This is a genomic window from Streptomyces flavofungini, from assembly GCF_030388665.1.
GTDB lineage: Bacteria > Actinomycetota > Actinomycetes > Streptomycetales > Streptomycetaceae > Streptomyces > Streptomyces flavofungini_A.
On the sequence record NZ_CP128846.1, the window covers coordinates 2,635,343 to 3,552,688 of the forward strand.

General features: G+C 71.6%; 799 protein-coding genes, 8 tRNA genes, 14 pseudogenes and 3 riboswitches (2 of these 824 only partly in view). Of the genes and pseudogenes, 322 read left to right on the forward strand and 499 right to left on the reverse strand.

Annotation, left to right across the window (positions count from 1 at the left end):
* A protein-coding gene (locus tag QUY26_RS10205) for a gamma-aminobutyraldehyde dehydrogenase (RefSeq protein ID WP_289945228.1) crosses the window boundary here: on the reverse strand, window positions 1-1,397 show its 5' portion. It extends 43 nt beyond the left edge of the window; only the first 1,397 of its 1,440 coding nucleotides appear in the window; its start codon is at window positions 1,395-1,397; its stop codon lies beyond the left edge, outside the window.
* 156 nt (window positions 1,398-1,553) lie between these two features.
* Here QUY26_RS10205 and QUY26_RS10210 point away from each other — a divergent pair, with 156 nt between their 5' ends.
* From QUY26_RS10210 to QUY26_RS10230, 5 genes are all read left to right on the forward strand, one after another.
* The gene (locus QUY26_RS10210) at window positions 1,554-2,063 is read left to right on the forward strand and encodes an Lrp/AsnC family transcriptional regulator (RefSeq protein ID WP_289945230.1); all 510 of its coding nucleotides are present in this window, start codon (window positions 1,554-1,556) and stop codon (window positions 2,061-2,063) included.
* The gene (locus QUY26_RS10215; RefSeq protein ID WP_289945231.1) at window positions 2,048-3,430 is read left to right on the forward strand and encodes an aspartate aminotransferase family protein; all 1,383 of its coding nucleotides are present in this window, start codon (window positions 2,048-2,050) and stop codon (window positions 3,428-3,430) included. Before QUY26_RS10210 ends, QUY26_RS10215 begins: the two co-directional genes overlap by 16 nt.
* 203 nt (window positions 3,431-3,633) lie before the next feature.
* Window positions 3,634-4,497 carry an ABC transporter ATP-binding protein gene (locus tag QUY26_RS10220; RefSeq protein ID WP_289945232.1) on the forward strand — a complete coding sequence of 288 codons (864 nt, stop codon included), beginning with the start codon at window positions 3,634-3,636 and terminating at the stop codon, window positions 4,495-4,497.
* Window positions 4,479-5,678 (forward strand): hypothetical protein, encoded by a 1,200-nt coding sequence (locus QUY26_RS10225; protein WP_289945234.1) that lies wholly within the window; start codon window positions 4,479-4,481, stop codon window positions 5,676-5,678. The genes QUY26_RS10220 and QUY26_RS10225 overlap by 19 nt, the downstream gene beginning before the upstream one ends.
* A gap of 164 nt (window positions 5,679-5,842) precedes the next feature.
* The gene (locus QUY26_RS10230; protein ID WP_289945236.1) at window positions 5,843-6,247 is read left to right on the forward strand and encodes a VOC family protein; all 405 of its coding nucleotides are present in this window, start codon (window positions 5,843-5,845) and stop codon (window positions 6,245-6,247) included.
* A gap of 231 nt (window positions 6,248-6,478) precedes the next feature.
* Here QUY26_RS10230 and QUY26_RS10235 read toward each other — a convergent pair whose 3' ends face one another.
* From QUY26_RS10235 to rpsB, 10 genes are all read right to left on the reverse strand, one after another.
* Window positions 6,479-7,270 (reverse strand): maleylpyruvate isomerase family mycothiol-dependent enzyme, encoded by a 792-nt coding sequence (locus QUY26_RS10235; RefSeq protein ID WP_289945237.1) that lies wholly within the window; start codon window positions 7,268-7,270, stop codon window positions 6,479-6,481.
* A 102-nt stretch (window positions 7,271-7,372) separates the two neighbouring features.
* Window positions 7,373-8,440, reverse strand: coding sequence for an ABC transporter ATP-binding protein (locus QUY26_RS10240; protein WP_289945240.1), 1,068 nt, complete (start codon window positions 8,438-8,440; stop codon window positions 7,373-7,375).
* Window positions 8,440-10,149, reverse strand: a complete 1,710-nt coding sequence (locus QUY26_RS10245; protein WP_436840299.1) for an ABC transporter permease — start codon at window positions 10,147-10,149, stop codon at window positions 8,440-8,442. The genes QUY26_RS10240 and QUY26_RS10245 overlap by 1 nt, the downstream gene beginning before the upstream one ends.
* Window positions 10,125-11,231 carry a thiamine ABC transporter substrate-binding protein gene (locus QUY26_RS10250; protein WP_289945242.1) on the reverse strand — a complete coding sequence of 369 codons (1,107 nt, stop codon included), beginning with the start codon at window positions 11,229-11,231 and terminating at the stop codon, window positions 10,125-10,127. The genes QUY26_RS10245 and QUY26_RS10250 overlap by 25 nt, the downstream gene beginning before the upstream one ends.
* 206 nt (window positions 11,232-11,437) lie before the next feature.
* The gene (gene rlmN / locus QUY26_RS10255) at window positions 11,438-12,544 is read right to left on the reverse strand and encodes a 23S rRNA (adenine(2503)-C(2))-methyltransferase RlmN (protein ID WP_289945243.1); all 1,107 of its coding nucleotides are present in this window, start codon (window positions 12,542-12,544) and stop codon (window positions 11,438-11,440) included.
* Between the two features lie 105 nt (window positions 12,545-12,649).
* Entirely contained in the window at window positions 12,650-13,786 is a 1,137-nt protein-coding gene (locus QUY26_RS10260) for a phosphatidate cytidylyltransferase (RefSeq protein ID WP_289945244.1), read from the reverse strand.
* Between the two features lie 56 nt (window positions 13,787-13,842).
* Window positions 13,843-14,400, reverse strand: coding sequence for a ribosome recycling factor (gene frr / locus QUY26_RS10265; RefSeq protein ID WP_289945246.1), 558 nt, complete (start codon window positions 14,398-14,400; stop codon window positions 13,843-13,845).
* 145 nt (window positions 14,401-14,545) lie between these two features.
* A complete protein-coding gene (pyrH, locus tag QUY26_RS10270) occupies window positions 14,546-15,304 on the reverse strand; it encodes a UMP kinase (RefSeq protein ID WP_289945248.1) in 759 nt (252 codons plus the stop codon).
* A gap of 228 nt (window positions 15,305-15,532) precedes the next feature.
* Window positions 15,533-16,369: a translation elongation factor Ts gene (gene tsf, locus QUY26_RS10275; RefSeq protein ID WP_289945250.1), complete on the reverse strand. Its 837-nt coding sequence runs from the start codon at window positions 16,367-16,369 to the stop codon at window positions 15,533-15,535.
* 153 nt (window positions 16,370-16,522) lie between these two features.
* Complete coding sequence (rpsB, locus tag QUY26_RS10280) at window positions 16,523-17,416, reverse strand: 30S ribosomal protein S2 (RefSeq protein ID WP_289945252.1); 894 nt, start codon at window positions 17,414-17,416, stop codon at window positions 16,523-16,525.
* A 268-nt stretch (window positions 17,417-17,684) separates the two neighbouring features.
* On the opposite strand from rpsB, the gene QUY26_RS10285 reads away from it, so the two are divergent.
* Window positions 17,685-18,317, forward strand: a complete 633-nt coding sequence (locus tag QUY26_RS10285) for a M23 family metallopeptidase (RefSeq protein WP_289945254.1) — start codon at window positions 17,685-17,687, stop codon at window positions 18,315-18,317.
* A 287-nt stretch (window positions 18,318-18,604) separates the two neighbouring features.
* On the opposite strand, the gene QUY26_RS10290 is transcribed toward QUY26_RS10285, so the two are convergent.
* The 18 genes from QUY26_RS10290 to proS all read right to left on the reverse strand — a co-directional run bounded on the left by QUY26_RS10290 (window position 18,605) and on the right by proS (window position 33,859).
* Window positions 18,605-19,162, reverse strand: a complete 558-nt coding sequence (locus QUY26_RS10290) for a TetR/AcrR family transcriptional regulator (protein WP_289955636.1) — start codon at window positions 19,160-19,162, stop codon at window positions 18,605-18,607.
* A gap of 288 nt (window positions 19,163-19,450) precedes the next feature.
* Window positions 19,451-20,290 (reverse strand): RNA polymerase sigma factor WhiG, encoded by an 840-nt coding sequence (gene whiG, locus QUY26_RS10295; protein ID WP_030361989.1) that lies wholly within the window; start codon window positions 20,288-20,290, stop codon window positions 19,451-19,453.
* 300 nt (window positions 20,291-20,590) lie between these two features.
* Entirely contained in the window at window positions 20,591-21,838 is a 1,248-nt protein-coding gene (dprA, locus tag QUY26_RS10300; protein ID WP_289955637.1) for a DNA-processing protein DprA, read from the reverse strand.
* 200 nt (window positions 21,839-22,038) lie between these two features.
* Window positions 22,039-23,664, reverse strand: coding sequence for a YifB family Mg chelatase-like AAA ATPase (locus QUY26_RS10305; protein ID WP_289945257.1), 1,626 nt, complete (start codon window positions 23,662-23,664; stop codon window positions 22,039-22,041).
* On the reverse strand, window positions 23,664-24,056 hold the full coding sequence (locus QUY26_RS10310; RefSeq protein WP_289945260.1) for a YraN family protein: 393 nt from the start codon (window positions 24,054-24,056) through the stop codon (window positions 23,664-23,666). The genes QUY26_RS10305 and QUY26_RS10310 overlap by 1 nt, the downstream gene beginning before the upstream one ends.
* 85 nt (window positions 24,057-24,141) lie before the next feature.
* Complete coding sequence (locus tag QUY26_RS10315) at window positions 24,142-24,450, reverse strand: DUF2469 domain-containing protein (protein ID WP_003965949.1); 309 nt, start codon at window positions 24,448-24,450, stop codon at window positions 24,142-24,144.
* Between the two features lie 55 nt (window positions 24,451-24,505).
* Window positions 24,506-25,042: an NUDIX hydrolase gene (locus tag QUY26_RS10320; protein WP_436840496.1), complete on the reverse strand. Its 537-nt coding sequence runs from the start codon at window positions 25,040-25,042 to the stop codon at window positions 24,506-24,508.
* Complete coding sequence (lepB, locus tag QUY26_RS10325; RefSeq protein ID WP_289945262.1) at window positions 25,029-25,844, reverse strand: signal peptidase I; 816 nt, start codon at window positions 25,842-25,844, stop codon at window positions 25,029-25,031. The genes QUY26_RS10320 and lepB (QUY26_RS10325) overlap by 14 nt, the downstream gene beginning before the upstream one ends.
* A 124-nt stretch (window positions 25,845-25,968) precedes the next feature.
* On the reverse strand, window positions 25,969-26,961 hold the full coding sequence (gene lepB / locus QUY26_RS10330) for a signal peptidase I (RefSeq protein ID WP_289945263.1): 993 nt from the start codon (window positions 26,959-26,961) through the stop codon (window positions 25,969-25,971).
* Window positions 26,846-27,928: a signal peptidase I gene (lepB, locus tag QUY26_RS10335; RefSeq protein WP_289945264.1), complete on the reverse strand. Its 1,083-nt coding sequence runs from the start codon at window positions 27,926-27,928 to the stop codon at window positions 26,846-26,848. Before lepB (QUY26_RS10335) ends, lepB (QUY26_RS10330) begins: the two co-directional genes overlap by 116 nt.
* A complete protein-coding gene (lepB, locus tag QUY26_RS10340; RefSeq protein WP_289945266.1) occupies window positions 27,921-28,643 on the reverse strand; it encodes a signal peptidase I in 723 nt (240 codons plus the stop codon). Before lepB (QUY26_RS10340) ends, lepB (QUY26_RS10335) begins: the two co-directional genes overlap by 8 nt.
* A gap of 69 nt (window positions 28,644-28,712) precedes the next feature.
* Window positions 28,713-29,063, reverse strand: coding sequence for a 50S ribosomal protein L19 (gene rplS, locus QUY26_RS10345; protein ID WP_081237419.1), 351 nt, complete (start codon window positions 29,061-29,063; stop codon window positions 28,713-28,715).
* A 131-nt stretch (window positions 29,064-29,194) separates the two neighbouring features.
* Window positions 29,195-30,016, reverse strand: a complete 822-nt coding sequence (trmD, locus tag QUY26_RS10350; RefSeq protein WP_289945270.1) for a tRNA (guanosine(37)-N1)-methyltransferase TrmD — start codon at window positions 30,014-30,016, stop codon at window positions 29,195-29,197.
* Complete coding sequence (gene rimM, locus QUY26_RS10355; RefSeq protein WP_289945272.1) at window positions 30,016-30,609, reverse strand: ribosome maturation factor RimM; 594 nt, start codon at window positions 30,607-30,609, stop codon at window positions 30,016-30,018. Before rimM ends, trmD begins: the two co-directional genes overlap by 1 nt.
* Window positions 30,610-30,695: 86 nt before the next feature.
* A complete protein-coding gene (locus tag QUY26_RS10360; RefSeq protein ID WP_030361979.1) occupies window positions 30,696-30,935 on the reverse strand; it encodes an RNA-binding protein in 240 nt (79 codons plus the stop codon).
* 2 nt (window positions 30,936-30,937) lie between these two features.
* The gene (gene rpsP / locus QUY26_RS10365) at window positions 30,938-31,372 is read right to left on the reverse strand and encodes a 30S ribosomal protein S16 (RefSeq protein ID WP_289945278.1); all 435 of its coding nucleotides are present in this window, start codon (window positions 31,370-31,372) and stop codon (window positions 30,938-30,940) included.
* Between the two features lie 209 nt (window positions 31,373-31,581).
* A complete protein-coding gene (locus tag QUY26_RS10370; RefSeq protein ID WP_030361977.1) occupies window positions 31,582-32,184 on the reverse strand; it encodes a hypothetical protein in 603 nt (200 codons plus the stop codon).
* Window positions 32,185-32,443: 259 nt separating this feature from the next.
* A complete protein-coding gene (gene proS / locus QUY26_RS10375; RefSeq protein ID WP_289945281.1) occupies window positions 32,444-33,859 on the reverse strand; it encodes a proline--tRNA ligase in 1,416 nt (471 codons plus the stop codon).
* Between the two features lie 212 nt (window positions 33,860-34,071).
* Between proS and QUY26_RS10380 the strand changes: the two genes are divergently transcribed.
* A complete protein-coding gene (locus tag QUY26_RS10380; RefSeq protein ID WP_436840300.1) occupies window positions 34,072-34,932 on the forward strand; it encodes a class I SAM-dependent methyltransferase in 861 nt (286 codons plus the stop codon).
* Between the two features lie 104 nt (window positions 34,933-35,036).
* Here the strand turns inward: QUY26_RS10380 and QUY26_RS10385 are convergent, their stop codons facing one another.
* The 7 genes from QUY26_RS10385 to nsdA form a co-directional block, all read right to left on the reverse strand.
* Entirely contained in the window at window positions 35,037-35,609 is a 573-nt protein-coding gene (locus QUY26_RS10385; RefSeq protein ID WP_289945284.1) for a maleylpyruvate isomerase N-terminal domain-containing protein, read from the reverse strand.
* A gap of 35 nt (window positions 35,610-35,644) precedes the next feature.
* A complete protein-coding gene (ftsH, locus tag QUY26_RS10390) occupies window positions 35,645-37,576 on the reverse strand; it encodes an ATP-dependent zinc metalloprotease FtsH (protein WP_289945286.1) in 1,932 nt (643 codons plus the stop codon).
* A 223-nt stretch (window positions 37,577-37,799) separates the two neighbouring features.
* Window positions 37,800-39,362 (reverse strand): signal recognition particle protein, encoded by a 1,563-nt coding sequence (gene ffh, locus QUY26_RS10395; RefSeq protein ID WP_289945287.1) that lies wholly within the window; start codon window positions 39,360-39,362, stop codon window positions 37,800-37,802.
* 149 nt (window positions 39,363-39,511) lie between these two features.
* The gene (locus QUY26_RS10400; RefSeq protein ID WP_436840497.1) at window positions 39,512-42,028 is read right to left on the reverse strand and encodes a [protein-PII] uridylyltransferase; all 2,517 of its coding nucleotides are present in this window, start codon (window positions 42,026-42,028) and stop codon (window positions 39,512-39,514) included.
* A 57-nt stretch (window positions 42,029-42,085) separates the two neighbouring features.
* Window positions 42,086-42,424, reverse strand: a complete 339-nt coding sequence (locus QUY26_RS10405; RefSeq protein ID WP_030361971.1) for a P-II family nitrogen regulator — start codon at window positions 42,422-42,424, stop codon at window positions 42,086-42,088.
* Window positions 42,421-43,785, reverse strand: coding sequence for an ammonium transporter (locus QUY26_RS10410; protein WP_289945289.1), 1,365 nt, complete (start codon window positions 43,783-43,785; stop codon window positions 42,421-42,423). The genes QUY26_RS10405 and QUY26_RS10410 overlap by 4 nt, the downstream gene beginning before the upstream one ends.
* A 409-nt stretch (window positions 43,786-44,194) precedes the next feature.
* Window positions 44,195-45,673, reverse strand: a complete 1,479-nt coding sequence (gene nsdA, locus QUY26_RS10415) for a transcriptional repressor NsdA (RefSeq protein ID WP_289945290.1) — start codon at window positions 45,671-45,673, stop codon at window positions 44,195-44,197.
* A 735-nt stretch (window positions 45,674-46,408) separates the two neighbouring features.
* Here nsdA and QUY26_RS10420 point away from each other — a divergent pair.
* Window positions 46,409-47,047 (forward strand): annotated as a pseudogene (locus QUY26_RS10420) (bifunctional DNA primase/polymerase); the annotation flags it as partial.
* A gap of 169 nt (window positions 47,048-47,216) precedes the next feature.
* Here the strand turns inward: QUY26_RS10420 and ftsY are convergent.
* Window positions 47,217-48,437, reverse strand: a complete 1,221-nt coding sequence (gene ftsY, locus QUY26_RS10425) for a signal recognition particle-docking protein FtsY (protein WP_289945291.1) — start codon at window positions 48,435-48,437, stop codon at window positions 47,217-47,219.
* 215 nt (window positions 48,438-48,652) lie between these two features.
* Between ftsY and QUY26_RS10430 the strand changes: the two genes are divergently transcribed.
* Together QUY26_RS10430 and QUY26_RS10435 are read left to right on the forward strand one after the other, a co-directional pair.
* Window positions 48,653-50,116 (forward strand): purine-cytosine permease family protein, encoded by a 1,464-nt coding sequence (locus QUY26_RS10430; RefSeq protein ID WP_289945292.1) that lies wholly within the window; start codon window positions 48,653-48,655, stop codon window positions 50,114-50,116.
* Window positions 50,117-50,232: 116 nt separating this feature from the next.
* A complete protein-coding gene (locus QUY26_RS10435) occupies window positions 50,233-51,267 on the forward strand; it encodes an LLM class flavin-dependent oxidoreductase (protein WP_289945293.1) in 1,035 nt (344 codons plus the stop codon).
* Window positions 51,268-51,321: 54 nt separating this feature from the next.
* On the opposite strand, the gene QUY26_RS10440 is transcribed toward QUY26_RS10435, so the two are convergent.
* The 4 genes from QUY26_RS10440 to QUY26_RS10455 all read right to left on the reverse strand — a co-directional run bounded on the left by QUY26_RS10440 (window position 51,322) and on the right by QUY26_RS10455 (window position 57,807).
* Window positions 51,322-52,749, reverse strand: a complete 1,428-nt coding sequence (locus QUY26_RS10440; RefSeq protein ID WP_289945295.1) for a sugar porter family MFS transporter — start codon at window positions 52,747-52,749, stop codon at window positions 51,322-51,324.
* 230 nt (window positions 52,750-52,979) lie between these two features.
* Entirely contained in the window at window positions 52,980-56,591 is a 3,612-nt protein-coding gene (gene smc / locus QUY26_RS10445; protein WP_289945296.1) for a chromosome segregation protein SMC, read from the reverse strand.
* A 345-nt stretch (window positions 56,592-56,936) separates the two neighbouring features.
* Window positions 56,937-57,140, reverse strand: coding sequence for a hypothetical protein (locus QUY26_RS10450; RefSeq protein ID WP_030361962.1), 204 nt, complete (start codon window positions 57,138-57,140; stop codon window positions 56,937-56,939).
* Between the two features lie 385 nt (window positions 57,141-57,525).
* The gene (locus QUY26_RS10455) at window positions 57,526-57,807 is read right to left on the reverse strand and encodes an acylphosphatase (RefSeq protein WP_289945302.1); all 282 of its coding nucleotides are present in this window, start codon (window positions 57,805-57,807) and stop codon (window positions 57,526-57,528) included.
* Between the two features lie 161 nt (window positions 57,808-57,968).
* On the opposite strand from QUY26_RS10455, the gene QUY26_RS10460 reads away from it, so the two are divergent.
* The gene (locus QUY26_RS10460) at window positions 57,969-59,240 is read left to right on the forward strand and encodes a CAP domain-containing protein (protein WP_289945305.1); all 1,272 of its coding nucleotides are present in this window, start codon (window positions 57,969-57,971) and stop codon (window positions 59,238-59,240) included.
* Window positions 59,241-59,300: 60 nt separating this feature from the next.
* Here the strand turns inward: QUY26_RS10460 and QUY26_RS10465 are convergent, their stop codons facing one another.
* Window positions 59,301-59,891, reverse strand: coding sequence for a flavodoxin family protein (locus tag QUY26_RS10465; RefSeq protein ID WP_289945307.1), 591 nt, complete (start codon window positions 59,889-59,891; stop codon window positions 59,301-59,303).
* 136 nt (window positions 59,892-60,027) lie between these two features.
* Between QUY26_RS10465 and QUY26_RS10470 the strand changes: the two genes are divergently transcribed.
* Window positions 60,028-60,438: a winged helix-turn-helix transcriptional regulator gene (locus QUY26_RS10470; protein ID WP_289945309.1), complete on the forward strand. Its 411-nt coding sequence runs from the start codon at window positions 60,028-60,030 to the stop codon at window positions 60,436-60,438.
* Between the two features lie 37 nt (window positions 60,439-60,475).
* Here QUY26_RS10470 and mutM read toward each other — a convergent pair whose 3' ends face one another.
* The 9 genes from mutM to QUY26_RS10515 all read right to left on the reverse strand — a co-directional run bounded on the left by mutM (window position 60,476) and on the right by QUY26_RS10515 (window position 70,371).
* On the reverse strand, window positions 60,476-61,357 hold the full coding sequence (gene mutM / locus QUY26_RS10475; protein ID WP_289945311.1) for a bifunctional DNA-formamidopyrimidine glycosylase/DNA-(apurinic or apyrimidinic site) lyase: 882 nt from the start codon (window positions 61,355-61,357) through the stop codon (window positions 60,476-60,478).
* A 271-nt stretch (window positions 61,358-61,628) separates the two neighbouring features.
* Complete coding sequence (gene rnc, locus QUY26_RS10480) at window positions 61,629-62,462, reverse strand: ribonuclease III (RefSeq protein ID WP_289945314.1); 834 nt, start codon at window positions 62,460-62,462, stop codon at window positions 61,629-61,631.
* 7 nt (window positions 62,463-62,469) lie between these two features.
* A complete protein-coding gene (gene rpmF / locus QUY26_RS10485) occupies window positions 62,470-62,643 on the reverse strand; it encodes a 50S ribosomal protein L32 (RefSeq protein ID WP_030361955.1) in 174 nt (57 codons plus the stop codon).
* Window positions 62,644-62,645: 2 nt separating this feature from the next.
* Entirely contained in the window at window positions 62,646-63,335 is a 690-nt protein-coding gene (locus tag QUY26_RS10490; RefSeq protein WP_289945319.1) for a YceD family protein, read from the reverse strand.
* A gap of 150 nt (window positions 63,336-63,485) precedes the next feature.
* Window positions 63,486-64,640, reverse strand: coding sequence for an ATP synthase F0 subunit B (locus tag QUY26_RS10495; protein ID WP_289945321.1), 1,155 nt, complete (start codon window positions 64,638-64,640; stop codon window positions 63,486-63,488).
* 60 nt (window positions 64,641-64,700) lie between these two features.
* Window positions 64,701-65,180, reverse strand: coding sequence for a pantetheine-phosphate adenylyltransferase (gene coaD, locus QUY26_RS10500; RefSeq protein WP_289955638.1), 480 nt, complete (start codon window positions 65,178-65,180; stop codon window positions 64,701-64,703).
* 26 nt (window positions 65,181-65,206) lie between these two features.
* On the reverse strand, window positions 65,207-65,800 hold the full coding sequence (gene rsmD, locus QUY26_RS10505; RefSeq protein ID WP_289945324.1) for a 16S rRNA (guanine(966)-N(2))-methyltransferase RsmD: 594 nt from the start codon (window positions 65,798-65,800) through the stop codon (window positions 65,207-65,209).
* An 87-nt stretch (window positions 65,801-65,887) separates the two neighbouring features.
* Window positions 65,888-68,134: an ATP-dependent DNA helicase RecG gene (gene recG, locus QUY26_RS10510; RefSeq protein WP_289945325.1), complete on the reverse strand. Its 2,247-nt coding sequence runs from the start codon at window positions 68,132-68,134 to the stop codon at window positions 65,888-65,890.
* A 314-nt stretch (window positions 68,135-68,448) separates the two neighbouring features.
* On the reverse strand, window positions 68,449-70,371 hold the full coding sequence (locus tag QUY26_RS10515; RefSeq protein ID WP_289945328.1) for a DAK2 domain-containing protein: 1,923 nt from the start codon (window positions 70,369-70,371) through the stop codon (window positions 68,449-68,451).
* A 268-nt stretch (window positions 70,372-70,639) separates the two neighbouring features.
* Here QUY26_RS10515 and rpmB point away from each other — a divergent pair, with 268 nt between their 5' ends.
* A complete protein-coding gene (gene rpmB, locus QUY26_RS10520; RefSeq protein WP_030195073.1) occupies window positions 70,640-70,825 on the forward strand; it encodes a 50S ribosomal protein L28 in 186 nt (61 codons plus the stop codon).
* Between the two features lie 382 nt (window positions 70,826-71,207).
* Window positions 71,208-71,669, forward strand: a pseudogene (locus QUY26_RS10525) (FAD-dependent oxidoreductase); the annotation flags it as partial.
* Here the strand turns inward: QUY26_RS10525 and thiD are convergent.
* A complete protein-coding gene (gene thiD / locus QUY26_RS10530) occupies window positions 71,621-72,484 on the reverse strand; it encodes a bifunctional hydroxymethylpyrimidine kinase/phosphomethylpyrimidine kinase (RefSeq protein ID WP_436840301.1) in 864 nt (287 codons plus the stop codon). The pseudogene QUY26_RS10525 and the gene thiD sit on opposite strands and share 49 nt — an antisense overlap.
* Window positions 72,481-73,449, reverse strand: a complete 969-nt coding sequence (locus QUY26_RS10535) for a thiamine-phosphate kinase (protein ID WP_289945334.1) — start codon at window positions 73,447-73,449, stop codon at window positions 72,481-72,483. Before QUY26_RS10535 ends, thiD begins: the two co-directional genes overlap by 4 nt.
* A 215-nt stretch (window positions 73,450-73,664) precedes the next feature.
* Between QUY26_RS10535 and QUY26_RS10540 the strand changes: the two genes are divergently transcribed.
* Both QUY26_RS10540 and QUY26_RS10545 read left to right on the forward strand, forming a co-directional pair.
* On the forward strand, window positions 73,665-73,898 hold the full coding sequence (locus QUY26_RS10540) for an Lrp/AsnC family transcriptional regulator (RefSeq protein WP_016642988.1): 234 nt from the start codon (window positions 73,665-73,667) through the stop codon (window positions 73,896-73,898).
* Between the two features lie 20 nt (window positions 73,899-73,918).
* Window positions 73,919-74,416: a DUF3515 domain-containing protein gene (locus QUY26_RS10545; RefSeq protein ID WP_436840302.1), complete on the forward strand. Its 498-nt coding sequence runs from the start codon at window positions 73,919-73,921 to the stop codon at window positions 74,414-74,416.
* Window positions 74,417-74,437: 21 nt separating this feature from the next.
* On the opposite strand, the gene QUY26_RS10550 is transcribed toward QUY26_RS10545, so the two are convergent.
* The 3 genes from QUY26_RS10550 to QUY26_RS10560 are packed head-to-tail and all read right to left on the reverse strand — an operon-like array spanning window position 74,438 to window position 77,450.
* Entirely contained in the window at window positions 74,438-75,583 is a 1,146-nt protein-coding gene (locus QUY26_RS10550; protein ID WP_289945336.1) for a D-alanine--D-alanine ligase family protein, read from the reverse strand.
* A gap of 59 nt (window positions 75,584-75,642) precedes the next feature.
* On the reverse strand, window positions 75,643-76,653 hold the full coding sequence (locus QUY26_RS10555) for an NAD(P)H-dependent glycerol-3-phosphate dehydrogenase (RefSeq protein WP_289945338.1): 1,011 nt from the start codon (window positions 76,651-76,653) through the stop codon (window positions 75,643-75,645).
* The gene (locus QUY26_RS10560; protein WP_289945340.1) at window positions 76,650-77,450 is read right to left on the reverse strand and encodes a lysophospholipid acyltransferase family protein; all 801 of its coding nucleotides are present in this window, start codon (window positions 77,448-77,450) and stop codon (window positions 76,650-76,652) included. Before QUY26_RS10560 ends, QUY26_RS10555 begins: the two co-directional genes overlap by 4 nt.
* Before the next feature lie 230 nt (window positions 77,451-77,680).
* On the opposite strand from QUY26_RS10560, the gene cofC reads away from it, so the two are divergent.
* Both cofC and QUY26_RS10570 read left to right on the forward strand, forming a co-directional pair.
* Window positions 77,681-78,343, forward strand: coding sequence for a 2-phospho-L-lactate guanylyltransferase (gene cofC / locus QUY26_RS10565; RefSeq protein WP_289945342.1), 663 nt, complete (start codon window positions 77,681-77,683; stop codon window positions 78,341-78,343).
* Between the two features lie 13 nt (window positions 78,344-78,356).
* Complete coding sequence (locus QUY26_RS10570) at window positions 78,357-78,560, forward strand: hypothetical protein (RefSeq protein WP_289945343.1); 204 nt, start codon at window positions 78,357-78,359, stop codon at window positions 78,558-78,560.
* A 202-nt stretch (window positions 78,561-78,762) separates the two neighbouring features.
* Here QUY26_RS10570 and QUY26_RS10575 read toward each other — a convergent pair whose 3' ends face one another.
* The 4 genes from QUY26_RS10575 to leuC form a co-directional block, all read right to left on the reverse strand.
* Complete coding sequence (locus QUY26_RS10575; RefSeq protein ID WP_289945345.1) at window positions 78,763-79,458, reverse strand: HU family DNA-binding protein; 696 nt, start codon at window positions 79,456-79,458, stop codon at window positions 78,763-78,765.
* A 190-nt stretch (window positions 79,459-79,648) separates the two neighbouring features.
* Window positions 79,649-79,885 carry a hypothetical protein gene (locus tag QUY26_RS10580; RefSeq protein WP_190119854.1) on the reverse strand — a complete coding sequence of 79 codons (237 nt, stop codon included), beginning with the start codon at window positions 79,883-79,885 and terminating at the stop codon, window positions 79,649-79,651.
* 283 nt (window positions 79,886-80,168) lie between these two features.
* On the reverse strand, window positions 80,169-80,765 hold the full coding sequence (leuD, locus tag QUY26_RS10585) for a 3-isopropylmalate dehydratase small subunit (protein ID WP_289945350.1): 597 nt from the start codon (window positions 80,763-80,765) through the stop codon (window positions 80,169-80,171).
* Between the two features lie 6 nt (window positions 80,766-80,771).
* Window positions 80,772-82,196 carry a 3-isopropylmalate dehydratase large subunit gene (gene leuC, locus QUY26_RS10590; RefSeq protein WP_289945351.1) on the reverse strand — a complete coding sequence of 475 codons (1,425 nt, stop codon included), beginning with the start codon at window positions 82,194-82,196 and terminating at the stop codon, window positions 80,772-80,774.
* A 188-nt stretch (window positions 82,197-82,384) separates the two neighbouring features.
* Here leuC and ndgR point away from each other — a divergent pair, with 188 nt between their 5' ends.
* Window positions 82,385-83,101, forward strand: coding sequence for an IclR family transcriptional regulator NdgR (gene ndgR / locus QUY26_RS10595; RefSeq protein ID WP_030361934.1), 717 nt, complete (start codon window positions 82,385-82,387; stop codon window positions 83,099-83,101).
* 143 nt (window positions 83,102-83,244) lie between these two features.
* Here ndgR and QUY26_RS10600 read toward each other — a convergent pair.
* From QUY26_RS10600 to QUY26_RS10640, 9 genes are all read right to left on the reverse strand, one after another.
* Window positions 83,245-83,317 (reverse strand) — tRNA-Glu (locus QUY26_RS10600).
* Window positions 83,318-83,340: 23 nt separating this feature from the next.
* Window positions 83,341-83,412, reverse strand: a tRNA-Gln gene (locus QUY26_RS10605).
* Window positions 83,413-83,436: 24 nt separating this feature from the next.
* A tRNA-Glu gene (locus tag QUY26_RS10610) sits at window positions 83,437-83,509 on the reverse strand.
* Window positions 83,510-83,571: 62 nt separating this feature from the next.
* Window positions 83,572-83,644 (reverse strand) — tRNA-Glu (locus tag QUY26_RS10615).
* 41 nt (window positions 83,645-83,685) lie between these two features.
* Window positions 83,686-83,757: transfer RNA gene (locus QUY26_RS10620), tRNA-Gln, on the reverse strand.
* Window positions 83,758-83,846: 89 nt separating this feature from the next.
* Window positions 83,847-84,587, reverse strand: coding sequence for an HAD family hydrolase (locus tag QUY26_RS10625; RefSeq protein WP_289945356.1), 741 nt, complete (start codon window positions 84,585-84,587; stop codon window positions 83,847-83,849).
* A gap of 73 nt (window positions 84,588-84,660) precedes the next feature.
* Entirely contained in the window at window positions 84,661-86,133 is a 1,473-nt protein-coding gene (gltX, locus tag QUY26_RS10630) for a glutamate--tRNA ligase (RefSeq protein WP_289945357.1), read from the reverse strand.
* A complete protein-coding gene (locus QUY26_RS10635) occupies window positions 86,126-86,923 on the reverse strand; it encodes a fumarylacetoacetate hydrolase family protein (protein WP_289945358.1) in 798 nt (265 codons plus the stop codon). The genes gltX and QUY26_RS10635 overlap by 8 nt, the downstream gene beginning before the upstream one ends.
* A gap of 68 nt (window positions 86,924-86,991) precedes the next feature.
* Window positions 86,992-87,165, reverse strand: coding sequence for a hypothetical protein (locus tag QUY26_RS10640; RefSeq protein WP_289945359.1), 174 nt, complete (start codon window positions 87,163-87,165; stop codon window positions 86,992-86,994).
* 574 nt (window positions 87,166-87,739) lie between these two features.
* On the opposite strand from QUY26_RS10640, the gene QUY26_RS10645 reads away from it, so the two are divergent.
* The 9 genes from QUY26_RS10645 (at window position 87,740) to QUY26_RS10685 (ending at window position 99,274) form a co-directional block, all read left to right on the forward strand.
* Window positions 87,740-91,780 carry a sensor histidine kinase gene (locus QUY26_RS10645; protein ID WP_289945361.1) on the forward strand — a complete coding sequence of 1,347 codons (4,041 nt, stop codon included), beginning with the start codon at window positions 87,740-87,742 and terminating at the stop codon, window positions 91,778-91,780.
* 9 nt (window positions 91,781-91,789) lie between these two features.
* Window positions 91,790-92,203, forward strand: coding sequence for a roadblock/LC7 domain-containing protein (locus QUY26_RS10650; RefSeq protein ID WP_030361929.1), 414 nt, complete (start codon window positions 91,790-91,792; stop codon window positions 92,201-92,203).
* A 157-nt stretch (window positions 92,204-92,360) separates the two neighbouring features.
* Complete coding sequence (locus tag QUY26_RS10655; RefSeq protein ID WP_289945364.1) at window positions 92,361-92,768, forward strand: DUF742 domain-containing protein; 408 nt, start codon at window positions 92,361-92,363, stop codon at window positions 92,766-92,768.
* Window positions 92,749-93,354 carry a GTP-binding protein gene (locus QUY26_RS10660; RefSeq protein ID WP_289945365.1) on the forward strand — a complete coding sequence of 202 codons (606 nt, stop codon included), beginning with the start codon at window positions 92,749-92,751 and terminating at the stop codon, window positions 93,352-93,354. The genes QUY26_RS10655 and QUY26_RS10660 overlap by 20 nt, the downstream gene beginning before the upstream one ends.
* 341 nt (window positions 93,355-93,695) lie before the next feature.
* Window positions 93,696-97,052 carry a sensor histidine kinase gene (locus QUY26_RS10665; protein ID WP_289945367.1) on the forward strand — a complete coding sequence of 1,119 codons (3,357 nt, stop codon included), beginning with the start codon at window positions 93,696-93,698 and terminating at the stop codon, window positions 97,050-97,052.
* A gap of 10 nt (window positions 97,053-97,062) precedes the next feature.
* A complete protein-coding gene (locus QUY26_RS10670; RefSeq protein ID WP_030361925.1) occupies window positions 97,063-97,476 on the forward strand; it encodes a roadblock/LC7 domain-containing protein in 414 nt (137 codons plus the stop codon).
* A gap of 62 nt (window positions 97,477-97,538) precedes the next feature.
* A complete protein-coding gene (locus QUY26_RS10675) occupies window positions 97,539-98,162 on the forward strand; it encodes a DUF742 domain-containing protein (RefSeq protein ID WP_289945369.1) in 624 nt (207 codons plus the stop codon).
* Window positions 98,143-98,727: a GTP-binding protein gene (locus QUY26_RS10680; protein ID WP_030361923.1), complete on the forward strand. Its 585-nt coding sequence runs from the start codon at window positions 98,143-98,145 to the stop codon at window positions 98,725-98,727. Before QUY26_RS10675 ends, QUY26_RS10680 begins: the two co-directional genes overlap by 20 nt.
* Window positions 98,728-98,815: 88 nt before the next feature.
* Window positions 98,816-99,274 carry a hypothetical protein gene (locus QUY26_RS10685; RefSeq protein ID WP_354670679.1) on the forward strand — a complete coding sequence of 153 codons (459 nt, stop codon included), beginning with the start codon at window positions 98,816-98,818 and terminating at the stop codon, window positions 99,272-99,274.
* Between the two features lie 313 nt (window positions 99,275-99,587).
* Here QUY26_RS10685 and QUY26_RS10690 read toward each other — a convergent pair whose 3' ends face one another.
* The 4 genes from QUY26_RS10690 to QUY26_RS10705 all read right to left on the reverse strand — a co-directional run bounded on the left by QUY26_RS10690 (window position 99,588) and on the right by QUY26_RS10705 (window position 103,355).
* Window positions 99,588-99,782, reverse strand: coding sequence for an acyl-CoA carboxylase subunit epsilon (locus tag QUY26_RS10690; RefSeq protein ID WP_289945376.1), 195 nt, complete (start codon window positions 99,780-99,782; stop codon window positions 99,588-99,590).
* 55 nt (window positions 99,783-99,837) lie between these two features.
* A complete protein-coding gene (locus tag QUY26_RS10695; RefSeq protein WP_030361920.1) occupies window positions 99,838-101,430 on the reverse strand; it encodes an acyl-CoA carboxylase subunit beta in 1,593 nt (530 codons plus the stop codon).
* 451 nt (window positions 101,431-101,881) lie between these two features.
* Window positions 101,882-102,721, reverse strand: a complete 840-nt coding sequence (locus tag QUY26_RS10700) for a DUF4097 family beta strand repeat-containing protein (protein WP_289945380.1) — start codon at window positions 102,719-102,721, stop codon at window positions 101,882-101,884.
* Between the two features lie 97 nt (window positions 102,722-102,818).
* A complete protein-coding gene (locus tag QUY26_RS10705; RefSeq protein ID WP_289945381.1) occupies window positions 102,819-103,355 on the reverse strand; it encodes a toxin-antitoxin system HicB family antitoxin in 537 nt (178 codons plus the stop codon).
* A 389-nt stretch (window positions 103,356-103,744) separates the two neighbouring features.
* Here QUY26_RS10705 and QUY26_RS10710 point away from each other — a divergent pair, with 389 nt between their 5' ends.
* Both QUY26_RS10710 and QUY26_RS10715 read left to right on the forward strand, forming a co-directional pair.
* A complete protein-coding gene (locus QUY26_RS10710; protein ID WP_289945383.1) occupies window positions 103,745-104,350 on the forward strand; it encodes a YceI family protein in 606 nt (201 codons plus the stop codon).
* A 40-nt stretch (window positions 104,351-104,390) separates the two neighbouring features.
* Window positions 104,391-104,933, forward strand: a complete 543-nt coding sequence (locus QUY26_RS10715) for a hypothetical protein (RefSeq protein WP_289945385.1) — start codon at window positions 104,391-104,393, stop codon at window positions 104,931-104,933.
* A gap of 32 nt (window positions 104,934-104,965) precedes the next feature.
* Here the strand turns inward: QUY26_RS10715 and QUY26_RS10720 are convergent.
* Window positions 104,966-105,268: pseudogene (locus QUY26_RS10720) on the reverse strand (alpha/beta fold hydrolase); the annotation flags it as partial.
* Between the two features lie 134 nt (window positions 105,269-105,402).
* Here QUY26_RS10720 and QUY26_RS10725 point away from each other — a divergent pair.
* Window positions 105,403-105,828 (forward strand): ankyrin repeat domain-containing protein, encoded by a 426-nt coding sequence (locus QUY26_RS10725; protein WP_289945388.1) that lies wholly within the window; start codon window positions 105,403-105,405, stop codon window positions 105,826-105,828.
* Between the two features lie 101 nt (window positions 105,829-105,929).
* Here QUY26_RS10725 and QUY26_RS10730 read toward each other — a convergent pair whose 3' ends face one another.
* On the reverse strand, window positions 105,930-107,306 hold the full coding sequence (locus QUY26_RS10730) for a hypothetical protein (protein ID WP_289945391.1): 1,377 nt from the start codon (window positions 107,304-107,306) through the stop codon (window positions 105,930-105,932).
* Between the two features lie 192 nt (window positions 107,307-107,498).
* Here QUY26_RS10730 and QUY26_RS10735 point away from each other — a divergent pair.
* A pseudogene (locus tag QUY26_RS10735) lies at window positions 107,499-108,965 on the forward strand (glycoside hydrolase family 30 protein); the annotation flags it as partial.
* An 88-nt stretch (window positions 108,966-109,053) separates the two neighbouring features.
* Here the strand turns inward: QUY26_RS10735 and cimA are convergent.
* The 8 genes from cimA to ureA all read right to left on the reverse strand — a co-directional run bounded on the left by cimA (window position 109,054) and on the right by ureA (window position 119,409).
* Window positions 109,054-110,679 carry a citramalate synthase gene (gene cimA, locus QUY26_RS10740; RefSeq protein ID WP_289945392.1) on the reverse strand — a complete coding sequence of 542 codons (1,626 nt, stop codon included), beginning with the start codon at window positions 110,677-110,679 and terminating at the stop codon, window positions 109,054-109,056.
* 364 nt (window positions 110,680-111,043) lie between these two features.
* Window positions 111,044-112,333 carry a TolB family protein gene (locus QUY26_RS10745; protein ID WP_289945394.1) on the reverse strand — a complete coding sequence of 430 codons (1,290 nt, stop codon included), beginning with the start codon at window positions 112,331-112,333 and terminating at the stop codon, window positions 111,044-111,046.
* Between the two features lie 687 nt (window positions 112,334-113,020).
* On the reverse strand, window positions 113,021-114,064 hold the full coding sequence (locus tag QUY26_RS10750) for a hypothetical protein (protein ID WP_289945396.1): 1,044 nt from the start codon (window positions 114,062-114,064) through the stop codon (window positions 113,021-113,023).
* Window positions 114,065-114,090: 26 nt separating this feature from the next.
* Entirely contained in the window at window positions 114,091-115,197 is a 1,107-nt protein-coding gene (locus QUY26_RS10755) for a protein TolB (protein ID WP_289945397.1), read from the reverse strand.
* A 163-nt stretch (window positions 115,198-115,360) separates the two neighbouring features.
* Window positions 115,361-115,906 carry a TetR/AcrR family transcriptional regulator gene (locus tag QUY26_RS10760; protein WP_289955643.1) on the reverse strand — a complete coding sequence of 182 codons (546 nt, stop codon included), beginning with the start codon at window positions 115,904-115,906 and terminating at the stop codon, window positions 115,361-115,363.
* Window positions 115,907-115,982: 76 nt separating this feature from the next.
* Entirely contained in the window at window positions 115,983-117,017 is a 1,035-nt protein-coding gene (locus QUY26_RS10765; protein ID WP_289945398.1) for an agmatine deiminase family protein, read from the reverse strand.
* Between the two features lie 11 nt (window positions 117,018-117,028).
* Window positions 117,029-118,711, reverse strand: a complete 1,683-nt coding sequence (locus tag QUY26_RS10770) for an urease subunit alpha (protein WP_289945399.1) — start codon at window positions 118,709-118,711, stop codon at window positions 117,029-117,031.
* On the reverse strand, window positions 118,711-119,409 hold the full coding sequence (ureA, locus tag QUY26_RS10775) for an urease subunit gamma (protein ID WP_289945400.1): 699 nt from the start codon (window positions 119,407-119,409) through the stop codon (window positions 118,711-118,713). The genes QUY26_RS10770 and ureA overlap by 1 nt, the downstream gene beginning before the upstream one ends.
* Before the next feature lie 225 nt (window positions 119,410-119,634).
* Between ureA and QUY26_RS10780 the strand changes: the two genes are divergently transcribed.
* On the forward strand, window positions 119,635-121,104 hold the full coding sequence (locus QUY26_RS10780) for a cytosine permease (RefSeq protein WP_289945401.1): 1,470 nt from the start codon (window positions 119,635-119,637) through the stop codon (window positions 121,102-121,104).
* A 191-nt stretch (window positions 121,105-121,295) separates the two neighbouring features.
* Here QUY26_RS10780 and QUY26_RS10785 read toward each other — a convergent pair whose 3' ends face one another.
* A complete protein-coding gene (locus tag QUY26_RS10785) occupies window positions 121,296-122,225 on the reverse strand; it encodes a zinc-binding dehydrogenase (protein ID WP_289945403.1) in 930 nt (309 codons plus the stop codon).
* A 139-nt stretch (window positions 122,226-122,364) separates the two neighbouring features.
* Between QUY26_RS10785 and QUY26_RS10790 the strand changes: the two genes are divergently transcribed.
* A complete protein-coding gene (locus QUY26_RS10790; protein WP_289945405.1) occupies window positions 122,365-123,066 on the forward strand; it encodes a TetR/AcrR family transcriptional regulator in 702 nt (233 codons plus the stop codon).
* Window positions 123,067-123,108: 42 nt separating this feature from the next.
* On the opposite strand, the gene QUY26_RS10795 is transcribed toward QUY26_RS10790, so the two are convergent.
* Both QUY26_RS10795 and QUY26_RS10800 read right to left on the reverse strand, forming a co-directional pair.
* Window positions 123,109-124,197 (reverse strand): branched-chain amino acid aminotransferase, encoded by a 1,089-nt coding sequence (locus QUY26_RS10795; protein ID WP_289945406.1) that lies wholly within the window; start codon window positions 124,195-124,197, stop codon window positions 123,109-123,111.
* A 251-nt stretch (window positions 124,198-124,448) separates the two neighbouring features.
* On the reverse strand, window positions 124,449-125,489 hold the full coding sequence (locus QUY26_RS10800) for a 3-isopropylmalate dehydrogenase (protein WP_289945409.1): 1,041 nt from the start codon (window positions 125,487-125,489) through the stop codon (window positions 124,449-124,451).
* Between the two features lie 142 nt (window positions 125,490-125,631).
* Between QUY26_RS10800 and QUY26_RS10805 the strand changes: the two genes are divergently transcribed.
* The gene (locus QUY26_RS10805; RefSeq protein ID WP_289945411.1) at window positions 125,632-127,221 is read left to right on the forward strand and encodes a purple acid phosphatase family protein; all 1,590 of its coding nucleotides are present in this window, start codon (window positions 125,632-125,634) and stop codon (window positions 127,219-127,221) included.
* 22 nt (window positions 127,222-127,243) lie between these two features.
* Here the strand turns inward: QUY26_RS10805 and QUY26_RS10810 are convergent, their stop codons facing one another.
* Together QUY26_RS10810 and QUY26_RS10815 are read right to left on the reverse strand one after the other, a co-directional pair.
* A complete protein-coding gene (locus QUY26_RS10810) occupies window positions 127,244-127,372 on the reverse strand; it encodes a hypothetical protein (protein WP_087885970.1) in 129 nt (42 codons plus the stop codon).
* Window positions 127,373-127,589: 217 nt separating this feature from the next.
* Window positions 127,590-128,558, reverse strand: a complete 969-nt coding sequence (locus tag QUY26_RS10815; RefSeq protein ID WP_289945418.1) for a LysR family transcriptional regulator — start codon at window positions 128,556-128,558, stop codon at window positions 127,590-127,592.
* Between the two features lie 236 nt (window positions 128,559-128,794).
* Here QUY26_RS10815 and QUY26_RS10820 point away from each other — a divergent pair, with 236 nt between their 5' ends.
* Window positions 128,795-129,811: an NADP-dependent oxidoreductase gene (locus QUY26_RS10820; protein WP_289945420.1), complete on the forward strand. Its 1,017-nt coding sequence runs from the start codon at window positions 128,795-128,797 to the stop codon at window positions 129,809-129,811.
* Window positions 129,812-129,873: 62 nt separating this feature from the next.
* On the opposite strand, the gene QUY26_RS10825 is transcribed toward QUY26_RS10820, so the two are convergent.
* The gene (locus QUY26_RS10825; RefSeq protein ID WP_289945426.1) at window positions 129,874-130,434 is read right to left on the reverse strand and encodes a GNAT family N-acetyltransferase; all 561 of its coding nucleotides are present in this window, start codon (window positions 130,432-130,434) and stop codon (window positions 129,874-129,876) included.
* A 77-nt stretch (window positions 130,435-130,511) separates the two neighbouring features.
* Here QUY26_RS10825 and QUY26_RS10830 point away from each other — a divergent pair, with 77 nt between their 5' ends.
* The 4 genes and pseudogenes from QUY26_RS10830 to QUY26_RS10845 all read left to right on the forward strand — a co-directional run bounded on the left by QUY26_RS10830 (window position 130,512) and on the right by QUY26_RS10845 (window position 134,483).
* A complete protein-coding gene (locus tag QUY26_RS10830; RefSeq protein WP_289945429.1) occupies window positions 130,512-131,405 on the forward strand; it encodes a CDP-alcohol phosphatidyltransferase family protein in 894 nt (297 codons plus the stop codon).
* Window positions 131,402-132,265, forward strand: coding sequence for a phosphatidate cytidylyltransferase (locus QUY26_RS10835; RefSeq protein ID WP_289945431.1), 864 nt, complete (start codon window positions 131,402-131,404; stop codon window positions 132,263-132,265). Before QUY26_RS10830 ends, QUY26_RS10835 begins: the two co-directional genes overlap by 4 nt.
* A gap of 170 nt (window positions 132,266-132,435) precedes the next feature.
* Window positions 132,436-133,590 (forward strand): annotated as a pseudogene (locus QUY26_RS10840) (lysophospholipid acyltransferase family protein); the annotation flags it as partial.
* Between the two features lie 161 nt (window positions 133,591-133,751).
* Entirely contained in the window at window positions 133,752-134,483 is a 732-nt protein-coding gene (locus tag QUY26_RS10845; RefSeq protein WP_289945433.1) for a nitroreductase family protein, read from the forward strand.
* Window positions 134,484-134,496: 13 nt separating this feature from the next.
* On the opposite strand, the gene QUY26_RS10850 is transcribed toward QUY26_RS10845, so the two are convergent.
* Window positions 134,497-135,591, reverse strand: coding sequence for an alkene reductase (locus QUY26_RS10850; protein WP_289945435.1), 1,095 nt, complete (start codon window positions 135,589-135,591; stop codon window positions 134,497-134,499).
* Between the two features lie 175 nt (window positions 135,592-135,766).
* Between QUY26_RS10850 and QUY26_RS10855 the strand changes: the two genes are divergently transcribed.
* Entirely contained in the window at window positions 135,767-136,636 is an 870-nt protein-coding gene (locus QUY26_RS10855; protein WP_289955647.1) for an alpha/beta fold hydrolase, read from the forward strand.
* Window positions 136,637-136,735: 99 nt separating this feature from the next.
* Here the strand turns inward: QUY26_RS10855 and pruA are convergent, their stop codons facing one another.
* Window positions 136,736-138,367, reverse strand: a complete 1,632-nt coding sequence (gene pruA, locus QUY26_RS10860) for an L-glutamate gamma-semialdehyde dehydrogenase (protein ID WP_289945437.1) — start codon at window positions 138,365-138,367, stop codon at window positions 136,736-136,738.
* A gap of 50 nt (window positions 138,368-138,417) precedes the next feature.
* Entirely contained in the window at window positions 138,418-139,398 is a 981-nt protein-coding gene (locus tag QUY26_RS10865) for a proline dehydrogenase family protein (RefSeq protein WP_289945438.1), read from the reverse strand.
* Between the two features lie 201 nt (window positions 139,399-139,599).
* Between QUY26_RS10865 and QUY26_RS10870 the strand changes: the two genes are divergently transcribed.
* Window positions 139,600-140,892, forward strand: coding sequence for a helix-turn-helix domain-containing protein (locus tag QUY26_RS10870; protein ID WP_289945439.1), 1,293 nt, complete (start codon window positions 139,600-139,602; stop codon window positions 140,890-140,892).
* Between the two features lie 15 nt (window positions 140,893-140,907).
* Here the strand turns inward: QUY26_RS10870 and QUY26_RS10875 are convergent, their stop codons facing one another.
* From QUY26_RS10875 to QUY26_RS10885, 3 genes are all read right to left on the reverse strand, one after another.
* On the reverse strand, window positions 140,908-141,546 hold the full coding sequence (locus QUY26_RS10875; RefSeq protein ID WP_289945440.1) for an isochorismatase family protein: 639 nt from the start codon (window positions 141,544-141,546) through the stop codon (window positions 140,908-140,910).
* 184 nt (window positions 141,547-141,730) lie between these two features.
* Window positions 141,731-142,816: a GlxA family transcriptional regulator gene (locus QUY26_RS10880; protein WP_289945441.1), complete on the reverse strand. Its 1,086-nt coding sequence runs from the start codon at window positions 142,814-142,816 to the stop codon at window positions 141,731-141,733.
* A gap of 143 nt (window positions 142,817-142,959) precedes the next feature.
* Window positions 142,960-143,553 carry a TetR/AcrR family transcriptional regulator gene (locus tag QUY26_RS10885; protein WP_289945442.1) on the reverse strand — a complete coding sequence of 198 codons (594 nt, stop codon included), beginning with the start codon at window positions 143,551-143,553 and terminating at the stop codon, window positions 142,960-142,962.
* Window positions 143,554-143,688: 135 nt separating this feature from the next.
* Between QUY26_RS10885 and QUY26_RS10890 the strand changes: the two are divergent.
* Window positions 143,689-145,263 (forward strand): annotated as a pseudogene (locus QUY26_RS10890) (MFS transporter); the annotation flags it as partial.
* On the opposite strand, the gene serA reads toward QUY26_RS10890, so the two are convergent.
* The 6 genes from serA to QUY26_RS10920 all read right to left on the reverse strand — a co-directional run bounded on the left by serA (window position 145,169) and on the right by QUY26_RS10920 (window position 155,365).
* The gene (gene serA / locus QUY26_RS10895; protein ID WP_289945443.1) at window positions 145,169-146,773 is read right to left on the reverse strand and encodes a phosphoglycerate dehydrogenase; all 1,605 of its coding nucleotides are present in this window, start codon (window positions 146,771-146,773) and stop codon (window positions 145,169-145,171) included. The pseudogene QUY26_RS10890 and the gene serA overlap by 95 nt on opposite strands.
* 228 nt (window positions 146,774-147,001) lie before the next feature.
* Window positions 147,002-148,000, reverse strand: a complete 999-nt coding sequence (gene ilvC, locus QUY26_RS10900; protein WP_289945446.1) for a ketol-acid reductoisomerase — start codon at window positions 147,998-148,000, stop codon at window positions 147,002-147,004.
* A 138-nt stretch (window positions 148,001-148,138) separates the two neighbouring features.
* Entirely contained in the window at window positions 148,139-148,663 is a 525-nt protein-coding gene (gene ilvN / locus QUY26_RS10905; protein ID WP_030358981.1) for an acetolactate synthase small subunit, read from the reverse strand.
* A 35-nt stretch (window positions 148,664-148,698) separates the two neighbouring features.
* Complete coding sequence (locus QUY26_RS10910) at window positions 148,699-150,558, reverse strand: acetolactate synthase large subunit (protein ID WP_289945447.1); 1,860 nt, start codon at window positions 150,556-150,558, stop codon at window positions 148,699-148,701.
* Window positions 150,559-150,811: 253 nt separating this feature from the next.
* A complete protein-coding gene (locus QUY26_RS10915) occupies window positions 150,812-153,937 on the reverse strand; it encodes a putative bifunctional diguanylate cyclase/phosphodiesterase (RefSeq protein ID WP_436840303.1) in 3,126 nt (1,041 codons plus the stop codon).
* Between the two features lie 477 nt (window positions 153,938-154,414).
* Entirely contained in the window at window positions 154,415-155,365 is a 951-nt protein-coding gene (locus QUY26_RS10920) for a 2-hydroxyacid dehydrogenase (RefSeq protein ID WP_289945448.1), read from the reverse strand.
* Between the two features lie 106 nt (window positions 155,366-155,471).
* On the opposite strand from QUY26_RS10920, the gene QUY26_RS10925 reads away from it, so the two are divergent.
* Complete coding sequence (locus QUY26_RS10925; protein ID WP_289945449.1) at window positions 155,472-156,470, forward strand: aldo/keto reductase; 999 nt, start codon at window positions 155,472-155,474, stop codon at window positions 156,468-156,470.
* Window positions 156,471-156,619: 149 nt separating this feature from the next.
* Window positions 156,620-157,798, forward strand: a complete 1,179-nt coding sequence (locus tag QUY26_RS10930; protein WP_289945450.1) for a PQQ-dependent sugar dehydrogenase — start codon at window positions 156,620-156,622, stop codon at window positions 157,796-157,798.
* A gap of 88 nt (window positions 157,799-157,886) precedes the next feature.
* On the opposite strand, the gene QUY26_RS10935 is transcribed toward QUY26_RS10930, so the two are convergent.
* The 12 genes from QUY26_RS10935 to gatC form a co-directional block, all read right to left on the reverse strand.
* Complete coding sequence (locus tag QUY26_RS10935; protein ID WP_289945451.1) at window positions 157,887-158,210, reverse strand: DUF6191 domain-containing protein; 324 nt, start codon at window positions 158,208-158,210, stop codon at window positions 157,887-157,889.
* A 107-nt stretch (window positions 158,211-158,317) separates the two neighbouring features.
* Window positions 158,318-161,437: a helix-turn-helix transcriptional regulator gene (locus QUY26_RS10940; RefSeq protein ID WP_289945454.1), complete on the reverse strand. Its 3,120-nt coding sequence runs from the start codon at window positions 161,435-161,437 to the stop codon at window positions 158,318-158,320.
* A gap of 148 nt (window positions 161,438-161,585) precedes the next feature.
* The gene (locus tag QUY26_RS10945) at window positions 161,586-161,777 is read right to left on the reverse strand and encodes a hypothetical protein (protein WP_289945457.1); all 192 of its coding nucleotides are present in this window, start codon (window positions 161,775-161,777) and stop codon (window positions 161,586-161,588) included.
* Between the two features lie 169 nt (window positions 161,778-161,946).
* Window positions 161,947-162,534, reverse strand: a complete 588-nt coding sequence (locus QUY26_RS10950) for a helix-turn-helix domain-containing protein (protein WP_289945459.1) — start codon at window positions 162,532-162,534, stop codon at window positions 161,947-161,949.
* A gap of 141 nt (window positions 162,535-162,675) precedes the next feature.
* A complete protein-coding gene (locus tag QUY26_RS10955; protein ID WP_289945461.1) occupies window positions 162,676-163,329 on the reverse strand; it encodes a hypothetical protein in 654 nt (217 codons plus the stop codon).
* Between the two features lie 97 nt (window positions 163,330-163,426).
* Window positions 163,427-164,020: a GNAT family N-acetyltransferase gene (locus QUY26_RS10960; protein WP_289945463.1), complete on the reverse strand. Its 594-nt coding sequence runs from the start codon at window positions 164,018-164,020 to the stop codon at window positions 163,427-163,429.
* A 35-nt stretch (window positions 164,021-164,055) separates the two neighbouring features.
* A complete protein-coding gene (locus QUY26_RS10965) occupies window positions 164,056-166,299 on the reverse strand; it encodes an MMPL family transporter (protein WP_289945464.1) in 2,244 nt (747 codons plus the stop codon).
* A gap of 253 nt (window positions 166,300-166,552) precedes the next feature.
* On the reverse strand, window positions 166,553-168,649 hold the full coding sequence (locus QUY26_RS10970; protein ID WP_289945466.1) for a phosphocholine-specific phospholipase C: 2,097 nt from the start codon (window positions 168,647-168,649) through the stop codon (window positions 166,553-166,555).
* Window positions 168,650-168,835: 186 nt separating this feature from the next.
* Window positions 168,836-170,353 carry an Asp-tRNA(Asn)/Glu-tRNA(Gln) amidotransferase subunit GatB gene (gatB, locus tag QUY26_RS10975; protein WP_289945467.1) on the reverse strand — a complete coding sequence of 506 codons (1,518 nt, stop codon included), beginning with the start codon at window positions 170,351-170,353 and terminating at the stop codon, window positions 168,836-168,838.
* An 18-nt stretch (window positions 170,354-170,371) separates the two neighbouring features.
* Window positions 170,372-170,626 (reverse strand): hypothetical protein, encoded by a 255-nt coding sequence (locus QUY26_RS10980; RefSeq protein WP_289945470.1) that lies wholly within the window; start codon window positions 170,624-170,626, stop codon window positions 170,372-170,374.
* Window positions 170,623-172,122, reverse strand: coding sequence for an Asp-tRNA(Asn)/Glu-tRNA(Gln) amidotransferase subunit GatA (gene gatA / locus QUY26_RS10985; protein WP_289945474.1), 1,500 nt, complete (start codon window positions 172,120-172,122; stop codon window positions 170,623-170,625). The genes QUY26_RS10980 and gatA overlap by 4 nt, the downstream gene beginning before the upstream one ends.
* Before the next feature lie 5 nt (window positions 172,123-172,127).
* Window positions 172,128-172,424 (reverse strand): Asp-tRNA(Asn)/Glu-tRNA(Gln) amidotransferase subunit GatC, encoded by a 297-nt coding sequence (gatC, locus tag QUY26_RS10990; protein ID WP_016642027.1) that lies wholly within the window; start codon window positions 172,422-172,424, stop codon window positions 172,128-172,130.
* Between the two features lie 216 nt (window positions 172,425-172,640).
* Between gatC and QUY26_RS10995 the strand changes: the two genes are divergently transcribed.
* Window positions 172,641-174,173, forward strand: coding sequence for a glycosyltransferase 87 family protein (locus QUY26_RS10995; protein ID WP_289945484.1), 1,533 nt, complete (start codon window positions 172,641-172,643; stop codon window positions 174,171-174,173).
* A 252-nt stretch (window positions 174,174-174,425) separates the two neighbouring features.
* Here the strand turns inward: QUY26_RS10995 and QUY26_RS11000 are convergent, their stop codons facing one another.
* From QUY26_RS11000 to QUY26_RS11020, 5 genes and pseudogenes are all read right to left on the reverse strand, one after another.
* The gene (locus tag QUY26_RS11000) at window positions 174,426-176,522 is read right to left on the reverse strand and encodes a putative bifunctional diguanylate cyclase/phosphodiesterase (protein WP_289955649.1); all 2,097 of its coding nucleotides are present in this window, start codon (window positions 176,520-176,522) and stop codon (window positions 174,426-174,428) included.
* Window positions 176,523-177,904: 1,382 nt separating this feature from the next.
* Complete coding sequence (ligA, locus tag QUY26_RS11005; protein WP_289945485.1) at window positions 177,905-180,088, reverse strand: NAD-dependent DNA ligase LigA; 2,184 nt, start codon at window positions 180,086-180,088, stop codon at window positions 177,905-177,907.
* A 41-nt stretch (window positions 180,089-180,129) separates the two neighbouring features.
* Entirely contained in the window at window positions 180,130-181,128 is a 999-nt protein-coding gene (locus QUY26_RS11010; RefSeq protein WP_289955650.1) for a methionine synthase, read from the reverse strand.
* 17 nt (window positions 181,129-181,145) lie between these two features.
* A complete protein-coding gene (locus tag QUY26_RS11015) occupies window positions 181,146-181,835 on the reverse strand; it encodes an SDR family oxidoreductase (protein WP_289945487.1) in 690 nt (229 codons plus the stop codon).
* A 25-nt stretch (window positions 181,836-181,860) separates the two neighbouring features.
* A pseudogene (locus QUY26_RS11020) lies at window positions 181,861-182,429 on the reverse strand (LOG family protein).
* A 123-nt stretch (window positions 182,430-182,552) separates the two neighbouring features.
* Between QUY26_RS11020 and QUY26_RS11025 the strand changes: the two are divergent.
* Entirely contained in the window at window positions 182,553-182,885 is a 333-nt protein-coding gene (locus QUY26_RS11025) for a DUF427 domain-containing protein (RefSeq protein WP_289945488.1), read from the forward strand.
* Between the two features lie 118 nt (window positions 182,886-183,003).
* On the opposite strand, the gene QUY26_RS11030 is transcribed toward QUY26_RS11025, so the two are convergent.
* Window positions 183,004-183,984: a GlxA family transcriptional regulator gene (locus tag QUY26_RS11030; protein ID WP_289945489.1), complete on the reverse strand. Its 981-nt coding sequence runs from the start codon at window positions 183,982-183,984 to the stop codon at window positions 183,004-183,006.
* A 94-nt stretch (window positions 183,985-184,078) separates the two neighbouring features.
* Here QUY26_RS11030 and QUY26_RS11035 point away from each other — a divergent pair, with 94 nt between their 5' ends.
* On the forward strand, window positions 184,079-185,038 hold the full coding sequence (locus QUY26_RS11035) for an NADP-dependent oxidoreductase (RefSeq protein ID WP_289945490.1): 960 nt from the start codon (window positions 184,079-184,081) through the stop codon (window positions 185,036-185,038).
* 191 nt (window positions 185,039-185,229) lie between these two features.
* On the opposite strand, the gene mnmA is transcribed toward QUY26_RS11035, so the two are convergent.
* Window positions 185,230-186,372 carry a tRNA 2-thiouridine(34) synthase MnmA gene (gene mnmA / locus QUY26_RS11040; RefSeq protein ID WP_289945491.1) on the reverse strand — a complete coding sequence of 381 codons (1,143 nt, stop codon included), beginning with the start codon at window positions 186,370-186,372 and terminating at the stop codon, window positions 185,230-185,232.
* A gap of 61 nt (window positions 186,373-186,433) precedes the next feature.
* On the opposite strand from mnmA, the gene QUY26_RS11045 reads away from it, so the two are divergent.
* On the forward strand, window positions 186,434-187,204 hold the full coding sequence (locus QUY26_RS11045) for an N-acetylmuramoyl-L-alanine amidase (RefSeq protein WP_289945495.1): 771 nt from the start codon (window positions 186,434-186,436) through the stop codon (window positions 187,202-187,204).
* Here the strand turns inward: QUY26_RS11045 and QUY26_RS11050 are convergent.
* The 3 genes from QUY26_RS11050 to QUY26_RS11060 form a co-directional block, all read right to left on the reverse strand.
* On the reverse strand, window positions 187,201-188,379 hold the full coding sequence (locus tag QUY26_RS11050) for a cysteine desulfurase family protein (RefSeq protein ID WP_289945496.1): 1,179 nt from the start codon (window positions 188,377-188,379) through the stop codon (window positions 187,201-187,203). The genes QUY26_RS11045 and QUY26_RS11050 overlap by 4 nt on opposite strands.
* 64 nt (window positions 188,380-188,443) lie before the next feature.
* Window positions 188,444-188,662: a DUF4190 domain-containing protein gene (locus tag QUY26_RS11055; protein ID WP_289955651.1), complete on the reverse strand. Its 219-nt coding sequence runs from the start codon at window positions 188,660-188,662 to the stop codon at window positions 188,444-188,446.
* Window positions 188,663-188,877: 215 nt separating this feature from the next.
* On the reverse strand, window positions 188,878-189,054 hold the full coding sequence (locus QUY26_RS11060) for a hypothetical protein (protein ID WP_289956411.1): 177 nt from the start codon (window positions 189,052-189,054) through the stop codon (window positions 188,878-188,880).
* Between the two features lie 132 nt (window positions 189,055-189,186).
* On the opposite strand from QUY26_RS11060, the gene QUY26_RS11065 reads away from it, so the two are divergent.
* Both QUY26_RS11065 and QUY26_RS11070 read left to right on the forward strand, forming a co-directional pair.
* Window positions 189,187-189,837, forward strand: a complete 651-nt coding sequence (locus tag QUY26_RS11065; protein WP_289945497.1) for a TetR family transcriptional regulator — start codon at window positions 189,187-189,189, stop codon at window positions 189,835-189,837.
* A gap of 90 nt (window positions 189,838-189,927) precedes the next feature.
* Window positions 189,928-190,794 (forward strand): alpha/beta fold hydrolase, encoded by an 867-nt coding sequence (locus QUY26_RS11070; protein WP_289945498.1) that lies wholly within the window; start codon window positions 189,928-189,930, stop codon window positions 190,792-190,794.
* Here the strand turns inward: QUY26_RS11070 and QUY26_RS11075 are convergent.
* Entirely contained in the window at window positions 190,766-191,806 is a 1,041-nt protein-coding gene (locus tag QUY26_RS11075; RefSeq protein WP_289945500.1) for a helix-turn-helix transcriptional regulator, read from the reverse strand. The genes QUY26_RS11070 and QUY26_RS11075 overlap by 29 nt on opposite strands.
* A 177-nt stretch (window positions 191,807-191,983) precedes the next feature.
* Here QUY26_RS11075 and QUY26_RS11080 point away from each other — a divergent pair, with 177 nt between their 5' ends.
* The 3 genes from QUY26_RS11080 (at window position 191,984) to QUY26_RS11090 (ending at window position 194,654) form a co-directional block, all read left to right on the forward strand.
* Complete coding sequence (locus QUY26_RS11080; RefSeq protein ID WP_289945502.1) at window positions 191,984-192,889, forward strand: LysR family transcriptional regulator; 906 nt, start codon at window positions 191,984-191,986, stop codon at window positions 192,887-192,889.
* 119 nt (window positions 192,890-193,008) lie between these two features.
* On the forward strand, window positions 193,009-193,590 hold the full coding sequence (locus QUY26_RS11085; RefSeq protein ID WP_289945503.1) for a cysteine dioxygenase family protein: 582 nt from the start codon (window positions 193,009-193,011) through the stop codon (window positions 193,588-193,590).
* On the forward strand, window positions 193,590-194,654 hold the full coding sequence (locus QUY26_RS11090; protein WP_289945504.1) for a YeiH family protein: 1,065 nt from the start codon (window positions 193,590-193,592) through the stop codon (window positions 194,652-194,654). The genes QUY26_RS11085 and QUY26_RS11090 overlap by 1 nt, the downstream gene beginning before the upstream one ends.
* Window positions 194,655-194,762: 108 nt before the next feature.
* Here the strand turns inward: QUY26_RS11090 and QUY26_RS11095 are convergent, their stop codons facing one another.
* The 10 genes from QUY26_RS11095 to QUY26_RS11140 all read right to left on the reverse strand — a co-directional run bounded on the left by QUY26_RS11095 (window position 194,763) and on the right by QUY26_RS11140 (window position 206,797).
* Window positions 194,763-195,632 carry a thioesterase family protein gene (locus tag QUY26_RS11095; RefSeq protein WP_289945506.1) on the reverse strand — a complete coding sequence of 290 codons (870 nt, stop codon included), beginning with the start codon at window positions 195,630-195,632 and terminating at the stop codon, window positions 194,763-194,765.
* A 25-nt stretch (window positions 195,633-195,657) separates the two neighbouring features.
* Complete coding sequence (locus tag QUY26_RS11100) at window positions 195,658-196,335, reverse strand: trimeric intracellular cation channel family protein (protein WP_289945507.1); 678 nt, start codon at window positions 196,333-196,335, stop codon at window positions 195,658-195,660.
* 255 nt (window positions 196,336-196,590) lie between these two features.
* The gene (locus QUY26_RS11105) at window positions 196,591-197,838 is read right to left on the reverse strand and encodes an ABC transporter ATP-binding protein (protein ID WP_289945508.1); all 1,248 of its coding nucleotides are present in this window, start codon (window positions 197,836-197,838) and stop codon (window positions 196,591-196,593) included.
* Between the two features lie 11 nt (window positions 197,839-197,849).
* Window positions 197,850-198,992, reverse strand: coding sequence for an ABC transporter ATP-binding protein (locus QUY26_RS11110; RefSeq protein WP_289945509.1), 1,143 nt, complete (start codon window positions 198,990-198,992; stop codon window positions 197,850-197,852).
* Window positions 198,989-199,990, reverse strand: a complete 1,002-nt coding sequence (locus tag QUY26_RS11115) for an ABC transporter permease (protein WP_289945510.1) — start codon at window positions 199,988-199,990, stop codon at window positions 198,989-198,991. The genes QUY26_RS11110 and QUY26_RS11115 overlap by 4 nt, the downstream gene beginning before the upstream one ends.
* Before the next feature lie 161 nt (window positions 199,991-200,151).
* Window positions 200,152-201,924 carry an ABC transporter substrate-binding protein gene (locus QUY26_RS11120; protein WP_289945511.1) on the reverse strand — a complete coding sequence of 591 codons (1,773 nt, stop codon included), beginning with the start codon at window positions 201,922-201,924 and terminating at the stop codon, window positions 200,152-200,154.
* 101 nt (window positions 201,925-202,025) lie between these two features.
* Window positions 202,026-203,030, reverse strand: coding sequence for an ABC transporter permease (locus tag QUY26_RS11125; RefSeq protein WP_289945512.1), 1,005 nt, complete (start codon window positions 203,028-203,030; stop codon window positions 202,026-202,028).
* A 369-nt stretch (window positions 203,031-203,399) separates the two neighbouring features.
* A complete protein-coding gene (locus QUY26_RS11130; protein ID WP_436840304.1) occupies window positions 203,400-204,215 on the reverse strand; it encodes an enhanced serine sensitivity protein SseB C-terminal domain-containing protein in 816 nt (271 codons plus the stop codon).
* Window positions 204,216-205,042: 827 nt separating this feature from the next.
* The gene (locus QUY26_RS11135; protein ID WP_289945515.1) at window positions 205,043-205,981 is read right to left on the reverse strand and encodes an enhanced serine sensitivity protein SseB; all 939 of its coding nucleotides are present in this window, start codon (window positions 205,979-205,981) and stop codon (window positions 205,043-205,045) included.
* 93 nt (window positions 205,982-206,074) lie between these two features.
* Entirely contained in the window at window positions 206,075-206,797 is a 723-nt protein-coding gene (locus tag QUY26_RS11140; protein WP_289945517.1) for an AAA family ATPase, read from the reverse strand.
* 143 nt (window positions 206,798-206,940) lie between these two features.
* Window positions 206,941-207,060: riboswitch (glycine riboswitch) on the forward strand.
* A riboswitch (glycine riboswitch) is annotated at window positions 207,061-207,191 on the forward strand.
* A 36-nt stretch (window positions 207,192-207,227) separates the two neighbouring features.
* Between QUY26_RS11140 and gcvT the strand changes: the two genes are divergently transcribed.
* The 4 genes from gcvT to QUY26_RS11160 all read left to right on the forward strand — a co-directional run bounded on the left by gcvT (window position 207,228) and on the right by QUY26_RS11160 (window position 211,696).
* Complete coding sequence (gcvT, locus tag QUY26_RS11145) at window positions 207,228-208,352, forward strand: glycine cleavage system aminomethyltransferase GcvT (RefSeq protein ID WP_289945518.1); 1,125 nt, start codon at window positions 207,228-207,230, stop codon at window positions 208,350-208,352.
* A gap of 131 nt (window positions 208,353-208,483) precedes the next feature.
* On the forward strand, window positions 208,484-208,861 hold the full coding sequence (gene gcvH, locus QUY26_RS11150; RefSeq protein WP_289945520.1) for a glycine cleavage system protein GcvH: 378 nt from the start codon (window positions 208,484-208,486) through the stop codon (window positions 208,859-208,861).
* 25 nt (window positions 208,862-208,886) lie between these two features.
* Window positions 208,887-210,149, forward strand: a complete 1,263-nt coding sequence (gene glyA, locus QUY26_RS11155) for a serine hydroxymethyltransferase (protein ID WP_289945522.1) — start codon at window positions 208,887-208,889, stop codon at window positions 210,147-210,149.
* Between the two features lie 161 nt (window positions 210,150-210,310).
* Complete coding sequence (locus QUY26_RS11160) at window positions 210,311-211,696, forward strand: L-serine ammonia-lyase (protein ID WP_289945524.1); 1,386 nt, start codon at window positions 210,311-210,313, stop codon at window positions 211,694-211,696.
* Window positions 211,697-211,730: 34 nt separating this feature from the next.
* Here QUY26_RS11160 and QUY26_RS11165 read toward each other — a convergent pair whose 3' ends face one another.
* On the reverse strand, window positions 211,731-212,609 hold the full coding sequence (locus QUY26_RS11165) for a phosphatidylinositol-specific phospholipase C (protein WP_289945525.1): 879 nt from the start codon (window positions 212,607-212,609) through the stop codon (window positions 211,731-211,733).
* A 284-nt stretch (window positions 212,610-212,893) separates the two neighbouring features.
* Here QUY26_RS11165 and QUY26_RS11170 point away from each other — a divergent pair, with 284 nt between their 5' ends.
* Window positions 212,894-213,445: a glycoside hydrolase family 25 protein gene (locus QUY26_RS11170; protein WP_289945527.1), complete on the forward strand. Its 552-nt coding sequence runs from the start codon at window positions 212,894-212,896 to the stop codon at window positions 213,443-213,445.
* Between the two features lie 13 nt (window positions 213,446-213,458).
* Here the strand turns inward: QUY26_RS11170 and QUY26_RS11175 are convergent, their stop codons facing one another.
* Window positions 213,459-214,478 carry a zinc-dependent alcohol dehydrogenase family protein gene (locus tag QUY26_RS11175; RefSeq protein ID WP_289945529.1) on the reverse strand — a complete coding sequence of 340 codons (1,020 nt, stop codon included), beginning with the start codon at window positions 214,476-214,478 and terminating at the stop codon, window positions 213,459-213,461.
* A 101-nt stretch (window positions 214,479-214,579) separates the two neighbouring features.
* On the opposite strand from QUY26_RS11175, the gene QUY26_RS11180 reads away from it, so the two are divergent.
* Window positions 214,580-215,515 (forward strand): AraC family transcriptional regulator, encoded by a 936-nt coding sequence (locus QUY26_RS11180; protein ID WP_289945532.1) that lies wholly within the window; start codon window positions 214,580-214,582, stop codon window positions 215,513-215,515.
* 18 nt (window positions 215,516-215,533) lie between these two features.
* Here QUY26_RS11180 and nadE read toward each other — a convergent pair whose 3' ends face one another.
* From nadE to QUY26_RS11225, 9 genes are all read right to left on the reverse strand, one after another.
* Complete coding sequence (gene nadE, locus QUY26_RS11185) at window positions 215,534-216,364, reverse strand: ammonia-dependent NAD(+) synthetase (RefSeq protein WP_289945534.1); 831 nt, start codon at window positions 216,362-216,364, stop codon at window positions 215,534-215,536.
* 49 nt (window positions 216,365-216,413) lie between these two features.
* Window positions 216,414-217,379 carry a class A beta-lactamase gene (gene bla, locus QUY26_RS11190; RefSeq protein WP_289945536.1) on the reverse strand — a complete coding sequence of 322 codons (966 nt, stop codon included), beginning with the start codon at window positions 217,377-217,379 and terminating at the stop codon, window positions 216,414-216,416.
* A gap of 337 nt (window positions 217,380-217,716) precedes the next feature.
* Window positions 217,717-217,929 (reverse strand): EF-hand domain-containing protein, encoded by a 213-nt coding sequence (locus QUY26_RS11195; protein ID WP_289955652.1) that lies wholly within the window; start codon window positions 217,927-217,929, stop codon window positions 217,717-217,719.
* A gap of 140 nt (window positions 217,930-218,069) precedes the next feature.
* On the reverse strand, window positions 218,070-219,275 hold the full coding sequence (locus QUY26_RS11200) for a YncE family protein (protein WP_289945538.1): 1,206 nt from the start codon (window positions 219,273-219,275) through the stop codon (window positions 218,070-218,072).
* Window positions 219,275-220,054, reverse strand: a complete 780-nt coding sequence (locus QUY26_RS11205; protein ID WP_289945540.1) for a polysaccharide deacetylase family protein — start codon at window positions 220,052-220,054, stop codon at window positions 219,275-219,277. Before QUY26_RS11205 ends, QUY26_RS11200 begins: the two co-directional genes overlap by 1 nt.
* 417 nt (window positions 220,055-220,471) lie before the next feature.
* Window positions 220,472-220,975, reverse strand: coding sequence for an ATP-binding protein (locus QUY26_RS11210; RefSeq protein ID WP_289945543.1), 504 nt, complete (start codon window positions 220,973-220,975; stop codon window positions 220,472-220,474).
* Between the two features lie 264 nt (window positions 220,976-221,239).
* On the reverse strand, window positions 221,240-222,010 hold the full coding sequence (locus tag QUY26_RS11215; RefSeq protein ID WP_289945546.1) for an enoyl-CoA hydratase/isomerase family protein: 771 nt from the start codon (window positions 222,008-222,010) through the stop codon (window positions 221,240-221,242).
* A 108-nt stretch (window positions 222,011-222,118) separates the two neighbouring features.
* Window positions 222,119-223,360 carry a L,D-transpeptidase gene (locus QUY26_RS11220; protein WP_289945548.1) on the reverse strand — a complete coding sequence of 414 codons (1,242 nt, stop codon included), beginning with the start codon at window positions 223,358-223,360 and terminating at the stop codon, window positions 222,119-222,121.
* A gap of 172 nt (window positions 223,361-223,532) precedes the next feature.
* Window positions 223,533-224,795, reverse strand: coding sequence for a L,D-transpeptidase (locus tag QUY26_RS11225; RefSeq protein ID WP_289945550.1), 1,263 nt, complete (start codon window positions 224,793-224,795; stop codon window positions 223,533-223,535).
* Window positions 224,796-224,951: 156 nt separating this feature from the next.
* On the opposite strand from QUY26_RS11225, the gene glgX reads away from it, so the two are divergent.
* From glgX to QUY26_RS11240, 3 genes are all read left to right on the forward strand, one after another.
* Window positions 224,952-227,327, forward strand: a complete 2,376-nt coding sequence (glgX, locus tag QUY26_RS11230; RefSeq protein WP_289945554.1) for a glycogen debranching protein GlgX — start codon at window positions 224,952-224,954, stop codon at window positions 227,325-227,327.
* Window positions 227,328-227,388: 61 nt separating this feature from the next.
* Complete coding sequence (locus tag QUY26_RS11235; protein ID WP_289945556.1) at window positions 227,389-228,342, forward strand: LysR family transcriptional regulator; 954 nt, start codon at window positions 227,389-227,391, stop codon at window positions 228,340-228,342.
* Between the two features lie 270 nt (window positions 228,343-228,612).
* Window positions 228,613-230,022, forward strand: coding sequence for a carbohydrate-binding protein (locus QUY26_RS11240; RefSeq protein WP_289945557.1), 1,410 nt, complete (start codon window positions 228,613-228,615; stop codon window positions 230,020-230,022).
* 172 nt (window positions 230,023-230,194) lie between these two features.
* Here the strand turns inward: QUY26_RS11240 and QUY26_RS11245 are convergent, their stop codons facing one another.
* The 4 genes from QUY26_RS11245 to QUY26_RS11260 form a co-directional block, all read right to left on the reverse strand.
* Window positions 230,195-230,827 (reverse strand): response regulator, encoded by a 633-nt coding sequence (locus QUY26_RS11245; RefSeq protein ID WP_289945559.1) that lies wholly within the window; start codon window positions 230,825-230,827, stop codon window positions 230,195-230,197.
* The gene (locus tag QUY26_RS11250; protein ID WP_289945561.1) at window positions 230,817-232,193 is read right to left on the reverse strand and encodes a sensor histidine kinase; all 1,377 of its coding nucleotides are present in this window, start codon (window positions 232,191-232,193) and stop codon (window positions 230,817-230,819) included. Before QUY26_RS11250 ends, QUY26_RS11245 begins: the two co-directional genes overlap by 11 nt.
* 68 nt (window positions 232,194-232,261) lie before the next feature.
* A complete protein-coding gene (locus tag QUY26_RS11255) occupies window positions 232,262-233,119 on the reverse strand; it encodes an ABC transporter permease (RefSeq protein ID WP_289945562.1) in 858 nt (285 codons plus the stop codon).
* Complete coding sequence (locus QUY26_RS11260) at window positions 233,116-234,111, reverse strand: ABC transporter ATP-binding protein (protein ID WP_289945564.1); 996 nt, start codon at window positions 234,109-234,111, stop codon at window positions 233,116-233,118. Before QUY26_RS11260 ends, QUY26_RS11255 begins: the two co-directional genes overlap by 4 nt.
* A gap of 304 nt (window positions 234,112-234,415) precedes the next feature.
* Between QUY26_RS11260 and QUY26_RS11265 the strand changes: the two genes are divergently transcribed.
* On the forward strand, window positions 234,416-236,458 hold the full coding sequence (locus QUY26_RS11265) for an ABC transporter ATP-binding protein (protein WP_289945566.1): 2,043 nt from the start codon (window positions 234,416-234,418) through the stop codon (window positions 236,456-236,458).
* Window positions 236,455-238,557, forward strand: coding sequence for an ABC transporter ATP-binding protein (locus QUY26_RS11270; RefSeq protein WP_289945567.1), 2,103 nt, complete (start codon window positions 236,455-236,457; stop codon window positions 238,555-238,557). Before QUY26_RS11265 ends, QUY26_RS11270 begins: the two co-directional genes overlap by 4 nt.
* A gap of 42 nt (window positions 238,558-238,599) precedes the next feature.
* Here QUY26_RS11270 and QUY26_RS11275 read toward each other — a convergent pair whose 3' ends face one another.
* Entirely contained in the window at window positions 238,600-240,234 is a 1,635-nt protein-coding gene (locus QUY26_RS11275; RefSeq protein ID WP_289945569.1) for an FAD-dependent monooxygenase, read from the reverse strand.
* Window positions 240,235-240,382: 148 nt separating this feature from the next.
* On the reverse strand, window positions 240,383-240,850 hold the full coding sequence (locus QUY26_RS11280; protein WP_289945571.1) for an MBL fold metallo-hydrolase: 468 nt from the start codon (window positions 240,848-240,850) through the stop codon (window positions 240,383-240,385).
* Between the two features lie 682 nt (window positions 240,851-241,532).
* Here QUY26_RS11280 and QUY26_RS11285 point away from each other — a divergent pair.
* On the forward strand, window positions 241,533-243,215 hold the full coding sequence (locus QUY26_RS11285) for a M4 family metallopeptidase (protein ID WP_289945573.1): 1,683 nt from the start codon (window positions 241,533-241,535) through the stop codon (window positions 243,213-243,215).
* A gap of 411 nt (window positions 243,216-243,626) precedes the next feature.
* Window positions 243,627-245,270, forward strand: a complete 1,644-nt coding sequence (locus QUY26_RS11290) for a M4 family metallopeptidase (RefSeq protein WP_289945574.1) — start codon at window positions 243,627-243,629, stop codon at window positions 245,268-245,270.
* A gap of 180 nt (window positions 245,271-245,450) precedes the next feature.
* On the opposite strand, the gene glgP is transcribed toward QUY26_RS11290, so the two are convergent.
* Window positions 245,451-248,081, reverse strand: coding sequence for an alpha-glucan family phosphorylase (gene glgP, locus QUY26_RS11295; RefSeq protein ID WP_289945575.1), 2,631 nt, complete (start codon window positions 248,079-248,081; stop codon window positions 245,451-245,453).
* A 197-nt stretch (window positions 248,082-248,278) separates the two neighbouring features.
* Here glgP and QUY26_RS11300 point away from each other — a divergent pair, with 197 nt between their 5' ends.
* Both QUY26_RS11300 and QUY26_RS11305 read left to right on the forward strand, forming a co-directional pair.
* On the forward strand, window positions 248,279-250,858 hold the full coding sequence (locus QUY26_RS11300) for a protein kinase domain-containing protein (protein WP_289945576.1): 2,580 nt from the start codon (window positions 248,279-248,281) through the stop codon (window positions 250,856-250,858).
* An 84-nt stretch (window positions 250,859-250,942) separates the two neighbouring features.
* Window positions 250,943-253,450: a protein kinase domain-containing protein gene (locus QUY26_RS11305; protein WP_289945577.1), complete on the forward strand. Its 2,508-nt coding sequence runs from the start codon at window positions 250,943-250,945 to the stop codon at window positions 253,448-253,450.
* A gap of 10 nt (window positions 253,451-253,460) precedes the next feature.
* Here the strand turns inward: QUY26_RS11305 and QUY26_RS11310 are convergent, their stop codons facing one another.
* Window positions 253,461-253,841 (reverse strand): VOC family protein, encoded by a 381-nt coding sequence (locus QUY26_RS11310; protein WP_289955653.1) that lies wholly within the window; start codon window positions 253,839-253,841, stop codon window positions 253,461-253,463.
* Between the two features lie 17 nt (window positions 253,842-253,858).
* Window positions 253,859-254,401 (reverse strand): hemerythrin domain-containing protein, encoded by a 543-nt coding sequence (locus QUY26_RS11315; RefSeq protein WP_289945579.1) that lies wholly within the window; start codon window positions 254,399-254,401, stop codon window positions 253,859-253,861.
* Between the two features lie 762 nt (window positions 254,402-255,163).
* Here QUY26_RS11315 and QUY26_RS11320 point away from each other — a divergent pair.
* From QUY26_RS11320 to glgB, 5 genes are all read left to right on the forward strand, one after another.
* Entirely contained in the window at window positions 255,164-256,363 is a 1,200-nt protein-coding gene (locus QUY26_RS11320; protein ID WP_289945581.1) for a S8 family peptidase, read from the forward strand.
* Window positions 256,364-256,650: 287 nt separating this feature from the next.
* Window positions 256,651-258,756, forward strand: coding sequence for an alpha-1,4-glucan--maltose-1-phosphate maltosyltransferase (locus QUY26_RS11325; RefSeq protein WP_289945583.1), 2,106 nt, complete (start codon window positions 256,651-256,653; stop codon window positions 258,754-258,756).
* The gene (treS, locus tag QUY26_RS11330; RefSeq protein WP_289945590.1) at window positions 258,753-260,471 is read left to right on the forward strand and encodes a maltose alpha-D-glucosyltransferase; all 1,719 of its coding nucleotides are present in this window, start codon (window positions 258,753-258,755) and stop codon (window positions 260,469-260,471) included. Before QUY26_RS11325 ends, treS begins: the two co-directional genes overlap by 4 nt.
* Window positions 260,472-260,607: 136 nt before the next feature.
* Entirely contained in the window at window positions 260,608-262,110 is a 1,503-nt protein-coding gene (locus QUY26_RS11335) for a maltokinase N-terminal cap-like domain-containing protein (RefSeq protein WP_289945592.1), read from the forward strand.
* 58 nt (window positions 262,111-262,168) lie between these two features.
* Window positions 262,169-264,709 (forward strand): 1,4-alpha-glucan branching enzyme, encoded by a 2,541-nt coding sequence (gene glgB / locus QUY26_RS11340; RefSeq protein ID WP_289945594.1) that lies wholly within the window; start codon window positions 262,169-262,171, stop codon window positions 264,707-264,709.
* Between the two features lie 137 nt (window positions 264,710-264,846).
* Here the strand turns inward: glgB and QUY26_RS11345 are convergent, their stop codons facing one another.
* Complete coding sequence (locus tag QUY26_RS11345) at window positions 264,847-265,368, reverse strand: GtrA family protein (protein WP_289945596.1); 522 nt, start codon at window positions 265,366-265,368, stop codon at window positions 264,847-264,849.
* A 468-nt stretch (window positions 265,369-265,836) separates the two neighbouring features.
* Here QUY26_RS11345 and QUY26_RS11350 point away from each other — a divergent pair, with 468 nt between their 5' ends.
* On the forward strand, window positions 265,837-266,946 hold the full coding sequence (locus tag QUY26_RS11350; protein ID WP_436840306.1) for a serine hydrolase domain-containing protein: 1,110 nt from the start codon (window positions 265,837-265,839) through the stop codon (window positions 266,944-266,946).
* A 140-nt stretch (window positions 266,947-267,086) separates the two neighbouring features.
* Here QUY26_RS11350 and QUY26_RS11355 read toward each other — a convergent pair whose 3' ends face one another.
* From QUY26_RS11355 to QUY26_RS11400, 10 genes are all read right to left on the reverse strand, one after another.
* Window positions 267,087-269,339 carry a HelD family protein gene (locus QUY26_RS11355; RefSeq protein ID WP_289945599.1) on the reverse strand — a complete coding sequence of 751 codons (2,253 nt, stop codon included), beginning with the start codon at window positions 269,337-269,339 and terminating at the stop codon, window positions 267,087-267,089.
* Between the two features lie 202 nt (window positions 269,340-269,541).
* Entirely contained in the window at window positions 269,542-269,868 is a 327-nt protein-coding gene (locus QUY26_RS11360; protein ID WP_289945601.1) for a thioredoxin family protein, read from the reverse strand.
* Between the two features lie 65 nt (window positions 269,869-269,933).
* Window positions 269,934-270,890 (reverse strand): NAD(P)-dependent oxidoreductase, encoded by a 957-nt coding sequence (locus QUY26_RS11365; protein ID WP_289945603.1) that lies wholly within the window; start codon window positions 270,888-270,890, stop codon window positions 269,934-269,936.
* 42 nt (window positions 270,891-270,932) lie between these two features.
* Window positions 270,933-271,874 (reverse strand): carbohydrate kinase family protein, encoded by a 942-nt coding sequence (locus tag QUY26_RS11370; RefSeq protein WP_289955654.1) that lies wholly within the window; start codon window positions 271,872-271,874, stop codon window positions 270,933-270,935.
* 91 nt (window positions 271,875-271,965) lie between these two features.
* The gene (gene metK / locus QUY26_RS11375; protein WP_289945605.1) at window positions 271,966-273,129 is read right to left on the reverse strand and encodes a methionine adenosyltransferase; all 1,164 of its coding nucleotides are present in this window, start codon (window positions 273,127-273,129) and stop codon (window positions 271,966-271,968) included.
* Between the two features lie 111 nt (window positions 273,130-273,240).
* On the reverse strand, window positions 273,241-274,014 hold the full coding sequence (locus tag QUY26_RS11380; RefSeq protein ID WP_289945606.1) for a CPBP family intramembrane glutamic endopeptidase: 774 nt from the start codon (window positions 274,012-274,014) through the stop codon (window positions 273,241-273,243).
* Between the two features lie 5 nt (window positions 274,015-274,019).
* Complete coding sequence (locus QUY26_RS11385) at window positions 274,020-276,593, reverse strand: MMPL family transporter (RefSeq protein WP_289945609.1); 2,574 nt, start codon at window positions 276,591-276,593, stop codon at window positions 274,020-274,022.
* Complete coding sequence (locus QUY26_RS11390) at window positions 276,590-277,522, reverse strand: class I SAM-dependent methyltransferase (RefSeq protein WP_289945611.1); 933 nt, start codon at window positions 277,520-277,522, stop codon at window positions 276,590-276,592. The genes QUY26_RS11385 and QUY26_RS11390 overlap by 4 nt, the downstream gene beginning before the upstream one ends.
* A 220-nt stretch (window positions 277,523-277,742) precedes the next feature.
* On the reverse strand, window positions 277,743-278,387 hold the full coding sequence (locus QUY26_RS11395) for a hypothetical protein (RefSeq protein ID WP_289945612.1): 645 nt from the start codon (window positions 278,385-278,387) through the stop codon (window positions 277,743-277,745).
* The gene (locus QUY26_RS11400) at window positions 278,384-279,550 is read right to left on the reverse strand and encodes an aminotransferase class I/II-fold pyridoxal phosphate-dependent enzyme (protein ID WP_289945614.1); all 1,167 of its coding nucleotides are present in this window, start codon (window positions 279,548-279,550) and stop codon (window positions 278,384-278,386) included. The genes QUY26_RS11395 and QUY26_RS11400 overlap by 4 nt, the downstream gene beginning before the upstream one ends.
* Before the next feature lie 692 nt (window positions 279,551-280,242).
* Here QUY26_RS11400 and QUY26_RS11405 point away from each other — a divergent pair.
* From QUY26_RS11405 to QUY26_RS11415, 3 genes are read left to right on the forward strand one after another with little or no spacing between them, the layout of a single operon-like run.
* Entirely contained in the window at window positions 280,243-280,908 is a 666-nt protein-coding gene (locus QUY26_RS11405; RefSeq protein ID WP_289945616.1) for a TetR/AcrR family transcriptional regulator, read from the forward strand.
* Window positions 280,908-281,234, forward strand: a complete 327-nt coding sequence (locus QUY26_RS11410) for a DMT family transporter (RefSeq protein WP_289945618.1) — start codon at window positions 280,908-280,910, stop codon at window positions 281,232-281,234. The genes QUY26_RS11405 and QUY26_RS11410 overlap by 1 nt, the downstream gene beginning before the upstream one ends.
* Complete coding sequence (locus QUY26_RS11415) at window positions 281,234-281,710, forward strand: DUF5360 family protein (protein ID WP_289945619.1); 477 nt, start codon at window positions 281,234-281,236, stop codon at window positions 281,708-281,710. The genes QUY26_RS11410 and QUY26_RS11415 overlap by 1 nt, the downstream gene beginning before the upstream one ends.
* A gap of 159 nt (window positions 281,711-281,869) precedes the next feature.
* On the opposite strand, the gene QUY26_RS11420 is transcribed toward QUY26_RS11415, so the two are convergent.
* Window positions 281,870-283,528, reverse strand: coding sequence for an AAA family ATPase (locus QUY26_RS11420; protein WP_289945621.1), 1,659 nt, complete (start codon window positions 283,526-283,528; stop codon window positions 281,870-281,872).
* A gap of 263 nt (window positions 283,529-283,791) precedes the next feature.
* On the opposite strand from QUY26_RS11420, the gene QUY26_RS11425 reads away from it, so the two are divergent.
* Complete coding sequence (locus tag QUY26_RS11425) at window positions 283,792-285,240, forward strand: glycoside hydrolase family 16 protein (protein WP_289945623.1); 1,449 nt, start codon at window positions 283,792-283,794, stop codon at window positions 285,238-285,240.
* A gap of 63 nt (window positions 285,241-285,303) precedes the next feature.
* Here QUY26_RS11425 and QUY26_RS11430 read toward each other — a convergent pair whose 3' ends face one another.
* Window positions 285,304-285,711, reverse strand: a complete 408-nt coding sequence (locus QUY26_RS11430; RefSeq protein WP_289945624.1) for a hypothetical protein — start codon at window positions 285,709-285,711, stop codon at window positions 285,304-285,306.
* Between the two features lie 116 nt (window positions 285,712-285,827).
* Window positions 285,828-287,054 (reverse strand): serine hydrolase domain-containing protein, encoded by a 1,227-nt coding sequence (locus QUY26_RS11435; RefSeq protein WP_289945626.1) that lies wholly within the window; start codon window positions 287,052-287,054, stop codon window positions 285,828-285,830.
* Between the two features lie 334 nt (window positions 287,055-287,388).
* Between QUY26_RS11435 and QUY26_RS11440 the strand changes: the two genes are divergently transcribed.
* Window positions 287,389-288,120, forward strand: coding sequence for a GbsR/MarR family transcriptional regulator (locus QUY26_RS11440; protein ID WP_289945628.1), 732 nt, complete (start codon window positions 287,389-287,391; stop codon window positions 288,118-288,120).
* A 96-nt stretch (window positions 288,121-288,216) separates the two neighbouring features.
* On the opposite strand, the gene QUY26_RS11445 is transcribed toward QUY26_RS11440, so the two are convergent.
* Window positions 288,217-289,923 carry an MFS transporter gene (locus QUY26_RS11445; RefSeq protein WP_289945630.1) on the reverse strand — a complete coding sequence of 569 codons (1,707 nt, stop codon included), beginning with the start codon at window positions 289,921-289,923 and terminating at the stop codon, window positions 288,217-288,219.
* A gap of 178 nt (window positions 289,924-290,101) precedes the next feature.
* Between QUY26_RS11445 and QUY26_RS11450 the strand changes: the two genes are divergently transcribed.
* Window positions 290,102-290,845, forward strand: coding sequence for a TetR/AcrR family transcriptional regulator (locus tag QUY26_RS11450; RefSeq protein WP_289945631.1), 744 nt, complete (start codon window positions 290,102-290,104; stop codon window positions 290,843-290,845).
* Between the two features lie 80 nt (window positions 290,846-290,925).
* Here the strand turns inward: QUY26_RS11450 and QUY26_RS11455 are convergent.
* Both QUY26_RS11455 and QUY26_RS11460 read right to left on the reverse strand, forming a co-directional pair.
* Window positions 290,926-291,120: pseudogene (locus QUY26_RS11455) on the reverse strand (transcriptional regulator); the annotation flags it as partial.
* 77 nt (window positions 291,121-291,197) lie between these two features.
* Window positions 291,198-291,614: an ATP-binding protein gene (locus QUY26_RS11460; protein WP_289945633.1), complete on the reverse strand. Its 417-nt coding sequence runs from the start codon at window positions 291,612-291,614 to the stop codon at window positions 291,198-291,200.
* 177 nt (window positions 291,615-291,791) lie between these two features.
* On the opposite strand from QUY26_RS11460, the gene QUY26_RS11465 reads away from it, so the two are divergent.
* The 5 genes from QUY26_RS11465 to QUY26_RS11485 all read left to right on the forward strand — a co-directional run bounded on the left by QUY26_RS11465 (window position 291,792) and on the right by QUY26_RS11485 (window position 295,841).
* Window positions 291,792-292,649, forward strand: coding sequence for a helix-turn-helix domain-containing protein (locus QUY26_RS11465; RefSeq protein WP_289945635.1), 858 nt, complete (start codon window positions 291,792-291,794; stop codon window positions 292,647-292,649).
* 3 nt (window positions 292,650-292,652) lie between these two features.
* Entirely contained in the window at window positions 292,653-292,862 is a 210-nt protein-coding gene (locus QUY26_RS11470) for a DUF397 domain-containing protein (RefSeq protein WP_289945638.1), read from the forward strand.
* 144 nt (window positions 292,863-293,006) lie between these two features.
* A complete protein-coding gene (locus QUY26_RS11475; protein ID WP_289945640.1) occupies window positions 293,007-293,450 on the forward strand; it encodes a hypothetical protein in 444 nt (147 codons plus the stop codon).
* An 87-nt stretch (window positions 293,451-293,537) separates the two neighbouring features.
* Entirely contained in the window at window positions 293,538-295,292 is a 1,755-nt protein-coding gene (locus QUY26_RS11480; RefSeq protein ID WP_354670680.1) for an alpha/beta hydrolase, read from the forward strand.
* Window positions 295,293-295,373: 81 nt separating this feature from the next.
* Window positions 295,374-295,841, forward strand: coding sequence for a hypothetical protein (locus QUY26_RS11485; RefSeq protein ID WP_289945643.1), 468 nt, complete (start codon window positions 295,374-295,376; stop codon window positions 295,839-295,841).
* Between the two features lie 62 nt (window positions 295,842-295,903).
* Here the strand turns inward: QUY26_RS11485 and QUY26_RS11490 are convergent, their stop codons facing one another.
* Together QUY26_RS11490 and QUY26_RS11495 are read right to left on the reverse strand one after the other, a co-directional pair.
* Window positions 295,904-298,303: an NACHT domain-containing protein gene (locus QUY26_RS11490; protein WP_289945644.1), complete on the reverse strand. Its 2,400-nt coding sequence runs from the start codon at window positions 298,301-298,303 to the stop codon at window positions 295,904-295,906.
* The gene (locus QUY26_RS11495; RefSeq protein ID WP_289945648.1) at window positions 298,300-300,138 is read right to left on the reverse strand and encodes a helix-turn-helix domain-containing protein; all 1,839 of its coding nucleotides are present in this window, start codon (window positions 300,136-300,138) and stop codon (window positions 298,300-298,302) included. Before QUY26_RS11495 ends, QUY26_RS11490 begins: the two co-directional genes overlap by 4 nt.
* Before the next feature lie 176 nt (window positions 300,139-300,314).
* On the opposite strand from QUY26_RS11495, the gene QUY26_RS11500 reads away from it, so the two are divergent.
* A complete protein-coding gene (locus QUY26_RS11500; RefSeq protein ID WP_289945650.1) occupies window positions 300,315-301,271 on the forward strand; it encodes an ArsR/SmtB family transcription factor in 957 nt (318 codons plus the stop codon).
* Window positions 301,272-301,360: 89 nt separating this feature from the next.
* On the opposite strand, the gene QUY26_RS11505 is transcribed toward QUY26_RS11500, so the two are convergent.
* Window positions 301,361-302,797, reverse strand: coding sequence for a cation:dicarboxylate symporter family transporter (locus QUY26_RS11505; RefSeq protein ID WP_289945652.1), 1,437 nt, complete (start codon window positions 302,795-302,797; stop codon window positions 301,361-301,363).
* 253 nt (window positions 302,798-303,050) lie between these two features.
* Here QUY26_RS11505 and QUY26_RS11510 point away from each other — a divergent pair, with 253 nt between their 5' ends.
* The 6 genes from QUY26_RS11510 (at window position 303,051) to QUY26_RS11535 (ending at window position 309,486) form a co-directional block, all read left to right on the forward strand.
* Window positions 303,051-304,664, forward strand: a complete 1,614-nt coding sequence (locus QUY26_RS11510; RefSeq protein ID WP_289945654.1) for a sensor histidine kinase — start codon at window positions 303,051-303,053, stop codon at window positions 304,662-304,664.
* Window positions 304,661-305,350 (forward strand): response regulator, encoded by a 690-nt coding sequence (locus QUY26_RS11515; RefSeq protein ID WP_289945656.1) that lies wholly within the window; start codon window positions 304,661-304,663, stop codon window positions 305,348-305,350. The genes QUY26_RS11510 and QUY26_RS11515 overlap by 4 nt, the downstream gene beginning before the upstream one ends.
* A 232-nt stretch (window positions 305,351-305,582) precedes the next feature.
* Window positions 305,583-306,947: an extracellular solute-binding protein gene (locus QUY26_RS11520; protein WP_289945658.1), complete on the forward strand. Its 1,365-nt coding sequence runs from the start codon at window positions 305,583-305,585 to the stop codon at window positions 306,945-306,947.
* A 77-nt stretch (window positions 306,948-307,024) separates the two neighbouring features.
* Complete coding sequence (locus QUY26_RS11525) at window positions 307,025-307,831, forward strand: carbohydrate ABC transporter permease (protein WP_289955655.1); 807 nt, start codon at window positions 307,025-307,027, stop codon at window positions 307,829-307,831.
* Window position 307,832: 1 nt separating this feature from the next.
* Window positions 307,833-308,663 (forward strand): carbohydrate ABC transporter permease, encoded by an 831-nt coding sequence (locus tag QUY26_RS11530; protein WP_289945661.1) that lies wholly within the window; start codon window positions 307,833-307,835, stop codon window positions 308,661-308,663.
* A 193-nt stretch (window positions 308,664-308,856) separates the two neighbouring features.
* Window positions 308,857-309,486 (forward strand): helix-turn-helix domain-containing protein, encoded by a 630-nt coding sequence (locus tag QUY26_RS11535; protein ID WP_354670758.1) that lies wholly within the window; start codon window positions 308,857-308,859, stop codon window positions 309,484-309,486.
* Between the two features lie 33 nt (window positions 309,487-309,519).
* On the opposite strand, the gene QUY26_RS11540 is transcribed toward QUY26_RS11535, so the two are convergent.
* A complete protein-coding gene (locus QUY26_RS11540; protein ID WP_289945664.1) occupies window positions 309,520-310,545 on the reverse strand; it encodes an ATP-dependent 6-phosphofructokinase in 1,026 nt (341 codons plus the stop codon).
* 263 nt (window positions 310,546-310,808) lie between these two features.
* Between QUY26_RS11540 and pta the strand changes: the two genes are divergently transcribed.
* From pta to pyk, 3 genes are all read left to right on the forward strand, one after another.
* Window positions 310,809-312,911 carry a phosphate acetyltransferase gene (gene pta / locus QUY26_RS11545; protein ID WP_289945665.1) on the forward strand — a complete coding sequence of 701 codons (2,103 nt, stop codon included), beginning with the start codon at window positions 310,809-310,811 and terminating at the stop codon, window positions 312,909-312,911.
* Entirely contained in the window at window positions 312,908-314,116 is a 1,209-nt protein-coding gene (locus tag QUY26_RS11550; RefSeq protein ID WP_289945669.1) for an acetate kinase, read from the forward strand. The genes pta and QUY26_RS11550 overlap by 4 nt, the downstream gene beginning before the upstream one ends.
* A gap of 113 nt (window positions 314,117-314,229) precedes the next feature.
* Complete coding sequence (gene pyk / locus QUY26_RS11555; protein WP_087885883.1) at window positions 314,230-315,660, forward strand: pyruvate kinase; 1,431 nt, start codon at window positions 314,230-314,232, stop codon at window positions 315,658-315,660.
* 165 nt (window positions 315,661-315,825) lie between these two features.
* On the opposite strand, the gene QUY26_RS11560 is transcribed toward pyk, so the two are convergent.
* The 4 genes from QUY26_RS11560 to QUY26_RS11575 all read right to left on the reverse strand — a co-directional run bounded on the left by QUY26_RS11560 (window position 315,826) and on the right by QUY26_RS11575 (window position 320,461).
* A complete protein-coding gene (locus QUY26_RS11560; protein WP_289945674.1) occupies window positions 315,826-317,325 on the reverse strand; it encodes a hypothetical protein in 1,500 nt (499 codons plus the stop codon).
* Complete coding sequence (locus QUY26_RS11565) at window positions 317,315-317,893, reverse strand: DUF6114 domain-containing protein (RefSeq protein ID WP_289945676.1); 579 nt, start codon at window positions 317,891-317,893, stop codon at window positions 317,315-317,317. Before QUY26_RS11565 ends, QUY26_RS11560 begins: the two co-directional genes overlap by 11 nt.
* A gap of 212 nt (window positions 317,894-318,105) precedes the next feature.
* Window positions 318,106-318,723, reverse strand: coding sequence for a DUF6230 family protein (locus QUY26_RS11570; RefSeq protein ID WP_289945678.1), 618 nt, complete (start codon window positions 318,721-318,723; stop codon window positions 318,106-318,108).
* Window positions 318,724-319,480: 757 nt separating this feature from the next.
* On the reverse strand, window positions 319,481-320,461 hold the full coding sequence (locus QUY26_RS11575; protein ID WP_289945680.1) for a tetratricopeptide repeat protein: 981 nt from the start codon (window positions 320,459-320,461) through the stop codon (window positions 319,481-319,483).
* Window positions 320,462-320,779: 318 nt separating this feature from the next.
* On the opposite strand from QUY26_RS11575, the gene QUY26_RS11580 reads away from it, so the two are divergent.
* Complete coding sequence (locus QUY26_RS11580; protein ID WP_289945682.1) at window positions 320,780-321,412, forward strand: TetR/AcrR family transcriptional regulator; 633 nt, start codon at window positions 320,780-320,782, stop codon at window positions 321,410-321,412.
* Window positions 321,413-321,461: 49 nt separating this feature from the next.
* Here QUY26_RS11580 and QUY26_RS11585 read toward each other — a convergent pair whose 3' ends face one another.
* Window positions 321,462-322,472 (reverse strand): GDP-mannose 4,6-dehydratase, encoded by a 1,011-nt coding sequence (locus QUY26_RS11585; protein WP_289945684.1) that lies wholly within the window; start codon window positions 322,470-322,472, stop codon window positions 321,462-321,464.
* Window positions 322,469-323,665 (reverse strand): UDP-N-acetylglucosamine--N-acetylmuramyl-(pentapeptide) pyrophosphoryl-undecaprenol N-acetylglucosamine transferase, encoded by a 1,197-nt coding sequence (locus tag QUY26_RS11590; RefSeq protein WP_289945686.1) that lies wholly within the window; start codon window positions 323,663-323,665, stop codon window positions 322,469-322,471. Before QUY26_RS11590 ends, QUY26_RS11585 begins: the two co-directional genes overlap by 4 nt.
* A gap of 132 nt (window positions 323,666-323,797) precedes the next feature.
* Here QUY26_RS11590 and QUY26_RS11595 point away from each other — a divergent pair, with 132 nt between their 5' ends.
* Both QUY26_RS11595 and QUY26_RS11600 read left to right on the forward strand, forming a co-directional pair.
* The gene (locus QUY26_RS11595; protein WP_289955656.1) at window positions 323,798-324,529 is read left to right on the forward strand and encodes a response regulator transcription factor; all 732 of its coding nucleotides are present in this window, start codon (window positions 323,798-323,800) and stop codon (window positions 324,527-324,529) included.
* Window positions 324,526-325,938: a sensor histidine kinase gene (locus QUY26_RS11600; RefSeq protein ID WP_289945689.1), complete on the forward strand. Its 1,413-nt coding sequence runs from the start codon at window positions 324,526-324,528 to the stop codon at window positions 325,936-325,938. The genes QUY26_RS11595 and QUY26_RS11600 overlap by 4 nt, the downstream gene beginning before the upstream one ends.
* A 12-nt stretch (window positions 325,939-325,950) precedes the next feature.
* Here QUY26_RS11600 and QUY26_RS11605 read toward each other — a convergent pair whose 3' ends face one another.
* A complete protein-coding gene (locus tag QUY26_RS11605) occupies window positions 325,951-326,160 on the reverse strand; it encodes a DUF397 domain-containing protein (RefSeq protein ID WP_289945691.1) in 210 nt (69 codons plus the stop codon).
* Complete coding sequence (locus tag QUY26_RS11610) at window positions 326,157-326,987, reverse strand: helix-turn-helix domain-containing protein (protein ID WP_289945693.1); 831 nt, start codon at window positions 326,985-326,987, stop codon at window positions 326,157-326,159. Before QUY26_RS11610 ends, QUY26_RS11605 begins: the two co-directional genes overlap by 4 nt.
* Before the next feature lie 93 nt (window positions 326,988-327,080).
* On the opposite strand from QUY26_RS11610, the gene QUY26_RS11615 reads away from it, so the two are divergent.
* Both QUY26_RS11615 and QUY26_RS11620 read left to right on the forward strand, forming a co-directional pair.
* Entirely contained in the window at window positions 327,081-327,302 is a 222-nt protein-coding gene (locus QUY26_RS11615; protein WP_289945695.1) for a hypothetical protein, read from the forward strand.
* Complete coding sequence (locus QUY26_RS11620; protein WP_289945699.1) at window positions 327,299-327,583, forward strand: hypothetical protein; 285 nt, start codon at window positions 327,299-327,301, stop codon at window positions 327,581-327,583. The genes QUY26_RS11615 and QUY26_RS11620 overlap by 4 nt, the downstream gene beginning before the upstream one ends.
* Before the next feature lie 32 nt (window positions 327,584-327,615).
* Here the strand turns inward: QUY26_RS11620 and QUY26_RS11625 are convergent, their stop codons facing one another.
* The 4 genes from QUY26_RS11625 to QUY26_RS11640 all read right to left on the reverse strand — a co-directional run bounded on the left by QUY26_RS11625 (window position 327,616) and on the right by QUY26_RS11640 (window position 331,888).
* Window positions 327,616-329,316: an acyl-CoA mutase large subunit family protein gene (locus QUY26_RS11625; RefSeq protein ID WP_289945701.1), complete on the reverse strand. Its 1,701-nt coding sequence runs from the start codon at window positions 329,314-329,316 to the stop codon at window positions 327,616-327,618.
* Between the two features lie 85 nt (window positions 329,317-329,401).
* A complete protein-coding gene (locus QUY26_RS11630; protein WP_289945703.1) occupies window positions 329,402-329,734 on the reverse strand; it encodes a DUF3817 domain-containing protein in 333 nt (110 codons plus the stop codon).
* Window positions 329,735-329,982: 248 nt separating this feature from the next.
* Window positions 329,983-330,489, reverse strand: coding sequence for a MarR family winged helix-turn-helix transcriptional regulator (locus QUY26_RS11635; RefSeq protein WP_030361258.1), 507 nt, complete (start codon window positions 330,487-330,489; stop codon window positions 329,983-329,985).
* 10 nt (window positions 330,490-330,499) lie between these two features.
* The gene (locus tag QUY26_RS11640) at window positions 330,500-331,888 is read right to left on the reverse strand and encodes an MFS transporter (RefSeq protein WP_289945707.1); all 1,389 of its coding nucleotides are present in this window, start codon (window positions 331,886-331,888) and stop codon (window positions 330,500-330,502) included.
* 91 nt (window positions 331,889-331,979) lie between these two features.
* Here QUY26_RS11640 and QUY26_RS11645 point away from each other — a divergent pair, with 91 nt between their 5' ends.
* The 3 genes from QUY26_RS11645 (at window position 331,980) to QUY26_RS11655 (ending at window position 334,962) form a co-directional block, all read left to right on the forward strand.
* The gene (locus QUY26_RS11645; RefSeq protein ID WP_289945709.1) at window positions 331,980-332,960 is read left to right on the forward strand and encodes an ArsR/SmtB family transcription factor; all 981 of its coding nucleotides are present in this window, start codon (window positions 331,980-331,982) and stop codon (window positions 332,958-332,960) included.
* A gap of 110 nt (window positions 332,961-333,070) precedes the next feature.
* Window positions 333,071-334,096 carry a glycoside hydrolase family 6 protein gene (locus QUY26_RS11650; protein ID WP_289945711.1) on the forward strand — a complete coding sequence of 342 codons (1,026 nt, stop codon included), beginning with the start codon at window positions 333,071-333,073 and terminating at the stop codon, window positions 334,094-334,096.
* A 107-nt stretch (window positions 334,097-334,203) separates the two neighbouring features.
* The gene (locus tag QUY26_RS11655) at window positions 334,204-334,962 is read left to right on the forward strand and encodes a 2-phosphosulfolactate phosphatase (RefSeq protein ID WP_289945713.1); all 759 of its coding nucleotides are present in this window, start codon (window positions 334,204-334,206) and stop codon (window positions 334,960-334,962) included.
* 55 nt (window positions 334,963-335,017) lie between these two features.
* Here QUY26_RS11655 and QUY26_RS11660 read toward each other — a convergent pair whose 3' ends face one another.
* From QUY26_RS11660 to QUY26_RS11690, 7 genes are all read right to left on the reverse strand, one after another.
* The gene (locus QUY26_RS11660; protein ID WP_289945714.1) at window positions 335,018-336,997 is read right to left on the reverse strand and encodes a kelch motif-containing protein; all 1,980 of its coding nucleotides are present in this window, start codon (window positions 336,995-336,997) and stop codon (window positions 335,018-335,020) included.
* 4 nt (window positions 336,998-337,001) lie between these two features.
* Window positions 337,002-338,804, reverse strand: coding sequence for a glycosyltransferase family 2 protein (locus QUY26_RS11665; protein ID WP_289955657.1), 1,803 nt, complete (start codon window positions 338,802-338,804; stop codon window positions 337,002-337,004).
* A gap of 333 nt (window positions 338,805-339,137) precedes the next feature.
* Window positions 339,138-339,782: a TetR/AcrR family transcriptional regulator gene (locus tag QUY26_RS11670; protein ID WP_289945715.1), complete on the reverse strand. Its 645-nt coding sequence runs from the start codon at window positions 339,780-339,782 to the stop codon at window positions 339,138-339,140.
* Window positions 339,779-340,459, reverse strand: a complete 681-nt coding sequence (locus QUY26_RS11675; RefSeq protein WP_289945718.1) for a DUF4166 domain-containing protein — start codon at window positions 340,457-340,459, stop codon at window positions 339,779-339,781. The genes QUY26_RS11670 and QUY26_RS11675 overlap by 4 nt, the downstream gene beginning before the upstream one ends.
* Window positions 340,456-341,229 (reverse strand): hypothetical protein, encoded by a 774-nt coding sequence (locus QUY26_RS11680; RefSeq protein ID WP_289945719.1) that lies wholly within the window; start codon window positions 341,227-341,229, stop codon window positions 340,456-340,458. Before QUY26_RS11680 ends, QUY26_RS11675 begins: the two co-directional genes overlap by 4 nt.
* A gap of 252 nt (window positions 341,230-341,481) precedes the next feature.
* Entirely contained in the window at window positions 341,482-341,775 is a 294-nt protein-coding gene (locus tag QUY26_RS11685) for an MTH1187 family thiamine-binding protein (RefSeq protein WP_289945720.1), read from the reverse strand.
* On the reverse strand, window positions 341,772-342,116 hold the full coding sequence (locus QUY26_RS11690; RefSeq protein ID WP_289945721.1) for a DUF3817 domain-containing protein: 345 nt from the start codon (window positions 342,114-342,116) through the stop codon (window positions 341,772-341,774). The genes QUY26_RS11685 and QUY26_RS11690 overlap by 4 nt, the downstream gene beginning before the upstream one ends.
* 154 nt (window positions 342,117-342,270) lie before the next feature.
* Between QUY26_RS11690 and QUY26_RS11695 the strand changes: the two genes are divergently transcribed.
* From QUY26_RS11695 to QUY26_RS11710, 4 genes are all read left to right on the forward strand, one after another.
* Complete coding sequence (locus tag QUY26_RS11695) at window positions 342,271-342,909, forward strand: AIM24 family protein (protein WP_289945723.1); 639 nt, start codon at window positions 342,271-342,273, stop codon at window positions 342,907-342,909.
* Between the two features lies 1 nt (window position 342,910).
* A complete protein-coding gene (locus tag QUY26_RS11700) occupies window positions 342,911-343,561 on the forward strand; it encodes an AIM24 family protein (protein ID WP_289945725.1) in 651 nt (216 codons plus the stop codon).
* A 23-nt stretch (window positions 343,562-343,584) separates the two neighbouring features.
* On the forward strand, window positions 343,585-344,376 hold the full coding sequence (locus QUY26_RS11705) for an AIM24 family protein (protein WP_289955658.1): 792 nt from the start codon (window positions 343,585-343,587) through the stop codon (window positions 344,374-344,376).
* Window positions 344,377-344,493: 117 nt separating this feature from the next.
* A complete protein-coding gene (locus QUY26_RS11710) occupies window positions 344,494-344,970 on the forward strand; it encodes a MarR family winged helix-turn-helix transcriptional regulator (RefSeq protein WP_190114301.1) in 477 nt (158 codons plus the stop codon).
* 129 nt (window positions 344,971-345,099) lie between these two features.
* On the opposite strand, the gene QUY26_RS11715 is transcribed toward QUY26_RS11710, so the two are convergent.
* Window positions 345,100-346,680, reverse strand: a complete 1,581-nt coding sequence (locus QUY26_RS11715; RefSeq protein ID WP_289945729.1) for a sensor histidine kinase — start codon at window positions 346,678-346,680, stop codon at window positions 345,100-345,102.
* Window positions 346,677-347,411, reverse strand: coding sequence for a response regulator transcription factor (locus QUY26_RS11720; RefSeq protein WP_289945731.1), 735 nt, complete (start codon window positions 347,409-347,411; stop codon window positions 346,677-346,679). Before QUY26_RS11720 ends, QUY26_RS11715 begins: the two co-directional genes overlap by 4 nt.
* 134 nt (window positions 347,412-347,545) lie before the next feature.
* Between QUY26_RS11720 and QUY26_RS11725 the strand changes: the two genes are divergently transcribed.
* Window positions 347,546-348,259 carry a PepSY domain-containing protein gene (locus QUY26_RS11725; protein ID WP_289945732.1) on the forward strand — a complete coding sequence of 238 codons (714 nt, stop codon included), beginning with the start codon at window positions 347,546-347,548 and terminating at the stop codon, window positions 348,257-348,259.
* Between the two features lie 156 nt (window positions 348,260-348,415).
* Here the strand turns inward: QUY26_RS11725 and meaB are convergent, their stop codons facing one another.
* Window positions 348,416-349,372, reverse strand: coding sequence for a methylmalonyl Co-A mutase-associated GTPase MeaB (gene meaB / locus QUY26_RS11730; RefSeq protein WP_289945735.1), 957 nt, complete (start codon window positions 349,370-349,372; stop codon window positions 348,416-348,418).
* Between the two features lie 84 nt (window positions 349,373-349,456).
* Window positions 349,457-350,659, reverse strand: coding sequence for an acetyl-CoA C-acetyltransferase (locus tag QUY26_RS11735; RefSeq protein ID WP_289945737.1), 1,203 nt, complete (start codon window positions 350,657-350,659; stop codon window positions 349,457-349,459).
* 147 nt (window positions 350,660-350,806) lie between these two features.
* On the opposite strand from QUY26_RS11735, the gene mce reads away from it, so the two are divergent.
* The 7 genes from mce to QUY26_RS11770 all read left to right on the forward strand — a co-directional run bounded on the left by mce (window position 350,807) and on the right by QUY26_RS11770 (window position 360,802).
* On the forward strand, window positions 350,807-351,247 hold the full coding sequence (gene mce / locus QUY26_RS11740) for a methylmalonyl-CoA epimerase (protein WP_289945738.1): 441 nt from the start codon (window positions 350,807-350,809) through the stop codon (window positions 351,245-351,247).
* 249 nt (window positions 351,248-351,496) lie between these two features.
* Window positions 351,497-355,381 carry a polarized growth protein Scy gene (scy, locus tag QUY26_RS11745; RefSeq protein ID WP_289945739.1) on the forward strand — a complete coding sequence of 1,295 codons (3,885 nt, stop codon included), beginning with the start codon at window positions 351,497-351,499 and terminating at the stop codon, window positions 355,379-355,381.
* A 183-nt stretch (window positions 355,382-355,564) separates the two neighbouring features.
* Entirely contained in the window at window positions 355,565-356,500 is a 936-nt protein-coding gene (locus tag QUY26_RS11750) for a cellulose-binding protein (RefSeq protein ID WP_289945740.1), read from the forward strand.
* A gap of 89 nt (window positions 356,501-356,589) precedes the next feature.
* The gene (locus QUY26_RS11755) at window positions 356,590-357,621 is read left to right on the forward strand and encodes an ABC transporter ATP-binding protein (RefSeq protein ID WP_289945741.1); all 1,032 of its coding nucleotides are present in this window, start codon (window positions 356,590-356,592) and stop codon (window positions 357,619-357,621) included.
* Between the two features lie 3 nt (window positions 357,622-357,624).
* Window positions 357,625-358,395, forward strand: a complete 771-nt coding sequence (locus QUY26_RS11760) for an ABC transporter permease subunit (protein ID WP_289945742.1) — start codon at window positions 357,625-357,627, stop codon at window positions 358,393-358,395.
* Window positions 358,396-358,604: 209 nt separating this feature from the next.
* On the forward strand, window positions 358,605-359,780 hold the full coding sequence (locus QUY26_RS11765) for an ABC transporter ATP-binding protein (protein ID WP_289945743.1): 1,176 nt from the start codon (window positions 358,605-358,607) through the stop codon (window positions 359,778-359,780).
* 170 nt (window positions 359,781-359,950) lie between these two features.
* The gene (locus QUY26_RS11770; RefSeq protein ID WP_436840498.1) at window positions 359,951-360,802 is read left to right on the forward strand and encodes an ABC transporter permease; all 852 of its coding nucleotides are present in this window, start codon (window positions 359,951-359,953) and stop codon (window positions 360,800-360,802) included.
* A gap of 26 nt (window positions 360,803-360,828) precedes the next feature.
* Here QUY26_RS11770 and QUY26_RS11775 read toward each other — a convergent pair whose 3' ends face one another.
* Window positions 360,829-361,170, reverse strand: a complete 342-nt coding sequence (locus QUY26_RS11775; protein WP_289945744.1) for an ATP/GTP-binding protein — start codon at window positions 361,168-361,170, stop codon at window positions 360,829-360,831.
* Window positions 361,171-361,405: 235 nt separating this feature from the next.
* Here QUY26_RS11775 and QUY26_RS11780 point away from each other — a divergent pair, with 235 nt between their 5' ends.
* Window positions 361,406-362,494, forward strand: coding sequence for an LLM class flavin-dependent oxidoreductase (locus QUY26_RS11780; protein WP_289945746.1), 1,089 nt, complete (start codon window positions 361,406-361,408; stop codon window positions 362,492-362,494).
* 227 nt (window positions 362,495-362,721) lie between these two features.
* On the opposite strand, the gene QUY26_RS11785 is transcribed toward QUY26_RS11780, so the two are convergent.
* Complete coding sequence (locus tag QUY26_RS11785) at window positions 362,722-363,114, reverse strand: SCO5389 family protein (protein ID WP_016643275.1); 393 nt, start codon at window positions 363,112-363,114, stop codon at window positions 362,722-362,724.
* A gap of 256 nt (window positions 363,115-363,370) precedes the next feature.
* Here QUY26_RS11785 and nucS point away from each other — a divergent pair, with 256 nt between their 5' ends.
* On the forward strand, window positions 363,371-364,042 hold the full coding sequence (gene nucS / locus QUY26_RS11790) for an endonuclease NucS (RefSeq protein WP_289945748.1): 672 nt from the start codon (window positions 363,371-363,373) through the stop codon (window positions 364,040-364,042).
* An 89-nt stretch (window positions 364,043-364,131) separates the two neighbouring features.
* On the opposite strand, the gene QUY26_RS11795 is transcribed toward nucS, so the two are convergent.
* The 4 genes from QUY26_RS11795 to QUY26_RS11810 form a co-directional block, all read right to left on the reverse strand.
* Entirely contained in the window at window positions 364,132-366,759 is a 2,628-nt protein-coding gene (locus QUY26_RS11795) for an ATP-binding protein (RefSeq protein ID WP_289945750.1), read from the reverse strand.
* Between the two features lie 227 nt (window positions 366,760-366,986).
* Window positions 366,987-367,310 (reverse strand): STAS domain-containing protein, encoded by a 324-nt coding sequence (locus QUY26_RS11800; RefSeq protein ID WP_030361223.1) that lies wholly within the window; start codon window positions 367,308-367,310, stop codon window positions 366,987-366,989.
* A gap of 207 nt (window positions 367,311-367,517) precedes the next feature.
* Entirely contained in the window at window positions 367,518-368,366 is an 849-nt protein-coding gene (locus QUY26_RS11805; RefSeq protein WP_289945753.1) for a 3-hydroxyacyl-CoA dehydrogenase family protein, read from the reverse strand.
* 170 nt (window positions 368,367-368,536) lie between these two features.
* On the reverse strand, window positions 368,537-369,175 hold the full coding sequence (locus QUY26_RS11810; protein ID WP_289945754.1) for a TetR/AcrR family transcriptional regulator: 639 nt from the start codon (window positions 369,173-369,175) through the stop codon (window positions 368,537-368,539).
* Between the two features lie 97 nt (window positions 369,176-369,272).
* On the opposite strand from QUY26_RS11810, the gene QUY26_RS11815 reads away from it, so the two are divergent.
* From QUY26_RS11815 to QUY26_RS11825, 3 genes are all read left to right on the forward strand, one after another.
* Window positions 369,273-370,055: an ABC transporter ATP-binding protein gene (locus QUY26_RS11815; RefSeq protein ID WP_289945761.1), complete on the forward strand. Its 783-nt coding sequence runs from the start codon at window positions 369,273-369,275 to the stop codon at window positions 370,053-370,055.
* 98 nt (window positions 370,056-370,153) lie between these two features.
* The gene (locus tag QUY26_RS11820; RefSeq protein ID WP_289945763.1) at window positions 370,154-370,909 is read left to right on the forward strand and encodes an ABC transporter permease; all 756 of its coding nucleotides are present in this window, start codon (window positions 370,154-370,156) and stop codon (window positions 370,907-370,909) included.
* A 13-nt stretch (window positions 370,910-370,922) separates the two neighbouring features.
* Window positions 370,923-371,495 (forward strand): cob(I)yrinic acid a,c-diamide adenosyltransferase, encoded by a 573-nt coding sequence (locus QUY26_RS11825; protein WP_289945765.1) that lies wholly within the window; start codon window positions 370,923-370,925, stop codon window positions 371,493-371,495.
* Between the two features lie 19 nt (window positions 371,496-371,514).
* Here the strand turns inward: QUY26_RS11825 and QUY26_RS11830 are convergent, their stop codons facing one another.
* Entirely contained in the window at window positions 371,515-372,096 is a 582-nt protein-coding gene (locus QUY26_RS11830; protein WP_289945767.1) for a hypothetical protein, read from the reverse strand.
* A 182-nt stretch (window positions 372,097-372,278) separates the two neighbouring features.
* Here QUY26_RS11830 and QUY26_RS11835 point away from each other — a divergent pair, with 182 nt between their 5' ends.
* From QUY26_RS11835 to QUY26_RS11845, 3 genes are all read left to right on the forward strand, one after another.
* Window positions 372,279-373,478 carry a sensor histidine kinase gene (locus QUY26_RS11835; protein ID WP_289945768.1) on the forward strand — a complete coding sequence of 400 codons (1,200 nt, stop codon included), beginning with the start codon at window positions 372,279-372,281 and terminating at the stop codon, window positions 373,476-373,478.
* A complete protein-coding gene (locus tag QUY26_RS11840; protein ID WP_289945769.1) occupies window positions 373,475-374,125 on the forward strand; it encodes a response regulator in 651 nt (216 codons plus the stop codon). Before QUY26_RS11835 ends, QUY26_RS11840 begins: the two co-directional genes overlap by 4 nt.
* 231 nt (window positions 374,126-374,356) lie before the next feature.
* Entirely contained in the window at window positions 374,357-376,234 is a 1,878-nt protein-coding gene (locus tag QUY26_RS11845; RefSeq protein ID WP_289945770.1) for a glycoside hydrolase family 18 chitinase, read from the forward strand.
* Window positions 376,235-376,303: 69 nt separating this feature from the next.
* On the opposite strand, the gene QUY26_RS11850 is transcribed toward QUY26_RS11845, so the two are convergent.
* Window positions 376,304-378,640, reverse strand: a complete 2,337-nt coding sequence (locus QUY26_RS11850; protein WP_289945772.1) for an MMPL family transporter — start codon at window positions 378,638-378,640, stop codon at window positions 376,304-376,306.
* Between the two features lie 239 nt (window positions 378,641-378,879).
* Between QUY26_RS11850 and QUY26_RS11855 the strand changes: the two genes are divergently transcribed.
* Window positions 378,880-380,061 (forward strand): sensor histidine kinase, encoded by a 1,182-nt coding sequence (locus QUY26_RS11855; protein WP_289945773.1) that lies wholly within the window; start codon window positions 378,880-378,882, stop codon window positions 380,059-380,061.
* Window positions 380,058-380,732: a response regulator gene (locus QUY26_RS11860; RefSeq protein ID WP_289945775.1), complete on the forward strand. Its 675-nt coding sequence runs from the start codon at window positions 380,058-380,060 to the stop codon at window positions 380,730-380,732. Before QUY26_RS11855 ends, QUY26_RS11860 begins: the two co-directional genes overlap by 4 nt.
* Window positions 380,733-380,757: 25 nt before the next feature.
* On the opposite strand, the gene QUY26_RS11865 is transcribed toward QUY26_RS11860, so the two are convergent.
* The 25 genes from QUY26_RS11865 to QUY26_RS11985 form a co-directional block, all read right to left on the reverse strand.
* Entirely contained in the window at window positions 380,758-381,216 is a 459-nt protein-coding gene (locus QUY26_RS11865; protein ID WP_289945778.1) for a DUF2550 domain-containing protein, read from the reverse strand.
* A 149-nt stretch (window positions 381,217-381,365) separates the two neighbouring features.
* On the reverse strand, window positions 381,366-381,740 hold the full coding sequence (locus QUY26_RS11870; RefSeq protein ID WP_016643256.1) for a F0F1 ATP synthase subunit epsilon: 375 nt from the start codon (window positions 381,738-381,740) through the stop codon (window positions 381,366-381,368).
* Between the two features lie 132 nt (window positions 381,741-381,872).
* Window positions 381,873-383,315, reverse strand: a complete 1,443-nt coding sequence (gene atpD, locus QUY26_RS11875; RefSeq protein ID WP_289945781.1) for a F0F1 ATP synthase subunit beta — start codon at window positions 383,313-383,315, stop codon at window positions 381,873-381,875.
* Window positions 383,315-384,232, reverse strand: a complete 918-nt coding sequence (locus QUY26_RS11880; RefSeq protein ID WP_289945783.1) for a F0F1 ATP synthase subunit gamma — start codon at window positions 384,230-384,232, stop codon at window positions 383,315-383,317. Before QUY26_RS11880 ends, atpD begins: the two co-directional genes overlap by 1 nt.
* 20 nt (window positions 384,233-384,252) lie before the next feature.
* Window positions 384,253-385,845, reverse strand: a complete 1,593-nt coding sequence (atpA, locus tag QUY26_RS11885; protein ID WP_289945785.1) for a F0F1 ATP synthase subunit alpha — start codon at window positions 385,843-385,845, stop codon at window positions 384,253-384,255.
* 119 nt (window positions 385,846-385,964) lie between these two features.
* Window positions 385,965-386,789: a F0F1 ATP synthase subunit delta gene (locus tag QUY26_RS11890; RefSeq protein ID WP_289945788.1), complete on the reverse strand. Its 825-nt coding sequence runs from the start codon at window positions 386,787-386,789 to the stop codon at window positions 385,965-385,967.
* A complete protein-coding gene (locus QUY26_RS11895; RefSeq protein WP_289945791.1) occupies window positions 386,786-387,334 on the reverse strand; it encodes a F0F1 ATP synthase subunit B in 549 nt (182 codons plus the stop codon). The genes QUY26_RS11890 and QUY26_RS11895 overlap by 4 nt, the downstream gene beginning before the upstream one ends.
* A gap of 41 nt (window positions 387,335-387,375) precedes the next feature.
* Window positions 387,376-387,621: an ATP synthase F0 subunit C gene (atpE, locus tag QUY26_RS11900; RefSeq protein WP_016643250.1), complete on the reverse strand. Its 246-nt coding sequence runs from the start codon at window positions 387,619-387,621 to the stop codon at window positions 387,376-387,378.
* Between the two features lie 73 nt (window positions 387,622-387,694).
* Entirely contained in the window at window positions 387,695-388,465 is a 771-nt protein-coding gene (gene atpB, locus QUY26_RS11905) for a F0F1 ATP synthase subunit A (RefSeq protein WP_033264375.1), read from the reverse strand.
* Between the two features lie 276 nt (window positions 388,466-388,741).
* Window positions 388,742-389,203, reverse strand: a complete 462-nt coding sequence (locus QUY26_RS11910; protein WP_289945797.1) for a hypothetical protein — start codon at window positions 389,201-389,203, stop codon at window positions 388,742-388,744.
* Between the two features lie 259 nt (window positions 389,204-389,462).
* Window positions 389,463-390,881, reverse strand: a complete 1,419-nt coding sequence (locus QUY26_RS11915) for an MraY family glycosyltransferase (protein WP_289945799.1) — start codon at window positions 390,879-390,881, stop codon at window positions 389,463-389,465.
* A gap of 102 nt (window positions 390,882-390,983) precedes the next feature.
* Window positions 390,984-392,282, reverse strand: a complete 1,299-nt coding sequence (gene glyA / locus QUY26_RS11920) for a serine hydroxymethyltransferase (RefSeq protein ID WP_289945801.1) — start codon at window positions 392,280-392,282, stop codon at window positions 390,984-390,986.
* A 242-nt stretch (window positions 392,283-392,524) separates the two neighbouring features.
* Complete coding sequence (locus QUY26_RS11925) at window positions 392,525-393,229, reverse strand: protein-tyrosine-phosphatase (RefSeq protein ID WP_289945803.1); 705 nt, start codon at window positions 393,227-393,229, stop codon at window positions 392,525-392,527.
* A complete protein-coding gene (locus tag QUY26_RS11930) occupies window positions 393,226-393,873 on the reverse strand; it encodes an L-threonylcarbamoyladenylate synthase (protein ID WP_289945805.1) in 648 nt (215 codons plus the stop codon). Before QUY26_RS11930 ends, QUY26_RS11925 begins: the two co-directional genes overlap by 4 nt.
* 73 nt (window positions 393,874-393,946) lie before the next feature.
* Window positions 393,947-394,792: a peptide chain release factor N(5)-glutamine methyltransferase gene (prmC, locus tag QUY26_RS11935; RefSeq protein ID WP_289945807.1), complete on the reverse strand. Its 846-nt coding sequence runs from the start codon at window positions 394,790-394,792 to the stop codon at window positions 393,947-393,949.
* Window positions 394,793-394,829: 37 nt separating this feature from the next.
* Window positions 394,830-395,906, reverse strand: a complete 1,077-nt coding sequence (prfA, locus tag QUY26_RS11940) for a peptide chain release factor 1 (RefSeq protein WP_289945810.1) — start codon at window positions 395,904-395,906, stop codon at window positions 394,830-394,832.
* Window positions 395,907-396,005: 99 nt separating this feature from the next.
* Window positions 396,006-396,230 (reverse strand): 50S ribosomal protein L31, encoded by a 225-nt coding sequence (gene rpmE, locus QUY26_RS11945; protein ID WP_138961823.1) that lies wholly within the window; start codon window positions 396,228-396,230, stop codon window positions 396,006-396,008.
* Between the two features lie 169 nt (window positions 396,231-396,399).
* Window positions 396,400-397,524, reverse strand: a complete 1,125-nt coding sequence (locus tag QUY26_RS11950) for an LCP family protein (RefSeq protein ID WP_289945816.1) — start codon at window positions 397,522-397,524, stop codon at window positions 396,400-396,402.
* A 372-nt stretch (window positions 397,525-397,896) separates the two neighbouring features.
* Window positions 397,897-399,930, reverse strand: a complete 2,034-nt coding sequence (gene rho / locus QUY26_RS11955) for a transcription termination factor Rho (RefSeq protein ID WP_289945817.1) — start codon at window positions 399,928-399,930, stop codon at window positions 397,897-397,899.
* A 388-nt stretch (window positions 399,931-400,318) separates the two neighbouring features.
* Window positions 400,319-401,236, reverse strand: a complete 918-nt coding sequence (gene thrB / locus QUY26_RS11960; protein WP_289945819.1) for a homoserine kinase — start codon at window positions 401,234-401,236, stop codon at window positions 400,319-400,321.
* A gap of 255 nt (window positions 401,237-401,491) precedes the next feature.
* Window positions 401,492-402,550, reverse strand: coding sequence for a threonine synthase (gene thrC, locus QUY26_RS11965; protein WP_289945821.1), 1,059 nt, complete (start codon window positions 402,548-402,550; stop codon window positions 401,492-401,494).
* A gap of 6 nt (window positions 402,551-402,556) precedes the next feature.
* Window positions 402,557-403,900: a homoserine dehydrogenase gene (locus QUY26_RS11970; protein WP_289945822.1), complete on the reverse strand. Its 1,344-nt coding sequence runs from the start codon at window positions 403,898-403,900 to the stop codon at window positions 402,557-402,559.
* A gap of 196 nt (window positions 403,901-404,096) precedes the next feature.
* Window positions 404,097-405,497, reverse strand: a complete 1,401-nt coding sequence (gene lysA / locus QUY26_RS11975; RefSeq protein WP_289945824.1) for a diaminopimelate decarboxylase — start codon at window positions 405,495-405,497, stop codon at window positions 404,097-404,099.
* 22 nt (window positions 405,498-405,519) lie between these two features.
* The gene (nrtL, locus tag QUY26_RS11980) at window positions 405,520-406,623 is read right to left on the reverse strand and encodes an ArgS-related anticodon-binding protein NrtL (protein WP_289945825.1); all 1,104 of its coding nucleotides are present in this window, start codon (window positions 406,621-406,623) and stop codon (window positions 405,520-405,522) included.
* 196 nt (window positions 406,624-406,819) lie between these two features.
* Entirely contained in the window at window positions 406,820-407,356 is a 537-nt protein-coding gene (locus QUY26_RS11985; RefSeq protein WP_436840307.1) for a response regulator, read from the reverse strand.
* Between the two features lie 159 nt (window positions 407,357-407,515).
* Between QUY26_RS11985 and QUY26_RS11990 the strand changes: the two genes are divergently transcribed.
* Window positions 407,516-408,109 carry a 3'-5' exonuclease gene (locus tag QUY26_RS11990; protein ID WP_289945829.1) on the forward strand — a complete coding sequence of 198 codons (594 nt, stop codon included), beginning with the start codon at window positions 407,516-407,518 and terminating at the stop codon, window positions 408,107-408,109.
* A gap of 301 nt (window positions 408,110-408,410) precedes the next feature.
* Here QUY26_RS11990 and QUY26_RS11995 read toward each other — a convergent pair whose 3' ends face one another.
* Window positions 408,411-409,172 carry a DUF4344 domain-containing metallopeptidase gene (locus tag QUY26_RS11995; RefSeq protein ID WP_289945832.1) on the reverse strand — a complete coding sequence of 254 codons (762 nt, stop codon included), beginning with the start codon at window positions 409,170-409,172 and terminating at the stop codon, window positions 408,411-408,413.
* Window positions 409,173-409,581: 409 nt separating this feature from the next.
* On the opposite strand from QUY26_RS11995, the gene QUY26_RS12000 reads away from it, so the two are divergent.
* Window positions 409,582-409,872, forward strand: coding sequence for a transposase (locus QUY26_RS12000; RefSeq protein WP_289955660.1), 291 nt, complete (start codon window positions 409,582-409,584; stop codon window positions 409,870-409,872).
* 317 nt (window positions 409,873-410,189) lie between these two features.
* Here the strand turns inward: QUY26_RS12000 and QUY26_RS12005 are convergent, their stop codons facing one another.
* Entirely contained in the window at window positions 410,190-410,726 is a 537-nt protein-coding gene (locus QUY26_RS12005) for a dihydrofolate reductase family protein (protein WP_289945834.1), read from the reverse strand.
* Between the two features lie 46 nt (window positions 410,727-410,772).
* Here QUY26_RS12005 and QUY26_RS12010 point away from each other — a divergent pair, with 46 nt between their 5' ends.
* The 3 genes from QUY26_RS12010 (at window position 410,773) to QUY26_RS41155 (ending at window position 412,530) form a co-directional block, all read left to right on the forward strand.
* Complete coding sequence (locus QUY26_RS12010; RefSeq protein WP_289945836.1) at window positions 410,773-411,270, forward strand: hypothetical protein; 498 nt, start codon at window positions 410,773-410,775, stop codon at window positions 411,268-411,270.
* 62 nt (window positions 411,271-411,332) lie between these two features.
* Window positions 411,333-411,956 carry a transposase gene (locus QUY26_RS12015; RefSeq protein ID WP_289945837.1) on the forward strand — a complete coding sequence of 208 codons (624 nt, stop codon included), beginning with the start codon at window positions 411,333-411,335 and terminating at the stop codon, window positions 411,954-411,956.
* Between the two features lie 130 nt (window positions 411,957-412,086).
* Window positions 412,087-412,530: a hypothetical protein gene (locus QUY26_RS41155; RefSeq protein WP_436840308.1), complete on the forward strand. Its 444-nt coding sequence runs from the start codon at window positions 412,087-412,089 to the stop codon at window positions 412,528-412,530.
* Between the two features lie 516 nt (window positions 412,531-413,046).
* Here the strand turns inward: QUY26_RS41155 and QUY26_RS12025 are convergent.
* From QUY26_RS12025 to QUY26_RS12035, 3 genes are all read right to left on the reverse strand, one after another.
* The gene (locus QUY26_RS12025) at window positions 413,047-413,943 is read right to left on the reverse strand and encodes a PIN domain-containing protein (RefSeq protein ID WP_289945841.1); all 897 of its coding nucleotides are present in this window, start codon (window positions 413,941-413,943) and stop codon (window positions 413,047-413,049) included.
* A gap of 322 nt (window positions 413,944-414,265) precedes the next feature.
* Window positions 414,266-414,337: transfer RNA gene (locus QUY26_RS12030), tRNA-Arg, on the reverse strand.
* 125 nt (window positions 414,338-414,462) lie between these two features.
* Window positions 414,463-415,281, reverse strand: coding sequence for an SAM-dependent methyltransferase (locus QUY26_RS12035; RefSeq protein ID WP_289945845.1), 819 nt, complete (start codon window positions 415,279-415,281; stop codon window positions 414,463-414,465).
* Between the two features lie 156 nt (window positions 415,282-415,437).
* Here QUY26_RS12035 and QUY26_RS12040 point away from each other — a divergent pair, with 156 nt between their 5' ends.
* Window positions 415,438-416,283 (forward strand): class I SAM-dependent methyltransferase family protein, encoded by an 846-nt coding sequence (locus tag QUY26_RS12040; RefSeq protein ID WP_289945848.1) that lies wholly within the window; start codon window positions 415,438-415,440, stop codon window positions 416,281-416,283.
* 113 nt (window positions 416,284-416,396) lie between these two features.
* Here QUY26_RS12040 and QUY26_RS12045 read toward each other — a convergent pair whose 3' ends face one another.
* On the reverse strand, window positions 416,397-417,497 hold the full coding sequence (locus tag QUY26_RS12045; protein ID WP_289945852.1) for a Ku protein: 1,101 nt from the start codon (window positions 417,495-417,497) through the stop codon (window positions 416,397-416,399).
* A 71-nt stretch (window positions 417,498-417,568) separates the two neighbouring features.
* On the opposite strand from QUY26_RS12045, the gene ligD reads away from it, so the two are divergent.
* A complete protein-coding gene (gene ligD, locus QUY26_RS12050; protein ID WP_289945854.1) occupies window positions 417,569-418,468 on the forward strand; it encodes a non-homologous end-joining DNA ligase in 900 nt (299 codons plus the stop codon).
* 120 nt (window positions 418,469-418,588) lie between these two features.
* Here ligD and QUY26_RS12055 read toward each other — a convergent pair whose 3' ends face one another.
* Entirely contained in the window at window positions 418,589-419,392 is an 804-nt protein-coding gene (locus QUY26_RS12055; protein WP_289945856.1) for an NERD domain-containing protein, read from the reverse strand.
* A gap of 256 nt (window positions 419,393-419,648) precedes the next feature.
* Between QUY26_RS12055 and QUY26_RS12060 the strand changes: the two genes are divergently transcribed.
* The 7 genes from QUY26_RS12060 (at window position 419,649) to QUY26_RS12090 (ending at window position 426,415) form a co-directional block, all read left to right on the forward strand.
* The gene (locus QUY26_RS12060; RefSeq protein WP_289945858.1) at window positions 419,649-419,987 is read left to right on the forward strand and encodes a hypothetical protein; all 339 of its coding nucleotides are present in this window, start codon (window positions 419,649-419,651) and stop codon (window positions 419,985-419,987) included.
* Between the two features lie 24 nt (window positions 419,988-420,011).
* Entirely contained in the window at window positions 420,012-420,677 is a 666-nt protein-coding gene (locus QUY26_RS12065) for a class F sortase (RefSeq protein ID WP_289945860.1), read from the forward strand.
* A 67-nt stretch (window positions 420,678-420,744) separates the two neighbouring features.
* A complete protein-coding gene (locus QUY26_RS12070) occupies window positions 420,745-421,590 on the forward strand; it encodes a hypothetical protein (RefSeq protein ID WP_289945861.1) in 846 nt (281 codons plus the stop codon).
* Between the two features lie 131 nt (window positions 421,591-421,721).
* Window positions 421,722-422,927 carry an ATP-binding protein gene (locus QUY26_RS12075; protein ID WP_436840499.1) on the forward strand — a complete coding sequence of 402 codons (1,206 nt, stop codon included), beginning with the start codon at window positions 421,722-421,724 and terminating at the stop codon, window positions 422,925-422,927.
* A gap of 205 nt (window positions 422,928-423,132) precedes the next feature.
* Complete coding sequence (locus QUY26_RS12080; protein WP_289945863.1) at window positions 423,133-423,498, forward strand: SH3 domain-containing protein; 366 nt, start codon at window positions 423,133-423,135, stop codon at window positions 423,496-423,498.
* A gap of 56 nt (window positions 423,499-423,554) precedes the next feature.
* Window positions 423,555-424,964: an FtsW/RodA/SpoVE family cell cycle protein gene (locus tag QUY26_RS12085; protein ID WP_289945864.1), complete on the forward strand. Its 1,410-nt coding sequence runs from the start codon at window positions 423,555-423,557 to the stop codon at window positions 424,962-424,964.
* Window positions 424,961-426,415 carry a penicillin-binding transpeptidase domain-containing protein gene (locus tag QUY26_RS12090; protein WP_289945866.1) on the forward strand — a complete coding sequence of 485 codons (1,455 nt, stop codon included), beginning with the start codon at window positions 424,961-424,963 and terminating at the stop codon, window positions 426,413-426,415. The genes QUY26_RS12085 and QUY26_RS12090 overlap by 4 nt, the downstream gene beginning before the upstream one ends.
* A gap of 19 nt (window positions 426,416-426,434) precedes the next feature.
* Here QUY26_RS12090 and QUY26_RS12095 read toward each other — a convergent pair whose 3' ends face one another.
* Window positions 426,435-426,929, reverse strand: coding sequence for a DinB family protein (locus QUY26_RS12095; RefSeq protein WP_289945868.1), 495 nt, complete (start codon window positions 426,927-426,929; stop codon window positions 426,435-426,437).
* 37 nt (window positions 426,930-426,966) lie between these two features.
* Complete coding sequence (locus QUY26_RS12100) at window positions 426,967-428,082, reverse strand: ferritin-like domain-containing protein (protein WP_289945870.1); 1,116 nt, start codon at window positions 428,080-428,082, stop codon at window positions 426,967-426,969.
* A gap of 201 nt (window positions 428,083-428,283) precedes the next feature.
* Between QUY26_RS12100 and QUY26_RS12105 the strand changes: the two genes are divergently transcribed.
* From QUY26_RS12105 to QUY26_RS12120, 4 genes are all read left to right on the forward strand, one after another.
* The gene (locus QUY26_RS12105) at window positions 428,284-429,222 is read left to right on the forward strand and encodes an AurF N-oxygenase family protein (RefSeq protein WP_289945873.1); all 939 of its coding nucleotides are present in this window, start codon (window positions 428,284-428,286) and stop codon (window positions 429,220-429,222) included.
* Between the two features lie 94 nt (window positions 429,223-429,316).
* Complete coding sequence (locus QUY26_RS12110) at window positions 429,317-430,048, forward strand: TetR/AcrR family transcriptional regulator (RefSeq protein WP_289945874.1); 732 nt, start codon at window positions 429,317-429,319, stop codon at window positions 430,046-430,048.
* 92 nt (window positions 430,049-430,140) lie between these two features.
* Window positions 430,141-430,464 carry a hypothetical protein gene (locus tag QUY26_RS12115; RefSeq protein WP_289945876.1) on the forward strand — a complete coding sequence of 108 codons (324 nt, stop codon included), beginning with the start codon at window positions 430,141-430,143 and terminating at the stop codon, window positions 430,462-430,464.
* A 223-nt stretch (window positions 430,465-430,687) separates the two neighbouring features.
* Entirely contained in the window at window positions 430,688-431,833 is a 1,146-nt protein-coding gene (locus QUY26_RS12120; RefSeq protein WP_289945878.1) for a C40 family peptidase, read from the forward strand.
* 223 nt (window positions 431,834-432,056) lie between these two features.
* Here the strand turns inward: QUY26_RS12120 and QUY26_RS12125 are convergent, their stop codons facing one another.
* From QUY26_RS12125 to QUY26_RS12145, 5 genes are all read right to left on the reverse strand, one after another.
* A complete protein-coding gene (locus QUY26_RS12125) occupies window positions 432,057-433,292 on the reverse strand; it encodes a styrene monooxygenase/indole monooxygenase family protein (RefSeq protein ID WP_289945879.1) in 1,236 nt (411 codons plus the stop codon).
* A 26-nt stretch (window positions 433,293-433,318) separates the two neighbouring features.
* Complete coding sequence (locus tag QUY26_RS12130; protein WP_289955662.1) at window positions 433,319-433,933, reverse strand: GTP-binding protein; 615 nt, start codon at window positions 433,931-433,933, stop codon at window positions 433,319-433,321.
* Between the two features lie 79 nt (window positions 433,934-434,012).
* Window positions 434,013-434,426 carry a DUF742 domain-containing protein gene (locus tag QUY26_RS12135; RefSeq protein ID WP_289945881.1) on the reverse strand — a complete coding sequence of 138 codons (414 nt, stop codon included), beginning with the start codon at window positions 434,424-434,426 and terminating at the stop codon, window positions 434,013-434,015.
* On the reverse strand, window positions 434,426-434,983 hold the full coding sequence (locus QUY26_RS12140; RefSeq protein ID WP_289945884.1) for a roadblock/LC7 domain-containing protein: 558 nt from the start codon (window positions 434,981-434,983) through the stop codon (window positions 434,426-434,428). Before QUY26_RS12140 ends, QUY26_RS12135 begins: the two co-directional genes overlap by 1 nt.
* On the reverse strand, window positions 434,980-438,144 hold the full coding sequence (locus tag QUY26_RS12145; protein ID WP_289955663.1) for a sensor histidine kinase: 3,165 nt from the start codon (window positions 438,142-438,144) through the stop codon (window positions 434,980-434,982). Before QUY26_RS12145 ends, QUY26_RS12140 begins: the two co-directional genes overlap by 4 nt.
* A gap of 385 nt (window positions 438,145-438,529) precedes the next feature.
* Between QUY26_RS12145 and QUY26_RS12150 the strand changes: the two genes are divergently transcribed.
* Window positions 438,530-439,375, forward strand: coding sequence for a hypothetical protein (locus tag QUY26_RS12150; RefSeq protein WP_289945886.1), 846 nt, complete (start codon window positions 438,530-438,532; stop codon window positions 439,373-439,375).
* Between the two features lie 381 nt (window positions 439,376-439,756).
* On the forward strand, window positions 439,757-441,112 hold the full coding sequence (locus QUY26_RS12155) for a hypothetical protein (protein WP_289945887.1): 1,356 nt from the start codon (window positions 439,757-439,759) through the stop codon (window positions 441,110-441,112).
* A gap of 145 nt (window positions 441,113-441,257) precedes the next feature.
* Here QUY26_RS12155 and QUY26_RS12160 read toward each other — a convergent pair whose 3' ends face one another.
* A complete protein-coding gene (locus QUY26_RS12160; RefSeq protein WP_289955664.1) occupies window positions 441,258-441,752 on the reverse strand; it encodes a MarR family winged helix-turn-helix transcriptional regulator in 495 nt (164 codons plus the stop codon).
* A 299-nt stretch (window positions 441,753-442,051) separates the two neighbouring features.
* Here QUY26_RS12160 and QUY26_RS12165 point away from each other — a divergent pair, with 299 nt between their 5' ends.
* On the forward strand, window positions 442,052-442,891 hold the full coding sequence (locus QUY26_RS12165) for a lysozyme (protein ID WP_289945889.1): 840 nt from the start codon (window positions 442,052-442,054) through the stop codon (window positions 442,889-442,891).
* Window positions 442,892-443,212: 321 nt separating this feature from the next.
* On the opposite strand, the gene lon is transcribed toward QUY26_RS12165, so the two are convergent.
* A complete protein-coding gene (lon, locus tag QUY26_RS12170; RefSeq protein ID WP_289945890.1) occupies window positions 443,213-445,630 on the reverse strand; it encodes an endopeptidase La in 2,418 nt (805 codons plus the stop codon).
* 178 nt (window positions 445,631-445,808) lie between these two features.
* Here lon and QUY26_RS12175 point away from each other — a divergent pair, with 178 nt between their 5' ends.
* Window positions 445,809-446,507: a GNAT family N-acetyltransferase gene (locus QUY26_RS12175; protein ID WP_289945892.1), complete on the forward strand. Its 699-nt coding sequence runs from the start codon at window positions 445,809-445,811 to the stop codon at window positions 446,505-446,507.
* Window positions 446,508-446,620: 113 nt separating this feature from the next.
* On the opposite strand, the gene QUY26_RS12180 is transcribed toward QUY26_RS12175, so the two are convergent.
* From QUY26_RS12180 to QUY26_RS12190, 3 genes are all read right to left on the reverse strand, one after another.
* On the reverse strand, window positions 446,621-447,232 hold the full coding sequence (locus QUY26_RS12180; RefSeq protein WP_289945893.1) for a hypothetical protein: 612 nt from the start codon (window positions 447,230-447,232) through the stop codon (window positions 446,621-446,623).
* Window positions 447,210-447,626, reverse strand: a complete 417-nt coding sequence (locus QUY26_RS12185) for a PadR family transcriptional regulator (RefSeq protein WP_289945895.1) — start codon at window positions 447,624-447,626, stop codon at window positions 447,210-447,212. The genes QUY26_RS12180 and QUY26_RS12185 overlap by 23 nt, the downstream gene beginning before the upstream one ends.
* Window positions 447,627-447,797: 171 nt before the next feature.
* The gene (locus QUY26_RS12190) at window positions 447,798-448,577 is read right to left on the reverse strand and encodes a rhomboid-like protein (RefSeq protein ID WP_436840500.1); all 780 of its coding nucleotides are present in this window, start codon (window positions 448,575-448,577) and stop codon (window positions 447,798-447,800) included.
* A gap of 460 nt (window positions 448,578-449,037) precedes the next feature.
* Between QUY26_RS12190 and QUY26_RS12195 the strand changes: the two genes are divergently transcribed.
* The 6 genes from QUY26_RS12195 (at window position 449,038) to erm (ending at window position 457,332) form a co-directional block, all read left to right on the forward strand.
* Complete coding sequence (locus QUY26_RS12195; RefSeq protein ID WP_289945899.1) at window positions 449,038-449,742, forward strand: spermidine synthase; 705 nt, start codon at window positions 449,038-449,040, stop codon at window positions 449,740-449,742.
* A 66-nt stretch (window positions 449,743-449,808) separates the two neighbouring features.
* Window positions 449,809-450,549: a response regulator transcription factor gene (locus QUY26_RS12200; protein ID WP_289945901.1), complete on the forward strand. Its 741-nt coding sequence runs from the start codon at window positions 449,809-449,811 to the stop codon at window positions 450,547-450,549.
* A gap of 179 nt (window positions 450,550-450,728) precedes the next feature.
* Window positions 450,729-451,778 (forward strand): HAMP domain-containing sensor histidine kinase, encoded by a 1,050-nt coding sequence (locus QUY26_RS12205; protein ID WP_436840501.1) that lies wholly within the window; start codon window positions 450,729-450,731, stop codon window positions 451,776-451,778.
* A 298-nt stretch (window positions 451,779-452,076) separates the two neighbouring features.
* Window positions 452,077-455,883, forward strand: a complete 3,807-nt coding sequence (locus QUY26_RS12210; RefSeq protein ID WP_289945903.1) for a multifunctional oxoglutarate decarboxylase/oxoglutarate dehydrogenase thiamine pyrophosphate-binding subunit/dihydrolipoyllysine-residue succinyltransferase subunit — start codon at window positions 452,077-452,079, stop codon at window positions 455,881-455,883.
* 94 nt (window positions 455,884-455,977) lie between these two features.
* On the forward strand, window positions 455,978-456,217 hold the full coding sequence (locus tag QUY26_RS12215) for a DUF6104 family protein (protein WP_289945905.1): 240 nt from the start codon (window positions 455,978-455,980) through the stop codon (window positions 456,215-456,217).
* A 332-nt stretch (window positions 456,218-456,549) separates the two neighbouring features.
* A complete protein-coding gene (erm, locus tag QUY26_RS12220) occupies window positions 456,550-457,332 on the forward strand; it encodes a 23S ribosomal RNA methyltransferase Erm (protein WP_289945908.1) in 783 nt (260 codons plus the stop codon).
* 34 nt (window positions 457,333-457,366) lie between these two features.
* Here erm and QUY26_RS12225 read toward each other — a convergent pair whose 3' ends face one another.
* Window positions 457,367-458,320 (reverse strand): TIGR03620 family F420-dependent LLM class oxidoreductase, encoded by a 954-nt coding sequence (locus QUY26_RS12225; RefSeq protein WP_289945912.1) that lies wholly within the window; start codon window positions 458,318-458,320, stop codon window positions 457,367-457,369.
* A gap of 233 nt (window positions 458,321-458,553) precedes the next feature.
* On the opposite strand from QUY26_RS12225, the gene QUY26_RS12230 reads away from it, so the two are divergent.
* On the forward strand, window positions 458,554-459,198 hold the full coding sequence (locus QUY26_RS12230) for a TetR/AcrR family transcriptional regulator (RefSeq protein ID WP_289945913.1): 645 nt from the start codon (window positions 458,554-458,556) through the stop codon (window positions 459,196-459,198).
* Window positions 459,199-459,388: 190 nt separating this feature from the next.
* Here the strand turns inward: QUY26_RS12230 and QUY26_RS12235 are convergent, their stop codons facing one another.
* On the reverse strand, window positions 459,389-460,327 hold the full coding sequence (locus tag QUY26_RS12235) for a hypothetical protein (protein ID WP_289945915.1): 939 nt from the start codon (window positions 460,325-460,327) through the stop codon (window positions 459,389-459,391).
* 161 nt (window positions 460,328-460,488) lie between these two features.
* Between QUY26_RS12235 and QUY26_RS12240 the strand changes: the two genes are divergently transcribed.
* Together QUY26_RS12240 and QUY26_RS12245 are read left to right on the forward strand one after the other, a co-directional pair.
* Window positions 460,489-461,487: a DUF4097 family beta strand repeat-containing protein gene (locus tag QUY26_RS12240; protein ID WP_289945917.1), complete on the forward strand. Its 999-nt coding sequence runs from the start codon at window positions 460,489-460,491 to the stop codon at window positions 461,485-461,487.
* Between the two features lies 1 nt (window position 461,488).
* Window positions 461,489-462,592 (forward strand): PadR family transcriptional regulator, encoded by a 1,104-nt coding sequence (locus tag QUY26_RS12245; RefSeq protein WP_289945919.1) that lies wholly within the window; start codon window positions 461,489-461,491, stop codon window positions 462,590-462,592.
* Window positions 462,593-462,909: 317 nt separating this feature from the next.
* Here the strand turns inward: QUY26_RS12245 and QUY26_RS12250 are convergent, their stop codons facing one another.
* The 4 genes from QUY26_RS12250 to QUY26_RS12265 form a co-directional block, all read right to left on the reverse strand.
* The gene (locus QUY26_RS12250) at window positions 462,910-463,470 is read right to left on the reverse strand and encodes a Clp protease N-terminal domain-containing protein (RefSeq protein ID WP_289945921.1); all 561 of its coding nucleotides are present in this window, start codon (window positions 463,468-463,470) and stop codon (window positions 462,910-462,912) included.
* The gene (locus tag QUY26_RS12255) at window positions 463,470-463,679 is read right to left on the reverse strand and encodes a helix-turn-helix domain-containing protein (RefSeq protein ID WP_289945923.1); all 210 of its coding nucleotides are present in this window, start codon (window positions 463,677-463,679) and stop codon (window positions 463,470-463,472) included. The genes QUY26_RS12250 and QUY26_RS12255 overlap by 1 nt, the downstream gene beginning before the upstream one ends.
* Before the next feature lie 156 nt (window positions 463,680-463,835).
* Window positions 463,836-464,798: a zinc-binding dehydrogenase gene (locus QUY26_RS12260; protein ID WP_289945926.1), complete on the reverse strand. Its 963-nt coding sequence runs from the start codon at window positions 464,796-464,798 to the stop codon at window positions 463,836-463,838.
* A gap of 297 nt (window positions 464,799-465,095) precedes the next feature.
* Window positions 465,096-466,310, reverse strand: coding sequence for an NAD(P)-dependent malic enzyme (locus QUY26_RS12265; protein ID WP_289945928.1), 1,215 nt, complete (start codon window positions 466,308-466,310; stop codon window positions 465,096-465,098).
* Between the two features lie 564 nt (window positions 466,311-466,874).
* Here QUY26_RS12265 and QUY26_RS12270 point away from each other — a divergent pair.
* The 3 genes from QUY26_RS12270 to QUY26_RS12280 are packed head-to-tail and all read left to right on the forward strand — an operon-like array spanning window position 466,875 to window position 469,577.
* Window positions 466,875-467,834, forward strand: coding sequence for an ABC transporter substrate-binding protein (locus QUY26_RS12270; protein ID WP_289945929.1), 960 nt, complete (start codon window positions 466,875-466,877; stop codon window positions 467,832-467,834).
* Between the two features lie 37 nt (window positions 467,835-467,871).
* Window positions 467,872-468,819 carry an amino acid ABC transporter permease gene (locus QUY26_RS12275; protein ID WP_289945931.1) on the forward strand — a complete coding sequence of 316 codons (948 nt, stop codon included), beginning with the start codon at window positions 467,872-467,874 and terminating at the stop codon, window positions 468,817-468,819.
* Window positions 468,816-469,577: an amino acid ABC transporter ATP-binding protein gene (locus tag QUY26_RS12280; protein ID WP_289945932.1), complete on the forward strand. Its 762-nt coding sequence runs from the start codon at window positions 468,816-468,818 to the stop codon at window positions 469,575-469,577. The genes QUY26_RS12275 and QUY26_RS12280 overlap by 4 nt, the downstream gene beginning before the upstream one ends.
* 84 nt (window positions 469,578-469,661) lie before the next feature.
* Here QUY26_RS12280 and QUY26_RS12285 read toward each other — a convergent pair whose 3' ends face one another.
* Window positions 469,662-470,435, reverse strand: coding sequence for a class I SAM-dependent methyltransferase (locus QUY26_RS12285; protein WP_289945933.1), 774 nt, complete (start codon window positions 470,433-470,435; stop codon window positions 469,662-469,664).
* Window positions 470,436-470,552: 117 nt separating this feature from the next.
* On the opposite strand from QUY26_RS12285, the gene QUY26_RS12290 reads away from it, so the two are divergent.
* Window positions 470,553-471,182, forward strand: a complete 630-nt coding sequence (locus QUY26_RS12290) for a CGNR zinc finger domain-containing protein (protein ID WP_289945934.1) — start codon at window positions 470,553-470,555, stop codon at window positions 471,180-471,182.
* Here the strand turns inward: QUY26_RS12290 and sodX are convergent.
* Complete coding sequence (gene sodX, locus QUY26_RS12295; RefSeq protein ID WP_030359893.1) at window positions 471,086-471,547, reverse strand: nickel-type superoxide dismutase maturation protease; 462 nt, start codon at window positions 471,545-471,547, stop codon at window positions 471,086-471,088. The genes QUY26_RS12290 and sodX overlap by 97 nt on opposite strands.
* Before the next feature lie 166 nt (window positions 471,548-471,713).
* Between sodX and sodN the strand changes: the two genes are divergently transcribed.
* Both sodN and QUY26_RS12305 read left to right on the forward strand, forming a co-directional pair.
* Complete coding sequence (sodN, locus tag QUY26_RS12300; RefSeq protein ID WP_189727932.1) at window positions 471,714-472,109, forward strand: superoxide dismutase, Ni; 396 nt, start codon at window positions 471,714-471,716, stop codon at window positions 472,107-472,109.
* A gap of 422 nt (window positions 472,110-472,531) precedes the next feature.
* Window positions 472,532-474,571, forward strand: coding sequence for an elongation factor G (locus QUY26_RS12305; RefSeq protein ID WP_289945943.1), 2,040 nt, complete (start codon window positions 472,532-472,534; stop codon window positions 474,569-474,571).
* Between the two features lie 3 nt (window positions 474,572-474,574).
* Here QUY26_RS12305 and QUY26_RS12310 read toward each other — a convergent pair whose 3' ends face one another.
* The 8 genes from QUY26_RS12310 to QUY26_RS12345 form a co-directional block, all read right to left on the reverse strand.
* The gene (locus QUY26_RS12310) at window positions 474,575-475,546 is read right to left on the reverse strand and encodes a sigma-70 family RNA polymerase sigma factor (RefSeq protein WP_289945945.1); all 972 of its coding nucleotides are present in this window, start codon (window positions 475,544-475,546) and stop codon (window positions 474,575-474,577) included.
* Window positions 475,547-475,863: 317 nt separating this feature from the next.
* Entirely contained in the window at window positions 475,864-476,493 is a 630-nt protein-coding gene (locus QUY26_RS12315; protein WP_289945947.1) for an HAD-IA family hydrolase, read from the reverse strand.
* 73 nt (window positions 476,494-476,566) lie between these two features.
* The gene (locus tag QUY26_RS12320) at window positions 476,567-477,466 is read right to left on the reverse strand and encodes a hypothetical protein (protein ID WP_289945949.1); all 900 of its coding nucleotides are present in this window, start codon (window positions 477,464-477,466) and stop codon (window positions 476,567-476,569) included.
* A gap of 92 nt (window positions 477,467-477,558) precedes the next feature.
* Entirely contained in the window at window positions 477,559-477,939 is a 381-nt protein-coding gene (locus tag QUY26_RS12325) for a hypothetical protein (RefSeq protein WP_289945951.1), read from the reverse strand.
* Window positions 477,940-477,983: 44 nt separating this feature from the next.
* On the reverse strand, window positions 477,984-478,583 hold the full coding sequence (locus tag QUY26_RS12330) for a dihydrofolate reductase family protein (RefSeq protein WP_289945953.1): 600 nt from the start codon (window positions 478,581-478,583) through the stop codon (window positions 477,984-477,986).
* A gap of 277 nt (window positions 478,584-478,860) precedes the next feature.
* Window positions 478,861-479,460, reverse strand: a complete 600-nt coding sequence (locus QUY26_RS12335) for a GNAT family N-acetyltransferase (RefSeq protein ID WP_289945954.1) — start codon at window positions 479,458-479,460, stop codon at window positions 478,861-478,863.
* A gap of 515 nt (window positions 479,461-479,975) precedes the next feature.
* Window positions 479,976-481,049, reverse strand: a complete 1,074-nt coding sequence (locus QUY26_RS12340; protein ID WP_289955668.1) for a family 2 encapsulin nanocompartment cargo protein polyprenyl transferase — start codon at window positions 481,047-481,049, stop codon at window positions 479,976-479,978.
* Window positions 481,050-481,197: 148 nt separating this feature from the next.
* A complete protein-coding gene (locus QUY26_RS12345) occupies window positions 481,198-482,604 on the reverse strand; it encodes a family 2B encapsulin nanocompartment shell protein (protein WP_289945955.1) in 1,407 nt (468 codons plus the stop codon).
* A 393-nt stretch (window positions 482,605-482,997) separates the two neighbouring features.
* On the opposite strand from QUY26_RS12345, the gene QUY26_RS12350 reads away from it, so the two are divergent.
* From QUY26_RS12350 to QUY26_RS12360, 3 genes are all read left to right on the forward strand, one after another.
* Entirely contained in the window at window positions 482,998-483,231 is a 234-nt protein-coding gene (locus QUY26_RS12350; RefSeq protein ID WP_016639606.1) for a hypothetical protein, read from the forward strand.
* 154 nt (window positions 483,232-483,385) lie between these two features.
* The gene (locus QUY26_RS12355) at window positions 483,386-483,976 is read left to right on the forward strand and encodes an N-acetylmuramoyl-L-alanine amidase (RefSeq protein WP_289945958.1); all 591 of its coding nucleotides are present in this window, start codon (window positions 483,386-483,388) and stop codon (window positions 483,974-483,976) included.
* A 171-nt stretch (window positions 483,977-484,147) separates the two neighbouring features.
* Complete coding sequence (locus QUY26_RS12360; RefSeq protein WP_289945960.1) at window positions 484,148-485,077, forward strand: 1-aminocyclopropane-1-carboxylate deaminase/D-cysteine desulfhydrase; 930 nt, start codon at window positions 484,148-484,150, stop codon at window positions 485,075-485,077.
* A gap of 108 nt (window positions 485,078-485,185) precedes the next feature.
* Here QUY26_RS12360 and QUY26_RS12365 read toward each other — a convergent pair whose 3' ends face one another.
* Entirely contained in the window at window positions 485,186-486,784 is a 1,599-nt protein-coding gene (locus tag QUY26_RS12365; protein WP_289945962.1) for a Na+/H+ antiporter, read from the reverse strand.
* 46 nt (window positions 486,785-486,830) lie between these two features.
* On the opposite strand from QUY26_RS12365, the gene QUY26_RS12370 reads away from it, so the two are divergent.
* From QUY26_RS12370 to QUY26_RS12380, 3 genes are all read left to right on the forward strand, one after another.
* Complete coding sequence (locus QUY26_RS12370) at window positions 486,831-487,091, forward strand: UBP-type zinc finger domain-containing protein (RefSeq protein ID WP_289945963.1); 261 nt, start codon at window positions 486,831-486,833, stop codon at window positions 487,089-487,091.
* A gap of 243 nt (window positions 487,092-487,334) precedes the next feature.
* Entirely contained in the window at window positions 487,335-487,748 is a 414-nt protein-coding gene (locus tag QUY26_RS12375) for an anti-sigma regulatory factor (protein WP_030359877.1), read from the forward strand.
* Window positions 487,745-488,908 carry an RNA polymerase sigma factor SigF gene (locus QUY26_RS12380; RefSeq protein ID WP_289945967.1) on the forward strand — a complete coding sequence of 388 codons (1,164 nt, stop codon included), beginning with the start codon at window positions 487,745-487,747 and terminating at the stop codon, window positions 488,906-488,908. Before QUY26_RS12375 ends, QUY26_RS12380 begins: the two co-directional genes overlap by 4 nt.
* 128 nt (window positions 488,909-489,036) lie before the next feature.
* Here QUY26_RS12380 and QUY26_RS12385 read toward each other — a convergent pair whose 3' ends face one another.
* On the reverse strand, window positions 489,037-489,489 hold the full coding sequence (locus QUY26_RS12385; protein WP_289945969.1) for a hypothetical protein: 453 nt from the start codon (window positions 489,487-489,489) through the stop codon (window positions 489,037-489,039).
* Window positions 489,490-489,591: 102 nt separating this feature from the next.
* Between QUY26_RS12385 and QUY26_RS12390 the strand changes: the two genes are divergently transcribed.
* Together QUY26_RS12390 and QUY26_RS12395 are read left to right on the forward strand one after the other, a co-directional pair.
* Window positions 489,592-490,560: a diacylglycerol/lipid kinase family protein gene (locus tag QUY26_RS12390; RefSeq protein WP_289945971.1), complete on the forward strand. Its 969-nt coding sequence runs from the start codon at window positions 489,592-489,594 to the stop codon at window positions 490,558-490,560.
* Window positions 490,561-490,877: 317 nt separating this feature from the next.
* Window positions 490,878-491,135 (forward strand): WhiB family transcriptional regulator, encoded by a 258-nt coding sequence (locus QUY26_RS12395; protein WP_016639615.1) that lies wholly within the window; start codon window positions 490,878-490,880, stop codon window positions 491,133-491,135.
* A 264-nt stretch (window positions 491,136-491,399) separates the two neighbouring features.
* Here QUY26_RS12395 and QUY26_RS12400 read toward each other — a convergent pair whose 3' ends face one another.
* Both QUY26_RS12400 and QUY26_RS12405 read right to left on the reverse strand, forming a co-directional pair.
* Window positions 491,400-492,866 (reverse strand): sensor histidine kinase, encoded by a 1,467-nt coding sequence (locus QUY26_RS12400; RefSeq protein WP_289955669.1) that lies wholly within the window; start codon window positions 492,864-492,866, stop codon window positions 491,400-491,402.
* Between the two features lie 407 nt (window positions 492,867-493,273).
* Window positions 493,274-493,870, reverse strand: coding sequence for a TetR/AcrR family transcriptional regulator (locus QUY26_RS12405; RefSeq protein WP_289945989.1), 597 nt, complete (start codon window positions 493,868-493,870; stop codon window positions 493,274-493,276).
* A 113-nt stretch (window positions 493,871-493,983) separates the two neighbouring features.
* Between QUY26_RS12405 and QUY26_RS12410 the strand changes: the two genes are divergently transcribed.
* On the forward strand, window positions 493,984-494,802 hold the full coding sequence (locus QUY26_RS12410) for an SDR family oxidoreductase (RefSeq protein ID WP_289945991.1): 819 nt from the start codon (window positions 493,984-493,986) through the stop codon (window positions 494,800-494,802).
* A 52-nt stretch (window positions 494,803-494,854) separates the two neighbouring features.
* Here QUY26_RS12410 and QUY26_RS12415 read toward each other — a convergent pair whose 3' ends face one another.
* Window positions 494,855-495,925 (reverse strand): SIS domain-containing protein, encoded by a 1,071-nt coding sequence (locus tag QUY26_RS12415; protein WP_289945992.1) that lies wholly within the window; start codon window positions 495,923-495,925, stop codon window positions 494,855-494,857.
* A 664-nt stretch (window positions 495,926-496,589) separates the two neighbouring features.
* Here QUY26_RS12415 and nagB point away from each other — a divergent pair.
* Window positions 496,590-497,375 (forward strand): glucosamine-6-phosphate deaminase, encoded by a 786-nt coding sequence (nagB, locus tag QUY26_RS12420; RefSeq protein WP_289945993.1) that lies wholly within the window; start codon window positions 496,590-496,592, stop codon window positions 497,373-497,375.
* Between the two features lie 344 nt (window positions 497,376-497,719).
* Here nagB and QUY26_RS12425 read toward each other — a convergent pair whose 3' ends face one another.
* The 4 genes from QUY26_RS12425 to QUY26_RS12440 all read right to left on the reverse strand — a co-directional run bounded on the left by QUY26_RS12425 (window position 497,720) and on the right by QUY26_RS12440 (window position 502,533).
* Window positions 497,720-499,216, reverse strand: coding sequence for a glycoside hydrolase family 3 protein (locus QUY26_RS12425; RefSeq protein WP_289945995.1), 1,497 nt, complete (start codon window positions 499,214-499,216; stop codon window positions 497,720-497,722).
* A 6-nt stretch (window positions 499,217-499,222) separates the two neighbouring features.
* Entirely contained in the window at window positions 499,223-500,053 is an 831-nt protein-coding gene (locus QUY26_RS12430; RefSeq protein WP_289945996.1) for a carbohydrate ABC transporter permease, read from the reverse strand.
* A complete protein-coding gene (locus QUY26_RS12435) occupies window positions 500,050-501,039 on the reverse strand; it encodes a carbohydrate ABC transporter permease (RefSeq protein ID WP_289945997.1) in 990 nt (329 codons plus the stop codon). Before QUY26_RS12435 ends, QUY26_RS12430 begins: the two co-directional genes overlap by 4 nt.
* Window positions 501,040-501,258: 219 nt before the next feature.
* Entirely contained in the window at window positions 501,259-502,533 is a 1,275-nt protein-coding gene (locus QUY26_RS12440) for an extracellular solute-binding protein (protein WP_289945998.1), read from the reverse strand.
* 384 nt (window positions 502,534-502,917) lie between these two features.
* On the opposite strand from QUY26_RS12440, the gene QUY26_RS12445 reads away from it, so the two are divergent.
* From QUY26_RS12445 to QUY26_RS12480, 8 genes are all read left to right on the forward strand, one after another.
* Complete coding sequence (locus QUY26_RS12445) at window positions 502,918-503,757, forward strand: GntR family transcriptional regulator (protein WP_289945999.1); 840 nt, start codon at window positions 502,918-502,920, stop codon at window positions 503,755-503,757.
* A 130-nt stretch (window positions 503,758-503,887) separates the two neighbouring features.
* Complete coding sequence (locus QUY26_RS12450) at window positions 503,888-506,032, forward strand: carbon starvation CstA family protein (RefSeq protein WP_289946001.1); 2,145 nt, start codon at window positions 503,888-503,890, stop codon at window positions 506,030-506,032.
* Window positions 506,029-506,229 carry a YbdD/YjiX family protein gene (locus QUY26_RS12455; RefSeq protein WP_289946002.1) on the forward strand — a complete coding sequence of 67 codons (201 nt, stop codon included), beginning with the start codon at window positions 506,029-506,031 and terminating at the stop codon, window positions 506,227-506,229. The genes QUY26_RS12450 and QUY26_RS12455 overlap by 4 nt, the downstream gene beginning before the upstream one ends.
* 134 nt (window positions 506,230-506,363) lie before the next feature.
* Window positions 506,364-506,654 (forward strand): DUF3311 domain-containing protein, encoded by a 291-nt coding sequence (locus QUY26_RS12460; RefSeq protein WP_289946004.1) that lies wholly within the window; start codon window positions 506,364-506,366, stop codon window positions 506,652-506,654.
* A complete protein-coding gene (mctP, locus tag QUY26_RS12465) occupies window positions 506,651-508,273 on the forward strand; it encodes a monocarboxylate uptake permease MctP (RefSeq protein WP_289946007.1) in 1,623 nt (540 codons plus the stop codon). The genes QUY26_RS12460 and mctP overlap by 4 nt, the downstream gene beginning before the upstream one ends.
* A gap of 107 nt (window positions 508,274-508,380) precedes the next feature.
* Window positions 508,381-509,031 (forward strand): hypothetical protein, encoded by a 651-nt coding sequence (locus QUY26_RS12470; protein ID WP_289946008.1) that lies wholly within the window; start codon window positions 508,381-508,383, stop codon window positions 509,029-509,031.
* 190 nt (window positions 509,032-509,221) lie between these two features.
* Window positions 509,222-509,363: riboswitch (cobalamin riboswitch) on the forward strand.
* 129 nt (window positions 509,364-509,492) lie between these two features.
* Complete coding sequence (locus tag QUY26_RS12475; protein ID WP_289946010.1) at window positions 509,493-511,907, forward strand: ribonucleoside-diphosphate reductase subunit alpha; 2,415 nt, start codon at window positions 509,493-509,495, stop codon at window positions 511,905-511,907.
* Window positions 511,907-512,947 (forward strand): ribonucleotide-diphosphate reductase subunit beta, encoded by a 1,041-nt coding sequence (locus tag QUY26_RS12480; protein ID WP_289946012.1) that lies wholly within the window; start codon window positions 511,907-511,909, stop codon window positions 512,945-512,947. Before QUY26_RS12475 ends, QUY26_RS12480 begins: the two co-directional genes overlap by 1 nt.
* On the opposite strand, the gene QUY26_RS12485 is transcribed toward QUY26_RS12480, so the two are convergent.
* Window positions 512,860-513,162 carry a hypothetical protein gene (locus QUY26_RS12485; protein ID WP_289946013.1) on the reverse strand — a complete coding sequence of 101 codons (303 nt, stop codon included), beginning with the start codon at window positions 513,160-513,162 and terminating at the stop codon, window positions 512,860-512,862. The genes QUY26_RS12480 and QUY26_RS12485 overlap by 88 nt on opposite strands.
* A 93-nt stretch (window positions 513,163-513,255) precedes the next feature.
* Between QUY26_RS12485 and QUY26_RS12490 the strand changes: the two genes are divergently transcribed.
* Window positions 513,256-514,227: a helix-turn-helix domain-containing protein gene (locus tag QUY26_RS12490; protein WP_289946015.1), complete on the forward strand. Its 972-nt coding sequence runs from the start codon at window positions 513,256-513,258 to the stop codon at window positions 514,225-514,227.
* Between the two features lie 31 nt (window positions 514,228-514,258).
* On the opposite strand, the gene QUY26_RS12495 is transcribed toward QUY26_RS12490, so the two are convergent.
* From QUY26_RS12495 to QUY26_RS12540, 10 genes are all read right to left on the reverse strand, one after another.
* A complete protein-coding gene (locus tag QUY26_RS12495; protein WP_289946017.1) occupies window positions 514,259-515,638 on the reverse strand; it encodes a bifunctional albaflavenone monooxygenase/terpene synthase in 1,380 nt (459 codons plus the stop codon).
* The gene (locus QUY26_RS12500; protein WP_289946019.1) at window positions 515,635-516,729 is read right to left on the reverse strand and encodes a terpene synthase family protein; all 1,095 of its coding nucleotides are present in this window, start codon (window positions 516,727-516,729) and stop codon (window positions 515,635-515,637) included. The genes QUY26_RS12495 and QUY26_RS12500 overlap by 4 nt, the downstream gene beginning before the upstream one ends.
* Window positions 516,730-517,177: 448 nt before the next feature.
* Window positions 517,178-517,828, reverse strand: a complete 651-nt coding sequence (gene def / locus QUY26_RS12505) for a peptide deformylase (RefSeq protein ID WP_289946021.1) — start codon at window positions 517,826-517,828, stop codon at window positions 517,178-517,180.
* A 63-nt stretch (window positions 517,829-517,891) separates the two neighbouring features.
* The gene (locus QUY26_RS12510; protein WP_289955670.1) at window positions 517,892-518,872 is read right to left on the reverse strand and encodes a tetratricopeptide repeat protein; all 981 of its coding nucleotides are present in this window, start codon (window positions 518,870-518,872) and stop codon (window positions 517,892-517,894) included.
* Window positions 518,873-519,036: 164 nt separating this feature from the next.
* Window positions 519,037-520,401 carry an HD-GYP domain-containing protein gene (locus tag QUY26_RS12515; protein WP_436840309.1) on the reverse strand — a complete coding sequence of 455 codons (1,365 nt, stop codon included), beginning with the start codon at window positions 520,399-520,401 and terminating at the stop codon, window positions 519,037-519,039.
* Window positions 520,398-521,837, reverse strand: coding sequence for an HD-GYP domain-containing protein (locus tag QUY26_RS12520; protein ID WP_289946024.1), 1,440 nt, complete (start codon window positions 521,835-521,837; stop codon window positions 520,398-520,400). Before QUY26_RS12520 ends, QUY26_RS12515 begins: the two co-directional genes overlap by 4 nt.
* A 175-nt stretch (window positions 521,838-522,012) precedes the next feature.
* A complete protein-coding gene (rsrA, locus tag QUY26_RS12525; protein ID WP_190114428.1) occupies window positions 522,013-522,321 on the reverse strand; it encodes a mycothiol system anti-sigma-R factor in 309 nt (102 codons plus the stop codon).
* The gene (locus QUY26_RS12530) at window positions 522,318-522,992 is read right to left on the reverse strand and encodes a sigma-70 family RNA polymerase sigma factor (protein ID WP_289946030.1); all 675 of its coding nucleotides are present in this window, start codon (window positions 522,990-522,992) and stop codon (window positions 522,318-522,320) included. The genes rsrA and QUY26_RS12530 overlap by 4 nt, the downstream gene beginning before the upstream one ends.
* Before the next feature lie 221 nt (window positions 522,993-523,213).
* Entirely contained in the window at window positions 523,214-523,936 is a 723-nt protein-coding gene (locus tag QUY26_RS12535; protein WP_289946031.1) for an alpha/beta hydrolase family protein, read from the reverse strand.
* Window position 523,937: 1 nt separating this feature from the next.
* The gene (locus QUY26_RS12540) at window positions 523,938-524,753 is read right to left on the reverse strand and encodes an SOS response-associated peptidase (RefSeq protein WP_289946033.1); all 816 of its coding nucleotides are present in this window, start codon (window positions 524,751-524,753) and stop codon (window positions 523,938-523,940) included.
* Window positions 524,754-524,802: 49 nt separating this feature from the next.
* Between QUY26_RS12540 and QUY26_RS12545 the strand changes: the two genes are divergently transcribed.
* The 4 genes from QUY26_RS12545 (at window position 524,803) to QUY26_RS12560 (ending at window position 528,620) form a co-directional block, all read left to right on the forward strand.
* Complete coding sequence (locus tag QUY26_RS12545) at window positions 524,803-525,525, forward strand: M50 family metallopeptidase (protein ID WP_289946034.1); 723 nt, start codon at window positions 524,803-524,805, stop codon at window positions 525,523-525,525.
* Between the two features lie 160 nt (window positions 525,526-525,685).
* Window positions 525,686-527,035 (forward strand): 3-phosphoshikimate 1-carboxyvinyltransferase, encoded by a 1,350-nt coding sequence (gene aroA / locus QUY26_RS12550; RefSeq protein ID WP_289946035.1) that lies wholly within the window; start codon window positions 525,686-525,688, stop codon window positions 527,033-527,035.
* 15 nt (window positions 527,036-527,050) lie between these two features.
* Window positions 527,051-528,061 (forward strand): ribosome small subunit-dependent GTPase A, encoded by a 1,011-nt coding sequence (rsgA, locus tag QUY26_RS12555; RefSeq protein WP_289946037.1) that lies wholly within the window; start codon window positions 527,051-527,053, stop codon window positions 528,059-528,061.
* A gap of 235 nt (window positions 528,062-528,296) precedes the next feature.
* On the forward strand, window positions 528,297-528,620 hold the full coding sequence (locus QUY26_RS12560; RefSeq protein WP_289955672.1) for a DMT family transporter: 324 nt from the start codon (window positions 528,297-528,299) through the stop codon (window positions 528,618-528,620).
* A 75-nt stretch (window positions 528,621-528,695) separates the two neighbouring features.
* On the opposite strand, the gene QUY26_RS12565 is transcribed toward QUY26_RS12560, so the two are convergent.
* Window positions 528,696-529,301, reverse strand: coding sequence for a TetR/AcrR family transcriptional regulator (locus tag QUY26_RS12565; RefSeq protein ID WP_289946038.1), 606 nt, complete (start codon window positions 529,299-529,301; stop codon window positions 528,696-528,698).
* 147 nt (window positions 529,302-529,448) lie between these two features.
* Here QUY26_RS12565 and hisN point away from each other — a divergent pair, with 147 nt between their 5' ends.
* Both hisN and QUY26_RS12575 read left to right on the forward strand, forming a co-directional pair.
* The gene (gene hisN, locus QUY26_RS12570) at window positions 529,449-530,249 is read left to right on the forward strand and encodes a histidinol-phosphatase (protein ID WP_289946040.1); all 801 of its coding nucleotides are present in this window, start codon (window positions 529,449-529,451) and stop codon (window positions 530,247-530,249) included.
* Between the two features lie 244 nt (window positions 530,250-530,493).
* Window positions 530,494-530,892, forward strand: a complete 399-nt coding sequence (locus QUY26_RS12575) for a CBS domain-containing protein (RefSeq protein ID WP_289946041.1) — start codon at window positions 530,494-530,496, stop codon at window positions 530,890-530,892.
* A gap of 65 nt (window positions 530,893-530,957) precedes the next feature.
* Here QUY26_RS12575 and QUY26_RS12580 read toward each other — a convergent pair whose 3' ends face one another.
* On the reverse strand, window positions 530,958-532,409 hold the full coding sequence (locus QUY26_RS12580) for a catalase (RefSeq protein ID WP_289946042.1): 1,452 nt from the start codon (window positions 532,407-532,409) through the stop codon (window positions 530,958-530,960).
* Window positions 532,410-532,553: 144 nt separating this feature from the next.
* Here QUY26_RS12580 and QUY26_RS12585 point away from each other — a divergent pair, with 144 nt between their 5' ends.
* Window positions 532,554-532,973, forward strand: a complete 420-nt coding sequence (locus QUY26_RS12585; protein ID WP_289946044.1) for a Fur family transcriptional regulator — start codon at window positions 532,554-532,556, stop codon at window positions 532,971-532,973.
* A gap of 144 nt (window positions 532,974-533,117) precedes the next feature.
* Here QUY26_RS12585 and QUY26_RS12590 read toward each other — a convergent pair.
* The 4 genes from QUY26_RS12590 to QUY26_RS12605 all read right to left on the reverse strand — a co-directional run bounded on the left by QUY26_RS12590 (window position 533,118) and on the right by QUY26_RS12605 (window position 538,696).
* A tRNA-Met gene (locus tag QUY26_RS12590) sits at window positions 533,118-533,191 on the reverse strand.
* Window positions 533,192-533,246: 55 nt separating this feature from the next.
* Window positions 533,247-535,217: a tetratricopeptide repeat protein gene (locus tag QUY26_RS12595; protein ID WP_436840310.1), complete on the reverse strand. Its 1,971-nt coding sequence runs from the start codon at window positions 535,215-535,217 to the stop codon at window positions 533,247-533,249.
* A 342-nt stretch (window positions 535,218-535,559) separates the two neighbouring features.
* Window positions 535,560-535,633: transfer RNA gene (locus QUY26_RS12600), tRNA-Met, on the reverse strand.
* A 78-nt stretch (window positions 535,634-535,711) separates the two neighbouring features.
* Window positions 535,712-538,696 (reverse strand): UPF0182 family membrane protein, encoded by a 2,985-nt coding sequence (locus QUY26_RS12605; RefSeq protein WP_289955673.1) that lies wholly within the window; start codon window positions 538,694-538,696, stop codon window positions 535,712-535,714.
* A gap of 151 nt (window positions 538,697-538,847) precedes the next feature.
* Here QUY26_RS12605 and QUY26_RS12610 point away from each other — a divergent pair, with 151 nt between their 5' ends.
* A complete protein-coding gene (locus QUY26_RS12610) occupies window positions 538,848-539,405 on the forward strand; it encodes a PPA1309 family protein (RefSeq protein WP_289946049.1) in 558 nt (185 codons plus the stop codon).
* Window positions 539,406-539,500: 95 nt separating this feature from the next.
* Here the strand turns inward: QUY26_RS12610 and QUY26_RS12615 are convergent, their stop codons facing one another.
* The 4 genes from QUY26_RS12615 to QUY26_RS12630 form a co-directional block, all read right to left on the reverse strand.
* Complete coding sequence (locus tag QUY26_RS12615) at window positions 539,501-540,595, reverse strand: YlbL family protein (RefSeq protein WP_289946051.1); 1,095 nt, start codon at window positions 540,593-540,595, stop codon at window positions 539,501-539,503.
* A 78-nt stretch (window positions 540,596-540,673) separates the two neighbouring features.
* Window positions 540,674-540,856 (reverse strand): hypothetical protein, encoded by a 183-nt coding sequence (locus tag QUY26_RS12620; RefSeq protein WP_289946054.1) that lies wholly within the window; start codon window positions 540,854-540,856, stop codon window positions 540,674-540,676.
* Window positions 540,857-540,995: 139 nt separating this feature from the next.
* A complete protein-coding gene (locus tag QUY26_RS12625; RefSeq protein WP_289946055.1) occupies window positions 540,996-541,463 on the reverse strand; it encodes a molybdenum cofactor biosynthesis protein MoaE in 468 nt (155 codons plus the stop codon).
* 112 nt (window positions 541,464-541,575) lie between these two features.
* Entirely contained in the window at window positions 541,576-542,778 is a 1,203-nt protein-coding gene (locus QUY26_RS12630) for an SDR family oxidoreductase (protein WP_436840311.1), read from the reverse strand.
* Between the two features lie 193 nt (window positions 542,779-542,971).
* On the opposite strand from QUY26_RS12630, the gene QUY26_RS12635 reads away from it, so the two are divergent.
* Together QUY26_RS12635 and QUY26_RS12640 are read left to right on the forward strand one after the other, a co-directional pair.
* Entirely contained in the window at window positions 542,972-544,444 is a 1,473-nt protein-coding gene (locus QUY26_RS12635; protein ID WP_289946057.1) for a zinc-dependent metalloprotease, read from the forward strand.
* The gene (locus tag QUY26_RS12640; RefSeq protein ID WP_289946058.1) at window positions 544,441-544,977 is read left to right on the forward strand and encodes an NUDIX hydrolase; all 537 of its coding nucleotides are present in this window, start codon (window positions 544,441-544,443) and stop codon (window positions 544,975-544,977) included. Before QUY26_RS12635 ends, QUY26_RS12640 begins: the two co-directional genes overlap by 4 nt.
* A gap of 135 nt (window positions 544,978-545,112) precedes the next feature.
* Here QUY26_RS12640 and QUY26_RS12645 read toward each other — a convergent pair whose 3' ends face one another.
* From QUY26_RS12645 to QUY26_RS12660, 4 genes are all read right to left on the reverse strand, one after another.
* Window positions 545,113-545,868 (reverse strand): AIM24 family protein, encoded by a 756-nt coding sequence (locus QUY26_RS12645; protein ID WP_289946060.1) that lies wholly within the window; start codon window positions 545,866-545,868, stop codon window positions 545,113-545,115.
* Between the two features lie 16 nt (window positions 545,869-545,884).
* Window positions 545,885-546,565, reverse strand: coding sequence for an AIM24 family protein (locus tag QUY26_RS12650; protein WP_016641652.1), 681 nt, complete (start codon window positions 546,563-546,565; stop codon window positions 545,885-545,887).
* Window positions 546,566-546,576: 11 nt separating this feature from the next.
* On the reverse strand, window positions 546,577-548,391 hold the full coding sequence (locus tag QUY26_RS12655) for a TerD family protein (protein WP_289946065.1): 1,815 nt from the start codon (window positions 548,389-548,391) through the stop codon (window positions 546,577-546,579).
* Window positions 548,392-548,505: 114 nt separating this feature from the next.
* Window positions 548,506-549,099 carry a M48 metallopeptidase family protein gene (locus QUY26_RS12660; protein WP_289946067.1) on the reverse strand — a complete coding sequence of 198 codons (594 nt, stop codon included), beginning with the start codon at window positions 549,097-549,099 and terminating at the stop codon, window positions 548,506-548,508.
* A 208-nt stretch (window positions 549,100-549,307) separates the two neighbouring features.
* Between QUY26_RS12660 and QUY26_RS12665 the strand changes: the two genes are divergently transcribed.
* From QUY26_RS12665 to QUY26_RS12675, 3 genes are read left to right on the forward strand one after another with little or no spacing between them, the layout of a single operon-like run.
* Window positions 549,308-550,444: a ThiF family adenylyltransferase gene (locus QUY26_RS12665; RefSeq protein WP_289946069.1), complete on the forward strand. Its 1,137-nt coding sequence runs from the start codon at window positions 549,308-549,310 to the stop codon at window positions 550,442-550,444.
* Window positions 550,445-550,485: 41 nt separating this feature from the next.
* Window positions 550,486-551,883, forward strand: a complete 1,398-nt coding sequence (locus tag QUY26_RS12670) for an ABC1 kinase family protein (protein WP_289946071.1) — start codon at window positions 550,486-550,488, stop codon at window positions 551,881-551,883.
* Between the two features lie 2 nt (window positions 551,884-551,885).
* Window positions 551,886-552,389 (forward strand): NUDIX hydrolase, encoded by a 504-nt coding sequence (locus QUY26_RS12675; protein ID WP_289946073.1) that lies wholly within the window; start codon window positions 551,886-551,888, stop codon window positions 552,387-552,389.
* 42 nt (window positions 552,390-552,431) lie between these two features.
* Here the strand turns inward: QUY26_RS12675 and QUY26_RS12680 are convergent, their stop codons facing one another.
* From QUY26_RS12680 to QUY26_RS12700, 5 genes are all read right to left on the reverse strand, one after another.
* Entirely contained in the window at window positions 552,432-552,647 is a 216-nt protein-coding gene (locus tag QUY26_RS12680) for a hypothetical protein (protein WP_289956414.1), read from the reverse strand.
* Window positions 552,648-552,869: 222 nt separating this feature from the next.
* Window positions 552,870-553,193: a hypothetical protein gene (locus QUY26_RS12685; RefSeq protein WP_289946076.1), complete on the reverse strand. Its 324-nt coding sequence runs from the start codon at window positions 553,191-553,193 to the stop codon at window positions 552,870-552,872.
* Entirely contained in the window at window positions 553,190-553,558 is a 369-nt protein-coding gene (locus QUY26_RS12690) for a WhiB family transcriptional regulator (protein WP_030359819.1), read from the reverse strand. The genes QUY26_RS12685 and QUY26_RS12690 overlap by 4 nt, the downstream gene beginning before the upstream one ends.
* A 166-nt stretch (window positions 553,559-553,724) precedes the next feature.
* Window positions 553,725-554,078, reverse strand: a complete 354-nt coding sequence (locus QUY26_RS12695) for a hypothetical protein (protein WP_289946082.1) — start codon at window positions 554,076-554,078, stop codon at window positions 553,725-553,727.
* Window positions 554,079-554,240: 162 nt separating this feature from the next.
* Window positions 554,241-556,490 carry an ATP-dependent DNA helicase UvrD2 gene (locus QUY26_RS12700; RefSeq protein ID WP_436840502.1) on the reverse strand — a complete coding sequence of 750 codons (2,250 nt, stop codon included), beginning with the start codon at window positions 556,488-556,490 and terminating at the stop codon, window positions 554,241-554,243.
* A 135-nt stretch (window positions 556,491-556,625) separates the two neighbouring features.
* On the opposite strand from QUY26_RS12700, the gene QUY26_RS12705 reads away from it, so the two are divergent.
* Entirely contained in the window at window positions 556,626-556,883 is a 258-nt protein-coding gene (locus QUY26_RS12705; RefSeq protein ID WP_289946086.1) for a mycoredoxin, read from the forward strand.
* Between the two features lie 115 nt (window positions 556,884-556,998).
* On the opposite strand, the gene QUY26_RS12710 is transcribed toward QUY26_RS12705, so the two are convergent.
* The gene (locus QUY26_RS12710; RefSeq protein ID WP_289946088.1) at window positions 556,999-557,772 is read right to left on the reverse strand and encodes a helix-turn-helix domain-containing protein; all 774 of its coding nucleotides are present in this window, start codon (window positions 557,770-557,772) and stop codon (window positions 556,999-557,001) included.
* A 321-nt stretch (window positions 557,773-558,093) separates the two neighbouring features.
* Between QUY26_RS12710 and QUY26_RS12715 the strand changes: the two genes are divergently transcribed.
* Together QUY26_RS12715 and QUY26_RS12720 are read left to right on the forward strand one after the other, a co-directional pair.
* Window positions 558,094-558,594 (forward strand): glycine-rich domain-containing protein, encoded by a 501-nt coding sequence (locus QUY26_RS12715; protein ID WP_289946089.1) that lies wholly within the window; start codon window positions 558,094-558,096, stop codon window positions 558,592-558,594.
* Window positions 558,595-558,726: 132 nt separating this feature from the next.
* Window positions 558,727-559,299: a class I SAM-dependent methyltransferase gene (locus QUY26_RS12720; RefSeq protein ID WP_289946090.1), complete on the forward strand. Its 573-nt coding sequence runs from the start codon at window positions 558,727-558,729 to the stop codon at window positions 559,297-559,299.
* 6 nt (window positions 559,300-559,305) lie between these two features.
* Here QUY26_RS12720 and QUY26_RS12725 read toward each other — a convergent pair whose 3' ends face one another.
* The 4 genes from QUY26_RS12725 to QUY26_RS12740 form a co-directional block, all read right to left on the reverse strand.
* Window positions 559,306-559,890 carry a recombinase family protein gene (locus tag QUY26_RS12725; protein WP_289946093.1) on the reverse strand — a complete coding sequence of 195 codons (585 nt, stop codon included), beginning with the start codon at window positions 559,888-559,890 and terminating at the stop codon, window positions 559,306-559,308.
* A 506-nt stretch (window positions 559,891-560,396) separates the two neighbouring features.
* On the reverse strand, window positions 560,397-560,870 hold the full coding sequence (locus QUY26_RS12730) for a hypothetical protein (protein ID WP_289946094.1): 474 nt from the start codon (window positions 560,868-560,870) through the stop codon (window positions 560,397-560,399).
* A 467-nt stretch (window positions 560,871-561,337) separates the two neighbouring features.
* Window positions 561,338-561,691, reverse strand: a complete 354-nt coding sequence (locus QUY26_RS12735; RefSeq protein WP_289946097.1) for a hypothetical protein — start codon at window positions 561,689-561,691, stop codon at window positions 561,338-561,340.
* A 259-nt stretch (window positions 561,692-561,950) separates the two neighbouring features.
* Window positions 561,951-563,654, reverse strand: coding sequence for a recombinase family protein (locus QUY26_RS12740; protein ID WP_289946098.1), 1,704 nt, complete (start codon window positions 563,652-563,654; stop codon window positions 561,951-561,953).
* A gap of 53 nt (window positions 563,655-563,707) precedes the next feature.
* Between QUY26_RS12740 and QUY26_RS12745 the strand changes: the two are divergent.
* Window positions 563,708-563,803: pseudogene (locus QUY26_RS12745) on the forward strand (NrdH-redoxin); the annotation flags it as partial.
* Between the two features lie 26 nt (window positions 563,804-563,829).
* Here the strand turns inward: QUY26_RS12745 and nudC are convergent.
* The 6 genes from nudC to QUY26_RS12775 all read right to left on the reverse strand — a co-directional run bounded on the left by nudC (window position 563,830) and on the right by QUY26_RS12775 (window position 575,065).
* Window positions 563,830-564,777 carry an NAD(+) diphosphatase gene (gene nudC, locus QUY26_RS12750; protein WP_289946099.1) on the reverse strand — a complete coding sequence of 316 codons (948 nt, stop codon included), beginning with the start codon at window positions 564,775-564,777 and terminating at the stop codon, window positions 563,830-563,832.
* An 88-nt stretch (window positions 564,778-564,865) separates the two neighbouring features.
* Window positions 564,866-566,287, reverse strand: a complete 1,422-nt coding sequence (locus QUY26_RS12755; protein ID WP_289946102.1) for a dipeptidase — start codon at window positions 566,285-566,287, stop codon at window positions 564,866-564,868.
* A 10-nt stretch (window positions 566,288-566,297) separates the two neighbouring features.
* Window positions 566,298-569,954: an ATP-dependent DNA helicase gene (locus QUY26_RS12760; RefSeq protein ID WP_289946103.1), complete on the reverse strand. Its 3,657-nt coding sequence runs from the start codon at window positions 569,952-569,954 to the stop codon at window positions 566,298-566,300.
* A gap of 99 nt (window positions 569,955-570,053) precedes the next feature.
* Window positions 570,054-570,746: a hypothetical protein gene (locus tag QUY26_RS12765; RefSeq protein ID WP_289946104.1), complete on the reverse strand. Its 693-nt coding sequence runs from the start codon at window positions 570,744-570,746 to the stop codon at window positions 570,054-570,056.
* A gap of 121 nt (window positions 570,747-570,867) precedes the next feature.
* On the reverse strand, window positions 570,868-574,494 hold the full coding sequence (locus QUY26_RS12770; RefSeq protein WP_289946105.1) for a UvrD-helicase domain-containing protein: 3,627 nt from the start codon (window positions 574,492-574,494) through the stop codon (window positions 570,868-570,870).
* 169 nt (window positions 574,495-574,663) lie between these two features.
* Entirely contained in the window at window positions 574,664-575,065 is a 402-nt protein-coding gene (locus tag QUY26_RS12775) for an MGMT family protein (protein ID WP_289946107.1), read from the reverse strand.
* A gap of 212 nt (window positions 575,066-575,277) precedes the next feature.
* Here QUY26_RS12775 and QUY26_RS12780 point away from each other — a divergent pair, with 212 nt between their 5' ends.
* From QUY26_RS12780 to QUY26_RS12790, 3 genes are all read left to right on the forward strand, one after another.
* Window positions 575,278-578,244 (forward strand): lysylphosphatidylglycerol synthase transmembrane domain-containing protein, encoded by a 2,967-nt coding sequence (locus QUY26_RS12780; protein WP_436840312.1) that lies wholly within the window; start codon window positions 575,278-575,280, stop codon window positions 578,242-578,244.
* 141 nt (window positions 578,245-578,385) lie between these two features.
* Window positions 578,386-579,936: an alpha/beta hydrolase gene (locus tag QUY26_RS12785; RefSeq protein WP_289946109.1), complete on the forward strand. Its 1,551-nt coding sequence runs from the start codon at window positions 578,386-578,388 to the stop codon at window positions 579,934-579,936.
* Window positions 579,937-580,048: 112 nt separating this feature from the next.
* The gene (locus QUY26_RS12790) at window positions 580,049-581,623 is read left to right on the forward strand and encodes an alpha/beta hydrolase (protein ID WP_289946111.1); all 1,575 of its coding nucleotides are present in this window, start codon (window positions 580,049-580,051) and stop codon (window positions 581,621-581,623) included.
* Between the two features lie 99 nt (window positions 581,624-581,722).
* On the opposite strand, the gene moeZ is transcribed toward QUY26_RS12790, so the two are convergent.
* The 12 genes from moeZ to QUY26_RS12845 all read right to left on the reverse strand — a co-directional run bounded on the left by moeZ (window position 581,723) and on the right by QUY26_RS12845 (window position 597,416).
* Window positions 581,723-582,901, reverse strand: coding sequence for an adenylyltransferase/sulfurtransferase MoeZ (gene moeZ, locus QUY26_RS12795; RefSeq protein WP_289946113.1), 1,179 nt, complete (start codon window positions 582,899-582,901; stop codon window positions 581,723-581,725).
* Between the two features lie 99 nt (window positions 582,902-583,000).
* Window positions 583,001-583,762, reverse strand: coding sequence for a spherulation-specific family 4 protein (locus QUY26_RS12800; protein ID WP_289946118.1), 762 nt, complete (start codon window positions 583,760-583,762; stop codon window positions 583,001-583,003).
* Entirely contained in the window at window positions 583,750-584,703 is a 954-nt protein-coding gene (locus tag QUY26_RS12805; RefSeq protein WP_289946121.1) for an NAD-dependent epimerase/dehydratase family protein, read from the reverse strand. The genes QUY26_RS12800 and QUY26_RS12805 overlap by 13 nt, the downstream gene beginning before the upstream one ends.
* Window positions 584,704-585,007: 304 nt before the next feature.
* The gene (locus tag QUY26_RS12810; protein WP_289946123.1) at window positions 585,008-586,069 is read right to left on the reverse strand and encodes a hypothetical protein; all 1,062 of its coding nucleotides are present in this window, start codon (window positions 586,067-586,069) and stop codon (window positions 585,008-585,010) included.
* A gap of 506 nt (window positions 586,070-586,575) precedes the next feature.
* Window positions 586,576-588,735 carry a glycosyltransferase gene (locus QUY26_RS12815; RefSeq protein WP_289946125.1) on the reverse strand — a complete coding sequence of 720 codons (2,160 nt, stop codon included), beginning with the start codon at window positions 588,733-588,735 and terminating at the stop codon, window positions 586,576-586,578.
* A 245-nt stretch (window positions 588,736-588,980) separates the two neighbouring features.
* Entirely contained in the window at window positions 588,981-590,684 is a 1,704-nt protein-coding gene (locus QUY26_RS12820) for a dipeptide ABC transporter ATP-binding protein (protein WP_289946126.1), read from the reverse strand.
* Window positions 590,681-591,715: an ABC transporter permease gene (locus tag QUY26_RS12825; RefSeq protein ID WP_436840503.1), complete on the reverse strand. Its 1,035-nt coding sequence runs from the start codon at window positions 591,713-591,715 to the stop codon at window positions 590,681-590,683. Before QUY26_RS12825 ends, QUY26_RS12820 begins: the two co-directional genes overlap by 4 nt.
* Before the next feature lie 20 nt (window positions 591,716-591,735).
* Window positions 591,736-592,734, reverse strand: a complete 999-nt coding sequence (locus QUY26_RS12830) for an ABC transporter permease (protein WP_289946135.1) — start codon at window positions 592,732-592,734, stop codon at window positions 591,736-591,738.
* A 35-nt stretch (window positions 592,735-592,769) separates the two neighbouring features.
* Entirely contained in the window at window positions 592,770-594,497 is a 1,728-nt protein-coding gene (locus QUY26_RS12835; RefSeq protein WP_289946137.1) for an ABC transporter substrate-binding protein, read from the reverse strand.
* Window positions 594,498-594,699: 202 nt separating this feature from the next.
* On the reverse strand, window positions 594,700-594,792 hold the full coding sequence (locus QUY26_RS40925; protein ID WP_335756093.1) for an Ms4533A family Cys-rich leader peptide: 93 nt from the start codon (window positions 594,790-594,792) through the stop codon (window positions 594,700-594,702).
* 78 nt (window positions 594,793-594,870) lie between these two features.
* Window positions 594,871-596,364 (reverse strand): DUF3152 domain-containing protein, encoded by a 1,494-nt coding sequence (locus QUY26_RS12840; RefSeq protein ID WP_289946140.1) that lies wholly within the window; start codon window positions 596,362-596,364, stop codon window positions 594,871-594,873.
* A gap of 8 nt (window positions 596,365-596,372) precedes the next feature.
* Window positions 596,373-597,416, reverse strand: coding sequence for an alpha/beta fold hydrolase (locus tag QUY26_RS12845; protein ID WP_289946143.1), 1,044 nt, complete (start codon window positions 597,414-597,416; stop codon window positions 596,373-596,375).
* 239 nt (window positions 597,417-597,655) lie between these two features.
* On the opposite strand from QUY26_RS12845, the gene QUY26_RS12850 reads away from it, so the two are divergent.
* The 4 genes from QUY26_RS12850 (at window position 597,656) to QUY26_RS12865 (ending at window position 599,621) form a co-directional block, all read left to right on the forward strand.
* A complete protein-coding gene (locus tag QUY26_RS12850) occupies window positions 597,656-597,877 on the forward strand; it encodes a hypothetical protein (protein WP_289946145.1) in 222 nt (73 codons plus the stop codon).
* 190 nt (window positions 597,878-598,067) lie between these two features.
* Window positions 598,068-598,709 (forward strand): TetR/AcrR family transcriptional regulator, encoded by a 642-nt coding sequence (locus tag QUY26_RS12855; protein ID WP_289946147.1) that lies wholly within the window; start codon window positions 598,068-598,070, stop codon window positions 598,707-598,709.
* Between the two features lie 146 nt (window positions 598,710-598,855).
* Window positions 598,856-599,083, forward strand: a complete 228-nt coding sequence (locus QUY26_RS12860; RefSeq protein ID WP_030359794.1) for a DUF3107 domain-containing protein — start codon at window positions 598,856-598,858, stop codon at window positions 599,081-599,083.
* Between the two features lie 268 nt (window positions 599,084-599,351).
* Window positions 599,352-599,621 (forward strand): hypothetical protein, encoded by a 270-nt coding sequence (locus QUY26_RS12865; protein WP_289946150.1) that lies wholly within the window; start codon window positions 599,352-599,354, stop codon window positions 599,619-599,621.
* A gap of 133 nt (window positions 599,622-599,754) precedes the next feature.
* Here the strand turns inward: QUY26_RS12865 and QUY26_RS12870 are convergent, their stop codons facing one another.
* Window positions 599,755-600,516, reverse strand: a complete 762-nt coding sequence (locus tag QUY26_RS12870) for a ferritin-like fold-containing protein (RefSeq protein ID WP_436840313.1) — start codon at window positions 600,514-600,516, stop codon at window positions 599,755-599,757.
* A 477-nt stretch (window positions 600,517-600,993) separates the two neighbouring features.
* On the opposite strand from QUY26_RS12870, the gene QUY26_RS12875 reads away from it, so the two are divergent.
* Both QUY26_RS12875 and QUY26_RS12880 read left to right on the forward strand, forming a co-directional pair.
* Window positions 600,994-602,604: a DEAD/DEAH box helicase gene (locus QUY26_RS12875; protein ID WP_436840314.1), complete on the forward strand. Its 1,611-nt coding sequence runs from the start codon at window positions 600,994-600,996 to the stop codon at window positions 602,602-602,604.
* A 236-nt stretch (window positions 602,605-602,840) separates the two neighbouring features.
* Entirely contained in the window at window positions 602,841-603,752 is a 912-nt protein-coding gene (locus QUY26_RS12880; protein WP_289946153.1) for an alpha/beta fold hydrolase, read from the forward strand.
* Between the two features lie 19 nt (window positions 603,753-603,771).
* On the opposite strand, the gene QUY26_RS12885 is transcribed toward QUY26_RS12880, so the two are convergent.
* Window positions 603,772-604,710 carry an NYN domain-containing protein gene (locus tag QUY26_RS12885; RefSeq protein WP_289946156.1) on the reverse strand — a complete coding sequence of 313 codons (939 nt, stop codon included), beginning with the start codon at window positions 604,708-604,710 and terminating at the stop codon, window positions 603,772-603,774.
* A 215-nt stretch (window positions 604,711-604,925) separates the two neighbouring features.
* Between QUY26_RS12885 and QUY26_RS12890 the strand changes: the two genes are divergently transcribed.
* Window positions 604,926-605,078 (forward strand): hypothetical protein, encoded by a 153-nt coding sequence (locus tag QUY26_RS12890; RefSeq protein WP_204328007.1) that lies wholly within the window; start codon window positions 604,926-604,928, stop codon window positions 605,076-605,078.
* A gap of 102 nt (window positions 605,079-605,180) precedes the next feature.
* Here QUY26_RS12890 and QUY26_RS12895 read toward each other — a convergent pair whose 3' ends face one another.
* The 3 genes from QUY26_RS12895 to QUY26_RS12905 all read right to left on the reverse strand — a co-directional run bounded on the left by QUY26_RS12895 (window position 605,181) and on the right by QUY26_RS12905 (window position 607,881).
* A complete protein-coding gene (locus tag QUY26_RS12895; RefSeq protein WP_289946161.1) occupies window positions 605,181-605,783 on the reverse strand; it encodes a MarC family protein in 603 nt (200 codons plus the stop codon).
* 145 nt (window positions 605,784-605,928) lie between these two features.
* Entirely contained in the window at window positions 605,929-606,804 is an 876-nt protein-coding gene (locus QUY26_RS12900) for a PHP domain-containing protein (RefSeq protein WP_289946162.1), read from the reverse strand.
* A 435-nt stretch (window positions 606,805-607,239) separates the two neighbouring features.
* Window positions 607,240-607,881: a DUF6758 family protein gene (locus tag QUY26_RS12905; RefSeq protein ID WP_289946165.1), complete on the reverse strand. Its 642-nt coding sequence runs from the start codon at window positions 607,879-607,881 to the stop codon at window positions 607,240-607,242.
* A 198-nt stretch (window positions 607,882-608,079) separates the two neighbouring features.
* Between QUY26_RS12905 and QUY26_RS12910 the strand changes: the two genes are divergently transcribed.
* Window positions 608,080-609,330, forward strand: a complete 1,251-nt coding sequence (locus QUY26_RS12910; protein WP_289946167.1) for an MFS transporter — start codon at window positions 608,080-608,082, stop codon at window positions 609,328-609,330.
* Between the two features lie 13 nt (window positions 609,331-609,343).
* Here the strand turns inward: QUY26_RS12910 and QUY26_RS12915 are convergent, their stop codons facing one another.
* Entirely contained in the window at window positions 609,344-609,928 is a 585-nt protein-coding gene (locus tag QUY26_RS12915; RefSeq protein ID WP_289946168.1) for a suppressor of fused domain protein, read from the reverse strand.
* Between the two features lie 478 nt (window positions 609,929-610,406).
* On the opposite strand from QUY26_RS12915, the gene QUY26_RS12920 reads away from it, so the two are divergent.
* Window positions 610,407-611,522 carry a magnesium and cobalt transport protein CorA gene (locus QUY26_RS12920; RefSeq protein ID WP_289946170.1) on the forward strand — a complete coding sequence of 372 codons (1,116 nt, stop codon included), beginning with the start codon at window positions 610,407-610,409 and terminating at the stop codon, window positions 611,520-611,522.
* Between the two features lie 108 nt (window positions 611,523-611,630).
* Window positions 611,631-612,164 (forward strand): hypothetical protein, encoded by a 534-nt coding sequence (locus QUY26_RS12925; protein WP_289946172.1) that lies wholly within the window; start codon window positions 611,631-611,633, stop codon window positions 612,162-612,164.
* A gap of 69 nt (window positions 612,165-612,233) precedes the next feature.
* Here the strand turns inward: QUY26_RS12925 and QUY26_RS12930 are convergent, their stop codons facing one another.
* Window positions 612,234-613,013, reverse strand: coding sequence for a hypothetical protein (locus QUY26_RS12930; protein ID WP_289955675.1), 780 nt, complete (start codon window positions 613,011-613,013; stop codon window positions 612,234-612,236).
* Window positions 613,014-613,269: 256 nt separating this feature from the next.
* On the opposite strand from QUY26_RS12930, the gene QUY26_RS12935 reads away from it, so the two are divergent.
* From QUY26_RS12935 to QUY26_RS12945, 3 genes are read left to right on the forward strand one after another with little or no spacing between them, the layout of a single operon-like run.
* Entirely contained in the window at window positions 613,270-614,547 is a 1,278-nt protein-coding gene (locus QUY26_RS12935) for a magnesium transporter MgtE N-terminal domain-containing protein (RefSeq protein ID WP_289946174.1), read from the forward strand.
* Complete coding sequence (locus tag QUY26_RS12940) at window positions 614,534-615,118, forward strand: DUF1003 domain-containing protein (protein WP_289946175.1); 585 nt, start codon at window positions 614,534-614,536, stop codon at window positions 615,116-615,118. The genes QUY26_RS12935 and QUY26_RS12940 overlap by 14 nt, the downstream gene beginning before the upstream one ends.
* Window positions 615,119-615,161: 43 nt before the next feature.
* On the forward strand, window positions 615,162-616,295 hold the full coding sequence (locus QUY26_RS12945; RefSeq protein WP_289946176.1) for an Mrp/NBP35 family ATP-binding protein: 1,134 nt from the start codon (window positions 615,162-615,164) through the stop codon (window positions 616,293-616,295).
* Between the two features lie 141 nt (window positions 616,296-616,436).
* Here the strand turns inward: QUY26_RS12945 and QUY26_RS12950 are convergent, their stop codons facing one another.
* From QUY26_RS12950 to sigE, 5 genes are all read right to left on the reverse strand, one after another.
* Entirely contained in the window at window positions 616,437-617,108 is a 672-nt protein-coding gene (locus QUY26_RS12950; protein ID WP_289946178.1) for a hypothetical protein, read from the reverse strand.
* A 256-nt stretch (window positions 617,109-617,364) separates the two neighbouring features.
* Complete coding sequence (locus QUY26_RS12955; RefSeq protein WP_289946180.1) at window positions 617,365-617,853, reverse strand: sec-independent translocase; 489 nt, start codon at window positions 617,851-617,853, stop codon at window positions 617,365-617,367.
* 262 nt (window positions 617,854-618,115) lie between these two features.
* A complete protein-coding gene (locus QUY26_RS12960; RefSeq protein ID WP_289946182.1) occupies window positions 618,116-620,137 on the reverse strand; it encodes a S1C family serine protease in 2,022 nt (673 codons plus the stop codon).
* Between the two features lie 146 nt (window positions 620,138-620,283).
* A complete protein-coding gene (locus QUY26_RS12965) occupies window positions 620,284-621,261 on the reverse strand; it encodes an anti-sigma factor family protein (protein ID WP_289946185.1) in 978 nt (325 codons plus the stop codon).
* Entirely contained in the window at window positions 621,258-622,031 is a 774-nt protein-coding gene (gene sigE / locus QUY26_RS12970) for an RNA polymerase sigma factor SigE (protein WP_289946187.1), read from the reverse strand. Before sigE ends, QUY26_RS12965 begins: the two co-directional genes overlap by 4 nt.
* 130 nt (window positions 622,032-622,161) lie before the next feature.
* Between sigE and QUY26_RS12975 the strand changes: the two genes are divergently transcribed.
* A complete protein-coding gene (locus QUY26_RS12975) occupies window positions 622,162-622,902 on the forward strand; it encodes an O-methyltransferase (protein WP_289955676.1) in 741 nt (246 codons plus the stop codon).
* Between the two features lie 224 nt (window positions 622,903-623,126).
* Here QUY26_RS12975 and QUY26_RS12980 read toward each other — a convergent pair whose 3' ends face one another.
* Window positions 623,127-623,294: a DUF3117 domain-containing protein gene (locus QUY26_RS12980; protein WP_003966491.1), complete on the reverse strand. Its 168-nt coding sequence runs from the start codon at window positions 623,292-623,294 to the stop codon at window positions 623,127-623,129.
* A 340-nt stretch (window positions 623,295-623,634) separates the two neighbouring features.
* Here QUY26_RS12980 and QUY26_RS12985 point away from each other — a divergent pair, with 340 nt between their 5' ends.
* A complete protein-coding gene (locus QUY26_RS12985) occupies window positions 623,635-624,435 on the forward strand; it encodes an enoyl-CoA hydratase/isomerase family protein (RefSeq protein WP_289946188.1) in 801 nt (266 codons plus the stop codon).
* 55 nt (window positions 624,436-624,490) lie between these two features.
* On the opposite strand, the gene QUY26_RS12990 is transcribed toward QUY26_RS12985, so the two are convergent.
* Together QUY26_RS12990 and QUY26_RS12995 are read right to left on the reverse strand one after the other, a co-directional pair.
* Window positions 624,491-625,081: a DNA-3-methyladenine glycosylase I gene (locus tag QUY26_RS12990; protein ID WP_289946190.1), complete on the reverse strand. Its 591-nt coding sequence runs from the start codon at window positions 625,079-625,081 to the stop codon at window positions 624,491-624,493.
* Window positions 625,078-625,491, reverse strand: coding sequence for a DivIVA domain-containing protein (locus QUY26_RS12995; RefSeq protein WP_289955677.1), 414 nt, complete (start codon window positions 625,489-625,491; stop codon window positions 625,078-625,080). Before QUY26_RS12995 ends, QUY26_RS12990 begins: the two co-directional genes overlap by 4 nt.
* A 150-nt stretch (window positions 625,492-625,641) precedes the next feature.
* Here QUY26_RS12995 and folP point away from each other — a divergent pair, with 150 nt between their 5' ends.
* Window positions 625,642-626,502 carry a dihydropteroate synthase gene (gene folP / locus QUY26_RS13000; RefSeq protein ID WP_289946192.1) on the forward strand — a complete coding sequence of 287 codons (861 nt, stop codon included), beginning with the start codon at window positions 625,642-625,644 and terminating at the stop codon, window positions 626,500-626,502.
* A 191-nt stretch (window positions 626,503-626,693) separates the two neighbouring features.
* Here folP and QUY26_RS13005 read toward each other — a convergent pair whose 3' ends face one another.
* Window positions 626,694-627,443: a TIGR00730 family Rossman fold protein gene (locus QUY26_RS13005; RefSeq protein ID WP_289946195.1), complete on the reverse strand. Its 750-nt coding sequence runs from the start codon at window positions 627,441-627,443 to the stop codon at window positions 626,694-626,696.
* A gap of 188 nt (window positions 627,444-627,631) precedes the next feature.
* Window positions 627,632-628,753, reverse strand: a complete 1,122-nt coding sequence (gene dapE, locus QUY26_RS13010) for a succinyl-diaminopimelate desuccinylase (protein WP_289946197.1) — start codon at window positions 628,751-628,753, stop codon at window positions 627,632-627,634.
* 31 nt (window positions 628,754-628,784) lie between these two features.
* Between dapE and QUY26_RS13015 the strand changes: the two genes are divergently transcribed.
* Window positions 628,785-629,888: a heavy metal transporter gene (locus tag QUY26_RS13015; protein WP_436840315.1), complete on the forward strand. Its 1,104-nt coding sequence runs from the start codon at window positions 628,785-628,787 to the stop codon at window positions 629,886-629,888.
* A 321-nt stretch (window positions 629,889-630,209) separates the two neighbouring features.
* Window positions 630,210-630,647: an ATP-binding protein gene (locus QUY26_RS13020; RefSeq protein WP_289946199.1), complete on the forward strand. Its 438-nt coding sequence runs from the start codon at window positions 630,210-630,212 to the stop codon at window positions 630,645-630,647.
* Window positions 630,648-630,796: 149 nt separating this feature from the next.
* Here the strand turns inward: QUY26_RS13020 and QUY26_RS13025 are convergent, their stop codons facing one another.
* Together QUY26_RS13025 and fdxA are read right to left on the reverse strand one after the other, a co-directional pair.
* Window positions 630,797-631,930, reverse strand: a complete 1,134-nt coding sequence (locus tag QUY26_RS13025) for a bifunctional succinyldiaminopimelate transaminase/glutamate-prephenate aminotransferase (protein ID WP_289946200.1) — start codon at window positions 631,928-631,930, stop codon at window positions 630,797-630,799.
* Between the two features lie 93 nt (window positions 631,931-632,023).
* Window positions 632,024-632,344, reverse strand: a complete 321-nt coding sequence (gene fdxA, locus QUY26_RS13030; RefSeq protein WP_030359762.1) for a ferredoxin — start codon at window positions 632,342-632,344, stop codon at window positions 632,024-632,026.
* Window positions 632,345-632,487: 143 nt separating this feature from the next.
* On the opposite strand from fdxA, the gene QUY26_RS13035 reads away from it, so the two are divergent.
* The 3 genes from QUY26_RS13035 to QUY26_RS13045 all read left to right on the forward strand — a co-directional run bounded on the left by QUY26_RS13035 (window position 632,488) and on the right by QUY26_RS13045 (window position 635,737).
* Window positions 632,488-633,534, forward strand: a complete 1,047-nt coding sequence (locus tag QUY26_RS13035) for a GNAT family N-acetyltransferase (RefSeq protein WP_289946203.1) — start codon at window positions 632,488-632,490, stop codon at window positions 633,532-633,534.
* Window positions 633,535-633,858: 324 nt separating this feature from the next.
* Window positions 633,859-634,713, forward strand: a complete 855-nt coding sequence (locus QUY26_RS13040) for a transglutaminase-like domain-containing protein (protein WP_289946204.1) — start codon at window positions 633,859-633,861, stop codon at window positions 634,711-634,713.
* Between the two features lie 175 nt (window positions 634,714-634,888).
* Window positions 634,889-635,737: a transglutaminase-like domain-containing protein gene (locus QUY26_RS13045; RefSeq protein WP_289946207.1), complete on the forward strand. Its 849-nt coding sequence runs from the start codon at window positions 634,889-634,891 to the stop codon at window positions 635,735-635,737.
* Window positions 635,738-635,964: 227 nt separating this feature from the next.
* On the opposite strand, the gene QUY26_RS13050 is transcribed toward QUY26_RS13045, so the two are convergent.
* The 8 genes from QUY26_RS13050 to QUY26_RS13085 form a co-directional block, all read right to left on the reverse strand.
* Window positions 635,965-636,747, reverse strand: a complete 783-nt coding sequence (locus QUY26_RS13050; protein ID WP_436840316.1) for a response regulator transcription factor — start codon at window positions 636,745-636,747, stop codon at window positions 635,965-635,967.
* Window positions 636,744-638,012 (reverse strand): sensor histidine kinase, encoded by a 1,269-nt coding sequence (locus QUY26_RS13055; RefSeq protein WP_289955679.1) that lies wholly within the window; start codon window positions 638,010-638,012, stop codon window positions 636,744-636,746. Before QUY26_RS13055 ends, QUY26_RS13050 begins: the two co-directional genes overlap by 4 nt.
* A gap of 29 nt (window positions 638,013-638,041) precedes the next feature.
* Window positions 638,042-638,836, reverse strand: coding sequence for an ABC transporter permease (locus QUY26_RS13060; protein ID WP_289955681.1), 795 nt, complete (start codon window positions 638,834-638,836; stop codon window positions 638,042-638,044).
* A 143-nt stretch (window positions 638,837-638,979) separates the two neighbouring features.
* On the reverse strand, window positions 638,980-639,963 hold the full coding sequence (locus tag QUY26_RS13065; protein WP_436840317.1) for an ABC transporter ATP-binding protein: 984 nt from the start codon (window positions 639,961-639,963) through the stop codon (window positions 638,980-638,982).
* A gap of 238 nt (window positions 639,964-640,201) precedes the next feature.
* Window positions 640,202-642,541 carry a hypothetical protein gene (locus QUY26_RS13070; protein ID WP_289946211.1) on the reverse strand — a complete coding sequence of 780 codons (2,340 nt, stop codon included), beginning with the start codon at window positions 642,539-642,541 and terminating at the stop codon, window positions 640,202-640,204.
* A 140-nt stretch (window positions 642,542-642,681) separates the two neighbouring features.
* Window positions 642,682-643,035, reverse strand: a complete 354-nt coding sequence (locus QUY26_RS13075) for a DUF6113 family protein (protein ID WP_436840504.1) — start codon at window positions 643,033-643,035, stop codon at window positions 642,682-642,684.
* Between the two features lie 284 nt (window positions 643,036-643,319).
* The gene (gene mshB, locus QUY26_RS13080) at window positions 643,320-644,228 is read right to left on the reverse strand and encodes an N-acetyl-1-D-myo-inositol-2-amino-2-deoxy-alpha-D-glucopyranoside deacetylase (protein ID WP_289946213.1); all 909 of its coding nucleotides are present in this window, start codon (window positions 644,226-644,228) and stop codon (window positions 643,320-643,322) included.
* Window positions 644,229-644,427: 199 nt separating this feature from the next.
* A complete protein-coding gene (locus tag QUY26_RS13085; protein ID WP_030359751.1) occupies window positions 644,428-644,622 on the reverse strand; it encodes a hypothetical protein in 195 nt (64 codons plus the stop codon).
* Between the two features lie 211 nt (window positions 644,623-644,833).
* Between QUY26_RS13085 and QUY26_RS13090 the strand changes: the two genes are divergently transcribed.
* Window positions 644,834-647,005, forward strand: a complete 2,172-nt coding sequence (locus QUY26_RS13090) for a S9 family peptidase (protein ID WP_289946216.1) — start codon at window positions 644,834-644,836, stop codon at window positions 647,003-647,005.
* 407 nt (window positions 647,006-647,412) lie between these two features.
* Here the strand turns inward: QUY26_RS13090 and QUY26_RS13095 are convergent, their stop codons facing one another.
* The 5 genes from QUY26_RS13095 to QUY26_RS13115 form a co-directional block, all read right to left on the reverse strand.
* Window positions 647,413-648,471 carry an ABC transporter ATP-binding protein gene (locus QUY26_RS13095; RefSeq protein WP_289955683.1) on the reverse strand — a complete coding sequence of 353 codons (1,059 nt, stop codon included), beginning with the start codon at window positions 648,469-648,471 and terminating at the stop codon, window positions 647,413-647,415.
* Between the two features lies 1 nt (window position 648,472).
* Window positions 648,473-649,516: an ABC transporter ATP-binding protein gene (locus QUY26_RS13100; protein ID WP_289946219.1), complete on the reverse strand. Its 1,044-nt coding sequence runs from the start codon at window positions 649,514-649,516 to the stop codon at window positions 648,473-648,475.
* Between the two features lie 6 nt (window positions 649,517-649,522).
* Window positions 649,523-650,509: an ABC transporter permease gene (locus tag QUY26_RS13105; RefSeq protein ID WP_289946220.1), complete on the reverse strand. Its 987-nt coding sequence runs from the start codon at window positions 650,507-650,509 to the stop codon at window positions 649,523-649,525.
* Window positions 650,502-651,425, reverse strand: coding sequence for an ABC transporter permease (locus QUY26_RS13110; RefSeq protein WP_289946222.1), 924 nt, complete (start codon window positions 651,423-651,425; stop codon window positions 650,502-650,504). The genes QUY26_RS13105 and QUY26_RS13110 overlap by 8 nt, the downstream gene beginning before the upstream one ends.
* A 67-nt stretch (window positions 651,426-651,492) precedes the next feature.
* The gene (locus tag QUY26_RS13115; RefSeq protein WP_289946224.1) at window positions 651,493-653,121 is read right to left on the reverse strand and encodes a peptide ABC transporter substrate-binding protein; all 1,629 of its coding nucleotides are present in this window, start codon (window positions 653,119-653,121) and stop codon (window positions 651,493-651,495) included.
* 156 nt (window positions 653,122-653,277) lie between these two features.
* Between QUY26_RS13115 and QUY26_RS13120 the strand changes: the two genes are divergently transcribed.
* The 3 genes from QUY26_RS13120 to QUY26_RS13130 all read left to right on the forward strand — a co-directional run bounded on the left by QUY26_RS13120 (window position 653,278) and on the right by QUY26_RS13130 (window position 654,742).
* Window positions 653,278-653,862 carry a Uma2 family endonuclease gene (locus QUY26_RS13120; protein ID WP_289946226.1) on the forward strand — a complete coding sequence of 195 codons (585 nt, stop codon included), beginning with the start codon at window positions 653,278-653,280 and terminating at the stop codon, window positions 653,860-653,862.
* A gap of 197 nt (window positions 653,863-654,059) precedes the next feature.
* Complete coding sequence (locus tag QUY26_RS13125; protein ID WP_289946229.1) at window positions 654,060-654,353, forward strand: hypothetical protein; 294 nt, start codon at window positions 654,060-654,062, stop codon at window positions 654,351-654,353.
* A complete protein-coding gene (locus tag QUY26_RS13130) occupies window positions 654,350-654,742 on the forward strand; it encodes a hypothetical protein (protein WP_289946235.1) in 393 nt (130 codons plus the stop codon). Before QUY26_RS13125 ends, QUY26_RS13130 begins: the two co-directional genes overlap by 4 nt.
* A 33-nt stretch (window positions 654,743-654,775) precedes the next feature.
* Here QUY26_RS13130 and QUY26_RS13135 read toward each other — a convergent pair whose 3' ends face one another.
* The 8 genes from QUY26_RS13135 to QUY26_RS13170 form a co-directional block, all read right to left on the reverse strand.
* The gene (locus QUY26_RS13135; protein WP_289946237.1) at window positions 654,776-654,904 is read right to left on the reverse strand and encodes a hypothetical protein; all 129 of its coding nucleotides are present in this window, start codon (window positions 654,902-654,904) and stop codon (window positions 654,776-654,778) included.
* A gap of 103 nt (window positions 654,905-655,007) precedes the next feature.
* On the reverse strand, window positions 655,008-656,174 hold the full coding sequence (locus QUY26_RS13140) for an ABC transporter ATP-binding protein (protein WP_289946238.1): 1,167 nt from the start codon (window positions 656,172-656,174) through the stop codon (window positions 655,008-655,010).
* Window positions 656,167-657,225: an ABC transporter ATP-binding protein gene (locus QUY26_RS13145; RefSeq protein WP_289946240.1), complete on the reverse strand. Its 1,059-nt coding sequence runs from the start codon at window positions 657,223-657,225 to the stop codon at window positions 656,167-656,169. Before QUY26_RS13145 ends, QUY26_RS13140 begins: the two co-directional genes overlap by 8 nt.
* Window positions 657,226-657,236: 11 nt before the next feature.
* Window positions 657,237-658,193 (reverse strand): ABC transporter permease, encoded by a 957-nt coding sequence (locus QUY26_RS13150; protein ID WP_289946245.1) that lies wholly within the window; start codon window positions 658,191-658,193, stop codon window positions 657,237-657,239.
* Entirely contained in the window at window positions 658,186-659,115 is a 930-nt protein-coding gene (locus QUY26_RS13155; RefSeq protein WP_289946247.1) for an ABC transporter permease, read from the reverse strand. Before QUY26_RS13155 ends, QUY26_RS13150 begins: the two co-directional genes overlap by 8 nt.
* 88 nt (window positions 659,116-659,203) lie before the next feature.
* Entirely contained in the window at window positions 659,204-660,826 is a 1,623-nt protein-coding gene (locus QUY26_RS13160) for a peptide ABC transporter substrate-binding protein (RefSeq protein WP_289946249.1), read from the reverse strand.
* A 505-nt stretch (window positions 660,827-661,331) separates the two neighbouring features.
* Window positions 661,332-663,239 carry a translational GTPase TypA gene (gene typA / locus QUY26_RS13165; protein WP_289946251.1) on the reverse strand — a complete coding sequence of 636 codons (1,908 nt, stop codon included), beginning with the start codon at window positions 663,237-663,239 and terminating at the stop codon, window positions 661,332-661,334.
* A 222-nt stretch (window positions 663,240-663,461) separates the two neighbouring features.
* Window positions 663,462-665,867, reverse strand: coding sequence for an ABC transporter family substrate-binding protein (locus QUY26_RS13170; protein ID WP_289946252.1), 2,406 nt, complete (start codon window positions 665,865-665,867; stop codon window positions 663,462-663,464).
* Between the two features lie 563 nt (window positions 665,868-666,430).
* Between QUY26_RS13170 and QUY26_RS13175 the strand changes: the two genes are divergently transcribed.
* The 7 genes from QUY26_RS13175 (at window position 666,431) to QUY26_RS13205 (ending at window position 674,826) form a co-directional block, all read left to right on the forward strand.
* On the forward strand, window positions 666,431-666,751 hold the full coding sequence (locus QUY26_RS13175; RefSeq protein ID WP_289946253.1) for a hypothetical protein: 321 nt from the start codon (window positions 666,431-666,433) through the stop codon (window positions 666,749-666,751).
* 45 nt (window positions 666,752-666,796) lie between these two features.
* Window positions 666,797-667,630 carry a hypothetical protein gene (locus QUY26_RS13180; protein WP_289946254.1) on the forward strand — a complete coding sequence of 278 codons (834 nt, stop codon included), beginning with the start codon at window positions 666,797-666,799 and terminating at the stop codon, window positions 667,628-667,630.
* A gap of 20 nt (window positions 667,631-667,650) precedes the next feature.
* Window positions 667,651-669,594, forward strand: coding sequence for a fumarate reductase/succinate dehydrogenase flavoprotein subunit (locus QUY26_RS13185; RefSeq protein ID WP_289946255.1), 1,944 nt, complete (start codon window positions 667,651-667,653; stop codon window positions 669,592-669,594).
* Complete coding sequence (locus QUY26_RS13190; RefSeq protein WP_289946256.1) at window positions 669,591-670,439, forward strand: succinate dehydrogenase/fumarate reductase iron-sulfur subunit; 849 nt, start codon at window positions 669,591-669,593, stop codon at window positions 670,437-670,439. Before QUY26_RS13185 ends, QUY26_RS13190 begins: the two co-directional genes overlap by 4 nt.
* Window positions 670,440-670,542: 103 nt before the next feature.
* Window positions 670,543-671,826 carry an alpha/beta hydrolase family protein gene (locus QUY26_RS13195; RefSeq protein WP_289946257.1) on the forward strand — a complete coding sequence of 428 codons (1,284 nt, stop codon included), beginning with the start codon at window positions 670,543-670,545 and terminating at the stop codon, window positions 671,824-671,826.
* A gap of 97 nt (window positions 671,827-671,923) precedes the next feature.
* Window positions 671,924-674,062 (forward strand): TPM domain-containing protein, encoded by a 2,139-nt coding sequence (locus QUY26_RS13200; RefSeq protein ID WP_289946258.1) that lies wholly within the window; start codon window positions 671,924-671,926, stop codon window positions 674,060-674,062.
* A 50-nt stretch (window positions 674,063-674,112) separates the two neighbouring features.
* Complete coding sequence (locus tag QUY26_RS13205; RefSeq protein WP_289946260.1) at window positions 674,113-674,826, forward strand: PspA/IM30 family protein; 714 nt, start codon at window positions 674,113-674,115, stop codon at window positions 674,824-674,826.
* A 122-nt stretch (window positions 674,827-674,948) separates the two neighbouring features.
* On the opposite strand, the gene QUY26_RS13210 is transcribed toward QUY26_RS13205, so the two are convergent.
* The 6 genes from QUY26_RS13210 to QUY26_RS13235 form a co-directional block, all read right to left on the reverse strand.
* The gene (locus QUY26_RS13210) at window positions 674,949-678,053 is read right to left on the reverse strand and encodes a SpoIIE family protein phosphatase (RefSeq protein WP_436840318.1); all 3,105 of its coding nucleotides are present in this window, start codon (window positions 678,051-678,053) and stop codon (window positions 674,949-674,951) included.
* Between the two features lie 142 nt (window positions 678,054-678,195).
* Window positions 678,196-678,648, reverse strand: coding sequence for an ATP-binding protein (locus QUY26_RS13215; RefSeq protein WP_289946262.1), 453 nt, complete (start codon window positions 678,646-678,648; stop codon window positions 678,196-678,198).
* Window positions 678,649-678,874: 226 nt separating this feature from the next.
* Window positions 678,875-679,369, reverse strand: coding sequence for a (deoxy)nucleoside triphosphate pyrophosphohydrolase (locus QUY26_RS13220; protein WP_289946263.1), 495 nt, complete (start codon window positions 679,367-679,369; stop codon window positions 678,875-678,877).
* Between the two features lie 19 nt (window positions 679,370-679,388).
* Entirely contained in the window at window positions 679,389-679,571 is a 183-nt protein-coding gene (locus tag QUY26_RS13225; protein WP_016641997.1) for an SPOR domain-containing protein, read from the reverse strand.
* Between the two features lie 259 nt (window positions 679,572-679,830).
* Window positions 679,831-681,567 (reverse strand): purine-cytosine permease family protein, encoded by a 1,737-nt coding sequence (locus tag QUY26_RS13230; RefSeq protein WP_289946266.1) that lies wholly within the window; start codon window positions 681,565-681,567, stop codon window positions 679,831-679,833.
* A gap of 200 nt (window positions 681,568-681,767) precedes the next feature.
* Window positions 681,768-682,520, reverse strand: a complete 753-nt coding sequence (locus QUY26_RS13235; protein WP_289946268.1) for a GntR family transcriptional regulator — start codon at window positions 682,518-682,520, stop codon at window positions 681,768-681,770.
* 279 nt (window positions 682,521-682,799) lie between these two features.
* Between QUY26_RS13235 and QUY26_RS13240 the strand changes: the two genes are divergently transcribed.
* Window positions 682,800-684,020 carry a serpin family protein gene (locus QUY26_RS13240; RefSeq protein ID WP_289946270.1) on the forward strand — a complete coding sequence of 407 codons (1,221 nt, stop codon included), beginning with the start codon at window positions 682,800-682,802 and terminating at the stop codon, window positions 684,018-684,020.
* 85 nt (window positions 684,021-684,105) lie between these two features.
* On the opposite strand, the gene QUY26_RS13245 is transcribed toward QUY26_RS13240, so the two are convergent.
* On the reverse strand, window positions 684,106-685,689 hold the full coding sequence (locus QUY26_RS13245; protein ID WP_289946272.1) for a S8 family peptidase: 1,584 nt from the start codon (window positions 685,687-685,689) through the stop codon (window positions 684,106-684,108).
* Between the two features lie 408 nt (window positions 685,690-686,097).
* Window positions 686,098-686,604: a MarR family winged helix-turn-helix transcriptional regulator gene (locus QUY26_RS13250; RefSeq protein WP_289946273.1), complete on the reverse strand. Its 507-nt coding sequence runs from the start codon at window positions 686,602-686,604 to the stop codon at window positions 686,098-686,100.
* A 187-nt stretch (window positions 686,605-686,791) separates the two neighbouring features.
* Here QUY26_RS13250 and QUY26_RS13255 point away from each other — a divergent pair, with 187 nt between their 5' ends.
* From QUY26_RS13255 to QUY26_RS13270, 4 genes and pseudogenes are all read left to right on the forward strand, one after another.
* A complete protein-coding gene (locus tag QUY26_RS13255; protein ID WP_289946275.1) occupies window positions 686,792-687,385 on the forward strand; it encodes a malonic semialdehyde reductase in 594 nt (197 codons plus the stop codon).
* A gap of 71 nt (window positions 687,386-687,456) precedes the next feature.
* Window positions 687,457-688,758: an MFS transporter gene (locus QUY26_RS13260; RefSeq protein ID WP_354670681.1), complete on the forward strand. Its 1,302-nt coding sequence runs from the start codon at window positions 687,457-687,459 to the stop codon at window positions 688,756-688,758.
* Between the two features lie 117 nt (window positions 688,759-688,875).
* The gene (locus QUY26_RS13265; RefSeq protein ID WP_289946279.1) at window positions 688,876-689,457 is read left to right on the forward strand and encodes a Uma2 family endonuclease; all 582 of its coding nucleotides are present in this window, start codon (window positions 688,876-688,878) and stop codon (window positions 689,455-689,457) included.
* A 450-nt stretch (window positions 689,458-689,907) separates the two neighbouring features.
* Window positions 689,908-690,285: pseudogene (locus QUY26_RS13270) on the forward strand (Shedu anti-phage system protein SduA domain-containing protein); the annotation flags it as partial.
* A 558-nt stretch (window positions 690,286-690,843) separates the two neighbouring features.
* Here the strand turns inward: QUY26_RS13270 and QUY26_RS13275 are convergent.
* The 3 genes from QUY26_RS13275 to ychF form a co-directional block, all read right to left on the reverse strand.
* Window positions 690,844-691,257 (reverse strand): DNA-binding protein, encoded by a 414-nt coding sequence (locus QUY26_RS13275; RefSeq protein ID WP_289946281.1) that lies wholly within the window; start codon window positions 691,255-691,257, stop codon window positions 690,844-690,846.
* Window positions 691,239-691,523: a hypothetical protein gene (locus QUY26_RS13280; RefSeq protein ID WP_289946282.1), complete on the reverse strand. Its 285-nt coding sequence runs from the start codon at window positions 691,521-691,523 to the stop codon at window positions 691,239-691,241. The genes QUY26_RS13275 and QUY26_RS13280 overlap by 19 nt, the downstream gene beginning before the upstream one ends.
* A 269-nt stretch (window positions 691,524-691,792) precedes the next feature.
* Window positions 691,793-692,881, reverse strand: a complete 1,089-nt coding sequence (ychF, locus tag QUY26_RS13285) for a redox-regulated ATPase YchF (RefSeq protein WP_289946284.1) — start codon at window positions 692,879-692,881, stop codon at window positions 691,793-691,795.
* Window positions 692,882-693,211: 330 nt separating this feature from the next.
* Between ychF and QUY26_RS13290 the strand changes: the two genes are divergently transcribed.
* Window positions 693,212-693,877, forward strand: coding sequence for a DUF6542 domain-containing protein (locus QUY26_RS13290; RefSeq protein ID WP_436840319.1), 666 nt, complete (start codon window positions 693,212-693,214; stop codon window positions 693,875-693,877).
* Window positions 693,878-694,006: 129 nt separating this feature from the next.
* Here the strand turns inward: QUY26_RS13290 and ppgK are convergent, their stop codons facing one another.
* Window positions 694,007-694,759, reverse strand: a complete 753-nt coding sequence (ppgK, locus tag QUY26_RS13295) for a polyphosphate--glucose phosphotransferase (protein WP_289946286.1) — start codon at window positions 694,757-694,759, stop codon at window positions 694,007-694,009.
* Between the two features lie 128 nt (window positions 694,760-694,887).
* Window positions 694,888-695,874, reverse strand: a complete 987-nt coding sequence (locus tag QUY26_RS13300) for a 4-hydroxy-3-methylbut-2-enyl diphosphate reductase (RefSeq protein ID WP_436840320.1) — start codon at window positions 695,872-695,874, stop codon at window positions 694,888-694,890.
* A 96-nt stretch (window positions 695,875-695,970) separates the two neighbouring features.
* Between QUY26_RS13300 and QUY26_RS13305 the strand changes: the two genes are divergently transcribed.
* From QUY26_RS13305 to QUY26_RS13320, 4 genes are all read left to right on the forward strand, one after another.
* Entirely contained in the window at window positions 695,971-697,416 is a 1,446-nt protein-coding gene (locus tag QUY26_RS13305) for an APC family permease (RefSeq protein ID WP_289946289.1), read from the forward strand.
* Window positions 697,417-697,595: 179 nt separating this feature from the next.
* Entirely contained in the window at window positions 697,596-698,819 is a 1,224-nt protein-coding gene (gene xseA / locus QUY26_RS13310; protein ID WP_289946291.1) for an exodeoxyribonuclease VII large subunit, read from the forward strand.
* Window positions 698,820-698,828: 9 nt separating this feature from the next.
* On the forward strand, window positions 698,829-699,071 hold the full coding sequence (locus tag QUY26_RS13315) for an exodeoxyribonuclease VII small subunit (RefSeq protein ID WP_289946292.1): 243 nt from the start codon (window positions 698,829-698,831) through the stop codon (window positions 699,069-699,071).
* 162 nt (window positions 699,072-699,233) lie between these two features.
* Window positions 699,234-699,824, forward strand: coding sequence for a malonic semialdehyde reductase (locus QUY26_RS13320; protein WP_289946294.1), 591 nt, complete (start codon window positions 699,234-699,236; stop codon window positions 699,822-699,824).
* 84 nt (window positions 699,825-699,908) lie between these two features.
* On the opposite strand, the gene QUY26_RS13325 is transcribed toward QUY26_RS13320, so the two are convergent.
* Complete coding sequence (locus QUY26_RS13325; protein WP_289946297.1) at window positions 699,909-700,451, reverse strand: DUF4245 domain-containing protein; 543 nt, start codon at window positions 700,449-700,451, stop codon at window positions 699,909-699,911.
* Between the two features lie 205 nt (window positions 700,452-700,656).
* On the opposite strand from QUY26_RS13325, the gene glpX reads away from it, so the two are divergent.
* Window positions 700,657-701,691 (forward strand): class II fructose-bisphosphatase, encoded by a 1,035-nt coding sequence (gene glpX, locus QUY26_RS13330; RefSeq protein ID WP_289946299.1) that lies wholly within the window; start codon window positions 700,657-700,659, stop codon window positions 701,689-701,691.
* Between the two features lie 151 nt (window positions 701,692-701,842).
* Here glpX and QUY26_RS13335 read toward each other — a convergent pair whose 3' ends face one another.
* Together QUY26_RS13335 and QUY26_RS13340 are read right to left on the reverse strand one after the other, a co-directional pair.
* The gene (locus tag QUY26_RS13335) at window positions 701,843-702,259 is read right to left on the reverse strand and encodes a WhiB family transcriptional regulator (protein WP_289946304.1); all 417 of its coding nucleotides are present in this window, start codon (window positions 702,257-702,259) and stop codon (window positions 701,843-701,845) included.
* A 181-nt stretch (window positions 702,260-702,440) separates the two neighbouring features.
* On the reverse strand, window positions 702,441-703,109 hold the full coding sequence (locus QUY26_RS13340; RefSeq protein ID WP_289946306.1) for a DUF1707 SHOCT-like domain-containing protein: 669 nt from the start codon (window positions 703,107-703,109) through the stop codon (window positions 702,441-702,443).
* Between the two features lie 219 nt (window positions 703,110-703,328).
* Here QUY26_RS13340 and QUY26_RS13345 point away from each other — a divergent pair, with 219 nt between their 5' ends.
* Window positions 703,329-704,996, forward strand: coding sequence for a fumarate hydratase (locus QUY26_RS13345; RefSeq protein ID WP_289946308.1), 1,668 nt, complete (start codon window positions 703,329-703,331; stop codon window positions 704,994-704,996).
* A 12-nt stretch (window positions 704,997-705,008) separates the two neighbouring features.
* Here QUY26_RS13345 and QUY26_RS13350 read toward each other — a convergent pair whose 3' ends face one another.
* The gene (locus tag QUY26_RS13350; protein WP_289946311.1) at window positions 705,009-706,556 is read right to left on the reverse strand and encodes a ricin-type beta-trefoil lectin domain protein; all 1,548 of its coding nucleotides are present in this window, start codon (window positions 706,554-706,556) and stop codon (window positions 705,009-705,011) included.
* Window positions 706,557-706,687: 131 nt separating this feature from the next.
* On the opposite strand from QUY26_RS13350, the gene QUY26_RS13355 reads away from it, so the two are divergent.
* The 5 genes from QUY26_RS13355 (at window position 706,688) to QUY26_RS13375 (ending at window position 713,685) form a co-directional block, all read left to right on the forward strand.
* The gene (locus QUY26_RS13355; RefSeq protein WP_289946314.1) at window positions 706,688-708,121 is read left to right on the forward strand and encodes a class II fumarate hydratase; all 1,434 of its coding nucleotides are present in this window, start codon (window positions 706,688-706,690) and stop codon (window positions 708,119-708,121) included.
* A gap of 264 nt (window positions 708,122-708,385) precedes the next feature.
* Entirely contained in the window at window positions 708,386-709,069 is a 684-nt protein-coding gene (fomD, locus tag QUY26_RS13360; protein WP_289946316.1) for a cytidylyl-2-hydroxypropylphosphonate hydrolase, read from the forward strand.
* 116 nt (window positions 709,070-709,185) lie between these two features.
* A complete protein-coding gene (locus QUY26_RS13365) occupies window positions 709,186-709,902 on the forward strand; it encodes a class I SAM-dependent methyltransferase (protein WP_436840321.1) in 717 nt (238 codons plus the stop codon).
* 56 nt (window positions 709,903-709,958) lie between these two features.
* The gene (locus QUY26_RS13370; protein ID WP_289946318.1) at window positions 709,959-712,052 is read left to right on the forward strand and encodes an ATP-binding SpoIIE family protein phosphatase; all 2,094 of its coding nucleotides are present in this window, start codon (window positions 709,959-709,961) and stop codon (window positions 712,050-712,052) included.
* A gap of 181 nt (window positions 712,053-712,233) precedes the next feature.
* A complete protein-coding gene (locus QUY26_RS13375; RefSeq protein WP_289946321.1) occupies window positions 712,234-713,685 on the forward strand; it encodes a catalase in 1,452 nt (483 codons plus the stop codon).
* Window positions 713,686-713,783: 98 nt separating this feature from the next.
* Here the strand turns inward: QUY26_RS13375 and QUY26_RS13380 are convergent, their stop codons facing one another.
* Window positions 713,784-716,264 (reverse strand): transglycosylase domain-containing protein, encoded by a 2,481-nt coding sequence (locus tag QUY26_RS13380; protein ID WP_289946323.1) that lies wholly within the window; start codon window positions 716,262-716,264, stop codon window positions 713,784-713,786.
* A gap of 329 nt (window positions 716,265-716,593) precedes the next feature.
* Between QUY26_RS13380 and QUY26_RS13385 the strand changes: the two genes are divergently transcribed.
* The 3 genes from QUY26_RS13385 to QUY26_RS13395 are packed head-to-tail and all read left to right on the forward strand — an operon-like array spanning window position 716,594 to window position 720,230.
* Window positions 716,594-717,121 (forward strand): PadR family transcriptional regulator, encoded by a 528-nt coding sequence (locus QUY26_RS13385; RefSeq protein WP_030358046.1) that lies wholly within the window; start codon window positions 716,594-716,596, stop codon window positions 717,119-717,121.
* Window positions 717,118-717,804: an ABC transporter ATP-binding protein gene (locus QUY26_RS13390; protein ID WP_289946328.1), complete on the forward strand. Its 687-nt coding sequence runs from the start codon at window positions 717,118-717,120 to the stop codon at window positions 717,802-717,804. The genes QUY26_RS13385 and QUY26_RS13390 overlap by 4 nt, the downstream gene beginning before the upstream one ends.
* Window positions 717,801-720,230, forward strand: a complete 2,430-nt coding sequence (locus QUY26_RS13395; protein ID WP_436840322.1) for an FtsX-like permease family protein — start codon at window positions 717,801-717,803, stop codon at window positions 720,228-720,230. The genes QUY26_RS13390 and QUY26_RS13395 overlap by 4 nt, the downstream gene beginning before the upstream one ends.
* Window positions 720,231-720,321: 91 nt before the next feature.
* Here the strand turns inward: QUY26_RS13395 and QUY26_RS13400 are convergent, their stop codons facing one another.
* Complete coding sequence (locus tag QUY26_RS13400) at window positions 720,322-721,314, reverse strand: LysR substrate-binding domain-containing protein (RefSeq protein WP_436840323.1); 993 nt, start codon at window positions 721,312-721,314, stop codon at window positions 720,322-720,324.
* Window positions 721,315-721,442: 128 nt separating this feature from the next.
* Between QUY26_RS13400 and QUY26_RS13405 the strand changes: the two genes are divergently transcribed.
* Together QUY26_RS13405 and QUY26_RS13410 are read left to right on the forward strand one after the other, a co-directional pair.
* The gene (locus QUY26_RS13405) at window positions 721,443-721,997 is read left to right on the forward strand and encodes a peroxiredoxin (protein ID WP_016641682.1); all 555 of its coding nucleotides are present in this window, start codon (window positions 721,443-721,445) and stop codon (window positions 721,995-721,997) included.
* A 15-nt stretch (window positions 721,998-722,012) separates the two neighbouring features.
* Window positions 722,013-722,546, forward strand: a complete 534-nt coding sequence (locus QUY26_RS13410; RefSeq protein WP_289946332.1) for an alkyl hydroperoxide reductase — start codon at window positions 722,013-722,015, stop codon at window positions 722,544-722,546.
* 498 nt (window positions 722,547-723,044) lie between these two features.
* On the opposite strand, the gene QUY26_RS13415 is transcribed toward QUY26_RS13410, so the two are convergent.
* The 4 genes from QUY26_RS13415 to QUY26_RS13430 form a co-directional block, all read right to left on the reverse strand.
* Window positions 723,045-724,625, reverse strand: coding sequence for an AI-2E family transporter (locus QUY26_RS13415; protein ID WP_289946333.1), 1,581 nt, complete (start codon window positions 724,623-724,625; stop codon window positions 723,045-723,047).
* Between the two features lie 178 nt (window positions 724,626-724,803).
* Window positions 724,804-725,568, reverse strand: a complete 765-nt coding sequence (locus QUY26_RS13420) for a transglycosylase SLT domain-containing protein (protein ID WP_289946335.1) — start codon at window positions 725,566-725,568, stop codon at window positions 724,804-724,806.
* 403 nt (window positions 725,569-725,971) lie between these two features.
* Window positions 725,972-727,294 (reverse strand): PhoH family protein, encoded by a 1,323-nt coding sequence (locus QUY26_RS13425; RefSeq protein WP_289946337.1) that lies wholly within the window; start codon window positions 727,292-727,294, stop codon window positions 725,972-725,974.
* A 297-nt stretch (window positions 727,295-727,591) separates the two neighbouring features.
* Window positions 727,592-728,353, reverse strand: a complete 762-nt coding sequence (locus QUY26_RS13430; protein WP_289946338.1) for an isoprenyl transferase — start codon at window positions 728,351-728,353, stop codon at window positions 727,592-727,594.
* Between the two features lie 166 nt (window positions 728,354-728,519).
* Here QUY26_RS13430 and mgrA point away from each other — a divergent pair, with 166 nt between their 5' ends.
* Window positions 728,520-729,557, forward strand: a complete 1,038-nt coding sequence (gene mgrA / locus QUY26_RS13435) for an L-glyceraldehyde 3-phosphate reductase (protein WP_289946340.1) — start codon at window positions 728,520-728,522, stop codon at window positions 729,555-729,557.
* A 621-nt stretch (window positions 729,558-730,178) separates the two neighbouring features.
* Here the strand turns inward: mgrA and QUY26_RS13440 are convergent.
* The 12 genes from QUY26_RS13440 to QUY26_RS13500 form a co-directional block, all read right to left on the reverse strand.
* On the reverse strand, window positions 730,179-730,577 hold the full coding sequence (locus tag QUY26_RS13440) for a winged helix-turn-helix transcriptional regulator (RefSeq protein WP_289946341.1): 399 nt from the start codon (window positions 730,575-730,577) through the stop codon (window positions 730,179-730,181).
* Between the two features lie 123 nt (window positions 730,578-730,700).
* Entirely contained in the window at window positions 730,701-731,480 is a 780-nt protein-coding gene (locus QUY26_RS13445; RefSeq protein WP_289946343.1) for a class I SAM-dependent methyltransferase, read from the reverse strand.
* 33 nt (window positions 731,481-731,513) lie between these two features.
* Entirely contained in the window at window positions 731,514-732,935 is a 1,422-nt protein-coding gene (locus tag QUY26_RS13450) for a DUF6177 family protein (RefSeq protein ID WP_289946344.1), read from the reverse strand.
* Window positions 732,932-736,954 (reverse strand): type VII secretion protein EccCb, encoded by a 4,023-nt coding sequence (eccCb, locus tag QUY26_RS13455; protein WP_289946345.1) that lies wholly within the window; start codon window positions 736,952-736,954, stop codon window positions 732,932-732,934. The genes QUY26_RS13450 and eccCb overlap by 4 nt, the downstream gene beginning before the upstream one ends.
* A 49-nt stretch (window positions 736,955-737,003) precedes the next feature.
* Window positions 737,004-738,218: a MinD/ParA family ATP-binding protein gene (locus tag QUY26_RS13460; protein WP_289946347.1), complete on the reverse strand. Its 1,215-nt coding sequence runs from the start codon at window positions 738,216-738,218 to the stop codon at window positions 737,004-737,006.
* 15 nt (window positions 738,219-738,233) lie between these two features.
* Entirely contained in the window at window positions 738,234-739,592 is a 1,359-nt protein-coding gene (gene eccD / locus QUY26_RS13465; RefSeq protein WP_436840324.1) for a type VII secretion integral membrane protein EccD, read from the reverse strand.
* Between the two features lie 373 nt (window positions 739,593-739,965).
* Window positions 739,966-740,352 (reverse strand): YwqJ-related putative deaminase, encoded by a 387-nt coding sequence (locus tag QUY26_RS13475; RefSeq protein WP_289946351.1) that lies wholly within the window; start codon window positions 740,350-740,352, stop codon window positions 739,966-739,968.
* A complete protein-coding gene (locus tag QUY26_RS13480; RefSeq protein WP_289946354.1) occupies window positions 740,345-740,824 on the reverse strand; it encodes an SUKH-3 domain-containing protein in 480 nt (159 codons plus the stop codon). The genes QUY26_RS13475 and QUY26_RS13480 overlap by 8 nt, the downstream gene beginning before the upstream one ends.
* Window positions 740,825-740,851: 27 nt before the next feature.
* A complete protein-coding gene (locus tag QUY26_RS13485) occupies window positions 740,852-743,209 on the reverse strand; it encodes a YwqJ-related putative deaminase (RefSeq protein WP_289946356.1) in 2,358 nt (785 codons plus the stop codon).
* Entirely contained in the window at window positions 743,206-743,652 is a 447-nt protein-coding gene (locus tag QUY26_RS13490) for a DUF6507 family protein (RefSeq protein WP_289946358.1), read from the reverse strand. The genes QUY26_RS13485 and QUY26_RS13490 overlap by 4 nt, the downstream gene beginning before the upstream one ends.
* Before the next feature lie 108 nt (window positions 743,653-743,760).
* Window positions 743,761-744,072, reverse strand: a complete 312-nt coding sequence (locus tag QUY26_RS13495; protein ID WP_030358016.1) for a pore-forming ESAT-6 family protein — start codon at window positions 744,070-744,072, stop codon at window positions 743,761-743,763.
* Between the two features lie 79 nt (window positions 744,073-744,151).
* On the reverse strand, window positions 744,152-744,481 hold the full coding sequence (locus QUY26_RS13500; RefSeq protein ID WP_289946362.1) for a hypothetical protein: 330 nt from the start codon (window positions 744,479-744,481) through the stop codon (window positions 744,152-744,154).
* An 822-nt stretch (window positions 744,482-745,303) separates the two neighbouring features.
* On the opposite strand from QUY26_RS13500, the gene QUY26_RS13505 reads away from it, so the two are divergent.
* Window positions 745,304-745,873 carry a hypothetical protein gene (locus QUY26_RS13505; protein WP_289946365.1) on the forward strand — a complete coding sequence of 190 codons (570 nt, stop codon included), beginning with the start codon at window positions 745,304-745,306 and terminating at the stop codon, window positions 745,871-745,873.
* A 244-nt stretch (window positions 745,874-746,117) separates the two neighbouring features.
* On the opposite strand, the gene QUY26_RS13510 is transcribed toward QUY26_RS13505, so the two are convergent.
* Window positions 746,118-746,633 (reverse strand): ATP-binding protein, encoded by a 516-nt coding sequence (locus QUY26_RS13510; protein ID WP_289946366.1) that lies wholly within the window; start codon window positions 746,631-746,633, stop codon window positions 746,118-746,120.
* A 280-nt stretch (window positions 746,634-746,913) separates the two neighbouring features.
* On the opposite strand from QUY26_RS13510, the gene QUY26_RS13515 reads away from it, so the two are divergent.
* Together QUY26_RS13515 and QUY26_RS13520 are read left to right on the forward strand one after the other, a co-directional pair.
* Window positions 746,914-747,765 (forward strand): helix-turn-helix domain-containing protein, encoded by an 852-nt coding sequence (locus tag QUY26_RS13515; RefSeq protein ID WP_289946368.1) that lies wholly within the window; start codon window positions 746,914-746,916, stop codon window positions 747,763-747,765.
* Between the two features lie 15 nt (window positions 747,766-747,780).
* On the forward strand, window positions 747,781-747,972 hold the full coding sequence (locus QUY26_RS13520; RefSeq protein ID WP_030358022.1) for a hypothetical protein: 192 nt from the start codon (window positions 747,781-747,783) through the stop codon (window positions 747,970-747,972).
* A gap of 18 nt (window positions 747,973-747,990) precedes the next feature.
* Here QUY26_RS13520 and QUY26_RS13525 read toward each other — a convergent pair whose 3' ends face one another.
* From QUY26_RS13525 to QUY26_RS13570, 10 genes are all read right to left on the reverse strand, one after another.
* Window positions 747,991-749,397, reverse strand: a complete 1,407-nt coding sequence (locus QUY26_RS13525) for a DUF6177 family protein (protein WP_289946373.1) — start codon at window positions 749,395-749,397, stop codon at window positions 747,991-747,993.
* Window positions 749,398-749,499: 102 nt separating this feature from the next.
* Window positions 749,500-750,351 (reverse strand): immunity 49 family protein, encoded by an 852-nt coding sequence (locus QUY26_RS13530; protein ID WP_289946375.1) that lies wholly within the window; start codon window positions 750,349-750,351, stop codon window positions 749,500-749,502.
* 140 nt (window positions 750,352-750,491) lie between these two features.
* Entirely contained in the window at window positions 750,492-750,953 is a 462-nt protein-coding gene (locus QUY26_RS13535) for a hypothetical protein (RefSeq protein WP_289946378.1), read from the reverse strand.
* Between the two features lie 332 nt (window positions 750,954-751,285).
* A complete protein-coding gene (locus QUY26_RS13540) occupies window positions 751,286-752,068 on the reverse strand; it encodes a DUF6177 family protein (RefSeq protein WP_289955690.1) in 783 nt (260 codons plus the stop codon).
* Window positions 752,065-752,928: an immunity 49 family protein gene (locus QUY26_RS13545; RefSeq protein ID WP_289946380.1), complete on the reverse strand. Its 864-nt coding sequence runs from the start codon at window positions 752,926-752,928 to the stop codon at window positions 752,065-752,067. The genes QUY26_RS13540 and QUY26_RS13545 overlap by 4 nt, the downstream gene beginning before the upstream one ends.
* Window positions 752,929-753,295: 367 nt before the next feature.
* Entirely contained in the window at window positions 753,296-754,156 is an 861-nt protein-coding gene (locus QUY26_RS13550; protein ID WP_289946381.1) for an immunity 49 family protein, read from the reverse strand.
* Window positions 754,157-754,166: 10 nt separating this feature from the next.
* A complete protein-coding gene (locus QUY26_RS13555) occupies window positions 754,167-756,725 on the reverse strand; it encodes a hypothetical protein (RefSeq protein ID WP_289946384.1) in 2,559 nt (852 codons plus the stop codon).
* The gene (locus tag QUY26_RS13560) at window positions 756,722-757,123 is read right to left on the reverse strand and encodes a DUF6507 family protein (protein WP_289946385.1); all 402 of its coding nucleotides are present in this window, start codon (window positions 757,121-757,123) and stop codon (window positions 756,722-756,724) included. Before QUY26_RS13560 ends, QUY26_RS13555 begins: the two co-directional genes overlap by 4 nt.
* Window positions 757,124-757,196: 73 nt before the next feature.
* A complete protein-coding gene (locus QUY26_RS13565) occupies window positions 757,197-757,508 on the reverse strand; it encodes a pore-forming ESAT-6 family protein (protein ID WP_030358016.1) in 312 nt (103 codons plus the stop codon).
* Window positions 757,509-757,587: 79 nt separating this feature from the next.
* Complete coding sequence (locus tag QUY26_RS13570; RefSeq protein ID WP_289946362.1) at window positions 757,588-757,917, reverse strand: hypothetical protein; 330 nt, start codon at window positions 757,915-757,917, stop codon at window positions 757,588-757,590.
* Window positions 757,918-758,343: 426 nt separating this feature from the next.
* Here QUY26_RS13570 and QUY26_RS13575 point away from each other — a divergent pair, with 426 nt between their 5' ends.
* On the forward strand, window positions 758,344-759,411 hold the full coding sequence (locus QUY26_RS13575) for a hypothetical protein (protein ID WP_289946387.1): 1,068 nt from the start codon (window positions 758,344-758,346) through the stop codon (window positions 759,409-759,411).
* Between the two features lie 36 nt (window positions 759,412-759,447).
* On the opposite strand, the gene QUY26_RS13580 is transcribed toward QUY26_RS13575, so the two are convergent.
* Window positions 759,448-760,122 (reverse strand): hypothetical protein, encoded by a 675-nt coding sequence (locus QUY26_RS13580; RefSeq protein WP_289946388.1) that lies wholly within the window; start codon window positions 760,120-760,122, stop codon window positions 759,448-759,450.
* Between the two features lie 828 nt (window positions 760,123-760,950).
* Here QUY26_RS13580 and QUY26_RS13590 point away from each other — a divergent pair.
* Window positions 760,951-761,142 (forward strand): hypothetical protein, encoded by a 192-nt coding sequence (locus QUY26_RS13590; protein WP_289946390.1) that lies wholly within the window; start codon window positions 760,951-760,953, stop codon window positions 761,140-761,142.
* Between the two features lie 230 nt (window positions 761,143-761,372).
* A complete protein-coding gene (locus QUY26_RS13595; RefSeq protein WP_289946392.1) occupies window positions 761,373-761,708 on the forward strand; it encodes a DUF6191 domain-containing protein in 336 nt (111 codons plus the stop codon).
* 40 nt (window positions 761,709-761,748) lie between these two features.
* On the opposite strand, the pseudogene QUY26_RS13600 reads toward QUY26_RS13595, so the two are convergent.
* A pseudogene (locus QUY26_RS13600) lies at window positions 761,749-762,447 on the reverse strand (ATP-binding protein).
* A 335-nt stretch (window positions 762,448-762,782) separates the two neighbouring features.
* Here QUY26_RS13600 and QUY26_RS13605 point away from each other — a divergent pair.
* Complete coding sequence (locus tag QUY26_RS13605) at window positions 762,783-763,577, forward strand: SAM-dependent methyltransferase (protein WP_289946393.1); 795 nt, start codon at window positions 762,783-762,785, stop codon at window positions 763,575-763,577.
* A gap of 60 nt (window positions 763,578-763,637) precedes the next feature.
* Here QUY26_RS13605 and QUY26_RS13610 read toward each other — a convergent pair whose 3' ends face one another.
* The 4 genes from QUY26_RS13610 to QUY26_RS13625 are packed head-to-tail and all read right to left on the reverse strand — an operon-like array spanning window position 763,638 to window position 765,749.
* Window positions 763,638-764,288 carry an OmpA family protein gene (locus QUY26_RS13610; RefSeq protein WP_289946395.1) on the reverse strand — a complete coding sequence of 217 codons (651 nt, stop codon included), beginning with the start codon at window positions 764,286-764,288 and terminating at the stop codon, window positions 763,638-763,640.
* 2 nt (window positions 764,289-764,290) lie between these two features.
* Window positions 764,291-764,905, reverse strand: a complete 615-nt coding sequence (locus tag QUY26_RS13615; protein ID WP_289946397.1) for a hypothetical protein — start codon at window positions 764,903-764,905, stop codon at window positions 764,291-764,293.
* 32 nt (window positions 764,906-764,937) lie between these two features.
* Complete coding sequence (locus QUY26_RS13620; protein WP_354670759.1) at window positions 764,938-765,555, reverse strand: pilus assembly protein TadG-related protein; 618 nt, start codon at window positions 765,553-765,555, stop codon at window positions 764,938-764,940.
* Window positions 765,552-765,749, reverse strand: coding sequence for a hypothetical protein (locus tag QUY26_RS13625; RefSeq protein ID WP_289955692.1), 198 nt, complete (start codon window positions 765,747-765,749; stop codon window positions 765,552-765,554). The genes QUY26_RS13620 and QUY26_RS13625 overlap by 4 nt, the downstream gene beginning before the upstream one ends.
* 224 nt (window positions 765,750-765,973) lie before the next feature.
* On the opposite strand from QUY26_RS13625, the pseudogene QUY26_RS13630 reads away from it, so the two are divergent.
* A pseudogene (locus QUY26_RS13630) lies at window positions 765,974-766,645 on the forward strand (GNAT family N-acetyltransferase); the annotation flags it as partial.
* A gap of 163 nt (window positions 766,646-766,808) precedes the next feature.
* Entirely contained in the window at window positions 766,809-767,081 is a 273-nt protein-coding gene (locus QUY26_RS13635) for a hypothetical protein (RefSeq protein ID WP_289956417.1), read from the forward strand.
* A 45-nt stretch (window positions 767,082-767,126) separates the two neighbouring features.
* On the opposite strand, the gene QUY26_RS13640 is transcribed toward QUY26_RS13635, so the two are convergent.
* The 7 genes from QUY26_RS13640 to QUY26_RS13670 all read right to left on the reverse strand — a co-directional run bounded on the left by QUY26_RS13640 (window position 767,127) and on the right by QUY26_RS13670 (window position 774,485).
* Complete coding sequence (locus QUY26_RS13640; protein WP_289946399.1) at window positions 767,127-768,014, reverse strand: DUF5936 domain-containing protein; 888 nt, start codon at window positions 768,012-768,014, stop codon at window positions 767,127-767,129.
* 4 nt (window positions 768,015-768,018) lie between these two features.
* Window positions 768,019-768,966 (reverse strand): type II secretion system F family protein, encoded by a 948-nt coding sequence (locus QUY26_RS13645; protein WP_289946401.1) that lies wholly within the window; start codon window positions 768,964-768,966, stop codon window positions 768,019-768,021.
* Window positions 768,967-769,024: 58 nt separating this feature from the next.
* Window positions 769,025-770,365 carry a CpaF family protein gene (locus QUY26_RS13650; RefSeq protein WP_289946402.1) on the reverse strand — a complete coding sequence of 447 codons (1,341 nt, stop codon included), beginning with the start codon at window positions 770,363-770,365 and terminating at the stop codon, window positions 769,025-769,027.
* Between the two features lie 5 nt (window positions 770,366-770,370).
* Complete coding sequence (locus QUY26_RS13655; protein ID WP_289946404.1) at window positions 770,371-770,706, reverse strand: TadE/TadG family type IV pilus assembly protein; 336 nt, start codon at window positions 770,704-770,706, stop codon at window positions 770,371-770,373.
* A gap of 227 nt (window positions 770,707-770,933) precedes the next feature.
* Entirely contained in the window at window positions 770,934-772,598 is a 1,665-nt protein-coding gene (locus tag QUY26_RS13660) for an AAA family ATPase (protein WP_289946405.1), read from the reverse strand.
* Between the two features lie 126 nt (window positions 772,599-772,724).
* Complete coding sequence (gene cpaB, locus QUY26_RS13665) at window positions 772,725-773,435, reverse strand: Flp pilus assembly protein CpaB (RefSeq protein WP_289946407.1); 711 nt, start codon at window positions 773,433-773,435, stop codon at window positions 772,725-772,727.
* 105 nt (window positions 773,436-773,540) lie between these two features.
* Entirely contained in the window at window positions 773,541-774,485 is a 945-nt protein-coding gene (locus tag QUY26_RS13670) for a hypothetical protein (protein WP_289946409.1), read from the reverse strand.
* A 295-nt stretch (window positions 774,486-774,780) separates the two neighbouring features.
* On the opposite strand from QUY26_RS13670, the gene QUY26_RS13675 reads away from it, so the two are divergent.
* On the forward strand, window positions 774,781-775,842 hold the full coding sequence (locus QUY26_RS13675) for a chitinase (RefSeq protein WP_354670682.1): 1,062 nt from the start codon (window positions 774,781-774,783) through the stop codon (window positions 775,840-775,842).
* A gap of 109 nt (window positions 775,843-775,951) precedes the next feature.
* Here the strand turns inward: QUY26_RS13675 and QUY26_RS13680 are convergent, their stop codons facing one another.
* Window positions 775,952-777,286 (reverse strand): Nramp family divalent metal transporter, encoded by a 1,335-nt coding sequence (locus tag QUY26_RS13680; RefSeq protein WP_289946412.1) that lies wholly within the window; start codon window positions 777,284-777,286, stop codon window positions 775,952-775,954.
* A gap of 150 nt (window positions 777,287-777,436) precedes the next feature.
* Here QUY26_RS13680 and QUY26_RS13685 point away from each other — a divergent pair, with 150 nt between their 5' ends.
* Window positions 777,437-778,786, forward strand: a complete 1,350-nt coding sequence (locus tag QUY26_RS13685) for a M14 family metallopeptidase (RefSeq protein WP_289946414.1) — start codon at window positions 777,437-777,439, stop codon at window positions 778,784-778,786.
* Window positions 778,787-778,849: 63 nt separating this feature from the next.
* Here the strand turns inward: QUY26_RS13685 and QUY26_RS13690 are convergent, their stop codons facing one another.
* The 7 genes from QUY26_RS13690 to QUY26_RS13720 form a co-directional block, all read right to left on the reverse strand.
* Entirely contained in the window at window positions 778,850-779,491 is a 642-nt protein-coding gene (locus QUY26_RS13690; RefSeq protein ID WP_289946416.1) for a hypothetical protein, read from the reverse strand.
* Window positions 779,488-781,665, reverse strand: a complete 2,178-nt coding sequence (locus QUY26_RS13695; protein ID WP_289946419.1) for a hypothetical protein — start codon at window positions 781,663-781,665, stop codon at window positions 779,488-779,490. Before QUY26_RS13695 ends, QUY26_RS13690 begins: the two co-directional genes overlap by 4 nt.
* A gap of 43 nt (window positions 781,666-781,708) precedes the next feature.
* Window positions 781,709-782,134, reverse strand: a complete 426-nt coding sequence (locus QUY26_RS13700) for a hypothetical protein (protein WP_289946421.1) — start codon at window positions 782,132-782,134, stop codon at window positions 781,709-781,711.
* 1 nt (window position 782,135) lies between these two features.
* Window positions 782,136-783,386, reverse strand: a complete 1,251-nt coding sequence (mycP, locus tag QUY26_RS13705) for a type VII secretion-associated serine protease mycosin (RefSeq protein WP_354670683.1) — start codon at window positions 783,384-783,386, stop codon at window positions 782,136-782,138.
* Window positions 783,387-783,422: 36 nt separating this feature from the next.
* Window positions 783,423-783,620, reverse strand: a complete 198-nt coding sequence (locus QUY26_RS13710; protein ID WP_289946422.1) for a hypothetical protein — start codon at window positions 783,618-783,620, stop codon at window positions 783,423-783,425.
* A gap of 450 nt (window positions 783,621-784,070) precedes the next feature.
* The gene (locus QUY26_RS13715) at window positions 784,071-784,928 is read right to left on the reverse strand and encodes a hypothetical protein (protein WP_289946424.1); all 858 of its coding nucleotides are present in this window, start codon (window positions 784,926-784,928) and stop codon (window positions 784,071-784,073) included.
* A gap of 52 nt (window positions 784,929-784,980) precedes the next feature.
* Window positions 784,981-785,547 carry a hypothetical protein gene (locus QUY26_RS13720; RefSeq protein ID WP_354670684.1) on the reverse strand — a complete coding sequence of 189 codons (567 nt, stop codon included), beginning with the start codon at window positions 785,545-785,547 and terminating at the stop codon, window positions 784,981-784,983.
* Between the two features lie 516 nt (window positions 785,548-786,063).
* Between QUY26_RS13720 and QUY26_RS13730 the strand changes: the two genes are divergently transcribed.
* Entirely contained in the window at window positions 786,064-788,253 is a 2,190-nt protein-coding gene (locus QUY26_RS13730; RefSeq protein ID WP_289946425.1) for a caspase family protein, read from the forward strand.
* On the opposite strand, the gene QUY26_RS13735 is transcribed toward QUY26_RS13730, so the two are convergent.
* From QUY26_RS13735 to QUY26_RS13755, 5 genes are all read right to left on the reverse strand, one after another.
* Window positions 788,234-792,256, reverse strand: a complete 4,023-nt coding sequence (locus tag QUY26_RS13735; RefSeq protein ID WP_289946427.1) for a CHAT domain-containing protein — start codon at window positions 792,254-792,256, stop codon at window positions 788,234-788,236. The two genes, QUY26_RS13730 and QUY26_RS13735, sit on opposite strands and share 20 nt — an antisense overlap.
* Before the next feature lie 60 nt (window positions 792,257-792,316).
* On the reverse strand, window positions 792,317-792,970 hold the full coding sequence (locus tag QUY26_RS13740) for an RES family NAD+ phosphorylase (protein WP_289946429.1): 654 nt from the start codon (window positions 792,968-792,970) through the stop codon (window positions 792,317-792,319).
* A gap of 2 nt (window positions 792,971-792,972) precedes the next feature.
* Complete coding sequence (locus tag QUY26_RS13745) at window positions 792,973-793,677, reverse strand: hypothetical protein (protein ID WP_289946431.1); 705 nt, start codon at window positions 793,675-793,677, stop codon at window positions 792,973-792,975.
* Entirely contained in the window at window positions 793,674-794,930 is a 1,257-nt protein-coding gene (locus QUY26_RS13750; RefSeq protein WP_289946432.1) for a hypothetical protein, read from the reverse strand. The genes QUY26_RS13745 and QUY26_RS13750 overlap by 4 nt, the downstream gene beginning before the upstream one ends.
* Before the next feature lie 168 nt (window positions 794,931-795,098).
* On the reverse strand, window positions 795,099-795,737 hold the full coding sequence (locus QUY26_RS13755) for a hypothetical protein (protein ID WP_289946434.1): 639 nt from the start codon (window positions 795,735-795,737) through the stop codon (window positions 795,099-795,101).
* Window positions 795,738-796,059: 322 nt separating this feature from the next.
* Between QUY26_RS13755 and QUY26_RS13760 the strand changes: the two genes are divergently transcribed.
* Window positions 796,060-796,683 carry a hypothetical protein gene (locus QUY26_RS13760; RefSeq protein ID WP_289946436.1) on the forward strand — a complete coding sequence of 208 codons (624 nt, stop codon included), beginning with the start codon at window positions 796,060-796,062 and terminating at the stop codon, window positions 796,681-796,683.
* A 75-nt stretch (window positions 796,684-796,758) separates the two neighbouring features.
* Here the strand turns inward: QUY26_RS13760 and QUY26_RS13765 are convergent, their stop codons facing one another.
* From QUY26_RS13765 to QUY26_RS13780, 4 genes are all read right to left on the reverse strand, one after another.
* Entirely contained in the window at window positions 796,759-798,267 is a 1,509-nt protein-coding gene (locus tag QUY26_RS13765) for a GntP family permease (protein WP_289946437.1), read from the reverse strand.
* Between the two features lie 236 nt (window positions 798,268-798,503).
* Window positions 798,504-798,914: a RidA family protein gene (locus tag QUY26_RS13770; protein ID WP_030357976.1), complete on the reverse strand. Its 411-nt coding sequence runs from the start codon at window positions 798,912-798,914 to the stop codon at window positions 798,504-798,506.
* 82 nt (window positions 798,915-798,996) lie between these two features.
* Complete coding sequence (locus QUY26_RS13775; RefSeq protein WP_289946440.1) at window positions 798,997-799,749, reverse strand: IclR family transcriptional regulator; 753 nt, start codon at window positions 799,747-799,749, stop codon at window positions 798,997-798,999.
* Entirely contained in the window at window positions 799,746-800,840 is a 1,095-nt protein-coding gene (locus tag QUY26_RS13780) for a sugar kinase (protein ID WP_289946441.1), read from the reverse strand. The genes QUY26_RS13775 and QUY26_RS13780 overlap by 4 nt, the downstream gene beginning before the upstream one ends.
* Before the next feature lie 201 nt (window positions 800,841-801,041).
* Between QUY26_RS13780 and QUY26_RS13785 the strand changes: the two genes are divergently transcribed.
* Window positions 801,042-802,352 carry an alanine racemase gene (locus tag QUY26_RS13785; protein WP_289946443.1) on the forward strand — a complete coding sequence of 437 codons (1,311 nt, stop codon included), beginning with the start codon at window positions 801,042-801,044 and terminating at the stop codon, window positions 802,350-802,352.
* Window positions 802,353-802,709: 357 nt separating this feature from the next.
* Window positions 802,710-804,332 (forward strand): N-acyl-D-amino-acid deacylase family protein, encoded by a 1,623-nt coding sequence (locus tag QUY26_RS13790; RefSeq protein ID WP_289946445.1) that lies wholly within the window; start codon window positions 802,710-802,712, stop codon window positions 804,330-804,332.
* 12 nt (window positions 804,333-804,344) lie between these two features.
* On the opposite strand, the gene QUY26_RS13795 is transcribed toward QUY26_RS13790, so the two are convergent.
* Window positions 804,345-805,214 carry a S1 family peptidase gene (locus QUY26_RS13795; protein WP_289946447.1) on the reverse strand — a complete coding sequence of 290 codons (870 nt, stop codon included), beginning with the start codon at window positions 805,212-805,214 and terminating at the stop codon, window positions 804,345-804,347.
* Between the two features lie 265 nt (window positions 805,215-805,479).
* Between QUY26_RS13795 and QUY26_RS13800 the strand changes: the two genes are divergently transcribed.
* On the forward strand, window positions 805,480-806,691 hold the full coding sequence (locus QUY26_RS13800; RefSeq protein WP_289946450.1) for a pyridoxal phosphate-dependent aminotransferase: 1,212 nt from the start codon (window positions 805,480-805,482) through the stop codon (window positions 806,689-806,691).
* 105 nt (window positions 806,692-806,796) lie between these two features.
* Window positions 806,797-807,207: a hypothetical protein gene (locus tag QUY26_RS13805; RefSeq protein WP_289946451.1), complete on the forward strand. Its 411-nt coding sequence runs from the start codon at window positions 806,797-806,799 to the stop codon at window positions 807,205-807,207.
* A 58-nt stretch (window positions 807,208-807,265) separates the two neighbouring features.
* On the opposite strand, the gene QUY26_RS13810 is transcribed toward QUY26_RS13805, so the two are convergent.
* Entirely contained in the window at window positions 807,266-809,131 is a 1,866-nt protein-coding gene (locus QUY26_RS13810; protein ID WP_289946452.1) for a phosphoenolpyruvate carboxykinase (GTP), read from the reverse strand.
* Window positions 809,132-809,418: 287 nt separating this feature from the next.
* On the opposite strand from QUY26_RS13810, the gene trhA reads away from it, so the two are divergent.
* A complete protein-coding gene (gene trhA, locus QUY26_RS13815) occupies window positions 809,419-810,144 on the forward strand; it encodes a PAQR family membrane homeostasis protein TrhA (protein ID WP_289946453.1) in 726 nt (241 codons plus the stop codon).
* Between the two features lie 274 nt (window positions 810,145-810,418).
* Window positions 810,419-811,183, forward strand: a complete 765-nt coding sequence (locus QUY26_RS13820; RefSeq protein WP_289946455.1) for a Mut7-C RNAse domain-containing protein — start codon at window positions 810,419-810,421, stop codon at window positions 811,181-811,183.
* Window positions 811,184-811,386: 203 nt separating this feature from the next.
* Here QUY26_RS13820 and QUY26_RS13825 read toward each other — a convergent pair whose 3' ends face one another.
* Window positions 811,387-813,414: a thioredoxin domain-containing protein gene (locus QUY26_RS13825; protein ID WP_289946457.1), complete on the reverse strand. Its 2,028-nt coding sequence runs from the start codon at window positions 813,412-813,414 to the stop codon at window positions 811,387-811,389.
* Window positions 813,415-813,584: 170 nt separating this feature from the next.
* Between QUY26_RS13825 and QUY26_RS13830 the strand changes: the two genes are divergently transcribed.
* The 4 genes from QUY26_RS13830 to QUY26_RS13845 are packed head-to-tail and all read left to right on the forward strand — an operon-like array spanning window position 813,585 to window position 821,682.
* Window positions 813,585-816,851, forward strand: a complete 3,267-nt coding sequence (locus QUY26_RS13830) for a tetratricopeptide repeat protein (protein ID WP_289946459.1) — start codon at window positions 813,585-813,587, stop codon at window positions 816,849-816,851.
* 42 nt (window positions 816,852-816,893) lie between these two features.
* Window positions 816,894-819,371, forward strand: a complete 2,478-nt coding sequence (locus QUY26_RS13835; protein WP_289946461.1) for a hypothetical protein — start codon at window positions 816,894-816,896, stop codon at window positions 819,369-819,371.
* Window positions 819,372-819,376: 5 nt separating this feature from the next.
* Window positions 819,377-820,675 (forward strand): CHAT domain-containing protein, encoded by a 1,299-nt coding sequence (locus QUY26_RS13840; RefSeq protein ID WP_289946463.1) that lies wholly within the window; start codon window positions 819,377-819,379, stop codon window positions 820,673-820,675.
* Entirely contained in the window at window positions 820,672-821,682 is a 1,011-nt protein-coding gene (locus tag QUY26_RS13845) for a hypothetical protein (protein WP_289946465.1), read from the forward strand. The genes QUY26_RS13840 and QUY26_RS13845 overlap by 4 nt, the downstream gene beginning before the upstream one ends.
* A gap of 143 nt (window positions 821,683-821,825) precedes the next feature.
* On the opposite strand, the gene QUY26_RS13850 is transcribed toward QUY26_RS13845, so the two are convergent.
* Both QUY26_RS13850 and mca read right to left on the reverse strand, forming a co-directional pair.
* Window positions 821,826-822,131, reverse strand: a complete 306-nt coding sequence (locus QUY26_RS13850) for a hypothetical protein (protein WP_289946468.1) — start codon at window positions 822,129-822,131, stop codon at window positions 821,826-821,828.
* Entirely contained in the window at window positions 822,124-823,005 is an 882-nt protein-coding gene (gene mca, locus QUY26_RS13855) for a mycothiol conjugate amidase Mca (protein WP_289946470.1), read from the reverse strand. Before mca ends, QUY26_RS13850 begins: the two co-directional genes overlap by 8 nt.
* A gap of 133 nt (window positions 823,006-823,138) precedes the next feature.
* Here mca and QUY26_RS13860 point away from each other — a divergent pair, with 133 nt between their 5' ends.
* Entirely contained in the window at window positions 823,139-823,564 is a 426-nt protein-coding gene (locus QUY26_RS13860) for a DUF4307 domain-containing protein (RefSeq protein ID WP_289946471.1), read from the forward strand.
* A gap of 196 nt (window positions 823,565-823,760) precedes the next feature.
* Window positions 823,761-824,258 carry a transcription elongation factor GreA gene (gene greA / locus QUY26_RS13865; RefSeq protein ID WP_289946472.1) on the forward strand — a complete coding sequence of 166 codons (498 nt, stop codon included), beginning with the start codon at window positions 823,761-823,763 and terminating at the stop codon, window positions 824,256-824,258.
* A 116-nt stretch (window positions 824,259-824,374) separates the two neighbouring features.
* Here the strand turns inward: greA and QUY26_RS13870 are convergent, their stop codons facing one another.
* Together QUY26_RS13870 and QUY26_RS13875 are read right to left on the reverse strand one after the other, a co-directional pair.
* Complete coding sequence (locus tag QUY26_RS13870) at window positions 824,375-824,755, reverse strand: hypothetical protein (protein WP_289946473.1); 381 nt, start codon at window positions 824,753-824,755, stop codon at window positions 824,375-824,377.
* A 59-nt stretch (window positions 824,756-824,814) separates the two neighbouring features.
* Window positions 824,815-825,201 carry a hypothetical protein gene (locus QUY26_RS13875; RefSeq protein ID WP_289946474.1) on the reverse strand — a complete coding sequence of 129 codons (387 nt, stop codon included), beginning with the start codon at window positions 825,199-825,201 and terminating at the stop codon, window positions 824,815-824,817.
* A gap of 298 nt (window positions 825,202-825,499) precedes the next feature.
* Here QUY26_RS13875 and QUY26_RS13880 point away from each other — a divergent pair, with 298 nt between their 5' ends.
* A complete protein-coding gene (locus tag QUY26_RS13880) occupies window positions 825,500-826,192 on the forward strand; it encodes a helix-turn-helix transcriptional regulator (RefSeq protein WP_289946475.1) in 693 nt (230 codons plus the stop codon).
* A gap of 208 nt (window positions 826,193-826,400) precedes the next feature.
* Here QUY26_RS13880 and QUY26_RS13885 read toward each other — a convergent pair.
* The 7 genes and pseudogenes from QUY26_RS13885 to QUY26_RS13915 all read right to left on the reverse strand — a co-directional run bounded on the left by QUY26_RS13885 (window position 826,401) and on the right by QUY26_RS13915 (window position 832,426).
* Window positions 826,401-827,185, reverse strand: a protein-coding gene (locus QUY26_RS13885; protein ID WP_289955696.1) for an IS5 family transposase whose coding sequence is annotated in 2 segments (ribosomal slippage) — window positions 826,401-826,852 and window positions 826,852-827,185 — 786 coding nt in all. Because the reading frame shifts where the segments join, the coding sequence is not laid out codon by codon here.
* A 105-nt stretch (window positions 827,186-827,290) separates the two neighbouring features.
* Window positions 827,291-828,045 (reverse strand): annotated as a pseudogene (locus tag QUY26_RS13890) (transposase).
* A 53-nt stretch (window positions 828,046-828,098) separates the two neighbouring features.
* Window positions 828,099-828,725: a LysE family translocator gene (locus QUY26_RS13895; protein WP_289946476.1), complete on the reverse strand. Its 627-nt coding sequence runs from the start codon at window positions 828,723-828,725 to the stop codon at window positions 828,099-828,101.
* A gap of 108 nt (window positions 828,726-828,833) precedes the next feature.
* Window positions 828,834-829,628, reverse strand: a complete 795-nt coding sequence (locus tag QUY26_RS13900; protein ID WP_289946480.1) for a protein kinase — start codon at window positions 829,626-829,628, stop codon at window positions 828,834-828,836.
* Between the two features lie 20 nt (window positions 829,629-829,648).
* Entirely contained in the window at window positions 829,649-830,563 is a 915-nt protein-coding gene (locus QUY26_RS13905) for a radical SAM/SPASM domain-containing protein (protein WP_354670685.1), read from the reverse strand.
* 942 nt (window positions 830,564-831,505) lie between these two features.
* A complete protein-coding gene (locus QUY26_RS13910) occupies window positions 831,506-832,024 on the reverse strand; it encodes an NUDIX domain-containing protein (protein WP_289946482.1) in 519 nt (172 codons plus the stop codon).
* A gap of 150 nt (window positions 832,025-832,174) precedes the next feature.
* Window positions 832,175-832,426 carry a hypothetical protein gene (locus tag QUY26_RS13915; protein WP_289946483.1) on the reverse strand — a complete coding sequence of 84 codons (252 nt, stop codon included), beginning with the start codon at window positions 832,424-832,426 and terminating at the stop codon, window positions 832,175-832,177.
* Window positions 832,427-832,620: 194 nt separating this feature from the next.
* Here QUY26_RS13915 and QUY26_RS13920 point away from each other — a divergent pair, with 194 nt between their 5' ends.
* On the forward strand, window positions 832,621-833,961 hold the full coding sequence (locus QUY26_RS13920; RefSeq protein ID WP_289946485.1) for a hypothetical protein: 1,341 nt from the start codon (window positions 832,621-832,623) through the stop codon (window positions 833,959-833,961).
* Here the strand turns inward: QUY26_RS13920 and QUY26_RS13925 are convergent.
* The 5 genes and pseudogenes from QUY26_RS13925 to ilvA form a co-directional block, all read right to left on the reverse strand.
* Window positions 833,939-834,472 carry an NUDIX hydrolase gene (locus QUY26_RS13925; protein WP_289946487.1) on the reverse strand — a complete coding sequence of 178 codons (534 nt, stop codon included), beginning with the start codon at window positions 834,470-834,472 and terminating at the stop codon, window positions 833,939-833,941. The two genes, QUY26_RS13920 and QUY26_RS13925, sit on opposite strands and share 23 nt — an antisense overlap.
* Window positions 834,473-834,651: 179 nt before the next feature.
* Window positions 834,652-834,866, reverse strand: a pseudogene (locus QUY26_RS41160) (hypothetical protein).
* Window positions 834,867-835,000: 134 nt separating this feature from the next.
* Complete coding sequence (locus QUY26_RS13935; protein WP_289946489.1) at window positions 835,001-835,852, reverse strand: ABC transporter permease; 852 nt, start codon at window positions 835,850-835,852, stop codon at window positions 835,001-835,003.
* Window positions 835,849-836,898 carry an ATP-binding cassette domain-containing protein gene (locus tag QUY26_RS13940; RefSeq protein WP_289946491.1) on the reverse strand — a complete coding sequence of 350 codons (1,050 nt, stop codon included), beginning with the start codon at window positions 836,896-836,898 and terminating at the stop codon, window positions 835,849-835,851. The genes QUY26_RS13935 and QUY26_RS13940 overlap by 4 nt, the downstream gene beginning before the upstream one ends.
* A 269-nt stretch (window positions 836,899-837,167) precedes the next feature.
* Window positions 837,168-838,397 carry a threonine ammonia-lyase gene (gene ilvA, locus QUY26_RS13945; RefSeq protein ID WP_289946493.1) on the reverse strand — a complete coding sequence of 410 codons (1,230 nt, stop codon included), beginning with the start codon at window positions 838,395-838,397 and terminating at the stop codon, window positions 837,168-837,170.
* 145 nt (window positions 838,398-838,542) lie between these two features.
* Here ilvA and QUY26_RS13950 point away from each other — a divergent pair, with 145 nt between their 5' ends.
* The 3 genes from QUY26_RS13950 to QUY26_RS13960 all read left to right on the forward strand — a co-directional run bounded on the left by QUY26_RS13950 (window position 838,543) and on the right by QUY26_RS13960 (window position 839,947).
* Window positions 838,543-839,055: a MarR family winged helix-turn-helix transcriptional regulator gene (locus QUY26_RS13950; RefSeq protein WP_289946495.1), complete on the forward strand. Its 513-nt coding sequence runs from the start codon at window positions 838,543-838,545 to the stop codon at window positions 839,053-839,055.
* Window positions 839,056-839,192: 137 nt separating this feature from the next.
* On the forward strand, window positions 839,193-839,696 hold the full coding sequence (locus tag QUY26_RS13955) for a sigma factor-like helix-turn-helix DNA-binding protein (RefSeq protein WP_289946496.1): 504 nt from the start codon (window positions 839,193-839,195) through the stop codon (window positions 839,694-839,696).
* Window positions 839,693-839,947 carry a hypothetical protein gene (locus QUY26_RS13960; protein WP_289946498.1) on the forward strand — a complete coding sequence of 85 codons (255 nt, stop codon included), beginning with the start codon at window positions 839,693-839,695 and terminating at the stop codon, window positions 839,945-839,947. Before QUY26_RS13955 ends, QUY26_RS13960 begins: the two co-directional genes overlap by 4 nt.
* Before the next feature lie 209 nt (window positions 839,948-840,156).
* Here the strand turns inward: QUY26_RS13960 and QUY26_RS13965 are convergent, their stop codons facing one another.
* Window positions 840,157-841,311, reverse strand: a complete 1,155-nt coding sequence (locus QUY26_RS13965; RefSeq protein ID WP_289946500.1) for a cystathionine gamma-synthase — start codon at window positions 841,309-841,311, stop codon at window positions 840,157-840,159.
* A gap of 133 nt (window positions 841,312-841,444) precedes the next feature.
* Here QUY26_RS13965 and QUY26_RS13970 point away from each other — a divergent pair, with 133 nt between their 5' ends.
* The 4 genes from QUY26_RS13970 (at window position 841,445) to QUY26_RS13985 (ending at window position 844,437) form a co-directional block, all read left to right on the forward strand.
* The gene (locus QUY26_RS13970; RefSeq protein WP_289946502.1) at window positions 841,445-842,563 is read left to right on the forward strand and encodes a hypothetical protein; all 1,119 of its coding nucleotides are present in this window, start codon (window positions 841,445-841,447) and stop codon (window positions 842,561-842,563) included.
* Between the two features lie 86 nt (window positions 842,564-842,649).
* Entirely contained in the window at window positions 842,650-843,348 is a 699-nt protein-coding gene (msrA, locus tag QUY26_RS13975; RefSeq protein WP_289946504.1) for a peptide-methionine (S)-S-oxide reductase MsrA, read from the forward strand.
* Between the two features lie 44 nt (window positions 843,349-843,392).
* Window positions 843,393-843,596 carry a hypothetical protein gene (locus tag QUY26_RS13980; RefSeq protein WP_289946508.1) on the forward strand — a complete coding sequence of 68 codons (204 nt, stop codon included), beginning with the start codon at window positions 843,393-843,395 and terminating at the stop codon, window positions 843,594-843,596.
* Between the two features lie 40 nt (window positions 843,597-843,636).
* A complete protein-coding gene (locus QUY26_RS13985) occupies window positions 843,637-844,437 on the forward strand; it encodes an alpha/beta fold hydrolase (RefSeq protein ID WP_289946510.1) in 801 nt (266 codons plus the stop codon).
* A 30-nt stretch (window positions 844,438-844,467) separates the two neighbouring features.
* Here the strand turns inward: QUY26_RS13985 and QUY26_RS13990 are convergent, their stop codons facing one another.
* Together QUY26_RS13990 and QUY26_RS13995 are read right to left on the reverse strand one after the other, a co-directional pair.
* A complete protein-coding gene (locus QUY26_RS13990; RefSeq protein ID WP_289955699.1) occupies window positions 844,468-844,854 on the reverse strand; it encodes a VOC family protein in 387 nt (128 codons plus the stop codon).
* Between the two features lie 189 nt (window positions 844,855-845,043).
* The gene (locus tag QUY26_RS13995) at window positions 845,044-846,129 is read right to left on the reverse strand and encodes an NAD(P)-dependent alcohol dehydrogenase (RefSeq protein ID WP_289946512.1); all 1,086 of its coding nucleotides are present in this window, start codon (window positions 846,127-846,129) and stop codon (window positions 845,044-845,046) included.
* A gap of 148 nt (window positions 846,130-846,277) precedes the next feature.
* Here QUY26_RS13995 and QUY26_RS14000 point away from each other — a divergent pair, with 148 nt between their 5' ends.
* Window positions 846,278-847,192 (forward strand): helix-turn-helix domain-containing protein, encoded by a 915-nt coding sequence (locus QUY26_RS14000; RefSeq protein WP_289946514.1) that lies wholly within the window; start codon window positions 846,278-846,280, stop codon window positions 847,190-847,192.
* Between the two features lie 12 nt (window positions 847,193-847,204).
* Here the strand turns inward: QUY26_RS14000 and QUY26_RS14005 are convergent, their stop codons facing one another.
* From QUY26_RS14005 to QUY26_RS14015, 3 genes are all read right to left on the reverse strand, one after another.
* Window positions 847,205-847,669: a Uma2 family endonuclease gene (locus QUY26_RS14005; protein ID WP_289946517.1), complete on the reverse strand. Its 465-nt coding sequence runs from the start codon at window positions 847,667-847,669 to the stop codon at window positions 847,205-847,207.
* Window positions 847,670-847,921: 252 nt separating this feature from the next.
* Window positions 847,922-848,710 carry a group II truncated hemoglobin gene (locus QUY26_RS14010; protein WP_289946519.1) on the reverse strand — a complete coding sequence of 263 codons (789 nt, stop codon included), beginning with the start codon at window positions 848,708-848,710 and terminating at the stop codon, window positions 847,922-847,924.
* Window positions 848,707-849,129 carry a winged helix-turn-helix transcriptional regulator gene (locus QUY26_RS14015; RefSeq protein WP_289946521.1) on the reverse strand — a complete coding sequence of 141 codons (423 nt, stop codon included), beginning with the start codon at window positions 849,127-849,129 and terminating at the stop codon, window positions 848,707-848,709. The genes QUY26_RS14010 and QUY26_RS14015 overlap by 4 nt, the downstream gene beginning before the upstream one ends.
* 25 nt (window positions 849,130-849,154) lie before the next feature.
* Between QUY26_RS14015 and QUY26_RS14020 the strand changes: the two genes are divergently transcribed.
* Entirely contained in the window at window positions 849,155-849,535 is a 381-nt protein-coding gene (locus QUY26_RS14020; RefSeq protein WP_289946523.1) for a YybH family protein, read from the forward strand.
* A gap of 192 nt (window positions 849,536-849,727) precedes the next feature.
* Here the strand turns inward: QUY26_RS14020 and QUY26_RS14025 are convergent, their stop codons facing one another.
* The 3 genes from QUY26_RS14025 to QUY26_RS14035 all read right to left on the reverse strand — a co-directional run bounded on the left by QUY26_RS14025 (window position 849,728) and on the right by QUY26_RS14035 (window position 855,214).
* Window positions 849,728-853,015, reverse strand: coding sequence for a S8 family peptidase (locus QUY26_RS14025; RefSeq protein WP_289955700.1), 3,288 nt, complete (start codon window positions 853,013-853,015; stop codon window positions 849,728-849,730).
* Window positions 853,016-853,389: 374 nt separating this feature from the next.
* The gene (locus QUY26_RS14030) at window positions 853,390-854,640 is read right to left on the reverse strand and encodes a L,D-transpeptidase (RefSeq protein ID WP_289946525.1); all 1,251 of its coding nucleotides are present in this window, start codon (window positions 854,638-854,640) and stop codon (window positions 853,390-853,392) included.
* A 238-nt stretch (window positions 854,641-854,878) separates the two neighbouring features.
* Entirely contained in the window at window positions 854,879-855,214 is a 336-nt protein-coding gene (locus QUY26_RS14035; RefSeq protein ID WP_289946529.1) for a hypothetical protein, read from the reverse strand.
* Between the two features lie 129 nt (window positions 855,215-855,343).
* Here QUY26_RS14035 and QUY26_RS14040 point away from each other — a divergent pair, with 129 nt between their 5' ends.
* Entirely contained in the window at window positions 855,344-855,610 is a 267-nt protein-coding gene (locus QUY26_RS14040; protein ID WP_436840505.1) for a hypothetical protein, read from the forward strand.
* 233 nt (window positions 855,611-855,843) lie between these two features.
* Here QUY26_RS14040 and hutH read toward each other — a convergent pair whose 3' ends face one another.
* The 5 genes from hutH to QUY26_RS14065 form a co-directional block, all read right to left on the reverse strand.
* Window positions 855,844-857,412, reverse strand: a complete 1,569-nt coding sequence (hutH, locus tag QUY26_RS14045; protein WP_289955701.1) for a histidine ammonia-lyase — start codon at window positions 857,410-857,412, stop codon at window positions 855,844-855,846.
* 486 nt (window positions 857,413-857,898) lie between these two features.
* A complete protein-coding gene (locus QUY26_RS14050) occupies window positions 857,899-859,056 on the reverse strand; it encodes a GGDEF domain-containing protein (protein ID WP_289946533.1) in 1,158 nt (385 codons plus the stop codon).
* Between the two features lie 710 nt (window positions 859,057-859,766).
* Window positions 859,767-860,561: an enoyl-CoA hydratase/isomerase family protein gene (locus QUY26_RS14055; protein WP_289946535.1), complete on the reverse strand. Its 795-nt coding sequence runs from the start codon at window positions 860,559-860,561 to the stop codon at window positions 859,767-859,769.
* 85 nt (window positions 860,562-860,646) lie between these two features.
* Window positions 860,647-861,972, reverse strand: a complete 1,326-nt coding sequence (locus QUY26_RS14060) for an adenylate/guanylate cyclase domain-containing protein (RefSeq protein WP_289946537.1) — start codon at window positions 861,970-861,972, stop codon at window positions 860,647-860,649.
* A gap of 155 nt (window positions 861,973-862,127) precedes the next feature.
* Complete coding sequence (locus tag QUY26_RS14065; RefSeq protein WP_289946539.1) at window positions 862,128-863,006, reverse strand: biotin--[acetyl-CoA-carboxylase] ligase; 879 nt, start codon at window positions 863,004-863,006, stop codon at window positions 862,128-862,130.
* Between the two features lie 151 nt (window positions 863,007-863,157).
* Between QUY26_RS14065 and QUY26_RS14070 the strand changes: the two genes are divergently transcribed.
* Together QUY26_RS14070 and QUY26_RS14075 are read left to right on the forward strand one after the other, a co-directional pair.
* Window positions 863,158-864,777, forward strand: coding sequence for an acyl-CoA carboxylase subunit beta (locus tag QUY26_RS14070; protein WP_289946541.1), 1,620 nt, complete (start codon window positions 863,158-863,160; stop codon window positions 864,775-864,777).
* A gap of 89 nt (window positions 864,778-864,866) precedes the next feature.
* Window positions 864,867-865,073, forward strand: coding sequence for an acyl-CoA carboxylase epsilon subunit (locus QUY26_RS14075; protein ID WP_289946543.1), 207 nt, complete (start codon window positions 864,867-864,869; stop codon window positions 865,071-865,073).
* 57 nt (window positions 865,074-865,130) lie between these two features.
* Here QUY26_RS14075 and QUY26_RS14080 read toward each other — a convergent pair whose 3' ends face one another.
* Complete coding sequence (locus tag QUY26_RS14080) at window positions 865,131-866,591, reverse strand: FG-GAP repeat protein (protein ID WP_289946544.1); 1,461 nt, start codon at window positions 866,589-866,591, stop codon at window positions 865,131-865,133.
* 152 nt (window positions 866,592-866,743) lie between these two features.
* Between QUY26_RS14080 and mmpB the strand changes: the two genes are divergently transcribed.
* On the forward strand, window positions 866,744-866,872 hold the full coding sequence (gene mmpB / locus QUY26_RS14085) for a morphogenic membrane protein MmpB (RefSeq protein WP_087887828.1): 129 nt from the start codon (window positions 866,744-866,746) through the stop codon (window positions 866,870-866,872).
* Window positions 866,873-866,938: 66 nt separating this feature from the next.
* On the forward strand, window positions 866,939-867,547 hold the full coding sequence (locus tag QUY26_RS14090) for a Maf family protein (protein ID WP_289946546.1): 609 nt from the start codon (window positions 866,939-866,941) through the stop codon (window positions 867,545-867,547).
* Window positions 867,548-867,622: 75 nt separating this feature from the next.
* On the opposite strand, the gene QUY26_RS14095 is transcribed toward QUY26_RS14090, so the two are convergent.
* On the reverse strand, window positions 867,623-868,051 hold the full coding sequence (locus QUY26_RS14095) for a hypothetical protein (RefSeq protein ID WP_289946548.1): 429 nt from the start codon (window positions 868,049-868,051) through the stop codon (window positions 867,623-867,625).
* Window positions 868,052-868,417: 366 nt separating this feature from the next.
* On the opposite strand from QUY26_RS14095, the gene QUY26_RS14100 reads away from it, so the two are divergent.
* Together QUY26_RS14100 and QUY26_RS14105 are read left to right on the forward strand one after the other, a co-directional pair.
* A complete protein-coding gene (locus QUY26_RS14100; RefSeq protein WP_289946549.1) occupies window positions 868,418-870,190 on the forward strand; it encodes an acetyl/propionyl/methylcrotonyl-CoA carboxylase subunit alpha in 1,773 nt (590 codons plus the stop codon).
* Between the two features lie 200 nt (window positions 870,191-870,390).
* The gene (locus QUY26_RS14105) at window positions 870,391-870,966 is read left to right on the forward strand and encodes a TetR/AcrR family transcriptional regulator (protein ID WP_289946551.1); all 576 of its coding nucleotides are present in this window, start codon (window positions 870,391-870,393) and stop codon (window positions 870,964-870,966) included.
* Between the two features lie 7 nt (window positions 870,967-870,973).
* Here QUY26_RS14105 and QUY26_RS14110 read toward each other — a convergent pair whose 3' ends face one another.
* Both QUY26_RS14110 and QUY26_RS14115 read right to left on the reverse strand, forming a co-directional pair.
* The gene (locus QUY26_RS14110; protein WP_289946553.1) at window positions 870,974-871,963 is read right to left on the reverse strand and encodes a DeoR/GlpR family DNA-binding transcription regulator; all 990 of its coding nucleotides are present in this window, start codon (window positions 871,961-871,963) and stop codon (window positions 870,974-870,976) included.
* Window positions 871,964-872,179: 216 nt separating this feature from the next.
* Window positions 872,180-873,628 carry an NAD(P)H-quinone dehydrogenase gene (locus QUY26_RS14115; RefSeq protein WP_289946555.1) on the reverse strand — a complete coding sequence of 483 codons (1,449 nt, stop codon included), beginning with the start codon at window positions 873,626-873,628 and terminating at the stop codon, window positions 872,180-872,182.
* 293 nt (window positions 873,629-873,921) lie between these two features.
* Between QUY26_RS14115 and QUY26_RS14120 the strand changes: the two genes are divergently transcribed.
* From QUY26_RS14120 to QUY26_RS14140, 5 genes are all read left to right on the forward strand, one after another.
* Window positions 873,922-874,359, forward strand: coding sequence for a gamma-glutamylcyclotransferase (locus QUY26_RS14120; protein ID WP_289946556.1), 438 nt, complete (start codon window positions 873,922-873,924; stop codon window positions 874,357-874,359).
* A 655-nt stretch (window positions 874,360-875,014) separates the two neighbouring features.
* Window positions 875,015-875,839, forward strand: coding sequence for a purine-nucleoside phosphorylase (locus QUY26_RS14125; protein WP_289946558.1), 825 nt, complete (start codon window positions 875,015-875,017; stop codon window positions 875,837-875,839).
* A 106-nt stretch (window positions 875,840-875,945) separates the two neighbouring features.
* The gene (locus tag QUY26_RS14130; RefSeq protein WP_289946560.1) at window positions 875,946-877,613 is read left to right on the forward strand and encodes a phospho-sugar mutase; all 1,668 of its coding nucleotides are present in this window, start codon (window positions 875,946-875,948) and stop codon (window positions 877,611-877,613) included.
* A 272-nt stretch (window positions 877,614-877,885) separates the two neighbouring features.
* The gene (locus tag QUY26_RS14135) at window positions 877,886-879,094 is read left to right on the forward strand and encodes a hypothetical protein (protein ID WP_436840325.1); all 1,209 of its coding nucleotides are present in this window, start codon (window positions 877,886-877,888) and stop codon (window positions 879,092-879,094) included.
* 222 nt (window positions 879,095-879,316) lie between these two features.
* The gene (locus QUY26_RS14140; RefSeq protein WP_289946561.1) at window positions 879,317-880,507 is read left to right on the forward strand and encodes a sialidase family protein; all 1,191 of its coding nucleotides are present in this window, start codon (window positions 879,317-879,319) and stop codon (window positions 880,505-880,507) included.
* Between the two features lie 108 nt (window positions 880,508-880,615).
* On the opposite strand, the gene QUY26_RS41165 is transcribed toward QUY26_RS14140, so the two are convergent.
* Window positions 880,616-881,560 carry a PH domain-containing protein gene (locus QUY26_RS41165; protein ID WP_436840326.1) on the reverse strand — a complete coding sequence of 315 codons (945 nt, stop codon included), beginning with the start codon at window positions 881,558-881,560 and terminating at the stop codon, window positions 880,616-880,618.
* 180 nt (window positions 881,561-881,740) lie between these two features.
* On the opposite strand from QUY26_RS41165, the gene QUY26_RS14150 reads away from it, so the two are divergent.
* The 4 genes from QUY26_RS14150 to QUY26_RS14165 all read left to right on the forward strand — a co-directional run bounded on the left by QUY26_RS14150 (window position 881,741) and on the right by QUY26_RS14165 (window position 887,705).
* A complete protein-coding gene (locus QUY26_RS14150) occupies window positions 881,741-884,074 on the forward strand; it encodes a glycosyl hydrolase family 18 protein (RefSeq protein ID WP_289946562.1) in 2,334 nt (777 codons plus the stop codon).
* 292 nt (window positions 884,075-884,366) lie between these two features.
* Complete coding sequence (gene deoC / locus QUY26_RS14155) at window positions 884,367-885,350, forward strand: deoxyribose-phosphate aldolase (protein WP_289955704.1); 984 nt, start codon at window positions 884,367-884,369, stop codon at window positions 885,348-885,350.
* Between the two features lie 20 nt (window positions 885,351-885,370).
* Window positions 885,371-886,807, forward strand: coding sequence for an aldehyde dehydrogenase family protein (locus QUY26_RS14160; protein WP_289946564.1), 1,437 nt, complete (start codon window positions 885,371-885,373; stop codon window positions 886,805-886,807).
* Entirely contained in the window at window positions 886,800-887,705 is a 906-nt protein-coding gene (locus QUY26_RS14165) for an aldehyde dehydrogenase family protein (RefSeq protein WP_289946565.1), read from the forward strand. Before QUY26_RS14160 ends, QUY26_RS14165 begins: the two co-directional genes overlap by 8 nt.
* A 377-nt stretch (window positions 887,706-888,082) precedes the next feature.
* Here QUY26_RS14165 and QUY26_RS14170 read toward each other — a convergent pair whose 3' ends face one another.
* Window positions 888,083-888,529 (reverse strand): hypothetical protein, encoded by a 447-nt coding sequence (locus tag QUY26_RS14170; RefSeq protein WP_289946568.1) that lies wholly within the window; start codon window positions 888,527-888,529, stop codon window positions 888,083-888,085.
* Window positions 888,530-888,798: 269 nt separating this feature from the next.
* Between QUY26_RS14170 and QUY26_RS14175 the strand changes: the two genes are divergently transcribed.
* From QUY26_RS14175 to QUY26_RS14190, 4 genes are all read left to right on the forward strand, one after another.
* Window positions 888,799-890,067: a sensor histidine kinase gene (locus tag QUY26_RS14175; RefSeq protein WP_289946570.1), complete on the forward strand. Its 1,269-nt coding sequence runs from the start codon at window positions 888,799-888,801 to the stop codon at window positions 890,065-890,067.
* Window positions 890,064-890,738 (forward strand): response regulator, encoded by a 675-nt coding sequence (locus tag QUY26_RS14180; protein WP_289946572.1) that lies wholly within the window; start codon window positions 890,064-890,066, stop codon window positions 890,736-890,738. Before QUY26_RS14175 ends, QUY26_RS14180 begins: the two co-directional genes overlap by 4 nt.
* Window positions 890,739-890,901: 163 nt before the next feature.
* Window positions 890,902-892,227, forward strand: a complete 1,326-nt coding sequence (locus tag QUY26_RS14185; protein ID WP_289946575.1) for an alpha/beta hydrolase family protein — start codon at window positions 890,902-890,904, stop codon at window positions 892,225-892,227.
* 277 nt (window positions 892,228-892,504) lie between these two features.
* Window positions 892,505-893,062, forward strand: a complete 558-nt coding sequence (locus tag QUY26_RS14190) for a hypothetical protein (protein ID WP_289946577.1) — start codon at window positions 892,505-892,507, stop codon at window positions 893,060-893,062.
* Window positions 893,063-893,175: 113 nt separating this feature from the next.
* Here the strand turns inward: QUY26_RS14190 and QUY26_RS14195 are convergent, their stop codons facing one another.
* Together QUY26_RS14195 and QUY26_RS14200 are read right to left on the reverse strand one after the other, a co-directional pair.
* Window positions 893,176-893,487 carry a winged helix-turn-helix domain-containing protein gene (locus tag QUY26_RS14195; protein ID WP_289946578.1) on the reverse strand — a complete coding sequence of 104 codons (312 nt, stop codon included), beginning with the start codon at window positions 893,485-893,487 and terminating at the stop codon, window positions 893,176-893,178.
* Entirely contained in the window at window positions 893,487-893,897 is a 411-nt protein-coding gene (locus QUY26_RS14200; RefSeq protein WP_289946583.1) for a hypothetical protein, read from the reverse strand. Before QUY26_RS14200 ends, QUY26_RS14195 begins: the two co-directional genes overlap by 1 nt.
* Before the next feature lie 180 nt (window positions 893,898-894,077).
* Here QUY26_RS14200 and QUY26_RS14205 point away from each other — a divergent pair, with 180 nt between their 5' ends.
* Entirely contained in the window at window positions 894,078-894,713 is a 636-nt protein-coding gene (locus QUY26_RS14205) for a uridine kinase family protein (RefSeq protein ID WP_436840327.1), read from the forward strand.
* A gap of 232 nt (window positions 894,714-894,945) precedes the next feature.
* Here QUY26_RS14205 and QUY26_RS14210 read toward each other — a convergent pair whose 3' ends face one another.
* Window positions 894,946-895,722 carry a SigE family RNA polymerase sigma factor gene (locus tag QUY26_RS14210; RefSeq protein WP_289946585.1) on the reverse strand — a complete coding sequence of 259 codons (777 nt, stop codon included), beginning with the start codon at window positions 895,720-895,722 and terminating at the stop codon, window positions 894,946-894,948.
* A 201-nt stretch (window positions 895,723-895,923) separates the two neighbouring features.
* Here QUY26_RS14210 and afsQ1 point away from each other — a divergent pair, with 201 nt between their 5' ends.
* The 5 genes from afsQ1 (at window position 895,924) to QUY26_RS14235 (ending at window position 899,777) form a co-directional block, all read left to right on the forward strand.
* Window positions 895,924-896,601 carry a two-component system response regulator AfsQ1 gene (gene afsQ1 / locus QUY26_RS14215; RefSeq protein ID WP_037659607.1) on the forward strand — a complete coding sequence of 226 codons (678 nt, stop codon included), beginning with the start codon at window positions 895,924-895,926 and terminating at the stop codon, window positions 896,599-896,601.
* Window positions 896,598-898,205 (forward strand): sensor histidine kinase, encoded by a 1,608-nt coding sequence (locus QUY26_RS14220; RefSeq protein ID WP_289946586.1) that lies wholly within the window; start codon window positions 896,598-896,600, stop codon window positions 898,203-898,205. The genes afsQ1 and QUY26_RS14220 overlap by 4 nt, the downstream gene beginning before the upstream one ends.
* On the forward strand, window positions 898,202-898,810 hold the full coding sequence (locus QUY26_RS14225; RefSeq protein WP_289946587.1) for a hypothetical protein: 609 nt from the start codon (window positions 898,202-898,204) through the stop codon (window positions 898,808-898,810). Before QUY26_RS14220 ends, QUY26_RS14225 begins: the two co-directional genes overlap by 4 nt.
* Before the next feature lie 110 nt (window positions 898,811-898,920).
* Window positions 898,921-899,472 (forward strand): VanZ family protein, encoded by a 552-nt coding sequence (locus QUY26_RS14230; protein WP_289946588.1) that lies wholly within the window; start codon window positions 898,921-898,923, stop codon window positions 899,470-899,472.
* 104 nt (window positions 899,473-899,576) lie between these two features.
* Window positions 899,577-899,777 (forward strand): PspC domain-containing protein, encoded by a 201-nt coding sequence (locus tag QUY26_RS14235; RefSeq protein ID WP_289946589.1) that lies wholly within the window; start codon window positions 899,577-899,579, stop codon window positions 899,775-899,777.
* 114 nt (window positions 899,778-899,891) lie between these two features.
* Here QUY26_RS14235 and QUY26_RS14240 read toward each other — a convergent pair whose 3' ends face one another.
* Window positions 899,892-900,380 (reverse strand): ATP-binding protein, encoded by a 489-nt coding sequence (locus QUY26_RS14240; RefSeq protein WP_289946591.1) that lies wholly within the window; start codon window positions 900,378-900,380, stop codon window positions 899,892-899,894.
* 132 nt (window positions 900,381-900,512) lie between these two features.
* Window positions 900,513-901,718 carry an adenosine deaminase gene (locus QUY26_RS14245; protein WP_289946593.1) on the reverse strand — a complete coding sequence of 402 codons (1,206 nt, stop codon included), beginning with the start codon at window positions 901,716-901,718 and terminating at the stop codon, window positions 900,513-900,515.
* Window positions 901,719-901,821: 103 nt separating this feature from the next.
* Between QUY26_RS14245 and QUY26_RS14250 the strand changes: the two genes are divergently transcribed.
* Together QUY26_RS14250 and QUY26_RS14255 are read left to right on the forward strand one after the other, a co-directional pair.
* Window positions 901,822-902,583, forward strand: a complete 762-nt coding sequence (locus QUY26_RS14250; RefSeq protein ID WP_289946595.1) for an alpha/beta hydrolase — start codon at window positions 901,822-901,824, stop codon at window positions 902,581-902,583.
* A 225-nt stretch (window positions 902,584-902,808) separates the two neighbouring features.
* Window positions 902,809-903,141 (forward strand): STAS domain-containing protein, encoded by a 333-nt coding sequence (locus QUY26_RS14255; RefSeq protein WP_289946597.1) that lies wholly within the window; start codon window positions 902,809-902,811, stop codon window positions 903,139-903,141.
* Here QUY26_RS14255 and QUY26_RS14260 read toward each other — a convergent pair.
* Both QUY26_RS14260 and QUY26_RS14265 read right to left on the reverse strand, forming a co-directional pair.
* Window positions 903,052-904,029 (reverse strand): sigma-70 family RNA polymerase sigma factor, encoded by a 978-nt coding sequence (locus tag QUY26_RS14260; protein ID WP_289946599.1) that lies wholly within the window; start codon window positions 904,027-904,029, stop codon window positions 903,052-903,054. The genes QUY26_RS14255 and QUY26_RS14260 overlap by 90 nt on opposite strands.
* A gap of 171 nt (window positions 904,030-904,200) precedes the next feature.
* Window positions 904,201-905,517, reverse strand: a complete 1,317-nt coding sequence (locus QUY26_RS14265) for an MFS transporter (protein WP_289946601.1) — start codon at window positions 905,515-905,517, stop codon at window positions 904,201-904,203.
* Between the two features lie 62 nt (window positions 905,518-905,579).
* Here QUY26_RS14265 and QUY26_RS14270 point away from each other — a divergent pair, with 62 nt between their 5' ends.
* Window positions 905,580-906,542, forward strand: a complete 963-nt coding sequence (locus tag QUY26_RS14270) for a LysR family transcriptional regulator (protein WP_289946604.1) — start codon at window positions 905,580-905,582, stop codon at window positions 906,540-906,542.
* 209 nt (window positions 906,543-906,751) lie between these two features.
* Here QUY26_RS14270 and QUY26_RS14275 read toward each other — a convergent pair whose 3' ends face one another.
* The 9 genes from QUY26_RS14275 to QUY26_RS14315 all read right to left on the reverse strand — a co-directional run.
* Entirely contained in the window at window positions 906,752-908,029 is a 1,278-nt protein-coding gene (locus QUY26_RS14275; protein WP_289946605.1) for a thymidine phosphorylase, read from the reverse strand.
* A gap of 125 nt (window positions 908,030-908,154) precedes the next feature.
* Complete coding sequence (locus tag QUY26_RS14280) at window positions 908,155-908,553, reverse strand: cytidine deaminase (RefSeq protein WP_289946606.1); 399 nt, start codon at window positions 908,551-908,553, stop codon at window positions 908,155-908,157.
* 25 nt (window positions 908,554-908,578) lie between these two features.
* Entirely contained in the window at window positions 908,579-909,841 is a 1,263-nt protein-coding gene (locus tag QUY26_RS14285; protein WP_289946608.1) for an ABC transporter permease, read from the reverse strand.
* On the reverse strand, window positions 909,838-911,001 hold the full coding sequence (locus tag QUY26_RS14290; RefSeq protein ID WP_289946609.1) for an ABC transporter permease: 1,164 nt from the start codon (window positions 910,999-911,001) through the stop codon (window positions 909,838-909,840). Before QUY26_RS14290 ends, QUY26_RS14285 begins: the two co-directional genes overlap by 4 nt.
* Entirely contained in the window at window positions 910,998-912,674 is a 1,677-nt protein-coding gene (locus tag QUY26_RS14295) for an ABC transporter ATP-binding protein (RefSeq protein WP_289955706.1), read from the reverse strand. Before QUY26_RS14295 ends, QUY26_RS14290 begins: the two co-directional genes overlap by 4 nt.
* 247 nt (window positions 912,675-912,921) lie before the next feature.
* On the reverse strand, window positions 912,922-913,974 hold the full coding sequence (locus QUY26_RS14300) for a BMP family lipoprotein (protein ID WP_289946610.1): 1,053 nt from the start codon (window positions 913,972-913,974) through the stop codon (window positions 912,922-912,924).
* 332 nt (window positions 913,975-914,306) lie between these two features.
* Complete coding sequence (locus QUY26_RS14305; RefSeq protein ID WP_289955707.1) at window positions 914,307-915,350, reverse strand: BMP family lipoprotein; 1,044 nt, start codon at window positions 915,348-915,350, stop codon at window positions 914,307-914,309.
* 299 nt (window positions 915,351-915,649) lie between these two features.
* Window positions 915,650-916,903, reverse strand: coding sequence for an amidohydrolase (locus tag QUY26_RS14310; RefSeq protein ID WP_289955708.1), 1,254 nt, complete (start codon window positions 916,901-916,903; stop codon window positions 915,650-915,652).
* Window positions 916,904-917,100: 197 nt separating this feature from the next.
* On the reverse strand, window positions 917,101-917,346 hold the end of the coding sequence (locus tag QUY26_RS14315) for a hypothetical protein (RefSeq protein ID WP_289946611.1). 276 nt of this gene lie beyond the right edge of the window; 246 of the gene's 522 nt are visible here — the last part of the coding sequence; its start codon lies off the right edge, out of view; its stop codon occupies window positions 917,101-917,103.

The window sequence follows — 917,346 nt, forward strand, 5'->3', positions numbered from 1 at the left end:
TCGTCGAAGCCGTACGCCGAGAGGTCCTTGCCGTAGCCGGACTTCTTGAAGCCGCCGTGCGGCATCTCCGCGACCAGCGGGATGTGGGTGTTGATCCACACGCAGCCGAAGTCGAGGGCCTTGGACAGGCGCATCGCGCGGGCGTGGTCCTTGGTCCACACCGAGGAGGCGAGGGCGTACTCGACGCCGTTCGCGTACTCGATCGCCTGGGCCTCGTCCGTGAAGGACTGGACGGTGATGACGGGGCCGAAGACCTCGTTCTGGATGATCTCGTCGTCCTGCTTGAGGCCGGAGACGACGGTCGGCGCGAAGAAGTAGCCCTTCTCGCCGACCCGCTGGCCGCCCGCCTCGACCTTGGCGTGCGCGGGCAGCCGCTCGATGAAGCCGGTGACCTGCTTCAGCTGGTTGGCGTTGTTGAGCGGGCCGTAGAGCACGTCCTCGTCGTCGGGCCGGCCGGTCTTGGTGTCGGCGGCGGCCTTGGCGAGGGCGGTCACGAACTCGTCGTGGATGGACTCGTGGACGAGCACACGGGTCGCGGCCGTACAGTCCTGGCCCGCGTTGAAGAAGCCCGCGACCGAGATGTCCTCGACGGCCTTGGCGATATCGGTGTCCTCGAACACCACGACGGGCGCCTTGCCGCCGAGCTCCAGGTGGACCCGCTTGAGGTCCTTGGAGGCGGACTCGGCGACCTGCATGCCGGCGCGCACGGAGCCGGTGATGGAGGCCATCGCGGGGATCTTGTGCTCGACCATGGCGCGGCCCGTGTCACGGTCGCCGCAGATGACGTTGAAGACGCCCGGCGGCACGATGGAGCCGATGATCTCGGCCATCAGGACCGTCGACGCGGGGGTCGTGTCGGACGGCTTGAGGACGACCGTGTTGCCCGCGGCGAGCGCCGGGGCGAACTTCCACACGCCCATCATCATGGGGTAGTTCCACGGCGCGACCTGCGCGCAGACGCCGATCGGCTCGCGCCGGATGATGGAGGTCAGACCCTCCATGTACTCACCGGCGGCGCGCCCTTCGAGCATCCGGGCGGCGCCCGCGAAGAAGCGGATCTGGTCGACCATGGGCGGGATCTCCTCGGACCGCGTGAGTCCGATCGGCTTGCCCGTGTTCTCGACCTCGGCCGCGATGAGCTCCTCGGCGCGCTCCTCGAAGGCGTCGGCGATCTTGAGGAGGTACTTCTGCCGCTCGGCGGGCACCAGGTCGCGCCAGGCCGGGAAGGCGTCGGCGGCGGCCTTCATGGCGGCGTCGACGTCGGCCTGGCCCGAGAGCGGTGCCACCGCGTACGCCTCGCCGGTCGCCGGGTTGATCACCTCGGTGGTCCGCCCGTCGGCCGCGTCCCGGAATTCGCCGTTGATGTAGTTGCGCAGACGGCGCAGCTCGGTGGTCACTGCCAAGCCCTCCTGTCCAGTGGATGAGACACCCACCCTAGTCGTTACACCGACGCTTTCAACATACCCAGCCCTCCAGATCTGCGAAATCCGTTCCTCCAGACTTATCGAACAACGAATTTCATCGCTTCGGGCTTGCGGAACAGACGAGACGTCGTGCACAGTGATGCCGTGGCAAGTCGAAGCGCAGACCCCAGCAGCTCCCGCGGCGGCGGCAGCCCGTCGATCGACGCCGTCTCCCTGGCGATCATCGAGCAGCTCCAGGAGGACGGCCGCCGTCCGTACGCCGCCATCGGCAAGGCCGTCGGCCTCTCCGAGGCGGCCGTGCGCCAGCGGGTGCAGAAGTTGCTCGATCAGGGTGTGATGCAGATCGTGGCCGTGACGGACCCGCTCACCGTGGGCTTCCGGCGCCAGGCGATGGTCGGCATCGACGTCGAGGGCGACGTGGACCCGGTCGCGGACGCCCTGGCCGCCATGCCCGAGGCGGAGTACGTGGTGATGACCGCGGGCTCGCACGACCTCCTGGTCGAGATCGTCTGCGAGGACGACGACCACCTGCTCGAAGTCATCAACAAACGGATCCGCGCGCTCCCCGGCGTGCGCTCCACCGAGAGCTTCGTCTACCTCAAGCTCAAGAAGCAGACCTACATGTGGGGAACCCGATAGCCGTGAGCACCAAGGACCTCAGCCGGACCGCGTACGACCACCTGTGGATGCACTTCACCCGCATGTCGTCGTACGAGAACGCGCCCGTTCCCACCATCGTGCGTGGCGAAGGGACCTACATCTACGACGACAAGGGCAAGAAGTACCTCGACGGCCTCGCGGGCCTGTTCGTGGTCCAGGCCGGGCACGGCCGCCGCGAGCTGGCCGAGGTCGCCGCCAAGCAGGCCGCGGACCTCGCCTTCTTCCCCATCTGGTCGTACGCCCACCCCAAGGCCGTCGAGCTGGCGGAGCGCCTCGCCCAGTACGCCCCCGGCGACCTGAACAAGGTCTTCTTCACCACCGGCGGCGGCGAGGCCGTCGAGACCGCCTGGAAGCTGGCGAAGCAGTACCACAAGCTCACGGGCAACCACACGAAGTACAAGGTCATCTCGCGCGCGGTCGCCTACCACGGCACCCCGCAGGGAGCCCTGTCCATCACCGGTCTGCCGGCCCTCAAGGCCCCCTTCGAGCCGCTGGTCCCCGGCGCCCACAAGGTCCCGAACACCAACATCTACCGCGCCCCGATCCACGGCGACGACCCCGAGGCCTTCGGCCGCTGGGCCGCCGACCAGATCGAGCAGGAGATCCTCTTCGAGGGCCCCGAGACCGTCGCCGCGGTCTTCCTGGAGCCGGTGCAGAACGCGGGCGGCTGCTTCCCGCCGCCGCCCGGGTACTTCCAGCGCGTGCGCGAGATCTGCGACCAGTACGACGTGCTGCTCGTCTCCGACGAGGTCATCTGCGCCTTCGGCCGCCTCGGCACGATGTTCGCCTGCGACAAGTTCGGCTACGTCCCCGACATCATCACCTGCGCCAAGGGCATGACCTCGGGCTACTCCCCGATCGGCGCCGCGATCGTCTCGGACCGCATCGCCGAGCCGTTCTACAAGGGCGACAACACCTTCCTGCACGGCTACACCTTCGGCGGCCACCCGGTCTCCGCCGCCGTCGGCCTCGCCAACCTCGACCTGTTCGAGCGCGAGGGCCTGAACCAGCACGTGCTCGACAACGAGTCCGCGTTCCTGACCACCCTGCAGAAGCTGCACGACCTGCCGATCGTCGGCGACGTCCGCGGCAACGGCTTCTTCTACGGCATCGAGCTGGTGAAGGACAAGGCCACCAAGGAGTCCTTCACGGACGAGGAGTCGGAGCGCGTGCTCTACGGCTTCGTCTCCAAGAAGCTCTTCGAGTACGGCCTGTACTGCCGCGCCGACGACCGCGGTGACCCGGTCATCCAGCTGTCGCCGCCGCTGATCTCCGACCAGTCGACGTTCGACGAGATCGAGGGCATCGTGCGGCAGGTCCTGACGGAGGCCTGGACCAAGATCTGAGCCGTCGCGGCCCCTTCCGGGCCCGCCCCGCACCGAGCGCCGTGACCGGCCCGGGTGCGCCCATCCGAGTGAGATGGGCGCACCCGGGCCGCGTCCTTGTCCGGCCCCCGGTGCCGAATCCTTAGCGTGCCCAGTGACCGATCGGCCCAGCCTTCGTTCCCCCGTACGGGGGAGGCAATCTGATCTGAACCGAGGTGTACGCCATGGTGGCCCCGCCGGACAACGACGTGCTGTGGGCACGCGCCCTGCACGTCACACGCAACGGATCCCCCGCGCTCACCGGCGTCTCGCTCGGTGTCCGCGAGGGCGAGATCCTGGCCGTCGGCGGCCCGCGCGGCAGCGGCAAGACCACGCTCCTGCGCTGTCTGTCCGGCCAGCTCCTGGCCCACCAGGGCGAGGTGTGGTTCAACTCCGCGCCCGTGCACACCATGGGCCCGCTCGCCCGCGAACGGCTGCGCCGCGACAAGTTCGGCTGGATCGACCCCGAGCCCCGGCTCGTCCCGGAACTCAACGCCTGGGAGAACGCCGCCCTCGGCCTGATGCTGCGCGGCGGCGCCCGGCGCGGCGCCCGCACCGCCGCCCACGAGTGGCTGGAGCGCCTCGACATCGGCGACTGCGCCCGCAAACGCCCGCACGCCCTCACCCAGGCCGAGCGTCAACGCGTCTGTGTGGCCCGCGCCCTGGCCTGCGCGCCGACCGTGCTCTTCGCCGACGAGCCCACCGCGCCACTGCACCGCGCCGACCGCGCGCACGTCCTGCGCACCCTGACGACGGCGGCCCGCTCGCACGGCATCACCGTCGTCCTCGCCACCCATGACGCCGAGGTCGCCTCGCTCGCCGACCGCACGGTGACGCTGCTCGACGGGCGGCGCGTGCACACCGTGCACCTGCCGGGGGAGGAAGCGGGGCCGGGCGGACGGGCCGGTGCCACGAAGAGCTCCCGCGTCACCGGCGCGTCCACCGCCTCCCCCGGACCCGCCGAGGCCGCCGCCTCCGGTCCCGTCGACGCGGCCGCCCCCACCGACTCCGACACGGAAGGCCGGGCCGCGTGCTCGCTCTCCGCCTAGCCCGCGGCTCCCACCCCCTGGTCCAGCTGCGCAGGCTCCTGGTCGCCGCCGCGGCGGCCGGAACGGGCTTCCTGCTCCTGTGCGCCCTCGGGTACGCGCTCGGCCACGCCGGGTCCACCGGCGCCGTGCTCCGGCTGGCCTGGTGCGCCGCCCCGCTCGCCGCCACCGTCCACTTCGCCGTCGCCGTGGCCCGCGCCGACCCCGGCACGAAACCACGCCCCGGGCTCGCCTCCATCGGGCTCGGGCCCGGCCGCCTCATGGTCATCTCCGCCATGACCACGGCCGTGGCCTGCACGCTCGGCTCCATGCTCGCGCTGCTGTTCTTCCTGCATCTGCGCGGCGATCTGACGGGCCTGCCGTTCGACGGCGCCGCCGCCGAACTCCTCGCCGCCGACCGGCCGTTGCCGCTCGCCGCCGCCCTGACCCTGCTCGCGCTCGTGCCGCTCGCCGCGTCCGTGGCCAGCGCCCTCGCGCTGCGCCCGCGCCGGGCCAAGCCCGGATCCGACGCGACGCCCGCCACCGGTCCCGCCCCCGACGCCGACCCCACCGACATCGCGCCCCCGGCCGCCGCCCCCGGCGGACTGCCCTGGGGCGTCGCGCTGTTCGCCGCCGGACTCGCCGCCGAGACGTACGCGAGCAGCGCCGACGACGGCTCGGGCCCGCGCCTGCCCGGCGGGCTCGCCGGCAGCCCCGTCGGCGTCCTCGCCGGCTGGGGGCTCACCGCCGTCGGTCTCGCCCTCGCCGGGCCCGCCCTCACCCACCTGTGCGGGCGGCTGCTCCAGGCCGTGCGGCCCGGGGCGCTGCGGCTGCTCGCGGGGCGCGTGCTCCAGCAGGAGGCACGGCGGATCGGACGGCCGCTCGGCGTGGTGTGCGCGGTGGCGTCGGGCGCCTACGCGGCCCGCACCCTGTACGCCGACGCACCGGGCGGCGCCTCGGACATCGGCCCGCTCACCACCCTCGGCGCCGTGGTCGTCGCGGGCTGCGCCGTCCTGACGCTCGCCACGGCCGCCGTCGAGGCACGGCACGCCCGGGCCGACACCACGGCGGCGCTGCTGCGGCTCGGGGCGCCCGCCGGGCTCCTGCGGGGGTGCGCGGCCCTGCGGGCCGGGGCGCTGCTCGCGGTGTTCGGGCCGGTGACGTGGCTGGTGGCGGAGGTTTCGGCACTGCCGCTCGGCCGGTGAGCGGTGCCGCGAGGCGGCCCGGGGCGCCCCCGGATCCGGCGCCCTCGAAAACTCGTACAAGAAATTTCGCGAAGAGCGATGAGTTCTGCTCCGGAGGGTCGTCTAATCCTGCGTAAGACGCACACAGGCGCTTACGCGAGGCACACACCCCACGGGAGACGCACATGTACCAGCAGATGATCTTCGTGAACCTGGCCGTCAACGACGTCGAGGCTTCCAAGAAGTTCTTCACCAGCCTCGGTTACGAGCTCAACCCCCAGTTCTCGACGGACGACTGCGCCTGCGTGAAGATCAGCGACACGATCGTCGCAATGATGCTCAGCAAGTCGCACTACGCGCAGTTCACGACGAAGGAGATCGCCGACGCCACGAAGACCAGCGAGGTCCTCGTGGGGCTGAGCGCCGAGAGCCGCGAGGCCGTGGACACGCTCGTCGACAAGGCGGTGGCGGCGGGCGCCACGGACGGCAAGACCCAGGACTACGGCTTCATGTACGGCCGGGCGTTCGACGACCTGGACGGCCACACCTGGGAGGTCATCTGGATGGACCCGACGCAGGTCGAGGGCTGATCCGAAGTCGCGTCCCAGGGGTGCCCAGCAGGGGCGGATGCTGCCCTCCGAAGCATCCGCCCCGCACCCCGGGCGACCGTGAGATCGAGACACTCGCCGAGTTCGACGAGGTCGTCGCGGCGAGTGGTTCGCTCGCCGGACACCACGTCCAGGCCGTCGGTCACGCGGTGGGCGCGGGCCGCCAGGGGCGGCACGGCACAGCCCCGGACCACAGCGCCGTCACGGCAGGGCTCACCCGAACGAGGCCCGCTCCAGCCAGAACTCCAACAGCTCCCGGTCCCCCAGTACTTCAACCCGCCCGGAGTCCAAGCCCCGCCGCCGGTAGAAGGCGAGCAGGACCTCCGTGAGCGGCCCACGAACCGCGACGTCGGCCTTCTCATGGGCCCGACGCCACACCACCCCCTCCTCGGCCAGCTCCACCACCCACTCCGCGTCGAGCGACGCCTCCGCGTCCACGGCGTGGAGATGGAGGGTCCGCCCGCCCCCGCGCAACTCCACCGCGTTGTCCGACAGCTGGGTCCGCTGGACGTACTGCACGATCTCCAGCCACTCGTCGATCGCGTCGGCCGCGACCTCGGGCGCGACGACGTACTCGACGCCCGCGGCGATCGCCGCGTCGGCCCGGTGCACGGCCACCTCGTGCGTCATCCGTCGCGCCCAGAACTCGGCGGTGTGCTCCGCCGCCCACGTCCACACGGCGGTCTCCCCCGTGGCCCCCGCGAAGGCCGCGTCGATCAGCTCCGCCGTCTCGGCGAGCCACGCGTCGAGTGCGGCGGGGTCGTCGTCGGCGGGGCCCGCGAAGTCCGGGACGTCCGACTCGGGGATGTTCTTCTCGGCCCGGGTCCGGACATGCGCCTCGACCCACCGCACGGCACCGCCGGTGTGCCGGGCGAGTTGGCCGAGGGTCCACTCGGGGCAGGTGGGCACGGTGACCGTGAGGTCGGCGCCCACCAGCGTCTCGCGGAACAGCTGCAGCTGACGGCCGACTTCGGCGCGGTAGCGGTCGTAACCAAGTCTCGTCATGGCCGAACCATAGATCGAGATCTGCGCTGCTGACAGCCCCATTTCCGGCACCGCGGGCCCGCCCGGCGCACCCGCCCCGGCGCCCCCGCGCCCGGCCGCCCCTCAGCCGAGGACCACCACGTCACCGGAGTCGAAGGCGACCCCCACCGTCCCGCCCACGGCGGGCGCGTCCCGCAGCGCGCACGCCGCTTCGAGCCTCGGCCCGCCCGGGGGCTCGAGCTGGACGGCGACATGCGTGCCCCGGAACGTACGCGCCGCGACCACGCACGCGAGCCCCTCCCGCGCCTCCACGAGCCGCACCCCGGCGGGTCGTACGAGGAGCCGGCAGGCGCCCTGCCGGGTCCCGGCGGGCACCGGGATCTTCCCCCACGCCGTGTCCGCGGCCTCGCCGGTGACGGTCGCGTCGACCACGTTGTCGAAGCCGAGGAAGCGCGCCACGAACTCGTCGGCGGGGTTGCGCCACACCTCAAGGGGCGTGCCGGACTGGGCGATCCGCCCGTCCCGCATCACCACGACCCGGTCGGCGAGCGCGAACGCCTCGCCCTGGTCGTGCGTGACGGCCAGCACGGTGGTGCCCAACTCGTCGAAGAGCTCGCGCAGTTCGACGACGAGGCGTTCGCGCAGCGAGCGGTCGAGCTGGCCCAGGGGTTCGTCGAGCATCAGCAGGCGGGGCCGGGGCGCGAGCGCGCGGGCGAGCGCGACGCGCTGCTGCTCACCGCCCGAGAGCGCGGACACGGCCCGCTTCTGGGCGCCCGGCAGCCCGACCAGGTCGAGCAACTCGGCGACCCGCAGGGCCTGTTCGGCGCGCGGGGTCCCGTGCATGCGCAGCCCGAAGGCGACGTTCCCGGCCACGTCCCGCTGCGGGAAGAGCTGGTGGTCCTGGAACATCAGGCCGACGCCCCGCTTGTGCGCGGGCACTCCGGCCTGGTCGCGCCCGCCGAGCAGGACCCGGCCCGCGTCCAGGCCCTGGAGCCCGGCCACGACCCGCAGGAGCGTCGACTTGCCGCTGCCGCTCGGCCCGAGCACGCACACGATCTCCTGCTCGGCGACGCCGAGGCCGACGCCGTCCAGGGCGGCGCGGGCCCCGAACCGTACCGTCACGTCGTCGAGGCGCAGCAGCGCCCCGGCGGCGGCACCGGTCGCGCCGGGCTTCGCCTGCGTGGCCGTCATCAGAACTCTCCCGTCGTACGTTCGGTGCGCAACCGCTCAAGGAGCAGCAGCGACACCGCGCACACCGCCATCAGAATCGTCGACAGGGCCATCGCCTGCCCGTAGTTGAGGTCTCCGGCACGCCCGAGCAGCCGCGCCACCGCGACCGGCAGCGTGGGGTTGTCCGGCCGGGCGATGAAGACCGTCGCGCCGAACTCGCCGAGCGACACCGCGAAGGCGAAGCCCGCCGCGATGAGCAGCGCCCGCCGCACCAGCGGGAAGTCGACCTCCCGCCAGGCCCGCAGCGGAGAGGCCCCGAGCACGGCCGCGGCCTCGCGCAGCCGTCCGTCGACCGCGCGCAGGACGGGCAGCATGGTGCGGACGACGAACGGCACGCCCACCAGGGCCTGGGCCAGCGGCACCAGGAACCAGGACGCCCGCAGATCGAGGGGCGGCTCGTCCAGCGTGATCAGGAAGCCGAAGCCGACGGTGACCGCGGACACGCCGAGCGGCAGCATCAGGAGCGCGTCGAACCCGCGCACGAACCGGCCCGCACGCCGGGTCAGCGCGGCGGCCGCGAGCCCGCCGATGACGACCGCGATGGCCGTGGCGACGACGGCGTACCGCAGCGAGTTCCCGACGGCGTCGATGGCCGGGACGAGGAACGCCCCGCCGTCGGCCGACCGCAGCGTCTCGTAGTACAGGAATCCGAAGCCGTCGGGTCCGTCGAACGACCGCTGCACCAGGACGCCGAGCGGCAGCAGGATCAGCAGCGCGACGGTCACGAGCACGAAGCCGAGGAGGGTCCACTGCCCGGCGCCGCGCGGCCGCCGTACCGTCGCCGAGGCGTCCACCAGCTTCAGCGCGCTCTCGCGCCGGCGCACCGTCCAGGCGTGCACGGCGAGGACCGCGCCGACCGCCGCGAACTGCACGAGCGTGAGGACGGCGGCGGTCGGCAGGTCCAGGAGCTGCGCCGTCTGCCGGTAGATCTCGACTTCGAGGGTCGAGTACGCGGGCCCGCCGAGGATCTGGACGACACCGAACGACGTGAACGTGAACAGGAAGACCATCAGCGCGGCCGCCGCCACTGCGGGTGCGAGCGCGGGCAGCGTCACCGTCCGCCAGGCACGCGCGCGGGACGCGCCGAGCATCCGCGCGGCCTCCTCCTGGCGCGGGTCGAGCTGCGCCCAGAGCCCGCCGACGGTGCGGACGACGACGGCGTAGTTGAAGAAGACGTGCGCGAGCAGGATCGCCCACACCGTCGTGTCCAGACGCACGCCCCACAACTCGTCGAAGAGGCCGCCGCGCCCGATCAGCGCGAGGAAGGCCGTGCCGACGACGACCGTCGGCAGCACGAACGGCACGGTGACGACGGCCCGGAGCAGCTGCTTGCCGGGGAAGTCGAAGCGCGCGAAGACGTACGCGCCGGGGAGCGCGATGAGGAGCGTGAGCCCGGTCGACGCGAGCGCCTGCCAGGTGGTGAACCACAGCACCTGCTGGATGTCGGACTGCCCGAGGACCTCGGTGATCCGCCCGAACCGCCAGCTCCCGTCCGGCTTCAGGCCGCGCGCGACGATCGCGGCGACGGGGTAGGCGAAGAAGACGCCGAAGAACGCGACGGGCAGGGCCATGAGGCCGAGCCGAGCCGCGCTCCCGCGCCACCGCCCGGGAAGGCTCCGAGAGGCCTTCCCGGAGCGGGACTCGGCTACTTCAGAACGAGCGAGGTCCACGACTTGACCCACTGCTCACGGTTGTCGGCGATCTTCTTGGGGGCCATGGTCTGCGGCTTGTCGACGGTCACGCCGAACTTCCGGAACAGCTCGGGCGTCTGCGCGGCCTTCACCACCGGGTTCACGAACATCTGGAGCGGCATGTCGTCCTGGAACTTCTTGCCGATCATGAAGTCGAGGAGCGCCTTGCCGCCCTTCTCGTTCGTCGCGCCCTTCAACAGGCCCGCGTACTCGACCTGGCGGAAGCAGGTGCCGGTGGCGACCCCGGTCGGGGCCTCCTTGGGCTGCGGCTTGGCGTAGAGGACCTCGACGGGTGGCGACGAGGCGTACGACACGACGAGCGGCCGGTCGCCCTTGGCCTTCTTGCCGCCGGCCGAGCCGGAGAACTCCTCGTTGTAGGCCTGCTCCCAGCCGTCGACGACCTTGACGCCGTTGGCCTTCAGCTTCTTCCAGTACGACTCCCAGCCGTCGTCGCCGTACTTCGCGGCGGTGCCGAGGACGAAGCCGAGGCCGGGCGAGGAGGTCGAGGCGTTCTCGGTGACGAGGAGGTTCTTGTACTGGGGCTTGATCAGGTCGTCGAGCGTCTTCGGCGGCGCGAGCTTCTTGTCGGCGAAGTACTTCTTGTCGTAGTTCACGCAGATGTCGCCGGAGTCGATGGGCGTGACGCCCTTCTCGCCCCCGGCGAGGCGGTACTGCGGCAGGACCTGGTCGGCGCCCTTGGCCTCGTACGGCTCGAAGACGTCGTTGTCGAGGGCCCGGGAGAGCAGGGTGTTGTCGACGCCGAAGAAGACGTCGCCCTGCGGGTTGCCCTTGGACAGGATCGCCTTGTTCACGGCCTGCCCGGCGTCGCCGTCCTCAAGGACGCGCACCTTGTAGCCGGAGGTCTTCTCGAAGTCCTTCAGGACGCTCTTGGAGACGTTGAAGGAGTCGTGTGTCACGAGGGTCACGGACTTGGAGTCCGAGGCCTTGGAACCGCTGTCCGAGCTGCACGCGGTGACCGCGACGAGCCCGAGGCCCACGGCGACCGCCGTGACCGAGGCCCTGTGCACCGCGGTCTTCTTGGTGGTGCTCACGAAAAACATCCTCCTGGAGTTGACCAGGAAGAGACGCGGCCCCGCCCGGGACCGACGGATCGGCGTCCCGGGCAGGGCGCAACAGCTTGAGTAGCGACCGAACTTCCTACCCAGAATGACCTGGGCGAGGTTCAGAGGGTCTGCGGCCGATACCGCACTCTCAGCGCTGTGGCGCTCCCCTGTCGGAATATGCAGATGTGGTTACGCCCGCAAGACTACCTCTCGGCCGCGGCGAGCTGCCCGCACGCCCCGTCGATCTCCTGGCCACGGGTGTCACGGACGGTGACCGGCACGCCGTGGGCGGCGATGGCCTCCACGAAGGCCTTCTCGTCCTCGGGCCGCGACGCCGTCCACTTCGAGCCGGGCGTGGGGTTCAGCGGGATCAGGTTCACGTGCACCGGCTTGCCCCGGAGCAGCCGGCCGAGCCGGTCGCCTCGCCACGCCTGGTCGTTGATGTCCCGGATCAGCGCGTACTCGATGGAGAGGCGGCGGCCGGACTTGGCCGCGTACTCCCAGCCCGCGTCCAGGACCTCACGCACCTTCCAGCGCGTGTTCACCGGGACCAGGGTGTCGCGCAGCTCGTCGTCGGGCGCGTGCAGCGAGATGGCGAGGCGGCACTTGAAGCCCTCGTCCGCGAACCGGTGGATGGCGGGCACCAGGCCGACCGTGGACACCGTGATGCCGCGCTGCGAGAGGCCCACGCCGTCCGGCTCGGGGTCGGTGAGGCGGCGGATGGCGCCGGTCACGCGGTTGTAGTTCGCCAGCGGCTCGCCCATGCCCATGAAGACGATGTTGGAGAGGCGGGCCGGGCCTCCCGGGATCTCCCCGTCCCTGAGGGCGCGCATGCCGTCGACGATCTGGTGCACGATCTCGGCGGTCGACAGGTTCCGGTCGAGGCCGGCCTGGCCCGTGGCGCAGAACGGGCAGTTCATGCCGCAGCCCGCCTGGGAGCTGATGCACATGGTGACCCGGTCGGGGTAGCGCATGAGCACCGACTCGACCAGCGTGCCGTCGAAGAGCCGCCACAGCGTCTTGCGGGTGGTGTCGTCGTCGCAGCTGATGTGCCGCACCACCGACATCAGCTCCGGAAGCAGCGCCTCCTGAAGCTTGCCGCGCGCACCGGCCGGGATGTCCGTCCACTGCTCGGGGTCGTGGGCGTACCGGGCGAAGTAGTGCTGCGAGAGCTGCTTGGCGCGGAACGGCTTCTCGCCGGTCGCGGCGACGGCTTCCTTCCGCTCGGCGGGCGTGAGGTCGGCGAGGTGCCGCGGCGGCTTCTTGGCTCCACGGGGGGCGACGAAAGTGAGTTCTCCGGGCTTAGGCATGGTCTGTCCATTGTCCCAGAGATACGAAGAGGGGCCCGCACCCTGTGGATAACGGACCCCCTCGTACGAAACCGCAGGTCAGCCGGTGTCGAAGAGCGACGCCGATCAGCCGGAGCCGACGAACGCCACAAGGAGCAGCCACACCACCGGAGCCGTCGGCAGCAGCGAGTCGAGGCGGTCCATGATGCCGCCGTGGCCCGGCAGCAGTGTGCCCATGTCCTTGATGCCGAGGTCCCGCTTGATCATCGACTCGCCGAGGTCGCCGAGCGTCGCGCTCGCCGCCACCGCCAGGCCGATCACCAGGCCCTGCCACCAGGTCCCGTCGTCGATCAGGAAGTGCATGCACAGCGCGCCCGCCCCCATCGCGAAGGTCACCGCGCCGAGCAGGCCCTCGCGGGTCTTGCCGGGACTGATGCGCGGAGCGAGCTTGTGCTTGCCGAAGCGCCAGCCGATCGCGTACGCCCCGGTGTCGCTGACCACCGTGAGCACCAGGAACGTCAGCACCCGCTGCGGGCCGTCGTCCGCGGTCAGCATCAGCGCGACGAACGTCGCGAGGAACGGGACGTAGAAGGCCGCGAACACACCGGCCGTGACGTCCTTCAGATAGCCCTCGGGCGGCTCGGTCATACGCCAGACGAGTACCGCGAGGGCCGTCAGCGCCATCGCCACCCAGGCGCCCTCGGCCCCGCGGACGTACCCGGCGACAACCATCGCGGCGCCGCCCACCGCGAGCGGTACGAGCGGCGCCTTGATGCCCTTGCGCTCTTCGAGGCGTGAGGTCAGCTCCCAGAGGCCGACCACCACGGCGACCGCTATGACGCCGACGAAGACGGCCTTGACGATGAACAGAGAGGCGACGATGACCACGCCGAGGCCCACGCCGACACCTATGGCCGCCCCGAGGTCACGGCCCGCGCTCTTCTTCTTCGGCGGGGCGGGGGCGGGCTGTGCTGCGCCGGTCATGGGCTCCTGCGGCTTCTGCGCGGGGTGCGCTGAGGGCGCGGGCGGCATCCCGTCACGGAACAGGGGGCCGCTCGGCTGAGCAGCCCCCCGGTCGTCGTCCTGGTGTCCGCCGCTCGCGGCTACGTCGGGAACGATGGGCATGGGCTGAGTCTCCGAAGGAGTCAGTGCATCCTGCGCATCGTATGCGGGACCCGCCGGGGCAGCACCCTGGACCGGTCCCTGGTCGGGCGCCCCCCAGTACCCGGCTCTGGACGGCGCCCCCCAGGAAGTGTCGTTCACGGACTTCGAATTCCTCAGATTCCTCAGACCTGGATCGGACGTCGAGTCGGACTCGATCAGACCTCGAGCAGCTCGGATTCCTTGTGCTTGAGAAGCTCGTCCACCTGAGCGACGTACTTCGAGGTGAGGTCGTCGAGTTCCTTCTCGGCGCGACGGCCCTCGTCCTCGCCGATGTCGCCGTCCTTGATGGCCTTGTCGAAGGTGTCCTTGGCCTTGCGGCGCACGGAGCGGATCGACACCTTCGAGTCCTCGGCCTTGCCCTTGGCGACCTTGATGTAGTCGCGGCGGCGCTCCTCGGTGAGCTCGGGGAACGTCACTCGGATGATGTTTCCGTCGTTGCTCGGGTTGACGCCGAGGTCCGAGTCGCGGATCGCCTGCTCGATGTTGCGCAGGGCGGTCTTGTCGAACGGGGTCACCACGGCCATGCGCGGCTCGGGCACCGAGAACGAGGCCAGCTGGTTGATCGGCGTCAGCGCGCCGTAGTAGTCGGCCACGATCTTGTTGAACATCGCCGGGTGGGCACGGCCCGTACGGATCGCGGCGAAGTCCTCCTTGGCGACCACGACGGCCTTCTCCATCTTCTCCTCGGCCTCGAGGAGGGTCTCTTCGATCACCACTTGCTCCTGCGTGTCTTGAGTAGGCCCGGCTTCCAAGGATCGGCCGGCTGCGTCGCGTCTCTTTCCTGCACGGTGTCCGACCGGCAGGGCTTTGTCCATCCCCTCGAGGGGGTCGTCCATCCCGTCGGGGGACGGACGTGGCTCAGGTCCGGGAGTCCTGGTCGCCCACGAGGGTGCCGATCTTCTCACCCTTGACGGCCCGCGCGATATTGCCCTCGGCGAGCAGTTCGAAGACGAGGATGGGCAGCTTGTTGTCCCGGCACAGCGTGACCGCCGTGGCGTCGGCGACCTTCAGGTCACGGGTGATGACCTCGCCGTACCCGAGGGCGTCGAACTTCACCGCGTCGGGGTTGGTCTTGGGGTCGGAGTCGTAGACACCGTCGACACCGTTCTTGCCCATGAGCAGGGCTTCGGCGTCGATCTCCAGCGCCCGCTGGGCGGCCGTGGTGTCGGTGGAGAAGTACGGCATGCCCATGCCCGCGCCGAAGATGACGACGCGGCCCTTCTCCAGGTGGCGCACGGCGCGCAGCGGGATGTACGGCTCGGCGACCTGCCCCATGGTGATCGCGGTCTGCACGCGGCAGTCGATGCCTTCCTTCTCCAGGAAGTCCTGGAGGGCCAGGCAGTTCATGACCGTGCCGAGCATGCCCATGTAGTCGGAGCGGGCCCGGTCCATGCCGCGCTGCTGGAGTTCGGCGCCGCGGAAGAAGTTGCCGCCGCCGATGACGACGGCGATCTGCGCGCCGTCCCGTACGACGGCCGCGATCTCACGGGCGATCTTGTGCACCACATCGGGGTCGACGCCGAGTCCGCCGCCTCCGGCGAACGCCTCGCCGGACAGCTTCAGCAGGAAGCGCCCGGCTACTTTGCCGTCGTCACTCTTGGTGTCGGCCTTGGTCATGGAGTTCTCCTTGTGGTGCACATACGAAGAGGCCATTGCCGGTGGGGTGGTGTACATCCCATCTGCGGCAATGGCCTCCTCGTCAGATCTTGCGGTCGTCCGTCGCGTGCGAAGGCCGGTTGCTCCCGATGCCTTCGCGTACGGCGTCACTCCCGTCGCGTACGCCGCCGCGCACGCGGGCGACCGCGGTAGACCCTAGCGGGGTCCGCCGCCGATCGTGGTTCGGACTCAGATGCCGACCTTGATGCGCGAGAAGCGCTTCAGGGTGACACCGGCCTCGGCCAGGACCTTCTCGACCGACTTCTTGTTGTCGAGGGCGTAGGGCTGCCCCAGGAGGGTGGCCTCCTTGAAGAAGCCGTTGACGCGACCCTCGACGATCTTCGGGAGCGCGGCCTCCGGCTTGCCCTCGGCGCGGGTGGTCTCCTCGGCGACGCGACGCTCGGCCTCGACGACCTCGGCCGGGACGTCCTCACGGGAGAGGTACTTCGGCGCGAAGGCGGCGATGTGCTGGGCGACGCCCTTGGCGGTCTCGGCGTCGGCCTTGTCCAGCTCGACCAGGACACCGATCTGCGGGGGCAGGTCGGGCATGGTGCGGTGCATGTACGCGAAGACGAAGCCGTCGCTGAACTGCGCGAAGCGGTCCAGGACGATCTTCTCGCCGAGGTTGGCGTTGGCCTCGTCGACGTACGCCTGGACCGTCTTGCCGGGCTCGATCTCGGACGCGAGCAGCGCCTCGATGTCGGCCGGGGAGGTCTTGGCGACGTGGGCGGCGAGGTTGTTCGCCACGGCCTGGAACTTCTCGCCCTTGGCGACGAAGTCCGTCTCGCACTTGAGCTCGACGATGACGCCGGTGGAGTTGTCGTCAGCGATGAGGGAGACCACGGCGCCGTTCTCGGCGGAGCGGCCCTCGCGCTTGGCGACGCCCTTCTGGCCCTTGATGCGCAGGGCCTCGACGGCCTTGTCGACGTTGCCGTCGGCCTCGTCGAGCGCCTTCTTGCAGTCCATCATGCCGGCGCCCGTGAGCTCACGGAGCTTCTTGACGTCAGCGGCGGTGTAGTTCGCCATGATTCTCGGAAGTCTTTCTCGAAGTCGAAGATCTACGGGTGAACGGCGGGGGCCGCGCTCGTCGCACGGACCCCCGCCGTCAGCAGCCGATGCTCAGCAGCCACCGCTGCTCGCGGCCGGTGTGGCCGCGCGGTCGAGCGGCCGGCGCCGAAGTCAGGCCTGCTCGGCCTCGGCCGGCTTCTCGTCGGCCTTCGGGGCCTCGACGGCCTCCGCGGCGTCAGCCTTCGGCGCCTCGTCGGCCTTGGGGGCCTCGGCGTCGTCGGCCTTCTTCTCGCCCTCGAGCAGGTCGCGCTCCCACTCGGCCAGCGGCTCGCCCTGGGCCTTCTCGCCCGGCTTCGAGTCACCGGTGGCGACGCCGGAACGGGCGATGAGGCCCTCGGCGACGGCGTCGGCGATCACGCGGGTGAGCAGGGTGACGGAGCGGATCGCGTCGTCGTTGCCCGGGATCTTGTAGTCGACCTCGTCGGGGTCGCAGTTGGTGTCGAGGATGGCGACGACCGGGATGTTGAGCTTCCGGGCCTCACCGACCGCGATGTGCTCCTTCTTGGTGTCCACGATCCAGACGGCGCTGGGCACCTTCTGCATCTCGCGGATACCACCGAGGGTCTTCTCCAGCTTGGCCTTCTCGCGCGAGAGCACGAGAAGCTCCTTCTTGGTGAGACCCGACGCGGCGACGTCCTCGAAGTCGATCTGCTCGAGCTCCTTGAGGCGCTGCAGACGCTTGTAGACGGTCGAGAAGTTGGTGAGCATGCCGCCCAGCCAGCGCTGGTTGACGTAGGGCATGCCGACGCGGGTGGCCTGCTCGGCGATGGCCTCCTGCGCCTGCTTCTTCGTGCCGACGAACATGACCGTGCCGCCGTGGGCGACGGTCTCCTTGACGAACTCGTAGGCGCGGTCGATGTACGACAGCGACTGGAGAAGGTCGATGATGTAGATGCCGTTGCGCTCCGTGAAGATGAAGCGCTTCATCTTCGGGTTCCAACGGCGGGTCTGGTGACCGAAGTGGACGCCGCTTTCCAGCAGCTCCCGCATCGTGACGACGGCCATGGCCGTACTCCTTGGTGTTCTCGGTTGTGTCCTGACGCCCGGCGCGCGCCGTGCCACGTACTCGCGTACGGGACCGAAAGGCGCTGACACCGTCGGCTGCGAGAGCCTGATGTCGGGGCGTGCGAAGTCGACCCGGTGACCCGGATCGCCACATGAAGTGTACGGGACCCGCGAGGCCGCGGGTGACGCCGCTGTCCACAACCGGCTGGTAGTCCACAGTTCCCGGCCATGATCCCTGCGGATCGGCCCGGGACGGGACCGTTCTCGTATGACGTGTGAACGACTGCCCCGACTGCGGGGCGTGACGAGTGCGGCGGTGTGGGTGACGGCGCTCCTGGTCCTTGCCTGCTCGTCCGTGGGGGCGGCGGGGGCGGGGGCGGGGTCGCCGGAGCGGTGGGCCGGGGCCCTGGCCTCGGGTCCCGAGCCGCCGCCGGGGGCGGGCCGGGAGCGAGTTCCGGTCGTGGGCCGCGACTGGCCGGTGGGGGTGCGTCCGTTGGTGGTACGGGGGTGGGAACCGCCGGCGTCGGAGTACGGGCCGGGGCACCGGGGGGTGGACCTGGCCGCGGCGCCGGGCTCCGCGGTCCGCGCGGTGGCCCCGGGGCGGGTGTCCTTCGCGGGCCGGGTGGGCGGCCGCGGGGTGGTCTCCGTGGAACTGTCGGGCACGGGCGCCCCGCCCCTGCGCACGACCTACGAGCCGGTGCGGGCCACGGTGCGGAAGGGCACGAGGGTCACCCCGGGCGAGATCCTGGGCACGGTCGAACCCGCCGCCCGCTTCCACTGCCCGACGGCCTGCGTCCACTGGGGCCTACTGAGGGAGGACACCTACCTGAACCCCTTGAGCCTGCTCCCGCCCTGGCTCCTGGGCCGGGCCCCGTCCCGCCTGCTCCCCCTGGCGGCGTAGCAACCGCGGCCAGTCGCACAGCCGGATTCCGGCGCTGTTTCCGGCGCTGTTTCCGGCACTGGGCAGTCGCACCGCCGAACGCCGCCGCTGCGGTCACCGCTGTGGGCATCATGCCGCAGGGTGGTGGGGGCGCCCCCTCTGCTCAAGCTAAGCCGAAAGCTTGGGGGAGGGTGGGCACAGCCGGAGGGTGGGCACAGCCCATGGTGCCGGGTGCGCTGAACGTCCACGCCCACCGAAGGCCCCCTGCCCCAGCCCCAGCCCCAGCCCCGGGCCCCCGGCCAGACACCTCAGCCGCGCACGCCCCGCAAGGCCATGGCCACAGCCGCCTCAGTAATGGCAGCGGGCTCCTCGGCCACACCGAGCTCGATCCGCCGCACCGCGGCATCCACGATCCCCTGAAGGAGCATCGCGGCCATCCTGGGCTCCGCGTGCCCCAGCGCCGCGAGTGCCTCCACGATCATGGCGACGAGCCCTCCGTGCGCGGCCCGGATCTTCTCCCGCGCCCCGGCGTCCAGCTCACTCGCCGAGATCGCCACCACGGCCCGGTGCCTCCGGTCCCCGACCAGCGCGAGCTGGCGCCGCACATAGGCCTCGACCTGCGCCTCGGGCGAGTCGGCCGCCTCCATGGCCGCCGAGACCTCCGCCGCCCAGACGGGGAAGTCGACCTCGCAGAGCTCTTCGACGACGGCGGCGCGCGAGCGGAAGTACTCGTAGACGGACGAGCGCGCGAGGCCCGTGCGCTCGGCGAGCGCCGGGAACGTCAGCGCCTCCGTACCGCCTTCGGACAGCAGGGATCGCGCGGCGTCCAGCAGGGCGCCTCGCTGCATCGACCGGTGCTCGGCCACAGAGGCCGCTCGAATCCTTGGCACGCCTCCACTTTACGGACGCGACGCCCGCCACGGGAGCCCGCCAGGCAGCCATTCCTCCTGGCAGCGACGGCGCGGGTGCGCGGGCAGGGCACGGGCAGCGCGCAGGCCGGGCACCGGCAGGGCTCAGGCAGGCGCGGGCAGGGCGTGGGCAGGGCACAGGCGGGGCCGCAGGCGGGACCCAGACAGGCGCGGGCATGCACGGGCAGGCACGCGCACGCGCAGACAGGCGCGGGCAGGGACGATTCAGCGCCCTCACCGCCGCCCTCACCGACCAAAACTGGCCAGCTTCGCCCGCAGCTGGAGCACCGACTTCGTGTGGATCTGGCTGACCCTGCTCTCCGTCACGCCGAGCACGTTGCCGATCTCGGCGAGCGTGAGCCCTTCGTAGTAGTACAGCGTCACGACGGTCTTCTCCCGCTCGGGCAGCGTGTTGATCGCCCGCGCGAGGAGCCGTCGCAGCTCGCGGTCCTCGGCGACCTCGACGGGGTTGTCGGCGGCGGTGTCCTCCAGCGTGTCCATCAGGCTCAGCCGGTCACCCTCGCCGCCGACGTGCAGCAGCTCCTCCAGGGCGACGACGTTGGCCAGCGACAACTGGCTGAAGACCGCGTGCAGTTCCTCCACCTGGATGCCCATCTCGGCGGCGACCTCGCCCTCGGACGGGGTGCGCCGCAGCCGCGCCTCCAGCGTGGCGTAGGCCCGCTCCACGTTGCGCGCCTTCTGCCGCACCGACCGGGGGATCCAGTCGAGCGCCCGCAGCTCGTCGATCATCGCGCCCCGGATCCGCGTGATCGCGTACGTCTCGAACTTGATCGACCGGTCGATGTCGAACTTCTCGATCGCGTCGATGAGCCCGAAGACCCCCGACGACACGAAGTCCGCCTGCTCGACGTTGGGCGGCAGACCGACGCTCACGCGGCCCGCGACGTACTTCACGAGCGGCGAGTAGTGCAGGATCAGCTGCTCACGCAGCCGCCCGTCACCCGTCGTCTTGTACGACCGCCACAGCTCGTCCAGCGACGTGGGAGCGGGTGGCCGCTCCCGCTCGCCGCTTCGGGCGGCTGGGGGGACTGCCGCCCGGTCGGACCCTGACGTGTGCTGGGGCATGCGTCGCCTTGAGCCGTTCTGCCGTGAACTGGAAAGGTTGCCGAAATTTGTGCCGTTGCGGTTTTGCGTGAAGTGAATGAGGTTGTCCGTCTGATTGCCTGCCTGCACCGGATTCGTCGTGAGCGTAGCGTGACTGAAGTGTCGCAGTGAGCGAAGAGTATGGGATCGCACGTACGCAGATACGTTCCGCTTGACTCCCCCAGGGATCACGCCCGTCGCGCTCCGTGACCGGACGAACCCACCAACTGCTTGATTTCCCAAGGTCGTCGAGGGTTCATCCGTCCGGCGCAACACGCACCGTCACACCCCGCCCCCTTCCGGAAAGACCGACAGAACCGCCTGGCGTGTCAACTGCCAGCCGTCGCCGTGTCGTTCGACGAACCCGAGCGAGCGAAGTTCGTACAGCCGGACGACCGCGTCGTCCGCACTGGTGCCCGCTTCTCGCGCGACCTCCCGGACCCCGGCGCTCCCCCGCGCCGGCAGCGCGGCGAGGACCCGGGCCGCCCCGGGGGCGAGCAGATCGCGCGGCACCACGGGACCGCGCCGCCGGGGCGCGAGGTCGCCCATGTCCCCGACCTGCTCCACGACTTCGGCGGCGTCCCCCACCAGCACCGCGTCCCCGCGCAGGAAATCGTGCACCCCCGCCGAGAGGCCGCTGGTGACGGGGCCCGGCACCCCCATGGTGTGCCTCCCGAGGTCCCGCGCGCAGCGTGCCGTGGCCAGCGCGCCGCTGCGGTAGGCCGCCTCCACGACGACCGTGCCCCGGGTGAGTGCCGCGATCACCCTGTTCCTGAGGATGAATCTGCTCGGCGTCGGATGGTCGCCGGGCGGCAACTCCCCCACCACGAGCCCCTGTTCCGCGATCCGCCCGATCAACTGTGCGTGCCCCCGGGGGTAGGGCCGGTCGACCCCGCAGGCGAGGACCGCCACGGTGGCGCCGCCCGCGCCCAGAGCCCCCCGGTGCGCGGCGCCGTCCACGCCGTACGCACCACCGGACACCACAACCCACCCGCGCTCGGCCAGCCCCGCGCCGAGACCTGCCGCCACGTGCGCCCCGTACTCCGTGCAGGCGCGCGCCCCCACGACCGCCACCGACCGCAGCGCCCAGATCCGCAAGGACGGCCGCCCCCGCACCCACAGCCCGACCGGCCGCGCGTCCCCCAGGTCGTCCAACTGAGCGGGCCACTCCGCGTCCCCCGGCATCACGAACCGCGCCCCGGCCGCGGCGGCCGTCTCCAGGTCCCGCTCCGCCCGCACCCGCCGGGCCCGGGCCCGCAGCCCCTCCCACCGCTCGGCACTGACCCCGGGCAGCCTCGCCTCCCGCCCCGCACCCGCCATGCCTGTGCGGGCCCCTCCGCGCCCATCGCGCCCATCGCTCCCAGCTCCGCCGATGCCCTCGCGCTCGGCATGGCTCCCCGCGACCCCGTCTGCTCCAACGGCCCCATCGACCAGGCACCGCAGCACCCCGACAGCCCCCCACTCCCGCAACCACCGCCCACCCACGGCGTCCCCGGGCTCCAGCACCCGGGTCAGTGCGACGCGGGCCAGCCGCTCGTCATCGGGGAGGGCCGGGGGAGCACCGCTCGGCGAGCCGGGGTGGGGCTCGGCCTCACGGGCTGGAGGTCGCTTGCTCGGTGAGTCCGGGTGGGGCTCCCCCGGGCGGGCCGAAGGCGGCTCGTCCGGGGAGCCGGGGTGGGCCCCGTCCGGACGGCCCGGCGGCCTCGGACCCCGCCGGTCCTCGCTCCCCCTCACGGCTGCGCCCCGACCGCCATGGGCACCCCGCGTGGCACTCCTGTCCGCAGTTGCAGCGCCAGCAACACGTCGCCCGCGTCGGGGCGGTCGTGGCCCGCGAGGTCGGCCACGGTCCAGGCCACCCGCAGGACGCGGTCGAGGCCGCGGGCGGTGAGGAAGCCGCGCTCCAGGCTGCGCTCGGCCTCGGCCATGGCGCCGGGGACCGCGTGCCAGCGGCTGCGCAGTTCATGGCCGGGCACGTCGGCGTTGGTGCGCCAGGGGGTGCCCTTGAGGCGGGCGGCCGTGCGCTCCCGGGCGGCGCGCACGCGGTCGGCCACGACCTGGGTGGACTCGCCCCGCGCCCCCTGCGCGGTCAGTTCGGAGCGGGTGACGGGCTCCACGTCGACGCGCAGGTCGACGCGGTCGAGGAGGGGGCCGGAGAGCCTGGCCTGGTAGCGCCGGATGCTGCTCGGTGAGCAGTCGCAGCTGTCGCCGGTTCGGCTGAAGCGGCCGCACGGGCAGGGGTTCGCCGCGAGAAGCATGAGGAAGCGCGAGGGCAGCCGGACCACGCCGGCGCTGCGGGCGATCACGACGTACCCGGACTCGAGGGGTTGGCGGAGCGCGTCCAGGGCGTGGCCGCTGAACTCGGGCGCCTCGTCCAGGAACAACACGCCGCGGTGGGCGAGCGAGACCGCTCCGGGCCGGGCCAGTCCCTTGCCGCCGCCCACGAGCGACTGCATGGTCGCGGAGTGGTGGGGCGCGCAGAACGGCGGGATGTCCACCAACGGCTTGCCGGGCGGCAGCAGGCCCGCGACCGAGTGGACGGCCGTCACCTCCAGGGACTCGGCCCTGGACAGCCGGGGCATGATCGTCGGCATCCGCTCGGCGAGCATGGTCTTGCCCGCGCCCGGCGGTCCCTGCAGGAACGTGTGGTGCCCACCGGCCGCGGCCACCTCGATCGCCGTCCGCGCCGACAGCTGCCCGACCACGTCCGCGAGGTCGTGCCGCTGGTCGTGCTCCGAGGTGCCGACGCCGCTCACCCCGGTCCCAAGCCCCGCTCCGGGCGGGGTCAGGCCCGCCATCAGCGGGTCCGGGCGCCCCGACTCGGCGGGGTCCTCCTCCGGGACGGGCTCGTCGGTGAGGACCGCGATCAGCTGCCGCAGGCTGCGCACCCCGAGGACGGACACCCCGGGCACCAGCGCGGCCTCCGCCGCCGTGCACTCCGGCACGACCACTTGCTCATAGCCCGCCTCCGCCGCCGCGAGGACGGCGGGCAGCACCCCGCGCACCGGGCGCACCCGGCCGTCGAGCCCCAGCTCGCCGATCATCACGATGTCGGCGAGCACGCGGGGGTCGATGCGCTCCGAGGCACCGAGGACGGCACAGGCCACGGCCAGGTCGAAGCCGCTGCCGCCCTTCGGCACGGACGCGGGGCTCAGGCCGACCGTGAGCTTCTTCTGCGGCCACTCGCACGCGGAGTTGACGACCGCGGCCCTGACCCGGTCCCGGCTCTCCGTGAGGCTCTTGTCAGGCAGGCCCACCAGCGTGAACGCCGCGACGCCCGGCTCCAGGTCGGCCTGCACCTCGACGACGACGCCCTCGACACCGACCAGGGCCACCGAGCAGGTGCGTGCGAATCCCATCAGGCCACCCCCCGCGCGTGCTCGACCACGGGGGCGCCGCGCTCGGGCACGACGACGCCCACCAGGTCGATGCGCACGCCGCCCGGTGGCGCGCCGCCGTGTTCCTGGAGCCAGCGCTCGGCCAGTCCGCGCAGTCGCTGGGCCTTGGCAGGCGTCACCGCCGCCATCGGGTGCTGGAAGGACACCTCTCTGCGGGTCTTCACCTCGCAGACGACCACGGCGTCGCCGTCGCGGGCGACGATGTCGATCTCGCCCGTCCTGCCGTCGCGCCAGTTGCGGTCAAGGACCGTCATCCCGGCCTCGGCCAGCCGCCGTGCGGCCAGCTCTTCGCCGTACTTGCCGAGTGCGCCTCGTGCGTTCATGTCGGCACCACCTCCGACACCCACGGTCACGCGGCGGGCCCGCACTATTGGATCTTGGTGCGTTACTGACGGGTTGTGGAGAACTCCGTCACCCGTCCGTGTCGGAGGAGGGCGCTCAGCCGCCCGGCAGCTCGAGGTCGCTCTTGTTGAGTTCCTCGATGTTCACGTCCTTGAACGTGAGCACCCGGACCTGCTTGACGAACCGCGCCGGTCGGTACATGTCCCACACCCAGGCGTCCGCCATCGACACCTCGAAGAACACCTCGCCCTGGACCGAGTGCACCTGCATCTCGTAGTCGTTCGTGAGGTAGAAGCGCCGCTCGGTCTCGATCACGTATTTGAACAGCCCGACGACGTCTCGGTACTCCCGGTAGAGCTTCAGCTCCATCTCGGTCTCGTACTTCTCGAGGTCCTCGGCGCTCATGGCATGTTCCCCTTCAGCCGTGCGTCCCCCTATTGTGCGCCAGCCCCGGGAGGCCCTACACGATTTCCGTGTCCAAGGTCTCGGGCGTGCTCGGAGGACCCTCGTCGAGCAGCTTGCGCAGCAACTCGGCGAGCCTGGTCGGATACACCGTCTCATGGGCCCGGGTCAGTTCCTGGCACGTCCACCAGCGCGCTCCGGCGACGCTGCGCCGCTCAAGATCGGTCAGGCCCTCCGCACGCGTCGCCGTCTGCGCGGTTCGCGCCAGGTAGTACCACTCGTCCTGGTCCCAGCGCCGTCCCGCGAAGGGGAAGGAGCACACCCGCCGCCACAGCACGGGGCCGAGTTCGACATCTGTGATTCCGGTCTCCTCGGCGAGCTCGCGCAGCGCGGCCTCCTCGCGCGTCTCGTCGCCCTCCAGGCCGCCGCCCGGTGTGAACCACCAGTCGTCGGCCCTGTCGCCCGGCTCGTGCCCGTGCAGCAGCAGGATCCGGTCCTGTGGGTCGAGCAGCACGACCCGCGCCACCTTGCGCAGCGGCCGTCCCGCCACCGCCTCGGCGCCGATCGCCCCCGCCACGTCCTCAGCCGACACCAGCGGCCTCCGCAGTCCCACCGGTCCCACCAGAGCCGCCGGACCCACCGGACCCACCGGACCCACCAGCCCCTCCAGTGCCCCGTTCACGCCGCCCCCGCCGCGCCCTCTTGGCGATCGGCCCGTACGCGGCCCCGCCGAGGACGAGCACCGCGCCCACCACCACCGAGGTGAGGATCAGCCGCAGCGGCCCCGGCTCGGACGTACCGCCGCCCGGCAGGCCGTCGAAGCCGCCGGCGCGGTCGAGCATGCCGTCCAGGGGCCAGGCGACGGCGTCGACGCGGGCCTTCACCGCGCTGCGCGGCACGGAGCCCTTGGCGGCGTCCTCCAGGTGCGCGGTGGAGTCCAGCGAGCCGCTGCGCTCGTCGCCGAGCAGGAACAGATGGCCCTTGGGCACGGTGGTCGCCGGGATTCCGGTCGCCGCGGCCCCCGTTCCCTTGGGGAGATACGGTTCGTCGATCTGCTTGCCGTTGACCGTCAGTTTGCCGTCCGTGCAGCAGGCGATCCGGTCGCCGCCGACGCCGACGACCCGCTTGACCATCGGCAGATCGCCCCACGCCTTCTGTTGGAAGACGACTACGTCACCTCGGTGGACTTCGTCGCCGTCGATGCGCTCCGCGAGGACGCGGTCGCCCGCGCCGATGGTCGGGGTCATCGAGCCGGTCGGGACCGTGTAGGGCTGGTAGACGAAGGCGCCCCAGACGAAGCCGCCGAGGAAGAGGACACAGCCGAGGGCCACGGCGACTCCCGACAGCGTGCTGCCGAGCCGTCCGTGGCCCTCGTCCGTACGACGTGTCGTGCTCATCCCAGTGCTCCCCCGGCTCGGAGACGACCCCGCGGCCCCTCGTACCGCGTATGCGAGCGACGTACGACAACGACGTGCCGCGGCGGTCGGGGGCCGTGGAAGATCGGTGATCTGGGACGGCAGACTACCCGGCGGTACCCCCGCCAGAAACCCTGGTGGCGGGCCCGGAATCGAGGCGCGCGGCCGCGCGCCGACGGCGCCAGAGCACGAGCGGCACGGCGCCCGCGAGGCCGAGGGCGGCCGGGGCCGCACTCAGCGCCTGGCTGATGCCGGGCTGGTCGAAGGTGTCCGGGACCGGCAGCGTGCCCCAGCGGGTGGGGGGCCAGGCGATCACGAAGGCGCGGCCCACGACGTTGTCGACGGGGACGGCGCCGCCGCCGGGCTGGTTCTGGTGGTAGCGGGAGTCCAGGGAGTTCTGCCGGTGGTCACCCATGACCCAGATCTTGCCCTTGGGGACCTTGACCTTGAACTGGCCGCCCTGGTCGTCGACCGTGCAGGGGGTGTTGCCCTCGAAGACGTAGTTCTTCTCGTTCAGCGCCTTGCCGTTGACCTTCACCGGGCCGGTGCCCTTGCACTCGACGGTGTCGCCGCCGACGGCGATGACGCGCTTGATGAGGTCCTTCTCGTCGGCGGACGGCATCAGGCCGATCCAGCCGAGGACCTTCTGCACGGCGTTCGGGTCGGGGGTGGGCTCGCCGTCCAGCCAGTGGCCCGGGTCCTTGAAGACCACGACCTCGCCGCGCTCGGGCTCGGAGCCGAACCACGGCGTCAGCTTGTCGACGAGCACCCGGTCGCCCTGCTGCAGCGTGTTCTGCATCGAGTCCGAGGGGATCGAGAACGCCTGGACCAGGAAGGTCTTGATGACGAGGGCGAGGATCAGCGCGATGCCGATGAGGAGCGGCAGCTCCTTCCAGAAGGACTTGGGCTTCTTGCCCTTCGCCGGCTTGGGCGGCTCCGTGCCCTCGGGGCCGGGGACGCCGGTCTCGCCGGGGGCCGGGGTGTCAGGGCCGGTGCTCATCCCGTCCCCCGCGGGTGCGGGTACCGGTCCCGCGGAGCGCCCGGGCTGCTCCTCGGGCCCCTCGTGTCCGGATCGTGCGCCGACCGCCACATCCCCCACATCCACTCCTCAGTCCGTACCGCCGCCTGCCCCGTATGCGATGCAGGCCCACCACTCCCATAACGAGCGGGAGTTCCGCAGGGGTCGGGAGGCCGGTAATTCCATTGCGATCGCCGGGGGCCACCCTATGCGACGCTCCTGTGGCCGTGGCCGACCCGGAGGGCGCGTCGGGCACGGACGCGTACGCACCGGGTTCGTCCAGCTGACGCCAGTGGCCGAACGGCCAGGCGATGACCAGCGCGCGGCCCACGACCTCATCCTCCGAGACGGTGCCGCTGAACTTTTCGTTCCGGTGGAAGCGTGAGTCGGCGGAGTCCGACCGGTGGTCGCCCATCATGAACAGGCGCCCCTCGGGCACCTTCACCTTGAACTCGAAGAGGGAGGGCTTGTCCCCGGGGAAGAGGTACGGCTCGTCGATCGCCACGCCGTTGACGGTGACTTTGTCGTTCTTGTCACAGCACTGCACGGTGTCGCCGCCGACGCCGACGACCCGCTTGATCAGGTCGCGCTCGCCGTCGGACGGGAGCAGCCCGATGAAGGTCAGGCCCTGTTTGATCTGCTTGATGACGACGGGGTCGTCCTTCTTCTTGCCGCTCTCCTCCTCCATCCAGTTGCCGGGGTCCTTGAAGACGACGACGTCCCCGCGCGCGGGCTTGCTGCCGAACCACGGGGTGAGCTTGTCGACCAGGACACGGTCGCCGATGCGGATCGTCTGCTCCATGGAGCCCGAGGGGATCACGAAGGCCTGCACCAGGAAGGTCTTCAGGACCAGGGCTATCAGCAGGGCGACGACTATGAGGAGCGGTATCTCCTTGATCGCGGAGCGGCGCCTGCGGCGCTTGACCTTCTTCGCGAGCTTGCGGCGCTCGGCCCGGCCGGGCAGGACGGGGGCGCTGGTCGGGCGCGTGCCGGTGGGCAGCCGGGTGTCGGCCGCGTGGGTGGCCTTCGCGCGGCCGCGGTTACCCATGCGCGCCGCCTGGTGCCGGCACGCGCGCGTAGGCGTCGGGGCGCTTCAGGGAGGTCCAGCGGCTGAGCGGCCAGGCGATCCAGTCGGCCCTGCCGATGACCGCGTCGACGGGGACCATGCCGCCGCCGGGAGAGCCCAGGTGGTCGCGGGAGTCGCTGGAGTCGCCGCGGTGGTCGCCGAGCAGGAAGAGGGTGCCGTCGGGCACGACGACGTCGAAGGGCACCTTGGAGGGGGCGTCTCCGGGGAAGAGGTAGGGCTCGTTGACAGGCTCGCCGTTCACCTTGATCCTCCCCCGCTTGTCGCAGCAGACCACGCGGTCCCCGCCGATCCCCGCGACCCGCTTGACGTAGTTGGAGTCTCCGAAGTACCCGCTGCCGTCGAAGACGACGGCGTCTCCGCGCTGGGGGCCGGAACCGAAACGGTACGCCAACTTGTTGACGATGACGCGGTCTCCGGGCTGGAACGCGGGCTGCATGGAGCCACTGGGGATCGCGAACGGCTGCACCACGAAGGTGCTGAGGATCAGCAGGACGATCAGGGTGAGGAGGGCGGACAGGGTGATCCTGCCGCCCGGGAGCCAGTCCATGACGGACGCGAAAACGGAACGCGACCGCTCCTCCGTGCCCTCCGGATCCGGTGCGTCCGCGGGTGCGGGGTCGGACTCGGAGGAGGGGGAGGAGCGGTCGCGCTCCGTGTGCTGTGCTTCGGTGTCCATCGGGGCCAGATGTTATCCGGCCCGGCTTCGGACCCGCGTAAAGCTCGACCCGGTGGGCCGGGCGCGCGATCAGCTCTCGCGCTTCTCCTTGATCTTCGCGGCCTTGCCGCGCAGGTCACGCAGGTAGTACAGCTTGGCGCGACGGACGTCGCCCTTCGTGACGAGCTCGATCTTCTCGACGATCGGGGTGTGCACCGGGAAGGTGCGCTCGACGCCGACGGAGAACGAGACCTTGCGGACCGTGAAGGTCTCGCGGACACCGGCGCCCTGGCGGCGGATGACTACGCCCTTGAACTGCTGCACACGGGAGCGGTTGCCCTCGATGACGCGGACGTGGACGTTGACGGTGTCACCCGGACGGAAGGCCGGGATGTCGCTGCGCAGCGACGCGGAGTCGACGGAGTCGAGCAGGTGAGACATGATCGTCTGCTTTCTTCGCTGATGCCACAGGTCATCAGCGGAACATGGTGATGAGGTTTCGGTAGCTGATCGCGTCGGGCCGGCGTCGTTCCCCCTGTGGCAGGGGCGCAGGCTGGACGTACAGCAGCGGCCTATTCTTCCACGGCCTGGGGGTCTGGCCCAAATCGGCCGTCGGGCCCCGGCCGCCACCCCAGGATCGAGAGCATCTCCCGGTCCTTCTTGTCGAAGACCGAGGGGTCGCAACGCTCGATGAGATCGGGCCTGTTACGGGTGGTGCGCCGCAGCGCCTCGTCCCGGCGCCAGCGGGCGATCTTGCCGTGGTGACCGCTGAGCAGGACGTCCGGAATGCCGTGACCGCGCCACTGCGGGGGCTTGGTGTAGACGGGGCCTTCGAGGAGGTTGGCCATGGCGCCGGGCGCGAAGGAGTCGTCGCGGTGGGACTCGGCGTTGCCGAGGACACCGGGCAGGAGCCGGGCCACGGCCTCCGTGACGACCAGGACGGCAGCCTCTCCGCCCGCGAGGACGTAGTCGCCGATGGAGACCTCGTAGACGGGCATCCGGGTCGCGTACTCGTCGATGACGCGGCGGTCGATGCCCTCGTAGCGCGCGGGCGTGAAGACCAGCCAGGGCCGCTCGGAGAGGTCGACGGCGAGTTCCTGGGTGAAGGGGCGCCCGCTGGGCGTGGGGACGACGAGGACGGGCCCGTGGGCCCCCGCCTCATACCCCTCGGCGAGCACGTCGTCGAGGGCCGCGCCCCAGGGGTCGGTCTTCATGACCATGCCCGGACCGCCGCCGTAGGGGGTGTCGTCGACCGTGTTGTGCCGGTCGTACGTCCACTCCCTGAGGTCGTGCACGTGGACGTCGAGCTGTCCGCGCGCGCGTGCCTTGCCCACGAGGGAGACGTTCAGGGGGTCCAGGTACTCGGGAAAGATCGTGACGACGTCGAGCCGCATTACGCCTGGTCCTCCGGAGCCGCCTCGGCGTCACGCCGGTCCTCCGGAGCCGCCTCCGCCTCCCGCGCGGACGCGATCTCCGCGCGGTCGTCGATGAGCCCGGGCGGCGGGTCGATGATCGCCCGCTGCTCCTCCAGGTCGATCTCGGTGACGATCTGCTCGACGAACGGGATCATCACCTCGCTGCCGTCGGGCCGCTCCACGATGAACAGGTCCTGCGAGGGCAGGTGGGAGATCTCCGTGATCCGGCCGATCTCGACGCCGTCCCGGGTGACCACGTCGAGGTCCATCAGCTGGTGGTCGTAGAACTCCTCCGGGTCCTCCGGGAGCTCCTCGGGGTCGACCTCGGCGATCAGCAGCGTGTTGCGCAGCGCCTCGGCGCCCGAGCGGTCGCGTACGCCCGCGAAGCGCAGGAGCAGCCTGCCGCTGTGCACCCGGCCGGTCTCGATGGTCAGCGGCCCCACCGTGGCGGGGTCGGTGGCGAGCACGGCGCCGGGGCCGAGCCGCAGCTCCGGCTCGTCGGTGCGCACCTCGACGGTGACCTCGCCCTTGATGCCGTGGGCGCGGCCGATCCGCGCGACTACGAGCTGCACTGTGCTGTCTCTCCCTTGCTGAATACGACTGCGGGCCGGGGACGGCCCTTGAGCCCTCCCCGGCCCGAGCCGGTGCTACGTGTGGTTCAGTGAACCTGGTCCACGTCGACGAGGTCGACGCGGACACCGCGGCCGCCGATGGCGCCGACGACGGTGCGCAGGGCGCGTGCGGTGCGGCCGTTGCGGCCGATCACCTTGCCCAGGTCGTCCGGGTGGACCCGGACTTCGAGGACGCGTCCGCGGCGCAGGTTGCGCGAGGCGACCTGCACGTCGTCGGGGTTGTCGACGATGCCCTTCACGAGGTGCTCGAGAGCCTCCTCGAGCATGATCAGGCCTCGGTCGACTCGGCCGCGGACTCGGCCGGGGCCTCGTCCTTCTTCTCGGCCTTCTTCTTCTGGGTGATGGCGTCACCCTTGGGCTCGCCTTCGGCGTCCTTGGCCACGGCCTCGAAGAGGGCGCGGTGGTCGGCCTTGGGCTCCGGCTGCAGCAGCGGAGCGGGGGCCGGCAGGCCCTTGTGCTTCTGCCAGTCGCCGGTGAGCTTCAGGATCGCGAGGACCGGCTCGGTCGGCTGGGCGCCGACGGAAAGCCAGTACTGCGCGCGCTCCGAGTTGACCTCGATGCGCGAGGGGTTCTGCACCGGGTGGTACAGGCCGATCTCCTCGATGGCCCGGCCGTCACGGCGGGTACGGGAGTCGGCGACGACGATGCGGTAGTGAGGCGAACGGATCTTGCCCAGACGCTTCAGCTTGATCTTGACTGCCACGGGAGTGGTGTCTCCTGGTCTTGACGTGGTTGGGCACAACGGGATGCCGCGTGGGGTTGCGGTACTCGAGGTGCCCGATGGACGCGTCAGCCGGAGGAGAGAGGGGTCCTGTGCGACTGTCGAGTACAGCCAGCCATTGTGCCACATGCCACCGGGGCGGCCGAATCGGGCCGACCGCCCCGCACCAGCTCATCGCGGGTGGGCCCGGCTCACCCCGCTCCCGCGCCGACGCCCACCACTTCCGGGATCCGGAAGGGCTTGCCGCAGCCGCCGCACATGATGGGCGCCTGGGCGAGGACGGACGGCACGACGCGGACGTTGCGCCCGCAGTCGCAGACGGCCTTCACCCGCACGCCGCCTCCGGAGGATCCGTGCCGGGCGGCAGGTCCGCGGAAAGTGCGTGAGGTGTCGGCCGTGGTGGCGACCGTGTGCGCGCGCAGGGCGCGCTGCAGCCGCTCGATGGTCGGGCGGTAGCGCTTCTTGGCCTCGGGGTTGAGCGTGACCAGGGAGAAGCCGCTGCTCGGGTGCGGCTCCTCCGGATGGTCCAGGCCCAGCTCCTCGGCGATCGAGAGGAATCTGCGATTGTGGTAGCGGCCCGCGCGTGAGGTGTCGCGTACGCCGCGGGCCGCGGCGATGCCGTGGACTGCCTCGTGCAGCAGTCGTTCGAAGGAGAGCTCGGCGCCACAGGCGGACGAGGACTCTCCGATCAGGGATTCGGGCGCGGCTAGGTCCGGCAGCTCGGAGTGGTGCCGCTGAATGTCGGCCCACGCCTGTGCCAGCTCTGCGGCGAGAACAGGTGGTGTCGTGCTCACGTCGTGACAACGAGCCGGGGTGCCTCCGGGTTCCATTCCGGGGCATCTCAAATAATTTGCACTTACCCGTCAGTTGCCGTTGATGCGTCCGGACGAGGGCGGGTGCGCTGATCTGCGGAGAAGCCTCGCAGCTCGCACCAAGCCGGTACGTAGCGGCGCGTACGCCCCGGCGCGTAGGTCAACTCCGTGCGCCGGGGCCCCTGTTGCGGAGAGGGCCGGCCGACGCCTCGTGAAGGCACCCGAGACGGAATCCCGGGTCTCAGTACGCGCGTGCCACGACGGCGACGTTACCGGGTGCGTCATCGGCGTCCGGCACCGCCCCGTCCTCCGCGACCAGACACCGTACGGTCACGCCGTGCTCGGCGAGCCTCGCCTCCCCCGCCGGGCCGAGCGCCGCCCACGGCAGCCGCGCCCAGCCGCCCGCAGCGGCGGCCTCGACGGCCTCGCCGACGTCGGCCACCTCGCTCGTACGGGACTCCCTGCGGGCGCGGGCCTGGGCGAGCAGCAGCTCCTGGTCCTCTTCGAGGACGGTGGGCAGGAGCGTGGTGAGGGCGTCGAGGGCCACGGGCTGCTTGCCGCCCGCGATGCGGCGCACGAGCATCGCGGTGCCGTTCTCCAGGTCGCGCGGCCCGATCTCGACGCGGACCGGCACGCCCTTGAGCTCCCAGTCCACGGCGCGCCGCCCGAAGGGGGTCTCCGTACGGTCGTCGACCTGGACGCGCACGCCCGCCGCCGTCAGCCGCTCGCCGATCTCGCGCGCCTCGGCGAGCACGGCGTCGTCGTCCTTGACGGCGAGGACGACGGCCTGGACGGGCGCGAGGCGCGGCGGCAGGCGCAGGCCGTGGTCGTCGCCGTGCATCATCACCAGGGCGCCGATCATGCGGGTCGTGGCACCCCAGGAGGTCTGCCAGACCAGCTCCTGCTCGCCGTCCTTCGACAGGTACGTGGTGCCGAAGGCCCTGGCGAAGTTCTGGCCGAGTTCGTGGCTGGTGCCCAGCTGGAGGGCCTTGCCGTCGCCCATCATGCCTTCGAGCGTGAGGGTGTTGACGGCGCCCGCGAAGCGCTCGGCGGCCGTCTTGCGGCCGAGCACGAAGTCCATGGCGAGGAGGTCCCGCAGGAAGGCTCCGTAGACGTGCCGGTGGATCCGGGCGGCGAAGTCGCGCGCCTGCTCGTACGTCGCGTGGGCCGTGTGGCCCTCCTGCCACAGGAACTCCGACGTGCGCAGGAACAGGCGCGGCCGCAGTTCCCAGCGGACCACGTTGGCCCACTGGTTGATGAGCAGCGGCAGATCGCGGTAGCTCTGCACCCACTTGGAGAAGTACTCGTTGACGATGGTCTCCGAAGTGGGCCGGATGACGACCGGCTCCTCCAGTTCCTTGCCGCCGCCGTGGGTGACGACGGCCAGCTCCGGAGCGAAGCCCTCGACGTGCTCCGCCTCGCGCGTGAGATACGACTGCGGGATCAGGAGGGGAAAGTACGCGTTCTGGGTACCCGTCTCCTTGATGCGTACGTCCATGTCCTGCTGCATCCGCTCCCACAGCCCGTAGCCGTACGGTCGGATCACCATGGTGCCGCGCACCGGCCCGTTGTCGGCCAGCTCGGCCTTGGTGATCAGCTCCTGGTACCAGCGGGGGAAGTCGTCCGCGCGGGGCGTGAGTACGGGTGCCTTTGCCATGGCGCGCATGGTACGTCCGAGCCGTCTGAAGGGTCGGAAATTTACGGTCCCAGGGGGCGCACGACGGTGGCACACAAGCATTGCCTCACAACCCCTGGACGCCACGACGGATGCGGAGTTCCCTGGCATACGGGGGGAGCGTGAACGCACGTCGTGGGGGCGGACGAACCGTACATCGGCACGACAACTCTCGGCGGATTGGGGCGCTTTCGATGACACCTACGCTCGTGCACTCTCACCGCCCGTGCGCGGGATCGACACCCCGTGCGGACCGGTGCGCACGCGCGCGTGACTGGGCGGAGATCCAGGAGAGGATGCTGGTCCCGCTCTATGAAGCGGTGTACGAACGACTGGAAGTGGGCCGCGACACGCGCCTTCTCGACCTGGGCTGCGGGTCCGGGCTCGCCCTCCTGATGGCGGCCGCGCGGGGCGCGTCGGTGACCGGCGTGGAACCGTCGGCGCCCGAACGGCTGGCGCTCGCGCGCGAACGCCTCGCGCCGGAGGGGACCGCGGGCACACGCCCACAGACCGGAACACGCCTGGTGGAGGGCTCACCCGAGGACGCCGCGTCCCCGGACGACGCGCCGTACACCCTGGTGACCGCGTTCCAGCCGATCGGATGCGTGGCCGGCGACTCCGAGGGCCTTTCGGCACTCCTGGATACGGCGTCCCCGCTCGCCGAGCGGGGTGCCCCCGTCGTCCTTGTGGGCTGGGGCCCTCCGGAGCGCTGCACCACGTCCTCCGTGCTCCGGGTGGCCACCAAGCTCGCCGACCCGCTGCGCAGCACGCGCAGCTGGCGCCCGGCGTGCCGGGACGACCTGGAGGAGGTCGCGCACCGCGCGGGCCTCAAACCGGACGGCTCGGGCCGCGTGGCGTGCCCCTTCGGCTACGCGGACATGGACAGCGCCGTCCGCGGACTGCTGTCCACCGGCCTGTTCGACGCGGCGGTCGGCGCGACGGACGAGGTCCAGGTCGACAAGGAGCTGACCGAGGCACTGCATCCGCATCAGCGCCGCGACGGCACGGTGTGGATGCCGAACGTATTCCGCTACCTGATCGCACGCACGACATAGCAGCCACGGCTGCGTACGCACGGCTGAGCACGCACTACAGGAGACGGGCCCCGGAAGTCGCTCTCTCCGTAGACCCCGCACACCGCACGGCACCGACACGCGCCTCACTCCGTGAGCGCCGCCTGCCACGTCCAGGACGTAGGGCGCTCACGCCCGTCGAGGTCGCCGCGCCCCGTGCACCAGAGCAGCACGGCCGCGGGGTCGCCGTCCGGGGCGTCGGGGAAGAGCCGGGCGAGCACACGCTCGCACAGCGTCCCGGGAGGCAGCCACTCCACGGCGAGGCCCTGGGTGATGTCGTGCGTGTGCAGGAGGATCTCGGCGGTCCCCATCGCCGCGAAGCCCGTGGGGTCGCACGGCCCCCAGTGCCAGGCGCGGGCATCCGCCGGGGAGGCGTCGAGAGCGCTGGCGAGGAGCCCCGCCGCGGCGGTGACGACGCGCAGGATGTCGGCCGGAGCGGCGGACGGGCGGACGGTCAGGTCGAACGGCAGGTACGCGGTGCCCGGGCGGGCGCTCAACTGGCCCGCGTAGGCCAGCAGGTCGTGCGCGATGTGGGCCGCCGTGGTCCGGCAGCTCCACTCCAGGGGACCCGCGGGGGCGGACGCCCAGTCGCGGTCCGCGTGCGGGCCGAGCACCCGCAGCAGTTCGGCGGCGGCTTCCCTGACGTCGCTGCTGTCCATGGCGGCACGCTAACCAGTCCCCACACACGCGTGCCTCACGTTTCCTTGGTGAGCCGCGTGATTCCGGCCACCCTGTAGGCGTCGGCCTCCTCCAGGGTCTCGTTCTCCAGGAGGGACGCGGCCAGGGCGTCCAGTTGGGCGCGGTGGTCGCGGAGTTGGCGGCAGGCGCTCTCGTAGCACTCGTCGACGATGCGGCGCATCTCGCCGTCGATGGCGTCGAGGGTCTCCGGGGCGGCAGCCAGGCCGTAGGCCTGCTGGGCGTCGTTCGGAAGGGCCGAGAGGCGGCCCACGCGCTCGCTCATGCCCCAGCGGGCCACCATGCCGCGGGCGATGTTGGTGACCTGCTCCAGGTCGTTCTCGGCGCCGGTCGTGACGACTCCGTAGACGACGTGTTCAGCCGCCATGCCACCGAGAGCGCCGATGATCCGGCCGCGCAGATACTCCTCCGTGTACGCGTACTTGTCGGCGTCCGGAGTCGACAGGGTGACGCCGAGCGCACGTCCGCGCGGCACGATGGTGATCTTGCGGACGGGGTCGGCACCCGGCTGCAGCATCCCCAGCAGGGCGTGCCCGCTCTCGTGGTACGCGGTGCGGCGGCGCTCCTCGTCGGGCATCACCAGCGGCCGCTCGGCGCCCAGTTGCACCTTCTCCAGGGCTTCGGAGAGGTCGGACTGCGTGACCTGCTCCTGCCCCCGCTTCACGGCGAGCAGGGCGGCCTCGTTCGCGAGGTTGGCCAGGTCCGCGCCCGTCATGCCCGGGGTCGTACGGGCGATCCGGGCCAGGTCCACGTCCTTCGCCAGGGGGATCGCCCGGGTGTGGATGGCGAGGATGGCCTCGCGGCCGCCGCGGTCGGGCGGGGAGACGTTGACGACGCGGTCGAAGCGGCCGGGGCGGGTCAGGGCCGGGTCGAGGATGTCGGCGCGGTTGGTCGCGGCGATGACGATGACGCCCTCGGAGCCGGAGAAACCATCCATCTCGGTGAGGATCTGGTTGAGGGTCTGCTCACGCTCGTCGTGTCCGCCCATGCCGCTGCCGCCCCCGCGGGCCCGCCCGATGGTGTCGATCTCGTCGATGAAGATGATGGCCGGCGCGACCTTGCGGGCCTCGGCGAACAGCTCACGCACGCGCGAGGCCCCCACCCCCACGATCATCTCGATGAACTCCGACGCGGACGCCGAGAAGAACGGCACCCCTGCCTCACCGGCGACGGCCCGCGCCAGCAGGGTCTTGCCGGTTCCCGGCGGCCCGGCGAGCAGCACGCCGCCGGGCATCCGCGCGCCCATCTTCCGGTAGGCGTCGGGATTCTTCAGGAAGTCGACGACGTCGTTCAGCTCGCCCTCGACCTCGTCGATGCCCGCGACGTCCTCGAAGGTGGTCCGCTTCTCGCCCGGCTCCAGCTCGACGGGCTTCGGCGGCTGCTTGCGCCCGAGCATGCCGCCCGCACCGCCCATCCCGGACGCCATCCGCCGCGCGATGAAGATCCACAGCACCACGAGCAGCAGCATCGGGGCGAGCGAGATCAGCAGGTTGGACAGGAAGCTGCGCTCCTGCACCACAGGCTCCGCGGTGACCGTGACCTTGTTCTTCGTCAGATCGCCCCACAGCTCGTCGTCCGCGAACTCGGGCCGCTGCGTCGTAAACTTGGTGTACTCCTCACCCCCGTCCGGATCCTTCCGCTCCTTCTTGAGCTGCCCCTGGATCGCGTCGCCCTTGGAGTAGATCTTCGAGACGTTCCCGGAGTCGACCTGCTTGCTGAACTCCGTGTACGAGATCGTCGGCTCGTCGCCGTCGCCGAAGAAGGAGAGGACGAGGTTGGCGATGAGATAGACGATCAGGGCCGTGAGGATGAGGCCGCCCCAGCCGCCGGGCAGCTTCCGCTTCGGCGGGGGCGTGGGCGCGGGCTCCGGAGCACCCTCGGAGCGCCACGGCTGCTCGGGCTTCTGACGCGGTGGCACCGGGTTGCTCATATGCGGACGTTACGACAGGAAACGGGTGCAGGCACCCGGTCCGCGCCCGCCCGGGGACATGCCGGGGACACCCCGGGGAGACGCCGTGGACCCATGCGAACACCCGCCCCGGCACCCACCCGGGGATACGCCAAGGGCGCCCCACCACACGGCGGGGCGCCCCTGGACGACGTACCGAAAGGGCCTCGCTCAGCCCAGAGCCCTCCGGCCCGGCCCGAAGAGCTCAGCCCATGAACTTCTTGAACTCGTCCGGCAGCTCGAAGTCCTTGCCGCCCTGGGCGCCCGGCAGCCCGAACGCACCGCCCGCGGCGGCTCCCTCGGCCGCGGCGCGCCGTGCGGCGGCCTCGTCCTCCTGCTGCTTGCGCTTCATCGGGTTGCCCGAGCGCTGCTTGCCCTTGGCCTGCTTCTGCTTCTTCTTCTGCTTGCCGGGGCCGCCGCCCATGCCCGGCATCCCGGGCATTCCCGGCATGCCGCCGCCCTGCGCCATGCGGGACATCATCTTGCGGGCCTCGAAGAACCGCTCGACCAGGTTCTTCACGGCGCTGACCTCGACACCGGAACCCTTGGCGATACGGGCCCGCCGCGAGCCGTTGATGATCGTCGGCTCCTGCCGCTCACCGGGGGTCATCGACTTGATGATGGCCGCGGTGCGGTCGACGTCGCGCTCGTCGAGGTTGTTGATCTGGTCCTTGATCTGCCCCATGCCCGGCAGCATCCCGAGCAGCTTGCTGATGCTGCCCATCTTCCTGACCTGCTCCATCTGGGCCAGGAAGTCGTCGAGCGTGAAGTCCTTGCCGCCCTTGCTGCTCGCCAGCTTGGAGGCCATCTTCTCGGCCTCTTGCTGCGAGAAGGTCTGCTCGGCCTTCTCGATGAGCGTGAGCATGTCGCCCATGCCGAGGATGCGGGACGCCATGCGGTCCGGGTGGAACGCGTCGAAGTCGTCCAGCTTCTCGCCGTTGGAGGCGAACATGATCTGACGGCCGGTGACGTGCGCGATCGAGAGCGCCGCACCACCGCGGGCGTCGCCGTCGAGCTTGGAGAGCACGACGCCGTCGAAGCCGACGCCGTCCCGGAAGGCCTCCGCCGTGTTGACGGCGTCCTGACCGATCATCGCGTCGACGACGAAGAGGACCTCGTCCGGGCTGACGGCGTCGCGGATGTCCGCGGCCTGCTGCATCAGCTCCTGGTCGATGCCGAGGCGTCCGGCGGTGTCGACGACGACGACGTCGAACTGCTTCGTACGCGCGTACTCGATCGAGTCCTTCGCGACCTGCACCGGGTCGCCGACGCCGTTGCCCGGCTGCGGGGCGTAGACCCCGACGCCCGCGCGCTCGGCGACGACCGACAGCTGGTTCACGGCGTTCGGGCGCTGGAGGTCGCAGGCCACGAGCAGCGGGGAGTGGCCCTGGGCCTTCAGCCAGCGGCCGAGCTTTCCGGCCAGCGTGGTCTTACCGGCGCCCTGGAGGCCCGCGAGCATGATGACCGTGGGCGGCTGCTTGGCGAAGCGCAGGCGCCGGGTCTCGCCGCCGAGGATGCCGATGAGCTCCTCGTTGACGATCTTGATGACCTGCTGGGCCGGATTGAGCGCCGCGGAGACCTCGGCGCCGGTCGCCCGCTCCTTGACCTGCTTGATGAACGCGCGGACCACCGGCAGGGCGACGTCCGCTTCGAGCAGGGCGATGCGGATCTCGCGCGCAGTGGCGTCGATGTCCGCCTCGGAGAGCCTGCCTTTGCCGCGGAGGTTCTTGAATGTCGCTGCGAGGCGATCGGAAAGAGTGTCGAACACGGCGGTCGCGAATCCTCGGGATCGGGGGCGGGCGGGCGGGTCGCCCTCCAGGGTATCTGCCTCTCGCCGGGGCGGGTGCCCTCCGTCCCCACCTGACCTCGGCCGGGGCCCGCGCGCCCCGCACGACGGGCCCGCAAGCGGACCGCCCTCTACCCCCGCAGCACCTCCTCGACGCCCCGAGCCACCTCGACCGCCCGCTCCCCCGCCAGCGGCGCCCCGTCCACGCCCGTGACGTAGAAGGCGTCCACCGCGTTCGCCCCCAGCGTCGACACGTGCGCGCTGCGCACCCGCACCTCCGCCGCCTCCAGGGCCCGCCCGATCCGGTGCAGCAGCCCCGGTGCGTCCTGGGCCCGCACCTCGATCACCGTTGCCCGCCGCGACCCCGCCGACGCCACGGTCACCCGGGGCGGCGGCGCCACCGTGCCGCGCCGTCGCGGATACGAGGCGTCCCGCTCGGCGAGCCGGGCCGCGATGTCGAGGGACCCGTCGAGCGCCCGCACCAGGTCGGCCCGCAGCCGCGCGGCCTGCGGCATCGAGCCGTACTCGGCGGCGACGCGCCACTGGAGCATCAGGACCGAGCCGGGCATCTCTGCGGGCAGCGCGACCGCCCGCAGCTCCGCGGTGCGCACGGTCAGGCGGTGCATGGCGAGCACTCCGGCGACGGCGGGCAGCACCCCGCCCTGCTCGGGCACGGCGACCAGCAGCTCCACGCCCAGCGGCTCGGCCTGCGCCTCGGCGGAACCGACGGAGGCAGCACCCCCCTCGCCCTCCGGGGCGCCCCCGCCGGCCTCCGCCCGCAGCGCCACCACCGGCGCCCCCGTCCGCACCGCCTCCACCGCGAGCCGTTCCTCCTCCGCCGACGCGGGCGCGCCGTCCCCGGTCGCGTACGGGTCGTCGGCCTCATCGCCCGCGAGCACCGAAGCGACCCGTTTCACCAGGTCGGCGACCAGCGAGCCGCGCCAGGACGACCAGGCCGCGGGCCCGGTGGCGAGGGCGTCCGCCTCCGTGAGGGCATGCAGGAGCTCCAGGGTGCCGGGCGAGCCGACGGCCTCGGCGACGGACCGCACGGTCGCGGGGTCGTCGAGGTCGCGCCGGGTGGCGGTCTCGATGAGGAGGAGGTGGTGGCGTACGAGACAGGCGAGCACGGCGACGTCGGCGCGGTCGAAGCCGATCCGGGTGGCCACGTCGCGGGCGATGATCTCCCCGGCGACGGAGTGGTCGCCGGGCCAGCCCTTGCCGATGTCGTGCAGCAGGGCGGCGACGAGCAGCAGGTCGGGCCGTCCGACGCGACGGGTGAGGTCGGCGGCGCGGACGGCCGTCTCGACGAGGTGCCGGTCGACGGTCCAGGTGTGGACGGCGTTGCGCTGGGGGCGGCACCAGACCCGCTCCCAGTCGGGCAGCAGCCGGGTGATCAGGCCCTCGGCCTCAAGGGCCTCCCAGACCTGGACGGTCGGCCGCCCGGCGCCGAGCAGGGTCACCAGTTGCTCGCGGGCCTCGGCGGGCCACGGCGTCGGCAGCGGCCGGGTGGCGGCCGCGATCCGGCGCACGGCGTGCAGGGACAGGGGCAGCCCGGCCTGGGCGGCGGCCGCGGCGGCGCGCAGCGGAAGCACGGGGTCCCGCTCCGGCCGGGCGGCCCGCGCGAGCACGACCTCGCCGTCCTGCTCCACGACGCCCTCGGCGAGCGGCGACCGCTCGGCCACGGCCGCCTTCCCGCCGCCGAGCAGCCCGCGCAGCCGGGGCCTCGCCTTGCGGGACCGCAGCACGCGCCCGACCTCGCGCCAGGTCACGTCGGCGGCGTAGGCGACGGTGCGCGCGGCCTCGTACACCTGCCGCAGCAGGGTGTCGGCGTCGAGCAGACCGAGTTCGGCGGCGACCTGGTCCTGTTCCTGGAGGGCGAGCCGGTCGGTGGCGCGGCCGGTCGTGAGGTGCAGGGCGTCGCGTACGTCGAGCAGAGTGCGGCGGGCCTCGGCGAGGCCTTCGCGGGGGGCGTCCGCGAGCCAGGAGGCGGCGACGGCGCGCAGCGCGGTGGCGTCGCGGAGTCCGCCGCGGGCCTCCTTGAGGTCGGGTTCGAGGAGGTGGCTCAGCTCGCCGTGGCGCGCGGCCCGTTCCGCGCACAGTTCGCGCAGCTCGGGCAGTCGCTCGGGCGCCTGGTTGCGCCAGTCGGCGAGGACGGCGCCGCGCAGCCCGCCGGTGAGCCCCGGGTCGCCGGCGATGTGGCGGGCGTCGAGCAGGCCGAGGTGGACCTTCAGGTCGTCGGCCGCGGTCTTGCGGGCCTCGGCGGGGGTGCGGACGGAGTGGTCGAGGGCGAGGCCGAGGTCCCAGACGGGGTACCAGATGCGGTCGGCGAGGGCGGCGATCGCGCCCGGGTCGGCGGCGCCGTCGTGGAGGAGCAGCAGGTCGAGGTCGCTGCGGGGGGACAATTCGCCGCGGCCGTAGCCGCCGACGGCGACCAGGGCGATGCCCGGCGGCGTGCCGGGCGCGGTGTCGGCGGCGCCGGCGGCGCCGGCGGCGAAGAGTCCGTTCAGCCAGCCGTCCGTGAGTTCGGCGAGGGCGGAACGGCGCGGCGGCCCGGACCGCGCCTCGTCCTGGAGGAGGCGCAGCCGGGCCGCCGCGTAGCCGCTGGGTCCGGGGTCTTCCGCTTGTGCTGATTCCTTCGGTGCTTCCACGCTCGTCACCCAGCGGCTCCTGTTCTCTGTGGGACTACCGTGCGCAGGCCGTGCGCGTCACAGCGCGTCGGGCCCGCGCTCGCCGGTCCGCACCCGGACCGCCGTGTCGACGGGGACGCTCCACACCTTGCCGTCGCCGATCTTGCCGGTGCGGGCCGCCTTGACGACGACCTCGACGAGCTGTTCGGCGTCCTCGTCCTCGACGAGCACCTCGATGCGGATCTTCGGTACGAGGTCGACGGTGTACTCGGCGCCGCGGTAGACCTCGGTGTGGCCGCGCTGCCGTCCGTAGCCGCTGGCCTCGGTGACGGTCAGGCCCTGGACCCCGAAGGCCTGGAGGGCCTCCTTGATCTCGTCGAGGCGGTGCGGCTTGACGACCGCGGTGATGAGCTTCATGCGTCCACCTTCTTGTTCTTCTGGGCCGCCGTCTGCGCGGCCCCCTGGACCGGGCCCGGCACGGCGCCCGTGCGGGGCGCGGAGCCGCCGCCCGCGCCGCTGAAGTCGTACGCGGTCTCGGCGTGCTGGACCTGGTCGATGCCGCCGACCTCCTCGTCCTCGTCGACCCGCATACCGATCGTCTTGTCGATCAGGAAAGCGAGGACGGCGGAGGCGACGAGGGAGTAGCCGAGGACGGCTCCGACACCGGCGGCCTGCTTGCCGAGCTGTTCGAGGCCACCACCGTAGAAGAGTCCCTGCGCCTCGGACTGGCCGCCGCCGGTGGCGAAGAGGCCGACGAGGAGGGACCCCGCGATGCCGCCGACCAGGTGGACGCCGACGACGTCGAGGGAGTCGTCGTAGCCGAACTTGAACTTCAGGCCGACGGCCAGGGCGCACAGCAGGCCGGCGATCGCGCCGATGGCGATGGCGCCGAGCGGCGAGCAGGAGCCGCCGGAGGGGGTGATGGCGACGAGTCCTGCGACCGCGCCGGAGGCGGCACCGAGGGTGGTGAACGCGCCGTGGCGGATCTTCTCGTAGGCGAGCCAGGCGAGCATGGCGGCGGCCGTGGCGATCTGGGTGTTGATGAACATCAGCGCGCCGACGCCGTCGTCGTTGCCGAGCCAGGACCCGGCGTTGAAGCCGAACCAGCCGAACCAGAGGAGTCCGGCGCCGAGCATCACCAGGGGCAGGCTGTGCGGGCGCATCGGGTCCTTCTTGAAGCCGACGCGCTTGCCGATGACGAGGATCACGCCGAGGGCCGCGGCACCGGCGTTGATGTGCACGGCCGTGCCGCCGGCGAAGTCGATGACGCCCATCTCGAAGGCCCAGCCGCCGGTGCCCCACACCCAGTGCGCGACCGGGAAGTAGACGATCGTCGCCCACAGAGCCACGAACAGCGCCCACGCGGTGAACTTCACGCGGTCGGCGAGCGCGCCGCTGATCAGGGCGGGCGTGATGACGGCGAACATCAGCTGGAACACGGCGAAGACGTAGACCGGGATGGTGTACCCGTCCCACAGCTCGTTGAGGCCGATCCCGCCGAGGCCCACGTAGTCGCCGTTCCAGCCGAAGAGGCTGCCGTGGTCGGTGCCGAAGGCGACGGAGAAGCCGTAGAGCGCCCACAGGACGGTGACGATCCCGAGGCTGATGAAGCTCATCATCAGCATGTTCAGGGTGCTCTTGACGCGGACCATGCCTCCGTAGAAGAAGGCGAGCCCCGGCGTCATGAGCATCACCAGGGCGGAGCAGATCAACATGAACCCGGTGTTGGCGGCAGACAGCTGCGGGGCGTCTGCGGCAAGCGTGATGCCTGGGGGCATCGGCGTCTCCTCGTCGTCGGATACGGCCCGTGCGGGCTTCACCCTCTGCGGTGCGAGGACGGTGGGCCGGTTATGCCGCATGAGATTGGCGCAGCGCGGTTTCGGTCAGTGCCACTCGATGTTTCGCCGCAGTGACGAAGAGGTCGTGCGTGTTACGCGTGGATGAACCGCGCGTGGTCCGCGGTCCGCAGGACATACCATCCCAAATTCCCGGCCATCAGTTGAGCAACCCCAACGGCGCCCAGCCCTCTCCGCGAGAGCGGCGCCGGTTCAGGCGCACAAGCAGCCCGGCCGCGGCGGCCATCCGAATGACCTGGCATGGGGGAGCCGAGTCGGGCTGTCGGGATGGGCCGGCCGCGGCCGGAGTGTGGGGGGGCGCGCCGGTCAGGCGGCCGGGTGCGCGAGCATGTCAGACGGCCTCCGCGGATTCCGGCATGTCGACGGCGAGCTGGTCGGTGAGCCGGACGACGTCCGCCACGTCCCCGAAGTCCCGCAGGGCGTTGTCGACGGTCTTGCGCAGCCGGGTGTTGACCCGCTCGGAGCGCACCTTCTTGGCGATGGCCAGGGCTTCGCCCGCGAGCACCGCGCTCTGCTCGGGCTCCTTCTGGAGCAGGTGGACGGTGGCCATCCCGATCAGGTTCAGGGCGTACGACCGCTGGTGCTCGGGGTCGTTGCCGAAGAGCTCGACGGCGCGCGCCATGACGGGCTCGGCGAGGGAGGCGTACGTGGGGCTGCGCCCGGCCACGTAGGCCAGGTCGCGGAAGGAGTGGGCGTTCTCGCCGTTGAGCTCCGCCTCGGAGAAGAAGCGGATCCAGTCGGGCTCGGGCTCGTCCCAGTCGTCCGCGTCGGCGAAGGTGTCCTCGGCCATCCGGACCGCCCGTTTGCAGCGGCCGGGCTGGCCCATTCCGGCGTAGGCGCGGGCCTCCATCGCATACAGCATCGACTGGGTGCGGGGGCTGGCGCAGTCGCGGCTGCCGTACTGCGCGAGGTGGATGAGCTCCAGGGCGTCGTCGGGCCGGCCGAGGTGGATCATCTGGCGGCTCATGCTGGAGAGGATGTACGAGCCGAGGGTCTTCTCGCCGGCTTCCTTGGCGGCGTGCAGGGCGAGGACGAAGTACTTCTGGGCGGTGGGCTGGAGCCCTACGTCGTAGCTCATCCAGCCCGCCAGTTCGGCCAGTTCGCTCGCCACCTTGAAGAGGCGTTTGGAGGTGTCCTCGGGCTGGGGCTCCTGGAGCAGGTCGGTCACCTCGTGCAGCTGGCCGACGACGGCTTTTCGGCGCAGGCCGCCGCCGCACTGGGCGTCCCACTGGCGGAACATCACCGTGGTGGACTCCAGGAGGTCGAGCTCGGGGCGGGAGAGGCGGCCGGGGCGGCGTGGGGTGAGCTGCTGCGGCTCGGGCTCGGCGACCGGAGCGGAGGGTCCTGGCACGAGCCAGCGCTGCATGGGCTCGATCAGGGCGGGTCCTGCGGACAGGGCGAGCGAGGTGCCGAGGAAGCCGCGCCGGGCCAGCATCAGGTCGCTGCGGCTGAACTCGCTGATGAGGGCGACGGTCTGGGGGCCGGTCCAGGGCAGGTCGATGCCGGACACGGACGGGGCCTGGTGGGCGGCGCGCAGGCCGAGGTCCTCGACGGCGACGACGCAGCCGAAGCGCTCGGAGAACAGTTCGGAGAGGATGCGCGGGATGGGCTCGCGCGGGTTCTCGCCGTCGAGCCAGCGGCGGACGCGCGAGGTGTCCGTGGAGATGTGGTGCGCACCCAACTGGCGTGCTCTGCGGTTCACTTGGCGGGCCAGCTCGCCCTTCGACCAGCCGCTGCGCACGAACCAGGAACCGAGCATCTCGTTGGGGCGCTTCTCAGCGTTCGCACCGCTACCGCCACTGCCGCCCACTGGAACGCCCCCATCCCTCAAGCCACTTGTCCGAGGTCCACGTCAAGCCCTAACAGAATGCCGCGTGTTGCGGCGGTCCGTCCGGAGAATGTCACCCTTCGAACGGGAAACCGACTTGCCTCCGGCATACCCACGAGTGCGCAAGTCCTCGGGTCATGTACCGAAAGTAATCCTACGATCACCGCTCCGGCGAGGGCGAACGCGGAAACGCCACCATTCGCCACCCCTTCGAATGAACTACCTGCCCGCCGCACACGATTCACTTGACACGGGACAACCGAAAGTGGGCGGAGCGGAGCACGCAGGGGCGTGGGCAACGGAGTGCACCACCTGTCATGCCTCCGAGCGCGGGCACCACCTGACGGCGGAACGCGGCGAAAGTCGGCGAGAGTCGGCTTGAGACGTGCACAACGCGTCGAGACGCGACGGGTCACGGTCCGGATCCGTCACGTCGTCACCGCGCACACGTAACCACCGCACACGCGACCCGTTGGAGGGGGCATGGGCTTCACGATCGGCGGCATCCGGGGGACCAAAGAGCCCCGGTCCGGTGTCCGGGGGACGAAGGACGTCCGGGGGACCAAGCAGACGGGCGAGACGGGCGCGGTGGGCGCGACAGGCGCGACGGAGGCGGGCGCAGAGGGGCGCGTGCCCCGCGCGGCCAAGGAGGCGCGCGCCGCGAAAGACACCAAGGAGCCGCGCACCACCAAGGACACGCGCCCCTTCAAGGAGCCGAAGGAGCCCCGCTCCGGATCCCGCAGGCGCTGCCGCTCGACCACCGAGGAGTGCTGCACGACCGTCGCCGAGTACACGGGCCTGTGGGGCTGGCCCGTGGTGCCCGGAGCACGCGCCCAGGACGGCCGCTGCTCCTGCGGCCGCGCCGACTGCGCCGCCCCCGGCGCCCACCCCCTGGACTTCGCCCCCGAGATCGCCGCGGGGGCCACCCTCGACGAGGTCACCGAGGCCTGGTCGCAGTTCCCCGGCGCCGCGGTGATGCTGCCCGTGGGCCGCGCGTTCGACGTGATCGAGGTGGCCGAGGCGGCGGGGCGGCGCGCCCTGGTGCGGCTGGAGCGGATGGGCCTGCCGCTCGGCCCGGTGACGGCCACTCCGGACGGCCGCACGCACTTCTTCGTGGCCCCCGGCGCCGCCGCCGAACTGCCCCAACTGCTCTACCGCATGGGCTGGGACGACACCGGGCTCGACCTGCACGGCCTGGGCCCCGGCGCGCACATCACCGCCCCGCCGTCGGACCGCGCGGGCCTCGGTCCGGTCCGCTGGCTGCGCTCCCCCGACCCCGAGTCCGTCACGGGCCCGCCGCACGCCCGGCTCCTCCTCGGCACGCTGGCGTACGTCGCCCACCGATCGCCCGCGTAACGCGCGCCCCGTGCGGGGCCACGCGCCCCCGCACGGCGCCCCCATGACGAAGTGCCCCGCTCCCGGCTGCACCCGGGGGTGGGGCACTTCTTCGCTTCTCCGCTTCTCCGCTTCTCCGCTTTTCCACTGACGGAGCGGGCCGTGCGTAAGCGCACCACGACGCCCCGGCTCAGTCCCCGATCAGCGCGTCGACGAACGCCTCCGGCTCGAACGGCGCCAGGTCGTCCGCGCCCTCACCGAGGCCGATCAGCTTCACGGGCACGCCCAGCTCGCGCTGGACCGCGACCACGATGCCGCCCTTGGCGGTGCCGTCGAGCTTGGTCAGGACGATGCCGGTGATGTCGACGACCTCGGCGAAGACGCGGGCCTGCACCAGGCCGTTCTGGCCGGTGGTGGCGTCGAGGACGAGCAGGACCTCGTCGAGCGGCGCGTGCTTCTCGACGACGCGCTTGACCTTGCCGAGCTCGTCCATCAGGCCGGTCTTGGTGTGCAGTCGGCCCGCGGTGTCGATGAGGACGACGTCGGCGCCTTCGGCGATGCCCTCCTTGACCGCGTCGAAGGCGATCGAGGCCGGGTCGCCGCCCTCGGGTCCGCGGACCGTGCGGGCGCCGACGCGCTCGCCCCAGGTCTGGAGCTGGTCGGCGGCGGCGGCGCGGAAGGTGTCGGCGGCGCCGAGGACGACCGAGCGGCCGTCGGCCACCAGGACGCGGGCGAGCTTGCCGGTGGTGGTGGTCTTGCCGGTGCCGTTCACGCCGACGACCATCACGATGGCCGGGGTCTCCAGGCCGGACTCGGTCCTCACGGCACGGTCGACGTCCGTGCCGACCAGGGTGAGGAGTTCCTCGCGGAGCAGGGCGCGCAGGTCTTCGGGGGTGCGCGTGCCGAGCACCCGGACACGCTCGCGCAGCCGCTCGACCAGCTCCTGGGTGGGGGCGACGCCGACGTCGGCGGTGAGGAGGGTGTCCTCGATCTCCTCCCAGGTGTCCTCGTCCAGGTGCTCCCGCGAGAGGAGCGTGAGCAGGCCCTTGCCGAGTGCGTTCTGGGAGCGCGAGAGGCGCGTACGCAGGCGCACCAGGCGGCCCGCGGTGGGCTCGGGGGTCTCGATCTCGGGAGCCGGCGGGGCCGCGGGCTCCTCGATCGTGACGGGTGCGGACGCCGAGGGTTCGGCGACCGGCAGGTCCACCTCCTCGATCGTGCGGCGCGCTTCGTCGCGCGGCGTCTCGGCCTCGTCGCCGACGTGCGGCTCGGCCGGAGGGGCGGTGATGGTGGGCGTCGCGGAGGGGGCTTTCGCCTCGGGCAGCTGCTTCTTCTTGCGGCTGCCGACGACGAGCCCGCCGATCGCACCGACCACGACGACGGCGATGACTACAGCAAGGATGACGATTTCCATAACTCACCCAGTATCAGTCATGGGCCCTCCCGGCAGGCTCCTTGTGTTTTCCTCCAAAGCACATATGCCACTAGCCGCCATTACTCGGACTAAAGTACGATGGAAGAGGCTGCGTCAACGCGCGTAGAGTCCCATCTGCTGATTCACCCAGCTCACCCCCACCGGCCGGCGACGACGTCGACGCAAGCCGAGCGAGAGGCACGGAACCACCCCTCATGAGCACCACCGCCGAAACGGCCGAACACGAAGGCGCCCTGGAGACCCGAGGCCTTGAGCCCGTCCCGGACTCCGAGCGCCACGGCAGGACCCGCGAGCTGTTCCCCACCTGGGTCGCCGCCAACATCAGCGTTCTGCTCCTGACGATGGGCGCGGGCCTGATCGTCTCCAACGGCCTGAACTTCTGGCAGGTCCTGGTCGTCGCCCTGGTCTCCCCCGTCCTGAGCTACGGCCTGGTGGGTCTCGTCTCCATCGCGGGCAAGCGCGGCGGCTCCCCGGGCATGACGCTCTCGCGCGCGGTCTTCGGCCAGCGCGGCAACCTCTTCCCCGGCTCGCTGATCTGGGTCGCGCGCTGGGGCTGGGAGACGATCAACGCGGTCACGGGCGCGTACGCGATCCTCACGGTGCTCGACATCTGCTTCGGGGTGAAGCAGAACACCGCGCTGAAGGTCATCACGCTGCTCGGCTTCGTCGCCGCGACGTTCCTCATCTCGGGCCTCGGCCGCAAGGTCCTGCACGTGTGCAGCACCTGGTCGACGTACCTCTTCGGCGCGTTCAGCGTCCTGGTGCTCGTCTACCTCCTCACGGACACCGACTGGGGCCAGGTCTTCGACAAGCCCGCGGGCTCCACGGCGATGATGATCGCGGGCATCGGCACGATCGCCGCGGGCGGCATCAGCTGGGTGCCCACGGGCCCGGACTTCACCCGCTACCTGCCGCGCACGGCCTCGAACAGGCCGCTCGTCGGGCACGCCGTCGGCGGCGCGGCCATCGTCGTGGTCCCCATGGTCCTGATGGGCGCGGTCATGGCCGTCTCGCAGCCGAAGCTGTCCTCGGCGCAGGACCCGGTGGCCTTCCTCGGCGACCTGCTGCCGACGTGGATCGCGGTGCCGTATCTGATCATGGCCCTGATCGGCATGCTGTTGATCAACTCGATGTCGATGTACTCGGCCGGCTTCACGGCCATGACGCTCGGCATCAACGTCCCGCGCGCGTGGGCGGTCAGCGTGAACGCGATCATCAGCCTGATCTTCGGCTACCTCCTGATGAACGTCGCCACCAGCTTCATGGGCTCGTTCATCTCCTTCCTGACGCTGCTCGCGGTCGCGTTCTCCGCCTGGATCGGCGTCTTCGGCGTCGACATGTTCCACAGGAAGACGTACGACGGCGAAGCGCTGATGGACACCAAGCGCACCAGCGCGTACTGGTACAGGGCGGGCTTCGCCTGGCAGGCCATGACGGCCTGGGCGGTCGCGCTCGTCGTGGGCCTGCTCTTCACCAAGGTCGACTGGTTCAGCGGCCCGCTCGCCACCTCCTGGATCGGGCGCAACGGCCTCGGCTGGCTCGTCACGATCGTGGTCGCGGGCGCGCTGTACGCACTGCTTCCGCGCCGGCCGCTCCCCGAGACGGCCACGGCCGCCGAGCCCGTCGCCTCGGCCGAGCCCGCCGCGGCCAAGGCGTGAGCGCCCTCAACCCCAGGCCACCCCTGGCCATCTGACGTATCGTCAGCTAACGTCCCCCTTCGCCGCACCGGCCCGCTGCCCGCGGCCCGCCGTCCCGGTGAAGGGGGACGTTCCGCATGCCCGTCACAGTCGTACGTTTCAACCTCGTCGATCCCGCGGCCACCCCGGACACGCTCAGCGCCCGCTACCGCGCGGCCCTGGAGATGGCCGTGTACGCCGACGACCGCGGCGTGTCCACGATCCAGACCGAGGAGCACCACGGCGCCGCCAACAACTGGCTGCCCTCGCCGTTCGCCTTCGCGGGCGCGGTGTTCGGGGCGACGCAGAGAGGTGCGGCGGCGCGCAGCGCCTCGGTGAGGGGCGGTGGCCGGGAGCCGGGCGGGCGGATCACGGTGACCGTCTCGGCGGTCATCGGGCCGCTGCACGATCCGCTGCGCCTGGCCGAGGACATCGCCGTGCTCGACCTGCTGAGCGGCGGCCGCCTCGTCACGGTCACGGGGATCGGCTACCGGCCCGAGGAGTACGCGGCGTTCGGCGTCGAGTGGACCCGGCGCGGCAAGCTCCAGGACGAGCTCCTGGAAACCCTGCTCAAGGCCTGGACCGGCGAGGAGTTCAGCCATCGCGGCCGCACCGTGCGCGTCACCCCGCGCCCGCACACCCGGCCGCACCCGCTGCTCCTGGTCGGCGGCTCCTCGCGGGCGGCGGCCCGCCGCGCCGCCCGGTTCGGCCTGCCGTTCTTCCCGAGCGCGCACCTGCCGGAGCTGGAGGCGTACTACGACGAGAAGCGCGCCGAGTACGGCACCGAGGGCTGGACGATGATGCCCGCGGCGAAGACCCCGCTGCTGCACCTCAGCGAGGACCCCGACCGCACCTGGGCCGCGTACGGCGAGCACTTCCTGCACGAGGCCCGCACCTACGCCTCCTGGCAGTCCGGCGACATCCGCTCGGCGGTGCGCTCGGCGGCGACGACGGTCGACGAGCTGCGCGCCGAGGGCGTCTACCGGGTGCTCACGCCCGACGCGTGCGTGGCGCTCGCGGAGTCCGGGGCGAACCTCGTGCTGCATCCGCTCGTCGGCGGGATGCCGGTGGACGAGGGGTGGCGGAGCCTGCGCCTGTTCGGCGAAAACGTACTGCCCCGGCTCAAGCAGTGACCTCGCGGTCCTTGAGCCGGGGCAGCTTCCTCAAGAGGAGCGGGGCAGCGGGGTTTAGCCCATCTCCTCCAGGGTCTTGCCCTTCGTCTCCTTGACGAACTTGGCGACGAAGGGGATCGAGAGCGCGGCGAACGCGCCGTAGATGATGTACGAGCCGGTCAGGCTCCACTCCGACATGCTCGGGAAGGTCTTGGTGATCGCGAAGTTGGCGAGCCACTGCGCGGAGGCGGCCACACCGAGCGCGGCGGCGCGGATCCGGTTGGGGAAGATCTCGCCGAGCAGGACCCAGACCACCACGCCCCAGGACAGCGCGAAGAAGAGCACGAAGGCGTTGGCGGCGATGATCGCGGTCAGGCCCTGGCCCTGCGGCAGCGAGACGTCGTCGCCGGAGCCGGTCCGGTAGGAGAACGCCCAGGCCATGGTGAACAGGGCGAGGGCCATGCCGGCCGAGCCGATGAGGGCGAGGGGCTTGCGGCCGATCCGGTCGACGAAGATCATCGCGATGACCGTGCCGACGATGTTCACGATCGACGTCTCGAAGGAGTACAGGAACGAGCTGCTCGGGTCGTGGCCGATGGACTGCCAGAGCTGGTTCGAGTAGTAGAAGATCACGTTGATGCCGACGAGCTGCTGGAAGATCGACAGGAAGATGCCGATCCAGACGATCGGCAGGAAGCCGAACTTGCCGCCGAGCAGGTCCTTGAACGTCGACTTGTCCTCGCGGTGCATGGCCAGCTCGATCTCGGCGGCGCGCACGTCCACGTCGATGGCGGTGCCCTCGACCTCGGCGAGCACCTTCTTGGCGTCGGCGTCGCGGCCGACGGAGATCAAGAAGCGCGGGGACTCGGGGATCACGAAGGACAGCAGGCCGTAGAGGACGGCCGGGACGACCATGACGCCGAGCATCCACTGCCAGGCCTCGAGGCCGGCCAGCTTGCCGCGCTGGTCGCCGTCCGCCATGTTCAGGATGCCCCAGTTGACGAGCTGGGAGACGGCGATGCCGACCACGATGGCGGCCTGCTGGAACGAGGCGAGGCGGCCGCGGTAGGCGGGCGGCGCGACCTCGGCGATGTAGGCCGGGCCGATCACGGAGGCCATGCCGATGCCGATGCCGCCGACGAAGCGCCACATGGTGAGGTCCCACGCGGCGAACGGCAGCGCGGAGCCGACGGCGCTGGCCGCGAAGAGGACCGAGGCGATCTGCATGACCCGGATGCGGCCGATGCGGTCGGCGATCCGGCCCGCGATGGCGGCGCCGACGGCACAGCCGAGGAGGGCGGTGGCGATGATCCAGCCCAGCATGTCCGCGTTGACGTCGAACCGGTCCTGGATCGCGACGGTCGCGCCGTTGATCACCGAACTGTCGTAGCCGAACAGGAACCCACCCATCGCGGCGGCGGCCGTGATGAAGATGACATGGCCGAGATGGTCCGGGTGGGCCTCCCTGGCCCCGGACTGCGGCGGCTGCGCTGTGCTGGTCACGTGTACTCCTCGGGCCACCGGCTGCGTTGCCGGGGTGGGGGTGAGAGCTCTTCAAGTGGCGCACAACTTCATATCGCCCACCACCTGAAGGTAAAAGCAACGTTGCAGAGACTATGCCTTCAAGTTGCGAAGTCAATAGTTCGTTAACCACGAATCTGAGCCACACAAGGCAACACCCCGCGTTCAAGTTCCGAACGCGGGGTGGGCCACCTGGGTGAGCCGGGCGAGGGCTAGCGCAGCCGCTGGCTGATCACCTTGGAGACGCCGTCGCCCTGCATGGACACGCCGTACAGCGCGTCCGCCACCTCCATCGTCCGTTTCTGGTGCGTGATCACGATCAGCTGCGAGGCCTCCTGCAGCTCCTGCATGATCCGGATGAGCCGCTGCAGGTTGGTGTCGTCGAGCGCCGCCTCGACCTCGTCCATCACATAGAACGGGCTGGGCCGGGCCTTGAAGATCGACACGAGCAGCGCCACGGCCGTCAGGGACCGCTCGCCGCCGGAGAGCAGCGAGAGCCGCTTGACCTTCTTGCCGGGCGGCCGGGCCTCGACGTCGACGCCCGTGGTGAGCATGTTGTCGGGATCGGTCAGGATCAGCCGTCCCTCGCCGCCGGGGAAGAGCCTGCTGAAGACCCCCTCGAACTCCCGGGCGGTGTCCCGGTAGGCCTCGGTGAAGACCTGCTCGACGCGCTCGTCGACCTCCTTCACCACCTGGAGGAGGTCGGCACGGGTCTTCTTGAGGTCCTCCAGCTGCTCACTGAGGAACTTGTGACGTTCCTCCAGGGCCGCGAACTCCTCCAGGGCCAGCGGGTTGACCTTTCCGAGCTGCTGGTACGCCCGTTCGGCTGACCTGAGGCGCTTCTCCTGCTCGGCGCGGACGTAGGCCACCGGCTTGTTGCGCGGGTGCTCCGGGTCCTCGGGCAGCTCCTCGCCCTCGGCGGCGGGCGAGGGCGGCACGAGCTGGTCGGGCCCGTACTCGGAGACGAGCCCCGCGGGTTCCACACCGAGTTCCTCCAGCGCCTTGGTCTCCAGCTGCTCGATCCGCAGCCGCTTCTCCGCGCCGAGTACCTCGCCCCGGTGGACTGAATCCGTCAGCTTGTCCAGCTCGTCCTTCAGCTCGCGCCCCTGGTTCCGCTCGGCCACGAGATCCCGCTCCCGCACCTCCTTGGCACGCTCGGCCGCGGCCCGCTCCTGCTCCGCGCGTACGAGGGAGACCTCGACGTGGGCGAGCAGCTGACGGGCGCCGGAGGCGACGGCCTCGGCGACGGCGGCCTCGTGGCGCAGCCGCGCCCTGCGCCGCTCGGCCCGCGCGCGTGCCTCGCGTTCGGCGCGGGCGGCGCGGTCGAGGCCGTCGGCGCGCCCGGCGAGGCCCTTGACCCGCTCCTCGTGGGTGCGCACCTGGAGGCGGGCCTCCATCTCCGTCTGGCGTGCGTTGGCCCCGTCGGCGGCGAGCCGGTCGCGCACGGCGGTGTCGGGCTCCTCGTCGGCGGGCGCCTCCTCGGCGACGGCGAGCCGCTCGGCCAGCTCCAGGGCCTCCGCCTGGGCCCGCTCCAGGGCCTCCTGCGCCTTGGCGGCCGCGGCGGCCGAACGCTCCGCCTCACCGGCGGCGCCGCGCGCCTGTCCGGCGAGGGACCCGAGGCGCTGCGCGACGGCCGACTTCTCCCGGTCGGCGGCGCGCCGCCGCTCCCCCAGCTCCTCGACGAGCGCGGCGCACTCCGCGCGGCGCTCCCCCGCCCTGTGCTGCGCCTCGGCCAACTCCTCGCACCGCACGTCCAGTTCGGCGAGCTCGGCCGCGGCTTCGTCGACGGACGCCTGCACCTCGAGGAGGCTCGGCGCGCCCGCGGAGCCACCGTGCGCGAAGTGCGCCCCGAGCATGTCGCCCTCGGCCGTCACCGCCGTCAGCTCCGGGTGCGCGTACACCAGGTCCTCGGCGTCCTCCAGCGTCCCCACGACGACGACCCCGCGCAGCAGCCTGCGCACGGCGGGCATCAACTCGGCGGGTCCGCGCACGAGTTCGGCGGCGTACGGCGGCCCGTCGCCCCGCACGTCCGGCGCTGCGTCACCGGGGGCCCCGTCGGCCCGGCCGGCGTCCCCACCGCCCCCGGCACCCCGGCCCTCGTCGGGCGCCCCCGCCAGCAACAGCGCGGCCCGCCCCCCGTCCTGCTTGCGCAGCAGGCGGATCGCTTCTGCTGCCGATGCGGGCGTCGACACGGCGATGGCGTCCGCCGCCGCGCCGAAGGCCGCCGCGACCGGCACCTCGAAGCCCGGTGCCACGCTGAGGAGTTCGGCGGCGGGGCCGAGCATTCCAGCGAGCCGGTCCCTGGCGGCGAGCAGCGCGCCCGAGCCGTCCTTGCGGCGCAGGCCGAGGGCGAGGGCGTCGTGCCGGGCGGCGACGGCGGCCCGCTTCCGCTCCGCCGCGGTGACCGCCTCACGGGCCGCGATCGCCTCGGCCTCGGCGGCGGCGAGGGCGCGGCGGGCCTCTTCGTGCCGCTCCCCCAGCTCGGCGTCGCCCGCGTCCAGGCCGTCGACCTCCGCCTTCAGCTGTTCGTACTCCTCCTGCGCGGTGACGGCCCGCTCCTGTGCCTCGTCGCGGGCGAGGGCGAGCCGGTCGATCTCGGCCTGCGCGGACGCCGCCCGCGACCGGGCCGCGTTGACCTGGCCGCCGAGCCGCGCGAGCCCTTCGCGCCGGTCGGCGATGGCCCGCGCCACGTCCTTCAGGCGCCGCTCCTCCGCCGCCAGTTCGCGCTCCAGTTCGGCGCGGTGGGTGATGGTGTCGTCGAGGGCGTACTGCGCGGCTTCGAGGGCGGCTTCGAGTTCCGCCTCCTGTTCGCGGATGCGGGCGGCCTCGCGCTCCATGTCCTCGGGCTCGCGGCCGCGCCGCTCCTCCGCGGGCGCCGAGCGCGCGCTCTTGATGCGGGCGTCGGCGAGCGAGATCGTGCCGCGCACGCGCTCGGCGAGCTGCGACAGTTCGTACCAGGTCCGCTGGGCCCGCTGCAGCCGCGGGCTGAGCCGCCGCACCTCGTCCTCCAGGGCCGCCTCGCGCTGGAGCGCGTTCTTCAGCTCGGCCTCGGCGGCGTCCCTGCGAGCCTTGAGCGCGGCCTCGTCGGCGACCTCGGCGTTCAGGGCCCGCCGCATGCTCACGAGGTCGTCGGCGAGCAGCCTGAGGCGGGCGTCGCGCAGGTCGGCCTGGATGACGGCGGCGCGGCGCGCGACGGCGGCCTGCCGCCCCAGCGGCTTGAGCTGGCGCCGCAGCTCGTCGGTGAGGTCCTGCACGCGCGCGAGGTTGGCCTGCATCGCGTCCAGCTTCCGCAGCGCCTTCTCCTTGCGCTTGCGGTGCTTGAGGACGCCGGCGGCCTCCTCGATGAAGGCGCGGCGGCCCATGGGGTCGGCGTGCAGGACGGAGTCGAGCTGGCCCTGGCCGACGATGACGTGCATCTCGCGGCCGATGCCGGAGTCGGAGAGCAGTTCCTGGATGTCGAGCAGACGGCAGGTGTCGCCGTTGATCTGGTACTCGCTGCCACCGTTGCGGAACATGATCCGCGTGATGGTGACCTCGGCGTACTCGATGGGCAGGGCGCCGTCGGAGTTGTCGATGGTGAGGGACACCTCGGCGCGGCCGAGCGGCGGCCTGCCGGTCGTCCCGGCGAAGATGACGTCCTCCATCTTGCCGCCGCGCAGCGATTTGGCGCCCTGTTCGCCCATGACCCAGCTCAGCGCGTCCACGACGTTGGACTTGCCGGATCCGTTCGGTCCGACGACGCAGGTGATGCCCGGTTCGAATTTAAGCGTCGTCGCCGACGCGAAGGACTTGAAACCGCGCAGTGTCATGGCCTTGAGGTGCACGCCGCGTGACTCTACCTTTCTCGAAGAGTTCACCGAGGAACGTGCGAGCAGTTTCACGACGGAAGGTGCAGGGCACATCAGATGTAAGGCCCCGCGCGCATCAGGTGTAAGGCCAGCGGGGGCACGGCGACGAGCAGGGGGCGGCGGGAGCGGGCAAAGAGCCCGGCGCAGGGTGCCGCAAAGAAAGAAGGGACGCCGAAGCGTCCCTTGCAGATCTCTCGGATCTATCGTGGATCTCTTGGATCTATTCGATCAAGCAGATCTCTCTGGTTCAGCGGCTTATGACGGGCGGCCTGACCACGCGTGGCAGGAATGTCCGTTGCCGTGGGCTCGAAGTGGCGTGGGTCAGGTGAGCGCAGGCTCCGCCTGGGGTACGTCGATGCTCTCGAGGAGCGCGTCGTGAGAAGCGGCAGCCGCCAGCGTGTCGTTCTCCGCCTGGATCCTGACGAGCTCGGATTCCAGGTCCTGGACGCGCTGCTGGAGCCGTCGCATCTCGGCGAGGAGTCGCGGGTCGCTGCCGCCGACGTAACCGAGAAGCGCCTTTGCCATGATGGATGGTCCTCCACACTGAGTGACCGACCGAATCGGTGTGGGTCGTGAGGGAATCGCACCCGCGGTGCCTGGCACTCTTCTGTTCTTGCTGGGTGTTGCGTGGCCGTTCTCACATGCCAAACAGCTAAGGTGCGCGGGGCTTCCAGAGTCTCACCAAAAAGTTTGACGGTCAACACGATCACGCCCCACATTGACGGGCAACCCGGGGGCGCGCGGCCGTGGAACTACGGCGCTGCCTCTGCGGCGGGGCCCTGGGGGCGTCGAGATCATCCTTACCCGCGGAGCCTGCCACGGCAAGCCCTTCTTGGCAATCACCAGGTCTTTCCTGCCCCAGGCAGGTGCCACGGCCACACCCGCCGGCGCCCCCTCGACCCGGCCCGCGTCAGCGAATGGCGAACGACTCGTAGCCGCCCCGGGGCGTGTCCCAGATCTCAGTCACACCGTCGACGCGGCCGGGTGTGTCGCCCGTGCGCAGCCAGTCGAGGAGCTGTTGACAACGCTCGCGTGAACCCTCGGCGACCACTTGCACGCGGCCGTCGTCGAGATTGAGAGCAAAGCCACTCACGGCTCCGATCTCCAGCGCCTTGGCCCGCGTGAACCAGCGGAAACCCACTCCCTGCACACGGCCGCGCACCCAGGCGGTGAGCCGGACTTCTTCGTTCATAAGGTGCACGCTAACCGGCCAATTGCTCAGGGAGCACTTCGCCCCCTTGTGCCATCGCGTACAGTCGCGACTCGACGAGCCTCACCCGTATGGGTGAGTCACCTCGACGGTCAGAACGACGCCCCGGGCAAGCGCCGGGAGTCAGGACGAAAGGCCAGGAGATGGGACGCCACCGACGCTCCGCCGCCGGCCGCGCCGCCACCGGCCGCGCCGATCATTCCCCTCATTCCGATCACGTCGAACTTCCCGATCATTCCGGTCGCTCCGATTCTTTTGATCTTTCGGACCAGCCCGCCGGGCTCACGGGTTCCGCGGACGCTTCGGGTGCCGCCGGTTCCGGCTCTTATGAGAACCCTTCCGGCGCGTACGGCTTTTACCGGGGCCGCGCGGAATACCGAGGATTCGACGGATACGACAGGTACGACGGGTACGACGCGTCCTCGTCCGACGCCTATCTCTTCGGCACGCCGACCGCCGAGATGTCCGCGAGCGCCCTGCCCGGTGGGGAGGGCCGCAGGCGCGGCACGTCGCACCGGCGCAGGCGCCGCGCTTCCACGCCCGTGCGCACCGGACTGCTCGGCGTCTCCGCCGCCGTCGCGATGGGCGCCGTCGCGGTCGCCTCCGGTCTGCTGCCCGGCGGCGACACGTACTCGCTGGGCGGCGGCGACACCCCCGGCGCGGTCCGTACCGCCGGCTCCCCCTCCGGTCTCGACCCCCAGGGCGGTGCCGACGGCACCGCCGACGGCGGCCGGACCACCCCGGGCCCCGGCTCCGACGCCTCGGCCCCGAGCCCGTCGGAGTCGAGCGCGAAGCCGCCGGGGAAGCCGTCGGACAAGCCCTCGGCCACCCCGTCCGAGCCGCAGCAGGACAGCGGCGACAAGGGCAAGGGCGCCGACAAGGGCGACAAGGCCGAGAAGGGCGAGGGAGCCGGCGAGGACCGCAAGGACCCCGGCCGGGGTTCCGGCGCGGGCGAGCCGGACCGGACCCCGGCCCCGAGCCGCCCGGCGCCCGAGAAGCCGAAGGCCCCGCCCGCGCCCGCGAAGCCGTCGGCCGACGAGACCGCAGCCGAGGCGGAGGTGCTCGCCCTGGTCAACCAGGAGCGGGCCAACGTGGGCTGCCGACCGGTGACCGCCGACCCCGGGCTCGCCACACTGGCCGGGGACTTCAGCGCCGACATGGCCGAGCGGGACTTCTTCGCGCACACCGACCCCGACGGCGCGACCCCGTGGGACCGCGCCGAGAAGGCCGGCATCCAGGACCTGGGCGGCGAGAACATCGCCCGGGGCCAGGCCAATGCCCAGTCCGTCATGGACGCCTGGATGACCAGCCCCGGCCACCGCGCCAACATCCTCAACTGCGACTACAAGACCCTGGGCGTCGGCGCGCACTTCGCGCCGGGCGGCCCGTGGTGGACGCAGGACTTCGGCTTCTGAGCCACGGCCGCGTCGGCCCCGGCCCCTGGGCGCACCCGCCCGTCCGAGGCAGCTCTGGCGTCAGGCGGCGAGGGCGGCGCGGCCCGCGACGACGATCCGCGCGGCCTCGGTGACGCGGCGGCCGAGGTGCTCGGCCGTGGCGATGTCCGCCTTGTGCACGGCCTCCGGGCCCTCGTCGGAGTTGGTCTGGGCGGCGGCGCCGGCGAAGAAGCCGAGCCGGTTGAGGTCGTTCTCGGAGCCCTCGGTGGAGTTCCAGCCGGGGAAGAGGCCGAGGCTCACCCAGTTCATGCCCTGCTGGGCGGCGAGCGTCTGGAAGTACTGCAGGGTGTGCAGCTTGTCGCCGCTCTTGGACGCGGAGTTGGTGAAGCCCGCGGCGAGCTTGTCCTGCCAGGCCCGGGTGAACCAGCGCTTCGACGAGGCCTCCGCGAAGACGTGGAAGGCGCCCGAGGCGGTGCCCATGTAGGTGGGTGAGCCGAAGACGATGGCGTCCGCCGCGTCCAGGAGCTCCCACTGGGCCTCGGTGATCTCGTCGACCTTGATGAGGTGCGTGGTGGCACCGGCTTCCTCGGCACCGGCGCGGACGGCCTCCGCGACGACGGCGGTGTGGCCGTAGCCGGAGTGGTAGGCGATGGCGACAACGGGGCTGGACATGGCGGGGGTACTCCTCGATGGGGACGGGGGTGGGGAGTGTCGGTGGCACCTGGTCCGGCCGACAAACGAAAGGAAAGCACTAACTTCTAGTTAGCGCAAGCCATGGGTTAGCGCTGCGGGAGAGTACGCTGGGCGTATGGACTCCCTCGCACGCCCCGACAGCGCCACCGACACGGACGCGGATCTGCCGTACAACGTGTTCGCGCGCGCCTGCCCGTCGCGGACCACGCTGGAGCACGTCACGGGTCGCTGGGGCGCCCTCACGCTGGGCGCGCTGCACGACGGGACGTTCCGGTTCAACGAGCTGCGCCGCCGGGTCGACGGCGTGAGCGAGAAGATGCTGTCGCAGACGCTGCACGCGCTGGAGCGCGACGGCCTGGTGCACCGCGACGCGCAGCCGACGAACCCGCCGCGCGTCGACTACCGCCTCACCCCGCTGGGCGAGCAGATCACCGAGCGCCTGCTCGCCCTGATCCGCTTCGTGGAGGGCAACCAGGACGAGGTGTCGGCGGCCCAGCGGCGCTACGACAGCCAGGCAGCGCGCTGAGGAGAGGCCGCACCGGCCCCGGCCGGGCGCAGAGCCGTTACGCCGGCCTCGGCGGGCGCTGGCAGCGCGGGCAGAAGTAGCTGGACCTGTTCATCCAGGGCCGCCGCCGCATCGGCGTACCGCAGCGCCGGCAGGGCTCGTCCTCGCGGCCGTACGCGTCCAGGGAGCGGTCGAAGTAGCCCGACTCGCCGTTCACGTTGACGTAGAGGCTGTCGAAGCTGGTGCCGCCGACGGCGAGGGCCTCGTTCATCACGTCCCGTACGTGGCCGAGGAGTTCGGCGGTGCGGGGGCGGGCGAAGGTGGCCGTCGGGCGTTCGTAGTGCAGGCGGGTGCGCCACAGCGCCTCGTCGGCGTAGATGTTGCCGACGCCGCTGATCAGGGACTGGTTGAGCAGTGCGCGCTTGATGGTGCTGCGGCTGCGGCGCAGGGCCTGGTGGAAGGCCTCGTCGTCGAAGAGCGGGTCGAGCGGGTCGCGGGCGATGTGCGCGATGACGTCCGGCAGGCCGTCCGGGGTGTTCTCGTGCAGCGAGAGCCCGCCGAAGGTCCGCTGGTCGACGAAGCGCAGCTCGGTGCCTGCCGCGTCCGGGGCAGCGCCGCCGAGCTCGTCCGTGAAGCGCACCCGGATCCGCAAGTGCTTCTCGTCCGGCGACTGTTGGGTCTTGACCAGGAGCTGGCCGCTCATGCCCAGGTGGGCGAGGACCGAGGTGCCGCTGTCCGCGAGCGGCAGCCACAGGTACTTGCCGCGCCGCAGGGGGGCGCCGAAGCGGTGCCCCTTGAGCCCGAGCACGAAGTCCTCGGCGCCCGCGAAGTGCCGCCGGACGGCGCGCGGGTGCAGGACCTCCACGTCGGCGACGGTCCGGCCGCCGACCCAGCGCTCGAGGCCTCGCCGGACGACCTCGACCTCGGGCAGTTCAGGCACGGGGGTCCTCCGGACGGGTGCGGGACGGGGGCGCCGGCAGTTTATCGTTCGGCGTGCGCTGGGGCCGGCCCCTGTCGGCGCTCCGCGCCTCGCCCTCAGGCGCCGGACGGGCCGACATCAGCCCCGGCCCCGAACGGCTTCCGGCCCCGGACGGCCTCTCCGGCCCAGAGACGGCGCGCAGCCGGCATCGTCCCAGGTCCAAAGACGGCGGAACGCCCGCTCGCAGGCCGGAGAGTGGCCTGGGAGCGGGCGTTCCGTGCGCCTCTGGGCATCAAGCGGATGCGGCTTCGCCGAAGGGCGAATCCGGGGGCGTCATATCGGCTTCCGCCGCTGCCGCCGCCTTGGCCCGCTCGTCCGCTGCCGCGCGAATGGCGCGCCAGGCGGACTCCGCGGCCTGCTGCTCCGCTTCCTTCTTGCTGCGGCCGGTGCCGGTGCCGTACGAGACGCCTCCGACGCGGGCGGCAGCAGTAAAGGTCTTCTCGTGGTCCGGGCCGCTCTCCGAGACGAGGTACTCGGGCACGCCGAGGTTCTCCGTCGCGGTGAGCTCCTGGAGGCTGGTCTTCCAGTCCAGGCCCGCGCCGAGGTTCGAGGACTTCTCGATCAGCGGGTCGAAGAGCCGGTGCACCAGCTCGCTCGCCGCTTCCAGACCCCGGTCCAGATAGACCGCGCCGATCACCGCTTCCAGGGTGTCGGCGAGGATGGACGCCTTGTCCCGGCCGCCCGTGCCCTCTTCGCCCCGGCCGAGCCGGATGAAGGAGCCGAGGTCGAGCCCGCGGCCCACCTCCGCCAGCGCACGCGAGTTGACCACCGCGGCCCGCAACTTGGCCAGCTGGCCTTCGGGCAGGTCGGGGTGGGTGCGGTACAGCGTGTCCGTGACCACCAGGCCGAGCACGGAGTCCCCGAGGAACTCCAGGCGCTCGTTGGTGGGCAGGCCGCCGTTCTCGTACGCGTACGAACGGTGGGTGAGCGCACGTACCAGAAGGGCGGACTCGAGCTGATAGCCGAGCCGCCCTTCCAGAAGCGTGTGGGACGAGGCTGCGTTGTTGCTGTCTGCCTGCATCTGGGCGTCATCCGCCTTCTTTGGGCTAGACACAGCGCCTCTCACCAGCCGCTCAGACCTCGAGGACCTGACGCTTGTTGTAGGTGCCACAAGCGGGGCACGCGATGTGCTGCAGCTTGGGCTCCTGGCAACGCTCACACGAAACCAGGGTGGGGACCGCAGCCTTCCACTGCGACCGGCGGTGGCGCGTGTTGCTGCGCGACATCTTCCGCTTCGGAACAGCCACGGCTACTTCTCCTGCTTCTCGTCGACGTGCGCCGTTCGAGGCGCGTCGCCGCTCATCTCGTCCTTCTCGCCGTCCTGGATGGTGCCAGCGAGTCCTTGCAAAGCCGCCCAACGGATGTCGACGGCGTCATGGTGGTGGCCCGGGTCGTCCGCGAGCCGCACTCCGCACTCGGAGCACAGACCCTCGCAGTCGTCCTGACACACCGGCTGCATCGGCAGTGCGAGCACCACCGCGTCCCGCAGCACGGGCTCGAGGTCGAACATGCCGTCCTCGAGGAAAAGCCTGTCCTCGTCGTCCTCGGCGTCGTCGGCCGGTTCCGCGGTGCGGCCCCGGTCGTCGGCGTCAGGGTACGAGAACATCTCCTGGAAGTCCGCTTCGAGCGCGAGCTCGACCGGCTCCAGACACCTTACGCACTCCCCCTTCGCCGATGCACGGGCGGTGCCTGTGACAAGCACCCCTTCCATGACCGACTCCAGGCGGATGTCCAGCTCGACCGGGGCGCCGTCCGGCACTCCGATGACCCCTTCGACACCGAACGGAGCCGGCGAACCGGGGGCGTCGATGGTGCGGGCCACCCGCTGCATGGCGCCCGGACGCCGACCCAGCTCGTGTGTGTCGAACACAAGCGGGTTGCGGTGGTCGAGGCGCGTGCTCAGGGCTTTTCCTGCTTTCGAATCCTGGGAGTGTGGCAAGGAGGCCACCGCGCCGAGGCCGCGAGAACGCGGTGTGAGCGGGCAGCTCGGATCGCGGACATACGCGCGACCGAAGAGCCAGGATACTGGACCTTTCGCTCTCGGCCCAATCGGCCGCCGCCCGGGCCCTCCGCCCGCGCCCGGCCCCGGCTAGCGCCCCTGCTCGTACTGGCGCAGCTGCTCCGCGCTGATCATGGTGGTGTCGAAGAGGCTGGTCTCGTCGAGCACGGCGGGCGCGGGGCTCTGCTGGCCGTAGCCCTGCTGCTGCGGCTGCTGGGGCGGCTGCTGGTTCGGGTCGTAGCCCTGCTGCTGGTACGCGTAGGGGTCCTGCTGGTACGCGTACGGATCCTGCTGGCCGTACCCCTGCTGATACGCGTAGGGATCCTGTCCCCCGTACGGGGCCTGGCCGCCGTACTGGTCGCCGCCCTGGGCGTAGTCGGCCTGCGCGTACTGGTCCTGGGGCGGCTGTCCGTACTGGTCCTGCTGGTATGCGTACGGGTCCGGCTCGTGCTGGGGCGGTGCGGGGGCGTAGGGCTGCTGTGCCGGGATCGGCGGGGCCGGCTGCGGGGTGGTCCGGCGTGCGGGGCGGTCGGGGGTCTCGGCCAGGTCCGCCAGGTAGTCGGCGTCGGAGCTGTGCTTCTTGGCCGTGGCCTCGCCCAGCTCGCTGAGCTCGTCGGCGGGGGCGCGGCCGTGCAGGGTCTGGCGGCCGCGGCCGACGGCCTCCAGGGTCTTGGCGAGGACCGCCTCGAAGGCGCCGAGCTTCGCGTCCACGTACACGTCGGCGTTGCGGCGCAGGGTGTCCGGGTCGTGGCTGCGCTCGGGGGCGTCCTCGTCCTCGTAGCCGTGCTCGTCGACGCCGGGGCCGGTGCCGAGGAGCTTCTCGCGGCCGCGGCCGACGGAGCCGAGGGTCTTGGTGAGGACGACCTCGAAGTTGGCGAGCTTGCTGTCCACGTAGTCGTCCGCCTCCTGGCGGACCTCCGCGGCCTCCTGCCTGGCCTCGGCGAGGATGCGGTCGGCCTCCGCCCGGGAGCGGCGTGCGACCTCCGTGTCGGAGATCAGCGAGCCGCGCTCGGCGTGCGCGCCCTCGATGATCCGCTCGGCCTCCTGACGGGCCTGCTCGACCAGCTGCTCCCGGCCGCCGATCAGCTCCTGGGCCTGGGCGAGGGAGCCGGGCAGGGCCTGGCGCACCTCTTCGAGGAGCGCCAGGAGCTCCGCGCGGTTGACCACGCACGAGGCGGACATCGGCATGGACTTGGCGCTGCCGACCGTCTCGACGATCTGGTCGATCTTCTTCTGCACGTCCACCGCGGGCTCGCCACTCTCTACAGCTGGTTGGGAGACGGACGGGACGACTGTAGCCCCTGATCAGCCCTTGGCGAGGCGGTTGTTGAGGGCTTCGAGCACGACCGGGGGAACCAGGTGCGCGATGTCGCCACCCCAGGACGCGACCTCCTTGACCAGCGAGGAGGACAGGAAGCTGTAGGTGGGGTTGGTGGGCACGAACAGGGTCTCGACGCCCGTGAGCCCGTTGTTCATCTGGGCCATCTGGAGTTCGTAGTCGAAGTCGCTGACCGCGCGCAGACCCTTGACGATGGCCGGAATGTCGCGTTCCTTGCAGAAGTCGACCAACAGGCCGTGGAACGACTCGACCTCCACGTTGCCGAACTCGGCGGTGACCTGGCGGATCAGCTCGATCCGCTCGTCGATCTCGAACAGGCCCTTCTTGGATTTGTTGATCATCACCGCGACGTGCACGACGTCGTACAGCTTGGAGGCGCGGGCGATGATGTCGAGGTGTCCATTGGTGATGGGGTCGAACGACCCCGGACAGACGGCGCGGCGCAACAAAAGTCCCTCGCTCTCCGGTCGGGTCATGGCGCGATTTCTGGATCTTGGTGCGAAGAGGCGGCGCGACCGTACCAAAACGTTCCCTCGCCGTAGCGACGGGACCTCAGTGCCTCAAAGCCGTCCGGCCAGCCGAATTCTCCGCCTCTCGTACTGCGTTCAACGGTGACGAGCGCGTCGTCCGCGAGCCAGCCTCCCGAGCGGAGTGTGAGCAGGATCTCCCGAAGATCGTCGTCCCCGACGGCGTAGGGGGGGTCGAGAAACACCAGGTCGTAGGGGGTGGCAGGGGTTGACTCGCGGATGATCTGGGCCGCTTTGCCCGCCCTGGCCTCGGCGCCCGGCAGGCCGAGCGCCTTGATGTTCTCGCGGATGGTGCGGGCGGCGCGGGCGTCGGCCTCGACGAGCAGGGCGTGTGCGGCGCCGCGGGAGAGGGCCTCCAGGCCGACGGCGCCTGAGCCCGCGTACAGGTCGAGGACGCGGGCGCCGTCGAGGGTGCCCTGGAAGGCCTGCCAGGTGGAGAACAGGCCCTCGCGGGCGCGGTCCGATGTGGGCCGGGTGCCGTTCCCCGGCGGAACGGCGAGGCGGCGTCCGCCGGCCACGCCGGCGATCACGCGGGTCATGGGGTCTCTGCGTCCTTCGGCTGGGGGTGGGCTCGGGGCCGGCCCGGCGGGCGGGCCCCGGCTCTCACGATATGCCGTGCGGGCGCGTCAGCCCTTGTCCAGGTACTGCTCGCGCTCCGCGTCCAGGAGCGCGTCCAGGGCGGTGCGCAGCTCGGGCAGGTGCTCCAGGTCGGGGTCGCGGGAGACCACGGCGGTCGCCTCCTCGCGGGCCGCGGCGATGATCTCCTCGTCGTCGATGACGGCGAGCATGCGCAGCGAGGAGCGGACGCCGGACTGGGCCTGGCCGAGCACATCGCCCTCGCGGCGCTGCTCCAGGTCGATGCGGGAGAGCTCGAAGCCGTCGAGGGTGGCCGCGACCGCGTTCAGCCGGGCGCGGGCGGGGCTCGCCTCCGGCATGTCGGTGACCAGGAGGCACAGGCCGGGCGCGGAGCCGCGGCCGACGCGGCCGCGGAGCTGGTGCAGCTGTGAGACGCCGAAGCGGTCGGCGTCCATGATCACCATGGCGGTGGCGTTCGGGACGTTCACCCCGACCTCGATGACCGTCGTGGCGACCAGGACGTGGGTCTCGCCCGCGGCGAAGCGGCGCATCACGGCGTCCTTGTCGTCGGGCTGCATGCGGCCGTGCAGGACCTCGACCTTCAGTCCGCGCAGAGGGCCGTGGGCCAGCTCTTCGGCGACGTCGAGGACGGCGAGCGGGGGGCGCTTCTCGGCGTCGTCGGCCGCGGACTCCTCGGACTCCTTCTTGCCCTTCGTACCCTTCTTCGCCTTGGCGCCCTTCTTGGGCTCGGCCGCGTCCTCGTCGTCCAGGTCGCCGATGCGGGGGCAGACCACGTACGCCTGGTGGCCGTTCTCCACCTCCTCGCGCACGCGCTCCCACGCGCGGGCGAGGAAGTGCGGCTTGTCCTGGGACGGGACGACGTGGGTGGAGATCGGCGAGCGGCCCGCGGGCAGCTGGTCGAGGACGGAGGTCTCCAGGTCGCCGAAGACCGTCATCGCGACCGTGCGCGGAATGGGGGTCGCCGTCATGACGAGCAGGTGGGGCGGCTGCTTGCCCTTGCCGCGCAGGGCGTCGCGCTGCTCGACGCCGAAGCGGTGCTGCTCGTCGACCACGACCAGTCCGAGGTCGTGGAACTGCACCTTGTCCTCGATCAGCGCGTGCGTCCCGATGACGATGCCCGCCTCGCCCGTGGCCAGGTCCAGCAGGGCCTGCCTGCGGGCGGCCGTGCCCATGGAACCGGTGAGCAGCGTGACCTTGGTGGCGTGCTCGGCGCCCCCGAGCATGCCGCCTTCCGCCAGCTCGCCCATCATCTCGGTGATCGAGCGGTGGTGCTGCTGGGCCAGGACCTCGGTGGGCGCGAGCATCGCGGCCTGGCCGCCCGCGTCGACGACGGCGAGCATGGCGCGCAGGGCCACCATCGTCTTGCCCGAGCCGACCTCTCCCTGGAGCAGGCGGTGCATGGGGTGCTCGGTGGCCAGGTCGTCGAAGATCTCCTTGGAGACCCGGCGCTGGCCGTCCGTGAGCTCGAAGGGGAGCTTCGCGTCGAAGGCGTCGAGGAGGCCGTCCGGGCGCGGCCTGCGGGCCACCGCCGGGAGTTGGGCGTCCGCGAACCTGCGGCGGGCGAGGGCGACCTGGAGCACGAACGCCTCGTCCCACTTCAGCCGGTCCTTGGCGGTGGCGATGTCCGCCTTCGCGTGCGGCCGGTGGATCTTCAGGAGGGCTTCGGGGAGCGGGATCAGGCCCCTGCCCTCACGCAGGGCGGGCGGCAGGGGGTCCAGGGCCTCCTGGGCGCTGGGCAGGACCGCGTCCACGGACTTGGCGATCTTCCAGGACTCCAGCTTGGCGGTGGCCGGGTAGATCGGGATGAGGGCTCCGGCCCAGGAGTCGACGGCCTCGGCGGCCGAGTCGCCGTCGGCGCGCAGCAGTTCGTACGCCGGGTGGGCCAGCTGCATCTTGCGGTTGAAGACGGAGACCTTGCCCGCGAACATCGCGCGCGTGCCCGGAAGCAGGTCCTTGTGCGGCTTGTGGATGCCGCGGCCGAAGAAGACCAGCTGGAGCTGGCCGCTGCCGTCCGTGATGGTCACCTCCAGGCGCTGGCCGCTGCCGCCGTTGAACCGCAGCACGCGGGCCGTCGCCACTTGGGCGACCACGGTGACGTGCTCGTCCAGGGGGAGGTCGGAGAGCCGGGTCAGCTCGCCCCGCTCCGCGTACCTCCGTGGGTAGTGGTGCAGGAGGTCGCCGACCGTGTGCAGGCCGAGGTGCTCGGCCATCACCTTCGCGGTGGCCTGGCCGAGCGCGTTCTTCAACGGTTCTTGGAGCGCGTGCACGAGATCCATTGCACACCACGGCACTGACAATTGGGGGCAGGGGGCGGGGGCACGGGGCGGTGGCAGGGGGGCAGGGGTCTCGCCGAGGGCTCCGCGAGCCCACCCCTTCCCGGAACCGGGGCGCTGCCCACGACCCCCGGGGTGGGTGTCCCGTGCGGGTGGGACGCGCTTCGCAGGATCGGCGCTTCGCGCCTCGTCCTCAATCGCCGAACGGGCTGAGACGGGGCGGCACCGTCGCATTTTCGGGCGGGTGGACGGGGAAAAGCCCGTCCGGAGTCTGAGGGCGAGCGCGCAGCCCGATCAGCGCGGACCCGGGCGGTGGGTCACTCCACGCCGATGAGCAGGAGGGGCGACTGGGGCCCGCCCCGGTACAGCACCGTGTCCACGGCCAAGTGGCTGTCGCGTACGTGCTTCTCCAGGAACTCGGCGACCCCGTCGGGCACCTCGTCCCCGAGGACGAGCGTGACCATCTCGCCGCCCGCCGCCAGCATCCGGTCGAGCACGGCGGCGGCGGTGCGCGCGACCTCCGGGCCGATCACCGCCACGTCGCCGTCGATGAGGCCGAGCACGTCCCCGGCCTGGCAGATGCCCGCCGTCGTCCAGGACTGCCGTTCGGCGACGGCCAGTTCGGCGTACCGGGCCGCCCCGGCCGCCGAGGTCATCGCGACGACGTCCTCGTCGAAGCGGCGGTCCGGCTCGTGCACGGCGAGCGCCGCGATGCCCTGGACGGCCGAGCGGGTGGGGATCAGGGCGACGCGTACGCCTTCGGAGCGGGCCTGTTCGGCGGCCGCCGCCGCGGTGTGGCGCAGCCCGGCGTCGTTGGGCAGCAGCACCACCTCGCGCGCGTGGGCGCGCCGGATGGCCTCCACGAGTTCCCCGCTGGCGGGCGGCTCCCCCACGCGCGCGGGCACCGTGGTCGCCCCGGCCTCGGCGTACAGCGCGGCGAGGCCGTCACCCGGTACGACGGCCACGATGCCGCGCTGGACGCGCTCCCTGGGCGGCTGCGTCCGTGCGGTGTGGGCGTCGCCGACGCCGAAGTGCGTGATCCGGATGCGGTACGGGCGCCCCGCCTCGACGCCCGCCTCGACGGCCGCGCCCGCGTCGTCCACATGGACGTGGACGTTCCACAGGCCGTCGCCGCCGACCACCACGAGGGAGTCCCCGAGCCGGTCGAGCCGGGCCCGCAGCCGGGCCACAGCGGCGTCGTCGGCCTCCAGGAGGTAGATCACCTCGAAGGCGGGGCCTTGGCCTTCGGCGGCGGGGGCGGTGCCCTCGGCGGTGGGGGCCGCGCAAGCGGTGGTGGGAGACCCGCACTCGGCGGCGCCTCCACGCGAGTCCGGATCACCCCCGCGCGAGCCCGCATCGCCCTCGGGCGAGTCCACATCACCCCCGCGCACGTCCTCGGCACCCTCAGCGGCACCGCCGGCCCCAGACGACTCCACAGCCCCAGCCGCAACCCCAGACGACTCCACAGCCGCAGCCGCAACCGCGCCCCCAGCCACCCAGGGCCGCACCGTCTCCCCCGACAGCGCGCCCACCAAGGCCCCCAGGACCGCTACCAGGCCGCGTCCGCCGGCGTCCACGACGCCCGCGCGGCCGAGTACCGCCAGCTGTCCAGGAGTCGCGTCCAGCGCCGCGCAGGCGCCGTCGTAGGCCGCGCGGGCCACGATCGCGCAGTCGGCCGCCGACCGCGCGGCCTGGGCCGCGGCCTCCGCGGCGGCCCCCGCGACCGTCAGGACCGTGCCCTCCACCGGATGCGCCACCGCCTGGTACGCGGCCTGGGCCGCGCGCTCCAGTGCGAGGGCGAGGCGCGTCGCGTCGGCGTGATGCGCGTCACGTCGGTGCGCGTCACCGCCCCTCCTGTCCCCGTCCCTGGAGCCACGGCTGTCACGTGAGTCACCACCACCGCGTACGCCCGCGCCCGGCTCCTCCGACAGGATCTGCGCCATCCCGCGCAGCAGCTGGGCCAGGATCGTCCCGGAGTTGCCGCGGGCCCCGATCAGCGCCCCGTGGGCCATCGCGCGGACCACTTCGGTGAGCTCGGGCCTCGCCGGTTCGAGTCCCGCGAAGACCGCGTCGACGGCCTGGGAGGCCGATTCCATGGTCAAGTAGAGATTGGTCCCGGTGTCCGCGTCCGCGACCGGATAGACGTTGATCGCGTCGATCTCCTCGCGGGCCTGTCCCAGCGCGTCCAGAGCGAGCACGCTCCACGCGCGGACTGCGACAGCGTCGAGGTTCTGCGGCAACGGTCGCCTCCTAGGAGCGTCGCGGGACGCCTCCGTCGTGCCTCACGGGGTGGTGGGACGCAGCGTAGACCCGGGCCGGAGGAGGTCCGGGGGGTGGGGCCGGGGACGAGACATGGTAGTTTCGTTGTACCGAAGCAGTCGTTGTATGCTGCTCCGGTTGCCCGATACGCATCGGGCCATTCCTCCTGGCAACGCCACTCCGATCATTGCACTGATCCCGGCATGCCGGGTTTAACCGTAAGTGCATCTGAAGTCTTTGGAGTGACCCGTGGCTGCCAACTGCGACGTCTGCGGCAAGGGGCCGGGCTTCGGCAACAACATCTCGCACTCGCACCGCCGTACGCCCCGTCGCTGGAACCCGAACATCCAGCGCGTGCGTGCCGTGGTCGGCGGGACGCCGAAGCGCCTCAACGCCTGCACCTCGTGCATCAAGGCCGGCAAGGTCTCGCGCTGACCCTTTCTGCGCGGCCACCTAGCCGGTTGCTGAAAAGCCGGTCCCCCTCAGGGAGGACCGGCTTTTTCGTATGCCCGCACGCTCCCTGACACCCGCGCGCTCCCTGACACCCGCGCGCTCCCGGACGCCCGCACGCTCCCGGACGCCCGCGCACTTTCCCGCGCCCGCGCGGCCTCCTGCCAGAATCCGGCGGATGCGCTTCCAGAATCCGGCGGATGCGCTTCGGCATCCTCGGGCCCCTCGCCATCCGCACCCCCGACGGCCCCCACCCGCACCGCGCGACCCGCCCGCCCCCTAGCCCACCTCGGCGTCCTCATCTCCGGCGCCGGTGTCGCCGGCCCCGCGCTCGCCCTGTGGCTGTCCCGGTACGGCGCCCGGGTCCGACGCGATCGCGCAGATCCACGTCGACCGTCTCTCCAAGGGGCGCGTCGTGCTCGTCGGGGACGCCGGGTACGGCGCCGCGATGGGCGGCATCGGCACGGGCACGGCTCTCGTGTGCGCCTACGTCCTGGCCGGTGAGCTGGCCCTCGCGCACGGAAACCACAGGACGGCCTTCGCGGCGTACGAGGCGGAGGTCCGCGACTGCGCCAAGGGCTGCCAGAAGACCTCCGGCAACGCGGGCCCCTTCCTGGCGCCCGCCACGGAGAAGAAGATCCGCAGCCGCGACCGGGCCTACCGGATGCTGAGCTCCCGTTTCCTCGCGGGCTTCTTCAAGCGCCTTACGGAGAGGGCGGCCAACGGAATCGACCTCAAGGAGTGCCCCGCTTACGAAGACGCGGTCTACGGAGACGCCGCCTACGAGCCGTCCGAGCCGTCGGTGGCGCTCCCGAACCGCCAACCGTGATCCACAGGGCCGATCCCGCCCCCGAGGGCGAACCCGGCTGCGATGGCCCCGGTGACGTACTCCTTGGCGGCGGCCACGGCACGGGGCACGCTCTCCCCCTTCGCGAGCCCCGCCGCGATCGCGCTGGCGAGGGTGCAGCCGGTGCCGTGCGTATGGCGGTTGTCGTGGCGCGGGGAGCGCAGCCAGTGCTCTTCGGAGCCGTCCGTCAGGAGGTCGACGGCGTCCCCGGCGAGGTGGCCGCCCTTGATGACGACCCACGTGGGCCCGTACCCGAGGACGGCCGCGGCGGCGCGGCGCATGTCGTCCTCGGAGCGGACGTGCACGCCGGTCAGTTGGGCGACCTCGTCGAGGTTGGGGGTGGCGACGGTGGCGACGGGCAGGAGCCTCGTGCGGACGGAGCCGAGCGCGGAGGCGGCGAGCAGCGCGTCCCCGTGCTTGGACACGCCGACCGGGTCGACGACGGCGGGGGCGTCCGTGGCGGCGATCAACTCCGCGACCGCCTCGACCAGTTCGGCGGAGGCCAGCATCCCCGTCTTGACGGCCTGGACGCCGATGTCGTCGACGACGCTGCGGTACTGCGCCCGTACCGCCGCCACGGGCAGCTCCCAAGCGCCCTGCACGCCGAGGGAGTTCTGCGCCGTGACGGCCGTGACGACGCTCATGCCGTGCGTGCCGAGCGCGAGCATCGTCTTCAGGTCGGCCTGGATCCCGGCCCCGCCCCCGGAGTCGGAGCCCGCGACGGTGAGCACCCGGGGCGGCGCCGTACGGGCGGCACCGGCCGCCGGGGGCGTACCGCCCGTGCCCGCCGCGCTCACGCGTCGTCGCCGTTCTCCCCGAAGTGGTCCCAGCCCTTGCTGGCCCAGGGCGCGCCGTCGACCGTGACCTGCGGCTGCGCGGAGGGGTTGAGGACCTCGCCGATGACCTTCCAGCGGGCGGGCAGCTTCACGTCGGACGGGAACGTCGCCACGATCGCGTGGTCCTCGCCGCCGTTGAGCACCCACTGCAGCGGGTCGACGCCGACGGCCTGCCCGATGTCGTTCATCTGCGAGGGCACGTCGACGTCGCCGGAGCGGATGTCGATGCGCACCTTGCTGGCCTCGGCGATGTGGCCGAGGTCGGCGATCAGGCCGTCGCTGACGTCCGTCATGGCGGTCGCGCCGAGCCCGGCGGCCGCGGGGCCCGCGTGGTAGGGCGGCTCGGGCCTGCGATGGGCCTCCACGAAGGCGCGCGGCGAGCGGAAGCCACGGGAGAGCACCGCGTGCCCGGCGGCGGACCAGCCGAGCCAGCCGGTGACGGCGACGACGTCGCCGGGCTGGGCGCCCGCGCGCGTGACGGGCTCGTGGTTGCGCAGGTCGCCGAGCGCGGTGATCGAGACGGTGATCGTGTCGCCGCGTACGACATCGCCGCCGACCACGGCCGCGCCCGCGACCTGGCACTCGTCGCGCAGGCCGTCCATGAGCTCGATGGGCCAGCTCGCGGGCAGTTCGGCGGGCACCACGAGGCCGAGCAGGATCGCGGTGGGCACGGCGCCCATGGCGGCGATGTCGGCGAGGTTCTGGGCGGCGGCCTTGCGGCCGACGTCGTAGGCCGTGGACCAGTCGCGGCGGAAGTGCCGGCCCTCCAGGAGGAGGTCGGTGCTGGCCACGACCCTGCGGTCGGGGGCGGCCACGACCGCGGCGTCGTCGCCGGGACCGAGGCGTACGGCCGGGGTGGAGGTGAGCCGCGAGGTGAGCTCCTTGATGAGCCCGAACTCGCCCAACTCGCCGACGGTGCCCTTCATGCGCGTGCTGCTCCTTCTGCCACGGTCGCCGCGGTCCGCTTGCGGTCGCGAGCCGTCCCTGTCGTCGGTACGGTCGACGGAGCCGTCAACCTGTGTTGTCCGTCCGCCGCGATGTGCGCGCCACAGCTCCCCCGGGTCTCCCCGTGGCGAGCGGCGACGCGGTACCGTGGCGTCCCTTCTCCCCACATGATCCTCGTGGCCGCCCTGGAGGTTCCGTGGTACAGGCGTACATCCTGATCCAGACCGAGGTCGGCAAGGCGTCGACCGTCGCCGAGCTGATCGGCAAGATCCCGGGAGTGATCCAGGCCGAGGACGTGACCGGTCCCTACGATGTCATCGTGCGCGCGCAGGCGGACACGGTCGACGAACTCGGCCGCATGGTGGTCGCCAAGGTCCAGCAAGTGGATGGCATCACCAGAACCCTGACCTGCCCGGTCGTGCACTTGTAGCCCCCGTCTACCCTGGCCCGGTGAACTTCCCCCGTCTCCGGCGCCGCAGTCTCATAGGCGCGGCCGCTTGCGCAACGCTGATCGCGTCAACGGCCTGCTCATCAACGGACGACCCAGCGTCGGTGGTGGTTCCGTCCCCGGCCGCGAAGGCGGCGGGGCTCTGCCGGGATCTGCACGCGCAGCTCCCGAAGAAAGTCGACGGTCACGAGCGCACCGACCCCGGACCGAAGTCGGAGTTGACCGCCGGGTGGGGAGACCCGGCGATCATACTGCGCTGCGGTGTGGAGCGGCCCCCCGAGATGTCCGATCCCGAGGTCGCCAAGTCGGACGGCGTGAAGGTCAACGGCGTGGCCTGGCTGCTGCAGAAGCGCGACGACGGCAGTTACGTCTTCACCACCGCGCTGCGCCTCGCCTACGTGGAGGTGACGCTGCCGAAGGAGCGGACGGGGGACGGTCTGGGGCCGCTCACGGACTTCGCCGCGCCGATCAAGAAGACCGTCCCCAAGGGCGTGGCGTAGCGGCGCCCGAGGGGCCGGGCTCTAGCGCAGCCCCGTGGGCCGGTTCAGCGCTGCCTGGATGAGGCGGTCCACCAGCTCCGCGTACCCGACGCCGCTCTTCTCCCACATCTGCGGGTACATGGAGATCGGCGTGAAGCCCGGCATGGTGTTGATCTCGTTGATGACGAACCGGCCGTCCTCGGTGAGGAAGAAGTCCGCGCGGACCAGGCCCTCGCAGGACGCCGCCTCGAAGGCCTCGACCGCGAGCCGCTGCACCTCGGCGGTCTCCTCGGGCGTGAGCGGTGCGGGCACCAGGCCGGGCGTCGAGTCGATGTACTTCGCCTCGAAGTCGTAGTAGTCGTGCGCCTGCACCGGCGGGATCTCGGCGGGCACGCTGGCGCGCGGCCCGTCCTCGAACTCCAGGACGCCGCACTCGATCTCGCGGCCGCGGAGCAGCGCCTCCACGATGATCTTCGGGTCGTGGCGCTGCGCCTCCGCGATGGCCTCGTCGAGGCCGTCGAAGGAGTCGACCTTGGTGATGCCGATCGAGGAGCCCGCGCGCGCGGGCTTGATGAACAGCGGCCAGCCGTGCTCGCCCGCGAAGTCCGCGACGCGCTGGCGGGCCTTCTTCTCCTCGCGCTGCCACTCGCGGGGCCGGATCACCAGGTAGGGGCCGACGGGCAGCCCGAAGGAGGTGAAGACCCGCTTCATGTACTCCTTGTCCTGGCCGACGGCCGAGGCGAGCACGCCCGCGCCCACGTACGGCACACCGGACAGCTCAAGGAGCCCCTGGAGGGTGCCGTCCTCGCCGTAGGGACCGTGCAGCATCGGGAAGACCACGTCGACCTCGCCGAGGGCCTTGGGCACCGCGCCGGGCTCGCTGTAGACGACCTCGCGGTTGCCCGGGTCGACGGGCAGGACGACGCCGCCGTCGGCGGAATCGGCGAGCTCGGCGACGTTCGGGACCTTGCGGTCGGCGATGGCCATCCGGTCGGGGTCGTCCGCGGTCAGCGCCCAGCGTCCGTCCGTCGTGATGCCGATCGGCAGCACGTCGTACTTGGTCCGGTCGATGGCGCGCAGCACGGCACCGGCGGTGACGACGGAGATGCCGTGCTCCGAGCTGCGGCCGCCGAACACGACGGCGACACGCGGCTTGCGGGGGCTCTGGGGGAGGTTCTCGCTGCTCATATCGCGTTGAGCGTACCCGCTGGCCCCAGCGGAGTCAGTGTGCCGCCCGTGACCTGCGGTCAGCGACGTTCCGGCTTGGCACTGCGCGACATCAGCTCCTTGAGGGCGACGAGCGGCGGCGTGCCCTCGTGCACGATGCCGACGACCGTCTCGGTGATCGGCATGTCGACGCCGTGCCTGCGGGCCAGATCGAGCACGGACTCGCAGGACTTGACGCCCTCCGCGGTCTGCTTGGTGACCGCGATGGTCTCCTGCAGGGTCATGCCCTTGCCGAGGTTGGTGCCGAAGGTGTGGTTGCGCGAGAGCGGCGAGGAGCAGGTGGCCACCAGGTCGCCGAGGCCCGCGAGCCCCGAGAACGTGAGCGGGTCGGCGCCCATGGCGAGGCCGAGCCGGGTGGTCTCGGCGAGCCCGCGCGTGATCAGCGAGCCCTTGGTGTTGTCGCCGAGGCCCATGCCGTCCGCGATGCCGACGGCGAGCCCGATGACGTTCTTGACGGCGCCGCCCAGCTCGCAGCCGACGACGTCGGTGTTCGTGTACGGCCGGAAGTACGGCGTGTGACAGGCGCCCTGGAGGCGCTGGGCGACCGATTCGTCGGTGCAGGCGACGACGGACGCGGCGGGCTGACGGGCGGCGATCTCCCGGGCCAGGTTGGGCCCGGTGACGACGGCGATCCGCTCGGCGGGGGCCTTGGTGACGTCCTCGACGACCTCGCTCATGCGCATGGCGGAGCCCAGCTCGACGCCCTTCATCAGCGAGACGAGCACCGTGTCGGGGGCGAGCAGCGGGGTCCAGGCGGCGAGGTTGCCGCGCAGCGTCTGCGAGGGCACGGCGAGCACGGTGAAGTCGGCGCCGTCCGCGGCGGCGGCCGGGTCGGTGGTGGCGGTCAGGTTCCGGGGCAGCCCGACGCCCGGCAGGTAGTCGGGGTTGGTGTGGGTGGAGTTGACCGCGTCGGCGAGTTCGGCGCGGCGGGCCCACAGGGTGACGTCGCAGCCGGCGTCGGCCAGGACCATCCCGAAGGCCGTCCCCCACGAGCCGGTTCCGAAGACGGCGGCCTTCAGGGATCGGGTCACTTGCTCTCCTCCGAACTGCCTTGCTCTGTACGGCTGCTGGCGGCGGAGTTCCCGTCGACGGAGGTCTCCTTGGCCTTGCGGCGCTGCGCGAGACGAACCTCACGCGGGTCGTAACGCTTCTGCGGGGCCTGCTCGCCGCGCAGCTCCTCGAGGAGCTCGGTGATGGCCGCCATGATGGCCTCGGTGGCCTCCTTCAGGAGGTCCGGGGTCATCTCCTTGTCGTAGAAGCGCGCCAGGTCGACCGGCTCGCCGGCGAGCACGTGGTGGGTCTTGCGGGGCAGCACGTCGGGCTTCTTCGCGTACGGCGGCAGGACGTGGTTGGCGCCCCACTGGGCCACCGGAATGACCGGGCACTTGGTCTGCAGGGCCACGCGCGCGACGCCGGTCTTGGCCGTCATGGGCCACAGGTCGGGGTCGCGGGTGAGGGTGCCCTCGGGGTAGAACGCCACGCATTCGCCGCGCTCGACGGCCTCGATGGCGGCCCGGAAGGCGCTCAGCGCGTTGGTGGTCTCGCGGTAGACCGGGATCTGCCCGGTGCCCCGCATGAACGCCCCGACGAAGCCCTTCTTGAAGAGCCCGTGCTTGGCGAGGAAACGCGGGACCCGCCCGGTGTTGTACTGAAAGTGGGCGTACGCGAACGGGTCGAGATGGGAATTGTGGTTCACGGCGGCGATAAAACCGCCGTCGGCCGGAATGTTCTCCATTCCCCGCCAGTCCCGCTTGATCAGAACCAACAGCGGCGGTTTAGCGATGACCGCCGCCAAGCGGTACCAGAAGCCGATTCTGCGGCGGGACACTCGGACACCTTCCTCCATGAGCCTGGTCGGCCGCACAAGTGTCGCCCCCGGCTGCCGTCCTGTCGAGAACACGGTACGCCCACCTGTCCGCCCTGCCCCCGTCACGCCCCGCCTGGCCCGTTTCCGCCGGGCACCCGGACCCCCGCACCGGCGGCCGCCCCCGCACCCCACCTCCCGTCCGCCTCCTTCTCCCAGGTCACAATGGGCGCACGCGAAGGACGGAGCCGGGCGTGCAGTGGACCGTGGTGATACCGCTCAAGCCCCTGGAGCGGGCCAAGAGCCGTCTCGCGCCCGCCGCCGGCGACGGTCTGCGGCCCGCGCTCGCCCTGGCGTTCGCGCAGGACACGGTGGCCGCGGCGGTGGCCTGCCCGTCGGTGCGGGATGTGGTGGTCGTCACGGACGACGTCCGCGCGGGCCGCGAACTGGGCGCGCTCGGCGCCCACGTCGTCCCCGACGCTCCGGGGGACGGCCTCAACGCCGCGCTGGCGCACGCGGCCCGCCAGGTGCGCTCCGGGCGGCCAGGGGCCCCGGTGGCGGCTCTGAACGCCGATCTGCCCGCGCTGCGCTCCCGTGAATTGGCCCGCGTCCTCGACGCCGCCACCCCATTCGCCCGCGCTTTCCTCCCGGACGCCGCGGGAATCGGCACGACGCTGCTCACCGCGGGTCCGGGCACGGAATTGGATCCCCGATTCGGCGGCGCGTCCCGGGCGCGCCACCGCGACTCGGGCGCGGTGGAACTCGGCGGCGGGCACGCCGGAGCCGCCGACGGCGTCGGGGACGCGGGTTCGGTGCGCCAGGACGTGGACACCGGCGACGACCTGCGGGCCGCGCTCGCCCTCGGCGTGGGCCCGCACACGGCGGCGGCCGCCGCGGGGCTGCTGATCCCGGACTGAGTACGCTTCCCCCATGCAGGCCACCGCGTACACGTACGACTCCGAGACCCGCACCGGCAGCGTGCTCCTCGACGACGGCACCCCGGTGCCCTTCGACGCCCCGGCGTTCGACGCGGGCGGCCTGCGGCTGCTCAGGCCCGGCCAGCGCGTGCGCATCGAGGTGACCGGGGAGGGCGAGGGGCGCCGGATCACGCTGGTGACGCTGCAGACGTTCTGAGCCCTCCCCCGAAGAAAGACGTTCCGCATCCCGCCGAAGGCGTTCTGGGCCCCCGAAGATGTTCCCCGTCTCCTTCGAAGACGTTCCCCCTCTCCCCCGAAGACGCTCCTGAGCCCCCTCCCCGAGGAAAAGCCCCCCGGGCACGCCGCGGGCCGGGCTCCCCTTGGGGAGCCCGGCCCGGCGCGTGAGTGCCCTCTGCCCTTTACTTCTTGCGGGCGGTGGCCTTCTTGGCGGTGGTCTTGCGCGCCGTCGACTTCTTGGCCGGCGCCTTCTTGGCCGTGGCCTTCTTGGCGGGCGCCTTCTTGGCGGCGGCCTTCTTGGCGGTGGTCTTCTTCGCCGTGGCGGCCTTGGCCGTCTTCTTGGCCGTGGTCTTCTTGGCCGTGGCCGTCTTCGCCGCCTTCTTGGCGGTGGTGGCCTTCTTGGCCGTGGTCGCCTTCTTGGCGGTGGTGGCCTTCTTGGCGGCGGTGGTCTTCTTCGCCGTCGTCTTCTTGGCCGTGGCCTTCTTGGCGGTGGTCGCCTTCTTGGCCGCCGCCTTCTTGACGGTGGTCCGCGAGGAAGAAGTGCCACCCGAGAGGCTGCCCTTGGGCGCCTTCTTGACCGCCACGTCGTTCTTCGGGAGCTTCTTCGAGCCGCTCACCAGGTCCTTGAAGCCCTGGCCCGCACGGAAGCGGGGCACCGAGGTCTTCTTGACCCGAACACGCTCCCCGGTCTGCGGGTTGCGGGCGTACCGGGCCGGGCGGTCGACCTTCTCGAACGAGCCGAAGCCGGTGACCGAAACTCGGTCTCCACTGACGACGGCACGGACGATGGCGTCCAGAACCGCGTCCACGGCGTCGGCGGCCTGCTGACGGCCACCGACCTTGTCGGCAATCGCTTCTACGAGCTGCGCCTTGTTCACGTCTTCCCCTTCGGAGACATTGCCTGAGCGAATGTGCCAGGCTTTTTCGCACGTTAGGCAGATATATACCGCAAATCAAACACGAAACGGGCTAATCACCCTTGTGCCGCAACGACCTGGACTCTCGAGGAGTTCCTCGAAGGCCCGTTGAGGCCCGTTGGGACCCAGCAGGCCCGTTGGGGCCCGCCACTCAGCCGTCTTCAGGGATTCGGCCCTCGTCGCCTTCGTCGAGGTACGCCATCAACCGCTCCAGACGCCTTGCAGCATCGGCGAGATCGTGTTTGGCCGCGGCCGTAATGACCAGCAGCTTCCGGGTCAGCGCCATCCGTACGCCCTCCGGGACTTGCAGTGCGCGCACTCGGGAGTGCGCTTCCTTCAACTGGTCCGCCACGAGTCCGTAGAGCTCGAGTTGGTCGTCGCGTCCCATGCACCGATTGTGCCATCTGGGGCGAGTTGTCGCCTCCGCAGGGGGTAACTACCCTCCTCCGGCGCCCATCTGAGGATAACCGCATCCTCGGGGTGCAAGTGGATTTCCGGCCTCTTCTTCCCTTCAGATCAAGGCAGTTGAGACCACCCGTTCAGGTCATCGGGGCACATACGGGGGCCGGACGCAGATGTACCCCCAACCGTCCACGATTGGGGGTACATCGGGTGCCGGAGCACTCCCGGGCGACTCGCGAAGGTCCGCTGGGCCGCTCGGGGGAAGCGCGTCAGACGGCCTGCACGGTGCGCGGCTTGTGCGCGGGACGCCGGGACTCGTAGGCCGCGATGTCCTGCTCGTTCTGGAGGGTGATGCTGATGTCGTCCAGGCCGTTCAGGAGCCGCCAGCGGGCGTTCTCGTCCAGCTCGAAGGAGGCGCTGACACCCGGGGCGCGGACCTGGCGTTCGTGCAGGTCGACGGTGATCTCGACGGTCGGGTCCGCCTCCGTCAGGGCCCAGAGCTCGTCCACGGTCGACTGCTCGAGGACCACCGTGAGCAGGCCGTTCTTGAGCGAGTTCCCACGGAAGATGTCGGCGAAGCGGGCCGAGATGACGGCCTTGAAGCCGTAGTTCTGCAGCGCCCAGACGGCGTGCTCGCGGGAGGATCCGGTGCCGAAGTCGGGCCCGGCGACCAGGACCGTGGCGCCCTGCCGCTCCGGCTTGTTGAGCACGAACTCGGCGTCCTTGCGCCAGGCCTCGAAGAGTCCGTCCTCGAACCCGTCCCGGGTGACCTTCTTGAGCCAGTGGGCGGGGATGATCTGGTCGGTGTCGACGTTGCTGCGGCGCAGCGGCACGGCCCGGCCGGTGTGGGTGGTGAAGGCTTCCATGGCTGATCAGACTCCGGCGGTCGTGGGGGCGTCGGCGAGGTCGGCGGGCGATGCCAGGTGGCCGGTGACCGCGGTGGCGGCGGCGACCTGCGGCGACACCAGATGGGTGCGTCCGCCCTTGCCCTGACGGCCCTCGAAGTTGCGGTTGGACGTGGACGCGGAGCGCTCGCCGGGGGCGAGTTGGTCGGGGTTCATGCCCAGGCACATCGAGCAGCCCGCGTGCCGCCATTCGGCGCCCGCCGCGGTGAACACCTTGTCCAGGCCCTCCTCGACGGCCTGCAGGGCGACCCGCACCGAGCCGGGCACCACCAGCATCCGTACGCCGTCGGCGACTTTGCGCCCGTCGAGGACGGCGGCGGCTGATCGGAGGTCTTCGATACGGCCGTTGGTGCAGGAGCCTACGAAGACGGTGTCCACCTTGATGTCCCGCAGCCGCTGTCCGGCGCTCAACCCCATGTACTCCAGGGCCTTTTCGGCGGCGAGCCGCTCCGAAGCGTCTTCGTACGAAGCCGGGTCGGGGACGTGTCCCGACAGGGGCAGGCCCTGGCCCGGGTTGGTGCCCCAGGTGACGAACGGGGAGAGCTCGGCGGCGTCGATGTAGACCTCGGCGTCGAAGACGGCGTCGTCGTCGGTGCGCAGCGTCTTCCAGTACGCGACGGCCTCGTCCCAGTCGGCGCCCTGCGGGGCGTGGGCGCGGTCCTTGATGTACGCGAAGGTCGTCTCGTCGGGGGCGATCATGCCCGCGCGGGCGCCGGCCTCGATGGACATGTTGCAGATGGTCATGCGGGCCTCCATCGAGAGCTTCTCGATGGCCGGGCCGCGGTACTCCAGGATGTAGCCCTGGCCGCCGCCGGTGCCGATCCGGGCGATGATGGCGAGGATCAGGTCCTTGGCGGTGACGCCGTCGGGCAGTTCGCCGTCGACGGTGATGGCCATGGTCTTGGGGCGGGCCAGCGGCAGCGTCTGGGTCGCGAGGACGTGCTCCACCTGGGAGGTGCCGATGCCGAAGGCCAGCGCGCCGAAGGCGCCGTGCGTGGAGGTGTGGGAGTCGCCGCAGACCACCGTGGTGCCGGGCTGGGTCAGTCCCAGCTGCGGTCCCACCACGTGGACGACGCCCTGCTCGACGTCGCCGAGCGGGTGCAGCCGGACGCCGAACTCGGCGCAGTTCTTGCGCAGCGTCTCCAGCTGGGCGCGGGAGACGGGGTCGGCGATGGGCTTGTCGATGTCGAGGGTCGGGGTGTTGTGGTCCTCGGTGGCGATGGTCAGATCGAGGCGCCGCACCTGGCGTCCTGCCTGCCGGAGGCCGTCGAACGCCTGCGGGCTCGTCACCTCGTGCAGCAGGTGCAGATCGATGAAGAGGAGGTCGGGCTCGCCTTCGGCGCGCCGGACGACGTGGTCGTCCCAGACCTTCTCCGCGAGAGTCCTACCCATCGCTTTCCCTCCGACCGGCGTCGTGCGCCGGCCCAACTAGAGAATCGGTTCGCCGGCGTCGTACCCCTCGTGACTGCGTGCCGGACGCCGGCCGCGAATCCGTTGGTCTGCGGACCGCTCCTACAGAGTGGCGGGTTCCCGGAATTTTTGAACTTGCGTTTCACAGAGTGAGACGCGAGTATCGTTGCATGGACAACTCTAGCGGCGTAGGCGTTCTCGACAAGGCAGCCCTTGTCCTGAGCGCCCTGGAGTCCGGTCCCGCCACCCTTGCCGGGTTGGTCGCGGCCACCGGGCTCGCACGACCCACGGCCCATCGCCTGGCCGTGGCTCTGGAACACCACCGGATGGTGGCGCGAGACATGCAGGGCCGATTCATTCTCGGCCCGCGCCTGGCCGAGCTGGCCGCGGCGGCCGGCGAGGACCGCCTGCTCGCGACGGCCGGTCCGGTGCTCACGCATCTGCGGGACGTGACGGGCGAGAGCGCGCAGCTGTATCGCCGCCAGGGCGACATGCGGATCTGCGTGGCCGCGGCGGAGCGTCTCTCGGGCCTTCGGGACACGGTCCCGGTGGGTTCGACGCTCACGATGAAGGCGGGTTCGTCGGCGCAGATCCTGATGGCCTGGGAGGAGCCGGAGCGGCTGCACCGGGGCCTGCAGGGCGCGCGGTTCACGGCGACGGCCCTGTCGGGCGTGCGCCGCCGCGGCTGGGCGCAGTCGATCGGCGAGCGGGAGCCGGGGGTGGCGTCGGTGTCGGCTCCGGTGCGCGGTCCGTCGAACCGGGTGGTGGCGGCCGTGTCGGTCTCCGGGCCGATCGAGCGGCTGACGCGGCACCCGGGCCGGATGCACGCCCAGGCCGTCATCGACGCGGCGGGCCGCCTCTCCGAGGCGCTGCGCCGCACCAGCTGACACGGTCACCCCTCATCTCCGGCCCGCGGCTCCAACGCCGCAGCGGCGGGCGGGAGTTGGGGGGGTGCAGTACGTCCGCAACGGGTGTCGTACGCCCGTACACGAAGAAGCCCTTCCCGACCGGGAAGGGCTTCCTCTTCGCGTACCCCCGACCGGATTCGAACCGGCGCTACCGCCTTGAGAGGGCGGCGTGCTAGGCCGCTACACAACGGGGGCTTGCTGGTGTTGCTGTTACTGCGCTGGGCTACCAGGACTCGAACCTAGAACAAAGGAACCAGAAACCTTCGTGTTGCCAATTACACCATAGCCCATGGGTGGTCTAGACCAGACCACAGTACCCCCGACCGGATTCGAACCGGCGCTACCGCCTTGAGAGGGCGGCGTGCTAGGCCGCTACACAACGGGGGCCCTAGCGATCCTGCATTGAAGTCAGTGGGTGCGACCCGAACTGTCCTCACGGGAAGGATCTGTACCCCCGACCGGATTCGAACCGGCGCTACTGCCTTGAGAGGGCAGCGTGCTAGGCCGCTACACAACGGGGGCTTCGCGGATCAGGATCCGCAAGTGCAGATGAGCTCTGCGAGCTGGCCTACCAGGACTCGAACCTAGACTAACTGAACCAGAATCAGTCGTGCTGCCAATTACACCATAGGCCATCAAAGCGCAACCCCCTGTGGGGGCTTTGTTTGACTTGCGCTTCCCGGTCCGGACCTTTCGGCCCCTCTCGGGCGGCGCAGGAAGAACATTACCCGAAGGTGGACGGCGCTCCAAAACGGGTATCGGCCAGCAACAGCGCGGGCAGCTCGGCGAGGCCGCCGATGCGGTGGACGCCCGACGGGCCTTCCCGGGCCGAGCCGTTGCGGTCGACCCAGATGCCGAGCAGGCCCGCGTCGCGGGCGCCGCGGGCGTCGATCTCCGGCTGGTCGCCGACGTAGGCGATCTCCGCGGGCGCGAGGTCGAGGGCCTCGCACACGGCGTGGAACGCCTCCGCCGCGGGCTTGGAGACGCCCAGGTCGGCGGCGCAGAGCAGGGCCTCGAAGCGGTCGCGCACGCCGAGGGCGCGCAGCTTGTGGTCCTGCACGACGTGCGCGGAGTTGGACAGGACCGCGTGCCGGTAGCGGCCCGCGAGGGCGTCCAGGGCCGGCAGGGTGTCCGGGAAGAGGGCCCAGGCGGCTTCGTAGTGCACGCGGTAGCGGGCGAACCAGGCGTCGGCCTCGGTGTCGTCGAGCGCGGCCCCCACGAAGTCGCGCACCCGGTCACGGCGCTGCGTCTCGAAGTCCACCTCACCGGCGCCGAAGCGGCCCCAGTGGCGCTCGGTGGTCTCCTTCCACAGCGCGAGGGCCTCCTCGGCGGTGCCGTACCCGGCCAGGAGGTCCTCGGCGACGAGGTGGGCGCGCATGCCCTCGGTGTCGGCGTGCGCGTAGTCGAAGATCGTGTCGTCGATGTCCCAGACCACGGCTTTGATCCGCTCGGCTCTGATCGGCATGCTTCGAACGTACGTGAAGGGCCCGGGAGCCGTGGTGGCTTCCGGGCCCTTCGTACGTGACGTACCGGCGCGGTTACGCGGTGAGCTTGGCCAGGGCCGCGTCGACGCGGGCCAGTGCCTTCTCCTTGCCCAGGATCTCCAGGGACTCGAAGAGCGGCAGGCCGACCGTGCGGCCGGTGACCGCGACGCGTACCGGGGCCTGCGCCTTGCCGAGCTTCAGGCCGTGGGCCTCGCCCGCGGCCAGGACGGCCTCCTTGAGGGACTCCGCCGAGGTCCAGTCGGCCGCGTCCAGCTTCTCGCGGGCGGTGCGGAGCAGGGCGTCGCTGCCCTCCTTCATCGCCTTCGTCCAGGACGCCTCGTCGAAGACCGGCTCCGGCAGGAACAGGAAGTCGACGTTGTCCGTGATCTCGGAGAGGACCTTCAGACGGGTCTGGGCGTGCGGGGCGATCGCGTCCCACTTCTCCTGGTCGAAGGCGTCCGGCGCCCAGGGGGCGTGCGGGGCCTTGAGCCAGGGGGCGCAGGCCTCGGCGAAGGCCTTCACGTCCAGCATCCGGATGTGGTCGGCGTTGATCGCCTCGGCCTTCTTCAGGTCGAAGCGGGCCGGGTTGGCGTTCACGTCCGCGAGGTCGAACTTCGCGACCATCTCGGGGATCGAGAAGACGTCCTGGTCGGCGGAGAAGGACCAGCCCAGGAGGGACAGGTAGTTCAGCAGGCCCTCGGGCAGGAAGCCGCGCTCGCGGTAGAGGTTGAGCGAGGCCTGGGGGTCGCGCTTGGAGAGCTTCTTGTTGCCCTCGCCCATCACGTACGGGAGGTGGCCGAACTCGGGGATCGTCCGTGCGATGCCCAGCTCGATCAGCGCCTTGTAGAGCGCGATCTGGCGCGGGGTCGAGGAGAGCAGGTCCTCGCCGCGGAGCACGTGGGTGATCTCCATGAGGGCGTCGTCGACCGGGTTGACCAGCGTGTACAGCGGGGCGCCGTTGGCACGCACGATGCCGTAGTCGGTGACGTTCTCGGCCTGGACGGTGATCTCGCCGCGCACCAGGTCGGTGAAGGTGGTGGCCTCGTCGGGCATCCGGAAGCGCACGATGTGGCTGCGGCCCTCGGCCTCGTACGCCTGCTTCTGCTCGGCGGTCAGGTCGCGGCAGTGGCCGTCGTAGCCGGACGGCTTGCCGGCGGCGCGAGCGGCCTCGCGGCGGGCGTCCAGCTCCTCGGTGGTGCAGTAGCAGGGGTAGGCGTGGCCGGCGTCGAGGAGCTTGGCCGCGACGTCCCGGTAGATGTCCATGCGCTGCGACTGCCGGTACGGCGCGTGCGGGCCGCCGACCTCGGGGCCCTCGTCCCAGTCGAAGCCCAGCCAGCGCATGGAGTCCAGGAGCTGCTCGTAGGACTCCTCGGAGTCACGGGCCGCGTCGGTGTCCTCGATGCGGAAGACCAGGGTGCCCTCGTTGTGCCGGGCGTAGGCCCAGTTGAACAGGGCGGTGCGGACCAGGCCCACGTGGGGGTTGCCGGTCGGGGAGGGACAGAAACGTACGCGTACCGCGTTAGCCACGCTTGATCACCTTGTTGGTGAGAGTGCCGATGCCTTCGATGGTGACGGCGACCTCGTCGCCGACGTTGAGGGGGCCGACCCCTGCCGGGGTGCCCGTGAGGACGACGTCGCCGGGGAGCAGCGTCATGGCCTCGGTGATGTGGACGATGAGGTCCTCGATGGGACGGATCATGTCCGCGGTGCGACCCAGCTGGCGCTGCTCGCCGTTGACCGTGCACTGCACGGTCAGGTCGGCGGCGCGGGCCAGGTCGATGTCGGTCTCCACCCAGGGGCCGAGCGGGCAGGAGGTGTCGAAGCCCTTGGCGCGCGACCACTGGTTCTCGCGCCGCTGCACGTCCCGCGCGGTGACGTCGTTGGCGCAGGTGTAGCCGAGGATGACGTCGGCGACGCGCTCGCGCGGCACCTCACGGCACATCCGGCCGATGACCACGGCCAGCTCGGCCTCGTGGTGCACTTCCTGGGAGAACGAGGGGTACTCGACGGGGTCGCCGGGGCCGCACACGGAGGTGGACGGCTTGAAGAAGGCGACCGGGGCGTCGGGGATCTCGTTGCCGAGTTCCTTGGCGTGGTCCGCGTAGTTGCGGCCGATGCCCACGATCTTGTTGGGAAGGACCGGTGGGAGCAGGCGGACCTTGTTCAGCGGGACCTTTGTGCCGGAGAGCTCGAAGTCGGCGAACGGGATGCCCTTGATGATGTCGAGGACGAGCCCCTCGGTGCTTCCGGGGGGAGCTTCGCCCTCGACCGCGCCGAAGGCGACATTGCCGTCGATGGAGAACCTGGCGATGCGCAACGGAGCCCCTTGCGTCTGGGTGGAGTGTGACGCGTCGAGTCTATGGGGCCTCGCGGCCGTCCTCTTTGTTACTGCGGCACGTCCATGAGGGTGGTGCGGCGCGGGTTGGCCGTCTGGGCCGGCAGTTCCGTGGTGTGTTCCGGCTGCTCCGGCGCGGCCTGCACCTCGTCGGCATCCTTGAGGTGCGCGAGGGTGGTGCGGCGCGGGTTGGCTATGTTGCGGAACATCAGCGTGGACTTCATCTGCCGTTTCGACCCTGTCGGTTGGGGCGTCGCTCACTGGACGCCGGTTGTCGGTTTCGCCATCCCTGTAAAGCGTCAGGCTAAACATGCAATTCCCGACCAAAGTCCAGAAGAGGCCATGATCTTCATGTGAGTTTGCTCACTTAGTAGTGGGCAAAAGGGTCAATTCCGGCTGACGGTTCGACCATTGAAAACGGACATTGCCCGCCTGAAGCGCCCATTCCGCTCCTGATCATGAAGACTGGGACACCCGGCGCGCCCGAGGTTCTCGTACGGGAAAGTCCGTTATGGGCGACTTCACTTTCTACGTCTCGTAACGCGCCAATCACGTGGTGTCACGGAGTTCCTGGTCTGACCCACGGGCCTTGTTGGAGATCCTGCACTGTGCTGGAATTCCCGGGACCGCCGCGGGATCGAACCGGCGCACAGGGGCGCAACGCAGCGCCGAGTGGCGGCGGGAAGGGGGAGAGCAGCGCCGGTCTCACGACCACCAAGGGGCGCCCCGCGCCCCGAGACGCCGACACCGTCCCGCCGTCCACGCGGCAGGACGCCTGGTCCAGAGGTTGCGACGCTAGTGCAGGGACGTTTCAAGAGGGATGGCAAGGGGTCTCCCCAGGCCGGTCGCGGCCGAGGGGATGCCTCGGCGGAGCCGGAGCGCGGCGGGAGTGACCGCGGCTCCTCGGCCCAGCACGCCCAGAACCCGGGACAGGTGCAGTCCGGTGACGGCGGTGCGGGCGCTTCCGGCCCGGCCGCGGGCACAGCGCTGTCCAAGGGGTCCAAGACGCCTCCGGGTCCCGGCCCGCGAATAGCCCTGCGCAACTGGCGCATCTCCACACGTCTGGTGTCGCTGCTCGCGCTCCCCGTCATCGCCGCGACCTCTCTTGGCGCGCTGCGCATCAACTCGTCCCTCGACGAGATCGAGCAGCTCGACAACATGAAGCTGCTCACGGACATGACCAAGCAGGCCACCGACCTGGCCGCGGCGCTCCAGGAGGAGCGCGACCAGTCGGCGGGCCCCCTCGCGCACGGCGCGAACGACTCGGACTTCGCCGTCAAGGGCACCCGGGTGAAGACTGACCGCGCCTACCGCACCTTCCTGCGCGGCACCCAGCAGCTGGAGGACGGCGACAACGACAAGGGTCTGCTCGGCGTCCGCCAGAGCACCATCCAGATCACCCGGCAGCTGCAGAAGATCAACGAAGTGCGCCGCAACGCGTACGCCGACGACAAGTCCTTCTCGCAGACGGTCGACGCCTACAGCCAGCTCATCGAGCAGCTCCTCAAGCTCTCCCAGGACATGGCGCAGGCGACCAGCAACCCGGACATGATCCAGCGCACCCGCGCGCTGTCCGCGTTCTCCTCCGCCAAGGAGTACGCCTCCGTGCAGCGCGCGATCATCGCGGCCGCGCTGCCCGCGAACAACCGCGAGTTCGGCAAGCTCTCCGAGACCGACCGCCGCTACGCCTTCTCCGCCCTGGACAAGGAGGGCTCGGAGCTCCAGTCCTTCAACCGGATCTACACCGGTGACCGCGAGAAGCTCCTCAAGCCCATCAGCGAGGGCAACCCCTCCATCCAGGCCGCCAACTCCTACGCCAAGCGCGTCCTTGAGCAGGAGGGCGGCATCAAGCTCCGCGGCAAGCGCTCCTACAAGGACTGGGTGGACGCCGACTCCACCAAGATCTCGGAGATGGCCAAGATCGAGCTGACGCTGCTCGACGAGATGGAGCAGAAGGCCCGTTCGCTCAGGAACGAGTCCGAGCAGCAGGCGATCCTCAACGGTGCGCTCATCCTGCTCGTGCTCGGCGTCTCGCTCGTCGGCGCCTTCGTCGTGGCCCGGTCCATGATCCGCTCGCTGCGGCGACTCCAGGACACGGCCACCAAGGTCGCCCAGGACCGCCTGCCCGAGCTGGTCAAGCAGCTCTCCGAGTCCGACCCGCAGGACGTCGACACGTCCGTGGAGTCGGTCGGTGTGCACTCCCGGGACGAGATCGGCCAGGTGGCCGCGGCCTTCGACGACGTGCACCGCGAGGCCGTCCGCCTCGCCGCCGAGCAGGCCCTTCTGCGGGGCAACGTCAACGCGATGTTCACCAACCTCTCGCGCCGCTCCCAGGGCCTCATCCAGCGCCAGCTCTCGCTCATCTCCGAGCTGGAGTCCCGCGAGGCCGACCCGGACCAGCTGTCCTCGCTGTTCAAGCTCGACCACCTCGCGACCCGCATGCGCCGTAACGGTGAGAACCTCCTCGTTCTCGCCGGTGAAGAGCCCGGCCGCCGCTGGACCCGCCCCGTGCCCCTCGTCGACGTGCTGCGTGCCGCCGCGTCCGAGGTGGAGCAGTACGAGCGCATCGAGCTGTCCGCCGTGCCCTCGACCGAGGTCGCGGGACGCGTCGTCAACGACCTCGTGCACCTGCTCGCCGAGCTCCTCGAGAACGCGACGTCGTTCTCCTCGCCGCAGACCAAGGTCAAGGTGACCGGTCACGCGCTGCCCGACGGCCGCGTGCTCATCGAGATCCACGACACCGGCATCGGCCTCTCCCCCGAGGACCTCGCCGCGATCAACGAGCGGCTCGCGTCGCCGCCCACCGTGGACGTCTCCGTCTCCCGCCGCATGGGTCTGTTCGTGGTCGGCCGCCTCTCGCAGCGCCACGGCATCCGCATCCAGCTGCGCCCCTCCGACTCCGGCGGTACGACCGCCCTCGTCATGCTGCCCGTCGATGTCGCCCAGGGCGGCAAGAAGGTCCCGAGCAAGGCGGGCGCGCCCGCCCCGACCGGCGGCCCGGCCGCGGCCCAGGCCTCGGCGGGTGCCGCCGCGGCCCGGCGTGGCGGTGGCGTGGCGGCCGGTCTCAGCGGTGCCGCACGTGCCCGTGGCGGCCAGGTCGGCCCCGGTGCCGGTGCGCAGCGCGGCCAGGTGGCCTCCGGTCCGGGACCGCGTGCGGCGCTGCCCGCGCGCGGCGGCACCAACCAGGGTGGTCCTTCCACCGGGTCGCCGGTGGCGCCCGGCGGTCTCGCGGGGGCCGGTGCGTCCGGGCCCGGCGCGAGCGGTCCCGCGGGGCTCGCAGGGCCCTCGGCGCCGAACGGCCCCCTGGGCGGTCAGCGTCCGCAGGCGCCGCAGCTGCCGCAGAGCCCCCAGCCCCCGCAGGGCGGCCGGACGGGCTTCTCCCAGGGCAGTCGCCCCGGCGCGGCCCAGCCTCCGGTGCCCCAGCAGCGCACGAACGACGCGGGCCCGGGTGCCGGTGGCGAGCAGGGCCGTCGGCCGCAGCTGCCGCCGCGGCCGGGCGCGGATCAGCGCGGCAACGCCCCCCGTGCCGAGCTGCCCGGCGGCAACCCCCAGCCCCGTACGCCCAGTTGGAGCGACGAGAACGCGCAGCCGCAGGTCTCCCGCGAGCCGTTCGACGCTCCCCGCGGCCACGAGGAGCCCGAGTCCACCGGTCAGTTCGCGGTCCCCGCGGGCCTCGACGACCGCCAGGGCCCCGGCTCCACCGCGCAGTTCGACCGCCCCGACTTCGACGGCCCGCCCCCGGGCATGTCCGGCCAGAACGGCACCGCCCAGGCCCCGGGCGGGCAGGGCACCGGCGAGTTCATGCGCTCCGACGTCTTCGGCGGCCCCGCCCAGGGCTCCCCGCAGGGCGGCCAGGGCGGCCAAGCCCCGCACAGCACCGGTGAGTTCTCCGTGCCGCGTCCGCCCGCGCCGCGCCGCGGCCAGGGTCCGGGCGAGGGCCGGCGCGGCGACCGCCAGGGCGCCCCGCGGCAGCCCCAGGGCCAGCAGCCGTCCGCCCCGCAGCGCCCGCAGGCCCAGCTGCCGCAGGCCCCGCAGCCACAGGCGCCGCAGCAGTCCGAGCCGGAGGCCCTGCCGCCCGCGTCCGGACCGCTGGACGGGCGAACCCCGCTGTACGACACGCTGGAGACCAACTGGTTCTCCCAGCAGGCCCAGGAGCAGGCCGAGCAGGAGCGCCAGGCGCAGGAAGAGCGGCAGGCGCAGGCTCAGCAGGCGCAGGCACAGCAGCAGGCCGAGCAGAACCGGCAGTCCGAGCAGCGCCACCCGGGGCTGCCGCAGCGCCCGCAGCCGCGCCGATTCCAGCAGCCGCAGGCCCCGCAGCACGGCAACGGCTCCGAGCCCGGTCCCCGTCCGGAGCCGGTCCGCCGTCCCGACGCGGGCGGCGCCCAGCAGCCGCTGCCGCGGCGTGAGCAGCAGCTGCCGCAGCGCCCGGCGCCCGACCAGGGCCGCGCGGGTGGCCTCGGCACTCCCCCGCTGCCCCAGCGTCCCGGCGGCTCCCCGGCTCCGGCCGCGAGCAACGGCAACACGAACAGCACCACCGGCACCACCAGCAACACCGCTTGGCGTACATCGCCGAACGACGAGCTCGGCCGCCAGGCCGAGCGCGTCCGGCAGCCCTCCGCGGGCGGCGTCACCACGTCCGGGCTGCCGCGCCGGGTGCCACGGGCGAACCTCGTGGCGGGTACCGCGCAGCAGGCTCAGGAGAGCGCGGGTCCGCAGGTCTCCCGCGCGCCCGACGACGTGCGCGGCCGGCTGACCAATCTCCGCCGGGGCATCCAGCAGGGTCGTCAGGCCGGTTCCGGCCAGACCGGCAGTTTCCCCACTCACCAGCAGGAGCGTTAGTTGAGTCCGATGAGCCAGGCGGCACAGAACCTGAACTGGTTGATCACCAACTTCGTGGACAACACCCCCGGGGTGTCCCACACGGTCGTGGTCTCCGCCGACGGCCTGCTTCTCGCGATGTCCGAGGGCTTTCCGCGCGACCGCGCCGACCAGCTCGCGGCCGTCGCCTCCGGCCTGACCTCCCTCACCGCCGGGGCCTCCCGGATCTTCGAGGGCGGCGCGGTCACGCAGACCGTGGTGGAGATGGAGCGCGGCTTCCTGTTCATCATGTCCGTCTCGGACGGTTCGTCGCTCGCCGTCCTCGCGCACCCCGAGTGCGACATCGGCCTCGTCGGCTACGAGATGGCTCTCCTCGTCGACCGCGCGGGCACCGTCCTCACCCCGGACCTGCGCGCCGAGCTCCAGGGCAGCCTGCTCCACTAGGCCTCCCCCACGGCCCGCCCCGCCCCCCTCGCCCGGCCGCCCCCACCGCCCGAGCGAGCCGACCGACCGTACCGACTCACCGTCCGGCCGCCAGTCATGCCCCCACCCGGCTCTGTCAGACGGAACGCAGACAACTGCTGTCCCGCCCGGAGGATCCATGAACCCGCCCACCGCCTCTCACGACCCGTACGGCGCCGCCCATGCCGGGTACGGAGATGAGGGCGACCAGCCGCTGGTGCGTCCGTACGCGATGACCGGCGGCCGGACCCGGCCCCGCTACCAGCTCGCGATAGAGGCGCTGGTGAGCACCACGGCCGACCCGGCCCAGCTGATGGGGCTGCTTCCCGAGCACCAGCGGATCTGCCACCTGTGCCGTGAGGTCAAGTCGGTGGCCGAGGTCTCCGCGCTGCTCTCGATGCCGCTCGGTGTGGCCCGCATCCTCGTCGCCGACCTGGCCGAGGCCGGGCTCGTCGCCATCCACCAGCCCGGCGGCGACGAGAACGCCGGCGGCCAGCCCGACGTGACACTGCTCGAAAGGGTGCTCAGTGGACTTCGCAAGCTCTAACGGGGGCGGCTACGCGGGCTCCGACGAAGGGTCCGGCCGGTCCACCACGTCCGCCAAGATCGTGGTGGCGGGCGGCTTCGGCGTGGGCAAGACCACGTTCGTCGGCGCGGTCTCGGAGATCAACCCGCTGCGCACCGAGGCCGTGATGACGTCCGCGTCCGCGGGCATCGACGACCTCACGCACACCGGTGACAAGACCACCACGACGGTGGCGATGGATTTCGGCCGCATCACGCTCGACCAGGATCTGATCCTGTACCTGTTCGGCACGCCCGGACAGGACCGGTTCTGGTTCATGTGGGACGACCTGGTGCGGGGTGCGATCGGCGCCGTCGTGCTCGTCGACACCCGGCGTCTGGCCGACTGTTTCCCGGCCGTGGACTACTTCGAGAACTCCGGGCTGCCCTTCGTCATCGCCCTCAACGGCTTCGACGGCCACCAGCCGTACACCCCCGACGAAGTGCGCGAAGCACTGCAGATCGGACCGGGCACACCCATCATCACCACCGACGCCCGGCACCGTGCGGACGCAAAGAGTGGCCTGATCACACTGGTTGAGCACGCACTTATGGCACGTCTCAAGTAGGCGGGGGCATACGGAAGTTGTCGTAGAGCGCACGGAACGATCTGTGTCCTTTGACACGGACGGCTGCCGTGTTCATAACGTTTCGACAGAGAATTGCGCCGCCCCCGCCACACATCGCGGTCGGCTCGTCTCGCTGTGCTCACAAGAGCCCCGCCTTTTGGCGGGGCTCGCTCTTTATGACCGATTTATCTGAGGCTTACACCACTCGGAGCTGTTCATTCCCACTGTTTGGAAGAGCACAGCCTGACGTGCTGGAATGCGCTGAACTGCCCAGTAGCACGGGCCTTTGGAGACGACAGCGGCACCAGCGCGGGAGCCGCCGCCGAGAGGTTGTTGGTCGAGTGAGGCGAAGCAAGACGAGCCCCGCATCCCCGGACCGGGACACGCGGGGCAACTTCACCCCGCCGCCGCGCGCCGCGGCACCCGCCGCGGACGTGCCCGGCGACGAGCCGCAGGCCGCCTCCGGCGGTCGGATGTCGCCCAGGAACTGGCGCGTGCCGACCCGCCTGAACGCGATCCTCCTCATACCCGTGCTGGTCGGGCTCGTCATGGGCGGCTTCCAGGTGAAGGGCGCCATCGACACCTGGGACGAGGCCCGCGACGCCGAGGCCACCGCCCGCCTGGTGCGCGCCTCCCTCGACTACGGCAACCGCCTCATCGAGGAGCGCGACGTCTCCGCCGCGCCGCTGCTCAAGGGCAAGAAGAACAGCCCGGCCGTGGCCAAGGCCCGCAAGGCCACCGACGCCGCCGCCGTCGCGTTCAACGACGCCACGAAGGACATGCCGGACAAGGAGGGCCTCAAGCGCCGTCTGGACGGCTTCCGCAAGGTGGAGCCGAAGCTGGCGGGCCTGCGCAAGGCCGCGTACACCAGCAAGCTCCCCGGCGTCCAGACCGAAGAGGCCTACGTCGGCATCCAGCACCCGCTGATGGAGTTCGCCAACGAACTGGGCCTCGGCACCGGAAACATCACCTCCTACGGCCGCACCGTCTACGCGGTGTCGCTGGCCAAGGCGGCGCTCTCGCTGCAGCGCTCCATCGGCACCCACATACTCACCAAGCCGGGTCCGACGCAGGCCGACCTGTCCCGGCAGAAGATCGCCTTCTCCTCGTACGCGTACCTGGAGGGCATCGCCATCCAGGAGTACACCGGCGGCGGCACGCCCCAGGACGTGCGCAAGCTCGACGAGGCGAAGAAGAAGCTCACCGCCGCGGGCGAGAAGCAGTCGGAGGAGGCCGCGGCGGCCGCCCGCGCCCAGGGCAAGAAGTACGTGCCGATGCCGAGCGGCGAGAAGTCCGTCGCGCTCATCGCGGGCCTGCCCTCCACCCAGCCGAGCGCCCTGGTCGCGCTCGCGGGCAAGGGCGTCACCGCCCCCGCGCTGTGGAACGCCACCAGCCTGAAGTTCGACGCCTACCGCGCCATCGAGGCGGACCTCGCGGACAAGGCCGTGAGCGAGGCCTCCGACATCGCCGACAACGCCAAGACCGACGCCTTCATCACCGGCGCCGTCGTCGTGGTCGCGCTGCTCGCCGCCTTCGTCCTGGCCGGTCTCATGGCCCGCCAGATGAGCCGCTCGATGCGCAGCCTGCGCACCGCCGCCTTCGGCATCGCCGAGCAGCGCCTGCCGATGCTCGTCGACCAGCTCTCGCGCACCGACCCGGGCCGCGTCGACACCCGCGTGCAGCCCATCCCGATCACCTCCACCGACGAGATCGGCGAGGTCGCCCGCGCCTTCGACCAGGTGCACCGCGAGGCCGTCCGGCTCGCCTCCGAGCAGGCCCTGCTGCGCGGCAATATCAACGCGATCTTCACGAACCTGTCGCGCCGCAACCAGTCGCTGATCGAGGGCCAGCTGACCCTCATCACCGACCTGGAGAACAACGAGGCCGACCCGGACCAGCTGGAGTCCCTCTTCCGCCTGGACCACCTCGCGACCCGCATGCGCCGCAACGGCGAGAACCTCCTGGTCCTCTCCGGCGAGGAGCCCGGCCGCCGCTGGGACCAGCCGGTGCCGCTGGTCGACGTGCTGCGCGCCGCCTCCTCCGAGGTGGAGCAGTACGAGCGCATCGAGCTGTCGGGCGTCCCGGAGGCCGAGATCCACGGCCTGGCCGTGACCGACCTCGTGCACCTGCTCGCCGAGCTCCTGGAGAACGCCACGGCGTTCTCCTCGCCGCAGACCAAGGTCAGGGTCACCGCGACCCGGCTCCCCGACGGCCGCGTGATGATCGAGATCCACGACAAGGGCATCGGCCTGACCGCCGAGGACTTCGCGGACATCAACCACCGCCTGGCCAACCCGCCGACCGTGGACGCCGCGATCTCCCAGCGCATGGGCCTGTTCGTGGTCGGCCGCCTGTCCGACCGGCACGGCATCCGGGTCCAGCTGCGCCCGTCGGGCGAGCAGGCGGGCACCACCTCGCTCGTCATGCTGCCGGACAACATCACCCACGGTGGCGGTGGCGAACTGCAGGGGCAGGACTCCGAGTTCACGGTCTCCTCGATCATCCCGGAGCAGCAGGTCCCCGAGGTCGAGCCGCTGCGCACGGCCGCGGAGCTGGGCTTCGACGACAGCCGCTACCACGCCGACGCGGCCGACGCGGGGAGCCAACTCGACCCCGTGGGCCGCTCGTTGATGCGTGAGGAGCGCCGCGCCGCCCTGGAGGCACAGGCGCACTCGGGCCAGCCCCAGCAGCAGGCCGGCGCCGAGCGCCCGCTGTTCCGCGACGAGGTCCAGGGTGGCCAGGAGACGTACGAGCAGTCGTCCGGCTACGACTACCCGCAGCAGCAGGGCGGGTACGAGAACGGGACGGACGGGGCGGTGCCGCACCCGGCGTACGACGACCAGCACGTCGCGTACGACCCCGCGGGGGCCGCGTACGACGGTCAGCAGACGCCCGGATACGACCAGGACCAGACCGGCTACGACACGCGGCAGAGCTACGACCAGGGCGCGCAGGCGTACGACGAGTCGTACTACACGACCCAGGACGGATATCAGGACGCCGCCTATACGGAGTCGGGCCAGGTCGGTCACGACGCTCGTACGGGCGGTCTCCAGGAGCCCTTCGCCACCTATCCGGAGCGTTCCCACCAGGACGACTGGCCGTTGCGGGACAGCTACCAGGGCGAGTACCAGGACGAGTACGCTCCCGAAGCGGAACCCGCACCGGCGGCTGACGCGGGCGAGCATGAGCGCGTAGGCTTCGACCGTCCGGGACCTGCCGCGTCGGCGCCGCCGGCCCCGTCCGCCGCCCACGAGCTGACCGACGCGGGCCTTCCGCGTCGCGGCAGCGCGGCGGCGAACGGCAACGGCGCCGCCCCCGTCGCGCAGCGCCCAGAGAGCCCGAGCGGCGAGAGCCACGACGGCGACCTGCGGGGCGACGCCCAGCAGGACGAGCAGCAGAGCTCCGCCGTGCGTTCGTCCAACGACGACCGCTGGCAGCGCGCCGAGCAGCTGCGGGAGCCCAAGGCGGGCGGGGTCACCTCGTCCGGCCTCCCGCGGCGGGTGCCCAAGGCCAACCTGGTCGAGGGCACCGCGGAGCAGACCCCGCAGGGCGGCCCCCAGGTCTCCCGCGACCCCGAGGAAGTGCGGGGCAGGCTGAGCAACCTGCGCCGCGGCGTCCAGCGGGGCCGCAGCGCGGGAAGTGACACGAATGGCCAGGGCTTCAGCCCTGATAGCACCTACAACCAGGAGCGTTAGTGTGAGCCCGATGAGCCAGGCGGCGCAGAACCTGAACTGGTTGATCACCAACTTCGTGGACAACACCCCCGGGGTGTCCCACACCGTGGTGGTCTCCGCCGACGGACTCCTTCTGGCGATGTCCGAAGGTTTCCCGCGCGACCGAGCCGATCAGCTCGCGGCGGTCGCGTCGGGCCTGACCTCCCTCACCGCCGGGGCCTCCCGGATCTTCGAGGGCGGCTCTGTGACCCAGACCGTTGTGGAGATGGAGCGAGGATTTCTCTTCATCATGTCCATCTCCGACGGATCGTCCCTCGCCGTACTCGCCCACCCAGAAGCGGACATCGGTCTCATTGGGTACGAGATGGCACTTCTCGTCGACCGCGCGGGCACCGTCCTCACTCCGGACCTGCGCGCGGAGCTTCAGGGGAGCCTGCTCAACTAACAGACAGACGGTGCGTATTCGCGTCCCGGGGTCGTAAGGTTTCGGGACGCGGCTCCACAGTGATGGTGCCGAGCACAGTTTCGGAGGAGGAGTACGTGGCTGCAACACCCCCAGACGGTTCGTCTTCGGCCAACTGGCCTTCCGGCCGCGGCCAGGGCCAGGGTGACGGTTCGCAGAACCGGTACAACTTCCCCTCCGCGCCCAGTCACCGCCGCCAGGCGCCGTACCGGCAGCCGGGCCCCCAGGCGCCCGGCCCCAGCCCGTACGACCAGCCGTACGCACCCCGGATCCAGCCGGTGCAGCCGCAGCGCCGCTCCTCGGAGCCGGCGCCCGCACCGGCCGCGTCCAACCCCCTGGTGCGCCCGTACGCCATGACGGGCGGCCGCACCAGGCCGCGCTACCAGCTCGCCATCGAGGCGCTGGTGCACACCACCGCACAACCGCATCAGCTGCAGGGGCAGTTGCCGGAACACCAGCGCATCTGCAACCTGTGCCGCGAGATCAAATCGGTGGCCGAGATCTCGGCCCTGCTCTCCATCCCCCTCGGCGTTGCCCGGATCCTCGTCGCCGACCTGGCGGAGGCCGGTCTTGTCGCCATCCATCAGCCCGGCGGCGACGAGACCGCCGGCGGTCAGCCAGACGTGACACTGCTCGAAAGGGTGCTCAGTGGACTTCGCAAGCTCTAGCGGCGGAGCAACAGCCCGCTCCACCACCAGCGCGAAAATCGTGGTGGCGGGCGGCTTCGGCGTGGGCAAGACCACGTTCGTCGGGGCGGTCTCTGAGATCAACCCGCTGCGCACCGAGGCCGTCATGACGTCCGCGTCCGCGGGCATCGACGACCTCACCCACACCGGGGACAAGACGACGACCACCGTCGCCATGGACTTCGGTCGCATCACCCTGGACCAGGACCTGATCCTGTACCTGTTCGGCACGCCCGGACAGGACCGGTTCTGGTTCATGTGGGACGACCTGGTCCGTGGCGCCATCGGCGCGGTCGTCCTGGTCGACACGAGGCGGCTCGCCGACTGCTTCCCCGCCGTCGACTACTTCGAGAACTCCGGGCTGCCCTTCGTCATCGCCCTCAACGGCTTCGACGGCCACCAGCCGTACACCCCCGACGAGGTCCGCGAGGCCCTGCAGATCGGCCCGGACACCCCGATCATCACCACCGACGCCCGCCACCGCGCGGACGCGAAGAGCGCGTTGATCACCCTGGTCGAGCACGCGCTGATGGCCCGCCTGCGGTAGCACCGCCGCCCCCTCGCCGGACGGGGCCCGGTCCGGAACCCACCGGAACGGGCCCCGTCGGCGTGTGCGTTCGCCCACCATTCCGTGCATGAGTCCACAGGCGGCGGCGTTACGGCGGGGCGGCACGGTGGCGACACGGGCGGTGGGGCTCTGGCTCGCCCCCGAGGAGCGCGAGCAGCAGGCCCGGTCGTCCATGAGCGAACTGATCCGGGTGGGGGTGCCGGGGCTGCGGGCGCACCTGGATCTGTGGCGCGAGACCGTCGTCATGGCGGCGGGCCACGCCAACCGCACCCAGCAGGAGGAAATCCTTGGCGGTGTCCTGGAGCGGGCCGAGCGCGAGCCCCGGCGTTCGAGGGCGCTGCGGCTCGTCGCGGCCTCCTGCCAGGAGACGATGCCGTCGGTCCCTGACGCGCTCGCGGCCCGCCTCGACGAGGCCGTGGCGCGCCTGGTGCCGCCGCGGCGGCAGTCGGACGTGGCGTCGTTGGCGGCGGGGGGGGGAGTGCCGCTCCTGTCACGTCTGCCGCCGTCCCGTCGCTGGACGGCCTGAGCGAGACAGCGGGCGGTTCTCGGCAGCGACCCGACTGGGCGAGGACCTGAGTCCGCTGACCGGCCTCCCTCTGTCGAGGCTCACCTTGTCCGGCAGCGGTCGCCCACGAGGCCTCGACTCGCTGCCACCGGGCCTCAAGGAGCTGAACCTCATCGGCTTCGACCTCACCGCGTGGCCGCCCTAGCTCGACTCCACGATCCCCCCCCCGGTGCAAGACGGCCTTCCCCGACTGCGCCCTGCCGCCCGCACCCGGACACGGCTGAGCCCCGCCCTCCGGGAAGGAGGAACGGGGCCCGCCGTACGTCGGTGTCGCTCAGCCCTGCCAGCTGTGCGGGGCGCGGAAGCCCGGGGTGCGCTCGAGGCGGCGCCAGCCGGCCTTGTCGCGGCCGCGGTGGGTGGGGGCGGCGGTGGGCTGCGCGGCGGCGCGGGCGAGCAGGATCGCGGTGAGGGCCGCGACCTCCTCGGGCTCGGCGTGGCCCTTCTCGACGCGGATGTCGGGAGTGCTCATTGCAGTGTGCTCCTTGTGGGAACTGCGGCGGACGGAAAAGGTCTGGGGCGCACCGCTACTGCGGCGGGTTGCCGTGCTTGCGCGAGGGCAGGTCGGCGTGCTTGTTGCGGAGCATCGCGAGGGAGTTGATCAGCACGGCGCGGGTCTCGGCCGGGTCGATCACGTCGTCGACGAGTCCGCGCTCGGCGGCGTAGTACGGGTGCATCAGCTCGGCCTTGTACTCCTTGACCATGCGGGCGCGCATGGCCTCGGGGTCCTCGGCGGCGGCGATCTGACGGCGGAAGATGACGTTGGCCGCGCCCTCGGCGCCCATGACGGCGATCTCGTTGGTGGGCCAGGCGTAGGTCAGGTCGGCGCCGATGGACTGGCTGTCCATGACGATGTACGCGCCGCCGTAGGCCTTGCGCAGGATCAGCGAGATCCGGGGCACCGTCGCGTTGCAGTAGGCGTAGAGCAGCTTGGCGCCGTGGCGGATGATGCCGCCGTGCTCCTGGTCGACGCCGGGCAGGAAGCCGGGGACGTCGAGGAGCGTGACGATCGGGATGTTGAAGGCGTCGCACATCTGGACGAAGCGGGCCGCCTTCTCGGAGGCCTCGATGTCCAGGACGCCCGCGAGGGACTGCGGCTGGTTGGCGACGATGCCGACGACCTGGCCGTCCAGGCGGGCCAGGGCGCAGATGATGTTGCGCGCCCAGCGCTCGTGGACCTCCAAGTAGTCGCCGTCGTCGACGAGTTCCTCGATGACCTTCGCCATGTCGTACGGCCGGTTGCCGTCGGCGGGGACCAGGTCGAGCAGTACGTCGCTGCGGCGCTCGACGGGGTCGTCGGAGGGCGCGACGGGCGGGTTCTCGCGGTTGTTCTGCGGGAGCATCGCGAGGAGGTAGCGGACCTCGGCGAGGCAGGTCTCCTCGTCGTCGTACGCGAAGTGGCAGACGCCGGAGGTCTCGGCGTGCACGTCCGCGCCGCCCAGGCCGTTCTGGGAGATCTCCTCGCCGGTCACCGCGCGGACCACGTCCGGGCCCGTGATGAACATCTGCGAGGTGTCGCGGACCATGAACACGAAGTCGGTCAGGGCGGGGCTGTAGGCCGCGCCGCCCGCGCACGGGCCGAGCATCACCGAGATCTGCGGGATGACACCCGAGGCCTTGGTGTTGCGCTGGAAGATGCCGCCGTACCCGGCGAGGGCGGAGACGCCCTCCTGGATGCGGGCGCCCGCGCCGTCGTTCAGGGAGACGAGGGGCGCGCCGGCCGCGATGGCCATGTCCATGATCTTGTGGATCTTGGTGGCGTGCGCCTCGCCGAGGGCGCCGCCGAAGATCCGGAAGTCGTGGGCGTACACGAAGACCGTGCGGCCCTCGACCGTGCCCCAGCCGGTGATGACACCGTCGGTGTACGGCTTCTTGGCCTCCAGGCCGAAGCCCTGGGCACGGTGCCGCCGCAGCTGCTCGACCTCCTGGAACGACCCCTCGTCGAGGAGGAGACCGATCCGCTCCCGCGCCGTCAGCTTGCCCTTGGCGTGCTGCGCCTCGGTCGCCTTCTCACTGGGTCCCGCCAGCGCCTGCGCGCGGATCTCGGCCAATTCGGCCACTCGGCCCCGCGCGTCGGTGGGCTCCCCCGCGGAAGATCCAGCTTCGTCCAAAACGGTCATGCTCTCGACCTTACGAAGGACACGAGGGAAAACGGACCGTCGACTCTGCACAGTCTCCGGACCGTTTTCCTGGCACCCCCGAACAGAAGCGCTGGGCGGTGCAGCCGAAGTGACTGCTCAGAGGCCCATTCGGCTGTAGGGATTCCACAACCCGCACGCATGAGACTCAGGTCACACCCAGGGTCGGAGCGGGCCGCTCCGGACGCGCTGCGCAGTCGCGGGTCACGGCCCGTGACGGTCATCGCAGGACGCCGACGGGAAGCCTCGCGCGGGTGCGTGGCACCCGCGCGGTCGGCGGAGGATACCGGCCCGGGCCGACAGCTCGCCGAATTGGCGGGCCCCGACAACCGGCGGCCGGTCGAGCGCGGCCCACGCGGGGCCCGCCGAAGGGCTTCCCGGCACCCTTCAGCGCCCTTGAGCGCCCTTGGGCACCCTCCGGGTCAGGCCCTGCTCAGGCCCGGTGGATCACGATGTCCCCGGCCCCCGTGCGCCCGCGCACCTGGACCGTCTCGCCGGAGTCGCCGGGACCCTCGGAGGAGCCGAGCGCCTGCCGCACGGTCCCGGCCTTGGTGCGGACATCGAGCCAGGCCGCGGTGCCCTCGCGGACGCCGACGTCGATGCGGCCCATGCCGGTCTCGACGACGACGCTGCCGCGCACGACCTCCCCGACCGCGATGGCGCCGTTGGCCGTCCTGATGCTGACGTCGGAGAGCGCGTGCCCGATCGTGATGGTGCCGTTGGAGGCCTTCACGCGCAGGTCGCCGACGACCTCGCCGACCTCCGTCGGGCCGTTGGAGTTCTTGATCACGGCGGCGCCGCCGACCTCCCCGAGGCGGACCCCGCCGGAGGCGGTGGTGACGTCGACGGGGCCTTCCGCGCGGTCGACGACGACCTGGCCGTATCCGGTGTGCAGCCGCGCCGCGCCCGCCCACTCGACCCGGACGTCCCCGGCCGAGGTCTTCAGCTCGCACTCCCCGAGGCGTCCGGTCGCGCCGAAGTCGGCCATGGAGGTGGTGACGTCCAGGTGCGAGCCCTCGGGGAGCGCGATCTCCACGTCGACGGACGAGCCCCGGCCGAACAGGGAGCGTTCCTTGGGGCCCTTGACCAGGAGCCGTCCGTTCGCGTACTCGACCCGGGTGCGCTCGGCCGCGCGCACGTCGGCCGGGCGCGACTCGGTGCTGGGGCGCACGTCGACGACGGTGTCGGCGCGGTCCGACGCGGTGATCCGCACCGTCCCCACCTCCAGGATCACCGAGGCGTAGACGGGCTTGGCGGTGTCGAAGGTTGGCATGGGGCTGTCCTCATCCTGATCCTGATGGGCCGTCCGGCCGTGCGTCCGGACGCGTCGTGCGTGCGGGCCGGACCCGACGACCGGCGGGGTGGGGCCGCTAACGCGCCCAGCCCGTATAGCTGTTGCCCGCGCCCTGGGGCCCGCGGGGCGTGGGCCGGTGGGCCGGGTCGCCCTGCTTGAGGGCGTCGGCGACGGTGCGGACCAGCCAGGCGTTGACCGACAGGCTCTCGGCCGCGGCGGCCTCCTCGGCCTGGGCCTTGAGGTGCATCGGAAGGCGGAGGTTGATGCGGGCCGTGCCGCCCTCCTCCGGCTCCGGCACGGGCGCGGGCGCCGGGGCGGCGGGCCGGGAGACGCGCAGGTCCACGGGCATCGCGTCGAAGCCCTCGCCCGCCGGGGCGGGGGTCACCACGAAGTCCGGATCGCCCCCACGCAGACGCACGTCGACCGAGCCCGGGGCCAGGTCTCGGGTAATCTCGTCCATGGCCGCGGACAGCACGTTCAACATGGTGAGCCGGGTGGCCGACTCCAGCGGCGCGATCAGACGCTCGGCGATCGCCCGGGCGTCCTCACCCCCGGCCTCTGCGGCGACCGCGAGCTCCTGCCGGAGCTGGTCGACATACGGCGTGAGATTCATGGCACCATTCTGGCACCACAGTGGCGCCATGGCAAGTTCTCAACGTCTCAAAACCGCCATCATCCCCGGCCCGCGACGGCGCCACCCGTAACGCCACGCACCCCCGACGCACCCTGGCGCGCCCCCGTCCGCGCCCGCCCGCCATCCGGGGGCGCACGCACCCGCCCCCGGCTCACACCCACCCGCACCACCATCCCCCCGACTGGAACTCCGCCACTCGGCCCCACTTCTCCACACTCGACGTGTAATCGCCTCGACACGCTCCGCTTGATGTTGAATATTGAACCGAGCAGCGTTACAGTCAATCTCGTTGAACCCTCAACTACTCACGGCCGTGGCTCAGCACCCCCGAAGGCCCGGGGCCCGGCCCGTCCCCCGAGGAGCACGTCATGGGAATCTTCAGCCGCAAGGACGACAACAGCGCCCCCGCGACCGCCGAGGCGGCCCCGGAACTCGGGGCGCTGACGGGTGAGTACACGCTCGACCCGGCGCACACGACGATCGGCTTCGTCGCCCGGCACGCGATGGTCACCAACGTCAAGGGCTCCTTCAAGGAGTTCAGCGGCACGCTGCACCTGGACGGCGCCGACCCGGCCGCGTCGACGGCCTCCCTCGACGTCGCGATGGACAGCATCGACACCGGCAACGCGGACCGCGACGGCCACCTGAAGAGCGCGGACTTCTTCAAGACCGACGAGTTCCCGCAGATGACCTTCCGCTCCACCAAGGCGGAGGCCCTCGGCGGCGACGACTACCGCATCACCGGCGACCTCACGATCCTCGGCACCACCAGGCCGCTGACCATCGACCTGGAGTTCAACGGCGCCGCGAAGGACCCGTTCGGCAACGAGCGCGTCGGCTTCGAGGGCAAGGCGGAGATCCTGCGCTCCGAGTGGGGCCTGACCTGGAACGCGGCCCTGGAGACCGGTGGCGTGCTCGTCTCCGACAAGATCAAGCTCAACTTCGACATCTCGGCGATCAAGAACGCCGCATGAGGCCGTGCCGCCGCGCGCGGCGGCACGGTACCGTTCGGCGGTGTCCGAGTTCCTGTCCCAACTGCCCGCCCTCATAGGCGTGGTCATCGGTGCCATGGGGTCGTACGTCGCCGTGGTGCGGGGCGAGCGGGTCCGGTTCCGGCGCGAGCGCGAGGCCCGCTGGGAAGAGCGGCGCCTCGCGGTCTACACCGAGTACGCGCGCGTACTGAAGCAGACCGTCACGCTCACCTACCGGATCGCCGCCCACCAGGGCAACGACCCGCATCCGCACCCCCTGTCCGCCGACGAGGCCGAGCCGCACCTCACCGAGGCCGCCGACACGCGCGACCTGGCGGGCGAGGCCCTGCTGCTGCTCGGCTCGGCGCGGGTGGTGGAGCGGGCCCGGGTGTGGGTGGTCGTCGTGATCGAGATGGAGCGGTTCCTGCGCGCGGGCACCCACGACCCGGATGCCTGGCAGGGCCTCCTCGCCCGCCAGCGGGCGGCCCGCGAGGGCTACTACGCCGCGGTGCGGGAGGACCTGGGACTGCCGCCCGGCCACTCGGGCCGGTGGGAGCTGCCCGGACTCGGGTCACCGCTCGTCTGACCACGCTGCGTACCGCGCCTCCCGGCCGGCCCTCACCCGGCGTGGCGCGCCGCCGCGGCCGCGGTGTGCTCCAGGATCGCCGCCACCAGCGGGCCCTGCACAGCCGGCGGCAGCGCGTGCCCCGTGCCCGGGATCTCGACCAGCCGTGCGCCGCCCACGACCTGGGCCAGGTGCTGCGGCTGCGGCGGCGGGAAGACCGGCTCGGCGGGGGCCAGCCTCACCAGGACCGGGACCTCGTTCCGCGCGAGGCGCGCCGTGCCCAGCATCCCCGAGTCGTCCGCGAGGCCGTGCGCCGCCGACGTCTCGTACGTACCCGCGTACGCGACGACACGCCGGAGGTGGCCGAGGCGGCCGTGACTCAGCCTCGACATGGGCCCACCGCAGGCCCGGGCACCGACAGCGCCTCTCGACGCGGCCCCCGGGGAAATGGGTGGTTGCGCCACGTACCCGGCCGTTAGCCTCGGCCCCGATGAAACAGCGACAGCAGAAGAAGCTCTCCCGGCGGCTCTTCGAGGCCATCTGGCAGGACACCCCCACCGTCGTGCGGTCCCTGCTGCGAGCCGGGGCCGACCCGGAGCGCCGCGACGGCGACGGGATCACGCCGCTGTACGAGGCCTCCGTGAACGGCCGGACCGCGATCGTCCGGCTGCTCCTCGCCGCCGGGGCCGCCCCCGACACCGAGAGCCTCGGGTCCGGCCTGGGCGCGGACGGCACGCCGTTGTGCGCGGCGGCCTGCTGGGGGCACACCGGGACCGTGCGCGCGCTGCTCGCGCACGGCGCCGATCCGAACCTCCGCGAGAGCCGGGGCACGGGCTGGTCCCCGCTGCGGTGGGCGCACCAGGGGCCCCACCCGGAGACGGCCGCCCTGCTGGTCGCGGCGGGCGCGACGGCCTAGGGCACGCGCCGACGGGGCGGCCGGACTACGCGCCGCCCGTCGGGGGCGCGGGCCCCCTCGGACGCCCCCATCGGCGCAGACGCCACCCCGTCGGACAGGCCCTAGAACCCGCCCCCGAAGTCCCCGCCCCCACCGAAGCCGCCCCCGCCGAAGTCCCCGCCGCCACCGAAGTCACCGCCGCCGAAGTCACCGGAGGAGAAGTCGGCGCCGGACACGTCGCCGCCCTCGTAGCCGCCCCCGCCGAAGTCCCCGTATCCGGCGCCGTAGCTCGCCGCGTACGCGGGGCTCGCCATCATCGAGCCGAGCATCGTGCCGACGAGGAGGCCGGGGAGCAGGCCGCCGCCGAAGTAGCCGCCCGCCCAAGGGCCGTAGGCGGGTCCGGCCTCCCAGTAGGGGCGTCGTTCGCCGGATTCGGTGGTGACGGTGCGGGCCATCGGGTCGTCGCCGTCGGCGAGGCGCACCGCGTCGGCCGCGCACACCGGCACCTCGCGGGGCGTGCCCCCGGCGGGGGTCCACTCGGCGTCCTTCACGGAGGGGCCGTGCCGGGGGTCGAAGAAGCAGGGGGCCCGGCGCTCGGGCAGCGGGCGGCCCTCCCGCCGGGCGGCGAGCAGCGCCAGCGAGAACCGGCCGTCCTCCAGGGCCTGGGTGACGGCCCGCACCTGTTCGGGGCGTTCCGCCGCGGCCATGAAGGACTTGGCCTTCTCATAGGCGTCCAGGGACCGTTCGTAGTCCGCGCGCATGGCGTCGTCCGCGCCCGCCTCCGCCGGGTGGAAGTCGAGCCGGTCCAACTCCTCGCCGAAGGCGGTGATGTCCTCGTCGACCACGACGCGCAGCTTGTCCAGGGCCGCGCGCTGCTCCTCCTCGCGGGCGCGGCGCTTGCGGCGGGCGATGGCGTAGGCGCCCGCGCCGCCCGCGACCACCACCGCGCCGACCCCGATCAGGGCGCCGACGGGCACGCCGTCGCCGCCGCCCGAAGCGCTGCCCCAGGACGCGGGGGCCGAGCCCGAGACCTGCGGGAGTGCCTGGTCGACGAAGTCGTTGAGCTGGGACTTCGCGTCCTCGCCCTGGACCAGCGAGGACAGGTTGCCGACGGCGTTGTTCGAGAGCACGGAGACGTCGGCCTTCGCGTCGAAGCGGTCGCCGAGGCGGACGGCGTACACGCCGGTGACGCCGGTGGCGGTGCGCAGGTCGCGGAAGAGGTCGTCGCGGCCGGGGAACGAGGCGGGGAGCACCGCGACGAACACCGGCTTGTCGGCCTTCTTGATCTTGTCGGCGAGGGCGTCCGCGTCGGCGGCGGAGAGCTGGGAGGCGGCGGCCTCGTCGACGTACACCGGGTTCTTCTTCAGGGCGTCGGCCACGGCCTGGACGTCCGTCACGGCCTGGGCTCCGGGCGCCGCCGTGAGCGTGGCGCCGAGGGCCAGGAGCAGTCCGGACAGGATCAGGGTCAGCCGCGACGCCGTCTGCCTGGTGGGCCTCATACTTCACGCTAACTCTTCCACGGCCGGAACGTTCCCTCCGTTCGGCGTGGAAAGCGCTCACCGCGTTCGGCTCCCGAAGTCTTGACGGGCCCTTGGGGCAGCAGTTAACTCACGACTTGAACTAAGGCATGACGTAGTCATGACATCCCCATGGCTTCCCGGCCCGGCCCCACGAAGGGCGGAGAACGTCCCATGCGCAGACCCTCCACACCCCGGCGCCTCGCGCGCCTGCTGACCGCCGGACTGCTCACCACCGCCGGGCTCACCGGCCTCGGCGTCTCCTCCGCCGAGGCGGCGGGCGAGCAGGTCTCCATCTGGCTGACCACGACCGACGACAGCGGCGGCCGCCACGTCACGCGGGGCCTGCAGCCGCAGACCCCGATCTCCTTCCAGCCGGGCACGGGCGGCGGCGGCACGAACATCACCGTCGACGAGAACACCCGCTACCAGACCTTCACCGGCGGCGGCGCCTCCTTCACCGACACCGCGGCCTGGCTGATGAACGGCAGCGGGGCGCTCACCCAGGCCAAGCGCGACGAGACGATGCGCAAGCTGTTCTCGCCGACCGAGGGCATCGGCCTGTCCTACATCCGCAACCCCATGGGCGGCTCCGACCTCGCCCGCTTCGGCTACACCTACGACGACGTGCCCGCCGGGCAGACCGACCCGGGCCTCGCCCGCTTCTCCCTCGCGCACGACCTCCAGGACGTGCTGCCGCTCACCAAGCAGGCCAAGCAGCTCAACCCGAAGCTGACGACCGTCGCCTCACCGTGGACGGCCCCGGCCTGGATGAAGGACAGCGGGCAGCTCAACGGCGGCTGGCTGAAGGCGGAGTACTACGGGACGTACGCCCAGTACTTCGTGAAGTACCTCCAGGGCTGGCGCGACAACGGCGTGCCCGTCGACTACGTCACCGCGCAGAACGAGCCGACCTGCTGCAACGGCTACCCGTCGATGAGCTGGAACGCCGCCGGACTCGCGTACTTCACGAAGAACGAGCTCCTGCCCAAGCTCGCCGGCGCCGGACTGCCCACCAAGGTCCTCGCGCACGACTGGAACTGGGACACCTACGACGCGTACGCCGCGCAGACCGTCGACGACGCGGCGGTGCGCTCGCACCCCAACTTCGGTGGCATCGCCTGGCACGGCTACGGCGGCGACGTCCAGAAGCAGACCGAGATCCACAACAAGTACCCCCAGCTCGACGCCTTCCAGACCGAACACTCCGGCGGCACCTGGATCGGCAATCCGCAGCGCGAGGACATGATGAACATCATCGACTACACCCGGAACTGGGCGAAGTCGGTGACGAAGTGGTCCCTGGCCGTGGACCAGAACCGCGGTCCGCACAACGGCGGCTGCGGCACCTGCGACGGACTGATCACCGTGCACAACGGCGACGGGCGGCACGGGCAGGTCGACTACACCATCGAGTACTACACGATGGGGCACCTGACGAAGTTCGTGCAGCCCGGCGCCGCCCGCGTCGCCTCCACTGCCAGCTCGGACGTGCCGAACGTGGCCTGGCGCAACACGGACGGCACGAAGGCCCTGATCGCCTACAACGACTCCGCTTCGGCGAGGACGGTCACCGTCAACTGGGGCGGGCAGCACGCGACGTACTCGCTGCCCGGCAAGACGTCGGCGACGTTCACCTGGAAGAGCTGACGGTTCGCCCGGGAGAGCCGGCGGTTCCCCCTCGGCCGCGCGTGCGGCCGAGGGGCGCCGGGGCCATGCCGTGCCGGACCTACTCGGTCGGCTCGACCCCGGCCCGCAGCAGGCCGTAGGTCACCGCGTCCTCCAGGGCCTGCCACGACGCGGCGATGACGTTCTCCGCGACGCCGACCGTGGACCACTCACCGTCGCCGTCGGTCGTGGAGATCAGCACCCGGGTCGTGGAGGACGTGCCGTGCTTGCCCTCCAGGATGCGGACCTTGTAGTCCACCAGCTCCAGCTTGGCCAGCTGGGGGTAGATCCGCTCAAGGCCCACGCGCAGCGCCCGGTCCAGGGCGTTGACCGGGCCGTTGCCCTCCGCCGTGGCCACGATCCGCTCGCCCTTGGCCCACACCTTCACGGTGGCCTCGTTGGCGTGCGAGCCGTCGGGGCGGTCCTCGGTGATGGCGCGCCAGGACTCCGTGCGGAAGTAGCGCCGCGAGCGGCCCTCGGCCTCCTCGCGAAGGAGCAGCTCGAAGGACGCGTCGGCGGCCTCGTAGGTGTAGCCCGCGAGCTCGCGCTCCTTGACGCGGTCCACCACCCGGCCGATCAGCTCGCGGTCGCCGCCGAGGTCGACGCCGAGCTCCTTGCCCTTGAGCTCGATGGAGGCGCGCCCGGCCATGTCGGAGACCAGCATCCGGATGCGGTTGCCGACGAGTTCGGGGTCGATGTGCTGGTACAGGTCCGGGTCGACCTTGATCGCGGAGGCGTGCAGGCCCGCCTTGTGGGCGAACGCGGAGACGCCGACGTAGGGCTGGTGGGTGGACGGGGTGAGGTTCACGACCTCGGCGACGGCGTGCGAGACCCGGGTCATCTCGCGCAGCGCGCCCTCGGGCAGCACCCGCTTGCCGTACTTCAGCTCCAGGGCGGCGACGACCGGGAACAGGTTGGCGTTGCCGACCCGCTCGCCGTAGCCGTTGGCCGTGCACTGCACGTGGGTGGCGCCCGCGTCGACGGCCGCGAGGGTGTTGGCGACCGCGCAGCCCGTGTCGTCCTGGGCGTGGATGCCGAGCCGGGCGCCGGTGTCGGCGGCGACGGTGGCGACGACGGCCTGGACCTGGGCGGGGAGCATGCCGCCGTTGGTGTCGCACAGCACGACGACGTCCGCGCCCGCCTCGGCCGCCGCGCGGACGACCGCCTTCGCGTACTCGGGGTTCGCCCGGTAGCCGTCGAAGAAGTGCTCGCAGTCGACGAAGACGCGGCGGCCCTCGGCGCGCAGGTAGGAGACGGTGTCGCGGATCATCTCCACGTTCTCGTCGAGGGTGGTGCGCAGGGCCAGCTCGACGTGCCGGTCATGGGCCTTGGCGACCAGCGTCACGACCGGGGCGCCGGACGCGAGCAGCGCCTTGACCTGCGGGTCGTCGGCGGCCTTGGCGCCGGGCCTGCGGGTGGCGCCGAACGCGACCAGCTGGGCGTTCTTGAACGTGATCTCGGCCTGCGCGCGGGCGAAGAACTCGGTGTCGCGCGGGTTGGCGCCGGGCCAGCCGCCTTCGATGAAGCCCACGCCGAAGTCGTCCAGATGCCGGGCGATGGTCAGCTTGTCCGCGACGGTCAGGTTGATGCCTTCGCGCTGCGCGCCGTCGCGCAGCGTGGTGTCGAACACGTGGAAGGAATCGTCGGGCCCAGGTGAGGAATCGTCGGGCCTGCTGGTTTCCGTCATGCTGTCTGGCTCCTGTGTCGGATGTCGGTCTACCGGAAGGACCGGCTCCACCACCTCCATGATCCCTCGCGCCTCGTTCGCCGACTGCGGGTGGGCCGGAAAACGAAAAGACCCCTCGCGGGTGCGAGAGGTCTGCGCGCGGGTCGAGGACGACGGTGTCCGCTCCGTACGTGATGCGTACGGGGCGGTCACTGCGGACCGGCGCGCTTGCTGCCAATAATCATGGCGAACACGAGCATGCCCGGCAGAGTGCCACAAGTGCTGTGGCACCCGCCTCGCTGTCTCACTATGCGGTCCGGCGCACGGGGCGCGCCCTGCGGTCCGCCTCAGGGCGCGCCCCGTGGGTCCGGCTCGGAGGCCGGGCTCAGCGCACGTTGCGGCGTACGAACACGTCGCGCGCCCCGTTGGTGTCGCCCGGGACCATGTTCGCCGCGTCCGAGGTGAACGCGAACCTCTTGGCGTCGGCGCTCAGGGCGTAGGCGGGCCAGCCCTGGTCCTCGCTCTGGCCGCCGCCCCGGGGCACGTTGACGCGCCGGGTCACGCCGTCCTTCAGGTCCCGTACGTACAGCGGGCCCTTCGCCGGGTCGCCCGTGGTGAGCCCGGACGCCGACGAGATGAAGGCGACGTGGCGGCCGTCGGGGCTGATGCGGGGCTGGTAGGAGTCGGCGTCGGTCTGGCCGCCGTCCGCCTTCCTCGTGACCTTCTTCAGGGCGCCGGTGCGGGTGTCGAGGCGGTAGACGTCGCTCTTGCCGTTGGTGTCGCCGGACACCATCGGCTCGGCCGTCTCGAAGGCCGCGTACCGGCCGTCCTTGCTCAGCGACGGCAGCCCGACCTTGAGGTCCTTTCCGGTGGCCGACAGGTCGAGGCGCTTGGTCGTGCCCGTGTTCACGTCGTACGTGTACGTCCTGCCGCCGAGGCCGGGGCGGACCTGGCCCAAGGTGTAGCCGACGTGGCGGCCGTCGGCGCTCAGGCTCAGCCCGCCGACGATCCAGGTGGGCTGCCCGGTGACGATCTCGCTCACGCGACGGGTGGTGCCCTCCTTGCGGTCGCGGAGGTAGATGCCGGTCCACATGCCGTCGCCGCCGCCGTCGCCGTGGTCCTTCAGGGCGGACACGAACGCGACGTACCGGCCGTCGGCGCTGACCCGCGCGCCGGTCGCGTAGTCCCCGAAGACGGGCTTGTCGTCGTCGGAGAGGCTGACGATCTCGGTGCGGCCGGTCCTGCGGTCCTTCAGGAACGTGCCGCTGTACAGGCCGCCCGCCCGGTCCACCTGCGCGGAGTAGGTGACGTAGCGGCCGTTCGCGCTGATCGAGGGGGCACCGGCGTGCGAGGTGTACTGCGCGCCGGAGTCGCGGAGGCTGATCCGCTCGACCTTCTTGGTGGACAGGTCGCGCAGGTAGATGTCGTTCCGGTCGTTGGTGTCGCCCCGCACCAGGTTGGTGGCCTCGGACGCGAACACGACGTAGCGGCCGTTCGCGCTGATGTCCGGTGCGTCGGACGGCGCGTCGGCCTGGGTGCCGCTCGCGCTCACGCTCACCCGCTCGGTGCGAGGAGCGGGGGCGCGGGTGTCCGCGGCGGCCGTGGCCGGCAGGACCGTGCCGGTGACAGCGGCGACGAGCGCGGCGGCGGCCGCCGCGCGGGTGGTGTGACGCATGGATGGTTCCCCCGTGAGATGAGTGCTCGGTTCTCGTACGTGGTGCCTGGATCCCGTGTCTTGTTCCCGGGTTCCCGGGTTCCTGTGCGCTGCTTGGTTCCCGTGCCTGTAGGGAGTGCCTCAGGGGCACTTCCGGTTGCTGGTCGGACTGTCCGTCTTCACTGTCCGTCCCGCACTGTCCGCAGGAACACGTCCGACAACCCGTTCGTGTCTCCTGTCACCGGATCGGGCGAAGCGGAGTCGAAGGCCACGACGCTGCCGTCGTCGTTGACCGAGGGCCGCCGGGCCGGAAGGTCGTTGCGCCCGCCCTCCGTCGCCGCTCAGGGATGCGCCGGACGAGCGGCCGTCGGCCGGGCCGCCCACGCGAAGGGCGTGCCCTCGAAGGACTGGCCGGCGCGGGAGACCTTGCCGACGGAGCGGTTGCGGACGTACACCGAAGTACACGTCGGTCAGACCGTTGGTGTCGCCCTCCCACACCGGACCGGCCGTCGTGAAGGTGGGCCTCGCGCCGAACCCCGCGGACAAGTCCTGTCCGTACGACGGCGCGTGGAGCTGTCCGCCGTTCCTGTCCACGCTGGCCCGCGTCGTCGTGGGCCCGGCGGGCCCGGGGTCGGCGCGGGTTCTCGCGGTCGTGCCCGCTGTGCTCGCCGTGCTCGCCTCGCTCATGAAGGTCCCCCGTGGGTGGGTTCAGCGGGTGTGGCGCAGGAAGACGTCCGTGCTGCCGTTCGTGTCGTCCGGCACCAGGTCGGTGGCGGCCGAGGTGAAGGCGACCGCGCGGCCCTCGGCCGTGACGGCTCCGGGCACGACGGCGCCGGGGCCGACGGGTGCGCGCCCGCCGGTGCGGACGTCGAGCAGGGTGAGCGCGGTGCCGTCCGCGCCCTCGGCCAGGACGGCGTGCCGCGCGTCCGGGCTCGCGGACCGGGCGGGTGCGTCGGCGACCTCGCGGGCCGCGCCCTTGCGCAGGTCGTACGCGTACGTCCGGCCCCCGGCGACGAAGAGCGCGCCGCGGCCGTTCTCGGCGAGCTGGACGAACCCGGCCTCGCCGAGGCCCTGGTCGAGCTGCGTCGTCGCCCCGGTCCCGCGGTCGCGGACGAACAGGTCCGCGCCGTCCGCGCCCCGGGTCACGTACGCGAGCAGCCCGCCGTCGGCGCTCAGGGACGCGGCCCCGAACCAGCCGTCGCCGCCGATCAGTTCGTCGGCTCCGGTGGCGAGGTCACGGACGCGCAGGTCCTGGGCGGGGCGGAAGCGGTCGCCCGAGGTGTAGGCGACCGTGCCGCCGTCGGGCGAGACGGCGCGGAGCAGGCCGGTGCCGTTTCCCGGCGCCCCCACGTTCACGTTCCGGCCGGTGTCCCGGTCGTAGACCATGGGCGCCGGGGACTTGGTGCCCGCCGTGTGGCCGACGCGGCGGCCGTCGCGGCTGAGCACCGGCGTGCCCCAGGAGGAGTCGCCGTCGTTCGGGATCGGGGTGAGTTCGCCCGTGACCCGGTCCTTCAGGACGAGGCAGGCGTACGTCTGCTGATGGCAGCGCAGCCGCTCCGCCTTGGTGGCGAAGGCGACGTACCGGCCGTCGGCGCTGATCCCGGCGTCCAGGGAGCGCCCGTCGAGCTGCGTCCCGTCGCCCGCGGTGCTCACCCGCTCGGTGCGCGGCGCGCGCGGGCCCGCGTCGGCCGCGGCGGCCGACAGGGTCGCACCGCTCACCGCGAGGGCGAGTGCCGTGCCCAGCAAGGCCATCGCGCACCTCATGCGCGCCTCCCCCGTCATCGTGTGTGCCGTATGAAGACGTCGGACACGCCGTTGGTGTCGCCCGGCACGACGTCGGTCTCCGCCGAGGTGTAGACGACGGTGCGGCCCTTGGCGCCGACCGCGCCGGGGACGGCCGAGCCGGTGCCGACGACGTGCACGCGGCCGGTGCGCAGGTCGCGCAGGCGCAGCGTCGACGCGTCGTCGGAGTAGAGGAGGTGGCGGCCGTCGGGGCCGACGGCCTTGGCCGAGGTGCCGGAGAAGTGCCTGACCTTGCCGCTGCGCAGATCGCGTACGTAGGCGCCGTTCGCGGAGTTCAGCACCACCGTGCGGCCGTCGCCGCTGATCTCGACGAGTTCGGAGGCGGTGCCGTCGTCGACGCGCCGGAGGCTGCCGGTGTCGCGGTCGCGGACCCAGACCTGTTGGGTGCCGGCGTCCTCGTAGGCCACGAAGCGGCCGGTGTCGCTGATGGAAGGGTTCACCATGTCGCGGGCGGCGTCGGGCGGTCCGTCGCTGACGACCTCGCGGGTGTCGGTGGCCCAGTCGTAGACCTCGATCCGGTACGGGTCGGCGGGGTGCTGCGGGCGCAGGACGTACGCGACGTGGCGGCCGTCGGCGCTGATCTCGGACTCGCCGGAGCCCTCCTTGAAGCCCTTGGCGTCGACGCGGCGCTTCTCGCCCGTCGTCAGGTCCATCACGTACGCGTTGGTGGTGTGCGAGCCCCAGTCGAGGTACGTGGCGAACCGGCCGTCGTCGCTGATGCTCGGCGCGGTCAGGCTCTCGCGGATCCTGCTGACCTCGCGGGAGTCCTGGTCGCGGATGTGCGCGGAGCTCTGGGGCCGCGGATGGGTGTCGGGCGTGAGGTTGGTGGCCGCGCTGCTGAAGGCGACGTGCCCGCCGTCCTTCGTGACCGTGGCGGCGCCCGAGGCGCCGTTGGCCTCGGTGCCGTCGGCGGCGACGCTGACGCGCTCCACGCGGGGCGCGGAACGCTCCGCGGCGGCCGAGGGGGCTGACGTTCCCGACGCCTCGGCCGGTCTCGCCGCGTGCGCGGCCGACGGTGACGCGACGGCGGCGAGCGCGGTGGCGAGCGCGGCTGCGGACACGGCACGGGCTGCTCTGCGCATGATTCCCCCCGGAATCCCCTCGCGCGCCCGTGGTGCCTCCGGGTGCGCCTCCCCCGGCCCGGCGCCGGGGACCCACCGGGATACAAGCGCTTTCTCCGGCGCCCCGCAATCCGCAGGAGTACGTACAACCTGGACGGCCCCGCACGCGTCCGAGGCGCGGGGGTCACCCCTGCGGAGCGAGCGTTTCGTCCAGAAACTCCCTTGCGTGGGTGAGGACTTGAGCCCGTCCGGTGCCGCGCAGGCCGATCGCCACATGGATGGAGAAGCCGTCGAGCAGCGCCCGCAGCCGGGCCGCGTACCGGTCGGGGTCGACGGCCCTGAACTCCCCGCGCGAGACGCCCTCGGCGAGCAGCGCCACCAGGTCGCGGTGCCAGGAGCCCTCGATGGCGGCCTGCCGGTCACGCCCCCGCTCGTCCGCGTCTCGGGACCGGTTCCACACCTCCAGCCAGAGGATCCAGTGCGGGTCGCGGTGGCCGTCGGGGACGTACAGCTCGACGTACGCGTCCAGGCGGGCGCGGGCCGGTCCCTGCCGGGCGAGCAGTCGTCCGCGCTCGGCGCCGAGCCGCCCCTCGCTCCACTCCAGGGTGCGCAGGAGCAGTTCGTCCTTGGAGCCGAAGTAGTAGAGGAGGTGGCCGCTGCTCATGCCGACCTCGCGGCCGAGCGCGGCCATGGTGAGCTGTTCCAGGCCGCGGTCGGCGATCATCTCCATGGCCGTCGCGAGGACGTCCTGTCGCGGGGGCGCGTTCTTGCGTGCGCTGCGCGGGGCACTCGCTTCGGCCACGTGGTCACTCCGGCTGCTGGGTCCTTGGCTGCTGCTGGGTGATGCAGTGGATGCCACCACCTCCGGCAAAGATCGTACGGGCGTCGACGAGCGTCACGGTCCGCCGTGGGAACAGCCGCCGGAAGATGCCCGCGGCCAGCTCGTCGTGCGGGTCGTCGAAGGCGCACAGTACGACGCCGCCGTTGCACAGGTAGTGGTTGATGTACGAGTGGTCGACCCAGCCGTCGTCGTCGGCGAGCGCGGTCGGCGCGGGCACCTCGACGATCTCCAGGGTCCGGCCGCGGGCGTCCGTCCGCCCCTTGAGTACGCCGATGACCTCACGGCTGACCTCGAAGTCCGGGTGGGCCGGGTCCCGCTGGGAGTGGACGAGGACGACGCCGGGGGCGGCGAACGCGGCGACGATGTCGACGTGGCCGAGGGTGCCGAAGCCGTGGCCCGGGTAGTCGGCGGTGAGGCCGCGCGGCAGCCACAGGGCCTTGCGGGTGCCGATGCGGGCGTGCACCTCCGCCTCGACCTGCTCCCTGGTCCAGCCGGGGTTGCGCTCGGGGCCGAGCTGCACGGTGTCGGTGAGGAGCACGGTGCCCTCGCCGTCGACGTGGATGCCGCCGCCCTCGTTGACCAGGGGCGAGGAGTGCGTCTGCGCGCCCGCGAGGTCCGCGACGTGGCGGGCGATCTTCGCGTCGTGCTCCCAGCTGGCCCACTCCTGGGCGCCCCAGCCGTTGAACGTCCAGTCCACGGCGCCGAGCCGGCCCGCGCCGTCGGTCACGAACGTGGGGCCGATGTCCCGCATCCAGGCGTCGTCGAGCTCCCGCTCCACCAACTCGATGTCCGGGCCGAGGAGTTCCCGCGCCGCCGCGGACTGGCCGGGCCCGCACACGACGGTGACCGGCTCGAAGCGGCGCACGGCACGGGCCACCGCGGCCCAGGCGCGGCGGGACTCCGCGAGCGCCGCGGGGTCGTCGAAGGTGACGTTCGGCCCCGGCCAGGCCATCCAGGTGCGCTCGTGCGGCTCCCACTCGGCGGGCATGCGGAAGGTCATGGCTGCGGTCCTCACAGGAAGTACAGGCGGTTGAGGGAGACGAAGTCGGCGGGCTCCGAGCGGAGCGGGTCGCCGTCGAGGCTGACCAGGCCGGTGCGCTGGTCGACGTCGACGGCGCCGGTGCGGGAGTTCAGGCGCAGGTCGGCGGGGCCGATGCCGCGGGTGCCGCGCACGGCGACGCGGCGGCGCCGGGTGGGCATCAGGTCGTTGCCCTGCGCGACGGCGGCTCCGGCGACGAAGGCCACGGAGATGTCGGCGGGCGTCGCGCCGTACGCGCCGAACTGCGGGCCGAGGACGAGGGGTTCGCAGGTGTCGGTGGCGGCGTTGGGGTCGCCGACGACGCCGTAGGCGGGGAAGCCGGACTTCAGCACCAGCTGCGGCTTCGCGCCGAAGAACTCGGGCCGCCAGAGCACGATGTCGGCGAGCTTGCCGACCTCGATGGAGCCGACCTCGTGGGCGAGGCCGTGGGCCAGCGCCGGGTTGATGGTCAGCTTGGCGACATAGCGAAGGACGCGTCCGTTGTCGTCGTGCGGCCCGTCGCCCTCCATCGGCCCCAGCTCGGCCTTCATCTTCCCGGCCATCGCGAAGGTCCTGCGGACGGTCTCACCGGCCCGCCCCATCCCCTGTGCGTCGGAGGACGTGATCCCGATCGCGCCGAGGTCGTGCAGGACGTCCTCGGCGCCCATGGTCCCGGCACGGATGCGGTCGCGGGCCATGGCGGCGTCGCCCGGCAGGTCGGTCTTCAGGTCGTGGACGGACACGATCATGCCGTAGTGCTCGGCCACCGCGTCCCGGCCGAAGGGAAGGGTGGGGTTGGTGGAGGAGCCGATGACGTTCGCCACCCCCGCCATCTTCAGCACGTTCGGCACGTGCCCGCCGCCGCACCCCTCGATGTGAAAGGCGTGGATCGTCCGCCCCTCCAGCACGCTCAAGGTGTCCTCGACCGACAGGCACTCGTTCAACCCGTCACTGTGCAGCGCGACTTGGACGTCATGCTCTTCCGCGACCCGCAAAGCGGTGTCCAACGCCCGCGTGTGGGCGCCCATGTCCTCGTGCACCTTGAACCCGGATGCCCCGCCCTCCGCGAGCGCCTCGATCAGCGGCGCCTCGTCGGACGAGGAACCGCGCCCGAGGAAGCCGATGTTGACCGGCCACGCGTCGAAGGCGTTGAACGCGTGCCGCAGCGCCCACGGCGAGTTCACGCCCACCCCCCACACCGGCCCGAACTCCTGGCCGATGACGGTGGTGACACCCGAGGCGAGGGAGGCCTCCATGATGCGCGGGGACAGAAGGTGCACGTGAGTGTCCACGGCACCGGCGGTGGCGATCAGCCCTTCACCGGACACGATGGAGGTCCCCGTGCCCACGACGACGTCCACACCGTCCAGCGTGTCCGGATTCCCGGCCCGCCCGATGGCGTGGATGCGGCCCTCGCGGATCCCGATCGACACCTTCCGGATCCCCAGGACGGCATCGATCACCAGCACATTGCTGATCACGACGTCACAGGTCTCCCGCACGGCGGCGGCCTTCAGGTGCAGCCCGTCCCGCGCGGTCTTGCCGAACCCGGCCAGGAACTCGTCCCCCGCCGCCTGCGCGTCGGACTCCACCCGCACCACCAGACCGGAATCACCCAGGACGACCCGGTCCCCGGCCCGCGGACCGTGCACCGACGCGTACTCGTAGGGGTCCATCACTCGCCCTCCTCAGGGGTGCTCGCACCGAGATAGCCGCAGGCCGCCGCCCTGCGCAGGGCCTCCTCCTTCGCGCCGGGCGCGTCCAGCGGCCCGTCGACGAGCCCGGCGAAGCCGATCGCGACCCGCGCGCCGCCGATGGGCACGAGCCCCGCCTCGACACGCTCACCGGGCCCGAAGCGCAGGGAGGAGCCCGCCGGGACGGCCAGCCGCATGCCGTAGGCGGCGGCCCGGTCGAAGTCCAGGCGCGGGTTGGCCTCGAAGAAGTGGAAGTGCGAGGTCACGCTGACCGGCACGGTCGCGGTGTTGTGCACGGCGAGGGTGACGGCGGGTTCGCGGTCCGGCGCGGGCGGCGCGGGCCTGAGCGCGCCGGGGGCGTTCGGGCCGAGGGAGCCGCCGCCGATCGGGTCCGCGACCGCGGCGAGCCGCGACCCGTCGTCGAAGACGGCCTCCACGTGCACCTCGGTGACGACGTCCGCGACACCGGGCAGCACGTCGTCGGGGCCGAGGACGGAGCGCGCCCGCTCGATGGCCTCGGCGAGCCTGGCCCCGTCGCGGGCGGCCTCGCAGACGGTGTCGGCGATCAGCGCGGTCGCCTCGGGCACGTTGAGCCTGAGGCCGCGCGCCCTGCGGGCCCTGGCCAGCTCGGCGGCGCCGAACAGCAGCAGCCGATCGCGTTCCGTGGGGGTAAGGCGCACGCCGCCACTCCTCACATCCGTGGGCCATCGGATCCGGACCGGATCCGCACCCGGACCCTCCGGATCGACCACTTAGAGCACCACTCTAAACACCACGCCTCCATACCTCCAGACCAAAAGCGCGAGCAAACCATTGACGGCGCGGCATGACGTGCTTCACATTGAACGACACTCAAACACCCGCACACACCGAAGCCCGATTCGAACGAGCGTCAGGGGCAGCCCATGCCGAGAGAACAGCGCGGAGTAGACACCATCCCCGAGGAGGAACGCACCAGCGGTCCGCGGGACGTGGTCTCGATCCTCCTCGGCTCCAACCTCTGCCTCGGAGTGATCGTCTTCGGCTGGCTGCCGGTCTCCTTCGGCCTCGGCTTCTGGCAGTCGGTGAGCGCGGTGGTGGCGGGCACGCTGATCGGCACGGCGCTCACGGCGCCGCTCGCGCTCGTCTCGCTGCGGACCGCGACGAACCTGTCCACGTCGTCGGGCGCGCAGTTCGGCGTGCGCGGCCGGCTGGTGGGCTCCGTCGTGGGACTGCTCCTGTCCCTCGGCTACACCGCGCTGACCATCTGGATCGGCGGTGACGTCATGGTCGGCACCCTGCACCGCCTCACCGGCATGCCGACGGGCGGTCTCACCTACGCCCTGGTGTACGCGCTGCTCGCGGCGGCGACGGTGACCGGAGCGGTGTACGGCTACCGGGTCCTGCTTCGCCTCTCGCGCATCCTCGCGGTCGGCATGACCGCCCTGCTCGCCCTCGGCCTCGTCGCGTACGCCCCCGACTTCACCGCATCGGCGCTGCCCGCCGCGGGCGGCTACGCGCTCGGCTCGTTCTGGCCGACGTGGCTCCTCGCGCTCGTCGCCGCGGGGCTCTCCGGGCCCATCGCCTTCATCACCCTGCTCGGCGACTACACCCGCTACGTCTCACCCGCGCGGCACAGCTCCCGCTCCGTGCTGCGCGCCACCTGTCTCGGCCTGACAGCCGGGCTCCTCGTCCCCCAGCTCTTCGGCACCTTCACCGCCTACGCCGCCCGCGCGGCCCTCGACTACGCCGAGCCGCTGGTCGCCGCCGCGCCCGGCTGGTACCTCGTCCCGCTCCTGCTCGCCGCGTCCGCCGGGTCCGTCGGGAACGCCGGGCTGATGCTGTACTCCATGGGGCTCGATCTGGACGCGATCGTGCCGCGGGCGTCGCGGGCGCGGGCCACGTACACCGTGGCGGTGGTGGCCACCGGGTGCGTCTTCGCCGGTCACTTCGCCTGGTCCGCGCAGGACGCGATGACCTCCTTCGTGCTGCTCCTCACGGCCATCGGGACGCCGTGGGCCGTGATCACCCTCATCGGCTTCGTGCGCTGTCGCGGGGTGTACGACGCCGACGCCCTCCAGGTGTTCAACCGGCGCTCCCGGGGCGGGCGTTACTGGTATCGGTCCGGGTGGAATCCCGGGGCGACGGCGGCCTGGGCCCTGGGTGCGGCCGTCGGGCTCCTCGCGGTGTCCCTGCCCTGCTGGGAGGGGCCGCTGTTGCCCCTCACGGGCGGGGTGGACTGCAGTTTTCTGCTGTCGGGGGTGGTGGGGGGCGTCGCTTACGCGATGTGCCCCTATCCCGCCCCTTCCCGCCCCTGGGGCTCCGCCCCAGACCCCGCTCCTCAAACGCCGGAGGGGCTGTCCCCCACCCACTCGCCCCACCTGTCCACGGACTGACCGAACAGCCCGGCACATTTCAGCCCGTCGCGGGGGTACGCCCTGCTCCTCAAGAGCTCGGGGGAGCTTGAGGACGAGGCGCGGAGCGCCGATACGGGTTCCGGGGCGAAGCCCCCCACGCGGCGGAGCCGCACCTCGTCACAGCCGGGAAGGGACGGGGCCGAGGAAAGCCCCCGGCAAGGCACCCACCCTCACCCCACCTCCAGCACAGCCTTCCCCCGCAACCGCCGCCCCAGCAGTGCCTCCACCGCGCCCCCGACATTCCCCCAGTCCCCCCGCCACGTCTCCCCCGCGTCGAGCCGCCCCCCGGCGACCTCCCCGGCCAGCCACTCCAAGTCCCGCCCGAGTCCACCACACCCCAGCAGGAAGAAGCTCACGATCGACCGCCCGTGCCGCCCCTGGTCCCCGTACAGCACCCCGTGCGCGAAGTGCTCGTCGTCCCCACCCGAGTGCCCCACGGCGACCAGCACCCCGCCCTCCGCCAACTTCTCGTACGCAGAGACCAGTTGCCGCCCGCCGACGAGATCCACGACTCCGTCGAGCACCCCCTCGACCTCGGCGGGGTCGGAGACGACGGCGTGCGCGCCGAGACCCCGCAGCATCTCCCCCCGCCCCACCGGATCCCCGGTCGCGGCGACCACGTGCGCCCCGCCCCGCCGGGCCAGCTGCACGGCGTACCGCCCGACCCCACCCGTGGCCCCGGTGACCAGGACCCGCCGCCCGAGCAGGGGCCCCACCCGGTGCAGGGCCCGCAGCGCGCTGGCCCCGGCGACGGGGATCGTGCTGATGGCGCCGAGGTCGGCTCCGGGCGGGACCACACCCATGAACCGGGTGTCCACGGCGCGGAGTTCGGCCCAGCCGCCGGCTTCGCCGAGGGTCACGACGGGGGTGCCCGCCGAAGGCCCGGAGCCATCGGCGGCGGCCTGCTCGACGTACCCGGCGGCGTCCCAGCCGAGCACGGTGCCGGGTGCGGCGCCCGGCACGACACCAGCGACCTCACCGTAGTTGAGGGAGGTCGCGACGACCCGGACGAGCGCCTGGTGCGGGGCGGGTTCGGGGTCGGGCGCGGTGCCGAGACGGAGTCCGGCGGGGGCTGCGGGGTCGACGAGGAGAGCGCGCATGAGGGAGCGCCTTTCAGCGGGGAGGCAGGAGGAAGGGAAGGGCGGGTGGGCGCCCCGAGGCGCCGACCGGCCTTCGCCATAGTGCCACTGAGTGGCATTAGCGCTCAAGAGGCATTGGCTACCGGACTACACTCCCTCCATGGACTCCGCCCGCCCCACCACCCCGCTCCCCCTGCGCGAGCGCAAGAAGCTCCGCACCCGGCAGGCCCTGGTCGACACCGCCCTGGAGCTGTTCACGGAGCGCGGCTTCGACGGCGTCACGCTCGACGAGCTCTGCGACACCGTGGAGGTGTCCAAGCGGACCTTCTTCCGCACGTTCGCCAGCAAGGAGGACGTGGCCTGCGCGCCGCTGCACGACCTGTGGACGGCGTTCCTGGCGGACCTGGAGCAGGTGCGGCCGCGGGGCGGACCGTTGCACGAGCTGCTGCGCGACGTCCTGCTCGGCACGCTCGACCGGATGCCGGACGAGCAGTGGGCGCACCGCGTGCTGCTCAGCCGCCGTCTCGCCGCGCGGAATGCGTCGATGGACGCGCACGGCCTCGCGTTCTGCGACCGCACCGGCCGCGCCGCCGTGGACATCGCCGTGCGCCGCTTCGACCTCGGCGGCGCCCCGGACGGCCCGGACCACCTCCGCGTCCATCTGGCCGTGGACCTGCTGGTCGCCGCCTGGCACCGGGGCCTGGACTCCTGGACAACCGGCACGTCCGCGCCCGAACGGGCCGCTCTCGCCGCCGCGTTCCGGCGCGCGAGCGCGGCCCTGCCCGAGAGCCTGGCGCTCACCGCGCACCCCGCGTCCCCTGCCCCGGCCCGGAACGGCACGGAGGCCGGGCCCGGCAGATGACTGCCGGGCCCGGCCTCCGTGGCCGGACGATCGGGGACGGGCTCAGCCCAGGCGGTGCATCCACCCGTGCGGGTCCGCCGCGACACCCCGCTGCACGTCGAGCAGCGCGTCCCGCAGCTTCATGGTGACCTCGCCGGGCTCGCCGCCGCTCTGCGTCCACTCGCCCCGGGCGGACTTGACCGTGCCGACGGGCGTGATGACGGCGGCGGTGCCGCAGGCGAAGACCTCGGTGAGGGTGCCGTTCGCGGTGTCGGCCTGCCACTGGTCGATGGAGACGCGGCCCTCCTCGGAGGTGTAGCCGAGGTCGCGGGCGACGGAGAGCAGGGAGTCACGGGTGATTCCGGCGAGCAGGGAGCCGGTCAGCTCGGGGGTGACGATCCTGTCCCCGTACACGAAGTACAGGTTCATGCCGCCCAGTTCCTCGACCCACTTGTGCTCGACGGCGTCGAGGTAGGCCACCTGGTCGCAGCCCTTCTCGGCGGCCTCGGCCTGGGCGAGCAGGGACGCGGCGTAGTTGCCGCCGGTCTTGGCGTCGCCCATGCCGCCGGGGACGGCGCGCACGCGGTCCTCGGAGAGCCAGATGGAGACGGGCTTGACGCCGCCGGGGAAGTAGGCGCCCGCGGGCGAGGCGATGACGACGAAGAGGTATTCGTTGGCGGGCTTCACGCCGAGCCCGGCCTCCGTGGCGATCATGAACGGGCGCAGGTACAGCGACTCCTCGCCGCCGTGCGCGGGCACCCAGTCGATGTCCTGTCGGACCAGCGCGTCACAGGCCTCGAGGAAGGTGTCGACGGGCAGCTCCGGCATGGCCATGCGACGGGCGGACGCCTGGAAGCGCCGGGCGTTGGCCTCGGGGCGGAACAGGGCGACGGAGCCGTCGGGCTGGCGGTAGGCCTTGAGGCCCTCGAAGATCTCCTGCGCGTAGTGCAGGACGGTCGTCGCCGGGTCCAGGGAGAGCGGGCCGTAGGGCACGAGCTGGCCGTCGTGCCAGCCGCGGCCCTCCGTCCAGCGGATGGTCACCATGTGGTCGGTGAAGTGGCGGCCGAACCCGGGGCTGGCCAGGACCGCCTCGCGCTCCTTGGCGGAGACCGGGGTCGAGGAGGGCTTGAGCTCGATCGTGGGCGTCGTCATGGTTGCGTGTCCTTCACCGGTTTGTGTGTGACGGACCGCGCCGAGACCCGCACGCGCGCGTTTCTCGCGGCGTCCGGGCGTGCGCCGTTTCGCGGCCCCACGTTCGATTATCGCTCGCGGGTGCACCTGGACGAAACGGCGGTCCGGGGCGGCCCTGGGTTCGATGGTGACACCCGGCGGCCGCAAACGAGAAGCCGCCGGGTGCTGGTGCGACCCGGCGGCTTGGCGTGACGGAGGTGGTAGCCGGCGGATCAGCCCGCTACGCGTACGGCGAGCGCGTCGCCGATCTCGTCGGTCGTACGAGTGGTCTCACCGCGTCCGCCGAGGTCGGCGGAGACGGCCTCCTCGACGCGGTTCGCCTCGTCGTCGTATCCGAGGTGGCGCAGGAGCAGGGCGACGGAGAGCACGGTGGCGGTCGGGTCGGCCTTGCCCTGGCCCGCGATGTCGGGCGCCGAGCCGTGCACGGGCTCGAACATCGAGGGGAACTCGCGGCTCGGGTTGATGTTGCCGGAGGCCGCGACGCCGATGCCGCCGGAGACGGCCGCGGCGAGGTCGGTGATGATGTCGCCGAAGAGGTTGTCGGTGACGATCACGTCGAACCGGCCGGGGTCGGTGACCAGGTAGATCGTGGCCGCGTCGACGTGGATGTAGTCGGTGGTGACCTCGGGGAAGTCCTCGGCGACCTTGTTGAAGACGTTCGTCCACAGGTGGCCCGCGAAGGCGAGCACGTTGTTCTTGTGGACCAGCGTCAGCTTCTTGCGCGGGCGGGCCTGCGCGCGGGCGAAGGCGTCCCTCACGACGCGCTCCACGCCGAAGGCCGTGTTCACGGAGACCTCGGTGGCGACCTCGTGCTCGGTGCCCTTGCGGATGGTGCCGCCGTTGCCGGTGTAGGGGCCCTCGGTGCCCTCGCGCACGACCACGAAGTCGATCTCGGGCTGGCCCGCGAGGGGCGTGGCCACGCCGGGCAGCAGCCGCGAGGGGCGCAGGTTGACGTGGTGGTCGAAGGCGAAGCGGAGCTTGAGCAGGAAGCCGCGCTCCAGGACGCCGGAGGGGACCGAGGGGTCGCCGATGGCGCCGAGCAGGATCGCGTCGTGCTTCTTGAGGTCCGCGAGGTCGGCGTCGGTGAGGGTCTCACCGGAGGCGTGATAGCGGCGGGCCCCGAAGTCGTACTCCTTGGTCTCCAGCTTCACATCCTGCGGGAGGACGGCGTTGAGGACCTTGAGCCCCTGGGCCACTACTTCCTGGCCGATCCCATCTCCGGGGATCACTGCGAGATTGATGCTGCGAGACATGTCGGCACCCTACTCCTCGTCCCATTCAATGACACCGGATGTCCAGGATGCGGACAGTCCGCGATGGCCGGTCCCTTGCTGGTCGAAAGGTGTTCACCCCGACGTCTGGCGGGTGTTGGGGGCTACTGGGAAGTTTCTGGTCATGGACACCCCCAATCTCGGCATCCCTGAGCACCTCGCCCGGCGGATGAGCATGCCGGAGCAGCACGAATACCTCCGCGGCAGGCTCTCCCGGCGCAAGGTGCTCGCGAGTTCCTTCGCGACGGCGGGCGTCGCGGGCGGCATCGGCCTGCTCGCGGGCAGCTCGGGCAGCGCGTACGCCGAGCGCGGCACCGCCACGTCCCCGCTCGCGGCCTCGCGCGCTCCGGTGCGGGTCGACGGGAAGCTCGTCGCGCCGTTCGGCCGCCATCTCGCGTTCGGCGCCGACCCGAAGACGCAGATGCGCATCTCCTGGCAGGTGCCGTTCGCCGTCAGGTCCCCTTACGTACGGGTGGGTCTCAAGCCCTGGGAGCTGAGCCGCAAGATCGAGGCGGAGGTGCGCGACCTGCACACGCCGTCCCTGTCGAAGAAGCTCCCGAAGGTCGAGCAGTACTACCTGCACGTGGCGCTCGACGGCCTGAAGCCCGGCACCACGTACTACTACGGCGTCGGCCACGACGGCTTCGACCCGGCGTCGCCGGAGCGCATGGCCACGCTCGGCTCGTTCCGCACGGCGCCCGCGCGGCCGGAGAAGTTCGTGTTCACGGCCTTCGGCGACCAGGGCGTGAGCTACGAGGCGCTGGCCAACGACCAGTTGATCCTGGGCCAGAACCCGGCGTTCCACCTGCACGCGGGCGATATCTGCTATGCGGACACCACGGGCCACGGCAAGGAGGGCGACCGGTACGACGCGCGCGTGTGGGACCAGTTCCTCGCGCAGACCGAGTCGGTGGCGAAGTCCGTGCCGTGGATGGTGACGACCGGCAACCACGACATGGAGGCGTGGTACTCGCCGAACGGCTACGGCGGCCAGTCGGCCCGCTGGTCGCTGCCGGAGAACGGCTTCGACCCGAAGAACGCGCCGGGCGTCTACTCGTTCCGCTACGGCAACGTCGGCGTCGTCGCCCTGGACGCGAACGACGTCTCGTACGAGATCCCCGCCAACAAGGGCTACACGGACGGCAAGCAGACCGCCTGGCTCGACAAGCGGCTCGGGCAGCTGCGCGCCGACGAGGACATCGACTTCGTCGTCGTGTTCTTCCACCACTGCGCGTACTCCACGGCGACGCACGGCTCCGACGGCGGGGTGCGCGACGCGTGGCTGCCGCTGTTCACCAAGCACCGGGTGGACCTGGTGATCAACGGCCACAACCACGTCTACGAGCGGACCGACGCCATCAAGGGCGGCGAGGTCGGCAAGCCGGTGCCGGTCGGCGCGTCGACCGATCCGACGCGCGACGGCATCGTGTACGTCACCGCGGGCGGCGCCGGCAAGGACCTGTACAGCTTCCCGGTCGGGGTGGACGACAGCTACGAGGGCCACGAGAAGGACGAGGGCACGATCCTCACCTTCCACTGGACCAGGCTGCGCCTGCCCGACCCGGACACGGTGCAGTGGTCACGGGTGCGCTACACCGGCTTCTCGTTCCTCGCGGTGGAGGTGACGGCCGGGGCGCGCCCGAAGCTGACGGTCTCGGCGCTCGCGGAGAGCGGCGAGCGCGTGGACCACTTCGAGATCGAGCGCGGGCGTTAGCGCTCGGGCGGGGCGACGGGGCTCAGTGCCCCGTCTCGCCGCCGTTGTCCCTGCGGTCCAGGGCCCGCTGAAGGGCGGCGGCGGCGTTCTTGCGCTCGGACTCGCTGGGGCGGACGGCGTGGCGGACTCGGCGGGCGGTCGTCTCGGCCATGGGAAATCGACTCCTTAGATCGCATCCGGGAGTGCGGGTCCACGTACGCACGGTCGTACGCGGAGAAAGGGGGGGTTACGAGACGCCGGAAGGGGCGGGGAGCGCGGGCCGCAGGGTTCGCCTGCGCGGGGCCCGGCTCGCAGCCGCCCATCGCTTGATCGAGCGAGACGTTCGGCTCCTACAAAGCTAAGACAGCTTCGCCCACTTGTCTCTACAGTTACTCGGACTTCCTACTATCTGAGACGGCTCCCACCGGGTCGGCCGAATCCGCTTCCGCTTCCGGATGCGTCCGCAGGGCGCGCAGCTCCCGGATGAGGGCCCGAACGGCCAGCGATCCGGCCTGCTCAGGCGTGGTGACATAGCCCACGGAGCGTGTCGGCCGGTCGGCGCCGAGATCGGTGATCTGCACCGTCGGCGGCGCTCCGGTCAGGGACAGGGCGGGCATGATCGCCATGGCGTGCCCCGCGCTCACCATCGCGAGCACCGCCCCGTCGTCCTCGGTCCGCGTGGTCGCCCGTGGGATCCAGTCCTGGCCCGCCCACCAGTCGCGGGTGTACGAGGTGCAGTTCTCGGCCCAGTCCACCAGCGGCAGGGAGCGCGGGTCGGGGTGCCCCGCCGGGTGCACGAAGGAGTAGGCCTCCTCGACGAGCACGCCGCCGACAAGGCCCGGCGGGATCGGCGAGGTGGTGCCGATGGTCGCGATGCCGAGGTCCGCGCGCCCGTCGGCGACCTCGCCCGCGGTGCCGCGGCCCAGCTCACGGACGACGCGGACCTCGGGTTCCAGGCCGGGGTGACGGGCCCGCAGGTTCGCGAGGGCGGGCGGCAGGAGGTGCAGGGCGGCGCTGCGGAAGGCGGCGATGCGCAAAGGGCCGGTGAGGGTGGGCTCCCCGGGGCCGCCGGTGCTCGTCGCGCTCGCGGCGCCCCGGGTCTCGGCGACGAGGGTCTCAAGGAGCCGCAGCACACGGCGCGCGTGGGCGGCGGCCCGCTCGCCCGCCGGGGTGGGCGTGGCGCCCTTGCGGCCGCGTTCGAAGAGCACGGCGCCGAGCTTGTGCTCCGTGCCGCGCACCGAGTGCGACACCGCCGACTGCGTGAGGCCGAGGTCGCGGGCGGCGCCGGAGAAGCTCCGGGCCTGCTCGACGGCGACGATGATCCGCAGTTCGTGCGGGGCGAGGTCGGGCTCGGCCACCGGTTCCCCCTTGGGCGTGTCTGTTCCTGTCCGGCCCCTCCGCCGAGCACCCCTCCCACGAGATCCCACGAGATCCCAGGGATCCCACGAGATCCCAGGGATCCCACGAGGTCCCAGGGATCCCATGAGACCCCGTGAGGTCCCCTGCGACCCCATGAGGAGCGCTCATGCTTCGGCGCGTTCCATGAACCGAACCCTCTGCCGCTCCCCCGCATTCCCCCCTTACGGTCGGCTCCATGAACAGCTTCTCCGGCGCCCTCGCCCGCACCGTCCACCAGATCGCCCGCCCGCACGGCTTCCCCACCCCCGACGACTTCGCGTTCGTGGAGTCCGCGGTGCCGGAACCCGCGCCGGGCACCGCCCTGGTGGAGAACCTGTACTGGTCCGTCGACCCGTACCACCGCGAGATGATGGACGGCGAGTTCGCCCTGAACGCCCCGCTCGAAGGGCGCACCATCGGCCGCGTCACCGCTTCCCGGACGCCGGACATCGCCGAGGGCGAGATCGTCTTCCACCGGCAGGGCTGGCGCACCCACGCCGTGGTGACCCCCCAGGAGGTCCGGCGCCTGCCGCGCTTCGACGGGGTGCCGCTGTCGGCGTACATGAGCATCCTGGGCGGCACGGGCCTGACGGCGTACGTGAGCCTGACCCGGATCGCGAAGCTGCGTGAGGGCGAGGACCTGTTCGTCTCCGCGGCGGCGGGCGGCGTGGGGACGGCCACGGGACGCCTCGCGCGGGTCATGGGCGCGGGCCGGATCGTCGGCAGCGCGGGCTCGGCGGCGAAGGTGGCGTACCTGACGGAGCGGGTCGGCTACGACGCCGCCTTCGACTACCACGCGGGTCCTGCCGTGGACCTGCTCGCGAAGGCCGCCCCGGACGGCGTGGACGTGTACGTCGACAACGTCGGGGGCGAGCAGTTGGAGGCGGCGATCGAGGGGCTGCGGGAGTTCGGCAGGATCGTGCGGATCGGCACGGTCGCGCAGTACAACGACCCGGAGCCGCTGTCCGCGCCCCGCAACCTCACCGAGATCGTGGAGAAGAGCCTGCGCATGGAGGGCTTCCACGTCCGCAACCACCGTCATCTGCAGGACGAGTTGTACGACTTCGTGGTGCCGCACCTGCAGAGCGGCCGCATCGGCCTCGACGAGACGATCGTGGACGGCTTCGACCGGATCGTGACGGCGTTCCTGGGGATGCTGCGGGGCGAGAACGTCGGCAAGATGATCATCCGGGCGACGGACGGGCAGCCGTAGCCCACGGCCGGCCCGGGCAGCCGGAGCGGACCCCTGAAAACGTCAGAACACCTCAGAACACCTCAGAACACGTCCCCGTCCCGCCAGTCGATGAGCAGTTCGTGGGCCGGGTCGAGGTCGGCGCCCCACAGCATCGGCGGGTCCTCGTCGGGCATGGAGAGCGGACCCTCGGGGCTGAGCGTGCCGACGCGTCCCGGCCAGGTCACCCAGCCGTGCGCGCGGTACAGCTTCTCGCCCTCGTCGGACGGCGAGAGGACGCCGAGGTCGTAGCCACCGTCGACGATCCGCTCCAGGGCGCCCATCACCTGCCCGCCGAGGCCCTGGCGCTGGCGGTCGGGGCGCACGGCGACGTTCTCGACGTAACCGACGCGCAGGGAACGGCCGTTGTGCAGCACGCGCCGCTGCACGACAGCGCCGTGCGCGAGCAGCGTGCCCTCCTCGTCATGGACGAGCACATGCATGCCACCGAGACCGTGCGCCCAGTCCTCGTCGCTGAAGTCGCCGTCGAAGGCGAGGTCCATCAGGGCGCGGCCGGCACGGAGTTCGGCGGCGGACAGGTCGGCGGTGTGGGCTGTGCGCAGCACCGCGCCGACAGGGGAAAGGGGGGTGGTCGAACGGATCACGGACCTACGGTACTCAGACCCCATTTGAGTACGCACCCCGATATTCCGGCGCCCCCGGCGGCGGCAGAGTCACCTGCATGAACGCTTCCTCCGGCTCCTCGGGATCTCCCGGTCCCGGTCTGTACGCGCTGAAGCCCTGGTACGCGCGCAAGCTGTCCGGCGTGCGCCGCGCGCTGGCCCGCCGCGGGGTGTCCCCGGACACGCTGACCGCGGCGGGCGTGGTGTGCGCGGCGGCCGCGGGGGCGATCCTGGCCTGGCTCCCGACGTGGCTCCCGACGTGGCTCCCGGCCCCGCTCGCCGCCTTGCTCGCGGCCCTGCCGGTGGCGCTCCTGCTCGCGGCCCGCCTGGCGTTCGCGAACCTCGACGGCGCCCTGGCCCGCGACACCGGCCGCACCACGCGGCGCGGCGCCCTGCTCAACGAACTGGGCGACAGGGCGGCCGACTTGGCCGTCATCGCCGGTTTCCTGCCCCTGGCCCCCCTGTGGCTGGTGGCCACGGCGGCCCTGGCCTCGACTCTCCCGTCCTGGGTGTCCCTCGCGGGCGCGGCAGCGGGCGCACCGCGCCTCAACGGCGGCCCCGTCGGCAAGACGGAACGCTGCGCCCTCGTGGTCGTGGCGGCGGCGTCCGGCTGGTGGGTCCCGATCCTCGCGGTGATCGCGGCGGGCTCGGCACTGACGGCGGGGACACGCTGCGTGCGGCTGTGGCGGGAGTTGGGCGAGGCGGGACGGTTGGAGGGGGTCGCGGTGCCGGGGCAGCAGCCCAGGGCGCTGGGAGAGCCGACGGCTCCGGGGTCGCCGACGGCGCCGGAGCAGCAGCAGGCTCCGCGGGATCCGAAGGCGCCGGAAACACCGGGGCGACCGGGACAGGTGGAGGCGGCAGGACAGCCGGTGACGTGTCCGGCGCCGGGACGCGCGAGTGCGCCGGGTCGGTCCGAGACGCCGGCAGTGCGGGGGGAGTTGAGGGTGCGATGAGTCTCGCGGTTCTTGTCGGTGAGGCGGTCGGGCGGGCCGCGCCGGTCGTGGCAGGGGTGCTCGGGGCCGGGGGCGTGGCCGTGGCGGCGCTGCCCGCGCGGGTGCGGATGCGGGCCGAGCTGCGGCGGCGGTGGCGGACCTGGGCGCTGGCGGCGCCGCTGTTCCTCGGGGCGTTCTGGGCGGGCCCGGCGGGCGCGTTCGTGCTCGCGGCGGGGCTCGGGGCGGTCGCGGTCGGCGAGTACGCCCGCATGGCGGCCCTGCCGCGTGGCGAACGCGCGGTGCTGTGGGCGGCCGCGGTCCTGCTCCCCGCGACGGCCTGGGCCGCGCCGGACACCCTCGACGTACGCGTCTTCGGCGCCCTCCTGCTCGTCGCCGCGCTGCCCGCGCTGCTCTCGGGCGACGCGGCCCACGGCTTCACCCGCGCCGCCCGTACCGTCTTCGGCCTGCTGTGGATCCCCGTGGCCCTGACCGGCCTGGTCCTGCTCGGCGACACGGCGGTGGCGGTGGGCGTGGCGGTGGCGTTCGGCGACGTGGGCGCGTGGTGCGGCGGCACGGCCCTCGGCCGTGGCGGTCCGCTGGCCCGCCCCCTCTCCGCCCTGTCCCCCAACAAGACCTGGGCGGGCGTCCTCGGCTCGGCCGCGGCGACCGCCGCCGCCCTCGCCGCGGTCGGCGCCTTCACACCGCTCCTGTGGGGCGCGGTCCTCACCGGCTGTGTCCTCGGCGACCTCCTGGAGTCCATGGTGAAGCGTGAGGCGGGAGTCAAGGACGCGGGCGCCTGGCTCCCCGGCTTCGGCGGCCTCCTGGACCGAGTGGACTCCCTGCTCCTGGCTCTGCTCGTGACGATGGCGGTGACACTGTGACGACGCCGACCCGCACCTGTCCGCACCGGGTGAGCCGTCAGCCCGTCCGGCGTTCGAGGACGAGGCGCGAAGCGCCGGTTCGACGGAGGACCGTCCCGCCTCAAGGCAACACCCACCCCCGGGGCCCGGGGCAGGGCCCCGGTGTCGGGAAGGGACGGGATCGGGGACAGCGCACCGCGGCGCTCCTACGGAGAGCCCTCTGGTGGACCCTCCTCACCCTCACCGGCGGCGTCTCCCGCCACGGCCGCCTCCCCAAGGGCGGCTGCGTGGTCGTCGCCAACCACACCTCCCACGCGGACACAGCGGCCCTCCTCGCCGCCCTGGACGCGACCCACGCCCCCACGATCGCCGCGGCGGCGGACTACTGGTTCGCCTCCCGCTGGCGCAGCCGCATCTGCTCCCGCCTGGCCGCGGGCTTCCCCGTGCGCCGCACGGGCGGCGGCATGGACGACCTCCTGGCCAGGGCGGGCGACCTGCGCGCGGGCCGCGCGGTGGTCCTGTTCCCGGAGGGCACCCGCGCCCGGGCGGGCGAGCTGGGCGCGTTCCACAAGGGCGCCCTGGTCCTGGCGAGGGAGGCCAACGTCCCCGTGGTCCCGGTGGGCATCGCGGGCACGGACCGCCTCCTGCCGAAGCACGGCCCCTTGCGCCCGGCCCTGGTACGCGTCCGCATCGGCACCCCGCTCCCGCCGACGGCGACCCCGGAGGAGGCCCGCGACGCGGTGTCGGCACTGCACCGCCGTACGACCGAGGAGCCCCTGAAGGACTCCCGCGTCCGCAAGCGCGTCGCCCGCGTCCTCACGAGCCGCTGGGCCCTCCCGCTGGCGTTCGCCTGGGCGTTCGCGGAGGCCCTGAGCTGGCCGCTGATGCCGGAGCTGCTGCTTGCGATCGTGTGCGTGGCGGTACCGCGCCGCGCCCTGAAGCTGTCCCTCGCGGCCCTTGCGGGAACGCTGGCGGGCGGCGTCCTCGCCCTCCAACTCGCCACGTCCGGCGTGCAGTTGCCACAGCCGCTCACCACGGACCGGATGCGGGCGGAAGTGCGCGCGGAGCTGGCCCGGGAGGGGGCGGCGGCGGTCCGCGACCAGCCGTGGAACGGCATCCCCTTCAAGGTGTACGCGGCCGGGGCGGGCAAGGCCGACGTCCCGGCCCCGGACTGGCTGGCCCAGTCGGCCCTCGCGCGCGGATCACGCACCCTCACGGTGGGCCTGGCGTGCGGCGCGTTCGGCTTCCTCGCCCACCGCCTGCGCCGCCACTACGGCCTGTATCTGGCCCTGCTCGGCACCGGATTCACGATCGGCCTCTCGCTGATCGTACGGAGCTGGAGCTGATCGTACGGAGCTGGAGCTGACCGCGCGGAGCCGAGCCGGCCGCGGGCATCCGGAGCCGACCGGCACCCATCCGAAGGAGCCGACGCTCCGAGACCCGCCCCGCCCCCGAAACCCGCCACCGCCCCCTGTCCGCCCCGCCCCCCGCGCGGCACACTCGGCTCATGCCTGATACCGAACAGAGCAAGCCGGAGACCGGACACCCCGAAGAGCGCTGGACCCCCATCCACGGGCAGCCCTACCGCTCCGTCCCCTACCGCCCGGCCCGCATGCCGGAGGCCGAATCCCTCAGCCAGGCAGCGGAGTTGAGGGACCGCATGCGGGAGCGCCGCACGGTGCGGCAGTTCTCGTCGGACCCGGTGCCCACACAGGTGGTGCGGGACGCCATCGCCTGCGCGGCCACCGCGCCGTCGGGCGCGCACCAGCAGCCGTGGACGTTCGTCCTCGTACAGGATCCGGAGATACGCCGCCGGATCCGCGAGGCCGCCGAGCACGAGGAGCGCATCTCCTACCACGGGCGGCTCGGCGAGGAGTGGCTGGCCGCGCTGCGCCCGCTCGGCACGGACGAGGTGAAGCGGCACCTGACGGACGCGCCCGCACTGATCGTCGTCTTCCAGCAGCGTTACTGGCTGGGCGAGGACGGCACCAAGCACAAGCACTACTACGTGGACGAGTCCGTCGGCATCGCCGTCGGCATGCTGCTCTCCGCGCTGCACCTGTCGGGCCTGGCCGCGCTGGTGCACACGCCGAGCCCGATGCGGTTCCTGTCGGAGGTGCTCGGCCGCCCGGCGAACGAGAAGGCGTTCGCGGTGGTCCCCGTCGGCTACCCGGCCCCGGACTGCCAGGTCCCCGACCTGGTACGGAAGTCGCTGGACCAGGTCCTCGTGGAGGTCTGACCGTTCCCGGCGGCTACGCCGACGCCCTGGCCAGCGCCGGGTAGTCGGTGTAGCCCTCGGCCCCGTGCGTATAGAGGTGCGCCTCGTCGATGTCCTGGAGGGCCGCGCCGGCCGCGAACCGCTCGGGCAGGTCGGCGTTGGAGATGAACGCCCGCCCGTACGAGACGAGGTCGGCGCGGCCGGACGCGAGGACGGCCTCGCCGGCCTCGCGCGTCGTCGGGTCGCCGTTCTCGCCGACGTTCCCGATGAGCACACCGTGCCAGCGGGGGCGCAGGTCGGCGAGAGCGGGATAGGTGTCGTTGTCGGTGAGGTGGAGGTAGGCGAGGCCGAGGCCGTCGATCTCGTCGAGCAGCGCGCGGTAGACGGGGCCGGGGTCGGCCTCGTACATGCCGAACTGCGGGTTGCCGGGCGAGAGCCGCAGCCCGAGCCGCCGGGCGCCGATGGCGTCGGCGACGGCGCGCACGACCTCCACGGCGAACCGGATGCGGTCGGCGATCGAGCCCCTGCCGTACGCGTCGTCGCGCAGGTTGGTGTTGTCGGCGAGGAACTGGTGGATCAAGTAGCTGTTGGCGCCGTGCAGTTCGACGCCGTCGAATCCGGCCTCGATGGCGTTGCGGGCGGCGTCCACGAAGCCCTGGACCGCCGTGCGGATGTCGTCGAGGCTCATCTCGCGCGGGGCGAGGTAGTCGGGCTTGCTGCCGTCGGGGCCGTGCGCATGGCCGGGCGGGGTCACGGCGGACGGGGCGAGCGGCAGGTCGCCGTCGATGCGGGCCAGCGGGTGGCCGTTGCGGCCACCGTGCATCAACTGCGCGTAGATGCGGCCCCCCGCGGCGTGCACGGCGTCGGTCACGTGCCGCCAGCCCTCGATGTGCGCGGCGGTTTCGAGCCCGGGGAAGCGCCAGCCGCTCTGGCCCCGGCTGCTGGGCCAGATGCCTTCGGTGACGATGAGGCCCGCGCTCGCGCGCTGGGCGTAGTGGTCGGCGACGACGGGCAACGGCGTGCCGTCCTCGGCGGCGCGGGCGCGGGTCATGGGAGCCATGACGATGCGGTTGGGCAGGAGGCCGAGGTGGCCTGCGGAGTACGGGGCGAGAAGCGAGGTGTTCGTCATGCCGGAACCGTAGAAGTTGACGCCGGTGTCAATTTCAAGTGCGACGAGCACGAGGGCGCGGGGAGAGCCGACCGAAACCCCGAGACCTAACCCTTGAAACCACATTGACCGGTTAGCCGTGAGCGTGCTCTACTCACCCCATCGCAACCATCAAAGCGAACTTGAGAGGTTAGATATGAGCGCCCAGGTGCACTACCGGTCCATCGAGGTCCGCGGCCAGGAGGTCTTCTACCGCGAGGCGGGCCCCGCCGACGCCCCCGCCCTGCTGCTCCTGCACGGCTTCCCGACCAGCTCGCACATGTTCCGCGACCTCATCCCGCGCCTCGCCGGGCGCTATCGCGTCATCGCGCCGGACCACATCGGCTTCGGCCGCTCGGCGACGCCCGCCGCCACGGACTTCCCGTACACCTTCGCCGAACTGGCGCTCGTCACCGCCGAGTTCACCGAGGCGATCGGCCTGACCCGGTTCGCGCTGTACGTGCAGGACTACGGCGCCCCGATCGGCCTGCGGCTCGCGCTCGCCCACCCGGACCGGGTCACGGCGATCGTCACACAGAACGGCAACGCCTACGAGGAAGGGCTCGGAAAGGAGGCGTGGGCGCCCGTGTTCGCGTACATCGCGGCGCCGAGCGAGGAGACCGCCGGGCCCGTGCGCGAGATCCGCTCCCCCGAGGGCATCAAGTGGCAGTACACACACGGCGTCCCGGACCCGAGCGCGGTCAGCCCGGACGCCTGGGACCACGACGCGGCCCTGATGGCACGCCCGGGACAGGACGAGATCCAGCTCGCCCTCATGGGCGACTACGGCAGCAACATCGACCTCTACCCGGACTTCCAGGCGTACTTCCGCGCGAGCCGGGTGCCGGTGCTCGCCGTGTGGGGCGGCCACGACGAGATCTTCGTGCCCGCGGGGGCCCTCGCCTTCCAGCGCGACCTGCCCGAGGCGGAGATCCACCTGCTGCCGACGGGCCACTTCGCCCTGGAGACGCACGCCGAGCAGATCGCGGGCCTGATGGACGACTTCCTCAGCCGGCGGGTGCGGTAGTCCGGACACGTCACCGCCCCCGGCCGGGGTGGGGCCCGGGCCGGGGGCGGGGGTCGGGGTGGCGTCGGGCCGCGGGCCGGGCCCGACGCCGGTCGGGGGTCAGCCCATGTGCGGGTAGGTGTAGTCGGTGGGCGGGACCAGCGTCTCCTTGATGGCGCGGGTCAGGGTCCAGCGCTGCAGGTTCTGCGGGGCGCCGGCCTTGTCGTTGGTGCCGGAGGCGCGGCCGCCGCCGAAGGGCTGCTGGCCGACGACGGCGCCGGTCGACTTGTCGTTGATGTAGAAGTTGCCCGCGGCGTAGCGGAGCTTCTCCATCGTGTACGCGGCGGCGGCGCGGTCGCCCGCGATGACCGAGCCGGTGAGCGCGTAGTCGGACGCCGACTCCATCTGGGTCAGCATCTCCTCGTACTTGTCGTCCTCGTAGACGTGCACGGCGAGGAACGGGCCGAAGTACTCGGTCGTGAAGACCTCGTTGGCCGGGTCGGTGCACTCGACGACGGTCGGGCGCACGAAGTAGCCGACGGAGTCGTCGTAGGTGCCGCCCGCGACGATCGTGCAGGTCTCGTCGGCCTTGGCGCGGTCGATGGCCGCCTTGTTCTTGGCGAACGCGCGCTCGTCGATGACGGCGCCGATGAAGTTCGACAGGTCGGTGACGTCACCCATCTTGATGCCGTCGACCTCGGCCGCGAACTCCTCCTTGAAGCCGTCGTTCCAGATCGAGGCCGGGATGTACGCGCGCGAGGTCGCGGAGCACTTCTGGCCCTGGAACTCGAAGGAGCCGCGGGTCAGCGCGGTCTTCAGGATCGCGCGGTCGGCGCTCGGGTGCGCGACGACGAAGTCCTTGCCGCCGGTCTCGCCGACCAGACGCGGGTACGAGCGGTACTTCTCGATGTTGGCGCCGACGGTCTTCCACAGGTACTGGAAGGTCTTCGTCGAGCCCGTGAAGTGGATGCCCGCGAGGTCGCGGTGGTTCAGGGCCACCTCGGAGACGGCGATGCCGTCGCCGGTCACCAGGTTGATGACGCCCTTGGGCAGCCCGGCCTCCTCCAGGAGCTGCATGAGCAGCACGGCGGCGTGCGTCTGCGTCGGGGACGGCTTCCACACGACCACGTTGCCCATCAGGGCCGGGGCGGTGGGCAGGTTGCCCGCGATGGCCGTGAAGTTGAACGGCGTGATCGCGTAGACGAAGCCCTCCAGCGGGCGGTGGTCCAGGCGGTTCCAGACGCCCGTGGAGTTCGCCGGGGGCTGCTCGGCGAGCAGGTCGCGGGCGTACTTCACGTTGAAGCGCCAGAAGTCGACGAGCTCACAGGGAGTGTCGATCTCGGCCTGCTGGGCGGTCTTGGACTGGCCGAGCATGGTGGAGGCGGCCAGCGTCTCGCGCCACGTCGTGGACAGCAGCTCGGCGGCGCGCAGGATGATCGCGGCGCGGTCGTCGAAGGACATCGCACGCCACGCCGGAGCGGCGGCCAGGGCCGCGTCGATCGCGTCCTGGGCGTCCTGCTTCGTGGCGCCGCGGCCGGTGCCGATGACGGCCTTGTGGTTGTGCGGCTGCACGACCTGGAAGGGCTCGCCGCCACCGAGGCGCTTCACGCCGCCGATCGTCATCGGCAGCTCGATCGGGTTCTCGGACAGCTCCTTGAGCTTGGTCTCGAGCCGGGCGCGCTCCGGGGAGCCGGGGGCGTAGCCGTGGACCGGCTCGTTGACCGGGGTGGGGACCTGGGTCACAGCGTCCATGAGTTCCGTAACTCCTTTGTGCGGGGGAAATCTGGCGGCCGGGGGCGGGCTCAGCCCTTGGTGAGGACCGACCGGGCGAAGAACAGCAGGTTCGCCGGCTTCTCCGCGAGACGGCGCATGAAGTAGCCGTACCAGTCGGTGCCGTAGGCGGTGTACACGCGCATCCGGTGGCCTTCGGCGGCGAGCCGCAGGTGCTCGTCGCTGCGGATGCCGTAGAGCATCTGGAATTCGTACTCGTCCAGTTTGCGCCCGGCGCGGCGCGCGAGCTCCTGGGTGATGGCGATGAGCCGCGGGTCGTGGGACCCGATCATGGGGTAGCCGGAGCCCTCCATGAGGATCTTCAGGATCCGGACGTACGCCTTGTCGATCTCGGCCTTGTCCTGGTACGCGACGGAGGCGGGCTCCTTGTAGGCGCCCTTCACGATGCGCACGCGGCTGCCGTTCGCGGCCAGGCGGCGGGCGTCGTCCTCGGTGCGGAACAGGTACGACTGGATCACGCAGCCCGTCTGCGGGAAGTCCTTCCGCAGCTCCTCGTGGATGGCGAACATCGAGTCGAGGGTGGTGTGGTCCTCGGCGTCGAGGGTGACGGTGGTGCCGATGGCGGCGGCGGCCTCGACCACGGGGCGGACGTTCGCGAGGGCGAGCTCGTGGCCACCCTGGAATTGTTCCGCGGGCCCGGAGGGCCCCCCGTCGGGGGTGGCGGTGGGAGACGGGAGGGCCTGGCCGAACATCGACAGCTTCACGGACATCTCGGCCTTGGCGCCGAGGCCGAGGTCCTTGAGCCGGTCGATCAGCTCCAGGTAGGCGTCGCGCGCGGCGTACGACTGCTCCACCGTGGTGATGTCCTCGCCCACCACGTCCAGGGTGACCTCGAGGCCCTTGTCGGCGGCGTCGACGACGATCGGGACCACCTGGTCGACCGTCTCACCGGCGATGAACCGGTCGACGACCTGCTTGGTGCCCGGCGCCGCCGACACGAAACGGCGCATCTGGTCACTGCGCGACGCGGCAAGGATCACGGGACCCAGCACGGGCACCTCCACGGGAGTACGAGCGAGTGCCGTACCGACAATTTTGCGACAAAACCGGTACGACACGGAGAACCACCGTGAAACTTATGGATCCCTCCGACCGTGGGCCATCGACACCTGTCACGCATCCGTGGGCTGGATCTCAGACATATGTATGAGGGCCGGTCCTGCCTGCGTGACAATGGGCTGCGTACGGGTGGGATGCGTACGGCACGGGCTGCCTACGGGGTGGCCTTCCCACGGAGTGGCGCGGGCGAAGGGCGGCAGCGGGTGAAGGGCGACTACCAGGAACTGGTCGACGAGATCTCGACCCTGCTCGGCGCGCCCGCCACGCTGGAGAACCGCGACTTCGAGCTGATCGCCTTCGGCGCGCACGACGGCGGCGACGGCCTCGACGCCCCCGACCTCGACCCGGTCAGGACCCGCTCGATCCTCACCCGCCGCTCCACCGCCCAGGTCCGCGCCTGGTTCGAGAGCTTCGGCATCACCCGTGCCACCAGGCCGGTCCGGATCCCGCCCACCCCGGAGGCGGGCGTGCACCGCGGCCGCGTCTGTCTTCCGGTACGCCATCGGGGGTTCGCCCTGGGCTACGTCTGGCTGCTCGACGACGAGCCGGGTCCCACGGACGCCCAGCTCACCGCCGCCATGGAGGTGGCCGCGCGGATCGGGGCCCTGCTCGCGGAGGAGGTCCAGGCGGGCGCCGACCTCACCCGGGAGTTCCGGGCGGCCCTGACGGCGGAGCGCGGCTGGCAGCGGGACATGACGGTGGCGGCGCTGCACACGGCGCTCGGGCCGCGCGCGGACGGGCCGCACGCCCTGGTGTGCGTGGCGCCCTGGCACTCCCCCGGCTCCCGACGGCACCCCGGCAACGGACCGGCGACCGCCGCCGCCCCGATCGCCGACCCGGACGACGCGCCCGCGCTGCGGACGGTGCCGGGCGCGGCGGCGCTGTGCACGGTGCCGTGGCCCACCGCGCCCGGCGTCCTCGGCCAGGCGCTGGCGGTCCTGGTGCGCCTGCGCTCGGCGGACGCCCTGACGCCCGCGCTCACGGCGGCCGCGCGCCTGGCCGAGTCGGCGGGGCAGGGCGCTGCGGCCGGGGTGGCGGAGGCCCGGCGGGGGCTCGACGACCTGGGGGCGGCGTGGGGCGAGGCGACGGCGGCGGCGCGGGCGGCGCTCGCCGAGCCGCGGTTCGCGCCGCTCGCGCGCTGGTCGGACATCGGGCCCTACCGGCTGCTGACGGCGCTGCCCCCGGAGGCCGCGCGGGACGCGGCGGCCCGCGAACTGCTCTCCCCCGCCCATCGCGAACTGGCCCGCACGGCCGAGGTGTTCCTCGACCGCGCGGGCCAGGCGGGCCGCGCGGCGGCCGAACTGGGCATCCACCGCCAGACCCTCTACTACCGCCTCTCGCGCGTGGAACAGCTCACGAAGCTCGACCTGGACGAGGGCGAGGACCGGCTCCTGCTGCACATGGTCCTCAAGGCGGCACGCCTGTAGCGGACGCCCGGCCGGTCAGGCCGTGATCAGGTCGTCCACCGTGGGCGCGACCCGGCCGAAGAGGTCGCCGATCGTGGCCAGCGCGGCGGTGTGCAGGACGGCCGCGGGCAGGGCGGTGCCGTCGGTGTCGGCGAGAGTGCGGGTGGCGGTGGCCTCGGCGACGACGGTGGGCCGGTAGCCGAGGTTGAAGGCCCCCTGGGCGGTGAAGGTGACGCACATGTGCGTCATGAACCCGGCGAGCACCAGCTCCGCGCCCGCCTCGACGCCCAGCTCACCGAGGACTTCCTGGAGCCGGGTCTCGTGGAAGGAGTCGGGGAACTGCTTGACCACGACGGGCTCCCCGTCGACGGGGGCGACCTCGTCGCAGATGGCGCCGATCTCCGCGCGGATGTCGTAGGGAGTGCCCTCGCCCCCGTCGTTCACGACGTGGACCACACGGATTCCGGCCGCGCGGGCGGCGCCGAGGAGCCGGGCACCGGCGGCGAGCGCCGCGCCCGCGCCCTCCAGCTCCATCACGCCGGTGGTGTAGGTGTTCTGGTAGTCGATCAGGACGAGGGTGGTGTCACCGAGCCGGGGCAGCTCGGCCTCCAGGCCGATCACCTGACGGAGGGTGGCGGAAGGCTTCGTGGCGGAGGGCTTCGTGGCGGAGGTCATGACGGGGGTTCCTTTCGGTGCTGCGTGGATTCGCGGGGGGGGCGTACGGGCGGATGGGCGCATGGGCGTACTGGCGTGCGGGCACGGCGAAGCCGCACGGCTCGCGCGTGTGCCCGGGGCCCGGGGCCGGTCGGTGCCAGAAACGCCGGATCCGACGGATCAGGCGGTGGTGGAGTACTACGGATCAGGCGGTGGTGGAGGAACTGGTGGCGGTGGAGGTACGCGTGGAGGTGGTGCGGAAGCGGCGGCGATAGGCCGCGGGGGTCGTGTCGATCTGCTTGCGCATGGCCCGGTGCAGGGTCTCCACGGAGCCGAACCCGCTGTCGGCGGCGACCCGTTCCAGCGGCTCGTCGGTGCTCTCCAGGAGACGGCGGGCCGCCTCCACCCGGACGGCCTCGACGTAGGCGGCGGGTCCGGTGCCGGTCTCTTGGCGGAAGACCCGCGCGAAGTGCCGTTCGCTGAGGGCCATCCGCCCCGCGAGCGCCGCCGCCGACAGGTCGGCGTCGAGGTGCTCCGCGATGTACGTCCGCAGCTCCTCGATGTCCCGCCGGGACGCGGGCGGGCGGCTCAGCGGTACGGAGAACTGGCTCTGCCCGCCCTGGCGCTTGAGGTACATGACCAGTTGCCTGGCCACCGTGAGGGCGACCTCCTCACCCAGGTCCTCGGCCACCAGGGCGAGCGCCAGATCCATGCAGGCGCTGATGCCCGCCCCGGTCCACACCCGCCCCGACCGCACGAAGATCGGGTCGGGATCGACCGTCACCGCCGGGTGCTCGGCCGCGAGTTGGGCGGCGGTCGACCAGTGGGTGGTCACCCGCTTCCCGTCGAGCAGCCCCGCCGCGGCGAGGACGTGCGCGCCGACGCACACCGACGCGACCCGCCGGGCACCGGGCGCGGTCTCCTTGACCCACGCCACGACGTCCTGGTCGATCCGGGCGACCGGACCTTCGGGGAGCATGTCGACGGCGCCGGGAACGAGCAGCGTGTCGATGACACCACCACCCCCACGGCCCTCGCCGCTCCCACCGCCCCCTCTCTCCCCTCTCCCCGCTCCACGCCCGCCGACCTCGGCGAACGAGAGGTCGGCCACGAGCCGCACCCCGGCCGACGTGGTGACAGCGCCGCCGGTCGGCCCCGCCAACTGCACGTCGTAGCCCGCGCGGCCGCCGGTCTCCCGGTTGGCCAGCGCGAACACCTCGGCCGGACCGGTCACGTCGAGAAGGTCGACGTCCGGGAAGACCGCGATGACGATGCGTCGGGAACGGGGCATGCACTCATCCTCGCCCGTGCCCCGCGCCTCCACAATGACGGGCTTCTGTCACATCCGGCCACACGGAAGCCCGACGTCGGGCACCCACCGCACGGTCCGCAAGGGCAACCCACGCCTGGCACCGGCCACGCGCCACCCCCGTGTCAGCCGTCGGCCTCGGGCGCCCCCGCCCGCCCCATCACGCGCCGCAGCCCCTCCGTCAGCTGCGCCGCGTCCGTCGCCGATTCCGGGTCGAAGAGCCACTGCACCATCAGGCCGTTGAGCAGCGTCGCGTAGAGCCGCCCCTCCGCGTCGAGGACGTCGTCGCCCAGCGTGTCCTCGTCGACGTCGAGCAGCACCGCGGAAAGACCCGCCCGCCCCTCCCGCTGCGCCTTGGCGACGAGTTCGCGCACCCCGGGCAGCCGGTCGCCGTGGGTGACGAACTCCAGGCTGAGCAGCCACACCCCGCGCGCCTCGGGGAACGTGCGGATGACGTTGCCCCACACCTGCTGGAAGCGCTCCAGCGAGCCGCCGGGCGCCGCGCCCGCGTCGCCCGCCGGGTCGAAGGCGTCCCCGATGGACTCGATGAGCGCGATGTAGGCCTGCGCGAGCAGCGCGTCCTTCGAGCCGTAGTGGTAGCCGATCGACGCGAGATTCGTCCCCGACTCCTTGACGACGTCGCGGGCCGTGGTGCGCACGAACCCCTTCTCCAGCAGGCAGCGCTTGGCGCCTTCCAGCAGATCCTCACGGTGTCCCATGCACCCACCCTACCCACGATCCAGACACTCGTCCTATACATCCGTACTAGACAGCTGTTTTATACGTCCGTACAGTCCCGCTCGCGCCTACGAACCCGCCCCCACAGCCGCCACCCCTGACCTCCGGCGCCCGTCCCCGACCGCGCGGGCCGCGAGGAGTGGGACGGCCCTGGCCGTCCCGATGCTGCCGCTGCTGCTCGTCTCGATGGACGTCTCGGTCCTCTGCTTCGCGGTCCTCTGCTTCGCGGTCCGCGCGATCAACGCCGACCTGGAGCCGACCGGCACCCAGCACCTGTGGATCTTCGACATCCACGCCTTCGTGCTCGCCGGACTGCTCATGACCATGGGCGCGCTCGGCGGCCGCGTGGGCCGCCGCAAGCTGCTCCTGTGCGGCGCCGCCGCGTTCGGCGCGGCCTCCCTCACCGCCGCGTACGCCGACAGCGCCGAAATCCTCATCGCCGCCCGCGCCGTCCTCGGCATCGGCGGCGGCGCCACGCTGATGCCGTCCACGCTCGCCCTGGTGCGCACCCTGTTCCGCGATTCCGGGCAGCGGGCTCGGGCGATCGGCATCTGGTCCGGCGTGCTCGTCGCGGGTGTCGCCCTCGGCTCGGTGCTCAGCGGACTGCTCGGCGAGTTCTTCTGGTGGGGCCCGGTGTTCCTCGTGAACCTGCCCGCGATGGCACTGCTCCCGGCCCTCGCGCCGGTCCTGATCCCCGAGTCCAGGGACCCGGATCCGGGCCGCTTCGACGTCCTGAGCGTGCCCCTCTCGCTGACGGCGGTGCTCTCCGCCGTCTACGGCCTCAAGGAGATCCCCTCCGCGGGCCCGCACGCGGAGTACGCCGTGTCGTTCGCCGTGGGCCTCGTCTTCGCCGTCCTCTTCTTCGTACGCCGCCAGCGCACGGCCGCCTCACCGCTGATCTCGCCCACCCTGTTCCAGGGGGCGCGCGGCTTCGGCCCCGCCGTCCTGCTCAACCTCATCTCGTCGTTCGCGATGATGGGTTCGGCGTACTGCACGACGCGGTACCTGCAGTCCGTGCTCGGCAAGAGCACGCTGGAGGCGGCCCTGTGGGCGCTGCTCCCGTCGGTCCTCATCGGCTGCGCGGCGCCGGTCGCGACGGCGCTGGTGCGGCGCGGCACCGACCGGGCGCACGTGGTCGCGGGTGACTTCGCTTTCGCCGCGGGCGGGTACGGGCTGCTGTTCGTCGCGGACACCGACACCCTGTGGACGGTGCTCGCCGGGGCGGACGTGCTGGCCTGCGGCGCGGTCGTCGTCGGCGCCCGGTCGACCGACCTCGCGGTCGGGGCCGCGCCCCCGGAGAAGACCGGGGCGGCGTCTTCGCTCCTGGAGACGGGGCAGGAGTTCGGTGGGGCGCTCGGGATGGCGCTGCTCGGGTCGGTACGGCGGTGTACCGCGGCGAGATGCCCGCGGGGGCGCCGCGCGGGGCTGGCGTACGGCAGGACACTCTCCAGCCCGTCCGGTGCTTGAGGACGAGTCGCGAAGCGCCGATCCGGGGGCCCGTCCCCCTCGCACGGGACTCCCACCCCACCCGGGGGCCCGGGGGCGGCGCCCCCGGTTTCGGGAAGGGGTGGGACTGGGGAGAGCCCCCGCAGGGCCCTAGTCCGCCAGGTTCACCGACCGCGCCGAAGTCGCCCCGATCTCCTCGGACAGCTCCGCGAGGACCGGCTGCGGCACCGTGTCGTCGACGGTGAGGACGGCAAGGGCCTCACCTCCGACATCGGCCCGGGCGACCTGCATGCCGGCGATGTTGATCCCGGCCTCGCCGAGGACTCGCCCGACGGTGCCGACGACACCGGGCCGGTCCGCGTAGCGGAGGACGACCATGTGGTCGGCGAGCGCGAGATCGACGTCGTAGTCACCGACGGCCACGATCTTCTGGTGGTTCTTGGGTCCGGCGAGCGTGCCGGACACGGCGACCTCCTCGCCGTCGCCGAGCGTGCCGCGCACGGTGACGACGTTGCGGTGGTCGGGCGACTCGGAGGAGGTGGTGAGCCGCACCTCGACGCCGCGCTCCTGGGCGAAGAGCGGGGCGTTGACGTACGACACGGTCTCGTCGACGACGTCCTCGAACACGCCCTTGAGGGCGGAGAGTTCGAGCACCTTCACGTCGTGCTGGGTGATCTCGCCGTACACCTCGACGTCGAGCCGCGCGGCCACCTCGCCCGCGAGGGCGGTGAAGATCCGGCCGAGCTTCTCGGCGAGCGGGAGCCCGGGCCGCACGTCCTCGGCGATGACGCCGCCCTGGACGTTCACGGCGTCCGGCACCAGCTCACCGGCGAGCGCGAGCCGCACGGACTTGGCGACGGAGATGCCCGCCTTCTCCTGGGCCTCGTCGGTGGAGGCGCCGAGGTGCGGGGTGCAGACGACCTGGTCGAGCTCGAAGAGCGGGGAGTCGGTGCAGGGCTCCTTGGCGTACACGTCGAGTCCGGCGCCCGCGACGCGGCCCTCCTTGAGGGCGGAGTACAGCGCCTCCTCGTCGACGATGCCGCCACGCGCGGCGTTGACGATGCGGACGGACGGCTTCACCTTGTGCAGCGCGTCGTCGCCGATGAGGCCGAGGGTCTCGGGGGTCTTCGGCAGGTGCACGGTGATGAAGTCGGAGACTTCGAGGAGCTCGTCGAGGGAGAGGACCTTCACGCCCATCTGGGCGGCGCGCGCGGGCTGCACGTACGGGTCGTAGGCGACGACCTTCATGCCGAAGGCGCTCATGCGCTGGGCGACGAGCGCGCCGATGCGGCCGAGGCCGACGACGCCGAGCGTCTTCTCGGCCAGCTCCACGCCGGTGTACTTGGAGCGCTTCCACTCGCCGTTCTTCAGGGCGGTGTTGGCCTGCGGGATGTTGCGCGCGGTGGCGACGAGCAGACCGCAGGCCAGCTCGGCGGCGGTGACGATGTTCGACGTCGGGGCGTTGACCACCATCACGCCGGCCTTCGTGGCGGCGGAGACGTCGACGTTGTCGAGGCCCACGCCCGCGCGGGCGACGACCTTCAGCCGGGGGGCGGCGGCGATGGCCTCGGCGTCGACCTTGGTCGCGGAGCGGACCAGGACGGCGTCGACGTCGGCGATGGCGGGCAGCAGCTCGGCGCGGTCCGCGCCGTTGCAGTGCCGGATCTCGAAGTCCGGGCCCAGGGCGTCGACGGTCGCGGGCGACAGCTCTTCAGCGATGAGTACGACCGGTTTGCCGTTGGCAGCGTTGCTCACGTGAGTCCTCACTAGTCCAATGCGGACGGCCGTCCCGACGGCCGCAGGCGGTGGAGGTGGCTACCGCGTGGAAGACGCACGACGCTGTGGGCCTGACGCGAATGTGGTTTGCAGTGTAGTGGCGCGTCCGGGCGCCATATGCGCCTCACTGGAAGGATCACCCGGACGTGGCTGGACGCGACGGACAACGTCGGGGCCGGGGCGCTCGCCCCGGCCCCGACGTGCTGCCTACTTGTCCTCGTCCACCCACGACATGAGCTTGCGCAGCTCCTTGCCGGTGGTCTCCAGGAGGTGCTCGGAGTCCTGCGTCTTGTACTCGTTGTACTTCTTCAGACCGCCGTGGTACTCGTCCATCCAGTTCTTGGCGAACGTGCCGTCCTGGATCTCGGCGAGGACCTTCTTCATCTCGGCCTTGGTGGCGTCGGTGATGATGCGCGGGCCGGTGACGTAGTCGCCCCACTCAGCGGTCTCGGAGACCGACCAGCGCATCTTCTCCAGGCCGCCCTCGTACATCAGGTCGACGATGAGCTTCAGCTCGTGCAGGCACTCGAAGTAGGCGATCTCCGGCTGGTAGCCCGCCTCGACGAGGGTCTCGAAACCGGCCTTGACCAGCGCGGCCGTACCGCCGCAGAGGACGGCCTGCTCGCCGAAGAGGTCGGTCTCGGTCTCCTCGGTGAAGGTCGTCTTGATGACGCCCGCGCGGGTGCCGCCGATGCCCTTGGCGTACGACAGGGCCAGGTCGAAGCCCTTGCCGGTGGCGTCCTGCTCGACCGCCGCGATGCACGGGACGCCGCGGCCCTCCTCGTACTGGCGGCGCACCAGGTGGCCCGGGCCCTTGGGGGCGACCATGGCGACGTCGACACCCGCCGGGGGCTTGATGAAGCCGAAGCGGATGTTCAGGCCGTGGCCGAAGAAGAGCGCGTCGCCCTCCTTGAGGTGGTCCTTGATGGACTCCTCGTAGACCTGGGCCTGGATCGGGTCCGGCACCAGGATCATGATGACGTCGGCTTCCTCGGCGGCCTCGGCGGGCGTGACCACGCGCAGGCCCTGCTCCTCGGCCTTCGCCTTGGACTTCGAGCCCTCGTGCAGGCCGACCCGCACGTCCACGCCGGAGTCGCGCAGCGAGAGGGCGTGGGCGTGACCCTGGCTGCCGTAACCGATGACCGCGACCTTGCGGCCCTGGATGATGGACAGGTCGGCGTCGGCGTCGTAGAACAGCTCGGCCACTGGATATCTCCTATGTGTGCTGGTGTTGCGTCCCACCGTACGGCGGGCTGGGTGAGGGAAGTTGTCGGGTCTCGCTATCCGGGACCCGCGCCCCGCGCGCGGGAGGTGGTTCGGTCACCTCCCGCGCGCGGGGGCGCGCTACGCGGAGCGGTCGAGCGCGCGCAGGCTGCGGTCGGTGATGGAGCGCGAGCCGCGGCCGATCGCGATGGTGCCGGACTGCACCAGCTCCTTGATGCCGAAGGGTTCCAGCATCTTGAGCATGGCCTCCAGCTTGTCGCTGCTGCCGGTGGCCTCGATGGTGACGGCCTCCGGGGAGACGTCCACGGTCTTGGCGCGGAACAGCTGGACGATCTCGACGATCTGGGAGCGGGTCTCGTTGTCGGCGCGCACCTTGGCGAGGACCAGCTCGCGCTGCACGGCCGCACCCGGCTCGAGTTCGACGATCTTCAGGACGTTGACCAGCTTGTTGAGCTGCTTGGTGACCTGTTCGAGCGGGAGTTCCTCGACATTCACGACGATGGTGATGCGGGAGATGTCGGGGTGCTCGGTGACGCCGACGGCGAGGGAGTCGATGTTGAAGCCGCGGCGGGAGAAGAGGGCGGCGATCCTGGCCAGGATGCCGGGGGTGTTCTCGACGAGGACCGAGAGCGTGTGCTTCGACATGGGGGTCATGGCGGTCATTCCTCTTCCTGCTGCTCTCAGTCGTCTTCGTTGTCGCCGAAGTCGGGGCGCACGCCCCGGGCGGCCATGACCTCGTCGTTGGAGGTGCCCGCGGCGACCATCGGCCACACCTGGGCGTCCTCGTGGACGATGAAGTCGATCACGACGGGGCGGTCGTTGATGGAGTTGGCCTCTTCGATGACCTTGTCCAGGTCGGCCGGGTCCTCGCAGCGGATCGCGTAGCAGCCCATCGCCTCGGACAGCTTGACGAAGTCCGGGACCCGGGTGCCCGCGCTCGGCTGCTTGCCGTCCGCCTCCGGGCCGCTGTGCAGCACGGTGTTGGAGTAGCGCTGGTTGTAGAACAGCGTCTGCCACTGGCGGACCATGCCGAGGGCGCCGTTGTTGATGATGGCGACCTTGACCGGGATGTTGTTCAGGGCGCAGGTGGTCAGTTCCTGGTTGGTCATCTGGAAGCAGCCGTCGCCGTCGATCGCCCAGACCGTGCGCTCGGGCCGGCCCGCCTTCGCGCCCATCGCGGCCGGGACGGCGTAGCCCATGGTCCCGGCGCCGCCGGAGTTGAGCCAGGTCGCGGGCTGCTCGTACTGGATGAAGTGCGCGGCCCACATCTGGTGCTGGCCGACGCCCGCGGCGAAGATCGTGCCCTCCGGGGCCAGCCGGCCGATCCGCTCGATGACCTGCTGCGGGGAGAGCTGGCCGTTGTCCGGGTGGTCGTAGCCGAGCGGGTAGGTCTCGCGCCAGCGGTTGAGGTCGGCCCACCACGCGGCGTAGTCACCGGTGTGGCCGGCCGTGTGCTCGGCCTGGATGGCCTGCACCAGGTCGGCGATGACCTCGCGGGCGTCGCCGACGATCGGGACGTCGGCGGCGCGGTTCTTGCCGATCTCGGCGGGGTCGATGTCGGCGTGCACGACCTTCGCGTACGGGGCGAAGCTGTCCAGCTTGCCGGTGACGCGGTCGTCGAAGCGGGCTCCGAGGGCGACGATCAGGTCGGCCTTCTGCAGCGCGGTGACGGCGGTGACCGCACCGTGCATGCCCGGCATTCCCACGTGCAGCGGGTGGCTGTCGGGGAACGCGCCGAGCGCCATCAGGGTGGTGGTGACGGGCGCCCCGGTGAGTTCGGCGAGGACCTTCAGCTCGGCGGTGGCGCCGGACTTGATGACGCCGCCGCCGACGTACAGGACGGGGCGCTTGGCGGCGGTGATGAGCTTCGCGGCCTCGCGGATCTGCTTGGCGTGCGGCTTGGTCACCGGGCGGTAGCCGGGCAGTTCCTGCTGGGGCGGCCAGGAGAACGTGGTGCGCGCCTGCAGGGCGTCCTTGGCGATGTCGACGAGGACCGGGCCCGGGCGGCCCGTGGAGGCGATGTGGAAGGCCTCCGCGATGGTGCGCGGGATGTCCTCGGCCTTGGTGACCAGGAAGTTGTGCTTGGTGATCGGCATCGTGATGCCGACGATGTCCGCCTCCTGGAAGGCGTCCGTGCCGATCGCCTTGGACGCCACCTGACCGGTGATCGCGACCAGCGGGACGGAGTCCATGTGGGCGTCCGCGATGGGCGTGACCAGGTTGGTGGCGCCGGGGCCCGAGGTCGCCATGCAGACGCCGACCTTGCCGGTGGCCTGCGCGTACCCGGTCGCCGCGTGGCCCGCGCCCTGCTCGTGGCGGACCAGGATGTGACGCACCCGGGTGGAGTCCATCATCGGGTCGTACGCGGGGAGGATGGCTCCTCCGGGAATGCCGAATACCGTGTCGGCCCCGACTTCCTCGAGAGAACGGATCAGCGACTGCGCACCCGTGACGTGCTCGACGGAGACGGACTGCGGTGCTGAGGATCGGGGCCGGGGCTGCGGATGGTGGGCCCCGGAGGCCTGCTCGGTCATCGGCATTCTCTTCTCGAAGCTGAGGGTCTTTGCTGAGGATTCTGCGGGGGTGGCGCGGGGTTTTTGCCAGGGTTTGGCAGGTGCCAGTGCAACAAAAAACCCCTCGTGCCGTGAGGCAAGCGAGGGGAGCGCGCCGGGTGCGGTCGCTGGGGGTCTCCGGTGTCCGGACCGGGGCGTCCCAGCTTCAGCCGACGCGCTTTCCAAGTACGAGAATTCGGGTGCGCATGGCTCTGACCCTCCCCCTGGCGCGCCACACCTGTCAAGTAGGTGGGACGGGCGTCTCATTATGTGAGCGCCCATAGGAGGGAGATCCGGCCGCGAGGGCCGCCCCCGCCGCGCCGAAGGACGTCGTGGGCCCGCCGAAGGGCGTCGGCGACTCGCCGTACGCCGTGGGGGCGCCCTTGAAGACGGGCGCACCCTCTCCGTAGACAGCGGGCTCGGGGGCCGGGGCGCCCACGCACACCGGCTCCACGGCGCCGTGCGGCACGGGATACTCCCCGGCCGCGAGCGCCCGGCGCAGCCGGTACTCGTCGAGGGGGCCCGAGAAGGCCATGCCGTACCCGTGCGTGCAGCCCATCGCGCGCAGGGCGATGACCTGTTCGGGCAGGTCGACGCCCTCGGCGACGGAGCACAGGCCGAGGTCGCCCGCGATCCGCAGCAGCCCCGAGGTGATCTTGTGAAGCCGCGCGGACTCCACGACGCCCTCGACCAGGCCGCGGTCCAGTTTCAGTACGTCCACGGGGAGCCGGCGCAGCGCCGTGATCGCCGCGCTGCCGCTGCCGAATCCGTCGAGGGAGACGCGGACGCCGAGGCGGCGCAGGGACGCCAGGCGGCGCTCCAGGTCGTCGACGGACACCCGCGGGTCACTGTCGGCCAGCTCGATGATGAGCCCGCCGGAGGGCAGGCCGTGCCGGGTGAGCAGCGCCTCGATGGAGCCGAGCGGCATGGAGCGGTCCACCAGGCGGCGGGCGCCGACCCGCACGCACACGGGCACCGCGTGGCCCGCCCTGCCGCGCTCGGCGGCCTGCTCGATGGCTTCCTCCAGGAGCCAGCGGCCCAGCTCGGCGGCGCGGTCGCCGCCGTCCGCGGTGCGCAGGAACTCGGCGGGCGTGAAGAGGATGCCCTGGGCGGAGCGCCAGCGCGCCTGAGCCGCGACGGAGGTGATCCGGCCGGTCTCCAAGGACACCACCGGCTGGTGCAGGAGCACGAACTCGCCGTCGTGCAGGGCGCTGCGCAGCCGCGTGGCCAGTTCGGCCTTGCGGGCCACGTCGGCCTGCATCTGGGGTTTGTACAGCTCGACGCGGCCCTTGCCCGCGGCCTTCGCGCGGTACATCGCGAGGTCGGCGTTGCGCAGCAGTTCGCCCGCGCCGACGCCCGGTTCGGCGAAGGCCACGCCGATGGACGCGGCGACCCGGACGTCGTTGCCGTCGATGTCGTAGGGCTGGGAGAGGCGGATTCTCAGGCGGTCGGCCAGTTCGAAGATGTGCCGTTCGCGGGCGGCCTGGTCGCGGGTGCCGTCCCCGACGATGAGGGCGGCGAACTCGTCACCGCCGAGCCGGGACGCGGTGTCCGAGGCGCGGACGGCCTCCTGGAGCCGCTGGGCGGCCTGCACCAGCAGAGTGTCGCCCGCCTGGTGCCCGATGGTGTCGTTGACGGCCTTGAATCCGTCGAGGTCGATGAAGAGGACTGCGGTGCCCCGGTCGGTGACTCTGCGACCGCCGAGCGCGGAGGCGACTCGGCGGGTGAAGAGCGCCCGGTTGGGCAGGTCGGTGAGCGGATCGTGCTCGGCGTTGTGCTGCAACTGCGCCTGGAGGCGTACGCGTTCGGTGACGTCACGGCTGTTGAAGATGAGGCCGCCGTGGTGGCGGTTGACGGTGGACTCGACGTTGAGCCAGTCGCCGCAGCCGGACTTGAAGCGGCATTCGATGCGGGTGGTGGGCTCCTCCACGGGGTTGGCGGCGAGGAAGCGGCGCACTTCGTGGACGACGCGGCCGAGGTCCTCGGGGTGGATGAGCGCGGCCAGTTCGGACCCCACGAGGTCGTCGGCCTCGCGGCCGTAGACCCCGGCGGCGGCCGGGCTCACGTAGCGCAGGATGCCGCTGGGCGCGGCGATCATGATGACGTCGCTCGACCCCTGGACCAGGGACCTGAAGTGGTTCTCCTTCTGGGCCAGTTCCTGGGTGAGCGTGATGTTGTCGAGCAGCATGATGCCCTGGCGCACCACGAGCGCGAGGACGACCGTGCCCGCGGTGAACAGCACGACTTCGTCGACGCTGCGGCCGTTCAGGACGTTGTAGAGGATCCCCAGGGTGCAGACGGCCGCGGCCAGGTAGGGCGTGAGGGCGGCGAGCGATCCGGCGATGGGGCGGGTGGTGGCGTACCGTGCGCGGCCCTCGGGGCGCTCGCCGGGTCGGCCGTCGCGGTCACAGCGCTCGTCCTGTGCGCGGGGGCCGCGGCCGTCGGCGGGACGGACCCTGCCGTACGCCCGGTACGCCGCGCGCACCGGGCTCTCGTCGCCGCGGGCGGACCCGGCGTCGCCGAGGCCGCGTCCGGACGCCGCCCACGGTGCGTAGGCGAGCAGGAGCGAACCGGCGAACCAGCCCGCGTCGAGGAGCTGACCCGAGCGGTAACTGGCATGCAGCATCGGCGAGGTGAACAGCGCGTCGCACATCACCGTGAGCGCGAGGGCGCCGATGGCGGTGTTCACAGCGGTGCGGTTCGCCGACGATCGCCTGAAGTGCAGCGCGAGGACCATGCTGACGAGCGCGATGTCCAGGAGCGGATACGCGAGCGACAGCGCGGCGTGCGCGACGCTGGGGCCCTCGAACTGCGCGTTGTGCGCGAGGGCGAGGCTCCAGGACAACGTGAGCAGGGAGCCGCCGATGAGCCAGGCGTCGAGGGCGAGGCACACCCAACCGGCCTTCGTGACCGGCCGCTTGGCGAGCACGAGCAACCCGATGATGGCGGGCGGCGCGAAGCACAGGAAGAACAGGTCCGCGTAGCCCGGGCTGGGCACGGGGCGGGCGAGCACGACCTCGTACCATCCCCAGACGGCGTTGCCGCAGGCTGCCATCGCCGAGGAGAGCGCGAACAGCAGCCAGGCGGGTCGAAAGCGGCTGCGGCGGGTGCGGGAGTAGCGGAAGCAGGAGACCGCGGCGAGGGCGGCCGCGGCGCTGAGCCCGAAGTCGCCCATGATGAGCGCGAGGCGGTCCGATCCCCAGCCGAGCGCCGACCCGGTCGCGTATCCCCCACAGACCAGCAGCAGAACGACCTGCGAGAGCAGTCCGGAGCCGGAGGCCGGGCGCCGGGCCAGCGGCGCCCTCGGCGGCGCGGGCGGCCCGATCCTGCTCTCCAGGACGGTCGCGGAAGCCGACTGCCCGCTCACCGGCCCGCCCCGCTCCTCGGGGTGGCGCCCCGGCCAGGGGCGCCACGTCCACGGACCAGGCCCGGTGCGGGGCCGCGACAGGGCGGGCCCGTGCGGGACGGAGGGGTGCGCTGCGGTCCCCGGCGGCCGTCGGCCGGGCACGGGCCGCCGGAGCGGCACAGCGGTCGGTGACGCCGCGTGGTGACCCGGCGTCTGCGGATCGGTGTGCGCGAGAGTCGTCGGCGGTGGTCCCGCCGCGTCGGATCGTTCGCCCATAGGCCGTACATCGCCCGTCGCCCCCCTCGCAGTCCTGTTGCCACATCCCCGGCGCCGAACGGTTCACGGCGCGTCCCCAGTCGGGACGATACACCAGTCTCGTCACTCAGGGACAGGGTTGCTCTACTCTCCGTGACTGCCAGCGTCAATGCGGACACGCGGCGCACGCGGGTGGGTGCGGAGCGTGCACGGAACGTTCCCTACCGCTTCTGCGCCCCTTGGCTACGCGGTCGTCAGGACGACGTTGGCGAGCGGCTCCCCGGCCGCGTACCGGTTCAACTGGCCGGAGAGCAGGCGCTTGGCGCGGGGCAGGAACGCGGACGTCGGGCCGCCCACGTGCGGGCTGATGAGCACGCCGGGGGCCTGCCACAAGGGGTGACCGGGAGGCAGCGGCTCCGGATCGGTGACGTCGAGGGCCGCGGTGAGGCGGCCGCTCTCCAGCTCGGCAAGGAGCGCCTTGGTGTCGACGACGGAGCCGCGGGCCACGTTCACCAGGAGCGCGCCGTCCTTCATGTGCGCGAGGAAATCGGCGTTCACCATGCCCCGCGTGGAGTCGGTCAGCGGCGTGGAGAGGATCACGACATCGGCTTCGGGCAGCAGCCCGGGCAGTTCGGAGAGCGGAAGCACAGGGCCGCGCTCCGTGGCACGCTCGGAGCGCGCAACGCGCGCCACCCGCGCACACTCGAAGCCCGTGAGCCGGTCTTCGATCGCCGAACCGATCGCTCCGTAGCCCACGATGAGGACGGACTTGTCGGCGAGGGCCGGATTGAACCCCTGGCGCCACTCCTCCACCCGCTGTCCCTCCACAAAACGCGGGATGCCCCGCAAGGAGGCGAGGGTCAGTGTCAGGGCGAGCTCGGCGGTGCTGGCTTCGTGCACCCCGCGCGCGTTGCACAACTGAATGCCCGGAGCGAGGCGTTCGACGGCCGGCAGCACGTGGTCGACGCCCGCGGTCAGGGTCTGGACCACGCGCAGGGACGTCATCCTGGACAGCGGGCGCGCGCACACCGCGGGGTCGATCATGTACGGGACCCCGTAGAAGACACAGTCGGCGGGGTCGGCGGGATAGTCACCGGCGCCGTCCCAGAATCGGTAGGTGAAGCCCTCGTCCTGGGTGGCCGGCAGGCCCTCGATCTCGGACGCTGCCACGGGCAGCCATACATCGGTCGTCATGCCCAGGAGGCTAATGCGCACAGGCCGCACGCGGCGGGCTCCTGGGCAGAGGTTACGTTGGGGGCCGCCCGGACGAAGATCACCGGACAGGGGAGGGTACGGCCAGGTGGAGCGCAGGACGATCGGTGCGGGGGCGCTCGGGGTGGGTGCCGTCGGACTCGGCTGCATGCCGATGAGCTGGGCCTACACCAGCTCCCGACAGCGCGGTGAGGCCTCGATGCGGACCGTGCACGCGGCGCTCGACGAGGGTTCGACGCTCCTCGACACGGCGGACATGTACGGTCCCTTCACCAATGAGCTGCTGATCGGCCGGGTGCTCAGGGAGCGTCGCGCGGAGGCCTTCGTGTCCACGAAGTGCGGGCTGCTCGTCGGCGAGCAGCACATCGTCGCCAACGGCCGCCCCGGCTATGTGAAGCGGGCCTGCGACGCGTCGCTGCGGCGCCTGCAGACGGACACCATCGACCTGTACCAACTGCACCGCGCCGACCCCGAGGTGCCCGTCGAGGAGACCTGGGGCGCGATGGCCGAGCTGGTGTCGGCGGGGAAGGTGCGCGCGCTCGGGCTGTGCGCGGTGGGCGCGCGTGCGGGCCGCCGCGCGGGGGCGGTCACGGGTCTGTACGACGCCACGATCCGGCAGTTGGAGCGCGTCCAGCAGGTCTTCCCGGTGGCGGCGGTGCAGGCCGAGCTCTCGGTGTGGTCGCCGGAGGCACTGGCGACGCTCCTGCCGTGGTGCGCCGCGCGCGGGGTGGGGCTGCTCGCGGCGATGCCGCTCGGCAACGGCTTCCTCACCGGCACGCTGACGCCGGGGCAGGGCTTCGAGCCGGACGACCTGCGGGCCCGGCATCCCCGGTTCACGGCCGAGATGATGGCGGCCAACCAGCCGCTGGTGGTGGGCCTGCGGCGGGTCGCCCAACGGCACGGCGCGACGCCCGCGCAGGTCGCGCTCGCGTGGGTGCTCGCGCAGGGGCCGCAGGTGGTGCCGGTGCCCGGCGCCAAGCGGGAGCGCTGGGCGCGGGAGAACGCCGGGGCGGCTCAGGTGTCGCTGACGCGCGCGGACCTGGCGGAGCTGGCGGCGCTGCCTCCGGCGCAGGGGTCGTGGGACTGACAGGGGTCGCGGGACGGACGGGTCCCGGTCGGACGGACGGGTCCCGGTCGGCCGGAAGCCGGTCGGAAAATGACGCGCGCTGGATGGGAACCTGCGGGACGGCTGCGGTGTATGAACAGTAGAAGCTCCGCGTCGAAGGGATCCTGACCGTGCTGAGTGCTCACCCTCCCCGTCGTGCCACCGCGACGGCCGTGCTGGCCGCCGCCGCGCTCCTGCTGGCGACCGGGTGCTCGTCGGACGACGACGGCCCTTCGGGCGACAAGAGCGCGGAGTCCAGCTCCGCGGACACGGGCGCGTCGCCTTCGGGCGACGCCGCCGACGCGCCGCCGGAGAAGGGCTCGGCCGAGGTCACCAAGACGCTCGCCACGGGCCTGAAGTCCCCTTGGGGCCTGGCCCCGCTGCCGGGCGGCGACCTGCTCGTGTCCTCGCGCGACGAGGGGACGATCACCCGCGTCGACGGCCAGAGCGGCAAGAAGACCGAGGTCGGCTCGGTCCCCGGGGTCGCCGCCGCGGGCGAGGGCGGCCTGATGGGCCTCGCCCTCTCCCCCACGTACGCCTCGGACCACCAGGTGTACGCCTACTTCACCACGGAGTCCGACAACCGCATCGCCCGCATGCTGTACGACGAGAAGAAGCCCTCCGGCCAGCAACTGGGCGCCCCCGACACGGTGTTCAAGGACATCCCGAAGGGCGTGATCCACAACGGCGGCCGGATCGCCTTCGGCCCGGACAAGATGTTGTACGCGGGCACGGGCGAGACGGGTGAGACGGACCTGGCGCAGGACAAGAAGTCCCTGGGCGGCAAGATCCTGCGCCTGACCCCGGACGGCGAGCCGGCCCCGGGCAACCCCTTCGACGACTCCCCCGTGTATTCGTACGGCCACCGCAACGTCCAGGGCCTGGACTGGGACGAGGACAAGCGCCTGTGGGCCTCGGAGTTCGGGCAGGACACCTGGGACGAGCTGAACGAGATCAAGGCAGGCGACAACTACGGCTGGCCGGAGGCCGAGGGCAAGGACGACTCCGACGACGCCTTCCACGCACCCGTCGCCCAGTGGAAGACGTCCGAGGCCTCACCGAGCGGGGTTGCCTACGCGAAGGGTTCGGTGTGGATGGCGGGCCTGCGCGGCGAGCGGCTGTGGCGGATCCCGGTGCGGGGCGTGACCGGCGAGCCGAAGACGGAGGCTTTCCTCACGGAGAAGTACGGACGGTTGCGCACGGTGGTCGCGGCGGGCGGCGACAAGCTGTGGCTGATGACCAGCGAGACGGACTCCCGGGGGACGCCGGAGAAGGGGGACGACCGGATTCTGGAGGTGCGTGTGAAGTAGAGAGGTGCGCGTGAAGTAGAGAGGTGCGCGTGAAGTAAAAGGGCTGCGCGTGAAGGAGGAGGGGTGCGCGGGAAGCAGGAGCCGGACGTCAGGCCTCGGGATCGCCTTCGGGATCCGGGCGTTCGGTGGGGTCGGCAGCCGTAGCCCGTTCAGTGCGGGCAGCCTGTTCGCTGGTGTCGGCCCGTCCGGTCCCTCTGGTCCCTCCGGTCCGTTCGCTGGGGTCGGTCCGTTCGGTGCCGTCCTTGGGCGCCTGCTGCGGCACCCGCACCACGACCTTGCCGGAGGACAGGTCTATGGGGCCACGGCCGGGGTCCCCGTCGTCCACGTCGACCCGCGTCAGCTCCAGGCGTTTGTTCTCGTCGTCCGTGTGCTTGCGCCCCGGGGCGAAGAGCTGCTCGAACACGTTGAACACTGCGCCTCCAAGGCCGGACGGTGGTCCTGCCCTTCCCAGCGTAAGCGACGCCACCGGAAACGATCCGAGGTGGGCGCCCCGCCGAGGGCGCGGGGCGCCGCGGGCCCCTAGGGTGCGCTCGCCGCGGTGTCGGCCGCCTGTGCCCCGTCGCCCGGGAAGAGCCGCAGGCGGTGGGCGAGGGCGGCCGCCTCGCCGCGGCCGGAGACGCCGAGCTTGCCGAGGATGTTGGAGACGTGGACGCTCGCCGTCTTCGGGGAGATGAACAGTTCCTCGGCGATCTGGCGGTTGGTGCGTCCCGCGGTGACCAGGCGCAGGACGTCCCGTTCGCGGGAGGTCAGGCCGAGGGCGTCGGCGGGGTCGGCGGGCGCGGTCGGGGGCGCGCCGGTGAGGGAGAGCCGGGTGCGCTGCGCGAGGCGTTCGACGCTCTCGGCGAGGGGGCGGGCGCCCAGGTGCTCGGCGACGGCTCCGGCCTGGCGGAGGAGTTCGGCGGCCCGGTCCCGGTCGGCGTCACCGGCTCCGGAGCCGGCGCCCGCTCCGGCCGTGAGCAGGGCGTCGGCCAGCCGGTGCCGGACGCGGGCGAGGTCGTAGGGCCGCTCAAGGGGGCCGACGGCGGTGAGGGCGGCCAGCCAGTCCTCGGCGGTGGCGCGGCCCTCGGCGCGCAGGAGTTCGGCGCGGACCCAGAGTTCGTACGCCTGCCAGACCGGGGCGGTCGTGGGCAGGGACTTGGCGGTGGTGCGGATGAGGTGGAGGGTGTCGGCGCGGCCGGGGGCGGCGATGGGCAGGCCGCGGGCGTCGGCCTCGGCGGTGGCGGCGGCGAGGAGCAGCGGCCAGCCGTAGCGCTGGGTGCCGGGCGGGAAGCCCTCGGCGACGGCCCGGTCGAGTTCGGAGCGGGCGTCGAGGAGGCGGCCCTCGCCCGCGGCGACGCCGATGGCGACGCGGTGCAGCGGCAGGGAGTTCTGCGGCATCGGGTCGTGGGTGCCGAAGTGCTCGCGGGCCTGGGCGAGTTGGTGGGCGGCCTCGGCGATGTCGCCGCGGGCGAGCGCGAGGTGGGCCAGGCGCAGGCAGGCGCCGCCGCGCGGCTTGGCGCTCAGGCCCGCGCGGCGGGCCGCTTCGACTGCTTCCGTCCAGCGGCCGAGGGCGTAGAGGGACTCGGCCTTGTTGGCCCACATCCAGGGCTCGGACTCGAGGAGGCCGTAGCGCTGGGCGAGACGGATGCCCTCGTCGAGGAGTTCGGCGGCCTCGCGGGAGCGGCCGATGCCTTCGAGGACGGACGGCAGGTTGATGAAGGTGCGGCCGACCGGGCCGGCGCTGCCCCCGGCGAGGACCTGCTCGCGCACCGCGAACATCTCGGCGAGCCCGGCGTCGATGTCGCCCGCGTCGACCATCAGGCCGCCGAGGGTGAGGCGGGCGGACAGTTCGATGTCGCTGGCGCCGACCATGCGGGCGTACTCGACGGCCTGTTCGGCGGCGGCGAAGGCCTCGGGGCCTGGCTCGTGGAGCATCGACCACCCGGCGACCATGGCGAGCACCTCGGCGTGCACGACGGACGGCGGCAGGCCGCGGACGAGGTCCTGCGCGGTGGCGAGCTCCTTCCACCCGTCGCCGCGGGCGAGGGTCTGCACGAGCCGGGAGCGCTGTACCCAGAACCAGGCGGCGCGCATCGCGTCGGGCTCGTCGTCCAGGAGCCGCAGGGCCCGCTTGGTGATCTTCAGGGCGCGTTCGCGTTCGCCGCACAGGCGGCCCGCGACGGCGGCCTCGGCCATCAGGTCGAGGTAGCGCAGCGGGGTGGTCTCGGGGTCGCAGCCGCCGGGGGTCCCCCCACGCCCTTGAGGCAGTGGGGGCGGGTAGACCTCGGTGTAGTCGACGGGGCGCAGTTGGACACGGACGTCGTCGGGGGCGGCGTCCCACAGCTCCATCGCCCGCTCCAGGAGCCGCAGTTGCTCGGCGTAGGCGTGTCTGCGGCGGGCTTCGACGGAGGCGTTGAGGACGGCGGGCAGGGCCTTGGCGGCGTCGTGGGCGTGGTACCAGTAGCTGGCGAGGCGGGTGGTGCGCTGGTCGGGGGCGACGAGTGCGGGGTCGGCCTCCAGGGCGGTGGCGAAGCGGCGGTTGATGCGGGAGCGCTCGCCGGGCAGCAGGTCGTCGCCGACGGCCTCGCGGACCAGGGAGTGCCGGAAGCGGTAGCCGTCGCCGCCGGGCGAGGGGATCAGGATGTTGGCGCCGACGGCCGCGCGCAGGGCGTCGATGAGGTCGTCCTCACCGAGGCCGCTGACCTCGGCGAGCAGGTCGTACTCGACGGTGGAGCCGCCCTCGGCGACGGTCCGCGCCACCCGCTGGGCGTCCTCCGGCAGGTCCTCGACGCGGACGAGCAGCAGGTCGCGCAGCGAGTCGGTGAGGGTGGCGCAGCTGCTGCCGTGGGAGGAGGCGACGGCGAGTTCCTCGACGAAGAAGGCGTTGCCGTCGGAGCGCGCGAAGATGTCGTCGATCAGTTTCGGCGCGGGCTCGGCGCCGAGGATCCCGGCCATCTGGCGCCCGACCTCGTCACGGGTGAAGCGGGACACCTCGACGCGGCGGACCGTGCGCAGGCGGTCGAGCTCGGCGAGCAGGGGGCGCAGCGGGTGGCGGCGGTGGATGTCGTCGGCGCGGTAGGTGGCGAGGACGACGAGGTGGCCGCGGCGCAGCGTGCGGAAGAGGTAGGCGAGGAGGTGGCGGGTGGAGGCGTCGGCCCAGTGCAGGTCTTCGAGGACGAGGACGACGGTCTGCTCGGCGGCGAGGGCTTCCAGGAGGCGCGCGGTCAGCTCGAAGAGCCTGGCGGTGGCCTCTTCGCCGCTCCGCCCCTCGGTGCCGCGGAGCGGGGCCGCGTCGCACAACTCGGGCAGCAGCCGGGCCAGTTCCTCCTCCTGGCCCGCGGCCGCGGCGGCGAACTGGCCGGGCAGGGTGCGGCGCAGGGTGCGCAGGGCGGTGGAGAAGGGTGCGAAGGGCAGTCCGTCGGCGCCGATCTCGACGCAGCCGCCGACGGCGACGACCGCGCCGCGCGCGCAGGCCACGGCCGCGAACTCCTCCAGGAGCCGGGTCTTGCCGACGCCCGCCTCACCGCCGAGCAGCAATGCCTGCGGCTCGCCCGCGGCCGGATCGGCGGCGCGGGCGAGCGCGTCCTCTAGGGCGCCCAATTCGTCGGTCCGGCCGACGAAAACCGGGCTGACGGACCTGGTCTCCATGGCGGTGAGCATCGCACAGACCTGCGACTTCGCGGCAGGGCGTTTCCCGGTGGGCGAAACCGGGGCGGCCGGTTGCGGTGCGGCCCCGGCGGCCTCGGGCGCGGTGCCCGGGGCGGGGTTCACCCCGGGCACCGGGTGCGGGGCGGGCACGCCCGGCCTCTCAGGCGGCGTGGGTGAAGCGGTCCGTGATCCGTTCCGCTACGCGCCCGGGGCTCACCCGCCCCTCGGCCTCGTTGCCGCCTCGGCCCCGGCGGCCCGCGCGGGCCTTGCGGGCCTCCCGCACGAGGCGGTCGCGCTGGGCGACCTGAGCGAGTTCGGCGGTCCGCTGCTGGTGGAGTTCGTATTCGAACACGGTGTTCTCCCTGGCTTCTCGGTGGTGCTCGGTGGGTTTCGCCTTCTCTTTCGGCGATGACTCCACTTTCGGCTGCCAGGGGGGTGCGGCACATCGGGAGAGTGCCGCATCTTGGGGCGGGTGGGGGCCTTAGGGCAGGGGTGAGGAGGTCCTTAGGGCAGGTGAGGGCTTAGGCAGGGGGCCGGTGGGCCCGGTTCCGTGCCTGGGACGGGGTGTCGCCCCCGCTCGGCGGGCCCTCCACGGGGAACACGATGGGGCTCAGGAGGTGGCGGGTGCGGTGCGGCGTGGGTTCGTTGGTCGCCCTGGCCACGATCACCTCGCGCAGCTCGGCGATCATCTCCGCGAGCTCGTCGGGGCTGAGCCAGAGCGAGTACTGGCGAAAGCCCACCAGGTCGGCGACGGGGGCGGCGTCGCCCCGCTCGAGGTACATGTTGAACTCGGCCATGAGGGTCGCGGTCGCGACCGCGAAGGCGCGCCGGAAGTCGTCCAGGGACAGCGACGCGGCCGCCTCGGGGTCGAGCACCACGCGTCCCCGGTGCAGCCGGTAGTGGCGCTCCACGGAGCCGCGCACCGGCTGCTCGTCGGCCACGACCAGGAGCCCGGCCTCGGCCAGGAGGCTCGTGTGCCGGTACAGGGTGGCCTTGGAGACGTCGGGCAGCAGCGAGCGGAGCTCCGTGGTCGTGCGGGTACGTCCGTCGTACATCGCGTGGACGATGCGTATCCGTACGGGGTGCAGCAGGAGTTCGACCGTTTCCATGGGCCGATGTTCTCACCCTCGCAAAGACCGCGGGCCTCGCCCCCGCGTCCTCGTCGGACGGGAAAAGGCGAGGCCGGACGGGAGTTGACGGCGCGGCAGCGGCACGGCGCGCCGACTCGTCGTACGCCAACTCGTCGTGCGCTAACTCGTCGACGGCAGTCCCAGAATGATGTTCGTGTACTTCGCGATCGCCAGCACCAGGCCGATCACGCCGAGCGCGACTCCGGCCCACGCCACCGACTTGATCCACGGCGCCTGCGTCCGCCCCGGATCGCCGAACGCGGGCCGAAGCAGCACGCCGACGCCGACCACCAGGGCCGCGAGCGCGAAGAGACCACCGACCAGGGCGGTGGTCTTCCACGAGTCGCCGTAGACCTGCTCCACCTGCTGGGCCACGCTCGCGCCCTGGGAGGTCTTGAGCTGTCCCATCAGCGACTCGCGCGCGGACGCGACGGTGCCGAGCCAGCCGCCGGAGAGCCCGACCACGCCGAGGGCGGCCGCGACGACGGCGCCGGCGCCCTGGCCGACCCCGGCGGACGAGGCGGCGTCGTCGGCCGCGGTGCCCTCGAACTCGTCGTCCAGGTCGTCCTCGTCGACATCCGCGTCCGCGTCGGCGTCGGCGTCGGCCGTCACGGCGGCCTCGGACTTCCCCGCCTCGTCGGCGTCCGCGTCGGCCGTCACGGCGGCGTCCGCCCTCTCGGCCTCTCCGGCCGCCTCGGACTTCTTGAGGTCGACCTCCGCCTCGGCCCCGGTCTCAGAGGTTTCTGCGGACTCGTCAACTGCCTTGGTTCCCATGCCCCGCACCGTACGGACGCAGTATGAGAACTCCCTTACGGAGAAGACCCGTTTATGAGAACCGGCTTAATGCCGAGCGACACCGGCAGGCACCGCCCTACCCCTGGGCCTCTGCCGCCGCGGTGTCCGCCGCCTCCCGAGCGGCCCGCGCCTCTCGCCACTCCGGCGCGAGCACCGACCACACCTCCATGTCGTGCCGGATCCCCTGCCAGGGGAAGCTCTCCCGCAGCACCCCGTCGCGCACGAAGCCGAGCCGCTTCGCCACGCCCTTGCTGCGTTCGTTGCGGGAGGAGACCAGCCACTCCACGCGGTGCATGCCGCGCTGGTCGACGGCCCAGTCGATGATGACCCGCGACGCGGCGGTGACGAGCCCGCGCCCGGCGGCCGAGGGCTCCAGCCACACCCCGACCTCGCACGACTCGACGGCCGTGTCGAAGATCCGGAAGAGGACGCCGCCGACGAGCGTCCCGTCGAGCCAGATGCCGTAGAGGCGCCCGGTGTCGGCGGCCTGCCGCTCGGCGAAGCGCTGGAGGTGGGCCCGCGCCGACTCCACGTCCTTGACCTTGACGGTGAAGGGGACCCAGGGGCCCGCGTACTCACGCGCCCGCTCCACATGGGCGAACAGTTCCTCGGCCTGCCAGGGCTCGATCGGCCGCAGCTCGGCTCCTTCGCCCACGGATATCGCGAACATCCCGCTCCTCATACGTTCGGGCACGCCCGCGCGCCCTACCGCGCGCCCCCGTGCCGCTCAGCCGTCATGTCCTCCAGCGTGAGCGGAGCATCCTCCGTGGCACGCTGTCCGGGGATCGTCGCACGCACGCGCGTTTCGGGCACCTCAATACTGATGCGGGGCAGCCAGCGGTCCAGGCGCTCGGGCAGCCACCAGTTGGCGCCGCCGAGCATGTGCATCAGCGCGGGCACCAGGAGCGTACGCAGTACGAACGCGTCGAGCGCGACGGCCGCCGCCAGCGCGATGCCGAACATCGCGATCACCCGGTCCCCGCTGAGCACGAACGCCAGGAAGACCGAAATCATGATCACGGCCGCGGAGTTGATCACGCGGCTGGTCTCGGCGAGGCCCACCCGGACGGCGACGCGGTTGTCGCCGGTCTCCAGCCACTCCTCGTACATCCTGCTGACCAGGAACACCTGGTAGTCCATGGAGAGGCCGAAGAGGACCGAGACCATGATCACGGGCAGGAAGGGCTCGATCGGCCCGGCCCGGCCGAGGCCCATCAGCTCGCTCCCCCAGCCCCACTGGAACACCGCCACCACGACGCCGAACGCCGCCGCCACCGCCGCCACGTTCATCACGGCGGCCTTGAGCGGGATGCCGACCGAGCGGAAGGCGAGCAGCAGCAGGACGCAGCCGAGGCCGATCACGACGCCCACGAACAGCGGGAGCTTGCCGACGATGATCTCCGCGAAGTCGTCGTACCCGGCCGTCACACCGCCGACGTGCACGTCGAGGGAGGTGCCGGTCTGGGCCTTCGGCAGCACGTCGGAGCGGAGCCGGTCGACCAGGTCGCTGGTCTGCTGCGACTGGGGCGCGGAGTCCGGCACGACGGTGAGGAAGGCCGCGTTGCCGCCGTCGTCGTACGTCACCGGGCTCACGGAGGCGACGCCCTGCGTGGACTTCAGGGTGGTGCCGAGGTTGTCGAGGGCGAGCCGGTCGGCGGCGCCGTTGACCTCGGTGACGAGGGTGAGGGGGCCGTTCACGCCGGGGCCGAAGCCGTCGGCGAGGAGGTCGTAGGCCTGCCGGGTGGTGGCCGAGGAGGGGTTGTTGCCCTGGTCGGAGGTGCCGAGGTGGAGGGAGAGGGTGGGGATGACGAGCAGCGCGATCACGGCCACGGCGACGCCGCCGAGCAGCTTGGGGTGCCGCTCCACGAACGCCGACCAGCGGGCGGCGAGCCCCGTCGGCACCTCGGGCTCGGGCCCGTGCTCGGCCAGCCTGCGCCGCTCGCGGCGGCTGAGGGCGCGGGGCCCGATGAAGGAGAGCAGCGCGGGCAGCAGGGTCACCGAGGCGGCCACGGTCAGGATGACGGTGAGGGACGCGGCGATGGCGACGCCGTTGAGGAAGCTCAGGCGCAGGATCAGCATGCCGAGCAGGGCGATGCAGACGGTGGCGCCCGCGAAGACGACGGCGCGGCCGGTGGTGGCGACGGCCCGTTCGGCGGCCTCGGCGACCGGCAGGCCGCGTTTGAGGCCCTTGCGGTGCCGGGTCACGATGAACAGCGCGTAGTCGATGCCGACGCCGAGCCCGATGAGGGTGCCGAGCATCGGTGCGAAGTCGGCGACGGTCATGAAGTGGCCGAGCAGCACGATGCCCGCGTACGCCGTGCCGACGGAGACGAGCGCCGTGGCGATGGGAAGCAGCGAGGCGACCAGCGAGCCGAAGGCCAGGAAGAGCACGACGGCGGCGACGGCCACGCCGACGATCTCGGCGGTCTTGGCGCTCTTGGACTCGGTGAGGCTGATCGCGGCGCCGCCGAGTTCGATGTCGAGGCCGTCGCTCTCGGCGGCCTTGGCGGTGTCGACGACGGCCCGGGCCTCGGCCCGGTCGACGGAGTCGATCTGCTCACGGAAGGTGACGGTGGCGTACGCGGTCCGGCCGTCCGCGCTGATCTGGGCGGCGCCCCGCTCGGCGTAGGGGCTGGTGACGGAGGCGACGCCGGGGAGTTCCGCGATCTTGTCGAGGGTCTCCGTCATCGTCTGCTCGACGGCGGCGGAGCGGGCCTTCTGGTCCCCGGAGGCGTGCCAGACGACGGTGTCGCTGTCGCCGCCGAGGTCGGGGAAGCCTTCACCGAGGAGCTTCGTGGCGCGGTCGGACTCGGTGCCGGGCACTTCGTAGTTGTTCGAGTACGCGGAGCCGACGGCGCCGGCAGCGGCGGCCGTGCCGCCGAGTGCGAGAAGCCAGAGCAGTACGGCGACTAGGCGGTGCCGGACGCACCACCGGGCGAGTGCTGCCACGAACAGGCTCCCTGAGTGATTCCTGGATCTTCAGCGGGAGCAGCCGGGAAGCGTCGAGTGACCCGTAAAGACACATGAGCGACATGAGCGGGGAAATGGATCACGATCATCGCTTATGCGACGAGATGACCCGTGCGCAGACACTCTGACAGTCCCTGGAGATCCTTAGTCCTTTTCGTGGCCTTACTCACAAGATCACAAGGGGGGCCGCGGAGGGCTTCGCCGCACACGAAACCCTCCACGGCACAAGGCGTCAGCCCGAGACGCTCGCGCGACCGTTCTCGATGTGTCCCATCAGGCGCCGCCGGAAGCCCTTGTCTCCCTCGGCGGTGACCTCGATGTCGTACCAGCCGCGCTCGCCGCCCGTCTGCCAGGCGATGGTGCGGCTGCTCCCTGCCTTGATCCGTACCGTGCGGGTGCGCCGCCGGACGTCCGCCTCCTCCACGTATCCGAGCGGCTTGACCGTGAAGACGAGGTGCCCCTTGCCCCGGTTGGCCAGCGTGAGGTGGATCTCGCGCCGGGTGATCGCCGAGGAGAGGGCGGCCGCGCCTTCTCTCTGTCCTACGAATTCGCGGCGGAATCCGTTCGGCCCGGTGACGGTGAAGTGATACGCGTCACTTTTCTCGGGCAGGGTCCAGGAGCCGTCGTGCGCCACGTCCTGGTGCTGCGGAACGGGGAACTCGCCCGCGTACGGGTACAGCGCGAAGTGCGCGGCACGCCGTCCGCCGTTGCGCAGCCGTACCTTCAGGGCGCCGTCCTTGGTGCGCTTCAGGTCGGCGTCCGGCTGGTAGGGCAGCGGGCGGGCGCGGCGCACGCCGGGCTCCTGCGCGGGCATCGACTGCTTCTCCGGCGGCTTCGGCTGCCAGCGGCCGCTGAACACCGGGATGGCGCCGGGCTTGTCGACCTCGGGCTGGCGGTGGCCGCGGTGGAAGTCGAAGGCGCTGGTGAGGTCGCCGACGACCTTGCGGCGCCAGGGGCCGATGTTGGGCTCGCGCACGCCCGTCCACCGCTCCAGGAAGCGCACGACGGAGGTGTGGTCGAAGACCTCGGAGCACACGTAGCCGCCGACGGTCCACGGCGACACCACGAGCATCGGCACCCGCGCCCCGAGCCCGGTCGGCCGTCCCTGCCAGCGCTCCTCCCGCTCCTCGGGGGAGTCCCCGCCCGGCACGGGCGGCGGCACGTGGTCGAAGAAGCCGTCGTTCTCGTCGTAGTTGATGAAGACGGCCGTGCGCCGCCACACCTCGGGGTGCCGGGCGAGCGCGTCCAGGACCTTGTAGACGATGGTGGCGCTGTGCACCGGCGAGGACACCGACGGGTGCTCGGAGTCCAGGGCGGACGGCACCAGGTAGTTCACCTTCGCCAGCCTGCCGCGCGCGACGTCCTTGGCGAACCGGTCGGCCAGCGTGCCGGTGGGCACCCGCCGCAGCCCCCGCTCGAACAGGGACCGCTCCCGCTTGCTGAGCGTCTTGACGCCCTCGTCGAGCGCGGCGAGCAGCTTGCCCCGCTCCACCTCGTCCTTGGCGTCGCGCACCTTGGCGTAGAACGCCTCCATGAAGGTGTCGCCGGTCTTGGCGAGGACCTTGCGCGCGATGGCCTTGAAGGTGGTGAAGAACTCGATCTGGTTGTCGGTGAAGTTCTCCCACTCGGTGTACGTCTGCCAGCTGATCCCGGCCTTCTCCAGGCGCTCCGCGTACGTCCCCCAGTCGTAGCCGGGGTGCGTGCCCTCGGCGTACGCGTCGTTCTCGACGGCGCGCTTGCCGTTCGCCTCGAAGCCCGTCTTGCCGCTCCACAGGTGGTTGCGGTTGGGGCTGGTGGAGGTGTGGATGGAGGAGTGGTAGGCGTCGCAGACGGTGAAGGTGTCGGCGAGTTCGTAGTGCAGCGGGATGTCCTCGCGCGTGTAGTACGCCATCGTGGCCGCCGTCTTCGCGGTGATCCAGCCGTCCATCCAGCCGTCGTGCCAGGCCTTGGCGCCGCCGCTCCAGGAGTGGTCGAGGGCGCCGATGTACTGGAGGTCCTTCTGCTGCGCGGCGGCCGCCTCGCGCACCGGGAAGGGCAGCACCGAACGCAGCGGGCCGGGCTGCTCGAACACGCTCTTGCCGCCGGGCAGTTGGATCGCGTTGCGGTCGGAGAAGCCGCGCACGCCGCGCAGCGTCCCGAAGTAGTGGTCGAAGGACCGGTTCTCCTGCATCAGGATCACCACGTGCTCGATGGCGCCGAGCCCGCCCTTCGGCGGCTCCTTGGCGAGCGCCTGCTGGAGGGACGGCGGCAGGAACGAACCCACGGTGGCGGCGCCCAGGGCACCACCGCCCACAGCCATCAGCCGTCTGCGCGATATCTCCGCTGCCACGCCCAACCTCCAGTCGACACCCAATGGTTGTCCTTTGATCCATTGGTCTGCTGAGCTGGGACGGTAGTGACTCCTGATGGCTCATGGAAGACCGATGACCGAAGTCGGCGTGAACGTCGCCGCCACGCGAAGGGGCGCCGCACCTTCACGGTGCGGCGCCCCTTCGCGTACGGGAACGAGTCGGCGTCAGCCCTCGACGCCCAGCTGCTCCAGGATCAGTTCCTTGACGCGGGCCGCGTCGGCCTGGCCCCGGGTGGCCTTCATGACGGCGCCGACCAGCGCGCCGGCCGCCGCCACCTTGCCGCCGCGAATCTTGTCCGCGATGGCAGGGTTGCCGGCGATGGCCTCCTCGACGGCCGCCGTCAGCGCGCCCTCGTCGGAGACGACCTTCAGGCCGCGCTTCTCGACGACCTCGTCGGGCGTGCCCTCGCCCTTGAGGACGCCGTCGATGACCTGGCGGGCCAGCTTGTCGTTCAGCTCACCGGCGGTGACGAGCGCGGAGATCCGCGCCACGTGCTCCGGGGTGATCGGCAGCGAACCGAGGTCCACGCCCTGCTCGTTGGCGTTGCGGGCCAGCTCGCCCATCCACCACTTGCGGGCGGAGACGGCGTCCGCGCCCGCGTTGATCGTGGCGACGATCGGGCCGATGGCACCGGCGTTGAGGATCGACTGCATGTCGTGGGCGGAGACGCCCCACTCCTCGCGCAGCCGGTTGCGCTGGGCGAGCGGCAGCTCGGGCAGGGTGGCGCGCAGGGCCTCGACCCACTCGCGGGACGGGGCGACCGGCACCAGGTCGGGCTCCGGGAAGTAGCGGTAGTCCTCCGCCTCTTCCTTCACCCGGCCCGACGTGGTCGAACCGTCGTCCTCGTGGAAGTGCCGGGTCTCCTGGACGATCGTCCCGCCCGCGCCGAGGACGGCGGCGTGGCGCTGGATCTCGAAGCGGGCGGCCCGCTCCACGGAGCGCAGCGAGTTGACGTTCTTCGTCTCGGAGCGGGTGCCGAACTTCTCCTGGCCCTTGGGGCGCAGCGAGAGGTTCACGTCGCAGCGCATCTGCCCCTGCTCCATGCGGGCCTCGGAGACGCCGAGGGCCTTGATCAGCTCGCGCAGCTCGGCGACGTACGCCTTGGCGACCTCGGGGGCGCGCTCACCGGCGCCGACGATCGGCTTGGTGACGATCTCGATGAGCGGGATGCCCGCGCGGTTGTAGTCGAGCAGCGAGTGCGAGGCGCCGTGGATGCGGCCCGTCGCGCCGCCGACGTGCGTCGACTTGCCGGTGTCCTCCTCCATGTGGGCGCGCTCGATCTCCACGCGGAAGACCTCGCCGTCCTCCAGCTGGACGTCCAGATAGCCGTTGAAGGCGATCGGCTCGTCGTACTGGGAGGTCTGGAAGTTCTTCGGCATGTCCGGATAGAAGTAGTTCTTCCGGGCGAAGCGGCACCACTCGGCGATCTCGCAGTGCAGCGCGAGGCCGATCTTGATGGCGGACTCCACGCCGATCTCGTTGACGACCGGCAGCGCGCCGGGCAGGCCGAGACAGGTGGGGCAGGTCTGCGTGTTGGCGTCCTGCTTCAGCTCCGTGGAGCAGCCGCAGAACATCTTGGTCTTCGTGCCGAGCTCGACATGGACCTCAAGGCCCATGACCGGGTCGTACGTCGCGAGCGCGTCCTCGTACGACACCAGCTCGGGGGTGGTCGTGGCAGTCACGGTGTTGGAACTTCCCTCTCAGCCGAGCAGAACGTCGTCGTCGCCGATGCGCTTCAGCTCACGCACCAGGATGGCGATGCCCGTGACGATGGCGGCGGCGGAGACGACCGCGTCGACGAGCTTGAGCGTGTCGTGCTCGGCACGGGCCTTCTTGACCTGCTTGAGCGTGCTGAGCGCGCCGAACGCGGTGGTACCGATGGACAGATACGTGCCGGTCTTGGACTTCTTGAAGCCCTTGGCCTTGGTCAGTGTTTTCGACGGCTTGTTGCTCACAGCGACGGTGCCTCCTCAAGGAGCGGGTGCCCCCACTTTTCCACGAAGGCGGCCTCGACGGCGGCGCCCACCTTGTAAAGACGGTCGTCCTTGAGGGCGGGGGCGATGATCTGCAGTCCGACGGGCAGGCCGTCCTCGGGCGCGAGGCCGCAGGGCAGCGACATGGCGGCGTTGCCCGCCAGGTTGGTCGGGATGGTGCAGAGGTCGGCCAGGTACATCGCCATCGGGTCGTCGGCGCGCTCGCCGATCGGGAAGGCGGTGGTGGGCGTGGTCGGCGAGACGATCACGTCGACCTGCTCGAAGGCCTTCTCGAAGTCGCGCGTGATGAGCGTGCGGACCTTCTGGGCGCTGCCGTAGTACGCGTCGTAGTAGCCGGAGCTGAGCGCGTACGTACCGAGCATCACGCGGCGCTTGACCTCGTCGCCGAAGCCGGCCTCGCGGGTGAGCGCGGTGACTTCCTCGGCGGACCTGGTGCCGTCGTCGCCGACGCGCAGGCCGTAGCGCATGGCGTCGAAGCGGGCCAGGTTCGAGGAGCACTCGGACGGCGCGATCAGGTAGTAGGCGGAGAGCCCCAGGTCGAAGGAGGGGCAGTCCAGCTCGACGACCTCGGCGCCCAGGCTCTTCAGGAGCTCGACGGACTCGTCGAAGCGCTGCATCACCCCGGCCTGGTAGTGCTCGCCGCGGAACTGCTTCACGACGCCGACGCGCATGCCCTGGACCGAGCCGTTGCGGGCGGCCTCGACGACCGCGGGGACCGGGGCGTCGATGGACGTGGAGTCCATCGGGTCGTGGCCGGCGATGACCTCGTGCAGGAGGGCCGCGTCGAGCACCGTGCGGGCGCACGGGCCGCCCTGGTCCAGGGAGCTGGAGAAGGCCACCATGCCGTAGCGGGAGACGCCGCCGTAGGTCGGCTTGACGCCGACCGTGCCGGTGACGGCGGCGGGCTGGCGGATGGAGCCGCCGGTGTCGGTGCCGATGGCGAGCGGGGCCTCGTACGCCGCGAGGGACGCGGAGGAGCCGCCGCCGGAGCCGCCGGGGATGCGGGTGAGGTCCCAGGGGTTGCCCGTCGGGCCGTACGCGCTGTTCTCGGTGCTCGACCCCATGGCGAACTCGTCCATGTTGGTCTTGCCGAGGATGACGACGTCGGCGGCCTTGAGGCGCTTGGTGACCGTGGCGTCGTACGGCGGGATCCAGCCCTCGAGGATCTTGGAGCCGACCGTGGTCGGCACGCCCTCGGTGGTGAAGATGTCCTTGAGCGCGAGCGGGACGCCGGCGAGCGGGCCGAGCTTCTCGCCCCGCGCGCGCTTCTCGTCCACGGCGCGGGCCTGCGCGAGGGCGCCCTCGCGGTCGACGTGCAGGAAGGCGTGCACCTTCTCGTCGACGGCCTCGATGCGGGCCAGGTGGGCCTCGGTGACCTCGACGGCGGTGAGTTCACCGGCGGCGATCTTCGCGGCGATGTCGGCCGCGGTGAGCTTGATGATGGTGCTGTCCGTCATGACTTTTAGTCCTCCCCCAGGATCTGCGGCACCTTGAAACGCTGCTGCTCCTGTGCCGGGGCTCCGGAGAGCGCCTGCTCGGGGGTGAGCGACGGACGGACCTCGTCCGCGCGCATGACGTTCGTCAGCGGCAGCGGGTGGGAGGTCGGCGGTACGTCTTGGTCGGCGACCTCCGAGACGCGTGCGACCGCGCCGATGATGTCGTCGAGCTGTCCGGCGAAGTGGTCGAGCTCTTCGTCCTTCAGCTCCAGACGTGCAAGGCGGGCGAGGTGGGCGACCTCCTCGCGCGTGATGCCAGGCATGCAGCGATCCTCAGGGGTGAGTGTGATGGTTTCGCCCCCAATCCTATGGGGCTGGCCGCGCTGCCCGCGCCCGAGTTCCCTCCGACCCCTCGCGAGCGCTCCGGCAACGGATCCCGACCGCAGCCGTTGCGCCACCCGGCGGACTGTTCTCACGCTGCCCGGTGAGCCGCCGGTGAGCTGCCCGGACGGGGGCGGGGCGGGGCCGAGCATGCGTGCATGGGACTGCGTCAGGCTGGCTGGGGAACGGGGCGGGCTCGCACGGGGCCGCGGGGTGGCGAGGGGCGACGGGGGCTCGCACTCGCCGTGCCCCTCGGCGGCGTGGTCCTCCTCGCCGCTTCGCTGATCGCCTGGTGGTACGTCGTGACGGACCCGGCGTACACGGGGGCGCGCAGCCCGGCCGATCTGAGCGTGTACCTGGACGCCGCGGACGCGCCGGACCAGGGGCTGTACGAGGGCAAGTACGGGATCCACGGGCTGCCGTACCTCTATCCGCCGTTCGCCCTGCTGCCGTTCCGCGCCTTCGCGGGGGCGGATCTGACGGTGGCGGTGCGGGTGATGGCGGGGGTGTCGGTGGTGGCGATGGTGCTCGTCGCGTGGGCGGCGGTGCGGGTGGGGGCCGGGGCGCGGGCGGAGCCGCGGGCGGCGGGCGAGACGGTGGCGCGGGCGGGGATCCGGTGGTCGGCCGGGCCGGTCGCCGCCGGGTGCGCGTGCGCCGTCACCGGGGTCGCGCTGTGGACCGAGCCGGTGCTGCAGAACCTGGACTTCGGCCAGGTGAACCTCGTCCTCCTCGCGCTGGTCGTCACGGACCTCGCGACGGCCGACCGGCGGCCGTGGAAGGGGCTCGGCGTCGGTATCGCGGCGGGCCTGAAGCTGACGCCCGGCCTGTTCGTCGTGTACCTCCTCCTCACCCGGCGGTTCCGGGCGGCCGGCGTCGCGACGGCGGCGTTCGCGGGCACCGTGCTCGGCGGCTGGCTCGCGCTGCCGAAGGCCTCGGCGGACTTCTGGGGCGGGGCCCTCGCGGGCAGTCCCGGCGGCCGCGACTATCTGGCGAACCAGTCCCTGAACGGCGTCTTCGTCCGCCTCGGCTTCGGCGGCGACGGGGTCGGCGGGCCGGTGTGGGGCGCGGCCTGCGGGCTGCTGGTGGTGGCGGGGCTCGCCGCGGCGGCGGTGGCCTCGCGGCGGGGCCGCGAACTGGTGGCGATCTGCGTCGTCGGAGCGCTGACCCTGCTGTGCTCGCCGCTGTCGTGGACCCACCACTGGGTCTGGATCGTGCCGGCCCTCGTCCTCGCGGCCGACGCGGCGGCCCGGCGGGCCACGGCGCGCGCCTGGCTGTGGGTGGCTGGCCTGTTCGCGCTGTTCGCGGCGTGGCCGATCCGCATCGACGGCTTCGGCACCTGGGACCCGGCCCGCCCACTGCTCCCGTACGGACTCCTCTGGTACACCCCCCACTGGCACCGCGAACAGGACTGGGACCCCTTCCACTTCCTGTCGGGGAACTTCTATGTGTGGGTGGGGCTGGGATTCGTGGTGTGGGCGGTGTGGGCGTTCGGGGGGTGGGGGCGCGCGGTGCGGCCCGGAGGGGGTGCGCGGGCGGCGCGGACGGTGCGGGGTGCGCCCGGCGCGCGGGACGCCGGGGCGGGAGCGGGGGCTTCGGTGCCGGGGCCCGGAGGTGGGGGCGAGGTCGGGGTCGCGGCGGAAGTCCGGGAGGGAGTGGCTGCGGAGCAGGGGGGTGGGCGGGGCACTTCCTAGGCAGGCCGGGGTGGGGTGGGGTGGGCAGCGCGCGCACGGGCGGGGCACGCGCTGTGCAGGACCGGGACGCGAGCGGGTGCCCCCCTTCGTGTCGGGGCGGGATCAGGTCCTGTACGACGGGTCGGCGTGAGTTCGAGGTGCTGAACGCGTACGGCGCCGGGGCGCGGGGGCACGGACCGAGGGCTCCGAAGTACAAGGGCGGGCCCGCCTCGCCGGAGTACGGGTCGGGCCCGGGGCGGGGCGGCCGCTACGTCACTTGGCCGCGCGGGTCGGGGACGGGTCCGGGGTCTCCGGGGCGGGCGTGGACGGGGGGTCCACCGCGCGGTGCCAGCCGCGTTCGCCGCGGGTGCGCAGCCACGCCGTCGTCTCGTTCGGCGGCATCGCGGCGGCGACCAGCCAGCCCTGGACGGCGTCGCAGCCCAGGTCGCGCAGGCGCTCCCAGGTCTCGTCGTCCTCGACGCCCTCGGCGACGACGAGCAGGCCGAGGGAGTGCGCGAGGTCGACCGTGCAGCGCACGATCTCGGCGTCCTCGTTGTCCACGGCGAGGCGGGCCACGAACGACCGGTCGATCTTCAGCTCGCTGACGGGCAGGCGGCGCAGGTGCACCAGCGAGGAGTAGCCCGTGCCGAAGTCGTCGAGGGACATCTTCACGCCGTGGCCGGTGAGCCCGGCGAGGGTGTCGGCGGCGCGCTGCGGGTCCTCCAGGAGTACGTGCTCCGTTATTTCCAGCTGGAGCGCCCCCGCGGGCACCCCGTGCCGGGCCAGGCGCGCGGCGACGGCGCCCGCGAAGCCGGGGGTGTGCACGTCGCGCGGCGACACGTTCACCGCGACCGGGACCTTCAGGCCCTGCGCCCGCCACCTGGCGACCTGGGCGAGGGCGGACTCCAGGACGTACTCCGTGAGGTGCGGCATCAGGCCGGACGACTCGGCGATGGCGATGAACTCGTCCGGTGGCACCTTGCCCCGCTCCGGGTGCACCCAGCGCACCAGCGCCTCCAGGCCCGCGACCTGCCCGTCGAAGCGGACCTTCGGCTGGTAGTGCAGTTCCACGTCGCCCGCGTCGAGGGCGCGGCGCAGGTCGCCGAGGAGGCCGAGCCGGTCGGGGGTGTTGGAGTCGCGCTTGGACTCGTACACCTCCACGCCCGTGCGGTCCCGCTTGGCCTGGTACATCGCCACGTCCGCGCGCCGGAGCAGCCCTTCGGCGTCGAGCGCGTGGTCGGGGAAGACGGCGAGACCGGCGCTCGCCTCCAGGACGAGGGTGAGGCCGTCCAGGTCCAGGGGCGAGCCGAGGGCGGCGACCAGGGAGCGGGCGACACGCGTGGCCGACGTGGTGGAGTCGGCGACCGGGAGCAGCACCGCGAACTCGTCGCCGCCGAGCCGGGCCGCCTCCGCGCCGCGCGGCAGCGCGAGCCGCAGCCGGTCGGCGATCTGCAGCAGCAGGCGGTCACCCGCGAGGTGGCCGAGGGTGTCGTTGACCGAGCGGAAGCGGTCCATGTCGATCAGCATCAGGGCGGAGCGCGCGCCGATGCGCTCGGCGTCGTCGAGGGCCGTCCAGGTCCGCTCCAGGAGCCACTGCCGGTTGGGCAGTCCGGTCAGCGGGTCCCGCAGCTGCTCCTCGGCTCTGGCGCGCGCGATCCACAGCGTCGAGTCCAGGGCGACGAGGGGGATGGTGAACAGCGGCAGGAGCAGCGGCAGGGACATCGCGACGACGCAGATGAGCGGCGCGATGCCGAGCAGGGCCACGCCGAGCAGGCCCTGTCTGACCAGCGCGGTGCGGGTGACCGTGGGCAGCGCGCCGGTGCGCGGGGCGTGCACGTACCAGAGCAGGACGCGGGTGACGGCGAGGTACGCGACGGCGACGAGGGCGACCTCGGGCGCCGTGTAGAGGTCCCAGCTCTCCGGGTTCCAGGGGGCGTCGGCGGTCGGCGCGGTGCCGAACGCCGCGAGGGTGAGGGCGCCCGCGCCGATGCCGAGGATGTCGACGGCGCCGTGCAGCACGCCTTGTCGCCAGCGGTGGCGGCGGGCGACGCCGACGAGGACGACGACGGTCAGGCTGACCATGCCCGCGGGCATCCAGCCGTACAGCAGGAGCACGGCGACGGTCAGCGCGCCGCCGGAGCCGGTGCCGCCCCACCAGCGGTCGCGGCCGAGCGCGACGAGGTGGCCGACGATGAGGCCGGTCAGGACGGCGAGGGACCAGCCGACGGTGCCGGAGGGGAAGAGCGGGTGGCCGCCGGTGAACGCGTGGAAGAAGCCCGTGCCGAGGACGACGGCGGCCGCCGCGACGACGGCCGCGGGCAACAGCTGCCAGCCCCCGCGCTCCTCGGCCTCGTCCGCGCCCCCGTCCACCCCGGACCCGTCGAGGGCGCCCTGGCCCCGCACGCCGGTTGCGCGCCCGCCGCGCCACAGCCCGCGCCGCGTGCCGCCGCCCGAGGAGTCCGCCCCGCCTGCGCCACGCAGGGCTTCCCGCGCGGTCGGGGCGTCCCCGCCGGCGGCAGGGCCTCCGACGGCACCACCTCCGCCCCCTCCGCTCGCGACCCCGCCGGTCCCGACACCACCGGCACCGGTCTCCACGCCTCCGGTGCCCACACCGCCAGTCCCCACGCCGCTGGCGCCTCCGGCACCCTCGGAGCCACCCGCGACGCCCCGTACGCCCGCAGGACCCGCTCCGTCGCCGAATCCGGCGCCACCGGCCGCGAGGACGGTCGGACTCCCGCCACCGGCAGCGGTCACCGCACCCGACGTCGCCACACCTGCCGTCACCACGCCCGAAGTCGCCAGGGCACCCGAAGCCGTCACCGCGCCCGACGCCGTCACCGCGCCCGACGCCGTCACCGGGCCGGAAGCCGCCACGGAGCCCGAAGCCGTCGCCGGACCCGAAGCCACTGCCTGACCCGACGTCACGACCGCCCCGGAAGCGCTCACCGCGCCCCGCGCCACCGCCGCGGCCTCCACGAGACCCGCACCCGACGGAGCGTCAACTCCCGCTGCCCGTAAGGCCGGTGCGACGGCGGACGACACGCCGCCCACCGTGGGGTCCGTCTCGTCCTTGTCGGGCCAGGGCGCACCGTGGCCACCCGCTCCCCGCCGTTCGTCCTCGGCATTCGCCGTCACACCAGCCTCCGCCGGGACCGCAGTTCCGTGACCGCCGGTTCCCCGCACAGGCGCCCGTCGTCCGCCCGGCTCCGGTCCCTCACCAACTGACCTACCCCGTATGCCCGTTACTTCCTCCTGCTGAGCCGCATCGGGGCCGGAAACGGCCGCCCGGCCGAGGATCGCGTCCGGGTCCGCGCCGCCCGAGGTCCAGGCCCGCTCGCGGGGGCGGAAGCCGGGCGCCTCCTCGGCCCGCGCGGCCGCCGCGTCATTCGGGTCGCGCACCGCGCCGCGCGCGGGCCCACGCCGGGCGCCGAGCACACGTCGCAGGCGCGACCGCAGCCATGAGTCCGGGGCGACGCTCTCGGTCGGTTCCATTCCCGTCCCTCTCACAGCCGGCGGTGCCCACGCCACGCGGAGCCACGCGGACTTGAAGATCCCTGGACAGCCGCGTCCGAAAACCCCGCCCCGGCTCTCGGCGAGCAGGGGGGACCCCATCCGCAGCGGGGCACGGCAGGCGCACACCTCAACAGTAGGCCGCAGAAGGCTTCCACGGGCAGCGGTCGTCTACGGTTGCCCGAATGCGACCCGGCCACCCGTATGCATCTGATATGCGCTGAACGGGTGGCCTTCAACCGCTATTCTTCGGCCGGAAGTGCGGCTTCCCGGGCGGCCTCCACCCCTTGTTCGAGCAGGACGGCGAAGCCGTCCTCGTTGAGAACCGGAACCTTCAGTTGCATGGCCTTGTCGTACTTCGAACCGGGGTTGTCCCCCACAACGACGAATCCCGTCTTCTTTGAAACGGAACCGGTGACTTTCGCACCGCGGCTCTGCAGAGCTTCTTTCGCGCCATCCCGGGTGTGGTTCTCCAGGGTGCCCGTGACGACGACGGTGAGTCCTTCCAGGGGACGCGGCCCCTCGTCCTCGCCCCCGCCCTCTTCCTCCATCCGGACTCCGGCGGCCCGCCACTTGCGGATGATCTCCTGGTGCCAGTCCTCGGCGAACCACTCCTTGAGGGACTTCGCGACGATCTCGCCGACGCCGTCGGTGTTGGTCAGCTCCTCCTCCGTGGCCTGCTCGATGCGGTCGATGGAGCGGAACTCACGGGCCAGCGCCTCGGCCGCGACCGGGCCCACATGGCGGATGGAAAGGCCGGTGAGGACACGGGCGAGCGGGCGTTCCTTGGCCGCGGCGATGTTCTCCAGCATGGCGAGGGTGTTCTTCTTCGGCTCGCCCTTCTGGTTGGCGAAGAAGAACACCACCTTTTCCTCGCCGGTCTTGGGGTCGCGCTTGGGCAGGCCCGAGTTCTGGTCGAGGACGTAGGACTTGATCGGGAGGAGTTCCTCGACCTTCAGGTCGAAGATGTCGCCCTCGTTCAGGATGGGCGGCGTGGCGGGCTCCAGCGGGGAGGTGAGCGCGGCCGCGGCGACGTAACCGAAGTTCTCGATGTCCAGGCATTTACGGCCCGCGAGATAGAACAGGCGCTCGCGCAACTGGGCGGGGCACGTCCGTCCGTTCGGGCAGCGGAGGTCGATGTCGCCCTCCTTCATGGGCCGCAGCGCCGTGCCGCACTCGGGGCACTCGGCGGGCATCACGAACTCGCGCTCGCTGCCGTCGCGCAGGTCGACGACCGGGCCGAGGATCTCCGGGATGACGTCGCCCGCCTTGCGGAGCACCACCGTGTCACCGATGAGGACGCCCTTGGCCTTGACCACGTCCTGGTTGTGCAGCGTGGCGAACTCGACCTCGGAGCCCGCGACGGTGACGGGCTCCACGACGGCGTACGGCGTGACGCGGCCGGTGCGGCCGACGCCGACTCTGATGTCGACGAGCTTGGTGTTGACCTCCTCGGGCGCGTACTTCCACGCGATGGCCCAGCGGGGGGCGCGGGAGGTGGAGCCGAGGCGGCCCTGGAGCGGGATCTCGTCGAGCTTGACGACGACGCCGTCGATCTCGTGCTCCACGGAGTGGCGGTTCTCGCCGAAGTGCGTGATGAACGCGCGGACCTCGTCGAGGCCGCCGACCACCTTGTTGTGCTTGGCGGTGGGCAGGCCCCACTCGCGCAGCAGGCCGTACGCCTGCGAGAGGCGGTCGATGTCGAAGCCCTCGCGGGCGCCGATGCCGTGCACCACCATGTGCAGCGGGCGGGTCGCCGTGACCCGGGGGTCCTTCTGGCGCAGCGAACCCGCCGCCGCGTTGCGCGGGTTGGCGAAGGGCTTGTCGCCGGCCGCCACCAGGCGGGCGTTCAGCTCCTCGAACTTCTCCATGGGGAAGAAGACCTCGCCGCGGATCTCGACGAGGGCCGGGATCCGGTCGCCCTTGAGGCGCTCGGGGATGTCCGCGATGGTGCGGACGTTGGGCGTGATGTCCTCGCCCGTGCGACCGTCGCCGCGGGTGGCGGCACGGGTCAGCCGGCCGTGCTCGTACGTCAGGTTGACCGCGAGGCCGTCGATCTTCAGCTCGCACAGGAAGTGGTGGTCGCCGGTGCCCACTTCCTTGGCGACGCGGTCGGCCCAGGCGGCGAGCTCCTCGTCGTCGAAGGCGTTGTCGAGGGAGAGCATCCGCTCGCGGTGCTCGACGGAGGCGAAGTCGGTCTCGTAGGCCCCGGCGACCTTCTGGGTCGGCGAGTCCGGCGTGCGCAGCTCCGAGTAGCGCTCCTCCAGGGCCTCCAGCGAGCGCAGCAGCTTGTCGAACTCGGCGTCGCTGATGACCGGCTGGTCCTTCACGTAGTACCGGAAGCGGTGCTCCTCGATCCGCTCGGCCAGCTGGGCGTGCTCGTCGCGTGCCTCGGCGGGCACCGTGCCTTCCTGTTCGACAGCCACCGTCTCGTCCTCCCGTTGCCTTCAGACCCAGTTGCTCAGCGTTACTCAGGAGAGTCCGCGAGTGATCTCGCCGCCCGGGCGCAGTGGGCGAGCGCCGCGCGGGCATATGCGGGCGAAGCGCCCGCGAGACCGCACGACGGCGTGACCGTGACCGACTCCGCGAGTGACCCCGGATTCAGCCCCAGCCTGCGCCACAGCGTCCTGACACCCATGACGCTACCGGCAGGGTCTGACAATGGACCGTCCGTGCCCGGTACGACACCGGCGAACAGCTTCGTGCCGGCCTCGACGGCCTCTCCCAGTACCTCGTCATCACGCTCGGTGAGCAGCGAGAAGTCGAACGACACGGCGTCGGCGCCCGCCCTGCGCAGCAGCGCGAACGGTACGTCGGGCGCGCAGGAGTGGACCAGCGAGGGTCCTTCGTGGACGGCGAGGACGTCGCGCAGCGCGCTCTCGACGAGCTGCCGGTCCACGGCACGGTGCGTGCGGTACTGGCTCGCGGTCCTGATCCGTCCGCGCAGCACCGCGGTGAGCGAGGGCTCGTCGAGCTGGAGGACGAGGTCCGCTCCCGGTACCCGCCGCTTGACCTCCGCGAGGTGGCCGCGCAGTCCTTCCGTGAGTGATCCGGCCAGGTCACGGCAGGCGCCGGGGTCGGAGAGCGCGGCCTCGCCGTTGCGCAGCTCCAGGGCGGCCGCGAGCGTCCAGGGGCCGACGGCCTGGACCTTCAGCGGGCCCGTGTAGCCCTGGGTGAACTCCTCCAGGGCGTCCAGGTCCTCGCCGAGCCAGGACGCCGCGCGGCGCGTGTCGCGTCCCGGCCGGTCGCCGAGGCGCCAGCCGCTGGGCTCCACGCGCGCGTACAGCTCGACGAGCAGCCCGGCCGTGCGGCCGATCATGTCGGCGCCGGGTCCGCGCGCGGGCAGCTCGGCCAGGTACGGCATGCCCTCATCGGCACCGTCGAACGTGCCGGTCACCGTCTTCGCCGTCTCGCGGGCGTCGCCGCCGGGCATCGATCCGACGCCGGTGGCGCCGCCCCACCGCATCACGCTCACCGCCTCGCTCACCGTCCGGGCCGCACCGTGAGGTCGTTGACCTCGGCGTCGCGCGGCAGGTCGAGGGCCATCAGGATCGTGGTGGCGACCGACTCGGGGTCGATCCACCGCGCGGCGTCGTACTCCTTGCCCTCCTGCTGGTGCACCTTGGCCTGCATGGGGCTCGCCGTGCGCCCGGGGTAGACGGAGGTGACGCGCACGCCGTTGCCGTGCTCCTCGTTGCGCAGGGAGTCGGCGAGTGCCTTCAGGCCGTGCTTGGAGGCCGCGTACGCCGACCACTCGGCGCTCGCGCGCAGGCCCGCGCCGGAGTTCACGAAGATCACGTGACCTTCGGCGACGCGGAGTTGGGGCAGGAAGTGCCGGGTCAGCTCGGCGGGCGCGATCAGGTTGACGTTCAGCTGGTGGCGCCAGGTCTTGGGGGTGAGGTCGCCGACGGGGCCGAGGTCGACGACGCCCGCGATGTGCAGGAGCGAGTCCACGCGGTCCGGGAGGCTCTGGTGCGAGAAGGCCCAGGAGAGCCTGTCGGGGTCGGCGAGGTCGCCGACGAGGGTGCTCGCGCCCGGGAACTCGGCGGCGAGCTCCTTGGCGCGGCCCGCGTCGCGCGCGTGCAGCACGAGGGTGTCCCCGCGCGCGTGGAGGCGGCGGGCGACGGCCGCGCCGATGCCGGAGCCCGCCCCGGTGATCACATGAGTTGCCATGTGCCCATCGTCGCATTGCGCCCGGTCAGCGCGTGCCCATGGCCTCCTCCAGGTACGCGAGGGCGCCCACCGGCTCCTCCGCGAAGAAGACCAGGTCGGTCAGCGGCACCGGCAGGAAGCCCTCGTCCTCCATGCGGCGGAACCGCTCCTTCAACCCGTCGTAGAACCCGCCGGAGTTGAGCAGCACCACCGGCTTGCTGGTGCGGCCGTGCTTCTTCAGCTCCAGGATCTCGGTGGCCTCGTCGAGGGTGCCGGTGCCGCCCACCATGATCACGACCGCGTCGGCCTTCTCCAGGAGCAGCGCCTTGCTCCCCAAGGTCTTAAGGACCAGGGGGACCCCCTGGCGAGGTCCTTGGCGCTCACCATGTCGTCGACGCCGGGCCTGGCCTTGGCGGCGAGGAAGTCGACCGAGCCGCCCATGAGGCGGCCGTCGGCCTCCTGCACGCCGTCCGCGACGACCTTCATCAGGCCCACGTCCGAACCTCCCCACACCGGCGTGTGACCACCCTTGCCGAGCAGCTCGGCGAACTCGCGGGCGGGGCGGGTGCAGGTCTCGGGCAGGTCGGCGGCGGAGAGGAAGACACAGATGTTCATGGCGTCCACCGTGCGTTTCGGCTCCGGCGCTCCGGCAGCGCCCGGAACCGGGAAGAACGATCCCCGCGGGCGTGCTGAACCAGGAAGACGACTCCTACGGAGACTCAACGGAAGGGCACCACCGTGACCCAGGGACACCTCATCACCGTCGAGCAGGGCACCCAGCACGTGCGCGTGACACAGGACGGCCAGGTCGTGGCCGAGAGCACGCGCCCGCTGCTGCTGCGCGAGACGGGCTTCCCGGTGCGCTACTACCTGCCTCCGGAGGATGTGCGCACCGACCTCCTCACGCCGTCCGACACGCACACGTACTGCCCCTTCAAGGGGACGGCGTCCTACTGGTCGCTGCCGGGAACCCCGGACGCCGTGTGGGCGTACCCGGAGCCGAAGCCCGACGTGGCTCAGATCAAGGACCACTTCTGCTTCTACGAGGTCACGGAGGTGACCCCGAACTGACCGACGGGGGCGCGGGGAGTCCCCGGAGGGGCGCGGAACTGCGCGACAAGCCCCTTCCGCCCCGCGGGACAACCCCCCACCGGCCCGCGGGCACCCCTCCTCCGCACCGAGCGGAGCGCTACGCGGCGGCCGCCGTGAACGTCCTGCGGTAGGCGGCCGGAGAGACGCCGAGTACGGACCGCATGTGCTGGCGCAGCGAGTTGGCGGTGCCGAAGCCCGCGCGGTGGGCGACCAGGTCGATGGGCAGGTCGCTGGTCTCCAGGAGGTGGCGGGCCAGTTCGAGGCGCTGAGCCGTGAGCCACCGGCCCGGCGTGGTGCCCACCTCGTCGCGGAAGCGGCGCGTGAACGTGCGCAGGCTCATGCGCGCGTGGTCGGCCATCTCGCCCAGCGTCAGCGGCTCCTGGAGCCGCTGCAGCGCCCACGCGCGCGTGTTCGCGGTGGTGGCGAGGGTCGCCTCGGGGACGGGCCGCTCGATGTACTGCGCCTGCCCGCCGTCGCGCCAGGGCGGCACGACGCAGGTGCGGGCGACGTGGTTGGCGACGGCGCTGCCGTGGTCGCGGCGCACCAGGTGCAGACACAGGTCGACCCCGGCGGCCACCCCGGCGGAGGTGAGGATGTCGCCGTCGTCCACGAAGAGCACGTCCTCGTCCACGCGCACGCGCGGGTAGGTGCGCTGGAAGTGCGGGGCGACGTGCCAGTGGGTCGTCGCGGGGCGGCCGTCGAGGAGCCCGGCGGCGGCCAGGACGTAGGAGGCGCTGCAGAACGACACCAGGCGGGCGCCGGTCCTGATCCGGCCGAGCGCGGCGGCGACCGGCTCCGGGAGCAGGCCGCCGGCCAGGCCCTTGTCGAGTTCGCTCGTCGGCGGGATCACGACCGTGTCGGCGCTCTCCAGGGCCTCGGATCCGTGCTCGACGGCTACGGAGAAGCCCGCTTCCGTCCGCACGGGGCGGCCGTCCACGGTGCACACCACGATGTCGTACAGCGGGTGTCCCGCCTCGTCCCGCGCGGTGCCGAAGACACGCGAGGCGATGCCCAGCTCGAAGGCGTACACACCCTCCAGGGCGAGGACGACGACGCGGTGCGTGCTCCGAGATGCCATGGCCAGATTCTGTCACATGATGGCCAAACTGCCAGCACCGCGCGTGGTCCCGCGGGCGCACCCTGGTGGTCGCTCAACAGAAAGGACCAGATCGATGAGCTCCCGTACGACCGCCACCATGCGTGCCGTCAGCCCGCGCGCGTGGGGCGCCCCCGACGTCCTCGTCCCCGTCGAGGTGGACCGGCCCGAGCCAGGGATCACCGAGATCCTGGTGAAGGTGCACGCGGCCGGGGTGAATCCGGTGGACTGGAAGACGCGGGCCGCGGGCGAGTTCGGGACGTGGGGGGACACCCCGATCCTCGGCTACGACGTGTCCGGCACGGTCGAGGCCGTGGGCCCCGGGGTGACGCTGTTCGCCCCCGGGGACGAGGTGTTCGGCATGCCGCGCTTCCCGGAGCAGGCGGGCGGCTACGCCGAGTACGTCGTCGCCCCGGCCCGGCGCTTCGCCCGCAAGCCCGCGAACATCGACCACGTGGAGGCCGCCGCGCTGCCCCTGGCGGCGCTCACCGCCTGGCAGGGCCTGATCGAGACGGCGGGGCTGCGCGCGGGCCAGCGCGTCCTGATCCACGCGGCGGCCGGGGGCGTCGGCCACCTCGCCGTGCAGATCGCCAAGGCGCAGGGCGCGTACGTCATCGGGACGGCGCGCGCCGACAAGCACGACTTCCTGCGCTCCCTCGGCGCGGACGAGCTGATCGACTACACGACGACGGACTTCGCCGAGGCCGTACGGGACGTGGACGTGGTCCTCGACGGCGTCGGCGGGGCGTACGGCGACCGCTCACTGCCCGTGCTGCGGCGCGGCGGCCACCTGGTGACGCTGCCCGACCCGGGCGGCCTGCCGGACGCCGCGCGGGCACGGGAGGCGGGCGTCCACGCGGGCTGGACCATCGTGGAGCCGGACCGGCACGGGATGCTGGAGATCGCCCGGCTGGTGGAGGAGGGGCGCCTGCGCGCGGAGGTCGCCGAGACGTTCCCGCTGGAGCGGGCGGCCGAGGCGCACGCCTTGGGCGAACTCTCCCGCACCCAGGGCAAGCTGGTCCTCACGGTGGCGTGACGCGTAGGGGTTGCGCCCCTCTCCCCCGCATCGCCGCTCCGCGGCTCGTCCTCGATCGCCGGACGGGCCGAATACCCTCGGCCGACGTCCGGCGAGGATCTCAGCCCGTCCGGCGTTTGAGGACGAGGCGCGGAGCGCCGATCAGGGGGAAAGGGGCGCCGCCCCATAGCCCGGGCCGACCGAGCCCAGGCTCAGGCCGGCGCAGCGGCCCGCTCCGTCGCGGCGATGGTCGCCGAGCCGACCACACGCGTGCCGTCGTACAGGACGATCGCCTGCCCGGGGGCGACCCCCCGCACCGGCTCCTCGAAGGACACCCGCAGTTCGTCGCCCACCAGCTCCGCCGTCACCGGCGTCTCGCCGCCGTGGGCGCGCAGCTGCGCGGTGTAGGTGCCCGCCCCGGTGGGGGCGGCACCGCACCAGCGGGGCTTGATGGCCGTCAGGAACGTCACGTCGAGGGACGCGGCGGGGCCGACCGTCACGCGGTTGTCGACCGGGGAGATGTCCAGGACGTAGCGGGGCTTGCCGTCGGGCGCGGGCGTGCCGATGCGCAGGCCCTTGCGCTGGCCGATCGTGAAGCCGAAGGCGCCCTCGTGGCTGCCGACGACCGCGCCGGACTCGTCGACGATGTCGCCCTCCGCCTTGCCGAGGCGGGAGGCGAGGAAGCCCTGGGTGTCGCCGTCGGCGATGAAGCAGATGTCGTGCGAGTCCGGCTTCTTGGCGACGGCGAGGCCCCGGCGCTCGGCCTCCGCGCGGATCTCGTCCTTCGTGGTGACGGTGTCGCCGAGCGGGAACATCGCGTGCGCGAGCTGCCGGTCGTCGAGCACCCCGAGGACGTAGCTCTGGTCCTTGGCCATGTCCGAGGCGCGGTGCAGCTCGCGCACCCCGTCCTCGCCCGTGACCACCTGGGCGTAGTGGCCGGTGCAGACCGCGTCGAAGCCGAGGGCCAGGGCCTTGTCCAGGAGCGCCGCGAACTTGATCTTCTCGTTGCAGCGCAGGCAGGGGTTCGGGGTGCGCCCGGCCTCGTACTCGGCGATGAAGTCCTCGACCACGTCCTCGCGGAAGCGCTCGGCGAGGTCCCACACGTAGAACGGGATGCCGATGACGTCCGCCGCGCGGCGGGCGTCGCGCGAGTCCTCGATGGTGCAGCAGCCGCGCGCGCCCGTGCGGAACGACTGCGGGTTCGCCGACAGCGCCAGGTGCACACCGGTCACGTCGTGCCCCGCTTCGGCGGCACGGGCGGCGGCGACGGCGGAATCCACCCCGCCGGACATGGCGGCGAGGACACGGAGCGGGCGGCTGGTGCGCGGCGGGGCCGACGGGATCTGCGAAGTCATAGCCCTAACAGGGTACGGGTCCGTGGGAACCCGGCGCCCCTGAGTATGCGTTGAGGATCACATGGGGGACGAGAAGGCGGAGAGCACCGAGGACGGCGGCCAGGCCCCGTCCGAGCCCGAGCGCGCGGTCAGCCGGCGCGCGGTGCTGCTCGGCGGCACGGCACTCGTGGGCGTGGGCACCGCGGTGGTCGCCCGCGACGAGCTGGGGCGCCTGTGGTGGCGGGTCCCCGGAGTGGTGAAGAAGCGCGAGGAGGGCGTGGTCGACGCCCGGGGCGCGCAGTGGATAGCGGCGTCCTCCGCGAACTGGCGGCGGGCCGACCGCCCCGACGACTACGAGATCGACCGCGTCGTCATCCACGTCGTGCAGGGCGGGTACCGCACCGCCCTGAAGGTCTTCAAGGACCCCGGCCACGGCGCCGCCGCGCACTACGTGGTCCGCAAGGACGGCCACATCGCCCAGATGATCCGCGAGCTCGACGTGGCGTTCCACGCGGGCAACAGGAGCATGAACGAACGCAGTGTGGGCATCGAGCACGAGGGCTTCGTGGAGAAGAAGGAGTCGTTCACGGACGCGATGTACGAGGCGTCCGCGCGGCTCACGGCGGGGATCTGCGAGCGGTACGACATCCCGGTGGACCGGGAGCACATCATCGGGCACGTGGAGGTGGAGGGGACGGATCACACGGATCCGGGGCCGCACTGGGACTGGGACCGGTATCTGCGGCTTGTGCGGCGGGAGCGGGATCGGCCCCGTCGGCCTGCGCGGACCGGGGCGCCTGCCCAGCGGAAAGGTGAGCGCGGGGAGAACCGCCCCGGAGCGGACAGCGCCTAGCTCAAGCCCGCCGTCCGCGCCCGCTCCACCGCCGGGCCGATCGCCGCCGCCACCGCGTCCACGTCCGCCTTCGTCGACGTGTGTCCGAGGGAGAACCGCAGGGTGCCGCGGGCCAGGTCCGGGTCGGTGCCGGTGGCGAGGAGGACGTGGCTGGGCTGGGCGACGCCCGCGGTGCACGCCGAGCCGGTGGAGCACTCGATGCCCTGCGCGTCCAGGAGCAGCAGGAGCGAGTCGCCCTCGCAGCCGGGGAAGGTGAAGTGGGCGTTGGCCGGAAGGCGCCCCGCGGGGTCGGGGTCGCCGCCGAGGATCGCGTCCGGGACGGCGGCGCGGACGGCCGCGACGAGTTGGTCGCGCAGCGCGCCGATCTCGCGGGCGAACCACTCGCGGCGCTCGGCGGCGAGCCGCCCGGCCACGGCGAACGCGGCGACCGCGGGCACGTCCAGGGTGCCGGAGCGCACGTGCCGCTCCTGGCCGCCGCCGTGCAGCACGGGCACGGGGCTGTGGGCGCGGCCGAGCAGCAGCGCGCCGATGCCGTAGGGGCCGCCGATCTTGTGCCCGGAGACGGTCATCGCGGCGAGCCCGGAGGCGCCGAAGTCGACGGGCACCTGACCGAAGGCCTGCACGGCGTCGGCGTGCAGCGGCACGTCGAACTCGGCGCAGACGTCGGCCAGTTCACGCACCGGCTGGAGCGTGCCGATCTCGTTGTTGGCCCACATGACGGTGGCGAGGGCGACGTCTTCGGGGTTGCGGACGATGGCCTCGCGCAACGCCTCGGGGTGCACGCGGCCGTGCGCGTCCACGGGGAGGTACTCGACGGTGGCGCCCTCGTGCTCGCCGAGCCAGTCGACGGCGTCGAGGACGGCGTGGTGCTCGACGGGGCTGGCGAGGACCCGGGTGCGGGCGGGGCCGCCGTCCGCGCCGGAGCGCCGCGCCCAGTAGAGGCCCTTCACGGCCAGGTTGTCCGCCTCGGTGCCGCCCGAGGTCAGGACGACCTCACTGGGGCGCGCGCCGAGCGACTCGGCCAGCGTCTCGCGGGCCTCCTCGACGGTGCGGCGAGCCCGGCGGCCCGCCGCGTGCAGCGAGGAGGCGTTGCCGGTGACGGCGAGCTGGGCGGTCATCGCCGAGATCGCTTCCGGAAGCATCGGGGTGGTCGCGGCGTGGTCGAGGTAGGCCATGGTGGGCACGATTCTACGAGCCGCGCCCGGCGGCCCCGACGCCGCGGTGGCGCGTCTGCGCCGGTCAGCCCGCGAAGCTCCAGGACACCGAGTTGTTCAGGGACATCAGTGTGCCGAGGACGACGAGATCGGCCACGCCGAGCCCGAGGCCGAGCAGCGCGCGGCCGCGTCGCGCGGTGCCGCGCCAGAGCGCGAGGGACGCGAGGACGATGGCGACGGGGCCGAGCACGATGTTCAGGACGAGCAGTCCGAGCAGGCCGAGGACGAAGGAGGCCACGGCCATGCCGTCGGTGTCACGGCGGCCGACGGGCCGGTTCCGCGACTCGCCGCCGGTCGGCTGCGAACCGGTGCCGGTCGACTGCGAACCGCCGTCGGTCGGCTGCGGACCGGTGCCGGTCGTCCGCGGCTCGCGGTCGGTGGGCGCCTGTGCGGTGAGTTCCATGGTGCGACTCCTCGGAGTGGTGGGAGGTCGTAGGGAGTCGGGCGGCCGTACGCCGGTCAGCGGTGGCGCGCGTGCCGCTCGCGCAGCGCGAACACCACGAGCCAGACGCCGATGACGGCGGCCAGGACGACGGAGACGGACAGCGGGGCGTGCGCCACGGTGCCCATGGCGACGCCGAGGAGAAGGAGCGCGGCGACGAGGAACAGCATGAGAAGGACCCCTCCAGAATCCATACGGATGACCGTGGACGGCCGGACAGCTGCCGAACCTTCGGTGAACGCTTGTGGTTACAACTGTTCACTGACTAGAGAGTCTACTCACTCCGCGGCTTTCAAAACTCGGAGAACAGTTGTTAACTGCATGGCATGAGTCACACCCTCGACGGCCCGGCCACGGGCGCCCGGCAGGCGCAGAAGCAGAAGACCCGGCAGGCCCTGCTCGACGCGGCGCTGCACCTGCTCGCGGAGCAGAGCCTGTCCAGCCTCGGCCTGCGCGAGGTGACCCGGGCCGCCGGGGTGGCCCCCACCGCCTTCTACCGGCACTTCCGCGACACGGCCGACCTGGGCGTGGCCCTGGTCGAGGAGGCCCTGGGCAGCCTGCACACCACGCTGGTCGCCACGCTCGCGGCGACCGGTGACGGCGAGGAGCGCATCGCGGCCGCCGTGGACCTGATCGTCGCGTACGTCCGGACGTATCCCGCGCACGCCCGCTTCATCGCCCGTGAACAGCACGGCGGCGTGAAGGCGGTGCGGGAGGCGATAGGGGGCCAACTCGCGCTGTTCACCGAGGAGGTGGCGGCGCAGTTCGCCAAGGAGCCGGAGGCGGCGGGCTGGAGCGAGGCGGACCTGCTGATGCTCGCCCGGATGTACGTGGACCACATGGTGATGACCGCGTCCGCGCTCCTGGGGACCGACGACGAGGAGCCCGTGGCCGACCGGGCCCGCAGACAGCTGCGACTGCTCACCCTGGGGCGCCGGCACTGGCTGGACGCGACGACGGACAAGAACCACGGATGACGGCGAATGACAGCGGATGACAGCGAATGACAGCGGACCAGTCTGGCCGGTACTCGACGTTTCCGTAAGGGGCAACTAGCCTTCTCGGTCATGACAGCCACGCACTCCGACTGGCCGCTCGACCAGACCTTCGCCTCCTCGTCGGGCGCCGTCCGCTGGACCGCCCTCGGCCCGGCCGACGCGCCCCCCGTCGTCCTGGTCCACGGCACCCCGTTCTCGTCGTACGTCTGGCGGGGCGTCGCCAGGGCGCTCGCGGGCGGACACCGCGTGTACGTATGGGATCTGCCCGGGTACGGGGCGTCCGAGATGCGGGCCGGGCAGGACGTCTCGCTGGCCGCGCAGGCCCGCGTGTTCACCGAACTGCTCGCCCACTGGGGCCTGGACGGGCAGGAGCCCCCGGCCGTCCTCGCCCACGACTTCGGCGGCTGCGTGGCCCTGCGGGCGCACCTGCTGCACGGCGCGCGCTACGCCAGGCTCGCCGTGGTCGACCCGGTGGCCCTCGCGCCGTGGGGCTCGCCCACGTACCGGCTGCTCGGCGCGCACGCGGACGTGTTCGCCCAGCTGCCGCCCGCGCTGCACGAGGCGCTGGTGCGGGAGTACGTCGGATCGGCGAGTCACCGGGGGCTGCACCCGGCCGTGCTCGACCGGCTCGTGGCGCCCTGGTGCACGGAAGCCGGCAGGCCCGCGTTCTACCGCCAGATCGCGCAGAACGACCAGCGCTTCACGGACGAGATCCAGGGCAGGTACGGCGAGTTGGCGCTGCCCGTCCTGGTCTGCTGGGGCACCGAGGACACCTGGATCCCGGTGGCGCGCGGCCACGAGTTCGCCGGTCTCGTCCCCGGCGCGGAGCTGCGCCTGATCGAGGGCGCGGGACATCTCGTACAGGAGGACGCGCCGGCGGAACTCACGGGGGAGCTCGCGCGTTTCCTCAATGCGGGCCCTCGTACAGTGCGCTGACAGCCGCGGCGGCCCGCGCCAGCTCTTCGCGGATCTCCGGCGGCGAAAGGACCTCGACGGCGTCGGAGAAGGCGAGCAGGACGCGCGCCGCCCGCCGCTCCTCGACGACGAGGCGCACGGTCACCCACTCCCCCGTGCCCTCGGCGTCCCCGCCCCGCCGCCCCTCCCCGGCCTCGCGCTCCGCCCCGTCCCCCCGGTCCGCCCCGTCCTCCTCCACGATCTCCGTGACCGCGCCCCCGTGCAGCCGCAGAAAGCGCCCGTAGCGGTCCCTGCGCACCCGCGCGGTCACGTCGATGCCGCCGGTGCGCCGCTCCACCCACTGCTTCAACGCCTCCCACACCTCCGCGAGTTCGACGCCCGGGCGGCGCCGCACCGCCTCGTCCGTCAGGCTCGCCGAGCGCACCCGGTCCGCGCGGAAGAGCTTCGGCTCGCCGTCCCGGTCGGCGACGAGGTACCAGACGCCCGCCTTCGACACCAGGCCGTAGGGGTCGAGGGTGTAGTCGCGCCCGCTTTCCGATCCGCTGTGCACATAGTTCACGCGCACCCGCAGGTCGGCGAAGACCGCGTCCTGGAGCGTGCCCAGATGGTCCAGGGGCAGCCCGGAACCGGGGCCGCGCGTCCAGCGGGAGGAGTCGACGAGGATGCGGCGGCTGGTGAGCTCGGCGGCGGGCCGGTGCGGTGCGGGCAGCGCCGCCATCACCTTGCGCAGGGCCGAGCCGATGGCCGCGTCCAGGCCGAGCGCGGCGTGGGCGCCCTGCGCGGCGAGGACGAAGAGGGCGCGGGACTCGTCGGCGGTCAGGCCCGTGACGTCGGTGCGGTAGCCGGGCAGCAGCGTGATGCCGCCGTGCCGCCCGCGCTCGGCGTACACCGGGACGCCCGCGGCGGACAGCGCGTCGACGTCGCGGTAGATGGTGCGGACGGACACCTCCAGGCGCTCGGCGAGTTCGGGCGCGGGCACGGTGCCACGGGTCTGGAGCAGCAGCAGGATCGAGAGCAGCCGGTCGGACTTCACACGGCCAAGGATCGCGCACGCACCCGATCCGACCCGGCGCACCCGATCCGAACCGGCCCGCTCGACCCGAACCGGCCCGCTCGACCCGGCTCAGGGCGGCCCGCCCCGCTCGCCGCGCGTCCAGAAGCGACGGAAAGGGACCGTCACTTGTTCCCAAATTCTGCTTATGATTCGACCGTGTTCGACTCCCGGCACATCAGGTCCTTCCACGAAGTGGTCCGCACCGGCTCGTACTCCGCCGCGGCCCGCTCGCTCGGCTATACGCAACCGGCGATCACCCAGCAGATGAAGGCGCTCGAACGGTCCGTGGGCACGGTCCTTTTCACCCGTGTCGGCCGCCGGATGCGGCTGACGGAGGCGGGCGAGGCACTCTCCCGGCACGCCGGTGTGATCCTCGGCAACATCGACGCGGCCCAGCAGCAGATGAACGCGATCACGCGGCTGCGCACCGGCCGGGTCAGACTGTGCGCGTTCCCGAGCGCCACGGCCACGCTGATACCGGAGGCGCTGGCCCGCCTCGCCCGCGACCACCGCGGCATCCGCGTCGAACTGCAGGAGTACGAGCCGCCGGAGTCCCTGCAGCGCCTGGTGCACGGCGACGCCGACGTCACCCTCGCCTTCACCTATCCCGGCCTGCTCGAGGAGGTGCCGGACGAGGTCGTCGAAGTACCGCTGATGGAAGACCAGTTGACGGTCCTGATGCCCACCAGGCACCCGATGGCGCGGCGCCGCTCGGTGCGGCTCGCCGACCTGTCCGAGGAGCGCTGGATCGCCGGGTGCCTGCGCTGCCGCGCCAACTTCCTGCACGAGTGCGCCGAGCAGGGCTTCGCCCCGGACATCGCCTTCACCACCGACGACAACCTCGTCATCCAGAGCCTGGTCTCCGAGGGCCTCGGCATCGCGATGATGCCGGGCCTCGTCCTGAACTTCCTGTGCCACCGCTCGGTCACGGGCCGCCCGCTCGACCCGGCGTCGCGGCGGCAGGTGTCGGCGTACGTCCTGCGGGAGCACCTGCGCATTCCGGCCACGGCACTCGTGCTCGACGAGCTGAAGGCGGTCGCGGCCAACCGCGTGGGCTGCTGACCGGACCGGCCACGGGCCACCGCGTCGGCCGTTGAACGGGCAAAACATAAGCACTTTTTGAGGTCACGCCAAAGAACTGTCGTTGGACGTGATGGATGGGGCGGGCCGACCCTGCCGGTATGACCACCCCCACCGCGCACACCCGCACCGCGACCGCCCGCCCCTGTACGACGCCGCGCCTCGACGCGCTCGTCGCGGAGATACGCGAGGCCGTCGGCCGCGGCCTCCCCCCGGACCTGACCGCGTACCTGGTGGGCGAGCGCCTCGCCCCGCACCTGGGCACCGCCGACCTGCTCACCCCCGAGCAGTGCGAGGGCGACCCCGACCGCTACCGCCAGCACCTCCTGCACGCCGAGAGCGACGGCAGCTTCTCCCTCGTCGGCCTGGTGTGGCTGCCCGGCCAGCGCACGTCCGTGCACGACCACGTGTCGTGGTGCGTGACCGGCGTGCACGAGGGCGAGGAGCACGAGCGGCGCTACCGGCTCGTGCCCGCCGAGGACGGCGTTCCCGCCCACCTCGTCGCCACGGAGGACGTGGTGAACCCGCAGGGCGCGGTGTGCGGCTTCGCGCCGCCCGGGGACATCCACCGGGTGTGGAACGCGGGCGCGGGACGCGCGATCTCCCTGCACGTCTACGGCGCGGACATCGGACGGCTCGGCAGCAGCGTGCGCCGGGTGTACGACCTCCCGGCCGACCGCTGATGGCCCTGCTCGGACAGCGCCCGCCGAGGACGGCGTCGGCGCCGCGTCCGCCTGTGCCCGTCACCGGCCCCTGGCCGGGCCTCGCCCTGGCCGCGGCGGGCGTCGCCGTCGCCTGGCTGACGCACCGGCTCGTGCCGGACGTGCCGATGCTGACGGTCGCCATCGTCCTCGGCCTCGCCGCCGCGCAGGTGCCGGGTTCCCGGGTGTGGGTACGCGGCTGGGCCAGGCCCGGCCTCACCTTCGCCGCGAAGCGCCTGATGCGGGTCGGCGTGGTGCTGCTCGGCCTGAAGCTCAGCCTGCGTGATGTGCTCGGGGTCGGCTGGGCGACCGTCGCGATGGTGCTCGTGGTGGTCGCGGCGACGTTCTTCGGCACCTGGTGGCTCGGCCGGAAGCTGGGCCTGCCCGGCGACCAGCCGCTCCTCATCGCCACCGGCTACTCGATCTGCGGGGCCTCGGCGATCGGCGCGGTCAGCGACGTCTCCCGCAGCGAGGAGCGCGACACGGCCGCGTCGGTGGCGGTGGTGACGCTCTGCGGGACGCTCGCCATCGCCGTGCTCCCCCTGCTCCAGGGGCCGTTGGGGCTCACCGACGCGGAGTTCGGGCGCTGGGTCGGGGCGAGCGTGCACGACGTGGGCCAGGTCGTCGCCACCGCGCAGACCGCGGGGGGCACGGCCCTCGGCGAGGGCGTCCTCGTCAAGCTGATGCGGGTGGCGCTGCTCGCGCCGCTGGTCGCGGGCGTGGCGATCGCGGTACGGGCCCGGCGCGCGGCCTCGGCGGCCGGGACCCCCGACGCCGGTGAGCGGCGGCCGCCGCTGGTGCCGCTGTTCGTCGCGGGGTTCGTGGCGATGGTCGGCGTACGCAGCACCGGCTGGCTCCCGGACCCGGCGCTCGACGCGGCCGGGGTCGCCCAGGAACTGCTGCTCGCCGCCGCCCTGTTCGGCCTCGGCAGCGCGGTGGACCTGCGGACGCTGGTGCGCACCGGGGGCCGGGTGGGGCTCGTGGGGCTGTGCGCATGGGTGGTGGTCGGCGGGGTGTCGTACGCGGGGGTGTGCCTGACCGCGTGAGGCTGCCCGGACGACCGGGTGAGGCTGCCCGGACGACCGCGTGAGCGTGCCCGGACGCGCGCCGCCCGGGCCGCGGAGGTCGGCCCGGGCGGGGGGGGTGCGGCTCTGTCAGCGCAGGCGGGCGCGGGCGAGCTGGCGGGACTGTGCCACCAGGCGGTCCGCGGAGTCCCAGACCTCGGCGTCCTCCTCCAGGAAGCCGCCGGCGAGGTTGCGGGTGGTGATGGCGACGCGCAGCGGTCCGGGAGCGGGCCTGGCCCGCACGTGGACGGTGAGCTCGATGGTGGGCACCCAGCCGGAGAGGCCCATCTCGAACGCCGTCGGCGGCAGCGCGTCCACGGCGAGCAGCAGCGACAGCGGATCCGCGTCGCGCCCGTCGGCGAGCCCGAACCACGCCCGCATCTCGCCCTTGCCCGACGGCCGGCCGAGCGCCCAGCCGAGCGTGGACGGGTCCAGCTTCAGCCACAGCCGGTCGGCGATCGCGGACGAGCCGGGCACCGCGCGCTGCTCGGCGGGGGCGTCGTCGGCGCCGAAGCACTGGTCGACCGGGGGCAGCTGCGGGGGCTCGGCGGTCGTGCGCACGTCGTCGGGCAGGGCGTCCAGGTCTCCGTACGAGGCGAGCACGCGCAGCCGCTCGACCTCGGTGCCGTCGGCCTCGAACTGCACCAGGGAGGCCTGTCCGGTGGAGAGGCCGCGTCCCGTGCGCACGGTCTCGGTGCGGATCACGGCGGGACCCGGGTCGGACGCCGTCAGATAGTGCGCGGAGATCGTGAACGGGTCGGAGTGCGGCAGCGCGTCCGCGAGGGCGCGGCCGACGACGGCGAGGAGATAGCCGCCGTTGACGGCGTTGACGATGGTCCAGCCCGCGGAGAGGTCGATGTCGTAGACGCCGGGCTCCCGCCGGGCGACCGCCGTGTCGCGGTCGAACTCGCTGTCCCCGACCGTGGCGCGCACCGTGGGCGCCGCTGCTGTGTCAGCCATACCGGCAACGTACAACACAAAACTACTAAGCGGTAGCTTTATGCTCTGGCTCCTCCGACGCCGAGGAGCGGCGGTTCCACGCGCGCGGCGCCCGCCAGTGGTAGTGCATCGCGAGCAGTCGCAGGACGAACGCCGTGACGATGGCCAGCGCCGTCGTCAGGCCGTTCAGCGTGTCGAAGCGGATGCACAGGGCGACGATGGTGGCCCCCACGATGGCGGGGACCGCGTAGAGGTCGCGGTCCCAGCGCACCAGGGACGGGACCTCGTTGGCGATGATGTCGCGCAGCACGCCGCCGCCCACCGCCGTGGCCAGGCCCAGGGTCGCCGACGCGGTCAGGCCGAGCCCGTGGTCGTACGCCTTCGTGGTGCCCGTGACGCAGAACAGGCCGAGGCCCGCCGCGTCGAAGACGTTCACCGCGAACTGGGTGCGCTCGACCTGCGGGTGCAGGAAGAACACAAGGAGCGCGGCGAACAGCGGGGTGAGGAAGTAGCCGAGGTCCGTGAACGCGGCCGGAGGCACCGCGCCGATCACCAGGTCGCGGAAGAGGCCGCCGCCCAGGGCCGTGACCTCGGCGAGCACGGCGATGCCGAAGACGTCGAAGTTCTTGCGGACGGCGAGGAGGGCGCCGGAGATCGCGAAGACGAAGATGCCGACGATGTCCAGTGCGTGCTGGACCCCCGGACTGAACAGTTCCTGAAGCACGCCGCATTGTCCCCCGGCCGGGGGTCACCCCCGCATCGCCGGCTCCGCCGAGCTCGTCCTCAATCGCCGGACGGGCTTTCCCCCCGCCCATCCGCCCTTCGTCCGGCAAGCCGGGCATTCCCCCGCCCATCCGCCGTCACTTCCGGCGGGCCGGGCAAGCGGCGAAAGCCTCCCGCCCGCCCCTGAAACGGGGCGGGCGGGAAGAAGAGCCCGTCCGGCGATTGAGGACGAGGCCGCAGGCCGATCGGCGTGAGGTCAGTCCTTCGTCGCGTCGGTCGCCTTGGCGGCAGGCTCCTCCTTCGCCGGGGCAGCGTCACCCTCGGCCTCCGCGGCAGCGGGCGCCTTCGCCGGAGCGGCCTCGCCCTCAGGCTCCGCGGCAGCGGGCTCCGCGGCAGCGACATCCGCCGCCGTGGTGACCGACACCACATCAATGGCCTCTCGGGCCACGGAGAGCAGCTTCGTGTCCTCCGGCGCCTGGTCCGGCGCGTTCTCCGGGTGGTGGCACGCCACCTGGTGCGCCGTCTCCAGGGCCACGAACGGCGGCTCCTTGACCGCGCAGATCTCCGTCGCCTTCCAGCACCGCGTGTGGAAGCGGCACCCCTTCGGCGGGTCGATCGGCGAGGGCACGTCGCCACGCAGCAGGATGCGCTCGCTCTTGCCCCCGCGCCGCTTGGGGTCGGGCACCGGCACCGCGGACAGGAGCGCCTTCGTGTACGGGTGCATGGGCTTGGTGTACAAGTCCTTGCGGTCCGCGAGCTCGACGATCTTGCCGAGGTACATGACCGCGATGCGGTCGGACACGTGCCGGATGACCGACAGGTCGTGCGCGATGATCACGTAGGTGAGGCCGAGCTCGTCCTGCAGGTCGTCCAGGAGGTTGACCACCTGGGCCTGGATGGACACGTCGAGGGCCGACACCGGCTCGTCCGCCACGACCAGCTTCGGCTGCAGGGCGAGCGCCCGCGCGATGCCGATGCGCTGCCGCTGACCGCCGGAGAACTCGTGCGGGTAGCGGTTGTAGTGCTCGGGGCTCAGGCCGACCCGCTCCAGCATGCCCTGGACGGTCTTCTTGACGCCGCCCTCGGGGTTCACGCCCTGGAGCTTGAAGGGCGCGCCGACGATCGTGCCGATGGTGTGCCGGGGGTTCAGCGACGAGTACGGGTCCTGGAAGATCATCTGGACGTCGCGGCGCAGCGGCCGCATCTTCGCCGTGCCCAGGTGCGTGATGTCCGTGCCCTCGAACTCCACCCGCCCGCCGGTCGGTTCGAGCAGCCGCGTGATGAGCCGGCCCATGGTCGACTTGCCGCAGCCGGACTCGCCGACGACGCCGAGGGTCTCACCGGAGCGCACGTCGAAGCTGATCCCGTCGACGGCCTGGACGGCCGCGACCTGGCGCTGCAGGAGCCCCTTCTTGATGGGGAAGTGCTTCACCAGTCCTTCGACCTTGAGGAGCACGTCCCGCTCGGAGTCCGGGGCGGGTTTCGCCTGCGCGGGCATGGTCATGTCCTGGTCCTTCACAGCTTCGGCGCAATCTCTTCGGTCCAGATCTTGGTGCGCTCCTCGCGCGACATGTGGCAGGCCGAGTAGTGCCCGGAGCCGACCAAGCTCAGCTCGGGGCGCTCGCTGCGCGTGATCTGGTCCTTGGGCACGTCGGCGTACGGGCAGCGCGGGTTGAAGGCGCAGCCGCTCGGCAGGTTGATGAGGCTGGGCGGGGAGCCCTTGACCGGGACGAGGCGCTCGGTCTCCTCGCGGTCGATGCGCGGCATCGAGCCGAGCAGCCCCCAGGTGTAGGGGTGCTGGGGCTCGTAGAAGACCTGCTGCGCGGAGCCGCGCTCGACGCAGCGGCCGCCGTACATCACGAGCAGCTCGTCGGCCATCTCCGCCACCACGCCGAGGTCGTGGGTGATCATGATGACCGCGGAGCCGAACTCCTTCTGCAGGTCCCGGATCAGGTCCAGGATCTGCGCCTGCACCGTCACGTCGAGGGCCGTGGTCGGCTCGTCGGCGATGAGCAGTTCGGGGTTGTTGACGAGCGCCATGGCGATCATCGCGCGCTGGCGCATGCCGCCGGAGAACTCGTGCGGGTAGGAGTCGACGCGCTTGTCCGGCTGGGGGATGCCCACCCGGTCGAGCATCTCGATGGCGCGCTTGCGGGCGACCTTCTTGTCCACGTTGTGGTGGACCCGGTACGCCTCGATGATCTGCTTGCCGATGGAGTAGTACGGGTGCAGCGCGGACAGCGGGTCCTGGAAGATCATCGCCATCTCGCGGCCGCGCAGCTTGCGCACCTCGTCCTGGGGCGCGCTGAGCAGTTCGGTGCCGTTCAGCCAGATCTCGCCGGAGAGCTGGGCCTTGCGGCGGCCGTACTGCCCGGCGGTGTGCAGGCCGAGGATGCCGAGCGAGGTGACGGACTTGCCGGACCCGGACTCGCCGACGATGCCGAGCGTGCGGCCCTTCTCCAGGCTGAAGCTGAGCCCGTCGACGGACTTGACCAGGCCGTCGTCGGTCGGGAAGTGCACCTTGAGGTCGCGCACCTCGAGGAAGGCGGTGGGAGCGGGCGAGTCGGCGACGACCTCGCCGACGGCCGTGCCGGTCTTCGACACCGTGGCTTCCGCGGCGCCCGCGGGCGCCGCTCCGCTCTTGGACAGTTCGGTCATCCCAGCCTCACTCGCGGGTCGATGACGGCGTACAGGAGGTCCACGACGAGGTTGGCGATGGCGATCGCGAGGGCCGCACACAGGGTGACGCCGAGGATCACGGGCAGGTCCTTGCTGCTGATGGCCCTGACCGCTTCCAGGCCGAGGCCCGGAAGGTTGAAGGTGGACTCGGTGAGCACGGCGCCGCCCATGAGCACGCCGAGGTCGAGTCCGAAGACGGTGAGGATCGGTGTCATCGCGGAGCGCAGCGCGTGTCTGCGGATGACGGCGGGCTCTCCGAGGCCCTTGGCGCGCGCGGTGCGGATGTAGTCCTCGCCGAGCACTTCCAGCATGGTGGCGCGGGTGAGGCGGGCGTACATCGCGGCGTTGAGGAAGGCGAGCACGACCCAGGGCAGGATCAGCGTCTGGAACCAGACGTCGATGGAGTCGTCCGTACTGAGGCTGTCGGCGATCTTCACCCAGCCCAGGTTGTGGACGAAGATGCCCATCGCGATCATGCCGGTGAAGAAGACGGGGAGCGAGACGCCGCCGAGGGCGGTGGTCATCGCGGCGCGGTCCCAGATGGTGCCCCGCTTGAGCGCGGAGACCACACCGGTGAGGACACCGGCGCCGAGCCACAGCACACAGGCACCGGCGGCGAGCGCGCCGGTGACGGGCAGGGCGTCCTTGAGGGTCTCCCAAACGGGGGCCTCGGTGCGGAAGGAGTAGCCGAAGCAGGGTGCGGGGCAGTGGGTGACGTCACTGCCGTTGGTGTAGTCGCGCCCCATCGGGATGCCCTTGATGAAGTCCCAGAACTGGACGATCAGGGGGTCGTTGAGGCCGAGTTTGGTCCGGATGCCCTCGAGCTGCTCGGCTCCGGCCTGCTTGCCGGCGAAGAGGACGGCGATGTCCTGTCCCGCCCACTTGGGCAGCATGTAGAAGACGGTGAAGGTCGCGAGCAGTACGACCAGCACCATGATGATGACGGCGATCAGGCGCCGGATGAGATAAGCAAGCACTGTGCGCGGCCCGGCGGTGGCCGGTGCCCCCTCGTGAGGGGCTCCGGCCACCGCCCGGGGCCATCACCTGCCCTTCGGACTGGCGGGATGCGGCGGTGGCGGGACGGGAGATCAAGTGCGGTCGCCGCGGCGGGCCTGCGCCCGCCGCGGCGTGCCGCCGGCTACTTCTGGTTGACGCCGAGCGAGACGTAGTCGTACCGGCCGTTGTACGCGTCGGACATGTACGCGTTCGTCAGCCGCGGACCGCGCCAGGTGATGTTCTTCTCGTACAGGAACGGCATCCAGTCCGCCTGGTCGAGGATGCGCTTGTCGAGCTTCTTGTAGATCTCCGCGGCCTTGGCCGGGTCGGTCTGAGCGATCGCCTCGTCGAACATGGCGTCGATCTTCTTGTCCTTGATCTGGGACTCGTTGTAGTTGCCGTTCTCGTTGAGGAAACGGCTGTCGAACAGCGGCTGCGCGTAGCCCTGGCCGGTCGGGAAGTCCGGGCCCCAGCCGCTCATCTGCATGCTGTAGCCGCGCTTCCGCACGACGGACGGCGAGCCGGTGATGCTGGCGGAGTCGGCGCCGTCGAGCTGCTCGACGGAGACGTTGATGCCGACCTTCTTGAGCTGGGCCTGCAGGGCCTCTGCGGTGTCGACCTCACCCGGGTTGTTGTTGCGGGCGGTGAGCTTGGCGCTGAAGCCGTTGGGCTTGCCGCACTGCTTCAGCTCGTCCTTGGCCTTGGCGATGTCCGGCTTGCCCTTGCGCTCCAGGACGCCGTAGGGGTCGTAGTCGCTGTAGCCCGGGATCGCCTTCGGCAGGGTGCTGTTGGCGATGTCGCCGGCGGCCAGGGCACCGCCGCGGGTCTGCTGCAGGCCCGCGAAGTCCGTGCCGTAGAAGACGGCCTTGCGGCAGTGGACGTTGTCGAACGGCTTCGCCGTGTGGATCAGGGCGACGTAGCGCACGAAGGAGGTGTGCATGTTGTCGACGCTGCCCTTGTGCTTCTGCACGGCGGTGACACGGCCGGACTGGGTCATGCCGGTGCCGTTGAGGTCGACGTCGTAGTCGCCGGCCATCAGACGCTTGTCGTTCTCCTCCAGGTTGGCGGAGATCGTCACGTCGATCTTGTCGGGCAGCGCCGGACGGATCGGGTCCGAGGCCTTCTTCCACTTGTCGTTGCGGACCAGGACGATCTTCTTGCCGGCCTTGTACTCGGAGAACTTGTACGGGCCCGAGGAGAACGGCCGCTGGGTGTACTTGGCCTTGGTGTCCTTGGCCGCCTTCACCGGGGATCCTGCGGGCATCGCCAGGAACTGCTCGAAGTCACCGTTGCGCTTGGGCAGCTTGAAGATGATGGTCTTGTCGTCGGGCGTCTCGATCGCCTTCAGACCGAGCTTGTCCTTGGACGTGTCCTTGTACGGGCCCTTGTACTCGCCCTTGGGGTCGAGCGTCTGGCGGATGTAGCCGGGGCCACCGGTGATGGTGTCCGTCGCCCACAGGCGCTCGATGCCGTACTTGACGTCCTTGGAGGTCAGCGCCGAGCCGTCCTCCCAGGTGAGACCGTCACGCAGCTTGTACGTGTAGGTCTTGCCGTCCTTGGAGATCTCCGCGGTGGACTCGGCGAGGTCCGGGACCAGCTTCGTGCCCTCCTTGCCGGGCTTGGTGTCGTACGACACCAGCTGCCGGGTGTAGAAGCGCATGAAGTCCCAGGACATGCCGTAGTAGGCACGCTGCGGGTCGGCCGAGTCGAGGTCCTGCTTGCCGACCATGCGCAGGGTGCCGCCGGCCTTCTTCGACGGGTTGGCGACCTTGTTCAGGGCGGCGTTGTAGCCCGCGCCTTTGCCGTTGCCGCCGTCGTCGTCGTCGCCACCGCCGCACGCCGTGGTCGTCACCAGCGCCGCGACGACGAGGGCCGCACCGGCGGTGAGCCGTCGTTTCGAGGAAACTCTGGGCATTTTCTCGCAACCTCCGAGATTAGCGGTCCCTGGCTCATAGCCGCCGAAGAACCATGGAAAGAGCCACCTGACCAGCGGCAGGGGCAAGTCAGTTGGGCCTGCTAGCGGGTTCCCTTGGGGTCGAGCGCGTCGCGCAGACCGTCCCCGAAGAGGTTGAAGGCGAGCACCGTGATGAAGATCGTCACGCCTGGGAAGACCATGAACATCGGGTCGTGCTCGTACGTTTCGAGAGCGTCCCGCAGCATTCCGCCCCAGGAGGCGGTCGGCGGCTTGACACCCGCGCCCAAGAAGCTGAGGGCGGCTTCCGTGAGGATGTTGGTGGGAATCATCAGGGTCGCGTAGACCGTGATCGGAGCGACCAGGTTCGGCAGCAGTTCGCGGAAGAGGATGTGGCGCCGACCGCCGCCGAGGCTCTTGGCCGCCTCCACGTACTCCCGCTCGCGCAGCGAGAGCGTCTGGCCGCGCACGATGCGCCCGATGTACGGCCAGCCGAAGAAGCCGATGACCAGGACGAGGATCGCGACGCGCACGCTCGTCCCCTGTAGTCCCAGCAGATCGTCGGGGAGCACGGAGATCAGGGAGATGATGAAGAGCAGCTGCGGGAAGGAGAGCAGCACGTCCATCACGCGGCTGATCAGGGCGTCGACCCAGCCGCCGAAGTAGCCGGCGATGATCCCGAAGAGCGTGCCGAGCACCACGGCGACGATCGCGGCGAGGAAGGCCACGAGCAGCGAGATCCGCGCGCCGTAGACGATCCGGCTGAACACGTCGCGGCCCTTGTTGGGCTCGACGCCGAAGAGGAAGTCGCTGCTGACACCGCCGAACGCGCCCTGGGGCAGGTTCGTCAGCGGGTCCAGCTTCTCCTGGTGGAAGTCGTTCGGCGGGTGCCCGAGGAGGTTGACGATCAGGGGCGCGAAGACCGCGACCAGGACCAGAACGAGCACGGTGATTCCGCCGGCCAGGGCGACCTTGTCCCGCTTGAGTCGGTTCCAGGCGATCTGCTTGAGCGACCGTCCCTCGACCTTCTTCACCCCCGCACCAGCTGCGGGAGCGACGTCCTCGGTGGGTTTCGCATCCGCAGGTGTGTCATGCAATGGCGCCGTCATCGTGGCAGGGACCCCTCTCAACCGGCGGTGACCGGCCCGCACTTGCCGCTGTAGCGACGTGAATCGTCCGTCGTACACAGGGGCGAAGACCCCTTGGAGCGGGAGTCTTCAACGGGGTCGTGATCTGTTACCAGACTTGTCGGGGAATGGATGCGCAACCGTGATGCTGATCGAGGTGTTCCGTTATCCGGACGAGACTGAACGCCGGGCGAACGCGGGGCACTTCGGGGTCAAGACGCCACGGGGACCCATAGCGTCACTCCCGCACCATTGCCGGACATCGCGCACATCGGCGCTGATCAGCGAGGCCCGCACCGGCGAAATCCGGACGCTGTCCGGATCAGTGCGGAGGGGTTTGCACCGTTTTGTTCAGTACGCGGCGGGATAGCCGTATCCGCCCGCGGCGGGGGCCGGGGCCGCCTGCGCGTCGCGGTCGTAGAACGGGCGGGCGTTGGCGCGCAGCCACATCGCGACCGGGTCGTGCGGGTCGGCCATCGCCACCGTGGAGACCGGCAGTCCCTCGGGGACGGCGCCGATGGACTGCTGCATCATCGCGCGGACCGTGTCCACCGCGCCCGGCGAGGTGTCGTACACGTCGAGGCCGATGGCCAGGTACGGGGCGCCGAGCGCGGGCTGCACCCAGGCGCGGCGCAGCGAGCGGACCGTCGGGGTGCGGTGGGCGTTCTGGCTCAACAGGGCGTAGAACTGCGGGAGTTCGATGGTCGGCTCGGTCAGCCGCAGCGGCCCTGCGGGCTGCAGGTCCAGGCCACTGGCGATGCGGCGCAGGTCCAGCCAGGGGATGCCGACGCCGCCGCCCGGGGCGTGCGGATTCAGCCACAGGCCGTAGTGGTCGGGGTACAGCGCGCGGGCCGCGTCGAGGCCGCCGAGGACCTCGTAGCCGCGGTTCCAGCCGCTGGCGGAGAGCTCCTGGGCGGAGGTCACACAGGGGGCGTAGCCGAGTCCTTCGACCTCCATGTTGCCGTACTGCGCGTCGGGGGAACCCGACTGGCCGTGCCACAGAAGCATCCACACCTGGCCGTCGGCGAGGGCTGCGAGCAGCGCCTCATACGCGTCGTAGCGTCCCGGCGCCACCTGGCGCAGCATGTGCTCGACGTTTCCCCCAGCCCGCGGGCGCGCTCGAACAGGGGAGGCCCCGTCGCCCGCGGCCGTGCCCGACGCACTCACCCGTAACCGCCCCTTCACGACTTGCCCGATGTGCTCGACCTGTCCGCACGGCCGTGCTCCGACCGAGTCAATGGAACCAGCTTACTTCTGGCGTGGGCGCCTTGATCGGGGCTCGGGGTGGGCGTTGGTCCTGTTTCCCGCCACCGGGGCTGCGGACGCTGTGCCGCCGCTGCGCGGCGGCCATCCCACCCGCCCACCCGTTTCTGTGGGCCCCGGGGCGGGGCGGTCCCGTGGGGCCCGGGGTGGGGCGGTTCTGTGGGTCGCGGGTAGGGCCGGGCAGTTCTGTGGGCCATCCGCCTCAGCCCCGTCGGGGGCGCCGTCGAATCGGCGCTTCGCGCCTCGTCCTCAAACGCCGGACGGGCTGAATACTTCGCCGGGGACAGGCTGAAGGCTTCGCCGGGGTGGGCTGAGGACGCACCGGCGGGGTGGGCTGAGGACGCACCGGCGGGGTGGGCTGAGGACGCACCGGCGGGGTGGGCTGAAGTACGGCGGGCCGGGCTGTAGGCGCTCCGGGCAGGCAGTGCGGACCGCCCCGGCCGCGGTAATGGCGGGGGCGGGCGGGTGGGAGAGAGCCCGTCCGGCGCTTGAGGACGAGCGCGCAGCGCGATCCGGGGGCGACCCCGGCGGAGCTGAGGGTGCCGGGCCGTCGGGCACGCCGGTGCAAGTCCGGGCGGGCGGGCGGGTGGGAGACAGCCCGTCCGGCGCTTGAGGACGAGGCGCGGAGCGCCGATAAACGGGGGCGCCCCGGCGGAGATGAGGTGCCGGGCTGTCGGGCAGGCCCGGGAGAGGGGTGGGCGGGTGGGTGGGAAAGAGCCTGCGGCAGGCGGTCAGTGGGAGGTGTAGAAGGGGCGGATGTGGGTGCGGAGCCAGTCCGCCACCGGGTCCTGGGCCACGTCCAGGAGGACGAGGTTGACCTGCCAGGCCGGCGGGACCTCGGTGAGGGCTCGGGCCAGGGCCTGCATGGGGGCGTCGCGGGCATCGCCCTCCCAGGAGGAGAGTTCCACGCCCACGAACAGGGACGGGTCCTCGCCCTCGACGCTGGCCAGGCAGCGGCGGGCCGTCAGGACCACCCCGGTCGCCTGGAACTCGCGGGACGCGGCGCCCAGGAAGTCGACCGGGTCCTCCTTCCAGTCCGGCTCGAAGAGGCGGACCCGGCCACCCGTCGTGGGGCCGTCCAGCTCCGTGCGCCCCACCCGGCACAGCGCTGCCACCGCGGGCGGCGGCAGCGGCACGGCGACCGTGCCCTCCGGGTTCAGGACGATGCCGAGCTGCGGCTGAAGACCGCGTGCGAACTCCACCGCGGGCGCCACCGCCCAGCTCATCCGGCCCCCCGTGACCTGCTGGAACTGCTGCTCGGACGTGAAGACGGGGACGTACGCCTGGCCGTCGATCTCCAGTGTGGGCAGGTCGAGCGTGCCCTGGTCGGGGCCGCCGCCGGACGGGAGCGGGACCCAGACCCGGCCGCGCCCCAGCGTCTCGACGATGCGGGCGCCCACCGCGTCCGACGGCGGGGCGCCGAGCGACGCGGCCAGGACCTCCTCCAGCTCGTTGGCGGGCCAGCCCTCGTGCGGATGGCCGTGCGACTCGCCCAGCGGATGGCTCTGAAGATCGCCCTGCGGGTGGCTCTGGAGATCGCCCTGCGGGTAGCCCTGAGGGTCGCCCAGGGGGTGGCCGACCTGCGGATGTCCGTACGGGTGCCCCTGCTCCGGCCCCTGTGCCGGAATGCCGCCCGGGACGCCCCCCGGGTAGTCCCCCGGATAGTTCATATGTCCTCGACCCCTGCTCTGCGCTCTGCCGTACTCCTGTGCTGCGGGCCCGACCCTAACCGGGAGTCCCACAGCACACCCCCCTCAGCCCCCTCAGCCCCCGAACCCGATCTCCCGCAGCGCCCCCGCCGCCTCCCGGTCCAGGAGCACCGCCGAACCGCAGCCCCGCGGCAGCTCGCCCCGCTCGGCGGCGCGGACGAGGTGGCCGACCGTCCTGCGGTGCCGAGCGAAGGCGTACCGGGACACCCCCCGGCCGCGCTCCCGCTGCCCGTGCAGGGCGACCTCGACGGGCACGTCGAGCAGGAGCAGGTGCAGGGTCGCGCCGCGCCGGGCGGCCGCGCGGGCCAGCCAGCGGCGCACCCACGGCTGCGTGCCGCAGTCGTGCACGACGACGCCCGCGCCGGAGCGCAGCGCCCGGCGCAGGCCCGCGTAGTGCGCGAGGCGGACCAGGGGGCGGTAGAGGGCGTACGGCAGGAGCCGGGGCATCCGGGCCGCCCAGCGGTCCCGGGTGTCCTGGGAGTCCACGCGCGGCCCCGCCACCGCGCGCCGCATCAGCGTGGACTTGCCGCTGCCGGGCAGCCCGGACACGACCACGACGTCGTGCGCGGCGAACACCAGGCGGCGCGGGCCGCGCCGGCCCCGGTCCCTGAGGTCGCGCACGACGGGCCGGGGGAAGTACCCGAGGCTCTCGCGCACGGGCGCACCGGGTTGCGGCGGCACCACGTCGCTCCCGGGCGGCGCCGCACCCGTGGTGGTCGCATAAGCACCGCTCCTGTGCACCGTGATCGGCCTCCCCATGCTGGTCACGTCACTCATCCCCAGTACTTCTCCGTTGAGTGTAAAGAGACGGTAATGCCGCACAAGGGCATTCCGCGGATGCCGCCGTCGTGAAGAAGTTGCTGCTGTCGTGAAGCGGGGGCGCGTGCAATGATGTGCGCGCCAACTCCATACCGGCCGCTTGAATCCGCGCGGGAGAGTTCCCGGAGACGTGACCGCACATCGAGGCGGACGTCGTCCCGGGGCGCCGAAGGAGCAAGTTCCTCCCTTGAATCTCTCAGGCCCCGTACCGCGCGGGCGAGGCACATCTGAAAAGCGGGTCGATCCCCGGTCACACCGGTCACAGGGGCGGCTCCACCCAAGGTGCAAGTCATGCCCCGTCATACGCACGGGACGTGGTGAACCTCTCAGGTTCGATGACAGATGGGGAGGATCGACCTCGCCCGTCATGCCCCGGGAGCCAGTACTGATGAGCAATACCTCACGCCACACTGCCTTGGATGCCCTGCATCGCGAGCTCGGTGCGACCATGACCGACTTCGCGGGCTGGGACATGCCGCTGCGGTACGCCAGCGAGCGCGACGAGCACAACGCCGTCCGCACCCGCGCCGGCCTCTTCGACCTCTCCCACATGGGCGAGATCACGGTCTCCGGCCCCGCGGCGGTGGACCTGCTCAACCACGCGCTCGTCGGCAACATCGGCTCCGTCGGTGTCGGCCGCGCCCGCTACACCATGATCTGTCAGGCCGACGGCGGCATCCTCGACGACCTGATCGTCTACCGCCTCGGCGAGAGCGAGTACATGGTCGTCGCCAACGCAGGCAACGCCCAGGTCGTGCTCGACGCGCTGACCGAGCGCGCCGCCGGCTTCGACGCCCAGGTCCGCGACGACCGCGACGCCTACGCCCTCATCGCCGTCCAGGGACCGGAGTCCCCCGGCATCCTGAAGGCGGTCACGGACGCCGACCTCGACGGCCTGAAGTACTACGCGGGCCTGCCCGGCACCGTCGCGGGCGTCCCCGCCCTGATCGCCCGCACGGGCTACACCGGCGAGGACGGTTTCGAGCTGTTCGTGGCCCCCGAGCACGCCGAGGGGCTGTGGCGGGCGCTGACCGAGGCCGGTGCCCCGGCCGGCCTGATCCCCTGCGGCCTGTCCTGCCGCGACACACTGCGCCTGGAGGCGGGCATGCCGCTGTACGGGCACGAGCTGACGACGGCCCTCACGCCGTTCGACGCCGGTCTGGGGCGGGTCGTGAAGTTCGAGAAGACGTCGCACGCGGACGACTTCGTGGGCGTCGAGGCGCTGCGCGCGGCCGCCGAGCGCGCCGAGGCCGCGCCCCCGCGCAAGCTGGTGGGCCTGGTCGCCGAGGGCCGCCGGGTCCCGCGCGCGGGCATGAGCGTGGTCGCCGACGGCCAGGTCATCGGCGAGGTCACCTCGGGCGCGCCGTCCCCGACCCTGGGCAAGCCGATCGCGATGGCGTACGTCGACGCGGCGCACGCCGCCCCCGGCACGGCGGGCGTGGGTGTGGACATCCGCGGTACGCACGAGCCGTACGAGGTCGTCGCGCTGCCGTTCTACAAGCGCCAGAAGTAGCCCGGCGGCGGTGTTCCGCGCCGCCGTCGGACGCCTCCCGCGTCCCGTCGGCGCCCGTGGTGACACCCGCCCGTCTCAGTCCGTAAGACCACGTTCATCAGCACTCGCCCGCGTACAGGAGAATTCACGCCATGAGCAACCCCCAGCAGCTGCGTTACAGCAAGGAGCACGAGTGGCTGTCGGCCACCGAGGACGGTGTGGCCACGATCGGCATCACCGAATTCGCGGCCAACGCGCTCGGTGACGTCGTCTACGCCGACCTGCCGTCCGTCGGCGACACGGTGACCGCGGGCGAGACCTGCGGCGAGCTGGAGTCGACGAAGTCGGTCAGCGACCTGTACTCGCCGGTCAGCGGCGAGGTCGTCGAGGCCAACCAGGACGTCGTGGACGACCCGTCCCTGGTGAACTCGGCGCCCTTCGAGGGCGGCTGGCTGTTCAAGGTGCGCGTCGCACAGGAGCCGGGCGACCTGCTCTCCGCCGACGAGTACACCGCGTTCGCAGGCAGCTGACCACGGCGTAAGGACTGATCTTCCGATGTCGCTTATGAACACCCCTCTCCACGAGCTCGACCCGGACGTCGCCGCCGCTGTCGACGCCGAGCTCGTCCGCCAGCAGTCCACCCTGGAAATGATCGCCTCGGAGAACTTCGCTCCGGTCGCCGTCATGGAGGCCCAGGGCACGGTCCTCACCAACAAGTACGCCGAGGGCTACCCCGGCCGCCGCTACTACGGCGGCTGCGAGCACGTCGACGTCACCGAGCAGATCGCCATCGACCGGGTCAAGGACCTGTTCGGCGCCGAGTACGCCAACGTCCAGCCGCACTCCGGCGCCTCCGCCAACCAGGCCGCCCTCTTCGCCATCGCCAAGCCCGGCGACACGATCCTCGGCCTGGACCTGGCGCACGGCGGCCACCTCACCCACGGCATGCGCCTGAACTTCTCCGGCAAGCAGTTCAACGTGGTCGCCTACCACGTGGACGAGGCCGGCCTGGTCGACATGGCCGAGGTCGAGCGCCTGGCCAAGGAGAACAGCCCCAAGGTGATCATCGCGGGCTGGTCCGCCTACCCGCGCCGGCTGGACTTCGCCGAGTTCCGCCGGATCGCCGACGAGGTCGGCGCCTACCTGTGGGTCGACATGGCGCACTTCGCCGGTCTCGTCGCCGCCGGGCTGCACCCGAACCCGGTGCCGTACGCGGACGTGGTCACCTCCACCACGCACAAGACGCTCGGCGGCCCGCGCGGCGGCATCATCCTGGCCCGCAACAAGGACTTCGCGAAGAAGCTGAACTCCGCGGTCTTCCCCGGTTTCCAGGGCGGCCCGCTGGAGCACGTGATCGCGGCCAAGGCCGTCTCCTTCAAGGTCGCGGCCTCGGACGACTTCAAGGAGCGCCAGCAGCGCACCCTGGACGGCGCCCGCATCCTCGCCGAGCGCCTGGTGCAGGACGACGTCAAGGCCGTCGGCGTCGACGTCCTGTCCGGCGGCACGGACGTGCACCTGGTCCTGGTCGACCTGCGCAACAGCGAGCTGGACGGGCAGCAGGCCGAGGACCGCCTCCACGAGGTCGGCATCACGGTCAACCGCAACGCGATCCCGAACGACCCCCGGCCCCCGATGGTCACCTCCGGCCTGCGCATCGGCACCCCGGCCCTGGCCACCCGAGGCTTCCAGGACGAGGACTTCCGCGAGGTCGCGGACGTGATTGCCGAGACCCTGAAGCCGGACTTCGACGCCGAGGCCCTCAAGGCCCGGGTGTCCGCTCTGGCAGCGAAGCACCCGCTGTACCCCGGCCTGAAGTAGTTTCGTACGCTTTAGTTGGTACGGACTTCCGGGGCACCGCGCACACTGGACATGAGGACAGTGCGCGCGGTGCCCCGCACCACGTGCCCACCAGCACGGCAAGCTGCCCCCGCACCACCCGGCGGACAAAGGCGTCTACCACCCATCATTGGAGTTCTCCCGTGGCCATCTCGGTCTTCGACCTGTTCTCGATCGGCATCGGCCCGTCCAGCTCCCACACGGTCGGCCCGATGCGCGCGGCGCGCATGTTCGCCCGCCGCCTGAAGAACGAGGGCCTGCTGGCCCACACCGCCTCGATACGCGCGGAGCTGTACGGCTCCCTCGGTGCCACCGGCCACGGCCACGGCACCCCCAAGGCCGTCCTGCTCGGCCTGGAGGGCGAGTCCCCGCGGACCGTGGACGTGGAGTCGGCGGACGACCGCGTCGAGCAGATCAAGTCCACGGGACGCCTGAACGTCCTCGGCATGCACGACATCGCCTTCGACTTCGACGCCGACCTGATCCTGCACCGCCGCAAGGCCCTGCCGTACCACGCGAACGGCATGACCGTCTTCGCGTACGACACCGACGGCGCCCTCGTCCTGGAGAAGACGTACTACTCGGTCGGTGGCGGCTTCGTCGTCGACGAGACCGTGCTCAATCAGGAGGGCGCGGCCGGGGAGAACCCGATCGTCCCCGACGACACGGTCCTGAAGTACCCCTTCCGCACCGGCGACGAGCTGCTGCGCCTCTCCGCCGAGACCGGCCTTTCCATCTCCGCGCTGATGCTGGAGAACGAGAAGGCCTGGCGCACCGAGGACGAGATCCGCGAGGGCCTCCTCGACATCTGGCGCGTCATGCAGGCCTGTGTGTCCCGCGGCATGTCCCGCGAGGGCATCCTGCCCGGCGGCCTGAAGGTCCGCCGCCGCGCCGCGAACTCGGCCCGGCAGCTGCGCGCCGAGGGCGACCCGCAGGCCCGCGCCATGGAGTGGATCACGCTGTACGCGATGGCGGTGAACGAGGAGAACGCCGCGGGCGGCCGTGTGGTCACCGCCCCGACGAACGGCGCCGCCGGGATCATCCCCGCCGTCCTGCACTACTACATGAACTTCGTGCCCGGCGCCGACGACGAGGGCGTCGTCCGCTTCCTGCTCGCCGCGGGCGCCATCGGCATGCTCTTCAAGGAGAACGCCTCCATCTCCGGCGCCGAGGTCGGCTGCCAGGGCGAGGTCGGCTCCGCCTGCTCGATGGCTGCGGGCGCCCTCGCCGAGGTCATGGGCGGCTCCCCCTCCCAGGTCGAGAACGCCGCCGAGATCGGCATGGAGCACAACCTCGGCCTGACCTGCGACCCGGTGGGCGGCCTCGTCCAGATCCCGTGCATCGAGCGCAACGGCATGGCGGCCGTGAAGGCCGTGACCGCCGCGAAGATGGCGATGCGCGGCGACGGCAGCCACAAGGTGTCCCTCGACAAGGTCATCAAGACCATGAAGGAGACCGGCGCCGACATGAGCGTGAAGTACAAGGAGACGGCGCGCGGCGGGCTCGCCGTGAACATCATCGAGTGCTGAGCCCCGCCACGCGCCGGCCCCTCGGACCGCGCGCCTAGTTGTGCGCGATCAGTGACTCCACCAGACCGGCGCGGGTGTTGGGATAGTCCATCGGGACGATCCCGAGCCCGTGCCAGGTGCGTCCCTCCGCGCTCTCCAGGAGGGTGTGCGTCCTCGGGTTGAGGTCGTCGGCGTTCCAGCGCGGCGGGATCGCGGCGGCCGTGCTGACGAAGTTGATGTACTGCTTGCCCGGCTGGGCCGCGGCCTTCCTGAAGTGGGCCTCGATCTTGGGGAACTTGGCCGCGGGCACGGCGTTGTAGTCGTCCTGGATGTCGAAGAGGCCGCCGTCGCCCCAGCGGATGCCGCCGGGCAGACCGCCGTTGTCGGCGATGAGGACGACCTTCCCGCGCACATCGCCGAGGCGCGGCCAACCGTCGCCGATGTGGAACAGGGAGCGCCAGCCGCGCCGGTCCAGATAGTCGTCGAAGATCGCCCGGAACGTGGCGTCGCTCTCCTGCGAGTACTCCTGCTTGACCCGCATCAACACGGTCTCCGTGGGCTGTCCGCGCAGGAAGTCCCGGCAGGCGCCGAGCACGTCGTCGAAGTTCAGGTTCTGGTAGAACGCGCCGTGGTGAATGGTGAAGGACCCCTCGAAGGCCCGACACCGGATGTCCAGGAACCGTATGCCGGAGCCCAGTTGCTGCCCCAAGGTGGTGTTCTGGCACTCCACCCACCAGCCGCCGAAGCGGGCACCCGAGTCGTGCGTGCCAGGAATCGTCAGGCGCTGCAGGGGCGTCCCCGCGTCGATGCCCGCCATCCAGTTCTGCGTGCCGAGAGCACGCGTGCGGGTCCTGGCGGAGGCGGGGGCGGCGAGGAGGGCGGTGGCGGCGGTGGCCGTGGCGCCGGTGAGGAAGGCGCGGCGGGTCAGGGGCATGTGGGGTCCCGTATCCGTGAGTGGGGGGTGGTGGCGGACGCGCGTGCCCGTACTCCATACACGCACGGAGGCAAGGAACGCCAGTACGAGGGTGGAACCAGCCCCTCACGGGGAACGGTCAAGTAACAGTCAACCATTGACCGTTCACCCGTTGAACCTGAACCGATCACTGATCACCGATCGCCCCTCACGCGCCGGACCCGGCCACCCCACGGCCCCGGCACCGGAGCCACTCCCCCACTCCCCCCCACTCCCCCCACTCCCCCCACTCCGCTGGAGGCCACATGCTGCGCGGCATCGACGTCAGCTCCCACCAGTCGTCCTTCTCCACCGCCGGACTCTCCTTCGTCATCGTCAAGGCGACGGAGGGCCGCTCCTACATCAACCCCCGTCTCGCCGCCCAGACGAAACTCGCCCGCGACGGCGGCTGCGTCGTCGGCTTCTACCACTTCCTGTGGCCGGGCAACATCACCGCCCAGGCCGAGTACTTCGTGAGCAAGGCGCCGGAGCGGGCCGGGGACTTCCTGGCGGTGGACTGGGAAAGGACCGGCGACGGCACGGCGGCGACCAATGCGGAGAAGGACCGTTTCATCAGGGAGGTGAAGCGACTGCGCCCCGACCACAAGGTGATCTTGTACTGCAACCGCGATTTCTGGTTGAACCACGACGTGACGTCGTTCGCCGGAGACGGCCTCTGGATCGCCGACTATGTGACGGCGGGCAAGCCCCGCATCCAGGCGAAGTGGCGCATCCACCAGTACACGTCGACGCCGCTGGACAAGAACGTGGCGGACTTCGCGAGCAAGGACGCGATGCGGGACTGGGCCACGCCGTAGCCCGGCACCGCCGCTAGGGCCGCACCACGATCTTGCCGATGTGGGTGTTCGTCTCCATCAGGCGGTGGGCGTCCGGCATGCGGTCGAGGCCGTCGAAGACCTGCGCGATCCTGGGGCGCAGGGTGCCGTCCCGCAGGCCCGAGTCGAGGTAGGCGGCGGCGCGGCGGCGGGCGTCGGGGGTGTCGGTGACGAGGGCGTTGTTGTAGCCGTGGACGGTTACGGGCCAGGTCATCGGGACGGTGGCGGGGCGGGCGTCGAGCCAGCCGTAGAGGACGTAGGTGGCGTTGTCCGCGGCGGCCTCGCCGAGGGTCCGGAAGGCGGGGCCGCCGATCGCGTCCAGGACGATGTCGGCGCCCCGGCCTTCGGTGCGGCGCTTGGTCTCCTTCGCCATGTCTTGCGTGTCGGTGACGATGACGTGGGCGGCGCCCAGGTCGAGGAGTTCGCGGCGCTTGGCCTCGGTGCGGGTGGTGGCGATGGGGGTCGCGCCCGCGCGGCGTGCGACCTGGAGGGCCGCCGTGCCGACCCCGCTGGACGCACCGGTGATCAGGACGTGGTCGCCGGGGCGCATCCCCGCGCACAGGTGCAGGGCGCCGTAGGCGGTGGTGTACGTGAGCCAGACGGCGGCCGCCGTGACCGCGTCGACGTCGGCGGGGCGCCGGGCGACCGCGTGCTGCGGCAGCACGACGCGGTCCGCGTACACGCCGTGGGCGCTCAGCTCGAAGTTGCCGGTGGCCAGGACGGCGTCGCCGGGCGCGAACGCCGTCACGTCCGCGCCCACCGCCTCGATGACGCCCGCGGCCTCGTAGCCGTTGCGGGAGGCGGGCAGGGTGGGCGGGTAGTAGTAGGTGCCGGAGCGGAGGAGGGCTTCGGCGCGGTTGAGGCCGATCGCCTCGACGCGGACGAGGACGTCGTCCGGGCCCGGGGCGGGCAGTTCCACTTCGCGCACCTTCAGGACTTCGGGTCCGCCGATCTCGTCAAAGAGCACTGCCCGAGCGGTGGTTGACGTGTGTGATGTCGCTTCCTTCGTTGTCATGGTGGACACGCTAGGCAGCGTCCGCGAGACGTTCCATGCTCGCTGATCTCGGTTTTCTGTCCGTTCGTCGCGCTGCTCGGTGTGCGCGCTACGGTTCGGACATGGACGTACTCAGTGACGCGGTCGCCGCCATGCGGCTCGGGCGGCCGCACTCCGCGATCTGGGACAAGTACGCGCCGTGGGGCGCGCGGTTCGGGGAGTCCAGCGGGGCCGGGTTCCATGTGCTGCTGCGGGGGTCGGCCTGGCTGGTGCCGGGGCGGGAGGGCACGGAGCCGATCGCGCTGGCGCCGGGGGACATCACGTTCGTCGCGCACGGCAGCGGGCACGCCCTGATGAGCGAGCCCGGCGCGCCGCTGGACCGGTTCGAGCTGGAGTCGGACGGGTCCTGGCCGAGGCCGCCCGCGCGGTCGGTGGACGGGGAGTCGGGCGAGCCGCCCGCCGCGGTGCTCCTCTGCGGCGCGTACCGCCTGGACCGCGCCCGCGCCCACCCGCTCCTGTCCGAGCTGCCCGAGGTGGTCCACCTGCCCGCCCGCGTCGGCGCCCACGGCTCGCTGCGCGGGGTCGTGGAGCTGCTCGGCGCCGAGCTCGACGACCCGAAGCCGGGCTCGGACACCATCGTTTCGGCGTTGCTCGACACGATGCTGGTGTACATCCTGCGGGCCTGGTGGCTGGGCGAGCGGCACGGCACCGGGCATCCGACGGGCTGGGCGGCGGCGCTCGCCGACCCGGCGGTGGCGGCGGCGCTGCGGGCCGTGCACTCCGATCCCGGGCACCCGTGGACGGTGGCGGAGCTGGGCGCGCTCGGCGGGCTCTCGCGGGCGCCGTTCGCCCGGCGGTTCGCGGCGACGGTGGGCTCGCCGCCGCTCGCGTACCTGACGTGGTGGCGGATGACGACGGCCGGCCGCCTCCTGCGCCACGAGGACACGCCCCTGCGGGTGATCGCGGAACGCTGCGGCTACGCCTCGGAGTTCGCGTTCGCCAAGGCGTTCAAGCGGCAGTTCGGGGTGGCACCGGGGCGGTACCGCAAGGCCGCGTAGCCGGCGAGCGCCGGTCGTTCACGGGGCGACGGGCAGCTGCCGCTTGTGGTCGGTGAGGCGGTAGCGGCGGACGATGCTGTCGAAGGCGCGCGCGTCCCCCGGCTTGCCTTCGAGGAAGTCGTCGATGTCGTCGTAGGTGACGCCGAGGGCGTCCTCGTCGGCCTTGCCCGGGTCGAGGGTCTCCAGGTCGGCCGTGGGGGTCTTCCACACCAGCTCGGCGGGGGCGCCGAGGGCGTCCGCGACGGCGCGCACCCGGCGCTTGGTGAGGCCGGTGAGCGGGACCAGGTCGGCGGCGCCGTCGCCGAACTTGGTGAAGAAGCCGGAGACCGCCTCGGCGGCGTGGTCGGTGCCGACGACCAGGCCGTCGTGCGCGCCCGCGACCGCGTACTGGGCGATCATGCGCTGCCGGGCCTTGATGTTGCCGTGCACGAAGTCCTGGTGGTGGGCGTCGCGGAAGCGCACGCCGGCGGCCAGCGAGGCGTCGAGGGCGGCGTCGCTCGCGGGCTTGATGTCCACGGTCAGGACCTCGTCGGCCTGGATGAAGGAGAGCGCGAGCTGGGCGTCGTGCTCGTCGGCCTGGACGCCGTAGGGCAGTCGCATGGCGTGGAAGCGGGCCTCGTGCCCGGCGGCGCGGGCCCGCTCGACGGCGAGCTGGCAGAGCCGTCCGGTGGTGGTGGAGTCGACGCCGCCGCTGATGCCGAGCACGAGGGAGCGCAGGCCCGTGGCGGTGAGGCGCTCGGCGAGGAACGCCACCCGGCGCTCGATCTCGCGCTCGGCCTCGAAGACCTCGGCCACCTGGAGTTCCCGGGCGATCTCCTGCTGCAGGGCGATGGCCGCCGACTCGCTCACGTCTGGCTCCTCGTTCCGGTTCACGATGTGCCGTCCACCCTACCGAGCCCTACCGAGGGGTCTTCCCCGGCAGCACGGACGTCACGTAGGCGGCGGCTTCGGCGAGCAGGGCCTGGTCGTACGGCGCGTCCTTCGCCGCCTTGCTCGTCATGATCGCGAGGAGGACGGGCGGCGCGGACCGCGGGGGCCAGAGGACGGCGATGTCGTTGAGGGTGCCGTAGTCGCCGGTGCCGGTCTTGTCGGCGATGGTCCAGCCGCGCGGCAGGCCCGCCTTGATCCGCTCGGCGCCGGTGGCGTTGCGCTGGAGGAGGTCGAGGAGGAAGGCGCGCTTCCGGCCCGCGAGCGCGTCGCCGAGGACGATCTTCCGGTACGTGCCGCCGAAGGCGCGGGGCGAGCTGGTGTCGCGGGGGTCGCCCGGGGTGGCCTGGGTGATCGCCGGTTCGACGCGGTCCATGCGCGTGACCTTGTCGCCGAGGCCGCGGGCGTAGGCGGTCAGGCGGTCGGGGCCGCCGAGGTCGCGGAGCAGCAGGTTGCCCGCGGTGCCGTCGCTGAAGCGGATGGCGGCGTCGCACAGCTGCCGGATCGTCATGCCGGTGTCGACGTGGCGCGCGGTGACCGGTGCGTGCTTCATGAGGTCGGCTCTGCTGTACGTGACGCGCTTGTCGAGGTGGGACAGCGGGTTGCCGTCGAGGACGGCGGCAGCGGCGAGGGCCTTGAAGGCCGAGCAGAACGCGAAGCGCTCGTCCGCGCGGTGGGCGAGGGTGGTGCCGGTGGCGGTGTCGAGGGCGTAGACGCCGAGGCGGGCGTCGAACTCCCGCTCCAGGTCGGCGAATCGGCGGCGGTGACGGCGGGCGTCCGGCGCGGAGGCGGAGGCGGACGGGGAATCGGCCGGGGCCGAGGCCGTGCCGCGGGGGCGGGTGACCGGGTCGTCGTCCTTGGTGCAGGCGGCCAGCGGGGCCAGCGCCGCCGCCCCCAGGAGTCCGCGGCGCGTCAGGGCCGAGCGCGGCGACGTCATGGCCATCCCCCGTCAGGCTCTGCGAACACAACGAGCTGAGGCGAACGATACCTTCGGCCCCGCCCGGCGTCGGCCCCGGCCGCCCTCGCCGCCGGCCCCCGTCAACTTCCCGGACGTGGCCAGCGGCTAGGCGAGCGCCACCCGCTCCGCCACCTCCGGTTCCCCCGCCTCGACCTCCCGGACCAGCGCCGGTGCCGGGTCGGCGGGGCGAGCGGGGCGGGGGCGGCCGACGGGACGGGACAGCCCGGCCTGGACACGGTCCTGGTGACCAGCGAAGGGGCCGCACCCCGGACACCGGGTGCGGCCCCTTCCGGGCGCGGGGCGGCCGAGCCACGCGCTACTTGTTCAGGCTCGCCCAGAACTCGTCGAAGGACAGCAGCTTGTCGCCGTTGGTGTCCTTGGACTTGATGATGGCCTCGGCGACCGACTCGGTGACGTTCCAGTCCCCCATCTGCGCCATGGCCTGCTTGTACTCCGCGGCCGTGATGAATCCGTCGCCGTCCGCGTCGAACCGCTCGAACTGCTTGCGTGCCTCTTCGATGTCCGCCACCGGGTCCGCCCCTTCGTTCTGCATTACTGACGGGGGTCAGGGTAACGGCCGGACCGGGCGCCGATCGCAGGGAGTACGCCCTTGGCCAGCGCACAAGGCGGTCCGGACGCCCCGCGTCGGCGTCCGGGTCGGCGCCCCGGTCAGCGGAAGATGCCCGTGTGCCCCAAGGAGTACCGCCCCGGCTGCGGGTAGACCGCGAGGCCGTGCGGGCCGCCGCCGACGGGGATGCGGGCGAGCTGGACGCCGGTGCGGGTGTCGATGGCGTACACCTCGGAGTCGTAGCGCCCGGAGAGCCACAGGACCTTGCCGTCCGCCGAGACGCCGCCCATGTCGGGGCTGCCGCCGTCGGGCAGGTGCCACTTCTTGGTGAGCTTGTTCCTGGTGAAGTCGAAGACGGACACCGAGCCCTCGCCGCGGTTGGAGACGTACATCTCGCGCGAGTCCCTGCTGACGTACAGGCCGTGGCAGCCCTTGCCGGTGGGCAGCAGTTCGGGCTCGGAGAAGGTGTCGCCGTCCAGGACCCACATGCCGTCGGCCATCATGTCGGCGACGTAGAACTTCTTGCCGTCCGGGGAGACCTTGACGTCCTGCGGCATGGCGCCCTTGAACGGCAGCTTCTGCTGGCCGACGACCTTCATCTTCTCGGTGTCGACCTTCAGGAGCTCGCCGGAGAACTCGCAGGACACGATGAAGTAGCGGCCGTCGAGGGAGAAGTCGGCGTGGTTGACGCCGTAGCAGCTCACCGGTTCGGTCTTGACGCGCTTCATGGTGTGCGGGTCGCGGAAGACCAGCTCGCGGTCCAGGGAGGCCATGACGACGGCGTACTTGCCGTGGGGCGTGAAGTAGAGGTTGTACGGGTCGTGCACCTCGACGGGCTTGCCCGCCTTGCCGGACTTGGGGTCGATGGGCGTGAGGGTGTGGCCGCGGTTGTTGTTGACCCAGAGCGTCTTCATGTCCCAGGACGGCACGACGTGCTGCGGCTGGACGCCGACCTTGATCGTGTCGATGACCTCGTACGTCTTGGGGTCGATGACGGAGACGGTGTTGGAGTTGGTGTTGGGGACGTAGACGCGCGCGGGGAAGTCCTTGACCACCGGGGAGAGCTTGTTCGGGCGGTCGGCGGCGTAGACGTCCTTGGGGTCGAGGACGGGCGGCATGCCGGGCAGGCCCCGGACCGCCTTCGGCTTGGCGGGCTCGGGCACGGCCTCGGTGGCCAGGGCCTTGTTCTGCCGGTCGGCCTGCTCGGTGCCGCAGCCGGCGAGCGCGGCGGCGACGGCGGCACCGGCGGCGAGCAGTACGGCGGTGCGCCGGGTCAGGGGCAGCGGGGTACGGGTACGGGTGGGCATCAGGTCAGCAGCTCCGTGGTCGTGACCGCGCGCAGGCCGCGGCGGTGGAGTTCGTCGAGGACGGCGGGGAGCGCGGCGACCGTGTCCGCGTACCCGAAGTGCAGGCTCACCACGGAGCCCGCGCGGGCCCCTTCGGCGACGGTGCGGGTGACGGCCGCGGCGCCGGGCGAGGTGAAGTCCAGGGAGTCGACGTCGTAGGACAGGACGTGCGGGTAGCCGGCGCGGCGCGCGAGGCGGGCGACGAGCGGGCTCGCCCGCTGGGCGCGCGAGGGCCGGAACCAGTTGCCGATGCCGCCGGTGAGCCGGCGGAGGCGGTCCGCGCAGCCGGTGATCTCCTGGTACGCGGCCCGCTCGGGCAGGGCGTTGACGTCCCGGTGGTTCAGGGTGTGGTTGCCGAGGTCGTGGCCGCCGTCGAGGATGCGGCGGGCCATGCGGGGGTGGGCGTCGAGCCAGCTGCCGACGGCGAGGACGGTGACGCGGGCGCCCGCGCGTTCGGCCTCGGCGAGCGCGGCGCGGGCGGTGCGGAGGTCGCCCTGGCCGTGGAAGGTGAGGGCGACCTCGGGGCGGCCGCGGGGGCTGTGGGCGATCTGGACGGGCAGGCCGGGGAAGCCGCGGGGCCCGGGTGCGGGGCCCGGGGTGGCGGGCGGGCGGGACGGCTCGGGGGTGGGGCGGGGGGACGCGGTGCGGGCGCAGCCCGTGGCGGTGGCCGCGGCGGCGGCGAGGCCGACGGCCGCCCGCAGGGCGCCGCGGCGGTCGGTGCCGTCCGCGCGCTCAGTCACGCCGGCCCTTTGGCTCAGTCACGCGGACCATTTAAGGGGGGCTTGCGAAGAAAGCCGTTGATTGACCTGTTTCAGGACGTTTGCGGGTCGGCTGGCCTGGACCAAGTGAGGGCAGCCAAACCAGGCCCATCGCCCCACACAGGCAGCGTTTAGCCATCGTTTACAAGGTGAGTGCTCTATCTCACCAAGGATTCACTTTTAAAGTGTCACCATCTGTAATCATATGCCCGGATTAGGACTTTTGGTTCGGTGGCGCCCACCTGTCATAGTCGGGAACGAGCGACTCTCCTTGACCCGAGCTATGTCGTCTTCGCGGCCGTGGGCACACCCCAATTCGCCCATGGCCCCTCCCGAAGGCCCCCGACAGCGCCGCACCCACGGCCCCCGGGGGCTTTCGCGTACCCCCGGGCCGCGCGGTCAGCGGTCGGTGATCCGCATCTCGAACCAGGTCGTCTTGCCCCGCGGCAACAGGTCCACGCCCCAGCGGTCGGCGAGCTTGTCGACGAGGAACAGGCCTCGGCCGCTGACGTCGAGCTCATGGACGGGCATCAGACAGGGCAACCCCCGCGAGGGGTCGCGCACCTCGACCCGGATCCAGCCGCGCCGCCGCAGCGTGCGCAGACCGAAGACGCGGGCACCGGTGTGCCGCACGGCGTTGCCGACGAGTTCGGACACCAGGAGCACGACGTCCTCGGTGAGCTTGGGCGTCAGGCCCCAGTGGCGCAGGACGACCACCTGCGCGAGGCGGCGGGCGATGGCCGCGGACTCCGGACGCGAGGGCAGCGGGACCTCGGCCTCGGCCGGGTTGCCGAACAACTCCAGTGCCTTCAGCGCGTGTTCGTCCTCCACCGCCGGAGACCAGCGCGCCTCGGTCGCGCCCGTGCGCCGCCGCGGCTGTTCGAAACCCTCCTGCCCCGCCATGCCCCCCATCATGGCCGCCCCGTGACCGCATCGGGGCCGTTCCGACGGAATAAGCCCCCCGGAAGCTTCCGTTCCGGGGGGCTGTTGAGGCATATGCCAAAGGCAGCTCGACCCCCGCCACACCCGCTCTCACCTGCGATGACTTCTTGCTCACAAGTGATCACGGAGCGCCCGCAAGGGCCCTTCCTTAAGGTTGTCTTAAGCCTGCCATAATCCGCCCCTTCGGGGGACACTTTGGCTGACGGGCCTTCAACTGGCCGGACTTCAGCGGAACTTCGCCTTGCCGGGGCCGTCCTCCACGAAGCTGCGCATGCCCCGCTCGCGGTCCTCGGTGGCGAACAGGCCCGCGAACCACGTGCGTTCGATGGCGAGACCGGTGTCGATGTCCGCCTCCAGACCCGCGTCCACGCTCTCCTTGGCGGCCCGCAGTGCGAACGCGGGCCCCTGGGCGAGCTTCGCGGCCCACGCGTGCGCCTGCGCGTACACCTCCGCGGCGGGCACGACCCGGTCCACCAGGCCGATGGTCAGCGCCTCGTCGGCCTTGACCATGCGGCCGGTGAAGATGAGGTCCTTGGCCTTGGCCGGGCCGACGAGCCGCGGCAGCCGCTGGGTGCCGCCCGCGCCCGGGATCAGGCCGAGCAGGATCTCGGGCTGGCCCAGCTTGGCGTCGTCGGCGGCGATGCGGAAGTCGGCGCACAGCGCCAGTTCGCAGCCGCCGCCGAGGGCGTAGCCGGTGACGGCGGCCACGACCGGCTTGGGGATGCGGGCGATGGCGGTGAAGGAGTCCTGCAGGGCCCGGGACCGCACGACCATCGCCGCGTGGTCCATGTCCTGCATCTCCTTGATGTCCGCGCCGGCCGCGAAGACCTTCTCGCCGCCGTAGAGGACGACGGCCCGCACGTCGTCACGGGCGGTCGCCTCCGCCGCGAGGTCCTTCAGCCGGTCCTGGAGCGCGATGTCCAGGGCGTTCATCGGGGGGCGGTCGAGCCGGATCGTGCCGACGCCCTCGGCGACTTCGAGATGCACAGTTGTCATGCGGGGCACGTTAGCCGTGCCCCGCACGCCGCGGGTGAAAGGGTCGGGTCCCGAAAGTGCGGTTCAGGTCCCGCAAGTGCGGTTCCGGTCCCGGAGCTGCCGGAAGGCCTAGGCCTTCCACTTCTCCCAGGACATGTTCCAGCCGCTGTAGCCGTTCTCCGGGGCGATGATCTTGTCGTTCGAGTTCTTCACCACGACGACGTCACCGACCATCGAGTGGTTGAAGAACCAGGCGGACGGCACCTTCTTGTCGTAGCCGCCGCGCACGTCCCGCAGGCCGATGCAGCCGTGCGAGGCGTTGTAGTTGCCGAACGCGTCGCCGCCCCAGTAGTTGCCGTGGATGAACGTGCCGGACGTGGACAGGCGCTGGGCGTGCGGCACGTCCTTGATGTCGTACTCGCCGCCGTAGCCGACGGTCTCGCCGTTCATGCGGGTCACCTTGAGGCGCTCGCTGATGACCATCTGGCCGTTCCACGTCTCGTAGCCGGGCTTGCCGGTGGTGACGGGGATCTTCTTGAGGACCTTGCCGTCGCGCACGACGGTCATCTTCTTGGTCTTGACGTCGACGGTGGAGACCTGGCTGCGGCCGATCTCGAAGGTGATCGTCTTGGCCTGCTTGCCGTAGACCCCCGGGCGGCCCTCGACGCCGTCGAGGTTCATCTTCACCGTGACCTTGGTGCCCGGCTTCCAGTACTTCTCCGGGCGGAAGTCCAGGCGGTCGTTGCCGAACCAGTGGCCCTCGACGGGCACGGACGGCTCGGTCTTGATCTCGATGGCCTTCTCGACCGCGTCCGGCGCCGTGATGCCGCGCGAGAAGGTCACCGAGAACGGCATCCCGACGCCGACCTTGGTGCCGTCCTCGGGGTTGAACTGGCCGACGAAGGTGTTCTTCGGCACCAGGGTCGTGAACGCCGATTCCTTGGCGGACGTGCGGCCCTCGGAGTCCTTGGCGATCGCGTGGACCTTGTACTTGGTCCCGGCGGCGAGGTGCCTCTCGGGCATCCACTTCGCGCCACCGGCGACGATCTTCCCGGGGACGGCCTTGCCCTTGGGGTCCTTGACCGTCACCTCCGACAGCTTGCCCTTGGCCGCGGATATCTTCAGCGCCCCGCTGGTGGCGACGGCGTCCGCGCCGTCCTTGGGAGCGATGGTGACGACGGCCCGCGAGGGCTTGTTGTCGTCCGCCTTGCCCTTGCCGCCGTCCCCGTCGCCGGAGTCGGAGCCGCCGCCGCACGCGGTGACGAGCAGCAGCGTCGCCCCGGACGCCGCCGCGAACAGTGTGTCGGCGCCCCGCCGCCGCCCGCGCTTTCGCGTGTGAGCCGACGCCCCCGATATCGGTCGCCCGTTCAAGATTTTCTCCCCTCGCACGGCCCGATCAGGCCCGCACTCCAGTGCCCCGCGCGGTGGTCGAGAATGAGCCGACTCGCGCACTGCGCTAGATAACCACAGGCCCAGAAGCGATGACTCCCCGCCAATGTCACCGTTCCGTTCCAACTGCGTTCACGGTGCGGACCTGTGGCTGTCAGGGGCGGCCCGAGCGGGGCCTCTTGTCGTCCTTTTTCCCATCTGCGGCTTTCTTTCCCGTCTTCCATTCCTCCCAGTCCATGTTCCAGCCGCCCAGTCCGTTGTCGGGAGCCACTTTCTTGTCGTCGCTGTTGACGACCTCGACGACGTCACCGATGAGGGTCCGGTCGAAGAACCAGCCCGCGGGAGTACGGGAACTGCCGCCCTTCACGTCGCGCAGGCCCACACAGCCGTGGCTGACGTTGGTCTTGCCCGGGGCGTTCGGCGCCCAGTAGTTGCCGTGCAGAAAGGTGCCGGAGGTGGTCAGGCGCATCGCGTGCGGCACGTCCGGGATGTCGTACTCGCCGCCGAAGCCGACGGTGCGGCTGTTCATGCGGGTCACCTCGAGCATCTCGGTGACGACCATCTTGCCGTTGTACGTCGTGGTCTTCGGGGCGCCCGCGGTGATCGGGACCGTGGCGAGCAGCTCGCCGTCCCGGCGCACCTCCATGGTGTGCGCGGCGGCGTCGACCAGGCTGACCTGGCTGCGGCCGACGGTGAAGGAGAACGTCTTGTCCTGCAGGCCGTAGACGCCGGGCGCGGCCTTCACGTCGCGCAGGTCCAGGTCCACGGTGACCTTGGTGCCCGGCTTCCAGTACTTCTCGGGGCGGAAGTCCAGACGCGTGGCGCCGAACCAGTGCGGCCGGACCTCCACGGCCGGCTCCGCGGTGACGCGGACGGCCCGCTGGACGGCCTTCCTGTCGGCGACCTCGCGGTTGAACTCCAGGGAGACGATCATGCCGGTGCCGACCGTGGCGCGGTGCTCCGGCGTGACGTACCCGATGAAGCGCTCGTCGGGGACGAACGTGGTGAAGGTGGTGTGCCGGGCCGTGCGCCGCCCGTGGCCGTCCAGGGCGACCGCGTCCACCGTGTACTTCGCGGCGAGCGCGAGCGGGCCGTCGTCCACCGGGCGCCAGGTCGAGCGGTCCGCGCCGATGCGCCCGGCCACCTCTACCTCCTGCGCGTCCTGGGAGCGCACCACCCGCACGGACTCCAGGCGCCCGTCCGGCACCCGCACTTCGAGGCGCTCCCCCGCCCGCACGTTCTTGTCCCCGTCGCCGGGCGTGACCCGGATCGCGTCGGCGGGCCGCGGCGGCTTGCCCAGCATCCCGTCGAGCTCGGACCCGGAGCAGCCCGTCGCCCCGAGTGCCAGTCCTGCCCATGCCACCGCTGCGGCCAGCGCGGCCCCTGCGCGCCGAGCGCGTCTCGTTGCCTGTCTCACGTGGGTCCCAACGACCGTGCCCGCCCGGGGAAACGTGAGTGCGACGCACCGGCTGGGCAGAACAGACAGCAAGGACGTCGTGCGGGCAGCCGCGGCCGGGACGCCGCACGCCCTGAGCGCGCGCGTCGACCGGCCGGAGCCGCGGGAGGCGAGCAGGTGTCGAGCGCAGCCGAGCAGGAGGCAGTCCAGCGGGCGCGGGCCCGGGTCCGCGGCCGGCCGGACGACGGCACGGACACCGCCGCCGGACCCAACGGCGGGCGCGGTGCGCGGGCCCGGCAGGCGCCCGCGCGGACCGTGTGGCCGGGGGCGCCGACGCCGCTGGGCGCCCGGTTCCGGGTCGGGCCCGACGGGGTCGCGGGCACCAACTTCGCGCTGTGGGCGGGCGGCGCGGAGGCCGTCGAGCTGTGTCTGTTCGACGAGGACGACGGCGGCCGTGCCACCGAGACGCGCTGCCCGTTGACGGAGCTGACGCACGAGATCTGGCACGGCTTCCTGCCGGGGGTCCGGCCGGGGCAGCGGTACGGCTTCCGGGTGCACGGCCGCTGGGACCCGTGGACGGGCGCCCGGTTCAACCCCGCGAAGCTGCTGCTCGACCCCTATGCCCGCGCCGTCGACGCGGGCACCGGCAACGACTACGGCGCGCTGCCGCCCGAGGTGTACGGCCATGTGCGGGACTGGCCGCAGCAGCACGTCGCCGACACCGTGCGCGACGACCGCGACTCGGCACCCCACGTGCCCAAGGGCGTCGTGGTGCACGACGACGCGCCGGACGACGAGTGGTGCGAGGACCGGCGCCCGAAGACTCCGTGGGCGGACTCCGTCATCTACGAAGTGCACGTCCGCGGCTTCACGAAGCTGCACCCCGGGGTCCCCGAGGAGCTGCGCGGCACCTACGCGGGCCTCGCGCACCCGGCCGCCGTCGACCATCTCGTACGCCTCGGCGTGACGGCCGTCGAGCTGCTTCCCGTGCACCAGTTCGCGCACGAGGACCATCTGCTGCGCCGGGGCCTGAGGAACTACTGGGGCTACAACTCGATCGGGTACTTCGCCCCGCACGCGGCGTACGCGGCGTCCGGCACCCGCGGCCAGCAGGTCGGCGAGTTCCGGCGGATGGTGCGGGCGCTGCACGAGGCGGGGATCGAGGTGATCCTGGACGTCGTCTACAACCACACGGCCGAGGCGGACGAGCTCGGGCCGATGCTGTCCCTGAAGGGCATCGACAACCGCGGCTACTACCGGCTCCAGGACGACCCGCGCCGGTACGCCGACTACACCGGGTGCGGCAACACCCTGCACGTCGTCCAGCCGCACGTGCTGCGTCTGATCACCGACTCGCTGCGGTACTGGGTGTCGGAGATGGGCGTGGACGGCTTCCGCTTCGACCTCGCGGCGGCGCTCGCGCGCTCCTTCCACGACGTCGACATGCTCTCGCCGTTCCTCGCGGTCATCGCGCAGGACCCGGTCCTGCGGCGCGTGAAGCTGATCGCCGAGCCGTGGGACGTCGGGTCGGGCGGCTATCAGGTGGGGGCGTTCCCGCCGCTGTGGACGGAGTGGAACGACCGGTACCGGGGTGCGGTGCGGGACTTCTGGCGGGGCGCCCTGCCGGACGTGCGGGACCTCGGCTACCGGCTCTCGGGGTCGAGCGACCTGTACGCGTGGGGCGGGCGGCGGCCGTACGCGTCGGTGAACTTCGTGACGGCCCACGACGGCTTCACGCTGCGCGACCTGGTGACGTACGAACGCAAGCACAACGAGGCCAACGGCGAGGGCAACAGGGACGGTTCGAACGACAACCGGTCCTGGAACTGCGGGGTCGAGGGCGAGACGGACGACGCGGACGTGACCGCGCTGCGGCGGCGCCAGCTGCGGAACCTGATGACGACGCTGCTGCTCTCGACGGGCGTGCCGATGCTCGTCGCGGGCGACGAGATGGGGCGCACCCAGCGCGGCAGCAACAACGCGTACTGCCAGGACAACGAGATCAGCTGGGTGGACTGGGAGCAGCGCGAGCAGCCCGGGTGGCGGCAGCTGCTGAGCCTCACGTCCCGGCTCATCGCGCTGCGGCACCGGCATCCGGTGCTGCGGCGGCGGTCCTTCTTCTCCGGCCGGGCGCACTCGGCGGACGGGCTGCGGGACCTGGCGTGGTTCACGGCGCGCGGTACGGAGATGACGGAGGCCGACTGGTACGCGCCCGCGGCGACGCTCGGCATGTACCTGTCGGGGCGCGACATACCGGGGCGGGACGCGCGCGGGGCCGCGGTCACGGACGACAGCTTCCTCGCGGTGCTGCACGCCGCGGAGCGGCCCGTCGACTTCCTGCTGCCGGGGCCGCCGTGGGCCGCCGCGTACGAGGTCCTCGTCGACACCTCCCTGGAGGAGCAGGAGGACGCACCGGGGGCGCTGCTCGCCGCGGGGGCGACGGTGCGGGTGCAGGCGCGGTCGGTGCTGTTGCTGCGGGCGGTGCCGGGGGACGCGCCGCCGGGAGACGGGAGGGCTGAGAACCCTGAGGCGGGGGACGCGCACGGGACTTGATGGGCTTTCAGGTCCGTACCAAGGTATTGCCCATGGCGCGGACCCGGACGAAGCTCACCGCATGGACCTGGAGTTGCGGCACCTGAAGACGATCCGGGCGATCGCCGACGCGGGCAGCCTCACCAAGGCTGCCACCGCCCTCGGCCTCGCGCAGCCCGCGCTCAGCACCCAGCTGAAGCGCATCGAGCGGGCCCTGGGCGGGGAGTTGTTCGAGCGCGGGCGGTCCGGGGTGCGGGCCACCGCGCTCGGTGAGTTCGTGCTCGCCCGGGCCCGGATCGTGCTGCCCGCCGTCACCGGGCTCCAGGAGGAGGCCGAGCGGTTCACGCGCGCCTTGCCCGATCGGCGCGGGTTCCGGCTCGGCGGGACGCACGGGCCGCTGCTCGGGGGGCTCGTGGACCGGCTTGCCGCCGCGCACCCCGATCAGCCCGTGTCGACGTACACCTCCTGGTCGGAGCGGGAGATCGCCGCCCAAGTGGCGGACGCGCGACTCGACTTCGCGCTGGTGGGGACGTGTGGGGCGGCCGTACCGCCGGAGAACGAGCGGCTCGTGTGGCGCGAGGTGGCGCGCGACCCGGTGTTCGTCATGCTGGCCACCGGGCATCCGCTGGCCGGGGCCGCGGAGGTCGACCTGGCCGACTTCGCGGGCGAGGCGTGGACGGACGTGCCCGGGGACGGGTGCTTCGGGGACTGCTTCACCGCGGCGTGCGCGCGGGCGGGGTTCGCCCCCACCTCCGTGTACGAGACCGACACCGCGTCGTGCGTGCATCTGGTGCAGGTGGGGCGGGCCGTGGGGTTGTGCCGGGCCACGTTTCCGCCGACCGCGGGGGTGGTCACGCGGCCGCTGGCGGGGGCGCCGCTGTACTGGCGGCATCTGCTGGGGTGGCATCCGGAGACGTACGCGCACGACAGTGCGGCGGAGGTGCTTGCGCTGGCTCGGGCCGTGCACGCGGCTGCCGCCGCGCGTAGCGAGAGCTATTCGGCGTGGCTGGCTCTGCCGGGGGCGGACGTGGGCTGAGCCCTCGCGGGGCGCCGCCGTTCGCGCTGCGCGCCCGTCCGCGAACGCCGGACAGGCTGAGAACTTCGCCGGCGTCGGCTGGAAAGTGCGGGCCGGAGCGGCCGTCGGCCACCACCCGCGACCCGGTCCATAACGTCAGCGCAGGGGGGCAACTGGAATCTATTGACCGCCTGTTGACCCTTCTACGGTGTGGTCGACCGGAGAACGAGCGGATCCCGCTTCCCCGCTTGGGGGTCCGCCGCTCCCCGTCCACACCGAGGAGAGACCCCCATGCAGCTCAGACATGCCTCCCCGACTCAAGACAGCCGTAAGGCACTGCGCCGTGCCCAGGCGGCGGGTGCCGCGCTGGCCGCCGCCGGTGCGCTCGTCCTCGCCGGGCTGCCCGGCTCGGCGGTCGCGCAGTCCGACTCCCCGTCCCCCTCCCCCACACCCCGCGACGCCGCGGCGGCCGCCGCCGTGGAGCGGACGTCGCCCGAGGTCCTGAAGGCGATGCAGCGCGACCTGCGGCTCACCGCGGGCCAGGCCAAGGCGCGGCTCGTCAACGAGGCGGAGGCGGGGGCCGCGGGCGGCGCGCTGCGGTCGGCGCTCGGCCGTGACTTCGCGGGCGCCTGGGTGACCGGCGCCACCTCGGCCTCGCTCACCGTCGCCACCACCGACGCCCGGGACGTCGCGGCCATCGAGGCCGAGGGCGCGCGCGCCCTGGTGGTGCGCCACTCGCTCGGCCGGCTGGACGCCGCCAAGGCGAAGCTGGACCGGGCCGCGAAGAGCACCCGGACCGCCGACGCGCCCGTGTGGTTCGTCGACGTGAAGTCCAACGCGGTCGTGGTGCAGGCGGTCAAGACGTCGGCCGCCGACAAGCTGGTGAAGGCGGCGAAGGTCGACCGCGGGCTCGTCCAGGTCCAGCGGACCGCCGAACGGCCGCGGCCCTTCTACGACATCGTGGGCGGCGAGGCGTACTACATGGGCAGCGGTGGCCGCTGTTCGGTGGGCTTCTCCATCACGCAGGGGTCCACGCAGGGCTTCGCGACGGCGGGCCACTGCGGGCGTGCGGGCACCACCACGCGTGGCGTCAACCAGCAGGCCCAGGGCACGTTCCGCGGCTCGATCTTCCCGGGCCGGGACATGGCGTGGGTGGCCGCCAACGCGCAGTGGACGTCGACTCCGTACGTCAAGGGCTCCGGCGGTCAGCGCGTGAGCGTGGCGGGTTCGACGCAGTCGCCGGTGGGCGGCTCGATCTGCCGCTCCGGATCGACCACCGGCTGGCACTGCGGCACGATCTCGCAGCACAACACCAGCGTCACCTACCCCGAGGGCACCATCAGCGGTGTGACCCGTACGACCGTGTGCGCGGAGCCCGGTGACTCCGGCGGCTCGTACATCTCGGGCAGCCAGGCGCAGGGCGTCACCTCCGGCGGTTCGGGCAACTGCCGCTCCGGCGGCACCACGTTCCACCAGCCGATCAACCCGCTGCTCCAGCAGTACCAGCTGACGCTGAAGACGACGGGCGGCGGCCAGGACCCGGACCCGGGCGACCCGACCGGCACCTGGGCGGCGGGCTCCGTCTACTCGGCCGGTGACACCGTCACCTACAACGGCGCCACCTACCGCTGCCTCCAGGCGCACCAGGCCCAGCCCGGCTGGGAGCCGCCGAACACTCCCGCCCTGTGGGAGGCCGCCTGACCCTTGCCGCGGGCCCGCCCCGACCGGCGGGCCCGTCCGGGTCCCGGGCGGGACCACTGCTCATCCGCGCTGGTGGGAGCGTGGATGCGGACCCATGGCCGTCAGGTCGCGCCTCCGGGGGGAGACGCGGCCGCAAGGGCCGGATTCCGGCCTGGGCCGACCGCGTGGACGGTCAGTCGAGGATGCCGCGGCGATAGGCAGTCGCGACGGCCGCGGCCCGGTCCTTGACGTCCAACTTGCCGTAGATATGGGTGAGATGGGTCTTGACCGTGGCTTCGCTGATGAACAGCCCCTTCGCGATGTCACGGTTGGACGTGCCCCTGGCGACGAGTGCGAGCACTTCCCGTTCGCGGGTGCTCAGCCGCTCGTCGTCAGGGGCACGTACGCGTTGCACCAGGCGGGACGCGACGGCCGGGGAGAGGACGGTGCGGCCCTCGGCGGCGGCGCGGACGGCGCCGAACAGCTCGTCGCGCGGGGCGTCCTTGAGCAGGTAGCCCGTCGCGCCGGCCTCGATGGCGGGGAGCGTGTCGGTGTCCGTGTCGTACGTGGTGAGCACCAGGACGCGGGCGCGGGCACCGCGCCGGGTCAGCTCGGCGATGGCGTCGACCCCGCCGCCGCCCGGCATCCGCAGGTCCATCAGGACGACGTCCGGGTCGAGCCTGGCGGTCAGCTCGACGGCCTGGACGCCGTCGGCCGCCTCACCGAGGACCGTGAAGTCGGGCGCCGACTCGAACATGCCGCGCAGTCCGTCGCGCACGACCGGGTGGTCGTCGACGACGAGGACGGTGATCACTTCAGTGTTCATCGCCCACCAACGGTACGCGCGCCGACACGGCCGTGCCGCCACCGGGCTCCGACTCGACGGTGAGGGTGCCCGCGATGCGCTCGGCGCGGGCCCGCATGCCGGTGAGGCCGAAGCCGCCGGTGCGGGTGCGGGTGGCCCTGGCGAGGGGGTCGAAGCCACGGCCGTCGTCGCGGATGTCGAGGGTGACCTCCCCCGCCATGTACGACAGGGTGACGCCGACGCGGGTCGCGGCCGCGTGCCGGGCGGCGTTCGACAGGGCTTCCTCGGCTATGCGCAGCAGGGTCGCCTCGATCTCCTCGTGCAGGGGTCCGTCGGTGCCGGTGACCGTGAAGTCGGCGCGCACGCCCGTGCGCTCGCCCCACTCGGCGACCGTCGCGCCGAGGGCCTCGGGCAGGCTGTCGTGCTCCAGGGCGACCGGGGCGAGGTTGTGCACGGAGCGCCGGGCCTCGCCGAGGCTGTGCCTGGCCAGGCCGGTGGCCCGGTCCAGGTGCTCGCGGGCGAGCTGCCGGTCGGGGGTGTTCGCGACGACTTGGAGCTGGGCGATGATGCCGGTGAGGCCCTGCGCGATGGTGTCGTGGATCTCGGCGGCGAGGCGTCTGCGCTCGTCGGCGACGCCCGCCTCACGCGCCTGGAGCAGGAGTTGGGCGTGCAGCGCGGCGTTCTCGTCGAGGGCTTGCTGGAGCGCGGCGTTGGCCGCTTCGAGCTGGTCGATGGTCCGCTCCTGGAACCGGGTGCGTTCCTCCTCCTTGTTGGCGATGTGGGCGAAGACCGTGAGCAGCCCGACGTTCACGCCGAGCATCGCCCCGAACACCACCCAGCCGATCCGCCCGTGCGGCGGCAGCCCGCCCGCCTGCGCGCCCGCCATGACCACGGCGGTCGCGAACAGGCCGACGGGGACCAGGCGGTGCGGTAGCAGCCGCTCGGAGCCGAAGTACCCCGTGACGGCGTAGAACACGAAGAACGGGTTCAGCCACGACAGCGTGAACGCGAGCGCCCAGCGCAGGAAGTAGTACGCCGTACCGGAACGGGAGGGGCCCGGCCGGGACCGGGCGGCCCCGATCCACCAGACCTGCAGCCCCGTGGCGGCCACGATGAGTCCCGCCGCCACCGCCCACGCGTCCCACCCCATGCCGACGACCTCGGCGGTGGCCGCGGAGAGCAGGCTGCCGAAGGCGAGGAGGACGAGGGGTCCCCACCGGTGGAACAGCTCCCAGCGCTCGGTGACGAGGGTGGTGGGGGTGGGGGCTGTGGTGGGGGTGGCATCCCGAGCCGGGGGTCTGCCGGAGTTGGTGCGGGCGTCCCGTGCCGAGGGTCTGCCGGAGGCGGCGGTGGCGTCGGGGCCGTCGGGCGTGCCAGGTCGGGGCATGCGCCCAGTCTCGTCCACTCGGCCCGCGGGTCCCGCCGCGCCCCCGCTCGCTGCCGACGGCGCCGTCCTCACTCCCAGCGGAACCATCGCGCCGCCGCCGCGGTGAGTGCCGTCGTCCACAGGACGAGCACGCCCAGGTGGACCGGTCCTGGCCAGTCCCCGGCCGCTGCCTGGTTCAGGGCTTCCGCCGCCGCGCCGAACGGCAGCGCCTCGACGATCCGGGCGAGGGCGTCGGGCATCGCCCGCACCGGCAGCCAGACGCCCGCGCTGAACATCATCGGGAAGAAGACCGCCGAACCGACCGCCGTCGCCGCCTTGGAGGTGCGCGACAGCGCGGACACCAGGGCGCCGAGCGCCAGCGCGGCGGCTGTCGCGAGGACCAGCGCGATCGCGTACCCGCATATCTGCCGGGGCAGCGGCACGTCGAAGACGGCCCGGCCGACGGTCAGGGAGAGCAGTGCCGAGCCGAGCGCGGCGGCGCCGTGCAGTCCCATCTGCGCGCCGAGCACCGCGGCGGGCCGCACGGGTGTGGCCGACATCCGGCGCAGGATCCCGCGCTCGCGATAGCCCGTGATCACCGGCGGCATGGCCTGGATCCCCGCCATGATCATGGAGAGCAGCACCGTCACGGGGACGTACGCGTCGACCAGGCGGATGCCGCCGAGGTCGTCCTGTGCCTCCCGGAACGAGGGGATGGATCCGAGGACCGCGAGGAGCACCGTGGGGAAGGCGAGGATCCAGAAAAGGGAGCCCGGTTCACGCCGGAACAGCCGCGCTTCGGCCTTGAGGACGGCTCGGGCGGCGCCGGGGGCACGGGCCGGGGCGGAGTGCGGGCCGGGCGTCGGCCCGGGGGTGGCGGGGCTGGTGGCTGCGGCGGCCGAGGGGGGTGCGGCGGCCGATTCGGCCGAGCCGAGGGGAGTCGTCATGCCGGGGCTCCGTGGTGTCCGGGGCGGGTGGGCTGGTGGCCGGCTGCCTGGGGAGGCGCGGGGCCGTCGGCCGCCGTGGAAGGGTCGGTCTCCGTGGTCGTCAGGTCGAGGAAGGCGTCGTCCAAGGTGGCGTCGGTGACGCGGAGTTGGTGGGCCGTGATGCGGTGGCGGGCCAGGAGAGTGAGGAGGGCGTCGACCGTGGCGTCGGTGCCGTTGAGGGTGAGGCGGCCGTCCTTCTCCGTGGTGGAGCGGAGCCGGGGCAGCGCGGCCAGGTCGGCGGGGGCCAGCGGCACCGAAGGGGTGAAGGAGATGACCGTGGAGCCGGCGGAGCGGCCGATGAGGCCCGCGGGGGTGTCGAGCGCGGCCACCCGGCCCCGGTCGATCACCGCTATGCGATCGCAGAGCCGCTGGGCCTCCTCCATGAAGTGCGTGACGAGCAGGACCGTGACGCCGCTGTCCCGCACCTCCTCGATCAGTTGCCAGGTGTCCCGGCGGGCCCGTGGGTCGAGGCCGGTGGTCAGCTCGTCCAGGACGACGACGCGGGGGCTGCCGATCAGGGCGAGGGCGATGAAGAGGCGCTGCTTCTGGCCGCCGGAGAGCTTGGCGAAGCGGGTGGTCAGCTTGTCGGTGAGGCCGAGCCGCTCGGCGAGCGGACGCCAGTCGGCCGGGTGGGCGTAGAACGCGGCGTACAGCTCCAGTGCCTCGCGGACCGTCAGCTTCGGCTGCAGCTCGCTCTCCTGGAGCTGCGCGCCGAGGACGCGGGTGACGCGCGCGTGGTCGGCCACCGGGTCGAGCCCGGCGACGCGCACCGAGCCCGCGTCGGGCACGCGCAGGCCCCCGACGCATTCGACGGTGGTCGTCTTGCCCGCGCCGTTGGGCCCGAGGACGCCGAAGATCTCGCCCTGCTCGACGGCGAACGAGACGCCGTCGACCACGGCCCGGCCGCCGTAGGCCTTGCGCAGGTCCCTGACTTCGATGAGAGGAGGAGGCATGCGACAAGCCTCGCCGTCACGGCCCCCGCCCCACATCGGCCATCCCGCCGCGACCACCATCCACCGATCGGTTGATGCCCCCCTACGACCCCCGAGGCGCCCCGGAAACGGCCGCGCCACCCGCCGGGCCCACCCACCGGACCCACTCACCGGATCCACCCACCGGATACACCCACCGGATACACCCGCCGATCCACCGGCCCACCGCCGCCAACAACCGCCCACGGCCTAGGACCAGCGGCCGACCCGGACCGGGCCAAAACTCGGTGGGCGCTGTCAGTGGTGAAACGTAGGCTCGCCCCTGATGTCCACCACACCCGCACCTGCCCAGGACCACGGCGGACGCTCCGCCGTCAGGACGCTCACCCGGCTCTGGCCGTATGTGCGTCCCGTACGGACACGCCTGTTCACGGCCGCGTTCGTCGCGATCGTGGCGTCCTGTACGGGCCTGCTGTTCCCGCTCGTCCTGAAGTGGATCGTGGACGGCCCGGTGGCCGACCGGGACACCGGGGGCGTCTGGCTCGGGGCGCTGCTCCTGCTGGGGCTCGGTGTCGCGGAGGCGCTCCTCTTCGGCTTCCGGCGCTGGCTGGTCGCGCGGCCGCTCGCGGGCGTGGAGGCGGAGATGCGGGCGGACCTGTTCCGCCACCTCCAGCGCGTGCCGGTCGCCTTCCACGACCGGTGGGCGTCCGGCCAGTTGCTGTCGCGCGGCACGACCGATCTGATGCTGGTGCGCATGTTCCTCGCGTTCCCGCTGACGTTCCTGCTGGTCAACGGCACCACGATCGCGGTCGGCATGGCCATTCTGCTGGCCCAGGACTGGACGCTCGGCCTGGTCCTCCTCGCTCCCGTGGTGCCGATGGTGGCCTTCCTCGCGTACTTCGAGGGGCGGTACGCCGCCGTGGCGCGGCGCGCGCAGGACCAGGTGGGCGATCTGACGACGGTCGTCGAGGAGAGCGTGCTCGGCATCCGGATCATCAAGGGCTTCGGGCGGCACCGCAGTCAGGCCCGGGCGTTCCGCGAGCTGTCGGGCACGCTGCGCGGCACGGAGCTGGTCAAGGCCCGCCTCCTTGCCGCGATCTACGGCGTGATCATGACGCTGCCGGAGCTGGCGATCGGGGCGGCGCTCGTGCTCGGCTCGGTCCAGGTGGCCGACGGCGACCTCTCCACGGGCACGCTGGTGGCGTTCCTTTCGACAGCGCTCGCGCTGCGCTGGCCGGTGGAGTCGATCGGCTTCCTGCTGGCGATGAGCCAGGAGGCGGCGACGGCCACGGAGCGGTACTTCGAGGTCCTGGACGCGGAGCCGGAGTCGGACACGGGGGCGGACTCGGGCACCTCAGACTCGACGGCGGGCACCTCGGACTTGACGACGGGCACCTCGAACGCGACAACGGGCACCTCGAACTCGACAACGGGCACGGGCGACTCGGACCTGGGAACAGGCACGGGCGACTCGGGGACGGGCGCGGACAAGGCAGGCGCAGCCGCCGCAGTCCCCACGCCACGCACCCCCACCTCCCCCTCGCCCCTCACACCCGCACCCGCACCCGCACCCGCACCCGCACCCGCGTCCACACCCACGTCCACACCCACACCCACACCCACACCCACCGACGGCATCCGCTTCGAGGCAGTCGAGTTCCGCTACCCCGACGCCCCGGACGACGCCCCGCCCGTCCTGGACCGCATCGACCTGCACATCCGCACCGGCGAGACGCTGGCCCTCGTCGGCGCCACCGGCAGCGGCAAGACCACGCTGACGGCCCTCGTGCCCCGGCTGCACGAGGTGACGGGCGGGCGCATCACGCTCGACGGCGAGGACATCGCGGCGCTGCCGCGCGAACGCGTGCGCACGCTGGTGTCCATGGCCTTCGAGGAGCCCACGCTGTTCTCCGCGTCCGTGGGCGAGAACGTGCTCATGGGCGCCGACGGGAGCGCGGGTGAGGAGGAGCTGGGCCGAGCACTCGCGGTCGCGCAGGCCGAGTTCGTGCACGGGCTGCCGAAGGGGGCGGACACGCAGGTCGGCGAGCAGGGGCTGAGCCTGTCCGGCGGGCAGCGGCAGCGGCTCGCGCTGGCCCGCGCGGTGGTCGGCAGGCCACGCTTCCTCGTCCTCGACGACCCGCTGTCCGCACTCGATGTCCACACGGAGGCGCTGGTGGAGGCGGCGCTGCGGCGGGTCCTGAAGGACACCACGGCGCTGGTGGTGGCGCACCGCCCGTCGACGGTGCTCCTCGCGGACCGGGTCGCGCTGCTGTCCGGGGGCCGGATCACGGCCGTGGGCACGCACCAGGAACTGCTGCGGGAGAACGCCGAGTACGCATGGCTGATGTCTGGGGGGACGGACGAATGAACACGGTGGGCGACAAGAAGACCCAGCCGGACGACGAGCACTCCGACAAAGCCGTCACACCCGCCGACCCCTCAGCCAGACCAGACAGCCCCAACAGCCCGAACAGCCCGGATGACCCGGACAATCCCGACACCCATGGGAGCCCAACCACCCCTGAGAACGCCGACACCACCGACACCATCAACAACACCGTCAACACCGTCAACACCAACAAGACCAACAAGACCAACAAGACCAACACCAGCAAGACCAACACCAGCAAGACCAGCAAGACCGCCCAGGAAGCCCTGGACGAAGCCTTCGACCAGGACACTCTCCCCGCTCCCCCGGGTGCGACCGGCGCCCTGCTGCGCTCCCTGCTCGCCCCCCGCCGCGCCCGCGTCACGCTGGCCGCCGTCCTGCTCCTCGTCCAGCAGGCCGTCATCCAGGCCGGGCCGCTGCTCGTCGCGTACGCCATCGACCGGGCCGTGCCCGCGTTCCGCGCCGACGACCACGGCCCGCTGATCGCGGTCGGCGTGGCCTACCTGGTGTGCGCGGGGGCAGCGGGGGCGTTCCAGTACGCCTTCATCGTGGCGTCCGCGCGCGTGAACCAGGACGTGCTGCTCGATCTGCGGGGCCGGATCTTCCGGCACGCGCAGGCGCTCAGCGTGGACTTCCACGAGCGGTACACGTCGGGGCGCCTGATCTCCCGCGCCACCACGGACGTGGAGTCGCTGCGGGAGCTGCTCAACGAGGGCCTCCAGGAACTGCTCACGGTGGTGCTGTCGTTCGTCACGATCTCGGCGATGCTGCTCTGGCTCGACCTGGGGCTCGGCGCGGTCGCCGTCCTGTCGTTCGTGCCTCTGTACGCGCTGATCCGGCTCTACCAGCACCGCGCGGGGAAGGTGTTCCGCGTCCGCTCGACCGCGGTCGCCGCCGTCATCGTGAAGTTCACGGAGACGATGAACGGCATCCGGCCGGTGCGCGCGTTCCGCCGCGAGCGGGCCAACGAGGAGCAGTTCGCGGCACTCAACCACCGGCACGAGCGCACCAACGGCGACGCGCTCCTGGAGATGGCGCGGTACGTGGTGGGCTCACGGCTCGTCGCGAACACGGCGGTCGCGGGCATCGTGCTGTGGGGCGCGTACCGCGTCGCGCAGGACACGCTCGCGCTCGGCGTGCTCGCCGCCGCGGTGCTGTACCTGCGGCGGCTCTACGACCCGATCGACCGGCTCGGGATGTTCCTCAACTCGTACCAGTCGGCGGCGGCGTCGCTGGAGAAGATCGCGGGGCTGCTCGCGCAGACGCCGTCCGTGCCGGAGCCGGAGGCCGGCACCGAGAAGCAGCTGCCGCCGCTCGCGTCCGAGCACCCGGGCCGCACCGTCGAGTTCGACGGCGTGCGCTTCGCGTACCGCACGGGCGGTGAGATCCTGCCGCGCTTCGACCTGACGCTGCCCGCCGGGCAGACCGTGGCCGTCGTCGGCTCGACGGGAGCGGGCAAGTCGACGCTGGCGAAGCTGCTCGCGCGGTTCTACGACCCGTCTGCGGGGCAGGTCCTGCTGGACGGCGTCGACCTGCGCGAGCTCGCCGTCCCGGAGCTGCGGCGGGGCGTCGTGATGGTCACGCAGGAGGCGTTCCTGTTCTCCGGCACGGTCGCGGAGAACATCGCGATCGGCCGCCCGGACGCGACCCGCGGGGACATCGAGCGCGCGGCGAAGGCCATCGGCGCCCACGACTTCATCATGTCGCTGCCGGACGGCTACGACACCGACGTGCGCAAGCGCGGCGGCCGCATCTCGGCGGGCCAGCGCCAACTGGTCGCGTTCGCCCGCGCCCTGCTCGCCGACCCCGCCGTCCTGATCCTCGACGAGGCGACCAGCTCCCTGGACATCCCCGGCGAGCGAGCGGTGCAGCGGGCGATGGACACGGTGCTGCGGGGCCGCACGGCGGTCGTGATCGCCCACCGCCTGTCGACGGTGGAGATCGCCGACCGGGTCCTGGTGATGGAGCACGGCCGGATCGTGGAGGACGGCGCTCCGGACGAACTGATCGCGGGGACGGGTCCGTTCGCGGAGTTGCACCGGGCCTGGCGGGACAGCGTCGTGGGCAGCGGCGCGTAGCGGCTGCGCGGCGCGCACGCCGGGATCGTGGTGGTACGCGCGTCAGGCGTGCGCCGGGCCGGTCAGGGCGGTGAGGGCCTGGTGGAGCACGGTGCCGGTCGAGGGCGCTTCGGGCCAGCGGGCCGCGATGTGGCCGTCGGGGCGGACCAGCAGGGCTCCGTGCGGGCCCAGGCCGCACGCGTCGGCGTGCTCCCCCGGCAGCGGCTCCACGCGCAGGGGCCACGGCCCGGCGGTCCGCGGCTCCCATAGCGCGGGATCCGGGGTGAGCACGGTGAACCACTCCCCGCACGCGTCGAGCGTGGACCGCTCGGGGGCGAGCCAGAGGTGAGGCAGGCGCCGGCCGGGCCTCGCCACCGGAAGGTACTCCGTGCCCTCCCCGCCCTCGCCGCTCCCGTCCCCCTCCCCGCTCCCGTCCCCCTCCCCGCCCACCGACGGCTCCGGCGGAGGGCTGCCGTCGGGGAGGACGGCAGCGGAGTCGTAGCTGACGCCGAGCACGAGGCCGAGCTGCGCGAAGTACCGCTCCGACCACGGGAGTTCCACGTCGTCCAGCGCCGCGCCGCCGGACCGGAGCTGTTCGCGGCGCCGTTCGAGGACCTCGAACCCCAGCTTGGTGTTGGCCACCGCCTGGCGCAGCGTCCGATGGGCGACGGGCAGCCGCTCCGCCTCGTAGGACTCCACCAGGGCGGGCCCGGCCCAGCCGCGCAGGACACCCGCCAGTTTCCAGCACAGGTTGTGGACGTCGGCGAGGCCCGCGTTCATGCCGAGGCCGCCCATGATGGGGAGGGCGTGCGCGGCGTCACCGGCGAGCAGGATGCGGCCGTGGCGGAAGCGCTCGGCGACGGCCGCGTTCATGGTCCAGTGCTGGACGCGCAGCACGTCGGCCGTGACGTCGCCGCCGAGGGCGCGCGACACGACGGCGGCCCAGTCGGCGCCCGCGGGGTCGTCGGGGGTGGGGGCGAGCCAGGACCAGCCGCCCTCGGGGTAGAGCGGCAGGAAGGTGCCGTGCGCGGTGAAGTAGACGCCTGCGGGCTGCCGGGCCGCCAGGCCACTCAGGTCGGCGTCGAACACGACGGTGGTGACGCGCGCCAGCTCGCCGGGGCCGGTCGTGGCGATGCCCAGCAGCCGCCGGACGGTGGAGTTGGCGCCGTCGGCGGCGAGGACGTACCGCGCCCGTACGCGGGCCTCCTCGCCGCTCCGGCGGTCGACGAGCACGGCCGTGACGCACTCGGCGTCCTCGGTGAGCCCGACGAGTTCGGCGCCGAACCGCACACCCCCGCGCGCCGCGCCCAGGAGCAGGGGTTCGAGGCGGTCCTGGGAGGTGACCGCGCCGGTCACGGGGCTCTCCGGCACGGGCGCGCGGACCCCCACCATCTCCGCGCCGGCGAAGTCGCGGCCGGACAGGGTGTCGCGGAAGCGGATGCGGCCGTACTCCGCGGGGAACGCGGCGTCCGTGATCCGGCCCGCGAGGCCGAGCCCCCGGAAGATCTCCATCGAGCGTACGTTGACCAGCCTGGACCGGGGAAACGGTGACAGCTCGGTGCGCTTCTCGACCAGCGATGTCCCCACGCCCCAGCGTTCCAGGAGCACGTGGGCGGTGAGCCCGACGGGCCCACCGCCCACGATGAGCACGTCCACATCCACGTCCACGTCGGCGTTCGTTTCGGGCACGTCGGGCATCTCCCGCTCACCTCGGTCCGTCGCGGCGAGGTCACCGCCGCACCGCCCATCATCCGCACCGGTCGGCGGACCGCAACGCCCGCGCGCGGCGTACACCCGAACGTGCCCGCCGCACCGAGGCGCACGCGGCCCGTACGCAGGAACGCGCTCAGGCCGCGCCCCCGGCGGCGTGGAACGCCCGGGCCGCGAGGCCGATCCACTCGGGCCGCTCCCAGGTGCTCCAGCGGGCGCGGGCGGCCCGGTCGACGGCGGCGGCCGTCTCGTCGGCGGTGGCGCCGTCGGCCCGCATCCGGTATGTCTCGGCGCGGACGCACACCAGGTAGTCGCGGACGTCACGGATCAGGGCCGCGTCGGTCACCTCGCCGTGGCCGGGGACGACGATGTCCGGGCCGAGGGCGAGGAGTTCGCCGAGGACCATGCTCCAGCGGTCGCCGTCGACGTCGGTGTCGTACGGCGGGAAGTACGGGACGATCGGGAAGATCCGGGTCTCCAGGAGATCACCGCCGAACAGCACCCGGCCGTCGACGAGGACGGTCTGGTCGGACGCCGTGTGCGCGGGGCCGACCGGCCGCAGCTCGGCGACGCGCCCGCCGAGGTCGAGCTCGGCCGACCTCACCGGACTCCACCACACGGCAACACCAACACCCCCCCCTGGCCCACCCCCCACTCGGCCCACACGAAGCGCACAGCCGACGACCCCCACCTGTAGCCCGAACGGAACCCCCCGAACCGATCACCGAACGGGAACCCCCACCGGACCGATCCCCGCGAACCGGACCGGAGGGGCCGTGCCGGTATGTCCGCGCGCAGCTCGGCCGACCACGACGGACGTACACCCAACACCGGCCAGGCCACACACGCGAGCACGGACATACCGGCACGGCCCCGCCCCACAACCGGACCGAAGGCGGAGGACAGCAACCCCCGCACTCCCGCACTCCCGCACCCCCGCACCCCCGCACCCCCGCACCCCCGCACCCCCGCACCCCCGCGAGAAACCGCATACCGGACACAAAAATTCGGGCACCGAACGTAATCCAGCCAAAGTGAGTTCACCGACCTGACATGTCCCTGCCCTGAATGGCACCCTTCCCTCACCAGGCGCACGCGCGCTCACGCGTGGGCGGCTCCCGCGCACAACGCCGTGCGTGACGCACGGCACCACGGCGCACAGCACCACCCGCGTCACCGCACCACCAAGCTCACGTACCACGTACTGCCTGCTCCGCCCCGGACGGTCACCGCCGTCCGGTCGCCCCCTGGCCGCTGGACCAGCGGCCGCGCAGAAGGAGTCCGTGTTGAGCAACTCCCCCACACCCCGCAGACGTTCCGCCCGCCGGCAGGCCACCGCCGTCGGCACCTTCACGGCCGTAGCCGCCCTCCTCGGCATGGCCGTCCAGGCGGGCACCGCGTCAGCCGACAACCCGGCCTCGGGCACCAAGGTCGACACCGGCGCCCTGCCCATGAAGCTCTCCCCGTCCCAGCGCGCCGAGCTGATACGCGAGGCGGACACGAGCACGGCCGCCACCGCCGACACGCTCGGCCTCAGCGCCAAGGAGAAGCTCGTCGTCCGCGACGTCGTCAAGGACCGCGACGGCACGACGCACACCCGCTACGAGCGCACCTACGCCGGACTTCCGGTCCTCGGCGGCGACATGGTGGTCGCCACCGACAAGAGCGGCAAGGTGACGGACGTCAACCGCGCCTCCAAGGCCAAGCTCGCCGGGACGGACACCGGGGCCGAGGTGAAGCCGGCGGCCGCCGAGAAGCAGGCGCTCGGCGCGGCCAAGTCGGAGAAGTCCACGAAGACCAAGGCGTCCCAGGAGCCGCGCAAGGTCGTGTGGTTGGTCGACACCAAGGGCGGCGCCCCCGTCATCGCGTACGAGACGGTGATCGGCGGGCTGCAGAAGGACGGCACGCCGAACGAGCTGCACGTCATCACGGACGCGACGACCGGCAAGAAGCTGCGGCAGTGGCAGGCCGTGCACAGCGGCACCGGCAACACGATGTACAGCGGCCAGGTCACGCTCGGCACGGCCCAGTCGGGCTCGCGGTACACCCTGTCGGACACCCAGCGCGGCAACCACCGCACGTACAACCTGAACCGCGGCACGTCCGGCACGGGCACGCTGTTCAGCGGCCCGGACGACGTGTGGGGCAACGGGCAGCCGTCCAACGCGGAGACCGCGGGCGCGGACGCGCACTACGGCGCGGCCCTCACCTGGGACTACTACAAGGGCGTGCACGGCCGCAACGGCATCCGCGGCGACGGGGTCGGCGCGAGCTCGCGCGTGCACTACGGCAACAACTACTCCAACGCGTTCTGGCAGAACGGCTGCTTCTGCATGACGTACGGCGACGGAGCGGGCAACGCCAAGCCGCTCACGTCGATCGACGTGGCCGCGCACGAGATGACCCACGGCGTCACGTCGGCCACGGGCAACATGCAGTACAGCCGCGAGCCGGGCGGCCTGAACGAGGCGACCAGCGACATCTTCGCCGCCGCCGTCGAGTTCAACGCCAAGAACCCGAACGACGTGGGCGACTACCTGGTGGGCGAGAAGATCGACATCCGGGGCAACGGCACGCCGCTGCGCTACATGGACAAGCCGTCCAAGGACGGCCGTTCGCTCGACTACTGGAGCAGCAGCGCGGGCAACGTGGACGTGCACTACTCCTCGGGCATCGCCAACCACTTCTTCTACCTGCTCAGCGAGGGCAGCGGGAAGAAGGTCGTGAACGGCGTCTCCTACGACTCGCCGACGTACGACAACAAGCCCGTGACCGGAATCGGTATCGACAAGGCCGCCAAGATCTGGTTCAGGGCACTCACCACGAAGTTCAACACGACCACCAACTACGCGGCGGCACGCACCGGCACGCTCGCGGCGGCGAGCGAGCTGTTCGGCGGCACGGGCAGCGCGGAGTACAAGGCGGTGGCGAACGCCTGGGCCGCGGTGAACGTCGGCGCCCGGCCGTAGCCGACACCGCAGCCGTGACGCCGTGGCAACGAGGCGGCAGCCACACCGCGCCCCCTCACGAGGCCACGGCCACAGCACGACCCGACACCTCACGAGGCCACGGCCACAACACGACCCGACACCTCACGAGGCGGTAGCCACACCACAGCGGTCGTGAGACTGAGCCGCCCCGGGCAACGCTTTCCCGCCAACTGCCCGGGGCGGACCCCTCCCTTCACCCGCTGTTCGCATTGCGGACCTTGACCTTCGGCCAACGAACTTCTTTTGGCCAACATTCAATCAAGGCCCTGACATGCACCTGCCCCAAATGGCACGCTTCCCCCGCACGGCACACCAGTTACATCCCGCACAGCACTTTTCGGCCCGGGTGGTCCCCCATGCCACCCGGGCTCCCCCACACAAGGAGCTTGCGTGACCCCCCACATATCGAGGAAGCGTTCCACCCTGGTCATCGCCACAGCAGTCGCAGCCGGAGCGCTGCTCACCGCCGGACTGACCACCGGCGCCTCCGCACAGCCGGACGTCGGCGCCACCGAGGCCGACGCCCCCGCCGCCTCCCCCATGCAGCTCTCCGCCTCCGTCCGCACGGGCCTCATCAAGGACGCGGAGACGAAGACCGCGGCCACCGCCGAGAAGATCGGCCTCGGCGCCAAGGAGAAGCTGGTCGTCCGCGACGTCGTCAAGGACCGCGACGGCACGACGCACACCCGCTACGAGCGCACCTACGCCGGGCTCCCCGTCCTCGGCGGCGACCTGGTCGTGCACACGGCCAGGAGCGGCGCGGTCACGGGCGTCAGCAAGGCCACCAAGGCCACTGTGAAGGTCAAGTCGACCAGCGCGAAGCTCGCGCCGAAGGCGGTCGCGAAGGCCGCGGAGTCGACGGCGGCGAAGACCGGCGAGACGAAGAAGGCGGACGCGGAAGCGCCGCGCAAGGTCGTCTGGGCGGCCGAGGGCAAGCCGGCCCTGGCCTTCGAGACGGTCGTCACGGGCACGCAGAAGGACGGCACTCCGAGCGAGCTGCACGTCATCACGGACGCGGCCACCGGCAAGAAGCTGTTCCAGTACCAGGCCGTCGAGAACGGCAAGGGCCACAGCCAGTACAGCGGTGACGTCGAGGTCGGCTCCACCAAGTCGGGCAGCGGCTTCACGCTGACCGACGGCGGGCGCGGCGGCCACAAGACGCTCGACCTGAACCACGGCTCCAGCGGCGGCAAGCTGTACACCGACGCGGACGACACCTGGGGCACCGGCAAGCCGGCCGACACCCAGACCGCGGCCGTCGACGCCGCCTACGGCGCCGGTCTCACCTGGGACTACTACAAGGACGTGCACGGCCGCAGCGGCATCAAGGGCGACGGCAAGGGCGCCACGTCCCGCGTGCACTACGGCAACAACTACGTCAACGCCTTCTGGCAGGACTCCTGCTTCTGCATGACGTACGGCGACGGCGAGGGCAACGCCAAGCCGCTCACGTCCATCGACGTGGCCGCGCACGAGATGACCCACGGCGTCACCTCGGCGACCGGCAACATGCAGTACAGCGGCGAGTCCGGCGGCCTGAACGAGGCGACCAGCGACATCTTCGCCGCCGCCGTCGAGTTCAAGGCGAACAACGCCCAGGACCAGGGCGACTACCTGGTCGGCGAGAAGATCGACATCAACGGCGACGGCACTCCGCTGCGCTACATGGACAAGCCCTCCAAGGACGGCAACTCCCTGGACTACTGGGACTCCAACGCCGGCAACGTCGACGTGCACTACTCGTCCGGCATCGCCAACCACTTCTTCTACCTGCTGAGCGAGGGCAGCGGCGCGAAGGAGATCAACGGGGTCAAGTACGACAGCCCGACCAAGGACGGCTCCAAGGTCGAGGGCATCGGGCGTGAGAAGGCCGAGAAGATCTGGTTCAAGGCGCTCACCACGTACTTCACCACGACGACGGATTACGCGCAGGCGCGCGAGGACACGGTCAAGGCCGCGGGTGACCTGTACGGGGCCGGGTCCGCCGAGGTGAAGGCCGTGGAGGCGGCCTGGACCGGCGTGAACGTCAAGTGAGCCGGCCCCTGGGCCTGTAGAGCCGGGCGGCACCCGGGGGAGATGTCCCCCCGGGTGCCGCCCGCACCACGTCGTTCTTCCCTGCGGGTCCGCTGTGGCTTGGCGCGCCCACGCGGCGGGGCCGCGAATCGACCAGCCCCGCGCCCTTTGCAGGGGCGCCTCGTCGGCCCGCACCCGCAGTCACCGCATCAGGACGCCCGCTCCCTCCCCCGTCCCCTCCATCGGCACCGCCACCAAGCCCATTTCCGCGCCGTCCGCCAGCAGCCGATGAGTCGGCAGGACTCGGACCGTGTAGCCGAACGGGCCCGTGCGGTCCAAGGACAGAGGGCCCTCGTAGAGGAGGCGGCCCTCGGGGTCGGGGCCGCTCGCGGGCTTCAGGGGGACCGGGGTCGCGTCGGTGATGTGGTCCTCGGGGTCGACGCGGCCCGCGATGGCCTGGACCTCGACGTCGTCGGGGGTGAGGTCGCCGAGGTGGACGCGGGCGCGCAGGGAGAGCGTGGCGCCCAGTTCGGCGGTGGCGCCGACGGCGGAGACCTCCACGTGATCGAAGGCCACGCCGGGCCAGGCGGCGCGGACGCGGGACTTCCAGGCGGCGAGCGAAGCGGCGGCGTCCGGCGTGAGCACGCGGTGGGCGCGGGCGGCGGGGGCGTACAGACGCTCCACGTACTCGCGCACCATGCGGCCCGCGAGCACCTTCGGGCCGAGCCGGGTGAGGGTCCTGCGGACCATCTCGATCCAGCGGTCGGGCAGGCCGCCGGGGCCGTGCTCGTAGAAGCGGGGGGCGATGCGGCGCTCCAGGAGGTCGTAGAGCGCGGCGGCCTCCAGGTCGTCGCGGCGGTGGTCGTCGGTGGCGGTGCCGTCGGCGGTGGGGATGGCCCAGCCGAAGTCGGGCTCGAACCACTCGTCCCACCAGCCGTCGAGGACGGACAGGTTGAGGCAGCCGTTGAGTGCGGCCTTCATGCCGGAGGTGCCGCAGGCCTCCAGGGGGCGCAGCGGGTTGTTGAGCCAGACGTCGCAGCCCGCGTACAGCTTCTGCGCCATCGCCATGCCGTAGTCGGGCAGGAACACGATGCGGTGGCGCACGCGCGGGTCGTCGGTGAAGCGCACCAGGTCCTGGATGAGCCGCTTGCCGCCGTCGTCGGCGGGGTGCGCCTTGCCCGCGACGACGATCTGCACGGGCCGTTCGGGGTGGCACAGGAGCTCCATCAGGCGGTCGCGGTCGCGCAGCATCAGGGTCAGGCGTTTGTACGAGGGGACGCGGCGGGCGAAGCCGATGGTGAGGACGTCGGGGTCGAGGACCTCGTCGATCCAGCCGAGCTCGGCGGTGGCGGCGCCGCGCTGGCGCCAGGAGAGGTGCAGGCGCCGCCGGACCTCGTCGACGAGCTGGGCGCGCAGTTCGCGGCGCAGCAGCCAGATGTCGCCGTCCTGGATGTCGGCGACGGCGTCCCAGCGTTCGGAGCCGCCGACGGACAGGGCCTGGTCGGTGCGGTCCCTGCCGATCTGGCGGGCGCCGAGCCGGATCACCTCGGGGGCCGCCCAGGTCGGGGCGTGCACGCCGTTGGTGACGGAGGTGATGGGCACCTCCTCGGCGTCGAAGCCGGGCCACAGGCCCTGGAACATCTCCCGGCTGACCTTGCCGTGCAGGGTGGAGACGCCGTTGGCGTGGCGGCCGAGGCGCAGGCCCATGACGGCCATGTTGAAGAGGTTGGGCTCGCCGCCGGGGTAGGTCTCCATGCCGAGGCGCAGAATGAACTCGACGTCGATGCGGGGCAGTTCGGCGTCGGGGCCGAAGTGGTGGGCGACCAGTTCGCGGTCGAAGCGGTCGATGCCCGCGGGCACGGGGGTGTGGGTGGTGAAGACGGTGCCGCCGCGCACGGCCTCCAGGGCCGCGTCGAAGCCGAGTCCGTCGGCGACGTGTTCGTGGACGCGCTCCAGGCCGAGGAATCCGGCGTGGCCCTCGTTGGTGTGGAAGACCTCGGGTCCGGTGTGCCCGGTGATCCCGCAGTAGGCGCGGACGGCCCGGACGCCGCCGATGCCGAGCAGCATCTCCTGGAGGAGGCGGTGCTCGCTGCCGCCGCCGTAGAGCCGGTCGGTCACCTCGCGGGCGGCGGGGTCGTTCTCCTCGACGTCGGAGTCGAGCAGGAGCAGCGGTACGCGGCCGACCCGGGCCTGCCAGACGTGCGCCCGCAGGTCGCGGCCGCCGGGCAGGGCGAGCCGTATCACCGCGGGGGTGCCGTCGGGGTCGCGGAGCAGGGTGAGGGGCAGCTCGTTGGGGTCGAGCACGGGGTAGTGCTCCTGCTGCCAGCCGTCACGGGTGAGGGACTGCCGGAAGTAGCCGTGGCGGTAGAGCAGTCCGACGCCGATCAGCGGGACGCCGAGGTCGCTCGCGGCCTTCAGGTGGTCGCCGGCGAGGATGCCGAGGCCGCCGGAGTACTGCGGCAGGGCGGCGGTGACGCCGAACTCGGGTGAGAAGTAGGCGATGGCGCCGGGCAGTTCGCCGCCGGTCTCGCGCTGTCGCTGCTGGTACCAGCGCTCCCCGGTGATGTAGTCGCGCAGGTCGTCGGCGGCCTCGCCGAGGCGCCGCAGGAAGCTGTCGTCGGTGGCGAGCGCGGTGAGGCGCGCGGACGGCACCGAGCCGAGCAGCCGCACGGGGTCGCCGCCCGCGGCCTCCCACAGGGCCGGGTCGACGTCGCGGAACAGGTCGCGGGTCGCTGGGTGCCAGGACCAGCGCAGATTGCGGGCGAGCTCGGCGAGCGGGCCGAGCGGGGCGGGCAGGACGGGACGTACGGTGAATCGACGGATGGCTTTCACGGGGCACCTCTGTCGGAAAGGCGTACGTGACGTTTTCGGCGTATCGAAGGTAGCGGCGCGGGGGCCCGGCAGCCACGGCGCACGGGCGCCCGAGGCGCCCCATTTTGTCGTGGACCTGCCGCGCCGAGGGGGTCGGAGTGGGGATAACGTGACCCCCGGTCACGAGAGTTCACGCGGTCACAGGGGGTACGGGGCGGATGATCGGCCAGCTGCGGGAGTCGTCACCACGCCGGATCGGTCCGTACGAGACGCTGGCGCGGCTCGGCGCGGGCGGCATGGGCGAGGTGTTCCTGGCGCGGCCCCTGGAGGTGTCCGCGTACGGGCCCGGGGACCTGGTCGCCGTCAAGGCCATCCGCAACGAGCTGGCGACGGACGCGGTGTTCCGGCGCCGCTTCCGGCGGGAGGCCGAGGTGGCCGCCGCGATCAGCGACCCGTACGTGGCGCGCCTGGTCGGCAGCGACACCGACGCCGAACAGCCGTGGCTGGCCACGGAGTACGTCGTCGGCCCCACCCTCGCCGAGGCCGTGCGCGGCCACGGACCGCTGCCCGCGGGCGCCGTCGCCTCCCTCGGCGAGGGCATGGCCCGGGCCCTGGCCGCGGTGCACGGGGCGGGAGCACTGCACCGCGACCTCAAGCCCGCGAACGTCCTGCTCGCCGTCGACGGGCCCAAGGTGATCGACTTCGGTGTGGCCCGGGTGCAGGCGGCGTCCACGATGACGTCGACGGGGCTGCTCGTGGGCACGCCCGGATTCATGTCGCCCGAGCACGTGGCGGGCGGCAGACACGTGGTGGCCGCCTCCGACGTCTTCTGCCTCGCGTCCGTGCTCACCTACGCGGTGACCGGGCGCGACCCGTTCGGGGACGGTCCGGTGGCGGCCGTCCTGTACCGGGTCTCGCAGGCCGAGACCGACCTCTCCGGCATGCCCGGCGAGCTGCGGTCGGTGCTCGCGGCCTGCCTCGTGCGCGACCCCGACGAACGGCCCGCGCCCGCCGACCTCGTCGAGCGCTTCGGCGCCCTCCGGGAGGCGGCCACCGCGCCCGAGTGGCCCGAGCCCGTCCACGCCCGGATATCCGAGGCGCGGCGGGACGTGGAGCAACTGTGCGCTGCGGGGCGGCCGTTGCTGCCGGTGCCGGTGTGGCCGGACGCGGCGGCCGGGGCGGGGCATCCGGCGACGGCGCAGGACGGGCCCGCGACGGCGCCGGGGCAGGGCGGTGCCGGGCAGGGGGCGGCCGGGTCGGGGCGCGGTCCCGGCGGCGCCCACCAGCTGCCGACGATGAGCGGCTCCGCGCCACCCGTACCGGGGGACGGCGCACCCGCCCCCCGCTCCCGGCGTCGCCGCCGTGCCGTCCTCGGTGTCGTCGCCGTCGGCGTGGTGGCGGCGGCGCTCGGCGGGGTGCTCGCGGTGTGGGGCCCGGGGACGTCGGACGCGGGCGGGAGCGGTGGCGGGAGCGGGAGCGCCGGGCGGCCCGGCGGCGGCGCGGGGTCCGGCTGGGTGGAGCCCGGTCCGAAGGACCCCGCGGCCGTCAGGAAGCTGATCGCGCGGGCCGAGGTGAGCGGCGGCGGCACGGCGGACGCCTCGGGTGTGGTGCCGCAGATCGCGACCCAGCGCCCCCAGGACTGGAAGCCCTGGCGCGGCAGGCTCAGCCACGCGCCGATGGGCTGCTCCGCCGACACCCGCGCCCTCGTGTGCCTGCTCACGAACGGCACGTACGAGGCCGTGCGGACCAGCGACGGCAAGCGCCTGTGGACGTCCGGGAAGGTCGATCCGGAGAGCGGCCTCGACGAGGCGTACTACGGGCCGAGCGGGTCCTTCTTCATGCCCGGCGACCGGCTCGAACCGGGCGTCAGGGGCGGCAAGGCGGCCATCGCCCGCGACGGCGTCCTGCACCTGCGCGACTCCACCACGGGCAAGGTGCTGTGGAAGGCCGAACCCCCGGACGGGCGGCGCGTGTTCAGCAAGGGCGCGCTCCTCGACGACGACGTGGTGGTGGTCGGCGCGGAGGTGCCGTACGTCCAGGAGGACGATCCGGCGCCGTCCCTGCACGCGTACGACGCCGCCACGGGCCGCCCCCTCTGGGAGAAGCCGCTCGGGGAGGCCCCGCGGGCCAAGGCGGACCTCAACCGGTACACGGTGCGGGCCCTGCGCGACGGGGTCGTCTACGCCGACCAGAAGGAGGGCCTGGCCGCGTACGACGCGAAGACCGGTGACCTCCTCGGCCAGTCCACGGACACGTGCGGCGTGGTGCTCGCGACCGCGAAGGCGGTGCTGTGCGCCGCCGACGACGAGAGCGGCGGCGCGGCGCGCACGGCGATGCTGCGCCTGGCGCCGCGCACCCTCAAGAGGATGGAGGGCAAGCTGCCGTACCCGTCGCCGCAGGGCGACGGCCCCGCGCCCTTCGTGTCCGCCGCGGACGACGCCGTCGCGGTGGTCAAGGACGCGGGCCGGGTCCTGGTGCACGACGTGCGCACGGGGAAGTCCCTGTACGCCGAGCGGACGCCGAAGGGCAACGTCCCGCCGTCGGCGCCGCTCATCCTCGGCAAGCGCGTCGTCTACGCCGGCAACGAGGCGCTGTACGCGCTTCCGCTCGGCGACGGCGGCGGCAAGGCCACCCGCCTCCCGGTGCCGGGCGCGCCCGGCGACCGCCCCGAGCCGCCGCCGAACGCGGCCGGCACGGTCATCTCCGAGACGCTGCGCCCGCCGACCGTCCTGGCCCTCGGCGGGGTCGCGCACATCGTGTACGACGAGGGCAGGATCTCGTCGGTGGCCATTCCCTAGCGGGCCCTCTCCCTCCGCCGCCCCTCACCTGTCACCCGCCCTCGCCCCTTCGCCCTTCAACGCCCCGCCGACCCGAGGAGCCCCATGCTCGCCCCCCTCCCCCCGGGCACCCCCCGCCGCATCGGCCCGCACACCCTGCTCGCCAGGATCGGCGCGGGCGGCATGGGCGAGGTGTTCCTGGCCCGCCGGGACGGCCAGCTCGGCCGGGGCGGGCGGCCGGGACGGGCGGCGGAACGGGGCGCGCCCGCGCTGGTCGCGGTGAAGGTGGTGCGGCAGGACCTGGACCTCGACGACGCGTTCCGGGCGCGCTTCCGGCGGGAGATCGCCGCGGCCCGCGCCGTCACGGGCCCGTTCACCGCGGCCCTCGTGGACGCCGACGCGGACGCCGAACGCCCCTGGCTCGCCACGGAGTACATAGCGGGTCCGTCCCTGGCCGACGTGGTCGAGCGCTGCGGTCCGCTGCCCGTGCCCGCGGTGCGCGCGCTGGGTGCCGCGCTGGCCCGCGCGCTCACGACCGTGCACGGGGCCCGGGTGCTGCACCGGGACCTGAAGCCGGGCAACGTCCTGCTCGCGCCGGAGGGGCCGCGCCTGATCGACTTCGGCATCGCCCAGGCCTTCGAGGCGACGGCGCTGACGATGACGGGCGTCCTGGTGGGCACACCGGGCTTCCTCGCGCCGGAGCAGATCGAGGGCTCGCACGCGGTGGTCCCCGCATCGGACGTGTTCTCGCTCGGCGCGGTCCTGTGCCACGCGGCGACGGGACGGGGCCCCTTCGACGACCCGGAGGCGGCCGCCGTCGTCTTCCGCATCGTGCGGGGCGAAGCCGACCTCACCGGCGTACCGCCCGAGCTGCGCGGCACCCTCGCCGCGTGCCTGGACCCGGCCCCGGAGAACCGCCCCACCCCGGAAGCCCTGGCCACCGCCCTGTCAGAACCCGGGACCGGCACACCCCCGAGCCCGTCGCCTGTCCCGTCACCTTCCCCGTCGCCTTCCCCACCGCCTTCTTCGTCGCCTCCCCCGCCACCTCCCCCGTCGCCTTCGTCATCGCCTCCTTCATCGCCTCCTTCATCGCCTTCTTCATCGCCTTCTTCATCGCCTTCTTCACCCAGTTCCTCCTTCCCCTGGCCCGCCGACGTCCTGTCGCTCTTCGCCGAGTACCGGGAGGCCGTGGCGAGCAGCGAACGCGCCCACGACCAGGGCGGTTTCGCCGACGCCGCGACCACGGCGGGCGGCGCGGGCCCCCGGCTGCGGGCCGAGCCGTCCCCCACGCTCGGCGGGGCCCCGGCACCGGACCCTCAACCGGCGGCGGCCACGCCCCCGCGCGGCCGTCGGCGGCTGTGGGTCCTCGCGGCGGCGCTCACCACGGCCGGGCTCGCGGTGGCCGCCGTGACGCTGCCGGACGCGCTGCGGGACAGCCCCGGCGACGACCCGTCGAGGAAGGCGCCGAGCGCCCCTCGGGTCGCGGCCGACCGGGTGGTCACCGCGTACGGGAACCAGGACCACTCCGGCGAGTTCGGCCCGTCGGCGGCCGACCGTGCCGAGCGCCCGGACGACTGGCGGTTCTGGTCCCGCGAGCGGTCCCGCGGCATGGACGGCATGGGGAAGGGCTGCGTCCTGGCCGGGGGCACCCTCGTGTGCCGGGACGGGCGCGGTGCCGCGCGGGCCCTGGACGCGGCCACGGGTGCCGACCGCTGGTCGACGCGCGGCTTTCCCGGCGCGCCGAGCGGCACCCAGGAGGTCCCTCCCGAGGCCGACGCCGAGCGGGTCTACGTCCCCGGCGAGCGGGGCGTCAGCGCGCTCGGCGTGCAGCGGGGCGAGGTGGTCTGGCGGCACAGGACGCCCCGGTACGCGGGCCTGATCGCGATGACGCACGCCCAAGGGGTGGTGTACACGGTCGAGTTCAACCTCGACGGCGCTCCGGACCCGTACACCTCCACCGTGCGGGCCAGGAACGCCGTGACGGGCGACCAGCTCTGGCGGACCACGATCGAGGGCAAGCCCCAGGGCACACCGCTCGTCCGGGACGGCGTGCTCTACACCGCCCTGGAGAACGGCGGTGTGGTCGCGCTGTCCGCCGAGGACGGCGACCGGACCGCCCGGGTCACCGAGCCGCGCTGCGACAGCCTCCTCGGCCATCGCGACGCGGTGGTGTGCTGGTCCCGGACGGAGGGCGGGGTGCGGGTCCTCGACGGGGACACGCTCGCCGTGCGCCGGACCATCGGGGCGGGCAAGCCGCTCGCCCCGCCGGTCGTGGGGTCCGCCGACGTCCTGGTCATCGCCCATTCCCCGCGCCCGCGGACCCCCAACCGCCTGACGGGCTACGCCTGGCGGTCGGGGAAGAGGCTCTGGGACCTGCCCGCGGGCGGTGACGCCACCGCGCTCGCCCTGGCGAAGGACCGGGTGTTCGTCGCGAACTCGCACGACGTCCGCGGCGTTCCGCTCGACGGCGACGCGGAGCGGGTCACCACCTGGTCGATCCCCTACTCCGCCACGGGCCCGGAACCCAAGACGCTGTACACGCCCCTGTTCCTGGGCGGCACGGTGTTCGCCGAGTCCGGCAAGGGGCCGATCGTCTCGGGCCGGGTCCTGTGAGCCCGCTCGCTCACCGGTCCTCGGGGTACCAGCGCAGTTCGACGGAGTTGCCGTCCGGGTCCTTCACGTAGATCGACTGGGCGTCGCCCCGGGCGCCGAACCGGCCGACCGGGCCCTCGGTGACGGTGAAGGTGCCGGAGTCGATGACCTCCTGCCAGTCCAGGGGCTCCACGACCAGGCAGATGTGGTCGACGTTGGACTCACCGCGCTCGCCGGAGACCAGGTCGATGATGGTCACCGCGCTGACCCGCGCCGAGGGGAAGGGGACCTTCCCGGCGCGCCACTCCTCGACCCGGACGGGTTCCAGGCCGAGGGTGCCGCAGTAGAAGTCCAGGGCGCGCTCGACGTCCCCGACGTTCAGGACGAGGTGGTCGAAGTCCTTGACGCGCACGGCTCTTTGCTCTGTGGTCACTGCTGTCCTTCCTCAGGTGCGGGAGCTACCGGCGGGAACGGTACCTCGGCGAGCACCGGAACCAGCCAGGTCTCCTCGTAGTCCAGATGTTCCGTCAGGTCCGCGGCGAGCCGGTCGAACTCGGCGAGGAACCGGGCGGGCTCGGCCGCGGCGAGGTCGGCGAGCAGCCCGACCAAGTTCTCCTTGAGCCGGGCGATGGCGCGGTGCTCCTCGCCGAGGCGGTCGAGGGCGGGCCTGAGCTGTGGGTGGTGCGCGGCGACGCCGGGGAGGACGTGGTCGTCCTCGCTGGTGTGGTGGAAGGTCAGCGCGTCGCAGAACTCCAGGCAGCGCTGCCTGATCTGCAGGCCGATGCCGGGCGCGGGCGGGCGGCCGGGGCCCTGGTGGGCGGCGCGCTCGGCGAAGTGGGCCGCGGCCTCGGCGCGCAGCTGGACCAGCTGGTCGCGCAGCCAGTCGTGCACTTCGAGGAGCTTGTCGGCGAGGGTGTGGATCTCCCGGGGGGCCTGCGGCGCGGGTGTGGGCGTGCTGGTGGGCGTGGGCATGTGGAAGGGGTTCTCCAGACGGGTGTGTGCGCGGCGACGAGACCGCGAAAAGGAAGCGGGAAGGGAGAAGGGAAACGAGGGAACGCAAGGGAGAGCAGGGGAAAGCGAGGGAAAGCGAGGGAAAGCAAGGAAAGAGGGGGGTGCGCGGAGCGCGCTCAGGCTCGAAGGGCCCGGAGCGCGGGCACGGTCACGTCGAGGACGTCGTGCCGACGCGCGGCGAGGTGAAGTGATCAGTACACAAGGTCATGTCCCTTGGTGCGGGTGCTCGCCCGGTCACCGGCCCGCCCACTGCTCTTCGGCCGGTGCCACGCGGCACCCACTCATTAGAGACGGCGCTGCCGCGTGCTGTCAACGCGGTTGCGGACGCCTGCCGAGACCCTGCCACCGCTTCGGCCCCGGGGGGGCGGTCGGGTCGGTGGGCCCGGGTCGGGTCGGCACCCGCCCGCTCCCCCGCCGGAGTCCGGACTGCGGCGGGGGGCCGGAGCGGGTTGCCGCCCAGGGCCCTGACGTGATCTTCCCGAATCCCCAAACCCCAAGTCAATCCTCGCAATTGCTCGTAGGAACCCAAGCTCAAGCTTGGATGTGGGGCGCTTTGATCATGCTTCGTGCCATTAACACCCGTTCCACCCCCTGGTGCGGCCTTGTCGCGCCTTCTGCGGGCACGAGACGCTGCGGGGGACGGCGCCGCCGAACCACCGTGCCCGCGGACGCGCGCGCACCCCGGCGGGATCTGTCGTCGGACCCAGGGGAGGGAATCCAGTCATGGCCGCACCACGGGCAAGACACCTACGCATCAAGGGAGTTCTGGCGGCCGCCGTCACGGCGGCAGCGCTCTCGATCGTCCCGAACACCGCGCACGGCGCGCCCTCGGGACCCGACACGCCCACCGGCCGGGGGGCTGCCCGGCAGGGCTACGTCGTGACGCTCGCGCCGGGCACGGCTGCCGCGTCCGACGCGGGCCGTGACCTCGCCGAGCGGTACGGGGCGAACATCGACCGCACGTACAGCGCGGCGCTCAACGGCTTCGCCGTGCGGGCGGACACCGCTCAGGCGGCCCGGCTGGCGGCCGACCCGGCGGTCGCGTCCGTCGTCCCGGACACCCGCGTGCGCACGGGCGCCCGGCAGCAGAACCCGCCGTCCTGGGGCCTGGACCGCATCGACCAGAAGCGGCTGCCGCTCGACAAGTCGTACTCCGCGCCGCGGCGTGCGGGCGCGGGCGTCACGGTGTACGTCATCGACACCGGCGTGCGCACCTCGCACCGCGACTTCGGCGGGCGGGCCCGCTCCGGGCGGGACTTCGTGCAGAACGACGGGGTCGCGCAGGACGGCAACGGCCACGGCACGCACGTGGCCGCGACGGTCGCGGGCACCAAGTACGGCGTCGCGAAGAAGGCGAAGGTCGTGGCGGTGCGGGTGCTCGACGACGAGGGCAGCGGCACCCTCGCCCAGGTCCTCGCGGGCATCGACTGGGTGACCCGGCACGCGCGGGGGCCCGCGGTGGCCAACCTCAGCCTGGGCGGCCCGCCCAACGCCCAACTCGACGCCGCTGTGCGCACGTCCATAGCCTCGGGCGTCACGTACACGGTCGCGGCGGGCAACGAGAACGAGCCCGTGAGCCGGTCCTCGCCGGCCCGCGTCAAGCAGGCCCTGACGGTCGGCGCCACCGACCGCCGCGACGCCCGCGCCGGATTCTCCAACCGGGGCGCGGGCCTGGACCTGTTCGCACCCGGAGTGGCGATCCGGTCCGCGTCGATCAGGAGCAACACCGCCTCCACGGTCTCCTCCGGTACGTCGATGGCGGCGCCGCACGTCGCGGGCGCGGCCGCGCTGTATCTCTCCGGACACCCCTCGGCGCGGCCCGCCGATGTCGCCAAGGCGCTCGTCGCGCGCTCCGTGAAGGGCCGCGTGTCCGGCCCGGGCGCCGGGTCGCCGAACCGGTTGCTCCAGGTGAGCGGCCTGTAGGCGGCCCATGTCGAACCGGTGGCACTGGTGACGCACCGTCAGGGAACCGGCCCCGCCCACCCGGGCGGGGCCGGTTCCGTGCCTCGGGGCGCGGGCCCGTGGAGCGGCTGGTCTTGTGCCTGCCGTTACGCGCGAGTAGTTAACAAAGCGCCGGATTGCCCACCCGAGGAGCGTGGGAAGGCTCCTCCGGTACGCGCTCGCACACGCCTCCGGGCCCGGTGCGGGCGCACCAGCGGAACCCCTCCACGACTCATCTCCGCCCACTCGAACGCGGAACAGGAGCGGTCATGCCTCAACCCCGTAAGGCCTCAAGGGAGTTCACCGTCCGACCGCGCACCGGACGCATCCCCGTCCTTGACGTGGCACCGGTCGTGCACGGCGGGCGCGCCCCCGCCAAAGCCGTCGTCGGCGAGACGTTCCAGGTCACCGCCACCCTCTTCCGCGAAGGCCACGACGCGGTGGGCGGCAACGTCGTGCTGCGGGACCCCTCGGGGCACCCAGGACCCTGGACCCCGATGCGGGAGCTGGCGCCGGGCACCGACCGGTGGGGCGCGCGGGTCACGCCCGACCGGGAGGGTGAGTGGACCTTCGCCGTGGAGGCGTGGGGCGATCCGGTGACGACCTGGCGGCACCACGCGGGGATCAAGATACCCGCGGGCATCGACACCGAGCTGGTCCTGGAGGAGGGCGCCCGGCTGTACGAACGCGCCGCCGCGGAGCTGCCCACACCCCCGGCCACCACCGCGACCACGGCCACCACGCCCGCCCCCGCCGCGGACGCGCCCCCCGCCCCCGCCGAGATCCTCCGCACCGCCGCAGCCGCCCTGCGCGACCGCACCCGCAGGCCCGCCGCCAGGCTCGCCGCCGCCCTCACCCCCGAGGTGGACGCCGTCCTCGCCCGGCACCCACTGCGCGAGCCGCTGAGCTCCAGCGAGGAGTTCCCGCTCCGGGTGGACCGCGAGCGGGCGCTCTTCGGAGCCTGGTACGAGTTCTTCCCGCGCTCGGAGGGCGCCGTGGTCCGCGAGGGCGCCCCGCCCGTCAGCGGCACCTTCCGCACGGCCGCCGGGCGCCTGCCCGCCATCGCGGACATGGGCTTCGACGTCGTCTACCTGCCGCCGATCCACCCCATCGGCAGCACCTTCCGCAAGGGCCCGAACAACTCCCTCTCGGCCGGACCCCACGACGTCGGCGTGCCCTGGGCCATCGGCTCTCCGGAGGGCGGCCACGACGCCGTCCACCCGGACCTCGGCACCCTGGAGGACTTCGACGCGTTCGTGGGCGAGGCCGGACGGCTCGGCATGGAGGTGGCCCTGGACTTCGCGCTCCAGTGCTCGCCGGACCACCCGTGGGTGGACAAGCACCCCGACTGGTTCGCCCACCGGGCGGACGGCACCATCGCGTACGCGGAGAACCCGCCGAAGAAGTACCAGGACATCTATCCGCTGGCCTTCGACCGGGACCTGCCGGGCCTGGTGGCCGAGACCGTGCGGCTGCTGCGGTTCTGGATGGGGCACGGCGTGCGGGTCTTCCGCGTCGACAACCCGCACACCAAACCCGTCGTGTTCTGGGAGGAGGTGCTCGCCGAGATCCACCGCACCGACCCGGACGTGCTGTTCCTCGCGGAGGCCTTCACCCGCCCCGCGATGCTGCGCACCCTCGCGGCGATCGGCTTCCACCAGTCGTACACGTACTTCACCTGGCGCAACTCGAAGCAGGAACTCACCGACTATCTGAAGGAGTTGGCGGGTGAGACCGCGCATTTTCTGCGGCCCAACTTCTTCGTCAACACCCCTGACATCCTGCACGCCTACCTCCAGGACGGCGGGCGGCCCGCGTTCGCGGCGCGCGCGGTGCTCGCCGCGACGCTCTCGCCGACGTGGGGCATGTACAGCGGCTTCGAGCTGTGCGAGAACACCCCGGCACGCCCCGGCAGCGAGGAGTACCTGGACTCGGAGAAGTACCAGCTGCGCCCGCGCGACTGGGCGGCCGCCGAGCGCACGGGCACCACCATCGCGCCCCTGATCCGCACCCTGAACCGGGTCCGGCGCGCCAACCCGGCCCTCGCCACCCTCCGCGACCTGCACTTCCACGAGGTCGACAACGACTCGATGATCGCCTACTCCAAGTCGGCGTCGGGCACCGACGGTTCGAACACGGTTCTGGTGGTCGTCAACCTCGACCCCCACCACACCCAGGAAGCCACCGTCTCGTTGAACATGCCACAACTCGGGCTCCCCTGGCACGAGTCCGTGCCGGTGCGCGACGAGCTCACCGGCGAGACCTACCACTGGGGCAGGACCAACTACGTGCGCCTCGACCCGGCCCGGGCGCCCGCGCACGTGCTCGTCCTGCGACCGTCCTCACCGCAGATCGGAGGGTCACCCACAACATGATCTTCAACGAGCCCGTCCAGGACACCTTCGAGGACACGCCCCCCAAGGACCGCGACCCCGACTGGTTCAAACGCGCCGTCTTCTACGAAGTCCTCGTCCGCTCCTTCCAGGACAGCAACGGCGACGGCATCGGCGACCTCAAGGGCCTCACCGCCAAACTGGACTATCTGCAGTGGCTGGGGGTGGACTGCCTGTGGCTGCCGCCGTTCTTCAAGTCGCCGCTGCGCGACGGCGGCTACGACGTCTCCGACTACACCGCCGTCCTGCCCGAGTTCGGCGACCTCGCCGACTTCGTGGAGTTCGTGGACAGCGCGCACCAGCGCGGCATGCGCGTGATCATCGACTTCGTCATGAACCACACCAGCGACCAGCACCCGTGGTTCCAGGCGTCCCGCAACGACCCCGAGGGCCCCTACGGCGACTACTACGTCTGGGCGGACGACGACAAGCAATACCAGGACGCCCGCATCATCTTCGTCGACACCGAGGCTTCCAACTGGACCTTCGACCCCGTCCGCAAGCAGTACTACTGGCACCGCTTCTTCTCCCACCAGCCGGACCTCAACTTCGAGAACCCGGCCGTCCAGGAAGAGATCATCTCGGCCCTGCGGTTCTGGCTCGACCTCGGCATCGACGGCTTCCGCCTCGACGCCGTGCCCTACCTGTACGCGGAGGAGGGCACCAACTGCGAGAACCTGCCCCGCACCCACCACCTGCTCAAGCGCGTCCGCGCGGAGATCGACGCGCACTACCCCGACACGGTGCTGCTCGCCGAGGCCAACCAGTGGCCCGAGGACGTCGTCGACTACTTCGGCGACTTCGCCGAGGGCGGCGACGAGTGCCACATGGCGTTCCACTTCCCCGTCATGCCCCGCATCTTCATGGCGGTGCGGCGCGAGTCGCGCTACCCGGTCTCCGAGATCCTCGCCAAGACCCCGGCCATCCCCTCCGGCTGCCAGTGGGGCATCTTCCTGCGCAACCACGACGAGCTGACCCTGGAGATGGTCACCGACGAGGAGCGCGACTACATGTACGCGGAGTACGCCAAGGACCCGCGCATGCGCGCCAACATCGGCATCCGCCGCCGCCTCGCCCCGCTCCTGGACAACGACCGCAACCAGATCGAACTCTTCACCGCCCTGCTCCTGTCGCTGCCCGGATCACCGATCCTGTACTACGGCGACGAGATCGGCATGGGCGACAACATCTGGCTCGGCGACCGCGACGCCGTGCGCACCCCCATGCAGTGGACGCCCGACCGCAACGCGGGCTTCTCCTCCTGCGACCCGGGCCGGCTCTACCTCCCCACGATCATGGATCCGGTCTACGGCTACCAGGTCACGAACGTCGAGGCAGCCATGAGCAGCCCCTCCTCGCTGCTCCACTGGACCCGCCGCATGATCGAGATCCGCAAGCAGAACCCGGCCTTCGGCCTCGGCTCGTACACCGAACTGCCCTCCTCCAACCCGGCGGTGCTCGCCTTCCTGCGCGAGGCGCCCTCCACCGGCGAGGACGGCGACGACCTGGTGCTGTGCGTGCACAACTTCTCCCGCTTCGCCCAGCCCACCGAACTCGACCTGCAGGCCTTCAACGGCCGCCATCCCGTCGAACTCATCGGCGGGGTGCGCTTTCCGGCCATCGGTGAACTGCCGTACCTGCTGACCCTCGCGGGGCACGGGTTCTACTGGTTCCGGCTGCGCGACGACTCGGCGTAAGGTCACCGTGACGGCGGCGTGAGTCTGCCTCTCCCGGCGTGACCCACCCCGCTCTGGGCACTCGTACACGGCACGTCCCCGCTCGGCACCTTTCTCCGTACCTGACTTGTCCGCGCCGCGGAAAGGACGGGACATCATGTCGGAAGCCGCCATCCGCCCCAGTGCCGACCCCGGTGCGCTCCTCGCGTCCCTCGATCCGCTGCTGCGCGGCTGGCTGCCGCGCCAGCGCTGGTTCGCGGGCAAGGGCCGCCCGGTCACGGGCTTCGACCTGGTGGCGGCGACGGAACTGCTTCCGCCCGGCGCCGAGCAGGGGCTGCTGCACCTGCTCGTCCGCGTACGCCAGTCACTGCCGGGGGCCACCCCGGCGGCCGAACACGAACTGCCCTCCGACTGCTACCAATTGCTGCTCGGCGTGCGCACCGAACTCCCGCCCCGGCTCGCGCCCGCCCTGATCGGCCATGTGACCGGCGGCGCGCTGGCCGGGCGCACCGTGTACGAGGCGCTGCACGACCCGCGTACGGCCGGGCTGCTCCTGGAGCGGCTGCGGCTGCCGGGACGGCTCGGCGTGCTGCGGTTCCTGCGCGCCCGGGGGGACGGGGGCGCCGCCGGTTCCCAGGACCCGGCCGTCGCCGGGAACGCTCACGACATCGACATACCCTCGGGCCTCGTGCCCCGCGCGCTCGGCGTGGAACAGTCCAACTCCTCGCTCGTGTACGGAGATACGTTCATCCTGAAGCTGTTCCGGCGGGTGGTGCCCGGCGTCAACCCCGACCTGGAGCTGCCGCTCGCCCTCGCCGCGCAGGGCTGCCGCCGGGTGCCGCCGCCCGTCGCGTGGATGACGGCCGACGGCACGGACGGCGCGGACGAGCCGCTGGTCCTCGGGGTCCTCCAGCCGTACGTGGCCGGGGCGACGGACGGCTGGGAGCTGGCCCTCCAATTCCTCGCCAAGGGCGCCGACTTCAGCGCCGAGGCCCGCGCGCTCGGCCGCGCCACGGCCGAGGTGCACGCCGCCCTCGCCGCGGCGCTTCCCACCGTGACGCTCGGGCGGGCGCAGGTCGAGCTGCTCGCGCGGGGCATGGCGGAGCGCCTGGACGCCGCGGCGCAGGCGGTCCCCGCGCTGCGCCCGTACGCGCCCGCGCTGCACACCGCCTACGACGCGCTCGCCGACCTCGCCGCCGAGGGCGACACCCGCCTCGTGGCCCAGCGCGTCCACGGCGATCTGCATCTGGGCCAGTGCCTGCGCGCGCCGTCCGGCTCCTGGTCCCTCATCGACTTCGAGGGCGAGCCCGCGCGCCCGCTCGCCGAACGCCGCCTGCCGCAGCCGACCGCCCGCGACGTGGCGGGCATGCTCCGCTCCTTCGACTACGCCGCCCGCGTCTACCGCCCCTGGTCCCCGGAGTGGGCCGACACCTGCCGCGCGGCGTACTGCTCCGGCTACGCCGACGTCAGCGGCCGCGACCCCCGCACCTCGCCGGTGCTGCTGCGCGCCCACGAGACCGACAAGGCCGTGTACGAGGCCGTGTACGAGGCCCGCCACCGCCCGGACTGGCTGCCGGTGCCACTGACCGCCCTCGACCGGCTCGCCGCCGGTTCGGAGCGGGAGGGAGCCGCCGACCCCGGCACCGACGCCTCCCTCTGACCGCCCCGCCGCCCCGCCCCGCCGCGCACCCCCGCCCGCTGACAGGAGGCCGCCCCCCGTGACCCGCCGCCCCACCTCCCGCACCCCGTCGGACCACCCCGAACACGAGCCCGACAGCACGCCCGCGCAGCCGGATCCGGCGCGGTCGCCGAGGGCCCCGAAGACGTCCGCGTCAGCGCGCGCGGGCGAGCCGCCGAGCGCGGCCGAGAAGACCGCCGCGAAGAAGGCCACGGCGAAGAAGACCGCGGCCAAGAAGACCGGCACGGCCAAGGCGGCCAAGAAGACGGTCAAGAAGGCCACCAAGAAGACGGTCGAGGCGGCAGCAGCCAAGAAGACGGTCAAAGCGGCCAAGACGGTCAAGGCGGCCCAGGCAGTCGAAGCAGTCGACACGGCCAGGGCGACCGCCGCCCCCGTCTCCCCTGTCCCCGAAGCCGACCGTGTCCGGCTGCTCGACGGGACCCACCACGACCCGCACTCCGTGCTCGGCGCCCACCTCACCGGTGACGGCGTGGCGTTCCGCGCGCTGCGGCCGTACGCCCGTGCCGTGGCCGTCGTCGCCGGGGAGCTGCGGGCCGAACTGGCCGACGACGGGGAGGGGTTCTTCTCGGCGGTGGTGCCGCTGCGCGCCGTTCCGGACTCCTACCGGCTGCGCGTGACGTACGACGGGGCGGAGCTGGAGACCCCGGACGCGTACGGGTTCCTGCCCGCGCTCGGCGACTTCGATCTGCACCTGGTCGGCGAGGGCCGGCACGAGCGGCTGTGGGACGCGCTCGGTGCGCGGCCGATGACGCACCAGGGGGTGCGCGGGACCCGGTTCACGGTGTGGGCGCCGAACGCCCGGGGCGTGCGGGTCGTGGGGGACTTCAACTTCTGGGACGGCGCGGGCTTCCCGATGCGGTCGCTCGGCGGCAGCGGGGTGTGGGAGCTGTTCGTGCCGGGCCTCGACGCGGGTGAGCTGTACAAGTTCCAGATCACGCGGCCGGACGGCGGCATGACGTACCGCGCGGACCCGCTGGCACGCCGTACGGAGGTGCCGCCCGCGAACTCCTCCGTCGTCCACGAGTCGACCCACGTGTGGCGGGACGAGGAGTGGATGCGGCGCCGCGGCGAGACCCCCGTGCACGAGGCGCCGTTCTCGGTGTACGAGGTGCACCTGGCGTCCTGGCGCCCCGGGCTCACGTACCGCCGGCTCGCCGACCAGCTGCCCGCCTACGTGGCCGACCTGGGCTTCACGCACGTGGAGCTGATGCCCGTCGCCGAGCACCCCTTCGGCGGCTCCTGGGGGTACCAGGTCACCGGTTTCTACGCGCCGACGGCCCGCCTCGGCTCGCCCGACGACTTCAAGCACCTGATCGACGCCCTGCACCGGGCCGGGATCGGCGTCCTCATGGACTGGGTGCCCGCGCACTTCCCGCGCGACGACTGGGCGCTCGCGGAGTTCGACGGGCGGACGCTGTACGAGCACGAGGATCCGGCGCGGGCGGCGCACCCCGACTGGGGGACCCTGGAGTTCGACTACGGGCGCAAGGAGGTGCGGAACTTCCTCGTCGCCAACGCGACGTACTGGTGCGAGGAGTTCCACATCGACGGCCTGCGCGTGGACGCGGTGGCCTCGATGCTCTACCTCGACTACTCGCGCGAGCACGGCGAATGGTCGCCGAACGAGCACGGCGGCCGGGAGAACCTGGACGCCGTCGCCTTCCTCCAGGAGATGAACGCCACCGTCTACCGGCGCTGCCCCGGCGTCGTCACCATCGCCGAGGAGTCCACCGCCTGGGACGGCGTCACCCGGGCCACCCACCACACCGGGCCCGGCGGCTTCGGCGGCCTCGGCTTCGGCCTGAAGTGGAACATGGGCTGGATGCACGACTCGCTGGGCTACATGTCCAAGGACCCGGTGCACCGCAAGCACCACCACCACGAGATGACGTTCTCGATGGTGTACGCCTACAGCGAGAACTACGTCCTGCCGATCTCGCACGACGAGGTGGTGCACGGCAAGGGCTCGCTGGTGTCGAAGATGCCGGGCGACTGGTGGCAGCAGCGCGCGAACGAGCGCGCCTACCTGGGCTTCATGTGGGCCCACCCGGGCAAGCAACTGCTCTTCATGGGGCAGGAGTTCGCGCAGGGCGCGGAGTGGTCGGAGGGTCACGGGCCCGACTGGTGGCTGCTCGACCCGGCGTACGGCGCGGAGCCCGACCACCGGGGCGTGCGCGACCTGGTGCGCGACCTGAACGCCCTGTACCGTGCCGTGCCCGCGCTCTGGCAGCGGGACACCGACCCGGGCGGGTTCGCGTGGGTCGACTCGGACGCCGCCGAGGACAACGTGTTCGCCTTCCTCCGCCATGACGCGCAGGGCTCTCCGCTGCTCGCGGTGTGCCACTTCTCGCCGGTGGTCCGGCAGGACTACCGGGTGGGCGTCCCGGAGGAGTACGCGGCCTGGCAGGAGGTCCTGAACACCGACGCCGCCCGCTACGGCGGCAGCGACACCCTCAACCCCCACGCCCTCAAGCCGGACGCGACCCCGTCCCACGGCCATCCCACGTCCCTGCGCCTGACGTTGCCCCCGCTCGCCACGATCTGGCTCCGCCCGGCGTAGGCCGGACCCGACGCGGACGGCGCCGTCCCCGGCCGGGGCGGACCCGGCCGGGGCGGACCCGGCCGGGGACGGCGCCGTCGAGGGGAGGGCGAGGGCGGTGGCGTCGAGGGGAGGGCGAGGGCGTCGAGGGCTCCGCGTCAGGCGGCGCAGCAGAGGGCCGCGGGGCCGGCCGGGGCCGTGGCGCGGGCCACGGTCGCGGGCACCGGCAGGGCGGCGGGGGCGGCCGGGGCCTGCGTGCGGCCGCGGGCGAAGACGACGAGGCGGAGGACGACGAACCGCGCGACACCGGCGAGCGCGGAGGCGGACAGGTACACGGCCTGCTCGACGACCGCGCCGGGCGCCGCCACCAGCTGGTGCAGGACGAGCATCGCCACGCTGGTGACCACGTACGCGGCCGCCGCGGACCCGGCGGACTGCGTGTGCTGGCGCCAGGTCGCGCGCCCGCCCGCACCGAAGGTGAAGCGGGCGTGCAGCTCGGTGGCGAGGAGCGTGGAGACCACGGTGATCAGGGCGTTGGCCAGGACCCAGGGGATCCAGGAGGCGAGCGCCGGCACGGCGAAGCTGGAGGCGACCCCCACCCCGCCGCCGCAGAGCACGAAGCGGGCGAAGGCGGTGAAGGCGCCGGGTGCCGTCCGCTCCTGGCTCTGCGCTGTCCCCATGATCCGACCCCTTCGACTCGCTCCGCGAAACGCGCGCCCCCCGACCGTGAGGCCGAGGGGTGCGCTGCCCATGACGCCATGATGGCACACGCATGGCGCCATGACGAGCCATTAATGGCACCACAGGCATCACGCATGGCGCCAAACTCGGGCTGGAGTCATTAGTACGCAGGTCAGCGACGTGGCGCGACTGTGGCGCCTTGGTGCCACATCAGCCGCCCGGAGGCCCCCTGGAGGCTCCCCGGTGGCACCATCCTCCGCCGAACCCCCCGTCCGCCGACATGGTGCTAGCCCCACCTGAAGGCGACCGGCTGGCCGTATCGCCCGGCGGCACCACGCCCGGACAAGGTGATTCCCGGCGGTGATCATCCGCCGGTTCCCCACCTTCCCGGGAGTTGGCACATGCGTGGACAGCGGCGACGAAGCGTTCCTTCGGCCGGGCGGCGGCCGGGCGGTCGGCACCGCGCCGTGACGGCGGCGGCAGCGGCGGCGGTCGGCATCCTCGTCGCGAGCGCGCCGACGCCGGCCGCGGCGACGACGGCCACCGAGCCCGACCCCGTGCGGCAGGGCCTGAACGCACTGGTGCACCACGACGGCATGCCCGCGGCGCTGGCGAGCGTCAAGGACCCGGCGGGCCGCACCCGCACCTCCACCGCGGGGGTCGGCGACCTCGCCACCGGCGCCGAGGTGCCCCGCGACGGCCAGGTGAGGGTGGGCAGCAACACCAAGGCGTTCACCGCCGTGGTCGTCCTGCAGCTGGTGGCCGAGGGGAAGCTCCGCCTCGACGACCCGGTCGGCGAACACCTCCCCGGCCTCCTGCGCGGCGACGGCATCGACGGCGACGCCATCAAGGTCCGCCACCTCCTCCAGCAGAACAGCGGCCTGCCCAACTACACCGAGTACGACATCCCGCTCAAGCACTACGAGCCCAAGGACCTCGTCGACATCGCGCTGAAGCACAAGGCGAACTTCGCGCCCGGCACCAAGTGGCAGTACAGCAACACCAATTACGTCCTGGCCGGCATGATCATCGAGAAGGTCACCCGGCACTCGTACGCCAAGGAGCTGGACCGCCGCGTCATCAAGCGCATCGGGCTGCGCCACACCTACTTCCCCGCCCCTCGCGACGCGACCATCCGCGAGGCCCACCCCCAGGGCTACATCCAGGAGAAGCCCGGCGCACCGCTGCGGGACGTCACGGAGATGGACCCGTCCTGGACCTGGGCGGCGGGCCAGCTCGTCTCCACCAACTCCGACCTCAACCGCTTCTACTCCGCCCTCCTGGGCGGCCGCCTCCTCAAGAAGCCCCAGCTGGACCAGATGCGCACGACCGTCAAGGGCGCCGACAAGACCTTCGGCCCCGGCGCCCGCTACGGCCTCGGCCTGGTCAGCAAGCCCCTCCCCTGCCGCCCCGGCGAGGTCTACTGGGGCCACGGCGGCAGCTTCCCCGGCTACGAGACCCGGGGCGGCGCCACCACCGACGGCCACGCGGCGAACGTGGCGGTGACGACCCAGCCGAAGGACAAGAAGACGATGTCCCACGTGGACAAGGTCGTCGAGAAGGCCCTGTGCGCCTGACCCGCCCACCGCACCCCGCCGAACCAGCCACGACACCCCGCCCCCCTGCCGAACCAACCGCAACTGCGCACCCCCGACGGTGCGACTGGTCCGACGGCAACGGGTGGGAGGGGGCGAAGCCCGCCCCGGCAGCGGCGGGACTACAGCAGCGAGGCCAAGGCGTCCGGCAGCGCCCCCGACGCGAGGATCCCGAGCCGCTGCGTGGCCCGCGTGAGGGCGACGTACAGATCACTGGTCCCGTACAGAGCAGGCTCGACGACCAGCACCGAGTCGAACTCCAGCCCCTTGGCCTGCCGCGGATCGATGAGGACGACACTCCGCGTCAGGTCGAGCTCGGCGCCCGGCCCGGCCACGTCCGGCAGCTTGCCCGCGAGGGCACCGTGCAGCTCGCGAGGGGCGATCACGGCGAGCCGCCCCACCTCCGGTGCCTCCTCGGCGACGGCGTCCGCGACGGCGGCGGCGAGATCGTCGACCCGCCGCGCCCACGGCCGCACGCCGGTGCTCCGCACCGACGAGGGCGGCTCGAACCCGGCCACCCCCGCGGCCCGCGGCACCCGGGCCGCGACCTCCATGATCTCGGCGGGCGTACGGTAGTTGACGCCGAGGCGCGCGTACTCCCAGCGGTCCTCGACGTACGGCGCGAGGATCTCGCTCCAGGAGCCGACGCCCCCGGACTCGGCGGTCTGCGCCGGGTCCCCGACGAGCGTCATCGACCGCGTCGGACTGCGCCGCATGAGCAGCCGCCAGGCCATCGCGGACAGCTCCTGCGCCTCGTCGACGATGATGTGCCCGAACGCCCAGGTCCGGTCGGCGGCGGCCCGCTCCGCCGCGCTGCGGTGGTCGGCCTCCTCCTGCCGCTCGGCCATCCGCTCGGCGTCCACGATGTCGTGCGCGAGCAGCACCTCGGCGCCGTCGGGGTCGGTCTCCTCCTTGTCCTCGAACTCGTAGGTGCGGGAGGCGTACGACACGTCGAGCACGCCCTGCGCGTACGCGACCTCGCGCTGCCACCGGGCCTCCGCGCGGGCGCGCTCGGCGCTGTCGTCGACGCCGAGGAGCTCCGCGGCCTCGTCGAGGAGCGGCACGTCGGCGGGCGTCCAGTCGGCGCCCGGCGCCCGTCGGACCGCGGCGGCGTCCGCGTCGGACAGGTGCACGGGCTCGGCGAGGAACTCCGTGACGAACTCCTCCGGCGTCAGCGTGGGCCACAGCTCCTCGACGGCGGCGTGCACCTCGGGGCTGACGGCGACGGCCTTGCCGAGCTGGGCGATGTCGTCGGGCCCGAGGAAGTTGGGCCCGCCGTACGGGTCGTGGCCGATGCGCTCGGCCAGCTGCCGGGTCAGCGCGTCGATGACGTGGAAGGCGAAGGTGGGCCGGGCGAGGTTGTGCGGCTGGTCCGCCGCGCGCGCCGCGTCCCGCGCCTCGTACGCGATCGACCAGTCCAGGATCAGCTCGCCGTCGTCGTGCTCGATGACCATCGGCGCCCCGGGCTCCGGCAGTTGCTGCCGGTCGCGCAGCGCCCGCGCGAGCACGTCGGCCATCTCCACCCGCCCCTTGACCTCGGCGGCGGCGGGCGAGTCGGTGCCGGTCGCGGTCACTCCGGGGAACAGCTCGCCGAGCGTCGCGAGCAGCACCCCGGTCTCGCCGAGCGCGGGCAGCACCTCGCCGATGTAGCCGAGGAACGCCGGGTTGGGCCCGACGACCAGGACGGCCCGCTTGGCGAGCAGCTCCCGGTGCGCGTACAGCAGGAACGCCGCCCGGTGCAGCGCGACGACCGTCTTGCCGGTGCCGGGCCCGCCCTCGACGACGAGCACGCCCTGGTGCGGGGCGCGGATCACGCGGTCCTGCTCGGCCTGGATGGTCTGCACGATGTCGTGCATGCGGCCGGTGCGCGCGGAGTCGAGCGCGGCGAGCAGCACCTCGTCGGCGTCGGCGGCCTCGTGCCCGGTGCGGGTGGTGTCGCTGAGGTCGAGGATCTCGTCGTGCAGGGCCGTGACCCGGCGGCCCTCGCTGGTGATGTGCCGGCGTCGCCGCAGGCCCATCGGGGTGTGTCCGGTGGCGAGATAGAAGGGGCGCGCCACCTCCGCCCGCCAGTCGATGACCAAAGGCGTGCGCTCGACGTCGGACGCGCGGATTCCGATGCGCCCGATGTGATGGTCACGGCCGTCCCTGAATTCCAGGCGCCCGAAACAGAGACCGTTCTCGCCCGCGTCGAAGGCGGCGAGCAGCCCGGACTGCTCTGCCACCATCACATCGCGCTCAAGGCGTGCCTGTGACCCGTTGCCGACCTGCGCCAATGACGCCTGTACGGCGGACTCGGCCTCCTCGCGCAGCGCGTCGAGGCGCGCGTACAGCCCGGAGACGAATTGCTGCTCTTCCCGCAATTCCTCGCTTGACAATTCAGCCCCTCGCCAGTTACAGTGCTCTTATACAGATTCTCGCGCAGCCCCCGCATGCAGTGACGCAGGCGAATAGGCAGGGCTTCGCGAAAGAATCCAATATACGCAGAGAAAAGCCCCGGACGTCAATTCGTCCGGGGCTTTTCTGCACGTACCTGGTACCGGCTCGGCAGGGCCCGGCCGGGAACCACGGCCCCGCGGGCTACAGCACCCCCGCGCCCGCCAGCTCCCCCACCAGCCGCCGCTTCGCCCGCGCCCCCACGACCTGCCACACCGGCTCGCCGTCGCGGAACGCCATCGACGTCGGGGTGGACAACATCCCGTACGCCACCGTCGTCTCCGGATTGCGGTCCACGTCCACCTGCACCACCTTCAGCCGGTCCGCCTCCTGCCCGGCGATCTCACCGAGGGCCGGCGCGAGCTGCCGGCACGGCCCGCACCACTCCGCCGTGAACTGCACGAGCACCGGCCGGTCCCCGGAACGAACCTCGAACCCGAAGTCCGCGTCCGTCGCCTCGCCGATTCGCATGCCCCGACGGTAGTCCTTGACGTCGAGGTCAAGGCCAGCGCTCGGGTCCGGGCCCGGGGCGGGGGTCACGCGCGGGGGTTGCGGACGCCCTCGACCGTCGCCGTCCAACTGTCCCCGCCGTGGCCCAGGTCCACCGCCCGCTTGGCGACGTCCCGCACCCCGCGCAGCACGGAGACGTCCAGGCCGCGGCGCTCCGCGGCGTGCAGGATGTGCTCGACGCCCTCCAGCTCCACGGCGAGGTTCGCCTGCTCGCCCGGGTACGCGCCCGCGTCCACCTCCGTGGCCGTCTCGCCGATCAGCAGGGCGATGAGCGAGAAGTGGGACTGCAGGAACGGGGCGAGCGCCGAGGCCGGGACGCCGTCCTTCGCGGCGAGGGCGTAGCCGTGCACCAGACCCGCCATCGACGTCCAGAAGAAGTCGAGCATCGACAGGTCGTACACGGCGGCGAGGCCGTGGTCCGCGCCGACGTACGCGGACTGGCCGCCGAGGGATCTCAGCAGCGCCTCGTGCTTCTTGTACGCGGCCTCGTCACCTGAGTAGAAGAGCAGCGCCTCCGGGGTGCCGACCATCACGGTCGGGATCATGACCGCGCCGTCCAGATAGGCGATGCCGTGCCCGGCCGCCCACTTCGCCGCCTCGCGGGCGCGCTCCGGGGAGTCCGAGGTGACGTTCACGAGGACGCGCCCGGAGAGGTCGGCGGCCAGCGGCTCCAGGACGGCCTGGGAGGCGTCGTAGTCGACGACGCACACGACGACGACCTCGCCCGCGCGCACCGCGTCCGCCGCGCTCGCGGCCCGGGTGGCGCCCCGGGCGACCAGGTCGTCGCCCTTGCCCGCGGAACGGTTCCAGATGGTCGTCGGGTGACCGGCCGCGAGGAAGGCCCCCGCGAGGGCCTGGCCCATGGCGCCGAGGCCGAGGACGGTGACGGGGGTGGGGGTGGGGGCTGCGGAGAACTTAGAGGGAGCGGCGGGCGTAGAGGGAGCGGCGGGCGTGGAGGGGGCGGAGTTCGTTTCGTCGGGCATGCCCCCATCCTTGGATCGCGCCTCCCCTCCCACAAGTACCTACTATTTAGTCAGGTACTCACCAAAAGGTAAGTAAGCCGTCTCGCGTACGCGCGAGGGCTCGTACTCCTGCGTTCCCACCGACTCCAGGGCCAGCGCGGCGAGCGCGCACCCGAGCCGCGCCGACCGGTCGGCCGGCCAGCCCCGCGCGACCCCCGCGAGATACCCGGCCCGGAAGGCGTCACCCGCGCCCGTCGGGTCGGCGATCCGGCGTGCGGGCACGGCGGGCAGGCGCAGCGGCGGCCGGCCCGCGCGGGCGATGGTCACGCCGTCCGCGCCGAGCGTGGTGATCCAGGAGCCGACGCGGGTGAGGACCTCCTCCTCGCTCCATCCCGTGCGCTTGCACAGCAGCCCCGCCTCGTAGGCGTTGGTGAACAACAGGCTTGCACCGAAGACGAGTTGGCGCGCCTGGGTCTCGTCGAGGCGGGCGAGCTGCTGGGACGGGTCGGCCGCGAACGGGATGCCGAGCGCCCGGCAGGTCGCCGTGTGGCGCAGCATCGCCGCCGGGTCGTCCGCGCCGATGTGCACGAGGAGCAGGCCACCGGGGCGCGGGACGAGGGCGGCGAGGTCGATGGCGCGGGCCTCGGCCATCGCCCCGGCGTAGAAGGTGGCGATCTGGTTCTGGTCGCGGTCGGTGGTGCAGACGAAGCGCGCGGTGTGCCGCTCGGCGCTGACGCGCACGCCGGAGGTGTCGACTCCGGCGGCGGTCAGGCGGGCGGCGTAGTCGGTGAAGTCCCGTCCGGCCGCGCCCACGAGGAGTGGCCTGAGGCCGAGGCCCGCGAGCCCGAAGGCGATGTTGGCGGCCACGCCTCCGTGGCGTACCTCCAGGTCGTCGGCCAGGAAGGACAGCGAGACGTGGTCGAGCCGGTCGGGGACGAGCTGTTCGGTGAAGCGGCCCGGGTAGGTGAGGAGGTGGTCGGTGGCGATGGATCCGGTGACGGCGATCCGCGCGTCGGGGCCCGTCGGGGTCACCGCTCCCAGGGGCGTCGCGGGCAGGGCGTCGTCCACCGGGTCCCGTGTCGGGGCGGACACCGGCTCAGACCCCGGCCGCGGCGCGCAGCGCGTCCGCGCGGTCGGTGCGCTCCCAGGTGAAGTCCGGGAGTTCGCGCCCGAAGTGCCCGTACGCCGAGGTCTGCGCGTAGATCGGGCGCAGCAGGTCGAGGTCGCGGATGAGGGCGGCGGGGCGCAGGTCGAAGACGTCGGCGATGGCCTGCTCGATGCGGGCCTGGGACACCGTCGCGGTGCCGAAGGTCTCCACGAACAGGCCGACCGGCTCCGCCCGCCCGATGGCGTACGCGACCTGCGCCTCGCAGCGCCGCGCGAGCCCGGCGGCGACGACGTTCTTGGCGACCCAGCGCATCGCGTACGCCGCCGAACGGTCCACCTTGGAGGGGTCCTTGCCGGAGAACGCGCCGCCGCCGTGGCGGGCCATCCCGCCGTACGTGTCGATGATGATCTTCCGCCCGGTCAGGCCCGCGTCGCCCATCGGCCCGCCGATCTCGAACCGGCCCGTGGGGTTCACCAGGAGCCGGTAGCCCTCGGTCCCGAGCTCCGTGCCCTCGTCGCGCAGTTCCTCCAGGACGTGGTCCACGACGAACTTGCGTATGTCGGGCAGGAGCAGCGCGTCCAGGTCGATGTGGGCGGCGTGCTGGGAGGACACGACGACGGTGTCGAGGCGCACCGGGCGGCTGCCCTCGTACTCGATGGTGACCTGGGTCTTGCCGTCCGGGCGCAGATACGGCACGGAGCCGTTCTTGCGGACCTCGGTGAGGCGGCGGGCGAGGCGGTGCGCGAGCTGGATCGGCAGCGGCATGTACGTCGCCGTCTCGTCGGTGGCGTACCCGAACATCATGCCCTGGTCGCCCGCGCCGCCGGTGTCCACGCCCTGGGCGATGTCGGGCGACTGGGCGCCGATGGACAGCGAGACGCCGCAGGACGCGCCGTCGAAGCCCTTGGCGGAGGAGTCGTATCCGATGTCGACGACGGCCTCGCGGACGAGCTGCGCCATGGGGGCGTACGCGGTGGTGGTGACCTCGCCCGCGAGGTGCACCAGGCCCGTGGTGACCAGGGTCTCCACGGCGACACGGGCCGCGGGGTCGGCGCGCAGCAGGGCGTCGAGGACCGTATCGCTGATCCGGTCGGCGATCTTGTCGGGGTGGCCCTCGGTGACGGACTCGGAGGTGAACAGGCGGCGCGGCATGGACTTCCCTTTCGTATCCGGGTGTTGAGGCGGATCCGGGTGCTGAGGCGCATCCGGGTGCTGAGGCGCATCCGGGTGCTGAGGTGTGTCCGGGGGACGGTGGGGCGGCGGTCACAGCCAGGCGGCCGCCGCCCCGAGGAGCAGCAGGTTGCAGACGCCCTGCGCGGCGGCGCAGGCGAGCGCGGAGCCGGTGACGGCTCTGAGGACGCCGAGGGCGAGGCCCATCAGGAACACCGAGGGCAGCAGCCCGCAGAGCACCTTCAGGTTGAACGGGTTGAGGCCGTAGTCGCCGACGTGGACGGCCGCCCACCCGGCGGCCGTGGTCACGACGGCCGCGTAGCCGCCCCAGCGCACCTCGACGGCCCGGTACAGGACGCCCCGGTAGCAGACCTCCTCCACCAGCGGGACGAGCACGCCGAGGGCGAGCACCATCGCGACGACGTCCGCCCAGGGCGCGCCGGGCACCATGCCTTCGAAGAGCTTCGGCATCCACGTGGTCCAGTTGTCGTCGCCGTCGCCGAAGGCGTCGCGGGTGGCGAGGAACGTCTGGCCGTAGACGACGGCGACCAGGGCGGTGCCGAGGGCGGCGGGCACGAGGGCGAACCGGCGGATCCCGGCGGCGGCCCAGTCCGGGCGCGGGAGCACCAGGAGCACGGCCGCGCTCAGCGCCACGGAGAGGACCATCACCACGAAGGTGAAGGCCCCGGCGACCCGCACGGCCGCGAGCACGGCGAACAGCGCGGCGGCCGAGGTGACCGGGTACGCCGCGTGGTGCAGCCGCAGCCGGTCGAGCCGGCCGGGGCGGGGCGCGCCGGGGCCGGGGGCCCCGGGTCCCGCCGTGCCGGATCCCGGGGCGCCGGGCTCGTCGTGGATCTCCAGCGTCATGCGTGTCACCCCGCCGTCGCCTTGTCCAGGCGGCGCCCGCGGACGCCGAGGCCGGGCAGCCACCAGTTGTACTTGCGCAGGAGCAGCAGGGTGGCCGGGACGAAGAGCATGCGGATGACGGTGGCGTCGAGCAGGACGGCGAGGCCGAGCCCGGCGCCGTACTCCTGGAGCATCAGCGTGGACGACAGGGCCATCGTGCCGAGGCTGCCCGCCATCACGAGACCCGCCGCGTTGATGACGCGCCCGGTGTCGACGACCGCCCTCATCGTGGCCTCCTCCTGGGAGAGGCCGCCGCGCAGCAGGTCGCGGACGCGGGTGACGAGGAAGATCTCGTAGTCCATGCCGAGCCCCATCATCAGGACGGTGAGGAAGATCGGCAGGTCGTCGATGATCGCCTCGCCGCGCCAGTGGTGGAAGATCAGCACGGTGAGGCCGACGGCCCAGACGTTGCTGAGCATGATGGTGGCGATCAGGCGCAGCGGTACGAGCAGCGAGCGCAGCGTGAACATCAGCATCACGAAGACGCCGACGCTGACGAGCGCGACCATCTGCCAGAAGCTGGAGCTGAGCGCCGCCCCGTACTGCCGGTCGACCTGAGTGGTGCCGCCGACCTCCAACTCGCCCACGCTGCCGCTAGCTTCGGCGGTGACGCGTTCGACGCGGTCGACGGTGGCGGCGGCCGCCTCGGCGTACGGATCGTCGTCGAGGGCGATCACGAAGCGCAGGGTGCCGTCGCGGGAGACGTAGTCGTCGAGGGGGCCCGCCTCGGCGAGCTGCCGGTCGGACCAGCGCGTGCCGAAGGGGTGGGTGGCGGAGTCCACGGAGGCGACGCCGGGGACGTCGGCGATGCGGTCGGTGAGCCGGGCCACGGCCGCCTGCCCCTCGGGCGTGAGGCGCCCGTCGCGGACGACGCCGGACTCGGCGCGGCCGACGGCGATGGTCGGCATGACGGCCGCGTCGCCCCACTCGCGTGCGACGGTCTCGAAGCCGTCGCGGGAGTCGGTGGCCGGGCTGAGGGCGACCGGGTCGGACGTGGAGCGGTTCCCCGCGACGAGGAGGGCGAAGGGGATGGTCGCGGCGAGGAACGCCACCACGATCCACACCTTGCGGCGGCGTGCGAACTCCGCCGTGCGGCGCAGGTGCCTGCCCATCGCGCCCTTGTGCTCCAGGTCCGACAGCGGGTCGCGGCCCACGGCGAAGAACCGGTCGCCGAGCAGCACCAGCAGGCAGGGCGTGAGGGTGAGCGCGGCGGCGAGCACGATGGGGATGCCGATGAGTCCGCCGTAGCCGAGCGGCGGGATCCAGTCCACCGGCGAGAGCAGGGTCGCGCCGAAGGCGAGGGCCACCGCGACGGCGGCGAGCAGCATGCTCTCGCCCGCGTGCACGGTGGCGTGCACGGCCGCTTCGCGCGGCGGGCGGCCCGCGAGGCGTTCCTGCCGGTAGCGCGACGAGAGCAGCATGCTGTAGTCGACGCCCGCGCCCAGCATCACGAACGTCATGATGGTGACGGTGAACTGAGTGAGCGTCACTTGTTCGCCGAGCAGCCGCAGACCCGCCTGGCTGACGTTCATGGACAGGCCGATGACGGCGAGGGTGAGGATCGCGGGCACCAGGGCGCGGAAGAACACCAGCAGGATGACGAAGATGATGACGTACGCCACCGACTCCATCAGCGAGTTGTCGGCCTCGGCCTGTTCGTACGTGTCGTGGATGAGGGCGAGTTCACCGGTGACGTGCACCTCGGCGGCCTTGCCGAGGCCGCTGTCGGCGAGCAGTTCGCGGGCGGTGTCGCGCAGCCCCTCCACGTCCGGGTCGGCGCCCGCCTTGTCCGTGTAACTCACGGACGCGAGCGCGTACTCGCCGTCCTCGGAGATGAGCCGCGCGACCGCGTCGCCCGGCACCGGCAGCGGGTAGCCGCGCCAGTCGGTGGCCGCGGCGAACTTCCCCGCGATCCGGGTGACGGCGGCCCCGTCGGACGCCTCGACGGCCTCCCTGGCGGGCCCGGCGAGCGCGGCGGGGATCCGGCCCCGGTCCGCCTCGCGGTCCACGTGCGCGCGCCGCCCCTTCGCGTCGTCCGCCGCGGCCCGGGCCCCGTCGCGCACCTGGGTGAGGAACGCGGCGGTCGCGTCCCGGTACAGGGTGTACGCGGACGACGTGCGCTCGACCTCGCCGGTGCCGCGCAGCTTCGCGATCCTGCCGTCCAGCGCGGCGAACAGGGCGCGCACCTCGTCGGCGCGCACGTCCGGCGCTTCGACGACGACGGTGACCTCACGCTCGGAGCGGTGCGGGAAGGCCTTCTTCGTGAGCTCGTCGGCGCGGGCGCTGCTGGTGCCGGGGACGACCTTGGACGCGCCCTGGTCGGTGAGGACCGAGTCGAGGCCGAGGGCGTAGGGCGTGCACACCGCGATGAGCAGCGCCCACACCGCGATCACGGTCTTGGGCCGGGCGGCCAGTCTCTCGGCGAAGCGGTGCAGGGCCCGCTGGACGGCGCCGCGTGCCGGGCCGGGACGGGTCCGGTCGCCGTCCCCCGGCGGCGGCGCGGGCGCGGGCGGGCCCACGGCCCTGGTCGGGTTCGTCATGCGACGCCGGCCTCCTCGCCGGTGCGGGCCCCGTGCCGGGCGCGGGGGGTGACGGGCTTGGCGCCGGTGACCACGACGAAGGTGTGCTGGATGTCCAACGTGCCCTGGCGTTCGAGGAGTTCGGTGAGGGCCGCCTCGACGCGGTCGAGGACGAGCTGCTGGCGTTCGTTGTCCACGGCGGTCTTGAAGCCCGCGGCGGCGCCGGAGCGCTGCACCCACTCCAGGACGGCCGCCGGGGTGTGCGCCGGGATGATCTGGGCGCCGTCGCGCTGCCCGGTGACGGTCAGGCCCGCCTTGCCGAACCAGCCGGCCACCGCCGCCGCGTTCTTCGGGAGCGACACCCGGATGAGGCTGGTGAGCAGCGAGGGGTCGTCGGCGAAGACCCGCTCCAGGCCCTCGGTGAGCGCCTGGTGGGCGTCGGCCCTGGTCTCGATGACCATGACCCGGCCGCCCGGCCTGAGCACCCGCCCGATCTCCGCGAGCAGCCGCGTCGGCTTGGTGTAGCAGATGGCCCAGCCGACCACGACCAGGTCGGCGCTCTGGTCGGGCTGGGTGCGGATGAACGCGTCCATGTCGTCCACGAACAGCCGGACGTCCAGGCCCGGCCTGCCCTCGGTGAGCGCGTCCACCTTCCGCCTGGCGACGTCCAGCATCCCCGGCGACTTGTCGATGGCCCGCACGGAGCCCCTGCCGTCCAGGCGCCGGATGATCTCCGCCGTCAAGTGCCCGGTGCCGCAGGCGAGTTCGACGACGCGGTCCCCCGGCGCGATGGGCACCTCGGCGAGGGCCGCGGTGGAGTGCCCGCCCATGACGGGGCTGAAGAACGTGTCGTAGTCGGAGCTCGCCGCGTCGTAGTCCGCGGTCGGATCGGCGTGCGCCCGATTCAACGCGAGACGCAGGGCACGGGCGGCTAGACGTATACGGGACATGTGCGGATCTCCCTGGGTGAGGTTCGGTGGTGGGGTGGGGTGGGTCGTGCGGTGGGGCTGGGTGCGGGGCGGTGGGACTGGGTGCGGGGCGGTGGTGGTACGTGGGCGGGTCGGCGCCCGCCCTTGCGGTGGCTGTACGTCGGCGGGTCGGCGCCCGGCCCGGTGGTGGGCCGGGCTTCGGCGGTGGGTGCCCGACGCCGCGGTGCCCGGGGGCCGGGCGTCAGCGGGCCGGTCTCGGCGCGGGGGCCGCGCGGGCGAGGTACAGGAGTCCGGCCGCGCAGGCGAGGACACCCGCGGCGCCCCGCGCCTGCGGCAGCCACCAGGCGGCGGCGAGGACGCCCGCGGCGAGGGCGACGGCGACCAGGGCGGCGTACCGGGACACCGCGGCCCCGCCGACGCCGGACACCCCGGACACCCGCGACGCCCCTGCCGCCCCCGGCCCCGCCGACGTCCCGGCCACCGCCGCCACGCCCACGAACCCCGCCCCCGCCCCGCACACGCACAGCGCGGCCACCGCGGCGGCGGCCGCTCCCCCGCCACCCGCGCACAGCAGCGCCGTGCCGAGGACGAGGAGCGCGGCGGCGACAACGGGGCGGAGGTCGCCGCCGCGCGGACCAGGGGCACCGCGGTGGGCGACCCGGCTCCGGCGGACGAAGCCGCCCCGCCGGGCGAGCACCGCGCCCGCGGCGAGCCCGAGGGCCCAGCCCAGCAGCGAAAGCCTCGGCACGCCGGGGCCGCCCGCCGGGTCGAAGCAGGCAGCGGCGGACACCCCGGCCGCGCCCGCCGCGGCGACCAGGGCGAGACCGGGGCCGGAGGAGTCGGCGCCCCCCGGCCCCGCGCGCCCCTCCTGGGCCGGGGAATTCACGCCACGCTCACCGACGAGGCGACCCGGTCCCCGGCGCGCCGCAACTCGGGTTCGGAGCCGAGGACTTCGACGACGCGGTCGAGCTGGGCCCGGGTGTGGGTGGCCATGTAGCTGGTCCGCAGCCGGGGTGTGGCGGCGGGCGGCAGGACCGGGTTGACGTAGACGCCCGCGCGGACCAGGCGTTCCCAGATGGCGAGGGTCCCCTCGGCGTCGGGCACCGGCACGGGGATGATCGGCGTGGTGCTCTCACCGGTGCCGACCCCGGCGGCGATGAGCCCGCGCCGGACGTGGTCGGCCTTGGCCCGGACGTCGGTGGCGAGGTGGGGCTCGGCGCGCAGTATCCGCAGCGCGGTGAGCGCGGCGGCGGTGCTCGTGGGCGTCATGGAGGCGCTGAACATCAGGCTGCGGGCCTTGTGCTTGAGGTAGTGGATGGCCTCCTCGCTGCCGACGACGGCGCCGCCGAGGGAGGCGAGGGCCTTGCTGAAGGTGACGGTGATCAGGTCGACCTGGTCGGTGAGGCCGAAGTGGGCGGCGGTGCCGCGGCCGCCCGCGAGGACGCCGAGGCCGTGCGCGTCGTCGACCAGGAGCCGGGCGCCGTACTGGGCGCAGACCGCGGTGATGGCGGGCAGGTCGCAGATGTCTCCCTCCATGGAGTAGACGCCGTCGACGATGACCAACCGGGCTGCGCTGTCGGGCAGTTGCTCCAGGGTGCGCCGTAAGCCCTCGGCGTCGTTGTGCGGGAACCTGCGCACCTTGGCGCCGCTCAGTCGGCAGCCGTCGACGAGGGAGGCGTGCGCGTCCCGGTCGACGACGGCGTAGTCGCGCGGGGTGAGCAGTCCGGCGAGGGCGCCGAGGTTGGCCTGGTAGCCGGTGGACAGGACCAGGGCGGCGGGCTTGCCGAGGAAGTCGGCGAGTTCGGCCTCCAGTTCCTCGTGCAGGTCGGTGTTGCCGTTGAGGAAGCGGGATCCGGTACTCGAACTGCCGTACCGGTCGAGCGCGGCGCGGGCGGCGGCGTGGACACGCGGGTCGGCGGTGAGGCCCAGGTAGTTGTTCGAGCCGCACATGATCAGTTCCCGTCCGCTCCTGCGCACGGTCGCCCCCTCCTGTCCGGCGAGCGGCAGGAAGTAGGGGTAGAGACCGGCCTTCATCAGGTCGGACGCCACGGTATAACTCGCGCAGCGGGAGAATAGGTCGGGTGGTTCCGATGCATTAAACATTTATTTCCCTCTGTGAATTCAGGCGCACCCTGTCAAGCAGAACGCACGGCACAGCCGCACCGGATTCAGGGATGCGCGCAGGACTTTGCATGCCACCGGATTCCCCTGGGCACGGGCAGACACAGGCGCCGTCGGCAGAAACATCCGAAGCATGGGAGCGAACCGGTGAAAGCGCCCGCCGCTGCCGCAGCGGACTCGTATGGTCGCCTTTGACCTGGGCAGATACCGGCGCCGGCGGGCAGCGTGAAACCCGCGGGCAACGGGCGCGAGGGGCCCGTCCACCGGCTGACACAGAGAGTTAATACGCAGATGACTCGAACATGCAGCCCCCGATTGATGATCAATTCCGGCTGGGATTCGTCGACCGAATCAGCCAGGCAGCGACTTTAGACAACTTTCGACGAAAGCGTCAACCAATCTCTTGACCAAGCCGGTGCGGCGAAATGCAGAATTAACCGTTCCGCTTCCCCGGCGCCCCCCGCGGAATGCCCACGCACCCCGCTCACCGGCCATGCTAGCCTGCATTCGACCGTCTGGACGGTCGGAAAATCAGAACTCGACCACGGAAACAAGATCAGCGATCTTTTGAATGTGATCAGAGAACAAGAACGACCGACGACCGAAAGACGGTGTGAGGCGTGCGCAACCGACTCCTGAACGCGGCGGAGAGACTCCTGGTCAAGCAGGGTGTGGACGCCATCCGCCTGGACGCGGTGGCGGCGGAGGCAGGCGTGAGCAAGGGCGGCCTGCTCTACCACTTCCCGACCCGACTGGCCCTCGTGCAGGGCGTGGTGGAGCGGCTCGCGGACCGCTTCGAAGAAGTGCTGCCGGGCCCGGACGCACCACCGGGCGCGTTCGCGCGCGCCTGGCTCGACGCCTCGATCCCGGCCGAAGCCCCCGAGGACGAGACCACCGCCTCCGACTCGGTCCCCGTCGCCCTGCTGGCGGCGGCCAACGGCCCGGAGGTGCTCGACATCCTCCAGGAGCGCTATCGGACGTGGCAGTCGCGCCTGGAGCAGGACGGCCTGGCCCCCGGCGTCGCCACCCTCGTCCGCATGGCCGTCGACGGCTGGTGGACCGCCCGCCTCCTCGGCCTGGCCGACCCCAAGGGCGAGGACCACCGCCAACTGAGGCGGCTGCTCACCGACTTGACCCAGCGGACCGCCCCGGCCGGCCCGACCGACCGGACGGACTCGCCCGACCGGACGGGCCCGGCGAAGGAGACCGGCGCGACCGAGAAGGCCGACCAGACCGAGGAGCCGGACCAGGCCGAGAAGGCCGACCAGACCGAGGAGGCCGGCTGATGGGAATCCTCCTGGTCGCGGGCGCCATCGTCTCCGAGATCGCCGCCACCCTCTCCCTGCGCGCCTCGCACGGCCTCACCCGCCTCTGCCCGACCGTCCTCGTGGTCCTCGGCTACGGCGCCGCGTTCGTGTTCCTCGCCCAGGCGCTCAAGACCCTCGACGTCGGCCCCGTGTACGCGGTGTGGTCCGGGCTCGGCACCATCGGCGCGCTGGTCGGCGGTGTGCTCCTGTTCGACGAGAGCGTCCGCCTCGCCACGGTCGCGGGCGCCCTGCTCATCACCATCGGCGTGGTGGTCATGTACGTGGGCGGAGGCCTGGAGCACTGATGGTCCAGGCACCGCCACGACCCCGCGCCGACCGGCCGAGCACCCCCGGCTTCACCGCCGTCAAGGTCGCCATGCTGGTCACCGACGTCGGCTTCCTCGTGTACTGGAGCGCCGCGCTGCTCGGCCTCATCCCCGCCGAGTACGCGTACAAGGACTACGACGACCCGGTGATGAGCGACTGGAACTACTCGTTCCTGCCGCTGGACGTCGCCGCGAGCGCCACCGGCCTCGCGTCCCTGTACCTGTGTCGCCGCGAGCGCTGCGACGAAAGCCCGCAGCGGATCGCCTGGCGCCCCCTGATGCTCGTCTCCCTCACCCTCACCAGCACCGCCGGGCTCCAGGCCGTCGTGTTCTGGGCGCTGCGCGGCGACTGGTCCCCGACGTGGTGGATCCCGAACCTGGCGCTGCTCCTGTTCCCCGTCCCGGCGATCGCGCGGCTGGTGCGGCGGGAGAGTCCGGCGACGCCGGTGCGGTGAGCGGCCCTCGTCGACACGGTCAGCGGTCGCGTCGGCGCGGCGGACCCGAAGATCCCGTCGACTCCCTTCCCCGCCCCCCTCATGTCGTACGTTCATGGCATCCGGGAGCACCGCGGGGAGCGCGCATGGAACTGTCCGGGGTGACGCTTGCCGGGCGCGCTACGAGCTGAAGGAGCTGCTCGACGCCGTGAAGAACCCGCCGCCGTTCTCACCCGGGCGCCCCGGACCGGGGTGACGGGGACGCGGGCGGCCCCCACCGCCACCGCGCCCACCGCCGTCGTCGTCACCGTCGTCATCGCCCTCGTCATCGCCCTCGGCCTCGGCCTCGAAGGCGACGAAGTCGTCCCCCGGATCGTCGGGGCCCTCGCCCGACGAGACGCCGAGCAGCCGACGCGTCAACTGGTCCTGGTCGGAGAGGAGTTCGCCGACGGCCGCACGGACGTCCTGGGCGCCGGTCTCCGCGTCCCGCTCGGCGGCGATGAGCACGGCCCGCCGCACCAGCTCCTTGGCGAACGACGCCGTCGTGCCCTCCGTGCGCTCGACGGTCTCCGCGAGGACCTCCTCGTCGAGGCCGAGCGCGCCGCCGTACAGGTCGAGCAGGCGGCGCCGCCCCTGAGGGTCGGGCAGCGGGATCTCGACGGCGAGGTCGACGCGGCCGGGGCGCTGCGCGAGGGCGGGCTCCAGGAGGTCGGCGCGGTTGGTGGTGAGCAGGAAGGCCACGTCGGCGTCGTCGGCGAGGCCGTCCATCTCGTTCAACACCTGGAAGAGCAGCGGCTGTTCGCCGCCGCCGAAGTCACGTGACTCGGCGATGAGGTCGCAGTCCTCGAGGACCACGAGGGCGGGCTGGAGCATCCGGGCGAGGGCGCAGGCCGGGCCGATGGCGCCGATGGTGGTGCCGGAGAGCAGCACGACGGTGAAGTCGGGCAGGCCGGAGAGGAGGTAGCGGATCGTGTGCGTCTTGCCGGTGCCGGGCGGCCCGTACAGGAGCAGGCCGCGGCGCAGGTGCTGGCCCGCCGCGCGCAGCCGCTCGCGCTGCCGGGCGACGCCCACGACCTGCCGCTCCACCCGGTCGAGCAGGCCGTCGGGGAGCACGATGTGGTCGCGGGTCAGGCCCGGGCGGCGGTGGAAGCGGAACGGGCCGAGGCCCTCGCCGAAGGCGTCGCCCTGGAAGGACAGGACCTGGCCGCGGAAGATGTTGTGCTCGCTCAGGTACGCGTCGACGCCGGCGAGCAGCCGCCGGGCGGTGTCGCGGGACGCGGCGAGCACCTCGACCTGGACCTTCTCGCGGCCGTAGTCCTCGTTCGGGCCGCGCAGCAGGGCGACAAAGCGCTCCTCGCCGCCGTCGGGGGTGCGCTCCGTGCCGAGGTAGAACCCGAAGGACACGCAGGCGAGTTCGTCGTCCGGGGAGATCGGCAGATGGGTGTAGTCGACGGCGCCGACCACGAACTTGTCGTAGCGGTCGGCGGATTCGATGATCTCCGAGAGCGAGTAGTGGTTGCGGTGGTCGGAGCCCGTCATGCCGAGCAGTTCGTACGAGCGCGACCCGGCCGTGAACCAGCGCTCCAGGGCGAGGTGGACGTTCGGGTGGTCGTACGGCGCGTAGGTGGCCTTGACCACGGGGGCCTCGCCGGGCTCGATGCCGAGGTGGGCGCGCAGGCGCGCGGTGAGGTCCCGGTCCGTGCCGTCGGCCCGCGCCGGGCGGGCGACGGCTTCGAGGAACTCCTCGAACAGCTGGCTCACGCGCTCAGGACCGACGCTCCCGTCCCCCTCCGGGCGCCCCGCCACGATCTTCGTCACCCTGTCTTCCCCCTGGTCCATTCGTCCACTCCTCGTGCGGCCTCGTCCGGGCTGCCGCTGGTCAGGCGGCACGCCGGTGCTGACCTCTCAGCCTGCGGGGCGGCCGGTGCGGGGCGCAACCGGATTCCGCACCGGACCGGACCCCGGCGGTGAACCCGTCCACGCCTTCGGGAAGTTGACGGCGTACAGCCATTGACGGCGCCGCCGCCCACAACTACAAAACCCTGAGAGCGCTCTCAGCGAACAGCCCCGCCCCACCACCCCCAGCCTCACGGAGGTGCCCCATGGGCACGAGCCGCACGAGCCGCCTCTTCCGTACGAGACGCACGACCCCGCTCTTCGCCGGGCTCGCCGCCGCGGGCCTGTGCGCCGCCCTGCTGAGCCCCGCCGAAGCCCGGGGCGACGTCCCCCCGGCCCCCGGCTGGACCCTGCAGTGGAGCGACGACTTCAACGGTCCCGCCCGCTCGCTGCCCTCCGCCGCGAACTGGCAGATCGACACCGGCCACAACTACCCCGGCGGCCCCGCGAACTGGGGCACGGGCGAGATCCAGAACTACACCTCGTCGCCCGACAACCTGAGCCTGGACGGCAACGGCAATCTGCGCATCACCCCGCTGCGGGACGGCGCGGGCAACTGGACCTCGGCCCGCATCGAGACCAAGCGCGCCGACTTCAAGGCCCCCGCGAACGGCACCCTCGCCATCGAGGGCCGCATCCAGATGCCGAACGTCACCGGTGAGCAGGCGCTCGGCTACTGGCCCGCGTTCTGGGCGCTCGGCGCGCCCTACCGGGGCAACTACTGGAACTGGCCGGGCATCGGCGAGTTCGACGTCATGGAGAACGTCAACGGCATCAACTCGGTGTGGGGCGTGCTGCACTGCGGGGTGAACCCGGGCGGGCCGTGCAACGAGACGAACGGCATCGGCGCGAGCCGGGCCTGCCCGGGCTCCTCGTGCCAGTCGGCCTTCCACACGTACCGCTTCGAGTGGGACCGGTCGGCGAGCCCCAACGTGCTGCGCTGGTACGTCGACGGGCAGCTGTACCACAGCGTCGACCAGAACCGGGTGGGCGCCGAGGCGTGGAACAACATGACGAACCACGCGGGCTACTTCATCCTCCTGAACGTGGCGATGGGCGGCGCGTTCCCCGACGGCGTCGCGGGCCGGGCGACGCCGGTCGCGGCCACCGTGCCGGGCCGCGCGATGGCCGTGGACTACGTGGCGGTGTGGACGCGCGGCGGCGGGGGCGGCGACCCCGGCACGCCCTCCACCCTGCATCTGCGCCCGGGCGGCACCCTCGGCCCGGCGACGGGCGCAGCGGCGGCCACCACCCTCGCGTCGGCGGGCGGCGCCAACCACGACGGCGCCCCGCACAGCCCGCAGACGTTCACGGCCACCGGCGTGAACGGCCGCTACGGCGGCGGGGCCACGGAGTTCGACCTGCTCGTCGACGCGGGCTCGGCGGTCGGCAACGGCCAGCAGGTGCGGGTGAGTTACGACCGGACGGGCGACGGTTCCTGGGAACGCACGGAGACGTACCAGTACTTCGCCACCGATCCGGTACCGGGATACGAGCACTACACCCAGTCCCGGGGACTCAGATCGGCCACCGGCGCGCACGGCACCATGACGAACGGCAAGGTGCGCGTCGAGGTGTGGAACGCGATCGGCAACGCGGCGAGCACGGTCGGGACCGGCAACCAGTCGTTCGTACGGATCCCGTACGGGTCATAGCCGGGGCACAGCCGAGGGGACCGGGCCTTCGCGGCCCGGCCCCCTCCGTCACCCTGCCTGCCGTCAGGCGGCGTCGAGGGCTTCGGTGATCTTGCGGTTCATGTCGACCAGGACGGGGCTCGGCTGCCCCTTGGCCGCCCGGGCGGCGGTCTCGACGGCGACGAGGACGGCGGTGCGGAAGTTGGCGGCCTCGGCGGGGTCCTGCTTCTTGAGCAGGGCCATGGCCGCCGTCAGGTCCGGCAGCACGCGATCGGCGATGTCGGCGACGGACTTGCCGCTGAGGTCGCTCTCCTTCGGGTAGTCGGCGAGGACGTGCCCGACCAGGCCGGTCGCGGAGGTCAGGGCGACGGAGCCCTCGGCGGCGACCTTGCCGGGCTTGCCGGTGGCGTCGGCGGCGGCCATCAGGGCGACGGCGCCGTACGCGGCGGTGCGGAGGGTGGACTTGTCCTGGTCGGTGAGGGTGACGGACATGGTGGTGTGCTCCTTGGATTCGGTGAGAGAGGTGTTCTGAACGGGAGTACTCGCTGTTCCGAACAGGGTTCTTGCTGTTCCGAGCGGGGTTCTTGGGTACGTCTGCGGGGCGGGACTCAGTCCTCGATCGCCTGGTAGAGCGTGGTCCAGAAGTCGTGGATGAGCCGCGCCGGGTGCGGCGTGGTGAGGCCGACCTGGGTCAGCAGGACCCCGGTGAGGCCCGTGTGCGGATCGGCGTACGTCGAGGTGCCGGTGCCGCCGTCCCAGCCGAACTGGCCGATGGGCGCGTAGTCGCCGCGGTAGGTGCGCACCGCCATGCCGAAGCCCCAGCCGCCCTGCTGGCCCTGGCCGAACGAGACCTGGACGCTGTCGCGGGCCAGGGCGGTGCGGGCCTTCTCCTGCTCGGGCGTGAGGCAGTTGGTGGTCATCAGCTCGACGGCGGGGCGGGACAGGATCCGCTCGGTGCCGTGGACGCCGCCGTTGAGCAGCATCCGGAAGAACGCGTGGTAGTCGTCGGCGGTGGAGACCAGGCCGCCGCCGCCCGCCTGGAACGGCGGGGGTGAGCTGTACTGCCCGCCCACGGCCTCGTCCCAGACGTGGAACTCGCCGGACTCCGGGTCGGGGGCGTAGCTCGGCGGCAGCCGGTCGAGCTTGTCGGCGGGGACGTGGAAGCCGGTGTCCTTCATGCCCAGCGGGTCCAGGACGCGTTCGCGCAGGAACGTCTCGAACGGTTGCCCCGTGACCCGGGCGACGAGCACGCCGAGCACGTCGTGGCTGAGGTGGTACTGCCAGCGCTCTCCGGGCTGCCGCATCAGCGGCAGTTCGCCGAGGCCGCGCATCCACGCGTCGGGGCCGGGCAGCGGCGACGCGCCCTGGCTGAACACGCCGCTCCCGAAGACCGCGTTCATGATCGGCGTGCCGAGGGCGGTCAGGTCGATGCCGAGCCCGAACGTGGAGGTGACCAGGTCGCGGACGGTGATCGACCGGCGCGCGGGCTCGGTGTCGTCCAGCGGGCCGTCGATCCGCTTGAGCACCCGGCGGTCGGCGAGTTCGGGCAGCCACTCGTCCACCGGGTCGTCGAGGCGCAGCCTGCACTCGTCGAGCAGGACCATCACCGGCGCCATCGTGACGGGCTTGGACGTGGACGCCATCCGGAAGATCGTGTCCCGGGCCATCGGCGCGCCGCCCTCGTGGCGCATCGTGCCCACCGCCTCGACGTGCGTCCGGTCGCCCCGGCCGACCAGCGCGACGAGCCCGGGGATCCTGCCGGACTCGACGTGCCGGGCCAGTACCTCGCGCAGCCGGTCGAGCCCCGCCTCGGAGAAGCCGTTGCCCTTGCCCATCCCGAACCCCCTTGCGTACCGTCACTTTCGTTCAGCAATCACTGAACGAGCACGAAGGTACATTGCATTCAGAGATCCGTCAAAGGTCAATCAGCAGCAATCTCCCCGTCTACATAGGGAATGAAGCATTCCTATTGCAATGAGACTGGAACTGAACGCAAGGGATGACGTGAGTCGCGATTGCAATGGGCTGTCAATGAACGCATACTTCGCAGGTGCGGGCGCCGAGCCCCGCGCGGGGCGACGGGCCAGAACCGGTCGGATCGGGCCAGAACCGGTCGGAGCGGATCAGAGCCGGTCGGAGCGGACCGGAACGGACCAGAGAGGAACACCGATGCCCGGAGGCAGACTCACCACCGAGGAGCGACGACTCATCGCCGCGGGACTTGCGGAGGGGCTCGGATACACGGAGATCGGCCGCCGCCTGGAGCGGCCCGCTTCGACGATCATGCGGGAGGTCACCCGCAACGGCGGCCCGGAGAACTACGGGGCGGACCGGGCACAGGAGGCCACCCGGCACCGCGCGCGCCGCCGGAGACAGGACGCGCCACCCGCCCCGCCGCTGCCCGACAGCAGCCACGGGCGCGACCCGCGGGCGGTCCAGGACTTCACGGAGTCCTTCACCGAACTCCTTTTGCAGCAGGGCCTTCCCCGGATGATGTCCCGGGTGCTCGCCTGCCTGCTCGTCGCCGACTCCGGCGCCCTCACCGCCGCCGAGCTGGTCCAGCGGCTGCGGGTCAGCCCGGCGTCGATCTCACACGCCGTCACCTTCCTCGAGGAGCAGGGGATGATCACGCGGGAACGGGCTCCCGGAGCGCGCCGCGAGCACTACGTCGTCGACGACGAGATCTGGCTCCGGTCCACGCTGGCGGCCCTTCAGATGAACGACGTGCTCGCGGCGGCGTCGAAGCGGGGCTCCGACGTGCTGGGGGCCGCGACCCCGGCCGGGGACCGCTTCGCGTCGTCCGCCGAGTTCCTGCTGCTCGTGAACGAGGCGCTGCGGAACGTCATGGACCAGTGGCGGCGGAGCCGGGCGGCCGCCCGGACCGAGCCGGCACACGACTGAAGCCTGTCCGGTGGGCCGACGCCGACGCGCCGACCCACCGGACAGACCTGGCCCCGGCTTACGCCACCGGCTCACTCTTGGCCTGACGCCACCGACTCACCCCCGGCCTTGCGCCACCGGCTCCTTGACCGTCTCGCGGGCGCCCTCGGGCCCCTCGCCTGCGGACTCCTGCGGCCGCTTCTCCTGCCCCTTCCTCGGCAGCAGGAAGGCCACGATCAGCGTCCCGGCGCCCAGGACCACCGCCCCGACGAGGCTCGTGTGCGCCACCGCGTCGGAGAACGCCGAGCCCACCGCGTGCTTCATCTGCTCGGCGTTCTGGGCGAGCTCGCCCGCCTGGGCCTTCAGCTCGGCGGCCTTCTGGGGCGTGGTGCCGGGCGCCCCGGCCTGCTCGGCGAGCTTGCGGGCCTGGCCGCCGATGGCCTGGGCGACGCCGCCGCCCGCGCCCACGGAGTCCTGCGCCTGCTCCAGGGCGTACGCCGGCAGCTTGCTGCCCTTGGTCTCGTCGGCGAGCCCGTCGGCGTAGGAGGTGGCGAGCACCGAGCCGAGGACGGCGATGCCGAGGGAGCCGCCGAGTTCGAGGGAGGTGTCGTTGACGGCGCCGCCGACGCCGAGTTCGGACTCCGGGAAGGCGCCCATGATGGCGTCCGTGCACGGCGAGACGGCGAAGCCGAGGGAGACGCCGAGGATGATCAGCGCGGGCACGAAGTCGCCGTACGTGGAGCCCGCGTCGGTGGCCGTGAGCAGGGCGAGGGCCGTGGTGCCGCCGACCATGCCCGCCGTCACCATGACCTTCGCGCCGAGGCGCGGGGTGAGGACGCCGGTGAGGGCCGTGCCGAGGAACACCGCTCCGGCCAGCGGCAGCATGCGGATGCCGGTCTCCAGCGGGTCGTACTGGAGGACGAACTGGAGGTGCTGGGTGAGGTAGAGGAAGGCGCCGAAGACGGCCACGAAGAACAGGGCGACGGCCAGGTTGGCGCCGGAGAAGCCGCGCTCGGCGAACTTCCGCACATCCAGGACGGGCCGCGGGTGCCGCAGCTCCCAGACGACGAACAGGGCCAGGCCCACGGCGGCGATCACGGCCGCGGTCACCGCGCTCGCGCCCCAGCCGAAGCCCGGACCCTCGATGATCATGTAGATGAGCGCGCCGATCCAGACGACGGACAGCAGCCCGCCCACGTAGTCGATGCGCCCCTGGTCCGCGGCCTTCGACGGCGGTACGAGGACGAAGGCGCCGAGGACCGCGACCGCCGCCACCGGGATGTCGATGAGGAACGTCGAGGCCCAGCCGTAGTGCTCCAGGAGCGCGCCCGCGATCAGGGGTCCGGCGGCGATGGCGATGCCGGAGGTGGCGGCCCACAGCGTGATCGCCTTGGCCCGTTCCTCGCGCGGGAACGTCGAGGCGAGCAGGGAGAGCGTCGCGGGCATGATCATGGCCGCGCCCACGCCCATCACCGCGCGGGCGGCGATCACGGCGGTCGCGCTGTCCACGAGCGCCCCGGCCCCGGCTCCCGCGCTCAGCACCACGAGCCCGAGGACGAGGGCGCCACGACGGCTGTACTTGTCGCCGATCGCGCCGAACAGCAGCATCAGGGCGGCGTACGGGACGGTGTACGCGTCGATGACCCACTGCAGGTCGGAGCTGGACAGGTCGAGGTCGCGGGTCATGTCAGGGGCCGCGACCGTGAGCGCCGTGTTCGCCATGACGGCGATCAGCAGGCTCAGGCACAGCACACCCAGCGCCCACCAGCGGCGGGCGTAGGGCCGGTCCATCCGCTCGACCGGCTCCCTGATCAGCAAAGACATCGGGTCCACCCCTCACGATTTCCGCCGTCGCCCGCAGGGCGCGCACGGCACACTCGGATCCCGCACAGCGCAGATCTTGCACAGCGCTGTGCAATTGCACGCACCTGTGCAATGTACGCGATGAGCGGCTGTGTTGCACATCGCTGTGCAATTACCTGTCGAGCGGCAGAATGAGCCCATGAGCCGTACGCAGCCGACGCCGACGCCGTCCGCGCCCCCCGCGGGGCCCTCCACGGGGGTCGCCGCGCCTGCCGCCGCATCCGCCGCCGCACCCGCCCCCGTGTCCGCCGCGCAGGCCCGCGCCGATGCCAACCGGCGCCGCATCCTGGACGTCGCCTTCGCCGAGCTGACCCGGGACCCGGACGCGTCCATGGACCAGATCGCGCGCGCCGCCGGCGTCGTACGCCGCACCGTGTACGGCCACTTCCCGAGCCGGGACGCCCTCGTCACCGCGATCCTCGACGAGGCCGTGGAGGCGGTCTCCGCCGCGCACGCCGCCGGGTACGAGGGCGTCGACGACCCGCCCCGCGCGGTCGCCAGCGCGATGCTCGCCGTCTGGGACGTCACCGACCGCTACCGCCTGCTGATCTCCCTCGCGCAGCGCGCCATCGCCATGGAGGGCATCCGCGAACGCCTCGCCCCCGTCCACGAGCGCGGCACCGCGATGCTGCAACGGGGCCTGGACGAGGGCAGGTTCGTCTCGCCGATGCCCGCGAACGCCCTCGCCTACGTCGTCGAGAACATCATGTTCGCCCTGATGGAGACCGTGAACGACGGCCTGATGGAACCAGCCGATGCCGGACGGGCGGCGGCGGTCACGTTCCTGTGCGCGGCGGGGCTGCCTCCGGCGGAGGCGACGGAGTTGGTGGCGGAGATGGCCGCCGAGCGGGCGCAGGAGGGGCCGTCGGGGCGGGGTGCCTGACGCCCCCCGCCCTCCCCCTCGCCGACGTCAGACGTTCTCGTCGGTGACATGATCTGCGACTCTCCGGGCCCGGCGGCAGGCACGGCGGCATCCAGTTCACCGAGCCGGTCGAGGATCGGGCGCGGCAGTACTTGTCGCAGTTTCAGGAGCGCGGACAGCGCGGCCTGCTCACCGCCCGGGCCGCCGCCGAGCGCGGCCTCGCGCAGGCCGACGGCCACGGCGAAGGCTTCTTCGTCATCGAGCATCAGCGCGAGACCAGGCGCAGGAGGCGCGCGGAGGTGGTGATCACGCTCTGAGTTTTACCCATGACCAGGAGGAAGGTGTCCTGGTTGTGGTGGGGGGGGCGGGTTGTTCAGGTCGACGGGGGGAGTTTGGCGCGGACGGTCTTGCCCTGCCCGTCCCGCAGGAACCACTCCAGACCGTGGCCGAGCTGACGCACGACGAGCAGCCCACGACCACCCTCACCGGAAGCGATGCCCCCGCCCTCGAACCCGGGGAACTCCCGCCTCGGATCCGACACGTCGACGATCAGCTCGTCGTCCTCCGCGAGGGCGAGCCGGAGCCACAGGTGGTGGCCACTCACCTTGCCGTGCCGGACGGCGTTGGTGACGAGCTCGGAGACGACGAGGACGGCGTCGTCGAGGTCACCCTGCCACCCCCAGGCGCCAAGGCGCCGACGCACGTGCTGCCGGGCGAGCCGGGCGGAGGCAGGGGTGAGGGGGTAGCTGGCGAACCAGTTTCGGGTGGGGAGCGCGGTGGGGTTGGTCATGCAACTACCGTCGCGGGCGCCCCCGTTCGCTCACAATCGAACTTCTCTGAAATTTCAAGGACGGGGAAAGATGGACTATGCGCGGATCTGCACATGCGGCTGCGACAGCCGCACACGAGGTGTCACACTCCGCACGCAAGGGCAGGTGACACGCACAAGGGAACGCGGGCGGTACACATGGCGGCCAAGCGTGGACGGACCGGGCAGAGGCTGGAACTCGGTCTTCAGTTGCGGCAGTTGAGGGAGGAGTGCGGGCTGACACGCAAGCAGGCGGTCCAAGGGCTGCGCATCTCCGAGGCATCGCTGCTGCGGATCGAGAACGGAGCCCTGAACTTCCGCAACGTAGGCGACCTGCGGAAGGCGTTGACCAAGTACGGCGTTACGGACGAGGAGGTCGTCGAGTCGTTCGTCGCCCTCAACCGGGAGACATCCCGTCAGGACTGGCTGACGCAGTACCGAGGGCAGATGAAGCCCGGCATGCCGGCTTTCGTCGGCCTTGAACCAGAGGCCAAGAGCATGCGGATCTACCACCCCACACTGGTCTACGGCCTGCTCCAGACACAGCGGTACGCGCAGGCCATCCACGACCTGAACAAGCCGGTGGAGGAGACCACGTCAGAGTTCATCCGCAGCGCCGTGGAAGTGCGCATGAGGCGCCAGGAATGCCTCACCCGGGAGAACCCGGTCGAGCTGCGCGCCATCCTCGGGGAGGCCGCTCTGCGTTACCCGGTCGGCGGGGCGGAGGTGATGCACGAGCAGTACGAGAAGCTGTCCAGGATGGCGTCCCTGGAACACATCACGCTCCAGGTACTGCCGTTCCAGAACGGCTACCGCTCGGTGAGCGACTTCGCGATCCTCGATTTCGGCGACCCGCTACCGGCCCGAGTCCAGATCGACAGTTGGAGCGGAGCACTCACGTCGGACAAGCGCCGCGAAGTCGACCGGTTCACCCGTCGTTTCGACAGCATGGCGGCCTCCGCGGAGCCGCCCGAGCGCACGCAAGAAATCCTGACCCAACTACAACGAGAGCTCTGACCCATGACCATGCACACAAACGCCCACCAACCGACCCCCGAGGCCGCCTGGTTCAAGTCGTCGTACAGCGACGGCGAAGGACTGAACTGCCTTGAGGTCGCCCACCGCGCCGAAAGCATAGGAGTCCGCGACTCCAAGAACCCCCAGGGCCCCGCCCTCCTCCTCCCCCTCCCGGCCTGGAAGGCGTTCCTGACATCGGTCGTCGAGTCCTGAGTACGGGTACTCAGATCCCGTATTGACCGAAACGGATCGGGCACACGTGCGGGAAGCCGTACGGTACAAGTCGATCACTGCAACGTCGCACTGGCACACGCACGTTGCCCGACGGCACGGGGAACGGAACGGGGAACAGCACGCATGGCATGGGAGGAGTGGGAGCAGCTCAAAGCCGACGCGGCAGAGCGGCACACCGCACGAATGCAACTGAACCAGGCGGAGCCCGACTCCGGGGTCGACACCGGGGACCTGGTGTCGAACAAGAGGGCCTGGGCGAAGGCGGGCCATGACCTCGGCTCGCTGCGCGAGGGCATCGGCAAGGCGCTCGGCCAGCTCTCCGAGGGCCAGAACGGCCTGGGAGCGGACACCGGCTGCCGGACCGCGGGCGCCCAGAAGGAGGTCCACGCCTCCTGGGAGCGCTACGTCAAGGCCGTGAGCCGCCGCTGCGGAACACTCGCGGGGCTGCTGGAGAAGGCCGGCAACGACCAGTTGAAGACCGACGATTCGGTCAGGGCCGCGATCGGCAACCTGAAGACCGCGTACGACGACACGCCCGCGATCGGCGGACAGGGCAAGGGGCGGTAGTCGGAAGCCATGGATCTTGCGACACTCAAGGCCCTCAAACCGAACGAGTACGCCGAGGCGGCCAACGGATACCGCCGTACGTCGGACATGGCGCGGGCTGCGCACGACCGCGTCGAGACGCAGATCGCCGCAGCGATGCGGAAGTCGTTGAAGGGCGAGGCCGCGTCGGCGGCGATCAAGCAACTGGCGGAACTGGGAAAGAACTTCCACTACGTCCAGACCGAGTGCGGCCTCGTCGCTTCTGCCCTGGACGCGTTCTCGTACGAGATGGAAGCGGCCAAGAAGAAGCTCGACGCCGCCCTGGCGGACGCCGAGGCCGGGGGCCTCACCGTGCATCCCGACGGCTCGGTCAGCTATCCGCCGGGCGGCGACAAGGACAAGGACGGCAAGACTCCGGAGGGCGGCAAGGCCGGCGGCCTGACGGATGACACCGCCTCGGCCGTCGGCCGCCAGGCGGCCGACTTCAACCCCAACCCCAAGGCCCGCCTCGCCCAGGACTGCGCGGACGCCATCGCCACGGCCCTCAAGGAAGCGACGGAGGCCGACTCGAAGTGGGCTCCGAAGCTGCGGGCGTTGAAGGCCGACGACGACCTGACGGTCAGCGACCGCGACTGGGCCGACGCCGCGTCGGACACCAAGGGGGTGAAGTCGGCGGGCAAGGAATACCTCGACTCGCTGCCGCAGCCGCCCGAGAAGGGCACCCCGAAGGCCAACGCGGAGTGGTGGAAGGGCCTGGACGGCGACGAGAAGGCAGCATGGATCGCCATGCGGCCGGACTCCGTGGGCAACCTCGACGGACTGCCGTCCCCGGTCCGGGACGAGGCGAACCGGATGGTGCTCGCCGAGGCCCGCGGGGTCGCACAGGGCGAGTACGACACCTGGCTGAAGAACAACCCGGCGCCCCCTCGGTACACGTCCTATATCAATCCCATGACCGGGACCATCGAAGAGCGGGTCAAGGTCAGCAACCCCGCATGGGAGAAATGGGATGAGGAACGAAGGAACGCCCACAAGCCCATCGACGGTATGGACGCGATCCAGACACGCTTCGACGCGGCCGGCGCCGGAGGCCTGCCCAACGCTTACCTGCTGGGATTCAGCACGGCGGGAGACGGCCGCGCGATCATAGCCAACGGAAACCCGGACACCGCGGATCACCAAGCGGTGTACGTCCCGGGAACGAAAGCAGGACTCGGGAACATCGAGGGAGACATCAACCGCGGGGTCAACATATGGAGAACGGCGGACACGAATGCCCGCGGGGATTCAGTTTCCACCGTCACCTGGCTCGGATACGACGCGCCCGACGACGTCTTCAAGGACGCCACCTTCGAGCACTATGCGTACGACGGTGCACCAGCGCTCAACCGGTTCCTGGACGGTCTGGAGACTTCGCACACCGGCGACACGGCACCGCATCGCACCGTGATCGGCCATTCCTACGGGTCGACACTGATCGGCGCGGCGGCCCAGACCGGCGACCTCAACTCCGATGACGTCGTCTTCGCAGGCAGCCCGGGCGCCAAGGTGTCGCATGCCGATCAGTTGGACGTCCCCAAGGGGCACGTGTGGAACGAGGAAGCCAAGGGTGACCTCGTTCCGGAGGGCGGTCGTCTTCTCCACGGCGGATGGGAGCACATCTGGCAGGAGCCCATTATTCCCAGCGACCCGGAATTCGGAGCCAACCAGATGACCACGGACACCGAAGGCCACAGTGGCTACTGGGACGAAGGTTCCCAGAGCCTACTGAACCAAGCGCTGGTGGTAGTCGGGAGAGAGGGAGAAGTGGAACTCAAGACGCCCTCTTCCAATGTGCCCGAAGAGTTGCAGCGGGCGAAGTAGGAGAGATCTGCCATGAAGATCAGAGTGCGCAACTTCGCGCTCGCCGTGCCCCTCGTACTCACAACTCTCACGGGATGCAGCATGACCGACGACGAACCCGATGGCGTTCCCTCCGCAGGCACGAGCAACTCGAGCGACGCTGCCGACGCGATGCAAGAGGTCTCCAGCAGCCTGTACAAAATGATCGGCGTCAAGGGAAAGGCATCCGACAACTTCCCCGGAGTAAGCGAATGCGCAGGTAAGGACCTCAAGAAGTTCTTCCGTATTTTCCATCCATGGAGCTTCACCCCTGCCTCCGCGAGTGACATCGACGAGGCCATGGCACGGCTCAAGCGAGAGATGCCGAAACACGGATGGAAGATCGTCGAGTACGGGCCGAACACCAGCAAAAACAGAAGTCTCACGCTGACCGCTGACAACGACAAGAAGAAGGTCAGCGTAAAGGTCATCAAAATGGTGAAGGGCGGGCCGCCGATGCTGAGCCTGGACCTGGTGTCCGGCTGCTACCAAGTCCCGGACGGCGAGAAGATCGACCTGTATCCGTCCTGAAAACCCAAGGCCCAGCCGCCAGCGGACGGCAGGGCGGCACGGACAGCCATGGCGCTCTGAAGTCACCGGGGATTCCGAGCCAGCCACTCCCGCAACTCCCGGTGCCGGAACTCGTACTCCCCGCCCACCACGCGGAGCAGCCCCGCGTGGTAGGCCCAGGCCAGGAACGCGCTGGGGCGTGGCGGGACCCGGCCGAGGGCGGCGCCGCCGAGGGTGGAGGCGCCGCGCGCCATGCTGCCGCCGAGTTCGGCGGCGCCGAAGCCGACGACCAGGTAGACGACCCCGGCGAAGCCGAGCATCGCTTCGGCGCCTCGACCCACGATGAAGGCGAGGGCGAAGGCGGGCAGGTTGGACGTCCGGGAGGCCCGGCGCCAGACGCGGCCGACGGCGTCCGCGCGCGGCTCGGTGCCGGGGCCGAGGAAGACGCAGGCGAGGACGTAGAAGAGGAGGGTGCCCACGGAGGCGCCGCCGCTGAAACCGTCGCCCGGTGCCGGGAAGTCGTGCGCAGCGCCGATCGTGACGCCGATGCCCCCTCCGACCAGGGCGAAGCCGGGCAGAACACGGACGCGCCACAGCACGAGGGCGGCAAGAGCGAGCCCGCCCCCACAGACGGCCGCGAGCACCGGGTCGTACGTCATGGCGATCCGGACGACGGGCCCGGCGACGAGGGGCGCGGCCACGCAGGCGGCGAGTTCGCGGGCGTCGCGGTAGGCGACGAAGGGGATGGCGGCGATGAGGTAGGCCAGGCACGCGCACTGGGCGAGCAGGACGCCCACCGCGTACCAGGCCTCCTGCGGCACGGCGGCGTACGCGTCGCTGAAGGGGACCATGGCGCCGAGCACGAAGAGTGCCAGGACCGGGGTGGTCGAGCCACCGCCGGAGACGGTGGTCCGCAGGGCTCGGCGGAGGCGTTCCGGCCACCGGAGCCGCGGCCGGCGCACTCGCTCCGCGGACCCCAGGGGAGTGTGCTCGCACAGCATGGTCGACCGGGTCATGGCGGAGGCCAGCGCGACGAGCCCCGAGAAGAACAGGGGGTGGGGAAACTCTTCACTACGGGCCCACCACTCCTCGGGTACGAGCCCGCGCACCAGGTCGGGCACGACGTACAGCGCGCCGGCGGCGGCGACGGCGACCGTCAGGGCCGACGCGGCACGGGTCACGTGAGGCCCGACGACCCGCCCGTGGGTCGCGCCCCCGTGCTCCGCCGCAGCGGCCATGCGCCCCAGCCACCGGTGGACCCGCCGGGGCGCGTACTCCCGCTGCCGTCCCCACACCGTCCGGTCCCCGGTCAGGCTCCCCCGCGCCCGCCGCACCGCGGCGTTGGCGGACGTGGTGGCGGCCGGGACGTACCGGGCCAGCAACTGCTCACGGATCTCGTCGGCCGAAGCACCGGACACCGGCGGCGCCACGTCGGGGGACTCCCCGTACACGGCGAAGGCGAGCCCCAGATAGAACGGCGAGCTCAGGGCGTCGGCGACGGCCCCGCCCGCCGTGCCGTCCCCGATGGCGTCGACGACGGCGTCCATCGGGGAGGACCGTCCGTCGGACCGCAGGGCGACGTAGCGCCGCGCCTGCTCGGCGTCGACGCCGCCGACGCGCAGCAGCGTGGCCTCGCGGAGCCACGTGTGCAGGCCGGACAGCTCCGCGTACCGCTGCTCGCGGCAGGTCAGGACGAGGGGGGCGCTGCCGCCGACGGCCTGGTAGGCGTTGAGTTCGGCGAGGGCCCGGCAGGCCCGCTCGGGCTCCCCGTCCTCGGGGTCCATCTCGTCGAGCCCGTCCAGTACGGGAACGACGAGCCGCCGGGAGACGAGGTCGGCGGCGACGGCCGTCGGCACCTCGTAGGACTTGACCAGACTGTCCTTGAGCCAGTGCTCGAACCCGCCGACCGTCCGCCGCCCGCCCCACCAGCGGCGCCGGGTCCGCGCCGGAGGCAGATCCCGGATGGCGAGCCGTACGGGCACGGCGTCCTCGGCTCCGCGCACGCCGAGCAGCCGCACCACGAGGTGCACCGCGAACACGGTCTTCCCGGCCCCCGGCTCCCCGGTCATGACGAGCCGTCCGGGCTCCGCGCAGTACCACTGCGCCACGTCGGACAACCGCTGCGGCCCCGGCGGCTCGGCGCCGCCCCACCGGGGCGTCACCTCCACCGGCAGGTCGATCAGATGCGCCCCGGTGCCCAACATGTGCGTGCGCTCGGCGACTTCGACGTCCTCCACGGCACGGGCGAGCTGGTCGAGGGCGACCGCGCGAGCGTCACTGGCCCGCTGCAACCGCAGCGCACTGAGACTGACCCCCGCCCCCACCAGGATCCCGAGCACCCCCAACGGCACCCCCAGGACCCCGGCCACGTCCTGCGGCCCGAGCTCTGCGCCCCGAACCGACCACCCCGCCCATCCGCACCCGGCGACCAGAACGGCCACCCCGCCCCCGAGCAGCCACCGCACCCCCGCGGACTCCCTCACGCGCGGTACTCCACGAGCACCGGGCTCTCCCCGTACACCACCCGCTCCCCCGCCCGCACCCGCCGCACCCCGCCACCCGTCCGGCGCAGCCGGTGTGCCCCCTCGTCCAACTCGGCCACCGCACGGCCCTGTTGGGTCCACCGGACCGCGAAGCGGGGGCCCGCCGGGTCGGGCTCACGGGTGTCGCCGGGACGGAAGAGGCACTCGTAGACGCCGTCCGGGAGGCCGACTCCCCTGCCCTTGCCGCAGGAGGTGATCCGTTTGTCGGCCAGCCAGGCGTGGAGGCGGCCGATGCGGCGGCCCGGCTCCGCGGGCGGGCCGCCGACGGGCTGGACGACCAGGGGGATGTTCCTGCCGCCCCAGGCGTAGAAGTACATCCGTTCGACGAAGGACTTACGGGCGTAGAGGCCGACCAGGTAGAAGCGCACGGCGTAGTCGTCGGCGCGGCGGGCGGAGAGGTGGGCGCCGTCGTCGATCTCCGCGCCGGGGCCGGTGTTCCACACGCGCCGGCCCACGCTGTGTCTGCGGAAGACGTCCTCCGCCTTCGCCGCGAGTTCGATGATCTCCTCGGGCGGCCCGTCGGCCCGGCGCGGGTGCAGCTTGAGCGCCGCGGTGTCGCAGAACTCGTACGCCCCGGTACGCACGAACCTCGCGAGCAGTTCCCTGCCTTCGGGCTCCCACAGCTTGCCGAAGGAGGGGCACGCGAGTTTCGCGTCCGGGTCGACGCGCCGGATGATCCGTGCCGCGACGCGCACCATCTTGGCCAGCGTGGCCATGCTCCCGGCGTAGTGGGACGTGGCCCCCACGCTGTCCCAGAGTTCGTACGCCGCGATGCGGGAGCGGTAGCGCGTGGCGACCTTCTCGACGAAGTGCTCCCAGTCGGCGAGATCGTCGGGGGGCGCGGCGCGCGAGTCCTCCGGGTACGGCGTCTTCGGTCCTTCGGGAGCAGCCCAGCCCGGAGTGCCTCCGAACACGAACAGGATGGGCAGGTGCTTGCGTTCGGCGCCCCGCACCGAGCGCTCCAGGATCTTCCAGTCGAACTTCCCGCGTTCCGGCTCGACCTGGGCCCAGCGGGTCTCGCTCTCCCACAGCCGGACCCCGCCGACGGCGAAGTCCGGCATGAGGCCGGTGTCGGTGTTCATCGTGATGCCGAAGAACTCGGGGTCGAGCGGCTTGGGCGCAAGGGCCCAGTACGGGCCGTCGGTCCGCTGGCCGGAGGAGCGGTCCGCCGTGCCGCCGCCGCTCCCTGTGCCGCCGCTCGCCGTGGTGCCCCCGCCTTCGCCGCCCGGGTCCGGCCGCCCGTCGAAGGTCACCGCGCTCACCACGGCGACGGCGACGATCACGGCGAGCAGGAGCGTGCGCGAGCGAGGGCGATGCCGGGAGAAGGGGAGCGGCAGGGTGCGGGGAAGGGGCAGACGGAGGGGGCGGGGCAGGCTGAGGGGACGGGGGCGAGCGCGGCGAAGGGGGACCGGCTCGGCGGGCGGTTCAGCGGGCGGCTCGGCGGGCAGTTCGGCGGGCGGTTCAGCGGCCGGTTCGCCCGCCGCATCCATGGTCGCCGCATCCGTGGTCGCCGTACCAGTGGCCGCCGTACCCGTGGCCGCCGCATCCGCCCGCGCCCATGCCCCGTACAGCCGGTCCAGCTCCCCCTGCCCCGCCCCGCACACCCGGGCGATCCGCTCGACCGTGCCGAAGCTCGCGGGCACCGTCAGGCCCTGGCAGTAGCGGTGCACCGAGGACCGGCTCAGGCCCGTGCGGCTCGCGAGAGCCGTGTAGCTGCGGCCGCTGCGCTCCTTCAACTCCTGCAGAAGATCGGCCAGTTCGTGAGTCTCACTCATGGGCTTGCCCCTGTGTCCGTCCCACAGCGGCAGAACATAGCAGGCAGGGCGGTTTCGGGCGTCCCATCGTCCCAGCGGGACGCGTCCGCCTTGCCGACGGCGCGTCTCATCGAGATCGTCGTCCGTGTCGCCGTTCGGGGGAGCGGCGACCGCTCGACACCATCGGAGGAACCACCGTGCTGCGTGTCCACTTCACCGCGACCGATCTCGTCCGGACCCGGGTCTCCGACGGAGCGGATCCGCTCTGGGAGACCGTCCTCAGCCTGCACCGCCTCCAGGACCAGCATCCCGATCCGGCCCTCGCCGCCTGCCGCCGCTCAGGGCACGGCGACAGGCGGGGGCCGCTCGGGATGCTCCTGCCGCTCGTACCGCGACGCGGGTACTTCCCGGACTTCCTCACGCCGCCCGCCGCGGCGGCCGGGATCGAGCCCGGCCTCGACGCGCTGATGTCCACGCCCCGCGCCCGGCTGCGCGCCGAGCTGAGCGTCCTCGCCGCCCGCAACCCGCTGCCGTCCTGGACCCGCTCCCTGGCCGACGGCGAACCCGCCGCCCTGCGCCGGCTCGCCCGCGCCCTGCGCACGTACCACCAGGGGACGCTCGGCCCCCGTTGGCCGCACATCACCCGGCGCGCGAACAGCGACCGCGCGCTGCGGCTGCACGCCCTGTGGCACGGCGGCGCGGAGGCGATGCTGCGGACGTACGGCTCGTCGATGCGGTGGCGGCCGCCGGTGCTCGAAGTCGCGTACCCGGTCGACCGGGACCTGCGGCTCGACGGGCGGGGGCTGCTCCTGGTGCCGTCCTGCTACGCCCGCAGCCCGGTCGCCCTCGCGGACACCGCGCTCCCGCCGACGCTCGTCCACCCGGTCAAGCCGCGCACGGCCGACGACGACCGACCCGCGTACGAGAGCCTGGCGCCCCTGCTCGGCCACACCCGGGCCGCCGTGCTCCAGGCACTCGGCGGCGAGCCCACCACCACGGAACTCGCCCGCCGAGCCGGCGTCTCCCTCTCCTCGGCGAGCGAACACGCCGCCGTCCTGCGTGAGGCGGGCCTGGTCTCCAGCGTCCGCCAGAGCAACGCGGTACGCCACGCGCTGACGCCTCTGGGCTCGGCGTTGCTGCGCGGAGCAGGATGACGTCGGCGCAGGTCGATAAGCCTGTCCGGCGATTGAGGACGAGGCCGAAGGCCGATCCGGCCCCGGCCCGTCCAAGGGTCACGCGAAGGTCAGACCTTGACGGCGGCAGCCTCATCGGCGGCCCGCCCCTCAGGGACCTCGGCCTCGGCCGCGGAGGCGGGCTTCTTCTCCAGGGAAGGCCCCACGCCCCCGTGGTCGTCGTCGAGGAGCGTCCGCTCGTCGAAGGGAAGCTCGCCGTCCAGGACGGCGGCCACCCGCTCCCGGTCGACCTCCTTCGTCCACGTACCGATCAGCAACGTCGCGACCGCGTTGCCCGCGAAGTTCGTCAGCGCACGGGCCTCGCTCATGAAGCGGTCGACGCCGATGATGAGGCCGACGCCGTCGACGAGGGCGGGCTTGTGGGACTGCAGCCCGCTCGCGAGGACCGCGATGCCCGAGCCGGAGACGCCCGCCGCGCCCTTGGACGCGATCATCATGAACAGCAGCAGCGAGATCTGCTCGCCGATGCCGAGCGGCTGGCCCATCGCGTCGGCGATGAACAGCGAGGCCATCGTCAGATAGATCATCGTGCCGTCGAGGTTGAAGGAGTACCCGGTGGGGACGGTGATGCCGACGACCGGGCGGCTCACGCCCAAGTGCTCCATCTTCGCGATGAGCCGCGGCAGCGCGGACTCCGACGAGGACGTGGAGAGGATCAGCAGGAACTCGCGGCCCAGGTAGCGGAGCAGCTTGAACAGGTTCACGCCGGTCGCGAGGCGCAGCAGCGTGCCGAGCACCAGCAGGATGAACAGCGCACAGGTGATGTAGAACCCGATCATGATGGTGGCGAGCGCCTTGAGCGCGTCCGTGCCGGTCTCGCCGATCACGGCGGCCATCGCGCCGAACGCGCCGAGGGGCGCCATCCACATGATCATGCCGAGGATGCGGAAGACCAGCTTCTGGATGTGCTGCACCCCGCGCAGGACCGGCTCGCCCGTCTTGCCCATGGCCTGGAGCGCGAAGCCGACGAGGAGGGCGACGAGGAGGGTCTGGAGGACCTCGCCCTCGGTGAAGGCCGAGACCATCGTCTTGGGGATGATGCCGAGCGCGAAGTCGACCAGGCCCTTGTCCGCCTCGTCGGCGGCGGTGTGGCCCGCCTTCTTGTCCGACGCGTCCAGGTCCATGCCGTCGCCGGGGTGCAGGATGTTGCCGACGATCAGGCCGATGGCGAGCGCCACCACGGACATCGCGACGAAGTAGGCGAGCGCGAGCCCGCCGACCTTGCCGACCTTCGCTGCCTGCCGGACCGAGCCCACGCCGAGGACGATCGTGCAGAAGATGATCGGCGAGATCATCATCTTGATCAGGTTCACGAAGCCCGTGCCGATGGGCTTGAGCTCCTTGGCGAAGTCCGGCGCGATGAAGCCGACGGCGATGCCGAGCAGTACGGCGGCGATGACGGCGATGTACAGGTAGTGGGTCCGGTCCCGTTTCGCGGGCGGTGCGCCCGTACCGGCGGTGTCGGCCGCCGTCTGTCCCTGTGCCACGGGGTGCCTCCTTGGGCTACGTACGCTAGGTACGACTGGCGTCTGCGTCCTCGCTAGTCGTGCGGCTCACGTCCTGGCGATTCCGGGTGACTATCTCCCGGCCTGTGACGGCGGTCACGGTTACGTTCATTTAGTTCGCGCATACACATCACGGCAGACTGGCGATATGTCCCAGGTCCCCCGACCGCCTCGTTCGCCCCGTCGGCCCCGTCGGCCCCGCGGCCCCCGCAGCCTCGCCGGCCAGCTCTTCGCGATGCAGGTGGTCCTGGTGGCGGTCGTGGTCGCGGGCTGCGCCCTGTTCACGTACCTGAGCGACCGGCACCAGGCCGAGGAGGCCGCCCTGCGCCAGGCCACGGCGGCGGCGCGGGCGGTGGCGGACGCGCCCTCGGTGCGCGAGGCGATCCGCGGCGATGACCCGTCCCGCAGGCTCCAGCCGTACGCCACCGACGTGCAGCGGCACACCGGCGTCGACTTCGTGACGATCATGGACCCGCGGGGCATCCGCTGGACCCACCCCGACCCCGACCGCATCGGCGAGCGCTTCCTCGGCCACCGGGCGGAGGCCCTGCGCGGCCGGACCTTCACCGAGATCTACACCGGCACCCTCGGCGCGTCCGCGCGCGTGGTCACGCCCGTCTTCGACGGCGGCGACGACCGGCGCGGTCGGACGGGCCGCATCGTCGGCCTGGTCAGCGCGGGCATCACCATCGACGCGATCAGCGAGAGGGCCCGCGGCCAGCTCGTGGCGCTGCTCGGCGTCGCGGTCGGCGCGCTCGCCCTCGGCGCCGTCGGCACGTACGTGATCAACGCCCGGCTCCGCCGCTCCACCCACGGCATGAACGCCACCGAGCTGAGCCGCATGCACGACTACCACGAGGCCGCGCTGCACGCCGTCCGCGAGGGGCTGCTCATGCTCGACGGGCGGCGCCGCGTCGCCCTCATCAACGACGGCGCCCGCGAGCTGCTCGGCGCGCCCGAGGGCGTCGTCGGCCGGCACGTCACCGACCTCGGCCTGCCCGCGCCGCTCACCGGCGCGCTGCTCGACGCCCGGCCGCGGGTCGACGAGGTGCATCTGACGGCCGACCGGGTCCTGGTCGTCAACACCTCGCCCGTCTCCGGCGGCGACCGCAGGGGCACCGTCGTGACCCTCCGCGACCACACCGAACTCCAGGCGCTCGCGGGCGAGCTGAACTCCGAACGCGGCTTCACCCGGGCCCTGCGCTCGCAGGCCCACGAGGCCGCGAACCGGCTGCACACGGTGGTGTCCCTGATCGAGCTCGGCCGCGCCGACGAGGCCGTGGAGTTCGCCACCGCCGAGCTGGAGCTGGCCCAGGCCCTCACCGACCAGGTCGTCGCCGCCGTCAACGAACCCGTCCTCGCCGCCCTCCTCCTCGGCAAGGCCGCACAGGCCAACGAGCACGGCGTGGAGCTGGTCGTCTCCGCCGACACCAGCGTCGACGACGGCATGCTCCCGCCCGGCCTGCCGCCCCGCGACCTGGTCACCGTCCTCGGCAACCTCATCGACAACGCCGTCGACGCCGCCCAGGGCTCCCCCGCGGCCCGCGTCACGGTGACGGTCCGCGCGGAGTCCGGCGGCCTGCTCCTGCGGGTCACCGACACCGGCCCGGGCGTCGACCCCGCCCGACGCGAGTCGGTCTTCCAGCACGGCTGGAGCACCAAGGCCCCCGCGGGCCGCGGCCTCGGCCTCTCCCTGGTCCACCAGACGGTGACCCGCCACGGGGGGACGCTGACCTTGACGGAACCGGAGGGGGGCGGTGCAGAGTTCACGGCGACGCTGCCGCTGGCCGCCAGCACCAGCGCTGTGGGAAATCGTCCCGCAGGGCGAGACGGAAAGGCCGACAGATGACCGACCCCCAGCCCATCCGGGTCCTGGTCGTCGAGGACGACCCCGTCGCGGCCGACGCCCACGTCCTCTACGTGAACCGGGTTCCGGGCTTCGAGGTGACCGCCACGGCCCACACAGCCGCCGAGGCCCGCCGAGCGCTCGACAAGACCCCCGTCGACCTGATCCTCCTCGACCTGAACCTCCCCGACGGCCACGGCCTGGCCCTCGCCCGCACCCTGCGCGCAGCGGGCCACCGCGCGGACGTCATCGCGGTGACCTCGGCCCGCGACCTCGCGGTGGTCCGCGAGGGCGTCTCCCTCGGCGTGGTCCAGTACGTACTGAAACCCTTCACCTTCGCGACGCTCCGCGACCGCCTCACCCGCTACGCGGAGTTCCGCGCCGCCGCGGGCGAGGCCACGGGCCAGGACGAGGTCGACCGCGCCCTCGCCACCCTCCGCGCCCCCGCCCCCGCCGCCCTGCCGAAGGGCCTCAGCGGCCCCACCCTGGAGAAGGTGACCCGCACGCTCCAGGACGCCGCCCCCGACGGCCTCACCGCCGCGGCCACTGCCGACACCACGGGCCTCTCCCGCATCACGGCCCGCCGCTACCTGGAGCACCTGGTGACGACAGGGCGGGCCGCCCGCAGCCCCCAGTACGGCCACGTGGGCCGCCCCGAACTGATCTACCGCTGGCTGCCCCCGGCCTGACCCGCCCCGGCCCACCCCGCTCCGCCCGGGGCCCGAGGCCTGATCCACAGACCCCCAAACCCCCACCCCATAACAACGTTGTCACGTTACTGACAAGCGTCAACGCACAGCCCCCGCAACCCCGTTGCAAGGGCATTGACCTTGCTCCGAGCCCGCGCTTACGTTCACCGGCAGCAGCCCCGCGCGGCAGCACCCCGCGCCGCGGCGCGGCCGCGTCGGACCGTAGGAGGTCGTGCCCGTGCGCCCCACCGCCCCCGCCCCTCTGCTCCTGGCAGCCGTGCTCGCCGCCTCCACCCTGACCGCGTGCGGCGGCGGCTCCGGCGACGACCCGGACACCGTGAAGGTCTCGTACAAGCAGTCCATGGACAACAAGATCCGGGTGATGGACGACTACCTGGAGTCGATGAAGAAGCAGTTCGAGAAGGCGAACCCCGGCAAGAAGGTGAAACTGGTGCCGATCAAGGCGCCGGACGCCGAGTACTACACGAAGGTGCAGCAGATGCTGCGCTCGCCGAAGACCGCCCCGGACCTGGTCTACGAGGACACCTTCCTCATCAACTCCGACATCACCAGCGGGTACTTGAAGCCGCTCGACCCCTATCTGGAGAAGTGGAAGGAGTGGCCGAAGTTCATCGACACGGCCAAGGCGGCGGCGAAGGCGGAGGACGGCAAGACGTACGGCGTGCCGGACGGCACGGACACCCGCGGGCTCTGGTTCGACAAGGACATCTTCGAGAAGGCGGGCCTGCCCGCGAACTGGCAGCCGAAGAACTGGGACGAGATCCTGGACGCGGCCCGCACCATCAAGGAGAAGGTGCCGGACGTCGTCCCGCTGAACGTGTACACCGGCAAACCCGGCGGGGAGACCTCGTCCATGCAGGGCATGGAGATGCTGCTCTACGGCACGGGCGAGAACCCGCTGTACGACCCGAAGGCGAAGAAGTGGGTGGTGGGCAGCCAGGGCTTCAAGGACTCCCTGAAGTTCGTGGAGACCGTCTACAAGGAGAAGCTCGGCCCGGACGTCGAGGACGCCCTCGACCCGAACATGGCCACGCGGGTGCGCGGCGAGTTCCTGCCCAAGGGCAAGCTCGGCATCAACCTCGACGGCTCCTGGCTGCCGCAGGACTGGCTGCCGGGCTCCGGGCACGAGTGGCCCGAGTGGTCCAAGGAGCTGGGGCTCGCGGCGATGCCCACGCAGCACGGCCAGGCCCCCGGCAAGGTGAGCATGTCCGGCGGCTGGACGTGGGCGATCCCGTCGAAGGCGGACAACGCCGACCTGGCGTTCAAGTTCATCGAGACGATGCAGACCAAGGAGAACGCGAAGAAGTGGTACATCGCGAACTCCGGCATCTCGGTGCGCGCGGACGTCGCGAAGGACCCCGCGTACGTGAAGGCGCAGCCCGGCATCAAGTTCTTCACCGACCTGGTCGCCTCGACGCACTACCGGCCCGCCTACCCCGCGTATCCGAAGGTGTCCACGGCGATGCAGGAGGCCATGGAGCAGGTCACGACGGGGGACGGCTCGGTGGACAAGGCGGCGAGCGGCTATGACGACGAGGTCGAGTCGGCGACCGACGGCAAGGTGATCGAGAAGTGACGGCTCCGCCGCCGGCCCCCCGGCGGCTGGCCCGCTCCCTGGGCCGGGCGCTGCCCGTGTCCCCCGCCGTCGTCCTGATGGCCCTGTTCCTCGCGGGCCCGATCGGCTACTGCGCCTACATCGCCTTCACCGACCTCCAGCTCACCGGCCAGGCCGAGGAGTCGTTCGTCGGCTTCGAGAACTTCCGGACGGCGTTCGGCGACGAGGACTTCGTCAACGCGGTCTGGCTGACGCTGGTCTTCACGTTCCTGTCGTCGATCGTGGGCCAGAACACCCTGGGGCTCGCCCTCGCCGCCCTGATGCAGCGGGCGTCCAGGACGGTCCGCACGATCACCGGGGCCGTCGTCGTCACGGCCTGGGTGCTCCCGGAGGTCGTGGCGGGCTTCCTGCTCTACGCCTTCTTCCGCCGCGACGGCACCCTCAACGCCGTCCTGGACTTCCTCCATCTGCCGTCCCAGAACTGGCTGTTCACGCTGCCGATCCTCGCGGTGTCGTTCGCCAACGTCTGGCGCGGCACGGCCTTCTCGATGCTCGTGTACTCCGCCGCCCTCAACGAGATCCCCAAGGAGATCACCGAGGCCGCGGAGGTCGACGGCGCGAGCGGCTGGCGGCGCATGTGGCACATCACGCTGCCCATGATCCGCCGCTCCATCGGCACGAACCTGATGCTCAACACCCTGCAGACCCTGTCGGTCTTCGGCCTGATCTGGGTGATGACGCGCGGCGGCCCGGGAAACCGCAGCCAGACCCTCCCGCTGTTCATGTACGAGCAGGCCTTCCAGAAGAGCATGATCGGCTACGGCACCGCGGTGGCCCTGCTCCTGCTCCTGGTCGGATCCCTGTTCTCGCTGGTCTACATGCGCCTGCTGCGCACGGAGGTCTGAGGTGTCCGCACGCCGCACGAGAAGCCGCAGACTGGCCGCGGACATCGGCCTGTTGACGGTCGCCGCGACCTTCGCGGTGCCGCTCGCCTGGGTGGTCCTCTCCGCCCTCGACCCCAAGGCCGACGTGGGCATGAAGACCCCCGACGGCATCACGCTCGACAACTTCGACGCGGTCCTCACCGACGAGATCACGTTCACGCCGATGCTCAACAGCCTGCTGCTGTGCGGCGGCGGCACCCTGCTCACCGTGGTCAGCGCGGCCCTCGCGGCGTACCCGCTGTCCCGCTACACGTCCCGCCTGAACCGCCCGTTCATGCTCACGATCCTCTTCGCCACGAGCCTGCCCATCACCGCGATCATGGTTCCGGTGTACGCGCTGTTCGTCCGCGTCGACCTCATCGACACCATGCACGGCACGATCTTCTTCTTCGCCGCGTCCCAGCTCCCGTTCGCCATCTGGCTGATGAAGAACTTCATGGACGGCGTCCCCAAGGAACTGGAGGAGGCCGCCTGGACGGACGGCGCCTCGCCCTTCCAGTCCCTGCTGCGCATCGTCCTGCCCCTGATGGGCCCCGGCGTGGCCGTCGTGACGGTCTTCTCCTTCGTCATGATGTGGGGCAACTTCTTCGTCCCCTTCATGCTGCTCCTGTCCCCCGACCAGATGCCGGCGGCGGTCAGCATCAACGACTTCTTCGGCTCCAAGGGCGCCATCGTCTACGGCCAGCTGGCGGCCTTCTCCCTCATCTACTCCACGCCGGTGATCCTGCTGTACGTCCTGGTGGCGCGGAAGTTGGGCGGCGGGTTCGCGCTGGGGGGTGCGGTCAAGGGGTGATTCCCGTACGAAAAGGGGCGCTCGGAGTGCGCGCAGGGCGCTCACCCGCCGTACTTTCGTACGAGCCGCAACCCTGTGTGAACAGACCGTAGTCGCCGCCCCCGTACGGCCATACCGTGTGCCCGTGCAACCGAGCCAGCCCACGCCGCCCTTCGACTTCCCCGCCGCGCGCCGCCTCCGGGAGGCGCTGGGCATGGCGCCGGGGCACGTCGCGTACGGCATGCGGGCGAGCTACGGCCTCGCCCATGTCACGCCGGACACCGTCATGGCGTGGGAGCGCGGGCTCGCCGCGCCGAACGCTACCGAGCTGGCCGCGCTCGCGGCGACGCTGTGGTGCTCGCCGGGCGAGCTGATGGGCGCGGCCACGACGCTGCGGGAGCACCGCCTCGCCCGCGGCCTCGCCCCGGAGGACGTGGCGCGCGGGGCGGGCGTGGAGATCCAGGCGTATCTGCGCATGGAGGAGACCAACCAGTGGCGCGGCACGGACCGCCAGTCCGCGGCCCTGAGCCGCACGCTGCGCCTGCCGCTGCCCGACTTCGTCACGGTGACGGGCCGCGCCGACGAACTCGCGGAGCTGTTGCGCAGCGCGGTGACGACCCGCTGGCAGGGCTACGTCCGCCCGGTCAGCAAGCTGCTCGCCGTGGAGAAGCGGGACCTGGAGGGCCCGCTGCGCAAGCTCCACGAGGACTACCAGTCCCGGATGGTGCGCACGCTCAGCTGGGGCGGCGGGGCGGGCGCGGACGCGTCGGGGCACGCGGGCCGTGACTTCCTGGACCGGATCCTGGACCACTTCTGGCCGCTGGTGCCGGACGCGGCGGCCTGACGGCTACCGGACCGGCCTGTGGAAGACCGGCCCCTAGAAGACCGACTCCGCCTCGTCCATCCGGTCCTTCGGGACCGTCTTCAGTTCGGTGACCGCCTCCGCGAGCGGCGCCATCACCACGTCCGTGCCGCGCAGCGCCGTCATGTGCCCGAAGTCCCCGCGGTGCACGGCCTCCACGGCGTGCCAGCCGAAGCGGGTGGCGAGCACCCTGTCGTACGCCGTGGGCGTGCCGCCGCGCTGGACGTGGCCGAGGATGACCGGCTTGGCCTCCTTGCCGAGGCGGCTCTCCAGCTCGAAGGCGAGGGCCGTGCCGATGCCCTGGAAGCGCTCGTGGCCGAACTGGTCGATGGCGCCCTTGCCGTAGTTCATGGTGCCGTCGGCGGGGTGCGCGCCCTCGGCGACGCAGATGACGGCGAACTTCTTGCCGCGGGCGAAGCGCTCCTCGACCATCTTGACCAGGTCGGCCGGGTCGAAGGGCCGCTCGGGCAGGCAGATGCCGTGGGCGCCGCCGGCCATGCCGGACTCCAGGGCGATCCAGCCGGCGTGGCGGCCCATGACCTCGACGACCATGACGCGCTGGTGGGACTCGGCGGTGGTCTTCAGGCGGTCCATCGCCTCGGTGGCGACGCCGACGGCGGTGTCGAAGCCGAAGGTGCGGTCCGTGGAGGAGATGTCGTTGTCGATGGTCTTGGGCACACCGACGACCGGCACGCCCGCGTCCGACAGCATCTTCGCGGCCGTCAGGGTGCCCTCGCCACCGATCGGGATGAGGGCGTCGAAGCCGCTCTTCTCGATGAGTTCCTTGGCGTTGTCGCAGGCGGCGCGGAAGCGGGCGCGCTCAAGGCGGGAGGAGCCGAGGATGGTGCCGCCGCGGGAGAGGATGCCGCTGACCGCGTTCAGGTCGAGGGTGCGGTAGCGGCCGTCCAGCAGACCCGCGTATCCGTCCTCGAAGCCGATGACCTCGTCGCCGTAGTTCGTGACCGCTCGGTGCACGACCGACCGGATCACTGCGTTGAGGCCCGGGCAGTCGCCGCCCGCGGTGAGAATTCCGATACGCATCGCGCTGTGTCTCCTGCTCGCTGTTGATACTTGTGAGCCGATCCGATTGTTCCACGGCCCCAGCGGGGCCGCCGCCCGTCGTCCGCTCTGCGACCTAGCCAGCCGCAGAGGTATTGTCAAGAGGGCACAGCCAACAATATCGGGTGTTTTTCGGCGCTGCCGGAGCTGCCCTTCCCCCGCCTCACCAGCCAAGACAGCCAAGACAGGCCGAGTCGGCCGAGTCGGCCGAGCCGGCGACGACAGCGACGAAACGGAGAGCACGCGTGACGCGCAGCGTGTACGTGACCGGGATCGACCGGGGCGACGGCCGCCAGGTCGTCGAGCTGGGAGTCATGGAGCTCCTGACCCGTCAGGTCGACCGCGTGGGCGTCTTCCGCCCGCTCGTCCACGACGGACCCGACCGCCTCTTCGAGCTCCTGCGCGCCCGCTACCGGCTCGCGCAGGACCCCGCGTCCGTGTACGGCATGGACTACCACGAGGCGTCCGCGCTGCAGGCCGAGAAGGGCACCGACGAGCTGGTCTCCCAGCTCGTCGACCGCTTTCACGCCGTCGCCCGTGAGTACGACGTGGTCCTGGTCCTCGGCACCGACTTCGCCGCCACCCAGCTCCCCGACGAGCTGGCGCTGAACGCCCGGCTCGCGAACGAGTTCGGCGCCTCGGTCCTGCCCGTGGTCGGCGGCAAGGACCAGACCGCCGAGTCGGTGCGCGCCGAGACCCGCAACGCCTACCGCGCCTACGACAGCCTCGGCTGCGACGTCCTCGCGATGGTCACCAACCGGGTCGCCCCGGCCGACCGCGAGGAGATACACGAGCGCCTGGCCGCCCGTCTCCCGGTGCCCTGCTACGTCCTGCCGGACGAGCCCGCCCTGGCCGCGCCGACCGTCGCGCAGATCACCCACGCGCTCGGCGGCAAGGTGCTCCTCGGCGACGACTCGGGCCTGGCCCGCGACGCCCTCGACTTCGTCTTCGGCGGCGCCATGCTGCCGAACTTCCTGAACGCCCTGACCCCGGGCTGCCTGGTCGTGACCCCCGGCGACCGCGCCGACCTGGTCGTCGGCGCGCTCGCCGCGCACAGCGCGGGAACACCGCCCATCGCGGGCGTCCTGCTGACCCTGAACGAGCAGCCCGGCCCGGAGATCCTGCGCCTGGCCGACCGGCTCGCGCCGGGCACGCCCGTGGTCGCCGTGACCGGGGGGTCCTTCCCGACGGCGCAGGAGCTGTTCGCCCTGGAGGGCAAGCTGAACGCGGCGACGCCGCGCAAGGCGGAGACCGCGCTCGGCCTCTTCGAGCGGTACACCGACACCGCCGACCTCCTGAAGCGCCTGTCCGTCTTCGGCAGCGACCGCCTCACGCCGATGATGTTCGAGCACAAGCTCCTGGAGCGGGCCCGCGCCGACCGCCGCCGCGTCGTGCTTCCCGAGGGCACCGAGGAGCGCGTGCTGCGCGCCGCCGACGTGCTGCTGCGCCGCGGCGTGTGCGATCTGACCCTCCTCGGCCCGGTGGAGACGATCCGCAAGAAGGCCGCGGACCTCGGCGTCGACCTGGCCGACTCGCAGCTCATCGACCCCCAGGAGTCCGAGCTGCGGCAGGGCTTCGCCGAGGAGTACGCGCGGCTGCGCGCCCACAAGGGCGTGACGGTCGAGCTGGCGTACGACGTGGTGGCGGACGTGAACTACTTCGGCACGCTGATGGTGCAGGGCGGTCTGGCCGACGGCATGGTGTCGGGCTCCGTGCACTCGACGGCGGCGACGATCCGCCCGGCCTTCGAGATCATCAAGACCAAGCCGGAGGCCTCGATCGTGTCGTCGGTCTTCTTCATGTGCCTGGCCGACAAGGTCCTCGTGTACGGCGACTGCGCGGTCAACCCGGACCCGAACGCCGTCCAGCTCGCCGACATCGCCGTGCAGTCGGCCGCCACCGCCGACCAGTTCGGCGTCGAGCCGCGCATCGCGATGCTGTCGTACTCCACCGGCACCTCGGGCTCGGGCGCCGACGTGGACAAGGTCCGCGAGGCCACGGAGCTGGTGCGCGGGCAGCGCCCGGACCTGAAGATCGAGGGCCCGATCCAGTACGACGCGGCCGTCGAGCCGTCCGTCGCGGCCACCAAGCTGCCGGACTCCGACGTCGCGGGCCAGGCCAGCGTGCTGATCTTCCCCGACCTGAACACCGGCAACAACACCTACAAGGCCGTGCAGCGCTCGGCCGGCGCGATCGCCGTCGGCCCGGTCCTGCAGGGCCTGCGCAAGCCCGTGAACGACCTGTCCCGCGGCGCCCTCGTCCAGGACATCGTCAACACGGTCGCCATCACGGCGATCCAGTCCCAGACGCCCACCGCCCAGTCCCCCACCGAGAAGGCCCCCCAGTGAGCCCCACCCGTGTCCTCGTCCTCAACTCCGGCTCCTCGTCGGTGAAGTACCAGCTGCTCGACATGGCGGACAGCAGCCGGCTGGCCGTGGGCCTCGTCGAGCGCATCGGCGAGGAGACCTCCCGGCTCAAGCACACTCCGCTCACGGGCGGCGGCGCCGAGCGCGAGCGCACCGGGCCGATCGCCGACCACGAGGCCGCCCTGAAGGCGGTCGCCCAGGAGCTGGCCGCGGACGGCCTCGGCCTGGACTCGCCGGAGCTGGCCGCGATCGGCCACCGCGTCGTGCACGGCGGCAAGCACTTCACCGAGCCGACGGTCGTGGACGACGCCGTGCTCGCCGAGATCGAGCGCCTGATCCCGGTGGCCCCGCTGCACAACCCGGCCAACCTCACCGGCATCCGCACCGCCCGGGCGCTGCGCCCCGACCTGCCCCAGGTCGCCGTCTTCGACACCGCCTTCCACACGACGATGCCGGAGGCCGCGGCCCGCTACGCCATCGACGTGGAGACCGCCGACCAGCACCGCGTGCGCCGCTACGGCTTCCACGGCACCTCGCACGCGTATGTGTCGCGGACGACGGCGGAGCTGCTCGGCAAGGCCCCCGAGGACGTGAACGTCATCGTGCTGCACCTCGGCAACGGCGCGTCCGCGTCCGCCGTGCGCGGCGGCCGGTGCGTGGACACCTCGATGGGCCTGACGCCACTGGAGGGTCTGGTGATGGGTACCCGGTCGGGAGATCTGGACCCGGCCGTCATCTTCCATTTGGCGCGTGTCGGCGGACTGTCCATCGACGAGATCGACACTCTTCTCAACAAGAAGAGCGGCCTTGTCGGTCTGTGCGGCGACAACGACATGCGGGAGATCCGGCGCCGTATCGACGAGGGCGACGAACAGGCTCGTCTCGCCTTCGACATCTACATTCACCGGCTGAAGAAGTACATCGGCGCCTATTACGCGGTTCTCGGCCGGGTGGACGCGATCGCGTTCACGGCGGGCGTCGGCGAGAACGCGGCGCCGGTGCGCGCGGCCGCCGTGGCGGGCCTGGAGGAACTGGGCCTCGCGGTGGACGGCGAGCTGAACGCCGTACGGAGTGACGAGCCGCGGCTGATCTCGCCCGAGTACGCCCGGGTGAAGGTCGCCGTCGTGCCGACCGACGAGGAACTGGAAATCGCCGCGCAGACTTACGCACTGGTCGGGCGGCATTGATGCGGCATTGAGCGTGGCCTTCGCCGTGTGGGCAACTGAGCGGCGACCCGCCCATTTGTATCTTCCGCCAGATGGAATATTCCGAAGCGAAACAAACCGATAGGATCGCCCCCATGCGCCGTTCCAAAATCGTCTGCACGCTGGGCCCCGCCGTCGACTCCGAAGATCAGCTCGTTTCGCTGATCGAAGCCGGAATGAACGTGGCCCGCTTCAACTTCAGCCACGGCACGCACGCCGAGCACCAGGGCCGGTACGACCGCGTCCGGGCCGCGGCGGAGCGCACGGGCCGCGCGATCGGCGTCCTCGCCGACCTGCAGGGCCCGAAGATCCGCCTGGAGACCTTCGCGGAGGGCCCCGTCGAGCTGGTGCGCGGTGACGAGTTCACCATCACCACCGAGGACGTGCCCGGCGACAAGTCGATCTGCGGCACGACCTACAAGGGTCTGCCCGGCGACGTCTCCAAGGGCGACCAGGTCCTCATCAACGACGGCAACGTCGAGCTGCGCGTCGTCGAGGTCGCCGGACCGCGTGTGAAGACGATCGTCGTCGAGGGCGGCGTCATCTCCGACCACAAGGGCATCAACCTGCCCGGCGCGGCCGTGAACGTCCCCGCTCTGTCCGAGAAGGACATCGAGGACCTGCGGTTCGCGCTGAAGATGGGCTGCGACATGGTCGCGCTCTCCTTCGTCCGCGACGCCGACGACGTCAAGGACGTCCACAAGGTGATGGACGAGGAGGGCCGCCGGGTCCCCGTCATCGCCAAGGTGGAGAAGCCGCAGGCGGTGGCGAACATGGAGGGCGTCGTCGCGGCCTTCGACGCCGTCATGGTGGCGCGCGGCGACCTGGCCGTGGAGTACCCGCTGGAGAAGGTCCCGATGGTGCAGAAGCGCCTCGTGGAGATGTGCCGCCGCAACGCCAAGCCGGTGATCGTCGCGACCCAGATGATGGAGTCGATGATCACCAACTCCCGCCCCACGCGCGCCGAGGCGTCCGACGTCGCCAACGCGATCCTGGACGGCGCGGACGCGGTGATGCTGTCGGCCGAGTCCAGCGTGGGCGCGTACCCGATCGAGACCGTCAAGACGATGTCGAAGATCGTGACGGCGGCCGAGGAGGAGCTGCTCGCCAAGGGCCTGCAGCCCCTGGTCCCGGGCAAGAAGCCGCGCACGCAGGGCGGTTCGGTGGCCCGCGCCGCCTGCGAGATCGCCGACTTCCTCGACGGCAAGGCGCTGGTCGCCTTCACCAAGTCCGGTGACACCGCCCGCCGTCTGTCCCGCTACCGCGCGGCCCAGCCGATCCTCGCCTTCACCACCGACACCAGCACCCGCAACCAGCTCGCCCTGAGCTGGGGCGTCGAGGCGCACGTCGTGCCGCACGTGGACAACACGGACGCGATGGTCGAGCTGGTCGACGCCGAGGTGCTCAAGCTCCAGCGCTACAACGAGGGCGACACCATGGTCATCACGGCCGGTTCGCCCCCCGGCATCCCCGGCACCACCAACATGGTCCGCGTCCACCACCTGGGTGGCGGCGACCGCGACTGAGCCACGGGTCCACGGTCCGGCCCCCGACCAAGTTGCCGGACCGGGACCCGTTCTCTTCCGTACGACGTCGTGTGCGCGGCTTCCGTACGACACCGAGGGCGCCCCCTGCGACAGGGGGCGCCCTCGGTGTTCGGCGTGCCGCGGCTCCCGGAACGGGTCCCGGGCTCAGTCGGTGATCGACTGGTGCAGGCCGGGGATGGTCAGTTCACCGCCGAACTGGCCCGCCTGCTGCACCTTCACGTTGGTGAAGTAGATCAGCGGCAGGTTGAGCGGCGGCGGGTGCTCCGGGTCGAACGTGACCGGGATCAGACCGAAGAGGTTGCCCGAGATCCGCTCGGTGTACATCGTCGTGTCGCCGCCCCGGATCGTGGACGTGGAGCCCTTGGCGGCCTGCACGTGGTACTTCTTGCCGTTCGGGCTCTCCACGATCTGGTGCAGGTCGCCGATGTCCGTGCCGCCGCTGATGATGTACTTCAGCGCCTGCTTGGTGCGGCCGTCGGGCATCTTCAGGTTCACGACGCCCTTGTAGTCCGCGCCCTTCAGGAGCAGCGAGCTGGCCTCCAGGTGCCACGGCTGGTTCGGAATCGGCGCGGGCGACTGCTCGTCGTCACCGGCGACCTTCTTCTCCACCACGCACGGGAACGGCTTCTTGCCGTCCTCGTCCGGCGCCATCGGGTCCTTGGACTCCTCCTCGCCCTCCTCCTCGCCCTCGTCGTCGCCCTTGCCCTCGGCCTTCTCCTTGGCCTTCTCCGCCGCCTTCTCGGCCTTGTCCGCGAGGTCGTCGGCCTTGTCGGCGGCGTCCTTCAGGCGGTCCTCGGCCTTGTCCGCGGTGTCCTTCAGGCCGTCCTTCGCCTTGCCGAGGGTGTCCTCTGCGGGCTTGGTGGCCTTGCCGGAGCGGGAGTCCTCGCCGTCGGAGTCCTTGGCGTCGTCGTCCGAGGGGCCCGAGGACTTGTCGTCGCCCGACTCCTCCTCGGCCGCCCTCTCCTCTTCGGCCTTCTCCTCCTGGGCCTTCTTCTCCTTTGGCGTCAGGATGTCCTTGAGGGCGTCGCCGAGGCCCAGCGGGTCCAGCGGGTTCTTGGGCTTGTCGGGGGCGGGCTCGTCGGCCGCGTCCTCGTCGTCCTTGCCGGAGTCGCCGGAGTCCTTGCCCGAGTCCGCGCCGGAGTCGCCGGAGCCCTTGCCCGAGTCGGCGTCACCCGACGACCCGGGCCTCGAGGAGCCCGCGTCCGCGCCGCCGCCCGAGGGCTTCGACGTACCGGACCCGCCGCCGTCCTCGCCGCCGTCCTCGCCGTCGGCCTTGTCCCTGGCCTCGTCGGCCTTCTCGCGCGCGGCCTCGGCCTTCGCCGCGGCCTCCTTCGCGGCCTTCTCCTTGGCGTCCTGCTCGTCCTCGGCGTCCTTCTCGGCGTCCTTGGACTGCTCGTCCGGCGCCGTGACGCAAGGGCCGTCCCGGAAGGGGTTCTTGGGCACGCCCGGCTTCGCCTGGGCGAGCTGGGGGGTCAGGCCCATGCCCATCAGTACGGCGGTGGGCATGGCCGCGAGGGCGATCGCCTTCCCCGCGGGCACATGCAGCCGGGTGAGCAGCGGCTTCTTCGGGGCCGCGTGCCGCGGCCCCGTTCTCCCACGGGACGTGTCCGCATCAGTCCCGCGGCGCGCCTCGTCAGCCGGCACGGTTCCTCCCGTTCGTCCCGTTCATCGGGCTCGTTCCTGAGAAGTCGTCGGTCGCACCGCCCGTCTCCGGTACGGCTCCGTTCGCGGCCCCCGCGGCCGCGGGCTGCGGAGCCCCGTCGTCGGGTCCCCCGGCGTCGGGCGTCCGCGCGCCGCGCCTGGAGCGCTTCTCGGGCTTGAACGGCATCCAGGAGACGCCGAGCGCACCGCCGATGAGGGCGAGCAGGAAGCCCATGACGAAGCCACCGAAGTTGGACACCACCAGGGAGACCAGGGCGAGCAGGATCGCCGCGACGCCCGCGAACACGCGGGACATCGGCTGGAACCACATGGTCAGGCCGAGCACGACCAGCAGCACGCCGATGATCAGCGATCCGGCGCCGGCGGTGGTCGCCATCCGGATGGTCATCGTGCCCAGGGTGAGGTTCGCATAGGGGAAGTACATGATCGGGATGCCGCCGAGCAGTGTCAGCAGTCCACCCCAGAACGGGCGCTGACCGCGCCACCCTCGGAACGATTGGCGCATCCGGCCAAGCCTGTTGCCAAGGCCCACTTGCGCTTCGGCGCTCATGTCGTACAGCTCCTCGGGTATGGCGTTTGGTTCTGTGTGTGCGGATTCGGGCACGGGGACGGCTGGTTGAAGTGAGATACGGCGCCCCCGCGCCCGGCCGTCTCAGCGCGACAAGTGCGGCTCAGGACAGCGATGGCCTCAACAACGGCCTCAACGTCGGCCTCGGTCGAGACGAAGCGGATGAGACTGAGGTGACCGAGGCCGCTACCGCCTCAGTAGCACTCGTGCTTGCCCTTCTTGACCGACATGCCGAGGCCAGAGAGCTTGAAGGTGCCGGCGGTGGTCGCCCACGCACGCTGCTTCACATCCGTGAAGCGGACCTTGTCGGCCTGCTGCGCGAACGAGTCCGGGACGTACTTGTCGCCCTTGGCCGGACCCGGGCCCTTCGTCGTACGGTCGATCGAGACACCGATGTCGACGTTGGTGAAGGTCGCGTTGGCCTTCAGGTCGTCGGCGTCGATGTAGAGCTTCTTCGCCTCGACCCTCGGGCTGCCCTTGCCGCCGGCCTTGAGGACCATCGACACATCGCCGAAGACCGGGACCGGGACGACCACGGACTGGCAGAGGTTGGTGATCTTCGCCGAATCCATGCCGACGACGGCGACCGGGTGGTTGCCCGACTTGCCGCTGTCCATCCCGCCGTACTGGACGAATCCCGTACCGTCGAGCCGATCCGCGGTCACCTTGAACTGCTGACCGGACACACTGAACGATGCCGCGAGCGCACCCTGCGAGAGGGCCACGCCTATCGCGGCCGTCGCCGCGACGCTCGGCACCATGACCACGGCGAACCGCTTCCATCTGGTTCCGCCACGAGCCACGGACTCCATGACTTTCCTCCTTCTCGGACGTACATCTCCGGCCCTGACTGCTCCCGTTCGGGCGGCTCAGCCGGGCGGGGATGGGAGAAGTGCTACGTCCTCGGTTAGGAGAGCGCCCGCGTCAAGGGGCGCGCAGCGCGCCTCGATCACCGGCGATCACCCCCGAGCGACAACCACTGGTCGCGCCTGACGCATCACGCACAACCTTGCTGGACAGGCCCTGTCGGAGACCGGCAGAGACCCCCCTGTCCGAGGTCGGCGACGGTGTCGCCGACCTGCTCGGTGGGGACCCAGAATTCCCGTCTCCCGATTGGCTGTCGGACTGCGGGCAATGGACCGAGCGTGGCCGATCGTGGTGCATTCTCGGCGTCCGCACAAGGGGGTTCGTTACTGGCTGGTAACGGCGGGATAACCGACCCGGCACCGCCCGACGTCGGGCAACGACAGACCGTGGCCTCAACAGGCCGCCGAGATCGGGTGATTGACGCGCATAGCCGGACAGATCACCGCCTTGGACTTACTCCAAGTAACAGTGGCCGCGTTTGCCAAGATTCGGCAAAACGCGGCCACGGTGACACTGTCTCGGCAGGCTTTTCACTTGCGTACCACGACCCGTTACGCATAACCACAGGTCAGCGAACGGGGCGGGGCAAATCCGGCAGAACGCCGGGGTGTTGCGGGAGTGTTGCCGGGGGCGGGGGCCCGAAGGCCCCCGTCGGCCGGTCAGTCGGTGATCACCCGTCAGCCGGTGACCGCCGGTCGGTGATCAGAAGAGCACCCGGGCGAGCGCCGTGCGGGCCGCCGTCACGCGCGGGTCGTCGGCGCCGACGACCTCGAAGAGTTCGAGCAGCCGCACGCGCGCGGTCTCCCGGTCGTCACCGGCGGTGCGCCGGACCGTCTCGACCAGGCGCCCGAAGGCGTCCTCGACATGGCCGCCGACCAGGTCCAGGTCGGCCGCGGCGATCTGGGCCGCCGCGTCGGCGGGCTTCTCCGCGGCGTCCTTGCGGACCACGGCGGGGTCCAGGTCCTGCACCCGGCGCAGCAGTTCGGCCTGGGCGAGGCCGAGCTTGGCCTCGGTGTTGCCGGGGTCGTCGCTCAGCACGTTCTTGTACGCCTGGACGGCGCCGCCGAGGTCGCCCGCGTCCAGGGCCTGGACGGCCGCTTCGAGCAGGGCGTCATAGGGTCCGGCCGGGGCGGGGGCGGGCTGCGACTCGTCACCGGAGGCGTTCGGGTCGACGACGAGGCCGGTCAGGCCGAAGCGCTCCTCGCCGACCTGGATCAGCTGGTCCAGGGTCTGGCGGATCTGCGCCTCGGGGGCCGCGCCCTGGAAGAGCGGCAGGGCCTGGCCCGCCACCACCGCGAAGACCGCCGGGATGCCCTGCACCCCGAACTGCTGCATCAGCATCTGGTTCGCGTCGACGTCGATCTTCGCGAGGACGAACCGGCCGTTGTACTCCTGCGTCAGGCGCTCCAGGAGCGGGCTGAGCTGCTTGCACGGCTCGCACCACTCGGCCCAGAAGTCGATGACGACCGGCACTTCGGTGGAGCGCTGCAGGACGTCCCGTTCGAAACCCGCCTCGTCGACGTCGATGACGAGACTCGCGGGAGACACCCCGGCACCCGCGCCCGCGCCGCCCTGCCGGGCCGCTTCGGCGCGCGCCTGCTCCGCCTTCGCCTTGGCCTCCTGGGCCGCCTTCACCGCGGCGAGGTCGACGACTCCGCTCATGGACATGTTCCGTGGCTGCATGAGTACATCCTCCCCCAAGCCGCGCGGGAACCGTGCCCGTCCGTGGCCACCCGCCGGATTGCGGTGCCGCCGGTCGAACCGATTCGCCTGTTCCTTCGCCCCGCAAGGAGGACCGTGAGTCTCGCGGGGTCCCCACCCCGCCCTGTGGTTGCCGCCCGACGGGCGGTGGGACTCGCTCGCAACGGGCCGCCGCCGTACGCGGCTTTCGCTACGGCTCGTAGCGTAACTGGAGGACCCGGGAGGCGGCAGCGGGCGTAACGTGATCTGCCTCACTCGGCACTGGCCACGCTGTTCATACTGGCCGGTATGGTCGCGGGCATGCAGAGCCGCAACACACCGCCGACGCGCCCCGGAGGTCGCCCCCGCAGCACCGAGGCGGACACCGCCATCCTCGAAGCGACCAGACAGGCCCTGGTCGACCTCGGCTGGACCAAGCTGACCCTGGGCGACGTGGCGACCCGGGCGGGGGTCGCCAAGACCACCCTCTACCGGCGCTGGGCGGGCAAGAGCGAGCTGGTCGTGGACGCGGTGGCCGAGCTCTTCGACGAGCTGGAGCTGCCCGACCGGGGCAGCCTCGCGGCCGACATCGAGGGCGTGGTGCTCCAGTTCGCCGCGCTGCTCGGGCGCCCCGAGACCAGGACGGCCCTGATGGCGGTGGTCGCCGAGTCCACGACGGACGGCCCGCTGCGCGAGCGGATCCGCACGTCCATCGTGGAGCGGCAGAAACGCCTGGTCCTGGAGGGCCGCGAGCGCGCCCAGGCCCGCGGCGAACTTCCCGTGGAGTCCGACCCCGAGACGGCGGGCCGCACCGCGGACCTCATCTTCGACGTGACGGCGGGCGCGGTGGTGCACCGGGCGCTGGTCAGCGCGGAACCGGTGGACGTGGAGTGGGCCCACCGGTTCACGACGCTGCTGTTGGGGGGCTTGGCGGCGACAACGACAGCCCCTTGAGGGGCGCGGGGAACTGCGCGGCCAGCCCCCACCGGCCCGCGGCGAAGAATCAAACCTGGTATCGGTCAGCCGCGAACAGGTGGAGGTTCTCGGCGACCCACGCAGAGGTCAGCTTCAGCCCCTCCCGCAGGGAGACTTCGGGCACCCACCCCGAAAGCTCTCGCGCCCGCGAGTTGTCGGAGAGCAACCTCTCCACCTCACTCCCAGCAGGCCGCATCCGGGCGGGATCGGCGACGACGACGGCGTCCCGCCCACTCGCGGCGATGAGCTCCTGGGCCAGGTCCCCGATGGATATCTCCCGGCCCACGCCGAGGTTGACCACCTGGCCCAGGGTCCGCTCGGCCTCGGCCATCGCGAGGAAGCCGCGCGCCGTGTCCGTGACATAGGTGAAGTCACGGGTCGGCGAGAGCGAGCCCAGCTTGATCTCCCGTGCCCCGGAGTGCAGTTGGGCCAGGATCGTGGGGATCACCGCGCGCGCCGACTGGCGCGGCCCGTACGTGTTGAAGGGCCGCACGACCGTGACGGGCAGCTCGAAGGCGTGCCAGTGGGACAGCGCGGTCATGTCGGCGCCGATCTTCGACGCGGAGTACGGCGACTGCGGCTGGAGGGGGTGGCTCTCGCTGATCGGAACGGTCAGCGCGGTCCCGTACACCTCGCTGGTGGAGGTGTGGACGAGCCGGCGCACGGACGTCCTGCGGCAGGCCTCGGCGATGTTCTCCGTACCGACGACGTTGGTCTGCACGTACGCGCCGGGTGAGTCGTAGGAGTACGGGATCCCGATGAGCGCGGCGAGGTGGAAGACGGTGTCGCAGCCGTCGACGGCGTCCATGACGCGCCCGGCGTCGCGCACGTCACCGGCGATCAACTCGACGCGCGGGTCCCCGGCGAGGTGCGCGAGGTGCCCCTTGTCGCCGTACGGCTTGTAGTGCGCGAAGGCGCGGACCCTAGCGCCGCGTTCGAGGAGCAGATCGACGAGCGTGGAGCCGATGAAGCCCTCGGCACCGGTGACGAGGACGGTGCGGTCGTGCCAGGAGAAGGGGGCAAGGGCGAGGGCGTTCATGCGGCGTACTCCAGGTGATCGGTGTGGTGGGTGAGGCGCAGAACCCGCTCAGCGAGCAGGTCGGCGGCGCGGGCGTGCGGCCCGGGGTCCGCGGCGCCGCTCATCGCGGCGAGCCGCGCGGGCTCGGCGAGCAGCGGTTCGAGGAGCGCGGCGAGCCGGTCGGCGGTGGTCTCGGCGTCGGGCAGGAGCAGCCCGGCGCCCGCGTCGGAGAGGACTCGCGCGTTGTGGGTCTGGTGGTCGCCGGGGGCGTGCGGGTAGGGCACGAGGACGGCGGGCACGCCGGTCGCGGCGAGTTCGGCGACGGTGGCGGAGCCCGCGCGGCAGACGACGAGGTCGGCGGCGGCGTAGGCGAGGTCCATCCGGTCCAGGTAGGGCACGGCGTGGGCGACGGCGTCGCCGCCGTCCTGCGCGAGCCGCCGCCGTGTCTCGTCGAGGGCCGCGGGACCGGTCTTGACCAGCAGGGATACGTCGCCGCGCCACCGCCAGCGCGCGGCGAGCCCGAGGGCCGCCTCAGTGAGCCGGGCGGCGCCGAGGCTGCCGCCGTTGAAGAGCAGGAGGCGCGCCCCTTCCGGCACGCCGAGGGTGCGCCGGGCCTCGGCGCGCAGCGCGTCCCGGTCGAGGGCGGCGAGCGCGGCGGCGATGGGCATGCCGGTGGTGGTGGCGCGGTCGCCGCCGGGCAGATGGGCGCGGCTGCGGTCGAAGGCGACGGCGATGTGCGGGGTGAGGCGGGCGGCGAAGCGGTTGGCACGGCCGGGCACCGCGTTGGACTCGTGGATGAGGCTGGGCAGGCCTGCCATGCGGGCGCCGACGATGACGGGGGCGCTCGGGTAGCCGCCCATGCCGACGGCGACCTGCGCGCCCTGCTCGCGCAGGATGGCCCGGCACTGGGCGCCGGACTTCACCAGGGCGGCGGGCAGCAGATAGCGGCGGGCGCCGAGGGACGGGTCGAAGGGGATCATGTCGACGGTGTGCAGCCGGTACCCGGCCTCGGGGATGAGCCGGGTCTCCAGGCCGCGCTCGGTGCCCACGAAGGAGATCACCGCGTCCGGCACGGCCCGGCGCAGGGCGTCGGCGAGGGCGAGGCCCGGATAGATGTGGCCGCCGGTGCCGCCCGCGCCGATCACGACGGACAGCGGCCTGTACGTGTGGGTCGCCGCGGCGCGGGCCGTGGCGGAGGTGACGGGAGTTCTCATGACGCCGGAGCTTCGCGACCCGTCCTAAGAGGGTTTTAAGAGCTGGGTTTGGCACCTTTGGTGCATGAGTTCGTTCCTGTGCCGCACGAGGTGCGGTTGCCCCGGGACCCGGCCCGCCACGGGCGCCGCCGCATGACGCCGCCGCCCGCGCACGCCGCGCACGCCTCTAAGGTCCTCGTCGTCGACGACGACCCCGAGGTGCGCGCCGCCGTCGAGGACGCCCTGAGCGTCGAGGGCCATCTGGTGCGCGGTGCCGCCGACGGCCACCGCGCGCTGACCGCGGTGGCCAGGTGGGAGCCGGACCTCCTGGTCCTGGACGTGAAGATGCCCGTGCTCGACGGCCTTGCCGTGTGCCGCAGGCTGCGCGCGGCGGGCGACCGCACCCCGGTGCTCGTCCTGACGGCCCTGGACTCGGTGAGCGACCGCGTCGACGGCCTGGACGCCGGCGCCGACGACTACCTGGTCAAGCCGTTCGCCCTGGACGAGCTGGTGGCGCGGGTCCGGGCGCTCCTGCGCCGCGCCGCCCCGGACCCGACGGGCCCCGGCGGCCCGGAGGCCGACGGCGACGCCCTGTCGTACGGCGATCTGACGCTCGACACCCGGACCCGCACCGGCGAGCGCGCCGGGCGCCGCATCGAGTTCAGCCGCACCGAGTCCACGCTCCTGGAACTGCTGCTCCGGAACTCCGGGCAGGTCCTGCCGCGCGAGCTGATCCACGAGGCCGTGTGGGGCCGGGACTTCGGGCCCGACTCCAACTCCCTCGCGGTGTACGTCGGCTATCTGCGCCGCAAACTGGAAGCCGGGGGCGAGGCGCGGCTCGTGCACACCGTGCACGGCGTGGGCTACCGGCTCGGTTCGCCGTGAGCGCCCCCGGAGGCGGCCGTAGCCGCGCCCTGGGCGCCCGCTGGCGGCGCCGCCGTCCGCTGCGCACCCGCCTCGCGGTGGCGGCGTCCGCCGCGGTGGCGCTGGTCGCGATCTGCGTCTGCACGGCGTCGTTCTTCGTGCTCCGCTACAAGCTCTACCAACAGCTGGACCAGAACCTGGCCCAGTCCGCGACCCTGGCCGCACAGCAGCACCGCTCCGAGGAGCAGGGTTACGGCGTGCTCGCGGGCGAGTGCCGCTTCCTGGGCGCTCCGGCCTGCGCGCAGGTGGTCCCGGCCGCCTCGGCCGACGACCCGAAGAAGCCGTACCTGCTGCCCGTGGACCGCTCGACACGGCAGGTCGCGGCGGGTGAACTCGCCTCGTACTACTCGAACTTCACCCTCCCCAACGGCAAACCGGGGCGCATGCTCACCACCGCCCACGGCAAGGGTGCGGCCGTCCAGGTGGCGCTGCGCGCCGACATCGCCGAGCGCGGGGTGCGGCAGACCGCCGCGATCCTTTCGGTGGTGGGCGGCGCGGGCGTGCTCCTGTCCGCGCTCGGCGGCTATTGGGTGTCCCGCACCGGCCTCGCGCCCGTCGCGCGGCTGACCGCGACGGCGGAGCGCATCGCGTCGACCCGGGACGCCCGGCACCGCATCGAGCTGCCGCCCGGGCCGCCCGACGGGCGCGGTGAGGACGAGGTGACGCGGCTCGCCAAGGCCTTCAACACCATGCTCGGCGAGCTGGAGGACTCGGTCGCGGCGCGCCGACGGCTCGTCGCCGACGCCTCGCACGAACTGCGTACGCCGCTGACGTCGTTGCGTACGAACGCGGAACTCCTCGCCCGCGCCGATCGCCTGACGGCGGAGCAGCGGGACCGGGCGTCGACCGCGCTCGGCCGACAGCTGCGCGAGGTCACCGGCATGGTCAACGACCTGATCGAGCTGGCCCGCGACGAGGAGCCGCAGCCGCTCCTGGAGGAGGTGCGCCTCGCCCCGCTGGTCGAGCACGTCGTGAACGCGGCGCGTGAGCACTGGCCCGCGATCGTCTTCACCTGCGACGTCACTCCCGGCGCGGCCGCCCTCACGCTGCCCGGAGTGCCGTCCCGGCTCTCCCGCCTGGTCACCAACCTCCTGGACAACGCGGCGAAGTTCAGCCCGGCCGGGGCGGCCGTCGAGGTCTCCCTGACCACGATCGGCCTGACCGTCCGCGACCACGGCCCCGGCATCGCCCCGGAGGACCTGCCGCACGTCTTCGACCGCTTCTACCGCGCGGAACGGGCCCGCGCCCTGCCCGGCTCCGGCCTCGGCCTGGCCATGGCCCGCCAGATCGCACGGGCCCACGGCGCGGAACTGACGGCGGAACACGCGCCCGGCGGGGGCGCGCTGTTCCGTCTTACGTGGCCCGCGTAGGGGTGCCGACGGTCAGACGGCGCCGAAGTCGCCGGCCTTCACGCCGCCCACGAAGTCGGCGAACGCGCGGGTGGCGACGGCCAGGACGGGGCCGGTCGGGCGCTTGGAGTCGCGGATGGGGACTGTGCCGTGTGCGGCGACGAGGTTGGCGGCGATCTCTATGCAGGCGCCGCCGTTGTTGCTGTAGGAGGACTTGAACCAGAGGGGGGATTCAGTCGTCACGAGATGCCCTTTCGTAACTGGTCGAGCATGGCCACGGATGCCGCCTGAGAAGGGGCTTCGGCCTGTAGCTGATGGTAGGACCTCAACAGGGGTAGAACGAATGTGCTGTCCCGTTCCAGATGGCCTCGTTGGGCAGATTCCGCGTACGACACCAGCGAGCGGTCCGGCAGCGTCAGGAGGTACACCGGCAAGTCGAACGGCCGCCGGGCCCCCATATCGAACGGCACCACCTGCAAGACGGTGTTCGGCATCTCGGCGAACTCAAGAAGCCGGGTGAACTGGGCCCGCATGACGGCGGGTTCACCGATGGGCCGACGGATGCAGCTCTCGTCCAGCATGGCGAAGATCAGCGGTGGCGGGGTCCGGACGAGCGCGGTCTGCCGCTCCGCCACGAGGTTGATCCGCTCCTCCGCCTGCTCGTCCGTGATCGCCCCGCGCTTCACCGCGCCCTGCGCGAGCACCGTCGCGTACTCCGGTGTCTGAAGCAGCCCTGGCATGACGCCCACTTCATAGAGGCGGATCTCCGCGGCCTCCGCCTCGTGGTCCACGAATTGCGGAAACCCTTCCAGCAGGCCCGCGTTCCGCACCACGCGCCAGGCGCGTTCGAACGTGTCTCCGGCGCCGAAGGCCACGTCCGCTCGGCGGGCGAGGCGCAAGGTTGGCATCTTTCGTCCAGTTTCGATGGACGAGAGGTGCGTACTCGAATACCCCATGCGTTCGGCAAGCTCGTCCTGGGTCCAGCCGCGCTCCTCGCGCCAACTGCGCACACGCGCCCCGAAGGCGGCTTTCGGCGAACTGTCCGGGTCCAACTCCTTGCGGTTGACCAACCTTTCCTCCCCAACGTCCACGTTGAATGGTTCCCCCACCCTAGGTCACGATGATGTCCCTTGGTAGTGGAACCGCTACGGAGAGGTACGGTCATGCGCGACGCCCCACCCCCCGGCACCCTGGTACGAGACGTGTCCCGCGATCTGATCGGCGAGTTCCGGGGGGAGTGGTGCGGGCTCTGGTCCCTGCGGCCGGTAACGGGCGGGCGGGAGTGGACCGTTGCGCCCGAGGACGTCGAACCGGCCACGCCCGCGCAGGAGTTGCGGGCCGGGACGGCGCGGGCGAACGCGCGCAGCCGGGGTGAGCTGCTGTGACGGCCCGCCACCCCAACGCCGCCCCCAAGAGCCGGGCGCGCCGTACGGCGGCATTCGACGCACCGGCGGGAATCCGCCCCGGCGCGGTGGTCTTCGACCGGACGTACGACATGCCCGGCACCGTGCGGGAGGTCGACGGCGCGTTCGTCGTCCTGGACCGCCCCACAGGCATGACCTGGCGGGCCCACTACCGCCACCTGCGCCGGGCCACGGCCTGGGAACACCGCCAGCTACCGGCCCTGGCCCGGCTGCACGCGCAACGCCTGCGCGGCGTCGGCTGACGGCCGGGGCCGGGGCCGGGGCCGGGGGAAGGCTAGAACCCGGGCGGCTCCACGTACACGCCCCACTCGTCGCGCAGCGCCCCACAGATCTCCCCGAGGGTGGCCTCGGCCCGGACGGCGTCCAGCATCGGGGCGATCATGTTGGACCCGTCGCGCGCGGCGGCGAGCATCGCGTCGAGCGAGGCCCGCACCCGGGCGTCGTCGCGCCGGTCCTTGCGGTCGGCGAGGACGCGCACCTGCTCGCGCTCCACCTCATGGCTGACGCGCAGGATCTCCAGGTCACCGGTAACGGAGCCGTGGTGGGCGTTGACGCCGACGACCCGCTTGTCGCCCTTCTCCAGGGACCGCTGGTACTGGAAGGCGGACTCGGCGATCTCGCCGGTGAACCAGCCGTCCTCGATGCCGCGCAGGATGCCGGAGGTGACGGGCCCGATGGGGTGCTGTCCGTCGGGGTGCGCCCGCCGCCCCCGCTCCTTGATCTGCTCGAAGATCTTCTCGGCGTCGGCCTCGATGCGGTCGGTGAGCTGCTCGACGTACCAGGAACCGCCGAGCGGGTCGGCGACGTTGGCGACGCCGGTCTCCTCCATGAGGACCTGCTGGGTGCGCAGCGCGATCTCGGCGGCTTGCTCGCTGGGCAGGGCGAGGGTCTCGTCGAGGGCGTTGGTGTGCAGGGAGTTGGTGCCGCCGAGGACGGCGGCGAGGGCCTCCACGGCGGTGCGGACGACGTTGTTGTACGGCTGCTGGGCGGTCAGCGAGACACCGGCGGTCTGGGTGTGGAAGCGCAGCCACTGCGCCTTGTCGGACTCCGCGCCGTACACGTCCTTCATCCAGCGGGCCCAGATCCGGCGGGCGGCTCGGAACTTGGCGATCTCCTCGAAGAAGTCGACGTGGGCGTCGAAGAAGAAGGAGAGGCCGGGGGCGAAGACGTCGACGTCGAGGCCGCGGCTGAGGCCCAGCTCCACGTAGCCGAAGCCGTCCGCGAGGGTGTACGCCAGCTCCTGCGCGGCCGTCGCCCCGGCCTCGCGGATGTGGTACCCGGAGACGGAGAGCGGCTTGTAGGCGGGGATGTCGCGGGCGCAGTGCTCCATCAGGTCGCCGATGAGGCGCAGGTGGGGCTCGGGCTCGAAGAGCCACTCCTTCTGCGCGATGTACTCCTTGAAGATGTCGGTCTGGAGCGTGCCGTTGAGCACGCCCGGGTCGACGCCCTGCCGCTCGGCGGCGACGAGGTACATGCAGAAGACGGGGACGGCGGGGCCGCTGATCGTCATCGACGTCGTGACGTCGCCGAGCGGGATGTCCTTGAACAGGACCTCCATGTCGGCGGCGGAGTCGATGGCGACGCCGCAGTGGCCGACCTCGCCGAGGGCGCGCGGGTCGTCGGAGTCACGGCCCATGAGCGTCGGCATGTCGAAGGCGACGCTCAGGCCGCCACCGCCGGCGGCGAGGATCATCTTGTACCGCTCGTTCGTCTGCTCGGCGTTGCCGAAGCCCGCGAACTGGCGGATCGTCCACGTACGCCCCCGGTATCCCGTGGGGTACAGGCCGCGCGTGAACGGATACTCGCCGGGCCATCCGATGCGCTCGAAGCCCTCGTAGGTGTCCCCGGGCCGGGGCCCGTAGGCAGGCTCGACCGGGTCACCGGAGAGCGTCGTGAAATCGGCGTCGCGCTTCTTCGCGGCGTCGTACCGGGCCTGCCAGCGGCGGCGGCCCTCTTCGATGGCGTCAGCGTCCATGCCGCCCAATTTACTTGGACGTCCTAGTAAATGTCGATGGCCAACCGCCACGGACACGCCGTGGCGGGGGTGCGGCGCGGGTCCCTCAGGCCTTGGCGAGCGGGGTCGCGGGCTCCGTGAGCAGCGGCTCGACCTCGCGGACGACCTTGCGCTCGACGAAGAAGGCGGCCGTGGGAATGGTGCCGGACACAAGGACCCAGAGCAGCTTGCCGAACGGCCACTTCGCCTTGGAGCCGAGGTCGAAGGCGAAGACCAGGTAGATGATGAAGAGGACGCCGTGGATCTGGGAGACCGCGAGCGTCAGGCCCTCGCCCTTGTCGAAGCCGTACTTGACCACCATGCAGACGCACAGGATCAACAACATGACGGCGGTGACGTAGGCCATTACCCGATAGCGGGTCAGCACGCTGCGTTTCATGGCTACGAGCGTAGCCCGCTCCCCCACGCGATCTTCAGCTGCCCCTTTTCTCCCGCCCACCCGCCCCGAATCGCGCTGGCGCGCTCGTCCTCAATCGCCGGACGGGCTCAATATTTCCCCCGGCACGCTCAGCGATGTCCCCCTCGGGAACGATCAAGCCCGCAGCGGCCGAAATCCAGCCCGTCCGGCGTTTGAGGACGAGGCCCGAAGGGCTGATGAAGCGGGGAAAGGGGCGCAGCCCCATCTACCTAGCCGTCGAAGTCCTGCGCAGCAACCCGCAGGGGCCGCAACATCGCGAAAATGTCCCCGCACTCCTCCGCGTCGTAGACGCCGAGCCCGAAATCCATCGCCATCAGCTCCCGCGTCGCCTCCTCGACGACCTCGCGCCCCTTCTCCGTGATGGAGGCGAGCGTGCCGCGCCCGTCGTTCGGGTTCGGCCGCTTGTCCACGAGCCCGGACCGGACGAGCCGGTCCACGGTGTTCGTGACGGACGTCGGGTGCACCATGAGCCGCTCGCCGATCTTGGACATCGGCAGCTCACCCGCCTTGGAGAAGGACAACAGCACCAGTGCCTCGTAGCGCGCGAAGGTCAGTCCGTACGGCTTGACGACCGCGTCGACCTCGGCGAGCAGGATCTGGTGCGCGCGCATGATCGAGGTGATGGCGCCCATCGCGGGCACGGAACCCCAGCGCTGCTTCCAGAGTTCGTCGGCACGGGCGATGGGATCGAAGGGGAGACTGAGCGGCTTCGGCACAGCGTCGACCTTAGCCGCCGGTCACATACCGGTCAGCCCCAGTCTCAGGATTCGGCAGCGCGCTCGCCCCCGGCCGTCCTGTCGACCGGACCTCGCGCACCAGGAGCAGACAGCACACCGTGCCGAGCGCACCGGCGCCCGCGACCACCGTGCTGACGGCGAAGAACTCGGCGGCGAGCCCGGCGAGCGCCATGCCGACACCCTGGAGGGTCATCAGGCCCGCCGTGTGCACGGTCATGGCGCGGCCGCGCAGCTCCGGCGGCACGGCGTCCACGAACCAGCGGTCGAGCCCGAGGGTGTACGCCGATCCCGCTCCGGCGAGCACGAGCGCGGGCAGCGCCCAGGCCAGGCCGGGGGCGAAGACGTACGCGAGCAGGGGGAGCAGGGTCGTCGCGGCCAGCGGGAGCACGATGCGGGAGCGGGTGGCGGGGGTGAGCGCGGAGCCCGCGTACACCTCGGCCGCGATGGTGCCGACGGGCATCGCGCACATCAGCAGGCCGACCCCGGCGGTGCCGACGCCGATCTGCTCCGCGTACGGGGCGGCGAGGGCCTCCGGGGCGACGACGAACATCGGGGGCGCCCAGAGCAGGAGCAGCAGCGCGCGCATCCGCCGGTGCCCGAGGACCTCACGGGCACCCGCGAGCGAGTACCGCAGGAGCGCGGTCTCCCCCTCCCCCGCTCCCCCGCTCCCCCGCTCGCCGCCCCGCGCGGGCCGCCGCTTCGTACCGGCCCGAAGCAGCAGCGCCGACGCGAGGAACGTCACCAGCGTGATGACGAGCGCCCCGCGCGGGGAGACGACGGTGAGCAGCACGCCCCCGAGCCCGAAGCCGACGAGGACGGCGCTCTGCGACACCATCCGCAGCAGCGAACGCCCGAGCACGAACAGGTCGCCGTCGCCGAGGACGTCGGTGAGCGTGGCCATCCGGGTGCCGTTGAACACCGGCGAGACGGCGGCGATGAGGCAGCGCAGCGCCAGCAGTCCGGCGACCGGTGTCACGGGCAGCGCCATCAGCGCGGCGCATCCGGCGCACACGAGGTCGCAGCCGACGAGGACCCGGCGCGGCGGATACCGGTCGGCGACCCCGGCGAACAGCGTCCCGCCGACGAGGTACGGCAGCATCCCCAGCGCGAACGCCAGCGCGCTGAGCAACGGCGACCCGGTGAGGTCGTACACGAGCACCGTCAGCGCGATCTCGCTGACGACGACCCCGAGCAGCGACAGCGCGTGCGCGACGAACACGGCCCGGAACTCGGCGACGGCGAAGACCCGCCCGTACCCGTCCCTCGGCCCCCTCTCGTCCGAGCCCGCGAGCCGCTCCGCCCCCGGGGTCCCGTCACCCCCGTCGCCCCCGGCCGTCGTGTCCGCACCCGCCGCCCCGGCCCCGTGTCCGTCTGTCATGCGCCCACCCTGGCGGCGCCCGGCACCGGTCCCTAAAGTTTCGGCTCCAGCCGAATCACCGGCACCGGCAGTGGCGGAGGGAGAACAGGACGTGCCCTTTCAGCTGCGGTTCGGGGAGGACGACCTGCTGCGGTGCCGGTTCGCCGTGTCGCCCTTGTGGGAGACGCAGGAGGCGGTGCGGACGCTGAAGCGGCGCGAGCGGCACGCGTACCACCCGGGGTGGCTGCGCCGGATCGGGGAGGCGGGAGCCGGGCTCGACCTGGAGGCCGTGTGGCTGCTCATGCCGTCGCGCGGGCACAGCCCGGACTTCCTCGGGCCGCCGCCGCTCGGCCCCGCGGCGGGGTTCGACGAGGAGATCGCGGCGGTGCGGGCGGCCGACCCGGAGGCAGCGCGGGACGACATGGCGAAGGCCCTCGCGGAGACGCCGGGGGCGGCGGCGAGCCCGCTCGGCCGGCATCTGCTCGACGATCCGGCGCGCGCGGTGCGGGAGCTCGCGGACGCCTTGGAGGGAGCCTGGCACGCGCTGGTCGAGCCGTACTGGCCCCGGCTGCGCGCCCTGCTCGAAGCCGACGTGGCGTACCACTCCCGGCGCCTCGCCGAGGTCGGCCTCGGCGCCCTGCTGCCCGAGCTGGACCGCCGCCTCGCCTGGGACTCCGGGACGCTGACGGCGCAGTGGCGCGGGCGGCACGTGCGGGACCTGGACGGGCGCGGCCTGGTCCTGATGCCCAGCGTCTTCAGCTGGCCGGACGTGATCAGCGGCTACGACCCGCCCTGGCAGCCGACGCTGGTCTACCCGGCCCGTGGCCTCGCCGGACTGTGGAGCGCCCCCGCCGACCACGCCCCGGACGCCCTCGTCGGCCTCCTCGGCCGCAACCGCGCCGCCGTCCTCACCGCCCTCGCCGAGCCCGCGAGCACCTCGGCCCTCGCCCACCGCCTGGCGCTTGCCCCGTCGTCGGTCTCGGCGCACCTGAAGGCGCTGCGGGACGCGGGCCTGCTGACCTCGCGCCGGTACGGGCACCAGGTCCTGTACGAGCGGACCCCGCTCGGGATCGCGCTCGCGGCGGGCGGCTGAGGGGGCTCGTACACGCGGTGTCGTACACGGGGGCGAATGATCCCTTATGTCACGATTGCCGCACGACTCGCCTGCCCGTCACCGTCGACACCGTCGCTCAAGGGGTCTGGATGCACCGGCTGCTCCGTACGTTCACGGCATTCACGGCCGTCGCGGCCCTAGGGCTCGCGGCGGGGTGCTCGTCCGGGTCAGGGCCGGGCGGGGAGAAGAAGGACGCGGGGACGGCCGCCGTCCGGCCGGAGGCGGCGCGGTCGGCACAGCACCGGTTCTGGGTCGACCCGCAGAGCGCGGCGGCGCGGCAGGTCAGGGAGTGGCGCCAGGAGGGCCGCACTCAGGACGCCGAGGCGCTGCGCCGGATCGCCGAGCAGCCGATGGCGGTGTGGCCGGCCGGGGACGACCCGGCGCCGGACATCGCGAAGGCCACCGAGGGCGCGGCGGCGGAGGGCCGCACGGCGGTCCTCGTCGCGTACAACATCCCGCACCGCGACTGCGGCCAGCACTCGGCGGGCGGCGCCCAGGACGCCGCGTACTACCGCCAGTGGCTCGGCGCGTTCGCCGACGCCATCGGGCGGAGCAAGGCCCTGGTGGTCCTGGAGCCGGACGCCATCCCCCACATCGTGGACGGCTGCACGCCCGCCCAGTACCACGAGGAGCGCTACCAGCTCCTGTCGGAGGCGATCCAGCGCCTCAAGCGGCAGCCGAACGTCAAGGTCTACCTGGACGCGGGCAACCCGGGCTGGATCGACGACGCCCGCAAGCTCACCCTGCCGCTGAAGCGGGCGGGCATCGACCGGGCCGACGGCTTCTCGCTGAACGTCTCCAACTTCCAGAGCGACCGGACGACCAGAACCTACGGCCGCGCCCTTTCCGCCACGGTCGGCGGCAAGCACTTCGTGATGGACACCAGCCGCAACGGCAAGGGCCCCCTCGCCGGGGACCGCCAGGACGCCTGGTGCAACCCGCCGGGCCGCGGCCTCGGCACCCCGCCCACCGACCGCACCGGCGACCCGCTCCTCGACGCCTACCTGTGGATCAAGCGGCCCGGCGACTCCGACGGCCCCTGCCGCGGCGGCCCCGCCGCGGGGCAGTGGTGGCCCGACTACGCGCTCGGGCTGGTGCGCAACGCGAAGGCGTAGCCGATCTGTTGATCGAGTGGACGGCCTGTGGAGGTCAACTCACTGACGGGGAAAGGCCCTTGACCAAGCTGGCCAAAGGCCGAGGCCGCCTGGCAGCCTGAGGGCGCATGGGGCGCGAAGACTTCTCGCAGGCGGGCTACGGCGTACGGTTCGAGTGGGGCACGGCCGGAGCGAAACGCCTCGCGCCCGCCGTCTCCACTCTGGTGATCGTCGACGTCCTCTCGTTCACCACGTCGGTGTCGGTCGCCGTGGAGTCCGGCTCCCGGGTCTTCCCGTACCCCTGGCGCGACGAGAGCGCGACGGCGTTCGCCCGCCAGATGGACGCCCGGCTCGCGGTGGGGCGCAGGGCCGTCACGGCGGCCAGCCCCTGGTCGCTGTCCCCGGCCGCCCTGCGGCGCGCCCCGCTCGCCCCGCGCCTGGTCCTGCCCTCGCCGAACGGCTCGGCCATCGCCGCGTCGGCGGGCGGTGCGGAGATCGCCGCCGGGTCGCTGCGCAACGCGACCGCCGTGGGCCGGTGGCTCGCGGACCGGGGCCACGGCACCCCCGAGCACCCCGTCGGCGTGATCGCCTCGGGCGAGCGCTGGCCCGACGGCACGCTGCGGCCCGCCCTGGAGGACCTGCTCGGCGCCGGGGCCGTGATCACCGCGCTGCGGGACCGCGGCGGCACGGCGCTCTCGCCGGAGGCCGCGTCGGCGGCTTCGGCCTTCGTCGCGGCGGTGGACGTGGGGGACGCGGTCGCGTCCTGCTCCTCGGGCCGGGAGCTGGCCGACGGCGGCTTCGCGGAGGACGTGGCCGTCGCGACGGAGCTGGACGCGAGCGCGGTGGTGCCGGTGCTCACGCACGGGGCGTTCGTGGCGGCCGAGTGAGGGGCGGGGCCGGGTGCGGGACGCCCCGGCCCCGCCCCTCACCTCGCGGGGGCCGCTACTTCACGTGCACCCACTTCGCCTCCGAGGAGGCCCCCGCCGCGTCCGTCACGAACAGCATGTACCAGCCGGGCGGCACCAGGGCCGCGTCCTCGCGGGGCACGTCCACCGTCACCGAGCCCGGCCCCTTGGTCAGCCCGAGCGCGATCGAGCGCTGCTCCACGTCGGTGGTGTGCGTGACGGCGCTCGGCCGCATGAGCCGGGCCGAGACCAGCTTCTCCGGGTGCGCGGTGCGGAAGGTCGCACGGCCGTCGGCGGGCAGCACGCCGGGGCCCGCGCCGAGCACGGGCCGGTTCTTGCCGGACTTGTGCAGGGCCGGCGGCGTGAAGATCTCCATGCGCTGCTCGAAGTGGCCGAGCTTGGTGTTCTGCTCGTCGTCGAAGAGCGGGTCGGAGCCGAAGGTGGCGACCCGCCCGTCGGGCAGGAGCAGCGCCTCGGAGTGGTAGTTGCGGCCGACCTCGGGGTCGGCGGCGGGGCGGAAGGCGCCCCGGCCCCCGTTGCCCTTGGGGTCGTAGAACTGGGCCTTGAGGATGTTGCTCGCGCTGCGGCCGCGGTAGTCGGACGAGCCGTTGGTGGTGAACACCGAGTCGTCCGGCATCAGGACGCTGTTCAGGTAGCGCGTGCCCTGGGGCAGTTCGGGCCCGGTCCGGAAGGCGGGTTTGTCCTGCTTCAGGTCGATGACCGCGGTGCGCTTGGTGGACTTCTTGGACTCGCCGACCCCGCCGCCGCCGAGGATCATCACCTTCTGGTCCTGGGCGGGCGGGAGCAGCACGGACGCCGACGTCTCGGTCTGGTCGAGGTCGGTGAGGCCGGGCACCTTCTCGAACTTGTTGGTCTTCAGGTCCCACAGGCCGGGCGCGCGGCCCTTCTTGGCGGGCCCGTAGCCGGCGTTGGAGGCGGGGTAGAAGAGCTTGCCGCCCTTGGTGAGGAACAGCGCCGGGTAGGTGGGGAAGTACCGCTTGGGGCCGTCGGTCCACTTCTTCGTCTTCGGGTCGTAGATCTCGTTGTCGCCGGGGTCGATGACGCCGACGTCGTCGAGCCCGGACACGGCGAGCACCCGGCCGTCCTCCAGGCCGACCAGGGTGGGGTACCAGCGGGCCTTGTCCATCGGCTCCACGGGGATGTACTTCTCCGCCACCGGGTCGAACTCGTAGGCGGCCCTGATGCCCTGGAAGTCCTGCTTGTCCATGGTGAGCTTCTCGGCGATGCCGTACGTGTTGTCGGCGTCCTTGCCGGTCAGGCCCTCGATCTCGTACTGCGCGGACTTCTCCGTGACCGCCGGGGCGCCCTTGCGGACGGCCTCCACGAAGACCCGGGCCTCGCTCGCGACGACCTTCGTCTTCCAGGGCTGCATCGCGCCGGACTTGGAGTAGGTGATCTCGAAGTCCCGCTTCGCCTTGGGGACCTTCACGTCGAACCGGCTGACGTACTCGACGCCGGACGGCGAGCGGAACTTGGTGCCCTTCTTCAGGACGACGGGCTTGTCCGGGTTCTCGTTCTTCACCCGCATGCCGCCGCCCGCCCGCTCCACCTCGCCGTCGAGGAGTTCGTAGCGCGCGGTGCCGCCCGCGACCAGGAGGCGGCCGTCGGGGAGCTGGGCGTGGCCCGAGCAGAAGAAGTCCTCGGGGGTCTCGATCTTCTTGAAGGTGTTCTTCTCCGGGTCCCACAGCACGGTGTCGAAGGACCCGGCGTCGAACTTCTCCTGCTCGTTCCCGGACCCGGCGACGATCAGGACCTTCCCGGTGTGCAGGAGGGCGGCGTGGATGGCGTTGGTGCGGAACTCCTCGGGAATGCCGACCTGCTGCCACGACCCGTACTTCTTCATGTAGCCGGGCCGGGAGATCTTGTACTCGTGGTACTTCTCCTCGGCGAAGGAGACCGCGGCGGGGGCGTTGAGGCCGATGAGCACGGCGCCCGCGCCCACGCCGAAGACGATCTTCTTGGTGCGCTGGGAGAACTCGGGGGGCCGAAAGGACATGGCGTCAGTTACCTCCAGTCGTCGTGCCGGTGGCGAAGGCGGGCTCCGGCTCGCCGTCGGCGTCCGCGCCGCTGTTCTGCCGCTGCCGGGCCGTGGCGGCCTTGCGGGCCCGCTGCTCGCGCACCGCGGTGACGGACCAGACCGCGACCGGCGCCAGCGAGATGACCATGGCGAGCACCGCCCAGGTACGCATCGCGACGTGGGTGTGGTCGAGCACGAACGACGCGACGAGCGAACTGGCGAGCACCACCGCCCAGAACAGATGGATGCGGAAGGTCAGCAGCCGGTCGGGGGTGGCCCCGCTGCCCTTGGGGGTGACGACGAAGCGGCACGGGCGGCGCAGCACGGCGGCGCCGAGCGACTTGGCGTAGATGGGCGCGGACAGCGCGGACATCGCCATCCCGGCGAGCCCGCCGGAGCCCTCGGGTTCGTGCGGCGAGACGTTGTGGCGCCGGTTCCACAGGTACAGCCCGATCTGCAGGGCGGCGGCGTCGCCGTAGAGCATCAGCCACACGGAGGCGGCGACCTGGGTGCCGGAGGCCCCGAACCACAGGAACAGCACGCAGCTGAGGATGCCGAGCAGCCAGTTGACGGCCGTCATCGGGTAGTAGACGAGCATCAGCGTGTACGAGAACAGCCGCCCGGGCGGCATCGTGAACGGTGCCTTCCAGTACTGCTTGATCAGCGTCTCGTACGTGCCGCGCGACCAGCGGAGCTGCTGGGTGAAGAAGTCCGTCCAGGAGGCCGGGCCCTCGCCCACGGCGAGCACGTCCGGGGTGTACACCGAGCGCCAGTACCTGCCGGTGCCCGGGTTCTTGTGCCGGTGCAGCTCGAAGCCGGTGGCCATGTCCTCGGTGATCGAGTCGTGGAGGCCGCCGACCTGGCGCAGGGCGGCGATGCGCACGACGTTGTTGGTGCCGACGAACATGGGCGCCCGGTAGCAGTTGCCCGCCCGCTGGATCAGGGCGTGGAAGAGGAACTGCTGGGACTCGGCGGCCTTGGTGACGGGTGAGACGTAGTTCCCGTACACCTGCGGGCCCACGACGAACGCCACGTCCGGGTCGCGGAAGAACCCCATCATCCGCTCCAGGAAGTTCGGCATCGGCACGTGGTCGGTGTCCACGGAGGCGAAGAAGTCGTAGTCGCCGCCGTGCATGGCGAGCCAGGCGTTGTAGTTGCCGTGCTTGGTACGGGTCTTGTGGGGGCCCTTCGCGCGGTTCCACTCCGGGACGCCGAGGCGGGTGAAGTGGCGTACGCCCAGTTCCTCGCAGAGCGCCTTGGCCTGGTCGTCGTCGCCCTCGTCGAGCAGCCAGACGTCGAGGGGGCCGGTGTGGTGTATCCGCACGGCGCCCTCCAGCGTGGCGCGGACCATCGCGATCGGTTCCTTGCCCGGTACGTACGTCGTGAGGAAGGCGACGCGGGTGCCCTCCTCGGGCACGACCGGGACGGGGTCGCGGGCGACCATCGTGGCGTGGGCGATGGACACCACGTTGACCAGCATGAACAGCTCGATCAGGCCGATCGCGACGAGCATCGTCACATCCAGGCCGACCAGCCAGCGGTCGCCGCCCTCACGTTCCGTCCAGTGGGTGGGCCAGACGAGGTACACGAGCAGGGCGCCGGTCAGGAGGGGGGCCAGCGTCATCAGCAGGAGGGCGCGTATTCGGTGGGGCTCGCGGGCGAGGAGCGGCCGGTACTGCACCCGGTAGTCGGCGTGGCCGGTGCCGGTGTCCGTGCCGCCCTCCGGCTCGGTGAGCGGCCCGGCGAGCCGGCTGTGGGTGTCGTAGTCGTAGCCCTCCGGCCGCACAGTGCCCTCCAGGTGATCGAACAAGCCGATACCCTCACAAAAGTGGAGATTCCTTGGCGTGTCGAACCGGACGCGTCCGTGCGAGCGGTTTTACCCTGCGGCTCGCTTCAGGACGGGGCTCGCCCCGGGCCCCTTGCCCGCGTCCCCGGTGGCCCCCGGCCCGCTCCGCGGCGGGGATCTCCCACCCGCCCACCCGTTTCCACCCGACCGCAGCCCTCGGGCCGCCTGTGCCGCTCGGGGTCGTTCGGCGTCAGCGGGTCGGCTGTGGGCGGCGGGGCCGCCAGGGGCGAGGGTGGGCACAGCCCCGGGCCGGCGGAGCCATGACCGTGCGGGTCAGGGACGCGTCGCTCGGCGCAGGCGGTGGCGGACCGCTCGTTGGGCCACGGGACCCAGGTCGTCCAGGGCCGCGGCCACCGCGCCCAGCTGCTCCAGGGCGTCCAGAGCCCGCGACGCCCCGTCCCGGTCGACGCCTTCGTACAGTTCGATGCCGACGAACGAGGCCGCGACGGCCCGCGCGAGGCCGACGGGGTCGGCGAACTCGCCGAGCGGGGTCGAGGCGAGGACCCGCACGAGGACCTTCTCGACCTCGGCGACCCACAGGGAGAGCCCCGCGGAGGTCGCGGCGGCGAGCCGAGGCTGCGTCTGCGCCCCGGCGAGCAGTTGGGCGAGCACCGCCACGTGCCCCGCGTCCCGCTCCTCCTCGTGCATCTCCCGCCCGAAGGCGAGGAGTTCGGTGAGGGAGGAGATCGCGGCGAGCCGCTCCCGGTAGCGGCCGACCCGCTGCTCCGTCGCGTACCGGCACGCCTCGGAGAGCAGGTCGTCGACCGAGCCGAAGTGGTAGAAGACGAGCGCCTGGTTCACCCCGGCGGCAGCCGCCACGCTCCGCGCCGACGTCTTGGCGATCCCCTGCTCGGTGAGCGTCCGCACGGCCCCTTCGAGGAGCTTCTCCCGCGTCCCGGGCCCCGCCTGCGGACTCACGCGCGCACCTCCTCGCGCACGGGCCGCAGACCGCGCCGCACCCCGCACTCCCGCACGTCGCGGTACGTCGCCGCGAACGACCCCTCGTACCCGAAGAGCGGCCCGAAGTACCGGTTCACCACCCGCACGCGGATCCGGAAGCGCCCGGACCGGTCGTCGTACGACTCGCGCACCTCCGCGTCCGCCCCGATCAGGCCCGGAACCCGCACGTCCACCGGCCCCTCCCGGAACCGGTGCGTCCCGGACCGGATGACGAGCGACCCGTCGGCCGCGGCCGCGAAGTGCAGATCGCTCGCGAGGTGCTGATGGGTGCCCAGGTAGTCGAGCACGCGGTCGCCCCGGGGGCCGAGGACCATCTGGGCGTCGAAGCGCCGGGCCCGCCCGGGCAGTTGGAAGGTGCGCACGAAGGTCACCGTCTCACGGCCGAAGGAGTCGGCGTACGGCACGTTCTCGATGGTGAAGGGGACGTTACGGCCCGCGCGCGGGACGAGGATGTTGCGGGTGCCGCCGACCGCGAGGAACGGCTTCACGAAGCTGCCGCCGTGCCAGATCCGGTCCATGACGCCTTGCCCGAAGCACGCCTCGCCGCTGTCGAGCCCTACGGAGAAGCGCCGTTGGAGCGCCGGGTGCAGCCGCTCGAAGTCGGCGCCCATCGCGGTGCGGAAGATCGACGTCATGCGTGCGGCTCCTCGGAGTCGGCCGGGTGGTGGTCGGTGGGTACGGCGAGCCGGTCGAGCACGCGCGGGGCGCGCACCGGCACGGGGGGCGTGCGCAGGCAGCGCCGCGCCGCCGGAGTCGTCGGCAGCGGCGGTACGAGGCATGCGAGGACGGTGGCGCCGAGCGCGGCCATCAGTGCGAGCAGCGCCCCGGACGCCGGTTCTGCGAGAAGTCCGGCCGCCACGACCACCAGAGCGCGGACGACGGCCTCGCAGAGGCCGTGCGCGAGCCCCCGCCGAGGGCTGATCCCGCGCTCCAGCCACAGCCGCAGCCGGTCGAAGGACCAGGCCGTCGCCCAGCCCATGAGGGGTCGCAGCAGGAGGCGGTCGGCGAGCGCTCCCCACCGCCCCCAGCGCGGCCGGTAGTCGTAGCCGGTGAGGAAGCGGACGCCGTCGCCGGTCGGCACGTAGCGCCAGTAGCCGCTGCCCTCGGCGAGGAGGGAGAGCGGGTGCGGCGAGGCGAACCGGAGCGCCGAGGTCCTGGTTCCGTCGGGCCTGCGCTTCTCGCCCGCGCTGACGCCGGTCCCGGCGATGGTGAGGAAGGGCAGGACACGCGTCGCGTACCGGAAGCGCCGCGGCTCGTCGGGGGCGGCGGGCAGGTAGTCGATCTCCGTGAAGCGCAGGTCCCAGCGCTGGTGGGCCGCGGGCTCCTGCGTGCGCTCCCACAGCGCGTCGAGGTCGGCGCGGATGAGCGCCTCGACGTACAGACTCGGCGGACTCCCGCGCCCCATGGCAAACCCCCAGGCGGACCGGTGTTTGAGCGACTGCTCAAATCGTGTGGGCCGCAATCTACAGCGGGTTTGAGCAGTCGCTCAAGTCCGGGTTCGCGCCCTCTCGCTCGTGGGGCATCGCTCTCCTACGAGGGCGACACCTGCACGCCGGGCCCCACGGGGCGCCCGTCCGTGGGCATGCGAAAGCCCCCGCCGGGGATTCCCGGCGGGGGCTCGGGCCGTGCGTGGCAGAGGTGCCGAACAGGGCGGCGGTCAGACGGACAGGTGGCGCTCCACCGTCTCGACCTTGGAGGTCATCCCGTCCGTCACGCCCGGGCGGATGTCGGCCTTGAGGACGACGGAGACGCGCGGCGCCCGCTCCTCGACGGCGGCGACGGCGCGCTTGACGACGTCCATCACCTCGTCCCACTCGCCCTCGACGGAGGTGAACATCGCGTCGGTGCGGTTGGGCAGCCCGGACTCGCGGACCACGCGGACGGCGTCGGCGACGTACTCGCCCACGTCCTCACCGACGCCGAGCGGCGTCACGGAGAAGGCGACGATCATGCGTTCACGACCCCTTCGCGGCGGGCGCGCGAGGCGATGACCGCGGCCTCGGCCTCGCGCTTCAGCTTGCGGTCGGCGAAGAAGCCGCCGGCGGGCAGCACGGAGAGGACGAAGTAGAGGATGCCCGTCTTGGCGTCCCACTTCGTGCGGTTCCAGGCGTCGAGCCAGAACAGGACGTACAGGACGAACAGCAGGCCGTGGATCATCCCCATCGCCGGGACGGCGTTGAAGTCCGTGGTCCGCTTCAGCACCGAGCAGACGATGAGCAGCAGGAAGGACACGGCCTCGGGGATGGAGACCAGGCGGAGGCGGCGGAGTGCGGAGGCGGTCTTGATGTCCACGGGTCACCTTCGGGGCGGGGGCGGCGTCGATCTTGTGAACGGATGCACAAGCGCCCCCCATTGTGGCATCAGGGACTCCTCGGGGAGTTTCCGGGGTGCGGTCAGGGTCGGTGACCCTGTCGCCGGGCACCGCGCTGCGGATACCTTCGCCTTCGTGGCTACGTTCCGATTGCAGGGCAGCAGAGTGCTCGCCGTCGACATGACAGGCGACGCCGTCAAGGCAAAGAACGGCTCGATGGTCGCCTACGACGGCACGATGACCTTCAAGAAGCTGACGGGGGGCGGTGAGGGCATCCGCGGCATGGTCACGCGGCGCCTCACCAATGAGCAGATGACGGTGATGGAGGTGAAGGGGCACGGCACGTGCTGGTTCGCCGACCACGCGACGGAGATCAGCCTGGTCGGGCTCCAGGGCGACAAGCTCTACGTGGAGTCGAGCAATCTCCTGTGCACCGAGGCGAGCCTGCGCACGGGCACGACGTTCACGGGCCTGCGCGGCGCGACCCAGGGCAACGGCGTCTTCACCACCACGGTCGAGGGCACGGGCCAGGCGGCCCTGATCTCGGACGGCCCCGCGGTGATCCTGCGCGTCACGAAGCAGTACCCCCTCCACGTGGACCCGGGGGCGTATGTGGCGCACCAGGGCAATCTCAAGCAGAGCTTCCAGTCGGGCGTCACCTTCCGCACGTTCATGGGAGAGGGCGGCGGCGAGGCCTTCCAGATCCGCTTCGAGGGCGAGGGCCTCGTCTACGTCCAGGCCAGTGAGCGCAACACGATCGCGGGAGACGTGTGACATGCCGTTCCGTGAGGTCAACGCGAAGATGGTCGAGGCGACCGTCCAGCCGGGCACCAAGATGTTCAGCCAGCGCGGCGCCATGCTCGCCTACAAGGGCGACGTCTCCTTCACACCCAACGTGACCGGCGGTCAGGGCGGTCTGATGTCCATGATCGGCCGCAGGCTCGCCAACGAGTCGGTCCCGCTGATGACGGTGGAGGGCAACGGCACGGTCATGTTCGGGCACGGCGGCCACCATGTGCACGTGATCAGCCTGACCGGCGACACGATGTACGTGGAGGCGGACCGCCTGCTGGCCTTCGACGGCACCCTCCAGCAGGGCACGATGTTCCTCGGCTCGCAGGGCGGCGTCCTCGGCATGGTGCGCGGCCAGGTCTCGGGTCAGGGTCTGTTCACGACGACCCTCAAGGGGCACGGGGCGGTGGCCGTGATGGCGCACGGCGGCGTGGTGGAGCTGCCGATCACCCCCCAGCGCCCGGTGCACGTCGACCCCCAGTCGTACGTGGCGCACCACGGCGACGTGCGCAACAAACTGTCCACCGCGCTCAGCTGGCGCGACATGGTGGGGCGCGGCTCGGGCGAGGGCTTCCAGCTCGAGCTCAGCGGCAACGGCGTGGTGTACGTCCAGGCATCGGAGGAGAAGCTGTGAGCACCCCCGCGATCTTCGACCCGATGACGCTGCCGAGCGACGACAACGTCAACGCCTACACCTTCTGCGTGGAGCTGGCGGGCAGCCAGTGGTTCCTGCAGAAGGGCAAGATGATCGCCTACTACGGGCGCATCGACTTCAACGGCATCGGACACGGCCGCCTCGACCGCCTCGTGCGGACGTCCTTCCACTCGCCGCTGCACGCGAGCGACTGGGTGGTGGCCGAGGGCGAGGGCAAGATGCTGCTCGCCGACCGCGCCTTCGACGTGAACTCCTACGACCTTCAGGACGGCAACCTCACCATCCGCGCGGGCAACCTCCTCGCTTTTCAGCCAACTCTCGCGCTGAAGCAGTCCATCGTCCCCGGTTTCCTGACCCTCATCGGGACCGGCAAGTTCGTGGCGGTGTCGAGCGGTCCCGTGGTGTTCATGGAGCCGCCGATCCGGGTCGACCCGCAGGCGCTCGTCGGCTGGGCGGACTGCCCCTCGCCCTGCCATCACTACGACCACCAGTACATGACCGGCGTGATCGGCGGCCTGCGGGCGCTCACCGGGATCGGCGGCGCCTCCGGGGAGGAGCACCAGTTCGAGTTCGTGGGCGCGGGCACGGTGCTGCTGCAGTCCTCGGAGGCGCTGATGGCTCAGACGGCGACGGGTGCGGTGCCGCACCAGGACGGGGTGCCGGGCGGAGGAAGCGGCCAGGGCGCCCCGGGCTCATCGGGACAGCGGGGGCAACATGGCCAACGTGGACAGCAGCCGCAGGGACCGCGCCTTCCCGGACAACTAGGGGACCTCCAGCGTCGCTTCGGCCTGTGAGCGGTAGTCTGCGGAGTGTGACGGCGAACGTCTGTACCCCTCGAAATCCGAGGGGTGCGAGGCGTGTCACACCCCGACACTCGTTCACCATTCAACTTCTTAGGTAGAATCGATTCCATGGAGACCGAGACGGCCCCGCAGTGGCTGACCGACGAGGAACAGTGCGCCTGGCGCACCCACGTGGAGGTCAACAGGATGCTGACGTACCAGCTGGAGAAGGATCTCCAGCCGTTCAACCTCACCATGAACGACTACGACATCCTCGTACATCTCTCCGAGTCCGAAGACCACAGGATGCGCATGAGCGACCTCGCGGCCGCCACCCTGCAGTCCAAGAGCCGGCTCTCCCACCAGATCACCCGCATGGAGAACGCGGGCCTGGTCCGCCGGGAGAACTGCGAGTCCGACCGACGCGGCCTGTTCACCGTGCTCACCGACGAGGGCATGGACACCATGAAGCGCGTCGCACCGCACCATGTCGCCTCCGTGCGGCAGCACTTCGTCGACCTGATCTCACCCGAGGCGCTCAGCGACCTCCACAAGGCACTGACGCCGATCGCGGAACACCTGCGCGGACTGCGCGGCAAGCCATGACGCTGTCGCTGTGACGTAGCGGGGCAGGGCGGGCGAACCCCGCCGCTTCAGCGCTCCCCCGGAGGCACACTGTCACACTGCGGGCCGTCAGTGGCTGGGCGCGCAGTTCCCCGCGCCCCTTCGGGGCGCTCACCCACCGCGAGGCTCGGCGATCGGTAGGCGCAGGGTGAAGCGGGCTCCGCCGGTCGGGGCTTCGTCGACCGTGAGGGTGCCGCCGTGGCGCGTGGCCACATCGCGGGCGATGGCGAGACCGAGACCCGCGCCTCCCTCATCACGGCTGCGCGCGTCGTCGAGCCGTACGAACCGCTCGAAGATGCGTTCCCGCTCCTCCCGCGGCACCCCGCCGCCGTCGTCCGCCACCTCAAGCACGGCCCAGACCCCGTCGGCCCGCGTGGTGACCGTGACCCGGGAGCGGGTGTGCCGCTGGGCGTTGGTCACGAGGTTGCCGAGCACCCGCGCCAACTGACCGCGGGAACCGGCCACTTCGACGCTCTTGAGGTCCGTCGTCACAGCCACCCTGTCCCCCGTGCGCTGCGACAGCTCCTCACGGGCCAGGGCCGCCAGATCCACCCGGCCCCGGCCGGGCTTCTCACCGGCGTCGAGGCGGGCGAGCAGCAGCAGGTCGGCGGCCAGCTCCTGGAGGCGCACGGTGTCCTCGACGGCGCCGGGCACGTCCAGGAGGTCCGGGTGGGCGGCGCCCACCTCCAGCTGGGTGCGCAGCGAGGCGATGGGGCTGCGCAGCTCGTGGGAGGCGTCGGCGACGAAGCGGCGCTGGCGCTCCACCGAGGTCTGGAGGGCCGCCAGGGTCTCGTTCGTGGTCCGGGCCAGGCGCGCGATCTCGTCGTGCGTGTCCGGCTCGGGCACCCGGCGCGCCAGGTCCTCGGACGCGGTGATCGCTGCCATCTCGGCGCGGATCGCGTCCACGGGCCCGAGCGCGCGGCGCGTGACCAGCCAGGTCACGCCCGCGATCACGGCGAGAAGCACCGGGAAGCCGATGAGCATCGCGGTCAACGCGGTGTTCACGGCGCTCCGTTCGGCGGTCAGGGGGGCGCCGGCGTGGACGGTGAGCTCGCCTCTGGCGTCGGTGTTCACGCGCACGCTGGCGAAGCGGTAGTCCTGGGTCTCGCCGTCGACGGTGGCCGAGCCCTCGCCCGTGCGGGTCTCGTCGGAGATGTCTCCGGGCTTGAGCGCGTCGCCGTCGCTGCCGGAGTCCTCGGCGGCGTCCTCAGCGGCGTCCTCAGCGGCCTCCCGGCGGTCCTCGGCGGCTTCGCTCTCGCTGTCGGAGTCGTCCGCGTCATCCCCGTCGTCGTCGGAGTCGGTCTCCGTCGGCGTGGGCTTCGGCGACTGCGGGGACTTCGAGGCGTCGGGCTTCGGGGTCCGGGCGGCGGGATCGGGTCGTACGGCGCCGACTCCCGTGCCCGTCACCCGCTCCAGCTCGTCGCTGGCCGCGACCAGCTTGCCCTTCTCGTTCACGACCTGGACGGGGTTGTCCTCGCCGTCCGGGAGCTTCAGCTTGTCGTAGGCCGCGTTCCCCGCGAACTGCGCGGCCACCTCGCGGGCGGCCGAGTCGGCCTGCGCGTCGGCCTGGTCGATGAGGCTCGCGCGCAGCGAAAGGAGCACGGCGGCCCCGGCGGCGACCAGGGCGAGCGCCACGACGAGGGTCGCGCCCACGGTCGCGCGGGCGCGCACGGAGCCCAGCAGCCTCCTCATCGGGGAGCCTCCAGTCGGTATCCGGCGCCGCGGACGGTCTTGATGAGCGGGGCGCCGAGCTTGCGGCGCAGCGCGCTCACGTACACCTCGACGATGTTGGGGTCGCCCTCGTACGCGAAGTCCCAGACGTGGTCCAGGATGTCGGCCTTGGACACCACCTGGCCCGCCTTGACGAGGAGCTGCTCCAGGACGGCGAACTCCTTCGCGGTGAGGGTGATCTCCGTGCCGGGTTCGCCGTCGCCCGCGCCGCGCACCACGCGCCGGGCCGCGGTGTCGATCCGCAGGTCGCCGAGGACGTGGACGGGCGAGGGGGACGATGCGCGGCGACGCAGCAGGGCCTTCACGCGGGCGACGAGGACGACGTACGAGAACGGCTTCGTCAGGTAGTCGTCGGCGCCGGTGTCCAGGCCCTCGGCCTCGTCGTACTCGCCGTCCTTCGCCGTGAGCATCAGGATCGGTACGTCGTGGCCCGCGGCGCGCAGGGTCGAGCAGACGCGGTAGCCGTTCATGCCCGGGAGCATGATGTCCAGGATCAGCAGGTCGTACGAGCCCTCCGTGGCGCGGTGCAGACCGTCCACGCCGTCGTGGACGACGTCGACGGCGTAGCCCTCGGCCATCAGGCCCTTGGCCAGGGAGAGGGCAAGACGCTTCTCGTCTTCCACGATCAGCAACCGAAAGGGGTGACGCGCAGCGTCTCGAACAGGGTGGTGGTGGGAGACGGGCGGGAGCATGCGTTCAGGATGCCCGAGCCGACCTGAAGAGTTCTTCAGGTTCCTTCAGGAGCGCTTCAGGAACGTTCAGGCAACTTGGTTCTCGTCGGAACGGAGGGCCCCGCCGAGGGGCCAACCACTCGGGAGGAACCCTCATGAAGCGCAACATCGTCATCGCCACCGTCGTCGCCGCCACGCTCGTCGGAGGCGGAACCGCGGCAGCCTTCGCGCTGGGCGGCGACGACGAGTCGTCGGCGGACAAGTCGAGCGTGCAGCTGAAGCACGACGACAGCAGGGTGAACGACGACCGGGACGACGCGGACGACGCCGCTGAGGACGCCGCGGACGACGACCGGGACGACGCCCGTGAGGACGCCCGCGAGGCCCAGGGCGACAAGGCCGAGAACGCCGCCGAGGCGAAGGGCGCGAAGGTCGACGCCGCCGAGGCCGTCGCCGCCGCGCTGAAGGCGAAGTCCGGCACCGCGGTCTCCGTCGACCTCGACGACGACAACGGCGGCCTGGTCTGGGACGTCGACGTCCTCGGCAAGGACGGCCGGACCTGGCACAGCGTCCAGGTCGACCCGGGTACGGGCAAGGTCCTCGGCTCGCACGTCGAGCGGGACGACGACGGGGACGACGCCGCGGAGGACGCGCGGATCGCGGCCGCCCTCAAGGGCGCGTCGGTCACCGCGGGCGAGGCAGCGAAGGCCGCCGCCGACAAGGGCAAGGTGACCTCCGTGGACGTCGACGACGACGGCGCCCGCCTGAACGTCTGGGACGTCGAGACCACGTCGGCCGACGGCACCGAGGCCCACTGGAACGTGGACCTCAAGACCGGCAAGGTCACCGCCGACCGCTACGACGACTGACCTCCGGCGGCCTGAGCCGCACCCTTCCACAAAGCCGGCCCCCGCCACTGCCCCCCCGGTGGCGGGGGCTTCCCCTGTCCGCCCAAGCCGACGCGAGCCCCTCCACCAGCGAAGCCCGCCCAAGCCGACGCGAGCCCCTCCACCAGCGAAGCCCGCCTAAGCCGACGTGAGCCCCTCCACCAGCGAATCCGCCGCCGCGTAAGGGTCGAGCTCCCCCGCCACGATCCGCTCGGCCAGTGCGCCGAGGCGTACGTCCCCGTGCAGGTCCGCGATCCGCTCCCGCAGGGCCGTGACGGCGATCGCCTCGACCTCGCCCGCCGCGCGGGCGGTCCGGCGGGAGGCGAGGACGCCCCGCTCCTCCATCCACGCCCGGTGCTTCTCCAGGGCCTCGACGAGTTCGTCGGTGCCCTCACCCCGGGCGGCGACCGTCTTGACGATGGGGGGCCGCCAGTCCCCGGGGGAGCGGGACTCCCCGAGGCCCAGCATGTGGTTCAGCTCGCGCGCGGTCGCGTCCGCGCCGTCGCGGTCGGCCTTGTTGACGACGTACACATCGCCGATCTCCAGGATTCCGGCCTTCGCCGCCTGGATCCCGTCGCCCATGCCGGGCGCGAGCAGGACCACCGACGTGTCGGCCTGCGCGGCGATCTCCACCTCGGACTGCCCGACGCCGACCGTCTCCACCAGGATCACGTCGCAGCCGGCGGCGTCGAGCACGCGAATGGCCTGGGGCGCGGCCCAGGCCAGCCCTCCGAGGTGGCCGCGGGTGGCCATGGAGCGGATGTAGACGCCGGGGTCGGACGCGTGGTCCGACATCCGGACGCGGTCGCCGAGCAGCGCGCCGCCGGAGAACGGCGACGACGGGTCCACGGCGAGTACCCCGACCCGCTTCCCGGCCCGCCGGTACGCGCTGACCAGCGCCGACGTCGACGTGGACTTGCCGACGCCGGGCGATCCGGTGAGGCCGACGACGTACGCGTGCCCGGCGAGCGGAGCCAGCGCCGCCATCACCTCGCGCAGCTGCGGCGACGCCCCCTCGACCAGCGAGATGAGCCGGGCCACGGCCCGCGGCCTGCCCTCTCGGGCCTGCGCGACGAGGGAGGGGACGTCCTGCATTGCGGCTCCGTTCCGTGCGTACGTCTACATCTGCGACTGCGACTGCGACTGCGAGAAGGCGTCAGCGGTACCGAGGGACCGGCCTCAGCTCTTCGCCACCTTCAGGATGAGCGCGTCACCCTGGCCACCGCCGCCGCACAGCGCCGCCGCGCCGACGCCGCCGCCGCGCCGCTTCAGCTCCAGGGCCAGGTGCAGGACGAGGCGGGCGCCGGACATGCCGATCGGGTGCCCGAGGGCGATGGCCCCGCCGTTGACGTTCACCTTTTCCGTGGACACCCCGAGGTCCTTCATTGACTGGACCGCGACGGCGGCGAAGGCCTCGTTGATCTCGATGAGGTCGAGGTCGTCGACGGTCAGGCCCTCCTTCTTCAGGGCGTGCCGGATGGCGTTCGACGGCTGCGACTGGAGGGAGTTGTCGGGGCCCGCGACATTGCCGTGCGCGCCGATCTCCGCGATCCAGGCGAGGCCGAGCTCCTGGGCCTTGGCCTTGCTCATCACGACGACGGCGGCGGCGCCGTCGGAGATCTGCGAGGCGGTGCCCGCGGTGATGGTGCCGTCCTTGGCGAAGGCGGGGCGCAGCTTGCCGAGCGACTCGGCGGTGGTCTCGGCGCGGATGCCCTCGTCGCGGGAGACGAGGACCGGGTCGCCCTTGCGCTGCGGGACCTCGACGGGGGTGATCTCGGCGTCGAAGGTGCCGTTCTTCTGGGCGGCGGCGGCGCGCTGGTGGGAGAGGGCGCCGATCTCGTCCTGCTCGGGGCGGGCGATGCCGAGGCGGGTGTTGTGCTTCTCCGTGGACTCGCCCATGGCGATGTGCTCGAAGGGGTCGGTGAGGCCGTCGTGGGCCATCGCGTCGAGCATCTCGATCGCGCCGTACTTGTAGCCCTCGCGGGACTTGGGGAGCAGGTGCGGGGCGTTGGTCATGGACTCCTGGCCGCCCGCGACGACGATGTCGAACTCACCGGCGCGGATCAGCTGGTCGGCGAGGGCGATGGCGTCGAGGCCGGAGAGGCACACCTTGTTGACGGTGAGCGCGGGGACGTTCATGGGGATGCCCGCCTTGACGGCGGCCTGGCGCGCCGGGATCTGCCCCGCCCCGGCCTGGAGCACCTGCCCCATGATCACGTACTGCACCTGGTCGCCGCCGATGCCCGCCCGGTCCAGCGCCGCCTTGATCGCGAAGCCGCCGAGGTCCGCGCCGGAGAAGGACTTGAGCGAGCCGAGCAGACGCCCCATGGGCGTGCGCGCGCCCGCGACGATCACTGAGGTGGTTCCGGTCGTTCCAGACATGTGGCACGGCCCCTTCCAGCTGGGGAGCTGAGGAGAGTGAACGAGGGTTTACTCGAATGTACTGAGCGGTACGGCGCACGTCACCGGGCAGCCGGTGTGATCGCGCGCACGTTGCGTAATCACGGTCGGGGGCGCTGCACTTGAAGCATGCTGACGCGAATCGACCACATCGGGATCGCCTGCCGGAACCTCGACGAGACCGTCGAGTTCTATCGTGCTACGTACGGTTTCGAGGTGTTCCACACCGAGGTCAACGAAGAGCAGGGCGTGCGCGAGGCCATGCTGAAGATCAACGAGACCTCGGACGGCGGCGCCTCCTACCTCCAGCTCCTCGAACCCACGCGCGAGGACTCCGCCGTCGGCAAGTGGCTGGCCAAGAACGGCGAGGGCGTGCACCACATCGCCTTCGGCACGGCCGACGTCGACGGCGACGCCGCGGCCATCAGGGACAAGGGCGTGCGGGTGCTCTACGACCAGCCGCGCATCGGCTCCATGGGGTCCCGGATCACCTTCCTGCACCCGAAGGACTGCCACGGCGTCCTCACCGAACTCGTGACTTCCGCGCCCGCCGAAGAGACGGAGCACTGACCCCCACATATCCGGGCCGGTAGGGTTGGGGGCGGCCGTCCGAACCGCTGGGCGGTCGCTTGCCGGGGTCCGGGTTTCGGGGGACGAGCATCGGGGCAGCAGCCCGAGCTCCGCTGTTGATCTGACACCATTCTCCGGGGGCCCCGTTCTGCGGACGGACGGGGCTCGTGCGTCAGGGACATGAGACCAGGATCGGGGTCTCCCCTGCTCGAGCGAAGCCGAGAGCTTGGGGAAGGATGGGACCGCGCAGTGCGGGGCTACGAGAGCCAGGACAGCCGACGACCGGCTGAGGCCGACCATCTCTCGCGGTTCGAAGCCGAGATGGACCGGCTGAAGACCGAGCGGGAGAAGGCCGTCCAGCACGCCGAGGACCTCGGCTACCAGGTCGAGGTGTTGCGCGCCAAGCTGCACGAGGCGCGCCGCAACCTCGCGTCCCGGCCTGCCTACGACAGCGCCGACATCGGCTATCAGGCCGAGCAGCTGCTGCGGAACGCGCAGATGCAGGCCGAGCAGCTGCGTGCCGACGCCGAGCGCGAGCTGCGCGACGCCCGCGCCCAGACGCAGCGCATCCTCCAGGAGCACGCCGAGCAGCAGGCCCGCCTGCAGTCGGAGCTGCACGCGGAGGCCGTGTCCCGGCGCCAGCAGCTCGACCAGGAGCTGAACGAACGCCGCCAGACCGTCGAGTCGCACGTCAACGAGAACGTGGCCTGGGCCGAGCAGCTGCGCGCCCGCACCGAGCAGCAGGCCCGCCGCCTCCTCGACGAGTCGCGCGCCGAGGCCGACCAGGCCCTCGCCGCCGCCCGCGCCGAGGCCGAGCGCGTCGCCGAACAGGCCCGCCAGCGGCTCGCCTCCGACGCCGAGAGCGCCCGTGCGGAGGCCGAAGCGATCCTGCGCCGGGCCCGCACCGACGCCGAGCGCCTCCTGAACGCCGCCTCCACCCAGGCCCAGGAGGCCACCGAGCACGCCGAGGCGCTGCGCTCGTCCACGGCCACCGAGTCCGACCAGGCCCGCCGCCAGGCCGCCGAGCTGAGCCGCAGCGCCGAGCAGCGCATGGCGGAGGCCGAGGCGGCGCTGCGCGAGGCGCGCGCGGAGGCCGACAAGGTCGTCGCCGAGGCCAAGGAGGCGGCGGCCAAGCAGCTCGCGACCGCCGAGGCCGCGGGCGAGCAGCGCACGCGCACGGCCAAGGAGCAGGTGGCGCGGCTCGTCGAGGAGGCCACCAAGGAGGCGGAGGCCGCGAAGGAAGCGGCCGAGCAGAAGGTCCAGGACGCCCGCGCCGAGGCCGAGAAACTGATCGCGGACGCCGCGGAGAAGGCCCGTTCGATCACCGCCGAGGAGACGGCGTCGCAGATCGCGAAGGCCGCCCGGACCGCCGAGGAGGTCCTGGACAAGGCGTCCGAGGAGGCGAAGGCGACCACGCGCGCCGCCACCGAGGAGGCCGAGCGGGTCCGCGCCGAGGCGGAGGCCGAGGCCGACCGGCTGCGCGGCGAGGCGCACGACATCGCCGAGCAGCTCAAGGGCGCGGCGAAGGACGACACCAAGGAGTACCGCGCCAAGACCGTCGAGCTCCAGGAGGAGGCGCGGCGGCTGCGCGGCGAGGCCGAGCAGCTGCGGGCCGACGCGGTCGCCGAGGGCGAGAAGATCCGCGGCGAGGCCCGGCGCGAGGCCGTCCAGCAGATCGAGGAGGCGGCACGCTCCGCCGAGGAGCTGCTCGCCAAGGCCAAGGCCGACGCCGAGGAGGCCAGGCAGGCCGCGACCACCGAGGCCGAGCGGGTCCGCACGGAGGCCATCGAGCGGGCCACGTCCCTGCGCAAGCAGGCCGAGGAGACCCTGGAGCGCACCCGCGCGGAGGCCGAGCGGCACCGCACGGAGGCCGCCGAGCAGGCCGAGGCGGTCAAGTCCGAGGCACAGACGGCGGCCGAGACGCTGCGCGCGGAGACCGAGCGCGCGGTCGCGGACCGCAAGGCCGAGGCCGAGGCCGAGCTGACCCGCCTGCACACGGAGGCCGAGGAGCGCCTGGCCGCGGCCGAGCAGTCGCTGAGCGACGCCCGCGCCGAGGCCGAGCGGATCCGCCGCGAGGCCACCGAGGAGACGGAGCGGCTGCGCACGGAGGCCGCCGAGCGGATCCGGACGCTGCAGTCGCAGGCGGAGACGGAGGCCGAGCGGCTGCGCACGGAGGCCGCCGCGGACGCCTCGCAGGCGCGCGCCGAGGGTGAGAACGTCGCGGTGCGGCTGCGCTCGGAGGCGGCCGCCGAGGCGGAGCGTCTGAAGACCGAGGCGCAGGAGTCCGCGGACCGGGTGCGCGCGGAGGCCGCCGCGGCCGCCGAGCGGGTCGCCGCGGAGGCCGCCGAGGCCCTCGCGGCCGCGCAGGACGAGGCCGCCCGGCGCCGCCGCGAGGCCGAGGAGACCCTGGGCGCGGCGCGCACGGAGGCCGACCAGGAGCGGGAGCGGGCACGCGAGCGGAGCGAGGAGCTCCTCGCCTCGGCGCGCAAGCGCGTGGAGGAGGCCCAGGCCGAGGCGGTCCGCCTGGTCGAGGAGGCCGAGGCGCGGGCCACGGAGCTGGTGTCGGCGGCCGAGCAGAAGGCGCAGTCGGTCCGGGACTCGGTGGCGGGTCTGCAGGAGCAGGCGCAGGAGGAGATCGCGGGCCTGCGGTCGGCGGCCGAGCACGCCGCGGAGCGCACCCGCGCGGAGGCGCAGGAGGAGGCGGACCGCGTCCGCGCCGACGCGCACGCCGAGCGGGAGCGGGCCGGCGAGGACGCCGGCCGTATGCGCAGCGAGGCGACGCAGGCGGCGGAGGCGGCCAAGGCGCTGGCCGAGCGCACGGTCGCGGAGGCGATGGCGGAGGCCGAGCAGCTGCGCTCGGACGCGTCCGAGCACGCCCAGCGGGTGCGCACGGAGGCGTCGGACACCATCGCGACGGCCGAGCAGGACGCCGCCCGCACCCGCGCCGACGCCCGCGACGACGCCAACCGCATCCGCAACGACGCGGCGAGCCAGGCCGACACCCTGATCGGCGAGGCCCGCAGCGAGGCCGAGCGGCTCACCGCGGAGACGATCACCGAGACCGACCGGCTGAAGGCCGACACGGCCGCCGAGGCCGAGCGGATGCGGGCCGAGTCCGTCGCGAAGGCCGAGCAGCTGATCTCGGACGCCTCGGGCGACGCCGAGCGGCTGCGCGCGGAGGCCGCGGAGAACGTGGGCTCGGCGCAGCAGCAGGCCGAGCGGATCCGCAGCGAGTCCGCGCGCGTCAAGGAGGAGGCCGACGCCGAGGCCGAGCGGGTCAGGGCGCAGGCCCGCGAGGAGGCCGAGCGCACCCTCGACGAGGCGCGCAAGGAGGCCAACAAGCGGCGCACGGAGGCCGCGGAGCAGGTCGACAAGCTCATCACGGAGGCCGCGGCCGAGGCGGAGAAGCTGACCGCGGACGCCCAGGAGAAGGCGCTCAAGTCGGCGACGGACGCGGAGGCGCAGGCCGACACGATGGTCGGGGCGGCCCGCAAGGAGGCCGAGCGCCTGGTCAGCGAGGCCACCGTCGAGGGCAACTCGCTGGTGGAGAAGGCGCGTACGGACGCCGACGAGCTGCTCGTCGGTGCTCGCAGGGACGCGACCGCGATAAGGGAGCGCTCCGAGGAGCACCGCGACCGCATCACCTCGGAGATCGAGGAGCTGCACGAGCGGGCCCGGCGCGAGTCGGCGGAGGCGATGAAGACCGCGGGCGAGCGCTGCGACGCGCTGGTCAAGGCCGCCGAGGAGCAGCTCGCGGAGGCCGAGGCGAAGGCCAAGGAGCTGGTCGCGGACGCCAATTCGGAGGCCAGCTCGGTGCGGATCGCCGCCGTGAAGAAGGCCGAGGGCCTGCTCAAGGAGGCCGGGACGAAGAAGGCCGAGCTGATCCGGGAGGCCGAGCGGGTCCGCGACGAGGCGCGGGCCGAGGCGGAGCGGATGGTCGACGAGGGCAAGCGGGAGCTCGAGGTCCTCGTGCGGCGCCGCGCGGACATCAATGCGGAGATTTCCCGTGTCCAGGACGTGCTCGAGGCGTTGGAATCCTTTGAGGCCCCGCAGACCGGGGGCAAGGACGGTGGCGTCAAGGCGGGGGCCGCGGCGGGTGCGACTCGTTCGGGTGGCAAGCAGTCAGAAGGCTAGCCACGGAGCCAGTTCCGTGCTCGGCGAGGACCTTCGGCCCTGTCGCTGGCAAGCAGTCTGCCGGTTAGCCACTCAAAAGGGGTGTCATTCTCCAGATCAAACGGGCATACGCTCGATGACACGCCGCAACGCCCCCTAGGATTCCCTCTATCACCTCACCCGGTCTCATTCGACAGGAACCCCATGAGCGACACTTCCCCCTACGGCTTCGAGCTTGTGCGGCGTGGGTACGACCGCGCTCAGGTGGACGAACGTATCTCCAAGCTCGTCTCCGACCGAGACTCCGCTCTCACCCGTATCACTGCTCTGGAAAAGCGCATCGAGGAACTCCACCTCGAGACGCAGAACGCCCAGGCTCAGGTGGCCGACGCCGAGCCGTCGTACGCCGGTCTCGGTGCCCGCGTCGAGAAGATCCTCCGCCTCGCCGAGGAAGAGGCGAAGGACCTGCGCGAGGAGGCCCGGCGCGCCGCCGAGCAGCACCGTGAGCTCGCCGAGTCGGCGGCCCAGCAGGTGCGCAACGACGCCGAGTCGTTCGCCGCCGAGCGCAAGTCCAAGGCCGAGGACGAGGGCGTCCGCATCGTCGAGAAGGCCAAGGGCGAGGCGAACGCGCTGCGTGCCGAGGCGCAGAAGGACGCGCAGTCCAAGCGCGAGGAGGCGGACGCCCTCTTCGAGGAGACCCGCGCCAAGGCCGCCCAGGCCGCTGCCGACTTCGAGACGAACCTCGCCAAGCGGCGGGAGCAGTCCGAGCGCGACCTCGCATCGCGTCAGGCCAAGGCCGAGAAGCGCCTCGCGGAGATCGAGCACCGCGCGGAGCAGCTGCGCCTGGAGGCGGAGAAGCTGCGCACGGACGCCGAGCGCCGCGCCCGCCAGACCGTCGAGACGGCCCAGCGCCAGGCCGAGGACATCGTCGCGGACGCGAACGCCAAGGCGGACCGGATCCGCAGCGAGTCGGAGCGGGAGCTGGCGGCCCTCACCAACCGCCGCGACTCCATCAACGCCCAGCTGACGAACGTCCGCGAGATGCTCGCGACGCTCACCGGCGCGGCTGTCGCCGCCGCGGGCACGCCCACGGAGGACGAGCCGATCTCGCGGGGGGTCCCGGCCCAGCAGAGCCGCTGACGCGGAGAGCGCCATCACGGGGTGAACGACGACGGAGCCCCCTGCCACGCCAAGTGGCAGGGGGCTCCGTCCCGTCTTAGCGTGTGCGCATGATCGAGCTCGAGGGGCTGACCAAGCGATACGGCGAGAAGGTCGCCGTCAACAACCTCACCTTCACCGTCCACCCGGGCACCGTCACGGGCTTCCTCGGGCCGAACGGCGCGGGCAAGTCGACGACGATGCGGATGATGCTGGGACTCGACAACCCGACCGCGGGCGACGTGCGCATCGACGGCAAGCACTACGCCCAGCTGAAGGACCCGCTGAAGTACATCGGCGCGCTCCTCGACGCCAAGGCCATGCACGGCGGCCGCAGCGCCTTCAACCACCTGCTGTGTCTCGCGCAGTCCAACGGCATCCCGCGGGCCCGGGTCCACGAGGTCCTGGACACCGTCGGTCTGACCGCGGTCGCCAGGAAGAAGGCCAAGGGCTTCTCGCTCGGCATGGGCCAGCGCCTGGGCATCGCGGGCGCGCTGCTCGGCGACCCCGAGATCCTGATGTTCGACGAGCCGGTGAACGGGCTCGACCCCGAGGGCATCCACTGGATCCGCAATCTGATGAAGTCCCTCGCCGCCCAGGGCCGCACGGTCTTCGTCTCCTCGCACCTGATGAGCGAGATGGCGCTCACCGCCGAGCACCTCGTCGTCATCGGTCAGGGCCGCCTCCTCGCCGACACCTCCATGTCGGAGTTCATCCGGCAGAACTCCCGCTCCTACGTCCGACTGCGCTCCCCACAGCGCGAGCGGCTGCTCGACGTGCTGCACGAAGCGGGCATCACCGCGGTCGAGGCGGGCAACGGCACCCTCGAAGTGGACGGCGCGGGCCCCGAGCAGCTCGGTGAGCTGGCCGCGCAGCACCAGCTCGTCCTGCATGAACTCAGCCCGCAGCAGGCCTCGTTGGAGGAAGCGTTCATGCAGCTCACGGCCGAGTCGGTGGAGTACCACGCACACACGGACCATCGGCCCCCGACCGCCGCGGACCCCGGCTCGACGCCGCCACCGGGCGGGGCGCCGCCCAGTGGCGGGACTCCCCCGGGGCAGGGCTGGGGCGCGGGCTGGCAGCAGCCGGGGAAGGGGAACTGAGCCATGGCCGCGACGCAGGTACTCAGATCGGAGTGGACCAAGATCCGCTCGGTCGCCTCGACCGTCTGGACGCTCGGCCTCGCCGCCGTCGTCACGATCGCCCTCGGCATGCTGATCAGCATCCTGTCCAAGAACGACTACGACAACCTCAGCCGCGAGGACAAGATCACCTTCGACCCGACGTACACCAGTTTCGCCGGGACGTCCCTCGGCCAGCTCGCGATGATCGTCTTCGGTGTCCTGGTCGTCTCCAACGAGTACAACACCGGCATGATCCGCACCTCCCTTGCGGCGGTCCCGCAGCGCGGCACGTTCCTGTTCAGCAAGGTCACGGTCGCCGCGCTGCTCGCGCTCGTGGTCGGCCTCGCCACCAGCTTCGTCTCGTTCTTCCTCGGCCAGGCCATGCTCGGCGAGTACAAGGCCCACCTCGGCGACCCGGGCGTACTGCGGGCGGTCTTCGGCGGCGGGATCTACATGATGCTGATCGCGATGTTCTCGATGGGCGTCGCCGCGATGCTGCGCAGCCCGATGCTGTCCCTCGGCATCCTGATGCCGTTCTTCTTCCTGATCTCCAGCATCCTCGGCAACGTGTCGGCGACGAAGAAGATCGGCCGCTACCTCCCCGACCAGGCCGGAAGCAAGATCATGCAGGTCAAGACGCCCTTCGACGACGACACCCCGTACGGACCCTGGGGCGGTCTCGGCATCATGGTGGCGTGGACGGCCCTGGCCCTCATCGGCGGCTACGTCCTGCTGAAGAAGCGCGACGCCTGACGCGCGCCTCAGCCGCTCCCCGACGACGACCTGCCTCCGCCGGACGGCTCCCTGACCGGAGGGACGGCCTCCTGGCCGGAGGGGCCGCCCTCTCGGGCTTGACCGGAGCTTTACTCGCTCTTGGCTGGAACCGTCAGCCCACAGATATCCTCCTAACCCTTACGGGGGCGTGTGCCCCGACGTCCTGAACCATTCGATGGGTGCGGAGAATGATCGAGGCAGTCGGCCTGACGAAGCGCTACGGCGCCAAGACAGCCGTGTACAACCTTTCCTTCCAGGTGCGGCCCGGCACCGTGACCGGCTTCCTCGGCCCCAACGGGTCCGGCAAGTCGACGACGATGCGCATGATCCTCGGGCTCGACGCGCCCTCGCAGGGGCAGGTGACGATCGGCGGCTACCCGTACCGCAAGCTGCCGAACGCGCCCCGCCAGGTCGGCGCCCTGCTCGACGCCAAGGCGGTGCACGGCGGCCGACACGCCCGCAACCACCTGCTGTGCCTGGCGCAGCTCTCCGGCATCCCCGCGCGGCGCGTGGACGAGGTGCTCGGGGTCGTCGGCCTGCAGGACGTGGCGCGCAAGCGCTCCAAGGGCTTCTCGCTCGGCATGGGCCAGCGCCTCGGCATCGCCGCCGCGCTGCTCGGCGACCCGCAGGTGCTGCTGTTCGACGAGCCGGTCAACGGTCTCGACCCCGAGGGCATCCTCTGGGTGCGCAACCTGATGAAGTCGCTCGCCGCGGAGGGACGTACCGTCTTCGTCTCCTCGCACCTGATGAGCGAGATGGCGCTGACCGCCGAGCACCTGATCGTGATCGGCCGCGGCCAGCTGCTCGCCGACATGAGCGTCAGGGACTTCATCTCGACGAACTCCGCCGACTTCGCCCGGGTGCGCACCCCGGACACCGACCCGCAGCAGCGCGAGAAGCTCACCGCCGCGCTCACCGAGGCCGGCGGCCAGGTGCTGCCCGAGCAGGACGGCGCGCTCCGCGTCACCGGCCTGCCGCTGCCCCGCATCAGCGACCTCGCGCACGGCGCGGACGTCCGCCTGTGGGAGCTCTCGCCGCACCAGGCCTCGCTCGAAGAGGCGTACATGCGCATGACGCAGGGCGCCGTCGACTACCGCTCCACCGCCGACCAGCGCGCGGGCCTGCAGCAGCAGCTCCCGCCCGGCGCCATGGCGCAGCAGCCCCAGCTGCCGGTGCCCGGCCAGGGCCAGCCCGGCTGGTACGCCCCGCCGTCGCCCCAGCAGGGCGGCCAGCCCTTCGCGATGCCGCAGGGCGCGCCGCCCGCCGACGCGACCCCGTACGCCGCCGCCCCCCAGCCCCCGGCCGCCGCCCCCTCCCCCGAGATGACCAAGCGCGCCACCGACAACGAGGATGCAGCCCGATGACCACGCCTCCGACTCCGCAGCAGCCGCAGGCGCAGCCCCAGCAGCCCCCGCAGCCGCAGGACCAGGCTGCGGCCCTCGCCGCCCCGGCCCCGCAGGACCAGCCGCCCGCGCAGCAGCCCCAGCAGGCCTACGCGCACGCCGGCGCCCCGGTGCCGCAGGGCGCCCCGGCCATGGCGGCCGCCCCCGCGCCCGCCGCCCCGGCCCCGCCGTCGGCCTGGCAGCAGGCGATGAACAACGCCTACACCTCGCCGATCCCGATCAAGAAGACCAACCTGGGTCACGCCCTCGCCTCCGAGTGGACGAAGATCAAGTCGGTCCGCTCCACGGTGTGGACGCTGAGCATCTTCCTGCTCCTCGTCATCGGCATCGGCCTGCTCGCCGTCGCCAACACGCAGGCCGACGACTACCGCGACGTGCCGTTCACGGTCCCCGCGTTCTTCGGTCTGATGCTCGGCCAGATCTGCCTGATCACGCTGGGCGTCCTGGTGACGTCGTCCGAGTACGGCACCGGCATGATCCGCACCACCTTCACGGCGTCGCCGCAGCGCCACCGCGTCCTCGCGGCGAAGGCCCTGATCTTCTTCATCGTCGCCTTCGTGGCGTCCGCGGGCTCGATCCTCCTCGTGGGCCTGATGGCGTCGGGCGCGCACAGCGGCCCGGAGGCGGGCGACATCGCCTGGGGCGGCACGGTCGTCAAGGGCGCCCTGTACGTCTCGCTGCTCGGGGTGCTCGCGCTCGCGGTCGGCTCCATGCTGCGCCACTCCGCCGGTGCCATCACGACGATGCTCGGCGTGGTCCTGGTCCCCGCGATCCTGCCGGGCTTCCTCGGCATCTGGGAGAGCACCCAGAAGCTCGGCGACAAGATGGCCGACTACAACGCCATCAACTCGCTCGCCAAGATCTTCCGGGTCGACGGCCTGGACAGCACCAGCACGGGGACGTCGCAGCTGATGCTGCTCGTCGTGATCACGGCCGCCGCCGTGATCGGCGCCTTCGCCCTCCTGGAGAAGCGCGACGTCTGACCGGACCGGGGTCCGTCGAAAGGGCCTCAGTACCTCGGCGCGTTACGGGACCGCCGCACCCGCGTGGTGCGGCGGTCCTTCGCGTTCCAGCACGCCGTGTGCCAGTGCCTGCGCTCGTCCACGCCCGAGTGCTCGGGCCAGGCGACCACGTGCGCGAGCCCGGAGGGGATCTCCTGGTCGCAGCCCGGGCAGCGGTAGGTCTTGCCTGCCGCGCTCGCGCCCGCGACGTGGCGCACGCTCCAGTCCTCGCCCTGCCAGCTCTCGGCGCGCTGGAAGCCGCCGTAGCGGCCGGACGGCTCCGCGCCCCCGGCGGCCTGGCCGGGCCTCGGATCTGCGGCGCCCTTGGGGCGGTTGCGACGCGGCGACACGGGACACCTCACGAAGGGACGGGGCTCGGCTGGGGCTGCCGCCGACAGCGGGCGGGGCTGTGTCCAGCCTACGCACCGCGCGGAGGGGTAGTCGTCAAGGACCGATCCCCACAGATCCCCCTGCGCCGCGCAGAAAATCTGTCAATCCGCCCGCGAAGCCGTGCCTTTGGCACTTGTCACGCGTTGTTGCCGGTAGGGGAGTGCCTGCGTCGGCGCCAAGGAGGCAGGAAGTTCGATGCGCTTAGGAAGTTTTGTGCTGGCCGCCCAGTTCCCGGGCCAGGGCCACGGGGAAGCACTGCACCGCGCCGTGCGGTCCGTCGAAGTGGCCGAGGAAGCGGGTCTCGATTCGGCCTGGCTCGCCGAACACCACTTCGTGCCGTACGGCACCTGTCCTTCCGCGATCACACTCGCGGCCCTGCTGCTCGGACGCACCCGGCGCATCCGCGTCGGCACGGCCGTCAGCGTGCTGCCCACCGTCCACCCCGTGGCCCTCGGCGAGCAGGCCGCGCTGCTGCACCTCACCTCCGGCGGGCGCTTCTCGCTGGGCGTGGGCCGCGGCGGCCCCTGGGTGGACCTGGAGGTCTTCGGCTCGGGCCTCGAGGCGTACGAGAAGGGGTTCCCGGAATCCCTCGACCTGCTGCTCAGCTGGCTCAGCGGGGCGGGCCGGGTGGCGGGCCCCGGCGGCCGGTTCGCCTTCCGTGACGTCGCGGTCGTGCCCCGCCCGACCGAGCCCGTCGGCGGCTCCTCGGCCCCGTTCCCCGACCTGCCCGAACCGCCGGCGCCCGACCGCATCGGGCCGTCCGCGGGCCCCGAGGTGATCGTCGCGTGCACCTCGCCGTCCAGCGTCCGCCTCGCCGCGGCCCGCGGCCTTCCGATGCTGCTCGGCATGCACGTGGGTGACGAGGAGAAGGCCGAAATGGTGGCGTTGTGGGGCAGGCACGCGCGAGCCGCGGGGCGCACGCCGGACGAGGTGGCGCGGGCCGCGCACGTCTCGGCCGGGGTCGTGCAGATCGCGGACCGCCGCGTGGAGGCCAACGAGACGCTCACGAAGGCGATGCCGGGCTGGCTGAAGTACGGCCTGGACGCCCATGTCACGGTCGACGGCCGTGTCCGAGCCATGCGCGACCCGCTCGGATACACGGAACTGCTCTGCGGCATCCACCCCGTGGGCACACCCCAGGTCTGCGCGGACCGCCTCGCGGCGACCTCGGAGCGTACCGGCATCACGCGCTTCGCGTTGCTCGTGGAGGGCTCGGGCGACCTGGCGACCACAGAGGAGAACGTACGCCGCCTGGGCACGGAAGTACTCCCACAACTGACATAGCAAAACCCGGAACACCCCCGAGGGGGCGCCCCGCAAGGGGCGCGCCCCGAAGAGGAGCGCCCCGTAAGGGGCGCGGGGAACTGCGCGCCCAGCCCCCACAACCCCGCACGCAAAAAAAAAGGGGGGCCCGCCCCCCAAGGGGCACCCCACACAAGGCGCCCCCGCCAGAAGATTGCTGCCGCCCCGGACTGAAACACCTCCCGCGTACGGAGCGGCAGCAAGTGCCCTCAGCAGTCGCGAAGCTCGGGCGACTGATTCAGCAACTGGCCACGGATCGATGTGAACTTGGCCAGCCTGTCGTCCGCGGAGCCGTCCAGCGGGAAGACCGCCACACGGTGGCAGTTCTGGAACGCCAGGCGGACCCCGAAGTGGCGCTGCAGGGCGCCGCGAATCGCGTCACTCGCGAGCGCGCGGAGCAACTGACCGCGCGCCTGCTCGTCCGGCGGCGGCGTCTGGTTGTCGGCGAACTCGCCGCCGTCGACCTTCAACTGAGCCACCAGGGAGCTGACCATCTCCCACGCGTAAGGCAGGGAGGTCCGGACGCAGTCGACGAATGCTGCTTCGTCGACCTCGCCTCGCTCGGCCTGTTCCAACAGTGCCGGTGAGACGTCGAGCGACATGAGTTCTCCTCTCGCACCCCCAGGGAGCAGGGGCTTACGGACAGGGAAGGAGCTCGCATACGCAGCGTGCACGCGCGACGACCTCCTGCTTATACGGTAGGCAACGGCTCGGTGGACCACCAGGAGATTGGGCGCATAACCGGCCAGGATCGAACGTGTTCATCGTTGGACAAGTGGTGCGGTCCAGGGGGCTGCCGAGCCGGGCGCGACGCACGGAATTCGCCGCACCACCCCGCGTCGAGTAGCGTTGCCGACCATGCGTCTCGTCATCGCCCGCTGCTCCGTGGACTACGCGGGCCGGCTCACCGCCCACCTCCCGTCGGCCCCCCGCCTGATCCTCGTCAAGGCGGACGGAAGCGTCTCCATTCACGCTGACGACCGGGCCTACAAGCCCCTCAACTGGATGTCGCCGCCGTGCACCCTGAAGGAGGGATCCGGCGACGACGCCGGTGTGTGGACCGTCGTCAACAAGGCGGGCGAGAAGCTCATCATCACCATGGAGGAGGTCCTGCACGACTCCTCACACGAACTGGGTGTCGACCCCGGCCTCATCAAGGACGGCGTGGAAGCACACCTGCAGGAGCTGCTCGCCGACCGGATCGAGACACTCGGTGAGGGATATACGCTGATCCGTCGCGAGTACATGACGGCGATCGGCCCGGTCGACATCCTCTGCCGCGACGCCGACGGGCAGACGGTCGCCGTCGAGATCAAGCGCCGCGGCGAGATCGACGGCGTCGAGCAACTGACCCGGTATCTGGAGTTGTTGAACCGCGACCCGCACCTGGCTCCGGTCAGGGGCGTCTTCGCCGCCCAGGAGATCAAGCCGCAGGCACGCGTACTCGCCACCGACCGCGGCATCGGCTGCGCCGTCCTCGACTACGACGCGCTGCGCGGCATCGAGGACGACAAGCTGCGCCTGTTCTGAACCGTCCGCCCCCACCGGGGCGACCCGCAGCACCGACGAAGGGGCCGGACTCCCGGGGGAGTCCGGCCCCTTCGCGCGTGCACGACCCGTCAGGCCACCGACGAGGAGGCGGACCCGGACGTGCCGCCCGTCGCCGGGTCGGAGGTGACCGGGCTCGACGTCGACGGGCCGCTCGCCGAGGTGGAGGTGTCCGGTGAGGACGGCGGCGTCGTCGGGGTGGTCGGCGGCGGCGTCGTCGGCGTGGTGGGCGGGGTCGTCGGCGGAGTCGTGGGCGGCTTCGTCGGCGGCTTCGTGGGCTTGGTCGGCTTGTGCGTCGGCTTCGTGGGCTTGTCCGTCGGCTTGGTCGGCTTGCCGCTCGGCTTGTCCGACGGCTTCGTCGGCTTGCCGCTCGGCTTGTCCGACGGGTCCTTAGGGTCGTCGCTCCGCGAAGGCCTGCCGCTCGGGCCGGGCTTCGGGTCGTCGGAGGTGCCGGGCACCCCGTCCTTGCCGGGGTCGGCCGGTCCTGCCGAGTCGCCGTCGCTCGGCTTGTCCGCGCCGAGGCCGCCGTCGTCGTCGCCCGCGCTGGCCGACTGGTCGGTGCGCACCCGTTCGGGCGGCCCGTCGTCCTTGTCGGAGGTCGCGCCGAGCGTCACCACCGTGCCGAGCACCGCGACGAGCAGCGCGCCCGCCCCGGCCGCGACCAGGTTGCGCCGCGTACCGCGCACGATCGAGCGGCGCGTCGATCCGGAACCGGCCCCGGAGCCCGCGGCCGAGCCGTGGCCCGCGGGGACGGGCTGGCGGGTGACGACGGTGTCGGGCTCCGGCGGTGGCGGTGGCGCGGGCAGAGCGAACGCGGTGGGGATGCCGCCGGGCGGGGACGCCGACTCCTCGTACCGGGCGTCCGGCACCTCCTCGCCCGCCATCGCGTGGCCGTCCGGCAGCAGCCCGCCGGAGCGGTCGGCGACCAGGGCGAGCGCCCTGCGGCCCGCGATCATGCCGCGCTTGTCGGCGAGCGCGCCGCGCAGGCCGATGGAGGCTTCCAGCTCGGCGCGGGCCCGGTCGAGGCGTCCGGCGCAGAGCGCGAGGATGCCGAGCTCATGGTGGAAGTAGGCCTCTTCGGCGACCTCGCCGGAGGTCCGTGAGGCCTCCTGCCCGGACCGCAGCGCCCGCTCCCAGGCGCCCCAGTTCAGTCCCCCGGCGAAGGCGGGCGCGGCGGTGCGGGCCAGGAGCACCGCGGCGGACGGCTCGGTTCCGCCGCTGTCGGCCCCGGCGCCGGGGCCGGTGACCAGGGCGGTGAGCGCGGCGAGGACCGCGTCGGACTCGGCGGCGACCCGCTCGGGGGACACCGAGGGGTGCCCGGCCCACCAGGCGTAGTGCCGGGCGGCGGACTGGGCGTTCGCGGCGGCGTCGTCGGCGTATCCGGCGCCCTCCAGCTGGGTGCGCACCCCGGCCGCGAGGCGGTAGTGGCCGCCGACCGGGGTGACGAGGGCGCAGTCGACCAGCTCGGCGAGCGCGGCGTCGGCGTGGGTGTCGCCGACGAGCGCGGGCAGGTGGGCGGGGTGCGGCAGTTCGCCGCCGAGCGCGACGGCGAGGCGCAGCGCGGCGCGCGCGGAGGCGCTGAGCCGGGAGGCGAGCAGCGCGGCGGGCGCGGCGCCGTCGGCGAGGGACGGCAGCGGGACGTCGTGGTCGGCGGCGTCGAAGGGCGCGTCGTAGCCGCCGGGGCCCTGGTCGGGGCCGTACTCGTCGAAGGCGCCGGGGTCGGCGAGGAGCCGGTCGCGCTGGCGCAGCAGGGCTCCCGCCTGGACGAAGCGCAGCGGCAGGCCCTCCGACTCGAACCAGAGGTCCCCGGCCCAGTTGGCCTCGTCGTCGGTGAGGACGCGGCCGACGACGCGCTCGAGGAGTTCCAGGCCGCCGCCGCGGCCGAGGCCGCCGAGGAAGACCTCTTCGAGGTGGGACTCGGGCGCGGGTGCGGCGATGTCGGGCGTCGCGGCGACGAGGAAGGCGCACTCGGGAGTCGCGTCCAGGAGCTCTTCGAGGGCGGCGCCGCCGAACTCCAGGTCGTCGAGGACGACGACGGCGCCGATGTCGCGGAGCAGTTCGCGCAGCAGGGCCGGGTCGGGGCGGTGCAGGGGCGCGTCGTAGACGGCGGCGAAGAGGTCGTACAGGAGGTCGCCCACGGTGCGGTGGTAGCCGCTGAGGCGGATCACGCCGTCGGGGGCGAGGTCGGCGCAGTCCTCGGCGACGGCGGCGAGCAGCGCCGTGCGGCCGGATCCGGCGGGGCCGGTGAGGCGCACGGAGCGGCCGCGGGCGAGGAGGCGCACCAGGCGTTCGCGCTCCTCCTGCCGTTCGAGCAGCGGCAGCCGGGGCAGGGCGGGGCCCGGCGGCACGGGCGGCTGCGCGGCGCGGCGGCGTTCGGCGCGCTCGACGGCGGAGTGCCTGGGCGGGTGGCCGGGCTGCTCCCCCGGCGGGCAGGGCTCTATCTCGCTGCCGTCGACGGGGTTCACGGTGAGCAGGAAGTCGCCGGACACCACTTGTACGGTGCGGGCGACGGTGGGCGGCCCGAAGTCGGCCGTGGCCGAGGGGCCCGGTGCGGGCGGGCCCGGCGGTGCGTCCTGCGGGCTCTGGTGCTCGGGTGCTGTCGCGCTGTCGTCGTGCGTGCCCTCGCGGCCGATCCCCGCGTCGTCGCGGTCGTCACCGTCGTGGCCGTACTCTTCGGGTCCCCGGTTCATCGGGTCCATGGTCTCAGCCCCCCAGATGCGTCGTGTGCGAAGCCCCCTCCGGCCTTGAGCACACCGCGCTGTCGCTTCTGGTCCGGTGCCCCCCGTGCGGGTTCGTCTATCGGCAGGCGACCGAACCCTAAACCTTCTTCAGTATCCCCGTGGAGGGCGGGGTACCGCCCGGTCCGAGACGTCACAGTCTCGTGAGGATTGTGCGTGAGGGAGCGCTCCCGCCCCCCTCGCGCGGCTTATACGCGAGGGAGGGATTCGACCCCGATGCCGCCTTCGATGGCGAGGATGCGGTGGAGTCGGGTGGCGACGAGGAGTCGCTGCATCTGCGGGGGTACGCCGCGCAGCACGAGGCGGCGGCCGCAGCGTCCGGCGCGCCGGTGGGCGCCCATGATGACGCCGAGTCCCGTGGCGTCCCACGAGTCGAGTTCGGACAGGTCGAGCACAAGGTCGCCGGCGCCGTCGTCGACGGCCGAGTGCAGGACCGTACGGGCGTCCGCCGCGCTGCGTACGTCGAGGCGTCCCCCGACGACCAGCTGGGCCTGGTCGCCCCTGATGTGCATATGCGCTCCCCAAGAGTGCGGTGTCGTATGTGACGCCTGTGCCGCGAGGCGTCTGTGTATGTCACAGCAACTGACTGCCGCTCGGGGGAGGAAGTTGCCGTCTGTAAGCGAACCGATACCGAATTCACCCCGAGGGGTGATCCCAGGAGGCGTACAGGCGTCGGTATGCGCCGTCAGTGCTCATAGAGGCTCAGTGCTTGTGGAAGCTCAGTGCTTGTAGAAGCCCTGCCCGCTCTTGCGCCCGATGTCACCGGCGTCAACCATCCGGCGCATCAGCTCCGGCGGGGCGAACTTCTCGTCCTGGGACTCCGTGTAGATGTTGTCGGTGGCGTGCAGCAGGATGTCGACGCCGGTGAGGTCGGCGGTGGCGAGCGGGCCCATGGCGTGGCCGAAGCCCAGCTTGCAGGCGATGTCGATGTCCTCGGCGCTGGCAACGCCCGACTCGTAGAGCTTGGCGGCCTCGACGACGAGGGCGGAGATGAGGCGGGTGGTGACGAAGCCCGCGACGTCGCGGTTCACGACGATGCAGGTCTTGCCGACGGACTCGGCGAACTCCCGCGTGGTGGCGAGGGTTTCGTCGCTCGTCTTGTGGCCGCGGACCAGCTCGCACAGCTGCATCATGGGCACCGGCGAGAAGAAGTGGGCGCCGACGACGCGCTCCGGACGGTCCGTCACGGCCGCGATCTTGGTGATCGGGATGGCGGAGGTGTTGGAGGCGAGCACGGTCTCGTCGCGCACGATCTTGTCGAGGGTGCGGAAGATCTCGTGCTTGACCTCGAGCTTCTCGAACACCGCCTCGACGACGACGTCCGCGTCGGCGGCGGCGTCCAGGTCGGTGGTGGTCGTGATGCGGCCGAGCGCGGCTTCGGCGTCGGCGGCGTCGAGCTTGCCCTTGCTGACGAACTTCTCGTACGAGGCCTTGATGCCGTCGGTGCCGCGGGTCAGCGCCTCGTCGGTGACGTCGCGCAGGACGACGTCCCAGCCCGCCTGTGCGGATACCTGGGCGATCCCGGACCCCATGAGTCCGGCTCCGATGACGGCGAGCTTCCGTGCCACGTTACGACTCCCCTTACTTACCGACGACTGAGCGCTTACCCGCTGTTTACGTTTCGCTCTGGCCCGGACATTAGCGCTCACAGCCGCTCAGGGGACCGCTAAGAGACGCACGCCACGTCCCATTTGACGGACATCACACCGGCAGGGGTCCCGGGGCGGCCGTCGGGGTCTCATGTGGCCGTGCGGATCCCGTAGTTGAGGACCTGCTCGCCGAGCAGGTCCTCCAGTTCGTCGAGCAGGTCGAGGGCTTCGCGGGAGACCTCCTCGGGCGCCCTGCGCTTCATCATCTCGGCGCCGATCCAGGCGAAGACGGTGCCGTACGCCCAGCTGAGCTGGCCCGCGACGAGTTCGGGGAGGTGGCCGGGGGCGGGGCCCGCCTCCGCGCGCAGGGTGGCCTCCAGGTCCTTGAGGGTCTCCTGCTGCAGGGCCCAGAGGCGGGAGCGCAGGGCGGGCGACTCGGCGATGACCTTCATGAAGTCGGCGTACCCGTCGAACAGGCCGACGGTCGGCGACACCCCCTCGACCAGGGCGCGCAGCTCGCGCAGGACGGCGGCGGCGGGCGACTCCCCCACCCGGCGCCCGCGCACCCACCGGGAGAGCCGGTCGACCATCTCGACGCCGCGGTCGAGGAACAGGTCCTCCTTGGCCGGGAAGTAGTTGTAGACCGTGTTGACCGAGACGTCGGCGGCTTCGGCGATCTCCGCGACGGTCACGGTGACGAAGCCGTGCTCGACGAACAGACCGGTCGCGATGTCCGAGATCCGCTGCTTGGTCTGCCGCTTCTTCCGCTCCCTGAGCCCCTCAGTCATGCCCTCATCGTAGCTTCGCTGGCCTCCATGAAAACTTGAGCCCACCGAAAATTTGGGGGCGTTGCAAAATTTCAGAGACTCTGTTTTTGTGGCCTCCATGGCAATCATCAGCACGGCCGGACTGGCCAAGACGTTCACGACGAAGGCGGGCCCCGTCGAAGCCGTGCGCGGCATCGACCTGACCGTCTCCCCCGGCGAGATCCTCGGCTTCCTCGGCCCGAACGGCGCGGGCAAGACGACCACCCTGCGCATGCTCACCACGCTCCTGCCGCCCACCGGCGGCGCCGCCACCGTCGCGGGCTTCGACCTGGCCCGCGAGCCCGCGGCCGTGCGCGGCCGGATCGGGTACGTGGCCCAGTCCGGCGGCGTCGACCTGAACATCTCGCTGCGCGAGGAACTGGTCACCCAGGGGCGGCTCTACCGCCTCCCCAAGGCCGAAGCCGTCGCCCGCGCCGAGGAGTTGGCCCGCGACCTCGGCCTGACCGACCTGCTCGACCGCAAGTGCGCGGCCCTCTCCGGCGGCCAGCGGCGGCGGCTCGACATCGCCATGGGCCTGATGCACCGGCCCGCGGTCCTCTTCCTCGACGAGCCGACGACGGGCCTCGACCCCGGCGCCCGCGCCGACCTCTGGGACCTGGTGCGCCGCCTGCGCGACGAGCACGGCACGACGGTGTTCCTGACCACGCACTATCTGGACGAGGCGGACGCCCTGGCCGACCGGATCGTGGTCGTGGACCAGGGCGTCGTGGTCGCCGACGGCACCCCGAGCGCCCTCAAGCTCCGCTACGCGGGCTCGGCCGACGCCGCCCTCCAGGACGCGTTCCTCGCCATCACCGGCCGCGACCCGGCCCCCGCCGACCGGGCCCCCGTCGCCGTCTGACCCGGACGCCCCCGCACCCGGGCCGCCCCCGGCACCGGCTCGCGCACGACCTCAGCCCGCTCACGACCTCAGCCCGCTCACGACGCCAGGACACCCCCATGCCCACGTTTCTCTCCGACACCGCCCTGGTCTTCGGGCGCTACGCCCGCCAGACCCTGCGCTCCAAGTTCCAGATGCTCTTCGGCGTGCTCACGCCGCTGCTCTACCTGCTCTTCTTCGGGCCGCTGCTCACCGACCTGCCGCTGGGCTCGCGCGGCGACTCCTGGCAGGTGCTCGTGCCGGGGCTGCTGCTCCAGCTCGGCCTCTTCGGGGCGACGTTCAGCGGTTTCGCGATCATCATCGAGAAGCAGTTCGGGGTGGTGGAGCGGATGCGGGTGACGCCCGTGAGCAGGCTCGCGCTGCTGCTCGGGCGGGTGCTGCGGGATGCCGCGCTGTTCGTGTTCCAGGCGGTGCTGCTGGTCCTCGCGGCGCTCGCCATGGGGCTGCGGGCACCGCTCGCGGGCGTCCTCATCGGCTTCGCCTTCGTGGGCGTCCTGACGCTGTCGCTCGCCGCGCTGTCGTACTCCCTGGCCCTGAAGGTCTCCAAGCCGCACGAGTTCGGGCCCGTGGTGAACGCGGTGAGCATGCCCTCCATGCTGCTCTCCGGCCTGATGCTGCCGATGGCCCTCGCGCCGGGCTGGCTGGACGTCCTGTCGCACTTCATGCCGTTCCGCTACCTCGTGGACGCGGTGCGGGCGGCGTACGTCGGCGACTACGCGAGCGGGGCGCTGCTGTACGGCGTCGTGACGGCGGTGGCGTTCGCCGCGCTGTCCGTGATCGTCGGCACACGCGTGTTCCGGACGGCCGGGGCCTAACTACGCTGGCCGCATGGTCAATCTGACGCGCATCTACACCCGGACCGGCGACCAGGGCACCACCGCCCTCGGCGACATGAGCAGGACCGCCAAGACCGACCTCAGGATCTCCGCGTACGCGGACGCCAACGAGGCCAACGCCGCCATCGGCACCGCCATCGCCCTCGGCGGCCTGGCCCCGGAGGTCGTGGCGGTCCTCACCCGGGTCCAGAACGACCTCTTCGACGTGGGCGCCGACCTGTGCACCCCCGTCGTCGAGGACCCGAAGTATCCGCCGCTGCGCGTCGAGCAGGCTTACGTCGACAAGCTGGAGGCGGACTGCGACCGCTTCAACGAGGACCTGGAGAAGCTGCGCAGCTTCATCCTGCCGGGCGGTACGCCGGGCGCGGCGCTGCTGCACCAGGCGTGCACGGTGGTCAGGCGGGCCGAGCGGTCCACGTGGGCCGCGCTCGACACCCACGGCGAGAGCATGAACGCGCTCACCGCGACCTACCTCAACCGCCTCTCCGACCTCCTCTTCATCCTCGCCCGGACGGCGAACAAGGAGGTCGGAGACGTGCTCTGGGTGCCGGGCGGGGAGCGCTGACCGGCGCGGCGGGCGGGCTTCAGACCTTGGTGAGGTCGTGCGGCCGCTCGTCGCGCTCCTCCGGGCCCGGCGCCGGCTTCCGCTTGGGGAACAGCGCGTAGCTCAGCGCGATCAGGCCGTGGATGCCGGCGGCGCGCCACGCCATGTACATCCACGAGTCGAGCGAGCCGGTGCGGCCCGGGTCGTCCACGTACCACTTGGCGAGCAGGAGCAGCCCGGAGGCGACCGCCGCCGCGAGGACCGTGCCCAGCCAGACCTTGCCCTCGTGCTGGGCGCGCGCCATGCCGTAGCGCGGCGGGCGCGGCACCGGGGTGCCGTTGAAGCGGTGCGCGGCGTGGCCGTCGAGCCACTTCACGGTGCGGTGGCCGTGGCCGACGGTGTAGCCGATGTAGACCGCGGCGAGGCCGTGCTTCCAGCTCGGGTCGGCCCCGTTCTTCAGGTCGATGGCCGTGACCACGAGCAGGAGCAGTTCGAGCACCGGCTCAAGGAGCAGGATCGCGAGGCCGAGGCGGGGCATCCGCAGCAGGTAGCGGGCGCCGAGGCCCGCGGCGAGGATCACCCAGAAGCCGACCTCGCAGATGATGATCAATGTGACGATCACGGCTCGTTCCTCCTGACGTCGGCCCCGTGGGCCCTGGTCCTCGTACTCACCTCTCCAGGCTCCCGCCGGGAACGCCGGGGATCGTCGTCGCGAGTGACGAATCGCGGCTGCATCCTTCGATGTACCGCGGCTTCACCCGGTATAGGGAGGCCAGGGCGCGCCGGGCCGTGTTGGATGGAGTCATGCCGCTGCCGCTCCCCCGCCGCCCGGACGTCGTCGACGTCCGCATCTGTGTGGTCAGCCTGGTCAGCGGCCTCGGCCTGTACGCGCTCGGCATCACGATGCAGTCCCGTGTGCTCGGCCCGAACTGGTCCCTGATTCCGCTGTTCGTCATGGCGGGTCTGGAGCTGACGCGCCGCACGGCCCCCCAGTTCGCGCTCGGCGCGGGCACCGTCGCGGTCATCGCCGACCAGTTCACGACCGGGAATCTGGCGACGGTCGTGATGTTCACGGACCTGGTGTACGCGGCCGTGGTGTACGGCACGCCCGCCCAGGCCCGACGCATCCCGGTCACGACTGGCCTGATCACGGTCGCCGTGACCGTCGGCTTCCTGGCCTGGTTCCGGCAGGCCGACGCGATCCTCGTGGGCGCCGTGACCGCGCTCGTGTCGTTCGCACCCGCGACCACAGGCGTCCTGGTCCGCAACCACAGGGAGGCCGCGGACCTGGCCAGGCTGCGCGCCGAGCAGACCGCCCTGCTCGCCGAGAAGGACCGCGCGCAGGCCGTCACCGCCGAGCGCGCGCGGATGGCCCGCGAGCTGCACGACATGGTCGCCAACCACCTGTCGGCCATCGCCATCCACTCCACGGCCGCGCTGTCCCTCGACGACCCGCGCACCACGAAGGACGCGCTCACCGTCATCCGCGAGAACAGCGTGGAGGGCCTCGCCGAGATGCGCCGCCTCATCGGCATCCTGCGCGACTCCAGCGGCGACCTGGAACCGGCCGCCGCGCCCACCCTGGACGGCCTCGGCGCGCTCGCCGAGAACGCCCGCACCAACGGCCTGGACGTCCGCCTCGACGACGCCCGCACCCCGGACGACGCGCCCCTGCCGGCGCCGGTCGAGCTGGCCGCGTACCGCATCGTCCAGGAGTCCCTCACCAACGCCCTCAAGCACGCCGCGCCCGGCCTGGTCACCGTGGCCCTCGTCCGGGAGCGCGACGGGCTCCGCGTGCGGGTGACCAGCCCGTTCGGCGAGGTCAAGGGGCCGCGCGCACCCGGCTCCGGCGCCGGTCTCGTCGGCATGGAGGAGCGGGCCGCGCTGCTCGGCGGGACCTTCGATTCCGGCCCCGAGGCGCACCCGGACGTGCCCGGCGCCAAGGTGTGGCGGGTCGAGGCCCGACTGCCCATCGACCCCAAAGACCAAGGAGTCCCCGAATGATCCGCGTGCTCGTCGCCGAGGACCAGTCCGCCGTGCGGGCGGGCCTGGTCCTGATCCTGCGCAGCGCGCCCGACATGGAGGTCGTCGGCGAGGCCGCGGACGGCGAGCAGGCCGTGGCCCTGGCCCGGGAGCTGCGGCCCGACCTGGTCCTCATGGATGTGCAGATGCCCCGGCTCGACGGCGTCTCCGCGACCCGCCAGGTGGTGGCCGAACAGCTGGCGGACGTGCTCGTGCTGACCACGTTCGACCTCGACGAGTACGTCTTCGGGGCGCTGCGCGCGGGCGCGTCCGGCTTCCTCCTGAAGAACACGGAGGCGAAGGACCTCCTGGAGGCGGTGCGCACGGTGGCCCGCGGCGAGGGCCTGATCGCCCCCGCGGTCACCCGCCGCCTGATCGCCGAGTTCGCCACGCCGCAGCGCACCCCGCGCCAGGGCAGCACGGTGGATCCGGCGGTGCTCGACACCCTCACCCGCCGCGAACGCGAGGTCCTCTCCTGCCTCGGCGAAGGCCTCTCCAACGCGGAGATCGCCGGCCGCCTGGACATGGCGGAGGCGACGGTGAAGACCCATGTGAGCCGCCTGCTCGGCAAGTTGGAGCTGCGCAGCAGGGTGCAGGCGGCCGTGCTCGCCCAGGAGCTCGGCGTCTGACCGCCGATCGGCCTGACGGCCCCGTCCGCCATCGCCGGACGGGCCATTTCCACCCCGTTCCATCCAACTCCCGCTCTTCGGGCATTGGTTCAGACCCTTGACCGTTGGTCCAGACCTTTCTATTCTCGCGGCACTGCGGTGGGCACAAGGAAGGCACAGCACGTGCACAACGTGCTCACGGGCGTCGCAGGGCTCAGCCCCCACCCCCGGAACTCGACCGAGGAGCACCCCTTGCGCGTCAGACACAGGTCAAGACATCGGCTGACAGCCGGGCTCACCACCCTCCTGCTCCCCTTCGCCACCCTCGTCGCACTCGGCGGATCCGCCGAGGCAGCCCCGGCCACGGCGCCGAAGAGTGCGCAGGCCGCGCCGAAGGCCGCCGCCGGGGCCACCGCCACGTACGCCAAGACCCAGGACTGGGGCTCCGGCTTCGAGGGCAAGTGGACCATCAAGAACACCGGCACCACCGCCCTCAGCTCCTGGACGGTCGAGTGGGACTTCCCCGCCGGCACCAGGGTGACGTCGGCGTGGGACGCGACGGTCACCAACTCGGGCAACAAGTGGACCGCGAAGAACCTCGGCTGGAACGGCTCCCTCGCCCCCGGCGCGACCGTCTCCTTCGGCTTCAACGGCTCAGGCCCCGGCTCCCCGTCCAACTGCACGCTGAACGGCGAGAGCTGCGACGGCGGCGGCCAGCCCGGCGACAACCCGCCCTCCGCCCCCGGCACCCCGACCGCGTCCGACATCACCGACACCTCGGTGAAGCTGGACTGGAAGGCCGCGACGGACGACAAGGGCATCAAGAACTACGACGTGCTGCGCGACGGCGCGAAGGTCGCGACGGTCACCGGCACCTCGTACGCGGACTCGGGCCTCACCAAGGGCACCGACTACTCGTACAGCGTCCAGGCCCGCGACACCGCGGACCAGACCGGGCCCGCCAGCGGCTCGGTGAAGGTGCGCACCACCGGCGGCGGCACGGACCCCGGCCCCGGCGACAAGGTGAAGCTCGGATACTTCACCAACTGGGGCGTCTACCAGCGCAACTACCACGTGAAGAACATCGTGTCCTCCGGCTCCGCCGAGAAGATCACGCACATCAACTACGCGTTCGGCAACGTCCAGGGCGGCAAGTGCACCATCGGTGACGCCTACGCCGACTACGACAAGGCGTACACCGCCGACCAGTCCGTCGACGGCGTCGCCGACACCTGGGACCAGCCGCTGCGCGGCAACTTCAACCAGCTGCGCAAGCTGAAGGCCAAGTACCCGCACATCAAGGTCCTCTGGTCGTTCGGCGGCTGGACCTGGTCCGGCGGCTTCACGGACGCCATGAAGAACCCGGAGGCGTTCGCGGACTCCTGCTACAAGCTGGTCGAGGACCCGCGCTGGGCGGACGTGTTCGACGGCATCGACCTCGACTGGGAGTACCCGAACGCGTGCGGCCTGAGCTGTGACTCCAGCGGCCCGGCCGTGATGAAGACGATGATGCAGGCGTTCCGGACCAAGTTCGGCGCGAACAACCTCGTCACCGCCGCCATCACCGCCGACGCCTCCCCCGGCGGCAAGATCGACGCGGCCGACTACGGCGGCGCCGCGCAGTACACCGACTGGTACAACGTGATGACGTACGACTTCTTCGGCGCCTGGGACGCCAAGGGTCCGACGGCCCCGCACTCGCCGCTGACCGACTACCCGGGCATCCCGAAGGGCGGCTTCAACTCCGCGGCGGCGATCAACAAGCTCAAGGCCAAGGGCGTACCGGCCAAGAAGCTCCTGCTCGGCATCGGCTTCTACGGCCGCGGCTGGACCGGCGTCACCCAGAAGGAGCCAGGAGGCACGGCCACCGCGGCCGCGCCGGGCACCTACGAGGCGGGCATCGAGGACTACAAGGTCCTCAAGAACTCCTGCCCGTCCAACGGCACGGTCGCGGGCACTGCCTACGCCCACTGCGGCAACAACTGGTGGTCGTACGACACCCCGGCGACGATCCGCGCCAAGATGGCCTGGGCGAAGGAGCAGGGCCTCGGCGGCGCCTTCTTCTGGGAGTTCAGCGGCGACACCGCGAACGGCGAACTGGTGACAGCGATCAATGACGGCCTGAAGTAACGGGCCCGCACGACGAAGCCGGGAAGGCGGGAACGCCCCCCGCCTCCCCGGCTTCTCCACACCCTCCCGTCAGCGGCGCAGCTCCGAACCGTAGTCCGATCCGTACGGCGGCCCGTACTGCGATCCGTACTGCGATCCGTACTGCGATCCGTATGAGGAGCCGTGCTCCTGCCGCTGGCAGGTCTCCGCGTACACCCCGAACTGCGCGGGGACGGGCACCTGGTGGCCGTGGCCGCCGTGAGCGCCGCCGGATCCGCGGCCCGACCGCGAGGGCCACCACGTCGCCCGGCCGAGCATCGCCACCACCGCGGGCACCAGGACGATCGAGAGGACGAGCGACGACAGACCGATGCCGAGCGCGGTGACGAGGCCTATCTCCTGGGTGGCCGGGGACGGGTTCACGGCGAGGCTCGCGAAGGAACCCGCGAGGACGACTCCGGCGGTGACGATGGCCGGGGCCGTGTGCCGCACCGCGTCGGCCACCGCCTGCCGGGCCGAGCCCGGCCGTCCCATCTCCTCCCGGATGCGGTCACTGATCAGGATGTTGTAGTCGGTGCCGAGGGCGACGACGAACAGGAAGAGGACGAGCGGCAGCGTGAAGGACACGCCCGGCCGGTCCAGGAGGTGCTGGAAGACGAGCACGCCGGACCCGAGCGTCGCCGTGAAGCCGAGCCCGATGGCGAGCATGAGCACCAGCGGCGCGAGCAGGCTGCGCAGCAGGGCCACCAGGATCAGGGCGATCAGCCCGGCGGCGACCGGGAAGACCACTTTGAGGTCCTTCGACACCGCCTCGGAGATGTCCGAGAAGATCGCGGCCTGGCCGGAGACGTGGGCCTCGGTGCCGGGCGGCGCCGCCTTGGAGACGACCGGCCGCACCTCGTCGGAGACAAGGTCGCGGGCCCGCTGCGACTGCACGTCCACGTCCAGGTAGAAGTCCACCTTCGCGGCCGTGTGCTCCTTGTTGAGCACCGGCGGCGCCACGCGCCCGACGCCCTTGACCGCCTTCAGGTCCTTGGTGAGTCCGGCAAGGCCCGCCCGGTCGATCGTGCCCTTCTTCGTCCCGTCAGCCGCGACGTACACGGTGTGCGGGCTGTCCACGCCGCCGGGCAGCGCCTTGGAGATCTCCTTGGCGGTCACGGCCGCGGGGGTGTCGTCGGGGCCCGAGTCCGTGCCGTAGTCCATCTTCATGCCGAGCGCGCCGGCGCTCAGCGCGAGAAGCAGTCCGACGCTCGCGGCCACGAAGAGGAACGGACGCCGGGCCACGCGCTCCCCGAGCCGCGCGCTCGTCCCCGGCCGCGGCTCCTTGCGCAGCGACCGCGACGGCCAGAACATCTTGCGCCCGGACACCGCGAGCAGCGCGGGCATGAAGGTGAGGCTGGCGACGAGCATCACCAGGACGCACACCGCGATGGCTGGGCCGAGCACCTGGAACTGTCCGAAGCTGGCGATGCCCAGGGTGGCGAACGCCGCCACGATGGTGAGCGCTGCCGACGCGATCGCCGCGCCGACCCGGCCCGCGCACTCCGCGGCCACGTCCCGGGGGCGCGCCGCCGGATCGGCCCTCAACAGCTCGCGGAAGCGGAACAGCAGGAACAGGAAGTAGTCGATGCCGATGCCCAGGAGCACCACGGTGATCAGGGACGGTGTCGACGGGTCGAGCTTGAAGTCGAACAGCATCGCCGCACCGACCACCGCGCCGGTCGCGGCGCCGCCGATGACCGTGACCGCGAGCAGCGGCAGGAGCGCGGCGAGCACACTGCGGAACGCGAGTACGTTCAGGAGCACGATGAGCCCCATGGTCAGGATCCCGACCAGCTTCTCGGTGTCCTCCTGGTCGTCCGCCGTATCGGCGAGGTCCGCGAGGCCGCCGGTGAACCCGGTGCGCAGGTCCGCCCGGCCGAACTCCTGCTCGGCGCGGTCGCGGAAGTCACGGAAGAGGTCCTGGAGCGCGGGGTCGTTCCTGTTGCCGTCGAGCGAGACGGAGACGAGCCGGAAGGAGTGGTCGGGCGCGTCGGACAGCGGCCGCACGACGGGCGTCTGGGAGTGGTCGTCAAGCAGGAACGACGGCATGTCGTCGGGGTTGGGCATCTTCAGGCGGTGCTTGCCGAGCCCGGCCGCGATCCTGTCGATGCGCGCACGGTCGCCCGCGGCGAGATCGCGCCCGTCCTCGCGGGCAACGAGCACGGTGACGGCGTTGTCGTCGGGCTTCGCCCCGAACTCGTCCTCGGCGATGCGCAGCGCGGCCGCCGAGTCGTACGACTTCGGCAGGAAGCCCGCGACATCGGGCTCGGTGACGCTGTTCAGCTTGGCCTGGCCGACCAAAGTCAGCGCGATGCCGACGACCGCCCAGAGCAGGATGAACTTCCAGGCATGGCGTGTGGTGCAGGCCGTCAGGGATCTGATCACGGTTCCGGTTCCTCCGGCGGGTGGGTGGAGCCCGGTCCCACCGGGCCCTTCCAGAAGATCACCGGCACCCCGCCGGATCCTCACCCGCGGCGACGAAACCGCCCCGGGACCAGGGCCACGGCCCGCCGCCGGGGCAGGACCCTGCTCCCAGCCGCGAGCTCCCCCCGAAGGATGACGCCCGCACCGGCCCCGCAGACTGGAATGGACCCAAACGTCCCCGCGGTAAGGAGTACGACGGCATGCTCGCGCGCAGCCACCCGCCACGGCCCGGCGGCCTGAGGCCCAGCCGCCGTGAGGTCCAGGTGGCGCTCGGCGCCCTGGTGCTCGACCTCACCGCGTACACACTGAACGTGGGGACCAACGGCGTGAACTGGAACGCGGGCGTCTTCGCGCTGCACTTCCTGTTCCCCGTCTGCCTGGTCGTGCTCCGGCGCCACCCCCTGGCCGCCCTCGCCGCCGTGCTCGTCACCCTGACCGTCATCAGCTGCGTCGCCGCCAACGCGTACGGGCTGTCCATCTCCCTCGTCGTCGCCCTGTTCACCGTGGGCCTGGAGCGGCCGCAGCGCGTAGCGGTGGCCGCGGGGGCGGTGGCCGTCGTCGCGCTCCAGGCGACCGGGATCGGCGCGGACGAGGAACTGGTGCGCGCGCTCGTCGGGGACGTGGTGGGCGTCGGCATGGCGGTCGTCGCGGGCTGTGCCGCGCGCCAGTGGCAGCGGCAACTCGCCGCCCACCGCGAGCTGCTCGCCGCGGGCGCGGTCGCCGCCGAGCGCCGCCGCATCGCCCGCGAACTGCACGACGTCGTCGCGCACCACATCACCGCCATGCAGCTGATGGCGGGCGGCGCCCGCAAGGTGGTCCAGCACGACGTGGACCTCGCCCAGGACGCCCTGAAGTCCCTGGAAGACTCCGGCCGCCTCGCGCTCAGCGAGATGCGCCAGCTCCTGGACGTCCTGCGCACCGACGAGGACGCCGAGGGCAGCCCGGCCGCTCCCCAGCCGGACGTGACCGACCTGCCTCGGGTGATCGTCGAATCGCGCCAGGCGGGGGTGGACACCGAACTGCTCGTCGACGGCGTCCGCCAGGAGCTCGCCCCCACCCTCGGCCTCACCGTGTTCCGGATCGTCCAGGAAGCCCTCACCAACATCCGCAAGCACGCGGGCGCCGCCCGCGCCACGGTGCGCCTCGACTACGGGCCCGAACTGCTCACCGTCGAGATACGCGACGACGGCCCCGGCACCACCGCCCCGCGCAGGGGCCGCGCCGGACACGGCCTCGTCGGCATGCGCGAACGCGTGGCCCTGCACGGGGGCACGCTGGCGACGGGCCCCCGGCCCGAAGGCGGCTTCCGGGTCCTTGCGACACTGCCCCTGCCCGCCGCCGAGCAGGCCCCCGCGCCCCACCAGAGAGCGACGATCCGTTGACCGCAGCCGAAAGCCCCCTGACCGTCCTGATCGCCGACGACCAGCCACTCGTACGCAGGGGACTCACGCTCATCTTCCACGCCAACCCCGGCGTGAGCGTCGTCGGCGAAGCCGGGGACGGCCGCGAGGCCGTGGACCTCGCGCTCCGGCTCCGGCCCGACGTGGTCCTCATGGACATCCGCATGCCCCGCCTCGACGGAGTCGAGGCGACCGCGGCCCTCGCCGCCGAGCTGCCCGACTGCCGCGTCCTCGCCCTGAGCACCTTCGACATGGACGAGTACGTGGTCGGGGCGCTGCGCGCGGGCGCCGCGGGCTTCCTGCCCAAGGACGTGTCACCCGAGGAGCTGGTGGCCGCGGTCCACACCGTGAGCCGCGGCGAGGCGGCGGTGGCCCCGCGGCTGCTCACCCGGCTCATCTCGGCCTACGTCACCACACCGGCGCCCCGGGTCGCGACGCGGCACATCCGCCCCGACCTCACGTCCCGCGAGACGGACGTCTGGACGCTCATCGCCCGGGGGCACGACAACACGCAGATAGCCGAGGAACTCCGGATCAGCCCCTCCACGGTGAAGAACCACGTCACCGCAGTCTTCGCCAAACTGGGTGCCCGCGACCGCGCCCAGGCGGTCATAGCGGCCTACGAATCGGGCCTGGTCACGGCGGGCGAGTAGGCTTCGCGGGCCGCCCCGGGGCGGCCTACGCCACGTTCACCCGCTGGCCGGGCGGTGCGGCCTCCAGCCAGGCCAGGAAGCCGGTCAGCGCGTCCTCGCTCATCGCGAGCTCAAGGCGCACCCCCCGGTGCAGGCAGCCGAGCACCACCGCGTCGGAGAGCAGCGCCAGCTCCTCCTCGCCGTCCGGGGCACGCCGGTCCACGACCTCGATCGCCGAGCGCTCCAGGATGCGGCGCGGCCGGGGCGCGTACGAGAAGACGCGGAACCACTCGACCCGGTCGCCGTTGTAGCGGGCGACGCCGTAGCCCCAGCCCTTGCCGGAGACGCCCGCGGACTCCTTGGGGTCGGGGGCGTGCCAGCGCAGGCTGCAGTCGAAGGTGCCCCCGGAGCGCTGGATCAGCCGACGGCGCAGTCCGAAGACGAAGAGCCCCAGCAACACCAGCGCGATCAACACAAGTCCGCACACGAGCAGAACGAGGATCATCGGCACCGACCTCCTCGCCTCAACACGACTTCTCGAAACGGACCAAACAACCGCACCCGGAACCGCACCCGCATCGCCTCAGCCGCGACCAGGTCCGGAAGGCTCCGGTCCTGGCCGCGGCTGAGTCACGTTACGCCGCGCGCCGGGGGTCAGCGCGCCGCCACCGCGCGAAGTCGGACGTCGGCGCGCCGCTCGGCGGAGGCGTCGGCCTCCGACTTGGCACGCTCGAGCGCCCGCTCAGCACGCTGGACGTCGATCTCGTCGGAGAGCTCGGCGATCTCGGCGAGCAGCGACAGCTTGTTGTCGGCGAACGAGATGAATCCGCCGTGCACCGCGGCGACGACCGTCCCGCCGTCGCTCGTACGAATGGTCACCGGGCCCGACTCCAGCACACCGAGCAGCGGCTGGTGACCGGGCATGACGCCGATGTCGCCGGACGTGGTGCGCGCGACGACCAGGGTGGCCTCGCCGGACCAGACACTGCGGTCCGCGGCGACCAGCTCGACATGCAGCTCAGCAGCCAAGGGTGGCTCCTCGGGTCACCACCCGGCGGTTCAGCCGGGTGTTGGGTCAAATTCTAGTGGGCGTAGGGAGAAGGGCGGACACGACCCCGTCGTGCGGGGTGTACCCGCCCCTCTCCCGGTGAGCTGCTTGGCTCAGGAGACGCCGAGCTCCTTGGCGTTCTTCTTCAGGTCCTCGAGACCACCGCACATGAAGAACGCCTGCTCCGGGAAGTGGTCGTACTCGCCGTCGCAGATCGCGTTGAAGGCCGCGATCGACTCGTCGAGGGACACGTCCGAACCGTCCACGCCGGTGAACTGCTTGGCGGCGTGGGTGTTCTGGGAGAGGAAGCGCTCCACACGACGGGCACGGGACACGACGAGCTTGTCCTCTTCGCCGAGCTCGTCGATACCGAGGATCGCGATGATGTCCTGGAGGTCCTTGTACTTCTGCAGGATTCCCTTGACGCGCATGGCGGCGTCGTAGTGGTCCTGCGCGATGTAGCGCGGGTCCAGGATGCGGGACGTGGAGTCCAGCGGGTCCACGGCCGGGTAGATGCCCTTCTCGGAGATCGGACGGGAGAGCACCGTCGTCGCGTCGAGGTGGGCGAAGGTGGTGGCCGGGGCCGGGTCGGTCAGGTCGTCCGCGGGGACGTAGATCGCCTGCATCGAGGTGATCGAGTGACCACGGGTCGAGGTGATGCGCTCCTGGAGGAGACCCATCTCGTCGGCCAGGTTCGGCTGGTAGCCCACCGCGGAGGGCATGCGGCCGAGCAGGGTCGAGACCTCGGAACCGGCCTGGGTGAAGCGGAAGATGTTGTCGATGAAGAACAGCACGTCCTGCTTCTGCACATCGCGGAAGTACTCCGCCATGGTCAGACCGGCCAGGGCCACGCGCAGACGCGTGCCCGGCGGCTCGTCCATCTGGCCGAAGACCAGCGCGGTCTTGTCCAGAACGCCGGCTTCCTCCATCTCGACCATGAGGTCGTTGCCCTCACGGGTGCGCTCACCGACACCGGCGAAGACGGAGACACCGTCGTGCAGCTTGGCCACACGGACGATCATTTCCTGGATCAGCACGGTCTTGCCGACACCGGCACCACCGAACAGACCGATCTTTCCACCCTTGACGTACGGGGTGAGGAGGTCGACGACCTTCAGGCCGGTCTCGAACATCTCGGTCTTGGACTCGAGCTGGTCGAAGGCCGGGGCCTTGCGGTGGATCGTCCAGCGCTCGGCCTCGGCGACCGTGGACGGGTCGTCGTTCAGGACCTCACCGAGGGTGTTGAACACCCGGCCCTTGGTCACGTCGCCGACCGGCACGGAGATGCCCGCGCCCGTGTCGGTCACCGGGGCCTGGCGGACCAGACCGTCGGTGGGCTGCATCGAGATCGCGCGGACCACGCCGTCGCCCAGGTGCTGGGCGACCTCGAGGGTCAGCGTCTTCTTCGCGCCCTCGGTCGACGGGTCGTCGACCTGGACGTGCAGGGCGTTGTAGATCTCCGGCATCGCGTCGACGGGGAACTCCACGTCGACGACCGGGCCGATCACCCGGGCGACGCGGCCCGTGGCAACGGCCGTCTCAACAGTGGTCGTCATTACTTGTCACTCCCCGCGGTCGCGTCGGACAGGGCTGCGGTGCCGCCGACGATCTCGCTGATTTCCTGGGTGATTTCGGCCTGGCGGGCCGCGTTGGCAAGCCGGGAGAGGTTGTTGATCAAGTCTCCGGCGTTATCGGTGGCCGACTTCATCGCGCGGCGCGTGGCGGCGTGCTTGGAGGCAGCCGACTGCAGCAGCGCGTTGTAGATGCGGCTCTCGACGTAGCGCGGCAGCAGGGCGTCGAGGACGTCCTCCGCCGACGGCTCGAAGTCGAACAGCGGCAGGATCTCGCCCTTCGCCGTCGACTCCTCGGCCACCTCATCGAGGCTGAGGGGCAGCAGGCGGCCGTCGACCGCCGTCTGCGTCATCATCGACACGAACTCGGTGTAGACGATGTGGAGCTCGTCCACGCCGCCCTCGGCCGTCTCCGTCTCGATGGCCTCGATCAGCGGGCCCGCGACCGCCTTGGCGTCCGCGTACTCGGGCTGGTCGGTGAAGCCGGTCCACTGCTTCGCGATCGTGCGCTCGCGGAAGTTGTAGTGGGCCACACCGCGGCGGCCGACGACGTAGACGTCGACCTCCTTGCCCGCGGCCTCGAGGCGCGCGGTCAGCTGCTCCGCGGCCTTGATGGCGTTGGAGTTGAAGGCGCCGGCGAGACCGCGGTCGCTCGTGAGGAGCAGCACCGCGGCACGCGTCGACGTCTCCGGCTCGGTCGTCAGCGGGTGCTTGGTGTTCGAACCGGTGCCCACCGCCGTGACCGCGCGCGTCAGCTCGGTCGCGTACGGCGTGGAGGCCGCCACCTTGCGCTGCGCCTTGACGACGCGCGAGGCGGCGATCATCTCCATCGCCTTGGTGATCTTCTTGGTCGCGGTGACGGATTTGATGCGACGCTTATAGACCCGGAGCTGGGCTCCCATGAGTCAGGTCCCTTCCGTCGTCACTTGCCGGCAGCGGCAGGAACGTCCTCGCCGAGAAGCTTCCCGTCCGAGGTCTCGAACTGCTTCTTGAACTCCGCGACGGCGTCACCGATGGCCGTGATCGTGTCGTCCGACATCTTGGCGCCCTCCTTGATGGAGGTCATCAGGCCCTGCTCCTTGCGGTGCAGGTAGTCGAGCAGCTCGCGCTCGAAGCGCCGGATGTCGCCCACCGGTACGTCGTCCATCTTGCCGGTGGTGCCGGCCCAGACGGAGATGACCTGGTCCTCGGTCGCCATCGGCTGGTACTGCGGCTGCTTGAGCAGCTCGACCATGCGCTGGCCACGCTCAAGCTGCGCCTTGGACGCGGCGTCCAGGTCGGAACCGAAGGCGGCGAACGCCTCCAGCTCACGGAACTGGGCGAGGTCCACGCGCAGTCGGCCGGAGACCTGACGGATCGCCTTGTGCTGCGCGGAACCACCGACTCGGGAGACGGAGATACCGACGTTCAGCGCGGGACGCTGACCGGCGTTGAACAGGTCCGACTCCAGGAAGCACTGGCCGTCGGTGATGGAGATGACGTTGGTCGGGATGAACGCCGAGACGTCGTTCGCCTTGGTCTCGACGATCGGCAGACCGGTCATCGAGCCCTTGCCCATCTCGTCCGAGAGCTTCGCACAGCGCTCGAGCAGGCGGGAGTGCAGGTAGAAGACGTCACCCGGGTAGGCCTCGCGGCCCGGCGGGCGGCGGAGCAGCAGGGACACGGCGCGGTAGGCGTCGGCCTGCTTCGACAGGTCGTCGAAGACGATGAGGACGTGCTTGCCCTCGTACATCCAGTGCTGGCCGATGGCCGAGCCGGTGTACGGCGCGAGGTACTTGAAGCCGGCCGGGTCGGACGCCGGGGCGGCGACGATGGTCGTGTACTCCAGGGCGCCGGCCTCTTCCAGGGCACCGCGCACGGAGGCGATGGTGGAGCCCTTCTGACCGATGGCGACGTAGATGCAGCGGACCTGCTTGTTCACGTCACCGGAGCGCCAGTTGTCGCGCTGGTTGATGATCGTGTCGACGGCCAGGGCGGTCTTGCCGGTCTGGCGGTCACCGATGATCAGCTGACGCTGACCGCGGCCGATCGGGGTCATCGCGTCGACGGCCTTGTAGCCGGTCTCCATCGGCTCGTGCACCGACTTGCGCTGCATGACCGTGGGGGCCTGCAGTTCAAGGGCACGGCGGCCGGACGTCTCGATCTCGCCGAGGCCGTCGATCGGGTTGCCGAGCGGGTCGACGACGCGGCCGAGGTAGCCCTCGCCCACCGCGACCGAAAGGACCTCGCCGGTGCGCTGCACCGACTGCCCCTCCTCGATACCGCTGAACTCACCGAGGATGATCGAACCGATCTCGCGGTCTTCCAGGTTCAGCGCGAGACCGAGGGTCCCGTCCTCGAACTTCAGCAGTTCGTTGGCCATGGCCGAGGGCAGGCCCTCGACCTTCGCGATGCCATCGCCGGCCAGGGTGACCGTACCGACCTCCTCGCGCGAGGCCGCGTCCGGCTTGTACGCCTGGACAAAGTTCTCCAGCGCGTCCCGGATCTCCTCCGGCCGGATCGTGAGCTCCGCCATCTGGGTTCCCTGCTCTCCTTGATTGGGCCCGAAGTTTCTTTGGGGGATCTGGGGGCTCCCCCCAGAAACTTTGCATCCTGTGCACGGCCCAACCCGGGCCGTCGATCTTGCTTGTTGAGTTACTGGCCCGCCATGCGGCGGTGCGCGTCCTCGATGCGGTCCGCGATGGAGCCGTTGATGACCTCGTCGCCCACCTGCACCCGGATCCCGCCGAGGACCGTCGGGTCCACGTCGAGGTTCAGGTGCATCTGGCGCCCGTAGATCTTCGCGAGCGCCGCGCCGAGCCGCTGCTTCTGCTGGTCCGACAGCGGAACGGCGGAGGTGACGACGGCGACCATGCGCTGCCGGCGGTCCGCGGCCAGCTTGGAGAGGGACTCGAGGCCCTCTTCCAGGCTACGTCCACGGGGCGCGGTCACAAGACGCTCGACCAGACGCTCCGTGACGACGTCCGCCCGGCCGTCGAGCAGACCGCGCACGAGGCCGCTCTTGGCGGTGGCGTTCGCGGCCCGGTCGGTGAGCGCCGACCGCAGCTCGGTGCTGGAGGAGACGATCCGGCCGAACCGGAAGAGCTCGTCCTCGACGCTGTCCAGCGCGCCCGACTTCTGCGCGGCGGTCAGGTCGGCGAGGTCGGCCAGCTCCTCGAGGCCGTCCACCAGGTCGCGCGACTGCGACCAGCGGGAGCGCACCATGCCGGCCACCAGGTCGGCGGTCTCGCCGCCGACCTTGCCGCCGAGCAGGCGTCCGGCCAGTTCCGCCTTGGCCTCCGAGGACTGCGCGGGGTCGGTGAGGACCCGGCGCAGCGAGACCTCGCGGTCGAGCATCGCGGTGACCGCGGCCAGCTCGTCCGCGAGCTGCTTCGCGTCGACCGAGGTGTTGTCGGTCAGCGCGTCGAGACGCTCACGCGCGGCGGCCAGGGCCTCGCGGCTGGCTCCGTGCGCTGTCATCGAGTGGCCTCGGCCTTCGCGTCGAGGTCGTCGAGGAAGCGGTCGATGGTGCGGCTCTGCCGGGCGTGCTCCTCGAGGGACTCGCCGACCAGCTTGCCGGCCAGTTCGGTGGCCAGCTGGCCCACGTCCTGGCGCAGCGACTGCGCGGCGGCCTTGCGGTCGGCCGCGATCTGGGCGTGACCGGCGGCGACGATCTCCTCGCGCTGCCGCTGGCCCTCGGCCCGCATCTCGGCGATGAGCTGGGCGCCCTGCTCCTGCGCCTCCTGGCGCAGCCGCGCGGCCTCGTGCCGGGCCTCGGCGAGCTGAGCCTTGTACTGCTCAAGGACGCTCTGGGCCTCGGTCTGAGCGGCCTCGGCCTTCTCGATACCGCCTTCGATCGCCTCCCGGCGCTCTTCCAGAACCTTGTTGATGTTCGGGATGAGCTTCTTCCAGAAGAAGAAGAAAACGATGGCGAAGGCGATGGCGCCGACAAGCAGCTCGGGGCCCGGAGGAATGAGCGGGTTCTGCTCTTCCTCGGCCGCCAGCTGAACCAGGTTGGCGATCACATCAGTGCCTTTCGTCGAACGGGACTATTCGTCTGCGGCGATCAGGAGCCGTAGACGAACGGCATGACGATGCCGATCAGGGCGAGCGCCTCACAGAAGGCGAAACCGAGGATCTGGTTGGCACGGATCAGACCAGCGGCTTCGGGCTGACGGGCGAGCGCCTCGGTGCCCTTGCCGAAGACGATGCCGACACCGATGCCGGGGCCGATGGCCGCGAGGCCGTAGCCGATGGAGCCGAGGGCCTTGATGTCACCCTGGAGGGCGGCGAGCTCGAGAGTCGCGGACATGCCGTTACTTCCTTCTCTTTCTTGGACCGGTGGGGGTTGGCCACCGGGCGCTTAGGGGGTTGCGGGAGGGGGCTCAGTGGTGCTCGGCGAGAGCGCCCTGGATGTAGGAGCAGGCGAGGAGCACGAAGACGTACGCCTGGACGGCCTGCACGAAGAGTTCGAAGCCGATCATCGCGATGGTCATCACGAAGGAGACACCGGCGGCCGGGATCAGCCAGCTGTTCAGGAGGTACCAGGAGGCGACGGTGAACATCACCAGCATCAGGTGACCGGCGAACATGTTGGCGAAGAGTCGCACCGCGTGCGTGAAGGGGCGCACGAGGAGGTTCGAGAAGAACTCGATGAACGCGACGAGCCACTTGATCGGGCCGAGGGAGTTGTCGTAGCCGGTGATGTTCTTCCAGCCGCCGACGAAGCCGTGGCGCTTGAACGTCAGGGGGACCCAGACGAAGTACACGATGCCCGCGAGAACGAACGGGTAGGCGATGACCGACGACACCGGGAACTGGGCCAGCGGGATCACCGACCAGATGTTCATGATCCAGATGAAGAAGAACAGCGAGACCATCAGGGGGACGTACTTCTCGCCGTCCTTCTTGCCCATGGTCTCGTACACGATCCCGCGGCGTACGAAGTCGTAGCCGGCCTCGCCGATCATCTGGACCTTGCCCGGGACCATCTTCGCCTTGCCGAAAGCGGCGTAGAAGAAGGTCACCACGAGCGCGGTCGAGATCAGGGCGAGCAGCATCACCTTGTTGAACTCGAACCCACCGACCTCGAAGATCGGCTTGAAGAGGAACGAGTGCAGGCCCGGAGCCGGGAAGCCACAGCCGTTGTCGGACATGATCCGACAGCTCCAGTCAAAGGCGAGCTCAGTTTGGTCAGCACTCACCGCGGGCTCCTTCGGCGTGACGCATAGGTACGGCAACCTCGTTGTCGTGTCGGCGCGGCGCGCAGCCGCGGGTCGGCACCGGACTGGTGTTTCGGAAGTGTGAGCGGCGGACAGGCATCGAGCCTCGCGATGGTGCAGGCGTCAGCTCAGATGCCCGCGCCTGCAGTGCCGCAGTTGGCACCGGACGATAGCAGGATCTCGAACGGGCATTTATCCCGGCCCTACCACTCACGTCGAGGACCCCGACTTCTCCGCCTTTTCGCTCTTCTTGGAAGAGTTGGCGGAGGAAGGTTCGGGTTCCGGGTCGACGTAGAAGATCTTGGCCTTCATGTGCGCGCGAGCCTGTGACGCCATCCACACGACGGTCGAGACGGCGAGCGCGAGCGCGAAGACCTTCGGGTTGAACAAGGTGGTGTCCTTGAACAGACCCATGAAGACGAGAAGCAACAGCAGCTGGGCGACGTAGAGCATCATGCCCATCGCCTGGAACAGCTGCGGAAGCGATTTTGCCGTCCGCTGCAGGACGTACACACCGAGTCCCATGAAGGCGACGACCACCGCGGTGCCGACGACAGCGCCGATTGCTCCCTTGCCGCCCGAGACCACACCGCTGACGACGGCGATGATCGCGCCGGCGGCGGCCGTGGGCACGGCGCACTGCAGGAGATTCCGGGTGTCTTGAGACGGCATGGCGGCAACTCCGCTTACAGATGGGGGCAGGGTGTCGTCATGGACGAGCGTAGACCCGGACCGAGTGGGGTCCTCGGGCCAAGAGACCGTCGCACTACGGTCCTTCGGCTCTGTCGCCGGGTTTCGTGAACGGTATCACAAACTATTTGATGAGGTCTTTACCTGCCAGGTGTGCCCGCCGTCACACATGAGAAGTAATCCGCGCGTCTGTGCACGAGGGCGGGCGCATTGTCTGGTAATGGACGCTTTGGTGCTGGCGTCAACGCGGCGAACCGGCCTTGCGCCGGTCCAGGAAGCGCGGGCGGGTGCCGAGGGCGGTCGCGCCGTTGACGCCCGCGCCGACCGGACGGCGGGACGGCCCGTCCGCATCGCCGGGGGCATCGGCGGTGTCGGCCCCGGTGGGCCTCCCCGCGCCCTCCCCCGCCGTCTCCGCGGCTCCGGCGGCCCCACCGGCACCGGCCGCCGCAGTGGCGTCCCGCGTCCCGTACGCGGCCTCGGCGGCCGCCGCCCGCCTGCGCCGGTACCGCGGCGGCACGAAGCTCTCCGCCCAGCCGGGGGTGCGCGGGGTGAAGCGGGGCAGCAGGAGCAGGGCGAGGCCGACCGCGCTGAAGAAGACGATCAGGAGCAGGATCCACATGCTCGTGGAGTGCACCGAGTAGGCCACGGTGCCGAAGGCGATGAGGGCCGACCAGAAGTACATGATCAGGACCGCGCGGCTGTGCGAGTGGCCGACCTCGAGGAGCCGGTGGTGCAGGTGGCCGCGGTCGGCGGCGAACGGCGACTGGCCCTTCCAGGTGCGGCGCACGATGGCGAGCACCAGGTCCGCGAACGGGATCGCGATGATCGTCAGCGGCATCAGCAGCGGGATGAAGACCGGGAGCATCGCGTGCGTGGCGTCCCGGGTGCCGCCCAGGTTCAGCTTCATCGCGTCCGGGTCGACCTGCCCGGTGATGGAGATGGCGCCCGCGGCCAGCACCAGACCGATGAGCATCGACCCCGAGTCGCCCATGAAGATCCTGGCCGGATGCATGTTGTGCGGCAGGAAGCCCAGGCACATGCCCATCAGGATGGCCGCGAAGAGCGTGGCGGGGGCGGCGGCCTCGATGCCGTACCCGTACCAGATGCGGTACGCGTACATGAAGAACGCCGCGGCCGCGATGCACACCATGCCCGCCGCCAGGCCGTCCAGGCCGTCGACGAAGTTCACGGCGTTGATCGTGATGACCACCAGGGCGACGGTGAGCAGCGTGCCCTGCCACTGGGTGAGGGACACCGTGCCGGCGCCCGGGATGGGCAGCCACAGGATCGTCAGACCCTGCATGACCATCACGCCCGCGGCGATCATCTGGCCGCCGAGCTTGATCAGCGCGTCGATCTCGAACTTGTCGTCGAGGACCCCGATGAGCCAGATCAGCGCGGCGCCGGAGAGCAGCGCGCGCGGCTCGTTCGACTTCGTGAAGACCTCGTTGAGGTTCGGCAGGTGGTCGGCGACCAGGAGGCCCGCGCACAGGCCGAAGAACATCGCGATTCCGCCGAGCCGGGGCGTCGGCTCCCGGTGCACGTCGCGCGCGCGGATCTCCGGCATGGCGCCGGCCACGATCGCGAACTTCCGCACCGGGCCGGTCAGCAGGTAGGTCACCGCGGCCGTGATGCAGAGCGTCAGCAGATATTCACGCACGGGCTTCCCCACAGGTATCGCTGGCCATCTCAGCACCACACCCTAGCTTCGCGCGCATAAGGTTGGGGACGTCTGGGTAGCGACGATCGTTGCACAAGTCCGCTACACGGGTGCGGATCGCCCTCTGTCCGTACTCGGATACGGCGGAAACCGGCCCGCCAGTTCCCGCACCGTGTCCCTGACTTTGGCCTCCTCACGGACCGCGCCCGCGAACAGGGCGGCGATCCTTGCCATTTCACCCTCGCCCATGCCCTGCGTGGTGACGGCCGCCGTCCCGAGCCGCAGTCCCCGGCCGTCGCCGACCGTGCCATCAGCGGCTCCGCCGCGGGGCAGCGCGCAGGTGTCAAGGACGAGTCCGGCCGCGGCGAGACGGCCGCGGGCCACCGCCGCCGTCACCCCTTGCGGGGTCGGGTCGGCCAGAATCAGATGCGTGTCCGTGCCGCCGGTGCTGATGTCGAACCCCTCCTCCGCCAGCGCCTGCGCCAACACCTTTGCGTTCGCCACGACTTGGTGCGCGTACGCCGTGAAGGCCGGTGTCGCCGCCTCGCCGAACGCCACCGCCTTGGCGGCGATCGTGTGCATCTGGGCGCCGCCCTGCGTGAACGGGAACACCGCCCGGTCGACCCGCTCCGCCAGCTCCCGGCGGCACAGGATCATGCCGCCGCGCGGGCCGCGCAGGACCTTGTGCGTCGTCGCGCACACGACGTCCGCGTACGGCACCGGGTTCGGTGCCGCGCCGCCCGCCACCAGGCCCACGGGGTGGGCGGCGTCGGCGATCAGATGGGCGCCCACGTCGTCCGCCACCTCGCGGAAGGCCGCGTAGTCGATGTGCCGGGGGTAGGCGATCGAGCCGCACACGATGGCTTTCGGCCGATGCCTGCGCGCCAGCGCCCGCACTTCCTCGTAGTCGATCAGCTCCGTCTCCGGATCGAGGCCGTACCCCACGAAGTCGAACCAGCGTCCCGAGAAGTTCGCGGGCGACCCGTGCGTGAGGTGGCCGCCGTACGGCAGGCCCATCGCCAGGACCGTGTCCCCCGGGCGCAGCAGGGCCGCGTAGGCCGCGAGGACGGCCGCGGAGCCCGAGTGCGGCTGTACGTTCGCGTGGTCGGCGCCGAACAGGGCCTTCGCGCGGTCCGTGGCGATGCGCTCCGCCACGTCCACCAGCTCGCAGCCGCCGTGGTGGCGGGCTCCCGGGTAGCCCTCCGCGTACTTGTTCGCCAGTAGCGAGCCCAGGGCCGTGAGGACGGCCTCCGACGTGAAGTTCTCCGCCGCGATCAGCTGCAGGCTGCTCGACTGTCGCGCCAGCTCGCCGAGCACCACGTCGGCCAGCTCCGGGTCCTGCCGCCGCAGCCCCGCGTACGCCGCCGCAGCGGCGGCGGGTCCCGCGTCGGCCGTCGTCATCTCTCCAATGTAGGCCGGGGGTGGTGGGGGTGCGCGGTGGGCGCTACCGCGACGGTCCCCAACCCCGCCCCTTCCCGGAACCGGGGGCTCCGCCCCCAGACCCCGCTCCTCAAACGCCGGAGGGGCTATATCTAGCCCGTCCGGCGTTTGAGGACGAAGCGCGGAGCGCCGATACGGGGGTCCAGGGGGCGCAGCCCCCGGTTTCGGAGGAGGGGCGGGACTGGGGCGCACCCGCGAGGCCACTACGCCCGCGCCGCCGGCACCCCCGTCAACGCCGTCACCACCGGCTCGATGGCCTGCTGGATCTCGCCGCCGACGGAGCGGAAGAAGGGCAGGGGGGCGCCGTAGGGGTCGTAGACCTCGTCGGCCTCGGCGGAGGGGGCGAGGAGCCAGCCGCGGAGGGCGGCGGCGGCGCGGACGAGGGCGCGGGCGCGCTCGACGATGCCGTCGGTGCCGTCGGGGTCGGGCAGCGTGGCCGGGTCTATGGCCCGCACGAGCCGGGTGAACTCCTTCAGGGTGAAGGTGCGAAGCCCGGCGGAGTGCCCCATGGAGATGACCTGCGCCCGGTGGTCCCGGGTCGCGGTGAGGACGAGGTCGGCCCGGATGACGTGGTCGTCGAGGAGCTCACGGCCCACGAAGCCGGAGGCGTCGGCCCCGAAGTCCGCGAGGACGGCCTCGGCGTTGGTCTCCATGGGCGCGCCCTCGTGCCCCCAGGTCCCGGCGCTCTCGACGACGAGCCCTCCGGTGAGGGGGTCGCCGAGCCGGTCGGTGAGGGCATGCCGGGTCAGCCGCTCGGTGATGGGTGAGCGGCAGACGTTGCCGGTGCTGACGTGGAGGATGCGGAAGCTGCCGGGTGTGCCCGCGGCTCCGAGGGAACCGAAGGCCACCGAGTGCTCGGCTGTCTCGCTGCGGCCCGCTATGCCACGCCCCGGCTCAGGGGCCCTCAATTGGCCACCTCGAGGTCGGGTACGACCTTGCGCAGCTCGTCCGCGTCGAGCGCGCCGGCGCGCAGCAGGACGGGGACCTTGCCGGTCACGTCCACGATGGAGGAGGGCACGATGCCGGGCGTGGGGCCGCCGTCGAGGTAGACGGAGACGGAGTCGCCGAGCATCTCCTGGGCGGCGTCGCAGTCCTCCGGCGCCGGGTGCCCGGTGAGGTTGGCCGAGGACACGGCCATCGGGCCGACGTCGGTGAGCAGCTCGATGGCGACGGGGTGCAGGGGCATGCGGATGGCGACGGTGCCGCGGGTGTCGCCGAGGTCCCACTGCAAGGAGGGCTGCTGCCGGGCGACGAGGGTGAGGGCCCCCGGCCAGAAGGCGTCGACGAGCTCCCAGGCGGACTCGGAGAAGTCCGTGACGAGGCCGTGCAGGGTGTTCGGGGAGCCGATGAGGACGGGCGTCGGCATGGAGCGGCCGCGGCCCTTGGCGTCGAGGAGGTCGGCGACCGCCTCGGGGCTGAAGGCGTCGGCGCCGATGCCGTACACGGTGTCGGTGGGCAGCACGACCAGTTCGCCACGGCGGACGGCGGACGCGGCCTCGCGCAGACCGGTCGAACGGTCGGTCGCGTCGTTGGTGTCGTATCGCCGTGCCATCAGCTGGCCTCCTCGTACACGTACGTCTCGTCGGCGTACATCACGTGCATCGTCTTCTTCGTCGCCGCGGTGGTCACGGCAGCGCCTTGCGGGCGGTCGCGAACCGCGGCCGGTTGTTCAGGTCGGGGTGGTCGGCGGCGTCCGCCCAGCCCCGCTCCTCCGTGAAGATCCACGGCACTTGGCCGCCCTGGGTGTCCGCGTGCTCGACCACGACGACCCCGCCGGGCCGCAGCAGCCGGTGCGCGGTGCGCTCGATGCCGCGGATCAGGTCGAGGCCGTCCTCGCCGGAGAACAGGGCGAGTTCGGGATCGTAGTCCCGGGCCTCCGGCGCAACGTACTCCCATTCCGTCAGCGGGATGTACGGGGGGTTGGAGATGACGAGGTCGACCTGACCGTCGAGCTCGGGGAACGCGTCGCGCGCGTCGCCCTGGCGCAGGTCGACCCTGGACCCCTCGACGTTCTTGCGCGTCCACGGCAGCGCGTCCGAGGACAGCTCCACGGCGTGCACGCGCGAGCGCGGGACCTCCTGCGCCATGGCGAGGGCGATGGCGCCCGAGCCGGTGCACAGGTCGACGATCAGCGGTTCGACGACGTCCATCGCCCGGACGGCGTCTATGGCCCAGCCGACGACCGACTCGGTCTCGGGGCGGGGCACGAAGACGCCGGGCCCGACCTGGAGCTCCAGGTAGCGGAAGAAGGCGCGGCCGGTGATGTGCTGGAGCGGCTCGCGGGCCTCGCGGCGCGCGATGGTCTCCCAGTAGCGGGCGTCGAAGTCCGCGTCCTTGACGGAGTGCAGCTCGCCCCGCTTCACGCCGTGCACGAAGGCGGCGAGCTCCTCCGCGTCGTTGCGCGGCGAGGGCACGCCGGCGTCGGCCAGCCGCTGGGTGGCCTGGGCCACTTCCGCGAGCAGCAGGTTCACGCTGGTCCTCCGGGGGGCGGTTCGTCGAAGGGTGGGCTTACGCGGCGGCGAGCTTCGCTGCGGAGTCCGCGTCGACGCAGGCCTGGATGACGGCGTCGAGGTCGCCGTCGAGCACCTGGTCCAAGTTGTACGCCTTGAAGCCCACTCGGTGGTCGGAGATGCGGTTTTCCGGGAAGTTGTACGTACGGATCTTCTCGGAGCGGTCGACGGTGCGGACCTGGCTGCGACGGGCGTCCGCCGCCTCCTTCTCCGCCTCCTCCTGCGCCGCGGCGAGAAGCCTGGAGCGCAGGATACGCATCGCCTGCTCCTTGTTCTGGAGCTGGCTCTTCTCGTTCTGGCAGGAGGCGACGACTCCGGTGGGGATGTGCGTGATGCGCACGGCGGAGTCGGTGGTGTTGACGGACTGACCGCCGGGGCCCGAAGAGCGGTAGACGTCGATCCGCAGGTCGTTCGCGTGGATCTCGACGTCGACCTCCTCGGCCTCGGGCGTGACGAGCACACCGGCAGCGGAGGTGTGGATGCGGCCCTGCGACTCGGTGGAGGGCACGCGCTGCACGCGGTGCACCCCGCCCTCGTACTTCAGCCGCGCCCAGACTCCCTGGCCGGGCTCGGTGGCGCCCTGGCCGCCCTTGGTCTTCACGGCGACCTGGACGTCCTTGTAGCCGCCGAGCTCGGACTCGGTGGCGTCGATGATCTCGGTCTTCCAGCCGACGCGCTCGGCGTACCGCAGATACATGCGCAGGAGATCGCCCGCGAACAGCGCCGACTCGTCGCCGCCCGCGCCCGCCTTGACCTCCAGGATGACGTCCTTGTCGTCGCTCGGGTCGCGCGGGACCAGCAGGAGACGCAGCTTCTCGGTGACCTCGTCGCGCTCCTTGTCCAGCTCCTTGACCTCGGCCGCGAAGTCCGGGTCGTCGGCGGCGAACTCGCGCGCGGTCTCGATGTCGTCACCGAGCTGCTTCCAGGTGCGGTACGTCGAGACGATCGGGGTCAGCTCGGCGTAGCGCTTGTTCAGCTTGCGCGCGTTGGCCTGATCGGCGTGGACCGAAGGGTCGGCGAGCTTCGTCTCCAGGTCGGCGTGCTCGCCGACCAAATCCTCGACCGCCTCGAACATCGGGGGCTCCTGGTTCTGCGTGAAGGGGCTGCGGGACGGCAAACGCCGGTCCCGGCCACCCCCTGGTGAGGGCGGCCGAAGACCGGCGCAGGTGGCTCGCTACTTCTTGGCGGAGCCGGCAGCCTTGCCGAAGCGGGCCTCGAAGCGGGCCACACGGCCACCGGTGTCGAGGATCTTCTGCTTGCCCGTGTAGAACGGGTGGCACTCGGAGCAGACCTCGGCGCGGATGGCGCCGCCGGAGATCGTGCTACGGGTGGTGAACGACGCGCCACAGGTGCAGCTGACCTGCGTCTCGACGTACTCGGGGTGGATGTCGCGCTTCAAGGTGTCTCCTAGTTTCGGGAGGGCACCGGGTCGCAGACGCGGGATGCGGATGCGTGAACCGGGGCCGACGTACCAGTCTGCCAGGACTGGCCGCATCTGCCCAAACCGGGGTCGGGCCGGAAGTATTCCCGGCCCGGACCCGGGGGCTCCCCGGGGGCTGCCCGCGGGGTCAGTCGCTGGTGACGACCTTGCCGGCGCTGCCCTTGTCGCCCGCCGACTTGTCGGTGGCGGACTTGGGGATGGGCCGGTCGGCCTTGAGGGCGTCCCAGACCTGCTGGTCGGCCTCTTCCAGGGGCACCACGCGGTTGCGGTCGGCCAGGTCGTACTGGACGGGCAGCGTGACCATCTTCATGTCGCCGGAGCCGATGCCCTTGAGGCCGTCTGCGAAGCCCGCCAGGTCCTTGACCGTGTCCAGCTCGGAGTCGGTGGTGATGGCGCTGGTGGCGGAGTCCGCGAGGTCGTAGAGCTTCTTCGGGTTGCCGAAGAGGTTGATGTCCTTGACCTGGTCCATCAGGGCCTTGATGAAGGCCTGCTGCAGCTGGATGCGGCCGAGGTCGCTGCCGTCGCCGACGCCGTGCCGGGTGCGGACGAGGCCGAGGGCCTGCTCGCCGTTGAGGGTGTGGGAGCCCGCCGGCAGGTCGAGGTGGCTGTCCTTGTCCTTGATCGGCTGCTGGGTGGTGATGTCGACGCCGCCGAGGGTGTCGATGAGCTTCTTGAAGCCCGTGAAGTCGACCTCGATGTAGTGGTCCATGCGGATGCCGGACATCTTCTCGACCGTCTTGACGGCACAGGCCGGGCCGCCGACCTCGTACGCCGTGTTGAACATCTGGCGCTGCCCGCCCGGGTCCACCTTGCCGTCGCCGTCCTTGACCGCGCACTCGGGCCGGGTGATGAGGGTGTCGCGGGGTATGGAGACCACGCTCGCCTTCTTGTGGCCCTTGTAGACGTGCACGATCATCGCCGTGTCGGAGCGGGCGGCGCCTTCGTCCTTGCCGTACTTGGCGTTCTTGCCGGAGCGCGAGTCGGAGCCGAGGACGAGGATGTCCTGGGAGCCGTTGTCGATGTTCTCGGGGCGGTCGGTGCCGAGCGCGGCGTTGATGTCGACGCCCTTGATGTTGCCGTTGAGCTTGAAGTACACGTAGCCGAGGCCGGTGCCCCCGAGGACGACCACGGCGGCGGCGGACCACGCCGTGATGACGAGCGCCTTCTTGCGCTTGCTGCGCGGCTTGCGTCGCCGACCGCCCTTGCCGCGGTGCTTCGGCTTCGCGTCGGCGGGGCTGCTCTCGTCGGTCATGCGCTCCTCAGTCCTCGTCGGTCGGGTACCCCCTGCTTTCAGGGCCAGCTGCGGGTTTTCGTCAATTGTCAGACGTGAAAACCGAAAGAAGGGTTGCACAGCGCCCTGTGAGCGCCCCGAGGTCCGATGGCTACGCACCGTGTGCGTCGTCTCGTACTTTTGGCCCCCCACCTGGGGTTTCGCTCAGGAGAGCGCTACCGCCAGTGACCGTAAGAAACTCTTATCCGTGTGGGCAAGGTCTCTCGGCCGGACCGGTCCTCATCAGGACCGACCGGTCTCTCCATGACACCACGACATACGGAAGGGGCCGGTCCTGTCGCCTGACAGGACCGGCCCCTTGCCGGTCGGGCCGCCCGAGGCGGCCGCGCCGGATCAGTCGTTGCCGTTGCCCGGCGCCGGCGTCGTCTTCTGGATCTGGAGCAGGAACTCGGCGTTCGACTTCGTCTGCTTCATCTTGTCCAGGAGGAGCTCGATGGCCTGCTGCTGGTCGAGCGCGTGCAGCACCCGGCGCAGCTTCCAGACGATGGCGAGCTCGTCGCTGCCGAGCAGGATCTCTTCCTTGCGGGTGCTGGACGCGTCCACGTCCACCGCCGGGAAGATGCGCTTGTCCGAGAGCTTCCGGTCGAGCTTGAGCTCCATGTTGCCGGTGCCCTTGAACTCCTCGAAGATCACCTCGTCCATGCGGGAGCCGGTGTCCACGAGCGCGGTCGCGAGGATGGTCAGCGAGCCGCCGTCCTCGATGTTGCGCGCGGCGCCGAAGAACCGCTTGGGCGGGTACAGCGCGGTGGAGTCGACACCACCGGACAGGATGCGGCCGGAGGCCGGGGCGGCGAGGTTGTACGCACGGCCGAGACGCGTGATCGAGTCGAGCAGTACGACCACGTCGTGGCCCAGCTCCACCAGGCGCTTGGCGCGCTCGATGGCCAGCTCGGCGACCGTGGTGTGGTCCTCGGCCGGGCGGTCGAAGGTCGAGGAGATGACCTCGCCCTTCACCGACCGCTGCATGTCCGTGACCTCTTCCGGACGCTCGTCGACGAGGACGACCATCAGGTGGCACTCGGGGTTGTTGTGCGTGATCGCGTTGGCGATGGCCTGCATGATCATGGTCTTGCCGGTCTTCGGCGGGGCCACGATCAGACCGCGCTGGCCCTTGCCGACGGGCGAGACGAGGTCGATGATGCGGGTCGTCAGGACGCCCGGGTCGGTCTCCAGACGGAGCCGGTCCTGCGGGTAAAGGGGCGTCAGCTTGTTGAACTCCGGCCGCCCGCGCCCGGATTCGGGCGCCATGCCGTTCACGGAGTCCAGACGCACGAGCGCGTTGAACTTCTCGCGGCGCTCGCCGTCCTTGGGCTGGCGCACCGCACCGGTGACGTGGTCGCCCTTGCGCAGGCCGTTCTTGCGGACCTGGGCCAGCGAGACGTAGACGTCGTTCGGGCCGGGGAGGTAGCCCGACGTCCGGATGAAGGCGTAGTTGTCGAGGATGTCCAGGATGCCCGCGACCGGGATCAGGACGTCGTCCTCGGACACCTGCGGCTCGCCCGCGAAGTCCTCGCGGCCGCGACGGCCACGGCGGTCGCGGTAGCGGCCACGGCGGCCGCGGCGGCCGCCGCCCTCGTCGTCGAAGTCGTCCTGCGGGCCGTTGTCGCGCTGCTGGCGGTCCTGCCGGTCCTGGCGGCCGCCCTGCTCCTTGCGGTTGCCGCCGCCCTGCTGGTCGTCGCCCTTGTTGCCGCGACGGTCGCGGTCCCGGCCGCGGCCCTGGCGGTCGCGGCGGCCCTGACGGCCCTCGCCCTCGCCGGAGTCGCCCCGGTCGCCCCGGTCGGCCTTCTCGGTCTCCGTCTTGACGGCGCCGGCCTCGGCCTTCGGCTCGCCCTGGGCCTTGGCCTCGGCGGTCACGGTCTCGGGGCTGCCGGCCTCGGCGGTGACGCGACGACGGCCGCGCCCGCCCGTCGACTTGTCCTCGCTCGCCGGCTGGCCGGGGATGTCGATCTGCTGCTGGGCGGCCTTCGGCTGCTCGGCCGGGGCCGCGGCGGCCTCATCGGACTTGGCGGCCTTGGTCGCGGCGGCCTTCTCGGCGGCCTCGCCGGTGCGCGCCCGCGAGGTGGCGCGGCGCTTCGGCTTGGTCTCGGTGTCGCCGGCGGACGCCGTGGCGGGGGCGCTCTTCGCCGGAGCTCCGCCCGCGGCCTGCGCTTCCTTGATGACGTCGATCAGCTGGCTCTTGCGCATCCGGGCGGTGCCCTTGATGCCCAGGCCCGATGCGACCTGCTGCAGTTCGGCCAGCACCATGCCCTCGAGGCCGGTGCCGCGGCGCCGCCGGGACCCGGCCGAAGCACCGGTGGCAGGCGCCGCGGAGGCGTCCGTGGCGGGCGTGTCGGCAGTCACGCCCATCAGATCGGTGGTGTCGCTCACGAAGGGTCCTTCCCTGGAGCGGACGTCGGCCTGTCTGGCTCGGCGACCGGTTGTGCTGTCCGGCGGTCCTTGGTGTGTGGACCGTGCCGGGGCGGTTGTCCGCCAACGCGGCGGAAGAGTTCACAGATGTGGCGATTCCCGCTGCCGGGCCACTGAGGTGCGGTGGTCACTCGGCTCGGTCACGCCGGTTCCGGAGCGTGCTCGGCACCGCTCAGTGCGGGGCACAGAGCAGTTTGGGAGGCTCCCGGAAGGATGGATGTCCCGGACGGGGACACAAAGCACCTCGCCATGGTGGGGTCGGGTGCAGACTTGAGGTTAACACTACCGGATCCAACAAACATTCCCCCTCTCCAAATCCGGACTCCGCGGGTTTGCCGCCGTCCCCGTGTCAGGGCGCAAGCGGCAGCACGCTCGCTCCGGTGGCGTCGAGCGCCAGGCGGTTCGCCGCCCAGCCCTCTCCCGCCAGTCGTGCGACCTTGTCGGCCGCACTGTCCTCGGCCAGCGCGAGGACCGTGGGTCCCGCGCCGGAGATCACCGCGGGCACGCCGTCGGCGCGCAGGCGCTCCACCAGGGCGGCGCTCTCGGGCATGGCCGGGGCGCGGTACTCCTGGTGCAGGCGGTCCTCGGTGGCGGGCAGCAGCAGCTCGGGGCGCCTGGTCAGGGCCTCGACGAGCAGGGCGGCCCGGCCCGCGTTGGCGGCCGCGTCCACGTGCGGGACGGAGCGCGGCAGCAGTCCGCGGGCGGTTTCGGTGAGCACGGGCTTTCCGGGGACGAAAACCACCGGAACGATGGAATCAGCGGGTTCCATCCTGATCGCGCGGGCCGCGGAGCCGTCCATCCAGGACAGCGTGAAGCCGCCGAGCAGGCAGGCCGCGACGTTGTCGGGGTGGCCCTCGATCTCGGTGGCCAGCTCCAGGAGCGCGGTGTCGTCGAGCTTGCTGTCGCCGCCTATGGTCACCGCGCGGGCGGCGACGATTCCGGCGCAGATGGCGGCGGAGGAGGAGCCGAGGCCGCGGCCGTGCGGGATGCGGTTGGCGCAGACGATCTCCAGGCCGCGCGGCTGCCCGCCGAGCAGGTCGAAGGCGGTCCGCAGGGACCGCACGAGCAGGTGCGACTCGTCGCGGGGCAGGGTCTCGCTGCCCTCGCCCGCGATGTCGATGCCCAGGCCGGAGTCGGCGACGCGGACCACCACGTCGTCGTAGAGCCCCAGCGACAGGCCCAGGGCGTCGAAGCCCGGGCCGAGGTTCGCGCTGGTGGCAGGCACGCGCACCCTGACGGCGGCGGCGCGGAAGGCGGGACCGGCCATCGCTCGTTGACTCTCCTTGAGCTCTGATGTGTGGAGGACTTGCCGCCTGGACCAGCACTCGTCCGGCATGGGACGGCAGCGCCCGGAAGCCGTCTCTGCGGACGGCACCACGGCATATGCGGCGGCATATGCGGGGTGGGTTGCCTACAGCCTATCGAAGGAAGGTTCTGTGGCGACATAGGGCGCACAGGAGGCGCACGATGCGTGTCGCGAGCCCCCTGTGCACCCCCTGTGGGGAGTTGAGAGGTTTGGGCGTTACGCCAGACCGAGGCGCTCCGCCGCGGCGGCCGCGTCGACCGGGACCGTGACCGGCTGCGGAGCACCCGCGACGGCCCAGTCCGGGTCCTTGAGGCCGTTCCCCGTCACCGTGCACACGATGCGCTGCCCCTCGTCCACCTTGCCCTGCTCGGCGGCCTTCAGCAGACCGGCGACGGACGCCGCGGACGCGGGCTCGACGAAGACACCCTCCTGGGACGCCAACAGCTTGTAGGCGCGCAGGATCTCACGGTCCGTCACCTCGTCGATGAAGCCGCCCGACTCGTCCCGCGCGGCGAGCGCGTGCTGCCACGAGGCCGGGTTGCCGATGCGGATCGCGGTGGCGATCGTCGAGGGGTCCTTGACGACCTCGCCGCGCACGATGGGCGCGGAGCCGGAGGCCTGGAAGCCCCACATGCGCGGAGTGCGCGTCGACACCGCGTCGGCGGCGTACTCCTTGTAGCCCTTCCAGTAGGCGGTGATGTTGCCCGCGTTGCCGACCGGCAGGACGTGGATGTCGGGCGCGTCGCCGAGGGCGTCGACGATCTCGAAGGACGCCGTCTTCTGCCCCTCGATGCGGAACGGGTTGACCGAATTGACCAGCGCCACCGGGTAGTTCTCGGAGAGCCCGCGCGCGAGGTTCAGGCAGTCGTCGAAGTTGCCGTCGACCTGGAGGATCTTCGAGCCGTAGACGAGCGCCTGGCCCATCTTGCCGAGCGCGATCTTGCCCTGCGGCACCAGGACGGCGCAGACCATGCCCGCGCGCACCGCGTAGGCGGCGGCCGAGGCGGAGGTGTTGCCGGTGGAGGCGCAGATGACGGCCTTGGCGCCCTCCTCCTTGGCCTTGGTGATCGCCATGGTCATGCCGCGGTCCTTGAAGGACCCCGTCGGGTTGGCGCCCTCGACCTTGAGGTGGACCTCGCAGCCCGTGCGCTCGGAGAGCACAGCCGCGGGCACGAGCGGCGTACCGCCCTCGCGGAGCGTCACGACCGGCGTGGTGGCGGAGACCGGGAGGCGGTCCCGGTACTCCTCGATGATTCCGCGCCACTGGTGGGTCATTGCTGCTTACTCCCCTTCAACCCGCATGATGCTGGCGACACCGCGCACGGTGTCGAGTCGGCGCAGCGCCTCGACGGTACCGCTGAGGGCGGCGTCGGGCGCGCGGTGGGTGACGACGACGAGGGACGCCTCGCCGCCCTCGGCCGAGACGCCCTCGGCCGAGACGCCCTCGGCGACGCTGCTGTTTCCTTTGCCCGTCTGACGGACGGTGTCGATGGACACGCCGTGCTCGGCGAAGACCGTCGCCACCTGGGCGAGCACGCCCGGCTTGTCGGCCACGTCGAGGCTGATGTGGTACCGCGTGACGACCTCGCCCATGGAGCTCACGGGCAGTTGCGTGTACGCGGAGTCGCCGGGCCCGGTGGCCTCGCCGAGCTTGTTGCGGCAGACCGCCACCAGGTCGCCGAGTACGGCGGACGCGGTGGGCGCGCCGCCCGCGCCGGGGCCGTAGAACATCAGCTGACCGGCGGCCTCGGCCTCCACGAAGACCGCGTTGTAGGCCTCGCGGACGCTCGCGAGCGGGTGGCTGAGCGGAATCATCGCGGGGTGCACGCGCGCGGTGACGGAGCCCCCGTCGGCGGCCCGCTCGCAGATGGCGAGGAGCTTGATGGTGCAGCCCATGCGCTTGGCGGAGGCGAAGTCGGCGGCGGTGACCTCGGCCATGCCCTCGCGGTAGACGTCGTCGAGCCGCACCCGCGTGTGGAAGGCGATACCGGCGAGGATCGCGGCCTTGGCTGCGGCGTCGAAGCCCTCGACGTCGGCGGTCGGGTCGGCCTCGGCGTACCCGAGGGCGGTGGCCTCGTCGAGGGCCTCCTGGTACCCGGCGCCCGTCGAGTCCATCTTGTCGAGGATGAAGTTCGTGGTGCCGTTCACGATGCCGAGCACGCGGTTGACCTTGTCCCCCGCGAGCGACTCGCGCAACGGCCTGATCAGCGGGATCGCACCGGCGACCGCCGCCTCGTAGTACAGGTCGCGGCCGTGCTGCTCGGCCGCCGCGTGCAGGGCGGCGCCGTCCTGGGCGATGAGCGCCTTGTTCGCGGAGACCACGGAGGCGCCGTGCTCGAACGCGGTGGTGATGAGGGTGCGGGCGGGCTCGATGCCGCCGATGACCTCGACGACCACGTCGATGTCACCGCGTTTCACCAGCGCCGTCGCGTCCGTCGTCACCAGCGCCGGGTCGATGCCCGCGCGCACCTTGGAGGGGCGGCGGACGGCCACCCCGGCCAGCTCGACCGGGGCGCCGATCCTCGCTGTGAGGTCGTCGGCGTGCGTCGTCATGATGCGCGCCACCTCTGAGCCGACAACCCCACAGCCCAGCAGCGCCACCTTCAGCGGACGCGTACGCATCATCCGACCTCGTTTCCTTACTCCAACTGCGGTGGGACCAGTCTCACCCACCGGTACGGTGTTTCTGACCATAGTCCGGATCGTGAGACACGTATTTCACGAACCGGGAGCATTTCGGGGTGGTGTCACCCACGTCGAGCGGGGTGGCCTCACCCCGCGTCGAGCGAGGTGGTCTCACCCCACGTCGAACGGGGTGGTCTCACCCCACGTCGAGACGGAGCAGGTCCTCCTCCGTCTCCCGGCGCACGATGACACGGCCCGCGCCCTCGCGCACCGCCACGACCGGCGGGCGCAGCGCGTGGTTGTAGTTGCTCGCCATCGAGCGGCAGTACGCGCCGGTCGCGGGCACGGCGATCAGGTCGCCGGGCGCGAGGTCGGACGGCAGGAACGCGTCGCGCACGACGATGTCGCCGCTCTCGCAGTGCTTGCCGACGACGCGCACCAGCATCGGCTCGGCCTCGGACGACCGCGACACGAGCGCGACGCTGTACTCGGCGTCGTAGAGCGCCGTACGGATGTTGTCCGACATCCCGCCGTCGACGGAGACGTACGTCCGCAGCCCGTCCAGCGGCTTGATGGTGCCGACCTCGTACAGCGTGAACGCCGTCGGGCCGACGATGGCGCGGCCCGGCTCGACGGAGAGGCGGGGCGTGCGCAGCTGCGCCGCCGCGCACTCGCGCGTCACGATCTCGCGCAGCGCCGTGGCGATCTCGTGCGGCTCGCGCGGGTCGTCGTCCGAGGTGTACGCGATGCCGAGGCCGCCGCCGAGGTCGATCTCGGGCAGCTCCACGCCGTGCTCGTCGCGGATCTCGGCGAGCAGCGACACCACGCGGCGGGCCGCCACCTCGAAGCCCGCCGTGTCGAAGATCTGCGAACCGATGTGGCTGTGGATGCCGATGACCTCCAGGCCGTCCAGCTTCAGCGCGCGCCGCACGGCCTCCGCGGCCTGTCCCCCGGCGAGCGCCAGGCCGAACTTCTGGTCCTCGTGCGCGGTCGCGATGAACTCGTGCGTGTGCGCCTCGACGCCGACCGTCACCCGGATCTGCACCCGCTGGCGCTTGCCGAGCCGGTCCGCGATGTGCGCGACCCGCACGATCTCCTGGAACGAGTCGAGGACGATGCGGCCGACGCCCGCGGCGACGGCACGCTCGATCTCCTCGGGCGTCTTGTTGTTGCCGTGGAACGCGATCCGCTCGGCGGGCATGCCGGCGTCGAGCGCCGTCGTCAGCTCACCGCCCGAGCACACGTCCAGGTTCAGGCCCTCCTCGTGCAGCCAGCGCACGACGGCCCGGGACAGGAACGCCTTGCCCGCGTAGAACACGTCGGCGTCCGGTCCGAAGGCTTCGCGCCAGGCCTGGCAGCGGGCGCGGAAGTCGGCCTCGTCGAGGAAGTACGCGGGCGTGCCGAACTCCTCGGCCAGCCGCTTCACTTCGACGCCGCCGACGGTGACCGTGCCGTCTTCGGCGCGGGTGACCGTGCGGGACCAGACCTTGGGGTCCAGGGCGTTCAGGTCGGTGGGCGGAGCTGTGTTCGCTGCCGAGCGCCCCTCGGGAAGGACGTCTCCGTGGCGCGGGCCTGCGGGGTGTGCGGAACGGCTCATGGCTCTTCTGGCTCTTCTCGTCTCACAGGTATTCGGGCGCGCTGATGCCGAGCAGGGACAGGCCGCCTGCGAGCACCGTCCCGGTGGCCTCGGCGAGCGCGAGCCGGGAGCGGTGGGCGGCCGAGGGTTTCTCGTCGCCGAGCGGCAGCACGGTGTGGGCCTGCGCGAGGAAGGCGTCGGCGGTCCGGACGAGGTGCCGGGTCAGGCGGTCCGGGGCGTGGCGGCGGGCTGCGGTCGCCAGGACGGTGGGGTGGTCGCCCAGGGCCCCGAGGAGGTCGTGCGCCGACGCGTCGGTCTCCCCCGGGGCCGCCGTGAAGCCTAGGTCGGCCGCGTTGCGCGTGAGCGCGCGGGTCCTCGCGTAGGCGTACCGGATCCGGAACAAGGGGTTCGACTCGTGCTGTACGAGGTGCTCGGGGCCGGTGTGGGGGCGGTCGTGCGGGGCGGGGTGCAGCAGGGCCCAGCGGGCCGCGTCGGGGCCCAGGGCGAGGGGGTCCGGGGCGCCGGGGGGTGGGGGGACGGGGCGGAGGGTGGTCGGGGGCGTGGAGAGTGCCGGGGATGTCGGGGCTGCCGACGGCCTCGGGGATGTCGAGGGCATGGAGGGACTTCCGTACGCGTCCACGCGCACCCCTGCGAGCTCCACCCACCGCTCGTCCGGCTGTTCGTCGCTCGTCACGCGTACGTCGACGCCCTGCGAGCGCAGAATCCTTCGTGCGGCGTCGGCCACGACGAGTGCGCGCAGCTCGTGCGGGGTGTGCAGCTGGACCAGGGCGCCGGTGCCCGGGGCCACGTGGCCGTAGCGCTCTCCTCGCTCGCGGATGTCCGCTACGACGGCGGGGGTGCTGTGGGGGGCCAGGGTGATGCTGACGAAGCCCGGGCCGGTGACGTCGGCGCGGGCGATGCCGGGCTCGGCGGTGAGGTGGGCGGAGATGACCTCGGCGACCCGGCGCGGGGGCGCGCCCGCCTCGCCTGCGATCCGCAGTGCCAGGTTCGTCGCGTAGTCCCCCGTGCCGCCCGGCCGTGGACGCTCCACGTGGGCGTCCTGCGGGACGGTGGCGGTGAGCTCTCCGGCGTCCACTGCGCGGCGCATGGCGCGCAGGACGGTGCGGGAGAGCTGTGCCGGGGTCACGGGACAAGGGTATGGGAGGTGGGGGGTGGGGTGCGCAGGGGTTTCTGGCGGGGGCGCCTGGGTCGGGGGGCCCGGGGGGCGGGGCCTGGCGTCCGGCTTCCGGTCCGGTGGGGGTGGGGTCCCTGCCAGTCGCCCCTCCGCTGTGGGCAGCTGGGCCGTCAGGGGCGATGGGTCCTCGCCGAGGCTCCGGTGGGACCTAGGGGCAGCCCGGGACCGCGGAGGGGTCCGGGGTCCAGTCGCAGGGGCCCCGGCCCCGGTCGGCCAGCTGCCGCACGATGCCGAGGAGCTCAGCAGGCTCGAACGGCTTCGCCAGGAACGCGTCGACTCCGACCTCGAGCCCCGCCTCGACCTCGTACTGAGTACACGCACTGACGACGACGAGCGGAAGCCCTCGCGTCCGGGGATCGGACCGCAGCCGCGCGGCAGTCCTAAGTCCGTCGAGCCGCGGCATCACCACATCCAGCGTCACCACGTCGGGCCGCACCTGATGGACGACATCCAGACATTCGGCACCATCAGCCGCGGTCACGACCTCGAAGCCCTCCAGCTCGAGATTGACCCTGATCAGTTGCCGGATGACCTTGTTGTCGTCCACAACAAGCACACGGCCGGACGCGCCTGGCACAACTTGAGAGTAGGTCGACGGCCACCATCGCGTCCGGGTTTTGCCGACTTCTGCCACTTGCGGGGGAGCCGCAACGACCCGCCGAGGTCCGGACCAGCGCCGACGCACGCACCCCGGCCACCGAGCACGACACCGTGTTGCCGAACACGCGGACGCCCGCTGGCGCCGCCCCACGCACCCCACGGGAATCCGCCGGCCCCGACCGGGGCGGGTACGCTCCGCAACGCCCCACGCACCGCGAGAGACCCCGCACAGGGAGAGCCCGTCATGTCGACCTTCGTTGTACTCGACCTGGAATTCACGACATGGCCGGAAGCACTCGCGCAGGACTGGTCGGCACCGGGCCAGTACCGCGAGATCGTCCAGATCGGCGCCCTGCGTCTGCGCCACGACTTCTCCGTGGTGGAGGAGTACGAGACCCTGGTCCACCCGGTGATGAACCCGCAGCTGTCCCCGTACTTCACCGAACTCACCGGCATCACCCAGGAGTCGGTGGACCGCGAGGGCCTCCCACCGGCCGAGGCTCTCGGTGACTTCCTGTCCTTCTGCCAGGACCAGTCCGTGCTCTCCTACGGCAACGACATGGTCGTCCTCGGCGAGAACGTCGCCTGGGCCCGAGCCCGCGGCGAGCACATCAAGAGCTCCTTCCTGAGCGCTGGTTTCCTCAATGTCCGTCCCTGGCTGAACACCGTCGCCCCGGAGACGGCGAACTCGAACGTGGGCCGCCTGTGGCAGGTCTTCGGCCTGCCCGAGCCGAGCGCGGGCAGGGAGCACTCGGCCCTTTTCGACTGCCATTCCTTCGCGGTGGCGTTGAGGCATCTGCACACCACCGGTGCCTCATTGCCCCAGCCTTTCCTCTGACACGACCTGCGGCGCGAACTCGTCGACGGCGTCCAGGAAGGGGCGGATCAGAGGGTTCCGGCTCGCCGTGGGCCACATCGGGCCGTAGTCGACGGCTCGACGAGTGGCTGGAGGAGGGAGAGGTGACGGGTCCGCCGCACCGCAGGAGACTTCCGGCGACGGCGCGGTTCCGTGGATCGCCGCGGGGATCGGCGGAGTTGCCGTGGCCGGCGCCGTCACCGGGATGTGGCGCCACCGCCGCCGCGCCGGCTGAGACCGAGGCGGCCGGGGCCGGGCCGACAGCCGTACCCGTCCGCCCCGTTCACGGCGTCCCGCTCCCCTCCCGGTGCGGCTTCAACAGGTGCTCCCAACCACGGTGGAGGGCATCCCATTCCTCCTCGCACCCCTCGCTCCGGTCCCGCGTGAGGACGGTGCCGTCGACGAGGCGCTCATGGGTCTTGGGGCGGGCCCCGTACAGCCAGCACCGGTAGTTGGCCGCGCGGGCCGCATCCGGGGAATGCTCATCGGAGAAGTCGATGTCCTCCAGGTCGCCGTCCTCGGCGTACAGGTGGTAGGTGTCGGCCACGGCGGCGAGCTGCCGCTGCCCGTGCGCGCCCTGCCGTATGAGCTGGTACGCGGCCAACTGGTCGGCCACGTCCTCCTCCCGCCCGACGAAGGGCAGTTCCCACTTGTCGATCAGCGCGTGCGCGCCCTCGTGGTACACCGTCTCGCGCAGCGCGCCCTCAGCCCGCTCGTCGAGATCCGACCGGTCCGCGCCCCGGAGCAGGTCGCGTGTTTCGCCGACGAACTCGTAGCAGACGACGATTCGCCCCGTCTCCGGGTCGTACTCGGCCTCGGCGTCCTTGCAGGACTTGGCTGTCATCGTCACGCCGCCGGGCAGCCGGTACTGTTCGGCCAGCGAACTGCGCACCTCTTCCAGGACGCGCCGCTTGCGCAGGAACTCCGCCTCCGCACCACTCCCCCGCTTCGGCGTCTCGTACGAGATGCCCCACGCGGCAGGTTCGGCGGCCCGGGGGGTGCCGGGCGCACACGCCGACATCACGCCGACGGCAGCGCCGACCAACGCGACAACCCTAGAGGCCCTGCGCCGCGGCGCCGACGGACAGCGGAAGAAAGATGCCATACGCGACATTCTCCCAGTGCCGGTTCCAACCGTGCGGCGGGCCTGACGCAGGCGGCGGCCATGCCTCACTCCAAGATCCAGCTCAAAGGTGGCGTCGGCAAGGACGAGTACTACCGCACACCGCTCCTCCGGTTCAGGTCCGCGCAACTGGCACGCGCGGCGACAACTGCCCTCGGCACATTGCACCAACTGCCGACTGGCCGTTCTCTATCCGGTCGTGTGCTCGGTCTGCTTCGAACGGGGTCATGGTTGGCTGGCGTCGGGGCATGAAGGAAGGGCCTCCTGGTAGCTCGCGGTTGTCGAGTCCAGCGAGAAGCAAGAGGCCCTGTTGTCGAAGTGCCGCGTGGTCGTGGTTGCCGGGTCCAGTCCGTCCACTCCTGGGTGTGACTGTCTCGTCCATCGGTTCGGGAACGCCGCCGACCGGCCGGAACACGGCCCCCGGTACGAGGCGGACACAAGCGATGCCGAGTGGGCACGGGCGCGGGATCTGCTGCCGGTGCCGGCCTGGCTGGCAGGCCGGGGCGGTCGCCCGGAGGGCTACAGCCACCGGCAGATGATCGACGCCGTGCGCTATCTCGTCGACAACGGCATCAAGTGGCAAGTTATTGAGAATCGGGGCAGGAGCCTTACCTTTCGGTGAGTTGGGTGAGGGGGATGAAGCTCGTGGTGGTGCCGAGCTCTTTGGGGGTAGGGCCAGCCGGAGTTGGGATGTCGCTGAGCCGTTCCGCTAGGGCGGCAACCGTGTCCGCACCGGCCAGTATGGGATCTGTGCCTTCAACTGCACAGAACCGCAGGTGGTCCTCGACCGCCCGCCCGTACGCGTCGATCGTGTTGGAAGCCCGCCCGATGTTCGCCATGAACTGCAGTCACCGTCGGGCCAGTTGATGTTCAGCGAGAGTGGGGAACTTGCCCCACGGGATGGGGGCCATGACAGCAGGCTAGTAGTTGCGACCGTGCCTACTTGCGCACGTGGAAGCGCAGCATGGTGACCCCGCCCGACTGGACGTTGCTGAACGGTTCCAGGTCGATCCGGTCGAGGCCCGGCGGCGCGAAGCGGACGCCGTCGCCGAGCAGCACCGGCAGCACGTACACCAGGATCTCGTCGACGAGGCCGCGCTGCAGGCACTGGGAGGCCACGTCGGCGCCGAGGATCTCCAGGTTCTTGTCGCCGGCGGCGCGGCGTGCCGTGGCCACGGCCTCCTCGATGCCGCAGGTGAGGAAGGTGACGTTGGGGTCCGGCTCGTCGGGCGGGCGGTGGGTGAGGACGAACTGCGCCCCGCCGTCGTAGTCGGTGTTCTCGTCGGACATGCGCTTGCCGACCTCGTACGTGCCCCGGCCGATGAGCATGGCGCCCGTGGCCGCCATGACCTCCGGGAACGTCGCCGACGTCATGTGCTCGAAGATCCAGTCCATCGTGTGGCCGGGACCGGCGATGAACCCATCGAGGGACATCACCCTGTTCACGACCACTTTGCCGGTGCCCGCATCCGTCATGCGTCTTCTCCAAGCAGGTGGAGGGCCGGGATCGCATCATAGGTCGGTGAGCAACATCTTCTCCGGCGGCAGCCACGACCTGGACCTGTCCAATGGCGCCACCGCGGTGTTCATCGACGTGCTGATGCTCGCCGTGTCCGATCTCGCGTCCGAGGACTGGGACTTCCGCTTCGCGGCGCTGCTGACCCTGCAGGACCAGAACGTCATGGGGCGCGGTGCCGTCGGGTTCGACCTGGCGGAGTTCGACTGGGGTGCGACGGAGTGGGAACGCGCCCGCGCGAAGGACTTCGTGCTCCGTGCCACAGCACTCGCGGCGAGCGGACATCGCTGGAGCGAGCTGGACTACCACCCGCCCCGCGTCCATGACTACCTGCACCGCTTCACGACCATGGTGGAGTCCTTCACCCCGCCCGCCGACAGCAGCGCCGCGCGCGGCTTCCCCGGACCGGAGGAGGCCGCGATGGCCTCGTGCGTGCGCCACCGCGTCCTCAGCGCGCTCCCGCTCTGGGACGGCTGCTTCCTCTGCAATCGGCCGCACTACTAGCCCGGCTCGAGTCCGCATAAGGCGGGCGATGCCCTGCGACTTCCCACCCTGGCCACGGGTGTATGCCTTCTTCGCCCGCCGGCGGGATGCGGGGCTGGTGGCCGAGCTGCACGACCGGCTGCGCGAGGGCCGTCCGCCGGGCGGAGGGCCGCGATCAGGAGCCGAGCGCGGGGGTCGTGGACTCGCAGTCGGTGAAGGCTGACGCCACGGTCACCCTCGCTCCACGGGGATACGACACCGGGAAGAAGATCAACGGGCGCAAGCGCCACCTGCTCACGGACACGCTCGGCCTCCTGCTGGCCGTGGCCGTCACACCGGCGTCGACGACCGACCGGGACGCCGCCCGCATCCTGCTGCCCGCAGCAAGGAAGTGCTTCCGGCGGCTGGCGCGCAGCCGGGCCGACGGCAGTTACTCCGGCCACCTCACCGACTGGACCGCCCAGCACCTCGGAGTCGTCCTCGACATCGTCCGCCGCAGCGACGATGCCAGCGGCTTTGAGGTCCTGCCTCACCGCTGGGTCGTGGAGAGATCCTTCGCCTGGCTCCTGCGCAGCCGGCGCCTGGTCCATGACTACGAACGGCACACCGAGACCAGCGAAGCCGTGGTCCTGTGGTCGATGACCATGCTCGTGGGCCGCCGTCTGGCATTCCAGCGCCAGGAACCTGTTCCGGTGCCGGCGGCATGAACCTGCCCGGTTTCTCCTCGACCAGCCAGCCGCGTCCCCAACCTCACAGGGCAATACACTCAGCTCCCCGCTGGCAGGTCGCCCGTACGACCTGCGGCACGCCTGCATCACGCGCTGGCTGAATGCCGGGGTGCCCATTGCCGAGGTGGCCCGCCGCGTCGGCAACTCGCCAGAAGTGATCCACCGCCGCTACCACGGCTGTATCGACGGCCACGAAGAAGCGGCCAACTCGAAGATTCTCTCGGCACTGGAGGCGGATGGCGACGCCGTGCAGGAGGACAACTGCTCGACGAACCTCCAGCCGCGCAGAGATTACCGGAGGTTCTTCGAGATTCGACCCGACCTGTCAGACTCGTGCGATGGTGCCACTGACTATCGCCGCGGGGTAGACGTCCCTCCCAGCCGTCGCTGTTATCGCGGCATGCGCTCTGGCCTTCACAGTCGCCTCGTTCTGGTGGCTCAATGCTCGACAAGGCCGATTGCAGGCGTGGGAACCAATGACATTTTCTGCGGCGGTGACACCTTCCCAGTCACGCCTCCGATTCCCGGTCGTCGTGTACAACACCGGCGCTAAACCCATCGCCATCGGAGATCTGCGGCTTTCTTTCCTCGACGAACATACGCCGAAGGCACCCCTGCCGTGGACGTCCCTTAGGACGCATCTGCTCCCAGCATCAGACGACCATTTGGGAATGCCCGCCGTTTTCGCGGTACCTGGCCGAACAGCGGAACGATCGTTCATTGAGTTCGGTACAAGCAGTCCTCGATATCTAGTACCCGAGGCCCGCTCATACCGAGTCAGAGTTGAAGGCCTTTTGGGTAAGGGTGACAAGTGGCACTCGCTTGTCACCTTCACCTGGGACACGGCAGGTCCCGCGCGCCCGACTAACTAGGTTGCATACCGAAACTCAGCAGAGGCAGTAGTAGGGAGAAGGGCCGGAGAAGGCAGCGGCCGAGCTAGATACTGTGGCTACCAAGGCGGTGGAACGGGGTGGAATGCCAGAAGGGAGGGGTTTCACCGAATCCTGATTACTATTCCAAATCGAGTACAGACCAGTACTGCAGCTGATGCGGTCAGCAGCCTTCCGAGTCAAGGGCCCTTTTTGGGGGCCGCCCGTTGCTCCGGCTCATCACCTATCGAGATGCTGAGTTTGAGGTCGCGCAGACCCGCAACACGGGCGCGTGTCGCTTGACCCGTGTCGTAAGTCAGTACCGTAACCTCGCGCCCTGACAGCGGTTGGATCGCAAGCGCTCTGTTAACGATCTCATCGTCATTGATCGGTAGCCGTACGTGCCCTGGCGGGTCGAACAAAAGCTGAACGGTGACTTCGCCACGTCGCACACCGGTGGTTCGTTGCACTTCCGCGTCCGGCTTGCGCAGTACAGCCTGTTGGGTGTCCTGCTGGAAGATCCGGTCAAGCACGGCGAGCGTGTAGCCTGCTCGCCACCGAGCGTGCGGAGTCTTGCTTTCCTTGAGCTGGTCCAGCTCGTCCACGACGACCATGGGCACGATGAGGTGAATGGAGCGATCCTGGACGCCCAGCAGTTCGGCAAAGTCAGCCTCTTCCAACCTGTCGGGGTGCTTGACGTAGAAGCTGCTGTCAGCCACTACCGGAACCCCGCGCAGTTGCCACCGCTGCAACTCCTGGCCAAGCGCCTCAACAGCCGCTGTGAACTCCGTAATTCGTTGCTGCAGTTCAGAGTTCAACATCTGCTCAACGATTTCCCAGATCGGCCCCGTGCCGAAGTGTCCCGGGCTTGCGAGTAGCTGCTGGTACCGCCTGGTCAGCACCAGACGCTCAAGGTCGGCTGCGCCGATCAATGAATCCAAATGAACAACCGCGCTGTTCGTCCAGTTTAGGTATGCCAGGTACCGGTGGTAGCCGCGCGCCCTTCCGGAATGGACTTCCGAAGCCTCTTGACACACGTCGCTAAGCGCCTGGTGCAGGCGCTTACGGTCAACGCCAGGTAGTGGACTTACGAGCATTCCCACACTGTGACAGCTGGCCGTACTGCGCACACCCAGTTTCCTGCGGCCCACAGGCCGATGCCACTGTCGGCACCAAGCACGTTCGCGATGCCCCTGCCTCCGGATGGCCAGCTTGTCGCGCTACCACAGGCTCGACTGTCGAATCCGGCTAGCCGGAAGGTGGTACCACTCGTCAGTCGACGTCGTCGCGCGTATCGGAGGTGTGTCGCGAACGCTGAGAGACAACGAGAGAGGGCGGGAGTCAGTGAGACTGGCTCCCGCCCTCTTCTGTCGGCATCCGCACAGGTCACATACCAACTTGGGTAGGTGATCCGGCGAGTGCCCCCGGCAGGATTCGAACCTGCGCACACGGCTCCGGAGGCCGTTGCTCTATCCCCTGAGCTACGGGGGCGTGTCGGCCGCTGTGTGGCGGCGACGGGTAGAACCCTACCAGCTTCGCGGGGGTCGGCATGAACGGGTATTTGTGCAGCGTCCGGGGGGCCTGGCGGGGCGCCCCGGACGGGTTGCGGGCGGGGGTCAGGGCTTGCGGGCGACGCCTGCGTAGGCGTCGGCCGCGACGGTGGTGTCCGTGGTGGGGTCCGGGCGCCAGTGGGTGACCTGGGTCACTCCGGGGTCGGTGAGGGTGAGGCCGTCGAAGAAGCCGGTGATCTCCTCGACGCTGCGGACGTAGTAGGGGATCGCACCGCTCTTGTTGTACGCGTCCGACGCCGCGATCATGCCCTCGCTCGTGGACGTCGAGTCGCTGATCACCAGGTAGCTGCCCGAGGGGAGCCCCGCCATCAGGCGGTTCACCAGGTCGCGCGCCTCGTCGTACGAGGAGACGTGGCCGAGGGTGTTGAGGATCATGAGGGCCACGGGGCGGGAGAGGTCCAGGGTCTCGGCCGCCTTCGCCAGGATCGTCTCCGGCTCGTACATGTTCGCGTCGATGTACGACGTGACGCCCTCCGGCGTGCTCGTCAGGAGCGCGCGGGCGTGGGCCAGGACCAGGGGGTCGTTGTCCACGTACACGATGCGCGCGTCGGGGGCGACGCGCTGGGCCACGTCGTGGGTGTTGTCCGCGGTCGGCAGGCCCGTGCCGACGTCCAGGAACTGGCGGATCCCCTGCTCCCCCGCCAGGTGGCGGACGGCACGGCCGAGGAAGTGGCGGCTGGTGCGGGCCACGTCCACCAGGCCCGGAAAGATCTCCTTGATCTGATCGCCCAGCTCACGGTCCTTCTCGTAGTTGTCCTTGCCGCCCACGAAGTAGTTCCAGAAGCGCGCCGAGTGCGGCTTGCTCGTGTCGATCCGTGCGCGTATCTCGGCGGACGTTTCGAGTCTGGGGTCGGAGCCTGACACGGGGACCTCCTGCGGTGCTTGGGCCGTTCGGCCGTGCGATCAACTCGCAACCTAGCAAGTGGATCCCAGGTCAGGGGGGCGGGATCGGGGTACTCAGGCGGCTCCGAGTATCACAGCGGATGTCCGGCGCCGGCCCGCGGCGCGACTCTTGCGGGCATGACGAAACCTCTGCGCAACCTCAAGTGGGCAGTACTGCGAGGTCTGTTGAGCACTGTCGGACGGTCCTCGCGCGGCATCCGGATCGGCTATCGGTACGGCTTCGACAGCGGCACCATGCTCGATTACGTGTACGTGAACCGTGCCCACGGCGCTCTTGGCCTCGGGCGTCTCGTGGATCGCGTGTATCTGAACGCCGTCGGGTGGCGCGCCATCCGCTCGCGGCGTGAGCTGCTTCAGGACGTGCTGCGGGAACAGGTCGCCGCGCGGCCCGATCGTGAGGTCCTCGTCCTCGACGTCGCCGGCGGTCCCGGCCGCTACCTCCAGGACCTGGCCGCCGCCCACGGGCCCCGGCGCGTGCGCGCGGTCTGCCGGGATCTCGCCGTGGCCGGGCTGCGGCAGGGCGAGCGGCTCGCCCAGGAGCGCGGGATCACCAACATCTCGTACGAGACCGGGGACGCGCTCGACCCCAAGGAACCGGACGCGGGCGCCCCGGACGTCATCGTGGTGTCCGGGCTCTACGAGCTGCTGCTCGACGACGACGTCATCCGTGCCTCCATCGAGCGGCTGCGCGGTCTGCTCGCGCCGGGCGGCACCCTCGTCTTCACCACCCAGACCCGCCATCCCCAGCTCGACTTCATCGCCAACGTCCTGCCCAACAGGGACGGGCAGCTGTGGGTGATGAAGTGCCGGGACGTCGCCGAGACGGAGGGGTGGGCCCGCGCCGCCGGGTTCGGTGAGGTGGTCAGCCGGCGGGAGGGGGTGGGGTTGTTCACGGTGACGGTTTGTGGGGCGGGTGGTGCGGACGGGGGGCCTGGAGCCGTGGCGGCGGAGGCAGAGAGGTAGGAGAGGTAGGGGAGGTAAGGGAGGCAGAGATGATAGAGGTGGCTGGTGTTGCAGGGGCGTCCGGGTGAGGCCGGGGTCGCCGTGGGCGTCCGTCAGGCCGACGCCCACGTCCGTCACGCCGACGCCCGCTTCGTCGCCTTCTTCTGCGGCGTCGCCTTCTTCGACGCCGCCTTCTTCGCCGTTGACTTGGTCGCCGTTGACTTGGTCGTCGCGCCCGCTGCCGTCCGCTTCGCGGTGCTCTTCTTCGTCGTGCTCTTCTTCGGGGCCGCCGCCTTGGCCTTCGACGCGGTCTTGGCCGTCGACTTCTTGCCGCCCACCTGCTTGGGGGCCGCCGGGGACGACTTGCGGGTGGAGGCCGTCCTGCCGGACGGGGACTTCTTGGTGCGGGAGCGCAGGGAGGTCACCTCGGCCTCCTGCTCCGCGTCGGATTCGCCGCGGGCCGTGCGCGCCGCGCGGACGCTGTTCTCCAGGGCCGCCATCAGGTCGATGACCTTGCCGCCGCCCGGCTCGGCCGCCGGGGCGGGGGTGTAGGTGCCGCCGCCCTCGACCTTCGCGGCGATCATCTCCTCCACCGCCGCGCGGTAGTCGTCGTGAAGGGATTCGAGGTCCACCTCGCCGAGGGTGTCCATCAGGGCGTCGGCCAGGTCCAGTTCGGCGTCGCGGACCTTGACCTCGGTCTCCGGCGCGACGGACGCGGCGGCGCGGATCTCGTCCGGCCAGAGGAGGCCGTGCATCGCGATCACGTCGTCCACGACCCGCAGCATGCCGAGCCGTTCGCGGCCGCGCAGGGCGAACTTGGCGATGGCGACCTTGCGGCTGCGCTTCAGCGCCTCGCGCAGGAGTGTGTACGGCTTGGCCGCGGGTACTCCGTTGGCCGACAGGTAGTACGCCGTGTCCATCTGGAGCGGGTCGATGCGGTCGGCGGGGACGAACGCGACGATCTCGATCGTCTTCGCGGTCGGGATCGGCAGGGCGGCCAGGTCGTCCTCCGTGATCGGGATGATCGAGCCGTCCGCGTCCTCGTACCCCTTGCCGATCTCCGCGTTCGTCACCTCGCGGTCCTCCAGCTCGCACACCTTGCGGTAGCGGATGCGGCCGCCGTCCTCCGTGTGGATCTGACGGAAGGAGATCGAGTGGTTCTCCGTGGCGTTCACGAGCTTGATCGGGATGCTGACCAGGCCGAAGGAGATGGCGCCGTTCCATATGGACCGCATGTGGAGCACCTTTCGGCAGCCGGGAGGGGAGGAAGGAGGCTTTTGTCATGGTTTCATGGGATTCTCATCGTATGACGCCCATCACCGAGGTGGAGGGGCGAAGGCTCGCGCTCAGCAATCTCGACAAGGTCCTCTACGCGGAGAGCGGCTTCACCAAGGGTGAGGTGCTGCACTACTACGCCACCGCCGCGGATGCCCTGCTCCCCCACCTGCGCGACCGGCCCGTGTCCTTCCTGCGCTTCCCCGACGGGCCCGCAGGGCAGACGTTCTTCGCCAAGAACGTGCCGCCGGGCACGCCCACCTGGGTGCGGACGGCCGAGGTGCGGCGGTCGGACGGACTCTCGCGGCAGATCCTCGTACCGGACCTGGCGACGCTGATGTGGGCGGCGAACCTGGTCACCGAGTTCCACACGCCGCAGTGGCGGACGGACGCGCCCGGGCTCGCCGACCGGCTCGTGCTCGACCTCGATCCCGGGCCGCCCGCGAGCGTCGTGGAGGCCTGCGAGGCGGCGCTGTGGCTGCGGGAGCGGCTGGTGGCCGACGGGTTCGCCGTGTACGCCAAGACGTCGGGCAGCAAGGGGCTGCATCTGCTCGCGCCGCTGCGGCCGACGCCCAGCGAGGACGTCACGGCGTACGCGAAGGGTCTTGCCGTGGCCGCCGAGCAGGCGCTGCCGCGGCTGGTCGTGCACCGGATGACGCGCAGCCTGCGGCCGGGGAAGGTGTTCGTCGACTTCAGCCAGAACGCCGCGGCGAAGACCACGGCGACCCCCTACACCCTGCGGGCCCGGCCCCAGCCGACCGTGTCCACACCGGTGACCTGGGACGAGGTGGAGGCCTGCCGGGAGCGGCGGAATCCGGGGCTGCTGGTCTTCCTGGCGACCGACGTCGGGGCGCGTCTGGAGCGGTACGGGGATCTGCTGGGGCCGCTGCTCGACCCGGAGGGGGGCGGGGTGCTGCCGGATTCGGGGTGAGGCCCGGCCGGGCGGGCGCCCCGGTCGAGCGGGCGCTCGGGGTGGGCCCCGGTCGAGCGGGCGCCGAGGTGAGCCCCGGTCGAGCGGGGGCCGGGGTGAGCCCGGCCCCCGCCCCGTGCGTCAGACCCGCTTCCACGTCCGGCGGTCGCGGGCCAGCGCGTGCAGCGCCTCGACGTCCGCCGGTTTGAGGACCCCGCCCGTGCGGGCCAGCGCCGGCAGGTCCTCCTCGCGCAGCACCCGCACCTCCCGGGGCGGCACCGCGACCTCCACGTCCACCGCCCCCACGGGCACGAGCACCGCCCGCACCTCCGCCGTCAGGGCGAACGACACCCGCCCCGCGTCCGCCCGCAGCTCCCGCAGCAGGGGCCCGGGCTGCCCGCGCCCCACGGCCACCATCGGGTCGGCCATCCGCACCCGCTGCCTGCGGGCCGGTAACGCCCGGACGCAGAAGAGGCCGCCGGGGCCGATCAGGAGGTGGTGCACGCGGCGGCCGCCGGGCAGGCCGATCGAGTGCAGGGTGTGCCAGCCGACCGCGTCCAGGCGGTCGAGGGCGTCGCCGACCGCGGTCTGCGCCGCGAGCGCCCGGTGCCGGGGGTCGGACCGCAGCCTGCGCGCGGGCGGCGGGTCGCGTTCCAGGTCGACGCGCAGGACCTCGCCGGGCCGGTTCGGGGCGAGGTCGTCGTCCGGGTGGAGCGTGAGCCTGGCCAGCTCGGCGGGGGTGGGGACGGGTGGTGGTCCCACCGTGACGTTGCCCGTCAGGAACGGGCCGAGAGCGTCGAGGACATCGGCTTCCCGGTCGGCGCTCAGCAGGTTCACGCGGGCGGTGTCCCTGTCGTACCAGGCCACGTTCCCGCCGTCCGGCCTGCATACGTAGAGCCGCTCCTGACCGTGCCTCCAGGCCGGTACGACACGAAGTCCGCTCATGCCCCATCACCCCATGACCATGGGAGCAGCCCGGGCACCGCTCCGGCAAGAAGCCGGCGGCGCTCCGCGGAAGTCGGGGGCGATTCGCCCTGTGTTCGCCACCCCGGCCGGGTCCGCGCCCCCTGTCCCCGCCCATCCCGTAACGGCACCGCTCGCACAGCTATGGCCCCCTGTTACAAAGTCGTCGAAGCGCCGCAATGGCGGACACCTAGCGTCGTCCTTGTCACTGCCCGCCGCAGAGCGCAAGGAACGTCCCGTGAGCAATCGTCGCCGTACCTCGGCCCTCCGTACCGCCGTCGTCGTCACGTTCGCCGGCGGTGCGCTGCTGCTCCCGGCCACGGCCGCCCTCGCCGCGTCCCCGTCCCCCACCGCCGCGCACTCCCCCGCCGCGGCCCCGCACTCCCCGGCCCCCGCGCCCGCCGCCCGCCTCACCGACGACACCGCCGCGACCCCCGAGGGCGGCGTCAAGGCGGGCGCCACCGGGGTGCGGGACGCCGGGGATCCCGCGTTCCTGGTGGCGGGCGGCGCCATGGCGGCCGCGGGGGCGGCGGGGCTCGGCTTCGCGATGATGCGCCGCGGGCGCACGGACGCCTGACCGGCACACGTCCAAGGAGCCCCCGTGCACACCCCCACCCCTCGCGAGGGCGAGGCCGCCGAGCGGGAAGCCCACCCGGCACGCCCCCGCCGCCGTCTCGCCGCCGCCGCTGCCCTCACCGCCGCCGTCGGCGTCGGCCTCATCGCCTGCGGGCAGGGCGGTGGCTCCGGCGCCCCCGCGCCCGACGTCGCCGTCAAGAACGTCACGACCACCCGGGCCAAGCAGGCGCCGCCTCCGATGGCGGAGTCCAGGCCGACGGGTCTGCGGATCCCGGCGGCGGGCGTGGACGCCACGGGGATGCTGGACCTCGGCATCGGCGAGGACGGGGCACTACAGGTGCCGCCGGCCTCGAAGGCGGAGCTGCCCGGCTGGTGGACGGGGGGCGTCACCCCTGGCCAAAAGGGTGCGGCGGTCGTGGTCGCGCACTACGACACGGCGGCCGGGCCCGCGCTCATGCGGAACGTCGCGAAGGTGCGGGCCGGTGACCGGATCATGGTGCCGAGGGCGGACGGCTCCACGGCGACGTTCGAGGTGCGCGAGATCCAGCAGGTCGGCAAGGAAGACTTTCCAACCCATAAGGTGTACGGGGCGACCGACCGCCCGGAGCTGCGCCTGCTGACCTGCGGCGGCCCGATCAAGGACGGTCACCGCACCGACAACATCATTCTTTACGCCGACCTCGTGCGGTGAGGCCGCGCCCGGGCACCCGGCCCCGTGCCGAAGCCCCGCACCCGGCCCCCGCGACCAGGAGTGCCAGTTGAACCGCAGCCGCAGGCCGAGCCGCCCCGGCCCAGCCCGCCGACGCGCGCTCGCCGTCGGCGCCCTGGTGCTGGCCGCGACCGGGGTGGTGGCGGGCTGCGGCGACCCGGGCGACCTGCGGAGCGCGGGTGCCACACCGACGGCCGTCGGCCCCACCCGGCTGTGGCCGGACCTGCCGCCCGCGTCCTCACCGGTCGGTGACTACGGCGAGGCGGACACCGAGGAGGTCAAGGGCGTCAAGGTGCCCGACGGCGACCTGCACAAGGTGAACCCCGTCGCGATCGTCAGGGCGGAGGTGGCCGCGAACCCCGACGTCTACAGCGGGCCCGACGGGCTCTACAAGGAAACCGTCGAAGCCCTCAAGGACTGCGGCAAGGAGCCCGCGGACTGCCCCGTCCTCAAGGCGTACTACCGCGACTTCACCGGCGACGGCAAGGACGACCTCGTCGTCGGCATCCGCATGCCCGAGGAGCAGCTCGCCGTCCGTGTCTACGCGATGGACAAGGGGCACCTCACGCAGATCATGGGCACATCCGACGCGGTGCTCGGCGTGGAGCTCGCCGGGCGCGACCTGGTGGTGCGCGCGGTCTCCGGCATCCCCGGCTACGAGTACCGCACGGCCTGGTCCTGGGACCGGCACCAGCGCGCGATGCTGCCCACCCGCGACGAGATCCTGCGCTCGTCCGACGCGCCCCGCCCCAAGGGCGCCCGCAGCCAGGTGCCCGCCCTGACCGAGGCCGAGCCGGGCGCGGGTCCCGGCTCCGGCCCCGGCCCGGGTGAGACGTCGGGCCCGGGCGAGACGCCCGCGCCGAGCGCCGCCGACCGTCCGGGCGAGGGTTCGTGACCGCCGAGCCCGGGGCCGCGCCCCAGGCCGGGGCCCGCGGGTCCCGGCTGCCGCGCCTGCCTCGCCTGCCGTTCCGGCTGCCCGCCTGGACCGCGACGCTGGCCTGGAAGGCCGCGGCTTTCATCGCCGTGATGTGCTGCGCGCTCGCGGCGCTGCTCGGCGTGCTCGTGCACGTCGCGGTGACCAACCAGACCGTCGGCCAGGCCCGCGATCGCGCCCTGACCCGGCTCGACGAGGCCACCAAGCAGTACGAGGCGGGCGGGCGGCTCGGACCCGGCGCGGGCATCGACCCGCCCGGCCTGCCGCGGCGGCTGCGGGACCTCGCGGTGAGCGGGGAGCGGGGCACGATGGTCGGCGACCACGACGAGCGGCCCACGGTGTGGGCGGCGGGACCCGCGGACGGCGGGCGGGCCATCGCCGTACAGGTCGACTACGCCCAGGGCGCCCGCACCATCGACGGGCTCGACCGGGCCATCGTCGGCTCGTCGGTGCTCGCCATCGGGGCGACGCTGCTCGTCGGCGCGTTCGCGGTGACGCGAGTGACCAGGCGGCTGCACCAGACGGCCCGGGTCGCGCGCCGCATCAGCGCGGGCGACCTGGACGCGCGCGTCAACGACCCCCGCACCCACGACGAGGGACGGCACCAGGACGAGGTGGCCACCGTCTCCGGCGCCCTGGACACGATGGCGTCGTCGCTCCAGGGCAAGCTCCTGAGCGAGCAGCGCTTCACCGCGGACGTCGCGCACGAGCTGCGGACGCCGCTCACCGGGCTGCACGCCGCCGCCGAGCTGCTGCCGCCGGGCCGCCCCACCGAGCTGGTCCGGGACCGGGTGGCGACGCTGCGCACGCTCACCGAGGACCTCCTGGAGATCTCCCGCCTCGACTCGCGCAACGAGCGCGTCGACCTCGACGCGGTCCTCCTCGCTCCCCTGGCCGAACGCGTCGTGCGGGCCTCTGGCGCCGAGGTCGAGGTGCGCGTCGTGCGGGACATCGTGGCGGAGACCGACGGGCGGCGCCTTGAGCGAGTGCTCGGGAACCTGGTCGGCAACGCCCTCAAGCACGGGGCTCCGCCGGTGTCCTTGACCGTGGACGGGCCCGTGATCACCGTCCGGGACCACGGGCCCGGGTACCCGGACTACCTCATCGAGCACGGGCCGCAGCGGTTCCGCACGGAGGGGACGACCAAGGGGCACGGCCTCGGGCTCACCATCGCGCTGGGGCAGGCGAACGTGCTGGGGGCGCGGCTCGTGTTCTCCAACGCGGCCGGGTCCGGCGGGGCCGTGGCCACGCTCACGCTCCCGCATGTCGCCTCGGGCGGCGTGGGGGACGAGGGCTGACCCCGGCGTCAGGGCGCCCTCGCACCGCGGCCTTCGGCCTCGCTCGTCCTCGATCTCGCCCGAGCTCTTGAAGAGCAGGGGCCCCCACGACGGGCTCGGCTTCACCGTCTGCGGTCGTTTGCGTACTCCTCGTGTCGCTCATAGCGTGACATCGCGGCCTTTGACCCGGTCGCGATGTCACCCTTCCGCTCCCCGAGGAGGCCTCATGGCCCGTCGCACCCGCTCCTCCGTCACCACTCGCCTCTCCATACTCGTGGCCGGTGGCGCCCTCGCCGCCGCGACCGTCCTCACCGCCGCGCCCGGCGCCGCCGCCGACGACGCGAACAACAACCCGCCGATCTACAAGGGCCGGGTCACCGCCAAGTCCGGGCTGCTCCTGCGGGACGCCCCGACGCGGGGCAGCAAGGTCATCCGGAGCGAGCCGTACGGCAAGGTCGTGCACATCTTCTGCAAGGCGCGCGGCGAGTACGTCCACCACAACGACCGCTGGTACCTGCTCACCGACGGCACCTGGGCCTGGGGCGCCGCGCACTACATCGCCAACATCGGGCCCGCGCCGCGCTGGTGCTGACCAGGACACCGGCGACATAACCGGACATTAGGCTCGCAGCTTGCTACGTTCCGGGCATGACCGGAACAGCGGCGGAGCCCGCCGCCGTCGCCGCTGTCCGCCTGCCCCGGCGCCGCGGGACCGAGCTGGCGCTGATCGTCGTGGCCGTGCTGCTCTCGGTGTACGGCTACTGCGCCGTGGGGCTCGCCCGCGACGGTTCCGTCCCGCCCGGCGCCGCCGGTTACGGCGCCGGGCTCGGGGTGCTCGCGCTCCTCGCCCACGGGGCGGTGCGGCTGCGGGCCCCGTACGCCGATCCGCTGCTGCTGCCGATCGCGGTGCTGCTCAACGGCCTCGGCCTGGTGCTCATCTACCGGCTCGACCTGGAGACTCCCGGCGACCGGGCGGCGCCCACCCAGCTCGTCTGGTCGACGATCGGCGTCGGTCTCTTCATCGCCGTCGTGCTGGTCCTGCGCGATCACCGCGTGCTCAAGGGCTACGCCTATCTGTCCGTGGTCACCGCCCTCGTCCTCATGATCGTGCCGATCTTCTTCCCGGCGGTGAACGGCGCCCGCATCTGGATCCGGATCGGCGGATTCTCCATCCAGCCCGGCGAGTTCGCGAAGATCCTGCTCGCGGTGTTCTTCGCCGCCTACCTCGCGGCCAACCGCACCGCCCTGGCGTACGCGGGCCGCACCGTGTGGCGGTTCAAACGGCTGCAACTGCCCACCGGGCGGGTGCTCGGTCCGATCGTGGCGATCTGGCTGCTGAGCGTCGGTGTGCTCGTCCTGGAGCGCGACCTCGGCACGTCGCTGCTGTTCTTCGGGCTCTTCGTGATCCTGCTGTACGTCGCCACCGGGCGCACCGGCTGGATCGCCGTCGGCCTGCTGCTCGCGGCGGTCGGGGCGTTCGCGGTGGGTTCGCTGGAGCCGCACGTGCACGGCAGGGTCGAGGACTGGCTGCACCCGTTCGCGTCGATCGAGGCCGGCGAGGGGCCGAACCAGCTCGCCCAGTCGCTCTTCGCGTTCGCGGCCGGGGGCCTGCTCGGCACCGGTCTCGGGCTCGGGCACTCCATCCTCATCGGCTTCGCCGCGAAGTCCGACTTCATCCTGGCGACGGCCGGGGAGGAGCTGGGGCTCGCCGGGCTCGTGGCGATCTTCCTCCTGTACGCCCTGCTCGTGGAGCGCGGCTTCCGGGCGGGGCTCGCGCTGCGCGACCCGTTCGGGCGGCTGCTCGCGATCGGGCTCGCGTCGATCGTGGCGCTCCAGGTGTTCGTGATCGCGGGCGGCGTGACGGGCCTCATCCCGCTGACCGGGATGGCGATGCCGTTCCTGGCGCAGGGCGGTTCGTCGGTCGTCACCAACTGGATCATCGTGGCGCTGCTCATCCGGCTCAGCGACTCCGCGCGCGCCCAGGCCGTGCCGGTGTCCGCGTCCGGTCCCGCGGCCGGGTCCGGGTCCGAGTCCGGGTCGAAGGAGGTCAGGGCGTGACCCGCCACATCCGCCACGCCGCCGCGTTCTGCGCGCTGCTGCTCGTGGCCCTGCTCGTGAACGCGACCCGGGTGCAGGTCGTCGACTCACGGACGTACGACGACAACCCCGCCAACCGCCGCGCCGCCATCGCCCGCTTCGCCCAGCCGCGCGGCGACATCCTGGTGGACGGCAAGCCCGTGACCGGCGCCAAGGACACCGGCGAGCAGCTCCGCTACGAACGGACGTACCGCAACGGCCCGTTGTACGCCCCCGTGACCGGCTTCGCCTCGCAGGTGTACGGCACCACGTTCCTGGAGCACGCCGAGGACGACGTCCTGGCGGGCACCGACCCGATGCTCGCCCCGCTGCCCCTGTGGAACGACCTCACCCGCGCCCAGAACCCGGGCGGGAAGGTCGTCACCACCATCCGGGCGGCCGTGCAGCGCGCGGCGTTCGCCGGGCTCGGCGGCAAGAAGGGCGCCGTGGCCGCCCTCGACCCGGGCACCGGCGCGGTGCTCGCCCTGGTCTCGACGCCGTCGTACGACCCCGAGCGCCTCGCGGGCACGGGCAGCGCCGTGACCGGTGCCTGGGCGAGGCTCAACGCCGACCCGGACAAGCCGATGCTGAACCGGGCGCTCAGCCAGACCTATCCGCCGGGTTCGACGTTCAAGGTGGTGACGGCGGCCGCCGCGCTCGACGCGGGCGAGATCACCGACCTGGACGCGGACACCAGGTCCCCCGCTCCGTACACGCTGCCCGGCACCACGACCAGCCTCGCCAACGAGGTCGAGGGGTGTACGAACGCGAGCCTGCGGTACGCCTTCCAGTGGTCCTGCAACACCGTCTTCGCCAAGCTCGGCGTCGACACCGGCCAGGACGCCCTGGCGGGCACGGCGAAGAAGTTCGGCTTCGACAGCTCCGGCCTGCGGATCCCCTCGCCCGTCGCCACCAGCACCTTCGACACCGCCATGGACGACGCGCAGCTCGCCCTGTCGGCCATCGGCCAGTACGACACGCGCGCCACGCCCCTGCAGATGGCGATGGTCTCGGCGGCCGTGGCGGGCGGCGGCTCGGTCAAGGCGCCGTACCTGGTGGACCGGACGACGACCGACGACGGCGACACGGTGGCGTCGAGCGGCACCCGGACGCTCCGGCAGGCCATGAACCCGGGCACGGCCGTGCAGTTGCGCGAGCTGATGACGGACGTCGTCGAGAAGGGCACGGGCCGCAACGCCGCGATCGAGGGCGTCACCGTCGGCGGCAAGACGGGCACGGCCCAGCACGGCATCGGCAACGCGGGCACCCCGTACGCCTGGTTCATCGCCTGGGCCCAGGAGCCGGGCGACGCGCAGCCTTCGGTGGCGGTCGCCGTCGTCGTCGAGGACGCGTCGGCGGACCGCTCGGACATCAGCGGGGGCGGCAGCGCGGCGCCGATCGCGAAGGCGGTGATGGAGGCGGCCTTGCGCTGAGGCCGCGCCGGCGGGGTGCCTAGTCGCCCAGCCGGGCCGTGGTGCTGGCGCCGTCGATCGCCTCGCGGAGGAAGTCCGCGTGCCCGGAGTGCTGTGCCGTCTCGCGCAACAGGTGCAGCACGATCCGGCGCACGGACCACCGCGGTACGACGCCCGGCTCCCAGGGCGCCTCGGGCAGCGGCACGACCGTGTCGAGCCCCGCGCGCTCCACGGCCTCGTCGGTGGCGCGCGCGGCGGCCTCGTACGCGGTCACGAGGCCGGCCAGGTCGGCGCCCGGCGGCATCTTGTACTGCTCCATGTCGAACATGCCGGGCGGGGCATCACCGGTGCCGCTGCTCAGGATGAGCGTCCAGTTGCGCTCGCCGTGCGTGAGGTGGTTCACGATGCCGCCGAGTGTCAGCTCGCTGACGGTGGACCGTGTGGCGGCCTGCTCGTCGGTGAGTCCGCGCACCGTGATGAGGAGGGTGCGGCGCTGCTCACGCAGGGCGTCGAGGAGTTCCTGGGTCTCGGTCATGCGCACACGCTAGAGCTCAACTAGGACAGGTTGCGGCCTATTCGGGATCCGTGGCCGCGCCGGTCGCGACGGCCGCCTCGACCTCGGCAACGCGCTCCCCCTCCTCCGCGGCGAAGCGCTCGGCGTCCAGCTTCTCCGCGATCTCCTCGTCCTGGGCCATCAGCTGGTCGAGGTTGGAGTCGCCCATCTCGAACACGCCCATGTCCACGTACGCCTGCTGGAGGCGCTTGCCCCACAGGCCGATGTCCTTGACGCACGGCACGATGCGGCTGAACAGCAACTGCCGGAAGAGCTGGAGGTATTCGGAACGCTCGCTGCACTCCTCGGCGTCCTTGAGCGGGATGCCGAAGTTCTCGAGGACCTCGACGCCGCGCAGCCGGTCGCGCATCAGGTAGCAGCCCTCGATGACGAACTCCTCGCGTTCGCGCCGTTCGGCGTCGGTGAGCTGCTTGTAGTAGTCGCGCAGCGCCATCCGCCCGAAGGCCACGTGCCGGGCCTCGTCCTGCATGACGTAGGCGAGGATCTGCTTGGGCAGCGGCTTGTCGGTGGTGTCGCGGATCATGCCGAAGGCGGCGAGGGCGAGGCCTTCGATGAGGACCTGCATGCCGAGGTAGGGCATGTCCCAGCGGGAGTCGCGCAGCGTGTCGCCGAGCAGCGCCTGGAGATTGTCGTTGATCGGGTAGAGCATGCCGATCTTCTCGTGCAGGAAGCGGCTGTAGATCTCGGCGTGCCGGGCCTCGTCCATGGCCTGGGTGGCGGAGTAGAACTTCGCGTCGAGGTCGGGGACGGACTCCACGATGCGGGCGGCGCACACCATCGCGCCCTGCTCGCCGTGCAGGAACTGGCTGAACTGCCAGGAGGCGTAGTGCTTGCGCAGCTCGCCGCGTTCGGCGGCGGACATCAGGTCCCAGTACCGGGTGCCGTAGAGGGACAGGGCCTCGTCGGGGGTGCCGAGCGGGTCGAGCGGGTCGACCTCAAGGTCCCAGGCGATGCGCTTGGCGCCGTCCCACTGCTTGTCCTTGCCCTTTTGGTAGAGGTTCAGCAGACGTTCGCGGCCCTCTCCGTACTCCCAGCTGAAGCGGGCGGCGCCAGTGGCGGGGACCTGCCAGGTGAGGTCCTGCTGGCCTGAGGTGTACAGATCGCGTGTGGACACGGACGGCTCCTCGCGGGTCTCGGCGGCCCCCGCTGGCGCGCAACCGCCGCACAGGGGTGGCTCCTTGGCAGGCTCACACGGTGGTAGACGCGCGGTCAACAAGTCGTGCGCAAGGGATTGACGACCTTGCTGACAAGCAGTCTCATAAGACGTGACCCCCGGTAACCCGCTTGTGAGAGCACACGAGGAGCAGGAGATCTCATGACGACCGTGACCGAGGACAGCGAACTCGCGGGTCTGCGGGACGCGCTCGGCCTGCTCAAGGACCGCGAACAGGTGGCCCAGCGACTCCTTGAGTCCTCCGCCAAGCACTCCTTCGACCCCGACAAGGAGCTCGACTGGGACGCGCCCGTCGAGGACGGCAAGTGGTTCTGGCCGCCGGAGCTGGTGTCGCTCTACGACACCCCGCTGTGGCGGCGGATGTCCGAGGAGCAGCGCTTCGACCTGGCCCGGCACGAGGCGGCCTCGCTGGCCTCGCTGGGCATCTGGTTCGAGATCATCCTCATGCAGCTGCTCGTGCGGCACATCTACGACAAGTCCGTGACCAGCGCCCATGTGCGGTACGCGCTCACGGAGATCGCCGACGAGTGCCGCCACTCGATGATGTTCGCCCGCATGATCGAGAAGGGCGGGGCGCCGACGTACCCCGTCACGAAGCTCAACCACAATCTCGCCCGCGTCCTCAAGACCGTCTCCACCACGCCCGGTTCCTTCGCCTGCACCCTGCTCGGCGAGGAGATCCTGGACTGGATGCAGCGCCTGACGTTCCCCGACGAGCGCGTGCAGACCCTGGTGCGCGGCGTGACCCGCATCCACGTCGTGGAGGAGGCCCGCCACGTGCGGTACGCCCGCGAGGAGCTGCGCCGCCAGATGGTGACGGCACCGCGCTGGGAGCGCGAGCTGACCCGGATCAGCAGCGGCGAGGCGGCCCGCGTCTTCTCCATCGCCTTCGTCAACCCGCAGGTGTACACGAACGTCGGCCTCGACCGCCGTGAGGCCCTCGCCCAGGTCAAGGCGAGCGGCCACCGGCGCGAGGTGATGCAGTCCGGCGCGAAACGGCTCACCGACTTCCTGGACGACATCGGCGTGCTGCGCGGGGCGGGCAGGCGGCTGTGGAAGTCCTCGGGCCTGCTGGCGTAGCCCGCCGCGCCCGCCCGACCGCTCCCGGCCACCCCAGGCCCCGGGGCGCGCCCGCCCCCACTCTTCGTACGAAAACACGGTTACGCTGCGGGACATGAGCCAAGCCGTCGGCCCCACCCGCGCGTACCGGCGCCTCAGCGTCGAGGAGCGCAAGAGCCAGCTCCTCGACGCCGCCCTCAACCTCTTCGCGCACCGCGCCCCCGAAGAGGTCTCCCTCGACGACGTCGCCGAGGCCGCCGGGGTGTCGCGGCCCCTGGTCTACCGCTACTTCCCCGGCGGCAAGCAGCAGTTGTACGAGGCGGCGCTGCGCACGGCCGCCGACGCACTGCAGCAGTGCTTCGCCGAACCGCAGGACGGCCCGCTCACCCAGCGCCTCGGGCGCGCCCTCGACCGGTACCTCGCCTTCGTCGACGAGCACGACACCGGGTTCAGCGCGCTGCTCCAGGGCGGCAGCGTCATCGAGACCTCCCGCACCACCGCCATCGTCGACGGCGTCCGCCGCGCGGCGGCCGAGCACATCCTCGCCCACATGGAACTGCCCGAGCCGCCGGGCCCCCGGCTCCGCATGACCGTCCGCATGTGGATCACCGCCGTCGAGGCCGCCTCCCTCATCTGGCTCGACCAGGACAAGCAGCCGCCCCTGGACGAGCTGCGCGCGTGGCTGGTCGACCAGTTCGTCGCCCACATCACGGCCACGGCGGGCCGCGACGCGCAGACCGCCGCGATGGTCCGCCGCGCCCTCGCCCTGGAGACACCGGAGGGCCCGGTGGGCGAGCTGGCGCGACGGGTGCTGCCGGTGGTGGCGGAGGCGGGGCACCTGCTGTAGCGGTACGCGGGGCCGCAGCTCCCCGGCGCCCCGGGCCCCCGCCCCCGGGCCTCGGGGCCGCGCACCCGGCTCACCGGGGAGACACTGGTGCCGTGAAGAGTGAAGAGACCCCCTTCGTGGGCGGCCCCCTGGACGGCCGCGTCCTGCCCGTCCTCCTCGGCCCGACCGGCCACCCCCCGAAGGTCTACCGCGTCCCCGTGCCCGACGACGCGGGCGGCGAGCCCACGATCCTCGTCTACCGCCGCGTGGCAGCGGGCACCGCCCGCCGCTTCGGCCTCCACCCGGGCTGGAAGTACGAGTACGACGCCGGGGGCGGCGGGGGCGAGGGCGGCCTGCGGAACCTGAAGTGGCCGTGGTCGAAGCCGGGTCAAGGGCGGACTGCCGGGACGGACGCGGGCGGGGGTTCTGAGGCGTAGTCCTCAGCCTCTCCGGCGGTGCGCTGAGGTGCGGGTGGGTTCCAGCCCCTCCGGCGTTCGAGGAACCGGGGCCCGGGGCGGGGCGCAACCCGCCGCGCCGCGAAACCCTGGACGGGTGACCTCATTGCGCCAACCGATCAGCGCCGCCGCGCGCCCCGCCCGGCCCCGTCCCATGCTCACGGTGCGAGAGCGGACCCCCCGCCCCGCACCGTGAGGTGATGACATGTCAGGAAGGCTGCTGCGCTGGGTGTGCACCGGATCCGCCCTCTCCGCGCTCCTCACCGCCGTCCCCCTGTCCCCCCACGCCGCACCCGCACACGCGGCCCCGGGCCCCGGCGAGCGCCCCGTCGCCGAACTCCTGACGGACCTTCAGCGTCTGTACCGCGAGGCCGAGGAGTCCACGGAGATCTACAACGCGACCGAGGAGAAGCTGACCGACCAGCGCCGCCAGGTCACCGGCCTCAACCGCGGCCTCGCGCGAGCCCGCGCCGCCGCCCACGACGGCAGGGGCGCGGTCGGCCGCCTCGCCCGCCAGCAGTACCAGCACGGCACCGTCGAGATCTCCTCCTACGTACGCCTCCTCCTCGCCCGCGACCCGCAGGGCGCCCTCGACCAGCGCCACGTCCTGCGCCGCGCCGCCGCCGACCGGGCCGCCGCCGCCACCCGGCTCGTCGACGGCGAGAAGAAGGCCGAAGGGCTCGCCCGCGCGGCCCGGCGCGCCCTCGCCACCCAGGAGTCCCTGGCCGCGCGCCGGCGCACCGCCCGGGACACCGTGCGGGCCCGCCTCCAACAGGTCGAGGAGCTGCTCGCCTCGCTCAGCGCCGAGGAGCTGGCCGCACTCGGGCGGGCCGAGGAGGAGGGGGCCGAGCGGGCGCAGCGGCGGCTCGTCGCGTCCGGGGCGCTCGGGGCGCCCGCCGGGGCGGGACGGGCGCCGTCCGCGCGGGGGGAGCGGGCCTTGCGGTACGCCGTCGCGCAGATCGGGAAGCCGTACGAGTGGGGGGCGGAGGGGCCCGCCTCCTTCGACTGTTCCGGGCTCACCCAGCGGGCCTGGGGGGTCGCGGGGCGTGGGATTCCCCGGACCAGCCAGCAGCAGTGGGCGCGGCTGCCCCGGGTTCCCCTCCGGGACCTGCGGCCCGGCGACCTCGTCGTCTACTTCCCCCGCGCCACCCACGTCGCCCTCTACCTCGGCCGCGGCAAGGTCGTCCACGCGCCCCGGCCCGGGGCTCGCGTCAAGGTCTCGCCCCTCGCCGCGAACCCCGTCCTCGGCGCGGTCCGCCCCGACCCCCGGGCCACGCCCCTCTCCGACTACCGCCCGCCCCGATTGCCCACGGGGGCGACGGAGGGGGCGGACCGGGGGTGGTCGGGCTAGGCCTCGCGGGGCGCCCCGGTCCCGCCCCTTCTCCGAAACCGGGGCCGCGCCCCTGGACCCCAGGGGGTGGGCGCCCCCTCCGGGTGGGCCGGGGCACCCCCGAATCGGCGCTCCGCGCCTCGTCCTCAAACGCCGGACGGGCTCTCTCCCACCCATCCGCCCGGGGCACCCACCCCGGGGTCCAGGGGCGCGGCCCCGGGATCGGGAAGGGGCGGGGTCGGGGCTACGCAGCCGCGACTTCCGCCAGGTACGCCTCCGCCAGCTCCGCCTCGTAGAAGTAGTTCTCGAAGTCCGCCGGATCGTTGAAGCCGTTGGCGAACCGGTCGGCGACGGGCTGGAGTTCACCGGCGGCGCCGAGGAGGTCGAGGACGTGCTCGGGCGGCACACCGAGCATCGCGTTGGTCCACTTGGTGACGTGCTGAGCGGTGGCCCAGTACCGGTCGAAGGCCCCCTGCATCCACGCCTCGTCGAAGGGCCGCTCCCCGTGGGAGACGATCGAGGAGAGGTACGAGGCCGCGCACTTGGACGCGGAGTTGGACCCCTGCCCGGTGATCGGGTCGTTGGCGACGACGACGTCGGCGACGCCGAGGACGAGCCCCCCGCCGGGCAGCCGCCCGATCGGCTTGCGCACGGTCGGGGCGTACCGCCCGGCCAACGTGCCGCCGGCGTCGGTGAGTTCGACCTTGGTGGCGCGGGCGTACTCCCAGGGCAGGAACTTCTCCAGGAGTTCGAGGGTGAGGGAGAGGTGCTCGCCGGGGTCCTTGACGCCCCGGAAGACGTCGAGCGGACCGCCGGGGACGCCTTCCCAGAAGAGGATGTCGGCGCGGCCGGACGTGGTGAGCGTCGGCATGACGAAGAGTTCGCCGACGCCGGGCACGAGGTTGCAGCGCACGGCGTCGAAGTCGGGGTGTTCGGGCCGCGGCCCGAGCCCGTGGACGTAGGCGACGGCGAGGGCCCGCTGCGGCGCGTCGTACGGCGAGCGCGCGGCGTCCCGCTCGAACATGGACACCAGCTCGCCCTTGCCCGCGGACACGAGCACCAGGTCGTACGTACGGGAGAAGTAGTCCAGGTCGGAGACCGCCGCGCCGTGGATGACGAGCTGCCCGCCGCGCTGTGCGAACGTCTCCATCCAGCCCGCCATCTTCACGCGCTGGTCGACCGACTGCGCGTACCCGTCGAGCCTGCCGACCCAGTCGATGACGCGGGCGGAGTCGGGACCGGCGACGGAGACGCCGACGCCCTCGATGTTCGGCGCCTGCGACTCCCAGAAGTTCAGGCCGAGTTCTCGCTCGTGCTGCAGGGCCGTGTGGAACATGCACTGGGTCGACATGACCCGGCCGGACCGGATCTCGTCCGCCGTGCGGTTGGACATGAGGGTGACCTCGTACCCCTGCGACTGGAGGCCGAGCGCGATCTGGAGACCGGACTGACCGGCTCCGACGATGAGTATCTTCCGCATGCTGATGGGGATCCTTCTGTTCAGGGCTACTCGGGGGTGCGGTCCAGCGCGTGGCCCACCAGGGCGAGCAGCGATTCGATCGCCGAGATCCGCTGCCGCGCGTCCATGATCAGGACGGGGATGTGCGCGGGCACCGTCAGGGCCTCCCGGACGTCCTCGGCCTCGTACCACTCGGTGCCCTCGAAGTGGTTGACGGCCACGACGTACGGCAGGCCGCAGCTCTCGAAGTAGTCGAGCGCGGGGAAGCAGTCGGTGAGGCGGCGGGTGTCGGCGAGCACCACGGCGCCGATCGCGCCGCGCACCAGGTCGTCCCACATGAACCAGAAGCGCTGCTGGCCCGGTGTGCCGAAGAGGTAGAGCACCAGGTCGTCGTCCAGCGTGATGCGGCCGAAGTCCATGGCGACGGTGGTCGTGGTCTTCGCGGGGGTGGCGCTCAGGTCGTCGGTGTCGGCGCTTGCCTGCGTCATCAGCGCCTCCGTCCGGAGGGGCGTGATCTCGGAGACGGCGGTGACGAGCGTGGTCTTGCCCACGCCGAAGCCGCCCGCGACGACGATCTTCGTGGCGATCGGCGCGCGGGTGTGGTCGGTCTGCCAGGCCTGCACGCCCTCCTCGTGGGCGAGGAGTTCGGCGGCGTTCTCCAGGACCGCGGCGGCCGGATCCACCGGCGCCACCGGGTCGGAGACGGCGGAGTCGGAGACGGTGAAGTCGGAGACGGCGGAGTCAGAGACGGCGGAGTCCACTCAGCACCCTTTCGAGCAGTGCGCGGTTCGGCTGCCCGGGGCCGTGGCCCGTTCCGTACACGCGGATCTTTCCCTGGTCGGCGAGGTCGCTGAGCAGCACGCGGACCACGCCGAGGGGCATCTTCAGAAGCGCGGAGATCTCGGCGACCGTCCGCATCCGGCGGCAGATCTCGACGATGGCCCGCATCTCCGGCATGACGCGGGTGCTCAGCGGGTCGCCCTTGCCCAGCTCGCGCCGCTCCTCGGGGGCCTCGACGGCGGGGTTCGCGGCCACGAACGTCTCGACCAGGAGGACGTGCCCGAAGCGGGTGCGGCCGCCGGTCAGCGAGTACGGGCGCACGCGCGCCGGCTTCCGGGCGCCGCCGCGCCGGGGCAGCTCGGGCACGGCGCTCATCACGCGTTCTCCATCGACTGGCGCAGCTCGCTGCGGAGTTCGGGCGTGAGGACGTGTCCGGCGCGGCCGACGAACAGCGCCATGTGGTACGCGACGACCGTCATGTCGCAGTCGGGGGTCGCGTGCACGCCGAGCAGCGAGCCGTCGCTGATCGCCATCACGAAGAGGCTGCCCTCCGCCATGGCGACGACGGTCTGCTTGACCGAGCCGCCGTCCATCAGCCGCGCCGCGCCGAGGGTGAGGCTGCCGAGCCCGGACACGATGGTGGCCAGATCGGCGCTCGAACCCCTGGGGCCGGTGGGCCTGGTGGCGGGGCGGCGCTCGGCGTTGCGCACGGGGTCGGAGGAGAGCAGCAGGAGTCCGTCGGACGAGACGACGGCGACCGAGAGGATTCCGGGAACCTCCTCGACCAGGTCGGTCAGGAGCCAGTGGAGGTTCTTGGCCTCACTGCTGAGGCCGTAGGCGACGGGTTCGCCGGACGCCGACGCGGGGTCGGCGCCCGGGTCGGGTTTCACTGGCTTGGCGGAAGAACCGGGCGTGCGCATGGGCGCAGTCAACTGCTTGCCTCCTCGACTGGGTCCCCCGGAACATCTGCGGCACGGTGGCCTTCGGCACTCTCTTCGGTACGGGCTTCCGCACGGGCTTCGGTGCGGGCTTCCGCATGGGCTTCGGTACGGGCTTCGGTGCGGGCTTCGGTACGCGCCAGTTCCGCCGCCACGTCGCGACGGCCACTGTTGGCCCCCTGCTGGAACCCGCCGAGCCTGCGCCGCAGTTCCTCGGCGTCGACGGCGGGCCGCGGCTGCGGCGTGGTGCTCCCGGCGGTCGCGGTGATCCTCGGGGTCCGCTTGGGGAGGCCCTTGGCGGTGAGGACGGGGGCGTCGGCGTCCGGGGTGCCGGCGGTGGCCGCGCCCGGTACGTCGACGGCTTCCGAAGGGCCCCCGCCCTCCGAGAGCTCTTCCGAGAGCCCTTCCGAGAGCCTTTCCGGCAGCTCCGCCGGGAGTGCTCCCGGCGACTCCGCCGAAAGCTCTTCCGGCAGCGCTTCCGCCGCCGGCGCCACGTCCCGCTCCGAGGGTGACTGCGCGTCCGGCTTCGGGCGCGCCTCCTGCTCGGGCCGGACCTCGTCGTCCGGCCGCGCGTGCGGCTCCGCGTCGTCCGGGTGGTCGGCCGGGACGGGCGGTGCCAGGAGTTCGAGGGTCGTCTCCGCGGCGGCGATCAGGGGGTCCCGCTCGTCCGGACGGGGCAGCGGCGGAGGCAGCGGCGTACGGCTGTCGGCCTCGGGGCGCGGCAGCAGGACGTTGGAGTTGGCCTCGGCCTCCGAGCCCGGCAGGTGCACCAGCGGCGCCCCGGAGCGGGCGGCGGGCACCGCTCCTGGCATGCCGGCCGTGGGCGGCGCGGCGAGGATGCCGTCGGGCAGCACGACGACGGCCGCGACCCCGCCCTGCTTCTGCTCGCGCAGCCGCACCCGCGCCCCGTGCCGGGCGGCGAGCCGCGCCACCACGTACAGGCCGAGCCCGAGGCCGTCGCCGCCCTCCTGGTCGTACACGTCGTCGGGCGAGAACTCCGCGAGCCGCGCGTTGAGTTCGTCGAGGCGTTCGGCGGCGACGCCGATGCCCTCGTCCTGCACGGAGAGCATCACCTCGCCGTTCTCCAGGAGCCAGCCGGACACCTCGACGGGCGCGTCGGGCGGGGAGAACGAGGTGGCGTTCTCCAGGAGTTCCGCGACCAGGTGGCTGATGTCGTCGGCGGCGAACCCGGCGATGTGCGCGTGCGGCGGCAGCGTGGCGATGCGGACGCGTTCGTACCGCTCGATCTCGCTGACGGCGGCGCGTACGACGTCGACGAGCGGCACGGGGTCCGCGTGCTGGTGGCCGTGCTCGGCGCCCGCGAGGACCAGGAGGTTCTCGCTGTGGCGGCGGGTGACGGTGGCGAGGTGGTCGAGCTTGAAGAGGGTGGCGAGCCGGTCGGGGTCCTGCTCGCGCTCCTCCAGGCTCTCGATGACGGCGAGCTGCCGCTCGACCAGGCCGAGCGTGCGCAGCGCGAGGTTCACGAACGTGCCGTGGATGCTGCGGCGCACCCGCTCCAGGTGGACGGCGGCCTCGGCGAGTTCGGCGCGCAGCGCGTCGCGCTCGTCGGCCATCTCCTGCCGGGCGTCGGCCATCGTCTGCCGCTGGCCGACGAGGTGCTTGCGGTCGGCCTCCAGGGTGGTGAGCCGGTCCTGGAGGGCGACGGCGTGGCCGTGCAGCGCGTTGACGGAGCGTACGACCGCCGCGAACTCGTCGTCGCGGCCGGTGAAGCGCACCGGCTCCTCGGTCGCGGGCGCCGTCGCGACCCGCTCCGAGCCGCGGCGGAGCACGGCCAGCGGCCGGGTCAGCGAGCGGGCCGCGCCCATGCACACGCCGACGGCGACGAGCAGCAGGACGCCGACGAGCGCGATGCGGATCTCCAGCGCCGTCACATCGTCGTCGCGCAGGTCGCCGAGGCTCTGGGTGCGGGCGTCGGCGAGCGCGTTCTCGGCGCCGCGCATGGCCTCGATCCGGGCCGAGAGCGCGCTGTCGAGCTTCTTGCGGTCCAGGCGCAGGTCGGCGGCGGAGAGCCGGGGCCGGTCGGTGAGGCGCGTCAGGTACTGCTCGGCGGTCGTGACGCCGGTGCCGGTGACGGTGGACTCGTAGGTGGCGCGGGCCTTGGCGGGCGCGGCGTCCAGGAAGTCGGCGAGCGCGGCCAGCTCCCGCACACGGGCCTGCTGCGCGGCGGCGCTGAGGCCGTCGCGGCGCCCGTCCTCCTCGCTGGCGCCGGTGCCGGAGTTGGTGGGCAGGCCGGTGACGGGGTCGACGGTGGAGCCGGTCGACGAGGGGCGGGGCACGGCGAGCGCGGCGAGCAGGAAGCCGCGCGCGGAGCCCGCCTGGTCGACGGCGTGGTCGAGGTCCGCGAGGGCGTGGGCGCCGGAGCCCGCGCGCGGCGGAAGTCTCTCGGCGAGTTCACGGGTGAGGCCGTGCAGTTCGGCGATGGCTTTCCCGTACGCCTTGTGGGCGTCGAGTGCGCTGGTGTCGTCGGTGAGCGCGGCCCGGCGCACGGACGCGAGCCGGGCGAGGTCGCGGCGCAGCTCGGCGGTGACGGAGGTGTTGGTGTTCGCGTCGGCGGCGGCTTCGCGGAGCTCCTCGATGCTCCGGTCCACGCGCGCGCTGTGGCTCTCCGAGAGGCCCTTGCCTTCGGGTCGCCCCGCGGCGACGTACGCGGTGACCTCGTCGCGTTCGTCGGCCAGGGAGTGACTGAGCGTGATCGACTGCTGGGTCAGCTCGGCGAGCGTCACCAGGCTCTGGGACTCGTTCAGTTGGCCGGACGCGGTGACGACGACGGGCGCGCCGGCTCCGGCCACGGCGGCGGCGACGACCGCTACGGCCCCTATGAGGCGGTTGCGGACGCGGGCTTTGGGCGGGGCGGGGGGTGCGGGCGCGGTGGGCGCGGGCGCGGTGGGCGCGGGCGCGGTGGGCGCGGGGGCGGTGGGCGTGGGCGCGGTGGGCGCGGGCGCGGGGGTGGCCGGGGTGGGGGTGGGCGCGGTGGGCGTGGCCGCGCCGGCCGGTGTCGCGTCGGAGGGGTCGCCGGTCGTCGCCGAGGGGCCGGACTCGGGCGTGCCCTTCGCGGCGGGCTCCCGCTCCGCGGGGGTCGCGTCCGGCGGGTCACCTGCCGGGGCCTTCTGCCCACCTTCGCGCCGAGGCCGCATCTCTTGCACCGGTGCTCGCATTCCTGTTTTCGTCTGCCCTAGGGCTCAGGTGACGATCCGTCAACGCGAGCGCTCCCGGCACGGTCCCGACCTTCGCAGACGATTCCAGTGCCGGAGCGCGGCAGTCGAGCATCGTCTGCCTGGCCACCTGAAGGAGTGAACATCGACAGGGAGTTGGTGAGCAAGTCACCCTGCGTGCCGTGCGGGCCGCGCGTGGTGCGCCAGTTGGACGTCTGTGGGCGGCTTTGGCAGGATGCGCCGCCACACCCACGCCGGAGTTGATCATTCCGGCCGAAATCCGGCGCCTGACCTGCCGACTCCCCTCTCTTTGCCGCCCACCACGCCCGTCCCGGGCGTTCGCGCGCGCCTCGGGCAGACTGGCCGAATGCGCATCGAACTGACCACCGAACCAGGCGACCCGGACCGCCCCAACGAGGACTACGCGTCGGTGGCGCTCCCCGCGTCCGGACAGGGCGGATCACTAGTGCTCCTGGACGGGGTGACGCCTCCGTCCGGCGACGCCGGCTGCTCGCACACCGTCCCCTGGTTCACCGCCCGCCTCGGCGGCGCCCTGGGTGAACTGTCCGTTTCACGACGAGATATGACGCTGCCTGAGATTCTCGCGGCGGCCATCGCGCGCACCGCGGACACCCACCGTGACACCTGTGACCTTTCTCACCCACGCACCCCGCAGGCGACGGTGGTCCTCGCGCGGTGGGACACGGAGCGCGTCGAACACCTGGTCCTGTCGGACTCCGTTCTGCTCGTGGCGAGTGCCGACGGCGAGGTGGAGGCGGTCCTCGACCCGCGCCTCGACCAGCTCCCGGCCGCGGTCCGCGCGCAGCGGGACGTCGTACGAGCGCTGCCGCGCGGCTCGGCGGAACGGCAGGCGGAAGGACGGCGGTACGCGGCGGCGGTCGAGGCCCTGCGCAATGCCGAGGGCGGCTTCTTCACGGCGGCGGCGGATCCGGGAGTGGCCGCGCTCGCGATCACCGGCGAACGGCCCCGCTCGGCCGTCACCGCGCTCGCGGCCCTGACAGACGGCGCGGGACGCTGGGTCGAGACGTTCCGCGAGGGCGACTGGGCGGACTGCTTCGCGCTGCTGCGCAAGAGCGGGCCGCAGGCGCTGGTGGACCGGGTACGGGAGTTGGAACGGGCCGATCCGCAGGGCGCGGCGTTCCCGCGCGGGAAGCGGCATGACGACGCGGCGGTGGTGTGCGTGGAGCTGTAGCTCCGCGGGCGTACGGAGTCTCCTCAGGCGTACGGAGTCTCCTCGGGTGTACGGAGTCCCCGCGGGCGTACGGAGTCGCGGTGGGCCGCACCCGTTCCCGTATTCGCGTTCCGTACCCGTGTACCCGTGTACCCGTGTACCCGCACCCGCGTACCCGTGTTTCGGCACCCGTGTTTCCACACCCGCGAACCAGGACAGAAAGAAGACAATTCAATTCCAGCTGTTCCCGCAATCACGGCGAACTGATCTCCGGAACATTTCAACTGAAGCAGAGATCAGGAATTCACTGTTGAAATTCCGTTCGGCGGCAGGGAAGGATCAGCGGGCGAGGGGAACGCATGGCCACGTCCGGTCATGTGCCCGCGCACGAAGGAGAATTGAATGTCCCGGCGCATGGCGGTCATCGCGGGTTCCGCACTCGCGGCCGCGCTGGTGCTCAGCGGCTGCGGTTCGGACGACGACGGCGGCGACAGCAAGGAGGGCGGTTCGGGTTCGGCCGGAGCCGAGGCGAAGGTGCTCGCCGAGGTGGCGCAGCCGAAGGTCGGTGAGATGGCCGGCGCCATGGGCATGTGGACGACGGACAAGAACTTCGTCAAGTCCGGGCTCAAGAAGATATCCGGCTATCCATTGGCAGGTGGAAAGGCCGAGTGGGAGGTCCCGCTGACCGGCGAGATCTGCTGGTCGTCCCAGACGCCCACCAAGGACGGAAAGGTCGCCGTCGTCTTCCAGAACGACAAGAAGGACCCGTCGGTCTGCACCGAGGTCGGCGTCGTCGACATCGACAAGGGAAAGCTGCTCTGGCACAAGCAGGCCGTCGACGAATACGGCAACGCCCAGATGTTCGACGAGATCGCCGTCGGTGGCGGCACGGTCGCCGCGGCGGGCACGAGCGCGACCGCGGGCTGGAAGCTCGACGGCACGCCCTTGTGGAAGCCGTCCGACGAGACCTGCGACACGGTCGGCCACGCGGGCGACGACACCAAGCTGGTCGCGGTCCGCGACTGCGGCGACACCGATGACCCCAAGCTCCAGGTGGAGACGGTCGACCCGGCGACGCGCGCGGCGAGGTCCACGTACAAGCTGCCGCAGGGCACGGAGTACGTCCACGTCGTCGCCGTCGACCCGCTGGTCCTCGCCGCGGACGACGGCAAGTCGCAGGGCGGCTCCGGGATCTCGCGGTTCATCACCGTCGACGACAGCGCCGCGCGCGGCAAGGAGCTGAGCACGATCCCGGCGAGCGGCGGCAAGCACGGCAAGTACGAGGCCGACTGCCCGGCCACCGAGGTCACGGGCTGCGCCCAGCTCGCGGTCAGCAAGGAGAAGAACGCGCTGTACCTGGGCACTTCGGAGCCCGCGAGCAGTTCGTCCGCGGCCAGGAACGACCTGGTGTCCTTCGACCTGAAGACCGGCAAGCAGCTGCACCGGACGCCCGGTTCGGACTCGGGCCGTCTGGTGCCGATCGGCCTCGACGACTCCGGCAAGGTCATCGCGTACCAGGAAGCGAACATCGCCCGCGAGGAGGGCGGCGGCGTCTGGCAGGCCGACCCGGGCACCCTCAAGGCGAAGCAGGTCCTCCAGCACCCGGCGGACAGCTACGAGATGGAGGCCCGCTTCGAGTCGGACCGCCGTGCCCTCTGGGCGGGCGGCCGCCTCTACCTGGGCGCGGACCACGTGACGGAACCGTCGACGGTGTACAAGACGGCACAGCCGCTGGCGGTGGTGTTCGGCCAGAAGTAGGGGTGGAGCGGGCGGGGGGAATCCGCCGCGAAGCGGGCGGCAGGGAACCTGGCTCGGCGCGGAGCCCTCCGCGGCAATAGAACCTGACCCGGCGCGGAGCCTTCCGCTGCAATAGAACCTGACCCGGCGCAGAGCCTTCCGCGGCCTAGGACTCGGCCCCGGCGTTGAGCTTCCCCAGCAGCCGGGCGAGCTCGGCCACCTCCCCCCGGTCCCACCCGGCGAGCTGCCGAACGTATCGCTCCCGCCGCGCCCCCCGGACCGTCCAGAACCGCTCACGCCCTTCCTCCGTGAGCCGCACGAGCCAGGCCCTGCCGTCGGCGGGGTCTGGCTCACGCGCGACCAGACCCAACTGCTCGAGGGCGCGCAGCTGCCTGCTCATCGTTGCCTTGCCGACCCCGATGAACGCGGCGAGATCGGTGGCCCGCCGCGGCCCCGACTCGTCCAGGAACGCGAGCAGCCCGTACGCGGCCGGCTCCAGATCGGGATGCACCTGCCGGGCCATCTCCCCGGACGAGGCCCGCGCGCGGCGCAGCAGCAGCGTCAACTCCCGTTCCAGCGACAGGAACTCGTGGTCCACACCACCGCCGGACCCGGCCTCGGCCACCCCGGCGCCCTCGCCGCGGCCCGCGTCCTCGCGCATGTCAGCACCCATGCCACACTTTTCCGATCCTGAAAGTTTCCGCCGCCCACGGCCATCGCCGCAGCTCGACCAGTATTTCGCAGGCGTAGACCAACGGCGGGCGCGAGTGCCTCTTCCCCTTCGGGGTCTACGTGCGTAGCGTCATTGATGACATGTTCACACCAGCGACATGTCGACAGGTCCCCCCACCGAGTCCCGTACCCACCGCACCCCTCCGTACGACGGGGGAACCGTGAACCCCACGTACGCAGGACGCGCGCCTGCGCACGGGACTCCTCGAGGCCATACGGAGGCACGCCATGCCCGTGCACAGACCTGGTACCGCCCGCCGCTCCCACTCCGCGGCCGGCCTTCTCCTCGCGGTCATCTCCGCCCTGACCCTCCTCATCACCCTGCCCGGCGCCGCTCCGGCCGCCGAGGGTGACGACGTCCCGCAGCGCGGCTCCGCCCGCATGGGTATGGGCGTCATCGAACACGACGGCCAGGGCGGACGGCCCAGCGGCGGCGACGCCGCCCAGACCGAGGGCGTCGACGTCAGCAGCCACCAGGGCAACGTCAACTGGTCCGCCCTGTGGAACAGCGGCGTCAGGTGGGCCTACGTCAAGGCCACCGAGTCCACCTCCTACAAGAACCCGTACTTCACCCAGCAGTACAACGGCTCGTACAACATCGGCATGATCCGCGGCGCCTACCACTTCGCCACCCCCGACACCTCCAGCGGCGCCGCCCAGGCCAACTACTTCGCGAGCAACGGCGGCAGCTGGTCCCGCGACGGCAAGACCCTGCCGGGCGCCCTCGACATCGAGTGGAACCCCTACGGCGCGGCCTGCTTCGGCAAGTCCCAGTCCGCGATGGTCGCCTGGATCCGCGACTTCCTCAACACCTACAAGGCACGCACCGGCCGTGACGCCGTCATCTACACGGCCACCAGCTGGTGGAAGCAGTGCACCGGCAACTACGGCGGCTTCGGCAGCACCAACCCGCTGTGGATCGCCCGCTACAACACCAGCCCCGGCGAACTCCCCGCCGGCTGGGGCTTCCACACCATGTGGCAGTACACGTCGACCGGTCCCATCGTCGGTGACCACAACAAGTTCAACGGCGCGTACGACAGGGTCCAGGCCCTGGCCAACGGCTGACCGAGGCGACGGCTAACCGAGGCGACGGCTGACCGGAAGGACAGCTGACCGGGCCGACAGCTGACCGAGGCGACGGCTGACCGGAAGGACAGCTGACCGGGCCGACAGCCGGCCGGACCTCCAGCTGGTCGGACCGCCTTCCGCCCACGAGCACTTCACCGCCCACCGGGCGCGCCTCCCGCGTGCTCGTTCCCGCCCACCAGGCGCGCCGCCCACCAGGCAGTCGACGCCGTACGGGTGAGCGGCGAGGCCCGGTCCCTCCAGGGGGTCCGGGCCTCGCCCTTCCCCGCCGCGCCCGTCACGCCGCGGCGGGAAGCAGAGTCACGCCGCCGCCGGAACCCGCACCTCGGCCGGGGCGAGCGCCAGCTCCAGGACCTGGCGGACGTCCGTCACCGCGTGCACGTCCAGCTTCTCCAGGACCTCGGCCGGGACGTCGTCCAGGTCCGGCTCGTTCCGCTTGGGGATCACGACGGTGGTGATTCCCGCCCGGTGCGCGGCGAGCAGCTTCTGCTTCACACCGCCGATGGGCAGCACCCGTCCGGTCAGCGACACCTCACCGGTCATCGCCACGTCCGTACGGACCAGGCGACCGCTGAGCAGCGACGCCAGCGCCGTCGTCATCGTGACGCCCGCGCTCGGTCCGTCCTTCGGCACGGCGCCCGCCGGGAAGTGGATGTGCACGCCCCGCTCCTTGAGGTCGCCCACGGGCAGCTCCAGTTCGGCGCCGCGCGAACGCAGGAAGGAGAGCGCGATCTGCGCGGACTCCTTCATCACGTCACCGAGCTGTCCGGTGAGCGTCAGACCCGCCGCGCCCGTCTCCGCATCGGCCAGCGACGCCTCCACGAACAGCACGTCGCCACCGGCCCCGGTGACCGCGAGTCCCGTGGCCACACCGGGCACCGCGGTCCGCCGCTCGGCCGGGTCCTGCGCGGACTCCGGCACGTGGTGGGGCCGCCCGATGAGGCCGCGCAGCTCGTCCGCGCCGACGGTGAACGGCAGCTCCCGCTCACCCAGTTCGTGCTGCGCCGCGACCTTGCGGAGGAGCCTGGCGACGGACCGCTCCAGATTCCGCACGCCCGCCTCGCGGGTGTACTCCCCCGCCAGCTTGCGCAGGGCGCCCTCGTCGATCGTCACCTCGCCGTCGCCGAGCCCGGCCCGCTCCAGCTGTCGCGGCAGCAGGTGGTCCCGGGCGATGACGACCTTCTCGTCCTCCGTGTACCCGTCGAGCCTGACCAGCTCCATGCGGTCGAGCAGCGCCTCCGGGATGGCTTCGAGCACGTTGGCCGTCGCCAGGAACACCACGTCGCTCAGGTCGAGTTCGACTTCCAGGTAGTGGTCGCGGAAGGTGTGGTTCTGGGCCGGGTCGAGCACTTCGAGGAGCGCGGCCGCCGGGTCGCCCCGGAAGTCCGAGCCGACCTTGTCGATCTCGTCGAGCAGCACCACCGGGTTCATGGACCCGGCCTCCTTGATGGCCCGCACGATCCGCCCTGGCAACGCGCCCACGTACGTCCGCCGGTGCCCGCGGATCTCCGCCTCGTCCCGCACGCCGCCGAGCGCGACCCGCACGAACTTGCGCCCCATGGCGTGCGCCACGGACTCCCCGAGCGAGGTCTTGCCGACTCCGGGCGGGCCGACCAGGGCCAGGACCGCGCCGCCGCGCCGTCCGCCCACGACTCCCATGCCCCGGTCCGAGCGCCTCTTGCGCACCGCCAGGTACTCGGTGATGCGCTCCTTCACGTCCTGCAGGCCCGCGTGCTCCGCGTCGAGGATCTGCTGGGCGCCCTTGATGTCGTACTCGTCCTCCGTGCGCTCGTTCCACGGCAGCTCGAGCACCGTGTCGAGCCACGTGCGGATCCAGGAGCCCTCGGGCGACTGGTCGCTCGCGCGCTCCAGCTTCTCGACTTCCTTCAGCGCCGCTTCGCGTACGTTCTCCGGCAGGTCGGCGGCCTCGACCCGGGCGCGGTAGTCGTCGGACTCCTCCTCGCCGTCCTTGCCGTCCAGCTCGCGCAGCTCCTTGCGCACCGCCTCCAGCTGGCGCCGCAGCAGGAACTCGCGCTGCTGCTTGTCGACACCCTCCTGCACGTCCTTGGCGATGGACTCGGCCACGTCCTGCTCGGCCAGGTGCTCCCGCAGCTGCTCGGTGGCCAGCTTCAGACGCGCCGTCGGGTCCTCGGTCTCCAGGAGCTGGATCTTCTGCGCGGTGGTGAGGAACGGCGAGTAACCGGAGTTGTCCGCCAGCGCCGACACGTCGTCGATCTGCTGCACGCGGTCGACCACCTGCCAGGCCCCGCGCTTCTTCAGCCAGCTCGTGGCCAGCGCCTTGTACTCCTTGACCAGCTCGGCGGTGGCGCCCGGCAGCGGGTCCGGCACGGTCTCCTCGACCCGCGCACCCTCCACCCACAGGGCCGCGCCGGGACCGGTCGTGCCCGCACCGATGCGCACCCGCCCACGGGCCCGGATCAACGCCCCCGGGTCCCCGTCCGCGAGCCGGCCGACCTGCTCGACCGTACCGAGCACGCCCATGCCCGCGTACGTCCCGTCGATCCGCGGAACAAGCAGCACCTTCGGCTTGCTACTGCTTCCACTGGACCGCGCGGCGGCCTGCGCGGCCTCCACCGCGGCTCGTACTTCGGCGTCGGACAGGTCGAACGGCACCACCATGCCGGGCAGCACGATTTCGTCATCGAGCGGCAGCACGGGCAGAGCGAGCGGTGTGTGCGACGTGGACTCAGCAGCCATGATCTCCCCTTCGGCATTCAAGTTGAGCTATACCGGCTCAATGCTTATGAGTCTCTGAATGTTCCCCGGGACTTGTTCGCTGTCAGCGATCACCTCTGTCGCAGCCGAAATCCGCCTACGTAAGGTTCTCTCATCAGGATCAGCCATTACACATCGTCTTCACCTGGAGGGCTGCCCCATGCGTGCGACAGAGGGAGCCGAGGGAGCCGCCCTTGCGGGCCGCGACGCCGTACGGGCCTGGATCGACGGGTGGGGCGTCTCGCGCGGCGCCGCCCCGCCCATCGTGGAGCCCTGGGGCTTCACGATCGACGTCGGCCACATCAAGCACCCGTCCCGGCACGTCCTCGGCGCCACGGGCGTGGACGTCCAGGAGTCGGACGTACGCAAGGTCGCTGCTTCGGTGACGGGCGCCGACGTGTGGCTGAAGGTCTTCGACTTCCCGGACCGCGTCGCCCCCTGGCTCGGCCCCCAGTGGTGGGTCGACCCGGAGGACGGCTATCTGATGACCGTGCCGCTCGCCCCGGTCCCCCCGAATCACTTGGTCGTCCCGGATGGCTACCGGCTCCGCACCTGGTGGCGTGGCGGGGTCTTCCGCGCGATGGCCACGACCGCTGACGGCCACTGGGCGGCTCGCGGTCAGATCGCCCCGACCGGCCGCACGGCCGTCGCCGACCAGATCGAGACCTCCCCGCAGCACCGCCGCAGGGGTCTGGGCAGCCTGGTCATGCGCTCCCTCGCGGTCGCCGCCGTCGACGAGGGCGCGGAGATCGGCGTACTGGCCGGGACTCCGGAGGGGCGCGCCCTGTACGAGTCGTTGGGGTGGCAGGTGGTCGCCGGCCTGACGAGCGCGCGCCGGAAAGGTCCCGAGGAGGCCTGACCGTCCTGGCCGCCGAGGCCGTCGGAGCGCCACTGCTCGCCCTGGCCACCCTCAGCGCCCCGGTCGCCCGGGTCGCCACGTCGCCGTGGCCGTGACCGTCCGGGTCGCCCGGGCTATTCGGCCGCCGCAGCCGCAGCCTTTCTCGCGCGTATGTCCCCGTAGGCGTAAGGCAGCCCGGGCAGCATCAGGAGCAGCGTCGCCCACAAGGGCAGACGGAAGAGCGTGTCGTCGCCCGCGAGCCAGCTGGTGAGCTGCGCGAACCCGATGCCTATCACCCCGACCAGCAGCCACCTCGTGAAACCGAGGGTTCCGCGCCGGAGTTCCAGGGTGACGCTGACCGCGATTATCACGGCGTAGAACGCTATGCGCGGGGCTTCGACGGGCAGCGCGAGGGTCCGGTCGATCAGATGCGTGAGGAGCAGCAGCGCACCGAGGGCGAACGGGATCAGCGCGGCCATCCTCAGCACCCGCAGGTGCAGGGGTGTGCGCGCCCGGGCCCAGGAGGCGGCGAATCCCGGCACGTCCGCGCCCACCACGTCCTGCGGGGAACGGCCCGCCGACGCGGCCTCCTCCAGGTGCTCGGAGAGTTCGGCCAGCATGTCGCGCACGGAGGCGTCGTCGATGCCTCTGTACTCCCAGTTGCTCCGGCAGACCGCCAGCACGCGGGCGCGCTCGGCCTCACCGGGCATGTCCTCGGTCGTCTCACTGATCGTCTGATGTGTCATGCCGTGCCCCCGTGTCCCCCGTGTCGTTATCCTGTGCGTCGCCCCGGCCCGCCAAGGTCCTGGAGACGGCCACCGTGAAGGTGCCCCAGGTGGCGCGGCCCGCGGCCAACTCGGCTGCGCCCGCGTCGGTCAGGCGGTAGTACTTGCGTGGCGCCCCGCCCGCCGCGGACGGGGCGCGGTAGGAGTCGACCAACCCAGCCCGCTCCATCCGGGCGAGCAGGGGGTAGATGCTTCCTTCACTCACCAGGTCGAGGCCGCTCTCGGTGAGGGCCTCCACGAACTCGTACCCGTACCGAGGTCGTTCGCCGATGAGCGCGAGCAGGCACAGGTCGAGCACCCCGCGCAGCAACTGACTGCGACGCTGGTCCTGCGTCGCGGACAGTTCCTTTGTCATGCGGTACAAGATAGTCACGAAGTACCTTGCACCGCAAGACATTTATCCGGAAGAGGCCACTCCACGTACGCGCCCCCCTGCGCGGGCGCCACGCACTCAGGCCTCACGCGCACGGACCCCACACCCACGGACCCGACACGCCGCGCAGCCCCAGGGGCCGGGCCGGACGGCCTAAGCGGCTGCGCCCCGCCCTCGCCCCCGCAGCAGCGGCCACGTCGCGACCCCCACGACCAGCGCCAGCAGATGGCCCCAGTTGGTCATCGGATCCGTGAAGGCGATGAGGTCCTGGACCAGCATCCAGCCGAACCCCGCGAGGACGACGCAGCGGAGCCACGGCGTGAGGAGTCCGGCGAGGGCGCCGACGCTGGCGGCCACGCCGAAGCTGATGCCGTAGTCGAGGCGGTACGCCGAACTGCCGGGCAGATGACCGGCCAGGACCGAGAGCCCGACCGGGACCTCGGTGGCCAGCGTGGCGACGGCGTGCCCGAGCAGGAAGACGCCCGCGGTGCGCAGTCCGCCGACGCGGCGCTCCAGCGCGGTGAGGACCAGCAGGAAGACGATGGCGTACGGCGAAGTGACCCCGCCCGCGATCCACAGCGCGCTGGCGACGAGGACGAACATCGGCCGGTCAGCGAGGTGCGCCACGTCCGTGCTCGAACCCTGGTGCAGGGAGGCGACGAGGGAGGGGTCGCCGTATTCGGCGAAGAGCGAGGTCAGGAGGAGGACGACGGCGTAGCCGAAGGTGAAAGGCGTACCGGTCGGCGACGGCAGCAGCCGCCAGGGCCGCAGCCGGCGCAGCCTGCGCAGCCCTGGAAGGCCCGCCCGCACATCCCGGACCCCGGCCCTCGTTCGGGCATCCGCACCCGCGCCGACACTGACGCCGATGCCAGCACTGGCACCGGCGCTGACACCCGCCGCACCCGCCGCACCCGCAACAACTTCCTCAGGCAGCCCCGGCGCCGTCCCCCCGGCCACCCCGGCCCCGCCCGCACGGCTGGACCCACCGGCCTGACTCGGCATCGCGTCCAGCGTCACGAGCCCCGCGGCCCTGAGCGACACCTCCGCGCCCCCCGCGCCCTCCGCACCCGGCAGCCCCGCGAGGTCCACGGCGCCCCCGTCGGCCGCAGCACCCACAGGAACCTCGATCGCCACCCCGTCGCCGCCACCGCCACCCACGGCGGCGCCCCCGCCCGAAACCCGCACAGACCGGTCCACGCTGAGGCGCTCCTTCCATCACGGCTTCACTGATCTTCCATCACAGAAGGATCACGGGATCACGTTTTACCGATCTTTCCCCTGCTGTCTATGACCGACGCCACGTGAGGCGCGATTCACAGGAACCCACAGCAACCTCACACCGTTCCTCGGCGTCCCGCAGCACACGCCTGCGAACCGGCAGCAAAATGGGCCGATGCACACCCCGTACCGACCCGATCCCCCCGTGGTTCTCGACCGGCACGAAGGCCCTAACGGCGAAGTCGTGCTGCGTCGCCACGGAGACCTGCTGCAGATCATTGCCAACGGCATGTTCCTGATGGACACCTCCGACGGCCGCTCCGAGCGGCTCCTCGTCGACGCGGCCCTCGACGCCCTGGACGGACGGCCGCAGCCGTCCGTGCTCATCGGCGGTCTGGGCGTCGGATTCTCCCTCGCCCACGCGGCCGCGAACCCGCGCTGGGGCCGAATTGCGGTGGTCGAGCGCGAGCAGGCCATCATCGACTGGCACCTCGACGGACCGCTGTCGGAGCTGTCGCACAAGGCGCTCGCGGACCCGCGCACGGAGATCCTGCACACCGACCTGATCGCATATGTCACCGGCTCATTCGCAGGCGCCAACACACCTGCCGACACGTACGACGCCCTGTGCCTCGACATCGACAACGGCCCCGACTGGACCGTCACCGAGGACAACGAGAGCCTCTACTCGCCCGCCGGCCTCGCCGCCTGCCAGGCCCGCCTGAAACCGGGCGGAGTCCTCGCCGTGTGGTCCGCGCAGCCCTCACCCGCTTTCGACTCCGCTCTACGGAATGCCGGGTTCCAACATGTACGTACGGAAGAGATCCCCGTTGCCCGGGGCGTACCGGACGTGGTTCATCTCGCGACAAGGGCTGCGTAGCCGAGGTGCCGTCACGCCCCGTACTCTGCTGACCGGACACCAAGCGATCACGTCAGGGGCGGGGCGATGGAGCAGACACACACCTCCCACAACGGCGCCACGGCTGCGATGCCCGGCGCCCAGCGCCGGATTCTGGTGGTCGAGGACGACCCGACGATCGTCGACGCCATCGCCGCCCGGCTGCGCGCCGAGGGTTTCGTCGTGCAAACGGCGGCGGACGGCCCGGCAGCGGTGGACACCGCGCAGGCGTGGCAGCCGGATCTGCTGATCCTCGACATCATGCTGCCGGGATTCGACGGCCTGGAGGTCTGCCGACGCGTGCAGGCCCAGCGACCGGTGCCGGTGCTGATGCTCACCGCGCGGGACGACGAGACGGACATGCTGGTCGGGCTCGGCGTCGGCGCCGACGACTACATGACCAAGCCGTTCTCGATGCGCGAGCTCGCCGCCCGCGTGCACGTGCTGCTGCGCCGGGTCGAGCGGGCCGCGCTGGCCGCCACGACGCCGCGCAGCGGCATCCTGCGCCTGGGCGAGCTGGAGATCGATCACGCGCAGCGGCGGGTGCGAGTGCGCAGCGAGGACGTCCACCTGACGCCCACGGAGTTCGACCTTCTGGTGTGCCTCGCCAACACCCCGCGCGCGGTGCTTTCACGCGAGCAACTGCTCGCCGAGGTGTGGGACTGGGCCGACGCGTCCGGCACCCGCACCGTCGACAGCCACATCAAGGCGCTGCGCCGCAAGATCGGGGCGGAACGCATCCGTACGGTGCACGGGGTCGGGTACGCCCTGGAGACCCCGACGCCATGACGGCGGACCCGGGTGCCGCCGGCGGCACGGCTCGCGGCGCCCTGAGCGGTACCCCGGGCAGTGCGCACGGCACCCCGGGCGGCCCCCCCGGCGGCACGGCTGACGCCGAGCGGGGCACGGTCCGCAAGTGGCGCTGCGACCGGGGCGGGAGCATCGGGTTGAACGGCCCGTTCGCGGGCGTGCGGCCGTTCTCCATCAAGACCAAGCTCGGCACCCTCGTGGTCGTCTCGGTCTTCATCACCACCGGGCTGCTGATGGTGGCCATGGAGACGGAGACCGAGCTCCGCTTCATCACGGTCTTCTCCGTGATCGCGACCCTGCTGATCACCCAGTTCGTCGCGCACAGCCTCACCGCGCCTCTCGACGAGATGAACTCGGTGGCCCGCGCGGTCTCGCACGGCGACTACACGCGGCGCGTACAAGGAGCCGACCGCCGCGACGAGCTGGGCGACGTGGCGATGACGATCAACCGCATGGCGGACGATCTGGAGGCGCAGGACCAGCAGCGCAAGGAGCTCGTCGCCAACGTCTCGCACGAGCTGCGCACGCCCATCGCCGCGCTGCGCGCCGTCCTGGAGAACGTCGTCGACGGCGTCTCGGCGGCCGACCCGGAGACGATGCGCACGGCTCTGAAGCAGACCGAGCGCCTGGGCCGCCTGGTGGAGACCCTGCTCGACCTGTCACGCCTCGACAACGGCGTCGTACCGCTCAAGGCACGCCGCTTCGAAGTGTGGCCCTATCTGTCGGGTGTCCTGAAGGAGGCCAACATGGTGGCCTCCGCGCGCAAAGGGATGCCGTCGGGCTCCGGCAGTCACACCCGTACGGACGTGCATCTGCACCTGGACGTCTCGCCTCCGGAGCTGACCGCCCACGCGGACGCCGAGCGGCTGCACCAGGTCGTCGCCAACCTCATCGACAACGCGGTCAAGCACAGCCCTCCGCACGGCCGGGTGACGGTGCTCGCCCGGCGCGGCCCTCACCCGGAGTCGCTGGACCTGGAGGTCCTCGACGAGGGTCCGGGCATCCCCGAGTCCGAGTGGCACCGCGTCTTCGAGCGCTTCAACCGGGGCGCGCACGTCGGCGTCCCGCCCGGCAGCGACGGCGGCACCGGCCTCGGGCTCGCGATCGCGCGCTGGGCGGTCGATCTGCACGGCGGGCACATCGGCGTGGCCGAATCAGCCCGGGGCTGCCGAATCCAGGTCACTCTTCCGGGCCTGCCCGAAGACTGAAGTTGACGTAAGGTTCGAAGCGGAAGCGACCTCCGGGCGTGCGCGACGTGCGCGGGACGGGTCGCAGCCGCGTGTCGACGTACCCAGGACGTGCACAGACGTCCCCATCAGGGCTCCACGCGGCGCCTCGCCGTAGGCGAACTTCGCTTGTTTCCCGCCATCTACAGCCCCGAAACCAGCTTCTCGGTGTGACTTACGCGACGGATGACCGGCCCGGTCTGCACTGCGCGTCGTTGGAGGCGTAGCCTTTATTTCCGCTGTCCATCACCTTGTGAAGCGGAAGAGGGCGGTTGCCGCCGTGTCGCCACAGTCCCCCAGTAACTCGAGCACTTCGACCGACCAAGAAACGCAGGGCAAGAACCCTGCTGCCGCGTTCGGTCCCAACGAGTGGCTCGTCGACGAGATCTATCAGCAGTACCTCCAGGACCCGAATTCGGTCGACCGTGCCTGGTGGGACTTCTTCGCCGACTACAAGCCGGGCGTGGGCGCCTCCGTCGCCGCCGCGCCGGCCAAGCCGGCGGGTGACGCGGCCGCGGGGGCCGCGTCCACCACGTCCCCCGCCCCGACCGCCCCGGCCGCCGCGAAGCCCGCAGCCCCGGCCGCTCCCGCAGCGAAGCCCGCCGCCGCTCCGGCGGCGCAGGCCCCGGCTCCCGCCCCCGCGAAGCCCGCGGCCGCCAAGGCCGCGCCCGCGAAGGCGGAGCCCGCCAAGGGCGCCCCGACCGCCGAGGAGAAGGCGGGCACCGAGTACGTCCCGCTGCGCGGCCCGTCCGCGGCCGTGGCGAAGAACATGAACGCCTCCCTGGAGGTGCCCACGGCCACGTCCGTGCGCGCGGTCCCGGTGAAGCTGCTGTTCGACAACCGCATCGTCATCAACAACCACCTCAAGCGCGCCCGCGGCGGGAAGATCTCCTTCACGCACCTCATCGGGTACGCGATGGTGCAGGCCATCAAGGCCATGCCGTCGATGAACTACTCCTTCGTGGAGAAGGACGGCAAGCCGACGCTGGTCAAGCCGGAGCACATCAACTTCGGCCTCGCCATCGACCTGGTGAAGCCCAACGGCGACCGCCAGCTGGTCGTAGCGGGCATCAAGAAGGCCGAGACCCTGAACTTCTTCGAGTTCTGGCAGGCCTACGAGGACATCGTCCGGCGCGCCCGCGACGGCAAGCTCGGCATGGACGACTTCACCGGCGTCACGGTCTCCCTGACCAACCCCGGCGGCCTCGGCACGGTCCACTCCGTGCCGCGTCTGATGCCCGGCCAGTCGGTCATCATGGGCGTCGGCTCGATGGACTACCCGGCGGAGTTCCAGGGCACGTCCCAGGACACCCTGAACAAGCTGGGCATCTCCAAGGTCATGACGCTGACCTCGACGTACGACCACCGCGTGATCCAGGGTGCGGCGTCCGGCGAGTTCCTGCGCATCGTCGCGAACCTCCTCCTCGGGGAGAACGGCTTCTTCGACGAGATCTTCGAAGCGCTGCGCATCCCCTACGAGCCGGTCCGCTGGCTCAAGGACATCGACGCCAGCCACGACGACGACGTCACCAAGGCCGCCCGGGTCTTCGAGCTGATCCACTCCTACCGCGTCCGCGGCCACGTCATGGCCGACACGGACCCGCTGGAGTACAAGCAGCGCAAGCACCCCGACCTGGACATCACCGAGCACGGCCTGACGCTCTGGGACCTGGAGCGCGAGTTCGCCGTCGGCGGCTTCGCCGGCAAGTCGATGATGAAGCTGCGCGACGTCCTCGGCGTCCTGCGCGACTCGTACTGCCGCACCACCGGCGTCGAGTTCATGCACATCCAGGACCCCAAGCAGCGCAAGTGGCTGCAGGACCGCATCGAGCGCCAGCACGCCTCCAAGCCGGAGCGCGAGGAGCAGCTGCGCATCCTGCGCCGTCTGAACGCCGCCGAGGCCTTCGAGACCTTCCTGCAGACGAAGTACGTCGGCCAGAAGCGCTTCTCCCTGGAGGGCGGCGAGTCCGTCATCCCGCTCCTGGACGCGGTCATCGACAGCGCGGCCGAGTCCCGCCTGGACGAGGTCGTCATCGGCATGGCCCACCGCGGCCGGCTGAACGTCCTCGCCAACATCGTGGGCAAGTCGTACGCCCAGATCTTCCGCGAGTTCGAGGGCAACCTCGACCCGAAGTCGATGCACGGCTCCGGAGACGTCAAGTACCACCTGGGCGCCGAGGGCACCTTCACGGGCCTCGACGGCGAGCAGATCAAGGTGTCCCTGGCCGCGAACCCCTCCCACCTGGAGGCGGTCGACCCGGTCCTGGAGGGCATCGCCCGCGCCAAGCAGGACATCATCAACAAGGGCGGCACGGACTTCACGGTCCTGCCGGTGGCCCTCCACGGAGACGCGGCCTTCGCGGGCCAGGGTGTCGTCGCGGAGACCCTGAACATGTCGCAGCTGCGGGGTTACCGCACCGGCGGCACGGTCCACGTGGTCATCAACAACCAGGTCGGCTTCACGGCCGCTCCGGAGTCCTCGCGTTCGTCGATGTACTCCACAGACGTGGCCCGGATGATCGAAGCGCCGATCTTCCACGTGAACGGCGACGACCCGGAGGCCGTCGTCCGCGTCGCGCGGCTCGCCTTCGAGTTCCGCCAGGCGTTCAACAAGGACGTCGTCATCGACCTGATCTGCTACCGCCGCCGCGGACACAACGAGTCCGACAACCCGGCGTTCACGCAGCCGCTGATGTACGACCTGATCGACAAGAAGCGCTCGGTCCGCAAGCTGTACACCGAGTCCCTCATCGGCCGCGGCGACATCACCCTGGAAGAGGCCGAGCAGGCTCTCCAGGACTACCAGGGCCAGCTGGAGAAGGTCTTCACGGAGGTCCGTGAGGCCACCTCGCAGCCCGCTCCCGCGGAGGTCCCCGAGCCGCAGGCCGAGTTCCCGGTGGCGGTGAACACGGCGATCTCCCAGGAGGTCGTCAAGCGCATCGCCGAGTCCCAGGTCAACATCCCCGACCACGTCACCGTCCACCCGCGTCTGCTGCCCCAGCTGCAGCGCCGCGCGGCCATGGTCGAGGACGGCACGATCGACTGGGGCATGGGCGAGACCCTGGCCATCGGCTCCCTCCTCCTGGAGGGCACCCCGGTGCGCCTTGCGGGCCAGGACTCCCGCCGCGGCACCTTCGGCCAGCGCCACGCCGTCCTGATCGACCGGAACACGGGCGACGACTACACGCCGCTCCTGTACCTCTCCGAGGACCAGGCCCGCTTCAACGCCTACGACTCGCTGCTCTCCGAGTACGCGGCCATGGGCTTCGAGTACGGCTACTCCCTCGCGCGTCCCGAGTCCCTCGTGATGTGGGAGGCGCAGTTCGGCGACTTCGTCAACGGCGCGCAGACGGTCGTGGACGAGTTCATCTCGTCGGCCGAGCAGAAGTGGGGCCAGACGTCCGGCGTCACCCTGCTGCTCCCGCACGGCTACGAGGGCCAGGGCCCCGACCACTCGTCGGCCCGCCCGGAGCGCTTCCTGCAGCTCTGCGCCCAGAACAACATGACGGTCGCGATGCCGACCCTCCCGTCGAACTACTTCCACCTCCTGCGGTGGCAGGTGCACAACCCGCACCACAAGCCGCTGGTGGTCTTCACCCCGAAGTGGATGCTGCGCCTGAAGGCCGCCGCCTCCAAGACGGAGGAGTTCACGACGGGCGGCTTCCGCCCGGTCATCGGCGACGACTCGGTGGACGTCAACGCGGTCCGCAAGGTCGTCTTCTGCGCAGGCAAGCTCTACTACGAGCTGGACGCCGAGCGGAAGAAGCGCGGCATCACGGACACGGCCCTCATCCGTCTGGAGCGCCTGTACCCGCTGCCGGGTGCCGAGCTCCAGGCCGAGATCGCCAAGTACCCGAACGCCGAGAAGTACCTGTGGGCGCAGGAGGAGCCGGCGAACCAGGGCGCGTGGCCCTTCATCGCCCTCAACCTCATCGACCACCTGGACCTTGCGGTCGGCGCCGACATCCCGCACGACGAGCGTCTGCGCCGCATCTCGCGGCCGCACGGCTCGTCCCCGGCGGTCGGCTCCAAGAAGCGCCACGAGCAGGAGCAGGAGCAGCTCCTGAACGAGGTCTTCGAGGCCTAGGCACGGCGCTCGTCGCCGTTCGGTACGTCGGGTGGGCCCGGCTCCGAGTCCCGCACGGGACTTGGGGCCGGGCCCACCGGCGTACGGCCGTACGATGAAACGGAACGACGCCCGGCCACCGGCCGGGCCCGGCCCGCACCAGGAGCGAGAGTTGTACTTCACCGACCGTGGCATCGAGGAGCTGGAGAAGCGGCGCGGCGAGGAGGAGGTCACCTTCGAGTGGCTCGCCGAGCAGCTCCGCACCTTCGTGGACCTCAACCCGGACTTCGAGGTCCCGGTGGAGCGCCTCGCCACGTGGCTTGCGCGCCTGGACGACGAGGACGAGGACGAGTAATCGGCATCTACGGGGATGCCAGTACGTCTCCTGGGATGCCGGTGCGTCTCCTGGATTGCCGGTAGCGGGAACTCCGGTTCGGGGCCCCGGATCGCCGCAGCGTGCGCGGGCGCTGCCCCGCCCCCGGCGAAAATCACTTGCCTGTAGGGCCAGGCCGCCCCGTACGCTGCCTCCCATGTGCGCATCCGCAGCCGCAGCCGCTGCCACGAGGACCCGCCGCGCCTAGCGGCGGGCCGACCTCACCCCACTCGGGAACGCCCCGCCGCTTCAACGCGTAAGCGCCGAGCGGCACTTCGTGCTGCCCGGCTCACCTCGAAGCCGCGGAGACCCCTGTGCGCACGCACCACCATGGCCGTCATGAGTTCGGCCAGAACTTCCTCACCGACCGCTCCACCATCGGCACGTTCGTCGACCTCGTGAGCCGCACCCACGGGCCGATCGTCGAGATCGGCGCCGGGGACGGGGCCCTGACCCTCCCCCTGCAACGCCTGGGACGGCGCCTCACTGGCATCGAGATCGACCGCCGTCGGGCCGAACGGCTGCGGCGGCGCACCGCCCCCTCGACGACCATCGTCACCGCCGACTTCCTGCGCTACCGGACCCCACCGGAGCCGCACGTCCTGGTCGGCAACCTCCCCTTCCACGAGACGACCCCCATGCTGCGCCGCATCCTGCGCTCGACGGGCTGGACGGATGCCGTCCTGCTCGTGCAGTGGGAGGTCGCACGCCGTCGCGCCGGGGTCGGCGGGGCGACGCTGATGACGGCCCAGTGGTGGCCCTGGTACGCGTTCGGCCTCGAAGGCCGCGTTCCCGCGGCGGCGTTCCGGCCGCGCCCCAACGTCGACGGCGGTCTGATGACGATCACCCGCCGGGAGCATCCGCTGGTCGCGGCCGCGCGGCAGCAGGAGTACCAGGAGTTCGTACGCCGGGTGTTCACGGGGCGGGGCCGAGGGCTGCCCCAGATCCTCGCCTCAGCGGCCCCGGACCTGCCTCGGCACAGGATCCAGGAGTGGGCTCGGCGAGGCGGCCACAGCGCCGCACGCCTGCCCAAGGACCTCGGCGTGGAGGAGTGGGCGGAGCTGTTCGGGATGCGGGGGCGGGGAGGGCGGGGCTAGGAGCGCAGGGTAGGCGGGGCGGGCGCGGGGCCGGTCAGCGGGTGAGTGCCGGTGCCAGCTCCCGCCACTGCCGCAGGGGCAGTTCGGCGGGGTCGGCCGTCAGCACCTGTACGCAGACGTGGTCCGCCCCGGCCGCGAAATGTTCCGCCACGCGCGCGTGGAGGTCGTCGACGTCTCCGTAGGCGACGATCGCGTCCACCAGACGTCGGCTCGGCTCACCGCTGTCGGCCTCTTCCTGGAAGCCGAGCCGTCGCAGACTCGCGAGCTGGTGGGGCGCCCGCAGGTACCCGGCGACGTGCTCCGTGGCCACCTCACGGGCCCGTGCGCGGTCCGGGTCGAGGACGACGGCCTGCTCGACCGCGAGGAACGCGTCGGGCCCCAGGATGTCCCGCGCCCGCGCGGTGTGCTCCACCGGCACGAAGTACGGGTGCGCGCCCCAGGTGCGCTCGGCGGCCAGAGCCAGCATCTTCGGCCCGAGTGCGGCCAGGAGGCGACGCGGGGCGGGGTCGGGCACGGGGCCGTACGCGGGCGCCGCGTCCATGGCGTCCAGGTAGCCCCGCATGGTCGCGACTGCTCTCCCCCGCGCGGGCACCTTGTAGCCGTTCACGTCCATGGCGGTGTCGTCGACCCGGTGCCCGCCGAGGCCCAGGACGTAGCGGCCGGGAAACGCCTCTCCGAGGGTGCGCTCGGCGTTGGCCATGGCGAGTGGCTCCCGGTAGGCGATGTTGGCGATGCCGGACGCGACGACGATCCGCCGGGTGGCGGACAGGAGCAGCCACGCCTGCCCGACCGTGTCGCGGCCGAACGCCTCCCCGTACCAGATCGCCCCGTACCCCAACTCCTCGAGCTCCGCGGCGGCTTCGCGCACCCGCCCCGCGGGCTGCCCCTCGAACGCGAAGGTCCAGATGCCTGTCCGTCCGAGCCCGCGACCGACGTGATCACGCCCGTCAGCTCCAGAACCGAACCCGCCGTCTCCTTGGACGCTCATTCCGCACCCCCTGATCCATTACCGGAGAACTTCTCCGGATAGCTGCGGAGTACGATACGGAGAACCTCTCCGCAAGACCAGCCCTCCCCGCCCTCTCCTCCCGCCCTCTCCTCCCCCGCCCGCCGCCTCTCCCCACGCTCGGCTCCTTCCCTCGCCCGTCCCGACCTCGGCCCTGATCCCGGAATCCCGGGTGTCGCCCTGCTCTCGGGAATCTCACGCCCAGGGACACAGAGATGAACCAGCCCCAGACCCAGCCCTCGAAGCAGCCGACCACCGCCCCCCTCACGGCCGGCCCGACCACGACCGGCCGCCCCGCCCGCGCCGACGCCGTCCGCAACCGCGAGCGCATCGTCACCGCCGCACGGGAGGCCTTCGCCGAAGCGGGCCCGGAGGCGTCGTTGAACGAGATCGCCCGCCGTGCGGGCGTGGGCCCCGGCACGCTCTACCGGCACTTCTCCGGCCGCCCCGAACTGCTCGCCGCCGTCCTGAAGGAGCGCATCGACATCCTGTGCGCCCGCGCGCAGGACCTGCTGACGGCCCAATCGACGGGCACCGCACTGGCGGAGTGGCTGCGCGCGTTCCTCGACCACGCGCGCGTGAACCAGGGGCTGGGCGGCGCCCTGATGCTGGAAGAGCTGGAAGCGACCGGCGCGCTGGGCTCCGACTGCCATCAGCGGATCCTCGACGCGGCGGGCGCCCTGCTCACGCGGGCCCAGGGCTCCGGCGCCGCCCGCCACGACCTGTCACCGGCCGACCTGCTTCAACTGGTCGTCGGGGTCGCACTCTCCACCACGCGCAAGCAGACGTCACCGGCGGGCGATCCGGAGCAGCCGGAGCGACTGCTCGGGCTGGTCCTCGACGCGACGAAGCCCCGCTGAACCCGACGAAGCCCCACCGGGTCCGACGAAGCCCCGCTGAACCCCGACGAGGCCCCACCGCATCCGGCGAAGCCCCGCTGAACCGCCCTGCCCGGACGCCCCTTCACGTCGGCCCTCCGCCCCAGCCCCCGCCCCCGCCCGGACGACCTCGTACGCCGCTTCCCCGCCCCTCGCCCACGAGCCCCACACATCACTCCTCGCCCCGGACCTTCCTCCGCTCACGGACGAGCCCCAGCACTCCATGCGCCACCAGGACCGCTCCCGCCACCACCCAGCCACCGCCACGGCGGCGCGGGGGCCGGAGCAGCAGGGGGATGCCGACCGCGAGCTGAGCCCCGGCCAGGGCACGGAGCAACGGCCCGCTCTCGACTGCGTCGAGTTCCGCCCGTACGGCATCCCTCCAGCCGGACCACTCGACGTGACGGACGCCGTCCAGCACCCGGGCGACCTCCCGGAGGCGGTCGGCGGGCTCGCCGGGGCTCAGGCCGGGCGGCAGGTCGACGCCCGCCCGGGTGAGGACCGCGAGCAGCCCCCGCATCCGGGCGCGCGCGTCGGCTGCCGAGTCCGGCCGGGCCAGCTCGTCCAGGGCCTGCATGTCGAGCACCGGGTCCAGGCCCAGGCGCGCGGCGAACGACCGCATCGCCTCGTCCTCGCCGACCGGAGTGCCGTTGGCCAGCCACACGTACCCGACCGTCCGCCGGAAGCCTGCCGCGAGCGTGTAGCCAGAGCGGTCGGCGTCCCACCACAGCGCGAGCACCGGTCCCGGTGAGGCGACGGCGAGAGCGGTGGCCCAGCCGGTGAGCACCCGGTCGACCTGCTCGTCGCCGTGCAGCCACGGCTTGCCCTCGGGCACGAGCACGCTCCACTCGTCTCCAGCGGGCGCGAGCAGCATCCGCTCCCGCAGCAACTGCGCGACCGTCTCGACGGCGTCGACTCCGGCCCGGCAGAGCAGCAGCGCACCGGCGGAGCCGACGGGCCCGCCGGGCGTCGCGGGCCGCGAGGGCGGCGTGGCAGAGGCGGCAGGAGTTTCGGAGGCGGCAGATGTTTCAGAGGTGGCGGGCGTTTCAGAAGTGCCGGAGAAGGCGGGGTCGGACGAGGGCCGAGAGGGAGGCCACGGCTCGGATGACATGGCACCACGCTAGGACATTTCATGATTTCCGGCCCAGAGGCCGACGGTGGGCGACCGCGGAGAAGAGATAGGTCTTGACTTTCCGTATCCGCGATATATCGTGTGTACCAGAGACGCGATATGGCGCGTCGCGTCCGACCCGCTCAAGGAGGTCCGCCACCATGCCAGAGTGGTCCGTCGCCGAGCCCAGGAAGCTGACGTTCGAGGACCCCGTGAGGACACTGCGCGTGCGCGTGGTGAACGGCACGGTGAATGTCGTCGGCACCGACGAGGACTCGGCCAGACTGGAGGTCTCCGAGATATCTGGCCCTCCGCTCACCGTGACGCAGCACGACGGCACCTTGTCCGTCGCGTATGACGACCTGCCGTGGAAGGGCTTCCTGGAGTGGCTCGACCCCCAGGGCACCCGCCGCCACACGGTGATCTCGCTGGCGGTGCCGGCCGGGACCCGTGTCGAGGTGGGCGCGATCGGCGCGGGCGCCGTGGTCACCGGAATCGACGGCCGCACCGAGGTGCGCGGCATCACGGGCGACACGACACTCGTCGGCCTCACGGGACCGGTCAGGGCCGAGACGTTCTCCGGCAGTGTCGCGGCCCAGGGAGTCACCGGTGACCTGCGGTTCGACTCGATCTCCGGCGACCTGACCGTCTTCGACAGCTCCGGGTCCTCCGTTCGGGCCGAATCCGTGAGCGGCTCGATGATCGTGGACCTGGACCCGGCGACAGGATCGGCCGATGTCGGGCTCACCAGCATTTCCGGCGAGATAGCGGTCCGCCTCCCGCACCCGGTCCACGCGGAGGTGCGGGCGAACACAGCGAGCGGCTCGGTGTCCAGCGACTTCGACGACCTCCACGTGAGCGGCCAGTGGGGCGCGAAGAAGCTCACCGGCAGGCTGGGATCGGGCAGCGGCCGACTGCGGGCGAAGACGATCTCGGGCGCGATCGCGCTTCTGCGCAAACCCTCGGTGGAGGAAGATCTGTACCAGCACGATCTGCACAAGGCGGATGAGCCCCCGCGGCACGCACCCCCCTCGGACTCCCCGCCCCCGACCTCGCCCCCTCCGGCCGCCACCCCGACCGGCGGCCCGGACGCGGACTCCCCCGCCGACGCCCCGAAGGCGGATGCCGCCGACGGCCCGACCGACAAGAAGGTGCTCTGAGATGCCTCCCGTGTTCGCCCACGGCCGCCTGCGCCTGTATCTGCTCAAGCTCCTGGACGAGGCCCCGCGCCACGGCTATGAGGTGATCCGCCTCCTCGAGGAGCGCTTCCAGGGGTTGTACGCCCCCTCGGCGGGCACCGTGTACCCCCGCCTGGCCAAGCTCGAGGCGGAGGGCCTGGTCACCCACACCACCGAGGGCGGCCGGAAGGTGTACGCGATCACCGACGCGGGCCGCGCCGAGCTGGCCGACCGCAGCGGCGAGCTGGCCGACCTGGAGCTGGAGATCCGTGAGTCGGTGGCGGGGCTCGCCGCCGAGATCCGCGACGGCGTGCAGGGGGCGGCGGGCGAGCTGCGGCGGGAGATGCGGGCGGCCGCCCAGGAGGCACGCGCCGGCAACAAGTCCGGCACGGGCACGGGCTTCCCGAACCCCTCGGACTTCTTCGACAGCTCCTGGGCCGACAGCGACGGCTGGCGGCAGGCGAAGGAGGAGTTCCGGCGCGCCCGGCAGGAGTGGAAGGAGCAGGCAAGGCGGGCCAAGGACGAGAGCCGCCGGGCCCGCGAGGAGGCCCAGCGGGCCCGCAGGCAGGCGAAGGACGCCCAGGAGCGGGTGCGGGCGGAGGCCCAGGAGGAGCTGCAGCGCATGGCCAGGCGGGTGCAGGAGCAGGTGCAGGACCACTTCGCGCGCGGCGACTGGCCGACGGGCGTCCGTGAAGGGCTGTCCGAGCTGGCCAAGGAGTTCGGCGACTTCGGGAAGGAGTTCGGCAAGGACTTCGGGGTGGACTTCGGCAAGGACTTCGGCTTCGGGACGTCGGACAAGGCGTCGGGGGGCAAGACGTCCGAGCCGGGTCCTGTATTCACGGTCGAGCGGGACGAGGTGCCCGTCGAGTACGTCCCGGAGTGGGCGCACGAGGAGTCCAGCGGCGAGCCCGCGCGCGACCTGGAGCGGCTCCTGGACCGCTTCCGCGACGACATCCGCGACGCGGCCCGCGACTGCGGGGTCTCCGAGGACCAGCTCCGTGAGGCCCGCCGCCACCTGTCGGAGGCCGCGGCCCACATCGGCGTGACCCTGCGGACCCCCAAGGCTCCGGAGTCCCCCAAGCCCTGACTCGGCCCCCGCCGGGCGACGCTCGGCCACCGTCACGTCGGCCCGGGGGCCGTGTGCCCCCGGGCCGTGTGCCCCGGGCCGTGCGCCGGCAGCGAGGCGTGTCGCCCCAGTACAGGCGAGGGGTGCCGCCGCCCGCCCTCCACGTCCGCGCGGACGTGCCGCTGACGGCGCGTGGGGCATGCGGCAGCCCCGGGTCGGGGCACGCGGCAGGGGCGTAGGTCCGGGACAGGCGGGGAGCCGACCCAGGGCGGGCGGCTGGACTCGCCGCTCGCCCCGCCCCCGCCCCGCTCGCCCGGCCCGGCCCGCCCCCCAGGGCCCTAGGCCTGATACAGCACGCGTTCCACCCCGGCCCGCGTCACCCCGTGGTCCGCCAGGGCCTCGGCGACGATGCCGGGGCGGGTCGTCAGGGCGAGGAGGATGTGTTCGTCGCCGATGCTGCGGTCGCGGCGGGCGGTGGCGATGCGCAAGGCCCGTTCCAGGGCGTCCTTGGCGTCGCGGGTGAAGCCGCGGTGGCCGATCCAGGCTCCGATGCCGCGGCGTTCACGTCGGGCGCCCACACCCGCCAGTGCTCCGGCGCCATGAGCCTCTTCGACGCGGGAGACGATCTCCTCGACGTCGATGCCGAGCCCGGCGAGGGCGTCGGCGTCCGCCTGGGTGAGACCGCCCCTGCGGCGTGCCTCGGCCAGGGCCTGGGTGATGTCCGTACGGCGCCGGTCGGCGCCGAGGGCGGCCAGGGCGAAGGAAGCGCGGGTGCCCTCGCGGTCGAGGAGCGCGAGCAGCAGGTGGCCGTCGTCGATGGAGTCGGCCCCCTCCCGTTCGGACTGCTCGACAGCACCCTTCACCACGTCCCGGGCGCCCTTGGTGAAGCGTTCGAACATCACTGCCTCCCGTACTTCTTGTGCACGGCCTGCCTGCTCACGCCCAGTTCCGCGGCGATCTCCTGCCACGACCAGCCCTGCTGGCGCGCGCTGCGCACCTGCACGGCCTCGAGCTGCTCCACCAGACGCCGCAGCGCGCTGACGGCTCGCAGCCCGATTCGTGGATCGCGGTCGCCCGCGCGCTCGGCGAGATCCGTTGCTTCGGTCATGTTGTCAACGTACGTTGACGAGCCCACGCCGTCAACCAAGGTTGACAGCGAGCGGGCTCGACGACCTCATTCGGGACCTCGCCGGTCAGCGCCTAACGGTGAGCACATCGGCCGGTCCGCGCCCCAGACGGTCAGCACGGTCGGCCAGTCCGCGCCTCAGACGGTCAGCACGATCTTGCCGAACTGGTCGCCCGCCTCCAGGCGTTCGAAGCCCTCGCGGGCGCGGTCGAGGGGCAGCACCTCGTCGATGACGGGGCGTACGCCGGTGTTCGCGCAGAAGGACAGGAGGTCTTCCAGTTCGTCCTTGGAGCCCATGGTGGAGCCGACGATGCGCAGTTCCAGGAAGTAGACGCGGGTCAGTTCGGCGTGGGAGGGGCGGTCGCCGCTGGTGGCGCCGGAGATGACCAGCGTGCCACCAGGACGCAGTGACTTGATGGAGTGCGACCAGGTGGCGGCGCCGACCGTCTCGATGACCGCGTCGACCCGCTGCGGCAGCCGGGCACCGGACGGCAGGGCCTCCACCGCACCCAGTTCGACGGCGCGCTTGCGCTTGGCCTCGTCGCGGCTGGTGGCGAAGACCTTCAGGCCGGCGGCCTTGGCGAGCACGATGGCGGCGGTCGCCACGCCGCCGCCGGCGCCCTGGACGAGGACCGAGTCGCCGGGGCGTACGCCCGCGTTGGTGAAGAGCATGCGGTACGCGGTGAGCCAGGCGGTGGGGAGGCAGGCGGCTTCGGCGAAGGAGAGTTCCTTGGGCTTGGGGAGGACGTTCCAGGTGGGGACGGCGACCTGTTCGGCGAAGGTGCCCTGGTACTTCTCCGTGAGGATGGAGCGGCGTTCACGCGGGCCGACGCCGTGGCCGGACTGACCGACGACGGAGTGCAGGACGACTTCGTTGCCGTCCTCGTCGAGGCCGGCCGCGTCGCAGCCGAGGATCATCGGGAGCTTGTCCTCGTCCAGGCCGACCCCGCGCAGGGACCACAGGTCGTGGTGGTTGAGGGAGGCGGCCTTGACGTTCACGGTCGACCAGCCGGGGCGTGGAGTGGGGGCCGGGCGCTCCCCCAGTTCCAGGCCGGTGAGGGGCTGATCGCGATCGATACGGGCGGCGTAGGCAGCGAACATGGCGCCGACCATATGCCTGGCCCCTGGTCCTTCGGAACGTCCCACCGGTGTGACCCACGCCGCGCCTCGGCCCGCCGCCGGACCCTCGACACCGCCGACCATCTCTCGGGCCCGAGCGGGCGCCCCGCGCCCCTGCCCCCGCCCCTGCCCCCGCCCGCGAGGACGCCCCGCAGACGCCACCGGCGCCCGCCCCTCCGAGCGGCGTCCACCCCACCGAGACCAGAAGCGGGCGGGCGGTCGCTCAAGGCACAAAGATCGAGGGCCCCGCCGACCGAACGGCAGGGCCCTCGATGAGCCTCAGCGGCGCGCGACGCCCTCGGCCCGAGCGGCCGCCGCAACAGCCGCCGTGACCGCCGGAGCCACCCGCTCGTCGAACGGCGAGGGGATGACGTAGTCGGCGGACAGCTCGTCGCCGACGACGTCGGCCAGCGCGTCGGCCGCCGCGATCTTCATGCCCTCGGTGATCCGGGACGCCCGCACCTGCAGCGCGCCCGCGAAGATCCCGGGGAACGCGAGCACGTTGTTGATCTGGTTCGGGTAGTCCGAGCGCCCGGTCGCCACCACGGAGGCGTACTTGTGGGCGATGTCGGGGTGCACCTCGGGGTTCGGGTTGGCCATGGCGAACACGAACGAGTTCGGGGCCATGGAGGCCACCGCGGGCTCGGGCACCGTACCGCCGGAGACGCCGATGAAGACGTCCGCGCCGGCCAGGGCGGATTCGAGCGAGCCGCTCAGCCCCGCCTTGTTGGTGAGCTCCGCGAGCTCCCGCTTGACCGGCGTCAGGTCGTCCCGGTCCCGGGACACCACGCCCTTGCGGTCCGCGACCGCGACATCGCCGAGCCCCGCTTCGAGCAGGAACTTCGCGATGGCCACGCCGGCCGCGCCCGCGCCGGAGATCACGGCCCGCAGGTCGCCGAGGGTGCGCCCGGTCAGCCGCGCCGCGTTGCGCAGGGCGGCCAGGGTGACAACGGCCGTGCCGTGCTGGTCGTCGTGGAAGACCGGGATGTCGAGGCGCTCCTGGAGCCGCCGCTCGATCTCGAAGCAGCGCGGGGCGGAGATGTCCTCCAGGTTGACGCCGCCGAAGGACGGCGCGAGCCGCACCACCGTGTCGATGATCTCGTCGACGTCGGTCGTCGCGAGCGCGATGGGCACCGCGTCGACGCCGCCGAACTGCTTGAAGAGGATGGCCTTGCCCTCCATGACGGGGAGCGAGGCCTCCGGGCCGATGTCCCCGAGGCCGAGCACGGCGGTGCCGTCGGTGACGACGGCGACGACGTTCGACTTCCACGTGTAGTCGTGGACGAGCTCCGGCTTCTCGGCGATGGCGCTGCACACCTTCGCGACGCCCGGCGTGTACGCCAGGGACAGGTCGTCCTTGTCGCGCACCGGCACGGTCGCCTGGACGGCCATCTTGCCGCCGCGGTGCAGCGCGAAGGCCGGATCGAAGGGCTCCTCCGCGCCTTCGTGCCCGGCTGTGCTGTCGCTGCGAGGATTGACGATCTCCGCTGCCACTGTGTCTGACCCCTTAATTCTTCAGGTTGAGGGTGAACCACTTCCTGGTGGAGAAGTGGGGCGGGAACCGCGTCCGGCTTTAGCCCACGGGCCTTGCGGCCGTTGGCTCCCCGCCTGTCGGCGGAGCGGTACGGGAGGTACGTACGAACGCGCGGGCACGCCGCACACGTGCCCTGGCCCCGGATGAGGGGTGTAACCGTCTTTTCTACCGGATGCTTCCGACCGCCGACGAGCCATATCTGTGTCAGATCGATGTGAACAGCAGGTATCCCTTGAACCACAGGGGTAAAATGTCCGTATTCTTTGGAAATCTCCACCCCGGCAGTCCGCATCGCGAGATTGGGTGGTTATCAAATGGTTGGCGATCGTTCGCACCGGCGCGGTAATGACCGTGACGCACCGGGCTGTTGGGGTTTGCGGATCGCCCGTTATCCGATTTTGACATCTCCAGCCCCCAGAATCGGGCTGTCCGAATGGCAAGATGCCTCATCACACGAGGTCGCGACACCCGAAGGTGTGTGCACGACCGCATGGCTGCTCCCCCATCCGCCGGAGGAACCCCTTATGACCGCAGGCACCATTTGTCGCACGACCGCCGCGAAGTCCGCGAAGTCCCGGATCGTCGCTGTCGGCGCGATCGCGGTCGCCGGCACGCTGCTGCTCACCGGCTGCGGCGACCAGACGGACAAGAAGGAAGACGGCGGCAAGAAGGTCGTCAGCGCTCCGCTCTCCGACGAGCTGCCCGCGAACATCCGCAACAAGGGCGTCATCAAGGTGGGCTCGGACATCGCCTACCCGCCGGTCGAGTTCAAGGACAAGGACGGCAAGACGGTCGGCATCGACCCGGACATCGCCGACGCGATGGGCAAGCAGCTCGGCGTGACGTTCGAGTTCGACAACGGCACCTTCGACACGCTGCTCGGCGGTCTGCGCTCCAAGCGCTACGACATCGCCATGTCGGCCATGACCGACACCAAGAACCGCCAGGAAGGCATCGACGAGGAGACCGGCAAGAAGGTCGGCACCGGCGTCGACTTCGTCGACTACTTCACGGCGGGCGTCTCGATCTACACCAAGAAGGGCGCCGACCAGGGCATCAAGACCTGGCAGGACCTCTGCGGCAAGAAGATCGTGGTCCAGCGCGGCACCGTCTCGCACGACATGGCCAAGGCCGAGTCGAAGAAGTGCAAGAGCGGCAAGATCTCGATCGAGTCCTACGACAACGACCAGCAGGCCCAGACCCGGCTGCGCTCCGGCGGCGCGGACGCCGGCTCCTCGGACTTCCCGGTCGCGGCGTACGCGGTCAAGACCTCCGGTGGCGGCAAGGACTTCCAGCTCGTGGGCGACCAGGTCGAGGCCGCCCCGTACGGCATCGCGGTCGCCAAGAACAACCCCAAGCTGCGTGACGCGATCAAGATGGCGCTGGACGCGATCATCGCGAACGGCCAGTACGAGAAGATCATCAAGAAGTGGGGCGTCGACGCAGGCGCAGTCAAGGAAGCCAAGATCAACGGCGGCAAGTGACCGCGTCTCGTCATCTCGTCGCTGAAAGGCCACACCCGTGACAACGGACATCAGCAAGTCGGGCGACTCCGCGCCCAAGGATGAGCCACCGCGCTCCGCCCCCGAGGCGATCCGAGCGATCCCGGTGCGCCACTACGGCCGGTACGTCGCCGCCGTCCTCGCCATCGGCGTGCTCGCCGCGCTCGTCCTGGCGTTCGCCAATGGCGACATCAACTGGGGCGCGATCCCGGACAACTTCTTCGACGAGCGCATCATGAAGGGCGTCCGGGAGACCCTGATCCTCACGGTCCTCTCGATGCTCATCGGTGTCGTCGGCGGCATCATCCTGTCGGTGATGCGGCTGTCGAAGAACCCGGTGACCTCGTCGATCGCGTGGTTCTACATCTGGTTCTTCCGCGGTACGCCGGTCCTGGTCCAGCTCTTCATCTGGTTCAACCTCGGCTTCGTCTTCGAGTACATCAACCTCGGTCCGATCTACAAGGACGAGTGGTCGGACTTCATGACGCCGTTCCTGACGGCGCTCCTCGGTCTCGGCCTGAACGAGGCCGCGTACATGGCGGAGATCTGCCGCGCGGGCCTGCTCTCGGTCGACGAGGGCCAGACGGAGGCCTCGCAGGCGCTCGGCATGAGCCACAACAAGACGCTGCGCCGCATCGTCATCCCGCAGGCCATGCGCGTGATCGTGCCGCCGACGGGCAACGAAGTCATCAACATGCTCAAGACGACGTCGCTGGTCGCGGCGGTGCAGTACTACGAGCTCCTGAAGTACGCCCAGGACATCGGCACCTCGTCCGGCGCGACGGTGGAGGCGCTGCTCCTGGCCGCCACCTGGTACCTGATCATGACGTCGATCCTCAGCGTCGGTCAGTTCTACCTGGAGCGCTACTACGCACGCGGCTCCTCGCGCGCCCTGCCGGACACGCCCTGGATGAAGATCAAGGCCAACATGCTGTCGCTCAGCAACCGTGGGGGAGGCATCCGATGACCGCCATGGTGAAGGCCGAGGGCGTCCACAAGTCGTTCGGCCACGTCGAGGTCCTCAAGGGCATCGACCTGGAGGTGAAGTCCGGCGAGGTCTTCTGCCTGATCGGCCCGTCGGGCTCCGGCAAGTCGACGTTCCTGCGCTGCATCAACCACCTGGAGAAGGTCAACGCCGGGCGGTTGTACGTCGACGGGGAGCTGGTCGGCTACCGGCAGAAGGGCGACAAGCTGTACGAGCTCAAGGACAGCGAAGTCGCCATGAAGCGCCGGGACATCGGCATGGTCTTCCAGCGCTTCAACCTGTTCCCGCACATGACGGCCCTGGAAAACGTCATGGAGGCGCCGGTCCAAGTCAAGGGCCAGCCGAAGGCGGCCGCGCGGGAGCGCGCCGGGCAGCTCCTGGAGCGGGTCGGGCTCGCCGACAAGGCGAAGAACTACCCCTCGCAGCTCTCCGGCGGCCAGCAGCAGCGCGTGGCCATCGCCCGCGCGCTCGCGATGGACCCGAAGCTGATGCTCTTCGACGAGCCGACGTCGGCCCTCGACCCGGAGCTGGTCGGTGACGTCCTCGACGTCATGCGTGACCTCGCCGAGTCCGGCATGACGATGGTCGTCGTCACCCACGAGATGGGCTTCGCCCGCGAGGTCGGCGACAGCCTGGTCTTCATGGACGGCGGTGTGGTGGTCGAGTCCGGCAACCCGCGGGACGTCCTGACCAACCCGCAGCACGACCGGACGAAGTCGTTCCTGTCGAAGGTCCTGTAAGGGTCCTCCTCCATAGAGGGCTACGTAGAGGGGCGGTACGGATCGCTATCCGTACCGCCCCTCTACGTAGCAGAGTGGGATTCCCTACTTGAGGCCTAGGACCAGCGCGTCCGAAGGCGACGACCACACCGTGCGCGCCTCGGTGAAACCCGCGTCCAGGAGGGTGCGGATGTGCCACTCGGCGGGCGGGGTGTCGCCGTCGGCGTGCTCTCCGTAGATCTCGAACCGCTTGGCGGTGGGCTCGGCGAGCACCGGGTCGTTGGCGGCGAGGCCCCACCAGTCGGCCCAGTCCAGGACGCCGGCGGCCTTCGCGGCGGACTGGCGGGCGTGCCGCTGCTCGCGGTCGGCGGCGTTGATGCGCGGCGTGGTGGGGTCGGGCATGTGGTCGGCGTTCATGAAGACGCCGCCGTCGGCCACGATCTTGCCGAGCTGTTCGTAGAGCGCGGCAAGGGGTTCGCTGAACAGCCAGTGCAGGGCGGTCGCGGTGAGGACGGCGTCGTAGGAGTCGTGGGGCAGCTGGGAGGTCCAGCCCGGGTCCTTCAGGTCGGCGGTCACGAAGGTGACGCGGTCGTCACCGGCGAAGGTGCCCTCGGCGATGGCGAGCAGGGCGGGGTCGAGGTCGATGCCCGTGCTGACCGCCTTCGGGAACCTTTTGAGGAGTCTGTCCGTAATACTTCCCGTACCGCACGCGAGGTCCAGGACACGCGGTTCCGGGCCGACGAGGGCCTCGACCATGTCGAGCATGACGCGGAACCGCTCCTCGCGGTCCGGCATGTACCACTCCTGCTGCCGATCCCAACTCTCCTGCCAGGCACGCCAGTCGGTTCCGAACCCCGTACCGCTAGTCGTTTCCGTCACCGGAAGACCTCCGTCCCGTACTACGCTCGACTAATCTCGCCGAGTAACACCCGCGCACGAAAAGCGACTGTTACCTCGCACGAGAATGAAGATAGCCCGCCCCCGTAAGGACTACAAGTGGAACTGGCCTATTACTCGGACTACGCCGTGCGCCTGGTCAACACCGAGGAACCGGCTCGTCACAAGGACTCGCTGACCTCCGTGGCCGCGATCCGCGAGCTGTTCGGCGAGAACCAGCAGGCCGCCCGGCGTGCCACGGACTCCGACGTGACGCGCTTCCGCTCGGTGCGGGCGCGGCTGCGGGCCGTCTTCGAGGCGGCCGACGGCGGGGACGAGACGCTGGCCGTGGACCTGCTGAACTCACTGCTCCTGGAGTTCCCGGTCAGTCCCCAGATCTCCGGGCACGACTATCGGGACGACGACGGGCGCCCCCTGTGGCACATGCACCTGGCGGACCACCCGTCGAACGTCACCGCGGGCTACGCGGCCATCGCCGCGATGGGCCTCGCCTTCCACCTCACCGAGCACGGCGTGGACCGGCTCGGACTGTGCGAGGCGTCGCCGTGCCGCAACGCCTATCTGGACACCTCGACCAACCGCTCCCGGCGCTACTGCTCGGACCGCTGCGCCACGCGCGCGAACGTCGCCGCCTACCGCGCGCGCAAGCGCCTGGAGAGCGAGCGGTCCGCGAGCACGGGGCGCACCGCCGAGAAGGTCCAGGAGACCAGCGCGGCGAGCGAGAGCTGACGCCGCCCGCGCGCCTCGCGCTCCTCACGGAACCTGCTCAGCGGCCGGAACCGCGCCCGCACGCGGGCGAGGACCAGCTCCTCCGGCACGACTCCGTAGACGGTGCTGTCGCCCCCCGCGTTGTACGGATTGTCGCCGAGCACCCACCAGCCGCCGTCGCGCCGTTCGACGGCGCGCTTGACCACCAGCAGGTCCTGCTGCAGCGGATGACGCAGAATCACCACGTCACCGGGGCGGACCCGGGCGCCGTGCCGCACCAGCATCCAGTCCCCCGGATTCAGTGTGGGCACCATGGATGGCCCGTCGACCTCGATCAGCTGGAACGGCACGCGTGTCTCCCGCCCGTCTGCCGTCGTCTCCGGCATCAGACAACCTCCCGGACCCATCCTCCACCGGCCTCCCGGTCCCATCCTCCACCGTCTCCAGTGTGACCCTGGACTTTTGTCCTAAGCCCATGGGGGCACTCGCGAAATCAGGTCTCTCACGGAGTAATGTCCCCCCTGAGAAGACGATCACGAGGAGGACAGCACCATGCTTTCCCGCCTGTTTGCCCCCAAGGTGAAGGCCAGCGCGCACTGCGACCTGCCCTGCGGCGTGTACGACCCAGCCCAGGCCCGCATCGAGGCGGAGTCGGTCAAGGCCGTCCAGGAGAAGATGGCCGCCAACGACGACGCGCACTACCAGGCGCGCGCCACCGTCATCAAGGAGCAGCGCGCCGAGCTGGCCAAGCACCACGTGTCGGTGCTCTGGAGCGACTACTTCAAGCCGCCGCACTTCGAGAAGTACCCGGAGCTGCACACGCTGGTCAACGACACCCTCAAGGCCCTCTCGGCCGCGAAGGGGTCGACGGACCCGAAGACCGGCGAGAAGGCCCTTGAGCTGATCGCCGAGATCGACCGCATCTTCTGGGAGACCAAGAAGGCCTGATCCAGGCACCGGGCCCCGCGCCCACCTGACCGCACCCGGTCCCCCGGGGCCGCCGTATCCGGCGGACCCGACGGGCCGGGTGCGGTCGTTTTTCCCGCCGACGCCTGCTGCGTCGCGGCCGACACCTGCTCCGTCGTGACTGGCCCTGTCGTCGTCGCTGTCTCCGTCGTCGTCGCTGTGTCCGTCGTCGTCGCTGTGTCCGTCGTCGTCGCTGTGTCCGCTGTCGCTGTCTCCGTCGTCACTGCGGAGGCCGGCCACCGTCACGGCGGACGCTAAATCGGTTGCCCGCGCCCCGGCCCGCCTGCTGCAGTTGCCCCGTCACCGAAACCGCCGACCGACGAAGAGCAGGAGCCCTCAGATGCGCCGGACGTCCATGTCCCCCCAGGAAGGAATCGCCCCCCGACACGAGGACATGACGCCTAGTGCCATCGCACACGCCTCAGCAAGAGAAGCACCGACACACCCTTAACCTGGGCATCCTGGCGCACGTAGACGCCGGCAAGACCAGCCTGACCGAGCGGCTGCTGCACTCCGCCGGGGTCATCGACGAGATCGGCAGCGTCGACGCGGGCAGCACCCAGACCGACTCCCTCGCCCTTGAGCGGCAGCGCGGCATCACCATCAAGTCGGCGGTCGTGTCCTTCACGATCGACGACGTCACCGTCAACCTCATCGACACCCCCGGCCACCCCGACTTCATCGCCGAGGTGGAGCGGGTCCTGAGCGTGCTCGACGGCGCCGTGCTCGTCGTGTCCGCCGTCGAGGGCGTCCAGGCGCAGACCCGCGTCCTGATGCGTACGCTGCGCAGGCTCGCCATCCCCACGCTCGTGTTCGTCAACAAGGTGGACCGTCGCAGCGCGGACCCCGAGCGCGTACTCGCCGAACTTGCCCGGAAGTTGACGCCAGCCGTCATCCCCATGGGCACGGTGCGCGCCCCCGGCGCCCAAGAAGCGCACTACGCCCCGTACGCCGACGACGACCCCGTCCTCACCACCCGCCTCGCCGAAGTCCTCGCCGAGCGCGACGACGCGCTGCTGTCCGCGTACGTCGAGGGCGACACCGCCGTCCTCACGCCCGGTGGGTTGCGCGCGGCTCTCGCGGACCAGACCCGGCGGGCCCAGGTCCACCCGGTGTTCTTCGGCTCGGCCATGACCGGCACCGGACTGGACGCGCTGACCGACGCCGTCAAGGAGCTGCTGCCCGCGGCGACCGGTGCGGCGGACGGGCCTGTCGCGGGCACCGTCTTCAAGGTCGAACGCGGCCCCTCGGGCGAGAAGGTGGCGTACGCGCGGCTCTTCTCGGGGACGGTGCGCGTGCGCGACCGCGTGGCGCTTCCCGGCCTGGATGGCAAGGTCACCGCCGTCAGCGTCTTCGAGCGGGGCGCGGCCGTGCGGCGCGACGCCGTGAGCGCCGGGCAGATCGCGAAGCTGTGGGGGCTGAACCGGGTACGCATCGGGGACGTGCTCGGCGACCCGCGCCACGTACCCGAACGGCACACCACCGCACACCACTTCGCCCCGCCGACCCTCGAAACCGTCGTCGTGCCCCGGCACGCCGCCGACCGCGGCGCCCTGCACACGGCGCTGACCCAGCTCGCCGAGCAGGACCCGCTGATCGACCTGCGGCAGGACGCGCTGCGGCAGGAGATCTCCGTGTCCTTGTACGGCGAGGTGCAGAAGGAGGTCATCGAGGCAACACTCGCCGAGGAGTTCGGCATCGGTGTCGACTTCCGGGAGAGCACGACCCTGTGCGTGGAGCGGCTCGTCGGCAGTGGCGCGCACGCGGAGTTCATCGACACCGACCCCAATCCGTTCCTGGCGACGGTGGGGCTGCGGGTGGAGCCCGCCCCGGCCGGGGCGGGGGTGGAGTTCCGGCTCGGGGTGGAACTCGGCTCCATGCCCTACGCGTTCTTCAAGGCGGTGGAGGAGACGGTCAGGGAGACCCTGACGCAGGGGCTGCACGGATGGGAGGTGCCCGACTGCCTCGTCACGATGACGCACTGCGGGTACTGGCCGCGGCAGAGCCACGCCCACGCGGTCTTCGACAAGAGCATGTCGAGCACGGCGGGTGACTTCCGCCAGCTCACCCCGCTCGTCCTGATGGACGCGCTGCGGCGCGCGGGGACGCGGGTGCACGAGCCGATGCACCGGTTCCGGCTCACCGCGCCCGCCGACGTGTTCGGCACGCTGCTGCCCGCGCTCGGACGGCTGCGGGCGGTGCCGCACGCGCCGACGGCGCAGGGGGCCGTGTACGTCATCGACGGTGTGATCCCCGCCGCGCGTGTGCACGGGCTCGAGCAGGCGCTGCCCGGACTGACGCGTGGCGAGGGCGAGTTGGAGTCCACCTTCGACCACTACGCGCCGGTGACCGGGACGCCGCCGGCGCGCCCGCGCACGGACCACAATCCGCTGGACCGGAAGGAGTACGTGCAGCGGGTCACGCGGCGGACCCGGGTGGGGTGAGGGTCAGCCGGTGGCGGGAGGTGTGCCGTCGGCGCCTCCCGCCGGGTCCGCCGACGTGACCGCCGCGACCGTCCGCGCGTCCACCAGGTCCCGCAGCCGATCCTGGTCCGCCAGGATGTTGATCTCGACGATGCGGCCGTCCCTGACGGTGAACTCGCCGACGGAGAACGGCTTTCCGTCGTGCACGGCGATCTGCCCCACCTTGCCGTTGACCAGCGCCAGATACGTGGTCGGCGCCAGCTTGGCGAACGAGCGCGCTCCGGCGACCACCGCGGTCGCACCCCGTACGAGGCGGGAGAGTCCTCCGGCCGCGCCTCCGTCGGCCCGCAGCACGACGCCCGGGTCGAGGAGTTCGAGCAGCGCGTCGAAGTCGCCCTTGCGGGCCGCCGCGAGGAAGGCCTCGACGACCTCGCGCTGACGCGTGCGGTCCGTGTCCGCGCCGGGCTCGGGGTCCGCGTCGCGCACCCGGCGGCGGGCCCGGCTGGCGAGTTGCCGGGTCGCGGCCGGGGCCCGCTCGACGATGGGCGCGATGTCCTCGAACGGCACGGCGAACATGTCGTGCAGCACGAACGCGAGGCGCTCGGCGGGGCTCAGCGTGTCCAGGACGACCAGCAACGCGAGCCCCACCGAGTCCGCGAGCAGGGCCTCCTGCTCGGGGTCGACGACGTCCCTGCCGTCCCGCAGCGGGCCGACCTCCGGGTCGGGCACGTGCGTGTCGGCTCCCTGGACGTCCAGAGGCTGCTCACCGCGCTGCTTGCGTGACCGCAGCAGGTCGAGGCAGACGCGGCCGACCACCGTGGTGAGCCAGCCGCCCAGGTTCTCCACGCGTTCGTGGTCGGCGCGGCTGAGCTTCAACCAGGCCTCCTGGACGGCGTCCTCGGCCTCGCTCAGCGAACCGAGCATGCGGTACGCGACCGCCTTCAGGCGGGGCCTGTGCTCCTCGAAGCGCTGCGCCAGAAGATCTCTTCCGTCCATCCCGTCACATTCCTTCGTCGTGATCCGTCGTAGCAGTGACGCACCGACGACGGTGCGCCGCGGGTCGGCACACAGCGGGTGCCGACCAGCAGACCACGAAGAGACACGACGGCAACGATCTCGCCGATGTGACATGGAGGACATTGCCATGAAGGTCGTCGACGACCCCGTGCGAGCGGGCGACACGGGGTGGGGTGCGGGACCGGGCACGTCCCGGCCGCGTACGCCCACTGGCCGCCTGGCCCCCGATGCACCGCCCCCTCGGTCCCTGTTCCTCAGTCCCCACCCCTGGAATCCCTGCCTCTCAGCCCAACCCTTCAGCCCAACACGGGCTCCAGCGCTGCCCTGAGGTCGTCCGGTCCCCGGTACAGCACACCCGTCATGCCCAGTGCGACGGCCGCGTCCACGTTCTCCTCGCGGTCGTCCACGAACAGGCAGCGGTTGACCGCGGCGCCCACACGTTCGGCGGCGACTTCGTAGATGCGGTGGTCGGGCTTCACCACGCCGAGTACGGCGCTGGAGACCACGTCGTCCACGAGGGAGTCGAGGCCGAGCAGCGCCAGGTCGTCGTCCAGCCAAGGGGTGGCGTTGGTGACGATCGAGACCCGTACGTGCGCGCGGGCCCGGCGCAGCAGGCCGACGACCGTCTGGTCGGCCCGGAACTTGGAGTCGGCCAGAGCGATGCCGAGTTCGCGCCCGCGTGCCGGGGCGAGCCCGTGTCCGCGCGCGAGTCCGGCCGCGATCGACTCGGCCCACTCCGACTTGCCGATCCGCCCGAGCATGAGCGGCAGATCGGTCTCCGGTGCGAACGCGACCTCGGCGGTGGCGCCTTCGGGCAGTCCGGCGGCGCGTTCGAGCTCGGCGACGTCCGACATGTCGTAGAAGCGGATGACGCCGTCGAGGTCGGTGAGGACCGCGTCGAACGGAAGTGGAGACGGGGAAGGCATTCGCCGGTGGCCGCTCATCCACGGGCTCCCAGCGCGCTTGCGCTCGTCCACGGCGTTCCCGGCACGCTCTCGTTCATCCACCGGCCCTCAGCACGCTCCGCACGGTCGACCGCACCCTTTCCTGGTCGGCGCGCACGGCTTCGTACGCGGATCTGTGCCGGGATATGTCGCGTCGCTGCCGCTCGGCCGCGACGAGCCGCCACACCCCGGCGGTGTTGTGCTCGCGCTTGCACTCGATGTCGGCGACGGCCGTGTCCCGCTCGCGCCCGGTGCGCCGGGTGTCGCCGTTGTTCCCGCGCTGCCACGCCTTGTCGCGGAAGGCGGCTTCCGGGCTCGCGTACCGCTTGAAGCCTTTGCCGACGACGCAGTCCGCCCAGGTGTCGAGGGCGCGGCGCATGCGGGGGTCCTTGGCGACGGCCTTGTCGATCGCCGGGCGCCGCCCGCCGACGTACGTCGTCATGCGGGTCTCGTCCTTGACGCCCGCCAGCACGCGCCGCGCCCCGACCTGGGCGCAGCCGCCCTTGGCGGCGTGCAGCGCGCTGTACTCGTCCGAGGTGACCAGGCGTCCCTTCGGCTCGCGCTGCTTCTCGAACTTCTCGAGCGCCTCACGGTCGGTGCCGTAGCCCCGGGTGCGCGCGGCGTCGAGATCCAGCGAGCCGTACAAGGTTGTCGAGACGAACACCGCCAACAGGGGGTTGGACATCTTGATGTCCTGCTCGCGCCAGTGCCGGGGGAAGTCCGCGAAGCCGCGGGACCGCATGCACCGCTGGGTGAAGCGGGCAGTCGCCCGTTCCCGGAGTGCGTCGTCACGCGCACTGAACTCGTACCGCTCCAGGGGCAGTCCGGACAGGTCCTTCTCGTCGTCGACTTCGGGCACGCCCGAGTCGCGCGCGGCGTCCCCACCGGATCCGCCCGCCGCCGACCCGCATCCCGCCAGTGCCGCCAGCGCCACGACGGCAACCGCGACGGCCACGCGGCGTGACCCTCGCACCCCCCACGTCACCTTCATACGCAGAACCCTAACCGTGCCCACTGACAGTCAGGGGTGGCGCGGGGAAGGCGCTGCTAGGGGCCGGGCTGGGGCTCCGTGCGTGGTTCGGCCTGGGGGGCGGCCGGGGGCGCGCCGGACTCCAGGTCGGCCTCGGGCGGGGGCTTCTCGCCGGACGCCGGGGCGGGCTCGGTGCCCGACCCCGGGGCGTACCTCGGCAGATGTCCGCGCTTGTACTTGCTCTTGTGCCCGCGCCGCGCGCGCCGCTTCTCGTCCGGCTGCTCGTCGACGACGCACGCGTCGCACTCCGGGTTGCGGCAAGGAGCCGGGCCCCACACGGGGACGTACGCCCCGAGCACCTTGCGCCGCTTGATGGCCGTACCGACGGGCCGTCCGCAGTGTTCGCACACGGGGTCGCTCTGCGGACGGGGGCCGGACCGGCGTCCGTCGCTGCCCATGGTCCAAGGGTAGAGCGATTCCCCGAGGTCGGACAGCCCAGCGGTCAGTCCTTCCCGCGCTTGCGGGAGTACGTACGGACGACGACGCCGTTGCCGAAGACCCGGGACGAGGTCAGCTCGAACTCGCTGACGGCGGACTCCACGCCCGCGAACATGGGCATGCCCGAGCCGAGCAGCACCGGATAGGTCTTGAGCACCAGCTCGTCGACCTCGTCGATCAGCTGACCGGCGATCTGCGCGCCGCCGCACAGCCAGATGCCGAGCTCGCTCTCCTCGGCCTTGAGCGCACGGACCTTGCCGAGCAGGTCGTCGGCGACGATCTCGACGTTCGCGGAGGGCGACGTCCCGATGCTGCGGGAGGCGACGTACTCACGCAGGTGTCCGTAGGGGCTCGGTTCGCCCTCGTCCAGGCCGAGCTGGTAGCTGCCCATGCCCTGGATGACGGTGTCGAACTTCTGGTTCGGCACGTCATCGCCGAAGCCGAGGATCCTGCGTCCGGTCGCGGAGACGGTCTCCGGGTACTCGGACTTGAGGAACCCCAGGAACTCCTCGTCCACGAACGGCATGAACGAGTTGGCGTCGCCACTCGGGTCCCCGATGAAGCCGTCGATCGAGACGGCGACGAAGTAGGTGAGCTTTCGCAAGCTGATTCTCTTTCCGCAGATGACAGTAGGGGGTGAGGCGGGGTGACCGTGGCCACCTCGACTCGAAGTACTGCATTTATAGTGCTTCACTCGCAGTGGTTTCAAGGGTTTCTGTGAAACAGACGCAGAAACAGACGCAGAAAAAGGCCCCGGGGGTCATGGCTCCCTGTGCCGGGGCCGTTCCCGGGGCCGGGCCAAGGGCCTTCTGGGCCTCGGCCTTCGGGTTCCTCAGGGTCTTCGAGGCCTCCACCAGACCTCGGGACGAGCCCTGCGCGCGTCACACCACCTGCGGCTCGCGCCACATGGGCCACATCCTCGGCCCGTCCGGCAGGTCGAGCGGGCCACCGATGTCGGTGAAGCCGAGGCGGAGGTACAGCTCACGGCCGCGCGCGCTGCTCGCCTCCAGGTAGGCGTGCAGCCCCTCGCGGTCGCAGCGCGCGAGCACCGGCGCGACCAGCGCCGCACCGATGCCCTGGCCCTGCCGTTCCGGCTTCACGCCGATCATGTGCAGGTACTGGTGCGGCCGGTCCGACGGGTGGATCTCCGACGTCAACCGGCCGATCGTCTCGACGCGTTCGTTCTCCGGGTCGACGGCCTGTCGCAGTTGTACGGGACCGTCGGCGGCGTCCTCGGGCGGCGGGCCCGCGAGCACCGACCACCACAGGGCGACGCCCGAGCCGTCCTCGGCGATGTCCACGTACCCCTCGGCGAAGGCCATGTCGAGGAAGGCTTCCATCAGCCCGGCGTGCCGCTTCCGCCGCCACTGCTCGTCCGGGAACAGCCAACTGCTCACCGGATCCCACATGAACGCCTCGTCGAGCAGAGCGACCACCTCGGCCCTGTCGCTCTCCTCGGCTCTCCGGATCGGCACGCTCATGACGTCTCCCCTTCGCCTCGTCCTCGCCTCGGCGCTGCTGGGACCGAGGGACGGCGGCGCGCGGGCACCGGCCCGGCTGCCGCCGTGCCGCCTCACGCCGCGCCCCGGGCCCACCGGCCTCACGCCCTCGCCCCGCGCCCACAGGCCTCGGGCCTCAGGCCTCGGGCCTCAGGCCTCAGGCCTCGGGCCTCAGGCCTCGGGCCTCAGGCCTCAGGACCGCCAACCCCGGGCCCGGCGCCGCCAGTTGCAGCCTAGGTGGTCGCTTCGCGCGCGACGACGGGCGCGTGGGCCCCGCTTGAAGGGCGGCCGGCCTGGCTGTCCGGTTCCAGTCCAGCTCCTGCCAGGCGCCTGTCCGGCCTGCCCGCGACGCACGGCGAGCCGGTCGGCGTGCGGCCCCTGACCGCACGCCGACCGGCAGCACCCCACCCCCTCCCGCACCACCGGCTGCCCCACGACGACCGTCGAACTCCCGGCGGAGCGCCCCCTCTCACGCCCCGCCGGGATCCCCCTGACGGTCAGTGCGACCGGCGTGTGACGAACTCCGCGAGCGCCAGCAGGCCGCCCGCACGCTCCGGGTCGGGGACCGCGCGGGCGAGCTCTCCGAGCGCCCGCGACATCCGGTCCGCAGCGTGGAGCTGCGCCCAGTCCCGGCCCCCGGCCCCCTCCACGGCGCGAGCCATCCGCGCCAGGTCGCCCTGGTCCGGCTTCCGGCCGTAGAACCGGGCGAGCTCCGCCCCCTCGGGCGAGCCGGAGGCCAGCGCGGCGACCACAGGCAGCGACTTCTTGCGGACCGCGAGGTCCGCGCGCGCGGGCTTGCCGGTGCGCGCGGGATCCCCCCAGATGCCGATGACGTCGTCGATGAGCTGGAAGGCGAGCCCGGCCTGCCGCCCGAACCCGTCGAGTGCCTCCACCGTGTCGGCCCCCGCGCCCGCGTACACCGCGCCGATCGCGCAGGCGCAGCCGAGGAGCGCGCCGGTCTTGGCCTCGGCCATGGTCAGGCACTCCGCGAGCGAGACCTCGTCCGGACCCCGGCTCTCCAGGGCGCAGTCGGCGTGCTGTCCCGCGCACAGCTCGACGACGCAGGCGGCCAGGCGGGCGGCCGCCGCCGGGGCCCCCGGGTGGGGGTCCTCGGCGAGCAGCCGCTGCGCCAGTGCCTGCAGCGCGTCCCCGGCGAGGATCGCGTCGGAGTCGCCGAACACGGACCACGCGGTGGGGCGGTGCCTGCGGGTCGCGTCGCGGTCCATGACGTCGTCGTGGAGCAGCGTGAAGTTGTGCGTCAGCTCCACGGCCGCGGCCGCCCTCACCGCGCTCAGCGGGTCCCCGCCGAGGGCCCGCACCGCGGCCAGGACGAGGGCGGGTCTGATGGCCTTGCCCGCGTTCCCGGCCGCGGGCGTGCCGTCGGCGTGTTCCCATCCGAAGTGGTACAGCGCGATGCGGCGCAGCGAACCCGGCAGCGACTCGACCGCGGCGCGCAGCTCCGGGTCGACGCACAGCCGCGCCGACGTCAGGATCTCCGCGGCCTCGTGCCCCTCCCCGAGGATCTGCTCCTTGAGGTCCCGCCCGCGGGGGCGGGGTGCGCATTCCGTCATGTCCGTGGTGTCCGTCATGGACTCACTCCGGCGGGGCGACGGACGGTGGCGGATCCTGGGCCTGCGGGCGCGCACGCCAGGGGTGTACCCGCTGGCGTGCCCGCGGGCACGGGCGGCGGCCCGCCGCCCGTCCCGGCAGGGCGTCGGCTCACCTCCACCGGCCGATCTCGACGTTCTCCAGGACGCCGAGGGCGTCCGGCACCAGGACGGCCGCGGAGTAGTACGTCGACACCAGGTAGGAGATGATCGCCTGGTCGCTGATGCCCATGAAGCGCACGGACAGGCTCGGCTCGATCTCGTCCGGGATGCCCGCCTGGTGCAGTCCGACGACGCCCTGCTCGTCCTCGCCCGTACGCATGCAGATGATCGAGGAAGTGCGCGCCTCGGTCACCGGGATCTTGTTGCACGGGAAGATCGGCACGCCGCGCCAGGTGGGGATGCGGTGGCCGGAGACGTCGATGGTCTCGGGGACCAGACCGCGCTTGTTGCACTCGCGGCCGAACGCGGCGATCGCGCGCGGGTGGGCGAGGAACAGCTTCGATCCGCGCCTGCGGGTGAGCAGTTCGTCCATGTCGTCGGGGCTCGGCACGCCGTCGTGCGGCTGCAGGCGCTGGTCGTACTCGCAGTTGTTGAGCAGTCCGAACTCGCGGTTGTTGATGAGCTCGTGCTCCTGGCGCTCCTTCAAGGCCTCGACGGTCAGCCGCAGTTGCTGCTCGGTCTGGTTCATCGGCTGGTTGTAGAGGTCGGCCACGCGCGTGTGGATGCGCAGCACGGTCTGGGCGACGCTCAGTTCGTACTCACGCGGCCGCGACTCGTAGTCCACGTAGGTGCCCGGCAGGACCGCCTCGCCCCTGTGGCCCGCGGAGAGGTCGATGGGGGCCTCTCCGTAGTTGTTGGTGCGCTGGGCCGGGAGGGCCCGCAGCCGGTCGAGGTGGGCGCGCAGGGACTCGGAGCGCTCCGCGACCTGCTCCAGGTCCTGGCGCGGGAGCGTGAGGACCGTGCAGGCCGTCACCGCGCGGGCCGTGTACTCCCAGATGGTCTCCGGGTCGATGAGGGCCTGCTCGCCGAAGTACGCGCCGTCGGCGAGCGTGCCGAGGACCGTGTCGTCTCCGTAGGGGCCCGTTCCCACCTTCTCGACGCGGCCGTGGGCCAGCAGGAACACCTCGTCCGCCTGGCTGCCGAACGACGTGAGCACTCCGCCGGCCTCGAACTCACGCTGCTGACAGCGGCGCGCCAGCTCACTGAGGACCTCCTGGTCCTCGAAGTCCCGCAGGACGGGCAGTTCGCCGAGCTCGGCGGGGATCACTTCGACGCGGTCTCCCGTCTTGACGAACGTGACCCGGCCGTCCCCGACCGAATAGCTCGTCCTGCGGTTCACGCGGTACGTACCGCCTTGCACCTGCACCCAGGGCAGCATCCGCAGCAGCCAGCGGGAGCTGATCTCCTGCATCTGCGGCGCGGACTTCGTGGTGGTGGCCAGATTCCGCGCGGCGGATGTGCCGAGACTCTGCTGCGGCTGGTCCTGCTCCGAACGGATCTCTTCGCCTACCGACATGAAAAATGCCCTCCCAAAATCATGCGCTGACCTGGCTCGCAACCCTTCCAGCACGGTGAGTGCGCACGCCATTACACAAATGAGCGGGAATGGATCGAGGCGAACGGGGCACGTTGCCGCCAACCAGGCCCGTTCCCTCGTACGTCCGTCCAGGACCCTCGGCGGCGGCGCTCCAGGCGCCTCCGGAAGGCGTTGCCCTCGCACCTGGAAGCGGAATATCAGCCGCCGAGCCGAACGATTCCGGCCAACCCCTGGGGTGCGGGCCGACCGGCTGACACGGACGCCCACCGGATACGGCGGCGGGGCGAAGGGGAACTCCAAGATCCGTGCGTTCGTTCAGAAGGGCGAGCGCAGCGTACGCACCATCAGCACCGAACCATCGGGAGAAGCGACATGGCAGGCTTCCTGGACCGCGCCAGAGAACAGGTGCAGCAAGGTCTCACCCAGGGCAAGCAGAAGCTGGACGACGTGCAGGCGCAGCGAGCGGGCAACGACCTGCTCAAGCAGCTCGGCGCGGCGTACTACGCGGAGCGCCGCGGCAGCGGCACTCCGGACGCCACCCAGCAGGCGCTGTCCGCCCTGGAGGCACACATCGCGACGCACGGCGACGGCTTCCTGCGCGGCTGACCGCCCCGCGCGGACCCGCGCCGACCAGCCCTCCAGCTGACCGGATCGACTCGCACGGCGCCCGAACAGATGGTTCGGGCGCCGGCGGTTCCGGTACAAGCTGCGTACGAGGCGGCCGCGACCGGCGACCGTCGCGCCCGCAAAGGAGGCGGTCATGGCCCCACCCATGTCCGCGAACAGGTTCCTGGACCTTCTGAGAGACGAAGGCGTCACGGTCGTCGAAGTCGGCAATTGGCGCAAGCACAACCGCAATCACGTGGGCCCCTGGGGCCCGGTGCACGGCGTGATGATCCACCACACGGTCACGTCCGGCACCGAACAGACCGTGCGCATCTGCCGCGACGGCCACTCCACCCTGCCCGGCCCGCTCTGCCACGGCGTCATCACCAAGGACGGCCGTGTCCACCTCGTCGGCTACGGCCGCGCCAACCACGCCGGACTCGGCGACGACGACGTCCTGCGCGCCGTCATCGCGGAGAAGCGCCTCCCTCCGGACAACGAGGCCAACACCGACGGCAACCGCCACTTCTACGGCTTCGAGTGCGAGAACCTCGGCAACGGCACCGACCCCTGGTCCGAGGCACAGCTGGACGCCATCGAGAGGGTCTCGGCCGCGGTCTGCCGCCACCACGGCTGGACCGAGCGCTCCGTCATCGGCCACCTGGAGTGGCAGCCCGGCAAGATCGACCCCAAGGGGTTCACGATGGACGCGATGCGGGAGCGGATCGAGGAGCGGCTGAAGTAGTCCGCGAGGCCCGGCCAGGCACTCAGCCTTCCCGCGCCTCGCTTCCCCTTCCCGCTCTCCCTCTGTCCGCCTTCCTCCGTCCGCGGCTCTCCGCGGTCTCCCCAACCCCCCACCTTCGCTCCGTCACGTTCCACCGGACCCCACCCGCCCACCACGAGGGAGAATGGCGGGGTGCCCGCCACCCCGCCCACCTCCGCCCTGCGGCCCCGGCTCCCCACTCCGCTCCAGCCGGTCTCGGACCCCCGTTTCGAGGCCCGCGGCATCCACCTGCTCCTCAAGCGCGACGACCGGATACACCCGGACCTGCCCGGCAACAAGTACCGCAAGCTCGTCCTCAACCTGGAGCGGGCGCGGGCGGCGGGCCACCGGACGCTGCTCACCTTCGGCGGCGCCTACTCCAACCATCTGCGGGCCACCGCCGCCGCAGGCCGCCTCCTTGGCTTCGCCACCGTCGGCGTGGTGCGCGGCGACGAACTGGCCGACCGCCCTCTGAACGCCTCCCTCACCCAGTGCGCGGCCGACGGCATGCGGCTGCACTTCGTCGACAGATCGACGTACCGGCAGAAGGCGGATCCCTCGGTCCTGGCCGCGCTCCAGCGGCGGACGGCGGCCGAGGACGCGTACGTCATCCCTGAAGGGGGCAGCAACTCCCTCGCCGTCCAGGGGTGCACGGCCCTCGGCGCGGAGCTGCGCGGCCGCACCGACGTCGCGGCCGTCGCCTGCGGCACCGGCGGCACCCTCGCGGGCCTCGCGGCGGGCCTCGCCGCCGACCAGCGCGCGCTCGGCATACCCGTCCTCAAGGGCGGCTTCCTCGGCCCGGAGATAGCGGGCCTGCAACGCGCCGCCTTCGGCGCGCCCGGTACCAACTGGACCCTCGACGACCGCTTCCACTGCGGCGGCTACGCCCGCGCCACCGGCGAACTCAACGCCTTCGCCGACGACTTCGAGCAGCGCCACGGACTCCCCGTGGAGCGTGTGTACGTGGCCAAGCTCCTGTACGCGCTGACCGCACTCTCCGAAGAGGGTGCATTCGCCCCGGGGACGACGGTCACGGCGGTCATCACGGGCACGCCGCCCGGCTGCCCGCCCCAGGCCCTTTGAGCCCTGCCAGCACCTCTATGGCCGTGGGGCCCCCGACCTCAGCCTCGACACCTCCATGGCCGTGGGCCCCCGACCTCAGCCTCGGCCTCGCGAGGCCATGCCTCCGGCTCACTCCTCGACCTCCCGGTGGGCCGCCGCTTCCTCCAGGTCCAGCTTCCGCAGCAGGGTGCGCAGCAACTCGTCGTCGATGCGCCGCTCGTCCCGCATCCGTACGAACACCTCGCGCTCCGCTGCGATCGCCTCGCGCGCGAGTCTGCGGTAGGTGTCGTCCGCGGACTCCCCCGTGACGGGGTTGGACTGGCCGAGCCGCTCCCACACCGCATTGCGGCGCCGTTCGAGAACGGTGCGCAGACGGTCCTCGAGGGGCCCTGGCAGCCGGTTGCGCTCGTCCTCCATCAGCTCCCGCAGCCGGGCCTCCGCGGCCTGCGAGGCGGCGTTCTGGGCCTGCGCCTCGGCCAGCGTCTGCGCCTGCGCGTCCCGCCCGGGCACCTTCAGGACCCGGATCAGCCACGGCAGCGAGAGCCCCTGCACCACCAGCGTCCCGATGACCGTCGTGAAGGTCAGGAAGAGCACGAGGTTGCGCCCCGGGAAGGGCTCGTCGTCGTCCGTCATCAGCGGGATGGAGAACGCGATCGCCAGGGACACCACGCCCCGCATCCCGGCCCAGCTGACGATCAGCGGCCGCCGCCAGTCCATGTCGCCCTCGCGCTCACGAATCCGCGCCGACAGCGCGCGCGGCAGATACGTCGCCGGATACGACCACACGAAGCGCACCACCACGACGCACACGAACACCGCGACGGCGTACCAGATCGCCTGCCCGACGCTGTACTCGCCGAGCTCCCCGAGCACCACGGGCAGCTGCAGCCCGATGAGCGCGAAGACCGCCGACTCCAGGAGGAAGCCCACGACCTTCCAGACCGCGGCCTCCTGGAGCCGCGTCTCGAAGTCGACCTGCCAGGAACGGTGCCCCAAGTAGAGGGCCACCACGACCACGGCGAGCACTCCGGAGGCGTGGAACTGCTCCGCGGCGGCGTAGGCGACGAAGGGGATGAGCAGCGACAGCGTGTTCTGGAGCAGCGGTTCCTTCAGGTGGGTGCGCAGCCAGTGGATGGGCACCATCAGGATCAGCCCCACACCGATGCCGCCGACCGCGGCCACCAGGAACTCCCGGACGCCGCCGCCCCAGCTCGCCCCCTCGCCGACGGCCGCCGCGAGCGCCACCTTGTAGGCGGTGATCGCGGTGGCGTCGTTCACCAGGGACTCGCCCTGGAGGATCGTCGTGATGCGCGAAGGCAGTCCGACACGGCGCGCGATGGCGGTGGCGGCCACGGCGTCCGGCGGCGCGATCACCGCCCCCAGGACGAGCGCGGCGGTCAGCGGAAGATCGGGGATCAGCAGATACACGAGCCAGCCGACGACGAGTGTCGCGAACAGAACGTAACCAACGGAGAGGAGCGCGACAGGTCGCACGTTGGCCCGCAGGTCCAGATACGAGCTCTCCAGGGCGGCCGTGTGCAGCAGCGGCGGCAGGATCAGCGGCAGCACCACGTGCGGGTCGAGGTGGTACTCCGGCACCCCGGGGACGTACGCCGCGATGAGGCCCACCCCCACCAGGAGCAGCGGCGCGGGGACCGGGGTGCGGCGCGCGGCGCCCGCGACCGCGGCACTCGCGGCGATCAGCGCCACCAGGGGCAGTACGTCCATCGGCAAGGCCCTCCGCCGTCCGCTCTCCCGTCGTAACCTGGCCATCATGAACGAGTGCTCGCACGTCAGCGCGCTGCCCCACCCCGAACCCGCACCCCTGAGCGAAACATGTCCGGAATGCCTCGCGGTCGGCAGCCACCCCGTGCAACTGCGGCTGTGCCTGCTCTGCGGGCACGTGGGCTGCTGCGACTCCTCGCCCTTCCAGCACGCGACGGCGCACTTCAAAGAGACCGGTCACGCGGTGATGCGAACCTTCGAGCCCGGTGAGAACTGGCGTTGGTGCTTTGTCGACGGTTCGATCGTCTGAGGCCTGGGTACGTCAACCCGACGCTCGTTCTTTCCAATTGGGTCCGCGAAACCCCTAGCCACTGTCCGTACCCGTAGGCTTACTATGAGTGACAGCAACGGGGTGGGGCCCCGGGACACGGAACTGAGCAGCGCGGTAGCGTCACCGCTGAAAACGTGGCGCGTCACCCGTGTGACGCAGTCCGGACCGCCGCGGCGCGACGGCCGGAGCCCCGAAAGTGCTTGTACCACCTTGGAGGTGAGGGTGTCCCAGATCGCAGGCGAGCCCGGGAATCAGGACTTCGTGGAGGTCCGCCTTCCGGCTGCGGGTGCCTACCTGTCGGTGCTGCGTACGGCCACGGCCGGCCTCGCGGCGCGCTTGGACTTCACCCTGGACGAGATCGAGGACCTCCGCATCGCTGTCGACGAGGCGTGCGCGATCCTGCTCCAGCAGGCCGTGCCCGGTTCCGTGCTCAGCTGCGTCTTCCGGCTCGTCGACGACTCCCTGGAAGTGACCGTCTCGGCGCCCACCACGGACGGCCGCGCCCCGGAGCGCGACACCTTCGCATGGACTGTCCTTTCGGCCCTCGCGGGCAAGGTCAACTCCTCGGTCGCCGATGACAAAACCGTTTCGATCAGCCTCTACAAACAGCGCGGCGCGGGACCCGGGCCGGCGTGAGGAACGGGGACGGGCCGGTGCGGGACGAAGAGCGCGGCACACGTGGCACACACGGTCTGCCCGCCCGCGGCAGGGGCGGCACGCGGCCGGCCTCGGGGCGCGGTCCGGTGGAACCGGGACCTGCCCCGGGCGGCATTCCCGAGCAGCAGGCCAGGCCGCACCCACAGGACCCGGAGCAGCAGGGTCAGCGTGCGGCGGCGACGGCCGCCGCACGAGAGCAGGCAGAGCCGACCGCCGGGGACGGGGCCGACGAGCTGTCCGGACCGAGCGGGCGACAGGACCAAGCAGGCGCCGCACGCAGGGGGTCCCCCCAGGCGTCCAGCACTGGGGGCGGGTCCCCAGAAGGGCGGCGGCGGGTGACGGGCGGGACGATGAGCGAGCACGAGCAGCACAGCCGGCACGATCCACAGGACCGCAGCGGCGCACGGGCGAAGTTCATCGAGCTGCGCGCCCTGCAGAACGGCAGCCCGGAGTACGCGGAGCTGCGCAATCAGCTGGTCCGCATGCACCTGCCGCTCGTGGAGCACCTGGCCCGCCGCTTCCGCAACCGCGGCGAGCCCCTGGACGACCTGACCCAAGTCGCCACGATCGGCCTCATCAAGTCGGTGGACCGGTTCGACCCGGACCGCGGCGTCGAGTTCTCCACGTACGCCACCCCGACGGTCGTCGGTGAGATCAAGCGCCACTTCCGCGACAAGGGCTGGGCGGTGCGGGTGCCGCGGCGTCTGCAGGAGCTGCGGCTCGCGCTGACGACGGCCACGGCCGAGCTGTCGCAGCTGCACGGCCGCTCCCCGACCGTGCACGAGCTCGCCGAGAAACTGGCGATCTCCGAAGAGGAGGTCCTGGAGGGCCTGGAGTCGGCGAACGCGTACTCCACCCTGTCCCTGGACGTCCCGGACACGGACGACGAGTCACCGGCCGTCGCGGACACCCTCGGCACCGAGGACGAGGCCCTGGAGGGCGTCGAGTACCGCGAATCCCTCAAGCCGCTCCTGGAGGACCTGCCGCCGCGCGAGAAGCGCATCCTGCTGCTGCGGTTCTTCGGGAACATGACGCAGTCGCAGATCGCCCAGGAGGTCGGCATCTCCCAGATGCATGTCTCCCGACTGCTGGCGCGCACCCTGGCGCAGCTGCGGGAGAAGCTCCTCGTGGAGGAGTGAGCGAGGCGCGACCGGGCAGCACGGCCCGCGCAGCGACGCCGCTGGGGGCGGAGAGGATGTCCTCTCCGCCCCCAGCGGCGTCCACGACCGCGTACCGGTCCAAGCGGCTCCTCGCCCCCCGGGCGCGGCTACTTGCTGCCTTCTTGTACGTCGCCGGGCCTGCCGATGCCGAGCGCCTCAGTGGTGGCGGGGTGGATCAGCAGCACCAGCGTCGCGACCGCGACCGCCGCGAGCGCGATGCCACCGGGGATCATCGCACTGTCCGCCTGGAGCAGCTGCCAGGCCACGGGCAGCGCCATGATCTGCGTGATGATCGCGGGCCCGCGCGCCCAGCTGCGCAACCGCAGCAGACCGCGCGCGGCGAGCAGCGGAAGCAGCGCGAGGACGATCAGCGTGACGCCGCCCGTCGTCGCCTGGCGGGGGTTGTCGGGGTCGCCCGCGAGCCCCATCACGAGCATGTAGGCACCGCCGACGACGAGGGCCAGGCCCTCCAGCGCGGCGAGCGCCGCGGCGGCCGTGAGGCGCCCGGGGCGGGGGCCCGACGCGGGGGCTTCGGGGGTGGTCTTCGGCTCAGTGCTCACGCATCGAGGGTAGCCCCGGGCGCCCGGGGAGCGGCACGTCGGTAGGGTTCGGGCCAGACCTCGGTCTGGGCCGGGTAAAGACCGCTAGGTAGTCTGCTGCGCATGCGTGCACTCCTCGTGGTCAACCCGGCGGCTACTACTACCAGTGCGCGCACACGTGACGTACTGATCCACGCGCTCGCGAGCGAGATGAAGCTGGAAGCGGTCACTACGGAGTACCGCGGCCACGCCCGCGACCTCGGTCGGCAGGCCGCGGAGAGCAAGGACATCGAGCTGGTCGTGGCCCTCGGCGGCGACGGCACGGTCAACGAGGTCGTCAACGGTCTGCTGCACAATGGCCCCTCTCCGGAGAACCTGCCCCGCCTCGCCGTCGTCCCCGGGGGGTCGACGAACGTCTTCGCGCGCGCCCTGGGTCTGCCGAACGACGCCGTGGAGGCGACCGGCGCCCTCCTGGACGCACTGCGTGACGGAAGTGAACGCACAGTGAGCCTCGGACGGGTCTCCGGGACCCCGGGTACGGACGACGAGGCGGTGCCGTCACGCTGGTTCACGTTCGCGGCGGGGCTGGGATTCGACGCCGGTGTGGTCGGCAGGGTCGAACAGCACCGGGAGCGCGGCAAGCGCTCGACGCACGCTCTTTACGTGCGCCAGGTGGTACGCCAGTTCCTCGGGGAGGGCGACCGCAGGCACGGCTCGATCACGCTGGAGCGGGCCGGCGAGGAGCCGGTGACGGACCTCGTGATGTCCATAGTCTGCAACACCTCTCCCTGGTCCTACCTGGGCAATCGCCCCCTGTACGCGTCCCCGAAGGCGTCCTTCGAGACCGGCCTGGACGTGCTCGGGCTCAAGCGTCTTTCGACGGCTTCCGTGGCCCGGTACGGCACTCAGCTGCTGCGGTCGACGCCCGAACGCGGGCCCCACGGAAAGAACGCCGTCTCGCTGCACGACCTGACGGACTTCACCTTGCATTCGAAGGTGCCCCTCCCCCTCCAGATGGACGGTGACCACCTGGGGCTGCGGACGAGCGTGACGTTCACAGGCGTACGCCGTGCACTGCGTGTGATTGTGTGAGTGGAAGGGCCTAAAGTCCTTTCACTCGAACGTTTAGGCCAGGATCCACCCCATGGAAGTACGGCTGTGACTCAGTCGACACCGAGGAATCAAAAAAAACTTTCCGGAAGGGGTTGTATCCGCCGCCGAGGTTTGCGAATCTCTACATGGCGATCGGGACGGCCCGCAACATCGGCCTCTACAGATAGCCAGAACCCCTCCTCATCACAAGGTCCACACCAGGCAACTGGGAGTCGGCCCTTCCCGCGCGGGGGGATTCGTGAAAGCGTTCACATTCACAAGCAATCTTCATGTAAGACCAAGGAGAGGTAGCAGCCATGGACTGGCGTCACAACGCCGTTTGCCGCGAGGAAGACCCCGAGCTCTTCTTCCCCATCGGCAACACCGGTCCTGCGCTGCTGCAGATCGAGGAAGCCAAGGCCGTCTGCCGACGCTGCCCCGTCATGGAGCAGTGCCTGCAGTGGGCGCTCGAGTCCGGCCAGGACTCCGGCGTCTGGGGTGGCCTCAGCGAGGACGAGCGCCGCGCGATGAAGCGCCGCGCCGCCCGCAACCGGGCGCGCCAGGCCAGCGCCTGACGCCCACGCCCCTTTACGAGCCTGAGCTTGGCGGCGCGTGTGCCTGACGGCATTACTCCGTAGACAGCGCGTACGCAACCCCCGCCCCCGAGCCGCAGCCGCGCAGTACCCCCGATGCGCATCGCAACGTGAGCAGGAAGCCCCGGACCGACACGGTCCGGGGCTTCCTGCTGTGTGCGGCGCCAGGTGTCCCGCCGCGCGGGACCGACACGGCCCTCACGGAGTGCGAGCGACCCTGCTGTGCGTCCTGATCGTGTGCGAGTGCTACTTGTCGCCGCGTACCGGAATATCCAGGACGACCCGGGTCCCCCGCTCTGGTGCCTTGACCATGTCGAAGGTGCCACCCAGCTCGCCCTCCACCAGGGTGCGCACGATTTGCAGGCCCAAGTTGCCCGAGCTATGCGGGTCGAAGTCGTCGGGCAGTCCGACGCCGTCGTCCTGGACGGTGATCAGGAGCCGGGCTTCCTTCGCGGTGCCGCCGCGGACCGCGGAGACCTCGACGGTGCCGGTGTCCCCCTGTGCGAAACCGTGCTCCAGGGCGTTCTGCAGGATCTCCGTGAGGACCATCGACAGCGGTGTCGCGACCTCGGCGTCGAGGATGCCGAAGCGTCCGGTACGCCGACCCGTGACCGTACCGGGAGAGATCTCCGCGACCATGGCGAGGACACGGTCGGCGATCTCGTCGAACTCCACGCGCTCGTCCAGGTTCTGCGAGAGCGTCTCGTGGACGATCGCGATGGAGCCCACGCGCCGCACCGCCTCCTCCAGTGCCTCGCGGCCGGAGACGGAGTCGATGCGGCGCGCCTGCAGGCGCAGCAGGGCCGCGACCGTCTGGAGGTTGTTCTTCACCCGGTGGTGGATCTCCCGGATGGTGGCGTCCTTGGTGATCAACTCGCGCTCGCGGCGGCGCAGTTCGGTGACGTCCCGCAGCAGCACCAGCGAACCGATGCGCGGCCCCTTGGGCTTGAGCGGGATGGCGCGCAGCTGGATCACGCCGTCGCCGCCCTCGATCTCGAACTCGCGGGGCGCCCAGCCGCTGGCCAGCTTGGTCAGGGCCTCGTCCACCGGGCCCCGGGACGGGGCGAGTTCGGCGGTGGCCTTGCCCAGGTGGTGACCCACCAGGTCGGCGGCGAGTCCGAGGCGGTGGTACGCGGAGAGGGCGTTCGGCGAGGCGTACTGGACGATGCCGTCGGCGTCCAGACGCAGCAGTCCGTCGCCCACGCGCGGGGAGGCGTCCATGTCGACCTGCTGCCCCTCGAACGGGAACGATCCCGCGGCGATCATCTGCGCCAGGTCGGACGCCGACTGGAGGTAGGTGAGTTCGAGGCGCGAGGGGGTGCGCACCGTAAGGAGGTTGGTGTTGCGGGCGATGACTCCAAGGACGCGCCCTTCCCTGCGTACGGGGATGGACTCGACCCGCACCGGCACCTCCTCGCGCCACTCCGGGTCCCCCTCGCGCACGATGCGCCCCTCGTCGAGCGCCGCGTCGAGCAGAGGACGGCGGCCGCGCGGGACGAGGTGGCCGACCATGTCGTCCTGGTAGGACGTCGGGCCGGTGTTGGGCCGCATCTGCGCGACGGAGACATAGCGCGTGCCGTCGCGCGTGGGCACCCACAGCACGAGGTCGGCGAAGGAGAGGTCGGAGAGCAGCTGCCACTCCGAGACCAGCAGATGCAGCCACTCGAGGTCGGAGTCGCCGAGGGCCGTGTGCTGGCGTACGAGGTCGTTCATGGAGGGCACGTGTGCGAGCGTACCTGGCGGTCCGGGCAGCTCCGGGGGTCCGCCTGCGACGGCCGTCCCCCGTCGGGCAGCGGCGCCGGGGCGGGACCCTCAACCCGACCCCAACACCGCGGCCCTTCAGGTGCATCGGCAGCCAGAATGTGCGGTACCGGCCGCCGATTGAGGAGGGCCCGACGCGGTCAGGGCAGAGAGCGTCGGCTCCTCGGCCGCTCTTCTGTGCGGGAAGAGCGGAGCTTTACTCCCGCATTGTGGACTAGACCATTCCCCCATGTCTATGCGCGGGACGGGGTTTGTTGTCGGATCTTCCTCCAGAATCGGGGGCGGACCCGGCCTCGACGGGGAGCCCGGGCCGGGGCCTCACCCGACCGGCGTCGGCCTCCCTCGGTGCCCGTACTCGCTCAGGCCCCGGGCCAGGCGCGCATCGCCAGGTCGACAACCGCGTGCAGGTCCTCCCTGGTGGCGCCGTCGCGGGACTGCTGGGACAGGCCCTGGAAGACCGCGCCGACATAGCGGGCGATGTCCTCGGCGTCGGCGCCGGCGGCGAGCTCGCCCGCGTCGATGCCTTGCTGGATGCGGGCCGCGAAGGTCCCGACGTTCGCGTTGCGCCGCTCGCGCAGGGTCTGTTCGATCTCCGGCGTGGTGCAGTTGGTCGCCGCGTGGATGACGAGACAGCCGTGGGGGTACCCCGGCTCGGTGAAGGAGTCGGCGGCCTCGCGCAGGACGCGCTCCATCGCGGCGCGGGCCGTCGACTCCTCGGCGAGGGCGCGCCCGCCGAAGGCTCCGTACGAGTCCGCGTAGCGCACGAGGACCTCCTCGAAGAGCGTCCGCTTGTCGCCGAAGGCCGCGTACAGGCTCGGGGCGCCGATGCCCATCTCGCGGGTGAGGTCGGCGACGGACGTCGCCTCGTACCCGTGCTCCCAGAACTGGCGCAAGGCCTTCTCCAGCGCCGTCTCGCGGTCGAAGGAGCGCGGCCTGCCTCGCTGTTTCGTCGCCATGAGTGAATTCTATAGCGGGCGCTAGAAAAGCGACGGGTGATCGGGTACGGTTCTTTGTGTAGCGACCACTAGAGAAAGTTGGGGGGCGCCTGATCATGGGTGCGCTGACGGAAATGACGGCAAGCACGCGGACCGCCGAGACAGCGGCGGGGCTCGGAGAGGACGAGGCGCGGGCGAAGCGGCTCGCGGGCAAGACCGCCCTGGTCACGGGTGGAAGCAGGGGCATCGGACGAGGGATCGCCGAGAGGCTGGCCCAGGACGGCGCGCGGGTCGCCGTGCACTACGGCAGCAATGAGGCAGCCGCGAAGGAGACGGTCTCGGCCATCGAGCGGGCGGGCGGCTCCGCGTTCGCGATCGGCGCCGAGCTGGGCGTGCCGGGCGACGCGGCGGCGCTGTGGGCGGCGTTCGACGCGCACGCGGACGGCCTGGACATCCTGGTGAACAACGCCGGGATCGGCACGTCGCTGTCGTTCTCGGATGCCGAGGAGGACGAGCACGACCGGCTGTTCGCGGTGAACGTCAAGGCGCCGTTCTTCATCACCCAGCTCGGCGCGGAGCGGCTGCGGGACGGCGGGCGCGTCATCAACATCTCGTCCGGCCTCTCCCGCGCCGCCGTGATGCCGCAGATCATGACGTACGCGATGACCAAGGGCGCCTTGGACGTCTTCACGCAGAACTTGTCGAAGGTGCTCGGCGCCCGCGGCATCACGGTCAACTCGGTGGCCCCGGGCATCGTGGACACGGACATCAACGCCGCCTGGCTGCGCGGCGAGGAGAACAAGGAAGCGTGGGCGGGCGCGGCGGCCATGTCAGCTCTCGGCAAGGTGGGGACACCACAGGACATAGCCGACGTGGTCGCGTTCCTCGCCTCGGAGGACGGGCGGTGGGTGACCGGGCACTGGCTGGACGCGACGGGAGGTTCGCTCAGCTGAGTGGCACCCCTCCCCTCACCACCCCTCCCCTCACCGACCCCTCCCCGTCACCTCACCTCGTCTCCGTCACCTTGGCGAGGGCCCTGGGCGCGTCCGGGTCCTGGCCACGGGCGATCGTCACCTCGTACGCGAGGAGTTGGAGGGGGATGATCTCCAGAATGGGCTGGACCTCCTCGGGGACGCCGTCCGTCGGCAGGGCGAATCCAGCGGAGGCCTGCTCCACCTGGGGCTTGGGTCCGATGACCACGAGGTCGGCGCCGCGTCCGCGCAGCCGGTCGAGGACGGGCTGGAGCGCCTCCCCTCCCCTACCGTCCGGCACGACGGCGATGACCGGCGAGATGTTGTCGACCATGGCGAGGGGGCCGTGCAGAAGGTCGGCTCCGGAGTAGGCCAGAGCGGGGATGTAGCTGGTCTCCATCAGCTTCAGGGCGGCTTCCTTGGCCGTGGGGTAGCCGTAGCCGCGAGAGGTGATCACCATGCGTTCGGCGAAGCGGTAGCGGGCGGCGAGGGTCCGGATCTCCGGTTGCCGGGCCAGGAGGTCGGCGGCGAGGTCGGGCAGCGGGCCCGCGGCGGCGCCCTCACCGTCGCGCAGGCCCTCGACGAAGAGGTAGAGGGCGAGCAGGGACGCCGTGTAGGTCTTCGTGGCCGGAAGGGCCTTCTCCGGGCCCGCGAGGATGTCGATGTGATGCTCGGAGACGGCGGCGAGCGGGGAGTCGGGGTTGTTGGTGACCGCGAGGGTGATGGCGCCGGCCTCGCGGGCGGCCTGGGTGGAGGCGACGAGGTCGGGTGAGCCACCGGACTGGCTCACGGTGACGACGAGGACGTCGCGGAGGTCGGGCTTGGCGCCGTAGGCCGTGGTCGTGGACATGGAGGTGAGGCCGCAGGGCAGGCCGAGGCGGACTTCGAGGAGGTACTTGGCGTAGAGGGCGGCGTGGTCGGAGGTACCGCGGGCGGTGAGGAGGACGAAGCGGGGGCTTCGCGCGGCCACCTGTCGGGCGGTCTCGCGGATCGCCGGGGCACCGGTGTCGAGGAGCCGCCGCAAGACCTCGGGCTGTTCGGCCATCTCACGGGACATGATGCGGCCGGGCTGCTCGCTGTAAGGGGAGGACGACATCACAGTCATGCTTCCCACTGTGCTTGCTACTGGCCGGGAGCGCTTGCCCTCCGGGCGGAGTGGGGGATCCGGCCGGGGCCTTGGGAGGAGAAGGGTCGGCCCGGGGCCCTGCGGGGAGGAGAGGTCGGGCGGGCGCCTTGGGAGTAGGGGAGTCGGCCCTGGCCCCTGCGGGGAGGGCAGGTCGGCGGGGGCCTTGGGCGGTTGGCGGGGCGGGGGCCTTGCGGGGATGGCGGGGCGGAGGCCTTGCTGGGTCGGCGGGCGGGGTGGCGCGGGAAGGCCAGGCCTTGTGCGGGAGGGAGGGGTTGGGCAGCGGGCTAGGGGCAGGGGGCGGGGCGGAGGATGGACGTACGAGGGCGTGCGTGTGTGGGCGGGAATCCGCTGATGCGGTGGGCGTGCCAGGGGTGCGGGGCCCGCGCCCCCGGGGGTCCAAGCCCCGCACCGCCCAGCGTCCAAGCCCCGCACCATCGAGCGTCCGGGCCCCGCGCCGTCGGGCGTCCAACCTTCCCGCCCCGGGCGTCCATCCCTCCCGCCCCCGGGCGCCCGGCCCCGCACGCTCAGGTGTCCGGCCCCTGCACCAGGGGCGCACAGCTCTGCTAGATTGGTCTATACCACACTCTTCCGAGCGCCAGTCCCGCTCCTCCCCACACCCCTACACCAGATCGGCAGGCCCAGCGTGGAAGTTGTCATCGTCCCGGACGCCAAGGCAGGCGGCGAGCTCATCGCGGAGGCCATGGCCGCCCTCGTGCGCCGCAAGTCCGACGCCCTGCTCGGTGTCGCCACCGGCTCGACCCCGCTGCCCATCTACGAGGCGCTGGCGGAGAAGGTCCGCGCGGGTGAGGTGGACGCGTCGCGGGCCCGCATCTGCCAGCTCGACGAGTACGTGGGACTGCCGGTCGGGCACCCGGAGTCGTACCGCTCGGTGGTGCTGCGAGAGGTCGTGGCGCCGCTCGGCCTCGACGAGTCCGCGTTCATGGGGCCGGACGGCAGTGCCGAGGACGTGCAGGGCGCGTGTGAGGCGTACGACCGGGCGCTGGCGGAGGCGGGCGGTGTCGACCTGCAGCTGCTGGGAATCGGTACGGACGGGCACATCGGGTTCAACGAGCCCTGCTCGTCGCTGGCCTCGCGGACGCGGATCAAGACGCTGACCGAGCAGACCCGGGTGGACAACGCGCGGTTCTTCGACGGTGACATCGACCAGGTCCCGCACCACGTCATCACGCAGGGCATCGGCACGATCCTGGAGGCCCGCCACCTGGTGCTGCTCGCCACGGGCGAGGGCAAGGCCGACGCCGTGGCGGCGACGGTCGAAGGTCCGGTGGCCTCCGTGGTCCCGGCATCGGCGCTCCAGTTGCACCCGCACGCGACGGTGGTCGTGGACGAGGCGGCGGCGTCCAAGCTGAAGCTGGCGGACTACTTCCGGCACACGTACGCCAACAAGCCGGCGTGGCAGGGGCTGTAGGGAGAACGGCGGCGCCGCGCACGGCGGCAGGTGAAGGAGGGGGCGCCCCAGGCTCTGGGGCGCCCCCTCCTTCGTACCCGTACTGCTCGTACCTGTACTGCTCGTACCTGTACTGCTCGTACCCGTACTGCTCGTACCCGTACTGCTTTGTACCCGTACGGCTTCGGCTCCTTCGCACATGTACTGCTCCGTCGTACATGTACCGCTCCGGCCGGACCGTCCGGCGCCAGCACCGGTACCAGCACCCGCACCCGCACCCGCACCCGCACCAAGACCAGCCCCGGTGCCCACCGTGGCCCGCCCGGGTGCCTGTGCCCGTGCCGGTGCCGTCGCAGGCCCCGGGGTCACGCCCCGGTCAGCACCTCCGCCGCGGCCTGTCCGCACACCCGCGCGGCGCCGTACGTGGCGATGTGCAGGGAGCCAGACGGCTTGGACTGGGGTACGCCCATCTCGACGACGACGGTGTCGGGGCGGGCGGTGAGGAGGTGGTCGACGGCGGCGGACATCCACGGGTGGCGGTGGGCGTCGCGGACGACGGCGACCACGCGGCGGGAGCCCGCGGCCGCGAGGGCCTTCGCGCCCGCGTCGTCGCCGCTGAAGGATCCGGTCTCCGTGCCGGGCAGACGGCGGGCCAGCTCGGCGGCGACACCCCACGGGGTCTCGTCGCCGACGGCGATGTTGGCCAGGGGGGTGAAGGCGGCGACGTAGGGCGCCTCGGTGAGCGCGCCCGCGGAGGACTCGCTGTGGGTGACCGTCACGGCGCGGCGGGCCGCGCGCAGGCCGATCTCCGGGTCCGCCGCACCTCCCGCACCGGCCGCGCGCGCGGCCGAGGCCCAGTCGGCGAGCGCCCGCACCCGGGCGGCGGCGTCGGCGAGACGCTCCTCGGGGAGTTCGCCCGCGCGGACCGCGGACACGAGGGCGTCGCGCAGCCGCAGGACGGTGAGTTCGTCGTGCAGGCCGCCGCCGACGCAGATCGCGTCGCAGCCCGCGGCGACGGCGAGGACGGTGCCGCGCTCGATGCCGTAGGTCCCGGAGATGGCCCGCATCTCGATGCCGTCGGTGACGATCAGGCCGTCGAAGCCGAGTTCGCCGCGGAGCAGGTCGGTGAGGATGCGCCGGGACAGGGTGCCCGGCAGTTCCGGGTCGAGCGCGGGGACGCTGATGTGGGCGCTCATCACCGCGCGCGTACCGGCGGCGATCGCGGCCCGGAACGGGATGAGTTCGCGGGCGTTCAGGACGTCCGCGTCGACGTCGATGTGCGGCACCGCGTGGTGCGAGTCGACCGCGGTGTCGCCGTGGCCGGGGAAGTGCTTGGCGCAGGCGGCGACGCCGGCGGACTGCATGCCCTCGATGTAGGCGCCGGTGTGCCGGGCCACCAGGTCCGGGTCGGAGCCGAAGGAGCGTACGCCGATGACCGGGTTGCCGGGGTCGGAGTTGACGTCGGCGGACGGCGCCCAGTTGAAGGTGACGCCGCACTCGGCGAGGCGGCGGCCGAGCTCCGCGGCGACGCCCCGGGTGAGGGCGACGTCGTCCACGGCGCCGAGCGCGTGGTTGCCGGGGAAGGAGGAGCCGGTGCGCACCTCCAGGCGGGTGACGTCGCCGCTCTCCTCGTCGATGGCGACGACGATGTCCTCGCGCTCGGCCCGCAGCTGGGCGGTGAGCGCGGCGACCTGCTCGGGGGTCTGGATGTTGCGCCCGAACAGGCCCACGGAGGCGAGACCCTCGCCGATGCGGCGCAGCAGCCAGTCGGGGGCGGTGGTGCCGCCGAAGCCGGGCTGGAGGACGGTCAGGGCGTCGCGGGTCAGGGTGTCCGGGGCGCCGGAGGTGAAGCTGGAGGTCATGGTGCGTTAGCCCTTCACGGCGCCGTCGGTCAGACCGGCCACGGCCCTGCGCTGCAGGAAGACGAAGAGGATCAGGATCGGGATGGCGAACAGCGAGGCCGCGGCCATGGTGGCGCCCCAGTCGTCGCCGAACGCGGTCTGGAAGCTGGAGACCCACACCGGCAGGGTCTTGGACTCGGCTTCCTTGTTGAGCACGAGGACCAGCGGGAACTCGTTCCAGGCGGTGATGAAGCCGAAGAGCGAGGTCGACATCAGGCCCGGCGCGAGCAACGGCAGGATCACCCGGCGGAAGGCCTGCATGCGGGTGCAGCCGTCGACCATGGCGGACTCCTCCAGTTCCTTGGGCACCGCGGCGACGAAGCCGCGGAGCGTGAGGAGGGTGAAGGGCAGGATCATCACCATGTAGAAGAGGGTCAGCGGGATCAGGCTGTTCAGCATGTCCGCGTCGCGCACGATGATGTAGATCGCGATGACCATGACTTCCCACGGCGCCATCTGCGCGAGCATGAAGCCGATGATGAAGCCGCGCCGCCCCTTGAAGCGCATGCGGGCGAGGGCGAACGCCGCGGTCACGCCGATGATGAGGGAGAAGACGACCGCGAGGATCGTCACGGTGAGGGAGTTGCCGACCATGGTCCAGAAGTGGTCGGCGTCCATCGCCGTCCTGAAGTGCTCAAGGGTGGCGTCGGTCGGGAACCAGACCGGGTCCTCGGCGATGATGTCGCCGGTCGGCTTGAAGGCCGTCGCGAACATCCAGTACACGGGGAAGACGCAGAAGACGAAGATGACGACAGCGGCCAGGTTGGGCCACAGCCGGCCCATCAGCGAGCGCTTCACAGCTCGTCCTCCTCTTGCTTGAGCACGATTCGCAGGTAGAACGAGGTGATGGCCAGCAGGATGAGGATGGTGAGCAGCGCGATCGCGGCACCCATGCCGAAGTGCTGGTTGCCCATGCCCTCGATGTAGGCGTAGACAGGCAGGATCTCGGTGAGCCGGTTGGGGCCGCCCTCGTTGATCGTGAAGACCTGCACGAACGCCTTGAATACCCAGATGATCTCCAGGAACGTCGTGGCGTAGAGGAAGGGCCGCAGATACGGCAGCGTCACCTGGGTGAACTGCTTCCAGGCCCCCGCGCCGTCCAGCGCCGCGGCCTCGTACAGCTCCGCGGGAATGGTCGTCGTGGCGGCGTACAGGTTGATCGCCACGAAGGGGATGGACATCCAGACGATGAGCAGCAGGACCACGAAGAAGGTCGAGTACTGCGTGGCCAGCCAGTCGTGGTCGGCCATCGACTCGAAGCCGATCTTGGCGAGCACCCAGTTGACGACGCCGAAGCGCTGCGCGAACAGCCACTGGTAGACGGTGCTCGCCGCGACGACGGGCATCGCCCAGGCGAGCACGAGGCCGACCAGGAGGAACGTGCGCATCTTCCGACCGAGGCGGGCGAGGAGCAGTCCGACCAGGGTGCCGAGGACCATGATCAGCACGACGTTGACGGCGGTGAAGACGACCGAGCGGCCGGTGACCCGCCAGAAGTCCTCGCCGGTGAGGATCTCCTTGTAGTTGTCGATTCCGTTCCACTCAGTGAGGCGCAGGATGAACTGCCTCATGTTGAGGTTCTGGAACGACAGGATCCCGTTGTTGACCAGTGGCCAGCCGAGCAGCAGCAGGGTGGCGATGATCGCGGGGGCAAGAAGCAGATAGGGCGTGAGGCCGGCGAGACGCCTTGCGGACCCGACCGGGCCCTTTGGTCGTGACCCGCCGTCCAGTGTCTGCACCTCCGTCGGGCCGGAGGGCGGCCGTTCGGTCTTCTGCACGGTCATGCTCGCCATCTCTTTCGTGGGCAATGCGAAGCGCTGGGGCAGCGAGGGGGCGCTGGGGGCAGCGCGGGGGCGCCTTGAGCAGCGCGGGGAACGCGAGGTCGCGCGGCTGGGGGGGGCGCGAAGAACGCTTGGTCGCGCCGTCGGGGGCGCGGTGAACGCATGGGTGCGCCGGGGGCAGCGGGGTCGGTTCACCCGCCGCCCCCGGCGGGGTCTGCGTTCTTACTGCTTCTGCGACAGGCGCTTGTTGAGCTCGCCCTCGACCTGCTTGGCGGCGTCGGCGGGCGACTTACCGTTGAGCACCGCGGTCATGTAGTTCTTGAGCGGGTTCGGCGGGTTCTCGACCGCGCCCCACTCCGGGATCAGCGGCGTGGTGCCGCCGCCGGCGGCGGCGGGAGCGGCGGCCTCGGCGGCCGCGTTGCCCTTGAGGTTGGACTCCAGGGACTTCTTGTTCGGGATCGTGCCGCCTTCCTTGGCGAACTGACCCTCGAACTTGTCCGACAGCGCGATCTTGAGGAACTCCTTGGCGAGCTCCTGCTTCTTGCTGGTCGCGGCGACCGCGAGGTTGGAGCCGCCGAGGAAGACACCCTCGGGCTTGTCCGCGGTGGCGCCGGGGATCGTGAAGTAGCCGATGTCCTTCTCGATCTTCTTGTTGGCCTTGATCGCGGTCGCGGCCTCCCAGCTCATGCCGATGAAGGCGCCGGTCTTGCCCTTGGCGAAGACCTCGGCCTGCTGCGGGGTGGCCTCGTCCTTGTTCTTCGGCGCCTTGGAGAGGTCCGCGAACTGCTTGTACGTCTTCATGGCCGCGGCGACCTTGGGGTCGTCGAGGTTGGAGACGTACTTGTCGCCGTCCTTCTTGACCAGCTCGGCGCCCTCACCGATGGTCAGGCCGACGAAGTGGTACCAGTTCTGGCCGGGCAGGTAGATCGGCTCGGCGTCGGTCTTCTCGCCGATCTGCTTGAGGTTCTTCAGGAACTCGGCGCGGGTCTTGGGGGTCTTCTTGATGCCGGCGTCGGCCCAGACCTTCTTGTTGTAGATGACGACGCGGTTGAGGACGAACCACGGCGCGGCGTACTGCTTGCCGTCGATGACCGAGGCCTTGTTCATCGACTCGGTCCAGTCGGCGCCGATGGTCTCCTTGAGGTCACCGAGCTCGGCGAGGCCGCCGGTCTTGGCGTACGCGGCGGTCTGGGTGTTGCCGATCTCGAAGACGTCCGGCGGGTTCTCCTCGGAGAGGGCGGTCGTCAGCTTCTGCTGAATGCCGTTCCACTGCTGGACCTCGAACTTCAGCTTCGCGCCGGTCTTCTTCTCGAAGGCGGCCGTGACGTCCTTCTGCCACTGGTCCGGCGTCGAGCCGTCCATGGCCCAGAGCGTCAGCGTCTCGCCCTTGAAGCCGTCCGCCCCGGACTTCTTGCCGTCCTTGTCGTCGCCGCCACACGCCGCGACCGAGACCAACATGCCCGCGACACCGATAGCCGCTATGAGCTTGCGCTTCACAGTCATCCTCCTTTGGATGCCAGCCAACCCCCCACCCGCAGCGACCAAGAGGACCGAAAGACTGCCCGTGGGACTGGACCTGGTCTTTAATGGTGTAGACCAGTACGGGGAGCTTGGCCTAGACCTTTATAGGTGTCAAGGGTGTATAAGAAGGGCAGTCACGTCCGTTATCGGACCGACACCTGAGTGGATACGGAGCCGTGTCGCGCCCCCGGAACACCCCGGGATCGCGGTCTCGCCCGAGCGGAGCGCGAGCTTCGCGCGAGCGGAGGGAGCCCTCGCTCCCGGACCGTGCCACGATGTGAGCCGCGACAGACGGAGGACCCGGTGACCACAGCACAGGAGCCGGTGACAACAGCAGCACAGGAGCCGGGAAGGCGGAGCATGGGCACAGAGGCGGGCAGTACCCAGGCCGGGGCGGGCACGTCCGTGACGGGCAAGGCGCCCGTGACCGGGACCCCGGCCGCCGCCACGACGGCGGACGGCTCGGGCCCCGGCAAGTCGGTGCGTCCGGCGCGGGTGCCCAAGTACTACCGCCTGAAGCGGCACTTGCTCGACATGACCGAGACCCTGCCGCCCGGCACCCCGGTCCCGCCCGAGCGCACCCTCGCCGCCGAGTTCGACACCTCGCGCACGACCGTGCGCCAGGCCCTGCAGGAGCTGGTCGTCGAGGGCCGCCTGGAGCGGATCCAGGGCAAGGGCACGTTCGTGGCCAAGCCGAAGGTCTCGCAGGCGCTCCAACTCACCTCGTACACCGAGGACATGCGGGCCCAGGGCCTGGAGCCGACCTCCCAGCTCCTCGACATCGGCTACATCACCGCCGACGACACCCTCGCCGGCCTCCTCGACATCGCCACCGGCGGCCGCGTCCTGCGCATCGAGCGGCTGCGCCTGGCCAGCGGCGAGCCGATGGCCATCGAGACCACGCACCTGTCGGCCAAGCGCTTCCCCGCGCTCAGACGCTCCCTGGTGAAGTACACCTCGCTCTACACCGCGCTCGCCGAGGTCTACGACGTGCACCTCGCCGAGGCCGAGGAGACCATCGAGACCTCCCTCGCCACCCCGCGCGAGGCCGGCCTGCTCGGCACCGACGTCGGCCTGCCCATGCTGATGCTGTCGCGGCACTCCCTCGACGGCCAGGGCCAGCCGGTGGAGTGGGTGCGGTCGGTGTACCGGGGCGACCGGTACAAGTTCGTGGCCCGCCTCAAGCGGCCGCAGGACTGACCCGCGCGGGCAGCCCGGCAGCCCCTGCGGCACGCCCGTACGACCCCAGTCCCGTCCGCCCCGTAGCGCGGATCACATTCCTGCCCTACCGTCCTCCCGTCACCGCAGATCGTGAACGGGAGGACGGCCCGTGCGCACAGCGAGCCCCAAGAGCATCGCCCTCTGGACAGTCGTCGCCCTCGTCGGCGCCTCCGGCTGGACCGTACTCGCCCTCTCCCGGGACGAGGAGGTGTCCGCCGCCTGGATGGTGGCCGCCGCCCTCGGCTCGTACGCCATCGCCTACCGCTTCTACGCGAAGTTCATCGCGTACAAGGTGCTCAAGGTCGACAAACGCCGGGCCACCCCCGCGGAGCGCCTCGACAACGGCATCGACTACCACCCGACCGACCGGCGGGTGCTGCTCGGCCACCACTTCGCGGCCATCGCGGGCGCCGGGCCGCTGGTCGGTCCCGTGCTCGCCGCCCAGATGGGTTATTTGCCGGGCACGATCTGGATCATCGCGGGGGTGATCTTCGCGGGGGCCGTGCAGGACATGGTGGTCCTGTTCTTCTCCACCCGTCGCGACGGCCGCTCGCTCGGCCAGATGGCGCGGGACGAGATCGGCCCGTTCGGCGGGGCCGCGGCGCTGCTCGCCGCCTTCGCCATCATGATCATCCTGCTCGGCGTGCTCGCCCTGGTGATCGTGAACGCGCTCGCGGAGTCGCCGTGGGGCACCTTCTCCATCGCGATGACCATCCCGATCGCCCTGTTCATGGGCTTCTACCTGCGGATCCTGCGGCCGGGCCGGGTCAGCGAGGTCTCGCTCATCGGGGTCGCGCTGCTGCTGTTCGCGCTGATCGCGGGGCGCTGGGTGGCGGAGTCCTCGTGGGCGGAGGCGTTCACGCTCGCGCCGTCGACGCTGGTGATCTGGCTGGTGGCGTACGGCTTCATCGCCTCGATCCTGCCGGTGTGGATGCTGCTCGCGCCGCGCGACTACCTGTCGACGTTCATGAAGATCGGCACCATCGTGCTGCTCGCGCTCGGCGTCCTCATCGCGCTGCCGACGCTGAAGATGGACCCGGTCACCGACTTCGCCTCGCGTGGCGACGGTCCCGTCTTCGCGGGCTCGCTCTTCCCGTTCGTGTTCATCACCATCGCGTGCGGCGCGCTCTCCGGCTTCCACTCCCTGATCTCCTCCGGCACGACGCCGAAGATGATCCAGAAGGAGACGCAGGTCCGGATGATCGGCTACGGCTCCATGCTGATGGAGTCGGCGGTGGCGATCATGGCCCTGGTGGCCGCGTCGATCATCGACCCGGGCCTCTACTTCGCGATGAACGCGCCGGCGGGCGTGGTCGGCGACACCGTGCAGGAGGCGTCGAAGGCCGTCGCGGGCTTCGGATACACCATCTCCCCCGAGGACTTGGCGCAGGCGGCGAAGAACGTGGAGGAGAGTTCGCTGCTCTCGCGCACCGGTGGCGCGCCCACGCTCGCGATCGGCGTCTCGGAGATCTTCTCCAAGGTCACCGGCGGCTCGCTGAAGGCCTTCTGGTATCACTTCGCGATCATGTTCGAGGCGCTGTTCATCCTCACGGCGCTCGACGCCGGCACGCGCGTGGGCCGGTTCATGCTCCAGGACATGCTGGGCAACGTCTACAAGCCCTTCAGGAACATCAGCTGGAAGCCCGGCCTCGTCCTCACCAGCGCCGCCGTGACCGGCCTGTGGGGCTACTTCCTCTGGGTCGGCGTGCACGAGCCGCTCGGCGGCATCAACCAGCTCTTCCCGATCTTCGGCATCGCCAACCAGCTGCTCGCGGCCGTCGCCCTCGCCGTCTGCACCACCCTGCTCGTGAAGTCCGGCCGCCTCAAGTGGGCCTGGATCACCGGCGTCCCGCTGGTCTGGGACGCCACGGTGACCCTCACCGCGAGCTGGCAGAAGGTGTTCTCCAGCGACCCGCGCGTCGGCTTCTTCAAGCAGCGCTCGATCTACCAGGACGCCATCGACGACGGCAAGGTCCTGCCGCCCGCCAAGTCGATGGACGACATGCACACCGTCGTCACCAACTCCACGGTGGACGGCGTCCTTTCGGCCGCGCTCGCGCTGCTCATCCTGATCGTGATCGCCGACGCGCTCCGCGTCTGCGTCCGCCACATCCGCGATCCGCTGTCCTCGAAGCTCAGCGAGGCGCCCTTCGTGGAGTCCAGGACGGTCGCGCCCGCCGGTCTTTTCGCGACGAAGGAGGAGAAGACCGAGATCGCGGCGGCCGCGGAACGGGAGAAGGCGGGCTCGTCATGAGCGGCCCCCTGCTGCGCGCGCTGCGCGGAATCCGTTGGTACGTAAGGGAGTTGACGGACGAGTCCGCGTACGAGCGGTACGTGGCGCACGTCCGCAAGGACCACCCGGCCGCGGCCGTGCCGAGCCGCCGCGCGTTCGAGCGGATGCGGACGGACCGGCAGGAGTCGGACCCCCGGCAGGGCTTCCGCTGCTGCTGAGTCCGCCGTTGAGCAGGCACGACGGCACTTCCGGTACCCGTCCGTTATACGGACGGGGGTTCCGTGCCGCGAGATCCCTGACTTAGATTTCCCGCACATTAAGAACGGGATAAGTGAGGGAACGGAGCCGCGGTATGTCAGATGCGCCTGAAGTGCCAGTTGCGCCTGAAGTGAGACAGCCGACGGTCACGCCGGTCCGCGTGGTCATCGCCCTCTGCCTGGTGGCGCCCTTCGTGGCGATGCTCTGGGTGAGTTCGTACGCGAAGGTCGACCCGGCCTTCATCGGGATCCCGTTCTTCTACTGGTACCAGATGCTGTGGGTGCTGATATCGACCGCGCTCACCATGGTCGCGTACCAGCTCTGGCAGCGTGACCAGCGCGCCCGCAAGGCCCACGCGGCCCACCAGGAAGGGGCGTCCCGGTGAACGACGGCGTCAACGGCGTCGCGCTCGCCGTCTTCATCTTCTTCTTCCTCGCGGTCACCGTCATGGGCTTCCTGGCGTCCCGCTGGCGCAAGGCCGAGAACGAGCAGAGCCTCGACGAATGGGGCCTGGGCGGCCGGTCGTTCGGCACCTGGGTGACCTGGTTCCTGCTCGGCGGCGACCTCTACACCGCGTACACCTTCGTGGCCGTCCCGGCGGCCATCTACGCGGCGGGCGCGGCCGGCTTCTTCGCCGTGCCGTACACGATCCTGGTCTATCCGCTGATCTTCACGTTCCTGCCGCGCCTGTGGTCGGTCTCGCACAAGCACGGGTACGTGACGACGTCGGACTTCGTCCGAGGCCGCTTCGGCTCCAAGGGGCTCTCACTGGCCGTGGCGGTCACCGGCATCCTCGCGACGATGCCCTACATCGCGCTCCAACTGGTCGGCATCCAGGCCGTCCTGGACGTGATGGGCGTCGGCGGCGGCGAGGACACCAACTGGTTCATCAAGGACCTGCCGCTGCTCATCGCCTTCGGCGTGCTCGCCGCGTACACCTACTCGTCCGGTCTGCGGGCGCCCGCGCTGATCGCGTTCGTGAAGGACACCCTGATCTACATCGTGATCGTGGTGGCCATCATCTACATCCCGATCAAGCTCGGCGGCTTCGACGACATCTTCAGCGCCGCCAACGAGAAGTTCTCCGCGACGAACGAGGCCACCGGCAAACCCGTCGGCTCCCTGGTGCCGGGCGACGCGGGCACCTGGACGTACGCGACCCTGGCCCTCGGCTCCGCGCTCGCCCTCTTCATGTACCCGCACTCGATCACGGCGACGCTCTCCTCGCGCAGCCGCGACGTGATCCGCCGCAACACCACCATCCTGCCGCTGTACTCGCTGATGCTCGGCCTGCTCGCGCTGCTCGGGTTCATGGCGATCGCGGCCGGGGTGAAGGTCGAGAACGGGCAGTTGGCGATCCCCCAGCTGTTCGAGGACATGTTCCCCGACTGGTTCACGGGCGTCGCCTTCGCGGCCATCGGCATCGGCGCGCTCGTCCCGGCGGCCATCATGTCCATCGCGGCCGCGAACCTCTTCACCCGCAACATCTACAAGGACTTCCTGAAGCCCGACGCGACGCCCGAGCAGGAGACGAAGGTCTCCAAGCTGGTCTCGCTCCTGGTGAAGGTGGGCGCGCTCGCCTTCGTCCTCACCATGGACAAGACCGTCGCCATCAACTTCCAGCTGCTCGGCGGCATCTGGATCCTGCAGACCATGCCCGCGCTCGTCGGCGGCCTGTTCACGCGCTGGTTCCACCGGTGGGCGCTGCTCGCCGGGTGGGCGGTCGGCATGGTCTACGGCACGGTCGCCGCGTACGGCGTCGCCTCGCCGACGCAGAAGCACTTCGGCGGGTCGTCCAAGGAGATCCCGGGCATCGGTGAGATCGGCTACATCGGCCTGACGGCCTTCGTCCTGAACGTCGTCGTGACCGTCGTCCTCACCTTCGTCCTGAAGGCCCTCAAGGCCCCCGACGGCGTCGACGAGACGTCCCCGGAGGACTACACCGCGGACGCCGGCGACAAGGGCGTGGCGGTCGAACTGCCGAAGGTGGGTGCCGGGCACTGACGTCCCGGGCTCCCGCCCACCCTGGAGGCCGCCGCGTTCCGCACGGGACGCGGCGGCCTTCGCCGTGCCGCCTCCGGGCCCGAACCGGCGTACGAAAGAATGGGCCCATGCCGCGTCCTCGCCTCCTGCTCCCCGCCGCCCTGCTGCTGCTCGCGCCCCTCGCCCTCACCGGCTGCGGCTCCGAGGACGCGGGCTCCGGCGCGGGTTCGACGCCGTCCCGCGCCGAGCTGGAGGCCCGCGCCCAGGCCGCCCAGACCCGCACGGAGCACGTGTACGTGACCGAGGCCGACGGGTTCACGCTGGCGAAGCAGTCGGTGGGTGTCCTGGGGGACGACGGGTTCCAGGCGGTGTACGTGGCGAAGGAGGGCGGCGGGCAGATCAAGGTCGACGTGGAGCGGGGCACCGTCGACGACAAGTCCTGCCGAGGCCTCTACCCGCCCGCGAAGCGCTGCGAGAAGGACGGCAAGGGCTGGTACCGCACGCCGGGCCCCGGCTCGTCCGACAGCACCGACGCGTCCGGCTCCTGGCACGCGTACGTCCGCTCCGAGCACGGCCTGCGCGTCCAGCTCTCCGCCGACCCCGGCCTCGTGGACCGCGACACCCTGCGCGCCGCCGCCGAGAAGGCCCACCACGCGGACGCAGCCGAGCTGGACGCCGTACTGCCGGAGAAGACCTCCCCCGCCGCGCCGGTGGAGCGCGGCGACATCCCCCGCGACGGCGACGGCGCGCCCCAGGACCCGCCGGGCGCGGGCGGCTGAACGACGCCCGCAGCCGACGGCCGGGCGGGGCCGCAGCGACCGCTGAGCGAGCCCTGGGCGGCCTCCGGACGCCGCCCCGGAATGCCACGCCCCGCCCCCGAGTTGAGGTTCAGGGCGCCCCGTCCCGCGACAGCGTCACTACCCTCCGACACAACATCTAGGGGTGGCACCGAAAGCCAGCACAAGATGTATGCTCGTCCTCGCTGTCGCCGCAGGGGAATCCGGTGCAAGTCCGGAACTGTCCCGCAACGGTGTACTGGTACGCATTTGTGCGCTCGCGCCCGCAACATGCGCCGGTGAGTCCGACGACCTGCCGACAGCGCACCTGGACCGTCCGGTCCGGGTGCCGAGACGTCCGGGCCTCGAGGAATGGGTTGGTGGACGCGGAGTCGCCCCTGCGCGGGCGCAGCCGCGCCGTGCCGCTCTCCAAAGGCCCAGAGCCGAGCGAGGGAGAGCACCACGTGACCATCGCGCCCGCCGAACCCGCGTCAGCGCAGGCCGCCGAGCAGGCCGAGGCCCAGCAGGCCGCGCAGACCACCGACGGACCGGGGACCGCCCTGCTGCGCGTCCTGACCGACCTCACCGCCGACCTCCCCGACGCCGACCCCGGCCGGGTCGCCGCCGCCGCGCTGCGCGGCCGTTCGGCCAAGGCCGACGAGGTGGAGCTGCGGGAGCTCGCGACCGAGGCGGCCGCCGGGCTCATCTCCGAGGACCCCGCGTACTCGCAGCTCGCGGCCCGGCTCCTGACCATCGGTATCCGCGAGGAAGCCGCCTCGCAGGGCGTCACGTCGTTCTCCCAGTCTGTCGCCGTCGGCCACCGTGAGGGCCTGATCGCGGACCGCACCGCCGAGTTCGCCACGCTGCACGCGGAGCGCCTCGACGGCCTCGTGGACGCCGCGCTCGCCGACGGCGCCGACCGCCGCTTCGGCTATTTCGGCCTGCGCACCCTGCACAGCCGCTATCTGCTCCGGCACCCGATCACCCGCAAGGTCGTCGAGACCCCGCAGCACTTCATGCTGCGCGTGGCCGCCGGTCTCGCCGAGGACACCTCCGAGCGGGCCCTCGACGAGGTCGCCGCGCTCTACCGCCTGATGAGCCGTCTGGACTACCTGCCGTCCTCGCCGACGCTCTTCAACTCCGGCACCCGGCACCCGCAGATGTCGTCCTGCTACCTCCTCGACTCGCCGCTCGACGAGCTGGACTCCATCTACGACCGCTACCACCAGGTCGCGCGGCTCTCCAAGCACGCCGGCGGCATCGGGCTCTCCTACTCCCGCATCCGCTCGCGCGGCTCCCTGATCCGCGGCACCAACGGGCACTCCAACGGCATCGTGCCGTTCCTGAAGACCCTCGACGCCTCCGTCGCCGCCGTGAACCAGGGCGGCCGCCGCAAGGGCGCCGCCGCGGTCTACCTGGAGACCTGGCACTCCGACATCGAGGAGTTCCTGGAGCTGCGGGACAACACCGGCGAGGACGCCCGGCGCACCCACAACCTGAACCTGGCGCACTGGATCCCCGACGAGTTCATGCGCCGCGTCGCCGCCGACCAGGCGTGGTCGCTGTTCTCCCCGGCCGACGTGCCCGAGCTCGTCGACCTGTGGGGCGAGGAGTTCGACGCCGCGTACAAGAAGGCGGAGGCGGCCGGTCTCGCGCAGAAGACCATCCCCGCCCGTGAGCTGTACGGCCGCATGATGCGCACCCTCGCGCAGACCGGCAACGGCTGGATGACCTTCAAGGACACCGCCAACCGCACCGCCAACCAGACGGCCGAGCCCGGCCACACCGTCCACTCCTCCAACCTCTGCACGGAGATCCTGGAGGTCACGGACGACGGCGAGACGGCCGTGTGCAACCTGGGTTCGGTGAACCTGGGCGCGTTCGTCGACACGGCGAGCGGTGACATCGACTGGGAGCGGCTCGACGCCACCGTGCGCACGGCCGTCACCTTCCTCGACCGCGTCGTGGACATCAACTTCTACCCGACCGAGCAGGCCGGGCGCTCCAACGCCAAGTGGCGGCCCGTGGGCCTCGGCGCGATGGGTCTGCAGGACGTCTTCTTCCAGCTGAAGCTGCCGTTCGACTCGCCCGAGGCGCGCGCCCTGTCCACCCGGATCGCCGAGCGCATCATGCTCGCGTCGTACGAGGCGTCGGCCGACCTCGCCGAACGGAACGGCCCGCTGCCCGCCTGGGAGAAGACCCGCACCGCGCGCGGCGTCCTGCACCCCGACCACTACGACGTCGAGCTGACCTGGCCCGAGCGCTGGGCGGCGCTGCGGGAACGCATCGGCAGGACGGGCATGCGCAACTCGCTGCTGCTCGCCATCGCGCCGACCGCGACCATCGCGTCCATCGCGGGCGTGTACGAGTGCATCGAGCCGCAGGTCTCCAACCTCTTCAAGCGCGAGACCCTGTCCGGCGAGTTCCTCCAGGTCAACTCCTACCTGGTGCAGGAGCTGAAGCGGCTCGGCGTGTGGGACGCGCAGACCCGCGAGGCGCTGCGCGAGTCCAACGGCTCGGTGCAGGGCTTCACCTGGGTCCCCCAGGACGTCCGCGACCTGTACCGCACGGCCTGGGAGATCCCGCAGCGCGGCCTCATCGACATGGCCGCCGACCGCACGCCGTTCCTGGACCAGGCGCAGTCCCTGAACCTGTTCCTGGAGACGCCCACCATCGGCAAGCTCTCCTCGATGTACGCCTACGCCTGGCAGCGCGGCCTGAAGACCACGTACTACCTGCGCTCGCGCCCGGCGACGCGCATCGCCCGCGCGGCGTCCGGCCAGGCCGCCGCCGCTGCCCCCGTCCCCCAGCAGGTGAGCGACCCCGAGGCGATCGCCTGCTCCCTGGAAAACCCCGAGTCCTGCGAGGCCTGCCAGTAATGTCCCAGTCCGACCTGCACACCACCACGACGTCTGGTGAGAAGAACCTGCTCGACCCGGGCTTCGAGCTGACCCTGCGCCCGATGCGCTACCCGGACTTCTACGAGCGCTACCGCGACGCGATCAAGAACACCTGGACCGTCGAGGAGGTCGACCTCCACTCGGACGTGGCCGACCTGGCCAAGCTCACGCCCGAGGAGCAGCACCTGATCGGCCGTCTGGTCGCGTTCTTCGCGACCGGCGACTCGATCGTGGCGAACAACCTCGTGCTCACCCTGTACAAGCACATCAACTCCCCGGAGGCGCGGCTCTACCTGAGCCGGCAGCTGTTCGAGGAGGCCGTGCACGTCCAGTTCTATCTGACGCTGCTCGACACCTATCTCCCCGACCCGGACGACCGCGCCGCCGCCTTCGCGGCCGTGGAGAACATCCCGTCCATCCGGGAGAAGGCCGAGTTCTGCTTCAAGTGGATGGACTCGGTGGAGAAGCTGGAGCGCCTGGAGTCCCAGGCCGACCGGCGCCGGTTCCTGCTCAACCTGATCTGCTTCGCGGCGTGCATCGAGGGCCTGTTCTTCTACGGTGCCTTCGCCTACGTCTACTGGCTGCGCAGCCGCGGTCTGCTGCACGGCCTCGCGACCGGCACCAACTGGGTGTTCCGCGACGAGACGATGCACATGAGCTTCGCCTTCGACGTCGTCGACACCGTCCGCAAGGAGGAGCCGGAGCTGTTCGACGACCAGCTGCAGCAGCAGGTCACGGATATGCTGAAGGAGGCGGTCGACGCCGAGCTGCAGTTCGCGCGCGACCTGTGCGGTGACGGCCTGCCCGGCATGAACACCGAGTCGATGCGCGAGTACCTGCAGTGCGTCGCCGACCAGCGCCTCCAGCGCCTCGGCTTCGCGCCGGTCTACGGCTCCGAGAACCCGTTCTCGTTCATGGAGCTGCAGGGCGTTCAGGAGCTGACCAACTTCTTCGAGCGGCGCCCGTCGGCGTACCAGGTCGCCGTGGAGGGTTCGGTCTCCTTCGACGACGAGTTCTGAGCCGGGCGCGGCGCCGGGTCCTTGGCCCGGCGCCGGACCGGTCCCTGTGCCGGGCTCCGGGTCGGGCTCTGGGCCGGGGGCTGCTGTCCCCGCTCGGCCTCGCGCAGCTGGCGGTCGATCCGCCGGTCGTGGGCGTGGCCGACCAGCGAGGGCAGCGCCATCAGCAGGAAGACTCCGAGGACGGCCAGCGTGTTGAGTGCGTCGTGTGCGTTCATGACGTCCACTCTCGCGCCGGCCGTCCTTCGCCGTCAGTGGCAGGACTGCCGTACGACCTCGATTTCCTGCCAGCCCTGCGGCACACTGGCAGGATGCTGAACAACGTGGCCGCCGTCGTGCTCGACGGCGTGCATCCCTTCGAACTCGGCGTCGTGTGCGAGGTGTTCGGCCTCGACCGCAGCGACGAGGGGCTGCCGGTGTACGACTTCGCGGTCGCCTCCGCCGAGGGCCCCGTGCTCTCCACCCACGCCGGGTACTCGATCACCGCCTCGCACGGCCTCGACCGCCTCGAAGAGGCCGACCTCATCACCATCCCCGCCGGCGACTCCTACGTGACCAGGGCGTTCCCGCCCGAGCTGCTGGAAGCGCTGCGGCGCGCCGCCGACCGGGGCACCCGGGTGCTCAGCGTCTGCACGGGCGTCTTCGTGCTCGCCGCCGCCGGACTGCTCGACGGGCGGCACTGCGCCGTGCACTGGCGGCACGCCGAGGAGCTCAAGCGGCGCCATCCGCGCGCGATCGTCGAACCGGACGTCCTCTACGTCGACGCGGACCCCGTCATCACCTCCGCGGGCACCGCCGCGGGCATCGACGCCTGCCTGCACCTGGTCCGCAAGGAGAACGGCATGGAGGTCGCCAACGCCATCGCGCGCCGGATGATCGTCCCGCCGCACCGCGACGGCGGCCAGGCCCAGTACATCGAGCGGCCGCTGCCCCGCACCCGCTGCGACACCGTCGGCGAGGTGCTCGCCTGGATGGAGCGCCACCTCGACCGGGAACTGACCGTCGACCAGCTCGCCGCCCGCGCCCACATGTCGCCGCGCACGTTCGCGCGCCGCTTCCAGCAGGAGACGGGCACCACGCCCTACCGCTGGCTGCTGCGCCAACGCCTGCTTCGCGCGCAGGAGTTGCTGGAGGCGACGGACGAGACGGTGGACGCGATCGCGGGCCGCGCCGGCTTCGGGAACGCGGCCGCGCTGCGCCATCAGTTCGTGCGCGCGCTCGGCACGACGCCCAACGCCTACCGCCGTACGTTCCGCGGGCCCGGGGCCGACTCGGCCGCCTGAGGGCGGGGGCGAGCCGGCCGCGGGCCCGGGGTCAGCGCCGTTCGGCGCGCAGAACCAGCTTCTTCGGGTGCAGCGTGATGCCGACCTTGGTGGCCGCGTTCGTCGTGTCGACCGGGCTGAGGCGCCACTTCCGCAGGACGGTGGCCAGAATGAGCGTCAGCTCCGCCAGACTGAAGTGATCGCCGGGGCACTTACGGTTGCCGACGCTGAACGGCATCATCGCGAACTCCGGCACGCTCGCGGCGCGTTCCGGATTCCAGCGGTCCGGGTCGAACTCCAGATGCCGCTCGAACGAACGCGGATCGCGTTGCATCGCGTACACGCTGTAGACGATGTCCGCGTCGGCCGGAATGCGATAGCCGCCGAGGTCGGTCTCGGCCACCGAGCGGCGCGTGAAAATCCACGCGGCCGGACGTATCCGCATCGCCTCCGTGACGACATTGCGGGTGTGCGACAGCTCCTTGAGATCGGCGAACGCCACCGGGCGACCCGACGCCACGGAATTTACTTCTTCAACCAACCGCCTTTCCTGATCGGGGTGTTCGGTGAGCAGATGGAACGTCCACGCCAGCGTGGACGCGACATTCTCCGCGCCCGCGACGACAAGGGAGACCACGTGGTCGTGGATCTCCTGATCGGCGAGCGGCTCTCCCGTTTCGTCGCGGGCCCGCAGCAATTCGGCCAGGAGGTCCTGTTCCTGGCCGGTGCCGAGGGCGCGGCGTTCGGCGATGATCTCGTCGACGAGCGCGTGCAGGTCCGCGAGCGCGCGCTCGAAGCGCCGGTTCGCGGGGGTCGGCACGCGGTAGAGCGGGCCGACGGAGAGCACCATGCGGCGGTAGAGCCCTTCGAAGACGGTGTGCAGCGACTCGCTGATGCGGTCCGCCTTCTCGCCGATCGAGTCGACCTCAAGGAGCGAGCGGGACACGATGCGCACGGCGGTGCGGAACATCTCCGCGCTCACGTCCACCGTGCCGCCGTGGTCCCAGCGGGCGGCCGTCGCCTGGGCCTCCTCGGCCATCACGCGAGCGTAGTCGGCGATGCGCTCGGCTCTGAACGCGGGCTGCATCATGCGGCGCTGGCGGCGGTGCAGCTGGCCGTTGCTGGTGGCCACGCCCTTGCCGAGCAGGACTTCGAGGGTGTCCCAGAGGGGCCCGCCGACGATGTACTCGGGGCTCTTGAGCATCCGCCCGACCAGTTCGGGGTCGTTCACCGCGTACGCGGTCTTCGGCCCCAGCCTGATCCGGACGAGATCCCCATGGTCACGCAGGGCGGCGAGGAAGCCGAGCGGGTCGCGCACCAAGTTCCAGGCGTGGCCGAGAACCGGTGCTCCGCCCTGTACCACCGGTGGGATGCGCAGCTGTGCGGTGGCCGTGGTCGCGGGTATCGCGGATGCCGTGGATTCGACGGTCATTCTTCACCACCAGAGGGATCGGTTTCTGCCAGGTCGGTGCTCGGGAATTCGGGAACTCCGGCGTCGGACACATACGGGGGAAGAGCCCGGTCGTCCCAACTGTCGACGCGATACCTGCCGGATTCGTGGTGGAACCAGTACACGGAACTGAACCAGTTCCGCATGTTGAAGACACAGGATTGGAGCGCGGCGCCGATACGCTTTCCGTACGCACCGTCGGCCGCCATTTCGTCGGCCAGCAGAAGGAGTTCCGGCTCCACTGCCAGAAAGTCACCGACGCAGTCGCTCACGCGCCGGTGCACTTCCGCCACCGTCTCCTCCAGCGAGAGTCCCTCGTGCTGCATGAGGGATATTCCGAGGTTGTGCACCTCGTCGCCCGCCAATTCCTTGGGGAGCGAGCAGAGGTCGTTGTACCAGGCGGAGAAATCCTGGGTCGCGAGCGCCGCCGCGCGATATGCCGGATGCCTGCGGACGGAATCCGGCAATTCGCAGCGCGCGGTGGGCTCGAGCAGATCGATCCACACCCAGTGCGCGAAGGTGAGGCGGCGCAGTTCCACGTACGCCTCGACGGTCGGGACGGTCCCGGTACGGCGGTTGCCGAACTCGTGGTCGTACGCGTCGATCACCGGGTGGAAGTGCCGGGCGAACCGCGCGTTCCAGCGTGGCCCGAGGTGCGAGTAGAGCCTCAGGACGCAGTCCGCGAAGCCCGCGACCAGTGGATCCGGATGGTTCAGTTGCTCTCGCGGGTGCTCCAGGGTCGCGTGCAGCCCCCGGCACAGCCGCCGCCACTGCGCCGTCCTGCCGTGCACCGCGTCCCGGTCGTGCCGGTCGTCCCAGCCGAAGAACCAGGAGCTCAAGTCCGCGATGGCGTCGAGCAGTTCGTCCGGGGCGCCGATGTAGTACCCAGCGACCAGGTCGGTGTAGCAAAGGCTGTCGGCATATGCCGCAACCATGTCGGGGGGCATGAGACGCTTTTCCAGGAGCCATGCCCGCGAGTTCTCCTGAAGCTTTGGCCAATACGGATGCAGATGTCGGGGAAACTCCGACTCCACCACCGGAAGGGCCAGCGGGGGCGGTACCGATACCGCCACCGTTCGAACGCCCGGACGCACCGGTCCGGTCGGCTTGCGGCGTTGCCGCGGGACGCGTTCCGCCGCATATGCCGGAAGCCTTGTCGGTTCCCGTGCTGTCCGGTCCGACCGTGAAGTGCTGTGTGAGGAAGCAGGCACGAACTAACCCCTCTCGACCGCCTGAGGACACACGCCCCTCCCGCCGTGCCGGGCGCGCGCCGTTGCGTATCCCCGCGCTTTCCATTCAGCACCACAACTGACCGTTCAGGGAACAGATTTGCGCCATTCACTACCCCGGTGTGCCGAGAACATCCCCTTACGTGACTGAATATGGATCACCGGCGTCCGATCGTGGGCTAGTCCTGTCCTGTTCTGCGCGGGTACAGCAGCGGCCCCTGGTCAGTGGGGTGTTCCCGACCAGGGGCCGCTGCTGTCACGTGCTTCCCACGCGCCTCAACCGGTGCGCAGTTCAGTCATTCGGCACCACGGGGTAGCGCGGAGTGCCTTCCTCCATCTGCCGCAGCGCGTCCTTGCGCTCCCGCTTGGAGAGCCGGTCGATGTAGAGATACCCGTACAGGTGGTCCGTCTCGTGCTGCAGGCAGCGCGCGAAGTAGCCGTTGCCGCGCACCTTGATGGGGTTGCCCCGCTCGTCCTGACCGGTCACGACGGCGTAGTCCGGGCGGGCGAGCGGCGCGTAGGCCGTCGGCACGGACAGGCAGCCCTCGCCCGAGTCGTCCAGGCTGCGCTGGTCGGCGGGCAGCTCCTGGAGCACGGGGTTGCACACCACGCCCACGTGCCGGACGCCGTCGTCGTCCATGCAGTCGTAGACGAAGACCTTCAGGTCCACGCCGATCTGGTTGGCGGCCAGGCCCACGCCCTGCGCGGTGCGCTGGCTGGCGAACATGTCGTCGACCAGCTTCGCGAGCTCGTCGTCGAAGGCGGAGACGTCCTTGCACTCCTTGTGCAGGACGGGGTTGCCGACGACCGTGATCGGCCGGGATGTGCCGCGCTCGCGGTAGGCCGTCTCGCGCTCCTCGGTGTCCTGCGTGTCGATGACGAAGCCCTCGTCGTCGACCGGCAGCACTCCGTCCGCGTAAGTCTGCTCAGTGTCCTGCGCCATGTCCGCCGTATGCCTTCTTCCTGGGAACCGCTGCCTGTGGTGCCCGTACAGGGTACGCGCGGCCTAGCAGACCTCTTCCAGGTCCCGCCAGTCCCTGGAGTCCGGGCTGTCGGCCACCCACCCGTCGAGCAGCCCCCGCACGAGCCCGGCCGGCGCGGCGAGGCCGCACTCGCGCTCCGGCACCCACAGCGCCCCCGGGCTGCGGTGCCCGAGCGGCCCCGGGTGCCCGGGCTCGCTGTGGTCGTGGGGGTCCAGGTGCTCCCCGTCCCCCTCGTCGCTCGGCATCCGCGACTCCGAGCACATCCGGCACAGCAGCCGCACGGACGACGACCAGTCCTCGGCGGCGAACCCGGCGTCGGCGGCGAGCCGCTCCAGGGCGTCCCTGTCCTCCTCGGTGGCGGCCTCCAGGAGGACCACCCACGTGGGCACCGGGGAGGGCGCCCAGAGCTCGATCTCGTCGAAGACGGGGTACGCGTGCCCGGCGGCCGTGGTCCGCTCGCCGTGCGGCACCCCGTCGTGCAGGACGACCTCGCCCCAGCGGCGCCCGGAGGACGGCAGCGGGATGGAGAGCACCTCTATCCGCGCCGGGTCCAGCCGGCGGCCCCACACGACCTCCGCCTCGCCCTCCGGCGAGAGCCGCACGGCCGCGCTGCCGAGCTCCATGCCCACGGGTTCACCCGTGGCGGCGACACCGCCGGGCACCTTCAGGCCGTACGCCTGCCAGGCGCGGCGCGCGAGCGGCCAGTCCTGGAGCGCGGTCGCCGCGATGCCCACGTTCCACCAGTCGGGGGCTCCCGCGGAGCGGTCGAGCAGCGCCACGGCCCGCAGGCCCGCGGCCCGCGCCTGCTCCCAGTCGTGCCGGAACTTGTGCAGGAGCGCGAGGTTGAACCAGGACTCGGACAGCCAGGGTTCGAGATCGGCGGCGCGTGTCAGGAGCGCGCCCGCGTCCTCGTAGCGACCGTCGCCGATGAGCGTGAACGCCCGGTCGGTGGCCTGCCGCCAGGAGGCGGAGGGCCGGTGCCGTCCCTTGCCGAAGATCCTCACGATTCCCGCCTGCCAGCTCTTGTCGGGGTCTACCCGCTGCCGTGCTGTCGCGCTCGCGCGCTTCCTTCGCATCCAACCACGGACCGTCGGACGGCCGCTCATTACCCATGGGTTACCCAGCTGGGCGCGGGGTCAGACGGCCCGTGGCACACACCACCGCGCCGTCACCCGCGCTCCCCCGCGGGCCCCTGGCGGAGCCCGTCGAAACCCTGGACCAAGGGCCCGTCCGAGCCCTCCGGGGGCGGCTCCGGCGGCCCGGGTGCCTGCCGCCTGTCCCCCGGCCTGCCCCGGCCCCGGGCGAGCACCCGTGCCAGGGCCTCCACGACCTCCGACTGGTAGTCCCTGCCGGTGGCGAGGCGCAGCCGCTCCAGGGCGCTGAGCGGTCCCTGTGGCCCGTGTTCCCGAGCCATCTCGTCGTATGCGTTCGCGACGCGCACGATGCGCGCCGTGAGCGGCTGGTCACGGTACGGATCGGCCTGGCGCTCCACGACCACGGCGACGTCGGCGGCGACACCTGTCTGGCGTACGACGGCGCCGCCGAGCAGCGCGATCCGGCGCTGCTCGGCCTCGGGCAGGGCTGCGGTGGCGCCCGCAGGGACGGGGTCGACGAGGGAGAGCTGGCCGATGTCGTGCATCAGGGCGGCGTGCTCGAGGACACCCAGGTCGGCGCCGCAGAGGCCGAGCTCGCGGCCGGTGGCGCGGCTGAGGTCGGCGACGCGGCGGGCGTGGCCGGGCGGGGTGTATCCGGCGATCTCGGTGGCACGGGCGAGGGAGGCGATGGTCTGCCGGTAGGTGGCGCGTACGGCCGCGTACCTGCGGAAGGCCAGCTGGGTGAGGAGCAGCGGCAGGCTGAGTACGGGCAGGGCCCACAGCCCGGCCACGGCGACCGCGAGCGCCATCACGGCCCCCGTCGCGCACACGGCGGACCCGATCCCCGCCAGGCCCCGCAGCTCGTCGCGCAGCAGCGGCCCGAAGGGCCACCCCGACCGGGCGTGCTTCAGGGCGGCGGCGAGCACGGCGTCGCACAGCGCGGTGAGCGCGAGGAGCGTCACGATGACGGCGGCGTAGCCGGGGCCGTGCCCGACGTGGACCGCCAACTGCCCGGAGTTGTAAAGAGGTTGGAAGCACAGTGCGGCGAAGGCCACGGCGAGCACCCGGCGGGCGATGCGGTCGAGGGACGGGCCACGGCCGAGCGCCACCTGCGGCACGGCCGCGACCAGGCCCGCCGCGACGACGACGGCGACGACCTGGAGGACCCCGTGGTGCGTCGGCCGCCCGCCGCACTCTCCGAGCAGGGCGTACGCGAGCGCCCCCGCGGACCCGAGCGGCGCGGGCTCCCGCTCCGCACCGCTCCCCCACCGCGCCAGCTCCCCGACGGCTATGAGCACCCCGAAGGCCAGCGCGACCCGCGGCTCCTCGGCGCCGCCCCAGAGCGTCGCCCCCAGCGCACCGGCGGCGAGGAGCCCGGCGGCGCCGCGGACCGCCCCCGGGACGACGGCGGGCAGCCGCGGCCCCTCGCCCGGGGTCACCGGCGGAGGGGGCGGAACGCTTCGGGGAGGCGCGGGGCGACACCGGCCTCGGAGTCGGGCGCGGGGTCGTCCGGCGGGAACGCGGCGGCGGCCGGGACGTCGTCCGGCGGGAACGCGGCGGCCGGAACGTCGTCCGACCGGAGCCCGGGGTCGGGCGCCACCGGCCCCGGGGCCGTCCGGACACCGCCCCCGGCCGTGACCTCCGAGTCCCACCCGTGCCGTTCCAGGGCCCGCGCCAGCGCCCCCACCATCGCCGCGTCGAACTGTGCTCCGGCGCAGCGTTCCAGTTCGGCGACGGCGGCCGGGACGGGGCGGGCGCGGCGGTAGGAGCGGGATGAGGTCATGGCGTCGAAGGCGTCGGCGACGGCGACGACGCGGGCGGACTCGGGGATCTGGGCGCCGGTCAGGCCGTAGGGGTAGCCGCTGCCGTCGATGCGCTCGTGGTGGTGCAGGATCGCCGCCCGCGCGTCGCCGAGGAAGCCGATGCCCCGGACCATCTCGTGACCGTACTCGGGGTGCAGCTCGATCACCCGGCGCTCCTCGGGTGTCAGCGGCCCCTCCTTGCGCAACAGCCGGGTGGGGACGCCGAGTTTGCCGACGTCGTGCAGGATCCCGGCGAACCGGAGGACCTCCACGCGCTCGTCGGCCATGCCCAGTTCACGGGCGATCAGGACGGCGGCGCGGCCGACGCGCTCGCTGTGGCCGCGGGTGTAGCGGTCCTTGAGGTCGACGGCCTGCACGAGTGCGCGGATGGTGGCCTGGTGGGCGGCGCGTTCGCGGTGGTACTGGGCGAACGCCCAGCACGAGACACCCATCGGAAGCAGCACGAGGAGGGCGGCGGGCGGGCCGTAGGGGCTCTGCCACAGGACGGCCATCATCAGCCCGGCGAGGCCGTGCACGGCGACGGGCGCGAGCGAGCGGGGCAGCAGTCCGCGCCAGGCGGTCCGCGCGGGCACCCCCTCGGCGGTCACGAGGATCCCGCCGTCGAGCGCGGCGAGGACCGCGGTGAAGGCGAGCACGGCGGCCGCGGCGGGCAGCAGGACGTACGGGAAGTCGGGCGCCGAAGCCGCCCCGGGCCCGCCGAGCACGGCGTACGCCTGTCCCGCGGCCCAGGCCGCCAGGGCGAGCTGCGCCGCCCGCCAGGCCCGGCGCAGCCCGCGCGGCTGCCGCTCGACGCGGGCGCACAGGGCGCCCGGTACGGCGACGAGGGCGGCGGCCGCGGGCGGCAGCAGGAAGACCCCGGCGAGCAGGACGGGGAAGAACGTGCGGGCGGCGACCTCGTGCCGCACGGCGCGCTCGCCCCCGGCGTACAGGGCGGCGAGCAGCGTGAGGACGGTCCACCGGGTGCCGGGGCCGAGCGCGGGCGCGACGCAGGCGGCGGCGCCGAGGGCGACGCACAGCACGTATCCGCGGGCGCCTGCCGGAACCGAGCGCATGGCCGCCTCCTCCCCGATCCAGGTCCGGAGATCCGGAGACTAGAACGGGGTTCGGGCATGCCACGGCTCGCAGCCGCGAATTAGCACCTTCGAGTGAGAAAGCGCGTGAGAAAGAAGAGAAACGAACGATCGACGGCCGAAATCCGCCGCCCGGATCAGGGCCCGGGGGGCCGGATCAGGCCGTGCCGTCCACCGGCGTCGCCGTCAGGTCCTGGTCGGGCACCGCCTGGCCCGAGCGGATCAGGTCGATCCGGCCCATCACCTTGGCCCGCAGGTCGGCGGGCACGTCGTCCTGGCCGCAGCAGCGCTTCACCAGCTTCTTGACCGCCTGCTCGAGGCCGTACTTCTCCAGGCACGGAGAGCACTCCTCGAAGTGCGTCTCGAACTTGGTGCAGTCACTGTCCGGCATCTCGTGGTCCAGGAACTCATAGAGATGGTCCAGGACCTCACTGCAGTCAGTCTCGTGCGGCTCTCCGCAGCTCATGAGCCCGAGCCTTTCGCTTCGTTCGACTCCCCGGCACCGGCCGGGACCAGGCCGCGGTCACGCGCGTAGTCCTCCAGCATGCCGCGGAGTTGGCGGCGGCCGCGGTGAAGACGGGACATCACCGTACCGATGGGTGTACCCATGATGTCGGCGATCTCCTTGTACGCAAAGCCCTCTACGTCCGCGAGATAGACGGCGATGCGGAATTCCTCCGGAATCGCCTGCAGCGCGTTCTTCACGTCGGAGTCCGGCAGGTGGTCGAGCGCCTGCGACTCGGCCGAGCGCAGACCGGTGGACATGTGCGACTCGGCGCGCGCGAGCTGCCAGTCCTCGATCTCCTCGGCGGCGCTGCGCTGGGGCTCGCGCTGCTTCTTGCGGTACGAGTTGATGAACGTGTTCGTGAGGATGCGGTACAGCCACGCCTTGAGGTTGGTGCCCTCGCGGAACTGGTGGAACGACGCGTACGCCTTCGCGTAGGTCTCCTGCACCAGGTCCTCCGCGTCCGCCGGGTTGCGCGTCATGCGCAGCGCCGCGGAGTACATCTGGTCGAGGAACGTCAGCGCGTCCCGCTCGAAGCGGGCCGTGCGCTCCGCGGCCGTCTCCTCGGGCTGCCCCGACTGCTCGGCGTGGCCGTTCTCGGTCCCTGCGTCGGTCCCAGTGACCGGACCCACCTCCTCCAACGACGTGGCGGGTCCGAAAGCGGCCCCACTCGAATCGGAGGATAGACGACGACCCCCTGCGCGCGCCGCCCGAATAGGAGCGGCCTTGGGCGCGCTCAGCACCGTCCACTCCAGGTCAGACGTGGTGGAGCGGTTCGGGCAGATGGTCGGTCCCATGCGGTGGGCTCCCTCTCGTACGAACGGCTGTCGGGGTCTGCTGGCGACAACAGCCGTCACGCACCCAACATTCCCGCCCACCGGACGACGGCGTCCGTGATGCGTTTCACGGCCTCGTCCTGTCCGATGTCGGCCCTTTTGGGCACGGCGAAGGAGTGGTCGCCGAAGGGGATCTCGACGAGTTCGTAGGCGCCGTCGGCGGGGAACTCCGCCGGTTTGCCGAAGGGGTCGTTGCCGCCCTGGACGACGAGGGTCGGCACTCCGGCGCCCAGGAGCTCGTCCGCGCGGGACTTCTCCGGCTTGCCGTTGGGGCCTCCCCTGCTCGAGCGAAGCCGAGAGCTTGGGGAAGGGTGCAGCGGGAAGCTGAGCGCCAGCACGGCCGCCGCGCCCAGTTCGCCCGCGGTGCGGCAGGCGACCCGGGCCCCGGCGCTGCGGCCGCCCGCGATCACGGGGAGGCCGGGCTTCGTGAGCGCGGGCCACAGGCCGCGCCAGCCGACGTCGAGGGTCTTGGGGGCGGGCGCCACCTTCTTGCCCGCGACGCGCCACGGCTGCTCCACCAGGGCGACGGTCACGCCGTGCGCGGGCAGCTCGGCGGCGATGGCCTGGAGGTCGCGCGCCTCGATGCCGCCGCCCGCGCCGTGGCTGACGGCGAGGACGAGCCGGGCCTTCCTCGCCGGGTGCCAGGTGATCCGGGCCGTACCGGCACCGGTCTCGACGGTCTCGCTGCGGGCCGCGCCGGACCCGCTCCTGGCCGTGTCGGCCGACTTGCTCTTGGTCACGTCAGAAGAGTGTGCCCTCTTCCGGGCCCTCCAGCTCCGTCAGCAGCTCCGGCCCGTTGTTCTTCACACTGCTCACCGCCGTCGAGACCGGGTAGGCCCGCATGAGGCCCGGCGGGGGCGGCTCCAGGAGAGCGCGCAGGTCGTCCACGTCCGTGCGGGCCGGGTCGAGCCAGGCGTCCCAGCGGTCGGGGGTCAGCATCAGCGGCATGCGCGGGTGGATGTCCGCGAGGGCCTGCGGGCCTTCCTTGGGGCCTACGGCCAGCGGGGCGGTCTCGGCCTCCGTGGTGATCACCGAGCACGTCACCCACCAGGCGAGCGGATGCTCGTCGGGGAGCGTCTTGTCCCGCCAGAACTCGTACAGCCCGGCCATCGCGAACACCGACCCGTCCGCCGGGGTCACGAAGTACGGCTGCTTGCGCGGCCGCTTCTTCTTCCCCTCGACCTCCAGGTCGCGCTCGGCCTGGCCGGTCACCCACTCGTAATAGCCGTCCGCGGGCAGCACGCACCGGCGGGTGGTGAAGGCCCGCCGGTACGACGGCTTCTCGTGCACCGTCTCCGCGCGCGCGTTGATCATCCGCGCGCCGCCCTCGGGCGTCTTCGCCCAGGACGGTACGAGTCCCCACTTCAGCTTGCGCAGCTGACGAACCGGACGGCGGTCCTCAGCGTCTTTGAGAGGACGGTCGAGGACGGCGTAGACCTCTTTCGTGGGAGCCACGTTGTAATCCGGCTCAAGAGCCTCCTGCGGCTCCCACTTCTCTATCTCGAAGATTCCTGCGAGATCCTCGGGCCTACGACTCGATGCATACCGTCCGCACATACGTGCCAGACTGCCATGCTGCGGCCGACGACAGGGAGCCAACTCAGCAATGCACACCTCCGCTTCCGCCAGCCTGAGCGACCTCTGGGACCGCCTCACCGGCACCCAGGCCGCCCCCGAGCAGTGGCTGGTGCTCGTCACCGCGGCCGTCGCCCTCGCCGCCGTCCTTCCGCACGCCGTCTGGCGGGTCTCCCGCAACGCCGTCACCATCGCCCACGAGGGCGGCCACGGCCTGGTAGCCCTGCTCACCGGCCGCCGCCTGGACGGCATCCGGCTGCACTCCGACACCAGCGGCCTGACCGTCAGCCGCGGCAAGCCCACCGGCCTCGGCATGATCCTCACCGCCGCCGCCGGCTACACCGCGCCGCCACTGCTCGGCCTCGCGGGCGCGGCCCTGCTGGGCGAGGGCCGCATCACGGCGCTTCTGTGGGTCGCCACGGCCCTGCTCGTCGCCATGCTGGTGATGATCCGCAACGCCTACGGCGCGCTGACCGTGATCATCTCGGGCGGGGTGTTCCTCGGCGTCTCCTGGCTCGCGGAGACGGACGTGCAGGCCGCCTTCGCGTACACGGTGGTGTGGTTCCTGCTGCTCGGCGGCGTGCGTCCCGCCTTCGAGCTGCAGTCCAAGCGCAGGCACGGGGGCGCCGGGGACTCCGACGCGGATCAGCTGTCGCGGCTCACGCACGTCCCGGCGGGGATGTGGCTGTTCCTGTTCCACGCCGTCTCGCTGTGCTCGCTCATAGGGGGAGCGCGCTGGATGCTCACGGCGTGACATCGGGCGGGGCGGGCCGGTCGGCCGCGCCACGGCACCCGGGCGACGGCTCGCGGTCACCCCGTGGTGGCCGGGTACTCCCCGCCCGTTCTCTGTTTCGCCTGGGTTTCGCCACTTTTGATCAAGATCTGCGGTCGCCGCAAGACACTAAAGTGTGGGCATGACCGTGAACCCGACACACACCGCCCTCTGGCCCGCCCCGCACGCGAGCGGAGCCGTCGCCGCGACGGTCCACGTGCCGGGCTCGAAGTCGGTCACCAACCGTGGCCTCGTCCTCGCCGCGCTCGCCGCCGAGCCGGGCTGGCTGCGCCGCCCGCTGCGCTCGCGCGACACGCTCCTGATGGCGGCCGCGCTGCGCGCCATGGGTGTGGGCATCGAGGAGACCGTGTCGTCCAGCTCCTCCGTCGCCGGCGGTCCCGACGGCTCCGGTGAGGCCTGGCGCGTGATCCCCTCGGGCCTGGGCGGCCCCGCCACGGTCGACGTCGGCAACGCGGGCACGGTCATGCGCTTCCTGCCGCCGGTCGCCGCCCTCGCCGACGGCCCCATCCGCTTCGACGGCGACCCCCGTTCGTACGAGCGCCCCCTGCACGGCGTGATCGACGCGCTGCGCGCCCTCGGCGCCCGCATCGACGACTCCGCCGTCGGCAACCCCGGCGCGCTGCCCCTGACCGTGCACGGCGGCGGCGCGCTGGAGGGCGGCCAGGTCGAGATCGACGCCTCCTCCTCGTCCCAGTTCGTGAGTGCGCTGCTGCTCTCGGGCGCGCGCTTCAACCAGGGCGTGGAGGTGCGGCACGTGGGCAGCGCCCTGCCCTCCATGCCGCACATCCGGATGACCGTCGACATGCTGCGCGCGTGCGGCGCCCAGGTCGACACCCCCGAGGCGGGCGGCGAGCCGAACGTCTGGCGGGTCACGCCCGGCGCCCTGCTCGGCCGCGACCTGACCGTCGAGCCGGACCTGTCCAACGCCCAGCCGTTCCTGGCCGCGGCCCTGATCACCGGCGGCCGGGTCACCATCCCCGACTGGCCCGCCCGCACCACGCAGCCCGGCGACGCGCTGCGCCGGATCTTCACCGAGATGGGCGGTTCCTGCGAGCTGACCGAGCAGGGCCTGACCTTCACCGGCTCCGGCTCCGTGCACGGCATCGACGTCGACCTCAGCGAGGTCGGCGAGCTGACCCCCGGCATCGCCGCCGTCGCCGCCCTCGCCGACTCCCCCTCCACCCTGCGCGGCGTCGCCCACCTGCGTCTGCACGAGACGGACCGCCTGGCCGCGCTCACCAAGGAGATCAACGAGCTGGGCGGCGACGTCACCGAGACCGCCGACGGCCTGCACATCCGCCCCCGCACGCTGCACGGCGGCGTCTTCCACACCTACGACGACCACCGCATGGCCACCGCGGGCGCGATCATCGGCCTCGCCGTGCCCGGCGTGCAGATCGAGAACGTCGCGACCACCGCCAAGACGCTGCCCGACTTCCCCGAGCTGTGGGCCGGGATGCTCGGGAACTGACGGGCGATCACGACCATGCGCCGCTACGGCAAGAACCCGGACGAGGACGACATCCGCGTCCGCCCCAACCGCAAGGGCAACCGCCCGCGCACGCACATCCGCCCCAAGCACGAGGACGCCTCCGAGGGCATGGTCCTCACCGTCGACCGCGGCCGCCTCACCTGCCTCGTCGAGGACCGCGTCGTCGTCGCCATGAAGGCCCGTGAGCTGGGCCGCAAGGCCGCCGTCGTCGGCGACCGCGTAGGCATCGTCGGCGATCTGTCCGGCAAGAAGGACACACTCGCGCGCGTCGTCCGCATCGAGGGGCGCACCTCCGTGCTCCGCCGCACCGCCGACGACGACGATCCCTACGAGCGCGTGGTCGTCGCCAACGCCGACCAGCTCGCCATCGTCACCGCCCTCGCCGACCCCGAGCCGCGCCCCCGCATGATCGACCGCTGCCTCGTCGCGGCCTACGACGGCGGCCTCACCCCCCTGCTCGTCCTCACCAAGTCCGACCTCGCGCCCCCGGACAAACTCCTGGAGCTGTACGGGGACTTGGACATCCCCTACGTCGTCACCAGCCGCGACGAGCTGGAGAACGGCGACGCCGCCGACCGCGTGCGCGCCGAACTCGCCGGGAAGATCACGGCGTTCGTCGGCCACTCCGGCGTCGGCAAGACGACCCTCGTGAACGCCCTGGTCCCGCCGGAGCGGCGGCGCACCACCGGCCATGTGAACGCGGTGACGGGGCGCGGCCGGCACACCACCACCTCCGCCCTCGCCCTGCCGCTGCCCGACGACGCGGGCTGGGTCGTCGACACTCCCGGCGTGCGCTCCTTCGGCCTGCACCACGTCGACCCGTCGCGCGTCATCCACGCCTTCCCCGACCTGGAGCCCGGCACCGAGGACTGCCCGCGCGCGTGCAGCCACGACGAGCCGGACTGCGCGCTCGACGCGTGGGTGGCCGAGGGGCACGCGGATCCGGCCCGGCTGTACTCGCTGCGCCGACTGCTCGCGACCCGTGAGCGGCACGAGGGCGACTGACGAGGGCGACCGACAAGGGCGACCGACGACGGCGACCGACCGACGAAGGTGACCCGCGAAGGTGGCCGATACGAGGGAGACTGACACGGGGGCGTCCGAAAGCGAGGGCGGCCAATCGGCCTTGAACTCCGCGTTGTTTACGTCCCCGTCGCTCCGGTAAGTGCATAATCGCACCAAGATTGATTCAAGCTTTGGTGAAGCGGTCACGGAACGTACGGACGTGGGAGGCACAACCATGGCGTGGCTGCTGGTCATCGTCGCCGGGATTCTCGAGACCGGATTCGCGGTCTGCCTGAAGCTGTCGCACGGCTTCACCCGGCTCTGGCCCACCATCGCGTTCGCGTCCTTCGCGCTCGGCAGCTTCGGCCTGCTCACGCTGGCCCTGAAGAAGCTGGACGTGGGGCCCGCGTACGCGGTCTGGACCGGCATCGGGGCGGCGGGCACCGCGATCTACGGCATGGTCTTCCTCGGCGACCTGGTCTCCACGCTGAAGATCGTCTCCATCACGCTGGTGATCGTCGGCGTCATCGGGCTCCAGCTGTCGGGCTCGGCGCACTGACGCCGGCCGCGACACGGGGCGGCTGACACCTTCGCGCCTCGGCCCCGCGACTCGCCCTCGGCCCCGCGGCGGCGGTCACCGCCCCGCCGCCCCCGCGATCACCCTCCGCACCAGGCGCACCGGATCCTCCTCCCGCCCCGCGGGCGCCACCACGTACGACAGCGCCACCCGCACCGCGCTCTCGCACGCCCGCGCCAGTTCCTCCGTCTCCGAGGGGCGGCCGCGCTCCGTGAGTGCGGCCATCGCGCGGTCCCTGACCTGGGCGATGAGTTCGGCGGGGGTGGGCACGCCCGCGTCGGCGCGGCGCTGGGCGGGGACCGGGGAGCTGGACACGGCGGCCCGGCTCGGCGCCGGGAGCCGCTCGCCCCAGAAGCCGGTGAGCACCGCTCGTACCAGGACGTTGTCGCGCGCCGCCCCGATCGTCCACGCGCTCACCGCGGCAAGGCGGTCCACGGGGTCGCGGGCCTGCGCGAGCGCCCTCTCGACGCCCCGCAGATACGTGTCGGTCTCGCGCCTGAGCAGCGCCCGGGCGAGCCCGTCCTTGCTGCCGAACTCGTTGTAGAGGGTCTGCCGGGACACCCCGGCGACGGCTGCCACGTCGACCATCCGCACCCCGGCCCACGGCCTGCGGGCCAGCGCGGTGTAGGCCGCGTCCAGCAGTGACTCCCGCGCTGCAGGCATCGTCGCCTCCCGCTGCCCCGGACCTGGACGGTCCTTGCGGTCCTGCTCGCCAGAGTTGACGCGCCCACGGGCACTGTCAAGGGTTCCTGCGGGCACCGCCCGATACGCGCTGTGGCCCGTCCGAATCGAGATCGATACTGTTCACCCATGCCCGACTACCACGATGATCTGCGCCTCGCCCACGTCCTCGCGGACGCCGCTGACGCCGCGACCATGGACCGGTTCAAGGCCCTCGACCTCAAGGTCGAGACCAAGCCGGACATGACGCCGGTCAGCGAGGCCGACAAGGCCGCCGAGGAGCTGATCCGCGGCCAGCTCCAGCGGGCACGGCCGCGCGACGCGATCCTCGGCGAGGAGTACGGCATCGAGGGCACGGGCCCGCGCCGCTGGGTCATCGACCCGATCGACGGCACCAAGAACTACGTACGGGGCGTACCCGTCTGGGCCACGCTCATCTCCCTCATGGAGGCGGGCGAGGGCGGCTATCAGCCGGTCGTCGGCGTCGTCTCGGCGCCCGCGCTCGGTCGCCGCTGGTGGGCCGCGAAGGGCGGCGGCGCGTACACGGGCCGCAGCCTGACGTCCGCGACGCGGCTGCGCGTCTCGAAGGTCTCGCGGCTCCAGGACGCCTCGCTCGCGTACTCCTCGCTGAGCGGCTGGGAGGACCAGGGCCGCCTCGACGGCTTCCTCGACCTCACCCGGGCCTGCTGGCGCACCCGTGGCTACGGGGACTTCTGGCCGTACATGATGGTCGCCGAGGGCTCCGTCGACCTGTGCGCGGAGCCGGAGCTCTCGCTCTGGGACATGGCCGCGAACGCGATCGTCGTGACGGAGGCGGGCGGCAGCTTCACCGGCCTCGACGGCACCCCCGGCCCGCACAGCGGCAACGCGGCGGCGTCGAACGGCCTGCTCCACGACGAGCTGCTCGGCTACCTCAACCAGCGCTACTGACGCGGACCCGCCCCGTCGGCGAGCGGCGAAGGGCGTGCACCGGCGCTCGTGGCGTCCGGCGAACTGACCCCGTACGCCCTCTTGTTGCCGCCCCGCGTGCCTGCGACTCTGAGAGCTCTCCCACTTGTGAACTTGTGAACCCGTTCTCCAGGCCGACGACGGGAAGCCTCCTTCCGCTTCGAAGCGGAGGCAATCCTTCGGCATCGCGTGGACCACGGGTTCACCAAGGAGGTGGCTCCAGCCCATGCTCGTCCGCGACGCCATGAGCACGATGGTCCTCACCATCGGCCCCGCCCACACCCTCCGGCAGGCCGCCCGGCTGATGTCGGCCCGCCGCGTCGGCGCGGCCGTCGTCCTCGACCCCGACACCTACGGCCTCGGCATCCTGACCGAGCGCGACGTCCTCATCTCCCTCGGCCTCGGCCAGGACCCGGACACCGAGACCGCGGGCACGCACACGACGACCGACGTCGTCTTCGCCGCGCCGACCTGGACCCTGGAGGACGCCGCCGACGCGATGTCGCACGGCGGGTTCCGGCACCTCATCGTGCTCGACGGCGACGAGCCGGTGGGCATCGTCTCCGTGCGCGACATCATCCGCTGCTGGGCACCGATACGCCGCGAGGCCGTGACCATGGCTTGAGCACGCCCGACGGGCCGGACCCCGGTGGGGATCCGGCCCGTCGCCTACGGCAAGAACGCCGGTGGTCAGCCGCGGAGGGCCTGGACCGCGGCCTCCAGGCGCTTGCCGAAGTCACCGTCCGCCTGCCGGAAGTTGGCGATGGCGCGCTCGGCGATGTCATCGCGCGACACGCCCGCGATGCTGCCCGCGAGGTTCTCGATCAGCCGCGCCTTCTCGCCCTCCGACATCAGCCGGTAGAGGTTGCCCGCCTGCACGAAGTCGTCGTCCTCGGCGTGGCTGGGCGCCTCGTGGTTGCCGGTGCCGCCGCTGACGGGCGTGGACGCCCACAGCGCGCGGTCCGTCTGGAAGGGGCCGCCGAAGCTGTTCGGCTCGTAGTTCTTCGCACCCTTGTGGCGGCCGTCGTACAGGAAGCCGTCCCGGCTGTTCGTGCGCGCCTCGGTGGCGTGCGGGCGGTTCACCGGGAGGTGGTCGGCGTTGATGCCGACGCGGTACCGGTGGGCGTCGCCGTACGCGAACAGGCGGCCCTGGAGCATCTTGTCCGGCGACGGACCGATGCCCGGCACGAAGTGGGCGGGGCTGAAGATGGACTGCTCGACCTCCGCGAAGACGTTCTCCGGGTTGCGGTTGAGCTCCAGCTTGCCGATCTCGATCGGCGGGTAGTCCTCGTGCGGCCAGACCTTGGTGAGGTCGAAGGGGTTGAAGCGGTAGTCCGCCGCCTCGGCCGCGGGCATGATCTGCACCTGCACGGTCCAGGACGGGAACTCGCCGCGCTCGATGGACTCGCGCAGATCGCGCTGGTGGGAGTCCGGGTCCTTGCCCGCGAGGACCTCGGCGTCCGCGGCGGTCAGGTTCTTGATGCCCTGGTCGGTCTTGAAGTGGTACTTGACCCAGAAGACCTCGCCGGCCTCGTTCGTCCACTGGTACGTGTGCGAGCCGTAGCCGTTCATGTGGCGGTACGACGCCGGGATGCCGCGGTCGCCGAACAGCCAGGTCACCTGGTGCGTGCTCTCCGGGCTCAGGCCCCAGAAGTCCCAGACGTTGTCGGCCTCCTGGGAGCCCGTGTACGGGTCGCGCTTCTGGGTGTGGATGAAGTCCGGGAACTTGATGGCGTCCTTGATGAAGAACACCGGGGTGTTGTTGCCGACGAGGTCGTAGTTGCCCTCCTCGGTGTAGAACTTCAGCGCGAAGCCGCGCGGGTCGCGCACCGCGTCCGCCGCGCCCAGGTTGCCGGCCACCGTGGAGAAGCGGAGGAAGGTCTCCGTCTCCTTGCCGACCTCGGAGAGGAACGCGGCACGCGTGTACTTCGTGACGTCCGCGGTCACCGTGAAGGTGCCGTAGGCGCCCGCGCCCCGCGCGTGCACGACGCGCTCCGGGATGCGCTCGCGGTTGAAGTGGGCGAGCTTCTCGAGCAGCGCCTGGTCCTGCACCAGGACCGGTCCGCCGACGCCCGCGGTCTCGCTGTTCTGGTTGTCCGCGACCGGTGCGCCTGCCTCGGTCGTGAGGGGTCCCTGCGTCACGTGCGCCTCCTGCGTCATTCGGTGCAAGTCCTGTCCCTTGGCGTATGCCGAACTCGATCCTACGATAGACAATGTCTAAGTCAAGTAAGCTTCCAAAGTCACACCCGTTCGGGACCTGGTCCCCCTGCCTGTTAGGCTGGCTGCATGAGTGACCTGTTGGAACGACTGCGCGGACGCGGCTGGCGCATGACCGCGCAGCGGCGTGTCGTGGCCGAGGTCCTCGACGGAGAGCACGTGCATCTGACGGCGGACGAGGTCCACGCCCGCGCCGTCGACAAGCTGCCGGAGATCTCCCGGGCGACCGTCTACAACACCCTGGGCGAGCTGGTCTCGCTCGGCGAGGTCCTCGAGGTCTCGACGGACCGCAGAGCCAAGCGGTACGACCCGAACGCGCACCGGCCGCACCAGCACCTGGTGTGCGCCCACTGCGGCGCCATCCGCGACGTGCACCCGACGGGGAATCCGCTGTCGGCCCTGCCCGACTCGGAGCGCTTCGGCTTCACGATCTCGGACGTGGAGGTCACGTACCGGGGCGTGTGCCCGAACTGCGCGGCAGCGGCCTAGCGCGGCTCCTCTCCCGCACCCCTTCTCGTACGAAGGCCCGGCACCCACGGTGCCGGGCCTTCGCCGTTGTGCGCGCACGGCCGTCCGGCGCGCGCACACGACCGAGGGCCGGATCCGCAATGGATCCGGCCCTCGGTCTTTCAGTAGCGGGGACAGGATTTGAACCTGCGACCTCTGGGTTATGAGCCCAGCGAGCTACCGACCTGCTCCACCCCGCGTCGGTGAACCCAACAGTACGCCAGGCCCACGACCAGCGCAAATCGCTTCCAGAGGCTACGCAGTCAGCTCCTGCCGCAGCGCCTCGCGCAACCGCGCGGCGCGCTCGGCGACCTCCGCAGGCCCGAGCTCCACGGCCCGGGAGGCCCACCGCTGCCCCTCGGTGAGCTGCCCCCGCCGCGCGTACAGCAGGGCGAGCCGCAGCGCCGCGCGCCCGTGCCCCGCGTCGGCGGCCCGGGTCCACCAGAGCGCCGCCTCCGGCTCACTGCCCTCACGGGCGAGCAGCAGCCCCAGGTTGAACGCCCCGTTCCGGCTCCCGGCCTCCGCCGCGAGCCGGTACCAGCGCGCGGCCTCGACCACGTCGCCGCGGCCCGCCGCGAGCATCCCGACCCGGACCTGGGCCCGCCGGTGCCCCTGCTCGGCCGCGCGCTCGTACCACTCCTCGCACTCGGTCTTCTGCGCCGCGGGCTCCCCGAGCGCGGGCGGCCCTGCGGGCGGACGCCGCGCGTCGAGCACGGTGCCGAGCCGGTACGCCGCCTCGGCGCTGCCGCCGCCCGCCGCGCACCGCAGGTGCCGCTCGGCCTCCCGCTCGTCGCCCTCGCGCAGCCGCGCCGTGCCGACCTGGAGGGCGGCGTCGGTGTGCCCGGCGGCGGCGGCTCGCTCGTACCACTTGAGGGCCGCGGCGTCGTCCCCCCGACTCGCGTACAGGATCCCGAGGTTGAACGCCGCGTCCACGCTGCCGGCCTCCGCGGCCTTGGAGAACCACGGCTCGGCGCCGGCCGCGTCGCCGCCCTGGAGCAGCAGCACGGCGAGCGCGTTGGCCGCCTCGCGGTGCCCGGCGTAGGCGGCGCGGCGGTACCACTGGTCGGCCTGCGCGGTGCGCTTCTGCTCGGCGCAGAGCAGGCCGAGGTTGTACGCGCCGTTGTTGTCACCCGCGTCCATGGCCGCGCGGTACCAGCGCTCGGCGGTCTGGGTCTCGCCGCGCTCGGCGTGCAGCGCGCCCAGGGCGTTGGCGGCGTTCCCGTCGCCGTCCTGGGCGGCCCGCAGCCACCATGCGGCGGCGTTCTCCTCGTCGCCCGCGTCGCGCAGCAGGAAGCCGAGCGCGCAGGCGGCGCGCGCCTCGCCGTCCTTGGCCGACGTCAGGTACCAGCGCCCGGCCTCCTTGAGGTCGCCCCGCCGCTCCAGGATCGCGCCGAGGTGCAGGGCGGCCCGCCGGTGCCCGCGCGCGGCCGCCTGCCGGTACCACTGCTCCGCCTCGTCGGTGAGCGAGAGGCCTCGGTCGCCGCCGCGCCGGGCGTCGGCGCCGCCCGCGCGGACACCGTCCTTGTGTCCGTTGTCAGAGCGCGCGTCACCCGCGCGCGAGCCACCGGCAGGGCGCATGTTCCCCATGCGCGCCCCCATGTCAGGGCGCACGAGACCGGGCCGCGCACCGTCGATCCGCCCGCCCGCACCGGGGCGCCCGGACTGACCCGGCTGGCCCGGCCGGCCCGGCTGACCGGACAGTGCCGACAGCGCGGGCCGCAGACCGGTCCCGGTCCGGACGCCGGAATCCCCCGGCCCCTCGCGCTCCGCGCGCTTGTCGAGCGCCCGCGCCAGGCGGTACGCCGCCTCGCGGTGACCCCGCTCGGCCGCCGTGCGCATCCAGCGCTCGGCGCCCACGTCACCGCGGTGCTCCAGGAGGTCGGCGAGGGCGTACGCCCCCAGCGTGTGGCCCTGCTCGGCGGACTGCCGGAGCCAGTACTCGGCGGCGGGCTCGTCGCCGCGCTCGCGGTGGTGGCGGCCCAGCGCGTGGGCCGCCGCGGCGGAACCGGCGACGGCTGCGATGCGCCACCATCCTGCCGCTTCATCGACATATCCACGCTGGTGCAGAAGGACGCCGAGGTTGTTGGCGGCGGCTCGGTCACCGGCCGCGGTCGCGGCCCGCAGCAAGGATTCGGCACCGTCGAGATCACCGCGGCGCAGCAGCAGGCTGCCGAGAACGCTCATCGCGTCCACGTCTCCGGCCTCGGCCGCGTTCCGGTGTCGCATCTCCTCAGCGGCCGATCCGGGATCCTCCCGTTCGGCCGACTGCGCAAACCGCCCACTCTCCAACAGAGTTGCCTTGTCCCCCATAACGTCCATCGTCGCACCACCTGCAACCTGGGTACACCTGGTATACCGCAGCCAGTGAGGTCACTTCAGCGTTTTGTCGACATGCCCACAGAGAGATAAGTGAAACACAGCTTTGCTCAACTCCCCCCGCCCGGACCACTCTTCGCACGAACCCCACACCGATGGCATGGGCCACCGGTATAGGCCCTGTCGCGCCGGGACCGGACCCGCGCATGACGAAGGCCCGGATCCTCAAGAGGATCCGGGCCTTCGCTTCAGTAGCGGGGACAGGATTTGAACCTGCGACCTCTGGGTTATGAGCCCAGCGAGCTACCGAGCTGCTCCACCCCGCGCCGTTGTGTAGCAACCGTACCACGGCGCGAGGTGGTGCCCGTGCGCTGCCCGCGCGCTATGGGCGGGCAGCGCGGCGACTAGCCGCTGTCTCCGCCGCCCTTGTCGGCATCCTTGTCAGGCTTCTTGTCCGTCCCGTCCGATGATCCGTCCGACCCCTTGCCGTCCCCACTGCCCGACGGCTTGCTCTGGGCGTCCTCGGCCCGCTGCAAGGCGTCCTGCAGCTTCTGCTGCGCCTTGCCGTAGGCCTCCCAGTCGTCGTTCTTGAGGGCCTCCTTGCCTTCGTCGATCGCCTTCTGGGCGTCGTCGATGGCCTTCTGGAGATCCGGGCTCCCGGTCGCCGGTGGCTTCTCCTTGTCGGGCTTGTCGGGCTTCTCGGGCTTCTCGCCCTTGTCCGGTGGCTCGGGAGGCGACTTGTCCGCCGTACCGAAGACCACGTTGAGCGCCTTGTCCAAGGTGTCCTCGAAGGCGATCTTGTTGCCGTAGGTGACGAGGACCTTCTTCAGGAGCGGATACTTCAGCCCGCCACCCTTGACGTAGACGGGTTCTACGTAGAGCAGTCCTCCGTCCAACGGCACGGTGAGCAGATTCCCGTAGTCGACTTCGGAGTCGCCGCCCTTGAGAAGTCTGATCTGTTCCGCGATCGCTTCGTTGGAGTTGAACTTGCTCTGGACCTGTTTGGGCCCGTCGACCGTCGTGCTCGACGGCATCTTCAAGATTCTGATCTTGCCGTAGTCATCGGTCCCCGCCTCGGCGTTGACCGACATGAAGGCACTCAGGTTGTCCCGGCCGTTGGGATTGAAGGACGTCGTCAGTGAGAAGTCCTGCGTCTTCTGACCGGGCATCTTCATGCTCAGGTAGTACGGCGGGACGGCGCTCGACGTCTGGTTCGTCGGGTCGTCCGGCACCTGCCACACCTCGCTGCCGCTCAGGAACGTCTCGGCGTCCTTCACGTGGTAGCGGGTGAGCAGTTCGCGCTGCACCTTGAACAGGTCCTGCGGATACCGCAGGTGGTCCATCAGGGCCGCGGAGATCTCGCTCTTGTCCTTGACGGTGTCCGGGAACGCCTTGCGCCACGTCTTGAGGACGGGGTCCTTGGTGTCCCACTCGTAGAGCTTGACGTCTCCGGTGTAGGCGTCGACGGTCGCCTTCACCGAGTTGCGGATGTAGTTGACCTGGTTCTGCTGGGCCACCACCGCGCGCTGGTTGTTCTTCGCCGTCAGCGAGTCCGCCGTGGTGTCGCCGAGCGTGGTGCGCGAGGCGTACGGATAGCCGTTCGTCGTGGTGTACGCGTCGACGATCCACTGGATCCTGTTGCCGACGACCGCCGGGTAGGCGTCGCCGTCGATGGTCAGCCAAGGAGCCACCGCCTCGACGCGTTCCTTGGGCGTGCGGTTGTACAGGATCCGTGAGCCCTCACCGATCGCTCCGGAGTACAGCATCTGCGGTTCGCCGAACGACACCGCGTACGCCGCCCTGTTGAGCGGGTTGGAGAGGTTGACGCCGCTCTTGCCCCGGTAACTGGTCGTCTTCTCGCCGTCGTCGTCGGAGTAGTCGATCTCCTTCTGGGGACCGCCGACGATCGAGTACTGCGTGGTCTTCTCGCCGTAGTAGATCCGCTGCTCGTACTTGCCGAGGCTGCCCTTGGACGGCAGGTCGGACTCGGTGAACTTCGGGCGTCCCTGGTCGTCGGCCTCGGTGCCCTTGGCCGCGACCACGCCGTACCCATGGGTGTAGCGGAAGTGGTCGTTGATCCAGTTGTTCTTCGGGATGCCGTCGAGATTCAGCTCGCGCAGGCCGATGACGGTGTCCTGGGCCGTGCCGTCCTTGGACTTGTACCGGTCGACGTCGAGGTTCGACGGGAAGCCGTAGTAGTTCTTCATCTGCTGGAGCTGCTGGAACGTCGGCGAGACGATGTTCGGGTCCAGCAGGCGCAGGCTCGCGGCGCCGGCGACGTCGTCGCGCAGCTTCGTCTTGTCCTGGGTCTTGCTGACGCCGGGGTACTCCCTGACGTTCGTGCCGCCGATGCCGTACGCCTTGCGGGTCGCCTCGAGGTTCTTCTCGACGTACGGCGACTCCTTGGCCTGCTCGTTGGGCTGGACCTGGAACTTCTGCACGATGGCCGGGTACAGGCCGCCGATGAGGATCGCGGAGAGCACCATCAGGCCGAAGCCGATGACCGGCAGCTGCCAGGTGCGCCGCCACAGCGTCGCGAAGAACAGCAGCGCGCAGATGACGGCGATGCAGAACAGGATGGTCTTCGCCGGGAGGTAGGCGTTCGCGTCGACGTAGCGCAGGCCCGTCCAGTTACCCGTGGCCTTGAAGTCACTGGACTTCACCGCGAGGCCGTACCGGTCGAGCCAGTACGCGACCGCCTTCAGGGCCACGAAGATGCCGATGAGCACCGAGAGGTGCCCGGTGGCGGCGGCGGTGGCCCGCCCGCCGGGGCTGGTGATGCGCAGTCCGCCGTACAGGTAGTGCGTCAGGGCGGCGGCGATCACCGAGAGCACCGCGGCGGCGAAGCCGAAGCCCAGCAGGAAGCGGTACCAGGGCAGGTCGAAGGCGAAGAAGGCCACGTCCAGATGGAACTGGGGGTCCTTCTGGTGGAAGGGGACGCCGTTGACCCACATCAGCCAGGTGCGCCACTGACCGGCGGCGGACGCGCCCGCGATCAGGCCGACAAGAGCGGTGATGCCGATCAGCAGCCACTTCTTGTAGGGCGCGATCGCCATGCGGTACCGGTCGAGGCTCTGCTGCTCCATCGACATGGCGCTCAGCGGCGGGCGCAGCCGGTGCGCCAGCCAGATGTTCACCCCGACTGCGGCCGCCATGATCAGGCCGAAGACGAAGAACAGGCCGATCTTGGTCCACAGGGTCGTGGTGAAAACGGATGAATAGCCCACGGAGCGGTACCAGAGCCAGTCCGTCCAGAATCCCGCGAACATGACGAACGCCATGGCAAGGACGGCCAGGACGCCGAGCGTCATGAGCAGGGTCCGGACACGACGGGACGGTCGGCCCACTCTGATCCGTGGCCCCGTCGGGCCTCCGCCGCGGTCCGGCATCTGGAAAGCCAAGGTGCGCACCTCGAAGTTCGCTGTAGCTGTTGCTGTGGCTGGCTGAAACGGGCCCCGCGATCGTAGAGCCCACTCATGCAACTTACCGATGCTTTACTCAGTTCCCGTTCCCGGGTCCGAACGAGGCAGGATATTGGACATGCCCAACGTTTCCTCCTCCGGCCCACCGATGGCCGCGAGTCCCCTCACCCGTGCAGTGCTCGAAATCGACGACTATGTCGCAGGTCTCGGCTGGGATCAGCCCGCACGGCTCTTCGCACTCGTCGACACCGCACGGCTCCGCGTACAGGAGCCGACCCTGGCGGACCGCCTCGGCCTGGCCGACGCCGCGGCCGCCGCGCCCCTGACCCCCATCGAGCAGGAGGAGCTGCCCGCGGGCTCCCCGCTCGACGAGTTCCTCGGCACCATCGCCTGGCCCGACTCGGTCGCGGGCTGTGCCCTGAGCGTGGAGCGCCTGATGCTCCCGCCGTCCGCGGAGGCGTCCGTTCCGGACGGTATGAGCGAGAAGCAGCTCGCGAAGTGGGTGGCCGAGCACCCCGAGCGCCAGGAGGTCCGCATGACCGTCGCGGTGCTGCGTGACGGCGCCCGCGAGTCGGCGCTGCGGCTGCGCGAGAAGGACGCGGCGACGGACGTCCTCACCGGCTCGGACCTGGTGCCGGGGCTCGCGGAAGCACTGGCGGCGACGTTCGCGGAGTAGCTTCGGCGGCGACGTCCGCGGAGTGGTTTTCCTGATCCTTTTCGCACGCTACGTGGCCGGGGCCGGCGTCGGCCGCCCCGGCCACCGCTGCCGGGTCAGCTCTTCGTGGTGCACTTCGGCAGGTCGGCGGTGTCGCCCTTGCTGATGGCCTTCAGCGACTTCACGGCGTCCTCGATGGTGTTCACCTTGACCAGCGTGAGCCCGTCCGGGACGTCGCTCGCGGCGGACGCGCAGTTGTCCTTCGGCGTCAGGAAGTACTCGGCGCCCTTGTCGCGCGCGCCGACGGTCTTCATCTCGATGCCGCCGATCGGGCCGACCTTGCCGTTGTCCTCGATGGTGCCGGTACCGGCGACGAACTTGCCGCCGGTGAGGTCGCCCGGCGTGAGCTTGTCGACGATGCCGAGGGCGAACATCAGCCCGGCGCTCGGCCCGCCCACGTCGGCGAGCTTGATGTCGATGGTGAACGGGTACGTGTGGTCGGTCCCGGCCTTGATGCCGACCATCGCGATCTTGGGGTCTTCCTCGGCCTTGGTCGTGGTGATCTTCACTTCCTCGGTCACGGCAGGACGCTTCCCGGCCTTCTCCGCGGCGGCCGCCTCCTTGACAGGGACGATCCCGAACACGACCTGCTCGCCCGGCTCGTGCTTCCTGACGAGTTCGGCGACGTCCGTGAACTCCTTCACGGGCTTGCCGTCGACGCTCCTGATGACGTCACCGGCGTGCAGCCTGCCCTCGGCGGGGCTGTCCTTGTAGACGCTGGAGACGACCACCTGCGACTTCACGGGGATCTTCAGCTCCTTCAGGGCGGCGACCTTGGCGCTCTCCTGGGACTGGCTGAACTCCTCCGCGTTCTCCTGCGTCGACTGCTGCTCGGTCTTGCCGTTCGGGTACAGGGTGTCGTGCGGCACGACGATGTTGTCGTGCGCCAGCCAGCCGTACACGGCCTCCGGGAGGTTCATCTTGTAGTCGGCGCTGGTGACCCTGACCGTCGTCATGTTCAGGTGGCCGCTCGTCGGGTACGTCTTGCGGCCCGAGATCCGCAGCACCGGCTCGCCGTCGTGGTCGCCCAGGGTGTTCACCGTCGGCCCCGGGGACATCTCCGAGTACGGCACTTTGATGAGCACTCCGGCGCAGAGCAGCGCGATCAGCATCAGGGTGGAGGCGAGCATCGTCGCAGTGCGGCGTGGCATGGAACGACAGTACGGGACGGTCCTGTGGGTGTATCCCTGGGGCGTCCGTACGGGATCGGGCAGGAGGTCCGTACGGGATCAGGCAGGGGTGTCGGAGCCCGAGTGGGACTTCTCCATCGCCTCGCGGAAGGCCGCGTAGCCGTTCAGCTCGCTGATGTCACCGGTCCTGCCGCTCTTGCGGTTCCGGTTGGCCCAACCGGCCCACAGACCGGCACCGACCGCCGCCAGAAGCGGAATCAGCAACCAGGCAAGCGACGCCATGTCGACCTCCCGACCCCATGAGCGACCAAAACTGACTGATCAGCAGATTAACCATCCGCTCCGTCAACGCTCACGGCAGGGGTCGGGTTACGCAACCGGAGCCCTCTGGCCAACCCCCCGGCCGCCCCGGCTGTCCCGCTTACCCGGTGGCTCCCACCCACTCCTCCTGGCCGTCCGAGAACCGCTGGTGCTTCCAGATCGGCACCTCGTGCTTGAGGTCGTCGATCAGCTTGCGGCAGGCGGCGAAGGCCTCGGCCCGGTGCGGGCAGGACACCGCGACCACGACCGCGAGGTCTCCCACGGCGAGGTCGCCGACCCGGTGCACGGCGGCCAGGGCGCGCACGGGGTAGTCGGCGACGACCTTCTCCGCGACCCGGCGCAGCTCGGCCTCGGCGCTGGGGTGGCTGGAGTAGCCCAGCTCGTCCACGTCCGCGCCGCCGTCGTGGTCGCGCACCGTCCCGACGAACAGCGCCGTCCCGCCCGCGGAGTCGTCCCCGACGGCCTGGAAGACCTCGTCGAGCGATAGCGGGGTGTCCCGGATCGCCAGCAGCCGAATCGGCTCGGCACCAGCCTGCTCACCGGGGTGGTCCATCGGATTACGCGCCATGCCCCCATCGTGCCGCACACCACTGACATCCAGGAATAGCGTTTTCCCCCGGCACCGACGCCCGCCACTTGGACGTCCCTACAGCCCGCACCACAGCCGCCGCGGCGGGACCCTAGAGCCGACGCCGAGCCTTCCGGGCCCGCCGCACCAAGGCGGCCGTACCCAGCAGAGCCACCGTCGCCCCCGCGGCCCCCGCAGCCGTGGCGTCCTTGCGCCCGAGCCGCCGCCCCGCGACGGTCCGCCGCCCGGCGACCTCCTCGAGCAGCTCCGCGAGGACCTCCTCGTTGGTCCACTGCGGCCGCCACCCGGCGTCGTGCAGCCGGCTGACGCTGACGACCCACGGATACATCGTGTAGGCGAGGTCCCCCGCCGGGGACGGCGTGAGGCCGATCCGGTGGAGCCGGGCCGCGGCTCCGAGGGCGACGGTGGAGGGCAGCTCCATGCGCCGGATGCCGCTCAGCTCCTCGACCTCCTCCTGCTCCAGCCACCCGTCGCACCCGACGGCCAGATCCCCTTCGACCTTCTCCACGACGGCGTACTCCAGCGCGCTGCACAGGTCGTCGATGTGGCAGAACTGCCACGCGGGCCGCGACCCGGCCACGACCAGAAGCCGCGGCGACTCGAAATACCTGGTCAGCGCGGTGTCGGTGCCGCCGACGAGGATGGCGGGCCGCACCACGGTGACGTTCAGACCGGGATGGGCGCGCGGCGCCCGGCGGGCGAGCCGCTCGATCTCCAGGAGGTCGCCGACGCCCGTCGCCTCCGCGGTCGCCCGCAGTTCGGCGTCTTCGGAGAGGGGCAGTTCGTTGTCGGCGAGCGCTCCGTAGACCATCGCCGAGGTGCACAGGACGACCCGGTGCACGCCCGCGGCGGCGGCTGCCGTGAGGACGGTCTGCGTGCCCCGCACGTTGTACGCGGTGCGGGCCGCGGCGTCGGTCTCCAGGTCGAGGTCGAGCGCCAGGTGCACGACGACGTCCACGCCGCGCAGCTTCTCGGCGATCGCCGGGTCCCGGACGTCGAGGATGTGCCACTGCGCCCGCGCGCACTCACCGCGGCGCTCGTCGATGGCCACGACCTGCTTGATCTCCTCGGACGCGGCAAGGCGCTCGGTGAGCTGCGCGCCCACGCCCGTGGCCGCGCCGGTGACGGCGACGACGGGGCCGCGCGGGGCCGCGGACGAGGAGCCGTCGCGCAGCGGCACCACCGAGGGTGGCGCCTCCCCCGTCGACTCGGCGTCCAGCCCTGTGCCGGCCTCGGGCGGCGTCGGGTCTTCGGGGTTTCGCGCTGCGCGAACCTGTGGATCTGGGGAACTCACCGGGCGTCTCCAGCGGTTGTCTTCAGTACAGACGCAAACTGACGCGTACGTACCAGGTGGCACCATCCTGCCGCAGCCCCCGAGGCGGCGGAGCACCGAGGCCCGAACCCGCCGCGGTGTCTACGCTGGGTGGTGTTGTCGGGCAGCCGCCGCCGGACCCAAGATCCGGTGGCCTTACGAGCCGAGGAATCCCGTGAGTGACACCCCATTCGGATTCGGCCTTCCGCCGGAGGAGCCGGAGAACGGCGACGAGGGCAAGAAGAAGGACACCCCCGGAGGGGGACAGGGTTCCGGTGGCCCTGCCAACCCGTTCGGCTTCGGGCCGCTGGGAGCGGGCGGCGCGGGGGGTGACAACCCCTTCGCCGCGATGTTCGGATCGATGAATCCGAACGACCTGGGGGCCGCGTTCCAGCAGCTCGGCCAGATGCTGTCGTACGAGGGCGGTCCCGTGAACTGGGACATGGCCAAGGACATCGCCCGCCAGACCGTCTCGCAGGGCACCGCGGACGGCACCAAGGACGCCAGTGTCGGCCCCGCCGAGCGCTCCTCGGTAGAGGAGGCCGTGCGCCTCGCGGACCTGTGGCTCGACGACGCGACGTCCCTGCCGTCCGGCGCGGGCAGCGCCGTCGCCTGGAGCCGCGCCGAGTGGGTCGAGGCGACCCTCCCGGCCTGGAAGGAGCTCGTCGACCCGGTCGCCGAGCGGGTCGGCCTCGCCATGGGCGACGTCCTTCCCGACGAGATGCAGGCCATGGCGGGCCCGCTGATCGGCATGATGCGCTCCATGGGCGGCGCCATGTTCGGCCAGCAGATCGGCCAGGCCGTCGGCGTCCTCGCGGGCGAGGTCGTCGGCTCCACGGACATCGGCCTGCCCCTCGGCCCCGCGGGCAAGGCCGCGCTCCTGCCGGTGAACGTGGAGGCGTTCGGCAAGGACCTGGGCGTGCCGATGGAAGAGGTGCGCCTGTATCTGGCCCTGCGCGAGGCCGCCCACCAGCGGCTCTTCGCCCATGTGCCGTGGCTGCGCTCGCATCTGTTCGGCGCCGTCGAGGGATACGCCCGCGGGATCAAGGTCGACACCTCCAAGCTGGAGGACGTCGTCGGCCAGTTCGACCCGCAGAACCCGGAGCAGCTGCAGGACGCCCTCCAGCAGGGCATGTTCCAGCCCGAGGACACGGCCGAGCAGAAGGCCGCCCTCGCCCGCCTGGAGACGGCTCTCGCGCTCGTCGAGGGCTGGGTGGACGCGGTCGTGCACGCGGCGGCCAAGCCGCGCCTGACGTCCGCGGACGCGCTGCGCGAGACGCTGCGCAGGCGCCGCGCCACCGGCGGCCCCGCCGAGCAGACCTTCGCCACGCTCATCGGCCTGGAGCTGCGCCCCCGCCGCCTGCGGGACGCCTCGCGCCTGTGGGCCTCGCTCACGGACGCGCGCGGCGTGGACGGCCGCGACGGCCTGTGGGCCCACCCGGACATGCTGCCGACGGCGTCGGACCTGGACGACCCGGACGGCTTCGTGCACCGCGAGCAGCTGGACTTCTCCGAGCTGGACAAGATGCTCGGCGAGGCGGCGAGCGGCGACGCGACCGGCAAGCCCGACCTCAAGAAGGGCGACGCCGAGGACGGCGGCCCGGCCGGGGGCGGCTCCGGCGAGGGCAAGGACGACGACAGCAAGTGAGCCTGCACGACGACGCGGTTCTCGTACTGAAGGCATACGAAGACGGGTACGAGGGCCAGGACGAGCTGCGCCAGTACTACCTGGACCACCTGTCCGCGCACCCCGAGGACGGCCTCTGGAAGGCCTGCACGGACGGGCACGTGACCGCCAGCGCCCTGGTCGTCGACCCGGCGCACGGGCGCGTGCTGCTCACGCTGCACAAGAAGCTGCGGATGTGGCTCCAGATGGGCGGCCACTGCGAGCCGGGCGACACGACGCTGGCCGGGGCCGCGCTGCGGGAGGCGACGGAGGAGTCCGGCATCCCCGGCCTGACGCTCCTGGCGGGCGGCCCGGTCCGCCTGGACCGGCACCCGATCCCCGGCCCGTGCACCCAGCACCTGGACGTGCAGTACGCCGCGCTGGCGCCCGCGGACGCGACCGAGGCGATCAGCGACGAGTCCCTCGACCTGCGCTGGTTCGCGTACGACGAGGTGGCTGAGGTGGCCGACGAATCGGTCGTGCGCCTCGTCGAGGCGACAAGGGCACGCCTGTAGCGGGCGGGCGCCCCTGAAGGGGGCGCGGGGACGTGTGCTCCTGAGACGAAACAGGCGCGGGGAACTGCGCGACCGGCCACAACCGGCCCGCGGTTCCCCGCCGCCTGCTCCTGATTCCCGTCCCCGGGGAACCGCTCAGCTCCAGATGTTGCCCTGGTTCTGCCCCCGGGCACCCTGCTGGCCCATGCCGAACTGGGCCCGCGCGCCCTGGCCGATGTTGGCGTGCTGCGGCGGCAGCATCTCGCTGGGCTGGACGAGGGCGTAGCCCTGCCCCATGAAGCTGAGCTCCCAGCCCTCGCCGGTGTTGCCGCGGCGCCGCCAGACGCCCGAGGAGTGCGTCTGGGCCTGCATCTGCACCCGCAGCCCGCTGGACCAGGCGACGATCGCGTCCGCGTCGGCGTTGACGTACCGGTCCGGGGTGACCTGGAGCATCAGCGGCTGGCCCGACGTCATCAGGGCGACCTTGCCACGCCCGGTGATGTTGAGCTGGTACTTCCCGGAGCCGGAGATGCCGAACTGGCTGTCCACCGCGATGACCTGGTGGGTGAGGGACGAGTCCATGGCGAGGACGTAGGCGCTGTCCACCGTCAGCCCGTCCTGGTCCACGTCCACCAGGTGGATGTACTGCGCCAGGTTCGCCAGGTAGACAGTGCCCTGCCCGTGGCAGCGCATCAGGTCCAGGCCCTCGCCGGTGTGCGCGCGGGCACGCTGCTGGCCCCGACTCTGGTGCTCGGCGTCGAACTCGATGAGCCCTTGGTAGGCGACCATCGAGCCCTTGCGGGCGAGCACGTCGTCGTGGCCTTCGAGGGCGACCCGCAGGAGCTGCGGGTTCTGGACGGAGTAGCGCTCCTGAGTCTGTTGCTCAGCGTGCGCGAAAAGCGAGCTCTGCATGGTGTGTTGCTCCCCCTCAGCTCCGGATCCGGAGGCGGTCGGTGCTGTCCTCACTGGGCTGTACGACGACGATGCCCTCTCCGGAGAAGCCCATCTGGTAGGCCTCGCCGCTGCCGCGCCCGATCAGCGAGCCGGCCCTGAAGCTGCGCTTGCCCTTCACCTTCAGGTTCGGCGACCAGGCGATCAGCGCGTCCGGGTCCACGTACGTCTCGTCGTCGCCGCGGCCACAGTCGACGACGATCGGCGTGCCCCGGGAGGTCAGCGCCACCCAGCCCTGGCCGGAGACCTTGATGTTCCACAGGCCCTGCCCGGCGAACTTCGCCAGGCCCTTGACCCGCTCGACGCCCCACTGGAGGCTCGCGTCGAAGGCGAGCAGGTTCGTGCCGTTCACCGAGAGCGAGTCGCCCGCCAGGTTGATGACGACGACGTCGGCTCCGTAGTCGGCGAGGTAGAGCAGGCCGTCTCCGGAGCACTTCATCAGGGGGGCGCCCTCGCCGGTGATCCAGTCGCGCGCGATCTGGCGGACGGCGGGCGGGTTCGGCTCGTACTGCACGAAGCCTTCGTAGGCGACCATCGACCCCACGCGCGCGAGGAGGTCGTTGCCGGTCTGCATGGCGACCTTGACCATGTGGTGGCCGTGGTTCTCCATGCGGGCGGCGACGGGTGCCGGGGCAAAGCCCGCGAGCTGCTGGTTCATGACGGGCTCCCTCAGACCTCGAACGGCTGGACGACGATGAAATTGCCGGGCGCGCCACGGAACTGGAGGTTCACGCTCTCCCCCGTGGAGCCCGCGGAGGCGTTTCCGCGCAGCCTGACCTGGCTGGAGACGATGGCCTGCGCCGCCGCCGACCACGCGACCACGGCGTGGCAGTCGGCGAACGTCGTCGGCGTGACCGGCAGCACGACGGGCATGCCGTGCGTCTTCACGACGACCGTGCCGGTCCCCTGGAACTGCATGACGAACAGCGCGCCACCGGGGATCCCATGCCCCTCGATGCGCCGCACCTCGTGCTGGAGGGACTCGTCGAAGGCGAGGACGTTCTCCGCGGAGACGCAGATCGCGTCGCCCTGGAGCTCGATGGGGTGCAGGTGCGTGCCTTCCTCCGCGAGGAAGACCTGGCCGCGTCCGGAGCAGCGCATGAGCTGCATCTCCTGGCCGGTCGCGTTGCCGACGATGCGGCCCTGGAAGCCCGCTCCCTTGTAGCCGAACTCGACCTTGCCCTGGTACAGGACCATGCTGCCCTGGCGGGCGAGCACCGGCTGGTCACCGACGCCGAGGTCGACCCGGACCAGCTTCTCGTTCTGCTGCGTCCAGCGCTGTCCCGTGCCCGCCTCGCGGTACTTCTGGAGGGCCGCGGCCACACCGGCGGCCTGCGGGGCGCCCTGCGGCACTCCGCCCGGGGCGGCCTGGCCGAACGGGGGTTGGCCGGGGATCTGGCCGAACGGGGGCTGGCCGGGGATCTGGCCGGGCATCGGGGCCTGCGGCGGCTGGCCGTAGCCGGGCGGCAAGGGCGCGGAGGGCTGCTGCTGGTCGTAGCCGGGCGAGGGCGGCGCGGCGGGCTGGCCGTAGCCGGGCGGCAGGGGCGCGGACGGCTGCTGACCGTAGCCGGGCGGCGGGGGCGGGGTCTGGCCCGGCTGGCTGTAGGGCTGGCCCTGCGGCTGCGCGCCCGGCTGGCCGTACGGGCCCGGGGCCTGCGGGGGCGGGACGGTGCCGCCCGGCTGGTTGATCGGCGCGACGATGGTCTGCGCGGCGTGCACCGAGGGGTCGGCGGGGGCCGGGGCGGGCGGAGGCGTGGCGCCGCCGGGGGGCGCGAAGTGCTGGGCGGGAGCGGGGTCGGGCGCGGGGGCCGGGACCGGCGCCGGGGACGGCGAGGCGGGCGGCGCGGCGGGACCTGCGGGCGCGCCGAACGCGGGCGGTGCCGCCGCGGCGGGTGCGCCACCGGCGGGCGGCGCGAAGCCCGGGACGGCCTGCGGCTCGGGCGCCGCGGGCTCGTCCTCGGCGACCTCGCCGCCGAAGTTCCTGATCAGCGCGTCGAGACCGCCGTCGAAGCCCTGCCCGATCGCGGCGAAGCGCCAGACGTCCTTCAGGTAGAAGTCGCCCAGCATGAGGGCGCGCTCGGTGGAGAACTCCGAGCCGTTGAAGGAGTACCGGGCCACTTCCTCGCCGCCGGCCACGATCCGGATGTACCCGGAGGCGAGCTGCGACATCTGTCCGGCGCCGTCGATCGCCGCGGTGAACGACAGCTTCTGGATCTGCGGCGGGATCCGGTCGAGCGTGACGCGGAAGGACTCGTCGTCACCAGCCTGGGCACCCAGGAGCTGAAGCGACTCCTCCGGAGACTTCGGCTGGTTGAAGAAGATGAAGTAACGGTCGTCCGACAGCCGCTCGCTCGCGTCGAGGCCGAAGCAGCTGATGTCGAAGGTCAGCCCTGGGGCAGCGATGTGCACGCCTACGTACAGATCGGTCCCCGCGGTGAGGTCACTGATCTTGGCCTTGTGGCCGCGTTGGAATTCCCTGGCCATACGTAACGACCGTCCCCCATCCCGAGTGGTTGCGTCGCGCCAGGCTAACCGCTCCGTCCGACAGTGGACGACGTCGGTACAGACCCGGTACACAACCGGCGCACCAGGCGCCTCTCACTCCTCGCGGGCGGCCGGAAGGTGCGGCAGCCGGTCCGCCGCGACCACCCCTTCGAGGTAGCCCCGGGCCCGCTCGGTCCGCGGATACGCGTCGAGGAGACGCCAGAAACGGGGCCCGTGCCCGGGCACGAGGAGGTGCGCAAGCTCATGGAGCAGGACGTAGTCCACCACGTACTCGGGCATGCCCTGCAGCCGGTGGGAGAGCCGGATGCTGCCCTCCGACGGTGTGCACGAGCCCCACCTGGTGTTCTGATTCGTCACCCAGCGCACGGAGGAGGGCCTGGCCCGGCCCTCGAAGAACTGCTCGGACAGCCGTCGGGCCCGCTCGGACAGCTCGCTGTCGCCCAGGACCCGCTTGCTCTCCTGTGCCGCCAGCTTGTCCAGCATGACGCCCACCCAGCGCTGCTCCTCCGCCTCCGACATCCGGGCGGGGATGAGGACCACGGTCCGGTCGCCCTCCCGGTACGCCGAGACCGTTCTGCGGCGGCGGGCGCTCCTGCGCACCTCGACCGCGCTCGCCGCCGAGCCGGATGGCGGCGGGCTGGTCGCGCTGCGCTGTGGGCTTCCGCGATGCAGTGGGTCGGCGGGCACGCCACGACGTTACCCGCTTGGCGTGGGGGAAGTCCCGCCTCAGGGACGGTTCGGTCCCGATCCACTCCCCATGCGCTGCATTAGTACGACAAGTACTCGCCGCCTGTGGACAACCGCGCGCACGTCCGGGCCGAGCCGGGCATTCTGGCATGCGAGCGGCCGAACGGCGACGACCACGACGTCCGGCCGAACCGACGGGGGGCCGACCATGCATCCGATCCTGAAACCGAGCCTGCGCCGGGGCTGGCGCGATCTGAACACCGTCCAGTTCGGGGCGACGCGGGCCCACGCCCGGGTCCTCGGCCCCGTGGACACCGCGACGGGCAGCTTCCTCACCCTCCTCGACGGCACCCGCGGGCTGCCTCTCCTGCGCGCGGAAGGACAGCGGATAGGACTTCCGGACGGCCACGTGGACCGGCTCCTGCACCGGCTGGCCCGGGCCGGACTGCTCGACGACGCCACGGGCGGGGGCCCGGCGGCCGACGCCCTGCGCGCCCGCACGGACGTCATGGACCGGCTGCGCCCCGACCTCGCCGCCTTGTCGGTCGTCACACCGGAGCCGAACCAGGCCGTTCGCACGATGGCCGCGCGCCGCGCCACCCGCGTCCGCGTCCAGGGCGGCGGCCGGGTCGGCGCGGTCCTCGCCTCGGTCCTGTCCGGGGCGGGCGTAGGAGAGGTCGATGTGATGGACGGCGGCTGCGTCGAGCCGTGGGACGTCGCTCCGGGCGGGCTGCCACCGGACTCCGTGGGACAGCGAAGGGACGCCGCCGCGAGAACGGCCGCCCGGCGCGCGGCTCCCGGACGACCACCCCGCCACCCCGAGGACCGGGGCGCCGGTGAGGGCGCCTGGTCCTTGATCGTCCTCGCCCCGCGCGACGGCCTGGACGCCTTCGCCCCCGACCCGGCCGCCGCCGAGCCCCTGATCGCCGCGGGCACCCCGCACCTGTACGCGGGAGTGATCGAGGGCACAGCCGTCGTCGGCCCGCTGGTCCTGCCCGGCACGACCGCCTGCGCCGGCTGCCTCGCCCTGGACCGCGCCGACGCCGACGCGGCGTGGCCGAGGATGCTGGCCCAGTGGCGCTCGGGCCGTCGCCGTCAGGTCCCGGCCTGCGATCTGTCCCTCGCGGTGACGGCCGCGGGACTGGCCGCCGCGCACGCGCTGGCCTTCCTGGACGGGGCCGATCCTGCTCTCGCGGGGGTGCGCTGGGAGGCCTCGACGCCCGACTTCGACTGGCGCGCGCACCGTGCGCGAGCGCATCGGTCGTGCCCCTGTGGAGCAGGTGAGCGAGTAAAGGGGGAGCACACCTCCGTGGATCGAGAGCCGCACGAGACAATGGCCGAGTAACCGCCTGAGAGGGCGCGGCTGTCTGGGATTTGGAGGGGCGCATGTCTGATCTTCCCCGGAAGGCGGTCACCCGTACCGCCAAGCTGGCCGCGCTGCCGCTCGGCTTCGCCGGGCGGGCGACCTGGGGGCTCGGCAAACGCATCGGCGGCAAGTCGGCGGAGATCGTCGGCCGGGAGCTGCAACAGCGCACGGCGGAGCAACTGTTCAAGGTCCTCGGCGAGCTGAAGGGCGGCGCCATGAAGTTCGGGCAGGCGCTGTCCGTCTTCGAGTCGGCACTCCCGGAGGAGGTGGCGGGCCCCTATCGGGCGGCGCTGACGAAGCTTCAGGAAGCGGCACCCCCGATGCCGACGCGCACCGTGCACGCGGTGCTCGCGGAGCGGCTCGGCGCGGACTGGCGCGAGCGTTTCCAGGAGTTCGAGGACAAGCCCGCGGCGGCGGCGTCGATCGGCCAGGTACACCGGGCGGTGTGGGAGGACGGGCGCGAGGTCGCGGTGAAGGTGCAGTATCCGGGCGCGGGCGAGGCCCTGCTCTCGGACCTGAACCAACTGAGCCGCTTCGCCCGGGTCCTCGGCCCGCTGATCCCCGGCATGGACATCAAGCCGCTCATCGCCGAGCTGCGCGACCGCGTCTCCGAGGAGCTGGACTACGGCCTTGAGGCACAGGCCCAGCGCGCGCACGCCGAGGAATTCGCGGACGATCCGGACGTCGTGGTTCCGGACGTGGTGCACCAGAGCGAGCAGGTCCTGGTGACGGAGTGGATGGACGGGGTGCCGCTCTCGGAGGTGATCGCGGAGGGCACGCAGGAGCAGAAGAACCGGGCGGGTCAGCTCCTGACGCGTTTCCTCTTCTCCGGACCGGCCCGCACGGGCCTGCTGCACGCCGACCCCCACCCGGGCAACTTCCGCCTGCTGACCGGCGAGAAGGGCGAATGGCGGCTCGGCGTCCTGGACTTCGGCACGGTGGACCGGCTGCCCGGCGGGCTGCCCCCGACGATCGGCGACTCGCTGCGGATGACCGTCGAGGGCGAGGCGGACGCGGTCTACGACATGCTGTGCGAGGAGGGCTTCGTCAAGGAGACGGTCGACCTGGAGCCGGAGGCCGTCCTCGACTATCTGCTGCCGATCATCGAGCCCGCGGTGGCCGAGGAGTTCACGTTCACCCGCGGCTGGATGCGCAGCCAGGCGGCCCGCGTGGCCGACCCCCGCTCCCCCGCCCACCAGTTGGGCAAGCAGCTGAACCTCCCCCCGTCGTATCTCCTGATCCACCGCGTGACGCTCTCCACCATCGGTGTCCTGTGTCAGCTGGGCGCGACGGTGCGGATGCGGGAGGAGCTGGAGGAGTGGCTGCCGGGGTTCGTCGCTCAGGAGGTCGAGGAGGAGGCCGAATTGGTGGAGGGTCCGACGGACGGCGGTATGGAGGAAGCGGTGGCGGAGGCGTGACGGTGCGCAGAACACCCCGGCGCGCGGCGCGGGTTGCGGTGATCGCCCCGGACGACGCGGTCTTCCTCTTCGGGTACGACAACGAGGAAGTGGGTGTCCACTGGGCCATGCCCGGCGGCGGCCTGGATCCGGACGAGCCGCCGAGGGAGGGCGTGCTGCGCGAACTGCGGGAGGAGACCGGCTGGACGGACGTGCGACCCGGGCCCCTGCTGTGCACCTGGGAGCACGATTTCACCCGCGCGGGTGTGCCGGTGCGTCAGCACGAGCACATCTATCTGGCCCGCGGACCACGACGCGCGCCCACGAGTGAGGCCGCCGCGGCGCACGCCGAGGACGGCATCCTGCGCTGGCGCTGGTGGACTCCGCGGGAGCTGGCCGCGTCGCCCGAGCCGTTGTGGCCGCCGCAGCTCCCGGATCTGCTGGACGCGCTGCGCGCCGCGGGCGACGGGGTGCCGCAGGCGGTCGATCTCGGGTACCAGCCCCACGTGGCAACGCACCAGGGCTGACCCCGGGGCAGGGGGGCGGGCGTGCCGTAGCGCGGGGGCGGCTCACCACCAGGCGGAGTCGAGTCGTCCCTCGATCGCCCGGATGTTGTCCCGGGAGCAGGCGTCGCAGAAGTAGTGCCGGGCGCCGTTCTCCACGGAGCAGATCCATGTCGGGGGCGAGCCGTCGGCGACTGTGCCGCAGCGGGAGCACACGACGTTCACGGTGTCGTTCCTGACGTCGTGCCGGGCGTCCGCAGGTTCAGGAGGCTGCTGGTCCACGCGGCGACCTTATCGCCGCCACCGGAGGATCGGTGCGCACAACGCACCGCGGGGGCCGGTCCGTTCGGACCGGCCCCCGCGGGGTACTTCCGTGAAGCTCACCGGGAGCTTCGTCGGTGCGTGTGCCCCGCGCGCCGTGCGCGCCGAGGGCTGCCGTGCGTGTCGTGCCTGCCGGTGCGGCCGCGGGTCGCGCGGCCGCCGGCTTCTCGTGGGTTCGCGGACCTACTGCATGACCGCGATGGCGAGAGCACGCCGCGCGCGCAGGGACGCACGCTCGGCGCGGCGCTGCATGCGGCGGGCCGCCATCAGGCGCGCGGCCGGGCGGTGCTCCTCGGCCTCACGCAGGCGTTCGTGCATATGCGCACGGGCCAGGGCTTCTGGGATGAGTTGCATTTCGCGGGTCCTGTTCTGGCGCGAGCCGATCGCGCCGGTGGTGGTGAAGTCTGGGGTTGCGGAGCCACTGGGCTCGCTCGTGGGTGCCTTCATCGGGGCCTGCTTCTTGGGGTCGTGCGTCACGGGGCGATCGATCGTTCCGGCGGTACTCATGCCACGACCGGGTTCTTCCGCGGACGGCCACGCGGCCGCTTGCGGGCCACGACCACGCCCTGGACGAACAGCTCGCCGCCCCAGACGCCCCACGGCTCACGCCGCTCCTTGGCGCCGGCGAGGCAGGCCTCCATCAGCGGGCAGGTACGGCAGAGGGACTTGGCGTACTCGACGTCGGCCGGGGACTCGGCGAAGAAGACCTCCGGGTCGTAGGCACGGCAGGGGACGGGTACGCCGAGGTTCTCGATGGCGTCGTCGAGCGCGGTGAGCGCGGTGAGGGGAGTCAAGGTCGGGTCCTCCGTGGGTGCGGGCGGCGGGAGAGTGTCTGAAGGCGGTACGGACGGGGCGTGCGCTTCGAGTTGCACGGTGGTGTTTTCCTCGTCTGGTCGTGCCGGCCTGGGTCGGCCGGTTGGCGGCTGGTACCGGGTCTTGCTCAGCCCCTTCGTTCTGTGTCCCTGTTTCGGGGAAAACAGAAGGGCCGCGGATCCCGGGTGGGGTTCCGCGGCCCTGAAGGCGCCGGTCTGATCGAGATCAGACTGGATCACTCCAGGGTTCGAGCCCACGGAAGGCCCACATCGTGTGGTGCTGCTGCGTCGTCTTGTTCCGGAATCCGGCACCGGCTGCCGCGAAGGCATAGGCCTGCGCCTGTGCCGTCACTACTGCTTCCGGTGCCTTGGTCGGTCGCTCATTGCCCTCACGGATCTCAAGACCCGACAGGGGCAGGGCGGGGGCGGCCGGACGCACGGCGGCGCTGCCGAGAGACGGAGCGGCATTGCCGACGGACAGACCGGTGCCCTGGTTCGAGAAGCCGAGCAGGCAGGAAGCGACGACCGAGCGATCGGTCATTTTGACGGTGCTGATGGAGCTCTTGTTGATGCTGATCACTGGAATCGCCTCCTCTCGGCGTCTAGGGGAGCGGCCGAAACCGTTCCTCGGACTGACAAGTACAGCACGGGACCAGGGCTTCGGAGAAGCCGCCGTTCCCGTGCTTAAGAACCTATGGGTCTTCCTTGCGCATGCGCAAACTATTTTTTCGACGAGTTTGAATCAGTTCGCCTCGCCGTCCTCCGCAAGCTCCTGACCTGCACAGATGGCGAGGACGTCGGCGCCGAAGTGACGTAGCTTGCGGACCACGACGCCCGGGATCCGGGCCAGCTCGCCCTCGTCCTCCGGCACGGCCTCCGCGATGGCGATCAAGGTTTTGTCCGTGAAGACACAGAACGGGGGCTGCCCCAGGCGCCGCGCCTGGACCGATCGCCACTCCAGGAGCCGCTCGTAGAGCCCTTCGTCCATGTCCGAAGGGCAGTCCTCGCAGCGCATGAGCTTCATCTCACCGGCGTCGGTGAGGGTGCGGCCGCAGACGCGGCAGCGGGCGGGGCTGCGGCCGCCGCGGCGGCGCTCCCGGGGCGCTCCGGCCTCGCCGGGCTCCCCGCCGCGGCCGCTGCCGCGCTCGATGCCGCCGGGTCCGCCCGCCGCGCGCGCCCCCGCGGCCGTGCCCGAGCCGGGGCGCAGGCCGTCGAGGAAGCGGCTGGCCCGGCGGCTGGGGCGGCCTCCCGGGGACCGGGAGAGGGCCCAGGACAGGGAGAGGTGGACGCGGGCACGGGTCACGCCCACGTACAGGAGCCTGCGCTCCTCCTCGATCTGCTCCTCGGTCTTGGCGTACGTGATCGGCATCATGCCCTCGGCCAGGCCGACCAGGAACACGGCGTCCCACTCCAGGCCCTTCGCGGCGTGCAGGGAGGCGAGGGTGACGCCCTCGACGGTGGGCGCGTGCTGCGCGGCGGCGCGCTCGTCCAGCTCGGCCACGAGGTCGGCCAGGGTGGCCTCGGGGCGGGCGGCGGCGAAGTCCTCCGCGAGGCGCACCAGGGCGGCCAGGGACTCCCAGCGGTCGCGGACCGCGCCGGAGCCCGCGGGCGGCTGCGTCGTCCAGCCCTTGGTGGAGAGCACCGCCCGCACCTGCGAGGGCAGGTCGACCATGTCGTCCAGGAGGGTGTCGTTGGCGCCGAAGCGGGCGGCGCCGCGCAGGGCCGCGCCCGCCTCGCGGACCTCGGTGCGCTCGAAGAACCGCTCCGCCCCGCGCAGCAGATAGGGGATGCCCAGGTCGGCCAGGGCCTGTTCGTAGATCTCCGACTGGGAGTTCGTGCGGAACAGGATGGCGATGTCGCCCGCGGGGACGCCGTCGGCGATCAGGGCGCGGATGCGGCGAGCGGCGCCCTCGGCCTCGGCGGGCTCGTCCACGTACTCCGTGTAGACGGGGTCGGTGCCGGGCTCGCGCTGCGAGACCAGTTCGAGGCGGTGGTCGGCGGCGCGGCCGACCGCCTGGGCGAGCAGGCCGTTGGCGAGGTGGACGACCTGGGGGGTGGAGCGGTAGTCCCGGACGAGCTTGACGAGGGTGGCGCCCGGGTGGCGGGTGCGGAAGTTCAGCAGGTGGTCGGGGGTCGCGCCGGTGAAGGAGTAGATCGTCTGGCTGGCGTCGCCGACGACGCAGAGGTTGTCGCGGTCGCCGAGCCACAGCTCCAGGAGGCGCTGCTGGAGGGGGCTCACATCCTGGTACTCGTCGACCACGAAGTGCTGGTACTGGGAGCGGACCTGCTCGGCGATGTCGTGGCGGTCCTGGAGGATGCCGACGGCCAGGAGCAGGACGTCCTCGAAGTCGATGACCGTGCGGTCGCGCTTGAGGTCCTCGTACGCCGCGTAGAGCTGGGAGATCTCGGCGGGGTCACGAGGGGTGTCCCGGCCGGACTTGGCGGCGACGGCGGCGTAGTCCGCGGGGACGGTCTGGGTGACCTTGGACCACTCGATCTCGCCGGTCACATCGCGCAGTTCGTTGCGGTCGAGGCGGATGCGGCAGGCCGCCGCGGCTTCGGCGACGAGCTGGACCTTGCGCTCGACGAGGCGGGGCAGCGCGCCGCCGACCGCCTTCGGCCAGAAGTACTGGAGCTGGCGCAGGGCGGCGGAGTGGAACGTGCGCGCCTGGACGCCGGTGGCGCCGAGCTGGCGCAGGCGGCCGCGCATCTCGCCGGCCGCGCGGTTGGTGAACGTGACGGCGAGCACACTGGTGGGCTGGAGGATCCCGGCCCGCACTCCGTAGGCGATGCGGTGCGTGATGGCGCGGGTCTTGCCCGTGCCGGCGCCCGCGAGCACGCACACCGGCCCGTGCAGGGCGGTGGCGACCTCGCGCTGCTCCGGGTCCAGCCCGTCGAGCACCGCGTCGGCGGTGTCCGGGACCCGTGGGAAGAGGGTGGATTGCGTTGCTGCTGTCACCCCGCCATGCTGCCAGGTCCCACGAGGCGGCAGCGCCGGTTGTCCACAGGGGGGTGCTCGCAGTCGTACTAATGCGGGAATGGTGACCGGGTCGCGTACGTTCGACTCAGTGCGGCTACGCACACGACGTGCGGTGACGCACCCCGAGGCTTAAGGAGCGCGAGAGACATGCCGGGCACTGTGACGATGTACAGCACCACGTGGTGCGGCTACTGCCGCAGGCTGAAGAGCCAGATGGACCGCGAGGGCATCACGTACGAAGAGGTCAACATCGAGCAGGACCCGGACTCCGCGGCCTTCGTCGAGAAGGCGAACGGCGGCAACCAGACCGTTCCGACGGTTCAGGTAGTTCCCGCCAACGGTGGCGTCGAAGTCGTGATGACGAACCCGAGCCTCGCTCAGGTGAAGCAGGCACTCAGCGCCTGACGACCGGCTCCCCGTCGCACGCACAGAGACCCCCGTCATCGAGTTCGACGGGGGTCGTCTGCTGTCTTCTTCCGCCCCTCAGAAGGGGGCAGGCCCACGCAAGGGCACACCTGCCTCAATCCGGGAGGGTCGAGTACCGCTCGATGCTCGCGCGCCCTGTGGACCGGTCGAGTAGGCGCAGCTCCCACGGGCCCGTGTTCACGTCGAAGTCCTTGCCGAACCCGACCCACTTGCCCGCCATGCGTCGGCCTGTCGGCTCGATCAACAGCTGAATCGCACCGTGGTACCGGGCGCCCTGGTAGTACCCGTCAGCCGCCGTCTGCTCGGTCCATGTACCGGTGACGACGTTCCGGTCGACGGTGAGGTCCAGAGACAACGGACTGTCCGGGTTGGTCGACGCTCCGGGCAGGCTCTGGGCTGTCAGCCGGTTGCCGTGCTGGACGATCACGACGTGATGCTTGCAGTCGAACGTCTCGTCACGGCTGGACGAGTAGAACTCGTAGCGGGACAGCCAGATGCCCGCGTACTCGCTCTGCGGCTCCGACTCCGGGCTTGTGACAGCTTCAACGGTGCCGACTTCTCCAGCCTCCATGTCGTGGCCTCCTGCCCCGTCTGAGTGGACGCGTGCCATCGGGATCGCGAACCCCAGCGACTCGGGGGTACGGCCGGTGAACCGCTTCAGTGCCCGCGCATACAGCGGGCGGCATGTCCTGGTCTCCCCGGACTCCCAGCGTTGCACGAGTCGCTTGGAGGCGTCGTTCGGCTCCCCCAACTCCTCGCCTGCGCCCCGTAAGCCCCGAGCGAACTCGTCTTGGCTGAGGTTCATCGACTTGCGCACAGAAGTCAGCACGTCGTTGGGGATTCGCTCCCGCTCGGCCGGAGTCGTCATGACCCGAGGGTAGCCACGTCACGCCTCCAATGACACCGGTTTGACGCCCTCGGGGTGACACCGACATGACGCCCGAGGGGCGCCTTGAACGTCGCCGCAATGGTCATGACCGATCCGGAACATGGTCGCCATGTCCATCCGCATCAGCGCTTACACGGTGAGAGCCGACGGCACTCAGACCAAGCCACGAACCCTGTACGAGGGTGAGGGCGGGGACCCCCTCGCCACTGGCCGGATGCCGCCGTGCCTGTGCCCCAAGTGCAGGGATGGGCGACATGACCGGAGCACCACGGATCCCCAAACACGTGGAGGCAAGCCAGCATGAGTGCGGCAGTAGTGATCCGCGACCCGAAGGCGTACGTCACCCCGGACGTGTGGGAGCGGGAGGTAACCCTCCTCCTCCGCAACCCGGAGAACACGCGCGAACTTGCAGAGGCCAAGTTCGGACAGGCCATCGCCTACCTGGTCACGTGCGGCGAGAACCCGGACCTTCTCATGGGCCCGTCCAAGCAGGTGGACGAGGCATGGCACTCGTTCATGCTCGACTCGATCCCGTACCACCACTTCACCAGCCGGCACTTCGGCCGGTACATCCATCACGTGCCGGAGCTTCCGGGGTCGGCGGCCAGTGTCCAGTGCCTCAGCGACGACAAGGGGACGCAGGACGGTCACGACCTCAAGACCGGCGGCCCGCTCGTCCTGGAACAGACGATCAAGGCCATCAAGACGGCCGGATTCGAGATCGACCCCGGCCTGTGGGGCATGAAGGATGCGGCCGACTGCAACCAGTGCCACGCCGGGTGCCACGACTCGCCCAAGTAGTTGTGAGCGGCACGCGAGTCGGGGCCTACCTCCGTACGTTGGGGGTGGGCCCCTCTCTCCGGAAAGGATCACCGCATGTCATTGGCTGAGTCCTGGGACAGGTACGCAGTCGGGAGCAAGCCACGCAGGACCGTGAACGCCAGAGGTGATGCGACGTGGCTGAACTGGACCCAGTACCCCGATCATGGGCCGGACGAGAGCGTTCTCGGCACCGTGGCCGGACGCCGGGTGCTGGAACTCGGCTCGGGGAGCGGTAGCAACCTCGCGCACCTCGTGACGCTTGGCGCGACAGGCCAGGGGGTGGACATCGCCCCCGCCCGCGAGACAGTCGCGCGGGAGCGCTGGGGCCATCTGCCGGGCCTTGAGTTCCGCACGGCGGAGGCGACTGCGTTCCTGAACGAGACGGACGAGACATTCGATGTCGTGCTCTCGATCTTTGGTGCCGTGTGGTTCATCGATCCGGACACCCTGCTCCCGCTGATCCGCTCGCACATGACGCCGGGCGGCATCCTGGCCTTCTCGCATTTGCCTCCAGGCAGCCAGGGGCCCAAGCCTGTCAAAGCCGGACTGAGGCACGACCGCACCCCGGATGAGTGGGGGCGCATCCTGACGGGGCACGGCTTCTCTGACGTGCGCGTGTCGCTGATCGACCCGCCGAAGGGTAGGGCTGTGGGCACGTTGCTTGTCCGGGCCCTGGCGGCCTGACCGCGTTCAGGCGCCCTCATCAAGGTGGCGGTACAGAGTGGCACGAGAGATCCCGAGCGCCTTGGCAATGGCGCTCACGCTCTCACCCTTCGCCTTCCTGGCACGGGCAACCGTGAGCACATCCTCATTGACCACGGTTGGCCGTCCGCCTGTCCGCCCCTGCGCCTTGGCTGCGTCGAGTCCGGCGCGGGTGCGCTCCTTGATGAGGCTGCGCTCGAACTCGGCCATGGCTCCGACCACCTGAAGCATGAGACGGCCGTCCGCCGTACCGGGGTCGATGTTGGCCAGTGCACCCGTGAGCACCTTGAACCCGATGCCCCGCTCTCGAAGGGTGTCGACCATGGTCACAAGGTCGATGAGGGACCGGGCGAAACGGTCGAGCTTCCACACGCACAGGGTGTCGCCGGGTCTGGCGTAGTCCAGTGCGGCCGTCAACTCTGGCCGGTCGGTGTTCTTCCCACTGGCCTTGTCCTCGAAGATCCGGGCGCAGCCTGCGGCCGTCAGTGCGTCGCGCTGGAGCTGCGCTTCCTGGTCATCCGTGGAGACGCGGGCGTAACCGATGAGCTGACCAGTGATCGTGTTCGTCGTCATGACCGGGACCGTCTCAGAACTCGTCTCAATACGTCAAGCCTGAGACGGAAGTTTCGAGACGGGTTTTGAACAGTGTTGCGCCCCCTTCCGGGGTGCATCCGGTCTTGTCTCACAAACCTTGGTTTTCGAGACGCCCGTTACTGGTCACACAGCGCCACGGTCGGGGCCTGCGGTTGGCGACGGGTGAGGGAAGGCGACGGCGGAAGGGGTGGGGTATGACCCCTTGAAGGGTCCTTGCCTGACCGCCAGGTCTTCCCGGCAAAGATTGCGCCACCATTTCAAGGTCGATCAGGCGCGGCGGGTGGAGGAGCACCACCGGTAGACCTTGGCGGCCTCTCGGCCGCCACGGTTCCAGGGTCGATTCATGCGGCAGTGAAGGCGCGAGCCCCAGGAAAAGCCCAGGTCAGACCCGGTGAGCCGCCTCGGCCGGCACCGGACGGATGCGCAACAACGCGTCGTCGTACGCCCTCCCCGGAACGGGGCCAGGGAGGGCATACCGCAACGGCCTACGCGTCGTCGTCCCTCATGCCGGGACGATCCGCGCAGTACGCCCAGGCCAGGGCGAGCGCGGGGCTACTGGTCGCAACCCCGCTGGCCACCATGCGCGGCGCAGTGGTCGAGTCGAACAGTCGGTGACAGGCACGGCACAGGGGCAGGCTTCGCATCGGGTCCGTGGTGTAGGGCCTGCCCTCTTCCCTGCCGTTGTCCATGCGCTTCTCGTCCGAGTCGGTGTGCGAGTACGCCCAGTCCCGCGCCTGCCCTCCGCACTTCCAGCATCGGTACGAGCTGGCGCTACCCCGCTTCGCCTTCGTGCGGTTGTGCGCGCCGTCGTACGTGATGTCGTCCCCCTTGCTCCGAGGGTCGGGGTGCTGGCTCCGGTCCGAGCAACGCACTGTTGCCCCACTTACGAGGTTGCTCAGGCTGTACTCCCGCACGGTGCCGCAGTCGCACCGGCAGACGACGCGCTGAGAACCGTTCACCTCACCGCGCCGCTCGACCAGCACGAGACTGCCGAAGCGGTGCCCCGGCTTGTAGCGCTGCCGGTTCGGCCGGGTCTTCGGGTAGCCCTTACCGGAATGCGAGGAACGCCCCGCCTCCCTGTCCCTTCGCCGACGCGCCCGGTCCCTGCACAGCTCTCCGCAGTACCGAGCCTGCGGACGCTTGCCCGTCAGCGCTTCTCCGCAGTGAGTGCAACGGCGAGGGTCTGGCGTTGTCTTGGTCTTGCTCAAAAGCGAATCGCCTCCTTCCAGGTGGCGGCCGTAAGGCCGCCCCATCTGCTTGCGGCTTACGTCTTGGGCTTGGGCCTTGCTCCCCTCCTTCTCTTTGCCGCTGCTCCCCCGAAGGGGGCAAAGCAGAAAGAGAGGACACGAACGTTTTCCCAGGTCAGAGCCCATGTGGGTACGCGCCTGACGTGTACTTGGTACACGTGGGAGGCGTACCCCTGCGGCTACCGGCGGTCCTTGTGCACCCGGCAGGGGACAGGCGCGCCCTTCTCCTTCTGAAACAGGTGAGAAGACAGGACGAGGCACGCGGCCGACGACTGCGGCGACACGAGGTCCAGTGCCTTCGCGCGGCTTACCGCACCGGTCGTGCTCTGCTTGCTCAGCGGCTTGCCGTTCTTGTCGGCGAGGATGGCCGCGAGTTCGCCAGCCTGAAAGCTGGCGTGCCCGTGGCGGTCGGCCCATCCGATGGCGGCGTACTGGACGCGGTAGTGGTTGATGTTCCTCGCGTCCCGCGCCATGCGTCGGAACTCGTGTTGGGCAACGGCGCCCCATGACTTGCCACCGAAGTAGATCGCCACCCGTTGCGGCTCCCTTCCTGTGAGGCGCACACGGGTGCGCCGACGACCCCCGCCGGACGGCGGGACATGTGTCTCCCTTCTTCGCGGGGGTGGCCGTGCGGAAGGCACAGCGCTTCGCAGGTGGGCGCCCAAGGCTTCGGGCCTGGACTCGGTCTCATGCAGTCGGGAGCGACGGCGGCGACCTGGCCCGGCATCGTACAACATGCTGAAACGGGAAAGGCCCCCATGGTCGGGGGCCTTCCTTGCTTGCTCGCCAGCATCAGGCTGGAGCCGTAACCTTCTCGGCCTCGCCTGCCGCCTTGGCTTCCTCTTCGGCCTTCGCTTGCTGCGCGGCCCGTTCGGCTTCGAAGTCCTCCCAACGGCTGACGATCTCCCACTCGGCGCCCGTAAGGGTCGTGGGCTTCTCGTACGGCTTTCCGGGCAGCGATACCGGTGTGATCGGTGCGAGCACTTGAGAAGCCTTGACGGGTGCGTCCCACCACGAGACACCCTGCTGCCGGATGTTCTCGATGAGGTCGCCCGGATCGATGGCAAGGACATCGGGCCGGAAGTGCGCCTTCACCTTGTGCTTTTTCAGGAACTCCCGCCGCTCATCGATGCTCGACCGCACCCACCACTCCGCGTAGCTCTCGCCGGTACCGGTCCACACGGTCACCGGCTTCGGCCCCTCCTCGCTGGTGACCTTCTCCCGGTCCTGGGCAAGGCTGGCAACTTGCGAGCCGTACGCGACGGCACTGATCTCGCCCTGTTGAAGTTCCTTCAGGAGTTGGTTCATCCTGCCGTCGATCACGGCGAGCTTCGCCGCACGACTGTCGTCGATGGTCGTCTTCGACTCCATCCGTTCCAGGTGGCCGATCTCTCCCAACAGAGCCGACTCCAGCCAGGGGTACAAGTCCTCTGCCCAGAACCTCTGCCTCGGGCATGCCTGAATGCCCTTGGTCTTGTTTCCGTGGCAGCGGTACCGCTCCCGCTTGCCCTTGGCCGGGTCGCCCTTCACGAAGTAGAGGGAGCTGCCGCACAGCATGCAGAACGTCACGCCCACCGTCGGCGACGTAGAGCCCTTCTGCTTCTTGTACTTGACCGAGGCGACGGCTTCCGACAGCTTCGCCCACTCCTCCTCGTTCAGCACCGGCTCAGACCGCATGACGGGAGTGCCGTCGTCATTGCGGACCACGGCGCCATTCGCGCGTACGTACTCCCCGAGCAGAGACCGGCTGACCAGTACGGCTTGCACTGTGGTCGGCGTCCATCTGGCGCCCCGAGGCTTCGGGTCCGCCAGCCGAGTCGTGCTCTCGCCTGCCGCCGCGCGGATGCGAGCGATGTCCTGAGCCGTGGGCACGCCTTGCTCGTTCAGCCAGTCGGCGACGGCCGAGAAACTCGGCTTCTCGATGAAGCGCCGGATCATCTCGATCAGCGTCGGGCCGTACTCGGGGTCGAGTTCGAGGGTGAAGCCTGCGTCGCCCTTCACCGCTCTGCGTCCGAACGGGACAAGGCCACCCGGCCAACGACCGGTCTTCCGCATGGTCTCCCGGGAAGCCTTGTTGCGGGCCTTGATGGCGTCCAACTCGGCCTCTGCGACCACGGCCAGGATCTTGGCGATCGTCTTGCCCCACGGCTTCGAGAGGTCGAATCCCTCCTCGCAGGAGATGAGGCCCTTACCGTTCGCCTCGCACCACTCGATGATGTCCGAGAGATGGCGGACCGACCGCGCGATGCGGTCGATCTTCAGGATGATGATGTGGTCGAACTGGTCCCTCTTGTTGTTGAGCCAGTCCCCCAGGGATGGACGCACCCACGGCGAGATGGACGCCGACACGTCGATGTCGACCGCAAAGTCGACCAGCTCCATTTCCTCCGCGTCGGCCCGCTTGCTGATGCGGGTTCGCTGCGTTTCCTCGCCGGTCTGGTTCTCGTTGCCTACAGACAGACGGACCACGCCAAGCGCCCTGGGCTTGTCGCTCACCCTTGCCCCTCCCCGTTACGCGGGCGGCCTCCCCTGGCCGCCAGACACAGGAGGGAAGTCTACAGACCGTGCCCACCGTTCTCTTCCCGGACGGCTCGACGCTGACCAACCCCTCGCTGGCCCAGGTGAAGCAGAAGCTCGCCGCCTGACCAGATGACCGGTCGGCGGGCCCGGCTCAGCCGAGCGTGCCGGGCTTCGGCAGGGGCTTGCCGTACCAGAGCTCGATCAAGCGGGCCGCAATCGAGATGCCGTAGGGAGGCAGGACCTCCCCGGACTCGAAGGCGGCCCGCAGGTCGTCGCGGGAGAACCAGCGCGCCTCGTGGATCTCCTCCCCGTCGACGTCGATCTCCGAAGACGTGGCGCTCGCCATGAAGCCCAGCATCAGGCTGGAGGGGAACGGCCAGGGCTGGCTCGCGACGTACTCGACGTCGCCGACCGTGACGCCCGCCTCCTCGAAGACCTCGCGGCGCACGGACTGCTCGATCGACTCGCCCGGCTCCACGAAGCCCGCGAGGGTCGAGAAGCGGCCCTCGGGCCAGTGCACCTGGCGGCCGAGGAGCGCCCGGTCCTCGTGGTCGGTCACCAGCATGATCACGGCCGGGTCGGTGCGCGGGTAGTGCTCGGCCCCGCAGGCCTGGCAGCGGCGGATGTGGCCGGCCGCCGCGATGACGGTGCGCTCGCCGCAGCGCGAGCAGAAGCGGTGCATGCGCTGCCAGTTCTCCAGGGCCACGGCGTGCACCATCAGGCCCGCGTCGCGCGGGGAGAGCAGCAGGCCCGCCTCGCGAAGGCCGGCCGCGCGCGCGGAGGCGTCCATGCGTCCGGGCAGCGAGTCCTTCTGGAGCGCGAAGTAGCTCACGCCGTCGTCGTCGGTCCCCAGGAAGTAGCGGTGCGCCTCGGTGAGGGGCGCCTCGAACGACGGGGTCATCACGAGTTCCGTGCGGCCGTCGGGGGTCTCGTCGATGAGCACCTGGCCGCCGGACACCACGAAGACCCGGGTCGACGGATGGCTCCACGCGGCGGCGAGCCAGGCCTCGTCGAGACGGTAGTGGGCCGCGCGGTCGATGCCGCTCGGCGCGGTGAGCGAGACGGGACGGTCAGCTGCGCGGTCGGTCCAGGTGGTCACTGGTGCTTCCAACTCCCCCGGTGGAATGGGTGGTTCAGCGAGCGGGTCTCTTCAGTGTGCGTCGCGGTGCGCGATGCGTTTCGCCTGTTCAGTGGGCGCCGCGCCAGTGCTCCGCGAGGTCGCCCCACAGGTAGGCGGTTGTCTCCGCGCCCTTGAGGAGCAGATCGAGCTCGACCTTCTCGTTCGGCGCGTGCCAGCCGTCCGAGGGAATGGAGATGCCGAGGAACAGCACGGGCGCCCCGAGGACGTCCTGGAGGTCGGCGGCGGGGCCCGAGCCACCCTCCCGGGTGAAGCGGATGTCCTGCTCGAAGGCGCGGCCCATGGCGCGGACGACGGACTGCAGCGCCGGGTGGTCCAGCGGCGTCAGGCAGGGGCGTGTGGCGCCGCTGAAGGTGATCGTGTGCCCGATGCCGTCGGGAAGCTGATCGGCCACCCACGCGCGGACGGCCTTCTCGACGCGCTCCGGGTCCTGGCCCGCGACCAGCCGGAAGGAGAGCTTCAGGAAGGCGCTCGACGGGATGATCGTCTTGCCTCCGGGGCCTTGGTAGCCGCCGCCGATGCCATTGACCTCGGCGGTCGGGCGGGCCCAGATGCGCTCCAGGGTGCTGTGGCCGGCCTCTCCGTAGGGCGCGTGCGACTTCGCCGTACGCAGCCACTCGGCCTCGTCGAACGGCAGCTCGGCGAAGAGCTCCCGCTCGCGGTCGGTCAGCTCGACGATGCCTTCGTAGAAGCCGGGCACCGCCACGCGCGCGTGCTCGTCGTGCAGGGCGGCCACGAGGCGGGCTGCGGCCGTCGCGGGGTTGGGCACGGCGCCGCCGAAGGAGCCGGAGTGGATGTCCTGGTCGGGCCCTGACAGCTCGATCTCGCACTCGGCGAGGCCGCGCATGCCCGTGCAGACCGTGGGGGTGTCCTTGGACCACATGCCGGTGTCGGAGACGATCACCGCGTCGGCGGCGAGGCGCTCGGCGCGCTCCTCGACCAGGGCGCGGAAGTTCGGGGACCCTGACTCCTCCTCGCCTTCGACGAGCAGCTTCAGGTTGACCGCGGGCGCGCTGCGGCCGGTGACGGCGAGGTGGGCGCGGACGCCGAGGGTGTGGAAGAAGACCTGGCCCTTGTCGTCGGCGGCCCCGCGCGCGTAGAGGCGGTTGTCGCGGACGACGGGCTCGAAGGGGTCGCTGTCCCAGCCGTCCTCGATCGCGGCGGGCTGCACGTCGTGGTGGCCGTAGACGAGGACCGTGGGCGCGTCCGGGTCGCCGGAGGGCCACTCGGCGAACACCGCGGGGGCGTCGGCCGTCTCCCACACCTCGACCGTCGGGAAGCCGGTCGAGGTGAGCCGTGCGGCGAGCCAGTCGGCGCTGCGGCGCACGTCGGGCGCGTGGTCGGGCTGTGCCGACACGGACGGGACGCGCAGCCACTCGGCGAGGTCGTCGAGGAAGGCGGCACGGTGGTCGTCCAGGTACGCGCGGACGGCGCTGACGACACTGTCAGAGCTGTTGACGGGCTTGCTCATGGTCACGAGCCTATCGGCCCGCGGGAGTGCTCCGGCCGGGCGGCCGCTCCCCCTTCTGTCCGGCGGCCGCGGCGGCCTCGCCGAGCAGGATCCGCTCCAGCTCGGCCCGGCCCGGCAGGTTCTCGGGGCGGACGGTCTCGCCGCTGCGTACGTAGAGGAACGCGGCCCCCACGGACTCGGGCGGGACGCCGTGCTGCTCGGCCCACGCGAGGCGGTAGACGGCGAGCTGGAGGGGGTCGGCGTCCTGGGTGTGGCCGGTCTTCCAGTCGAGGATCTCGTACGTGGTGTCGTCGCCTTCGCCGTGCTTGTAGACGGCGTCCATGCGGCCGCGGATGACGCGGCCCGCGAGGGCGATCTGGAAGGGGTACTCGACGCGGTGGGGGGTGCGGCGGGCGTACTCGGTGCGCTCGAAGGCCTCCTTGAGCGCTTCCAGGTCGCGCTCGTCCGCGATCTCCGCCTCGCCGGGGCCGCCGCCCGGCAGCTCGTCCGGGCCGAGCATGGGCAGCCGCAGCTCCTCGAAGCGTGCCTCCACCCAGGCGTGGAAGCGGGTGCCGCGGCGGGCCGCCGGCTGCGGCGGCCGGGGCATGGGCCGCGCCAGCTCCTGCGCGAGGGCGTCCGGGTCGGCTGCGAGGCGGAGCAGCTGGGAGGCGGTGAGTGTGGTCGGCAGGAGGACGTCGCGGACGCTCTCGCGGGTGCGGAGCAGCTCGCCGGTGAGGGCGTCCAGGTCGCGGTCCCAGGAGGCGAGGGTGCGGGATTCCTCCGGGGTGAGGCGCGGGGTCGCCCGGGGGGCGCGGGCGTGCGGGATGGCGTCCCTGGCGAGGGCCGTCTCGTCGGACGCGGTGTGCCTGGGGTGCGGCGGGGTCGGGGGCTCCGGGGGCGTGGGGCGCCGCGTGGACCAGGTGTTCCACTCCGAGGGGTCATCGGCGCCCGTTTCATGGGCGGCGTCGTCTCCGAAAGCGTCTTCTCCGAAAGCGTCGCCTTCGTAGGCGTCGGCGTCGCCTTCGTAGGCGTCGGCACCGGCTGCGTAGGCGTCGATCTCGTCGTCGTCCGGCGGAGGCGGCCAGTCCGGGTCCGTCGCGTACTCCGGGGGGTCGGGGGCGGCGTACGGGGAGGCGGGGCCGTCGGCGGCGGGATGGGGCTCCTCGTGGGAGCGGGCGTCGTCGGCCGCGAGGCGGTCCAGGTGGGCGAGGACGGTGTCTGCGGCGGCGCGGCGGCGGGCCAGGGAGTCGGCGTCGAGGGGCAGCGGCCAGGCGTGGTCGGCCGTCTTCTCGTGCAGCGCCGGGTTCTCCTCGTCCTCGTCCGGCTCGTCCGCCCAGGCCTCGATCTCGCCGTGGCCCGCCGCGCAGTGGTCGTACAGGGCGGTGAGGAAGTCGGACGGGCCCCGGGGCTTCTTCTGGGTGGGGCCCCACCAGTGGCCCGAGCCGAGCAGAAGGCTACGGGGGCGGGTGAACGTCACGTACCCGAGGCGCAGTTCCTCGGTGTGCTGGTGGTCCTTCATCTCGGCGTGGAAGGCCTTCATGCCCTTGGCGTCCCACGCGTCGACATCGGGGAGCGTGTCGGCGTCCCCGCGCAGGGCGTGCGGGACGACCTTGGCCTGGGCCGTCCACTTCTCGCGGCCCTGGGTGCTCGGGAACGTGCCGGTGACCAGGCCGGGCACGGCGACGACGTCCCACTCCAGGCCCTTGGACTTGTGGGCGGTGAGGACCTTGACGGTGTTCTCGCCGCCGGGCAGGGCGTTGTCGAGGCCCTTCTCGTACTGGGCGGCGGTGCGCAGGAAGCCCAGGAAGGCGAGCAGAGAGGCGGAGGGGTCGTTGGCGGCGAAGGACGCGGCGATGTCCAGGAAGTTCGACAGGGTCTCGCGGCGGCGGGCGGCCAGGGCGTGCGGGGACGCGGAGAGCTCGACCTCCAGGCCGGTGACGGCGAGCACGCGGTGCAGGACGTCGAGGAGCGGGTCGGCCAGGGAGCGCCGCAGGTCGCGCAGTTCGGTGGCGAGGCGCGCGAACCGCACCCGGGCCTCGGCGGAGAACGGCAGCCCGTCCTCCCCGGAGCCGTCGCCGGGGGCCTCCAGGAACGTGTCGAGCGCGTCCGCGAGCGATATCACCTCGGACGGGTCGACGCCCTCGACGGCCTCGGCGAGGCGCCGGTCGGCGTCCTCGGGTCCTTCGGGCGCGCTGTGCCGCACGAGGAGGCGGGCGCGGCGGCCCAGGAGGGCGAGGTCGCGCGGGCCGATGCGCCAGCGGGGGCCGGTCAGGAGCCGCACCAGGGAGGCGTTGGCGCCCGGGTCCTGGAGGACTTCGCAGACGGCGACGAGGTCGGCGACCTCGGGCAGGTGCAGCAGGCCGGACAGGCCGACGACCTCGACGGGGATGTCGCGGGCGACGAGGGCGGCCTGGATCTCGGCGAAGTCGCCGGCCGTGCGGCACAGGACGGCGATCTCCCCGGGGGCCTTGCCGGTGGCCACGAGGTGGGCGAGGGAGTCGGCGATCCAGTCGATCTCCTCGCTGTGGGTGCGCAGCAGGGCGCAGCGCACGCTGCCGTCGCGCTCGGCGCCCGGGGCGGGGCGCAGGGCCTCCACGCCCGCGTGCAGGGCGCGCAGCGGCGCGGCCAGGCTGTTGGCGAGGTCGAGGAGGCGGCCGCCGCTGCGGCGGTTCTCGCTGAGGGCGTGGCGCGTGGCGGGACGGCCGTCGGCGTGCGCGAAGTGGGCGGGGAAGTCGTCGAGGTTGGCCACGGAGGCGCCGCGCCAGCCGTAGATCGCCTGGCAGGGGTCGCCGACCGCCGTCACGGGGTGGCCGGTGCCGCCGCCGAACAAGCCCGCCAGGAGGACGCGCTGGGCCACCGACGTGTCCTGGTACTCGTCGAGGAGGACGACGCGGAACTCCTCGCGCAGGATCGCGCCGACCTCCGGGCGGGTGCGGGCGAGGGTCGCGGAGTGGGCGATCTGGTCGCCGAAGTCGAGGAGGTCGCGGGTGCGCTTCGCCGCGCGGTACCGGTCGACGAGCTCGGCGAGCTGGAGGCGGGCGGTGGCCGTCTCGGGGACCTTGCGCAGGTCGGCGTTGGTGAGCTTGGCGCCCGCCAGGGTGCGGAGCAGTTCCACGTCGTGCGCCCGGAGGCGGTCGGGGGCCACCAGGTGCTCGGCCAGCTCGCCGTCGAGCGTGAGCAGGTCGCTGACGAGGTCGGGGAAGGAGCGGGTCAGCGCGGGGTACGGGCCGGGGGCCTCGCGCAGGACGCGGGCGGCGAGCTGGAAGCGGGTGGCGTCGGCGAGGAGGCGGGCGGTGGGCTCCAGGCCGATGCGCAGGCCGTGGTCGGCGAGGAGGCGGCCCGCGAACGCGTGGTACGTGGAGATGACCGGCTCGCCCGGCGGGTTGTCCGGGTCCACCGCGTCCGGGTCGGTGACGCCCGCCTTGATCAGCGCCTTGCGCACCCGCTCGGCGAGCTCGCCCGCCGCCTTGTTCGTGAACGTCAGGCCGAGCACCTGCTCCGGGGCGACCTGGCCGGTGCCGACCAGCCACACCACGCGCGCGGCCATCACCGTCGTCTTCCCCGAGCCGGCTCCGGCCACGATCACCTGCGGGGCGGGCGGCGCGGTGATGCAGGCCGTCTGCTCCGGGGTGAACGGGATTCCGAGGAGCTCTTTGAGCTGCTCGGGGTCGGTGAGGCGAGGAGACACGTCAGAGAGGCTAGCGGCGGCCACTGACACCGGGGGCGGGACGGGTCGGTCCGTCGCCGCCGCGGGTGTCCGCGGCCGCCGTCACAGGAGCGAGGCGGATCAGAGTCCCGCGAGCTGCTTCTGGTCGACGACGTCGCCGGGCGCCGGGGCCTTGATGTCGACGGACTCGCCCTGGCCGGTGAAGGTCGCCGTGCCCTTGCTGTCACCGTTGTTGACGACCTTCAGGAAGTAGGGCTTGCCCTCCAAGGCGACGTAGAAGGAAGTGGTCTCGTCGCCCTTCTTCTTGACGAGCACAGCGGCCTTCTTGCCGTCGACCTCGGCGTCCTTCTCACGCTTGAGGCCCTTGAGCTTGTTGCTCTCGAACATGTCGCCGAGGGCGCAGGAACTCTTGCCCCCGGAGGACGCCTTCACCCAACGTCCCTTGACGCGTCCGGCGATCGTGGAGCTGGCTTTCGCCTTCCAGTACTTCTCGTCGGCCTTCATGTACGAGGTCTTGCCCACGGTGAGGATCTCGGAGTGGCCGTCCTTGCGCGAGTCGATCGTGGCCTTGCAGTCGCCGCCCTCGGCGATGACGAACGTGCCAGTGGTCTGCTCGCTTCCCTCCGTGACCTGGCTCTTCATCGTGAAGGAGCCCGCGTCCTTGGAGGCCTTGGAAGCCTTCTTGGCGATCTTGTCGGCGCTCATGCCCTTGAAGGGGTCCTTGTCGCCGCCGTCGCTGCTGCAGCCCGTGACGCCAATGACGGCGGCGGCGCAGGCGGCTACCGCTGCCAGGAGCTTCCGGTTGGCTGCCATGTGTGCTTCTCCTCGGAAAGACAGTTCAGGTTCACCGAGACCTTAGATGGCCTGTGAGAGTGCTATGAGCACAGGTGAGCTCGACGTGACCTTGGCCACGGGCCGGGCGGTCAGCCGTCGGTCACTCCACGACCTGCTTGCCCTCCGGGCGGGCGCTGCACGAGGCGCGGAAGGCGCAGTGCGTGCAGTGCTGGCCGGTGACGGGCGTGAAGCGTTCGTCGAGGACCTTGCCCGCCGCCGTGGCGAGGAGCTCGCCGACCCAGTCGCCGGACAGCGGCTCCTGGGCCTGGACCTTCGGCAGCGCGTCACCGCCGTCCCTCTTGGCCGCGCCCTGGCGCAGCTGGACCAGCTCCGCGCCGCCCACGTCGGGACGTACGCCTTCGAAGACGTCGTCCGCGGCGCCCTCGCGCACGGCGAGCTGGTAGACGGCCAACTGGGGATGGCGCTCGACGTCGGCGGCGCTCGGGGACTGCTTGCCGGTCTTGAAGTCCACTACGTAGGCGCGGCCTTCGCCATCGCGCTCGACGCGGTCCATGGAACCGCGTACGCGCACTTCGTAGGGGCCCGCTTCGAGCGTCACGTCGAAGTCGTGCTCACTGGCGACCGGGGCGCGGCCCGCGCGGGTGCCGTTGACGTGCCACTGGAGGAAGCGTTCGAGCGCCACGCGCGCGTGCTCCTTCTCCTGGTCCGACTTCCAGGGGGCGTCGAAGACGAGGGCGTCCCAGACGGATTCGAGGCGTTCCATGAGGACGTCGAGGTCGGCGGGTGTGCGCCCGGAGGCGACCTCGTCGGCGAGGACGTGCACGACGTTGCCGAAGCCCTGGGCGGCCGTCGCGGGCGCGTCGGCCTTCACCTCGCGGCCCAGGAACCACTGCAGGGCGCAGGTGTTGGCGAGCTGGTCGAGCGCGCTCCCGGAGAGCGCGACGGGCTTGTCGCGGTCCCGCAGGGGCACAGCGCTCGCCGTCGGCTCGAACATGCCCCACCAGCGGTGCGGGTGCGCGGACGGCACGAGGGGGCGCTCGTCGGCGTCGCTGAGCGCGGCCAGGCGTGCCAGGCGCTGGGCCGCGGCCTCACGCAGGGCGTCCGACGCGTGCGGGTCGACAGTGGTGGCCCGCAGCTCGGCGACGAGCGCGGAGACGGACAGCGGGCGGCGCGGACGGCCCGTCACGTCCTTCGGCTCGACGCCGAGTTCGGTGAGGAACCGGGAGGGCTGGTCGCCGTCGTCGGCGGGCGCCTTCACAGCGGTGACGACGAGCCGTTCCTTCGCGCGCGTGGCGGCCACGTAGAACAACCGGCGTTCTTCGGAGAGGAGCGCCCCCGGGGTGAGCGGTTCGGCGATGCCGTCGCGTCCGATGCGGTCGGCCTCCAGGAGGGAGCCGCGGCGGCGCAGGTCGGGCCAGAGTCCCTCCTGGACGCCCGCGACCACCACGAGCCGCCACTCCAGGCCCTTGGAGCGGTGTGCCGTCATCAGGCGCACGGCGTCGGGGCGCGCCGCGCGGCGCGTGAGCGTGTCGGCGGCGATGTCCTGCGCCTCGATCTCGTCGAGGAAGTTGAGGGCGCCGCGCCCGCCGGTGCGCTCCTCGGCGCGGGCCGCCGTCGCGAACAGCGCGCACACCGCGTCGAGGTCGCGGTCGGCGTTGCGGCCCGCCGCGCCGCCGCGCCGCGCCGCGCGCTCCAGCCGCCTCGGCCAGGGCGTGCCGTCCCACAGGTCCCACAGCGCCTGCTCGGCGGTGCCGCCGTCCGCGAGGCGCCTCCTGGCCCGGCTCAGGAGCTCGCCGAGACGCTGGGCCCCCTTCGCGTACGAGGGGTCGTGCGCTATCAGTCGCTCGGGCTCGGCGAGGGCGCGGGCGAGGAGTTCGTCGGAGGGCGGCGGGAGGTGGTTGCCCGCGGCCCGCTCCTCCTCGCGCAGGGCCCGGCCGAGGCGCCGCAGGTCGGCGGCGTCCATGGCCGCGAGGGGGGAGGTGAGGAGGGTGAGGGCGGTCTCGGTGTCGAGCCAGGCGGGGGTGGTGGGCGCGGATTCTGCCTCGCCGAGCCCGTCCGGCTCACTCAGCTCGTCCGACACCTCTGGCTCGTCCGACTCACTCAGCCCGTCCGACACCCCTGGCCCGTCCGACTCACCCAGCCCGTCCGACACCCCTGGCCCGTCCGACTCACCCAGCTCGTCCGACACCCCGGGCACGTCTGACTCCCCAGGCGCGTCCAGCTCACCTGACCCGTCCAGCCTGTCCGGCTCCCCCAACTCATCCGTCACCCCTGGCGCGTCCCACTCACGTGACCCGTCCAGCTCACCCGGAACCCCCGACTCCCCCGACGCCACGCCCTCCCCCAACGCCGCGCTTTCCCCCGACTCCGCCCGAGCCACCGCACGCAGCGCCGTCAGGAGTGCTGTCACCGCGGGCTCATGGCGCAGGGCGATGTCGTCGCCGTCTATGTCGAGGGGGACGCCCGCCGCGGTGAGGCCGCGGCGGAGGGACGGGATGGTGCGGGCGCCCGCGCGGACGAGGACGGCCATCTCGTTCCAGGGGATGCCGTCCTCCAGGTGGGCCCGGCGCAGGATGTCGGCGATGTTGTCCAGCTCCGTGCCCGCGGTGGGATACGTACGGACGTCGACGCGGCCGCCGTCCCTGACGGCGGTCAGTTCCCGGTGGGCGCGCACCTTCTCCGCGGGCAGGCGGGTGAGCGGCATGCGGGCGGTGAGGAGGCGGGTGGCCGCGAGGAGCCGCGCGCCGGACCGTCGGGACGACGTCAGGACCTCGACCGGCGCCTCGGTGCCGTCCGCGCGCGGGAAGTCCGACGGGAAGCGGAGGATGCCGTTCACGTCGGCTCCCCGGAAGGCGTAGATCGACTGATCGGGGTCTCCGAAGGCGACGAGATCGCGCCCGCCGCCCGCGAGCGCGTGCAGCAGCCGCACCTGCGAGGGATCCGTGTCCTGGTACTCGTCGACGAACACCGCGTCGTACTGGGCGGCGAGCGCCCGCGCGACCTCGGGACGGCGGGCGAGCAGCACCGCGCGGTGCACCAGCTCGGCGTAGTCGAGCACCCCTTGGAGGTCGAGCACGTCCAGGTACTCGGCGAGGAACGCCGCCGCCGCGCGCCAGTCCGGCCTGCCGCCGCGCCGGGCGAAGGCGTCCAGGGCTGCGGGACCGAGGCCCAGTTCGCGGCTGCGCGCGAGCACCGCGCGGACCTCGTCGGCGAAGCCCCGCGTCGTCAGGCAGGCGCGCAGTTCGTCCGGCCAGCGCACCCGCGCGAGGCCCTCGCGCGCCAGGTCGGTCTGGCCCGCGAGGAGTTCGCGCACCGCCACGTCCTGCTCGGGTCCTGACAGCAGCCGCAGGGGTTCCACGAAGAGGTCGGCGTCCTGGTGGGCGCGGACGAGGGCGTAGCAGAACGAGTGGAACGTGGTGGCCTGCGGGGCGTCGGCCGCGCCGATGCGGTGCGCCATGCGGTCACGCAGCTCGACGGCCGCCCGGCGGCTGAACGTGAGCACCAGAACGCGCTCGGGATCGGTCCCCTTGGCCACCCGCGCGGCCACCGACTCCACCAGGGTGGTGGTCTTGCCAGTGCCCGGACCTGCGAGAACGAGCAGCGGACCGCCCGCGTGGTCAACCACCGAGCGCTGCCGTGCGTCCAGCTGAGGGGGGTCCGCGAGGACCGGCGGGGTGCGCAGGAGGCGATAGGCACCCGCAGTCCCCTGTCGCACCCGGAGGTACGACGGGTGCCGGGGGTGCCGGGCGGAGGAAAGGGAGCTCACGTGGATCGCCGGTCCTGGTGGGTGTACGGGTCAGAGGCGCGGCTGTGTGCCGGCTACGGGGTGAGTGTGCATGCGTGCTGTCGACGCTACGCCAGCGGATGAGCGGGGCGCGCGGCTTCCCTCTTACGGGCCACCGGACCGCCGCCGGGCCACCGCGTGCCGGAAGCTGTCAGGTGTGAGCCTCCGGAGCCGCGTCCGCCGCCCCGCCGTCCCAGCGCGCCCTGCGCATGTCCAGGCGCGGCAGGCTCCGCTCGGACGCGCGGCCCGCCTCCCGCAGCGGCGTGCCCTCCGCGCGGTAGGCCTCCAGGGCCCGCAGTTCGTGGCCGGGCAGCAGCACGCCGTCCGAGCGCACCACGCGCCACCACGGCACCGCGCCGCCGTAGAGCGCCATCACCCGGCCGACCTGGCGCGGCCCGCCCTCCTCCAGCCACTCGGCGACGTCCCCGTACGTCATCACGCGCCCCGGCGGAATGCGCTCCGCCACATCGAGGACCCGTTCCGCGTACTCGGGGTACTCGGGTACGTCGGGGTGGTCCACCAGCTCCGGTCCCGGTCGGCTCTCCTCGCTCATCCGGCCCATCCTGCCGCATGGCACCGACAGGGTGGCGGCTCCGCGACAGAGGGTGCGGTAGGGCGTGCGACGAGGGACGAAGTGGCAAATCGTGACCGTTTCGCGCCCCCGGATTGCCCCCTGATGACCCCCGTTGTCAGCGTGGCATGCCACCATCGTGCGGGCGGTGACTGGTGATACGAGATCAAGAAGAGGCGACGGAGCAGCAGGGCGTGCATTCCGACAAGACGGCTGGCACCTCTGCGAACACGGCACGCCCGGACACCGATGAGCTGGTCGTGAAGCCCCACGACGAGTCACCCGGCTCGTCCCACGACGAGTCGCCGGAGCCCACCGCCCCCCTCGACTGCGCCGAAGCCGACGAGGACCCCCACTCCGAGCGCGTGGAGGGCGACGAACCCCTCCTGCCCGCGCGCGTGCACCGCCCTTCCGACCTCATGCGGCTGCTCGTCGGCATCCTGGCGATCGCCGCGCTGCTCCTGATCTCCGCGTTCGCGCACGGCACGACGTCGGGCCTGGAGCAGGACATCAACGCGGGCACGGGCGAGCCCCCGGACCTCCTCATGAAGCTGGCGGGGCTCACCGCGAGCATCGGGGTGCTGCTCGTCCCGGTGGCGTTCGCGATCGAGCGCCTGATCAAACGCGACGGGCTGCGCATCGCCGACGGGGTCCTCGCGGCCGTGCTCGCGCACGGCGTGACGCTCGCCACCGACCTGTGGGTGGCCAAGGCGGCCCCGGAGTCCATCCAGGACGCCCTCACCCAGCCCTCACCGGGTGACATCAACTCGCTCACGGACCCGGTGCACGGCTATCTCGCGCCGGTCATCGCGTACATGACGGCCGTGGGGATGTCCCGCAGGCCGCGCTGGCGCGTCGTCCTGCTCGTGGTGCTGCTGCTCGAAGCCTTCACGATGCTGGTGTCGGGCAACACGACACCGTTCTCGATCATCCTGACGGTGCTCATCGGCTGGACCGTCGCCTACGGCACGCTGTACGCGGTCGGCTCACCGAACGTGCAGCCCACCGGCCAGACGCTGCTCGCGGGCCTCAGGCACGTCGGCTTCCGGCCGGTGAGCGCGGCCCGCGAGGAGTCCGGCGACGCCTCCGACCAGGACAACCGCGGCAGGCGCTACTTCGTGACGCTGGAGGACGGCCCTCCCCTGGACGTCACGGTCATCGACCGCGAACAACAGGCGCAGGGCTTCTTCTACCGGGTGTGGCGCAGGCTCACGCTGCGCGGCATCACCCAGCGCCGCAGCCTCCAGTCGCTGCGCCAGGCCCTGGAGCAGGAGGCCCTGCTCGCGTACGCGGCGATCGCGGCCGGGGCGAACGCCCCCAAGCTCATCGCCACCTCCGAGCTCGGCCCGGACGCCGTCATCCTCGTCTACGAGCACACGGGCGGCCGCTCCCTGGACTCGCTGCCGGACGCGGCCCTCACCGACGAGCTGCTGTGCGACACCTGGCGGCAGGTCAAGGCGCTCCAGTCGCGCCGGATCGCGCACCGCAGGCTCGCGGGTGACGCGATCCTGGTGGATCGTTCCGGCACGGTGATCCTGACGGATCTGCGGGGCGGTGAGATCGCGGCCGGTGACCTGGTGCTGCGCATGGACATCGCGCAGCTCCTGACGGCGTTCGGCCTGCGGGTCGGCGCGGAGCGCGCGGTCGCCACAGCCGTCGAGGTCCTCGGCCCGGACGCCGTGGCGGACTGTCTGCCGCTGCTCCAGCCGATCGCGCTGACCCGCTCCACGCGCGGGACGCTGCGCAAGCGGGCCCGCGAGCGCGCCCAGCGGGAGCGGGACGCCGTCCTGGAGGCCTCGCGCAAGGCGAAGGCGGCCCGCACGGAGGCCGAGGGCGCAGAAGGGGCAGCGGGGGCAGCGGGCGCCCAGAGCGCGGAAGCGACACCCACGGCCGCCACCACCGCGGCCACGGCGCCCGAGGGCACAGAAGCCACCGCCACCCCCGACCCCGCCACCACACGCGCCGACGACCCCATCGCCGTCCGCGAGACGGACCCGATCGCCGCCCGCACCGCGGACCCGGCAGCCGCCCGCAAGACCGAAACGGTCGCCACCCGCAAGGCCGAGCCGGTCGCCGCCCGCAAGTCCCTGCGCGCCGAGAAGCAGGCCGAGAAGCAGGCCATAGACGAGGCCCTGGAGCAGGCGCGCGAAGAGGACCTGCTCACCCAGATCCGCCACCAGGTCCTGCTGATCCGGCCGACGGCCCCCGTGGAACCGGCGCAGCTGGAACGGATCAGGCCGCGCACACTCATCAGCTTCATCGCCGGTGCCTTCGGCGCGTACTTCCTGCTGTCCCAGCTCACGCACATCGACTTCGGCACCATCTTCGGAGAGGCCGAGTGGGGCTGGGTCGCCGCCGCGGTGGCGTTCTCGGCGCTCAGCTACTTCGCCGCGGCGATGAGCCTGCTGGGCTTCGTACCCGAGCGGGTGCCGTTCCTGCGGGCCGTCTCCGCGCAGGTCGCCGGGTCGTTCGTGAAGATCGTGGCGCCCGCGGCGGTGGGCGGCGTGGCACTCAACACCCGCTTCCTCCAGCGCTCGGGGGTGCGCTCGGGGCTCGCGGTGGCGAGCGTCGGCGCCTCGCAGCTCTTCGGCCTCGGCTCGCACATCCTGCTGCTGCTGATCTTCGGGTACGTCACCGGCACGCAGAAGACGCCGACGCTGACACCGTCCCGTACGGTCATCGCGGGCCTGCTGACGGTCGCGGTGCTCGTCCTCGTGGTGACCGCCATCCCGTTCCTGCGGAAGTTCGTCGTCACGCGCGTGCGGTCGCTGTTCGCGGGTGTCGTGCCGCGCATGCTGGACGTGCTGCAGCGGCCGCAGAAGCTGCTCACCGGCATCGGCGGCATGCTGCTCCTGACGTTCCTCTTCGTGCTCTGTCTGGACGCCTCGGTGCGGGCGTTCGCCAGCGAGGAGATGGGCACCCTGAGCCTGGCCAGCGTCGCGGTGGTGTTCCTCGCCGGCAACGCGCTCGGCTCGGCGGCCCCCACCCCGGGCGGCGTCGGCGCGGTCGAGGCGACCCTGACGTTCGGTCTGATCGCGGTGGGTGTGCCGAAGGACGTGGCGGCTCCCGCCGTGCTCCTGTACCGACTGCTCACGCTGTGGCTGCCGGTGCTCCCCGGGTGGCTGTTCTTCAACCATCTCACCCGTAAGGGCCTGTTGTAGGCACGGGTCCGCCAAGCGGGCTGTTCCGCGGGCGCACGGCGATCGTTGCCCCGCGCGGACCGGCGTGCCCCGCACCCCGGCAGGTCACCCGCACGGCCCGTGTCCCGAGCGCCCTGCCCGTCGCCCCCGCAGGATGGAGCCATGCCCAAGCTCCCGCCGCGCGCCAAGGCCATGGCCGCCACCGCCGTCCTGCTGACCGCCGCGCTCGCGGCGTGCGGCGACTCCGACTCCGACTCCTCGGACGCGGCCCTGCCGGACCAGAAGCTCAGCTGGAAGGACTGCCCGGCCCCGTCCGCCGCGCAGGGCGGCGGCGAGGCGCCCTCACCGCTGCCCGGCGGCGCCGAGTGGCAGTGCGCCACCATGAAGGCGCCGCTCGACTGGGACGAGCCCAAGGGCGACACCATCGACATCGCGCTGATCCGCGCGAGGGCGAGCGGCGACAAGGACCGGCGCATCGGCTCGCTGATCTTCAACTTCGGCGGTCCCGGCGGCTCGGGCATCACCACGCTGCCCGCTTTCGGCACGGACTACGCGAAGCTGCGCACCCGCTACGACCTGGTGAGCTTCGACCCGCGCGGCGTCGGCCGCAGCGCGGGCGTGAAGTGCGAGGACGACGAGCAGCTCGACGCGTACTACCAGCAGGACGCGACCCCCGACGACGCCGCCGAGCGCAAGAAGCTCATGGACAGCGTCAAGAGCTTCAACGGGGCGTGCGAGAAGAACTCCAAGAAGGTGCTCCCCCATGTACGCACCACCGACGCGGCTCGCGACATGGACCTGATGCGCCAGGTGCTCGGCGACGACAAGCTGCACTACTTCGGCATCTCCTACGGCACCGAACTCGGCGGTGTGTACGCCCACTTGTTCCCCAAGAAGGTGGGCCGCGCGGTGTTCGACGCGGTCGTCGACCCCACGGAGACGGCGGAACAGGGCTCGCTCGGGCAGGCCAAGGGCTTCCAGCTGGCGCTCGACAACTTCGCCGAGGACTGCGCGTCGCAGATCGACGACTGCCCCGTCGGCGACGACGCGCAGGACGTCAAGGACCGCATCGCCAAGCTCCTGAAGGACCTCGACAAGAAGCCGCTGCCCGCCCTGCCGCCGCGCGAGCTGACGCAGACCGCGGCGACCAACGGCATCGCGCAGGCCCTGTACTCCAAGGACTTCTGGCCCTATCTCACCCAGGGCCTGGAGGACGCCTACGACGGCGACGGCAAGATCCTGATGGCCCTGTCCGACTCGATGAACGGGCGCAGCGAGAACGGCGAGTACAGCAACATCCAGGCCGCGAACGTGGCCATCAACTGCGCCGACGACAAGCCGCGCTACACCCCCGAGGACGTCGAGGCGAAGCTGCCCGAGTTCCGCAAGGCCTCCACGCTGTTCGGCGACTACCTGGCCTGGGGCATGGTCAACTGCTCCGGCTGGGCGGTCGAGGGCGCGGCCGACCACCCGGACGTGAGCGCGCCGGGCGCCGCGCCGGTCCTCGTCATCGGCAACACCGGCGACCCGGCCACGCCGTACGAGGGCGCGCGCAAGATGGTCGAATCGCTCGGCGAGGGCGTCGGCGTCGAGCTGACGTACAAGGGCCAGGGCCACGGGGCGTACGACAGCAAGAACAAGTGCGTGCGCGGCGCCGTGGACGGCTATCTCCTGAACGGCACGGTGCCCAAGTCGGGCACGGTCTGTTCCTGACCGGCCGCGACGGGTCGGGGCCGGTCGCGCGAGGGCTCGGGACCGCCCGCCGGAGCCCTTGTCAGTGGCCGTGCCTACTATGGCCTGACTGCCTTCCGAGGGGGGAAGCGTCATGCCGCGTTTCGTACGGTCAGCAGCTCTGGCCGCCGCAGGGATTCTGGTGGCCGGGCTCGCCGTGGGATGCGGCGGCTCATCCGACGACGACAAGGACAGGCCGGACGGGAAGCGGCCGGGGCCCACGGGGGCCGACCCGGCGCCCCGCCCCGACCCCTCCTCCACGCTGCCCGCCGCCGTCACGACGCAGAAGCTCGACTGGGGCGGCTGCAAGGCCTCGGGCAGCGACCCCGCGCCGGGCGACGAATGGCAGTGCGCGACCCTCAAGGTCCCGCTGGACTACGAGAAGCCGGACGGCGAGACCATCGGCGTCGCGCTGATCCGCGCCAAGTCCACGGGCGAGGGCGACCGCATCGGCTCGCTCCTGTTCAACTTCGGCGGCCCGGGCGGCTCCGGCGTCTCCATGCTGCCGTCCTTCGCCGACTCCTACAGCAAGCTGCGCGAGCGGTACGACCTGGTGAGCTTCGACCCGCGCGGAGTCGGTGCCAGCGAGGGCGTGCGCTGCCGCAGCGACAAGGAGACGCAGGCCGCCGAGCGGACCGACCCCACCCCGGACACCGCGGCCGAGGAGAAGGCGTACTTCGCCGACGCCGCGGACTTCGGCGCGGGCTGCGCGCGCTCCGCGAAGAAGCTGCTCCCGCACGTCTCCACGGCCGAGGCCGCCCGCGACATGGACGTGCTGCGCCAGGTCCTCGGCGACGCCAAGCTGCACTACTTCGGCATCTCCTACGGCACCGAACTCGGCGGGACGTACGCCCACTTGTTCCCCAAGAAGGTCGGCCGCCTCACGCTCGACGCGGTGGTGGACCCGACGGCGGGCGCGGTGGGCCACGCCGAGAACCAGGCGCGCGGCTTCCAGCGCGCCCTCGACAACTACCTGAAGGCAGGCGGCCAGGACCCGAAGGCCGGCACGAAGAAGATCGTCGACCTGCTGCGCCGCATCGACGCGAAGCCGCTGCGCACGGACACCCCCGGGCGGAAGCTCAGCGAGTCCCTGGCGACGACCGGCATCACGGTCACGCTGTACAGCAAGCAGACCTGGCCCGCGCTGACGAACGCCCTGGAGGAGGCGGAGAAGGGCAACGGCACCCCCCTGCTGGAGCTGGCGGACGCGTACAACGAACGGGACGCGTCCGGGCGTTACAGCACGCAGAGCCACTCGCAGCGCGCGATCTCCTGCCGGGACGGCAAGGAGCGGCCGACGCCGGAGCAGGCGAAGGCGAGCCTCGACCGGTTCCGCGAGATATCCCCGCTGTTCGGCGCGTTCATGGGCTGGGACACGGCGGGCTGGTGCCACAAGTGGCCGGTGGCCGGGCTGCACGACAGCCCGGAGGTGAGCGCCCCCGGCGCCGACCCCGTCCTCGTCATCGGCAACACGGGGGATCCGGCGACGCCGTACGAGGGCGCGCGGAAGATGGCGGACGAGCTGGGCAAGGGCGTGGGCGTGCACCTGACGTGGAAGGGCGAGGGCCACGGGGCGTACGGCAACGGCAGCGACTGCGTGGACGGCACGGTCAACGACTACCTGCTCGACGGCAAGGTCCCGGACGACAACAAGGTGTGCGAGTCCTGATCCCGCAGCCCCGCAGCCCGGTTGCCCGGCCCATGCCCGGCGCCCGGGCAGCCGAAGGCCCCGCCCACCCGAGGGTGAGCGGGGCCCGGAGGAACGGCTCTAGTAGACCGGCTTCTCGGGCTCGATCTGGTTGACCCAGCCGATCACGCCGCCGCCGACGTGCACCGCGTCCGCGAAGCCCGCGGACTTGAGCACGGCGAGGACTTCCGCACTGCGGACACCCGTCTTGCAGTGCAAGACGATCTTCTTGTCCTGCGGCAGGGTCTCCAGGGCGGCGCCCATGAGGAACTCGTTCTTCGGGATCAGCTTGGCGCCCGGGATGGAGACGATCTCGTACTCGTTCGGCTCGCGGACGTCGATGATCTCGATCTTCTCGTCGGCGTCGATCCACTCCTTGAGCTGCTTGGGAGTGATCGTCGAACCGGCGGCCGCCTCCTGGGCCTCCTCGGAGACGACGCCGCAGAAGGCCTCGTAGTCGATGAGCTCGGTGACGGTGGGGTTCTCGCCGCAGACCGCGCAGTTCGGGTCCTTGCGGACCTTGACCTGGCGGTACTGCATCTCCAGGGCGTCGTAGATCATCAGGCGGCCGACCAGGGGCTCGCCGGTGCCGGTGAGGACCTTGATCGCCTCGGTGACCTGGATGGAGCCGATGGAGGCGCAGAGCACGCCGAGCACGCCGCCCTCGGCGCAGGACGGGACCATGCCGGGGGGCGGGGGCTCCGGGTAGAGGCAGCGGTAGCAGGGGCCGTGCTCGGACCAGAAGACCGAGGCCTGGCCGTCGAAGCGGTAGATCGAGCCCCAGACGTAGGGCTTGTTGAGCAGCACGCAGGCGTCGTTGACCAGGTAGCGCGTGGCGAAGTTGTCCGTGCCGTCGACGATCAGGTCGTACTGGCTGAAGATGTCCATCACGTTCTCGGCCTCGAGCCGCTCTTCGTGGAGGATCACGTTCACGTACGGGTTGATGCCGAGGACGGAGTCCTTCGCGGACTCGGCCTTGGAGCGGCCGATGTCGGCCTGGCTGTGGATGATCTGGCGCTGCAGGTTCGACTCGTCGACCTCGTCGAACTCCACGATGCCGAGGGTGCCGACGCCCGCCGCCGCGAGGTACATCAGCGCCGGTGACCCGAGGCCGCCGGCGCCCACACAGAGCACCTTGGCGTTCTTCAGCCGCTTCTGCCCGTCCATCCCGACGTCGGGGATGATCAGGTGGCGGGAGTACCTGCGGACCTCGTCGACGGTGAGCTCAGATGCTGGCTCGACCAGGGGTGGCAGCGACACGGGGACTCCGTTGGTCGGAAGTGCGATCGGGGTCCCCCGGCCCCGCCGCGGCCGGGCTGGGGGACATCAGTTCTCCTGGTAACACTGCCATGGCCATCTTCATTCCGAGACACCTGGTCCGACCCGCGAGACGATCTCGTCCCAGTAGCCGGGCAGCGACTCCCAGGGGTCACCGACCGGGCCGGCGTCCGTGCGGTCGGTGAAGTAGATCGTCGAGGCTCCTTGCCAGCGGGCGACGCGCAGGGCCTCGTCGAGGTGGCCGAGCGGCATGCCGTGGACGAGGTGGCAGAAGCGTTCGGGCGGGTGGTCGGCGGTCCACTCGGCGACCTGCGACCAGCGGTAGTCGCTCCAGGGTCCGGCGAAGGTCACCAACTGGTCGGCGGCGTCGGCGTATCCCGGGTGCGGGTGGCTGCCGTGGCCGAAGACGATGTGGCCGTCGTCGGACCCGTTCCGCAGCAGGGCGCGCAGGGTGGTGACCGTGCGCGCGACCTCCGGGAGCGCGGTGCGCTCGGTGGGGCAGCGGCCGAGGAAGAAGCCGTCGACGAGGTACCAGTCGAGGTAGCGGTGGGCGTCGGAGACCAGCTCGCCGAAGCCGCGTGCGCCGTACGTCAGGTCGAGCTGGCCGAGGACGCGGACCCCGGCGTTCCGCAGCCGTCCCGCCGCCTCCAGGCAGTGCGGGTCGGGCCGGTCGCCGGGGCCGTTGTCGACATTCAGGACGACCCAGTGCAAAGGGGTGCCGGGGCGGGTCAGTTCGGCCCATTCGGTGGGCGCGAGCAGGGGGTGGGCGAAGCCGGGAACGCCGAGTCCGACGCGCAGGTCGGTCTGGGCGACACCGGCGGCCGTGCTGCTCAGATGCGGCATGCCGCCTCCATCCAGATGTCGGCCAGGGACTCTTCGAGGTTGATGCGGGGCCGCCAGCCGAGCCGGTCGCGCGCGGTGCGCACGTCGGCCTGCTGCCAGCTGCCGCAGCCGTCGGGGTAGGGGTACGCGGTCGGGCCCGCGTGGTCCGGGTCGACGCGGGGGTGGCCGATGACCTGGCGGACGGGGGGCTGGTCGAGTTCGTGCAGGGCGCCGCCGTATCCGGCGACACGTGCGAGGACGGCGGCCGCGTCCCGCAGGCGCACGGCGCGCCCGGAGCCGATGTTGACGATGCCCTGGGCGGCGGAGAGGGAGGCGGCGTGCACGGCGCGGGCGATGTCGCGGACGTCGATGAAGTCCCGCTGGACGCCGAGTCCGCCGAGTTTGAGTTCGCCGTCGCCGGACTGCATGGCGCGCCGCATGGCCTCAGCGAGGCGGCCGAGCGGTGATCCGGCGGGGGTGCCGGGTCCGGTGGGCGAGAACACCCGCAGGACGACGGCGTCGAGGCCGGAGCCGAGGACGAGTTCGGTGGCGGCGAGCTTGCTGACTCCGTACGGGCCGCCGGGCCGGGGGACGGCGTCCTCGGCCGTGGACGATCCCGGCTGGCTCGGGCCGTACTCGGCGCCGCAGCCGAGCTGCACCAGGCGGGCGCCGCAGCCGCTGCGACGCAGGGCCTCGCAGACGGTGGCGACGGCCACGGTGTTGTGCCGGGTGAGGTCGCGGGCGCCGCCGCGGGTGGCACCGGCGCAGTTGATGACCACGCCCGGGTGCACGGCGTCCAGGAAGCGGGTGAGCGCGCCGGGGCTGCCGTTGGCGAGGTCGAACCGTACGTCCGAGTCGTCGCCCCGGCCGAGCGCGGTGAGCTGCACGGCGGGGTCGGCGAGCAGCCGGTCGGCCACGAAGCGGCCGAGGTATCCGTTGGCTCCGATCAGCAGCACCCTCATCGGACGGCTCCCTGGGCGGACGCGCGGAAGGTGGGGGTGGTCATCTGTGCTTCTCCTTCTGGGTGTTGCCAGTGCGTGGAAGTTCGCGGTCTTGCGGGACGGGAGGACGGGGCCGGGTCGGGTGCGCCGGTCGGGCCGGGTGGACCGGGCGCGCCGGGCGGTCCGGGTGGGCTCGAGGGGCCGGGCGGACCGGGCGGGTCAGGTGAGGCGGGCGGGATGGATGGGACGGGCGGGGCTGTGGGCCGGGGCGGGGGTGGTGGGGGTGGTGGGGCCGATGGGGCGGTTCCGGCCCGTGGAGGGGTGCTCATCGGGCGCCCTCCGCCGCGGCGTGGGCGGAGGCCCGCCCCAGGACCCGGATCGCGCGGACCAGGAGCACCGCGGCTCCCGCGGCGCACGTGAGGGCGGCGAGCGCCCCCGTCCCCGCCGCGTCGACCAGTCGCTCCACCGGCGCCGCCAGGAACCCGCAGCCCGGCAGGCGCCCCGCGCACAGCAGGGCCACGGCCGCGGCCTGGGCGGCGCCGACCGTCGCGTACACGAGGCCGGGCGCCCGCCGCGAGCCGTGGGCCCGCAGCATCCGGCCGAGCCAGAGGAGCGCGGCGAGCGCACCGGCTCCGACGGCCGAGAGCCCCGTGCCCGGGCCCGGCACGGGCAGTGTCCGCACGCCGGCGACCAGTGCGCCGACGGCGCCGAGGAACAGCGCGAACACCACGATCAGCAACGGCCGTACGGAGGCGGCGAATTCGGCGAGGCCACGGCTCGCGCCGAGCCTGCCGCCCGCCCGTACCGCGAAGAGCCGCGCGCACCACGCCCCGGGGGCGACGGCGCCCGCGAGGACGAGGGCCGCGGCGGCCGACGGCGCCCAGGGCCCTTCGGGACCGCCGGACGCGGCTGCCCGCAGCAGTCCGTCGCCGAGCAGGGCGTACGCGAGGAGCCAGTACACCCAGGTGTGCGTGGGCCGGGTGGCGGGGAGCGCGGCGCGCAGCGGGCCGTGCCGCAGGGCGAGCGCCGCGGCCGCCGCCACGGCGAGGGCGCCGCCGATCAGCACCGCGAGGCGCGGGCGCCCTTCGACCAGGCCGAGCCCCGCGACGGCGAGGGCGCAGGCCGCGCCGGGCAGCAGCGCGGACACGGCCCACCCGGGTGGCAGTGGGGCGAGGGCGTCACCGTGTGCCGCGCGGGTGCCGTCGGCGAGAGCGTCCCACTCCGCGCTGTCCTGCGGCACTCGGGCGTACATCTCCTCCGCGAGCGCGAACACGTCGCGGTGCCGGAACCGCGCGGCCGTCCGGTCGGTGACCCCGTGCGCCTCCAGGCCCGCCGCGATCTCCAGCGGGTCCACGGCGTGCTCGCACAGGTCCCGGTGGCGGTGCATCAGCGCCTTCACGGGGTCGGCGGGACCGCGGCGGGGCGGGGTGGCGGGGGTCGCCGGGGGCGCGGGGGGCCGTGCGGGGTCCCGCAGGGGATGCGCTGCGGGACTCTGCACACGGTGTGGTGCGGGAGCCGGTGCCTGGTCCTGGACGGGAGCCGGTACTCGACCCGGCGCGGGAGCCGGTACCTGGCCCTGCACGGGAACCGGTACTCGACCCGGCGCGGAAGCCGGTACTTGGCCCTGCACGGGAACCGGTACTCGACCCGGCGCGGAAGCCGGTACCTGGCCCAGCGCGGGAGCCGCTGCGGGATTCCGCAAGGGAGCCGCTGCGGGTTTCCACAGGGGAGTCGATCCCCCGCCCGAACCGGGCGTGTCCTCCCCGGCCCTCGCCGCCGCGCCCTCCCCCGCGCTCCTCTCCGCCCCGCCCGCAAGCTCCGCCGACCGCGCGTCCCAACCGCCCGCGCCACCGGGCGCTCGCGGCACGTCCACGGACCGTTCCGGCCACCCCGTCATGACAGCGCCTCCCTGAACCCGAGTCCCAATCCGGGCCGCCCGCCACCCTGTTGCCGGGGCGGGCGGGGTTGCCGCGCCGCGACCCAACTCGGCGCGGGCGCGGGGGCGGACGCGGGCACACCGGAGGCTCCGCCCGGCCAGGGCGCCCCGGGGGCATCGGCCGCCCCACCCGGCCCGCCCGCCCCAGCGCTCGCCGCGCCACCGACAGCCCACCGCCCGGGCACGTACGACTCGGCGGGGCGCGCGAACGGCACGGGCTCGCCCGCCTCGTTCACGGCCTCACGGCGGGCCGGGCAGTGCGAGACGATCTCCAGGTAAATGCCGTTAAATGCTGCGAGGTTCTGCTCGACGGTGAAGAGTTCCAGGGCCCGCGCCCGAGCCGCCGCCCCCAGGCGCGCACGGCGCTCGGGATCACGCAGGAGCGCCACGCACGCCTGCGCGAGCGCCCGCGGATTGCGCGGCGGCACCACGAGTCCCGTGCCGCCGATGACCTCGACCACGGCGCCGACGTCCGTCGAGACGGTCGCGCGCCCACAGAGCATTGCCTCGATCAGGCTGATCGGGAAGCCCTCGACGACGCTGGACAGGACGACCACGCCGCCCGCCGCGTACGCGTCCGGGAGGTCGGGCAGCTCCGGGCCGCCGATCTCCTCGAAGGACACGGGGTTGTCGCCGACCGCGTGCGCGCAGTCCGCCTCGTCGGGGAAGAGCTGCGCGGCGAGGGCGCGGCAGTGCGCGAGGTACGCGGCCGCCTCGGGGCCGTCCGCGAGGGCGCCGACTATGCGCAGGCGTGCCTTGGGCTCCTCCTTGCGGACCTCGGCGAAGGCGTGCAGGAGCGAGATCAGGTCCTTCGCGGGCTCGACGCGGCCGACCCAGAGCAGGGTCTCGGGCTCGCCCGGGTCCTCCCGCTCGCCGACCTCGCCGAAGCGGGCGGCGGGCAGCCCCGGGTAGACCGTGCGCAGCTTGGCCCGGTCCGCGCCGCACCGTTCCTGCCAGCGGCGGGCGTGCGCGTTGCCGGGGGTGATGAGGGCGGCCTGCCGGTACACCTCGGCGGCGAGGCGGCCGTGGAAGGAGGCGAGCAGGGCGCGGGCGGGCGCGGCGAGGCCGCCGTCACCGCCACGATGGCCGCTGCCGCCAGGCCCACCACCGGCACCGACCGGACCGCCCGCCGCACCACCGGCACCGACCCGACCAGCCACCGCACCACCGGCGCCAACCGCACCACCGGAACCGACCCGACCGCTGGCCGCACCACCGGCGCCGATCACGCCAGCCGCGCCGACCGCGCCCGCACCACCGGCACCGCCCCCTGCCCCACCAGCAGCCCCAACTCCGGCCCCGGCGCCCGCCCCCGTCAGATAGTGCGCCCGAAGCTGCACCCCGTACTCGGTGACAAGCAGCGGCACCCCCGCGAAGTGCTTGGCGAGCAGACCCGGCAGTGCGGCGCCGCCGCCCGCCGTGGCGTGGCAGACGTCGACCGCGCCGAGATCGGCGTCCCCGTACCAGTCGAGGGACAGCGGGCGCAGCAGGCGCTCCAGGCGGTCCGCGACGGCGAGGAGATCCGGTACGCGGGCGGCGCGCGCGGCACGCAACGCGCCCGGCGCGCGGCAGGCGCTCTCCAGGGCGCGCACGACAGCCTCGGAGCGCAGGGCCCCGCCCAGGCCTCCCTCGTCTCGGGCAAGATCGGCGAGCGCGTACAACGCACTGCCGAAACGGTCCGCCAACTGGCCGGAGCCGTCCCGCTCCCCCGGCCCGCCCCCGCTTCCCGGCTCCGCGCCGGCGCCCGCACCGGGCCCCGGACCAGCCCCCGCGCACATGACCCGCGCCAGCTCACCGAAGCTCTCGGCGAACCTCCGCCGCGCCCGCCACCCGAACCCGAACCCGGAACCGAACCCGGCCCCGAAGCCACCGCCCCCGGCGACCCCCGCCGCGCCCCCGGCCGCCGAGCCCCCCGCTCCCCACAGCGGAGCGGTCCGCACCCGCCGCACCTGCGGCGGCAGCGCCACGAATCCGCGCGCCTCCTGCCGCTCGCTGCGGCTCAGCGCGTACACGTCGAACTCATGCTGCCCGAGCCCGCGCACGAGCCGGTCGCACCAGAGCCTGGCCTCACCGTCCACATACGGATAACCACCCTCCGTAAGCAGTCCTATGCGCACGCGTGCACCCCCGATCTCCCATATGGGGAGCCGCCGTTGGGCCGGCGGCTCGCAGCGGGATGAACGTATGCGGACATGACGGTGGCGCGACGGACGGTTGTCCATCGCGCCACCAGAAGGGGTGAAGAGCCGTAACTTTCCCGCGCCGGTAGCGTTCCGTCGCGCTATAGCGGACGGACGGCGGGCTTATAGCGCAGCAAAAGCCGCAAGATGCCAGAATCCACCCGGCACGCACTCACGGAGCGTCACGCTGCGGCCAGCTCCTTGCCGGTGTCACCGCCGTCGCCACCCTCCGCGCCCTCCGCGCCCTCCGTACCCGCCGCGCGCGCCGCCCGTGCGGCCGCCGCCACGCTCCGACGCGCCGCCCGCCGCTCCTGCGCGGCCGCCGGGTCGAGCGCGGGCACGGCGGCGAGCAGCTGCCGGGTGTACGGGTCCTTGGGCGCGTCGTACACCTCGTCCACGGACCCGTACTCGACGATCCGGCCGCGCCGCATCACGGCGACCTTGTCGCTGACCTGACGTACCACCGCCAGATCGTGCGCGACGAAGACGAGGGCGAGCCCCAGCTCCCGCTGCAGTTCGGCGAGCAGCGCCGTGACCTGCGCCTGGGTGGTGACGTCCAGGGCGGAGACCGGTTCGTCGCAGACGATGAGGCGGGGCTCGGCGGCGAGCGCCCTCGCGATGCCGACGCGCTGGCGCTGGCCGCCGCTGAACTCGTGCGGGTAGCGGCCGTAGTGCGCGGGGTCGAGGCCGACCCGGGTCATCAGGTCGCGCACGCGGGCACGGATCGCGTCCTCGTCGCGGTCGCCCCGGGCCCGCAGCGGGTCCGCGATCGACTCGCCGACCGAGCGGCGCGGGTTGAGCGAGGAGACGGGGTCCTGGAACACCATCTGCACGCCGGGCACGACGCCCTTGGCCTGCTTCTGCGCACCCCCGTGGCGGAGTTGCCCGGCCGTCGGTTCCAGGAGGCCGACGAGCATCCTGCCGAGGGTCGTCTTGCCGCTGCCGCTCTCGCCGACGACGCCGAGCGTCTCGCCGCGCCGCACGCTGAGCGACACCCCGTCGACGGCCGCGAAGGCCCGCTTGCCGCGACCGAACTCCCGCCGCAGCCCCTCGGCCTCGACCACCACGTCGCCCAGGTCACCGGCGCGCCCCTCGCGGGCGGCGTCCACCCGGGGCACGGCGCTCAGGAGCTGCCGGGTGTAGGCCTGCCGCGGCGCCGAGAGGACATCGGCGACGCGCCCGCTCTCGACGACGCGCCCGTGCCGCATGACGAGCACGTCGTCGATGCTCTCGGCCGCGACGCCCACGTCGTGCGTGACCAGGAGCAGCCCCATGCCGGTCTCCTCGCGCAGCCCGTGCAGCAGGTCGAGGATCTGCGCCTGCACGGTCACGTCGAGGGCGGTCGTGGGCTCGTCGGCGATGAGCAGCTGCGGCTCGCAGGCGAGCGCCATGGCGATCAGGGCGCGCTGCCGCATGCCGCCGCTGAACTCGTGCGGGCGCGACCGGGCGCGCCGCGCCGCGTCGGGGATCCCCACGCGGTCGAGGACCTCGACGGCCCGGGCCCGGGCGGCGCGCCGGGAGGCCCTGGAGTGGGTCCGGTACACCTCGGCGATCTGGTCGCCCACCGCGTAGTACGGATCGAGCGAGGACAGCGGGTCCTGGAAGACCATCGCGGCGACCGGGCCGCGCAGCCCGCGCAGTTCGGTGTCCGTGGCCGCGCCGACGTCGGTGCCGCCGACGCGCACGGAGCCCGTCACGCGGGCGCCCGTGTCCCGGTGGAGCCCGAGCAGCGCGGACGCGACGGTCGACTTGCCGGAGCCGGACTCGCCGACGAGGCCGAGTGCCCCGCCGCGCTCCAGCGTGAAGGAGACCGAGTCCACGGCCCGCACGGAGTCGAACTCGACGCTCAGGTCGTCCACGTGGACGAGACTCTGCTCGGGGCTCATGACAGCACCACCCGTCGGTCGGCCACCGCGTACAGGACGTCCGCGACGGCGTTGGCGAGGACCACGAAGAAGCCGGTGACCATGACCATGCCGACGACCACCGGCAGGTCGACGACCCGGACCGCGTGCACGAGTTCGCGTCCGAGCCCGGGCAGGCCGAACAGCGTCTCGGTGAGCAGCGCGCCGCCGAACATCGAACCGAAGTCGTTGGCGGTGAGGGCGATCACGGGGGCGAGCGCGCCGCGCAGGGCGTGCCGCCCGACGATGGACCGCTCCTTGACGCCGTACGCGCGGAAGGTGCGCACATGGTCCTCGGCGAGCGTCTCCAGCATCGAGGCGCGGGTGAGCCGGGCGTACTTGGCGGCCTCGATGAGCGCGAGCGACACCCAGGGAAGGAGCAGGTTCCACGCCCACTGCTGCGGGTCGTCCGTGAACGGCACGTACTGCGGGAACGGCAGCCACTGCAGCTGGCCGCAGACCAGGATCATCAGGAGCAGGCCGATCACGAACACGGGCGTGGCCGTGCCCGCGAGGGTGACGGCGGTCAGGACGCGCTCCGTGAGCCGGCCGCGCCGCCAGGCGGAGAGCACGCCGGTGCCGACACCGAGGATCAGCCACAGCACCATCGCGCCGAGCGCGAGGGATCCGGTGACGGGCACCTTGCTCAGGATCAGCTCGGTGACCTGCTGGTCGGTCTGGTACGAGAGGCCGAGGCAGGGCGCGTCGCAGTGCAGCACGCCGGTGCCGGTGGAGTAGTCGTGGCCGGCGAAGACGCCGCTCAGGAAGTCCAGGTAGCGCGTGTAGATCGGGTCGTCGAGCTTCAGCTGCTCGGACACCTGCTGCACCTGGGCGGGCGAGCAGCGCGGGCCGCAGGTGATCTGGGCGACGTCGCCGGGCGCCACGTAGAAGACGGCGTAGATGACGACGGACAGCACGAAGAGGGTGACGAGGGCGCCGAGGGCCCGGCGCAGGACGAACCCGGTGAAGCCGCCGCCGAGCAGACCGCCGAACCCACGGGCCCTGGTGGCCACGGAAGCGGACAAGGTCGCGGTCACGACGCGTCCTCCCGCTTCCGGCCGGTGCCGATCCGCAGCCGCGATGCCGCCCGCGGGTCGAGGGCCGTGCGCACTCCGTCGCCGAGGACGGTCAGCGCGAGCACGGTCACGAACAGCGCGGCGGCGGGCAGCAGCAGGTACTGCGGGGCCGCCTGGTACCAGACGTCGGCCGAGGTCAGCATCTGTCCCCAGGAGGCGGTGGGCGGCTTGACGCCGACGCCGAGGAAGGACAGGGCCGCCTCGACGGTGATGTTCGTGGGGACGAGCAGCGCGGCGTACGTGATGACGGGCGCGGCGAGCGCGGGCAGCAGCTCGCGGCGGGCGATCCGGGCGCCGCTCCAGCCGCTGAGCCGGGCCGCCGCCACGTGGTCGAGGGACTTCAGCGAGATGGTCTTGGCCCGCACGACCTTCGCGATCCCGCCCCAGCCCACGAACCCGATGACCAGCGCGACGAGCACCGGCCGCGGGAAGCCGCTCGGCACGACGGCGAGCAGCGCGAGCGCGAGGACCATCAGGGGCAGCGCCACCATGACGTCGGTGGCGCGGCTGAGCGTCTGGTCGAGCCAGCGCCCGCCGAGGCCGCTGGCGAGCCCGACGGCGATGCCGATGGCGACCTGGAGGACCGTGGCGACGACGGCGACGCCGAGGGACACCCGGGCGCCGTACACGAGCCGGGCGAACAGGTCGCGGCCGGTCTGCGGTTCGACGCCGAGCCAGTGGTCGGCGCTGATGCCGCCGAACGAGCCGACGGGCACGCCGCCGCGCGCGGAGTCGACGAGACCGGGGTGGTACGAGGTGGGGTCCTGGCCCTCCAGGGCGGTGAGCAGGGGCGCGGCGAGCGCGACCAGGACGAGCAGCGCGACGGCGGCCGCCGCGACGAGGGCGGCGCGCTGCGTGCGCAGCCGCCGCCAGAACTGACGGGCTCCGGAGGCGGGGACGGGCGCCGTGGTGGCACCCGCCCCCGGGGTCTCCGAGGCCAACAGGGCCTCACTCATGACAGATCGACCTGAATCCGTGCTTCGGTGCCGTGCTACTTGACCGCGACCTGGGAGACGTCGAGGACGCCCGTCCAGTCACTGATCACGACGTTCTTGACGTCCTTGCCGTACAGGCGCTTGTAGACGGGGTGGAACAGCGGCACGTTCAGGGCCTTGGCGCCGATCTTCTTGTCGAGGGCGCCCCAGCGCTTCGCGGCGGCGGCGTGGTCGGTCAGCTTGTTGATCTCGTCGATCTCCTTGTTGACCGACTTGTCGTCCAGGAAGCTGGAGTTGAAGTTGTAGCCGTCCTCGACGATCTGGCGGCCGTCGAAGATCGGGGCGAGGAAGGGGCCGCCGGAGGGCCAGTCGGCACCCCAGTGGGCGAGGAACAGGCCGGGCTCGTCCTTGGCGTCGTGGACCTTGTCCTCGTAGTCGTTGTCCTCCAGGCCCTGGAGCTTGACGGTGATGCCGGCCTTCTTCAGGGCGTCCTGGATCGCGGTCGCGATCTCCGGGCTGGTCTCGAAGTTCTTGTCGTTGGAGTGCGTGAGCGTGATGGTCAGGCCGTCCTTGTGGCCGGCCGCCTTCAGGAGCTCCTTGGCCTTCTCCGCGTTGCCGGACGCGCCTGCCGGGAAGTGGTCGAACTTCGTGTATCCGAAGGACTCCTGGTTCGGCAGGAAGGTGGTGGCGGGCTCGGCGAGCGAGGAGCCGCCGGCGGCGTTGATGACCGAGGTGCGGTCGACGGCGTAGGCGATGGCCTGGCGGACCTTGGGGTCGTCGAACGGCTTCACCTTCGGGTTGAAGGCGAGGTAGTTGGTGTAGCCGAAGTGGCCGGTGCCGACCTGCGCGGCGAGCTTCTTGTCGCCGGTGACCTTGGCGAGCTCGGCGGGTCCGAGGTTGGTGTCGGTGGTGATCGCGGCGGCGTCGGCGCCCTGGCTCGCGGAGAGCCGCTGGTTGATGACGGAGGAGTTGAGGCCGGAGCGCACGTCGATCTTGTCGGGGTAGGCCTTGCGCTCGGCGTCGGTCTTCGCCGACCAGTGCGGGTTGCGCTCCAGCTGGAGCCGCTCGCCGTCGCCGCTGTTCTTGACGACCTTGTAGGGGCCGGTGGAGACCGGGTGCTCCTCGTACTCGGTGCCCTTGTCCTTGGCCTTCGGCACGGGCGCGAACGACGTCTGCGTGGCCACGTAGTCGAAGTCGCCGACGGGCTTGTTGAGGCGGAAGACGATCGTCTGGTCGTCCGGCGTCTCGACGGAGTCGAGGCCCTTCTTGTCCTTGTAGGGGCCCTGGTACTTGTCGCCGCCGATGAGCCAGTCCCGCAGGAAGGGCGCGCCGCCGGACAGTTCGGCGGCGAAGGAGCGCTCGATGCCGTACTTGATGTCCTTGGTGGTGACCGGCGTGCCGTCCTCGAACTTCACGCCCTTCTTGATCTTGTACGTCCACACCGTGGCGTTCTTGCTCGGCTTGCCGAGGCTCTCGGCGAGGTCGGGGACGACCTTGGTGCCCTCGGCGCCGTCCTCGCGGTTGCGGGTGGTCAGGGTGCGGAAGACGAGGCTCGGTACGTTGCCGCCGCCGGAGGTGTACAGGCGCGCCGGGTCGAAGTCGCTCTGCGGGTTGCTGTTGAGGACGGTGAGCGTGCCGCCCCGCTGCGGCTTGCCGCCGCCGCCCGCCTCGTTCTTGTCCTCCGGGCCCGCGCAGGCCGCGGCGCCCACGGAGAGCACGACCAGGCTGGCGGATGCCACGGCCACCCGGCGGGATATGACGGACTTCTGACGACGCAGACGCATCGGAGTGCCTCTCGGAAAGCGAAAGAGAAAGATTCAAGGATTCGCGAGAGCCCACCCAGGGCGACGCACGCCGAGCGCGGCTTCGGGCCTGCCGAGGACCGCCGTGCGCACCGACCGTAGACGGTTGGGGCACACGGCAGGGGAAAAGGCGGCGGAGCCGGGAAAAACGAAGCAGAAGCGACGCACTCGCCGGGGGCGGGCGTCAGCGACAGTGAATGTCGGCCACGCAGAGCGCGGTCACGCCGAACAGCGCCAGCTCAAGGGCGGCGCTCACGGAGGCGTGACGGATCGACATGCGGAGAAATATGGACGACGTCGCGCGGAAAGTCAACGCGATGCCCGGTTCGTCCCCCGTCCCGGTGCCGGGGCCGGCTCAACTCTCCGGGAACGCCCAGGGGTTGGCCTTGCAGCGGATTCCGTCGTGGTCGAGGAACTTGGTCTGCTGCTGCATGACCGGCGCCAGTTCGCCGTCGCGGCGGCAGTCGACGTGGCCGTAGCCGAGCCGGTGGCCGACCTCGTGGTTGATGAGCATCTGCCGGTACGGGTGGATGCGGTCGCCGTAGGTCTTGGCGCCGCGGGCCCACCGATAGGCGTTGATCATGACGCGCTCGGTGGCCGCGGAATCGCAGGACACATTCTGCTGCAGCGTGTCGAGTCCGGATTTGGCGCACCATTTCGCGGTGGTCACAGGGCTGGCCAGCGTGATGACGAAGTCGGGTTTCCCGGAGGAGATCCGCTCGAAGGTGCGGCCGCCGCCGTGCGCCCAACTCCGCTTGTCGTTCAGGGTCTTCTGCACGGCCTGCGCGAACAGGGCGCCGTCCAGGCCCATGCCCTTCTCGACGTCGACGCGGTAGCGGAATTTCCGTCCCTTGCCCGGTGCCTTGTCGAATCCGCGGATGGCGTCGAATTCCCCGGACGCGGCGAGTTTCGCGTCCAGCGGGTATTTCTTGCCCATTTTCTCCTCGTACGTCGCCGGACGGGGCTGCGTGTCCTTGGACGGCGTGGGCCGGTTGTCCGAGCGGGACGCCGGGTCGCGCCCTTCACGGCTGTCGGCGCCCTTGTCCGCGCCCTGGGCGGGCTGGCTGTCGTCGCTGCCGCCGTCGGCGACCTGACCGGCCACGATGACGGCGAGGACGGTGGTGACGGCCGCGGCGGCGATGCCGGTGACGGTGCGGGCGCGGTTCTTCTCGCGGCCCTTGCCGGTACGGGCGTCGGGCTCGCCGTCGTCGTCGCCGTACGGGTCGGCGTCGGTGCCGCCGCCGTCACCGTCGTCGAAGCCGTCGGACTCCCAGACCGTCACGGACTCGTACGGGTCGCGGGGCGGGGTGCGCCGCGGCGGCACCGCGCGGGCGGTGAAGAGGTCCGGGTCGTCGAGGTCATCGACGGCGCCGTGCGCGCCGGTGTCGTCGAAGGCGTCCATGTAGTCGCGCCGGGGCCCGGGCGTGCGCGCGCCCGGCGGCACGACGCCGTACCCGGCCCCCACCCGGGGCCCGGCGCCCGTGCCCGCGACCTCGCCCCAGCCGCCCCCGGCCTCCCGCTGCTCGGGGTGCCCGCCACGCACGTGCGGGACGCCGCCGGGAGGGGTCTGGCGGGGGACGCCGCGCGGGGGCGTGTGCTGCGGGAATCCGTGGGCCGGGGTGTGCGCCGGGTCGCCGTAGGGCGGTGTGGGCAGCGGGATGCCGTGCGCGGGCGTGCCCTCGGGGGCCGTACCGCGTCTGCGGCGGCCGGAGCCGCCGCCCTGCGCGGGGGCGGCCGGAGCCGACGGGGGCGTCCGGTTCGGCTGGGGCCCGGGGGTGGTACCCCCTATGCCGGAGGTGCTCGTGGTGTCCGAAGAGGCGGCCGGGCCGCGGCGGCTATGACGTCCCACGCGGCGCCTCAGCTCCTCGAACCCGAATCGCGATGGTCACTCACACGGCCACCATCGCGCACACCAGGCGCCTCGCTCAACTCATCCGGACCGGCCAACTCCCCGGTATCGGCCAGAAGTTCACGAATCGCGGCGGCCACGGTCTCCGGATACTCCATCATCGCCACGTGCCCCGCGTCCGGCAGCGTGAGCAGCCGGGAGTCGCGGAAGGCGGCCGCCGCCTTGCGCGCCACGCGGTACGACACGAGCAGGTCCCGGCCGCCGTAGACGAGCAGGGTCGGCGCGAGCACCCGCTCGGCCTGCCGCCACAGGCCGTGCTGGCCGCCGAGGGTGTAGGCGTTCACGATGCCGCGGGCCGACCGCGCCATCGCGTCCCAGAAGTACGGCAGGGCGAGGCGCCGCTCCATCTCGCGCACGGCCGCCCGGAATCCCTCGGGCGTGACCCGCCCCGGGTCGCCGTAACAGAGCCCGAGCACCCCGCGCACCCGCTGCTCGGCCGTCCAGTCCTTGGTGAGGCGCGTGAACAGGCCCGCGACACCGGGCACGGCGAGCAGGCCCGTCGGCATCGCCGTGCGCTGCACCCGCAGCTCCGGCAGCGCGGGCGAGATCAGCGTGAGCGTGCGCACCAGGTCCGGCCGGACCGCGGCGACGCGCGTCGACACGGCGCCGCCCAGGGAATTGGCCACCAGGTGGACGGGGCCGCGCCCGGCGGCGTCCAGATGGCGGATGACCGCGCGGGCGTGCCCGGTGACCGAGTAGTCGCCGTCGTCCGGCGGCGGCGAGTCCCCGAAGCCGGGCAGGTCGAGGGCCTCGCAGTCCACGACGTCCTCGAGCAGCGGCATCAGCGCCGACCAGTTCTGCGAGGACCCGCCGAGCCCGTGCACGTACAGCGCGGGCGGCAGTCCGGGGCGCACCGACGGGCGCGAGCGCACGTTCAGAGTGAGCCCGGGCAGGGCGACCGAGGAGAGCCGCTCGCCCTCGGCGACGGCGACGGCGCCCGGCTTGGGGGCGGCGACAGCGGCCAGCACGGGCGGCAACTCGGTCGAAGACATGCGGGCAATGTTACGAGACGATCACGCGTGGGATCGCGTGTTCGGCATCACAGGTCCCGTACGGATCGCGTAGCGGCCCGTGGGGGTCTTACCTAGGCTCAGGGGGAAGCAGCGGGAAGCAGCGTGAAGCACAGGGAACCAGCGGGAAGCAGACAAAGAGGCTCGCGAGGCATGACAGCGAGCCCCAGGGATACAGAGTCACCGCGAAGCCCCCCAGGGAAGAGAGCCGAGGAGTCCACATGAGCGTCGACCCCAGCGACCCCGACACCTTCACAGCCGAGGAGCCCGCGGCCGAGGAGAGCAGCCCGGAGACCCCGGAGGCCGACTCCGCCGAGCAGCACACCGACCTCACCCCCGAGCGGGACGACTCCCTCCGGGACGTCGACACGGACGCGGCCAATGAGGCCGACGTGGCCGAACAGGCGCGCGTGGTGTCCCTCGACGAGGACGACTACCGCTGATCCGCGTGGTCCGCGGCGGCCGACAAACACACAGCTGCCCGTGTTTGCCCTGCTACGCACAGGTGCGCGGAGCTGTTGAGGGCATCCAGTCCGTGAAATTCTGCGCTCGCACCGCGCACATCACAGTTACCGAAAAGTACGATGGCGTCGCGGCGCACACCGCAGCACAAGGACGAATTTGGGAGGCGGCGTGACAGCCATCGAGCAGACCGAGGCGGCGCGCCCGCGGGGCACACGCCTGCCGCGCCGTGCCCGACGCAACCAGCTCCTGGGCGCGGCCCAGGAGGTCTTCGTGGCCCAGGGGTACCACGCGGCGGCCATGGACGACATCGCCGAGCGGGCAGGCGTCAGCAAGCCGGTGCTCTACCAGCACTTCCCCGGCAAGCTCGACCTCTATCTGGCCCTGCTCGACCAGCACTGCGAGAACCTGCTGCAGGCGGTGCGCACGGCGCTCGCGTCGACGACGGACAACAAGCAGCGCGTCGGCGCGACGATGGACGCCTACTTCGGGTACGTCGAGGACGACGGCGGCGCGTTCCGCCTGGTCTTCGAGTCGGACCTGACGAACGAGCCCGCGGTCCGCGAGCGCGTGGACAAGGTGACCCTGGAGTGCGCGGAGGCGATCTGCGAGGTCATCGCGGAGGACACCGGCCTCTCCAAGGCCGAGTCGATGCTCCTGGCCTCGGGGCTCGGCGGCCTCTCCCAGGTCGTCGCGCGCTACTGGCTGCACAGCGACGGGGGCGTCCCGCGCGAGAAGGCCGTGCAGCTGCTCACCTCGCTGGCCTGGCGCGGCATCGCGGGCTTCCCGCTGCACGGCGCCGAGGGTCACTGACCGCGCGTCTGTTCCCGTCCCCCGCGGTCGCTGTGTTCGCTCCTGGCGTGCACGGCCGGAACCGATCCTGTCCCCTCTCCGGGCTAATCTGTGCTGGGTACGGCGCGGGCGACCGCGCACATCACTGACCGTCGGAGGGACAAAGCGTGGAGGTCAAGATCGGCGTGCAGCACGCGCCTCGCGAGATCGTTCTGGAGAGCGGTCAGAGCGTCGAGGAGGTCGAGAGCGCGGTGGCCGACGCCCTGTCGGGCAAGGCCCAGCTGCTGACTCTGGCGGACGACAAGGGCCGCAAGGTCCTGGTGCCTGCCGACCGCCTCGCGTACGTGGAGATCGGCGAGCCGACCGTGCGCAAGGTGGGCTTCGGGGCCCTGTAGGGCCGCACGCAGGACGACGGAAGGGCCCGGAGGCGATCGCCTCCGGGCCCTTCCGTCATGTGCGCCGACTCCGCCGTGCGCGTCGTGCCTCGCCGTCTCCACCGTGCGCGTCGAGCCCGTCGTCGACGTCGACTCCGTGGCGGATGCGCCCAGTTCACCGCCGCATCGCACTCCGGTGCGCGGTGGGTATGGAGGGTTGCGTTCCGGCAGCCGGGGGTAAGACCGGCTACGACCGTTTTGCACCTGACCACAAGGGAGGGAACACACCGTGATCCTCGAAGCGCTCGGCTCCGCACTGATCGGCCTGGCCCTCGCCTGGGCGACGGCCCGCCGCCTGCCGCACCGGCTGCCCGCACGGGCCCTGGTGCTCGCGACCGGCGTGGGCGGAGCGCTGATCGGCGCGTTCATCACGCACATGGCCCTCGGCCCCGGGAGCAGCCCCGCGACCCTGGTCGGAGCCCTGGCCGTGTCGGCCGCGCTCCTGTCCCTGCTGCTGCGCCCCACCCGCCGCCTGCACCGCCGCCAGGCCCCTGCCTGACGGCGGAGCGGAGCCACCGGCCACGCCCCGGGAGCCGGCGGGCAGCAGCCGCGAGCCGGACGTCAGGGACGCGAGCCGAAGAGGCCGGGACCCACGGAGCAGGAGGGTCAGGCGGCGAGGCTGAGCAGGAGGGTCAGGCGGCGAGACCCAGTGCCGCCATCCGCTTCGTGTGCGCCTCGGTGATCCGCGAGAACATCCGGCCGACCTCCGCCAGGTCGAACCCGTCCGCGACCCCGCCGACCAGCATCGTCGACAGGGCGTCCCGGTCCGCGACGACCCGCTGCGACTGCGAGAGCGCCTCGCCCATCAGCCGCCGCGCCCACAGCGCGAGCCGCCCGCCGACGCGCGGGTCGGCGTCGATCGCGGCCCGCACCTTCTCCACGGCGAAGCTGGCGTGGCCGGTGTCGTCGAGGACGCCGAGCACCAGGCTGCGGGTGTCGCCGTCGAGGCGCGCCGCCACCTCGCGGTAGAAGTCACTGGCGATGGAGTCGCCGACGTACGCCTTGACCAGGCCTTCGAGCCAGTCCGACGGCGCCGTCTGGCGGTGGAAGCCGTCGAGCGCCTCGACGAAGGGCTCCATCGCCGCCGTCGGCTCCTCGCCGACCGCCGCGAGCCGGTCCCGCAGCCGCTCGAAGTGGTGGAACTCGGCCGACGCCATCTTCGCCAGCTCCGCCTTGTCGCCGAGGGTCGGCGCCAGCTTCGCGTCCTCCGCGAGCCGCTCGAACGCCGCGAGCTCGCCGTAGGCGAGCGCGCCGAGCAGGTCCACGACGGCGGCGCGGTACTGCGGGTCGGCGGAGGCTGTCTTCCAGTCCTGGGCGGCGACCCCGGTGGGGGCGGCGGATCCCTTGTCCTCGTTGTCTTCGGGGGGCTGCGCGGCGGTGTCAGGCGTCTCCATGAAGCGCACAATAGCCCGCCCACCGGATGGCGTAAGGGCCTGGTCAACCACTGTGACGACAGCAACGTGAGGAATTCGCCGGACACGCATGCGAGATTCCGGGGTACAGTGGTAATGCGCCCGCCGAATAATTCGACGGGCCGCATGAATGAGGATGCCCGGTCGGTGGCCCGATCGGCTCCGACCAGACAGCCCTCCAGGGCGTACGCACCGTGCGTACGGCAAGCGGAGGGACCCCCTCAGCGGTGTGAGCGCTCGAGCGTCGGCAGTGGTCCCGTACCATCCGGCTCGCCCGGCTCGTTCCAGCAGGCGGCCGGCAGTCCCCGGCACGGTCACGACCCCCAGCGTTCGCCTCGCGCCGCGTCTCACAGAAGAGGCACTGCCCTGACTACGACTTTCCGAGAGCTCGGGATCCTTCCCGAGACGGCCGAGGCCCTCGAAGCCGTCGGCATCATCAACCCCTTCCCCATCCAGGAGATGACGCTCCCCGTTGCCCTTTCCGGCACCGACGTCATCGGCCAGGCCAAGACCGGCACCGGCAAGACGCTGGGCTTCGGCCTGCCGCTCCTCGAGCGTGTGACCGTCCCCGCGGACGTCGAGGCCGGGCGCGCGACGCCCGAGCAGCTGACGGAGGCCCCGCAGGCCCTCGTCGTCGTCCCCACCCGCGAGCTGTGCCAGCAGGTCACCAACGACCTGCTGACCGCCGGCAAGGCGCGCAACGTCCGCGTCCTCGCCATATACGGCGGCCGTGCCTACGAACCGCAGGTCGAGGCCCTGAAGAAGGGCATCGACGTCGTCGTCGGCACCCCCGGCCGCCTGCTCGACCTCGCCGGACAGCGCAAGCTGAACCTGAAGCACGTCAAGTGCCTCGTCCTCGACGAGGCCGACGAGATGCTCGACCTGGGCTTCCTGCCCGACGTCGAGAAGATCATCAACATGCTTCCGGCGAAGCGTCAGACGATGCTCTTCTCCGCGACGATGCCGGGCGCCGTCATCGGCCTCGCCCGCCGCTACATGTTGCAGCCCACGCACATCCGCGCCACCGCGCCGGACGACGAGGGCGCGACCGTCGCCAACACCACGCAGTTCGTGTACCGCGCGCACTCCATGGACAAGCCGGAGATGGTCTCCCGCATCCTGCAGGCCGACGGCCGCGGGCTCGCGATGATCTTCTGCCGTACGAAGCGGACGGCCGCGGACATCGCCGAGCAGCTGGAGCGGCGCGGCTTCGCCTCCGGCGCGGTCCACGGCGACCTCGGCCAGGGCGCCCGCGAGCAGGCGCTGCGCGCGTTCCGCAACGGCAAGGTCGACGTTCTGGTGTGCACCGACGTCGCCGCCCGCGGCATCGACGTCGAGGGCGTCACGCACGTCATCAACTACCAGTCGCCCGAGGACGAGAAGACCTACCTCCACCGGATCGGCCGCACCGGCCGCGCCGGTGCCTCCGGCACGGCGATCACCCTCGTCGACTGGGACGACATCCCGCGCTGGCAGCTCATCAACAAGGCGCTCGACCTGGGCTTCAACGACCCGGTCGAGACGTACTCCAGCTCTCCGCACCTGTACGAGGAGCTGCACATCCCCGTCGGCACGAAGGGCGTCCTTCCGCGTGCCGAGCGCACCCGTGCCGGGCTCGACGCCGAGGAGATCGAGGACCTCGGTGAGACCGGGGCCCGTGGCGGGGGCTCGCGCGGCTCCCGCGGTGGCCCGCGCCGCGGTGAGCGTGCCGCCGGCCACCCGCAGGCCGAGGAGGCCGAGCGTCCCGCTCGTACGCCGCGCCGTCGTCGCCGCACCCGTGCGGGCGCGCCCCTCGACGCCGAGGCCACGCCGTCGGCGGCGCCGTCGGAGAAGCCTGCGGCTGCGTCGACCGTGACCGAGGAAGCCGCGCCGCGTACGCCGCGACGGCGGCGCCGGACGCGTGCGGGGGCGGACTCCGCGGCGTCCGCGACGGCCACGGCGTCCGCGTCGGCCCCGTCGGCAGCCTCAGCTCCGACCGCTGCTGCCGCGCCCGCCGCTGCCGCGGAGGAGGCGCCGGCCAAGCCGCGTCGCCGCCGCACCCGCAAGTCGGCTGAGGCCGCGGACAGCTAGTCCACGGGGTGGCCCCCGGCGGCCACCCACCACCGCGCCCGGGGGCCACCCGCCCCCCGGGCGCGGCCGTGTCTCACCTGGCGGCCCAGGTGCCCACAGCGGGGGAAGGGCGCGTCCCAGGCCCTGGCCCCTCGGCCCCCGGCACCGAGGCACCGAGGCACCGAGGCACCGAGGCACCGAGGCACCGAGGCAAGGGCGCCCCCGCCCAAGGTCCAGGGGCCAGTAGCCTCTGGGGCATGAGTAGGCCCCCCACCTTCACCCCGCCCGAAGGCACCCTCGCGTACCCCCTCCGGACGGAGCGCGGCGAGTTCGCCGTGCTCGACACCCGCCCGACCGGCCGGGTCAAGGGCACCGCCCTGCTCCTGCCGGGGTACACGGGGAGCAAGGAGGACTTCATCGCCCTGCTCCAGCCCCTCGCCGAGGCCGGCTACCGCACGGTCGCCGTCGACGGCCGAGGCCAGTACGAGTCCCCGGGCCCGGACGACGAATCCGCTTACGCCCAGGCCGAGTTGGCGCAGGACGTCCTGGCCCAGGCGGCAGCCGTCCGCACCGCGGACGAGGGCCCGGCCCACCTGATGGGCCACTCCCTGGGCGGCCTGGTGGCCCGCGCCGCCGTCCTTCTCGCGCCCCCGGGCACCTTCGCCTCACTCACCCTCGTCGCATCGGGACCGGCCCGCATCTCCCCGTCCCAGCGCACCCGCGCCACGCTCCTCACGGACGCCGTCGCGGCGCACCCGATGGACGTGGTGTGGGACGCGATCCAGGCCCTGGACCCGGTGGAGGACGTGGCCGTGGGCGCGGACGGCGGCGGCGCCGACGCGGCGGCGCTGCGCGCCCGTTGGCTGCGCAACAACCCGGCCCAGCTCATCGCCACCGGCAGGCAGCTGTGCGCCGAACCCGACCGTGTCGACGACCTCGCCGCCGTACCGCTGCCCAAGCACGTGATGTCCGGCGAGAGCGACGACACCTGGCCCGTGCCGCTCCTCGACGAGATGGCGAGGCGGCTGCGCGCCCACCGCACCGTGGTCACCGGCGCGAACCACTCCCCCAACACCGACCGACCGGCGGCGACGGCGGCAGCCCTGGCCGCCTTCTGGGACCGGACAGCCGACCAGGCCCCCGGCCACACCGCCGAAAGCCCGCGCTAGCCCAGCACCACTTCCGCGGTCAGTAGCACTTCTGCAAGTGGTCCCAGAAGCCGTCCCGCAGCACCCGCCGCAGGTCGGACTGGCCGCGCAGCGAGTAGTCGAGCAGCCGCTCCGCCTCGACGAGGAGTTCCTGGTCGACGGACCCGGGCAGGTAGGGGTGCCCCGGCAGCAGGCCCACCAGTGCCTCGCGACCGCGGGCCGAGAGCCACCGCGCGGAGATCTGGGCGCCGACGAAGCGCACGTCGTCCCGCGAGGGCCGGGGCGCGGCCTGCGGGCCCTCGTACGGGACGGCGGGGCGGCGGGTCACGAACGGCTTGAAGAAGTCCGCGTCGAAGGTGCGTTGACTGTCGACCTCCCACAGCAGGGGCTCCGCCTGGTTGCGGCCGTCGGGCGCGTCGATGCCCCACAGGTGCACGCGGGCGCCGTACCCCTGCGCCGCCTCGACCGCCGAAACGAGGTCCTCGTCGCCGCCGATGAGCGCCGCGTCGCTGATGGCGCGGTGCCGCGCCAGGGACTCCAGGTCGCTGCGGATCAGCGAGTCGACGCCCTTCTGCTGGTTGTTGGCGTTGAGGTTGCCGAGGCGCACCTTGACGTCGGGGAGCTCGGCGATCGACTGCTGCTCGGAGGTGTGGATGCGGCGTCTCGCGCCGTCGTACCAGTACACCCGCAGCAGCCTGCTGTCAGCGAAGATCGTGCGCGCCTTGTCGATCAGCGCGTCGATGAGCGCCTCCGCGTCGAGCTCGAAGGCCCGTCGGTCCTCGGTGCCCGCGGCGAGCCGTCCGGCGGCGGCGTACAGATAACCGGCGTCGACGAAGATCGCGTGCGTGGACGGGGTCTTCGCGACCTCGGCGAGCATGCGCTCCAGAAGGCCGTTGGTGCGTTCGAGCCTGAGGGTGATCTCGCCGATCTCACGGGCCGCGCTCTCGCCGAACTCGTCAATGGTCTCGTCCATGTCCATACGGAACGCATTGTTTCGTCCGTCACTCGGCAGGCACAACCGGTAGCTGTCACTCAGCGAACACAACCAGCCGCGATACAGTGACGAAACACGGCGTTCATTAGCCTCGCGAAAATTTTCCTTAGCGTAGGGAATGTTTGAGGGAGTCAAGCCGTTGCAGCCTACGTAGCCAGCAGTTCTCCTTCAGGAGGATCACCAGACGAAGGGAGAAGCCCATGCGCTTCGAAATCATGCGACTCGACGACGTCGACGGCACCGCCGTGGACACGACCGTCGTGGACGCCGCCTCCGTCAACCGGATCGTGCAGCAAGCCGCAGCCATAGGGCAGCGCCTCTACATCCGTCCGGCCGACACCTCGGCCTCGTAACGGCGCCGAACGGCCTCATCACACACTTCAGAGCCCTGTACGACACCGGTGCGTCCGGTGCCGCACAGGGCTCTGTGCGTACGTGGCGGTCACCCGCACGGCTCAACCGCCGCGGATCACCTGCGTGACGCCGTTGATGATCTGCTGCACGGCGATCGCGGACAGCATCATCCCGGCGAGCCGCGTCACCAGGACCACGCCGCCGTCCTTGATGACGCGGATGATCAGCAGCGAGAAGCGCATCGCCACGAACAGCACCACGTGGATGGCCAGAATCGCCGCCCACACGGAGACCTGCTCCATGCCGTCGGCGTGCTGCACGGCCAGGATCACCTGCACGATCGCGCCGGGCCCCGCGAGCAGCGGCATGCCGAGCGGCACCAGGGCGACGTTGACGTCCTTGGTCTGCTGCGGCTCGTCGGTCTTGCCGGTGAGCAGGTCGAGCGCGACCAGGAGCAGCAGCAGACCGCCCGCGATCATCAGCGCCTGGGTGGAGACGTGCAGATAGTCGAGGATCTGCTGGCCGACGACGCCGAAGACGGCGATGACCCCGAAGGCCACGCACACGGCCTGGAAGGCCATCTTCTTCTGGACCTTGGCGGGTCGGCCGGAGGTCAGCGCGAGGAAGATCGGCGTGACCCCAGGGGGGTCCATGATGACAAAAAGGGTGAGAAAGAGGGATCCGAAGACGGCGGCGTCGAACACAGTGATGGCCTTGCAGAAGAGGGTCGTACAGAACAGCGGGCGGTGGCCCGGGGACGCGTACCCGCGGACGACGGCAGCGCGCGCCGCGGACGGTGGTGGTGGAGCGATACGGGGACGGTGAGGCGCGCGGCGCGGGCGTGGCGCGTTACGCCGACGGGCCTCCGCCCGCGCCCGGCACCGGGAACGCTCCCGTGGCCCGGCGCGTGATCTCGCCGTAGATCTCGGGGTCGGTGGTGTACTCCCCGAGCACGCATGTCTTGCGTGTGCCGTGGTAGTCGCTCGACCCGGTGACGAGCAGGCCCAGGTCGGCGGCGAGGCCGCGCAGCCTGGGGCCGGATTCGGGCGCGTACGCCAGTTGTTCCGGGTGGTCGACCTCGATGCCGTCGAGGCCGGCCGCGGCGAGTTCGGCGATCGCCGACTCGGGCACCACCTTGCCGCGCTGGGCGGCGGCGGGGTGCGCGAAGACGGTGACGCCGCCCGCGGCCTTCACCAGGCGTATCGCGTCGAAGGGGTCCAGCTCGTGCTTCTCGGCGTAGGCGCGGCCGCCGTCGGCGAGCCAGTCGGGCGTGAAGGCGGCCGAGACGTCCGGTACGACGCCCAGCTCGACCAGGGCCTCCGCGACGTGCGGGCGGCCGACGGAGCCGTCGCCCGCGATGCGCGCGACCTGTTCCCAGGTGACGGGGACGCCGAGCTCCTGGAGTTTGCCGACCATCGCCTTGGCGCGCGGCACGCGGTCGTCGCGCACGAGCTCGCGTTCGCGGGCCAGGTCCGGCTCCTCGGGGTCGAAGAGGTACGCCAGCATGTGCATCCCCACGCCGTCCAGGCGGCACGACAGCTCGGCGCCCGTGACGAGGGTGAGGCCGGGCGGCAGCGCGGCGATCGCCTCGGCGTGGCCGCGGGTGGAGTCGTGGTCGGTCAGCGCGACGACGTCGAGCCCGGCGGCGGCCGCGTTGCGGACCAGTTCGGCGGGGGTGTCCGTGCCGTCGGATGCGGTGGAGTGGGTGTGCAGGTCAATTCGCACGCAGGGCTCCACGCTTTTCGGGACGGACGGGGGGACGCCCCAGTCTAACGTTCCGACGCCCTGGGCCCCGCCCCCGCCGATCGACGCTCCGCGCCTCGTCCTCGATCGCCGGACGGGCTCTCTCTCACCCACCCGCTCCAACCCGCCCCAACCAGAGCACCAGCCCGGCACCATCAGCCCTGCGGCACCTGTCGCAGCCCGCGATACCGATTCCCAGCCCCGCGGGTACCTCTCCCAGCCCCGCGGTACCTTTCCAGCCCGCCCCGGCGAAGTTCTCAGCCCGTCCGGCGTTTGAGGACGAGGCGCGAAGCGCCGATTCGAGGGGCCCCCGGCCCAGGGCAACGGGACACCCGCCCCCGGGGCCCAGGGGTGAAGCCCCGGTTTCGGGAAAGGGGCGGGACCGGGGCGCCCCGGTCCGAAGGACAGCGCACCGCCCTACGGCATCAGCAGCCGCGGCGAAAGCGCCCCGCACGGCAGGAGATCGACCTCGGCCCCGGCGTCCCGCAGGTCCGTGAGGACGAGCTCGTCGTACATGAGGAGCCCGGACTGCTCGGGCCAGGCGATGGCCCAGAGCCAGAGCCCCCGCGCCTCCCCCGCGAACACGGCCCGGTCATCGGGCGCCCCCGGCACGTGCCACATGGCCGTGGGCCGCCCGGCGGCGAGCACCTTGGCCTGGGCGGGCTTGCCGACGCTCATGGAGGGCCCGGGGTCCGGCCCGTCGATGCCCGCGTACCGCGCCCCCAGACCGACCCCCAACTCCTCGGCGACGAGCACGAGTTCACCGACACCACCGAGCGGCGCGGGCCCGGAGCAGGCGACGGCGGTGGCCCGGCCGCCGCTGCGGTCGTCCCCCGCGCAGGTCACGCCGGTGAAGAGCCACCCGACGGGCAGCGGCCACGGCATCCACACGGGCACGTGCGCCCGGCGCACCACGACCTGGAGGGCCTCGACGCTGGGCGGGATCACGGGCTGCAGCGGGTGCACCGTGCCGTGCACACCGCACTGCCAGGAGTCGGCAAAGAGGCCGGGAGCCCTGACCCGGCCACCACACTTCGGGCAACTGGGTTCGCCCCTCATAGCGCCCAACAGTCCTCCCCAGGCGGCGCCCCGTCAAGGACGATCACCCGTCCGGAGGCCGCCTCCACGACACTCCCCGCTACTTTCCCGGGCCCGCCACCAGACAAAACTAGATGTAGCTTGCATTAGTTAGCTCGGCTAACTTATTGTGTGTATACGTCAACGATCTACGTCCGGAAGCACGCGAAGGAGCTGCGGATGACCACCCCCACCGACGGAGCACACGAGGACCCCTTCGACGCCGGGGCCGGCGGCCTGCTGCGGCAGCCGAAGGCGGTGTGGGCCACGGCGGGCGCGTCGGTCGTGGCGTTCATGGGCATCGGCCTCGTCGACCCGATCCTGCCGTCCATCGCCCAGGGCCTCGACGCCACGCCCAGCCAGGTCTCGCTCCTGTTCACCTCGTACTTCCTGATCACCGCCGTCGCGATGCTGGTGACCGGCTTCGTCTCCAGCCGCATCGGCGGCAAGAAGACCCTGCTCGCCGGGCTCGCCCTGGTCGTGGTGTTCGCCGGACTGGCGGGCACGTCGGGGTCGGTCGGCGAACTCGTCGGGTTCCGGGCGGGCTGGGGCCTCGGCAACGCGCTGTTCGTGTCCACCGCGCTCGCGGTCATCGTGGGCGCCGCCGCCGGGGGCAGCGCGGCGGCGATCCTGCTGTACGAGTCCGCGCTCGGCCTCGGCATGGCGTGCGGGCCGCTCCTCGGCGCCCTGCTCGGCGACGCCAGCTGGCGCTACCCCTTCTTCGGCACCGCGGCCCTGATGGCCGTCGGCTTCCTCTGCATCACGGCGTTCCTGAAGGAGCAGCCGAAGCCCGCGCGCAAGACCTCGCTGCTCGACCCGCTCAAGGCGCTCGGCCACGGCGGCCTGGCCTCGGCGGCCGCGTCCGCGTTCTTCTACAACTACACGTTCTTCACGGTCCTGGCGTTCACGCCGTTCGTCCTGAACATGACCCCGTACAAGTCGGGTGCGGTGTTCTTCGCGTGGGGCGTACTGCTCGCGGTGTTCTCGGTGCTCGTCGCGCCCCGGCTCCAGGCGCGGTTCGGCTCCCTGAAGGTGCTCGGCGGTTCCCTGGTGCTGCTCGCCGCGGACGTCCTCGTGCTCGGGTACGGCAGCCACACCGCCGCCGTCGTCTGCACGATCCTGTCCGGCGCCTTCATCGGCGTGAACAACACCGTCTACACGGAGCTGGCCCTCGGCGTCTCCGACGCGCCGCGGCCCGTGGCCAGCGCCGGCTACAACTTCGTACGCTGGTTCGCCGCCGCCGCGGCCCCCTACTTCGCGCCGAAGATCGAGGAGTGGAGCGACATCCACGTCCCGTTCGTGGTCGCGGCCGTCACGGCGGTGCTCGGCGCGGGCGTCGTCCTGGTCCGCCGGAGCGCGCTCACGCACGAGGCGGAGGAGCTGGAGGCCCGGCACGCCACGGAGGACGGCGTGACCGTGTTCGCCCGTTGAGGCCGGCGGACGGTCAGTCCAGGGCCACGGACCTGCGCAGCGGATCGCGCAGGTCCGTGCCGCCGGTCAGCCAGCGCTCCTGGAGAGCCCCCGCGCCGTGCACCCGCTTCCACGCCGCCTCGTTGGGCGTCATCGGAAGGAGCGGCAGGAACCGGACGGGGTCCATGAGCGCGTCCAGGTCCAGGTCCTCGACGAGGCCGCCCGGCTCGGCGACGAGCACCGAGGTGAACGGGGCGCCCGGCCACAGCGGCTCACCCACGTCGAGCGAGGCCCCCGGCGCGACCACGAGTCCTTCCACCTGCGGCGAAGCGGCGAGCACGGCCAGCGGGCGCAGCACCTTGTCGGTGTCGACGAGGCCGCCGCGCACGGAGAGGACCAACTCCGCGCGCGGGCCCTTGACCGGGTCGGCGAGCACGGCCGTGGGGTCGGTCATCGGGTGGGCGGACATGCCGAGCGTGGCGTACCGCACGACGTCCCCGTCCGTGAAGCGCAACACTTCGATGCGGTCCGTGCCCAGGAACGTCACCGCCGCGCGTGCGTCCGGTTCCCCCAGGCCACTTCGCATCCGGGCCTCGACCAGCGCAAGAACATCAGCCATGACGCGAGCATAGAACTCGTCAGTGATGGGTAAAGGTGGGGGTTCGGCTGCTGGTCGGCTGATACTGTTGGCCGCTGGCCCGGGCAGCACGCAGAAGCGTCGCCTTCAAGCCCGGACGCAGGAGACGGCGCCTCGCGCGCCAGGGACCTCCCCTACGGGGGACCGGCCGGAGGAGGTGGGGCTGCAGTGGATCGAAGTCGACCGTGCAGTACCACTCGCTCTTCCGCCCGCTGAACGTCCCGCAGCAGCGTCGCTGCGGCCGCGCGCACGGCCTCCCCGGACGATCCGTCCGCATCCGGCCTGTGCCGCGCACGACGGAAGAGCACCGCGTTTCACCTGATCTGCATCAGTAGCGTTGCTGCCACCGCGACCGTGCGGTGCTCCCCGCTTTGAGGACGTGCCAGAACCGCAGCAGGACGTCCCCATTCCGGGCAGTTCCACCCGTCGCCGGCGGCCCTTTCGTCGAAGGAGCCTGCCCATGTCGATGATCCGTGACCTGCGTGACGCCGTGCGCCCGTCCCAGCGCAAGGACAGCACCTCCTACAGCTCGTACGACACCACCCGCGACCCCAGCGCCGTCTCCGCCGTCGTCGACTGCGCCGTCTACCGCGACGGCCGCCGCGTCGCCTGCGACGACACCCTCACGCCGCACGAGGCGATGCTCCAGGTGCGCCGCGACGGCGGCTTCGCCTGGATCGGCCTGCACGAGCCGACGGAGGCCGAGTTCGCCGGGATCGCCGCCGAGTTCGGGCTGCACCCGCTGGCCGTGGAGGACGCCGTCCACGCCCACCAGCGGCCCAAGCTGGAGCGCTACGACGACACGCTCTTCACGGTCTTCAAGACCATCCACTACGTGGAGCACGCCGAACTCACCGCCACCAGCGAGGTCGTCGAGACCGGCGAGGTCATGTGCTTCACCGGCCGGGACTTCTTCATCACCGTCCGCCACGGCGGCCACGGCTCGCTGCGCGCCCTGCGCCGCCGCCTCCAGGACGAGCCCGAACTGCTCGCCAAGGGCCCCTCGTCGGTCCTGCACACCATCGCCGACCACGTCGTCGACGGCTATCTCGCGGTCGCCGACGCCATGCAGGTCGACATCGACGACGTCGAGAACGAGGTGTTCGCGGCCACCGGCAAGGGCGTCTCGCGCGGTGTCGACGCCGGGCGGATCTACCAGCTCAAGCGCGAGGTCCTGGAGTTCAAGCGCGCGGTGTCGCCGCTGCTGCGCCCCATGCAGCTCCTCAGCGAGCGGCCCATGCGGCTCGTCGACCCCGACATCCAGAAGTACTTCCGCGACGTCGCCGACCACCTCGCGCGCGTCCAGGAGCAGGTCCTCGGCTTCGACGAGCTCCTCAACTCCATCCTTCAGGCCAACCTCGCCCAGGCCGCCGTCGCGCAGAACGAGGACATGCGCAAGATCACGTCCTGGGCGGCCATCATCGCCGTACCGACGGCCGTGTGCGGCGTCTACGGCATGAACTTCGACCACATGCCGGAGCTGCACTGGCGGTTCGGCTACCCGATGGTCCTCGGCCTGATCGCCACCGTCTGCTACACGATCCACCGCACCCTCAAGCGCAACGGCTGGCTGTGAGCCTCGGGCGCCGCGTCGCGCTGCGCGCCCGGCGCTCGTCCGCAACCGCCGCACAGGCCTCGAAAAGCCCCTCCGGCGCCTCAGAGCCAGGTCGTTAAGCTGTTCCGCATGACTGCTGACGCCCTGTTCGACCGCGCCCTCGTCGAGGAGGCCACGAAGAAGTCGGGGCTGATCTGGGTGCGCGGTGCCGCGCCCGACGGCCCCGTCCGGGCCCTGTGGCACGTGTGGGTCGACGGCGCGGCTCACCTCGTCGGGGACGGCCCCGGCGAGCAGCCGCTGCCGGACCTCGTCGACGGGGCGGGCGCCGAAGTGACCGTGCGCAGCAAGGACAAGGGCGGCCGCGTGATCGCCTGGAGCGCGACGGTGGCGGAGCTCGCGCCGCGCTCCGAGGCCTGGGAGGCGGCCGTCGCCGAACTCAAGGGCAAGCGCTTGAACGCCCCCGACGGGGAGCAGATGGTGGAGCGCTGGGCCGCGGAGTGCCGGGTGCTGCGGCTGACGCCGGGCGCGGCGAGCACGGACCTGCCGGACGGCTCCCTCGCGGCGGCCCCGCTGCCGACGGACGCGACGACCCGCAAGCCCGTCCCCGCGGCGCTGCCGAAGCTGCTCCTCGGCCGCAGGAAGAAGCAGAAGAAGCAGCGGTGAGGAGGTCGGCCCGCGCCGCCTGGGAAGCGGTGAGGAAGGCGGCCCGCGCCGCCTGAGCACCGCGTCCCCTCACTGCGTGGGCAGTTGCTTGCCGTAGTCCACCGTCTCGTCCTTGCCGGGCTCCTCCAGGACGAACTCCTTGCCCCACTCGACGAACCGCAGCGTGCCCGCGCCGCCCGCGCGCTGGAGCCGCAGCGGATACGGCTTGCCCTCCAGGGACACGTCCAGCGTGCCGCCCGCGCCCTCGTCCCCGGCGATCTTGATGACGCGCCGCGTGCCCGAGTCGGACCGCTCCCCCTTCGACAGCTTCCCGTGCAGCGCGAGCGTGCCGTCGAGCATCAGGTCCTTGTCGGTGAAGCCGCTCAGCTGCTGGTACGAGGGGTCGCCCGCGGGCACCTTCACGAACTTGCCGTTGAGCTTCGCCGCCGCCGACCGGTCGCCCGCCGAGCCGCCCGCCTTCCCCTCGGCGCCCCCGGTCTCGTCCTGGTGCTTCCAGAAGCCCGAGTCGGCCTTCAGATACAGGTGCTCGCCGACCCGGAGCAGCTGAAACGTCCCGCCCTTGAACGTCACCGAGCCCTCGCCGCCCGAGGCCTTGAGGCGCATGTCGAGCTTGTACGTCTGGCCCTTGCTGACGATGGTGCCGGACAGGCGGACCGCGTCGGCGCCCTTGGCCGCCTCCCGCGTCTTGCTCTGGATCTTCGCCGCGGACAGCTTGCCCACGCCGTTGGTGCCCGCGTCGGGGTCCTCGCCGCCGCCTCCGCAGCCGGTCAGCCCGGCACAGCCCGCCACGAGCGCCGCGCATACCACGGTCACCCGCGCCGGCCTTCGGGTTCGGCGGGCCTGTCGCATCGCAGTCACAGGTGGCGCTGCCTCTCGTGCGGACGTCCTCTACGGCGGTGGTCGTAACGCGCGGCTACGGCCTGGCGTACCGCAGCGTACCGGTGTGCCGGGCGTGTCTTTGAGCCCGTCCGTACGGACCTCTCACCAGGCCGGATGCGGCTCGCAGGGGCTAGCCTGGGGCGCGTACGAAAGATCGTACAAATGCACCTGAAAGCGACATGAATCGATACGACCAGCGGTAGTGAGCAGCAGGGAGGCGCCGCGCATGGCGGCAAGCGCGCCCCGGATCTTCGTCTCGCACCTGGCGGGCACCGCCGTCTTCGACCCGAACGGCGACGAGGTGGGCCGGGTGCGGGACCTCGTCGTCATGCTCAGGGTGGGCCGCAGGCCGCCGCGGCTGCTCGGCCTCGTCGTGGAACTCGCCACGCGCCGCCACATCTTCCTGCCCATCACCCGGGTCACCGGCATCGAGTCGGGCCAGGTCATCACCACCGGCGTGCTGAACGTGCGGCGCTTCGAGCAGCGCCCGACCGAGCGGCTGATCCTCGGCGAGATGCTGGACCGCCGGGTGCGCCTGGTGGAGAGCGGGGAGGAGGTGACGGTCCTCGACATCTCCGTGCAGCGGCTTCCGGCCCGCCGTGACTGGGAGGCGGACCGGGTCTTCGTCAGAAAGGGCAAGGGCGGGGCCTTCCGGCGCAAGGGCGAGACGCTGACCGTGGACTGGGCGGCGGTGGACGGGTTCTCCCTGGAGGAGCACGGGCAGGGCGCGGAGAGCCTGCTCGCCACGTTCGAGCAGCTGCGCCCCGCCGACCTCGCCAACGTGCTGCACCACCTGTCGCCGAAGCGGCGCGCGGAGATCGCCGCCGCGCTCGACGACGACCGGCTCGCGGACGTCCTGGAGGAACTGCCGGAGGACGACCAGATCGAGATCCTCGGTGCCCTCAAGGAGGAGCGCGCCGCCGACGTCCTGGAGGCGATGGACCCGGACGACGCCGCCGACCTCCTCGCCGAACTGCCGGAGGAGGACAAGGAGCGCCTGCTCACCCTGATGCAGCCGGCCGACGCGGCCGACGTGCGCCGCCTGATGGCGTACGAGGAGCGCACGGCGGGCGGCCTGATGACGACCGAGCCGATCGTGCTGCGCCCGGACGCCACGGTCGCCGACGCCCTCGCGCGGGTGCGCCAGGAGGACCTCTCCCCCGCGCTCGCCGCGCAGGTGTACGTGTGCCGCCCGCCGGACGAGACCCCGACCGGCAAGTACCTGGGCGCCGTGCACTTCCAGCGCCTCCTGCGCGACCCGCCGTACACGCTCGTCGGCTCGATCCTCGACGACGACCTGCGGCCGCTGCGCCCGGAGGCCGAGCTGCCGGTCGTGGCGGGCTTCTTCGCCGCGTACGACATGGTGTCGGCGCCCGTCGTCGACGAGAGCGGTTCGCTGCTCGGCGCGGTCACCGTCGACGACGTCCTGGACCACATGCTGCCCGAGGACTGGCGGGAGACGGAGTACCACCTCCAGGAGGGGGCCGGTCATGGCGGCGACTGAGCGGGAGCGCGACCGGGAGCGCGAGGGCAGGGACCGGGGCCGGGAGCGGGACGGCCGGGGGCGGTTCCGGCTCGATCAACCGCGCGCGCCGCGCCGCAAGCTGCTTCCCGACTACGACCCAGAGGCCTTCGGGCGGCTCTCGGAGCGGATCGCGCGCTTCCTCGGGACGGGCCGGTTCATCGTCTGGATGACGGTCGTCATCGTCATGTGGGTCGTCTGGAACGTCTCCGCCCCGGCCGGTCTGCGCTTCGACCAGTACCCCTTCATCTTCCTGACCCTGATGCTCTCCCTCCAGGCCTCGTACGCCGCCCCGCTGATCCTGCTCGCGCAGAACCGCCAGGACGACCGCGACCGCGTCACCCACGAGCAGGACCGCAAGAGCAACGAGCGGTCCATCGCCGACACCGAGTACCTCACCCGCGAGATCGCCTCCCTGCGCCTCGGCCTCGGCGAGGTCGCCACCCGCGACTGGATCCGCTCCGAACTCCAGGACCTGGTCAAGGAGCTGGAGGAGCAGCGCGGCGTATTCCCGTCCGACGAGGGTCGGGTACGTGACGTAGGCGACCGCTGACAGCCCTTTCCCGGCCCCTCCTACTGGGCCGTACCATCGTCGTATGGCTACGGAAGACGCGGTGCGCGAAGCACTGGCGACGGTGAACGACCCCGAGATCCAGCGACCCATCACCGAGTTGGGGATGGTCAAATCGGTGGAGATCGGCGCGGACGGCGCGGTCGCCGTCACCGTCTACTTGACGGTCTCCGGCTGCCCCATGCGCGAGACGATCACGAAGAACGTCACGGACGCGGTCGCCGCCGTCGAGGGCGTCACGCGCGTCGACGTCACCCTGGACGTGATGAGCGACGAGCAGCGCAAGGAGCTGGCCGCGGCGCTGCGCGGCGGCACCGCCGAGCGTGAGGTCCCCTTCGCCAAGCCGGGCTCCCTGACCCGGGTCTACGCGGTCGCCTCCGGCAAGGGCGGCGTCGGCAAGTCGTCCGTGACGGTGAACCTCGCGGCGGCGATGGCCGCCGACGGCCTGAAGGTCGGCGTCGTGGACGCGGACATCTACGGCCACAGCGTGCCGCGCATGCTGGGCGCCGAGGGGCGCCCCACCCAGGTCGAGAACATGATCATGCCGCCGTCCGCGAACGGCGTGAAGGTCATCTCCATCGGCATGTTCACCCCCGGCAACGCGCCGGTGGTCTGGCGCGGCCCGATGCTGCACCGCGCGCTCCAGCAGTTCCTCGCCGACGTCTTCTGGGGCGACCTGGACGTGCTGCTCCTGGACCTGCCGCCGGGCACGGGCGACATCGCGATCTCCGTCGCCCAGCTCGTCCCGAACGCCGAGATCCTGGTCGTCACCACCCCGCAGCAGGCCGCCGCCGAGGTCGCCGAGCGCGCGGGCTCCATCGCCGTGCAGACCCACCAGAAGATCGTCGGCGTGGTCGAGAACATGTCCGGGCTGCCCTGCCCGCACTGCGACGAGATGGTCGACGTGTTCGGCACCGGCGGCGGCCAGAAGGTCGCCGAAGGCCTGACGAAGACCACGGGCGCGACCGTGCCGGTGCTCGGCTCCATCCCGATCGACGTGCGCCTGCGCGAGGGCGGCGACGAGGGCAAGCCGGTCGTCCTGACCGACCCGGAGTCCCCCGCGGGCTCGGCGCTGCGCGCGATCGCGGGCAAGCTGGGCGGCCGCCAGCGGGGGCTCTCGGGGATGTCGCTGGGGATCACGCCCAGGAACAAGTTCTGACGGCTGCGAGAAGGCCGGACGGAGGCATGACCAGCCCGTCCGGCGATTGAGGACGAGGCGCGAAGCGCCGATCGGCGTCCGCGCGAGTGTGGGGCACCGTCAAGACGAACGGCGCCCCACACCCCTTACCGGTCCGGAGGACTACCCCGCGTACTCGGCGATGTCCTTGATCACCGAGAAGCCGAGGCCGTACGCGCTCATGCCGCGCCCGTACGCCCCCAGATGCACCCCTCCCTCGGTGGACCCGGCGAGCACCCAGCCGTACTCGGACTCCCGGTAGTGGAACGAGGTCGGGACCCCGTCCACGGGCAGGGAGAGCGTCGACCAGTCGGGCCCGCGCAGGTCGTCCGCGAGGACCCAGGCGGTCTCCGTCTGCTGGTCGAGCCAGTCGTCCCGCAGGCTGTGGTCCATCTGTCCGGGCCAGGTGAAGGACAGCAGCCCCACCCCGGCGAGCCAGGCCGCGGAGGACACCGAGGTCGCCTCCAGGACGCCGGTGCCGTCGGCGCTGCGCCGCACCGGGTTGGCGGCGATGGTCACCACGACCGCGAACCGCTCCTTGTCGCCGTTCCCGAAGGAACCCTCCGCCCTGACCGACGGCTCGTCACCGTGACCGATGGAGCCGTGCTCGACGGCCCCGTCCGCGGCGGTGCCGACCTGCATCAGCCAGCGCGGTCCCGTGAAGGCCTCGTCCAGGCCGTACCAGGGGAAGGGCGCCAGCAGGTAGCCGTCGACCGTGCGCCGGGCGGAGGGCACCGCTCGCGCGGCACCATCCGCGGCTGGCGCCTGCGCGCCCACCCGACTTGTCGTCTCCATGTACCCGGCCGCCTCCTCGCTCTCGTCGGTCCGGAGCGGCCCGCCCCCCTCGGGCGTCCTCACGCCGGACAACAAGGCAGGATAGCCACACCGATTCCGGATGCCGGTGAACCGGTCGGCGGAAGAGGTGTTCGCGACGGCCCCGACCAGGCCGTACCGGGCGCCGGGCGGTGCATCTCGGACACACTCCGGCGCACGCGGGCGCCGGGGGTGGCGCGGGGTTTCGCCGGAACGCGGTGCGGGGCCGCCGGTGACGTCAGGTGGCGTCGACGTCGAACGGCGGCGGGTCGCCTGCCGCCGGTTTTCCGGGCTCGGACCGCTTCTCCATGTCGATACGGCCCCCGCCGGAGCCGTTCGCCGAGGCGGTCGAGGACCCCGCGGAGCCCGCGGTCCGGCTGCCCGAGTCCTCGCCGGAATCGCTGTCGCGGCCGTGCACGGCGTCCGCGACTTCGGCCATTTCCTTCTTCAGGTCGAAGCCGTTGCGGATTTCCTTCAGGCCGAGATCGTCGTTCTCCATCTGCTTCCGGATGAACTTCTTCGGGTTCAGGTCTTCGAACTCGAAGTCCTTGAATTCCGGGCCCAGTTCATTCCGTATGTCCTGCTTCGCGCTGTCGGAGAATTGGCGGATCTTGCGAATGGTCCGCGTGATGTCCTGAATGAGCTTCGGCAGCTTGTCCGGGCCGAAGATGAGCACGGCGAGGATGACCAGCGTCACTATCTCGAGTGCGCCAATGTCGTTGAACACCTTGAAAGCTCCTTGCCGTCCGGACCGGGTCTACGGTACCCGCCGTGGCTGTCCGTCCGGTAGCCGCAGGGCGACAACGCGGTCAACGCGGGCGGGGCGCCCGAGCGCTGGACCAGCGGGGTCGGAGCGCCCAGGGCCGCCCCGGGCCGCCCGGGGGCCGGACCGGGCGAGGCCCGCGGACCGCCCGCCCGGCGTCTCCGTGGGTCCCCGGCGTCCCGCTGCTCCCCGGCCTCCCCGCCGGTCCCGCTCGCCCGCCTCCCCGCTACTCCCCGCTCGCCGTGCCGAGGACCAGCGTCACCTTGCGCTCGTCGCCGCCGCGCTCGACGGTCAGCTCAAGGCGGTCCTTCGGGCGGTGGGCGCGGATCTTCACGATGAGCTCGTCGCCGGAGTGCACGCGCTGGCCGTCCACGGCCGTGATCACGTCGCCCGGCTTCAGGCCCGCCTTGGCGCCGGGGCCGCCGCGATTGACGGCCGGACCGCCGTCGCGGCTCTCGCGGGCGATCCGGGCGCCGTCGCCGGTGAACTGCTTGTCGATGGTGACGCCGATGACGGGGTGCGTGGCCCGGCCGGTGTTGATGAGTTCCTCGGCGACGCGCTTGCCCTGGTTGATGGGTATGGCGAAGCCGAGGCCGATGGAGCCGGACTGGCCGCCGTCCGGGCCGGAGTCGTTGCCCGCGGAGCGGATGGCGCTGTTGATGCCGATGACGCGGGCCCGGGAGTCGACGAGGGGCCCACCGGAGTTGCCCGGGTTTATCGGCGCGTCCGTCTGCAGCGCGTTGACGTACGAGACGTCGCTGCCGTCGCCCTTCTCGCCGCCCGCGGTGATGGGGCGCTCCTTGGCGCTGATGATGCCCGAGGTGACGGTGTTGGCGAGGTCGAAGGGCGCGCCGATGGCCACGACGGGGTCGCCGACCTGGACGTTCTCGGAGTTGCCGAGGGGCAGCGGCTTGAGGCCGCGGACGCCGGAGACCTTGACGACGGCGAGGTCGTAGCCCGCGTCACGACCGACGACCTTGGCGGCGGCGGTCTCGCCGCCGCTGAAGGTGACCGATATGTTGCCGCCGGAGCCGCCGGGTTCGACCACGTGGTTGTTGGTGAGGATGTGGCCCTTGGCGTCGAGGACGAAGCCGGTGCCGGTGCCCGCGCCGTCGTCGCCGCGGACGTGCAGCGTCACCACGCCGGGCAGCGCGCTCGCCGCGATCCCGGCGACGCTGTCCTTGGGCCGCTTCCGGGACCCGGAGTCGGCCTGCGGCAACTCCACATCGCTCCCGAACCCGCCGTCGCGCTCCAACTGCGCCCCGACGACTCCCCCGATCCCACCGGCGACCAACGCGATCACCACGGCCCCCAGCACGAGCAACTGCCGCCCACGCCGCCGCCGCTGCTTCTCGGTCTCGACGGCGGCACCGGTCTGCTGCAGCGGGGCACTCCAGGGGTCGTAGCGCTGCCAGGGACCGCCGGGGGCAGCGGCATGCGGTCCAGGGGCTCCCCCGGGTCCGGGGGATGCCGGTACGGGGGATGCCGGTACGGGGGCTCCTGGTCCGACGGCTCCGGTAGCGGCGACCTCCGGTGCGGGGGCTCCCGGTCCTGAGGCCGGCTGGGTGGTCCCGTCGGGCGCGGGGGTGCCGTGGGGCAGGGCTTCGTGGGGCGTCGCCCCGTGGGCTGCGGGCGCCGGGTGCGGGGAGCCGGGAGCTTGCGGGCCGTGCCCCGGGGCGCCCGGGTAAGGGGCTCCGGGCGCGGGCGCGCCGTGCGTGGGGGCGCCGTGCGTGGGGGCGCCGTGCGTGGGGGCGCCGTGCGTGGGGGCGCCGTGCGTGGGGGCGCCGTGCGTGGGGGCGCCGTGCGTGGGGGCGCCGTGCGTGGGGGCAGGGGCGCCGGGTATGGGGGTGCCGTGGCCCTGGGTGCCGTGGACGGGCGTGCCTGTGTGGACGGGCGTGCCTTGGGCCGGTGTCGCTACGGGGTGCTGCACGGGCGGTGCGGGGGCCCAGGGCCCGGGCTCGCCGTAGGGCGGGGTGCCGTACGGGTCGGGCTCGTGCAGGGGGCGGGGGCGGTCGGTGGGGGCCCGGTCGGCGGGGGTGGCGTCGACAGGCGCGGGCGCGGTGTCGGTGGGTGCGGCGTCGGTGGGCGCGGGGGCCGCGTCGGTGGGCGCGGGGGCAGGCGGCCCGGCCAGGGGCGCGCCAGGCCCAGACCCGGAGACCCCGGCCGTACCCGCACCACCGTCGCCGGCGGTCGTCCCGGCCAGGGAGCCCCGTCCCTCAGGCCCCGTGCCAACGTTCGGCTCGTCCATGCTCTCCCCACAACTGGCCCGCGGCGGACGCCGATTACGTGCTCGTCGCCGGGTCCGCCGAGTCCCCGGCGGGCACGGCCCACCGAGGATTCAACCAGGTCTGCTTCCCCGACGTGCAGCTCACGTCGGGGAAGGGGTGAGGGCCGTCAGTGGAACTGCCTGCCGTACAGCGGGTCGGGCCGGGGGGTGGCCCTCGGGGTGGAGTCGACCGTGGCGTTCAGGGTGAGGCCCTGGGGGGCGCCGTCGCGGGACTCGTCGGCGACGGCCCGCACCAGCGGGGACATGACGCCGGCACCTGCCAGGAGCGGGGCCGTGACCTGCGGGGTGTCCGGCCCGTGTCCGGGCCGGAGGCGGGCGCCGGCCAGGAGGGGCGCCGCGGCGGTGGTGGGCGCGAGCGCCGGGGACCGCGGCCCCTGCACGGAGAGCGGGTTGGCGCCACGACGCCGCACGGAGTCGGGCACGGCGGTGTTGGCCGTGCTCGGGGAGCGCAGGGGCGAGGCGTTGCTGTTGGCGGCGGCACCGCCCGCGCGCTGCTCGCCCGTGGTCAGGGGCGTGCCCATCGTGACCCCGCCGAGCGCTATCGCGGCCAGCGACACCGCCCCGGCCGCGGCGAACGCGAACCGCCGGCCGAGCCAGACGGACCGCTCGGCCTCGGGCCGGGCGACCTCATGGACGGGGAAGCCACGCCGCTCACTGGGCAGCACCGCGGTGTGGGCGCCCGAGGGGACGTACCCGACGAAGGGCTCGTGTCTGCCCCCGCGAGTGCTGAAGACACCGCCCCGGGGCAGGCCGGTGGACTCCGACGACCCGGTGGCGAAGCCGTCGTCGACGGGCGTACGCGGGCCCCCGGACCGGCCTATGTCGTCGATGTCGGCGGCGGGAAGACTCTGGAGACGGGCGAGGAAGCTCTCGCTGGGGGGCGGCGCCGCGGTCTGCGCGAAGACGTTCTTGAGGCGGCGCTGCGCGTCGGCCTCGGCCTTGCACTTCGGACAGGTCGCGAGATGCGCGAGCACTCGCTCGCGCGCGTCATGACCGAGCTCACCGTCGACCAGCGCGGCGAGCCGGTCCCCCAGGTGCTGCTCGGCGAGATGCCGCTCGGCAGGATTGGACCGTGATCCACTCACGCGGTCGCGCCCCCTCCTCCCAGCGCCACGGCTCCGCTCACGGCCAGCGAGCGGCGCTCGGCGCGGGCCTCGGGCGAGCGGTGCTGAAGGGCCTTGCGCAGCTGGGAGCGGCCGCGGTGGATACGGCTGCGGACCGTACCGAGCTTGACGCCCAGGGTCGCGGCGATCTCCTCGTACGAAAGGCCTTCGATGTCGCACAGGACGACGGCGGCGCGGAACTCGGGCGCGAGGGTGTCGAGCGCCTGCTGGACGTCCGCGTCGAAGTGGGTGTCGTTGAACACCTGCTGGGGGGACGGCTCGCGGCTGGGGAGGCGCTCGGCGGCGTCGTCACCCAGGGCGTCGAACCGGATGCGCTGCTTGCGGCGCACCATGTCCAGGAAGAGGTTCGTGGTGATGCGGTGCAGCCAGCCCTCGAACGTGCCGGGCGTGTACGTCGAAAGGGAGCGGAAGACGCGGACGAAGACTTCCTGCGTGAGGTCCTCGGCATCGTGCTGGTTGCCCGTCAGGCGGTAGGCGAGGCGGTAGACGCGGCCGCTGTGCGTGCTGACGATCTCTTCCCAGGTGGGAGGAGTCCATGCCTGCGATTCCGCGTCAGCGGCAAAGGTCGCGGTCTGAGCGGAGTCGGTGGCGCGGGAACGGTCAGCGGTGTCGGTCACGGATTTCGGCTTGCCCGCCCGTCCGAGAATGCGCTTCAGCGCCCTTCTGCGAACTGCGCGCGCAGCCGCACCTCCCCTGTCGGCTCTGGTGGTGTCCAGTGGAGCCCCTACCATAACCACCTCGCCCGTTAGCTCCGGATAAGCGTTTTTACGTGAATTTGGTACTTGGTTCTTGCCGTTCCCGCCTCGTCGGGTCCGCGTCGCGCAAACTCCGCGAGCCGACTTGAGTTCCAGATCCATGTCTATGCCCCCGCTGTCCTCACACCCCTTCTCAACGCACGGTCCCATCTGCGGGTTCCCGGCCCCAACGGATACAGTCACGGCCAGGCAACCACGGGGACAGGAGAGGGCCATTACCGGCAACCGGCAGACGAGCTGGGCGTTCGCCGACGCCTTTGTCGCCGAGGACGAGGCGCTGCGCTGGGCCCGGGACCGGGCCCGGGAAGCCGGGCTGCGCTCGGTGTCCCCCGGCACCGGCGCCGCCCTCGGCATGCTGGCCGCCACCGTGGACGCCAAAGCGGTCGCCGAGATCGGTACGGGCACGGGAGTGTCGGGCATCCACCTGCTGCACGGAATGCGCCCCGACGGCGTCCTGACCACGGTCGATCCGGAGCCGGAGCGCCAGCAGTTCGCCCGCACGGCCTTCCGCGCCGCCGGTTTCGCGGGCAACCGCGCCCGCTTCATCCCCGGCCGCGCCCTCGACGTCCTGCCCCGCCTCGCGGACGGCGGCTACGACCTGGTCTTCTGCGACGGCGACCGCACGGAGTGCCTCGACTATCTCGCTGAATCGTTGCGCCTGCTCCGTCCGGGCGGCCTGGTCTGCTTCGAGGGCGTCTTCGCGGACGGCCGCACCGTGGACTCCGGTCCGCAGCCCGTGGAGGTGCTGCGGCTGCGTGAGCTGCTGCGGGCCGTCCGCGAGAGCCAGGACCTGGTGCCTTCGCTGCTCCCGGTGGGCGACGGCCTCCTCTGCGCCGTCAAGCGCTAGCCGTCGGGGGCCGCCCCTCACCGGGGCTCCTGGTGGTGCCGAGCCGGTGATTCGGCCTTTCTCTCCGGCGGAATCCGGACGTTCACGCAGGCCGCAGGACCCGCGGCAGCCCCTCCCCCGCCAAGCTCACGGATGCCTTCGGCCCCCGTACACAGCGCTGCCCCGGCTCGTCGTACGATGCCGGGGCAGTGCGGAAAACGGTGAACAGTGTGGGCGCTTTCGCGTCAGCCGACAACCTTCTTCAGGGCGTCGCCGAGGGCGTCGGCCTCGTCGGGGGTCAGTTCGACGACAAGTCGACCGCCGCCTTCGAGCGGAACGCGCATGACGATGCCCCGCCCCTCCTTGGTCACCTCGAGCGGGCCGTCGCCCGTCCGCGGCTTCATGGCCGCCATGCTCGTTCCCCTTCCTGAAACCAGCTTGTCGCAGCCGACAACCCAGGTGTCAGCGGCATCGAACACATTGCTTCCAGGTCATTATCCCGCATCGCGGGACCCGATGACCAACATCAGTCGGCATCGCTTGCGCAACGCACGTCCGCAAAACCACCCAATTCGGCGATGTGGCTGCAATACTTCGCCGCCCCACACGCTTCTCCCGCCCCGCGCACTTTGACGCAGGTCACATCGGCGGCGGCGTACCGAGGGCCAATGATCTAGGTCATGCTGGGCCCGAAGCCCACCGGGCAGCGGACCACACCAGCAGCGGACCACAGGACAGCGGAGGGGACCCACCATGGCCGACACCGTGCTCTACGAGGTGAGCGACGGACTCGCGACGATCACGCTGAACCGCCCCGACGCGATGAACGCGATGAACGTCGAGGCCAAGGTCGCCCTCCGGGAGGCGGCGCGCTCGGCCGCGGCGGACCCCGCCGTGCGCGCGGTGCTGCTCACCGCCACCGGGCGCGCCTTCTGCGTGGGCCAGGACCTCAAGGAGCACGTGGGCCTGTTGCAGCAGGACCGCGAGACCGGCTCCGGGCAGACCATGAGCACGGTGCGTGAGCACTACAACCCGATCGTGCGGGCCCTGACCGGTATGCCGAAGCCGGTCGTCGCCGGTGTCAACGGCGTGGCGGCCGGAGCGGGCTTCGGCTTCGCCCTCGCCGCGGACTACCGGATCGTCGCGGACACGGCGTCGTTCAACACGTCCTTCGCGGGCGTCGCGCTGACCGCGGACTCCGGGGTCTCCTGGACCCTCTCGCGCCTCATCGGCCCGGGCCGCGCCGCCGACCTGCTGCTCTTCCCGCGCGGCATCAAGGCTCAGGAGGCGTACGACCTGGGGATCGCCAACCAGGTCGTGCCGGCCGCCGAGCTCGCGGAGACGGCCCTGAAGACGGCCCGCGCGCTCGCCGAGGGCCCGACCCTGGCGTACGCGGCGATCAAGGAGTCGCTCGCCTACGCCGCCGGGCACAGCCTGGACGAGGCGCTGGACAAGGAGGACGAACTGCAGACCCGGGCGGGCGCCTCCGAGGACCACACGATCGCGGTGAAGGCGTTCCTCGACAAGGCCAGGCCGAAGTACCTCGGCCGCTGACCGCCCGGGGCCCGGGCGGCCAGGGCCTCGGGCGCCGCCCCCTCGCTTCCGCCCCTCAGGCCCCGCCCGCCTCGCGGGCCACGCAGTCCGCGAGGTGGTCGTTCACCAGGCCGCAGGCCTGCATCAGGGCGTACGCCGTGGTGGGTCCGACGAAGCGGAGGCCGCGCTTCTTCAGCGCCTTGGACAGGGCCGTCGACTCGTCCGTGACCGCGGGCACGTCCGCGAGGGTCCGCGGCGCCGGGCGCCCGACCGGGTCCGGGGCGAACGACCAGATCAGCTCGTCCAGTTCACCGGCGGGCCAGTCGGCGAGCACGCGCGCGTTGGCCATCGTCGCGTCCACCTTCGCGCGGTTGCGGATGATGCCCGCGTCGGCGAGCAGCCGCTCCCGGTCCGCGTCCCCGAACTCCGCGACCGCGGCGATCTTGAAGCCGGAGAACGCGGCGCGGAAGCCCTCGCGGCGGCGCAGGATCGTGATCCACGACAGGCCCGACTGGAAGGCCTCCAGGGACACGCGCTCGAACAGCGCGTCGTCGCCGTGCACCGGACGGCCCCACTCCTCGTCGTGGTACGCCACGTAGTCCTCCGTGGACAGGCCCCACGGGCAGCGCAGACCGCCGTCCGGGCCCGGGATCGCCCCGCCGCTCATCTGCCGTCCTCCGGTCGCTCGTCCGTCGGCTCCGGGGCGCCGCGCTGTGCCTGCCCGCGCTCCGCCGCGTCGTACTTCTTGAAGAGGCCGGGGCCGCCGACCGCCGCCGCCTGGGCACCCGCGAGCGCCGACTCCAGCTCGGCGATGCGGGCGTCCCGCTCCGCCAGCTCGGCCGCGAGCCGGTCCAGGCACTCGTCCACGTCCACCATGCGATAGCCGCGCACCGTCATCGGGAAGCGCACCGCCTCCACGTCGGCGCGGCGCAGCGGGCGGTCCGGCGGCAGCGGGTCGGTCAGCCGCTCCGGCGCCGCCTCGGGCAGCGCGCCGCTCTCACCGCCGCCGAGGACCGCGAGGGTCACCGCGCCCACCACGACGACGAGGGCGATGACCAGGAACAGGAACATGACCATCTCTGCGGTCCCCACGCTCGGATGCCGGCCGCTCGGCGGCCGACACGGAAACTGTCTGGCTCCGATCGTGCCATGCGGCTGTGACAGTTAAGGTCGCAGGCGGCCGGACCGCGAGGCCGGACCGAGGAACGACAAGGAGGCTCACAGGGGATGCTCAGGCTGGGCAGGCGCGAGTTCGACGCGCACGAGCCGGTGATCATGGCGATCGTGAACCGGACCCCGGACTCCTTCTACGACCAAGGGGCCACGTTCCACGACGAGGCCGCCCTCGCGCGCGTGGAGCAGGCCGTCGCCGAAGGCGCCGCGATCATCGACATCGGCGGGGTCAAGGCCGGGCCCGGCGAGGAGGTCACCGCCGAGGAGGAGGCGCGGCGGACCGTCGGCTTCGTCGCCGAGGTGCGGCGGCGCTTCCCCGATGTCGTCATCAGCGTCGACACCTGGCGGCACGAGGTCGGCGAGGCCGTCTGCGACGTCGGGGCCGATCTGCTCAACGACGCGTGGGGCGGGGTCGATCCCAAGCTCGCGGAGGTCGCGGCGCGGTACGGGGTGGGGCTCGTGTGCACCCACGCGGGAGGCGCGGAGCCGCGTACACGGCCCCATCGCGTCGAGTACGACGACGTCGTCGCCGACATCCTCCGGGTGACCGTCGGACTCGCCGAGCGGGCCGTCGCGCTCGGGGTGCCCCGGGAGTCCGTCCTCATCGACCCCGGGCACGACTTCGGGAAGAACACCCGGCACTCGCTCGAGGCCACGCGGCGGCTCGGGGAGCTCGTCGACACGGGGTGGCCCGTGCTCGTCTCCCTCTCCAACAAGGACTTCGTCGGGGAGACGTTGGACACTCCGCTCAAGGAGCGGGTGGTGGGGACGTTGGCCACGACCGCTGTGTCCGCGTGGCTGGGGGCGCAGGTGTACCGCGTCCACGAGGTCGCCGAGACGCGGCAGGTCGTCGACATGGTCGCCACGATCGCGGGCCACAGGCCCCCGGCGGTCGCCAGGAGGGGGCTGGCGTAGGGCTGAGGCCGGGCCCTGCCGGGGGCTCCCCAATCCCACCCCTTCCCGAACCTGGGGCCCCGCCCCAGACCCCGCTCCTCAATCGCCGGAGGGGCTGAGAGATTCAGCCGCACATGATCTAGCCCGTCCGGCGATTGAGGACGAGGCGCGAAGCGCCGATCACGCCCGCCAAGGCCCAGGGGCCAGAAACCTCACCGACCCACTTCCTTCGTCACCAACGCCACCGCCTCCTCCACCTCGTCCGTGACGTGGAAGAGGAGGAGGTCCTTCTCGGAGGCCTTGCCCTGGGCGACCACGGTGTCGCGGAGCCAGTCGACGAGGCCGCCCCAGTAGGCGGTGCCGAAGAGGACGATGGGGAAGCGGGTGACCTTGCGGGTCTGGACGAGGGTGAGGGCCTCGAAGAGTTCGTCGAGGGTGCCGAGTCCGCCGGGCAGGACGACGAACCCCTGGGCGTACTTCACGAACATGGTCTTGCGGACGAAGAAGTAGCGGAAGTTGACGCCGATGTCGACGTGGGGGTTGAGCCCCTGCTCGAAGGGCAGCTCGATGCCGAGCCCGACGGAGATGCCCTCGGCCTCACGGGCCCCCTTGTTGGCGGCCTCCATGGCGCCGGGCCCGCCCCCGGTGATGACGGCGAACCCGGCGTCGACGAGCGCCTTGCCGATCCGCACCCCGGCGTCGTACTCGGGCGAGCCCGGCCTGGTCCTCGCGGAGCCGAAGACGCTGATGGCGCTGGGGAGTTCGGCGAGCGCGCCGAAGCCCTCGACGAACTCGGACTGGATGCGCATGACCCGCCAGGGGTCGGTGTGCACCCACTCGGTGTCGCCCTCGGTGTCGAGGAGCCGCTGGTCAGTGGTACCGGGCGTGATCTGATCGCGCCGCCGCACCACGGGCCCCAGGTGCTGCTCCTCCGGCGGACCCTGCGCTTCCGGATTGCCCATGAACATCCCCTTCCACTGCCGGTCGACCCCGGCCCACCCGCACGGCCGCGCTCAACTCGCTCGTTGTGCCACTTCAGCGTAGATCTACGGGCGTTACGCGGGGCGTAACTCCAGAAGTCGGGACTTCAGAAGTCGCAAGGCCGTGTCCGCAGTCGCAAGGCCGTGTCCGCCCGGGCGCGGTCTTCGCGTCAGGCGGTCAGCCAGGCCCGCAGCCGCTCCTCGGCCTGCGGGATCTGGGACGCCTGGACCCGCTCGTCGACCTTGTGGGCGAGGATCGGGTTGCCGGGGCTGTAGTTGACCGCGGGCACGCCGAACGCGCTGAAGCGGGCGACGTCCGTCCAGCCGTACTTGGGCCGGGCCTCGCCGCCGACCGCCTCCATGAAGGCCGCGGCCACGGGGTGCGTGAGACCGGGACGGGCGGCCGGGGAGTGGTCGTCGACGACGAACTCGTCGATCCCGCAGTCGGCGAAGTACTCACGGACGAAGGCCTCGGCGTCCTCGGGGGTGCGGTCGGGCGCGTAGCGGAAGTTGACGACGACGGTGCACTCGTCGGGGATGACGTTCGTGGCGACGCCGCCCTCGATGCGGACCGCGTTGAGGCCCTCGTGGTACTGGAGGCCGTCGACGACGGGCTTGCGCGGCTCGTACGCGGACAGCCTCTCCAGGATCGGGGTGGCGGCGTGGATCGCGTTGGAGCCCATCCACGCGCGCGCGGAGTGCGCCCGCTCGCCCTTCGTCTTCAGGAAGACGCGCAGGGTGCCCTGGCAGCCGCCCTCGACCTGGCCGTCGGTGGGCTCCAGGAGGACCGCGAAGTCGCCCGCCAGCCAGTCGGGGTGGGCCTCGGCGACCTTCCCGAGGCCGTTCAGGTGCGCGGCGACCTCTTCGTTGTCGTAGAAGACGAAGGTGAGGTCGCGGTTCGGCTCGGTGACCGTCCGGGCGATGCGCAGCTGGACCGCGACGCCCGCCTTCATGTCGCAGGTGCCGCAGCCCCACAGCACGCCGTCCTCGTCCAGGCGCGAGGGGACGTTGCCGGCGATCGGCACGGTGTCGATGTGGCCCGCGAGGATGACGCGCTCGGCGTGGCCCTGGTGCGTGCGGGCCACCACGTTGTTGCCGAACCGGTCGACCGTCAGGTGCGGCAGGGCGCGCAGGGCGGACTCGATGGCGTCGGCGAGCGCCTTCTCCTCGCCGCTCGGCGACGGGATGTCGACGAGCGCGGCGGTCAGCGCGGCGGCGTCGACCGTGAGGTCGAGCGGGGCCGCGCCGGCCGGGGCGGGCTGAGCAGCGGTGTGAGCAGGAGTCCGGTCCATGGATCCGACCCTAACGCTCCGCTGAAGTACCTTGGGGCGCGTGTCCGGAACCTTCGCCTCCGCTCGGCGCGGCCGCCTCCCGCGCGTCGGGGTGGCCGTGGCCGTCCTGCTCGCGGTCGTGGCCTACGGGGTGCTGCAGTACGTGTCCGGGGAGCCGGAGCCCCGGTGCGCGGTGGTGTCGGGCGCCGGCGACGGGGCCACGTACGAACTGAGTGCGGAGCAGGCCGAGAACGCCTCGACGGTCGCGGCCGTCGGCACCCGGCGCGGGATGCCGGAGCGCGCCGTGACGATCGCCCTCGCGACCGCGCTGCAGGAGTCCGGGCTGCACAACATCCGCCACGGCGACCGCGATTCGCTGGGCCTGTTCCAGCAGCGGCCCTCGCAGGGCTGGGGCACCCCGCGCCAGATCATGGACCCGGTGTACGCGGCCGGACGGTTCTACGCCCGCCTGGACCAGGTCCCCGGCTATTCGCGGCTGCCCCTGACGGTGGCCGCGCAGCGCGTCCAGCGCAGCGGCTTCCCCCAGGCGTACGCCAAGCACGAGCCGGACGCCGCCCTCCTCGCCGCCGCGCTCACGGGCCGGGCGCCCGCGACCCTCACCTGCGAGGGGCGGCCCGGCGTGGCCCCCGGCGGCCCGGACCGGGTGCGCCGGGCGCTGGCACGGGACTTCGGGGCGGGCGTCCTGGCGAGCGACGGCGCGGCGGACGGCGACGTGGTGCGCGTGCGCGTGCCGGGGGCGAAGGCGGGGCCGGCGGCGGTCGGGCCGGACGGCGGGGCGCCGCGACGCGGCTGGGAGCTGGCCCACTGGGCCGTGGCGCACGCCTCCGCGCTGCACATCGAACGGGTCTCTTACGGGGGCCGCGAGTGGCGGGCCGGGGGTGACGGTTACGGCACGTACACCCCGTCCACCGGGGATTCTGCGGATTCCTCTGCGGATTCCGGGACTTCCGGGGATTCTGTGGATTCTGTGGATTCCGGGCATGGATGGCGAAAGGCGGAGGCCGGTCCGCAGAAGTCCGAAGTGAGCCAAAATACCGGATCCAGCGGGGTCGCGAATGACTCCGGAACCGAATCCGACGGGGGCGGCGCGGGCTCCTCGCCCGCCGATGAGGTCCGAATCGTCACTGGGCAGTAGTGCGGCCGATCACCCGAAGGAAGCACGGCGAGCGCCGGACGGTGACACCCGCGGCGGATGTTCGCGTGCCCCTTCGCGCATGCCGCAAAGCCCTTGGGAACAAAGGGCTTTACGGGGTTCGAGCTCTTGCGGACGAATGCCGTTTGCCCGATTTTATCCGGACCCGATAATGCGACGCATTGCCAACTCTTTACGTTGGCGCACCGCAACCTTCGGGACCTTCGAGCGGTAGTCACTGCGTCCGAGCGCCGCAGTCCGCACCGCGCCCCGCAGTACGGACCGGCCGGGCACCCACACGTTCTCTCCGTCTGAAGGAGCATCATGTCCCTCCCCCTGACCCGCCGGATCGCCCGTGCCGCGCTGCTCGTTGCGGCAGCGGCACCCGTGGTCGGTGCGGCCGGCTCCGCCAGCGCCGCCGAGCTCCCGGCCGCCCCCGCCCTCGGCGGGGTCACCGCCCTGGACGGCGCGAACCTGGGCGACGCCGTCGACGACACGGCCAAGAACGTCACCGACCTGGCGGGGCAGGCCGGAAGCAAGGCCGTCAAGAAGGCCGTTCCCACCGCGGGCCAGGCCCTCGGCAAGAGCGTGCGGACCACGGCGCCCGCCGCCCAGCAGGTCGGCGGCGACCTCGCCGGATCCGCCGGTGACGTCGTCGGCGACACCGCGGGCACGGCCACCCAGGGCGGCCTGCCCACCGACGCGCTCGGCAAGGGCGCCCCGACCGGCCAGCTGCCCCTCCAGGGCCTGCCGCTCAGCTGATCCACCGCGGCACGCACGACCGATCCCACCCGCGTACGCACGCCTGATCCCCCCTCGCGTACGCCGAAGGGGTGCGGGAGGCCCCAGCCTCCCGCACCCCTTCTTCGCGTCTTCGCGCTCCCGTGCCCCGGTCGCGGCCAGGACCGAGGTCAGCGCAGCCGCGCCACCGCCGCCGCCACCCGCTCGTCCGTCGCCGTCATGGCGACCCGGACGAAGTCGCGCCCGGCCTCGCCGTAGAAGTCGCCGGGGGCCACCAGGATGCCGAGGGAGGCGAGGTGGGCGACCGTGTCCCAGCACGACTCGTCGCGGGTGGCCCACAGGTACAGGCTCGCCTCGCTGTGCTCGATGCGGAAGCCGTGGCCGAGGAGGGCGTCGCGCAGGGCCGTGCGGCGGGCCGCGTACCGCTCGCGCTGCTCGTGGACGTGCGCGTCGTCGCCGAGGGCGGCCACCGCCGCCGCCTGCGTCGGGGCGGACGTCATCATCCCGCCGTGCTTGCGGATCTGGAGGAGGTCGCCGAGCACGTCGGCGTCACCGGCCAGGAACGCCGCCCGGTACCCGGCGAGGTTCGAGCGCTTGGACAGCGAGTGCACCGCGAGAAGGCCCTCGAAGGAGCCGCCGCACACGTCCGGGTGCAGGACCGACGTCGGCTCCGCCTCCCAGCCCAGTTCCAGGTAGCACTCGTCGCTCGCGACCAGCACTCCGTGCTCGCGCGCCCACGCCACGACACGCGTCAGTTCGTCCTTTGACAGGACACGGCCGGTCGGGTTCGAGGGCGAGTTGAGCCAGAGCAGCTTCAGGCCCGTCGGGTCCAGTTCCGTCGGGTCGGTGTACGTGACGTGCTCCGCGCGGGCCAGGCGCGCGCCGACCTCGTACGTGGGGTAGGCGAGCCGCGGGTAGGCGACCTTGTCTCCGGGGCCGAGGCCGAGCTGGGTCGGGAGCCAGGCCACGAGTTCCTTGGAGCCGACGATCGGGAGCACGTTGCGGTGCGTGGCGCCGCGCGCGCCGAGGCGGCGGGCGCACCAGCCGGTGATGGCGTCGCGCAGCTCCGCGGTGCCCCACACCGTGGGATAGCCCGGCGAGTCGGCGGCGTCGACGAGCGCCTTCTGGATCAGGTCGGGCACGGGGTCGACCGGGGTGCCCACGGACAGGTCGACGATGCCGTCTGGGTGGGCGGCCGCCGTCGCCTTGTAGGGCTCAAGCTTGTCCCAGGGGAAGTCGGGGAGGCGGTCGCGCAGCGACGCTCCACGGGCGGTGCCGGACGGGCGGTCGGTGGCTCCAGACACGGACAGGCTCCAGGGGTGTGTAGTTCGACAAACGCCCCGGTCCCGTACAGCGGAAAGAGCCGTACGGGACCGGGGCGGCGCTCGGGCGGCCGCTTACTGGTTCTGCGGCGGCAGCGCGGCGATGAAGGCGTGGTCGCGCTCGATCAGGCCGAGCTTGCTGGCACCACCGGGCGAGCCGAGGTCGTCGAAGAACTCGACGTTCGCCTTGTAGTAGTCCTGCCACTCTTCAGGAGTGTCGTCTTCGTAGAAGATCGCCTCGACCGGGCAGACCGGTTCGCAGGCTCCACAGTCGACGCATTCGTCCGGGTGGATGTACAAGGACCGCTTGCCCTCGTAAATGCAGTCGACCGGGCACTCCTCGATGCAGGCCTTGTCCTTGACGTCGACACAAGGCTGCGCGATGACGTAGGTCACGCTGTCGTTCCTCCTCGATACGGGCGTTGGCGGGCCGTCCTCAGGCTCCGCTCGCCTGGCGCGCGGGAGCGCGGCGTCGTCGATGCCCGCACCTAGTATCTCCGTTCCCGGGCATGATCCGAACAGGAGGGGCGTACAGAGCTGTGGAATTCACCGCAGGCGGACGGCTAGAGGTCCGAATTACCCCATCTGACGTGGGCAAACGTGTCTCTGTCCGACGCCTGGTCGAAGGTGGGGCACCGTCACAGGAGTTCACCGACACGGTGGGCGTTCTCACATCGTGGAATGACGGTGTGCTCGTGATCACACGTCGGGACGGGGAAATCGTCCGGATCGCGCAGCGGACGCTGGTCGCGGGCAAGACCGTGCCCGCCGCGCCCGCCCGCCGGCGCGGCCCCGCGGCCACGTACGAGGAGCTGGCGCGGGTCGCCGCGCGGGCCTGGCAGCCGGTGGAGAGCGAGCGGCTCGGCGACTGGGAGCTGCGGGCCGCCGTCCAGGAGGCATCTCCCGGAGAGGCCGCGGCCGGGCGCCGGAAGGGGTTCACGCGGCGCGCCAACTCCGTGCTGCCGCTGGGGGATCCGGGGCGCCCGCTCGACGAGGCCCTCGCCCATGTGCGGCGCTGGTACGCCGACCGGGGGCTGCCCGCGTACGTGCAGACCGCGACCGGGGGCGCGGGCACGCAGGAGCGGTTGTGCGCCGAACTCGTCGAGCGGGGCTGGGAGCGGGAGGTGAGCGCCGAGCTGCGGGTGGGCGCGCTCGCGCCGGTCGGGGACCTCGGCGTGGACACCGGGCACGTGGCGCTCTCGCGGTCGGTGGGCGCGGACTGGCTCGGCCGCTACCAGCGGTCCGGGGAGGTCGGGCCGCAGGTCCTGCGGGTGCTCGGCAGCGGCCCTTCGGTGTGGTTCGCGACCGTGCCCGGCGACGGGGGGCCGCCCGCGGCGATCGGGCGGTGCGTGGTCGACGGGCGGTGGGCCGGGTTCATGGCGGTCGAGGTGGATCCGGCGCGGCGCCGCGAGGGCCTCGCGACAGCCGTGATGGCGACCCTCGCGCGCCGGGCCCTGGCGGAGGGCGCGTCGGCCGCGTGGCTCCAGGTGGAGGAGGACAACGGCGGCGCGCGGGCGCTGTACGACGGGATGGGCTTCGCGACCCATCACCACTACCACCACTACCGGGAGCCGTCCGGATCGTGACTCGGGGTGCCCGCGCGAGCTGTCCCGAGTGACGGAAACGACCAAGACGCGGTCGGTCCGGACGACGGAGAGTGCGGACAGCGGTCGCGGGCATGAGCGGTGCGATATGGCCACTCACCGGTGGGGGCGACGCTTACGGCTAAGGTCCCCCGGGAATTTGCCTCACCGGCAACACGACGGGGGAAATCGCACGACCGTTCGATCACGGGCTCCAGGGGCGCCGCCGACCACGGCGCCCCGGCGACCGCACCACCGGCAACCGCACCACGGATGAACCCGACCGGAGAGTCCCACCGGTGCCAGACAGAAACGACAGAGGCACGGATGCGCGCACAGCCCGCGAAGTCCAGTGAATGGCGGCGCAGGTTCGCCGACGAGGCCAGGTCCGAGCGGCCCGACCTGTCCCTGCTGTGCCTGCTGCTGAGCGGGGAGGCGGACCCGGAGCTGGACGAGGCGGGCATCGACGCGGCGCAGGTCGAGCTGGACAAGCTCGCCGGGCAGCTGCCCTTTCGCCCCGGCGGGCCCCGCGCTTGGGCGGCCGCGACCGCCGAGCTCCTGGGCGGCCAGCACGGTTTCCACGGCAGCCCGCCGGACTACCAGCGCCTGGAGTCGTCCCTGCTCCACCAGGTCCTGCGGCACAGGCGCGGCCTGCCGATCCTGCTCTCCGTGGTCTGGATCGAGGTCGCACGGCGGGCCGGGGCGCCGGTGTACGGCGTGGCGCTGCCCGGCCACTTCGTCGTCGGCTTCGGCTCCCCCGACGCGTACGGCAAGCCGGGGCAGGTGCTCGCCGACCCGTTCAACGGCGGTCGGCTGCTGTCCACCGAGGACGCCGAGCAGCTGGTGGCGCAGGCCTCGGGCGGCAGACTGAACCCCTCGCTCCTGTCGGCGGCCGCCCCCCTGAACATCATGCTGCGCATCCTCAACAACATCCGCGCCTGGGCCGCCGCCCGCTCCGAACGCTCCCACGTGGCGCTGTGGGCCCTGGAGCTGTCCCTCCTGCTGCCCTCGCACCCGGCCAGGCTCCGCTACGAACGCGCCCAATTGCTCGTCGAGCGCGGCGACTTCCTCGCGGGCGCGCGGGACCTCGACGAGTACGCCGACGTGGTGGCGTCGATCGAGCCGACGACGGCGGACCGGGTGCGCCTGGAGGCGCGGGCGGCGCGGGCCAAGCTGAACTAGGAGCCGGCCGGGGGCGCGGTGCGGTCGGCGCCGGGGTCCGCCGAGCGTTCGTATACGCCGAGCGTCGGTATGCGCCGAGCGTTCGTATGCGATGACCTCAGGCGGTGTCCGTACGCGATGTGCTTGGCCCGCGCACGGACCGGTAGCGATCGGTCCGGGCGGGCACCACCGACGTATGCATCCCCGACCCGCCCGGACCACGCCGTGGCGCCGGGCCTTCGCAGCCGAGGCCAGGGCCGAGCGGCCCGACCTCGCGCGGCTGTGCCTGCTGATCGGCACGGAGGCCGACCCCGCCCTCGACGACCTGGGCATGGCGGCGGCGCGGCGGCGCCTGGACCGGCTCGCGGCCCTGCTGCCCGCCGGTCCCTGCTGCCCGCGCGCGTGGGCGGCCGCCGTCGGTGAACTCCTCGGCGTGCGCTGCGGGTTCGGCGGCCGCCCCGGCGACTACCAGCGCCTGGAGTCGTCGCTGCTCCACCAGGTCCTGCGGCGCGGGCGCGGCCTGCCGATCCTGCTCTCCGTCGTCTGGATCGAGGTCGCACGGCGGGCCGGGGCGCCCGTCCACGGCGTGGCCCTGCCCGGCCACTTCGTCGTCGGCTTCGGCCCGCACGACGCGTACGAGAGATGCGTACTGGCCAATCCCTTCGACGGCGGACGGGTCCTGAGCACCCTGGACGCGCAGCTGATGGTCGCCGGGGCCACCGGGGCACCGCTCGACCCCTCGATGCTGCGGCCCGCGGGCACGCTGGACATCGTGCGGCGCATCCTCAACAACGTCCGCGCCTGGGCCGCCGCCCGCCCCGAGCGCGCCGACGTCGCCCTGTGGGCCGTGGATCTCGCCCTGCTCCTGCCCGCGCACGAGGACCGGCTGCACTACGACCGGGCCCAGCTCCTCGTCCGGCTCGGCGACTTCCGCACCGGCGCCGCCGAACTCGACACCTACGCCGAGGCTCTGGCCGCCGACGACGCGGAGGCGGCGGACCGGGTGCGCAGACAGGCGAGCGCGGCGCGGGCGCGGCTCAACTGAGGGGATCGGCCGACCGGATCACCCGACGGGACCGACCCACCGGACCGACCGACGGGACCGACCGGATCAACCGACCGGATCAACCGACCGACAGGACCGACCGACAGGACCGACCGAGGGGACCGACCCACCGCATCGACCCACCGCGTCGACCGACCGCATCGACCGGTCGGCTCAACTGACCGCTCGGCGACGCCCTCGGCCGCTCTGACACGGCCCCCGGCCGCTCAGAGCCAGCCCTTCTCGCGGGCGATGCCGACCGCCTCCGCGCGATTGCGGGCCGCGAGCTTCTGGATGGCCGTCGACAGGTAGTTGCGGACCGTGCCCTGGGAAAGGTGCAGGGCGGCGGCCAGCTCGGCGTTCGTGGCGCCGTCGGCCGCGGCGCGCAGGATCTCGCGCTCGCGGTCCGTCAGCGGGTTGGCGCCCTCGGCCAGGGCGGCAGCGGCCAGCGTGGGGTCGATGACGCGCTCCCCCGCGAGGACCCGACGGACGGCGTCGGCGAGTTGGGCGGCGGGCGCGTCCTTGACCAGGAAGGCGACCGCCCCGGCCTCCATGGCGCTGCGCAGATAGCCGGGCCGCCCGAAGGTGGTGAGCACGACGACCTTCAGCTCCGGCAGGGCCGCCCGCAGCTCCGCCGCCGCCTCGATGCCGGTGCGGCCCGGCATCTCGATGTCCAGGAGCGCCACGTCCACGGCGTGGACACGGGCGGCGGCGAGGACCTCGTCGCCGCGGGCCGCCTGCGCGACCACCTCGATGTCCGGCTCCAGGCCGAGCAGCGCGGCGAGCGCCTCGCGGACCATCGACTGGTCCTCGGCGAGGAGGACGCGGATCGGGCGGTCGGCGCCGGGGGCGGTTTCGTTGCTGGATGCGGTGCCGTCGCCGGAGGCGGTGCCGCTGTCGGCGCGGGGCGCGCTGCCCGTCCCGGAAGCCCCGCCGGGCCCCGTGCCACCGTCGGCCCCGGTCGTGCTCTCTGCCCCCGTGGCCCCCACAGGCCCGTGCGTGCCGCTCATGCGGACGATCCTAGGGCGGTGGGCGCGGCGCCCTCCGCCGGGCCCGGCAGCAGCGGTACGCGAGCGGCGAGCCGGAACCCCGGCCGGTCGCCGCCGTGCCGCCGTCGCCCGCCGAACACCGAACCGGCCCCCGCGCCGGCCCTCTCCCCCGATGCCACGTCCAGCACCCCACCGACCGCGTCGAGCCGCTCCCTGAGCCCGGTGAGGCCGTTGCCGTGCCCGCTGCCGGACGGGAGTCCGGCGGCGCCCTCCGACGGCCCCACCCCGTCGTCCTCGACCGCCAGTTCCAGGACGGGCCCCGCGAGGGTCTGGCGGCGGGTCAGCGTGACCGCGCAGTGCTTGGCACCGCTGTGCCGTACGACGTTGGTGACCGCCTCCCGCAGCGCCCAGGCGAGCGCGGCCTCCCGCTCCTCGTCCGGGGCCGCGTCGCCGCCGGGGACCTCCAGGGGGACGTCGGCCTCGATGCCGGCGGCGGTGAGGGCCGTACGGGCCCCGGCGAGCTGCCCGGCCAGGGTGAGCCGCCGGTAGCCGGTGACGGCCTCGCGGACGTCCACCAGGGCCTGGCGGCTGACCTGTTCGATGTCGGCCACCTGCTGGGCCGCCTTGTCGGGGTGGTCGGGGAGCATGCGCCCGGCCAGCTCGCTCTTCAGGGTGATCAGGGACAGGGAGTGGCCGAGGAGGTCGTGCAGGTCCCGGGAGAGGCGCAGCCGCTCTTCGTTGGCGGCCAGTTGGGCGACCGTGGCGCGCGCCTGGCGCAGTTCGACGGTGGTGCGGATCAGCTGCCGCACGCCCGTCATCGCGAACCCGACGAGGAGCGTCGTGACGCCGAGGCCGGGGAACAGGTCGGCCGCGTCGGTCTCCCGCGTCCCGATCGCCATCATCGTGAGCGTGACCGCCGGGATGGCCCACACCGCCCGCCGCATCGGCAGGACCGCGCCCGCCGCCACCGCCACGTACACGAACAGGCCGAGCCAGGACGTCCCCATGCCCACGGCGAGGACCACCGCGAGGACGGCGAGGGCCGCGAGCGTCACGTACACCACGCCCCACTCCCGGATCCTCGTGGTGTACCGGAAGACCAGCGTCAGGTAGCAGCCGACGAACGCCGTCAGGCCCAGCGAGCCGAGGACGGTGGCGGTGACGCCGTGGCCGCCGTCGATCAGGTCCTTCACGGGCCCGGCGAGGAAGACCAGCCAGATGCCGATCCAGGCCAGCTTCACGCGGGCCTGGCGGCGGTCGAGGACGGGCTGCCCGAACGAGTGCATGGGGTGCCGGGCGGGGTCGAGTGGTTCGTTCACGCCTTCAGTGTGTCCTTTCGGTACAGCCAGGCCGCGCCGCCCGTGAACAGCAGGAAGTACGCGACGAGCAGCACGACGTCCCCGGCGTGGGGCGCGTCGCCCAGCTCGATGGCCCGGCCGAGGGCCGCGTACGCGTGGGTCGGCGTCCAGTCCGCGAGCGTCTGGAGCCAGTGCGGGAACGTGGTGGTCGGCATCCACAGGCCGCCGAGCAGGGACAGGCCGAAGTACAGGATCATCGTGATGGGCCGCACCGCGTCGCCCGTGGCGCTGTAGCCGATGGCCACGCCGAGCGCGGCGAAGCACAGGCTGCCCGCCCAGATCGCGCCGGTCAGGGCCAGCCACTGCCAGGCGTCCAGGCGCACGTCCTTGACCGTGGCGGCCGTCACGAACACCACGACGATCGACGGCAGGCTGACCACGGCCGCGCTCGCCGTCTTCGCGAGGACGTAGCCGCGTCCCGGCAGGCTGGTCAGCCTGAGCTGGCGCACCCAGCCGCTCTGCCGCTCCTTGGCGATGCGCTCGCTGTTGCCCATCAGGACGGCGGTGAGCGCGCCGAACGACGCCATCGACACCATCATGAACGCGGGCAGCGCGAGCCCGGTCCCGTCCACCTCGGTGGTGCTGTCGGCGCCGCCCGCGACGATCACGAAGAGCAGCGCCGGGTAGAGCACGGAGAAGAACAGGAACTTCTTGTTCCGCAGGGCGCGCCTGACCTCCAGGGTGACCAGGGCACCCGAGGTGAAGCGCGGGCCGCCCGAGGTACGGGCGTTCGGTGTGGCGTGCGTGGTCATGGGGCTCTCCTTCTCCGGGCCGCGCGGGTGGCTGTTCTTCTCCTGGCCGCGCGGGTGGCTCTTCTTCTCCGGGCCGCGTGGGTGGCTGTTCTTCTCCGCACCGCGCACGCGGGCCGCTTCGTCGATCGCTCCGCCCGTCCCGCTCACGCCGACCTCGCCTCTTCCGCCGCCGTGATCGCGACGAAGGCCTGCTCCAGGCCGAGGCCCGCGACCTCCAGGTTGCGCGGGTGGACGCCGAGGCCGTACAGCGCGTACACGGTGGCGTCGGCGTCGGTCGACTGGAGCCGGACCGTGGGGCCCGAGATGTCGAGCGCCGACAGGAACGGCAGCTCCCGCAGCCGCTGTTCGACGGCCGCCGCCCCGTCCGCGCGCAGCTCGTCCAGGTCGAAGCTGACCTTGCGGGCGCCCGCCCTGGCCTTGATCTCGGCGGCCGTGCCGTCCGCGAGGAGCCGGCCGCGGTGCAGCACCAGGACGCGGTCGGCGATCGCGTCGGCCTCCTCCAGGTAGTGCGTGGCGAAGAGGACGGCGCGGCCCTGGTCGGCCTGCTCGCGCATGGTCGCCCAGAAGGCCTGGCGCGCCGTGACGTCCATGCCGGTCGTCGGCTCGTCGAGGACGATCAGGTCGTTGGCCCCTGCGGTGGCGAGGGCGAACCGGACGCGCTGCTCCTGGCCGCCGGAGAGCTTGTTGACGCGGCGGTCGGCGATCTGGGCGATCCCGGCCGCGGCGAGGACGTCGGGCACCCGGTACGGCCGCGGGTGCAGGTCGCAGGCCAGCCGCACCAGTTCGCCGACGGTGACCTCGTCCATCAGTCCACCGCTCTGCAGCATCGCGCCGACCCGCCCCGCGGTGATCGCCTCGCGCGGTCCGGTGCCGAACACGCTCACCGTGCCGCTGTCCGGGCGCCGCAAGCCGAGGAGCAGGTCGAGCGTGGACGACTTGCCCGCGCCGTTCGGCCCGAGCAGCGCCACGGTCTCGCCCGGGTGCAGGTCGAGGCTGAGCCCGTCCACAGCCACCACGTCGCCGTACGCCTTGGTCACCCGGTCGAAGCTCACCGCGCTCGTGGTGCCCGCGATGGCTCCCGCAGCCGTGCCCCGGGCCGTGCCCGCCGTTGTCTCTGTCGTCGTCATGTGCACCATCTTCGCTGGTCACAGCGGTACAGCGGCAGTGTCGTGTGTGACCGGACCGGGATGACAGTTGTCATGCCGTACGGGTGACAGAGCGGGGTGACGACCGCCGCCACGCCGACCCGCTGACCAGCCGGCCGACCGGCGGTCCGACTGGTCGGCGGTCTGGCGGTCCGGCGGGCCGGGGAACGCGAACGGGCGGGGCGCCTCTCGGCACCCCGCCCGTTCCGGTCCGGCTCGGTCAGCTCGGATTCGTCTCGATCACACCCACCCGCTCCGCGGGCGTCTTGCCCCGGAGCGCCTTGCCCATGGCGACGGCGACGTCCGTCGGCTGGACCGGCGTCTTCTTGCCGTTGCCGCGCTGGATCATGATGCCGTCGAACGTGTTGCCGTAGAGCTGCTTGAGCGCCTTGAGGTCGTACGTCTCCGTGAGCCTGCCGCTGCTCGCGGGCTTCGCGCCGAGGATCTGCGGCAGCGACTTCGCGGGGCCGAGCGGGATCGACGCGCTGGTGCCCTTGACGGTGATAGTGACGTTGGCGGACATGGCGGGCTTCGCGAACCGCGTCATGAACGCGTCGACCTCGGCGTTCGAGACCGTGGGCTTGCGGTCGGTGACCGGCACCGCCACCGTGCCCGCGCTGCCCGTCTCGACCTGCTTCTTGTACGCCTCGGCGACGGCGTCGGACGCCTTGGCGGCGTCGATGCCCTTGCCCGCCTTGCCGTAGACGGCGACGGCCTTGCCGGGCACGAACTTGACGGTGCCCTCCTTGGCCGAGCCCGAGCCGCCCGCCGCGCGCTCCAGGGCGGCCGCGAGCTTCTCCTCGTCGACGGGCATCTCGGGCTCGACGACGCGCTCGCCGCCGAAGAGACCGCCGATCACCGACACCGGGTTGTAGTCGCTGCCCGCGGCGGCGCGCACGGTGGCCTGGCTGTCGAGGGTGAGACCCGCCTGGTCCGGCTTGAGGGTGACCTGGTCGCCGCCCACCGTCAGCTTCAGGGGCTTGTTGACGCGCTCGCCGAGCGCCGCGTCGAGCTTCTTCACGGCCTCGTCGCGGGTGCCGCCGCCGATGTCGACACCGAGGACGGTGGTGCCCTTCGGTACGTCGGCGTGGTTCATCAACAGACCCGCGCCGTACGCCCCGCAGCCGAGGACGACGACCACGCCGCCGAGCAGGACGAGCTTGCTGCGGCCCTTTTTCTTCTTCTTGGCCGCGGGCGCCGCAGGGACGTTCGGCTGCACCGGCTCGGGCAGCTTCGGCGGCGTGTGCGGCACCGGCTCGTCGAGCCCGCCGGGCGCGAACGGCGAGTTCTGCGCGGGCGGGACGACGGGGATGCCGCTGTTCAGCGTGTCGCCGGAGACGTTGCCGCCGGGGCCGCCGGGCACACCCGCGCCGGGCGCGCCGGAGGCGGGCGGACGGGGGCCGCCGGAGGCGGGCTTCTGCGGCGTGAGGATGGCGGTGTCGTCGCTGAGGCGAGGCGTGACGGGGGCGCCGGGGCCGTTGGGGGCGGGGGGAGTGTCGGGGCCACCGGGGCCGTTGGGGTCACCGGGGCCGCCCGGACCACCGGGGCCACCTGGACCGCCGGGACCGCCCGGGCCACCTGGACCGCCCGAGCCGTCGCCCCGCGGGCCGCCGTCGGGGAAGGCGTCGGAGCCCGAGCCGTAGCCCGCGCTGCCGTAGAGGTTGGTGCCGTTCGGATAGCCGCCGAGGCCGGGGCCGGGTCCTGGCGGCAGCATGGGGCCGTCGCCGGTCACCGGCCCGCCGGTCGGCCCGGCCGGATCCTGGCCGGAGGCCTCGTACTCGCCCTCGGCGCCGGAGAAGTACGGCAGGTCCGCGCGCTGCCCGTCGCCGCCGCGCGGCCCGCCCGACCCGAGCGGCCCCGCCGCGACGGCGCCGGACACGTCGTACGCGCCCGTACCGGAGCCGGAGCCCGGACCACCGGAACCGGACGAGCCGGCGCCAGAACCGGAACCGGAACCGGAACCGGACGAGCCGAAACCGGAACCGGAACCGGAGGAAGACGTGCCGGAGGACCCCGAAGCACCCGGGCCGCCCTTCGCGGGGCTCTTGCGCGGCGCGAACCAGTCACTGGCCTTCTCGTCGCCGTCCTCGGCGCCCGCGGCTCCCTGGGGCGCGGCCGCGCCTCCGGAGGAGGCCGTACCGGCGGCAGGGGAGGCCGCCGTGGCGGCGGAAGCGGAGGATGCCCCGAGGGCGGAGGGGCCCGACAGACCCGTCGCGCCCGCGCCACTGAGGGCGCTCGTACCCGACTCCGCGCTCCCGGCTCCGTCCGCACGCCGGTCGTCCGCGCTTCTGTCACCGTCGGTGTCACCGACGGGCGTGCGCATGACGACCGGGGGGATCGGCCGCGAACCGGGGATGTTGATCCGGATGCGGGTGGTCAGCGTGGTCTCGGTCTTGGGTCCGTCGTTCCGCTCGCCGCCGGCCGCCTGGCCGGCGCCGTCCGGACCGCCCTCGGGCGCGGCGCCCTGTGCGGGCGAGCCGTACGGCGGCGTGCCCGACGGGTACGCGGCGCCCGTGCGGCCCTGGGGACCGGAGGACGAACTGTCAGTTTCACGACTCAAGGCAGGTTCTCCTGGTTGGCTCCACCGCCCGTTTCGACCACTCGGGCGGCTCGGCGGCGCGCACCACCATACTGGCCGCCGCCCACAGTCATCCCGTGACCGGCGTCAAACCCGTGCGGGACACGGGCTCAAGTGGTACGTCACTTGCCAAGTCGGGCGTCGGACGCGCCCGGTTGCGGTGACTGCCCGAGGGTGGCACACATCACAGCCACCCCCATACCGCCCAGCAGGAAGGCATACGATCCGAGGCCCGCGCCGAACACGAAGTCGCCCTCCGGCCGCGTCGCGGTGAGCAGCATGACGGCGACGAGCCAGCCCGCCGCGGGCGCGACGGCGCCGCCCCGGGTGCCGGTGGCGCGCGAGCCGCCGTAGAAGGCACCGGCACAACCGGCGAGCGCGAGCAGCAATCCGCCCGGGAACCACGCCGGTTGGGCGAGTGCGCCCGCCACCCCGACGACCGCGCCGAGCAGGAAGAGCCCGGCGTACGCCACCAGGCGCACGATGTTCAGCGGCTGCGCGAGGAAGCTTCCGGGCGCCGCGGCGTTGGCCGGGGCGCCCGAGCCACGCGACTTCGCCGCGGACGAGGAGCCCGAACCCGAAGCACCCTTGGAACCCGAAGCACCCCGGGAACCCGAAGCACCCTTGGGGCCCGAAGCGCCCTTGGAACCCGACGACCCCGACGACCCCGACGAGGGAGTCCGAGGGGACGAAGAAGGCGAAGGGGACGAGGACGAGGAGGAAGAGGAAGAAGAGGAGGAAGAAGCCCTCGACCGCGCGCTCACTTCGCTCCCTCCGTCACGCCGATCCCCGCGAACAGATCCGTCTCGCGTCCGCCGTCCACCGTGACCGCCTCGCCTCTCACCAGTTCGTAGTACTCCACGTCGAAGATCGGCTGCGCCAGGCCGTTGGACAGGGCGAACAGCGGCTCGTGGACCTCGATCTGGGTCGCGTGGGCGCGCATCGCCGCCGCCTTGGCCGCCCCGAAGGCGCGTCCGTCGATCTCCGTCGTGATGCGCTCGTCGTCGGTCACGCCCGGCACGTCGGCCACCGTGGCGACGGCGGTGAACGGGGACGCGGGCAGCTCGTCCGGGAGCCGCAGGAAGCGCTCCTCGACGGTGGAGCGGGGGGCTCGGTTCCAGTAGACCTTGGCGACGGTGTGCGCCTCGCCGAGGTCGGCACGGAAGGCGGGCTCGGCCGCGAGGTCGACGGCGCGCATGGCGACGCGGTGGGCCTGGATGTGGTCGGGGTGGCCGTAGCCGCCGTCGGGGTCGTAGGTGACGAGCACCTGCGGGCGCAGTTCGCGGATCACCTCGACGAGGTGGGCCGCCGCCTCGTCGACGTCGGCGGCCCAGAAGGCGCCGGGGCGGCGGTTCTGCTCGGTGCCCATCATCCCGGAGTCGCGATAGCGGCCGGCGCCGCCGAGGAAGCGGTGGTCGGCGACGCCGACCTCCTTCATCGCGGCGGCGACCTCACCCACGCGGTGGGCGCCGAGCGTGTCCTCGCGGTCGGCGGTCAGATGGGCGAGCGCGGGCGGGATGACCTCGCCCTCCTCGCCGAGCGTGCAGGTCACCACCGTGACGCGGGCGCCCCCGGCCGCGTACTTGGCCATGGTCGCGCCATTGTTGATCGACTCGTCGTCGGGGTGCGCGTGCACGAGCAGCAGGCGCCGGGCGGGCTGTTCCGTCATGGGAACAGCCTACGAGCCCGGAGCACGCCCGCCGCGGGGTCGCGAGCCCCCCGCGCGCGCTCACCTCTCCCGCGCCCTGCCCTCGGGCCCCCTCGACCCGATTCGCCCCCTTTGTCGCACTCTGGCCCGCCGGGCCCCTGTCCCCCCGCTCCCCTCGCCAGGCCGAGTCCGGCCGCGGCGGCCCGTACCGCGGGCGTCGTCAGAACTTGATGTCCTCGATGACCCCCGCGAGGTTCGTCGACAGCTCATCGATGGTCGGTGCGAGCGACGAACTCGCCAGATAGAAGCCGAGCAGCGCGCAGACGATCGCGTGGATCGTCTTGAGCCCCTGTTTCCGCACCAGCATGACCACGATGATCGCCAGCAGCAGCACCACCGAAACCGAGAGTGCCACGGCGGTTCACCTCCCATTCCCATCACGCGACAACGTTCCGACCGGCTGCCCCGAGCCGCCTCGGGACCGCCCCCTGCGTCCGGCCGACAGGACCCAACTCGCCGTGCCAGCAAGGTCATACCCACCAAGCGCTACGGATCATAACTATGTGTCGAGCCACATGAGTCGGAGCACCGCAGCACAAGGGGCGCATGAGCCATAGGCTCGGGGAATGACCATCGAGACCCCGGAAACCGACGGGCCCCAGGACGGTGCCGCGCAGCGGCTTTCCTTCCCACGCCGGCACGCCCGCACGCAGCGCTTCTCCCTGGGCGCGCCGCGCGCCTTCACCGTGGCTCCCGACGGCTCCCGCGTCGTCTTCGTGCGCTCCGCGTCCGGCACGGACCGGTCGGGCGCGCTCTGGGTCCTCGACCTGGCGGACGACGGCGGCGAGCGGATCGCGGCCGACCCGCGGGCGCTGCTCGACGGCTCGGCGGAGCGGCTCTCGGCGGCGGAGCGGGCGCGGCGCGAGCGCAGCCGCGAGGGCGGCTCCGGCATCGTCGGGTACGCCACCGACGCGGCCGTGGAGCTCGCCGCCTTCGCCCTGTCGGGCCGCCTCTTCGTCGCGGAGCTGCGGGCGGGCACCGCTCGCGAACTGCCCGCCCCCGCCCCGGTGATCGACCCGCGGCCCTCGCCGGACGGACGGCACATCGCGTACGTGTCCGGGGGCGCCCTGCGCGTCACGGGCGCCGACGGCCAGGGCGACAGGGCGCTCGCGGCGCCGGACGCGGTCGAGGCGGACACGGTGACGTACGGGCTCGCGGAGTTCATCGCGGCCGAGGAGATGGACCGCCACCGCGGCTTCTGGTGGTCGCCCGAGTCCGACCGGCTCCTGGTCGCGCGGGTCGACGAGGCGCCCGTGCGGCGCTGGTGGATCGCCGACCCCGCGCACCCGGACCGGGAGCCGGTGTCGGTCGCCTATCCGGCGGCGGGCACCGACAACGCGGACGTGCGGCTCTTCGTGGTCGGCCTGGACGGGGTGCGCACCGAGGTCGCGTGGGACCGGGCCCGCTATCCGTACCTGGCGCGGGTGCACTGGTCGTCGGACGGGGCGCCGCTGCTCCTGGTGCAGGCCCGCGACCAGCGCAGCGCCCTGTACCTCGCGGTGGACCCCGACAACGGCTCCACGCGGATGGTGCACGCCGACGAGGACGCGGACTGGCTCGAACTCTTCCCCGGTTCGCCCTCCTGGTCGCCCAGCGGGCGGCTCGTGCGGATCGCCGACGAGGCCGGCGCGCGGGTGCTCGCCTGGGGCGAGCGGCCGCTGACGGGCCCTCAGCTGCATGTGCGCGCCGTGCTCGACGTGACCGAGGACTCCGCGCTGATCTCGGCGTCCGCGGGTCCGGGCGCCGCCGATCCGGAGATCGGCGAGGTGCATGTCTACCGCGTCAACGAGCTCGGCGTGGAGCGGGTCTCGCAGGAGCCCGGGGTGCACTCGGCGGTCCGCGCGGGCGATGTCACCGTGCTGGTTTCGGCCACTCTCGACCGTCCCGGCTCACGGGTGTCCGTGCTGCGCGACGGCAAGCAGGTGGCGACCGTCGCCTCGCACGCCCAGCGCCCGGGGCTCACCCCGCGCGTGACGCTCGTCGAAGGGGGCGCTCGGCGGATTCCGTGCGCCGTGTTGCTCCCCACTGGGTACGACCCGGCGGACGGGCCGCTTCCCGTACTCATGGATCCGTACGGCGGTCCGCACGGGCAGCGTGTGATGAGGGCCCACAACGTCTACCTCACCTCGCAGTGGTTCGCCGACCAGGGCTTCGCCGTCGTCGTCGCCGACGGGCGCGGGACGCCGGGACGTTCGCCCGCCTGGGAGAAGTCCGTCAAGGGTGACCTCACGCGCACCCTCGACGACCAGGTCGAGGCGCTGCACGCGCTCGCCGAACGCTTTCCCCTCGACCTCGGGCGGGTCGCCATGCGCGGCTGGTCCTTCGGCGGCTATCTCTCCGCCATGGCCGTCCTGCGCCGGCCCGACGTCTTCCACGCCGCCGTCGCCGGGGCGCCCGTCACCGATCTCCGCCTCTACGACACCCATTACCAGGAGCGCTACCTCGACGACCCCCGGACCTCGCCCGAGGCCTACCGCAACAGCTCCCTCGTCTCCGACGACGGGCTCGTCGACCCCGGGGAGCCGCACCGGCCGATGCTCATCATTCACGGGCTCGCCGACGACAACGTGGTCGTGGCGCACTCCCTGCGGCTGTCCTCGGCGCTGCTCGCCGCCGGGCGGCCGCACGAGGTCCTGCCCCTCTCCGGAGTCACCCACATGACCCCCCAGGAGCAAGTGGCCGAGAACCTCCTCCTGCTCCAGGTCGACTTCCTGAAGCGCGCCCTGTCCCTCCCTTAATCGCCCGTACCGCACGGCGACCGGCCGGGGTGACATGGCGCACCCCGGCCGGTCCAACGGCACCCGCACGGCCGTACCCCCACACCTTGCCCGCCCGATGTCTCCCCCACGGGTCGACGGGGTTGCCCGAATGTTTCCTGCTCCCCCACCCCGCCCCTTCCCGAAACCGGGGCTGCGCCCCTGGACCCCGGGGGTGGGTGTCCCCTTCGGGTGGCCGGGGGCGCCGCCGATCGGCCTGCGGCCTCGTCCTCAAACGCCGGACGGGCTGAGATGTGCCGGGCTGTTGACCGGATGGTGCAAGTTCGGGCGGGTGGGTGGGAGAAAGCCCGTCCGGCGCTTGAGGCGAGCGCGAAGCGCGATCGGCGGCGCCCCCGTCCCACCCGCACGGGACGTCCCGCGAGCGCCGCTCACGGCACCACGTGCTTCTCCTCCGCGAAGTGGCAGGCCGAGTCATGCGCCGCGGGCCCCGCAACCCCCCGGAACTCCGCCGGAACGGCGAGCGCGGGCACCTCCAGGGCGCACCGCTCCTGCGCCTTCCAGCACCGGGTCCGGAACCGGCACCCGGAAGGGGGATTGGCGGGCGACGGCACGTCCCCGCTCAGGATGATCCGCTCGCGGTGCTCCCGGGCGTCCGGATCGGGTACGGGCACGGCGGACAGCAGGGCCTGCGTGTAGGGATGCGTCGGATGTTCGTAGATCTCGGAGTCGGTCCCGGTCTCGACGATCCGCCCGAGGTACATGACCCCGACGCGGTCGGAGATGTGCCGCACGATGGACAGGTCGTGGGCGATGAACACGTACGAGAGGTGGAAATCGCTCTGCAGGCGGTCCAGGAGGTTGACGACCTGGGCCTGGACGGAGACGTCGAGCGCGGAGACGGGCTCGTCGGCGACGATGATCTCGGGCCGCAGGGCGAGCCCGCGGGCGATGCCGATGCGCTGCCGCTGCCCGCCGGAGAACTGGTGGGGGTAGCGGTTGATGTACTCGGGGTTGAGCCCGACGACGTCGAGGAGTTCCTGGACCTTGGCGCGGCGCGACCCCTTGGGGGCGACCTCGGGGTGGATCTCGTACGGCTCCCCGATGATGTCGCCGACGGTCATGCGGGGGTTCAGGGACGTGTAGGGGTCCTGGAAGACCATCTGGATGTTGCGGCGGACGGCCTTGAGGGCTCGTCCCGACAGCTTGGTGATGTCCTCGCCCTTGTACTGGATCTCGCCGGCGGTGGGACGCTCCAGGTTGACGAGCATCTTGGCGACGGTGGACTTCCCGCAGCCGGACTCCCCGACGATGCCGAGGGTCTCCCCGGCGGAGAGTTCGAAGTCGACGCCGTCGACGGCCTTGACGGCGCCGATCTGCCGTTTGATGAGGATGCCCTGCGTGAGCGGGTAGTGCTTGACGAGCCCGCGGACCCGGAGGAGCGGCTCGGTCGTGACCGGCTTCTCGGCCGCGTCCGCCGTCTTGGCCATGTCAGCCACGGAGGGTCTCCTTCCAGAAGTGGCAGGCGCTGTGCCGCTCAGCGGTGAGTCCCTCGTACGTGACCCTGGCGAGCGGCGGGACGTCGGTGCGGCACACGTCCTGGGCCATCGGGCAGCGCGGGTTGAAGGCGCAGCCGGGCGGGATGTTCATGAGGTTGGGCGGCAGGCCCTTGATGGCGAAGAGGTCCTGGCCCTTCTGGTCGAGGCGCGGGATGGATTCGAGCAGGCCCTTGGTGTACGGGTGCGCGGGGGCCTTGTAGATCTCGTGGACGGGGGCCTTCTCGACGATCCGGCCCGCGTACATGACGGCGATGGTGTCGGCGACGTCGGCGACCACGCCGAGGTCGTGGGTGATCAGGATGAGGCCCATGTTCAGCTCGCGCTGGAGCTCGGCGAGGAGCTCCATGACCTGGGCCTGGACGGTGACGTCGAGGGCGGTCGTGGGTTCGTCGGCGATGATCAGGGAGGGTTCGAGCGCCATCGCCATGGCGATCATGATGCGCTGGCGCATGCCGCCGCTGAACTGGTGCGGGTACTGGGTGACGCGTTCCTTGGCGGCGGGGATGCGGACCCGGTCCATCAGCTCGACGGCCTTGGCGCGGGCGTCCTTGCGGGACATCCCCCGGTGCACGATGAACATCTCGCCGAGCTGGTCGCCGACGCTGAGCACCGGGTTCAGGGAGCTGAGGGCGTCCTGGAAGATCATGGCCATGCCCGCGCCGCGGATCCTGCGCCGCTCCTCCTCCTTGAGCTTCAGCAGGTCCTGGCCCTGGAAGAGGATCTCGCCTGAGGTGATGCGTCCCGGCGGGATGTCGAGGATGCCCATGACGGCCTGGGCGGTGACGGACTTGCCGGAGCCGGACTCGCCGAGCACGGCCAGGGTCTCGCCCGCGTCCACGGCGTAGTCGACGCCGTTGACGGCCTTGGCGACGCCGTCGCGGGTCCTGAACTCCACGTGCAGGTCGCGGACTTCGAGCAGCTTGGATGCCGGGTCGGATGCGGTGCCGGTTGCCGTGTTGGATGCCGTGGTCGCCATGGGCGCCTACCTCAGCTTCGGGTCGAGGGCGTCGCGCACCGCGTCGCCGAGCATGATGAACGCGAGCACGGTCACCGCGAGGGCGCCCGCGGGCCAGAGCAGCATGTGCGGGGCGTTGCGGATGTACGGGGAGGCGGCGGAGATGTCGATGCCCCAGCTCACCGTGGGGGGCTTCAGGCCGACGCCCAGGTAGGACAGCGTCGCTTCCAGGGCGATGTAGGTGCCGAGGGCGATGGTCGCGACGACGATGACCGGGGCGACGGCGTTGGGCGTGATGTGCCGCAGGAGCATCCGCGAGTTGGAGGCGCCGAGGGCGCGGGCGGCCTGGACGTAGTCGTTCTGTTTGGCGGTGATGACGGAGCCGCGGGCGATGCGGGAGATCTGCGGCCAGCCGAGCAGGACCATGAAGCCGATCACGGGCCAGACGGTGTTGCTGGTGACGACGGAGAGCAGCACCAGGCCGCCGAGGACGACGGGGATCGCGAAGAAGACGTCGGTGATGCGGGAGAGGATCGCGTCCCACACCCCGCCGAAGAACCCGGCGAGCCCGCCGAGCACGCTGCCCAGGACTGCGACGCCGAGAGTGGCGCACACGCCGACGGTGACGGAGGCGCGGGCGCCGTAGACGGTGCGCGTGTAGACGTCGCAGCCCTGGCCGTTGAAGCCGAAGGGGTGGCCGGGCGAGGAGCCCTTCTGGGCGTTGGCGAGGTCGCAGTCAAGCGGGTCGCCGGAGGCGATCACGGAGGGCCACAGCGAGATGAAGACCAGGAAGAGGATGATCAGGCCCGAGAGCAGGAAGACCGGGTTGCGGCGCAGGTCGCGCCAGGCGTCGGACCACAGGCTGCGGGCGGGCGCGGCGGCTCCGCTGCCGCCGGGCCCGCCCTCGGGGCCGCCCGGGGCCAGCGTCGTCGCCTCACTCGCCGCGAGGTCCATCGCGCCGCCCGCACCGGTCCCTGCGATGGCGCCCTCGGCGGGCTCATGGGGTTCAGGCATAGCGGATCCTCGGGTCGAGTACGGCGTACAACAGGTCGACGATCAGGTTCGCCAGCAGGAAGACGAGGACGAGCACCGTCACGAACCCGACGACGGTCTGGGTGCTCTGCCGCAGGATCCCCTGGTAGAGCTGGAAGCCGACGCCGTGGATGTTGAAGATCCGCTCGGTGACGATGGCGCCGCCCATGAGCGCGCCCACGTCCGTGCCGATGAAGGTGACCACCGGGATCAGGGAGTTGCGCAGCAGGTGCCGGGTGATCACACGCCGCCGCGGCAGCCCCTTCGCCACGGCCGTGCGGACGTAGTCGGCACGGCGGTTCTCGGCGATGGAGGTGCGGGTGAGGCGGGTGACGTACGCCAGGGAGACGGACGCGAGCACGAGTCCCGGCACGATCAGCTCGTCGACGGTCGCCTCGGTCGACACGGACGGTTTGATGACGCCCCACTCGACGCCGAGCAGCAGCTGGAGGAGCAGACCGGTGACGAACGTGGGGATGGAGATGACCACGAGCGTCAGGAGCAGCACGACCGTGTCGACGGGCTTGCCGCGCCGCAGGCCGGTGAGGACGCCCAGCGAGATGCCGATGACGATCTCGAAGACGACGGCGACGAGGGTGAGCCTGAGGGTCACGGGGAACGCCGACGACATCAGCTCGGTGACCTTCTGGCCGTTGAAGGCGGTGCCGAAGTCTCCGGTGAAGACGTTGCCCATGTACGTCGCGTATTGCTGCCACACGGGCTTGTCGAGGCCGAACTCCTTCTTCAGCTGGGCGGCCGTCGCGGGGTCGCACTTGCGGTCGCCGCAGAGGCCCGCGATGGGGTCGCCCATCACGTTGACCATCAGGAAGATCAGCAGGGTGGCGCCGAAGAAGACCGGGATCATCTGCAGCAGACGCCGGATCACATAACGACCCATGGGGCTCGCTCCAGGAGTAGCGGGAGCGGCCGCCCGGCGGGGGCGCCGAGCGGCCGCTCCACCGACGTCAGTTGACCTTGATCTCCTCGTACACCGGCACGCTGAACTGGTTCAGGGCGACGTCCGAGACCTTGTCCGAGTAGCCGGCGCTGCCGTTCTGGTACCAGAGCGGGATGGCGGGCATGTCCTTGGCGAGGATCTTCTCGGCGTCCTGGAACTTGCTGACGGCCTTGGCGGCGTCCGTCTCTCCGTTGGCCTCGTTGATGAGCTTGTCGAAGTCCTTGTTGGAGTACTTGCCGTCGTTGGACGAGGCGTCCGTGAAGTAGTTCGGCTCCAGGAAGTTCTGGATCAGCGGGTAGTCCATCTGCCAGCCCGCGCGCCAGGCCCCGTCGAGCTTCTGCTGGGACGCCTGGCTGCGGAAGTCGGCGAAGGTGCCGATGGGGTTGCCGACGCAGGCCTTGTCGTTGCCGAGGGCGCGGTTGATGGAGTTGCAGACGGCGTCCACCCACTCCTTGTGCGAACCGGTGTCCGCGTTGTACGAGATCTTGAGGGTGCCGCCGGGGATGCCCCCGCCCTCCTCGACGAGCTTCTTCGCCTCGGCCGCGTCGTACTTGCACAGGTCACCGCACACGCTGTCGCTGTAGCCGCCGTCCTCGCCGAGCACCGGCGAGGTCCAGTCCTTGGCGGGGGTGCGGGTCTTCTGGAAGATCGTGTCGGTGATCTGGTCACGGTTGATGGCCCGGGAGAGCCCCTGGCGGACCTTCTCCGCCCCCGCCTTGTCCCACTTCTCGTCGTAGAACGGGAAGGCGAGCGTCTGGATGATCCCGGCGGGGGTGTTGATGTACCGGTCCCCCAGGTCGCTCTTCACGTTCTTCAGCTGCGAGGCGGGCACGTCGTCGACGAGGTCCAGGTTCCCCGCCATGAGGTCCGTGTAGGCGGTGTTGTTGTCGGTGTAGACCTTGAGGTCGACCCCGCCGTTCTGCGCCTTGTCGTCCCCCTTGTAGTCGTCCCACTTCCTGAGCTCCATCTTGGAGCCCTTCTGGTACGACTTGATGGTGTACGGGCCGTTGCCGACGGGCTTGGACAGCCAGGCCTCGTGGTTGTCGAAGAAGGCCTTGGGCAGCGGCGCGAAGGAGGGGTAGCCGAGGGTCTCGGGCCAGGTGGAGAACTTCTGCGTGAGCTTCACGGTGAAGGTCTTGGAGTCGACGACCTTCAGCCCCGACAGGGTCTCCGCCGTCGCGTTCCCCTTCTCCGGGTGAACCTTGTCGTACCCCTCGATGTACCCGAAGAAGTAGGCGTTCTTCTGGTTGTTCTTCAGGTGCGCCCCGTAGTTCCACGCGTCGACGAACGACTTCGCGGTGACCGCCTCGCCGTTGCTGAACTTCCACCCGTCCTTGAGCTTCACGGTGAAGTTCTGCGAGTCCTTCGACTCGATGGACTCGGCGATCATGTCCTTGGCCTCGCCGGTCTTCGGGTCGTACCGCTTCAGCCCGCGGAAGACCATGTCCAGGACCTTGCCGCCCTGCACCTCGTTCGTGTTCGCGGGCTCCAGCGGGTTCTGCGGATCCCCCCAGGATGACCCCACGATCCCGGAGCCGTCGCCACCACCACCGCTGCTCCCACCCCCACAGGCCGTCGCCGCGAGTGCGACGGCCACCGCACCCGCGGCCCACTTGGCGTGCGTGGCTCCACGCATGGAGTGCCTCCTCGATCGCTCTGCGCGCCGACAGTGCGCGCGTTACCGCAAATATCACGGCAGAGCGGACGAACCGCACATTTAGCCCGGCCGTATGAGGAGGAGGCCATCCGGATGTACGCATGCGGCCCGGCGGGGCCTCGCTACGCTTCCCGCGTGGACTACGCGGAGATGCGCGCGATCGCCGAGGAGCTCGGGGCCTACGCCGAGCAGCTCGAGGGCTCCTGGAGCGTAGAGATCGGCCCTTCCGGGCCGATACTGGCCATGATGTGCCCGTCCAAGAGGCACGAGGGCACGGTCCGTCGAATCTGCAAACAACTCGACGAGCAGCTTCCAGCTACCCACCCCGGCTACATCTGCGCCAACGGCCCCGAGATCGAGCACCCCTCGATCGGCCGCATGCGCCGACCGGACGCCGTGGTGATCCCGGAGGCGGTGCTCGACGAGGAAGGCCTGGCCGTGGACGCCTCCCAGGTCCTGGCGGTCATCGAGATCGTCTCCCCCTCGACCTCGGAGAACGACTACGTCGGAAAGCTCGCCGACTACCCCGCGATGGGCATCGAGCACTACCTGATCGTCGACCCCAGGAAGGGCACCGTCGAGGTGCGCACCGAGCCGTGCGGGACGCACTACAGGAAGACGGAGCCCTACATCTTCGGCGACCAGGTCTCCCTGGGCCCCTGGACCATCGACACATCCGCCTTCCGGCGTTACGCGAAGCCGGGGCAAGCCGGGGGCTGAGTCACGCCTGGTCGCGTGCGCTCGCCTTGATGTGGTGGAGGAGCCCGCGCAGGGCGGCCGGGGTGGTCGTGGCCATCTCTGCGGGGCGGTCGCTCTCGCGGAGGCAAAGCGGCCTGGTTCAGCGTCTCCGCCAAGGAACGGGACGACGCACCATGAGCGGTGCACTCGGGGTGTACCAGCGGTGTACCGTCGAGCGTATGGCTGACTCCACCATCAAGGTGCCCGAGGAAACCCGCGATCATCTGGCCGCCCTCGCCAGAGAGCGCGGCACGACGATAGGAGCCTTGGTGGCCGCCCTCGCAGCCGAGCAGCTGACCGCCGAACAGTCCCGGGCTCGCGTAGCCGAGGCTCGCAAGGTGCTGCGCGAGCGCATGGGCGTCACGCTGACCGACGAGGAGTTCGACCGGACGCCGCACGCCCTCGACCGTGTCTACGAGGTCGCGGCGCAGAATGCCCAGGACACCTTGCGCGGCCGGAGCAATACCGCGTGATCATTCTGGACACCAGCGCCACTCTCGCCCTGGCACGGGGCCACGGCAAACTCTCGCGGGTGGCGGACAACGCGGCCGCATCGCCCTTCAGGCACCTCCTGGTCCCCGCGCTCTGCCTGCTGCAGGCAGAGATCGAGGACGCCGGGTCGGCAATGAGCGTGCTCGCCCTCCCCGGGGTCGAAGTGGAGCCGCTCGACACGGTCTCGTCGGTCACCGTCGCGACGATGGTCCGTGACGGTATGGGAGGCCCCGACACCTGCCATGCCTTGTACTTGTCCCTGCCCAGCCCCCAGCGCCCGGAGACGGACATCATCCTCACCGGCCGCGAGGACACCTACCCTCCGGGCGCCGTCACGGTGGACATCGACGACAAGCGGCTCGACGACTGAGCGGACAGGGGCAGGTGCAGGCCCGGACTCCGGCTAACCGTCCTCCGGGTCGGCCACCACCTCCACCACCGAGACCCACTTGCCGTTCCGCTCGGTCGTCACGCGCAGGCGTGAGCCGTCGCCGTCGGCGGTGCCCGACCAGTGGGGCGCTGATCGCCCCACGACTACGCCTGCTGACAGCGGTTAGCCGTGCTTGACCCACGCACACATGAGTTCGCCCCGCCGGACAGCAAGTCCTGCGGGGCGAACTCATGGCAACAAGACGCTATGCCGCGTGCACGACGTCCTTCTCCTCCGCGAAGTGGCACGCCGACTCGTGGGCGGCAGGAGTGTCCTGGCCGACGAAGCGCTCCGGGATCGCGAGCAGCGGGATCTCCTCCGCGCACTTGTCCTGCGCCTTCCAGCAGCGGGTGCGGAAGCGACAGCCGGACGGCGGGTTCGCCGGGGACGGGACGTCTCCGGTGAGGATGATGCGCTCGCGGCCCTCGCGGGCCTCCGGGTCGGGGACCGGGACGGCCGAGAGGAGCGCCTGCGTGTACGGGTGCGTCGGGTGGTCGTAGATCTGCTCGTCGGAGCCGATCTCCGCCATCTTGCCGAGGTACATCACGCCCACGCGGTCCGAGATGTGCCGGACAATCGACAGGTCGTGCGCGATGAAGAGGTAGGACAGGTTGAACTCGTCCTGGAGCTTCTCCATCAGGTTGATGACCTGGGCCTGGACGGACACGTCCAGGGCCGAGACCGGCTCGTCGCAGATGATGATCTCGGGGTTGAGCGCCAGGCCGCGCGCGATGCCGATGCGCTGGCGCTGACCGCCCGAGAACTGGTGCGGGTAGCGGTTGATGTACTCGGGGTTGAGGCCGACGACGTCGAGGAGCTCCTGGACCTTGCGGCGGCGGTCGCCCTTCGGCGCCACCTCCGGGTGGATCTCGAACGGCTCCCCGATGATGTCGCCCACTGTCATACGGGGGTTGAGCGAGGTGTACGGGTCCTGGAACACCATCTGGATGTTCCGGCGGACCGCCTTCAGCGCGCGCCCGGACAGCTTGGTGATGTCCTGGCCCTTGTAGAAGACCTCCCCGGCCGTGGCCTGCTCCAGGGTCATGAGCAGCTTGGCCACCGTCGACTTGCCGCAGCCCGACTCGCCCACGATGCCCAGCGTCTCGCCCTGGTAGAGGTCGAAGGAGATCCCGTCGACCGCCTTCACCGCACCGACCTGGCGCTTGACGATGACTCCCTGGGTGAGCGGGAAGTGCTTCACCAGGTTGCGCACCTGGAGGATCGGTTCGCCGCGCTCGACGGGGGCCTCGATGGCGGCCACCGCCTCCTCGGGCGTCTCCGCGTCGACCGCTTCCACCTCGGAGACGTTCGGCGTGGCGTCCGTCGGCTCGTCCGCCGGGGCGGATTTGGAGAGCTTGTTGGGCTCAGCCATGGATCGTCTCCTTCCAGAAGTGGCACGCGCTGCCGCGGCCCACGAGCTCCGCGCCGTCCCGCTCCGTGACGGGGACGAGCGGCGGGACCTCGGTACGGCAGATGTCCTGCGCCTTCGGGCAGCGCGGGTTGAACGCGCAACCGCTCGGGATCTTGAGCAGGTTGGGCGGCAGACCCTTGATCGCGTAGAGCTCCGAGCCCTTCTGGTCCAGGCGCGGGATCGAGTCGAGCAGACCCCGCGTGTAGGGGTGCGCCGGGCGCTTGTACAGCTCGTGCACCGGGGCCGTCTCCACGATCCGGCCCGCGTACATGACGGCGATCTTGTCCGCCACGTCCGCGACCACGCCGAGGTCATGGGTGATGAGGATCAGACCCATGTTGTACTCGCGCTGGAGCTCGGCGAGCAGGTCCATGACCTGTGCCTGGACCGTCACGTCGAGGGCCGTGGTCGGCTCGTCGGCGATGATCAGGTCCGGCTCCAGGGCGAGCGCCATCGCGATCATGATGCGCTGGCGCATACCGCCGGAGAACTGGTGCGGGTAGTCGCTCACGCGCTGCTTGGCGGCCGGGATCTTCACCCGGTCCATGAGCTCGACGGCCTTGGCCTTGGCTTCCTTGCGGCTCAGGCCCTCGTGCACCCGGAACATCTCGCCGAGCTGGTAGCCGACGGAGAGCACCGGGTTCAGGGACGACAGCGCGTCCTGGAAGATCATCGCGATCTTGCGTCCGCGGATCTTCCTGCGCTCCTCGTTGGACAACTTGAGCATGTCCTGGCCCCGGAAGACGATCTCGCCCTGCGGGATCTTTCCGGGCGGCATGTCGAGGATGCCCATGATGGCCTGCGCGGTCACGGACTTGCCCGAGCCGGACTCGCCGAGCACGGCGAGCGTCTCGCCCGCGTCCACGCTGTAGTTGACGCCGTTGACGGCCTTGACCACTCCGTCGCGGGTGTGGAACTCGACGTGCAGGTCCTTCACGTCGAGCAGCCGGCCGCTCTTTTCCCCGCCCGAGCGGGGGGCGGGGACGTCCGCGGGTTTGTCGATGATGGTCACGTACGCCTCCCTCAGCGCAGCTTCGGGTCGAGGGCTTCGCGGACCGCGTCGCCGAGCATGATGAACGCCAGCACGGTGATGCTGAGCATTCCGGCGGGGAAGATCAGCGTGTGCGGGTTGTTCCGGATGTCCTGCGTCGCGGTGGAGATGTCGTCACCCCAGGACACGGCGTCACTGCCGAAGCCGAGGCCCAGGTACGACAGCGTCGACTCCGCGACGATGTACGTGCCGAGGGCGATGGTCGCGACGACGATGACTGGGGCGACGGCGTTCGGCAGCACGTGCCGGAACAGGATCCGCTTGGTGCCCGCGCCGAGGGCCTTGGCCGCCATCACGTAGTCCGCGTGCTTGGTCGTGATGACCGCGCCGCGCATGACGCGCGCGATCTGCGTCCAGCCGAGGAACGCGAGCGCACCGGTGATCACCCACACGTCGCGGTCGGTGAAGGCGTTCAGGATGACCATCGCGCCGAGCAGGAACGGAATGCCGAAGAACACGTCGGTGATCCGGGACAGCAGGCTGTCCCAGAAGCCGCCGAAGTAGCCCGCCAGCATGCCGACCAGACCGCCGAATACGGTGACGAGCAGGGTCACGCCGAGGCCAACCATCACGGAGTTGCGGGCGCCGAAGACGACGCGGGCGTAGATGCTGCGCCCCTGCCGGTCGTACCCGAACCAGTCCTCCTGGAAGAAGTGGGTCAGGTTCGGCGAACCGAGGAAGTGATTCGTCAGGTCACCGGTGCCCGGATCGGCGCTCGTGAACAGGCCGGGGAAAGCCGAGACGAGGAGCACGAGGAGGATCAGCAGGCCGGACACGACGAACAGCGGCCTGCGGCGCAGGTCCCGCCAGGCGTCGCCCCAGAGACTGCGGGCTCCGCCCACCTCTCCGGCTTCGGCGGCCTTGCCGCTCGGCGGCGCGAGCGCCACCTCTGGCTCGTCCGCGGCCGGGGTCTTCATCAGGTCAGGCATAACGGATCCTCGGGTCCAGGACCGCGTAGAGCAGGTCGACGAGCAGGCTGGCGAGGAGGTACACGAGGACGAGGACAGTCACGATGCCCACGATGATCGCGCCCTCACGCCGGGCGATCCCCGTGTACAGCAGGTTACCCACGCCCGTCACGTTGAAGATGCCCTCGGTGATCACCGCGCCGCCCATCAGGGCGCCGATGTCCGTGCCGAGGTAAGTGACCACGGGGATCAGGGAGTTGCGCAGCAGGTGCCGGGAGATGATGCGGCGTCTCGGCAGGCCCTTGGCGACGGCGGTGCGCATGTAGTCCGCCGAACGGTTCTCCTTGATGGAGGTACGGGTCAGCCGGGCCACGTAGGCGAGGCCGACGAGGCCGAGCACGAGCGCCGGCAGCATCAGCTGCTGGAAGTTCTCCGAGTCCTGCACGGTCGGTTTCACCCAGCCGAGTTCGTTGCCGAAGATCAGCTGGAAGCCGAGACCGAACACGAAGATCGGGACGGAGATCACCAGGAGCGTGAAGAACGTCACGGTGGTGTCGATGATCCGGCCGCGCCGCACACCGGCGATCACACCGAGGGTGATGCCGACGACGAGCTCGAACGTCCAGGCCATCGCGGCGAGCCGTATGGAGACCGGGAACGCCTGCGTGATCTCGTCGAGGATGGGCCGGTTACCGGCGATGGTGTTGCCGAAGTCGCCCTGGAACAGGCCCTTCATGTAGTGCAGATACTGCTCCCAGAGGGGCAGGTCCAGACCCCGGTCGTGCTTGATCTGCGCGACCTGCGCGGGGTCCGGCGGCTTGTCTCCCCACAGCGCCTTGACCGGGTCACCCGGGAGGGCGTTCACCATCAGGAAGATCAGCAGGGTGGTCCCGATGAAGACCGGGATCATCTGGAGCAGTCGCCTCGCGACGTAGCGCCCCATAGTGGTGCCTCCGTCCATTGCGGAGCCGCCCGGAAGCGACGCCCGGGATCTCCGGGCGTCGCTTCACGGTGCGGAACTCCGGCGACTGCTACTTCTCGAAGACCTCGACGTCGGACAGAATCGGGTCGCCTGCCTGGTCGAACTCGATCTTCTTGACGTTGTTCGAGTAGGCGGAGAGCGTCTTGTTGTACCAGAGCGGGATGCCCGGGAAGCTGTTGACCAGCTCCTTCTCGGCCTTCTGGTACAGCTCGGCGGACTCGTCGATCGTCTTGGCCTTGTCGGCCTCAGCGGTCAGCTTGTCGAACTTCGGGTCCGAGAAGCCTCCCTTGTTGCCGTCGACGCCGGTGCCGTAGAGGTCGGCGAGGAAGTTGCCGTTGAACGGGTAGTCGAGCACCCAGCCGGAGCGGTACATCGACTTGACCTTCTTCTGGTCACGGATCTCCGTGTCGGCCGCGAAGTCCGTCACCGCGTCGCCGGTGCACTTGACACCGGTGGCCTTGGTGATGGAGTTGCAGACCGCGACGACCCAGTCCTTGTGCGGCTGGTCGGCGTTGTACTGGATCTGGATCTTGTTGCCCGGGACACCGCCGCCGGCCTCGATGGACGCCTTGGCGGCCTTCGGGTCGAACTTGCAGAACTTGCCGCAGGCGTCGTCCTGGTAGCCCTTGACGCCCTTGGCGACCCAGCCGGTCGCGGACTCACGGGTGCCGTAGAACACCGTCTTGGCGATGGTGTCGCGGTCGATCGCCATCGACAGGCCCTGGAGGACCTTGATGTCGGTCTTCTTCCACTGCGGCTGGTAGAAGGCGAAGTTGACCGTGTTGAGCGCCGAGTAGTCGGAGACGATGGCGCGGTCACCGAAGTCGTTCTTGAAGTTGGCGAGCTCGCTGTTCGGCACGATCGGCATCGTGTCGACGTTGTCCGACTTCAGGTCGGCGTAGGCCGCCGTGTCCTTGGTGTAGGCCTTGAAGTCGATGCCGCCGTTCTTCGGCTTGTCCTCGCCCTTGTAGCCGGGCCAGGTGCGCACCGAGATCAGCTTCTTGCGGTCCCACTTGGCGAACTTGTAGGGACCGTTGCCGACGGGGGCCTCGCCGTACTTCTTCGGGTCCTTCAGGGCGGCCGCGGGCAGCGGGAAGAAGGGCTTGTAGACCAGCTTGTACTGGTAGTACGGGATGCCGTTCTTCAGCGTGATGGTGAAGGTGTTCTCATCGACGACCTTCAGGCCGGACATGGCCTTCTTCTTGGCCTTGCCCTTGGCCGGGTGGACGTCGTCGTAGCCGACGATGTCGCGGTACCAGGCGCTGTTCTGCTGGCCGTTGGCCGGGTCCGCGGCCCAGTTCCAGGCGTCCACGTACGACTTCGCCGTGACCGGCGTGTTGTCGTGGAACTTCCAGCCCTTCTTGAGCTTGACGGTCCACACCTTGTTCGCCTTGTCGGGCGTGACCGACTCGGCGTTCTCGTAGGTGATGTTGCCCTGCTTGTCGTAGTGGACAAGCCCCGTGAAGAGCGCGTCGATGACGACGCTGCCGTACGCCTCCATGGTGTTGGAGGGCTGCAGCAGGTTCTGCGGCTCACCGTTGGCGTAGCTGACGATCCCCTTCGGGTCGACCTTGCCGCTGCCCTTGTCGTCGTCGCCGCCACCACAGGCAGTAGCGGTAAGCGCCACAACACCGGCTATGGCGACCCACTTGGCGCTCTTGGCACCACGCATGGGGTTCCTCCTCATGAGTCCACTTGTTCACTACGAGAGGGGGTACGCAGAGCAGCGCCGCCACCCCTGACGGCGAAGATCGAGTACCCCAGTGTGCTCGTGAGTCGGCGCTCCCCACAGCGCGTGACCCATTGACCCGAGCTATACGCGGTCAACTATTAGCCATGAGGTACGGCCCGACCACACCCTTTTGGTCTCGGTTCAATCACACCTGACACGTACAACTTCCAAAATCCGGACAAACCGATCCCAGATAGATGGTTGCGAAACGGACGTGTTACACATCTAACGGTCAAGTGGGTCCGCATACCGGACAGATCGCGGGTGAAAACCGGTTGCCAGGCGACCGTCGACGGCCCCCCGGGGTCGACGCGCGTCACCTCGCAACCGTATCGCCCGCCGCGACGCGAGAGGCCGGTTTCCCCGCACACGTCGTGTGCGGGGAAACCGGCCTCAGCGACCGAGGGGGCGCGGGGCTCGGCAGGCCGAGCCCCGCCCGCGTGGCTCAGCTGTGCTTGGCGCGCGAAGCCGTGCGGCCGCGCTCCTTCTGGTCCAGGACGACCTTGCGGATGCGCACGGCCTCCGGGGTCACCTCGACGCACTCGTCGTCGCGGCAGAACTCCAGGGACTGCTCCAGGGAGAGCTTGCGCGGCGGGACGATCGCCTCGAATGAGTCGGCCGAGGAGGAGCGCATGTTGGTGAGCTTCTTCTCCTTGGTGATGTTCACGTCCATGTCGTCGGAGCGCGAGTTCTCGCCGACGATCATGCCCTCGTACACCTCGGTGCCGGGCTCGGTGAACAGCACGCCGCGCTCCTGGAGGTTCGTCATCGCGAACGCGGTGACGGCGCCGGCGCGGTCGGCGACCAGGGAGCCGTTGTTACGGGTCGTCAGCGTGCCGAACCACGGCTCGTGGCCTTCGTGGATGGAGTGCGCGATGCCCGTACCGCGGGTGTTGGTCAGGAACTCCGTACGGAAGCCGATGAGGCCGCGGGACGGGACGACGAACTCCATGCGCACCCAGCCGGAGCCGTGGTTGGACATGTTGTCCATGCGGCCCTTGCGGACGCCCATGAGCTGCGTGACCGCGCCCATGTGCTCCTCGGGCACGTCGATGGTCATGCGCTCGACGGGCTCGTACGTCTTGCCGTCGACCTCCTTGGTGACCACCTGCGGCTTGCCGATGGTCATCTCGAAGCCCTCGCGGCGCATCTGCTCGACCAGGATGGCGAGCGCCAGCTCGCCGCGGCCCTGCACCTCCCAGGCGTCGGGGCGCGCGGTGTCGAGGACCCGCAGCGAGACGTTGCCGATCAGCTCGCGGTCCAGGCGGTCCTTGACCTGGCGGGCGGTCACCTTGCGGTCCTTGACGGCCGCCTTCGCGTCCGCGCCCTTGCCGGTGCCGCCGCGGCCGACCAGCGGCGAGGTGTTCGTGCCGATGGTCATGGAGATCGCGGGCTCGTCGACCGTGATCAGCGGGAGCGCGATCGGGTTCTCGGGGTCGGCGAGGGTCTCGCCGATCATGATGTCCGGGATGCCGGCGACGGCGCAGATGTCGCCGGGCCCGGCGACCTCCGCGGGCTTGCGGGTGAGCGCCTCGGTCATCATCAGCTCGGTGATGCGGACGTTGGCGATCGAGCCGTCGCGCTTGATCCAGGCCACGGTCTGGCCCTTGCGCAGCTCGCCCTGCTCGACGCGGAGCAGCGCGATGCGGCCGAGGAAGTTGTCGGCGTCCAGGTTGGTGACGTGGGCCTGGAGCGGCGCGGTCTCGTCGTACTCGGGGGCCGGGACGTGCTCCAGGAGCGTGGTGAAGAACGGCTCCAGGTTCGTGCTGTCGGCCGGGACGGTGCCGTCCTCCGGCTTCGTCAGCGAGGCCACGCCGTCACGGCCGCAGGCGTAGACGATGGGGAACTCGATCTGGTCCTCGTCGGCGTCCAGGTCGAGGAAGAGGTCGTACGTCTCGTTCACGACCTCGTCGATGCGCGAGTCCGGACGGTCCGTCTTGTTGATGCAGAGGATGACGGGCAGGCGCTGCATCAGGGCCTTGCGGAGCACGAAGCGGGTCTGCGGCAGCGGGCCCTCGGAGGCGTCGACGAGGAGGACGACCGCGTCCACCATCGACAGACCGCGCTCGACCTCGCCGCCGAAGTCGGCGTGGCCGGGGGTGTCGATGATGTTGATCGTGATCGGGTCGCCACCGTCCTTCGGGTGGTACTTGACCGCGGTGTTCTTGGCCAGGATCGTGATGCCCTTCTCACGCTCCAGGTCGTTGCTGTCCATCATGCGGTCGTCGAGGGACTCGGCGGCGTGCGCGGCGAAGGCGCCCGCCTGCTTGAGCATGGCGTCGACGATGGTCGTCTTGCCGTGGTCGACGTGGGCGACGATGGCGACGTTACGGATGTCGTGGCGCGTGGGCATGCGAGGTGCGCTTCTCCCGGGAGGCTTGGACGGCGGCGCGTACGTCCATTTCGTACGCGTGCCCTGCCGGGCAGACGTGCCACGGCCTTACCCCATCCTACGGTGCCTCGCCGGGGGCGGCTTGTCGGGCTCCTCGGCGGCACCGGAACGAAGGGTTCCGCCAGGCCGGGGGCGCCGTGGTCGCGGCCTCCGGCCCGGCTCGTCCCCGGGTGCCGGGCGGGCTCAATCCTGCTTCGGCCGCGCGCCCGCCTTCGCTCCCGGCTTCAGGAAGCCCATGTCCTGGTAGACCGGGGTCTCGAAGCCGAAGGCGCCCGCGTTCGCGAGGTCGGTGCGGGCCGCCACCAGTTGGGGGCGCTGATAGAGGGGGACGGAGCCCGCCGCCGCCCAGATGCGGGCGTCGACCTTCTTGACCAGGGAGCGGTTCTCGGACTCGTCCAGCTCGCTCACCGCCTGGTCGAACAGCTGATCGATGTGGTCGGTGCCGACCCGGGTGTAGTTCTGCTCGACGTTCAGGGAGCCGTCCGCCGCGGGCACCGGCTTGGCGAAGATCGGGCGGGCGTCGGTCGCGGGGAACGCGGACGCGGGCCAGGAGTACAGCGCCAGGTCGTACTGGCCGGACGCGATGTGGTCCTTGAAGTAGCTGTCGTCGGCGACCTTGGCGATCTCCGTGCGCACCCCGACGCGCTGCAGCATCCGCGAGATCCGCTCGGCGACCCCGCGCAGCGACTCCGAGCCCGGCCCGGAGGGGAGCACGAAGCGCAGCGTGAGCGCCTTGCCGTCCTTGGCCAGCGGTCCCGCCGCGGCACCCTTGGCGGCCTTGGGGGCGGCGGTGCCCTTGGGGGCGTACGCACCCGGGGCGCCGCCTTGGGCCTGCTTCTTCGCCTGCTGCTTGGCGTGGCCGCCGGGGTCCTTCTTCTGCTCCTTGTCGGCCTCGCGGCGCGCGGTGAGGGCGTCGGCCTGGCGCATCAGGACGGACTGCTGGTACGCGGCGGCGCGGGCGGGGCCGAGGAGGGCGGCGGTGCGGGGGTCGCCGGGCTTCTGGTCGTCCTCGCCGACGATGTAGGTGCCGTCGTCGGAGTCCGAGTCCGAGCCGGAGCCCCTGTCCGAGCCGGAGTCGGCGTTCGAGCCGGAGGCGGAGTCGCTCTCGGAGGCCTCCGATCCCGCGTCACCTCCGTCGCCGCCCTTCTTCTTGCTCTCGCCCTCCTCCTTGTCCCCCTTGTCCCCCTTCTCCCCCGTCTCCTTGCCCTTCTCCTTGAGCGGGCCGCCCGGGGTCCAGCCCGCGTCGGCGAGGAGGGCGGAGGCCTCCGCGGTGTCCTGGTCGCCGAGGGCGCCGCTGTTGTCGGCGTAGGCGTCCTGACCGGCGAGGGCGAGGTGGCTGCCGACGGGCTCGGCGGGCAGGCCGAGGGGCTTCAGAACCGTTTTTGCGAGTTCGTCGCGGTTCAGGGCGCGGGCGACGGCGCGGCGGACGCGGTCGTCGGCGAGGGGGCCCTCGGAGCCGTTGAGGGCGAGCTGGGTGTAGGCGGGTTCGAGGGACTTGCGGACCTCGTAGCCGCGCAGCCCCGACTGTTCCTCGGCGTACCGCTCGACGGCCTTGCGGTTCTTCTCGCGAGCCCGCTGCTCGATGTCCGCGGCCTCCTCGTCGGAGCCGTGGGCGCGGGCCCAGGAGCGCAGGGCGGCGGCCGGGGTGAGGGCGGCGCCGGGGCCGTGGGCGAGCGGGCCCCGGGCGCCCTTGTCGCGGGCGGCGAGGGCGATGCGGCCCGCCTCGTCGGCGTCGACCTCGGCGAGGTCGACCTTGCCCGCGGCGAGGGCGGCGGCGCGCTTGCCGCGGGGGACCTCGCGCAGGACCAGCTTGTCGAGCTTGGCGGGGCTGCCCCACCAGCGGGCGCTGCGCCGCAGGGTCAGCTCGCCGTCGGCGCGGTCGACGCCCTTCAGGGTGAAGGGGCCCGCGGTGACCTTGAGCTTGGTCCGGGCGCCGTCGTTGAAGGAGTCCGGGGTGCCCATGACGTCCTTCGGGTACAGCGGGGAGAACAGGGAGCGCCAGTCCGCGTAGGGCTTGGCGAAGGTGACGCGCACCTCCAGGTTGTTGGCGCCGCGTTCGATCTTGCCGATGCGGTCGTAGCCGGCGTTGCGGGCCGTCCAGTACGCGCTGTCCTTGCCGGAGAGGGCACGCCACTGGGCGGCGAAGTCGTCGGCGCCGATCTCGCGGCCGTCGCTCCACACCGCCTGCTGGTTCAGCTTGTAGAGCACGACCTGCTGGGGCTCGCGCTCGACGACCTTCGCGGACTCCAGGAAGTCGGCGTCGACCTGGGGACGGCCGCGGGAGTCGAGGCGGAACATCGACGGGAGTACGGCGCCTGCGACGCGGGTGGTGGCCTCGTCGGCGTCGGACTGGAAGGAGTTGAAGGTCTCGGGGAGGGCGTCCACGGCCCACTTCAGCGAGCCGCCGTCGGCGATCCGGTCCCGGGCCGCGGGGGCGATGTCCTGCCCGGCCGTCGGGGCGCTCGACTCCTCGCCCGAGCCGCACCCCGTGAGGGCGGGCAGCGCGAGGACTCCGGCGGCGAGGAACACGGCGGATCGGGCCGTGGCCGCCGGGCGGACCGGTCGCGGCCTGGCGCGGTCGAGGGGCATGACGGGTACCTCCGGGGGTTGCCCGTGCGGGGTGCACGTTTGGCGGTATCACGGGGGAAATATGGAGTTGATCACACGTATGCCATCCACTGAACGGGACGGAGTTCCGGCGGGGGCGCCGACACGACGGGGTGCCCCACGCAAGCCACCCGTGCGGCGCAACGGGCCTGCGGCCGCGGCTGCCTCACCCCGGTCGGTCCGGCCCGACGGGTCTTTGGCCGTGAGCCGGCGTGGCCCCGATCGCGCCGCGCGCCCGCCCTCAGACGCCGGGCGGGCTTTCTCCCACCCGCCCGCCGAACTCGACCGGACCACCACGGGACGCGCTGCGGGCCATTTTGAGCCCGTCCGGCGATCGAGTACGAGCGCGGAGCGCGATCGGGGGCGCCCCGGCGCACAGCCGGAGAACCCCAGCCCCCGGGCGCCCCCGTCCGACCAGGCGCCCCGCCAGAGGCCTCACTCGGAGGGGGCGAATCCACGCACATGGGTTCCCAACACGGGATGTGAGGAGCGACACTCTCAGGCGCATGAGCGTTGCCACCGCACCTGTGAAGTGAGGGCAAGTCATGGCTCTGCACGATGATCTGACGGCCATTCAGCGCTGCGTGGACGACCTGGTCCGCACCGTGGGCAAGATCGAGCAGCGCACCGACACGGAACTCGCGGGCGTCGACTTCCGCCGCGTCCGCATGGACACCGAGCACCTGCGCGAGAGCGTCGCCCTGCTGCGCGCCGCCGCCACCTCCGCCGCGCCGCCACCCTCCCCGCCCGCACCCCCGAAGACCCGCCCCGAGCTGGTCACCATCCCGGACACGCCGTACGACCGATCCCTGTGGACGGACTCGGACGACGAGGGGCTGGGCGCCCGCGACCGCCGAGCGCCCTAGCGGCCCCCGCGACAATCCGCCCGTCGACGAAGGAGTGGAGCCTCGTTGGCCACTGGCACGGAACCCCATCTGAAGAAGGGCACGGGCCCCGGCGGCGTACGGCACGGCACGCGCGCCGCCATCACCGCTGCCCATTTGCGGACGGACCGCTGGTGGCTGCAGCCCGCCGCGACCGCCGCCGGACTGTTCGCCTTCGTCGTGTACTCGACGTGGCGGGCGTTCGCGAACGCCGACTACTACGAGGCGCCCTACGTCTCGCCGTTCTACTCCCCGTGCATCGCGGAGAATTGCGAGCCCATGAAGAACGGGCCCAACTGGGAGATCTTCGGCAGCTGGTGGGGCCTCTCCCCCGCGCTGCTCATTCTCGTCTTCCCACTGGGTTTCCGCCTCACCTGCTACTACTACCGCAAGGCGTACTACCGCGGCTTCTGGGCGTCACCGCCCGCCTGCGCGGTGGCGGAACCGCACGCGAAGTACACGGGCGAGACGCGTTTCCCGCTGATCCTGCAGAACATCCACCGGTACTTCTTCTACGCGGCGGTTCCGGTCGCGGGCATCCTCACGTACGACACCGTCCTCACCTTCCGCAACGAGGACTACGAGTGGGGGCACATGGGGCTCGGCACCCTCGTGTTCCTGGTGAACATCACGCTCATCTGGGCGTACACGCTCTCCTGCCACTCCTGCCGGCACATCGTCGGCGGCAAGCTCAAGCACTTCTCCAAGCATCCGGTGCGCTATCGGATGTGGCGCTGGGTCGGCTGGCTGAACGGCCGTCACATGCTGCTCGCCTGGGCGTCGTTGATCAGCGTCGCGCTCGCCGATTTCTACGTGTATCTGATCGCTTCGGGTGCTTTCGATGATCCGACCCTCTTCTAGCAGAGCAAAGGGTGCTTCTGATGTCTCAGGTGGAGCGGCAGCAGTGGGACGTCGTGGTCGTGGGCGCCGGTGGCGCCGGGCTGCGGGCTGCCATCGAGGCGCGTGAGCAGGGCGCCCGCACGGCCGTGATCTGCAAGTCGCTGTTCGGCAAGGCCCATACGGTGATGGCCGAGGGCGGCATCGCGGCGTCCATGGGCAATGTGAACTCCGGCGACAACTGGCAGGTGCACTTCCGCGACACCCTGCGCGGCGGCAAGTTCCTCAACCAGTGGCGGATGGCGGAGCTGCACGCCCGCGAGGCCCCCGACCGGGTGTGGGAACTGGAGACGTGGGGCGCGCTCTTCGACCGGACGAAGGACGGCCGGATCTCGCAGCGGAACTTCGGCGGCCACGAGTATCCGCGCCTCGCGCACGTCGGCGACCGGACCGGACTCGAACTCATCCGCACGCTCCAGCAGAAGATCGTCGCCCTGCAACAGGAGGACGAGCGCGAATTCGGCGACTACGAGGCCCGGTTGAAGGTCTTCCAGGAGTGCACGGTCACCCGCGTCCTGAAAGAACACGGCCTGAAGGAAGGCGAGCGGGTCTCGGGCGCCTTCTGCTACGAACGCGAGAGCGGGCGCTTCTTCGTCATCGAGGCACCGAGCGTGGTGCTCGCCACCGGCGGCATCGGCAAGTCCTTCAAGGTGACGTCGAATTCGTGGGAGTACACCGGTGACGGGCACGCCCTCGCGCTCCTTGCCGGGGCTCCGCTCCTGAACATGGAATTCGTGCAGTTCCATCCGACCGGAATGGTCTGGCCGCCGTCGGTGAAGGGCATCCTCGTCACCGAGTCCGTGCGCGGCGACGGCGGCGTCCTGCGCAATTCCGAGGGCAAACGCTTCATGTTCGACTACATCCCGGACGTCTTCAAGGAGAAGTACGCGCAGTCGGAGGCCGAGGGCGACCGCTGGTACGACGACCCGGACAACAACCGCCGACCGCCCGAGCTGCTCCCCCGCGACGAGGTGGCCCGCGCCATCAACTCCGAGGTGAAGGCGGGCCGCGGCTCCCCGCACGGCGGGGTGTTCCTGGACGTGTCCACGCGCATGCCCGCCGAGGTCATCCGGCGCCGACTGCCGTCCATGTACCACCAGTTCAAGGAGCTGGCCGACGTCGACATCACAGCCGAGGCGATGGAGGTCGGGCCGACCTGTCACTACGTGATGGGCGGCATCGCCGTCGAGTCGGACACGGCGGCGGCGCGCGGCGTGCCGGGCCTGTTCGCGGCCGGTGAGGTCGCGGGCGGCATGCACGGCTCGAACCGGCTCGGCGGCAACTCGCTCTCGGACCTCCTGGTGTTCGGGCGCCGGGCCGGTCTCTACGCGGCGCGGTACGCGGACGGCCTGGCCACCGCCCCGGTCGTGGACGACGCGCAGGTGGACGCGGCGGCCGCCGAGGCGCTGCGCCCGTTCAGCGCGGAGGGCCCCGACGCGGGCACGGTGCCCGAGAACCCGTACACCCTGCACCAGGAACTCCAGCAGACGATGAACGACCTGGTCGGCATCATCCGGCGCGAGGGCGAGATGGCCGCGGCCCTGGAGAAGCTGGCGGAACTGCGACGGCGCGCCCGCAGGGCCGGGGTCGAGGGGCACCGCCAGTTCAACCCGGGCTGGCACCTGGCGCTCGACCTGCGCAACATGCTCCTGGTGAGCGAGTGCGTGGCGCGGGCGGCCCTGGAGCGCACGGAGAGCCGCGGCGGGCACACCCGCGAGGACCATCCCGGCATGAACCGCGAGTGGCGCCGCGTGAACCTGCTGTGCTCCCTCGCCGACCCGACGGGCGCCCTCGCGGTGAGCGACCCGGAGCGCGGCCAGATCGACCTCACCCGGGTCACGACCGACCCCATCCGCCCCGACCTGCTCGCCCTCTTCGACAAGGAGGAGCTGGTCAAGTACCTCGCCGAAGAGGAGCTCTACGAGTGAGTACGAGGACGACTTCCGGCACGGGTTCCAGCGCGGCCGGGAACGAGAGCGGGGCGGCCGGCGGCGAGGGTTCGGGGGCGTACGACGCGCGCTTCCGGGTCTGGCGCGGCGATGTCGACGGCGGTGACCTGAAGGACTTCACCGTCCAGGTCAACGACGGCGAGGTGGTCCTCGACATCATCCACCGGCTCCAGGCCACCCAGGCCCCCGACCTCGCCGTGCGGTGGAACTGCAAGGCGGGCAAGTGCGGTTCGTGCTCGGCGGAGATCAACGGGCGGCCGCGGCTGATGTGCATGACCCGCATGTCGGTGTTCGCCCGCGACGAGGTCATCACGGTGACGCCGCTGCGCGCCTTCCCGGTGGTGCGGGACCTGGTGACGGACGTGGGCTTCAACTACACCAAGGCCAGGGAGGTCCCCGCGTTCGTACCGCCGAAGGAGCTCGGCCCCGGCGAGTACCGCATGATGCAGGAGGACGTGGACCGCTCCCAGGAGTTCCGCAAGTGCATCGAGTGCTTCCTGTGCCAGGACACCTGCCATGTGGTGCGTGACCACGAGGAGAACAAGACGGCCTTCGCCGGGCCCCGCTTTTTGATGCGCGTCGCCGAGCTCGACATGCATCCCCTGGACGCCGCCGCCGACACCGGCCTGGACCGCAAGGCGACCGCCCAGGAGGAGCACGGCCTCGGCTACTGCAACATCACCAAGTGCTGTACGGAGGTGTGTCCCGAGGGCATCCACATCACCGACAACGCCCTGATCCCGCTGAAGGAGCGGGCCGTGGACCGCAAGTACGACCCGCTGGTCTGGCTGGGCAACAAGATCCGGCGGCGGCCGACGGCGTAGCGGGCAAAGCGGCCGGAGCATCCTGGCTGGGGGTAATCCCCCACCCAGGATTCTCCGGATTGCCTCCATGGTCGCGGGCGTCGCGCCAGGTCAGCATGGAGACATGAACCTTCGCGATCTTCGCTCCCCCCGTTCCCGCGCCTCCGGCCGTTCCCGCGGGGGCGCGCTCGCCCTGGGGCTCGCCGTGGCCACCGTGCTCGCCGCCGGGGCCGCCGCGCCGGTCTCCGCGCAGGACACGGGCGGCGCCCCGGAGGCGCACGGCGTGCGGGCCGCGCTGCCCGCGCCCACCGGTCCGCACGCCGTCGGTACGTTCTCGACCCGCCTGGTCGACCGCTCCCGGCACGACCCGTGGGTCACCTCGCAGCCGTACCGGGAGCTGATGGTGGGCGTCTGGTACCCGGCGCGGGCCACCGGCGGGCACCCCGTCGCCCCGTACATGGCGAAGGGCGCCGCCGCACGCTGGAACGCCGCCGCGCCGCACGGGATCCCGAAGGACGCCGTCGACTGGGCGGGCCTGCGCACGCACGCCCGCCAGGGCGCGCCCCTGAAGCGCCCGGCCGGGAACGGAGGGCGGCTGCCCGTGCTCGTGTACAGCGCCGGTGCCAACGACCCCCGCACCTGGGGTACGGCGCTCGTCGAGGACCTGGCGAGCCGCGGCTACGTCGTCGTCACCGTCGACCACACCTACGAGTCCCCGGGCGTGGAGTTCCCCGACGGCTCCGTGAAGACCGACAAGCCCCTGCGGGACGCGCTCGCGCAGACCTCGCCGGAGAAGCTGCCGCAGCTCATGAAGAAGGTGCTCGACACCCGCGTCGCCGACGACAAGTTCGTCCTCGACCGGCTCGGCGCGCTGCCGCACGGCCTGGGCAGGGCGGTCGACCGGAACCGCGTCGGCGTGTTCGGGCACTCCGCCGGCGGGATGGCCGCCGCCGAGACCATGTACGAGGACAAGCGCGTGCGGGCGGGCGTCAACCTGGACGGCACCCTGGAGCACAACGCGCAGCCCCAGGGCACGAACCTCACGCCCGTCGCCCGGCACGGCCTGGACCACCGGCCGTTCCTGCTGATGGGGCGGGACGGCAGCGACCACACCACCGAGTCGTCGTGGGGCTCCTTCTGGAAGCACGGCAAGGGCTGGAAGCGGGACCTGAACCTGCGCGGCTCCAAGCACCAGACGTACACCGACCTCGCGGCGCTCCTGCCGCAGGCCGGGGTGGGGCGCGACGTGGTCGAGAAGAACATCGGCACCGTCGACCCGGCGCGCGCCACGGCCGCCCAGCGCGCGTACGTGGCCTCGTTCTTCGACCGCTGGCTCGGCGGGCGCGACGACCACCTCCTCGACGGTCCTTCGGCGCGCTACCCGCAGGTCCGGTTCGTGGAGGAGTAGGCAGGCCGCGAGGCCGGGGCGCGCGGGGCGGGGCGGCGACGGGGGTGCCGCCCCGCCCCGGTCGCGTGACCCCATAGGGGGCCATACGCTGCCACATGTGACGCCGTCCTCCCGCGCCCCGTCGCACATATCCGCGCGGGCGGCGGCCGCCGTGCTGCTGCTCTGGTGCTGGCTCCCGCTGTCGGCGCCCCCGGCGGGCGCGGCGTCCGCCCCGCCCGCCGCGCCTCCCGCGCGAGCCGTGCCCGCCGACGACCCGGTCCGCCTCGACCGCGACGGCCAGATCACCGACCGCGCCGGCGCGCTCGGCGACCGCCGTCCGGCCGTCGTCACCGCGCTCGACCGGCTCTACGAGGAGCAGCGGGTCCAGCTGTTCGTCGTGTACGTACGCGACTTCTCGGGCCGGTCCCCGCGGGACTGGGCCGACTCCACCGCCGACCGCAACGGCCTCGGCGCCGACGACGTGCTGCTCGCCGTCGCCACCCACGACCGGCAGTACGCCACGTCCGTCGACGCGTCCGCCCGGCTCACCGACGACCAGCTGCGGGACGTCGCCGCCACCGCCGTCGAGCCCGCCCTGCGGCGCCACGACTGGGCGGGCGCCGCCGTCGGCGCGGCGAACGGGTACGCGGCGGTGCTCGACGGGCAGCGGGTGGTGGCGCCGACGATCACCCCGGGCGAGGCCGACCCCGGCGGGAGCGCCACGGGCGGCGCTGACGGCACGGACGACGGGGTGGCGGGCGATCTGGTGCTCCCGGTGGTCGCGGCCTGCGCGGCGGGCGGCTTCGCCCTGGTCGCGTACCGGCGTCGGCGGCGGCGCCTCACCTCCCGTACGACACCGGGCCGTGCCACCGGCGCCGGGCCCGAGCCGCTGCCCGACCTCGACGCCCGGGCCAGGGCCCTGCTGGTGGAGTCCGACGACGCCGTGCGCACCAGCACCGAGGAACTCGGCTTCGCCACCGCCCAGTTCGGCGAGGAGGCGGCGCGCCCCTTCACGGCCGCCGTGGCCGCCGCGCGCGACGAGCTGACGGCGGCCTTCCGGCTGCGCCAGGAGCTCGACGACGCCCACCCGGAGGACGACGCGACCCGGCGCCGCATGCTCGACGAGATCGTCGCCCGCTGTACCGAGGCGGGCCGCCGTCTGGACGCCGAGGCCGCGGCCTTCGACCAGTTGCGCGCCCTGGAGCGCTCCGCGCCCGCCGCGCTCGACCGTGCCGAGACGGTGTTCCAGCAGGTCAGCGCCCGCACCCTGGATGCCGAGAGCACCCTCAAGGAGCTGCGTGGCCGCTACGCCCCCGGCGCGAGCGAAGCGGTCGTCGGCAACGTCGAACAGGCCAGGGACCGGCTCGTGTTCGCCACCGGCCAGCTGCACCGGGCCCGCACGGCCGTCGACGGCGCCGACAACGCCACGGCCGCCGTCCATCTGCGCGCGGCCGAGGGCGCCGTCGACCAGGCCGACACGTTCCTCACGGCCGTCGAGCGGCTCACCGGTGAACTCGCGCAGGCGGCGGGCCGGTTGCCGGGCGCCCTGAGCGACGCCGAGGCCGACCTCGCCGAGGCACGCGGGCGGCTCACCGGCACCGGCGGCACGCCCGACGCCGACCTGCGCGGGCACTTGGCCCGGGTCGAGGCCGTCACCGGCGAGGTGCGGCGGGCCCTCGCCGCCGGTCCGTACGACCCGATCGACGCGCTGCGCCGGGTGGAGGAGGCGGACGCGGCGCTCGACGCGTCCCTGGCGGGCGCGCGCGAACGCGAGAGCGCCGACGCCCGCGCGCGTTCCCTTCTCGGCCAGGCCCTGCTCACTGCCCGCAGCGCCGTCGCCGTCGCCGCCGACTACGTCACGACGCACCGGGGCGCGGTGGGCAGCGCGGCCCGGACCAGACTCGCGGAGGCGCAGCGACACCTGCGGCAGGCGGAGGCGGCGGAGGACGCCCCGGCCAGGGTGGGGTCGGGGGCGGGGGCGGCCCTCGCCGAGGCCCGGCGCGCCGACTCCCTCGCGCGCGAGGCCCAGGCACTGGCCGAGCGCGACGTCCGGGCCTACGGCAATCCGTACGGCGGCGGGGGCGGTGGCGCGGGCGGCAGGGGCGGTGCCGTCCTCGGCGGGATCGTCCTCGGGCAGGTCCTCGGCGGGATGGGGCGCGGGGGCTCCGGAGGCTCCGGGGGGACGGGCGGGGGCGGGCCCGGGAGTTTCGGCGGGGGCGGGACGCGGGGGCGCAGGGGCGGAGGCGGACGGTTCTGAGACTCGTACGCCGATTCGTACCCGTACGCACGCACAAGGAGTGAGCCCTCATGGCCAAGCAGACGATCCTCGGGCGCGTGGCGCAGTTGGCGAAGGCCAACGTCAACGCCCTCCTCGACCAGGCCGAGGACCCGCAGAAGATGCTGGACCAGCTGATCCGTGACTACACGGAGAACATCCGGGACGCCGAGCAGGCCGTGGTGACGACGATCGGTGATCTGCGGCTCCTGGAGGAAGACCACAGGCAGGACGTGGCGGCGGCCGCCGAGTGGGGCGGCAAGGCGCTCGCGGCCAGCAAGAAGGCGGACGTGCTGCGGGCGGACGGGAACGCGGCGGAGGCCGACCGGTTCGACGGCCTGGCGAAGGTGGCCCTCGGCAGGCAGCTGCGGTCCGAGCGGGAGGCGAAGGACGCCGAGCCGGTGATCGCGGCGCAGTCCGAGGTGGTCGGCAAGCTCAAGGACGGCCTCGACACGATGAAGATCAAGCTGACGGAACTGCACTCCCAGCGGGACCGGTTGGTGGCCCGGGCGAAGTCGGCGGAGGCGCGGAACCGGATGCTCGACGCCGCGCGGAGCATCGACGTCCTCGATCCGGCCGGCGAGCTGAGCCGGTTCGAGGAGAAGGTGCGGCGGGAGGAGGCGCGGGCCCTCGGCGGGGAGGAGCTGGCCGCCTCCTCGCTGGACGCGCAGTTCGAGCAGTTGGAGACCCTGAGCGACACGGCGGAGGTGGAGGCACGGCTCGCCGCGCTGAAGGCGACGACGTGAGGTGACGGCGCGAGGCGACGACGTGAGGTGACGACGTGAGGTGACGGCGTACGTCATGACGTGGCCCGCGCCCGGGGGGTGCGCGTTGCGTGCGGAGCCCCCGGGCCGTCCTCGCGGCACGCTCAGAACAGGCTCATCAGCGCCTCCGCCGCGTCCACCGGCTGCGAGTCCCCGTCCGGCAGCGCCAGCTCGAACCACACCGTCTTGCCGCGCGGTGTCCGGCGTGAGCCCCAGGCCGCGCTCAGCAGGCCGACGAGTTGCAGCCCGCGCCCGCCCTCGTCGGTGTCGCGGGCGCGGCGGCGGCGCGGCTGGACGAGCCCGGCGTCCCACACCTCGCAGACCAGGGTGCGGTCGAGGAGCAGGCGCAGTCTGATCTCGCCCTCGCCGTAGCGCAGGGCGTTGGTGACCAGCTCGCTGACGAGGAGTTCGGCGTTGTCGACGAGCGCTTCGAGGTCCCACTCGCGCAGCCGCTGGCAGGCCAGCTCACGGGCGCGGCCCACGGACTGCGGCTCGCGCGGCAGCGTCCAGTCGCCGACGTGCTCGGCGGGCAGGCCCTGCACCCGCGCCATGAGGAGCGCGATGTCGTCCTCGCCGTGGTGGGTGTCGAGGGTGTTCAGGACGTGGTCGCAGATGTCCTCCAGGGCCTGTGCGGGGTCGGTGAGCGCGCCCACGAAGGCGTTCAGACCCTCGTCCAGGGGGTGGTCTCGGGACTCGACGAGGCCGTCGGTGTAGAGGGCGAGCAGCGCGCCCTCCGGCAGGTCGACGTCGACCTCCTCGAAGGGTTCGCCGCCGACGCCGAGCGGCATGCCCGGGGGCACGTCGAGCATGAGCGCGGACTCGCCGGGCTCGACGAGGACGGGCGGCAGGTGCCCGGCGTTGGCGAAGGTGACGCGGCGGGTGACGGCGTCGTACACCGCGTACACGCAGGTCGCGAGGTAGACCTCGGCGAGGTCGTCGGCGTCGTGGTCGCCGCCGCGGGCGGGGGTGCCACGGCGGGCGTGCTGCGGGCCCTGGGGGCTGCCGAGGCCGCGGGCGATCTCGTCGAGCGCGGAGAGGACCTCGGCGGGCTCCAGGTCGAGCAGCGCGAGGGTGCGCACGGCGGAGCGCAGTTCGCCCATGGCGACGGCGGCGCGCAGGCCGCGGCCCATGACGTCGCCGACGACCAGGGCGGTGCGGTGGCCCGGCAGTTCGATGACGTCGAACCAGTCGCCGCCGACCTCGGTGGCGGCGTTGCCGGGCAGATAGCGGCAGGCGATGTCGAGTCCGGCGGCCTCGGGGTCGCCGGGCGGGAGCAGGGACCGTTGCAGTATCAGCGCGCGCTCGTGCTCGCGGCGGTAGAGGCGGGCGTTGTCGATGCAGACGGCGGCGCGCGCGGCGAGTTCGACGGCGAGCGCCCGGTCGCGTTCGCCGAAGGGTTCGCTGCCCTTCGTACGGGAGAACTGCGCGAGGCCGACGACGGTGTCGTGCGCGACCATCGGCACGGCGAGCGTGGACTGGATGAGGCCGCTGGTGAGGCGGCGGGCGGGTCCGCAGTCGTCGTCGGCGGCGACCAGGCGCGGGCGGGCGGTGCGCAGGGCTTCCGCGCAGGGCGAGTTGAAGGCGAAGCGGTGCACGGAGCCGACGTCGACGGGGCCGGTGCCTTCGGGGAAGGGCGCGTCGGCGACGGCGCTCGCGAAGGCGACGCGACGCAGCTCGGCGCTGCCCTCGGCGAGGCTCTGGCGGATGTGCACGGATTCGTCGCCGTCCAGGAGGCCTTGGTAGAGGTCGACGGAGGCGAGGTCGCAGAAGCCGGGGACGGTGACGTCGAGGAGTTCGCGGGCGGTGGTCTCCAGGTCGAGGGAGTTGCCGATGCGGGCGCCGGCCTCGTTGAGGAGGGCGAGGTTGCGGCGGGCGTGGGCGGCCTCGCGGGCGGCGGCGTGCCGGTTGGTGACGTCGTTGCCGAGGCCCGCGACGCCGATGGGGCGGCCCGAACCGCTGTGCACGCGGTAGAGGTTGATCGACCAGTGGCGGCGTTCGTTGCTGCCCGGGGCCGGGCCGACGATCTGCATGTCCGTGACGGCCTCGCCGGTCTCCAGGACCCGGCGCATGGCGTCCTGCATCCGGTCGGCCTCGTGGCGGGGCAGGTAGTCGTGGACGGTGCGGCCGCGGTGGTCGTCGACGGCGCCGCCGAAGACGGCGGCGAACCGGCGGTTGGCGCGCTGCACCTTCAGGTCGGTGCCGAAGAGCAGGAAGCCGAAGGGAGATTGACCGAAAATGGCCTGCGAAGCGGCGAGGTCGGTCTCGATCCGGCGGAGCGCGCGGACGTCGACGACGATGCAGACGGCGGAGCGCTCGCCCTCCGGCGTCCGGGCGGGCATCACATAGACCTCGGCGATGCCTTCGAGCCCGGCGGCGACCGGGGCGGATCCGGCGCCGGGCCCGCTGACCGGGGCGCCGGGTCCGGACTCCGGCGTCCGTTCGTCCGGCTCCGGCACCCGGAACGGGACGGACCCGGTCCACTCCCGGCCGTCGAGGATCTCGGCCATCTTGCGCCGTCCCGCGGTGCGCAGCTCGGGGGCGATGAACGCGTCGATGGGGTCCTTGCCGACGGCGTCGCGCGCGGGCACGCCGAACAGCCGCTCGGCGCGGGCGCTCCACTGGTCGACCAGCCCGTCGGGGCCGATCGAGAAGGAGGCCACCTTGATGTAGTCGTAGATGGACCCGGGCGGGCTGCTCTGCCAGATGACGTCGTCCGGGGCGAGGGGAGGGTCGTCGACGCGGGCGGGCACGGCGCCGGCGCCGTGGCGACGCGCGTCGGCGTCCCCGGCCCCCCCGGCTACGCCGTGCGGACCACCGGTGCTTACGGTTTCGGGCGGGCCAGGTGCTACGTCGGGCGCGGCGGCGTCGGGCGCGGGGCGGTCGGCCGCGGCGTGTCCGTCGCCGGGGCCGTCGTCCGCGGGTCCGGGCGCGTCCTCGCCCGGGGGGTCGGCGGGACCGTGGCCGGGGCCGCCACCCGCGGCGGCTCGTGCGCCGCCTCCGGTCGCGTCCGCCGCGCCCGTCGCACCTGTCACGACGTCCGTGGTCCCCGTCGGCGCCGACGAGAGAGGTCCGCCCCCGGCTCCCGGCACCGGCCGTGCGGGCAGGGCCCCGCCCGACCGCGCCACAGGCCGCGTCGAACCCGTCGCCTTCGCTGGTATCTCGCTCACGCGAACCGTCCCCTCCAGCTCACCGCGTCCGGTACCGGTCACCGGATGTGGCTGCCCGCAGTATCCAGCACTACGGTGCCGAGCCACACGCCGTTCACGATCACAGCACGGACTGAACGCTTTTTGGCCCGTGTCCGCCTTGTGCTCGTCCCGTGCACTTGTACGTACCGGCGCCCTCTGTCTTCTATCCGGGCAGCGCCAGCTCGAACCACACCGTCTTCCCCGCCGTGCCCGTACGTCCCGGACGGGTGCCCCAGCGCCGTGACGAACGGGCGACCAGCTGGATGCCCCTGCCGCCCTCGTCGTCGGGTGCGGCGGCCCGTTCCCTGGGCGGATCCGGCAGCGGGTCGGAGACCTCGACGAGCAGCGCGCCGAAGGGATCGGCCGGGCGCACCAGGCGGACGCCGATGGGGCCCGAGGCGTAGCGCAGGGAATTGGTCACCAGCTCGCTGACGAGCAGCACGGTGACGTCGCCGAGCGCGCCGAGCCCCCAGGCGCCGAGCTGCGCGCGGACGAGGGCGCGGGCGGTGCGGACGGCGCCCGGGTCCGCGGGAAAGTCCCACTCGGCGCACTCGCCTTCGGTGTCGATCACGCCGATCACTTCCCGGGCCAGCGGCGGACCTATGTCCGGTTTCATGGGGTTAAGGGGCACATACCCGATATCCCGGCGGAAGTACCGCGTTCAAGGTGTCGTTGTGGCACGAACGGCGTAGAGGGGTGTGCGACCTGTCCCGCCCTCACCTCGCGCGCCCCTGCGCCGCGGCCGCCACAGGGTCGGGCGCGTGGTCGGCCCGCTCGGCTCCGGCGGGGTGTTCCGGCAGGCCGAAGGGGGACGGAGGAGGTCAGACGGAGACGGAGGAACCTCAGAGGGGTGCGGAGGGCCCGTCAGACGGGGTGCGCCGAGGCGTCGACGGCGCGCGGCGCGCGAGCGGGCCGCCGGGAAAGCCCGGAGGGCGACCGTCAGGAAGCCGCCAGGAAGCGGTCAGGGCGTGGATCGCCGGGATGTCGCCGGGGAGCCAGTCCACGCTCCACAGTTCATCGGGGCCGAGCCACCGCAGTTCGTCGTGGTCCTCAAGGGGCTTCGGCTCCCCCGCGAGCAGCCGGGCCCGCCACACCCGCATCACATAGCCGCGCCCGAGGTCGAACTCCCCCGGCACCCGCGCCAGCGGCTCCGCCTCGACCCCCAGCTCCTCGCGCAGCTCGCGCACCAACGCGTCCTCGCCGCGCTCGCCGGGCTCGACCTTCCCGCCGGGCAGCTCCCAGCGTCCGGCGAGTTCCTCGGGCGCGCTGCGGCGGGCGGCGAGCAGCCGTCCGTCGTCGTACAGGGCGGCGCCCACCACCACGATCCGATCGGTCATGCGCGGGAGCTTACGACCTTCACCTCGCGCCGTTCTGGTTCAGCCGCTCCACCCAGTACAGCTGCTCCTTGCCGCGGTCGTCGAGGCTGTCCGCGATCTTCTGCGCCTCGGCCTTGGTCGCGTACCTGCCGACGCGGTAGCGGTTGCCGTTGTCGTCCTGGCGTATCACGAGCCAGGGCAGTATGACCGTCCCGTCGTTCATGCCGTCCCTCCGCTCCCCGCCCCGGGCGCACCCCACGCCTCGATCAGTAAGGAAACCGCAATCCGCATATGCCCGAGCTTACGCCCGACCTTTACGCAGCGGATACGACTTTGCACAAAGAGATACGCAATCGGCCAGCACTCAGGGGGCGCGTCCACACGGACGCGCCCCCTGAGGCGGCCACCGACGGGAACGGCGAGCCCGAACTCGGCTCCCTTTACGGTCCGTTGACGAAATGTACGCCCGCGTGCGCCCCGCGCTACGAGGCCGCGGTCGGCACCGTCGGCCCTGTCGGCACCGTCGGCACCGGCATGAGCACCGGGCCGCTCGCGGGCGACGTGCGGCAGACGTCCCCGCACTCGGCGTCGAGGGAGCAGCACAGCGAGCAGATCGGCCCCGACTGGACGGGACAGTCGGCGATGTCGGGGAGTTCGTACGCCGTCTCGCACACCGCGCAGGTGTGGGTGGCCGTGATGTCGGGGACCTCGACGTGCGGCCCGTTCACCGGGTTCGGCCGCGCCAGGTAGTACTTGCCGCGGGTGGCCCAGGCGATCAACGGGCACAGGAGCAGGGCGAGTCCGGCGGCGATGAAGGTCGAGAAGGCCTCGGCGTACCGGCCGAACAGGCCGAAGAACGCCAGGATGGAGACCGTCGAGGCGATCACCATCGCACCGAATCCGGCCGGGTTCACCGCGTACAGATAGGCGCGTTTGAACTCGATGTACGGCGGACTCCAGCCGAGCCGCTTGTTGATGACCAGGTCGGCCGCGACGGCGACGATCCAGGCGATGCCCACGTTGGCGTAGAAGCCGAGGAGCTTGTTGAGGGCCGCGAACATGTTCATCTCCATCAGCGTCAGCGCGATGGCGAGGTTGAGGAAGATGTACCAGACCCGGCCCGGGTGGCGGTGCGTGACGCGGGAGAAGAAGTTCGACCAGGACAGCGAACCGCTGTAGGCGTTGGTCACGTTGATCTTGATCTGCGAGACGATCACGAAGACCGCGGCGGCGGGCAGCGCGAAGGAGCCGAGCCAGGGGCGCAGCGCCTCGATCTGCGGAGCGATCGGCTCCAGGGCGTGCGTCCTGCCGACCGCCTCCAGGGCCACGAAGGCCAGGAACGCGCCACCGAGTTGCTTGGCGGCACCGATGATCACCCAGCCGGGACCGGCCGCCAGAACGGCCAGATTCCATCGCCTCTTGTTCGCCTCGGTCCTGGCCGGCATGAAGCGCAAGTAGTCGGCCTGTTCACCGATCTGCGCGATGAGGGAGAGCGCGACGCCGGTGCCGAGCCCGAAGCCGATCCAGGAGAAGCCCTGGCCGGCGCCCTCGGTGCCCTCGAAGGAGCCGAAGGCACCCCAGGCGTCCGGCGCCTCGAAGGCGAGCACCAGGAACGGAAGCACCATGCCGATCAGCCAGATCGGCTGGGTCCAGGCCTGCACCTTGGCGAGCGCGCCCATGCCGCGGAAGACGATCGGGATGACGATCAGCGTCGTCACCAAGTAGCCGACCTCCACGGGCAGTCCGACCGCCTGGTGCATGGCCTGGGCCATGATCGAGCCTTCGAGGGCGAAGAAGATGAAGGTGAACGAGGCGTAGATGAGCGACGTGAGGGTGGAGCCGAAGTAGCCGAAGCCCGCGCCGCGCGTGACCAGGTCCATGTCCAGGCCGTACTTCGCGCAGGCCCGGGCGATCGGGACACCCGTGACGAAGATGATCGTCGCCGCGCACAGGATGGACGCGAGCCCGCTGGTGAAGCCGTACGTGAAGACGATGGAGGCACCGATCGCGAAGTCCGCGAGGTAGGCGATGCCGCCGAGCGCCGTGGACGCGACCATGGTCGGCGACCAGCGGCGGAAGGAGTGCGGGGCGTAGCGCAGCGAGTAGTCCTCGCGGCTCTCGTCGGCGGCGAGCCGGGCGTAGCTGCGCTTCGGCGGTCCTGCGGCCGGGGTGGCGCCGTCCGCCGGGGCCGTGGCGTCGCGTGTGACCGTATCCGTCATGAGGGTTCCTGTCTTCCGACCGGACTGCGGGTACGGAGGGGGAAGTTAGGAGCCGTGCGTGACGATCCACCGCCGGGCGCCGTTGCCCGGGCGTTACGGGACCCGGGCGGGCGTTAACTCGTGATCACGCGGGAGGGACGGGCCTGTTCGCATTCCGGGCCGCCGGGGCCGCGAGCTCCCCCGGGCGGCCTGGTGCGCGGTCACCGCACCGGCAGGTGGTACGCGATGCGATAGCGGTCGGCGGGCACGACGATGTCGGCCGTCTCCACGGGGCGCCCCGAGGCGTAGTACGTCCGCTGGAGGGCGAGCACCACGTGGCCGGGGACGCCGCCGAGGGCGAGCAGTTCCTCGGCGAGGCCGGGGCGGGCGCCGACCTCCTCCGCGACGTTGTCCACGATCACGTCGATGGCGGCCATGCGGTCCACGACGCCGCAGCCGCCGAGGGGGCCCTCCTCAGGGAGCATCACGGGGGTGCGGCCGGTGACGGCGAGGGGCTCCCAGGACGTGGAGATCATCATGGCCTCGCCCGCGTCCCGGAAGACGTACCGCGTGCACATCACGCGGTCCCCGGGGCGGATGGCGAGCCGCTCGGCGACCGCCTCGGTCGCGTCCGTCTGCTCGCTGCGGGACTCCCAGGTCCCGCGGGCGTTCTCGGCGGCCTGCTCCTGGCGGAAGGGGGTGGAGGTGCCGGGGCCGCGGAAGCCTGTGCGCGCGACGCGGCGCGGGGCGGGGCGCTCGCGCACATAGGTGCCGGAGCCGGAGCGTCCCTCCACCAGGCCTTCGGCCATCAGCACCTTGCGGGCCTCGAGAGCGACCGTGTCGGAGACCCCGTACTCCTCGCGGATTCTGGCCTGCGAGGGGAGCCGCGTGTGCGGGGGCAGCAAACCATCGGTGATCTTCTTGCGGAGATCACCCGCGACGCGCAGATAGGCCGGCTGCTCACCGAATGTCACTAGCCACTCCCATCAGGTTGACAGACAGCAACAGCCTGGCAACCGTGGGTTGTTGGCCGCAACCCTAGGCCAAGGAATCACCCGAAGTGATGATTTCCTAGGTCGCAGGTCTTTACGCAGGGCCTTTCGAGCGTTATAGCAATCAACTAATTGATCAAATAAGGCGGTTGAGCCACCGGCGCACGCCGCCCGAGCCCCCGCTCGCGCCGGTTACCGCACCGGCGCGCGAGGGGTGACCCCGCGCGGGGGGCTGACGGAGCCCGGCGCTGGGTTCCTCGGATGCGTGTGACAGGGACGACGGTGCGGGCGGTCAACGGACTCACCTCGCGGTGGGCGCGGGACCTGCGGGACGGCGAGGTGCGGGGCGGCACGGCGTTCTCCGCGGCGGGGGTCTGGCCGCTCCTCGCGTTCCTGGCGGACGGCGCGGGCGGCCCGGCCCGCGCGGAACTCGGCGAGGCGGTCGGGCTGCCGCCGGAGCGGGCGGCGGAGGCGGCGCGGGAGCTGCTTGCCGCCCTCGACGCGATCCCCGGTGTCGGCGCCGCCATCGGGCTCTGGACGAAACGGACCCTGACACTGCGCGAGCGGTGGGCCGAGGGCCTGCCCCCGGGCGCTCGCGGCGTGCTGACCGGGGACGTGAGCCACGACCAGGCCGCGCTCGACGCCTGGACCGCGAAGCACACCGACGGACAGATCGAGCGGATGCCGGCCGCGGTGGGCGAGGACGCCGAGCTGGCCCTCGCGGGTGCCCTCGCCCTGCGCACGACGTGGCTGCGCCCCTTCTCCAAGAGCGGTATGACGCCCGAGACCGGTCCTTGGCGCGACCTCGACCTGATCGCCCTGCACCGGTCCAGCAGCCTGCCCGACCGCGTGGGCGTCGCCGCCACCCCCGCGGGGTGGCTCACCGAACTGCGCGTCCTCGGCGACACCGGCGTCGACGTGCATCTGCTGCTCGGCGAGGACGGGATGGCCCCGGGGCAGGTGCTCGCCGGCGGCGTCGGCGGCGTCGGCCGCGCCTGGCCGCGCGTGCCGGGCACCCACCTGCCGTACGGCGCACCGGGCCCCGGCCTGACCGTCCGAAGGGAGCGCTACGAGAGCCCGCTGCCCCCGCAACTGCACGTCACGACCGTGCCGTTCACCGTCGCCGCCCAGCACGACCTGACCGCGCGGAGCGACCTGTTCGGCCTGACCACCGCCATGGACGACAGCTTCGGCCACTTCCCCCAAGTCGCCGTCGAACCGCTCGCGGTGGGCAGGGCCGCGCAGGCGGCCACCGCGACCTTCGGGGAGCTGGGCTTCCGGGCGGCGGCGGCCACGGTCGTCGAGGGGCTCGCCGGCTCGGCCCCCAGGCTGCGCTACTCCGTCACGGAGATCGACGCCACCTTCGACCGGCCCTTCGGGTTCCTCGCCGTGCACCGCCGGACGCGCCTCGTCCTCGCGGCCGGCTGGGTCGGTGACCCGGAGCCGGTCCACGAGGACGAGGATGAAGAGGTGTGGCAGTGAAGCGATTCGCTGATCACTCGCTGCCGACGGACGTCAGGAACGCGGCGCCGGAATCGCCGGCCCTGACGGCGTCAGCGGACGGGCTTCAGAACTGCAGGCCCCAGGAGTCGAGGGTGCCGACGTCCTGGGACGCGTTGTCGGTGACCCGGAGCTTCCAGGTGCCGTTGGCCGTCTCCGAGGAGGCGTTCACCGTGTACGAGGTGTTGATGTCGTCCGAGCTGCCGCCGACGCCGAAGTCCTTGAGGACGTAGGCGGAGCCGTCGGGGGCGACGAGTTCGACCTTCAGGTCACCGATGTACGTGTGCTTGATGGCGACCGGGACGCTGAGCGCCGAGGGAGCGTTGCCGGGGACGCCGGTGACGGTCACCGGGGACTCGACGGTGGAGTGGTCGGTGATCGCGAAGTCCGCGCCGTTCTCGAACTTCGGTCCGGGCGGGTTGGTGCCGCCCGTGCCCACGTAGAGCAGGCGGTTGGGCGAGCCGCTGCCGGGGCTGCCGACGACGTTCGGCGTGGCGGCGGTCGTCAGGGCCGTGGAGACCTGCGCCGGGGTGGCCGACGGGTTCTCCGCGACGTACAGGGCCGCGGCGCCCGCGACGTGCGGGGACGCCATCGACGTACCGGAGATCGTGTTGGTCGCCGTGTCGTTGGTGTTCCACGTCGACGTGATGCCGGAACCGGGGGCGAACAGGTCGAGGACCGTGCCGAAGTTGGAGTAGCTGGCCTTGGCGTCGGTGTTGGTGGTGGCGCCGACGGTGATTGCCTCGGTGACGCGTGCGGGCGAGCGGGTGCTGGCGTTGGTGCTCTCGTTGCCCGCGGCGACGGCGTAGGTGATGCCGGCGGCTATGGAGTTGCGGACGGCGGTGTCGAGCGCGCTGTCGGCCGGGCCGCCGAGGCTCATGTTGGCGACGGCGGGCTTGGTGGCGTTGCGCGTCACCCAGTCGATGCCCGCGACGACCTGCGCGGTGGTGCCCGAGCCCGAGTTGTTGAGCACGCGGACGCCGACGATCCTGGCCTTCTTGGCGACGCCGTGCGCGGTGCCGCCGACGGTCCCGGCGACGTGCGTGCCGTGGCCGTGGCCGTCCTGTGCGACGTTGTCGTTGTCGATGGCGTCGAAGCCGTCGACGGCGCGGCCGCCGAAGTCCCGGTGACTCTTGCGGACACCGGTGTCGATGACGTAGACGGTGGCGCCCTCACCGGCCTTGTCCGGGTAGGTGTACTTCTGGTCGAGAGGGAGGTTGCGCTGGTCGATGCGGTCCAAACCCCACGACGGCGGGTTGGGCTGGGTCGCGGCGACCGTGTACGTGCGGTTCTGCACGACGGAGGCGACGGCCGGGTCGGCGGCGAACCTCTTCGCCTCGGCCTCGGACGCCTGCACCTCGTAGCCGTTCAGGACCTTCTTGTACGTCCGCTCGATCTCGGCGCCGTGCTTCTTCGCGAGCGCCTTGCCGGCGGGTGAGTCCGCCTTGGGGGCGTCCGCGTCGAGGGTGACGATGTAGCTGTTCGCGATCGAGCCGGGTGCGTCCGCGTACTGGATCCGGCCTTCCGCTGCCTTCGGCTGCGCGCTCGCGGGGAGCGCGGCGACGACTCCGAGGGCGACGGCGGTGGCGGCGGTGAGGGCGAGGGTGCCCGTACCGGCCAGTCTTCGGCGGGGGTGACGCATCACTGCCATCTGAGGGGTCCTCCTCAATCGGTGGTGCGCTGGTGGGGGATGCGACAAGGGCATGACAATGTTCGGCCGACATGTGCACGCCGTGCTGATCAATGTTCAACTCCCTGTCGCCGACGAAAGATTGACGGATCCACAGGAAACCCACAAGGGCGGTGTTCGGACGTAACACGACTGCCACGCACCGGCCATGACATGGCCGCAATAATCCGTGCATTCCCCCCGTAACAGTGGAGTGGCACGTGGGGCGGGGTGGCACCCCCGGACTGCGGCTTCCACGAGACGGAGGGGGCGGGCGCGTGGTGTTGGCGGGATTTCAGCCACCATCGATTTCCCCGGGGCGGGGTGGGCGGGGGCGGCACAGGGGTGCGGCTGGGCCGGGAGCCGCCCCGTGCGGCCCCCGGGACGCGGCTAGGTGATCGACGTGTCGCCCTCCTGCTCCAGCAGCTTGCGGAGCAGCCCGGCCGCGACGTCGATCTCCTCGGGGTCGAGGTCGCCGAGGAGGCGGGCGTAGCGCTTCAGGTGGTCGACCATCAGGACGTCCGTGAGCTGCTTGCCGTGCTCGGTGAGCCTGATCCGGACGGTGCGGCGGTCGGCGCCGTCCCTGACCCGCTCGACCAGGCCCTTGGCCTCCATCTTGTCGATCCGGTTGGTGATCGCGCCCGAGGTCACCATGGCCGCCTTGAGGAAGGCGCCCGCGGTCAGGGCGTACGGCGGCCCGGACCGGCGGAGCGTCGTCAGGACGTCGAACTCGCCCCACTCCACGCCGTGCTCGGCGCAGAACACCTTGGCCCCGCGGTCCAGGACGCGGTTCACCCGCTGGATCCGCGCGATCAGCTGCACCGGCCAGAGGTCGTCCTCCAGGTCGGGCCGCTCCTTCTGCCACTGCCCGATGATCGCGTCCACGGCGTCGCTCATGCCGACCACTCCTCCACCCAGTCACCGCTCGTCGCCCGTCGAACGACTCCTCAACGAGCACCTTCTCAACAAGAACCTTCTCAATGTTAAGACACTTGACGCTGAAAGAACCCAGGTGCTTTTATCTCAACGTTGAAACTTTCAGCCTTGAGAAGACGAACGCAGAGACAACTGAGGAGTCCCCACCATGTCCGAGCTCGCCCTCGCCCCCGCCGCCCAGGACCTGCTCTTCCGCGAGGCCCGCACGGCCAACACCTTCACCGCCGAGCCCGTCACCGAGGAGCAGGTCCAGGCCATCTACGACCTGGTCAAGTACGGCCCCACCGCCTTCAACCAGTCCCCCCTGCGCGTCGTCCTCGTCCGCACCCCCGAGGCCCGCGAACGCCTGGTCAAGCACATGGCCGAGGGCAACCGCGCCAAGACCGAGTCGGCCCCGCTGGTCGCGATCCTCACCACGGACCACGAGTTCCACGAGGAGCTGCCCCAACTGGTGCCGCACGCCCCCGGGATCGGCGACGCCTACTTCTCCGAACGCCCCGTCCGCGAACGGTCCGCCCTCCTCAACGGCACCCTCCAGGCCGCGTACTTCATCGTCGGCGTCCGTGCGGCGGGCCTGGCCGCGGGCCCCATGACGGGCTACGACGCCGAGGGCCTGCGCGCGGAGTTCCTGGACGACGACCACGAGCCGCTGATGGTGGTCAACATCGGCCGCCCCGGGCAGGACGCGTGGTTCCCGCGGTCGCCGCGGCTGGCGTACGAGGAGGTCGTGACGACGGTCTGAGCGCGAGGCGGGCGCCGCCCGCCCCCTCCCCTTACGTCCACCATTCGCCGTTCCGCTCCAAGGGGGTCCCCATGTCCAGCGCCACCGCGCCCACGACGTCCACCACATCCGCCGCGTCCACCGCGTCCGCCACCGCGCCCACCGCGTCCGCCATGTCCACCACGTCCACCACCACCGCCGTCACAGCGCCCACCACGGACCGCGCCCCCCGCCAAGTCCCCGTCTTCTGGCTGGCGTTGCTGGCCACCCCCGTGGCCGCCGGGGCCAACGCCCCCGTCCTGATCCTGCCGGACATGGCACGCTCCCTCGGCGTCGCGACCGCCACGGCGACCTGGATGGTGACGGCGTTCGCCTGGGCGATGGCGGCGGGCACCCCGCTGCTCGCGGCACTGCTGCGCCGCCGCGGCCTCAGGCCCCTGCTGCGCCTGAGTACGGCCCTGGTGGTCGGCGGCACCGCCCTGGTGGCGATCGCTCCCTGGCTGCCCATCGCCCTCGCGGGCCGGGTCGGACAGTCCCTCGGCGGGGCGGGCCTGGTCGCGGCGGCGATGAACCTGGCGGGCAACGCGCGCCGGATGGGCGTGATCAGCTCCGGCTTCGGCGTCATGGGGGCGGCGGGACCGCTGCTCGGGGCGACGCTCACGGACGCGGTGTCGTGGCGGCTCGCGTTCGCGGTGTCGGCGATCGCGCTGCTCGCGGTGCCCACGGTGGCGCGCTACGCCCGCAGTACGCCGCCGTCGGGGCAGGGCCGCTTCGACGCACGCGGAGCGACGCTGCTCATCGCCCTGGCGACGTCCCTGATCCTGCTGCCGACGACCCCGCTCCCGGCCCTGGCGGCCGCGCTGCTCACCGCCGTGCTCCTCGCCCTGCACATCCGCCGCCGACCGGAGGGCTTCGTCCCCGCGGCGCTCCTCCGCTCCCCTCTCTTCCTCATCTCCGCGGCCCTCGGCGTCACCCTCTCCACCACGTACTTCACGCTCCTGTTCACCGTGCCGACCCTGCTCCAGGACCGGGCGGGCTGGTCGAAGGGCGCGATCGGAACGGGCCAGCTGGTGACGCTCCTGACCGCGTCGGCCCTGTCCTGGCTGCTCGCGGCGAGCTCGGCCCGCCTGGGCCGGACGGCGGTCCGCACGATCCTCGTCACCGTCGGGGCGACGGCGGTGGCCACGGCGGCCTTCTCCAGCTCGGGCCCCCTGCTCCTCCTGGCGGCAGGTGCCGCGGCCTTCACCGCGACCGGCGCCAACGCCACCCTCTCGGTCCACGCGGCCTCCGCCACCACCCCCACCCAACGCCCCACGGCAATAGGCCTCTTCGCCCTCAGCTACCAACTGGGCGGCGCCTTCGGCCCGGGCATCACGACCCTCCTGATCCTCTGATCCTCAGCTGAGCACTCCGCCCACCGGGCACGCCACGGCCCCCGCCCACCAGGGCGGGGGCCGCATCGCCGGGTACCGACCGACCCGTGATCCGACATGTGCCGCTACCGTGATTCCATGACCGCACTACCCGACTGGATGCGCCCGCCGCGCGCGGAAGGCTGGTTCGCGGAGGACCTCGACCGCCTCCCCGAGGCGCCTCGCCACACCGAGCTGATCGACGGAGCGCTCGTCTTCATGATGTCCCCGCAGCGTGCCTGGCACGGCCGTCTCGTCACTACCCTGACCACCACGCTCATGGCGCAGGCACCGGTCGGCTTCGAGGTCGAGCGGGGGATGACGATCCGCCTCGACGCCCGCAACCGTCCCGAGCCGGACCTCCTGCTGACGAACCTGTCCTACGACCCCGACCGCACCTGGTACGCACCTGAGGACGTGCAGCTCGTCGTGGAGGCCGTTTCACCGGAGTCCGCACATCGCGATCGCACAGTGAAGCTCCGCAAGTACGCGGAGGCCGGCATCCCCCACTACTGGTGCATCGAGGACGAGGGCGGGTCGCCCGTCGTGCACGTCTACGAGCTCGACGAGCCGACCGGCGCCTACGCCCCCGCCGGAATCTTCCGGGGCACCCTCCAGCGCCCGGTGCCCTTCGAGATCAGCCTGGATCTCGACAAGCTCACACCGCCGCACAACAGCTGAGGTCAGCACCACGTCAGCACGGGAACGCGGAAGGGGTCGGACTCGCCAGAGCCCAACCTCTTCTGACCTGCGTACGCAGCGCAGTTACCGCATGTGGAGCGACGAATCGACTACACGTTGAACCGGAACTCGACCACAAGGCTCTGACCTGCGGAAATGCGGGCGCATCCCAGCACCATCCCAGCACGGGATTCACTGCAAGGTACAAGAGGGCTCCGGGCCGCCAACGCTACACAACCCGGTCGACCCACGAACTGAGACCCGAAGGACGGGACTGCTCCACTACGCTGGTGGCCGGGTCGCACTCCCCAGCCCCCGCGCCTCACCGACCACGGGGGCAAGGCGGGCACGATCAGCATCGCGGCCGCAGGCACATCGACACCGGTCGCTCGCTCGCGCGACCGCCATGAAGGCTCGGCAGGTGTACCGCTGGCACGCCATTCTGTTGTCATGACGCACTCCGGCCAGGACAACCCAGCAAGGATCACAGCGGTGACACGGCGCGATGTCTTCGACTTGCTACGCGCTGCGGAGGGCGGCTGGTGGGGACGCCTGGACGAGGTCGCCTTCCTGGGCAGCCTGTACGACCTGGATGCCCTCCCATCAACCGACTCGCGCCACCCGACCGCCCGCACCGACATCATCCAGCACCGGTTCAACAACTATGACTGGGAGGACGATTGGGTCTTCGAGGACTCACGGTTTGGACTCCTCAATGGTCCGGACGAGGTACTGCTGGCATTCCTCGCACGGCTGGTACATCCCGAGGTACGCCCCGACGCCGACGAGGCGGCCAGGCGCGTCGATGAGCTGAACCGGCTTCTGGCAGCGGATGGCTGGGCGCTGCGCCCTCGAGACTTCGTGACCGGGCGGCCCGTCTATGCGCCGTTCCCAGAAAGCATCGTCACTCCGACGATCCCATTGCCGCTCAGGGACGACGACGCCAGCAAGCTCGATCTCGTCCTCGGACAGACCCACCATCTGCTCGACGACGACGGCGAAGGGTTGGCTCGGGACCTCGTCCGCTCGGCGAAGCTCACCCTGCGCCGCGACGGTGGGTATTTCCATCCGATGAAGCTTCCCCCGCTTCGACTACACCCCCTCCAGCCGCCTGCGTTTCATACTCCGCGGCGGCAGCCCGCACCGCGCCAGCGAATGGGCCGACCTCGCCGACCGGCCTCTGGAGGAACAACTCGCCGGGATCGTGCAAGAGGTCGGCCTCCGCGGCGAAGCCACGGAGCGCAAACGCCTTGCAGACCAGAAAGCCAGAGAGGAAGAGCGGAAGCGCTGGGAAGCCGCCATGCAGGAAGCCCGCGCCGCCTACGCCCACGCCTACCGCGTCAAACACCTTGGAGAACAGAAAAGCAGAAAGCGGACCAGGGGAAATCACACCACCACGAGCCGGACCCGCTCGCCGCACAGCTTGCCCATGTCGTCCATATCGGAAGTCAGCATGACCACGGGGCGGCGCTGTCGCAGCGCGGCCTCGGCAACGGCCGCATCGATCGCGTACTTGTGTCCGTGCAAGCCGACATTCATCAGCAACTTCGAGGCAGCCCTCGCCTCCTCGTCACCCACCGGAACTACGCGCAGCCCGGAGAGCACCCAGTTCAGGCGGGACTTGTTCGTACGGGCATGGACGGCCTCGATGATGGTGAGCGCACTGATCACGACCTCCATGCCGCGCGACCGCGCCTCGGCGATCAGGGCCACCACCTGCTCTTCGTCAGCGAGCAGCTTCGAGAGTCCCTCGCTGTCGAGGACCAGCGTCCCCTCGTGACTCAGCCTGCGGCGGGCCACTCCGCCTCCTCGGCGAACACCTCGTCGAAGACCTGCCGCGCCCGCTGACGAGCCGGCTCGGAGACCGGCCCTTTGCGGCTCTCGTAGTCCGCCAGGTACTCGTCCAGGACCTGCCCGCGCAGCTCACGCTCGACCGCCTCGGCGATGAACGCGGAGAACTCCCGCTTGCCCACCCGAGCCCGGATCGCCTCCGCGGTCCCCTCCGGCAGCGACAGGCTCACCCGCGTCGCCGGCCCTTCGCCGATGCTGTACGTCGCCTCACCCATGCCCCCGATTGTGTCAAACGAGTAGGAAAAGCGCCACGTCCGCACTGCCTTCACAGCTCGGTCAGCGCCCCGCTCGCACAAATCCCAGCACGGGCACCCCCGTCCCATCCCGACACGATCCCAGCACGATACGGATGACCAGGGATGACGACAGGTGACGAGGGATCAGCTATCCCAGCACGGGAAAAACAAAGGGCCCGACCCCGAAGAGTCGGACCCCATCTGACCTGCACGTTTGCCAGATCAGCGACGTGGTGTCATGTCACCCGTCACACGTTGAACCGGAACTCCACCACATCCCCGTCCTGCATCACATACTCCTTGCCCTCCATGCGCGCCTTCCCCGCTGAGCGGGCCTCGGCGACCGAGCCGGTTTCCACCAGGTCGGCGAAGGAGATGACCTCGGCCTTGATGAAGCCCTTCTGGAAGTCGGTGTGGATGACACCGGCCGCCTCGGGGGCCGTCGCGCCCTGCTTGATGGTCCAGGCGCGGGACTCCTTGGGGCCTGCCGTGAGGTAGGTCTGGAGGCCGAGGGTGCGGAAGCCGACGTGGGCGAGGGTGGCGAGGCCGGGCTCTTCCTGGCCGACGGACTGGAGGAGTTCGAGGGCCTCCTCGTCGTCCAGCTCGGCGAGGTCCGCCTCCAGCTTGGCGTTGAGGAAGATCGCCTCGGCCGGGGCGACCAGGGCGCGCTGCTCGGCCTTGAAGGCGTCGTCGGTCAGCTCGTCCTCGTCGACGTTGAAGACGTAGAGGAAGGGCTTGGTGGTGAGGAGGTGCAGGTCGTGCAGGAGCTCCGCGCGCTCGGAGCCCTGGACGATGCCCTGGGAGAAGAGGGTGTCGCCCTTCTCCAGGATCTCCTTGGCCGCCTCGACCGCCGCCACCTTCGGGGCGATGTCCTTCTTGATGCGCGACTCCTTCTGGAGGCGCGGCAGGACCTTCTCGATCGTCTGGAGGTCCGCGAGGATCAGCTCGGTGTTGATCGTCTCGATGTCGTCCTTGGGCGAGACCTTGCCGTCGACGTGGACGACGTTCTCGTCCTTGAAGGCGCGGATGACCTGGCAGATCGCGTCCGACTCGCGGATGTTCGCCAGGAACTTGTTGCCCAGGCCCTCGCCCTCGCTCGCGCCGCGCACGATGCCCGCGATGTCGACGAAGTCGACCGTGGCGGGGAGGATCTTCTGGGAGTTGAAGATCTCCGCCAGCTTGGTGAGGCGGGGGTCGGGGACGCCGACGACGCCCACGTTCGGCTCGATCGTCGCGAACGGGTAGTTGGCCGCAAGGACGTCGTTCTTGGTCAGGGCGTTGAACAGGGTCGACTTGCCGACATTGGGCAGACCGACGATTCCGATCGTGAGCGACACGTTGCGACTTCCCGTACGTGAGGACTGGAGAACTGGGGGACTGGAGGTTCGGAGGGCTGAGGATTGGCGGCCTCGTCGTCCGGGGTGGGTCCACCAGTCTGGCGATCCACCAGTCTACGGCGTGTCGCGCCCCGCCCCCGTACCGCCGTCCTGCCGCCCGGGAAGCCGCCCCGGCCCGCCCGGGGACGCCCTCGGGCCCCGCCCCGGACCACCCGCGCCCCTGCCCCGCACCCCGCCCCGTACCGCCGCCCTGTCGAACGCTCGGCCAAGCTCGGCCAAAACGCGTGTCCCAATACGGTATGACCACCCGGGCCGACCTAGGTTGGACCGGTGGAGCAACACAGGACCCGTCCCCCGGGCGCAAGGCCGCGCCGCACCGCGCCGCTGCCCGAACAAGGCAGCCCCGCGGAGCCCCCCGTCCCCCGTACCCCGCCGGGCGGCCCCCGCAGGCCCGCCTCGCCGCTCGTCCGCGTCCTGCGCAGAACGCCGGTGTACCGCAAGGTCAGCCGGATGCCGGTGTACCGCAGGCTGCGCCGGATGCCCAATCCGCGGCTGACCGGCCTCGGCAGCGGGCTCTTCGCCGCCGCCGTGATGTTCGTGCTCGCCTGCCTGCTCCGGCTGCTCTTCGGCGGCTCGCTCGTCGCGTACGGCGTGCTGTTCCTGCCGGTGAGCGCCCTCACCGCGCTGTGGGTGCGGCCCGCCGACCTGGTGACCGCGCCCGTCGCGGTGCCGATCGCGTTCGCGGCCGGGGTGCTGCCGATCTCCGGCGGCACCGGTGGCTTCGGCGGTCAGTTCATGGGGCTGCTGACGTCGCTCGCGCTGCACGCGGGCTGGCTGTACGGCGGGACGCTGGTCGCCGGTGTCATCGTGACCGTGCGCAAGGTCAAGCTCATGAACCGGCGGCGCCAGCAGCGGCAGTGGCAGCAGCGGCAGCGACGGGACGGGCAGCTGCGGCCGCCGGGCGGTCCCACGCAGCGGCGGGTGCCCGCCTCCTAGTCCGGCGAGGGTCCGGCGGGGGCGGCAGGGGATTGCCCCTCGGCCCCCGGCCCCGTCTCCGGGCCCCGGCCCCGTCTTCGGCCCCCGGCCTCGTCTTCGAGCCCCGGCCCCGTCTTCGGGCCCCGCGGGCTAGCCGCCGAGCCCGTCCGCCCGCGCCGCCATCGCCGCGCCCACGATGCCCGCGTTGTTCTGCAGCTCCGCCGGGACGATCTCGGCGTCGATGCCCTCGATCAGGGGCAGGAACTTGTGGGCCTTGCGGCTCACGCCGCCGCCGATGATGAACAGCTCGGGCGAGAACAGCATCTCGACGTGCGCCAGGTACTTCTGGACGCGGTGCGCCCAGTGCTCCCAGGTCAGGTCCTCGTCCTCGCGGGCCTTGGAGGAGGCCTTCTTCTCCGCGTCGTGGCCGTGCAGCTCCAGGTGGCCGAGCTCGGTGTTCGGCACGAGGCGGCCGTCGGTGAAGACAGCGCTGCCGATGCCCGTGCCGAGGGTGAGCGTGATGACCGTGCCGGTGCGGCCGCGGCCCGCGCCGAAGTGCATCTCGGCGACGCCCGCCGCGTCCGCGTCGTTCAGGACGGTCACCTTCGCGCCGCCGATCCGCTCGGAGACCAGGCTCCGGATGTCCGTGCCGATCCAGCTCTTGTCGACGTTCGCCGCCGTGCGCGCCGTGCCGTCCACGATCACGCCGGGGAACGTGGCGCCGACCGGTCCTGTCCAGCCGAAGTGCTCGACGACCTCGCGCACGCCCTCGACCACGCCCTCGGGCGTCGCCGGGCGCGGCGTCAGCACCTTGTGCCGCTCCTGGGCCAGGTCGCCGCGGTCCAGATCGACGGGTGCCCCCTTGATCCCGGATCCGCCGATGTCCACACCGAAGATCTGCATGGGCTCCACGTTACGACGCCGGACCGGCGGTCACGCCCCGGTTGGACCAGCTGGACGGTCGGCCCGGCCGGACCCGACGGCCCGGCCCGTCGGCGCGTGGACCGCCTCGCCGCGGACGGCCGCGCGGGCTACTTCTGCGCGGACAGCTCCGCCGCCTCCGCGCGCAGGTCCCGGCGCAGCTCCTTGGGCAGCGAGAAGGTGATCGACTCGTCGGCCGTCTTCACCGTCTCCACGTCCGCGTACCCCCGCTCGGCCAGCCACTCCAGGACGCCGTCCACCAGGACGTCCGGGACGGAGGCGCCCGAGGTCAGGCCGACCGTGGTGACGCCCTCCAGCCAGGCCTCGTCGATCTCGTCGGCGTTGTCCACCAGGTGCGAGGCGGGGACGCCCGCCTCCAGGGCGACCTCGACCATGCGGATGGAGTTCGAGGAGTTCTTGGAGCCGACGACGATGACCAGCTCGGCGTCCTCCGCGAGCTTCTTCACCGCGATCTGGCGGTTCTGCGTGGCGTAGCAGATGTCGTCGCTCGGCGGCGAGAGGAGGTTCGGGAACTTGCCCTTCAGGGCGTCGACCGTCTCCATCGTCTCGTCCACGGAGAGCGTGGTCTGGGAGAGCCAGACGACCTTGTCCGGGTCGCGCACCTCGACGCCTGCGACGTCGTCGGGGCCGTCGACGAGCGTGATGTGGTCGGGGGCCTCACCGGAGGTGCCGATGACCTCCTCGTGCCCCTCGTGGCCGATCAGGAGGATGTCGAAGTCCTCCTTGGCGAACCGCACCGCTTCCTTGTGGACCTTGGTGACGAGCGGGCAGGTCGCGTCGATCGTCGCGAGCTTGCGCTCGGCGGCCTCGGTGTGGACGGTCGGCGCCACGCCGTGCGCGGAGAACATCACGATGGAGCCCTCCGGCACCTCCTCCACCTGTTCGACGAAGATGGCGCCCTTCTTCTCCAGGGTCTGCACCACGTACTTGTTGTGGACGATCTCGTGGCGGACATAGATCGGGGCCCCGTACTGCTCCAGGGCCTTCTCGACGGCGATCACGGCACGGTCCACACCCGCGCAGTAGCCACGGGGAGCGGCGAGCAGGACACGGCGGGAGCCAGGCGTTGCAGTCATGCAGACCATCGTAAGGCCGCGTACGACAGGTCAAAGATCGCCTCAGTGGGGAGACTGGGAGCCACTGTGTGACCAGCGGAGGCACTCGGAGGCTCGATGTCCGCCCATACGACGAACGCGCCCCTGCCGCCCGACGGGGAAGGCCCCCCTGCGGGCGGCGGGCAACTGAGACGGAACCTGGGCTTCCGGGACCTCGTCGTGTACGGCCTGCTGTTCATCGCCCCGATGGCCCCGGTGGGGGTCTTCGGGACGCTCGACGCGAAGTCGCACGGCGCGGTGGCGCTGGTGTACGTCATCGCGACGATCGCCATGGCGTTCACCGCCTTCAGCTACGCCCAGATGGTGAAGGTGGTCCCCCAGGCGGGTTCCGTGTTCGCCTACGCGCGCGCGGGGCTCGGCAACGGGCCCGGGTTCATCGCGGGCTGGATGGCGATGCTCGACTACCTGCTCATCCCTGCCGTCGCGTATCTCTTCTCCGGGATCGCCATGCACGAGCTGGTGCCTTCGGTGTCCCGGTGGGTGTGGACGGCGATCGCGGTGGCCCTGACGACGGCGCTGAACCTGTGGGGGGTGCGGCCCGCGGCCCGGGTCGGGTTCGCGGTGCTCGCGCTGGAGATCGTGGTCCTGCTGGTGTTCGTCGTGTCGGCGGTCGTGGTGCTCGCGCGGGACGGGGCGGAGCGGGGGTGGCTCTCGCCGCTGACGGGCGACGGTACGCAAGGGGCGTTCGCGCTGTCCGCGGTGGTCGGCGCCGTGTCCGTGGCCGTCCTGTCCTACCTCGGCTTCGACGCGATCGCCTCGTTCGCGGAGGAGGTGAATCAAGAGGGGCGCGGAGCTCTTCGCAAGGGCGGTGGCGGGAGACGGGCGGACGGGTCGGCGAAGGTGGCGCGGGCGGTCCTGTTCTGTCTGGCCCTCACCGGCGTGCTGTTCGTGCTGCAGACGTATCTGGTGGCGCTGATGACCCCGATGTCGTCGGCCGACCTCGCGGCCAGGCCCGGCGACCAGGGGTCCGCGTTCTACACGGCCGTGGACTCGGGGGTCGGGGACTGGCTGCACGACCTGGTGGCCGTCAGCAAGGCGATCGGGGCGGCGTTCGCGGCGCTCGCGGGGCAGGCGGCGGCCGGGCGGCTGCTGTTCGCGATGGGCCGTGACCGGCGGTTGCCGCGGCTGCTCGCGCGGACCGAGTCGGGTACGCCGCGGGTCGCGCTGCTGTGCGCCGCCGTCGTCACGCTCGTGGCCGCGGTGTGGGCGGCCCGTCGGGACGACGGCATGGACCACCTGGTGTCCGTCGTGGACATCGGGGCGCTGACGGCCTTCTTCCTGCTGCACGCGAGCGTGGTCGGGTGGTTCGCGGTGCGGCGGCGGGGCGGGGAGGTCAGCTGGTGGCGGCATGTGCTGGTGCCCGTGCTCGGCGCGGCGATCGTCGTCGCCGTCATCGTGGAGGCGTCGGGGTCGGCGCAGGTGGTGGGGGCTGTGTGGTTGGGCGTGGGGTTGGTGGTGCTGGTCGCACAGGGAATGCGGCGGGGTGGGCCCCGGGTGCCGTAGGACGGTGGTGACCGTGGGGCGGGGGCGTCGTCGCGGAGCATGCGCTGCCCGGCGACGGGTCCGCCCTGTGCGCACCCGTTCCGCACTCCGGGCGGACCAGCTGCCCACAGGGCGGGCGGGAAACAAGGCGGGCGGGAAACAAGGCGGGCCCTGTCAGTGGGGGCCGATACGCTCGGCGCATGGGTCTGAATACGTCCGCTGACGCGCCGCTTCCCGTGGGCGAGGTGTCCCGGCTCATCGGGGGCTGGATCGACCGGCTCGGGGCGATCTGGGTCGAGGGGCAGATCACGCAGCTCTCGCGCCGCCCCGGCGCGGGCGTGGTGTTCATGACGCTGCGCGACCCCTCGCACGACATCTCCGTGAGCGTCACGTGCTACCGCCAGGTGTTCGACGCCGTCGCGGACGTCGTCTCGGAGGGCGCCCGCGTCGTGGTGCACGCCAAGCCGGAGTGGTACGCGCCACGGGGCCAGCTGTCCCTGCGGGCGGCGGAGATCAAGCCGGTCGGCGTCGGGGAGCTGCTCGCCCGCCTGGAGCAGTTGAAGAAGTCCCTCGCCGCCGAGGGCCTGTTCGCGCCGGACCGCAAGAAGCCGCTGCCGTTCCTGCCGCAGCTCATCGGTCTGGTCTGCGGCCGTGCCTCGGCCGCGGAGCGGGACGTCCTGGAGAACGCCAGGCACCGCTGGCCGGCCGTCCGCTTCGAGGTGCGCAACGTCCCGGTGCAGGGCGTGCACGCCGTCGCCCAGGTGGCGCAGGCGGTGAAGGAGCTGGACGCGCTCGACGAGGTGGACGTGATCGTCGTCGCGCGCGGCGGCGGCAGCGTGGAGGACCTGCTGCCGTTCTCCGACGAACAGCTGGTGCGCACGGTGGCCTCGTGCCGTACGCCCGTGGTGTCCGCGATCGGCCACGAACCCGACACCCCCCTCCTGGACTACGTGGCCGACCTGCGCGCCTCGACCCCCACGGACGCGGCGAAGAAGGTCGTGCCGGACGTCGGCGAGGAGTACGAGCGCGTGGCGTTCCTGCGGGACCGCGCGCGCCGCAGCGTCGAGGCGTTCCTGGACCGCGAGGAGCGCGGCCTCGCGCACGCCCTGGCCCGCCCCTGCATGGAGCACCCGCACCGCATGGTCGAGGACCGCGAGGAGCAGATCGCGGCGTACGTGGACCGCGCCCGCCGCACGCTCGGCCACCTCCTGGACCGCGCCGAGTCGGAGCTGACCCACACGCACGCGCGCGTGGTGGCCCTCTCCCCCGCCGCCACCCTCCAGCGGGGGTACGCGGTGCTGCAGAAGAAGCCGGTGGACGGAGGCTCCGGCGCGGTGGTCCGGGCGGCGGACGAGGTGGCGTCGGGCGAGGAGCTGCGGGCCCGGGTCGCCGAGGGCGAATTCACGGTACGAGTCGACATCTAGGGTGGGCGCATGACCAGCAAGACGGACACCGAGGCCGCGGCTCTCGGCTACGAGCAGGCCCGGGACGAGCTGATCGAGGTGGTGCGCCGCCTGGAGGCCGGGGGCACGACCCTGGAGGAGTCGCTCGCCCTGTGGGAGCGCGGCGAGGAGCTGGCCGCCGCGTGCCGCCGCTGGCTGGACGGGGCCCGCGCCCGGCTCGACGCGGCGCTGGCCGCGCAGGACACCGAGGACGGCGACGCCGAGGACGCCTGAGGCGGACCCCGCCCCTGTGAAGCGGATCACCACACCCCGGCTTTAGTTGAATATTGAACCTCGCTGTCGTACTGTCGATCTCACCGGCAGGAACCGAGGCACCCCCCAAGTGCCGAGGAACGCCGCCGGAGCCCTCAGTACCGCATCGAGAAGGTTGTAAAGATGTCCCTCGTTCTTGACCCCGCCGCCCAGGACCTGCTCTTCCGCGAGGCCCGCACCGCGAACACCTTCACCGACGAGCCCGTCACCGAGGAGCAGGTCCAGGCCATCTACGACCTGGTCAAGTACGGCCCCACCGCCTTCAACCAGTCCCCCCTGCGAGTGACCCTGGTCCGCTCCCCCGAGGCCCGTGAGCGCCTGGTCGCGCACATGGCCGAGGGCAACCGTCCGAAGACCGCCACGGCGCCGCTCGTCGCGATCCTGTCCGCGGACAACGAGTTCCACGAGGAGCTCCCCGCCCTCTTCCCGCACTTCCCGCAGGCCAAGGACGCGTTCTTCTCCGAGCGCCCCGTCCGCGAGCAGGCCGCGAGCCTCAACGCCGCGCTGCAGGCCGCGTACTTCATCGTCGGCATCCGCGCCGCCGGCCTCGCCGCCGGACCGATGACCGGCTTCGACTTCGCGGGCGTGCAGAAGGAGTTCCTGGACGACGACCACACCCCGCTGATGGTCGTCAACATCGGCAAGCCGGGCGACGACGCCTGGTTCCCGCGCTCCCCGCGCCTGGCGTACGAGGACGTCGTCACGACCGTCTGAGTCCCGGCAGCGGACCCAGCGGTCCCCGCAGCACGCGTGAGGCCCCCGGCAACCGCCGGGGGCCTCACGTCGTTCCGGGTACCGCTACGCGCTGGTCTCGACCGGCGTCCGCTTCATCTCCAGGGACTCCACCATCGCCGTCAGCTGACCGAACGGGGCCGTGCCCGCGACCACCGTCGTGGCGCCCTTGTCCTGGAGGACGAGCGCGTCGTAGCGCGAACCCTTGTAGCGGTGCCAGGTCTTGCCCGCGATCTCCTGGGTCCGCTCGGTCTTGCGCGCGTTCTGCGTGGCCGACTCGATGAACTCGGACGGCTTGCCCGTGGACTGCTTGACCGCCACGTACTCCCCGGCCGGGTCGAGGAAGCCCAGGTGCCAGCTGTCGTGGTCGGCGCCGTTGTACCGCACCGAGGTCGGCTTCCACGACTTGGGGAGGCCCTGGGGCGCCGCCACCGGGTAGGGCGCGGCCCGCCGGGCGGTCAGGAGCTCGACGCTGTAGTCGACCCGCTTGACGGGGTCCTTGGACTCGTCGTGCGGGATGAAGACGTAGATCACTGCCACCACGATGCCGATGACGGCCAACGAGAGCAGCATGTTCCGCACGGTCTGCTTGCCATTTCTGCCTGCCACGCCCCCAATCGTCGCAGGTCCCCACGGCGCACCGGCCCGCACCCCCTCCCCCGCTCACGTGTGGGGCCCTCTGCTCATTCTTTCGACCTGCGGATAGAGTCAAGGGCATATCCCTCGTCCGGCCGCCCACCCGTCTCCCACCACCGCCCTTCCAAGGACGCCCTGCGGGCGCAGTTTCTCCATCGCATCAGAAAGGTGCGCCTCGATGACCGAGCATCACTCGCTGCCGTCCGAACTCGTGGTCTCCCCGGAGGCTCCGGACCGCAACCTCGCCCTGGAGCTCGTCCGGGTCACCGAAGCCGCCGCCATGGCGGCGGGCCGCTGGGTCGGCCGCGGCGACAAGATCGGCGCGGACGGTGCCGCCGTCAGGGCCATGCGGACCCTCGTCCACACCGTGTCGATGAACGGCGTCGTCGTCATCGGGGAGGGCGAGAAGGACGAGGCGCCGATGCTCTTCAACGGCGAGCGCATCGGCGACGGCACCGGTGCCGAGGTCGACATCGCCGTCGACCCGATCGACGGCACCACCCTGACCGCCAAGGGCATGCCGAACGCCATCGCGGTCCTCGCCGCCGCCGACCGCGGCACCATGTTCGACCCGTCCGCGGTCTTCTACATGGACAAGCTGGTCACCGGCCCCGAGGCCGCCGACTACGTGGACATCAACGCGCCCGCCGCGGTCAACATCCGCCGCGTCGCCAAGGCCAAGAAGTCCTCGCCCGAGGACGTCACGGTGATGATCCTGGACCGGCCCCGGCACGAGGGCATCGTCAAGGAGATCCGCGAGACCGGCGCCCGCATCAAGTTCATCTCGGACGGCGACGTGGCCGGGTCGATCATGGCGGTCCGCGAAGGCACCGGCGTCGACCTGCTCATGGGCGTCGGCGGCACCCCGGAGGGCATCATCAGCGCCTGCGCGATCAAGTGCCTGGGCGGTGTCATCCAGGGCAAGCTGTGGCCCAAGGACGACGCGGAGAAGCAGCGCGCGATCGACGCCGGGCACGACCTGGACCGCACGCTCTCCACGAACGACCTGGTCAGCGGCGACAACGTGTTCTTCGTCGCGACCGGCATCACCGACGGCGAACTGCTGCGCGGCGTGCGTTACCGCGCGGAGAACGCCTCGACGTCCTCGCTCGTGATGCGCTCCAAGTCCGGCACCATCCGGAAGATCGACTCCGACCACCGGCTCTCGAAGCTGCGCGCGTACAGCGCCATCGACTTCGACCGCGCCAAGTAGGCGCGGGCCGCGGCTCGGCCGCGTACGACGACGGGGGCGCTCCGTGCGGGGAGCGCCCCCGTCGTCGTACGAAGATGAGGCCTCGGAAGTCGAGGCCTCGGAGGACGAGGCCTCATGAGCGCCGCCTCGTCCGCTCGGCGCGCGGCGGGGCTCAGCCCGCGGCGGCGATGGTGCCCGCTGCGGTGCGGGTGGCCTTCTGCAGCTCCAGGTCGCGGCGGCGGCGCCGGGCGAGGACCACACGGCGCTCGGCGGCGGTCAGGCCGCCCCAGACGCCGTACGGCTCGGGCTGGAGCAGGGCGTGCTCACGGCACTCCACCATGACGGGACAGCGGGCGCAGACGCGCTTCGCGGCCTCCTCGCGGGAGAGCCGGGCGGCGGTGGGCTCCTTGGACGGGGCGAAGAACAGTCCGGCCTCGTCCCTGCGGCACACGGCGTCGGAGTGCCATGGGTTGTCCTGGTCCCGCTCGCGCACTGGCACCCCGCCCCAAGCGCTCGACTGCGCTCGTGCCGGGGAGGCCCCCTCCGCCGGTACGGCGACCTGCAGGGACTGATGCGTCGGTTGCAGCACGGTCTACTCCTGACGACGGCTTCGCGAGCGAGAGACGATGCCCGAAGCTCTACCCGCTGTGTGCGGGCCTATGCACTGCGTCCCGGTGTACGGAAGCTCCGGTTCCTGCCGTGCGGCGCGGGTGGCCGGAACGTGTCGTCGTCGTGCGGACGCGCCGGCGCGGCGGCGGCGCGCGGCGCGCTCAGCCCTCCAGCCGCTTGCGCAGATATCCGCGCAGGTCACGGATGAGCTTGCCGTGCTTGGGACGGGCCTTGATGTCGCCGAAGACGGCGAAGCCCTCGACGAAGACGACCGGCGCGTCCTTCTCCTCGGCGTCCAGGGTGTCCACTTCGACGGTGCCGAAGACGCCCGTGCCGCGGCCGCGCAGCGAGATGTTCTCCGGGACGCGGATCTTCACGTCGCCGAACAGCGCGAATCCCTTGATCAGGACCTGCCGGTGCTCGAAGACGGCCTCGCTGAGGTCGATCACGACGTCGCTGAACACGGCGTACGCGTGCGTGCGGCGGCCGACGCGCCAGCGGCCCTTGCGGACGGCGTCGCCGAAGACCGCGTGCAGGGTCTCGTCGGCGCTCTCGGGGACCTCGCCGGGCGAGGGCCGGGCGGGCGCCTTCTCGAACGAGGGGCCCTTGTCACCGGGGGCGGGCAGGTCCTCGACGAACGGCTCCAGCTCGGCGACGGTCTTGGCGTTGTAGACCCCTTCGATCCGCTCGCCGTGCTCCTCCGGGTCGATCCGGCCCGTGGCGAGCGCCTCGGCGAGGATGTCGGCGACGCGGTCTCTGTCGGCGTCCGAAGCACGCAGCCGCGCGGGCGCCTTGGCGGCAGGGGTCTGGGAACGCTTCTCTAGGTCCACGCCGTCAGCGTACCCAAACGCGATAGATCGCGACTAGACCCCGCGAGGGGCAGCCCGGCCGCGCGCGGGGCGCGGCGACCGGCCCGCGTCCGGCGGACCCGGCAGCCGCCGCCAAGTGAGCCTTACCTCACCGGACCGGCGCCGGTCGGGCGCTCTACGCTGGTCGGGCGCCACCAATGGAGGTCGCGCCGCTGTCTGCCGAGTGAGGAATTGGGCGTCATGCCAGAGTTTGCGTACTCCGATCTGCTCCCGCTGGGAGAGGACACCACCCCGTACCGGCTGGTGACCTCCGAGGGTGTGTCCACCTTCGAGGCCGACGGGCGCACGTTCCTCAAGGTCGAGCCTCAGGCGCTGCGCAAGCTCGCCGCCGAGGCGATCCACGACATCCAGCACTATCTGCGCCCGGCCCACCTGGCGCAGCTGCGGCGCATCGTCGACGACCCGGAGGCGTCCGGCAACGACAAGTTCGTCGCCCTCGACCTGCTGAAGAACGCGAACATCGCGGCGGCGGGCGTGCTGCCCATGTGCCAGGACACCGGCACGGCCATCGTCATGGGCAAGCGCGGCCAGAACGTGCTCACCGAGGGCGGCGACGAGGAAGCCCTGTCGCGCGGCATCTACGACGCGTACACGAAGCTGAACCTGCGCTACTCGCAGATGGCCCCGCTCACCATGTGGGAGGAGAAGAACACCGGCTCCAACCTCCCCGCCCAGATCGAGCTGTACGCGACCGACGGCGGCGCCTACAAGTTCCTCTTCATGGCCAAGGGCGGCGGCAGCGCCAACAAGTCCTTCCTCTACCAGGAGACGAAGGCGGTCCTGAACGAGGCCTCCATGATGAAGTTCCTGGAGGAGAAGATCCGCTCGCTCGGCACGGCGGCCTGCCCGCCGTACCACCTGGCGATCGTCGTCGGCGGCACGTCCGCCGAGTTCGCCCTGAAGACCGCGAAGTACGCCTCCGCGCACTACCTGGACGAGCTGCCCGCCGAAGGCTCCGCGACCGGCCACGGATTCCGGGACAAGGAGCTGGAGGAGAAGGTCTTCGAGCTGACGCAGAGGATCGGCATCGGCGCGCAGTTCGGCGGCAAGTACTTCTGCCACGACGTGCGCGTGGTGCGCCTGCCCCGGCACGGCGCCTCGCTGCCCGTCGCGATCGCCGTGTCCTGCTCGGCCGACCGCCAGGCCACCGCGAAGATCACCGCCGAGGGCGTCTTCCTGGAGCAGCTGGAGGCCGACCCGGCGCGGTTCCTGCCGGAGACGACGGACGAGCACCTGGGCGACGACGAGAACGTCGTCAGGATCGACCTCAACCAGCCGATGGACGACATCCTCGCCGAGCTGACCAAGCACCCGGTGAAGACCCGCCTCTCCCTCACCGGACCGCTCGTCGTCGCCCGCGACATCGCGCACGCCAAGATCAAGGAGCGGCTCGACGCGGGCGAGGAGATGCCGCAGTACCTGAAGGACCACCCGGTGTACTACGCGGGTCCGGCCAAGACCCCCGAGGGTTACGCCTCCGGTTCCTTCGGGCCGACCACGGCCGGGCGCATGGACTCCTACGTGGAGCAGTTCCAGGCCGCCGGCGGCTCCAAGGTGATGCTGGCCAAGGGGAACCGCTCCCAGCAGGTCACGGACGCGTGTGCCACGCACGGCGGCTTCTACCTGGGCTCGATCGGTGGTCCGGCGGCGCGGCTCGCGCAGGACTGCATCAAGAAGGTCGAGGTCGTCGAGTACGAGGAGCTCGGCATGGAGGCCGTCTGGAAGATCGAGGTCGAGGACTTCCCGGCGTTCGTCGTCGTCGACGACAAGGGCAACGACTTCTTCCAGAACCCGGCCCCCGAGCCGACGTTCACGTCGATTCCGGTGCGGGGGCCGGGTCTGGCGTAGCTGCCGGGGACGTCAGGCGAACCGCTGGTTCGCCGCGCCCGTGCACTTCTGGAGCCGCAGGGGGTCCTTGGCTCCCGCGAGGGTCAGGCAGAGCGTGCTGTCCGCCGCCGGGCGCAGGGTGCCGGACTGCTTGACGAACTTCTGGTTGGTACCGCCGTGGCAGTTCCAGAGGGTGACGGCGGTGCCTTCCTCGTACGCGCCCCCGGGGACGTCCAGGCAGCGGTCCTGGGTCAGTCCGGTGTGCAGGGAGCGCCGGTCGGAGTCGTACCACCAGGTCTGGTTGCGGTTGCCGGTGCAGTCCCAGCCCTGGACCTTGGTGCCGTTGCGGCTGCTCGACGCGTCCACGTCGACGCAGGTCTTGGTGGCCTCGTTCGTCAACGGCTTGTACGCGTCGTCCCAGGCGCCCTCGTACAGCTTGGCGCCGCCCGTGGACGCGGGGTCGGCGCAGCTGCCCTCGCGCCAGCCGGAGTTGTGGAGCTGGGTGAGGCAGGAGGCGAAGGCGGCGTGGCCGCGGGCGTTGGGGTGGAACGACTGGCGCACCGAGTTGGAGTCCGGCGGGAACGGATTGGTCAGGTCCACGTACAGGCCGCGGGCCCAGGTGTCCTCCATGCAGACCTCGTGGCCGTGGAAGAGCCGGGAGTTGTCGAGGTAGAGCGCGCCGGAGTTCTTCGCGGCCCTGCGCATGCCGCGTTCGAAGGCGGGCACGGCCTCGTTGCGGCCCCACTCGGTGTCGGAGTCGTACCCGAGCCCCCCGCAGGCCAGCTTGCCGGGGAACTGCGGGTTGTCGCGGAAGTCGGGGCCGATCGGGCTCGGGTAGCCCATGACGACCAGCTTGTAGTCGTCGCCCGCGTAGCCCGCCCGGTCCATGACGGTGCGCAGGTCGCGCACGGACTGCTCGACCTTGGGCACGAGCGCGTCGACGCGGGCCTGCCAGCCGTCCTTGTACTTGGGGGCGCACGGGCCCTGGAGGGTGAGGTAGCGGGTCACGCAGTCGGTCATGACGGGGGCGAACTGGAGGTCGTCGTTGGCGCCGACGACGAGCAGGATCGTCTTGATCCGGGTGTTGCGGGCCTTGATGGCGAGGTTGTCGCTCTGCACCAGCTCGTCCGCGTACTGCTTCTGGCCGCCGATCCTGATGTTGGCGGTCCGCGCGCCCGAGCAGGCCACGTTGTACGTGACGTCCGCGGGGATGCCGGTGCGGTGGATGGCGGCGTCCGGCGAGCGGTGGCACCAGTTGTCGGGGCCGTCGGTGCCCGGCTCGTACGTCCCGACGCCCTCGCCGCTGATCTCGCTGTCGCCGAGGGAGATCAGGCCCGTCTTGCGGTCGGCGAGCGGGCGCTCGGCCGGGTCGCCGTACAGCTTGGTGGCCTCGGCCGCGCGGATCTTCTCCAGCTCCGGCGGCAGGGGCGTCGCCGTGGGGGCGGGGCCCTTGGGGTCCGCGGCCCGGGCCGGGGCGGCCGTCGCGGCCCCGCCGATCAGGACCGTGACGGCGGCCGCCGCCGTGAGTGTGCCGCGCAGTCGGCTCGCGCCGGCACGTCTGACGCGTTGAACGCGCTTCATTGCGCCTCCCCGGTTTCGTGTTACCCACGGTTTTTACTGGTGGGTAGGGGGCTTGGGAATAGTCCGAACAAGACAAGTGCTCAACTTTTTGAGGAAGTTGCGCACCCAGAAGCACGGAAGGACCAGCGGACATGAGCGGCGGCGACAGCGGCGAGCAGGGCCGGGACAGCGGTGTCGAGCAGGGCGGATACCGCGTCGAACACGACTCCATGGGTGAGGTGCGGGTCCCGGCCGACGCCAAGTGGCGGGCCCAGACCCAGCGCGCCGTGGAGAACTTCCCCGTCTCCGGCCAGCGCCTGGAGCGCGCCCACATCGCGGCCCTCGCCGAGATCAAGGCGGCCGCCGCGAAGGTCAACGCGGAGCTCGGCGTGCTCGACCAGGACGTCGCCGGGGCCATCGTGGCCGCCGCGCGCGAGGTCGCCGAGGGGCGCTGGGACGCGCACTTCCCCGTCGACGTCTTCCAGACCGGCTCCGGCACCTCGTCCAACATGAACACCAACGAGGTCATCGCCACCCTCGCCACCGAGCGGCTCGGCCGGGACGTCCACCCCAACGACCACGTCAACGCCTCGCAGTCCTCCAACGACGTCTTCCCGTCCTCCCTCCACATCGCGGCCACCGCCGCCGTGACGGGTGATCTGATCCCCGCGCTCGACCACCTCGCCGACGCCCTCACGCGCAAGGCCGAGGAGTTCGCCGACGTCGTCAAGTCCGGGCGTACGCATCTGATGGACGCCACGCCCGTCACCCTCGGGCAGGAGTTCGGGGGGTACGCGGCGCAGGTGCGGTACGGGGTCGAGCGGCTGCGGGCCTCGCTGCCGCGGCTCGCCGAACTGCCGCTCGGCGGGACCGCCGTCGGCACCGGCATCAACACCCCGCCCGGATTCTCCGCCGCCGTCATCGCCGAGGTCGCCCGCGCGACCGGCCTTCCGCTCACCGAGGCGCGCGATCACTTCGAGGCGCAGGGGGCGCGCGACGGGGTCGTCGAGACCTCCGGGCAGCTGCGGACCATCGCCGTCGGGCTCACCAAGATCTCCAACGACCTGCGCTGGATGGCCTCCGGGCCGCGGACCGGGCTCGCCGAGATCAGCCTGCCCGATCTGCAGCCCGGGTCCTCGATCATGCCCGGCAAGGTGAACCCGGTCGTTCCCGAGGCCGTCCTCATGGTCGCCGCGCAGGTCACCGGCAACGACACCACCGTCGCCGTGGCCGGGGCCGCCGGGAACTTCGAGCTCAACGTCATGCTGCCCGTCATCGCCAAGAACATCCTGGAGTCGGTGCGGCTGCTCGCCAACGCGGCGCGGCTGCTCGCCGACCGGACAGTCGACGGGATCGTGGCCCACCGCGAGCGGGCCCGCGAGTACGCCGAGTCCTCGCCGTCCGTCGTCACCCCGCTCAACAAGTACATCGGGTACGAGGAGGCGGCGAAGGTCGCGAAGCGGGCGCTGGCGGAGCGCAAGACGATCCGCGAGGTCGTCCTCGCCTCCGGTTACGTCGACCGGGGCGACCTCACGCTCGCCCAGCTGGACGAGGCGCTGGACGTGCTGCGGATGACGCGGCCGTAGGCCTTCGCGGGGCGCCCCAGGCCCGCCCCTTTCCCGAAACCGGGGGCCGCGCCCCCCTGGACCCCCGCTGTCGGCGCTTCGCGCCTCGTCCTCAAACGCCGGACGGGCTGGAACCACCCAGCCCCTCATGGGGGTCCCCCCTGCTCCTTAAGAGCTTGGGGGAGATTGAGGAGCGGGGTCTGGGGCGGAGCCCCAGTTTCGGCGAAGGGGTGGGACTGGGGCGCCCCCGCGAGGCCCCCCGCCCCCAGCCCCTAATATCTGTTCATGACAGACGACGACGGCGGCGTGGGCGCGGTGAGGGTGGCTCGGTGGGAGCCGGGGGCGCAGATTCTGTGGCGGTACCGGGAGAACGCCGGGGAGAGGTTCCACATCTGCCGGCCCGTCACCGTCGTGCGGGACGAGGAGGACCTCCTCGCCGTCTGGATGGCCCCGGGCACGGAGTGCGTGAAGCCGGTGCTCGAGGACGGGACGCCGGTGCACCGGGAGCCGTTGGCGACGCGGTACACGAAGCCGCGGACGACCCGCCGGGACCACTGGTCGGGGACGGGCGTGCTGAAGCTGGCGCGTCCGGGCGAGCCGTGGTCGGTGTGGCTGTTCTGGGAGCCGGGCTGGCGGTTCAAGAACTGGTACGTGAATCTGGAGGAGCCCAGGACCCGGTGGCGGGACGGGGTGGACTCCGAGGACCACTTCCTGGACATCTCCGTACGCCCGGACGGAAGTTGGCGCTGGCATGACGAGGACGAGTTCGCCCAGGCCCAGCGGGCGGGCCTGATGACGGCGCGGCAGGCCGCGGCCGTGCGGGAGGCGGGTCGCGCGGCCGTGGACGTCATCCGCGCCTGGGGACCCCCTTTCGGGGACGACTGGCCGAGCTGGCGCCCGGACCCGGCGTGGCGCATTCCCGCCCTCCCCCGGGACTGGGACCGTACGCCCGCGCACGTGTCCTCATGAGACCCTTGATGCGCCCCCGTGGTTCAAACGTAGGATCGTCCTCCGCAAGGGCGCACAGCAACAACTCCTCGTGCCCCCAGAGCGCCTGACAGGATGTCATCAAGGAGCGGCTGAACGTGAGCGAGGCATACCCCGCGCCTGGCGGCCACGACCGCACGGGCCAGGCCGAGGCGTTCGACGCCATCGGCTCGGCCTACGACGCCGCGTTCCCGCACAAGACGGGTCAACTCGCGGCGGGCCGCCGCCTCGCCGAGGAACTCCCCGCGGGCTCCCGGATCCTGGACGTGGGCTGCGGCACGGGCCTGCCGACGGCCCGCCAGCTCACCGAGGCGGGCCACTCGGTGCTCGGCGTCGACCTGTCGGCGGGCATGCTCGACCTGGCCCGGGTGAACGTACCGCCGCCGATGGCCGAGTTCCGACGGGTGGACCTGGCCGATCTGCGCCTCTCGGGCGAAGGACCGGGCGCTGTGGGGCAGTTCGACGGAATTGCCTGTTTCTTCGCGCTGTTGATGCTGCCCCGGAAGGAGATACCGTCTGCTCTTCGACTGCTGCGGTCCCTGCTCAGGCCCGGCGGTCCGCTGGGCCTTTCCATGGTCGAGGCCGACCTTGACGACGCGCCAATTCCGTTCCTGGGGCACACAATCCGGGTATCCGGTTACCTGCGGGACGAGCTGCGGCAGGTCGTGCGGGACGCCGGCTTCGACATCGCCCACGAGGAGTCGTACTCGTACGCACCGGCGAGCACCGGCGCTTCCCCCAGCTCTCAGCTACGTTCGAGCAGGGGAGGCCCCAACCCCGAGCACCAGTTATTCCTGCACTGCCGACGCGGCTGAGCAACGCTTGGACGGCGCGCGCGGCGCGCAGCCCCGGACGGACGGATTCGAAACGCGTGACGGAGCACCTCAGCCCCTACGAGGGCCGCAAGGCACCAGTTGCCCGGCCAACCGCCCCCGCGGATCCCCGCGGGGCGCTGCTGCGTGCCCCGGAGACGGAAACGTTCGGCTCCGAGGGCGTGAACGCCCTGCCCGCGCAGGCACGCACGGGTGAACAGGACGCGGGCACGGGCAACGAGCACGCCCAGTCGTCCACGCCCGCCACGGAAGGACCGGGCAGCCACCGCCCGCGCCCGGCCCCCGAGGGCCTGCCGACCCAGCCGCACCCCGGCCCCGACGCGGCCAGGCCGGGCACCGAGGCCCCCACGGCCCTGCCCGGCGTGAGCGACGTGCCGGGCGCCCCCGGTGGCGCCGAGCGCCGCTCGGGCCGCCCCCGCCCGCCGGGCCCCGCGGCGATGCGGCGCGACGGGGACCGGCTGCGGTTCGTGGGCGCCGCCACCCGGCGCATCGCCCGTGGCATCGACCTCGACGAGATCGTGATGGGCCTGTGCCGGGCCACCGTGCCCACGTTCTCGGACGCGATCCTCGTCTATCTGCGCGACCCGCTGCCGGTGGGCGACGAGCGCCCCGCGGGACCGCTGCTCCTCAGGCTGCGCCGCACCGACCGCATCCCCGAGGACCAGGACACCGACGGCGGCACGCTGCCCGCCCTCCAGGTCCAGTCCGACCTGTCGTCGGCCGCCGAGCTGTGCGAGGTCCGGGTGGGCAGCGCGCTCGCGGAGGTCCTGCGCGGGGTGCGACCGGTGTTCGCGGACGCCGCGACGGCGTTCGGCGCGCTGCCCGAGCTGCTCGGTGACGGGCGTTCGGTGCCCGGCGGCCAGCGCGCGATCCTGGCGCCGCTGCGGGGGCGGCGCCGGGTCATCGGGGCCGCGGTCTTCCTGCGCCGCCCCGACCGGCACCCGTTCGAGGCCGACGATCTCCTGGTCGCCGCCCAGCTCGCCACGCACAGCGCGCTCGGCATCGACAAGGCCGTCCTGTACGGCCGCGAGGCGTACATCGCCGACGAGCTGCAGCGCACGATGCTCCCCGAGACCCTGCCGCGCGCCACCGGCGTGCGCCTGGCCTCGCGCTACCTCCCGGCCGCCGAGACCGCCCGCGTCGGCGGCGACTGGTACGACGCGATCCCGCTGCCCGGCAGCCGCGTCGCCCTGGTCGTCGGCGACGTCATGGGGCACTCCATGACCTCCGCCGCGATCATGGGCCAGCTGCGCACCACCGCGCAGACCCTCGCCGGCCTCGACCTGCCGCCCCAGGAGGTCCTGCACCACCTCGACGAGCAGGCCCAGCGCCTCGGCTCCGACCGCATGGCGACCTGCCTGTACGCGGTGTACGACCCGGTCTCGCACCGCATCACCATCGCCAACGCGGGCCACCCGCCGCCCGTCCTGCTGCACCTGGGCGGCCGCGCGGAGGTCCTGCGGGTGCCGCCGGGCGCGCCCATCGGCGTGGGCGGCGTCGACTTCGAGGCCGTCGAGCTGGACGCCCCTGCGGGCGCGACCCTGCTCCTGTACACGGACGGGCTCGTGGAGTCCCGCCTGCGCGACGTGTGGACGGGCATAGAGCAGCTGCGCGAGCGCCTCGCCGCCACCGCCCAGCTCACCGGGCCCGACCACCCGCCGCCCCTCGAGGCCCTGTGCGACGAGGTCCTCGACATGCTCGGCCCCGGCGACCGCGACGACGACATCGCCCTGCTCGCCGCCCGCTTCGACGGGATCGCGCCGAGCGACGTGGCGTACTGGTTCCTGGAACCGGAGGACGCCACGCCGTCGCGCGCCCGCAGGCTGGCCCGCAGCGCCCTGGAACGCTGGGGCCTGACCGAGCTGAACGACGCCGTGGAGCTGCTCGTCAGCGAGGTCGTCACGAACGCCGTGCGGTACGCCACGCGGCCGATCACCCTGCGGCTGCTACGCACGGACGTGCTGCGCTGCGAGGTCGGCGACGACGTGCCGCAGCTCCCACGGCTGCGCCAGGCCCGCGCGACGGACGAGGGCGGACGCGGTCTGTACCTGGTCAACAGGCTGGCGCGGCGCTGGGGTGCCACGCGCCTGAGCACGGGAAAGGTGGTCTGGTTCGAGCTGAACCAGAACTGATCCGGGCCTGATCCGGAGCCGAGCCGGAGCCTGACCAGGCCCGTTCCGGAGCTGGTCCGGGCCCGACTCGGGCCCGGACCGGAACGGGACCGGAACTGGACCCCGTCCAAATGTTGCCGATGCCCGGTCGGCGGAGTTCACTGGCCTGTGTGCCCGAGCTCCGTCCGATGGGAGGACGCTCATGACATACACGACGAACAACGCCGGGATCCCGGTGGAGAGCGACGAACACTCGCTGACCGTCGGGTCCGACGGCCCCGTCCTGCTCCAGGACCACTACCTCATCGAGAAGATGGCCCAGTTCAACCGGGAACGGGTGCCCGAGCGGGTGGTGCACGCGAAGGGGTCGGGGGCCTACGGGACCTTCGAAGTGACCAACGACGTCAGCCAGTTCACCAAGGCCGACCTCTTCCAGCCCGGCAGGCGCACCGAGATGCTGGCGCGCTTCTCGACCGTCGCCGGTGAGCAGGGCTCGCCCGACACCTGGCGCGACCCCCGCGGCTTCGCGCTGAAGTTCTACACCGAGCAGGGCAATTACGACCTGGTCGGCAACAACACGCCCATCTTCTTCGTCCGCGACCCCATCAAGTTCCAGGACTTCATCCGCTCCCAGAAGCGCACCCCCGCCAGCGGACTGCGCGACCACGACATGCAGTGGGACTTCTGGACGCTGTCCCCCGAGTCCGCGCACATGGTGACGTGGCTCATGGGCGACCGCGGCATCCCGAAGACGTACCGCCACATGAACGGCTACTCCTCGCACACCTATCTGTGGTTCAACGGCGGCGGCGAGAAGTTCTGGGTGAAGTACCACTTCAAGACCGACCAGGGCATCGACTTCCTCACCCAGGCCGAGGCCGACGAACTCGCCGGGACGGACGGCGACGCCCACCGGCGCGACCTGTTCGAGTCGATCGCGCGGGGCGAGCACCCGAGCTGGACGCTGAAGGTCCAGATCATGCCGTTCGAGGACGCCCCGGACTACCGCTTCAACCCCTTCGACCTGACGAAGGTGTGGCCGCACGGCGACTACCCGCTGATCGAGGTCGGCCGGATGCGCCTCGACAAGAACCCCGAGGACTTCCACATCCACATCGAGCAGGCCGCGTTCGAGCCGTCGAACATGGTGCCCGGCATCGGCCCGTCCCCCGACAAGATGCTGCTCGGACGGCTGTTCTCGTACCCCGACACGCACCGCTACCGCATCGGCCCCAACTACGCCCAGCTGCCGCCGAACCGCCCGCACACGGCCGTCCACTCGTACGCGAAGGACGGTCCGATGCGGTACGAGGCCGCCGACGTGGCCCGGCCGTACGCGCCCAACTCCTACGGCGGCCCGGCCGCTCCGGTGCAGGAGTCCGTGGACCCGGCGGGCTGGCGGACGGCCGGCGAGATGGTGCGCGAGGCGTACAAGCTCCACCGCGAGGACGACGACTTCGGCCAGGCGGGCACGCAGGTGCGGCAGGTGCTCGACGACGCGCAGCGCGAACGGCTCGTGTCGAACATCAGCGGGCACCTCCTCGACGGCGTCTCCCGCCCCGTCCTGGACCGGGCGCTCGCGTACTGGCGCAACGTGGACAAGGACCTGGGCGACAGGGTCGCGGCGAAGGTCAACGGCGACGGCGGGACGTGACCACCCGGCCGGGCCCGGTGAGCCGAGTCAGCCCGCTCTGAGCGGTCCGCCCGGCCGGTCACTGCGGTCCGGGCGGCCCGCCACTGCGGTCCCGGCTGTCAGTCGGCCCGGTCCGAGCGGTCCGCCCTGTCGTCCGGGTCGTCCGGGATGCCCCACGTCGGTGGTGGCGTCGTCGGAGTCGTCGGCGGGTTCGTCGGCGTCGTCGGGGTCGTGGGCGGCTTCGTCGCCGGGGTGGTCGGCGGCTGGGTCGTCGGGGGCTTCGTCGACGGCGGCTTCGTCGTCGGCTTGTCCTTGTCCTCGTCGTCCGTCTCGGTGGGCGGTGCCGTCGGGGTCCGCGGGGCCTGCGTCGGCGGCTCGGGGGGTGCTTCGACGCCGGAACCCATGTCCGTCTTCAGGTTGAACTTGGTGCGCGAGCCCGTCGCGTTGAACGTGTACGCCGCCCAGATCTCGGCCGGGAAGCTGCCGCCGTCGACGCGCGGCTTGCCGCCCGCGCCCCGCATGGACACCTGCTGGCCGCGCTTGAACTTGCCGTCGTCCTTCGGCTGCTCGCCGAACAGGCCGACGGAGGTGACCAGCTTGGGCGTGTAGCCCACGAACCAGGCCGACTTGTTGTCGTCGGACGTACCGGTCTTGCCGGCGACCGACTGACCCTTGCGGTTGCTCGCGTCGCGCACCGAGGCCCGCGCCGTGCCGTCGTCGACCACGCCGGTGAGCACGGACGTGACGGAGTCCGCGGCGCCCCGGCTGATGACCTCGTCGCCGATGGCGTCCGGCAGGTCGACGGAGCGGTCCTTGTGCTCGACCGACTTCACGAGCTGCGGCGTGACCTGCTTGCCGTGGTTGTCGAGCGTCGCGTACACGGCCGCCATCTCCAGCGGACTCGCGCCCATCGACCCGAGGGTCTGCGCGGGCACGGCGGGCAGGCCCTTGACGTCCATGCCGAGCTTGCCCGCGGTCTGCAGGACCTTGTCCATGTCGACGTCCACGCCCATCTGCGCGAACACGGAGTTGATGGACTTGTTCATCGCCGTCTGGACGGTGACGGGGCCGTAGGAGCGGCCGTCCTCGTTGGGCGGGGCGAAGCCGATGTCGCTGCCCTTGACGGGACGCTTGCTGCGGCCGCTGTAGATGGTGTCCGCCGTGATCGGCTTGCCCTCCTGCGTCTTGGCGCCCTGCTCCAGGGCGGCGGCGAGGATCAGCGGCTTGAAGGTGGAGGCGGGCTGGTAGTCGCCGCGGGTGGCGTTGTTCGTGAAGTGCTTCAGATAGTCACGGCCGCCGTACATCGCGACGATCCCGCCGGTCTTCGGGTCGACGGAGACCGCACCGGCCTGCACGCGCGCGTCGGCCTTGCTCCTGCCCGGCTCCAGCTTGTCGTTGAGCTTCCTGTCGACCGCCTTCTCCAGCTGGCGCTGCTTCTTGGGGTCGATGTTCAGCGTGATGGTGTAGCCGCCCGCCTTGAGCTGCGCCTCCGCCTCGGACTTGGTGTAGCCCTCCTTGACGAGCTGCGCCTCGATGGCCTCGTTGGCGGCCCGGACCAGATAGCCGGTCTGCCCCTTCATCTCGGGGTCGGGCTTCGGCTCGTGCGGCTTGGGGAACTTCAGGCGGTCGCGCTCGGCGGAGTCGAGCCAGCCCTGCCCGACCATGTTGTTCAGTACGTAGTCCCAGCGCTCCCTGACCAGCTTCTTGCCGGTGGGCGTGGCCGTCGCCCAGTCATAGGAGCTGGGGGCCTGGAGCAGCGCGGCGAGGTAGGCGCCCTGCGCGACGTTCAGCTTCTCGGCGTCGACGCCGTAGTAGGCCTGGGCGGCGGCCTGGATGCCGTAGGCGCCGCGGCCGTAGTACACGGTGTTGAGGTAGCCCGCGAGGATGTCGTCCTTGCTCTTCTCGCGGTCCACCTTCAGCGAGATGACCAGTTCCTTGAGCTTGCGCGAGACGGTCTGGTCCTGCGTGAGGTAGTAGTTCTTCACGTACTGCTGGGTGATCGTCGAGCCGCCCTGCTTGCCCTTGCCGGCCAGCGTGTTGAGCACGCCGCGGGCGGTGCCCTTCAGGTCGACGCCCGAGTCCTTGTAGAAGGACTTGTTCTCGGCGGCGACGAAGGTGCGCTGCACCGGCTTCGGGATCTTGTCCAGGTCGATGATCTCGCGGTTCACGTCGCCGTCGCCGTCGCGGGCGAGGAGCGTGCCGTCGCTGTACTTGTAGACGTTGCTCTGCAGGCGCGCGGCGGCGTTGCCCTTGGGGATGTCCACGACCAGGTACAGCACGACGAAGCCGAGCATCAGAAGCAGGATGAAGGAGAAGAGCGCGCCCAGGAGCTTCTTCCAGGTGAAGAAGCGGCGGATGCCGGTCTTCTTGGGCTTGGCCGAGCGGCCTCGGCGGGCCGCGCGGCGGCCACCGCCCGCGCCCTCGCCGGACTCGCTCGCGCCGGGTATGCCCTCGCGGGAGGTGTCCTCGCCGGCGGGGTCGGCGCCGGGGCCGGCGACGGAGGGACTGCCGGTGGCGGGGGCCTCGCCGCCGGACGGGCGGGGGCGCGCTGATCGGCGCGCACCGCGCTGCCGCGCTTTTCGCTCTTCCGCTCGGCCCATGACTGTGGCGCTCCGCTTCGTCTCGTCGTCTTCGTACTGTGTGCCGCGTGCTGTGTGCCCGCGTGGCGCTCGGGTGCGTGCCACCGAGTGCCCGTGGCACCTCAGGTCAGCTCATGAAGCTAACACCGCGCCAGTGGACAAACGCCCCACGATCCGGCCTTTTCCGGACGTGACAATCAGCACCCAGCACAGGGGAACCAGTGCTGTCCCACCCAAATCGACTCACCAGGGCCACCGACGGTTGCCCGGGAACCGAACACACAGTCGTCCGCCGGCCTAGACACCGCGCGTATACACGCCACGTATACGTGGTGTGTATAGTGCTCCGCATGTCCATCGGTCACACCCTCCTCGGGCTCCTCGAATCAGGGCCCCGCCACGGCTACGACCTCAAGCGCGCCTTCGACGAGAAGTTCGGCCACGACAAGCCGCTGCACTACGGCCAGGTCTACTCGACCATGTCCCGGCTCCTGAAGAACGGCCTCGTCGAGGTCGACGGGGTGGAGGCGGGCGGCGGCCCCGAGCGGAAGCGGTACGCCATCACCGAGGCGGGCATCACCGATGTCCAGCGGTGGCTCGCGACGCCGGAGAAGCCCGAGCCGTACCTCCAGTCGACGCTCTACACCAAGGTCGTCCTCGCGCTGCTCACCCACCGCGACGCCGCCGACATCCTCGACACCCAGCGCGCGGAGCATCTGCGCCTGATGCGGATCCTCACCGACCGCAAGCGGAAGGGCGATCTCGCCGATCAGCTCATCTGCGACCACGCCCTGTTCCATCTCGAAGCCGACCTGCGCTGGCTGGAGCTCACCTCCGCCCGACTGGGCAAGCTCGCCAAGGAGGTGCTCCCCTCATGACCCCCGCTGGTTCCCTGCTCACCGCAGACGGGCTGCGCAAGGCCTATGGGCCGACCACCGCGCTCGACGGCGCCGCGTTCTCCATCCACCCCGGCGAGATCGTCGCCGTGATGGGCCCCTCCGGCTCCGGCAAGTCCACGCTCCTGCACTGCCTCGCCGGGATCGTGCGGCCGGACGCGGGCGAGATCACGTACAACGGGCGGAGCCTGACCGGCATGAGCGACGCCGCGCTCAGCGCGCTGCGCCGCAGCGAGTTCGGGTTCGTGTTCCAGTTCGGCCAGCTCGTCCCGGAGCTGACGTGCCTGGAGAACGTCGCGCTGCCCCTCAGGCTCAACGGCGCCAAGCGCAAGGACGCCGAGCGGACCGCGCTGACCTGGATGGAGCGCCTGGAGGTCGACGACGTGCGCGACAAGCGCCCCGGCCAGGCCTCCGGCGGCCAGGGCCAGCGCGTGGCCGTGGCCCGCTCCCTCGTCACCAACCCGCGCGTGCTGTTCGCGGACGAGCCCACCGGCGCCCTCGACTCCCTCAACGGCGAGCGCGTGATGGAACTGCTCACCGACGCCGCCCGCTCCACCCACGCCGCCGTCGTCCTCGTCACCCACGAGACCCGGGTCGCCGCCTACTCCGACCGCGAGGTCGTCGTACGCGACGGCAAGTCCCGTGACATGGAGCGCCTGGTATGAGCACGACCCGTACGAAGCCGGTGGCGCCGCCCGACGCCGGGGACCGGCCGACCGGTCCCACCGGCGTCCGCGCCTGGCTCCGCGACCTCGCCATGGGCATCCGGTTCGCGGTCGGCGGCGGCCGGGAGGGCTGGGTGCGCACCGGGCTCACCGCCGTCGGCGTGGGCCTCGGCGTCGCGCTCCTGCTCGGCGCCGCCTCGGTGCCCGACCTGCTCGCCAACCGCGACGCCCGCGCGACGGCACGCCAGCCGGCGGACACCATGTCCGCCAAGAAGATCGAACCCAGCGACTCGACGATCCTGATCGTCGACGCGGGCACCGACTTCCGCGACTCGGAGATCGGCGGCCGTTCCGTGCGCGCCGACGGCGGCGACCCGGTGCGTCCGCCCGGTGTGAGCGAGCTGCCGAAGGGTGGCGAGATGGTGGTCTCGCCCGCCCTGCGCGACCTGATGAACAGCTCCGAGGGCGAGCTCCTCAAGGAGCGCTTCAAGGGCTACCGCGTCACGGGCACCATCGGCGACGCGGGCCTGATGAGCCCCAAGGAGCTGTACTACTACACCGGTTCCGACACCCTCACCAAGGAGCAGGGCGCCCACCGCGTCAAGGAGTTCGGCTACAAGGACCCGGCCGAGCCGCTCGACCCGCTCCTGGTCGTGCTCGTCGTCCTGATCTGCGTCGTGCTGCTCACGCCGGTGCTCATCTTCATCGGCACCGCGGTGCGCTTCGGCGGCGAGCGGCGCGACCAGCGCCTCGCGGCGCTGCGGCTCGTCGGCGCCGACCGGCGGGCGGTGCGCCGGATCGCGGCGGGCGAGGCGCTCTTCGGCGCGCTGTTCGGCCTCGCGCTCGGTGCCGTGTTCTTCCTCGGCGTACGGCAGTTGGTGGGCGTCGTCGACATCTGGAAGGTCAGCGCGTTCCCCTCCGACATGGTGCCGCTGCCCGGGCTCGCCGTGCTGATCGCGCTGGCCGTGCCGATCTCGTCCGTGCTCGTCACGGTGATCTCGCTGCGCGCCGTCGCCATCGAGCCGCTCGGCGTCGTCCGCAGCACGACGGCACGCAAGCGGCGGCTGTGGTGGCGGCTGATTCTGCCCGTCGGCGGCCTGGTGATCCTGCTCAACCAGGACCAGGTGACCCGCACCGCGGGCGAGAACGTGCAGGTGTACTCCATCGCCGCGGGCGCCACCCTCGTCCTGGTGGGCCTCGCGACGCTGATGCCCTGGCTGGTCGAGGCGGCCGTGGCGAGGCTCCGCGGTGGGCCCGTGCCCTGGCAGCTCGCCACCCGGCGGCTGCAGTTGAGCAGCGGCACGGCGGCCCGCGCGGTCAGCGGCATCACGGTCGCGGTGGCGGGCGCGGTCGCCCTGCAGATGCTCTTCGCGTCCATGCACGACGACTTCAACACCACCACCGACCAGGACCCGCGGCGCGCCCAGCTCCACGTCAGCTCGCCGGAGGCCAGCGGCCCGCTGGCCCAGCGGATGATCGAGGACTTCCGTGCCGCGAAGGGCGTCAAGGGCGTCATCGGCCGGGTCTCGTCGTACGTGGTCAAGCCGGGCGAGCTGAAGAAGGCCGACGACATGCGGCCCACCACGGAGCTGTCCGTCGGCACCTGCGCGACCTTGCGCGAGCTGGCGCGGGTGACATCCTGCGCGGACGGCGACACCTTCGTCGTGCACTCCGGGGACCGCGCGCTGGACCAGTGGGTGGACCAGGCGGCACGGCCCGGCGCGAAGCTGGACCTCAACAGCGAGAGCTGGGGCGACTACGCGGGCGAGGGGCACGGCAAGCACGTCCCGTGGACGCTGCCGAAGTCGTCCCGCACGATCACCTCGCGCCCGGACCCGGCGGGTGACCGCTACTACGGCATCTTCGTGACGCCCGGCGCGATCGACGTGGCGAAGCTGTCGGACGCGAGCACCCAGGCCATGGTGCAGATCGACCCGAAGGTCGAGGACGCCGAGGAGTACGTGCGCAACGCGGCCACGCAGATCGATCCGCTGATCCGCGTGTACACGATCCGCATGATCGAGCGCGACAAGCAGTACGCCTCCGTGCAGAAGGGCCTGCAGGCGGGCGCGATCGCCACCATGATGCTGATCGCGGCGTCGATGCTGGTCTCGACCCTGGAGCAACTGCGGGAGCGCAAGCGGCTCCTGGCGGCCCTGACGGCCTTCGGCACCCGGCGCTCGTCGATGGCCTGGTCGGTGCTGTGGCAGACGGCCGTCCCCGTGGTGCTCGGCCTCGGCCTCGCCATCGTCGGCGGTCTGGCGCTCGGGGCCGTGATGTGCCGGATGGTGGACAAGGGGGTCACCGACTGGCTGGTGTTCCTGCCCCTTGGCGCGGCGGGTGCGGCGCTGGTCGCGGTGGTGACGCTGCTGAGCCTGCCCGCCCTGTGGCGGATGATGCGGCCGGACGGGCTCCGTACGGAGTAGCTCCCGAGGAGGGAACCGTCAGGCGCGGGTGGGGGCACACGGCCGAGCTGTGTGCCCCCACCCATCGCGTCGCCTCACCCGGCCCACCGCCTCACAACACCCGCACCGGCAGCGGCCGCAGCGCCTCCCGCAGCGCGCCCGCCAGTTCCTCGTACTCCGCCGCCCGCGCGGCCCCCGCACGCATCGCGAGGGCCACCCTCCGCGTCGGCGCCGGGTCGGCGAAGTACCCCGTCAGGAGCTGGCTGCTGCGGCTCGTCTCCACCCGGACCGCCGTGCGCGGCAGCAGGGTCACGCCGAGGCCGCCCGCGACGAGTTGGACGAGGGTGGAGAGCCCGGCGGCGGTCGTGGTGACGGGCGCGCCCACCCGTCTCCCACCACCGCCCTCAGCCGAGGGGCTCCGCCCCGCCCCCGGATTTCCGCGCCCCACCTCCCGGCAGATGTCCAGGGCCTGGTCCCGCAGGCAGTGCCCCTCGTCGAGGAGCAGCAGGTTCAGCTCGCGCAGCGCCTCGCGGGGAATGCCCTCGCGGCCGCCCAGCCAGTGGTCGAGCGGCGTCACGAGCACGAAGTCCTCGTCGAAGAGCGGCAGTTCGGTGACGCCGGGCACCCCGAGCGGCACGGCGAGCAGCAGCAGGTCGAGCCGTCCCGCCGCGAGGCCTTCGAGCAGTGAGGACGTCTGCTCCTCGTGGACCTGGAGGTCCAGGTCCGGGTACTTCTCGTGGACGAGGGCGAGCACCGTCGGCAGCAGATACGGCGCCACCGTCGGGATCACGCCGAGCCGCAGCGCGCCGGTGAACGGCGCCTTCACCGCGTCCGCCTCCTCCATCAGCGCCTCGACCTCGTCGAGCACCGCCTTGGCGCGCACCGCGAGCCGCTCCCCCGCCGGGGACAGCAGCACCTTGCGGGTGGTGCGCTCCAGGAGCTGGACACCCAGTGCCTCCTCCAGGGCCGACACCGCGCCGGACAGCGCGGGCTGACTCATCCCGATTGCTGCCGCCGCGTCCCTGAAGTGCAGATGCTCGGCCACGGCCGCGAAGGCGCGCAGCTGCGCGAGGCTGGGCTGCTTGCCCCCATTTATGGCTCGCACTGATAACCACCTCCGATCAACACGACCGAGTGTAGCTATTTCCCTAATCAATGCACTCTGTGCCACGATCGACAGCAGTCCAACCCTCTGGAGCCCCTTACCGGGCCCCTACGCTGCAAGGAGAGCGCGTGCTCACTGTCGGTGACAAGTTCCCCGAGTTCGACCTGACTGCCTGTGTCTCGCTGGAGAAGGGCAAGGAGTTCGAGCAGATCAACCACAAGACCTACGAAGGCAAGTGGAAGATCGTCTTCGCGTGGCCCAAGGACTTCACCTTCGTGTGCCCGACCGAGATCGCTGCCTTCGGCAAGCTGAACGACGAGTTCGCCGACCGTGACGCCCAGGTCCTCGGCTTCTCCGGCGACTCCGAGTTCGTGCACCACGCCTGGCGCAAGGACCACCCGGACCTGACCGACCTGCCCTTCCCGATGCTGGCCGACTCCAAGCACGAGCTCATGCGTGACCTCGGCATCGAGGGCGAGGACGGCTTCGCGCAGCGCGCCGTCTTCATCGTGGACCAGAACAACGAGATCCAGTTCACGATGGTGACCGCTGGTTCCGTGGGCCGTAACCCCAAGGAGGTCCTGCGGGTCCTCGACGCCCTCCAGACGGACGAGCTGTGCCCGTGCAACTGGAGCAAGGGCGACGAGACCCTGGACCCGGTCGCGCTGCTCTCCGGCGAGTGAGCGGAGCGTCCTGACATGGCTCTCGACGAACTGAAGTCCGCCGTACCGGACTACGCCAAGGACCTGAAGCTGAACCTCGGCTCGGTCATCGGCAACAGCGACCTGCCGAAGCAGCAGCTGTGGGGCACGGTGCTCGCCTGCGCGATCGCCTCCCGCTCCCCGAAGGTGCTGCGCGAGCTGGAGCCCGAGGCCAAGGCGAACCTCTCCCCCGAGGCGTACACCGCGGCGAAGTCCGCGGCCGCCGTCATGGCGATGAACAACGTCTTCTACCGCACGCGCCACCTGCTCTCCGACCCGGAGTACGGGACGATGCGCGCCGGTCTGCGGATGAACGTCATCGGCAACCCGGGCGTGGAGAAGGTCGACTTCGAGCTCTGGTCGCTCGCGGTGTCCGCGATCAACGGCTGTGGGCAGTGCCTCGACTCGCACGAGCAGGTGCTCCGCAAGGCCGGCGTCGACCGCGAGACCATCCAGGAGGCCTTCAAGATCGCCGCTGTCATCCAGGCGGTCGGGGTCACCCTGGACTCCGAGGAGCACCTGGCCGGCTGACCTCAGCCCGTTCCTCCGGTACGTACGTGCAGGGCCCCGCTCGATGTGAGCGGGGCCCTACGCGTGCCCCACCCCCGATTCGGCGCTCCGCGCCTCGTCCTCAAACCCCGGACGGGCTCTCTCCCACCCACCCGCCCAGCCCTCCCCCGGGGCTGAGCAGCAGCCCGGCACCCTCGGGCAGCGCCCTCGCAGGCAGGCCGGGCAGGAAGTGCCGACTGCTCAGGCCGAACGGGGAGTTCGGGCGGGTGGGTGGGGAAAAGCCCGTCCGGCGCTTGAGGACGAGCGCGCAGCGCGATCGGCGGAAGCCTGTCCCACGCGCACGGGGCGGGGACTCAGCCCGTCCGGCGCTTGAGGACGAGGCGCGGAGCGCCGATTCGGGGGCGGAGTGGCCCACCCGCACGGGACGACGAGCCCCGCGCCGGACGGCGAACCCCGCACGGGACCGCGAGCCCCGCGCCGGACGTCAAGCCCCGCGCCGGACGGCGAACCCCGCACGGGTCAGGCGTCGTCCTTCGGGGGCGCCGGGACCAGTTCGGAGGCCGTGGCCCCCCGGGGCTGAGGCGCCTGCTTGAGCGCGGCCTCGCGAGCGTACGCCCGGAGGTAGCCGACGACGGTGTTGGCCACGGCGACCAGCGGCACCGCCACCACCGCCCCGCCGATCCCGGCGATCATCCCGCCGGCGGCGACGGAGAGCACCACGGCCAGCGGATGCACGGCCACGGCCCGCCCGAGGATGAACGGCTGCAGGATGTGCCCCTCGATCTGCTGCACGGCGAGCACCACGATCAGCGCCATCACCGCCGTGAACACGCCCTGCGTGACGAGCGCGACGACCACGGCGAGCGCTCCGGAGACCACCGCGCCCACGAGCGGGATGAACGCGAACAGGAAGATGAACACGGCGAGCGGCACGGCCATGGGCACGCCGAGGAAGTAGATGCCGACGCCGATGAAGACGGCGTCGATGAGAGCCACTATCACGGTGCCGCGCACATACGCGGTGAGCGTCCGCCACGCCCGCGGCCCCGCGCCCGCGACCCCCGGCCGGGCCGCGGCGGGCACCAGCTTCAGGAACCACTTCCAGATGCGCGGCCCGTCGTACAGCAGGAAGAGCGTGGAGAACATCGCGAGGAGGATCCCGGTCAGCGCCTCCACGATGACGGTGACGCCCTCGAGTCCGGCGGAGGTGATCTCCTCGGAGTTGTCGCCCACCGCCTCGCGCAGCGACTTCGCGATGTCGTTGATCTGGTCCTCGGTGACGTGGAAGGGGCTGTTGAGCAGCCACTTCCGCAAGTCCTCGATACCGTCCTGGACTTGGCTGGAGAGCGTGTCGACGTTCTCCATGACCTGCCAGACCACGAACCAGCCGACCAGCCCCATGATCACGAAGCCGAGCACGGCGGTGCACACGGTGGCGAGCCCCTGCGGCAGCCCGAGCCGCTTGAGGCGGGCGACGGTGGGCTGGAGCAGCGCGGTGATGAGCAGCGCGGCGACGAACGCGAAGACGACGAGCTGGACGGCGCTGATGACCTTCATCAGGACCCAGACGGTCCCGGCGAGGACGAGCAGCCGCCAACCGGCCTCGGCGGCGACCCGCATGCCCCAGGGCACGGCGGCGACGGGGTCGGGGCGCGCTCCTATGTCGGGCGCGTAGGCGGGCGGGGCGGGCACCTGGTCGGTGGCGCCGGAGCCGCCCGCGCCGTCCTCCCTCGACGCGCGGCCGGAGGAGCCGTGAGACAGATCGTCGAAGCCGTCCAGGTCGTCCTCGGCGGCAGCGGCGGCCCGCACCCGGTCGGCGTACCGCTTGCGCAGCGACAGCCTCCCGTGGTTCCCGGCAGCCGGGCCGGAGGCGTCGGCGGCACCGGAGGCCAGGCCGTTGCCGGAGGTCCCCGCGCCGGGGGCGCCCGCGGCCACGCCGGACGGCGTCGAGTCGGCCGGTACGTCCCGCGCCTGCGCGCCGGACTCACCCGCTGCCTCGCCCGTGGCCGACCGCTCCTTGGAGCCGTCCGCGCCCAGGCGTTCTCCCATCCTGGTCAGCGCGCCGCCCACGCGGCCGCGCCACCCCGGAACTCGCGCCATGATCCGTCCTCTACCCCCGTCTTGCCCCACCACGTACCAAGTCCCCCGCGGATATCCCGGGGGACTGCCGGACCGACCGTACACGGACAGGACCCCTCACCGTAGGACGGTGAGGGGTCCCTGAAGGTTGAGAGCGATCTCGGCGCTGTTCACTCCCGGTCAGCGCCGGTCGCAGACCTCAGTACCAGTTGTTGTTCTGCCAGAAGTCCCAGGCGCCGCACGGGCTGCCGTAGCGGTCGTTCATGTAGTTCAGGCCCCACTTGATCTGGGTGGCCGGGTTCGTCCGCCAGTCCGCGCCCGCGGAGGCCATCTTGGAAGCGGGGAGCGCCTGGACCAGGCCGTACGCGCCGGAGGAGGCGTTGGTGGCCTTGTAGTTCCAGGTCGACTCGTGGTTCACGATGTTGCTGAAGCACTGGAACTGGCCGGCGGGGACCATCTGCCGGGCCATCGCCTGGACCTGCGCGACGGTGTAGGAACTCTGCGGCGCGAAGTCGGAGGCGTCGCGTCCGGAGGAGCGGCTCGCCTTGGACTCGGCGGCCTTCTCGCGCTCCTTCTTCTCCGCGGCCTTCTTCGCGGCGGCTTCCTTCTCGGCCTTCTCGGCCTTCTCCGCCTTCTCGGCCGCCTGCTGCTTGGCCACGGCGTCCTTGGCGGCCTGCTTGCGGGCGGCCTCCGCTGCGGACTTCTTCGCGGCCGTGTCGGCGGCCATCGCCTGGGCGTCGGCCTGCTGCGCCACGGAGGTGGTCTGCACCTGGGCGTGCTGACCCGCGGGTATGTCTGCGAGGAGAGTCGCGTCGCTTGCCGTCGTCTCGATGTCGTTGGACTTCGAGGACTGGGTGTCGCCCGAGGCAACACCCACGACGGCGCCGACGGTGGTGACCGCAGTGGCCGAAGCCACCGCGAATCCCCGGACCGAGATCCGGCTCACACGGTTTCCTTCCAGCATCGCCCGCATAGGTGACCCCGCGGACGCAATCGTGCCCCTGGCGCTGGCCTCCGCTGGGTACATCGGTCACGGGAGGCGCGGGCCCGGTGGACAACTCCTGAGACAGGAGCGCCGCTTGGTGCTCGGGCGGCATACGGCTACCACTATGAAGTTCTGTTGTTCCGTACCGCTGGGGGTACAGGAGTGCCGTATGCGGGGCCTGACAGGACCCAGACTCTGCCGTAGCGAGACGCCGCGAGGCAATTCCGCGTTGCGTGTGAAAGCTCACACCCCGTTTGCCTCAGGAGTTTTGCGGAAACACCCGCACACCAAGACGCCGCCCGGCTAGGCTCACTCGCTTCGCCGGGCGGCGCCAACTACCCCGGAGGGGAACCGAACTTGGACAGATACCCCGGAGTCGGGATCAGATCTGCCCATCCTCCAGCATTTCGGTCACAAGTGCCGCGATCTGCGACCTCTCGGACCGGGTGAGGGTGACATGCGCGAAGAGCGGATGCCCCTTCAGTTTCTCGATGACGGCCACGACTCCGTCGTACCGGCCGACCCGGAGGTTGTCGCGCTGGGCGACGTCATGGGTCAGTACGACACGTGAATTCGCCCCGATCCGGGACAGAACGGTCAAGAGGACGTTCCGTTCCAGGGATTGGGCCTCGTCCACGATGACGAAGGCGTCGTGCAGCGAGCGGCCCCGGATGTGGGTCAGCGGCAGGACCTCCAGCATGCCGCGCGCCGAGACCTCCTCGATGACCTCCTTGCCCGCGACGGACCCGAGGGTGTCGAAGACGGCCTGCGCCCAGGGCCCCATCTTCTCGGCCTCGGTGCCCGGCAGATAGCCGAGCTCCTGCCCGCCCACCGCGTACAGCGGCCGGAACACCATCACCTTCTGGTGCTGGCGGCGCTCCAGGACGGCCTCCAGGCCCGCGCAGAGGGCGAGCGCCGACTTGCCGGTGCCCGCGCGTCCGCCCATCGACATGATGCCGACGTCCCCGTCGAGGAGGAGGTCGAGCGCGATCCGCTGCTCGGCGCTGCGGCCCTTGATGCCGAAGGCCTCGCGATCGCCGCGCACGAGACGGACGTTGCCCTCGGGTGAGATCCGGCCGAGCGCCTTGCCGCGCTCGGACTGGATGGTCAGGCCCGTGTGCACGGGCAGCTCGGCGACTTCGGGGACGTACAGGCTCTCCGTCTCGAAGAGAAGGTCGACCTGCTCCCCCGAGAGGGTCAGCTCGGACATTCCGGTCCAGCCGGAGGCGTCCGTGATGGCGAGCTCCGCGCGGTACTCCTCGGCGAGGAGGCCGACGGACGACGCCTTGATTCTGAGCGGCAGGTCCTTGGAGACGACCGTGACCTCGTACCCCTCCGCCTGGAGGTTGCGCGCCACCGCGAGGATCCGTGAGTCGTTGTCGCCCAGGCGGTAGCCCGCCGGGAGCACGCCGGGGTCGGAGTGGTTGAGCTCGACGCGCAGCGTGCCGCCGAGGCCACCGATCGGGATCGGCGCGTCCAGGCGCCCGAAGCGGATCCGGCAGTCGTCGAGCAGGCGCAGGGCCTGCCGGGCGAAGTAGCCGAGCTCGGGATGGTGCCGCTTGGCCTCCAGCTCCGTCACCACGACGATCGGCAGCACGACTTCGTGCTCGTCGAAGCGGGACAGGGCGTTCGGGTCGGCGAGCAGAACGCTGGTGTCGAGAACATAGGTGCGCCGGCCTTGCTGGCGCTTTGTGCTGGTCACCACGGAAGGACGTACCCCCTCGGATGAGGTCGGGGAGCGACGGAGGGAACTGGGCCGGTGACTGGCCGCCCTGCGCGGGCCGAGCACCGGCCCTCCCTGTCGTCCGCGCTCGACGCGCGGTCGTCCTGGTGCAAAGGGCCTCCCGGGCGGACGGCCCCGTGCCGTCCGCTGAGATCCGGCGTCCGTGAATCGGACGCCGACCTGCCAGTGGTATTCCCTCGAACAAGCGCAGCCATGCCATGGCATATGACGGCGCGTTGGTTAACTCCTGGTTACCGAGGCCTCAAAGGGGCTGCTGTGTCATCCGCCGTAACGGCGGTGGCGCGCGGCGTAATCGCGCAGCGCACGCAGGAAGTCGACCTTCCGGAAGGCCGGCCAGAAGACTTCGCAGAAGTAGTACTCGGAGTGAGCGGACTGCCAGAGCATGAAGCCCGAGAGGCGCTGTTCTCCACTCGTCCGGATCACCAGATCGGGGTCCGGCTGGCCGCTGGTGTAGAGGTGCTTGGAGATCTGTTCGACGTCGACGCTCTCGGCGATGTCCTCGATGGAGGTGCCGCGGTCGGCGTGGTCGAGCAGCAGGGAGCGGACGGCGTCGGCGATCTCCTGGCGGCCGCCGTAGCCCACGGCGACGTTGACCAGTATTCCGGTACGGGTGTGGGTGGCCTGTTCCGCTTCCTTCAGGACGCCCTGGGTGCGGGAGGGCAGCAGGTCGAGGGCGCCGACGTGGTGGACGCGCCAGCGGCCGTCGTCGACGAGGCTGCGGACGGTGTCCTCGATGATGCCGAGGAGCGGGACAAGCTCCTCCTCGGGGCGGTCGAAGTTGTCCGTGGAGAGCATCCAGAGCGTGACGACCTCGACGTCCGTCTCGGCACACCAGCCGAGGAACTCCTCGATCTTGTACGCGCCCGCCCGGTGGCCCTGGGCGGTGGTGCCGCCGGAGGCCTTCGCCCAGCGGCGGTTGCCGTCGAGGATGACGCCGATGTGCTTGGGCACCTGGTCGTGGTCGAGGCGGCCTTCCACCCGGCGTGCGTAGAGTCCGTACACCAGGTCGCGCAGCTTCACGTCTCAGCCCCTCCAAGAAGACAGACGGCAGTCCCCGAAGGCGAAAGCGTACCGCTGCTCGGGCGCCGCCCGGTCCGGGGTGCGGCCCGCCTTCCGTTTCCGGCCCGGGCCCTTTGAGTACACGCGTGCGGTCCACGTCCCGGTTCCCTGAAGTAGCTTCGTCCTCATGAACGACACCTCCGAGTACCGCGCGGCAGCGGACCGTTACGACTCCATGGAGTACCGGCGCAGCGGACGCAGCGGTCTGAAGCTGCCCGCCGTCTCCCTCGGCCTGTGGCACAACTTCGGCGACGACCGTGCCCTCGACTCCCAGCGCGCGATCCTGCGCCGCGCCTTCGATCTGGGCGTCACCCACTTCGACCTGGCGAACAACTACGGCCCGCCGCCGGGCAGCGCGGAGCTGAACTTCGGCAAGCTCTTCGCCCAGGACTTCGCCCCCTACCGGGACGAGCTGATCGTCTCGACCAAGGCGGGCTACCTCATGAACCCCGGCCCGTACGGCGAGTGGGGTTCCCGCAAGTACCTGCTCTCCTCGCTCGACGCGTCCCTGACCCGGATGGGCCTGGACTACGTCGACATCTTCTACTCGCACCGCTTCGACCCGGACACCCCGCTGGAAGAGACGATGGGCGCGCTGGCCTCGGCCGTCCAGCAGGGCAAGGCGCTGTACGTGGGCGTCTCCTCGTACAACAGCGAGCAGACCGCGGAGGCGGCCCGCCTGCTGACCGAGATGGGCGTACGCCCCCTCATCCACCAGCCCTCGTACTCGATGATCAACCGCTGGACCGAGGACGACGGCCTGCTCGACACCCTGGAGACGGCCGGCATGGGCTGCATCTCCTTCGTCCCGCTCGCCCAGGGCCTGCTCACGAACAAGTACCTGAAGGGCATCCCCGAGGGCTCCCGCGCCACCCAGGGCAAGTCCCTCGACCCGGAGCTGTTGAACGACGAGGTCGTACGGCGCCTCAATGGCCTGAACGACATCGCCGCCCGCCGCGGCCAGTCGCTCGCGCAACTGGCCCTGAACTGGGTCCTGCGTGATGAGCGCATGACGTCCGCCCTCATCGGCGCCTCCAGCGTGAAGCAGCTGGAGGAGAACGTGGCGGCGCTGTCGGGCCCGAAGCTCACGGACGCGGAGCTGGCGGAGATCGACACGTTCGCGGTGTCCACGCCGGGGACGAACATCTGGGCTGGTCGGAGCTAGGTCCGGCGGGGGCTCCTCGGGAGGTGGGGCGCCCCCTTGACCTGGGGCGCCGTCGGTCGCGCCGCGCGCTCGTCCGCCTGCGCCGGACGGGCCCCCGGGCCGAGGGGCACGAAGAGCCCCCGGCGGAGGGCACAAGAAGCCCCCGTCGATAGGCACAAAAAACGGGCCGGTCCGTGGGGGGGAGACGGACCGGCCCGAGGGGGGGTTTCCACCATAACCCTTCGTAAGTGGTTCGGCGTGCATCGGCGTGCCACAACTACGCTCCGAAATCGCCCGACAACTGCCTGAGCCTGTTCTCCCACCGGATTTCGGCCCTCCGGGCGGGATCCGGTCGCCGGGGGCGAGTACTCCCGAAGGGTGACGCGGGCGAGGGGCGCGGGCTTGACGGGGCCGGGGCCCATGGGCCGAGAACCGGGAGACGGCGGACCCTCAAGGGGCGCACGAGGCCGCGCAGCCCCCTCCACTGCGCGGCACCGCCCGCGCAGCTTTGCTGACGCGAATTAGCGTTGGTCTGAACTTACGGGAGGCGTGGGGCGGAATCGAGCCAGTTCGCATAACGATGCGGAATCGACTGACGCGACCTTGCCGTTTTGCCCCGATTCACACCGGGTCGAGGTCGCATCAGGCGGACTGGACGGCGACGCCGTCCCCCTTCTTCCCCCCGCTGCCACCGGTCTTCTCGGCGTGCCGCTCCACCAGCCGCTGCATGTGCTGGTCGCCCCAGATGCCGAGGGGCTCGAGGGCCTTGTTCAGGGTCTCGCCGAGGTCGGTGAGGGAGTACTCGACCTTGGGCGGCACCTCGCGGTAGACCTCGCGGTGCACGATGCCGTCGGCTTCCATCTCGCGGAGCTGCTGGATGAGCATCTTCTCGCTGACACCGGGCACGTGCCGCCGCAGCTCGCCGAAACGGAGCGTACGACCGGCGTACAGGGCCCACAGGATCAGGGGCTTCCACTTGCCGCCGACGACATCGACGGCCGCGTCCAGGCCGCAGAGGTACGGTCCCTTGCGATGCGCCATGCCAACTCCTCGTCCACGTACGGCTTCGCCGACTCACTTACCGGACCGACAGTACCGCCGAACGGGTGACTGACGCGGGGCCGCGCGGCGATCGCTCGGCCACGCAGCCACTTGGCCACGCGGCTAGCGCTTGACCGCGTCGAACAGGTGCCGGGTGCTGTGGGCGACGAAGGGCCCCTCCTCGCGGATCCGCTCGTGCAGCTCGCGCAGGCGCGGCCGGTAGGCGTCGACCGTGAAGCCGGGCACCATCCACACGACCTTCCGGAGGAAGTGGACGACGGCCCCGATGTCGTGGAACTCCATCCGCAGCCGCTCGGCGGGCAGCGCGACGACGTCGAGCCCGGCGGCCTCGGCGGCGGCCCGCTCCCCCTCCGGGTCCCGCGCGCCCCTGACCTCCGCGGGCTGCTCCCCCAGGAAGTACTCGACGAGCTCGAAGACACTGCTCGGCCCCACGTGCTGGGCGAAGTACGTGCCGCCGGGCCGCAGCACCCGGGCGATCTCCTCGAAGTGCGGGGTCACCGGATGCCTGCTGGTGACGAGGTCGAAGACCCCGTCCGCGAACGGCAACGGCGCGTCCTCGGGCGAGGCCACGACGACCACGCCGCGCGGGTGCAGCAGGGCGGAGGCCTTGGCGACGTTGGGCGCCCACCCCTCGGTGGCGACGGCGAGCCGGGGCAGCACGGGCGCGGAGGCCAGCACCTCACCCCCACCGGTCTGCACGTCGAGCGCCGCCCCGACCCGCCCGAGCCGCTCCCCCATGGCCCGCGCGTACCCCCACGAGGGCCGCGCCTCGGTGGCCCGCCCCTCGAACCAGGAGAAGTCCCAGCCTTCGGTGGGAGCGGCTTCGGCTTCGGCTACCAGTTGGTCGAAGGTGGGGGAGCTGGGGGGAGTGGGGTTGGGCATGGGGGGATCGTAGGCATCGGGGCGTCGGGTGGGCTACGCGTTTCTGAGGTGCCGGGTCAGCGCCTCGAGGTCGGTCCAGGCATCCGGGCTGCTGCCGTCGCTCAGGGGGTAGTGCAGGGCGGGAGAGGTGGCGGGGCCGAGCGGGGTGGGCGGCTGCGGCAGGGGTGGGTGACGGGCGTGGTCAAGGCCTACGGCTTGTACGTCCGCGGCGCCCAGCGTGAAGGAGACGGGGATGGGCGGGCCTTCGAGGTGGGCCGGAACGGTGAGGTCGTGGCGGGATCGGCGCAGGGTGATGAGCATGGTGCTCAGACCGTGCTCGGCCACGAAGGCCTCGGCGAGTGGTTCAACGGCGTGGAGCGGCGGGGGCTCGTCGGCTGTGTGCCCCAAGGAGAGGGTGACGTCCTCGGTGACGCCGGACTCGGTGCGGGAAACGCGCAGGGTGGCGAGCGCGGGCCGGTCGGGGCGGCCGACGGCGAGCAGGTGGCTGGGGTCGGGAGCGCGGTCCCGGGCCAGGGCGGTCAACTGGCGCGGCGACCAGGGGAGGTTGATGGGTTCGGCGGTGCCCCAGCCGACCGGTCCGGTGCCGGTGAGGTGGTGCCAGGCGGTCTCCAGGGAGCGGCCGAGCAGGAGGTCGGCGTCCGGGGAGTGGTGGCAGCGGAAGGAGACCGTGAGCTGGTGCTCGGCGGGTGTTTCGGACGAGGCGAAGGCGGCCGCGAGGGTCGCTTCGCCGTTCTGGTCGAGCGCCGGTGCGAAGGTGCCGTCCCGCCACTGCAGGACGGCACCCGACAGGCCGTCGTAGTAACCGCAGTCGGGGTCCTGGACCACCCAGCGGTTCGGCGGACCGGTCAGAGCTGTGCGCAGGGGCTGACTCAGGCGCACATGGGATGGCGTGACTATGTGCAGGGCACGGCCGGAGGTCACCGCCGCGCGCAGTACGTCGGAGAGCCACGCGGTCAGAGCGATCACGGGTCGGTCGGTGAGGACGACGGCTGTGGAGTCGGTGAGGACGTCGACGGCAGGCAGGGCCCCTTCGGGTGCCGGGCGAGGGGTGACGTCATGGCCGTCCGGCTCGCCGGGGGTACGGACGACCTGGACCGTGGCCGCGTCCGCGGGCCAGGTGGTGCCGCCGAGCAGCAGCGTGAGGCGGCCGCAGAACGACCCGGCGAGGCTCTCGGCCTCCGGTACGGCGGTCGAGGCGCGGGCCTCGGTCCACCAGAAAGGCACGTCGGGGAACGCCTCCTGGGCGCCCAGGAGGCGCTCGGCCTCGCCCGGCGTATGGACGATGACGGGTGCCTCGACGGAGACGAGCGGGCGGCCCGCAGGGGTGCACAGTTGGATGACGGCGTCGTCGGCGGCGGTGGTCAGGCCCAGATCAGGCCCGCCCGCGTGGAGACCGGCGAGGAGCGCCATGGGGTCGGGCATCTCGGGGGTCAGGGCGATGACGTCCTTGGTCACGGCGTTTCCTTGTCTGGGGCCTTGTCGGCCTCGGGAGTGAGTGCCGTCTGGATGAGCTGCGGACGTCGGCCGCGCCGGACGAGTGTGCCTCGGCCGGGAGGCTGCTGGGAGGCGTACACGCCGGGGAAGAGCTGGCCCTCGCTGCGGTCTCCGGTCATCAGGAGCGCCGTCGCACCGGTCTCGCGCAAGGCGGTCAGGAACGGCTCGAACAGGGCACGGGACGCCCCGGCGACGCGGCGGGTGACGACGAAGTGCAAGCCGATGTCCTGGGCGGAGGAAACGTAAGGAAGGAAGGGCGCGAGGGGCTGCTGGCCCGCGGTGGTGAGGATGTCGTAGTCGTCGACGAGGATCACGATGCGCGGGCCGGTGAAGGTGGGATCCGCGGTGTCGGACCCGTCGGGGTCCGCGGTTTCCGGGAGGCGCTTCTCGAGTTCGGCCGCGATGCCGGTGGCGAGGGCTCCGGCGAGCTTGGCGTTGTGGGCGTAGCCGCCTCGGTAGGGCTCGGGGATGTGGCCGCGCAGACCGCGGCGGGGGTCGAAGACGCCGAAGACGAGCTCCTTGTCCCCGTACCTGTCGATGAGCTGACCGGCGATCAGCTTGAGCAGGTTGGTCTTGCCGCACTCGTTGTCGCCCAGGATCAGCAGGTGCTGATCGCGGTCGAAGAGGTCGACGTGGACCGGTCCGAGAGTGTCCTGGTCGACTCCGATCGGCACCCGGTCGGGTTCGGCAGCGGGCGCGGGGAGCTTCGCCGCGGGCAGGCTGAGCGGCAGGACCCTTACGGGGGCGACGGGTTCACCGTGCCAGATGGCCGCGACGGTGCGGGCCGCGTCCTCCAGGGCGGTGCCGAGGTCGCCGGTAGCGGTGGAGCCGTCGGTTCGGGGAAGCGCGGTCTGCGCGAAGAGCTTGCCGTCGGTGAGGACGCGTCCGGGCGTGTCCGCGGTGAACGCCTCGGCGAGCTTGCGGTCGATCGTGGAATCGGTCGGGTCGTTCAGGCGCAGCTCGACGCGCGTGCCGAACAGCGACTGAGTGGCGATCCGGACGTCGTTCCAGCGGAGCATGCCCGCGACGACGTGGATGCCGTAGCCGCCGCCCCGCTTGAGCAGGTCGGCCACGGCCTCGTCGAGTTCGTCGAACTCCTCGCGCAGCGCGCCGAAGCCGTCGACGAGCAGCACGAGGTCCGTGGAGCCGATCTCGGGCAGGTCGCCGCTGGCACGCATCCGGCGCAGTTGATCGAGGGAGTCGATGCCGTGCTCGCGGAACAACTCCTCGCGCAGAGCGAGTTGGGCGGCGAGTTCGGCCACGGTACGGGCGAGGCGTTCCTGGTCGGCGCGGGACGCGATGCCGCCGACGTGCGGCAGCCCCGCGAGCGCGGACAGGCCGCCGCCGACCAGGTCGAGGCCGTACACGGCGACGTCGTACGGAGTGTGCGTGAGCGCGAGCGACAGCGTGAGGGTGCGCAGGAGCGTGGTCTTGCCGGACTGCGGTCCACCGATGACGGCGACATGGCCGCCCGCGACGTTCAGGTCGAGGGTCCACTCCCCCTGCCATTGCTTGGCCGGGTCGTCGAGGACACCGAGCGGGACGCGCAGATGGCCGTGGGAGCGGGTCAGGTGCAGGCCGCGCCCGGAGACACCGAGAGGTCCGGCCGCGGAGTCGAGGGCGATGGCGTCGGGCAGCGGCGGCAGCCAGATGCGGCGTACGGGCGGTGCGGCGGTGGTGAGTTGTTCCACTATCGTGGACATGGTGGTGGGGCCGGTCTGCCGCTCACGGGTTCCGCTCTCCTCCGGCCCCGCGGCACCTGTCCGCGCCTGGGTGTTGAAGGCGGGGTAGGGCCAGGCGAGGCTCCGGGCGACGGAGGTGTCGACCGGAGCGGGGCCGCGCCAGGCTCCGGAGACGTATCCGGCTTTGAATCGCGTGTACGTGGACGTGTCCACCTTCAGATAGCCGAACCCTGGAAGCGGCGGAAGCTGGAAGGCGTCGACGGTGTCGAGGACCGTGCGCGACTCGTCGGCGGAGAAGGTCCGAAGCCCGAGCCGGTACGAAAGGTATGTCTCGAGGCCCTTCAGCTTCCCGCTCTCGATGCGCTGGCTGGACAGCAGCAGATGCACGCCGATGGACCGGCCGATCCGTCCGATGGACAGGAAGAGATCGATGAAGTCCGGCTTGGCGGTGATGAGTTCGCCGAACTCGTCGATGACGACGAAGAGATGCGGCAGCGGTTCGAGCCCTCGGGCCGGCTCCTTGGCACGCAGTGCGGCGTAGTGACCGATGTCGGCGACGTTCCCCGCGTCCTTGAGGACCTGCTGGCGGCGGGTGATCTCTCCGGCGAGGCTGGTGTGGACGCGTTCGACGAGGTCGGCCTGGTTCTCCAGGTTCGTGATGACGCCCGCGACGTGCGGAAGGCTCGTGAACGGCGCGAACGTGGCGCCGCCCTTGTAGTCGACGAGAACCATGGCCAGGTCCTCGGGCGGATGTGTGGCGGTGAGCGCCAGGACGAGCGTGCGCAGCAGTTCGCTCTTGCCGGAGCCGGTCGCGCCGACGCACAGTCCGTGCGGGCCCATGCCCAGCTCGGCGGACTCCTTGAGGTCGAGCAGCACCGGCTCGTGCCGGTCGTCGACGCCGATGGGCACCCGCAGGAAGTCCCTTTCGCCGCGCGACGCCCACAGGTGCGCCAGGTCGAGGACCGCCGGGTCGTCGACGCCGAGCAGGCCGGGGAAGTCGACGGGGCCGGACACCGGTGTGCCTTCGGCGGCGGACTCGGCGGACAGCCTGAGCGGCGCGAGGAGGCGGGCGATTCCCTCGACGCCGGGCACGCTCGTGGCGTCCGCGAGCCCCTGGGTCCGGCGGCCGTCGGAGGTGCGCAGGTCCTCGACAGTGACCTGGTCGCCGGAGACGGTGATGCGGACGCTGACCTCGTCCGGCTCGTGGATCTGCTCGGCCAGCAGGTGCAGCACGGTGACGCCCATGTCGGCGAGCCCGACGGCCGCGTCCGGGCGCGGCAGTTCCACCGCGGTCTCCCCGTACACGTCGCTGACCACCAGCATCCGGTCCGTCATCCGCAGCGCCCGCTTGTCGGACAGGCCGCGGCGCACCTCGGCGGCGTAGGAGGCGCGGCGGCGCAGGTCCGCTGAGCACAGCCGGGCGAGCTGGGCCAGGTCGGGGGCGATTCGGCGGGCGCCGACGGGCTCCTCGTACGCGTCCGGGTCGACGCTCCGGTCGAGGACGTGGGGCAGCCATTTGCCCCACTCCCAGTCGGCGAGCCGTTCCCCGGGCACGCCGAGCGCGATCGCCACGTCGTCCGGCGCGTGCGTGACCGCTGCCTGGGCGAGCAGCGCGCGGGCCACCGTGAGGACGCCCTCGCGGTCGCCGACGACGCTCACGTTGCCCGCTCTGTCGAGAGGCACGGTCAGCGGGAAGTCGGGGGCCACGGCGAACCGCGCCTGCAGGGCGCGTGCCTCGTTGAGCATGAACGGATCGGGCGGCGTGAGCACCCCGCTCCCGCTGTGCTGCTCGATCACGACCTCCTGCGCCGGTACGTCACCGGTGCCGACGCGCACGTCGAGGAAGTCGGCGTCGGCGCGGCGCCGCTCCCACAGCCGCGCGGGGTCGCGCACGAGGTCGTACAGGGCTTCGGGCGGCGGATTCAGCAGGCGTCCGCGCTGCCGCAGCTCCCGCTCCGCTGCCGCGAGTTCCGTGCGCTGCTCCTCCACGTACTCCAGGTACCGCTCGCGCTGGGTACGCCGGGTGCGCTGGGCCTTGCCGCGCTGCGACACGAACAGCGCGACCGCGGCGAACAGGGCGAACACAAGGACCACGGCTCCGAGCGCAGCGAACTGGCTGGACCGGATCACGGTCATCATCACGACCGAGCCCATCACGCCCGCCATCGGAAGGAGCGCGGTGGCGGCGTTGCCCAGCTTGCCCTCGGGAAGGTTCGGGGGCGGCTCGATCAGGTGCCGGCCGGGGGCTGCGGGGGGTCGGGTGGAGCGGGCGGGGCGGTGGACGAGGTGGTGGGTCATCGCGGGCTCCGGTGGATCTTCTTGTGCCTGCGGTACGTCATCGTGGGCGTCACCGCACCCGTACCGCGCGGCGCAGCGCCTCGGCGGCGAGGCGAGTGGCCGCCTGCCGGGTACCGGCGGCGAGCCGGGTGGCGTCGATCGCCCCGCCCCCGGCCAGGTGGCGGTCGTACGGCACGGGCACGACGGTGACGCCGGTCTCCCGCAGATGCGCGGCCGCGGCCTTCGCGTTCAGCGTCATGTCGGGTGAGTTGGCGGTCAGGGCGACGACAGTGGTGGTGAGCGCGGAGTGCGGGAGCTGCCCGAGCCAGTCCAGGACGAGCCGGGTCCCGCCCACGCCCTCGGGTGTCATCGGGGCGACGACCACGCGCGCGTGCGCGGTGTCCATGGCGGTGCGGGCGACCTCGCCCGGGAGCGTCTCGCAGTCGACGACGGTCGTGGCGAAGTGGCGGCGCAGGGCGAGGGTGACGGTGCGGTACGTCGCCACGTCCAGGGGTGCCCCGACTCGCCCCTGGCTTGCGGGCAGCAGCCAGGCGCCGTCGCTGACCGGCACGAGGTAGCCCGTGATGTCAGTCAACTGCATCGCGGGGTGCAGGATCCGGGCCAGGTCCGCGCACGCCCAGCGCACCGACTCCGCGCCCAGCCGCACCGGCAGTGTGCCGAGCGCGGCGTCCGCCTCCAGGGCGAGAACCGGGTCGTGCCGGTAGTGCCCGAATGCTCGACCGAGGAGCGCGGCGACGGTCGTCTTGCCGACGCCACCGCGGATGGATGTCACGGCGACGACCCGGCCCGTGGTGACCGGCTGCTGGATGTCCCGCGCGATGCGGGACTCCTCCGTCACCTCCTGCGCGGCCGAGGCGGTGAGCCGTCGGATCGTGCGCCCCGTCCGGCGGAGCGCGGAGTCTCCGTGCTGCGGACGACCTTGGGCGAGGGCGAGGCGGGGGTCGAGGGTGGGGGTGGATTCGGGGGTGGGGAGGTTCGGGGGGTGGGGGGTGCGGGGGGTGACGTGGGTGCGAGGGCCGGTGGGAAGGGCGGTCGGAGGGTGGGGAGGGGTGGGGGTGGATTGGGTGCGAGCCGGGGCGCCCGGCGTGCCCGAAGTGCCCGAGGCGTTCGCCTCCGTTCGGGCGACCGCCGTGCGCATCGGCGCCGTGCCCGCGTCCGGCCCGCTTGTTCCCTGGGCCGCCGTACGCGCGCGCGGCTGCGCGCCCAAGTCCCGCAGCACGTCGCGCTGCCAGTCGTCCCGCCGCTGTCCTTGCCCCTGTGCCATGTGGTCCCTCACCTCCTACGCGAAGGTGTCGAGCAGACGCCCGTACACACCGAACACACCGAGCAGCAACGGCACGAGCGCGATCACGCCCACCGACTCCAGAACATCGCCGAAACGCCGCAGCCGAACCCGCACGTGCTCGGCAGGCCGTACGGCGAGGACGAGGAGCGGAGCCGCGGCGAGCACGACGAGCAGCGCGAGCGGCCCCGCCGCGCCGGAGTGCTCCTGCCACACCCACACCAGCCGCACCACCACGACGGCCGCGGCGAGGAGCAGGCCGACCACCTCGGCGATCAGCGGGAACGCGCGGGCCCGCAGCGCGAGAACGAGCGCGACGGCGGCGGCGAGCAGCACCTCCCAGACTGTCGCTGTGCTCAGGGTGAGGAAACCCGCGACCGCGGCGGACCCCGCGAGGACGAGAGTCGCGAGGACGAGCCCGCGGTGCGTGGCGGCCAACGCGCTTCCGACCTCGTACCGGCTGACCGACGCCCCGCCCGAACGCCGGTCGTCGAGCCCGGAGAGTCCCGAGGTCATGAGTGCGAGCCGCGGCAGCACGCCCAGGGCGACCACGGACAGGACACCGAGCACGGCACCCACACGGGCGCCATCGTCCTGGAATCCGAGGACGGTCTCCCAGGCCACCGCGCACCCCGCGAGCGCCCCGGCGCCGACGAGCGCGCCTCGTCCGACGGGCGTGCACCAGCCGAGCAGCGCGAGGGTCACGGCGACGGCACCGCCCACCCCGGCCAACTGCGCGCCGACTGCCCACCCGTTGGCGTCGCCCAGAATCCGGGCCCCGAGCACGCCCAGCGCACCGGCCACGGATATGAGCGTGACGGCCAGACTCGTACGCCGGACCCGCCCGAACACCGCCCCGAGGAGGGCTGCGACCCCGGCGACCCCCAGCAGTCCGCCACCCACACGCGCCTCGTCGAACTCGCCCCGGGCCAGCACTCCGGCCACGAGCGCCCACGCGACGGCAGCACCACCGCACACCACCTGCCGGGCCCGGTCGCCCCACCGCCAGGCCCGCACGTCCAAGTCCTCGGCGGCCTCGTCCGTCACATCGTGCACGACGGGCGCGGACGGCGCGTCCTCCACCCGCACCAGTCGCAGCACCGCGCCGTCGACGACGCCCACCGACTCCAGCGTCCCGTCCTGCGGGAGCACGGACCCGTCCGCGGCCACGAGATGCCGCAGCGCGGGCCGATCCCCCACCTGATCGTCCAACAGCCGCATCACTTCGGGCAGCAACAGCCCGATCGGCTCCTGAGAAGGCAGTACGAGATCCACCCGCCGCCGCTCCCCCACCAAGGTCACCCGACTCAACGTCACACGACCCTGGTCACGGCTCAATGCCCCCGCAGATATCACAAGTTCGAACCTATCACCGAGAAGTGGGAGTCATAGACGGCGATTCAGACACACCACCCGAAGAAGTACGCGTAACGCCGGGCGCATTCCCTCCCGGCTTCTCCTTCATCACCCGGTGCGAGACAAAGGACCACCCCACGCACCCCGCACACAGCACAGCGGCGATCACAATCCCGGCGAACATCTTCCCCACCCGCTCATCCACGGACCGCCGCTGCCGCTCACCCCCGAACAACAATGCATCCCGAAGCCGCCGCCGCCGAACGGAGACGGACTCCAGGAGTTGACTGTCGTAGTCCTGAGCCGCCATCACACTCCCTTACACGCCATAACAGAGCGCCGCCGACCTACGTTGCCATCGGAGCGTACACATTCAGCCGACAACGCTGATGTGCAACGCTTCGAGAAGCGAGGCACAAACGGCACATGGCTGTGCGGGCTTCCCGTGGTCGGGGTCGCCTTCCGGACGAATCAGGCGGGACATCATCGCGGCGCCTTCAAAGTGCGGGACGGCTTCCGCGATGGTCGTGACGCGCCCGTCGCCCCGTTCGGCATCAAGGCGCCACAACTGGTCCGAAACAAGGGCCGATTCGGCACACCTCTCGTTGAAGCCCTGCTTCTGCCCCACCGGTAGGGAGTCGACGAACTCCCGCACCGTTGGATGCAGGTTCGGCCGCTCCGATCCGACAAGGCTGGTCTGACTGACGACGAGGCCGCCCACTAGTAGGGAGGACGCCACCGCCGGATGCTGCTCAAACAAAGAAGTCCTCCGCATCCAGAGCCTGGGCGCCACTCATGAAGTGCGCAAAGGCATCTTGCTCATTGAATCCCCAGAAGTACGCTCCAGTGTGGTGAAGATGGAAGAATCGACCGAGTTCGTCGACCAAAACCGGGCCATAATCCTCCGATTCGTACCCCACGGGAAACAATCGCTGCCCGAGATTCGTACCCAATTCAGAGATGAGTCCGGCGTCACCGTCATACCCAACGTTCGGGTTCATCTCCAGAGCTAGGTCGCCCGCCCGAGGATATTGAAGTGTCAGCAGCCCGAAGGTGCGGATGACACGAACCGCGGCGTCAATCGGAACCAACGGATTTCCCTGACGCTCGGCATCCCGAACCCGCACGTCGATAAGCTCGTCGGCCTCAGCCGAACCGATGTCACGACCAGGAAACCAACCATTCCGCTCCAGCCACTCGCGCACCTCCTGCGACAGGCCGCTGAAATCCATCCTTAATTTCCATTCTGTGAGCGACAGTCACTCATGCGCGCGAATGCCGAGCTGCGGGAGAATATGCTTGCAGGTATCACAAGGAGGCATGAAATCGTTGTGCCGACTTTCGAGTTGGCCAGTCTTTCGATGGTAGAGGTCATTGATCCTCCGTGTGTGCATCTCACCACCCTCCAGGGCTCGTCGCGCGTCATCGACCGTACGTATCTTACTTCCAGTCGGGTCCAGTTGATGCAACCGGTCGCTGATCAGCGATATTTCGGCACACTTACCGTGTCCAAAACCTCGCTTCGGAAGCACACCCGCATCCACGTCATCACTTATCCGCTTCAGCATTTCTTGCAGAACCTGATGGGTATGAGGAAGTTTCTGCCCATGCATCTTTGTGGTACTGGAATGCACAGTTATCACGTTGTCGTGGAGGAAGCTACCGGCACACCCCTGCTCCAGCCGGTGCCGCCCAGGGTTGTCCCCTGCTGCAGCCGCCCGCGCTTCGTCCGCCAGATTTCGAGCTTCTCTCTCCAGCACGACTAGCTTCTCGTCAGGGGAGAGATGACCGACATACACGGCGGGGCGCCGATGATGTCTCATAGCGTCAGCGCTTGCCCCATGCCAACCGGGCTGGGGGTCCAGCGGGGTGCCCTCGACCCGACCAGGAAGGTCGGACCCGTGGGCAGCCGCTCCCGAACCGCCACTCCCTCCAGGACCGTCTCCATGAGGCGCCATGCCTTCGCCGGGGCCATCGGCTCCGCGCCCGCTGCTGAGGCCTTGATCCGCGTGCGTGGGACCATCCCCGTGAGCTCCTGGCGGATGGTTCGACGAGCCGCCGGAGGGTTCATGGCGAGCGGCGGCACCTCCACCCAACTCATGGGCGCTGCCTCCAGGAGGGTGGGTCGCAGCGTCCCTGGGCAGCCCGTCGCCACCCCGGCTTACGGCGCCACCAGCACCGTCATCCACCTGCGCGCCGACCAGAACGGGTTGACGATCCTGTGCCCGAACCGCGGGCGGGGGTTCCCCTGCGGCCGCAGCGCCACGCTCTCCGGCTGACGGACCCGCCAAGCCCTCCTCGCTCTTCGCCATGTTCCCCAGGACCTTGCCCTGGTCATCCACGATGACGCCCTCACGCGTCATGAAGATCGTGTCGCCCTTGCGGTTGACGTACGCCCGCGCGTCGTCCGGCACAGCCGCAGGGCGCGCAGGGACGTCCGTACCTCTCTCCGCAAGCCGGTACGGCCCGTCGGCCATGTCCGCGTACGCACCCGACCGCATGCCCTTCAGCGGCGCCATCAGGTCGCCGACCTTGGTCAACCCGAACTGAACGCCCTTGGCGGCATAAGTGAACGGATCCACTGCCCGCCCGAACTTCCCGATCGCCGAAACCGTCTTCGCCGCCGCACCCGCCTTCGCCGCGGAGCCCGCGCCACGCGTCGCCACGATCGTGACCGCGTTGAAGCCGACCAGACCCCCGGCCCGCGCCGGGTTCTTGCTCCACTGGTCGTACGCGATCAACCCCTTGCCCGTGTCGACGACGGCCCGGCGGGAGTCCCGCAGCCAGCCGGGCAGCTGCTCGTCCTTGGCCATCCAGAACAGCCCGCCGACGGGGGTCATGGTGAGCGTGAGCCCGGTGCTCAGCTTGGCGAGGTTCTTCCAGGCCTCCCCGGCGGCTCCCCAGCCGTCCTTGCCCGCCAGCGTGCCGAGTGCGTTGATCGTGCCGCCGACGCCGTCGACGAAGAAGCCCTTGCCGACGTCCAGCGCCTTGTGGGCCAGCCAGTCGAGCCCGTCCCGCTCCTTCTCGACCTTGCCGCCCCAGGGAAACTTCTCGGCCTGGTCGAGGACCCTGTCGGTGTAGCCATACGTGCCACAACTGCTGGTGCCGTCGTCGCTGAGCGTCAGACGAATGCCGCCGACCAGCGTGGTGATCGCGTTGTGGCAGTCCATTTCGGCGATGCGAAAGCTCTGCGTGTAGCCCTTGACCTCCTCCACCAACCGGTTGTTGTGCTCGCGCTTGTCGTCGTCCTTGCGCCAGTCCTCGTCGGTGGAGATCTCGTCGATGTAGAAGGCGCTGGCCTCGGTCTGGAGGTCCTTGAGCTTCTTCACGATCGGCCGCACACGGGTCGCATAGCTGCTGAGTGCCTGGGCCACCTTCTCCAGGTCGTCGGCGAACGCGTCCGTCTTGGTCTGCACCGGTTTCGTCGTGGCGAACAGCTGCTCCGCCTCCGGCGCCTCGTAGAACGCGGAGAGTCCCTGGAAGTCGGAGTGGACGTCCCCGCCGGCGTCACGGAACTGCGACGCCTCGCGCCGCAGGTCCGCCACGTCCCGCTCAAGCTGCTCCAGGTCGCCGGTGAACTGCGGTATCCCATTGGGGTCGATGGGCTCGTTGCTCACCTCTTGCCGCCCCCGTCACCACTGCCGCCCTTGACTCCTGGCATGTCGGGCACGATGCCGTTGATGGCGTCACGGTTCCTGCTCGCGGCCATCCGCAGATCGCCCTCGACGTACTCCTTCGTGGCCAGGTGGGCGCCGAGCAGGGAACTCGCGGCACGCCGTGAGATGTACTGCAAGTCCTCGTTCCACTGCCGGGCGAACACCCCCAGGGCCGAGGCCACCGGCCCCTGTACCCCGGCCTTACCGCCCTTACCGTTCTTGTCGGCCTTGACGGGCTTCCCGTCCCCCTCGTGCCCGCCCTCGGCAATGGTGCCCGCCGAAGCCGCCGCGCTCGGCAACGTCTCCTGCATGTTCTGGCCGGCCTTCGCCATGCGCTCAGCCGAGCCGCCCGCCCGCTTCAGCACGCTGCTGACCCCACCGGGCTCGATGTCCCACGCCGTCACCACACGCCCCCTTGATCCCCTGATCCCCGTGAGCCGGGCCGCGCCGTGTCACGCGCCCCGCCCCGTAATTCCCCTTGGTCCTGTGACTCCCTGACGCCGAAGTGCGCGTCAGCCGATGTTGTTGACCGCGGCCCGCGCCCGCGACAACGTCGTCTGCGCCGTCCCGTCGTTCTCCTCCAACGTCGAACGCACCAGGCGGATGATCTCGCGGACCTCGTTCGCCGCGTTGTTCCAGCGCACTTCCTTGCCGTGGTACTCATCCGACACACCATCGGCCTGATAGTCGGCCATCGCCGCCTTCACCGCCCGGTCCCGGTCCCCCAGCACCCGCTCCAGATTCCCGATGATGATGTGCAAGCTGCTCTGCACATCGGCGGAAGCACCCGTGTCGTACGAACGCCGGTCCTGATTCCCAGCCATGACAAAACTCCCCGTGTCGAGTCGAAGCAGAGTGAATGAATGAACGGGGCCACCCCCAGGCCCCATCGCACAGCGGCGGTCAGCCGGAAAAGCGAGCCGCCTGGAAATTCGCCGCGCCCATGTTCTTGTGCGCGTTGTCCGACTGCTCCTGCACACCCGTACCGAACGCCTCGTCCATCCCCGCCTGGCCACCCAGAATCGACGACAGCGAACCGTTCAACGCAGCCGTGATCTCATCCGCCCGCAACTTGAACGAATCAAACGTCGCCTTCCCCGCCCCGTTGAACTTCCCCTCCAACGGCTCCGCCGCCGACACCAGAGCCCGGATCAACGCACCCAGATCATCACTCGACCCCGACGTCTGCTTCCCCAACACCGACAGCGTCGTCTCACCCATGTCGAACTTCACAAGCCCACACCCCCGAGTCCCACTTGTCTTCGCGCCGCCTAGCCACAACGGGCTCATCCGCCACGTACGCCACGTAGCGCATCGAACATATTGCCCCATAAGAGATTGCAGGCGCAACGGAGTTCGGATGAGGTGGGCCACATTGGCGCATATGCTCCCCCACTTCCCACCAGATCCCATGCGTGCCCCTGCTGACGGCTTGGACGGGACGCGGGACGGCGCACTCCACGCTCCCCGTCCATGCCCTCCCGGCCACCCAATGTGGCCGAAACACACAACCCTGAGGACTGGTCGGGGACCCCGCGACACGCCACGCACCTCCTCAACACCCCTTGCCGACTCCGGAGGTCTGCACCTCACTTCACTATCGCGCATGACGCAGGCACAGGTCGCGAGGAGCCGATGCATCGACCATCTATGCTGTGCGGGTGTTCAGCGGGGGGCTCGCGGGAAGCGGGGGCGAGAACGTGTGCCACATCCAACCGGCCTGCCTTCCGCCACCGAGCGGCGTGTAAAGGCAGCCCGCCTCATGGGACTTCGCGCCGTTCACTGGCGCCCGCTCAAACAGACTCAACCAGGGGGAGCCCCATGACCACACCTCCATCGCACGAACCCCACCCTGCGGCACCTCAAGGGTTCACCAACGGTTCGCACCCTGCCTACGCCTGGCAGGCCGGACCACCTGCTGCGGTACCTCACCATCCGGGCACTCCGGGGCTGCCGGCCGCTCCACAGCCTGCTCCCCCGATGGCATGCCAAGTGTGCGGCAGTGGCCCGGCGGTGTTCACCACTGTCCACGGGCATCGTGGTCGGCTCGTGTTCATGAGCATGCTCAAGACGCAGGGAATGTTCTGCCGGACCTGCGGGCTGGCCGTCCTGCGGGACATGGCAGCGGGCACCTTGCTGCTGGGCTGGTGGAGCCCGCTGTCGCTGATAGCGACACCCATTACGCTCCTGCTCAACCTTTCGACCTGGTCAGGGCTTCGTCGTCTGCCGCAACCGAGCGGAGGGTGGCGTCACCCTCTTGACGCGGGCCGCCCGCTGTTCCGGCGACCGATCGCGCTGACCGCCCTGGGGGTCCTGGCAGCGCTGGCAACCACTGTCATCGTCGTCAACGCAACGCGGGGTGGCGAGGAACGCCCAAGGCCGACCCAACTCACCGCCGGGCAGTGCGTGGCCAACTCAGCCAGTTGGCCCGAGCAGGATCTCGCACTCGTCGACTGCCGGGACAGCGATGCAGATGCCGTCGTTCACCTGCCTGACAGCCGAGGCCGGTGCCTCGTGACGGAATTCCCGACTCGACGGACCGGAGCCTCGTACGCCGTCGACGGCACGTACACCGCGGACGGCAAGCCAATGTGCCTCACCGTCTTCAGCGAGAGCAACTACTGACACGGCAGCGGGAGATGGTTGCGAGATCGACTGGAGTGGCCGCTGGCTCCCCCCCTCCTCCCAGCAGTCAGCGGGTTGCCGCCGTTGGGGCTGGCGGCTCACTCATCCAATCGCCGCGCCAGAACGGTGGTCTTGGCGTTCCGGGGATGTGCTGCGGGGTGGACCCGACGGCGTACCTGCCATGCCTCTACACCTCTTTGCGCTGACACCGACCGGCCCGCCCCGACGGGTGCGGCGCCGAGCGTCAAGCCCGCAGCATGCCGTACGCCCGCGCCCCCTCCCCCGGCACTACCGCCCACATCCGCGTCCCGCCACCCGGCTCCCGCGCCTCCCCGAATCCCCAGTCCCCCGCGCACGCCCTCACCACGCACGCCATCAGGTTCAGGGCCGCGCCGCGCCGCTCGTCGCAGATCTCGGCGAGCCGGGAGTTGGTGTGGCGCGGATGACCGTCGTAGACGATCACCCGCAGCGCGCCGTCCCGGTGGCGCAGCCGGAGGTACACCTCCTCCGTGGGTGTGAACCGGTAAGCGCAGGCGGCCAGTTCGGCCGTGACCAGGACCGCCGCCTCCGTCAGTCCCCGCAGGCCGTGCGCCTGGAGGATGGCCGCCACCGCGCGGCGCGCGATCGCCGGGCTCGTCGCCGACGCGGGCAGTGTGAGGCTGTACGTGAGGTCGTCGGGGGTCGGCGGGCGGTCCGCCCCGGGCGTACGTACGTCGTCCAGCAGGCTGTCGGGGCAGGTAGTCGCCGCGAGCAAGGGCATGGTCAACCTCCGGTGGGGGTTGGTGCGTTAAGGGTGTGCCGCCGGTGGCTCGTCTCTCTGGCACGGGCCCGCCCCTCCCAGGGGAGGAGGTTTCTTGCTTTCGGGCAGGCTCACGCGATGCGCTTCCGACTGCGTCGAGCAGTGAGTGGTGCGTTACTCAATGTAGGGAGATGGGGTCACAGTGTCCACGCGTTCAGAGATAATTACCCCCCATTGCGCATGGACTGCCGTCCGCTCCGAAAGGCAGACTGTGGCCCACCACGCCACGAGAAGGGGCGGCATGCCGACCAGAACCACGCCGACAGAGCGGCAGAAGCGCCTCGGCGCCGAGCTGCGCAGGATGCGCGTCGCGGCGGGAGCCACCACGGAGTACGCCGCCGGACTGCTCGGGATCGACCGGACGCGGCTCTCGAACATCGAGTCGGGCATTCGCCCTGTCTCCGCCGAACGCATCCGCACACTCGCCTGCAACTACGCCTGTGCGGACAAGAGTTACGTCGACGCCTTGGCAGCCATGGCCGCAAGCAAGGAACGCGGCTGGTGGGAGAAGCACCGGGGCACATTGCCGCCCGGGCTGCTGAACATCGCCGAGTTGGAATGGCACGCCGCGCGCGTACGCACCGCACAGGTCCTGCACATACCGGGTCTGCTCCAGACCGAGGACTACGCCCGCGCCATCTTCACCGCCGTACTTCCGCCTCTGACCCGTCTGGAGATCGAGCTGCGGGTCGCACACCGCATGGACCGCCAGCAGGTCCTCGAACGTCCACGGCCTTTCGCCTACGTCGCGTATGTTCACGAAGTCGCGTTGCGTATGCCGTTCGGGGGCACCGACGTGGCACGGAAGCAACTTGCGCAACTGGCCGCCGTCTCCCAGCGCGAGAACGCCGAGGTCCGCGTCATACCGACGAGCGTCGGCGCGTTTCCGGGTGCCGGGCACGCGCTGCTGTACGCGGAAGGGGTGGTGCCCCAGCTCGACACCGTGCAGCTGGACTCCGCACACGGGCCGGAATTCACTCATGCCGAGGCACAGCTCACCAAGTACCGTTCCCACCTCGACTGGTGGGACGACGCGGCGCTGTCGCCCACGGCATCACGCGACCTCATTCGCAATGTCGCGCGCGAACTCTGAGAGTAGGGAGAAACCGTGGCCGGGATCCACTGGGAAGAGCCCTTCTGCGGCGAAGGCAACAACTGCTTCCGCATAGGCACCGACACCGAAGGCAACGCCTACATAGCCCTCGCCGGCGCCGAGGACACGTACCTCACCGACACCCGGGAAGCCCTCGCCACGCTCATCCGGGACATCAAGGCGGGCAAGGCCGACCACCTTCTGTGAGCCGTCGCCGCACCCGGCTCACGCCGCCTTGAGGTGGTCCATGAGCTGCTGCAGGCGCTCCCAGGCGGAGGAGTCACTGCCGTCGCCGCCGAGCGGATAGTGCAGGCAGGGGTCGGCGGCGGCCCCGAGGCGGACGGGGGCGGCGTCGAGCGGCGGGTGCGCGGCGTGGGCGAGGCCGATTCCGCGCACCGCGTCCGGGCCGAGGGTGAAGGCGACCGGGGCGGGCGGGGCTTCGAAGCGCGGCGGGACGGTGAGGTCGCGCCGGGCGGCGCGGAGCGAGGTGAGCATCGAGGTCAGCCCGTGCTCGGCGGCCAGGGCCTCGGCCAGGGGCGCGATGGCGTCGAGCGGGGCGGCCTCGTCGGGGCCGTGGCCCAGGGTGAGGGTGATGTCCTCCTCGACCCCGGCGGTGGTGCGGGTGACGGTGGTCGTCGCCACGGCCGGACTGTCCGCGTGGCCGACGGCGACGAGCCAGGTGGGCTGCGGTGCGCGGCTGCGGGCGAGGGCGGTCAGCTGGCGGGTGGACCACGGGAGGCTGACCGGCTCGGCGGTGCTCCAGCCGGCCGGGGGCGCGCCGGTGAGGTGGCGGAAGGCGGTTTCGAGGGCGCCGCCGAGCACGAGGCGTTCGTCGGGTTCGTGTGTGGTGCGGATGTTGAGGATGAGCTGGCACTCGCCCGTGTCCGGGGCGGGCCGGAAGGAGTCGGCGACCCGGGTGGCGCCGTCCGCGTCCCGTACGGGTGTGAAGGCTTCGTCCTGCCAGTGCAGTTCGGCGCCGGAGAGGCCGTCGTAGTAGCCGGAGCCGGGGAGTTGGACGACCCAGCGGTTGGGGTGGCCGTGCAGGGCGAAGCGGGCGGGCAGGGTGAGGGTGGTGTGGGGTGGGGTGACGATCGTCAGGGCGCGGTCGTTGGCGGCGGCCTCGCGCAGGGCGTCGGAGAGCCAGCTCGTCATGGCGATGACGGGGCGGTCCTGGATGACGACGGCGGCGCTACCGGTCAACGCGTCGACGGCAGGGGGTGTGGGCGCTGGGACTCCGTCGGTTTCGTCCGGGGCGACGGGTACGACGTCGGTGTGCGCGGCCTGCGGGGGCCAGACGCTGCCGCCCAGGACGGTGGCCAGCCGCCCGGCGAAGGAACCGGCGAGCCGGTCGGCCTCCTCGACGGCGGTGGAGGCACGCGCCTCGGTCCACCAGAACGGGACGTCGGGCGCCGTCACGTCAGGGCCGAGCAGTCGCTGGGCCTCACCCGGCGTGTGCACCAGGAACGGCGCCTCGACGGACACCAGCGTCCGCCCGTCCGGCGCGCACAACTGGACCACGGCGCCGTCGGCCAGCGTACGGACCTCCAGGTCGGGGCCGCCCGCGAACAGACCGGCCACGATGGTCTTGGGATCGGGCATGGTCGGGGTGAGGGCTATGACGTCATTGGTCACGCGAAGTCGGTTTCCTAGCTTTCCAAGGCGGCGTTTCTTTCCGAGGAGGCGCCGAGGCGTCGAAGCATGCCGATACGGGCTCCTGTGTGTATTCCTGGCTACTCAGGTAGGGAACTCACCGAGCCAGCTGTGCTCCAGGAAGTGCTTGGGGAGGTAGTCCGACTCGACCTCGATCGGAAGCTTCCCGTCGTAGGCCAGGCAGGCAATGGCCAACGGGCCCAAGGCGATGCTGCCGTCGATGTCAGCTTTCCGGTCCTCGCTCAGAGTCCAGTACGCCCTGTGCAGCTTCAGGGCCTCTTCCAGCGCCGGGCTGAAGCCGTCCTCATCTTTGGTCACGAAGTGGTAGAAGAGGTTGATCGGCGGATAGAGCAGGCCCTGCAACAGGTCCGGCGGCGCGACCTGCGCCACCGCCGGATCGGACATCCGCAGCGCGTCGGTCAGCTTCTCCACCAGTCCCGGGCGCCGCAGCCAGTACGTCTGCAGCGTGTCCACCCAATGGTAGACGTACTCGTCGTACTCCCCCTCCGGTGCCCGCAACCGCTCCAGGGGAATCTCGCACAGCTGCGTCATCCGCTGCTGCTCACGGCAAATCACGGCCAGCCAGAACGCGTTCAGCCAAGTCCCCGCATCGGCAGTCGACAACGGCCCGACAGCCGGAAGGGTCCGCACCTTCCGATTGATACGGCACTCGACGGACCCCTCACTCACCCCCGTCACGGCGAACAGCGCCGAGCCCAACTGCATCGCGTTGACCGCGGCGTACCACGTCTCTACCTCGACCGCTCGTGGGTCGACGACGCAGCGAGCGCGCAGGGCCATGACAGCGGTGTTGAACGCGAAGTCGATCGTGCCCGCCGACTCCTCAAGTCGGTTAATTCGCCTGACGACTCGACTGTCCAGCCGTTCGACGTCGAGCTCGTCCGGCAGTCCATGCCGAGCAATATGTTCGGTCACGGAAGGTCCCCTTGCCGGTTCAGGCTCAAGGGCCGAGTCTCGTTCGCGGTCCAGCACTCCTTGGCCGTCGCTCTGGCTGCGTCGCATGTCCGGAAGCCCTGGCGGGGAACACTCGTCACGTCCACTCCCCTATGCACCGCTCACTCATCGATATACGAGGAGACGCCGAGAGTCACTTCCGCATTAGCGATCATCCGGGCAATCTCAATGGGGAGATTGCTGAACTCTTCCATAACGACGTCATACGGCTCTACGCGGCGGGTCACACCATCGGGCCCAGTGACTTCGAGGTAGTACCGATAACCAGTCGGCGAGCTGGGGTCGGCACCCCTGACCCAGGCTGCCCCACGCCGACGAACAAGGACGTCACCAAGAAAGGAGGTGAGGTCGCTGTGCAAAGTGATCCAGTCCGACTGCTCGAACTGGTCCAGAGGGAGGCGTGAGGCGTAGTTCTGGAGCCCAGGCAGAAGCGCCAGCGGGTCCGCCTCGAACAGATCACGCGCCACACCCAACATGGCCGCAAGGTGGCCAGCATTCTGGTGAGCCTCTTCAGCCCATTGCTGAATCCCGATTTCAGACCCGTCAGATTTCGCGTCTCGCATGATGCATGGCCTTTCAATTACCTCTGTGGCGACTCTACTTCTTTGGAGTGGGCCCGTACTCAAGGAATATAATCCTGGCCTTCTTCAGATACTCCCTGAGGGCATCGGACGGACCTGCGTGAGTAAATGACCAGCGCGGATCGTATTTTGGATCCATTCGCCTCAACGCTACGTCCTTGTGGATCTACTCCTTTATGTGGCTACTGAGGGGCACTTCACCCTTGACAGTTTTCTTGGTCCCGTCATGCAAGGTGATCGTGCGGTATTCGCCGTACGTCTTGACCTCGACCGCAAGCGTACGACCGTCAGGCATCTTTACGGGCACGTCAACCTTACGCCCGCCGGATGCTGTGACCGGGTACACAGGGTCTGAGTTCGTGGGAACCGGATAGTGGCGTTCCGGCCCTCCGCCAAGCAGAGGAGTCACTGCCGTCGCCGCCCAGCGGATAGTGCAGGCAGGGGTCGGCGGCGGCCCCGAGGCGGACGGGGGCGGCGTCGAGCGGCGGGTGCGCGGCGTGAGCGAGACCGATCCCGCGCACCGCGTCCGGGCCGAGGGTGAAGGCGACCGGGGCGGGCGGGGCCTCGAAGCGCGGCGGGACGGTGAGGTCGCGCCGGGCGGCGCGGAGCGAGGTGAGCATCGAGGTCAGCCCGTGCTCGGCTGCCAGGGCCTCGGCCAGGGGCGCGATGGCGTCGAGCGGGGCGGCCTCGTCGGGGCCGTGGCCCAGGGTGAGGGTGATGTCCTCCTCGACCCCGGCGGTGGTGCGGGTGACGGTGGTCGTCGCCACGGCCGGACTGTCCGCGTGGCCGACGGCGACGAGCCAGGTGGGCTGCGGTGCGCGGCTGCGGGCGAGGGCGGTCAGCTGCCGGGTGGACCACGGGAGGCTGACCGGCTCGGCGGTGCTCCAGCCGGCCGGGGGCGCGCCGGTGAGGTGGCGGAAGGCGGTTTCGAGGGCGCCGCCGAGCACGAGGCGCTCGTCGGGTTCGTGCGTGGTGCGGATGTTGAGGATGAGCTGGCGCTCGCCCGTGTCCGGGGCGGGCCGGAAGGACTCGGCGACCGGGGTGGCGCCGTCCGCGCATGCCGATACGGGCTCCTGTGTGTATTCCTGGCTACTCAGGTAGGGAACTCACCGAGCCAGCTGTGCTCCAGGAGGTGCTTGGGGAGGTAGTCCGACTCGACCTCGATCGGAAGCTTCCCGTCGTAGGCCAGGCAGGCAATGGCCAACGGGCCCAAGGCGATGCTGCCGTCGATGTCAGCTTTCCGGTCCTCGCTCAGAGTCCAGTACGCCCTGTGCAGCTTCAGGGCCTCTTCCAGCGCCGGGCTGAAGCCGTCCTCATCTTTGGTCACGAAGTGGTAGAAGAGGTTGATCGGCGGATAGAGCAGGCCCTGCAACAGGTCCGGCGGCGCGACCTGCGCCACCGCCGGATCGGACATCCGCAGCGCGTCGGTGAGCTTTTCCACCAGCCCGGGGCGCCGCAGCCAGTACGTCTGCAGCGTGTCCACCCAGTGGTAGACGTACTCGTCGTACTGCCCCTCCGGTGCCCGCAACCGCTCCAGCGGAATCTCGCACAGCTGCGTCATCCGCTGCTGCTCACGGCAAATCACAGCCAGCCAGAACGACGTCAGCCAATTCCCCGCGCTGGCAGTCGGCAGCGGACCGGCAGCTGGAAGCATGCGCGTTTTACGATGAATACGGCACTCGACGGAACCCTCGGTCACTCCTGTGACAGCAAACAGTGCCGAACCCATCTGCATGGCATCGACTGCGGCCTCCCACGTCTCCACCTCCTCCGCTGCCGGATCGACGACGCAGCGGGCGCGCACGTTCATCACCGCAGAACCGAACGTCGAGTCGATCACCGCCGTGGACCTCTCAAGGCGGTCAATACCCCTGAGCAAGTTTCCATTCAGGCGCTCCGCGAACCGCTGGGCCTCAGGTCCTACCGGCAACTCATGCCGAGAGAAGCGTACGGTCACGGAAGGTCCCCTTGCCGATTCACGCTCAAGGACCGAGCCTCGTTCGCGGTCCAGCACTCCTTGGCCGTCGCTCTGGCCGCGTCGCACGCCCGGAAGCCCTGGCGGGAAAAACTCGTCACGTCCACTCCCCATCGACGGCGTCGTGTTGATATCCCCCCGTCGAGCTCGTTCATTTCCGCACCGAGCACGAGGACCGCCGTCAGACAGGCAAACAGGTCGGGGACGCAGCCCTGGGAAAGATCGAATTCGCCCCCGAATGGGACCGGAAGCCCAGTCCGACCTGGACGCTCTTCATGGACCCCGCTCCGCGCGGCTACCGCGAGCGTGCTAGGCCGGTTGCCTCTCCCCCGGCTTCGGTTCCCCCGGCTCACGTCTCGAGTTCTCCCGCCCAGGCGTACTCCAGGAGCGCCTTCGGCAGGTATTCCGACTCGACCTCGATGGGAAATCCCGCTTCCCGAGCGAGGCAGGCCAGAGCCAGCGGACCGAGAGCCACGAGTCCGGCGCTGCTCATCGCGCGATCGTCGTCCCCGGTCCAGTACTCCTTGTGCCATGTGAGGGCGTCGACCAGTGCTTCGTTGAACTTCTCGTGCTCCTGAGTCAGGTAGCGGTGGAAGAGTTCGAGCGGCGGATACAGGATCTTCAGCAGCTGCTCCCCGTCGGCGACTTGAGCCACCTGAGGGCTGGCGCCGTCGACTGCTTCCACCAGCTTCTCCATCACTCCGGACTCACCGAGCCAGTACCTTTGCAGGGAATCAACCCAGGCGTAGATGTACTCGTCGTACATCGCTCCGGATTCTCGGAGCAACGAGATCGGCACCCGGGCCAGTTGGTTGAGGCGTCCCTGTTCGCGGCAGACGAGAGCCAGATAGAACGAGGAGACCCAGTTGCCGGCGTCCGTGTAGGACCGAGGGCCGATCGCCGGAATGGTCCTTGTTTCCCCGCCGATGCGGCACTGCACGCCTCCTTCCTCCGCAGTCGCGGCGGCGAAGAGAGCAGAGCCAGTCTGCATGGCAACGACCCAGGCCTCCCAGCTTTCGATCTTCCCGGCCAAGGGGTCCAGGGCACAGCGCGACTTCGCCAGGGTCACCGTGGTGCTGAGGGCCTGAGCCCGCGCCACCTCTGAACGCTCAAGACGATCAAGGATCCAGTCCACGGTCTCATTGAGTACCGCCACCCCTTCGACGGCGTTGTCCGTGGGGTAGGGATGCCGAGGAACACTCGTGGCCACTTACTCTCCTCTAGTAGATCTTGAGGTGGTCCAGCATGGCCCCAGCGTACGTGCCCGTATTCTCGTTGGCCTTGACCATGACGTACTGCAACTTCTTGTTCTCCAGGGCGTCCAGGATCCTGAGTGCGAGTTGACCGTCCTTGGGGGACTGAATTGCGCGGGAAAGCATTTCCGCACAGATCGTCTCGATGTACTCCCGGGTCCCCTGCTTGACCATCTTACCGGTCGGGACCTTTACGCCGTTCTGAAAATCTTGCCCTTGTCGCCAATCAAGATCCGCCTTGGGCCCCTTCGCCTCGACCACAACCAGTTCGCCATTTTCCAGTTCCCAGAGCTGATCGAACGCATGAGCACCGTTGGAAGTCTTGGGGAGATCTATCCACTTGGCGCCCTTAAAGTGAGCCTTTACCACATGGTACTTAGCCGAGTCCTCCCCGAGCCTCTCACCCAACTTACTGTTGTTGGCGCGGTCACCGAACGCTTCCTTGGCCTGCTCAAGGGCTTCGAGATTCTGCGCGGAAGGGTTCTTCTTGTACGCTTTCTCGGCAGCGGTGAGGTCCATGCCTAGCTTGCGGCTCTTCGACACATCGTCAAGGTGTGTCCGAGCCGCACGCGGAGCTGAATCGGGCGAATAAGGCGTGGGTTTGAATTTGGTCTCCGCCGCCCCGTACGGCATGTCATGCTTGGCCTTCCACTCCCCGTTCGCAAGCACTTTCATCTCGGTCAGCTCGCGATCCCTGTACCTCGCGTAGATGTCCCTTCGCCGACCATCGCTGTAGTAGTACTCCTCGCGCCACTCAAGGTTTTCATTGGCCAACCGGACATGCTGGTCCCGAATTTCGCGCAGCTCTTCAGCGGTCAGCTCCCTGCGCTCACCACTACCGCCTCCGTCGCTTCCATCTTGACGGTGGGAGGGCGTACTCGCATCGTCAGCTGCCCGGCCCGCCTCATCCGGAGAGTGCGCGGAGTCCCCCGTCGAGTTGTCGCCGGTCCGGCCCAGGTCGCCCGGCCCGCTGCCGCCATGCTGGCCCGACCCGGCATCGGCATGCCCGCTGCCGGCCGCTCCGGCACCTGACCGGGGTATCTCGGGGTGGACGGCAGACGTGTCACCGGCTCTGCCGGGTGCCTCCCCCGCGCCGCGAGGACTCTGACCGGTACCTCCGCCGATTGCGCCGTCATGGCCGGCCCGGGCCGACAAGCGCTCGCCCACGTGAGCCGCAGGGGCGTCAGTTGCCCGGGAACCGGCGCCGACAAGCGCGGGCTCACGCGGTGACGGCGCCCCCTCGGATCCGGCCCGTTCAGCGGCCGACTTCTCCTCCGGCGCCGTGTCGTGGATGCGGTTGCCCTCAGCGTCGACACGAATGAACTCGCCGTTCTCGACACGGACTTTGGAGCCGTCGTCGAGCTCCAACACAGTGTGTACTCCGGGGCCGCCGGCTTTGGCGCCGCCGCGGATCCGGGAGGCCAGGTCAGAGATCTTCGGCAGCTTGCCGACAGCCTTGCCGCCCACCGTGAGCGCCGCCGACAACGGGTCCGCGTACGTGCCGACCTTCGCCCCGATCCCCGCAGCCCGCGCCCCCGCGCCGCCGCCCCTGGCGATCATCCCCAGCGGGCCGACCCCCAGAGTGACGACATTGAAGGTGGCCGTTCCCGCTGCCCGGACCGGGTTGACCTTCCACTGGTCCCAGGCGACCACGCCCTTGGCGAACTCACGCGCGGCGGCCTTCTGCCGCTTCTCCGCCGCGCTCTCCTCGTCGGGCCCGATCGTGTGGTCCAGGACCCAGTCGTACGGCTTCACCGTGTACTGGCCGATGCCACCGGCAACATCAGCCAGCCTGCCCCACGCCTCCTTGGCCGATCCCCCGTAACCGACCAGGTGCCCCAGGCCCTTGAGCGCCCCACCCACACCGTCGACGACGAACCCGTCCCAGACGAAACTCTTGACGTGGCGGTGGACCTCCCAGAGGTGGACGGACTCCTCCTCCGCAGTGCCCCAGGGCAGTTCCTTCGCCTTCTTGAGGAGATCGGCGTCGTACCCGTACGGAATGACCTTCTTCGTCGGCTTGCGACCGCTGCCGTCGTCCACCACGAACTTCGGGCCGTTCACGAGCGCCGAGATCTTGCCGGCGGCCCGGCGCTCCGCGGCCCTGAAGGCGGCCTCCGTCTCCGATACTTGGTCGCGAAGTTCGCGGTTACGGTCGGTCTTGTCGCCGTCGTACGTCCAGTCGTCGTCGCCCTCGACGCTCTTCACGAAAGCGGCGGCCTGATCCCGCAGCGATTCCAGGCGCTTGGCGAGCGGCCGGGCCTCGGCGGCGTACGTCTCCAGGGCGTCGGCGACCGACTCCAGGGCGGTCGCGAACGAGTCGGCCCCGTCCATCACCGGCTGCGTACTGGCGAACAGGTCGTGGGACTCGGGCGCCACGTAATAGGCCCCCAGCATCTGGAAACGAGAATGCACATCGGATCCGCCGTTGCGGATTCCGATGGCGTCGCTACGCAGCGCCGAGATGTCCTTTTCGAGTTGCTCGAAGTTGCCGGTGAACTGATTTATGCCCGCAGGTTCGATCATTTCTCCCCCGGATCGCTCTTCTTACGAGCGTCTGCGAGCAGCTTCTCCACATCCGGGGCCTTGCCCGCGTTCCGCTGCGCGGTCGCCGCTTTCCGCAAGTCCCCGTCGATGTAGTGGTTCGTCGCGTCGATGGCTCCGTTCACCGCGTTCGCGGAACGCGCCCCGAGCGAGAGTACGTCGCCCATTTTCCCGTCCATGAACACGGCCAGCGCGATACCGACGGCACCAGGGGGAGCCGACGCACCGCAGTACCCCGCGCCGATCGTTCCGGCCGAGGCCGCGGCACTCTTCATGTCCTCGCCGTACGCCTTCACGTCCTTGGCCATGTCGTCCATGGCCAGCCCCACCAGCGATGCCACCGAGTCCACCCCGGACGGCGTGATGTCCCAAGCGGGCATGCCGAACCCCCTACCAATCCCCGTCAGTTCGCCCTACTGCCCACTGCGCTGCGATGCCGTCTACACCCGACTCTCAGCCGATGTTGTTGACCGCGGCCCGCGCCCGCGACAACGTGGTCTGCGCCGTCCCGTCGTTCTCCTCCAACGTCGAACGCACGAGCCGGATGATCTCGCGGACCTCGTTCGCCGCGTTGTTCCAGCGCACTTCCTTGCCGTGGTACTCATCCGACACACCATCGGCCTGATAGTCGGCCATCGCCGCCTTCACCGCCCGGTCCCGGTCACCCAGCACCCGCTCCAGATTCCCGATGATGATGTGCAAGCTGCTCTGCACATCGGCGGAAGCACCCGTGTCGTACGAACGCCGATCCTGATTCCCAGCCATGACAAAACTCCCCGTGTCGAGTCGAAGCAGAGTGAATGAATGAACGGGGCCACCCCCAGGCCCCATCGCACAGCGGCGGTCAGCCCGAGAAGCGAGCCGCCTGGAAATTCGCCGCGCCCATGTTCTTGTGCGCGTTGTCCGACTGCTCCTGCACACCCGTACCGAACGCCTCGTCCATCCCCGCCTGGCCACCCAGAATCGACGACAGCGAACCGTTCAACGCAGCCGTGATCTCATCCGCCCGCAACTTGAACGAATCAAACGTCGCCTTCCCCGCCCCGTTGAACTTCCCCTCCAACGGCTCCGCCGCCGACACCAGAGCCCGGATCAGCGCACCCAGATCATCACTCGACCCCGACGTCTGCTTCCCCAACACCGACAGCGTCGTCTCACCCATGTCGAACTTCACAAGCCACCCCTCCCACTCAAACCCCCACCGACCAACCAGTAGTTGACCACTGCACCAACGTCACTCCACGCCCACCAGGCACACACGCCCCGTAGCGCATCGAACATACTCTCCCACATCGCATTGCAGACGCAACGCAGTTGGGAAGACGACCGATCGATTCCGCCGCCGGATCCACGCTGGCCAGAATTGTGCGATTGGGTCGCCTACGGACGCGGGGCAGGAGATCTCGCCGCCCCCCCCCCTGCGAGGTGTCCCGCGCGGACGTGTCCGTCCAGGCCGCTCACCACGAACGAAGGGAGGCCGACACGCGCCCCTGCGAGAGGCCGGGCTCCCTGTGCATACAGTGATCCACTGATGACCAGGACAGCGAGGGGCCGAGGGATGTCGGTACGCCGGGGGATAGCCGGGCTTGTGGGAGCTGGAGTGCTGACGCTGTCTGTGACGGCCTGCGGAGGAAGCGGATCTGACTCCAATGGTTCCGGCGGGGAGACGGGGGAAGCCGGCAAGGGATCGGGCAAGCCTGCTGCGGCCAAGGCGCTGCCTGTTGAGTCGACGGCACGGAAAGCGACGTGGAGCTCCCGGGACGAGGCGCATCGACTGAAGATCGCGCCCAAGCGCCTCGCGCGTGGCACGGCGGCCGACCTGAAGGACGTCCAACTGCTGGACGACGATCTCAAGGGAACGGTTCCGTACTACCTGACCGTCAGCTACACCAACACCGGCTCATCTGCGCTGTCGCAACCGACCCCGCAGTCGAACTTCACCATCACCCTCGCCGACGGCACGCCCGGCAAGGCGATCTCCCTCTGGAACTCGAACACCCTGGCCACCGAACCGAGTTCCCCGCTCCCCGACGACTGCGACAAGGGTGGTCCAGCCGCACTCGCGCCAGGCGACACCGCGACGGCATGCCAGCTCGTGATGGTGCCCAAGGGCGAGCCCGCCACGGTCGCGTACACCGATGACGGCGGAGATACGCTGCTGTGGAAGGTCGGTGATGGCAAGGGCGACGACAACGGAGGCAACCTGCTGCCCGCGCACCAGACCGCTGCCTCAGTCTGGAAGGACATCTTTACCAAGGGCAACGTGCCGATCCAGGTCACTCCCAAGAGCGTGCGCGCCGGGAGCCCGGCGGACCTGAGCAAGTTCGAGTTGAGCGGCGATCAGAAGAAGCTGGTGCCGTACTACGTGACGCTTGAGTACCGCAACACCGGCAAGGAAACGCTTCTGCCGTCCATGGACGACGGAGTGAGCATGCTGACCGCCGCTGGCAGCGAGGTCCCCCCGACACCGCTGATCGACTTCTCCACCAGTGCACAGGGAGAGGGCATCGATCAGTGCCGGGGCCCAGTACCGAACACCCGTCTGAAGCCGAAAGGTACCCTCAGCCTCTGCACCGTCCATCTGCTCACCAAGGGGGACCGCCCTGCGATGATCGGGTTCACCACAGAGGGCAAGAAGGCTGGGACGCTCATGTGGCGAGCGAACTAGGACCCCCAGGAGTGGGCCTCCGTGTGCGGACGCGTCTCAGCCGGCGGCGCCGGCCAGGCGACGCATGATCGTCATGAGTTCGTCGGGCGGAGAGATGCGCATCGTCCGACTTTCCTGGTCGAAGAGCGTGATCGATGTCAGGGCGCCGGCGCGCCACCAGAACACCCGAGGGGAGAGGCGTCCGGGGCCGTCCTCGTAGGCGCCCTGCCCGAACTGCGCCAAGGCGTTGGCGGCCTCGGCCACGTTCCTGTCGGCGAGCGGATAGAACACGAGGTTGTGCCGGTTCGGGACGACCAGCAGCACACCCTCGTCCGGTATCCGTGGGCCGTCGGCGGCCCGCACCGCCTCGTCGAAGACGAGCACCTTGCTCGCCGCGAACACCGACTCCGGGTGGCCGAGGATGTGGAGGACCGCGCCACCGGGGAGATCGACGGTGTCGTAGTTGACCGGCTCGCTGAGCAAGTTGGTACGCGCGGCGGTCGCGAGGGTGTCCCACTCGACGAGGGCCACGTCGCGGTCATCGAGGACGCGGACGTTGTCAGGTGTGTCGAGGGCGATGCCCGCCAGGAGATCCGTAGCCAGCGGTTGAAGGTAGCTGAACTGCCCTCGTGCTTCCTCGGGTATCGATTCCTCGGCGACCAGCCTCAGGTACACGCTGCGCAGGGGGTCCCGGCTACTGCTGCGGTCGGGGTGGGCTGACAGGTCGCTCATGCACGGTTCCTTGGGTGTGCGGCCGCGGCGGGGTGCCGGGCACATCGGGTGGTCTGTCGGGCGGCTCGCAGTGGAGCGGCTCACCGATCAGATCACGTGGCCGCGCGTCGTCGCACCGTGGAGCCGACGGCAAGAGTCTGCTCGGCCGCGCGGGGGCGATCACCGCGGACTGTGGGCCGCGATGGCCAGGACGGCTAACGCGATGGCCAGGACGGCTAAAGAGAATGCTCGTCCTAGTCGTGGGGAAGGAAACGCCGGGCGGGTCGGTGGCCGCGCGGCCGGACCGGTGCGACGTCCGCTCAGGCCCGCAGCAGCCCGTAGCCCCGCGCCCCTCCCGCGCCCCTCCCGCGGCAGCACCGCCCACATCCGCGTCCCGCCGCCCGGCTCTCGCGCGTCGTCGAACCCCAGTCCCCCACGCATGCGCGCACCACGCACGCCATCAGGTTCAGTGACGCGCGGCGGCGTTCGGATCAAGGGCGGCAAGGCCGACCACCTGCTCTGAGGGACACATCCGGACCTCGGGGCGAGAAGGACTCCGATGGCCGCTCACCCCACCGAACCCACCGAACCCACCGAACCCACCGAACCCACCGAACCCACCGAACCCACCGAACCCACCGAACCCACCGAACCGATCATCCCTCGGCCTGAACGGGCCCCTGCCGCACTCCGTGTCGCCCTCGCCCAGATGGCCCCGCAGCGGCTGGCGGACATGGGGCGGCAGGGGGACGAAGCCATCGCGCTGGCGGCGCAGTCGAGGTCTCTCGGCCCGGTGCTCCAGTTCCTGGAGTCCTGGGCCGTGGCCGTGGCCGTGGCCGTCGAGATCGCATGCCTCCCGGGGCCGCGGCCCATCTGCGCGCCGCCGAGTACACGGCGCAGAACACCGACCGCGACGACCCCGCCTGGCGGGCGGCCATGGACGAGAACCGCGCCCTTCACACCGCGGCCAGGAAGTCACTCACGCATGAGCAACTGGCGTTGGGAGTACGACACGGTCTCGTGTCCACGCCAACTGGCTGAGTGCGTCGATGACGGGCAGCAACGCCTGTCGGTGAGTTCCAGCAACGCTTGGGTGTGGTTGGCGTCCGGAATGTCGATGAGTTTCAGCAACGCCGCTGGGGCTGCGGTCAGGTCCGGAAATATCGATGAGAACTGACAACGCCCGGTGCAAGCGGCCGCGAGGAAGGAGCCACCGTACGTGTTTCCGAAGATGGCGTGTGAGTGTGTGCCGTGCTCTGGATACTGGGGGCATGGGATTCGCCGTCTTCATGACCCTGCCAGGGCTGGTCATTGTGCTGACCGCCCTGGCCTTCGCTGATCAGCTGCTTCTGCGCGCAGGGCGAGCCGGGCTACTGCCCTGGCGGAACAGCGCCAGGCAGGGGCAGATCTCGGCAACCGGCTTCGAGCAGCTTCATGCGAGCTTCTCGCCGGGCAAGCAGAGCGAACTGAAGGAGCGCCAGTCAGCGCTCATTCTGAGGGATGACGAGGAAGACGGAGCGCCGCCGAACCGGACCATGGTGGATCTGGAGGGCGGAACGGCGGTCGTCCGTATGCCTCTGGCTGGGGGGCAAGCCGAGCAGCTCTGAGGCGGAGCCGATCACGGGGTGGCCGAATTGAGGATCCCCATCAGTTGGCTGATTGCTCGGCCTTGCTCCAGGCGTGGGCGAGTCGGTAGGAGTCGGTGCCGGTCTCGATGATCGTGCCGTTGAAGGTGAGCCGGTCGACGATCGCGGTGCAGAGCCTGGGATCGGTGAAGGTCTTGGTCCAGCCACCGAAGGATTCGTTGGAGGCGATGGCGATGGCCTTGTTCTCCTCCCGTTCGGTCAACACCTGGAACATCAACTCGGCGCCGTGCCGGTCGAGTTCCATGTAGCTCATCAATGCACAAAAGATCGACACGCCCGTAGCGGGCGATGGTCTTGCTCAGCTGCTTCTCGTCCGCAGCCTCGACCAGCTCGTTCACGAGCTTGGTGGCAGGGTGTATTTCACCCGGAACCCGGCCATGGCGGCCTCGGTTCCCAGCGCGATCAGCAGGTGTGACTTGCCGGTGCCGGAGTCGCCGATCAGGCAGAGAGGCTGTGCCTTCCTCACCCACTCGGAAGTGGCCAGGGTATGGATCACAGCGGGGTCGATGTTGGGGTTGGCATCGAAGTCGAACTCCCTGACCGACTTCTGCCTCGGGAACGCGGCGGCCTTGATCCGGCGCTCGGAGCGGCGCCGGGCCCGGTCATCGCACTCGGCCAGCAACAACTCGGCGAGGAAGGTGAGGTAGGACATCTGCTCGCGGATCGCCGCGTACAGCTCGGTCCCCGACTTCGACGCCATCGGCGGCCCCCAGCGGTATGGAGCACCCTCATGCTCCCACCGGAAGCACCCGACTGTTGCTGGAACTCGTCAACACCGTTCCCCGCGAACTCCCTGTGTTGTCGGCACTGAACGACAACCGTTGCTGGAACTCCCCTGCACACTCACAACTGGCGTACCCAGAAACGGAGATCGCTGGGATCTTGCCCGTCTCGAACGTAGTCTCGTAGCCAGACAGCTGTGCCAGCGCAGGAACCGGGTCCGGGTCCAGGACAGGTTCTGTCCGGGGCAGGGCCGGCGCCCGTCCGGTCAGGGCCCGGTCCGGCCTCCTGCCAACGATCTCTGAGGAGTCCCCCATGGGCGAGCCCAAAGTCGACCACTCCGGACTGCCGTCGGCCGATGACGGGGAGGTGAGCAGCGCGCGGTTCTGGAACGCGGCTCAGGGCGGGAAGGACAACTACGAGCGGGACCGGCAGGCCGTCGAGGCGGTGGAGAAGCTCGCGCCCGGCATCACCGCCGACGCCCGCTCGGCCCGGCAGTTCCTGCGCAGGACCGTCTACTGGGCGGCGGCCGAGGCGGGCGTGACGCAGTTCCTGGACCTCGGCGCCGGGCTTCCGCTGGCGCCGGACATCCACCACATAGTCAGCCGCCACCAGCCGGACGCCCGTGTGCTGTACGTGGACAACGACCCCGTCGTCCTGGCCCACCAGGGCGCGTACCAGGACCCGCCCCTGAGCAGCTACATCGACGCCGACATGCGCGACACCGACACCGTCCTGGCCCACGCCGCCGACCGCTTCGACCTCACCAAGCCCGTGATGCTGACCTTCAGCAGCGTCCTCGGGCACTTCTCGGACGAGGAGGCGCACGCGCTCATCGGCCGCCTCCTCGAACCGCTCGCCCCCGGCAGCTGCCTCATGCTCAGCCACGACATCCCCACGCCCACGATCATCGTGGCCTGCGAGGTCTACTCCGCCGCGCCCGGAGCGCTGCCCTACCAGCCGCGCACCATCGAGCAGTTGATGGCGTTCTTCGAGGGGATGGATCTCGTCGAGCCCGGGCTTGTGCCGCTCTTCGAGTGGCGGCCGGATGAGGCTACGGAGGTCACTGAGGTGATGGGGTACGGGGCCGTGGGGCGCACGCGGGCCTGAGCGGCCCGGGAACGCGCTCGCCCTCTGCCCCCCTGGAGCCCCCTCGCCCTTGGCTCGGCCTCAGCCGCCGCCCTCCGCCGAGACGCCGCTCGACGCGCCGCCCCTCGGGAACGACACCTCCACCCGCCGGTTCTTCTTCCGCCCCTCCTCCGACCCGTTGTCCGCGATCGGATAGTCCTCGCTGTAGCCGCGCACGGCGTACGTGACCTCCGGGCCCAGGTGGGTCGCCAGTTCGTCGTGGACCGCCTCGGCCCGCGCCTTCGAGAGCTTCTTGCCGTGGGCGTACGAGCCGAGGTTGTCCGTGAACCCGAAGACGCGCACGTCCGTGGCCTTCTGGACCTTGGCCTCCTCGGCGATCGCCTTGATACGGGCCGACGCTTCCGGGTTCAGCTTGGAGCTGTCCTTGGGGAAGAGGACCTCGGCCTGAAGCGCGAACTTCACATCCGTGTTGGTGTCCTCGCGGCGCTCCTCACCGCCCATTTCCTCCACCACGGACTTGATGTCGAGAACCTTGGCGGGGGCGAGTGTGGCGCCGTCGGCGAGCTTCAGGCCGGGGCTGTTGGGGTCGACTTTGGGGGGTGGGGAGGTGCTGGTGGAGCCGGGGGGTGCGGTGGGGTCGTCGTCGGCCCAGGCCGTGGGGACGGGGGCAAGGAGGAGGAAGGCGCTGAGGGTGGTGGCTGTCGCGGTGGCCAGGGATCGGGAGCGGGTCATGGCTACTCGCCCTCGGAGATCTCAACGGGGGCGGGGGGCATCGCGCCGACCTGGAAGCTGACCGCGGTCGTCCCCTCGGGCGGAGCGGGGAACTGTGCGTACCACTCGCTGGTCTGCCCCGGCTTGACGCCACCGGTGAATTTGGTGCACAAGCAACGACCTTCGGTGTCACGCAGTACGAGATAGCGCTTCTTTCCCTTGCCGTCGACGAGGTTGGCGCCTGCAACCGACGAGCCGTTCTTGTTCAACTCGCGCTCTTCACCGCGCCAGTTGGCAGCCGCGAAGAAGCGGCTACCGTTGTTCGTGACGGTGCCGGACACCGTGACGAAGCCCCCTTCGTCACGTACCGCCGACTTGACCGTCAGCGTGATGTTCTCCTCGCCCTTGACCTCGGCAAGGACTTCGTCGGAGGACCGGGGCTGCTTCTCCTGCCCCCTGTCGTCACTGCCGGAGTCATTGTTGGAGGTGCCCGACGACGTGGTCTTCTTGTCGGAGTCCTTCGATTCGTCGCCTCCACCGTCACTGCCACCGCAGCCAGCCACCGCGAGGACCAGCCCAGTCGTGATCGCAGCCGCGGTCATTGCCCTGCGAGTCTTCTTGGTGCGCCGAAGTATCATCGCTACGGCTTCCTTCTCTCGTCGCTTGCTTGTCAGTTGGCCAGGTGTACCGAGAAGAGTGTCGACGAGTCCGGGAGGTCGTCCAGGTCGAAGTCGTCCGGGTCGATCACGATGGAGGCATCATCGCCGTCGCAGACGAACTCCACCGCCTTCTCCGGGTCAGCTGACTGAGCCAGGTCGCAACGGGGCTTGATGACAGCGGTCGCATTGGCCCGGGCGTGCTGACCCTCCGTGCCCGGAATGATCGAGTCACCGACGGTGTAGTTGGTGGTGACCTCCACGCGGAAGCCGGGGTAGCCGTTGACCTCCGCCGCACCGAATCCCGTCACATGCGCGTCATTGTCGGCCGCCAGTGCGTCCGCCGCCCCCTCCGCTCCGTCATCGGAGGCTATGTCGCCCAAGAGCCAGTCCAGCCACTCGTCTCCCTCACCCGCCTCAATGGCGTCGCCCAGCCCTTCGACCAACTCGTCGCGGGCATCCTGGGCGGCTGCCAGCGCCGCCGCGTCCGCGGCCGATTGGGCTCCGTTGCGTGCGGACGCGGCTTGGGCGAACGCGAAGAATGCCAAGGAAACGAAGAGCAGAACCCCCGTCAGCCAGATGTAGAGCGGGAGGGTTCCGCCCCTGTCGCTGTGGAGTCGAGCGCGCCTCAGCCGCCAATGACGTCGGACACGGCGTCCTGAATGGCTCCGGAGATCTGGCCGTCCAGTCCTAGGCCGTCGATGAGGACGAAGATCCCCGCGATGAGAATCATCAGTCCCGCGTACTCCACGAACCCCGCTCCCCGGTCCCGTTCGCTCCCTCGTGTCGCCCGGACCCGGGAAGCCACCGCCTGCGTCCACGTCATCCACGCTCCCAGCACGCGATCCTTCAGCACGACGGACGACCTTTCTCTCCCACCCGATACCGCGACCTTCAGCGACGCCGCTGTTGTCATGGGGCAACGTACGCGACAACACGTATCTCGGCAGCAACTCTGCGCGACCAATGCGGCTCCAGGTACGCCTGCTCCGCAAGTTGGCGAGTTCCCTTCCCTCCCGGAGTGATCACCATGCACCCCGAGGGGCGAAGATGCACAGCTCCCCGACGCGCTCCCCGCAGCTGAACTCCCCAGCTCCAGGAGCCGTTTGGCTCACCTCATCGACTCTGGCACATCCCGTCGCAGCCGCTGAGGGCTTTCACTCACTTCGTACGGAAGCTGTCACGTTGTCGCGGGCTGGTGCCCCGCAGGCCACCTTCACGTCATCCACCGGCACGCGCGGTGGGAAACCACGCCTGGGCCGTCCCGAGCGATCAATACAGTGGGCACGACACGGGGCGACTGCGGGGGGCGCGGTGATCTGGTGGCGGCTGGTGGCCGAGGAGAACCTCGGGCTCCTGGCGGTGTGGCTCGCGCAGCCACACGTCGCGCGGTGGTGGCCTCACGACACGTCCCTGGAGGGAATCGCACGGGACTTCGGCCCTTCGGCACGGGGCACGGACCCGTCCGAGGACCTGCTGGCCATGTGGGACGGGCTACCGATCGGCCTGGTCCGGCGGCGCCGGTTCACCGACCACCCGATGCGTGCGGCGGGGTGGGACGGGCACGTGGACGTACCCGACGGTGCGGTGACCCTCGACTACCTGATCGGCGACCCCACGCGCATCGGACAGGGCCTCGGCCCGCTCCTCATCCGAGACATCGTGGCGCACACCTGGGCCGCCCACAGGGACGCCCCCGCCGCCGTCGTCCCCGTCCCGGCGGCCAACCGCGCGGCTTGGCGGCCTCTGGAGAAGGCCGGGCTGCGCCGCGTCGGCAGCGTCGAGCAGGCCCCGGAGCCCCAGGACGTCCAGGGCACCGCAGCTTCCCCGGATTCCACGAACGTCCCGGGTGACGATCCCGGCTACTACGTCCATCGCGTGGGCAGTGGCGGCGGACGAGAGCCAGGAGCCTCTGAACCACACCTGGCCAGTTCTTCTGTTCATTGCGGCGAACATCGGAACCAACGTGGGTTCCGAAAAGCCCGTTGTCTTCTGGTTCTTCGCCGCCATCGGCGGGCTGGGGATACTGGCCACCGTCGGATGCCTGAAGAAGCTCTGGGGGATGCGCCGAGCGCACCGGAGCGCGGTCTTTTGGGCGTTGGTCCTGCTCTCCTGCTCCGCCTATGTGGTTTATACGGTAGCCATCCGGGCGTTATGACGGACCACAAGACCAGCCGCCGCCGTCATTCCCGCCCCCCCCACATCACTCCCCCAAAATCGACCCGAAGTCCGACCCCGACCCCAGGAACATCCCGGACGCGATCAGGATCATCGTCGCCGGGAGCATGAAGACGAGCGTCACCATCGTCGCCTTGGGGATCGTCTTCGCTGCGCGGCGGCGGGAGTTCTGGGCGTCGGTGCGGCGCATGTCGGTGGCGAGCTGGATGAGGGTTTCGGCGATGGGGGAGCCGAGTTCCTCGCCCTGCTGGAGGGCGGAGACGAACTGGGCCACCTGTTCGGAGGCGTTGCGTTTGCGGAGTTCGTCGAAGGCCTGGCGGCGGCTTACGCCCATGTCCATCTGGCGGAGGGTGATGCGGAGTTCGTCGGCCCACGGGCCCTCGTACTTCTCGGCGACACGGTCCAGGGCCTGGCGGAAGCCGAGGCCCGCGGAGACGACCACGGCGAGGACGTCGAGGAAGTCGGGGAGCGTGCGGTCGATGACCTCGCGGCGTTCGCGTACGGCCTGCCAGATCAGGGCGTCCGCCGCCACCGCGCCGAAGACGAAGGTCAGGGCGGCGAAGAGGGGTTGGGAGTTGGTGAGGAAGATGAGGCCGAGGACGAGGCCGAAGATGCCGTACACCGCCCGGCGGGCCGCGTAGCGGTCGATCGTCAGGCCGCCGGGGTTGCCCGCCATGTCGATGCGGCGGCGCTTCGCCGTCACCCGCTTCGGGCCCATGAGGCGCAGGACGAGGGGCGCGAAGCGCATGCCCAGGCGGTCCACCGCCCCGCCCGCCACCGAGACGCGGGACGCGCCGACCTCCAGGGCGACGGCCAGGTCGGCCGGGAGCTTCGCCTCGGCGCGGTACATGCGGATGCCCTGCGCGGCGCCGGCGACGGCCAGGCCCATGAGGGCGGCGAGCAGCAGTGCCATCACGTCACACCTCGATCTTTCCGAGGCGCCTGATCACGAAGAAGCCCACCGCGTAGAGGCCGAGCGAGATCAGGATCAGGGTCTGGCCGAGGGGGGAGCCGGTCACGCGCTCAAGGGCGCCCTCGTTCGACGAGTTGATCAGCAACAGCGATCCCAGTCCCAGGAGCGGGACCGTGAACGCCGTCGCGTGGACCTCCGAGAGCATCGTGCGGACCTCGCGCCGGGTCTCCTTGCGGTCCTCCAGGGTCTGGGTGAGGTTGCGGAGGGAGTTGACCACCGATCCGCCCGCCTTGTTCGACAGGACCAGGGTCGTCACGAGGACTATCAGTTCGCGGGACGGGAGGCGTTGGGCCAGTTCTTCGAGGGTGTCGTCGATGGAGCGGCCGAGGGTGAGCTGGTGCGCCACGTGGGAGAGTTCCTCGCCCGCGGGTGCCTCCAGCTCCTCCGCCGCCATCGCGAGGGACGTGCGCAGCGCCAGGCCCGCCGCCGTCGCGTTGGCGAGGATGCGGGCCACGTCGGGGAGTTGGTTGATGAAGGCCTCGATGCGCTTCTGGCGTTGCCAGTTGAGGAAGATGACCGCGCTCCAGACGGCCACGATCCCGGCGATGGGGCCGAAGAAGGGGGCCAGGGACGCGGCCGCTATCAGCCAGAGGGCCGCGACGACCGCCATGACGTAGGTGAAGAACTCGCCGGGGGTCAGGTCCAGGCCGGTGGCGGAGAGCCGGAGTTGGAGTTCGCGGCCCAGGCGGGTGCGGCGCAGGCGGCGGTCCACGGCCGTGAAGCGGCGGACGCGGCCGCCGCCCTCCAGGTCCGGCCGGGCGCCCTCGCCCGTCAGGCGGTCCTCCAGGGCCTGGCGCTGGGCGCGCCCGGAGGCGTACGTCTGGAGTCCGGCGACGGCCAGCGTGCCGGTGAGGAGCGTGGCGCCGAGGGCCAGCAGCGTGGGGTTGTTCATCAGCCGGTCAGTTCCTTCGCGTCCCAGGCGCCCGAGGCGTCCCTCGTGTGCTCGTCCATCAGCCGATCGCTTCCCTGGTGTCCAGTACGTCGATGGCCTCCGCCACCCCGTACGCGGGCGGCACCGGCTCCCCCGCCACGTACAGCTTCTCCGCCACCGGGCGTGGCAGCGGCAGGTGCTCGAAGTAGCCGTGGACGATGCGGTCGGGGCCGGCCGGGCTCGGGACGAAGCGGGTCACGGGCGCGATGCGGAACTGCTCACGGCCGTGGCTGACCAGGAGCACGATCTCGGCGACCTTGCGGGAGCCGTCGGCGTGCCGGGCGAGCTGGACGACGACGTCCACGGCCGAGTTGATCTGGTCGCGCAGGGCCTCGAAGGGGACCTGGACCTCCGACATGGAGCCGAGGGTCTGGAGGCGGGTGAGGGCGTCCTCGGCCGTGTTCGCGTGGACCGTCGCGAGGGAGCCGTCGTGGCCCGTGGACATCGCCTGGAGCATGTCGAGGGTCTCGCCGCCGCGGACCTCGCCGACGATGATGCGGTCGGGGCGCATGCGCAGGGAGTTGCGGACCAGGTCGCGGATCGTTATCTGGCCCTTGCCCTCGACGTTGGGGGGCCGGGATTCGAGACGGATGACGTGGTCCTGCTGGAGCTGGAGTTCGGCCGAGTCCTCGATGGTGATGATGCGTTCGTGGGCGGGGAGCAGGCCGGAGAGGGCGTTCAGGAGGGTCGTCTTGCCGGAGCCGGTGCCCCCGCTGACGATGATGTTGAAGCGGGCCCGTACGAACGCGGCGAGCAGCATCAGCATGTGCTCGTCGAGCGAGCCGAGGCCGATGAGTTCGGTGAGCGTGTACGCGCGCGGGAAGCGGCGGATGGTGAGCGTCGCGCCGGTGAGGGCGAGCGGCGGGATGATGACGTTGACGCGTTCGCCGGTGGGCAGGCGGGCGTCGACCATGGGGTTGGACTCGTCGACGCGGCGGTTCACGGTGGAGACGATGCGTTCGATCGTCTGCATCAGCTGGTCCTCGGAGGCGAAGCGGAGAGGGAGCTGTTCGACCCGTCCGGCCCGCTCCACGAAGATGGAGTCGGGGCCGTTGACCATGATCTCCGTGATGGAGGCGTCCGCGAGGAGCGGTTCCAGTACGCCGAGGCCGAGTGCCTCGTCGACGACGCGGCGGACCAGGTGGGCGCGTTCGGAGGAGGAGAGGACCGGGCCCTCGCGGCTGATGATGTGGTTGAGGACGCGTTCGAGGCGGGCTCGGCGGTCGGCCGCGGAGAGGGACGACATCTCGGCGAGGTCGATCTCTTCGAGGAGCTTCGCGCGGTACGTCGCCACGAGGCCCTCGTCGCGGTCGGGCGTGACCGCGTCGGCGGGCGAGGCGATACGGGCTCTCAGGCTCATCGGGGTCAGCCTCCGGCCTCGGGGTCGTCGTTGGGCATCGTCGCGGACTTCTCGACGGTCCAGTCGGTGTCGATGAAGGGGAGGAGGGTGGGGACCTGGACGGTGACGGTGGCCGTCGTCGTCTCGCCGCTCCCGTCGCCGACGCTGATGTCGGCGGTCAGGCCGCTGTCCATCGCCGCGCGCCCCGCCGCCTCCCCGCCGCCCTCCCCCTGCGAGGCGACCCGGGCGGCGGCCCGTGCCCCGGAGCCCGCCTGGTTCGCGGCGTAGCCGACGAGGCCGAGCTGGATCGCGGCCATGCCGATGATCAGAAGGATGGGGAGGAAGCCGGCGAATTCGAGCATGGAGACGCCTGCGTCGTCGTAGGCGCGGCGGCGTTTCGGGGGGCGGGGACCGGTGGCTCGGGTGCGGGGCGTGCACGGCCGGGTACGGGGCAGGGCGGCCCTGGTGCGGGGCGCGGTGGCCCGCGTACGGGATCCGGCGGCCCGGCGCGCGGGCAGCAGCCTCCCCCGGCCCGCCACTCGGCGGCGGCAGGGGCGCGGGACGACCGGCGTACGCCGCGACACGCCCCTCACGGCGAGTCCTCCCCCTCACGCGCCGCCCCCGCCTTCGCGTCGACGGACCACCCCGTCTCCACCCCGGGGAAGAACAGCGGCACATCCACCTTGACGGTGGCTTCGAACACGTCGCCCGTCGGCGCGCAGGAGATGTCGGCGCCCTGCCAGGCCCCGGGCAGATGCTCCTTGCCCGCGGCCGCGCAGGCACCCTGGTAGTCCCCGTCGACCGCCGCCGCGGCGGTCGCCGCCCGAGCCGCCTCGTCCGCCGCGTTCCCGGCGAGCGAGTACGTGTACCCGTACAGCGCGCACTGCCACAACAGCCCGATCACGGTCAGCACCAGCGGGAACATCCCGGCGAATTCGAGGGTGACCGCGCCGCGGTCGCCCCGCTCGGCCCTGTCGCCCCGCTCGGACTTCTCCCCCCGCTCCGACTTGCCGAGCCGCCGCGTCCCCCGCCCGCCCTTGCGCCCGTGCCCCGCGGACTCCGGCTCCACCAGCCCGAGTTCGCCCGCGAGTCCCCACAGCGCCTGCTTGACCGTCGACTTGCTGTCGAGGTCCTGGAGGCGGCCCGCGTCGACGGGGGCCTGGAGTTCCTTGGGGGCGTCGGGAACCGAGGTGCGGGCCTCCCGGGTGCCGGTGACGCGGGAGACGAGGGACGGCTGGATCTCGGTGCCGCGGGCGGCGCGGTTGAGGACCGTCACCGTCTCCTCGGCCTTGCGGATCTGCAGCCGGTCCCAGAGCCGCACCATGCGTTTGGCGGCGCGCACGGCGACCACGTCGGGGGTCACGAGGAGGACGGCCTGGTCGGCCATCTCGACGGCGGTGGCGGTGGCGGTCGTGACGTACGTGCCGCAGTCGACGACCACGACGTCGTACCGCCCGCGCAGCGCGTTGACCGTCTGCCGGGCGACCCGGTCGGTGATCTCCTCGCCGCGCTCGCCGTCGGCCGGGGCGAGCAGCAGGCCGACGCCGGTCTCGTGGGCGTACACGGCGTCCTGGACCACGCGCGGCGAGATGTCGCTGATGGCGGCGAGGTCGGCGACGGAACGGCGGAACTGCACGTCGAGGTAGGAGGCGACGTCGCCGGACTGGAGGTCCAGGTCGAGCAGGGCGGTGCTGCGGCCGGAGGCCTGGGCGGCGAGGGCGAGCTGGACGGCGGTGAGGGTGGTGCCGACGCCGCCCTTCGCGCCGGTGACGGCCACGACCTGGCCGCCGCCGGGGACGGCCGCGCCGGGCCCGCCGCCGTACAGCTCGACGGCGCTCGACCCGAGATGGCGCCGCATGCCGCTGGACCAGGCCGCGGCGGCCTGCACCCGCTCGGCGAGGGCGTCGTAGGCGAGGGGGAAGGTGACGATGCCGCGGGCGCCGCTGTCCATGGCGGCGGTGAGCAGGGCCGGGCTGGTGTCGGCCGTGACGAGCACGACGCCGACCGCCGGGAAGCGCAGGACCAGGTCGCGGATCAGGTCGAGGGCGGGCACGGGCGCGATGCGTTCGTGGACGAGGACGACCTCGGGCAGCTCGTCGAGGGAGATCGCGGCGAGCCGGGCCAGGGTGTCGAGGAGCGCCGTGGAGTCGGTGACGGGCGCGGCGGGTTCGGCGTCGGGGAGCTGCGCGGCGAGGCCGGTGAGGGCGCGGGCGGCGTCCACGTCGCCGACGGCGGGCAGGATGCGGGTGATCACGCGCGGCCTCCCCGGGGCCGGATCCGGCGGGTGCGATCGGCCCGGGGACGGATCCGGCCGGTGCGATCGGCCCGGAGCCGGGCCCGGCCGGTGCGCTGAGCGGGAACGTACATAGGCCTGCTCCCCTTACTTGTCCTCGTCCAGGGTGTACGTACGGTCCCCGCGCGGCACGTCGGCGTCGCCCCCCTGCCCGACCAGGGCGAGCCGCACGTGGGAGGCGAACGACTCGGCGTACGCGACGCGTTGGGCGTCGCGCGTGTCGAGGGCGAACGTGATGGGCACGGCCTCGTCCTCGCGGCGGCGGCCGCGGTCGTCGCGGTCGCCGTCGAGGGCGGTCAGCTTCCCGACGTCGATGACCTTGGCGCCTTCCACGATGACCTTCGACTGGTCCTTGCCGCGGTCGGTCTCGGCCTTGAAGGTGGCGTAGATGTTGACGGTGGAGCCGGGTGTGATCTTGCCCGCGACGCCCGTGGCCGCGTCGATCATGATGGCGATCTCCTGCTGCCCCGGCTCCAGTTGGGGTCGCTTCACGATCATGTCGGTCTGGAGGAGCGAGCCCTTGCGCAGCTGGGTGACGGCGATCTTCCCGCGGATCTCCCGCAGGTTGGTCACGGCGTTGTCGGACAGCCACCGCTCGGGCATCTCGACCTTCTTGAACTGGTCCGCCTCCAGTTCCTTGTACGGCGCGATGTCCCGCTTCAGCTCGTACGCCTCGACCTCGGGGCCGACCTTGGAGTTCACGTCGCGGATCACCGAGAGCACTCCGGCGAACGCGCCGAGCGCGCACAGGACCGACAGGACCAGCAGGATGACACCTCGGCGCTGGCGTGAGTTCATGGGCCGGACTACCTACCTCGTTCGTGCAGCGAGTGCGTGTGGCTACGGACAGTGAGCGGGGTGGCGCGTGGTGACGGACGCGTGGGTACGCGAACGGGTGCGGCGTTAGGTCACGCCGCGGGGCAGGGCGTGCGCTGCCGGTTCGGGCGCGGCCGGTGGCATCGGGGCGGCGCAGAACGCGCAGCGGTCACCGATGAGTTCGAGACCGCACCAGTGGCAGTCCTCCCTCCGCACGGACGACACCAGTTGGTAGAGCACGGAGATGTCCGGGATGGCCGCGGCGAACTCGACGAGCTTGCCGGTGGCCCACCAGCGGGGCGAGTCCCCGGACAGCCGCACGTCGGCGCAGCCCTGGACGTTCCACGCGGGCGCGAGGGTGTCCACGACCCAGTCGGGGGCGAGCTGCCCGGCCGCGTACAGCAGTTTCGTGCTGAACCCGGGCCCGGCCGGCAGCCCGTCGCCGCCCACCTTCACCAGCTCGGGCCGCGGCGCGGCGAGTACCGCGAACTGCGCTCCCGGAACCCATGACTTGGTGTGCGACCGCAGCGTCACCGGGACCCGGTCGAGCTTGGCGACGGAGCCGAGGAGGGCGCCGGCGTAGATGTAGTGGCTGAGCAGCCTGGCGGCGCAGGCGAGCACTCCGGGGCTGAAGTCGCATATCGACAACTGCCGCAGCTGGAGCGCGAGGACGGCGAGACCGAGGGGCGGCAGGTCGCTGCGCACGAGCGCGATGCGGTCGCTCTCGAGCACGGACCGGATGGCGTGCAGCCGGTGCAGGACGGCGGGCGGCGCGGAGGACGGGCAGAGCACGACCACGTAGCCGTGGTGCTCGATGAGGGTGTGCATCTCGGTGAGGGCCTGGTCCAGGGTCTGCGCCGGAGACCCCTTCCCCGTGGAGGCCCTCATGGCCGCCGACTTGGCGGCGTACCCCTTGCCCGCGTGCGCCCGCGCGGCCTGCACGGCGCTCTGCAGGACGGCGGCGGTCGGGGTGTGCCGGTCGAGCGAGGGCAGCACCAGCTCGGGGCTGGTGACGGCTATCGCGGTCGGCATGCGCACACCCCCGGCTCCGAGTCCTCACGCTCCCGTCCGCACGTCCGTGCTCACGTGCGCCTCTGACTGTGCACCATATCCACGCAGGGGCCGGGCTAACACCCAACTTCGCACTGTTCACCTCCGGGTTGTCGTGTTGCTTCCGCTCGCGGGAGTCTCCGGAGCGCACCCGGTGGCGCAAGAAGTCTTGACAACCCCATTGGTCTGGACCACCTTGTACGACCAGCAAGCAGCGGTGGCCACCGTTTTCGTACCTCCTCCCCCACTCCCCCCACTCCCCCCACGGAGGCAGAAGATGGACCGCGCACGCAGAACAAGGAGTGCCCTCGTCGGAGGGCTCGCCGCGCTCGGGCTCGCGATCGCCGGGCTCGCGACCGGTGGTGCCGCGAACGCCGACGCGACGCCGGGCGCGAAGGACGCCGGTTCCCGGACCTCGGCCGGGGCGCAGGCCGCCGTCCCCGGGGCCAGGGCCGTGCCCAAGCACGCCGTCACCGGTTACTGGCAGAACTTCAACAACGGCGCCACCGTGCAGAAGCTCAGCCAGGTGCAGGACCAGTACGACATCATCGCGGTGGCCTTCGCCGATGCCACCGGGACGCCGGGGCAGGTGACCTTCAACCTGGACTCGGCCGGGCTCGGCGGGTACACCGTCGACCAGTTCAAGGCCGACATCAAGGCGAAGAAGGCGGCGGGCAAGTCCGTCATCATCTCGGTCGGCGGTGAGCGCGGCGCCGTCGCGGTCAACAGCTCCGCCGCCGCGACCAACTTCGCGAACTCCGTCCACTCGCTGATGCGGGAGTACGGGTTCGACGGCGTCGACATCGACCTGGAGAACGGGCTCAACTCCACCTACATGACGCAGGCCCTGAAGTCGCTCGGGCAGAAGGCCGGTCCCGGATTCGTGCTGACCATGGCGCCGCAGACCATCGACATGCAGAACACGAACAACGAGTACTTCAAGACGGCCCTGAACGTGAAGGACATCCTCACGGTCGTCAACATGCAGTACTACAACAGCGGTTCCATGCTCGGGTGCGACGGCAAGGTCTACAGCCAGGGCAGCGTGGACTTCCTGACCGCCCTCGCCTGCATCCAGTTGGAGGGCGGGCTCGCGCCGTCCCAGGTCGGCATCGGCACCCCCGCCTCCACGCGCGGCGCCGGATCGGGCTACGTCGCCCCGTCCGTCGTGAACAACGCCCTCGACTGCCTGGCCAAGGGCACCAACTGCGGCTCCTTCAAGCCCTCCAGGACCTACCCCGGCATCAGGGGCGCGATGACCTGGTCGACCAACTGGGACGCGGCGGCCGGCAACGCGTGGTCCAACGCCGTGGGTCCGCACGTCCACGGGCTTCCGTAGGGGCTCCGGCCCTCGTCAGCCCCCTTCTTCCGCAGCGCCGCCGCTCCCCCGGCGGCGCTGCTGTGCGTGCAGGCCCCGGTGGCGTCCCGGAGGAACCCGCGCAGACGTACTAGAAGAAGCTGCCCCAGTCCTGATCCGTGATCTGCTTGACGCACAGGACCAGGAACAGCAGGCCCGCGATCGCCAGCATGCCGTTGCTCAGCCAGCCGTTGCGCCACTCGGCCGGCGTGCGCGCGGAGTTGAGCATCCAGATCAAGGTCAGGGCGAGGAACGGCATGAAGGCCGCGCCCAGCACCCCGTAGATGATGATCAGGCGGAACGGCTGGCCCTCGAAGAGCAGGATCATGGGCGGGAACGTCAGCCAGAGGAGGTAGGCGCGGAACGGCAGGGACTTCTCGCGGGCCCCGGAAGCCACCTGCTCGCCGGTGAGGGCCGTGCTGTCGGCGCCCGCCCTGCCCTTGCGGTAGTGCTCCACGAAGTCCGCGAACATCAGGCTCACGCCGTGCCAGACACCGATCAGCGACGTGAAGGACGTGGCGAGGAAGCCGATCAGGAACAGCTTGGACGTGGCCGTTCCGTACTCCTTCTCCAGGATGTCGCCGAGCTGGACCAGACCCTTGTCGCCGCTGGCGATCGCGATGTTCGCGGAGTGCAGCATCTCGGCGCCCACGAAGAGCATCGCGACGACGAAGATGCCGGTGGTGATGTACGCGACGCGGTTGTCGAGACGCATCACCTTCATCCAGCCCGTGTTGGTCCAGCCCTTGGCGTTCACCCAGTAGCCGTACGCCGCCAGCGTGATGGTGCCGCCGACGCCGCCGATCAGGCCGAGGGTGTTGAGGATCGAGTCCTTCTCGTCCGGTACGACGGGCAGCAGGCCCGCGAAGGCGTCGCCGAGGTTCGGGGTGACGCGGATCGCCAGGTACACGGTGACGACGAACATGACGCCGACGAGGACCGTCATGACCTTCTCGAAGACCGCGTACTTGTTGAACCAGACGAAGACCAGGCCGACGAGCCCGGTCAGGATCGCCCACCACTTGAGTTCCATGACGTCCGGGAACAGCGCCTGCAGCGGCAGTCCCGACGACGACATCGCGGCGGCGCCGTACACGAAGCCCCAGATCACGACGTACACGACGAAGAACCACGTGGTCCAGCGCCCGAGGCTCGTCCAGCCGTCGAAGAGGGTGCGGCCCGTGGCCAGATGCCAGCGGCCGGCCGCCTCCGCGAGGGAGATCTTCACGACGCAGCCGATGACGGCGGCCCACAGCAGGGTGTAGCCGAAGTTGCTGCCCGCGATCAGGGTCGCGACCAGGTCGCCCGCCCCCACGCCGGTGGCGGCGACGACGATGCCGGGCCCGATGTACTTCCAACTGGACTTGCGGGGCGCGGACGCCACGTCCCCGGCGGCTGCGGTGGGTTCACCCTTGGTTTCGGCCATGCGATCAAGAAAGCGCAAAGACTCCTGGTGCACAAGAGGCGCGCAGGGACGGCTCAAACGCGCCATTGACCGGAGCATGCCACGCCGCGACCATGGGCCCGCACGCCCGCACGTCGCACGGCTCAACCCCCCACCCCCACAGGAGCATTCATGCGACTCCGCATACGTGGAAAGAGATCAGCGGCCCTCGCGGCCATGCTGGCCCTCGCGGTCGCGGCGCCCCTCAGCGCCAACGCCTCCGACTCCTCGTCCCCGTCGGCCAAGAAGGCGGCCGCCGCCACCGCGGCCGACGAGAACGTCCGCCAGTACTCCATCCCGGGCCCCTCGACCCCCGCCGCCCGGACGGCGGTCGCCGCCACCGGCGTGTCCATCGACGAGGCCGACGACCACGCGGTCGTCGTCACCGCTGACGCCGCCCAGGCCAAGAAGCTGCGCGCCCTCGGGTACACCCTCAAGGTCCTGCCCGCGCCGCCCGCCCGCACCGACGGCAAGCGCGTCGAAGTACGGGACTTCCCGCCCGCCGACTCCCGCTACCACAACTACGCGGAGATGAACGCGGAGATCGACCAGCGGCTCCAGCAGTATCCGAACCTGATGAGCAAGCGCGTCATCGGCAAGACGCACCAGGGCCGCGACATCGTCGCCATCAAGATCAGCGACAACGTCGGCACGGACGAGAACGAGCCCGAGGTCCTCTTCACCCACCACCAGCACGCCCGTGAGCACCTCACGGTGGAGATGGCCCTGTACCTGATGCGCGAGCTGGGCGCCGGCTACTCCACCGACGCCCGCGTCAAGAAGGTCGTCGACTCCCGCGAGATCTGGATCGTCCCCGACCTCAACCCCGACGGCGGCGAGTACGACATCGCCACCGGGTCCTACCGCAGCTGGCGCAAGAACCGCCAGCCCAACGCCGGTTCGTCCTACGTCGGCACCGACATGAACCGCAACTGGAACTTCAAGTGGGGCTGCTGCGGCGGTTCCTCCGGCTCCACCGGCTCCGAGACCTACCGCGGCCCGCGCGCCGAGTCGGCCCCCGAGGTCAAGGTCGTCGCGGACTTCGTACGCAGCCGGGTCGTCGGCGGCAAGCAGCAGATCAAGGCCGGCATCGACTTCCACACGTACAGCGAACTGATCCTGTGGCCCTACGGCTACACGTACGCCGACACCGCCCCCGGCCTCACCCAGGACGACCGCGACGCCTTCGCCGCCGTCGGCCGCAAGATGGCCGCGAGCAACGGCTACACCCCCGAACAGTCCAGCGACCTCTACATCACCGACGGCTCCATCGACGACTGGCTCTGGGGCGACCAGAAGATCTTCGGCTACACCTTCGAGATGTACCCGCGCTCGGCCGGCGGCGGCGGTTTCTACCCGCCCGACGAGGTCATCGAACGCGAGACGTCCCGGAACCGGGACGCTGTGCTCCAGCTGCTGGAGAACGCGGACTGCATGTATCGGTCCATTGGGAAGGAGCAGCAGTACTGCTCCGGCACGTGAACCTGCCTGACGTGCGGCGTGGGGCGCCCGGTCCGGGCGCCCCACGCCCCGTACACCGTGCCGTCAAGCCTTCCTCGGTGCGTCGAGAGTGGGTGGGCCGGCGGGGAGAGCCGTGCTGTTGTCGCAGCGGTACACGTGGCGGGTGGCCATGCGCAGGGTTTCCGCAGCGAGTTCGGCGAATGCCTTGGTGTCAGAGCTGTCGGCGGAGGAGTCCGTCCGGGCATCGACGCTCACCTCGATGATGCCCGTATCGCCGTCGTCCCGGCAGTCGAGCAGCAGCGCGGCACCATGGCTCGAAGCGTATCCGTATGACTCTCCGATCGAGAGTGACACTTTGCCAGGAGACTTGGACTCCTTCCTGACTCTTTTCCTAGCGTCGTCGGCCGCCATGATCTCGAGGGAGGGTTCGTTGAAGTGACGGTTGTACTCAACCCTTATCCGCTGGCCCCCGCCGGTGAAGGTGCAGGTCGGAGGCGCCTCACCGGAGCGGAAAGCCGTACCGAACCCAGTTCCGTTGATGTACTCGAAGTACCTCTTCCCGCTCTTCGGTAGGATCTGGGCGGCGGCCTTCGCGGGCAACGATCCATCGCACACCCGGGCTGGAACTGAGACCGCGGTTTCATCGGATGGCCAGAGCTGCCACGCGGCGACTCCCACGAAGACAGCCACTGCAGCTGAACCAGCACCCCACCAGGATTTCCTCATCCGGCGCCGCCTTCACCCCGAGTCTCAAGCCTGTAGAAGACCTGGATGTCCTTTTGCGCAGCATCAGCCAGTGTTGTCGCCTTGCGCTCTGAGTAGCCCTGCTCGATGGCGGCACGATGGGTTGCGTGGAACACTGCCTTGCCGGACTCCTCGAGGTGATCATTCAGGAAATCTTCCCTTTCCTGACCTGCGACTTCACTCGAATCCCGAGTGTATTTCTCGACGACGGACTCACGAGCGTCCTCGGCGATCCAGCTGACCGCATCACCGACAACCGGAAACTTGTTGGCTCCGAGGTCAATGACGCGCCCTGCCCACTTGTCGGCGGTACGAATCCCCTCGTTGAACTCCGCGTCCTGCGCGATCCTGTCGTCGTACACGGCTTGCGTGCGTGCTTCTGCCATGACTCCCGCGATCTGGCCCCCTGGAGACACCAGGTTCTTCACGTCCGTCGCGATCATGCCGTCGGACATTCCCTCCCGGTTCCGAAGGGTCTCGTTGACGAGGTCCGTGGTGACGGACTGCTGGGCGTTGAGGATGGCGCCGTAGGCGTCGGGGTCCTTCCCGACCGCCCCCAGGAAGTCCCGCAGCGTGGAGCCCCCCAGCGAGCCAAGTTTCGCGTTACTTCCATGGGTCGCGATCTCCCGCTCCCCGTTCATCCCGTCCTGGAAGTCCCGCATGTACTCCGCCGTGATGTTCCCCATGCTGCCCCGCAGCTTCGAGTCCTCCAGGTACTGCGGGTTGCTGCCGTAGTAGTCCACAAGGCGGTTGACGAAGGACGCGCTGGCGGCCGAGTGGGGCCGGGGTGGGGCGTCGGTGTCGTAGGGGGTCTGGGTGGCTGCCGATTCGAGGGCGTGGCCGAGGCTGGTCTCGTACTGGTCGCGGATGCCGTTGCCGACGAGGGGTGTGGCGGCGTCGTAGAAGCTGTTGCGGGAGCCGTCCCCGTGGCTGACGAGGTAGTCCCAGTGGCTCTGGGCGTCGGGGCCGCTGTGGAAGAACTGGAGGGATGCCTCCGGGTTGTGGCCGAGGGACTCCATGAATCCGGAGACCGCGTCGCCGGGGGCGTCACCAGGGAGGTGGTTGAACTGGCCCGCGGGAGGGTGCGACTCGAAGGGGGACAGTCCCTTCTCGTGCTCCAGCAGTTTGTCGCCGTAGGCCTGGAGGAAGGCGGTGTCGAACTTCCCCCTCTGCATCAGGCTCGACATGATGTCGAAGCCGTACGGAGCGGAGCCCGCGCCGAGCCCCGGGGCGGCGGGAAGGCGTTGGCCTCCGGCCTCGATCATGTCCTTCTTCCAGGCGTCCATCGCCGGGCTGTCGACCCTGGTCGCCGCGGCCAGCGTGAGGCTCAGGTTCTCCTGTACGCCGCCGAGGATCTCGGCGCGTTCGGGCCCCACCGCGCCCATCGTGTCGGCCGGGTGGGCGAGGTCGCGCCAGAAGCGGAGGGTGCCCTCGGCACCCAGCTTGGTGGCGAAGCGCTCCCCGAAGGCGGGGGTGTCGCGGTAGCGGTCGAGGTCCTCGTTGAAGCGCTTGAGCTTCTCGTCGCTCCACCCGGCGACGTCGCCCTTGGCCACCTCCTTGGCCCAGCGGTCCGCGTCCGCCCGGCCCTGGAGGCCCTTGGCGTGGTCGAGGCTGTTCACGCGGACGTCGGAGAAGTCGTGTTTGCCGCGGGCCAGGGCCCGCAGGGCCCGTTCGGCGATGCGGTCCGTCTCGTCCGCCTCCTGGAGTACGCGGGTCGCGTCCCGCATCGTCGCGATCAGGTCCATCTGCGTGGGGACGCCGTCCTTGGCCGCGTCCCTCGGAGAGCGAGCCTCCGCCCCGCCCTCGGGCGTGATGCGGATGTTGCGCTTCGCGGCGCTGTCCGCCACTCGCTCCATCTCTTGCTTGTGGTGGGTGAACGCCTTGTGCGCGCCCTGCAGGACCGCGAGGACGCTCTGCGCCGACGTGACGGCGTCGTCGAACTCGGATGCCGTCTTGACCACGAACGCCTTGCCCACGGTGGCGTTGACGCCCTTCCAGTCGGCCAGCTCCGCCTTGCGCTTGAGCAGGGCCGCGCTGTCGCCGCCACCCGCGCCGGAGGCCAGCTCGCTCAGCCGCCGTGCCATCGTCTCCCAGTCGTCCACGGCGGACGCCAGCTTGCCCAGCCTCAACCCGAGGAGGTCCTGAACGGTCAGCATGTCCTCGCCCTCACCCTCGCCCCCGTCTCCGTCTCCGGCTCCTTCACTTCATGTACTTGTCGATGACCGACGTGGAGACGGACGTGGCGACCTTGTCGTCGTCCTTCTTGTGCTGTGCGCGCGTGAAGTCGAGGTGGTTGGAGATGTGGCCGCACGCGTCCACGAGCGTCCTCGACTTGGAGTTCCAGGCGTCGTGCAGCGTGGTGAGGGCGGCGCCCATGCCGAGGCCTTCGTTGGACAGTTCGACGGCGGCGTCGAAGGTGGCCTCGCGGGCGTGGTCGGAGTCCCTGCGGAGGCGGTCGCGGAGGCGGTAGGCGATGCCGCCGAGCCGGCCCAGTTCGGCGTCGTGGACGACGAGGTCGCCGGCTCCGCCCGGCCCGGTGGAGGGGTCCGCCTGGTTCAACTGTGTCCGCGCCGCTGCCTTCTGCGCGGCCTCGGCCTTCAACTGCTCCCACTCTTCCCACGCCATGTCATGGCCTCCCCGTGACGTGCACGTCACCCGCAGCCCGCCGCTTGCGGACCGCCAGGGCGGCGACCGCCCCACCGATCAACGCCGCGGCACCGACGCCCGTCACGATCCAGGTCGTCACGCCGGTTCCGTCGCCCCCTGCCTCGGTGGTCCCGGGGGCTGCGGCTGAGGCCCGTTCGGAGTCAGGTGTGGCTGCCTCGGACCGCGAAGGGGCGGGGGATTCGGGCGTGGCCTGCTTCAGGTCCGGCAGCGGATAGACGTCGGCAGGGCCCGGGTCTCCGGGGTTCTGGAGGGCGACGCGGGGGCGGACGATGCCGTACCCGATGGAGTCGTTCCGCTTCGCCCCGTCCGAGGGGCCGCCGATGGTGTTGAGCATGACCCGCAGGACCTGGTTGTTCGTCCAGTCCGGGTGCTTGGACCAGATCAACGCGGCGCTGGCGGAGGCGAGGGCGGTGGCGTTGCTGGTGCCGTGGCCCTTGCACACGCCCTTTCCAGTGGGGCAGGTGGTGTAGATCTCGTCGCCGGGGGCGGCGATGTCCACTTGAGGGCCGAATTGAGACTCCTGGGTCTTGCGAAGGTTCCTCCCGACCGCTCCGACTGCCACTACCCCTGGAATCTTTGCTGGGTAGGCTACGTCCGAGTTTCCCCCGTTGCCTGTTCCAGCAAAGATCAACGCCCCCTTATCAAGGGCGTACTTGACCGCTCTGGTCAGTTCCGGAGGGTTCATTCCGCTGTCCAGCGAGATGTTGATGATGCGAGCCCCCGAGTCAGCTGCGTATCGGATGGCCTTACTGAGCCTCGCAGGCACTGAGAATGGATTGACATAAGGGTCGGGTGTCCGGATGGGAAGGATCTTGGCGCCCGGCGCAAGCCCTCGACTTCCTTTGCCTCCGTTTCCCCTGCCGGTGCCCGCGATGAGCATGGCCATTGTGCTTCCATGACCGTCGTAATCCGTGTGCTCGTCACCAGGCGGCTCCGGAGCTTCATCCTTACCGGGCAGTACCTGCCCCTGGAGATCGGCTAGTTCGTCATTGACACCCGAATCGATGACGGCGACGGTGACGCCCTTGCCCGTACTGGTCTGCCACATCTTCTCGGCTTGCATGGCGTTGAGGTGCCACTGCTTGTCTCGTACGGACTCCGCGTGAGCGGGTGTGGCCGCGACGCCTGTCAGCAGGAGGCTCACGGCACCCGAGGCGACGGTCCGCCACCGTGTGTGGTGCGGTGTCCTGGCAGCCATCTGCTCTCTCATGACCTCGTGGTTTCTGAGTGGGGGGATCACGGTGATTCAGTCGATGACGGGTGGGACGACCCGGCGGCCGTCCGGGCGCCAGGTGTCCTGGTCCTCGGTGAGGTAGTCCGGTCTGCCGTCTCGTTGCTCGTCGCGTCGTGAGCGTGAGGGCTGCGTCGTGTTCGGCGGCATGGCGCCCCGCATCGGTCCCTGCCGCCGGGGCTGCCCGCCCGCGATGCCGTTGGGTGCGGCCATCGGCCGCTGTCCCGCTGCCGCCCCTCGTCCGGCGCCCGGCCCTCCCGGGCCCGTCCCCGCAGGAGACCCGCCGACGACCGCACCTCGGGGCATACCGCCAATCGGCCCGCCGGGGACGGACGGCGTGGGACGACCACCCACGATGCCGGGGCCGCCCGCCATACGTCCAGCAGGCGGGCCCGCAGGGGGAACCCTGGGCGCACCCCCGACCACCGGTTGCGCCGGGCCCGTCGGGCGCGGAGGCAGAGACTGTCCCCCACTCGGCGTACGCCCAGGAGCAGGTCCCACAGGCCCACCACCCGCCCGACCGGGAGCAGGACCCACCGGACCGGCCCCGGGCGGCAGAAGTGAACGCCCCCTGGGCCCAATGGGCTCTGGCCCCGGCGGAATCGTGGGGTTCACCGGGGGACTCGGTTGCCGCCCCGAAGGCGGCGGAAACAGACCTATGGGTTACGCCGTCCCGTCGGGCCTGACCGGGGTCGACGTGCCACCGGAAGGGGAGGGCGGAGGTGCCGTCGGGGCGTCAGGAAGCGGTCCCGTACCGTCGACTCGGACGCCCACCGGGTCCGGGACTTGGGGTGCAGGTCGCGGCGCGGTGCCAGGCAGCGGATCCGGTTCTGGCCCCGACCCGGTGGGGCCGAGGACGGCAGTTGGCGGCACGGGGGCACCTGAGGGCGGCGTACCCGGCAGCGCTCCTCCAGACTCCCCACCTGATGGTCCGGGCCCGCCGCCCCCACCGGGCGGCGGCCCACTGCGAGCCTCTTGCGACGCAGGTGGCGCCACCTGCGTCGGCAACGGCCGGAACCGAGGCCTCTCCAACCCCTCCAACTGCTGCGCCGACAGCTGATACGCCTGCCCCAGCTTCCGCATCTCCGCCGCAGCCTCCTGGCGGACCTTCTCCTTGGCCGCCGCGAGCCGCTCCAGCTCGCCCGTGGACTTCGCGCCCACCGCCCGCGCGTCCGGGTCGTTGGGGTTGGCCTGCGCCGCCGCCAGGTTCCCCTCCGCGCCGGCCTTGTCGCGCGGAATCGACGCCTGCGCGGTAGCGATCGCCTCCGACGCCCGCGTCAGCCACTTCGCCGACTCCTCGCTGAAGTCACCCAGGCGGAAAGTGGAGTTGGCCAGATCCCCGCTCCACGTACGGAACGCCGACGCGCCCTCGCCCTTCCAGCGCACCCACTGCGGCCGCACCTTCAACTCGTCCGCGATCTTCCGGATCTCCGCAGCCGCAGCCACGAGCCGATCCGCGGCCGCCTGGACCTGACCCGCGTTCGCCTGATCGAGCCACGCCAGCATCTGCTCATGGCTCATGGACTCGAAGGACGTGCCCCCGGCGCCACGGCCCCCCTCCCCTTACCGCCCATCAGATCGTCCCACCCGCGTCGCCCGCCCCGTCCGTCGGACGGCCCCCGCCCGTCGCGCCCCGGTCGGCCCGGCCGGGCCTCTTCCCGCCGCCGGACTCGTACCGCTCCGCGATGCCCGCGCTGATCTCGGCCATGCGATCGCGAACGTCGTCGTCGACGTTCCGGTAACCCTTGTGCGAGGCAAGCACCGCGATGCCCATGCCCTCGATCGAGTCGGAGAGCAGCTTGGACAAGTTCTCCAGCTCGGAGATCACCGTCTCGTATGCGCCGAACACGCCGGACGCCTCGGCCCACGCCCCGTCCCCGCCACCGAACTGGTGCCGCACCAAGGGCTCTTGCCCCACCTTGCCGGGTCCCGCCGGGGATCCCTTGAGGTCGCGGATCAGCTCGTCCACACGCTGCTGGAACCTGACGAACGACGAGAACTCCGCGGCCACATCGGCGGCGGCGTCCCGCACACCACCGAGCACATCCGGCATTCCCGATGAATCGCCCGACTTGCCTGACGGCGTCGCGCCGCCCGAGCCTGACAGCACCAGCCCCACCCCCGCGGTGACCAAAGCCATATCGCATAGCTATCGCGAACCAGCATGCAACTGTAGCCACGGGGGCGGCAGTTCGTATTCGAATGATCACGCATACGATCGAGTTCCGGCCACCACGAGAGGTGACGGGCCTCGCACGCTCCCTTCGCGGGACGGCCCCTCGCCTCATCAGCGCCTGGACTCGGTCCGGCACGCGTCGACGGCCGTCCTCAACCAGCCAAAGCGTGCGCTCTCCTGCGGACGGCGTGCCTCGGCGGCTCGGAACCCCGGGGCCCGGGATCCAGTCCATGCGATCGCCCAAGTGCCGTGACCAGGACAGGAACTGTCCTGGATTCGGGGCGGGAGCGTCCAGATGTCGAGGCGTCGCCGAGGTCTCCCCGAGTGAGCGTCAGCACCCTTACAGGCCCGCTCCACGCAGGCCAGCACGCGCAGGGGCGCGCGACGGCGGGCGTCGCACGCCGCGGCCAGGCGGGGGTGCGGGTGCCTCGGATTCCCGGAACCGTTTCCCTGGCGCCGCCCGGCTGCCACACTCCCGGCATGGCATCGATCTTCGCGTTCCTGGCGGGTGTCAACGCCTACGATCCGCGGCACGCCAGACCCCTGCGCGGCTGCGTCAACGATGTCACCGCCGCCCGCGAGCTTCTGGTCCGGCGTACGAACGGCGCGGCCAGGACCACCTTGGTGTGTGACGGTGAGGCGACCGTGGATGTGGTCGAGGACGGCATCCGCCGGTTCCTGGGCGCGGCCGGGCCGGGCGACACGGCACTGTTCTGGTTCTCCGGGCACGGCACGCACACCTGGGCGACGGGCGCCGACCTGCTCGTCGAGGCGACCGGCCGGAACCAGGCCCTGCTGTGCGCGGACGGGCCGCTGCCCGACAAGCGCCTCGGCGTGCTGCTCGACGCCGCGGCCGCGCGCGGCGCGCACGTCGCCGCCGTCCTCGACTGCTGCTTCTCGGGCGGTGCGACACGGGAGCCGGAGGGCCTCGTCGCACGGTTCGCGCCGCCGTCCTACACGGAGCCGCCGTCCGACACGGAGCCGTCGCCCCGCGCGGAGCAGTCGCCCGCCCCTCAGCCGTGGCACCCGCGTGAGCCGTGGGCGGCCGGAAGCCGCGACGTGCTGGTGCGCGAGGACACCGGGCAGCACGTGCTGCTCGCCGCGAGCCGGCTCGACCAGCTGTCGTACGAGGGGCAGTTCGGCGGCCGACCGCACGGCGCGTTCACGTACGCGCTCCTCGGCGCGGTCCGGGACGCGGGGCCCGACGTGACGTACCGCGACCTCCTCGCGGCGGCGGACTCGCGGGTGCAGCGCGGTGGGGTCGGCCAGCAGGCGGTCCTGTATCCGGCGGCCCCTGGGGGTGTCGCCGACCTGCCGTTCCTGGGCGGGGTCGTGGCCCGGGCACCGGGCCCGTATCTGCTGCGGTTCGGCTCGCGCGGGTGGGAGGTCGACTGTGGGACGGGGCACGGGCTGCGGGACGGGGCGGGGGCGGAGGGGACGGAGTTCCGGGTCGTGGGAGGCGGAGGGGGCGGGGAAGGTGGACCGGAGGCAGGTGAGGCCGTCGGGGGTGACGGAGGCGGCAGGGGTGACGGAGGCGGCAGGGGTGACGGAGGCGGCGGGGGTGGCGAGGGTGCGGCTGACGGTTCCGCGCGGGGGCGGGTGTTGCGGGCGCGGGAGGTGTTCGCCGACCGGGCGCTCGTGGATCCGGTGGGGTGGGAGCCCGATGCCGGGCGGGTGTATCCGGTGGCCCTTTCGGCGCTGGCACTGGCGCCCGCCACGGTGAGCTTCGGAGCGGATCCGGGCGGGCCGCGCACGAGTGGGCCCACCGGAGGGCAACCTCCCGCCGCCCCAGCCCCCGCTCCCCAACCCCCACCCCTCGAAGCCGACTTCAGGAACGCCCTCGCCACCTCCGGCCCCGGCAACGGCCCCTCCCCCTTGCTCCGGCTGAGCAACACCCCCGCCGACCTCCACTTCCGCGTCGAACCGCGCGACGGCCTCGCCCACGTGCTCCGGCGCGACGGCACCCCCTTCACCGCGCCGCTGCCCCTCACCGGCCCCGGCGACGTACCGCGCCTCGTGGACTGCCTCGCGCACCTCACCCGCTGGCACCAGATCCGTGATCTGGCTCCGCGCCCCTCGGTGCTCGACAACGTGATCCAGGTGGAGATCACGCCGTGGGGCGCCCCGCCGGGGCAGGCGCTGGTGGCGGACGGCAGCGGTGAGATCGTCTGCGCGTACGGTCCTGAAGGGGCGGAGCCGCGGGAGCCGTGGGTGTCGATCCGGCTGCACAACCGGTCCCCGGGGCGCACGCTGTGGTGTCTGCTGCTCGACCTCACCGACAGCTACGCGAGCCACTCCGCGCTGTTCCCCGGTCACTTCATCGGGCCTGGCCGCACCGGCCACGCGCTGGACGGCGAGCCGGTGCAGCTGTCCCTGCCCGCGTCCCGGCCCGTCGTGCCGGGGGCGTCGGCGCGCGACTGGCTGAAGCTCGTCGTCGCCGAGGGCGAGTTGAACACGGTGCCGTTCCACCTGCCCGCGTGGGACGCGGACCGCTCCGGGGCGCGGGACGCCGTCGTCGGCTTCGGCACGGGAGCACTGCGGCTCGAACCGCCCGGGGCCGCCGTCGGCAGTCGCGACCTCGGCGTCGCCTCGGGCTCCCCCGGCCGCTGGACCGCCCGCACGATCAGCCTGCGCACCGTCGTGCCCGGGGCTACTGACCCAGGTGCGTGAACCCCGCCCACGCGCTCAGGTCGTCCGGGTCGATGTGCCGGGCCCGGAACGCGAGGGACGCGGGCAGCGTGGACGGCAGGACCCGGTCCGGGTCGACCATCCACAGCTGGGCGCGGCGCAGGGCCCGCGCGGGCGGCTCGCCCTCGGCCCTGAGGTAGTGGTGGGCCATGAACATCAGGACCGACGTGGCGTCGTCGGGCACCGGCCAGAGCGAGCCCACGACGGACCGCGCGCCCGCCACCAGGAACGCGGTCGCGAGACTGTACGCCTCGTTGTGGCCGTGTCCGGAGACATGGCTGCGGCAGGCCGCGAGCAGGACCAGGCCGAGCCGTCCCCGACGGCCCGCGCCCACCGCCTCGGTGAGTTCCTCGGCCGACAACTCGCCGCTGGACAGGGTCAGGTGGGAGCTGCGGCGCGCGCTGGGCGTAACGGCGGCGTGGCAGGCGAGGTGCAGGACCGCGCCGTCGTCGCCGCCGTCGCGCGTCAGCCAGGACACCACCTCGTGCGGCGTCCCGGGACCGGCGCCGCCCGCGCCCGCGCGACGCCCGAGGAACTGGCCGCGCGGGTAGAAGACGCGCTGCACGGCGTCCGCCTCCTCGCCCGCGTACCGCAGGTCGCCGGTGGGGTCGCCGACGACCAGGGCGGCACCCGTGTGCGGGACGGCGGGGCGGGCGGCCACCTCGCAGAGCAGCCGCGCCGACGCGGCGTAGGAGATCTCCGACTCCGCGAGCGCGTACCGGCGGCGGCCGTCGGGCCCCTCGGTCCAGGCCGCGTGCCAGGGCACGAGGCCGAGGGTGCCCATCGGCACGAGCACCAGACGCGGGCCGCACCCCGCGGAGGTGTCGAAGGTGTCGAACAGGGGCTTGACGGCGGCGTGCCAGGCCCAGCCGCAGAGGCGGTCGAGCTGGGCGCGCAGGGGCGGGGGGCGGTGGGCCGGGGGCGTGCCGGGGACGGGGCCCAGGTCGCGGGCGGCCGTGGCGGCGGGGTCGTACTCCCGCAGCGGCGCCGCGTCCGGCGTCAGGAGCGGCAGCGGTACGGCGCGGACGGCACCGCTCGACGTGACGACGACGGCGGTGCCGTCCGCGCCCTCGGACGCGGGCACGAGATAGACCAGCGCGTCCTTGCGCGAGGCGCGCAGGGCGTCGGCGATCTCGGTGGTCGTGGGCGGAGTCAGGAGCCGGTCCTGCGGGCCGCCGTCGGCGGTGGTGAGGACCGTGAGGACGCGGCGGCGCAGCGAACTCGGCACGGTCGGCGGCGCCCCCGACGGGTCCGGGGATGCGTCCGTGGCGGCCGCCCGCCACTCCTCGGCGAGGTCCTCGCGGCCCGCGGCGAGGAGCCGTTCGGGCACGGTGCTCGACGTGGTCGCCGCGTGCAGGACCAGGCCGCGGCAGGCGTCGAGGGCCCGCACCGCGTCGGCCGGGGCGTTGTCGCGCAGACACCAGGCGGCGACTTCGAGCGCGGAGCGGGTGGCGCGCGCGGCCGCCTGCGCGGCGTGGCCGGTGCCGGACTGGAGCAGCGCAGCCCAGGCGTGGCCGCGCAGGGCGTCGAGGCCGGTGCGACGGGCCGACGCGTGGTCGCCGCGGAGTCGGTGGGCGCCGGCGAGCGTGAAGCCCGTGTGGGCGTAGAGGCGGTGCTCGGGGCCGCCGCACCCGCGCAGGGCCGCCTCCAGAAGGTCGATGCCGCACGCGAGGGGCCGGGCGCGGGCGGCGGGATCGTGCTCGGACTCGGCGAGGGCGCAGTGGCCCCCGCCGAGGGCCGTGGCGTACCGCAGGTGGTCGTCGCTGCCCTGCTCGGCCAGGTCGTACGCCTCTTGCAGCAGCTCCATGGCTTCCTGGAACGCGGCCGGGTCCCAGGGGGCGGCGGCGCGCGCCAGGCGTGCGGCGCCGCTGTCGCCGAGGACCCTGGCCCGGCGGTCGCGCGGCAGGCGCCGGGCCTCGGCGCGCAGCCGGTCCGCGGTGAGCCGGTCGGCCGGCGGCGGTGCGGCCGGAACTCCGAGGGTGCGGGCGAGCTGGTCGCGGGAGCAGAGCAGTTCCTCGAGGGCCGTGCCGAGTTCGGCGCGCGCCGGATGGTCCGCCGCGAGGCCGTCGAGGGCCTCGACCGCGACGCGGATGTACCGGTCGGCCGCGGCCACGTCACCGCGCGCCACGGCCTGCTCGGCGTCCACGGCGGCGAACTTCGCGTCCAAGAGGCGGCGGTTGTGCTCGGTGATCTGCGGGCTGAGCCGCACCCGCGCCCACGCGGCCCGGGCGGTGTCCCGGTCGTCGCCGGTCGCGGCGTGCTGCGAGCGGGCGCCGAGGGCCTGGACGTAGCCGATGTCGGCGGCGTGCTGGTGCTGCCGTTCGGTGTCCGTCGCGGGGTCGGCCTCGTCCTCGGGGGCGCCCGGTGCTCCCGCGGGCGGACGGGCTCCGGCCCGCGTGAAGTGGTCGACGATGTCGTCGAACCGGTTGCCGAACCCCGCCATGGCGTCCCGCAGCCGTACGTTGCCGACGGCGGCGTGGGCCTGACGCTGCCAGTCGGGGTCGTCCGGGCGGAACGCGAGGACGCAGGCGATCAGCGCGTCCTTCTCCTTCGCCCGGTCGAAGAACATCGGCATGTGCGGCAGGTACCGCAGCATTTCGAGGGCCGCGTCCGCCCGTTGCTCCTCGGACTCCGTGCTGCGCCAGGCGGCGAACAGCCGGTCGAAGCGGGGGGTGAACTCGTCCGCCGCCGTGGCCCCCGCGGACCAGCCGGGCATGCCCTCGACACCACCGCTGTGGTCGAAGTAGAGGTCCCCCTCCTCCACGGCGTCCATCACCCCTCTGATGGCCTCGGAGGTGGCGTCGCCGGAGTCCGGGACGAGGCCGCGTTCGTGGAGGAGGAACCGGGCCCAGCCGGCCATCATCCGCCCGCCCGCGTACACGGTGCGGGACACCCGGTCCTCCTCGGCCCGGCCCTCGGCGAGGACCAGGTTCGCGACCTCGGCGACTTCGTGGAGACGGCGTACGTCCTTGTCGTCGTAGTAGCGCGCCTGGAGGAAGACGGCCAGACACAGCGCCGTCCTCGCCACGCCGCCGTCCCGCTCGGGCCGCCATTGGGCGATCGCGCGCCGTATCAGGGCGATGGCCCGTTCGCGTCCCTCGGTGTCGCCGCGGAGCGTCGCCTGCTCGTAGAGGAGCTTCCCGAAGCCGTCGAAGTGGGCCGGGCCGAGCAGGGCCTCGGTCTCCGGGTCGTCGAGCACGCGGAGCACCCTCTCCTCCAGGGCCGCGGCCTGCTGCGGGTCGGGCCAGGCGCTCCAGACCGCGCAGTGGACGTAGGCGGAGCGGATCGTCGCGTCCTTCGCCCAGGACGGCTCGTCCCCGGGCCGCTGCCGCGCCTCACTGAGCGCGCGGTCCAACTCCGCCGCGGCCTCTTCGAGCCGGGCGCGGTCGATCGTCCCCGACACGAGGGCCCCGGACGCGAACGCGGACTCCGTCAGCGCGGCACCCCGTCCGTACCGCGCCTCCGGGAGGTCGCTGGAGGGGTGGCCCGCTTCGAGGACCGCCCCGTAGTGCGCGACGGCCGCCTCGGCGTCGGCGGCGCCGCCGCCGTGCCAGAGCCTGCGCCGGAGGTACAACTGGCCCTGGTTGCGGCGCACTCCGAGGACGACGGCGTCGTCCAGTCCTGCGCGGCGGACCACTTCGTCGTACCGGCGCAGTGCCTCGTCGAGGAGTTCGAGCCGCGGGTCGGCCTCGTAGCGGAACGCGGCGACGTGGGCGTACGAGGCCCGCCACAGGCTCCAGTCGGCCGAGTCGCCGGGCGCGCGGAAGGCCACGTCGAAGGCTTCGGCCGCCTGGTCCAGGTCGTCCGGGCGCCAGTCCTCCATGAACACGGCCAGACTGAGGAACCCGGCGCAGGCCAGCATTTCGGGCAGGTCCGGATCGTTGGGGTCCAGACCGCCGGCCACGTCGATGAGTTCGTCGCGCTGGGCGCGGAGGTCGTCGGCGCTGACGGGCTCCGTGGCGTCTTCGGCTTCGTCAGGGGACACGGGTACGGCCCTTCGCGGGAAGAGGGAGGGGACGGCTCGGGGAGCCTTGAGGCTCAGGGCTCAGGGCGCGATCCGCACGAAGTACGGCTCGAGGAGGGAGTTGAGCCACTCCACGCCCTCCTCCGTGCCGAAGTCCACGACGCCGTCCTCGACGACCTCGACGGTCCCCGGCGGGCAGCGGTCGCCGAAGAGGACCACGGCGCGGTCGCCCGGCTCCCGCTTGGAGGACCAGACGAGCCCTCGCGCCCAGGGGCCGGTATGCCCCCGGATCCAGTGCGCCCAGTCGCGGGTGTACGCGTACTCGCTCGCCTCGGTGTGCACGAGCCAGCTGTCCTGGTGGACGGCGGCGAGGTCGCGCCCGGTGGTCAGGGAGACGACGTCGGTGTCGGCGGCGAGCCGCAGGGTGCTCAGGCGGCGGTGCTCGACGCTCACCCGGGGCAGCAGGCGCGGCCCGCCTGCCGGGTCGAAGGGCAGCGAGCGCAGCAGGGTCTCGCAGACGGCTGCGGCGGTGCCGATGCCCGCGTAGAGGTAGGGGTACGGATCGCAGGACGTGCCGTCGAACCGGCCGCCGCCGTACAGGCAGTGGGAGGGGCGCGGGTTGAAGGCGGCGGCGTCGCGGTGGCCGGAGTGCACGCGGTACAGGGTGGTGCCGCGCGGCAGGGTCGCCTTGGTGGGCGTGCCCTGCGGCCGCTCCGGGGGGCGGTAGTTCGGCACGGCTATCCCTCCTCCATCAACAGCCGTGCGGTGTCGGCGAGTTGCCGGTCCCGGTCGGCGCCGAGGAGCCGGGCGGGCCGGTCCCCGAGCCAGGCGTTGTCCGACAGCCACCAGTCGGCGGCGCCCCACGGGTCCCGGTCGGCCGCGAGATGGGTGTTGACCTCGATGACGACGGGCCGGGCCGCCCCGGCGGCGGTGAACTGGAACCGGGGCAGGCGTGGCCGCCCGCCCGCGCCGGGGAGCCTGATGAGGCCGGGCTGGTCGGGGGCGCCGCCGAGCCGCGTCAGGGTGTCGGCGTCCCAGGCGGGCGCGGCGAGCAGGCGTTCCCGCACGGGGCCGAGCACCGGTCCGACCATGCGGTGCCCGTCGGTCAGCAGGACGGCGAGGTCCTCGGCGGAGAAGCCCTGGTAGGAGGGGTGGGGTTCGGTGTCGGGGGTGGGGTCGGAGGCGTTGCCGGGGGTGAGGTCGACGAGGCCGCCGCCGGTGAACCGCCCCTGCGGGTCGTCGCCGCCGAACTCCTCGGGGAACCGGCGCCGCAGCAGCGCGGCGGCCTCCTCGGCGGCGGCCCGCCGTTCGGTCTCGGGCGCGTCCCGGCGGCGTACGACGGCGAGCAGGCCCGTGAGGGTGTCGCGGGGCGGACCGGTCAGCCGGTCGGCGAAGCGGTCCCAGGCCGCGGCGGTGGCGGCCAGGACGACGTAGGGATTCACGGTTCTTCTCCCGCCTCTCTTCGCCGGCCCGCGCGGGGTCCGGGTGTGTCGCCGCCGAGTCCGACGAGGAGTCGCTCGACGAGGTCGGCGCGGGCGTGCCTGCGCACCACGAAGTGCACGTCGAGCTCGGCGCCACGGACGAGTTCGGCCTCCACGGCCGCCCAGAGCGCGGAGAAGCTCTCCAGCGGTGACAGGCCGCCCCGGCCCGCGCCGAGGAGCGGCAGGCAGACGGAGGTGAGCGGCGGCTCGGCGCGGGCGTTCTCGGCCGCGAGGAGCGCGAGGGCGCGGGCGACGCCGCGGGTCAGGTCGGCGGGCTGGACGTCGTAGTCGTTGGTGCCGGGCCGGGGCACGGCCACGGCGACGTGGTAGATGCGCCGGATGCCCTGCTCGGCGAGCGCACCCGCCGAGGTGGCGGCGACCGTGCCGGGCAGCGCCTCCCGCCCCGGCGCCGCGTGCCGCTCCGCCCACCCCGCCAGCTCGTCGTGGACCCGGTCCTCGACGAGTCCACCCGAGGCGTCCCTGCGTGCCCCGGCCCGCCGCAGGGTCGCCGCCACGGACGACTTGTAGGCGGCGGGCAGCGAGAAGTAGGTGTTGGACGGCGAGAGGACGACGTCGACGTCACGCAGGAGGTCCACTGAGTGGACGTGGACGGTGACGGGGACGGTGCGGTGGGCGAGGTGGACGGGGACGGTGCGGTGGGCGGGCGGGAGGGTCAAGCCGCCCCTGACCGGGGGGACTTCGGCACGCGGACGCGCCGCCGCCACGGCCCCCCAAGCTGCCTCCGCCTCCGCTCCCGCCCCCGGAAACGGCTGCCGGGGTGCAGGCGCAAGGCCAGGTGCAGGTGCAGGCGCAGGCGCAGGCGGGGCCGCGATGTCCACGATCCGCTCCGCGACCTGCCCGAGCACCATCAGCTCGTGGTGTTTGCGGAAGCGTTCGACGCTGACGCCGTAGACCTGCGCCGCGCGCCTGCGCCGGGAGGAGGCGGGCCAGTCCCGGGTGCCCTGGGCGAGCCCGAGGGTGAATTCGGCGGCCTCCTGGAGCGAGCCGCCGCCGACGGCGGAGACAGCCGTCCGCAGCAGCCGCTCGACGGCCCCGCTGTCCGTCGGGGACGGCGAGGCCGAGGGTAACTCGCGCGCTATGCGGATCAGTTCGGGTGTCTCGAGCTCGCGCAGCCTGAGGAGTCCGGCACGCCGCACTCTCCTCACCTCCGCGAGAACCGATCCGTGATCGGGTGGGCGGGGAGTGACCGGCATGGCGGCAAGGATCGCACCGCCCCACACCCGCCACAAGCCCCGCCCACCCGGCTCCCCCCTTGCCTTTCCATTGCACACGAGGGGCCGGTCGGGGACGGGGCGCGGCGGGGCGGTTCGGGGTCGGATCCGGGTCGGACGACGGTCCGTTCGCGACGGGCGCGGCCTTTGCTACGTCGCCGGGTACTTGCGGGCCGAGGTCACCTGGCAGGAGTAGACGAGGCGGTCGTTGGTGCTGTACGGCGCGTGCATCTTGACGGTCCGGTCGCCGCCCGAGGAGACGGTCACCGTGTCGCTCCGGTAGGCGATGGTCCTGCTCGCGACCGCGGAGCTGGGGGACTGGCCGACCTTGAACACCACCGAGAAGGAGTACCGGAACGCCTGGTCGGAAGAGGAGTTCTGGATGTCGACGTCGTAGTTGATCCGCCCGGTGCTGCGCTCGTAGCTGCAGTTCTGGCCGATCACCTCGCCGATGGCGTTCGAGTCGTACGTCGGCTGGCTGCTGCTGCCGCCGGAGCTGAGCCCGCCCGAGCCGCTGGACCCGCCGGAGGTGAGCCCGCCCGAGCCGCTGGAGCCACCGGAGCTGAGCCCGCCGGACTCGCTGGAGCCGCCCGACGACGTGCCCGGGGTGTCGGGCAGTCCGCTGGGCCTCGGCGACAGCGAGGGGCCCGGCATGGTCGGCATGGTCGGTGGCGCGGGCGCGTCGCCGCCGCCGAAGGCCTTGTCCTCCGGGTCGTCGGTGCAACCGGAGAGCACGGCGACGGCGGTGAGAGCGAGAGCGGCGGCGCCGACGGTGCGACGAACACGCATGTACTGATCCCCCGAGTACTGAATTCTTCCGACAGTTCGCACAGAGCGGACGGCGCGAACAAATGATTGAAAGGCGAAGAGCCCCGGGCAGGCTACCCGGTCGCTCCCGGAAATCCGTCGGAGGCCGCACCCGTAGCACACCCGTAGCGCACCCGTAGCGCACCCGTTGCGCTCCCGTACCCATCCTGTAGCTCGCCCCGGCGCCCTCGTCTGCCGTACGGCACCGACCCGCGTCCTCGGGGTCCATGGCCGCACGGACCCCTTGGTACCTTGACCGCTCCCGCACTCATGCGCAGGGAGTACATCCACCATCGGGGGACCCATGAGCCAGTCCTGGCAGCCACAGCCACCGCAGTACGGCCAGCAGCCGCAGTACGGCCAGCCACCACAGCAGCCGGGATACGGCTATCCGGGCCCGGGCCAGAACATGGGCCCCTACCCTCCCCAGCAGCCGATGCCGCACGGCTACCCCTACGCACCCGGCTTCCCGCCGCCCGGCGGCGCGCAGCCGGGCCGGGCCTTCTTCCTCGGCCTGATCGTCTCGGCGGGCCTCAGCCTCGCCTACGCGGGCATCCTGTTCGCCAGTCACGAGGACCTCTCGCGGGTGGGGCTCCAGGCCAGCTATCTGGCCTGTGCCGCGGTGCTCGCGGTGGTCGTGGGCGTGGTGACCGGCCGCACCGGCGGCCGCGACGCGGGACCGGCCGTCTGGGCCGCCGTCCTGGCCGCCCTCGGCGCGTACCTGGGCGTCGCCAACGGCTATGTGTTCACCCTGCTCGACATCGGCGGCACCGACCTCCTGGAGACGGTGCTGGACAACGAGCCCATGGCTCCGCACAAGTTCTGGTGGAAGCGCGTCGACGCCGGCTTCGCCCTGGCGGGCCTGGCCGTGGCCATGGTCGGCGCCTACGCCGTGAACCGCGCGGTCAGCAAGAAGCAGCCGCACTGAGTACGTGAAGGGGGGATGCGCGGCCGGGTCGCCGCGCATCCCCCCTTCACGTACCGCCGGACACCGGAGTCACGGCTACACGAACAGGCTCACCACCGCCGCCACCACGAACCCCGCGACCGAGAGCACCGACTCCAGGACCGTCCAGGTCTTCAGGGTGTCGCGCTCGGAGATGCCGAAGTACTTCGCCACGATCCAGAAGCCGCCGTCGTTGACGTGCGAGGCGAAGATCGAGCCCGCGGAGATGGCCATGATGACCAGGGCGGTGAAGGCGTTGGAGTAGTCGCCCTCGGCGAGCAGCGGCGCGACGATGCCCGCCGTGGTGACGATCGCGACCGTCGCCGAACCCTGGGCCACGCGCAGGACCAGGGAGATGAGGTACGCGAGGACGATGACCGGCAGACCCACGTCGTTGAAGGTGTCGGCGAGGGCGCCCGCGACGCCGCTGCCCTTGAGCACGGCACCGAAGACCCCGCCCGCGCCGACCACGAGCAGGATGTTGCCGACCGGCTTCAGGGACGCCGTGGACACCGTCTCCAGGGACTTGCGGGACCAGCCGCGGCGGATGCCCAGCAGGTAGTACGCCATCAGGAGCGCGATCGTCAGGGCGACGAAGGGGTGGCCGAAGAACTCGATCACGCTGCGGAGTGTGGAAGGGTCGAAGGCGATGGAGGAGAACGTCGCGAGCAGGATGAGCAGCAGCGGGGTGCCGATGATCAGGAATACGGTGCTCAGCGCGACCGGCTGCTCCGTCGGGGTCAGGCCCTGCGCGCGCTGCTCCTCGGCGACGGCCGCCTTCGCCTCCTCGGAGGCCTCCAGCATGTCCTGCGGTACGGGGACGAAGATCCGCTTGCCGATCCAGGCGGCGAACACCCAAGCCGCGAGCACGGCCGGGACGCCGCAGACGACGCCCATGAGGATGACCCAGCCGAGGTCCACCTTCAGCAGTCCGGCCGCCGCCACGGGCCCGGGGTGCGGGGGCAGGAAGGCGTGCGTCATGGACAGGCCCGCGAGCAGCGGCAGGCAGTACAGGAGGATCGACTTGCCGCTGCGCTTGGCGGCGGCGTACACGATCGGCGCGAGGACGAAGATGCCGACGTCGAAGAAGACCGGGATGCCGAAGATGAGGCCGGTCAGGCCCATGGCCACGGGGGCGCGCTTCTCGCCGAAGAGGTCGAGGAGGCGCTTGGAAAGCACCTCGGCGCCGCCGGAGACCTCCAGGATCGCGCCGAGCATGGTGCCGAGGCCGATGATGATCGCGACATGGCCGAGGATGCCGCCCATGCCGGACTCGATGAGGGAGACGGCGTCCGACTTCTGGACGGTGCCGAAGAGTTCGGTGACCGAGAGGCCCGCTGCCAGGCCGACGGCTATGGAGACCGCGAGGAGCGCGACGAACGGCTGGAGCCTGACCTTGATGATCAGGAAGAGCAGGAGCAGGATGCCGAGGGCCGCGACGGTCAGCAGGCCCGCCGTGCCGTCGATCAGGGCCATCAGGCCACCGGTGTGCGGGGTCTGCGGCGGGTCGGAGGCGGCGAGCGCGGTGAGGGCTCCGGCGGAGCCCGAGGGGGCGAACGGGGACATCGTTGACCTCGTAAGTGCATGGGGCTTTCTGGGCAGGGGGGATCGCGGTGGGGCGCCCCGTGGGTGGCGGGCGTCCCTCCGTGACGACAGACGTGCGGTGGGGGGTGCCGACGCGGCGGGCGCGGGCGGGGATGGGCCCGCGGCCGCGGCGTCGGAGGGATCAGCGCGCGCTCGGCGGCGCTGGAGGGCTCGGCCGGTGCCGAGGAGGCTCAGCCGAGGGGGCTCAGCCGAGGAGCTCAGCCGAGGACGGCGAGCGCGTCGATCTCGATGAGCAGGCCCTTGGGCAGGCCGACGTACACGGTGGTGCGGGCGGACGCCGGGGCCTTGAGGCCCTGCTCCTCGAAGTACTGGTTGTAGATCTCGTTCATCTCCGCGAAGTGGTCCACGTCCGTGAGGTAGACGCGCATCATCATCACGTCGTCCCAGGTGGCGCCGCCCTCTTCGAGGATCGCCTTGACGTTGGCGAAGGTCTGCAGGGTCTGCTCGCGCAGGGTGGGGCCCGCGGGGGTGGGGGCCTTGCCCTCCTCGGCGGGCAGGAAGCCGACCTGACCCGCGACCTGGAGGATGTTGCCCTTCTTGACGCCGTGCGAGAACTTCGCGGGCGGGGCGGTGTGGGTGGCGGGGGTGATGGCGGTCTTCTCGCTCATGAACTTGCTCTTTCCTTCAGGGGTGTTACGGGGTGCTGGGTGCCGAGTGGCGCCGGGCCGGCAAAGCCCGGGTTCCCTGGGACTACTTCTCCGGGGCGTGGCCCGAGTACTCCCTGCTGATGGCCTCCGCCGTCCGCCGCACCAGCGGCAGCAGGCGCAGGAGTTCCTCGGCGGTGACCACGACGTTCGGGGCGGACACCGACATGGCGGCGACGACCCGGCCGTCCGCGCCGCGGATGGGGGCGCCGACGCAGTTGATGGACTCCTCGTGGCCGCCGAGGTCGGTGGCCCAGCCCTGTTCGCGCACCTGCGCCAGCTCCTTGAGGAAGGCGGCGGCGTTGGGTGTGGAACGGGACGTGTACGCGGGATAGTCGAGCTTCTCCGCGAAGGCGCGGCGCTCGGCCTCGGGAAAGTCGGAGAGCAGCAGCTTGGCGACGGCGGCGACGGTGATGGCGACGGGCTTGCCGATGCGCGAGTACATGCGGACCGGGTAGCGGCTCTCGACCTTGTCGATGTAGAGGACTTCCTGCTCCTCGTACACGGCGAGGTGGACGGTGTGGCCGCACTTCTCGTTGAGGGCGAGCAGGTGCGGGTGCGCGATCTCGCGTACGTCGAGGTTCTCCACGGCCTCCTGGGCGAGGGCGAAGAGCCGGGCGCCCAGGCGGTAGCGCTGGTCGGACTGGCGGAAGACCAGGCCGTGTTCGTGCAGGGTGCGCAGGAGGCGCAGGGCCGTGGACTTGTGCACGCCGAGGCGGTCGGCGACCTGGCCGAGGTCGGCGGGGCCCTCGGCGAGCAGCGGCAGGATGGACAGGGCGCGGTCGACGGTCTGGCTCATGACGTACGTACCTCCTCGTCGGCCACGGCGGTGGCCCGGGTCGGGTCGGCCGCCGTCCAGCCGGGGCGAAGACGCAGTGTCTCCCAGTCGGCGGGGTCCAGGGCGGCGAGGGTGTCGGCGTGGCCGCGGGACGGCGGGGTCGCGAGGTCGCCGGGGACGGTGAGGGCGGCGGCGGCCATCAGGTGGCCGTGGCGCAGGCGGCGTTCGGCGGGCAGGCCACGCAGGGTCGCGGAGAGGAAACCGGCGGCGAAGGCGTCCCCGGCGCCGACGGGTGCGACGACGTCGACGCGCAGGGCGGGGACGCGGGTGACGGTGTCGCGGCCGGTGGCGTGGTCGGCGGCGAAGGCGGTCGCGCCGCGGGCGCCCTGCTTGACGACGAGGACGGCGGGCTCGGGCAGCGCCGCCCGGATCGCGGCCGGGCCGCCGGTGACGTCCCAGGCCGCCGCGGCCTCGTCCTCGCCGACGAAGACGAGGTCGGCGCCGCGGGCGAGGTCGAGCAGTACGTCGGCGCCGTCGCCGTCGCCGTCGCGCCACAGCCCCGGCCGGTGGTTGACGTCGAAGGAGACCAGGGAGCGGCGTCCTGGCTTGCGGTCGCACAGGTCGCGGACGAGGGCGAGGCAGTCGGCGGAGAGGGCGGCGGTGATGCCGGAGAGGTGCAGGACGCGGCCCGACCACAGGGCGTCGTACGGCATGGTCGCGGGGGACATCGCGGAGGCGGCGGAGCCCGCGCGGTAGTAGACGACCTCGTGGGCGTCGGCGGTGCGGTCGTCGGCGGTGCGGAAGTAGATGCCGGTGGGGCGGTGCGGGTCGCGGCCGACGGCGGAGGTGTCGACGCCGTACTGCCCGATCGTCTCGACCAGGTGGTCGCCGAACCCGTCGGCGCCGACGCGGCTGACCCAGCGGGTGCGGTGGCCCGCGGCGGCCAGGGCGCAGGCGACGTTCGACTCGGCGCCGCCGATGCCGCGGGCGAACGACGGTACGTCGGCGAGGCGTCCCGGGCGCGACGGCAGGAACGTCACCATGGACTCGCCCACCGCGACCACGTCGGTGTCCAGGGAGTTCGTGTCTCCGGCGGCGCCTGCTCGGGTCACGTCGGTGTCAGCCTCTCGCTCGCTTCGCTCGCCCGCCGGATCCGTTGACCCGGCGTTGGCTCGGATGTTAGACAGCAGTAAGCGACATACGCAATGAACGTTGCATATTGTGCAACGCCCACGACGGGGGCGTTGCGAAGCCACACCGAGGAGCTCGCGCAGCGCCAGGCTGACGGGCCCGAAGAGCCGAGGAGGCGCCCCATGGCCGCCGACAAGCCCGCCCCCGCCGACCGCCGCGCGCACGCCGCCCAGCGCCTCGCCGACGAGCCGATCGACCACCGCTTCAAGGCGCTGCCGCCGGACGCCGACGGGCTGACCGTCGGCGAGCTCACCGCCGAGCGCCGCAACCTCTTCACCGGTGGCTTCACCACCCCCGTGCTCGCCCTGTCCGCCGAGCGCCTGGAGCACAACCTCGCGCTCATGGAGGAGTACGCCACCCGGCACGCCCTCGCCTTCGCGCCGCACGGCAAGACGTCCATGGCTCCCCAGCTCTTCGAGCGCCAACTCGCCCACGGCGCCTGGGGGATCACCCTCGCCGTGCCCCACCAGGTGCGCGTGGCCCGCGAGTTCGGCATCGAGCAGATCTTCCTCGCCAACGAGCTCGTCGACGCGGCCGCGCTGCGCTGGCTCGCCGCCGAGCTCGACGCCGACCCCGACTTCCGCTTCATCTGCTACGTCGACTCGGTGCGCGGCGTGGAGCTGATGGACGCTGCCCTGCGCTCGGCGGGCGCGCGCCGCCCCGTCGACGTCGTCGTCGAACTCGCCGCCGGTGACGGTGCCCGCACCGGCGCCCGGACCGAGGCCGACTGCGCCGCCGTCGCCGACGCCGTCGCCGCCGTCGGGACGCTGCGGCTCGTCGGCGTCGCCGGGTACGAGGGGGAGGTGCCGGACGCCACGCCCGAGCGGGTGCACGCCTGGCTGCGGCGGCTCGTCGCGCTCGCCGAGGAGTTCGACGTGGCGGGACGCTTCAAGTCCGGCGGGGTCGACGAGATCGTCCTCAGTGCCGGGGGGTCCGCGTGGTTCGACGCGGTGGCCGACGAGTTCGCCTCCGTCCCCTCGCTCTCCCTGCCCGTCCTCAAGCTGCTCCGCTCCGGGGCGTACGTCTCCCACGACGACGGGCACTACGCGCATCTCACCCCCTTCAACCGCGTCCCCTCGGAGGGGGCCCTCCAGCCCGCCTTCCGGCTGTGGGCGCAGGTCGTCTCGCGTCCCACGGCCGAGCAGGCCTTCGTCAACGCCGGTAAGCGGGATGCCGCGTACGACCTGGACCTGCCCGTCGCGCAGGTCGTCCGGCGGGCCGACGGGACGCAGGCCCCCGCCGACGGGGTCACCGTGACCGGGCTCTCCGACCAGCACGGGTGGCTCCGGACCGCCTCCGGCGCGGAGTTGGAGGTCGGGGACTGGGTGGGGCTCGGCCTCTCCCACCCCTGCACCTCCTTCGACAAGTGGCAGCTGATTCCTCTCGTCGAGGCGGACGGAACGGTCACGGACTACATCCGCACCTACTTCTGACCCGTGCGGCTGGGCCGGGGGCACCCCCGCTATCGGCGCTCCGCGCCTCGTCCTCAACGCCGGACAGGCTCTCTCCCACCCGCCCGCCCAACCTTGGCCCAGCCGAGCAACAGCCCGGCACCATCCGCCCCCGACACAGCCCACGCCGCAGCGCCTTTGCGGCCCGCCCGGGGGAAGTTCTCAGCCCGTCCGGCGCTTGAGGACGAGGCGCGGAGCGCCGATCGAGGGCGGACCGTCCCGCCCTAAGGGGACGCCCACCCCCGGGGTCCAGGGGCGGAGCCCCGGGATCGGAGAAGGGGCGGGACTGGGGCGCCCCGCGAAGGACACCACCCCGCACCAGCAGAAAGGCACCCCACCATGAACCTGGTCATCCGCGGAGCCCGCCTCATCGACGGCACCGGCGACGCCTCGTACAGAGCCGACGTGGCCATGGAAGACGGCCGCATCACCGGGATCCACCGAGAGGGCGAGGGCCCCCGCCCGACGGCCGCGGCGGGCACAAGAACCGTGGAGGCCGAAGGGCTCGCCCTGGCCCCCGGCTTCATCGACATGCACGCCCACAGCGACCTCGCCCTCCTCCGCGACCCCGACCACAGCGCGAAGGCGGCCCAGGGCGTCACCCTGGAGGTCATCGGCCAGGACGGCCTGTCGTACGCCCCGGTGGACGACCGCACCCTCGCCCAGGTCCGCCAGGCCATCACGGGCTGGAACGGGGACGGGAGCGACATCGACTTCGACTGGCGCACCGTCGGCGAGTACCTGGACCACCTGGACGGGGCGCACGGCGGCCGCGGCATCGCGGTGAACGCGGCGTACCTGATCCCGCAGGGCACGGTCCGGATGCACGCGATGGGCTGGGAGGACCGCGAGGCCACCCCGGCCGAGCTGGAGCGGATGAGGGAGCTGGTCGCGCAGGGCATGCGCGAGGGCGCCGTCGGCATGTCGTCGGGCCTGACGTACACCCCGGGCATGTACGCGAAGGACGCCGAACTCACCGAGCTGTGCCGTGTGGTGGCGTCGTACGGCGGCTACTACTGCCCCCACCACCGCAGTTACGGCGCGGGCGCCCTGGAGGCGTACGAGGAGATGGTGGAGCTGACGCGCTCCGCGGACTGCGCCCTCCACCTGGCCCACGCCACCATGAACTTCGGTGTGAACAAGGGAAAGGCGCCGGACCTCCTCGCGCTGCTCGACGACGCGCTCGCGGCCGGAGCCGACATCACCCTGGACACCTACCCCTACACGCCCGGCTGCACGACGCTCGTGGCGATGCTGCCGAGCTGGGCGAGCGAGGGCGGCCCCGACGCGGTCCTCGCCCGGCTCCAGGACGACGACACGGCCGCGCGGATCCGCCACCACATGGAGGTCATCGGCGCGGACGGATGCCACGGGGTGCCCATCGAGTGGGACACCATCGAGATCTCGGGGGTCTCCGACCCGGGTCTCGCCTCCTGCGTGGGCAAGACCATCCAGCAGTCGGCGGACATGCGCGGCGAGGAGCCGTGGGTGACGGCCCGGCGGCTGCTGATCAGCGACCGGCTCGGCTCGACGATCCTCCAGCACGTGGGCCACGAGGAGAACGTCCGGGCGATCATGCGCCACCGGGTGCACACGGGCGGCAGCGACGGCATCCTGCAGGGATTCAAGCCGCACCCGCGGGCGTACGGCACGTTCCCGCAGTACCTCGGCAAGTACGTACGGGAGTTGGAGGTGCTGTCCCTGGAGGAGTGCGTCGCGCACCTCACCTCACGGCCCGCCGCCCGCCTCCGGCTGCCCGACCGGGGCCTCGTCCGCGAGGGCTACCGCGCCGACCTGGTCCTCTTCGACCCGGACACGGTCGCGGCGGGCTCGACGTTCGAGGCGCCGCGCACGCTCCCCGTCGGCATCCCGCACGTCCTGATCGACGGGAAGTTCGTGATCGAGGACGGCCGGCGCACGGACGTTCTCGCGGGACGCGCCGTGCGCCGGACCGGGAGCTGATCCCCGGGAGGGTCAGGGCTTGGGCAGCGTGCAGCCCGGACGGTTCAGGTCGATCTTGTTGCCGGCGCCGACGCAGGGCACGATCGTGTAGGTCTGCTGGCCGTAGTTGATGCCCCGGCGGACGGTCACCTTGCCGTTCTGGTCGACCTCGCACGGGTTGTTGTCCGTGCAGCGCTCGCCGTTCTCATTGCCGGTGTTGTTGACGGCGACGACCTTGCCGGTCGCGTCGTCGACCACCGGCGAGCCCGACGTACCGCCGATCGTCTGGCACGCGGAGGTGTAGCGGACCGAGTCCTTCCAGGTCCAGCGCCCCTCCTTCAGCCGGTACGCGAAGCCGTCGACGTTGCACTTGTACATCCGCTTCCAGTACCCGGACACGACCGTGATGGCCTTGCCCTGCGCGGGACGCGCCGAGTCCAGCTCCAGGGCCTTGATCCCGTACCGGGTCTCGATGTCCTTGTACGTGCTGGTGAGCTGGTAGAGCGAGACGTCCGTGTCGGTCATCGTGCCGTACGCGATCTTGCTGGCGCGCACGGTGCCCGCGTTCCCGCCGCTCGCGTTCAGGAGCGTGAAGCTGCGGGACGAGGCGCGGTCGACGATGACCTGGCCGGGGGCAGGGAAGCCGGTCTCCAGGCAGTGTCCGTTGGACATCACGAGCGCGGGGTCGGTGGGCTGCGACGACGGTACGCGGACGACGGAGCCGGAACAGTTGCTGAGCGCCACGGTGCCGGCGAAGCTCACGGCCTTGGCGGCCGGGGCCTTGACGGCGGCAGCCGTCCGCTTGTCGGCCGACGGCGCGTCATTGCTGACGGCCGCCGCGGGCACGCTCGCGGCGCCGAGGAGTACGGCGGCGAGCGCGGTTCCGACGAGAGGCTTGTTCATGTGGGGGTCCCCTCTGATGACTGCATGACCGAAGGCCTCTTGAGCCCTCAGTTTTGTCATGCGCATTGTTAGGTCCCGCCGACGCCACCACAAGACCGCGTGCAGCCACGTCCGGCCCGAGGGACGTACGGCCAGGGGCGCGGGGCTGCGGCATCAGCGGCTCCGCCGCGGGGCGCGAGCAACCCGGACGGACCCGCGCCCGACAACAGGCACAGGTGACCGAGCTCTCCCCACCCAAGGCGCCCCCGCCCGATACCCTCGGGGGATGCAGGTGATCCAGTCGACCAAGCTCGCCAACGTCTGTTACGAGATCCGGGGCCCGGTGCTCGAGGAGGCGATGCGCCTGGAAGCAGCGGGCCACCGCATCCTCAAGCTCAACACCGGCAACCCCGCGGCCTTCGGCTTCGAGTGCCCGCCGGAGATCCTGGAGGACATCCTCCGCAACGTCGGCGACGCGCACGGCTACGGCGACGCGAAGGGCCTGCTCGCGGCGCGCCGCGCGGTCGTCATGCACAACCAGACGCTCGGCATCGAGACCGACGTCGAGCACGTCTTCATCGGCAACGGCGTCTCCGAGCTGATCGTGATGGCCATGCAGGGCCTGCTCGACGACGGCGACGAGGTCCTGGTCCCGGCGCCCGACTACCCCCTGTGGACCGCCGCGGTCTCCCTCTCCGGCGGCACCGCCGTGCACTACCGCTGCGACGAGCAGGCCGACTGGATGCCCGACCTCGCCGACATCGAGCGCAAGATCACCGACCGCACCAAGGCGATGGTGATCATCAACCCGAACAACCCGACCGGGGCGGTCTACGACGAGGCGATGGTCCGCGCCCTCACCGACATCGCGCGCCGCCACAACCTCCTGGTCTGCTCGGACGAGATCTACGACAAGATCCTCTACGACGGCGCCACGCACACGCCGACCGCCGCGATCGCCCCGGACCTGCTCACGCTCACGTTCAACGGCATGTCGAAGGCGTACCGCGTGGCCGGGTACCGCGTCGGCTGGATGTCGGTCTCCGGGCCGAAGGCCCACGCCGCCTCGTACATCGAGGGCCTGACGATCCTGGCGAACATGCGCCTGTGCGCGAACATGCCGGGCCAGCACGGCGTGGTCGCCGCGCTCAGCGGCCGGCAGACGATCAACGACCTGGTGCTCCCGGGCGGCCGCCTCCTGGAGCAGCGCGACACGGCGTACGACCTGCTGACCCGGATCCCGGGCGTCACCTGCGTGAAGCCGAAGGGCTCCCTCTACCTCTTCCCGCGGCTCGACCCGAAGGTCTTCAAGGTCAAGGACGACCGCCAGCTGGTCCTCGACCTGCTCCGCGCCGAGAAGATCATGGTGGTCCACGGCACCGGCTTCAACTGGCCCGAGCCCGACCACTTCCGCGTGGTGACGCTGCCGACGGCGCCGGACCTGGCGGACGCGGTGACCCGGATCGGCACTTTCCTGGACGGCTACAGCCAGCCGTGACCCGCGTGCGCGGGCGTCCTTGATCACCGCTTTCCAGGATCGACTCAACTTTAGACAGAATCTAAGCTAGGATGGCTTTCAAGCAACCCGCTTGGAGGCCATCTCATGTACGAGCCGATCCGTACCAAGTCGGTCCATGCCATGGCCGACCCGGGCGACTTCCCGCACCGCTCCCGCGAGGAGGAGCTGGACATCCAGCTCGCCGGGCACCTCGCCGCACTGCTCGCCGTGACCGACGAGCTGCGCGGGCTCACCCCATCGCCGGACCTCGACGCCGCCGCCGAGCAGCTGGCGGCCCAGGTGGCCCGGCTGCGCGGCGGGCTGCCGCCGGTCCGCGCGGGCGTGGTCGCCGCCATCCACGAGCCGCACGTGTCCGGCCTGCACCAGCGCGCGCACGCCCTCGCGGGCCGCGCCCTGGTGGTGGCCGCCTCCCGCGCCGACACGGGCGCGGCGATCCTGGCCGCCGAGCGCATGGACGCGCACGCGGCCGCCGCCCACCTCGTGGGCGCCGCCTGAACGACCCCGGGCCGCGCGCCTGAGCGGCGTGCGGCCCGGGTGTCACACACGGATCGGGTCAGCCCAGACGGGCGACCAGGGCGCGGTACTCGTCCCACAGCTCCTTCGGGGTGCGGTCCCCGAACGTGTTCAGGTGCTCGGGCACGAGCGCGGCCTCCTCGCGCCAGACCTCCTTGTCGACCGTGAGCAGGAACTCCAGGTCGGCGGCGGGCAGTTCGAGGCCCTCCGTGTCCAGGGACGCGGGCGTCGGCAGGATGCCGATGGGGGTCTGGACGCCCTCGGCGCGCCCGTCCAGGCGGTCGACGATCCACTTCAGGACGCGGGAGTTCTCACCGAAGCCGGGCCACACGAACTTGCCCTCCGCGTTCTTGCGGAACCAGTTCACGTAGTAGATCTTCGGCAGCTTGGACTGGCCGCCTTCCGTCCGCGCGGCGGCCGCGCCCACCTTGATCCAGTGGGCCATGTAGTCGCCCATGTTGTAGCCGCAGAACGGCAGCATCGCGAACGGGTCGCGGCGCAGCTCGCCGACCTTGCCCTCGGCCGCGGCGGTCTTCTCGGAGGCGACGTTCGCGCCCAGGAAGACACCGTGGTTCCAGCTCAGGGACTCGGTGACCAGCGGCACCGCGGAGGCGCGACGGCCGCCGAAGAGGATCGCCGAGATCGGCACGCCCTTGGGGTCCTCCCACTCGGGCGCGATGATCGGGCACTGCGACGCGGGGACGGTGAAGCGGGCGTTGGGGTGGGCGGCCGGGGTCTGTGAATCCGGCGTCCAGTCGTTGCCCTTCCAGTCCGTGAGGTGCTTGGGCTGCTCCTCGGTCATGCCCTCCCACCAGACGTCGTTGTCGTCGGTGAGGGCGACGTTGGTGAAGACGGAGTTGCCCCACAGGGTCTTCATCGCGTTGGCGTTGGTGTGCTCGCCGGTGCCGGGCGCGACACCGAAGAAGCCGGCCTCGGGGTTGATCGCGTAGAGGCGGCCGTCCTCGCCGAACCGCATCCAGGCGATGTCGTCGCCGATGGTCTCGACGGTCCAGCCGGAGATCGTGGGCTCCAGCATGGCCAGGTTGGTCTTGCCGCAGGCCGACGGGAAGGCGGCGGCGACGTACTTGGACTCGCCGGTCGGCGGTGTCAGCTTGAGGATCAGCATGTGCTCGGCGAGCCAGCCCTCGTCGCGCGCCATGACGGACGCGATGCGCAGGGCGTAGCACTTCTTGCCGAGCAGGGCGTTGCCGCCGTAGCCGGATCCGTACGACCAGATCTCGCGGTCCTCGGGGAAGTGCGAGATGTACTTGGTGGAGTTGCAGGGCCACGGCACGTCGGCCTCGCCCTCCGCCAGCGGGGCGCCGAGGGTGTGCACGGCCTTCACGAAGAAGCCGTCGGAGCCCAGCTCGTCCAGGACCGGCCGGCCCATGCGGGTCATGGTGCGCATGGACACGGCGACGTACGCGGAGTCGGTGATCTCGACGCCGATCGCGGACAGTGGCGAGCCGAGCGGGCCCATGCAGAACGGGACGACGTACATCGTGCGGCCGCGCATGGAGCCCCGGAAGATCCCGCCCTCGCCGCCGGTGCCGGAGAAGATCTCCCGCATCTCCGCGGGGGCCTTCCAGTGGTTGGTGGGCCCGGCGTCCGCCTCCTTCTCGGAGCAGATGTACGTGCGGTCCTCGACGCGCGCGACGTCGGTCGGGTCGGAGGCCGCGTAGTAGGAGTTGGGCCGCTTGATGGGGTCCAGCTTCTTGAAGGTGCCCTTGGCCACGAGCTCCTCGCACAGGCGCTCGTACTCGGCCTCGGAGCCGTCACACCAGACCACACTGTCCGGCTGGGTCAGTTCGGCGATCTCGTTCACCCAGGAGACGAGCCCCTGGTGGTCGGTGGGGACGGTGTCCAAGGACGTCACTGACAGGGGAGCCGCGATATCGCGCGCCACGATTGCTCCTATACGAGGGTTTTGTGGTTGGGGCCCCGTGGGGGCTGCGACCCGGATGCTTCACTGCTTCGATCTTCCTGGCGCTCATCCGGTGCCGACCGCACTCATTTGATCATCCGACGCATATGCGCATCTGTCCAGAGTGCCTCACAACTGAGCGGCGTGAGCATTGCCACTCCCGGCCACCGCACTTCTCCCACCCCGTGACCGTGAGCCTCACCACTAGTAAGCTCTGCCCACCTCGTCTTTGACACCTAACTTACGGTTCCGTAGGTACGATGCCGCCCATGACTTCACCCGTCCCCGACGCGCTCGTGAACTCCCCCGCAAGCGGCCCCGCCCCGGAAACCACGGCCGACGCGCCCGCGCCCGTCCACCCGGTGAAGCCCAGGCTGCGCGGCTGGCTGCACGCCGGGATGTTCCCCGCGGTGCTCGTCTCCGGCCTCTTCCTGACCGCCCTCGCCGACTCCACCCGTGGCCGCATAGCGTGCGGGATCTACGTCCTCACGGCCTGCCTGCTGTTCGGCGTCAGCGCGCTCTACCACCGCGGCGACTGGAGCCCCCGCGCGGACGGCGTCCTGCGCAGGCTCGACCACGCGAACATCTTCCTGATCATCGCGGGCACCTACACCCCACTGACCCTGCTCCTCCTGCCCGACGCCAAGGGCCAGTGGCTGATGTGGGGCATCTGGGCGGCCGCCGCCGCGGGGATCGTCTTCCGCGTCTTCTGGGTCGGCGCCCCGCGCTGGCTCTACACCCCCTGCTACCTGGCCATGGGCTGGGCAGCCGTCTTCTTCCTCCCCGACTTCCTGCGCACGGGCGGCATCGCCGTCCTGGTCCTGGTGATCGTCGGCGGCATCCTCTACAGCGTCGGCGGCGTCGTCTACGGCTTCAAACGCCCCAACCCCTCCCCCCGCTGGTTCGGCTTCCACGAGGTCTTCCACTCCTTCACCCTGGCGGCGTTCGCGGTGCACTACGTGGGGATCTCGATGGTGGCGTACCAGCACGCGTAGGGGTGTGGCGGGCAACGGTCCGCCCCACCCGAGGCGACGAGGCACGAACCAGCACGTCCGATCTGACGGGGGAGACAGACCAAGTCCCTCCGGCGCTTGAGGACGAGGCACGAACCAGCACGTCCGATCTGACGGGGGGACAAATCAAGCCCGTCCGGCGCTTGAGGACGAGGCGCGAAGCGCCAACATGGGGGGAAAGGGGCGCAGCCCCAGCCGAGAACGGCAACCCACAAACCCAGAGGCGCCCCCGCCAGAACATGCCATCCTGGGCCCCATGAACGGTCCGGAGATCCTCATCGACTTCGCCCCAGACCTGGCCCTGTTCGTCCCGCACGAGCGCCGCGGCCGCACCACCACCGCCGTCACCGACGGCGCGTCCTCCCTGGGGCATGTCGTGGAGTCGCTCGGCGTCCCCCTCACCGAGGTCGGCGCGCTCGTCGTGGACGGCCACGAGGTCCCGGCGGGACATGTGCCCGCCGCGGGACAGCGCGTCGAAGTGCGCTGCGTGCCGCGCCCCCAGCGGGTGCGGCCGGACGAGCAGCCCGCCGAGGAACCGCTGCGCTTCCTGCTCGACGTGCACCTCGGCACCCTCGCCCGGCGCCTGCGGCTGCTCGGCGTCGACACCGCGTACGAGAGCACGGACATCGGCGACCCCGCCCTCGCCGCCCGCTCCGCCGCCGAGCGCCGCGTGCTCCTGAGCCGGGACCGGGGGCTGCTGCGCCGCCGTGAGCTGTGGGCGGGCGCGTACGTCTACAGCGACCGGCCCGAGGACCAGCTCAGTGACGTCCTGGAGCGGTTCGCGCCGCCGCTGCGGCCGTGGACGCGCTGCACGGCCTGCAACGGGACGCTGCGGGCCGCCACCAAGGAGGACGTGGCGGAGCGGCTCGAAGGCGGCACCCGGGGGACGTACGACGTGTTCGCGGAGTGCGGCGACTGCGCCCGCGTGTACTGGCGGGGCGCCCACCACGAACGCCTCCAGTCCATCGTCCGGCAGGCCGTCGCCGCGTCGGAGGGCACGGTCGCGCTGCCGCCGGGCTGACGCCTCCCCGGGCCGCCGCGGTCAGGAAGCCGCCGGGAGCCGCGCGAAGAAGTACGCGCTCCCGCCCTCGATGTCGCCGCCGAGCCACAGCGACCCGTCAGGACCCGGGGCCAGCGCGCCCACCGTGGCAGTCGATGCCGGCCGGGGCCGCTGACGGTCCGCTGACGGATCGCGCCCCCCGGCCCCCCCGGGCAGCGTTCGCGCTACCGGGACACCCCCAACGCCCGCGCCAGCTCCTCCGCGTCCGTCGTCGGCAGGTCGCAGACGAACCCCCGGCACACGTACGCCGTCTCCTCCCCGTCCACGAGCGTCCGCCCCGCGAGCAGCGGGAGTTCGCCGTCCGGCTGCCCCGCGGCGACGACGGCGCCGGGCGCGGTCCCCAGGAGGGCAACGCGGTGCAGGGCTCCGCCGACCTCACCGGCGACTGCCACCTCGCGCGGCCCGTCGAGGGCGGCCTCCGCCACGGCGAGCCCGTGCCCGATGAACCGCGGCGCGCGCGGTGCCAGGGCCGCGACGACGCCGAGGGCGCGCTCGGCCGCCTCCCGGTGGGGCGTCGCGCCGGTCTGCGCCGCGTACGACAGGAGCGCGCCCGCCGCCGCGGTCCACCCGGAGGGGGCCGCGTTGTCCGTGGGGTCCTGCGGGCGCCGGATGAGCCGCTCCCCGTCCGCCGCCGTGTCGTACAGCGCCCCGGACTCCGCGTCGACGAACTGCGCGAGGACGTGGTCGAGCAGGAACCCGGCGAACTCCAGCCACACGCCCTCACCGGTCACGGAGGCCAGGGTGAGGAAGCCCTCGGCGACGTCGGCGTAGTCCTCCAGGACCCCGGCGTTGGCGCCGACGTGCCCGTCCTTGGAGGTGCGGGCGAGCCGGGCGCGGTCGTCGAGGTGGAGGCGGACGAGCAGGTCGCCCGCCGCGACGGCCGCCGCGACCAGGTCGGGGCGGTCGAAGAGGGCACCGGTCTCGGCGAGCGCGGCGATGGCGAGGCCGTTCCAGGCCGCGACCACCTTGTCGTCGCGGCCGGGCGCGGGCCGTTCGGCGCGGGCGGCCAGGAGCCGTTCGCGGATGCCGGCGATCCGGCCGGCGTCGGTGACCGTGCCGTCCTCTCCCCGGGGGAGCTGGAGCACGGAGGCGCCCTCCTCGAAGGTGCCCTCCTCGGTCACGCCGAAGTACGCGGCCGCGAGGTCGCCGTCGTCCTCGCCGAGGACCTCGCGCAGTTGCGCGGGCGTCCACACGTAGTACGCGCCCTCGACGAGCCTGCCCGCGGCGTCGGGGCTGTCGGCGTCGAGGGCGGAGGCGAACCCGCCCTCGTTGGTGCGCAGTTCGCGGACCATGAAGTCGGCCGTCTCCAGGGCGACGCGGCGCGCCAGGTCCGATCCTGTGGCCCGCCACAGGTGGGCGTACGCGCGGCACAGCAGGGCGTTGTCGTACAGCATCTTCTCGAAGTGCGGCACGACCCACTCGCGGTCGACGGAGTACCGGGCGAAGCCGCCGCCGAGCTGGTCGTAGATGCCGCCGCGGGCCATGTGCTCGCAGGTGTCGGCGGCCATCTGCAGGGCGCCGTCGGAGCCGGTGCGGGCGTGGGTGCGCAGCAGGAACTCCACGACCATGGACGGCGGGAACTTGGGGGCGCCGCCGAAGCCGCCGTGGGTGGCGTCGTAGTCCCTGGTCAGGCCGAGGAGCGCCTGGGTCAGCTGCTCCTCGCCGGGGCGGCCGCCGTCCCCGACGGCGAGCTGACGCTCCGACAGGTCCCGGGTGATCTTCCCGGCGACCTCGCCGACCTCGTCGCGCCGGTCCGTCCACGCCCGTCGCACGCCGTCGAGGACCTGCGGGAAGGACGGCATGCCGTGGCGGGGCTCGGGCGGGAAGTAGGTGCCGAAGTAGAAGGGTTCGGCGTCGGCGGTGAGGAAGACCGTCATGGGCCAGCCGCCCTGTCCGGTCGCGGCCTGCACGGCCTCCATGTAGACGGCGTCGACGTCGGGGCGCTCCTCGCGGTCGACCTTGATGTTCACGAAGTGCTCGTTCATGAGTGCGGCCGTCGACGCGTCCTCGAACGATTCGTGCGCCATCACATGACACCAGTGGCAGCTCGAATACCCGACGGAGAGGAGCACCGGCACCCCGCGCTCGCGGGCGGCGGCGAACGCCTCGGCCGACCAGGGCCACCAGTCGACGGGGTTGTCGGCGTGCTGGAGGAGGTAGGGGGACGTCTCATGGGCCAGTCGGTTCGGCATGGCCCCATCCTCGCGCACAGCGGCCCCTGATCCGCCGACTCCCTCGCGCCGGCGCCACGTACGCAGGACACTGACACGTACATGTAGAGGTACGGGGCAGACGTACCCCTACGTGGGGCACACGCACGGACACGTGTCGACGGCACGTGCCGCTCTCGGAGGGGGACCACATGCGGGACAGCCATCGGGCCGAAGCCGAGCGGCTGTTGGCACGGGCGGTCGAGGAGGAGGTCCGGCGCACCGGCGGGCGCACGGACGGCGGGGTCCTCCTGTCACGGGCGCGCGGCGGCCTCGACGCCATGGCGCAGACGGCGGCCGAGGAGTACGAGGCGTACACCCGGGCCCTGGACGAGGCGGCGGCCGGACAGCTCACCTTCGCGCAGCGGTACGCGAAGGAGGGCGCGGGCACGCCGCTGCTCGTCGTGGCCGTCGCCGCCGTCGCGGCCACGGCCGCCGACCTCGCGCTCGGCACGGGCGGCGGCACGGCGCTCGGCGCGGGCGCGGCGGTCGCGGTGGCGGGCGCCGCCGCGACGGTGGTGAAGGTGACGGCGTCGCACGTCCCGGCGGCGCAGCGGCACGCGGGCGCGGTGAGCCAGCCGGGCGGGCCCGAGCAGCTGCGGCTGCAGTGGCTGACGGCCCTGGAGGTGCGCGGCATCCGGCCGTTCCTGGACCAGCAGCGGGTCCTCAACGCGGCGAGCGGCGGCGGCGTGGCCGGCGGGAGCGGCGGGCAGAAGAAGGCGGCGCCGCAGCTGCGCCGCACCGACAAGAGCGCGGCGGCCCGGCGGCGCAGTGTCCTCGAACAGTCCTTCGCCCAACTGCCGCAGCCCGCCACCGGGTTCGCGGGACGGCGGGCCGAGCTGGGCCGGATCGCGCAGTGGGTGCACGCGGCGCGCGCCAGCACCCAGACCAAGCCGACCGTCGTGGTGCTGCACGGGTCGCCCGGCGCGGGCCGCTCCTCGCTCGCCGTGCGGGCGGCGCACGACGTGAAGGACCAGTTCCGCGGGGCCTGCCTGGTGGACCTGCGCGGCGAGAGCCCCGACACCCCGCCGCTGTCGACCCGCGACGCGCTCCTGCACCTGCTCAACCGCCTCGGCGCGCCCCGCGAACAGCTCCTGTTCCGCGAGCGCTCCACACAGGAAAAGCAGGTCAAACGGCTCAGCGAGATCTACCACCAGTATCTGACGGGCCTTGAGGTGGTCGTCGTCCTCGACGACGCCCGCGACCCCGACCAGGTCCGCACCCTCATCCCCGAGCGCTCCGACAGCCTCGTCCTCGTCACCGCCCGCGAACCCCTCGACCTGCCCGAGGACCTGCCCGCCTGGGTGCACCACCTGCCGGTGGCGGAGCTGGACGCGGCGGGCGCCGAGCAGTTGCTGCGCGGCTCGGCGGAGGAGCTGACCGGGCCCTACGACGCGGCGTCCCTGGAGACCGTGCGGGACCTGTGCGGCGGTCTTCCGCTCGCGCTGCGCGCCGCCGGGTCCTCGCTCGGGCCGCGCACCCCGCTGGAGCTGGTCGCCGACCTCTCCGCGTACGGCCCCGCGGACGCCCTCTCCCCCGTCGAGCGCGCCCTCTCGCTGCGCTACGCCGACCAGGCGGAGCCCGCCCGCCGCCTCCTTCGACGGCTCGCGCTCGCCGGCCGTGCCTCGCTCGGCGCGGCCGCGGCCGCCGCGCTGCTCGCCACCGACGAGGCCGAGGCGGGCCGCCAGCTCACCGCGCTGTCCCGGGCGGGCCTCGTCGACCACGTCCGAGGCGACCGCTACCGCCTGCACGACCTCGTCCGCTCCTTCGCCCAGGCCCGCCTCGCCGACGAGGAGGAGCCCGGCGAGCGCACCGCCGCGCAGGAACGTCTCATCGTCAGCTACGGCGAGCTCGCCGACTCCGTGATCCGCCTCGTCGACGGCAAGACCTCCACCCGCGCCGACCACTTCGGGCAGCACGGCTTCACGTCCCTGGACTCCGCGCTGCGCTGGCTCGACGACGAGTCGAGCTTCATCACGGCGGCGCTGCGGCACGCGGAGGGCGTCGACCCGCAGGCCGTCCTCAACCTGCTCGGCGCCCTCTGCGACTACTGCCTGCTGCGCGGCGACCTCTACCGGCTCGGCGAGATCAGCGAGTTCGCGCAGTCCCTGGAGAAGGACGGGGCCACCGCCGGAGGGCGGTCAGGGCAGGGCCGGATGGAGCGCAGCGTGCAGTGGCGCACCGGCATAGCGGCCCGCCAGATCGGCGACCTCGACCAGGCCCGCTCCACCCTGTCGTCCGTCGTCGACCTGTACTTCGAGGCCCACCAGGACGCGGGCGCGGCCCGCGCGCTCGGCTCCCTCGGCATCACCCTGCACCACCAGGGCAATCTGTCCGAGGCCGCGGCCCGCCTGCGCGAGGCCCTCGACCTGCAGGTGTCCGAGCAGCTCGCGGGCGACCGCGCCTGGACCCTGCACGCGCTCGCCGCCGTCGAACGCGACCGCTCCCGCCTCGGCGAGGCCGAGGAGATGCTGCGCACCGCCCTGATCCTGCACCGCGAGAGCGAGTCCGTGCACGGTGAGGCCTGGGCCCACTTCCAGCTCGGCCAGGTGTGTCTGCGCCGGGGCGACGTGCCGCGCGCGGAGGAGGAGCTGCGGCGCGCCCTCGACCTGTACGGCAGCACCCGCGACGCCCGCGGCGAGGCGTGGGCCCTCACCCAGCTCTCCCGCGCCCGGCTCGTCGCGGGCGACCCGGCGCCCGCGGTCGACGGCCTGCGCCAGGCGGTCTCCCGGCACCGCGACAACGAGGACGCCCGCGGTGAGGCCTGGTCCCTGTACTACCTCGGCCAGGCCCTTGAGGAGACCGGCGACCTCGAACAGGCCGTCCGCGACCTGGAGCGGGCCCGCACGATGTTCTCCCGCATGCGGGACGTCTACGGCCTCGCCTGCGCCCGCCACCACTCGGCCCGCGTCACCCGCGACCAGCGCGCCGCGCAGACCGGCTCGCTGCGCAACTCCGGCTTCGCCCGCCAGCTCCTGATGGACGCCCGCGCCGACTTCCAGCGCATCGGCGTCGCCCACGGCGAGGCCTGGACGTGCCTGGAGCTGGCCGTCGTCGACGCCGGGAACGCCCGTACGCAGGCCGCGCTCTCCCTCTGCGACGAGGCCATCGCCCTCTTCGCCTCCTACGGCGACCGGCGCGGCGAGGACTGGGCCCACTTCCTGCGCGCCACGCTCCTGCCCTACGCCTCCCCCGGCGGCTGGGAGATCGGCACGGCCGTCGCCCAGGAGGAACTGGTCCAACTGGCCCGCGCGATCCACCCGTTGCGGGACGGCAAGCTCGACCAGTACGTCGAGGCGTATCTGCTGCTCCTGGAACGCGGCGCCGAGCTGGACGCGGGGTGGCAGGCGTGGCGGCTCGGGATGACACCGGACCGGCACGCCCGGGAGATCATGGGGGTTTCGGTGACCGCGCCTTGATCGGGGCGTCATAGTGAGGAGTCGAGCGGGTCAGGGGCGGGGGTGGAGTACGTGGAGGGGTGGCTGCCGGACGATCTGTCGCCGTACGACGGACCTCGTGAGGTGGCGGAACTGCCCGGCGTGCTGCGGGCGTTCCTGCGACCGGAGGCCGGGGAGGAGGGTCCGGCGGTCCTGGAGCTGTACGGGACGCCGGGCGCCGGGACGTACTCGTCGGCGGTCCGGGTGGCCCACCTGGCGCGGGACGCGGGAGAGGAAGCATCGCGGTTCACACCCTGCTGGGTGTCGCTCGGGGCCGCAGGCACCACGCCCGACCTCGTCCTGCTGCCGCTCCTGGAGCAGTTGCTCGGCGGCCGCCCGCCCGTTTCCCTGTACCGACTGGTGCTGGCCGAGCCCGCCGGGCTCGAGGAGGCGCTGACCTGGCCGTGCCGTGACGTGCTGCTGCAGGAGCGCCATCTGGTGGTGCTCGACGGGCTGCCCGCCGGGGAGCCCGGAGCCGAACTGCTGCGCATGGCCCACCGGCTCGTCCAGGGCACGGACTCCCGGGTCCTGGCCGTCTCCGAGGCCGCGCACGAGGTGCCCGAGGTGCCGTTGGCCGCCCACGAGGTGACAGAGGGCCCGGAGAGCCGGGGAACCGAGGTCGGCCCACTGGCCCGGGCCCTGCTGAAGTCGCTCGAACGCTGGCAGGGCGACGAGGTCAACGCGCCGGTGGCGGCCGCCCTGCGGCCGACGGCGCCGCAGCCCCTCGGCCAGGTCCGCAGGGCGCTGCGGGACCTGTACGCGAGCGGACAGCTCCAGGCGACGAGGCACGGGTGGTACCGGACGCGCCCGGCCCAGCGCCCAGAGGCCCGCCCCCATCGGGACCTCGACCTCGACCTCGCCAAGGCGGTGCTCGACGGCACCGCCGACCCGCGCGACGGCGCGGACGCCTACGTCGACCTCGTGGCACGCCTCGCCCGCGCCGGTTCGACCGCGACCGCCTCCGCCCTGCTCGACCGGCTCGAACCCCAGCTGATGGGGCGCCAGGGCCTGTTCAGGCTGCTGCGGCTCAAGCAGTCCTACTGGCGCGCGACGGGCCACTGGGAGCCGCTGAAGCTCGTGGCGGCCGCCTCCGCGAGAGAGACCGGCAGCCCCCTGTCCGCCCTGGAAACCCTGGCCACCCTCACCCCCGAGCGCGCCGCCGTCCACACGGCGATCACCCAGCGCCACCTGGGTCTGCTGCGCGAGGCCGCGGCCACGCTCGACGCGATCCCCGACGCCGTACCGCCGGACGGCTGGGCGCTGCACACCCGCGCCGCCGTCCAGTGCGACGCGGGCGAACTCCAGGGAGCCGAGCGGCTGTTGCGGAGCGCTGTGGAAGCCCACCAGGTGCGGGGGGACGCGCGCGGCGAGGCGTGGGCCGTTCACCACTACGGGCGGCTGCGGATGGTGCGGGGTGATCCGGAGGAGGCGCAGAAGCGTCTGGAGGCCGCCCGGCACCTGTTCATGGAGCTGGGCGACCGGCAGGGCCACGCCTGGACGGAGACCGAACTCGGCAGGAACCAGATGCTGTTCGGAAGCCACTCCGAGGCCCACCACCAGCTGCACAAGGCGCTCGGCCTTCACCTGGCGAACGGCGACGCGCGGGGAAAGGGATGGACGTACCTGTATCTCGCCGTGGCCCACGAGGCTTCCGGCGAACCGGAGGAGGCCTCGTCCCTGGCGCGCACGGCGGAGTGGGAACTGCGGGACTTCCCCGACCAGCTGGGCCAGGCCTGGGCCGAGCACTGCCGCGCGCTCCTGCCGCCCGCCGGCCACGCGACCTCGCCGAAGTCCCAGGAGCAGCTTCGATCGGCGATGCATCGCTTCCAGCGGTCCGGCTGCCTCCACGGCCAGGCCTGGAACACCCTGGAGCTGGCGCGGCTGTGGCAGCGGGAGGCGGCACGTTCGCTGCTCTGGGCCGAGGTGGGGCTCTACCAGGACGCCGAGCGCCGGTTCGAGGCCATCGGCGACTCCCACGGTCAGGCGTGGGCCGTTTCGCTGCGCGCAGGCGCCTTCGAGCGCGGCCGCCGCCCCGAGCACATCCCCCTGACCGCCCGCCACCTCGTCCTTGAACCGGGCGCGCGCACCGACGGGGCCACCCCCTTCCCCACCACCCTCTCCCACATCCGCCTCACCCTCCTCGACGACGAATCCACCGCCGGTACGGCGTCCCGCATCGCCCTGCGCGTCGAACCGGGCCCCGAACACCCCTGGTCGGCCGCCGCCCGCGACCTCCCGTGGCTGACCGCCCGGGCGACGCCCCTCACGGCCGCCGACGTGGAGCCCGTGCGCGCCGTGATGATCAAGCCCTCGCCCCGGGACCCGGACGGCGCCGAGTTCCTGTTCACGCCGCGCCGGGCGGGCCGCCACCGGCTGCTCTTCACCGTGGAGGACTCCGCGACGGCCACCGTCCTGCAACAGGTCGAGACGTACATCGACGTCACGGACGGCGAGAGCGGCCCACGGGACGCCGCGTCGCCCCAAGCGCTGCGGAGGGCCTAGGACCCATGGCCCACCAACTCCCGACGCGCGTCACGCACGACCCCAGCCTCGGCTTCACCCGGCTCCCCCGGCACGTCATCCGCCACCCCGACGTCGTCGTCGGCCTCGACGCGCGCCGCGAGGACGAGCCGGTGCAGGCCCGGATGTACGGGCCCGCGGTCCCCTCGCTCAGCGGCTCCGAGCACACGGTGACGCTCAACGTCCGCCCGCGCGAAGTGCGTTCGGTCGCGGCACGGCTGCGGCAGGTGTGGAAGGACGAGTTCGTGGCGCTCCAGCCGCTGGACGGGTCCGGCCGCCCCGCCCCCGGCCGCACCCCGCTCCCGTACGCCTCCCTCGTCGACCTGACCGCCGAACCCGCGGCCGAACTGCGCGGAGCGCTCGCCCGACTGGCCCTGGACGGCAGTCAGTTGCTGTACGACGTCCTCCTCGGCGGCGAGGCGGAGGAGCTCAAACTCTTCCGCGGCTTCCTGACCGACGTCCTGAGCAGCGACGAACCCCTGCGCGTCCGCTTCCACTCGGACCTGTACCTGCCCTGGCCGATGCTGTGCCTGCCCGCCGCCCCGGACGGAGGCCCTGAGACCGGCCTCGCGGGCCTGTTCGGCCGCTTCCTCGGCTACCGCCACCAGCTCGAACACACCGGCGGCAACGCCTACGCCCGCGTCGCCGACGACCGCGACCCGCCGCCCCGCTCGGCCCCCGCCGTCAGCCTCAACCACGACACGGGTGTCGACGCGGAGGGCCTGACCCGGGCCGCCGACGTCGCCACCGCCCTCGCCGAGGGCGGCGACCTCGTCGAACGCACCACCCGTGACCAGCTGGAACGCGCCCTCGGCGACAGCCTCCTCGACGAGCAGCTGATGTACTTCTGGTGCCACGGCCACTTCACCGCTTCCGGCGACGAACCCCCGTACCTCGTCCTGAAGTTGACCGACCAGCGGGCCATCGACGCGCACAGCCTGCGCGCCCACCGCCCGCCCCCGCGCTCCTGCGTGCCGTTCAGGCCCTTCGTCCTGCTCAACGCCTGCTACGCGGGCCTCCCCGGCAACGCGGACCTGGCCTACCTCGGCAGGGCCCTGTTCGACGCGGGCGCGAGCGGGATCCTCGGGCCGCAGATCGAGATGCCGCAGCGCTTCGCCGCCGAGTACGCGCTCGCCTTCGTCACCCGCTACCTGACCGGCCGGGAGACGGCGGGCGACATCGCGCACGCCCTGTCCCGGCACTTCGCCGACACCTGCCACAACCCGCTGGGCTTCGCCTACGCGCTGCACAGCGGCATGGACAGCCGTCTGGAGCGCACGGCGTGAACCAGAACGATCACGTCGCCATCGTCGACCTCGACGCGACCGGCTGGCCCCTGCGGCCCACCCGCGAAGGGCCGCGCCCCGTGCCGCCGCCCGGCCTGGACGCGTACCTCGCGCAGCGGCTGACGCCCCCGTCGTGGGCGACGGACATCGTCGTGTACGTCCACGGCTGGCAGACCTCGCGGACGTCGGCGCTGGGGGCGCTGCGGACGTTGATGGGTCTGGTGGAGCGGCAGCGGGACGAGCGGCCGGAGCTGTATCCGCGGCTTCGGCGGGCCACCCCCGCACACCGGGACTTCGCCCCGTGGTCGGTCCTGGTCCGCTGGCCGTCGCGCTCCCTGCCGTCCCTCGGCGGCTACCGCCGCATCCGCGACCGCGCCCACGCGATGGGCACCGAGGGCCACGCGGCCCGTGTGATCGCCCAGCTCCTGGGCTACCTGGACGCCCACCGGGACGATCCGCGCGCCGCACCGGTCCTCGCCGCCCGCGGCGGCCAGTACCTGCACCTCGTCGGGCACTCGTTCGGCTGCCGGCTGCTGTGCGAGGCGGTGCAGTGGGCCGCGGCGCCGCCCGGCGGGACGCTGGGGTGGAGCACGCCCGCGCCACCGGGGCGGCCGTTCACCGTCGACTCGATGCTGCTGCTGCAGATGGCGGCGGCACGGGACGCCTTCGCGGCCACGTTCACCGCCCTCGCGGGGGCGCCGCTGCGCGGGCCGGTGGTGGCGACGTACTCACAGGCCGACCGCGCCACCGGCTTCTGGCACCTGCGGGCCGAGAAGCGGACGGGCATCGGTCACGCGGGCATCGGCACGGCCCCCGCCCCCGTCTCGGGCATCCGGATGCGCCCCACCACCGAGACGTACCCCCGCACCGCCCTCGACCACCGCTTCGTCAGCGTCGACGCGAGCGAGGTCTTCACCCACGGCCGCGGCCCGGCGGGCGCCCACTCCGACCACCTGCGCCCGGAGTCGGCACACCTGCTCCTGTCACTGGCGGACCACTCAAGGTGAAGACGAGAGCGCGGGGCGGGGGCAGATCTCAGCCCGTCCGGCGTTCGAGGACGAGGCGCGGAGCGTTGATCACGCGGGCCTGGGGGCGCAGCCCCCGAGAGGGGCGCGCCGGACCACCCGGCCCGGGCGCCCCGCCAGAAGCCTCAGGCTTCCTTGGCCCCCTTGTCACCCGAAGCCCCCGCAGCGCCGGAGGCGCGAGCCGCCCCCGAGGCCGCGGGCTCGGCACCCTCCGGGGCGTCCGGGGCGTCCGGGGATTCAGGCGACTCCTTGAAGTCGACCTTCCCCATGTGCCGGTTCATGGACTTCATCAGTCGCCACACCGCGAGCGCCATCACCGCGAAAACGATGAACCCCAGGACTCCAGGGGTCACCTTGTTCTCGTCGACCTCCTTGGCGAGGGGGACGAGGTGCGTCACTGCCAGGCTTGCGCTTCCGCTCATGTCAGGCATTGTCGCGGATGCCCGCGAAGAGGTCGTCCTCGGGGAGGGAGGTATCGACGAGAGACTTCGCGAGCTCGTACTCCTCGGTCGGCCAGACCTCCCGCTGGATGTCCATCGGGACGCGGAACCAGCCGCCGTCGGGGTCGATCTGCGTGGCGTGCGCGATCAGCGCCTTGTCGCGGATCTCGTAGAAGTCGGCGCACGGGACGTGCGTGGTCAGCGTGCGCTCGACCCGCTCGAACTCGTCCCAGCGCTTCAGCCACTCCCCGTAGGGCGACTCCAGGCCGCGGTCCAGCATGGCCTGGTGCAGGGCCTCGGTGCGCGGCCGGTTGAAGCCCTGGTTGTAGTACAGCTTCTGCGGCGTGAAGACGGGGCCGAACTCGCTCTCCGGGTACTTCTCGGCGTCCGCCGCGCCGTCGAAGGCCACCATCGAGATCTTGTGGGTCATGATGTGGTCCGGGTGCGGGTACCCGCCGTTCTCGTCGTACGTCGTGATCACCTGCGGACGGAACGCGCGGATCTGCTTCACCAGCTCCCCGGCCGCCTTGTCGACGTCCTCCAGGGCGAAGCAGCCCTCGGGCAGCGGCGGCAGCGGGTCGCCCTCCGGCAGGCCCGAGTCGACGAAGCCGAGCCACTCCTGCTTGACGCCGAGGATCTCCCGGGCCTCGTCCATCTCCTTCTTGCGCACCTCGTGAATGTGCTCCTGGATGTACGTGTCCCCCTGGAGCTTGGGGTTCAGGATGTCGCCGCGCTCTCCGCCCGTGCAGGTCACGACGAGCACGTCCACCCCTTCGGACACGTACTTGGCCATGGTGGCCGCGCCCTTGCTCGACTCGTCGTCGGGGTGGGCGTGAACGGCCATCAGTCGAAGCTGCTCAGTCAAGACTCGATCCTCAGGTGTCCGGCGCCGCGCGTGCTGGGGCGCCCTCGGTCATCAGGCGTTGTTCGGGGCTTCTATAGTGACGGAACCGGGGGGCGGAAAATTCCGGCATTCCTTGCCCGTGTGGAGGACGATCATGACCGCGGTGAGCGGCGGCGACAGCGGCGGTGTGGCCACGCGCGTTCCCGAGGACCGCTACGGCAGGTCCGCGGACGCACGCGCCGACCGCACGCTGAAGATCGTCGGCTCCGTCCTCGGCGTGCTGATGCTGGGTGTGATCGGCTGGTTCGGGTACGCCTCGATCGCCGGGACCGAGCTCAGCGGCGAGATGATCAAGTTCGACGTGGTCTCTGACCAGGCCGTCGAGGTGCACCTCGAGGTGCGCAAGGACGCGGATGCGAACGGCTACTGCACGCTCCGCTCCCAGGCCGAGGACGGCTCCGAGGTGGGCCGCGCCGACTTCCGCTTCGATCAGGACAAGGGGCGCGTCGACAAGGTCGTCACGCTGCGCACGACCGAGCGCGCCACCAGCGCGGAGCTCGTCGGCTGCCACGCCGACTGAAGGACCGCACGGACGCGGCGACACGCCTCGCTGATCCCGGCACCCCCGCGTTCACCTGCGCTAACACTTTTCTGATGGCTTATGTCCTCCCCCTCCGGCACCGAAATTGTTAGGCTCGTGGTTTCGCCCACCCGTGAGGGAACATCCTTCTGGGTAGGGCGATGCTTTGTATTCCCAGTACCTACGAGGAGCACCTGTGACCCAGACCAGCGACAACGTCACCTGGCTGACCCAGGAGGCGTACGACCAGCTCAAGGCCGAGCTGGAGTACCTGTCTGGTCCTGCGCGCACCGAGATCGCGTCCAAGATCGCGGCGGCGCGTGAGGAAGGCGACCTGCGCGAGAACGGCGGGTACCACGCGGCCAAGGAGGAGCAGGGCAAGCAGGAGCTCCGTGTCCGCCAGCTCACCCAGCTCCTGGAGCATGCCAAGGTCGGTGAGGCACCGTCCGTGGACGGCGGCGTCGCCCCCGGCATGGTCGTCACGATCGCCTTCGACGGCGACGAGGACGACACGCTGACCTTCCTGCTGGCCTCCCGGGAGTACGCCAGCGGCGACATCGAGACGTACTCCCCGCAGTCGCCGCTCGGCGCCGGCGTCAACGGCAAGAAGATCGGCGAGGACGCCCAGTACGAACTGCCGAACGGCAAGATGGCCTCCGTCAAGGTCCTCGAGGCCAAGCCGTACCAGGGCTGAGCCCCCGCCCGGGTCCTCGGACCCGGGCCCGAGGACCCTCGGGACACCGAAGACCCCCGGCGCGGATCGCGCCGGGGGTCTCGTGCGTCGCGGGTGTCACCCGCGTCCCACGGGTGTTACCGGCATTCGAGGTAGATGCCGCCGGACTGCTTCACGTCCACCCGGTTGTTGGTCCTCGTGCCGGACAGGAAGGTCTTGAAGGCGCCCCGGGTGGGGCACTTCACGGACGTGTTGATGCTGCCCAGCGAGCTGGGCGACACGTTCTGGCACTTGTTGGTGAGCTGCACCCAGCCGGAGAGCGTCTGGCCGAGCAGCGAGACGCAGACCTTCTTGTAGCCCTCGTAGAACCCGCTGCCCCACACCTTGCCGTTCTGGACCTTCGGGGTGTACGCGATCAGCTCGAGCTCCTGGGCCGCGGCCGACGACTGCGCCGTCGCGCCCATCACCATTCCGGCCGCCATCACGGCCGCGGCCGCGGTCATCCGCACCTTGGACATGCTGTTCCCCTCGCTCCTACGGTCGGTCGCGCCCTGGCCGGTCACCTGCACTTGACGAATCACCTGCACTTGACGAAGCGCGGCGCCGAGTCCTTGATGTCCTTGCGGTTGTTGGTCCGGGTGCCCGAGAGCAGGGTCCGGAAGATGCCCTCCCTGGGGCACTTGGCGCCGACGGTGATGCTGCCCAGCGAGCTGGGCGACACGTTCTGGCACTTGCTCGTCACCGGAATCGGCGGGATGGTCCCGAAGCTCTCCTGGAGCAGCGTGACGCAGACCTTCTTGTAACCCTCGTAGAACCCGCTGGCCCACACCTTGCCGTTCTGTGCCTTGGGCTGGTACGCCACCAGCTCCAACTCCTGGGCCGCGGCGGACGACTGGGACGCCGCCCCCGTCACCATCGCGGCCGCCATCACGGCCGCGGCCGCCCCCATCCGCACCTTCGACATGGTCTTCCCCTCGTTGGTCGTACGTCGGTGGGCCGGACCGGCCGGGGCGCGCCACCCGGACGTTCTCGGCGTCTGTAGCCTCCAGCCCCGCGCGCCCCGGCAGTACCCCCCACCCAGGGGATCTTTCGCGCCACACCCGACGCACTTTCCTTCCGAGCATTCATGTTCATGTCACTCGGAGTTCACCTTCCGCGTCGCACCATCTTGGGCGTACGCAGCCTGATCACGTAGTCACTGCCGTGATGGACCACTGGCTGCGCACTCACCACGGGGAAGCAGTGAGACACGGGGGTCAACTGTGATTTCGGTCGGTGTCATCGCGCGCGGCGGACCGGAACGGGCGGAGCTGCGCGCCGCCCTGGAGGCGGACGGGCGGCATCGGGTCGCCGACGAGGGCGAGCCGGGCCGGGAGGTGGCACTCGTGCGCCGCGCCCGGCCCCGGGTACTCGTGATCAGTCAGAGCGACGAGGAGTCGGCGGTCTCCGCGCTGCACCGGCTCGCCGCCGCGCCCGTGCCGGTGGCCGCCCTGCTGCTCGCGGGCCGGTTCACCTGCGGCGGCCTGCGGCGGATCCTGTCCTGCCGCCCGGCGGGCGTCCTGCACCGGGCCACCGCGGCCGCCCATCTGCCGTGGGCGGTCGCCGCGGCCGCCGCGGGCGGTCCCGTCCTCGGCCCCGAGTTGGTCGACGTGGTGGCCGGCGCCTGTCCGTGCCCCGGCTGCGCCCCGTCGGCGCGGGACGAGGCGCGGGCCCTGCTCACCACCCTGTCCACGCGCGAGCTCGAAGTGCTCGAACTCGTCGGCGAGGGCCTGTCGAACCCGCAGATCGCCGCGGCCCTCACCATCAGCTCCGACACCGCCAAGGACCACGTCGGCAGCATCTGCGGCAAGCTCGGCCTCCGGGGCCGGCTCCAGGTGGCCCGCGTCGCCTGGCAGGCGGGCCTCACCGGACGCCCGGCCCCCGCGGGCGGCCCGGTGCATGCCGCCTGCGGGTGAGGGGCCCTGGCGGCGGGCGGCCGGGGCGGCAGCTCGACGCCCCCGGGCCGCAGAGCCGACGGTTGCCCTGGCAGCACTGGGCGGCGCGGAGGAGGCAGCCCGTCGCAGAGAAGGGGAAGCCGCTACCACTCCCAGGGCATCCCGGATTGGCCGATCACGAACAGGATTCTGATGGGCAGGGCTGTATTGAAGCGCCTAAGACGTCATTTCATTTGGCGATTCTGCGATGGCATATGAGGGTTGCCGCGATGGCGGTGAAGGCGAGGAAGTGCTCGGGCTTGCGTTCGTATCGGCGGTGGAGTCGGCGGCAGCCCGACAGCCAGGACACCGTCCGTTCCACGACCCAGCGGTGCCGACCCAGGCGCTGGGAAGACTCAGTGCCCTTGCGTGCGATGCGGTGGGTGATCTGCCGTAAAGAGAGCCAGCGTCGCAGGTGGGGGTAGTCGTACCCCTTGTCGCCGTGGAGCTTGGCGGGCCGCCGACGCCTGGGGCCGCGGCGGGAGCGGACGGGCGGGATACCGCGGACCAGCGGGATGAGGGCCTGGCTGTCGTGGAGGTTGGCGGCGGAGATTCCGAGCGAGAGAGGCAGGCCGTGACGGTCGACGATCAGGTGGATTTTCGATCCGTTCTTGCCGCGGTCGGTCGGATTCGGTCCCGTCAGCCGCCCCCTTTGAGGGCGCGGACGCTGACTGAGTCGATCGCACAGCGCGACCAGTCCAGCTCACCGCGGGAGCCGAGCTCATCGAGGACAAGGCGATGGAGCTTGGCCCACACCCTCGCCTCGGACCACTCGGTGAACCGGCGGAAAGCGGTCACTCCCGAAGGGCCGAAGCCCGGCGGCAGTTGGTTCCACGTGCAGCCCGAGGTGGCGACGAAGATGATCGCGGCCAGCACCTCCCGGTCCCCATGCCGACGGCGACCGCCGCCCTGCGGACGCTCCGGCGCCGGCGGCACCACCCGCTCGAACAGCTCCCACAGATCATCTGGAGCCATTCGCTCAACAAGCGAAGAAGTCACCGTCCCAGGCTGCCGCAAGATCACACCAAACGAAATGGCGTCTAAGGCTTGTCCCGCAAAAGGATCTTGGGCCTGGAGGTCCTATCCGGCGAGGTTGAGGTTGTGCAGGCGTGCGATGCCAAGCATGGCGTGATGGACACCGTTGCCCTTGACGCGGCAGTCACGGAGGATCTTCCAGGTCTTCATGTGGGCAAAGGTGTGCTCGACACGAGCGCGGACCTGCTTGTGTGGTGTTTCCAGTCGGGGAGTTCCTCGCCTCTGCGGCGGCGGTGGGGCATGACGAGACCGGTGCCCGGATAGCCGCCGTCGGCGATCGTCATCGTCCTGCCGACGGCGGCTTTGGCGCCGGACTGCTCCCATGCCCTGCAGTCGTTGCGGTTGCCCGGCAGAGGCCGGCCGATCACGACGATCCGGTGGGTGTCGGCGTCGATGACGACCTGGTGGTTGGTGGAGTACCTGTAGTTCTTGGACTGCTCGGCGATGGTGTGGTCACGGGTCGGGACCAGGGTGCTGTCCACGATGAGTACGGCGTCTTTGGCGAAGCGGCGCCGGGGCTGCAGTGCCAGGAGCGGACCGAGGTGGTCGATGATGCGATCGGCAGCGGACTTGGAGATGCCGAACAGCGGAGCAAGCTGGCGCATCGTCAAGTTCGTGCGCCAGTACGCCGTGACCAGCAGTGTCCTGTCTGCCAGCGACAGGCTCCACGGTCTGCCCCGGCGGGTAGCGGCAGCCCCCTTGCGATGCAGCACCGTCACCAGTTTGGTGAACTGGCGCGGGCTCAGCCCGGTGAACGGGGCTATCCAGGACGGCTCCGACGCCGTGATCACACCAGCCACGGCAAGATCATTGCATCAGCGGTCGGCGGCTACCGGAGTTCAAGGGGTGCGGGCTAGCTTGCCGTTGCGGTTCGCACTCCCAAGGACACCAGTACAGCTCCCGCCAGCCGACTCATCCCACGCCGGAATCGAGGCGTGTCGATCACCGTGCGCGCGGCGGCAACCACCGACGTCCAGAACAGCATCCACACCAGGAAGATGATCACATGCGCGACCGCGAGCATCGCGATCTGCGGCGCGATGGGGCGGCCAGCGGAGAGGAACTGCGGGACGAGGGTGAGATAGACCGATGCGGCCTTCGGATTGAGGACGTTGGACCACAGCCCCTGCCCGAAGCCCCCAAGTCCAGCCCAGGGCAAACGCCACCGGACCTGCTTGGTCGTCTCGACGCCGCGGCGCGCTGAGCGCCATGTGGTCACGCCCAGCCAGACGAGGTAGATGCCGCCCAGGAGTTTCACCACCGTCAACGCCTGGGCCGACGACATGACCAGGGCCGACAAGCCGACCGCGGCAAGCGTTGCGTGCACCAGGAGCCCGCACGCGGAGCCGAACATGACGAGCACGCCATCAGACCGCGAACCAGCGATCACGCGCTGCGTGACGAGAGTGAAGCTGGTCCCAGGAATCAACGTCAGGGGTGTGACCGCGACCATGAAGCCGAGTACCTGATGCCACTGCACACGACGAGCATAGGCAACGAGAACACCCCCAAGGGCCAGTTCGCCGCCGGTTCTTCCAGCGCCAGACCCCTACGTCCACTTCCACTCGAAGATCATTGCGGGACAAGCCTAGGCGCCGTCAATCCGGTACCTGACCCAGGTATGGGCTGCTTCTTCCATTGCCCCTAGCCACTCAGCCTGAAAGTCGATAGCCCTTTGCCGGTACAGGCGCCACATGGCCTTGGCGAAAGCATCGAGCGCTTTGGGGTCTGCGGCTTCCCACGCGTGGCATTGTGCAGCCCAGGATTCTGCGTAGGCCGGAGTGTGCCCGCCAGAGATGAGCTGAACGACTAGGGTAGCGGGATCGATGAAGCCCGCTCCTCGGGTCGGCCAAGACCAGTCAACGACCCATGTTCGATCGGTCCCGATCATGATGTTGCTGGGGTTGATGTCCGTGTGTAGCAAGGTTGCGCCCCGGAACAGCTCAGCTTCCGACTCATTGTCGGCGAAGGTGTCCCAGCGTTCTTCGATCCAGTCCAGCGCAACCGTTGGTACAGGAATTTTCGCGATGTGATTCAAAGCTTCGATAACCGCGGGGAGATCCGTAGTACCTGGATCGAAGGATGCCATGCGGCCGTCGACGACCTCGAACCCGAGGATCACCCAGCCCTCGCCATCGACACTCCACATCAGTTGCGGCGCTACCGACTGAACGAACGGGGCAATGTCCCTCTCCTTGGTGAGGGACTCCAGCCGTGCCCCGGGATCGTTGAACATGCCCTTGACGAAGAACTGCCCGTGCTCGGCGTGGATGATCGCAGCGTAGTCAGAGCTGAATCCGCTCGCAGGACGCCTCACTCGTGTGACGTCGCCGGTGTGCGGGTGGATCAGTTCCCGAAAGTGGGGGTCTGGCAGATCATCCACGCCGGTCCTCCTAGGGCGGACTAGTTCCTCGGGGGGCACCCGGTGCCCGGACTCCCTGGCTTGCAAGCGGCGTTCGGGTCGCATCGGGGGTCACACGGGTTGTTCGGGACGCAGTCAGGGCGGCACGCCCTGGTCTCGTCCCCACGTGCGGCTTGGATGTGGGATGTCGCCTCCCTCATCTCAGGGCTGCTCAGGATAGAGGCCATAGACCCTGCGCGTACGTTCCCGGTGGCCAGCCACGTTGAGAACACACACGGAGAGACGACACCGTTGGGGCCCACGGAGGCCACTCCGTCCCCGCAGTGCCCGCACAGCTCCGCAGCGTCAGGGGCCTGACCGGAGGACGTGCCGCGGCCAAAGGGCCGAACGTGGTCGACACCGATGTCGGTCACTCCTAGGGACTCAAGATCCCGTCGGGCCGCCTCGGTGTCCTGAGTGTTGTCCGTGGCGACGATCCCCACCCGTAAGGGTGTGCCCTGGGCAAGCGCCTTGATGATGTTCTTTCGGGTCCGTGCATGGGTTCTGCGGCCCGTGACCGCGTTGTGTTCGGCGGCCTGGTCGGAGTAGTACGAGGTGGCCAGTGACGCGCCTTCTTGACGCAGTTGCTCCCACCAGGCTTCGGAGACGTGGACTAGGTTGCTGTAGATCTCCGCCTTCAGCCCCTTGGTGAGGGCGAAGTCAAAGATCTCGATCCCGTGCGGGTGCATCGTCGGTTCGCCGCCGATGAGTTGCACGTCAGACACACCGAGGTCCGCAGCTTCGCTGATCACCCTGAGCCAGTCCTCACGCTCCATGGAGCCGTGATCACCGTCGGGGCCCGACTGGTTGTAACAGTGAGTACAGCTCAGTTGGCACTTGCGGGTGAGGTCGAGCCAGAGCATCCCCGGAGGCTGAAGCTCCTCGGATTTCGCTCGCTCTGCGATTGGTGCAGACATGCTCACTCTCCCTTGAGGTGAAGGTGCGGTGCCTGTCCATGCCACGTCGGCGCGAGACCAACGCTTCTTGCGCTCCCCTGGGCAGGGGTCTTCGACCTGTCCGGCCACCACCGTCACGCAGTCGGCCGGACAGGAGCCTTTGAGGCCCCGGCCGGAGAGAGGGGCCGCGCTCGCCAGCCGGGGCCGTGCTCGCACCCGCTGCCCCGAAGGCAGGTGCGAGCGGGAAGCCCAGCCGTTACTACCGCTCGGGGCAGTCCAAGCGGTCCCCCCCGACTGGGCGGGTCGAGAGTCAGAGGAAGATCGGAGGCTTAGGGGCGCCGCACGACATGCAGCTGCGGCCCTGGATCTGGCCGCCGCATGGACATTTCATGGAATTGTCCTCGCTGTTGCGCAGCCGAATCGAGCCGTTGTTTCCACGACCGGGAGGACCCAAGTCGCTCGGCTGATTGCTCTTCTGATCGTCGGCATAGCCACTTTGAAGCGTCTCGCCAAGGAGCCTATGGTTTCCCTCTGTTTGAGGTGGAGAGTTGCGAGGACATCCGGCGAGGGCAGATCCACAGTGGTCAATGCGCCTCTGGTTGCCGTCAGGCGAGAAGAGTAGGCGTCCCGGCCAGATACCGGACAGGCTCTGACCGGGGCCGTCACCCGCTCACCTGCCGCCGTAGGGATCAGATCAGCGGGGGTTCATTCAGGAAGGCGGAAACTTTCCCCGCTTCCCCAGGACTTGGGCGGGGATCGCCTCTGCCGTCTCCTCATACCGGCGTCGGATCAGGTTGTGCCCGGTCGCCAGACCATGGCTCGCAACTGCCTCATCGAAGGCGCCAACGTCGTAGTGAATTCCCGCATGCTTCCACTTGCACAGCAGGTGCATGCATCTAAGGGTGACGACCAGAACCGTGCCCGGCCTGCGCCGGACTACGAGCGTGTCGGTGCTCATGACGCCTAATCCGGTGCCTGTTCGGCTGTGATCGACTCTTCAGAGTCCTGGCAGGGACCCTTCTGCTCCTGCCCGTTGACCAGAGTGATGCACGACTCCAGTTTCAGCGCCATCAGCGCCAAGAGAATTCGGTTCAGATGCTCCGGTGACGCACGATCGGCCAACTCCTTTTGCGGTACCCACAGACAGCGACTCAGCGTAGTTCTGTCGTGGATCAGTACCCGGCTGGAGTTGAGTATTCCACCGAAGAAGACATACTCGTAGCTATCTGCCAGGCACGGCTCCATCACAACGTCATGCACAAGCATCTGGTGTGGACGAATGAACAGTCCGAGCGAGCTGTTGGCCAGGCGGGCAAGCGCGTCCTGCGGACCCTCTCCAGCCCGGACACCGCTTTCGGGCAGCGTCTGCACCTTCTGATGCCGCAACTCGACCAGGAGAACGTCCTTGTCTTCACTGAGAAACAAGACCGCCGCTCTAACTCGTCGACGCGGGGGCGTCGATAACTCTCTCTCCTCACGCATCTGCGATCTCTCTGTAATCGTCCACGTTGTCACATCAGTTGGCCGCGGGCGGTCAGAACGATGACGGTATTCACGGAGGCGACGAACGCAACGCCCAGGACCGCGCCCCACAAGCTCCCGTCAGACGTGCTTTCCAGCCTTGCAATCGAGTCACGTCCCGTCCCCTCCCAGCGGGGAGGGCGGCCCGGTGTAGCTCTTGCTTTTCTCCCGCCTACGGCTGGCGATCTCGAAGTCTCGCCGCTCCGTAGCATTAGCCGGACGGCAGTCCTGGCGCTGCGCCGTCCAGGACAACCCCGCAGGACGAGCCACTGTCAACTCGTCTCCATTCACGGCCGTCACCTCGACGATGCGGCCTCGCCGCTTGTCCACGACGATGTCCCCAACCTTCAGCTCAGCCGTCATGCCCTCCTCCTTGCCGCCGGAACGAACGGGGGCAAGGGGGACTGCTCGACGCGCAGTCGGCGTCCGTTCGCTCACCATGCTGAGAGCATCGCGACGTCGGCAACTCCACAGAAAGGCCAAGGTGATTACCCAACTTGGGTAACATCACGGCTAGTGACACGCAGCAACGTTGGGCAGCCCGCGGGAGCTTCGCGATGACCGAGCAGTCCCGACCTCAGGAGCTTCCTGTCAGGCTGCTCACCGACCCCGAGATGATCAAGGCCTGTCAGGCGCGAGACATCGCCAACGTCTTTCGGCTGGTGAAGATCAGAGCGGGCATCTACCCGTCGATGATTGGCAAGCGATGCGGGCTGACTCCAAGCCGCGTCGGTGAAGTCATGTCCGGACGAAGGCAGTTGCAGCACATGGACGTCATCGAACGCATCTCAGACGGCTTGCGCATCCCAGGCCACATGCTTGGTCTTGCACGACGGTCTTGGGAGACTCCGCAGGCGCTGGGGGTCACCGATCGAGAGCAGATACAGGAGCAGGCGCCGAAGCAACAGCTACCCTCCTCCCTGCCAGGGCCCGAGGTCGACAGCATCCTAGCGATGGCCACCCGTGCGAGCCTCAGCGCGGCCACCCTCGAAGCGTTCCGGTCATCCATTGAGGACTACTGGCGACGCGACGACCAACACGGGGGCGAGGCCCTGAGGCCCGCCATCGTCGGCCAACTCCGATACGTGGTCGGGCTCCTGGAGGAGAGTCGACCGCCGACCATCCGGAACGGCCTCTACAGCGTCGCGGCCGAGCTAGCGCGCCTCACCGGATGGACCTACTTCGACGCTCGCCAGTACAGCCAGGCTCGCGCGTACTTCACCCAGGCGTTGCACCTGGCCAAGGAGATCGACGACCGTCAGTTCATGGCCAATGTCCTCGCCTGCATGAGCTTGCAGGCGACCTACCAGGACAAGCCCGCAGACTCTCTTGCCTTCGTGAGCGCGGCTCAGGACCAGGCGCGCTCAGCACCGGGAACCACTCCGCGCGTCTTGGCGATGCTGTCCATGCGCGAAGCCTTCGCACATGCCACTCTCGGCAGCCGGGACTCAACTCACCGGGCAATCGGGGACGCGACCCGCCACTTCGAACAGATCCAGGCAGACGACGCCGAGCCCTCGTGGGTGGCCTACTTCGACGAGTCGAAGCTCATAGTGGACACGGGCATTGCTCATGGCCGCTTGGGCGAGGCTGCGACAGCCGAACCCTTGATCGCGGACGCGCTGAGGCGAGAGGACCGTACCAACCAGCGCGGCCGCGCGTTCCACTCGTTCTGGTTGGCGCGCACACAATTGGACCAGGGCAAGCTTGAACAAGCCTGCCAGACAGCCACGCAAGCCTTGGAACCCGCATCGGCGGTGGCATCCCAGCGGGTCTCGGGCCACCTCAGGGAGTTCTATGACGAGTTAGCCCCTCACAGGGACGAGCCCGTAGCCCTGGCATTCGAAGCGCGGCTCCGGGCGCTTGTCCCAGCGGTCAGCGGATCGACTCGTCCATGAGGAGGTACAGGAGCCCGACGAGCGAACCACTGCTCAGGACCTCGCGGCGGTCAATCATGCCGCGCACCTCAGAGAGGGGAATCCACTCGATGCGGTCGGACTCGTTCTTCTCCGTGGGAGGTCCTGCGTAGGTCGCACCGTCCACACGGAAGACGTGGTGCTGCGAGTCAGTGATCCCGTTGGCGGGTTCGGCGTAAATCAGGGGCTTGACCGGACCAGGACGGTATCCCGTTTCCTCCAACACTTCTCGGGTCGCGGCCTGTTCGGGAGTCTCACCCTCCTCCACCAGGCCCATAGGAAGCTCCCAGGCCCACGAGTTCGTAATGAAGCGGTGGCGCCACATCATCAGGACCTCTTGGCGGTCATTGACCACGGCGGCCACGGCCAAGTGCCGGAGGCGGACTACGTGGTACTCCCACCTGCGCCCGTCAGGCTGCTGGACGTCGACCAGACACAGATTCACCCACTTGTTCGTGTAAACCGGTCGCTCACCATGGGTCTTCCACTCCATACCTGCGGCCCCTCTCGATCGATCTCCAGGATCGCAGACCGGCACGGACGTGGAAGCCAGTTCGAGCCTTTTCGTGTCAATGTGACGAGATGATCTGACGAGCGTGACACCCAAGCCCGTTCGAAGTTGACGGCAATTCCGGCGGCGACGGCGGCGCCTACGCGGGCTTGATGGCTTCGTCAGATGGCCTCGTACTCGTGCGGCCGACCTCCCCGCGCCATTCGACCCATCGCGGGTCGTCTAGCAGGCTCTCAGCGTCTGGCGGGTTGGCCCGCCGCAGGAACTCGATCACGTCCGCATCGCTGTGCGCGAGGCCTGCGATCTCGTCCCGTGCCGTCGCCCGTCGGCCGCCTGACGGCGACGGGCGATGCACGACTGTCGGGGCGTGATCCACACAGCCACCATGCGCCCTTGGCGCCTGGGTCACGACTGCCCGCACGCGCCGACCGCCCACACACAGCTCTGCGAGACACGCCTCCCCTCGGCTAGCGAGGGGGGATCATCACGGCCTACGCGGGCGGCCGGGTCTCAGGCGGCCGCCGAGCGGTACTTGCGGACCGCGAGCGTGCGGAAGACGACCAGGATCAGCACCGACCAGAGCACCGAGGCCAGGACCGGGTGCTGCATGGGCCAGGCGTCCGGCGTCTTGAAGCCGGGCGGCAGATTGCCGAACAGCTCGCGGCACGCCTGCACGGTGGTGCTGAACGGGTTCCACTCGGCGATGTGCCGGAAGAACGTCGGCAGGTTGTTGGAGTCGACGAAGGCGTTCGAGATGAACGTCAGCGGGAAGAGCCAGATGAGCCCGCCGGAGGTCGCGGCCTCCGGTGTCCGCACCGACAGGCCGATCAGCGCACCGATCCACGAGAAGGCGTACCCGAGCAGGAGCAGCAGGGCGAAGCCCGCGAGGATCTTGCCGACGTTCTCGTGGGTGCGCCAGCCGATGAGGAGCGCGACCAGGGCGAGCACGACCAGGGTCAGCGCGGTCTGCACCAGGTCCGCCACCGTGCGGCCGGTGAGGACGGCGCCGCGCGCCATGGGCAGCGAGCGGAAGCGGTCGATGAGGCCCTTGTGCATGTCGTCCGCGATACCGGCGCCCGCACCGGCGGTGGCGAAGGTGACCGTCTGGGCGAAGATGCCCGCCATCAGGAACTCGCGGTAGTCCTGCGACGAGAGCGAGCCGCCGACCTGGATGGACCCGCCGAAGACGTACGTGAACAGGACCACGAACATCACCGGCTGGATCAGGCCGAACAGCACCATCTCAGGGATCCGGGACATCCTGATCAGGTTCCGGCGGGCGATGACCAGGGAGTCGCGGACGGACTTGCCGATGCCGCCTGCGGGCCTGGGGGCGGGAGCGGTACGCGTGACGGCACTCACGAGGCGGCCTCCTTCTTGTGCTTGTCCTGGGCGACGGCCGCGCCCTTGGCGTCCTTGGCGCTCTTGCCGCCGTTCGCGCCGTTGGCGCCGTTGTCTTCGTCCTTGACCTCGGCCAGGTGGCCCGTCAGGGAGATGAACACGTCGTCGAGGGTGGGGCGGCGCAGGCCGATGTCGTCGATCTCGATGCCGCGGGTGTCGAGTTCGCGGATGACCTCGGCGAGCAGCTTCGCGCCGCCGGTGACGGGGACGGTGAGCTTGCGGGTGTGCCGGTCGACGGTGGCCTCGCCCTTGCCGAAGCCGGTGAGGACCTCGAGGGCGGTCGTGATGTGGTCCGGCTCGTGCACCACGACCTCGACGCGCTCGCCGCCGATCTGGGCCTTGAGCTGGTCGGCGGTGCCGCGGGCGATGACGCGGCCGTGGTCCACGACGCAGATGTCGTGCGCCAGGTGGTCGGCCTCCTCCAGATACTGCGTGGTGAGCAGGAGGGTGGTGCCGCCGGCGACGAGCTCCTGGATGACCTCCCACAGCTGCTGGCGGTTGCGCGGGTCCAGGCCGGTCGTGGGCTCGTCCATGAACATCACCGGCGGCGACACGACGAGGGCGGCGGCGAGGTCGAGGCGGCGGCGCATACCGCCCGAGTACGTCTTGGAGGGGCGGTCCGCCGCGTCCGCGAGGTTGAAGCGCTCGAGGAGCTCGCCCGCGCGCTCCTTGGCCTCCCTGGCCCGCATCTCGTAGAGCTGGCCGACCATCTGGAGGTTCTCACGGCCCGTCAGATACTCGTCCACGGCGGCGAATTGGCCGGAGAGACCGATGGAGCGCCGCACTTCGTTCGGATGCTTCAGGACGTCGATCCCGGCGACGAACGCCTTGCCGCTGTCGGGGGTGAGCAGCGTGGTCAGACAGCGGACCGCCGTCGTCTTGCCCGCGCCGTTCGGTCCGAGGAGGCCGAGGACGGTACCTTCCGGGACATCGAGATCGACGCCGTCCAGAGCCCTTACGTCGCCGAAGGTCTTCACCAGGCCTTCGGCGTAGATGGCGCCTGGCATAGGGGTTCTCCCATGTTTGGGTGGTTTCCTGGCGAAAAGTCTAGGATCGCCAGGTTCCGATCGCCCGACTCTCCGTGGCGTGAATCACAACACTAACGCGATACATCGCGTCACTCAACGCATTTGATGAACCTCGCGGAAACCCACGGGGCACGCGATTCGTCGCGCGCCCCCGGGGCCGTCCGCGCGCCCTCCCCCACGCACCTGGCGTACCCGACGTAAGCCGATCAGCGTGTCCCGATGTCAGCCGATCACCGTGTATCCGGGCGTCAGCCGATCACCGTGTATCCGGCGTCCCGCAACGCCGTCGCGACCTCCGCGCAGTGCTCGGGCCCCTTGGTCTCCAGGTGCAGCTCCACCTCCGCCTCCGTGAGCCCGAGCCGGGGATCGGTCCGCACATGGCTCACGTCGAGGACGTTGGCGTCCACCGCCGACAGCACCCCGAGCAGCGTGGCCAGGGCGCCCGGCCGGTCCGTCAGACGCAGCCGCAGCGAGAGGTAGCGGCCCGCCGCCGCCATGCCGTGGCGCAGGATGCGCTGCATCAACAGCGGGTCCACATTGCCGCCGGAGAGCAGCGCCACGACCGGACCGTCGAAGGCGCGCGGATCACTCAGGAGCGCCGCCACCGGGCTCGCGCCCGCGGGTTCGACGACCATCTTGGCCCGCTCCAGGCACAGCAGCAAGGCACTCGACAAGTCGTCCTCGGAGACCGTGACGATGTCGTCCACGTACTCCTCGACGAGCCGGAAGGGCACGTCCCCGGGGCGGCCCACCTTGATGCCGTCCGCCATGGTCACGGGGTTGTCGATCGACGTCGGGCGCCCGGCGGCCAGCGAGGGCGGGTACGCCGCGGCGCCCGCCGCCTGCACTCCCACCAGGCGTACGTCCGGGCGCAGCGACTTGACCGCGACCGCGATGCCCGCGGCGAGACCGCCGCCGCCCACGCCGACGACGAGCGTGCGCAGCTCCGGGCACTGCTCCAGGATCTCCAGGCCGACGGTGCCCTGTCCGGCGACGATGTCCGGGTGGTCGAAGGGGTGGATGAAGACCGCGCCCGTCTCGCGCGCGTAGTCCTGCGCGGCGGCCAGCGTCTCGTCGACGACGTGGCCCCGCAGCCGGACGTCCGCGCCGTAGTCCCGGGTCGCCGCGACCTTCGGCAGCGGGGCCCCGACCGGCATGAACACCGTGGCGCGGACGCCGAGCAGGGCCGAGGCGAGGGCCACGCCCTGGGCGTGGTTCCCGGCGCTGGCCGCGACGACCCCGGCGGCGCGCTCCTCGGGCAGCAGCCCGGAGATGCGCACGTAGGCGCCGCGCAGCTTGAAGGACCCGGTCCGCTGGAGGTTCTCGCACTTCAGGTGCACCGGAGCGCCGACCAGCTGCGACAGGTGCCTGCTGCCTTCCATGGCAGTGACCCTGGAGACGCCGACGAGCATCTTCTGGGCGCCCCGTACGTCGTCGAGCGTGACAGCGGGAAAGGAGCGAGTCGTGCGATAGCTCATGACTGCAGTCTCGCAGTTCACGCCCGTCCCCTCCCGGCGTGACCAAGCGGCGAGACGGGTTTGCGCAGCGCCGGTACGGGTAGCGCCCGGGCCGCGTACCCTGTCCCCCAACCCACCACCCTTCCCATGAAGTGAGCCCCCGGCCATGCCCACAACTCCGGACATGACGACCGCCAGCGATCCCGGTCTCCTCGATACGCTGCAGCACCAGGTTGCGGTGTTCGCACGGCGTGCGGAGCAGACCCGCCTCGGCGGCGTCGGACAGGTCCGCAACTCCATGGACCGCGCCGCGTACCTGCTGCTCAACCGCCTCGACAAGGAAGGTCCCATGGGCGTCAAGGCGCTCGCGGCGAGCATGGGCATCGACTCGTCGACCGTGACCCGTCAGGTCGCGCCCCTGGTCGACACCGGCCTGGTCAAGCGCACCTCCCACCCCGAGGACGGCCGTGCCGTCGTCCTCCAGCTGTCCCCGCGCGGACAGGCCCGCCTCGACGAGGTCCGCTCCTCGCGGCGCGAGCTGATGGCGGAGCTCACGCAGGACTGGGCTCCCGCGGAGCGCGAGAGCTTCACCGCGCTCCTCACCCGCTTCAACACCGCCCTCTCGGCCCGCCAGTCCGCCCAGGGGGTACCGGACCCCGTCGCTCCGACCGACTCCTGAGCCCCCGGCCGCGGTACGCCGACCACCGCGGCCGGGCGCCGAGCGGCAGGTTCCGCTCGCGCAGGGCTCTTGACCTGGGCACCGTGCCTGGCCTCAGATGAAACCGAGTCCCCCTACGCCGGACGGCGGGAGGCGCGGTGCGAGAGCGGCAGGCCGCCCAACAGGCCCGCCGTGCCCGGGAGTTCCAAGCGTTCGTCGCGGGCGCGGCAGGGCGTCTCCTGCATGCCGCGACGCTGCTCACCGGTGAGCGTCCTGACGCCAACCCGCGCGCGCGGGCGCTGCTCACGGCCGCGCTCGCGGCCACGTACGCCTCCTGGGACCGGCTGCGCGGCGAGGATCCCTACAACCAGGCCCGCACCGTCCTCGTCGTCCGCTTCGCGCGGGGCGCCTGGCGGCGTTCCCGCGGGCGCGGCGGGCTGCTCGCCCGGCTGTCCCCGCAGGAGCGGCTCGTCCTCGTCCTTCGCCTGTACGAGGGTGTGGCCGAGGAGCAGACGGCCGCGCTGCTCGGCCTTGGCGTGGAGCGGGTGCGGGTGCTGTGTGCGCGGGCCGTCGCCGCGGTGCTGCATCCGCCGCGGGGGCCGGCGCCCGCGGCCCCCGTCGTGCCGCCCGGCGCCTCCCTCGGGAAGGCGGCCCCGTCATGAGCCAGCAGGAGCGGCGGGAGGCCGTCGTACGGGGGATGCTCGACGCCGAGGGGCCCCTGCCGGTGCCGCCCGACCTGCACGCGGACGCCGTCCGGCGGGGGGCGAGGATGCTGCGGCGGCGCACGGTCGTGCGGCGCCTGATGTGGCTGCTCCTGCTCGCAGCCGTCGTCGCGTTCGCCGTGTGGGCGGCGGAGGCGCAGCCGTGGGTGGAGCCCCCGTCGAGCCGGACCCCGCCCCTGACCAGCTGGTGATCCGCCGCTCCGCGGCGGCCCCCCTTGTGGGCAGGCGTTCCGCAGGGTGGAACGGGTACGCACAGCCCAGGCCGGCGGTGCCTTTGACGTGGACGGAAGGGCGCACCCCACGGCCACGGCCCCCTGGCGAGCAGGGCAGCACCTTCGCCGTACGGCAAGGGGCGGCCGGGAAACCCCGACCGCCCCGTACCGCCGAAGCGCCCGCGCGCCTAGCCCAGTGCCTGCTGCAGGTCGGCCAGCAGATCGTCCGCCGACTCGATGCCCACGGAGAGGCGGACCAGGTCGGCCGGGACCTCCAGGGCGGAGCCCGCGACGGAGGCGTGGGTCATGCGGCCGGGGTGCTCGATGAGCGACTCGACGCCGCCGAGGGACTCGCCGAGGGTGAAGAGGCGGGCCCGGTCGCAGACCGCGACGGCCGCCTCCTCGCCGCCCTCGACCTGGAAGGACACCATCCCGCCGAAGGACTTCATCTGCTTGGCCGCGACCTCGTGCCCGGGGTGCGAGGCGAGCCCCGGGTAGAGCACGTTCGTCACGCGCGGGTGGCGCGTGAGCATCTCGACGACGCGCTCGGCGTTCTCGCTGTGCCGGTCCATGCGGACGGCCAGCGTCTTGATGCCCCGCAGCACCAGCCAGGAGTCGAAGGGCCCGGCGACGGCACCCATCGCGTTCTGGTGGAACGCCAGCTCCTCGCCCAGCTCGGCGTCGTCGACGACGAGGGCGCCGCCGACGACGTCGGAGTGCCCGCCCATGTACTTCGTCATGGAGTGCACGACGACGTCCGCGCCGAGGGCGAGCGGCTGCTGGAGGTAGGGGCTCGCGAAGGTGTTGTCGACGACGAGCTTCGCCCCGGCCTCACGGGCGATCTGGGCGACGGCCTCGATGTCGGTGATGCCGAGCAGCGGGTTGGAGGGGGTCTCCACCCACACGGCCTTGGTGCGCGGCGTGAGCGCGGCCCGTACCGACGCCGGGTCGGAGGTGTCGGCGACCGACCACTCCACGCCCCACCGCGAGACGACCTTGGCGAACAGGCGGAACGTACCGCCGTAGGCGTCATTGGGGATGACGACGTGGTCGCCGGGGCCGAGCAGGGTACGCAGCAGGCAGTCCTCGGCGGCGAGGCCGGAGGCGAAGGCGAGGCCGCGGCGGCCGCCTTCCAGGGCGGCGAGGTTCTCCTCCAGGGCGGTGCGCGTCGGGTTGGCGCTGCGGCTGTACTCGTAGCCCCCGCGGAGCCCGCCGACTCCGTCCTGCTTGTACGTGGACACCTGGTAGATGGGCGGGACGACGGCGCCGGTGAGCGGGTCGGCGGTGTTGCCCGCGTGGATGGCGACGGTCTCGAAGTTCTGGCTGCTGTGCGAGTCACTCATGCGGCCTGAGCGTAATGCGGCGCGGGCCCCGGGGCGGGCGGGGCGAGGGGTGGCACGGGGCGGACGGCACAGGTTGACCGGCGGGGGCGGCCAGGTTGGCCAATTGTCACAGGCGTCTGGTTCGCTAGTACGTATGGAGATTCTCTGGGTCCTGATGGCAGTGGTCATGATCGGGGCGGTGCTCGGGCCGGTCCTGCTGCGCAGGCGCGGCGGAATCCGCCAGGTGCACCCGGGCTCGCCGGACGCGGCGGACCCGGCGAACTACGGCTTCGCGCGCCAGGAGGAGCTGGACATCCGCATGCCGGGCCCGGACGCGGACCTGATCGAGGTCCTCGACCTGGTGCAGCGCACGCAGGACTGGCGTGCCGCGTCGCAGCTGCTCGCCGGGACGGAGGTGCACGGTGAGCAGCGGTGGCAGCGCGTGCAGGCGTTCGCGGGCGCGGCGTCGCTGGAGCTGGCGCAGCGGCCGGGCGGGGTGGGGGACACCCCGGGCGGGCAGTGGCTGCGGGTGTGGCGGGCGGAGGCCCCGAAGGACGCGGGTGGCGCGGCCGTGCACGCGGAGTTCCTGGTGCAGCAGGCGTGGCGCTCCTCGACGGCCGGGACGGACGAGTTCCGGATCATCCTGGAGGAGGCGAAGGAGGCCTGCGGGCAGGCGGCCCTGCTCTCCCCCGGGGACCCGATTCCGTACATCGTCGAGCTGTCGATCGCGCGCGGCATGGCCTATCCGCGCGCGGACTTCGAGCAGCTGTGGCTGAAGATCCTGGACCGCGCCCCGGCCCACATGGGGGCGCATCTGGCGGCGCTGCACTACTGGTGCGAGAAGTGGCACGGCACCCGCGAGGAGGCGTACTCCTTCGCGGAGGCCGCGGCGGCCCGCGCCCCCAAGGGCTCCCTGCTCTCCGCGCTCCCGCTGTTCGCGGTGTACGAGCACCTGCCCGAGGTGAACCTGGTGCGGGGGTTCTACCAGAGCGAGGTCGTCACGAAGGCGATCGAGGGCGCCAGGTTCGCGGTGCACTCCGCCCGCCCCGACGACCCGATGCTGGCCCACGTCCGCCATCTCCTGGTCTTCTTCCTGGTGCGCTGCGAGCGCTGGGGCGAGGCCATGGACCAGCTGATCCACGTCGACGGCCACGTCGGCGCCCTCCCCTGGACCCTGTCCCCCGACCCGGCGGCGGATTACGCGGTCTACCGCGCCCTGGCCGTCGCCGGCTACGAGGCCAACGGCGGCAGCCCGGCGACGCTGCCCCGCTGACCGGCAGGAATGCCACCTCCCGTAGCGGCGTTCCACCTACTGGCCACTTGCCGCCAGGCCCGCCACGCCACAAGGAGTGAACCCTCATGATCTTCGGCCGCACGCCCGTCCTCCCCACCCCCGAGGAGGCCCTGAAGGGCCGCGAGACGCCCGAGTTCGAGGTCCCCTCCCGGCACACGGTGCTGGGCAACGCCCTGCTCGGCCCCTACCCCGAGGGCCTGGAGGTCGCGGACTTCGGCCTCGGCTGCTTCTGGGGCGCCGAGCGCAAGTTCTGGCAGACCGACGGCGTCTGGACGACCCTCGTCGGCTACCAGGGCGGCTACACCCAGAACCCCTCCTACGAAGAGGTGTGCTCCGGCCTCACGGGTCACACGGAGGTCGTGCGCGTGGTCTTCGACCCCGAGAAGGTCACGTACGCCGAGCTCCTGAAGCTCTTCTGGGAGTCCCACAACCCCACCCAGGGCTTCCGCCAGGGCAACGACGTGGGCACGCAGTACCGCTCCGCGATCTACACCCACACCCCCGCCCAGGAGGCCACCGCCACCGCCTCCCGCGACGCCTACCAGCAGGTCCTCACCGCAGCGGGCCACGGCGAGATCACCACGACGGTCCTCCCCGCGGCCGACCGCGCCTTCTGGCCCGCCGAGCCGTACCACCAGCAGTACCTGGACAAGAACCCCGACGGCTACTGCGGCATCGGCGGCACGGGCGTGAAGCTGGGCGACCCCTTCGAGACGAACTGGGGCGTGTCGTGCCCGACGGGGATCGCCCCGGCTGACGGCTGAGGCTGACGCCTCGGTCGAGCCCCCGGGCAGGACGGGCTCCCCTCGTGACCGCGTCAGCCCCCTGGTCGAGCGAAACGACCATCGACGTGCAGGTCACGTCGGGCGAGCCCGTACCGCGAACGACGGGTTCGGAGCCGAAGGTCACCTTCAGGTTCCAGGAGCCGGACGGATTCGACTGGATGCGGGAGTGGGGCGGACAACCACCGCGCGACGACGCCCGACGCATCTCGTGGCCCACGGCACCGTGAACGACCCTCCACCCCCGCACAGCCCACACCAAGGACCCCCATGCCCCATGCCTTCGCCCCCGACGGCACCGCCGTGTTCTACGAACTCCGGGGCTCCGGGGAGCCGTTGGTGTTGTTGAGCGGGCAGTCCAACAACCGGCACTGGTGGGACCCGGTGGTCGAGGAGTTCGCGGCCTGGTTCACCGTCGTCACGCTCGACTGGCGGGGGACGGGGGACAGCGACCGGCCCGACACGGACTCGTACAGCACGCGGGGGTTCGCGGACGATGTGGCCGCCGTGCTCGACGACGCGGGGATCGAGCGGGCGCACGTGTACGGGACGTCGATGGGCGGCCGGGTCGCGCAGTGGTTCGCCGCCGACTTCCCGGAGCGGGTGGAACGGCTCGTGCTCGGGTGTACGTCGCCGGGGGCGCCGCACGGCGTCGAGCGCGGGCCCGAGGTGCGGCGGGCGCTCGCGCAGGGTGATCCGCAGGCCGCGCGGCGCGTGCTCCTGGAGTTGATGTACACGCCGGCGTGGATCGCCGCCCAGGAGGCGGGCGGGCGGCGGGAGTTCGGGACGCTCGGGGACCCGTCCATGCCCGCGCACGCCCGGCGCCGCCATCTGCGGGCCAGCGCCCGGCACGACGCGTGGGACGCGCTCGTCGGGATCAAGGCGCCGACGCTCGTCGTGCACGGGAGCGACGACGCCTTCAACCCCACCGCCAACGCGCCCCTGCTGGCGCGGCGCGTGCCGGACGCCCGGATGCGGCTCGTCCCGGGCGCGCGGCACGCCTACTTCGAGGAGTTCGCGGAGGTGGCCACGCCTCTGGTCCTCGGGTTCCTGCGCGACGGCGAGGCGTGAGGCCGCGCCGCGCCGCGCCGCCTCGCGGGGCTACTCCCCCGATCCGTACGCCCGCGTGATGATCTCCAGCTTGTGGCCGTCCGGGTCGTCCCAGTACACCCCGCGGCCGCCGTCGTTCGTGTTGATCTGGTTCTCCAGCTTGTGGTACGGGTCCGCCCAGTAGGTCAGGCCCCGCTCCTTGATACGGCCGAAGATCGCGTCGAACTCGTCCTCGGAGACCAGGAACGCGTAGTGCTGCGGGACCAACGGGCCGCCGTCGCCCTCGTAGTAGTCGAGGGTGACGCCGTTGGGGATCTCCACGGGGATGAACGGACCGTACTGCGGGCTGACTTCGAGACCCAGGATGTCGGCGAGGAACTGCGCGGACGCCTTCTTGTCCGTGGCCGCCACAATCGTGTGGTTCAGCTCGATGGTCATCGTGCGGACCTCCTCGGACTTGCCGTGTTCGACCTGTGTACCTGACATCGACCACGTTATGTCCGGGCGTCCGGGCCGACATCGGTCAGCGGTTCGGCACGCGCTGCGCATTGCGCCCTAGGCCGGTGGTCGCAGGCGAATTCCGGTCACGGGGCCTGTCAGGGCCCCGGACCGGGCCGTACCACCGGGTCAGATCGTCGCCGCGTCGATCACGAAGCGGTAGCGGACGTCGCTCGCGAGGACCCGCTCGTACGCCTCGTTGATCTGCTCGGCCGAGATCAGCTCGATCTCCGCGCCCAGGCCGTGCTCGGCGCAGAAGTCCAGCATCTCCTGGGTCTCCTGGATGCCGCCGATGCCGGAGCCCGCGAGGCTCCTGCGGCCCAGGATCAGGGAGAAGAGGTTGAGCGACACGGGCTCCTCGGGGGCGCCCACGTTCACGAACGCGCCGTCCGTCTTCAGGAGGCCGAGGTACTTGTCCAGGGGCAGCGGCGCCGACACCGTCGAGACGATCAGGTCGAGGCTGCCCGCGAGCTGCTCGAACGTGGCGTCGTCACTGGTCGCGTAGTAGTGGTCGGCGCCGAGGCGCAGCCCGTCGTCCTTCTTGCGCAGGGACTGCGACAGGACGGTCACCTCGGCGCCCATGGCGTGCGCGATCTTGACGGCCATGTGGCCGAGGCCGCCGAGCCCGACGACGGCGACCTTCTTGCCGGGGCCCGCGTTCCAGTGGGCCAGCGGGGAGTACGTGGTGATGCCCGCGCACAGCAGCGGCGCGGCCACGTCCAGGGAGAGACCGTCGGGGATGCGGAGGGTGAAGGCCTCGTCGACGACGATGCGGGTGGAGTAGCCGCCGTAGGTGGGCCTGCCCTCCTTGTCGAGGGCGTTGTACGTCTGGATGTTGCCCTGGGTGCAGTACTGCTCCAGGCCCGCCTCGCAGTTCTCGCACGCACGGCAGGAGTCGACCATGCAGCCGACGCCGACACGGTCGCCGACCTTGAATGTGGTGACGTCGGCGCCGACCTCCGCCACCACGCCGGCGATCTCGTGGCCGGGCACCATCGGGAAGATGCCCTCGCCCCAGCCGTCGCGGGCCTGGTGGATGTCGGAGTGGCAGATGCCGGCGTACTTGACGTCGATCAGGACGTCGGAGGGGCCGACGGGGCGGCGCTCGATGGTGGTGCGGGCCAGCGGGGCGCCTGCCGCGGGGGCGGCGTAAGCGGGGACGTTCATGGTCCGTGCGGTCGTGTCCGCGGTCATGGCGGTCGTGTCTGCGGTCATGTCCTCGACGCTGTCACCTGCGCGAAGACCTACCCAGCCCTCCGTTGCGCGTACGTCCGGCGGGCCTACCACCGGCCGTCCTACCTCTGCCCTGCCTACCACTGGCAGTGTCAGGCTCCCGCGCCGGCGGGACGGAATACTGGACATCATGGACGACAACGCGCCCACCCCCCGGCGACAGCCGGAGCACCTCGACCCGCGCACCGAGCTGAGCGAGTTCCTGCGCACCCGCAGGGCCCGGTTGCAGCCGCACGACGTCGGCCTGCCCAGCTTCGGGCGGCACCGGCGGGTGCCGGGGCTCAGGCGCGAGGAGCTGGCGCAGCTCGCCGGGGTGTCGGTGGCGTACTACACCCGCCTCGAACAGGGCAACGGCCGCAACGTGTCGGGCGAGGTCCTGGACGCCATCGCGCGCGCCCTGCGCCTGAGCGACGCCGAGCACGCGCACCTCACGCATCTGGCGCGGCCGACCGCCCACAAGAAGAAGAAGGCGACCCGGCCCCAGCACCTGCGGCCCGCGGTGCGGCACCTGATGGACGCCATGGACGGCGTGCCCGCCTACGCCCTCGGGCGGCGCTCCGAGATCCTCGGCTGGAACAGGATGGCGTCCGCGCTCTTCGGCGACTGGGGGCTGCTTCCGCCCGAGGAGCGCAACTGGGCGCGGCTCACGTTCCTGAGCGAGGACATGCGGACGCTGTTCGACGAGACCTGGCAGCAGAAGGCCTCGGACATGGTCAGCTTCCTGCGGATGGAGGCGGGCTGCTATCCGAACGACCCGCTGCTGTCCGCCCTGGTGGGCGAACTCTCGGTGAAGAGCGAGGAGTTCAGGCGGCTGTGGGCCGCGCACGACGTGCGGGAGAAGGGCCACGGCGTCAAGCGCCTGCGGCACCCCCTGGTCGGCGAGCTGACCCTGTCGTTCGAGTCCATGCGCCTGCCCGACGACTACGAACAGACCCTGGTGACGTACCACGCGGAGCCGGGCTCGCCGTCGGCGGAGGGCCTGCGGCTGCTGGCGAGCTGGGGCGTGGACGCGGCGGACCCGGCGGCCCGCAGTGAGGTGCCGTAGGGACCCGCCGGGTCAGGAGCGGTACCGGGGGAACTTGGCCGTGTCGATGGTCCACCGGCCCATGGGGACGGCGTCGCCGAACTTGTACCGGCGCGGGGTGTCGGCGTACCGGGGCTCGCCACTGGCCGTGTCCGGACCGGAGTGCACGGTGACCGTGCCGTCCCTGGGGTCGACGATCACGTACTCGGGGACGCCCATGCGGGGGTAGTCGCGGAGCTTGGTGATGTAGTCGTTGCCGGGGTTCGAGGGGGAGACGACTTCGATGGCTACGGATACGTCGGGGGCGAAGACAGTGGGGTCCTCGGGCAGCTGGTCCCAGGCGTCCTCAGTCATGACCACAAGGTCGGCGGTACGGCACACACCGAGTGCGGGATGATCGACCCAGGTCTCCGCCATCGTCACGGCGTTCTCGTCCTGTTCCTCGAACTGGCGGGAGATCAGGGTGACGATGCGGCCATGCCACCTGGACGGACTCATCATGTGGACTTTGATCCCCTGCTCGCTGATGTCTGCCCGAACACGCATGCCACGCCGATCCGCCTCAGCCACTATGCCGTCAGCGAGGTCACGGAGCTTGTCATACGTGGCTGTCGACCAGTGCGGCTCGACCGTCTGCGCACTCATGCTGCGACTCCCTTGCGTGTGTGGTGCCCGGCCGCGCGGCCAGATCCCGTTTTCCACGGTACCCGCCACGCGCCCGGGCCACCTGACCCTTCCCCGTACGGGTGATCAGGGCTGGTACGGCGGCGCCGCCCCCCAGTTCCACAGCGGTACGGGCTGGCCGGTGGGGCGGGCCGCGTCCGGTCCGGAGAAGTAGACGGCGAGGCGCGTGCCCCACTCGACGTACGCGAGGAACGCCGAGCGGAACTCCGCGTCCGTCGGCAGCCCCGCCTCGTCCGCCGCGTCCTGGATGAGGTTCACCCAGCGGCGCCGCTGCGGCTCGGTGATGCCCTTGCCGAAGTGCTTGCCGACCATGTGGGCGTGGGCATCGGCGCCGCCGTGCTCCTTGGAGTACGCCGCCGGGCCGCCGAAGACCTCGCCGAGCCACTGCGCGACGTGCGCGGCGTGCTCGGGCGCGAGGCCCGCGAAGACCGGGGCGAGCAGGTCGTCGGCGAGCACCTTCTCGTAGAAGACCTCGGTGAGGCGGTCGAAGCGCTCCGCGCCGCCCGCCCACGCGTACAGCGTCGGCGTGGAGGCGCCCGATCCGCGCACGGACGTCGGGGTGTAGTGCCGCATCTCCTCGATGTTCTCGACGTACGGACGGATGTGCGCGAAGAAGTCCTGGAACTGCTGGGAGGATCTGAAGCCCTCCAGGTGGTCTTTCGTGGACGTCCAGGTGATCCGCAGGATGAAGTGCGCGCTTCCTTCGACGTCTTCCTCACATCGAGTGAGTTCGTAGTCCACGCACTGCGGCGCGGCGGCCAGCGGGACGGCGGCGAGGGTGTACGCGGCGAGGAACTCGGCGGCCCGGTCCTCGGGGACGCGGTAGCGGATGTACTCGACGGTGTGGGTGCTCATGGGGTGACGGCTTCCTTCTCCCTGGCGGCCGGGGCCTTGGCGCCCCAGTCCCAGAGTGCTTGCAGGACTTGACCCAACTCCCGGCCGTGCGAAGTCAGCTCATAGGTGACGGTGGGCGGCCAGCCGGGCGTCCGCGTGCGCCGGACGACCCCGGCGCCGGTCAGCTGGGTCAGCCGCTCGGCAAGTACTTTGTCGGACAACTCCGGGAGGGCGGCGGCCAGTTCGCTGTACGCGTACACGTCACCCGCGAGCAGTTCGCGGACCAGGAGCGTCGTCCAGCGGCCCCGCAGCGCCGCCAGGGTGACCTCGACGGGGCACTCGGCGGCGGGCGCGGTGACGCGGGCGCGCGGGTCGTCGGGCAGGCCGGGGCGCGGCCCTGCGATGCCCTCGGATGCCTGCCTTACCGTTCGGTGAGCCACGGGCGCGCCTCCTACTGTGCCGTTCATGAGCACATTCATCCTCCCCCAGCGCCCCGAGGACGTCCCTGCGGCGTTCGCCGAGCGGTTCAACAGCGGCGATCCGACGGCCGTCCGCGAGCTGTACGAACCGGGGGCCTGCTTCGTCCCCGAGTCGGGTGCCCCCGTGCACGGCGCCGACGCCATCGCCGCGCAGAACGCCCCGTTCCTCGCCCTCGGCCTGCCCATCTCCGTGACGCCCCGGCGCGTGCACGTCGCGGACGACATCGCGCTCCTGCTCGTCGACTGGGGGATCGACGGCGCGGTGCGGGCCACCGCCACGGACGTGGCGCGGCGCGGCGCCGACGGGTACTGGCGCTATCTGATCGACAGCCCGTTCGGTGCCGGGCGCCGCGGGGCGGAGGACTAGGACCTGCCCGAGGGGACTGTCCGAGGGGGCTGTCCGAGGACGCCCCCGGACGGGAAACGGCTCCCGGGGCCCGTCGGGCCCCGGGAGCCGCTCCTCGCGCTCCTTCACCTGTCCGCGGGAATCAGGTCGGTTCCCGCCGGACGCGGATCAGTTCCCCTGCCGTGAAGGCTGCCGTGAAGGCCGCTGCAAAGGTCACTTCCCGTAGTACGCGTTGTAGATCGAGATCGTGGACTTGTTGCCCTTCTTGTCCGTGATCTTGGCGTGGAACGAGATCGCCTTGCCCTTCTTCGGGTTCTTGATCTCGACCTTGCCGCCCTTGATCTTCAGCGGGCCGCCCCAGTGCCGACCGTAGTCGTAACTCACGTAGAAGTAGAGCGACTTGAGGTTGCCACCGGCCGCCGCGCCCGTGACCTTCAGCGGCACGGACTGCTTGGCGCCCGCGGGGGCCCGGCTGTCGAGGCCGACCGCCGCGCCGACGCGCACCCCGGAGACGGGCAGCTTCGTGGCGGTGGCCGTCTTCTTGGAGCGGAACGTCCAGTTGGCGTCGACCCGCGTGGAGGCCGCGGACACGGCCACCGAGCGCTTCACGGACGTCGACAGCTTGTACTCGGCGTCACCGGCGGGGACCGTGAACGGCTTGTCACCGGTCAGCGGGTCGTCGTTGGTGCCGATCTGGGTGCCGTCGCGGGTCAGCGTCGTCTTCACCGAGGTGTAGCGCGAGCCGCCCGCGTGGTTCTTGCCGTCGGCGAACACCGGCAGGTAGCCCACGAGCTTGTCGCCGTCGCGCACGACGCCGTAGTCACCGCCGACGCGCGGCCCGATGACGGCCGTGTTGAACGTCTTCGTGTACGTCTTGCCGCCGGTGAACGCCTGCGGCTTGCCCAGCGTGTACGACGCGTCGACGATCGGCCAGCCGTCCTCGTCGACACCGGCGCGCTGCTCGTACTCCAGGCCCCACTTGACCTTGTCGTCCGTGGAGACGTACAGGGTGCGGGTACTCGGCGCCTTCTGCGGGGCGCTGAAGCCGGTGGCGCTGAAGCTGCCGGGCAGACGGCCGTACGCGGTGGCCGTGGCCTGCTTGCCGCTGGAGGACGCGCCGAGGCCCGCCTTCACGGTGGCGAGGTCGGCGTCCCTGTACTCGCGGGTGTAGCCGGTCGCGAGCTTCTTCACGGGGCCGCCGGCGACGGTGCTGTACTGCGCCTTCTCGCCCTTCGTCCAGTGCCCCTCCCACTTCTGGAGCAGCGAGCCGTCGGTGACCCGCGGGCCGAGGTGGGCGCTGCGAAACCCGGTGTAGGAGTCCAGCCACCAGCCGAAGCCGTAGCCGCTGTCGCCCGCGGTGATCTCGTAGCCGGGCGAGGCGAACACGGACTTCGCGGCGGACGAGGGCACGCTGATGTCGACCGGCTTGGCGGTGCGGGCGTCCACGGTCAGCGTCGCGTCCTTGGTGACGTCGAGCTTCGGCTGCGAGATCCAGTCGGCGCCCTTGGTGACGTCCCGCGGGTCGACGAGGACACCGGCGTCCAGGACGTAACCGCCCTTGGGCACGCGGACCTTGGCGGTTCCCGACTCGTCGTACACCGGGACGAACTGCTCCTCGCCGAGCCCGGAGATGCCGACGAGCGTGGTGCTGTAGTGCTTCGCGGCCTGCCCGTCGCGGCCGATGTGCTTGACCGTCAGGTCGTACGACTCGACCTCGCGGTCGACCGCCGCGGCCGTGCGGACGCTCTGGCCGCCGCCGTTCGCCACGATGTACGCGGAGTAGGAGCCGTCGACCGTGCCGCCGAGGCGCGTGTCGGCCGTGAGGTCGACGGAGGCCGTGCCGCCCGCCGGGACGGTGACCTTCTTCGCACCGAGCGTGAAGAACCCGTCCGGCGCGGGGTCGCCCTTGGGGTCGGTGGACTCGGCGGTGAGGTCGAGGGTGACCTCCTGCTTGCCGAGGTTCCTGTAGGTGACCTTCTTGGTGACGGGCTTGTCGTCGGTGTGCGGCCACAGCTGGGTGCCGAAGCTGACCGACACCGGGTCGGCGATCACCGTCTGCTTGATGGCCCGGTCCACAGCGATGCGGCCCGAACCCTGCTGGAACGCCGTGTACGTGCCGGCCTTGGTGGACGCGGTCAGCGCGCCCTTGAGCTCCGGCTGCTTCCAGTCGGGGTGCTGCTGCTTGAGGAGGGCGGCGGCGCCCGCGGCGTGCGGGGTGGCCATCGACGTACCGGAGATCGTCAGATAGCCCTCGGGCTTCTGGCCGACCTCCTTCTCGATCTCGCTGCCGGGGGCGGCGGCCGCGGTGATGCCGACGCCGGGCGCGGTCACGTCCGGCTTGATCGCGCCGTCGCCGACGCGCGGGCCCTGGCTGGAGAAGGGCGCCAGCTTGTCGTTGTCGTCGACCGCGCCCACGGTCAGCGCCGCGTCCGCGCTGCCGGGCGAGCCGACCGAGCGGGGCGAGCCGTCGTTCCCGGCGGCGATCGCGAAGAGGATGCCCTTGTCGGCGGAGACCTTGTCGACCGCGGCCTCCAGCGGGTCGACACCCGGGGTGTCACCGCCGCCGAGGCTGAGGTTCACGACGTCGGCGCCCTCGGCCGCGGCCCAGTCGATGCCCGCGATGATGCCCGAGTCGTCGCCGGAGCCGGTGTCGCCGAGGACCTTGCCGTTGAGGACCTTCGCCCCCGGGGCGACGCCCTTGTACGCGGCGTTCTTGGTGCCGGTGCCCGCCGCGATGGACGCGACGTGGGTGCCGTGCCCGACCCGGTCCTTGGTGTCGGGCGACGGCGTGAAGTTCTTCGCCCCGACGACCTGTTCCTTCAGGTCGGGGTGGGTGGCGTCGACGCCGGTGTCCAGGACGGCGATCCTGACGCCCTTGCCGTCGTACCCGGCCTCCCACGCCTTCGGCACGCCGATCTGCTTGACGGACTTGTCCAGGTTGGCCTTGCGCACCCCGTCGAGCCAGACGCGGCTGATGCCGGCGGCGGTCGTGCGCGCCCCGTCCCGCTCGGCCGTCAGGGTCTGCCACAACTGGGCGGCGTCCCGCTCGGGGGTCTGCACCGCGTCGGCGTTGAGGGTCTTCAGGGTGCGGCGGAGCTTGGTGCCGCCCGCGTCGCGCACCTCGGACCTGGCCGCTCCGGCCGCGCCCTTGTAGCCGACGATGACCTTCAGGCCCTGCTTCTGGGCGGTGCGGTTGTCCTTCTTGCTCAGCTCCGTGACATCGAACAGGCGCTGGTCGAGCTTGCCTTCGTCGACCAGGCGCTGGGCGTCCGCCGGTACGACGAGGGTGTGGCCGTCGTGCCGGCTGGTCCGCACGGGTATGCGCTCACGGCCCTTCGCGGGCTCGAACGCGATGGGGCGCCCCGTGCTGTCGAGGGTGACACGGTCACCGGTGAGCAGCGTGATGTGGTGGCGTACCGGCACCCTGACGTCGTCGGCCGACGTCCCTGCCGGGTGGCCCTGCCGGGCCGCGTCCGGGTCGGCCTGCGCCGGGCTGGTCATGCCCGCCGCGAGTGCCACGGCCGCGGCGGTGGCGACGGCGGCCGCGGCCGCCCGCCGTGCCGTGACCGGTCTCTTCGCTTTCTGGACTTGTCTGAGCAAGTTTCCCCCTCAAGGTGAAAGCACTGAGTCACGCAGCATGTCGAGGGGGACGATATCTGCTCAACTATGGGGCAGAAGTGGCTACTTGACGTTGTTGGCCGGTTCACCATGGTGCCGCAACACCCCGGACACGAGGGTCATGCCACGGACACGAGGGCCATGCCGCGGAGACGACGGCGGGCCCGTGGACACGACGGCGGGCCCGTGGACACGACGGTGGCCCGCACCCCGGTGGGGTGCGGGCCACTGCGCGCGGTTCGGCGGGTGTGCGCCGGTCAGACGGCGGAGCCTGCCTTCCACTGCGCCCAGCTCATGTTCCAGCCATTGAGACCGTTGTCCGGGGCGATGGTCTTGTCGCCGGTGTTGCGGACGTCGACGACGTCACCGGTGATCGAGTTCTCGAAGAACCAGGCGCCGGGCTTCGACTTGTCGCCCGCGCCCTTGGCGTCCTGCAGACCGATGCAGCCGTGGCTGGTGTTCACGTTGCCGAAGATCGACGGCGAGCCCCAGTAGTTGCCGTGGATGAAGGTGCCGGAGGAGGACAGGCGCATGGCGTGCGGCACGTCCTTGATGTCGTACTCGCCCTTGCCGTCGTTGTCCGTGAAGCCGACGGTGGCGCCGTTCATCCGGGTCTCCTTGAACTTCTCGGAGATCACCATCTTGCCGTTGTACGTCTTGTTCTCCGGCGAGCCCGCGGAGATCGGGATGGTCTTGATGACCTTGCCGTCCCGCATGATCTTCATCTGCTTGGTCTTGGCGTCGACGACCGAGATCTGGTTGCGGCCGATCTTGAACGTGACGGTCTTCTGCTGGACGCCGTAGACCCCGTCGGAGCCCTCGACGCCGTCGAGCTTCAGCTTCAGGGTGACCGTGGAGTTGCCCTTCCAGTAGTCCTGGGGGCGGAAGTCGAGGCGGTTGGCCCCGAACCAGTGGCCCACGACCTCCTGGCCGCTGGTGGACGACACCTCGATGCGCGACTGCACGGCCTTCTTGTTCGTGATCGCCTTGTCGAAGTTGATCGACACCGGCATGCCCACGCCGACCGTCGAGCCGTCCTCCGGGGTGAAGCTGCCGATGAAGCTGTTGGACTTCGAGACGGTGGTGAACGAGGAGTTCTCGTGCGCCTTGCGGCCCTCGGAGTCCTTCGCCGTCACCGCGATCTTGTAGGTGGTGGCGCGCTCCAGCTGGCCGCTGGGCTTCCAGCTCTTCTTGTCCGCGGACATGTCGCCCTCGACCGCGGCGCCGCCCTCGGCCTTCATGACGACACTCGTGAGCGTGCCGTCGCTCACGGTGACCTTGGCGTCCTTGTTGATGCCCGCGTTGTCGGAGCCGTTCTTCGGCGCGATCTCGATCTTGGCGTCCGAGGTCTTCTCGGCCGCCGCCTCGTCGACCTGGTTCTGCGACTTCTTGCCGCTGCCCGAGCCGCTCTTGTCGCCGCCGTCGTCGCTACAGGCGGAGAGCACAAGCACCCCGCCGACCAGGGCGGACACGGCCATCAGACCCCTGCGCCGCTTACTGTCCGTCATTACACGCTTCTCCATCGTCGCCGAATCCCCAAGACCCCGCGGGTCCCCCCGTGACCCCGCCTAACGCCTTGCCCGGTGCATCCCGTTCCATTTCTGCCGAAGATGTGGTGAACACCACGTCAGCGGCGGGGCCGGGACGGCCGTGCGTCCAAGAGACGACTGAGCCCCGGGCGGCGGTTGCCGCCCGGGGCTCCCAGTTTCAGAAGAAGCTTCCCGGGGCGCTGTCCGCCCGCCGCGGCTACGGCTCGTCGCCGTCCTCGGCGTCATCATGCTCGTCCGGGTCCCATTCCGGCGAATCGGGGTCGTAGTCGATCACCTCGCTGCTCCACGAGGCCTGGGTCAGCTCCACGCCGGGGACGTTCCCCAGGAGGTCGACGGGGTCCACGAGGTAGGCGAGCGCCTCCGCGTCGTCCTCCTTCACGGCGGCCTGGGCATGCGCCCGCTCGTCGTCCGGCATGTACGCGTCCTGGGCGATGCGCCCGAGCGCGGTGGAGCGCAGGTCCTCGGGACCGTCCACCTCGACCACCAATTCGACGCGCAGTCGCACAAAGCGTGATGTCTCGTCCGTACTCATACGCCGGAGCGTACGGCCCGTGACCGTCGTGGCTTTCCCGCGACCCGCGCCTTTCACTAGCATCGCCCCAGACGGCCAATTCGCCAGCTCCACAAGGGGGATCCGTTTCCCGTGATCGCACGTCGACCGCTGCTGACCGCAGCCGCAGCCGGGGCCCTGCTCGGCGCCCTGTGGTTCGTCCCCTCCGCGAAGGCGACCGCCTCGCCGGGCACGCCCGGCGACCTCCCGCGCCACTCGACGAGCTCGACACACGAGACAGCCCACGCCGACGGCCGCCTGGCCGAATCCGGCGGCATCGACACGACTCCGTACGTGGCCGGGGGCACGGCCTTCCTGGGCCTGGGGGCGGGGTTCGTCCTGTACTCGGTGCGCCGGGAGCGGGCGGAGATGTTCTGAGGGCGGGCTGAGCCCTCGCCTGGCCCTTGCCGGGCTTGGTGGGCTTGTTGGGCTTGTTGGGCTTGCTGGGCTTGCTGGGCTTGCTGGGCTTGCTGGGCTTGCTGGGCTTGCTGGGCTTGCTGGGCTTGTCGAGTCTGCTGGGTCCGCTGGCTCTGCTGAGCGCGTACGCGCGTGGCCCCGGCTCCGGTTCGTCCGGAGCCGGGGCCACGCGTCGTCAGCGCGTCGTCCTGAGGTCAGGCCAGCGGTCCCGTCACCTGCTCCACGGCCGCGACGAGCCGCCCCTCGCGGACGAAGGTGTCGGCGGCCTCCAGGTCCGGGGCCAGGAAGCGGTCGGGTCCCGGGCCCTCTACGCCCGCCTTGCGGACGGCCTCGATGGCGGCGCGGCTGGCGGGGGCGGGGGTCAGGCCCGTGCGCAGCTCGATCGCGCGGGTGGCGGCGTACAGCTCCACGGCGATGATCCGGTTGAGGTTGGCCACGGCCGTACGCAGCTTGCGCGCGGCCGACCAGCCCATGGAGACGTGGTCCTCCTGCATCGCCGAGGACGGGATGGAGTCGACGGAGGCCGGGACGGCGAGCCGCTTCATCTCGCTCACCAGAGCCGCCTGCGTGTACTGGGCGATCATCAGGCCCGAGTCGACGCCCGCGTCGTCCGCGAGGAACGGCGGCAGGCCGTGGCTGCGGTTCTTGTCGAGCAGCCGGTCGGTGCGGCGCTCGGCGATCGAGCCGAGGTCGGCGGCGGCGATGGCGAGGAAGTCCAGGACGTACGCCACGGGGGCGCCGTGGAAATTGCCGTTGGACTCGACACGACCTCCCCCAGTGCCGAAAGCCTGGGAGGTGCCCCCAGGCAGCACCACGGGGTTGTCGACGGCGGACGCCAGCTCGCGCTCGGCGACCGTACGGGCGTGCGCGAGGGTGTCCCGGCCCGCGCCCGCGACCTGCGGGGCGCAACGCACCGAGTACGCGTCCTGCACGCGGGGCGCGTCGTCCTGGTGATGGCCCGTCAGGCCCGAACTGGCGAGGACTGCCAGCATGTTGGCGGCCGACGCGGACTGGCCCGGGTGCGGGCGAATGGCGTGCAGCTCGGGGGCGAGGACCTTGTCGGTGCCGAGCAGCGCCTCCAGGCTGAGGGCGGCGGTGACGTCGGCGGACTTGTACAGCGTGTCGAGGTCGGCGAGGGCCATGACCAGCATGCCGAGCATGCCGTCGGTGCCGTTGAGGAGGGCGAGGCCTTCCTTCTCACGCAGTTCGACGGGGGTGATGCCGTGCGCGGCGAGCAGTTCGCCCGCGGGCTTCAGCTCTCCGTCCGGGCCCTCGGCCTCGCCCTCGCCCATCAGGGTCAGGGCACAGTGGCTGAGCGGGGCGAGGTCGCCGGAGCAGCCGAGGGAGCCGTACTCGTGGACGACCGGGGTGATGCCGGCGTTCAGGATGTCGGCCATGGTCTGCGCGACCTCGGGGCGGACGCCGGTGTGGCCCGAGCAGACCGTCTTCAGGCGCAGGAACATCAGCGCGCGCACGACCTCGCGCTCCACCCGCGGGCCCATGCCGGCCGCGTGCGAGCGGACGATGTTTCGCTGCAGCTGGGCGCGGAGGTCCGGGCCGATGTGCCGGGTGGCGAGGGCGCCGAAGCCGGTGCTGACGCCGTAGACGGGGTCCGGCTTGGCCGCGAGCGCGTCCACGATCTCGCGGGCCGCGGCGAGGGCGGTGACGGCGTCCTCGCCGAGTTCGACGCGTGCGTTGTGGCGTGCGACGGCTACGACGTCCTCTGCGGTTGTGCCGGTGGTTCCCAGCACCACGGTCTGCATATCCATATTCAGGGAGCCTACGCACTGAATCGCCTCGTGTCACGAGTCCGTCTGCTCCGGCTGTCCCCGCCCGCTCCGCGGCGGGGTGTCCCCACCCGCCCGCCCGTTTCCAGTCGGCCGCGGGCCCCTGGCCGCCAGTGGCACGGCCGGTCCGTCGGCGGCTGCGGGCCGTCCGTTCTATCGCCGCTCCGCGGCGAGATCCCCCACCCGCCCACCCGTTTCCAGTCGGCCGCCGCCCCCTGGCCGCCAGTGCCACAGCCGGTCCCTCGGCGACTGCGGGCCGTCCGTCGTTCCGCCGCTCCGCGGCGAGGCCCCCAGCTGCCCGCCCGCCCGTTTCCAGCCCACGGCAGGCTGCCGGCCGCCAGTGCCACGACCAGTCGCTCGGCGGCTGCAGCCCGTCAGTGCCCAGCCCGGCCTTCGGCAGCTACGCGTCGCCAGCCCCCCGCTGTGGGCAGCTGGGCCCCGTGCCGGCCAGAGCGCCCCCGCCTACCTCCCGCGGAAGCGTCGCCGCTCGGCCGCGCCCGCTCCCGCGGGCCGGGCCGAATCGGCGAGGGTGATCACCGCGTCCTCGCCGCCCGCAGCGCCCTCCCGCCCCGCCACCACCGGCTTGGCCGCCCCCGCGGCCTTCGCCCGGTACTGGGCCGCGTCCGCGAGGCGGAACAGGCGCCGAGCCGACCGCACCGCCCCGATCGGGTCCCCGGTCGACGCCACGCCGCAGGCGACCCCGTCCCCGAGCTCCAACTCGTCCGCCCGCACGCACAGTTCGTCGGCGACCCGCACCACCTCGTCCGCCGACGGCCCCACCGAGAGCAGACAGAACTCGTCCCCGCCGAGCCGCGCGGCCAGCGCCCCCGGCAACATCGCCCCGCACAGCGACAACACCGACCCGAACCGTTCCAGCAGCCGGTCCCCCACCGCGTGCCCGAGGGTGTCGTTGACTCGCTTGAGCCCGTTCAGGTCGCACACGACGAGGCTCACCACCGCCCCCTCGGCCCGGTGCCGCTCGACGGCCTCGTCGAGCCGCAGATCGACCGCGCGCCGGTTGGCGAGCCCGGTCAGGGAGTCCGTGAAGGCCAGCCGCCGCGCCTCCTCGAGGCGCTCGGTCTGGGCGATCCCGGCGGCGACGACAGCCGCGAGCACGGAGGCGAAGTCCGCGTCGCCCCGCTCGAAGACGTGCTCCCCGACGGGCCGGGCCACATACAGCTCGCCCCAGGCCCGCCCGTGCAGCACGACCGGCGCGACCACACAGCACCCGCGCCCGCGCCTGCGCAGCGCGGCCACCCGCTGGTGGCAGTAACCGGCACGCTCCCGGTCCCCGGGCCCACCCGCCGTCTCCACCCACGCGTGCGGCTCACCGCCCCCGGCCCACCGCTCGTGCAGGAACTCGGTGATCTCCGGGAACTGGTGCACGGGGTAGGCCTCACCATCGGGGAACTCCTCCTCCCCCGGGGCGCGTTCGCCGACGTTGGCGAGCACCCGCAGCCGACCGCGCTCCCGCTCCCAGACGGACAGCGCGGCGAAGCTCCCGCCCAGGGCGAGCAGCGCGCCCTGGGCGGCGGCCCGCCAGGACTCACGCGGAGTGTGCGCGGCGGCCATGCCCTGCGCCAGGGCCACTACGGCACGCAGCCGAATGTCCTCACCCATTGCTCCAGGTTACGGACATTTCACGCATAGAGAGATCCGGCGAATAAAATGGCACATCCGCCCCGGGGGGGGCGGGCCGACCGTCCGCACTCGTCAGCGGGGCGCCCGGCGCGGTCCGGCACGCCAGCCTTCCCAGTACGGCCCAGCACGCCCGGGTGCGGCCCACCACACCCAGGGAGCACATCAGCCCGTCCAATGCGGCCCAGCACGCCCGGCGCAGCCCACCGCATCAGCCCGCCCAGTACGGCCCAGCACGCCCCGGTGCGGCCCCGCACGCCCAGCAGCCCGGTGCGACGCAGCCTGCCCCAGCACGCCCAGTGCGCCCGGCCCGCCCAGCACGCCCAGCACGCCCAGTGCGACCCTGCCCGCCCCAGCACACCCCGCACGCCCCATCCCGCCCCCAGTGCGACTGGCCCCAGGGTGCCGGGCGGGTGGGTGGGAAACCCGCCGCGGTAGCGGCGGGACGGCTGCAGCGGCCCGGCACCCCGCGCCCCCACACCCGCCCGAGGCGGCGCACCCGGACAGTGCGACTGGCCCCACGATCACGGGCGGGCGGGCGGGGAAAACCCGCCGCGGTAGCGGCGGGACGGCTGCAGCGGCCCGGCACCCCGCACCCCGCACCCCGCACCAGCCAGGCCAGCGCCCCCGGACGGCACGCCGAGCAGCCCCACAGCACCCGCCCCCCACCCCCCGAGGGCGCCCTCGCCCGCCTACTCCCCGGGCCACTCCGGCTTCCGCTTCTCGTTGAACGCGGCCACGCCCTCCGCCCGGTCCCCGGAGAACGCCACCGAGCGCCAGGCCGCGTCCTCGACCTCCAGGCCGGCCCGGAGGTCGAGGCCGTGGCCGAGGCGCAGGGCGCGCTTGGCGGCGCGGAGGCCGACGGGGGAGTTGGCCGCGATGCGGGCCGCGAGGGCGAGGGCCTCGTCGCGGTCCTCGCCCGCCCCGGCGACGAGGTCGACGAGGCCCAACTCCTTGGCCTCGGCGGCCTCCACGCGCCGCGCGGAGAAGATCAGCTCGGCGGCCCGCGCCGCCCCCACGCGCCGGGGCAGGAGTTGCGTACCGCCGCCACCGGGGATCACGCCGACGGACACCTCGGGAAGGCCGACGACGGCGGTGGGGTCGGCGACGATGATGTCGCAGGACAGGGCGAGCTCGAAGCCGCCGCCGAGCGCGAAGCCGTGCACGGCGGCGACGGTCGGCATCGGCAGCTCCAGGACGCCGGTGTAGGCGGCGCGGGCGACGGGCCGCTGGCGCACCAACTCGGCGTCGGAGAAGGAGTTCCGCTCCTTGAGGTCGGCGCCGACGCAGAAGGCGCGCTCGTGGGTGGAGGTGAGCACCACGACGCGCGCGTCCGGGTCCGCGGCGAGCGCCGCGCAGGCCTCGCCGATCGACCGGGCCATGGCGCTGGACACGGCGTTCATGGCCTTCGGCCGGTCCAGCGCGAGCTCGGCCACGTACCCGTGCCGCCGGACCTCCACGAACTCCCCGAACCGACGCTCGCCCATGACCCCTCCACCTGACGGTTAACGACCGTTACCCGGCGATCATGTCAGCCGTCGGGCCCGTTGGGTACCCGGCACCGGGCGCGGGTCAGCCGCGGCGGGCGAGCAGCCAGGGCTCGACGATGCCGAGCCCGCGGACCGGCCGCTGCCACATGGGCTGCAGGGCGAAGCGGTAGCCGGGCGGCTCCTCGCCCTCCTTCTCGGCCTTCTCGGCCAGGGCGGCGGCCTCCGTCTCGGAGGCGGGCGCGTCGCCGGTGCGCACCAGTTCCTCGGCGAGCGCGCCGTCGACGAGCACGGCGTCGCGGGGCGCTATCGAGGTGAGCCGGGACGCGAGGTTCACGGTGGTGCCGAAGACGTCGCCCATGCGCGTGGTGACGGTGCCGAAGGCGATGCCGACGCGCAGCTCGGGCATGGTCTCGTCGTTGGCCATGGTCTCGATGAGGCGCAGCGCGATCTCCGCGGCGGTGCCCGCGTCGTCGGCGGCGTACAGGACCTCGTCGCCGAGGGTCTTGATGAGCCGCCCGCCGTGCGCGGCGACCAGGTCGGCGGCGGTGGTCTCGAACGCCTCGACCAGCTCGCCCAGTTCCTCCTCCTCCATGCGCCGGGTGAGCCGCGTGAAGCCGACCAGGTCGGCGAACCCGACGGCGAGCCGCCGGTCGACCATCTCCTCGTCGTCGGCGGCCTGCACGACGCGCCCGGTGGCGGCGGCGAGCTGGCGCCGCCACACGTACACCAGGAACTCCTCCAGCTCCGGCAGGAGCAGCTCCACCAGGGGGTACGTGACCTCGGTGCGGGTCATGCCCGGCTCGGGGGGCTCCGTCAGGCCCTCCAGGAAGGAGTCGATCTGCCATTCGGCCAGGCGGGCGGTGGTCTGCCCGGTGGAGCGCGCCACCTGGACGGCCATGGCCTCGCTGAGCAGCCCCGCCTCCACCAGACCGGCGAGCCGCCGCAGCGCGAGCACGTCGGCCTCGGTCAGGGCCTTGGCCTGGCCGATGTCCGGGAAGCCCATGGCGCGCCAGAAGCGCGAGGCCAGCTCCATGGAGACACCGGCGCTGCGGGCCGCCTGGAACGGGGTGTAGCGGCGGTCGGCGCCGAGGATGAGCTGTTCGAGGCGGAGCGCGAGCGGGTCCTTGTCGGCACCGTCGCCGCCGTCGGTGCTGTCCACACTGCCCGCGCGGTCCGGGCCGCCCGTGCCGTTCAGGCCCCCCGTGCCGTTCAGGCCGCGCACGCCGCTGCCGGGTCCGCTCCCGGCGAGGTCCGGTTCGTCCGGCTTCTCGTCGTCCGCGGGGGCGGCGGAGCCCTCGTCGGCCGCGCCGCTCGGGTCGCGTTGCGGGTAGGCCGATTCCGCCGGGCGGGGGTCACCGTCGGGGCCGGGGGGTGTGCCCTGGCCGGAGCCGGTGTCGTCGACGGTCACGCCTGCTGCCCTTCCGATCTGCCGTGGTCAGATATCGACCGGCGCCAACTTTACGGCAGGTGTGCCGCAGCTCACTCCCGACTCCGGCGTGCCGGGTCGCCCGATGCCGGCGGGGCACCCGCGCGGGACCGCGACCGCGGGTGTCGGGGCCCCTCTCAGCCCTCCCCCGCGGGCCGCAGATGCACCACGTCCCCCGCCCCCACCGGCTCCCGCACCCCGTCCTCCGTGGCGAGGACGAGCCGCCCGTCGCCGTCTACGGCCACGGCCTCGCCCGTGACGTCGCGCCCGCCGGGCAGTTCGGCGCGGACCCTGCGGCCGAGCGTGGCGCATCCGGCCGCGTACGCCTCCTGCAGGCGCGTCGACGCCGGGTCGCCGCCCGCCGCCCGCCACTTCCCGTACCAGTTCTCCACCTCGCGCAGCACGGCCCGCAGCACCGGATCGCGGTCGGTGCCCGCCGCCCCGGCGAGGGCGAGGGACCCGGCCCCGGGCACGGGCAGTTCGTCGGCGCGCAGGGAGACGTTGACGCCGACACCGACGACGATCCCGCCGCCGCCGACGGATCCGGCGCGCTCCGCGAGGATGCCGCCGGCCTTGCGCTCCTCGCCGTCGACAGCGACAAGAAGGTCGTTGGGCCACTTCAGGGCGGTGTCGACCCCGGCGGCGCGGGCGATGCCCGTGGCGACGGCGACGCCGGTGAGGAGGGGGAGCCACCCCCACCGCTCCACCGGTACGTCGTCCGGCTTGAGCAGGACGGAGAAGAACAGGCCGGAGCGCGGGGGCGCGCTCCAGCGCCGGTCGAGGCGCCCGCGCCCCGCGCTCTGCTCCTCGGCGACGAGGACGGCGCCCTCGGGCAGTTCGTCGGCGCGGGCGGCGAGGTCGGTGTTGGTGGAGCCGGTGGTGGCGACGACGTCGAGGGACGTCCACAGGCCGCCCTCGCGGACGAGGGCGCGGCGCAGCGCGGCGGCGGAGAGGGGCGGCCGATCCAGGTCGGACCAGCGGCTCGGGGGGTCGTTTGCGTCATTCGGCGGCGTCATGCAAGCCACCCTAGGTGTGGTAAACGCCGCACTGCACAGGCGTATGCGCGCCGATACGCTACGGGGCAGTAGCCAGCTGGCACAGAGTGCCACCAGCGCACGACCGTCACCCGCCCCAGTCCCCATTGAGCAGGCAGGGAGCCGCGACCCGATGTCCGAGCCGCAAGAGCCCACCAGGGCCGAAACGCCCGACACTGAGATCGACATCCACACGACGGCGGGCAAGCTCGCCGATCTGCGGCGCCGCATCGACGAGGCGAAGCACGCGGGTTCCGCGCGGGCGGTCGAGAAGCAGCACGCGAAGGGGAAGCTGACCGCGCGCGAGCGGGTCGAACTTCTTCTGGACGAGGGTTCGTTCGTCGAGCTGGACGAGTTCGCGCGGCACCGCTCCACGAACTTCGGCCTGGAGGCCAACCGGCCGTACGGCGACGGGGTGGTGACCGGATACGGCACGGTGGACGGCCGCCCGGTGGCGGTGTTCTCGCAGGACTTCACTGTGTTCGGCGGCGCGCTCGGCGAGGTCTTCGGCCAGAAGATCGTGAAGGTGATGGACTTCGCCCTGAAGACGGGCTGTCCGGTGGTCGGCATCAACGACTCGGGCGGCGCCCGCATCCAGGAGGGCGTGATGGCGCTCGGGATGTACGGGGAGATCTTCCGCAGGAACACCCACGCCTCCGGTGTGATCCCGCAGATCAGCCTCGTGGTCGGCCCGTGCGCGGGCGGCGCGGTGTACTCCCCCGCGATCACGGACTTCACGGTCATGGTCGACCAGACGTCGCACATGTTCATCACGGGCCCGGACGTCATCAAGACGGTCACCGGTGAGGACGTCGGCTTCGAGGAGCTGGGCGGCGCCCGCACGCACAACGCGACCTCGGGCGTGGCGCACCACATGGCGGGTGACGAGAAGGACGCCATCGAGTACGTGAAGTCGCTCCTGTCGTACCTGCCGTCGAACAACCTGACCGAGCCCCCGGCCTTCCCCGAGGAGGCGGACCTCGAACCGTCCGACGAGGACCGCGAGCTGGACACGCTCGTGCCGGACAGCGCGAACCAGCCGTACGACATGCACACGGTCCTCGAACACGTCCTGGACGACGCCGAGTTCTTCGAGACCCAGCCGTTGTTCGCGCCGAACATCATCACGGGCTTCGGCCGCGTCGAGGGCCACCCGGTGGGCCTGGTCGCCAACCAGCCGATGCAGTTCGCGGGCTGTCTGGACATCGACGCGTCCGAGAAGGCGGCGCGGTTCGTGCGCACCTGCGACGCGTTCAACGTGCCCGTGATCACCTTCGTGGACGTGCCGGGCTTCCTGCCGGGCGTGGACCAGGAGCACACGGGCATCATCCGCCGCGGCGCCAAGCTCATCTACGCCTACGCCGAGGCCACGGTCCCCCTCATCACCGTCATCACACGCAAGGCGTTCGGCGGGGCGTACGACGTGATGGGCTCCAAGCACCTGGGCGCCGATCTGAACCTGGCCTGGCCGACGGCGCAGATCGCGGTGATGGGCGCGCAGGGCGCGGTGAACATCCTGCACCGCCGCACGATCGCGGCGGCCGAGCCCGAGGCCCAGGAGGCCACCCGGGCCCGCCTGATCCAGGAGTACGAGGACGCGCTCCTGAACCCGTACACGGCGGCCGAGCGCGGCTACATCGACGCCGTGATCCTGCCGTCCGAGACCCGCTCGCACCTCGTCCGGGGCCTGCGTCAGCTGCGGACGAAGCGGGAATCCCTGCCTCCGAAGAAGCACGGCAACATCCCGCTGTAGCCCGCGCCGACCACTTCACCAGCGCCGCCCGCTCACCCGCTTAGCCCGATTCACCCGCTTCGCCCGCTTCGTCCCCGAAGGGAGCCACTGTGATCAAGGTCGTACGGGGCAATCCCACCCCTGAGGAGCTGGCCGCCGCCCTGGCGGTGGTCCAGGCGCGCGCCGCGGCGGCAGCGCACGCGCCGTCCGGCGCGCCCCCGGTCCCGGCCGCCTGGGCGGACCCGGCGCGGGTGGCCCGCGAGCGGCTGCCCGCTCCGGGCGCGGCGGCGTGGAGCCGCACGTACTGGCCGGGGTGACCCGAGGTGCCCGTGGGGCGCGCGCGATCCGTGCGCGCCCCACGATCCGCCCCCGGATCAGCTCCCGAGCACCGACCCGAAGCTCTTGTTCTGGTAGGTGAGGCCGAACGCCTTCTCGCTGAGCGCGTACGCCCCGGTCGTCGTGACCCCGGCCGAGGACCCGCGCAGCACCCAGTCCGAGCCGTCGGACCAGCGCGCCCCGGCGAACACGTCCTCGTCGGCCGCCGCGACGACGACCTCGGCCCGGCCGTCGCCGTCGGTGTCCTGCACGCGGACGGCGGAGCCGAAGCGGTCGTCGTCCTCGGCGGCGCCGGGCACGCCCGCCGTGCTCTGGTTCAGGGCCTGCGCGCCCGCGCCGGTGAGGCCGGACGCGGAGCCCTTGAGGAGGGTGACGGCGCCGGTCGCGACGCGGCCGTCCACGTCCTCGGCGGGCGCGCCGACCGCTACGTCCGCGTAACCGTCGCCGTCGACGTCACCGACCGCGGCACTCGCCCCGAACTCGTCGCCGCCCTCGTCCACGCCCGGCACACCCGGGCTGTCCTGGTCGAGGACCGTCTTGCCGCCGGTGCCGGGGCCCGCGGGGCCGCCGTAGTAGACGCCGACGCCGCCGCCCTTGGCGAGGTCGTAGTCGGTGACGACGACGTCGGCGTAGCCGTCCTTGTCGATGTCGCCGGAACCCTTCAGGCCGATGCGGGTCGGGGGCAGCGCCGCGGGCCGGTCGGTGAACGTCATGCCGTCACGGCCTCCGGCCCAGTGGCCGAACCAGCCGTTCAGCTCGTCGCCCTCGATGTTCTCGATGCCGGAGGCCAGCAGGTCGTCGTCGCCGTCACCGTCGTAGTCGCCGGCGTCCAGGCGCTCGACGATCCGGAAGCCGTCACCGCCGCCCATGCTCAGCCGCCGCTGCTCGGGCGCCCTGGTGCGGGTGAAGCCGTCGCCGGACATGCTGACGCCGCCGTAGTACGAGTGCGTGGCGAGCTGCTGCCTGCCGTCGCCGTCGAAGTCGCCGACGGCCACGGACCGGCCGTAGTGCAGGTCGAGGCCGGGGTGCGGCGTCGCCGTGCTCAGGCCGCCGTTGTTCAGGCCGCCCCGGCCGCCCCACAGGACGGTCATGAGCCCGGCGTCGTCGTTCTCGCCCGGGACGCCGACGACCAGGTCGGTGTACCCGTCGCCGTCGAGGTCCCCGGTGTCGTACGCCCCGCCGAACTGGTCCCCGGCCTCCGGGACGCCCGGCACCTTCGACGAGGCCTGGCTGATCAGCGCCTTGCGGCCGCCCTCGACGCCCCGCGCGGTGCCGTAGAGGACGGCGACGTGCCCGGCCTTCTTGACGCCGTTCACGGTGGCCTTGGGGGTGGCGAGCACCACGTCTCCGTAGCCGTCGCCGTTGAAGTCGGCGGCCTCAGAGGCAGCGGGGGCGGCGGGGGCCGCCGCGGCTGTGCCGGACAGCGGGACCAGCAGGCCCGCGGTGGCCGTCACGGCCGTGGCCGCCGCGGTCAGGACACTTCTGCGCATCTCGCGCATATGGGTTCGCTCCGTTCCCTGGAATCCCTCGACTGGTTGACACCGGGCGGCGCGCGAGGGTTGTACGGGTGAACGGAGGCGGGGCGGGAAGCGCGGGAAGTTGAGTACGCGTACTCAGGCGCGGGCCGCGGCACGGTCGCACCATCGGAGCCATGCTGTGGTCCGACCCGGAGAACGACCCGCCCAAGGACATGCGGGACATGCAGGCGAAGATGCGCCGTGCGGGTGTCCTGCTCGCCCTCGCGATGGTGGTGGCGATGCTCGTCCTGGGCGTGATCTGAACCGCCCCGTGACGCTCGCCCCGGGCACGCCCCGAGCCGCCCCGCGACCCTCGCTAGGGTGACCGCATGAGCGATCACCCCCGCCGTCTCGTCCTCGCCTCCCAGTCCCCGGCCCGGCTCGGCCTGCTGCGCCAGGCGGGCCTCGCACCCGAGGTCATCGTCAGCGGCGTCGACGAGGACGCGGTCACCGCGCCGACCCCCGCCGAGCTGGCCAAGGCACTCGCCGAGGCGAAGGCGTCGGTGGTCGCGGCCCGCCCGGATGCCAAGGGCGCCCTGGTCGTCGGCTGCGACTCGGTCCTGGAGCTGGACGGCCGGGCCCTCGGCAAGCCCGCGGACGTCGCGGAGGCCACCGCGCGCTGGCAGGACATGCGGGGCCGCGCGGGCGTCCTGCAGACCGGACACTGCGTGTACGACACGCTCTCCGGCGAGCACGTGGCGGCGACCGCGTCGACGGTGGTCCGCTTCGGCAAGCCGTCCGACGCGGAGATCGCCGCGTACGTGGCCAGCGGCGAACCGCTGCACGTGGCGGGCGCGTTCACGCTCGACGGCCGCTCGGCGCCGTTCATCGACGGCATCGAGGGCGACCACGGCAACGTCATCGGCCTCTCGCTGCCGATGCTGCGGCGCCTGCTCGGGGAACTGGGCGTCGAGATCACGGAGTTGTGGGCGGACTAGGGGCGCGCGAGGGCACGTACGGGGGACGTGGGCGAAATCCCCCCCGGGCCCGTCCGGGCAGCCGCGCAAGGCCGTTCAGGCGGCCTGCGGGGCACCGTCCACGCCCACGGCGTCCCTCCGGTCGTACGCGACGAGGGGCAGCACGATGAGGCCGAGCACCGCCATCATGAAGACGAACGCGAGCCAGCCCACGAGGCCGATCGCGAACGCGCCCAGCAGACCGTGCGTCACGGCGGCGCTGATCAGCAGGATCGTGCCGAAGCGGCCGGGCGCGCGGTCGGTGGCGGCGGTGCGGGCGAGGACGAGGCCGCACAGCGCGAGGTAGAGCCCGAAGAGACCGCCCGCGACCCAGGCGCCCACGCTCATCGCGTGCGGGTCGAGCCCGCCCATGGACATGTCCTGCTTGTCGACGACGAGCCCCAGGAACCAGTTGAGCAGGACAATCCCGACCGCCTCGGCCCAGAGCGCGATCGCGCCCACCCACGCCACTGGTCTGCGCGCCACGGCGCCCACCCACTCTCTGCCGACCGCTGCCTGCTGCTGTTACCGCTAGTACGTTGAGACATCGGCACGCTACTAACGGGTAAACCGAGGGACAAGGGCTGGACCGCAGGCAAAGAAACCTTGGGCCATTCGTAGGGACTCCACAAAGAATGACCTCAGGCCGCAGCACTGCCTCACAGAGACCTTGACCACACCGGAGGGCTACGCTGCCGGGGAAGGACCCTGCGTACCACGGTGCGACAAGGGATTTCGGGGATCGACAGGGCCTCGGATCACGCTCCGTGTGGGCAAGCTCACCATTGGGGACGGGTCGTAAGGCCGTGTCGGCAGTCCCTAAACTCGGCTTGTTTCAAGGAGGGAGCCATCGTGCGCAAGGTGCTCATCGCCAACCGTGGCGAAATCGCTGTCCGGGTCGCCCGGGCGTGCCGGGATGCCGGGATCGCGAGCGTTGCCGTCTACGCGGACCCCGACCGGGACGCACTGCATGTGCGAGCCGCTGACGAGGCGTTCGCGCTTGGCGGTGACACTCCGGCCACCAGCTACCTGGACATGGCGAAGGTGCTCGCCGCGGCCAAGGACTCCGGGGCGGACGCGGTCCACCCGGGCTACGGCTTCCTCTCCGAGAACGCGGAGTTCGCCCAGGCGGTCCTGGATGCCGGTCTGACCTGGATCGGCCCGCCGCCGCAGGCCATCCGCGACCTGGGCGACAAGGTCGCCGCCCGGCACATCGCGCAGCGCGCGGGCGCCCCGCTGGTCGCGGGCACGCCGGACCCGGTCTCGGGCTCCGACGAGGTCGTCGCCTTCGCCGAGGAGCACGGCCTGCCGATCGCCATCAAGGCGGCGTTCGGCGGCGGCGGCCGCGGCCTGAAGGTCGCCCGCACCCTCGAAGAGGTGCCGGAGCTGTACGACTCCGCGGTGCGCGAGGCCGTCGCGGCCTTCGGCCGCGGCGAGTGCTTCGTGGAGCGCTACCTGGACAAGCCGCGGCACGTGGAGACCCAGTGCCTGGCCGACAAGCACGGCAACGTGGTCGTCGTCTCGACCCGTGACTGCTCCCTGCAGCGCCGCCACCAGAAGCTGGTGGAGGAGGCCCCGGCCCCGTTCCTGTCGGACGCCCAGCTGGAGGAGCTGTACAGCTCCTCGAAGGCGATCCTGAAGGAGGCCGGCTACGTCGGCGCGGGCACCGTGGAGTTCCTGGTCGGCGCCGACGGCACGATCTCCTTCCTTGAGGTCAACACGCGTCTGCAGGTGGAGCACCCGGTCACCGAAGAGGTCGCGGGCATCGACCTGGTCCGCGAGATGTTCCGCATCGCCGACGGCGAGGAGCTGGGCTACGACGACCCGGAGCTGCGCGGCCACTCCTTCGAGTTCCGCATCAACGGCGAGGACCCGGGGCGGGGCTTCCTGCCCGCGCCCGGCACGGTCACCAAGTTCGAGGCCCCGTCCGGTCCCGGTGTCCGCCTGGACGCGGGTGTCGAGTCCGGCTCGGTCATCGGCCCGGCCTGGGACTCCCTGCTCGCCAAGCTGATCGTCACCGGCCGCACCCGCAAGGAGGCCCTGGAGCGGGCCGCGCGCGCCCTCGCCGAGTTCGAGGTCGAGGGCATGGCCACCGCCATCCCGTTCCACCGCAAGGTGGTCGCCGACCCGGCGTTCGCGCCCGAACTGACCGGCTCCGACGAGCCGTTCACGGTCTTCACCCGGTGGATCGAGACCGAGTTCGTCAACGACATCGCACCGTTCGCCCCTGTGGGCGGCGACGGCGACGACGAGGACGGCGACCGCGAGACGATCGTCGTCGAGGTCGGCGGCAAGCGCCTGGAGGTCTCCCTGCCGGCCGGCATGGGCATGTCCCTCGCGCGTACGGGTCTCTCGGCGGGCGCCAAGCCGAAGCGCCGCGCGGCCAAGAAGTCCGGGCCCGCCGCGTCCGGCGACACCCTCGCCTCGCCCATGCAGGGCACGATCGTCAAGGTCGCCGTCGAGGAGGGCCAGGAGGTCAAGGAGGGCGACCTCATCGTGGTCCTCGAGGCCATGAAGATGGAACAGCCCCTCAACGCCCACCGCTCCGGTACGGTCAAGGGCCTGCAGGCGGAGGTCGGGGCGTCGCTGACGTCGGGCGCCGCGATCTGCGAGATCAAGGACTGAGTTCTCCCCGATCCCGCCCCTTCCCGAGACTGGGGGCTGCGCCCCCAGACCCCCGCTCCTCAAACGCCGGAGGGGCTGAAAGATTCAGCCCGTCCGGCGTTTGAGGACGAGGCGCGCAGCGCCGATGAGCGGGGGTCCGGGGGCGCAGCCCCCGGTTTCGGGAAAGGGGCGGGACTGGGGCGCCCCCGCGAGGAGACCCCATGCGCGCCGACGCCCGCCGCAACCACCACCGGCTCCTGAGCGAGGCCCGTACCGCGTTCGCGGAGCACGGCACGGACACCTCCCTGGAGGACGTGGCCCGCCGCGCGGGCGTGGGCATCGGCACCCTGTACCGCCACTTCCCCACCCGCCACGCCCTCCTGAGCGCCGTCTTCGAGGACGCGGTCAGCGACCTGCTGACCCGCTCCCACGCCCTCCAGGACGCCCCGCAGCCCTGCACGGCCCTGGTGGAGTGGCTACGGGCGATCATCACTCATGCGGGTGAGTACCGCGGCCTCGCTCATGCCCTCATGTCGGCCTCGCGGGACGACAGTTCGGCACTGGCGCGGTGCAGCCGCCCGATGCGGGAGGCGGGCACCCGCCTCCTGGAGCGCGCCCAGTCGGCGGGCGCGGTACGCCAGGACGTGTCGATCGACGACCTCCTCCAGCTGACGAACGCGATCGCGCTGGCAGCGGAGGAGTCCCCGGACGACCCGCAACTGGCGGACCGCCTCCTGACGCTGACGCTACGCGGCCTCAAGGCAGAACCCTCCGGACAAGCAGGGCAAAGCCCGTAGGGGCCCCCTAACGACGCCGCAGGTCGGCGACCCTGGCCCCGCGCTCCCCGGCCGGCTGCTCCCCGAGCACGGACGCGCTGCGCAACTGCGGCCCGGCGCCGGGCCCCGCGCCATGGCCCCCGTGCCCCCGCCGCTGACCCGGCAACGGCACGTCCCTGCGCTGCTGCCGGCCCGCTGGGACGGAGTCAACTCCGGGGGCCTGGCCGGGGCCCGCCGAGGCTCCGGCGACCGCGATCTGCACGCCCTGGTCGGCAAGTGCCTGCAACTCGGTCGCCGCGCGGTCGTCGTGCGCGGGCGGCTCGTCCGTGACCAGACGCGTGATGACGTCCGTCGGCACCGTCTGGAACATCGTGTCGGTGCCGAGCTTGGTGTGGTCGGCGAGGACCACCACCTCCGCCGCCGCCTGTACGAGCGCGCGGTCCACGCTCGCCGACAGCATGTTGGAGGTGGACAGGCCGCGTTCGGCGGTCAGGCCGCTGCCCGACAGGAACGCCCGCGACACCCTGAGCCCCTGGAGGGACTGCTCGGCGCCACTGCCCACCAGCGCGTAGTTCGAGCCGCGCAGGGTGCCGCCGGTCATGACGACTTCCACCCGGTTGGCGTGGGCGAGTGCCTGTGCCACCAGCAGGGAGTTGGTGACGACGGTCAGGCCGGGCACCCGCGCGAGCCGTCGGGCCAGCTCCTGCGTGGTCGTACCCGCCCCGACGACGATGGCTTCGCCCTCTTCGACGAGACCCGCCGCGAGATCGGCGATGGCCGTCTTCTCGGCGGACGCGAGATGTGATTTCTGCGGAAAGCCGGACTCCCGCGTGAATCCGCCCGGCAATACCGCACCGCCATGCCGGCGGTCGAGGAGTCCTTCTGCCTCCAGCGCGCGCACGTCCCGCCGTACGGTCACTTCGGAGGTCTGGACGACGCGGGCGAGCTCACGGAGCGACACTGCTCCGTTGGCTCGCACCATTTCGAGGATCAATTGGCGACGTTCTGCAGCGAACACGAAACTGACAGTAACCCCAACGACCGTCTGCTTTCAGCAGTTTGCGCCGAATTACAGAAGTTGTTCGCACACTAGGGGTGGAAGTGGTATAGGGGGTACTCTCCCCGCCTATGCCGCGCGAATGGGCGGCAACAGGCTGTGACCTGCGCGGAGTTGAATCCGGCCGACCGGACGATCACACCGGCCGGTCGGCGCGCACTGACCGAACGGTCGGGATCAGGCCTCCCCGGCGACCTTACTCGTGTGCAACTGGCGGGCGACTTCGGCGATCGAGCCCGAAAGCGATGGGTACACGGTGAAGGCGTTAGCGATCTGCTCCACCGTCAGATTGTTGTCGACCGCGATCGAGATCGGGTGGATCAGTTCCGAGGCGCGGGGGGAGACGACGACTCCGCCGACCACGATTCCCGTACCCGGACGGCAGAAGATCTTTACGAAGCCGTCGCGGATGCCCTGCATCTTCGCGCGCGGGTTGCGCAGCAGCGGGAGCTTGACGACGCGGGCGTCGATCTTTCCGGCGTCGACGTCGGCCTGGCTGTAGCCGACGGTCGCGATCTCGGGGTCGGTGAAGACGTTCGACGAGACGGTCTTCAGGTTCAGCGGGGTGACCGCGTCGCCCAGGAAGTGGTACATCGCGATGCGGCCCTGCATGGCGGCGACCGACGCCAGGGCGAAGATGCCGGTGACGTCACCGGCGGCGTACACGCCGGGGGCGGAGGTCCTCGACACCCGGTCGGTCCAGATGTGCCCGGACTCCTTGAGCTTGACCCCGGCCTCCTCCAGGCCCATCCCGTCGCTGTTCGGGATGGCGCCGACGGCCATCAGGCAGTGCGATCCGGAGATGACGCGGCCGTCGGCCAGCGTGACCTCGACGCGGTCGCCCACGCGCTTGGCGGAGGCGGCGCGGGTGCGCCCCATGACGTTCATGCCGCGCCGCCGGAAGACGTCCTCCAGGACGGCGGCGGCGTCGGGGTCCTCCCCCGGGAGCACCCGGTCGCGCGACGACACCAGCGTGACCCGCGAGCCGAGCGCCTGGTAGGCACCGGCGAACTCGGCGCCCGTCACGCCGGAGCCGACCACGATGAGCTCCTCGGGCAGCTCGTCGAGGTCGTACACCTGCGTCCAGTTCAGGATCCGCTCGCCGTCCGGCTGGGCGTCGGGCAGCTCGCGCGGATGACCGCCGGTCGCGATCAGGACGGCGTCGGCGACGAGCGTCTCCTCGGAGCCGTCGGCGGCGCGCACGACGACCTTGCGGGAGCCGTCCATGGCCTGCTGGCCCTCCAGACGGCCGCGGCCGCGCATGACCCGGGCGCCCGCGCGCGTCACGGACGCCGTGATGTCGTGCGACTGCGCGAGCGCGAGCCGCTTCACGCGCCGGTTGACCTTGCCGAGATCCACCCCGACGACCCTCGCCGCCTGGTCGATGTGCGGCGTGTCGTCCTCGACGATGATGCCCAGCTCCTCGTACGAGGAGTCGAAGGTCGTCATCACCTCGGCCGTCGCGATCAGGGTCTTCGACGGTACGCAGTCGGTGAGCACCGACGCCCCGCCCAGACCGTCGCAGTCGACGACGGTCACCTCCGCGCCGAGCTGGGCGGCCACCAGGGCCGCCTCATATCCGCCGGGTCCGCCACCAATGATCACGATCCGAGTCACATACGCCATTGTCCCGCACAGCCCGACACGACGACGAGCCGGGGGGCAGCGCGCCCCCGGCGTTCAAGGACGAGCCGGAACAAAGCCCACCCGGCGTTCGAGGACGAGCCGGAACAAAGCCCGTCCGGCGTTCGAGGACGAGCCGGAACAAAGCCCGTCCGGCGCTTGAGGACGAGGCGCGAAGCGCCGAAGGCAGGGGAGAGGGGCGCAGCCCCATAGGGGGGCGGGGGGAAAGGGGCGCAGCCCCATAGGGGAACCGATCACGTAAGGCGCCCACGCCCGGAAGACGTACCCTCGGTGCCATGTCGCTCTACGCCGCGTACGCCGGCAATCTCGACGCGCGGCTGATGACGCGCCGCGCCCCGCACTCGCCGCTGCGCGCGACCGGCTGGCTCAACGACTGGCGGCTGACGTTCGGCGGCGAGCACATGGGCTGGGAGGGCGCGCTCGCGACGATCGTCGAGGCGCCGCGCTCGCAGGTGTTCGTCGCGCTGTACGACATCGCCCCGATGGACGAGGACTCCATGGACCGGTGGGAGGGTGTCGGGCTCGACATCTACCGGCGCATGCGGGTCCGGGTGCACACCCTCGAGGGCGAGGAGGCCGCCTGGGTGTACGTCCTCAACGGGTACGAGGGCGGCTTGCCCTCCGCGCGCTACCTCGGCGAAATCGCCGACGCGGCGGAGTCGGCCGGGGCTCCCCACGACTACGTCATGAACCTCCGCAAACACCCCTGCTGAGCCCCACCCGCCGCCGGCCTGCCCACCGGCCCGGCACCACCTGCCCCGCCGGGGTCACCCCCGAATCGGCGCTCCACGCCTCGTCCTCAAACGCCGGACAGGCTCTCTCCGGCCCACCCGCCCCACCTCGAACCGGCCGAGCAACAGCCCGGCACCCCCAGCCCCACCAAGGTGACCCCCGGATCGCGCTCCGCGCTCGTCCTCAAGCGCCGGGCGGGCTTTCCCCCACCCACCCGCCCCCGCCATCTCTTCGGCCGAGGCGGTCCGCACTGCCTGCCCGGCACACCATCAGCCCTGCCCCGCAGTACCTTCCCGGCCCGCCCCCGGGCACCGTCCAGCCCGCCCCGGGGCACCTTTCCAGCCCGCCCCGGGGCACCTCTTCCAGCCCACCCCGGGGAAGTCTTCAGCCCGTCCGGCGCTTGAGGACGAGGCCGCAGGCCGATCGGGGGCGGCCCGTCCCACCCGAAGGGGACACCCACCCCCGGGGTCCAGGGGCGAGGCCCCGGGATCGGAGAAGGGGCGGGACTGGGGCGCCCCGCGAAGGACTGCCCTCCCCCGCACCGCCCCCCTTCGTCGGAAACGACAAAGCAACGATCCGGATCCCGTGGGCATCGTCATCTACGCGCGTAGGGCGTAACCGGCTACCCTCGTCGGCGTGAACGCTTCAGTTATTCCGGACGACATCCAGGGCGACCCCTACGCCGCCGCCGACGCCGCCGCCGCCCGCCTGCGCGAGCTGACAGGCGCCGAGACCCACGACGTAGCCCTCGTGATGGGCTCCGGCTGGGCACCCGCCGTGGAGGCGCTCGGCGCTCCCGAGGCCGAGTTCCCGGTCACCGAGCTGCCGGGCTTCCCGCCGCCGGCGGTCGCGGGCCACGGCGGCAGCATCCGCTCCTTCAAGGTCGGCGACAAGCGCGCCCTGGTCTTCCTGGGCCGCACGCACTACTACGAGGGCCGCGGCGTCGCAGCGGTCGCGCACGGCGTACGGACCGCCGTGGCCGCGGGCTGCAAGACGATCGTGCTGACGAACGGCTGCGGCGGCCTGCGCGAGGGCATGCGCCCGGGCCAGCCCGTGCTGATCAGCGACCACCTGAACCTGACGGCGACGTCCCCGATCGTCGGCGCGAACTTCGTGGACCTCACCGACCTGTACTCGCCGCGCCTGCGCGCGCTGTGCAAGGAGATCGACCCGAGCCTCGAAGAGGGCGTGTACGCCCAGTTCCCCGGCCCGCACTACGAGACCCCGGCCGAGATCCGCATGGCCCGCACGATCGGCGCGGACCTGGTCGGCATGTCGACGGTGCTCGAGGCCATCGCCGCGCGCGAGGCGGGCGCCGAGGTGCTCGGCATCTCCCTGGTGACGAACCTCGCCGCCGGTATGACGGGCGAGCCGCTGAACCACGAGGAGGTCCTGCAGGCGGGCCGCGACTCCGCCACGCGGATGGGCGAGCTGCTCGGGCAGGTCCTGGGCCGCATCTGACCCACCCGACCCACCTGACCCCGTCCGGCCGCGCGGCGGGTACCGACGCGCGCCGGACGGGAAAGCCGGAAGAGCAAGACCCCCGTCACGGAGAGGCCGACCAGACGTGCAGGACCACGGAGAACTCATCGCCCGCGCCCAGGCCTGGCTGGCCGAGGACCCGGACCCCGAGACCCGCGAGGAGCTGGCGAAGCTCGTCGACGCGGCTCCGGGCAGCCCGGCCGTCCTGGACGAACTGGCCGGGCGGTTCGCGGGCACGCTGCAGTTCGGCACCGCGGGGCTGCGCGGCGAGCTGGGCGCGGGCCCCCTGCGGATGAACCGCTCCGTGGTCATCCGGGCGGCCGCGGGCCTGGCGGCGTACCTGAAGGGCAAGGGCCACACGGACGGCCTGGTCGTGATCGGCTACGACGCCCGCCACAAGTCGGCGGACTTCGCGCGGGACACGGCCGCCGTGATGACCGGCGCGGGCCTGCGCGCCGCCGTCCTGCCCCGCCCCCTGCCGACCCCGGTCCTCGCCTTCGCCATACGGCACCTGGGCGCGGTCGCGGGCGTGGAGGTCACCGCGAGCCACAACCCGCCGCGCGACAACGGCTACAAGGTCTATCTGGGCGACGGCTCGCAGATCGTGCCGCCCGCCGACGGCGAGATCGCCGCCGAGATCGCGGCCGTGCGCAGCCTGCACGACGTACCGCGTCCCGAGAGCGGCTGGCAGACCCTCGGCGAGGACGTCCTGGAGGCCTATCTGGCGCGTACGGACGCCGTTCTGGCCCAGGGCTCCCCGCGGACCGCCAGGAGCGTCTACACGGCCATGCACGGCGTCGGCAAGGACACGCTCCTCGCGGCGTTCGCGCGGGCCGGTTTCCCCGCGCCGGTGCTCGTCGCGGAGCAGGCGGAGCCCGACCCGGACTTCCCGACGGTCGCCTTCCCCAACCCGGAGGAGCCGGGCGCCATGGACCTGGCGTTCGCCACGGCCCGCGAGGCACGCCCGGACCTGGTGATCGCCAACGACCCGGACGCGGACCGCTGCGCGGTGGCCGTCCCGGTGGGCGACGGCGACTGGCGGATGCTGCGCGGCGACGAGGTCGGCGCGCTCCTCGGCGCGCACCTGGTGCGCAGGGGTGTCGCCGCGGACGGGCCGCGCACCTTCGCCGAGTCGATCGTGTCGTCGTCGCTGCTCGGCCGCATCGCAGAGAAGGCGGGCCTCGGCTACGAGGAGACGCTGACGGGCTTCAAGTGGATCGCCCGCGTGGACGGCCTGCGGTACGGCTACGAGGAGGCGCTGGGCTACTGCGTCGACCCCGAGGGCGTACGCGACAAGGACGGCATCACGGCGGCGCTGCTCGTCACGGAGCTGGCCTCCGAGCTGAAGGAGGAGGGGCGCACCCTCCTCGACCTGCTGGACGACCTGGCGGTGGAGCACGGTCTGCACGCCACCGACCAGCTGTCGGTGCGGGTGGAGGACCTGTCGCTGATCGCGGCCGCGATGCGGCGCCTGCGCGAGCGGCAGCCGGAGCGCCTCGCGGGCCTGGCCGTGACGCGCGCCGAGGACCTCACCAAGGGCACGGAGGCGCTGCCGCCCACGGACGGGCTGCGGTACACCCTCGACGGCGCCCGCGTCATCGTGCGCCCCAGCGGCACCGAGCCGAAGCTCAAGTGCTACCTGGAGGTCGTGGTGCCGGTGGCGGACCGGGCCGCGCTGCCCGGGGCCCACGAGAAGGCGGCCGAGCTGCTCGCGGCGCTGAAGCGGGATCTGGCGGAGGCCGCGGGGATCTGAGGCGCGGGGCAGGCGCGGGGCTTGGCGCGGGGGTCGCGTACACCGGTGAGGGCGCTCGCGCCGGGGCGCTCGCGCACGACAGAACGCGCGGTCGCGTACGGCCGCACGGGCGGCGTCAGCCCCGCTCCGCCTCAGCCACCCGTACGGGTGGGCGCACCCCCTGCCACCCGAAGGGGTGGTTCCGTTACGGCGCCTGACGCGGCTCCTCGGTGCGCCACCGGTCCCTCGGGAAGGGTCGACCGGTAGCGCACCTTCTCGTACCGGGAGCCGCAGTGCCGTACGGACCCCCCTCCGACCTGACGACCGCCGCACCGTCCCGCGTACCCGCCTCCCGCCGCCCCCACGCCGAGCTCCCGCGCGCCACCGCGTACCGGCGTGCGGCCCGCGCGCTGCGGTACGCGGCGCCCGCACTCCTCGCGTACGCCGCCGTCCGCGTCGTGGGCCTGCTCGTCCTCGCCGTCTGGGCCCGCCGCGAACACCGTGAGCTGTGGCACCTCCTGGCCGAGTCCTGGGACTGCGACTGGTACTTGAAGATCGCCGCACACGGCTACGCGGACACGCTCGGGCACACCTTCGACACCAACAACCTCGCGTTCTTCCCGCTGTTTCCGCTCCTGATCCGGGCGGGCGACGCCCTGCTCCCGGCGCCGCGCGGCGGCGTCGGCCTCGCGCTCGCCGTCGGCTGCTCGTTCCTCGCGGCGTGGGGCATCTTCAAGGTCGGCGACCGGCTGCACGGGCGGCGCGCGGGCGTGCTCCTGGTGACGCTGTGGGCCTGCCTGCCGGTCGCGCTCGTGCAGTGGATGGGCTACACGGAGTCGCTGTTCACGGCGCTCGCGGCCTGGTCGTTGTACGCGGTGCTCACCGGCCGCTGGGTGTGGGCGGGGGCCCTCGCCGCGCTCGCGGGCCTGACCCGGCCGACCGGGATCGCCGTCGCCGCCGCCGTGTCCGTCACCGCCCTGCTCGCCCTGCGCCGCCGCTTCGACGCCCGCGCCCTGACCGGCGCGCTGCTCGCGCCGCTCGGCTGGCTCGCGTACGTCGGCTGGGTGGGGGCGCGCCTCGGCCGCTGGGACGGCTACTTCGCCGTGCAGAAGCTGTGGCACAACGAGTGGGACGGCGGCATCGGCACCCTGCGCTGGATGAAGCGGCTGTTCCTGGTGGAGCGCCCGCAGCTGTTCCTGGTGATGGTGACGCTCGTCCTGCTCGGCTCGCTCCTGCTGTACGTGCTTTCGGTGACCGGGCGCGAACAGCCGCTGCCGCTCCTGGTGTTCACGGGCCTGCTGGTCGCGATCGTGCTCGGCTCCAGCGGCGTCTACTTCCCGCGCGCCCGCTTCCTGTTGCCCGGCTTCCCGCTCCTCCTGCCGGTGGCCCTCGCCCTCGCACGGGCGGGCACGCGGGTGACGCTCGCGGTGCTCTCGACGGCGGCGCTGACGTCGGCGGCGTTCGGCGGGCACATGCTGCTGGTGTGGCTGGGGCCGCCGTGATCCGTGGGCGGCTGCGGGACGTGGGCTCCGCTCGGCACCGGAGCAGGAGGCGGGCGCGCGGGAAGCCGAGGGGAGGCGCGGGAAGCCGAGGGAAATCGGGGGTGCTTGGTCGGGAACCCCGGGGCGGTGGGCGGTGTATCAGGGGTAGTTGCTGATTCGTCGCGGAGTGGGGGACGTCGCATGGGCATGAAGGGGCGTGGGCTTCGAGGAGTGGTGGCCCTGGTGGGGGTCTGGGTGCTGGTGGCATGCGGGGCGGGCGCGGAGGGCGGAGGCAGCGGGGGCGCGCGGGCCTCGGGCGGCCGGGGAGCGGAGAAGGCAGGGGGCCGGGGAGCGGAGAAGGCGGCGGGGGGTCGGGCTCCGGTGCAGCGCATCCCGTCGGCACCGGACCTGCCCGGCTCGCCGTTCGGCATCGGTTTCGCGGCGGACGGCTCCGGCTTCGCGCTGCTCGTCGAGTGTGCGGAGCGCCGGTGCCGTCAGCACGTGGCGGTGCTCGAAGGGGGCGCGAAGGCGTGGCGCCGGGGCAGTTCGCCGCTGCGGGACGTGACGAGCGGCCGGGGCGTCTCTGCGGACCTGACGGTGCTCGGGCCGGGGCGGGCGCTGATAGGCGAGGGCTCGGAGCGTGTGGACGCTCCGGGGCGCACGTGGTTCACGGGCGACGGCGGCCGGACGTGGCGGCGCGGCACGGCGGGGGCCGCGGCGGCGGGTCCGGCGGCGGCTGTGGCGCGGGGCGGCGTCCTCTTCCCGGAGTGCCTGGAGCGCGACCGGTCCGACCCGAACGACTGCGTGCGGGAGCGGCTGCTCGCCCTGTCGCCACGGACGGGTCGGCATCATGTCCTGGTCCACCAGCCGCCGCTGAAGGGCCCGTTGCGTCAGGCCGGTGACCTCAGCGGGGCGGGCCTGTTCGTCTCCGGCACGGACCCGCGCACAGGCCTGCCCGCGCTGGCCAGGAGCACCGACCGGGGCCGCACGTGGCAGCGGCCGCGCCTGCCGGGCGTCGGTGCGGAGGGCGCGGTGTTCCGGGTGGTCGGGGGCCGCGGCGGGCTGTACGCGACGCAGCACGGGCCGGTGTCACCACCCGCGAAGAACGGCCTGGTCACCATGCACGTCAGCAAGGACGGGGGCCTGACGTGGACGAGGGTGTGGCGGCACCGGAAGGGCGTCGAGCCCCGCACGCTCATCGGCGACGTGCTGGTGGCCGACGACTCCAGCGTGACCCTGCACGGCGAGGACGGGGGCTGGCGCAGCACGGACGGCGCGCGGACGTTCGTCCGGGTCACGGCCAGGACGCCGTCGGGCTCGGTGGTCGCCACACCGGTGGGCTGGCTGCGGCGGGACAGCTTCGGTGGGAACGAGTTCCGCATATCGGCGGACGGCGTGCACTGGCGGGGGTTCCGGCTGGGCCGGGGGGACTGAGGGCCGCCGGGCTGGGGGCTGTCGGGCCGGGGCCGGTCGGGGCCGGTCGGGCCGGGGCCGGTCGGGCCGGGACGAGTCGGGCCATGGCCTCCTCGACCCAAAGGCCCGTCAGCCCACGGCGAGCAGCACCGCGAGCAGCACCGCCCCGGCGGCGCTCGGCGCCAGGATCTCGTACGCCCAGTGCACGACCGGCTCGCCCTGCGCGGCCTCGGCGCCCTCGCGCCGCTCGGCGATCTCCCGCAGGTCGTCCATGGACTGGTCGCCGGCGTCGCGGGCGTGCGGCTGGGTCGTGCCCCGGGCGCCGGGCCGGACCCGGCTCGCGGCCGGGTCGTCCGCGGCGACCTGCTGGGCGTGCCGCCGCGCGGCCTTCTTGCGGCCGCGCAGCGAGACGGGGATGGCCCACAGCTGGTACTTGGTGCCGTCCTGCGTGAAGACCTCGTTCGAGTAGCCGGAGCGCAGCCCCGAGATCGCGCCCCAGGGCAGCGTGATGGTGCGGAAGGGGTTGCGGATGCGCAGCCGGTCCTCGTTGGCGAAGACGGCGGGCCGCAGGGTGAAGGCGACGACGAGGGGCACCGCGAAGAGCAGTCCGGCGAGGGCCACCCACGGGGTGCGTCCCTCGCCACGGAACAGCGCGTCGACGCCGAGCCAGGTGCCGATCGCGAGCAGCAGGACGCCTCCGGCGATGGCTCCGTGGGACCGGTAGGCGCGGTCTTTGTAGGCCGGGTCGGACTGGGCGGACTGGGCGGAGTGGTCGGCCTGGGCGGACCGGTCGACCTGAGGAGCTGCGGCAGTCGGCTTGACCGAGGCAGCATCAGCCTCTTCCGGCGTGGCGGCCTTCGTCGGGGCCGCGGCCTTCTCCGGGGCGGCGGCCTTCTCCGGGGCGGCGGCCTTCTCCGAAGCGGCCGACGTCTCGGGCTCGGCCGGCTTGCCCGGGGCGGCCGGCTTGCCCGGGGCGGCCGAGGTCTCCGGATCGGCCGGGCTCGCCGGGGCCGCCGGGGCCGCCGGGGTCACCGGGTCCTGCTCCGCCGGAGTGGGCTGCGGGTCGCTCGTCATGGGCCTGATTCTGCCTGACGTGATGCCGTCGGCCGCGCGCGGCGGGGGTATGGGGATTGGTCCAGACCTAGTACGGTCGAGGGTTGTCATGTACGCCGACAATCCAGCGGCGACCCGAACGCACCGGCGCCACCCGAACCCCTGAGGAGCCACCCGCACGCCACACCCCCGAGGAGAGCCATGACCCCCACAGAACGAGGAACCAGGAGAACGCCAGGAGTCTTACGAAGAGCGACCGAGGCCACGCGCGGCCGCACCGCCGCCCTGCTCGTCGCCCTGCTGCTCCCCCTGTCCCTGCTCACCGCCCTGACGGCGACCCCCGCGCACGCGGCGGGCACGCTCACCGCGACCTTCACGACGGAGGGCAGCGGCTCGTCCTGGCAGGGCAAGTACGTCGTCCGCAACAGCGGCTCCGCCCCGTCCACGGCCTGGACGCTGGAGTTCGACCTGCCGCCCGGCGTCACCGTCAGCGGCCACACCCACGGCGAGGCGACCGTTTCGGGCAGCCACGTCACCGTGAAGAACGCGTACTACAACGGCCGGGTCCCGGCGGGCGGCTCGACCGAGCCGTACAGCTACACGTTCACGGGCCGGGGCCCGGTCGGGACGCCGACGGGCTGCACCGTCAACGGCGACAAGTGCGACGGCACGCCGGACAAGCCCCCGACGGCGCCCGGCGCCCCGACGGTGACCACCGCCACGTCCCGCACGATCTCCCTGACCTGGCCCCCGGCCGGGGCGGGCGACTACCCGGTCACCAAGTACGAGGTCCTGAGCGGCTCCAGCGTGGTGGCGACCTCGGCGACGAACAGCGCGACGGTCACCGACCTGACCCCGGCCACCCGCTACACCTTCACCGTCCGCGCCAAGGACCGGCGCGACAACACCAGCCCGGAGAGCCCCCAGGTCACCGCGACGACCGTCGACCCGGCGACCGACCCGACTCCGCCGACCGCGCCGGGCAATCTGCGCGCCACCGGCAAGACGCAGGTCTCGGCGACCCTGGCCTGGGAGAAGTCGACGGACAACGTGGCCGTGGCCGCGTACGACATCTACCGCGGCACCGCGCTCGCGAAGACGGTCCCGGCCTCGGCGACCACCGCGACCGTCGAGGGCCTGACTCCCGCGACGGCCTACACGTTCACGGTGAAGGCGCGCGACACGGCCGACAACGCCTCGCCCGCGTCGAACGCCGTGAGCGTCACCACGGACGACGCGGCGGGCCCCGGCAACCACCTCAAGGTGGGCTACTTCGCGCAGTGGGGCATCTACGGCCGTCAGTACTTCGTGAAGAACCTGGACACGTCCGGGGCGGCCGCGAAGCTCGACGTCATCAACTACGCCTTCGAGAACGTCGACCCGGTCAACCACACCTGCCTCGCCGGAGTGGTCAAGGGTGTCTCCGGCAATCCGCAGGACCCGGACGAGGGCACGGGCGCGGGTGACGCCGAGGCGGACTACGGCCGGGCCTTCTCCGCCGCGCAGTCGGTGGACGGGGTGGCGGACGACGGCTGGGGCAAGCTGCGCGGCAACTTCAACCAGCTGAAGAAGCTCAAGGCCAAGCACCCGCACCTGAAGGTCGTGGTCTCGCTGGGCGGCTGGACGTTCTCGAAGTTCTTCGCGGACGCGGCGGCGACCCCCGCCTCGCGCGCGAAGTTCGTGAAGTCCTGCGTGGACACCTGGATCAAGGGCGACCTGCCCGTCTACAACGGCGCGGGCGGCCCCGGCACCGGCGCGGGCGTCTTCGACGGCATCGACATCGACTGGGAGTGGCCGGGTTCCGAGGGCCACCCCGGCAACCACTGGGGCCCGGCGGACAAGGACAACCTGACGGCGCTGCTGGCCGAGTTCCGCAAGCAGCTCGACGCCACCGGCGGCAGCCACAAGCTCCTGACCGCGTTCACCCCGGCCGACCCGGCGAAGATCGAGGCGGGCTGGGACATCAAGAAGATCTTCGAGTACCTGGACTTCGCCAACGTCCAGGGCTACGACTTCCACGGCGCGGGCAGCGACAACTCCTGGGAGCCCAACCGCACCGGCCACCAGGCCAACCTCCACCGCGACGCCCAGGACCCCTACCCCTTCGACTTCAGCATCGAGAAGGCGGTCCAGACCTACCTGGACGCCGGGGTGAACCCGCGCAAGCTCACCATCGGCTTCCCGTTCTACGGCCGCGGCTGGAAGGAAGTGGCCGACGGCGGCGTGAAGGGCGAGTGGCAGTCGGCGAACGGCGCGGCCCCGGGCCAGTTCCCGGAGGAGGCCGGCACCAAGGGCTACCACAACCTCCTCACCACCGTCCCCAACCTCACCGTCCACCACGACGAACAGTCCGTCTCCACCTACGGCTACACCGGCAACAACGGCCAGTGGTGGAGCTTCGACGACCCCTGGTCCATCGGCAAGAAGACCCAGTGGATCAGATCGAAGGGCCTGCTCGGCGGAATGGTCTGGGAAATGTCGGGCGACACCCCGACAGGCACTCTCATGACAGCACTGGACAACGGCCTGAAGTGACGTTCACGAGCGGACGGAGGTGACCTTCGAGCGCCGGAGGGGCTGATTTCAGCCCGTCCGGCGCTTGCGGACGAGGCGAGGCGCGCAGCGCCGATCAGCGGGAGCCAGGGGGCGGCAGCCCCCGGTTTCGGAGGAGGGGCGGGACCGGGGCGCCCCGCGAGGGCACCCACCCGCACCACACCATCCGCGCCCACCCGCACCACACCACCCGCACCCACCCGCACCGCACCGCACCCACTCCCCCGCCCCCTGTACACGCCGCTACGCGCGTAGATATGCTCCCCTCGTGACTATGCCGACGACGCCATCACCCCCAAGGACAGCCGCGCCCGCAGGGCCGCCGCCACCCTTCGCTGACGTCACCACGTCGGCATCGACACTCCGCCGCTTCCTCCACGGCCTCCCGGGCGTGGACGCGGTCGGCCTGGAGGCCCGGGCCGCCGCGCTCGGAACGCGTTCGATCAAGACCTCGGCCAAGGCGTACGCCATCGACCTGGCCATCTCCATGATCGACCTGACGACCCTGGAGGGCGCCGACACCGCGGGCAAGGTCCGCGCGCTCGGCGCGAAGGCCGTCCACCCGGACCCGACGGACCGCACGACGCCGCGCACGGCCGCGGTCTGCGTGTACCCGGACATGGTCGCCACGGCGAAGCAGGCCGTCGCGGGCTCGGACGTGAAGGTCGCCTCGGTGGCGACGGCGTTCCCCGCGGGCCGCGCGGCCCTGGACGTGAAGCTGGCGGACGTCCGCGACGCGGTGGCCGCGGGCGCCGACGAGATCGACATGGTCATCGACCGGGGCGCGTTCCTCTCCGGCGACTACATGAAGGTGTACGAGGAGATCGTCGCCGTGAAGGAGGCCTCCGCGCAGGCCCGCCTGAAGGTGATCTTCGAGACCGGCGAACTCTCGACGTACGACAACATCCGCCGCGCGAGCTGGATCGGCATGCTCGCGGGCGCGGACTTCATCAAGACGTCGACCGGCAAGGTCGGGGTGAACGCGACCCCCGCGAACACCCTCCTCATGCTGGAGGCCGTCCGCGACTTCCGCGCGCAGACCGGCGTCCAGGTGGGCGTGAAGCCCGCCGGCGGCATCCGGACGTCCAAGGACGCCATCAAGTTCCTGGTCCTGGTCAACGAGACCGCGGGCGCGGACTGGCTGGACAACCACTGGTTCCGCTTCGGTGCGTCCAGCCTGCTCAACGACCTGCTGATGCAGCGCCAGAAGCTGGCCACCGGACGCTACTCCGGCCCCGACTACGTGACGGTGGACTGAGACCCATGAAGAGCGAGAACGTGTCATCCGCATTCGAGTACGCCCCGGCGCCCGAGTCCCGCTCGGTCGTCGACATCGCGCCGTCGTACGGCCTGTTCATCGACGGCGAGTTCACCGAGGCGGCCGACGGCAAGGTCTTCAAGTCGGTCTCCCCGTCGACCGAGGAGGTCCTCTCCGAGGTCGCGCAGGCGGGTGAGGCCGATGTCGACCGCGCCGTGAAGGCGGCCCGCAAGGCCTTCGAGAAGTGGTCCGCGCTGCCGGGCGCCGAGCGCGCGAAGTACCTCTTCCGCATCGCCCGCATCATCCAGGAACGCAGCCGCGAGCTGGCCGTCCTGGAGACCCTCGACAACGGCAAGCCGATCAAGGAGACCCGCGACGCGGACCTCCCGCTGGTCGCCGCGCACTTCTTCTACTACGCGGGCTGGGCCGACAAGCTCGACCACGCCGGCTACGGCGCGAACCCGCGCCCGCTCGGTGTCGCGGGCCAGGTCATCCCCTGGAACTTCCCGCTCCTGATGCTGGCGTGGAAGATCGCCCCGGCGCTCGCGACGGGCAACACGGTGGTCCTCAAGCCCGCCGAGACGACCCCCCTGTCGGCCCTGTTCTTCGCGGACATCTGCCGCCAGGCGGGCCTGCCCAAGGGCGTCGTCAACATCCTCCCCGGATACGGCGACACGGGCGCGGCCCTGACCGCGCACCCGGACGTGAACAAGGTGGCCTTCACCGGCTCCACGGCCGTCGGCAAGCAGATCGCGCGCACGGTCGCGGGCACGGGCAAGAAGCTCACCCTGGAGCTGGGCGGCAAGGGCGCGAACATCGTCTTCGACGACGCGCCGATCGACCAGGCCGTCGAGGGCATCGTCACGGGCATCTTCTTCAACCAGGGCCAGGTCTGCTGCGCGGGCAGCCGCCTCCTGGTGCAGGAGTCGGTCCAGGACGAACTCCTCGACGCGCTCAAGCGCCGCCTGTCGACCCTCCGCCTGGGCGACCCGCTGGACAAGAACACCGACATCGGCGCGATCAACTCCGCCGAGCAGCTGGCCCGCATCACGGCGCTCGCCGAGACGGGCGAGGCGGAAGGCGCCGAGCGCTGGTCGGCGCCCTGCGAACTGCCCACGTCGGGCTACTGGTTCGCCCCGACCCTGTTCACGAACGTCACGCAGGCGCACACCGTGGCCCGCGACGAGATCTTCGGCCCGGTCCTGTCCGTCCTCAGCTTCCGCACCCCGGAAGAGGCCGTGGCCAAGGCCAACAACACGCAGTACGGCCTGTCGGCGGGCATCTGGACGGAGAAGGGCTCGCGCATCCTCGCGGTCGCGAACAGGCTCCGCGCCGGGGTCGTCTGGGCCAACACGTTCAACAAGTTCGACCCGACCTCGCCCTTCGGCGGCTACAAGGAGTCGGGCTTCGGCCGCGAGGGCGGCCGCCACGGCCTGGAGGCGTACCTCGATGTCTGACAAGTCCGAGCGCTTGACTGTCTTCAAGACCTACAAGCTGTACGTGGGCGGCAAGTTCCCGCGTTCCGAGAGCGGCCGGGTGTACGAGGTGACGGACTCGAAGAACAACTGGCTGGCGAACGCTCCGCTCTCCTCCCGCAAGGACGCGCGGGACGCCGTGGTCGCGGCCCGCAAGGCGTTCGGCGGCTGGTCGACGGCGACGGCGTACCTGCGCGGCCAGATTCTGTACCGCGTGGCCGAGATGCTGGAGGGCCGCCGCGAGCAGTTCGTGCGCGAGGTCGCCGACGCGGAGGGCCTGTCGAAGTCCAAGGCGGCCGCCGTCGTGGACGCGACCATCGACCGCTGGGTCTGGTACGCGGGCTGGACGGACAAGGTCGCGCAGGTCGTGGGCGGGGCGAACCCGGTCGCGGGCCCGTTCTTCAACCTCTCCACGCCCGAGCCGACCGGTGTGGTCACCGTCGTCGCCCCCCAGGAGTCCTCGTTCCTGGGCCTGGTGTCGGTGGTGGCCCCCGCGATCGCCGCGGGCAACACGGTGGTCGTGATCGCCTCCGAGAAGTCCCCGCTGCCCGCCCTCTCCCTCGGCGAGGTCCTGGCCACGTCGGACCTGCCAGGCGGCGTCGTCAACATCCTCAGCGGCAGGACCGCTGAGCTCGCCCTCCCCCTCGCCGCCCACCAGGACGTGAACGGCCTGGACCTGGCAGGCGCGGACGCCGATCTGGCGAAGGACCTGGAGATCGCGGCGGCGGACAACCTCAAGCGCGTCCTGCGTCCACAGGCCGTGGACACCGACGCGGACTTCACCACCACTCCCGGCACCCACCGCCTGACCACGTTCCTGGAAACCAAGACGGTCTGGCACCCCACGGGCTCCCTGGGCGCCTCGGGCTCGGCGTACTGAGCCCGCCCCCCGTTCCCCCCTCAGCCCGCCCGCCGTCCAGGGCGGGCTGAGGGCGTTTTCGGGCGGGGCGCCGTGGGAGAGCGGTTCCGGGCGGGGCGCCACGGGAAGGCGGATTCAGAGCCGGGCGCCACGGGAGGACGGCTCCGGGCCGGGCACCACACCGGCGGGGCGCCACGGGGCCCCGCTTCAGCCCGCAGGCACGCACCTTCCAGGCCGGGCCCAGCCCCCTACCAGCCCGTCCGGCGTTTGAGGACGAGGCGCGAAGCGCCGATCCGGCGGCGCCCCCGTCCCACCCGAAGGGGCCACCCACCCCCGGGGCCCAGGGGCGAAGCCCCGGTTTCGGGAAGGGGCGGGATCGGGGAGCCCCCGGCAGGGCCCTACCCCGGCAACACACCCACCACCGACCCCACAACCGGCATCTCCGCCAACGACCCACCCTGGGTCAACGGCCCCGTGGCCATGGCCGTGGACACCGGCTTGAAGTCGGCCACCTGCGTCCCCACCGCGTTGTCGAGCGGATCGACCCCCGTCCCGGCCAACGGATTGAGCCGAAGGTTCTTCGCGGCCCCCAACCCCCCGGCGGTAGCCCGATGCAACCCGTCGACAAGCGCGTTACCGGCGCTGCCCGGGTCGACCTCCCCGACGGGCGTCGCCAGCCCCGCCGCAGGCACCACCGCGGGCGCCGCACCGGCGACCCCGCTCCCGAGCCCCAACGCCGCCCCCGCCACGGAGACGCCGAGCCCCGCGCGAAGCAGCGCCCGGGCCGCGGGGGAAGTCTTCGACGCCGCGTGCCGCGCCGAGTCACGTGCAGGGTTTCGAGCCATGGGACCGCCTCTACGGAACATACGTAAGTAATCGAGCGTGCACGAAGAGTAGTTGAACCGGCCCTCGCATATCAAAGACCACCCTGCCCCCCACCACCCCGCAAACCCCCGCAAACTCCCGCCAACAGCCCGCCCCGGCCCCGCCCTCCCCCCAGAGAGCCACCCCCGAAACCGCCCCTGAGCGGGACGCACACCACCCCGGCGGTCGCATAGCGTCACCACCACCGGGCTCACCGGCAACGACCACGCCCGCCCGAAGGACGCTCACCGTGCCCGCCACCACCGTCACAGCCCGCCTCACCACGAACCCCACCCACCTCAAAGCCCTCCTCACCCTCACCCCTCGCCCCCTCCCCCCACTCACCTGGCCCCGCCCCCTCCGCTACCTCCCCCACACCCTCGTGGGCCTCGCCGCCCTGGCACTCTCCGCGACGGGCGCCGACCTCACGGCACGGCTCCTGGCGGTGACCCACGCGGCCACGCTGCTGCTCGCCCTGCGCAGACCGGCCCCCGCGTTCTGGCTGTCCCTCGCCTGCTTCGCGGCGATCTCCCTCGGGCACCCACCGACGCACGACAACGAGGTGTGGGCGTGGGTGGTGCACGCGAGCACCCTGTTCCTGCTCGCCCTGCGCGTCCCCCCGCTCCCGGCGGCGACGGCGACTGCCCTGAGCGCGGCCCTGGGGGCGGCCCTGAAGCTGCTCGGCGCGGGCGTCGGCTCCTGGCCGACGGTCGCGACCGGCACCGCGCTGTACGCGACCGCCCTCCTCTCGGGAGCGATCCGCAGGGGCCGCCGCGAGGACCGCGCCCGCCTCGCCGAGCAGATCGAGGCGACGGCGGCGGAGCGGGCGCGGCGCACGGTCCTGGAGGAGCGCGCCCGCATCGCCCGGGAGCTGCACGACGTGGTGGCCCACCACATGTCGCTGATCTCCATCCAGGCCGACGCGGCGCCCTACCGCGTCCAGGACCCGCCGCGCGAACTGGTCACGGAGCTGGCGTCGATCCGCGCCAACGCCCTGGAGGGCCTGGCCGAGCTGCGCCGGCTGCTCGGCCTGCTGCGCGCCGAAGCCGCCGACGGCGCCCCGGCCGACACCACCCCGCAGCCCTCCCTCGACCAGCTCGACGCCCTCCTGTCGCAGGTCCGGGCCGCCGGTCTGCCGGTGTCCGCGCGCGTGACGGGGGCGCGCCGCGCGCTCCCGCCGGGCGTGGAGCTGTCGGCGTACCGCATCGTGCAGGAGGCGCTCAGCAACACGCTCCGGCACGCCCCCGGCGCCCCCACGGCCGTGGAACTCGGCTACGGTCGCGGCACGTTGACCCTGCGCGTCACCAACGGCCCGGCCGCCGGGACCGCCCCGCCCTCGCCGGGCGCGGGGCACGGCCTCACGGGCATGCGGGAGCGCGTCACCATGCTCGACGGCGACTTCGCCGCGGGCCCCACGCCGGAGGGTGGGTACGAAGTGACCGCGGCCCTCCCCACCCGCACCGCCCCGGCACCACCACCCCCCGCCTCCTCCCGCACCGACAAGGACTCCCCCGCATGACGATCCGCGTGGTGATCGCCGACGACCAGGCGATGGTCAGGGACGCGTTCTCGGTCCTGCTCGGCGCGCAGCAGGACATCGAGGTCGTCGGGACGGCACCGGACGGCGCGGAGGCCGTGCGCCTCGCGGCGGAGCTGCGCCCCGACGTGATCGTGATGGACATCCGCATGCCCGGCGTCGACGGCATCGACGCGACCCGCCGCATCACCGCGCGCTCCGACACCCACCCGAGGATCCTGGTCCTGACGACCTTCGACCTCGACGAGTACGTGTACGAGGCGCTGCGCGCGGGCGCCGCGGGCTTCCTCCTCAAGGACGCCTCGGGCGTCGAACTCGCCGAGGCCGTACGCGTGGTGGCGGGCGGCGACGCGCTGCTCTCGCCGGACCTGACCCGGCGCCTCATCGCGGAGTTCGCGCGCCTGGGCACCGGCCCGGTGCGGGCCTCCGGCGCCCGGGTCGAGGCGCTGACGAGCCGGGAGACGGAGGTGCTCGCGCGGATCGCGCAGGGCCTGTCCAACACGGAGATCGCCGCGGCGCTCACCGTCGCCGAGGAGACGGTCAAGACCCATGTGGGCCGCATCCTGCACAAACTCCAGCTGCGCGACCGCACCCAGGCCGCGGTCTTCGCGTACGAGAGCGGCCTTGTCGTACCGGGCGGCGGGCAGGGCTAGGCAGGGCCTGTCCGACGGATCTTCGCGGGCCGACTGGCTCCCGGGAGCCACGCCAGGAGTTGGCTCCCCGGCGGGACTCGCCCGGCCGGTCCCGGCTCCTACGGTGAAGCCGCCGAGGCCGCCCGCGGCGAACGAGTGCGGCCGTGAGACAAGGAGCCCACCCATGAAGTCACGCCGCAGCAGGGCCGTCGCCGCCCTCCTCACCTGCGCCCTCACCGGCGGGGCCACGGCCCTCGCCACCGGTGCCGAAGCCGCCCCGGCCCCCGCGCGCGCGGCCGCCCGGGACAGCACCGCAGGCCCAGGCAGCACCGCGAGCCCAGGCAGCGCAGGCAGCACGGGCAGCGCAGGCAGCACGATCGGCACCGCGGACGCCCGGCCCGCGCTCCCCCGCTCCGAGGTCCCGAGCCCGCGGCTGCGCCTGCCGCAGCCGACCGGCCCGCACGCCGTCGGCCGCACCTCGCTGCACCTGACGGACCACAGCCGCAAGGACCCGTGGGTGCCGGAGTCCGGCGACCGGGAGCTGATGGTGTCGCTGTACCACCCCGCCCGGAAGGGCACCGGCGTCCCGGCGTCGTACATGAGCGTGGAGGGCGCCCGGCTCTTCCTGGAGGACCGGGGCATCGAGGGCGTCCCGGCCGAGGTCCTGAGCGGCACCCGCACCCACACCCGCACGGGCGCGCGCCCCGCCCCCGGCTCGTACCCCCTGGTGGTCCTCTCGCCCGGCTCCTCCGTGCCCGGCACCACTCTCACGGGCCTGGCCGAGGAGCTGACGAGCCGGGGGTACGTCGTCGCGGTCGTCGACCACGCCTACGAGGCCGTGGGCGTGCGGTTCCCCGGCCGGGGCGTCCTGCCGTGCGCGGCCTGCGGGCGGATCGACGAGAGCACCGTGGGGGCCGCCGCGCAGGGCCGCGCCGAGGACCTGCGCTTCGTCCTCGACCGGCTGACGGGCGCCCGGCCCGCGTGGCGGCACGCGGATCTGATCGACAGGAAGCGCGTCGGCACGGCCGGGCACTCGCTCGGCGGCGCGGGCGCGGCGGCGGCCGCGGCGGGCGACGCCCGGGTGCGGGCCGCGGCGAACCTGGACGGGCCGTTCGTCGAGACCGGTCCCGGCTCGGACCTGTCGGGGCGTCCGGTGCTGATGATGGGCACGGCGGAGGACCACAGCGGCAGGGACAAGGTGTGGGAGGCCGCCTGGGACCGGCTCAGCGGCTGGAAGCGCTGGCTGCGGGTGGCGGGGGCGGACCACTTCGCCTTCACCGATCTGGCGCCGCTGGCCGGGCAGTTGGGCGAGGACACTCCGGACGGGCTGCCGGGCCGCCGTGCGGCGGCGATCACCGGGGCCTACGTCGGGGCGTTCTTCGACCAGCACCTGCGCGGCCGGCCGCGGCCGGTCCTGGACGGTCCGAGCGCCGCGAACCCCGAGGTCGCCTTCCATCACCTGGCCCGGCCGGGGTCCGGAGGGAAGACGGCGCCCTCGCCCGGCAGTTGACGGCCCGCCCGAGCTCACGACCGGTCACGACGCCACCCACGACGCGGCGCTGACCTCGGGCGTTCCACAGACCGCCCGTGAGAGGCCTCACTTTACGCAGAATTGAACTGACACCTGAGGGGCGTTAACGTCTTTCACGCCCATCCCGGGTGGTCCAGGCCAATTCGGGATTTTTGACGATGCACGGGGGGAGGCCGGCGATGCCATCAGGTTTCGCAGGCCACGACAGCATCACCGGGCCTCACCTCGTGCGCATACAACGCACTGAGGACTGTACGTGAACCGCAGCGCACTGCGCTTTCGCACGACTGTGATTTCCACCGTGGTGGCCGGTGCCGTCGCCTTCACCGGCATCGGCACCGCGAACGCCACCGAGGCGCCCGAGCCCGGGAACACCGGCACCGCGGCCCAGAACAACGGCATCGACAACGAGCCCACCGCCGAGCAGATCGACGAGCTGGCCCGCTACCTCCAGGCGCTGGAGAACGGCGCCGTCCTCAACGCGGACGGTGAGTTCGACCACGCCAAGACCCGGGCCGAGTTCGGCGCCGAGTTCGCCGACGCGATCCAGGCCAAGCTCAACGGCGACATCCCGGTGGGCGCCTACGGCAGCTACACCTCGTGCCTGCTCAAGGGCGTCGGCCTCGGCGGCCTCGGCGGCGCCACCGCGGCCATCACCGCCAAGCTGAAGAAGAAGCACTTCACGGACGCGGCCAAGCTGATCATCAAGGAGGCCGCCAAGCGCGGCATCAAGGTCGGCGTCAAGGGCGGCGTCGCGGGCCTCGCGGCCTCGCTCGGCACCTACGCCGTCTGGTGCGCCACCCCGTGGGCCTGACCGCCACGCGCTGAGACCGGCTGAAACCGGACGTCCGATCCGGCACTGACGACAGCGCCGACGAAAGGGGGCGCGGCCACCGGGCCGCGCCCCCTTTCCGCCCAGTGGTCCCGTCAGCTCTCGCCGACCAGGGCCCGGAGATGCGTCAGGTACTCCTCGAAGCGCACGCGCCCCTCGTCGGACAGGCGCACGAACGTCCGGACCCGGCGCCCCTGGCCGCCGCGCAGCTTGGCGAGCTCCACCACGCCCGCGTCCTCCAGGACCCGCAACTGCCGCGAGAGCTCCGGCGAATCCAGTTCGAGGGCCTCGCACAGGTCGGCGAACGACGCGTTCTGCACACGCCGCAGGGTGCCGAGCACGGCCAGGCGCACCGGCGAGTGCATCAGCGTGGTCAGCGCCTGCCGGTGCTGTCCTTCCGTGCTCATCAGGCCCTCCACCGGGAGACCAGGTAGCCGAGCAGGGTCAGCGCGCACGTCGCGGCCGGGACCACGATGCCGACGGTGGATTCCGGGGTGTCCCACAGGACGTTGCCCGCCGGGAGCCCCAGCAGGAATCCGGCCGCGGTCCCGAGGCCGTTCTCGACGCGGGTGTGCGGGCGGCGCAGGGCGCGCTCGCGGTGGAAGTAGTTCCAGCCGGCCACCAGCGCGAGGCCCGCCAGGCACACGGGGATGCCGACCGCGAGCGGCACTCGCCGCTCGGCGGCCCCCCACAGGGCACCGAACAGGGCGATCGCGGACACCACTCCCGCCACCCGCTCACCTGCCAGGGCGGGCCGGTTGAGGGCGGGCGCCCGCTCGGCGGTGGCGAGCTGAGCGGCTGCGGTCTGCGGGTCCATGAGGAAGCCCCCCGGGGGTCGTGCGGATCATTCACTTGCGATCTTCGCACTCGGTTGGCAAACCTGCAACTAAGTGCTCGCGAAGCCGCCTGCCGCAGGTGTCTGTGCACTCCTCACGCGTCGGTTGATAATGAATCCCGACCACGCTCAGCAAAATCCCAGGTGTAAAGGTTCACAGCATTGGGTTCCCATCCCCCGATACCCACCCGAGTCGTGCTGCTCGCCGGCCCCTCCGGCTCGGGCAAGTCGTCGTTCGCGTCCCGCACCGGACTGCCCGTGCTGTGCCTCGACGACTTCTACAAGGAAGGCACCGACCCGTCGCTGCCTCAGGTCGCCGGCACTTCGGACATCGACTGGGACTCCCCGCTGTCCTGGGACGCCGACGTCGCCCTCGCCGCGATCGGCGAGCTGTGCCGCACCGGCCGCACCCGGGTCCCGGTGTACGACATCTCGACGAGCGCACGGGTCGGCGAGGAGGCCCTCGACATCGAGCGCACGCCGCTGTTCATCGCGGAGGGCATCTTCGCCGCCGACATCGTGGACCGCTGCCGTGAGATGGGCGTGCTCGCGGACGCGATCTGCCTGCGCGGCCGCCCCTCGACGACGTTCCGGCGCCGGCTCCTGCGCGATCTGCGCGAGGGCCGCAAGTCCGTGCCGTTCCTGCTGCGCCGCGGCTGGCGCCTGATGCGCGCGGAGCGCTCCATCGTGGCCCGCCAGACGGCGCTCGGCGCGCACCCCTGCGGCAAGGAGGAGGCCCTCGGCCGCCTCGCGGCCGCCGCGGCGGGCCGCTGCGTCAAGGCCCGCGCGGCCGCCTGAGCACGGCACGCGTCGCGCCGGTGCCGCGCCGACGCCAAACAGCGGGCCCGGAAAGACCCCCCGGCCTTCCGGTCCCGCTGTCTGTTCTTCCCCCGTTTCCCCCGTAGGTCCCCGTGTCCCCCGTGGACCCGTTCCCCCATGAGGTCCCACCACCCCCCAGTTCCCCCGGGTGGGCCCCCATCCACTGCTTCCGCCGCTTCCCCCGAAGCGGCGGCCCCGTGTCCCCCCGTCCTCAGGCGACCAGTTCGCCGAAGGACTCCTCCTGGTCACGGCCGAAGCTGAGGACCTCGTCCTCACGCAGCCGGCGGAGCGACCGCCAGATGCTGGACTTCACCGTGCCCACGCTGATGTCGAGGATGTCCGCGATCTCCGGGTCCGTGCGGCCCTCGTAGTAACGAAGGACCAGCATGGTGCGCTGGAGCTCGGGCAGCCGGGCCAGGGCCTGCCACAGCACGGCGCGCAGCTCGGTGCCGCGCATCGCGTCCGTGTCGCCCACCGTCTCCGGCAGTTCCTCGGTCGGGTACTCGTTGAGCTTGCGGCGGCGCCAGGCGCTGATGTGCAGGTTCGTCATCGTGCGCCGCAGGTAGCCGCCGACGGCGGCCTTGTCGCTGATCCTGTCCCAGGCGCGGTACGTGGAGAAGAGGGCGCTCTGCAGCAGGTCCTCGGCCTCGAACCGGTCACCGGTCAGGTGGTAGGCGGTGGCGTACAGGGAGGCGCGGCGCTCCTGGACGTACGCGGTGAACGCCGCTTCGGCGTCCTCGCTGACCGTCCGGGCCTGCGTCCGCTCCCCCGAGACCTCCCTGTACGCGGCTCCCCCGTGAGCTCCCCCGTCACCGCCGCCCTTGAGCGCGTCAACCACCGTCATGTAAGCGGTGTGCTGACGCCCGGTGCCGCGAGCGCACCCCCGCCCGCTCACGGCACCGGACTTCTCGTGCTTCTCAGAACTCCGGTGGACGTCGTGCAGACGCGTGACAACTGCGCTTGAGCTGGTGCTGTGCAGCGTGTTCATCTCGCGCCCCCCGTCGTGGAGTCTGGGATTTCCGTGTGACCAAAACTCTGCCCGGCCCACTTCATGGCGGTGTCCCCCGACTGTCACAGGCCTGCAACAGGCCTCGTGGCACCGAAAGGGCTCCCCTTACTCGTGTGGGTGCGGTGTGAGACCCCGGCCAACAGTCGAACTGGGCCCGCACCATGGGACAGAATGACGTTTGTGCCTTCCCTGTTGCTGATCGAGGACGACGACGCCATCCGGACGGCCCTGGAGCTTTCGCTGACGCGCCAGGGTCACCGGGTGGCCACCGCTGCCACCGGCGAGGACGGTCTGAAGCTGCTCAGCGAGCAGCGCCCGGACCTGATCGTGCTGGATGTGATGCTGCCGGGCATCGACGGCTTCGAGGTGTGCCGTCGCATCCGGCGCACCGACCAGCTGCCGATCATCCTGCTGACCGCGCGCAACGACGACATCGACGTGGTCGTGGGCCTGGAGTCCGGGGCCGACGACTATGTGGTGAAACCCGTGCAGGGGCGGGTGCTCGACGCTCGTATCCGCGCCGTGCTGCGCCGTGGCGAGCGCGAGGCCAACGACGCGGCGACGTTCGGTTCGCTCGTGATCGACCGCGCGGCGATGACGGTGACGAAGAACGGCGAGGACCTGCAGCTGACGCCGACGGAGCTGCGGCTGCTCCTGGAGCTGAGCCGCAGGCCCGGGCAGGCGCTGTCGCGCCAGCAGCTGCTGCGTCTGGTGTGGGAGCACGACTACCTCGGCGACTCGCGGCTCGTCGACGCCTGCGTGCAGCGGCTGCGCGCGAAGGTGGAGGACGTGCCGTCCTCGCCGACGCTGATCCGTACGGTGCGCGGCGTGGGATACCGGCTGGACACGCCTCAGTGACCAAACCGCACGACAAGCTCCGCGGCCTTCCCGCGGCCCGCAAGGCGCTCCTGTCCGGCCTGCGCTTCACCAGTCTGCGGCTGCGCCTGGTCGTGGTGTTCGCGCTGGTGGCGCTGACCGCCGCCGTGTCCGCGTCCGGCATCGCGTACTGGCTGAACCGCGAGGCCGTCCTGACGCGTGCGCAGGACGCGGCTCTGAAGGACTTCCGGCAGCAGTTGCAGACCCGCGCGGGCGCGCTGCCGCTGCACCCCACGCAGGACGAGCTGCAGGCCGCGGCCGGGCAGATGGCGAACAGCAGCCAGCGCTACAGCGTGCTCCTGATCAGCGAGAACGCCAGCGGCGACCAGGTGTACGGCTACTCCGACCTGGACGCCTTCACGCTCGCCAAGGTGCCGAAGTCGCTGCGGGACGCCGTCAAGAAGGAGCAGTCGGTCTCCTCCGGCAACAAGAGCCCGTACCACCTGTACTGGCAGCGGACCGTGGACCACGGCACGCCGTACCTGGTGGGCGGGGCGAAGGTGATCGGCGGCGGGCCGACGGGCTACATGCTCAAGTCGCTCGAACCGGAGGCCAAGGACCTGAGCTCGCTCGGCTGGTCCCTGGCCATCGCCACGGCGCTCGCGCTCGTCGGTTCGGCGCTGCTCGCGCAGGCCGCCGCGACGACCGTCCTGAAACCGGTGCACCGCCTCGGCGTGGCCGCGCGCAGGCTCGGCGAGGGCAAGCTGGACACGCGCCTTCGGGTGTCGGGCACGGACGAGCTCGCGGATCTGTCGCGTACGTTCAACCGCACCGCGGAGAACCTGGAGAAGAAGGTCGCGGACATGAGCGCCCGCGACGAGGCGAGCCGCCGCTTCGTGGCGGACATGTCACACGAGCTGCGCACCCCGCTGACCGCGATCACCGCCGTCACGGAGGTCCTCGAAGAGGAGCTGGACGCCGAGACCGGCTCCGTCGACCCGATGATCGAGCCCGCCGTCCGCCTCGTCGTCAGCGAGACCCGGCGCCTGAACGACCTGGTCGAGAACCTGATGGAGGTCACCCGCTTCGACGCGGGCACCGCCCGCCTGGTCCTCGACGACGTCGACATCGCCGACCAGATCACCGCGTGCATCGACGCCCGCGCCTGGCTCGACGCCGTCGACCTGGACGCTGAGCGCGGCATCATGGCCCGCCTGGACCCGCGCCGCCTGGACGTGATCCTCGCCAACCTCATCGGCAACGCCCTCAAGCACGGCGGCTCCCCGGTGAAGGTGTCGGTGCGCCTCGACGGCGACAGCCTGGTCATCTCCGTGAAGGACGGCGGCCCCGGCATTCCCGAGGACGTACTGCCGCACGTCTTCGACCGGTTCTACAAGGCCAGCGCGTCCCGGCCGCGGTCGGAGGGCAGCGGGCTCGGGCTCTCCATCGCCCTGGAGAACGCGCACGTCCACGGCGGCGAGATCACCGCGGCCAACTCGTCGGACGGCGGCGCGGTGTTCACGCTGCGGCTGCCGCGGGACGCCTCGCCGCTGACGGCGGAGCCCGGTCCCGACCAGGAGGGCGAGGCGGACGCCGACGGGGAACGGGGCGAGGAGCGCTCCGAGGAAGGCAAGGAAGCGACATGACCAGGCGACGGCTGAGCGCCGCGGTTGCCACCGCCGTGCTCACCGCCACGCTGGCGGGCTGCGGCATCCGCTCCACGGAGGTGCCGACCGACTTCGGGGCCGCGCCCTCGCGGGTGCCGTGCGTGGCGTCGGGCCCGGACATCTCCGCGCGCGCCGAGTCCACCGGCGTACCCGTGCAGATCTTCCTGGTGTGCGCCTCGCAGCTGGTGGTCGTCGACCGGACGGTGCGGATCCCCACCGAGAAGGCGTCCACGGACCGGGTCCGGATCGCGCAGGCGCTCCTGGACGAGCTGTCGGCACCGCCGTCCCAGGCCGCCAAGCAGGCCGGTTACGCCACCGACGTGCGCCGCGGCATGACCGTCACCGGCCCCCAGCGCGGCGACCCGGACGAGGCGCTGCGGCTGAGCACCCGCCCGCAGAGCCTCTCCTCGCACGCGCTCGCGCAGATCGTGTGCACGTACGCGGACAGCGCGGCGTCGGACGGCGACGGCTCGGTCGTCCTCGGCGGCCCCGCCGGGACAGGGCTGAACCGCTACGAGTGCACCCAGGCCGTGCGGGCCCGCCCCGGCACGGTGTCGCCACCGTCACAGTCGCTGGATTCCTAGCGTCCGTCCGGGCGGTCCTGTCCTGAGGGGCCGGGGGCCGTCCCGCCCCCGTGCGCAGGAGTCCGGGCGGCTGCGGAACCGATCCCGCCGCCCGGGGCGTCTTGGGGGGCGTGCGTCAAGGCTCGGGCGGGCGCGGTGCCGCCATTCGCTTTCGCGCGGCGGGAGGGGTTCTCCTCGCCGCGCATCTCCTGGTCGTCGCGTGGATCACGCTGCGCCCGCTGGACGTGCCCTGGGTGAGCGCCGCGAACCTGGAGCCGCTGGCCGGCATCAAGGCGGACCTGGCGCGCGGCCCGGAGCAGGCGGCCCGGCAGATCGGCGGGGCGCTGCTGCTGCTCGCGCCGCTCGGGGTGCTGCTCCCGCTGGTCGGGGGGCGGCTCGACGTCTCGCGCCTGGCGTCCCTGGCCCGCACGGTCGCGGCGGGCGCCCTGCTGTCGCTGGGCATCGAGCTGTTGCAGACCGGGGTGCCGGGTCAGGTCGTCGACGTCGACTCGCTGCTCCTGAACACACTGGGCGTGGCGCTCGCCCATGTCGCCGTGGTGCCCGCGGCGCGGGCCCGGCTGCGCAGGCGCCGCTCCTCCGCGCGGCCCCGTGCGGCCCGCCTCAGGGAGGATGCCCCTCAGGGGGCGACCCCGAAGATTCCCAGGGTCGGCATCGCTCCGTAGCGTGACGCTTTGCCCGTTTCACGGACCTACCGTGGGGTGTATCGAGGCGACGACAAGCCGAAGCCTCCCGCCCCGCATCCGACCACGGTCCACGAGGAGCCCCCATGTCCGCCCTTGTCCGCCCCACCGACGGCCGCATGATCGGCGGCGTGTGCGCTGCCATCGCCCGCCGCTTCGGCTGGTCCGCCACGACCGTGCGCGTCGCGTTCGTGCTGTCCTGCCTGCTGCCAGGACCGCAGTTCCTGCTCTACATCGCCCTGTGGATCGTGTTCCCGAGCGAGAACAAGGCGAAGACTGCCTGGTGACGGCGGCAGCCGTCCGGTACGCCACCCGCGTACGGCACGGACAGGACCCGCGCAGGGCGACGGGGCGCACCCCGAGAAGGGTGCGCCCCGTCGTGTGTGTGCCGGTGGTCCGGGTCAGCCGAGCGGCAGGCCCTGGACCGGGAGGCTGCCGAGCGGCAGGCCCTGGGTGGGCAGCGCGCTCGTGGGCAGGGCGTTCGTGGGCAGCGCGCCGGTCACCGTGTCGGTGGGGAGGGCGTTGGTGCCCAGGCCCTGGGCGACGGGGACGCCGCCGAGCAGGCCCTTGACCGGGTCGGCGGGCTTCGGCGCGGCCTTGGTGGCGAGCGCGCGGTCGGCCGCGCCGTCGCCGAGCGGGAGGAGCTTGTCGGTGGTGGGCTGGGCGGACTTCAGGCCGCTCTGGAGGGCGCTGTGTCCGGCGGCCAGGGCCTCGGGGGCCCCGTCGGGCAGGCTCTGGGCGGTCTCCTCCAGCGGCAGCGTCGAGGCGACCGTGCCCAGGACGCCCACGGCGTCCGGTCCGGCCGCGGCGCTCGCGGCACCGGCGCCCGTGGCGGCGAAGGCGGCACCGAGGGCGGCGACACCGAGGGTCTTGACGGCAGACTGCTTCATGTTGAATGCGTCCTTGATGACGGGGGCGTTGAGCGGGGCTCGACGGTAAGCACCCGCTGGTACAGCCCGCAAACAGTCAAAAGCGGCCGGGAGTTACTGCTCCCGACCGCCGTGTTGACGTACAAAATCCGCTTAGCTGTCGGCGGACCCGCTGGTCGAGACCGTCTGGCGGAAGAGCCACTCGGACTTCAGCTCGGCGTAGCCGGGCTTGATGACGTCATTGATCATGGCGAGGCGTTCGTCGAAAGGAATGAACGCCGACTTCATCGCATTGACGGTGAACCACTGCATGTCGTCGAGCGTGTAGCCGAAGGTGCCGACCAGGTGCTCGAACTCGCGGCTCATGCTGGTGCCGGACATCAGGCGGTTGTCGGTGTTGACGGTCGCCCGGAAGTGCAGCTTGCGGAGCAGGCCGATGGGGTGCTCGGCGTACGAGGTCGCGGCGCCGGTCTGCAGGTTCGAGCTGGGGCACAGCTCCAGCGGGATCCGCTTGTCGCGGACGTAGGAGGCGAGGCGGCCGAGCTGGACCGTGCCGTCGTCGGCGACCTCGATGTCGTCGATGATGCGCACGCCGTGACCGAGCCGGTCGGCGCCGCACCACTGCAGGGCCTGCCAGATCGACGGCAGGCCGAAGGCCTCGCCCGCGTGGATCGTGAAGTGGTTGTTCTCCCGCTTCAGGTACTCGAACGCGTCCAGGTGGCGGGTGGGAGGGAAGCCGGCCTCGGCGCCCGCGATGTCGAAGCCGACCACTCCGCTCCGGGGGCCGGGGCCGCGGTAGCGGTTGGCGAGTTCGGCGATCTCCAGGGCGCGGGCGGCGTGCCGCATGGCGGTGAGGAGCGCGCCGACGCGGATGCGGTGGCCGTTCGCCTTGGCGCGGCGCTCGCCCTCGCGGAAGCCGTCGTTCACGGCCTCGACGACCTCTTCGAGGCTGAGGCCGCCCTCCAGGTGCTGCTCGGGGGCGTAGCGGATCTCGGCGTAGACGACGCCGTCCTCGGCCAGGTCCTCGGCGCACTCGGCGGCGACGCGGAACAGGGCGTCGCGGGTCTGCATGACGGCGCAGGTGTGGGCGAACGTCTCCAAGTACCGCTCCAGGGAGCCGGAGTCGGCCGCGTCGCGGAACCAGACGCCGAGCTTGTCGGGGTCGGTCTCGGGGAGTCCCTCGTAGCCGCATCCGCGGGCCAGCTCGACGATGGTGCCGGGGCGCAGGCCGCCGTCGAGGTGATCGTGGAGGAGGACCTTCGGGGCGCGGCGGATCTGCTCCGAGTCAGGGGTGCCGGGGTGGCCCGGGCGCCCCGGGCGGCCGCTCGCTGCGCTGATCTTGCTGGTCTGGCTCGTCATTTCCGCACTCTAACTCCTACGCGCGTAGAACTCACTGGGTCGATATGTAACAGTGACCCTGCGGACAGGTGGCATACACCATGACTTCTGACACTGTTCTGCCATGGCACAGCAAGCGACGTCCCGTCCCGTGCGTACGGCCAGGCTCGGGCGTGTGGTCGGCACGCGCCCCTCGACGACGAGCGCGGTGGCGCTGCTCCTTCCCGGTGGCCACGAGACGTCCGCCCGCAAGCCGTCCCCCTTCGCCGCCGCGGCGATACGTTCCCTCGGGCGGCACCTCTCGCGGGCCGGGCAGGCCGACGGGCTCGCGGCGCACGTCGTGCACTACCGGGTCGGCGGCTGGAACGGCGCGGAGGCGCAGCTCGCGCGGGACGCCGAGTGGGCGGCCGACGAGGTCGTCCGCCGTTACGGCGACGTGCCCGTGTGTCTCGTCGGCGTCGACATGGGCGGCCGCGCGGCGCTCCGGGCCGCCGCGCACACCGCCGTCAACTCCGTTCTCGCGCTGGCGCCTTGGCTGCCCGAGGACGATGTGGCCGCGCCGCCGGAGCCGGTGAAGCAGCTTGCCGGGCGGCAGGTGATGATCGTGCACGGCACCAATGACGAGCGGACCGACCCCGAGTTGTCGTTCCGGCTCGCCGAGCGGGCCAAGAAGGCGAACCGGGACGTGTGCCGGTTCGAGGTGCACTCGGACGGCCACCGGCTCAGTCAGCATCACGATGAGGTGCGGGCGTTGGCCGCGAACTTCGTGCGGGGGGCGCTCTTCGGGCATCGGTACGCCCGGCCGGTCGAGGACGCGCTGGCCGCGCCGCCGCCGCTGGGGTTACGGATGCCGTTGGCTTCCGGCTTCGGCAGGACGCTGCGCTGAGTCGGCGTACCGCCCTGCGGAGGGACCCGTTCCCCTCAGCGGGTCGGCCTGCCGGACCGGCCCCTGGGCGTCGGTGACGGTGGCGGGCTGGGCCGAACCGGCCCGGGCGGGCCCGAGGTCCGGCGGGCGCGGGAGGAGTTCCGGGACCCACCGATGAGTTCCGCGGGCGCGGGCGGTCCCCCTAACGTGGCAGTCTCCCAAGCACATTCGCCGAACCTGCTGGTCATGAGCGGGCCCGTCCGTGAGGGCGACATACCCCGCCTCGTCGCCGACCTGCGCGCCGTCGTGGTCGCGTCCGGCGCCGCCGAGGTGATCTGCGACGTGGGCGGCGTGACCACCGCCGACCTCGTGACCGTGGAGGCGGTGGCGCGGCTCGGACTGGCCGCCCGCAGGGCGGGGACGGGGCTGCGGCTGCGCGACCCGACCCCGGCCCTGTGGGCGCTGCTCCGGCTCGTCGGCCTCGCGGAGCTATGCGTCGAGGTGGAGGGGGACCCCGAAGAGCGGGAACCACCGCTGGGTGTCGAGGAAGCAGTGGAATCCGGCGACGCGGCCCGCTGAGATCTCGATGACCTGGATCGCCCACGGCATGTACCCGCCCTTGTCGGGGTCGGGCTTGTACTGCGCGAAGCCGGGGGTGCCGTTGACCGCGACGGGCAGCAGCCGGGAGCCCTCGCACGGGGCGCCCATGGTCGACATGAAGCCCGTGATGTCCTGCGGGCCGCGCAGCCACAGGTCGAACGGGGGCATCGTCATGACCGCGTCCTCGTGCAGGAGGGCGGTCAGGGCGGCCATGTCATAGCCCTCGAAGGCGGTGACGTAGCGGTCGAGGAGCTTCTGCTGCTCGTCGTCCAGCGGGTCGGACGTCGCCGTGTCGTCGGCCGGGCGCTCGGCGAGGGTGGCGCGGGCGCGCTGGAGGGCGCTGTTGACGGACGCGACCGTCGTGCCGAGCAGCTCGGCGACCTCGCTGGCCTTCCACGCCAGGACCTCGCGCAGGATCAGCACCGCCCGCTGCTTGGCGGGCAGTTGCTGCAGGGCGGCGATGAAGGCGAGGCGCACCGACTCCTTGGCCACGGCGGCCTCGGCGGGGTCGCCGAGGGTGGGCAGGACCCGGCCGTCCGGTATGGGCTCCAGCCAGACGTTGTCCGCGCGGGGGGTCAGGGCCGCCTGGGCCAGGGGCGTGGAGGCCGTGAGGTCCATGGGGCGGGCGCGGCGGTTGCCCGCGTTCAGCATGTCCAGGCAGACGTTCGTCGCGATGCGGTACAGCCAGGAGCGGAGGCTGGAGCGGCCCTCGAACTTGTCGAAGCTGCGCCAGGCGCGGACCATCGTGTCCTGCACGGCGTCCTCGGCCTCGAACGCCGAGCCCAGCATGCGATAGCAGTACCCCGTCAGCTCGACGCGGTGCTTCTCCAGTCCGGCGTCCAGCTCGACCGTCGCGCTGTCACTCATCCCAGCCCACCCCTGTGCCTCTGCGTGCCCGTGTGTGTCCGTGTGTGCCCGTGTCGTAGCGGCTACGGAAGTCCCAGCACCTCGGAAGCTACCGCAGCCCACTGACAATGGCCTGGGGAGCGGTGAAAACGGCAGCTCACAGGGGTTGGTTGCGGTATGGGGCGGGGCGCTTCAGGCGGTGCGGGCCGCCGTCACCCGCTCCACGCGCGCCACCCGGCTCCCGTACAGCGTGATCGACACGACGCCGAGGACGGCGAGGATGCCGAGGCTCACCGTGCCGCCCCAGCCGCCCGCGTGGAAGGCCATGGCGCCGAGGGTGCCGCCGACGCTGGAGCCCACGTAGTACGCGGACTGGTAGAGGGCGGAGGCCTGGGCGCGGCCCGTGGTGGCCGTGCGGCTCACCGACGAGGACGCGACCGCGTGGCCCGCGAAGAAGCCGGCCGTGATCAGGACCAGGCCGAGCAGGACCAGGCCGAGCGAGGTGGAAAGGGACAGGAGCAGGCCGCCCGCGGTGGTGCTCACGGCCAGGTACAGGGCGCCGCGCCTGCCGAGCCGCGCCACCAGCTTCCCGGCCGCCGCCGACGACACCGTACCGACGAGGTAGACGAGGAAGATCGAGCCGATGACGCCCTGCGGGAGGGAGAACGGGCCCTCGGTGAGGCGGTAGCCGATCACCGTGTAGACCGCGCCGAAGACGGTCATGAACAGCGCGCCGATCGCGTACAGGCGGCACAGGAGCGGGTTCGACAGGTGCGAACGGACCGTGCGGGCGAGGGACTTGGGGCTGAGCGTGCCCGGCGTGAAGTGGCGTGGGGCGGGCAGGAGCGCGCGGAAGGCGAGCGCGGCCGCGACCGCGAGCAGGCCGACCACGGCGAGCGCCCAGCGCCAGCCCCAGGCCTGCGCGGCCCAGCCCGTGACGATGCGGCCGCTCATGCCGCCGATGGAGTTGCCCGCGACGAACATGCCGATCGCGGCGACCAGCGCCTTGGGGCGGACCTCCTCGGCGAGGTAGGCCATCGCGGACGCCGGGAGTCCGGCGAGGGCGGCGCCCTGTACGGCGCGCAGCGCGATCAGTACGCCGACGTTCGGCGCGAACGGGACCAGCAGGCCCACGGCGACGGCCACCGTCAGCGAGACCGTCATCAGCGTGCGCCGCCCGTACCGCTCCGACAGGGCGCTCAGCGGCAGCACGAACAGGGCGAGCGCGCCGGTCGCCGCCGACACCGTCCAGCTCGCCGTGGACGCGCTCGCGCCGAGGTCGGCGGAGATCAGCGGGAGCAGGGCCTGGGTGGAGTACAGGAGCGCGAAGGTGGCGACGCCCGCCAGGAAGAGGGCGAAGCTCATGCGGCGAAAGCCGGGGCCTCCCGGTGCCATGCGCGTGTCGTGCGGGGTGGTGGACTCGGTGGACTTGAGGGGATCGGAGTCGGGGGACGACGGAGTGAGGGCGACCGCGTGGGTGGCGGACGCCCCGCTACTGGCAGGAGGCATGCCACGAACGTACGACCACGATTCTCATGCGTCCAATGCATGGAATCGCCATAATCGTTCCTATGCAGCATCAGCAGAGGTCAGGCGCTCGTCTGTCGCAGAACAGTGACACAGAGGACACAGCTCACATCGTGCGGCTGCTCGCTCCGCGGCTCGCGTACTTCGCCGGGGTGGCCCGGACGGAGCACGTCACGCGGGCCGCGCGGGAGCTTCAGGTGCCGCAGTCCACGTTGTCGCGCGCCATGGTCCGGCTCGAACAGGACCTGGGCGTCGACCTGTTCGCCCGGCACGGTCGTACGGTGTCGCTGACGCCCGCAGGACGGACCTTCCTGGCCTCCGCGGAGCGGGCGCTCGCCGAGGTGGGGCGGGCCGCCGAGTCCGTGCGGGCCGACGCGGATCCCGCCACCGGGAAGGTGGCGTTCGGGTTCCTCCACACCATGGGGTCCGAGACCGTGCCCGGGCTCATCCGGGCCTTTCGCGCGGATCATCCTCGGGTGCGGTTCAGTCTCGTGCAGAACTATGGCGAGGCCATGCTGGAGCGGCTGCGGGCCGGGGAGTTGGACCTCTGTCTCACCTCTCCCGTGCCGGACGCGCCCGGGCTCGTGGCCCGGCGCCTCGACGAGCAGCGGCTCCGCCTCGTCGTGCCCGACGACCACCGGCTCGCCTCCCGCAAGCGGGTCCGCCTCGCCGAGGCCGCCGACGAGGCCTTCGTGACCCTCGAACCCGGCTACGGTCTGCGGCGCATCACCGACGACCTGTGCGCCGAGGCCGGGTTCCGGCCGCGGATCGCCTTCGAGGGCGAGGAAGCGGAGACGCTACGGGGGTTGGTCGCCGCCGGGCTCGGCGTGGCCCTGCTGCCGCCGCCCGCCGTGGCCCGTCCCGGCGTCGTCGAACTCACCGTCACCGGCCAGCGGGCCGTCCGCGAGATCGGGGTGGCCTGGCTGGAGGGCCACCCCGACACGGCGCCGGTGGCCGCCTTCAAGAAGTTCCTGCTGGGGCGGCGGGGGCGGTTGCTCCCGGAATAGCCTGGCGTCCCGCCTTGGGGGACGCCGGTGGCTCACGCGCGGGCCCCAAGGACGTCCCGTGCGGTGGCTCGCGCGCCGGCCCCAAGGACGTCCCGTGCGGGTGGGACAGCCCCCGCCGATCGCGCTTCGCGCTCGTCCTCGATCGCCGGACGGGCTTTTCCCCACCCACCCGCCCTTCTTCTCCCTCCGGGCGGGTGGGTGGGGCGGCGTCAGCTGATGCGGTCCAGGATCGTGGGGCGGGGGTCGAACCGGGTTCCCGTCGGGGAGACGTCGTACGCGGAGGCCAGGGCCTCCAGGGCGTACTCGAAGCGCTCGGGGGTGTCCGTGTGCAGGGTGAGGAGGGGCTCGCCCGCCACGACGGAGTCGCCCGGCTTGGCGTGGAGCTCGACGCCCGCGCCCGCCTGGACGGGGTCCTCCTTGCGGGCCCGGCCCGCGCCCAGGCGCCAGGCCGCGACACCGATGTCGTACGCGTCGAGGCGGGTGAGGACGCCGGAGGCGGGGGCCACCACGGTGTGGGTCTCGCGGGCGACGGGCAGGGCCGCGTCCGGATCGCCGCCCTGGGCGGAGATCATCCGGCGCCAGACGTCCATCGCGGACCCGTCGGCGAGGGCCTTGGCGGGGTCGGCGTCCGGCAGCCCGGCGGCGTCGAGCATCTCGCGGGCCAGCGCGAGGGTCAGGTCGACGACGTCGGAGGGGCCGCCGCCCGCCAGGACCTCGACGGACTCGCGGACTTCGAGGGCGTTGCCCGCGGTGAGGCCGAGGGGGGTGGACATGTCGGTGAGGAGGGCGACCGTACGGACGCCGTGGTCGGTGCCGAGGCCGACCATCGTGGAGGCGAGCTCGCGGGCGTCGTCGAGGGTCTTCATGAAGGCGCCGGTGCCCACCTTCACGTCCAGGACCAGGGAACCCGTCCCCTCGGCGATCTTCTTGGACATGATGGAGGAGGCGATGAGCGGGATCGCCTCGACGGTGCCGGTCACGTCGCGGAGCGCGTAGAGCTTCTTGTCGGCGGGGGCCAGGCCGTCGCCGGCCGCGCAGATCACGGAGCCCGCGCCGTTCAGCACGTCCAGCATCTCCTCGTTGGAGAGCAACGCCCGCCAGCCGGGGATCGACTCCAGCTTGTCGAGGGTGCCGCCGGTGTGGCCGAGGCCGCGCCCGGACAGCTGCGGCACGGCCGCCCCGCAGGCCGCGACCAGCGGGGCGAGGGGGAGGGTGATCTTGTCGCCGACGCCGCCCGTGGAGTGCTTGTCGGCGGTGGGGCGGGAGAGGGAGGAGAAGTCCATGCGCTCGCCGGAGGCGATCATCGCCGCCGTCCAGCGGGCGATCTCACGGCGGTTCATGCCGTTCAGGAGGATCGCCATGGCCAGGGCAGACATCTGCTCGTCGGCAACGGCGCCGCGCGTGTACGCGTCGATGACCCAGTCGATCTGCTCGTCGCTCAGCTCGCCCCGGTCCCGCTTCGTACGGATGACGGAGATTACGTCCATGGCAGAAATCCCTTCCGGCGGTGCCGGTCGTCAGTGACCGGCGTGCGTCGAGCACGACTCTACGCGCATAGAGCGAGGATGCGGCAAGGCCCCCGCCAACTCGGCGGAGGCCTTGCCCTGTTGTGTCAGTTCAGACGCTCGGGACCGAACGCGTCCGGCAGCATGTCGCCGAGGGACCGCACCCCGGACGAGGTCTGAAGCAGGAGCCCGGCGCCGCCGAACTCGTACAGGAGCTGACGGCACCGGCCGCACGGCATCAGGATGTCGCCCTTGCCGTCCACGCAGGTGAAGTGCGTGAGTCGGCCGCCGCCGGTCAACTGGAGCTGGGAGACCAGGCCGCACTCGGCGCACAGGCCGAGGCCGTATGAGGCGTTCTCGACGTTGCAGCCGGTCACCGTGCGGCCGTCGTCGACGCGGGCCGCGGCGCCGACCGGGAAGCCCGAGTAGGGCGCGTACGCACGGGACATGGCCTCGCGCGCGGCCTCCCGCAGGTCGTCCCAGTCGACGTCCGCGGCGGCGGTCACTGTCCCCGCTCCTCGGCAGAGTGCGTCATTTCCCTTGTCCCTTCCGGTACGGCATCCCGTCCGCCTTCGGCATCCGCAGCCGCTGGGCGGAGAGCGAGAGCACCAGCAGCGTGACGACGTACGGCGTGGCGGTGACGACCTGGTTCGGCACCTCGTCGGTGAGGCCGTACCAGAGGAACATCAGCGCCGACGCCGCCGCGGTGACCACCGCGGGGACGTAGCGCTTGCGCCAGATCAGGTAGGCCGCGCCGATGAGAAGAAGGATGGCGATCAGGAGCAGCAGGGCGTGGACATTCGTGCCGCCGCCCCGCAGCTTCAGGCTGTCGGTGTAACCGAACAGACCGGCGCCCAGCGCGAGTCCGCCCGGCATCCAGTTGCCGAAGATCATGGCGGCGAGGCCGATGTAGCCGCGCTGGCCGGTCTGGCCCTCCAGGTAGATGTTGGAGGCGACCAGGGACAGGAACGCGCCGCCGAGGCCCGCGAGGCCGCCGGAGACGATGACGGCCACGTACTTGTACTTGTAGACGTTGACGCCGAGCGACTCCGCGGCGATCGGGTTCTCGCCGCAGGAGCGCAGGCGCAGGCCGAACGCGGTGCGCCAGAGGATGAACCAGCTCAGCGGCACCATCGCGACGGCGATGAGGGTCAGCGGCGACACGTCGGTGATCAGACCGCCGAGCAGGCCCGCGATGTCGGACACCAGGAACCAGTGTTTCTGGTTGAGGTCGTGCAGCCAGTCCGAGAGCCCCGGCACCGAGAACTTGCCGAGGGATTCCACGCCGGGCGACTGCTTCGACGTACCGCCCTCCACGCCCTCGAAGGCGAAGGTGGAGAGGTAGCGGGTGGTGCCGAGGGCGAGGATGTTCAGGGCCACACCGGAGACGATGTGGTTGACGTTGAAGGTGACCGTGACGATCGCGTGCAGCAGGCCGCCGATCGCGCCGCCGAGCACGCCGAAGACGATGCCGACCCACGGGCCCCACTGGTAGCCCGCCCAGGCGCCGAACCAGGTGCCGAGGATCAGCATGCCCTCGAGGCCGATGTTGACGACGCCCGCGCGCTCGGCCCACAGGCCGCCGAGGCCCGCGAGGCCGATCGGCACGGCCAGGCGCAGGGCGCCGGACATCTGGCCGGTGGAGGTGATGCCGTGGGCGTCGGTGATGAGCCGGACCACGGAGGTGAGGACCAGCACGCCCGCGATGATCAGCAGCAGGACGGGGAGCGAGATGCGGCGGCGGCCCGGCTTGGGGGTCGCGGGCGCGGCCTTGGTGACGGTTGCCGTGCTCATCGGGCAGCCACCTCCTTCACGGAGTCGTTGTTGCCGTTGTTGCCCTTGTTGCCGTTGTCGCCACCGGTGGCTCGGGCCGCGGCGGCCAGTTCCTCACCGACGCGCTGCTGCTGGCGGCGCAGGCCCCAGCGGCGCACCGCCTCGTAGGAGACGACGACCGCGATCACGATCAGGCCCTGCATGATCACCGCGATCTCCTTGTCGTACGCCACCGGCTGGGCGTAGTCGAGAGCGGGCGACGCCTTGTCGAGGAAGGCGATGAGCAGCGCGGCGAACGCGATGCCGACCGGGTTGTTGCGGCCGAGCAGGGCGATGGTGATGCCGGTGAAGCCGAGGCCGGTGGGGAAGCTCAGGCTGTAGGTGTGGACGTCGCCGAGCAGGATCGGCATGCCCGCGAGGCCCGCGACCGCGCCCGAGATCAGCATGGCGGTGAGCACCATGCGCTTGGCGTTCACACCGGAGGCGGCGGCCGCCGACTGCGAGGCGCCGGTGGCGCGCAGGTCGAAGCCGAAGCGGGTGCGGTTGAGGACGAGCCAGTACAGGACGCCGCCGAGGGCCGCGATGATCACGAAGCCGTAGATCTCGCCGGAGGCGCCCATGGAGATGCCGGGGAACCAGCCGGACCTGTGCATGACGCCGGTGGTCTGGTTGTTGCCGACCGGGACGCCGAAGTTCTCGGTGAGGGTGAGGTAGCCGATGACGCTCGTCGCGATGGCGTTGAGCATGATCGTGGCGACCACCTCGCTGACGCCCCGGGTGGTCTTCAGGACGCCCGCGATGCCCGCCCAGAACGCGCCGGTCAGCATCGCCACCAGCATGAGCAGCGGGATCTGCAGCCCGGACGGCAGCGAGACATGGGCGCCGACGACAGCCGTGACCATCGCGGCGAGCCGGTACTGGCCGTCCACACCGATGTTGAACAGGTTCATGCGGAAGCCGATGGCCACCGCGAGGGCCGCCAGGTAGTACATCCCGGCCTGGTTGATGATCAGGACCTGGACGTCGGAGAACCCGGCCTGCTCGAACATCAGGCTGTACGGCTCGATCGGGTTCTTGCCCGAGGCGAGCAGCACGACCGACGTCAGGGCGACGGCCGCGATGAGCGCGATGACCGGTCCGGCCACCGCGAGGAGCACCCGCTCCTTGTCGAACTTCTTCATCGGGCCTCGTCCTCCGGGGCGGCTTCTTCGGTTGCGTCGGCGGGGGCGCCGGCCACGGCGGCGCCGGAGTCGGCCTCCTCGGCCTCCTCGGCCTCGCCGTCCTCGCCGTCCTCGACGTGCTCCAGGTGTCCTGAGGCCGCGCCCGTCATCGCCGAGCCCAGCTCCTCCGGGGTGACCGTCGCCGGGTCGGCGTCCGCGACGAGCCGGCCCCGGTAGATCACGCGGAGGGTGTCGGACAGGCCGATCAGCTCGTCCAGGTCGGCGGAGATCAGGAGCACCGCGAGGCCCTCGCGGCGCGCCTCGCGGATCTGGTCCCAGATCTGCGCCTGCGCGCCGACGTCCACACCGCGGGTGGGGTGGGCGGCGATCAGGAAGCGCGGCTTGTGGCTCATCTCGCGGCCGACGATCAGCTTCTGCTGGTTGCCGCCGGACAGGGAGGCCGCGGTGACGTCGATGCCGGGCGTACGGACGTCGTACTCCTCGACGATGCGCCGGGTGTCGGCCTGCGCGCCCTTGGTGTCGAGCCAGAAGCCGCGGCTGTTGGGCTTCTCGGTGACGTGGCCGAGGATGCGGTTCTCCCAGAGCGGGGCTTCCAGGAGCAGGCCGTGGCGGTGGCGGTCCTCGGGGATGTAGCCGACGCCGCCCTCGCGCCGCCTGCGGGTCGCCCAGTCGGTGATGTCCTCGCCGGCCATCCTGATGACGCCGGAGTCGGCGTGCTTGAGGCCGATGAGGGCGTCGATGAGTTCGGTCTGGCCGTTGCCCTCCACGCCCGCGAGGCCGAGCACTTCGCCCTCGTGGATGGTGAAGGAGATGTCGTCGAGGAGGGCGCGTCCCGACTCACCCTCGGCGAGCAGCTTCAGGCCCTCGACCGCGATCATGGGCCGGTCGGTGACCGTGGACTCCGCGGTCTCCGGCGTCGGCAGCTCGCTGCCCACCATCAGCTCGGCGAGCTGGCGCGGGGTGGTCTCGGACGGGATCGCCGTGCCCACCGTCGTACCGCGCCGGATGACGGTGATGTCGTCGGCGACGGAGAGGACCTCGCCGAGCTTGTGCGAGATGAAGATGACGGACAGGCCCTCGGACTTGAGCTCGCGCAGGTTGTCGAAGAGCGCGTCGACCTCCTGCGGCACGAGCACGGCCGTGGGCTCGTCGAGGATCAGCGTGGTGGCGCCGCGGTAGAGGACCTTGAGGATCTCCACGCGCTGGCGGTCGGCGACGCCGAGGTCCTCGACGTAGGCGTCGGGGCGCACGCCGAGGCCGTAGCGGTCGGAGATCTCGGTGATCTTACGGCGGGCCCCGGCACCGATGCCGTACAGCTTCTCGCTGCCGAGCACGATGTTCTCCAGGACGGTCAGCTGGTCGGCCAGCATGAAGTGCTGGTGGACCATGCCGATGCCGCGGCTGATGGCGTCCGCGGGGCTGTTGAAGGCGACCTCGACGCCGTCGACGGCGATGGTGCCCTCGTCCGGCTTCTGCATGCCGTAGAGGATCTTCATCAGCGTCGACTTGCCGGCGCCGTTCTCGCCGACGAGGGCGTGGACGGTGCCCTTGCGGACGCTGAGGTGGATGTCGTGGTTGGCCACGACGCCCGGGAACCGCTTGGTGATGCCGACGAGTTCGACGGCGCAGGCGGGCGCCCGGTCGGTGGGCGGAGGGCTGGTGGACGCGTCGATGGCGCACTCTCCTGGGGAAACTTAAGGAAAGGGGCCGGACCCGCACACGCGGTGTGTGCCCCTGCTTCACGCCTCAGTCGCCACCGGCCGGCCGCCCGGGCTCACGGAGCACGACGCCTACTGGCTGTCGTGTGCCGTCAACTGGGGTGCCGAGCACGGTGGTTGAGGCCCTGGCCGTGCGAACGGGGCGCGAGGAGGCTGTTGCGCCAGTGTCCTCACACCCCGTTCCGCCGCCGTAACGGCGCCATTACAGCGCCGTCTTGACCTTGATCTTGCCGCTGGTGATGCCCTGCTCGGCCTTCTTCAGGGAGGCCTGCAGGTCCTTCATCTTGGTGAACTCGGGGTTGGAGTCGGCGAGGCCGACACCGCCCGACTTGAGGTCCGCGCGCACGACGCCGCCCTCGGCCTTGTCATCCTTCACCGACTTCACCAGGTTGTACACCGCTCCGGCGACGTCCTTGGTGGCCGAGGTGAGGATGTACTTCTTGTACTTGGCGAGCGCCTTCTGCTTGTACTGGTCGGAGTCGACACCGATCGCCCAGACCTTCTTGGCGGCGGCGGCCTCGATGACGCCCTGACCGGAGAGACCGGCGGCGTGGTAGACCACGTCGGCGTCGCCCTCGATCTGGCCGCTGGCCGCCTCCTTGCCCTTGTCCGGGCTGGAGAAGCCGCCGTCCTCGGCCTTCTCGGTGAGGAACTGGCGCTTGACCTTGACCGACTTGTCGGTGTCCTGGACGCCCTGGACGAAGCCCGCCTCGAACTTGCGGATCAGCGGGTTGTCGACGCCGCCGATGAAGCCGACGGTCTTGGTCTTGGTGGCCTTCGCGGCGGCGACACCGGCCAGGTACGAGGACTGCTCCTCGTTGAAGACCAGGTCGGCGACGTTCTTCGCCTTGATGGTGGCGTCGTCGACGATGCCGAAGGTGACGTCCGGGTTCTTGGCCGCGACCTCCTTGATGGCGGGCGCGTAGGCGTAGCCGACACCGATGACCGGGTTGTAGCCCTGCTTGGCCAGCTCGGTGAGGCGCTGGACCTTGTCGGCGTCGGACTCGCCGTCGGTGGGCTCGACGGCCTTCTTGCCGACCTTGAGCTCCTTGGAGGCGCGGTCCATGCCCGCGGTGGCGGCGTCGTTGAACGACTGGTCGCCGGCGCCGCCGATGTCGTACGCGATCGCGACACCCTTGCTCTTGCCGTCGTCGTTCTTGGCGGCGTCGCTGGAGGTACCGCCGCAGGCGGTGGCGGAAACGGCGAGAGCGGCGGTCGCGGCAGACGCGAGCGCTATTCGGGACACCCGGCGCATAGAGACGAACTCCTTATGTACAAGGACGTGAGTACGGACGCGGCTTGCGGACCTGGGGACGCACGACGAGCCACGTACGTGCAGTGCGCCTCACCCGGCGCTGATTTCGCCGCAGCGTAACGCGCGTAGACCTGACATAAGAACCCTTCTGTCCGGTCCGTTATCGAGCTGTGGCCACCAGGCGTCGGGCGGGTGACGGCCGGGTGCGGCGGCCACCGGAGGCCTGATCTGCGGCGGATTCATTGGGGCCCAACGGGTTATACGTACGACCCGAGGACGGGGGTCCGACGCCGTTATACGTACGACGTCGGACACACCACACAAAACCCGGATCAAGGCCGGGTCTTGACCGTCACCTTGCCCTCGACGATGTCCTTCCTGGCCTTCTCGACCGCGGCCACGACGTCCTTCATGTCCCGGTACGCCGGGTTGGCGTCGGAGAAGCCGACCCGGCCCGACTTGAGGTCGTAGCGCTGGGTGCCGGTCATCGGCTTGCCGTCGACGACGGACTTGGCGAGGTCGTAGACGGCACCGCCGACGTCCTTCAGGGCGGAGCCGAGGATGTACTTCTTGTACTTGGCGAGGGCCTTCTGCTTGTACTGGTCGGAGTCGACGCCGATCGCCCACTTCTTCTTCGCTCCGGCCTCCTGGATCACGCCCTGCCCGGAGAGCCCGGCCGCGTGGTAGAGCACGTCGGCCCCGGCTTCGAGCTGTCCGCTCGCCGCGTCCTGCCCCTTGTCGGGGCTGGCGAATCCGCCTTCCTCGGGCTTCTCCGTCAGATACCGCTTCTCGATTTCGATCTTCGGGTCGACCGACTTCACGCCCTGCACGAAACCGGCCTCGAATTTGTGGATGATCGGGATGTCCACGCCCCCGATGAATCCGACGTGTTTGACCTTGGTCGCCTTCGCCGCGGCGACTCCGGCGAGATACGAGCCCTGTTCCTCGTGGAATACGAGATCGGCCACGTTGTCGGCCTTGACGGTGTCGTCGTCGACGATGCCGAAAGTGATCTTCGGATACTTCTTCGCGACTTCCTGTACGGCGGGCGCGTACACGAATCCGACGCCGATCACCGGGTTGTAGCCCTGCCGGGCCAGGGTCTCGATGCGCTGCGTCTTGTCGGCGCTGGACTCGCCGTCGCCCGGCTCCATGTCGATGCCGCCGATCTTCAGGTCCTTGCGGGCCCGCTGGTACCCGCTGTACGCGGCGTCGTTGAAGGACTGGTCACCCCGGCCGCCGATGTCGTACGCGAGACCGATGCCCTTGCCGGAGTACTTCCCGTCCCCCTTCTTCCCTCCCTCGTCGTCCTTGGCGGCATCACTGCTGGTGCCGCCGCACGCGGAGGCCACGAGGGCGAACGTCGCCACCGCCACGGCCACTTGGGAAATCCTCGACACTCGACGTCGACGCACAGGACGCACCCCTTACGTTTCGAACGTTCCCCAAAGCACCGGTGACGGCGCTGATTTCGGCGCACATTAACGCGCGTAGAAAGGGAGGGGAACGGGTTCGGCGGTGGCCGTTATCGATTCGTGGCGGGGTCGGCGCGCCCGTGTCGGGCGGTACGGGTTACGCCCGCGCAAGGGGAGTTGCGCGGGCGTTAATCGGAGGTTGCGGCCCTCGGGCGGAACGGGCGGTGGCGGACGTCAAAAGGAACGAGTGGCGGCAACCGTCAAACGGAACGCGTCGCGCCGTCGATGAGCGCGGCGGCCGTGAAGAGTTCGACGCCCACGGTGATGGCGTGTTCGTCGGCGTCGAAGTCGCCCTGGTGCAGATCACGGATGCCGCGCTCGCCGGGGGTGCGGACGCCGAGCCGGGCCATGGCGCCCGGGACGCGCTCCAGGTACCAGGAGAAGTCCTCGCCGCCCAGGCTCTGCTCGGTGTCCTCGACGGCGGCGTGCCCGCGCCGGGCGGCCATGGCGTCCCGGAGCAGGTCGGTGACCACGGGTTCGTTGACGACGGGCGGGACGCCTCGGACGTAGTTGATCTCGGACTTGGCGCGGTAGAGGTCGGCGATCTCCTGGATGGCGGCGTGCACGAGGTCGGGGGCCTGCCGCCAGGCCGCGAGGTCGAGGCAGCGGATGGTGCCGGACAGCTCGGCGTGCTGGGGGATGACGTTGCAGGCGTGGCCCGCCTCGATGCGGCCCCAGGTGACGGCGAGGCCCGAGCGGGCGTCGACGCGGCGGGCCACCAGGGCCGGGACCTCGGTGACGACCTTGGCGGCGGCGGTGACGAGGTCCGTCGTCAGGTGCGGTCGGGCGGTGTGGCCGCCGGGGCCGTCGAGGGAGACCTCCAGGCGGTCGCAGGCGGAGGTGATGGGCCCGTGCCGCAGGCCGATGCGGCCGGCGTCCACGCGCGGGTCGCAGTGCACGCCGATGATCCGGCCGACGCCGTCGAGCGCGCCGCACTCGATGGCGTCCGTGGCGCCGCCGGGCAGGACCTCCTCGGCGGGCTGGAAGATCAGCCGCACCGGGTGCGGCAGCAGCCCCTGCTTCGCGAGGTCGGCGAGGACGAGCCCGGCGCCGAGGACGACGGTGGTGTGCACGTCGTGGCCGCAGGCGTGGGCGCGGTCGGGGACCGTGGAGCGGTAGGACACGCCCGTCTTGGTGTCCGGGATGGGCAGGGCGTCGATGTCGGCACGCAGGGCCAGCACGGGGCGGCCGGGGCGGCCGGGGGCGGCGCCGCCGTCCGGGGTGCCCCCGATGTCACAGATGAGTCCGGTGCCGATGCGCAGGACGCGGGGTTGCAGCCCCGCCGCCTCCAGGCGGGTCTTCAGGGCCGCGGTGGTGCGGAACTCCTGGTGGCCCAGCTCCGGGTGCATGTGCAAGTCGCGACGGAAGGCCACGAGTTCGGCGCGCAGCTCCTCTGGCAGCGCGCCGGGCAGATCCCCGGGCGGCACGGGCTCGGATTCGGACTCGCGGGACATCAATTGGTTCACCCTGTGAAGGGTAAGGCGATCGACCGGCCAACTAAGGCTCGATCAACAAAAGTTCAGCCAGATTGAGGTAAGAAAGCTGGCCGCGTGCGCATGTCCGGCTGGTACGGCGGGTATGAAGAATAGTTACCTCCGCTAGGCGGAGAGCGATCACCGCAGGTCAGGGGGGTCCACCTCTGGGCGTGGGGTCATCCTTGCGGTGGAGGGCCTTCGAAGATCGCACCAAGCGGCTGACGGGCAGTTGACGGGTCGTGGGGGGTGCTCGGGCGCCCGGCGACCCCCGGCCCGCCGACGACGGCGGCGTCGGGCGTCTCCTTCACGACGCCGCCGCCCTTGTGCGTGAACTTCAGGTGGGCGACGGCCGGGACGAGCCCCTTGGCCTTCTCGGGGTCCCGCACCAGCTTCCGCGTGTCGGCCCCGGTGCCGACGTCGAC

Coding starts and splice junctions, on each gene's coding strand:
- QUY26_RS10220 (WP_289945232.1), top strand. CDS start 3,634: ATGGTGGCCCCGCCGGACAACGACGTGCTGTGGGCACGCGCCCTGCAC.
- QUY26_RS10230 (WP_289945236.1), top strand. CDS start 5,843: ATGTACCAGCAGATGATCTTCGTGAACCTGGCCGTCAACGACGTCGAG.
- QUY26_RS10235 (WP_289945237.1), bottom strand. CDS start 7,270: ATGACGAGACTTGGTTACGACCGCTACCGCGCCGAAGTCGGCCGTCAG.
- QUY26_RS10240 (WP_289945240.1), bottom strand. CDS start 8,440: ATGACGGCCACGCAGGCGAAGCCCGGCGCGACCGGTGCCGCCGCCGGG.
- QUY26_RS10250 (WP_289945242.1), bottom strand. CDS start 11,231: ATGTTTTTCGTGAGCACCACCAAGAAGACCGCGGTGCACAGGGCCTCG.
- rlmN (WP_289945243.1), bottom strand. CDS start 12,544: ATGCCTAAGCCCGGAGAACTCACTTTCGTCGCCCCCCGTGGAGCCAAG.
- pyrH (WP_289945248.1), bottom strand. CDS start 15,304: ATGACCAAGGCCGACACCAAGAGTGACGACGGCAAAGTAGCCGGGCGC.
- tsf (WP_289945250.1), bottom strand. CDS start 16,369: ATGGCGAACTACACCGCCGCTGACGTCAAGAAGCTCCGTGAGCTCACG.
- rpsB (WP_289945252.1), bottom strand. CDS start 17,416: ATGGCCGTCGTCACGATGCGGGAGCTGCTGGAAAGCGGCGTCCACTTC.
- QUY26_RS10285 (WP_289945254.1), top strand. CDS start 17,685: ATGACGTGTGAACGACTGCCCCGACTGCGGGGCGTGACGAGTGCGGCG.
- whiG (WP_030361989.1), bottom strand. CDS start 20,290: ATGCCCCAGCACACGTCAGGGTCCGACCGGGCGGCAGTCCCCCCAGCC.
- QUY26_RS10305 (WP_289945257.1), bottom strand. CDS start 23,664: ATGGGATTCGCACGCACCTGCTCGGTGGCCCTGGTCGGTGTCGAGGGC.
- QUY26_RS10315 (WP_003965949.1), bottom strand. CDS start 24,450: ATGAGCGCCGAGGACCTCGAGAAGTACGAGACCGAGATGGAGCTGAAG.
- lepB (WP_289945262.1), bottom strand. CDS start 25,844: ATGAGCACGACACGTCGTACGGACGAGGGCCACGGACGGCTCGGCAGC.
- lepB (WP_289945264.1), bottom strand. CDS start 27,928: ATGGGTAACCGCGGCCGCGCGAAGGCCACCCACGCGGCCGACACCCGG.
- lepB (WP_289945266.1), bottom strand. CDS start 28,643: ATGGACACCGAAGCACAGCACACGGAGCGCGACCGCTCCTCCCCCTCC.
- rplS (WP_081237419.1), bottom strand. CDS start 29,063: ATGTCTCACCTGCTCGACTCCGTCGACTCCGCGTCGCTGCGCAGCGAC.
- trmD (WP_289945270.1), bottom strand. CDS start 30,016: ATGCGGCTCGACGTCGTCACGATCTTTCCCGAGTACCTGGACCCCCTG.
- QUY26_RS10360 (WP_030361979.1), bottom strand. CDS start 30,935: ATGCTCGAGGAGGCTCTCGAGCACCTCGTGAAGGGCATCGTCGACAAC.
- proS (WP_289945281.1), bottom strand. CDS start 33,859: ATGGCAAAGGCACCCGTACTCACGCCCCGCGCGGACGACTTCCCCCGC.
- QUY26_RS10380 (WP_436840300.1), top strand. CDS start 34,072: ATGACACCTACGCTCGTGCACTCTCACCGCCCGTGCGCGGGATCGACA.
- QUY26_RS10385 (WP_289945284.1), bottom strand. CDS start 35,609: ATGGACAGCAGCGACGTCAGGGAAGCCGCCGCCGAACTGCTGCGGGTG.
- ftsH (WP_289945286.1), bottom strand. CDS start 37,576: ATGAGCAACCCGGTGCCACCGCGTCAGAAGCCCGAGCAGCCGTGGCGC.
- QUY26_RS10405 (WP_030361971.1), bottom strand. CDS start 42,424: ATGAAGCTCATCACCGCGGTCGTCAAGCCGCACCGCCTCGACGAGATC.
- QUY26_RS10410 (WP_289945289.1), bottom strand. CDS start 43,785: ATGCCCCCAGGCATCACGCTTGCCGCAGACGCCCCGCAGCTGTCTGCC.
- ftsY (WP_289945291.1), bottom strand. CDS start 48,437: ATGGAAATCGTCATCCTTGCTGTAGTCATCGCCGTCGTCGTGGTCGGT.
- QUY26_RS10430 (WP_289945292.1), top strand. CDS start 48,653: ATGAGCACCACCGCCGAAACGGCCGAACACGAAGGCGCCCTGGAGACC.
- QUY26_RS10435 (WP_289945293.1), top strand. CDS start 50,233: ATGCCCGTCACAGTCGTACGTTTCAACCTCGTCGATCCCGCGGCCACC.
- QUY26_RS10450 (WP_030361962.1), bottom strand. CDS start 57,140: ATGGCAAAGGCGCTTCTCGGTTACGTCGGCGGCAGCGACCCGCGACTC.
- QUY26_RS10455 (WP_289945302.1), bottom strand. CDS start 57,807: ATGAACGAAGAAGTCCGGCTCACCGCCTGGGTGCGCGGCCGTGTGCAG.
- QUY26_RS10460 (WP_289945305.1), top strand. CDS start 57,969: ATGGGACGCCACCGACGCTCCGCCGCCGGCCGCGCCGCCACCGGCCGC.
- QUY26_RS10465 (WP_289945307.1), bottom strand. CDS start 59,891: ATGTCCAGCCCCGTTGTCGCCATCGCCTACCACTCCGGCTACGGCCAC.
- QUY26_RS10470 (WP_289945309.1), top strand. CDS start 60,028: ATGGACTCCCTCGCACGCCCCGACAGCGCCACCGACACGGACGCGGAT.
- rsmD (WP_289945324.1), bottom strand. CDS start 65,800: ATGACCCGCGTGATCGCCGGCGTGGCCGGCGGACGCCGCCTCGCCGTT.
- recG (WP_289945325.1), bottom strand. CDS start 68,134: ATGGATCTCGTGCACGCGCTCCAAGAACCGTTGAAGAACGCGCTCGGC.
- QUY26_RS10535 (WP_289945334.1), bottom strand. CDS start 73,449: ATGAAGGGCACCGTCGGCGAGTTGGGCGAGTTCGGGCTCATCAAGGAG.
- QUY26_RS10550 (WP_289945336.1), bottom strand. CDS start 75,583: ATGAGCAGCGAGAACCTCCCCCAGAGCCCCCGCAAGCCGCGTGTCGCC.
- QUY26_RS10570 (WP_289945343.1), top strand. CDS start 78,357: ATGCAGGCCACCGCGTACACGTACGACTCCGAGACCCGCACCGGCAGC.
- QUY26_RS10580 (WP_190119854.1), bottom strand. CDS start 79,885: ATGGGACGCGACGACCAACTCGAGCTCTACGGACTCGTGGCGGACCAG.
- leuD (WP_289945350.1), bottom strand. CDS start 80,765: ATGGAAGCCTTCACCACCCACACCGGCCGGGCCGTGCCGCTGCGCCGC.
- leuC (WP_289945351.1), bottom strand. CDS start 82,196: ATGGGTAGGACTCTCGCGGAGAAGGTCTGGGACGACCACGTCGTCCGG.
- ndgR (WP_030361934.1), top strand. CDS start 82,385: ATGGACAACTCTAGCGGCGTAGGCGTTCTCGACAAGGCAGCCCTTGTC.
- QUY26_RS10625 (WP_289945356.1), bottom strand. CDS start 84,587: ATGCCGATCAGAGCCGAGCGGATCAAAGCCGTGGTCTGGGACATCGAC.
- QUY26_RS10640 (WP_289945359.1), bottom strand. CDS start 87,165: ATGAAGTCCACGCTGATGTTCCGCAACATAGCCAACCCGCGCCGCACC.
- QUY26_RS10650 (WP_030361929.1), top strand. CDS start 91,790: ATGAGCCAGGCGGCACAGAACCTGAACTGGTTGATCACCAACTTCGTG.
- QUY26_RS10655 (WP_289945364.1), top strand. CDS start 92,361: ATGAACCCGCCCACCGCCTCTCACGACCCGTACGGCGCCGCCCATGCC.
- QUY26_RS10670 (WP_030361925.1), top strand. CDS start 97,063: ATGAGCCAGGCGGCGCAGAACCTGAACTGGTTGATCACCAACTTCGTG.
- QUY26_RS10675 (WP_289945369.1), top strand. CDS start 97,539: ATGGTGCCGAGCACAGTTTCGGAGGAGGAGTACGTGGCTGCAACACCC.
- QUY26_RS10685 (WP_354670679.1), top strand. CDS start 98,816: ATGAGTCCACAGGCGGCGGCGTTACGGCGGGGCGGCACGGTGGCGACA.
- QUY26_RS10690 (WP_289945376.1), bottom strand. CDS start 99,782: ATGAGCACTCCCGACATCCGCGTCGAGAAGGGCCACGCCGAGCCCGAG.
- QUY26_RS10695 (WP_030361920.1), bottom strand. CDS start 101,430: ATGACCGTTTTGGACGAAGCTGGATCTTCCGCGGGGGAGCCCACCGAC.
- QUY26_RS10700 (WP_289945380.1), bottom strand. CDS start 102,721: ATGCCAACCTTCGACACCGCCAAGCCCGTCTACGCCTCGGTGATCCTG.
- QUY26_RS10705 (WP_289945381.1), bottom strand. CDS start 103,355: ATGAATCTCACGCCGTATGTCGACCAGCTCCGGCAGGAGCTCGCGGTC.
- QUY26_RS10710 (WP_289945383.1), top strand. CDS start 103,745: ATGGGAATCTTCAGCCGCAAGGACGACAACAGCGCCCCCGCGACCGCC.
- QUY26_RS10725 (WP_289945388.1), top strand. CDS start 105,403: ATGAAACAGCGACAGCAGAAGAAGCTCTCCCGGCGGCTCTTCGAGGCC.
- QUY26_RS10730 (WP_289945391.1), bottom strand. CDS start 107,306: ATGAGGCCCACCAGGCAGACGGCGTCGCGGCTGACCCTGATCCTGTCC.
- cimA (WP_289945392.1), bottom strand. CDS start 110,679: ATGACGGAAACCAGCAGGCCCGACGATTCCTCACCTGGGCCCGACGAT.
- QUY26_RS10745 (WP_289945394.1), bottom strand. CDS start 112,333: ATGCGTCACACCACCCGCGCGGCGGCCGCCGCCGCGCTCGTCGCCGCT.
- QUY26_RS10750 (WP_289945396.1), bottom strand. CDS start 114,064: ATGGCCTTGCTGGGCACGGCACTCGCCCTCGCGGTGAGCGGTGCGACC.
- QUY26_RS10755 (WP_289945397.1), bottom strand. CDS start 115,197: ATGCGCAGAGCAGCCCGTGCCGTGTCCGCAGCCGCGCTCGCCACCGCG.
- QUY26_RS10760 (WP_289955643.1), bottom strand. CDS start 115,906: ATGGAGATGATCGCCGACCGCGGCCTGGAACAGCTCACCATGGCCGCG.
- QUY26_RS10765 (WP_289945398.1), bottom strand. CDS start 117,017: ATGACCTTCCGCATGCCCGCCGAGTGGGAGCCGCACGAGCGCACCTGG.
- QUY26_RS10770 (WP_289945399.1), bottom strand. CDS start 118,711: ATGGACCCCTACGAGTACGCGTCGGTGCACGGTCCGCGGGCCGGGGAC.
- QUY26_RS10780 (WP_289945401.1), top strand. CDS start 119,635: ATGCCGAGAGAACAGCGCGGAGTAGACACCATCCCCGAGGAGGAACGC.
- QUY26_RS10785 (WP_289945403.1), bottom strand. CDS start 122,225: ATGCGCGCTCTCCTCGTCGACCCCGCAGCCCCCGCCGGACTCCGTCTC.
- QUY26_RS10790 (WP_289945405.1), top strand. CDS start 122,365: ATGGACTCCGCCCGCCCCACCACCCCGCTCCCCCTGCGCGAGCGCAAG.
- QUY26_RS10795 (WP_289945406.1), bottom strand. CDS start 124,197: ATGACGACGCCCACGATCGAGCTCAAGCCCTCCTCGACCCCGGTCTCC.
- QUY26_RS10800 (WP_289945409.1), bottom strand. CDS start 125,489: ATGTCTCGCAGCATCAATCTCGCAGTGATCCCCGGAGATGGGATCGGC.
- QUY26_RS10805 (WP_289945411.1), top strand. CDS start 125,632: ATGGACACCCCCAATCTCGGCATCCCTGAGCACCTCGCCCGGCGGATG.
- QUY26_RS10810 (WP_087885970.1), bottom strand. CDS start 127,372: ATGGCCGAGACGACCGCCCGCCGAGTCCGCCACGCCGTCCGCCCCAGC.
- QUY26_RS10820 (WP_289945420.1), top strand. CDS start 128,795: ATGAACAGCTTCTCCGGCGCCCTCGCCCGCACCGTCCACCAGATCGCC.
- QUY26_RS10830 (WP_289945429.1), top strand. CDS start 130,512: ATGAACGCTTCCTCCGGCTCCTCGGGATCTCCCGGTCCCGGTCTGTAC.
- QUY26_RS10835 (WP_289945431.1), top strand. CDS start 131,402: ATGAGTCTCGCGGTTCTTGTCGGTGAGGCGGTCGGGCGGGCCGCGCCG.
- QUY26_RS10845 (WP_289945433.1), top strand. CDS start 133,752: ATGCCTGATACCGAACAGAGCAAGCCGGAGACCGGACACCCCGAAGAG.
- QUY26_RS10850 (WP_289945435.1), bottom strand. CDS start 135,591: ATGACGAACACCTCGCTTCTCGCCCCGTACTCCGCAGGCCACCTCGGC.
- QUY26_RS10855 (WP_289955647.1), top strand. CDS start 135,767: ATGAGCGCCCAGGTGCACTACCGGTCCATCGAGGTCCGCGGCCAGGAG.
- pruA (WP_289945437.1), bottom strand. CDS start 138,367: ATGGACGCTGTGACCCAGGTCCCCACCCCGGTCAACGAGCCGGTCCAC.
- QUY26_RS10870 (WP_289945439.1), top strand. CDS start 139,600: ATGCGTACGGCACGGGCTGCCTACGGGGTGGCCTTCCCACGGAGTGGC.
- QUY26_RS10875 (WP_289945440.1), bottom strand. CDS start 141,546: ATGACCTCCGCCACGAAGCCCTCCGCCACGAAGCCTTCCGCCACCCTC.
- QUY26_RS10880 (WP_289945441.1), bottom strand. CDS start 142,816: ATGCCCCGTTCCCGACGCATCGTCATCGCGGTCTTCCCGGACGTCGAC.
- QUY26_RS10885 (WP_289945442.1), bottom strand. CDS start 143,553: ATGGGACACCGTGAGGATCTGCTGGAAGGCGCCAAGCGCTGCCTGCTG.
- ilvN (WP_030358981.1), bottom strand. CDS start 148,663: ATGTCGAAGCACACGCTCTCGGTCCTCGTCGAGAACACCCCCGGCATC.
- QUY26_RS10910 (WP_289945447.1), bottom strand. CDS start 150,558: ATGCCGATGACCGAGCAGGCCTCCGGGGCCCACCATCCGCAGCCCCGG.
- QUY26_RS10920 (WP_289945448.1), bottom strand. CDS start 155,365: ATGACGACCGATGTATGGCTGCCCGTGGCAGCGTCCGAGATCGAGGGC.
- QUY26_RS10940 (WP_289945454.1), bottom strand. CDS start 161,437: ATGCTCACCGCCATGGAGACCAGGTCCGTCAGCCCGGTTTTCGTCGGC.
- QUY26_RS10950 (WP_289945459.1), bottom strand. CDS start 162,534: ATGGAAACGGTCGAACTCCTGCTGCACCCCGTACGGATACGCATCGTC.
- QUY26_RS10955 (WP_289945461.1), bottom strand. CDS start 163,329: ATGGGAACCAAGGCAGTTGACGAGTCCGCAGAAACCTCTGAGACCGGG.
- QUY26_RS10960 (WP_289945463.1), bottom strand. CDS start 164,020: ATGTTCGCGATATCCGTGGGCGAAGGAGCCGAGCTGCGGCCGATCGAG.
- gatA (WP_289945474.1), bottom strand. CDS start 172,122: ATGACGGACAGCACCATCATCAAGCTCACCGCGGCCGACATCGCCGCG.
- gatC (WP_016642027.1), bottom strand. CDS start 172,424: ATGCCTGGCATCACGCGCGAGGAGGTCGCCCACCTCGCCCGCCTTGCA.
- QUY26_RS10995 (WP_289945484.1), top strand. CDS start 172,641: ATGGGACTGCGTCAGGCTGGCTGGGGAACGGGGCGGGCTCGCACGGGG.
- QUY26_RS11010 (WP_289955650.1), bottom strand. CDS start 181,128: ATGCGGTGGGGCGGCGCCACCGGCGTCGGATCGATGCCCGGCGGCGAC.
- QUY26_RS11015 (WP_289945487.1), bottom strand. CDS start 181,835: ATGGCAACTCATGTGATCACCGGGGCGGGCTCCGGCATCGGCGCGGCC.
- QUY26_RS11030 (WP_289945489.1), bottom strand. CDS start 183,984: ATGGCATCTCGGAGCACGCACCGCGTCGTCGTCCTCGCCCTGGAGGGT.
- QUY26_RS11035 (WP_289945490.1), top strand. CDS start 184,079: ATGAGCTCCCGTACGACCGCCACCATGCGTGCCGTCAGCCCGCGCGCG.
- mnmA (WP_289945491.1), bottom strand. CDS start 186,372: ATGACTTCGCAGATCCCGTCGGCCCCGCCGCGCACCAGCCGCCCGCTC.
- QUY26_RS11045 (WP_289945495.1), top strand. CDS start 186,434: ATGGGGGACGAGAAGGCGGAGAGCACCGAGGACGGCGGCCAGGCCCCG.
- QUY26_RS11050 (WP_289945496.1), bottom strand. CDS start 188,379: ATGGCCTACCTCGACCACGCCGCGACCACCCCGATGCTTCCGGAAGCG.
- QUY26_RS11055 (WP_289955651.1), bottom strand. CDS start 188,662: ATGGCCGTGGCCTCCTTCGTCCTCGGCCTGCTCGGACTGCTCGTCCTG.
- QUY26_RS11060 (WP_289956411.1), bottom strand. CDS start 189,054: ATGGATTCTGGAGGGGTCCTTCTCATGCTGTTCCTCGTCGCCGCGCTC.
- QUY26_RS11065 (WP_289945497.1), top strand. CDS start 189,187: ATGAGTCACACCCTCGACGGCCCGGCCACGGGCGCCCGGCAGGCGCAG.
- QUY26_RS11070 (WP_289945498.1), top strand. CDS start 189,928: ATGACAGCCACGCACTCCGACTGGCCGCTCGACCAGACCTTCGCCTCC.
- QUY26_RS11085 (WP_289945503.1), top strand. CDS start 193,009: ATGACCACCCCCACCGCGCACACCCGCACCGCGACCGCCCGCCCCTGT.
- QUY26_RS11090 (WP_289945504.1), top strand. CDS start 193,590: ATGGCCCTGCTCGGACAGCGCCCGCCGAGGACGGCGTCGGCGCCGCGT.
- QUY26_RS11095 (WP_289945506.1), bottom strand. CDS start 195,632: ATGGCTGACACAGCAGCGGCGCCCACGGTGCGCGCCACGGTCGGGGAC.
- QUY26_RS11105 (WP_289945508.1), bottom strand. CDS start 197,838: ATGACCATGCCCGCGCAGGCGAAACCCGCCCCGGACTCCGAGCGGGAC.
- QUY26_RS11110 (WP_289945509.1), bottom strand. CDS start 198,992: ATGACCGAACTGTCCAAGAGCGGAGCGGCGCCCGCGGGCGCCGCGGAA.
- QUY26_RS11120 (WP_289945511.1), bottom strand. CDS start 201,924: ATGCCCAGAGTTTCCTCGAAACGACGGCTCACCGCCGGTGCGGCCCTC.
- QUY26_RS11125 (WP_289945512.1), bottom strand. CDS start 203,030: ATGACGGCGCCATTGCATGACACACCTGCGGATGCGAAACCCACCGAG.
- QUY26_RS11135 (WP_289945515.1), bottom strand. CDS start 205,981: ATGAACTATCCGGGGGACTACCCGGGGGGCGTCCCGGGCGGCATTCCG.
- QUY26_RS11140 (WP_289945517.1), bottom strand. CDS start 206,797: ATGAGTGACGTGACCAGCATGGGGAGGCCGATCACGGTGCACAGGAGC.
- gcvT (WP_289945518.1), top strand. CDS start 207,228: ATGAGCAATACCTCACGCCACACTGCCTTGGATGCCCTGCATCGCGAG.
- gcvH (WP_289945520.1), top strand. CDS start 208,484: ATGAGCAACCCCCAGCAGCTGCGTTACAGCAAGGAGCACGAGTGGCTG.
- glyA (WP_289945522.1), top strand. CDS start 208,887: ATGTCGCTTATGAACACCCCTCTCCACGAGCTCGACCCGGACGTCGCC.
- QUY26_RS11165 (WP_289945525.1), bottom strand. CDS start 212,609: ATGCCCCTGACCCGCCGCGCCTTCCTCACCGGCGCCACGGCCACCGCC.
- QUY26_RS11170 (WP_289945527.1), top strand. CDS start 212,894: ATGCTGCGCGGCATCGACGTCAGCTCCCACCAGTCGTCCTTCTCCACC.
- QUY26_RS11175 (WP_289945529.1), bottom strand. CDS start 214,478: ATGACAACGAAGGAAGCGACATCACACACGTCAACCACCGCTCGGGCA.
- QUY26_RS11180 (WP_289945532.1), top strand. CDS start 214,580: ATGGACGTACTCAGTGACGCGGTCGCCGCCATGCGGCTCGGGCGGCCG.
- bla (WP_289945536.1), bottom strand. CDS start 217,379: ATGACGTCGCCGCGCTCGGCCCTGACGCGCCGCGGACTCCTGGGGGCG.
- QUY26_RS11200 (WP_289945538.1), bottom strand. CDS start 219,275: ATGCCCACCCGTACCCGTACCCCGCTGCCCCTGACCCGGCGCACCGCC.
- QUY26_RS11210 (WP_289945543.1), bottom strand. CDS start 220,975: ATGGCGGGGCAGGAGGGTTTCGAACAGCCGCGGCGGCGCACGGGCGCG.
- QUY26_RS11215 (WP_289945546.1), bottom strand. CDS start 222,010: ATGACAACTGTGCATCTCGAAGTCGCCGAGGGCGTCGGCACGATCCGG.
- QUY26_RS11235 (WP_289945556.1), top strand. CDS start 227,389: ATGGACCTGGAGTTGCGGCACCTGAAGACGATCCGGGCGATCGCCGAC.
- QUY26_RS11240 (WP_289945557.1), top strand. CDS start 228,613: ATGCAGCTCAGACATGCCTCCCCGACTCAAGACAGCCGTAAGGCACTG.
- QUY26_RS11245 (WP_289945559.1), bottom strand. CDS start 230,827: ATGAACACTGAAGTGATCACCGTCCTCGTCGTCGACGACCACCCGGTC.
- QUY26_RS11250 (WP_289945561.1), bottom strand. CDS start 232,193: ATGCCCCGACCTGGCACGCCCGACGGCCCCGACGCCACCGCCGCCTCC.
- QUY26_RS11255 (WP_289945562.1), bottom strand. CDS start 233,119: ATGACGACTCCCCTCGGCTCGGCCGAATCGGCCGCCGCACCCCCCTCG.
- QUY26_RS11260 (WP_289945564.1), bottom strand. CDS start 234,111: ATGCCTCCTCCTCTCATCGAAGTCAGGGACCTGCGCAAGGCCTACGGC.
- QUY26_RS11265 (WP_289945566.1), top strand. CDS start 234,416: ATGTCCACCACACCCGCACCTGCCCAGGACCACGGCGGACGCTCCGCC.
- QUY26_RS11270 (WP_289945567.1), top strand. CDS start 236,455: ATGAACACGGTGGGCGACAAGAAGACCCAGCCGGACGACGAGCACTCC.
- QUY26_RS11275 (WP_289945569.1), bottom strand. CDS start 240,234: ATGCCCGACGTGCCCGAAACGAACGCCGACGTGGACGTGGATGTGGAC.
- QUY26_RS11300 (WP_289945576.1), top strand. CDS start 248,279: ATGATCGGCCAGCTGCGGGAGTCGTCACCACGCCGGATCGGTCCGTAC.
- QUY26_RS11305 (WP_289945577.1), top strand. CDS start 250,943: ATGCTCGCCCCCCTCCCCCCGGGCACCCCCCGCCGCATCGGCCCGCAC.
- QUY26_RS11315 (WP_289945579.1), bottom strand. CDS start 254,401: ATGCCCACGCCCACCAGCACGCCCACACCCGCGCCGCAGGCCCCCCGG.
- QUY26_RS11320 (WP_289945581.1), top strand. CDS start 255,164: ATGGCCGCACCACGGGCAAGACACCTACGCATCAAGGGAGTTCTGGCG.
- QUY26_RS11325 (WP_289945583.1), top strand. CDS start 256,651: ATGCCTCAACCCCGTAAGGCCTCAAGGGAGTTCACCGTCCGACCGCGC.
- treS (WP_289945590.1), top strand. CDS start 258,753: ATGATCTTCAACGAGCCCGTCCAGGACACCTTCGAGGACACGCCCCCC.
- QUY26_RS11335 (WP_289945592.1), top strand. CDS start 260,608: ATGTCGGAAGCCGCCATCCGCCCCAGTGCCGACCCCGGTGCGCTCCTC.
- QUY26_RS11345 (WP_289945596.1), bottom strand. CDS start 265,368: ATGGGGACAGCGCAGAGCCAGGAGCGGACGGCACCCGGCGCCTTCACC.
- QUY26_RS11360 (WP_289945601.1), bottom strand. CDS start 269,868: ATGCGAATCGGCGAGGCGACGGACGCGGACTTCGGGTTCGAGGTTCGT.
- QUY26_RS11365 (WP_289945603.1), bottom strand. CDS start 270,890: ATGCCCGACGAAACGAACTCCGCCCCCTCCACGCCCGCCGCTCCCTCT.
- metK (WP_289945605.1), bottom strand. CDS start 273,129: ATGCCGCGCCGCCTGTTCACCTCCGAGTCCGTCACCGAGGGCCACCCC.
- QUY26_RS11380 (WP_289945606.1), bottom strand. CDS start 274,014: ATGACGCTGGAGATCCACGACGAGCCCGGCGCCCCGGGATCCGGCACG.
- QUY26_RS11385 (WP_289945609.1), bottom strand. CDS start 276,593: ATGACGAACCCGACCAGGGCCGTGGGCCCGCCCGCGCCCGCGCCGCCG.
- QUY26_RS11390 (WP_289945611.1), bottom strand. CDS start 277,522: ATGTCCCGTATACGTCTAGCCGCCCGTGCCCTGCGTCTCGCGTTGAAT.
- QUY26_RS11410 (WP_289945618.1), top strand. CDS start 280,908: ATGGGAATCCTCCTGGTCGCGGGCGCCATCGTCTCCGAGATCGCCGCC.
- QUY26_RS11415 (WP_289945619.1), top strand. CDS start 281,234: ATGGTCCAGGCACCGCCACGACCCCGCGCCGACCGGCCGAGCACCCCC.
- QUY26_RS11420 (WP_289945621.1), bottom strand. CDS start 283,528: ATGGACCAGGGGGAAGACAGGGTGACGAAGATCGTGGCGGGGCGCCCG.
- QUY26_RS11425 (WP_289945623.1), top strand. CDS start 283,792: ATGGGCACGAGCCGCACGAGCCGCCTCTTCCGTACGAGACGCACGACC.
- QUY26_RS11430 (WP_289945624.1), bottom strand. CDS start 285,711: ATGTCCGTCACCCTCACCGACCAGGACAAGTCCACCCTCCGCACCGCC.
- QUY26_RS11435 (WP_289945626.1), bottom strand. CDS start 287,054: ATGGGCAAGGGCAACGGCTTCTCCGAGGCGGGGCTCGACCGGCTGCGC.
- QUY26_RS11440 (WP_289945628.1), top strand. CDS start 287,389: ATGCCCGGAGGCAGACTCACCACCGAGGAGCGACGACTCATCGCCGCG.
- QUY26_RS11445 (WP_289945630.1), bottom strand. CDS start 289,923: ATGTCTTTGCTGATCAGGGAGCCGGTCGAGCGGATGGACCGGCCCTAC.
- QUY26_RS11450 (WP_289945631.1), top strand. CDS start 290,102: ATGAGCCGTACGCAGCCGACGCCGACGCCGTCCGCGCCCCCCGCGGGG.
- QUY26_RS11460 (WP_289945633.1), bottom strand. CDS start 291,614: ATGACCAACCCCACCGCGCTCCCCACCCGAAACTGGTTCGCCAGCTAC.
- QUY26_RS11465 (WP_289945635.1), top strand. CDS start 291,792: ATGGCGGCCAAGCGTGGACGGACCGGGCAGAGGCTGGAACTCGGTCTT.
- QUY26_RS11470 (WP_289945638.1), top strand. CDS start 292,653: ATGACCATGCACACAAACGCCCACCAACCGACCCCCGAGGCCGCCTGG.
- QUY26_RS11475 (WP_289945640.1), top strand. CDS start 293,007: ATGGCATGGGAGGAGTGGGAGCAGCTCAAAGCCGACGCGGCAGAGCGG.
- QUY26_RS11480 (WP_354670680.1), top strand. CDS start 293,538: ATGGCGCGGGCTGCGCACGACCGCGTCGAGACGCAGATCGCCGCAGCG.
- QUY26_RS11485 (WP_289945643.1), top strand. CDS start 295,374: ATGACCGACGACGAACCCGATGGCGTTCCCTCCGCAGGCACGAGCAAC.
- QUY26_RS11495 (WP_289945648.1), bottom strand. CDS start 300,138: ATGAGTGAGACTCACGAACTGGCCGATCTTCTGCAGGAGTTGAAGGAG.
- QUY26_RS11510 (WP_289945654.1), top strand. CDS start 303,051: ATGCAGGTGGTCCTGGTGGCGGTCGTGGTCGCGGGCTGCGCCCTGTTC.
- QUY26_RS11515 (WP_289945656.1), top strand. CDS start 304,661: ATGACCGACCCCCAGCCCATCCGGGTCCTGGTCGTCGAGGACGACCCC.
- QUY26_RS11525 (WP_289955655.1), top strand. CDS start 307,025: ATGGCCCTGTTCCTCGCGGGCCCGATCGGCTACTGCGCCTACATCGCC.
- QUY26_RS11535 (WP_354670758.1), top strand. CDS start 308,857: ATGGCGCCGGGGCACGTCGCGTACGGCATGCGGGCGAGCTACGGCCTC.
- QUY26_RS11540 (WP_289945664.1), bottom strand. CDS start 310,545: ATGCGTATCGGAATTCTCACCGCGGGCGGCGACTGCCCGGGCCTCAAC.
- pyk (WP_087885883.1), top strand. CDS start 314,230: ATGCGCCGTTCCAAAATCGTCTGCACGCTGGGCCCCGCCGTCGACTCC.
- QUY26_RS11565 (WP_289945676.1), bottom strand. CDS start 317,893: ATGAGCGCCGAAGCGCAAGTGGGCCTTGGCAACAGGCTTGGCCGGATG.
- QUY26_RS11570 (WP_289945678.1), bottom strand. CDS start 318,723: ATGGAGTCCGTGGCTCGTGGCGGAACCAGATGGAAGCGGTTCGCCGTG.
- QUY26_RS11575 (WP_289945680.1), bottom strand. CDS start 320,461: ATGCAGCCACGGAACATGTCCATGAGCGGAGTCGTCGACCTCGCCGCG.
- QUY26_RS11580 (WP_289945682.1), top strand. CDS start 320,780: ATGCAGAGCCGCAACACACCGCCGACGCGCCCCGGAGGTCGCCCCCGC.
- QUY26_RS11585 (WP_289945684.1), bottom strand. CDS start 322,472: ATGAACGCCCTCGCCCTTGCCCCCTTCTCCTGGCACGACCGCACCGTC.
- QUY26_RS11590 (WP_289945686.1), bottom strand. CDS start 323,665: ATGAGAACTCCCGTCACCTCCGCCACGGCCCGCGCCGCGGCGACCCAC.
- QUY26_RS11595 (WP_289955656.1), top strand. CDS start 323,798: ATGACGCCGCCGCCCGCGCACGCCGCGCACGCCTCTAAGGTCCTCGTC.
- QUY26_RS11615 (WP_289945695.1), top strand. CDS start 327,081: ATGCGCGACGCCCCACCCCCCGGCACCCTGGTACGAGACGTGTCCCGC.
- QUY26_RS11625 (WP_289945701.1), bottom strand. CDS start 329,316: ATGGACGCTGACGCCATCGAAGAGGGCCGCCGCCGCTGGCAGGCCCGG.
- QUY26_RS11630 (WP_289945703.1), bottom strand. CDS start 329,734: ATGAAACGCAGCGTGCTGACCCGCTATCGGGTAATGGCCTACGTCACC.
- QUY26_RS11640 (WP_289945707.1), bottom strand. CDS start 331,888: ATGACAGACGGACACGGGGCCGGGGCGGCGGGTGCGGACACGACGGCC.
- QUY26_RS11650 (WP_289945711.1), top strand. CDS start 333,071: ATGCACCGGCTGCTCCGTACGTTCACGGCATTCACGGCCGTCGCGGCC.
- QUY26_RS11655 (WP_289945713.1), top strand. CDS start 334,204: ATGGGGCGCGAAGACTTCTCGCAGGCGGGCTACGGCGTACGGTTCGAG.
- QUY26_RS11660 (WP_289945714.1), bottom strand. CDS start 336,997: ATGTCCTTTCGGCCCCCCGAGTTCTCCCAGCGCACCAAGAAGATCGTC.
- QUY26_RS11675 (WP_289945718.1), bottom strand. CDS start 340,459: ATGACGTCGATCTTCCGCACCGCGATGGGCGCCGACTTCGAGCGGCTG.
- QUY26_RS11680 (WP_289945719.1), bottom strand. CDS start 341,229: ATGGGGCGCGGGAGTCCGCCGAGTCTGTACGTCGAGGCGCTCATCCGC.
- QUY26_RS11685 (WP_289945720.1), bottom strand. CDS start 341,775: ATGATCGTCGCCTTCTCCGTGACGCCGCTCGGCGTCGGTGAGGACGTG.
- QUY26_RS11700 (WP_289945725.1), top strand. CDS start 342,911: ATGCCGTTCCGTGAGGTCAACGCGAAGATGGTCGAGGCGACCGTCCAG.
- QUY26_RS11705 (WP_289955658.1), top strand. CDS start 343,585: ATGACGCTGCCGAGCGACGACAACGTCAACGCCTACACCTTCTGCGTG.
- QUY26_RS11710 (WP_190114301.1), top strand. CDS start 344,494: ATGGAGACCGAGACGGCCCCGCAGTGGCTGACCGACGAGGAACAGTGC.
- QUY26_RS11715 (WP_289945729.1), bottom strand. CDS start 346,680: ATGAGGAGGCTGCTGGGCTCCGTGCGCGCCCGCGCGACCGTGGGCGCG.
- QUY26_RS11720 (WP_289945731.1), bottom strand. CDS start 347,411: ATGCTCCCGCCCGTCTCCCACCACCACCCTGTTCGAGACGCTGCGCGT.
- QUY26_RS11725 (WP_289945732.1), top strand. CDS start 347,546: ATGAAGCGCAACATCGTCATCGCCACCGTCGTCGCCGCCACGCTCGTC.
- meaB (WP_289945735.1), bottom strand. CDS start 349,372: ATGCAGGACGTCCCCTCCCTCGTCGCGCAGGCCCGAGAGGGCAGGCCG.
- QUY26_RS11735 (WP_289945737.1), bottom strand. CDS start 350,659: ATGTCTGGAACGACCGGAACCACCTCAGTGATCGTCGCGGGCGCGCGC.
- mce (WP_289945738.1), top strand. CDS start 350,807: ATGCTGACGCGAATCGACCACATCGGGATCGCCTGCCGGAACCTCGAC.
- QUY26_RS11750 (WP_289945740.1), top strand. CDS start 355,565: ATGAGCGACACTTCCCCCTACGGCTTCGAGCTTGTGCGGCGTGGGTAC.
- QUY26_RS11755 (WP_289945741.1), top strand. CDS start 356,590: ATGATCGAGCTCGAGGGGCTGACCAAGCGATACGGCGAGAAGGTCGCC.
- QUY26_RS11760 (WP_289945742.1), top strand. CDS start 357,625: ATGGCCGCGACGCAGGTACTCAGATCGGAGTGGACCAAGATCCGCTCG.
- QUY26_RS11765 (WP_289945743.1), top strand. CDS start 358,605: ATGATCGAGGCAGTCGGCCTGACGAAGCGCTACGGCGCCAAGACAGCC.
- QUY26_RS11770 (WP_436840498.1), top strand. CDS start 359,951: ATGGCGGCCGCCCCCGCGCCCGCCGCCCCGGCCCCGCCGTCGGCCTGG.
- QUY26_RS11780 (WP_289945746.1), top strand. CDS start 361,406: ATGCGCTTAGGAAGTTTTGTGCTGGCCGCCCAGTTCCCGGGCCAGGGC.
- QUY26_RS11785 (WP_016643275.1), bottom strand. CDS start 363,114: ATGTCGCTCGACGTCTCACCGGCACTGTTGGAACAGGCCGAGCGAGGC.
- nucS (WP_289945748.1), top strand. CDS start 363,371: ATGCGTCTCGTCATCGCCCGCTGCTCCGTGGACTACGCGGGCCGGCTC.
- QUY26_RS11795 (WP_289945750.1), bottom strand. CDS start 366,759: ATGGACCCGATGAACCGGGGACCCGAAGAGTACGGCCACGACGGTGAC.
- QUY26_RS11800 (WP_030361223.1), bottom strand. CDS start 367,310: ATGCACATCAGGGGCGACCAGGCCCAGCTGGTCGTCGGGGGACGCCTC.
- QUY26_RS11810 (WP_289945754.1), bottom strand. CDS start 369,175: ATGACTGAGGGGCTCAGGGAGCGGAAGAAGCGGCAGACCAAGCAGCGG.
- QUY26_RS11815 (WP_289945761.1), top strand. CDS start 369,273: ATGGCAATCATCAGCACGGCCGGACTGGCCAAGACGTTCACGACGAAG.
- QUY26_RS11820 (WP_289945763.1), top strand. CDS start 370,154: ATGCCCACGTTTCTCTCCGACACCGCCCTGGTCTTCGGGCGCTACGCC.
- QUY26_RS11825 (WP_289945765.1), top strand. CDS start 370,923: ATGGTCAATCTGACGCGCATCTACACCCGGACCGGCGACCAGGGCACC.
- QUY26_RS11835 (WP_289945768.1), top strand. CDS start 372,279: ATGCCGCTGCCGCTCCCCCGCCGCCCGGACGTCGTCGACGTCCGCATC.
- QUY26_RS11840 (WP_289945769.1), top strand. CDS start 373,475: ATGATCCGCGTGCTCGTCGCCGAGGACCAGTCCGCCGTGCGGGCGGGC.
- QUY26_RS11855 (WP_289945773.1), top strand. CDS start 378,880: ATGCTCGCGCGCAGCCACCCGCCACGGCCCGGCGGCCTGAGGCCCAGC.
- QUY26_RS11865 (WP_289945778.1), bottom strand. CDS start 381,216: ATGATCCTCGTTCTGCTCGTGTGCGGACTTGTGTTGATCGCGCTGGTG.
- atpD (WP_289945781.1), bottom strand. CDS start 383,315: ATGACGACCACTGTTGAGACGGCCGTTGCCACGGGCCGCGTCGCCCGG.
- QUY26_RS11880 (WP_289945783.1), bottom strand. CDS start 384,232: ATGGGAGCCCAGCTCCGGGTCTATAAGCGTCGCATCAAATCCGTCACC.
- atpA (WP_289945785.1), bottom strand. CDS start 385,845: ATGGCGGAGCTCACGATCCGGCCGGAGGAGATCCGGGACGCGCTGGAG.
- QUY26_RS11890 (WP_289945788.1), bottom strand. CDS start 386,789: ATGACAGCGCACGGAGCCAGCCGCGAGGCCCTGGCCGCCGCGCGTGAG.
- atpE (WP_016643250.1), bottom strand. CDS start 387,621: ATGTCCGCGACTCTCGAGCTCGCCGCCCTCCAGGGTGACATCAAGGCC.
- atpB (WP_033264375.1), bottom strand. CDS start 388,465: ATGTCCGACAACGGCTGTGGCTTCCCGGCTCCGGGCCTGCACTCGTTC.
- QUY26_RS11910 (WP_289945797.1), bottom strand. CDS start 389,203: ATGCCGTCTCAAGACACCCGGAATCTCCTGCAGTGCGCCGTGCCCACG.
- glyA (WP_289945801.1), bottom strand. CDS start 392,282: ATGACGACGGCCGACGCGGGACCCGCCGCCGCTGCGGCGGCGTACGCG.
- QUY26_RS11930 (WP_289945805.1), bottom strand. CDS start 393,873: ATGGCACGGCGATACGACACCAACGACGCGACCGACCGTTCGACCGGT.
- prfA (WP_289945810.1), bottom strand. CDS start 395,906: ATGTTCGAGGCGGTCGAGGATTTGGTCGGCGAGCACGCCGACCTGGAG.
- QUY26_RS11950 (WP_289945816.1), bottom strand. CDS start 397,524: ATGACCGACGAGAGCAGCCCCGCCGACGCGAAGCCGAAGCACCGCGGC.
- thrB (WP_289945819.1), bottom strand. CDS start 401,236: ATGGCCGGTCCCGCCTTCCGCGCCGCCGCCGTCAGGGTGCGCGTGCCT.
- thrC (WP_289945821.1), bottom strand. CDS start 402,550: ATGACCCACCAGTGGCGCGGAATCATCGAGGAGTACCGGGACCGCCTC.
- QUY26_RS11970 (WP_289945822.1), bottom strand. CDS start 403,900: ATGATGCGTACGCGTCCGCTGAAGGTGGCGCTGCTGGGCTGTGGGGTT.
- lysA (WP_289945824.1), bottom strand. CDS start 405,497: ATGAGCCGTTCCGCACACCCCGCAGGCCCGCGCCACGGAGACGTCCTT.
- QUY26_RS11990 (WP_289945829.1), top strand. CDS start 407,516: ATGTCGACCTTCGTTGTACTCGACCTGGAATTCACGACATGGCCGGAA.
- QUY26_RS12005 (WP_289945834.1), bottom strand. CDS start 410,726: ATGACGGATGCGGGCACCGGCAAAGTGGTCGTGAACAGGGTGATGTCC.
- QUY26_RS12015 (WP_289945837.1), top strand. CDS start 411,333: ATGCCTTCTTCGCCCGCCGGCGGGATGCGGGGCTGGTGGCCGAGCTGC.
- QUY26_RS12025 (WP_289945841.1), bottom strand. CDS start 413,943: ATGCTCGTAAGTCCACTACCTGGCGTTGACCGTAAGCGCCTGCACCAG.
- QUY26_RS12040 (WP_289945848.1), top strand. CDS start 415,438: ATGACGAAACCTCTGCGCAACCTCAAGTGGGCAGTACTGCGAGGTCTG.
- QUY26_RS12045 (WP_289945852.1), bottom strand. CDS start 417,497: ATGCGGTCCATATGGAACGGCGCCATCTCCTTCGGCCTGGTCAGCATC.
- ligD (WP_289945854.1), top strand. CDS start 417,569: ATGACGCCCATCACCGAGGTGGAGGGGCGAAGGCTCGCGCTCAGCAAT.
- QUY26_RS12055 (WP_289945856.1), bottom strand. CDS start 419,392: ATGAGCGGACTTCGTGTCGTACCGGCCTGGAGGCACGGTCAGGAGCGG.
- QUY26_RS12075 (WP_436840499.1), top strand. CDS start 421,722: ATGTGCTGCGCGCTCGCGGCGCTGCTCGGCGTGCTCGTGCACGTCGCG.
- QUY26_RS12080 (WP_289945863.1), top strand. CDS start 423,133: ATGGCCCGTCGCACCCGCTCCTCCGTCACCACTCGCCTCTCCATACTC.
- QUY26_RS12085 (WP_289945864.1), top strand. CDS start 423,555: ATGACCGGAACAGCGGCGGAGCCCGCCGCCGTCGCCGCTGTCCGCCTG.
- QUY26_RS12095 (WP_289945868.1), bottom strand. CDS start 426,929: ATGACCGAGACCCAGGAACTCCTCGACGCCCTGCGTGAGCAGCGCCGC.
- QUY26_RS12105 (WP_289945873.1), top strand. CDS start 428,284: ATGACGACCGTGACCGAGGACAGCGAACTCGCGGGTCTGCGGGACGCG.
- QUY26_RS12110 (WP_289945874.1), top strand. CDS start 429,317: ATGAGCCAAGCCGTCGGCCCCACCCGCGCGTACCGGCGCCTCAGCGTC.
- QUY26_RS12120 (WP_289945878.1), top strand. CDS start 430,688: ATGTCAGGAAGGCTGCTGCGCTGGGTGTGCACCGGATCCGCCCTCTCC.
- QUY26_RS12125 (WP_289945879.1), bottom strand. CDS start 433,292: ATGCGGAAGATACTCATCGTCGGAGCCGGTCAGTCCGGTCTCCAGATC.
- QUY26_RS12135 (WP_289945881.1), bottom strand. CDS start 434,426: ATGAGCGCCGTGCCCGAGCTGCCCCGGCGCGGCGGCGCCCGGAAGCCG.
- QUY26_RS12145 (WP_289955663.1), bottom strand. CDS start 438,144: ATGCGGCCTCGGCGCGAAGGTGGGCAGAAGGCCCCGGCAGGTGACCCG.
- QUY26_RS12150 (WP_289945886.1), top strand. CDS start 438,530: ATGCGCATCGAACTGACCACCGAACCAGGCGACCCGGACCGCCCCAAC.
- QUY26_RS12155 (WP_289945887.1), top strand. CDS start 439,757: ATGTCCCGGCGCATGGCGGTCATCGCGGGTTCCGCACTCGCGGCCGCG.
- QUY26_RS12160 (WP_289955664.1), bottom strand. CDS start 441,752: ATGCGCGAGGACGCGGGCCGCGGCGAGGGCGCCGGGGTGGCCGAGGCC.
- QUY26_RS12165 (WP_289945889.1), top strand. CDS start 442,052: ATGCCCGTGCACAGACCTGGTACCGCCCGCCGCTCCCACTCCGCGGCC.
- lon (WP_289945890.1), bottom strand. CDS start 445,630: ATGGCTGCTGAGTCCACGTCGCACACACCGCTCGCTCTGCCCGTGCTG.
- QUY26_RS12175 (WP_289945892.1), top strand. CDS start 445,809: ATGCGTGCGACAGAGGGAGCCGAGGGAGCCGCCCTTGCGGGCCGCGAC.
- QUY26_RS12180 (WP_289945893.1), bottom strand. CDS start 447,232: ATGACACATCAGACGATCAGTGAGACGACCGAGGACATGCCCGGTGAG.
- QUY26_RS12185 (WP_289945895.1), bottom strand. CDS start 447,626: ATGACAAAGGAACTGTCCGCGACGCAGGACCAGCGTCGCAGTCAGTTG.
- QUY26_RS12195 (WP_289945899.1), top strand. CDS start 449,038: ATGCACACCCCGTACCGACCCGATCCCCCCGTGGTTCTCGACCGGCAC.
- QUY26_RS12200 (WP_289945901.1), top strand. CDS start 449,809: ATGGAGCAGACACACACCTCCCACAACGGCGCCACGGCTGCGATGCCC.
- QUY26_RS12215 (WP_289945905.1), top strand. CDS start 455,978: ATGAAACGGAACGACGCCCGGCCACCGGCCGGGCCCGGCCCGCACCAG.
- QUY26_RS12225 (WP_289945912.1), bottom strand. CDS start 458,320: ATGAGCGTCCAAGGAGACGGCGGGTTCGGTTCTGGAGCTGACGGGCGT.
- QUY26_RS12230 (WP_289945913.1), top strand. CDS start 458,554: ATGAACCAGCCCCAGACCCAGCCCTCGAAGCAGCCGACCACCGCCCCC.
- QUY26_RS12235 (WP_289945915.1), bottom strand. CDS start 460,327: ATGTCATCCGAGCCGTGGCCTCCCTCTCGGCCCTCGTCCGACCCCGCC.
- QUY26_RS12240 (WP_289945917.1), top strand. CDS start 460,489: ATGCCAGAGTGGTCCGTCGCCGAGCCCAGGAAGCTGACGTTCGAGGAC.
- QUY26_RS12245 (WP_289945919.1), top strand. CDS start 461,489: ATGCCTCCCGTGTTCGCCCACGGCCGCCTGCGCCTGTATCTGCTCAAG.
- QUY26_RS12250 (WP_289945921.1), bottom strand. CDS start 463,470: ATGTTCGAACGCTTCACCAAGGGCGCCCGGGACGTGGTGAAGGGTGCT.
- QUY26_RS12255 (WP_289945923.1), bottom strand. CDS start 463,679: ATGACCGAAGCAACGGATCTCGCCGAGCGCGCGGGCGACCGCGATCCA.
- QUY26_RS12260 (WP_289945926.1), bottom strand. CDS start 464,798: ATGTTCGCTGCCTACGCCGCCCGTATCGATCGCGATCAGCCCCTCACC.
- QUY26_RS12270 (WP_289945929.1), top strand. CDS start 466,875: ATGACCGCAGGCACCATTTGTCGCACGACCGCCGCGAAGTCCGCGAAG.
- QUY26_RS12280 (WP_289945932.1), top strand. CDS start 468,816: ATGACCGCCATGGTGAAGGCCGAGGGCGTCCACAAGTCGTTCGGCCAC.
- sodX (WP_030359893.1), bottom strand. CDS start 471,547: ATGCCGGAGACGACGGCAGACGGGCGGGAGACACGCGTGCCGTTCCAG.
- sodN (WP_189727932.1), top strand. CDS start 471,714: ATGCTTTCCCGCCTGTTTGCCCCCAAGGTGAAGGCCAGCGCGCACTGC.
- QUY26_RS12310 (WP_289945945.1), bottom strand. CDS start 475,546: ATGGACGGAAGAGATCTTCTGGCGCAGCGCTTCGAGGAGCACAGGCCC.
- QUY26_RS12315 (WP_289945947.1), bottom strand. CDS start 476,493: ATGCCTTCCCCGTCTCCACTTCCGTTCGACGCGGTCCTCACCGACCTC.
- QUY26_RS12325 (WP_289945951.1), bottom strand. CDS start 477,939: ATGGGCAGCGACGGACGCCGGTCCGGCCCCCGTCCGCAGAGCGACCCC.
- QUY26_RS12335 (WP_289945954.1), bottom strand. CDS start 479,460: ATGAGCGTGCCGATCCGGAGAGCCGAGGAGAGCGACAGGGCCGAGGTG.
- QUY26_RS12340 (WP_289955668.1), bottom strand. CDS start 481,049: ATGACGGAATGCGCACCCCGCCCCCGCGGGCGGGACCTCAAGGAGCAG.
- QUY26_RS12345 (WP_289945955.1), bottom strand. CDS start 482,604: ATGTCGGTAGGCGAAGAGATCCGTTCGGAGCAGGACCAGCCGCAGCAG.
- QUY26_RS12350 (WP_016639606.1), top strand. CDS start 482,998: ATGGCAGGCTTCCTGGACCGCGCCAGAGAACAGGTGCAGCAAGGTCTC.
- QUY26_RS12355 (WP_289945958.1), top strand. CDS start 483,386: ATGGCCCCACCCATGTCCGCGAACAGGTTCCTGGACCTTCTGAGAGAC.
- QUY26_RS12365 (WP_289945962.1), bottom strand. CDS start 486,784: ATGGACGTACTGCCCCTGGTGGCGCTGATCGCCGCGAGTGCCGCGGTC.
- QUY26_RS12370 (WP_289945963.1), top strand. CDS start 486,831: ATGAACGAGTGCTCGCACGTCAGCGCGCTGCCCCACCCCGAACCCGCA.
- QUY26_RS12390 (WP_289945971.1), top strand. CDS start 489,592: ATGCGTGCACTCCTCGTGGTCAACCCGGCGGCTACTACTACCAGTGCG.
- QUY26_RS12395 (WP_016639615.1), top strand. CDS start 490,878: ATGGACTGGCGTCACAACGCCGTTTGCCGCGAGGAAGACCCCGAGCTC.
- QUY26_RS12400 (WP_289955669.1), bottom strand. CDS start 492,866: ATGAACGACCTCGTACGCCAGCACACGGCCCTCGGCGACTCCGACCTC.
- QUY26_RS12405 (WP_289945989.1), bottom strand. CDS start 493,870: ATGGCGACGAAACAGCGAGGCAGGCCGCGCTCCTTCGACCGCGAGACG.
- QUY26_RS12410 (WP_289945991.1), top strand. CDS start 493,984: ATGACGGCAAGCACGCGGACCGCCGAGACAGCGGCGGGGCTCGGAGAG.
- QUY26_RS12415 (WP_289945992.1), bottom strand. CDS start 495,925: ATGACTGTGATGTCGTCCTCCCCTTACAGCGAGCAGCCCGGCCGCATC.
- QUY26_RS12425 (WP_289945995.1), bottom strand. CDS start 499,216: ATGACCTCCAGCTTCACCTCCGGCGCCCCGGACACCCTGACCCGCGAC.
- QUY26_RS12435 (WP_289945997.1), bottom strand. CDS start 501,039: ATGACCGTGCAGAAGACCGAACGGCCGCCCTCCGGCCCGACGGAGGTG.
- QUY26_RS12445 (WP_289945999.1), top strand. CDS start 502,918: ATGGGCACAGAGGCGGGCAGTACCCAGGCCGGGGCGGGCACGTCCGTG.
- QUY26_RS12455 (WP_289946002.1), top strand. CDS start 506,029: ATGAGCGGCCCCCTGCTGCGCGCGCTGCGCGGAATCCGTTGGTACGTA.
- QUY26_RS12460 (WP_289946004.1), top strand. CDS start 506,364: ATGTCAGATGCGCCTGAAGTGCCAGTTGCGCCTGAAGTGAGACAGCCG.
- QUY26_RS12470 (WP_289946008.1), top strand. CDS start 508,381: ATGCCGCGTCCTCGCCTCCTGCTCCCCGCCGCCCTGCTGCTGCTCGCG.
- QUY26_RS12480 (WP_289946012.1), top strand. CDS start 511,907: ATGTCCCAGTCCGACCTGCACACCACCACGACGTCTGGTGAGAAGAAC.
- QUY26_RS12485 (WP_289946013.1), bottom strand. CDS start 513,162: ATGAACGCACACGACGCACTCAACACGCTGGCCGTCCTCGGAGTCTTC.
- QUY26_RS12490 (WP_289946015.1), top strand. CDS start 513,256: ATGCTGAACAACGTGGCCGCCGTCGTGCTCGACGGCGTGCATCCCTTC.
- QUY26_RS12495 (WP_289946017.1), bottom strand. CDS start 515,638: ATGACCGTCGAATCCACGGCATCCGCGATACCCGCGACCACGGCCACC.
- def (WP_289946021.1), bottom strand. CDS start 517,828: ATGGCGCAGGACACTGAGCAGACTTACGCGGACGGAGTGCTGCCGGTC.
- QUY26_RS12520 (WP_289946024.1), bottom strand. CDS start 521,837: ATGCGCTCGGTTCCGGCAGGCGCCCGCGGATACGTGCTGTGCGTCGCC.
- rsrA (WP_190114428.1), bottom strand. CDS start 522,321: ATGAGCTGCGGAGAGCCGCACGAGACTGACTGCAGTGAGGTCCTGGAC.
- QUY26_RS12540 (WP_289946033.1), bottom strand. CDS start 524,753: ATGTGCGGACGGTATGCATCGAGTCGTAGGCCCGAGGATCTCGCAGGA.
- QUY26_RS12545 (WP_289946034.1), top strand. CDS start 524,803: ATGCACACCTCCGCTTCCGCCAGCCTGAGCGACCTCTGGGACCGCCTC.
- aroA (WP_289946035.1), top strand. CDS start 525,686: ATGACCGTGAACCCGACACACACCGCCCTCTGGCCCGCCCCGCACGCG.
- rsgA (WP_289946037.1), top strand. CDS start 527,051: ATGCGCCGCTACGGCAAGAACCCGGACGAGGACGACATCCGCGTCCGC.
- QUY26_RS12560 (WP_289955672.1), top strand. CDS start 528,297: ATGGCGTGGCTGCTGGTCATCGTCGCCGGGATTCTCGAGACCGGATTC.
- QUY26_RS12565 (WP_289946038.1), bottom strand. CDS start 529,301: ATGCCTGCAGCGCGGGAGTCACTGCTGGACGCGGCCTACACCGCGCTG.
- hisN (WP_289946040.1), top strand. CDS start 529,449: ATGCCCGACTACCACGATGATCTGCGCCTCGCCCACGTCCTCGCGGAC.
- QUY26_RS12575 (WP_289946041.1), top strand. CDS start 530,494: ATGCTCGTCCGCGACGCCATGAGCACGATGGTCCTCACCATCGGCCCC.
- QUY26_RS12585 (WP_289946044.1), top strand. CDS start 532,554: ATGAGTGACCTGTTGGAACGACTGCGCGGACGCGGCTGGCGCATGACC.
- QUY26_RS12595 (WP_436840310.1), bottom strand. CDS start 535,217: ATGCGACACCGGAACGCGGCCGAGGCCGGAGACGTGGACGCGATGAGC.
- QUY26_RS12605 (WP_289955673.1), bottom strand. CDS start 538,696: ATGCCGGACCGCGGCGGAGGCCCGACGGGGCCACGGATCAGAGTGGGC.
- QUY26_RS12610 (WP_289946049.1), top strand. CDS start 538,848: ATGCCCAACGTTTCCTCCTCCGGCCCACCGATGGCCGCGAGTCCCCTC.
- QUY26_RS12615 (WP_289946051.1), bottom strand. CDS start 540,595: ATGCCACGCCGCACTGCGACGATGCTCGCCTCCACCCTGATGCTGATC.
- QUY26_RS12620 (WP_289946054.1), bottom strand. CDS start 540,856: ATGGCGTCGCTTGCCTGGTTGCTGATTCCGCTTCTGGCGGCGGTCGGT.
- QUY26_RS12625 (WP_289946055.1), bottom strand. CDS start 541,463: ATGGCGCGTAATCCGATGGACCACCCCGGTGAGCAGGCTGGTGCCGAG.
- QUY26_RS12645 (WP_289946060.1), bottom strand. CDS start 545,868: ATGCAGAGCTCGCTTTTCGCGCACGCTGAGCAACAGACTCAGGAGCGC.
- QUY26_RS12650 (WP_016641652.1), bottom strand. CDS start 546,565: ATGAACCAGCAGCTCGCGGGCTTTGCCCCGGCACCCGTCGCCGCCCGC.
- QUY26_RS12655 (WP_289946065.1), bottom strand. CDS start 548,391: ATGGCCAGGGAATTCCAACGCGGCCACAAGGCCAAGATCAGTGACCTC.
- QUY26_RS12665 (WP_289946069.1), top strand. CDS start 549,308: ATGCATCCGATCCTGAAACCGAGCCTGCGCCGGGGCTGGCGCGATCTG.
- QUY26_RS12670 (WP_289946071.1), top strand. CDS start 550,486: ATGTCTGATCTTCCCCGGAAGGCGGTCACCCGTACCGCCAAGCTGGCC.
- QUY26_RS12685 (WP_289946076.1), bottom strand. CDS start 553,193: ATGAGTACCGCCGGAACGATCGATCGCCCCGTGACGCACGACCCCAAG.
- QUY26_RS12705 (WP_289946086.1), top strand. CDS start 556,626: ATGCCGGGCACTGTGACGATGTACAGCACCACGTGGTGCGGCTACTGC.
- QUY26_RS12710 (WP_289946088.1), bottom strand. CDS start 557,772: ATGACGACTCCGGCCGAGCGGGAGCGAATCCCCAACGACGTGCTGACT.
- QUY26_RS12715 (WP_289946089.1), top strand. CDS start 558,094: ATGAGTGCGGCAGTAGTGATCCGCGACCCGAAGGCGTACGTCACCCCG.
- QUY26_RS12725 (WP_289946093.1), bottom strand. CDS start 559,890: ATGACGACGAACACGATCACTGGTCAGCTCATCGGTTACGCCCGCGTC.
- QUY26_RS12755 (WP_289946102.1), bottom strand. CDS start 566,287: ATGAGCAAGCCCGTCAACAGCTCTGACAGTGTCGTCAGCGCCGTCCGC.
- QUY26_RS12765 (WP_289946104.1), bottom strand. CDS start 570,746: ATGGCAGCCAACCGGAAGCTCCTGGCAGCGGTAGCCGCCTGCGCCGCC.
- QUY26_RS12775 (WP_289946107.1), bottom strand. CDS start 575,065: ATGAGCGAGGAGAGCCGACCGGGACCGGAGCTGGTGGACCACCCCGAC.
- QUY26_RS12785 (WP_289946109.1), top strand. CDS start 578,386: ATGCCCAAGCTCCCGCCGCGCGCCAAGGCCATGGCCGCCACCGCCGTC.
- QUY26_RS12790 (WP_289946111.1), top strand. CDS start 580,049: ATGCCGCGTTTCGTACGGTCAGCAGCTCTGGCCGCCGCAGGGATTCTG.
- QUY26_RS12800 (WP_289946118.1), bottom strand. CDS start 583,762: ATGCCGCATCTGAGCAGCACGGCCGCCGGTGTCGCCCAGACCGACCTG.
- QUY26_RS12805 (WP_289946121.1), bottom strand. CDS start 584,703: ATGAGGGTGCTGCTGATCGGAGCCAACGGATACCTCGGCCGCTTCGTG.
- QUY26_RS12810 (WP_289946123.1), bottom strand. CDS start 586,069: ATGCACCGCCACCGGGACCTGTGCGAGCACGCCGTGGACCCGCTGGAG.
- QUY26_RS12820 (WP_289946126.1), bottom strand. CDS start 590,684: ATGAGCCCCGAGCAGAGTCTCGTCCACGTGGACGACCTGAGCGTCGAG.
- QUY26_RS12830 (WP_289946135.1), bottom strand. CDS start 592,734: ATGAGTGAGGCCCTGTTGGCCTCGGAGACCCCGGGGGCGGGTGCCACC.
- QUY26_RS12835 (WP_289946137.1), bottom strand. CDS start 594,497: ATGCGTCTGCGTCGTCAGAAGTCCGTCATATCCCGCCGGGTGGCCGTG.
- QUY26_RS40925 (WP_335756093.1), bottom strand. CDS start 594,792: ATGTCGATCCGTCACGCCTCCGTGAGCGCCGCCCTTGAGCTGGCGCTG.
- QUY26_RS12845 (WP_289946143.1), bottom strand. CDS start 597,416: ATGTCTTCGACCGAGTTGCCGCCCGTGCTGGCCGCTGTCGCCGCCCCC.
- QUY26_RS12850 (WP_289946145.1), top strand. CDS start 597,656: ATGAGCGTCGACCCCAGCGACCCCGACACCTTCACAGCCGAGGAGCCC.
- QUY26_RS12870 (WP_436840313.1), bottom strand. CDS start 600,516: ATGGAGACGCCTGACACCGCCGCGCAGCCCCCCGAAGACAACGAGGAC.
- QUY26_RS12875 (WP_436840314.1), top strand. CDS start 600,994: ATGACGCTCCCCGTTGCCCTTTCCGGCACCGACGTCATCGGCCAGGCC.
- QUY26_RS12880 (WP_289946153.1), top strand. CDS start 602,841: ATGAGTAGGCCCCCCACCTTCACCCCGCCCGAAGGCACCCTCGCGTAC.
- QUY26_RS12885 (WP_289946156.1), bottom strand. CDS start 604,710: ATGGACATGGACGAGACCATTGACGAGTTCGGCGAGAGCGCGGCCCGT.
- QUY26_RS12890 (WP_204328007.1), top strand. CDS start 604,926: ATGCGCTTCGAAATCATGCGACTCGACGACGTCGACGGCACCGCCGTG.
- QUY26_RS12905 (WP_289946165.1), bottom strand. CDS start 607,881: ATGAGGGGCGAACCCAGTTGCCCGAAGTGTGGTGGCCGGGTCAGGGCT.
- QUY26_RS12910 (WP_289946167.1), top strand. CDS start 608,080: ATGACCACCCCCACCGACGGAGCACACGAGGACCCCTTCGACGCCGGG.
- QUY26_RS12915 (WP_289946168.1), bottom strand. CDS start 609,928: ATGGCTGATGTTCTTGCGCTGGTCGAGGCCCGGATGCGAAGTGGCCTG.
- QUY26_RS12920 (WP_289946170.1), top strand. CDS start 610,407: ATGTCGATGATCCGTGACCTGCGTGACGCCGTGCGCCCGTCCCAGCGC.
- QUY26_RS12925 (WP_289946172.1), top strand. CDS start 611,631: ATGACTGCTGACGCCCTGTTCGACCGCGCCCTCGTCGAGGAGGCCACG.
- QUY26_RS12930 (WP_289955675.1), bottom strand. CDS start 613,013: ATGCGACAGGCCCGCCGAACCCGAAGGCCGGCGCGGGTGACCGTGGTA.
- QUY26_RS12935 (WP_289946174.1), top strand. CDS start 613,270: ATGGCGGCAAGCGCGCCCCGGATCTTCGTCTCGCACCTGGCGGGCACC.
- QUY26_RS12940 (WP_289946175.1), top strand. CDS start 614,534: ATGGCGGCGACTGAGCGGGAGCGCGACCGGGAGCGCGAGGGCAGGGAC.
- QUY26_RS12945 (WP_289946176.1), top strand. CDS start 615,162: ATGGCTACGGAAGACGCGGTGCGCGAAGCACTGGCGACGGTGAACGAC.
- QUY26_RS12950 (WP_289946178.1), bottom strand. CDS start 617,108: ATGGAGACGACAAGTCGGGTGGGCGCGCAGGCGCCAGCCGCGGATGGT.
- QUY26_RS12960 (WP_289946182.1), bottom strand. CDS start 620,137: ATGGACGAGCCGAACGTTGGCACGGGGCCTGAGGGACGGGGCTCCCTG.
- sigE (WP_289946187.1), bottom strand. CDS start 622,031: ATGGTAGGGGCTCCACTGGACACCACCAGAGCCGACAGGGGAGGTGCG.
- QUY26_RS12975 (WP_289955676.1), top strand. CDS start 622,162: ATGCCCCCGCTGTCCTCACACCCCTTCTCAACGCACGGTCCCATCTGC.
- QUY26_RS12980 (WP_003966491.1), bottom strand. CDS start 623,294: ATGGCGGCCATGAAGCCGCGGACGGGCGACGGCCCGCTCGAGGTGACC.
- QUY26_RS12985 (WP_289946188.1), top strand. CDS start 623,635: ATGGCCGACACCGTGCTCTACGAGGTGAGCGACGGACTCGCGACGATC.
- QUY26_RS12990 (WP_289946190.1), bottom strand. CDS start 625,081: ATGAGCGGCGGGGCGATCCCGGGCCCGGACGGCGGTCTGCGCTGCCCG.
- QUY26_RS12995 (WP_289955677.1), bottom strand. CDS start 625,491: ATGGTCATGTTCCTGTTCCTGGTCATCGCCCTCGTCGTCGTGGTGGGC.
- folP (WP_289946192.1), top strand. CDS start 625,642: ATGCTCAGGCTGGGCAGGCGCGAGTTCGACGCGCACGAGCCGGTGATC.
- QUY26_RS13005 (WP_289946195.1), bottom strand. CDS start 627,443: ATGGGCAATCCGGAAGCGCAGGGTCCGCCGGAGGAGCAGCACCTGGGG.
- dapE (WP_289946197.1), bottom strand. CDS start 628,753: ATGGACCGGACTCCTGCTCACACCGCTGCTCAGCCCGCCCCGGCCGGC.
- QUY26_RS13020 (WP_289946199.1), top strand. CDS start 630,210: ATGTCCCTCCCCCTGACCCGCCGGATCGCCCGTGCCGCGCTGCTCGTT.
- QUY26_RS13040 (WP_289946204.1), top strand. CDS start 633,859: ATGCGCGCACAGCCCGCGAAGTCCAGTGAATGGCGGCGCAGGTTCGCC.
- QUY26_RS13045 (WP_289946207.1), top strand. CDS start 634,889: ATGCATCCCCGACCCGCCCGGACCACGCCGTGGCGCCGGGCCTTCGCA.
- QUY26_RS13050 (WP_436840316.1), bottom strand. CDS start 636,747: ATGAGCGGCACGCACGGGCCTGTGGGGGCCACGGGGGCAGAGAGCACG.
- QUY26_RS13055 (WP_289955679.1), bottom strand. CDS start 638,012: ATGCACTCGTTCGGGCAGCCCGTCCTCGACCGCCGCCAGGCCCGCGTG.
- QUY26_RS13060 (WP_289955681.1), bottom strand. CDS start 638,836: ATGACCACGCACGCCACACCGAACGCCCGTACCTCGGGCGGCCCGCGC.
- QUY26_RS13065 (WP_436840317.1), bottom strand. CDS start 639,963: ATGACGACGACAGAGACAACGGCGGGCACGGCCCGGGGCACGGCTGCG.
- mshB (WP_289946213.1), bottom strand. CDS start 644,228: ATGACGGAACAGCCCGCCCGGCGCCTGCTGCTCGTGCACGCGCACCCC.
- QUY26_RS13090 (WP_289946216.1), top strand. CDS start 644,834: ATGACCATCGAGACCCCGGAAACCGACGGGCCCCAGGACGGTGCCGCG.
- QUY26_RS13095 (WP_289955683.1), bottom strand. CDS start 648,471: ATGGCCAAGACGGCGGACGCGGCCGAGAAGCCGGTCACGACCGAGCCG.
- QUY26_RS13100 (WP_289946219.1), bottom strand. CDS start 649,516: ATGGCGACCACGGCATCCAACACGGCAACCGGCACCGCATCCGACCCG.
- QUY26_RS13105 (WP_289946220.1), bottom strand. CDS start 650,509: ATGCCTGAACCCCATGAGCCCGCCGAGGGCGCCATCGCAGGGACCGGT.
- QUY26_RS13110 (WP_289946222.1), bottom strand. CDS start 651,425: ATGGGTCGTTATGTGATCCGGCGTCTGCTGCAGATGATCCCGGTCTTC.
- QUY26_RS13115 (WP_289946224.1), bottom strand. CDS start 653,121: ATGCGTGGAGCCACGCACGCCAAGTGGGCCGCGGGTGCGGTGGCCGTC.
- QUY26_RS13125 (WP_289946229.1), top strand. CDS start 654,060: ATGGCTGACTCCACCATCAAGGTGCCCGAGGAAACCCGCGATCATCTG.
- QUY26_RS13140 (WP_289946238.1), bottom strand. CDS start 656,174: ATGGCTGAGCCCAACAAGCTCTCCAAATCCGCCCCGGCGGACGAGCCG.
- QUY26_RS13150 (WP_289946245.1), bottom strand. CDS start 658,193: ATGCCTGACCTGATGAAGACCCCGGCCGCGGACGAGCCAGAGGTGGCG.
- QUY26_RS13155 (WP_289946247.1), bottom strand. CDS start 659,115: ATGGGGCGCTACGTCGCGAGGCGACTGCTCCAGATGATCCCGGTCTTC.
- QUY26_RS13160 (WP_289946249.1), bottom strand. CDS start 660,826: ATGCGTGGTGCCAAGAGCGCCAAGTGGGTCGCCATAGCCGGTGTTGTG.
- typA (WP_289946251.1), bottom strand. CDS start 663,239: ATGCCCACGCGCCACGACATCCGTAACGTCGCCATCGTCGCCCACGTC.
- QUY26_RS13170 (WP_289946252.1), bottom strand. CDS start 665,867: ATGCCCCTCGACCGCGCCAGGCCGCGACCGGTCCGCCCGGCGGCCACG.
- QUY26_RS13175 (WP_289946253.1), top strand. CDS start 666,431: ATGGCTCTGCACGATGATCTGACGGCCATTCAGCGCTGCGTGGACGAC.
- QUY26_RS13185 (WP_289946255.1), top strand. CDS start 667,651: ATGTCTCAGGTGGAGCGGCAGCAGTGGGACGTCGTGGTCGTGGGCGCC.
- QUY26_RS13195 (WP_289946257.1), top strand. CDS start 670,543: ATGAACCTTCGCGATCTTCGCTCCCCCCGTTCCCGCGCCTCCGGCCGT.
- QUY26_RS13205 (WP_289946260.1), top strand. CDS start 674,113: ATGGCCAAGCAGACGATCCTCGGGCGCGTGGCGCAGTTGGCGAAGGCC.
- QUY26_RS13215 (WP_289946262.1), bottom strand. CDS start 678,648: ATGAAACCGGACATAGGTCCGCCGCTGGCCCGGGAAGTGATCGGCGTG.
- QUY26_RS13220 (WP_289946263.1), bottom strand. CDS start 679,369: ATGACCGATCGGATCGTGGTGGTGGGCGCCGCCCTGTACGACGACGGA.
- QUY26_RS13225 (WP_016641997.1), bottom strand. CDS start 679,571: ATGAACGACGGGACGGTCATACTGCCCTGGCTCGTGATACGCCAGGAC.
- QUY26_RS13230 (WP_289946266.1), bottom strand. CDS start 681,567: ATGACGGATACGGTCACACGCGACGCCACGGCCCCGGCGGACGGCGCC.
- QUY26_RS13240 (WP_289946270.1), top strand. CDS start 682,800: ATGCGTGTGACAGGGACGACGGTGCGGGCGGTCAACGGACTCACCTCG.
- QUY26_RS13245 (WP_289946272.1), bottom strand. CDS start 685,689: ATGGCAGTGATGCGTCACCCCCGCCGAAGACTGGCCGGTACGGGCACC.
- QUY26_RS13250 (WP_289946273.1), bottom strand. CDS start 686,604: ATGAGCGACGCCGTGGACGCGATCATCGGGCAGTGGCAGAAGGAGCGG.
- QUY26_RS13255 (WP_289946275.1), top strand. CDS start 686,792: ATGTCCGAGCTCGCCCTCGCCCCCGCCGCCCAGGACCTGCTCTTCCGC.
- QUY26_RS13260 (WP_354670681.1), top strand. CDS start 687,457: ATGTCCAGCGCCACCGCGCCCACGACGTCCACCACATCCGCCGCGTCC.
- QUY26_RS13265 (WP_289946279.1), top strand. CDS start 688,876: ATGACCGCACTACCCGACTGGATGCGCCCGCCGCGCGCGGAAGGCTGG.
- QUY26_RS13280 (WP_289946282.1), bottom strand. CDS start 691,523: ATGGGTGAGGCGACGTACAGCATCGGCGAAGGGCCGGCGACGCGGGTG.
- ppgK (WP_289946286.1), bottom strand. CDS start 694,759: ATGCAGATCTTCGGTGTGGACATCGGCGGATCCGGGATCAAGGGGGCA.
- QUY26_RS13300 (WP_436840320.1), bottom strand. CDS start 695,874: ATGACTGCAACGCCTGGCTCCCGCCGTGTCCTGCTCGCCGCTCCCCGT.
- QUY26_RS13305 (WP_289946289.1), top strand. CDS start 695,971: ATGTCCGCCCATACGACGAACGCGCCCCTGCCGCCCGACGGGGAAGGC.
- xseA (WP_289946291.1), top strand. CDS start 697,596: ATGGGTCTGAATACGTCCGCTGACGCGCCGCTTCCCGTGGGCGAGGTG.
- QUY26_RS13315 (WP_289946292.1), top strand. CDS start 698,829: ATGACCAGCAAGACGGACACCGAGGCCGCGGCTCTCGGCTACGAGCAG.
- QUY26_RS13320 (WP_289946294.1), top strand. CDS start 699,234: ATGTCCCTCGTTCTTGACCCCGCCGCCCAGGACCTGCTCTTCCGCGAG.
- glpX (WP_289946299.1), top strand. CDS start 700,657: ATGACCGAGCATCACTCGCTGCCGTCCGAACTCGTGGTCTCCCCGGAG.
- QUY26_RS13345 (WP_289946308.1), top strand. CDS start 703,329: ATGCCAGAGTTTGCGTACTCCGATCTGCTCCCGCTGGGAGAGGACACC.
- QUY26_RS13350 (WP_289946311.1), bottom strand. CDS start 706,556: ATGAAGCGCGTTCAACGCGTCAGACGTGCCGGCGCGAGCCGACTGCGC.
- QUY26_RS13355 (WP_289946314.1), top strand. CDS start 706,688: ATGAGCGGCGGCGACAGCGGCGAGCAGGGCCGGGACAGCGGTGTCGAG.
- fomD (WP_289946316.1), top strand. CDS start 708,386: ATGACAGACGACGACGGCGGCGTGGGCGCGGTGAGGGTGGCTCGGTGG.
- QUY26_RS13375 (WP_289946321.1), top strand. CDS start 712,234: ATGACATACACGACGAACAACGCCGGGATCCCGGTGGAGAGCGACGAA.
- QUY26_RS13380 (WP_289946323.1), bottom strand. CDS start 716,264: ATGGGCCGAGCGGAAGAGCGAAAAGCGCGGCAGCGCGGTGCGCGCCGA.
- QUY26_RS13385 (WP_030358046.1), top strand. CDS start 716,594: ATGTCCATCGGTCACACCCTCCTCGGGCTCCTCGAATCAGGGCCCCGC.
- QUY26_RS13390 (WP_289946328.1), top strand. CDS start 717,118: ATGACCCCCGCTGGTTCCCTGCTCACCGCAGACGGGCTGCGCAAGGCC.
- QUY26_RS13395 (WP_436840322.1), top strand. CDS start 717,801: ATGAGCACGACCCGTACGAAGCCGGTGGCGCCGCCCGACGCCGGGGAC.
- QUY26_RS13410 (WP_289946332.1), top strand. CDS start 722,013: ATGGCTCTCGACGAACTGAAGTCCGCCGTACCGGACTACGCCAAGGAC.
- QUY26_RS13415 (WP_289946333.1), bottom strand. CDS start 724,625: ATGGCGCGAGTTCCGGGGTGGCGCGGCCGCGTGGGCGGCGCGCTGACC.
- QUY26_RS13420 (WP_289946335.1), bottom strand. CDS start 725,568: ATGCTGGAAGGAAACCGTGTGAGCCGGATCTCGGTCCGGGGATTCGCG.
- mgrA (WP_289946340.1), top strand. CDS start 728,520: ATGAACGACACCTCCGAGTACCGCGCGGCAGCGGACCGTTACGACTCC.
- QUY26_RS13440 (WP_289946341.1), bottom strand. CDS start 730,577: ATGGCGCATCGCAAGGGACCGTACCTCTGCGGCCTGGACGCGGCCGTC.
- QUY26_RS13445 (WP_289946343.1), bottom strand. CDS start 731,480: ATGCCCAACCCCACTCCCCCCAGCTCCCCCACCTTCGACCAACTGGTA.
- eccCb (WP_289946345.1), bottom strand. CDS start 736,954: ATGACCCACCACCTCGTCCACCGCCCCGCCCGCTCCACCCGACCCCCC.
- QUY26_RS13460 (WP_289946347.1), bottom strand. CDS start 738,218: ATGGCACAGGGGCAAGGACAGCGGCGGGACGACTGGCAGCGCGACGTG.
- QUY26_RS13480 (WP_289946354.1), bottom strand. CDS start 740,824: ATGGATTTCAGCGGCCTGTCGCAGGAGGTGCGCGAGTGGCTGGAGCGG.
- QUY26_RS13495 (WP_030358016.1), bottom strand. CDS start 744,072: ATGGCTGGGAATCAGGACCGGCGTTCGTACGACACGGGTGCTTCCGCC.
- QUY26_RS13505 (WP_289946365.1), top strand. CDS start 745,304: ATGAGCATGCTCAAGACGCAGGGAATGTTCTGCCGGACCTGCGGGCTG.
- QUY26_RS13510 (WP_289946366.1), bottom strand. CDS start 746,633: ATGCCCTTGCTCGCGGCGACTACCTGCCCCGACAGCCTGCTGGACGAC.
- QUY26_RS13515 (WP_289946368.1), top strand. CDS start 746,914: ATGCCGACCAGAACCACGCCGACAGAGCGGCAGAAGCGCCTCGGCGCC.
- QUY26_RS13535 (WP_289946378.1), bottom strand. CDS start 750,953: ATGCGAGACGCGAAATCTGACGGGTCTGAAATCGGGATTCAGCAATGG.
- QUY26_RS13555 (WP_289946384.1), bottom strand. CDS start 756,725: ATGATCGAACCTGCGGGCATAAATCAGTTCACCGGCAACTTCGAGCAA.
- QUY26_RS13560 (WP_289946385.1), bottom strand. CDS start 757,123: ATGCCCGCTTGGGACATCACGCCGTCCGGGGTGGACTCGGTGGCATCG.
- QUY26_RS13565 (WP_030358016.1), bottom strand. CDS start 757,508: ATGGCTGGGAATCAGGATCGGCGTTCGTACGACACGGGTGCTTCCGCC.
- QUY26_RS13580 (WP_289946388.1), bottom strand. CDS start 760,122: ATGAGCGACCTGTCAGCCCACCCCGACCGCAGCAGTAGCCGGGACCCC.
- QUY26_RS13590 (WP_289946390.1), top strand. CDS start 760,951: ATGCCTCCCGGGGCCGCGGCCCATCTGCGCGCCGCCGAGTACACGGCG.
- QUY26_RS13595 (WP_289946392.1), top strand. CDS start 761,373: ATGGGATTCGCCGTCTTCATGACCCTGCCAGGGCTGGTCATTGTGCTG.
- QUY26_RS13605 (WP_289946393.1), top strand. CDS start 762,783: ATGGGCGAGCCCAAAGTCGACCACTCCGGACTGCCGTCGGCCGATGAC.
- QUY26_RS13610 (WP_289946395.1), bottom strand. CDS start 764,288: ATGACCCGCTCCCGATCCCTGGCCACCGCGACAGCCACCACCCTCAGC.
- QUY26_RS13615 (WP_289946397.1), bottom strand. CDS start 764,905: ATGATACTTCGGCGCACCAAGAAGACTCGCAGGGCAATGACCGCGGCT.
- QUY26_RS13625 (WP_289955692.1), bottom strand. CDS start 765,749: ATGACGTGGACGCAGGCGGTGGCTTCCCGGGTCCGGGCGACACGAGGG.
- QUY26_RS13640 (WP_289946399.1), bottom strand. CDS start 768,014: ATGGCACTGCTGCTCGCCGCCCTCATGGGCCTGGCCGTCGCCGGCGCC.
- QUY26_RS13645 (WP_289946401.1), bottom strand. CDS start 768,966: ATGAACAACCCCACGCTGCTGGCCCTCGGCGCCACGCTCCTCACCGGC.
- QUY26_RS13650 (WP_289946402.1), bottom strand. CDS start 770,365: ATGAGCCTGAGAGCCCGTATCGCCTCGCCCGCCGACGCGGTCACGCCC.
- QUY26_RS13655 (WP_289946404.1), bottom strand. CDS start 770,706: ATGCTCGAATTCGCCGGCTTCCTCCCCATCCTTCTGATCATCGGCATG.
- cpaB (WP_289946407.1), bottom strand. CDS start 773,435: ATGAACTCACGCCAGCGCCGAGGTGTCATCCTGCTGGTCCTGTCGGTC.
- QUY26_RS13670 (WP_289946409.1), bottom strand. CDS start 774,485: ATGCCGACCGCGATAGCCGTCACCAGCCCCGAGCTGGTGCTGCCCTCG.
- QUY26_RS13675 (WP_354670682.1), top strand. CDS start 774,781: ATGGACCGCGCACGCAGAACAAGGAGTGCCCTCGTCGGAGGGCTCGCC.
- QUY26_RS13680 (WP_289946412.1), bottom strand. CDS start 777,286: ATGGCCGAAACCAAGGGTGAACCCACCGCAGCCGCCGGGGACGTGGCG.
- QUY26_RS13685 (WP_289946414.1), top strand. CDS start 777,437: ATGCGACTCCGCATACGTGGAAAGAGATCAGCGGCCCTCGCGGCCATG.
- QUY26_RS13690 (WP_289946416.1), bottom strand. CDS start 779,491: ATGAGGAAATCCTGGTGGGGTGCTGGTTCAGCTGCAGTGGCTGTCTTC.
- QUY26_RS13695 (WP_289946419.1), bottom strand. CDS start 781,665: ATGCTGACCGTTCAGGACCTCCTCGGGTTGAGGCTGGGCAAGCTGGCG.
- QUY26_RS13700 (WP_289946421.1), bottom strand. CDS start 782,134: ATGGCGTGGGAAGAGTGGGAGCAGTTGAAGGCCGAGGCCGCGCAGAAG.
- mycP (WP_354670683.1), bottom strand. CDS start 783,386: ATGAGAGAGCAGATGGCTGCCAGGACACCGCACCACACACGGTGGCGG.
- QUY26_RS13710 (WP_289946422.1), bottom strand. CDS start 783,620: ATGGCCGCACCCAACGGCATCGCGGGCGGGCAGCCCCGGCGGCAGGGA.
- QUY26_RS13715 (WP_289946424.1), bottom strand. CDS start 784,928: ATGAGCCATGAGCAGATGCTGGCGTGGCTCGATCAGGCGAACGCGGGT.
- QUY26_RS13720 (WP_354670684.1), bottom strand. CDS start 785,547: ATGGCTTTGGTCACCGCGGGGGTGGGGCTGGTGCTGTCAGGCTCGGGC.
- QUY26_RS13730 (WP_289946425.1), top strand. CDS start 786,064: ATGGCATCGATCTTCGCGTTCCTGGCGGGTGTCAACGCCTACGATCCG.
- QUY26_RS13750 (WP_289946432.1), bottom strand. CDS start 794,930: ATGCCGGTCACTCCCCGCCCACCCGATCACGGATCGGTTCTCGCGGAG.
- QUY26_RS13755 (WP_289946434.1), bottom strand. CDS start 795,737: ATGCGTGTTCGTCGCACCGTCGGCGCCGCCGCTCTCGCTCTCACCGCC.
- QUY26_RS13760 (WP_289946436.1), top strand. CDS start 796,060: ATGAGCCAGTCCTGGCAGCCACAGCCACCGCAGTACGGCCAGCAGCCG.
- QUY26_RS13765 (WP_289946437.1), bottom strand. CDS start 798,267: ATGTCCCCGTTCGCCCCCTCGGGCTCCGCCGGAGCCCTCACCGCGCTC.
- QUY26_RS13770 (WP_030357976.1), bottom strand. CDS start 798,914: ATGAGCGAGAAGACCGCCATCACCCCCGCCACCCACACCGCCCCGCCC.
- QUY26_RS13775 (WP_289946440.1), bottom strand. CDS start 799,749: ATGAGCCAGACCGTCGACCGCGCCCTGTCCATCCTGCCGCTGCTCGCC.
- QUY26_RS13785 (WP_289946443.1), top strand. CDS start 801,042: ATGGCCGCCGACAAGCCCGCCCCCGCCGACCGCCGCGCGCACGCCGCC.
- QUY26_RS13790 (WP_289946445.1), top strand. CDS start 802,710: ATGAACCTGGTCATCCGCGGAGCCCGCCTCATCGACGGCACCGGCGAC.
- QUY26_RS13795 (WP_289946447.1), bottom strand. CDS start 805,214: ATGAACAAGCCTCTCGTCGGAACCGCGCTCGCCGCCGTACTCCTCGGC.
- QUY26_RS13800 (WP_289946450.1), top strand. CDS start 805,480: ATGCAGGTGATCCAGTCGACCAAGCTCGCCAACGTCTGTTACGAGATC.
- QUY26_RS13805 (WP_289946451.1), top strand. CDS start 806,797: ATGTACGAGCCGATCCGTACCAAGTCGGTCCATGCCATGGCCGACCCG.
- trhA (WP_289946453.1), top strand. CDS start 809,419: ATGACTTCACCCGTCCCCGACGCGCTCGTGAACTCCCCCGCAAGCGGC.
- QUY26_RS13820 (WP_289946455.1), top strand. CDS start 810,419: ATGAACGGTCCGGAGATCCTCATCGACTTCGCCCCAGACCTGGCCCTG.
- QUY26_RS13825 (WP_289946457.1), bottom strand. CDS start 813,414: ATGCCGAACCGACTGGCCCATGAGACGTCCCCCTACCTCCTCCAGCAC.
- QUY26_RS13830 (WP_289946459.1), top strand. CDS start 813,585: ATGCGGGACAGCCATCGGGCCGAAGCCGAGCGGCTGTTGGCACGGGCG.
- QUY26_RS13840 (WP_289946463.1), top strand. CDS start 819,377: ATGGCCCACCAACTCCCGACGCGCGTCACGCACGACCCCAGCCTCGGC.
- QUY26_RS13850 (WP_289946468.1), bottom strand. CDS start 822,131: ATGCCTGACATGAGCGGAAGCGCAAGCCTGGCAGTGACGCACCTCGTC.
- QUY26_RS13860 (WP_289946471.1), top strand. CDS start 823,139: ATGACCGCGGTGAGCGGCGGCGACAGCGGCGGTGTGGCCACGCGCGTT.
- QUY26_RS13870 (WP_289946473.1), bottom strand. CDS start 824,755: ATGTCCAAGGTGCGGATGACCGCGGCCGCGGCCGTGATGGCGGCCGGA.
- QUY26_RS13875 (WP_289946474.1), bottom strand. CDS start 825,201: ATGTCGAAGGTGCGGATGGGGGCGGCCGCGGCCGTGATGGCGGCCGCG.
- QUY26_RS13905 (WP_354670685.1), bottom strand. CDS start 830,563: ATGTCTGCACCAATCGCAGAGCGAGCGAAATCCGAGGAGCTTCAGCCT.
- QUY26_RS13910 (WP_289946482.1), bottom strand. CDS start 832,024: ATGCGTGAGGAGAGAGAGTTATCGACGCCCCCGCGTCGACGAGTTAGA.
- QUY26_RS13915 (WP_289946483.1), bottom strand. CDS start 832,426: ATGACGGCTGAGCTGAAGGTTGGGGACATCGTCGTGGACAAGCGGCGA.
- QUY26_RS13920 (WP_289946485.1), top strand. CDS start 832,621: ATGACCGAGCAGTCCCGACCTCAGGAGCTTCCTGTCAGGCTGCTCACC.
- QUY26_RS13925 (WP_289946487.1), bottom strand. CDS start 834,472: ATGGAGTGGAAGACCCATGGTGAGCGACCGGTTTACACGAACAAGTGG.
- QUY26_RS13940 (WP_289946491.1), bottom strand. CDS start 836,898: ATGCCAGGCGCCATCTACGCCGAAGGCCTGGTGAAGACCTTCGGCGAC.
- ilvA (WP_289946493.1), bottom strand. CDS start 838,397: ATGAGCTATCGCACGACTCGCTCCTTTCCCGCTGTCACGCTCGACGAC.
- QUY26_RS13950 (WP_289946495.1), top strand. CDS start 838,543: ATGCCCACAACTCCGGACATGACGACCGCCAGCGATCCCGGTCTCCTC.
- QUY26_RS13960 (WP_289946498.1), top strand. CDS start 839,693: ATGAGCCAGCAGGAGCGGCGGGAGGCCGTCGTACGGGGGATGCTCGAC.
- QUY26_RS13965 (WP_289946500.1), bottom strand. CDS start 841,311: ATGAGTGACTCGCACAGCAGCCAGAACTTCGAGACCGTCGCCATCCAC.
- QUY26_RS13970 (WP_289946502.1), top strand. CDS start 841,445: ATGGAGATTCTCTGGGTCCTGATGGCAGTGGTCATGATCGGGGCGGTG.
- msrA (WP_289946504.1), top strand. CDS start 842,650: ATGATCTTCGGCCGCACGCCCGTCCTCCCCACCCCCGAGGAGGCCCTG.
- QUY26_RS13985 (WP_289946510.1), top strand. CDS start 843,637: ATGCCCCATGCCTTCGCCCCCGACGGCACCGCCGTGTTCTACGAACTC.
- QUY26_RS13990 (WP_289955699.1), bottom strand. CDS start 844,854: ATGACCATCGAGCTGAACCACACGATTGTGGCGGCCACGGACAAGAAG.
- QUY26_RS13995 (WP_289946512.1), bottom strand. CDS start 846,129: ATGACCGCAGACACGACCGCCATGACCGCGGACACGACCGCACGGACC.
- QUY26_RS14000 (WP_289946514.1), top strand. CDS start 846,278: ATGGACGACAACGCGCCCACCCCCCGGCGACAGCCGGAGCACCTCGAC.
- QUY26_RS14005 (WP_289946517.1), bottom strand. CDS start 847,669: ATGAGTCCGTCCAGGTGGCATGGCCGCATCGTCACCCTGATCTCCCGC.
- QUY26_RS14010 (WP_289946519.1), bottom strand. CDS start 848,710: ATGAGCACCCACACCGTCGAGTACATCCGCTACCGCGTCCCCGAGGAC.
- QUY26_RS14020 (WP_289946523.1), top strand. CDS start 849,155: ATGAGCACATTCATCCTCCCCCAGCGCCCCGAGGACGTCCCTGCGGCG.
- QUY26_RS14025 (WP_289955700.1), bottom strand. CDS start 853,015: ATGACCAGCCCGGCGCAGGCCGACCCGGACGCGGCCCGGCAGGGCCAC.
- QUY26_RS14030 (WP_289946525.1), bottom strand. CDS start 854,640: ATGACGGACAGTAAGCGGCGCAGGGGTCTGATGGCCGTGTCCGCCCTG.
- QUY26_RS14035 (WP_289946529.1), bottom strand. CDS start 855,214: ATGAGTACGGACGAGACATCACGCTTTGTGCGACTGCGCGTCGAATTG.
- hutH (WP_289955701.1), bottom strand. CDS start 857,412: ATGCAGACCGTGGTGCTGGGAACCACCGGCACAACCGCAGAGGACGTC.
- QUY26_RS14050 (WP_289946533.1), bottom strand. CDS start 859,056: ATGGGTGAGGACATTCGGCTGCGTGCCGTAGTGGCCCTGGCGCAGGGC.
- QUY26_RS14055 (WP_289946535.1), bottom strand. CDS start 860,561: ATGGGCGAGCGTCGGTTCGGGGAGTTCGTGGAGGTCCGGCGGCACGGG.
- QUY26_RS14065 (WP_289946539.1), bottom strand. CDS start 863,006: ATGACGCCGCCGAATGACGCAAACGACCCCCCGAGCCGCTGGTCCGAC.
- QUY26_RS14070 (WP_289946541.1), top strand. CDS start 863,158: ATGTCCGAGCCGCAAGAGCCCACCAGGGCCGAAACGCCCGACACTGAG.
- QUY26_RS14080 (WP_289946544.1), bottom strand. CDS start 866,591: ATGCGCGAGATGCGCAGAAGTGTCCTGACCGCGGCGGCCACGGCCGTG.
- mmpB (WP_087887828.1), top strand. CDS start 866,744: ATGCTGTGGTCCGACCCGGAGAACGACCCGCCCAAGGACATGCGGGAC.
- QUY26_RS14090 (WP_289946546.1), top strand. CDS start 866,939: ATGAGCGATCACCCCCGCCGTCTCGTCCTCGCCTCCCAGTCCCCGGCC.
- QUY26_RS14105 (WP_289946551.1), top strand. CDS start 870,391: ATGCGCGCCGACGCCCGCCGCAACCACCACCGGCTCCTGAGCGAGGCC.
- QUY26_RS14115 (WP_289946555.1), bottom strand. CDS start 873,628: ATGGCGTATGTGACTCGGATCGTGATCATTGGTGGCGGACCCGGCGGA.
- QUY26_RS14120 (WP_289946556.1), top strand. CDS start 873,922: ATGTCGCTCTACGCCGCGTACGCCGGCAATCTCGACGCGCGGCTGATG.
- QUY26_RS41165 (WP_436840326.1), bottom strand. CDS start 881,560: ATGACGAGCGACCCGCAGCCCACTCCGGCGGAGCAGGACCCGGTGACC.
- QUY26_RS14150 (WP_289946562.1), top strand. CDS start 881,741: ATGACCCCCACAGAACGAGGAACCAGGAGAACGCCAGGAGTCTTACGA.
- deoC (WP_289955704.1), top strand. CDS start 884,367: ATGCCGACGACGCCATCACCCCCAAGGACAGCCGCGCCCGCAGGGCCG.
- QUY26_RS14165 (WP_289946565.1), top strand. CDS start 886,800: ATGTCTGACAAGTCCGAGCGCTTGACTGTCTTCAAGACCTACAAGCTG.
- QUY26_RS14170 (WP_289946568.1), bottom strand. CDS start 888,529: ATGGCTCGAAACCCTGCACGTGACTCGGCGCGGCACGCGGCGTCGAAG.
- QUY26_RS14180 (WP_289946572.1), top strand. CDS start 890,064: ATGACGATCCGCGTGGTGATCGCCGACGACCAGGCGATGGTCAGGGAC.
- QUY26_RS14185 (WP_289946575.1), top strand. CDS start 890,902: ATGAAGTCACGCCGCAGCAGGGCCGTCGCCGCCCTCCTCACCTGCGCC.
- QUY26_RS14195 (WP_289946578.1), bottom strand. CDS start 893,487: ATGAGCACGGAAGGACAGCACCGGCAGGCGCTGACCACGCTGATGCAC.
- QUY26_RS14200 (WP_289946583.1), bottom strand. CDS start 893,897: ATGGACCCGCAGACCGCAGCCGCTCAGCTCGCCACCGCCGAGCGGGCG.
- QUY26_RS14210 (WP_289946585.1), bottom strand. CDS start 895,722: ATGAACACGCTGCACAGCACCAGCTCAAGCGCAGTTGTCACGCGTCTG.
- QUY26_RS14225 (WP_289946587.1), top strand. CDS start 898,202: ATGACCAGGCGACGGCTGAGCGCCGCGGTTGCCACCGCCGTGCTCACC.
- QUY26_RS14235 (WP_289946589.1), top strand. CDS start 899,577: ATGTCCGCCCTTGTCCGCCCCACCGACGGCCGCATGATCGGCGGCGTG.
- QUY26_RS14240 (WP_289946591.1), bottom strand. CDS start 900,380: ATGAAGCAGTCTGCCGTCAAGACCCTCGGTGTCGCCGCCCTCGGTGCC.
- QUY26_RS14245 (WP_289946593.1), bottom strand. CDS start 901,718: ATGACGAGCCAGACCAGCAAGATCAGCGCAGCGAGCGGCCGCCCGGGG.
- QUY26_RS14250 (WP_289946595.1), top strand. CDS start 901,822: ATGGCACAGCAAGCGACGTCCCGTCCCGTGCGTACGGCCAGGCTCGGG.
- QUY26_RS14255 (WP_289946597.1), top strand. CDS start 902,809: ATGAGCGGGCCCGTCCGTGAGGGCGACATACCCCGCCTCGTCGCCGAC.
- QUY26_RS14260 (WP_289946599.1), bottom strand. CDS start 904,029: ATGAGTGACAGCGCGACGGTCGAGCTGGACGCCGGACTGGAGAAGCAC.
- QUY26_RS14265 (WP_289946601.1), bottom strand. CDS start 905,517: ATGCCTCCTGCCAGTAGCGGGGCGTCCGCCACCCACGCGGTCGCCCTC.
- QUY26_RS14270 (WP_289946604.1), top strand. CDS start 905,580: ATGCAGCATCAGCAGAGGTCAGGCGCTCGTCTGTCGCAGAACAGTGAC.
- QUY26_RS14275 (WP_289946605.1), bottom strand. CDS start 908,029: ATGGACGTAATCTCCGTCATCCGTACGAAGCGGGACCGGGGCGAGCTG.
- QUY26_RS14285 (WP_289946608.1), bottom strand. CDS start 909,841: ATGAGCACGGCAACCGTCACCAAGGCCGCGCCCGCGACCCCCAAGCCG.
- QUY26_RS14290 (WP_289946609.1), bottom strand. CDS start 911,001: ATGAAGAAGTTCGACAAGGAGCGGGTGCTCCTCGCGGTGGCCGGACCG.
- QUY26_RS14300 (WP_289946610.1), bottom strand. CDS start 913,974: ATGCGCCGGGTGTCCCGAATAGCGCTCGCGTCTGCCGCGACCGCCGCT.
- QUY26_RS14310 (WP_289955708.1), bottom strand. CDS start 916,903: ATGTCCCGCGAGTCCGAATCCGAGCCCGTGCCGCCCGGGGATCTGCCC.